606 protein-coding genes, 8 tRNA genes, 5 pseudogenes and 2 riboswitches (1 of these 621 cut by a window edge) are annotated in these 662226 nt (G+C 69.2%); of the genes and pseudogenes, 414 read left to right on the top strand and 205 right to left on the bottom strand.

Translation table 11 applies throughout. The annotated features are described in order from the left end of the window. Window positions 1–1107 (top strand): MFS transporter (locus tag HQ312_RS03350; protein ID WP_222637782.1); only part of this gene is annotated, 1107 nt, incomplete at its 5' end. Here HQ312_RS03350 and treZ read toward each other — a convergent pair. Next, window positions 1083–2861, bottom strand: coding sequence for a malto-oligosyltrehalose trehalohydrolase (gene treZ / locus HQ312_RS03345; RefSeq protein WP_222637781.1), 1779 nt, complete (start codon window positions 2859–2861; stop codon window positions 1083–1085). The two genes, HQ312_RS03350 and treZ, sit on opposite strands and share 25 nt — an antisense overlap. 114 nt (window positions 2862–2975) lie before the next feature. On the opposite strand from treZ, the gene HQ312_RS03340 reads away from it, so the two are divergent. The 3 genes from HQ312_RS03340 to HQ312_RS03330 all read left to right on the top strand — a co-directional run bounded on the left by HQ312_RS03340 (window position 2976) and on the right by HQ312_RS03330 (window position 6723). Then, the gene (locus tag HQ312_RS03340; RefSeq protein WP_222637780.1) at window positions 2976–3650 is read left to right on the top strand and encodes an LON peptidase substrate-binding domain-containing protein; all 675 of its coding nucleotides are present in this window, start codon (window positions 2976–2978) and stop codon (window positions 3648–3650) included. A gap of 110 nt (window positions 3651–3760) precedes the next feature. Next, on the top strand, window positions 3761–5401 hold the full coding sequence (pgm, locus tag HQ312_RS03335; protein WP_222637779.1) for a phosphoglucomutase (alpha-D-glucose-1,6-bisphosphate-dependent): 1641 nt from the start codon (window positions 3761–3763) through the stop codon (window positions 5399–5401). Further along, window positions 5398–6723 carry an MFS transporter gene (locus HQ312_RS03330; protein WP_081821272.1) on the top strand — a complete coding sequence of 442 codons (1326 nt, stop codon included), beginning with the start codon at window positions 5398–5400 and terminating at the stop codon, window positions 6721–6723. Before pgm ends, HQ312_RS03330 begins: the two co-directional genes overlap by 4 nt. Here the strand turns inward: HQ312_RS03330 and HQ312_RS03325 are convergent. Further along, the gene (locus HQ312_RS03325) at window positions 6664–7416 is read right to left on the bottom strand and encodes a VIT1/CCC1 transporter family protein (protein ID WP_373428384.1); all 753 of its coding nucleotides are present in this window, start codon (window positions 7414–7416) and stop codon (window positions 6664–6666) included. The two genes, HQ312_RS03330 and HQ312_RS03325, sit on opposite strands and share 60 nt — an antisense overlap. A gap of 111 nt (window positions 7417–7527) precedes the next feature. Here HQ312_RS03325 and HQ312_RS03320 point away from each other — a divergent pair, with 111 nt between their 5' ends. Together HQ312_RS03320 and HQ312_RS03315 are read left to right on the top strand one after the other, a co-directional pair. Then, the gene (locus HQ312_RS03320; protein ID WP_222637778.1) at window positions 7528–8286 is read left to right on the top strand and encodes a thioredoxin domain-containing protein; all 759 of its coding nucleotides are present in this window, start codon (window positions 7528–7530) and stop codon (window positions 8284–8286) included. A 93-nt stretch (window positions 8287–8379) separates the two neighbouring features. Next, window positions 8380–8452: transfer RNA gene (locus HQ312_RS03315), tRNA-Ala, on the top strand. Window positions 8453–8538: 86 nt separating this feature from the next. Here HQ312_RS03315 and HQ312_RS03310 read toward each other — a convergent pair. Further along, window positions 8539–8883, bottom strand: a complete 345-nt coding sequence (locus HQ312_RS03310) for an Lsr2 family protein (protein ID WP_222637777.1) — start codon at window positions 8881–8883, stop codon at window positions 8539–8541. 288 nt (window positions 8884–9171) lie between these two features. On the opposite strand from HQ312_RS03310, the gene HQ312_RS03305 reads away from it, so the two are divergent. Continuing rightward, a complete protein-coding gene (locus tag HQ312_RS03305; protein ID WP_222637776.1) occupies window positions 9172–9972 on the top strand; it encodes an N-acetylmuramoyl-L-alanine amidase in 801 nt (266 codons plus the stop codon). Window positions 9973–10103: 131 nt separating this feature from the next. After that, entirely contained in the window at window positions 10104–11111 is a 1008-nt protein-coding gene (locus HQ312_RS03300; RefSeq protein WP_222637775.1) for a GTP-binding protein, read from the top strand. Here the strand turns inward: HQ312_RS03300 and HQ312_RS03295 are convergent. Genes HQ312_RS03295 through glp form a run of 3 tightly spaced genes read right to left on the bottom strand, consistent with a single transcriptional unit; the run spans window position 11108 to window position 13742 of the window. Continuing rightward, the gene (locus HQ312_RS03295; RefSeq protein WP_204868029.1) at window positions 11108–11521 is read right to left on the bottom strand and encodes a molybdenum cofactor biosynthesis protein MoaE; all 414 of its coding nucleotides are present in this window, start codon (window positions 11519–11521) and stop codon (window positions 11108–11110) included. The two genes, HQ312_RS03300 and HQ312_RS03295, sit on opposite strands and share 4 nt — an antisense overlap. Continuing rightward, window positions 11518–12540 (bottom strand): bifunctional molybdenum cofactor biosynthesis protein MoaC/MoaB, encoded by a 1023-nt coding sequence (moaCB, locus tag HQ312_RS03290; RefSeq protein WP_285185367.1) that lies wholly within the window; start codon window positions 12538–12540, stop codon window positions 11518–11520. Before moaCB ends, HQ312_RS03295 begins: the two co-directional genes overlap by 4 nt. After that, window positions 12537–13742, bottom strand: a complete 1206-nt coding sequence (gene glp / locus HQ312_RS03285) for a gephyrin-like molybdotransferase Glp (RefSeq protein ID WP_222637774.1) — start codon at window positions 13740–13742, stop codon at window positions 12537–12539. The genes moaCB and glp overlap by 4 nt, the downstream gene beginning before the upstream one ends. Before the next feature lie 89 nt (window positions 13743–13831). On the opposite strand from glp, the gene moaA reads away from it, so the two are divergent. The 3 genes from moaA to HQ312_RS03270 are packed head-to-tail and all read left to right on the top strand — an operon-like array spanning window position 13832 to window position 15904. After that, window positions 13832–14896: a GTP 3',8-cyclase MoaA gene (gene moaA / locus HQ312_RS03280; RefSeq protein WP_222637773.1), complete on the top strand. Its 1065-nt coding sequence runs from the start codon at window positions 13832–13834 to the stop codon at window positions 14894–14896. A gap of 4 nt (window positions 14897–14900) precedes the next feature. Beyond that, window positions 14901–15146 carry a MoaD/ThiS family protein gene (locus HQ312_RS03275; RefSeq protein ID WP_231476463.1) on the top strand — a complete coding sequence of 82 codons (246 nt, stop codon included), beginning with the start codon at window positions 14901–14903 and terminating at the stop codon, window positions 15144–15146. Window positions 15147–15148: 2 nt separating this feature from the next. Beyond that, on the top strand, window positions 15149–15904 hold the full coding sequence (locus HQ312_RS03270) for a fructosamine kinase family protein (RefSeq protein ID WP_222630639.1): 756 nt from the start codon (window positions 15149–15151) through the stop codon (window positions 15902–15904). Between the two features lie 2 nt (window positions 15905–15906). Here the strand turns inward: HQ312_RS03270 and HQ312_RS03265 are convergent, their stop codons facing one another. Continuing rightward, on the bottom strand, window positions 15907–16503 hold the full coding sequence (locus tag HQ312_RS03265) for a TetR/AcrR family transcriptional regulator (protein WP_027507050.1): 597 nt from the start codon (window positions 16501–16503) through the stop codon (window positions 15907–15909). Between the two features lie 84 nt (window positions 16504–16587). On the opposite strand from HQ312_RS03265, the gene HQ312_RS03260 reads away from it, so the two are divergent. The 6 genes from HQ312_RS03260 (at window position 16588) to nrdF (ending at window position 22813) form a co-directional block, all read left to right on the top strand. Then, the gene (locus tag HQ312_RS03260) at window positions 16588–17148 is read left to right on the top strand and encodes an NAD(P)H-dependent oxidoreductase (protein WP_222637772.1); all 561 of its coding nucleotides are present in this window, start codon (window positions 16588–16590) and stop codon (window positions 17146–17148) included. Window positions 17149–17515: 367 nt separating this feature from the next. After that, complete coding sequence (locus HQ312_RS03255; RefSeq protein WP_027507048.1) at window positions 17516–17758, top strand: redoxin NrdH; 243 nt, start codon at window positions 17516–17518, stop codon at window positions 17756–17758. A 135-nt stretch (window positions 17759–17893) separates the two neighbouring features. Further along, window positions 17894–18331, top strand: a complete 438-nt coding sequence (gene nrdI / locus HQ312_RS03250) for a class Ib ribonucleoside-diphosphate reductase assembly flavoprotein NrdI (RefSeq protein ID WP_037187075.1) — start codon at window positions 17894–17896, stop codon at window positions 18329–18331. Window positions 18332–18376: 45 nt separating this feature from the next. Continuing rightward, window positions 18377–20539 (top strand): class 1b ribonucleoside-diphosphate reductase subunit alpha, encoded by a 2163-nt coding sequence (gene nrdE / locus HQ312_RS03245; RefSeq protein ID WP_027507046.1) that lies wholly within the window; start codon window positions 18377–18379, stop codon window positions 20537–20539. A gap of 90 nt (window positions 20540–20629) precedes the next feature. Continuing rightward, complete coding sequence (locus HQ312_RS03240) at window positions 20630–21670, top strand: type IV toxin-antitoxin system AbiEi family antitoxin domain-containing protein (protein ID WP_222637771.1); 1041 nt, start codon at window positions 20630–20632, stop codon at window positions 21668–21670. 177 nt (window positions 21671–21847) lie between these two features. After that, window positions 21848–22813 (top strand): class 1b ribonucleoside-diphosphate reductase subunit beta, encoded by a 966-nt coding sequence (nrdF, locus tag HQ312_RS03235; protein WP_056445506.1) that lies wholly within the window; start codon window positions 21848–21850, stop codon window positions 22811–22813. A 291-nt stretch (window positions 22814–23104) separates the two neighbouring features. Here nrdF and HQ312_RS03230 read toward each other — a convergent pair whose 3' ends face one another. After that, on the bottom strand, window positions 23105–23578 hold the full coding sequence (locus HQ312_RS03230; protein WP_027507044.1) for an NUDIX domain-containing protein: 474 nt from the start codon (window positions 23576–23578) through the stop codon (window positions 23105–23107). Between the two features lie 24 nt (window positions 23579–23602). Continuing rightward, window positions 23603–24673, bottom strand: coding sequence for an ABC transporter substrate-binding protein (locus HQ312_RS03225; protein ID WP_222637770.1), 1071 nt, complete (start codon window positions 24671–24673; stop codon window positions 23603–23605). Window positions 24674–24917: 244 nt separating this feature from the next. Here HQ312_RS03225 and ctaD point away from each other — a divergent pair, with 244 nt between their 5' ends. From ctaD to HQ312_RS03210, 3 genes are all read left to right on the top strand, one after another. Further along, on the top strand, window positions 24918–26705 hold the full coding sequence (ctaD, locus tag HQ312_RS03220; protein ID WP_027507042.1) for a cytochrome c oxidase subunit I: 1788 nt from the start codon (window positions 24918–24920) through the stop codon (window positions 26703–26705). A gap of 81 nt (window positions 26706–26786) precedes the next feature. After that, window positions 26787–28037, top strand: coding sequence for a phosphoserine phosphatase SerB (serB, locus tag HQ312_RS03215; protein WP_027507041.1), 1251 nt, complete (start codon window positions 26787–26789; stop codon window positions 28035–28037). Next, window positions 28034–28822 (top strand): peptidyl-tRNA hydrolase, encoded by a 789-nt coding sequence (locus HQ312_RS03210; protein WP_374198273.1) that lies wholly within the window; start codon window positions 28034–28036, stop codon window positions 28820–28822. Before serB ends, HQ312_RS03210 begins: the two co-directional genes overlap by 4 nt. A 1-nt stretch (window position 28823) precedes the next feature. Here the strand turns inward: HQ312_RS03210 and glgX are convergent, their stop codons facing one another. Continuing rightward, the gene (gene glgX, locus HQ312_RS03205) at window positions 28824–30989 is read right to left on the bottom strand and encodes a glycogen debranching protein GlgX (RefSeq protein ID WP_222637769.1); all 2166 of its coding nucleotides are present in this window, start codon (window positions 30987–30989) and stop codon (window positions 28824–28826) included. A gap of 43 nt (window positions 30990–31032) precedes the next feature. On the opposite strand from glgX, the gene HQ312_RS03200 reads away from it, so the two are divergent. The 5 genes from HQ312_RS03200 to HQ312_RS03180 are packed head-to-tail and all read left to right on the top strand — an operon-like array spanning window position 31033 to window position 35713. Then, window positions 31033–31869 (top strand): ABC transporter ATP-binding protein, encoded by an 837-nt coding sequence (locus tag HQ312_RS03200; protein ID WP_027507055.1) that lies wholly within the window; start codon window positions 31033–31035, stop codon window positions 31867–31869. Then, window positions 31866–32684 carry an NUDIX hydrolase gene (locus HQ312_RS03195; RefSeq protein WP_222637768.1) on the top strand — a complete coding sequence of 273 codons (819 nt, stop codon included), beginning with the start codon at window positions 31866–31868 and terminating at the stop codon, window positions 32682–32684. The genes HQ312_RS03200 and HQ312_RS03195 overlap by 4 nt, the downstream gene beginning before the upstream one ends. A 10-nt stretch (window positions 32685–32694) precedes the next feature. Beyond that, window positions 32695–33474: an enoyl-CoA hydratase/isomerase family protein gene (locus tag HQ312_RS03190; RefSeq protein ID WP_056446209.1), complete on the top strand. Its 780-nt coding sequence runs from the start codon at window positions 32695–32697 to the stop codon at window positions 33472–33474. A 33-nt stretch (window positions 33475–33507) separates the two neighbouring features. After that, window positions 33508–34518, top strand: coding sequence for a class I SAM-dependent methyltransferase (locus HQ312_RS03185; protein WP_027507036.1), 1011 nt, complete (start codon window positions 33508–33510; stop codon window positions 34516–34518). 7 nt (window positions 34519–34525) lie between these two features. After that, window positions 34526–35713 (top strand): class I SAM-dependent methyltransferase, encoded by a 1188-nt coding sequence (locus HQ312_RS03180; protein ID WP_222637767.1) that lies wholly within the window; start codon window positions 34526–34528, stop codon window positions 35711–35713. Here HQ312_RS03180 and HQ312_RS03175 read toward each other — a convergent pair. Continuing rightward, complete coding sequence (locus HQ312_RS03175) at window positions 35698–37023, bottom strand: PQQ-binding-like beta-propeller repeat protein (protein ID WP_222637766.1); 1326 nt, start codon at window positions 37021–37023, stop codon at window positions 35698–35700. The genes HQ312_RS03180 and HQ312_RS03175 overlap by 16 nt on opposite strands. Before the next feature lie 126 nt (window positions 37024–37149). Between HQ312_RS03175 and HQ312_RS03170 the strand changes: the two genes are divergently transcribed. Continuing rightward, entirely contained in the window at window positions 37150–37893 is a 744-nt protein-coding gene (locus HQ312_RS03170) for an acyltransferase (protein WP_222637765.1), read from the top strand. A 1-nt stretch (window position 37894) separates the two neighbouring features. Here HQ312_RS03170 and HQ312_RS03165 read toward each other — a convergent pair whose 3' ends face one another. Genes HQ312_RS03165 through HQ312_RS03155 form a run of 3 tightly spaced genes read right to left on the bottom strand, consistent with a single transcriptional unit; the run spans window position 37895 to window position 41462 of the window. Further along, complete coding sequence (locus tag HQ312_RS03165) at window positions 37895–39142, bottom strand: glycosyltransferase family 4 protein (protein WP_027507032.1); 1248 nt, start codon at window positions 39140–39142, stop codon at window positions 37895–37897. Next, entirely contained in the window at window positions 39139–40647 is a 1509-nt protein-coding gene (locus HQ312_RS03160; RefSeq protein ID WP_222637827.1) for a glycoside hydrolase family 57 protein, read from the bottom strand. The genes HQ312_RS03165 and HQ312_RS03160 overlap by 4 nt, the downstream gene beginning before the upstream one ends. Window positions 40648–40676: 29 nt before the next feature. After that, window positions 40677–41462: a bifunctional 2-polyprenyl-6-hydroxyphenol methylase/3-demethylubiquinol 3-O-methyltransferase UbiG gene (locus HQ312_RS03155; protein ID WP_222637764.1), complete on the bottom strand. Its 786-nt coding sequence runs from the start codon at window positions 41460–41462 to the stop codon at window positions 40677–40679. Window positions 41463–41718: 256 nt separating this feature from the next. Here HQ312_RS03155 and HQ312_RS03150 point away from each other — a divergent pair, with 256 nt between their 5' ends. The 8 genes from HQ312_RS03150 to ligA all read left to right on the top strand — a co-directional run bounded on the left by HQ312_RS03150 (window position 41719) and on the right by ligA (window position 51052). Then, the gene (locus HQ312_RS03150) at window positions 41719–42519 is read left to right on the top strand and encodes an electron transfer flavoprotein subunit beta/FixA family protein (protein WP_027507029.1); all 801 of its coding nucleotides are present in this window, start codon (window positions 41719–41721) and stop codon (window positions 42517–42519) included. A 50-nt stretch (window positions 42520–42569) separates the two neighbouring features. Next, the gene (locus HQ312_RS03145; protein ID WP_027507028.1) at window positions 42570–43526 is read left to right on the top strand and encodes an electron transfer flavoprotein subunit alpha/FixB family protein; all 957 of its coding nucleotides are present in this window, start codon (window positions 42570–42572) and stop codon (window positions 43524–43526) included. Window positions 43527–43650: 124 nt separating this feature from the next. Then, window positions 43651–44490 carry a GNAT family N-acetyltransferase gene (locus HQ312_RS03140; RefSeq protein WP_027507027.1) on the top strand — a complete coding sequence of 280 codons (840 nt, stop codon included), beginning with the start codon at window positions 43651–43653 and terminating at the stop codon, window positions 44488–44490. Beyond that, window positions 44487–45398, top strand: coding sequence for a lysophospholipid acyltransferase family protein (locus HQ312_RS03135; protein ID WP_155957127.1), 912 nt, complete (start codon window positions 44487–44489; stop codon window positions 45396–45398). Before HQ312_RS03140 ends, HQ312_RS03135 begins: the two co-directional genes overlap by 4 nt. A 70-nt stretch (window positions 45399–45468) precedes the next feature. Further along, on the top strand, window positions 45469–46677 hold the full coding sequence (locus HQ312_RS03130; RefSeq protein ID WP_056445477.1) for a cysteine desulfurase family protein: 1209 nt from the start codon (window positions 45469–45471) through the stop codon (window positions 46675–46677). Window positions 46678–46707: 30 nt separating this feature from the next. Continuing rightward, entirely contained in the window at window positions 46708–47817 is a 1110-nt protein-coding gene (gene mnmA, locus HQ312_RS03125; RefSeq protein ID WP_222631828.1) for a tRNA 2-thiouridine(34) synthase MnmA, read from the top strand. Beyond that, the gene (locus HQ312_RS03120) at window positions 47814–48839 is read left to right on the top strand and encodes a methionine synthase (protein WP_222637763.1); all 1026 of its coding nucleotides are present in this window, start codon (window positions 47814–47816) and stop codon (window positions 48837–48839) included. The genes mnmA and HQ312_RS03120 overlap by 4 nt, the downstream gene beginning before the upstream one ends. Window positions 48840–48901: 62 nt before the next feature. Beyond that, window positions 48902–51052 carry an NAD-dependent DNA ligase LigA gene (gene ligA, locus HQ312_RS03115; RefSeq protein WP_222637826.1) on the top strand — a complete coding sequence of 717 codons (2151 nt, stop codon included), beginning with the start codon at window positions 48902–48904 and terminating at the stop codon, window positions 51050–51052. Here ligA and HQ312_RS03110 read toward each other — a convergent pair. Next, window positions 50996–51646: an amino acid-binding protein gene (locus HQ312_RS03110; RefSeq protein ID WP_027507022.1), complete on the bottom strand. Its 651-nt coding sequence runs from the start codon at window positions 51644–51646 to the stop codon at window positions 50996–50998. The genes ligA and HQ312_RS03110 overlap by 57 nt on opposite strands. 173 nt (window positions 51647–51819) lie before the next feature. On the opposite strand from HQ312_RS03110, the gene gatC reads away from it, so the two are divergent. The 4 genes from gatC to gatB all read left to right on the top strand — a co-directional run bounded on the left by gatC (window position 51820) and on the right by gatB (window position 56303). Next, complete coding sequence (gene gatC / locus HQ312_RS03105; protein WP_027507021.1) at window positions 51820–52116, top strand: Asp-tRNA(Asn)/Glu-tRNA(Gln) amidotransferase subunit GatC; 297 nt, start codon at window positions 51820–51822, stop codon at window positions 52114–52116. Then, window positions 52116–53612: an Asp-tRNA(Asn)/Glu-tRNA(Gln) amidotransferase subunit GatA gene (gatA, locus tag HQ312_RS03100; RefSeq protein ID WP_222637762.1), complete on the top strand. Its 1497-nt coding sequence runs from the start codon at window positions 52116–52118 to the stop codon at window positions 53610–53612. Before gatC ends, gatA begins: the two co-directional genes overlap by 1 nt. A gap of 97 nt (window positions 53613–53709) precedes the next feature. Beyond that, a complete protein-coding gene (locus tag HQ312_RS03095) occupies window positions 53710–54741 on the top strand; it encodes an ATP-dependent 6-phosphofructokinase (protein WP_027507019.1) in 1032 nt (343 codons plus the stop codon). A 44-nt stretch (window positions 54742–54785) separates the two neighbouring features. Further along, window positions 54786–56303, top strand: a complete 1518-nt coding sequence (gene gatB / locus HQ312_RS03090; RefSeq protein WP_222637761.1) for an Asp-tRNA(Asn)/Glu-tRNA(Gln) amidotransferase subunit GatB — start codon at window positions 54786–54788, stop codon at window positions 56301–56303. A 20-nt stretch (window positions 56304–56323) separates the two neighbouring features. Here gatB and HQ312_RS03085 read toward each other — a convergent pair whose 3' ends face one another. Next, on the bottom strand, window positions 56324–57466 hold the full coding sequence (locus HQ312_RS03085) for a PQQ-dependent sugar dehydrogenase (protein WP_027507017.1): 1143 nt from the start codon (window positions 57464–57466) through the stop codon (window positions 56324–56326). A gap of 58 nt (window positions 57467–57524) precedes the next feature. Between HQ312_RS03085 and HQ312_RS03080 the strand changes: the two genes are divergently transcribed. Then, window positions 57525–58358, top strand: coding sequence for a DoxX family protein (locus tag HQ312_RS03080; protein ID WP_222637760.1), 834 nt, complete (start codon window positions 57525–57527; stop codon window positions 58356–58358). 73 nt (window positions 58359–58431) lie between these two features. Here HQ312_RS03080 and HQ312_RS03075 read toward each other — a convergent pair whose 3' ends face one another. Continuing rightward, entirely contained in the window at window positions 58432–58923 is a 492-nt protein-coding gene (locus tag HQ312_RS03075; protein ID WP_162246770.1) for a PH domain-containing protein, read from the bottom strand. A 274-nt stretch (window positions 58924–59197) separates the two neighbouring features. Between HQ312_RS03075 and HQ312_RS03070 the strand changes: the two genes are divergently transcribed. The 5 genes from HQ312_RS03070 to HQ312_RS03050 all read left to right on the top strand — a co-directional run bounded on the left by HQ312_RS03070 (window position 59198) and on the right by HQ312_RS03050 (window position 65490). Further along, on the top strand, window positions 59198–61126 hold the full coding sequence (locus HQ312_RS03070; RefSeq protein ID WP_051613648.1) for an acetolactate synthase large subunit: 1929 nt from the start codon (window positions 59198–59200) through the stop codon (window positions 61124–61126). After that, the gene (ilvN, locus tag HQ312_RS03065; protein WP_027507015.1) at window positions 61123–61626 is read left to right on the top strand and encodes an acetolactate synthase small subunit; all 504 of its coding nucleotides are present in this window, start codon (window positions 61123–61125) and stop codon (window positions 61624–61626) included. Before HQ312_RS03070 ends, ilvN begins: the two co-directional genes overlap by 4 nt. 79 nt (window positions 61627–61705) lie before the next feature. After that, complete coding sequence (gene ilvC, locus HQ312_RS03060; RefSeq protein ID WP_027507014.1) at window positions 61706–62707, top strand: ketol-acid reductoisomerase; 1002 nt, start codon at window positions 61706–61708, stop codon at window positions 62705–62707. Window positions 62708–62854: 147 nt separating this feature from the next. Then, complete coding sequence (gene serA, locus HQ312_RS03055) at window positions 62855–64450, top strand: phosphoglycerate dehydrogenase (RefSeq protein WP_056445463.1); 1596 nt, start codon at window positions 62855–62857, stop codon at window positions 64448–64450. Between the two features lie 26 nt (window positions 64451–64476). Next, entirely contained in the window at window positions 64477–65490 is a 1014-nt protein-coding gene (locus tag HQ312_RS03050) for a 3-isopropylmalate dehydrogenase (protein ID WP_222637759.1), read from the top strand. Here the strand turns inward: HQ312_RS03050 and HQ312_RS03045 are convergent. Next, on the bottom strand, window positions 65479–66684 hold the full coding sequence (locus tag HQ312_RS03045; protein WP_222637758.1) for an MFS transporter: 1206 nt from the start codon (window positions 66682–66684) through the stop codon (window positions 65479–65481). The genes HQ312_RS03050 and HQ312_RS03045 overlap by 12 nt on opposite strands. 131 nt (window positions 66685–66815) lie before the next feature. On the opposite strand from HQ312_RS03045, the gene HQ312_RS03040 reads away from it, so the two are divergent. From HQ312_RS03040 to HQ312_RS03015, 6 genes are all read left to right on the top strand, one after another. After that, window positions 66816–67586 carry a fumarylacetoacetate hydrolase family protein gene (locus HQ312_RS03040; RefSeq protein WP_027507010.1) on the top strand — a complete coding sequence of 257 codons (771 nt, stop codon included), beginning with the start codon at window positions 66816–66818 and terminating at the stop codon, window positions 67584–67586. An 11-nt stretch (window positions 67587–67597) separates the two neighbouring features. Next, window positions 67598–69067, top strand: coding sequence for a glutamate--tRNA ligase (gltX, locus tag HQ312_RS03035; RefSeq protein WP_222631463.1), 1470 nt, complete (start codon window positions 67598–67600; stop codon window positions 69065–69067). Window positions 69068–69103: 36 nt separating this feature from the next. Continuing rightward, window positions 69104–70090, top strand: coding sequence for a YihY/virulence factor BrkB family protein (locus tag HQ312_RS03030; RefSeq protein WP_222637757.1), 987 nt, complete (start codon window positions 69104–69106; stop codon window positions 70088–70090). Window positions 70091–70177: 87 nt separating this feature from the next. Further along, window positions 70178–70249 (top strand) — tRNA-Gln (locus HQ312_RS03025). An 83-nt stretch (window positions 70250–70332) separates the two neighbouring features. Beyond that, a tRNA-Glu gene (locus HQ312_RS03020) sits at window positions 70333–70405 on the top strand. A gap of 108 nt (window positions 70406–70513) precedes the next feature. Next, on the top strand, window positions 70514–71344 hold the full coding sequence (locus HQ312_RS03015; RefSeq protein ID WP_222637756.1) for a glycosyltransferase family 2 protein: 831 nt from the start codon (window positions 70514–70516) through the stop codon (window positions 71342–71344). 43 nt (window positions 71345–71387) lie between these two features. On the opposite strand, the gene HQ312_RS03010 is transcribed toward HQ312_RS03015, so the two are convergent. After that, window positions 71388–72089 (bottom strand): IclR family transcriptional regulator, encoded by a 702-nt coding sequence (locus HQ312_RS03010; RefSeq protein ID WP_222637755.1) that lies wholly within the window; start codon window positions 72087–72089, stop codon window positions 71388–71390. Between the two features lie 61 nt (window positions 72090–72150). On the opposite strand from HQ312_RS03010, the gene leuC reads away from it, so the two are divergent. From leuC to HQ312_RS02995, 3 genes are all read left to right on the top strand, one after another. Continuing rightward, window positions 72151–73569 (top strand): 3-isopropylmalate dehydratase large subunit, encoded by a 1419-nt coding sequence (gene leuC, locus HQ312_RS03005; RefSeq protein ID WP_222637754.1) that lies wholly within the window; start codon window positions 72151–72153, stop codon window positions 73567–73569. A gap of 54 nt (window positions 73570–73623) precedes the next feature. Continuing rightward, on the top strand, window positions 73624–74232 hold the full coding sequence (leuD, locus tag HQ312_RS03000) for a 3-isopropylmalate dehydratase small subunit (RefSeq protein ID WP_222637753.1): 609 nt from the start codon (window positions 73624–73626) through the stop codon (window positions 74230–74232). Between the two features lie 162 nt (window positions 74233–74394). Next, window positions 74395–75105, top strand: coding sequence for an HU family DNA-binding protein (locus tag HQ312_RS02995; protein WP_027507003.1), 711 nt, complete (start codon window positions 74395–74397; stop codon window positions 75103–75105). Window positions 75106–75182: 77 nt separating this feature from the next. Here HQ312_RS02995 and HQ312_RS02990 read toward each other — a convergent pair whose 3' ends face one another. From HQ312_RS02990 to cofC, 3 genes are all read right to left on the bottom strand, one after another. After that, the gene (locus HQ312_RS02990; protein WP_222637752.1) at window positions 75183–76118 is read right to left on the bottom strand and encodes an NUDIX hydrolase; all 936 of its coding nucleotides are present in this window, start codon (window positions 76116–76118) and stop codon (window positions 75183–75185) included. Between the two features lie 9 nt (window positions 76119–76127). Then, window positions 76128–78257 (bottom strand): RNA degradosome polyphosphate kinase, encoded by a 2130-nt coding sequence (locus HQ312_RS02985; RefSeq protein ID WP_231476464.1) that lies wholly within the window; start codon window positions 78255–78257, stop codon window positions 76128–76130. 186 nt (window positions 78258–78443) lie between these two features. After that, complete coding sequence (cofC, locus tag HQ312_RS02980; RefSeq protein ID WP_027507000.1) at window positions 78444–79142, bottom strand: 2-phospho-L-lactate guanylyltransferase; 699 nt, start codon at window positions 79140–79142, stop codon at window positions 78444–78446. Between the two features lie 126 nt (window positions 79143–79268). Here cofC and HQ312_RS02975 point away from each other — a divergent pair, with 126 nt between their 5' ends. Both HQ312_RS02975 and HQ312_RS02970 read left to right on the top strand, forming a co-directional pair. Continuing rightward, window positions 79269–80267 (top strand): NAD(P)H-dependent glycerol-3-phosphate dehydrogenase, encoded by a 999-nt coding sequence (locus HQ312_RS02975; RefSeq protein ID WP_222637751.1) that lies wholly within the window; start codon window positions 79269–79271, stop codon window positions 80265–80267. A gap of 53 nt (window positions 80268–80320) precedes the next feature. Continuing rightward, window positions 80321–81427 (top strand): D-alanine--D-alanine ligase family protein, encoded by a 1107-nt coding sequence (locus tag HQ312_RS02970; RefSeq protein WP_222637750.1) that lies wholly within the window; start codon window positions 80321–80323, stop codon window positions 81425–81427. An 18-nt stretch (window positions 81428–81445) separates the two neighbouring features. Here HQ312_RS02970 and HQ312_RS02965 read toward each other — a convergent pair whose 3' ends face one another. Next, a complete protein-coding gene (locus HQ312_RS02965) occupies window positions 81446–82018 on the bottom strand; it encodes a DUF3515 domain-containing protein (protein ID WP_222637749.1) in 573 nt (190 codons plus the stop codon). Window positions 82019–82150: 132 nt separating this feature from the next. Here HQ312_RS02965 and HQ312_RS02960 point away from each other — a divergent pair, with 132 nt between their 5' ends. Genes HQ312_RS02960 through HQ312_RS02945 form a run of 4 tightly spaced genes read left to right on the top strand, consistent with a single transcriptional unit; the run spans window position 82151 to window position 84794 of the window. Continuing rightward, window positions 82151–83110 carry a thiamine-phosphate kinase gene (locus HQ312_RS02960; RefSeq protein ID WP_308123773.1) on the top strand — a complete coding sequence of 320 codons (960 nt, stop codon included), beginning with the start codon at window positions 82151–82153 and terminating at the stop codon, window positions 83108–83110. Next, window positions 83095–83595 (top strand): GNAT family N-acetyltransferase, encoded by a 501-nt coding sequence (locus HQ312_RS02955; protein ID WP_037187035.1) that lies wholly within the window; start codon window positions 83095–83097, stop codon window positions 83593–83595. Before HQ312_RS02960 ends, HQ312_RS02955 begins: the two co-directional genes overlap by 16 nt. 12 nt (window positions 83596–83607) lie before the next feature. After that, entirely contained in the window at window positions 83608–84129 is a 522-nt protein-coding gene (locus tag HQ312_RS02950; RefSeq protein WP_222637748.1) for a gamma carbonic anhydrase family protein, read from the top strand. Further along, complete coding sequence (locus tag HQ312_RS02945) at window positions 84126–84794, top strand: uracil-DNA glycosylase (protein ID WP_027506993.1); 669 nt, start codon at window positions 84126–84128, stop codon at window positions 84792–84794. Before HQ312_RS02950 ends, HQ312_RS02945 begins: the two co-directional genes overlap by 4 nt. Window positions 84795–84802: 8 nt before the next feature. Here HQ312_RS02945 and HQ312_RS02940 read toward each other — a convergent pair whose 3' ends face one another. Both HQ312_RS02940 and rpmB read right to left on the bottom strand, forming a co-directional pair. Further along, window positions 84803–85594: an enoyl-CoA hydratase/isomerase family protein gene (locus HQ312_RS02940; RefSeq protein ID WP_222637747.1), complete on the bottom strand. Its 792-nt coding sequence runs from the start codon at window positions 85592–85594 to the stop codon at window positions 84803–84805. 115 nt (window positions 85595–85709) lie between these two features. Beyond that, window positions 85710–85901 (bottom strand): 50S ribosomal protein L28, encoded by a 192-nt coding sequence (rpmB, locus tag HQ312_RS02935; protein ID WP_042576517.1) that lies wholly within the window; start codon window positions 85899–85901, stop codon window positions 85710–85712. Between the two features lie 243 nt (window positions 85902–86144). Between rpmB and recG the strand changes: the two genes are divergently transcribed. Continuing rightward, window positions 86145–88373, top strand: coding sequence for an ATP-dependent DNA helicase RecG (gene recG / locus HQ312_RS02930; RefSeq protein ID WP_222637746.1), 2229 nt, complete (start codon window positions 86145–86147; stop codon window positions 88371–88373). 13 nt (window positions 88374–88386) lie between these two features. Here the strand turns inward: recG and HQ312_RS02925 are convergent, their stop codons facing one another. After that, complete coding sequence (locus HQ312_RS02925; protein ID WP_037187033.1) at window positions 88387–89181, bottom strand: SDR family NAD(P)-dependent oxidoreductase; 795 nt, start codon at window positions 89179–89181, stop codon at window positions 88387–88389. Between the two features lie 257 nt (window positions 89182–89438). Here HQ312_RS02925 and HQ312_RS02920 point away from each other — a divergent pair, with 257 nt between their 5' ends. From HQ312_RS02920 to HQ312_RS02830, 19 genes and pseudogenes are all read left to right on the top strand, one after another. After that, the gene (locus HQ312_RS02920) at window positions 89439–90797 is read left to right on the top strand and encodes an MFS transporter (RefSeq protein WP_222637745.1); all 1359 of its coding nucleotides are present in this window, start codon (window positions 89439–89441) and stop codon (window positions 90795–90797) included. Further along, window positions 90788–91690: a transketolase gene (locus HQ312_RS02915; RefSeq protein ID WP_374197725.1), complete on the top strand. Its 903-nt coding sequence runs from the start codon at window positions 90788–90790 to the stop codon at window positions 91688–91690. The genes HQ312_RS02920 and HQ312_RS02915 overlap by 10 nt, the downstream gene beginning before the upstream one ends. Next, window positions 91687–92679: a transketolase family protein gene (locus HQ312_RS02910; protein WP_222637744.1), complete on the top strand. Its 993-nt coding sequence runs from the start codon at window positions 91687–91689 to the stop codon at window positions 92677–92679. Before HQ312_RS02915 ends, HQ312_RS02910 begins: the two co-directional genes overlap by 4 nt. Before the next feature lie 86 nt (window positions 92680–92765). Continuing rightward, on the top strand, window positions 92766–93437 hold the full coding sequence (locus HQ312_RS02905) for a GntR family transcriptional regulator (protein WP_222637743.1): 672 nt from the start codon (window positions 92766–92768) through the stop codon (window positions 93435–93437). 135 nt (window positions 93438–93572) lie between these two features. Beyond that, entirely contained in the window at window positions 93573–96980 is a 3408-nt protein-coding gene (locus HQ312_RS02900; protein ID WP_222637742.1) for a pyruvate carboxylase, read from the top strand. 13 nt (window positions 96981–96993) lie between these two features. After that, a complete protein-coding gene (gene rsmD / locus HQ312_RS02895) occupies window positions 96994–97581 on the top strand; it encodes a 16S rRNA (guanine(966)-N(2))-methyltransferase RsmD (protein WP_222637741.1) in 588 nt (195 codons plus the stop codon). Between the two features lie 14 nt (window positions 97582–97595). After that, complete coding sequence (gene coaD, locus HQ312_RS02890) at window positions 97596–98078, top strand: pantetheine-phosphate adenylyltransferase (RefSeq protein WP_027504973.1); 483 nt, start codon at window positions 97596–97598, stop codon at window positions 98076–98078. Between the two features lie 137 nt (window positions 98079–98215). Then, window positions 98216–98989: a DivIVA domain-containing protein gene (locus HQ312_RS02885; protein ID WP_027504974.1), complete on the top strand. Its 774-nt coding sequence runs from the start codon at window positions 98216–98218 to the stop codon at window positions 98987–98989. A 195-nt stretch (window positions 98990–99184) separates the two neighbouring features. Continuing rightward, window positions 99185–99673, top strand: a complete 489-nt coding sequence (locus tag HQ312_RS02880; protein ID WP_081821208.1) for a DUF177 domain-containing protein — start codon at window positions 99185–99187, stop codon at window positions 99671–99673. An 81-nt stretch (window positions 99674–99754) separates the two neighbouring features. Then, a complete protein-coding gene (rpmF, locus tag HQ312_RS02875; RefSeq protein WP_027504976.1) occupies window positions 99755–99937 on the top strand; it encodes a 50S ribosomal protein L32 in 183 nt (60 codons plus the stop codon). 2 nt (window positions 99938–99939) lie between these two features. Further along, entirely contained in the window at window positions 99940–100722 is a 783-nt protein-coding gene (rnc, locus tag HQ312_RS02870; RefSeq protein ID WP_027504977.1) for a ribonuclease III, read from the top strand. Next, the gene (gene mutM / locus HQ312_RS02865; protein WP_056445093.1) at window positions 100715–101599 is read left to right on the top strand and encodes a bifunctional DNA-formamidopyrimidine glycosylase/DNA-(apurinic or apyrimidinic site) lyase; all 885 of its coding nucleotides are present in this window, start codon (window positions 100715–100717) and stop codon (window positions 101597–101599) included. Before rnc ends, mutM begins: the two co-directional genes overlap by 8 nt. Window positions 101600–101843: 244 nt before the next feature. Next, entirely contained in the window at window positions 101844–101942 is a 99-nt protein-coding gene (gene kdpF / locus HQ312_RS02860) for a K(+)-transporting ATPase subunit F (RefSeq protein WP_027504979.1), read from the top strand. 243 nt (window positions 101943–102185) lie between these two features. Continuing rightward, window positions 102186–103754: pseudogene (kdpA, locus tag HQ312_RS02855) on the top strand (potassium-transporting ATPase subunit KdpA); the annotation flags it as partial. Further along, on the top strand, window positions 103751–105841 hold the full coding sequence (gene kdpB / locus HQ312_RS02850) for a potassium-transporting ATPase subunit KdpB (RefSeq protein ID WP_222637740.1): 2091 nt from the start codon (window positions 103751–103753) through the stop codon (window positions 105839–105841). The pseudogene kdpA and the gene kdpB, both read left to right, overlap by 4 nt. A gap of 2 nt (window positions 105842–105843) precedes the next feature. Then, a complete protein-coding gene (locus tag HQ312_RS02845) occupies window positions 105844–106488 on the top strand; it encodes a potassium-transporting ATPase subunit C (protein WP_027504982.1) in 645 nt (214 codons plus the stop codon). 13 nt (window positions 106489–106501) lie between these two features. Continuing rightward, entirely contained in the window at window positions 106502–108997 is a 2496-nt protein-coding gene (locus HQ312_RS02840) for a sensor histidine kinase KdpD (protein WP_222637823.1), read from the top strand. After that, entirely contained in the window at window positions 108994–109725 is a 732-nt protein-coding gene (locus tag HQ312_RS02835) for a response regulator (protein ID WP_027504984.1), read from the top strand. Before HQ312_RS02840 ends, HQ312_RS02835 begins: the two co-directional genes overlap by 4 nt. A gap of 45 nt (window positions 109726–109770) precedes the next feature. Beyond that, window positions 109771–112146 (top strand): lysylphosphatidylglycerol synthase transmembrane domain-containing protein, encoded by a 2376-nt coding sequence (locus HQ312_RS02830; RefSeq protein WP_222637739.1) that lies wholly within the window; start codon window positions 109771–109773, stop codon window positions 112144–112146. A gap of 9 nt (window positions 112147–112155) precedes the next feature. Here the strand turns inward: HQ312_RS02830 and HQ312_RS02825 are convergent, their stop codons facing one another. Then, entirely contained in the window at window positions 112156–113661 is a 1506-nt protein-coding gene (locus HQ312_RS02825) for a PucR family transcriptional regulator (protein ID WP_261781972.1), read from the bottom strand. A gap of 94 nt (window positions 113662–113755) precedes the next feature. On the opposite strand from HQ312_RS02825, the gene HQ312_RS02820 reads away from it, so the two are divergent. The 7 genes from HQ312_RS02820 to HQ312_RS02790 all read left to right on the top strand — a co-directional run bounded on the left by HQ312_RS02820 (window position 113756) and on the right by HQ312_RS02790 (window position 122246). Continuing rightward, the gene (locus HQ312_RS02820) at window positions 113756–114622 is read left to right on the top strand and encodes a xanthine dehydrogenase family protein subunit M (RefSeq protein WP_222637738.1); all 867 of its coding nucleotides are present in this window, start codon (window positions 113756–113758) and stop codon (window positions 114620–114622) included. Between the two features lie 2 nt (window positions 114623–114624). Then, window positions 114625–115098, top strand: a complete 474-nt coding sequence (locus tag HQ312_RS02815; RefSeq protein ID WP_027504988.1) for a (2Fe-2S)-binding protein — start codon at window positions 114625–114627, stop codon at window positions 115096–115098. Continuing rightward, entirely contained in the window at window positions 115095–116450 is a 1356-nt protein-coding gene (locus HQ312_RS02810) for an 8-oxoguanine deaminase (protein ID WP_222637737.1), read from the top strand. Before HQ312_RS02815 ends, HQ312_RS02810 begins: the two co-directional genes overlap by 4 nt. Continuing rightward, on the top strand, window positions 116447–118783 hold the full coding sequence (locus HQ312_RS02805) for a molybdopterin cofactor-binding domain-containing protein (protein ID WP_308123771.1): 2337 nt from the start codon (window positions 116447–116449) through the stop codon (window positions 118781–118783). Before HQ312_RS02810 ends, HQ312_RS02805 begins: the two co-directional genes overlap by 4 nt. A 4-nt stretch (window positions 118784–118787) precedes the next feature. Beyond that, window positions 118788–120230, top strand: coding sequence for an NCS2 family permease (locus HQ312_RS02800; protein ID WP_027504991.1), 1443 nt, complete (start codon window positions 118788–118790; stop codon window positions 120228–120230). Beyond that, window positions 120230–121303 (top strand): XdhC family protein, encoded by a 1074-nt coding sequence (locus tag HQ312_RS02795; RefSeq protein WP_222637736.1) that lies wholly within the window; start codon window positions 120230–120232, stop codon window positions 121301–121303. The genes HQ312_RS02800 and HQ312_RS02795 overlap by 1 nt, the downstream gene beginning before the upstream one ends. A 91-nt stretch (window positions 121304–121394) precedes the next feature. Further along, complete coding sequence (locus HQ312_RS02790; RefSeq protein WP_222637735.1) at window positions 121395–122246, top strand: type IV toxin-antitoxin system AbiEi family antitoxin domain-containing protein; 852 nt, start codon at window positions 121395–121397, stop codon at window positions 122244–122246. A gap of 37 nt (window positions 122247–122283) precedes the next feature. Here HQ312_RS02790 and alc read toward each other — a convergent pair whose 3' ends face one another. From alc to HQ312_RS02760, 6 genes are read right to left on the bottom strand one after another with little or no spacing between them, the layout of a single operon-like run. Next, complete coding sequence (gene alc, locus HQ312_RS02785) at window positions 122284–123309, bottom strand: allantoicase (protein ID WP_222637734.1); 1026 nt, start codon at window positions 123307–123309, stop codon at window positions 122284–122286. Next, window positions 123306–124427, bottom strand: coding sequence for a glycerate kinase (locus tag HQ312_RS02780; protein ID WP_222637733.1), 1122 nt, complete (start codon window positions 124425–124427; stop codon window positions 123306–123308). Before HQ312_RS02780 ends, alc begins: the two co-directional genes overlap by 4 nt. 2 nt (window positions 124428–124429) lie before the next feature. After that, on the bottom strand, window positions 124430–126229 hold the full coding sequence (gene gcl / locus HQ312_RS02775) for a glyoxylate carboligase (RefSeq protein ID WP_222637732.1): 1800 nt from the start codon (window positions 126227–126229) through the stop codon (window positions 124430–124432). Beyond that, window positions 126226–127110, bottom strand: coding sequence for a 2-hydroxy-3-oxopropionate reductase (locus HQ312_RS02770; RefSeq protein WP_222637731.1), 885 nt, complete (start codon window positions 127108–127110; stop codon window positions 126226–126228). The genes gcl and HQ312_RS02770 overlap by 4 nt, the downstream gene beginning before the upstream one ends. 9 nt (window positions 127111–127119) lie before the next feature. Further along, on the bottom strand, window positions 127120–127932 hold the full coding sequence (locus HQ312_RS02765) for a hydroxypyruvate isomerase family protein (protein ID WP_222637730.1): 813 nt from the start codon (window positions 127930–127932) through the stop codon (window positions 127120–127122). Then, window positions 127929–128336: a gamma-glutamylcyclotransferase gene (locus tag HQ312_RS02760; RefSeq protein ID WP_222637729.1), complete on the bottom strand. Its 408-nt coding sequence runs from the start codon at window positions 128334–128336 to the stop codon at window positions 127929–127931. Before HQ312_RS02760 ends, HQ312_RS02765 begins: the two co-directional genes overlap by 4 nt. Window positions 128337–128494: 158 nt before the next feature. On the opposite strand from HQ312_RS02760, the gene uraD reads away from it, so the two are divergent. From uraD to trmD, 18 genes are all read left to right on the top strand, one after another. Beyond that, complete coding sequence (gene uraD, locus HQ312_RS02755; protein WP_222637728.1) at window positions 128495–129004, top strand: 2-oxo-4-hydroxy-4-carboxy-5-ureidoimidazoline decarboxylase; 510 nt, start codon at window positions 128495–128497, stop codon at window positions 129002–129004. Further along, window positions 129001–129339, top strand: coding sequence for a hydroxyisourate hydrolase (uraH, locus tag HQ312_RS02750; protein ID WP_222637727.1), 339 nt, complete (start codon window positions 129001–129003; stop codon window positions 129337–129339). The genes uraD and uraH overlap by 4 nt, the downstream gene beginning before the upstream one ends. A gap of 2 nt (window positions 129340–129341) precedes the next feature. After that, on the top strand, window positions 129342–130235 hold the full coding sequence (gene pucL / locus HQ312_RS02745; protein WP_204867885.1) for a factor-independent urate hydroxylase: 894 nt from the start codon (window positions 129342–129344) through the stop codon (window positions 130233–130235). Window positions 130236–130244: 9 nt separating this feature from the next. After that, entirely contained in the window at window positions 130245–131618 is a 1374-nt protein-coding gene (locus HQ312_RS02740; RefSeq protein ID WP_222637726.1) for a nucleobase:cation symporter-2 family protein, read from the top strand. Window positions 131619–131654: 36 nt separating this feature from the next. Further along, the gene (locus HQ312_RS02735) at window positions 131655–132419 is read left to right on the top strand and encodes an IclR family transcriptional regulator (RefSeq protein WP_027505003.1); all 765 of its coding nucleotides are present in this window, start codon (window positions 131655–131657) and stop codon (window positions 132417–132419) included. Between the two features lie 13 nt (window positions 132420–132432). Then, window positions 132433–132843 carry an OsmC family protein gene (locus HQ312_RS02730; RefSeq protein ID WP_027505004.1) on the top strand — a complete coding sequence of 137 codons (411 nt, stop codon included), beginning with the start codon at window positions 132433–132435 and terminating at the stop codon, window positions 132841–132843. After that, entirely contained in the window at window positions 132840–133124 is a 285-nt protein-coding gene (locus HQ312_RS02725; RefSeq protein ID WP_027505005.1) for an acylphosphatase, read from the top strand. The genes HQ312_RS02730 and HQ312_RS02725 overlap by 4 nt, the downstream gene beginning before the upstream one ends. Window positions 133125–133153: 29 nt before the next feature. After that, on the top strand, window positions 133154–136777 hold the full coding sequence (smc, locus tag HQ312_RS02720) for a chromosome segregation protein SMC (protein WP_222637725.1): 3624 nt from the start codon (window positions 133154–133156) through the stop codon (window positions 136775–136777). A 4-nt stretch (window positions 136778–136781) separates the two neighbouring features. Beyond that, window positions 136782–138182 carry a signal recognition particle-docking protein FtsY gene (gene ftsY / locus HQ312_RS02715; RefSeq protein WP_222637724.1) on the top strand — a complete coding sequence of 467 codons (1401 nt, stop codon included), beginning with the start codon at window positions 136782–136784 and terminating at the stop codon, window positions 138180–138182. A gap of 222 nt (window positions 138183–138404) precedes the next feature. Next, window positions 138405–139766, top strand: coding sequence for an ammonium transporter (locus HQ312_RS02710; protein ID WP_027505008.1), 1362 nt, complete (start codon window positions 138405–138407; stop codon window positions 139764–139766). 3 nt (window positions 139767–139769) lie between these two features. After that, the gene (locus HQ312_RS02705) at window positions 139770–140108 is read left to right on the top strand and encodes a P-II family nitrogen regulator (RefSeq protein WP_027505009.1); all 339 of its coding nucleotides are present in this window, start codon (window positions 139770–139772) and stop codon (window positions 140106–140108) included. 57 nt (window positions 140109–140165) lie between these two features. Beyond that, window positions 140166–142652 carry a [protein-PII] uridylyltransferase gene (locus HQ312_RS02700; protein ID WP_261775694.1) on the top strand — a complete coding sequence of 829 codons (2487 nt, stop codon included), beginning with the start codon at window positions 140166–140168 and terminating at the stop codon, window positions 142650–142652. A gap of 91 nt (window positions 142653–142743) precedes the next feature. Continuing rightward, the gene (gene ffh / locus HQ312_RS02695) at window positions 142744–144312 is read left to right on the top strand and encodes a signal recognition particle protein (RefSeq protein ID WP_056445067.1); all 1569 of its coding nucleotides are present in this window, start codon (window positions 142744–142746) and stop codon (window positions 144310–144312) included. 31 nt (window positions 144313–144343) lie between these two features. Beyond that, complete coding sequence (locus tag HQ312_RS02690; RefSeq protein ID WP_222637819.1) at window positions 144344–145408, top strand: amidohydrolase family protein; 1065 nt, start codon at window positions 144344–144346, stop codon at window positions 145406–145408. 194 nt (window positions 145409–145602) lie between these two features. Further along, a complete protein-coding gene (gene rpsP / locus HQ312_RS02685) occupies window positions 145603–146064 on the top strand; it encodes a 30S ribosomal protein S16 (RefSeq protein ID WP_027505018.1) in 462 nt (153 codons plus the stop codon). A 9-nt stretch (window positions 146065–146073) separates the two neighbouring features. After that, window positions 146074–146316: an RNA-binding protein gene (locus HQ312_RS02680; RefSeq protein WP_027505019.1), complete on the top strand. Its 243-nt coding sequence runs from the start codon at window positions 146074–146076 to the stop codon at window positions 146314–146316. A gap of 8 nt (window positions 146317–146324) precedes the next feature. Next, window positions 146325–146870 carry a ribosome maturation factor RimM gene (gene rimM, locus HQ312_RS02675; RefSeq protein ID WP_222637723.1) on the top strand — a complete coding sequence of 182 codons (546 nt, stop codon included), beginning with the start codon at window positions 146325–146327 and terminating at the stop codon, window positions 146868–146870. Window positions 146871–146872: 2 nt separating this feature from the next. Next, the gene (gene trmD, locus HQ312_RS02670; protein WP_056445343.1) at window positions 146873–147553 is read left to right on the top strand and encodes a tRNA (guanosine(37)-N1)-methyltransferase TrmD; all 681 of its coding nucleotides are present in this window, start codon (window positions 146873–146875) and stop codon (window positions 147551–147553) included. 9 nt (window positions 147554–147562) lie between these two features. Here the strand turns inward: trmD and HQ312_RS02665 are convergent, their stop codons facing one another. Continuing rightward, the gene (locus HQ312_RS02665; RefSeq protein ID WP_308123768.1) at window positions 147563–148519 is read right to left on the bottom strand and encodes a serine hydrolase; all 957 of its coding nucleotides are present in this window, start codon (window positions 148517–148519) and stop codon (window positions 147563–147565) included. 122 nt (window positions 148520–148641) lie between these two features. Between HQ312_RS02665 and HQ312_RS02660 the strand changes: the two genes are divergently transcribed. The 6 genes from HQ312_RS02660 (at window position 148642) to HQ312_RS02635 (ending at window position 154355) form a co-directional block, all read left to right on the top strand. Continuing rightward, complete coding sequence (locus HQ312_RS02660) at window positions 148642–150963, top strand: Tex family protein (RefSeq protein ID WP_222637722.1); 2322 nt, start codon at window positions 148642–148644, stop codon at window positions 150961–150963. A gap of 65 nt (window positions 150964–151028) precedes the next feature. After that, window positions 151029–151886 carry a hypothetical protein gene (locus tag HQ312_RS02655; protein ID WP_222637721.1) on the top strand — a complete coding sequence of 286 codons (858 nt, stop codon included), beginning with the start codon at window positions 151029–151031 and terminating at the stop codon, window positions 151884–151886. A 191-nt stretch (window positions 151887–152077) separates the two neighbouring features. Next, complete coding sequence (gene rplS / locus HQ312_RS02650) at window positions 152078–152419, top strand: 50S ribosomal protein L19 (RefSeq protein ID WP_027505024.1); 342 nt, start codon at window positions 152078–152080, stop codon at window positions 152417–152419. Between the two features lie 112 nt (window positions 152420–152531). Next, window positions 152532–153287: a signal peptidase I gene (gene lepB, locus HQ312_RS02645; RefSeq protein WP_222630753.1), complete on the top strand. Its 756-nt coding sequence runs from the start codon at window positions 152532–152534 to the stop codon at window positions 153285–153287. Between the two features lie 11 nt (window positions 153288–153298). Beyond that, window positions 153299–154042, top strand: a complete 744-nt coding sequence (locus HQ312_RS02640; RefSeq protein ID WP_056445340.1) for a ribonuclease HII — start codon at window positions 153299–153301, stop codon at window positions 154040–154042. A gap of 7 nt (window positions 154043–154049) precedes the next feature. Then, window positions 154050–154355, top strand: coding sequence for a DUF2469 domain-containing protein (locus tag HQ312_RS02635; protein ID WP_027505026.1), 306 nt, complete (start codon window positions 154050–154052; stop codon window positions 154353–154355). A 19-nt stretch (window positions 154356–154374) separates the two neighbouring features. On the opposite strand, the gene HQ312_RS02630 is transcribed toward HQ312_RS02635, so the two are convergent. After that, a complete protein-coding gene (locus HQ312_RS02630; protein WP_204867859.1) occupies window positions 154375–154677 on the bottom strand; it encodes a hypothetical protein in 303 nt (100 codons plus the stop codon). A gap of 198 nt (window positions 154678–154875) precedes the next feature. Between HQ312_RS02630 and HQ312_RS02625 the strand changes: the two genes are divergently transcribed. From HQ312_RS02625 to dprA, 16 genes are all read left to right on the top strand, one after another. After that, window positions 154876–155232, top strand: coding sequence for a YraN family protein (locus HQ312_RS02625; protein WP_222630762.1), 357 nt, complete (start codon window positions 154876–154878; stop codon window positions 155230–155232). Continuing rightward, entirely contained in the window at window positions 155232–156752 is a 1521-nt protein-coding gene (locus HQ312_RS02620; protein ID WP_222637720.1) for a YifB family Mg chelatase-like AAA ATPase, read from the top strand. The genes HQ312_RS02625 and HQ312_RS02620 overlap by 1 nt, the downstream gene beginning before the upstream one ends. Continuing rightward, window positions 156701–158098 carry a recombinase family protein gene (locus HQ312_RS02615; protein ID WP_222637719.1) on the top strand — a complete coding sequence of 466 codons (1398 nt, stop codon included), beginning with the start codon at window positions 156701–156703 and terminating at the stop codon, window positions 158096–158098. The genes HQ312_RS02620 and HQ312_RS02615 overlap by 52 nt, the downstream gene beginning before the upstream one ends. Window positions 158099–158279: 181 nt before the next feature. After that, window positions 158280–158465: an AlpA family transcriptional regulator gene (locus HQ312_RS02610; protein WP_222637718.1), complete on the top strand. Its 186-nt coding sequence runs from the start codon at window positions 158280–158282 to the stop codon at window positions 158463–158465. Continuing rightward, window positions 158462–158593 carry a hypothetical protein gene (locus HQ312_RS21770; RefSeq protein ID WP_261781971.1) on the top strand — a complete coding sequence of 44 codons (132 nt, stop codon included), beginning with the start codon at window positions 158462–158464 and terminating at the stop codon, window positions 158591–158593. Before HQ312_RS02610 ends, HQ312_RS21770 begins: the two co-directional genes overlap by 4 nt. Window positions 158594–158788: 195 nt before the next feature. Further along, on the top strand, window positions 158789–159184 hold the full coding sequence (locus HQ312_RS02605; protein WP_222637717.1) for a hypothetical protein: 396 nt from the start codon (window positions 158789–158791) through the stop codon (window positions 159182–159184). Window positions 159185–159372: 188 nt separating this feature from the next. Next, a complete protein-coding gene (locus HQ312_RS02600) occupies window positions 159373–160572 on the top strand; it encodes an AAA family ATPase (protein ID WP_222637716.1) in 1200 nt (399 codons plus the stop codon). 394 nt (window positions 160573–160966) lie between these two features. Then, entirely contained in the window at window positions 160967–161227 is a 261-nt protein-coding gene (locus tag HQ312_RS02595; RefSeq protein ID WP_222637715.1) for a hypothetical protein, read from the top strand. Further along, window positions 161214–161387, top strand: a complete 174-nt coding sequence (locus HQ312_RS02590; protein ID WP_222637714.1) for a hypothetical protein — start codon at window positions 161214–161216, stop codon at window positions 161385–161387. The genes HQ312_RS02595 and HQ312_RS02590 overlap by 14 nt, the downstream gene beginning before the upstream one ends. A 346-nt stretch (window positions 161388–161733) precedes the next feature. Then, complete coding sequence (locus HQ312_RS21765) at window positions 161734–162231, top strand: P27 family phage terminase small subunit (RefSeq protein ID WP_261781970.1); 498 nt, start codon at window positions 161734–161736, stop codon at window positions 162229–162231. Beyond that, the gene (locus HQ312_RS02580) at window positions 162228–162596 is read left to right on the top strand and encodes a hypothetical protein (protein WP_222637713.1); all 369 of its coding nucleotides are present in this window, start codon (window positions 162228–162230) and stop codon (window positions 162594–162596) included. The genes HQ312_RS21765 and HQ312_RS02580 overlap by 4 nt, the downstream gene beginning before the upstream one ends. Further along, complete coding sequence (locus tag HQ312_RS02575; RefSeq protein WP_222637712.1) at window positions 162589–162927, top strand: hypothetical protein; 339 nt, start codon at window positions 162589–162591, stop codon at window positions 162925–162927. Before HQ312_RS02580 ends, HQ312_RS02575 begins: the two co-directional genes overlap by 8 nt. A 261-nt stretch (window positions 162928–163188) precedes the next feature. Continuing rightward, window positions 163189–164427 carry a phage major capsid protein gene (locus tag HQ312_RS02570; protein ID WP_222637711.1) on the top strand — a complete coding sequence of 413 codons (1239 nt, stop codon included), beginning with the start codon at window positions 163189–163191 and terminating at the stop codon, window positions 164425–164427. 135 nt (window positions 164428–164562) lie between these two features. After that, window positions 164563–165027 carry a hypothetical protein gene (locus HQ312_RS02565; protein ID WP_222637710.1) on the top strand — a complete coding sequence of 155 codons (465 nt, stop codon included), beginning with the start codon at window positions 164563–164565 and terminating at the stop codon, window positions 165025–165027. 130 nt (window positions 165028–165157) lie between these two features. Next, window positions 165158–165799: a hypothetical protein gene (locus HQ312_RS02560; protein ID WP_222637709.1), complete on the top strand. Its 642-nt coding sequence runs from the start codon at window positions 165158–165160 to the stop codon at window positions 165797–165799. 117 nt (window positions 165800–165916) lie between these two features. Next, window positions 165917–167074: a DNA-processing protein DprA gene (gene dprA, locus HQ312_RS02555; protein WP_308115473.1), complete on the top strand. Its 1158-nt coding sequence runs from the start codon at window positions 165917–165919 to the stop codon at window positions 167072–167074. Here the strand turns inward: dprA and HQ312_RS02550 are convergent. Beyond that, a complete protein-coding gene (locus HQ312_RS02550) occupies window positions 166994–168325 on the bottom strand; it encodes a DNA cytosine methyltransferase (RefSeq protein ID WP_222637708.1) in 1332 nt (443 codons plus the stop codon). The two genes, dprA and HQ312_RS02550, sit on opposite strands and share 81 nt — an antisense overlap. Before the next feature lie 250 nt (window positions 168326–168575). On the opposite strand from HQ312_RS02550, the gene HQ312_RS02545 reads away from it, so the two are divergent. The 4 genes from HQ312_RS02545 to HQ312_RS02530 all read left to right on the top strand — a co-directional run bounded on the left by HQ312_RS02545 (window position 168576) and on the right by HQ312_RS02530 (window position 171975). Beyond that, entirely contained in the window at window positions 168576–168920 is a 345-nt protein-coding gene (locus HQ312_RS02545) for an Lsr2 family protein (protein ID WP_027505031.1), read from the top strand. Window positions 168921–169011: 91 nt separating this feature from the next. Beyond that, on the top strand, window positions 169012–169755 hold the full coding sequence (locus HQ312_RS02540; RefSeq protein ID WP_222637707.1) for a siderophore-interacting protein: 744 nt from the start codon (window positions 169012–169014) through the stop codon (window positions 169753–169755). Then, a complete protein-coding gene (locus tag HQ312_RS02535) occupies window positions 169739–170668 on the top strand; it encodes a tyrosine recombinase XerC (protein WP_027505033.1) in 930 nt (309 codons plus the stop codon). The genes HQ312_RS02540 and HQ312_RS02535 overlap by 17 nt, the downstream gene beginning before the upstream one ends. Before the next feature lie 77 nt (window positions 170669–170745). Further along, a complete protein-coding gene (locus tag HQ312_RS02530) occupies window positions 170746–171975 on the top strand; it encodes an AAA family ATPase (protein WP_374198274.1) in 1230 nt (409 codons plus the stop codon). Window positions 171976–171982: 7 nt separating this feature from the next. On the opposite strand, the gene HQ312_RS02525 is transcribed toward HQ312_RS02530, so the two are convergent. Next, complete coding sequence (locus HQ312_RS02525) at window positions 171983–172522, bottom strand: M23 family metallopeptidase (protein WP_222637705.1); 540 nt, start codon at window positions 172520–172522, stop codon at window positions 171983–171985. Between the two features lie 355 nt (window positions 172523–172877). Between HQ312_RS02525 and rpsB the strand changes: the two genes are divergently transcribed. The 7 genes from rpsB to HQ312_RS02490 all read left to right on the top strand — a co-directional run bounded on the left by rpsB (window position 172878) and on the right by HQ312_RS02490 (window position 180322). Then, the gene (gene rpsB / locus HQ312_RS02520) at window positions 172878–173810 is read left to right on the top strand and encodes a 30S ribosomal protein S2 (RefSeq protein WP_056445046.1); all 933 of its coding nucleotides are present in this window, start codon (window positions 172878–172880) and stop codon (window positions 173808–173810) included. Between the two features lie 96 nt (window positions 173811–173906). Beyond that, window positions 173907–174731, top strand: coding sequence for a translation elongation factor Ts (gene tsf, locus HQ312_RS02515; protein WP_222637704.1), 825 nt, complete (start codon window positions 173907–173909; stop codon window positions 174729–174731). Window positions 174732–174887: 156 nt separating this feature from the next. Next, on the top strand, window positions 174888–175613 hold the full coding sequence (pyrH, locus tag HQ312_RS02510; protein WP_027505037.1) for a UMP kinase: 726 nt from the start codon (window positions 174888–174890) through the stop codon (window positions 175611–175613). Window positions 175614–175662: 49 nt separating this feature from the next. Next, window positions 175663–176220 (top strand): ribosome recycling factor, encoded by a 558-nt coding sequence (gene frr / locus HQ312_RS02505; protein ID WP_027505038.1) that lies wholly within the window; start codon window positions 175663–175665, stop codon window positions 176218–176220. Between the two features lie 44 nt (window positions 176221–176264). Beyond that, a complete protein-coding gene (locus HQ312_RS02500; RefSeq protein WP_037185291.1) occupies window positions 176265–177131 on the top strand; it encodes a phosphatidate cytidylyltransferase in 867 nt (288 codons plus the stop codon). Between the two features lie 22 nt (window positions 177132–177153). Then, window positions 177154–177849 (top strand): class I SAM-dependent methyltransferase, encoded by a 696-nt coding sequence (locus HQ312_RS02495; RefSeq protein WP_222637703.1) that lies wholly within the window; start codon window positions 177154–177156, stop codon window positions 177847–177849. Window positions 177850–177946: 97 nt separating this feature from the next. Further along, on the top strand, window positions 177947–180322 hold the full coding sequence (locus tag HQ312_RS02490) for an excinuclease ABC subunit UvrA (RefSeq protein WP_222637702.1): 2376 nt from the start codon (window positions 177947–177949) through the stop codon (window positions 180320–180322). Window positions 180323–180325: 3 nt separating this feature from the next. Here the strand turns inward: HQ312_RS02490 and HQ312_RS02485 are convergent, their stop codons facing one another. After that, window positions 180326–181171 carry a CoA ester lyase gene (locus tag HQ312_RS02485; RefSeq protein ID WP_197027755.1) on the bottom strand — a complete coding sequence of 282 codons (846 nt, stop codon included), beginning with the start codon at window positions 181169–181171 and terminating at the stop codon, window positions 180326–180328. A gap of 178 nt (window positions 181172–181349) precedes the next feature. Continuing rightward, a complete protein-coding gene (locus HQ312_RS02480; protein WP_027505043.1) occupies window positions 181350–181742 on the bottom strand; it encodes a lipopolysaccharide assembly LapA domain-containing protein in 393 nt (130 codons plus the stop codon). 91 nt (window positions 181743–181833) lie between these two features. Between HQ312_RS02480 and rlmN the strand changes: the two genes are divergently transcribed. Continuing rightward, window positions 181834–182946, top strand: coding sequence for a 23S rRNA (adenine(2503)-C(2))-methyltransferase RlmN (gene rlmN / locus HQ312_RS02475; RefSeq protein WP_027505044.1), 1113 nt, complete (start codon window positions 181834–181836; stop codon window positions 182944–182946). Between the two features lie 4 nt (window positions 182947–182950). Here the strand turns inward: rlmN and HQ312_RS02470 are convergent, their stop codons facing one another. Beyond that, window positions 182951–183229 carry a DUF2631 domain-containing protein gene (locus tag HQ312_RS02470; RefSeq protein WP_037185298.1) on the bottom strand — a complete coding sequence of 93 codons (279 nt, stop codon included), beginning with the start codon at window positions 183227–183229 and terminating at the stop codon, window positions 182951–182953. A 100-nt stretch (window positions 183230–183329) separates the two neighbouring features. Further along, on the bottom strand, window positions 183330–183863 hold the full coding sequence (locus tag HQ312_RS02465) for a DUF1990 family protein (RefSeq protein ID WP_222637701.1): 534 nt from the start codon (window positions 183861–183863) through the stop codon (window positions 183330–183332). Window positions 183864–183970: 107 nt separating this feature from the next. Between HQ312_RS02465 and dxr the strand changes: the two genes are divergently transcribed. From dxr to HQ312_RS02430, 7 genes are all read left to right on the top strand, one after another. Further along, a complete protein-coding gene (dxr, locus tag HQ312_RS02460) occupies window positions 183971–185113 on the top strand; it encodes a 1-deoxy-D-xylulose-5-phosphate reductoisomerase (protein ID WP_056445324.1) in 1143 nt (380 codons plus the stop codon). Window positions 185114–185121: 8 nt separating this feature from the next. Further along, window positions 185122–186333, top strand: coding sequence for an RIP metalloprotease (locus HQ312_RS02455; RefSeq protein ID WP_222630776.1), 1212 nt, complete (start codon window positions 185122–185124; stop codon window positions 186331–186333). Between the two features lie 103 nt (window positions 186334–186436). Further along, entirely contained in the window at window positions 186437–187600 is a 1164-nt protein-coding gene (gene ispG, locus HQ312_RS02450; protein ID WP_155956970.1) for a flavodoxin-dependent (E)-4-hydroxy-3-methylbut-2-enyl-diphosphate synthase, read from the top strand. Window positions 187601–187688: 88 nt separating this feature from the next. Next, a complete protein-coding gene (locus tag HQ312_RS02445; RefSeq protein ID WP_027505050.1) occupies window positions 187689–188522 on the top strand; it encodes a GNAT family N-acetyltransferase in 834 nt (277 codons plus the stop codon). A gap of 53 nt (window positions 188523–188575) precedes the next feature. Beyond that, a complete protein-coding gene (locus HQ312_RS02440) occupies window positions 188576–190384 on the top strand; it encodes a penicillin-binding transpeptidase domain-containing protein (protein WP_027505051.1) in 1809 nt (602 codons plus the stop codon). A gap of 29 nt (window positions 190385–190413) precedes the next feature. Beyond that, entirely contained in the window at window positions 190414–191271 is an 858-nt protein-coding gene (gene map / locus HQ312_RS02435) for a type I methionyl aminopeptidase (RefSeq protein ID WP_056445029.1), read from the top strand. Continuing rightward, the gene (locus HQ312_RS02430) at window positions 191268–192803 is read left to right on the top strand and encodes a cobyric acid synthase (protein ID WP_222637700.1); all 1536 of its coding nucleotides are present in this window, start codon (window positions 191268–191270) and stop codon (window positions 192801–192803) included. Before map (HQ312_RS02435) ends, HQ312_RS02430 begins: the two co-directional genes overlap by 4 nt. Here HQ312_RS02430 and HQ312_RS02425 read toward each other — a convergent pair. From HQ312_RS02425 to HQ312_RS02415, 3 genes are read right to left on the bottom strand one after another with little or no spacing between them, the layout of a single operon-like run. Next, window positions 192778–193506, bottom strand: coding sequence for an ABC transporter permease (locus HQ312_RS02425; RefSeq protein WP_222637699.1), 729 nt, complete (start codon window positions 193504–193506; stop codon window positions 192778–192780). The genes HQ312_RS02430 and HQ312_RS02425 overlap by 26 nt on opposite strands. After that, on the bottom strand, window positions 193503–194423 hold the full coding sequence (locus tag HQ312_RS02420; RefSeq protein WP_222637698.1) for an ABC transporter ATP-binding protein: 921 nt from the start codon (window positions 194421–194423) through the stop codon (window positions 193503–193505). The genes HQ312_RS02425 and HQ312_RS02420 overlap by 4 nt, the downstream gene beginning before the upstream one ends. Beyond that, complete coding sequence (locus HQ312_RS02415) at window positions 194420–194815, bottom strand: GntR family transcriptional regulator (protein WP_222637697.1); 396 nt, start codon at window positions 194813–194815, stop codon at window positions 194420–194422. The genes HQ312_RS02420 and HQ312_RS02415 overlap by 4 nt, the downstream gene beginning before the upstream one ends. Before the next feature lie 125 nt (window positions 194816–194940). On the opposite strand from HQ312_RS02415, the gene HQ312_RS02410 reads away from it, so the two are divergent. Beyond that, window positions 194941–195483 (top strand): alpha/beta hydrolase, encoded by a 543-nt coding sequence (locus HQ312_RS02410; RefSeq protein WP_222637696.1) that lies wholly within the window; start codon window positions 194941–194943, stop codon window positions 195481–195483. On the opposite strand, the gene HQ312_RS02405 is transcribed toward HQ312_RS02410, so the two are convergent. The 3 genes from HQ312_RS02405 to HQ312_RS02395 all read right to left on the bottom strand — a co-directional run bounded on the left by HQ312_RS02405 (window position 195484) and on the right by HQ312_RS02395 (window position 199479). Next, a complete protein-coding gene (locus tag HQ312_RS02405; RefSeq protein WP_222637695.1) occupies window positions 195484–196926 on the bottom strand; it encodes an HNH endonuclease signature motif containing protein in 1443 nt (480 codons plus the stop codon). 106 nt (window positions 196927–197032) lie between these two features. Beyond that, window positions 197033–198442: a mycothione reductase gene (gene mtr / locus HQ312_RS02400; RefSeq protein WP_056445014.1), complete on the bottom strand. Its 1410-nt coding sequence runs from the start codon at window positions 198440–198442 to the stop codon at window positions 197033–197035. Then, a complete protein-coding gene (locus HQ312_RS02395; RefSeq protein WP_027505059.1) occupies window positions 198439–199479 on the bottom strand; it encodes an alpha/beta hydrolase in 1041 nt (346 codons plus the stop codon). Before HQ312_RS02395 ends, mtr begins: the two co-directional genes overlap by 4 nt. Before the next feature lie 158 nt (window positions 199480–199637). On the opposite strand from HQ312_RS02395, the gene mqo reads away from it, so the two are divergent. The 5 genes from mqo (at window position 199638) to HQ312_RS02370 (ending at window position 205852) form a co-directional block, all read left to right on the top strand. Next, on the top strand, window positions 199638–201197 hold the full coding sequence (gene mqo, locus HQ312_RS02390) for a malate dehydrogenase (quinone) (protein ID WP_374198272.1): 1560 nt from the start codon (window positions 199638–199640) through the stop codon (window positions 201195–201197). 12 nt (window positions 201198–201209) lie between these two features. After that, entirely contained in the window at window positions 201210–201695 is a 486-nt protein-coding gene (locus HQ312_RS02385) for a GNAT family N-acetyltransferase (RefSeq protein WP_027505061.1), read from the top strand. A gap of 39 nt (window positions 201696–201734) precedes the next feature. Beyond that, window positions 201735–201818, top strand: a riboswitch (cobalamin riboswitch). A gap of 94 nt (window positions 201819–201912) precedes the next feature. Then, window positions 201913–203814: a VWA domain-containing protein gene (locus tag HQ312_RS02380; RefSeq protein ID WP_222637694.1), complete on the top strand. Its 1902-nt coding sequence runs from the start codon at window positions 201913–201915 to the stop codon at window positions 203812–203814. 11 nt (window positions 203815–203825) lie between these two features. Beyond that, window positions 203826–204446 carry a cob(I)yrinic acid a,c-diamide adenosyltransferase gene (cobO, locus tag HQ312_RS02375; protein WP_222637693.1) on the top strand — a complete coding sequence of 207 codons (621 nt, stop codon included), beginning with the start codon at window positions 203826–203828 and terminating at the stop codon, window positions 204444–204446. Next, entirely contained in the window at window positions 204440–205852 is a 1413-nt protein-coding gene (locus HQ312_RS02370; protein WP_222637692.1) for a cobyrinate a,c-diamide synthase, read from the top strand. Before cobO ends, HQ312_RS02370 begins: the two co-directional genes overlap by 7 nt. On the opposite strand, the gene HQ312_RS02365 is transcribed toward HQ312_RS02370, so the two are convergent. Continuing rightward, complete coding sequence (locus HQ312_RS02365) at window positions 205825–206241, bottom strand: helix-turn-helix domain-containing protein (RefSeq protein WP_027505065.1); 417 nt, start codon at window positions 206239–206241, stop codon at window positions 205825–205827. The genes HQ312_RS02370 and HQ312_RS02365 overlap by 28 nt on opposite strands. 151 nt (window positions 206242–206392) lie before the next feature. Here HQ312_RS02365 and HQ312_RS02360 point away from each other — a divergent pair, with 151 nt between their 5' ends. The 3 genes from HQ312_RS02360 to HQ312_RS02350 are packed head-to-tail and all read left to right on the top strand — an operon-like array spanning window position 206393 to window position 210809. After that, the gene (locus HQ312_RS02360) at window positions 206393–208075 is read left to right on the top strand and encodes an alkaline phosphatase D family protein (RefSeq protein WP_222637691.1); all 1683 of its coding nucleotides are present in this window, start codon (window positions 206393–206395) and stop codon (window positions 208073–208075) included. Window positions 208076–208110: 35 nt separating this feature from the next. Beyond that, window positions 208111–209343 (top strand): uroporphyrinogen-III C-methyltransferase, encoded by a 1233-nt coding sequence (gene cobA, locus HQ312_RS02355; RefSeq protein ID WP_222637690.1) that lies wholly within the window; start codon window positions 208111–208113, stop codon window positions 209341–209343. An 8-nt stretch (window positions 209344–209351) separates the two neighbouring features. Then, complete coding sequence (locus HQ312_RS02350; protein WP_222637689.1) at window positions 209352–210809, top strand: MFS transporter; 1458 nt, start codon at window positions 209352–209354, stop codon at window positions 210807–210809. Here HQ312_RS02350 and HQ312_RS02345 read toward each other — a convergent pair. Next, window positions 210800–212026, bottom strand: a complete 1227-nt coding sequence (locus HQ312_RS02345) for a DUF2786 domain-containing protein (RefSeq protein WP_222637688.1) — start codon at window positions 212024–212026, stop codon at window positions 210800–210802. The genes HQ312_RS02350 and HQ312_RS02345 overlap by 10 nt on opposite strands. Then, window positions 212023–212766: a peroxide stress protein YaaA gene (gene yaaA / locus HQ312_RS02340; RefSeq protein WP_056445002.1), complete on the bottom strand. Its 744-nt coding sequence runs from the start codon at window positions 212764–212766 to the stop codon at window positions 212023–212025. Before yaaA ends, HQ312_RS02345 begins: the two co-directional genes overlap by 4 nt. 44 nt (window positions 212767–212810) lie before the next feature. Here yaaA and HQ312_RS02335 point away from each other — a divergent pair, with 44 nt between their 5' ends. Both HQ312_RS02335 and HQ312_RS02330 read left to right on the top strand, forming a co-directional pair. Next, complete coding sequence (locus HQ312_RS02335) at window positions 212811–214565, top strand: proline--tRNA ligase (RefSeq protein ID WP_222637687.1); 1755 nt, start codon at window positions 212811–212813, stop codon at window positions 214563–214565. Then, complete coding sequence (locus HQ312_RS02330; RefSeq protein WP_222637686.1) at window positions 214562–215068, top strand: hypothetical protein; 507 nt, start codon at window positions 214562–214564, stop codon at window positions 215066–215068. The genes HQ312_RS02335 and HQ312_RS02330 overlap by 4 nt, the downstream gene beginning before the upstream one ends. A 25-nt stretch (window positions 215069–215093) precedes the next feature. On the opposite strand, the gene HQ312_RS02325 is transcribed toward HQ312_RS02330, so the two are convergent. Together HQ312_RS02325 and HQ312_RS02320 are read right to left on the bottom strand one after the other, a co-directional pair. Further along, on the bottom strand, window positions 215094–215540 hold the full coding sequence (locus tag HQ312_RS02325) for a ferritin-like domain-containing protein (protein ID WP_027505072.1): 447 nt from the start codon (window positions 215538–215540) through the stop codon (window positions 215094–215096). Then, window positions 215537–216076: a hypothetical protein gene (locus HQ312_RS02320; protein WP_308123765.1), complete on the bottom strand. Its 540-nt coding sequence runs from the start codon at window positions 216074–216076 to the stop codon at window positions 215537–215539. Before HQ312_RS02320 ends, HQ312_RS02325 begins: the two co-directional genes overlap by 4 nt. Before the next feature lie 162 nt (window positions 216077–216238). Here HQ312_RS02320 and rimP point away from each other — a divergent pair, with 162 nt between their 5' ends. From rimP to truB, 11 genes are all read left to right on the top strand, one after another. Continuing rightward, a complete protein-coding gene (gene rimP / locus HQ312_RS02315) occupies window positions 216239–216853 on the top strand; it encodes a ribosome maturation factor RimP (RefSeq protein ID WP_222637685.1) in 615 nt (204 codons plus the stop codon). Between the two features lie 4 nt (window positions 216854–216857). Continuing rightward, on the top strand, window positions 216858–217862 hold the full coding sequence (nusA, locus tag HQ312_RS02310; protein WP_222630852.1) for a transcription termination factor NusA: 1005 nt from the start codon (window positions 216858–216860) through the stop codon (window positions 217860–217862). Continuing rightward, entirely contained in the window at window positions 217811–218224 is a 414-nt protein-coding gene (locus HQ312_RS02305; protein WP_374197734.1) for a YlxR family protein, read from the top strand. Before nusA ends, HQ312_RS02305 begins: the two co-directional genes overlap by 52 nt. A gap of 186 nt (window positions 218225–218410) precedes the next feature. Further along, window positions 218411–221284, top strand: a complete 2874-nt coding sequence (gene infB / locus HQ312_RS02300) for a translation initiation factor IF-2 (protein ID WP_222637684.1) — start codon at window positions 218411–218413, stop codon at window positions 221282–221284. A 94-nt stretch (window positions 221285–221378) separates the two neighbouring features. Beyond that, window positions 221379–221669 (top strand): DUF503 domain-containing protein, encoded by a 291-nt coding sequence (locus HQ312_RS02295; RefSeq protein WP_027505078.1) that lies wholly within the window; start codon window positions 221379–221381, stop codon window positions 221667–221669. A gap of 19 nt (window positions 221670–221688) precedes the next feature. Next, a complete protein-coding gene (gene rbfA, locus HQ312_RS02290) occupies window positions 221689–222138 on the top strand; it encodes a 30S ribosome-binding factor RbfA (RefSeq protein ID WP_027505079.1) in 450 nt (149 codons plus the stop codon). Window positions 222139–222169: 31 nt separating this feature from the next. After that, on the top strand, window positions 222170–223111 hold the full coding sequence (locus tag HQ312_RS02285) for a bifunctional oligoribonuclease/PAP phosphatase NrnA (protein ID WP_222637815.1): 942 nt from the start codon (window positions 222170–222172) through the stop codon (window positions 223109–223111). Continuing rightward, entirely contained in the window at window positions 223108–224478 is a 1371-nt protein-coding gene (locus HQ312_RS02280; RefSeq protein WP_285185087.1) for an MATE family efflux transporter, read from the top strand. The genes HQ312_RS02285 and HQ312_RS02280 overlap by 4 nt, the downstream gene beginning before the upstream one ends. A gap of 2 nt (window positions 224479–224480) precedes the next feature. Beyond that, window positions 224481–225440: a metallophosphoesterase gene (locus HQ312_RS02275; protein WP_222637683.1), complete on the top strand. Its 960-nt coding sequence runs from the start codon at window positions 224481–224483 to the stop codon at window positions 225438–225440. Window positions 225441–225460: 20 nt separating this feature from the next. Continuing rightward, window positions 225461–226135: a 4'-phosphopantetheinyl transferase gene (locus HQ312_RS02270; RefSeq protein WP_222637813.1), complete on the top strand. Its 675-nt coding sequence runs from the start codon at window positions 225461–225463 to the stop codon at window positions 226133–226135. A gap of 78 nt (window positions 226136–226213) precedes the next feature. Next, on the top strand, window positions 226214–227131 hold the full coding sequence (truB, locus tag HQ312_RS02265) for a tRNA pseudouridine(55) synthase TruB (protein ID WP_222637682.1): 918 nt from the start codon (window positions 226214–226216) through the stop codon (window positions 227129–227131). Window positions 227132–227152: 21 nt separating this feature from the next. On the opposite strand, the gene HQ312_RS02260 is transcribed toward truB, so the two are convergent. Further along, window positions 227153–227821, bottom strand: a complete 669-nt coding sequence (locus tag HQ312_RS02260) for a metal-dependent transcriptional regulator (protein WP_027505084.1) — start codon at window positions 227819–227821, stop codon at window positions 227153–227155. Between the two features lie 66 nt (window positions 227822–227887). Between HQ312_RS02260 and HQ312_RS02255 the strand changes: the two genes are divergently transcribed. The 4 genes from HQ312_RS02255 (at window position 227888) to HQ312_RS02240 (ending at window position 233276) form a co-directional block, all read left to right on the top strand. Then, window positions 227888–228856: a bifunctional riboflavin kinase/FAD synthetase gene (locus tag HQ312_RS02255; protein WP_222637681.1), complete on the top strand. Its 969-nt coding sequence runs from the start codon at window positions 227888–227890 to the stop codon at window positions 228854–228856. Between the two features lie 140 nt (window positions 228857–228996). After that, window positions 228997–229266, top strand: coding sequence for a 30S ribosomal protein S15 (gene rpsO / locus HQ312_RS02250; protein WP_027505086.1), 270 nt, complete (start codon window positions 228997–228999; stop codon window positions 229264–229266). A 361-nt stretch (window positions 229267–229627) separates the two neighbouring features. Then, a complete protein-coding gene (locus HQ312_RS02245; protein WP_222637680.1) occupies window positions 229628–231910 on the top strand; it encodes a polyribonucleotide nucleotidyltransferase in 2283 nt (760 codons plus the stop codon). 61 nt (window positions 231911–231971) lie between these two features. Further along, complete coding sequence (locus tag HQ312_RS02240) at window positions 231972–233276, top strand: pitrilysin family protein (protein WP_051613192.1); 1305 nt, start codon at window positions 231972–231974, stop codon at window positions 233274–233276. A 6-nt stretch (window positions 233277–233282) separates the two neighbouring features. On the opposite strand, the gene HQ312_RS02235 is transcribed toward HQ312_RS02240, so the two are convergent. The 3 genes from HQ312_RS02235 to HQ312_RS02225 form a co-directional block, all read right to left on the bottom strand. Next, the gene (locus HQ312_RS02235) at window positions 233283–234365 is read right to left on the bottom strand and encodes a fused (3R)-hydroxyacyl-ACP dehydratase subunits HadA/HadB (protein WP_222637679.1); all 1083 of its coding nucleotides are present in this window, start codon (window positions 234363–234365) and stop codon (window positions 233283–233285) included. Between the two features lie 120 nt (window positions 234366–234485). Continuing rightward, window positions 234486–235655 (bottom strand): FAD-dependent oxidoreductase, encoded by a 1170-nt coding sequence (locus HQ312_RS02230; RefSeq protein WP_308123764.1) that lies wholly within the window; start codon window positions 235653–235655, stop codon window positions 234486–234488. Beyond that, window positions 235652–235981, bottom strand: a complete 330-nt coding sequence (locus HQ312_RS02225) for a bifunctional 3-phenylpropionate/cinnamic acid dioxygenase ferredoxin subunit (protein WP_027505091.1) — start codon at window positions 235979–235981, stop codon at window positions 235652–235654. The genes HQ312_RS02230 and HQ312_RS02225 overlap by 4 nt, the downstream gene beginning before the upstream one ends. A 212-nt stretch (window positions 235982–236193) precedes the next feature. Here HQ312_RS02225 and HQ312_RS02220 point away from each other — a divergent pair, with 212 nt between their 5' ends. From HQ312_RS02220 to HQ312_RS02155, 14 genes are all read left to right on the top strand, one after another. Then, a complete protein-coding gene (locus tag HQ312_RS02220; protein WP_222637678.1) occupies window positions 236194–238668 on the top strand; it encodes an FAD-dependent oxidoreductase in 2475 nt (824 codons plus the stop codon). Next, window positions 238665–239807 carry an N-methyl-L-tryptophan oxidase gene (gene solA, locus HQ312_RS02215; RefSeq protein WP_222637677.1) on the top strand — a complete coding sequence of 381 codons (1143 nt, stop codon included), beginning with the start codon at window positions 238665–238667 and terminating at the stop codon, window positions 239805–239807. Before HQ312_RS02220 ends, solA begins: the two co-directional genes overlap by 4 nt. Further along, a complete protein-coding gene (locus HQ312_RS02210) occupies window positions 239804–240961 on the top strand; it encodes an aromatic ring-hydroxylating dioxygenase subunit alpha (RefSeq protein ID WP_222637676.1) in 1158 nt (385 codons plus the stop codon). Before solA ends, HQ312_RS02210 begins: the two co-directional genes overlap by 4 nt. A gap of 23 nt (window positions 240962–240984) precedes the next feature. Beyond that, window positions 240985–242514 (top strand): aldehyde dehydrogenase family protein, encoded by a 1530-nt coding sequence (locus HQ312_RS02205; protein WP_222637675.1) that lies wholly within the window; start codon window positions 240985–240987, stop codon window positions 242512–242514. A 30-nt stretch (window positions 242515–242544) separates the two neighbouring features. Continuing rightward, window positions 242545–244089: an APC family permease gene (locus HQ312_RS02200; protein WP_027505096.1), complete on the top strand. Its 1545-nt coding sequence runs from the start codon at window positions 242545–242547 to the stop codon at window positions 244087–244089. Beyond that, on the top strand, window positions 244086–245603 hold the full coding sequence (locus tag HQ312_RS02195; RefSeq protein WP_222637674.1) for a GMC family oxidoreductase: 1518 nt from the start codon (window positions 244086–244088) through the stop codon (window positions 245601–245603). Before HQ312_RS02200 ends, HQ312_RS02195 begins: the two co-directional genes overlap by 4 nt. Continuing rightward, window positions 245581–247485 carry a DUF294 nucleotidyltransferase-like domain-containing protein gene (locus HQ312_RS02190; protein WP_222637673.1) on the top strand — a complete coding sequence of 635 codons (1905 nt, stop codon included), beginning with the start codon at window positions 245581–245583 and terminating at the stop codon, window positions 247483–247485. Before HQ312_RS02195 ends, HQ312_RS02190 begins: the two co-directional genes overlap by 23 nt. A 31-nt stretch (window positions 247486–247516) precedes the next feature. After that, window positions 247517–248350, top strand: a complete 834-nt coding sequence (locus HQ312_RS02185; RefSeq protein WP_037185313.1) for an IclR family transcriptional regulator — start codon at window positions 247517–247519, stop codon at window positions 248348–248350. Window positions 248351–248470: 120 nt separating this feature from the next. Then, a complete protein-coding gene (locus HQ312_RS02180; protein ID WP_222637672.1) occupies window positions 248471–249190 on the top strand; it encodes an AMP-binding protein in 720 nt (239 codons plus the stop codon). Window positions 249191–249244: 54 nt separating this feature from the next. Next, the gene (locus tag HQ312_RS02175) at window positions 249245–251938 is read left to right on the top strand and encodes a glucosidase (RefSeq protein ID WP_222637671.1); all 2694 of its coding nucleotides are present in this window, start codon (window positions 249245–249247) and stop codon (window positions 251936–251938) included. Window positions 251939–251947: 9 nt separating this feature from the next. Further along, a complete protein-coding gene (locus tag HQ312_RS02170) occupies window positions 251948–253054 on the top strand; it encodes a zinc-binding dehydrogenase (protein ID WP_222637670.1) in 1107 nt (368 codons plus the stop codon). 35 nt (window positions 253055–253089) lie between these two features. Further along, window positions 253090–253842 carry a 4-hydroxy-tetrahydrodipicolinate reductase gene (gene dapB / locus HQ312_RS02165; protein WP_027505103.1) on the top strand — a complete coding sequence of 251 codons (753 nt, stop codon included), beginning with the start codon at window positions 253090–253092 and terminating at the stop codon, window positions 253840–253842. A 70-nt stretch (window positions 253843–253912) separates the two neighbouring features. Then, entirely contained in the window at window positions 253913–254335 is a 423-nt protein-coding gene (locus HQ312_RS02160; protein ID WP_222637811.1) for a hypothetical protein, read from the top strand. After that, window positions 254332–254784 carry a flavodoxin family protein gene (locus HQ312_RS02155; protein ID WP_027505105.1) on the top strand — a complete coding sequence of 151 codons (453 nt, stop codon included), beginning with the start codon at window positions 254332–254334 and terminating at the stop codon, window positions 254782–254784. Before HQ312_RS02160 ends, HQ312_RS02155 begins: the two co-directional genes overlap by 4 nt. Here the strand turns inward: HQ312_RS02155 and HQ312_RS02150 are convergent, their stop codons facing one another. Beyond that, window positions 254785–255438: a DUF3105 domain-containing protein gene (locus HQ312_RS02150; protein ID WP_261781969.1), complete on the bottom strand. Its 654-nt coding sequence runs from the start codon at window positions 255436–255438 to the stop codon at window positions 254785–254787. It lies immediately after the preceding gene. A gap of 38 nt (window positions 255439–255476) precedes the next feature. Beyond that, a complete protein-coding gene (locus tag HQ312_RS02145) occupies window positions 255477–256247 on the bottom strand; it encodes a trans-aconitate 2-methyltransferase (protein ID WP_222637668.1) in 771 nt (256 codons plus the stop codon). Between the two features lie 122 nt (window positions 256248–256369). On the opposite strand from HQ312_RS02145, the gene HQ312_RS02140 reads away from it, so the two are divergent. The 5 genes from HQ312_RS02140 to HQ312_RS02120 are packed head-to-tail and all read left to right on the top strand — an operon-like array spanning window position 256370 to window position 262353. Further along, complete coding sequence (locus HQ312_RS02140; protein WP_222637667.1) at window positions 256370–257281, top strand: DMT family transporter; 912 nt, start codon at window positions 256370–256372, stop codon at window positions 257279–257281. Further along, window positions 257274–258515, top strand: coding sequence for a winged helix-turn-helix domain-containing protein (locus HQ312_RS02135; RefSeq protein ID WP_222637666.1), 1242 nt, complete (start codon window positions 257274–257276; stop codon window positions 258513–258515). The genes HQ312_RS02140 and HQ312_RS02135 overlap by 8 nt, the downstream gene beginning before the upstream one ends. Window positions 258516–258541: 26 nt before the next feature. After that, entirely contained in the window at window positions 258542–259315 is a 774-nt protein-coding gene (thyX, locus tag HQ312_RS02130) for an FAD-dependent thymidylate synthase (RefSeq protein ID WP_222630876.1), read from the top strand. Between the two features lie 57 nt (window positions 259316–259372). After that, on the top strand, window positions 259373–260329 hold the full coding sequence (gene dapA / locus HQ312_RS02125) for a 4-hydroxy-tetrahydrodipicolinate synthase (RefSeq protein WP_081821173.1): 957 nt from the start codon (window positions 259373–259375) through the stop codon (window positions 260327–260329). Next, complete coding sequence (locus HQ312_RS02120) at window positions 260329–262353, top strand: ribonuclease J (RefSeq protein ID WP_222637665.1); 2025 nt, start codon at window positions 260329–260331, stop codon at window positions 262351–262353. The genes dapA and HQ312_RS02120 overlap by 1 nt, the downstream gene beginning before the upstream one ends. Before the next feature lie 79 nt (window positions 262354–262432). Here the strand turns inward: HQ312_RS02120 and HQ312_RS02115 are convergent, their stop codons facing one another. Then, window positions 262433–263206, bottom strand: coding sequence for a sulfite exporter TauE/SafE family protein (locus HQ312_RS02115; protein ID WP_056444919.1), 774 nt, complete (start codon window positions 263204–263206; stop codon window positions 262433–262435). Between the two features lie 36 nt (window positions 263207–263242). Between HQ312_RS02115 and HQ312_RS02110 the strand changes: the two genes are divergently transcribed. From HQ312_RS02110 to HQ312_RS02100, 3 genes are all read left to right on the top strand, one after another. Then, window positions 263243–263872: a TIGR03085 family metal-binding protein gene (locus HQ312_RS02110; protein WP_056444917.1), complete on the top strand. Its 630-nt coding sequence runs from the start codon at window positions 263243–263245 to the stop codon at window positions 263870–263872. 66 nt (window positions 263873–263938) lie between these two features. Next, entirely contained in the window at window positions 263939–266656 is a 2718-nt protein-coding gene (locus HQ312_RS02105) for a DNA translocase FtsK (protein ID WP_222637664.1), read from the top strand. A 264-nt stretch (window positions 266657–266920) separates the two neighbouring features. Continuing rightward, window positions 266921–268009 (top strand): TerC family protein, encoded by a 1089-nt coding sequence (locus HQ312_RS02100; RefSeq protein WP_081821174.1) that lies wholly within the window; start codon window positions 266921–266923, stop codon window positions 268007–268009. Between the two features lie 75 nt (window positions 268010–268084). Here the strand turns inward: HQ312_RS02100 and HQ312_RS02095 are convergent, their stop codons facing one another. Both HQ312_RS02095 and HQ312_RS02090 read right to left on the bottom strand, forming a co-directional pair. Continuing rightward, a complete protein-coding gene (locus HQ312_RS02095) occupies window positions 268085–268369 on the bottom strand; it encodes a YciI family protein (RefSeq protein WP_027505116.1) in 285 nt (94 codons plus the stop codon). A gap of 37 nt (window positions 268370–268406) precedes the next feature. Next, window positions 268407–268889, bottom strand: a complete 483-nt coding sequence (locus HQ312_RS02090; protein WP_027505117.1) for an amino-acid N-acetyltransferase — start codon at window positions 268887–268889, stop codon at window positions 268407–268409. Between the two features lie 284 nt (window positions 268890–269173). Between HQ312_RS02090 and pgsA (HQ312_RS02085) the strand changes: the two genes are divergently transcribed. The 9 genes from pgsA (HQ312_RS02085) (at window position 269174) to HQ312_RS02045 (ending at window position 275818) form a co-directional block, all read left to right on the top strand. After that, window positions 269174–269728 carry a CDP-diacylglycerol--glycerol-3-phosphate 3-phosphatidyltransferase gene (pgsA, locus tag HQ312_RS02085; RefSeq protein WP_027505118.1) on the top strand — a complete coding sequence of 185 codons (555 nt, stop codon included), beginning with the start codon at window positions 269174–269176 and terminating at the stop codon, window positions 269726–269728. Between the two features lie 201 nt (window positions 269729–269929). Beyond that, on the top strand, window positions 269930–270280 hold the full coding sequence (locus tag HQ312_RS02080; RefSeq protein ID WP_027505119.1) for a helix-turn-helix domain-containing protein: 351 nt from the start codon (window positions 269930–269932) through the stop codon (window positions 270278–270280). Between the two features lie 161 nt (window positions 270281–270441). Then, window positions 270442–271260, top strand: a complete 819-nt coding sequence (gene pspA, locus HQ312_RS02075) for a phage shock protein PspA (RefSeq protein ID WP_027505120.1) — start codon at window positions 270442–270444, stop codon at window positions 271258–271260. Window positions 271261–271291: 31 nt separating this feature from the next. Further along, window positions 271292–272131, top strand: coding sequence for a hypothetical protein (locus HQ312_RS02070; protein ID WP_261781968.1), 840 nt, complete (start codon window positions 271292–271294; stop codon window positions 272129–272131). Between the two features lie 198 nt (window positions 272132–272329). Next, window positions 272330–272503 (top strand): hypothetical protein, encoded by a 174-nt coding sequence (locus tag HQ312_RS02065; protein WP_027505123.1) that lies wholly within the window; start codon window positions 272330–272332, stop codon window positions 272501–272503. Between the two features lie 34 nt (window positions 272504–272537). Further along, complete coding sequence (locus tag HQ312_RS02060; RefSeq protein ID WP_222637663.1) at window positions 272538–273716, top strand: glycosyltransferase; 1179 nt, start codon at window positions 272538–272540, stop codon at window positions 273714–273716. Window positions 273717–273751: 35 nt separating this feature from the next. Next, window positions 273752–273946: a DUF3046 domain-containing protein gene (locus HQ312_RS02055; RefSeq protein WP_027505125.1), complete on the top strand. Its 195-nt coding sequence runs from the start codon at window positions 273752–273754 to the stop codon at window positions 273944–273946. A gap of 166 nt (window positions 273947–274112) precedes the next feature. Further along, the gene (gene recA, locus HQ312_RS02050; RefSeq protein WP_027505126.1) at window positions 274113–275159 is read left to right on the top strand and encodes a recombinase RecA; all 1047 of its coding nucleotides are present in this window, start codon (window positions 274113–274115) and stop codon (window positions 275157–275159) included. A 17-nt stretch (window positions 275160–275176) separates the two neighbouring features. After that, on the top strand, window positions 275177–275818 hold the full coding sequence (locus tag HQ312_RS02045; protein WP_222637662.1) for a regulatory protein RecX: 642 nt from the start codon (window positions 275177–275179) through the stop codon (window positions 275816–275818). A 4-nt stretch (window positions 275819–275822) separates the two neighbouring features. Here the strand turns inward: HQ312_RS02045 and HQ312_RS02040 are convergent, their stop codons facing one another. The 4 genes from HQ312_RS02040 to gluA all read right to left on the bottom strand — a co-directional run bounded on the left by HQ312_RS02040 (window position 275823) and on the right by gluA (window position 279109). Next, on the bottom strand, window positions 275823–276746 hold the full coding sequence (locus HQ312_RS02040) for an amino acid ABC transporter permease (protein WP_222637661.1): 924 nt from the start codon (window positions 276744–276746) through the stop codon (window positions 275823–275825). Next, the gene (locus HQ312_RS02035) at window positions 276743–277423 is read right to left on the bottom strand and encodes an amino acid ABC transporter permease (RefSeq protein ID WP_027505128.1); all 681 of its coding nucleotides are present in this window, start codon (window positions 277421–277423) and stop codon (window positions 276743–276745) included. Before HQ312_RS02035 ends, HQ312_RS02040 begins: the two co-directional genes overlap by 4 nt. Before the next feature lie 86 nt (window positions 277424–277509). Beyond that, window positions 277510–278343: a glutamate ABC transporter substrate-binding protein gene (locus tag HQ312_RS02030; protein ID WP_027505129.1), complete on the bottom strand. Its 834-nt coding sequence runs from the start codon at window positions 278341–278343 to the stop codon at window positions 277510–277512. Window positions 278344–278380: 37 nt separating this feature from the next. Next, on the bottom strand, window positions 278381–279109 hold the full coding sequence (gene gluA / locus HQ312_RS02025) for a glutamate ABC transporter ATP-binding protein GluA (protein ID WP_027505130.1): 729 nt from the start codon (window positions 279107–279109) through the stop codon (window positions 278381–278383). A gap of 184 nt (window positions 279110–279293) precedes the next feature. Between gluA and miaB the strand changes: the two genes are divergently transcribed. Together miaB and HQ312_RS02015 are read left to right on the top strand one after the other, a co-directional pair. Beyond that, the gene (miaB, locus tag HQ312_RS02020; RefSeq protein ID WP_222637660.1) at window positions 279294–280835 is read left to right on the top strand and encodes a tRNA (N6-isopentenyl adenosine(37)-C2)-methylthiotransferase MiaB; all 1542 of its coding nucleotides are present in this window, start codon (window positions 279294–279296) and stop codon (window positions 280833–280835) included. Then, window positions 280823–281404 (top strand): hypothetical protein, encoded by a 582-nt coding sequence (locus HQ312_RS02015; protein ID WP_222637659.1) that lies wholly within the window; start codon window positions 280823–280825, stop codon window positions 281402–281404. Before miaB ends, HQ312_RS02015 begins: the two co-directional genes overlap by 13 nt. 10 nt (window positions 281405–281414) lie before the next feature. Here the strand turns inward: HQ312_RS02015 and HQ312_RS02010 are convergent, their stop codons facing one another. Further along, window positions 281415–282872 (bottom strand): DUF349 domain-containing protein, encoded by a 1458-nt coding sequence (locus tag HQ312_RS02010; RefSeq protein ID WP_222637658.1) that lies wholly within the window; start codon window positions 282870–282872, stop codon window positions 281415–281417. Between the two features lie 155 nt (window positions 282873–283027). Here HQ312_RS02010 and HQ312_RS02005 point away from each other — a divergent pair, with 155 nt between their 5' ends. The 6 genes from HQ312_RS02005 to HQ312_RS01980 all read left to right on the top strand — a co-directional run bounded on the left by HQ312_RS02005 (window position 283028) and on the right by HQ312_RS01980 (window position 288980). Next, window positions 283028–283750 (top strand): hypothetical protein, encoded by a 723-nt coding sequence (locus HQ312_RS02005; RefSeq protein WP_222637657.1) that lies wholly within the window; start codon window positions 283028–283030, stop codon window positions 283748–283750. Next, window positions 283747–284661 (top strand): tRNA (adenosine(37)-N6)-dimethylallyltransferase MiaA, encoded by a 915-nt coding sequence (gene miaA, locus HQ312_RS02000; RefSeq protein WP_222637656.1) that lies wholly within the window; start codon window positions 283747–283749, stop codon window positions 284659–284661. Before HQ312_RS02005 ends, miaA begins: the two co-directional genes overlap by 4 nt. After that, entirely contained in the window at window positions 284658–285512 is an 855-nt protein-coding gene (locus tag HQ312_RS01995; RefSeq protein WP_222637655.1) for an RNA methyltransferase, read from the top strand. The genes miaA and HQ312_RS01995 overlap by 4 nt, the downstream gene beginning before the upstream one ends. A 4-nt stretch (window positions 285513–285516) precedes the next feature. Further along, window positions 285517–286389: a diaminopimelate epimerase gene (gene dapF / locus HQ312_RS01990; protein WP_027505134.1), complete on the top strand. Its 873-nt coding sequence runs from the start codon at window positions 285517–285519 to the stop codon at window positions 286387–286389. A gap of 84 nt (window positions 286390–286473) precedes the next feature. Continuing rightward, entirely contained in the window at window positions 286474–287937 is a 1464-nt protein-coding gene (gene hflX, locus HQ312_RS01985; protein ID WP_027505135.1) for a GTPase HflX, read from the top strand. Then, entirely contained in the window at window positions 287934–288980 is a 1047-nt protein-coding gene (locus HQ312_RS01980) for a hypothetical protein (protein WP_222637654.1), read from the top strand. Before hflX ends, HQ312_RS01980 begins: the two co-directional genes overlap by 4 nt. A 65-nt stretch (window positions 288981–289045) precedes the next feature. Here the strand turns inward: HQ312_RS01980 and HQ312_RS01975 are convergent, their stop codons facing one another. From HQ312_RS01975 to HQ312_RS01960, 4 genes are all read right to left on the bottom strand, one after another. Next, a complete protein-coding gene (locus tag HQ312_RS01975) occupies window positions 289046–289303 on the bottom strand; it encodes an HPr family phosphocarrier protein (protein ID WP_027505136.1) in 258 nt (85 codons plus the stop codon). Between the two features lie 73 nt (window positions 289304–289376). Next, a complete protein-coding gene (locus HQ312_RS01970) occupies window positions 289377–291413 on the bottom strand; it encodes a fructose-specific PTS transporter subunit EIIC (RefSeq protein ID WP_222637653.1) in 2037 nt (678 codons plus the stop codon). A 48-nt stretch (window positions 291414–291461) separates the two neighbouring features. Then, the gene (locus HQ312_RS01965; protein ID WP_222637652.1) at window positions 291462–292445 is read right to left on the bottom strand and encodes a 1-phosphofructokinase family hexose kinase; all 984 of its coding nucleotides are present in this window, start codon (window positions 292443–292445) and stop codon (window positions 291462–291464) included. Further along, window positions 292442–293209: a DeoR/GlpR family DNA-binding transcription regulator gene (locus HQ312_RS01960; RefSeq protein WP_027505139.1), complete on the bottom strand. Its 768-nt coding sequence runs from the start codon at window positions 293207–293209 to the stop codon at window positions 292442–292444. The genes HQ312_RS01965 and HQ312_RS01960 overlap by 4 nt, the downstream gene beginning before the upstream one ends. Window positions 293210–293390: 181 nt before the next feature. Between HQ312_RS01960 and HQ312_RS01955 the strand changes: the two genes are divergently transcribed. From HQ312_RS01955 to HQ312_RS01935, 5 genes are all read left to right on the top strand, one after another. Next, window positions 293391–295085 (top strand): phosphoenolpyruvate--protein phosphotransferase, encoded by a 1695-nt coding sequence (locus HQ312_RS01955; RefSeq protein ID WP_222637651.1) that lies wholly within the window; start codon window positions 293391–293393, stop codon window positions 295083–295085. 117 nt (window positions 295086–295202) lie between these two features. Beyond that, window positions 295203–296486, top strand: a complete 1284-nt coding sequence (locus HQ312_RS01950; protein WP_222637650.1) for a uracil-xanthine permease family protein — start codon at window positions 295203–295205, stop codon at window positions 296484–296486. A 23-nt stretch (window positions 296487–296509) separates the two neighbouring features. Continuing rightward, window positions 296510–296944, top strand: a complete 435-nt coding sequence (locus HQ312_RS01945) for a hypothetical protein (RefSeq protein WP_222637649.1) — start codon at window positions 296510–296512, stop codon at window positions 296942–296944. Between the two features lie 9 nt (window positions 296945–296953). Then, window positions 296954–297577: a YigZ family protein gene (locus tag HQ312_RS01940; RefSeq protein ID WP_222637648.1), complete on the top strand. Its 624-nt coding sequence runs from the start codon at window positions 296954–296956 to the stop codon at window positions 297575–297577. Window positions 297578–297735: 158 nt separating this feature from the next. After that, window positions 297736–298878 carry an acyl-CoA dehydrogenase family protein gene (locus HQ312_RS01935; protein ID WP_027505144.1) on the top strand — a complete coding sequence of 381 codons (1143 nt, stop codon included), beginning with the start codon at window positions 297736–297738 and terminating at the stop codon, window positions 298876–298878. Between the two features lie 61 nt (window positions 298879–298939). Here the strand turns inward: HQ312_RS01935 and lexA are convergent, their stop codons facing one another. Beyond that, window positions 298940–299722 carry a transcriptional repressor LexA gene (gene lexA / locus HQ312_RS01930; RefSeq protein ID WP_027505145.1) on the bottom strand — a complete coding sequence of 261 codons (783 nt, stop codon included), beginning with the start codon at window positions 299720–299722 and terminating at the stop codon, window positions 298940–298942. A gap of 263 nt (window positions 299723–299985) precedes the next feature. Here lexA and HQ312_RS01925 point away from each other — a divergent pair, with 263 nt between their 5' ends. Both HQ312_RS01925 and nrdR read left to right on the top strand, forming a co-directional pair. Next, window positions 299986–300402: a hypothetical protein gene (locus tag HQ312_RS01925; RefSeq protein WP_027505146.1), complete on the top strand. Its 417-nt coding sequence runs from the start codon at window positions 299986–299988 to the stop codon at window positions 300400–300402. A 112-nt stretch (window positions 300403–300514) separates the two neighbouring features. Then, entirely contained in the window at window positions 300515–301012 is a 498-nt protein-coding gene (gene nrdR, locus HQ312_RS01920; RefSeq protein ID WP_027505147.1) for a transcriptional regulator NrdR, read from the top strand. Window position 301013: 1 nt separating this feature from the next. Here the strand turns inward: nrdR and hrpA are convergent, their stop codons facing one another. Both hrpA and map (HQ312_RS01910) read right to left on the bottom strand, forming a co-directional pair. Continuing rightward, entirely contained in the window at window positions 301014–304940 is a 3927-nt protein-coding gene (hrpA, locus tag HQ312_RS01915) for an ATP-dependent RNA helicase HrpA (protein WP_222637647.1), read from the bottom strand. Window positions 304941–304960: 20 nt separating this feature from the next. Beyond that, window positions 304961–305728, bottom strand: coding sequence for a type I methionyl aminopeptidase (gene map, locus HQ312_RS01910; protein ID WP_027505149.1), 768 nt, complete (start codon window positions 305726–305728; stop codon window positions 304961–304963). A 79-nt stretch (window positions 305729–305807) separates the two neighbouring features. On the opposite strand from map (HQ312_RS01910), the gene HQ312_RS01905 reads away from it, so the two are divergent. From HQ312_RS01905 to HQ312_RS01890, 4 genes are read left to right on the top strand one after another with little or no spacing between them, the layout of a single operon-like run. Beyond that, on the top strand, window positions 305808–306074 hold the full coding sequence (locus HQ312_RS01905; protein ID WP_027505150.1) for a helix-turn-helix domain-containing protein: 267 nt from the start codon (window positions 305808–305810) through the stop codon (window positions 306072–306074). 48 nt (window positions 306075–306122) lie between these two features. Continuing rightward, entirely contained in the window at window positions 306123–306779 is a 657-nt protein-coding gene (locus tag HQ312_RS01900; RefSeq protein WP_222637646.1) for a Pr6Pr family membrane protein, read from the top strand. Between the two features lie 57 nt (window positions 306780–306836). After that, window positions 306837–308042, top strand: coding sequence for an aspartate aminotransferase family protein (locus HQ312_RS01895; RefSeq protein WP_222637809.1), 1206 nt, complete (start codon window positions 306837–306839; stop codon window positions 308040–308042). 5 nt (window positions 308043–308047) lie between these two features. Further along, the gene (locus tag HQ312_RS01890) at window positions 308048–308389 is read left to right on the top strand and encodes a hypothetical protein (RefSeq protein WP_222637645.1); all 342 of its coding nucleotides are present in this window, start codon (window positions 308048–308050) and stop codon (window positions 308387–308389) included. A gap of 74 nt (window positions 308390–308463) precedes the next feature. Here HQ312_RS01890 and zapE (HQ312_RS01885) read toward each other — a convergent pair whose 3' ends face one another. Further along, window positions 308464–309459, bottom strand: coding sequence for a cell division protein ZapE (zapE, locus tag HQ312_RS01885; protein ID WP_222637644.1), 996 nt, complete (start codon window positions 309457–309459; stop codon window positions 308464–308466). A gap of 282 nt (window positions 309460–309741) precedes the next feature. Here zapE (HQ312_RS01885) and HQ312_RS01880 point away from each other — a divergent pair, with 282 nt between their 5' ends. Both HQ312_RS01880 and HQ312_RS01875 read left to right on the top strand, forming a co-directional pair. Continuing rightward, the gene (locus tag HQ312_RS01880) at window positions 309742–310323 is read left to right on the top strand and encodes a dihydrofolate reductase family protein (protein WP_222637643.1); all 582 of its coding nucleotides are present in this window, start codon (window positions 309742–309744) and stop codon (window positions 310321–310323) included. After that, complete coding sequence (locus tag HQ312_RS01875) at window positions 310320–311192, top strand: SDR family NAD(P)-dependent oxidoreductase (RefSeq protein WP_261781336.1); 873 nt, start codon at window positions 310320–310322, stop codon at window positions 311190–311192. The genes HQ312_RS01880 and HQ312_RS01875 overlap by 4 nt, the downstream gene beginning before the upstream one ends. On the opposite strand, the gene HQ312_RS01870 is transcribed toward HQ312_RS01875, so the two are convergent. Next, a complete protein-coding gene (locus tag HQ312_RS01870) occupies window positions 311189–311380 on the bottom strand; it encodes a hypothetical protein (protein ID WP_037185345.1) in 192 nt (63 codons plus the stop codon). The two genes, HQ312_RS01875 and HQ312_RS01870, sit on opposite strands and share 4 nt — an antisense overlap. A gap of 37 nt (window positions 311381–311417) precedes the next feature. Between HQ312_RS01870 and HQ312_RS01865 the strand changes: the two genes are divergently transcribed. After that, the gene (locus HQ312_RS01865) at window positions 311418–312110 is read left to right on the top strand and encodes a hypothetical protein (protein WP_222637642.1); all 693 of its coding nucleotides are present in this window, start codon (window positions 311418–311420) and stop codon (window positions 312108–312110) included. A gap of 13 nt (window positions 312111–312123) precedes the next feature. On the opposite strand, the gene HQ312_RS21760 is transcribed toward HQ312_RS01865, so the two are convergent. From HQ312_RS21760 to sthA, 6 genes are all read right to left on the bottom strand, one after another. Then, entirely contained in the window at window positions 312124–312654 is a 531-nt protein-coding gene (locus tag HQ312_RS21760) for a hypothetical protein (protein ID WP_261781967.1), read from the bottom strand. A 47-nt stretch (window positions 312655–312701) separates the two neighbouring features. Continuing rightward, window positions 312702–313391, bottom strand: a complete 690-nt coding sequence (locus tag HQ312_RS01855) for a PhzF family phenazine biosynthesis protein (RefSeq protein WP_222637641.1) — start codon at window positions 313389–313391, stop codon at window positions 312702–312704. Between the two features lie 10 nt (window positions 313392–313401). After that, complete coding sequence (locus HQ312_RS01850; RefSeq protein WP_222637640.1) at window positions 313402–315900, bottom strand: RNA helicase; 2499 nt, start codon at window positions 315898–315900, stop codon at window positions 313402–313404. 9 nt (window positions 315901–315909) lie between these two features. Continuing rightward, window positions 315910–316947 carry an alpha/beta fold hydrolase gene (locus HQ312_RS01845; protein WP_027505158.1) on the bottom strand — a complete coding sequence of 346 codons (1038 nt, stop codon included), beginning with the start codon at window positions 316945–316947 and terminating at the stop codon, window positions 315910–315912. Window positions 316948–317056: 109 nt separating this feature from the next. Beyond that, on the bottom strand, window positions 317057–318034 hold the full coding sequence (locus HQ312_RS01840; protein ID WP_204867686.1) for a proteasome assembly chaperone family protein: 978 nt from the start codon (window positions 318032–318034) through the stop codon (window positions 317057–317059). A 149-nt stretch (window positions 318035–318183) separates the two neighbouring features. Further along, the gene (sthA, locus tag HQ312_RS01835; protein ID WP_222637639.1) at window positions 318184–319599 is read right to left on the bottom strand and encodes a Si-specific NAD(P)(+) transhydrogenase; all 1416 of its coding nucleotides are present in this window, start codon (window positions 319597–319599) and stop codon (window positions 318184–318186) included. 153 nt (window positions 319600–319752) lie between these two features. Between sthA and HQ312_RS01830 the strand changes: the two genes are divergently transcribed. The 4 genes from HQ312_RS01830 to HQ312_RS01815 all read left to right on the top strand — a co-directional run bounded on the left by HQ312_RS01830 (window position 319753) and on the right by HQ312_RS01815 (window position 323062). Next, window positions 319753–320838, top strand: a complete 1086-nt coding sequence (locus HQ312_RS01830) for an S-(hydroxymethyl)mycothiol dehydrogenase (RefSeq protein ID WP_027505161.1) — start codon at window positions 319753–319755, stop codon at window positions 320836–320838. Further along, window positions 320835–321473 carry an MBL fold metallo-hydrolase gene (locus HQ312_RS01825; RefSeq protein ID WP_222637638.1) on the top strand — a complete coding sequence of 213 codons (639 nt, stop codon included), beginning with the start codon at window positions 320835–320837 and terminating at the stop codon, window positions 321471–321473. The genes HQ312_RS01830 and HQ312_RS01825 overlap by 4 nt, the downstream gene beginning before the upstream one ends. 125 nt (window positions 321474–321598) lie before the next feature. Further along, entirely contained in the window at window positions 321599–322408 is an 810-nt protein-coding gene (locus HQ312_RS01820) for a sensor domain-containing protein (protein ID WP_261781966.1), read from the top strand. A gap of 3 nt (window positions 322409–322411) precedes the next feature. Beyond that, complete coding sequence (locus HQ312_RS01815; RefSeq protein ID WP_027505164.1) at window positions 322412–323062, top strand: trimeric intracellular cation channel family protein; 651 nt, start codon at window positions 322412–322414, stop codon at window positions 323060–323062. Between the two features lies 1 nt (window position 323063). Here HQ312_RS01815 and dtd read toward each other — a convergent pair whose 3' ends face one another. Then, window positions 323064–323495, bottom strand: coding sequence for a D-aminoacyl-tRNA deacylase (dtd, locus tag HQ312_RS01810; protein WP_222637637.1), 432 nt, complete (start codon window positions 323493–323495; stop codon window positions 323064–323066). A gap of 138 nt (window positions 323496–323633) precedes the next feature. Here dtd and HQ312_RS01805 point away from each other — a divergent pair, with 138 nt between their 5' ends. Then, window positions 323634–324704, top strand: coding sequence for a DUF4192 domain-containing protein (locus HQ312_RS01805; RefSeq protein WP_222630939.1), 1071 nt, complete (start codon window positions 323634–323636; stop codon window positions 324702–324704). A 9-nt stretch (window positions 324705–324713) separates the two neighbouring features. On the opposite strand, the gene galE is transcribed toward HQ312_RS01805, so the two are convergent. Together galE and HQ312_RS01795 are read right to left on the bottom strand one after the other, a co-directional pair. After that, the gene (gene galE / locus HQ312_RS01800; RefSeq protein ID WP_222637636.1) at window positions 324714–325697 is read right to left on the bottom strand and encodes a UDP-glucose 4-epimerase GalE; all 984 of its coding nucleotides are present in this window, start codon (window positions 325695–325697) and stop codon (window positions 324714–324716) included. Window positions 325698–325745: 48 nt separating this feature from the next. Beyond that, window positions 325746–326432 carry a metal-dependent transcriptional regulator gene (locus HQ312_RS01795; RefSeq protein WP_027505168.1) on the bottom strand — a complete coding sequence of 229 codons (687 nt, stop codon included), beginning with the start codon at window positions 326430–326432 and terminating at the stop codon, window positions 325746–325748. 162 nt (window positions 326433–326594) lie between these two features. Here HQ312_RS01795 and HQ312_RS01790 point away from each other — a divergent pair, with 162 nt between their 5' ends. Both HQ312_RS01790 and HQ312_RS01785 read left to right on the top strand, forming a co-directional pair. Continuing rightward, complete coding sequence (locus tag HQ312_RS01790; protein ID WP_027505169.1) at window positions 326595–327860, top strand: acetoin utilization protein AcuC; 1266 nt, start codon at window positions 326595–326597, stop codon at window positions 327858–327860. Then, window positions 327853–330588: a bifunctional GNAT family N-acetyltransferase/acetate--CoA ligase family protein gene (locus tag HQ312_RS01785; protein ID WP_056444843.1), complete on the top strand. Its 2736-nt coding sequence runs from the start codon at window positions 327853–327855 to the stop codon at window positions 330586–330588. Before HQ312_RS01790 ends, HQ312_RS01785 begins: the two co-directional genes overlap by 8 nt. Before the next feature lie 63 nt (window positions 330589–330651). On the opposite strand, the gene HQ312_RS01780 is transcribed toward HQ312_RS01785, so the two are convergent. The 3 genes from HQ312_RS01780 to HQ312_RS01770 form a co-directional block, all read right to left on the bottom strand. After that, entirely contained in the window at window positions 330652–331620 is a 969-nt protein-coding gene (locus HQ312_RS01780; protein ID WP_027505171.1) for a sigma-70 family RNA polymerase sigma factor, read from the bottom strand. Window positions 331621–331767: 147 nt separating this feature from the next. Next, a complete protein-coding gene (locus HQ312_RS01775; RefSeq protein WP_222637806.1) occupies window positions 331768–333258 on the bottom strand; it encodes a class I SAM-dependent methyltransferase in 1491 nt (496 codons plus the stop codon). Between the two features lie 87 nt (window positions 333259–333345). Then, on the bottom strand, window positions 333346–333747 hold the full coding sequence (locus HQ312_RS01770) for a DUF3099 domain-containing protein (RefSeq protein ID WP_056444840.1): 402 nt from the start codon (window positions 333745–333747) through the stop codon (window positions 333346–333348). Window positions 333748–333841: 94 nt separating this feature from the next. On the opposite strand from HQ312_RS01770, the gene HQ312_RS01765 reads away from it, so the two are divergent. Continuing rightward, window positions 333842–334078 carry a DUF3039 domain-containing protein gene (locus tag HQ312_RS01765; protein ID WP_027505173.1) on the top strand — a complete coding sequence of 79 codons (237 nt, stop codon included), beginning with the start codon at window positions 333842–333844 and terminating at the stop codon, window positions 334076–334078. On the opposite strand, the gene HQ312_RS01760 is transcribed toward HQ312_RS01765, so the two are convergent. After that, window positions 334051–335193 carry a YihY/virulence factor BrkB family protein gene (locus HQ312_RS01760; RefSeq protein WP_081821180.1) on the bottom strand — a complete coding sequence of 381 codons (1143 nt, stop codon included), beginning with the start codon at window positions 335191–335193 and terminating at the stop codon, window positions 334051–334053. The genes HQ312_RS01765 and HQ312_RS01760 overlap by 28 nt on opposite strands. A 222-nt stretch (window positions 335194–335415) precedes the next feature. Between HQ312_RS01760 and HQ312_RS01755 the strand changes: the two genes are divergently transcribed. Continuing rightward, window positions 335416–337179 (top strand): DEAD/DEAH box helicase, encoded by a 1764-nt coding sequence (locus tag HQ312_RS01755; protein WP_222637635.1) that lies wholly within the window; start codon window positions 335416–335418, stop codon window positions 337177–337179. Between the two features lie 113 nt (window positions 337180–337292). Here the strand turns inward: HQ312_RS01755 and HQ312_RS01750 are convergent, their stop codons facing one another. Then, entirely contained in the window at window positions 337293–337493 is a 201-nt protein-coding gene (locus HQ312_RS01750; RefSeq protein ID WP_027505176.1) for a hypothetical protein, read from the bottom strand. A gap of 242 nt (window positions 337494–337735) precedes the next feature. Between HQ312_RS01750 and HQ312_RS01745 the strand changes: the two genes are divergently transcribed. Continuing rightward, window positions 337736–338683, top strand: a complete 948-nt coding sequence (locus tag HQ312_RS01745) for a DMT family transporter (protein ID WP_222637634.1) — start codon at window positions 337736–337738, stop codon at window positions 338681–338683. Further along, complete coding sequence (locus HQ312_RS01740; RefSeq protein WP_027505177.1) at window positions 338680–339027, top strand: DUF952 domain-containing protein; 348 nt, start codon at window positions 338680–338682, stop codon at window positions 339025–339027. The genes HQ312_RS01745 and HQ312_RS01740 overlap by 4 nt, the downstream gene beginning before the upstream one ends. Window positions 339028–339039: 12 nt before the next feature. Here the strand turns inward: HQ312_RS01740 and HQ312_RS01735 are convergent, their stop codons facing one another. Then, a complete protein-coding gene (locus HQ312_RS01735) occupies window positions 339040–340416 on the bottom strand; it encodes an RNA polymerase sigma factor (RefSeq protein ID WP_056444837.1) in 1377 nt (458 codons plus the stop codon). Between the two features lie 247 nt (window positions 340417–340663). Then, the gene (gene ppgK / locus HQ312_RS01730) at window positions 340664–341476 is read right to left on the bottom strand and encodes a polyphosphate--glucose phosphotransferase (RefSeq protein ID WP_081821182.1); all 813 of its coding nucleotides are present in this window, start codon (window positions 341474–341476) and stop codon (window positions 340664–340666) included. Window positions 341477–341622: 146 nt separating this feature from the next. Here ppgK and HQ312_RS01725 point away from each other — a divergent pair, with 146 nt between their 5' ends. Beyond that, complete coding sequence (locus HQ312_RS01725) at window positions 341623–342534, top strand: inositol monophosphatase family protein (protein WP_222637633.1); 912 nt, start codon at window positions 341623–341625, stop codon at window positions 342532–342534. 6 nt (window positions 342535–342540) lie between these two features. Here the strand turns inward: HQ312_RS01725 and cei are convergent, their stop codons facing one another. Beyond that, on the bottom strand, window positions 342541–343221 hold the full coding sequence (cei, locus tag HQ312_RS01720) for an envelope integrity protein Cei (RefSeq protein ID WP_027505181.1): 681 nt from the start codon (window positions 343219–343221) through the stop codon (window positions 342541–342543). 628 nt (window positions 343222–343849) lie between these two features. Between cei and HQ312_RS01715 the strand changes: the two genes are divergently transcribed. Next, window positions 343850–344152, top strand: coding sequence for a DUF4193 domain-containing protein (locus tag HQ312_RS01715; protein ID WP_027505182.1), 303 nt, complete (start codon window positions 343850–343852; stop codon window positions 344150–344152). 15 nt (window positions 344153–344167) lie between these two features. Here the strand turns inward: HQ312_RS01715 and HQ312_RS01710 are convergent, their stop codons facing one another. Continuing rightward, window positions 344168–344713, bottom strand: a complete 546-nt coding sequence (locus tag HQ312_RS01710) for a DUF3093 domain-containing protein (protein WP_268788562.1) — start codon at window positions 344711–344713, stop codon at window positions 344168–344170. Window positions 344714–344854: 141 nt separating this feature from the next. On the opposite strand from HQ312_RS01710, the gene dut reads away from it, so the two are divergent. Beyond that, entirely contained in the window at window positions 344855–345322 is a 468-nt protein-coding gene (gene dut, locus HQ312_RS01705) for a dUTP diphosphatase (RefSeq protein WP_308123780.1), read from the top strand. Between the two features lie 2 nt (window positions 345323–345324). After that, window positions 345325–346152 carry a DUF3710 domain-containing protein gene (locus HQ312_RS01700; RefSeq protein ID WP_222637632.1) on the top strand — a complete coding sequence of 276 codons (828 nt, stop codon included), beginning with the start codon at window positions 345325–345327 and terminating at the stop codon, window positions 346150–346152. Window positions 346153–346174: 22 nt separating this feature from the next. Here HQ312_RS01700 and HQ312_RS01695 read toward each other — a convergent pair whose 3' ends face one another. Beyond that, window positions 346175–346879 (bottom strand): alpha/beta hydrolase, encoded by a 705-nt coding sequence (locus HQ312_RS01695; protein WP_261781964.1) that lies wholly within the window; start codon window positions 346877–346879, stop codon window positions 346175–346177. A 139-nt stretch (window positions 346880–347018) separates the two neighbouring features. On the opposite strand from HQ312_RS01695, the gene HQ312_RS01690 reads away from it, so the two are divergent. Then, window positions 347019–347396, top strand: a complete 378-nt coding sequence (locus tag HQ312_RS01690) for an OB-fold nucleic acid binding domain-containing protein (RefSeq protein ID WP_027505186.1) — start codon at window positions 347019–347021, stop codon at window positions 347394–347396. A 37-nt stretch (window positions 347397–347433) separates the two neighbouring features. After that, complete coding sequence (locus HQ312_RS01685; protein WP_222637631.1) at window positions 347434–348123, top strand: DUF3159 domain-containing protein; 690 nt, start codon at window positions 347434–347436, stop codon at window positions 348121–348123. 23 nt (window positions 348124–348146) lie between these two features. Here the strand turns inward: HQ312_RS01685 and HQ312_RS01680 are convergent, their stop codons facing one another. Both HQ312_RS01680 and HQ312_RS01675 read right to left on the bottom strand, forming a co-directional pair. Beyond that, complete coding sequence (locus HQ312_RS01680) at window positions 348147–348812, bottom strand: TrkA family potassium uptake protein (RefSeq protein WP_027505188.1); 666 nt, start codon at window positions 348810–348812, stop codon at window positions 348147–348149. Between the two features lie 59 nt (window positions 348813–348871). Then, entirely contained in the window at window positions 348872–349534 is a 663-nt protein-coding gene (locus tag HQ312_RS01675; RefSeq protein ID WP_027505189.1) for a TrkA family potassium uptake protein, read from the bottom strand. Between the two features lie 123 nt (window positions 349535–349657). On the opposite strand from HQ312_RS01675, the gene HQ312_RS01670 reads away from it, so the two are divergent. Both HQ312_RS01670 and HQ312_RS01665 read left to right on the top strand, forming a co-directional pair. Next, window positions 349658–351670 carry an APC family permease gene (locus tag HQ312_RS01670; protein WP_027505190.1) on the top strand — a complete coding sequence of 671 codons (2013 nt, stop codon included), beginning with the start codon at window positions 349658–349660 and terminating at the stop codon, window positions 351668–351670. Continuing rightward, the gene (locus tag HQ312_RS01665; protein ID WP_027505191.1) at window positions 351667–352926 is read left to right on the top strand and encodes a class I SAM-dependent RNA methyltransferase; all 1260 of its coding nucleotides are present in this window, start codon (window positions 351667–351669) and stop codon (window positions 352924–352926) included. Before HQ312_RS01670 ends, HQ312_RS01665 begins: the two co-directional genes overlap by 4 nt. 4 nt (window positions 352927–352930) lie before the next feature. Here HQ312_RS01665 and HQ312_RS01660 read toward each other — a convergent pair whose 3' ends face one another. Next, window positions 352931–353776 carry an ABC transporter permease gene (locus HQ312_RS01660; RefSeq protein WP_056444823.1) on the bottom strand — a complete coding sequence of 282 codons (846 nt, stop codon included), beginning with the start codon at window positions 353774–353776 and terminating at the stop codon, window positions 352931–352933. 2 nt (window positions 353777–353778) lie between these two features. Further along, the gene (locus HQ312_RS01655; protein ID WP_222637630.1) at window positions 353779–354813 is read right to left on the bottom strand and encodes an ATP-binding cassette domain-containing protein; all 1035 of its coding nucleotides are present in this window, start codon (window positions 354811–354813) and stop codon (window positions 353779–353781) included. Between the two features lie 348 nt (window positions 354814–355161). On the opposite strand from HQ312_RS01655, the gene HQ312_RS01650 reads away from it, so the two are divergent. Together HQ312_RS01650 and HQ312_RS01645 are read left to right on the top strand one after the other, a co-directional pair. Next, entirely contained in the window at window positions 355162–355845 is a 684-nt protein-coding gene (locus tag HQ312_RS01650; protein ID WP_268788561.1) for a sigma-70 family RNA polymerase sigma factor, read from the top strand. Continuing rightward, a complete protein-coding gene (locus HQ312_RS01645) occupies window positions 355838–356692 on the top strand; it encodes an anti-sigma factor domain-containing protein (protein ID WP_222630974.1) in 855 nt (284 codons plus the stop codon). Before HQ312_RS01650 ends, HQ312_RS01645 begins: the two co-directional genes overlap by 8 nt. A gap of 14 nt (window positions 356693–356706) precedes the next feature. Here HQ312_RS01645 and glsA read toward each other — a convergent pair whose 3' ends face one another. Beyond that, the gene (glsA, locus tag HQ312_RS01640; protein WP_222637629.1) at window positions 356707–358551 is read right to left on the bottom strand and encodes a glutaminase A; all 1845 of its coding nucleotides are present in this window, start codon (window positions 358549–358551) and stop codon (window positions 356707–356709) included. A 149-nt stretch (window positions 358552–358700) separates the two neighbouring features. Here glsA and dxs point away from each other — a divergent pair, with 149 nt between their 5' ends. Beyond that, window positions 358701–360590, top strand: a complete 1890-nt coding sequence (gene dxs, locus HQ312_RS01635) for a 1-deoxy-D-xylulose-5-phosphate synthase (protein ID WP_027505197.1) — start codon at window positions 358701–358703, stop codon at window positions 360588–360590. A gap of 6 nt (window positions 360591–360596) precedes the next feature. Here dxs and HQ312_RS01630 read toward each other — a convergent pair whose 3' ends face one another. From HQ312_RS01630 to HQ312_RS01610, 5 genes are all read right to left on the bottom strand, one after another. Further along, the gene (locus HQ312_RS01630) at window positions 360597–361607 is read right to left on the bottom strand and encodes an iron-siderophore ABC transporter substrate-binding protein (RefSeq protein WP_222637628.1); all 1011 of its coding nucleotides are present in this window, start codon (window positions 361605–361607) and stop codon (window positions 360597–360599) included. Between the two features lie 90 nt (window positions 361608–361697). Then, window positions 361698–363797 (bottom strand): 3-hydroxyacyl-CoA dehydrogenase NAD-binding domain-containing protein, encoded by a 2100-nt coding sequence (locus HQ312_RS01625; protein WP_261781963.1) that lies wholly within the window; start codon window positions 363795–363797, stop codon window positions 361698–361700. Between the two features lie 5 nt (window positions 363798–363802). Further along, complete coding sequence (locus HQ312_RS01620; protein ID WP_222637626.1) at window positions 363803–365029, bottom strand: thiolase family protein; 1227 nt, start codon at window positions 365027–365029, stop codon at window positions 363803–363805. A 65-nt stretch (window positions 365030–365094) separates the two neighbouring features. After that, entirely contained in the window at window positions 365095–366414 is a 1320-nt protein-coding gene (locus HQ312_RS01615; protein WP_222637625.1) for a ribonuclease D, read from the bottom strand. Window positions 366415–366440: 26 nt separating this feature from the next. Beyond that, the gene (locus tag HQ312_RS01610; protein WP_222637624.1) at window positions 366441–367049 is read right to left on the bottom strand and encodes a DUF3000 domain-containing protein; all 609 of its coding nucleotides are present in this window, start codon (window positions 367047–367049) and stop codon (window positions 366441–366443) included. Window positions 367050–367131: 82 nt separating this feature from the next. On the opposite strand from HQ312_RS01610, the gene hemE reads away from it, so the two are divergent. From hemE to HQ312_RS01585, 5 genes are read left to right on the top strand one after another with little or no spacing between them, the layout of a single operon-like run. Continuing rightward, window positions 367132–368202 carry a uroporphyrinogen decarboxylase gene (gene hemE / locus HQ312_RS01605; RefSeq protein WP_222637623.1) on the top strand — a complete coding sequence of 357 codons (1071 nt, stop codon included), beginning with the start codon at window positions 367132–367134 and terminating at the stop codon, window positions 368200–368202. Beyond that, complete coding sequence (locus HQ312_RS01600) at window positions 368199–369566, top strand: protoporphyrinogen oxidase (RefSeq protein WP_222637622.1); 1368 nt, start codon at window positions 368199–368201, stop codon at window positions 369564–369566. Before hemE ends, HQ312_RS01600 begins: the two co-directional genes overlap by 4 nt. A gap of 38 nt (window positions 369567–369604) precedes the next feature. Beyond that, the gene (gene hemQ, locus HQ312_RS01595) at window positions 369605–370300 is read left to right on the top strand and encodes a hydrogen peroxide-dependent heme synthase (protein WP_027505205.1); all 696 of its coding nucleotides are present in this window, start codon (window positions 369605–369607) and stop codon (window positions 370298–370300) included. Further along, on the top strand, window positions 370297–370992 hold the full coding sequence (locus tag HQ312_RS01590) for an HAD family hydrolase (protein ID WP_222637621.1): 696 nt from the start codon (window positions 370297–370299) through the stop codon (window positions 370990–370992). The genes hemQ and HQ312_RS01590 overlap by 4 nt, the downstream gene beginning before the upstream one ends. A gap of 36 nt (window positions 370993–371028) precedes the next feature. Further along, window positions 371029–373326: a molybdopterin-dependent oxidoreductase gene (locus HQ312_RS01585; protein ID WP_222637620.1), complete on the top strand. Its 2298-nt coding sequence runs from the start codon at window positions 371029–371031 to the stop codon at window positions 373324–373326. Here HQ312_RS01585 and HQ312_RS01580 read toward each other — a convergent pair. Beyond that, window positions 373317–373775, bottom strand: coding sequence for a MaoC family dehydratase (locus HQ312_RS01580; RefSeq protein ID WP_056444801.1), 459 nt, complete (start codon window positions 373773–373775; stop codon window positions 373317–373319). The genes HQ312_RS01585 and HQ312_RS01580 overlap by 10 nt on opposite strands. A 111-nt stretch (window positions 373776–373886) precedes the next feature. Here HQ312_RS01580 and HQ312_RS01575 point away from each other — a divergent pair, with 111 nt between their 5' ends. Then, the gene (locus tag HQ312_RS01575) at window positions 373887–374387 is read left to right on the top strand and encodes an SRPBCC domain-containing protein (RefSeq protein ID WP_222637619.1); all 501 of its coding nucleotides are present in this window, start codon (window positions 373887–373889) and stop codon (window positions 374385–374387) included. Here the strand turns inward: HQ312_RS01575 and msrB are convergent. The 4 genes from msrB to HQ312_RS01555 are packed head-to-tail and all read right to left on the bottom strand — an operon-like array spanning window position 374365 to window position 378439. Then, on the bottom strand, window positions 374365–374787 hold the full coding sequence (msrB, locus tag HQ312_RS01570; RefSeq protein WP_027505209.1) for a peptide-methionine (R)-S-oxide reductase MsrB: 423 nt from the start codon (window positions 374785–374787) through the stop codon (window positions 374365–374367). The two genes, HQ312_RS01575 and msrB, sit on opposite strands and share 23 nt — an antisense overlap. Window positions 374788–374796: 9 nt before the next feature. Beyond that, complete coding sequence (locus tag HQ312_RS01565; RefSeq protein WP_155956979.1) at window positions 374797–376071, bottom strand: glycosyltransferase family 87 protein; 1275 nt, start codon at window positions 376069–376071, stop codon at window positions 374797–374799. Between the two features lie 21 nt (window positions 376072–376092). Continuing rightward, window positions 376093–377670, bottom strand: a complete 1578-nt coding sequence (locus HQ312_RS01560) for an alpha/beta hydrolase (RefSeq protein ID WP_261781962.1) — start codon at window positions 377668–377670, stop codon at window positions 376093–376095. Window positions 377671–377674: 4 nt separating this feature from the next. Continuing rightward, on the bottom strand, window positions 377675–378439 hold the full coding sequence (locus tag HQ312_RS01555) for a pyrimidine reductase family protein (RefSeq protein ID WP_222637618.1): 765 nt from the start codon (window positions 378437–378439) through the stop codon (window positions 377675–377677). A 25-nt stretch (window positions 378440–378464) separates the two neighbouring features. Here HQ312_RS01555 and zapE (HQ312_RS01550) point away from each other — a divergent pair, with 25 nt between their 5' ends. Then, window positions 378465–379475 (top strand): cell division protein ZapE, encoded by a 1011-nt coding sequence (gene zapE / locus HQ312_RS01550; RefSeq protein ID WP_027505213.1) that lies wholly within the window; start codon window positions 378465–378467, stop codon window positions 379473–379475. Between the two features lie 22 nt (window positions 379476–379497). Here zapE (HQ312_RS01550) and HQ312_RS01545 read toward each other — a convergent pair whose 3' ends face one another. Together HQ312_RS01545 and HQ312_RS01540 are read right to left on the bottom strand one after the other, a co-directional pair. After that, entirely contained in the window at window positions 379498–380034 is a 537-nt protein-coding gene (locus HQ312_RS01545; RefSeq protein ID WP_222637617.1) for a GNAT family N-acetyltransferase, read from the bottom strand. Window positions 380035–380037: 3 nt separating this feature from the next. Then, a complete protein-coding gene (locus HQ312_RS01540) occupies window positions 380038–380334 on the bottom strand; it encodes a hypothetical protein (RefSeq protein ID WP_162246766.1) in 297 nt (98 codons plus the stop codon). 196 nt (window positions 380335–380530) lie between these two features. Here HQ312_RS01540 and HQ312_RS01535 point away from each other — a divergent pair, with 196 nt between their 5' ends. After that, entirely contained in the window at window positions 380531–380773 is a 243-nt protein-coding gene (locus HQ312_RS01535) for a hypothetical protein (protein ID WP_162246765.1), read from the top strand. A gap of 48 nt (window positions 380774–380821) precedes the next feature. On the opposite strand, the gene HQ312_RS01530 is transcribed toward HQ312_RS01535, so the two are convergent. The 3 genes from HQ312_RS01530 to HQ312_RS01520 all read right to left on the bottom strand — a co-directional run bounded on the left by HQ312_RS01530 (window position 380822) and on the right by HQ312_RS01520 (window position 381111). Next, a tRNA-Val gene (locus HQ312_RS01530) sits at window positions 380822–380896 on the bottom strand. 21 nt (window positions 380897–380917) lie between these two features. Continuing rightward, a tRNA-Cys gene (locus tag HQ312_RS01525) sits at window positions 380918–380988 on the bottom strand. A 50-nt stretch (window positions 380989–381038) separates the two neighbouring features. Further along, a tRNA-Gly gene (locus HQ312_RS01520) sits at window positions 381039–381111 on the bottom strand. Between the two features lie 236 nt (window positions 381112–381347). Here HQ312_RS01520 and HQ312_RS01515 point away from each other — a divergent pair. The 10 genes from HQ312_RS01515 to pdxS all read left to right on the top strand — a co-directional run bounded on the left by HQ312_RS01515 (window position 381348) and on the right by pdxS (window position 390270). Beyond that, window positions 381348–381419 (top strand) — tRNA-Val (locus HQ312_RS01515). Window positions 381420–381569: 150 nt separating this feature from the next. After that, window positions 381570–382007 (top strand): TIGR02611 family protein, encoded by a 438-nt coding sequence (locus HQ312_RS01510; RefSeq protein ID WP_051613207.1) that lies wholly within the window; start codon window positions 381570–381572, stop codon window positions 382005–382007. Further along, window positions 381986–382741 carry a (2Fe-2S)-binding protein gene (locus HQ312_RS22135; RefSeq protein ID WP_051613208.1) on the top strand — a complete coding sequence of 252 codons (756 nt, stop codon included), beginning with the start codon at window positions 381986–381988 and terminating at the stop codon, window positions 382739–382741. The genes HQ312_RS01510 and HQ312_RS22135 overlap by 22 nt, the downstream gene beginning before the upstream one ends. A 137-nt stretch (window positions 382742–382878) precedes the next feature. Further along, on the top strand, window positions 382879–384942 hold the full coding sequence (gene thrS / locus HQ312_RS01500) for a threonine--tRNA ligase (protein ID WP_222637802.1): 2064 nt from the start codon (window positions 382879–382881) through the stop codon (window positions 384940–384942). Continuing rightward, window positions 384939–385499 carry an HIT domain-containing protein gene (locus HQ312_RS01495; RefSeq protein WP_027505217.1) on the top strand — a complete coding sequence of 187 codons (561 nt, stop codon included), beginning with the start codon at window positions 384939–384941 and terminating at the stop codon, window positions 385497–385499. Before thrS ends, HQ312_RS01495 begins: the two co-directional genes overlap by 4 nt. A gap of 7 nt (window positions 385500–385506) precedes the next feature. Beyond that, window positions 385507–386190 carry a phosphatidylinositol phosphate synthase gene (gene pgsA, locus HQ312_RS01490; protein ID WP_056444783.1) on the top strand — a complete coding sequence of 228 codons (684 nt, stop codon included), beginning with the start codon at window positions 385507–385509 and terminating at the stop codon, window positions 386188–386190. Continuing rightward, a complete protein-coding gene (locus tag HQ312_RS01485; RefSeq protein WP_222637616.1) occupies window positions 386187–387101 on the top strand; it encodes a phosphatidylinositol mannoside acyltransferase in 915 nt (304 codons plus the stop codon). Before pgsA (HQ312_RS01490) ends, HQ312_RS01485 begins: the two co-directional genes overlap by 4 nt. Then, complete coding sequence (locus HQ312_RS01480) at window positions 387098–388222, top strand: glycosyltransferase family 4 protein (protein ID WP_222637615.1); 1125 nt, start codon at window positions 387098–387100, stop codon at window positions 388220–388222. The genes HQ312_RS01485 and HQ312_RS01480 overlap by 4 nt, the downstream gene beginning before the upstream one ends. Further along, complete coding sequence (locus HQ312_RS01475; protein WP_027505221.1) at window positions 388222–389238, top strand: NUDIX domain-containing protein; 1017 nt, start codon at window positions 388222–388224, stop codon at window positions 389236–389238. The genes HQ312_RS01480 and HQ312_RS01475 overlap by 1 nt, the downstream gene beginning before the upstream one ends. A gap of 96 nt (window positions 389239–389334) precedes the next feature. Further along, window positions 389335–390270: a pyridoxal 5'-phosphate synthase lyase subunit PdxS gene (gene pdxS, locus HQ312_RS01470; protein WP_051613209.1), complete on the top strand. Its 936-nt coding sequence runs from the start codon at window positions 389335–389337 to the stop codon at window positions 390268–390270. A 30-nt stretch (window positions 390271–390300) separates the two neighbouring features. Here the strand turns inward: pdxS and HQ312_RS01465 are convergent, their stop codons facing one another. Continuing rightward, window positions 390301–390912 (bottom strand): hypothetical protein, encoded by a 612-nt coding sequence (locus tag HQ312_RS01465; protein WP_197027759.1) that lies wholly within the window; start codon window positions 390910–390912, stop codon window positions 390301–390303. A gap of 135 nt (window positions 390913–391047) precedes the next feature. On the opposite strand from HQ312_RS01465, the gene HQ312_RS01460 reads away from it, so the two are divergent. The 12 genes from HQ312_RS01460 to HQ312_RS01405 all read left to right on the top strand — a co-directional run bounded on the left by HQ312_RS01460 (window position 391048) and on the right by HQ312_RS01405 (window position 404263). Continuing rightward, on the top strand, window positions 391048–391899 hold the full coding sequence (locus tag HQ312_RS01460) for an acyl-CoA thioesterase II (RefSeq protein WP_027505223.1): 852 nt from the start codon (window positions 391048–391050) through the stop codon (window positions 391897–391899). After that, on the top strand, window positions 391896–392519 hold the full coding sequence (gene pdxT / locus HQ312_RS01455; protein ID WP_027505224.1) for a pyridoxal 5'-phosphate synthase glutaminase subunit PdxT: 624 nt from the start codon (window positions 391896–391898) through the stop codon (window positions 392517–392519). The genes HQ312_RS01460 and pdxT overlap by 4 nt, the downstream gene beginning before the upstream one ends. 41 nt (window positions 392520–392560) lie before the next feature. Further along, window positions 392561–393316, top strand: coding sequence for a YebC/PmpR family DNA-binding transcriptional regulator (locus HQ312_RS01450; protein WP_222637614.1), 756 nt, complete (start codon window positions 392561–392563; stop codon window positions 393314–393316). A gap of 107 nt (window positions 393317–393423) precedes the next feature. Beyond that, complete coding sequence (gene ruvC, locus HQ312_RS01445) at window positions 393424–394020, top strand: crossover junction endodeoxyribonuclease RuvC (RefSeq protein ID WP_027505226.1); 597 nt, start codon at window positions 393424–393426, stop codon at window positions 394018–394020. After that, window positions 394017–394619, top strand: coding sequence for a Holliday junction branch migration protein RuvA (ruvA, locus tag HQ312_RS01440; protein ID WP_027505227.1), 603 nt, complete (start codon window positions 394017–394019; stop codon window positions 394617–394619). Before ruvC ends, ruvA begins: the two co-directional genes overlap by 4 nt. Window positions 394620–394660: 41 nt before the next feature. Next, window positions 394661–395698 carry a Holliday junction branch migration DNA helicase RuvB gene (gene ruvB, locus HQ312_RS01435; RefSeq protein WP_056445240.1) on the top strand — a complete coding sequence of 346 codons (1038 nt, stop codon included), beginning with the start codon at window positions 394661–394663 and terminating at the stop codon, window positions 395696–395698. Between the two features lie 113 nt (window positions 395699–395811). After that, window positions 395812–396216, top strand: coding sequence for a preprotein translocase subunit YajC (gene yajC, locus HQ312_RS01430; protein WP_081821185.1), 405 nt, complete (start codon window positions 395812–395814; stop codon window positions 396214–396216). Window positions 396217–396398: 182 nt separating this feature from the next. Then, a complete protein-coding gene (secD, locus tag HQ312_RS01425; RefSeq protein WP_222637613.1) occupies window positions 396399–398180 on the top strand; it encodes a protein translocase subunit SecD in 1782 nt (593 codons plus the stop codon). Window positions 398181–398249: 69 nt separating this feature from the next. Beyond that, complete coding sequence (gene secF / locus HQ312_RS01420) at window positions 398250–399386, top strand: protein translocase subunit SecF (RefSeq protein ID WP_261782000.1); 1137 nt, start codon at window positions 398250–398252, stop codon at window positions 399384–399386. 1 nt (window position 399387) lies between these two features. Next, window positions 399388–401109, top strand: a complete 1722-nt coding sequence (locus tag HQ312_RS01415) for an ABC transporter substrate-binding protein (RefSeq protein WP_222637611.1) — start codon at window positions 399388–399390, stop codon at window positions 401107–401109. Further along, entirely contained in the window at window positions 401106–401666 is a 561-nt protein-coding gene (locus HQ312_RS01410) for an adenine phosphoribosyltransferase (RefSeq protein WP_027505231.1), read from the top strand. The genes HQ312_RS01415 and HQ312_RS01410 overlap by 4 nt, the downstream gene beginning before the upstream one ends. A gap of 95 nt (window positions 401667–401761) precedes the next feature. Further along, window positions 401762–404263, top strand: a complete 2502-nt coding sequence (locus HQ312_RS01405) for a bifunctional (p)ppGpp synthetase/guanosine-3',5'-bis(diphosphate) 3'-pyrophosphohydrolase (RefSeq protein WP_307092871.1) — start codon at window positions 401762–401764, stop codon at window positions 404261–404263. Between the two features lie 98 nt (window positions 404264–404361). Here HQ312_RS01405 and HQ312_RS01400 read toward each other — a convergent pair whose 3' ends face one another. Then, window positions 404362–405234, bottom strand: a complete 873-nt coding sequence (locus tag HQ312_RS01400) for a peptidylprolyl isomerase (RefSeq protein WP_027505233.1) — start codon at window positions 405232–405234, stop codon at window positions 404362–404364. A gap of 191 nt (window positions 405235–405425) precedes the next feature. Here HQ312_RS01400 and HQ312_RS01395 point away from each other — a divergent pair, with 191 nt between their 5' ends. Genes HQ312_RS01395 through HQ312_RS01385 form a run of 3 tightly spaced genes read left to right on the top strand, consistent with a single transcriptional unit; the run spans window position 405426 to window position 408009 of the window. Then, window positions 405426–406094, top strand: coding sequence for an MBL fold metallo-hydrolase (locus HQ312_RS01395; RefSeq protein WP_222637610.1), 669 nt, complete (start codon window positions 405426–405428; stop codon window positions 406092–406094). Beyond that, window positions 406091–407380, top strand: a complete 1290-nt coding sequence (gene hisS / locus HQ312_RS01390) for a histidine--tRNA ligase (RefSeq protein WP_056444766.1) — start codon at window positions 406091–406093, stop codon at window positions 407378–407380. The genes HQ312_RS01395 and hisS overlap by 4 nt, the downstream gene beginning before the upstream one ends. A 2-nt stretch (window positions 407381–407382) precedes the next feature. Then, window positions 407383–408009, top strand: a complete 627-nt coding sequence (locus tag HQ312_RS01385; RefSeq protein ID WP_027505236.1) for a hypothetical protein — start codon at window positions 407383–407385, stop codon at window positions 408007–408009. Here the strand turns inward: HQ312_RS01385 and HQ312_RS01380 are convergent. The 3 genes from HQ312_RS01380 to HQ312_RS01370 all read right to left on the bottom strand — a co-directional run bounded on the left by HQ312_RS01380 (window position 407999) and on the right by HQ312_RS01370 (window position 410555). Beyond that, window positions 407999–408682 (bottom strand): TetR/AcrR family transcriptional regulator, encoded by a 684-nt coding sequence (locus HQ312_RS01380; protein ID WP_222637609.1) that lies wholly within the window; start codon window positions 408680–408682, stop codon window positions 407999–408001. The two genes, HQ312_RS01385 and HQ312_RS01380, sit on opposite strands and share 11 nt — an antisense overlap. A gap of 3 nt (window positions 408683–408685) precedes the next feature. Next, on the bottom strand, window positions 408686–409189 hold the full coding sequence (locus tag HQ312_RS01375; protein ID WP_222637608.1) for a DUF3237 domain-containing protein: 504 nt from the start codon (window positions 409187–409189) through the stop codon (window positions 408686–408688). 100 nt (window positions 409190–409289) lie between these two features. Next, the gene (locus tag HQ312_RS01370; RefSeq protein WP_222637607.1) at window positions 409290–410555 is read right to left on the bottom strand and encodes an FAD-binding domain-containing protein; all 1266 of its coding nucleotides are present in this window, start codon (window positions 410553–410555) and stop codon (window positions 409290–409292) included. A gap of 124 nt (window positions 410556–410679) precedes the next feature. On the opposite strand from HQ312_RS01370, the gene HQ312_RS01365 reads away from it, so the two are divergent. After that, a complete protein-coding gene (locus tag HQ312_RS01365) occupies window positions 410680–411717 on the top strand; it encodes an Rv2578c family radical SAM protein (RefSeq protein WP_222637606.1) in 1038 nt (345 codons plus the stop codon). A 9-nt stretch (window positions 411718–411726) separates the two neighbouring features. On the opposite strand, the gene HQ312_RS01360 is transcribed toward HQ312_RS01365, so the two are convergent. After that, window positions 411727–412506, bottom strand: a complete 780-nt coding sequence (locus tag HQ312_RS01360) for an MBL fold metallo-hydrolase (protein WP_222637605.1) — start codon at window positions 412504–412506, stop codon at window positions 411727–411729. Window positions 412507–412547: 41 nt separating this feature from the next. Next, a complete protein-coding gene (locus tag HQ312_RS01355) occupies window positions 412548–413465 on the bottom strand; it encodes a neutral zinc metallopeptidase (protein ID WP_027505242.1) in 918 nt (305 codons plus the stop codon). A gap of 143 nt (window positions 413466–413608) precedes the next feature. Between HQ312_RS01355 and aspS the strand changes: the two genes are divergently transcribed. The 14 genes and pseudogenes from aspS to aroB all read left to right on the top strand — a co-directional run bounded on the left by aspS (window position 413609) and on the right by aroB (window position 431931). Continuing rightward, entirely contained in the window at window positions 413609–415429 is a 1821-nt protein-coding gene (gene aspS, locus HQ312_RS01350) for an aspartate--tRNA ligase (protein WP_222637604.1), read from the top strand. A 49-nt stretch (window positions 415430–415478) separates the two neighbouring features. Continuing rightward, window positions 415479–416402 carry a DUF389 domain-containing protein gene (locus tag HQ312_RS01345; protein ID WP_056444744.1) on the top strand — a complete coding sequence of 308 codons (924 nt, stop codon included), beginning with the start codon at window positions 415479–415481 and terminating at the stop codon, window positions 416400–416402. Between the two features lie 56 nt (window positions 416403–416458). Further along, window positions 416459–419086 (top strand): circularly permuted type 2 ATP-grasp protein, encoded by a 2628-nt coding sequence (locus HQ312_RS01340; protein ID WP_308123759.1) that lies wholly within the window; start codon window positions 416459–416461, stop codon window positions 419084–419086. After that, on the top strand, window positions 419083–419985 hold the full coding sequence (locus HQ312_RS01335; protein WP_056444737.1) for a transglutaminase family protein: 903 nt from the start codon (window positions 419083–419085) through the stop codon (window positions 419983–419985). The genes HQ312_RS01340 and HQ312_RS01335 overlap by 4 nt, the downstream gene beginning before the upstream one ends. Window positions 419986–420222: 237 nt before the next feature. Continuing rightward, window positions 420223–421395 (top strand): kinase, encoded by a 1173-nt coding sequence (locus tag HQ312_RS01330; protein WP_027505245.1) that lies wholly within the window; start codon window positions 420223–420225, stop codon window positions 421393–421395. 7 nt (window positions 421396–421402) lie between these two features. Then, complete coding sequence (locus tag HQ312_RS01325; protein ID WP_222637603.1) at window positions 421403–422764, top strand: replication-associated recombination protein A; 1362 nt, start codon at window positions 421403–421405, stop codon at window positions 422762–422764. Window positions 422765–422773: 9 nt separating this feature from the next. Beyond that, complete coding sequence (gene alaS, locus HQ312_RS01320; protein WP_222637602.1) at window positions 422774–425446, top strand: alanine--tRNA ligase; 2673 nt, start codon at window positions 422774–422776, stop codon at window positions 425444–425446. A gap of 2 nt (window positions 425447–425448) precedes the next feature. Then, entirely contained in the window at window positions 425449–426027 is a 579-nt protein-coding gene (ruvX, locus tag HQ312_RS01315) for a Holliday junction resolvase RuvX (RefSeq protein ID WP_051613214.1), read from the top strand. Then, a complete protein-coding gene (mltG, locus tag HQ312_RS01310) occupies window positions 426024–427373 on the top strand; it encodes an endolytic transglycosylase MltG (protein WP_051613215.1) in 1350 nt (449 codons plus the stop codon). The genes ruvX and mltG overlap by 4 nt, the downstream gene beginning before the upstream one ends. Beyond that, entirely contained in the window at window positions 427370–428209 is an 840-nt protein-coding gene (locus HQ312_RS01305; RefSeq protein ID WP_222637601.1) for a shikimate dehydrogenase, read from the top strand. The genes mltG and HQ312_RS01305 overlap by 4 nt, the downstream gene beginning before the upstream one ends. A 79-nt stretch (window positions 428210–428288) precedes the next feature. Then, a complete protein-coding gene (locus HQ312_RS01300) occupies window positions 428289–428840 on the top strand; it encodes a prepilin peptidase (RefSeq protein WP_056444731.1) in 552 nt (183 codons plus the stop codon). A gap of 12 nt (window positions 428841–428852) precedes the next feature. Beyond that, window positions 428853–430040, top strand: coding sequence for a chorismate synthase (gene aroC, locus HQ312_RS01295; protein WP_027505250.1), 1188 nt, complete (start codon window positions 428853–428855; stop codon window positions 430038–430040). Between the two features lie 98 nt (window positions 430041–430138). Continuing rightward, window positions 430139–430630, top strand: a pseudogene (locus HQ312_RS01290) (shikimate kinase); the annotation flags it as partial. A gap of 191 nt (window positions 430631–430821) precedes the next feature. Beyond that, complete coding sequence (gene aroB, locus HQ312_RS01285; protein ID WP_027505251.1) at window positions 430822–431931, top strand: 3-dehydroquinate synthase; 1110 nt, start codon at window positions 430822–430824, stop codon at window positions 431929–431931. A 12-nt stretch (window positions 431932–431943) separates the two neighbouring features. Here aroB and HQ312_RS01280 read toward each other — a convergent pair whose 3' ends face one another. After that, window positions 431944–432537, bottom strand: a complete 594-nt coding sequence (locus tag HQ312_RS01280) for a B-4DMT family transporter (protein WP_222631037.1) — start codon at window positions 432535–432537, stop codon at window positions 431944–431946. A gap of 119 nt (window positions 432538–432656) precedes the next feature. Between HQ312_RS01280 and HQ312_RS01275 the strand changes: the two genes are divergently transcribed. The 25 genes from HQ312_RS01275 to HQ312_RS01155 all read left to right on the top strand — a co-directional run bounded on the left by HQ312_RS01275 (window position 432657) and on the right by HQ312_RS01155 (window position 458002). Further along, complete coding sequence (locus tag HQ312_RS01275; protein WP_027505253.1) at window positions 432657–433766, top strand: Xaa-Pro peptidase family protein; 1110 nt, start codon at window positions 432657–432659, stop codon at window positions 433764–433766. 100 nt (window positions 433767–433866) lie between these two features. After that, window positions 433867–434430, top strand: coding sequence for an elongation factor P (gene efp, locus HQ312_RS01270; protein ID WP_027505254.1), 564 nt, complete (start codon window positions 433867–433869; stop codon window positions 434428–434430). Next, window positions 434431–434991: a transcription antitermination factor NusB gene (gene nusB / locus HQ312_RS01265; protein ID WP_051613217.1), complete on the top strand. Its 561-nt coding sequence runs from the start codon at window positions 434431–434433 to the stop codon at window positions 434989–434991. It begins immediately after the preceding gene. 90 nt (window positions 434992–435081) lie between these two features. Further along, complete coding sequence (gene pyrR, locus HQ312_RS01260) at window positions 435082–435657, top strand: bifunctional pyr operon transcriptional regulator/uracil phosphoribosyltransferase PyrR (protein WP_056444721.1); 576 nt, start codon at window positions 435082–435084, stop codon at window positions 435655–435657. Then, entirely contained in the window at window positions 435654–436613 is a 960-nt protein-coding gene (locus HQ312_RS01255) for an aspartate carbamoyltransferase catalytic subunit (protein WP_308123758.1), read from the top strand. The genes pyrR and HQ312_RS01255 overlap by 4 nt, the downstream gene beginning before the upstream one ends. Then, entirely contained in the window at window positions 436610–437926 is a 1317-nt protein-coding gene (locus tag HQ312_RS01250) for a dihydroorotase (protein ID WP_222637599.1), read from the top strand. The genes HQ312_RS01255 and HQ312_RS01250 overlap by 4 nt, the downstream gene beginning before the upstream one ends. Next, on the top strand, window positions 437927–438430 hold the full coding sequence (locus HQ312_RS01245) for a hypothetical protein (RefSeq protein WP_027505258.1): 504 nt from the start codon (window positions 437927–437929) through the stop codon (window positions 438428–438430). After that, window positions 438427–439581 carry a glutamine-hydrolyzing carbamoyl-phosphate synthase small subunit gene (gene carA, locus HQ312_RS01240; protein WP_222637598.1) on the top strand — a complete coding sequence of 385 codons (1155 nt, stop codon included), beginning with the start codon at window positions 438427–438429 and terminating at the stop codon, window positions 439579–439581. Before HQ312_RS01245 ends, carA begins: the two co-directional genes overlap by 4 nt. Then, a complete protein-coding gene (gene carB, locus HQ312_RS01235) occupies window positions 439581–442985 on the top strand; it encodes a carbamoyl-phosphate synthase large subunit (protein ID WP_051613218.1) in 3405 nt (1134 codons plus the stop codon). The genes carA and carB overlap by 1 nt, the downstream gene beginning before the upstream one ends. After that, complete coding sequence (gene pyrF / locus HQ312_RS01230; RefSeq protein WP_308115638.1) at window positions 442982–443824, top strand: orotidine-5'-phosphate decarboxylase; 843 nt, start codon at window positions 442982–442984, stop codon at window positions 443822–443824. Before carB ends, pyrF begins: the two co-directional genes overlap by 4 nt. A gap of 192 nt (window positions 443825–444016) precedes the next feature. After that, window positions 444017–444337, top strand: a complete 321-nt coding sequence (gene mihF, locus HQ312_RS01225; RefSeq protein WP_027505261.1) for an integration host factor, actinobacterial type — start codon at window positions 444017–444019, stop codon at window positions 444335–444337. Between the two features lie 73 nt (window positions 444338–444410). Beyond that, window positions 444411–444980, top strand: a complete 570-nt coding sequence (gene gmk / locus HQ312_RS01220) for a guanylate kinase (protein WP_056445214.1) — start codon at window positions 444411–444413, stop codon at window positions 444978–444980. 64 nt (window positions 444981–445044) lie between these two features. Continuing rightward, entirely contained in the window at window positions 445045–445350 is a 306-nt protein-coding gene (rpoZ, locus tag HQ312_RS01215) for a DNA-directed RNA polymerase subunit omega (protein WP_027505263.1), read from the top strand. Further along, on the top strand, window positions 445347–446657 hold the full coding sequence (gene coaBC / locus HQ312_RS01210; protein WP_056444715.1) for a bifunctional phosphopantothenoylcysteine decarboxylase/phosphopantothenate--cysteine ligase CoaBC: 1311 nt from the start codon (window positions 445347–445349) through the stop codon (window positions 446655–446657). Before rpoZ ends, coaBC begins: the two co-directional genes overlap by 4 nt. Before the next feature lie 105 nt (window positions 446658–446762). Beyond that, window positions 446763–447977: a methionine adenosyltransferase gene (gene metK / locus HQ312_RS01205; RefSeq protein ID WP_027505264.1), complete on the top strand. Its 1215-nt coding sequence runs from the start codon at window positions 446763–446765 to the stop codon at window positions 447975–447977. 110 nt (window positions 447978–448087) lie between these two features. Beyond that, the gene (locus tag HQ312_RS01200; protein ID WP_222637797.1) at window positions 448088–450055 is read left to right on the top strand and encodes a primosomal protein N'; all 1968 of its coding nucleotides are present in this window, start codon (window positions 448088–448090) and stop codon (window positions 450053–450055) included. 5 nt (window positions 450056–450060) lie between these two features. Continuing rightward, window positions 450061–450984: a methionyl-tRNA formyltransferase gene (gene fmt, locus HQ312_RS01195; protein ID WP_027505266.1), complete on the top strand. Its 924-nt coding sequence runs from the start codon at window positions 450061–450063 to the stop codon at window positions 450982–450984. After that, a complete protein-coding gene (locus tag HQ312_RS01190; RefSeq protein ID WP_222637597.1) occupies window positions 450981–452555 on the top strand; it encodes an RsmB/NOP family class I SAM-dependent RNA methyltransferase in 1575 nt (524 codons plus the stop codon). Before fmt ends, HQ312_RS01190 begins: the two co-directional genes overlap by 4 nt. A 46-nt stretch (window positions 452556–452601) precedes the next feature. Beyond that, complete coding sequence (locus tag HQ312_RS01185; RefSeq protein ID WP_222637596.1) at window positions 452602–453327, top strand: SGNH/GDSL hydrolase family protein; 726 nt, start codon at window positions 452602–452604, stop codon at window positions 453325–453327. 30 nt (window positions 453328–453357) lie between these two features. Further along, on the top strand, window positions 453358–454026 hold the full coding sequence (gene rpe / locus HQ312_RS01180) for a ribulose-phosphate 3-epimerase (RefSeq protein WP_056444707.1): 669 nt from the start codon (window positions 453358–453360) through the stop codon (window positions 454024–454026). A gap of 29 nt (window positions 454027–454055) precedes the next feature. Next, on the top strand, window positions 454056–455054 hold the full coding sequence (ribD, locus tag HQ312_RS01175; protein WP_222637796.1) for a bifunctional diaminohydroxyphosphoribosylaminopyrimidine deaminase/5-amino-6-(5-phosphoribosylamino)uracil reductase RibD: 999 nt from the start codon (window positions 454056–454058) through the stop codon (window positions 455052–455054). A 47-nt stretch (window positions 455055–455101) separates the two neighbouring features. Then, the gene (locus tag HQ312_RS01170; RefSeq protein WP_027505271.1) at window positions 455102–455704 is read left to right on the top strand and encodes a riboflavin synthase; all 603 of its coding nucleotides are present in this window, start codon (window positions 455102–455104) and stop codon (window positions 455702–455704) included. A gap of 86 nt (window positions 455705–455790) precedes the next feature. Further along, the gene (locus tag HQ312_RS01165) at window positions 455791–457062 is read left to right on the top strand and encodes a bifunctional 3,4-dihydroxy-2-butanone-4-phosphate synthase/GTP cyclohydrolase II (RefSeq protein ID WP_051613220.1); all 1272 of its coding nucleotides are present in this window, start codon (window positions 455791–455793) and stop codon (window positions 457060–457062) included. Next, window positions 457062–457547, top strand: a complete 486-nt coding sequence (gene ribH, locus HQ312_RS01160) for a 6,7-dimethyl-8-ribityllumazine synthase (RefSeq protein WP_027505272.1) — start codon at window positions 457062–457064, stop codon at window positions 457545–457547. Before HQ312_RS01165 ends, ribH begins: the two co-directional genes overlap by 1 nt. Continuing rightward, a complete protein-coding gene (locus tag HQ312_RS01155; protein ID WP_222637595.1) occupies window positions 457544–458002 on the top strand; it encodes a PH domain-containing protein in 459 nt (152 codons plus the stop codon). Before ribH ends, HQ312_RS01155 begins: the two co-directional genes overlap by 4 nt. A 6-nt stretch (window positions 458003–458008) precedes the next feature. Here HQ312_RS01155 and HQ312_RS01150 read toward each other — a convergent pair whose 3' ends face one another. Next, window positions 458009–459967 (bottom strand): gamma-glutamyltransferase family protein, encoded by a 1959-nt coding sequence (locus tag HQ312_RS01150; RefSeq protein WP_308123757.1) that lies wholly within the window; start codon window positions 459965–459967, stop codon window positions 458009–458011. An 83-nt stretch (window positions 459968–460050) separates the two neighbouring features. Between HQ312_RS01150 and uvrC the strand changes: the two genes are divergently transcribed. From uvrC to ppc, 9 genes are all read left to right on the top strand, one after another. Beyond that, window positions 460051–462264 (top strand): excinuclease ABC subunit UvrC, encoded by a 2214-nt coding sequence (gene uvrC, locus HQ312_RS01145; protein ID WP_307108844.1) that lies wholly within the window; start codon window positions 460051–460053, stop codon window positions 462262–462264. Further along, entirely contained in the window at window positions 462261–463178 is a 918-nt protein-coding gene (gene rapZ, locus HQ312_RS01140) for an RNase adapter RapZ (protein WP_051613222.1), read from the top strand. The genes uvrC and rapZ overlap by 4 nt, the downstream gene beginning before the upstream one ends. Continuing rightward, window positions 463175–464206: a uridine diphosphate-N-acetylglucosamine-binding protein YvcK gene (gene yvcK / locus HQ312_RS01135; RefSeq protein ID WP_051613223.1), complete on the top strand. Its 1032-nt coding sequence runs from the start codon at window positions 463175–463177 to the stop codon at window positions 464204–464206. Before rapZ ends, yvcK begins: the two co-directional genes overlap by 4 nt. After that, window positions 464203–465180, top strand: a complete 978-nt coding sequence (whiA, locus tag HQ312_RS01130) for a DNA-binding protein WhiA (protein ID WP_197027771.1) — start codon at window positions 464203–464205, stop codon at window positions 465178–465180. The genes yvcK and whiA overlap by 4 nt, the downstream gene beginning before the upstream one ends. A gap of 175 nt (window positions 465181–465355) precedes the next feature. Then, window positions 465356–466375, top strand: a complete 1020-nt coding sequence (gene gap / locus HQ312_RS01125) for a type I glyceraldehyde-3-phosphate dehydrogenase (protein WP_027505278.1) — start codon at window positions 465356–465358, stop codon at window positions 466373–466375. A 4-nt stretch (window positions 466376–466379) separates the two neighbouring features. Next, entirely contained in the window at window positions 466380–467591 is a 1212-nt protein-coding gene (pgk, locus tag HQ312_RS01120; protein ID WP_222637594.1) for a phosphoglycerate kinase, read from the top strand. A 3-nt stretch (window positions 467592–467594) separates the two neighbouring features. Continuing rightward, window positions 467595–468410 (top strand): triose-phosphate isomerase, encoded by an 816-nt coding sequence (gene tpiA, locus HQ312_RS01115; protein WP_222637593.1) that lies wholly within the window; start codon window positions 467595–467597, stop codon window positions 468408–468410. 89 nt (window positions 468411–468499) lie between these two features. Then, entirely contained in the window at window positions 468500–468733 is a 234-nt protein-coding gene (secG, locus tag HQ312_RS01110; RefSeq protein WP_027505281.1) for a preprotein translocase subunit SecG, read from the top strand. Between the two features lie 68 nt (window positions 468734–468801). After that, a complete protein-coding gene (gene ppc / locus HQ312_RS01105; RefSeq protein ID WP_222637592.1) occupies window positions 468802–471570 on the top strand; it encodes a phosphoenolpyruvate carboxylase in 2769 nt (922 codons plus the stop codon). 236 nt (window positions 471571–471806) lie between these two features. Here ppc and pgl read toward each other — a convergent pair whose 3' ends face one another. Genes pgl through tkt form a run of 5 tightly spaced genes read right to left on the bottom strand, consistent with a single transcriptional unit; the run spans window position 471807 to window position 478230 of the window. Then, window positions 471807–472547, bottom strand: coding sequence for a 6-phosphogluconolactonase (gene pgl / locus HQ312_RS01100; RefSeq protein ID WP_027505283.1), 741 nt, complete (start codon window positions 472545–472547; stop codon window positions 471807–471809). Continuing rightward, on the bottom strand, window positions 472540–473445 hold the full coding sequence (gene opcA, locus HQ312_RS01095) for a glucose-6-phosphate dehydrogenase assembly protein OpcA (RefSeq protein WP_027505284.1): 906 nt from the start codon (window positions 473443–473445) through the stop codon (window positions 472540–472542). The genes pgl and opcA overlap by 8 nt, the downstream gene beginning before the upstream one ends. Further along, complete coding sequence (zwf, locus tag HQ312_RS01090; protein ID WP_222637591.1) at window positions 473442–475001, bottom strand: glucose-6-phosphate dehydrogenase; 1560 nt, start codon at window positions 474999–475001, stop codon at window positions 473442–473444. Before zwf ends, opcA begins: the two co-directional genes overlap by 4 nt. Window positions 475002–475004: 3 nt before the next feature. Further along, window positions 475005–476126 (bottom strand): transaldolase, encoded by a 1122-nt coding sequence (gene tal, locus HQ312_RS01085; protein ID WP_027505286.1) that lies wholly within the window; start codon window positions 476124–476126, stop codon window positions 475005–475007. Between the two features lie 4 nt (window positions 476127–476130). Next, entirely contained in the window at window positions 476131–478230 is a 2100-nt protein-coding gene (tkt, locus tag HQ312_RS01080) for a transketolase (RefSeq protein ID WP_222637590.1), read from the bottom strand. Window positions 478231–478567: 337 nt separating this feature from the next. Here tkt and HQ312_RS01075 point away from each other — a divergent pair, with 337 nt between their 5' ends. Then, a complete protein-coding gene (locus HQ312_RS01075) occupies window positions 478568–479545 on the top strand; it encodes a heme o synthase (RefSeq protein ID WP_056444679.1) in 978 nt (325 codons plus the stop codon). Between the two features lie 13 nt (window positions 479546–479558). Here the strand turns inward: HQ312_RS01075 and HQ312_RS01070 are convergent, their stop codons facing one another. After that, the gene (locus tag HQ312_RS01070; protein ID WP_222637589.1) at window positions 479559–480524 is read right to left on the bottom strand and encodes a quinone oxidoreductase; all 966 of its coding nucleotides are present in this window, start codon (window positions 480522–480524) and stop codon (window positions 479559–479561) included. Between the two features lie 105 nt (window positions 480525–480629). On the opposite strand from HQ312_RS01070, the gene HQ312_RS01065 reads away from it, so the two are divergent. Further along, window positions 480630–481010 carry a hypothetical protein gene (locus HQ312_RS01065; RefSeq protein WP_027505290.1) on the top strand — a complete coding sequence of 127 codons (381 nt, stop codon included), beginning with the start codon at window positions 480630–480632 and terminating at the stop codon, window positions 481008–481010. A gap of 10 nt (window positions 481011–481020) precedes the next feature. Here HQ312_RS01065 and HQ312_RS01060 read toward each other — a convergent pair whose 3' ends face one another. The 4 genes from HQ312_RS01060 to mptB all read right to left on the bottom strand — a co-directional run bounded on the left by HQ312_RS01060 (window position 481021) and on the right by mptB (window position 485537). Then, window positions 481021–482004 carry a heme A synthase gene (locus tag HQ312_RS01060; RefSeq protein WP_222637588.1) on the bottom strand — a complete coding sequence of 328 codons (984 nt, stop codon included), beginning with the start codon at window positions 482002–482004 and terminating at the stop codon, window positions 481021–481023. Window positions 482005–482101: 97 nt separating this feature from the next. Then, entirely contained in the window at window positions 482102–482902 is an 801-nt protein-coding gene (locus tag HQ312_RS01055) for an ABC transporter permease (RefSeq protein WP_374198271.1), read from the bottom strand. Next, the gene (locus HQ312_RS01050) at window positions 482899–483873 is read right to left on the bottom strand and encodes an ABC transporter ATP-binding protein (protein ID WP_056444673.1); all 975 of its coding nucleotides are present in this window, start codon (window positions 483871–483873) and stop codon (window positions 482899–482901) included. Before HQ312_RS01050 ends, HQ312_RS01055 begins: the two co-directional genes overlap by 4 nt. Then, window positions 483870–485537, bottom strand: a complete 1668-nt coding sequence (mptB, locus tag HQ312_RS01045; RefSeq protein WP_222637793.1) for a polyprenol phosphomannose-dependent alpha 1,6 mannosyltransferase MptB — start codon at window positions 485535–485537, stop codon at window positions 483870–483872. Before mptB ends, HQ312_RS01050 begins: the two co-directional genes overlap by 4 nt. 250 nt (window positions 485538–485787) lie before the next feature. Between mptB and HQ312_RS01040 the strand changes: the two are divergent. The 7 genes and pseudogenes from HQ312_RS01040 to HQ312_RS01010 all read left to right on the top strand — a co-directional run. Then, a pseudogene (locus HQ312_RS01040) lies at window positions 485788–486535 on the top strand (helix-turn-helix transcriptional regulator); the annotation flags it as partial. Window positions 486536–486698: 163 nt separating this feature from the next. Continuing rightward, window positions 486699–488150, top strand: a complete 1452-nt coding sequence (gene sufB / locus HQ312_RS01035) for a Fe-S cluster assembly protein SufB (protein WP_027505295.1) — start codon at window positions 486699–486701, stop codon at window positions 488148–488150. Further along, window positions 488147–489364 carry a Fe-S cluster assembly protein SufD gene (gene sufD, locus HQ312_RS01030; RefSeq protein WP_222637586.1) on the top strand — a complete coding sequence of 406 codons (1218 nt, stop codon included), beginning with the start codon at window positions 488147–488149 and terminating at the stop codon, window positions 489362–489364. The genes sufB and sufD overlap by 4 nt, the downstream gene beginning before the upstream one ends. Window positions 489365–489413: 49 nt before the next feature. Further along, window positions 489414–490187: a Fe-S cluster assembly ATPase SufC gene (sufC, locus tag HQ312_RS01025; protein WP_027505297.1), complete on the top strand. Its 774-nt coding sequence runs from the start codon at window positions 489414–489416 to the stop codon at window positions 490185–490187. Further along, entirely contained in the window at window positions 490184–491452 is a 1269-nt protein-coding gene (locus tag HQ312_RS01020) for a cysteine desulfurase (RefSeq protein WP_222637585.1), read from the top strand. Before sufC ends, HQ312_RS01020 begins: the two co-directional genes overlap by 4 nt. Further along, on the top strand, window positions 491449–491919 hold the full coding sequence (gene sufU, locus HQ312_RS01015; RefSeq protein ID WP_222637584.1) for a Fe-S cluster assembly sulfur transfer protein SufU: 471 nt from the start codon (window positions 491449–491451) through the stop codon (window positions 491917–491919). The genes HQ312_RS01020 and sufU overlap by 4 nt, the downstream gene beginning before the upstream one ends. Beyond that, the gene (locus HQ312_RS01010) at window positions 491916–492263 is read left to right on the top strand and encodes a metal-sulfur cluster assembly factor (protein WP_027505300.1); all 348 of its coding nucleotides are present in this window, start codon (window positions 491916–491918) and stop codon (window positions 492261–492263) included. Before sufU ends, HQ312_RS01010 begins: the two co-directional genes overlap by 4 nt. A 7-nt stretch (window positions 492264–492270) precedes the next feature. Here HQ312_RS01010 and HQ312_RS01005 read toward each other — a convergent pair whose 3' ends face one another. The 7 genes from HQ312_RS01005 to HQ312_RS00975 all read right to left on the bottom strand — a co-directional run bounded on the left by HQ312_RS01005 (window position 492271) and on the right by HQ312_RS00975 (window position 498890). After that, the gene (locus tag HQ312_RS01005) at window positions 492271–493461 is read right to left on the bottom strand and encodes a GNAT family N-acetyltransferase (RefSeq protein ID WP_222637583.1); all 1191 of its coding nucleotides are present in this window, start codon (window positions 493459–493461) and stop codon (window positions 492271–492273) included. After that, window positions 493458–494219 (bottom strand): phosphatidylserine decarboxylase, encoded by a 762-nt coding sequence (locus HQ312_RS01000; protein WP_222637582.1) that lies wholly within the window; start codon window positions 494217–494219, stop codon window positions 493458–493460. Before HQ312_RS01000 ends, HQ312_RS01005 begins: the two co-directional genes overlap by 4 nt. Further along, entirely contained in the window at window positions 494216–494455 is a 240-nt protein-coding gene (locus HQ312_RS00995) for a hypothetical protein (protein ID WP_155956982.1), read from the bottom strand. The genes HQ312_RS01000 and HQ312_RS00995 overlap by 4 nt, the downstream gene beginning before the upstream one ends. 40 nt (window positions 494456–494495) lie before the next feature. After that, the gene (locus HQ312_RS00990; RefSeq protein WP_261769385.1) at window positions 494496–495746 is read right to left on the bottom strand and encodes an SDR family oxidoreductase; all 1251 of its coding nucleotides are present in this window, start codon (window positions 495744–495746) and stop codon (window positions 494496–494498) included. Between the two features lie 183 nt (window positions 495747–495929). Then, window positions 495930–496952 (bottom strand): Ku protein, encoded by a 1023-nt coding sequence (locus tag HQ312_RS00985; RefSeq protein ID WP_222637581.1) that lies wholly within the window; start codon window positions 496950–496952, stop codon window positions 495930–495932. A 43-nt stretch (window positions 496953–496995) separates the two neighbouring features. Next, window positions 496996–498123: a lycopene cyclase family protein gene (locus tag HQ312_RS00980; protein WP_222637792.1), complete on the bottom strand. Its 1128-nt coding sequence runs from the start codon at window positions 498121–498123 to the stop codon at window positions 496996–496998. Then, complete coding sequence (locus tag HQ312_RS00975; protein ID WP_027505304.1) at window positions 498120–498890, bottom strand: SDR family oxidoreductase; 771 nt, start codon at window positions 498888–498890, stop codon at window positions 498120–498122. The genes HQ312_RS00980 and HQ312_RS00975 overlap by 4 nt, the downstream gene beginning before the upstream one ends. 140 nt (window positions 498891–499030) lie before the next feature. On the opposite strand from HQ312_RS00975, the gene HQ312_RS00970 reads away from it, so the two are divergent. Next, on the top strand, window positions 499031–500662 hold the full coding sequence (locus HQ312_RS00970; RefSeq protein WP_027505305.1) for an ABC-F family ATP-binding cassette domain-containing protein: 1632 nt from the start codon (window positions 499031–499033) through the stop codon (window positions 500660–500662). Window positions 500663–500668: 6 nt separating this feature from the next. Here the strand turns inward: HQ312_RS00970 and HQ312_RS00965 are convergent, their stop codons facing one another. After that, window positions 500669–501238, bottom strand: coding sequence for a TetR/AcrR family transcriptional regulator (locus tag HQ312_RS00965; protein WP_027505306.1), 570 nt, complete (start codon window positions 501236–501238; stop codon window positions 500669–500671). Window positions 501239–501372: 134 nt separating this feature from the next. Further along, entirely contained in the window at window positions 501373–504177 is a 2805-nt protein-coding gene (locus HQ312_RS00960; protein ID WP_308123754.1) for an aconitate hydratase, read from the bottom strand. A gap of 379 nt (window positions 504178–504556) precedes the next feature. On the opposite strand from HQ312_RS00960, the gene HQ312_RS00955 reads away from it, so the two are divergent. From HQ312_RS00955 to HQ312_RS00920, 8 genes are all read left to right on the top strand, one after another. Further along, window positions 504557–505126: a DUF6676 family protein gene (locus tag HQ312_RS00955; protein ID WP_231476272.1), complete on the top strand. Its 570-nt coding sequence runs from the start codon at window positions 504557–504559 to the stop codon at window positions 505124–505126. Between the two features lie 288 nt (window positions 505127–505414). Further along, window positions 505415–507040, top strand: a complete 1626-nt coding sequence (locus HQ312_RS00950) for an NlpC/P60 family protein (protein WP_374198270.1) — start codon at window positions 505415–505417, stop codon at window positions 507038–507040. 95 nt (window positions 507041–507135) lie between these two features. Further along, the gene (locus HQ312_RS00945) at window positions 507136–508353 is read left to right on the top strand and encodes a MoxR family ATPase (protein ID WP_222637579.1); all 1218 of its coding nucleotides are present in this window, start codon (window positions 507136–507138) and stop codon (window positions 508351–508353) included. Next, a complete protein-coding gene (locus tag HQ312_RS00940) occupies window positions 508350–509360 on the top strand; it encodes a DUF58 domain-containing protein (protein ID WP_374197736.1) in 1011 nt (336 codons plus the stop codon). Before HQ312_RS00945 ends, HQ312_RS00940 begins: the two co-directional genes overlap by 4 nt. Next, a complete protein-coding gene (locus HQ312_RS00935; RefSeq protein ID WP_056444650.1) occupies window positions 509357–510352 on the top strand; it encodes a VWA domain-containing protein in 996 nt (331 codons plus the stop codon). Before HQ312_RS00940 ends, HQ312_RS00935 begins: the two co-directional genes overlap by 4 nt. A gap of 108 nt (window positions 510353–510460) precedes the next feature. After that, window positions 510461–511219 carry a 3-oxoacyl-ACP reductase FabG1 gene (fabG1, locus tag HQ312_RS00930; RefSeq protein ID WP_056444648.1) on the top strand — a complete coding sequence of 253 codons (759 nt, stop codon included), beginning with the start codon at window positions 510461–510463 and terminating at the stop codon, window positions 511217–511219. A 68-nt stretch (window positions 511220–511287) separates the two neighbouring features. Further along, the gene (gene inhA, locus HQ312_RS00925; RefSeq protein ID WP_222637578.1) at window positions 511288–512112 is read left to right on the top strand and encodes an NADH-dependent enoyl-ACP reductase InhA; all 825 of its coding nucleotides are present in this window, start codon (window positions 511288–511290) and stop codon (window positions 512110–512112) included. A 63-nt stretch (window positions 512113–512175) separates the two neighbouring features. Then, complete coding sequence (locus HQ312_RS00920; RefSeq protein WP_222637577.1) at window positions 512176–513228, top strand: ferrochelatase; 1053 nt, start codon at window positions 512176–512178, stop codon at window positions 513226–513228. A gap of 103 nt (window positions 513229–513331) precedes the next feature. On the opposite strand, the gene HQ312_RS00915 is transcribed toward HQ312_RS00920, so the two are convergent. Then, the gene (locus HQ312_RS00915) at window positions 513332–514153 is read right to left on the bottom strand and encodes a hypothetical protein (RefSeq protein WP_222637576.1); all 822 of its coding nucleotides are present in this window, start codon (window positions 514151–514153) and stop codon (window positions 513332–513334) included. A 133-nt stretch (window positions 514154–514286) separates the two neighbouring features. On the opposite strand from HQ312_RS00915, the gene HQ312_RS00910 reads away from it, so the two are divergent. From HQ312_RS00910 to HQ312_RS00900, 3 genes are all read left to right on the top strand, one after another. Then, window positions 514287–515135 (top strand): DUF3097 domain-containing protein, encoded by an 849-nt coding sequence (locus tag HQ312_RS00910; protein ID WP_056444639.1) that lies wholly within the window; start codon window positions 514287–514289, stop codon window positions 515133–515135. A gap of 63 nt (window positions 515136–515198) precedes the next feature. Then, entirely contained in the window at window positions 515199–515630 is a 432-nt protein-coding gene (locus HQ312_RS00905) for an NfeD family protein (protein ID WP_222637575.1), read from the top strand. Beyond that, complete coding sequence (locus HQ312_RS00900) at window positions 515631–516860, top strand: SPFH domain-containing protein (RefSeq protein ID WP_051613228.1); 1230 nt, start codon at window positions 515631–515633, stop codon at window positions 516858–516860. Window positions 516861–516863: 3 nt separating this feature from the next. On the opposite strand, the gene HQ312_RS00895 is transcribed toward HQ312_RS00900, so the two are convergent. The 3 genes from HQ312_RS00895 to HQ312_RS00885 form a co-directional block, all read right to left on the bottom strand. Next, on the bottom strand, window positions 516864–517442 hold the full coding sequence (locus tag HQ312_RS00895) for a hypothetical protein (protein WP_222637574.1): 579 nt from the start codon (window positions 517440–517442) through the stop codon (window positions 516864–516866). Beyond that, window positions 517442–518038 (bottom strand): hypothetical protein, encoded by a 597-nt coding sequence (locus tag HQ312_RS00890; RefSeq protein WP_027505318.1) that lies wholly within the window; start codon window positions 518036–518038, stop codon window positions 517442–517444. The genes HQ312_RS00895 and HQ312_RS00890 overlap by 1 nt, the downstream gene beginning before the upstream one ends. Before the next feature lie 115 nt (window positions 518039–518153). Continuing rightward, on the bottom strand, window positions 518154–518777 hold the full coding sequence (locus HQ312_RS00885) for a TVP38/TMEM64 family protein (protein ID WP_285186007.1): 624 nt from the start codon (window positions 518775–518777) through the stop codon (window positions 518154–518156). A gap of 274 nt (window positions 518778–519051) precedes the next feature. Here HQ312_RS00885 and HQ312_RS00880 point away from each other — a divergent pair, with 274 nt between their 5' ends. From HQ312_RS00880 to meaB, 3 genes are read left to right on the top strand one after another with little or no spacing between them, the layout of a single operon-like run. Further along, window positions 519052–520983: a methylmalonyl-CoA mutase family protein gene (locus tag HQ312_RS00880; RefSeq protein ID WP_082544466.1), complete on the top strand. Its 1932-nt coding sequence runs from the start codon at window positions 519052–519054 to the stop codon at window positions 520981–520983. Beyond that, window positions 520980–523262, top strand: coding sequence for a methylmalonyl-CoA mutase (scpA, locus tag HQ312_RS00875; protein ID WP_261781959.1), 2283 nt, complete (start codon window positions 520980–520982; stop codon window positions 523260–523262). Before HQ312_RS00880 ends, scpA begins: the two co-directional genes overlap by 4 nt. Before the next feature lie 2 nt (window positions 523263–523264). Continuing rightward, window positions 523265–524275: a methylmalonyl Co-A mutase-associated GTPase MeaB gene (meaB, locus tag HQ312_RS00870; protein ID WP_222637573.1), complete on the top strand. Its 1011-nt coding sequence runs from the start codon at window positions 523265–523267 to the stop codon at window positions 524273–524275. 2 nt (window positions 524276–524277) lie between these two features. Here the strand turns inward: meaB and HQ312_RS00865 are convergent, their stop codons facing one another. The 6 genes from HQ312_RS00865 to HQ312_RS00840 form a co-directional block, all read right to left on the bottom strand. Then, a complete protein-coding gene (locus HQ312_RS00865; RefSeq protein WP_222637572.1) occupies window positions 524278–525321 on the bottom strand; it encodes a nucleoside hydrolase in 1044 nt (347 codons plus the stop codon). 12 nt (window positions 525322–525333) lie between these two features. After that, the gene (locus HQ312_RS00860; protein WP_222637571.1) at window positions 525334–526737 is read right to left on the bottom strand and encodes a CoA transferase; all 1404 of its coding nucleotides are present in this window, start codon (window positions 526735–526737) and stop codon (window positions 525334–525336) included. Next, the gene (locus tag HQ312_RS00855) at window positions 526734–528035 is read right to left on the bottom strand and encodes a trans-acting enoyl reductase family protein (RefSeq protein WP_222637569.1); all 1302 of its coding nucleotides are present in this window, start codon (window positions 528033–528035) and stop codon (window positions 526734–526736) included. The genes HQ312_RS00860 and HQ312_RS00855 overlap by 4 nt, the downstream gene beginning before the upstream one ends. A gap of 38 nt (window positions 528036–528073) precedes the next feature. Then, entirely contained in the window at window positions 528074–529570 is a 1497-nt protein-coding gene (locus HQ312_RS00850; protein WP_027505325.1) for a glutamate-cysteine ligase family protein, read from the bottom strand. Between the two features lie 57 nt (window positions 529571–529627). Then, window positions 529628–531100 carry an SDR family NAD(P)-dependent oxidoreductase gene (locus HQ312_RS00845; protein ID WP_222637567.1) on the bottom strand — a complete coding sequence of 491 codons (1473 nt, stop codon included), beginning with the start codon at window positions 531098–531100 and terminating at the stop codon, window positions 529628–529630. A gap of 78 nt (window positions 531101–531178) precedes the next feature. After that, window positions 531179–531264 (bottom strand) — tRNA-Leu (locus tag HQ312_RS00840). 153 nt (window positions 531265–531417) lie between these two features. Here HQ312_RS00840 and HQ312_RS00835 point away from each other — a divergent pair. Next, complete coding sequence (locus HQ312_RS00835; protein ID WP_081821196.1) at window positions 531418–532782, top strand: M20/M25/M40 family metallo-hydrolase; 1365 nt, start codon at window positions 531418–531420, stop codon at window positions 532780–532782. A 34-nt stretch (window positions 532783–532816) separates the two neighbouring features. Further along, complete coding sequence (locus HQ312_RS00830; protein ID WP_027505328.1) at window positions 532817–533347, top strand: YbhB/YbcL family Raf kinase inhibitor-like protein; 531 nt, start codon at window positions 532817–532819, stop codon at window positions 533345–533347. 11 nt (window positions 533348–533358) lie between these two features. Here the strand turns inward: HQ312_RS00830 and HQ312_RS00825 are convergent, their stop codons facing one another. Genes HQ312_RS00825 through HQ312_RS00815 form a run of 3 tightly spaced genes read right to left on the bottom strand, consistent with a single transcriptional unit; the run spans window position 533359 to window position 535808 of the window. Further along, the gene (locus HQ312_RS00825; RefSeq protein WP_285184900.1) at window positions 533359–534444 is read right to left on the bottom strand and encodes a quinone-dependent dihydroorotate dehydrogenase; all 1086 of its coding nucleotides are present in this window, start codon (window positions 534442–534444) and stop codon (window positions 533359–533361) included. 53 nt (window positions 534445–534497) lie between these two features. Next, complete coding sequence (locus tag HQ312_RS00820; RefSeq protein ID WP_037185612.1) at window positions 534498–534716, bottom strand: DUF5703 family protein; 219 nt, start codon at window positions 534714–534716, stop codon at window positions 534498–534500. 48 nt (window positions 534717–534764) lie between these two features. Further along, window positions 534765–535808 (bottom strand): hypothetical protein, encoded by a 1044-nt coding sequence (locus HQ312_RS00815; protein WP_222637565.1) that lies wholly within the window; start codon window positions 535806–535808, stop codon window positions 534765–534767. A 140-nt stretch (window positions 535809–535948) separates the two neighbouring features. Here HQ312_RS00815 and HQ312_RS00810 point away from each other — a divergent pair, with 140 nt between their 5' ends. Next, entirely contained in the window at window positions 535949–536305 is a 357-nt protein-coding gene (locus tag HQ312_RS00810; protein ID WP_056444616.1) for a hypothetical protein, read from the top strand. A 3-nt stretch (window positions 536306–536308) separates the two neighbouring features. Here the strand turns inward: HQ312_RS00810 and HQ312_RS00805 are convergent, their stop codons facing one another. Next, window positions 536309–537238, bottom strand: a complete 930-nt coding sequence (locus HQ312_RS00805; protein ID WP_222637563.1) for an aldo/keto reductase — start codon at window positions 537236–537238, stop codon at window positions 536309–536311. Between the two features lie 161 nt (window positions 537239–537399). Between HQ312_RS00805 and HQ312_RS00800 the strand changes: the two genes are divergently transcribed. The 6 genes from HQ312_RS00800 (at window position 537400) to HQ312_RS00775 (ending at window position 542811) form a co-directional block, all read left to right on the top strand. Then, window positions 537400–538245 carry an undecaprenyl-diphosphate phosphatase gene (locus tag HQ312_RS00800; RefSeq protein ID WP_027505333.1) on the top strand — a complete coding sequence of 282 codons (846 nt, stop codon included), beginning with the start codon at window positions 537400–537402 and terminating at the stop codon, window positions 538243–538245. A gap of 47 nt (window positions 538246–538292) precedes the next feature. Beyond that, on the top strand, window positions 538293–539021 hold the full coding sequence (locus HQ312_RS00795; RefSeq protein WP_222637561.1) for a histidine phosphatase family protein: 729 nt from the start codon (window positions 538293–538295) through the stop codon (window positions 539019–539021). A gap of 65 nt (window positions 539022–539086) precedes the next feature. Continuing rightward, window positions 539087–539683 carry a DUF3090 domain-containing protein gene (locus HQ312_RS00790; protein WP_027505335.1) on the top strand — a complete coding sequence of 199 codons (597 nt, stop codon included), beginning with the start codon at window positions 539087–539089 and terminating at the stop codon, window positions 539681–539683. Next, a complete protein-coding gene (locus HQ312_RS00785; RefSeq protein WP_373425285.1) occupies window positions 539680–540519 on the top strand; it encodes an SCO1664 family protein in 840 nt (279 codons plus the stop codon). The genes HQ312_RS00790 and HQ312_RS00785 overlap by 4 nt, the downstream gene beginning before the upstream one ends. Before the next feature lie 47 nt (window positions 540520–540566). Further along, window positions 540567–541805: a cysteine--1-D-myo-inosityl 2-amino-2-deoxy-alpha-D-glucopyranoside ligase gene (gene mshC / locus HQ312_RS00780; RefSeq protein WP_222637560.1), complete on the top strand. Its 1239-nt coding sequence runs from the start codon at window positions 540567–540569 to the stop codon at window positions 541803–541805. Window positions 541806–541977: 172 nt separating this feature from the next. Beyond that, entirely contained in the window at window positions 541978–542811 is an 834-nt protein-coding gene (locus tag HQ312_RS00775) for an endonuclease domain-containing protein (RefSeq protein WP_222637559.1), read from the top strand. Between the two features lie 78 nt (window positions 542812–542889). On the opposite strand, the gene HQ312_RS00770 is transcribed toward HQ312_RS00775, so the two are convergent. From HQ312_RS00770 to HQ312_RS00735, 8 genes are all read right to left on the bottom strand, one after another. Then, window positions 542890–547032 (bottom strand): TIGR02680 family protein, encoded by a 4143-nt coding sequence (locus HQ312_RS00770; RefSeq protein WP_222637558.1) that lies wholly within the window; start codon window positions 547030–547032, stop codon window positions 542890–542892. Continuing rightward, complete coding sequence (locus HQ312_RS00765) at window positions 547029–548360, bottom strand: DUF2398 family protein (RefSeq protein WP_037185396.1); 1332 nt, start codon at window positions 548358–548360, stop codon at window positions 547029–547031. The genes HQ312_RS00770 and HQ312_RS00765 overlap by 4 nt, the downstream gene beginning before the upstream one ends. After that, window positions 548357–549847 (bottom strand): TIGR02677 family protein, encoded by a 1491-nt coding sequence (locus HQ312_RS00760; protein ID WP_308123753.1) that lies wholly within the window; start codon window positions 549845–549847, stop codon window positions 548357–548359. The genes HQ312_RS00765 and HQ312_RS00760 overlap by 4 nt, the downstream gene beginning before the upstream one ends. A 17-nt stretch (window positions 549848–549864) precedes the next feature. Further along, complete coding sequence (locus tag HQ312_RS00755) at window positions 549865–550182, bottom strand: Rieske 2Fe-2S domain-containing protein (RefSeq protein ID WP_056444601.1); 318 nt, start codon at window positions 550180–550182, stop codon at window positions 549865–549867. Further along, window positions 550179–552665, bottom strand: coding sequence for a nitrite reductase large subunit NirB (gene nirB / locus HQ312_RS00750; RefSeq protein ID WP_222631119.1), 2487 nt, complete (start codon window positions 552663–552665; stop codon window positions 550179–550181). Before nirB ends, HQ312_RS00755 begins: the two co-directional genes overlap by 4 nt. Next, window positions 552665–553012, bottom strand: a complete 348-nt coding sequence (locus tag HQ312_RS00745; RefSeq protein ID WP_042572487.1) for a hypothetical protein — start codon at window positions 553010–553012, stop codon at window positions 552665–552667. The genes nirB and HQ312_RS00745 overlap by 1 nt, the downstream gene beginning before the upstream one ends. A gap of 90 nt (window positions 553013–553102) precedes the next feature. Then, window positions 553103–554236: an MFS transporter gene (locus HQ312_RS00740; RefSeq protein WP_027505344.1), complete on the bottom strand. Its 1134-nt coding sequence runs from the start codon at window positions 554234–554236 to the stop codon at window positions 553103–553105. Window positions 554237–554252: 16 nt separating this feature from the next. Further along, window positions 554253–555119 carry a PAC2 family protein gene (locus HQ312_RS00735; RefSeq protein WP_197027772.1) on the bottom strand — a complete coding sequence of 289 codons (867 nt, stop codon included), beginning with the start codon at window positions 555117–555119 and terminating at the stop codon, window positions 554253–554255. A gap of 189 nt (window positions 555120–555308) precedes the next feature. Here HQ312_RS00735 and metH point away from each other — a divergent pair, with 189 nt between their 5' ends. From metH to HQ312_RS00710, 5 genes are all read left to right on the top strand, one after another. Further along, window positions 555309–558878, top strand: coding sequence for a methionine synthase (gene metH, locus HQ312_RS00730; RefSeq protein ID WP_222637557.1), 3570 nt, complete (start codon window positions 555309–555311; stop codon window positions 558876–558878). Between the two features lie 83 nt (window positions 558879–558961). Continuing rightward, a complete protein-coding gene (locus tag HQ312_RS00725) occupies window positions 558962–559630 on the top strand; it encodes an HAD family phosphatase (RefSeq protein ID WP_222637556.1) in 669 nt (222 codons plus the stop codon). A gap of 39 nt (window positions 559631–559669) precedes the next feature. After that, window positions 559670–559933, top strand: a complete 264-nt coding sequence (locus HQ312_RS00720) for a phosphoribosyl-ATP diphosphatase (protein ID WP_027505348.1) — start codon at window positions 559670–559672, stop codon at window positions 559931–559933. A 55-nt stretch (window positions 559934–559988) separates the two neighbouring features. Next, a complete protein-coding gene (gene hisG / locus HQ312_RS00715; RefSeq protein ID WP_222637555.1) occupies window positions 559989–560840 on the top strand; it encodes an ATP phosphoribosyltransferase in 852 nt (283 codons plus the stop codon). Window positions 560841–560935: 95 nt separating this feature from the next. Beyond that, window positions 560936–562318 (top strand): FAD-binding oxidoreductase, encoded by a 1383-nt coding sequence (locus tag HQ312_RS00710; RefSeq protein ID WP_222637554.1) that lies wholly within the window; start codon window positions 560936–560938, stop codon window positions 562316–562318. 15 nt (window positions 562319–562333) lie between these two features. Here the strand turns inward: HQ312_RS00710 and HQ312_RS00705 are convergent, their stop codons facing one another. Beyond that, window positions 562334–563137, bottom strand: a complete 804-nt coding sequence (locus HQ312_RS00705; RefSeq protein WP_056445157.1) for a thioesterase family protein — start codon at window positions 563135–563137, stop codon at window positions 562334–562336. Next, window positions 563134–564009: a RecB family exonuclease gene (locus HQ312_RS00700; protein ID WP_027505352.1), complete on the bottom strand. Its 876-nt coding sequence runs from the start codon at window positions 564007–564009 to the stop codon at window positions 563134–563136. Before HQ312_RS00700 ends, HQ312_RS00705 begins: the two co-directional genes overlap by 4 nt. A 128-nt stretch (window positions 564010–564137) precedes the next feature. Here HQ312_RS00700 and HQ312_RS00695 point away from each other — a divergent pair, with 128 nt between their 5' ends. Further along, complete coding sequence (locus HQ312_RS00695) at window positions 564138–565019, top strand: tRNA (adenine-N1)-methyltransferase (RefSeq protein WP_027505353.1); 882 nt, start codon at window positions 564138–564140, stop codon at window positions 565017–565019. Between the two features lie 138 nt (window positions 565020–565157). Continuing rightward, on the top strand, window positions 565158–566951 hold the full coding sequence (gene arc, locus HQ312_RS00690) for a proteasome ATPase (protein WP_027505354.1): 1794 nt from the start codon (window positions 565158–565160) through the stop codon (window positions 566949–566951). Here the strand turns inward: arc and HQ312_RS00685 are convergent. Continuing rightward, a complete protein-coding gene (locus HQ312_RS00685) occupies window positions 566939–567469 on the bottom strand; it encodes an NUDIX domain-containing protein (protein WP_056444586.1) in 531 nt (176 codons plus the stop codon). The genes arc and HQ312_RS00685 overlap by 13 nt on opposite strands. Before the next feature lie 57 nt (window positions 567470–567526). On the opposite strand from HQ312_RS00685, the gene dop reads away from it, so the two are divergent. The 4 genes from dop (at window position 567527) to prcA (ending at window position 570958) form a co-directional block, all read left to right on the top strand. After that, entirely contained in the window at window positions 567527–569026 is a 1500-nt protein-coding gene (dop, locus tag HQ312_RS00680; RefSeq protein ID WP_027505356.1) for a depupylase/deamidase Dop, read from the top strand. A 116-nt stretch (window positions 569027–569142) separates the two neighbouring features. Further along, window positions 569143–569334: a ubiquitin-like protein Pup gene (locus HQ312_RS00675; protein WP_027505357.1), complete on the top strand. Its 192-nt coding sequence runs from the start codon at window positions 569143–569145 to the stop codon at window positions 569332–569334. Then, a complete protein-coding gene (prcB, locus tag HQ312_RS00670) occupies window positions 569331–570209 on the top strand; it encodes a proteasome subunit beta (RefSeq protein WP_027505358.1) in 879 nt (292 codons plus the stop codon). Before HQ312_RS00675 ends, prcB begins: the two co-directional genes overlap by 4 nt. Next, complete coding sequence (gene prcA, locus HQ312_RS00665) at window positions 570206–570958, top strand: proteasome subunit alpha (RefSeq protein ID WP_027505359.1); 753 nt, start codon at window positions 570206–570208, stop codon at window positions 570956–570958. Before prcB ends, prcA begins: the two co-directional genes overlap by 4 nt. 22 nt (window positions 570959–570980) lie before the next feature. On the opposite strand, the gene HQ312_RS00660 is transcribed toward prcA, so the two are convergent. After that, the gene (locus HQ312_RS00660) at window positions 570981–572264 is read right to left on the bottom strand and encodes a bifunctional phosphatase PAP2/diacylglycerol kinase family protein (protein ID WP_374197744.1); all 1284 of its coding nucleotides are present in this window, start codon (window positions 572262–572264) and stop codon (window positions 570981–570983) included. Between the two features lie 272 nt (window positions 572265–572536). Here HQ312_RS00660 and pafA point away from each other — a divergent pair, with 272 nt between their 5' ends. From pafA to HQ312_RS00625, 7 genes are all read left to right on the top strand, one after another. Further along, a complete protein-coding gene (pafA, locus tag HQ312_RS00655; protein WP_197027762.1) occupies window positions 572537–573895 on the top strand; it encodes a Pup--protein ligase in 1359 nt (452 codons plus the stop codon). A 93-nt stretch (window positions 573896–573988) separates the two neighbouring features. Continuing rightward, window positions 573989–575005 (top strand): YafY family protein, encoded by a 1017-nt coding sequence (locus tag HQ312_RS00650; protein ID WP_222637552.1) that lies wholly within the window; start codon window positions 573989–573991, stop codon window positions 575003–575005. Beyond that, window positions 575002–575964: a YafY family protein gene (locus tag HQ312_RS00645; protein WP_027505363.1), complete on the top strand. Its 963-nt coding sequence runs from the start codon at window positions 575002–575004 to the stop codon at window positions 575962–575964. Before HQ312_RS00650 ends, HQ312_RS00645 begins: the two co-directional genes overlap by 4 nt. A gap of 140 nt (window positions 575965–576104) precedes the next feature. Then, window positions 576105–576380, top strand: coding sequence for a Sec-independent protein translocase subunit TatA (gene tatA, locus HQ312_RS00640; protein WP_027505364.1), 276 nt, complete (start codon window positions 576105–576107; stop codon window positions 576378–576380). 155 nt (window positions 576381–576535) lie between these two features. Continuing rightward, entirely contained in the window at window positions 576536–577477 is a 942-nt protein-coding gene (gene tatC / locus HQ312_RS00635) for a twin-arginine translocase subunit TatC (RefSeq protein ID WP_056444573.1), read from the top strand. Between the two features lie 106 nt (window positions 577478–577583). Then, window positions 577584–580313, top strand: a complete 2730-nt coding sequence (locus HQ312_RS00630; protein WP_056445154.1) for an RNA helicase — start codon at window positions 577584–577586, stop codon at window positions 580311–580313. Between the two features lie 49 nt (window positions 580314–580362). Beyond that, window positions 580363–581037, top strand: a complete 675-nt coding sequence (locus HQ312_RS00625) for a DUF4333 domain-containing protein (RefSeq protein ID WP_222637550.1) — start codon at window positions 580363–580365, stop codon at window positions 581035–581037. A gap of 1 nt (window position 581038) precedes the next feature. On the opposite strand, the gene HQ312_RS00620 is transcribed toward HQ312_RS00625, so the two are convergent. Beyond that, a complete protein-coding gene (locus HQ312_RS00620; RefSeq protein WP_222637549.1) occupies window positions 581039–582001 on the bottom strand; it encodes a 5'-3' exonuclease in 963 nt (320 codons plus the stop codon). A gap of 42 nt (window positions 582002–582043) precedes the next feature. Here HQ312_RS00620 and HQ312_RS00615 point away from each other — a divergent pair, with 42 nt between their 5' ends. Both HQ312_RS00615 and HQ312_RS00610 read left to right on the top strand, forming a co-directional pair. Further along, on the top strand, window positions 582044–583168 hold the full coding sequence (locus HQ312_RS00615; protein ID WP_027505369.1) for a Xaa-Pro peptidase family protein: 1125 nt from the start codon (window positions 582044–582046) through the stop codon (window positions 583166–583168). After that, complete coding sequence (locus tag HQ312_RS00610; RefSeq protein ID WP_222637546.1) at window positions 583165–583923, top strand: maleylpyruvate isomerase family mycothiol-dependent enzyme; 759 nt, start codon at window positions 583165–583167, stop codon at window positions 583921–583923. Before HQ312_RS00615 ends, HQ312_RS00610 begins: the two co-directional genes overlap by 4 nt. Window positions 583924–583925: 2 nt before the next feature. Here the strand turns inward: HQ312_RS00610 and HQ312_RS00605 are convergent, their stop codons facing one another. Further along, window positions 583926–584765: an alpha/beta fold hydrolase gene (locus HQ312_RS00605; protein WP_222637542.1), complete on the bottom strand. Its 840-nt coding sequence runs from the start codon at window positions 584763–584765 to the stop codon at window positions 583926–583928. Window positions 584766–584883: 118 nt separating this feature from the next. Here HQ312_RS00605 and HQ312_RS00600 point away from each other — a divergent pair, with 118 nt between their 5' ends. Then, window positions 584884–585456 carry a TetR/AcrR family transcriptional regulator gene (locus HQ312_RS00600; RefSeq protein ID WP_308123752.1) on the top strand — a complete coding sequence of 191 codons (573 nt, stop codon included), beginning with the start codon at window positions 584884–584886 and terminating at the stop codon, window positions 585454–585456. On the opposite strand, the gene HQ312_RS00595 is transcribed toward HQ312_RS00600, so the two are convergent. Beyond that, window positions 585419–585820: a PPOX class F420-dependent oxidoreductase gene (locus HQ312_RS00595; protein WP_056444561.1), complete on the bottom strand. Its 402-nt coding sequence runs from the start codon at window positions 585818–585820 to the stop codon at window positions 585419–585421. The two genes, HQ312_RS00600 and HQ312_RS00595, sit on opposite strands and share 38 nt — an antisense overlap. Window positions 585821–585852: 32 nt before the next feature. Here HQ312_RS00595 and HQ312_RS00590 point away from each other — a divergent pair, with 32 nt between their 5' ends. From HQ312_RS00590 to HQ312_RS00575, 4 genes are read left to right on the top strand one after another with little or no spacing between them, the layout of a single operon-like run. Then, entirely contained in the window at window positions 585853–586635 is a 783-nt protein-coding gene (locus HQ312_RS00590) for an SDR family NAD(P)-dependent oxidoreductase (protein ID WP_307093028.1), read from the top strand. After that, window positions 586632–587828 (top strand): precorrin-6y C5,15-methyltransferase (decarboxylating) subunit CbiE, encoded by a 1197-nt coding sequence (cbiE, locus tag HQ312_RS00585; RefSeq protein WP_222637536.1) that lies wholly within the window; start codon window positions 586632–586634, stop codon window positions 587826–587828. The genes HQ312_RS00590 and cbiE overlap by 4 nt, the downstream gene beginning before the upstream one ends. Further along, on the top strand, window positions 587825–588574 hold the full coding sequence (cobM, locus tag HQ312_RS00580) for a precorrin-4 C(11)-methyltransferase (RefSeq protein WP_027505376.1): 750 nt from the start codon (window positions 587825–587827) through the stop codon (window positions 588572–588574). Before cbiE ends, cobM begins: the two co-directional genes overlap by 4 nt. A gap of 27 nt (window positions 588575–588601) precedes the next feature. Continuing rightward, the gene (locus tag HQ312_RS00575) at window positions 588602–589399 is read left to right on the top strand and encodes a cobalt-precorrin-6A reductase (RefSeq protein ID WP_222637533.1); all 798 of its coding nucleotides are present in this window, start codon (window positions 588602–588604) and stop codon (window positions 589397–589399) included. Here HQ312_RS00575 and cobJ read toward each other — a convergent pair. Both cobJ and HQ312_RS00565 read right to left on the bottom strand, forming a co-directional pair. After that, window positions 589328–590854 carry a precorrin-3B C(17)-methyltransferase gene (gene cobJ / locus HQ312_RS00570; RefSeq protein ID WP_056444552.1) on the bottom strand — a complete coding sequence of 509 codons (1527 nt, stop codon included), beginning with the start codon at window positions 590852–590854 and terminating at the stop codon, window positions 589328–589330. The two genes, HQ312_RS00575 and cobJ, sit on opposite strands and share 72 nt — an antisense overlap. Beyond that, window positions 590851–591477 carry a precorrin-8X methylmutase gene (locus HQ312_RS00565; protein ID WP_027505377.1) on the bottom strand — a complete coding sequence of 209 codons (627 nt, stop codon included), beginning with the start codon at window positions 591475–591477 and terminating at the stop codon, window positions 590851–590853. Before HQ312_RS00565 ends, cobJ begins: the two co-directional genes overlap by 4 nt. 183 nt (window positions 591478–591660) lie before the next feature. On the opposite strand from HQ312_RS00565, the gene HQ312_RS21750 reads away from it, so the two are divergent. Next, complete coding sequence (locus tag HQ312_RS21750; protein ID WP_261781958.1) at window positions 591661–591789, top strand: hypothetical protein; 129 nt, start codon at window positions 591661–591663, stop codon at window positions 591787–591789. A 15-nt stretch (window positions 591790–591804) separates the two neighbouring features. On the opposite strand, the gene cobG is transcribed toward HQ312_RS21750, so the two are convergent. Beyond that, window positions 591805–592938, bottom strand: coding sequence for a precorrin-3B synthase (gene cobG, locus HQ312_RS00560; protein ID WP_222637532.1), 1134 nt, complete (start codon window positions 592936–592938; stop codon window positions 591805–591807). Window positions 592939–592978: 40 nt separating this feature from the next. Further along, window positions 592979–593043: riboswitch (cobalamin riboswitch) on the top strand. A 57-nt stretch (window positions 593044–593100) separates the two neighbouring features. Here cobG and cobN point away from each other — a divergent pair. Beyond that, window positions 593101–596709: a cobaltochelatase subunit CobN gene (gene cobN, locus HQ312_RS00555; RefSeq protein WP_222637531.1), complete on the top strand. Its 3609-nt coding sequence runs from the start codon at window positions 593101–593103 to the stop codon at window positions 596707–596709. A gap of 19 nt (window positions 596710–596728) precedes the next feature. After that, complete coding sequence (locus tag HQ312_RS00550; protein WP_222637530.1) at window positions 596729–597109, top strand: PPOX class F420-dependent oxidoreductase; 381 nt, start codon at window positions 596729–596731, stop codon at window positions 597107–597109. Between the two features lie 702 nt (window positions 597110–597811). Here HQ312_RS00550 and HQ312_RS00545 read toward each other — a convergent pair. Beyond that, the gene (locus HQ312_RS00545) at window positions 597812–598006 is read right to left on the bottom strand and encodes a hypothetical protein (protein ID WP_222637529.1); all 195 of its coding nucleotides are present in this window, start codon (window positions 598004–598006) and stop codon (window positions 597812–597814) included. A 509-nt stretch (window positions 598007–598515) separates the two neighbouring features. On the opposite strand from HQ312_RS00545, the gene HQ312_RS00540 reads away from it, so the two are divergent. Next, on the top strand, window positions 598516–598707 hold the full coding sequence (locus HQ312_RS00540; RefSeq protein ID WP_222637527.1) for a hypothetical protein: 192 nt from the start codon (window positions 598516–598518) through the stop codon (window positions 598705–598707). Between the two features lie 8 nt (window positions 598708–598715). On the opposite strand, the gene HQ312_RS00535 is transcribed toward HQ312_RS00540, so the two are convergent. Genes HQ312_RS00535 through HQ312_RS00525 form a run of 3 tightly spaced genes read right to left on the bottom strand, consistent with a single transcriptional unit; the run spans window position 598716 to window position 602411 of the window. Further along, on the bottom strand, window positions 598716–600110 hold the full coding sequence (locus HQ312_RS00535) for a metallopeptidase TldD-related protein (protein WP_222637526.1): 1395 nt from the start codon (window positions 600108–600110) through the stop codon (window positions 598716–598718). After that, complete coding sequence (locus HQ312_RS00530; protein WP_222637525.1) at window positions 600107–601633, bottom strand: TldD/PmbA family protein; 1527 nt, start codon at window positions 601631–601633, stop codon at window positions 600107–600109. The genes HQ312_RS00535 and HQ312_RS00530 overlap by 4 nt, the downstream gene beginning before the upstream one ends. Window positions 601634–601643: 10 nt before the next feature. Beyond that, complete coding sequence (locus HQ312_RS00525) at window positions 601644–602411, bottom strand: TSUP family transporter (RefSeq protein ID WP_222631166.1); 768 nt, start codon at window positions 602409–602411, stop codon at window positions 601644–601646. Window positions 602412–602454: 43 nt separating this feature from the next. Between HQ312_RS00525 and HQ312_RS00520 the strand changes: the two genes are divergently transcribed. The 6 genes from HQ312_RS00520 to HQ312_RS00495 all read left to right on the top strand — a co-directional run bounded on the left by HQ312_RS00520 (window position 602455) and on the right by HQ312_RS00495 (window position 622007). Beyond that, window positions 602455–603660: a sensor histidine kinase gene (locus HQ312_RS00520; protein WP_051613278.1), complete on the top strand. Its 1206-nt coding sequence runs from the start codon at window positions 602455–602457 to the stop codon at window positions 603658–603660. Window positions 603661–603670: 10 nt separating this feature from the next. Further along, a complete protein-coding gene (locus HQ312_RS00515) occupies window positions 603671–604333 on the top strand; it encodes a response regulator transcription factor (RefSeq protein WP_056444522.1) in 663 nt (220 codons plus the stop codon). A 77-nt stretch (window positions 604334–604410) separates the two neighbouring features. After that, window positions 604411–604932, top strand: a complete 522-nt coding sequence (locus HQ312_RS00510) for an FxsA family protein (RefSeq protein WP_222637524.1) — start codon at window positions 604411–604413, stop codon at window positions 604930–604932. Window positions 604933–604975: 43 nt separating this feature from the next. Continuing rightward, window positions 604976–606565 carry an amidohydrolase gene (locus tag HQ312_RS00505; RefSeq protein ID WP_308123750.1) on the top strand — a complete coding sequence of 530 codons (1590 nt, stop codon included), beginning with the start codon at window positions 604976–604978 and terminating at the stop codon, window positions 606563–606565. Beyond that, window positions 606562–608142 carry an apolipoprotein N-acyltransferase gene (lnt, locus tag HQ312_RS00500; RefSeq protein WP_308123749.1) on the top strand — a complete coding sequence of 527 codons (1581 nt, stop codon included), beginning with the start codon at window positions 606562–606564 and terminating at the stop codon, window positions 608140–608142. Before HQ312_RS00505 ends, lnt begins: the two co-directional genes overlap by 4 nt. A gap of 338 nt (window positions 608143–608480) precedes the next feature. Beyond that, a complete protein-coding gene (locus HQ312_RS00495; protein WP_222637523.1) occupies window positions 608481–622007 on the top strand; it encodes an amino acid adenylation domain-containing protein in 13527 nt (4508 codons plus the stop codon). A 78-nt stretch (window positions 622008–622085) separates the two neighbouring features. On the opposite strand, the gene HQ312_RS00490 is transcribed toward HQ312_RS00495, so the two are convergent. Next, window positions 622086–622430: an RNA polymerase-binding protein RbpA gene (locus tag HQ312_RS00490; RefSeq protein WP_027505388.1), complete on the bottom strand. Its 345-nt coding sequence runs from the start codon at window positions 622428–622430 to the stop codon at window positions 622086–622088. Between the two features lie 142 nt (window positions 622431–622572). On the opposite strand from HQ312_RS00490, the gene HQ312_RS00485 reads away from it, so the two are divergent. Beyond that, the gene (locus HQ312_RS00485) at window positions 622573–622941 is read left to right on the top strand and encodes a hypothetical protein (protein ID WP_051613280.1); all 369 of its coding nucleotides are present in this window, start codon (window positions 622573–622575) and stop codon (window positions 622939–622941) included. Window positions 622942–622947: 6 nt separating this feature from the next. Here HQ312_RS00485 and HQ312_RS00480 read toward each other — a convergent pair whose 3' ends face one another. From HQ312_RS00480 to HQ312_RS00460, 5 genes are all read right to left on the bottom strand, one after another. Then, window positions 622948–623814 carry an oxygenase MpaB family protein gene (locus HQ312_RS00480; RefSeq protein WP_222631181.1) on the bottom strand — a complete coding sequence of 289 codons (867 nt, stop codon included), beginning with the start codon at window positions 623812–623814 and terminating at the stop codon, window positions 622948–622950. Beyond that, window positions 623811–625259, bottom strand: a complete 1449-nt coding sequence (locus tag HQ312_RS00475) for an aldehyde dehydrogenase family protein (RefSeq protein ID WP_056444508.1) — start codon at window positions 625257–625259, stop codon at window positions 623811–623813. Before HQ312_RS00475 ends, HQ312_RS00480 begins: the two co-directional genes overlap by 4 nt. 110 nt (window positions 625260–625369) lie before the next feature. Next, entirely contained in the window at window positions 625370–626650 is a 1281-nt protein-coding gene (locus HQ312_RS00470) for a lipase family protein (RefSeq protein ID WP_222637522.1), read from the bottom strand. A gap of 91 nt (window positions 626651–626741) precedes the next feature. Continuing rightward, window positions 626742–627296, bottom strand: coding sequence for a TetR/AcrR family transcriptional regulator (locus tag HQ312_RS00465; RefSeq protein ID WP_222631193.1), 555 nt, complete (start codon window positions 627294–627296; stop codon window positions 626742–626744). 25 nt (window positions 627297–627321) lie between these two features. Beyond that, window positions 627322–628707 (bottom strand): cytochrome P450, encoded by a 1386-nt coding sequence (locus HQ312_RS00460; RefSeq protein WP_222637521.1) that lies wholly within the window; start codon window positions 628705–628707, stop codon window positions 627322–627324. Window positions 628708–628823: 116 nt separating this feature from the next. Here HQ312_RS00460 and HQ312_RS00455 point away from each other — a divergent pair, with 116 nt between their 5' ends. From HQ312_RS00455 to HQ312_RS00445, 3 genes are read left to right on the top strand one after another with little or no spacing between them, the layout of a single operon-like run. Further along, window positions 628824–629402 (top strand): TetR/AcrR family transcriptional regulator, encoded by a 579-nt coding sequence (locus tag HQ312_RS00455; RefSeq protein ID WP_222637520.1) that lies wholly within the window; start codon window positions 628824–628826, stop codon window positions 629400–629402. Window positions 629403–629413: 11 nt separating this feature from the next. Continuing rightward, window positions 629414–629857 (top strand): helix-turn-helix transcriptional regulator, encoded by a 444-nt coding sequence (locus HQ312_RS00450; RefSeq protein ID WP_027505394.1) that lies wholly within the window; start codon window positions 629414–629416, stop codon window positions 629855–629857. A gap of 10 nt (window positions 629858–629867) precedes the next feature. After that, window positions 629868–630281 (top strand): VOC family protein, encoded by a 414-nt coding sequence (locus tag HQ312_RS00445; RefSeq protein ID WP_222637519.1) that lies wholly within the window; start codon window positions 629868–629870, stop codon window positions 630279–630281. Here the strand turns inward: HQ312_RS00445 and HQ312_RS00440 are convergent. The 3 genes and pseudogenes from HQ312_RS00440 to HQ312_RS00430 all read right to left on the bottom strand — a co-directional run bounded on the left by HQ312_RS00440 (window position 630272) and on the right by HQ312_RS00430 (window position 632741). After that, entirely contained in the window at window positions 630272–631462 is a 1191-nt protein-coding gene (locus HQ312_RS00440) for an FAD-dependent monooxygenase (protein WP_222637518.1), read from the bottom strand. The two genes, HQ312_RS00445 and HQ312_RS00440, sit on opposite strands and share 10 nt — an antisense overlap. Before the next feature lie 153 nt (window positions 631463–631615). Next, window positions 631616–632165 (bottom strand): annotated as a pseudogene (locus HQ312_RS00435) (dihydrofolate reductase family protein). Between the two features lie 12 nt (window positions 632166–632177). Then, entirely contained in the window at window positions 632178–632741 is a 564-nt protein-coding gene (locus HQ312_RS00430; RefSeq protein WP_222637517.1) for a dihydrofolate reductase family protein, read from the bottom strand. A gap of 114 nt (window positions 632742–632855) precedes the next feature. Between HQ312_RS00430 and HQ312_RS00425 the strand changes: the two genes are divergently transcribed. The 5 genes from HQ312_RS00425 to HQ312_RS00405 all read left to right on the top strand — a co-directional run bounded on the left by HQ312_RS00425 (window position 632856) and on the right by HQ312_RS00405 (window position 635200). After that, window positions 632856–633200 carry a helix-turn-helix transcriptional regulator gene (locus tag HQ312_RS00425; RefSeq protein WP_222637516.1) on the top strand — a complete coding sequence of 115 codons (345 nt, stop codon included), beginning with the start codon at window positions 632856–632858 and terminating at the stop codon, window positions 633198–633200. Beyond that, entirely contained in the window at window positions 633197–633673 is a 477-nt protein-coding gene (locus HQ312_RS00420; RefSeq protein WP_056444490.1) for an SRPBCC domain-containing protein, read from the top strand. The genes HQ312_RS00425 and HQ312_RS00420 overlap by 4 nt, the downstream gene beginning before the upstream one ends. 15 nt (window positions 633674–633688) lie before the next feature. Next, on the top strand, window positions 633689–634312 hold the full coding sequence (locus HQ312_RS00415) for an FKBP-type peptidyl-prolyl cis-trans isomerase (RefSeq protein WP_155956988.1): 624 nt from the start codon (window positions 633689–633691) through the stop codon (window positions 634310–634312). A 5-nt stretch (window positions 634313–634317) separates the two neighbouring features. Continuing rightward, window positions 634318–634518, top strand: a complete 201-nt coding sequence (locus tag HQ312_RS00410) for a hypothetical protein (RefSeq protein ID WP_027505403.1) — start codon at window positions 634318–634320, stop codon at window positions 634516–634518. Window positions 634519–634864: 346 nt separating this feature from the next. Continuing rightward, window positions 634865–635200, top strand: coding sequence for a hypothetical protein (locus HQ312_RS00405; RefSeq protein WP_222637515.1), 336 nt, complete (start codon window positions 634865–634867; stop codon window positions 635198–635200). Here HQ312_RS00405 and HQ312_RS00400 read toward each other — a convergent pair whose 3' ends face one another. Next, window positions 635201–635542 (bottom strand): nitroreductase/quinone reductase family protein, encoded by a 342-nt coding sequence (locus HQ312_RS00400; RefSeq protein ID WP_222637514.1) that lies wholly within the window; start codon window positions 635540–635542, stop codon window positions 635201–635203. It abuts the gene before it with no gap. Between the two features lie 159 nt (window positions 635543–635701). Between HQ312_RS00400 and HQ312_RS00395 the strand changes: the two genes are divergently transcribed. Further along, on the top strand, window positions 635702–636106 hold the full coding sequence (locus tag HQ312_RS00395; protein WP_261781981.1) for a Fur family transcriptional regulator: 405 nt from the start codon (window positions 635702–635704) through the stop codon (window positions 636104–636106). A gap of 92 nt (window positions 636107–636198) precedes the next feature. Continuing rightward, window positions 636199–638379, top strand: a complete 2181-nt coding sequence (gene katG / locus HQ312_RS00390; protein WP_222637512.1) for a catalase/peroxidase HPI — start codon at window positions 636199–636201, stop codon at window positions 638377–638379. Between the two features lie 61 nt (window positions 638380–638440). On the opposite strand, the gene HQ312_RS00385 is transcribed toward katG, so the two are convergent. The 4 genes from HQ312_RS00385 to HQ312_RS00370 are packed head-to-tail and all read right to left on the bottom strand — an operon-like array spanning window position 638441 to window position 642311. Next, the gene (locus HQ312_RS00385; RefSeq protein WP_222637511.1) at window positions 638441–639769 is read right to left on the bottom strand and encodes a lipase family protein; all 1329 of its coding nucleotides are present in this window, start codon (window positions 639767–639769) and stop codon (window positions 638441–638443) included. A 59-nt stretch (window positions 639770–639828) separates the two neighbouring features. Further along, window positions 639829–640818 carry an ABC transporter substrate-binding protein gene (locus tag HQ312_RS00380; protein ID WP_222637510.1) on the bottom strand — a complete coding sequence of 330 codons (990 nt, stop codon included), beginning with the start codon at window positions 640816–640818 and terminating at the stop codon, window positions 639829–639831. Between the two features lie 56 nt (window positions 640819–640874). Continuing rightward, window positions 640875–641789, bottom strand: coding sequence for a TIGR03620 family F420-dependent LLM class oxidoreductase (locus HQ312_RS00375; RefSeq protein ID WP_222637509.1), 915 nt, complete (start codon window positions 641787–641789; stop codon window positions 640875–640877). Window positions 641790–641816: 27 nt separating this feature from the next. After that, window positions 641817–642311 (bottom strand): SRPBCC family protein, encoded by a 495-nt coding sequence (locus HQ312_RS00370; RefSeq protein ID WP_222637508.1) that lies wholly within the window; start codon window positions 642309–642311, stop codon window positions 641817–641819. A gap of 126 nt (window positions 642312–642437) precedes the next feature. On the opposite strand from HQ312_RS00370, the gene HQ312_RS00365 reads away from it, so the two are divergent. After that, window positions 642438–643262 carry an SDR family oxidoreductase gene (locus HQ312_RS00365; protein ID WP_222637506.1) on the top strand — a complete coding sequence of 275 codons (825 nt, stop codon included), beginning with the start codon at window positions 642438–642440 and terminating at the stop codon, window positions 643260–643262. Window positions 643263–643279: 17 nt separating this feature from the next. On the opposite strand, the gene HQ312_RS00360 is transcribed toward HQ312_RS00365, so the two are convergent. Both HQ312_RS00360 and HQ312_RS00355 read right to left on the bottom strand, forming a co-directional pair. Then, window positions 643280–643999 carry a Clp protease N-terminal domain-containing protein gene (locus tag HQ312_RS00360; protein ID WP_056444475.1) on the bottom strand — a complete coding sequence of 240 codons (720 nt, stop codon included), beginning with the start codon at window positions 643997–643999 and terminating at the stop codon, window positions 643280–643282. A gap of 72 nt (window positions 644000–644071) precedes the next feature. Next, the gene (locus HQ312_RS00355) at window positions 644072–645601 is read right to left on the bottom strand and encodes an NAD(P)/FAD-dependent oxidoreductase (protein WP_222637505.1); all 1530 of its coding nucleotides are present in this window, start codon (window positions 645599–645601) and stop codon (window positions 644072–644074) included. Between the two features lie 81 nt (window positions 645602–645682). On the opposite strand from HQ312_RS00355, the gene HQ312_RS00350 reads away from it, so the two are divergent. Continuing rightward, window positions 645683–646696, top strand: a complete 1014-nt coding sequence (locus HQ312_RS00350; protein ID WP_285184736.1) for an AraC family transcriptional regulator — start codon at window positions 645683–645685, stop codon at window positions 646694–646696. Between the two features lie 6 nt (window positions 646697–646702). Here HQ312_RS00350 and HQ312_RS00345 read toward each other — a convergent pair whose 3' ends face one another. Then, a complete protein-coding gene (locus tag HQ312_RS00345; RefSeq protein WP_222631246.1) occupies window positions 646703–647380 on the bottom strand; it encodes an SDR family oxidoreductase in 678 nt (225 codons plus the stop codon). 1 nt (window position 647381) lies between these two features. After that, complete coding sequence (locus HQ312_RS00340) at window positions 647382–648257, bottom strand: LLM class F420-dependent oxidoreductase (RefSeq protein ID WP_056445133.1); 876 nt, start codon at window positions 648255–648257, stop codon at window positions 647382–647384. 90 nt (window positions 648258–648347) lie between these two features. On the opposite strand from HQ312_RS00340, the gene HQ312_RS00335 reads away from it, so the two are divergent. After that, window positions 648348–649298 (top strand): NADP-dependent oxidoreductase, encoded by a 951-nt coding sequence (locus tag HQ312_RS00335; RefSeq protein ID WP_222637504.1) that lies wholly within the window; start codon window positions 648348–648350, stop codon window positions 649296–649298. A 78-nt stretch (window positions 649299–649376) separates the two neighbouring features. Beyond that, a pseudogene (locus HQ312_RS00330) lies at window positions 649377–650715 on the top strand (NAD(P)/FAD-dependent oxidoreductase); the annotation flags it as partial. 169 nt (window positions 650716–650884) lie between these two features. Here the strand turns inward: HQ312_RS00330 and HQ312_RS00325 are convergent. From HQ312_RS00325 to HQ312_RS00290, 8 genes are all read right to left on the bottom strand, one after another. Then, a complete protein-coding gene (locus HQ312_RS00325; RefSeq protein ID WP_308123748.1) occupies window positions 650885–651664 on the bottom strand; it encodes an urease accessory protein UreD in 780 nt (259 codons plus the stop codon). Window position 651665: 1 nt separating this feature from the next. Next, window positions 651666–652346, bottom strand: coding sequence for an urease accessory protein UreG (gene ureG / locus HQ312_RS00320; protein WP_027505415.1), 681 nt, complete (start codon window positions 652344–652346; stop codon window positions 651666–651668). A 26-nt stretch (window positions 652347–652372) separates the two neighbouring features. Next, the gene (locus tag HQ312_RS00315; protein WP_222637503.1) at window positions 652373–653035 is read right to left on the bottom strand and encodes an urease accessory protein UreF; all 663 of its coding nucleotides are present in this window, start codon (window positions 653033–653035) and stop codon (window positions 652373–652375) included. After that, complete coding sequence (locus HQ312_RS00310; protein WP_222637502.1) at window positions 653035–654756, bottom strand: urease subunit alpha; 1722 nt, start codon at window positions 654754–654756, stop codon at window positions 653035–653037. The genes HQ312_RS00315 and HQ312_RS00310 overlap by 1 nt, the downstream gene beginning before the upstream one ends. Next, entirely contained in the window at window positions 654756–655088 is a 333-nt protein-coding gene (locus HQ312_RS00305) for an urease subunit beta (protein WP_027505418.1), read from the bottom strand. The genes HQ312_RS00310 and HQ312_RS00305 overlap by 1 nt, the downstream gene beginning before the upstream one ends. 10 nt (window positions 655089–655098) lie before the next feature. Beyond that, window positions 655099–655401 carry an urease subunit gamma gene (locus HQ312_RS00300; RefSeq protein WP_027505419.1) on the bottom strand — a complete coding sequence of 101 codons (303 nt, stop codon included), beginning with the start codon at window positions 655399–655401 and terminating at the stop codon, window positions 655099–655101. Between the two features lie 81 nt (window positions 655402–655482). After that, window positions 655483–655920, bottom strand: coding sequence for a PaaI family thioesterase (locus HQ312_RS00295; RefSeq protein WP_222631273.1), 438 nt, complete (start codon window positions 655918–655920; stop codon window positions 655483–655485). Window positions 655921–656079: 159 nt separating this feature from the next. After that, window positions 656080–656793, bottom strand: coding sequence for a hypothetical protein (locus tag HQ312_RS00290; RefSeq protein WP_222631275.1), 714 nt, complete (start codon window positions 656791–656793; stop codon window positions 656080–656082). Between the two features lie 172 nt (window positions 656794–656965). Between HQ312_RS00290 and HQ312_RS00285 the strand changes: the two genes are divergently transcribed. The 3 genes from HQ312_RS00285 to HQ312_RS00275 all read left to right on the top strand — a co-directional run bounded on the left by HQ312_RS00285 (window position 656966) and on the right by HQ312_RS00275 (window position 660449). Then, window positions 656966–658501, top strand: coding sequence for an iron ABC transporter permease (locus HQ312_RS00285; RefSeq protein ID WP_222637501.1), 1536 nt, complete (start codon window positions 656966–656968; stop codon window positions 658499–658501). 65 nt (window positions 658502–658566) lie between these two features. Beyond that, on the top strand, window positions 658567–659595 hold the full coding sequence (locus HQ312_RS00280; protein ID WP_081821226.1) for an iron chelate uptake ABC transporter family permease subunit: 1029 nt from the start codon (window positions 658567–658569) through the stop codon (window positions 659593–659595). Further along, window positions 659592–660449, top strand: coding sequence for an ABC transporter ATP-binding protein (locus HQ312_RS00275; RefSeq protein WP_056444458.1), 858 nt, complete (start codon window positions 659592–659594; stop codon window positions 660447–660449). Before HQ312_RS00280 ends, HQ312_RS00275 begins: the two co-directional genes overlap by 4 nt. Before the next feature lie 3 nt (window positions 660450–660452). Here the strand turns inward: HQ312_RS00275 and HQ312_RS00270 are convergent, their stop codons facing one another. Next, window positions 660453–662226: the 3' portion of a bifunctional lysylphosphatidylglycerol flippase/synthetase MprF gene (locus HQ312_RS00270; protein ID WP_374198268.1), read on the bottom strand. Its footprint extends 830 nt past the window's final position; the window shows 1774 of its 2604 coding nt (coding positions 831–2604); the start codon falls outside the window, past its right edge; it ends in the stop codon at window positions 660453–660455.

Here is a 662226-nt window from a genome sequence, read left to right as displayed (position 1 = left end):
GCGGGTCCTCTGGTGGGCGGGTGGCTTCTCGAACACTTCTGGTGGGGCTCGGTCTTCCTGATCAACGTGCCGATCATGATCGCGCTGGTCGTCGTGGGTCCGTTCACCATCCCGGAGTCCAAGGATCCGGAACCGGGCCGATTCGACGTACCCAGCGCCGCGCTGTCGATCCTGGCCATCGTTCCCGTCGTGTACGCGATCAAGGAGACCGCCGCTCACGGGCCGCACCCGTCGATGATTCCGGTCGCGCTGGTCGGTCTGGCCGCGGGCACCGTCTTCGTCCGCCGGCAGGGCCGACTCGCCGCTCCGATGATCGACCTGACGCTGTTCGCGCAGCGTCGCTTCTCGACGGCCGTCGCGACGAACCTGCTGTCCGTCTTCGCGCTCGCGGGAGTGCTGTTCTTCGGCTCGCAGTACCTGCAGTCGGTTCTCGGCACGTCGCCTCTGGAGGCCGGTCTGATCATGCTGCCGGGAACGGCGACGAGCATCGTCGCGTCGCTCGCCGCCGCACATCTCGTACGCCGCTGGGAGGCGGGCACCGTTCTCGCCGTGGGACTCGGGGTCTCCGCGGCGGGGGCACTGCTCCTGACACGTCTCGGTCAGACCGACGGCATCGCCGTGTTCATGGCGTCGTTCGTCCTGGTCGGTGTCGGCGCGGGCCTCGCGCTGACGCTGACGTCGGATCTGGTGGTCGCCTCGGTTCCCGCGCCGCGCGCCGGCGCAGCGTCCGCGATCTCCGAGACGGCGTACGAACTCGGGATCGCCCTCGGCGTCGCGTTGCTCGGTTCGGTGGTGATGGCCGTGTTCCGTGGCGGTATCGACACGTCGGCGCTCGACCCGGACACCGCGTCGGGTGCCCGCGAGACCATCGGCGAGGCGGTCTCGCTCGCACGGACGCTACCGGCGGATCTCGGTGACGCTCTGACCAGTTCGGCCGGCGCCGCCTTCGTCGACGGGATGCACGTCGCGGCGGTGGCCACCGCGATCGTGCTCGCCGCCAACGCTCTCCTCGTGGCTCTGGCTCTGCGTGGCTCGGACGCCGGCGACGCGCGGCCCGAGCCGGAGAGTCACTCCAGCGGAACTCACTCCAGCACGACGAAGGAGTGACCCGGAACGGTCGTCGCGGACGCGGTCGCGTTCGGCGTCGGCTCGTCCCACCACAGCAGCGGTGAGCCGCCCACCGGCACGGTCACCGGCGAGTCGGTGAGGTTGCACGCGATGCTCAGACCACGGCCCGCGGTGGGGTGCGCCCGGTGGATCACGATCCATCGGGCGTCCTCGTCGTAGTCGACGTGCACGCCGGTCAACCACGGGTTCGTGATCTCGGTGCGCTGGGCGCGCAACGCCAGAAGTGCTCGGTAGCAGTCGAGTACGCGGGCGTGATCACCCTCGGTGACCTCGTCCCAGTTCAGCTTCGAGTTCTCGAACGTCGCGGGATCCTGCGGGTCGGGGATGTCCTCGCTGTCCCACCCGTGGGACGCGAACTCGGCCTTGCGGCCCTTCGCGGTGGCCTCACCCAGCTCGGGTTCGGGATGGGAGGTGAAGAACTGGAACGGGGTGGAGGCGTCGAACTCCTCACCCATGAAGAGCATCGGGGTGAAGGGGGACAACAGGATCAGCGCCGCCTTGACCGCCAGCTGCCCCGGCGTGAGTGAGAAGCCGGGACGATCGCCGATTGCGCGGTTGCCCACCTGATCGTGCGTCGTGGTGTACGCGACGAGCGAGCTCGCCGGGAGCACCCGTCGGTCCAGGGGTCGACCGTGCACGCGGCCACGGAAGGTCGAATACGTCCCGGCGTGGAAGAAGCCCTGCGTGATGGTGGTCGCGAGGCACTGCATCGAGCCGAAGTCACCGAAGTAGCCCTGACGTTCGCCGGACACCGCTGCGTGCACGGCATGGTGGACGTCGTCGTCCCACTGGGCAGTGAGGCCGTAGCCGCCGCCCGCTCGGGGAGTGATGAGCGTCGGGTCGTTGAGGTCACTCTCCGCGACCAGGCTCAGGGGTCGACCGACGTGCGCCGACAGGGCCTCGGTCTCCACGGCGAGCTGCTCGAGGATGTGGGTGGCCGTGGTGTCGGCCAGGGCGTGCACCGCATCGAGACGGAGCGCGTCCACGTGGAACTGCTCGAACCACCGCAGTGCGTTGTCGATGATGTAGCGCCGCACCGTGTCCGACTCCGCGCCGGCCACGTTGACCGTCTGTCCCCAGGAGTTCGCACCCTCGGACATGTACGGGCCGAACTTCTCGAGGTAGTTGCCCGACGGACCCAGGTGGTTGTAGACCACGTCGAGCGTGACGGCCAGCCCCCGGGCGTGGCAGGCGTCGACGAACCGCTGGAAACCTTCCGGACCGCCGTAGCCTTCGTGGACGGTGTACCAGAGGACGCCGTCGTAGCCCCAGTTGTGTGTCCCGTTGAAACCGTTGACGGGCATGACCTCCACGAACGTCACGCCGAGGTCGACGAGGTGATCGAGTCGGTCGATCGCCGAGTCGAACGTCCCCTCCGCGGTGAAGGTGCCGATGTGCAGTTCGTACAGCACGCCGCCCGCCAGCGGGCGACCCGTCCACGCGTCGTCGGTCCACGCGAAGGTGTCCGCGGAGTACAGCGCCGACGCCTCGTGCACGCCGTCCGGCTGCCGCGGCGAGCGCGGATCCGGGATCACCGCATCGTCGTCGTCCAGGACGAAGCCGTACCGGGCACCGTCGGCGGCGGGCACCTCGGCGCTCCACCACCCGTCCTTCTCGGTCATCGGGTGCAGGTCGCCTTCGAGGTGCAGTCGGACCCGCTCGGGTGTGGGTGCCCAGACCGCGAACGTCCGGGGTCCAGTGGTGCGGGAAGCGGCGCGAACCGGAGTGCTCATGGACGCATCCTTACCCAGTAGCCGGGCCACCGACACCGGACCGGCGGGGGAGTTGCACCACACCCGGGTCGTCGGGTTCTGTCGCGGTGGTCGCGGTGAGTGCATGCTGGTGGTGTGGACGACGACATGCACGCCCGGTCCGACGACATCTACGAGCTCCCGATGTTCCCGCTCGGCTCGGTGGTACTTCCGGGGGACGACGTGCCGTTGCACGTGTTCGAGCCCCGCTACCGCGCGATGGTGCAGCACTGCCTGGACACCGAGTCGCACTTCGGGGTGGCGCTCATCGAGCGAGGCCACGAGGTCGGCGGCGGGGACGTGCGCGGCGTGGCCGCAGTGTCGACCCGGATCGACCGCGCCCTCCCCACACCGGACGGGCGCTTCGTGCTCGAGTGCCGCGGAGTCGACCGGATCCGCGTGCTGGAGTGGCTGCCGGACGATCCGTACCCGCGGGCGCGTGTCACCGCCTGGCCCGATCTCCCGGCGGGCGACGAGTCGCTGGACGAGGTGTACGACCTCGTGCAGGAGCGCACCGACCGGCTGTTCGAGATCCTGACCGGCATCGCACGCTCGCGTGATCTGCCCACACCCGAGGCGCCGCGTGTCGACGCGGACGGAACGCGCTCCGGCGCCGAGGTCTGGGAGTTCGCGTCGTCCCTGCCGCTCGGCTCGTCCGATCGCGCGAAGGTGCTCGCGGCAGAAACGGTCGGACGACGACTCCACGTCCTCGCGACCGCTCTCGAGGACGTCATCGCGATCGCCGAGTTCTCCGCGCTGCCCGATCTCTGACCGTCCGACGACGCGGTCGGGGTCTCGATCCGACAGTCGTGGTCCGCGGTCGTTGCTCGCCCACTAGGGTTCTCGGGGCGGGGGTACGCAATCGACACAGGAGGACCCGAGTGGCTCACGAGCGAGCGGGACAACGGGCACAGGCATCGGATCTGGTCGATCTGTCGCATCTGGTGACGGCCTACTACAGCGTGAAGCCGGACGTCGAGAATCCCGATCAGCAGGTGGTCTTCGGTACCTCCGGACATCGTGGATCGTCCCTGGACGGCGCCTTCAACGAAGACCACATCGTGGCCACGACACAGGCCATCGTGGAGTACCGGTCCGCGCAGGGCACCACGGGACCGCTCTTCCTCGGTCGCGACACCCACGCGCTCTCCGAGCCCGCGTGGGTCACCGCCGTGGAAGTTCTCGCCGCCAACGACGTTGCGGTGCTGGTGGATTCGGCAGACCGCTACACGCCCACCCCGGCGGTGAGCCACGCGATCCTGCGTCACAACGCCTCGGGTCCGTCGGCGCTCGCGGACGGCATCGTCGTCACGCCGTCCCACAACCCGCCGCGCGACGGCGGTTTCAAGTACAACCCGCCGAACGGTGGACCCGCCGACAGCGACGCCACCTCCGTGATCGCGGCGCGCGCCAACGAGATCCTGCGCTCCGGTGTGTCGTCCGTGAAGCGCGTGTCCCTGGCGTCGGCACTGGCCGGGTCCGTGCAGAAGTACGACTTCCTCACCACCTACATCGACGATCTCCCGTCCGTCGTCGACATCGATGCCATCCGGTCCGCGGGTGTGCGCATCGGCGCCGATCCGCTGGGCGGTGCGAGCGTCGACTACTGGGCGGCGATCGCCGAGCGGCACCGCCTCGATCTGACCGTGGTCAACCCGCTCGTCGACGCGACATGGCGGTTCATGACCCTGGACACCGACGGCAAGATCCGGATGGACTGCTCGTCGCCCAACGCGATGGCGTCGTTGATCGGCGCCCGGCACGACTACGACGTGTCGACGGGCAACGACGCCGATGCGGACCGGCACGGCATCGTCACCCCCGACGGCGGACTGATGAACCCGAACCACTACCTCGCGGTGGCGATCGACTACCTGTTCTCGCACCGGCCGGGATGGCCCGCCGAGGCGGCGGTCGGCAAGACCCTCGTCAGTTCCTCGATGATCGACCGCGTCGTGGCCTCGCTCGGTCGCACCCTGCTCGAGGTGCCCGTGGGGTTCAAGTGGTTCGTGCCCGGTCTCGTCTCCGGTGAGATCGGGTTCGGCGGCGAGGAGAGCGCCGGCGCCTCGTTCCTGCGGACGGACGGATCCGTCTGGACCACCGACAAGGACGGCATCATCCTGGCCCTGCTCGCCTCCGAGATCACCGCGGTGACCGGGAAGACACCGTCGACCCGCTACCGGGAGCTCACCGAGCAGTTCGGTGACCCGTCCTACGCACGCACCGATGCGCCCGCGACGCGCGAGCAGAAGGCCGTGTTGGCGAAGCTGTCGGCGGAGCAGGTCACCGCGACCACCCTGGCGGGGGAGGACATCACCGCCACGCTCACCTCGGCTCCCGGCAACGGGGCGGCTCTGGGCGGACTCAAGGTCACCACGGACAGCGCCTGGTTCGCCGCTCGGCCGTCGGGTACGGAGGACGTCTACAAGATCTACGCCGAGTCCTTCCGCGGTGCGGATCACCTCGCCGAGGTGCAGAGCGCCGCACGCGATCTCGTGTCGTCCGTCCTGACCGGGGAGTGAGCGCCGCAGCAGGGGCCGGTGCCGGGACGCGGGGGACCGCCCCCGATCCCACCCGCGACATCTGGATCCTCGTCTCGGCCGCGTTCGTCATCGCACTCGGCTTCGGCATCGTCGCGCCCGCGCTCCCGGGGTTCGCGCTCGCCTTCGGGGTCGACGAGTTCGCGGTCACCGTCATCATCAGTGCCTTCGCGGCGACACGGCTGATCTTCGCGCCCGCCAGCGGATCGCTCGTGCAGCGCATCGGCGAGCGCCGGGTCTACCTCACCGGTCTCGTCGTCGTCGCGGTGTCGACCGGGTTGTGCGCACTGGCCCAGACATACTGGCAACTCCTCCTCTTCCGGTCGCTCGGCGGTATCGGGTCCACCATGTTCACCGTGTCCGCGCTGGGACTGCTCATCCGGATCGCCCCGCCCGATCGCCGCGGGCGCGTCTCCGGCATGTACGCGTCGAGCTTCCTGGCCGGCACAGTCCTGGGCCCGTTCGTGGGCGGCATCGTGCTCGGTGTCGGAGGTCTGCGGGCGCCGTTCGTCTTCTACGCCGTGACGCTGGTCGCGGCCGCCGCCGTCGTCGCGGTGGGCCTACGAACACCCGCCGCGACCACGGAGGCCGATCGGGACGCGGCGGTCGTGCTGCGGTTCGCCGACGCCCTGCGCTCCCCGACGTACCGGTCGGCCCTGCTGTCCAACTTCGCCAACGGATGGGCGGTGTTCGGCGTGCGCACGGCCATCGTGCCGCTGTTCGTCGTCGCCGCGCTCGGACGCAGCGATTCCATGGCCGCCGTGGCCCTCGCGGTGTTCGCGGTGGGCAACGCGGTGGTGTTGGTGCCGGCGGGGCGATGGTCCGATCGGTACGGGCGCAAGCCGTTCCTCGTCGCCGGGCTCCTGCTGTGCGGCGCATCGACCGCGACCATGGGCATCTCGGGATCGACGGAGGTGTTCCTCGTGATCACCTTCGTCGCCGGGCTCGGGTCCGGGCTGATCACGCCGACCCAGCAGGCGGCGGTGGCCGACATGATCGGCTCGCGCGCCCGTGGAGGCCCCGTCCTCGCCGCATTCCAGATGGCCATGGACGTGGGCTCGGTCATCGGGCCGCTGGTCGCCGGTGTACTCGTGACGGAACTCTCCTACGCGGCCGCGTTCGGGACCTCGGGTGCCATCCTGCTGATCGCCGCGGTCGGCTGGATGGTGGTACCCGACACGCGGTCCGGGCGGGTGTCGCTGACCGGGAAGCCCAGCGCGGTGACGATCGATCCGGACGGCGACTCAGGCGGTGCCGACACCGATGAGGGATCCGACGGCGTAGGTCGCCGCGACGGCGAGTGAGCCGAACAGTAGTTGGCGGAGCGCTCCGACGACGGTCGACCGCGAGGTGAAGTGCGCGGCGAGCGCGCCCGCGATCATGAGGCCCACGGCGCCGCACGCGAGCCCGAGGGCGAGGACGTCCGATCCCAGCAGGAACGGTATGAGCGGAATGATCGCGCCGATCGAGAACAGGACGAAGGACGATCCGGCCGCCACCCACGGTGACGGCTTCTCGGTGGGGTCGACACCCAACTCCCGCGAGATGTGCAGATCCACGGCACGATCGGCGTCCGTGTGGATCTCGCGCGCGGCGACCGTGGCCGTCTCGGTCGACATGCCCATGTCGGTGAGCATGCCCACCAACTCCGCCTGTTCGGCCTCCGGGTACTTCGTGAACGCGGCGCGCTCGGTGGTCACCTCGGCATCGATCTGCTCGTTCTGGGTGGACACGGACGTGAACTCGCCGAGTGCCATCGAGAACGCTCCCGCGACGAGGCCGGCGATGCCGCTGAGGACCAGCGTGTGCGTCGAGACGCCCGCACCGCCGACACCCGCGATGAGCGAGGTGTTGGTCACCAGTCCGTCCATGGCCCCGAACGTGGCGGCCCGGAGCCAGCCTCCCGAGACGTCGGCGTGTGTGTGATCGATGTCGTGGGGCAGGCCGGGCCCTCCCTCGACGGGCACGGCGGACGCCTGCGGATCACGGGGCTCGATGTGGGTCACGGGGCGAATGTACGCGCGCCGGAACGTCTCTACCAGCAAGCATTGGCATACCTGACATCCAGTTCTCAGCACACTGTCAGTCGCGCGTGACACAGTATTCGCGTGAATGCCTCGAAATCGTCGTCATCGAAATCGTCGAGCAAGTACACGCCACAGAAGTCGTCGAGCACGTCGACCTATGTTCTGGGCGGTCTCGCTCTCCTGGTCATCGCGGCCGTCGTCATCGGCGGAGTGTTGTGGCAGAACTCCCGCAGCCAGCCGCGCGCCGACGGATACGGGTCCGTGCAGAATGCGGCGGTCACCTCCTCGGTCGACGACGACGGCGTGGTGCGGCTGGGTCTCCCGGAGGCGACACGCACGGTCGACTTCTACGAGGACGCGATGTGCCCGTACTGCGCCGAGTTGGAGAACACCTACGGCCAGGAACTCGCGCAGAAGATCGACGAGGGCACCATCGCGGTGCGCTATCACATGCTCGACTTCCTGAATCAGTTGTCGCCCAGCGGTGACTACAGCACCCGTGCGGCCGCCGCATCGCAGTGCGTCGCCGCCACGGGCGACGGGCCCGCCTACTCAGCATTCCACTCGGCCCTGTTCTCGCCGGACTTCCAGCCGGAGGAGAAGGGCAGCGCGGACCACACCGCCGACGAGCTCGCCGCCCGCGCCACGGAGGCGGGAGCCTCCGACGAGGCGGCACAGTGCATCACCGACGGAACGCGAGTGGCGGACGCCGCCACCGACGCTGCGACGGGAAGCGCGGCGCTCGCAGCTGCCGGCGCGCGAGGCACTCCCACCGTCATCGTGGACGGCGCGATCGTCGACACCACCACCAACTCCGCCTGGGTGTCCGATCTCGGCTGACGCTGATTTGGACCTCGTCGAACCGATGGTGTAACTTCGGTCGAGCGTTCTTCGAGCGGTGCGAAACACTCTTTCTCACGGTCAGAAGAGCACGGGGCTATGGCGCAGCTGGTAGCGCACCACACTGGCAGTGTGGGGGTCAGGGGTTCGAGTCCCCTTAGCTCCACCGGAGTAACGGCTCCACCGAAGTAGGCGGACACGCGAAAGGCCCCGTACCGGTCAGGTACGGGGCCTTTCGCGTGTGATGTGGTGTCAGTGCGCTGCGTCGTACGCGCTCTGCACCTCGGAGGGAATGCGCCCGCGGCTCGACACCGTGAATCCCGCGTCCACGGCCCATTCGCGCACGGCCCTGGTCTGTTCGGGACTGCGTCGTCCAGTCGGCTTCGTGCTGCGTCGTCCGCTGTGCGTTCCGGCCGACACCTTCGCCGCGTGCTCGATGTAATAACCCAGAACACGTCGGAACTCGGCGGCATTGTCGGGCCCGAGGTCGATCTCGTAGTGCGTGCCGTCGACCGCGAACGTGATGTGTTCGCCGTCGTCCTCGAGAGGTGTTCTGTCGATGTCGTCGACCAGCTGAACAACGACCTTCTTCGCCATGTCTTCTGCTTTCGTCGCTGAGCTCGGTTAATCACGCTTTGCCGAGACCATACCGTGTGAACCGCCCTTCCAATTCGGTCGGGGGCGCCGCGATACACGTCATTTTCTCGGGGCGCGGAGCCATTGTGCACGGATATCGCGATTCACGCTGTCCGGACTCGCGAACGGTCACGACGGGGTCACGGACGGCTACCGATCATCACACGTTCAACCAATTCGCCGTGCCATTCTTGGAAATCGCGAGAACATCGTGTCGGCGCACGTGCGCCGAGGTGGGAAGTGGGGCGTATGCGATCGTCGGTTGCACGACACTGTGGTGTCTCGATCCTCGCGGTCGCACTGGTCTCCGTGGCGGTCCCGCCGGGGGCCGCTGCGATCCCGGTGACACCGGACGCACCGCTCGCGGGCACCGTGATCTTCCTCGATCCCGGACACCAGGGAACGGGCCACGAGGAGAACCTCGCAGCGCAGGTGGACGACGGCCGGGGCGGTACGAAGGACTGCCAGACGAGCGGGATGACGGCGCTCGGCGGAACGCCGGAACACACCATCGTCTGGGACGTGTCGCAACTGGTGGCCTCGCGCCTCGAGAGTCTGGGTGCCGAGATCGTGCTGAGTCGGCCGGACGACACGGGATGGGGTGGGTGCATCACCGACCGTGCGCGGGCGGCGAGTGCATCGGGCGCCGCGGTGGCGGTGAGTGTTCACGCCGACTCCACCTCACTCCGGTCCGACGACGCGCATCACGGATTCCACGTCATCGTCCCGGCGCTGCCGGTGCCGTCCGCCGACGTCGACGAGGTGCAGTCCGGTGAGGGACGGCGTGCATCCACCGCCATGCGGGACGCGTACGAGCGAGCCGGATTCACACCGGCGAACTATGCGGGGGTGGACGGGCTGCAGGTGCGATCCGACGTGGCCGCCCCCGCTCTCACGACCGTCCCCGTCGTCTTCCTCGAGATGGGCAACGGGTCGAACCCGTCGGATGCCGCCGAGCTCGAGAGTGCCGAGGGTCGCGCGTCCCATGCGGCGGCGATCGCGACCGGGATCGTCGATTTCGTGGCGGGGAGGCCGGAGGCCGGTCGGTGAGGGCGGGAAGGCCGGAGGCCGGTCGGTGAGGGCGGGAAGGCCGGAGGCCGGTCGGTAGGGGCGGGAAGGCCGGAGGCCGGTCGGTAGGGACGAACAGGTGGGGCCGGAGCCGGCTGACGTACCCTGACGCGGTGTCTCGCAGCGCTGTTCCGGTCGTCCTCGTCGCCGGGTACCTCGGATCCGGTAAGACGACGTTGCTCAACCATCTCCTCCGCCGCAATCACGGCATTCGAATCGGTGTGGTGGTCAACGACTTCGGCGCCGTGGACATCGACTCGATGCTGGTCGCCGGGCAGGTCGACTCGATGATCACCCTGGGCAACGGCTGTCTGTGTTGCGCCGTCGACACCGAGGATCTCGACGAGATGTTCGGAGCCCTCACCGCGACCAGTGCCGCCGTCGACGCGATCGTCGTCGAGGCCAGCGGTGTGGCGGAGCCACGTGCTCTCATCAGGATGGTCGTCGCGAGCACCGACTCGCGGATCCGGTACGGCGGCATGGTGATGGTCGTGGACGCCCTGCACGTGCTCGAGTCGACGGCCCGGCACCAGCACCTCGCTCAGCATCTCGGTCTCGCCGACCTGGTGGTGGTGAACAAAGCGGATGCGGTGGGACCCGGACGCATCGACGAGGTGCTCACGCTGGTGCGCGACGCGGCTCCCGCTGCCCCGACGGTGGTGACGTCGCACGGAGCCGTGGACGTGTCGCTCCTTCTCGATCCGCCGGAGCGCCCCGACGACGGGCCCCGGCAACTCGCCCTCGACGATCTGTTGCGGGAGCAGGACGATCCCCACGACCACCTGCACGCGAGTTACGAGACGTTCAGCGTCGAGACCAGCGACTGCCTCGATCCGCGGGCGTTCTTCGAGTTCCTCGAGAACCCGCCGCCGGGGCTGTACAGATCCAAGGGATTCGTTCGATTCGGCCGTGGCGCGGCGCGATTCGTCGTCCAGACGGTCGGCGTCCACATCGACGTCGAGACCGCCTCGTCCCGTGGAGACACCGCGCTGGTCTTCATAGGCTCGGGACTCGACGTCGCGGCGGCGCGTGCCCGGATCGAGGCGATGATCCGCACCGAGAGTGCGACCGACGCAGAATCACTCGTGGTGCACAGGTTCCTGCGCACCAGCGACCGCTAGAGCCCCACCCACTCGCTGGTGCCGCCGGGGAACTGCTGGCGCTTCCAGATCGGCACCTCGGTCTTGATGCGATCGACCAACGCCTGCAACGCTGCGAATGCTTCGGCGCGATGGGGAGACGCGACCGCGGCGACGAGAGCGGTGTCACCGATCGTCAGGTCGCCGACGCGATGCACGGCCGCCGTCGGCAGGCCGGACGACGCGGCCGCGTCCTCGCAGCAGCGACGCAGGAACTTCTCGGCGTCGGGGTGGGCTCGGTACTCGAGTGCCGACACCGACTCGCCGTGGTCGTGGTCGCGGACGACTCCCCAGAACACCAGCACGGCACCGTGTTCGGGACCCGAGACGGCGTCGGAGACCTCCGCCGGATCGATCGGATCGCTCGAGATCCGGGCGAGAACCGTTGTCATTCGTGAGCACCGCCTCCGCGTACCTGGGCGACGAGATGGTCCACGATCGGATCCAGCACCGTCAGTCCGTCCTTCACTCCGCCGGGTGATCCGGGCAGGTTCACGATCACTGTCTTCCCAGCGACGCCCACCAACCCGCGGCTGATCGAGGCGTGCACGGTGGCTGCCAGTCCCGTACGTCGGATCTCCTCCGCGACGCCGGGTAGTTCGCGGTCGAGCAGTGGCCGGGTGGCGTCGGGTGTGGCGTCGGTGGGGGAGACGCCCGTGCCGCCGGTGCTGATGATCAGGGCGGGTCCGCCGGTGAGGGCGTCTCGTAAGCCCGCGGCCACGTCGGCGTCTGCCACGACGAGAGGCCCCCGAACGTCGAAACCGCGGTCACCGAGCCACGACACGATGCGCGGTCCCGTGGTGTCCTCGCGCGTCCCGGCTGCGCCGCCGGTGGACGCGACGACGACGACCGCAGTTCGATCGCCGAGAGGCGTTGCTGTGGAGGAGGTGTCGGGCTGGTGGTCGTCGCGCGTCCACACGCCGCGCTTGCCACCCTCCTTGCGGATCAGACGCACCGACTCGATCGACGCTGCCGGATCCACGGCCTTGACCATGTCGTGCAGCGTGAGCCCGGCGATGGACACCGCCGTCAGTGCTTCCATCTCGACGCCCGTCCGCCCGGTCGTGACGGCTGTAGCCTCTATCGTGATCGTGTCGTCGGTGAAGCCGAAGGACACCGCGACCGAGGACAGCGGAAGCGGATGGCACAGCGGAATGAGATCGGACGTCCGCTTCGCTCCGGCGATGCCGGCGATGCGTGCGGTCGACAGGACATCGGCCTTCGGCATGCCGTCGGCACGCACCAGGGCGATCACGTCCCGAGTCGTCCGTAGGGACCCGGCGGCGACCGCGGTGCGCGTGGTCTCGCTCTTCCCGCTGACGTCGACCATGCGGGCCCGGCCGTCGGAGTCCAGGTGCGAGAGCCCTGTGGAGGAACTCCCGGATGAGTGCGCAGCGGATGAATCGTTCACAGCGGCCACACTCGCACACTGTTGCCCGCGGGCACCTCGACGGTGTCCGCGGGGACGTCGACCAGGACATCCGCGGCGGCCATCGACACCACCAGGTGCGACCCCGGTCCGGACGACACCACGACGCCGGTCTCCGTGAGTCGGCCCCGCAGGAACTGACGCCGTCCGGGCAGGGATCGGACTGCCTCGTCGGCGATGCGCTCGGTGACGGTCGCGTCGGGGAGGCCCGAGAGCCTCCGGATCGCTGGACGGGCGAAGACGAGGTAGGACACCAGGGTGCTCACGGGATTGCCGGGGAAGCTGATCACCGGGGTGCCGTCGAGGTCGGTCCACCCCTGCGGCCCACCGGGCTGCATCGCGACGTGGGTGAAGGTTCCCCCGCGGGGGCCGAGCACGTCCCGGACCACCTCGAAGTCGCCCATCGACACACCCCCCGAGGTGATGATCACGTCCGCGTTCTCGGCGGCCTCGGACAGCATCGCGGAGAACTCGTCGGCGGTGTCGGTACTGCGGCCGCGGAACGTCACCACGGCGCCGTCCGCGGTCACCGAGGTCGCGAGCGTGAGACCGTTCGAGTCGTACAGCTGACCGGGTCCGAGTGCACTGCCCGCCTCGACGAGTTCGGCGCCGGTCGCGATGACCGCGACCCGCAGCCGGGGGCGGACGGTGACGTCGGATCGGCCGACGGCCGTGAGAGCGCCGAGGTGACGGGGGCCGAGCGTCGTGCCGGCCGGGACGACGACCGACCCCGCCGCGATGTCGCTGCCCTGCTCCCGCACGTACTCACCCGAGCGCCGTGAGCCGAGGATGCGGACACCGTCCCCGTCCATCTCGGTGTCCTCGACGGGGATCACCGCGTCGGCGCCCTCGGGTACCGGAGCGCCGGTCATGATCTTGCGTGCCGTGCCCGACCGATGCAGTTCGTCCCCGGCATCGCCGGCGGCGAGAACGCCGGTGACCGGCAGTGTGACCGGTACGCGGGCAACCGATTCCGCGTCGACCGCGTATCCGTCCATCTGGGAGTTCCGGAAGTTGGGGACGTCGATGAGGGCCTCGATGTCCGCGTGCGTCACGCGGCCGAGCGCATCGGTGAGCGGAACCGTCTCCGGGGGGCGAGCGGACCACGCGCGGGTGATCATCTCGTCGATCCGAACGGCGTGATCCTCGACCGAGCGTGCCGACCTCGTGTGCGCATGGCCCATGCGGTCATCCTAGAGCGGGAATGAGGACGGTCGGGTTCCCGTTGCCCCGAACGGGCATACTGACGTGAACGGCGAGTGGAGGTGATCGAATGACGACGGTGAGCATGGGAATTCCCAGCCTGCCCGGTGTCGTGCGCGCGCCGTCCATGGTCGGCCGTCCGGACGTTCCGGACCTGCTGGACAGTTTCGGTCGCATCGCGCGGGACCTGCGCATCTCGGTCACCGAGAAGTGCTCGCTGCGATGCACCTACTGCATGCCGGCCGAGGGGCTGCCGAACCTGGAGTTCGAACAGCTGCTCACCGCGCAGGAGATCGCCCGCCTCGTCGGCGTCGCCGATCGACTCCTCGGTGTGCGCGAGGTCCGCTTCACCGGCGGCGAGCCGTTGGTCCGCAAGGACATCGTGGACATCATCGCCCTGACCTCTCGGCACGCACCCGGTGTCGAACTGTCGATGACCACCAACGGCATCGGCCTCGAACGCCGAGCGAAGCGTCTTCGCGAGGCGGGTCTGACCCGGGTCAACGTCTCTCTCGACACGATCGACCGCAAGCACTTCGCATCGTTGACCCGGCGGGACCGGTTGCCCGCCGTGCTCGGCGGCATCGACGGGGCCCTGGCGGCCGGACTGACGCCGGTCAAGATCAACGCCGTTCTCATGCGCGAGACTCTGCACGGCGCTCAGGACCTGGTGCAGTGGTGCCTGGACCGAGGTGTCGATCTGCGGTTCATCGAGCAGATGCCGCTCGACGCCGACCGGGAGTGGGCGCGCTCGACGATGGTGTCGGCGGCGGAACTGCTCGATCTGCTCGGGGAGCGGTTCACGCTCACCGAGATCGGCCGCACCGATCCGTCCGCGCCCGCCGAGGAGTGGACCGTGAACGGTGGCCCCGCCACGGTGGGCATCATCGCCTCGGTCACCCGGTCCTTCTGCGCCGACTGCGACCGGACCCGGTTGACGGCGGAGGGGACCGTGCGGTCCTGCCTGTTCAGCGACTCCGAGACCGATCTGCGGGTGGCGTTGCGCGGGGGTGCGACCGACGAGGAGATCGCGGACCTCTGGCGTGGAGCGATGTGGAACAAGTGGGCCGGCCACGGGATGGAGCGTGAGGACTTCGTGCCGCCGGAACGCTCGATGGGTGCCATCGGTGGTTGAGTCCGTGACTGTGGACGTGCGGTACTTCGCGGGGGCCGCGGACGCTGCGGGCACCACGCAGGAGTCGTACGACCTGAGGGTCGGCGCGACCGTGGCGGACGTGAAGTCGGCGCTGCGTGGACGCCACGGGCAGAAACTGAATCGTGTGCTGGACGTGGCGGTGTTCCTCATCGGCGACGAGATGGTCCGCGACGAGGCCTACCCCGTCGGTTCCCGGATCGACGTCCTCCCGCCCTTCGCCGGCGGCTAGAGATGGCGTTCGTCAAACGGCGTGAGGACGCGCATCCCGACTTCTTCGCCGCCGAGGCTGCAGGTCTGCGGTGGCTCGCCGACGGGGGAGCGCCTACGGTCGACGTCCTCGAGGTCGCGGCCGACCACATCGTTCTCGAACGCCTCGACTCCGTCCGGCCGACGCCGGACGCTGCTCGCCGCTTCGGCGCACTGCTCGCCCGCACCCACGACAGCGGTGCCCCCCGGTTCGGCTCGCCGCCTGCAGGTTTCGACGGAACGCTGTTCATCGGATCGCGCACCATGTCGTCGGTGGAGCACGACCGCTGGGGTGAGTTCTACGCGCAGGAACGGGTGCTGCCGTATCTCCGTGTCGCGGTCGACGCCGGCACGGTCACGCGGGACGAGGCCGACCTCGTGGAGCGTGCCTGCTCCGTCGTCGCGGACGGGTCGTTCGACTCGACCGACCCTCCGGCGCGTCTGCACGGCGACCTGTGGACCGGCAACGTGCTCTGGACGCCCGGCGGCGTGACGCTCATCGACCCCGCGGCGCACGGCGGACACCGCGAGACGGACCTCGCCATGCTGTCTCTCTTCGGCTGTCCGCACCTCGAGCACCTTCTCGACGGCTATCAGGAGCAGCACGAGCTCGCTCCGGGTGCCGAGGAACGGGTGCCTCTGCATCAGCTGCATCCCCTCGCCGTGCACGCGGCGGGTCACGGCCGGAGCTACGGCGTGGCACTGGCCGACGCCGCGACGCGAACCCTCGCGCTGGCCTGAGGTCAGGCGGAGGCGATGCGGCGGGCGAGATCCTCCCAGCCGTCGGCGAGGCGCTCGGTGGTCATTCCGGCGTCGCGTTGCAGGTGCAGCACCAGAGTGGCCTCGAGCGGGGCGAGCAGCGCGTAGGCCAGCAACGTGACATCGCCCGACACGCCGATCTGCCGCAGCAGTGTGCTCACGTGGGTCAGGCCGACGGCGTGGGCGGGCGCGGAGAAGCGCGAGACGGGCGAGTTCTCGGCTGCCCGCAGCACCTCACCCTGCACGGCGACCAGGTCGAGGCGGGCACGGCCGAACGCGACGAGTCGATCGAGCGGTGGTGCGCCGGGGCCCAGCGGGGGAGGACCGAAGAGGAAGGCCTGTTGGAGTTCGGTCTCGGTGTGGTCCAGAAGAGCGAACATCAGACCCGCACGACTGCCGAACCGACGGAACACGGTGCCCTTGCCCACACCTGCGCGGGCTGCCACGGCGTCCATGGTGACGGAGTCCGCTCCGCGCTCGTCGACCAGCCCGATCGCGGCGTCGAGGAGCAGACGGCGGTTGCGCGCGGCGTCGCAGCGCTCGCTGTCGTCGGCCGCCATCGGCAGAGGGGCATGTGTCACACCGTCAGGATAGCGCGTCACGGAAGAAAGTGGACTACGGTCCGGTTGTAGATCACGGACACACTTCGTCGAAAGGACCCACCCATGAGCCGCGTCATCGCACTCGTCGGCAGCCTCCGCGCCGCCTCCATCACCCGTCGTCTCGCCGAGACCGCCGCGTCAGTCGCACCCGAGGGCGTCGAGGTCGTCATCCACGAGGGCCTCGGAGACCTTCCGTTCTACAACGAGGACATCGACACCCCCGAGTCGGTCGCCTCGCTCGACACCGTGACCGCTCTGCGCGCGGCCGTCCAGGACGCCGACGCCGTGTTGCTGCTCACGCCCGAGTACAACGGCACCATCCCCGCAGTACTCAAGAACGCCATCGACTGGCTCTCCCGCCCCTACGGCAGCGGCGCCATCTCCACCAAGCCGACCGCCGTCATCAGTTCCTCGCCGAGCTCGAACGGCGCCCGGTGGGCCAAGGAGGACACGGAGAAGGCGGCGCGGATCGCCGGCGCGAGCGTGCTCGACGACGTCGATCTCGCCATCGGTGGCGTGGTGGCCGCGATCGACGGGGGCCATCCCCGTGACAACTCACAGATCGCCGCGGACATCGCCGAGGTCGTCACGGCGCTCACCCGCGCGGAGCTCGTCGACGCCTGAGGCTCGAGGCCCCGTCCGCAGCGCGGTCTCGCGACGCGCCCGAGGGGTCGCGACACGCCGGAGTTTTTCGCGTCCGACCAGGTAATTCCACCAGTGTCATTACAAAGTGTGGTGTTGCCTTGCACTGTCGGACACTAGGTGTAGTGTCTTGAACACCGAGAGGCCACAACGGCTCGAGGCCCGCATCACCCCCTTTTCGGAGGGGTGGATGCGGGTCCGGCCCGGTCTCTCGGACAGGTTGTCAGTGGTGTGCACGGCAGAGTCGGCGGGTCTCGCTTTCTCCAGTGCGATCCCACAGCAGCAGTGCAGGACAGCTCTCGGGCGAACAGCGAGCGCATCCGGACACAGGATGCGGAGAAGAGGATTCATGAGCGCCACCACCGTCACCGTCTACACCAAGCCCGCCTGCGTGCAGTGCAAGGCCACGTACCGCGCTCTCGACAAAGAGGGCATCGAGTACGACGTCATCGACATCTCGCAGGATCCCGAGGCACGTGACTACGTCATGGCGCTCGGCTACCTGCAGGCACCTGTCGTCGTCGCAGGCGAGGACCACTGGTCCGGCTTCCGTCCCGACCGCATCAAGACCCTCGTCACCGCCGCTGCCTGAAGCGCGTCCGCCGCGCCTTCCGACGAGGAGGCCGGCTCGGGTGAGTTCCCGACTCACCGCTGACGGCCGACCCACCCGGTCCACGCCGTCGCGAATGTCGAAGAAGTGCGCAGAGTCGGCGGAGGATGGAGCATCGTGTCCGAATCGCTGGTCTACTTCTCGAGCGTCTCGGAGAACACCCACCGGTTCGTGGAGAAGCTCGAGATTCCCGCGACGCGCATCCCCGTCCGCTATCCCCGCGACGACGTGGAGATCGACCGTCCGTACGTCCTGATCCTCCCGACCTACGGCGGCGGCACCACCGCGCTGGGGCGCGACACGAGTTACGTCCCCAAGCCCGTCATCCGGTTCCTCAACGACGAGCACAACCGGTCCCTCATCCGCGCCGTCATCGCCGCGGGCAACACCAACTTCGGCGATTCGTACTGTTTCGCCGGGGACGTGGTCTCGGCAAAATGTCAGGTCCCGTTCCTCTATCGCTTCGAAGTCATGGGTACCCCGGAGGACGTGGAGCGGGTCCGCACCGGACTCGCCGAGTTCTGGGACCGGCTCGACGCGACCTGCACCATCTGATCGTCCGCACCAGTACCGCCCATCATCGATCTCAGGAGTACGCACATGGCACCGACCATCACCGACTCGTCTCCCGCCGTGTCGCGCCGTGACGACTCGGAGCTCGACTATCACGCTCTGAACGCGATGCTCAACCTGTACGGGCCGAACGGCGAGATCCAGTTCGAGAAGGACCGGGACGCCGCGCGGGCGTACTTCCTGCAGCACGTCAACCAGAACACGGTCTTCTTCCACAACCTCGACGAGAAGCTCGACTACCTGGTGGAGGAGAACTACTACGAGGCAGAGGTTCTCGACCAGTACTCGCGATCCTTCGTCAAGGGTCTGATCGAGCACGCCTACTCCAAGAAGTTCCGGTTCCCCACCTTCCTGGGTGCGTTCAAGTACTACACGTCCTACACACTCAAGACGTTCGACGGGAAGCGCTACCTGGAGCGCTTCGAGGATCGCGTGTGCATGGTCGCGCTGACGCTGGCCGCCGGCAACGAGACTCTCGCGACCGACCTGGTCGACGAGATCATCGCCGGCCGCTTCCAGCCGGCCACTCCCACGTTCCTCAACTCGGGCAAGAAGCAGCGCGGCGAGCCCGTCTCCTGCTTCCTCCTGCGCATCGAGGACAACATGGAGTCCATCGGTCGCTCCATCAACTCGGCACTGCAGCTGTCCAAGCGTGGTGGCGGAGTCGCGTTGCTGCTCAGCAACATTCGTGAATCCGGTGCGCCGATCAAGCGCATCGAGAACCAGTCGTCGGGCGTCATCCCCATCATGAAGCTGCTCGAGGACTCGTTCTCGTACGCGAACCAGCTCGGAGCGCGGCAGGGTGCCGGCGCGGTGTACCTGCACGCGCACCACCCGGACATCTACAAGTTCCTCGACACCAAGCGCGAGAACGCCGACGAGAAGATCCGCATCAAGACGCTGTCCCTCGGCATCGTCATCCCGGACATCACGTTCGAGCTGGCGAAGAAGAACGAGGACATGTACCTGTTCTCGCCGTACGACGTCGAGCGCATCTACGGCAAGCCCTTCGCCGACGTGAACGTCAGCGAGACGTACCACGAGATGGTCGACGACGCGCGCATCCGCAAGACGAAGATCAAGGCGCGCGAGTTCTTCCAGACCCTCGCCGAGCTGCAGTTCGAGTCGGGCTACCCCTACATCATGTTCGAGGACACGGTGAACCGGGCCAATCCCATCGAGGGCAAGATCACGCACTCGAACCTGTGCTCCGAGATCCTGCAGGTCTCGACGCCGTCCACGTTCAACGAGGATCTCTCGTACAGCCATGTGGGCAAGGACATCTCGTGCAACCTGGGTTCGCTGAACATCGCGAAGACCATGGACTCGCCCGACTTCGCGCAGACCATCGAGGTCGCCATCCGCGGCTTGACGGCCGTGTCGGACCAGACCCACATCTACTCGGTGCCGTCCATCGAGCAGGGCAACAACACCTCGCACGCCATCGGCCTCGGCCAGATGAACCTGCACGGCTACCTCGCTCGTGAGCGCATCCACTACGGCAGCGAGGAGGGTGTCGATTTCACCGACATCTACTTCTACACCGTGCTGTTCCATGCGCTGCGGGCCTCGAACCGTCTGGCGAAGGAGCGCGGCAGCTACTTCGGAGGCTTCCCGCAGTCCAAGTACGCGTCGGGCGAGTTCTTCGACAAGTACACCGAGCGCGCCTGGGAGCCCAAGACAGCGCGTGTCCGAGAGTTGTTCTCCCAGTCGGGAATCAGCATCCCGACGCAGGACGACTGGGTCGAGTTGAAGGCATCGGTGCAGCAGCACGGCATCTACAACCAGAACCTGCAGGCCGTCCCGCCGACCGGCTCCATCTCGTACATCAACTACTCCACCAGTTCCATCCACCCGGTGGCGTCGAAGATCGAGATCCGCAAGGAAGGCAAGATCGGCCGCGTCTACTACCCGGCGCCGTACCTGACCAACGACAACCTGGAGTACTACCAGGACGCGTACGAGATCGGCTACGAGAAGATCATCGACACGTACGCGGCAGCGACGCAGCACGTCGACCAGGGCCTGTCCCTCACGCTGTTCTTCAAGGACACCGCGAGCACCCGCGACATCAACAAGGCGCAGATCTACGCGTGGCGCAAGGGAATCAAGACGCTGTACTACATCCGGCTGCGCCAGATGGCCCTCGAGGGGACCGAGGTCGAGGGTTGCGTCAGCTGCATGCTCTAGTGGGCTTCGCCCCCCGTGCGCCTTGTGCGCATCTGACGATGCGCACAAGGCGCACGGACGGGTGTCGTACCGGTCGTGCACCATCCCCGCATGCGCATCCGGGGGGACGAACATGAATTGCATCGACTAGTGGACGACCAGTCAGGCCTGTTCACTCAATCGCAAGTGACGGGCCTCGGGTACAGCCGAGACAGAGTTCGGCGCCACGTCGAGTCGGGCCGCTGGGCGATCGTTCTTCGGGGCGTCTACGCCATCGCAGCAGGTCCGCTCGATCGGGAACAGACTCTGCGCGCCGCCCTGCTCTACGGCGGCCCGGACTCCTTGCTCAGTCACCGGAGCGCAGCGGAGGAGTGGGGTCTGCGGCGAGTCTCATCGGGTGCACGCGCCCATGTCACGGTTCCCTACGGCCGTTCGGCGCGGTGCCAGAGTCCCACCAGGGTTCGCTCCCGAGTGACGGCGACGGGACCGGTGGCCCGCGTCGGGTCAGTTCTACATCCCGGGGTCGTGGTGCATCGGTCCCGCGCTCATGCACACATCGTGCACGACGGGCCGCTACCGAGAACCCGTGCGGCCGACACGGCGATCGACCTTGCGACATCCGAATCGACTGCGCGCGAAGCGATGACGAGTCTGGTGTCCTCCGTGAGCAGTCGGATCGTGCGCCTCGACGACATCCGTGAGCGACTCGAGAAGCGTCGCCCCTACCGCTACCGTGTGGCCCTCGAACAGGCTGTGCGGTACATGTCCGACGGGGTGCAGTCCGTTCTCGAACTCGCGTACGCACTCGAGGTCGAGCAGGCGCATGGATTTCCCGTCGGTGCACGTCAGAGCCCTGTTCGCGTCGACGGGCGGACATTGTTCGAGGATGTCGACTATTCGAACGTCGGCGTCGACCTGATCGTTCGCCTGGACGGCCGTCGGTTCCACGCGATGCCCGGCGTGGCCTTCCGCGACCGTCGACGCGACAACGCCGCGGAACTTGCCGGCCGCCCGCGTCTGGTCTTCGGGTACGACGAGGTGGTCGACGATCCCTGCGGTGTCGCACGTGAGGTGACGACCGTCCTCCGTCGTGAGGGGTGGGTAGGCGAGTGGTCGGGCTGCGCCCGTTGTGAGCCTCGTGCGCATCTCTGAACGCGCATGAGGCGCACGGGTCGGAGACACACGGTGTTGTGTTGGCCCCCGGGGCATGCCACAACGGGTAGTGTTGCCGTCAGTGACAATTCGCGGCCACGGCCGCATTTCTCGCAGTCCCCGGCGCACCGCAGGTGCAGCCGTGAAGCAGAGTCATCGATCAGCAGGTAGGTACCCATGGTGAAGCTCATCGATCGCGTCTCCGCGATCAACTGGAACCGCGTCGTCGACGACAAGGATTCCGAGGTCTGGGATCGGCTCACCAGCAACTTCTGGCTGCCCGAGAAGGTGCCGATCTCGAACGACATCCCGTCCTGGGACACGCTGACGGACCACGAGAAGCAGCTCACCATGCGCGTCTTCACGGGTCTGACGCTGCTCGACACGATTCAGGGCACCGTCGGCGCCGTGTCGCTCATCCCGGACGCCATCACTCCGCACGAGGAGGCGGTGTACACCAACATCTCGTTCATGGAGTCGGTGCACGCCAAGTCCTACTCGTCGATCTTCTCGACGCTGTGCTCCACGCGCGACATCGACGATGCGTTCCGCTGGTCGGAGGAGAACCCGAATCTGCAGCGCAAGGCGTCCATCGTCATGGACTACTACAAGGGCGACGACCCGCTGAAGCGCAAGGTCGCCTCGACCCTGCTCGAGTCGTTCCTCTTCTACTCGGGCTTCTACCTGCCGATGTACTGGTCCTCGCGGGCCAAGCTCACCAACACTGCCGACCTCGTGCGCCTGATCATCCGCGACGAGGCCGTGCACGGGTACTACATCGGCTACAAGTACCAGCGCGGACTCGAGACCCGCTCGCCCGCCGAGCGCGAGGAGCTGAAGAACTACACGTTCGATCTGCTCTTCGAGCTGTACGAGAACGAGACCGAGTACACGCAGGACCTCTACGACGAGGTCGGTCTGACCGAGGACGTCAAGAAGTTCCTGCGCTACAACGCGAACAAGGCGCTCATGAACCTCGGCTACGAAGGCCTGTTCCCGAAGGACGAGTGCGACGTCAACCCGGCCATCCTGTCGGCGCTCTCACCCAACGCCGACGAGAACCACGACTTCTTCTCGGGTTCGGGAAGCTCGTACGTCATCGGCAAGGCAGTCAACACCGAGGACGACGACTGGGACTTCTGACCCACCTCACCTCGGGGCACCGTCCGCTTTGCGGGTGGTGCCCTGAGTCATGTCTGGTGAGCACGTCTCGAGTGCGAGGTGCTCCGGTTCCCGCAACCCGCTTCGGTTGTAGCAGGAGCGGGTTGCGGAAACCGGAGCACGTGCGCCGTTGCGCCCTCCTGCAACGGTTGTAGCCACCTTCACCGGTTGTGACCGGTGAAGGTGGCCGAAATCGGTGAGGGTGTGCGGGCGCGCCGGACACTGAGCATCGGTGCACACAGGACGCGGCAGGACGGCACGGTCCGGCGCCACCTACCGCCGGAACCAGGCCTCCGGGCCGTGGTCCAGCGCCTTCGCGATGCGGAGAGTCGAGGTGTCGGTGATGTCCGCGGGCAGCGCATCGCGCGCGAACCACTGCACGTCGAGGTTCTCGTCGTCCGCGACCCGCGCCTCGCCGGCGACGTACCGGGCGAGGAAGCAGACGTCGAGGTACTGGGTGCGGTCGCCGTTCGGGTAGACGATGGGCTCGGTGACGTCGACACTCGTCAACCGCACGAGCTCGGCCGTCACGCCCGTCTCCTCCAGGATCTCCCGGAGGGCGGCCGGTCCGGGTTCCTCGCCGGGCTCGAGGACGCCGGACACCACGGCCCAGAGCTCGTTGTCCTTGCGACGCGTCAGCAGCAGCCGATCGTCGGCGTCGAGCACGACGGCACTGACACCGGAGAGCCAGAGCGGATCGTGACCGATCTTGGCGCGCAGGGTGGTGATGAACTCGGGTATCGGCACTCCCGGAACGCTACCGCCGACGCGTCAGACGTAGCCGTTCAGCGTGTTCGACACGTCGGTGAGGACCGCGCCCGCAGCCACGAGGCCCTCGCCCGACCACACCGTGTCGTCGACGCTGAACACGCGACTGTCCGTCGCGGCGCCGAGGTCCTTCCACGCGTCCGAGTCCATGACCTCGGTGCCGCGTTCCAGCCCCGCCTGTCCGTCGAACATGACGTAGATCAGGTCGCCCTCCGCGTCGGACAGATCGTCCTGCGGGAGTGCGCGGGTCTCGCCTAGCTGAGGCCCCGGTCGTCGCACGCCCGCCTGCGCGAGTACCTGCCCCGCGAAGCTGTCGTCGCCGAGCAGTTGTGTGCCGTCGGCGCCGAAGCGCACGAGAGACGCCTCGGTGATGCGGGAGTTCTGCTCGCGGCCCACGGTCTCGGCGCGTACGCGGTACTGCTCCGTCGCACGGGCGGCGGCGTCACGTCGTCCCATCGCCGCGGCCGCGAGCGTGGACCGTTCGAGCCACGACGACGACGCGCGCGTGAGAACGGTCGGGGCGATGCCGTCGAGTTGCGCGGTGACGGCGGGGTCGAGGGCGTCGCCGCCGATGATGACGTCCGGAGCCAGTGCTCGGATCGCGTCGACGTCGGGGGAGCCCTCGGGTCCGACGCCGGCGATCTCGGCGATGCCGGTGCCGAGGTAGTCCGGGCGCAGCAGGCCGGACGGGGGAGCGGTGGGAGCGAGCGGCGCCGTGGGTGCGCCGACGACGCGCTCCCAGGTGCCGACGGCGCACGACGCGTCGAGTGCCGTCATGGTGAGAACCACGACACGTTGCGGATCGGCGGGCACCGTGGTCGCACGGCCGCTGCCGACGACGAGCCGGGTGTCACCTTGCTGACCGACCGAGTCGACCGGCTGCGGGAGCGCGCACAGGCCGGCGGTGTCACGTTCGATGCCGACGACGCCGGCTCCGGCCACGTTCGTGGTGGTCCGCACAATGGTGGAGGCGTCGTCACTCGAGGTGTCGCCGCAGGCAGAGAGGGCGAGCATCGCGGGAATCGTCGCGAGGGCGACGACCGATCGAGCGTGACGACGAGAGCGATCCGACATGGCCGAGACCTTACGGGCAGTCCGGAAGCCGGTCGCTCGGCGAGTGGCGGGCAGGCCGTGCTCCGGTCGTGGAGGCCTTCGGAAGAGGGCCTCCCGCGGGCCGGAAAATGCGACACCCGGGTGGAAGTACGACACTTCGTAGGACCCGTGCCGCAGTTCGTGTGTCATGGGGTTACGATCCATAGAGCGCACGAATTTCATGCGTCCACCTCGGGCACGGGGAGACGCGCTTTCAGGAGGATCAGTGACTGCCCTAGCGCCCCAGCCAGTCCCCGAGCTGACGGCTTCACGGCCGTACCCGCCCCGTATGGGGCCCAAGGGATCGTTCATCCACAAGATGGTGACGACCACCGATCCGAAGACGCTCGGGATCATGTACATGGTCACGTCGTTCGGCTTCTTCTTGTTCGGTGGCGTCCTCGCCCTGCTCATGCGTGCGGAGCTCGCCCTCCCGGGCATGCAGTTCCTGTCGAACGAGCAGTACAACCAGCTCTTCACCATGCACGGCACGATCATGTTGCTGCTGTACGCGACGCCCATCGTGTTCGCGTTCGCCAACTACATCCTCCCGCTGCAGATCGGTGCGCCCGACGTGGCGTTCCCACGTCTGAACGCGTTCAGCTACTGGCTGTACCTGTTCGGCGCACTCATCGCCTCGGCGGGCTTCATCACCCCCGGTGGCGCTGCAGACTTCGGCTGGACGGCCTACACGCCGCTCACCGACGCCGTGCACTCGCCGGGCGTGGGCGCGGACTTCTGGATCATGGGCCTCGCGCTCTCGGGCCTCGGCACCATCCTCGGTGGCGTGAACATGATCACGACGGTCATCTGCCTGCGTGCCCCGGGCATGACCATGTTCCGGATGCCCATCTTCACCTGGAACATCTTCGTGACGATGATCCTCGTGCTGCTCGCCTTCCCGCTGCTCACCGCGGCACTGCTGGGACTGGCGGCCGACCGACACCTGGGTGCGCACCTGTTCGATCCGGCCACGGGCGGTGTGTTGCTGTGGCAGCACCTGTTCTGGTTCTTCGGTCACCCCGAGGTGTACATCATCGCGCTGCCGTTCTTCGGCATCGTGTCGGAGATCTTCCCGGTCTTCTCCCGTAAGCCGCTGTTCGGTTACACGGGCCTGATCTACGCCACCATCGCCATCGCGGCGCTGTCCATCGCCGTGTGGGCCCACCACATGTACGCGACCGGTGCGGTGCTGCTGCCGTTCTTCTCCTTCATGACGTTCCTCATCGCCGTCCCGACGGGTGTGAAGTTCTTCAACTGGATCGGCACGATGTGGAAGGGCCAGCTGACGTTCGAGACGCCGATGCTGTTCTCGGTCGGCTTCCTGGTCACGTTCCTCTTCGGTGGTCTGTCCGGTGTGCTGCTCGCCAGCCCGCCCATCGACTTCCACGTCACCGACTCCTACTTCGTGGTGGCGCACTTCCACTACGTGCTGTTCGGCACGATCGTGTTCGCGACCTACGCCGGTATCTACTTCTGGTTCCCGAAGATGACGGGCCGGATGATGGACGAGGCTCTCGGCAAGTGGCACTTCTGGGCCACCTTCGTCGGCTTCCACGCCACGTTCCTGGTGCAGCACTGGCTCGGCGCCGAGGGATTCCCGCGTCGCTACGCGGACTACCTCCCGTCCGACGGCTTCACGGTGCTCAATTCGATCTCGACGGTCGGTGCCTTCGTCCTCGGCGCCTCGACGTTGCCGTTCCTCTGGAACGTCTTCAAGAGCTACCGCTACGGCGAGGTCGTCACGGTCGACGATCCGTGGGGCTACGGCAACTCCCTGGAGTGGGCGACCAGCTGCCCGCCGCCGCGCCACAACTTCGTGGAGCTCCCGCGTATCCGCTCCGAGCGCCCCGCGTTCGAGCTGCACTACCCGCACATGGTCGAACGCATGCGAGACGAAGCGCATGTGGGACCGGGCCACGGTGGAGGCAAGACCACCGAGGTGCTCGAGCAGGCACGCCGCGCGCCGATCGCGACCAGCGATCACGAAGGTTCGGGCGACCGCGACAAGTAGTCCTCTCGTTCCACGACCGTTCCAGCGACGAGCCCCTCTCCTCACGGTGAGGGGCTTTTCGTGTGACAAGGAGATACCTCGATGGTGGAGACACCACCCCCGCCGACGTCCGTGCTCGTGACGGTCACCGGCGGTGACAAGCCCGGTGTCACATCCGTGCTCTTCGCCTCGCTGGCGCGACACGACGTCAGCGTCGTGGACGTGGAGCAGGTGGTCATTCGCGGTCGCCTGACGCTCGGTGTCCTGGGCAGTTGCCCCGGGGACGTCGAGAGTTTGCAGGAGCACCTCGAGGAGGCCATGGGCACGGTGGGTGTCCACGTCGACGTCGAGGTCGGGGGAGCGCACGGTCGTTCGCCCCTCTCCACCCACGTCGTCGTCGTGTTGGGACGGCCCGTCACCGCGCGAGCCATCAGCGTGCTGTCGAGCGAACTCGCGCGACAGGGCGCCAACATCGACTCGATCCGCGGTATCGCCGACTACCCGGTGACGGGACTCGAGCTGTTGGTCTCGGCCCGTCCGCAGGAGGAGGGCGGGCTGTCGAGCGACGAGGCCGACGAGGCGTTGCGGTCGGCGCTCGCGACCGTGGCTGCCGGAGTCGGTATCGACGTCGCCGTCGAACGGTCCGGACTGGCTCGTCGAGCGAAGCGCCTCATCGTGTTCGACGTCGACTCGACGCTGGTGCAGGGCGAGGTCATCGAGATGCTCGCGGCGCGGGCCGGAGTCGAGGACGAGGTCCGAGCCGTCACCGAGGCGGCCATGCGAGGCGAGATCGACTTCGCGGAGTCACTGCACCGTCGAGTCGCGACCCTGGCCGGGTTGGACGCATCGGTCATCGACGACGTCGCCGAGGATCTCGAGCTCACGCCGGGCGCGCGCACCACCATTCGGACGTTGCGACGACTCGGCTATCACTGCGGCGTGGTGTCGGGCGGTTTCCGGCAGGTGATCGAGGGCTTGGCGCACGAGCTCGAACTGGACTTCGTGAAGGCGAACACCCTGGAGATCGTCGACGGCAAGCTCACCGGCCGCGTGATCGGCGATGTCGTCGATCGCGCGGCGAAGGCGGTGGCGCTGCGCCAGTTCGCCTCACAGGTCGGCGTGCCGATGGAGCAGACGGTGGCGGTCGGCGACGGTGCCAACGACATCGACATGCTCACCGCGGCGGGTCTCGGCATCGCCTTCAACGCGAAGCCGGCGCTGCGCGAGGTCGCGGACGCGGCGCTGTCCTATCCGTTCCTCGACGCGCTGCTCTTCGTCCTCGGTGTCACCCGCAGTGAGATCGAGGCCGCCGACTCCCTCGACGGCGGGGTTCGCCGCATCCCCATCCCGTGATCGACGAGGGTCCCCTGGAGGACGTCCGGCCGTCCACCCTCGAGGAGCGCCACGCGGTGCTGGTGGCCGGGACGAGTGCGGCCGGTTCCTACGGCTCGCGAGTCGATCCGCCCGATCCTGCCGACGTGCGCGCGATGCCGCTGGTGCTCCACATCCCCAAGGTCGATCCGCCGGCCCGGTCCGACCTGCTGGCCGCGGCGGCGTCCGCGACGCTGCAGGTGTGCCTGGACGAGCGCATCGCCCCGGGCGGTCCCTGGCACGAGGAGTACACGGCGTGGCTGGGTGCGCGGATCCGCAAGGTGTCCCGTCGCGCGCGGGGCGCGCAGTGGACGGCGGCGCAGGAGGTGGACGGCGTGACCGTCGACGTGGGCGGGGCGTCGGCTCGGGCCTATGTGCCGTGCCGTGTGGGTGATCTGGACCCGAGGCTGCGCAAGCTCCAGGTGGGAGGCACCGACCTGCCGGCCGACGACCCGGGACCGCACGCCGAGGGTGCCGTGCGGCTCTGGGTGGACGCGGAGCTCGAGATGACCGTCGGCAAGACCGCCGCCCAGGTGGGACACGCCGTGATGCTCGCTGCCGGTGCCATGACGGTCGAGGACGTCCGGGCGTGGCAGGACGCGCAGTGGGCCGTCAGCGTTCGTGATGCCGATGCCGAGACCTGGTCTCGCCTCGTGGCCGAGTGCGAGCGCGGCACCGCCGTCGGCGTGCGGGACGCGGGCTACACGGAGGTCGCCCCCGGGTCGATGACCGTGATCGCCGAGCTGTACGTCCCGCGCACCGCCTGAGTCAGGACGGGATCGTCGAGATGTAGACGAGCACGATCGGACCGGCCACTCGGACGGTGCTTCCCGCGGTGACGGGCGACGCGTCCACCGGTCGACCGTCGGGTGTCGCGGAGTCGAAGACGGGAACGTAACCGGGTGCCTCGTCCGGCCCGTGTCGACGGTGATCGGGGAGGACGATGTTCGCATCGCCTCCCGAGTGCACCACCAGCAGAGCCGAATCGAAGGTCTCCGCCTCGACCCCTGCGTGTCGGAGCGCAGGGATGCGCACGTCGGATCCGTCGACCCAGGCCTGCAGGGTCCGGGCGTGATCGTCGTTCCACCGATCGCCGACGATCTCGGCCCCGTCGTGGTCGAACCACATGAGATCCGGTTCGCCGCTGGGTGTGTCCCGACCGGCGAAGAACTCCTGTTGGCGCAGAACGGGTGCCGATCGACGCAGCCGCAGTGCTCGTCCCAGAGTCGCCGTCAGGGCGTCGTCCCGTCTCGACCAGTCGATCGCGTGCGCATCCGCGGCCGATGTTTCCTGCGGCACGCAGTAGGCATTGTTGTTGCCGTGCTGCGTGTGTCCCAGTTCGTCGCCGGCCAGGAACATCGGTGTCCCGGTGGACAGGGCCAGGGTCGACAGCAGCGCACGCACGTGTCGATCGCGCGCCGCGAGCACGGCGGGGTCCTCGGTCTCGCCCTCGACGCCGTGATTCACCGAGAGGTTGTTGTCAGTGCCGTCGCGGTTGGACTCGCCGTTGGCCTCGTTGTGCTTGGCGTTGTAGGACACCAGGTCTCGCGCGGTGAAGCCGTCGTGAGCGGTGACGAAGTTGACGGACGCCCACGGCCTGCGTCCGGTCGGCGCGAACAGATCCTCGGATCCCGCGAGGCGTGACGCCAGCTCACGCACACCGCCGTGCCCGGCGAAGAAGCGGCGCAGCGTGTCTCGGTAGCGGTCGTTCCACTCGCTCCACACGCCGCCGAACCCGCCGACCTGGTACCCGGGCCCGGTCGCGTCCCACGGCTCGGCGATCAGCTTGGCGCGGCACAGGATCGGGTCGGCGGCGATGGCGCTCAACATCGGGGCGTGCGGATCGAAGCGCCATCCGCCCGGCCTGCCCAGAGTGCTGGCGAGATCGAAGCGGAAGCCGTCGACCCCCAGTTCGGTGACCCAGTACCGCAACGAGTCGCAGACCATCCGGACGACGGCCGGGGACGCGGCGTCGACGGTGTTGCCGCATCCCGTCAGATCGATGTCGTGACCGCGGGCGTCCAGCAGGTAGTACCCGCGCGCGTCCAGGCCGCGCCACGAGAGGGAGGGGCCGTCGACACCGCCCTCGCAGGTGTGGTTGTAGACGACGTCGAGGATCACCTCGATACCCGCCTCGTGCAGCGTGTCCACCATCGTGCGGAACTCGGTGACCTCGGCGCCGGGGACCGAGGCGTACGACGGTTCGACGGCGAAGTACGAGCCGGTGCTGTAGCCCCAGTGGTTGCGCATCCCTCGGGCGCGCACACCGGGTTCGGTGAGGCACGCGTGCACCGGAAGCAGTTCCACCGCCGTCACACCCAGCGTACGAAGGTGCTCGAGCACCGCAGGGTGAACGAGTCCGAGGTAGGTGCCGCGTAGATTCTCGGGGACGTCCGGATGGGCACCGGTGAACGACCCGACGTGCACCTCGTACACGACGGTGCGGTCCCAGTCGGTCTCGAGTCGCGGTGCGTCCGAGGCCGCCAGGGGAGCGGTGACCACCGCGAGGGGAGCGTGTCCCAGCGAGTCGACCGTCGACTGCGGTCCGAACGGGTCGTCGCGATACGGCAGGAGGGCTCGCGCGTCGCCGAGGCTGCCGACGATGCGCCGTGCGTAGGGGTCGAGAAGGATCTTGTGCGGATCGAACCGGTGACCGGCCTCGGGATTCCACGGTCCGGAGACGCGGTAGCCGTAGACGGATCCGACGCCGGCCTCGGCGACCACACCGTGCCAGATGCCGTACGTGCGCTGGGTGAGGAGGTGACGCGACTCCCGTGAGTCGGGGCCCGACCCGTCCACCAGACACACCTCGACGGCGTGCGCGTCGGGTGCGTGCACGGCGAAGCAGACGCCGCCCTCCACGGGGTGGGCGCCCAGCGGGAAGGGCGTGCCCGACGCGGCGGCGGACTTCGGTGAGTTCTGTTCGTGCGACACGCGTGCTGATCCTGCCGTGGATGCACCCCGCGCGTGCGGGAAGATGGAAGGCGTGTCCTCTCCTGACCCAGACCTGCTCGTCGAACTCGCCGATGTCTCCGTCGTCCGCGGAGGGACGACCCTCGTCGGCCCCGTCTCCTGGAACGTGGAGCTGGACGAGCGGTGGGTGGTCCTCGGACCGAACGGTGCGGGCAAGACCACGCTGCTGCGCGTCGCCGCGGCGGAGATCTACCCGACCTCCGGCACCGCGCACGTGCTCGGCGAGACACTCGGGCACGTTGACATCTCGGAACTCAAGCCGCGCATCGGCCTGTCGTCCTCTGCTCTCGCCGGACGCATCCCGTCCGACGAGGTGGTGGCCGATCTGGTCGTGTCGGCGGGGTACGCGGTGCTCGGTCGCTGGCGTGAGAAGTACGACGAGGTGGACGACGAGCGTGCGGTCGACATGCTCGAGACGGCCGGTATCGAGCATCTCGCTCGCCGGACCTTCGGGACGCTGTCCGAGGGCGAACGCAAGCGTGTCCTGATCGCCCGCGCTCTGATGACGGACCCCGAGTTGCTGCTGCTCGACGAGCCGGCCGCGGGTCTCGACCTCGGAGGCCGCGAGGATCTCGTCGCCATCCTCACCGACCTCGCACTCGACCCCGACGCCCCCGCGACGGTGCTGATCACGCACCACGTGGAGGAGATCCCACCGGGCTTCACCCACGCGATGCTGCTCAAGGAGGGCGGAGTCGTGGCGCAGGGTCTCATCGACGACGTCATCACGGAGGAAAACCTGTCCACCGCGTTCAGTCAGGCCATCGCCCTCGAGCGCACCGACGGGCGCTTCTTCGCGCGACGCAAGCGGTCGCGGTCGTCCCATCGGCGAGCGCGGTGACCGAACCGGTCGCGCTGCGGGACGCCTCCACCGTCATCCTGCTGCGCGATGCGCCGGCAGGGCTCGAGGTCTTCCTGCAGCGGCGAGTCGGACGAATGGCGTTCGCCGCCGGCATGACGGTCTTCCCGGGTGGCGGTGTGGATCCGACCGATCGCACGCCCGCGGACGGGGAGGACCGGTGGGCCGGCCCGTCACCCGCGTGGTGGGCGGCACGGTTCGGCACCGACGACGACGCCGCGGCGCGGGCCCTGGTGCTCGCCGCGGTGCGCGAGACCTTCGAGGAGTGCGGTGTCCTGTTCGCCGGGCCCGACGCGCACACCGTCGTCGCGGACACGTCCGATCACGCCGACCGGCGTCGTGCCGTCGAGAAGCACGAGATCTCTTTCGGTGAGTTCCTGGCCGAGACCCGCCTGGTGGTGCGCTCCGATCTGCTGCGCCCGCACGCCCGTTGGATCACGCCCGAGGGTGAGACGACCCGTCGGTACGACACCCGCTTCTTCGTCGCGGCGCTCCCGTCCGGGCAACGTCCCGACGGCGAGACGTCCGAGGCCGTCGACGCCGCGTGGGTGCGGCCCGCGGATGCCCTCGACGAGTTCCGTCGCGGCGACCGCATGCTGATGCCGCCCACCTGGGCGTGCCTGCGGCATCTCGCCGGTCACGGGTCGGTGGCCGAGGCCATGGCCGCAGAGGCCGATCTGGCGCCGGTGCAGCCCGTCATCAGCGGATCGGGTGGATCCGTGCGGGTGAACTTCGACGGCGCCGACGAGTATCGCGCCGACCTCCCCCCACGCGCCGAGCGGACGTCGAACGGCTAGCGTGCTGGCCATGGCTGAATTCGTGACTCTCGACGTGACTGACGGCATCGGCACCATCCGGCTCTCCCGGCCGCCGATGAACGCTCTGAACCGCCAGGTGCAGGGTGAGCTCCTCGAGGTGTCGCGGGCCGCCGCCGAGGATCCGGACGTCAAGGCGGTCATCGTGTACGGCGGTGAGAAGGTGTTCGCCGCCGGCGCCGACATCAAGGAGATGGCGGAGATGTCCGCGGGCCAGATGACCGACGCGATCGGCGCTCTGCAGGCCGGTCTCGGAGCGATCGCGTCCATCCCGAAGCCCACCGTCGCCGCCATCACCGGATACGCCCTCGGCGGCGGTCTGGAGGTCGCCCTCGGTGCCGATCGCCGCATCGCGGGCGACAACGCGAAGCTCGGCGTCCCCGAGGTGCTGCTCGGCGTCATTCCCGGCGGTGGCGGCACCCAGCGACTCGCCCGGCTGATCGGCCCGAGCCGCGCGAAGGACATGGTGTTCACCGGCCGTTTCGTCGGGGCCGAGGAGGCGCTCGCCGTCGGCCTCGTGGACGAGGTGGTGGCCCCCGATGCCGTGTACGAGGCGGCGCGCACGTGGGCCGGTCAGTTCGTCCGCGGTGCCTCGCGCGCCCTCGCCGCAGCCAAGGCGGCCATCGACGAGGGTCTGGACACCGACCTCGCGACTGGCCTGAAGATCGAGGCGCACGTCTTCGCCTCGCTGTTCGGTACCGAGGACCGCGCGATCGGCATGGCGTCGTTCCTCGAGAACGGCCCGGGCAAGGCCGACTTCACCGGCAACTAGCCTCCCGCGCTCGTTCAGATAGGGTTCCCTTCCATGACCGCTCGTGAACCGCACACCGACACCGCCGCCTCGACCGCACCGTCGGATCCGGCGCCGCGCCCGCACGCGAGTGCCGAGGAAGTGCAGGCCGCACGGTCGGACACCAAGCTGGCGCAGGTGCTCTACCACGACTGGGAAGCGGAGACCTACGACGACAAGTGGTCGATCTCCTACGACCAGCGCTGCATCGACTACGCCCGCGGCCGTTTCGACGCGGTGGCCGGATCCGAGGCCCTGCCGTACGGTCGCGCGCTGGAACTGGGCTGCGGTACCGGCTTCTTCCTGCTCAACCTCATGCAGAGCGGCGTCGCCGCGACCGGGTCGGTCACGGACCTGTCGCCGGGCATGGTCAAGGTCGCGCTGCGCAACGCCGAGAACCTGGGCCTCGACGTGGACGGCCGCGTCGCCGACGCCGAGACCATCCCGTACGAGGACGACACGTTCGATCTCGTCGTCGGTCACGCGGTGCTGCACCACATCCCGGACGTGGAGCAGTCGCTGCGCGAGGTGCTGCGCGTGCTCAAGCCCGGCGGCCGGTTCGTGTTCGCGGGCGAGCCGACGACGGTGGGCAACTTCTACGCGCGGTGGCTGGGGCGTCTCACGTGGGAGGCCACGACCCGCACGACGCGGTTGCCGTTCCTCGCGGACTGGCGTCGCCCGCAACAGGAGCTGGACGAGTCGTCCCGTGCCGCGGCACTCGAGGCCGTCGTCGATCTGCACACCTTCGACCCGACGGAGCTCGAGAACATCGCCGTCGCCGCGGGCGCGGACGACGTGCAGGCCAAGACCGAGGAGTTCGCCGCAGCGCTGCTGGGCTGGCCGGTCCGCACCTTCGAGGCGGCGGTGCCGGCGGAGAAGCTGGGTTGGGGCTGGGCGAGGTTCGCGTTCAACGGCTGGAAGTCGCTGTCGTGGCTCGACGAGAACGTGCTGCATCACGTCGTGCCCCGTGGCTACTTCTACAACGTGATGATCACGGGCACGAAGCCGGACACCGGCGCGCTCTGACGCGTCGGTGGGATACTCGTTCGACCTCGACGACGTCGAGTACCTGGCCGGGGCGTCCGACGCGCTGGCCGCGGTCGGTGACCGTGCGCTGACGCCCGCCACGCTGGTCTCGGACATCGGCCGGATCCGCAGTGCCTTCGGTGACCGCGCCGCCGCGCTGATCGAGACGGTCACCCTGCGCCGCAAGGCCGCGACCAAGCTGCCGTTCGCCGGAACGTGGTTGGTCACCGACGACGCGGTGCAGCAGGCCACCACCGAACAGGTGTCCCGGCACCGGGCCGAGCGGCTGCGCGGACGTCGCATCCACGACGTCACCTGCTCGATCGGCACCGAACTGCACACCCTGCACTCGGTCGCGGACATCGTGGTGGGCAGCGATCTCGATCCGGTGCGGTTGGCCATGGCACGACACAACGTTCCCGACGTGGCCGTGCTGCGTGCCGACGCGGCGGTCCCCACCACGCGCGGCACCGTTGTCGTCGCCGACCCCGGCCGCCGCGCCGGCGGCCGCCGCCGTCACGACCCCGCAGCCCTCGAACCCCCGCTTCCGGACCTCCTCGACGCCTATGCCGGCCGCGACCTGGTGGTCAAGTGCGCACCGGGTCTCGACGTCGACCGTCTCGACCTCACGAGCCGACACACGCGGGCCGAGGTCGAACTCGTCTCCCTCGACGGCGCCGTCCGCGAGGCGTGCCTCTGGCTGGGGGAGGTGGCGGACCCCGCTGTGCGTCGCCGTGCGACGGTGCTCCGGTCGGACGGTTCCGCGTGGGAGGTGACGGACGCCGACTCGGACGCCATCGACGACGATCGTGCCCCTGGCAGGTACATCGTCGATCCCGACGGCGCCGTCGTGCGGGCCGGTCTCGTGCGCCACTACGCCGCGAGACATGGACTGTGGCAACTGGATCCACGCATCGCGCACCTCACGGGAGACGCGATACCGGAGGGGACGACGGGCTTCGAGATCCTCGACAGGTTGCCCTTCACCGAGAAGGTGTTGCGCAAGCGGCTCGCGGAGCTGGGATGCGGGTCGCTCGAGATTCTCGTCCGTGGCATCGACGTCGATCCTGCGTTGCTGCGCCCCCGGCTCGATCTCCGGGGCACCGTGCCGCTGGGGCTCGTGATCACCCGGATCGGGCGCTCGGGGGTGGCCTTCGTGTGCGGGCCGCGCACCGGGCCTCAGCGGAACGAGTAGAGGGATCCCAGCGCGGTCGGGACGACCACCTCGCCGTTCGAGCCGACGACGACTCCGGGGCTGTAGCCCTCGGCGCCGGGGAGCGCGTCGGTGTCGACCGTCTCGCCGGTGGCCGTGTCGAAGGTGACGAGTGCGAGCCCGTCACCGTCGCCGACCACCGTGTAGCCCGTGGTGCCACCCGCCAGTGCGGAGGAACCCTGTGTCACGAGATCTGGCCGCTCCCACACCGTTTCGGGTCGCTCGCCCGCATCGCGGATCGCCCGCAGATGCGACCCCGCGCCGCCCGCGGGGACGATGGTGCCGTCCGCAGCGACGGACACACTTCCTGCCGCGCGGTCACCGACGAAGTAGGACCAGATCTCGGAGCCGTCCTCGGTGGAGTACGCACGCACGGTGCCCTCGACGTCCGTGAGGTACACGCGGTCACCGTCGGGTGACACCACGGGGCTCGATGTCACGGCGGCGGGAAGCAGGGGCGACGACCACGCCTCGGTGAGCCCGGGGGAGTCCCCGCCGGTATAGGAGAGCGCCACGAGCTGGGGAGCGATGGCGCCGGCGCGCCACAGGACGAGGTAGACGGTCGAGGACTCCAGGTCGACGGCCGGTGCCGCCGCGACGGCGCAGTCCGGCCCACCGCCCAGGCAGGCCAGCAGACCGTCGTCCGCGGGCCGCAGCGTGGTGTTCGGCGCGTCCAGGGGCGTGGGATTGGGGTTCAGGTCCAGTACGGGTGCGACCGCGTTCCCGGTCTGGTTGCTCAGCACGTTGATCTGACCGAACTGGGTGACCACCAGGACGTTGCCGTCGGGCAGGAACTGCGGGGTGCGCGGTACCCCGTAGACCGGTGTGCGCCAGCGCAGTTGACCGTTCTGGTTGATCGAGCTCATGCTGCCGTCGTCACCGGCGTAGAGGTTGGACGCCGAGTCGGCGACCGCGGTCGACGAGACGCCGGAGGGTCCGAGCGAGTTGCAGAACCGCTTGCGTCCGGTCTCGCCCTGGAACGATCCGAGCGCGCAGCCGGCGTCTCCGGTCATCGTCACCGTGATCTGACCGTTGGGCGCGACGGAGGGACGTGTGGACGTGGGAGCGCCGAGAGGGCGGGTCCAGTCGAGAGCGAGGGAGCGACTGCCCTCGGTGGTCACGGAGGCGGAGTTGTGGGCGTCGGCGAGACCGCCGCGCCAGCCCTCGTCGCCCAGGATGTCGATGGGCCCGGAGTCACTGCCACAGGCCCCGAGGGCGAGGGCGCCGACCGCGAGGAGAGCGGCACCGGCTCGACGAGTGCGCACCGAGGTACGCGGGTTCTCGTCGTGCATGCACTCTCCTGATGTCGGGTGATCGGCTCGCACGAGACTAACGGCTGAAACGATGCGTCACGGTTCCGACCCCCGGTGGTCGGCCCCCGGGTTCCCTGCGGCGACGCCGACAGTAATGTGCCGCCCATGACCAGCATGTGGAACGCGCCGTTGCGCACCCGGTGGCGAGGATCGCGGCGACGTGACCCCGACCAGGCGCGCTTCCTCACGCTCGCGTCGCTACGCTGGGTGATCAGCCACAAGGCGTACACGCCCTGGTACCTGGTGCGGTACTACCGCCTCGCGCGTTTCAAGGCCGCGAACCCGCACGTGGTGCTGCGCGGAATGGTGTTCCTCGGCAAGAACGTCGAGATCCACGCGACGCCCGAGCTGGCGCGACTCGAGATCGGTCGCTGGGTGCACATCGGTGACGGCAACGCGATCCGCTGCCACGAGGGGTCGCTGCGCATCGGTGACAAGGTGGTGTTCGGCAAGGACAACGTCGTCAACACCTATCTCGATATCGAGATCGGTGCGTCCACCCTCGTCGCCGACTGGTGCTACATCTGCGATTTCGATCATCGGACCGAGGACATCACGGTGCCGATCAAGGATCAGGGCATCGTCAAGTCGCCGGTGCGGATCGGCCCGGACACGTGGATCGCCGCGAAGGTGACCGTGCTGCGGGAGACCGTCGTCGGTCGCGGCTGCGTCCTGGGCGCGCACGCGGTGGTCAAGGGTCACGTGCCCGACTACGGGATCGCGGTCGGCGCACCCGCACGAGTGGTCCGGAACCGTCGCACCGACTGGGAGGCCGGCGCGGAGGACCGCGCGGCGTACGTCGCCGCACTGGAGGACATCGCCCGCAAGAAGTCGCTCGGGAGCGAGTGACTCAGTCCCGTTCGGGCAGTGGACGTTCGCTGATCGTGGGCCTGCCCAGCGGGAAGCGCACCCGGCGCTTCGCGGTGGAGTAGACCGTGGCGGTCTCGCGGGCCACGGAGTGCCAGTCGAAGTCGGACGTGAGTCGCGCACGTGCCGCGTCACTCCGGGTACGTGCCGCAGCGGGGTCGTCGAGTGTGCGCCGCACCGCCGTCGCCAAGGAGCCGACATCGCCGGGAACGAAGGACATCCCGGTGACGCCGTCGACGACGGCTTCGCCCAGGCCGCCCGCGGTGGAGGCGACGAGCGGTGTGCCGGCCGCGGCGCCCTCGAGGGCGATGATGCCGAAGGGCTCGTATCGACTCGGCAGCACCAGCGCGTCCGCCCGGTGCAGATGCCCGAGAACGCCGTCGTGGCCGAGGGATCCGACGAACGTCACCGCCCGGCGCACCCGGTGCACGCGCGCCAGATCGACGAGGTGGTCGAGCTGGGTCCCGTCGCCGACGACGGTGAGCGTGGTGCCGGGGTGCGTCCGTCGGACACGGGGGAGTGCCGCTATCAGATCCTGCACCCCCTTCTCGTACTCCAACCGACCCACGAAGAGCAGGGACGGGGCGCCGGTGCGCGCCGCGCGAGGACGGTACGTCCAGGTCCGGGTGTCGATGCCGTTGCGTATCACGTGGACCGGGGACGGAAGCGGACCGAAGAGGCGGACCACCTCGTCCTCCATTCCCGCGGAACACGTGATGACGGAATCGGATTCGTGCGCCAGCCACCATTCCACGGAGTGCACCTGGCGGTTCACGCGGCCGGAGACCCATCCGCTGTGGCGTCCGGCCTCCGTCGCGTGGATCGTCGAGACCAGCGGGACGTCGTAGTACTCGGCGAGCGCGATCGCCGGGTGCGCCACCAGCCAGTCGTGGGCATGGACGACGTCGGGAACCCACCCCTCGCCGATGCCGGGCTTGGAGAGTGCGAGGCCGGCGCGCACCATCGCGTGACCCATCGCGAGCGTCCACTCCAGCATGTCCACTCCGAAGGTGAAGTGCGCCGGATCCTCGGCCACGGCGACGACGAGCACGCCCTCGGCTACCGAGCTCACGGTGGGGTGGGTCGCCGCGTCGGAACCCGTGGGGCGGCGGGAGAGGACCACCACCTCGTGTCCGGCCGCGGCCAGTTCCACCGCGAGATGGTGGACGTGGCGACCGAGGCCGCCGACCACCACGGGCGGGTACTCCCACGAGATCATCAGGACCTTCACGCCCGCACCTCCCGACCCGTCGGTTGCAGACGCCGCGCATCGAGGTCCGGGAACAGATCGTCCGCCTGGTTCCACCCGGATGCAAGGTCGGCGGCTCGTGCGTGATGCCCGTGCACGCGGGCGTCGGCGATCTCGCGCACCGCGTGAGCGTGCTTGTGGGCGCGGTCGCGGGCATACTGCGCGGCCGAGTCCTTGCTCACCATGAAGGCCCAGTCGCTCGAGACGGTGAGCATCGTCTCGCGCAGGATCTGGTCCGCGACACGGTCTCGCAGACCGCCGGGGGGTGCCGCGTCGACGGCGTCGAGCGCGGTGGCGGTGACCTCGGCGTTGAGATCGACCAGGTCGCGGACGGGATCGCCCGCCCACACCCGCCAGTCCTTCCCGCTGCCCCAGGAGGTGTCAGGGAGGTCGACGGGGTCACCGACGTAGCCGTCTCGCTTCGCGCCCGCGAGTGTCCCGACGCGGATGCCGGCCTCGGGGAGCGCACGCAGGATGCCGGCCAACCATGCCGGACCCTCGTGCCACCAGTGTCCGAAGAGCTCGGTGTCGAAGGCGGCGACCACCAGTGCCGGGGACCCGGTGCGCGCGTGTTCGGAGCGCAGCCGGCGGCGAACCACGTCGACGAAGTCCTCGACGTGCGTGCGGACGGCTGCTGCGGCGCGCTCCGGGTCGTACGGCGCCTTGTCCGGGCCCGCGACGCTTCTGCCGGTGACCCGGGACGGCTTCAGCCCGGTGTCGTGGTCGTAGGTGTGGAAGTCGCGGTACGCGGAATGACCGGGATAACCGGACTTCGGTGACCACACGCGATAGCTGACCGGGAGATCACGACCGAACGCGACGACGTGGGTGTCGCCGACCGGACGGCCGCACGTCGTGTCTCCGTGCAGAGCCGGGCCGTCGACCATGAAGTGTCCGACGCCCGCGGCGGCGTAGTCGAGTTCCATCCCTGCGGTGAAGGCGCACTCGGGTGCCCAGATGCCCTCGGTGCCGCGGCCCCACCGGCGTACGGCGTCGGCGCGTCCCTCGCGGAGCGCGAACGTCCGCAGTCGTGGGTCGAGCAGAGGTTGGAACGGGTGCATCGACGGCCCACCGAGCAGTTCGACGGCGCCGGAGTCGGCCAGTTCGCGCAGTCGGGGGGCGCCGCCGTGGCGCCAGCGGGTCTCGAACTCGTGCAGAGCGGCAGCCGATCGCCGGTGTTCGCGGTGGCCGAGCGCGCGGCGGTCCGGGTCACGGGACCCGGCGGCTTCGGCGGCGCGGAGCTGCCAGTTGCCGAGCCAGTGATGCATCCCGTCGAGGCTGTACGGATCGTCCAGTTGGGCGGCGAGTACCGGGGTGACGCCGAGGGTCAGCAGATCGGTGCGGCCCTCGTCGGCCAGGGTCCGCAGTTCGCGGACCACGGGCAGGTACGAATCTGCCCACGATTGGTAGAGCCACTCCTCCCCGACGGGCCACCGCCCCTGGTGGGCGAGCCACGGGAGATGGGAGTGCAGGACGAGCGCGAACATGCCCGGTTCGTCGGCCGAGGTCGCGCTCGTCACGTGCTGGACGGTTTCCGGGCCACCGCGACGAGATCCAGGCTCTCGTCGATCGCCTCGGCGTGGATGTCGAAGTCGTCGACGGTGATGCCGGCGACGTCGGCGACGAGGGTCGCGGGCCACGGCTCACCGGCGAGCGCGCGGTCGATCTGCGCGTCGATGAACGATCCGCCGTGGGTCGCGTCGAGTGCGCGCAGTCGCTCGCCGTGATGCACGCCGGTCATCGAGTCGATCTCGAATCCCGTGTCGGACAGCAATTCCCGTAGTTCCGCGGCTGCGAGCTCGCGGGTGTGGAAGGGGTTCAGCGGGGTGTCCCGGCCGGGGGAGAACGTGATGCGGTTGGGAGTGCTGACGAGGAGGACGCCGCCGGGAACCAGAACCCGGAGGCACTCCCGCAGGAACTCGGCCTGGTCCCACAGATGTTCGATCACCTGGAAGTTGACGACGACGTCGACGCTCTCGCCGCGCAGCGGCAGCATCGCGAGGTTGCCTCGGGTCATGGCGACCGACGGGTACCGGCGAGCGACGTGTTCGGCGGCGCTGCGGTCGTAGTCGAGACCGATCACCCGTGTTGCCGTCCGCGCGATCATGTCCGCGCCGTAGCCCTCGCCGGAGCCCGCCTCGAGCACCACTCGGTGGGCGCAGGCCGGTGCGAGACGGCGGTACACGACCTCGTGCCGACGGAACCAGTAGTTCTCCTCGGCGATGCCGGGCACCGTGCGCTCGCCGGTGAGCGGGAGGGGTGTCTCGGTCGACACGGTCGTGTCGGTCGCGGCGTCGTTCATCCGGGCGACAGTAGTTCCCACCTGCCCGGTCGAGCGACGCCGGTCGGCGGTCCGAGGGGCCCCGGGGGGTGATTTCTCGGCCCGACAGGAGTAAGTTACCCATCAGTAACCACGAATGGGGTAACGTCCGTGACACGTCGGTTCCGGGGCTTCGGCCCACCGCGCGCAGCGTGAACTCCGAATACGTTTCGGGCCCCGCGCTACGAGATCAAGACCTGATTCACCGAGACAGGACACAGGAGGTCGACGAAGACCCATGACGAACATCGTCGTACTGATCAAGCAGGTTCCCGACACGTGGTCCGAGCGCAAGCTCTCGGACGGCGACTACACGCTCGACCGCGACGCGGCCGATGCCGTGCTCGACGAGATCAACGAGCGCGCCGTGGAGGAGGCACTCCTGATCAAGGAGCGCGACGGCGGCGAGGTCAAGGTTCTCTCGGCAGGACCCGACCGCGCGACCGAGGCCATCCGCAAGGCCCTCTCCATGGGCGCGGACAGTGCTGTGCACGTCAACGATCCGGCCATGCACGGTTCCGACGCCATCCAGACCGCGTGGGCTCTCGCTGCCGCACTCGGCCAGGTGGAGTTCGAGAACGGTGAGGCCGCAGATCTGGTCATCGCCGGCAACGAGGCGACCGACGGCCGCATCGGCGCGGTCCCCGCCATCATCGCCGAGTACCTCGGCATCCCGCAGCTGACCCAGATGCGCAAGCTGGTCGTCGCCGACGGCAAGGTCAGCGGCGAGCGCGAGACCGACGAGGGCATCTTCGGCCTCGAGGCGGATCTCCCCGCGATCGTCAGCGTCACCGAGAAGATCAACGAGCCGCGCTTCCCGTCCTTCAAGGGCATCATGGCCGCCAAGAAGAAGACGGTGCAGGTCCTCACCCTCGCCGACATCGGCGTCGATCCGGAGACCGTGGGCGTCGCGAACGCGGGCACCACCGTCACCACGGTGACCCCGAAGCCGCCGAAGACCGCTGGTGAGCGCGTGAACGACGAGGGCGACGGCGGAACCAAGGTCGCCGAGTACCTCGTCGCGCAGAAGATCATCTAGATCCCCGTCACCAGCACACATTCGTCTCACTGCAGTACAGGAGAAACACCATGGCAGAGGTACTCGTACTCGTCGAGCACGCAGACGGGGCACTGAAGAAGGTCACCAGCGAGCTCATCACGGCCGCCCGCGTTCTGGGTGAGCCGTCCGCGGTGGTCACGGGAGCGCCGGGCACCACCGACGCGATCGCCGCCGCACTCACCGAGGCCGGCGCCGCGAAGATCTATGTCGCGGAGTCCGCCGACGTCGACGGCTTCCTCGTCACGCCGAAGGTCGACGTGCTGTCATCCCTGGCCGAGTCGGTCTCGCCCGCCGCGATCCTCACGTCCGGTGGCATCGAGGGCAAGGAGGTGGCGGGTCGTCTCGCCGCTCGCCTCGGTGCCGGACTGCACCAGGACGTCGTGGCGATCAACGCCGACAAGTCCGCCACGTACTCCATCTTCGGTGGCGCGTTCACCGTCGAGGCGAAGACCAACGGCGACGTCCCGGTCATCTCGCTCCGCCCGGGTGCCATCGACGCCGAGCCGCAGGCCGGTGCCGGTGAGCGTGTCGACGTCGAGGTTCCCGCGCAGGAGGAGGCCGTCGTCAAGGTCACCTCGCGTGAGCCCGTCGCCGGCGGCGACCGCCCCGAGCTCACCGAGGCGTCGGTCGTCGTCTCCGGTGGTCGCGGTGTCGGCAGCGCGGACAAGTTCTCCGTCGTCGAGGACCTGGCCGACTCGCTCGGTGCGGCCGTCGGCGCGTCGCGTGCAGCCGTCGACTCGGGCTACTACCCGGGCCAGTTCCAGGTGGGTCAGACGGGCAAGACCGTCTCGCCCCAGCTGTACGTCGCGCTCGGCATCTCCGGTGCGATCCAGCACCGCGCCGGCATGCAGACGTCCAAGACGATCGTCGCCGTCAACAAGGACGAGGAAGCACCGATCTTCGAGATCGCGGACTTCGGCGTCGTGGGCGACCTCTTCGACGTCACGCCTCAGCTCGCCGAGGCAGTGAAGAAGCGCAAGGGCTGATCCCCTCAGCAGTACCCGAGAGTCCCGCTACCGTTCGTCGGTAGCGGGGCTTTCGTCGTTCGTGCACCTTCCGGTCACGTCGTGTTGTGAGTGCCGTCGAGTGGGCTCGATAGATCTATGTGCCATGACATCAGATGTGTGCGACTCGGCACCGACCGTCATCACCCCGTCCTCGGCCGACGAGCACGTGCTCGTCTCCGACAAGCACCACTCACTCGTTCTCGGATCCACCCCGGAACACGTGCTCGCGGCGCAGCGGTTGCGCGCCACTGTGTTCGGCTCGGAAGCGGGGTACGAGTCGACCGCCTTCGACGGCGGCCTCGACGCCGACCGCTTCGACGACCACTGCGATCACCTGCTCGTCGTCGACAACCGCACCGGCGATCGTGTCGGCTGCTACCGCATGCTCACCCCGGACGGTGCGGAGCGCGCCGGCGGGTACTACACGGCGACGGAGTTCGACATCAGCGAACTGCGTGCACACGAGTTGCGGACGGTCGAGATGGGTCGTGCGTGCGTCCTGGAGGGCCATCGATCCGGCTCGGTGCTGGCGCTGATGTGGTCCGGGATCCTCCGGTACATCGACCTCGGTGGCTACGACCGGGTGATGGGCTGTGTGTCGGTCCCCATGGCACTCGGCGACGGGGAGCCGGACGGCGCGCACGTCAAGGGCGTGTACGACCTCGTCGAGAAGCGGCACCGCTCCGAGGTCCGCGCGTACCCCCGCACCCCCGTGCGCGTCGACGGTGTCGCCCTCGCCGACATGACGGCGCCCGCCCGCACCTCGGTGCCGGCCCTGATGCGCGGCTATCTGCGCATGGGCGCCTCGATCTGCGGGGAGCCGGCCCACGATCCCGATTTCGGCGTCGCGGACTTCGTCACCCTCCTGCACATGAAGGACGCCAACGTCCGCTATCTCGACCGGCTCCGCTCGGCCGCGGCGACCGCGGAGTCGCACGCGTGACGACACACGCCTGGATGCCCGCCAGCCCGTGCGGGACGGGGTGCCATCCGGCGGTCTCGGCGACCGTGGGCACCGCACGCGTGGTGGTGCGCTGCGTCCTGGTGGCGGTGCTGCTCGCCGTGGTCCCGCTCCTGCTGGCGGGCCGGGTGTTGCCGGCGGGCGGTCGACGCGCCGCCGCACGTGCCGGAGCCAGGGGACTCCTCGGCGCGCTCGGTGTCCGGGTGACTCTGGACGGCGACCGCACGGCCGAGCCCACCGGCGTCGGAACGCTCGTCGTCGCCAATCACGTGTCCTGGACGGACGTCCTGGTGCTGGCAGCCTGTTTCCCGTGCCGCTTCGTCGCCCGCGCGGACCTCGTGGACTGGCCCGTCCTGGGTCTGCTCGCACGCATCGTGCGGGTCGTCCCCATCGCCCGTGAGCGACTCCGCTCCCTGCCCGGCACCGTCGACGAGGTGACCGAGGCCTTGCGATCAGGAGCCACGGTGGTCGTCTTCCCCGAGGGCACCACCTGGTGCGGAACCGCCTACGGATCGTTCCGTCCCGCCCTGTTCCAGGCGGCCATCGACGCCGGTGCGGTGGTGCGGCCGATCGCGGTCACTTACCGCGACGTCGACCACCGTCCGACGACGGCCACCGCCTTCGTGGGCGACGAGACCATCGGCGAGTCGATGTCGAGGATCCTGCGGCTCAAGGGCGTCCGTGCCGCCGTGCGGGTGTGCGAGGACATCGCGCCCATCGACGATCGTCGACTGCTGGCGCGCAGCGCGGAGTTGGCCGTGCGCCGACACCAGGACGAGACGGCAGTTCCGCCCCTGCGCGTCACCCGCACGCGACTGCCGCGCCGGGATCGGCTCGCCCAGCCGGTCCGCCCCGGTGAGTACGCCGGAACCGTCGTGCGGGCGAGCTGACGCACGGCAGTTCGGGCGTGCTCGCGCGGGGGACAGGCGGGGTCCGCGACCGGTTATCCTGGACCACGTCATGCCACAGCCCCCACGTGTGCCCGGAACGCCGGTGTACCTCGATCATGCCGCGACCACTCCGATGGTCCCCGCGGCGATCGAGGCGATGACGGAGATCCATCGGACCGTGGGAAACGCGTCGTCCCTGCACGGATCGGGGCGCACGGCCCGCCGCCGCATCGAGGAGTCGCGGGAGTCCATCGCCGCGGCGCTGGGCGCTCGTCCGTCCGAGGTCATCTTCACCTCCGGCGGCACCGAGAGCGACAATCTGGCGGTCAAGGGCATCTTCTGGGCACGCCGAGCGCGTGATCCTCGTCGCGTCCGGGTGATCACCAGCTCGGTCGAGCATCACGCGGTGCTCGATGCCGTGGAGTGGCTCGAACGTCACGAGGGCGCCGCGGTGTCCTGGTTGCCGGTCGAGGCCGACGGCCGCGTCCTCCCGTCGACGCTGCGCCGAGAACTCGAGCTGCACGCCGACGAGGTCGCCGTCGTGTCGATCATGTGGGCGAACAACGAGGTGGGCACCATCATGGCGATCCGCGAACTCGCTGCCATCGCGGCCGAGTTCGACGTGCCCATGCACAGCGACGCGGTCCAGGTGGCCGGTGTCCGTGAGCTCGACTTCGCGTCCAGTGGTCTCTCCGCGCTGTCCATCGCGGCACACAAGTTCGGCGGACCCCAGGGCGTCGGCGCGCTGCTGCTCGGACGCTCGGTGCCCTGCGAATCACTGCTGCACGGAGGCGGTCAGGAACGCGACGTCCGGTCCGGGACGCCCGACACGGCAGGTGCCGTGGGCATGGCGGCCGCCCTCGACGTCGCCGTCGCCGGACGGGCCGACACCGAGGCGCGGCTCGTGGCGTTGCGCGAGCGTGTCATCGAGGGTGTCCTCGACGCGGTGCCCGGCGCGTCGGTCAACGGTGCCCGCGGCGCGGACAGACTTCCCGGCAACGTGCACGTCACGTTCCCCGGATGCGAGGGCGATTCACTGTTGATGTTGCTCGACGCCTCCGGAGTCGAGTGTTCGACGGGATCCGCGTGCACGGCGGGTGTCGCGCGGGCGAGTCATGTGCTGCTGGCGATGGGCGTCGATGCGGCCGATGCCCGCGGATCACTGCGGTTCTCCTTGGGCCACACCAGCACCGACGCCGATGTCGACGCACTGCTCGAGGTCCTGCCGCGCGTCGTCGAACGTGCGCGGGCCGCCGGCATGGCGTCCAGTTCGAGATGACGAGAACGTCGAGACGAGAAGAGTGGTGACATGAGAGTTCTGGCAGCGATGAGCGGCGGCGTCGATTCCGCCGTGGCGGCGGCGCGTGCCGTCGATGCCGGCCACGAGGTGGTCGGGGTGCACCTGGCGCTGTCCACCGCTCCCGGCGCTCTGCGCACCGGGTCGCGCGGGTGCTGCTCCAAGGAGGACGCCGGGGACGCGCGCCGCGCCGCGGACGTGCTCGGGATCCCGTTCTACGTCTGGGATTTCGCGGATCGGTTCAAGGAGGACGTGATCGACGACTTCGTCGCGTCCTACGCCGCAGGCGAGACCCCGAACCCGTGCCTGCGCTGCAACGAGAAGATCAAGTTCGCGGCGCTCGCCGATCGGGCCGAGGCGCTCGGTTTCGACGCGGTCGCCACCGGCCACTACGCCCGGCTCGAGGACGGCGTGCTGCGTCGTGCGGTCGATGCCGACAAGGACCAGTCGTACGTGCTCGGCGTCCTCACCGCGCGCCAGCTGTCCCGTGCCCTGTTCCCGATCGGGGACACCCCGAAGGCGGAGGTGCGTGACGAGGCCGCCCGCCGCGGTCTCGCCGTCGCGGACAAGCCCGACAGTCACGACATCTGCTTCATCCCGTCCGGCGACACCCGGGCGTTCCTCGGCGCCCGTATCGGCGTGCGCCCCGGATCGGTGGTCGACGCCGACTCCGGCGCGGTGCTCGCCGAGCACGACGGTGTGCACGGGTTCACCGTCGGCCAGCGCAAGGGCCTGGGCGTCGAGGGACCGGCCGCCGACGGCAAGCCGCGGTACGTCACCTCCATCGAGCCCGAGACCGGGACCGTCCGGGTCGGCTCGGCGAGCCGCCTCGACGTGTACGGCATCGATGCGAGCACACCCGTCTGGACGTCCGGCACGGCGCCCGAGGGCGACGTGGACTGCGTCGTCCAGGTCCGGGCACACGGCGGACTCGCGGACGCCGTCGCTCGTGTCGACGGCGACACTCTGCGCATCGGTCTGCGGTCCCCGCTCACCGGAGTCGCACGTGGTCAGGCAGCCGTGCTGTACCGCCCCGACCCGGCAGGCGACATCGTGGTCGGCAGCGGCACCATCGCGGGAACCTCCGCCGAGTCGCCACTCACCGCGTCCGCTCGCCCGTGACGGATCCTGCTGCCGCTCTGGCAGGCGTGGCGACGGGCGTCGGCTCGTGGCCGGGAACGGACATCGCGAACGCCGTCACGACGGTGATCGGCGAGCTCCCCGACCTGCCGCACGTCGTGGAACTCCCGGCGCGAGGTCTCGGCGCCGACATGATCGGGCGCACCGGCGTGCTGCTGGTCGACATCGAGATCGATGCGGCCACCAGCGGATACCGCGTGAGCCGACGGCCGAGTACGACGAGCCGCCGGGCCCGCGACTTCCTGACGGAGGACCTCGACGTTCTCGAGGAGCAGTGGGAACTGGCCGGGCTGCGCGGATCCGGCCGCGCCGTCAAGGTGCAGGCCGCGGGCCCGCTGACGATGGCCGCGGACATCGAGCTGGCGTTCGGTCACCGCGCCTTGACCGACCGCGGTGCGGTGCGCGACATAGCCGGGTCGTTGGCCGAGGGAGTGGCCGCGCACGCCGACGAGGTCGCGAGGCGGCTCGGCGCCGAGGTGGTCGTCCAGTTCGACGAACCTCGCATCGCGGCCGTGCTGGCCGGTCGCCTGCAGGGCGTGACGAGCCTCGAGCAGATCGCCGCGGTGCCGGCGCCGGAGGTGGCCGACCTGCTGGGCTCGGTGGTGCAGCGGGTGAACCGACCCGTGATCGTGCACACGTGCTCCGCCGACGTCCCGTTCGAGGTCTTCGAACGCAGCGGGGTGCACGGCGTCTCGTTCGATCTGTCCCTGCTGCCCACGTCGCGGTACGACGCGGTCGGCGATTACCTGGAGAGCGGCGGTGTCGCCGTCCTGGGGGTGGTGCCGGGAACCGACCCGGATAAGTACCCGGCGTGGCGCGAGAGTGCGGCGCCCGCAGTGGAACTGATGGATCGGTTGGGCTTTCCGAGGCGGTACCTCGCCGAGCGCGTCGCCGTCTCACCCACGTGTGGGTTGTCCGGCGCGAGCCTGCCGTGGGCCCGGCACGCTCTGACGGTGCTGCGCGACGTCCGCGCTGCTTTCACCGAGGATCCCGACGCGCTGTGACACCGGCCTTCGTCACCGGGAACGGTGTCGGAGCGCTCCGATAGTCTGCGATCGTGGACGAGATCGAGACACCGCCGGACCTGGTCCCGGCCTCACCCGAGCAGAAGCAGGAGTGGGACGCGCTGGCCGAGGAGGTCCGCGGTCACCAGTTCCGGTACTACGTGCGGGACGCGCCGATCATCTCGGACGGGCAGTTCGACGAGTTGCTGAAGCGCCTGCAGGCGATGGAGGAGGAGCATCCGGATCTCCGGACGCCCGACTCGCCGACGCAGCTCGTCGGTGGCGGCTTCGAGACGGACTTCACGGCTGTCGACCACCTCGAGCGAATGTTGTCCCTGGACAACGTGTTCGACGCGGACGAGCTGCGTGCCTGGGCGCGCAGGGTCGAGGTGGAGGCGGGGGAGAACCTGCACTACCTCTGCGAGGTCAAGATCGACGGTGTCGCGCTCAATCTGGTGTACGAGAACGGCCGACTGGTGCGCGCCGCCACCCGCGGTGACGGACGCACCGGGGAGGACGTGACGCTCAACGCGCGCACCATCGACGACATCCCCGAGGTGCTCACCCCGTCGGACGAGTTCCCGGTCCCGACGCTGCTCGAGGTGCGGGGCGAGGTGTTCTTCCGACTCGAGGACTTCCAGGCGCTCAACGCCTCTCTCGTCGAGCAGGGCAAGCCGCCGTTCGCCAACCCGCGCAACTCCGCCGCGGGGTCGCTGCGGCAGAAGAACCCCGCGGTCACCTCGCGTCGGCGGCTCGGCATGATCTGTCACGGGTTCGGCCGGATGGAGGGCTTCGCCCCCGCCGCCCAGTCCGTCGCGTACGACGCGCTCGCCGCCTGGGGTCTGCCGGTCTCGACTCACACCGCACTGGTGCAGGGCGTCGACGCGGTGGTCGAACGCATGGAGTACTGGGGCGAGAACCGGCACTCGGTCGAGCACGAGATCGACGGTCTCGTGGTGAAGGTCGACGAGATGGCGTTGCACCGCCGACTCGGATCCACGTCCCGCGCACCCCGCTGGGCCATCGCCTTCAAGTATCCGCCGGAGGAGGCCACCACGACGTTGCTCGACATCCGGGTCAATGTCGGTCGCACCGGGCGAGTGACGCCGTTCGCGTTCATGGAGCCGGTGCTCGTGGCGGGGTCGACGGTGTCCCTCGCGACGTTGCACAACGCGTCCGAGGTCGTGCGCAAGGGCGTGCTGATCGGAGACACGGTGGTCATCCGCAAGGCGGGCGAGGTGATCCCGGAGGTGCTCGGTCCTGTGGTCGACGCGCGCACCGGGGACGAGCGGGAGTTCGTCATGCCGACGCACTGCCCCGCGTGCGGAACCGAGCTCGCACCGGCCAAGGAGGGCGACGCCGACATCCGCTGCCCCAACTCGCGCTCGTGCCCGGCACAGTTGCGGGAGCGGGTCTTCCACGTCGCGGGCCGTGGTGCATTCGACATCGAGGTGTTGGGGTACGAGGCCGCGACGGCGCTGCTGTCCGCACAGGTGATCGAGGACGAGGGCGATCTGTTCGATCTCACCGAGGACCAGCTCACCCGGACGGATCTCTTCCGAACCAAGGCGGGAGCGCTGTCCGCGAACGGTCGGCGATTGCTGGACAACCTGGGGCGAGCCAAGGATCAGCCGCTGTGGCGGGTGCTCGTCGGATTGTCGATCCGCCATGTCGGGCCGACCGCCGCCCGCGCCCTCGCCGCCCGCTTCGGGTCGCTCGACGCCATCCGGGCGGCGACGGAGGAGGAACTGGCCGCCGCCGACGGGGTGGGCCCCACCATCGCCCGCGCAGTCGTCGAGTGGTTCGACGTCGACTGGCACCGCGCCATCGTGGAGAAGTGGTCGGCGGCGGGCGTGCGCATGGAGGACGAACGCGACGAGAGTATCGAGCGCACGCTCGACGGTCTGTCGATCGTCGTCACCGGATCGCTCGCCACGTTCACGCGTGACGACGCGAAGGAGGCGATCCTGGCCCGCGGCGGCAAGGCGGCCTCGTCGGTGTCGAAGAAGACGGCGTTCGTGGTCGTCGGCGACGCGCCCGGATCCAAGCACGACAAGGCGCTCGAACTGGGTGTTCCCGTGCTCGACGAGGACGGGTTCCGCACGCTGCTCGGCGAGGGGCCCGACGCGGCCCGCGCGCTGGTCGCCGGGGCGGACTCAGCCGAGGACGGTGGCGACGATGCCGGCCAGGTAGCCGAGCCGGGCGATCTCTGACGGTCGGAAGTCCGGTCCGCCGGGTCGTCCCAGCACCAGCACGGTGCCCGACGATCCGAGCGGCGCCGCGGCCAGTGTGGTGTCCATGTCCTTCCACGACTGCGGAACCCATGCTCCGGTCGGGTCGAGGACTGCCGGCTTCTCGAGGGGCATCCACGGCATGTCGTCGGCCCGCGACTCGGGCGCCCCGGAGCTGCCGACGATGACTGCCGGACCGTGATCCGACATGCCCACCACGGTGCTCCACCCGACGCGCAGCACCCGCGGCGCACCGTCCACGAGCACCTGCAGACGGTCGTCGTGCGCCGTCGCCACCTGATCGATGAGCTCGAGCTCGCGGTGTGTGTCCAGGATGCCGGCGTAGGGACGGATCGAGTCCACGCGGACGTCGGTGAGCTTCTCGGCCGCGGTGATGAGTGTGTCGGGGAGGGCGCCCGGCGCGACGTCCACCACCAGATCGTCCACCGCGAATCCGGCTCCGCGTTCGATGACGTCGAGCGACAGGATGTCGGCCCCCACCGAACCCAGGGCGACGGCGAGCGACCCGAGACTGCCCGGACGGTCGGGCAACTGGACCCGCAGGAGATACGACACGCCGACATCCTCGCACTCGACGCCGTCTCCATCGAGTCGCACGCGGCTCACGGGAAGGTGGAGGACGGCCGGGCTCGCCGTCCCTCGCCGCGACGCGAGGCCGTGACGGTGGGGTGGTCGCCACGAACTAGGCTGCTCGGCATGCGTTACGAATCGAAGGGGGCCTGACGGACGTGTCTGCCATATCCCGCGACGAGGTCGCCCACCTCGCACGACTGTCCCGGCTCGCGCTCGAGGAGCACGAACTCGATGCGTTCGCCGGTCAGCTCGACGCCATTCTGGGCCACGTGAAGGCGGTGTCGGAGGTCGACGTCTCGGACGTCGACGCCACCGCGAGTCCGCTCGCTGTGACCAACGTCACCCGGCCAGACGTCATCGTCCCGGGTCTCGGCCCGGACAGTGCCCTCGCCGAGGCGCCCGCGTCCGAACAGAGCCGCTTCGCGGTGCCGCGCATCCTGGGAGAAGAGTGATGACCGCCGCCGAGCAGACCGATCTGATCCGGTCCACCGCGTCCGACCTGGCCGCGAAGATCCGTACCCGCGAGGTCTCCGCCGTGGAGGTCACTCGCGCCCACCTCGATCGCATCGCCGAGGTCGACGGAACGCTGCACGCCTTCCTGCACGTCGCGGGGGACGAGGCGATCGCCGCCGCCCAGCGCGTCGACGACGCGTTGGACGCGGGTGAGACGCCCGCGTCGGAGTTGGCCGGCGTCCCGTTGGCGCTGAAGGACGTGTTCACCACCACGGACATGCCCACCACCGCCGGCTCGAAGATCCTCGAGGGATGGGTCTCGCCGTACGACGCCACGGTCACCGCGAGGCTGCGTGCCGCGGGAATCCCGTTGCTGGGCAAGACCAACATGGACGAGTTCGCGATGGGGTCGTCCACTGAGAACAGCGCGTACGGACCCACCCTGAACCCGTGGGACACCACTCGGGTGCCGGGTGGATCGGGCGGCGGTTCGGCCGCGGCGCTCGCGTCGTTCCAGGCACCGTTGGCCATCGGTACCGACACCGGTGGCTCGATCCGGCAACCGGCCGCCGTCACCGGAACCGTCGGGTGCAAGCCGACGTACGGCGGCGTCTCCCGGTACGGGCTCATCGCCTGCGCCTCCTCCCTGGATCAGGGCGGTCCCTGCGGGCGGACGGTGCTCGACACCGCGTTGCTGCACCAGGTCATCGCCGGACACGACCCCCGCGACTCGACATCGGTCGACGCGGCGGTGCCGGACGTCGTCGCGGCCGCGCGCCGCGGCGCGGGTGGAGATCTGACGGGCGTGCGCGTCGGCGTCGTCAAGGAACTGCACTCGGACGCCTATCAGCCGGGGGTCATCTCCTCCTTCGACGCCGCCGTCGAGGTGCTCACCTCGCTGGGCGCCGAGGTGGTGGAGGTGTCGTGCCCGAATTTCGATCACGCCCTCGCCGCGTACTACCTCATCCTCCCGTCGGAGGTGTCGTCCAACCTCGCCCGCTTCGACGCGATGCGCTACGGACTGCGGGTCGGTGACGACGGAACGCACAGTGCCGATCAGGTCATGGCGATGTCGCGTGCCGCCGGGTTCGGCCCGGAGGTCAAGCGCCGCATCATGATCGGGACGTATGCGCTGTCCGCAGGCTACTACGACGCGTACTACGGCCAGGCTCTGAAGATCCGGACGCTCATCGCCCGGGACTTCGATCGTGCCTACGAGAAGGTGGACGTCCTGGTGTCGCCCACCACCCCGTCGACGGCGTTCGCGCTGGGCGAGAAGGTCGACGACCCCATCGCCATGTACCTGTACGACCTCTGCACCCTGCCGACCAACCTGGCCGGCCACCCGGCCATGTCGGTGCCGTCCGGTCTCGCGGACGGTCTCCCGGTCGGGCTGCAGATCATGGCTCCGGCGATGGCGGACGATCGCCTCTACCGGGTCGGTGCGGCGTACGAAGCCGCACGGGGAGAGTTTCCCCAGCCGTCCGCGAACTGATCCGACCGTGCCTCCGCGCGCCGGAGGTAGCAAGATGGTGACGAGCATCGTGCGCGGCGACCCCGCGTCGACACCCGCGAACGAGAGGCACCGACCCATGCGTATCGGAGTACTGACCGGCGGCGGCGACTGCCCGGGACTCAACGCGGTCATCAGGGCCGTCGTACGCACGGCGGACGCCCGCTACGGGTCGTCGGTGGTCGGCTTCCTCGACGGCTGGCGCGGCCTGCTCGAGGACCGTCGTATCCAACTGCGCAACGACGATCGCAACGATCGACTGCTCACCAAGGGCGGCACCATCCTGGGGACCGCACGCGTCAATCCCGAGAAGCTGCGGGCGGGGCTCGACCAGATCAAGCAGACGATGGACGACAACGGCATCGACGTGCTCATCCCCATCGGCGGCGAGGGCACGTTGACCGCCGGACACTGGCTGTCGCAGGAGGGCGTGCCCGTCATCGGGGTTCCGAAGACAATCGACAACGACATCGACTGCACCGACGTCACGTTCGGTTTCGACACGGCACTCACCATCGCCACCGACGCGATCGATCGGCTGCACAGCACCGCCGAGTCCCACCAGCGCGTCATGCTCGTCGAGGTGATGGGGCGGCACGCCGGCTGGATCGCGCTGCACTCCGGCCTCGCGTCCGGCGCCCACATGACACTGATCCCCGAGCAGCCCTTCGACGTCCAGGAGGTGTGCGATCTGGTGAAGAAGCGGTTCCAGCGCGGGGACTCCCACTTCATCTGCGTCGTCGCCGAGGGAGCGACGCCCAAGGAGGGGTCGATGGAGATCCGCGACGGAGGAATCGACGAGTTCGGCCACGTCCGGTTCACCGGTGTCGCACAGCAATTGGGCGTCGAGATCGAACGCCGCATCAACAAGGAGGTCCGCACCACGGTGCTGGGCCACGTACAGCGCGGCGGCAAGCCCACTCCGTACGACCGCGTCCTCGCCACCCGTTTCGGCGTCAACGCCGTCGACGCCGTGCACGCGGGGGAGAAAGGCAAGATGGTCTCCCTCCAGGGCGCCGAGATCGGCCTGGTGGACCTCGAGGAGGCCGTCCGCCAGCTCAAGCGGGTTCCCGAGAGTCGCTACCTGGACGCGGCCGCCTTCTTCGGCTGACACCGAGGGGGTTCGGCCCACCGGTCCGCAGTAAACTCGGCACCATGACTGCTGCCACCTCATCGCACTCGACGAGCCTGATGGACTACGACGAGGTGATCTCCCGGTACGACCCCGTGCTGGGCATGGAGGTGCACGTCGAGCTCGGTACCGCCACCAAGATGTTCTGTGGGTGCCCTACCGAGTTCGGTGCCGAGCCCAACACCCAGGTGTGCCCGGTGTGCCTCGGCCTGCCGGGTGCGCTGCCGGTGGTCAACGCGGCTGCCGTCGAGTCCGCCATCCGGATCGGCCTCGCGCTGAACTGCTCCATCACGCCGTGGGGTCGGTTCGCGCGGAAGAACTACTTCTACCCGGACCAGCCGAAGAACTACCAGATCTCGCAGTACGACGAGCCGATCGCCACCGAGGGTTACCTCGACGTGGTGCTCGACGACGGGTCCACGTGGCGGGTCGACATCGAGCGCGCCCACATGGAGGAGGACACCGGCAAGTCGTTGCACGTCGGCGGCGCCACCGGTCGTATCGACGGAGCGAGTCACTCACTGCTGGACTACAACCGGGCCGGTGTGCCTCTCGTCGAGATCGTCACCAAGACCATCGAGGGCGCCGGCGACCGCGCGCCCGAGGTGGCCCGCGCCTACGTCACCGCGCTCCGGGAACTGATCCGCGAGCTCGGCGTGTCCGACGTGCGGATGGACCAGGGCTCGCTCCGGTGCGATGCCAACGTCTCGCTTATGGAGAAGGGCGCCACCGAGTTCGGCACCCGGACCGAGACCAAGAACGTCAACTCCCTCAAGAGCGTCGAGGTCGCCGTCCGCTACGAGATGCGCCGTCAGGCAGCAGTTCTCGCGGACGGCGGCGAGATCGTGCAGGAGACGCGGCACTTCCAGGAGGCCGACGGCAGCACGGCGCCCGGTCGCAAGAAAGAGACCGCGGAGGACTACCGCTACTTCCCGGAGCCCGATCTCGAGCCGGTCGCCCCGGACGCGGCATGGGTCGAGGAACTACGCGCCACCATTCCCGAGGCGCCGTGGATCACCCGCGCGCGCATCCAGAAGGAGTGGGGCTGGTCCGATCTCGTCATGCGCGACGTCGTCAACGCCGATGCGCTCGGCCTCATCACGGCGACCGTCGACGCCGGTGCGACACCCGACGCCGCCCGCAGCTGGTGGGTGGCGTACCTGTCGCAGCAGGCCAACACCCGCGGCGTCGACCTCGCGGACCTGGCGATCACCCCGGTTCAGGTGGCCCGCGTCGCCGCGCTGGTCGCCGACCGCACACTCACCAACGCCAACGCCCGCAAGGTGGTCGACGGTGTCCTCGATGGTGAGGGTGACCCCGACGCCGTCGTCGAGGCACGCGGACTCGCTGTCGTGCAAGACGATTCGGCGCTCGAGACGGCCGTGTCCGAGGCGCTCGCGGCCAACCCCTCCGTCGCGGAGAAGATCCGCGGCGGCAAGGTGCAGGCCGCCGGCGCCATCGTCGGTGCCGTCATGAAGGCGACCAAGGGCCAGGCCGACCCCGCGCGAGTCAAGGAACTCGTCATCGCCGCCTGCAGCTAGAACGACCTCCGGCCTCCCCGCTAGTCGCTCCCGCCGCCGCCGGCCGGCACCGGCACGATGACCACTCGGTCGTCCGTCGGCACCGGCTGGCCGCCGTCCTTGTTCACGGTGGTCACCCACACCTGGCCCTGAGCGCCGAGCGACGCACCACGCAGGCGGCCGTACCGGTCCTGTGCGGTGAGGGTCGGCGGCGTCGTCACCGCGTTGGTGTCCGGGTCCACGGGAACTAGCGCCAGCGCACGGGCACCGGACATCGACACGGCCACCGAGCCGGGTGCGGCCGCGCATCCGCCGACGCCCGGCTTGTCCGGCCACGTCCACACGGGACTGACGACGGCACCCTCGGGCGTGATGCGGGACAGCCGGTCCTCGGTGGCCGTCGCATCGGTCACCCAGGTGCTGCCCGTGGCGTCGATGCAGACGTCGCCGGCGCGGCCGATGCCGCTCATGACGACGCGGGGAGCCGAGGTGGAGTCGACACGCGGGTCGGTGACGGCCAGAACCTTGCCTGCGAGCGACGCCGGGTTCGCCGCAGCGGCGGGATCGCCCCCGTCGCCGGTGATCACCCGGAGTTCGTCGGGTGACGAGAAATCGAGGGCACCCGAGCTGGTGGTCCCGCGGGGGATGCCGGCGAGCACGGTCTTCGGGACGTCTCCCGCCGCGATGCGCACCACGCGGTTGTCGGTCGCCGTCGTGATGTACGCGTAGAGGAGGCGGTCCTCGTCGTAGGTGGGGGACAGCGTGATGTCGAGCAGTCCGCCGTCGCCGTCGCCGTCGACCGGGACGGTCACGACGGGTCGGGGCGCCTGGCCCGGAGCCACCTGGAAGATGGTGCCGGTGCGACGCTCGCCGACCAGGGCCGATGCCCCGCCGGGGAGGACGACGAGGCCGGACAGGGTGTCGAGACAGGTCGCGACCACGTTGGGATCCGGATCCACGCAGGGGCCGGTGGCCGGCGACGGCGCGGGCGGCGTGCTGGAACCCGGCGCTCCCGGCTCCACCGGTTCGATGTCGGCAGCGCCGAACGTGGGTTCGGGGGAGAACTCCGTCGAGGCGGAGTCGTCGAAGCGTGCGCATCCCGCGGAGGCCGTGACGATCGCCATCACCGCCGCGCCGAGCACGAACGATCGCCGGGCCGCGCGCCGAGTCCCACCCACTGTCATGAGATCCCACGGTACGGGTCGCGCCTGCGCCGGGAACGGGCCCGCCGCATCTACGCTGATGCACGTGAGTGAGAAGTCCGATGACACAGGCCGTTCCCCGTCCGGTTACGAGCCGGCGGCGAGTCCCTACGACCAGCCGACCGAGCGGATAGGCGGGGGCAGCGGAGCACAGCTCCCGCGCACCGACGACGAACTCGACGCCGACCGGTCGCGTACCGCGCATCCCACCGAGAAGCTCACCGGCTACCCCGGTGACACGACGACGGCGAGTCGCACCGAACCGGCCTACGACGACAGCGCGACGCGCGCGATCCCGGTGGCCGGAACCGATCGCACGGCGACCCCGGCCGAGGTGCGGCCCGAGGTGGTCCCGGAGCGTCGCGGCACGCTCGATCTCGGACTGCTGATCCTGCGCGTGAGCGTCGGCGCGATCGTGCTGGTGCACGGTCTGCAGAAGCTCACGGGATGGTTCGACGGTCCCGGGCTCTCGGGCTTCCAGGAGATCGTCGCCGGGTCCGGCTACGACCAGGCACGTCTGTTGTCCATTCTCGGTGCGGTCGGCGAGGTCGCCGGCGGTGCGCTGCTGATCCTCGGCCTGGCCACGCCTCTCGCGGGTGCCGCAGTCCTGGCCGTCATGATCAACGCCTGGCTCGTGCGTCAGGTCGGCGAGCCGGGGTTGCAGTTCTTCGCCCCTACAGGCGTCGAGTACGAGACGCTGCTGGTGCTGGCATCGGCGTCCATCATCCTCACGGGCCCCGGACGGATCGCCGTGGACGGCGGACGTGGATGGGCGCGCCGGCCCTTCATCGGGTCGTTCCTCGCGTTGGCCATCGGCATCGGCGGTGCTGCGGCGCTGTGGATCTTCCTGAACGGCGCCGACCCCTTCGCCTGATCGGACCGTGCCCCACCGCCCGCAACTCGGCCGAATCGACGCACTACCGTCGGATCAGCCGAGTTGTGGTCGTTCAGGCCCGCGGTTCGGCCTCGTCCTGCTCGACGGCGGACTCGGCCTCGACCGGCTCGTCCTGAGCGGGCTCCTCGACGGGCGACGGATCCGGCACCGCGCCGCCGCTCGCCGCGGACAGAAGCGGGAGCTTGTCGACGGTCACGCCCGGCATCCGGACGGTCGAGCCGTCCTCGAGGGTCGCCTTGCCCCACCCGAGCTTCGGGAACAGCAGTCCCGTCACGGACGACCACGGCACCGTGGTGGAACGGAACGCCCTGCGCGAGACGAACCGCTCCGGAGTGACGGTGGTGCGGACGCGGATGATCCAGTATCCCAGCAGGACCGGGAGCGCGAGCATCCACCCGAAGAGCTCCGGCGCCCCGACCACGGGGAACGTGACCCCGAACAGGAACAGCGCCACGCCGGACAGCGCCAGGGCCGGGATGCGGAACACCGTGGGGGCCGCGGGGGAGGCGTCGGAAGTGGGGCTCTCGGTATGGGAGACTGTCACCGGTGGTTCGGACTGCTGCGAAGACGACACCCCTCCATCTTCGCACTGCATAACGCCATCCCACATAATGGGACAACGAGTTCGGTAAGTTTGACTGGCACCGCATCACGCGCCTAACGTCACACGCGTGAAGCGTGAAGAGTTCCTCGTAATCGGCAGGCGCGTCGTCGCCTGAGCCGAAACGTCTTCACGCTCAGCCACGACGCGCCACCCTCGTACAGCATCTGCTGGCGAGGGTTTTTTCTTGCCCGGATGAAGTTCTAAGGAAGCACCAGTGAGCGCACCCACCGCCCGGCCCGGCCCGGCACCACGCAAGGCTCCGCCCGCCGCCGATCGTCCCACTCCGTCCGCGACGCCGCAGCGTCGTCCCCTCGCGCCCGAGCGCGTGACCGGAGCGAAGTCCGTCGTCCGCGCACTCGAGGAGCTCGAGGTCGACGTCGTCTTCGGCATTCCCGGTGGTGCCGTACTTCCCGTCTACGATCCGCTGCTCGACTCGGCGAAGGTCCGGCACGTGCTGGTGCGACACGAGCAGGGTGCCGGCCACGCCGCCACCGGCTACGCGCAGGCCACCGGCCGCGTCGGCGTGTGCATCGCGACGTCAGGTCCCGGCGCCACCAACCTGGTGACGCCGCTGGCCGACGCGCAGATGGACTCCGTCCCGGTCGTCGCCATCACCGGACAGGTCGGCCGCGCGCTGATCGGTACCGACGCCTTCCAGGAAGCCGACATCTCGGGCATCACGATGCCCGTCACCAAGCACAACTTCCTCATCACCGACCCGCTCGACATCCCGCGCATGATCGCCGAGGCCTTCTACCTGGCGTCCTCCGGACGACCGGGCGCGGTGCTCGTCGACATCCCGAAGGACGTCCTGCAGGCGCAGACCACCTTCTCGTGGCCGCCGGAGATGAAGCTGCCGGGCTACCGCCCGGTGACGAAGCCGCACGGCAAGCAGGTGCGTGAGGCCGCGCGGCTCATCGCGGCAGCGAAGAAGCCGGTGCTGTACTGCGGCGGCGGCATCATCAAGTCGAACTCGTCGCCCGAGCTCCTCGAGCTGGCGGAGCTCACCGGCATCCCCGTCGTGACGACACTGATGGCGCGGGGCGTCTTCCCGGACAGCCACGACCTGAACCTCGGCATGCCCGGCATGCACGGAACGGTCGCCGCGGTCGCCGCACTGCAGAAGAGCGATCTGCTCATCACGCTCGGCGCTCGTTTCGACGACCGCGTGACCGGGCAGCTCGACTCGTTCGCCCCCGAGGCGAAGGTGGTCCACGCCGACATCGATCCCGCCGAGATCGGCAAGAACCGGTTCGCCGACGTGCCGATCGTGGGTGACTGCCGCGAGGTCATCGTCGAGCTGATCGAGGCGATCCGCGCGGACCAGGCCACCGGCACCGCGCTGGATCTCGCCGACTGGTGGACCTACCTCGACAACGTGCGGCGCACCTACCCGCTGAGCTACGACCGTCCGTCGGACGGTGCGATGTCGCCCGAGTTCGTGATCCAGTCGATCGGCAAGTTCGCCGGACCCGACGCGATCTACTGCGCCGGGGTCGGACAGCACCAGATGTGGGCCGCTCAGTTCATCAGTTACGAGAAGCCGCGGACGTGGCTCAACTCGGGTGGACTCGGCACGATGGGCTACGCGGTCCCGGCCGCGATGGGCGCCAAGATGGGTCTGCCCGACACCGAGGTCTGGGCCATCGACGGTGACGGCTGCTTCCAGATGACCAATCAGGAGCTCGCGACCTGTGCGGTCGAGGGCATCCCGATCAAGGTCGCCGTCATCAACAACGGCAACCTCGGCATGGTGCGGCAGTGGCAGACGCTCTTCTACGAGGAGCGCTACTCCAACACCGAGCTCGGCACGCACGGCGCCGTCCGCATCCCCGACTTCCTCAAGCTCGCCGAGGCGCTGGGATGCGTCGGACTGCGGTGCGAGCGTGAGGAGGACGTCGACGCGGTGATCGCGCAGGCGCGTGCGATCAACGATCGCCCGGTCGTCATCGACTTCATCGTCGGCAAGGACGCCCAGGTGTGGCCGATGGTCGCTGCGGGCACCGGCAACTCCGAGATCATGGCCGCCCGCGGCATCCGTCCGCTGTTCGACAACGACGAGGAAGCGGCGCAGGAGCCCGGCTCGGTCGGCGACGTCACCGAGGCGGCCCAGGGCGCGAATTCGAAAGGCATCGACCTGTGAGCACCAGTCACACCCTGAGCGTGCTCGTCGAGGACAAGCCGGGCGTGCTCGCACGCGTGGCGTCGCTGTTCTCGCGCCGCGGATTCAACATCGCCTCCCTCGCGGTGGGCGGCACCGAGGTTCCCGAGATTTCGCGCATGACCATCGTCGTCACGGTCGACGAGTTCCCGCTCGAGCAGGTGACGAAGCAGCTGAACAAGCTCGTCAACGTCATCAAGATCGTCGAGCAGGAAGCCGATTCGTCGGTCGCCCGTGAGCTCGTGCTCATCAAGGTCCGCGCCGACGCGAGCGTGCGGAGCGAGGTCATCGAGACGGTGAACCTGTTCCGCGCCAAGGTCATCGACGTCTCGCCGGAGGCAGTCACCGTCGAGGCGACCGGTACCCGCTCGAAGCTCGAGGCGTTGCTCCGGATGCTCGACCCGTACGGTGTTCGCGAGATCGTCCAGTCCGGCGTCGTCGCGGTGGGTCGTGGACCGAAGTCCATCACCGCGTCCCGCTAGTCACCCATCCCAGTAGTTTCGATTACCCGGTCACATGCGACCGGGACAGATGTAGGAGGAAACCACAGTGGCAGTCGAGATGTTCTACGACGACGATGCCGATCTCTCGATCATCCAGGGCCGCAAGGTCGCTGTGATCGGATACGGAAGCCAGGGCCATGCGCACTCGCTCAGCCTGCGCGACTCGGGCGTCGACGTCCGTATCGGTCTGAAGGAAGGCTCCAAGTCGCGTGACAAGGCTGCCGAGCAGGGCCTCGGCGTGGGCACGCCGGCGGAGGTCTCCGAGTGGGCCGACGTCATCATGCTGCTCGCTCCGGACACCGCCCAGGCGCAGATCTTCAAGGACGACATCGAGCCCAACCTCAAGGACGGCGACGCGCTGTTCTTCGGCCACGGCCTGAACATCCACTTCAAGCTCATCGAGGCCCCGGCCAACATCACCGTCGGCATGGTCGCCCCCAAGGGACCCGGCCACCTCGTGCGCCGTCAGTTCGTCGACGGCAAGGGTGTTCCCGCCCTGATCGCCGTCGACCAGGATCCGAAGGGTGAGGGCCAGGCTCTCGCGCTGTCCTACGCCCGCGGCATCGGCGGCACGCGTGCCGGGGTCATCAAGACCACGTTCAAGGAAGAGACCGAGACCGACCTCTTCGGTGAGCAGGCCGTGCTGTGCGGCGGTACCGAGGAGCTGGTGAAGACCGGCTTCGAGGTCATGGTCGAGGCCGGCTACGCGCCCGAGATGGCGTACTTCGAGGTGCTGCACGAGCTCAAGCTCATCGTCGACCTCATGTACGAGGGCGGCATCGCGCGCATGAACTACTCGGTGTCCGACACCGCGGAGTTCGGCGGCTACCTCTCCGGGCCGCGCGTCATCGACGCCGGCACCAAGGAGCGCATGAAGGCGATCCTGGCCGACATCCAGTCGGGCGAGTTCACCAAGCGCCTCGTGGCCAACGTCGAGAACGGCAACACCGAGCTCGAGGGCCTGCGCAAGCAGAACGCCGAGCACCCCATCGAGGTCACCGGCAAGAAGCTGCGCGACCTCATGAGCTGGGTCGACCGTCCCATCACCGAGACGGCCTGACTCTCGCATTCCTGACACGGGGCAACCGCGGTCGAGTTCGTCGACCTCGGGTGCCCTGCGTCGGGTCGCGGCTCGGCCACTAGGCTGACGCCCGCACGAATCCGGAACCACACCTCTTCTCCGTCACCTGATCAGGGAGTTCTCCACGTGAGCCAGCCAGGCCGCCCCGTCGTCCTCATCGCCGACAAACTTGCGCAGTCCACCGTCGAGGCTCTCGGCGACGGAGTCGAGGTCCGGTGGGTGGACGGTCCGGATCGTCCGGCCCTCCTCGCCGCGGTCCCCGATGCCGACGCCATCCTGGTCCGCTCCGCGACCACGGTCGATGCCGAGGTGCTCGCTGCCGGTACCAAGCTCAAGATCGTCGCCCGCGCCGGCGTCGGCCTGGACAACGTCGACGTCCCCGCAGCCACCGAGCGCGGCGTGCTCGTCGTCAACGCTCCCACGTCCAACATTCACACCGCTGCCGAACACGCGGTGACGCTCCTGCTCTCGGCTGCTCGCCAGATCCCCGCCGCCGACGCCACACTGCGTCAGCACGAGTGGAAGCGCAGCAAGTTCAACGGCGTCGAGATCTTCGGCAAGACCGTCGGCGTGGTCGGGCTCGGCCGTATCGGTCAGCTCTTCGCGCAGCGTCTCGCCGCGTTCGAGACGCACATCATCGCGTACGACCCCTACGTCTCGCCGGCTCGTGCCGCGCAGCTCGGTATCGAGCTGGTCAGCCTCGACGAGCTTCTCGAGCGCGCCGACATGTTCTCAGTGCACCTGCCGAAGACCCCCGAGACGAAGGGTCTGATCGGCAAGGAGGCGCTCGCCCGGACCAAGAAGGGCGTCATCGTCGTCAACGCTGCCCGCGGTGGACTGGTCGACGAGCAGGCTCTCGCCGACGCGATCACCAGCGGCCACGTCTTCGCCGCGGGTATCGACGTCTACGCGAGCGAGCCCTGCACCGACAGCCCGCTGTTCGAGCTCCCGCAGGTCGTCGTCACCCCGCACCTCGGTGCCTCGACCACCGAGGCCCAGGACCGCGCCGGCACCGACGTCGCCAAGTCCGTCCTGCTCGCCCTCGCCGGCGAGTTCGTGCCCGACGCGGTGAACGTCTCCGGCGGTGCCGTCGGCGAGGAGGTCGCGCCGTGGCTCGACATCGTGCGCAAGCAGGGCGTCCTGCTGGGTGCCCTGTCGGACGAGCTCCCGACGTCGCTGTCCGTCGACGTGCGCGGTGAGCTGGCGTCCGAGGACGTCGACATCCTCAAGCTGTCGGCGCTGCGGGGACTGTTCTCCGCCGTCATCGAGGACGCGGTCACCTTCGTCAACGCACCGTCGCTCGCCGAGGAGCGTGGTGTCACGGCCGACGTGACCAAGGCCAGCGAGAGCCCCAACCACCGGAGCGTCGTCGACGTCCGTGCGGTCTACGGCGACGGGACCGTCGTCAACGTCGCGGGCACCCTCACCGGTCCCCAGCACGTGGAGAAGATCGTCAACATCAACGGCCGCAACTTCGATCTGCGCGCCGAGGGCAAGAACCTCATCGTGACGTACGACGACCGTCCCGGCTCGCTCGGACGCATCGGCACCGCCCTGGGCGACGCCGGTGTCGACATCGCCGCCGCGGCACTCAGCCAGGACGCGGAGGGCGGTGGCGCCACCATCCTGCTGCGCGTCGATCGTGATGTGGCGCAGGACGTTCGGGACGCCATCGCCGCCTCCGTGGGCGCGACGACCATCGAGCTGGTCGACCTGTCCTGATGTCGACGCCGAACGAGGGGACTTCGATGAAGCTGGGTGTCGTGGCCGGAGACGGCATCGGACCGGAGGTGGTGGCCGAGGCACTCAAGGTGCTCGAGGTGGTCGCGCCCGGTGCGGAGACCACGGAGTACGACCTGGGTGCACGGCGCTATCACGCGACGGGGGAGATCCTGCCGCCGTCGGTGCTCGAGGAGCTCCGCGGCCACGACGCCATCCTGCTCGGCGCCATCGGTGATCCGTCGGTGCCCAGCGGTGTGCTCGAGCGCGGATTGTTGCTGACCGCACGATTCGCGCTGGATCACCACATCAACCTGCGCCCGTCCAAGCTGTACCCGGGTGTCGTCGGTCCGTTGGCGGGCAACAAGCCGGTCGACATCGTCGTCGTGCGGGAGGGCACCGAGGGCCCGTACACGGGCAACGGCGGCGCCATCCGCGTCGGCACTCCGCACGAGGTCGCCACCGAGGTCAGCCTCAACACGCGGTTCGGTGTGGAGCGCGTGGTCCGTGACGGCTTCGCGCGAGCGATGGGTCGTCGCAGGCACCTGACCCTGCTGCACAAGACGAACGTGCTGGGGTTCGCGGGATCGCTGTGGAAGCGGACGGTCGACGAGGTCGCCGCAGAGTTCCCCGACGTCGAGGTGGCGTACCAGCACATCGACGCGGCGACGATCCACCTGGTGACCGACCCGGGCCGCTTCGACGTGATCGTCACCGACAATCTCTTCGGCGACATCATCACCGATCTCGCGGCCGCGGTCGCCGGTGGTATCGGTCTGGCCGCGAGCGCGAACATCGATGCGACGCGCACGAATCCGAGCATGTTCGAGCCCGTGCACGGCAGTGCGCCGGACATCGCCGGCAAGGGAATCGCCGATCCGACGGCCGCCATCCTGTCGGTGTCGCTCCTCCTCGCACATCTCGGCGAGACCGAGGCGGCGGCGCGCGTCGAGTCCGCCGTCGCGCAGGACCTGGCGACGCGCACCGCCGGGGACCCGGGCACGACCGCGACGATCGGCGATCGGATCGCCTCACTGGTGTAGTCGGTCTCGCGCTTCTCGCGGAATGGTCGGTACCGCGAGAAGCGCGATCGCCGCGGACACCCCGAACGCCACCGCGTACGACGTGTGCGTGATCAGGGCGCCGAACACCGGGGGAACCGCCGACGCGGCGATGAACTGACTGGTGTTCTGCGCGCCGAGTGCTCGCCCGCTCCAGAACGGACCCGCCCGCTCGGCCACGGCGGTGAATGCGAGCCCGTTGGGTGACACCGTCGCCACCGACGCGACCACGAGTATCACCACCGATACCGCGAGGCCCGCGGCGTCCGCGATCGCCAGCGCGGCCATCACGGCCACGACGCCGACGGCGACCCACCGCATCGGTCCGAGTCTGCTGCCCACCCGGTCCGACACTGCGCCGGCGGCGATGCGTCCTCCCGCTCCGAGGATCTGCGAGACGGTGATCAGGACACCGGCGGCCTCCGGGGACCAGGCCCGTTGGTCCACGAGCCAGACGAGGGCGAACGTCCACACCACGTACTGCGGCACCACCAGCGCGACCGACGCACCGTGTATGCGCCAGAGATCGCGACGCCCGCGGTAGGGGTTCGCGAGGAGATCGGCACTCGAGGCGGCCGATCGGGAGGGCCGCGGCGGATCGAACACACCGACGAGGCAGGCGAGAGCGGAGAGGGCGGACGCGACCGCGGGAAGGAGCATCGCGGTTCCCACTCCGTGATCGCGGGCGATACCGGGAATCAGCAACGCGGACAGTGCGACTCCGAGAGGGAGTGACATCTGCCGGATGCCCATCGCCAGGCCGCGGCGGTGGGGAGGGAACCACCCCACCACCACGCGTCCGGTGGCGGAGTTCACGCTGGCGGCGGCCATGCCGCCGAGCAGCAGGAAGACGGCCAGCGCCACCGTGGATTCCGTCGCGGCGGCGCAGAAGGCGGCCATCGACGTCAGCACGGAACCAGCGATCAGGGATCGCCGTTCGCCCACGCGGTCGACGACGGCGCCCCACGCGAACAGCGTCAGGACGATGCCGGCCGTCGGCATCGCCACGACCAGACCCGCCGACGCGAGCGAGAGTCCGCGCTGATCCCGAAGTGCGGGGATGAGGAAGGCGGCGCCGTTCAGAAGCAGTGCCGTGGAGGCCGTCGCGAGCATGCCGATCACGAGCATCGCCCACCGACCCGCCGTGGACGTGGTGTAGCGCTGGACGCGACTCATACCGGCTCCGTTCTCACCCTGTGGGACAACATTCTCGCCTGTTGAACTCCTGGTCGCCGATGCTACCCCGTATGTGATCGTCGTTCGTCGCCCGCCGGTGTCCGCTCGACGCCGCTCGATAGACTTCCGCCATGCGTCTTGGTCGAGTAGCGAGTCCCGACGGTGTTGCATTCGTCGCCATCGAAGGCGACGGAGACGAGAGGACGGCGCGAGAGATCGCGGAACATCCCTTCGGCACACCCACCTTCACCGGCCGGAGCTGGTCCCTGGCCGATGTCCGCCTGCTGGCGCCCATTCTGGCCAGCAAGGTGATCTGCATCGGCAAGAACTACGCGGCGCACGCCGCGGAGATGGGCTCGGACGCACCCGAGGACCCGGTCATCTTCATCAAGCCCAACACGTCCATCGTCGGACCCGGTGCGAACATCGTGCGTCCGCCGACGTCGTCCGAGGTCCACTTCGAAGGTGAGCTCGCGGTGGTCATCGGCCGTCCGTGCAAGGACGTTCCGGCAGCACGCGCTCTCGACGTGGTGCTCGGCTACACCGTTGCGAACGACGTCACGGCCCGCGACAACCAGCGCCACGACGGTCAGTGGACCCGCGCCAAGGGTTACGACACCTTCTGCCCACTCGGCCCGTGGATCGAGACCTCGCTCGACGCCTCGGATCTCGCTCTGACCACCACGGTGGACGGCGCGGTGAAGCAGAACAGCCGCACGTCGCTCCTGCTGCACGACGTGCCGAAGATCATCGAGTGGATCTCGTCGGTGATGACGCTGCTTCCCGGTGACGTCATCCTGACCGGCACCCCGGAAGGCGTGGGGCCGATCGTGGCGGGCGAGAGCGTGTCCGTCGAGATCGAGGGCATCGGCACGCTGACCAATCCGGTGGTGGACAAGTGACCGCCGCGAGCATTCCCGCATCCGACGTCCGCGTCCGGTTCTGCCCGTCGCCCACCGGAACCCCGCACGTCGGGCTGGTGCGCACGGCGCTGTTCAACTGGGCGTTCGCCCGCCATCACGGCGGCGCATTCGTGTTCCGCATCGAGGACACCGACGCCGCACGTGATTCCGAGGAGTCGTACCAGGCGCTGCTCGACGCACTGCGGTGGCTCGGACTCGACTGGGACGAGGGTCCCGAGGTCGGTGGGCCGTACGAGCCGTACCGGCAGTCGTTGCGCCGCGATCAGCACCTCGCCGTGGTGCAGCAGCTCGTCGACGCGGGGGAGGCGTACGAGAGCTTCTCCACACCGGAGGAGGTGGAGGCGCGGCATCTCGCGGCCGGCCGGGATCCGAAGTTGGGCTTCGACAATCACGACCGCACGCTGACCGACGAGCAGCGGGAGGCCTTCCGCGCCGAGGGACGCAAGCCCGTCGTCCGGTTGCGTATGCCCGATCACGATCTGTCGTGGAACGACCTCGTGCGCGGCGAGACGACGTTCCGCGCCGGCACGGTCCCCGACTTCGCGCTCACCCGCGGCAACGGTGTCCCGCTGTACACGTTGGTGAACCCCGTGGACGACGCGCTGATGAAGATCACGCACGTCCTGCGCGGTGAGGATCTGCTGTCCTCGACCCCGCGTCAGATCGCGCTGTACGAAGCCCTCGTGCGCATCGGTGTGGCAGAACGCATTCCGCAGTTCGGGCACCTCCCGTTCGTGATGGGGCAGGGCAACAAGAAGTTGTCGAAGCGCGACCCCGAGGCCGATCTCTTCCTGCACCGGGAGCGCGGGTTCGTCCCCGAAGGTCTGCTGAACTACCTGGCTCTCCTCGGGTGGGGATTCTCCGAGGACCGGGACGTGTTCTCGCTCGACGAGATGGTGGGTGCCTTCGACATCTCGACGGTCAACTCGAACCCGGCCCGCTTCGATCAGAAGAAGGCCGACGCCATCAACGCCGAACACATCCGGTTGCTCGAGCCGGCCGACTTCGCCGCGCGCCTGCGGGCGTATCTCGAGACGCACGGCCATCCGATCGGGGTGTCGGACGCAGCGTTCGCCGAGGCCGCGGAACTGGTGCAGACGCGCATCGTCGTGCTGTCCGACGCCTGGGGACTGCTGAAGTTCCTGCTTGCCCCCGCCGACGAGTTCACGGTCGATCCGGCATCGGCAGCCAAGAATCTGGGCGCCGACGCGGCACCCGTTCTGGACGCGACGGTGAGCGCCGTCGAGGGCGCACCGGAGTGGACTGCGGAGGCCTTGGAGTCGGCTCTCAAGGTCGCGTTGATCGACGAGATGGAGCTGAAGCCGCGTAAGGCGTTCGCGCCGGTGCGCGTGGCGGTGACCGGTTCCCACATCAGCCCACCGCTGTACGAGTCGATGGTGCTGCTGGGCCGGGAGCTGACGCTGGCCCGCTTGCGGTCGGCCCGTGCGTCGATCGTCTGAGGTGACTCGGGGCAGTTCGGGCGAAAGGGTGTGGTGATGAGCTTCACCGATCGGATCGACAGATTTCAGCAGCGGCATCCCGCGATGGGGTTCCCGTTGGCCGTGTTCTACAAGTTCTTCGACGACCAGGGTGGCTACCTGGCAGCGCTCATCGCCTACTTCGGTTTCATCTCGCTGTTCCCGTTGCTGCTGCTGTTCTCCACCGTCCTGGGCATCGTCCTGGCCGGTGATCCCGAACTGCAGCAACGGATCATCGATTCGGCCATGAGCCAGATCCCCTTGATCGGTGAACAACTCGGCCAACCGGAAGGGCTGAGCGGGGGGACCGGGGCCATCGTCATCGGTGTCCTGGGATCGCTCTACGGCGGCCTGGGTGTGGCGGTGGCCGCACAGAACGCGATGAACGTCGCCTGGTCCGTCCCGAAGAACGATCGCCCCGATCCCGTCCGGGCGCGGGTGCGCGGCTTCGGCCTGCTGCTGACCGTCGGGACGGCCGTCATCGGCGTCACGATCCTGAACGGTTTCAACGCGGCGGGCTTCTTCGGCACGGTCGCACAGGTGCTCGTCACGATCGCGGCGATCGTGCTCAACACCGCCACGTTCGTCGTGGCGTTCCGGCTCGGGACCACGCGTGCGGTGAGCGTGCGCGACGTGCTTCCCGGAGCCGTCATCGGCGCGCTGCTGTGGCAGGCCCTGCAGTCCTTCGGTGGGCTGTACGTTCAACGCGTCGTCGGCGGTGCGGACACCACCAACGGTGTGTTCGCGATCGTCCTCGGGCTGCTCGCGTTCCTCTACATCTCCTCGCTGGTGTTGGTGCTGTGCATCGAGGTGAACGTCGTGCGGACCGACAGGTTGCACCCGCGCGCTCTGCTCACCCCGTTCACGGACAACGTCGAACTGACCGACGGTGATCGAGACGCGTACACGGCGCAGGCGGAGGCGCAGCGAAGCAAGGGTTTCGAGGAGATCGAGGTCACCTTCGGCGAGCCCGACGGGTTGCAGTCGACCGACTCAGCCCGCTGACCAGCCGATTTGGTGAATGCGGGATGGTGTTTGGTAGTGTTCTCCACGGCTCGAAACGGCCCGGAGAACGCGGCCGGACCAGGCCATTGGGGTATGGTGTAATTGGCAACACAGCGGTTTCTGGTACCGCCATTCTAGGTTCGAGTCCTGGTACCCCAGCGGAGATACACCCGATTTCGTCGGATGCTCTCGGCCGGTTATGCTCTCCCGGTTGCTCCACCTGATTCACAGATGAAGATCCTGGCCCCGTCGTCTAGCGGCCTAGGACGCCGCCCTCTCAAGGCGGTAGCGCGGGTTCGAATCCCGTCGGGGCTACAACACTCGAGGACCACCGCGATGCGGTGGTCCTCGTTTTCGTCGACGCGGTACCAGATGGTTTGGTTCGACTGGTGGGCGAGTGTCCGATTGTCGTACGTTGTTTGTGTGTCTTCACTACTGATTGCTGTTCCCGTCTACGGCCAGATCGACTACACCCACGCTGTGGTCCAGGATCTGCGGCGGGAGAACGCCACCTTCGTGATCATCGACAACCGCGGTGACTACATCCCGCTCGCCGACGAGCGCGTCGTCACGCCCGGCCGCAATCTCGGCTGGGCCGGCGGGTCGAACCTCGGGTTCCGCATCGCCTTCAGCGACGGCCACACCCATGCGATGACGCTGAACAACGACACGCGGTTGTCCCGCGGGTTCCTCGACGCGGTGACCGACCCGCAACTGCCGTCCGATGCGGGCATCGTCGTGCCGGTCTACGACGATGCCTATGGCCACCGAGACATGAAGACGACGTACTCGGGGCCCGCCGAGGACTACGTCCCGGTCGACCGGTACCGCAAGTGCTTCGCCGTGGACGGAACCGCCATGACGATCGCGAAGGACACCTGGCTCGCACTCGGCGGGTACGACGAACGCAACTTCGGGTCCACGGGCTGGGGTGCGGACGTCGACTTCTGCATCCGCGCCACAGCAGAGGGATTCGGCAGCTATGTCACCGAGCGCGCGTTCATCAACCACTTCGGCCGCGCAACGGCCATCGCGATGATGGGCAACCGCAAGTATCTCGCCAAGTCTGCGGTGGGCATGGTGGGCGGTGTGCTGCGCCTGCACCGGGGCAACGTGAGGAAGTGGCTGTCCACGCCGCAGCCGACAGTGCAGGAGTTCGAGCGCTCCGACGCCGTCTCGTCGAGAGGGCACGTTCCGGAGACCCGGTCGGCGCAGCGTCGGAGCCAACGGTGGGGCGAGCGTTCGCACGGCTGATCCGGTACGCGAGACCGAACCCCCGGATCGGCCGGGCTCCGCCTCAGAGGCGCTTCTGCACGGCGTCCGCGGCCGCGAGAAGGTCGGCGGCCCAGCGCGCTCCGGGGCGGCGCCCCATGCGGTCGATCGGGCCGGACACGGAGATCGCGGCGACCACGCGGTCGTCGCGTCCGCGGATCGGTGCGGCGACGCTGGCGACGCCGGGCTCGCGCTCGGCGGCGCTCTGCGCCCAGCCGCGCTTGCGTACCTCGGCTAGCACTCGCTCACCAAAGGCTGCGTCGGGGAGGACGCTGCGCTGTAGTGCGGGGTCGGCCCATGCCAACAGCACCTTGGCGCCGGAGCCGGCGGTGAGGGGGAGGCGGGCGCCGACGAGCACGGTGTCGCGCAGCCCGGTGGGAGGTTCCATGGAGGCCACGCACACGCGCACCGTGCCGTCGATGCGGTAGACCTGCACGCTCTCCCCGGTGATCTCGCGCAGCCGTGGCAGCACCATGGCCGCGGCGTCGAGAAGAGGGTCCTCGGCGGTGTGCGCGAGTTCGGCGAGCGCCGGCCCCGGTCGCCACAATCCGTCGGCGTCACGGCTCAGCATGCGGTGCGTCTCGAGTCCGATGGCGAGCCGATGCGCGGTGGCGCGGGGGAGCCCGGTGGCGGAACACAGGTCGGCGAGGCTGCACGGTTCGAGTGACGCAGCCTGCAGAACGCTCATTGCTTTGTCCAGAACGCCGATGCCGCTATGCTGTCCCATGTAGCGATACTAGCGTCTCACAACGTGAGATGGTGATCGTCGTCGGTCGAAAGGTGGAGTCATGGCAGCGAAGACCCTGGCGGAGAAGGTCTGGGATCAGCACGTCGTCGTTCGCGGCGGTGGTGAGGGTGACGCGACCAAGCCGGATCTCGTCTACATCGATCTCCACCTCGTGCACGAGGTCACCAGCCCGCAGGCGTTCGACGGACTGCGTCTGGCCGGTCGGCCAGTGCGACGGCCCGATCTGACGATCGCGACGGAGGACCACAACGTCCCGACGGTCGACATCGACCAGCCGATCGCGGATCTCGTCTCCCGGACGCAGGTGGACACCCTGCGGCGCAACTGCGAGGAGTTCGGCATCCGCCTGCACTCGATGGGCGACATCGAGCAGGGCATCGTGCACATCATCGGGCCCCAGCTCGGTCTGACGCAGCCGGGAACCACTGTCGTGTGCGGGGACAGCCACACCTCGACGCACGGCGCGTTCGGCGCCCTCGCGATGGGCATCGGCACCAGTGAGGTCGAGCACGTGCTGGCGACCCAGACACTGTCGTTGCGCCCCTTCAAGACCATGTCGGTCACGGTGGACGGCGAGCTCGGTGACGACGTCGGCAGCAAGGACCTGATCCTGGCGGTCATCGCACAGATCGGTACGGGCGGTGGGCAGGGCTACGTCATCGAGTACCGCGGCGAGGCCATCCGGAAGATGTCGATGGAAGCGCGGATGACCATCTGCAACATGTCCATCGAGGCGGGCGCGCGCGCGGGCATGATCGCCCCCGACGAGATCACGTTCGAGTACATCAAGGGTCGGCCGCACGCTCCCTCCGGTGAGCTGTGGGAGCAGGCCGTCGCCGACTGGTCCACGCTCGTCACCGACGACGGTGCCGTCTTCGACAAGGAAGTGCGGATCGACGGGTCGGCGCTGACTCCGTTCGTCACCTGGGGCACCAACCCCGGTCAGGGCGCCCCCCTCAGTGCGTCGGTACCCGATCCGGCCGAGATCCTCGACGAGGGCGAGAGTCAGTCCGCCGAGAAGGCGCTCACCTACATGGGTCTCGAGCCGGGCACGCCGTTGCGCGACATCACGGTCGACACCGTCTTTCTGGGGTCCTGCACCAACGGTCGGATCGAGGATCTCCGTGTGGCAGCGAGGATCTTGGACGGCCGTACCGTTGCCGACGGTGTGCGGATGCTCGTCGTTCCCGGCTCGATGCGCGTGCGCGCACAGGCCGAGGACGAGGGACTGGGCGCGATCTTCACTGCCGCAGGGGCGGAATGGCGCCAGGCGGGGTGCTCGATGTGTCTCGGCATGAATCCCGATCAGCTCGCTCCGGGTGAGCGATCGGCCTCGACGTCGAACCGCAACTTCGAAGGGCGCCAGGGCAAGGGCGGCCGTACGCACCTCGTCTCACCGGCCGTCGCCGCCGCCACCGCGGTGCGTGGACGGTTGTCGGCTCCCGCCGATCTCGGCTGAGTCGACCGAGAATCCGTCCGCCCCGTCCCTCGTACGCCCCGTCAGGAGCTCGTCATGGAATCGTTCACCACGCACACCGGAATCGGTGTCCCGCTGCGCCGCAGCAACGTCGACACCGACCAGATCATCCCCGCCGTGTACCTCAAGCGCGTGACCCGAACGGGTTTCGAGGACGGGCTCTTCGCGGGGTGGCGCACCGATCCCGGTTTCGTCCTCAACACCCCGCCGTTCGACAAGGGTTCGGTTCTCGTCGCCGGACCCGATTTCGGCACCGGGTCCTCTCGGGAGCACGCCGTGTGGGCACTCTCGGACTACGGATTCCGGGCCGTGATCGCGTCCAGATTCGCCGACATCTTCCGCGGAAACGCCGGAAAGGCGGGTCTGCTGGCCGCCGTTGTCGAGCAATCGGATGTGGAACTGCTGTGGAAATTGCTCGACGAGCGCCCCGGGACGGAACTCACCGTCGACCTCGAGACGAAGACGGTCAGCGCCGGAACACTGGTGGTGCGCTTCGATATTGACGACTACACGAGGTGGCGTCTGCTGGAGGGGCTGGACGACGTCGCGCTGACGTTACGCCAGGTAGAGGCCATTTCCGAGTTCGAGAAGTCGCGTCCGGAATGGAAGCCGAAGACACTTCCGGCGCCCGATCAGGCTCGGTGATTCCGGGCCGAAAAGGTCCTTCCCGCGACACTCATTGTGGCTGCGACGATTACAGCCGAACAGACTGTTTTGGCGTGGCTCGTGGACTCGTGCGCATTTCCGGTTTACCGTGGTACTCAGTCGGTCCGACGACGGGCCAATCAGTATGCGGAGGAATCACCGATGAACAAGGCAGAACTGATCGACGCCCTGACCGAGAAGACAGGCGCGGATCGCCGGAGCGCCACGGACGCTGTCGAGAACATCGTCGACATCATCGTGCGCGCCGTGCACCGCGGCGAGTCGGTCACCATCACCGGCTTCGGTGTCTTCGAGCAGCGTCGCCGTGCGGCCCGCGTCGCTCGTAACCCGCGCACCGGCGAGACCGTCAAGGTCAAGCCGACGTCCGTTCCCGCGTTCCGTCCCGGTGCTCAGTTCAAGGCCGTCATCGCCGGTGGCCAGAAGCTGTCCGCCACGGGCCCCGCCGTGAAGCGTGGCGCCTCCGCAGCCCCCGCGAAGAAGACTGCGGCAGCGAAGAAGACGGCAGCGGCGAAGAAGACCGCGGCCAAGGCTCCCGCGAAGGCGGCGACCAAGGCTCCCGCCAAGACGGCGGCGAAGAAGACCACGGCCACCAAGGCACCGGCCAAGACGGCGGCGAAGAAGACCACGGCCACCAAGGCACCGGCCAAGACGGCGGCCAAGAAGACCACCGCCACCAAGGCACCCGCCAAGACGGCAGCCAAGAAGACCACCACGGCCGCCGCGAAGAAGACCACGGCGACGAAGGCACCGGCCAAGACCGCAGCCAAGAAGACCACCCCGGCCAAGAAGGCCGCGCCCGCGAAGAAGGCGCCCGCCAAGAAGGCGCCGGCGAAACGTACTGCACGCAAGTAACGTTCCCGTTCGGCACGAAGGAGCCCCGGACCATCGGTCCGGGGCTCCTTCGTGTTCGTGTCGGCCGTACCGGCAGTTCAGTCGTGCCGGCTACGCGGGAGTGGCGAATCGGTGTAGTCCGCTGCCACCAGCACACCACCGACGAAGCTGAGCACCCAGACGCTGGCCTTGCGTGATCGGGTGCGGGAGAGGTCGACGCCGTCGCTCTCGGCCCACCACTCCATCAGGTTCGGAATCACCTTGCCCTGACTGCAGATCACCGGAACGCCGGACGTCGAGGCGATGATCTCGCGTGCGCGCTGACGTCCCTTGTCGGGATCCTGCGCGTACCCCTCCTCGGTCAGCGTGGGCTCCAGGGCCAGATCGACTCCGACGGACTCGGCCCACGGCGCGATGGTCTGGACGCACCGAGCACGCTCGGCGGTGAATCCGTCGGTGCCGCCGTAGGCCTGGATCAGAGGAACCAGTGCGGCCGCCTGGCGGACCCCGACGCTGTCGAGAGGCCGTTCGGCGTCGTCCCCCTTGTAGCGAGCCTTGCTCCCCGCCCGCGCATGGCGCACCAGCACAGCCGTACTCGTCGGGACCGGGTGCTGCGCGAAACGGCCGACGACGTCCCGGTCCGCCTCGTAGGTCGCGAGATCACGAGCCTCGGCGGGTGTGAGCCACCGCAGTTCGTCGACCTCGTCGTTGACGGCGAACTCGCCGTCCACGACTCGAGCTGCCCAGTAGTCCACCTGCTTGATCTTCTTCGAGCGCGGCAGCGGGTAGGTGGTGGTTCCGAGACCGTGTCCGAGAACGCACCGGAAACCGGTCTCCTCCCACACTTCTCGGACGGCGGCGACAGCGGGTACCTCGTCGGCCTCGACCTTGCCCTTCGGAAGGGACCAGTCGTCGTAGCGCGGTCGATGCACCAGCGCCACCATCGGCTCGTCGCCCTCGGGGCCCGGACACCACAGCACCGCACCCGCGGCCAAGATCGGATCAGGCGTCTTCGATGCGCGTGAGCTGCTCATCGACCCACCTCACGATCCGGTGTAGCGACGCTGGCGCATGAGGGACACCTGGTGATCCCGCACCGTCTCGCCGCTCGCGGGGGACGCCGTCCAGGCGCCGTCGGACTGCAGTACCCAGCAGCGGGTCGTGACATCCATGGCCGAGTCGAGCATCGAGTTCAGCTGACCGGACAGCTTCGGGTCCTTCACCTGAGCCATGACCTCCACGCGTCGATCGAGGTTGCGGTGCATCATGTCCGCGCTGCCGATCCAGAACTCGTCGATCGCCTCGAAGTGCAACACACGCGAGTGTTCGAGGAACCGTCCGAGAATCGACCGCACCTGAATGTTCTCGCTGAGACCGGGTACGCCCGGTTTGAGAGCGCAGATACCGCGCACGACCACCTCGACCTGGACGCCCTCGGTGGACGCCCAGTACAGCGCGTCGATCACCTGCTCGTCGACGAGTGCGTTGGCCTTCAGGCGGATTCGGGCTTTCGCGCCGTCCTTGTGCGCCCGCACCTCGGCCTCGATGCGCTCGACGATTCCCGCCCGCACACCGAACGGCGCGACGAGGAGGTTCCGGTACTGCTCCTTGCGCGAGTAACCGGTGAGCGAGTTGAACAGGTCGGTGAGGTCGGCGCCGATCTCGTCGGCGGCCGTGATGAGACCCACGTCCTCGTAGAGTCGGGCGGTCTTGGGGTTGTAGTTGCCGGTGCCGATGTGGCAGTACCGGCGAATGGTGTCGCCTTCGCGGCGGACGACGAGGCACGTCTTGCAGTGGGTCTTCAGGCCGACCAACCCGTAGACCACGTGCACGCCGGCCTGCTCCAGTTTGCGTGCCCAGGCGATGTTGGCCTGTTCGTCGAAGCGCGCCTTGATCTCCACGAGAGTCACGACCTGCTTGCCGGCCTCCGCCGCGGCGATCAGCGCGTTGACGATGGGGGAGTCGCCCGACGTCCGATAGAGGGTCTGCTTGATGGCGAGCACGTGCGGATCGGCTGCCGCCTGCTCGATGAAGCGCTGCACGCTGGTGGAGAACGAGTCGTACGGGTGATGCAGCAGTACGTCCCCGTCGCGCAGCGTGGAGAAGATCGATTTGGGCGTCTCGCGCTCACCGAAGGCGGGGTGCGTCGCCGGCACGAACGGTGCATCCTTCAGGACGGGCTTGTCGACGCCGTAGAGCTGCATGAGGCACGACAGATCGAGCAGTCCCGGCACCTGGATGACGTCGCCGGGATCGACGTCCAACTCGCGCAGCAACAGGCTGAGCATGTGGTCGGTCATGTCGTCCGCGACCTCGAGGCGCACGGGCGATCCGAAACGGCGGCGCGCGAGTTCGCGCTCGAGGGCCTGCAGGAGGTCCTCGTCCCGATCCTCCTCCACTTCGAAATCGGCGTTGCGCGTGATGCGGAAGGCGTGGTGCTCGACGATCTGGAGTCCCGGGAACAGAACGTCGAGATGCGCCGCGATGAGCTCCTCCATGGGAAGGAACGCGGGCACGGCGCCGACGTCGCCTCGGTGCAACTGCACGAACCGATCGACGTTGTCCGGGACCTTCACCCTGGCGAAGTGCTCGCCGCCCGTGGTCGAGTCCTTCACCGTCACAGCGAGATTGAGGCTCAGTCCGGAGATGTACGGGAACGGGTGGGCGGGATCCACCGCCAGCGGGGTGAGGACGGGGAACACCTGCTCGGTGAAATACCGTGTCAGACGGGTTCGCTCGTCGGAGGTGACCTCCGACCACCGGATGACCGAGATTCCCTCGTTCGCCAGCTCCGGCAGGATGCGGTCGATGAAGGTGCGGGCGTGACGGTCGGCGATCTCCTGGGTGCGCCGGGCGATCAACGCCAGCTGTTCGCGGGGGGAGAGTCCGTCGGCGGAGCGGACGGACAGCCCGGTCTCGTCGCGGCGCTTGAGGCCGGCCACCCGCACCATGTAGAACTCGTCGAGGTTGCTGGCGAAGATGGCGAGGAACTTCGCCCGCTCGAGCAGCGGCAGCGACGAGTCCTCCGCGAGTGCCAGCACCCGTGAGTTGAAGTCGAGCCAGCTCAACTCGCGGTTGAGATAGCGGTCCTCCGGGAGCAGGTCCACCGGCACCGCGGTGTCCGATGTCGCGGCCGGCGGTGCCGTGGGTGCGGAGGGTGCGCGGCTGGCCAGCGGCGCGCTCCACTCACCGTCGACGGCGTCACCGGGTGCTGCGGAACTCGTGGGGGCCCCGGAACGGGAAGGGGCGTCGGTCGTGCTTTCGGTCGCCTCGTTGGTCACGCGTCGATCATCCCTCACGCGGGCCGTGCGCGAGTAGTCGACCGCGTGCGAATTCGCGACGGGCCTCGCCCGGCCGTGTCAGCGCGCGGCGGTCCAGCCGAGCTCGGCGAGCAGCGCGGCGGTGTGCGGCCCCACCCCCAGGTCGAGGGCGGCGCGGACGTCGTCCGCCGTGTCCACGTCCAGACGCAGACCCGGCCAGGTGCCGCGGAGAGGGAACGCCCCGGAATCGACGTGTCGCGAGGCCGAGTCCGGACCGAACCGTGGTTCGAGGCGCCGGGGGCGACCCCGCACGATCAGGGCCGACGTTCCGGTTCCGGTGTGATCGATCACCACCGAGCGGGTGTCCGGGGGAGCGGCGGCGTAGGCCGCGACCAGTTCCGCGGTGCGCAGGGCGGGGAGGTCGGCCTGCAGGGCGATCACGTCGCCGCCGTGGGCGTCACTGATCGCGTCGTCCGCTGCGGACAGGGCGCGGTTGAGTCGCTCCACGGTGGTGGCGGCACCCGACTCGGGTTCGGACACCGTGTGTCCGCCGAGGGCGACGGCGACGCTCGCGACGCGAGAGTCCGGCGTGACGACCGACCATCCGGTGACGACGTCCGCCGCTGCGGCGGCCGACGCGGTGTCGCGCAACATCGCCAGCACGAGTTCGGCGCGTTCGTCGCCGGGGAAGGTCGTGGACAGTCGGCTCTTCGCGTCGACGAGGTTCTTCACCGCGAGCACGAGATGGACACCGCGCCGTGGGGCGGTGTCGGTCGGAGGTCGACTGGGCGTGCTCATGACCGTCGATCCTGCCAGCAGTCATTACCGCCGACTTCGTTCGGCAGGCCTCCGACATCGCTACTGTGAGCCGCCAGGGCTGCCGAGCGGGCGACGGCCTCGTGTCGATCGAGGAAAGGCTGGGTCATGGTCAAGGCAGCGGTGCTCGGTTCCGGTTCGTGGGGAACCGCGTTCGCGAAGGTGCTCGCCGACGCGGGCACCGACGTGACCATGTGGGCGCGTCGAGAGGAACTCGCGACGTCCATCCAGGAGAACCACCGGAACGACGACTACCTTCCGGGAGTCCCACTGCCGTCGGCCATTCGAGCGACTCACGACGCCGCGGAGGCGTTGGACGGGGCCTGCACGGTCGTCCTCGCGGTGCCCTCGCAGGCCTTGCGCGCCAACCTGGCGGAGTGGGCTCCGCTGATGGGGTCGGACGTCACCCTGCTCTCGCTCGCCAAGGGCATCGAGACGGGGACCCTCATGCGCATGTCGCAGGTGATCTGTCAGGTCACCGGTGCGGACCCGAGTCGCGTCGGCACGTTGTCGGGACCGAACCTCGCCAAGGAGATCGCCGCCGAGCAACCCACCGCGACGGTCATCGCGTGCCCGGACTCCAATCGCGCGATCGCGCTCCAGTCGGCGTGTGCCACCAGCTACTTCCGCCCGTACACGAACTCCGACGTCATCGGGTGCGAGATCGGCGGTGCGTGCAAGAACGTCATCGCCCTCGCGTGCGGCATGGCGGCGGGTATCGGTTTCGGGGAGAACTCGGTCGCCAGCATCATCACCCGCGGTCTCGCCGAGGTGACCCGTCTCGGTGTCGCGCTCGGCGCCAACCCGTCGACGCTCGCGGGTCTCGCCGGGGTGGGTGACCTCGTCGCCACGTGCTCGTCCCCGCTCTCGCGTAATCGCACGTTCGGCGAGCGGCTGGGTTCGGGTGGCTCGCTGGAGAGTGCGCAGGAAGCGGCGCACGGTCAGGTGGCCGAGGGTGTGAAGTCGTGCACATCCATCCGAGCTCTCGCGGAGGCCTACGACGTGGAGATGCCCCTCACCGACGCGGTCCACCGGGTCTGCCACGAGGGCCTCTCCGTTCCGGACGCCGTCCACAGCCTCCTGGGGCGTCGTCACAAGCCGGAGTGAACCGCGGCGGTGCGCGTCACGCCTCGTCCGGGGTTCGCCGGTACGGTGCTCACGTGACCGATCCCATCAAGGTCGCCGTGATCTACGGCGGTCGAAGCAACGAACACTCCGTCTCCTGCGTCTCGGCAGGAAGCGTCATGCGTCACCTCGACGCCGACCGCTTCGACGTGATCCCCATCGGGATCACGCGCGCCGGAACGTGGGTCGAGGGCACCGCCGACCCGACGGAGTTGCAGATCCGGGATCGCGTTCTCCCGTCGGTCGCCGGTGCGGGCGTCCCGCTCGCTCTCGGAGTCGATCCCGAGAACCCCGGTCGCATCACGCGCTCCGTCGACGGGACGGCCGAGGACATCGGTGCGGTCGACGTCGTCTTCCCGGTGCTGCACGGTGCCTACGGCGAGGACGGCACGGTCCAGGGGCTGTTCGAGGTCGCCGGCGTCCCCTACGTGGGACCGGGAGTCCTCGCGAGCGCCGCGGCGATGGACAAGGAGTTCACCAAGAAGCTGCTCGCGGCCGAGGGCCTTCCCGTCGGGCGCCAGGTCGTCCTGCGCCGCGATCGCGAGACCCTGACCTCCGACGAGCGCGACGTCATCGGTCTCCCCGCGTTCGTGAAGCCGGCCCGCGGCGGATCGTCGATCGGGATCACGCGCATCGTCGACTGGGCCGAGTTGGACGACGCGGTGGCCGTTGCGCGAGAACATGATCCGAAGGTCGTGATCGAGGCCGCCATCGTCGGCCGCGAGGTGGAGTGCGGTGTCCTGGAGATGCCGGACGGCTCCGTCCGCGCCAGCGTCGTCGCCGAGATCCGCATGGACGAGGCCTCGGCGTCGGCCGGTGGTGCGACGTTCTACGACTTCGACAGCAAGTACCTCGACGACGTGGTCGAGTTCGACATCCCGGCCCTGCTGGACGACGACGTCTCGACGGTGCTGCGGGAGATCGCGGTCCGTGCCTTCGCTGCGCTGGATCTGCAAGGTCTCGCGCGCGTCGACTTCTTCGTGACCGACGACGGTCCGGTGATCAACGAGATCAACACGATGCCCGGCTTCACGGCCATCTCGATGTACCCGCGGATGTGGGAGGCGACGGGCGTCGGCTACTCGCAGCTCGTCGGCACTCTCGTCGACACCGCGCTCGCACGGGGGACCGGACTGCGGTGAGAGGTCGGCCCTGCCGGATCAGTTGATCGGAGCGGGGTCCAGCGGCGTCTGCGGAAGGGCTCCCGACACCGCGGCAGACAGGGCCTGGATCGGTGTGGGGCCCGTGCCGTCGGGGATGGTGGCCGCGGCGTACACGCCCCGGTCGACGACGAACCAGGTGCTCGCGGCGAGGCCCTGATCCGCGCCCGACACCCGGAACCACTGCACGCCGTCGACGACGTCGAGAGCGGCGGCCTGATCGAATTCCGCCGGACGCTCGAGCCCACACCGCAGCACGATGGGGTCGGTGACGTCCTCGGACTGCCAGGCGGCCGCACCCACGGGCGCGGGGTCGGCCAGCTCGGCGCGGGTGAACGAGTCGAACATCTCGGGCAGTGCGCCGAGCAACGTCGCGCACTGGGTGCTCTCGGCGAGCGGCGAGGGGACCGCGCCGAGAGCGACGGGCTCGCGGACGGGAGTTCTGTTCGCCATGACCGCCGCGACGATGATGCCGACGACGAGCGCGACGGGCAGGGCGATCGCGGTGGCGATCAGAGCGGGGTGCAGACCCGTGGCCGACTCGTCCGTCGCGGTCGGTTCGTCCTGCGTCATCGTGCTCCCTCGTGTCGAACGGTCTCGGCGGAAACGTTACCCGCGCCCTGACGGGGGCCCGGATGCGTGACGACGACGACGCCCCGTGGGATGCTGCACGACGGTGATCCACGACGGTGATGGAGGAGTTCTGTGTCACAGGCGGACGATCCCGCGACCGGGACGGTGGGGGACCTCGGTGAGTTCGCACTCATCGGCCGCGCGACGGCCGGCCGTGTCCACCCCCCATCGGTCGCGATCGGGCCGGGGGACGACGCGGCGGTGATCGCCGCCCCCGACTCCCGCGTCGTCGTCACGACCGACATGCTGGTGGAGGGTCGACACTTCCGCCTCGACTGGTCGAGTCACCACGACGTCGGCCGAAAGGCCATCGCGCAGAACGCCGCGGACATCGCCGCGATGGGCGCGCGGTGCACGGGATTCCTCGTCTCGATGTCGTGCCCGTCGACCACCGCGGTGTCGGACGTGGACGCGCTCACCGCGGGTCTGTGGGTGGAGGCGACGCGAGTCGGCGCGTCGATCGTCGGCGGGGACGTCACGGGAGGGGACCGGCTGGTGTTGTCGATCACCGCGCTGGGTGACCTCGAGGGTCGACCCCCGGTGCTGCGGTCCGGTGCCCGGCCGGGGGACGCGCTCGCACTGTCCGGACCCACCGGCCGGTCCGCTGCTGGGTGGGCACTGTACGAGGCGGGCTCGACCACCCACCCGGATCTGCTGGCAGCACATCGCGTCCCGACGCCCGATCCCGCCGACGGTCCGGCCGCGGCGCGCGCGGGAGCGTCGTCGATGTGCGACGTGTCCGACGGCGTGATCGGCGACGCGGGACATCTGGCGGCGATGTCCGCTGTGCGGCTCGACATCTCGTCGGCCGACATGGAGATCCCCGAGGACGTGGTGCACGCCGGCACCGAACTCGGCGTCGACCCGCTGCACTGGGCTCTCGGCGGCGGGGAGGACCACGTGCTGCTCGCGACCTTCGCCTCCGACGACGTGCCGACCGGCTGGCGCCGGATCGGATCCGTGAGTGCGGGAACAGGAGTCACGGTGGACGGTGTGCGATGGGAAGGACCTGCGGCATGGACGAGCTTCTGACGGTCACGACCACTCGGCTCGACGACCCGGACGTGGTCGCGATGATCGACGAGGTCCAGCAGGAGTACGTGCGCCGCTACGGCGGCCCCGACGAGACGCCGCTCGACGTCCGAGAGTTCCTGCCGCCGCACGGCGTGATGCTGCGGGCCGACCTTGACGGCGCCGTCGTGGGTATGGGCGGCTGGCGGACCCACGAGCACGGAGGACCCGAGGCGGAGGGCCTGCGCACCGGCGACGCGGAGATCAAGCGCATGTACGTCCGCACCGAGGCGCGCGGCGCGGGCGTCGCGCGTGCCCTGCTGCGGACGATCGAGGACACCGCCCGCGACGCTGGCCGGCTACGACTGGTCCTCGAGACCGGATTGCGTCAACCCGAGGCCATCGGCCTCTACACCTCGAGTGGGTATCGACCGCTCGTACCGAAGTTCGGCCTCTACCGGCACGAGGAGCAGTCGGTGTGCATGGTGAAGGATCTGACCGGATGACATGCTGGAGCCATGACCGTCTACGCACTCGGTGACCGTGAACCCGACATCCACCCCACCGCCTATGTGCATCCCGATGCCGTCGTCATCGGTGCGGTGACACTCGCTGCGGGAGTGTCGGTGTGGCCCGGGGCGGTGCTGCGCGGCGACTACGGGACCATCACCGTGGGGCAGGACACGAACATTCAGGACGGCACCGTCGTGCACTGCACGCCGATCCACCCGACCGTGATCGGCGCCGGGTGCGTCGTCGGGCACAACGCGCACGTCGAGGGGGCGACCATCGGAGACGCGTGCCTCATCGCGTCGGGCAGTGTCGTCCTCAACGGCGCGTCCATCGGATCCGGCGCGATCGTCGGCGCCGGCGCCGTGGTCCCCTTCGACGCCGTCGTGCCCGAACGTCGGATGGCACTGGGGGTTCCGGCCAAGGTCCGCGAGAGCCACGAGGTGGCGGAGGGGCACGTGGACGTCAACGTCGCGATGTACAAGGCCAATGCGGAGTACTACCGGGGCGCGCTGCGCGTGCTGTCGTGACGGCGCCCGTCGCGGATCCGGGGTGGGCGTCCGCGCTCGGTCCGGTGGCCGACGACATCGCCCGGATGGGCGACTTCCTGCGCGCCGAGAACGCCGCCGGGCGAGGCTACCTGCCCGCCGGGGAGGACGTGCTGCGCGCCTTCAGCCGCCCGTTCGAGGAGGTGCGTGTGCTGGTGCTGGGACAGGATCCCTACCCGACGCCGGGACATGCTGTGGGACTTAGCTTCTCGGTCGCGCCCGACGTGCGGCCGGTCCCGCGCAGCCTCGCGAACATCTTCACCGAGTACAGCGCCGATCTCGGCCTGCCGACACCCACTACCGGTGATCTGTCTCCGTGGGCCGATCGTGGTGTGCTCCTGCTGAACCGTGTTCTGACCGTGGAACCGGGCAAGGCGGCGTCGCACCGGCGCAAGGGCTGGGAAGCGGTGACGGCGCAGGCGATCACCGCTCTGGTGAACCGACCCGGCCGCCCCCTGGTCGCGGTCCTCTGGGGACGCGACGCCGCGACGGCCAAGCCGCTACTCGGGTCCACGCCCACGGTCGAGTCCGTCCATCCTTCACCGCTGTCCGCGTCGCGGGGGTTCTTCGGGTCACGGCCGTTCAGCACCGTGAACGACCATCTCGCGACGCTGGGCGAGGAACCCGTCGACTGGCGTCTGGACTGAGGCGGCCGTCAGTGGCCGAAGGACGGCCGGCGCTTCTCCACGAAGGCGTCGACACCCTCGATGCCGTCCGCGGTGGACGCCTGGTGAGAGATCGAGTCGGTCTCGGCGTCGAGTTGATCGGACAGCGTCTCGGAGTCCGAGGCGAGCAGTAACCGCTTGGTCGCACGGGACACCTCGGTGGGCCCGGCCGCAAGAGAGCGCGCCACCCGCTCGGCCTCCGATGCGATGACGTCGTCACCGACCAACCGTGTCAGCAGACCCAGGCGGTAGGCCTCGTCCGAGCCGAGAACGCCGTCGGTGAGCAGGATGTCGCGCGCGCGGCGGGTGCCGATGATGCGGGGGAGAGCCCACGTCAGACCGCCGTCCGGAGTGAAGCCGAGCGCCGGATACGCGGGACGGAGCCGGGTGGATCGACCGCCGATCGCGATGTCGGCGTGACACACGAGCGACATGCCCGCGCCCGCTGCCCAGCCCGGTACTCCCGCCACGACGGGGACCGACACCGAGGTGAGCGCGCGGACGAAATCGTGGAACGTGTAGGCGAGCTGCCGGACGAACGCGCTTCTGTCGGGCGCCCCGTGGAAGGCGCGCACGTCGCCACCGGCGCAGAAGTTGGATTCGGCGCCGACGAGCAGCACGGCGCCCACGGACTCGTCGAGATCGGACAGCGACGCAGCGCCTGCGGCCATCGCCTCGCCGTTCAGCACGTTGCCGCCGCGGGGCGTCGCCACCCGTACGTACAGGACACCGTCCTCGACGGTGACGGGGGACGTGGCCGGGGGGTCGACTGATTCGGTCATCGTTCGAACTTAGACCAGGACCGCTCGGCTCCGGAAACGACAGAGTCGCCGGAGATGACAGAGGCCCCGATACCGAGGTATCGGGGCCTTGCCGTGAAAATGTCGTGCGGGAACGTCAGCCCCGGACCACCTTGCCGGCCTTGAGGCACGAGGTGCACACATTGAGCCGACGAGAGTTACCCGGCGCGACCTGCGCGCGGACGGTCTGGATGTTGGGGTTCCAGCGACGGTTGGTACGGCGGTGCGAGTGCGAAACCGACTTACCGAAGCCGGGTCCCTTGGCGCATACGTCGCAGACGGCAGCCATAGTCGCGAACTCCTTGGTATTCGAGGTGAGACCGGGACACGATTCGAACCGTGGCCGGTGTGGGGCAAGATCTTCGTACAACTGCGCCCGATACCTCCGGGCATGCCGGACGCGTCAGACGCAACCCTGCAAGACTAGCCGCTCGGGTGCCCCGAGTCCAAACCGGCCCGCACGCGCCGATGCCGCAGGTGCCTGGTGGAATGGTCGCACAGATGGCGGCAGCATCAGGACGGGAGCAGCGCGGTGGTTCAGCTCGGTGACCGGCTCGACCACGTACTGGGTCGCAGGGCCGCCGATCCGCTCGAGACGGCGTTCGGTCTCGTCACGGTCGAGGACCTGCTGCGTCACTACCCCTTCCGCTACGTGACACAGGGTCAGGAGCTGGCCCGCAAGGACCCGGACGACGGTGAACGCATCACCGTCGTGGGGACGGTGTCCAAGGCGGACCTCGTGCCCATGAAGGCGCGCAAGGGCCACATGCTCAAGGTCGTGCTCACGTGCGACGGTCAGAACGTCTCCGCCACCTTCTTCAACGGTCACAAGGTGCGTCACAACATCACGGTGGGGTCGCGCGCGATGTTCTCGGGCACGGTCAAGTGGTTCCGGACGTCCTGGTCGCTGAACCACCCCGGTTACCTGATGCTCGAGGGCGACGAGGACGACCTGGTGGGGCGCCCGCACGGCGGTGGCGAGCTCGCCGGCATGGCTCGCGGCGCCACGGACAGTTCCGGTGCGGTGAACATGTCCATGCTGTCGCTTCCGTTCCTTCCCATGTACGCGGCGACGCGGGAGGTCGAGAGCTGGACCTTCCTGCGCTGCGTGCGTCAGGTCCTGGACCAGCTCGATCGCGTCGAGGATCCGCTGCCCGAGACGGTGCGCGCCGAGCACGCGCTGATGAGCCTCGACGACGCACTGCGGGTCGTGCACTTTCCGGAGTCCGAGGACGACATCGAGAACGCGCGCTACCGTCTGCGCTTCGACGAGGCGACGGCGTTGCAGTTGGTGCTCGCCGAACGGCGCCACTCGGTGGCGGTGCGCACGGCGCCGGCCTGCGCGCGCGTGGCCGACGGTGTCGCCGCCGCTTTCGACGAGGTGCTGCCGTTCGAGCTGACCGACGGGCAGAAGGAGGTCGCCGAGGAGATCGAGAGCGACCTGTCCCGCACTCGGCCGATGAGCCGGCTCCTGCAGGGTGAGGTGGGATCGGGCAAGACGATCGTCGCTCTGCGCGCCATGCTGCAGGTGGTGGACGCGGGACTGCAGTGCGCGTTGCTGGCACCCACCGAGGTGCTCGCCACACAGCACCACCGGTCGATCACGCGGCAACTCGGGGCGCTCGCGACGGCCGGGGAACTGGGTGCGCCCGACCGCGCCACCCGAGTGGTGCTGCTGACCGGATCGATGTCGACGGCCGCGAAACGTGCCGCGCTGTTGTCGATCGTGACCGGAGACGCAGGCATCGTCATCGGCACTCACGCACTCATCCAGAGCACGGTGTCGTTCTTCGACCTCGGGATGGTGGTGGTCGACGAGCAGCACCGCTTCGGAGTCGAGCAGCGGGACGCGTTGCGCGCGAAGGCGAGAGAGGGCGTCAGCCCGCACCTGCTGGTCATGACGGCCACGCCCATTCCGCGGACGATCGCCATGACCACGCTGGGCGATCTCGAGACGTCCACCCTGCGTGAGCTTCCCCGCGGACGCGCGCCCATCCGCACCTCGGTCGTTCCCGCCCAGCACAGACCTGCCTGGGTCGAGCGAGCGTGGAGCCGGATCTCCGAGGAGGTGGCCGCCGGCCGCCAGGCCTACGTGGTGTGTTCGCGGATCGGCGACGAGAAGCCCGAGGATCTCGGCAAGGACACTCCGGACACCGCGTCGGCGGTCGATGTGTACGAGTCGCTCCGCGCCGGCGCTCTGGCGAACCTGCGCGTCGGGTTGCTGCACGGGCGGCTGCCCACGGAGGAGAAGGACGAGGTGATGTCCGCGTTCAACGACGGCGACATCGACGTCCTCGTCTGCACCACCGTGGTGGAGGTCGGTGTCGACGTCCCCAACGCCACGGTCATGGTCATCGTGGACGCCGACCGGTTCGGCGTGAGTCAGCTGCATCAGCTTCGTGGCCGCATCGGTCGTGGCGGCCACCAGGGTCTGTGCATCCTGCTCACCGAGCTCGCACCGGGCACCCCCACCTACGCGAGGCTCGACGCCGTCGCGGCGACGACCGACGGGTTCGAGCTCGCCGTTCTCGATCTACGGCAACGCCGGGAGGGTGACGTGCTGGGCGCAGCGCAGTCGGGCACCACGACGACCCTGCGACTGTTGTCACTCCTCGATCACCTCGACATCATCACCGCGGCCCAGACCTTCGCCCGCGACGTCGTCGATCGGGACCCGGGGCTCGTGGAGCACCCCGGTCTCGCGGCGATGATGCGATCCGCCGTGGACGCGACCAGGGTGGACTTCCTCGACAAGGCGTGAACGCCCGACCCGGTCAGTGCATGTGGCTTCCCCCGTTGATGTCCAATGTGGTGCCCGTCAGGTAGGACGCGTCCTCCGACGACAGGAACGTGATGATCGCGGCGACCTCACGAGCAGTGGCGACGCGTCCCACCGGGATGCCGTCGGCGATCGCCTGCTCCTGCTCGGGCGTGCTCCCCACCCGGATGGCGGTGTCCGCGGCGCCCGGAGTGACAGCATTCACCGTGACCCCGGTGTGTCCGATCTCGCGGGCCAGCGCCTTGGTGAAACCGAGAACCGCCGCTTTCGCCGAGGAGTAGGGCACCTTGCCGAACACGCCGCCGCCGCGTTGAGCCGACACCGACGACATGTTGACCACGCGTCCCCACCCGGCATCGATCATCGCGGGGAGGAAGGCCTTCGTGACGAGGTAGGTGCCGGTCGCGTTGACCGCCATCACCTTGTTCCACAGGTCCAGCGTGGTCTCGAGAAACGGCACCGGTGACGTGATGCCGGCGATGTTCGCCAGGGCGCCCACGGTGGGGAGCGATCCCGACTCGACCTCGGCGGCCACGGCCGCACGAGCTCGCTCCACCGACGACTCGTCCGCCACGTCGACCTCGTGACCGAAGGCCCGGACGCCGTACGCATTCGCGATGTCCGCGGCGACCTTGGCCGAGGCCTCCCCGTCGAGATCGAGGACGACGACTGCCCAGCCCTGCTCGGCGTACAACGCCGCGGTCGCGCGGCCGAGGCCCCGTTCCGAGGCAGCTCCCGTGACGACGGCGGTACGGCTGACGGTGGCCGGTCGGGCCAGAGTGTCGAACATGGTGATCTCCGATACGGGTGTGGGGGAACGGCTGTCGAGGCTGGTGTCACGGTTCGAGAGGGGCGACGGCCGGTGTCGGCCGCCTGCGAAGGCTCGTCGTGATGCAGCACACAGTAAGACCCGAACTGCGGTTCAGTCAACTGTTGGACACCAACAGTTGACTGTTGACAGTGAACGTGCGGTGGGTCACACTCGTAATCGATGACGGCATCCGTCACCCTTTCCTCACACCTCCAAAACCTCGAAAAGGGGTAGTCATGAGCAGCGAGACTCTGGCCATGCGCGGGCAGGTCCACGGCACACCCGACGCCAAGCGTGTCGCCGTGGGGTCGTCCGTCGGCGCGGTGATCGAGACGTACGACTTCATCGGTTTCGGCACCGCCGCGGCGCTCTACTTCGGAACGGCGTTCTTCCCGGGCCAGAGTTCGGTGGCCGGCACCCTGGCCGCCTTCGCCACGCTCGGCGTCGGCTTCGCGGCACGCCCGATCGGAGGCATCATCGGCGGCCACCTCGGTGATCGTGTCGGGCGCAAGCCCGTTCTGGTGGCGTCGCTCATCGTGATGGGACTCGCGACGTTCGTCATCGGTCTGTTGCCCACCTACGCCCAGGTCGGCGTCGTCGCGCCCGTGCTGCTGGTCATCGTCCGCATCGTCCAGGGACTGGCGTTCGGTGCCGAGTGGGGCGGAGCGATTCTGATGAGCTACGAACACGCCCCGTGGCGGCGCAAGGGCGCGTTCACCGGCATCGTGCAGGCGGGATTCCCGGTGGGTCTCCTGCTCGCGAACCTGGTCTTCCTGTTCAGCGTGCACCTCGGCGGCGACTGGGCCTGGCGCGTTCCGTTCCTCGCCAGCATCGTCCTCGTCGTCGTCGGGCTGATCATTCGATCCAAGGTCCCGGAGTCCCCGGTGTTCGACGAGGTCAAGGAGTCCGGCCAGGTCCAGCGTGCGCCGATCGTCGAGTCCGTGAAGCAGGACTGGCGCAACATCCTGCGGGGTATCGGACTGCGCATCGCCGAGACCGCCGGCTACGCCGTGTCCATCACCTACATGATCTCGTACCTGCACAACGAGGAACTGGCGACGAAGTCCGAGACCCTGACCGCTCTCTGCATCGCGTCGGCGCTGGGCATCGTCGCGACCGTCGGTTGGGCGACTCTGACGGACAGGATGGGCCGCCGACCCGTCTACATCGGAGTGTGTGCGTTCGGGGTGTTGTTCGGAATCCCGATGTTCCTCCTCGTCAACACGGGCACCTTCATCCTCGTCGCCGGCACCTTCGTCCTGGCCTACACCGTGTGCCAGAACGCGCTCGCCGGTGCGCAGGGCGCGTGGTTCCCCGAACTCTTCACGGCGAGTCGCCGAGCGTCCGGAGCCTCACTGGCCTACCAGATCTCGGCCATGGTCTCCGGCTTCACACCGTTCATCACCACGCTGCTCTTCGTCTCCTACGGCTGGATGGGGCCGGCAGTCCTCTTCAGCGTCTACGCGCTGATCGGTCTCCTCGCCGCCCTGTCCACCCGTGAGACGTGGGGCCCCACCGAACGACGACTCGCACTCCAGGCCGAGCTCGACGAGAACCTCGTCGCGACCGCCACCTCTCGAAAGGAATCGCTGTGACCGTCACCGACAGCATCACCACCGACCGCACGACACGGATCCGCGCCGCGGAGCGATTCGCCTACGCCATGCGCCATCACGTCCTCGACATGGGCGAAGCGCAGGGTCAGGGATACGTGGGTCAGGCACTGGGAGCGGCGGACATGTTCGCCGCCGTCTACAGCGGACGGCTGCGCTACCGCCCGGCGGATCCGCACTGGGCGGAGCGGGACCGCTTCCTGCTCTCGACCGGTCACTACGCCATCGGGCTCTACGCGGCGCTCGCGGAAGCGGGCACGGTGAGCGTCTCCGAACTCGAGACTTACGGCTCCGACGATTCGCGGCTCCCCATGTCCGGAATGGCGTCCTACACGCCCGGGATGGAGATCAGCGGGGGCTCGCTGGGACACGGACTGCCGGTGGCGGTGGGAATGGCTCTGGGACTGCGTCACCAGGGGTCGCCGTCACTCGTGTTCAACTTCCTGTCGGACGGGGAACTGGACGAGGGCTCCACGTGGGAGGCCGCGATGGGAGCCGCTCATCACCGACTGGGCAACCTCGTCGCACTCGTCGACATGAACGCACTGCAGGCCGACGGGCCCACCGCGGGAGTCCTGGGCATCGAACCGGTGCAGGACAAGTGGGCGGCCGCGGGATGGTCCGTCCACCGTGTCGACGGCAACGATGCGGGCGCGTTGCTGGACGCCCTGGACGACATCGCGACGCGGACGTCGCCGACCGGCACCCCGTCGGTCGTCGTGTGCGACACGCGGATCGGGTTCGGCGTACCCATGCTCGAGACCCGCGAGAAGGCGCACTTCATGCGTATCGACGAGGACGAGTGGAGCGTGTGCCGGGATCAGCTCACCGCTCGCTTCCACGACGCAGAATTTCACGAGGGAGACCACTCATGACCACCGCATCCGCCCCCAAGCTCAAGACGTCGGCGATGATCGCCTCGTTCGTCGACGAGGGTCAGCACACCACGGCGGCCCCGTTCGGACACGCGCTCGTCCGTGCAGCGGAACAGGATTCGCGCATTGTCGGCCTCAGTGCCGACCTGGCGAAGTACACCGACATGCACATCTTCGCGCAGGCCTTCCCCGACCGTTTCTTCCAGATGGGGATGGCGGAGCAATTGCTGTTCGGCGCCGCGGCGGGCATGGCGGAGACCGGCCTGGTTCCTTTCGCGTCCACCTACTCGGTCTTCGCGGCGCGCCGCGCGTACGACTTCCTGTGCCTCGACGCGGCCGAGCCGAATCTGAACGTCAACATCGTCGGGGGACTCCCGGGCCTCACCACCGGCTACGGGCCGAGTCACCAGGCGACCGAGGACATGGCGATCTTCCGCGGAATGCCGAACCTCACCATCGTCGACCCGTGCGATGCCGTGGACATCGAGCAGGCCGTTCCCCAGCTCGCCGCGACTCCGGGCCCGACCTACCTCCGGTTGCTCCGCGGGAAGGTCGCGTCGGTACTCGACGAGTACGACTACACCTTCGAACTGGGCAAGGCCAAGGTCATTCGACCGGGCAACGACGTCGTGCTGGTGTCGTCCGGTCTGATGACCATGCGTGCGCTCCAGGCCGCCGAGCGACTCGCGAAGCACAGGGTGGACGCGTCGGTCGTGCACGTGGCGACGATCAAACCGTTCGACGCGGAGACCGTCCTGCGCGAACTCTCGACCGACCGGGCCGCATTCACCCTCGAGAACCACACCCGCATCGGTGGGCTCTTCGAGACGGTCGCCTCGGCGTGCGTCGAGTCCGGCACGGTGCGACAGGTGACTCCCATCGCGCTGCCCGACGAGTTCCTGGCCGCCGGCGCACTCCCCACGCTCCACGATCGTTACGGGTTGTCCACCGACCGCATCGAGGAGCGTGTTCTCGCGGCGTTGCGGTGAGCAGTGCCGGATCGACACGGGCGGCCGTTACCCTGAGATCACTGTCGACCGGCAGCTGTCGACATCACCGTTTCGAGGAGGTCTCCATGGCCGCACAGCCCGCCACGCTCCTGGGGTTGCAGAAGACGAATCTGCGCGATCAGGCTCTCGACGCGCTGCGTCGGGCCATCACCAGTGGCGAGCTGCGTCCGAGTTCCGCGCTGGTGGAGACGGAGTTGTCGGAGCGGCTGCAGATCAGCCGAGGCACGTTGCGCGAGGCCCTGCGGCAGCTTCAGCAGGAGGGGCTCGCCGTCATCGGCGCTCGGGGTCGGCTGTACGTGCGGCATCTGGACGACAAGGAGATCAGGGACATCTTCGTCGTGCGCGCCGCGCTCGAGTCCACCGCTGCCGCACTGCTCGCGGAGCGAGACGACCGGCAGGAGTCGGTCGCCGGCCTGTCGAGCGCGCTCGACCTGATGGACGCCGCCGGTGACGGTGATCTCGAAGCCCGGATCGAGTCCGATCTCAGTTTCCACCGACTGCTCTGCCGGCTCACCGGCAACGAGACCCTGGTGCACTCGTGGACGTCCCTCGAGGGTTCGATCCGCATGTCCATCATGTGGGCCGGCAAGTCTCGCGCGGTCGGGAACATGGACACCGACCGACACCGCCGCATCGTCGAGGCGATCGGATCGGGCGACGGCGCGGCTGCCTGCGCCTCGGTGGCGGAACACATGACGTGGGCCGCCGCGAATCTCTCCGCCGACATTTCTGCATAGGAGATGCGAGCGGCGTGGACGTGATCGGCGCTACTGTCCCGGCACCACGACGGCTGCTCGCTGCGTTCCGCACATGTCTCATATCTGGACAAGTCATAGCTCCGTCTCGCCCGTACTGAAGGTAGGTTGACCGGAATGTTCTCCAAGGTGCTGGTGGCAAATCGCGGCGAGATCGCGATCCGTGCGTTCCGTGCGGCGTACGAACTCGAGGCGCAGACGGTGGCGGTGTTCCCGTTCGAGGACCGCAATTCGGTGCATCGGACGAAGGCCGACGAGGCGTACGAGATCGGTGAGCCGGGGCATCCGGTGCGCAACTACCTGTCGGTGGATCTGATCGTCGACGCGGCGGTGCGTGCGGGTGCGGACGCGATCTATCCGGGGTACGGGTTCTTGTCGGAGAATCCGGAGTTGGCGGCGGCGTGTGCGGCGGCGGGGATCACATTCGTGGGTCCGTCGGCGGAGGTGTTGGAGCTGACGGGGAACAAGGCGCGGGCGATCGCGGCGGCGAAGGATGCCGGGTTGCCGGTGTTGGCGTCGTCGGAGCCGTCGACGGACGTCGATGCGTTGGTGGCGGCGTCGGAGTCGATGACGTTCCCGGTGTTCGTCAAAGCGGTCGCGGGCGGTGGTGGCCGCGGGATGCGGCGGGTTGCGGAGCCGTCGGGGTTGCGTGCGGCGATCGAGGCGGCGGCGCGGGAGGCGGAGTCGGCGTTCGGTGATGCGACGGTGTTCCTGGAGCAGGCGGTGGTCGAGCCGCGGCACATCGAGGTGCAGATTCTCGCGGACACCCACGGCGATGTGATCCATCTGTTCGAGCGTGACTGCTCGGTGCAGCGCCGTCACCAGAAGGTGGTGGAGCTGGCGCCGGCGCCGAACATCTCGGACGAGCTGCGGGCCCGGTTGTGCAGTGACGCTGTGGCGTTCGCGCGGAAGATCGGGTACTCGTGTGCGGGCACGGTGGAGTTCCTGGTGGACCGGGACGGTAACCATGTGTTCATCGAGATGAATCCGCGGATCCAGGTCGAGCACACGGTGACCGAGGAGATCACCGATGTCGACCTGGTGCAGTCGCAGTTGCGGATCGCCTCGGGGGAGTCACTCGAGGATCTGGGGTTGCGGCAGGAGGACATCCGGATCCGGGGTGCGGCGATGCAGTGCCGCATCACGACGGAGGACCCGGCAAACGGGTTCCGCCCGGACACCGGCCGTATCACCGCGTATCGGACGCCGGGCGGTGCGGGCATCCGTCTCGACGGCGGGACGACGTTGGGTGCGGAGGTGTCGGCGTACTTCGACTCGATGCTGGTGAAGCTCACCTGCCGTGGTCGCACGTTCGAGGACGCGGTGGCGCGGTCGCGGCGGGCGTTGGCGGAGTTCCGTATCCGCGGTGTCTCGACGAACATCGGCTTCCTGCAGGGACTTCTGCAGGACGAGGACTTCCGTGCGGGCAACGTCACGACGTCGTTCATCGAGGAGCGACCCGAGCTGTTGACGGCGCGGTCGTCCGGCGATCGCGGTACCAAGATCCTGACCTACCTCGCGGACGTGACGGTGAACAAGCCGCACGGCGAGCGTCCGAGCACGGTCTACCCACAGGACAAGCTGCCGGACATCGATCTGTCCGTCGCGCCGCGCGACGGGTCTCGGCAGCGGCTGCTCGAGCTCGGTCCCGAGGGCTTCGCCCGCGACCTGCGTCAGCGAAAGGCGTTGGGCGTCACCGACACCACGTTCCGCGACGCCCACCAGTCCCTGTTGGCCACGCGGGTGCGGACCTCGGGACTGCTGATGGTCGCCCCCTACGTCGCGCGGACCACACCCGAACTGTTGTCGATCGAGTGCTGGGGCGGTGCGACGTACGACGTGGCGCTGCGGTTCCTGCACGAGGATCCGTGGGAGCGGTTGGCGGCGCTGCGGGAGGCGGTGCCGAACATCGCCCTGCAGATGTTGCTGCGCGGGCGTAACACCGTCGGCTACACCCCCTACCCGGAGCGGGTGACGACAGCATTCGTCGAGGAAGCGGCGGCGACGGGTGTGGACATCTTCCGCATCTTCGACGCGCTGAACAACGTCGACCAGATGCGCCCCGCGATCGACGCCGTCCGCGAGACCGGCACGACGATCGCCGAGGTGGCGATGTCGTACACCGGTGACCTGTCGAACCCCGACGAGAAGCTCTACACCCTCGACTACTACCTGCGGTTGGCGGAGCAGATCGTCGACGCCGGCGCGCACGTGTTGGCGATCAAGGACATGGCGGGGCTTCTGCGGGCGCCGGCGGCGACGACGTTGGTGACGGCGCTGCGCAAGAATTTCGATCTGCCGGTGCACGTGCACACCCACGACACCCCGGGTGGTCAGTTGGCGACGTACCTGGCGGCGTGGCAGGCCGGCGCGGATGCTGTGGACGGGGCGTCGGCGTCGATGGCGGGCACGACCAGTCAGCCGGCGTTGTCGGCGATCGTGGCGGCGGCGGCGCACACCGAGCGGGACACCGGGTTGGATCTGGCGGCGGTGTGCGATCTGGAGCCGTACTGGGAGGCGATCCGAAAGGTGTACGCCCCGTTCGAGTCCGGGCTCCCCGCCCCGACCGGGCGGGTCTACACCCACGAGATTCCGGGTGGGCAGCTGTCCAACCTGCGTCAGCAGGCCATCGCGTTGGGTCTGGGGGACCGGTTCGAGGACGTGGAGAAGGCGTACGCGGACGCGGACCGGTTGCTGGGCCGGCTGATCAAGGTGACGCCGTCGTCGAAGGTGGTGGGCGACCTGGCGTTGCACCTGGTCGGTGCGGGGGTGTCGATGGAGGACTTCGCGGCGGATCCCGGGAAGTTCGACATCCCCGATTCGGTGATCGGGTTCCTGCGCGGCGATCTGGGCACCCCGGCCGGTGGGTGGCCGGAGCCGTTCCGCACCACCGCGTTGGCGGGGCGCGGCGCCGGGCGTGGGGAGGCGACGTTGACGACCCAGGACGAGGTGCTGCTCTCCGGCACCAGTGCCGAGCGGCGTGATCGTCTCAATCATCTGTTGTTCCCGGGGCCGGCGAAGGAGTTGGCGGAGCACCGGGAGAAGTACGGGGACACCTCGGGGTTGTCGGCGAATCAGTTCTTCTACGGATTGCGACAGGGCGACGAGCATCGGGTGCGCCTGGAGAAGGGTGTGGATCTGCTGATCGGGTTGGAGGCGATCTCGGAGCCGGACGAGGCGGGGATGCGGACGGTGATGTGCATCCTCAACGGTCAGTTGCGGCCGGTGTCGGTGCGGGACAGGTCGATCTCGGCGGATGCGCCGACGACGGAGAAGGCGGATCGGGACGATCCGTCGCATCTGGCGGCGCCGTTCGCGGGTGTGGTGACGTTGACCGCGGAGGTGGGGCAGTCGGTGTCGGCGGGAGAGACCGTCGCGACGATCGAGGCGATGAAGATGGAAGCAGCCGTCACCGCGCCGCGGGCGGGCACCGTCACCCGTCTGGCTCTGTCCGGTGTCGCGCAGGTCGAGGGCGGGGACCTGATCTGCGTCATCGCCGTCGGCGACACCACCGACCGCTCCTGACAGGGTTCTCGCAGTGACCAGGATCGTGGCCGGGACGGCCGGCGGGCGTTCGCTCGTCGTGCCGTCCCGCGGCACCAGACCCACCGCCGACCGGGTTCGAGAGGCGCTCTTCAGTGCGCTCGAGAGCCGGATGTACCTCGACGGTGCGTCGGTGCTGGACCTGTACGCGGGGTCGGGCGCTCTCGGCCTCGAAGCGCTCTCGCGCGGAGCCGAGCACGTCCTCCTCGTCGAGAACGACGCGCGCGCGGCGGCCGTGGTCGCCCGGAACATCGAATCCGTGGGACTGCCGGGAGCGCAGGTGCGTACCGCGCCCGTCGCGGCCGTCGTCGGCGGGACACCGGAGCGCCGCTACGACCTCGTGCTCGCCGATCCTCCGTACTCCGTGTCGGACGGCGCCGTGTCCTCGGTGTTGGACCGACTCGTCGAGGGCGAGTGGCTCGCCGAGGACGCCCTCGTGGTCGTCGAGCGGTCCTCGCGCTCGCCCGCAACGGTGTGGCCCGCCGGGCTCGTCGAACTGAAGGCCAAGCGCTACGGCGAGGCTCGCATCGACATGGCCCGGTTCGAGGTCGCGCAGATCGAGCACCCCGCACGGGGAAGCTGATACGTTCACCCACCATGAGCCGCGCCCTGGTCCCGGGATCCTTCGATCCGATCCACAACGGTCATCTCGACGTGATCTCGCGCGTCGCAACGCAATTCGACGAGGTCATCGTCACGGTGGTGGTGAACCCCAACAAGAGTGGACTCTTCACCGTCGACGAACGGGTCGAGATGCTGGCGCAGGCCACCACTCATCTGCAGGGTGTGCGCGTCGCGACGTGGCAGGGGTTGCTCGTCGACTTCGCGTCGGAGTCCGGGGCCACCGCCATCGTCAAGGGTCTGCGCAACGCCGCCGACTTCGACTACGAGGTGCAGATGGCGCAGATGAACCGGCGACTCACCGGCGTGGACACGGTGTTCCTCGGAACCGACCCGGTGCACAGCAGCCTGTCGAGCTCGCTCATCAAGGAGATCGCCCGACTGGGCGGAGACGTCACGACGATGGTCCCGGCCGCCGTGCACGACCGACTGCTGGCCCGGCTCGCCGAGCGCTCCTGACCGGGCCGGACGGCGACACACCGGGGGACAATCGTGCGGACCGGTGCGCGTACCGGGCACACTGACACCGGAGATCGCGCCCGACGGGCGTGGTCGCCGAAGTCAGAGACTGTCGATCGAAGTGAGGGCCGAGCACGGTGTACCGGGTATTCGAGGCGCTCGACGAGCTCGTCGCGATCGTCGAGGAGGCGCGCGGCGTCCCGATGACCGCGGGATGCGTCGTCCCGCGTGGTGATGTGCTGGAGCTGCTGGACGACGTCCGAGACGCCATTCCGGGTGAGCTCGACGACGCGCAGGACGTGCTGGACCACCGCGACAAGCTGGTGTCGGACGCACGGACCGGTGCCGAGAAGACGATCTCGTCGGCCGACGCGGAAGCCACCAGCACGGTGGAGAACGCGCGGGACGAGGCCGATCGACTCCTGGCCGACGCGAAGGCCCACGCCGACCGGATGGTCGCCGAGGCCACCGCGCACGCCGAGAGCCTCGTCGCCGACGCCACCGCCCGCGCCGACGCCACCATCGCGGACGCGGAGCACGAGTACGAGACGCTGACCGAGCGCGGCCGCGTCGAGTCCGCTCGCTCGATCGACGCCGGCAAGGCGGCCTACGAGCGTTCAGTCGCCGAGGGTCTCGCCGAGCAGGAGCGCCTGGTCTCGCAGACCGAGGTGGTGCAGTCCGCGCACGCGGAGTCCGCTCGGGTCATCGACGCGGCGCACGCCGAGTCCGATCGTCTGCGTACCGAGTGCGACCTCTACGTCGACACGAAGTTCGCGGAGTTCGAGGAGATCCTCTCCGGCACGCTGCGGTCCGTCGGTCGAGGACGGCAGCAGCTCCGCACCGGCAGTGGCGTTCCGAGTTACGACACCGATTTCGCCGACTCGCGTGGTGAGGGCCGCTCGCGCTACTGACCGCCACGCAGATCCCTCCTCGCAGGGTGGGCTGGTGTGATTTGGCGCTGACCTGACGCTCCCGTATCGTGGAATGGTTGCCCGCACCGCCCGTGAAAGGATCGTTCGTTGTCTCCCGCTGCTCGTCGCCACTCCGCCGAACCCGTCTCGGGGCTGGTGGTGGACACCCGTCGTCTGGGTCGCCGCGCAGGGTCGATGATGCCGGTCGCTCGCACCGTTCCCTCCCCGTCGCGCATCGGTCTGGACCTGATCGCGATCCAGGAGGGGGCCGACATCGATCTCGATCTCCGGTTCGAGTCCGTGTCCGAGGGTGTGCTCGTCAGCGGCACGGTCGACGCCGACACCGTCGGTGAGTGCTCGCGGTGCCTCGAGCCGTTCACGTCACACGTGCAGCTCCACCTCACGGAGCTGTACGCGTACCCGAACAGCGTCACCGAGGCCACCACGGACGAGGACGATCTCTACCGGGTCGAGGACGACGCGATCGATCTCGAACCACTGATCGTGGACGTGGCGGGGCTCACCCTGCCGCTGCGACCCCTGTGCACCGAGGACTGCCAGGGACTGTGCCCGGAGTGCGGCATCCGCCTGTCGATTGCGGAACCGGGTCATGCGCATGAGACAATTGATCCTCGCTGGGCCGGTCTCGCGGCGAAGCTGCAGACCGACACCGACCAGACCTAGTCGGCCGGCGCACCCTGCGCCTGCACGACCCGTGCTTCACCAGCACGACATTGCACCGAACGAGTACGAGGAGAAGTAGAAGTGGCTGTTCCGAAGCGCAAGATGTCGCGGTCCAACACCCGATCGCGACGCAGCCAGTGGAAGACCACTGCACCCACCCTCATCACCTGCCCCAACCGCGGGTGCGGCGAGAAGACCCTGCCCCACACGGTGTGCCCGAACTGCGGCACCTACAAGGGTCGCCAGGTCACCGCGGCAGTCTGACGGTGACCTCACAGTCGCCAGCGACAGACCGGAGCGGCGAGGACGATCATGCATCGCTTCTCGCCGCTCTTGGCGTGTCTCTGGACCACGACCTGCTCGTCCACGCTCTCACCCACCGCTCGTACGCGTACGAGAACGGTGGGCTGCCCACGAACGAACGCCTCGAGTTCCTCGGAGATTCCGTTCTGGGTCTGAGCATCACCGAGCAGCTGTACAGCGCCCACCCCGACAAGTCGGAGGGCGAGCTGGCCAAGATCCGCGCGAGCGTGGTCAACATGCACGCGCTCGCCGAGGTGGCTCGCCAACTGGGTGACGGCGGACTCGGTGCGCACCTGCTTCTGGGCAAGGGCGAGGAGATGACCGGTGGGCGCGACAAGCCGTCGATCCTCGCGGACGGCATGGAATCGCTTCTCGGCGCCATCCACGTCGAGCACGGCATCGACGTCGCACGCGAGGTGGTGCTGCGTCTGTTCGACGCGTTGCTCGAGCGTGGACCGCGTCTCGGTGCCGGCCTCGACTGGAAGACCAGCCTGCAGGAGCTCACGGCCGAGAAGGGTCTCGGTGTTCCCGCGTACGAGATCACCGCGACGGGACCGGACCACGACAAGGAGTTCACGGCCACCGTGCTTGTCGGCGGATCGCCGCACGGGCAGGGCGTGGGTCGCTCGAAGAAGGAAGCCGAGCAGCGCGCCGCCAGCGCGGCCTGGAACGCTCTCAGTGAATCGGCCTCCGCAGCGCTGATCGCCGGCCCGACCCCGGAGATGTCGTCCGACCGGAATGCCTGAACTTCCCGAGGTCGAGGTGGTGCGACGCGGACTCGCGTCGCACGTCGTGGGGGAGACCCTCGTCGACATCGAGGTCCTTCATCCGCGTGCCGCTCGACGGCATCTCGAGGGAAGTCTCGATCTCCAGTCGCGACTGGCCGGCACCACCGTCGTGTCCGCCGAGCGCCGTGGCAAGTACCTCTGGCTCGTGGTCGCCGCGAACGACGACGCGACCGGGCCGCTCGAGTCGATCGTGGTGCACCTGGGCATGAGCGGGCAGATGCTCGTCCAGCCCGCGGACGCACCCGACGAGAAGCATCTCCGCATCCGCGCCCGACTGGGCAGCGGCACGGATCTGCGATTCGTCGATCAGCGGACGTTCGGCGGGTGGGCCGTCGCCGACCTCGTGGAGGTCGACGGCTCCCGGGTCCCGGTTCCCGTGGCGCACATCGCCCGCGACCCACTCGACCCCCAGTTCGACGCGGAGTCCGTGGTGACGGCGATGCGGGGGAAGCACACCGAGATCAAGCGCGCGCTCCTCGATCAGACCGTCGTGTCGGGCGTGGGCAACATCTACGCCGACGAGTCGTTGTGGCGCAGCAAGATCCACGGCAATCGACTCACCGATTCACTGACTCGCCCGGCGCTGCGCAGGTTGCTGAACAACGCGCACGCTGTCATGGGGGAGGCACTGGCGCAGGGCGGCACCTCGTTCGACGCGCTGTACGTCAACGTGAACGGTCAGTCGGGGTACTTCGACCGGTCACTGGCCGCATACGGCCAGGAGGGACTCCCGTGCCCTCGCTGCGGCGCTCCCATCCGCCGCGAGAAGTTCATGAATCGGTCGTCCTTCAGCTGTCCGAAGTGTCAGCCGGCGCCGAGGGTTCGGCGGGGGTAGGGCGACTCCCGGCACGTCGGTCGTAAAGATCTCATAAAAACGCCTGCTCGCAGCGTCAACAGAGTGTCAGTGAGGCCGAGATGGGCGCGTAGGGGGTGGACGCTGGCGTAGCTGCCGAGCAACCGCCGGCAGTTCGTCGCCGTTTCACGAGGATTGCATCCATGGCTGACCTGGCCTATCTACTCACCGCCGCAGCAGGTTTCGCTGTGCTGGTATTCACCGTTCTTCGACTCGGGCGGTCCGCATGACCGCCGCCGGAATCGAGAGCGTGATCTTGATCGTGGTGTCCGCGGCACTTGCGGTGTACCTGCTGATCGCGTTGCTCGACCCCGAAAGGTTCTGAGCCGTGACCCCCGCACTTGCGGCCGGCGTGCAGATCGCGGCCGTCGTGATCGTGCTCGCTGCCGCCTACGTTCCACTCGGCGACTACATGGCGCGCGTGTTCACCACCCCGCGAGATGCACGTGCTCGTGAAGAATTGGTCAGCTCTGCCGCGAACCAGGCAGAGGGATCGACGATCACCACGACCACTGCTCTCGACCCTCCGCAGCCGACGAGCAGGTCGGTATCGGCAACAGCGGACTGGCGGGTGGAATCCCTGCTGTATCGCGTGTGCCGGATCGACCCCCGCTCGGAACAGACGTGGGTCGGCTACGCCTTGTCGCTGCTGGGCTTCTCTGCGGCCGGCGTCTTCTTCCTCTATGCCCTCCAACGCGTTCAAGGTGTTCTGCCGCTGAACAATTCGCTGCCCGGTGTCAGCCCGTCGGTTGCGTTCAACACCGCCATCTCCTTCGTGACCAACACCAACTGGCAGTCGTATTCACCCGAGACAACGATGAGCAACCTCACGCAACCGCTCGGCCTCGCAGTGCAGAATTTCGTCTCTGCCGCAGTGGGATTGGCCGTGGCGGTTGCAGTGATCCGCGGGTTCGTTCGTGTGCGCAGTGGAGGCGAACTCGGAAACTTCTGGGTCGATCTCACACGCGGCGTACTTCGGATCCTGCTGCCGTTGTCGTTCGTCGTGGCGCTGATCCTGCTGACGCAGGGCGTGGTCATGTCGTTCCACAGCAGCTTCGCGTCGACGGGTCTGGACGGTAGCTCGATCACGAATGCTCTCGCTCCCGTCGCCTCTCAGGAAGCGATCAAAGAGCTCGGCACCAACGGCGGCGGAATCCTGGCAGCCAACTCGGCGCACCCGTTCGAGAACCCGACGCCGTTGTCCAACATCGTCGAGATCATCGCCCTGTTGTTGATCCCAGTCGCGTTGACGCGAACCTTCGGAACCCTTGTCGGAGAACGTAAGCAGGGTCTGTCGATCCTCGCCGTCATGACGCTGCTGTGGGGCGCCGTTCTCGCCGTGACCCTTGCGGCGGAATCCGGTACTCGCGGTGTCGCCGCGCAGGCCGCGGGCGCCATGATGGAGGGTAAGGAACAGCGTTTCGGCATCCCCGCGTCCGCCCTGTGGGCAGTCAGCACCACGGGAACCTCGACCGGCGCAGTGAATTCGGCGCACGACTCGATGTCGCCCCTGGGCGGTGGAGTCGTCATCCTCAACATGCTTTTCGGTGAGGTCGCTCCCGGCGGAGTCGGGACCGGCCTCTACGGAATGCTGGTCCTGGCCATCATCGCCGTGTTCGTCGGTGGGCTCCTGGTGGGACGCACGCCGGAGTACCTCGGTAAGAAGCTCGGCAAACGCGAGATCACCATGGCGGCACTGTCGGTGCTCGTCATGCCGGCGCTCGTTCTGATCGGGACCGGTATCACGGTGATCCTGGGTTCCACGAGCGGAGCGCTCGGCAACAGCGGGGACCCCGGAACTCCGGGTTCGATCCACGGATTCAGCGAGGTGCTCTACGCCTACGCGTCCGCGTCGAACAACAACGGAAGTGCGTTCGGCGGACTGACCGTGACCAACGACTGGTTCCAGACCTCCCTTGGCATCGCGATGCTGCTGGGCCGGTTCCTTCCGATCGTGTTCGTTCTGGCCCTGGCCGGCTCACTGGTCACCAAGCGTCGAAGTCCGGCTGGACCCGGCACCCTGCCCACCACGGGACTGCTGTTCACCGGCCTTCTCACCGGCACGATCGTCCTCGTCGCTGCGCTCACATTCTTCCCAGCGCTCGCGCTGGGCCCCTTCGCGGAGGCTTTGCAATGACCCTCGTCAACGACCATCCCACTCTGTCGGAGGCGACACCCGACAACGGCGCGCCGGCTCCCGTCAAGTCCGGCTACTTCAGCCCCAAGCAGCTGTGGACCTCGTTACCCACCGCATTCCGCAAGCTCGATCCGCGTCACCAGGCCCGCAACCCGGTCATGTTCGTCGTTCTGGTCGGCTCGGTCATCACCACTGTCATGGCGATCGCCGACCCGTCGGTGTTTTCCTGGCTCGTCACCGGGTGGCTCTGGTTCACCGTGGTGTTCGCGAACCTCGCCGAGTCCGTTGCCGAGGGTCGCGGCAAGGCCCAGGCGGCCAGTCTGCGCAACGTCAAACGGGACACGCTTGCCAATCGTCGGCTGCCCGACGGGTCCGTCGAGAGCGTGCCCGGCACCGAACTGAAGGTCGGTGACGAGGTGGTCGTCACCGCAGGGGAAGTCATTCCTGGTGACGGTGACGTGGTCGACGGCATCGCATCGGTGGACGAATCCGCCATCACGGGTGAATCCGCACCGGTGGTGCGTGAATCGGGCGGTGACCGAAGCGCCGTCACCGGCGGCACCACCGTGCTGTCGGACCGGATCGTCGTGAAGATCACCGCCGCACAGGGTGAGACGTTCGTCGACCGGATGATCGCGCTCGTCGAGGGTGCGTCGCGACAGAAGACTCCGAACGAGATCGCTCTCAACATCCTGCTCGCGTCCCTGACCATCGTGTTCTTGCTTGCCGTCGTGGCCATCGGTCCCATGAGCATCTACGCGGGGTCGGCGCAGGATCCGGTCAAGCTCATCGCACTTCTCGTCTGCCTGATCCCGACGACCATCGGCGCACTCCTGTCCGCCATCGGCATCGCCGGCATGGACCGACTGGTGCAGCGCAACGTTCTCGCCATGTCGGGCCGCGCGGTCGAGGCCGCCGGTGACATCGACACCCTGCTGATGGACAAGACCGGCACGATCACCTTCGGAAATCGCAGAGCCACGGCACTGCATCCGGCACCAGGGGTCGAGGTTCGGGAACTCGCCGATGCGGCTCGCCTGTCTTCGCTCGCTGACGGAACACCCGAGGGACGCAGCATCGTCGAACTCGTCGCACGCGACTTCGGCGGGGAAGTAGATCCCGCAGCAGGGGGTGAGTTCGTTCCGTTCACCGCTCAGACCCGCATGAGTGGGCTGGACGTCGACGGTCGGCAGATCCGAAAGGGCGCCTCCGACAGCGTGTTCGCCTGGGTCCGTGAACGCAGTGGCGACGCCACCGACACTGCGGTACGTGATTCGGTCGAGTCGGTGTCCGAAGCGGGCGGTACTCCGCTCGTCGTTGCGGTCGCCGAATCCGGTTCGAGCGCCCGAGTTCTCGGAGTCGTCGAGTTGTCCGATGTGGTCAAGCCTCACATCGCCGAACGATTTGAACGGTTGCGCGCCATGGGCATTCGGACCGTGATGGTGACCGGCGACAACCCCCTCACCGCTCGGGCCATCGCTGCGGAAGCCGGGGTGGACGACTTCCTCGCCGAAGCGACACCGGAAGACAAACTGGCCTTGATCCGCCGTGAACAGAACGGTGGTCGGCTGGTCGCAATGACGGGGGATGGCACCAACGACGCTCCCGCGCTGGCTCAGGCCGACGTAGGCGTGGCAATGAACACCGGCACGTCCGCAGCGAAAGAGGCGGGCAACATGGTGGATCTCGATTCCGATCCCACCAAATTGATCGAGGTGGTCGAGGTCGGAAAGCAACTCCTCATCACCCGCGGAGCGCTCACCACGTTCTCGTTGGCGAACGACCTCGCCAAGTACTTCGCGATCCTGCCGGCAATGTTCTCCACGGTGTATCCCCAGCTCGACACGCTGAACATCATGCGGCTGGCAACTCCACAATCAGCGATCGTCTCGGCCGTGGTGTTCAACGCACTGGTCATCGTGGCGCTGATTCCCCTTGCGCTGAAAGGTGTTCGGTACACGCCGTCCACCGCGTCGACACTGCTCGGCCGCAACCTCGCCGTCTATGGCGTCGGAGGCGTGATCTCGCCCTTCGTCGGCATCTGGCTGATCGACCTCGTGGTCCGACTTATTCCTGGAATGGGCTAGCAATGCGTATTACTTCGGTGTTCTTCAAACAGGTCGTCGCCGGGTTCACGGTCCTGTTGGCGTTGACGGTACTTCTCGGCATCGGGTACCCGGCTGCGGTGTGGGCGGTCAGCCGGATCGGGTCCGATTCGGCGGAAGGCTCACCCATCCGCGATGCCTCGGGATGTGTTGTCGGCAGCTCGCTCATCGGCGTCGACACCACTGTCGCAGACGGACAACCCGATCCGTATTTCCACACGCGCGTCACGGGGTCGGTCGCCGATGACGACGCCTTTGCCGCGGGCGACCCCTCCGCCGCTCTCCCTCTGAACCAGGGTCCGAGCAGTGACACTCTCGCGTCGTTCATCGAGCAACGTCGCGCTGCGATCGCCGAGCGTGAGAACGTCGATCCGGCGGCGGTGCCCGTCGACGCGGTGACGGGTTCGGGTTCGGGTATCGACCCGGACATCAGCCCGGCGTATGCAGAGCTTCAGGTCGCCCGCGTGGCGGCAGCAACAGGGAAATCACAGGACGAGGTGCGCACGCTGGTCGCGGAGAACACCGACGGTCGGCAGCTCGGTTTCCTCGGACAATCGGTGGTGAACGTCGCCACGCTGAACGTCGACCTGGGACTGACTGCACCCGACTGCTCGACCACGGGTGGATGATGAGCAGGTGAGCATGCACGCCGACGCCGCAGACGAACGCACGACTCCGGGGGGCAGGGGAGAACTGCGTATCTATCTCGGCGCGGCGCCGGGCGTGGGGAAGACGTTCGCGATGCTCGGCGAGGCGCACCGTCGCCAGTCCCGCGGGTGTGACGTCGTCGCCGGTGTCGTCGAGACTCACGGACGCACTCGAACGGCAGAGATGCTGGACGGCATCGCGGTACTGGCGCCGAAAATGGTCGAGTATCGCGGAGCCTCGGTGCCCGAACTCGACGTCGACGGCGTCGTGGCCAGAATGCCGGAATTGGTGCTCGTCGACGAACTGGCCCACACGAACACTCCGGGCAGTCGTAACGCCAAGCGCTGGCAGGATGTCGAGGAGTTTCTGGCCGCCGGGATCGACGTGGTGTCGACTCTGAACGTGCAGCACCTCGAGAGTCTCAACGACGTGGTCCAGCGCATTACCGGTGTGGTGCAACGGGAGACGGTTCCCGACGCCATCGTGCGGGCCGCAGCCCAGGTCGAGCTGGTCGACATCACCCCGGAAGCGTTGCGGCGCAGGCTGTCACACGGGAACGTCTACGCGCCCGAGAAGGTCGACGCAGCGCTCAGCAACTTCTTCCGACGGGGTAATCTCACTGCGCTGCGGGAGCTGGCACTGCTGTGGCTGGCCGATCAGGTCGACGCGGCGCTGGCCCGCTACCGCGCCGACAACGCCATCAGGGACACCTGGGAAGCACGAGAACGTCTCGTTGTCGCGGTGACCGGCGGTCCCGAATCCGAGACGCTGCTGCGCCGGGCGAGCCGAATCGCCGCCAAGTCCAGCGCGGAACTGATGGTGCTGCATGTGGTCCGAGGCGACGGACTCTCCGGTGTCTCCGCCTCGCACATGGGCAAGGTCCGTACCCTGGCCACCGCGCTCGGTGCCTCCGTGCACAGCGTCGTCGGCGACGATGTTCCGGCGACGCTTCTCGAGTTCGCGCGGGGCGTCAACGCGACACAGCTGGTGCTCGGGACGTCACGTCGCTCGCGGTGGGCCCGCATCTTCGACGAGGGCATCGGATCGTCGGTGGTGCAGCATTCCGGCAAGATCGACGTGCACATGGTCACTCACGAGGAGGCGCGCCGCGGAATCAGACGCACTGCCGCGCCGGCGTTGCGACGCCCGTTGGCGTGGGCCGCGTCGGTCGTGGTTCCTGCACTTGCGGCCGCGATCATCTCGCTGTTCGACGATTCCCTCGAACTCGGCGGTGAGAGCGCCCTGTTCTTCGTGGTGGTGCTGGCGGTGTCCCTGCTCGGCGGTGTCGCTCCGGCCGCGCTGTCGGCACTGTTCTCGGCTCTGCTGTTGAACTACTTCTTCACCGATCCGCGCTACAGCTTCACCATCGCCGAACCGGACAACTTCGTGACGACAGTGGTGCTGCTCGTCGTCGCCGTGGCGGTGGCCGTGCTCGTCGACGCGGCCGCCCGGCGGGCACGGGACGCCCGCAGCGCGTCGCAACAGGCGGAACTGCTGGCGCTGTTCGCCGGATCGGTGCTGCGTGGAGCCGACCTGCCCGCTCTGCTCGAGCGGGTGCGCGAGACGTACGGGCAGCGCGCCGTGGCGGTGCTGCGCTCGGGGCACGGCGTCGTCAGTGCAGTGGGGGAGAACCCGCCCACGAGCGTGGACGCCGCCGACACCGCGGTGGAGGTGGGCGACGAGGAGTACGCCCTCGTCCTCGCGGGGCACCGCACCCGCGCGACCGACCGGCGTGTCCTCACGGCGGTCGCCAATCAGGCGGTCGGCTTGATCCGCCAGAGCGAACTGGCCGCGGAGGCGAGCACCGCCGCGGCCGCCGTCGAGTCGGACACACTGCGGCGGGCACTGCTGTCCGCCGTGGGACACGACCTGAGGACGCCGCTGGCCGCGGTCAAGGCCGCCGCCTCGAGTCTGCGCAGCGAGGACGTCACCTTCTCGCCCGAGGACACCGCGGAGTTGCTGGCGACGGTCGAGGAGTCGGCGGATCAGCTCACCGCGCTGGTGGAGAACCTGCTCGACTCCTCGCGCCTGGCCGCCGGCGTGGTGCGGCCGGTGTCGGCGCGTGTGTTCCTCGACGAGGTGGTGCACCGCGCCTCGGCCTCCGTCGGTCCGGCGCGGTCCCGCCTGCAGGTGGAGGTGGGGGATCTGTCGGTGCTGGCGGACGAGGGTCTGCTGGAGCGAGTGGTGGCGAATCTGATCGACAACGCTGTGCGGTACGCACCCCACGGCGAGATCCGCGTGTCCGCTCGTGTGGACGACGACCGCGTCCGGCTCGCCGTGGCCGACCACGGGCCCGGTATCGCGGACGGCTCGGAGGAGACGGTCTTCGACGCGTTCCAGCGGCTCGGGGATCGCGACAACACCACCGGCGTCGGCCTCGGACTGTCCGTGGTGCGCGGCTTCGTCGAGGCCATGCACGGCACGGTGTCGACGCAGCGCACCGTCGGCGGCGGGCTGACCGTCACCGTCGACCTGCCGGCGGCGTCGTGACCGAGGACGGGGGAACGACCGAGACGCCGCGGCCGGGACCGCCGCCCACCCGTGTCCTCGTCGTCGACGACGAGCCGCAGTTGCTGCGGGCGCTGCGCATCAATCTCGGGGTGCGGGGCTACGACGTGTCGACGGCGTCGACCGGAGCGGGAGCTCTGCGCGCCGCCGCCGAGAGGCATCCGGACGTGATCGTCCTCGACCTGGGTCTGCCGGATCTCGACGGCCTGGAGGTGCTCGCCGGACTTCGCGGGTGGACCACCGTGCCCGTGATCGTGCTGTCCGCCCGTTCGGATTCCGGCGACAAGGTCGACGCGCTGGACGCGGGTGCGGACGACTACGTGACCAAGCCGTTCGGCATGGACGAGTTCCTCGCCCGGCTGCGCGTCGCGGTTCGGCGCGCCGCGCGCACGGCGGACGGCGACGGCGAGGCGGTCGTCGTGACCGACTCGTTCACCGTGGATCTGGCCGCGAGATCGGTGACGCGCGACGGGCAGCCGGTCCACCTCACCCCCACCGAGTGGGGCATGCTCGAGATGCTGGTGCGGCACCGCGGCAAGCTGGTCGGACAGCGAGAACTGCTGCGCGAGGTGTGGGGTCCGGCGTACGAGACCGAGACCCACTATCTCCGGGTGTATCTCGGTCAGCTGCGGCGCAAACTCGAGCCCGATCCGGCGCATCCACGCCACCTGCTGACCGAGGCCGGCATGGGGTATCGCTTCCGAACCTGATGCGCCTCACCGCCGGCGGCCCACCGCTCCGATAGGTTGGCCGGTGTGCTGGTCGACGGAAGAGACATCCCGGTCACCGGGAGCGTCCTGCAACCGTTGACCCGGCGAACGAGCGACATCCTGCGGGTCGTGACCGCGGCGATCGTCCTGGGGGCGATCGTCGTCGGTTCGTTGGTGACCCGCAACGAGTGGACCGCGCTGGAGCGCTCGATCTCCGACATCGTCGGCGTGCTCACCCCGAGCCAGTCCAACGCCGTCTATCTCGTGTACGGCGTCGCCATCCTGGCTCTCCCGTTCACCGTGCTCGCCGGACTGGTGGCGGCACGCCGCTGGCGGCTGCTCGCGGGTTACGTCGCCGCGGCCGTGGTGGCCGCACTGGCGTTGTCGGTCAGTGGCAGCGGGATCTCCGCGCCGAAGTGGCACATCGACGAATCGACGCGCCTGGACACCCTGCTCTCGCAGATCCTCGACGATCCGCGCTGGATCGCCATCGTCGCGGCCGTGCTCACCGTCTCCGGCCCGGGGCTGCCGATCCGCTGGAAGCGGACGTGGTGGGTGCTGCTCCTGGCTTTCGTCCCGATCCATCTGCTCATCAGCACCGTCGTCCCCGCGCGCTCGCTGCTGGGTCTCGCCGTGGGGTGGCTCGCCGGATCGCTCGTGATCTGGGTGGTGGGCACCCCGGCACTCGAGGTGCCGCTCGCCGAGGCTGTCCGTGCCCTGAAGCGCCGGGGAGTCGACATCGCCGGGTTCGTCGTCCTGCGCCCGGCGGGTTCGGGTCCCCTGGTGCTCTCGGGACGGATCGGGCCGGTGGGCCACGACGTCGTCGTCGAGCTGTTCGGTCCCAATCAGCGCAGCCGCGGCGCCCTGCGTCTGCTGCGCCGACTGGTGACTCTGCGGTCGTCGGAGAGCCCGCCACTGCACGCCTCACAGCGCCGCGCGGTGGAGCATCGCGCGTTGATGGGCATCGCGTTGAACGACCTGGGCGTGGCGGCCTGTGTCCCGACGGCGGTGTCGGCCCTCGAGCGTGGCTGGGTCCTGTACGCCCACAGCGTTCCCCGCGGTCGGCGCGTGGACCCCGAGCGTCCGGAGGATGCGCACGCACTGTGGCGGACTCTGGGAGTGCTGCGCTCCCGGCAGATCTCGCACGGAGACCTCCGGGTCGACGACCTCCGGATCGACGAGGACGGCACCGCGTTGCTCGGTGGCTTCGACACCGCGGAACTCGGCGCGTCGCAGGCCCAGTTGCACTCGGACGCCGCGCAGCTGATGCTGACCACCGCATCGCTGTACGGGCCCGACGTCGCCGTCGACGCCGCGATCGACAGGCTCGGCCCGGCGGACGTTCTCACCGCCTCACGCCGGCTGACGCCGTCCGCCATCCCGACCCGCGTGCGACGGGCGGTGCACGACGCCAAGGGGGTGCTCACGGCGACGCGCGACACGGTGCTGGCTCGGACCGGGACCTCGGCGATCGCCACCGAGCAGGTGACGCGGTTCTCGCGCAACCAGGTCGTGCAGTTGGTCCTGCTCATCGCGCTGGTCTACGTCGCGTATCCGTTCATCAGTCAGGTCCCGACCTTCGCCTCCGAGCTGGCCTCGATCGACTGGTGGTGGGCACTGCTCGGTCTCGCGATCTCCGCCGCGACTTATTTCGGAGCGGCCGCGGCGCTGTGGGCGTGCGCCTCGGGCGCCGTGGGTTTCCTGAACACGACGATCATGCATGTGGCCAACACGTTCGCGGCGACGACGACTCCGGCGGGTGTCGGCGGACTGGCGCTGAGCGTCCGCTTCCTGCAGAAGGGCGGGTTGACGCTCACGCGCTCGACCGCCGCGGTGGCCCTGCAGCAACTGGTGCAGGTGATCTCGCACGTGACGCTGCTCGTGGTGTTCAGCGTCGCGGCGGGCCAGTCCGCCGACCTGTCCCGCTTCGTCCCGAGCGCCACGATCCTGTACCTCATCGCCGGTGTCGCGTTCGGCGCCCTCGGCGCCTTCCTGTTCGTGCCCACCCTGCGGCGCTTCCTGCGCACCGCGGTGCGGCCTCAGCTCGCGGAGGTCTACTCGGACCTCTCGGAGCTCGTGCGGCATCCGGCACGCTTCACCGTCATCGTGCTGGGCTGCGCCGCAACCACTCTCGGTGCTGCCTTCGCGCTGTGGGTAAGCATCGAGGCGTTCGGCGGGGGCACTACCTTCATCACGGTCACCATCGTCACGATGATCGGCGGGACGCTCGCCTCCGCAGCCCCGACGCCGGGTGGCATCGGCGCCGTGGAAGCCGCTCTCATCGGCGGTCTGGCGGCGTTCGGGTTGCCCGCCACCATCGCGGTGCCGTCCGTTCTGCTCTATCGCGTGCTCACGTGCTGGATCCCGGTGTTCCTCGGCTGGCCGATCATGCGGTGGTTGGCGCGCAAGGACATGATCTGATCCCGGCCGTCACGACATGCGCAGTGCCAGATAGAAGTTCACGCGGTCCTCGAGTCCGGAGAGATCCCGACCGGTGAGTTCCTCGATGCGCTGGATGCGGTAGCGCACCGAGTTGACGTGCAGGTGCAGCCGGGTCGAGCACGCCGTCCACGATCCGTTGCAGTCGAGGAAGGCTCGCAGAGTCGGGACGAGATCACTCTGATGGCGGTCGTCGTACTCCACGACCGGATCCAGCAGACGCGAGCGGAACAGCCGTCTCATCTCGTCCGGCACGCTCGCCAGGAGCAGCACCAGATCCGCCAGTTCGTCGTGCCCCACGATGCGGACCCCGTCGCTGCGGCCGGCCGCGAGCCGGCGGGCGTACCTGGCTTCGTCGACGGCGCCGCGGAGTTCGCCCGCCGTCACCGCGCCGCTGACGCCGAGCGAGACGTCGCTGCCGGCAAGTCCGGGACCGAGGCGATCCATCCCCGACCGCACTCGCGGCGTCAGGTCGTCGTCGGTGGGAACGATCGCGACCACCTCACCGTCCGTCACACCGATCGCGCCGCCGCTCGGGAGCAACTCGCGCAGGACCACCCGGAGTTCGCCGGGGCGGAGGGGGCCACTCGCGACGGCCGCGGCGACCACCGCGTACCGAGCGTCGGTGTCGAGGCCGACCACCGTCATCTGGGCGAGGGTGTCCGCGACCGATCCGCCCGCGGTGATCACGCGGATCAGCTGGTGTGCCGAGCGTCCGGACGACCCGAGGCGGTCGTCGGTGCGCTCACGTTCGAGCGCGACGATCGACGCCACGTCCTCGGCGAGTGCGAGCCGCTCGGGCGTCCAACTGCGCCAGTCGCTGCGGAAGGCCACCATCGCGTCGGCGACGCGCGACGTCCGGTCACCGTCGACGGCGAGGAGGGACAGGCCGTGGGACACCACGGGAAGTGTTCGTGCCGTGAGGAAGTCGTGCGCCAGATCGTCGGGACGGATCTCGTCGGGAAGCGGATGGGACGAGGCCACGACGCGCCCGCCGGGGGTGAGCACCCAGCACTCCAGTCCGAGATCCTCGGACACCAGGTCGAGAAGTGGCCCGATGCCGTCCCCGGCGCCGGCGCCCGACACCAGGCGGCGGTGCCGGTCGAGGACCGACCGGAGATCGGTCGCGCGCTCGCGGGAGAGCGAGCGCACCACGCTCTCCGTGATCGTCGCGAAGGCCACGGCGGCGGACACCCGGAACAGGGGCAGCCCGTGTCGGCGGCACGACTCGACGAGATCGGCGGGCACCACGCCGTCGTACGAGGCCGCCAGTGCGGCGACGCCGGCACCGGTGATCGCACGGACGAAGACGTCCGAATCCTCGGGTCTGGTGTGCCACATCAGTCCGGTGAGGACCAGTTCTCCGCCCTCGAGATAGCGACCGGGATCGAGCATGTCGGTCGTCACGACCCATCGGATGACCGTGTCTCGTCCGTCGTCGGACACGAGGGGGTCGAGTCCGAGATGGGGCATGTCGAGTAGGTCGTGCACCTTCATTCGGAGGAACCTACAGTGAATCGCGTGTGATGCGGGTCATAGTCTGTCGTTCCTGCGTCTCGTCCGCCGGACGGCGGGCGGGTGTACTTCTCCCATGGACTTTCTTCGGCCTCAGACCTGGGCGGACGCACTCGCCACCGCAGCCGATCGACCCGATGTCGTCCCCGTGCAGGGGGGTACCGACGTCATGGTCGAGATGAACTTCGATCTGCACAGACCGACGGCGCTGCTCGACCTGAACCCGATCACGGAGCTCACCACCTGGGAGGAAAATCCAGACGGGTCGCTCCGCGTCGGTGCCGGCATGCCGTACGTGCGGATCATCGCCGAACTGGGCGATCGGCTGCCGGGAATCGCGCAAGCTGCGCGCACGGTCGGTTCGCCCCAGATCCGCAACAGGGGGACGGTCGGCGGCAATCTCGGGGGCGCATCGCCCGCCGGCGATCTGCACGCGCCGCTGCTCGCCTGCGGCGCGATCGTCGAGGCCGAGTCGGCCGCTCGGGGCACACGCATGATTCCGGCCGATCAGTTCTACGTCGGTGTCAAGCGTCATTGCCTGGAACCGGACGAGTTGATCCGCGCGTTCCACGTGCCGCCGGCCATCGGGCCGCAGTACTTCTCGAAGGTCGGCACGCGCAACGCCATGGTCATCGCGGTGTGTTCGTTCTCGCTCGCGCTGTTCCCGGCCGAGCGACGTGTCGGGACGGGTATCGGTTCGGCCGCCCCGACGCCGCGGCGGGCCACCGCCGCCGAGGAGTTTCTCGCTGCCGAACTGGACTGGGACGGCCCGCTCGACGACGCCGTCGCCCGCCGGTTCGGCGACCTGGTCCGTGAGGCGGCGAGCCCGATCGACGACGTACGCGGTACCGCCGACTATCGGCGACATGCGCTGGCGGTCATGGCGAGACGCACTCTCGCCTGGTCGTGGCGCGACCACAGGAACAACGGAGAGGCGGCGTGAGCATGAGAGTGAACTGCACGGTGAACGGCACCGACCAGAGCGCGGACGACGTGTGGGAGGGCGAGAGTCTTCTCTACGTGTTGCGCGAGCGCATGGGCCTGCCCGGATCGAAGAACGCGTGCGAGCAGGGGGAGTGCGGTTCCTGCACCGTCTATCTCGACGACGTGCCGGTGTGCTCGTGCCTGGTGGCGGCCGGCCAGGTCGAAGGTCGACGCGTGCGCACCGTGGAGGGACTCTCCGACGGGGAGGCGCTGGGTCCGATCCAGAAGGCCTTCGTGGAGTGCGGCGCCGTCCAGTGCGGCTTCTGCACACCCGGGCTGGTGGTCCAGGCGCACGACCTCGTCGAGCGGGTGCCCGATCCGTCCGATGCGGAGATCCGCGAGGCCCTCGCCGGAAACCTCTGCCGCTGCACCGGTTACGAGAAGATTCTCGACGCCGTCCGACTCGCCGCCTCACGAAGGGCCGATTCCCGATGAGTGTTCGCATCGTCACCAACGCCTACATCGCACCCGTGGTCGGTGCCGAGATCCCGCACGGGTACATCGTCGTCGACGGGCCGCTCGTGACCGCGATCGGCGCGGGTCCCGCGCCGATCGTTCCCGGCGCCGAGATCATCGACGCGCGTGGCGGACTGGTCACGCCCGGTCTGGTCAATGCCCATCACCACCTGTACCAGTGGGCGTCGCAGGGACTGGCGAAGGACAGCACCCTCTTCGAGTGGCTCGTGACCCTCTACCGGCCCTGGGCGAAGATGGACGCCGAGGTGGTCGGCGGGGCCGCGCTGGCGGGGCTCGGCTGGCTCGCGAAGTCCGGGTGCACCACCAGCACCGATCACCACTACATCTTCCCGAAGGGACGGGGCGATCTGTTCGCCGCCGAGATCGACGCGGCGGCGCGGATCGGACTGCGATTCCACCCCTGCCGCGGGTCGATGGACCGGGGCGTGTCGGACGGCGGGCTCCCTCCCGACGAGGTGGTGGAGGAGCTCGACGACATCCTGACCGCCACCGCGGACGCGATCGACACGTACCACGACGCGTCGTTCGGGTCGATGCTGCGGATCGCCGTCGCGCCGTGCTCCCCGTTCTCGATCAGCAAGGACCTGCTCGTGGAATCGGCGAGCCTCGCCCGATCGAAAAGTGTTCGGCTGCACACACATCTGTCGGAGACGGTGGACGAGGAGGAGCACTGCCTCGCCCAGATGGGCTGCACGCCCGTGCGGTACATGGAACAGGTGGGGTGGCTGGGCGACGACGTGTGGTTCGCCCACGCCGTCCACCTGCACGACTCCGACATCACCTCGCTCGCGGCAACGGGTACCGGCGTCGCGCACTGCCCCAGTTCGAACGCGCGACTCGGCGCGGGAATCGCCCGTGTCGCCGATCTGCTGGACGCCGGCGCGCCGGTCGGTCTCGGCGTGGACGGATCGGCGTCCGCCGAGATGGTCTCGCTTGCCGGCGAGATCCGTCAGGCCGTGTACATGCAGCGGGCACGCTACGGGCCGACCGCGCTGAGTGCCCGCCAGGCTCTCGAGGCCGCGACACTCGGTGGCGCCACGGTCCTCGGCCGGCAGGACCAGATCGGGTCACTCGAGGTGGGCAAGCTCGCCGACCTCGCGATCTGGCGTACCGACGGCTTCTTCGCCGCGATAGACGATCCCGTCGTCGCGCTCGCGTACGGGCAGACGCCGCCCCTGGGCCACCTCATGGTCGGCGGTCGGACGATCGTGGAGGACGACACGCTGATCAGCGTGTCGCAGGACGAGGCGGCGGCGGCCGGAGCGAACGCACACCGTCGTCTCATGGCTCTCGCGAAGGACGTCCTGTGAGCGCCCCCGGACGGACGCGCCCCGGCGCCTTCCCCGCACCCGTGGACGCACCGGGCCTCGGACGCGTGGGAGACAGTCCGCTCCGCCCCGACGGGACCCTGAAGGTCAAGGGAGAGTTCGCGTACTCGTCCGATCTGTTCATCGACGGCATGCTGCACGGCGCCACCCTGCGGAGTCCGCATCCCCGCGCGCGCATCGTGTCCGTGGACATCTCGGCGGCGCTCGCCCTCCCCGGCGTGGAGGCCGTGCTCACCCACGAGGACGTGCCGGGACGCCCGTGTTTCGGCCTCGACGGCACCTGGGACCAGCCTGTCCTCGCCTTCGGCGAGGTGCGTCACGAAGGCGAGCCCATCGTCCTCGTCGCGGCGGATCACCCCGAGACCGCGCGCCGGGCGATGGAACGGATCGAGGTGGTCTACGAGGTGCTCGAGCCACTGTGTGACGCCCGCCGTGCCGCACTGGATTCGACCTACCCGAAGGTGCAGGAGCGCGGCGGAATCGCACGCCACCAACCGGTGCGCGTCGGCGACGTGGCCGCTGCGCGCGCGCGGGCCGACGTGATCGTCAGCAGCGACTTCTCGGTCGGCATCCAGGACCAGGCCTTCCTCGGACCCGAATCGGGTCTCGCGGTTCCCGGCGACGACGGCGGGGTGGACCTGTACGTCGCGACGCAATGGATGCACAACGACCTCGAACAGATCGGGCCCTGCCTCGGACTGCCGAAGGAGAAGATCAGGATGACGCTCTCCGGCGTCGGGGGAGCGTTCGGCGGGCGCGAGGACCTGTCCATGCAGATCCACGCGGCCATGCTCGCGATGTACACGGGCAAGCCGGTCCGGATGGTCTACAACCGCTACGAGTCGTTCTTCGGCCACGTGCACCGGCACCCGGCGCAGATGCACTACGAGTACGGCGCCACGATCGACGGCCGGCTGCTGTTCGCGGACGTCGAGATCATCCTCGACGGCGGCGCCTACACGTCGGCCACGCTGAACGTCGTCGGCAACGCTGCGTCGCTGGGCGTGGGACCGTACGTGATCCCGAACATCGAGATCGACGCGTACGGCGTCTACACGAACAACCCGCCGTGCGGCGCGATGCGCGGATTCGGCGCCGTACAGGCATGTTTCGCGTACGAGTCGATGATGGACCAGCTCGCCGAGGCGTGCGGTCTGAGCCCGGTCGAGGTCCGCCGCGTCAACGCCGTCGCTCAGGGTTCGCTCCTCGCCACCGGTCAGGTGATCGAGGCTCCCGCGCCCCTCGCCGAGATGCTCCTCCGGGCCGAGGCGATGCCCATGCCCGCGCCACTGGACACCTCCGACATCCGCAATCTTCCCGGAGGCGCGTCGCAGACCACGCACGGTGAGGGCGTCGTGCGGGGAGTCGGCTACGGCGTGGGACTCAAGAACATCTGCTTCTCGGAGAACTACGACGACTACTCGACGGCGCGGGTCCGACTCGAGGTCATCGGCGGCGAGGTCACCGCTCTGGTGCACACGGCCGCCGCCGAGGTGGGACAGGGCCTGGTGACACTGGAGGCACAGATCGCCCGCACCGAGCTGGGGGTGTCGCGCGTGACGATCCATCCGGCCGACACCACCGTCGGGAACTCCGGGTCGTCGTCCGCGTCCCGCCAGTCCTACATGACCGGCGGCGCGGTGAAGGCCGCCTGCGAGGCGGTTCGGGAGGCCGTGTTCGTCCTCGCCGGACTGCATCTCGGTCGCGCCGCCGCGGACCTGACTCTGGACGGCGGCAAGGTCGTCTCCCGCGCCGACGGCGTCCTGGCCACGATCGAGGACGTCCTCGGCGACCGAGTGGTCGAGCAGACCCGCGAGTTCCACCACCGCCCCACCACCGGCATGGATCCGGTGACCGGGCAGGGCGCGAGCCACACCCAGCTGGCGCTGTGCGTGCACCGCGCGGTGGTCGACGTCGACGTCGAGCTCGGTCTGGTGAAGGTCGTCGAGATGGCCGCCGTCCAGGACGTCGGCAAGATCCTCAACCGGCTCTCCCTCGAAGGGCAGATCCACGGCGGATCGGCTCAGGGACTGGGCCTGGCCCTGATGGAGGAGATCGTCGTCGTGGACGGGCTGGTGAAGAACCCGTCGTTCACCGACTACCTCATCCCCACCATCCTCGACATGCCGCCGATGAAGCTCGACATCCTGGAGAACCCGGACCCGCTGGCGCCGTACGGCCTTCGCGGCGCCGGCGAGCCGCCGACCCTGTCCTCCACCCCCGCAGTCGTCGCTGCCGTTCGCGACGCCACCGGTCTCGCCCTCACACGAGTACCGATACGACCCGAACACATCACGGACCCGGGAAGGCCCTGACCTCATGACGAAACTCGATCCCGCGACGACGGTGGGCAGCGGCGGACGCCGCTCCCGACTCGACACCTTCTTCTCCATCACGATGCGCGGCTCCACGATCACCCGTGAGATCCGCGGCGGCATCACGACGTTCGTCGCGATGGCTTACCTGATCGTACTGATCCCGCTCATCATCGGCGACGCGCAGGACGTCACCGGTGCGACCCTCGACCCGGCACAGTTGAGCACCATGGTCGCGCTGTCGGCGGGGCTGACGACCGTGCTGATGGGCGTGGTGGGCAACGCGCCGCTCGCCATGGCGGCAGGGCTCGGAGTGACGCCGATCGTGGTGTTCCAGGCCGCGCCGTTCATGACCTGGCCCCAGGCGATGGGTCTCGTCGTCCTCGAAGGTGTCATCATCGTCGTCCTCGCGCTGACCGGTGTCCGCCAACTCATCATGGACGCGATCCCGCGCGTGCTGAAGCAGGCCATCGGAGTGGGCATCGGAGCGTTCATCGCCCTCATCGGTCTCGTCGACGCCGGGTTCGTCGGCTACGGCGACAACGCCTCCACCGCAGTCACACTCGGTATCTTCGGAAAGCTCGCAGGCTGGCCGGTCCTCGTGTTCTGCGTCGGCCTCGTGGTCATGATGGTGCTGTTCGTCCGGCGCGTCCCCGGTGCGATGCTCATCGGCATCTTCGTCGCCACCAACCTCGCCATCGTGCTGAACTCCGTGGTCGACATCGACCCACGCGCATGGGGTCCCGTGGTGCCCTCGGTACCCGATTCCATCGTCGCCACACCGCGATTCGACCTGCTGTTCGAGGTGGACGTGTTCGGCGGCTTCGCCCGCGCCGGCGTCGTCACCGCCTCGGTCGTGCTGTTCACGCTGGTGCTCTCGGGCTTCTTCGACGCCATGGGAACCATCCTCGGAGTGGGGGAGGAGGCCGGGCTCGTCGACAAACAGGGGCGGCTGCCCGGACTGAGCCGTATCCTCACCGTCGATGGCATCGGCGCCATCCTCGGCGGCGCGATCAACGGTTCCGCCAACACCGCGGTGGTCGAATCGGCCGCCGGAGTCGCGGAGGGTGCTCGCACGGGACTGGCCAGCGTGGTCACCGGTGGGCTGCTCACCAGCCTCATCTTCTTCACACCACTCGCCGGCGTCGTCCCGGTCGGCGCGGCAGCTCCCGCGCTGGTCCTCGTCGGCGCGTTGATGATGACCCACGTCCGCAAGATCGACTGGGAGGACACCGAGATCGCGATCCCGGCCTTCCTGACCATCGTGCTCATGCCCTTCACGTACTCGATCACGGTCGGTGTGGCGGCAGGGGTGTTGTCCTACACGATCATCCGCCTGGCCAAGGGAAAGGTGCGGCAGACGCACTGGCTGCTGTACGTCATGAGCGCGGTGTTCGTCGTGTACTTCGCACTGCACCCCATCGAGGAAGCGCTGGGCATCTCCTGATGCGGGACATCGCGGACCGGTTGATGGCCTGGCACGACGCGGGACTGGCGTACGCCGTCGCGACCGTCGTCGCCGTCTCGGGCAGCGCGCCCCGGTCACCCGGTGCCGCGATGGCCGTCGCCTCCGACGGACAGGTGGTGGGCAGCGTGTCGGGCGGCTGCGTCGAAGGTGCCGTCTACGCGCTCTGCGAGGAGGTCCTGGAGACCGGCGTCGCGGTCCGCCGGAGTTTCGGCTACAGCGACGACGACGCGTTCGCCGTCGGTCTCACCTGCGGGGGCGAGATCGAGGTGTTCGTCTCGCCGGCGCCCGACCCCGCGGTCCTGCGGTCGTTCGACGGCGCCGTCGCCACCGTTCAGCTCCTCGACTCCGTCGGCACGGTCCTGGCCGTGCGGCCGGACCGGCACGTCGGATCGACCGGCTTCGCCGACATCGACCGCATCGCGGTCGACGAGGCCCGCGCCATGCTGGACACCGGGACCACCGGAATCCGTTCCGTTCGTTGCCGACCCGGTGTGGAGATGTTCGTCGCGTCGTATGCCGAGCCGCCGCGACTGCTCGTCTTCGGTGCCATCGATCATGCCGGCGCTCTGGCCCGGCTCGGTACCTTCCTCGGCTACCGCGTGACGGTGTGCGACGCGCGCCCGGTGTTCGCCACACGGGCACGGTTTCCGGACGCCGACGAGGTGATCGCCGAATGGCCGCACTCCTATCTCGCGCGCACGGACGTCGACGCGCGCACGGTGGTATGCGTCCTGACCCACGACGCGAAGTTCGACGTGCCGCTGCTCGAGGTCGCGCTCAGGTTGCCGGTGGCGTTCATCGGGGCGATGGGATCGAGGCGGACCCACCGTGACCGGCTGGCACGGCTGCGCGAGGTGGGGATGACCGAGACCGAGCTGTCTCGGCTGCGCTCGCCCGTCGGCCTAGACCTGGGTGCGAGTACACCCGAGGAGACCGCGGTGGCCATCGCGGCGGAGTTCGTGGCAGCGCGGCGCGGAGGCAGCGGCATGTCCCTGACACTCGGGGACGGCCCGATCCACCACGCGACCGTGCCCGACCGTCGTCAGGCGTAGCCGAGTTGTGTGCAGTGATCCGCGGTGGGCGCGGATCACTGCACACAGGCGGACCGGGAACGACCGTGCCGCCCTGCGCGTCGAACCACTCGTGATCGACAGACTGCTCGCGGCTCAGGACGGCGTGGTCACGTCCGCACACGCTCGAGCTGCCGGCCTGAGCTCGGACGCTCTCGAACGACGAGTCCGCTCGGGACGGTGGCGACGGGTGAGTCCCGGCGTGTACGTCGCCCTCGACCGACCGTTCACCGACACAGCGCGGGTGCGGTGCGCAGTGTGGTCGACCACCAGCGGAGTGCTCACCGGGACGAGCGCCGCGTTCTGGTTGGGCCTGACGACGCATCTCCCGCCGCTGGTCGAGGTCACCGTTCCGCTCACCGCGTCGGGACGCCCCGCGCCGGGGGTTCGGTTGCGCCGCCGCACTCTCGATGCGGCAGACATCGTCGAGGTCCGCCGTGTTCGCGTCTCCGGTCTGGCGCTGACGGTGCTCGAGGCATCCGTCGTTCTCGGCCAGGAGGTCATGGACCGGCAGCTGCAGCGGCACGCGACTCTTCTGGGCCTACGGCGGGCGCAGGACCGCAATCGCGGACGACACGGCAGCACGAAAGCAGAGCGATTGTTGCGGGCGGCCGAGTCCGGCGCTCGATCGGAGGCGGAGCGGCTCGTTATTCGCCTGCTCACCGTATCCGGGCTCCGCGGGTGGGTGGTGAACCATCCGTTCGGCGGGTACGTGCTCGACATCGCGTTCCCGTTGCAGCGCTTGGCGATCGAGATCGACGGGTGGGCATTCCACTCCGACAGCGCGGCCTTCCAGCGTGACCGTATCCGGCAGAACGTGCTGAGCGCGTCGTGGACGGTGCTGCGCTACACCTGGCGCGACCTGACCGAGCGTCCCGGCGACGTGATCGCGGAGATCCGCGCGCTCGTCGATCGTGTGCAGTGATCCGCGGTATCCGCGGATCACTGCACACAAGCCAGCGCTACTCGGTGGGACGCGAGGACGACCAGCGTTCGCGGGCCGCGGTGGCCGAGGCGTCGTCGAGCTCACCGAACAGCCGCAGCCGCGACAGTCCGCCGTCCGGGTAGACGTCCAGACGCAGGTGCGTCGCGGCAGGCGAGGCATCCAGGGCGAACCGGTGCCGGGTGTCCGGAGCCACGGCCGTCCGCGGTAGCAGTTCGTGCCACGCGCCCTCGTCGTGGACGTCGGCGGTGCGCGCGTCCACGGTGGTGATCCGGACCCACCCGGGCGCGTTGCCGACGTAGTAGCTCGTGTCCACTTCGAGGTGGCGGGGAACACCCGCGGCCGCCAGTGCGAACACCGCGAAGTCGTTGCCTCCGTGTCGTCGTCGCGCGTTCTCCCAGCCCTCACCCATGTTGCGGGCGCGGCCCGGCATGATGATGTTGGCCGGCGAGGAGTAGAACGCGTCGGAGCACTCCGTCAGGACAGCGCCGTTCTCCGCGGCGAGCAGGTCGACCGTCCCCGTCAGGAACCTCGGGTCCGGGACCACCTCGCCGTGCACCCGGAGTCGGGCCACGCCCCCGTCGGGAAAGATGTTGAGGCGCACATGTGTCCACCGGTGGTGATCGTCGACGCTGTAGGCGTTCGCGGTGCCGCCGAGTGCCGGCGATCTCTCGACGAGGGTGTGCCAGTCGGCCTTCTCCAGCTCCTCGCTCGACGGGTGGCCCTCGACGCAGGCTCCGTCGACGGACACGAACGGCGGGTAGTTGCCGAGGAAGTGTGCCGTGTCGACGATGACGCCGTGCACGATGCCGGCGGCACCGAGTCGGACGATCGCCCAGTCGTGTCCGTCGTCCCGGCGGCGACGGGTCTCCCACCCGTCGTAGACCTTGCCCTTGTGCCCGAAGTCGTGGGGATCGAAGAACGGGGGTTCGGGCCGGATCAGGTTCTCCCGCTGGGCGAACAGTTCGTCGTTCGCCGCGCTGACGCTTCCTCCCAGGGCGCGGGAGGCGAGGTCGACATGGGCGGTGAACGCAGCGGTGGTCATGAAACTCCTTCGGTAAAATACGAGGTGGCGATGGTCGCGCCGATCCGCTGGAGCAGCGTCGGAGCGTGGCGCATCGACGCGGCAAGATCGGGTTCGAGATCGGCGAGCGAGTAGGAGCGGACGATGCCGTGGTCGAGTAGGCGATCGAGTGCGAGCGTGATTCGGCCGGCGACGGCGATCACCGGGATGCCTTCGTCGCGGGCGACCTGGGCGACGCCGACCGGGACTTTGCCGTGCAGGCTCTGCTCGTCCAGTGATCCCTCACCGGTGACCACGAGGTCCGCCGACGCCAGCCGGCGACGGAAGTTGACCAGGTCGAGCACGGTGTCGATTCCGGACCGCACCGTCGCTCCGAGCACTGCCATCGCGCCGAAGGCAGTTCCGCCGGCTGCGCCCGCACCGGGCCGATCGGCGTGGGCAGCGCCCGCGACCTCCGCCCATCGCGTCATCGCCTGCTCGAGGACACGCACTGCGTCCGGGCCGGCGCCCTTCTGTGGTGCGTACACGGCGGTGGCGCCCGCAGGGCCGAGCAGTGGATTGTCGACGTCGCACGCGAGTTGGAAGGAGACACCGGCCACCGCGGACGTCATCGCGTCGAGATCCAACGTCGCCGCCTCGCGCAACGCCGCACCGCCGCCGGTGATCTCACGGCCACGGGCGTCGAGGATACGCACACCCAGTCCGCGGAGCATGCCGGCGCCGCCGTCGGTGGAGGCGCTGCCGCCCAGCCCGATGACGATGGTCCGGGCGCCGTCGCCGAGAGCGTGTCGGATGACCGTCCCGAGTCCGAAAGTACTGGTGTCCAACGCGTTCGGGGCACCGCCGGGCAGTAGCGACAGTCCCACCGTCGACGCGAGTTCGACGACCGCGGTGGCTCCCCGCCGCGCGTACGAGGAGTCGACAGGCGTGCCCGTCGGACCGGTCGTGGACACGGGCACGCGGTCCCACCCGGCGGCGACGGCGGCGTCGACCGTGCCGTCGCCGCCGTCCGCCACCGGCAGTCGCACGACGTCCCACGACGGTGCGGCGGTCGCGATGCCCTCGGCCAGGGCATCGGCGACCTCGATCGCCGTCGCCGATCCCTTGAACTTGTCGGGCGAGAGGAGAACGCGCGGCATCCTCAGTCCAACATCAGCAGTGCCGTGGGTGCATCGGCGGACGATCGCGCGAGATCCTCGAACTCGCCGACATTGTCCAGCTCGGTGCCCATCGCGATGTTCGTGACGCGCTCCAACACGATCTCGACGACGACGGGGACCTTGTGCTCGGCCGCCAGGGTGCGGGCCGAGGCGAGTGCGTCCGCGATCGCATCCGGGTCGGTGACGCGCAACGCCTTGCAGCCCAGCCCCTCCGCGACGGCGACATGATCGACGCCGTAGCCCTTGGGGATGCCCGGTTCACCGTCGACCGGGTCGTGGTGATTGATGTTGTCGAAACCGAGCTGCACACAGAAGTCCATGTCGAAGGCACGCTGGGCCTGTCGGATCAGACCGAGGTACGAATTGTTCACCAGCACGTGCACGTAGGGGAGGTTGAACTGTGCGCCGACGGCCAACTCCTCGATCATGAACTGGAAGTCGTAGTCGCCCGAGAGACCCACGACCGGTGTGCTCGGGTCCGCCGCGACCACACCGAGCGCGGCGGGGATCGTCCACCCCAGTGGACCGGCCTGGCCACAGTTGATCCAGTTGCGCGGCTCATAGACGTGCAGGAACTGTCCGCCCGCGATCTGCGACAGCCCGATCGTCGTGACGTAGCGGGTGTCCCGGCCGAAGACACGGTTCATCTCCTCGTACACGCGCTGCGGCTTGATCGGGACGTCGTCGAAGTGCGTGCGACGCTGCATGGTCCGCTTCCGCGTCGCGCACTCCTCCACCCAGCCCGTGAGGTCGCGGAGCGCACCGGCCGCGCGGCGGTCACGTGCGACGGCCACGAACTGTTCCAGTGCTGCCGCAGCGTCCGAGATGATGCCGTAGTCGGGGGCGAACACCCGTCCGATCTGAGTCGGCTCGATGTCGACGTGGACGAACGTCCGCGTCCCGCGGTAGGTGTCCAGGCCACCGGTGTGTCGGTTGGCCCACCGGTTCCCGATGCCGATGACGAAGTCCGAGGCGAGCAGCGTCGCGTTGCCGTAACGGTGCGAGGTCTGGAGCCCGACCATCCCCGCGGCGAGGCGATGATCGTCGGGAATGGTGCCCCAGCCCATCAGCGTGGGGATCACGGGGACGTTCAGGATCTCGGCCAACTCGACCAGGAGGTCCGATGCGTCGGCGTTGACGATGCCTCCGCCGGCGACGATCAACGGTCGCTCGGCGGCGAGCAGCATGTCGATCGCCTTCTCCGCCTGTGCCCGCGAGGCACGCGGCTTGTGCACCGGCAGTGACTGATACGTGTCGGGGTCGAACTCGATCTCGGCCATCTGCACATCGATGGGCAGGTCGATCAGGACGGGACCGGGGCGCCCGGACCGCATCAGGTGGAACGCCTGCGCGAAAGCGCCGGGCACCTGCGCGGGCTCGAGGACCGTCATGGCCATCTTCGTCACCGGTGCGGCGATCGACGCGATGTCGACGGCCTGAAAGTCTTCCTTGTGCAGTCGGGCCACCGGTGCCTGGCCCGTGATGGCCAGTACGGGAACGGAATCCGCCATCGCGGAGTAGAGACCGGTGATCATGTCGGTGCCGGCCGGCCCGGAGGTGCCGATGCAGATGCCGATGTTGCCGGCCTTCGCTCGGGTGAATCCCTCCGCCATGTGTGACGCGCCTTCGACGTGGCGGGCCAGGACATGCCGGATCCCGCCGTGCGCCCGCATGGCCGAGTAGAAGGGGTTGATCGCAGCGCCGGGGAGACCGAATGCTGTGGTGGCGCCCTCGAGTTCGAGAATCTTCACCGCGGCGTCGGCCGCGCGCATGCGGGTCATCGGCTCGCCTTCCCGGACAGCTGCTCGACGCCGCGGAACAAGGCCGAGTGGTCGAGTCCGCCGTCACCGTTGGCGCGTGCCGACGCCATCAGTTGGGCGAGCAGGGCACCCATCGGCGTGACGACACCCGCCTCGCGTGCCGCGGAGCCGACGATGCCGAGGTCCTTGTGGTGCAGGTCGATCCGGAACCCGGGCTCGAACGATCGGTCGAGCATCTTCTGTGCCTTCTGCTTCAGGACTGCCGACCCGGCGAGGCCGCCCCCGAGAACCTCGACGGCGGCGCGCATGTCGACGCCGTAGGCCTCGAGGAAGACGATCGCCTCAGCGAGCACCTGGATGTTGCCGGCCACGATCAATTGGTTGGCGGCCTTGACGGTCTGCCCGGAGCCGTTGGGTCCGACGTGGACGACGGTCGAGCCCACCACGTCGAGAATGGGCCTGGCCGACTCGACGTCCTCGGCGCTGCCGCCCACCATGATCGACAGGGCCCGGTTCTCGGCGCCGGCCTGACCGCCGGACACCGGCGCGTCGATGATGCGGAACCCTCGTGACCGGGCCTCCTGCGCCAGCGCGCTGGTGACGTCCGGTCGGATGCTGGAGAAGTCGATGATCAGGGCGTCTGCAGGTGCGTTGTCGAACACCCCGCCCTCGCCGGTGAGGACGTCCTGGACGTCGGGGGAGTCGGGCACCATGACCGCGATGACGTCCGCGCCGGTCACCGCCTTGGCGATCGACTCGGCCGCGGTGCCGCCGGCCTCGACCAGTGGTGCGGTGCGGTCGGGTGTGAGGTTGTACCCGACCACCTGATGGCCGGCCTGTGCGAGGTGGACGGCCATGGGGCTGCCCATGATGCCGAGTCCGATGAATGCGATGGTGCTCATGGCGGATCCTTACGTGGAGTGCGAGTGGGTGAGCCAGTCGAAGGCGGTGTCCCGAGCGGCCTTGTATTCGAGTCCGATGACACCGCGGTAGCCGTTCTCGGCGAGGCGCGCGAGGTGCGCGTCCAGATCGAGGGCGCCGCTGCCGGGTGCACCGCGACCGGGCGAGTCAGCAATTTGGACGTGTCCGATCAGGGCGGCCCGGGTGTCGATGACCGCGGCGACGTCGTCACCGTTGACGTCGAGGTGGTACAGGTCGGCGAGCAGTCGGAGCGAGTCGACGCCGCGGGCGGCGACCCGGTCGATCACGGCGACCGCGTCCGCGGCCGTCGTCAGCGGGTAGGCGGGAGCTCCGCTCACCGGCTCGATCAGGACGACTCCACCGAGTCGGGCGACGGCGGTGCCGGCGGCCACCAGGTTGTCGGTGGCGACGCGGTCCTGTTCGACGGGATCGACCCCCTCGAGCCGATTGCCGTAGAGCGCGTTGAACGCTCGGGTACCGAGTCGCTCACCGATTCCGACCGTGACGTCGATGTTGTCGCGGAACGCCGCGATCTGTGCCGGGTCTGACAGGATTCCCCGATCGCCGGCCGGCATGTCGCCCGCGGCGAAGTTCAGCCCGGTCAGTCGGACCCCGGCATCCTCGACCGCGGTGACGAAGGCGTCCACCTCGCGGTCGGCGGGCACGGGAGAGGCGAAGGGCCACCAGAACTCGACGGCGTCGAAGCCGAGATCCCGAGCGAGCCGAGGGCGCTCGAGGAGGGGCACCTCGGTCAACAGGATCGAGCAGTTGACCGCGTACGTCCACGTCTCGCGGCCGCTCACGAGACGTCGCCGGACGACGGGGCGGTGAGCCCGCGGTACCGCCGCCAGCTGCCGGCGGCGGTGATGTCCGTCAGGCCCGTGTGGTCGTCGAGCAGTATGCCGGGCCGAAGACCCACGGCGAGAACGGAATCTCCGTTCTCGAGCTGCACGACCGTCAGTTCGAGCTCGGGTGGCTCGTCGGGCAGGAACCGAGCGCGGATGTCATTCATCGGGACGTCGTACAGCTCACCCTCGATGGCGGCGCCGCCGTCCGGGGCGAGAACCAGGGCCGGGAACTCGTCCCGTACCGAGTAGAAGCGGTAGTCGGGTGTGGTGCGCACGGTGCCGAGGAAGGTGTGGGCGGCGACGTTGTGGTGCAGAACGCCACCACGCATAGCGTCGCCGTTGCAGAAGAGTCGAGCCATCGAATGGACCTCCAGAATCCGTAATGTGGAATAAGTATTCCGCGGATGCGTCGAGTGTCACGGGTCACAGTAGGGATGTCAACCCCCTCGGCCGTGCCGTGCGAGGCGCTGCAGATCGAGGGTTGACAGCGCGTGTGACCGCTGTCACTCTTCGTTCTATGGAATTGCTGTTTCGCGATACGGAATCCAAGAGCCGCGCGAATGACGGCGGAGAAGAGCACCTCCGTCACTGCCTCGACATCCCCCGGTGGGGCCGGGCGCTGCTCGCGCTGACGCCCTTCGCGGACGAGAGATCGCTGCACACCGCGGTGATGTCGGTGGCCGCCCCGTTCACGCCCGCCGAGATCGACGGTGCGCTCCGGCACCATCCGCGCATCGGGGACCGGCCCGTCGGTGACGACGCCGGCGCCGCGTTCGCACGCTCGGAGCAGTCCGGCGTGGACAGCTCCGATGCGCGGGTCGGCGCTCGGCTCGCCGCCGGCAACGAGGAGTACGAATCGCGATTCGGTCGGGTGTTCCTCGTCAGAGCGGCCGGCCGGAGTGCCGCCGACGTGCTCGCCGAGCTCGATCGGCGGCTGGGTCACGACGAGTCGACCGAACTCCGCGAGATCGAGGACGCTCTGCGTCAGATCGCCGCTGTGCGGCTCCTGGGGCCGGGTGTCCTGTGACTAAGCCCGCTCACGTCACGACGCACGTACTCGATGCAGCCGATGGTGTTCCCGCACAGGGCGTGTCGGTGGTACTGGTGCGTGAACGCGACGGCGTGACCCTGGCCTCGCGCGTGACGGACGCGCAGGGGCGCATCACCGATCTCGGTCCCGCCCGCCTCGAACCGGGCGTCTACCGGCTGACCTTCGACACCGCGTCCTACTTCGCGCGCGGGGGCCGTCCGACCTTCTATCCACGGATCGACATCGCCGTCGACATCCGTTCCGCCGACGAGCACTACCACGTTCCGATTCTTCTCAGCCCGTTCGCGTACACGACCTATCGAGGGAGCTAGACATGAGCACGATCGTTCTCGGAGCCAACCAGTACGGCAAGGCCGAATGCCGCCTCGTGCGCATCGACAGGGAGACCCCGCGCCACCGCATCACCGACATCTCGGTCACGTCGCAGTTGCGAGGAGATCTGTCCGCGGCGCACACCGACGGCGACAACGGTCATGTCGTCGCGACCGACACACAGAAGAACACCGTGTACGCGTTCGCACGCCACGGGATCGGTGCCATCGAGGAGTTCGCGCTGCGTCTCGGGCGGCACTTCACCACCGATTTCGACTGGATCACCGGCGGCCGCTGGGAGATAGAGCAGTACTCGTGGGACCGCATCCCGACGGGACCGGAAGGGCACGATCACTCCTTCGTCCGTGCCGGCGACGAGAAGCGCACCACCATCGTGACCGTGGACGGCGACGACACCTGGATCGTCTCGGGCCTCAGCGATCTGGTGGTGCTCAAGTCGACGGGCTCGGAGTTCTGGGGCTTCCCCACCGACAGATACACCACTCTGCAGGAGACGACGGATCGCATCCTCGCCACCTCGGTGAGTGCACGGTGGCGGTACCTCACCACCGAGCTCGATTTCGACAAGACGTTCACCGACGTCCGCTCCATCATGCTCGAGACCTTCGCGACGGTGCATTCACTGGGGTTGCAGCAGAGCCTGTTCCAGATGGGGACGAAAGTTCTGGAGGCGCATCCCGAGATCGGCGAGATCAGGTTCTCGATGCCCAACAAACACCACTTCCTCGTCGACCTGGAACCGTTCGGGCTCGACAACCCCGGCGAGGTGTTCTACGCCGCGGACCGGCCCTACGGGCTCATCGAGGCCACCGTCGAACGTGACGACGCCCCCGACGCCGGCCGGGCGTGGGACACCGTTCCCGGATTCTGTTAGGAGACGGCGATGACACGCGCAGCGTACGATCCCGCCCGCCCGGAGGACGAGCGGCTGAGTCTCGGCAAGACCTACGTCTACGGCCTGCAACACATCCTGACGATGTACGGCGGGGTCATCGCGCCTCCGCTCATCGTCGGCGGCGCCGCCGGTCTGTCCGGTACCGACATCGCGATCCTGGTGTCGGCGGCCCTGTTCGTCAGCGGCGCGGCGACTCTTTTGCAGACACTCGGGTTGCCGTTCGTGGGCGCCAAGCTACCTCTGGTGCAGGGCATCTCGTTCGCCTCCGTGTCCACGATGGTGGCCGTCGCGAGTGGGCCCGGTGGGCTGAACGCGGTGTTCGGCGCCATCATCGCCGCCGGTGCCATCGGCATCCTCGTCACACCGTTCTTCAGCAGGATCGTCCGCTTCTTCCCACCGGTGGTCACCGGCACCATCATCACGGTCATCGGAATCTCGTTGCTGCCCGTGGCCTGTCGGTGGGCCATGGGTGGGACGGAGTCCGCGCCGGACTGGGGGTCGACCTCGAACATCGGGTTGGCCGGTGTCAGTCTCCTCGTCGTCCTCGTCGTCAGCCGGTTCGCGCAGGGCACAGCGTCGCGCCTGTCCATCCTGATCGGCATCGTCGTCGGCACAATTGTCGCGTCGCTCGTCGGCGAGGCCGACTTCGGTGACGTGGGCACGGGCGCGATCTTCAGTCTCCCGGAGCCGTTCGCCTTCGGGACGCCCGTCTTCCAGATCGGGGCGATCATCTCGATGGTCGTGGTCATCCTGGTGATCATGACCGAGACGACGGCCGACATCCTCGCGGTGGGCGAGATCGTCGGCACCGACGTCGATTCCCGCCGCGTCGGGGACGGTCTCCGGGCCGACATGCTCGCCACCACCGTTGCCCCGATCTTCGGAACGTTCCCCGCGAGTGCCTTCGCACAGAACGTCGGCCTCGTGGCGGTGACGGGCATCAAGAGCAGGTTCGTGGTCGCCGCCGGTGGATCGGTACTGCTGGTGCTGGGGTTGTTTCCCGTCCTCGGACGTCTCGTCGCCGCGGTACCACTGCCCGTGCTGGGCGGCGCCGGCATCGTGTTGTTCGGTTCGGTGGCGGCGAGCGGCATTCGCACCCTGTCGAAGGTCGACTTCGACGGCAACCTGAATCTCGTGATCGTGGCCGTGGCCATCGGATTCGGCGTGCTTCCCATCGCCGTGCCCGGATTCTGGTCGGCGTTCCCGGAGTGGGTGCACGTGGTGTTCGACTCGGGAATCAGCGCGGCGAGCATCGTCGCGGTGATCCTCAACATCTTCTTCAACGAGATCACTGCCGGTCGACGGTCGTCGCCGTCGGTGGTCGCAGCGGCACCACCCATCGTGGTCGAGCGAAGGGAATGAGCCGTTTCTTCCGCCTGGTGGAATAGGCTCGGCGGCATGGAGTCCAGTGGCGGCGTGCAGTCGGTCGAGCGCGCGTTCGACCTTCTCGAGATCATGGCCGGTGCGGGCGGGTCGGTCGGTGTCAGCGAGCTGGCCGAGGCGGCCGAGCTGCCGATGCCGACCATCCATCGTCTGCTCAAGACCCTGGTGGCGCTGGGATACGCACGCCGACTCCCGTCGCGCCGGTACGCCCTGGGGACACGGCTCATCGCCCTCGGTGAGCGATCCGCCAAGCTCATCGGCTCGTGGGCTCGTCCCTATCTGGCGGAGCTCGTGTCGATCACGCACGAGACGTCCAACATGGCGTTCCTCGAGGACGACATGGCCGTGTACGTCGCGCAGGTGCCGTCCGAGCATGCGATGCGCATGTTCAACGAGGTGGGTCAGCGCGTGTTCCCGCACAGCACCGGGGTGGGAAAGGCGTTGCTCGCGCAGCTGCCCGACGAGGAGGTGCTCGCACTGCTCGCCCGGACGGGGATGGCGCCGAAGACGGTGAACACCCACACCACACCCGCGGCGCTCCTCGCAGATCTCGCCGTGATCCGCGAGCGCGGGTACTCCGTGGACGAGGGGGAGCAGGAGGTGGGGGTGCGGTGCTTCGCGGTTCCGGTGATCGGCGCCCCGACACTCACCGCGATCTCGATCGCGGGCCCGTCCGCCCGCGTCACCCCCGACACCGCGAACGACTATGTGCCACTGCTCGTCTCGGCCGCCGAACGACTGGCGAAGGACCTGGCCGCGGACGGTCTCGGTCGCCGCTGACTAGACTCGGTCCATGGCTGAACTGTGGGTCGATCGCACCGGGACACGTCGTTACACCGGCAAGAGTTCGCGCGGTGCCGAAGTGCTCATCGGGTCCGAGGACGTCGAGGGTGTCTTCACTCCCGGTGAGCTGCTCAAGATCGCTCTCGCGGCATGCACGGGCATGAGCTCCGATCGTCCCCTCGCCCGCCGGCTCGGTGACGACTACGACGCGACCGTCCGGGTGTCGGGCGTCGCCGATCGTGACGAGGAGCGCTACCCGCGGCTCGAGGAGGTGCTGACGGTCGACCTCAGCGCCCTCGATCCGGAGGCCAGGGAACGGTTGCTCACCGTCGTCACCAAGGCAGTCGACAAGGTGTGCACGGTGGGGCGCACGTTGAAGGCGGGCACCGAGGTGGACCTCCGTATCGAGGTCGAGGAGTGACGGCAGTCGACCTCGAACGGCTGAGCGCGTGGGTCCACGGCAGTGTCCAGGGCGTCGGTTTCCGCTGGTGGACGCGGTCGCGCGCGTTGGAACTCGGGCTCGTCGGATCAGCGACCAACACGTCCGACGGCCGGGTGCACGTGGTCGCCGAGGGAGATCGAGCTGATCTCGAAGCGCTGCTCGCCGCTCTGCGATCGGGTGACACCCCGGGCTCGGTGACCACCGTGGTAGACAACTGGGAATCCGCGCGCGGCGGACTCGACGGGTTCGTCGAACGCTGAGAGAGCAGGGCTGGGTAGTCTGAACCGCCATGCACCTCAAGAGTCTGACGCTGAAGGGCTTCAAGTCCTTCGCCTCGGCGACGACTCTGCGTTTCGAGCCCGGCATCACCTGCGTGGTGGGGCCCAACGGATCGGGCAAGTCGAATGTCGTCGACGCGCTGACCTGGGTCATGGGGGAGCAGGGCGCGAAGGCGCTGCGCGGCGGCAAGATGGAGGACGTCATCTTCGCCGGCACGTCCGGCCGCGCCCCGCTGGGCCGGGCCGAGGTGACGCTGACCATCGACAACAGCGACGGCGCGCTGCCGATCGACTACTCCGAGGTCTCGATCACCCGCCGCATGTTCCGCGACGGTGCCGGCGAGTACGAGATCAACGGCAGCTCGTGCCGACTGATGGACGTCCAGGAACTGCTCAGCGACTCGGGTATCGGCCGTGAGATGCACGTCATCGTCGGTCAGGGTCGGCTCGCCGCCATTCTCGAGTCGCGGCCGGAGGACCGTCGCGCCTTCATCGAGGAGGCCGCCGGCGTCCTCAAGCACCGCAAGCGCAAAGAGAAGGCCGTCCGCAAGCTCGACTCCATGCAGGCCAACCTCGCGCGTCTGACGGACCTCACCACAGAACTGCGTCGGCAGCTCAAGCCCCTGGGCCGACAGGCCGAGGTGGCCCGGCGCGCGCAGACCGTGCAGGCGGACCTCCGCGACGCGCGCCTGCGCATCGCCGCCGACGATCTGGTGACACGCCGGACCGAACTGGCGGAACAGTCGCACGACGAGACGAAGGCTCGCGAGGAGTACGCCGCTGTCCAGGACGCGTTGGCCGAGGGCGAGGCGGTGCTGGCCGAGGGCGAGCAGGACCTCGCGCGACTCACCCCGAGCGCGGAGGCGGCGGCGCAGACGTGGTTCCAGCTGTCCGCTCTCGCCGAGCGTGTCGGCGCCACCGTGCGCATCGCGACCGAGCGGGCACGTCACCTCGGTGACGAGCCGGAGGACCGCCGCGGTCCCGACCCGGACGAGCTCGAGCAGCGTGCGGACCGGGTCGCCGAGGAGGAGCTGCAGCTGACCGAGGCGGTGGAGTTCGCGCGCGCCACCCTCGATGCCGCGAGGGAGCAGCTCGCGGAACGGGAAGCGGCCGCGGCGGACGCGGAGCGCGCCCACGCCGCTGCCGTGCGCGCCGTCGCCGACCGCAGGGAGGGCCTCGCGCGGCTCTCCGGTCAGGTGGACGGGCTGCGCGCTCGGGCCGAGTCGTACGACACGGAGGTGGCCCGTCTCGCGACCGCGATCGAGGACGCGAGGCACCGCGGCGACGCCGCACAGGCCGAGTTCGACATCGTCCAGGAGAAGGTCGGCGAACTCGACGCCGGTGAGGCGGGACTGGACTCGCAGCACGAGAATGCTGTCGAGGCACTGGCCATCGCCGACGCCCGCGTCGCGGAACTGCAGACGGGAGAACGGGAGTCGAGCCAGCGAGTGGCATCGCTGCGCGCCCGGATCGACGCTCTCACGATGAACCTGGAACGCGGCGACGGCGGTGCGTGGCTGGGGGAGAAGCAACAGCACGGCGTCGTCGGCAGGTTGGGCGATCACCTCTCCGTGCGGCCGGGCTACGAGGTGGCGGTGGCCGTGGCGCTGGGAGCCGCGGCCGACGCCGTGGTGGTCTCGTCGGTCGAGAACGCCCGCGAGGCGGTGTCGGCGCTCAAGAGCGAGGACGCCGGCCGCGCGGCGATCGTCTACCCCACGGGCGCGGCGTCCAAGGAGCGGAGGATCGGCTCCGGCACCTCGATCCTGTCGGTGATCGAGGCGTCCGAGTCGGCGCGCGGCGCGCTCGCCTCGTTGTTGGCGGGCACCAGCGTCGTCGACACGCTGGAGGAGGCCACCGCCCTGGTCGAGGACAGCGCCGACGTGCGCGTCGTGACACGCGGCGGCGACCTGGTGGGGCGCGGGTGGATCACCGGTGGGTCGGACCGCCGACCCAGCACGCTCGAGGTGCAGGCGGCCATCGACGAGTCGGTGACCGAACTGGCGGCGACGGAGCGTCGGACCGAGGAACTCGCCGCGGCGCTGTCCGGGGCGCTCGCCGAACAGGCGGACCGCCGGGAGGCCGCCGATCAGGCGTTGGCCGCGCTCACCGAGTCCGACGCCGCGATGTCCGCGGTGTACGAGCAACTCGGCCGACTGGGCCAGGTCGCCCGTGTCGCGCATGCCGAGTCGACCCGGCTGCAGTCCCAGCGCGAACGGGCCGAGCATCAGCGGGACGAGGCGGTGACCGCGCTCGCCGAACTGGAGGAGCGCGTGCGCCGGGCCGAGGACGACCAGGGCGGCGACGCCGACGGGGACGGTGAGGCGGAAGAGTGGGCGCGGGCCCGCGAGGACGCTGCCGCAGCGGTCACCGAGGTGCGGTCCGTCGAGGTCGAGGCCAGATTGTCCCTACGCACCGCCGAGGAGCGCGCCGACTCGGTCCGCGGCAAGGCCGACCAGCTCCGTCGGCAGGCGCGGATGGAACGAGAAGGCCGTGCGCGAGCCGAGCGGGCACGGGCACGCCGCGTGCAGTCCGCTGCGGTGGCCGCCGCGGTCGCCGAGGCCGGGACTCGTGTCGCCGGACGGCTGGAGCGCGTCGTGGCGGACGCTGCCGTGCGCCGCGACGAACTGGCTCGCCGTCGTTCCGACCGAGCGGCCGAGCTGGACCGGACGCGGGAACAGGTTCGCGCCCTCGCCGCGCGCGCCACGCAGTTGACCGACGCGGTGCACCGCGACGAGGTGGCCAAGGCGCAGGCGGTGCTCCGCATCGAGCAGCTCGAACAGAACGTGGTGGAGCAGTTCTCCATCGCGCCCGACGACCTGATCGCCGAGTACGGACCCGACGTCACGCTGCCGCCGACCGACCTAGAGATGGCGGAGTACGAGCAGGCGAAGGAACGCGGCGAGCAGGTGGTGGCCCCGGCCCCGATGCCGTTCGACCGCGCGGAGCAGGAGCGCCGGGTCAAGCGTGCGGAGAAGGACCTCGCGACGCTGGGCAAGGTCAACCCGCTGGCTCTCGAGGAGTTCGCCGCCCTGGAGGAGCGCTACAACTTCCTGTCCACCCAGCTCGAGGACGTGAAGTCGGCGCGCAAGGATCTGTTGGGCGTGGTCGCGGACGTCGACGCCCGCATCCTGCAGGTGTTCACCGAGGCCTACGCCGACGTCGAGCGCGAGTTCGTCGGCGTCTTCGCCAAGCTCTTCCCGGGCGGTGAGGGCCGACTGGTACTGACCGACCCCTCGGACATGCTCACCACCGGCATCGAGGTCGAGGCCCGTCCGCCGGGCAAGAAGGTCAAGAGGTTGTCGCTGCTGTCCGGCGGCGAGAAGTCGCTCACCGCGGTCGCGATGCTCGTGGCCATCTTCCGGGCCCGGCCGTCCCCGTTCTACGTCATGGACGAGGTCGAGGCGGCGCTGGACGACACGAACCTCCGTCGCCTCATCGGCCTGTTCGAGCAGCTGCGGGAGAAGTCGCAGCTCATCGTCATCACGCACCAGAAACCCACCATGGAGGTGGCCGACGCGCTGTACGGCGTGAGCATGCGCGGCGACGGCATCACGACGGTGATCTCGCAGCGGCTGCCCAAGCGTGCCGTCCTCGAGCCCGCGGGGGAGGTGGCGACTCCCGAGCCACCGTCCTGACAGGATGGTCGACGTGACTACCGAACTGTGGATCGTCGTGGCGGCCGTCCTCGCACTGCTCGTCGTCGTGCTCGTCGTCGGGTTGGTGTTGCAGCGTCGTCGCCGCATCTCCCTGGCCCGTCCGGACACCACCGAGCAGGTCCGCGAGGTCGACCGATCGGGTGGCTACAAGGCCGGGACCGGATTCGACTTCTCGCAGGGCACGGCGGCTCCGCCCGAGCCGGCGCCCCGGAAGCCGATCCCCGAACCCACCCTCGAGCGCACCGACACCGACGATCAGCCGCGGGTCGGTGACGACGCGTCGGTTCCTCGCGACGCACCCAAGCGGGGCATCACCGACATCTCGCTGCCCGACCCGGTGCTCGACGAGCCCGCTCCGGCCACGGAGGCACCGACTGTCGAGACCCCGCCCGTGGTCGTCCCTCCGGTGGAGGAGGAGACGCCCGCGGAACCGGCGAGCTCCGCTCCGGTGCTCGACGAGATCGAGCCGACGTCGGGCCGCCTGACCAAGCTGCGCGGTCGACTGTCGCGATCGCAGAACGCCGTGGGCCGGTCGTTGCTCGGACTGCTCGGTGGCGGCGACCTCGACGAGGACTCGTGGGAGGAGGTCGAGGACACCCTCCTCGTCGCCGACCTGGGGAGTGCGGCGACCGCCGAGATCGTCGCGACGCTGCGTGAACAGATGGCCGTGCGCAACGTGCGGACGGAGCCCGAGGCCCGCGCCCTGCTGCGCGAGGTGCTGATCGAGCAGCTCACCCCGTCGTTCGACCGCTCGATCCGTGCGCTGCCGCACGGTGACCGGCCGTCGGTCCTGCTCGTCGTCGGCGTCAACGGCACCGGCAAGACCACGACGACCGGTAAGCTCGCCCGCGTCCTGGTGGCGGACGGTCGTCGGGTCGTGCTGGGCGCGGCCGACACCTTCCGCGCCGCGGCGGCCGACCAGCTGCAGACGTGGGCCGAGCGCGTGGGTGCCGAGGTGGTGCGCGGCAAGGAGGGCGCGGATCCGGCCGCCGTCGCGTTCGACGCCGTGACGCGCGGGATCGCCGACGGAGTCGACGCCGTGCTCATCGACACGGCGGGCCGATTGCACACCAAGACCGGACTGATGGACGAGCTGGGCAAGGTCAAGCGCGTCATCGAGAAGAAGGCGCCCGTCGACGACGTCCTGCTCGTGCTCGACGCGACCATCGGTCAGAACGGTCTCGCGCAGGCCCGGGTCTTCGCTCAGGTCGTCGACATCACCGGCGTCGTGCTGACCAAGCTGGACGGCACCGCCAAGGGCGGCATCGTGTTCCAGGTGCAGCGTGAACTCGGTGTCCCGGTGAAGCTCGTGGGCCTCGGTGAGGGCGCCGACGACCTCGCTCCGTTCGAGCCCGGCGCGTTCGTCGACGCTCTTCTGGGCTGACCGCGAGCCCCGCTCGGGCCGCCGAGAATTCGACTCTCATCGAGTCCTCGGCGGCCGAATCGGGTGAAAAGACCGAGACGCAACACGGTCGCAACATGATTCGGCTGTGCGTTCACACCGACGAAACACCGCAGTGTCGTCGCCGAAACGTCGAGTGAGCACCCTTCTCCTCAGGTCGTCAGCCGCCATCGGCTGGGGCGAGGAAGAAGGAGGAGGCTCAAGGTGGATTTTCCCACTATCGGTGCGCCCGACACCGGTGACACCGCATGGATGCTGACAAGCGCGGCATTCGTGTTGCTCATGGTTCCGGGTCTTGCGTTCTTCTACGGCGGCATGGTCCGCGCGAAGAGCGTGCTGAACATGATCATGATGAGCATCAGCGCGATGGGCGTCGTCGGCGTTCTCTGGGTGCTGTACGGCTACTCGGTCACCTTCGGCGAGGACAAGGGCAACCTGATCGGTGACCCGTTCCAGTACTTCGGGCTCAAGGGCCTGATCGGCGGAACGTACCTCGCGTCCGAGGACGAGGCCGGTGTGCTCACCGATGCCGCGATCCCGCTCGTCGGCACCATCCCCGCGACCGTGTTCGTCTCCTTCCAGGCCATGTTCGCGATCCTGACGGTCGCGCTCATCTCCGGCGCTGTCGCCGACCGCATGCGCTTCGGACCGTGGCTGCTGTTCGCCGGACTGTGGGCGACCCTCGTCTACTTCCCGGTCGCGCACTGGGTCTTCTCCTTCGACGAGGTCACCACCACGACCGGTGGTTGGATCGCCAACAAGCTCGCGGCGGTCGACTTCGCCGGCGGTACCGCCGTCCACATCAACGCGGGTGCCGCGGGTCTGGTGCTCGCCGTCATCCTGGGCAAGCGCAAGGGATGGCCGGGTACTCCGTTCCGCCCCCACAACCTGCCGTTCGTCATGCTGGGTGCCGGCCTCCTCTGGTTCGGTTGGTTCGGCTTCAACGCCGGTTCCGCCGTCGGCTCCAACGGCATCGCCGGTGCCACCTTCGTCACCACCATCGCGGCCACGGCCGCAGCCATGCTGGCCTGGCTCCTCACGGAGCGCATCCGTGACGGGCACGCGACGAGTCTCGGTGGTGCGTCGGGCATCGTCGCCGGACTCGTGGCCATCACCCCGGCCTGCTCCTCGGTCAACATCCTCGGTGCACTCGTCATCGGCGTCGTCGCCGGTGTGCTCTGCGCACTGGCCGTCGGCCTGAAGTTCAAGTTCGGTTTCGACGACTCGCTCGATGTCGTCGGCGTCCACCTCGTCGGCGGTCTGGTGGGCACGCTGCTCGTCGGACTGGTCGCCACCTCCGAGGCGCCGGCCGGTGTCGAGGGGCTGTTCTACGGCGGCGGATTCGACCAGCTGTGGCGTCAGGCAGTCGGTGCCGGTGCGGTGCTGCTCTACTCTCTGGTGGGTACGACCATCGTCGCGCTCATCGTCAAGTACACCGTGGGCCTCCGGATCGACGACGATGGTGAATCCATGGGAGCCGACGAATCGGAACATGCCGAGACCGCCTACGACTTTGCGGCACTCGGTGGGTCAACACTGGGACGCGTTCCCAGCAAGGAGGCGTGAGACATGAAGTTGATCACTGCAATCGTCAAGCCGTTCACTCTCGAGGACGTCAAGACGGCTCTCGAGCAGGCAGGCGTTCTCGGTATGACCGTGAGCGAGGTACAGGGGTACGGCCGACAGAAGGGCCACACCGAGGTCTACCGCGGTGCCGAGTACTCCGTGGACTTCGTTCCCAAGGTGCGCGTCGAGGTCGTCGTGGACGATGCGGCCGTGGACAAGGTCGTCGAGGTGATCGTCGAGGCAGCCCGTACCGGCAAGATCGGTGACGGCAAGGTCTGGGTCTCGCCCGTGGAGGCCGTCGTGCGCGTGCGCACCGGCGAGCGTGGCTCCGACGCTCTGTAGTTCCCGTCAGTCCGGCCGCGGATCCGCCTCGTTCGACGGGGCGGATCCGCGGCCGATCTGTTTCTCGGCGACACGACACCAGAAGGAGTGAGCCCCGTGGGAGGTTCCGAAGCAGCGGCGGATCTCGTCCGAGCGCGCGAGCAACTGCTCGCCGGCCAGGGCCGGAATCGACGACTGGACGCGACGGCGCTGCGCCAGGCGCTCGTCGATCTGCACGAGTTCTGGCTGACCACCAAGGGTTCCGAGGTGGGCATCAAGCCGGACAGCGGATTCGCCATCGTCGCCGTCGGCGGCCTGGGTCGCCGCGAGATGCTGCCGTACTCGGACCTGGACCTGGTGCTGTTGCACGACGATCTCGATCCCGCGCTCGTCAGCGGTGTGGCCGACCAACTCTGGTACCCGCTGTGGGACGCGCACATCAAGCTCGATCACAGTGTCCGCACGGTTCCGCAGGCTCTGGACGTGGCCGCCCACGACATGACCGCGGCCCTCGGTCTGCTCGACGCCCGACACATCGTGGGCGACGCCGAACTCAGTTCGATGTTGATCGACGGGACCCGGCGTCAGTGGCGCATCGGGATCCGCGATCGGTTCGACGAACTGCACGCGCTGACCCGCACTCGCTGGGGGCGTAGCGGCGAGATCGCCCACCGGGCCGAGCCCGATCTCAAGAGTGGACGCGGCGGACTGCGCGACGTGCAGCTGCTCGACGCGCTCTCCATCGCGCAGCTCACCGACGCGATGCCGGGCCTCGGGCCCGAATCACCGGGCGGTGGACTGGATTTCGCTCACCGACGGATCCTCGACGTCCGTACCGAGCTGCACCGGGTGGCGGGCCGTGCCCGTGATCAGCTGCGAGCGCAGGACGCGGACGAGATCGCCGCCGCGCTCCGTATCGGCGATCGGTTCGATCTCGCACGCGTACTGAGTGATTCGGCGCGCACCATCGTCTACTCGACGGACGTGGGCCTGCGTACCGCCGGGAATGCCATACCGCGACGCGGACTCTCGCGGCTCCGCCGGGTACCTGTGCGTCGGCCCCTGGACGAGGGGGTCGTCGAGCACGCCGGCGAGGTGGTGCTGGCGCGGGACGCCCGCCCCAACAAGGATCCGGGACTGATCATGCGTGTCGCTGCGGCCTCCGCGGTGACAGGGATGCCGATGTCCGCGTCGACCCTGGGCCGGCTGTCCGACAGTGCACCGGAACTGCGCGAGCCGTGGCCGAAGGAGGCACTGAACGACCTGCTGGTGGTCCTCGGATCCGGCCGCCGCGCCATCGACGCGATCGAGGCTCTGGACCGGACGGGCCTGTGGGGGCGTCTGCTTCCCGAGTGGGGGGCGGTGCGCGACCTGCCGCCGCGCGACGCCGTGCACACCTGGACCGTGGATCGCCATCTCGTCGAGACCGCCGCTCACGCGAGCGGTTTCACCACCCGGGTCGCGAGGCCCGACCTGCTGGTCCTCGGGGCACTGCTGCACGACATCGGCAAGGGCCGCGGGGGAGACCACAGCATCGTCGGCGCGGATCTGGCCACGCAGGTGGGCAAGCGGCTCGGTCTGTGGCCGTCGGACGTCCGGCTGCTCGAGGCGATGGTGCGCCACCATCTGCTCCTGCCGGACACCGCGACCCGACGCGACCTGGACGATCCCGCGACGGTGCAGCGGGTGGTCGACGCGCTGGACGGCGATCCGATCCTGCTCGAACTCCTGCACGCGCTGGCCGAGGCGGACTCGCTCGCGACGGGACCCGGTGTCTGGGGGGACTGGAAGTCCTCGCTCATCGGTGAGCTCGTGCGGCGCTGCCGCATGATCATGGCCGGTGAATCACTGCCGACGCCCGATCCGATCGACGCGGCGCTCGCGGCCCGCGCCGCCGAGGGCGGAGTCGACGTCGATCTGCAGCCGTCGGACAGTCCGCACACGTTCGAGGTGACGGTGACCGCGCCGGACAGGCTCGGCCTGCTGTCCAACGCGTCGGGCGTGCTCGCTCTGGCCGCGCTGCGGGTGCTGTCCGCGTCCGTGGTCAGCGCGAACGGGTTCGCGATCAACCGCTTCGTCGTCACGCCCACCTTCGGGGCGCCGCCCCAGCCCGGCCTGCTGCGCCAGGAGCTCATCCGGGCACTCGACGGGGACCTCGACCTGCTCGCGCAACTCGACCTCAAGGAGGCCGGGGCACGGATCGCCGCGTCGGACGGCGATCTCGGAGCGCTCGACTCGTCGGAGGTGCTGCTGTACGCGCAGGCGCCGCCGCGGGTGCTGTGGTTCGACGGTCCGGACGGTGACTCCGTGATCGTGGAGGTCCGCGCCGAGGATCGGCTCGGGCTGCTGTGCCGGCTCTCGTCCGTCTTCGAGAAGCACGGTGCCGACGTGCGCTGGGCCAAGGTCACCACCCGCGGATCCTCGGTGGTGGACGCGTTCTGCGTCGACACCAGCGGGGCGTCGGAGGGCGGCGCCGGATCGCGGGCACAGCGCGAGGAGCTCGAACGCGCGCTGCTGGCCGTCGTCCCCGCCCTGCGTCCGAAGGAGCCCGAGTCGGACGACTGAGGTACGCGTCGGGCCGGGCCACCGCCGGGTCGATCGACCGTTAGTCTGGTCGACGGAGTCTTCACTTCTCTCGCGATGTTCAGGAGTATCGGTGTTCGAATCACTGTCCGACAGATTGACCGGAAGCCTCAAGGATCTGAGAGGCAAGGGTCGGCTCTCGGGCGCCGACATCGATGCGGTGTGCCGCGAGATCCGCCTGGCACTGCTCGACGCCGACGTCGCGCTGCCGGTCGTGCGCGCTTTCATCACTCGGATCAAGGAGCGCGCGAAGGGCGCCGAGGTCTCCGCTGCTCTCAACCCCGCGCAGCAGGTCGTCAAGATCGTCAACGACGAGCTCGTCGGCATCCTCGGTGGCGAGACCCGGCGGGTGGAGTTCGCGAAGAACCCGCCGACCGTCATCATGCTGGCCGGTCTGCAGGGCTCCGGTAAGACGACACTCGCCGGCAAGCTAGCCAAGTGGCTCAAGGACCAGAACCACACCCCGCTCCTCGTGGCCTGCGACCTCCAGCGCCCCGGTGCGGTGAGTCAGCTCCAGATCGTCGGCGAGCGTGCGGGCGCCGCCGTCTTCGCGCCGCATCCGGGCACGTCGATCGGCGGCGGCGAGAATGCCCTCGGCGTGACCGCGGCCGATCCGGTGGAGGTCGCTCGCGCCGGTGTCGCGGAGGCCAGGGCCAAGCAGTACGACGTCGTCATCGTCGACACCGCGGGCCGTCTCGGTATCGACACCGAGCTCATGGGCCAGGCCGCCGGTATCCGCGACGCGACGAACCCCGACGAGATCCTGTTCGTGCTCGACGCGATGATCGGCCAGGACGCCGTCAGCACGGCGCAGGCCTTCCAGGACGGTGTCGGCTTCACCGGCGTCGTGCTGACCAAGCTCGACGGCGACGCCCGCGGTGGCGCCGCGCTGAGCGTCCGCGAGGTCACCGGTCGACCGATCATGTTCGCGTCGACGGGCGAGAAGCTCGAGGACTTCGAGATCTTCCACCCGGATCGCATGGCGAGCCGCATCCTCGGCATGGGCGACCTGCTCAGCCTCATCGAGCAGGCCGAGACCGTCTTCGACGCGAAGCAGGCGGAGGACACCGCCGCGAAGATCGGGTCCGGCCAGTTGACGCTCGAGGACTTCCTCGAGCAGATGATGGCGATCCGCAAGATGGGACCGATCGGCAACCTGCTCGGCATGCTGCCCGGTGCCGGTCAGATGAAGGACGCCCTCGCGTCGGTGGACGACAAGCAGCTCGACCGCGTGCAGGCCATCATCCGCGGTATGACACCCGCCGAGCGGGCCGATCCGAAGATGATCAACGCCTCCCGTCGTCTGCGCATCGCCAACGGTTCCGGTGTGAAGGTCTCCGACGTCAACCAGCTCGTCGACCGCTTCTTCGAGGCCCGCAAGATGATGGCGTCGATGGCCGGCCGCATGGGCATGCCCGGCGCGCGCAAGCAGGTTCAGCGCAGCAACAAGAAGGGCAAGAAGGGGAAGAAGGGCGGTCGCGGACCCACACCGCCGAAGGGCGTGCGGGGAGGCTTCCCCGGTATGCCGGGCGGAATGCCCGCGGGGATGCCCGATCTGTCCTCGATGCCGAAGGGCCTCGACCAGCTTCCGCCGGGCCTCGAGGGCATCGACCTGTCGCAGCTGAAGCTCCCCAAGAAGTAGGGCGGAGCACGCGGTGCGCATCTCGCCGAGTCTGCATCTGCGCGGCGTCGTGCTGCCCGGCCACGACGAGGTGGACGTCTGGGTGCGAGACGGCCTCGTCTCACTGGATCCGGTTCCCGGTGCCACCACGGTGGCGCGGGGCGGCTGGATCGTTCCGGGTCTCGTCGACGCGCACTGCCATGTCGGTATCACGTACGGCGGCGGGCACGAGGATCACGACGGCACCGTCGCGCAGGCCACCACCGAGCGCGAGGTGGGTGCGCTGCTGCTGCGTGACGCGGGATCGCCCGTCGACACCCGCGCACTCGACGACCACGAGGATCTGCCGCGCATCATCCGCGCGGGTCGGCACATCGCGATGCCCAAGCGCTACATTCCCGGCCTCGCCGTCGATCTCGAGGACGAGTCGCAACTGCCCGAGGCCGTGGCTCAGCAGGCGCGCCTCGGCGACGGGTGGGTCAAGCTGGTCGGCGACTGGATCGACCGCGAGGTCGGCGACCTCGCACCCTTGTGGGACGACGCGGTCCTGCGCCGGGCCATCGACGCCGCCCACGCCGAGGGCGCCCGGGTCACTGCGCACGTCTTCGGCGAGGACGCGCTGCCCGGGCTGATCGGTGCCGGCATCGACTGCATCGAACACGGCACCGGCCTGACCGACGAGACCATCGAGATGATGGTCGAGCACGGAACCGCACTGGTGCCCACGCTCATCAACATCGAGACCTTTCCGTCGATCGCCGACTCGGCCACCCGTTACCCGCGCTACGCCGATCACATGCGCGATCTGCACGCCCGAGTGGCGGACACGGTGGGGCGCGCGCACGACGCCGGAGTCCCGATCTACGCGGGCACCGACGCGGGCGGCAGCATCGAGCACGGGCGGGTGGCCGACGAGGTGGCGGCGCTGGTGGGCGTGGGCCTGTCGCCGACCGACGCCCTGGGTGCGGCCAGTTGGACGGCGCGGCGGTGGCTCGGGCGTGCGGGCATCGAGCACGGCGCACCCGCGGATCTGGTGTTCTACTCCACGGACCCACGAACCGGGCCGGACGTCCTGTCGGCGCCGGACGTGGTGGTCTTGCGCGGCCGGATCTGGTGACCGGGCTGGGATTATGACGCTCGGGCGGTGTCTGGCAGAATAAGGCGCTGTTCGCCCGTCTCCGGTTCCGTACCGAGCGGCGGTCACAACACCCATCCACCGCAAAACCGGGTGCGCATGCCGTGCGCATCGCTGAATTGCGCCGTGACCAGCGGTCGCGTCCTGCGACCACATCGAAAGAGGCTTCGTTTCACATGGCAGTCAAGATCAAGCTCACCCGTCTCGGCAAGATCCGCAACCCGCAGTACCGCGTCGTCATCGCCGACGCGCGTACCCGTCGCGGTGGCCGTGCCATCGAGACCGTCGGCAAGTACCACCCGAAGGAAGAGCCGTCGCTGATCGAGATCGATTCCGATCGCGTGCAGCACTGGCTGAGCGTGGGCGCACAGCCCACCGAGCCCGTCGAGGCACTCCTCAAGATCACCGGTGACTGGCAGAAGTTCAAGGGCCTGCCGGGCGCCGAGGGCACGCTCCGCGTCAAGGAGCCGAAGCCGTCCAAGCTGGACCTGTTCAACGCTGCGCTCGCCGCCGCCGACAACGAGCCCGTCGCCGAGGCCACCACGCCGAAGAAGAAGAAGGCCGCCAAGGCGGACGACGCCGAGAGCGCACCGGCAGACGAGACCGCGGACGCCACCGCCGAGTCCACCGAGAAGTAGGACCCACCTGTGAGCACCATGGTCGCCGACGCCGTCGAGCATCTGGTTCGCGGCATCGTGTCCAATCCGGACGACGTTCGTGTCGAGATGATCACCGGTCGCCGTGGCCGGACCGTCGAGGTGCACGTGCACCCCGACGATCTGGGTAAGGTCATCGGCCGTGGCGGTCGTACCGCCACCGCGCTCCGTACCCTCGTCTCGGGTATCGGCGGCCGTGGGATCCGTGTCGACGTCGTCGACACCGATCGCTGATCACCGACGTGGAGCTCGTCGTGGGCCGCGTGGCCAAGTCGCACGGCATCAAGGGCGAGGTCGTCGTGGAGGTCCGCACGGACGATCCTGACGAGCGGTTCGCTCCGGGATCCGTTCTGCACGGCCGTGCGCGTCGCGACAACAGCACGACCGACTACACGGTGGAAGCCGCCCGGGAGCATTCCGGGCGGCTTCTGCTGCGTCTGAAGGGAATCGACGATCGCAGTACCGCCGACGCGATGCGCGGCACCGTGTTCGTCGTCGACACCGCGGATCTACCCCCGTCCGACGATCCGGACGAGTTCTACGACCACGAGCTCGAGGGCATGACGGTGCAGTTCGCTCCGGATCACCAGTCGGCGGGCACGGTGATCGGCACGGTCAGCGAGGTGCTGCACTCCGCTGCGGGGGAGTTGCTGTCGATCACGCCGGCCGACGAGAACGTCGGCCGCGAACTGCTCGTACCGTTCGTGTCCGCGATCGTGGTGTCGGTCTCCCGCGAGACGCGGACCGTCGAGATCGACCCGCCCGAAGGGCTTCTGGACGGCGAGTGACCATGCGTATCGACGTGGTGACGATCTTCCCCGAGTACCTCGAGCCCATGCGTACCGCGCTGCTGGGCAAGGCCGTGCAGAACGGTCTGGTGACCCTCGGTGTCCACGACCTCCGGGACTGGACACACGACGTGCACAAGGCGGTCGACGACTCGCCCTACGGCGGCGGCCCCGGCATGGTCATGAAGCCGACGGTGTGGGGAGACGCGTTGGACGACGTCATGCGCGACGCCGACCCGATCCTGGTGGTGCCCACGCCCGCCGGAGTGCCCTTCACCCAGCGCACCGCCGAGAGATGGTCGCGCGAGGATCATCTGGTGTTCGCATGCGGCCGCTACGAGGGCATCGATCAGCGAGTCTTCGACGACGCGGCGACCCGGGTGCGCGTCGAGGAAGTCAGCATCGGGGACTATGTGCTCATCGGCGGCGAGGCCGCGGTGCTGGTGATGACCGAGGCCGTGACGCGGCTGCTGCCCGGCGTCCTGGGCAATCAGCTCTCGCACCAACAGGACTCGTTCTCCGACGGTCTCCTCGAGGGGCCGGGATACACCCGACCGGCCACGTGGCGCGGCCTGGACGTGCCGCCGGTCCTGTTGTCCGGCAACCACTCCCGCATCGAACAGTGGCGGCGGGAACAGTCGCTCGAGCGTACCGCTCAGCGCCGGCCCGACCTCCTGCCCTGACGCGATCTCTCAGGCGACGACCCCGGTGGGGAACAGGATCTTCAGCGCGCCGGTGACGGTGACGCGCGCGTGCTTGGCGCCGTCGTCGTCCGTCACCGCGGTGTCCGCCGTCGTCTCCGCGCTGCCGCCGTCCGCGCCGTACCAGGGATCCTCCCGCGAGAGCACCGCCACCACGTAGCGCTCCCCGTCGCCGACGAACCCGGTGCTCAGGTGGATCCACCGACCGTCGACGCAGCACATCCAGCCTTGCTTGACCCCGCGGACCGTCTCGCCCGGGAGTGCCCGCGGGATGCCGAAGGTCTGGGGATAGCCGTCCGCTCCCTCGGGGGTGAAGGCCTCGAGGTCTCCGACGACAGTCGCCCGGTCCGCCGGGTTCAGTCCGCCGGTGCCGTCGAGGACGGCGTCGTAGTACCTCACCAGGTCCGCCGCGGTGGTCCGGGTGTTCCACCAGATCCCGTCCGCCGACGCGGCTGTGGCGGGCAGGCCGTAGCGGCCGGCGACGCGTGCCACGACGTCGGATCCACCGGCGGCGTCCCACAGGACCTGTGCCGCACTGTCGTCCGACGACGAGAGCATCGGCGCGATGAGGGCACGGGACTCCTCGTCGAGGGCGAACTCGCCGCGCGACGAGCGGTAGAGCAGATCGTCGGCGATGAACAACTTGACCACCGACGCCGTCTCGATCGGATCGTTGTCACCGGAACCCATGTACGTCCCGGTCTCCCGATCGAGGAAGCCGATGGAGAGCGTCGCGCCGCGAGCGGCCGCGCCGTCGAGTGCCTGCTGCAGGCGGCCGGTGAGGTCCGGTGCCATCGGCATCTCGGGTTCGGGGAACTCCGGTGCGACCGGGATCGTCGTCGCCGCCGGGTCGGCCGGCTGCGCGCAGGCCGCCGCCATCGTGGTGGCGAGCGCCACCGCCGCCATCATGGTGGAGGCTCGTCGCAGGCGCGCCGAAGGAGTTGTCACGTGACTACCGTTCTGTCATCGAGTGCCCCCACATTCGAGAGTGGACGTACCGGGCGCGTCGGCGCTCGGAACCCGGGGCGGCACCGTCACTCCACGGTACCGGCGCGGTAGGGTCCATCGCCGTGACGACCGCTGTGAAATCTGTCAATCGCCGGATCGCCGAGGAGCTCGACGTCGCGGAGGAGCGCGTACGCGCCGCCGTGGACCTGCTCGACGGGGGTGCGACGGTGCCGTTCATCGCGCGCTACCGCAAGGAGGTCACGGGCACGCTCGACGACACCCAGCTGCGCACGATCGACGAGCGACTGCGATACCTGCGCGAGCTCGACGAGCGCCGCGCCGCGATTCTCGAGTCCATCCGCTCGCAGGGCAAGCTCGACGACGCGCTCGAGGACTCGATCGTGCTCGCGGACACCAAGGCGCGCCTCGAGGACATCTACCTCCCGTTCAAACCGAAGCGCCGCACCAAGGCGCAGATCGCGCGCGAGGCCGGCCACCAGCCCGTGGCGGACGCCCTGCTGTCCGATCCGACCACCGATCCGACGTCCTTCGACGAGGAGCAGCTCGCCGGTGCGCGCGCGATCCTCGTCGAGCACTTCGCCGAGGACGCCGACCTCGTCGGGTCGCTGCGCGAGCTGATGTGGACCCGTGGCCGGTTGACCAGCGCGGTGCGACCGGGCAAGGAGACGGACGGTGCGAAGTTCTCCGACTACTTCGCGTTCTCCGAGTCCTTCACCTCCGTTCCGTCCCATCGAGTACTGGCAGTCCTGCGCGGGGAGAAGGAGGAGGTGCTCTCCCTCACGATGGATCCGGAGCCGAACACCGACGAACCCGCACCCGGTAACTCGTCGGTGTACGAGACCCGCATCGCGGCGCGCTTCGGTATCGGCGACCACGGCCGTGCGGCCGACCGGTGGCTCCTCGACACGGTGCGATGGGCGTGGCGGACCAAGCTTCTGGTCAGCCTGGGCATCGACACCCGCATGCGCCTGCGGCAGTCCGCGGAGGAGCGCGCGGTCGACGTCTTCGCCTCCAACCTTAAGGACCTGCTGTTGGCGGCGCCCGCCGGCAGTCGCACCACCATGGGCCTCGACCCCGGGTTCCGCACGGGGACCAAGGTCGCGATCGTGGACCCCACCGGCAAGGTCCTCGCGTACGACACCATCTATCCGCACAAGCCCCAGGGCAAGTGGAACGAGGCGCTCGCGACGCTGGCCGCACTGGCGGCGAAGCACCGTGTCGATCTGCTGGCCATCGGCAACGGCACCGCGTCGCGTGAGACCGACGCGCTGGCGGCGGAACTCATCGCGAAGTACCCGGACGCGAACCTGACCAAGGCGATGGTCTCCGAGGCCGGCGCCTCCGTGTACTCCGCGTCCGCCTACGGGTCGCGCGAACTGCCCGATCTCGACGTCTCGATCCGCGGCGCGGTCTCCATCGCCCGTCGTCTGCAGGATCCCCTCGCGGAACTGGTGAAGATCGACCCGAAGTCGATCGGCGTGGGGCAGTACCAGCACGACGTCTCGGAATCCATGTTGGCGCGTTCCCTGGGCGCCGTCGTCGAGGACGCGGTGAACGCGGTCGGCGTCGACGTCAACACCGCCAGCGTGCCTCTGCTCGCGCGCGTCTCCGGCGTGGCCACCACTCTCGCCGAGTCGATCGTCACGCACCGCGACGAGAACGGCCCCTTCCGATCCCGATCCGCACTGCAGAAGGTTCCGCGGCTCGGGCCCAAGGCCTTCGAGCAGTGCGCCGGGTTCCTCCGCATCACCGACGGCGACGACCCCCTCGACCGGTCGAGCGTGCACCCCGAGGCATATCCCGTGGTGCGCCGCATCGTCGACAGGGCCGGCATGGGAGTCCGTGAGGTGATCGGCAACGAGCGGGTGCTGAGGTCCCTGCGCCCGCAGGACTTCGTCGACGACCGGTTCGGACTCCCGACCGTCACCGACATCCTGTCCGAGCTCGAGAAGCCCGGCCGCGATCCGCGTCCGGAGTTCGCCACCGCCACCTTCGCGGCCGGTGTCGAGAAGGTCGCCGACCTCCGACCGGGCATGGTGCTCGAGGGAGTGGTGACCAACGTGGCGGCCTTCGGCGCCTTCGTCGACGTGGGTGTGCACCAGGACGGACTCGTCCACGTCTCGGCGATGTCCGACCGCTTCGTCTCGGACCCGCACGACGTCGTCAAGTCCGGACAGGTCGTGCGCGTGAAGGTCATGGAGGTCGACCTGCCGCGCCAGCGGATCGGCCTGTCCCTGCGATTGACCGACGAGATCGGCGGTACGGCAGCGGCATCGGCTCCACGCGGCGGGTCGGGAGGCCAGGGCGCGCGGAACAGGCAGAAGACCGGAGCCGGACCGCGCAAGGGAGCGCAGTCCTCGGCACCGGCCGCGGCAACGGGATCGATGGCCGATGCCCTGCGGAAGGCGGGCTTCGGAAAGTAGAGGGTGTCGCGGCGGCGCGGATAGACTTCCTCGTCACAGGACGGGCACGGCAGGAAGGCGCTGCGATGGAGCGGTGGATGCACCACGTCTCCGACGAGGGGCGCATCCCGCTGCTGTTCTTCCTCGTCGGGTTCATCGCCGGGTTCGTCTTCATCCGGTTCAGCGTCCGCATGATCCGCGCGCAGGTGTCCTGGTGGCCGGGCAACGTCACGCCGGGCGGACACCACGTGCATCACGTCGTGTTCGGTGTGATCGCCATGCTGGTCTCGGGTATCGCGATGATCACCGTGTACGTCGACGGCACCCAGACCACGGGCGCGGCGCTCGCGGCGTTCTTCGGTATCGGTGCGGCACTGGTACTCGACGAGTTCGCGCTCATCTTCTACCTGGAGGACGTGTACTGGGCCGAGCAGGGCCGCACCTCCGTCGACGCGGTCTTCGTCGCCGTGGCCGCCACCGTCATGCTGCTGTTCGGTCTCAAACCGCTCGAGTTCTTCGACGTCGCCGGCTTCCGTGACGATCCCAGCGTCGCGGTGCGGAGCATCATCGTCGTCCTGGCCGCGCTCAATCTCCTCCTCGCCGCGATCGTCCTCGCGAAGGGCAAGATCTGGACCGGGCTCGCCGGCCTGTTCTTTCTGCCGCTGCTCGTGATCGGCGCGATCCGGATCGGCCGGCCGGGGTCACCCTGGGCGCGCTGGCGCTACACCCGACGCCCGCGGCGGATGGAGAAGGCCCTGCGGCGCGAGCGCAACCTGCGCCGTCCCGTCGTCCGCGCGAAGATCTGGATGCAGGACGCCATCGCGGGCACGCCCGACGTCGCGCACGTGCGCGCCGCTGCCGAGGACGAACTCGATCGCATCGTCGTTCCGGCGCCGGCGCCGGGGGAGTCGCGCCCCGATCGCGAATCGGTCGGCGCGGGCTGATCCGGCCGATTTCGTCGGGCACCGGTTCTCTGGCACAATCGTGGGGTTGCCTGACACCGGGCGTGCTACTCGCATGCCCGGCATCCGGTGGACACCTATTCGGAGTACGAACCAGTCGAGCGTCGACGGCATCCGCCGACGGCAGCCGCTCGGGTCCTCTGCTCGAGATCTCGTCACAGCAAGGATGAACCATGAACACCCTGGATTTCCTGGACAAGCAGTCGCTGCGCAGCGACATTCCCGAGTTCCGCCCGGGCGACACACTGAACGTGCACGTGAAGGTCATCGAGGGCTCCAAGGAGCGCGTGCAGATCTTCAAGGGCGTCGTCATTCGGCGTCAGGGTGGCGGCATCCGCGAGACCTTCACGGTCCGCAAGGTGTCCTTCGGCGTCGGCGTGGAGCGCACCTTCCCCGTCCATACCCCGAACATCGCCCAGATCGACGTGCTGACCCGCGGTGACGTGCGTCGCGCGAAGCTGTACTACCTGCGCGAGCTGCGCGGCAAGGCAGCCAAGATCAAGGAGAAGCGCTGATCTTCGGCGTTCCACTCGCTGGACGGCCGGACACAGGGGACTCGTTCCCCGGTGTCCGGCCGTTCTGCGTCCCGGCCGTTCTGCACCGCGGCGCTGCCGCTAATCTTGACCCGTGACGGACGAGCGCGCGGGCGACGACAACGACGAGGCGCAGCGAACCAAGAAGCCACGGTCCTTCTGGCGTGAGCTCCCGATTCTCATCCTGGTCGCCCTGGTGCTCAGCTTCCTCTTGCAGACCTTCGTCGCGAGGGTGTACCTGATCCCCTCGGAATCGATGGAGCCGACCTTGCACGGCTGCACTGGTTGCACCGGTGACCGCATCGTCGTGGAGAAGATCGGGTACCGCTTCGGCGATCCGACGGCCGGTGACGTCGTCGTGTTCCGCGGACCGCCGTCCTGGGACGGCGACTACGTCTCCACGCGGTCGTCCAACGTCGTCGTCCGCGGCGCTCAGGAACTCGGATCCCTCGTCGGCCTGGTCGCACCGGACGAGAACGATCTGGTCAAGCGCGTCATCGCCACCGGCGGTCAGACCGTCGAGTGCTGCGACGAGCAGGGGCGCGTTCTCGTCGACGGCAAGCCGCTCGACGAGCCGTACATCACCATGGACTTCGACTTCGTGCCCGGCACGCTCACGTGCGACACCCCGATCCGTTCCGGGCGGTGCTTCGGGCCCGTCACCGTGCCCGAGGGCAACGTGTGGGTCATGGGTGACAACCGCAGCAACTCCGCCGACTCGCGCTTCCACGTCGCCGACGAACTGCAGGGAACCATCCCGCTGGACAACGTGATCGGCAAGGCGCAGGCCATCGTGCTGCCGCCCGGTCGCTGGGGTCTCATCGACGATCCGGACATCCAGGGGCAGTGAGTTCGGGGCCCATGAAGTCGACCACGCGGCTCTCCCGGACGTCGTGGCCGCCGCGCACCGTCATCCGGCGTGCGGGTGGCATGCGCACCATGGAGTCGGCCCTTCTCCGGTCGGGGCTCGGGCCCGTGGCGGGCGTGGACGAAGCGGGTCGTGGCGCCTGTGCGGGCCCACTGGTCATCGCCGCGTGCATCCTGGGCGATCGCGCCCGCGCCGCGCTGGACCTTCTGGACGACTCGAAGAAGTTGAGTGAGAAGACGCGGGAGTCGTTGTTCCCGAAGGTGATCCGCTGGGCGACGGCATACTCGATCGTCACCGTCCCCGCGGCCGAGATCGACCGCATCGGCATCCACGTCGCCAACATCGAGGGCATGCGCCGCGCGGTAGCCGGACTGTCGGTCGACCCCGGGTACGTCCTGACCGACGGTTTTCGGGTGCCCGGGCTTCCCGCGCCGTCACTCCCGGTGATCGGTGGGGACGCCACCGCGGCCTGTATCGCCGCCGCGAGCGTGCTCGCCAAGGTGCACCGCGACCGCATCATGCGCTCACTCGACGGAGACATCCCCGGCTACGACTTCTCCGTACACAAGGGCTACAACACGACGCTGCACACGGACGCCCTCGCCCGTCTCGGGGCGAGCCGGGAGCACCGTCGCTCGTGGTCGAACGTCGCCTGCCTCGAGGATGCCGGCGCCGCACCGACGGTGTCGCCGCAGGAGCGGGGTCGATGGGAACACGAGGGCGCCGATGCGCGATGATGGCGGCATGAGTGCCGAGGATCTCGAGAAGTACGAAACCGAGATGGAACTGTCGCTGTACCGGGAGTACCGCGACATCGTCGGCCAGTTCACCTACGTGGTGGAGACCGAGCGTCGCTTCTATCTCGCGAACTCGGTGGAGATGATCCCGCGGAACGCGGACGGCGAGATCTACTTCGAGGTGCGGATGTCCGATGCGTGGGTGTGGGACATGTACCGACCCGCGCGCTTCGTCAAGCACGTCCGGGTGATCACGTTCAAAGACGTCAACATCGAGGAACTCGACAAGCCGGATCTGCGACTTCCTGAGTGACGGGGACTTCCCGAGTGAATCAGCGCTGATCCGTTCCCAGGATCCGCGCGTTGAGGTGCCACCCCTCGTAGCCGTCGTCCACGCCGCCGCGCTGGTCGTGCTCGATCGACGCGCGCGGAATGGACAGGATGCGTGCCGTCCGTAGCGCCCACGAGTAGTCGCCGCACCCCACCTCCCTGGTCGATTCCCGACCCAGCGCATCGTTCGACGTCCACAGCAGTGCATAGGGGTGAGCGGGCCGCCGATCGTCCGGCACGCGGCGGAGAAGGAACTCACTGCCGGACGGCGTCCCGCTCGCCGACGAGTCGCGTGCAGTGTTCATGACCCGATCATCGCAAACCCCACGGCCGAGCGCCGCGCAACAGGGGGTTTCGGTGGTCCGTCATCCCCGGGTCGAGCGTCGTCCCCGGGTTTTCTGCGGCCGCAGGTCGGCGCCGCGGCACGGTCGCCGCGTGCCTGCACAGTCGTGCTCCGACACCGGGTGTGCCCACCACCGGGCACCGGGTCGGCGAGGAGAGCCATGGCGACGAACGCGGAAATGGGCAGAGCGGGCGAGGAAGCTGCCGCGTCGTATCTGACGACGGTGGGTCTGCGCATTCTCGACCGCAACTGGCGGTGCCGGCACGGCGAGGTCGACATCATCGGCGTGGACGGCGACATCGTCGTGTTCGTCGAGGTGAAGACCCGCTCCGGCGATGGGTACGGCACTCCGGCCGAGGCGGTCACGCCGGCGAAGGCGCAGCGCATCCACCGGCTGGCCGGGCTGTGGCTCGCCGAGCGGTCCGGTCCGTGGGTGCCGGTGCGGTTCGACGTCGTGGAGGTCGTGATCGCCGACGGCCGGGGGCCTCTGCTCTCGCATCTGAGGGCGGCGTTCTGATGGCGCTGGGACGGACGTTCTCGGTCGCCGTCACGGGCATCGACGGCATCCTCGTGGAGATCGAGGCCGACGTGGGGCGGGGCCTACCGGGCGTGCACGTGGTCGGACTCCCCGATGCGGCGCTGCAGGAGTCACGGGACCGAGTGCGGGCCGCGGTGAACAACTCCGGCCAGAGCTGGCCCGCGTCCAAGGTGGTGCTCGCGCTGTCGCCGGCCACACTCCCGAAAGTGGGATCCGTGTACGACCTGGCACTGGCGTGCGCGGTGCTCGGCGCCGCCAAGGTGGTGCCGCCGGGTCTGTTGGCCTCGACGGTGCTGGTGGGGGAGCTGGCACTCGACGGGCGGGTGCGGAGCGTGCGAGGGGTCCTTCCCGCCGTGCTCGCCGCACGCGGAGCGGGATGGACCCGCGTGGTGGTGCCGCAGGACAGCCTCGCCGAGGCGGGCCTGGTGGGCGGGATCGAGGTACTCGGGGCCGCGCATCTGCGGCAGGTGATCGAGTGGCTCTCGCACCGGTGCACTCTCCCGGAACCGATGCCGACACGGCCGGGTCCGGAGCCCCGGTACGGCGATCTCGCCGACGTGGTCGGACAGTCCGAAGCACGCTGGGCTCTCGAGGTCGCGGCCGCCGGCGCACACCATCTGATGTTCACGGGACCGCCCGGTATCGGCAAGACGATGCTCGCGGGTCGGCTGCCCGGCCTGCTGCCGCCGCTGACGGAGGGTCAGGCCCTGGAGGTGACGGCGGTGCACTCCGTCGCGGGGACACTCACGGCGGAGTGTCCGTTGATCACCACCGCCCCGTTCATCGCGCCGCATCACACCACCTCGGTGGCGGCACTGGTGGGCGGCGGAAGCGGCATGGCGCGACCGGGTGCGGTGAGCCGGGCGCACCACGGCGTGCTCTTCCTCGACGAGTGCGCCGAGATGTCGGTGCGCGTGCTGGAGGCACTGCGTACCCCGCTGGAGGACGGCGAGGTGCGCATCGCGCGGCGCGACGGGGTCGCCCGCTATCCCGCTCGCTTCCAACTGGTGCTGGCGGCCAATCCGTGTCCGTGCGCCTCGCCGCGGACCGCCGACTGCGTGTGTGCGCCGAACGCCCGCCGGCGCTACCTCGGCAAGCTGTCCGGACCACTGCTCGACCGGGTGGACCTGCGGCTGTCGATGCAGCCCGCTGCGACCGGAATGTTGACCGACGACGTGGGGGAGACGACCGAGGTGGTGCGCGGCAGAGTGACGGCAGCGCGGCAGGCGGCGGCGGAACGGTGGTCCGAGTTCGGCTGGCAGACCAATGCCGAAGTACCCGGATCGGCACTGCGCCAGCGCTTCCGGCTCGAACGCGAGGCGTTGATCCCGATCGAACGGGCGCTGCGGCGCGGTGGCATCACGGCGCGGGGCGCGGACCGCATCCTGCGCTTAGCCAGCGCACTAACATGGGTGTTATGCGTGTTGCTGTGTATCTACGTCAGTCCATGGACCGTGACGGAAACGAGTACGGGATCGACCGTCAACGTCTCGACGTGATGCGCCTCGTCGAGGCGCGCGGGTGGACTGTGGTCGAGACGTTCGTCGACAACGACGTCTCGGCCATGTCCCGCAAGCCCCGGCCCGCATTCGAGCGCATGTTGGCCGCCGCCGAGGCGGGGGCGTTCGATGTGATCGTTGCCCGCCACCTCGACCGCCTGCTCCGGAGGCTGATCGAGTTGGAGCGGATCCTCGACATGTACGAAACCACCGGGGTAAGTGTCATCACCTCAAACGACAGCATCGACACTGCAACCGACGGGGGGCGTTTGAACGCCCGCATCATGGCCTCGGTCGGCCAACAGGAGGTCGAACGCAAGTCGGCCCGCCAAAAGTCCGCCGCGGCGCAGGCGGCGGCACTAGGCCGGTGGGTCGGTGGCCGCCGCGCGTTCGGTTACGAGGCCGACGGCAAGACGCTGCGCGACGACGAGGCCGCGGCCATCCGAGCCGGGTACGCCGCCCTGCTGGCGGGGGAGACGTTGACCGCCATCGCCCGAGACTGGAACGACCGCGGCCACGCCACGACGCAGAACAAGCGCGACGGCACGCCGAACTCGTGGGCACGCACCGGCGTCCGAGACGTGTTGCTCAACCCGCGCAACGCGGGACTACGCCGCCACCGCCCCACGGGCACGCAGGGGGCGTTCCGCAAGGATCCCGAGGCGTACATCGTCGGGCGTGCCGAGTGGCCCGCCGTGGTCGACGAGGACACGTGGCGGGCCACGGCGGCACTGCTGGCATCACCCGAGCGACGGCGGGCACCGGTCAACGCCAAGGCCCTGTTGACGGGTGTCGCGTTGTGCGGGGTGTGCGGCGCGACGGTCCACGCCGGGGGTGCACGGCGGCACTACCGCACTTATCGGTGCTCGGGGATGGAACACCTCGCACGCAAGGCCGAGCCGGTCGAGGAATACGTCGAGGCCGTCATCGTCGAGCGGTTGTCGCGGCCCGACGCCCTGGCCCTGTTCGCTCCCGAGGTCGAGGCCGAGACGCGGGATCTCGGAACCGAGGCCGACACCCTGCGCCGCCGCCTCGACGACCTGGCCGTCGACTACGCCGACGGCGCACTCACCCGCACGCAGTTCCGCACCGCCAACGAGCGCGTGCGGGCACGACTGGCCGAGATCGAGACCACGATGGCCGCCGCCGGGGCGGGGGATCTCGTGGCCCCGTTGGTCTCGAGCGGTGACGTGGCGGCGGCATGGGCCGAGATGACCGACGCGCGCCGTCGAGCCGTCATCGACGCCCTGGCCGTCGTGACGCTGCGCCCGCTAGGCCGGGGCCGCCACACGTTCACGCCCGAGGCGTTCGCGGCCACCATCGAGATCGAGTGGCGCCGTGCATGAGTTATGCATGATGTGTTGCACCGCAACATTTTCCGAGGGGTAGGGCTGGTGACGGCCGTGAAGTTCCTGTAGCGTCTGAATCAACGGCGCGGCTCGGGTTCACACCCCCGACCGATGTGAGGTGCAACCCCTCCGAACGAGTGACGACCACGACCCTGGCCGTCACTACGTGGGAGAAACCATGGCGATCACCGCCACCACCCGCCGCCTCGTGTCCATCACCGAGGCCGCGGCGTACCTCAACACCAGCACCGCCACCGTGTCTCGGCGCCTTGCCGACGGCACACTCACCCGTCACCGCATCGGGCCGCGCACCGTCCGAGTCGATCTCGACGAGGTAGATCGAGTGTTCGGACTCTCGTCGTGATCGACCCCGCGGTGATCCGCGCGGTGGTCGACGAGGCCCCGGCCCTCACCGCAGAGCAACGCGACCGCCTCTCGACGATCCTGCGCGCCGCCGTCACCCGTCCCGTCGAGGGGCGGTGCGCCGCATGACCGTCATCGCAATCGGGTTGTGCGGCATGGCTATCGGTCACGTGATGACCCGCCTGGCCGGGTCGACGACCGCCGCGGGTCGTGCCGTTCCTGCGCATCGCCGGTAGTCCCGCCACGGACACGACGGACACCCCGGAAACGCGAAAACCCGGCCGTAGCGGGCCGGGTCTCGCACTGCACAGATCGGAACTTGTAGTGACTGAGATCGAGAATACCCCTCACGACGCCGTGACCGCGATGGTGGACGCACTGCGCCGCCTGCGGTCGGCGCCCGCCGTCGAGTACCCCGAGACCACCCTGCGGGTCGGATCGTGGGGCCAGTGGCGCGAACATCTCGACCACGACGCGCCGGTGCCGACGTTCACCAATGCGGCCTCGACCCACCCGGCGGCGGATGGTGTCGATGCGGTGGTGTTGTACGCCGCCATCGAGGCCGTCCTCGACGATCCGGCCATGTTGGTCGAGTTGCGGTACTGGTGGTCCCGCCACCGCCGCTCGATGGGCCAATCGAGTTACGCGGCGGACTCGTCGTTCGCACGGCAAGTCGATGCCGCGCGGCACGTCCTGGCCATCCACGGGGCGGCATCGTGACCGCGCCGGGATGGTTCGACGCACTGACGGTCCCGCAGCGGCGTCGCGTCGTGTCGTGGATGAACGGGCACGCCACCCGACCGTTGTTCCTCGACCCGTCGATACAGAGGCCGACGGGGCGCAGGCGCCCGGCATCGCCGTTGTCATCGCCGCCGTCCGAGTCGGTCGAGGACTACGAGAAACGGCTCGTGGCCAGGAAACAGGCCGAGATGGCGGGCGCGAGGCAGGAGGCCGAGAACGAGCGCGCGTTGATGCGTCTGCGTGCCACCGAGACCGCACACGAGACCGTGGCGCGCGAGAAGGCCGACGCGGCCGGCATCCGTCCACTGACGGCCATGACAATGACGGCCGCCGAGATGATGCTGGCGACACCGCCGCCCGCACTCATCGAGGGCGTGCTCGACGGCGGGGGCATGTCGATGCTCGTCGGCACCCGCGGCACCGGTAAGTCGTTCGTGGCCCTCGACATGGCGTTGAGCATCGCCACGGGCCGCAGGTGGGGCAACCACGACACCCACTCGACCACGGGGCGCGTGTTGTACCTCGTCGGTGAGGGCGGTGGCCGGTCGTTCGGTATCCGCATCGAGGCGTGGTGCAGGCACCACGGTGTCGAGCCGGTCGAACTCGACGGGCGGTTCCTTGCGGTCGACGGGGCGGTGCCGTTCATGTCGTCGAGGTGGGACGAGTTGGTGGCCATGGCCACCGAGTTCGATCCCGACCTCGTGATGATCGACACCCTCAGTCGGCACGCGGTGGGCCTCGAGGAGAACAGCAACAGCGATGCCGCCACCGGCGTGGCCAAGGCCGAGGCCCTGCGTGGCCGCACCGGGTCGGGGATGGTTCTGCACCACCCGCCCAAGGGCGTCACCGGAGGCGTCAACGCGGGCCGAGGCGCCGGTGCGTGGGAGGCCGCCGTGGACACCGTGCTCACGCTCGAGACCGCCGACGAGGGTGTCGTGGTCGTGGAGGCCACGAAACAGAAGCATCGGCCCGAGGGAGTCGTCGGGCACTGGCGTCTCGACCCCGTGCCCGTGACGCCGAACGGCACGTGGTCGTCGTCGTTGGTCCCGGTGCCCGTGGACCCGATGACGTTGCCGAGCGCGACGGCCGGATTGACCGCACTGGCCGCCAAGGCCGCCGCGGTCGAGGCGTGGATCGTCGAGGCCGTGGCCGCCAACCCCGGGAAGGGAGCCTCGACCTACTACCGCGCCACGGGCGTCGAGCGTCTGGTGGTCGTGGACGGCACCGAGGTGGCGTTCTCCAAGGCGGACGCCGAGGCCGCCATCGAGCGACTGAAGGCCACCGGCGCCCTCGTCTGCCACACGGTCGGCGCCCGCCGAAACACGCTCACCGTCGGGTCTGCCAGGGCCGCCGAGGCGTCCTCGTGAGGGCGTCTCGAGGGTGCCGAAATGTTCGTCAGGCACCCCTCGATTTCGACCCTCGTCAGGGGCCTTGCCTGACGAACAATCGGGCCACTCGTTCGTCAGGGGGCCTGACGAACGGCCACCGCCTGTTACCTGCACTTATTCGTTTGTTCGTCAGGTTCGTCAGGTTCGTCAATAGCCACCCTGACAGTGCGGAACGGGCTTCGTCAGGTTCGTCAGGGGGTCTTATCCCTGACGAACTGACGAACGACCGGCCATCGGTGACGAGTGGGGTCGAGATCAACCCCGTTTCGGGCGGCGGCGGCACCGGTAGATCACCACCTGCGGCCCCGGCTCCGAGACCACCTCGGGGCACTGGCACCCGATCCGGCCACACACACCACCGAAAGGCATCCCAGTGAGAACACCACCGGCACAACACCGCGCATGGGCCGCACGCATGGCCCTGGTCACCACGCGCAACTCACAGCCCGAGATGGACCTGTTGCTCGCGCAGATCGACGAACACGAGCACGGCATCAGTGACCTCATCATGGCCCTGGCGTTCGAACTCGGGTCGATGTTCGCCGCCACCGGCAACCTCGACGGCCTCGAGAGGTACGTCGAGGACGTGACGGCCGCGGCGATGGACGAGGGGGCCAGCGGTGCCGCCACGTAAACCGCGGCGGGACAAGTCGTACGACACCCACACGGTGACGCTCGACCCGGTGGACCTCGCGCGCATCGAGCGGCGCGCGGACGCCCGCCGGAAGATGCGTGAGATCCTGGCCGCGCGGTACGGTGCCGACGCGGTGGCCGCCGAGCCGTCGGCCGAGTGATGTGCATTTATGCACACGGGGGGTGTGGTTAGAGTTCGTCCTGACACTGCGTGCCACCGATGCCGGGGCGGGGGTCGGAATCACGAGGTCGGTCGGTGACCTGCACCCCCCTCCCTCGGGCTTCATTCACGTGCTCAACCTGCGGCAATCGGTGTGACGGCATCGAGTGTCACGCCGAGGGCCACCGTGCATCGGTGCACACCGAGCCGACGTGCAGAAATGCACACCGAGGGTGCTACAAACCATGGTGCAATCCGGTAGTGTCGGGGGTGCCCGAACGAGCGGGTGAGGTCGAGTCGGCCGGGGTCCGGCGGCCCCGGCCACTCGTACACACGAGAGGTTTGAGATGGCGCCAGCGCAGAAGCCCGCCGCCCTCAAGTTGTTGAGTGGCCGCTCACCCGGGCGTGACTCGGGTGGCCGCAAGGTGATCCAATCGGGCATCGAGCGGGGCGTGCCCGACAAGCCCGACGACATGAGCGTCGAGGCGTCGGCCGAGTGGGATCGACTCGTCGACGGATCCGGCATCCGGTCGTGGCTCAAGCCCGCCGACCGCGCGGCACTGGTCAACCTCTGCGAAACGTGGTCCGAGGTGGTGCGCCTGCGGAAGTATCTGCGCCGCAACGGTTTCAAACAGCGTGTGACAGTACGTGACTCGGCCGGTGCCGAGTCCACCAAGTACGTCGAGCGTCCCGAGGTGAAGATGTACCGGGCCACCCTCGTCGAGCATCGGTACCTGTCCACCGCGTTCGGCGTGACACCGGTGGCCGAGACCGCGGCGGCCAGGGCCACCGCGACGGACACCCCGGCGGCCGACGCATCCAACCCGTTCGCGGGCACGTCGTGACGAGTGTCGAGGCCCTGGCGCGCCGGTTCGACACCGCGCATCTGGTGGTCAAGTACGAGAACCAGGACACCGACCCCAATGCCGACAACCCGCGGGTGTGGGCCACTCTCGGCCTCGGCGCCGTGGCTATCGCATGGGGCTATCAGGGCGATTTCGAGCGGTGCGTGGACCTGCTCGGCCCGCACGTCGAGCGGCCCGAGGGGTTGTGCGCGTCGTACCACCGCGACCTGTTCGGGGAGGTGCCCAAACGCGCCACGCAGGCCCTCAAGCCGGATCTACCCGCCGGGTGGGATTTCGATGCCGAGAGCGTCGAGGACGCCGAGGCGGCGGCACGTGAGGCCGAGATGGAGGATCTCGATGAGTGACACCGAGGCGGCCCCGGCCGACCTGCACACCGTCGGCATCGACACGACCGGATGGTGGTGGGTCATCGCTCCCGACGGGGCCGTGGCGTACCGGTTCGGACCCCGCCATAGCGACCGGCGGGCCGCCCTGGCGGCGGCGCAGGCGGCCGACGAGGGCCGGGGGATCGGTGTCCCTGCGTTCGGTGGACCGGTGCCCGAGGTGCGCCCGGGTGACGAGGCGGTCGACGTGCCGATGCGCGGTGACGACCTCCTCGACGACACCGCCGCCGAGACGGTCACGCGGGCCGCGGCCGACGGGTGGGACGCGCGACTCTGGAACCCGGGTCGATAACCAACGCTGTACCTCGGAATAGTTGCGGCGCAGTCGATTACGGGTGGTAATGTCGGCGGTGCAGTGATCGAAGCCATACGCAACGACCGCCCCGGCGGTATCGGCGGGCCGTGGAGATCACCGCCCCATGCGTGCGATCACCGGGCCGTGGGGGAACCGCAGTCGCGGCCCCGCCATACGGTATGCGGACCAAGGGAACTCACCCAACATCCATTGTGACGCAACGAGTTCCGATGCGTCCGTGAGTCCTGAGGACACCCCATGAAGATCAATCTCGATGCCCTGCGCGCGGCCCTCAAGGCCGCCGACGACAACACGAGCGGTTCACTGATGGAACGCCGCGCGGCCCTGCTGGCCGAGGGCAAGGCGGTTCTCGACCAGATCAAGGCACTCGACAACCCCGACCACGACGACCCCGAGGCTCTCGATGCCGCCAAGGCGGCACACGCCGCCGCGGTGAAGATGGATGCGCAGATCGACGCGGCGGCCAAGTCGTCGACCGTCCTGCGCCGCCTCGGTGCCATCGACCGCGGCGCCAAGGGTGCAGCGGATCCCGGCGCGGCCCGGTACCTCGGTCTCGGCAACCCGGCGCGGGCCAAGTCGGCCGCCACGGCCCTGGCCACCAAGATGGCGGGTCCGAACCCGTCCGAGAAGGCCCTCGGGCAGACGGGCACCGCCATGGGTGACATCCCCATGGTCGACATCTACGAGCGGCCCGACCTCCCGACGACCATCCTCGACCTGTTGCCGATGGCGGTGCGCCCGGTCAACTGGTCGTTCCTGCGTGAGATCGGACGCGAGGACAACGCCGCGGTGGTCCCCGCCGGGGAGGTCAAGCCGGAATCGGATTACGACATCGAGCGGGTCGACGAGATCCTGCGCGTCGTGGCGCACCTGTCCAACCCTTTCGACAAGTACATCATCGAGGATTTCAGACTGGTCGCGCAGTACCTCGAGCGTCGGATGTACGCGGGTCTGCGTCTGGCCATCGAGAGTGCCATCCTCGTCGGTGACGGACTCAAGGCGGCCGGGCCGCCTCGTGTCGACAACGTGCGCGGCATCCTCAACACCTCGGGAATCCAGACCCGCGCGTTCGCCACGGATCTGCTCACCACGATCCGCAAGGCCATCACCGGGTTGGAGTCCGTCGGTCACCAGGCCACGGCCCTCGTGCTGTCACCGAGCGACTGGGAGGCACTGGAACTCTCGCGCGCACCCGGCGGCGGTCATTTCGATCTCGGACCCGCCAACCTCCCGGTGGACCGCGCAGCGCGACGGGTGTGGGGCGTTCCCACGGTGACGAGCAACATCCTGCCCGCCAAGACCGGCGTGCTGCTCGACCTCGATGCGGTCGAGTTCGTCGGTGACGGCCGGGTCGATGTCGAGTGGAACCCGTACACCGGGTTCGCGCGGAACGAGGTGCAGATGCGCGTGGAGTCGCGCATCGGTGTGGGTGTCAAGAGCGGTCTCGGTGTCGTGAAGGTGGCCACGCAGGCGTAGGCACCACGACAACGACGCCCCGGCCCCCTCGTGAGGGGCCGGGGCGTTGTCCGTTAAGGGTGGTTTGTGCCGATCTCATGTCGGTGACCCTCTCTAGCCTGGCACTGGCATCAGTCGTCTACGAGAGGTTCGTGTATGTACTACCTGATTCGACCCGACCGCACTTTCCAGTGGCTCGACTTTCCGCGGTCGACCATCGAACTGGCGCAGGAGAATGGGATCGACCTCGGGTCGATCGAGTGGGATCCCGCGGAACGTCAGTTCGACGAGGTGACGTTGCGCCTGGCGTTGCGGTACGGCATCGCGTGCAGCAAGGGCGTGGCCGTCGGTGGAGTGGAACTCGTACCCCGTGACCGTCTCGTGCAACTGCTGCGTCTCAATCCTGCGCCGTCGGTCATGCCGCACGAGGATCTGATGGAGCAACTCGTGCCGGGGTGGAGAGAGAGTGGCCGCGAACTCGACCGCAGGGTGGCGGAGTCGCTGGAACGGACCATCGACGAGGCCAAGGCCGAGTACGAGGCGGCTATGGCGGTGGCGCCCGACCCGGCGTTGGTTGAGCACTGGCGTGCACTCGGCGGCGCGGTCCCCGACCCGCTGTAGCCACGACGGCGAACGCCCCGGCCCCACACGAGGGGTCGGGGCGTTGTGGTGTGCGCAGGTGGTCAGAACCAAACGTGGCCACCATCGCCGCCCTGAGAGCGTCACGAGGTCCTTTCCTAGACTGGTCGGTATGTCTTCGTGGTTAGCCGTCGTGCCGGTCGCGGCGCTTGTGTCCGCGACCGTCACCATTGCCCTGCGGTGGTTCGACAAACCGCGCGTGCGCATCGTGTTCGAGCACAAACTCATCGAGTCCAAGTACGTGCAGGATTTCGGTGACCTCGACCGGCACGGCGTCGTAGTGGTCGCTACGAACGTGGGTGACGGCACCGCCTACGACATTCGCCTCTATGGCTCTCTGTGTGACGCCGCCGTGCAGGCGCCCCGCAATCAACCCCACGACGTTCGCCCGTGGCGGCATCAACTACCCACGCTCGGCCCGGGCGAGTCGATGCGCGTCGAGATCGTTCTGCAAGGTGAGACGCGGCACGACGCTGCGTTGGTCGTTACGTGGACACCATCGCCAGGGCGCACGTGGCGACGGCATGAGCGCGTTGCGCTCGGCAGGATTCCAGTCGAGGTGATGTATCCCCCGGGCGTGATGATCGAGCCTGACAAGCCCATACCTGCCCGCACTCGCAGGCTTTCGACCCTCGAGCGATTGACGCCACGCGCGGCGTTCCGCACCTGGCACGCGGACCAAGGCAAGGGCACGGACGAGGCATCGAGGGCTGATGGCGATGCCCCGCAACAGGATCCGCCAACAGGCTCATAACTGCCACCCGCGTGCTCTCGCGTTGGCCTGGACGCTCGGCGACCTCGAGGGGCGGATGTCTCCGGGACCCGAGTGCGTGGCGTCGGCGATGAGTTTTCGCGAACAGGGGAGTGGCGTGTGAGTGGAGCGGAGAATCCGGAGACCCTGGCGTGGGCGTACGTCTCGACGGTGGTGCAGGGTCCGTCGCGCGCCGTCGAGCAGCTCATCGCCTCGCGCGGAGTGGTGGACGCCGCGGCGACGATGCGCACCGGGGACGTTCCGAAGGCGGTGTGGGACCGCGTGTCGGCGCGGGCACATCTCGACACCGCCGCGGCGAGCCTCGACCTGATGGCTGCGATGGACGGTCGACTGGTGGTGCCGTCGGACGAGGAGTGGCCCGCCTGGCGGTTCCTCGGATTCGAGCGGCCGGACGGGGCTCTGCCCACTCGCGACGGCGGTGCGCCGTTGGCGTTGTGGGTGGTGGGTCCGGCGCCGGTGGCGTCGTCCACGGAGCGGGCGGTGGCCGTGGTGGGAACGCGCGCGGCGACGAGCTACGGGGAGCACGTGACGGGTGAGATCGCGGGAGACCTGGCCGTGGACGGGTGGACGGTGGTCTCCGGCGGCGCGTACGGCATCGACGGTGCGGCGCATCGCGCCGCGCTGGGCGTGGGCGGCTGCACGGTGGCGGTGCTGGCGTGCGGCGTCGACCGGGCGTACCCGGCGGGGCACGAGCGTCTGCTGCGGAGAGTGTCGGAGACGGGTGCGGTGGTGTCGGAGTATCCGCCGGGCACACCACCCGCCCGGTACCGCTTCCTCTCCCGCAACAGGCTGGTGGCCGCACTGTGTGACGGCGTGGTCGTGGTCGAGGCGGGATGGCGCAGCGGGGCGCGTAACACGGCGTCGTGGGCACGGGCACTGGGGCGACCGGTCATGGCGGTACCGGGGCCGGTGACGTCCGCGTCGTCGACGGGGTGCCATCGGATGATCCGCGAGGGCGAAGCGCGTCTGGTGACGGGTGCCCGGGACGTGGTGGCCGAGGCGGGTGCGGTGGGTGCGGGTGTCGAGGACGACGACGACCGGGACGCCCTGTTCGGCCGCGATCTCGATCGCCTGCCGCAGACTCCCGCCCGCGTGTTGGACGCGTTCCCGGCCTCGGGAGCCCGAACGGTGCAGCAATTGTCCGTGGACTCCGGCGTGCCCGTGTCGGCGGTGCGGTCAGCGCTGGTGGTCCTCGAGATCGAGGGACACGCCGGCCGCGACGAGGCGGGATGGGTGCGCATCGAGAAGATCCGGTGAGGGCTGTGCCGGGAGCAGGTCCTCTGCCCGCAGGGAGGTGCCGGGCAGGATCGCGTCGCGCAGGTCCGGCCTGACGCCGCTGATGATCCAGGTGCACAGCGCGGCGAGCTGAGCGGACACGAGCGGCGGTACCGCGTCCCCGATGTGGCGGTACATGTTCGACAGCGATCGCGCGCGGAACACGTAGTCGTCCGGAAAACCGTTCAGCAAGGCCAACTCTCGCACCGTGCACAGCCGGTCCTGCTCGGGATGGGTGTAGCGGCCGTTGCCGAAGTGGGCGCACTCCCGTTTGACGGTGGGCGCGGGACGGTCCCACCACAGTCGGCCGTAGACGTCGGGGTGCGACCCCAGGCGCCCGGCGGCGACGAGGCGCTGCATCGCGGGCGTCAGGTGGTCGTCGCCGCCGGGGGCGGACCTGAGGTCGAGCCAGGAACCGCCGTCGTGGGGGAGGGCGTGGAGGCGGCGGCGGGTCGACTCACGACCGATGCTGGGCGAGAGGTGCATCGGATCGCCGGACGCCGTCTCACCGGCCTCGACGCGGGGCAGGTGGCCGATCGCGCGACGCACCGTGATCGCCTCCGGTGCGATGGTCGTGCCCTCCCACAATTCGGAAAGAGTGTGCAATTCGTGATCGCGCCGCACCGCGACCACCAGGGATCTCTCGCGTCGTTGCGGTAAGCCGACCGTACTGAGCATGTGCACCGAGGCATCGACGTCGTAGCCGAGGTGATCCAACCGCAGAGCCAACGCGTCGAGATGACCACGGAAATTACCGCCGACCAATTCTCGTGCGTTTTCCATGACGAGGACGATCGGGCGCAGAGCCTCGACGGAGTCGGCGACACGGGTCACGAGCGAATTGCGTGGATCGTCGGTGAGATGATTTCGAGGATTTGCACGGGAGAAGCCGGTGCACGGCGGGCACGCGCTGAGTACGTCGAGTGGTCGTCCGTTCAGACGCGGGGCGAAGAGTCGCGCCAACTCGGCCCCGGTGACAGCGGAAAGATCCACGGCGTGCGGCACCGTTCCGATATTCGCCTCATAGGACGCATTGCATTCGAGAGATCCGCGCGCACTGCTCGGTTTACCCAGTTGTGCGTCCGCCGCACCGACGACCTCGAACGCGCCGTGTCGTGCGAAGCCGCAACTCATTCCGCCCGCACCGCTGAAGAGATCGACGAAGGTGAGCGAACCGGACGGTCTCGTCGTCGACGACACGGCACGCGTTTCCGAGAAACTCTGTGCGGTCATCCGTGAACCCTTCGTGGCCGACGTCGACGGGAGTTCCCGCGTCGAGTATGCGTTCGTCACAGTACCGGCGACCGCGGTGAGCCCGATCGTCCCGTGTCGGTCACGAACGACAGGTCGTCGAATTCACGACCGAGATGTCGTGATTCGGATGTTGTCAGGGCGGTGTCGGGTCGGTGTCACGATGTCGGCCGTCTCGGCTGTTATCTTGGAGGAAATTCTTTCTCCACCCGGTATCGAGGAGCGCAGAACAATGGCACGACGCACCACCGTCCAAATGATCGACGATGTCGACGGTTCACTCATCAAGGACGGGCAGGGCGAGACGGTCGAGTTCGCGGTCGGAGGCGTGTCCTATTCGATCGATCTCAACAGCAAGCACGCCAACGAGTTGTACGACCAATTCGCATTCTGGATCGAACACGCGGAGAAGGTGGGCGGCAAGAAGTCTCGCCGGAACGGGTCCGCCGCGGCGCCGAAGAAGGGCCGCCAGAATCTGCAGGACGTGCGGGCGTGGGCCAAGGAGAACGGCTTCGAGGTCAGCACCCGCGGGCGCATCAGCCAGGAGATCCAGGACGCGTACGACGCCGCGCACTGACCTGTCGTGGGGCCGGTCGGCGAATTAGGGTAGGCTAACCACGTCTTGCGGCCCCACCGGCGGCAAGGCCCGTACCCGATGGAGGTGCCCTGTGGCGCGACGACTGACCACCCTGACCGTTCTCCGCACCGAGCGGCTCACCCCGCACATGGTGCGCGTGGTGCTCGGCGGTGCGAACTTCGACGAGTTCGCGCCGTCCGAGTTCACCGACAGCTACGTCAAGCTGCACTTCGGTGACGCCGACGAGCCGACGTTGCGCACCTACACGGTGCGATCGGCGGACACGCAGGCCCGCGAAGTCGCCATCGACTTCGTCGTCCACGGCGACGAGGGTGTCGCCGGCCCGTGGGCGCTGAGCGCCGCGGCGGGGGACCAGCTCTCGTTCTTCGGTCCCGCCGGCGCGTACTCGCCTCGTGCGGACGCCGACTGGCACCTTCTCGCCGGCGACGAGACGGGCGTGCCCGCCATCTCCGCAGCACTCTCGGCGCTTCCCGAGGGAGCCGTCGCGCGAGTGGTGCTCGAAGCAGCGAGTCCGGAGGACCGCGTCGAGATCGCGGCGCCGACCTCTGCCGACATCCGCTGGGTGTACCGCGACCAGTATTCGGGCGGCTCACCGCTGGCCGCCGCCGTCCGTGCGGTGGAGTGGCTGCCCGGTCAGCCTCATGTCTTCGTGCACGGTGAAGCGCAGTCCGTGATGCACGAGATCCGGCCTTACATCCGCAAAGAGCGTGGCGTGACTGCGGAATGGGCCTCGATATCGGGATACTGGCGTCGTGGCCGCACCGAGGAGGGATTCCGCACCTGGAAGCGAGAACTCGCTGCCAGCGAATCCTGACGATCTCGCGCTCCTCGCGAGATTCACCGAGCATCTCGCTCTGCAACGCAACCGCTCCGAGCACACCGTGCGCGCGTACGTCGGCGACGCCCGTGCTCTGATCGGCTTCTGTCGAGACGCGCACGGTGATCCGTCCGCGGCACTCGACGACGTGATCACACTTCGCTCCCTGCGCTCGTGGCTCGCCTCGATGTCGGTCGCGGGAGTGTCCCGCTCGACTCTCGCGCGTCGAGCGAGTTCGGCGCGCACCTTCACCGCGTGGTCGTGCACCGTCGGAGCACTCACCGCGGACCCGGCGGTGCGGCTGTCGGCACCGCCGTCGCGTCGGACGCTCCCGGGCGTGCTGCGTGAGCGTGACGCTCGGGACGCGATGACGGCCGCGACATCCGGTGCCGAGCAACAGGATCCGATGGCCCTGCGCGACAGGGTCGTCGTCGAGCTCTTGTACGCGACCGGAATCCGGGTCGGCGAACTGTGCGGTCTCGATGTGGACGACGTGGATCTCGACAGACGGGTGCTCCGCGTCCTCGGCAAGGGCGACAAGGAACGCGTCGTACCGTTCGGCGCGCCCGCGGAGGACGCGGTGGTGCAGTGGTCGACCGTGGGCCGCCCCGCCCTGGCCACACCGGACTCCGGCGCGGCCCTGCTCCTGGGGCGTCGCGGCGGACGCCTGAATCAGCGGCAGGCGCGCTCGGTGGTGCACGAGGTGCTGTCCGCCGTGCCCGGTGCCCCGGACCTGGGTCCGCACGGCCTCCGACACTCCGCCGCGACCCACCTGCTCGAGGGTGGCGCCGATCTCCGCGTGGTGCAGGAACTGCTCGGGCACGCGTCGCTCGCCACGACGCAGATCTACACCCATGTCTCCGTGGAGCGGCTGCGCGCGGTCCACGATCAGGCGCATCCGCGAGCCTGACGTCGGGTCCTGTCGACCACCTCGCACGCTCGTGCACGTTTGGTACCGTCTGCACGGGGGATGTGACCGTGCCGGCGCTGGGAACCACACCGTTCGTCCCTGATCGGCAATCGGAGCAGACCGTCGACAGGAGGGTGGGGACCGTGGATCGTCGAGACGACAGCCCGCACTCCTCAGGTCCCGGCAGCCGGGCGGGTACGAACGGACCCTGGTCTCCGCCCGAACCGGAACGATTCTCTCGGCCGTCCGTTCCGCCCTCCCACGTTCCCGCACCGCACCATCCGGGCCTCGCCGATCCGCGACGCGACTCGGCCGCCTTCGGTGCGGAGAGTCCGGTGCGCCGACCCGGGTCGCCCTTCGTCTCGCCGGCCCCGTCCTCCACTCGGCCGGGGTGGCGCCGCACCCTGGATCGCGTCCTGGGCAGTGGGCGACCGGGTGGCCGTGGTGCGGTCGCCTCCGAGGCGGAGCGTCGCCACCAGATCGACCGCATTCGACAACCGCTGCGCAGCGATTACCGGATCGCCTTCCTGTCCCTCAAGGGCGGGGTGGGCAAGACGACCGTCACCGTCGGGCTGGGGTCGGTGTTCGCTTCCTTGCGACGCGACGACGTCATCGCCGTCGACGCGAACCCCGACTTCGGAACGCTGGGGGAGCGCGTCCCGCGGCAGACGATGTCCACGGTGCGCGATCTCCTCGCTGCCCGGCCGACCATCCGGAGTTACGCCGACATCAGGGAGCACACCTCCCAATCGTCGAGTCGTCTCGAGGTCGTCGCGGGGGAGCGTGACCCGGCCGCGTCGGAGGCGTTCACCGAACAGGACTACCGCGCGGTCATCGACACCCTCCGAGCGCACTACAACCTGATCCTCACCGACTGCGGCACGGGCATCATGCACTCGGCGATGGAGGGGGTGCTGTCGCTGGCGCACGCACTGGTGCTCGTCAGCTCGCCGGCGGTCGACGGTGCCAAGAGCGCCGCCGCGACCCTCGACTGGCTCGGGCTGCACGGGTACGCGCACCTCGTCGAGCGGACCGTCGTCGTCATCAGCGCCCACCGACCGGGCGCCGCGAGCATCGACATGGACGAACTCACTCGGCACTTCCTCGCGCGCTGCCGCGCGGTCGTGGTGATTCCCTTCGACGATCATCTGGCGGAGGGCTCCGTCGTCGATCTCGATCGACTGCGCCCCCGCACGCGCGCCGCCTTCATGGACCTGGCGGCGATGATGGCGGACGATTTTCCCGACGCGGAGGGCCGGCACGCGTCCGCGCCGCAGTCGATGCCGCAGCGTCACCGCGCGTACTGAACCCGCGTCACTCGGGCTCGGCCAGGGGTTTCAGCACCACCACACCGCGGTCGACGAGAGCCGTGGGATCGAGGTAGTCGCGGCCGCGACGCGCTCCCCAGTGCAGGCACCACGCGGCGACGCACCCCTGGTGACCTGCCTCGAGGACACCGATCGGCTGACCTCGTCGCAGCCGGGTGCCGACCGTGACGGTGGGCGTGACCGGTTCGTACGTGGTCCGGAGGCCGCCGGCATGGTCGATCGAGACGACGGGTCGGCCGGCGACCGCACCTGCGAACACGACGACGCCGTCCCCGGCCGCGACGACGGTGTGTGTCGGATCGGAGCCCGCGTCGAGGTCGACGCCGCGATGGCCCGGCAGCCACCGCTCGGGTGGCGGGTCGTACGGGGTCACCACGGCGGGACGGGGCTGCAGCGGCCAGTCGAACGGGCGTCCGTCCGTGTCCGCGGCGGCTACGGATCCGGACGCCAGCAGGGCTGCCGTCAGCGCCGCGGACACGAGCGCCGAACGCGGCGACCAACGGCGGGCGGAGCGGAGACAGGTCATCCCCGCACTCTTGCGAACGCGACGACAGTGGTCCCGCGTCGAGCCACCGCACCCGGGGACGGACCGTCCTCCGTGCACAGGCGGTCGACCCGGTTATGACCTGCGGCGTCGCGGACGTACACTGACTTCTGCGGCCTGTCCACACGGGTCGACTTCGCGCGCTCGTCGCGCTTCGGTACGGAACGGCACCTGTCGATCCTCCACCGGAGCACGGGTTCGTCGGCTGGTCCTGCACTGCAGGTCCGACGGACGACGAGCGCCAGGGCACGACACACCAGCGGTACGACGGACCCACGGGTTCGGCGATCGACGGTGCTCGCGCATCAACCGGCACACGAAAGAGAGATCCACAGTTATGGCTGTCGTTACCATGAAGCAGCTGCTCGACAGCGGCACGCACTTCGGGCACCAGACCCGTCGTTGGAATCCGAAGATGAAGCGATTCATCTTCACCGATCGCAACGGCATCTACATCATCGACCTGCAGCAGACGCTGACGTACATCGATCAGGCGTACGAATTCGTCAAGGAGACCGTCGCCCACGGTGGCACCGTTCTCTTCGTCGGGACCAAGAAGCAGGCACAGGAGTCCATTGCGGCCGAGGCGACTCGGGTCGGAATGCCCTACGTGAACCAGCGCTGGCTCGGCGGCATGCTCACCAACTTCACCACGGTCCACAAGCGTCTGATCCGGCTCAAGGAACTCGAGTCGATGGAGCAGACCGGTGGCTTCGAGGGCCGCACGAAGAAGGAAATCCTCATGCTCACGCGTGAGATGACCAAGCTCGATCGCACCCTCGGTGGTATTCGGGACATGTCCAAGGTCCCGTCGGCGATCTGGATCGTCGACACCAACAAGGAGCACCTCGCGGTCGCCGAGGCTCGCAAGCTGAACATCCCGGTCATCGCGATCCTGGACACCAACTGCGACCCCGACGTCGTCGACTACCCGATCCCGGGCAACGACGACGCGATCCGTTCCGCAGCACTCCTCACCAAGGTCGTGGCGTCCGCCGTGGCCGAGGGCGTGCAGGCGCGTGCCGGCCGCAACGCCGGTACGGACGAGAAGCCCGAGGTCGGTGCCGGCGAGCCCCTGGCCGAGTGGGAGCTCGAGCAGCTCTCGCAGGCCTCCCCGGCCGCCGAGGCGACGCAGCAGGCCGCTGCCGAGACCCCGGCAACCACCGACGCACCTGTCACGGAGGCTCCGGCCGCCGAGGGCGCGAACGGTGCGGCGGCTCCCGCCGAGACCGAGGCACCCGTCGCGGACGTTCCCACCGCGCAGAACTGATCACGGTCGAGACCCGGTGTGCCCGTTCGTGGCGCACCGGGTCTCGTTCTGATTCACCCCCCATTTCCTCGAGCAATGCAAGGAGGCTCGCCCACGATGGCGAACTACACTGCCGCCGACGTCAAGCGGCTCCGTGAGCTGACCGGCTCCGGCATGTTGGACTGCAAGAACGCGCTCGCCGACAACGACGGCGACTTCGACAAGGCCGTCGAGCAGCTCCGTATCAAGGGCGCGAAGGACGTCGGCAAGCGCGCCGAGCGTTCCACCGCCGAGGGTCTCGTCGTCGCGAAGAACGGTGTCCTCCTCGAGATCAACTCGGAGACCGACTTCGTCGCCAAGAACGAGGAGTTCCAGAACTTCGCGCAGTCCATCGCGGACGTGGCGGCCGAGGGCAAGCCGGCCGACGTCGACGCCCTGAAGGCGCTGCAGCTCGACGGCAGGACCGTCGACGCCGCACTGCAGGAGCTCTCGGCCAAGATCGGCGAGAAGCTCGAGATCCGTCGCGTCGTCTCCTTCGACGGTCCGGTCGCGACCTACCTGCACAAGCGCAGCTCGGACCTCCCGCCCGCCGTCGGTGTCCTCGTCGAGTACACCGGTGAGGGCGAGGCCGCAGCCGAGGCCGCTCGCGGCGCCGCGATGCAGGTCGCCGCGCTCAAGGCCAAGTACGTCACCCGCGACGAGGTCCCCGCCGACATCGTCGAGGGCGAGCGCCGCATCGCGGAGCAGACCGCCCGCGAGGAGGGCAAGCCCGAGCAGGCACTGCCCAAGATCATCGAGGGTCGCGTCAACGGCTACTACAAGGACGTCGTGTTGACCGAGCAGTCCTCGGTCCAGGACAGCAAGAAGACCGTCAAGGCTCTTCTCGCCGACGCCGGAGTCACCATCACGCGCTTCGTGCGTTTCGAGGTCGGCTCCAACTGAGCCTCGTGACACCCGAGTGACGACATGACCGTGCCGTCCACCCCGATGGGTGGACGGCACAGTCATGTGCGCCCCGTGCCGACGCATGGGGCAAGATCAGGCGCAACAGTGTCGTGCGGACACCGACCCGCACACGCCCCACGGACAGGAGCCTTCATGACCGAGTCGTCGCCCGCCCGCACCGGATTCTCCCGAGTGCTGCTCAAACTGGGCGGTGAGATGTTCGGTGGTGGCCAGGTCGGGCTCGATCCCGACGTGGTGCAGAAGGTGGCGGAGGAGATCGCGGACGTCGTCCGTTCGGGTGTCCAGGTCGCCGTCGTCATCGGCGGCGGGAACTTCTTTCGCGGAGCCGAGCTCCAGGTGCGCGGTATGGACCGGTCCCGCTCCGACTACATGGGCATGCTGGGCACCGTCATGAACTGCCTCGCCCTGCAGGACTTCCTCGAGAAGCAGGGCATCACCACGCGCGTGCAGACGGCCATCACCATGGGGCAGGTCGCCGAGCCGTACATCCCGCTGCGCGCCGAACGCCACCTCGAGAAGGGGCGCGTGGTCATCTTCGGAGCCGGCATGGGCATGCCCTACTTCTCCACCGACACCACGGCGGCGCAGCGTGCGCTCGAGATCGGCGCGGAAGTGGTGCTGATGGCCAAGGGTGTCGACGGGGTCTACTCCGCGGACCCGCGAGAGGATCCGACCGCCACGATGTACACCGAGATCTCGCACCGCGAGGTCATCGAGAAGGGGCTGAAGGTGGCCGATGCCACAGCCTTCAGCCTCTGCATGGACAATGGGATGCCGATCATGGTCTTCAATCTGCTCACCGAGGGAAACATCGCGCGAGCGGTGTCGGGTGAGAAGATCGGAACCCTGGTCAAGTGAGTCACCACGTGCAGTCGCTGCACACTCGAGGTTTTCGGAAGGAACGGTCGTGATCGACGAAGCGCTCTTCGACGCCGAAGAGAGAATGGAAAAGGCCGTCACGGTCGCGCAGAACGATCTGTCGTCCATTCGGACGGGTCGCGCGAACCCGGGGATGTTCTCGAAGATCGTGGTCGAGTACTACGGCTCGCTGACCCCCATCACCCAGCTCGCGGGCATCAACGTGCCCGAGGCGCGCATGGTGATCGTCAAGCCGTACGAGCAGGCCCAGTTGGGGCCCATCGAGACTGCGATCCGCAACTCGGACCTGGGGTTCAACCCGTCCAACGACGGACACATCATCCGGATCTCGATCCCGCAGCTCACCGAGGAGCGGCGCCGCGAGTACGTCAAGCAGGCCAAGAGCAAGGGTGAGGACGCGAAGGTGTCCATCCGCAACGTCCGCCGCAAGGTGATGGACGAGCTCAAGCGCATCCAGAAGGACGGCGAGGCAGGCGAGGACGAGGTCACGCGTGCGGAGGCCGAGCTCGACAAGACCACCGCGAAGTACGTGGCGCAGGTGGACGAGATCGTGAAGAACAAGGAAGCGGAACTGATGGAGGTGTGACCTCCGCACGTCCCGGTGGCCCAGATGAAGTGAAACGAGAAGCAGTGTCCGTATCGGCCGACAACGGTTCGACCGCCGATCCCGCCCCGAAGACCTCGCGGGCGGGCCGCGACCTTCCCGCGGCGATCGCGGTCGGCGGCGCACTGGGCGTGTCGCTCATCGTCGTCCTGGTCCTGGTTCCGCTCGTGTTCATCGGGATCGCCGCGGCCGCGGTCGCCGTCGCCTCGTGGGAGGTGACGAAGCGGCTGCGGGAGTCCGACATCTCCGTGCCCCGGATCCCGGTGATCCTCGGAGGTCAGGCGATGATCTGGCTCGCGTGGCCGTTCGGCGCACTGGGCGCGCTCAGTGCGTTCGCCGCGACGGTACTGGTCACGATGGTCTGGCGCCTGTTGTCCGGTGGTCTGGACGTGGCACCGAAGAACTACCTGCGCGACTGCGCGATCTCGATCTTCGTCCTGTCGTGGCTGCCGCTGTTCGGGGCGTTCGCGGCGTTGCTGACCCTCGAGGACGACGGCGGCTCGCGCGTCCTCGTGCTCATGATCGCGGTGGTGTGTTCGGACGTCGGCGGCTACGCGGCCGGAGTCCTGTTCGGACGGCACGCGATGGCGCCGGCCATCAGCCCGAAGAAGTCCTGGGAGGGGCTCGGCGGATCGCTGCTCTTCAGTGTCGTCGGGTGCGTCCTCACCGTCACGTTCCTGCTGGACGCGAACCCGTTCGTGGGGGCCCTGCTGGGCGTGCTCATCGTCTTCTCCGCGACGCTCGGCGACCTGGTCGAGTCGCAGGTCAAGCGGGAGCTCGGGATCAAGGACATGGGGACGATGCTTCCCGGTCACGGCGGACTGATGGACCGCCTCGACTCCGTTCTGCCCAGCATCCTCGTGACGTGGATCGTTCTGACGATCTTCGTCTGATCCTGTGCCCGGTCGCGACGGCGTGATCGCCAGTCCGAACATCTGGAACTGGCCCGATGTGTACGAGGCCGAGAATCGCGCCCAGGACGTCACCGGCGAGATCGAGGCGGTGCTGCGGGATCTCACGCCGTGGGCGGGACGCGACGTCGTCGACGTCGGATGCGGAACCGGATTCCATCTGCCTCTGTTCGCCCGCGCTGCACGGTCCGTGGTCGGTGTCGAACCACACCCACCACTGATCGAGCGTGCTCGGCACCGGGTCGCGGGCTCCGCTGTGCGGGTGCTCCGGGGGACTGCGGATCGGCTGCCGCTGGATGACTGCTCGGCGGACGTCGTGCACGCCAGGACGGCCTACTTCTTCGGGCCGGGATGCGGGCCGGGCATCACCGAGGCCATGCGGGTCCTGCGTCCCGGGGGTGTGTTGGTGGTGGTGGATCTCGACGCCACGGTCGATCCGTACGGAGGATGGATGCGCCGCGACCTGCCGCACTACGACCCCCCCACCGTCGAACGATTCTTCGCCGCGCAGGGTTTCGACCTGCGCCGGGTCCGGACGCGGTGGTCGTTCGCGGACCGCGAGGAGGCCGCTGCGGTGCTGGGAATCGAGTTCTCGCCGCGGGTGGCCGCTCGCGCGCTGCGGCAGCTCACCGGCACGTCCGTCGAGGTCGGATACCGGGTGCACACTCGTCGCAGACCGCACGGACTCGAGACGGCCTGAGCCGCCGCGTCGGCGATCAGGAATCGAGAAGCAGCCCCGATGCGCACCGGCTACCGTGTCCGCTGACCCGTTCGCTGCACCACGAAGGACATCAGCCATGGCCACGAAGTCGAGTACCGCACGGCACGTCGCCGACACCCACGATGTCATCCGGGTGCAGGGGGCGAGAGTCAACACTCTGCAGAACGTGAGCGTCGACCTCCCGAAGCGCCGTCTGACGGTCTTCACCGGCGTGTCCGGATCGGGCAAGAGTTCGTTGGTGTTCGGCACGATCGCCGCCGAGTCCCAGCGCATGATCAACGAGACGTACAGCGCGTTCGTGCAGGGGTTCATGCCCAGTCTCGCGCGGCTCGACGTGGATCTGCTCGACGGTCTGACGACGGCCATCATCGTGGACCAGCAGCGGCTCGGCGCCGATCCGAGGTCCACCGTCGGTACCGCCACCGACGCCAACGCGATGCTGCGCATCCTCTTCAGCCGTCTCGGACAGCCGTACGTCGGCTCCCCGCAGGCGTTCTCGTTCAACGTGGCGTCCATCTCCGGTGCGGGAGCGGTGACGGTGGAGAAGGGCGGACGTCAGACGAAGGAGAAGCGCACCTTCAGCATCACCGGCGGGATGTGTCCGCGGTGCGAGGGGCGCGGCTCCGTCTCCGACATCGACCTCACGGCGCTCTTCGATGACAGCAAGTCGCTCAACGAGGGTGCGATCACGATCCCCGGCTACAGCATGGAGGGGTGGTACGGGAGGATCTTCCGCGGCTCCGGCTACTTCGATCCGGACAAGCCCATCGCGAAGTTCACCAAGCGCCAGCGCGAGGACCTGCTGTACCGGGAGCCGACCAAGATCCAGGTGGACGGCATCAACCTCACGTACTCCGGACTGATTCCTCAGATCCAGAAGTCGTTCCTGTCCAAGGACGTCGACGCGATGCAGCCGCACATCCGGGCGTTCGTCGAACGCGCGGTGACCTTCGCCGTGTGCCCGGAGTGCGACGGCACGCGGCTCAACGAGGGTGCGCGGTCCTCGAAGATCGACGGCGTGTCGATCGCCGACGCGTGCGCCATGCAGATCAGCGATCTCGCGACGTGGATCCGCGGAGTGTCGGCACCGTCCGTGGCCCCGCTGCTCACCTCGCTGGGAGACACCCTCGACTCGTTCCGGGAGATCGGACTGGGCTATCTGAGTCTCGACCGGCCGGCGGGCACGCTCTCCGGTGGTGAAGCGCAGCGCACCAAGATGATCCGACACCTCGGATCGTCGCTCACCGACGTCACCTACGTCTTCGACGAACCCACCACCGGACTTCATCCCCACGACATCGCCAACATGAACGATCTGTTGATCCGGTTGCGCGACAAGGGAAACACGGTGCTCGTCGTCGAGCACAAGCCCGAGACGATCGTCATCGCCGACCACGTCGTCGATCTCGGACCCGGCGCCGGAACGGCCGGTGGCACGGTGTGCTTCGAGGGCACCGTCGAGGGGCTGCGGACGAGTGACACCATCACGGGCCGGCACTTCGACGACCGCGCCGCGGTGAAGGACGCGGTGCGCACGTCGACCGGAGCGGTGGAGATCCGCGGCGCCGATTCTCACAACCTGAAGTCGGTGGACGTCGACGTGCCCCTCGGTGTCCTGGTGGTCGTGACCGGGGTCGCCGGGTCGGGCAAGAGTTCGTTGATTCACGGCTCGCTCTCGGGCCGCGAGGACGTCGTGGCCGTCGATCAGGGCGCGATCCGCGGCTCGCGGCGCAGCAACCCCGCGACCTACACGGGCCTCCTCGAGCCGATCCGGAAGGCCTTCGCCAAGGTCAACGGAGTGAAGCCGGCTCTCTTCAGCGCGAATTCGGAGGGAGCGTGCCCGACGTGCAACGGCAACGGAGTGATCTACAGCGACCTCGCGATGATGGCCGGAGTCGCCACCGTGTGCGAGCTGTGCGAGGGCCGACGGTTCCAGAACTCGGTCCTCGAGTACCACCTCGGCGGCCGCGACATCAGCGAGGTGCTCGCGATGTCGGTGGCGCAGGCACAGGAGTTCTTCGCCGGCGGTGACGCTGCGCTACCGGCGGCGCATCGAATCCTGACCCGGCTGAACGACGTGGGCCTGGGCTATCTCAAGATCGGTCAGCCGCTGACCACACTGTCCGGCGGCGAGCGTCAGCGGCTGAAGCTGGCGACGCACATGGGGGACAAGGGCGGCATCCTGGTCCTCGACGAGCCCACGACGGGACTGCATCTCGCCGACGTCGAGCAGTTGCTCGCCCTGCTCGACAGGCTGGTGGACGCCGGGAAGTCGGTGATCGTCATCGAACATCACCAGGCCGTGATGGCCCATGCGGACTGGATCATCGACCTCGGACCGGGCGCCGGGCACGACGGTGGCACCGTGGTCTACGAAGGAACACCCGCGGACCTGGTCGCGGCACGGTCCACCCTCACGGGTGAACACCTCGCCGCGTACGTCGAGCGGTGACCGTCAGCCGATCGAGAAGACCGCGGCCTGAGCGGTGATCTTCTTCGCCTTGGCCAGGCGGGGGAGATCGCTGCCGTCGCGCACGCCGGAGCCGTCCTCACCGAGCTGGGCGATGACGTCCCGAGCCCACGCCACATCGGCAGCGCTGGGTGCGAGTTCGCGGTTGACGATGGGGCCCTGATCGGAGTGCATGCACAGCTTGCCGGTCATGCCCATGGAGACGGTGAGCTGGCTGTCGCGGCTCAGCATGCTGTCGTTGACGGCGAGGGTGGGGCCGTCGATGGGGCCGGGAAGCCGGGCGGCGCGGCTCGACACGACGAGCCGGGCGCGCGGGTAGGCCATCGCCATCGGGTCGTCGCTCATGCCGGTGTCGCGCCGGAAGTCGCCGCTGCCGAATGCCAGGCGGAAGGTGGCCTCGGCGCGCGCGATCTCGGGGGCAGCCTCGAGACCCATGGCCGACTCCACCAGCGCCACGATCCGGCAACCGTGACCCAATCGGTCGGCGGTGGCCTCGACCTGGCTTCCGCTCTCGGTCTTGGCGAGCATGACGCCCTCGAGGGTGTCGATGCCGCGCAGCGCGTCGAGATCGTCGGCCCAGTACGGCGTGGTGGCGTCGTTGATGCGTACCCAGGCGCGGCCGCCGGCACGGAGCCAGGACACGACGGCATCGCGTGCGGCGGGCTTCGCGCCCGGTGCGACGGCGTCTTCGATGTCCAGGATCACGGCGTCGACGGCGGACTCCGCGGCCGGGGTGAAGAGTTCCGGCTTGCTCGCAGGAACGAGAAGCCACGAGCGCGCCTTGTCGGCGGCCACTCCAGATAGCACGGGGTTCTCCAGGAAGGTCGTCACGTGTGCAGTCCTCGCTCGGTGTGTCGCTCGTGGGTCGCGTCGAGCTGCGACTCGTACCGTTCGACCACCACTGTGCACGGCAGACCACCACACGTGAAGGTTGTGTCAATAGTGTTCACGTGCGCGACGGAACACCGACGGCCGCGACGTGAGATCGCTCACGACGGCGGCCGAGAAACTACTTGCGCTTGGCGGCCCGGCGGACCTGCAGGATGCGCACTCCACCCGCGGTGGCCATGACGAGCGCACCGGCGACCGCGGCGAGGAGCATGCCGATGCCGATGGGCAGGTCGAAGGTCCAGCCGAACAGGTGAATCGGGACGCTGTCGAGGTTCTGGATGATGAACACCATCAGGACGACCAGGATGATCGCGCCCACCACGAGACCGGTGTAGAGCGCCGCCGCACGGGTGTGCTTGACGCCGTCGGGCGTCTTTCCCTGCGCCAGGCGGGTGTCCGTGGGCCCGGTCTGCTCGACGGGGAGACCCGCGGCGGTGGAGGAGGTGTCCAGAGGAGCGTCCGTGCCGGTCAGGGCGTTCGGATCGGATGCGTCGTGCGATGAGCGGGCCATGTACAGATCATGCTGTACGGAGGTGGCGAATGCACGTCTGCCCCGACCGTGCCCGACAGTGCCGCCGAACAGTGAGAGAATGGTGCTCACTATGGCACCCATCGCTCTCCCTCTCGTGTTCGACGCTCCCCGTCGCGGCATGCCCGCAAAGCACCTCGCCGACCTCGACGCGGACCAGCGTCGAGCGGCCGTCGCTGAGCTGGGCCTGCCGGCGTTCCGCGCCGACCAGCTGGCGCGGCAGTACTACTCCCGGCTGGAGGCGGACCCGGCGAAGATGACCGATCTTCCGGCGTCGGTCCGCGAGAAGGTCGGGGACGCGCTGTTCCCGACGCTGCTCACGCCCGTCAAGCACATCGCCTGCGACGGCGGGGACACGCGCAAGACGCTGTGGAAGGCCGCCGACGGCACACTTCTCGAGTCGGTTCTCATGCGGTACCCGGATCGCGCGACGCTGTGCATCTCGAGCCAGGCCGGGTGTGGCATGGCCTGCCCGTTCTGCGCCACCGGCCAGGCCGGCCTGCAACGCAACCTCTCCACGGCCGAGATCGTCGACCAGGTGCGGAGCGCTGCGGCGGATCTCCGCGACGGTGCGGTCGAGGGCGGCGAGGGGCGACTGTCCAACGTCGTCTTCATGGGGATGGGGGAGCCGCTCGCGAACTACAAGCGCGTCGTCGCGGCGGTCAAACGGATCGTCTCGCCCGCGCCGGAGGGCCTCGGCCTGTCACAGCGCTCGGTGACGGTGTCCACCGTCGGGCTCGCGCCCGCGATCCGCAAGCTGGCCGACGAGGGTCTGACGGTGACGCTGGCCGTGTCGCTGCACTGCCCGGACGACGAACTGCGCGACACGCTCGTCCCCGTCAACAACCGCTGGCCCATCGCCGAGGTCCTCGACGCGGCGCGCTACTACGCCGACACCACGGGGCGACGGGTCTCGATCGAGTACGCGCTGATCCGCGACATCAACGATCAGCCGTGGCGAGCGGACATGCTGGCCAAGAAGCTCAAGCGCGCCCTGGGGGCGCTGGTCCACGTGAACCTGATCCCGCTCAATCCGACACCCGGCAGCGAGTGGGACGCCAGTCCGAAGCCGGTGGAGCAGGAATTCGTGCGACGCGTCCGTGCGCACGGAGTCTCGTGCACCGTGCGTGACACGCGGGGTCAGGAGATCGCGGCGGCCTGCGGGCAGCTGGCCGCCGAGAACTGAGCCGTCAGGAGCGGCGCGGCTTGCGGCGGAGCAGGATGTCGCGGACCAGCAGGCCTGCGATGGCCACGGCGAAGCCGACGAGCCAGATGTCCTCGACCCGGCCCGTGTGGTTACCGATGATCATGACCAGCAGGATCGCGACGGTGACCCAGCCCGCGATGCGCGAGGTACGGGGGCCTTCGCCGCTCCACCCCCACTCCGCGGACGGCACCTCGGCGGTGCTGACCTTGGTCGTGGGAACGCGCTCGACGTCCGAAGCCTGGTTGCGGCTGATGTCGGTCACGGCCGATCCTCCTGAAAGTCTGTGATGCAGGTGGTCCCTGGTGGGCTGAATCCTAGCGCGCTGTACGACCGGCCGTCGTAGGGGCAGTCGCCACGACGTGTCAGGCGGTGAGGGCCGCGATGTAGCGACCGGTCGCGATGCGCTGGGTCGCCCTGTTGAGGGGCCCGCCCAGTGCGACGACCCTGTTGCCGGGCCGCGAGAAGGCGCGGATGTGGGCGGTCACGGCATCGGTGACCGGATCGTGTCGGACGGTGAAGCGCTCCTCACCCGACTCTGGGTGACCCGGCAGCGTGCCGTACGCGAAGCCCCTGTGGTGCGACTCGTCGATCACCTCGACTACCCGGCACGGGATGCGGACCGGACCGAGTAGCAGGACCACCACGGTGTCGACGGTCGCCGACGCCGCGCTCGACCGCACCCGCAGCCCGGCGCCGCGATGCATGTCCCACTCGACGATGCGGCGTCCGGCCCGCTCGAAGAGTTCGAGGCCGGTCCCGATGGCCTTCTCCACGTCGACGTGGTGGTAACCCGCCGGCATCGACTCGTGCGCGGTCCCTCCGATCTCGGCGTACGTGAGGGGCGTCGAGAAGTACGAGTCCGGATCGGCGGACGGGAGCAGGGGCACGCCGTCCATCCTCACACGGTGAGCCGCAGTTGCCCGCTCACCGTGCTCTCAGTGAGGTCGTCCACACTGTCCAGGTGACGGAACAGAAGGCACGTGGGACCGACGGACCCGTGCGGGTGCTGGTGCTCGGCAGTACGGGGTCCATCGGCACCCAGGCGCTCGAGGTGATGGCGGCTCGACCGGACCGTTTCACCGTGGTCGGGCTGGCCGCCGGCGGAGGCAACGTCGATCTGTTGCGTCGACAGATCGCCGAGACCGGTGTCCGCGACGTGGCGGTGGCCGACGTCGACGCTGCGCGGACCGTGGACACGCCGGGGCTGCGCTCGGGGGCCGACGCGGCGACGTCGTTGGTCCGCGAGGTGCAGGCCGACGTGGTCCTCAACGCGCTCGTCGGGTCTCTCGGTCTGCCGCCGACGCTCGCTGCGCTGGAATCGGGAGCTCGACTGGCGTTGGCGAACAAGGAGTCTCTCGTGGCGGGCGGCTCGCTGGTCACGTCCGCGGCGGCTCCGGGCCAGATCGTTCCCGTCGACTCCGAGCACTCGGCTCTCGCCCAGTGCCTGCGCGGCGGTCGCGCCGACGAGGTGGCCCGACTGGTGGTCACGGCGTCCGGTGGGCCGTTCCGCGGCTGGGATCGCGAGGGCCTCGAGTCCGTGACGCCGGAGCAGGCCGGCAAGCACCCCACCTGGTCGATGGGTCCGATGAACACGTTGAACTCGGCCACCCTGGTGAACAAGGGCCTCGAGGTGATCGAGGCGCATCTGCTGTTCGGCATCCCGTACGACCGCATCGACGTCACCGTGCATCCGCAGTCCATCGTCCACTCGATGGTCACGTTCACCGACGGATCGACGCTCGCTCAGGCCAGCCCGCCGGACATGAAGCTGCCGATCGCGCTGGCACTCGGATGGCCTGATCGCATCGCCGGCGCCGCGACGGCCCTGGACTTCACCCGAGCCCACACGTGGGACTTCGAACCACTCGACGACGAGGTGTTCCCCGCGGTCGAGCTCGCGCGCACCGCCGGCGCGCTGGGCGGCTGCATGACGGCGGTCTACAACGCGGCGAACGAGATCGCCGCCGAGGCGTTCCTCGACGGGCGCCTGTCGTTCCCGCAGATCGTGGACGTCGTGTCCGACGTGGTCGACGCCGGACGCGGCGACTGGTCCGCTGAACCGTCTACGGTGGACGACGTTCTCGCAGCGGACACGTGGGCTCGGGGCACCGCCCGCACACTCGCTGCCACACGATCGAAAGGCTGAACGAGAAGATGGTGTTCGTTCTCGGTGTGATCGCCTTCGCGATCTGCATCGGCATCTCGATCGCGCTCCACGAGTGCGGGCACATGTGGGTGGCCAAGGCCACCGGCATGAAGGTGCGCCGCTACTACATCGGGTTCGGGCCCAAGATCTTCTCCTGGCGTCGCGGCGAGACCGAGTACGGACTCAAGGCGATCCCGGCCGGTGGCTTCTGCGACATCGCGGGCATGACGGCGGTCGACGAGCTCGCTCCCGACGAGGTCGAGCGCGCGATGTACAAGCAGAAGACCTGGAAGCGCCTCGCCGTGATGTTCGGCGGGATCGCGATGAACTTCGTGCTGGCGTTCGTGCTGGTGTACACCCTCGCCCTCGGCTGGGGTCTGCCCAATCGCGACACGACGGCCACCGTGGCGGGGACCCAGTGCGTGGCCCCGCAGAACGTCGAGGGCGACATGGCGCCCTGCTCGGGTCCCGGTCCCGCGGGTGCCGCGGGCATCCGGGACGGTGACGTCATCACCGCCGTGAACGGCGAGTCGACGCCCACGTTCGGCGACGTCGTCGCGGCGATCCAGGACGAGCGTGGATCGGTGTCCGTCACGGTCGAGCGGGCCGGTGAGACCCTCACCGTGCCCGTCGACGTGCAGGAGACGGACCGTCTCTTCGCCGTCGAGAACGGCGCACCCGACGCTACGGAGCTGCGCACGGTCGGCGCCATCGGCGTCGCCCGCACCCCACTCACCCTCGACTACGACGCGGTGTCCGCCATCGGCGGATCGGCCTCCTACACGGTGTTCATCGCGGGGCAGACGGTGCAGGCCATCGTCGATCTCCCCAGCAAGGTGGGGGCACTGTGGACGTCGATCACCGGTGGTGAGCGGGATCCGAACACTCCCATCAGCGTGGTCGGTGCCAGCGTCATCGGCGGTCAGGCGGCGGAACGCGGCCTGTGGGAGGTCTTCGTCACTCTGTTGGCGACCCTCAACTTCTTCCTCGGTGCCTTCAACCTGCTCCCGTTGCTCCCGCTCGACGGCGGTCACATCGCGGTGACCGTCTACGAGGGCATCCGGAACAAGATCCGCTCGCTGCGGGGGCTGGGCAAGGGTGCGCCCGTGAACTACCTCAAGCTGATGCCGGTGACGTACGTCGTCATTCTCATCGGCGGCGCGTTCATGCTCCTGACCCTCACCGCCGACATCGTGAACCCCATTCAGATCTTCCGCTAGAAGCGCAGGTCCGGCGTGACGGCGCGAACACACGGCGGTCCTCCCGGCGCGACTACAGTGGGGAGAGTCAGTCGGCACCAGATGCCGTCAGAAGCTCGAAAGGATCGAAGTGACCGTTGGACTGGGCATGCCGGCCGGACCCGTACCGGTGCTCACACCGCGACGGAAGACTCGTCAGCTTCAGGTGGGCAGCGTCGGTGTCGGCAGCGACTCGCCGATCTCGGTGCAGTCGATGTGCACCACCAAGACTCACGACATCAACTCCACCCTGCAGCAGATCGCCGAACTCACCGCCGCGGGATGCGACATCGTCCGCGTCGCGTGCCCGCGTCAGGAGGATGCGGACGCCCTGGCGACCATTGCGCGCAAGTCGCAGATCCCTGTCATCGCGGACATCCACTTCCAGCCGCGGTACATCTTCGCGGCCATCGATGCCGGGTGCGCCGCGGTGCGCGTGAACCCCGGCAACATCAAGGAGTTCGACGGCCGCGTCAAGGAGGTCGCGAAGGCGGCCGGTGACGCGGGCATTCCCATCCGTATCGGAGTCAACGCAGGATCCCTCGATCCGCGCCTGATGCAGAAGTACGGCAAGGCCACGCCCGAGGCGCTGGTGGAGTCGGCGCTGTGGGAGGCCGGCCTCTTCGAGGAGCACGGTTTCGGCGACATCAAGATCTCGGTCAAGCACAACGACCCGGTCATCATGGTCGAGGCCTACCGTCAGCTCGCCGCCAAGTGCGACTACCCGCTGCACCTCGGCGTGACCGAGGCCGGGCCGGCGTTCCAGGGCACCATCAAGTCTGCCGTCGCCTTCGGGTCGTTGCTGGCCGACGGCATCGGCGACACGATCCGCGTCTCGTTGTCCGCGCCGCCCAACGAGGAGATCAAGGTGGGGACGCAGATCCTGCAGTCCCTCAACCTCCGTCCCCGCAAGCTCGAGATCGTCTCCTGCCCGTCCTGCGGACGCGCACAGGTCGACGTCTACACCCTCGCCGACCAGGTGACGGCCGGACTCGAGGGCATGGAGATCCCGCTCCGCGTCGCCGTCATGGGTTGCGTCGTCAACGGTCCCGGTGAGGCACGCGACGCCGATCTCGGTGTGGCGTCCGGAAACGGCAAGGGACAGATCTTCGTCAAGGGCGAGGTCATCAAGACCGTGCCCGAGGCGATGATCGTGGAGACCCTGATCGAGGAGGCGATGCGTATCGCCGAGTCGTACGAGTCCGACCAGGAAGCCGCCGGCGGATCGCCCGTCGTGTCGGTCAGCTGATTCTCCTCGTCTGCGGCGACATTTCCTGGCAGTGTCACCATGACAACGGGTGTGCTCGGTGTGGATCGGTGGTCACGGAGGTGGCGGGATGCTCAAGCTGCTCGGCGCTAAGGCGCTGACAAGCCGCGACACGAACGAGGTCGTCCGTGTGCTGCGCAGTGATCCCGTCGCATCGTGCATGGTGCTGGCACGTGTCGAGGAATCGGGCGTGGAGCCCCGCGACAACCACGGTGAACTGTGGTCACGCGGAGGTCCGGCATCGTCCCTGTGTTTCTCGGGAGCCAATCTCGTGCCGTTGTTCGGTACCTACGACGATCTCCGGAGTTTCGCCGAGCGCGCGTTGCGCTCTCCCCGCGTCTGCTCGTCGCTGGTGGGGCGAGCCGAACTGACGCTGCCGTTGTGGGACATGCTCGCCGCGGACTGGGGGACCCCGCGTGAGGTGCGTGCCGAGCAGCCACTGCTGGCGTTGACGAGCGCGCCCACCGCCGTGGACCCCTACGTCCGACGCGTCACCGTCGACGAGCTGGACGTGTACCTCACCGCTGCCGTGGCGATGTTCATCGAGGAGGTGGGCGTCGATCCGCGCGCGGGCGACGGCGGACGCGGCTATCGGCGGCGCATCGCCTCGTTGATCGCGGCGGGTCGCGCCTGGGCGAGGTTCGAGGAGGGCCGCGTCGTCTTCAAGGCCGAGGTCGGATCGCTGTCCACCTCGGTCGGTCAGATCCAGGGCGTGTGGGTGCACCCGCTCTACCGCGGGCGCGGGCTCGGCACCGCGGGAACCGCATCCGTGGCGGCCGCGGTGGTCGACAGCGGCCGCACGGCCAGCCTGTACGTCAACAGCTTCAACGTGCCCGCCCGCCGTGCCTACGAGCGTGTCGGGTTCGAGCGCGTTGCCACCTTCTCCACAGTTCTGCTCGACTGACACGCTGTCAGGGTGAGGGCCGCGGGCGTCCCGTCGCCCTACGATGAGGATCGATGACCTCTCGTGAACACGGCCGTGCCACCCGCGTCCTGATCGTGCTCGTCGCGGCGATCACCGCGGTGGCGGCCTCGGCGTGCACCCCGAAACCGCAGGGCCCCGAGTCCGCGGCCGATTCGTTCGTCTCCGCGCTGGCCCAGCGTGACAGTGCCGCCGCGGCGCAGGCCACGGATCGGCCGGACCTCGCGACCGCCGCCGTCGATCAGGCGTGGGACGGCCTGCAGGCCGAGTCGCTCGACGCGGCGACCGGCGCGGTGAGCGTGAACGGCGACACCGCGACCGTCGACTACACCTACACGTGGCACCTTCCGAAGGACCGCACCTGGACCTACGACGGGGCCCTTCAGATGGGCCGACGCGACGGGGCCTGGGTGGTCCGGTGGAACTCGACCGATCTGCACCCCAAGCTCGGGGACACCCAGTCGATGGTGCTGCGGTCCACGTCGGCGCCGCGGGCGCGGGTCAACGAGCACGCGGGGTCGGACGTCCTGGTGCCCGGGGTGGTCCAGGGGGTGTCCTTCGACGCCGCCGAGTCGACCGACGTGGTGGGCACGGCGCGCACCCTCGAACGCATCCTGAAGCCCTTCGACGCGTCGATCACGGCGCAGTCCATCGTGGAGTCGGCGACCGCGACGCAGGGCCCGTACCGCCTGATGACCCTCCGGGACGAGGACTACGACGCCGTAGCGCCCGGTCTGCTCGCGTTGTCCGGGGTGTCGGTGACAGAGCAGTCCGACCTGGTCTCCACCGATCGCACGTTCGCCCCCGACCTGGTGAGCCAGGTGAAGAAGACCGTGATGGACCGCGTCGACGGTGCCGCGGGCTGGAGCGTCGTGGCGGTCAACACCAACGGCGCGGACACCGGTGTGTTGACCGAGACGGCGCCGCAGCCGGTTCCGTCGATCAGTATCAGCCTCGACCGTCCGGTGCAGGTGGCCGCACAGAACGCCGTCAACGTGTCACGGGACCAGGCGATGATGGTGGTGATCCAGCCGTCGACAGGCGACATCCTCGCGGTGGCGCAGAACCCGGCGGCGGATCGGGACGGTCCCGTGGCCTCGACCGGCCTCTACCCACCGGGCTCCACCTTCAAGATCATCACGGCGGGTGCGGCGATCGAGGAGGGACTCGCGACGCCCGAGACCACCGTGCCGTGCCCGGGCCGCATCGTCATCGGCGAGCGCAGCGTGCCCAACTACAACGAGTTCTCCCTCGGGGACGTCTCGATGAACACGGCCTTCACGCGCTCGTGCAACACCTCGTTCGCGAAGCTCGCCAGTGAGATGTCCGCGAGTGCTCTCACCGACGCGGCGGCCATGTTCGGCGTCGGGCCCGACTACGGCGTCGTGGGTCTGCCCACCGAGTCGGGATCCGTCCCGCCCGCAGAGGAATTGGTGCAGCGCACCGAGGACGGGTTCGGACAGGGAAAGGTGCTGGTGTCGACGTTCGGCATGGCTCTCGCCGCCGCGACCGTCGCACACGGATCGACGCCCGTTCCCCGGCTGATCCAGGGGGAGGAGACCACGATCGACGGTGACCACCCGCAGATCGAGCCGGCCATGGTCGACGGACTCCGCGGGATGATGCGCTCGGTGGTCACGAGCGGCACCGCGGACCGGATCGCCGACCAGGGCGAGGTGTACGGCAAGACGGGTGAGGCCGAGGTCGAGGGCGGATCCCATGCCTGGTTCGTCGGATACCGCGGTGATCTCGCGTTCGCGACCCTGGTCGTGCGTGGCGGCAGCTCGGACAATGCCGTCGCCGTGACGCGGGACATGATCACCGCGTTGCCCGCCGGATACTGACCTCGACCGGCGGCGACTACGCTGGTGCCATGTCCGTCCGCACCGTTCTCGAACCCGGCACCGTCTCACCCGTTCTCGATGTTCCCAAGTCCGTCGAGCGTCCCGAGTACGCGTGGAAGAAGACTGCGCGCGAAGGCCACGAGCCGTGGGTGCAGACCCCGGAGACCATCGAGAAGATGCGTCTGGCGAGCCGCATCGCCGCGCAGGCACTGCAGGAGGCCGGAAAGGCCGTCGAGCCGGGCGTCACGACGGACCGACTCGATCGTATCGCCCACGAGTACATGGTCGACCACGGCGCGTACCCGTCGACGTTGGGCTACAAGGGATTTCCGAAGTCCTGCTGCACCTCGCTCAACGAGGTCATCTGCCACGGCATCCCTGACTCGACGGTCGTGCAGGACGGCGACATCGTCAACATCGACGTCACGGCGTACATCGACGGGGTGCACGGTGACACGAACGCCACCTTCCTCGCCGGGGACGTCTCCGAGGAAGCGCGCCTGCTCGTGGAGCGCACCCACGAGGCCACCATGCGAGCGATCAAGGCGGTCAAGCCGGGTCGCGCTCTGAACGTCGTCGGACGGGTCATCGAGGCCTACGCCGATCGTTTCGGGTACGGCGTCGTCCGGGACTTCACCGGCCACGGCATCGGCACCACCTTCCACAACGGCCTGGTGGTGCTGCACTACGACGAGCCCACCGTCGAGACGGTGCTGGAGCCCGGGATGGTCTTCACCATCGAGCCGATGATCACCCTCGGCGGCATCGACTGGGACCAGTGGAACGACGGCTGGACCGTCGTCACGCGGGACCGATCCTGGACCGCCCAGTTCGAGCACACTCTCGTCGTCACGGAGACGGGCGCCGAGATCCTCACCCTCCCTTGACCCTTCGCGGGGCCATTCTGGTCGCGGGAACCACCTCGGACGCGGGCAAGAGTGTCGTCGTGGCGGGGTTGTGCCGCCTCCTCGCTAGACGCGGTGTGAGGGTGGCGCCGTTCAAGGCGCAGAACATGTCCAACAACTCCGTCGTCACGTTGGACGGCGGGGAGATCGGTCGTGCGCAGGCACTGCAGGCCCGGGCATGCGGTCTCGAGCCCAGCGTGCGGTTCAATCCGATACTGCTGAAGCCGGGCGGGGACAGGACGTCGCAACTGGTTGTTCGCGGTCGTGCCACCGGCACCGTGAGCGCCGCCGACTACATGACGCACCGACAGCATCTGCGCTCGGTCGTGGCGGAGGAACTCGACGCTCTGCGGGCCGACTTCGACGTGGTGATCTGCGAGGGCGCCGGCTCACCCGCCGAGATCAACCTGCGGGCCACCGATCTGGCGAACATGGGACTGGCGCGCGCTGCGAGCCTTCCCGTGATCGTCGTGGGCGACATCGATCGCGGGGGAGTGCTGGCCCACTTCTTCGGCACTCTGGCCGTGCTCGACGCCGCGGATCAGGCACTGATCGCGGGGTTCGTCGTGAACAAGTTCCGCGGCGATCCCGCGCTGCTGCAACCGGGACTCGACACCCTCGAGGCTCTCACGGGCCGACCGACGTTGGGCATCGTTCCGTTCAGCGACGAGTTGTGGCTCGACGCCGAGGACTCCCTCGGGACCGTGGCCGACGCACCGCTGGGCCGGCCCGCTCCTCCGATCGGATCGCAGTGGCTCCGCGTCGCCGCCGTGCGGTTACCGCGTATCTCGAACTCCACCGACGTCGAGGCCCTGGCGTGCGAACCGGGGGTGACGGTGCACTGGGCGACCGAGGCCTCCCGACTGGCAGATGCCGATCTGGTGGTGCTCCCCGGCTCCAAGGCCACGGTCCAGGACCTGGACTGGCTTCTTCGCACCGGTATCGCGGACGAGCTGGCGCGGCGCGTGGCTCGCGGTGCTCCGGTCCTCGGGATCTGCGGCGGTTACCAGATGCTGGGGAGAACGATCACCGACGCCGTGGAGTCGGGTGCCGGGCAGGTGCAGGGGCTCGGCCTCCTGGACCTCGACATCGAATTCGCGGCGGACAAGGTGCTCTCCCGGGTCACCGGGCATGCCGGCGCGGTCCCCGTGACCGGCTACGAGATCCACCACGGCCGGGTGACCCGAAGCGGCGACGAGCCCTGGTTCACGGGCACCGACGGCGAACCGGAGGGGAGCGTCCGTGGACGGGTACGTGGCACCCACTGGCACGGCCTGCTGGAGAACGACGACTTTCGCCGGGCCTTCCTCATGGAGGTGGCGGAGCAGGCCGGCCGCACGGGTTTCGTGGTGGCCCCGGACACCGATGTCGACGCGATGCGCACCGCTCAGGTGGATCTGTTGGCCGACCTCATGGAGAGCTCCTTCGACATCGATGCGCTTCTCACGCTCGTCGCCGAGGGCGCTCCCGCCCTGCCCGAACTGCGCGTCACGCAGTCGTCCGCCGCAGAATGACGCGTGTTCCCAGACCGGCCGCGGACGCGACGAGGAGTGGCAGCAGCACCATGGTCAGCAGCCGCGGTGCGTCGGCGACGGTCTCGATGACCGCGCCCCACCACCCCTGCCAGGTTACGACGAAGATCACGGCGCCGATCAGAACAGCTTCGGCCAGCACAGCCGTCCAGATGCCTGTCACCCGCCACCGCACGTAGATCGCGCCGGCCAGCATGCCGATGAGGTTGCACATCAGGAACGCCGCGATGAGGAAGAACAGTTCGATGGCGGCACTGCCCGCGAGAGGTGTTGCCAGAGAGAACGTCTGCATGCGCACACCGAAGCCGTCGGTCGCCGACTCCACCAGGGAGAGTGCGAACAGGCCGATCCCGAATATCAGGGCATGAACGACGGCGACCGCGACGGTGGCGGCGAAGAACTCTCTCCGTGTCACGCCCAGCCCGAGAGTGAAGGGAAACACCTGCGTGAGGATCTGAGCGAACAGAGTCAGGCCGAAGATGAAGACGAAGGTCGCCCCGCCGGTCTTGATCGACATGCTGCCATCGGGGACCAGGGAGAGAACGGCCCAGGTGATACCGACGATGACGGCCAGGATGCCGAGCGGCCACGCGAAGGCGAGCGTCCGGTAGTGGGTGTGGACGCGCATCACGGAGACGATGCGATCGCGAGCGGGGGCGGCGGGGGTGTCGAGCGCGGTGGTCATGACGGGACGTCCTCTCGGGTGTCGGACATGGCGGGCAGCGCGGTCCGACCGCGTGCGGTGCAGTGGACGACGAACTGTTGCAACGACACGGGTTCGATGCCGAGCCCGTCGGCAGCGGCCCGGACGAGGTCGGCGTCGCCGAGGGGCCCCAGTACGGTGGTGCGGGCCATCGATCCGAACGACTCACGATGCAGCACAGCGTGATCCGCCACGAGTCGCTCGACGGCGGTAGCGGATCCGCCGATGGTCACGGCGCGTCCGCGAAGGTTCTCCGCATCATCATCGACCACGACGGTGCCGTCGCTGATGACGACGACACGGTCGATGAGGTCGCTGACCTCGTCGATGAGATGGGTCGACAGCACGACGGTTCGCGGGTGGTCCGCGAAATCCGCGAGCAGGTGGTCGTAGAACATCTGCCGGGCCACCGCGTCGAGACCGAGGTACGGCTCGTCGAACAACGTCAACGGCGCGCGAGATGCCAGACCCACCACAATGCCGAGCGCCGACGTCATGCCGCGAGAGAGCTTCTTCACCTTGCGCCCACGGGGGAGGTCGAAGTCGTCGGTCAGTCGACGGGCAAGGTCTTCGTCCCAGTCACGCATCAACATCGCCGCGGACGACAGGACCTGGCGGACCGTGAAGTCCTCGGGGTACTTCTGGCTCTCCTTGACGAAGCAGACGTCGCGCAGGACGGTCGCATTCTCGTACGGGCGGGCGCCGAACACTGTCACGTCACCGGCGTCCTGCCACGTCTGACCGGTGAGGATCTGCATCATCGTCGTCTTGCCGGCGCCGTTGCGCCCCAACAGTCCGTGGATGCGGTGCTCCTGCAACTCGAAGGTGACGTCCTCGAGTGCGGCGACGTCGCCGAAGGTCTTGGTGACACCGCGGACGGTCGCCACTGCCGCGGTCATCGCCGTGCCTCCATGGTCACGGAATCGACAGTCGACGCTCGCGACTGGGCGTCGATCATGTCCTGGAGTTCGGCGGTGCCGAGGCCGAGTTTGCGTGCCTCGGCCACGAGCGGCCGAACGTACTGCTCGGCGAAGCCCTCGCGCCGACGGAAGCGGAGCGCGTCTCGCGCGCCCGAGGTGACGAACATTCCGATTCCTCGCTTCTTGTAGAGAATCCCGGCCGTGACCAGGTGGTTCAGGCCCTTGCCCGCGGTGGCGGGGTTGATGCGGTGGAAGGCTGCCAGCTCGTTGGTCGAGGGAACCTGGCTCTCCTCGGCGAGCGAACCGTCGATGATCGAGTTCTCGATCATCTCGGCGATCTGCAGGAAGATCGGCCGGCCGTCGTCCATCACCGGGGCCACCGCGCCCGGAGGCGCCGCAGCCTCATTGGTTCATTACTCATGTAATGAACCGTACAACCTTCGGCTCGGTCGTGGCAAGGGCTGCGAACGTGCAGGGTCGGGTAGCGTCGGGTCCCATGCAGCAGCAGACCGTCCCCCTGCCCTCCGGCGATCTGACCGTGCGAATCGATGGGCCGGACAGTGGCCACGCGGTGCTGTTGCTCCCGGCCGACGACGACGGCGCAGACGTCTTCGACGACACGGCGGCGCGGCTGACGACATCAGATCTGCGCACCGTCACGCTCGAGCCCGGCGTGAGTCCGAACGACACCGATCTCGTGGCGCTGCTCGATGCTCTCGGGTTGCCGTGGGTCAATCTGGTCGGCAGGGGAGAGGGCGCCGACCGCGCCTGGTCGCTCGCCGCCCGCACGTTCGGGCGCGTGTCGAGCCTGGTCGTCATCGACCGGGGTCACCCGGCTGTTCGTGACGACTCCGGTTGCCCGGCAGTCGAGTTGCGTACGACGATGGTGGTCGTGGACCCCACCTTTGCGGAGGAGGCATCCGCGACGAGCCGCTACGTCTACGGCGACTACCGCGTCGTCACGCTCGACTCGTCGACCCCGGACGCCGCGGCCGCAGCACTGGCCACCGAGATCGTGATGCGCACCAGCGCCTGGTGATCATTCGCCGGGCGCGGTGAGGTAGTCGTTCCCCTGCGAGTCGCGGATCTGAACGATGCCGTTGCGAAGCTTCCGGTAATGCCACTGCCCCCGTGTCTTCAACCCGTGATGCCGGCGGCACAGGGGTTGAAGGTTGGCGGCGACCGTCCATCCGGCTCTCCGGGGGTCGGTGTGGTCGAACGGGACGACATGGTCGAGATCGCAGTCCTCGCTGGGCACAGCACACCCCGGATGGACGCACGTCGGATACAGGGCTGTCACCAGCGACGCGATCGCCTCGGACGGCCGGTAGGTCAACGCCCCGGCCGGAGGCACGGCGAAGCCACCGTGGCCGTCGGGGTCGGCGACGGCACGGTCCACCGCCGATGGTGGGAGCGCGCGAAGATAGTCGACCTGCTCCCTGGCTTTGCGGGCTGTCGTGCTGCCCAGCTTCCCCGCGGTCGGTGTCCAGCCTGCGCGCATACGGCGGGTGCGGCGGACTTCCCGACCCGTGATCGGCACAGGCGGGTCGGGGACGGTGGGTGGGTCGTGCTCCGGGCAACGGCAGCTGCATCCCGCCCGCGGTTCAGTTCCGCGGGCTGCGGTGATGAGTGCCTGCCACGTCGCATCCCCGGCGATCCTCCGTGCAGTGTCCGCAGGAACCGGCCCCCAACCCACGAGGTGCCCCGGCTCCCCTGCCAACCCCGCCGCCGTGGCGGCGTCGAGGACGATGACGGCGTGATGGGCCGGTGCGGCCGGCGACGGCGCGTGGGCGCAACTCTCGTCAACGCAGTCGCACGGCAGAGGTGTGCCGGTGATGATCGCATGCGCAGCGTCGAACAACCGCGCCGGCAGCGAACTCGGATCGCACACCCCTCGGGCCGCCTCGACGATGGCCCGCTTCATCCCGGCGATCTGCTCTGCGGGGCCACGAACTTTCAGCTCGGCTTGACCTCGCGGCAGCTTCCTGACCGAGACGTACCGTTCCGTCGTCGCGCGCTCCCGAGCGATGCGGTGCCATTCCGCGTCGAACTCCGCGAGAATCCGATCGACCGCCGCTGCCACCGCACCCGGAGTGCACCGCGACGCGGCAGCGATCACCCGCTGCAGCAGTGCCTCGGTGGCGTTCGGGATCCCGGCCACCGACCGGCACACCGTCCGGAACGCCGCATACGCCAACAGGCCCGCATCGAACGCCTCCGCCACCGCAGGATGCGCGGTGCGGGTCAGGAACAGCCACTCGGTCACCGTGCGCGTCGACACCGACAACGCCGCCGCGACCTCCGCCACCGCACAGGTCTCAGCAGCCTCGGCGTCGAACACCCCACCCGGACCGAGCACCGCCGGCCGACGCGACGACTCCTGCACGTACGCACACGACGCCGACACGGTCCGGGCGAACGAGGCCTGGGCGTCGACCTTCGCCGACACCAACACATCGACGGAAACTGGTGCGTCGTACACGAATTCACCCCCCGGTGATGCCCCGATCAGGCCGCCCCCCGACGACCTGAACAGACAGTAACCGACACCACCGACACGGAATCAGCGTGGCGCGAGCGCGTCCGATTCAGTCGAGATCGAGTCCGAGGAGCGCGTTCTCGACCACCTCGGGCAGTGCCGGGTGGATCCAGTACTGGCCCCGTGCGACGTCGCGGACGGACTGCCCGAACGTGAGGGCCTGGATCAGCGGTTGGATCACGGTCGGCGCCTGCTCACCGATGATGTGCGCGCCCAGCAGACGGCCGGTCGCGCGGTCGGCGATCACCTTGCAGAGACCCTCGTCGTCCTCCATCGCCCAGCCGTACGCGACGTCGGCGTACTTCTGGACCTTGACCGCGATGTCGTATCCCTGGTCACGAGCCTCCTGCTCGGTGAGCCCCACCTCGGCGATCATCGGATCGGTGAACACCGCGGAGGGGACGTAGCGGTGATCGAAGCGCTTCCACCCCGTCGTGTCGTCCCACGACGGCTTCAGGACGTTCTCCTGCACCACACGCGCCTCGGCATTGGCGACGTGCTTGAGCTGGTACGGCGACGAGACGTCGCCGAGTGCGAAGACGCCCTCGGCCGACGTGCGGCCGAACTCGTCGACCGCGATGCGGCCGTCGTCGTGCAGGTCGATGCCCGCCTCGTCGGCGCCGAGCTGATCGGCGTTGGGAGCGCGACCGATCGCCACCAGCAGCGCGTCCCCGCGTACCTCGGTGCCGTCCGACAGGGACACCACGACGTCGTCGCCGTCCTGACGGACACCGGTGGCATCGACCGAGAGCCGGACGTCCCACTTGTCCTGCGCGAGCGTGGTGAACTGCTGCGAGATCTCGAGATCCGACTTGCGGAGGAGGCGCTCCTTGCGTGCCAGGACCGTCACGTGCGAGCCGAGGGCCGAGAACACGTGCGCGAACTCGGCGGCGATGTAGCCCGACCCGAGCACGATCAGCCGCTCCGGAAGGGACGGCAGCCGCATGATGTCGTCGTTGGTGTGGAACGTGACGCCGCTGTCGCGGATGAAATCGGGGACGGTGGCACGCGAGCCGCTCGCGACGACGACCTTGTCGGCGGTGACGACACGGCCGTCACCGGTGTCGATACGGCGCGGTCCGACGAAGCGCGCGTGGCTGCTGAACAACGTCACGTTGGGCGAACCCTCGCGGCGGTACTTCTCCCCGCCGTCCGCGATGGGGTCGATCCGGCCGAAGACGCGGTCCACGATGTCGGTCCACCGCACCTTGTCGATGTGGGCGTCGATGCCGTACTTCGACGCAGTGGTGACAGCGCGGGCCACCTCCGCCGCGTAGACGAACATCTTCGTCGGGATGCATCCCACGTTGATGCAGGTGCCGCCGAAGATGGACTCCTCGAACATCGCGACCGTCAACCCGTCGAAGCGCTCGTCGAGAATCGAGTTGCCGGAACCGGTTCCGATGATCGCGAGGTCGAAATGCTGGACATCGGACCCGGTGTCCGCCGTGGCGCTCACGATCCGGTCGCCAGTTCTGCGTGGTCGCCGCCCGAGGGCGCGTCGGACAACCCGCTGCCGCGGTGCCGCAGCCAGTCGTCCATCTCGGCGAAGGCGCGTTCCAGCGGCTCGGGTGTGGAGAGGAAGACGTCGTGGCGGGCGCCCTCGATCGGGACGATCGTCGTGCGGTTGCCCAGGCATCCCGCCCACCGCGCGATCTGTCGGACGTCGAGAACGGCGTCCGCGGCGTCGACGTCCGGCACGTACGTCTTGGAGAAGCGCGTGACCTTGGATCGGAGGATGAGGGACGGCACGCCGATGTCGAGTCCCCGGTGCAGTTCCGCGTGGCCGCGACGGACCGCGCGGATCCAGCCGAGCTTGATGGGGAAGCCTGCCAACGGTTTCCACGACAGGTCGTAGTCCCACTCGCCGTTGCCACCCGAGCTGATGGACAGGCCGTAGGTGTCCAGACCCTGACCCGGCAGCGCGCGCAGGGGAGCGACGCGGCCCAGGACACCGATCGCGACGGTTCCGACGCTGCGCACCAGAGGCGGGCCCTGGAGGTCGAACCACGGACTGTTCAGCACCAGACCGGAGATGCCGGCGGCAGCGGCACCCCCTCGGGTGCGTTCGAGACGATCGAGCCACAGCGGGACGATGAGGCCGCCCGTCGAGTGCGCCGCCATCAGGACCTCGGCGCCCGTCTCCTCGCGCACGATCGCCAGCGCCCGGTCGAGTTCCTCGTCGTACAGCGCCAGGTCGGACACGAAGTGCGGCGACTGCCCCTCGCCGATGGAGCGTCCGCACTTGCGCAGATCGAGTGCGTAGAACGCGTGTCCCAGATCGGCGAAGTGCTCGGCCAGATGGCGCTGGAAGAAGTAGTCGGTGAAACCGTGCACGTAGAGGACTGCGCCCTTCGGCGTCGCGGAACCCGTCACGGACCGCGTCAGGCGCACGAGTGTGGCCCGCACCTCGCCCTCGCCGTCCGGGTCGGAGCCGAGCGGTATGGTCAGTTGCTCGTAATCGTCACCGAGTACATCGGGCGCCCATGTAGTCACACTCACACAGTAATGGCCGCTTCGCAGGGGTGGCGAGGGGCACAATCGGGTACAGAGACGGTGACTGTCGCGGTGACGCGGCACGGCGCCGCGGACAGCAGCATCCGCACCGCACTCCCTGTCGGGGGTGCCGATGGACGAAGGAAGTCGATCCAGCAGTGGGCGAACACGATCTGAACAGTCAGTCCGGCACCAAGTCGGGATCGAAGGTGGAGAGGACCGACGTCGTCCTGATCGGCGCGGGCATCATGAGTGCCACGCTGGGCACGCTCCTCCGTCAGGTCGAGCCCACCTGGTCCATCTCCGTCTTCGAGCGTCTCGACGCCGCGGCCGCGGAGAGCAGCGACCCGTGGAACAACGCCGGTACGGGCCACTCCGCCCTCTGCGAACTCAACTACACCCCGCAGGGCAAGGACGGCTCCGTCGACATCAGCAAGGCGCTGAACGTCAACGAGCAGTTCCAGGTCTCGCGGCAGTGGTGGTCGCACGCGCTGGAGGCCGGCGTGCTCGCCGACCCCAAGAACTTCATCAACCCCATCCCGCACGTCAGCTTCGTGCACGGCGAGGACAACGTGAAGTACCTGCGAGCGCGGTACGACGCGCTCTCGGGCAACCCGCTGTTCCCCGGTATGGAGTACATCGACGACGAGACCGAGTTCGCCCGTCGCCTCCCGCTGATGGCGAAGGGGCGCGACTTCAGTGATCCGATCGCGCTCAACTGGTCCGACGGCGGTACGGACGTCGACTTCGGCGCACTGACCAAGCAGCTCCTCAACCACCTCGCGGTGGAGGGCGCCTCGGTCAACTTCGGACACGAGGTCCGCGACCTGTCCAAGAACTCCGACGGCACCTGGACCGTCAAGGTCTACAACGGGCGGACCGGCGTCACGCGCAAGATCGTCACCAAGTTCGTCTTCGTCGGCGCGGGCGGCGGCGCCCTGCACCTCCTGCAGAAGTCGGGCATCGCGGAGGCCAAGGGCTTCGGCGGTTTCCCCGTCAGCGGTGAGTGGCTGCGGTGCACCACCCCCGAGCTCGTCGAGCAGCACTTCGCCAAGGTGTACGGCAAGGCCTCGGTCGGTGCGCCCCCGATGTCGGTGCCGCACCTCGACACCCGCGTCATCGGTGGCAAGCCCGGACTCCTGTTCGGGCCGTACGCCGGCTGGTCGCCCAAGTTCCTCAAGCAGGGGAAGATGACCGATCTCGTCAACTCGGTCAAGCCGAACAATCTGTTCTCGATGCTCGGTGTCGGTGTCACCGAGATGGCCCTCACCAAGTACCTCGTCACCGAGCTGCTGCAGTCCGAGACCGACCGCGTGGAGACGCTGCGGGAGTTCATGCCGTCCGCTCAGGGCAAGGACTTCGAGCTGGTCACCGCCGGACAGCGAGTCCAGGTGATCCGTCGCAAGGGTCGCGGCGGCGTGCTCGAGTTCGGCACCGCCGTGATCAACGCGGGCGACGGCACCATCGCGGGCCTGCTCGGGGCGTCACCCGGCGCGTCCACCGCCGTGCCGGCGATGCTGGACGTGCTGAAGCGCTGCTTCTCCGACCGGTACAGCTCGTGGGAGCCGACCCTCAAGGACATGGTTCCGTCCCTGGGCACCAAGCTGGCCGAGAACCCGCGTCTGTTCGACGAGATCTGGTCGCACACCACGCGAGTGCTGCAGCTCGACACGACCTCGGCCACCGGCCGGCAGGTCGCGCACTCCGGAACTGTGTGATACCACCATCACATGACGACGGCGACTGCAACACTCAAGCGATCCTGGGCACTCGACCTGTCGAACGAGACCCTCTACGAGCTGCTCAAGCTGCGCGTGGAGGTGTTCGTGGTGGAGCAGGCCTGCGCCTACCCCGAGCTCGACGGTAAGGACCTGCTCTCCGACACCCGCCACTTCTGGCTCGAGCGCGACGGCAGCGTGGTCTGCACACTGCGTCTCCTCGAGGAGCACGACGACGGCGAGAAGTCGTTCCGCATCGGGCGCCTGTGCACCCACCGCTCCTCGCGCGGGCAGGGCCACACCACGCGTCTGCTGCGGGCTGCGCTCGCGGAGGTCGGCTCGTCCCCGTGCCGCATCAACGCGCAGAGCTACCTGGTGGAGATGTACGCAAAGCACGGCTTCTACCCGGACGGCCAGGAAGTTCTCGAGGACGGCATCCCGCACACGCCCATGCGGCGCGGCGGCGGCAGTCCCTGGAGCGAAGGCGACAAGAACTGACTCGCCTGCACCGACACTGAACAACCGACGAACGTCTCGGAGAAGCCCGTGTGACTCGGGCGCGGTCCCGCCACTGTGACGTGGTCCGGCCTCCTTCAGGAGGTCGGATCACGGAGCCAGATCGCCGAGCGTTCGTGTCACTGCTGCGTGAGGAGACCACGCGCAGCATCGTCTCGACTCCTCGGCGCGGTCACCGAGGTCGAACAGGACCACACGCGTGAATCCCGGATATCCGTTCTCTGCCATCGTCGGTCAGGACCGACTGCTGTTGGCGCTCTCACTCTGTGCCGTTCACCCCGGCATCGGCGGCGTGCTCGTACGCGGTGAGAAGGGCACGGCGAAATCGACCGCCGTGCGTGCGCTGACGGCGCTGATGCCTCCCGTCACGGACTCGGCGGGCACCCGGCCCGCTCGGCTCGTCGAACTGCCCGTCGGTGCGACCGAGGACCGCGTCGTCGGGTCCATCGACTTCGAGCGCATCGTCCGCGACGGCGAACGCGCCTTCACCCCCGGCCTGCTCGCGGCCGCGGACCGTGGCCTTCTGTACGTCGACGAGGTCAATCTTCTCCACGATCATCTCGTCGATCTGCTGCTCGATGCGGCAGCCATGGGCCGGGTACACGTGGAGCGGGACGGCATCTCGCACTCCTACCCGTCGACCTTCGTGCTCGTCGGCACCATGAACCCCGAGGAGGGGGAGCTGCGCCCGCAGCTGCTCGATCGCTTCGGTCTCGCCGTGGACGTCTCCGCCTCGCGCGATGTCGACACGCGGATGACGGTCGTCCGTCGCCGACTCGACTACGAACGCGACGCCGTCGCGTTCGCCGAGGCGCATGCCGACGCCGACGCGGAGATCGCGGCCCGCATCGCCGGTGCGCGGGACCGTGTCGCCGACGTCGAGCTGCCCGACTCGGAACTGCGTCGTATCGCGGCCGTGTGTGCGGCCTTCGACGTCGACGGGATGCGCGGTGACCTCGTCGTCGCGCGCACCGCGACCGCTCACGCCGCGTGGCGGGGCGGCACCACGGTGACCGAGGACGACGTGCGCGTCGCCGTCGAACTGGCGTTGCCCCATCGGCGTCGGCGCGATCCGTTCGATGCTCCCGGACTCGCGGACGGCGAGCTTGACGATGCGATGTCGCAGGCGGACGAGGACGTGCGACGTTCGGAACCGGACACCGATCCCGATCCCGACCCGGACGACGGCGGAGGCGCACCCGATCCCGCTGCCGAGGACGGTGCTCCCGAACAGTCGAGCTCCGACGATGCACCGTCGGCCGACGAACCGTCTCCGCGGCCGTCGACCGGTGGCAGCTCCGGAACCGCCGCGTCCGGGGACGGCTTCGATGCCCGGCTCCTGCAGATCGACGGTGTCGGCGACGGCGCACCCGGTCGTCGCTCACGCGCGCGGGTGTCCTCGGGTCGTGTCGTGCGTGCGACCGACTTCACTGGCGGCTCACTCCATCTCGTCGGCACTCTGATGCGTGCCGCGGAGCGCAGGGGAGCGGCCGAGTCCGGCCGGTTGTCCATCGCGGGCGGTGACCTGCGCGGCGTCGATCGCGAAGGGCGCGAAGGCAATCTGATCGTCTTCGTCGTCGACGCCTCCGGCTCGATGGCGGCGCGCGACCGCCTGTCTGCGGTCACCGGTGCCGTCGTGTCGTTGCTGCGCGACGCCTACCGACGCCGCGACCGCGTCGCCGTCGTCTCGGTGCGGGGCAGCGACGCGGAGGTGATCCTCCCGCCGACCCGGTCGGTGGACGTCGCCGTCACCCGACTCCGCGACGTACGCACCGGTGGCAGAACGCCGCTCGCGTCGGGCTTCCTGACGACACGCGACGTCGTCGCACGTGAGCGGGTCCGGGAGCCGGGGCGTCGTGCCCTCGTCGTCACCCTGACCGACGGCCGAGCCACCGGTGGACCCGATCCGGTGGGACGAGCCCGTCACGCCGCCGCACTGCTGGCCGCGGACAAGGTGGCCTCCGTGGTCGTCGACTGCGAGTCCGGCATGGTTCGCCTCGGACTCGCCCGTGACCTCGCGACCGCCCTGCGCGGAACCTACATCTCACTGCCCGAACTGTCGTCGGCGAGCGTGGCCGGCGTCGTCCGGGCCGCAGCCTGAGGAGATCGTTCATGCCACAGGGAGTTCCGGCACCCGGCACCGTTCCCGACGACGGCCTGACCACCAGGCAGCGTCGCAACCTCCCCATCCTCGCCGTCCACACGGGCCCCGGAAAGGGGAAGTCCACCGCCGCGTTCGGCATGGCGATGCGCGCCTGGAACCAGGGCTTCGACGTCGCGGTCTTCCAATTCGTCAAGAGCGCCAAGTGGAAGGTCGGCGAGGAGTCGGTGTTCCGCACCCTCGGTGATCTGCACGACGAGACCGGCGTCGGCGGCGCCGTGGAGTGGCACAAGATGGGCTCGGGATGGTCCTGGTCGCGCAAGCGCGGCGACGAGGTCGACCATGCCGAGGACGCACGCGAAGGGTGGGCGGAGATCGCGGCGCGCATCCGGGACGAACGGCACCGCTTCTACGTCCTCGACGAGTTCACCTATCCGCTGCACTGGGGGTGGATCGACGTCGACGACGTGGTGCGCACCCTCACCGACCGGCCCGGCAACCAGCACGTCGTCATCACGGGCCGCAACGCACCCACCGCGCTGCTCGACGCCGCCGATCTGGTCACCGAGATGTCGAAGACCAAGCACCCCATGGACGCGGGTCGCAAGGGTCAGCGCGGCATCGAATGGTGAACGATCTGCCCGCCGTCGTCATCGCGGCCCCCTCGTCCGGCAGCGGAAAGACCACCATCGCCACCGGCATCATGGGCGCACTGCGCGCCGCCGGCAGGCGGGTCGCTCCGTTCAAGGTCGGCCCGGACTACATCGATCCCGGGTACCACGGCGTCGCCGCAGGACGGCCCGGTCGCAACCTCGACGCCGTCATGACGGGCCGCGACGCGATGGTGCCCGCGCTGCGCTGGGGTGCGAGCGGGTGCGACATCGCGGTCGTCGAGGGCGTCATGGGTCTCTTCGACGGTCGCATCGACCCCCACGCCACCGGACCCGCTGCGGAGGGGTCCACGGCCGCGGTCGCCGCCGCGATCGGTGCGCCGGTGATCCTGGTGGTGGATTCGCGAGGGCACAGCCAGAGCATCGGCGCGCTGGTCCACGGGTTCTCGACGTACGACCCCTCGGTCCGCGTCGCCGGGGTGATCCTGAACCGGGTCGGCAGTGAGCGACACGAGGCGGTGCTGCGACAGGCCTGCGACCGGGTCGGCGTTCCCGTGATCGGGTCGGTGCCTCGCGCCGGCGCGCTCGAGGTGCCGTCGCGTCACCTCGGCCTGGTGACCGCAGCCGAGCACGGCTCCGCCGCGGTCGACGCCGTCGCGGCGATGACCGAGCTGGTGTCGCGCCATGTCGACGTCGACGCTCTCGCTCGCATCGCGGCGACGGCGCAGGTTCCGACGGCGGAGCCGTGGAGTCCGGACGCTGCGGTGGGGGTGCGGATCGAGGGTCCGCGTCCGGTGGTCGCCGTCGCCGGTGGCCCGGCGTTCACGTTCGGCTACGCCGAGCAACCGGAGGTGCTGCGTGCCGCGGGAGCGGACGTGGCGGTGTTCGATCCGCGCCACGACCGGTTGCCCGAGGGTGCCACCGGCCTGGTCGTCCCCGGCGGCTTCCCCGAGCTCCACGCCGCCGAGCTGGCCGCCAACGAGCCACTGCTGCACGACATCCGGGCTCTCGCCGACGCCGGGTGGCCGGTGCACGGTGAGTGTGCGGGCCTCCTGTACCTGGCCACCTCGCTGGACGGGCACCGCATGGCGGCAGTGCTCGACCTCGACGTCGAGTTCGGGTCGAGGCTCACCCTCGGCTATCGAGACGCGGTGGCGCTGACGGGGTCGGTGATGTTCGACGTCGGCCAGCGCATCACCGGCCACGAATTCCACCGCACCCACGTCGTCCGGGCGGGATCGTTCGAACCCGCGTGGGCCTGGCGGCGCGACGGCAGCACCGTGCAGGAGGGATCCGTCGGCGCCGGCGGACGGGTGCACGCGTCGTATCTGCACACCCATCCGGTGGCGACGGCCCGGGGATTCGCTCGGTTCGTGGCGGCCTGCCGGCCGTCCACCGATCACGCCGCGAGCAGTCCCTCCAGGTAGTCCAGGAGCCGTGACACCTCCCGCGGGGCGCCGAGGACGACGACCTTGAGCCGGTCGCGTTGCGCGTCGTAGGCGGTGTTGACGCGCAACGGTTCACTGTCGGGTCGCGCGTCCCCGGTGGCTCTGGCGAGCAGTGCGGTCAGCCGATCCGCGGTCTCGCGGTCGACGGTGTCGATGTCGACGATCGAGGTGACCTCGACGCGATGCTCGGTGCGCAGTGTGGAGGCGGCCTGCCCGGTGAACGTCTCGAGGTCCTCGCCGGAGATGCGGTACTGCTTGCCGATGCGGACGGCGGGAAGGCGCCCGGACCGCACGTAGCCGCGGACGGTGCGCACGTGCAGCCCCAGCATGTCGGCGACATCGTCGACCGAATACATCCGCACAGTCATCCAAACAACGTAAACATCCCCTGTCGCACACGTCAATTGGGACATCTACGTGCCCCGTGGCGGCTTTTCCCGGACATGTCGTCGGGAGACTTTTCCGACAGGTTGCCGGTGAACGGCGCGGAAATCGGGCATTGGTGGCAATCTGGATCGAATGACCGACATCGACCAGAGACTGATCCTGGGGCCGTTCGTCCGCTACGTCAGTACCGATCGCGCGACCTTCTGGGTGGAGACGTCGCACTCCTGCACCGTCACGGTCACCACGTCCTCGGGCGCCTCGGTGGACGAGCGCACGTGGGGTCTCCACGGGCACCACTACGCCCTCGTCGCCGTCGAGGATCTGCCGCAGAACTCCCTCGTCGACTACACCGTCGCGATCGACGGCGAGCAGGTGTGGCCCACTCCCGACCGCCGGGCCGTCGTGCACACGATGTGCGACGACGAGCCCGTCACCGTCGCTTTCGGATCCTGTCGGCGGGGTGACACCTACAGCGACGAGGCGCTGACGCGCATCGGTGCCGACGCGCTGGTCGGGCTCGCCGACCGCGTCGCGAGCGAGGAGCCCGACACCTGGCCGGATCTCCTGGTCTTCCTCGGCGATCAGGTCTACGCGGACGATCCGTCGCCCGAGATCGTCGAGCGCCTGCACGCCCGGCGCGAGGCCGGCGAACGTGCTGCCGGCGCCCGCTCGGAGGAGGTCGAGGACGAGATCTGCGACTTCGAGGAGTACACCTGGCTCTACCAGGAGTCGTGGGGCGACGACCGCGTCCGCCAACTGATGGCCACGGTCCCGACGTGCATGATCCTCGACGACCACGATCTGCGGGACGACTGGAACTCCTCCGCGGACTGGCGCGCGGAGGTGACACAGGCGTCCTGGTGGGAGGACCGCGTGATCGGCGCCTTCTCCTCGTACTGGGTCTACCAACACCTGGGCAACCTGTCCCCGCGCGAACTCGAGGACGACGCGATGTACGCGGCCGTGCGATCCGCCGCGAGCGACTCCGAGCGTGAGACGGTGCTCGCCGAGTTCGCCCTGAAGGCGGACGCGGAACCGTCCTCGGCGCGCTGGAGCTATCACCGCGACATCGGCAACACGCGTCTGGTGATGATCGACAGCCGGTGTTCGCGTGACCTGTCGCCCGAGCGCAGGGCCATGGTCGACGACGTCGAGTGGGCATGGGTGCGCGAGCACACGCTGAAATCGGGAAAGGAGCACGTGCTCCTGGGGTCCTCGCTGCCCTTCCTCATGCTTCCGGGGCTGCACGCGGTGGAGCAGTGGAACGAGGCGGTGGCGCAGGGCGCGTGGGGGAAGCGGTTCGGTCGGATCGGGGAGAAGCTGCGTATCGCGCTCGATCTCGAGCACTGGGCCGCGTTCGGAAAGTCGTTCGGCGACATGGTGGATCTGGTCGACGAGGTGGTCGTGGGGCCGGACGCGCCGAAGTCGGTCGTGTGGTTGTCGGGTGACGTGCACTGCTCCTACGTCGCGAAGGCGGAGACCCGCGTGTCGACGTCGACGTCTCTGTACCAGCTGACGATGTCGCCGTTCCGTAATCCACTGAACCTGCCGATCCGGGCGGTCAACCGCCTGGCGATCCGTCGCCCGGTGGCGAGGATGCTTGCGCGCCTGGCGCGCGGAGCCAAGGCGGAACCCGTGCACGCGGAGTGGAGCACGGAGGCGGGTCCCTGGTTCGACAACGGGGTGATGTCGTTGACAACGGACTCGCAGGCGCTGCGTCTCGAAGTGAACCACGCCGCGGTGGTGAACGGGCGTCAGACGCTCAGCACCACGGCTCGCTACGACCTCACGCCGTCCGGGGTGCGGCAGCGCTGATCGTGCCCGTGCCACGACAGGTAGGGTCTTCCGACGTGGACGCGACCGATTCTCCCTACCTCGCAGGGCTCGATCTGGCCGGTCGTCGCGTGGTCGTCGTCGGTGGGGGCAGTGTCGCGCAGCGGCGGCTCCCGCTGCTGGTGTCGTGCGGCGCGAAGGTCGTCGTCATCACCCGCGAGGCCACCCCGGCCGTCGAGGGCATGGCGAGCTTCGGTCAGATCGAGCTGGAGCTGCGCGACTATCGCGACGGCGATCTGCACGAGGCCTGGTACGCCATCGCCTGCACCGACGAGGCCGAGACCAACGCGGCCATCGTCGCGGAAGCGGCGCGCTCCCGGATCTTCTGCGTGCGCGCGGACGTGGCGAGAGACGGCACGGCGGTCACGCCTGCCAGCGCGGAGTACGACGGTCTGACCGTCGGCGTGCTCGCCAGCGGAGAGCATCGCCGGTCCGCCGCCGTGCGCAACGCCGTGCTGGACGGGCTGCAGTCCGGGGCCATCGCGGACGCACCGGAGAAGTCGATCGCGGGGGTCGCACTCGTGGGCGGTGGACCGGGAGACCCGGACCTCATCACCGTGCGGGGACGCCGCCTGCTGGCGCGTGCCGACGTGGTGGTGGCCGACCGTCTCGCGCCGCCCGAGCTGCTGGCCGAACTGGGACCGCACGTCGAGGTGATCGACGCGTCGAAGATCCCGTACGGCCGGTTCATGGCACAGGAGGCCATCAACGACGCGTTGGTCACGCATGCCCGCGCCGGCCGGTTCGTGGTCCGACTCAAGGGCGGCGATCCCTACGTCTTCGGCCGCGGATACGAGGAACTCGAGGCGTGCACCGCAGCGGGCATTCCCGTCACCGTCGTTCCCGGCATCACCAGCGCCATCTCGGTGCCGTCCGCCGCCGGTATCCCGGTCACCCATCGTGGCGTCACGCACGAGTTCGTCGTCGTCAGCGGTCATCTGCGCCCGGATCACCCGGACTCCCTGATCGACTGGCCGTCCCTGGGCCGGCTGCGCGGCACGATCGTGCTGCTCATGGCGGTCGAGCGCATCGGAGCCTTCGCGGACGTGCTCGTCGAGAACGGGCGCCCCGCGGACACGCCGGTCGTGGTGGTCCAGGAGGGCACGACGCGGTCGCAGCGGGTGGTGCGGGCAGATCTGACCACCGTCGCCGAGCGGGTGCGTGCGGAGAACGTGCGCCCCCCGGCCATCATCGTCATCGGACCGGTGGCGGGATTCGCCGCCGCGGCCGTGATCGGCGCAGCCTCGTGACCCGGCCGATGACCTATCCCGTGACCGAGCGGGCCTTCGGACTCGCGATCATCGCGCTCAGCGGCATGCAGTTGATGGCCGTGCTCGACGGCACCGTGGTGAACCTCGCGCTCGCTCCGCTGCAGGCCGAACTCGGCCTCAGCGATGCCGGTCGCAACTGGGTGGTCTCGTCGTACGTCCTGGCCTTCGGCGGGCTCATGCTCCTCGGCGGGCGCATGGGCGACGCCTTCGGACGCAAGCGCATGTTCCTCGTCGGAGTCGCGCTGTTCACGGTGGCGTCCGCGGCCTGCGGACTCGCGCAGAACGAGGCGATGCTGGTGCTGGCCCGCGTGATCCAGGGCGCCGGCGCCGCGGTCGCGTCGCCCACGGCGTTCGCACTGGTGGCCACCACGTTCGCGCCGGGGCCCGTCCGCAATCAGGCCATCGCCATCTACGCGGCCATGACCGGTGTCGGCTCCTTCTCAGGTCTCATCATCGGCGGGGCGCTCACCGAGGTCTCGTGGCGGTGGATCTTCCTCATCAACGTGCCGATCGGTCTCGCGATCCTGGCCCTGGGATGGCGCGCGCTCACCGAGACGGCCGGCGAACGGGCACCCCTCGACGTGCCGGGGGCGATCCTCGCGACGCTCGGATCCACCGGTGTCGTGTTCGGCATCGTCGAGGGTCCGGAACGAGGCTGGACGGACGTCGTCACCCTCACCGCGATCGTCGTCGGTCTGTTCCTGCTGCTCGCGTTCCTCACCGTCGAGCGGCGCGCCAGGAACCCACTGCTGCCCTTCGAACTCTTCCGCGACCGGGACCGAGTCGCCACCTTCGTCGCCATCTTCTTCTCCGGCGGCGCCCTGTTCGCGATGACCGTGATCGTCGCGGTGTTCGTCCAGGACGTGTTGGACTACAGCCCGCTGCGCGCCGGCATCTCGTTCATCCCGTTCGGTGGCGGCATGGCGCTCGCCGCCGTCGCGTCGTCGTGGCTGGCGCCGCGGGTCGCACCGCGCTGGATCATCGCGACCGGCGCGGTCCTCACCGTCGGGTACCTGATCTTCGCGTCGACCATCACGGTGGAGTCGACGTACTGGAAGAACCTGTTCCTCCCCATCGGCGGCATCGGTTTCGGCGTCGGACTGGCGGTCATCGCCCTCCCGCTCTGCGCGATCGCCAACGTCGACCAGAAGAACATCGGGCCCCTCACCGCCATCTCGCTCGTCGCGCAGAACCTGGGTGGCCCACTCGGCCTCGCTGTGGTCAGCGCGATGGCGGCGTCGAAGACGCTCTCACTGGGCGGTCGGACGGGCTCGGCCGTCGACATGACCCGGCCGGAGATCGTCGCGTTGGGAGAGGGCTACACGTTCGCTCTTCTCGGCTGCGCCGTTCTCGCTGCGGTCGCCGCCGTCTCGGCGTTGTTCATCCGCTACAGCGCGGCCGACGTCGCCCAGGCCAAGGCAGCCCAGGACGCGGCTCACCGCTGACGGTCGGCGGGCAGGTCCGCCTCGTTCGCCGCCGCCCGCCCGGACTCCCATCCCGCGAGGTCCAGCCGGGGTCCACGGACCGACCGGGTGGCCGGGAACAGTCGCTCGACCTCGGCCTCGACGGCCACCGTCTGCGTCGCCAGCATCGGCAGCAGATCGCCGGACCGTCGACTCGCCTCCTCGAGGGCCAGCGCGTCCGACTCGGCGAGGCGTTCACCCAGCCGCACGGCGTAGGCCCACAGGAACGCGGTGTCGAACCCGGATGCCGCCTTCTTCCGCCGAGCCGGTCGGGGAGCGCGAGCCAGAGCGCGCGCCGCCTGCACCGAGAGGGAGGTGAAGAGCATCTCGGTCTGCTCCACGTCGACGGGTGCACCCACCACCGTCGCGAGGGCGTGATCGGTGTCCCAGACCACCCGGGTGCGGTTGACCGTCGCCACCACGTGCAGCAACTGTGCACGCGCATCCGCGTGCGGATTGTCGACGTGCACACGCCTGCTCACGACGTCGGTCCGGCCCTCGGCGAGCACGAGGGTGTCGACGGAGTACTTCGTCATCAGTTCCTGCGCCTTCGCGGTGAACGCATCGGCCTCCTCCTCGAACTCGGTCGAGTCCGCCTTGGCGAGAAGCCCCCTGATGCGTCCGAGCATGCCGGACCCGACGACGGTGTCGGGCGGCAGCAGGCGTGCGGTCCGGGCCGACGGCCACTGCGACGGCAGCGCACCGATCCGGGTGAGTCGGGGCAGGCTCTGCCACCGCCCGAGCAGCGTGAGCACGGCGATCCACTGGTCACTGACGGCGATGTAGTCGGACGCACCGCCGAGGCGCAGACGCGCGGCGAGCAGACTCGGAGACGCGTCGACAGGCGACTCGACGTCCGGGCGCAGCGCCCGGATCGCCTCGACCTGGCGCACCCAGCTCTCGGGCGCGCGTGAGGTGGCGTCGGAGAGTTCGGCCTCGTGCAGGAGGGCCGCCGCGGCGAGTCCGGTGACCTCGGCGGTGCAGTGGCGGCGGACGACGTGCAGCAGGTCGAGCGGTTGCCACCCCTCCTCGTACAGCGCCGTGATCGTGGACAGGAGCGTGACGGACCCCTGAGCGAGGGGATCCGCGTCGGTGCAGGCGACCAACTGGTCCGCGACGTCGTCCACCACGCGTTGCGAGGCGGTGCGACCGACGGCGGCATCGGCGCCGCGCTGCAGCAGTTCCGGGACCGGGTTCATTCGGTCAGCACGATCACCTCGGTCGGCGATGCGACCTCGGCTCGGAGTCCTGCACGGACGGCGACCGCGGCGACGGCCCGTGCGCTCGTGGGTTCCGCGCGAGTGACGGTCAGCGCCCGTGCCAGCAGTCCCTTGTGATGCTTGTTGAAATGGCTGACGACGGTGCGGGATCCGTCGGGTTGCTCGGTGAGCACGGTGGCGGTGACCGCGCCGGGTATGGGGCCCAGGTCGCGGTAGATTCCCGAGCGCAGATCGACGACGAGACCGTCGGCCGCGGCGGTGACCGCCGCGGGCAGCACCGGCTTCCACAGGGCGCGGAGCGTGGGGAGCCCGGGCAGTGCGGACCCGCCCGAGAGCCGGTACGCCGGAACCGGATCGTCCGCTCGCACCGCACCGAAGAGGGCGGACCCGATCGCGAGGCGCTGCCGAGCCTTGGCCTTCTGCGCCCGGGTGAACGATGCCGCGTCCAACGCGTCGAACAACACTCCGGTGTAGCGCTCGAGAGCCGGTCTCGTCGCCGAGACCGTCAGGGCCGCATTGCGCTCGATCTCGTCGTCCTGCTTCGGCGAGAGTCCCAGGGCCGTGCGGGAGGCCGCGGGATCGTCGGCGAGGGACACGAGAGCGTTCACCAGCGTCGATCGGACGTCGGTGAGCTGCGGAAGCCACAGCCGGTCGAGATCGAGCGGATCACCGCGGCCGCCCGCGGACTTGGTTTCGGACGGTGGCAGAAGAACGAGCACGGCAGGAACGGTACCGACACACCCACGGACTAGGCTGTGCGCCTGTGATCACCCGTCTGTCCCACCTGTTCCTGCGCACGCTCCGCGACGATCCCGCCGATGCCGAGGTACCGAGCCACAAGCTCCTGGTGCGCGCCGGCTACGTCCGCCGCATCGCTCCCGGTGTGTACTCGTGGCTGCCGCTCGGGCTCCGGGTGCTGCGCCGCGTCGAGCAGGTGGTGCGCGAGGAGATGAACGCGATCGGTGGCCAGGAGATCTCGCTGCCGGCGCTGCTGCCGCGCGAACCGTACGAGGTGACCAACCGCTGGACCGAGTACGGCGACGGGCTGTTCCGGCTCAAGGATCGCAAGGGCGTCGACATGCTGCTCGGGCCGACGCACGAGGAGCTCTTCGCGCTGACGGTCAAGGGGGAGTACAGCTCCTACAAGGACCTGCCGGTCACGCTGTACCAGATTCAGACCAAGTACCGCGACGAGGAGCGTCCGCGGGCCGGCATCCTGCGCGGCCGTGAGTTCGTCATGAAGGACTCGTACTCGTTCGATCTCGACGAGGCGGGTCTGAAGACCTCTTACGAGGCCCACCGCGAGGCGTACCAGCGAATCTTCGAGCGCCTCGGTGTCAGCTACGTCATCGTCGCGGCCACGTCCGGTGCGATGGGCGGGAGCGCGTCCGAGGAGTTCCTCGCGGAATCGGTCGTCGGCGAGGACACCTACGTGCGGTGTGTCGAGTCCGGGTACGCCGCGAACGTCGAGGCCGTCACGACGCCGGCTCCGCCGTCGATCCCCCTCGAGGGCCTGCCGCAACCGACGGTGCACGAGACCGGCGACACCCCGACCATCGCGACGCTCGTCGACTGGGCGAACGGTGCGGATCTCGGCCGCACGGTCACCGCGGCGGACACGCTCAAGAACGTGCTGCTCAAGACACGTATACCCGGCGGTGAGTGGGAACTGCTCGCCATCGGCGTTCCCGGTGATCGTGACGTGGACGAGAAGCGCCTCGAGGCCTCCCTCGCCCCCGCCGAGTTCGTCATGCTGGGCGACGCGGACTTCGCCGCCAATCCGTTCCTCGTCAAGGGTTACATCGGACCGAAGGCCTTGCAGGACAACGGCGTGCGTTACCTCGTCGACCCTCGCGTCGTCGACGGCACGGCGTGGATCACCGGGGCGAACGAGAAGGGCAAGCACGTCGTCGACCTGGTCGCGGGCCGCGATTTCGTCGCGGACGGCACCATCGAGGCCGCCGAGGTGCGCGACGGTGATCCCTCTCCGGACGGCCGCGGCGCACTGGTGTCCGCTCGCGGCATCGAGATCGGCCACATCTTCCAGCTCGGTACCAAGTACACCGACGCCTTCGCGGTCGACGTCCTCGGCGAGAACGGCAAGCCCACCCGCCTGCTCCAGGGCTCGTACGGCGTCGGCGTGTCCCGCCTGGTGGCTGTCATCGCCGAGCAGATGCACGACGACAAGGGTCTGCGGTGGCCCGCGTCCGTCGCACCCGCCGACGTGCACATCGTCATCGCCAACAAGGACGTGGGCGCGCGCGAGGGTGCCGAGGCGCTCGCCGTCGAACTCGACGCACACGGACTCGAGGTCGTCCTGGACGACCGTCCCAAGGTGTCTCCCGGTGTGAAGTTCAAGGATTCCGAGCTCATCGGTGTGCCGCTCGTCGTCGTCCTCGGTCGCGGCTGGGCGGACGGCACCGTCGAGCTGAAGGATCGCTTCACCGGTGAGGCTCGCGACGTTCCGGCCGAGTCGGCGGGCCGGGAGGTCCTGCGCGCAGTCGGGCGACCCGTGTGAGCACCTCGTCGTCGAGCGAGTCTCTCCCTGCGGTCCTGACCCGGCTCGTCGACGCTCGCCGAGTCCTGCTGATCGCGCCGATACACGGACGCTCGGCCGCTCTCGCGGCCGACGCGGTCGGCGAGCGCGGCTCCGTCGTGGTGCTCGCCGCGGACGAGAGTGTCGCGGCCGTCCAGGCCGACACGGAGGCGGCACGAGGCCGGGTGGAGATCGTCGCCGGCGAACCCGCCGGATCGTTGCCGCAGCTCCGCACGGACGACGACACGACCTTCGGTGTGGTGTCCGCCGACGTCTCGCGGGCCGGTGCGGCCGAGGCCGTGCAGTACCTCGAGTGGGCGCTGGTGCTCGGTCGACCCGGGACCGCCGTGGTGGTCACCGGTGACGCCGACGGGGCGACGTGGACAGCGGTGCAGGACATGGTCGACGGTCACCCACGGCTCGCCGCGGCGTCGTGGACCGCGGGCACCGCGGTGATCGTCGCCGCCGTGACCGATCAACCCTGAGTCGAGGTCCCGACCGGCGGAGGGGTCAGGTCGCCGGAGTGCCGGGAAAGGCCACCGTCGACGGGAAGATGCCGAGGATCGCCTTCCACGCCGAGGCGCGCCGAGCTGAGTCCGTGAGGGCGACGATGCCGATGTCGCGGGTGTGCCCGGACTGGGCCCGTTCGACGACCGACCGCCAGGCGACTGCGGCGTCGTCCTCGACCTGCGCCGCGAGCCGTGCCGCCGCCACCGCGTCGGTCACCGGGAACGGCACCGTGTACCCGGCCGCGGGCTCCGGTGCGGTGACGCTGGCCGCGGTCAGGGCGTCGATGGTGCCGTCGCGCCGCGCTCGGTGGTCGGCGGCGTACTGCGCGACCATCGGATCGCGGGTGGGGTTCGAGAACGCCGCGATGACGCCGTACGCGAAGACGGCGGCGAACTCCACGTTCAGCGCGTCCACGAGGGCCTGCTGCTCCGGGCCGAGATCACTCATCCGGCCACCGCCGCGGACGCCAGCGTGCACGCGGCACTGATCGACCCGAGCAGGCCCGCTCGGTAACCGGACAGCGCACGCGCGTCGTCGGCTGCGCTGCGGCCCGCGTCCGACAGCGCCGTGGACAAGTCGATGAGAGCCGGAGCCGACACCGGCTCGGCAGTGCCGGTCGCCGCAGTGGCGGTCCCGGACACCGTGGGCGGGGGAGTGAGACGTGCGATCTCGGTGTCGAGTGCGTCGGCGTGGGCGGTCCGCTGATCGGCGATCACGGTGAGAGTGTCGACCGCCGCCGGGTTCTGCGCGATCGCCGCCGTCGCGGCGGCCGCGTCGCGGCGGGCCCGGGCGGCATGAGCCGCGAGCGGATCGGGCTGCGCCGCCTCGTCGTCCTGCGTACCGTCCGAGCACGCGACCGTCGAGGCGAGGATCGTCGTGCCTGCGACCACTGCCGCCGCACCGCGCAACATCGTGCGCCGCGAGAGCGTCGGGAGACTGCGGCCGTGCAGGAAGACCGGTCGGTGCGGAACTGTCGGTGGCACCCGGTCATCGTGCCAGACACGGACACCGTCCCCGCGCCGGACACGAGCACTCTCGGCGCGACGACGCAGCGTGTCGGGAGACGCGCCCCGGTCGCGGTATCGTGGTCCCTTCCCAGTTCGCCGGTGGCGAGCTGTACAACTTCAGCGAGGAGTGGTCGAGCGATGCCGGTTCCATCCAGGGAGAGGGTCGTCGCACTCCTCTCCGCACACGTGGCGGGCCCGGGGTTCACCGACGGCGATCTCGATCTCGAGGACGTCACCGTGTCGAAGGCCGGTGCTCACAGCGTCGTCAAGGTGATCGTCGATCGGGATTCCGGATTCGAGCTCGACGCGCTCGCTCGGCTGAGCCACGAGATCTCCGACATCCTGGACGCGGCAACCGAATTCGGGGACACCGCGTACAACCTCGAGGTGACCACGCCCGGTGTCGACCGACCCCTGACCGAGCCTCGCCACTGGCGTCGTGCTCGCGGCCGGATGGTCATTGTCATGCTCGGGGACGAGACGATCGACGCCCGCGTCGGGGAGCTCAGGACCTCGGAGGGCGGTACGACCGAACTGGATCTCGTTCTCCGCTCGCGCACCGGTCCGACGCTGCGCACCGTGCCGCTCGACGCGGTCACGTCGGCCACCGTGCAGGTGGAGTTCAAGAAGCCCAATCCTGCGGAGCTCGAGATGGCGGGCGGCGTCACGCCCGGACGCTTCGATCCGCTGAACCCGCCGGAGGAGCCCGTCTCCGGTGACGAAGACGACGACACAGACGACGAAAGCCGATAACGACGTGAACATCGACATGACTGCCCTCCGCGCGATCGAGGCGGAGAAGGGCATCACCATCGACGCGGTGATCGAGACGCTGCAGAGTGCGCTGCTCACCGCGTACAAGCACACGGCCGGTCACCGGTCCGACGCCTACATCGACGTGAATCGCAAGAGTGGCGAGGTCCGCGTCATGGCACGCGAGACCGACGAGAACGGGAACTTCGTCTCCGAGTGGGACGACACCCCCGAAGGGTTCGGTCGCATCGCCGCGACCACCGCGCGTCAGGTCATCCTGCAGCGACTCCGAGACGCCGAGAACGAGAAGTCGTTCGGTGAGTACTCGACGCACGAGGGCGAGATCGTCGGCGGTGTCATCCAGGCCGACGCACGGCTGAACGCACGCGGCACGGTCGTGGTGCGGATCGGCAGCGACTCCGAGGGCGTGGACGCGACCATCCCGCCGGCGGAGCAGGTGCCCGGTGAGACGTACGAGCACGGCGACCGGATCAAGTGCTACGTCGTGGGCGTCACCCGCGGTACTCGCGGCCCGCAGGTCACCCTGTCCCGGACGCACCCCAACCTGGTCCGCAAGGTGTTCGCGCTCGAGGTGCCGGAGATCGCGGACGAGTCCGTGGAGATCGTGTCGGTGGCCCGCGAGGCGGGACACCGGTCGAAGATCGCCGTGCGGACGTCGGTGTCCGGCCTCAACGCCAAGGGCGCGTGCATCGGTCCGATGGGCCAGCGTGTCCGCAACGTCATGAGCGAGCTGGCCGGCGAGAAGATCGACATCATCGACTACGACGACGATCCGGCCGTGTTCGTCGGGAATGCGTTGTCACCGTCGAAGGTTGTCTCTGTCACGGTCGTCGACGCGGCTGCCCGCGCCGCTCGTGTGGTGGTGCCCGACTACCAGTTGTCGCTCGCGATCGGCAAGGAAGGTCAGAACGCGCGGCTCGCCGCGCGCCTGACCGGGTGGCGTATCGACATCCGGAGCGACGCCGCGCCGACCGAGGACGATCACTGAGTCGGCGCGCGCGAGCGGGCGACGTTCCGAACCGGACCGAATCCGCGTTAGACTGTGACACGGCTCGACACGCGTTGTCCGACGACACCGCGTCCGCACCAGCTGGACCGGTGCGTACGTGCGTAGGATGCAGACAGCGCGAGTCGCCTTCCGCCTTGGTGCGGATCGTCGCCGGCGTCTCCGACACCGGCACGGTCGGTGCCGTGGTCGATCATCGCCGCAGACTGCCCGGCCGGGGTGCATGGTTGCATCCCGACGCGACTTGTCTGCAGCAGGCGGAGCGACGTCGAGCCTTCGGGCGTGCCTTGCGCGTGACCGGTCCGCTGGACCTGTCCGCGCTTGCCCGAGAGTTCGCACCGTGACGGTGTGGACCACACCCGATCGACCGGCCGAACGGTCGCGGCACCTCGCCGCGCCACGAGGAGAACAGGTACACGAATTCATGAGCACACCGTGAAGCACCGACGATGAACATCGTTTCGAGATAACCCGAGGTCGTGCGGGCGCCTGCCATAGGAGCCGCGCTCGACCTCTCAGTGAGGAGAGCAGTGGCAGGCAAGGCCCGCGTGCACGAGTTGGCTAAAGAACTCGGTGTCACCAGCAAGGATCTACTCGCTCGGCTGAAAGAGCAGGGCGAGTTCGTGAAGTCGGCGTCGTCGACCGTGGAAGCACCGGTCGCGCGACGTCTCCGTGAGTCGTACCCGTCCGCGTCCGGCGACGCGGCACCGTCGACCGGCGCCCGTCCGTCCGGAAACGGCGCAGGCCCGAAGCCGGGCGGCCCCCGCCCCGGTCCGAAGCCGGCTCCGGCGGCCCCCGAGGCACCGGCCGCAGCAGCACCCGAGGCGCCCGCCGCGCAGGCTCCGGCCCCGTCGGCTCCCGCCGCCCCGGCACCCGCTGCCCCGGCTCCGACACCCGCAGCACCTGGCGCTCCCGCGGCACCGGCTGCTCCGGCGGCACCCGCCCCCGAGGCACCGGCAGCGTCGGCGCCCACAGCGCCCACAGCGCCCGCTGCTCCCGGCCCCAAGCCGGGACCGAAGGCACCGCGCGTCGGCAACAATCCCTACTCGTCCGCACCCGTCGAGCGCCCCGCGCCGCGTCCGGCTCCGGGACAGGCCGGTCCGCGACCCGGCGCCCCGCGTCCGGCTCCGGGCCAGGGTGGACCTCGTCCGGCCGGCGGCGCACCCGCTCAGGGTGGAGCAGGTCGTCCCCCCGCAGGTCAGGGTGGACCTCGCCCCGGCGGACCCCGTCCCAATCCCGGATCGATGCCTCCTCGCCCGAACCCGGGTGCCATGCCGAGCCGCTCGGCTCGTCCGGCTCCCGCAGCCGGCGGTCGTCCGGGTCGTCCCGGCGGCGCACCGGGCGGTCGTCCCGGCGGTGCCGGTGGCGGCGGCGGTTACCGCGGTGGCGGCGGCGGTGCACCCGGCGCTCCCGGTGCCGGCGCACCTGCCGGTGGCGGCTTCCGTGGTCGTCCCGGTGGCGGTGGCCGTCCCGGCCAGCGCGGTGCCGCGGCAGGCGCGTTCGGTCGTCCCGGCGGCGCGGTCCGTCGTGGCCGCAAGTCGAAGCGGGCGAAGCGCGCCGAGTACGAATCCATGCAGGCTCCCGCAGTCGGTGGCGTGCGGTTGCCCCGTGGCAACGGTGAGACGATCCGTCTCGCTCGCGGCGCATCGCTGTCCGACTTCGCGGACAAGATCGACGCGAACCCGGCTGCACTCGTGCAGGCGCTGTTCAACCTCGGCGAGATGGTGACGGCGACTCAGTCGGTCAACGACGAGACGCTCGAACTGCTCGGCGGCGAGATGAACTACGTCGTCCAGGTCGTGAGCCCGGAGGACGAGGACCGCGAACTGCTGAACTCGTTCGACCTCACCTACGGCGAGGACGAGGGCGGCGAGGACGAGCTCGAGCAGCGTCCTCCCGTGGTCACCGTCATGGGTCACGTCGACCACGGCAAGACGCGACTGCTGGACTCGATCCGTAACGCCACCGTGCGTGAGGGCGAGGCCGGTGGCATCACGCAGCACATCGGTGCCTACCAGGTCCTCACCGAGCTCGAGGGCAACGAGCGTCTGGTCACCTTCATCGACACCCCCGGTCACGAGGCCTTCACGGCCATGCGTGCCCGTGGTGCGAAGGCCACCGACCTCGCGATCCTCGTGGTCGCGGCCGACGACGGCGTCATGCCGCAGACGGTGGAGGCGATCAACCACGCCCAGGCAGCAGACGTGCCGATCGTGGTCGCGGTCAACAAGATCGACAAGGAAGGCGCGAACCCGGACAAGATCCGGCAGCAGCTGACCGAGTACGGCCTCATCGCCGAGGAGTACGGCGGCGACACGATGTTCGTCGACATCTCGGCCAAGCAGGGCACCAACATCGATGCCCTTCTCGAGGCAGTGCTGTTGACGGCCGACGCGGCGCTCGATCTGCGCGCCAACCCGGACATGGACGCACAGGGTGTCGCCATCGAGGCACATCTCGACCGTGGTCGCGGACCGGTGGCCACCGTGCTCATCGCTCGCGGAACCCTGCGTGTCGGTGACTCGATCGTCGCCGGCGATGCCTACGGTCGCGTCCGTCGCATGGTCGACGAGCACGGCGAGGACGTCATCGAGGCGCTCCCGTCGCGTCCCGTTCAGGTCATCGGCTTCACGTCGGTGCCGGGTGCCGGTGACAACCTGCTCGTCGTCGACGAGGACCGGATCGCCCGTCAGATCGCGGACCGCCGCAACGCTCGCAAGCGCAACGCGCTGGCAGCGAAGTCGCGCAAGCGGATCAGCCTCGACGATCTCGATGCCGCACTGAAGGAGACGTCGCAGCTCAACCTGATCCTGAAGGGCGACAACTCCGGCACCGTGGAGGCCTTGGAGGAGGCGCTCGTCGGTATCGCGATCGACGACGAGGTCGAACTGCGCGTCATCGACCGCGGCGTGGGTGGTGTCACCGAGACCAACGTCAACCTGGCGTCGGCGTCCAACGCGATCATCATCGGCTTCAACGTCCGTGCCGAGGGCAAGGCGACGGAGCTGGCGAACCGCGAGGGCGTGGACATCCGGTACTACTCGGTGATCTACCAGGCGATCGACGAGATCGAGAAGGCGCTCAAGGGTCTGCTCAAGCCGGTCTACGAAGAGGTCACGCTGGGCCAGGCCGAGATCCGCGCGCTGTTCCGTTCCTCGAAGGTCGGAAACATCGCCGGTTGCCTCGTCACCTCGGGTCTGGTGCGCCGCAACGCGAAGGCTCGACTGCTGCGTGACAACAACGTGGTCGCCGAGCTCGTCACCATCTCGTCGCTCCGGCGCGAGAAGGAGGACGCCACCGAGGTCCGCGAGGGCTACGAGTGTGGTCTGACGGTGACGTACTCCGACATCAAGGTCGGAGACGTCGTGGAGGCGTACGAGCTTCGGGAGAAGCCGCGCGACTGATCGACGAGAACGTACGGGTGTGGCCCGCGGCATGTCCGCGGGCCACACCCGTTCGTCGAAGACGGTGTCCGACCCTGCTATCGATGAGGTGCTCGTGTTTCTCGGTGCTCTCGAACTCGACATCCTGCTCGGCGACGTACATTCGCTGAAGGAGAAACGTTCGGTGATCAAGCCCGTCGTCGCTGCCCTGCAGCGCTTCGGTGTGTCGGCCGCCGAGACCGGGGAACAGGAGCGTTACCGTCGTTCGATGGTGGGTGTCGCCATCGCCACCGGGGACGTCGCCCACCTGCACGAGGTACTCGACTCGTGCGAGCGACACGTGGCCGAGAGGCCGGAACTACAACTACTCGCAGTTCGGCGCCGAGTGTTCGGGCCAGAGGACTGATGGACGAAGGAGACGCATCGTGGTGGACCAAGCCCGCGCTCGTAAACTGGCCAAGCGCATCGGAGCGATCGTCGCGACGGCCATCGATCACGAGATCAAGGATCCCCGGCTGTCGTTCGTGACGGTCACCGACACCAAGGTGACCCCGGACCTGCACGACGCCACCGTCTACTACACCGTGCGCGGCGAGACGCTCGACGCCGAGCCCGATTTCCAGGCTGCCGCTCTGGGTCTGGAGAAGGCCAAGGGCGCTCTGCGCACCAAGGTCGGTGCCGGTACCGGCGTGCGCTTCACCCCGACGCTGACCTTTCGTGCGGACACGGTGCCCGACACCGCGCGCCACATGGAGGAACTGCTCGAGCGTGCCCGCCAGATCGACGACAAGGTGGCTCAGGCCGCTGCGGGGGCGCAGCCCGCCGGTGATCCGGATCCGTACAAGGTGCCTCGAAGCGACACCGACGAGCTCTGAGACCCCGGTGACCGACACGCTGCGCGCGGACATGCAGAAAGCCGTCCGTCTTCTCGAGGACGCCCGGACGGTGACTCTGCTGTGCCACGTGCAACCCGACGCCGACACCATCGGCAGTGCGCTCGCCCTGGCCGTCGCGCTCTCGCGACGCGGCTCGCGGCCGACCGTGTCCTTCGCGGCGCCCGCCTCGTTGCCCGAGTCGATGATCGGTCTGCCGGGAGCGGAGTTCCTGGTGCCGCCCGCCGAGGTCCCGACGGACGCGGATTTGGTGGTCACCGTGGACGCCGGCAGTCGAGGCAGGCTCGGGTCGCTGGGTGACCGGTTGGACGGCGCCGTGTCCCTGGTCGTCGACCATCACCGGTCCAACACCTTCTACGGCACGCATCACGTGATCGATGCGAGTGCGGAGTCCACCACAGCGGTGGTCGCCGTGCTGTTCGACGAGTGGGGCGTCGAGATCGACCGGGACCTCGCGCACTGCCTGTTCGCCGGCCTCGTGACCGACACCGGATCGTTCCGCTGGGTCCGGCCGGGCTCCCACCTGCTGGCCGAGCGACTTCTCGCGACCGGGATCGACGGTGCCGCCATCTCGCGCCGCCTGCTCGACACCCACCCCTTCGCCTGGCTGCCGATGCTGGGCGCCGTCCTGGGCTCGGCGCGCCTGGTTCCGGACGCGGCCGGCTCGCGTGGGCTCGTCTACGCGATCGTGCGGCTCGAGGACTCTCGCGGACTGCGTCCCGAGGAGATCGAGAGCGTCGTGGACATCGTGCGCACCACCGCGGAGGCCGAGGTGGCCGCCGTGTTCAAGCAGAACGAGGCGGGCTGGGCCGTGTCGTTGCGCGCGAAGAGCAGTGTCGACGTCTCCGTCGTGGCGTCCGCGCTGGGTGGGGGCGGCCACAAGTTCTCCGCCGGCTACACCGCGACGGGCCCGATCGAGGACGACGTCGACGCCCTGGTCGCCGCGCTCGGGTGACCGATCGCTCCGCCGTGGACGGGCGGGTGTCCGCTCGCACCCTGTTCGGCCTCGCGTTCCCCGCACTCGGCGTCCTGGTGGCCGAGCCGCTGTACCTGCTCTTCGACTCCGCGGTGGTGGGTCGACTCGGTGCGCTCCCACTCGCGGGTCTGGCCGTCGGTGGCCTCGTTCTCGCCCAGGTGAGTACGCAGCTGACGTTTCTCTCGTACGGGACGACCGCGCGCGCGGCACGGCTGCACGGTGCGGGCCGGGACGACGACGCCCGCAACGAGGGCGTCCAGGCCACGTGGCTCGCAGTGGTGCTGGGCCTCCTGCTGATCCTGGTGGTCCAGCTCTTCGCGAACCCGATCCTGTCGGTGCTGGGCGGCGGGGGAGACATCACCGCCGAGGCCACCACGTGGCTCCGAGTCGGCGTGCTCGGCACCCCGTTGATCCTCGTCACGCTCGCCGGGAACGGGTGGATGCGCGGCGTGCAGGACACCGTGCGGCCGTTGCGGTACGTGGTGGCGGGGCTCGCACTGTCGGCCGTGCTGTGTCCCGTCCTCGTGCACGGTCTGATCGGCGTTCCGGCCCTCGGCCTCGTCGGGTCCGCCGTGGCCAACGTCATCGGCCAGGCCGTCGCCGCGACGCTGTTCGTCTCCGCCCTGATGCGCGGGCCGCGGACCCGCTCGCTCCGGCCGGATCTCGCGATCATCCGCCGCCAGCTCGTCCTCGGCCGGGACCTCGTGCTCCGCTCGTTCGCCTTCCAGGCCTGCTTCCTGTCCGCGGTGACCGTGGCGTCACGCTTCGGTGCCGGTGCGGTCGGGGCCCATCAGGTGGTTCTGCAGTTGTGGAATCTCGTCGCGCTGATGCTGGACTCGTTGGCCATCGCCGCACAGTCCCTGGTCGGCGCCGCGTTGGGAGCGGGCCGTGGCCGCGCCGCGTCGATGCTCGCCTCGCGGGTGACCGCGTGGTCCGTCGGTTTCGCCGTCGTGCTCGCAGGACTGTTCGCCGCCACCCACGCCGTGATCCCGCCGCTCTTCACGTCCGACTCGTCGACCCTGACGAGCATCGACGGCATCTGGTGGTTGTTCGTCGCGCTGATCCCCGTCGCCGGCGTCGTGTTCGCCCTCGACGGTGTGCTGCTCGGGGCCGGGGATGCCGCCTTCCTGCGGAACGCGACTCTCGCGAGCGCCGTCGTCGGATTCCTACCGCTGATCTGGCTCGCGGCGATCCTCGACTGGGGGTTGCCGGGAATCTGGGTGGGCCTGATGGTGTTCGTCAGCCTGAGAGCGGTCTCCGTGGTCTGGCGGACCGCGTCGGGCGCCTGGATCAGAACGGGGACCGATACCGTCGGGAGCCGAACATCAACCGCAGAAGGGTCGTGAGTGTGCCAGCCAAGTTGTGGGCCGTCAGCGACATCCACGTCGGTCACAAGGGCAACCGGCCCGTCACCGAGGCCATCGAACCGGAGAGCCCCGAGGACTGGCTGATCGTCGCCGGAGACGTGTCGGAGAAGACGGACGACATTCGCTGGGCGCTCGCCGAGCTGAAGTCGAAGTTCGACACCGTGATCTGGGTGCCGGGAAACCACGAGCTGTGGACCACGGTCAAGGACCCGGTACAGATGCACGGTGAGGCGCGCTACGACTACCTGGTCACGATGTGCCGGGAACTGGGTGTGCTGACGCCCGAGGACCCGTTCCCCGTGTGGGAGGGGGAGGTCGGGCAGGCCGGAGGCCGGTCGGGGTATTTGGGCCCCGTCACGCTGGTGCCGATGTTCGTGTTGTACGACTACTCTTTCCTGCCTGCGGGCACCACGAACAAGCTCGACGGTCTGGCGCTGGCGCGCAGCCGCAACGTGGTGGCCACCGACGAGTTCCTCATCACCCCGACGCCCTACGCGTCCCTCGACGCGTGGTGCGCGGCGCGGCTGGCGATCACCGAGAAGCGGTTGGCCGAGGTGGACACCTCGATCCCGACGGTGCTGATCAACCACTGGCCGCTGGTGCGGCAGCCCACCGAGGTGCTGTTCTATCCCGAGTTCGCCCTCTGGTGCGGAACCACGGCGACCAAGGACTGGCACACCCGCTACAACGCCCTGTGTGCGGTCTACGGCCACCTCCACATCCCACGGACGACGTACTACGACGGCGTGCGGTTCGAGGAGGTGTCGGTGGGCTACCCGCGCGAGTGGAAACGCCGCGGACTCCCGGATCAGGTGCTGCGACAGATCCTTCCGGTCCCCGAGTACCCGCCGGGATCGTTGAACAAGTTCGGCGGCCACTTCACGGTCACGCCGGAGATGGAAGCGGAAGTGGAGAAGATGCGAGCGGAGAAGCGACTGTGACGACGGCACGAGAGACCTCCCTGCTCGGCGGGCTGCTCGCGCGCGGCGTCGTCGCCGAGGAGCTGTTCGAGGATCCGCCCGGTCTCACCCCGCACCCCCGCGAGGCGCATCTCGTGGAGAAGGCCGTCGACAAGCGCAAGCGCGAGTTCACCTCGGCGCGGCACTGCGCCCGACTCGCGATGGGCCGGCTCGGACTCGAGCCCGGTCCGATCCTGCGCGGCGAGATGGGATCGCCGGTGTGGCCGGGCGGCGTCGTCGGCTCGCTCACGCACTGCGACGGCTATCGCGCCGCCGCCGTGGGCTACGCGTTGCAGGTCCGCTCGGTGGGCATCGACGCGGAACCGCACGAACCGCTGCCGGACGGCGTGCTGAAAGCCGTGAGCATCGAGGCCGAGCGTGAGGTCCTGGCCACCCGCACCGACGACGAGGTGCAGTGGGACAAATTGCTGTTCTGCGCGAAGGAGGCGACGTACAAGGCCTGGTACCCGCTGACCGGGCGGTGGCTCGGATTCGAGGACGCGCACATCACCTTCGAGCGCGATGCCGACTCGGCGGGACGCTCGACCATCACCGGTACCTTCCGCTCCCGGCTGCTGGTCCCCGGCGACACCACCAGCGGCGCACCGCTCACCTCCCTCGACGGACGCTGGGCCGTCTCCGACGGCCTCGTCGTCACTGCGATCACGGTCTTCTGACGGCCGGCCTCCGGCCTTCCCGCTTTATGGACGGCCGGCCTCCGGCCTTCCCGCGATCTTCTGACAGACTTCTCCCTCGTGCCAGCTCACCCCAAACCCCCCACAGGACTCGACGGCGCCGGACTTCTGGTGGTGGACAAGAGTGGCGGAGTCACCAGCCACGACGTCGTCTCCGCCTGTCGCAAGGCCTTGAAGACGCGCCGCATCGGACACGCCGGCACGCTCGATCCCATGGCGACGGGGGTGCTGGTGCTCGGTGTCGAGCGAGCGACCAAGATGCTGGGTCTGCTGTCGCTGACCACCAAGGAGTACACCGCGACCGTCCGCCTCGGAGCCGCCACCACCACCGACGACGCCGAGGGCGAGACGGTGTCGACGGCGGACGTGAGTGCGGTGACGGACTCCGGGATCGACGAGTCCGTCGCCGCGCTGACCGGGAAGATCAGTCAGGTCCCGTCGAGTGTCAGCGCCATCAAGGTGGACGGCAAGCGCGCCCACGCTCTCGTTCGGGAGGGCGAGGACGTCGTGCTCGAACCGCGCACGGTCACCGTCTCCCGCTTCGACGTCCTGGAGCGTCGCCGGGGGAGCGACGTGATCGATCTGGACGTCCACGTCGAGTGCACGTCCGGGACCTACGTGCGGGCGCTCGCGCGCGACCTGGGTGCGTCCCTGGGCGTTGGCGGCCACCTGACCGCGTTGCGGCGCACCCGGGTCGGACCGTTCACGTTGGAGCACGCCCGTACTCTCGACGAGGTGCGGGACGACCCGCACGTGAGCCTCGACATCGACGCTGCCGCTCGCACGGCGTTCCCGCACCGGACGGTCACGTCGGACGAGGCCGAATCGTTGAGCCAGGGACGCTGGCTCGACCCGATCGGGATGCCCGGCATCTACGCGGCACTGGACGAGAACGGCCACACCATCGCCCTGGTGCAGGAACGCGGCAAGCGGGCCAGCACCGTGATGGTCGTGCGGCCGGCCACGCTGCGCCCCTGAGTTCGTCGGGGCGGTCCGGCGTCAGTCCGTGGTCATCCAGATCGCCTCGGCGGCAACATGACCCAGGTCGAGTACCGTGTCGGCCACCTGCACGGCCACGGTCCCGGCGAAGTCGCGGCGCTCGACCATCGTGATCGACAGGTCGAGGGTGATGCCGATGGAATCGAAGTACCGCAACATGTCCGGATCCGAGTCGGAGATGCGGGTGACGTGGCCCTTCTGGCCCGCGACGAAATCGCTGAGCGGTACCGCCGGCGGCGCGGGAATGGTGCCGTCGATGGTGGGGATGGGATCACCGTGCGGGTCGCGTGACGGCCGACCGAGTTTGGCGTCGATGCGCTCGACGAGCAGGTCCGACACCGCGTGTTCGAGCACCTCGGCCTCGTCGTGCACCTCGTCCCAGCCGTAGCCCATCTCCTCGACCAGCCAGGTCTCGATGAGCCGATGCCTGCGGACCATGCCGATGGCGGCGCGCCGCCCGGCCTCGGTGAGTGTGATGGACCCGTAGCGGGCGTGGTCGACGAGGCCCTGATCGGCGAGTTTGCGTACGGCCTCGGAGACCGTGGACGGCGAGACGCACATCCGGGAGGCGAGCATCTTGGTGCTCACCGGCTCGTCGGAGTACTCGCTCGCGGTCCAGATGACCTTGAGGTAGTCCTGCGCGACGGTGGAGAGGGCAGGGGCTGGCACGCCGACAGCTTAGCCGTCGGTGCGCCGGACGTGACCGGTCGATCGTCGGCCCGTAGGCTCCTGGTCGTGGAGAGATGGCGAGGTCTCGACGATGTCCCGGCCGACTGGGGCAGATGTGTTCTGACGATCGGCGTGTTCGACGGCGTACACCGCGGCCACGCCCAATTGATCGACCGCGCCGTGACATCGGCGGCGGCACGCGGAGTGCCGAGTGTGCTCATGACCTTCGATCCGCATCCGATGGAAGTGGTGCGTCCGGGCAGTCACCCGGCCCAGCTGACCACCCTCACCCGGCGTGCCGAACTGGCCGAGGAACTGGGCATCGACGTCTTCTGCGTCATGCCTTTCACGCCGGAGTTCATGAAGCTCACCCCCGATCGCTACATCCACGACATCCTCGTCGAGCGGCTGCACGCCGCCGAGGTCGTGGTGGGGGAGAACTTCACGTTCGGCAAGAAGGCCGCCGGCAACGTCGCTCTGCTCCGGTCCGCCGGCACGCGGTTCGGGTTCGCGGTCGACGGTGTCACTCTGCTGGCCGAGGAGTCGGTCACGTTCTCCTCCACCTACATTCGCGCCTGCGTCGACGCCGGTGACGTCGCGGCCGCCGCCGACGCGCTCGGTCGACCCCACCGAGTCGAGGGCGTGGTGGTGCACGGTGACGGCCGTGGCCGCACCATCGGCTACCCCACGGCCAACGTCAAGCCGCCCATGCACGCCGCCATCCCGGCGGACGGGGTGTACGCGTCGTGGTTCACGGTGCTCGGGCCCGGACCGATCATGGGTACCGTGACTCCCGGAAAGCGTTGTCGCGCAGCGGTGTCGGTGGGGACCAATCCCACGTTCTCGGGGCGCACCCGCACGGTGGAGGCGTTCGTCCTGGACGGCGACGCCGATCTCTACGGGCAGCACGTCGCGGTGGACTTCGTCGAGCGTCTGCGCGGCATGGAGGCCTTCGCGTCGGTGGACGAGCTGATCGCGCAGATGGATCTCGACGTCGACCGTGCCCGCGACATCCTCGCCGCCCTGGACGCCTGAATGAAGAGGTGTCGTTCGGGCCTCGGCCACTGAGGTAGGATGGACGACTGTTGTTCGCTGCGGTCCGCGGCGGCTGCAACACCGCGCCCTCGGGTGCGGCACCATCCACGCGCGGACGGCACTGCATCAGGAGTTTCACTGTGGCTTTGACCACCGAACAGAAGAAGCAGATCCTCGGCGAGTACGGCGTCCACGAGACGGACACCGGATCGCCGGAAGCCCAGGTGGCGATGCTCACCAAGCGCATCCAGGATCTCACCGAGCACCTCAAGGTGCACAAGCACGATCACCACTCGCGTCGCGGCCTGCTGCTGCTCGTGGGTCGTCGTCGTCGTCTGCTCAAGTACGTGCAGAAGGTCGACGTCGCGCGGTACCGCTCGCTCATCGAGCGTCTGGGACTGCGTCGATAATTTCCGTCATGGTTCACGCGATCGCGCCGGCGAGGCAGCCCACGGCTGTTCCTCGTCGGCCGTTCGTCGTGGACCGGTAGTGTCACAGCAGTACTCCCTCTCCGGGAGTGCACAGCACCACAGGTAGGCCGCCGACTCGGCGGTGAGCACCATCAGCCGTTCGTCCCCGACACACGTCGCGGTGTCGGTCTTCGGTAGTGGTCTCTCGGTTTCCGGACGCGCGGAGCGCGACCCGGCCCGGGGGACTTCGATCGTGGGCCGCCTCCGCTCGCACGTCGACTCGGGGACGCCGCACCGGACCACCGGGTTCGAGTGCGCGCCCGGGTGGGCACGGCGAAGACGAGAGGACGAGAAGACTTCCATGTCAGAGACCACCACGAACACCGCAGCGGCCACCGAGGTCGACGAGGGCGTGTTCGAGACCACCGCCGTCATCGACAACGGGTCGTACGGCACCCGCACCATCCGCTTCGAGACCGGCCGGCTGGCCAAGCAGTCCGCCGGCGCCGTCGTCGCGTACCTGGACGACGAGACCATGCTGCTCTCGGCCACCAGCGCCTCGAAGCACCCCAAGGACCACTTCGACTTCTTCCCGCTCACGGTGGACGTCGAGGAGCGGATGTACGCCGCCGGCCGCATCCCCGGATCGTTCTTCCGTCGTGAGGGACGCCCCAGCACCGACGCCATCCTGACCTGTCGCCTGATCGACCGGCCGCTGCGTCCGACGTTCGTCGACGGACTGCGCAACGAGATCCAGGTCGTCATCACCGTGATGAGCCTCGATCCGAAGGACCTGTACGACGTCGTGGCCATCAACGCCGCGTCGGCGTCCACCCAGCTCGCGGGCCTGCCGTTCTCCGGCCCCATCGGCGGCGTCCGTGTCGCCCTGATCGACAAGCAGTGGGTCGCGTTCCCCACCAACGAGCAGCTCGAGAAGGCCGTGTTCAACATGGTCGTCGCCGGCCGCGTCGTCTCGGGCACCGGTGCGGACGCCGACGTCGCGATCATGATGGTCGAGGCCGAGGCGACCGAGAAGGTCATCGCCCTCGTCGAGGACGGCGCGCAGGCGCCCACCGAGGCCATCGTGGCCGAGGGCCTCGAAGCAGCGAAGCCGTTCATCGCATCGCTGTGCGAGGCGCAGAAGCAGCTCGCCACGGCGGCCGCCAAGCCCACCGGCGACTTCCCGCTCTTCCCCGCGTACCAGTCCGACGTGTTCGAGGCTGTCGAGGGTGCGGCTCAGATCCCGCTCAACGAGGCGCTCACCATCGCGGGCAAGACCGAGCGCGAGAGCAAGCTCGACGAGGTCAAGAACCAGATCCTCACCAGCGTGGGCGACCGGTTCGAGGGCCGCGAGAAGGAGATCGGCGCAGCGTTCCGCTCGCTGACCAAGAAGCTCGTGCGTCAGCGCATCCTGCGCGACCAGTTCCGCATCGACGGCCGCGGCATCACGGACATCCGTGAGCTCTCTGCCGAGGTCGCCGTCATCCCGCGCGCCCACGGCAGCGCGTTGTTCGAGCGTGGCGAGACCCAGATCCTGGGCGTCACCACCCTCGACATGGTCAAGATGGCCCAGCAGATCGACTCGCTCGGACCCGAGACCAGCAAGCGCTACATGCACCACTACAACTTCCCGCCGTACTCCACCGGCGAGACCGGACGCGTCGGATCGCCGAAGCGTCGCGAGATCGGTCACGGAGCCCTCGCGGAGCGCGCGCTGCTCCCCGTGCTCCCCAGCCAGGAGGAGTTCCCCTACGCCATCCGTCAGGTCTCGGAGGCGCTCAGCTCCAACGGCTCCACGTCGATGGGCTCGGTCTGTGCGTCGACGCTGGGCATGCTCAACGCCGGCGTGCCGCTGAAGGCACCGGTCGCCGGCATCGCCATGGGTCTGGTCTCCGACCAGGTCGACGGTGAGACCCGCTACGTCGCCCTCACCGACATTCTCGGTGCGGAGGACGCGTTCGGCGACATGGACTTCAAGGTCGCCGGCACCCGCGAGTTCGTCACCGCCCTGCAGCTGGACACGAAGCTCGACGGCATCCCGTCGCAGGTTCTGGCCGGTGCGCTGTCGCAGGCCAAGGACGCGCGCGTCACGATCCTCGACGTCATGGCCGAGGCCATCGACGCGCCGGACGAGATGAGCCCGTACGCACCGCGTGTCACCGCGATCAAGGTCCCCGTGGACAAGATCGGCGAGGTCATCGGGCCCAAGGGCAAGATGATCAACTCGATCACCGAGCAGACCGGCGCCAACATCTCGATCGAGGATGACGGCACCGTCTACGTCGGTGCTGCGGACGGCCCGTCCGCACAGGCCGCGATCGACATGATCAACGCCATCGCGAACCCGCAGCTGCCCAAGGTCGGCGAGCGGTTCCTCGGAACCGTCGTCAAGACCACGGCATTCGGCGCGTTCGTCTCGCTGCTCCCCGGTCGTGACGGCCTGGTGCACATCTCCAAGCTGGGCAGCGGCAAGCGCATCAACAAGGTCGAGGACGTCGTCAGCGTCGGATCGAAGCTCCGCGTGGAGATCGCCGACATCGACAACCGCGGCAAGATCAGCCTCGTCCCGGTCGAGGACGACGCGGCAGCCGCCGCGCCGGCCGACGATCAGGTCGCCACCTCCGACGAGGTCAGCGCTGAGTAAGAAGTACACGAACGCGGCGGCGCGGTCTGCGGAGCTCTCGGGCTCCCGGCCGCGCCGCCGTGTGCGTACACCCGAACCGTCCGGCGTCCGCCGCACGGTGTTGCCGGGCGGCGTCCGAGTCGTCACTGAGTTCGTTCCCGGCGTGCGGTCCGCCTCGGTCGGCGTCTGGGTCGCCGTCGGTTCGCGCGACGAGGGCCGCACCGTCGCCGGTGCCGCGCACTTCCTCGAGCACCTGCTGTTCAAGGCCACCCCCACCCGTACGGCTCTGGACATCGCGCAGGTGATGGACGGAGTCGGCGGCGAGCTCAACGCGTTCACGTCCAAGGAGCACACGTGCTTCTACGCGCACGTGCTCGACGAGGACCTGCACCTCGGACTCGACCTGGTGGCGGACGTGGTGCTCCGCGGTCGCTGCCGCGCCGAGGACGTCGATGTCGAACGCCAGGTGGTGCTCGAGGAGATCTCGATGCGCGACGACGACCCCGAGGACCTGCTCGGTGACGCCTTCCTCACCGCGCTGTTCGGTGACCACCCCATCGGTCGTCCCGTCATCGGATCGGTGGAGTCCATCGAGTCCATGACGCGGAATCAGCTGCACTCGTTCCACACTCGGCGCTACACCCCGCCGCGCATGGTGGTGGCGGTCGCCGGCAACGTCGACCACGACGACGTGGTGGCGGGGGTCCGTCGCAGTTTCGCCGACCGGATCGCCGGTGCCGCCGAACCGGCACCGCGGCGTGGGGGAGCGGGCCGCATCACCGCGCGCCCGGCCCTGAGCCTGACGACGCGGGACAGTGAACAGGCGCACCTGTGCCTGGGCGTGCGGGCGTTCGGACGCCACGAGGGTCATCGGTGGGCGTTGTCGGTTCTGAACACCGCCATCGGTGGAGGGCTCAGTTCGCGTCTTTTCCAAGAGATCCGGGAGGAGCGCGGTCTCGCGTACTCGGTGTACTCGTCGGTGGACACGTTCTCCGACACGGGTGCGTTCTCGGTGTACGCCGGATGCCAGCCCGAGAATCTCGGCGAGGTCACCTCGGTGATCCGCGACGTGCTCGCGTCGGTGGCCACCGACGGCATCACGGACGCGGAGTGCGCTCGCGCGAAGGGGAGCATGCGCGGGGGACTGGTTCTCGGACTGGAGGATTCCGGATCGAGAATGAATCGGATCGGTCGCAGCGAGCTCAACTACGGCGACCACAGGTCGGTGGAGGAGACGCTCGCGCGCATCGATCAGGTGACCAACGACGAGGTCCGCGACGTCGCCCGGACCCTGCTGGCGCGGCCCATGGCGGCCGCCGTGGTCGGGCCGTTCTCGAAGGTGACGAAGCTCCCGGCCTCGGTACGCGGAGCCGTGGCCGGGAGCTGAGGCGTCTCAGGCCAGGTGAACGGTGGCCATGGCCTTGTGGCCGAGGATGCGCTTGCCCTTGTAGCGCGCGTCGATGGAGACCACCGCAGTCCGGGTCGCCTCGTCCTTCGACTTCACCGTGCCGTCGATGACGATCTCCGACTTGCACACCGGGTCGACCATGACAGGGCTGGTGAAGCGCACGGTGCAGTCCTTCAGGGCACCCGGGTCGCCGAGCCACTCGGACACGAAGCCGGTGCCGAGGCCCATGGTGAGCATGCCGTGGGCGACGACGGTGTCGAGCTCGAGCAGCGACGCGAAGTGGTCGCTCCAGTGCACGGGGTTGTTGTCGCCGACCACGCCCGCGTAGTTCACGAGATCGCCGCGCGAGAGCAGCACTGTCCTGGTGGGCAGTGCGTCGCCGACCGCCACGTCCTCGAAGCGCTGACGGGCATGGCCGGTGTGCGGGACGACGACGGGCGGGGCGTAGACCGTCTCGAGGTCGTCACCGCCGGGATTGACGTCGGCCACCTCGTCGGAGGTGGACAGGGTGAACATGCCGTTCATGACCATGCCGCGCGCGACGTCCGCGATGCTGTCGTCGCCGTCGTCGGCGCGCCCGATGAGCAGGGTGGTGTACGTGATCTGCGCCAGCTCGTTGCGCTGGTTGGTGATGACGGTCTTGGTCACCATCATGTCGCGGCCGACGACCGTGCGGAAGGAGTCGAGCGAGACGTCGCACGTGAGCCGGTCGCCCGCCAGGATCGGCGCGAAGTACTCGGCATGCTGGTCGGTCTGCAGCATCCGGCTGAGGTCGTATCCGGTGGCGATGCGCTCGAGCAGCTTCTGCTGGGCGATGATGCCGACCAGCGAGAAGAACGTGGGCGGCGCCATCAGCGCCGGATAGCCGACCTCGAGTGCGCCCTCCTCGGTCCAGTGGACCGGATGGAAGTCGCGGACGGCTTTCGCGTACTCCCGCACCTTCTCGCGGCCGACCTCGTAGTAGTCGTCGGCGCGGTAGTGGTAGCCCACCATGTCCAGCGCATGCTGCGCCGGGTCGAACGTGGTGTCGCTCGCGACGGCGTCGGTGGCCAGTATCTCGGCAGTCATGACGGCAACCTATCCCCGGCGACGAGCGCTGTGCAGTGCCAACGGAGTTCTCCGGGCTGATCACAGAAAAGCGACTTCGAGATTGTTATACGCACCCAATGCTGATCGGCATGCGGAGAATCAGGCCCCGAGACTCTTCCTCATCCTGGTGAACGATCGGGCGTTGTTCATCGCCAGGACGGCGACGACGTCGTCCGCTCGCTCGTACACGGCGACGAACGAGCCGGCCTCCGGGTCGCCCTCGACCACGCGCACCGAATCGGTCGACTGGCGACGGCCGGCGAACTGGATGCGAGAGCCGTACTGGTCCGACCAGAAATACGGAACACCGGACGGCGCGGGCTGCGCCCCCACGATCGACCGCGCCACTCGCCGAGCCTGGGTGACCGCGTGCGACCAGTGTTCGCTGCGATGGTGGTCCTGCAGCACCTCGTCGAACGCGCGAGCGCAGTCCCCGATCGCGTAGACGCCCGGAACGGTGGTGCGGCACTGCGCGTCGGTGACGAAACCGCCGTCGATGGCGAGACCGGACGCTGCCGCCCACTCCGTGTTGGGGATCGATCCGATTCCGATCACCACGACGTCGGCGGGCAGTACCGTCCCGTCCCCCAGCAGGACGGAGGTGACGGCCCCGTCGCGGCCCTCGAGAGAGTCGACGGCGGCGCCGAGCAGGAGGGTCACGCCGTTCGCACGATGCAGATCGACGCAGACCTCCGCCATCGTCAGGCCGAGCGGGCCGGACAGGGGAGCGGTGGACGCCTCGACGATGGTGACGGAGATGCCGAGGCCGGCGGCCGTGGAGGCCACCTCGGCTCCGATGAATCCCGCGCCGATCACCACCATGGTGGTCGCCGTGGCCAGCGACGAGCGCAGTGCGGCGGCGTCGTCCAACGTGCGCAGCGTGTGGACGCCGCCGAGGTCGTCGGCGCCCAGCAGGGTCCGTGCGCGCGCGCCGGTCGCGATGACGACGACGTCGGCACTCACCTCCCGCCCGTCCGCGAGCTCCACGCTCCGACCGGTCATGCCGACAGCCGGTGTCCCGAGCACCCAGTCGACGTCGAGCGCATCGGGTTCGGGAACGAGCCACGGGTCGGGAGCCGATCCCTGCAGGAAGGCCTTGGAGAGGGGCGGGCGATCGTACGGCAGGTGGGGCTCGTCGCCGACGACGGTGACGCGACCCGTGAACCCGTCCTCGCGGAGAGCGGTCGCGACGGTCGAGCCCGCGAGCGACGCCCCGACGACCAGGACGGAGTTCACCGTCTCGACGTCGGGCCTGTCGGGGGTCGTCACGAGCCGGGGAGGTCGAGCACGACCGCGCCGTCGACGACGTGCACCGCATAGGTTCGAACGGGAGTCTTCGCCGGTGTGCCCGAGGGCGCGCCGGTCCGCAGATCGAAGCACGACTCGTGGAGCGGGCACTCGACCGCGCAGTTCTCCACCCATCCGTCGGCGAGCGAGGCGTCCTGGTGTGTGCACGTGTCGTCGATCGCGAAGAGGCCCTCCTCGGTGTGGAAGACGGAGATCGCGGTGTGACCCGGCGGGGTGACGGTGGCGACCTCGCCGACGGGGAGGGCCGATGCGGAGCAGACGGCGACGCGATGAACGGTGTCCGGCATGATGCCTCCCGCAAGTGTGACGGTGTTGCGTCGATCGCAACTGTGATCGATCTGCGCAACAGGATGCACCAGGACGATCCACCACGTCAATCGCTGCACCGGTGTGTCGAACCACAGCGTGCCGGGTTGACAGCCCGGCCCGAGGCGTCGAGTCTGTGTTGCGTAAACCACCCATCGTTGCGCTGATCGCAACAGGTCCCAGGGGGACGCTCGTGACACCTCGTATCGTCGTCATCGGCGCCGGCATCGTCGGGACCTCCCTGGCGGACGAACTGACCGCCCGTGGGTGGACTGACGTCACCGTGCTCGACCAGGGGCCGCTGTTCTCCACCGGCGGATCCACGTCCCACGCCCCCGGGCTGGTGTTCCAGACGAATCCCTCGCGCTCCATGGCCCACTTCGCGGCCTACACGGCCGACAAGTTCCGCGCACTCACGCACGACGACGGGCCGTGCTTCGACACGCTCGGCGGCCTCGAGATCGCGACGACCGAGGCTCGGTGGACTGATCTGCAACGCAAGGCCGGGTGGGCGCGCTCGTGGGGCATCGAGGGACGGCTCGTCGACGCCGCGGCCGCAGCGGCTCTGCACCCGCTCGTGGACCCGGACGTCGTGCTCGGCGCGTTCCACACTCCGAGCGACGGTCTCGCCCGGGCGGTGCGGGCCGCCGAGATGCAGGCGCGTGCGGCGCAGGCCCGCGGGGCGGTGTTCCGGGGGGACAGTCCGGTGACCGAGATCCTCCAGGCGAGTGGACGTGTGACGGGAGTGCGGACCCCGCACGGCGACGTGCCGGCGGATATCGTCGTGTCGGCCGCGGGCTTCTGGGGTGCCGAGCTCGGGCGCACGGTGGGCCTCACGGTTCCCCTGGTCCCGATGGCGCACCAGTACGCCTACACCGGACAGATCGAGGCGCTGGTCGGCCGGAACACCGGTGCGACGGACGCGAGTCTGCCGATCCTTCGTCACCAGGACGGCGACCTCTACTACCGGGAGCACGGGGATCGTCTCGGTATCGGCTACTACGGCCACGACCCGATGCCCGCGGACATGGGCGCGCTGTCGTGGGACGCGGACGGTGACGCGTCGTCCGTGGCGCCCCCACCGATGCCGTCGATGCTGCCGTTCACCGAGGACGATTTCGCGCCGGCCTGGCGTGAGTCCGCGAGAGTGCTTCCGACGCTGCGGGAGTCGAAGGTCGAATCCGGATTCAACGGCATCTTCTCCTTCACTCCCGACGGTCACTCGATCGTCGGGGAGCACCGGGATCTGGCCGGCTTCTGGGTGGCGGAGGCGGTGTGGGTGACGCACTCCGCCGGTATCGCGCGCGCTCTCGCCCAGACCCTGATCGACGGCGCCTCGGAGATCGACCTCCACGAGTCCGATCTGTATCGCTTCGAATCGGTCGAGCGCAGTCCCGCCTTCATCGCCGCGACCAGCGCGCAGGCGTTCGTGGAGGTGTACGACATCGTGCACCCCCGCCAGCAGCGCACGGCGCTGCGAGGACTGCGGCGCAGCCCGTTCCACGCCGCGGAGGTCGCGCTGGACGCCCGCTTCGTCCAGGGCGGAGGCTGGGAGCGCCCCGCCTGGTACGAGAGCAACGCGGGCGAACTCGCGGCGCTCCTCGAGACCGGGTTCCACCTTCCGGTCCGCGACGAGTGGTCCGCGCGTCACTTCTCCGACATCGCCGTGGCCGAGGCCGCGGCGACGCGGAGCCGGGTCGCGATGTACGACATGACACCGCTCACCCGGTACGACGTGGAGGGACCCGGCGCAGCCCACTTCCTGCAGCACCTCACCACCAACGACGTGGACACCGCGATCGGCCGTGTCACCTACACGCTGATGCTCGACGAGAGAGGCGGGATCCGCAGCGACCTCACGGTCGCGCGACTCGGCGCCGATCACTATCGCGTCGGAGCGAACGGTCCACTCGACCTCGATGCGATGCTGCGCCGCGCCAGGGCGGGAACGCCCGACGGTCCGGTGACGGTGCGGGACGTCACCGGAGCGACGTGTTGTGTCGGAGTGTGGGGTCCCCGTGCCCGCGCGATGGTGGCACCGCTGGCCGACGCGGACCTGGGACACAAGGCCTTCGGCTACTTCCGCGCCGTGCGGACGTACGTCGGTGCGATTCCCGTGATCATGATGCGGGTGTCGTACGTCGGCGAACTCGGGTGGGAGATCTACACCGACGCCGAGTACGGCGGCGCCCTGTGGGACCTGTTGTGGGAGGCCGGGTCCGATCACGGGGTGATCGCTGCCGGCCGGCTCGCGTTCGACAGCCTGCGACTCGAGAAGGGGTACCGCGCGTGGGGGCACGACATGACCTCCGAGGACACCCCGGCCGACGCGGGCGTCGAGTTCGCCGTCAAGGACGCCACGGACTTCGTCGGTCGGTCGGCCCTGGCCGCTCGGCCCGCGACGCGACGGCTGCGGACTCTCGTGTTCGACGACCCGGACGCCGTGGTGCTCGGGAAGGAGCCGGTCTCGCTCGACGGCACGGTCGTCGGGTACGTCACGAGCGCGGGATGGTCGGCGACCCTCGGGCGGTGCGTCGCGTACGCCTGGCTTCCGCTGGACACTCCACTCGGCACCGCGGTGTCGGTGACCTACTTCGCCGCCGCACTGGGTGCGACGGTGTCCGACGACGCGGTCGTCGATCCCGCCGGACAGCTGATCAGGAGATGAGCCACGTGAGCTACGACGTCATCGTCATCGGACTCGGCGGCATGGGCAGCGCCGCCGCCTTCCATCTGGCCGACCGCGGACAGCGGGTGCTGGGACTCGAGAAGTTCACCCCCGCCCACGACAAGGGATCGAGCCACGGCGGATCGCGGATCATCCGGCAGTCCTACTTCGAGGACCCGGCCTACGTCCCGCTCCTCCTGCGGTCCTACGAACTGTGGGACGAACTGAGGAGCATGTCCGGGAAGGAGGTGCATCGGATCACCGGAGGACTGTTCCTCGGGCGCGAGAGCTCGGTGACGTTCTCGGGCTCGCTGCTGGCGTCACGGCAATGGTCGCTGCCGCACGAGATCCTGGATGCCGCGCAGGTGCGCGAGGCGTTCCCCACCTTCGATCCCGACCCCGACGAGGTGGCACTGTTCGAGGCCGCCGCGGGTTTCGCGAGGCCTGAACTCACCGTTCAGGCCCATCTGGACCTCGCCGAGAACCGCGGTGCGACATTGCAGTTCGGTGAGACGGTGCTCGGCTGGGAGGAGTCGGGGGACGGCGTCACCGTCACCACCGACAAGGGAACCCACACGGCGGGCCAGGTGGTGATCTGCCCCGGTGCCTGGGCGCCGCAGTTGCTCGAGCAGTTCGCGGTACCGATCGTCGTCGAGCGCCAGGTACTGCACTGGTTCGGCGCGAGCGCCGGTACCGCCGCGTACGAGAGCAATCCGATCTTCATCCACGAGGCCGCGGACGGTATGCAGGACTACGGTTTCCCGGCGATCGACGGTCCCGACGGCGGCGTCAAGGTGGCCTTCTTCCGCAAGGGCATCGAGTGCACGCCGGACACCATCGACCGTACGGTGCACCCGCACGAGATCGAGGCGATGCAGACCCGGGTGCGGCAGACCGTGCCCGGCCTCGACGGGCCGAGCGTGCACTCCGCGACGTGCATGTACTCCAACACTCCGGACGAGCACTTCGTCATCGCGCGGCACCCCGACGCCACCAACGTCACCGTCGCGTGCGGGTTCTCCGGCCACGGTTTCAAGTTCGTGCCCGTCGTCGGTGAGATCCTGGCCGACCTCGCGACCACCGGGACGACCGCGCACCCCATCACCCTCTTCGATCCCCGCCGATTGGTGACCGTATGACAAGCGCCGCGCCCCGCACTCAGTCGTTGATCCCCACTCTCCCCGGATCCTGGTACACCAGCGCGGAGACGTTTCTGGCCGAGCAGGAGCACGTGTTCGAGACGATGTGGTTCTGCGCCGTCCGGAGTGCCGATCTCGCGGCACCCGGCGCCTTCCGCCGCGTCGACGTGGGCCGCGAGAGCGTGCTGGTGGTGCGCGGGCGTGACGGGGCTCTGCGCGCGTTCCTCAACGTGTGCCGTCACCGCGGCGCACAGATCTGCACGGAGGAGTCGGGCCAGGTCAAGCGTAATCTGCAGTGTCCGTACCACGCCTGGACGTACGGGCTGGACGGGAAGCTCGTGGCCGCTCCCAATCTGTCCGCGTTGTCGGACGGGTCCGGTGCCCCGCTCGACCGTACGGAGTGGGGTCTGATCCCCGTCGCGCTCCGGGAGTGGCTCGGCTACGCGTGGCTGTGCCTTGCGGACGAGCCGCCGTCCTTCGAGGACGAGGTGATCGGCGCGGTCACCGAGCGGCTCGGCGACCCGACGGCCATCGACCGGTACGACATGCCGTCTCTCGAACTCGGTCGCCGCGAGGTCTACGACGTGGCGGCCAACTGGAAGCTGATCGTCGAGAACTTCATGGAGTGCTATCACTGCGCCACGATCCACCCGGAGCTGACCGAGGTCCTCCCCGAGTTCGCGGACGGGCTCGCGGCCCAGTACTTCGTCGGCCACGGTGCGGAGTTCGGCGCGGAGATCGACGGATTCACCGTGGACGGGTCCGCGGGGTTCGGCGCCCTGCCGACGCTCTCGGAGGATCAGGACCGGCGGTACTACGCCATCACGATCAAGCCGACCGTCTTCGTCAACCTGGTTCCCGACCACGTGATCCTGCACCGCATGTACCCGGTGTCCGCGGACCGCACCGTCGTCGAGTGCGACTGGCTGTACACGCGGGACGTCGTCGAGTCCGGCCGCGACGTCAGCCGATCGGTCGAGTTGTTCCATCGCGTCAACGTGCAGGATTTCGACGCATGTGAGCGAACCCAACCGGCGATGAGCTCACGGGCATACCGTGACGGTGGCGTTCTGGTGCCGGCCGAGCATCACATCGGGCTCTTCCACGACTGGCTGGCGGAACGCCTGCGGGAGGACGGGCGCCTGCAGGGGTGACCGATCGGTGAAAGGGTGGGGCAGTGAATCAACAGACCGAGCACGACGTCGATCCGACACTGTTCGAGCGCGTTCTCCTCATCGGGGGTGAGTGGGTCCCTGCCACCTCGGGGGAGACCCGAGACTGCATCGACCCCGCGACCGGTCGCGTCCTGGTGTCGGTCGACGAGGCCTCGCCGGACGACGCCCGCGCCGCCGTCGCCGCGGCCCGTGCCACCTTCGATCGCGGCGACTGGCCCGCAACCCCGGTCGCGGAACGCTGTGCGGTGCTCGACCGCGTGGCGGATCTCCTGCAGCGCGACAAGGAGCGACTGTCGGTCATCGAGACCCTCGACACCGGGAAGACGTTGGCGGAGAGCCGCATCGACATCGACGACGTCACCTCGGTGTTCCGGTACTACGCTCAGCTCGCCGCCGTCTCGAGCGATCGTCTCGTCGACGTGGGTGATCCTGCGGTCATCTCGCGCGTGGTGCACGAGCCGATCGGTGTCTGCGTGATGATCGCGCCCTGGAACTACCCTCTGCTGCAGATCTCGTGGAAGATCGCGCCTGCGCTGGCTGCCGGCTGCACGATGGTGCTCAAGCCGAGCGAGGTCACCCCGCTGAGCACCATCGCGTTCACCCATCTGCTGGAGGAAGCGGGGGTGCCGGACGGTGTCGTCAATCTGGTGCAGGGCAGCGGCGCGACCATCGGGCCGGCGCTCACGGACAATCCGGACGTCGACTTCGTGTCGTTCACCGGTGGACTGGCGACCGGCAGCGCGATCCTCGCGAGTGCCGCGCCGCACGTGACCAAGGTGGCGGTGGAACTCGGGGGCAAGAATCCGCACATCGTGTTCGCGGACGCCGCCGACGAGGACACGTTCGACGCCTCCGTCGACCAGGTGCTCACCGGCGTCTTCCTGCACTCCGGCCAGGTGTGTTCGGCCGGAACACGTCTCATCGTCGAGGACTCGGTGGCGGATCGGTTCGTCGACGAGATCGTGCGCCGCGCCGAAGCCATCCGGATGGGACCGGGAACGGACCCGTCCAGCGAGACGGGGCCACTGGTCTCCACGACTCAGCGCGACAAGATGGAGGCGTTCGTCGAGACCGCCCTCGCGGAGGGTGCAGTTCTGCGCACGGGCGGCCGCGCACCGTCCGATCCGGCTCTGGCGGACGGAAGTTACTTCCTGCCCACGGTGTTCGACCACTGCTCTCGTGAGATGGACATCGTGCAGCTCGAGACGTTCGGGCCCATACTGACCGTCGAACGGTTCACCACCGAGGAAGAGGCACTGCGACTGGGCAACGACACGGACTACGGTCTCGCGGCCGGTGTGCGCACCACCGATCCCGAACGCGGCGAACGCATGGTGCGCGGGCTGCGACACGGAACCGTGTGGCTCAACGACTTCGGGTACTACACGGCCGCGGCCGAGTGGGGCGGTTTCAAGAAGTCGGGCAACGGGCGCGAACTCGGGCCCGCGGGACTCCACGAGTACCAGGAGACCAAGCACATCTGGAACAACACCGCAGCACCTCGGGCGGACTGGTTCGGCACCACCAGCTAGTTTCTTCCATTCTCACGTGAGCGAGGCGACATGGTGTCTTCCACTTCCGACGTCGAGGACGGCGGTCTCGGCGATTTCGGATACAAGGAATCTCTCGACCGCAGTCTGGGCAAGTTCGCGAGTTTCGCGGCCGGCGTCAGCTACATCTCGATCCTGACCGGCACGTTCCAGCTGTTCTACTTCGGATTCGGGTCCGCGGGCCCGGCTTATCTGTGGTCCTGGCCCATCGTCTTCGTCGGGCAGATGGCCGTGGCGCTGTGTTTCATGGAACTCGCGGCCAAGTATCCGGTGGCGGGCTCGGTCTACAACTGGGCGAAGCTGCTCGGCAGCCGCATCGTCGGATGGTCGTCGGGGTGGCTCATGCTCACCGCGTCGATCGTCACGTTGTCGGCGGTGGTGCTCGCCCTGCAGGTGAACCTGCCTCGGTTGTGGTCCGGCTTCCAGCTCATCGGGGACGGCACGGGGGAGTACGACTACGCCACCAATGCCGTCGTTCTCGGCACCATCATGATCGCGTTCACGACTCTGGTGAACGCCGCGGGCATCCGGTTGATGGCGCGGATCAACAGTGCCGGCGTCTTCATCGAACTCGTCGCGGCCGTGCTCATCGCCGTGATCCTGGCGTTCAACATTCAGCGCGGCCCGGAGATCTTCTTCTCCACCAACGGATACGGAACCGAGGAGAGTGCCGGGTACCTGGGCGCGTTCCTCGTGGCGTCGCTGGCGTCGGGCTACGTGATGTACGGCTTCGACACGGCGAGCTCGCTCGGTGAGGAGACCGTCGAACCGCGGCGTACCGCCCCCAAGGCGATCCTGCGGGCCATCCTCGCGTCGTTCGTCATCGGCGGCGCCATCCTCGTGTTCGCCGTCATGGCGGCGCCGGATCTGAACGATCCCGAGCTGGGCACGCCGCAGGGTGGACTGCAGTCCATCGTCACCTCGGTGCTGTCCGGACCCCTGGGAACGGTGTTCCTGATCTGCATCCTGGTGGCCGTCACGGTGTGCTCGCTCGCGGTGCACACGGCGGCGATCCGCCTCACCTTCGCGATGGCGCGCGACAACGCGCTGCCGTTCGGCGAGCGGCTGGCCACCGTGCATCCGAAGTACCAGACGCCCGTGGTGCCCGCCGTCGTGATCGGTCTGCTCTCGATCCTGATCCTGGTGATCAACGTGGGGCAGCCCAAGATCTTCACGGTGCTCACGTCGATCGCGATCATCATGATCTACCTGGCGTATCTGATGGTCACGGGACCGCTCTTGAAGAAGCGACTGAAGGGCGAGTGGCCGCCGAAGGACCTGAAGGAGGGTGGCTACTTCACGATGGGTCGCTGGGGTCTGCCCGTCAACATCTTTGCGGTCGTGTGGGGCGCCGGTATGGCGCTGAATCTGGCGTGGCCGCGCGAAGCCGTCTACGGGACACCCTGGTACAACACCTGGGGTGCGTTCGTCTACATCGGTGTCATCCTCGGGCTCGGATATCTGTGGTACTTCACCGTCGGTCGCGGACACATCGGTACGTTGACGTCACACGCAGCGACCACCACAGCGGGTACGGCGGAAGGCGAGAAGGTATGACGGACGCGATCTTCGACTACGTCATCGCGGGCGGTGGAACAGCGGGATGTGTTCTCGCCGCACGCCTCAGCGAGGATCCCACCGTGACCGTGTGTCTGGTCGAGGCGGGACCCACGGACGTCGGGAACGACGACATCCTGGTGCTCGACCGGTGGATGCATCTGCTCGACTCCGGCTACGACTGGGACTATCCCGTCGAGCCGCAGGAACGCGGCAACAGCTTCATGCGCCACGCGCGGGCGAAGGTGTTGGGCGGCTGCTCGTCTCACAACTCGTGCATCGCGTTCCATCCACCGGCCGGGATCCTGGACGACTGGGAGGCCATGGGCGCCACGGGCTGGAACGCCGAGTCGATCCTCCCGTACGTCTCGCGCGTCACCGGACCGGTGACGCTGCGGGACGTTCCGCCACTCGATCCGTGTGGTGCCGCCGTCCTCGAGTCCGCGGCCGGCGTGGGACTGCCGACCGTGCAGTTCAATCGCGGTGAGACGGTGCTCAACGGGGCCGGCTGGTTCCAGATCAACTCGTCCGACGACGGGTTGCGCATGTCCACCTCGCACGCGTACCTGCATCCGATCATGGCGACGCGCCCCAATCTCGAGGTCCGCACGGGTTGCTGGGTCAGCGAGATCGTCATCGACGACTCGCTCACGGCCACCGGAGTGCGGTATCAGCGTCCTGATCTGACGGGGCACGACGTCGTCTCCGCACGCCGTGAGGTCATCGTCACCGCGGGTGCGATCGACACTCCGAAACTGTTGATGCTGTCGGGAATCGGGCCCTCGGTGCACCTGCGCGAGATGGGGATTCCGGTGCGTGTCGACTCGGCGGGCGTCGGCGCGAACCTCGACGACCACGTCGAGGGCCTGGTGTTCTGGGAGGCGTCGAAGCCGATGGTCACCACGTCGTCGCAGTGGTGGGAGATCGGCCTGTTCGCCACGACCGAGGACGATCTGACGTGTCCGGACGTGATGATGCACTACGGCAGCGTGCCGTTCGACATGAACACCCTGCGCTGGGGCTACCCCACCACGGACAACGGCTTCTGCCTGACTCCCAATGTGACACAGGGCCGTTCACGCGGAACCGTCCGACTGCGCTCACGCGATTTCCGTGATCGCGCCAAGGTCGATCCGCGGTACTTCACCGACAGCGAGGGGCACGACGACCGCGTGATGCTCGCGGGTCTCAAGCTCGCTCGACGCATCGCCGACCAGCCGCAGCTGAAGGACTGGATCGCCCGCGAGTTGGCGCCGGGGCCGGACGCCGTCACCGACGACGATCTCCTCGACTACGTGCACCGCACTCACAACACCGTGTATCACCCGGCCGGCACCGCGAAGATGGGTGCCGCGTCGGATCCGATGGCGGTGCTCGATCCCGAATTGCGCGTCAAGGGCGTGCACAATCTGCGGGTGGTCGATGCGTCGGCGATGCCGAAGCTGCCGGCGGTGAACCCGAACATCACGGTGATGACGATGGCGGAACGGTGTGCCGACCTCGTCACCGGCTGACACGCTCGCAGAATTCCTCGCCGGTCACTCGCCGTTCGACTCGCTGACCAGAAGCGATCTCGCCGATCTGGCGGCGACGGCGTCCACCGCCGCGTACGCGGCGGGCGACGTCGTGGTCGGACCGGGCGTCGACGACATCGACGCGGTGTGGGTGGTGTGGTCCGGCAGCGTGGACCTGCTGCACCCCGACGACGTCGACGGCGCCGCGCCGCTCGACACGATCGAGCCGGGTGGGCTGTTCGGCTTCTCGGCCATGCTCGTCGGTCTGCGCACGACCTTCACGGCGACGGCGGCGCGGCCGTCGGTCGTCGTGCGCCTGCCGGGTCCGTCCGTGCGACCGGTGTTCGCGAGCCCCGCGGGCGTGACGTACCTGGCTCGCACGATCGCGCAGTCCTTCGGCGGCCGGTCCATCGCCTCACCGAGTCCCGACGGCGCCGGTCTGTCGGCGGCGCCCGGCGGCACCGCGGCCGCCCTCGTGCGTCGTGCGGCGGCGACCGTGGACGCCGACACCTCGATCCGCGACGCGGTCTGCCTGATGACGGAGCGCGGGTCGTCGTGCGTGGTGATCCCGACGACGCGGGGCCGGTACGGCATCTTCACCGATCGAGACCTGCGGACGCGGGTGGTCGCCGCCGGTGTGCCGGTGGACACACGGATCGGATCCGTCATGACAGTGCCCGCGGCCGTGGTGGACGCGGACCGGACGCCCACCGGCGTCCTGCTCGAGATGCTCGAGCTCGGCGTGCAACACATGCCGGTCGTCGATGTCCGGGGCGGTCTGGTCGGTGTCCTCGAGAGCGCCGATCTGCTGGCCAACTCGACCACCCGCAGCTTCTCGTTGCGTCGGCACGTCGAGGCAGCTGTGTCCACCGACGCGTTGATCGGGGTGAGTGCGGGTCTGCGTCCGCTGATCGTCGACCTGTGGCGCACCGGGACCACCGCGGGGGCCGCGTCCGGGATCCTGTCCGTGGTGGTGGACGCCCTCGTCCGTCGTGCCGTGGAGCTGGCGATCGCGGCATCGCCGACCCCGCTGCGCGGCCGAGATCTCGCGTGGTTGTCGCTGGGAAGCGTCGGACGACGGGAGGCGATGCCGTCGTCCGACGTCGACAGCGCGTTGTCGTGGAGCGACGGCCTCGCCGGCCGAGAGGAGGCGCTCCGCGGCCTTGCCCGCGCCGTGCACCGCACGCTCGACGCCTGTGGACTGCCCGCCGACACCAACAACGCGATCGCGTCCAGCCCCCGCTTCACCCGATCGGCCTCCGCGTGGCGCGCCGCCGCGAGCGGCTGGCTCGACGACCCCCTGGGCGATCGCGGCATCGTCATGTCCTCGCTCCTGGTCGACGGCCGGGTGGTGTGGGGCGATCCCGATCTCCACTCGGTTCCGGACGCGTACCGCGAGATGGCCGTCGAGCATCCCGAGGCGCTGCGGCTCCAGCTCCGCGATGCGCTGGCCACCCGAGCACGGGTGCGGTCGGTGCGGGACGTGCTCGCGCGGCGCGGTACGACGGTGGATCTCAAGTCGCACGCGGTGTCGCCGATCGTGAACCTGGCGCGGTGGGGCGGTATGAGTCTCGGCGTCGCCTGCGCGTCGACACCCGCCCGGCTGACCGCGGCGGCGGGCAACGGATTGCTGTCGGAACCGGACTCACGCGTGCTCGTCGACGTGTTCGAGCGGCTGCAGCACCTGCGTTTCGGCCATCAGGTGAACTGCCTGAGCGACGGGCGCACCCCGACGGACGTCGTGGCCCTCGGTGAGCTGACACCCCTCGAGCGCAGCATGGTGATGGACGCGATCCGGGAGATCGCGTCGGTCCAGCGCAGGGTGGGCCACGTGGCGTCCACCGTCGGTGTCCCCGTGCCCCGCGCGGTGCGCGACCGCTGACACCCGGTGCCGGATAGAATCGGACACCATCATGGCTTCTTCCGAGATCTCCGTGTCCGACACGTCCGGCACCGACGACGGCGACGACGCGGGGAGAGCGGTGACGCGCGGTACCGCGGTGCAGTCGGTCGACCGCGCTCTCGAGGTCCTCGAGATCGTCGCTCGACTCGGGACGGCCGGTGTCACGGCCATCGCCGACGAACTCGGGGTGCACAAGTCCACCGTCTCGCGGCTGCTGGGGGTGTTGGACGCCCGCGGCTTCGTGGAGCAGGTGGGTGAACGGGGCAAGTACCGGCTGGGGTTCACCATCGTCCGCCTCGCCGGGTCCGCGACGGCCGAACGCGACCTCGCGAAGGCAGCGCAGGGCATCTGCGACATGTTGGCCGAGAAGGTGGGGGAGACCACCAACCTCGCGGTGCTCGACGAGGACCGCGCCGTGAACATCGTCAAGGCTCGGTCCGAGTCCGAGGTCGCGCTGCGTACGTGGGTGGGCCAGGGCAGCCCGGTCCACGCCACGTCGAGCGGGAAGATCCTCCTCAGCGGACTGTCGCGGGACGAGGTGCGTCGGCGGCTCCCGTCCCGGTTGGACTCCTTCACGGAGACCACGGTGACCTCGTCGACCGCGCTGGAGCAGGAGCTCGAGGCGGTGCGCTCGCGGGGCTGGGCCTCAGTGCGTGAGGAACTCGAGATCGGTCTGAACGCGGTGTCCGCGCCCGTGCGTGACCACACCGGGGACGTCGTGGCTGCGCTCAGCGTCTCGGGTCCGGCCTACCGGCTCGAACCGGACGACTTCGCGTCCGTCGCGGCGGACGCGATGAGTGCGGCCCTCGAGATCAGCCGCAAGCTGGGATACGGCGGCGACTGACACCATGACTTCTCACAGTCTCGGCGGTGAGTGTTACGAATGGAAACATACTTCAGGTATGGTTACGGAGTCCTTGACCTGATCGCCGATAGTTTCCTCGGCAGTTGGCGGTGTTGCGGTATGACCGGTCTCCACCCGCGCGGCGTGCTCGACGCACCGCCGTCGTCGGCGCTCCAGAGCGGTGTCGTCGCCGCGATCGACGCGGTGGCGCGGCGGAACCCGTCGAGTCTCGCGCTGGTCTCACCCGCCGACTCGATCACCTACGGCGAGCTCGCCGTGGCCGCCAGAAACCGCGGAGCCGCGCTGCGCCGTGCCCACGCCGGCGACCGCGTCCCGCTCGCCGTACTCGCCGACGGCTCGGTCGACGCGGTCACCTCCGTCCTGGCCGTCCTCGCCTCCGGGCATCCCCTGTTCGCCGTCGACGCCGAACTTCCCGACGTGCTCCGCGCGCACGCCTGCGCGGCCGTCGGTGCCGTACCGGCCGCGTCGGTGACGTTCGATGCTCGTCGCGACGCCGTCGTGGATCACGAGGGTGTCTGGTGGGAGTCGCCCGCCTGGGATCAGGGTCTCACCGAAGCCGGCCGGCCCACCGCACTCGACACCTGGCGGCCCGCCCTCGTCGCGCTCGGTCCGGGCACGACCGGACGCGTCACCGTCACGCACGAGGAGTTGGCCGCGTCGGTGTCCGATCTCGCCGTCCGTGCGGGTCTCGCGCCGGGCACTCTCTTCGACCTGTCCCACCCGTCGGCCTCGGTCGCGGGTCTCGTCGGACTTCTGGCCGGTCTGGTCACCGGCTGCACCGTCAGCGCGCCCGGACGGGGATTTCCCGCGGCGGTGTGACACCCGGGCTTCCGGTGCGATGCACGTCCGCGTCCGTCGGGGCACACTGTGGCGGTGACCGACGCCGCAGATCAGCCTGCACACCCGACCGTCGAGCACTCTCGGCTCGCCGAATCGCCCGGAGCACAGAGCGCCTGGCGTACCTGGGGCCCGTATCTCGCGGGCCGTCAGTGGGGCACCGTGCGCGAGGACTACTCCGAGGACGGTAACGCCTGGGAGTCCTTCCCCTTCGACCACGCCCGCTCGCGCGCCTACCGATGGGGCGAGGACGGCCTCGGGGGCATCTGCGACCGCTTCGGCTTCCTCAATTTCTCGGTGGCCCTGTGGAACCGGCGCGATCCGATCCTCAAGGAGCGGCTGTTCGGACTCACCAACGGTGAGGGCAATCACGGCGAGGACGCCAAGGAGTACTGGTGGGCGCTCGACGGAACGCCCACCCACAGCTGGATGACCTGGCTCTACCGCTACCCGCAGGCCGAGTACCCCTACGAGGGGCTGCGTGAGGCGAGCCGCGCGCGCACGCGCATGGACCGCGAGTTCGAACTGGCCGACACCGGGGTGCTGGACGAGAACCGGTTCTTCGACGTGGTCGTCACCTACGCCAAGGCGTCGCCGGACGACGTGTGCATCGTCGTCGACGTCACCAATCACGGGCCCGAGGCAGCATCGGTCGACGTGGTGCCGCATCTGTGGTTGCGCAACACGTGGTCCTGGGGGCGCGACGATCGCACCGCCTCCATCGTCGACGTCACGGCGGACGCGCTTCCCGGTGACATGGCCGTGGTGCGTGCGGAGCACGGTTTTCTCGGCCGGTACCACCTCGCCGCTCAGGGTGATGCGCGAGTGCTGTTCTGCGACAACGAGACCAATGCGGTGGAGCTGTTCGGCGCCGCGGAGAACCTCTCGGCCTGGACGAAGGACGGCATCGGGCGGCGGATCGTCGAGGGCGACGAGTCGGCCGTCAATCCGGACGGCACGGGGACGAAGAGTGCGTTCTGGTACTCGCTCGACGACGTGGCGCCCGGCGAGACCCGCAGCATCCGTCTCCGGTTGAGCACCACGGTGCCGGACTCGTTCACGTTCGGCCCCGGCTTCGACGCGGTCCTCGCCGACCGACGGTACGAGGCGGACCAGTTCTACGACCACGTCATCGGCCCGGATCTGTCCGCGGCCGACCGCCACGTCGCACGGCGCGCCTACGCCGGCCTGCTGTGGTGCAAACAGCTCTACCGCTACGACGTACGCGAGTGGGCGCAGGGTGATCCGGTGGGAGCGTCGGCGCCGCAGTCGCGACTCGACGCGACCGCCCGCAACCACGCCTGGTCGCACTTCTCGCTCGCGGACGTCGTCTCCATGCCGGACGAGTGGGAGTACCCGTGGTTCGCCGCCTGGGATCTCGCCTTCCACACCATCCCGCTGGCGCACGTCGACCCGGACTTCGCCAAGGAACAGCTCGTACTCATGTGTCGCGAGTGGGCGATGCACCCCAACGGTCAACTGCCCGCGTACGAGTGGGAGTTCGGAGACGTCAACCCGCCGGTCCACGCGTGGGCGGTGTGGCAGGTCTACCGCATCGACGGACACCGCGACCGTGAGTTCCTGGTCCGGGTGTTCACCAAGCTGTTGTTGAACTTCTCGTGGTGGGTCAACCGCAAGGACGCGGGCGGCTCCAACATCTTCGAGGGCGGCTTCCTCGGGATGGACAACATCGGGATGTTCAACCGCTCGGAGCCACTGCCTCCCGGTTTCCGACTCGAGCAGTCCGACGCGACCAGTTGGATGGCGTTCTACTGCCAGCAGATGTTCAAGATCGCGATCGAACTGGCACGCCACGACTCCGCCTGGGACGACGTCGCGACGAAGTTCTTCGCGCATTTCCTGTCCATCGCGGAGGCCGTGGGATCCTTCGGGTCGGCGCAGATGTCGCTGTGGCACGAGGAGGACGGATTCTTCTACGACGTCCTCGCCCCACCGCACGGTGACGCGGTGCCGCTGCGGGTGCGCTCGATGGTGGGCCTCCTGCCGATCCTGGGGGCCACCGAGATCCCGTCGTGGGTGCCGAAGGAGTGTCCGGACCTGACGTCTCGCTTGCGGTGGTTGCAGCACCGGAGACCGGATCTGGTGTCCCCGATGATGTCGCGCAACGACAACGGGACCTGGCGCATGCTCCTCGCCCTCGTCGATCCCGATCGGCTGCGGCGCATCCTCGAGCGCATGTTCGACAGCGACGAGTTCCTGTCGTCCTTCGGTATCCGGTCGCTGTCCGCGTCCTACCGCGACGGCGTCACGATGGAGGTCGAGGGCCGATCACTGTCCATCGAGTACGAGCCGGGGGAGTCCCGCACGTCGATGTTCGGCGGGAACTCGAACTGGCGTGGTCCGGTGTGGTTCCCCGTCAACGTGCTGCTCGCCGACAAGCTCCGCGCCTACGGTCGCTACTTCGGCGACACGTTCACCATCGAGATCCCCACCGGGTCCGGCGTGCAGCGCACCCTGGTCGAGGCCGCCGAGATCATCGAGAACGGCCTCGCGGACCTGTTCCGCGTGGGCGGATCCGGTCGGCCGTCGGACGGCGATCGCATCGAGTCCTCGGACGATCCGCTGTGGTCGGAGCATCCGACCTTCAGCGAGTACTTCGACGGGGACACCGGAGAGGGGCTCGGCGCCAGCCATCAGACCGGCTGGACCGCGCTGGTCGCGCATCTTCTCAATCCCAGAGTGCCGCAACCGCCGACGCCGCCGGGTTAACGTGGCGGCATGAAGATTCGCGGAGCTGTCCTGGAAGAGATCGGCCGTTCGCGGCCGTTCGCGGAGTCGCGTCCCCTGACGGTGTCCGAGCTCGAGCTCGATCCTCCCGGCGAGGGGGAGATCCTCGTACGCATCGAGGCGGCGGGGCTGTGCCATTCCGATCTGTCGGTGGTCGACGGCAACCGCGTGCGCCCCGTCCCGATGCTGCTGGGGCACGAGGCCGCGGGCATCGTCGAGGGCGTCGGCCCGGGGGTCGATCTCGCGCTCGGCACGCGCGTGGTGATGACCTTCCTGCCTCGATGCGGTGAGTGCTCGGGGTGCCGGTCGAACGGGCGCACACCGTGCCTTCCCGGCAGCGCGGCCAACAACGCCGGCACTCTGCTCGGCGGAGACGTGCGGCTGCGCCGCGACGGCGTCGAGATCAAGCACCACCTCGGGGTGTCCGGTTTCGCGACGCACACGGTGGTGGACCGCCGGTCGGTGGTGCCCGTGGGCGCCGACGTCCCGCCGGCCGTCGCCGCGGTGCTCGGGTGCGCTGTGCTCACCGGCGGCGGCGCACTGCTGAACGCCGCGTCCCCCACCGAGGGCGACACCATCATGGTGGTGGGGCTCGGCGGAGTGGGCATGGCCGCGGTGCTCACCGCGGCCTCGCTCGGACTGGGTGACGTCATCGGCGTCGATTCGATGCCGGAGAAGCTGGAGACGGCCCGCGAGTTGGGCGCCACGTCCGTGTACACCCCGCAGGAACTGGCCGAGTCCGGCGTGCGTGCCCAGATCGTCGTGGAGGCCGCCGGCAACGCGCGCGCCTTCGAGACCGCTCTCGCTGCCACGGCTCCGGGCGGCACCACCGTGACAGTGGGCCTGCCGTCGCCGGACGCCCGAGCGTCGATCTCGCCCCTCACGCTCGTGGCCGAGGCGCGGACCATCGTCGGGAGCTACCTCGGGTCCGCCGTTCCCGAACGGGACATTCCGACGTACGAGCAGATGTGGCGCGAGGGCCGCTTCCCGGTGGAGAAACTGGTGTCCTCACGCATCACGCTCGACGGGATCAACCGGGCGATGGACGAACTGGCGGACGGCAAGGCGATTCGTCAGGTCATCGAGTTCGACCACTAGGCTGTCCCCGACGGTTCCAGGTGAGGGGTGAACAGGTGACAGAGGCGATACGTGTCGGAGTACTCGGCGCGGCCGGCAAGGTCGGCCAGGCGGTGTGCGAGGCCGTCGAGGCCGCGGCCGACACGGAGCTCGTCGCTCGCGTGGACAAGGACGACCGGCTCGAGACGTTCGCCGAGAACGGCGCGCAGGTCGTGGTCGACTTCACCCATCCCAGTGTCGTCATGGACAACCTGCAGTACCTGATCGGCGCCGGGATCCATGCCGTCGTGGGCACCACCGGGTTCGACGACGAGCGACTCGATCAGGTGCGGTCCTGGCTCGCGGACTCGCCCGCGACCGGAGTGCTCATCGCTCCCAACTTCGCCATCGGCGCCGTGCTGTCGATGGCGTTCGCGCAGCAGGCGGCACGCTTCTTCGACTCGGTCGAGGTGATCGAGCTGCACCACCCGAACAAGGCGGACGCGCCGTCCGGCACCGCGTACCGCACGGCGGCGCTCATCGCGGACGCGCGGCGCGCGGCGGGAGTGGGCCCGAGTCCCGACGCGACCACCACCGAACTCGACGGTGCGCGCGGCGCCGACGTCGACGGAGTGCGTGTGCACTCCGTGCGCCTCGCCGGTCTGGTGGCGCACCAGGAGGTGCTCCTGGGAACGCAGGGCGAGACTCTCACCATCCGGCACGACTCGATCGACCGCACCTCCTTCACTCCCGGTGTGCTGCTGGGTGTCCGGTCCATCGCGGCGCGGCCCGGGTTGACGTTGGGCATCGAACCGCTGATGGATCTGTGATGAGCAGCGGGAAGTCCGGAGGACGGTCGGAGTGAGCAAGTATTCGCGAGTGGTCGCGATCATCGCCGTGATGGTGTTGGTACTCGGCGTCTACTTCGTCATTCTGGGCGGGCGCGGGATCGACTTCATCCAGCTCGGCGGTCCGGTGAACATCGGGCTGGGTATCGGTGTGCTGATCCTTCCGCTGCTGGGCCTGTGGATCGTGGCGGCGACGCTGCGGGCGGGTTTACGGCACCAGCACCTCGCCCGTCGGATCCACGACGAGAATCTCGAGCTGGACGTCGACGACCTTCCGCGCATGCCGTCCGGGCGCATCGAGCGCGGCGCGGCGGATTCGCTCTTCGCGGACGTCAAGGCGGAGTACGAGAAGTCGCCCGACGACTGGCGCACGAACTACCGTCTCGCCCGTGCGTACGACTACGCGGGCGATCGCGGGCGCGCACGCGAGATCATGCGGCGCGCCGTGGAACTCGAGCGCACCGAGAGCGCGTGACCGTCCTGCTGGTGGTGCACCACACGGTGTCGCCGCCCATGGCGGAAATGCTCGAGGCGGTGCTGGCCGGGGCGCGGGATCCCGACATCGAGGGTGTCGACGTCCGGGTGCGACCGGCCCTGGGTGCCACGATCGCCGACGTGGTCGACGCGGACGGCATCCTCCTCGGCACTCCCGCGAACTTCGGATACATGTCGGGTGCTCTCAAGCATTTCCTCGACACGGTGTACTACCCGACGCTCGGGTCGATGAACGGAAAGCCTTGGGGCGCCTGGGTGTACGGCAACAACGACACTGCGGGCGCGGTGCGCGCACTGACGAGCATCGTGAGCGGATGGGGCCTCGAGCCGGCCGCGGTGCCCGTCGAGGTGACCGGGTTCGACGCCGCTGCGCGGGAACGGCTCGTCGAACTCGGTGGCACGGTGGCCGCGACGATCATGCCTGCCTGATCACTCCGGAAGGGTCAGCGGGGATGCGGGATCCGGCGCGCTCTCGACGAACGCCGGCGGGTTCGCCGTGTCGAACGTGGTGGGCAGGGTCGCGCACGTCGCGCCGGGCTCCGGGAAAGTGTTCGGGTTCAGGCGCAGTGCCGAGACGAAACGGTCGATGCGCTCGTCGTCGCTGCTCTCCACTGCCAGGCGATGCCCCCACGACTGCAGCGAGATCCGGCGATCCATGCCCGGATACGGCGACATCATCAGGTACGGCTCGCCCTCCACCCGCGCGGCCAGCGCTGCGATCTCGCCGTCGTCGAGCGCTGCGGGGTCGTATGCGATCCACACGGCACCGTGTTCGAGGGAGTGCACCATGTTCTCGGTGCGCACGGCCTCCGGATAGACCACGCCGGTGCACGTCGCCCACGCGTTGTCGTGTCGACCACCCATCGGCGGTGAGAAGGTGTACGCCACACGGTAGTTCGGCAGTACGTGGTAGGCGGGCGGGTAGTCGACCACCTCGATGCCGTCGAGCGAGAGAGAGGGGTCGGGATTGTCGGCGGTGGGCACCCACGCGTCGGCCGTCGGACGTCCCTCGACGGCCCTGCCGCAGCCCCCGGCGAGGAGGGCGGCCGACAGGATCAGGGGAACGAGCGCCGACCGATGCATGACTCGAGAGTATCCGTCCGGCAGCATCGTCCCCCTCGTCAGGCGTTCCGTACCACCGCGACGACGAAGACGCGTCGGAACGGGAAGAAGGTGGTCCCGTCGGATCGTGCCGGGTAGGCCTCGGCCAACAACGGAGCGAGGTCGTCGCGGAACTCGTCCCGACCCTTCTCGTCGAGGAGGTCGAAGATCGGGGTGAGAGCGGTGCCGGAGACCCAGTCGAGAACGGGCCGGGCACCACGGAGTTGCTGGACGTACGTGGTCTCCCAGGCGTCCACGGCGCAACCCCGGGCGGCCAGCAGGTCGGCGTACTGCTCGGGATCGTCCACGGCGTTCGCGTGCCGCAGCTCGAGAGTGGGAAGTCGCGGTGCCCAGGCGTCCGGTGTCGCGAGGTCCCGGATGATGCGGTGCGACGGTGCATCGAAATTGCCGGGCATCTGGACGGCGATCACGGCACCGTCCGGTAACTGGCCGGGCCAGCGCGCCAGCAGTTCCCGGTGTTCGGGCACCCACTGCAGAGTCGCGTTGGAGACGACGACGTCGGTGTCGGAGGACGGCACCCAGTCCCGCACGTCCAGCGCGGTGGCGTCCAGACCTGCAGCGCGCGCGGCCGCGACCATGTCCGGCGAGTTGTCCGACGCCTCGACGGCGGTGTCCGGCCAGCGGTGCGCGAGCAACGCCGTCGCATTGCCCGGGCCGCAGCCGAGATCGGCGACGCGCCGGGGACTCTCGACAGAGATGCGTGCGAGCAGTTCGCGGAACGGACGGGTGCGCTCGTCGGCGAAGGTGAGGTAGTCGGACGGGCTCCACATGATGGCTCCTTCGACGGGCCGGCAAACAGTACGCTTGTACTGTTACGCACGCTACGCCGGAGTGAGCAGCACTGTCCACCGGCGCTACGGTCGCTGGACACGTGAGGGTGAGGAGGCTGCCGGTGCAGTACCCGCGATCCGGTGTGGCGTTGCTCGTCGCCGCCGCCGTGCTGTGGGGGACCGGCGGTGTTCTCGGAACCGCGCTGGGTCGCTCCGCGGACCTCCCGTCCACCGCGGTCGCCGCGTACCGGCTCGGCCTCGGCGGGCTGATGCTCATCGCGGTCGTGGCCGCGACCGGGGGCGTCCTGCCGCGCGGCCGACCTGTGTGGAGTCGCATCGCCGTCATCGGAACACTCGCCGCGGTCTTCCAGGGTGCCTACTTCGCAGCCACCGTCACGGCGGGCGTGGCGGCCGCGACCCTGGTGACCATCGGGTCGGTTCCGGTGGTGGTCGTCCTCGTGGAGTCGCTGACGGCACGTCGCCGCCCGGCGGGTGCCGTCGTGCGGACCGTCGTCGTCGGTGTCGCGGGGCTCGGGCTGCTCGTCGGTTCCCCGGCCGACGGCGATCTGCGGTCCACCGTCGTGGGCGGCGCTCTGGCGGTGGTGTCGGGCAGTGCGTTCGCGACGATGACCCTCGTCGGTCGTCGACATGCCGCGCAGGGCGACGACACCGTCGTCACCGGATGGTCGTTCGTGCTGGGCGGGGCGCTGCTCGCGGTGGCAGCGACAGCCACGGACCGCACGGCGCTGCTCCCGGTCGTGTCGGTGACGAGCATTCTCCTCGTGCTCAGCTTCGCCCTCGTCCCGACGGCTGTGGCCTACAGCGCGTACTTCCGCGGACTGCGGACCGCGGCGGCGTCGACGGCGGCGGTCGTCGCACTCCTCGAACCTCTCACCGGTACCGTCCTCGCAGTGATCCTGCTGGACGAACGACTCACGGCGGTGGGCGCCGTCGGTGCGGTGCTGCTCCTGGTGTCCGTCGTCGACGCCGGAGTGACCCACGCCCGGACGAACGCAGGCGGTGCCCGTGCGTGAGCTGTCCGCTGCGGCTGCGCGTCGCACGGCCGTCGCGGCCCAGGGCTTCGGTCGAGCGCGGTCCGGTGCGGTCTCCGGCAGGCGCGCGGTGGCGGGTGTGGTGCGCTCGACGAAGTTGCTGCAGATCGATTCGGTGTCCGCGGCGGTGCGGGCGCACTACGCGCCGGTGTTCAGTCGTGTCGGCCCCTACGACCGTCAGGCGCTGGACGATGCGGCGTGGACCGATACGGCGCGATCGCCGCGCCTGCTCGTCGAGTACTGGGCGCACGAGGCGGCATTCCTGCCCGTCGCCGACTGGCCGCTGATGCGGTGGCGGATGGATCAGTACGTGCACGGTCGGTGGGGCGGCGCCGCGAGGGTCGCTGCGCGCAGTCCCGGACTGGTGGAGGACGTGCTCGACGCGATCCGCGACCAGGGGCCCGTCACCGCGCGAGAGCTCGAAGTTCTGTTGGATCGCCGGAGACCCGGCCCCAAGGGGCCGTGGTGGGACCACAGTGACGTCAAGGTGGTGTGCGAACAGCTCTTCGCCGGCGGCGTGTTGTCGGTACCGCGGCGGGAACGGTTCACGAGGCTGTACGACCTCGCCGAGCGCGTGCTGCCCCCGGACGTCGTGTCGCGACGGGTGGACGAGGTGGACGCGGTGCGTCAGCTCGTCGAGAAGTCGGCCGAGGCGATGGGGGTCGCCACGGCGGCCGACCTGCGCGATCACTACCGGCTGTCGGCGGCCCAGACCACTCGGGCCGTGGCCGACCTGGTGGACGCGGGCGTGCTGGTGCCCGTGACCGTGACCGGGTGGCGGGATCAGGCCTTCCTGCATCGAGACACCCGGGTACCGCGGTCGGTCGAGTCGGCCGCACTGCTGTGCCCGTTCGACCCGCTGATCTTCGGGCGTCCGCGCACCGAGCGTCTCTTCGACTTCCACTACCGCATCGAGATCTACACGCCCGAGCCGAAGCGGACGTACGGGTACTACGTCTTCCCGTTCCTGCTGCACGACGAGCTCGTCGCCCGCGTCGACATCCGGGTCGATCGCTCCGCCGGAGTGCTCACGGTGCCCGGTGCGTTCACCGAGCCCTCCGTCGACGCCCGCGGCCGCCGTGGCGAGGTGGCGGCGGCGCTGGCCGCGTCGGTGACGGAGATGGCGCGATGGCTGGACGTGGCCGACGTCGTGGTCGGTGACCGTGGTGATCTCGCGGCCGACCTGGGCTGCGAGGTACGCGCCGTCTCTCGATGACTCCGCCACCCCATAGTCTGTGTCGAATGTCCCAGCGTCCAGTGTCAGAGCATCGAGCCGGTGCCCCGTTGTCCGTTCAGCTCGTGGCCGCGACGTCCTTCACCCCTCCGTCGGAGGTGCCGTGGGAGACCGACGCCGACGGCGGTCAGGCGTTGGTCGAGTTCGCCGGCCGGGCCTGCTACCAGAGCTGGTCGAAGCCCAATCCGCGCACCGCGACCAACGCCGGGTATCTCAACCATCTACTGGCCGTGGGGAACTGGTCGGTGTTCGAGCACGCGTCCGCGAGTTTCTACATCACCGGCATCTCACGATCCTGCAGTCACGAGTTGATCCGGCACCGCCACTTCTCCTTCTCTCAGCTCTCCCAGCGTTCGGTGTCCGAACGCGACGCGCTGATGGTCGTGCCTCCAGCTCTCGAGTCCGACGCGACGTTGCGTGAGTTGTTCCAGAATGCGACCGACTCGTCCCGTGCCGCGTACGACGCGTTGCTGTCCGCACTCGAAGCGGAGACCGGTGCGGACTCGCCTGCGGTCGTCGCCGGGAAGCAGGCGCGGCAGGCCGCGCGCTCAGTGCTCCCGAACGCCGTGGAGACGCGCCTGGTGATGACCGGGAACTACCGGTCGTGGCGGCATTTCGTCACCATGCGGGCCTCCGAGCACGCGGATCTCGAGATCCGACGGCTCGCGGTGGCCTGCCTGCGGCGCCTCGTCGAGGTCGCACCCGACGTCTTCGCCGACTTCGAGATCGAGACACTGGCCGACGGAACGGAAGTCGCCAGGAGTTCGTACGCGGGGGAATAGGCGGCGCGGGTCGTGGGGGTCCGGCGGCCGGACGGGGACCGGGTAACCTTCCTGACCATGACCATCGGTGACACCGCGAGGACTGTCGACGCTGCGGGGACTGTCGACACTGCGGCACGAGTGCAGACGAGCAGCACGCCCTCGCCGTTCGGTGCCGTCTCCGTCGCGATGGTGACACCGTTCACTCCGGACGGTGCTCTCGACATCGACGCCTCCGTCGCACTGGCCGCGCATCTGGTCTCGAGCGGGTGCGACAGCCTCGTGATCTCGGGAACGACGGGCGAGTCGCCGACCACGACGGATCGCGAGAAGGCCGACCTGCTGCGCGCCGTGGTCGCTGCCGTCGGAGATCGCGCTCGCATCGTCGCCGGCGCCGGTACCAACGACACCGCGCACAGCATCGAACTCGCTCGTGCCGCCGCCGACGCCGGGGCACACGGACTGCTCGTCGTCACCCCGTACTACTCGCGCCCGCCGCAGGCCGGCCTGTACGCCCACTTCGTCGCCGTGGCCGACTCGACCGATCTGCCCGTCATGCTGTACGACATCCCGCCCCGCTCGGTGGTGCCGATCGAGACGGAGACGTTGCGTCGCCTCGCCGATCATCCGCGCATCCTCGCCGTCAAGGACGCGAAGGGCGACCTCGCCGCGGGAGCCGAACTCATCGCCTCGACCGGTCTCGAGTACTTCTCGGGCGACGACCCGCTCAACCTGCCCTGGCTGTCCGTCGGGGCCGTCGGCTTCGTCAGCGTCATCGGGCACCTCGTGCCCGGCAAGCTCCGGGATCTCCACTCCGCCTGGGCCGCGGGCGACATCGCCGCAGCGCAAGCCATCAACGTCGGTCTGCTTCCGATCGTGCGGTCGTTCGCCCGACTCGGCGGCGTCACGGGCTCCAAGGCGGGCCTTCGACTTCTCGGCATCGACGTGGGGGAGCCCCGTCTGCCACAAGTTCCACCGTCCACCGATCAGATCGATGCTCTGGCAGCCGATCTTCACCGTGCAGGAGTTCTTTGATGACTCGACCGCCCAGGCGGCGCAGTGCCACCCGTAGTGCCGGACCGCCCGCGGAACTTCCTCCGCAGGGACAGCAGCCCGCTCCTCCCGCACCGAAGGCCGAGGCCGCGCCCGTGCAGGATGCCCCCGCGGCGCAGGCGCCGGCGAAAGCCGCTCCCGTGAAGGAGGCGCCCGTGAAGGACGCGCCGACCGGCCGCGACCGCCAGTCGGGCGGCTCGCGATCGTCGAACGGCAACTCGGGCTCGGGTGGGGGCCGCGGTCCTCGGTCGCGTCCCGCGCGCACCCCGCAGAACTCCGCTGCCATTCAGCGACCCGATGCGCGCACGGTCGTGGACAAGACGCAGCGACTCGGAGCTCCGCCCAAGGCACCGAAGAACGGTCTCCGCGTCGTCGCCCTCGGCGGCATCGGCGAGATCGGCCGCAACATGACGGTCTTCGAGCACAAGGGCAAGCTGCTCATCGTCGACTGCGGTGTGCTCTTCCCCGAGGACGCACAGCCCGGTGTCGACCTGATCCTCCCGGACTTCCGTCACATCGAGAACCGGATGGACGACGTGGTCGCCCTGGTGCTCACCCACGGTCACGAGGACCACATCGGTGCCGTGCCGTTCCTGCTGCGCCTGCGCCCGGACATCCCGGTCATCGGCTCCAAGTTCACGTTGGCGCTGCTGGCGGCGAAGTGCCGTGAGCACCGCCAGAAGCCGAAGCTCGTCGAGGTGCGCGAGGGCGAGAGCACGAACCACGGACCGTTCGAGCTCGAGTACTTCGCGGTCAACCACTCGATCCCCGACGCGCTCGCCGTCGCCATCCGTACCGATGCCGGTGTCGCGCTGCACACCGGCGACATCAAGCTCGACCAGCTGCCGCTCGACGGCCGCCTGACCGATCTCGGCGGGTTCTCGCGACTCGGCGACGAGGGTGTCGACCTCTTCCTGGTGGACTCCACCAATGCCGAGGTGCCCGGATTCGTCACGCCCGAGCGTGAGATCGGCGGTGTCCTGGACACGGTCATCGGCAAGGCCAGGAACCGCGTGATCGTCGCGTCGTTCGCGAGCCACGTGCACCGCATCCAGCAGGTCATCGACGTCGCACACCGCTACAACCGCAAGGTCGCCTTCGTCGGGCGGTCGATGGTGCGCAACATGGCCATCGCCCAGGAGCTCGGGTACCTGACGGTGCCCTCGGGTGTCGAGGTCGACATGGACACCGCGACGAAACTCGCGGACGACAAGCTGGTCCTGGTCTCCACCGGCTCGCAGGGCGAGCCGCTCTCCGCGCTGTCCCGGATGGCGCGGGGTGAGCATCGTCAGATCAACATCCGCGCCGACGACCTGGTCGTCCTCGCGTCGTCGCTGATCCCCGGCAACGAGAACTCCGTGTTCGCCGTCGTCAACGGGCTCGCGAAGCGTGGCGCCAAGGTGGTCACGCAGCAGAGCGCCAAGGTGCACGTCTCCGGCCACGCGTCGGCCGGCGAGCTGCTGTACCTCTACAACGCGGTCCGTCCCACCAACGCGATGCCCGTACACGGCGAGTGGCGGCACCTGCGCGCCAATGCCGCTCTCGCGGTGTCGACGGGTGTGCCGGAGGAGCGCGTGGTGTTGGCCGAGGACGGCGTCGTCGTGGACATGGTCGACGGCCTCGCCGAGATCGTCGGCCAGGTGCCGGTCGGCCACGTGTACGTCGACGGCCTGTCCGTCGGCGACGTGGGCGACTCGACGTTGTCCGACCGCCTCGTCCTCGGTGAGGGCGGCTTCATCGCCATCACCATGGCCGTGGACACCACCACCGGCAAGTCCGTCGGCACTCCCGAGGTCTCGGGTCGCGGCTTCTCCGACGATCCCGCGGCACTGAAGGAAGCGGCGCAGCTGGTCGAGGCGGAGTTGGTGCGTCTCGCCGGCGAGGGTGTGCGGGACACGCACCGCATCGCGCAGTCGGTCCGCCGCATCGTCGGTCGCTGGGTGGCGGACAAGTACCGCCGCAAGCCGATGATCGTGCCGACCGTGCTCGAGGTCACTCCGAGCTGACACGGTCGCACTCGACAGGCCGGCCCCGGGGGACACCCCGGCGCCGGCCCGCCGTGTCTCTCGACCCGTCGTCGGCCCGCTAGGCGAGCAGGTTGTACAGACCGACGAGGCCCAGCAGGACGATGCAGGCACGCAGCACCCGCGGTGACAGACGCCGGCCGTACCGTGCTCCCACCGCGCCGCCGATCAGGGAGCTGACGGCGATGAGACCGGCTGCCGCCCAACTGATCCGGTCGAAGGCGAAAATGATGAACGATGCCGCCGCCACGACGTTGACCACGAGCGACAGCAGATTCTTGGCCGCGTTCATGCGCTGGATGTTCTCCGGCAGCAACGCGCCCATGACGCCCATCAGCAGAATGCCCTGGGCCGCGGTGAAGTAGCCGCCGTAGACACCCACGGCGAACGTCCCGATCACCAGCAGCACGAAGCGTCCGCGGCCGATCCCGGCGGCGGTGTCCGGCTCGGAGCGCTTCTGGGCCCAGGCCTGGATGCGGGGGCCGGTGACCACCAGGACCAGCGCCAGGATCAGCAGCACCGGAACCACGGCGGTGAAGGTCTTCTCGGGCAGGTGCTGCAGGAGCCATGCACCGAGCACGCCGCCGAGCAGCGATCCGGGGAGCTGCCAGCGCAACCGCGACCACTGGCCGCGTAGTTCGCGTCGGTAGCCCCATGCGCCGGAGGCGCTGCCTGCCACCAGTCCGATCGCATTGCTCATGGTCGCCGTGACGGGTGGGTACCCGAAGGCGATGAGAGTGGGGAACGTGATGAGCGTTCCTGACCCGACGACGGCGTTGATGCCACCGGCGGCGAACCCCGCGAGCAGCACGAGGACTATTTCGGAGACGGGCACACCGGCGACCGTACGACACGGCTAGATTCGTGTGTCATGAGCCTTGCGCACGACGAACGTCTGGAACTGGCCGACACGATGGCGAAGGTCGGTCCGGACGCTCCCACCCTGTGCGGTGACTGGACCGTCCGGGATCTTGCGGCGCATCTGGTGATCCGCGAACGCCGCCTGGATGCGGCTCCGGGCATCTTCCTACCGCCGCTGGCGGGGTACACGCGCCGCGTGCAGGACTCGGTCGCCGCGGGGGAGTGGGTGGGCCTCGTCGACGACGTGCGCACGGGACCTCCGGTGTGGTCGCCGTACAAGCTCCTCGACGCGCAGATCAACCTCGGGGAGATGTTCGTCCACCACGAGGACGTCCGGCGGGCCGACGGATCCGCACCGACTCCGCGAGAACTGAGCGCCGAGATGCAGACCGCCCTGTGGGGTCTGCTGGGTCTGCTCGGCCGTGTCGCCTACAGGGGAGCCCCCGTGGCCGTGGACGTGGAGACCCCGGACGGTCGTCGGCGGACGTTCGGGAAGAAGTCGGCCTCGCGCCGGGTGGCGCTGCGCGGGGAGCCGTCGGAGCTGGTGCTGCACGCGTTCGGCCGCGATGCGGTGGTGCTGGAGTTCGACGGCGACCAAGCGGACGTCGCCGCGGTGAAGGGCCTCGACCGCGGCGTGTGACAGCGGTCGAGCTGTTACTGGTGTTGCGGATGGTCCGGATGGGGTCGACCGACTAGCCTGACGGGTATGGCAGGCAAGACGAGTACGCGCGCGTCCCGATCCGGCGCGGCCGGATCGAGCAAGGCAGGCACCGGCACGAGTGGTGCCTCCACCGGACGCGGGCGGACGGTCACGACGCCGCGCAAGCCCACCGCCCCCCGGTCGTCCACCGGGCGCACCCCGGCGACTCGCTCGTCCGGTACCGCACGGTCGTCGTCCGGAGCCCGACCTCGCAGCGCCCCCAAGCGCACGATCTCGCCCGGTCGCGCGGCCCTGAACTCCGTGGGTCGCGGCATCGGCAAGGGGTGGGGCCTCGCCGCGCGCGGACTCGGTGCCACCACTCGCACCGTCGGCAAGGCCGCCGACATCGAACACGGCCACCGCCGCGACGGCATCGCCCTCGGGTGCCTCGCGGTCAGCGTGGTCGTCGCCGCCGGTCTCTGGTTCTCGGCCGGTGGCCCGGTCGGGGAGTGGATCGAGATCGGGCTGCGCGCCGTCGTCGGCAGCGCGGCCATCCTGCTGCCGCTGCTCGGCATCGGCGTCGCCGTAGCCCTGATGCGGACCGAACCCGCTCCCGACGACCGCCCCCGGCTCGTCCTCGGGTCTCTGCTCGTCGGCCTGCCGATGCTCGGACTCTGGCATCTGGGTTCCGGATCACCGGACGACCTGGCCGGGCGTGCGTCCGGCGGCGGCTTCGTCGGCTTCGTCGTCGGCGGTCCGCTCAGCAGCGGGGTCACCGTCTGGCTCGCCGTGCCGCTGCTCCTGCTCGCCGTCCTGTTCGGCGTCCTTCTCCTCACCGGGACGACCGTGCGCGACATCCCCGCGCGTCTGCGGACCCTGTTCGGTACGGCGAACCGCGGCGACGAGTACAGCGACTACGAGGACTGGGAGGAGGAGTCGCACCTCGGTGACTTCGCACCGGACGGGTACGACTCCGCGGGCTACGGCTCCTCGTACGACGAGTACGACCCCGCCCTGTTCGACGCCGACGGCTACCCGGTCGACGAGAAGCCGGCGAGGTCGCGCCGCCGCCGATCGTCCGCGCCGGCCGACGCGTACCCGGTGGAGGAGTCGGCACCGGTGGACGACGCTCCCACCGAGTACGTGCCGGTGCCGCCGCCCGTCCGCACGCGTGCGAAGGAACCGGCGGTCGAGCCGACGCCGAAGCCGAAGCCCGCTCCGGTCGTCGCGGCGACTCCGCCGAAGCCGAAGGAGGACGACAAACTCGTCGTGGACCGCGTCGTCGACGGCGACTACGTCCTGCCCTCGCTGTCCCTGCTGATCGACGGCGATCCGCCGAAGACGCGCAGCCAGGCGAACGACGCGATGATCGAGGCGATCTCCGAGGTCCTCGAGCAGTTCAAGATCGACGCCGCCGTCACCGGCTTCACCCGCGGACCGACGGTCACGCGCTACGAGGTCGAGCTCGGACCGGGCGTCAAGGTCGAGAAGATCACGGCGCTCGCCCGCAACATCGCGTACGCGGTGGCCACCGACAACGTGCGTCTGCTGGCCCCCATCCCCGGCAAGTCGGCGGTGGGCATCGAGGTGCCCAACTCCGACCGCGAGATGGTCCGCCTGGCCGACGTGCTGACGGCGCCCTCGACCCGCAAGGATCACCATCCTCTGGTCATCGGCCTCGGCAAGGACATCGAGGGCGACTTCGTCAGCGCCAACCTCGCGAAGATGCCGCACCTCCTGGTGGCGGGCTCCACCGGCTCGGGCAAGTCGAGCTTCGTCAACTCCATGCTGGTGTCGTTGCTCGCGCGGGCGACGCCGGAGGAGGTCCGGATGATCCTCATCGACCCCAAGATGGTCGAGCTGACCCCGTACGAGGGGATCCCGCACCTCATCACGCCAATCATCACGCAGCCGAAGAAGGCTGCCGCGGCCCTCGCCTGGCTGGTCGAGGAGATGGAGCAGCGCTACCAGGACATGCAGGCAAACAGGGTGCGCCACGTCGACGACTTCAACAAGAAGGTGAAGTCGGGCGAGATCACCGCACCGCTCGGCAGTGAGCGCGTCTACAAGCCCTACCCGTACATCCTCGCGATCGTCGACGAGCTCGCGGACCTGATGATGACCGCGCCGCGGGACGTGGAGGAGGCGATCGTCCGCATCACGCAGAAGGCGCGCGCGGCCGGCATCCACCTCGTGCTCGCGACCCAGCGCCCGTCCGTCGACGTCGTCACGGGCCTGATCAAGACCAACGTCCCGTCCAGGCTCGCGTTCGCCACGTCGTCGCTGACCGACTCCCGCGTCATCCTGGATCAGCAGGGTGCGGAGAAGCTCATTGGTATGGGCGACGCCCTGTTCCTGCCGATGGGCGCGGGCAAGCCCACCCGTCTACAGGGCGCCTTCATCACCGACGAGGAGATCACCGCGGTCGTTGACTTCGCCAAGAACCAGGCGGAGCCGGAGTACCAGGAGGGCGTCACCGCGCAGAAGGCCGCGGAGAAGAAGGACGTCGACGCCGACATCGGCGACGATCTCGACGTGCTGCTCCAAGCCGTCGAACTCGTCGTGACGAGTCAGTTCGGCTCGACGTCCATGCTGCAGCGCAAGTTGCGCGTCGGCTTCGCCAAGGCCGGCAGGCTCATGGATCTGATGGAGACGCGCGGCGTGGTCGGCCCGAGCGAGGGATCGAAGGCCCGCGACGTCCTGGTCAAGCCCGACGAGTTGGACGGGCTGCTGTGGTCGATCAAGGGCGGGGATCCGGGAGAGTCGGACAATCCGGACGAGTGACGGTGGCCCCGTTGTGAATTGACTCTCACGCTAGCTGAGTTTTACCTGTGCATTACCCTTCGCGTGCCTCCATACGGCCGGGGCTGTGGCATGGTTGTTCTCAGGAGGGGAGTATCCCCAGCTTGCGAAGGACCCGTCAGCACGATCGAGCCCTGCCTCGATCCGGGTCATCGGCAGACACAGTGGTCACACGAGACATCATCACTGGTTCTGTGGGAGAGACCTCCGGAGCCCACCCATGGACTACCGGAGGTAGTTGCTCACATGAATGTCTCGTCCACAGTCTGGATCGTCACCATCGTGGTGATCCTGGGACTCTTCGTCTTCGACTTCTTCGCTCACGTGAAGACCCCCCACGAGCCGACCTTCAAGGAATCGGCGACGTGGTCCGTCGTCTACATCACGATCGCCATCATCTTCGGCGGAATCGTGTTCTGGCAGTACGGCGCGACCTACGGCGGTGAGTACTTCGCCGGGTACGTCACCGAGAAGGCGCTCAGCGTCGACAACCTGTTCGTCTTCCTCATCATCATGACGACGTTCGCCGTACCGCGTCAGTACCAGCAGAAGGTGCTGCTCATCGGCATCGTGATGGCGCTCGTGATGCGCGGTGGCTTCATCGCCCTCGGTGCCGCGGCCATCAACAACTTCAGCTGGGTCTTCTACCTCTTCGGTGCGTTCCTCATCTACACGGCCTACAAGCTCATCAAGGAGGCCGGGGAAGAGGAGGAGAACGAGGTCCAGCAGGACACCAAGATCATGAAGTTCGCCAAGAAGATCCTCCCCACCACGGACGAGTACCACGGTGATCGTCTGACGGTGAAGATCGACGGCAAGCGCGTGGTCACCCCGATGCTGCTGGCCCTGGTCGTCATCGGTTTCACCGACATCCTGTTCGCGTTGGACTCGATCCCGGCGATCTACGGTCTCACCACCGAGCCGTACATCGTCTTCACGGCCAACGCGTTCGCCCTCATGGGTCTGCGCCAGTTGTACTTCCTGATCGGCGGACTGCTCGATCGCCTGGTCTACCTGTCCTACGGCCTGTCCCTGGTACTGGCGTTCATCGGCGTCAAGCTCGTCCTCCACGCGCTCCACGAGAACGAGCTCGGCTTCATCAACGGCGGCGAGAACCTGTCGGTCCCCGAGATCAGCACCGGAGTGTCGCTCAGTGTCATCATGGGCATCCTGATCGTCACCACCGTGGCGAGCCTGCTCAAGACCCGCGGCGACGCGAAGCCCGCGGTGAAGGACGGCGAGACCGGAAGCCCGGTCCTCGGCGACGACACCACGGCCGCCTCGACCGGTACCACGTCGACCGGCGTCACGGACACCGAGCGCGACTCGCGCTGATCCGTCCCGCACGAGAACAGCCCGGCACCGAGAGGTGCCGGGCTGTTCGTGTGTCCGGTGGGTGCCGGAGGGGGGTCACTCCGCGAGGACGCCCATCACCGGCTTCCACTCCTGGATCGCCACGGCGTCGACGAGCTTCTCCACCGCGAACGGGTCCTCGGCGAACAGCGTGCCCACCTGGTCCGCACTCTCACCCTTGACGATGATGGTCGCGCCGCTGTCGTCCGCGTACGGTCCCGCCACCACCACGATGTCGCGGGCGAGCAGATCCCGCAGCCAGTCGCGGTGCTCGGCGCGGACGCGGTCGCGTCCCTCGGCGGTGGCCGACGAGTACGTGTAGTTGACGAGGAAATGGGCCATCGATGTTCTCCTGCGGTGTGAGCGGGTGGTGGGTGATCTAGAGCGTGAGCAGCATGCGGGTGTTGCCGAGAGTGTTCGGCTTGACGTAGCTGAGATCGAGGAACTCGGCGACACCGGTGTCGTACGAGCGACACATCTCTGCGTAGACCTCGGCGGTGACCGGGGTCCCGTCGATCTCGGAGAACCCGTGGCGGGCGAAGAACGGCACCTCGAAGGTGAGCACGAAGATGCGGGAGAGCTGCAGTTCGCGGGCGACGTCGATCAACCGGGACACGATGAGGTGGCCCACGCCGTGGCCCTTGACCGACGGATCGACGGCGACCGTGCGGATCTCGCCGAGATCCGCCCACAGCACGTGCAGCGCGCCGCAGCCGGCGACGACACCGTCGACCTCGGCGACCCAGAACTCCTGGACCGCCTCGTAGAGGGTCACGAGATTCTTCTCGAGCAGGATCCGGCCCGCGTAGATGTCGATGAGTCGCTTGATCTCCGGGATGTCGGAGGTGCGGGCACGGCGCAGGCGCACGCGCTCGGTGGTGGACCCGGACGCGGTCCGGACGTCTGCGCGATCCTGCGCCGCCCGGGAGTCCGTCTCCGGATCGAGGTCGGAAGTCATGGGGTGAACAGTAGTCATCGGGCGTACCGATATTGTGACCGTGTGTCCCGCGCCGGTAACTCACGTCACGTCCCGAGAGCGGGCTCGGCGACGTGAGCGCTCAGTACGACGTCGGTCGTGGCCCCGGTGACGCGTCCGCGCCGACGCCGGACGCCGTCGTCGGCTCGGGCCCGCTCACTCCGGCTCCACTGCTCAACATCGCCAACGTCCTGACCGTCCTGCGGATCGCGCTGGTCCCGGTGTTCCTGTGGGCTCTGTTCGCGGACGGTGGCCAGGAGACCGGGTGGCGGCTCGCGGCCTTCGGGATCTTCGTCGTCGCGGCGATCACCGATCGCATCGACGGCCAACTGGCGCGCAAGCACGGGCTCGTGACGGAGTTCGGCAAGATGGCGGACCCCATCGCCGACAAGGCACTGATCGGGGCGGCCCTGGTCGGACTGTCCATGCTGGGGGACCTGCCCTGGTGGATCACCCTCGTCATCGGTGCCCGCGAGATCGGCATCACGCTCCTGCGGTTCGCCGTCCTGCGGCACGGTGTCATCCCCGCGGGACGCGGCGGCAAGCTCAAGACCCTCGTCCAGAGTGTGGCCATCGGGGTCTACGTTCTGCCGCTTCCCGACGCTGTGATCCCGGCAGCGATGGTGCTGATGATCGTGGCCGTGGCGCTGACCGTGATCACGGGACTCGACTACGTGGTGCAGGCAGTGCGGCCGCGGGTCCGGACACCACACGACGGGCGATGAGCCGTCCGGTGCTCCGCCGCGTGCGGATCGCGGGCGGGGGTTAGGGTTCTCTCACCCGTTCCGACGGGTGTCCACACGCGTCGCGGGAACCGATCGGACCGTTCCGGCGTTGTAGGTGGACGAGGGTCGAGCGACGGTGCACCGACAGGCGTTCCCGCGGTCGACCACGACGTAGTTCGAACACGATGAAGGAGGGGCCACATGGCGCTGCTCTTGCGTGAGGCATTGGGCGACAGTCTTCGCCGCACACGGGTCGCTCAGAGCCGCACGTTGCGCGAGGTCTCCAACACGGCGCGCGTCAGCCTCGGGTATCTCTCGGAGGTCGAGCGTGGCCGCAAGGAGGCGTCGAGCGAACTGCTCAACGCCATCTGCGATGCCCTCGACGTCCCACTGTCGGACGTTCTGTTCGATGTGAGCGAATCGCTCACGGACACGATGGCGAGTGCGGCCGCGTCGACGGGCGTTCCCGCCGAGCGCGGTGCGGCCCACATCTCGGACGAGACGCGCGTGGTCATCCCGGCTCCGACCGCGCGAGCACTCGCCGCTGCCTGATCTTCGCGTCCCGTTTCCGACCATTCGTGGTTCGACATGGGATCATGGCGGGTACCGATCACAGACAGACCGCGTGTCCCGGACACGCGCAGCATCACCGGCGGTGACGGTCGCCAGCCGGGTCGCGTACGCGGCGGATCACATGGAGGCAGGAAGAACCGATGGCCAATCCTTTCGTCAAGGGCTGGAAGTATCTGATGGCTCTGTTCAACTCCAAGATCGACGAGAAGGCGGATCCGCAGGTCCAGATCCAGCAGGCCATCGAGGACGCCCAGCGTCAGCACCAGGCGCTCTCGCAGCAGGCCGCGTCGGTCATCGGTAATCAGCGCCAGCTCGAGATGAAGCTCAGCCGCCAGCTCGACGAGGTGGAGAAGCTGAACGCCAATGCGCGCCAGGCCGTCACCCTCGCCGACCAGGCCAATGCGGCTGCCGACGTCGAGAAGGCCACCCAGTACACCAATGCCGCCGAGGCGTTCGCGGCCCAGCTGGTCACCGCCGAGCAGAGCGTCGAGGACCTCAAGGTTCTGCACGACCAGGCGCTCCAGGCCGCCACCCAGGCCAAGAAGGCCGTCGAGCAGAACGCCATGACGCTGCAGGCCAAGGTCGCCGAGCGCACCAAGCTGCTCAGCCAGCTCGAGCAGGCCAAGATGCAGGAGCGCGTCAGCGAGTCGCTCCGCTCGATGGACTCCACGCTGTCCGCACCGGGCAACACGCCCAGCCTCGACGCCGTCCGGGACAAGATCGAGCGCCGCTACGCCAACGCGCTCGGCTCCGCCGAGCTCGCTCAGAACTCCGTGCAGGGCCGCATGATGGAGGTCCAGCAGGCGAGCGTCCAGATGGCCGGACACAGCCGCCTCGAGCAGATCCGTGCCTCCATGGCGGGCGACTCGCTCACCGCCGGCCCCTCCGCGGACGGCGTGTCCACGCAGAAGAACCTGTCGTCCCCGCAGGCGACCCCCGAGCCTCCTCAGGCCAACTGATCTGCCTGCACGAGACCCTCACGGAGCGTTGATGTCCGGACACGGCGACCCGCACCGACGGCCGTTGTGGCACGAGCGGCCCGCTGCTCCGGCCGAAGTGGGGCGCGCGGCCGACCTGGTGCGCGCCCGGGCTCGTGGCGTCGTGGACGTCACGCGGCCGTTCCTCGACGCCGCCAAGTCGTGGAACGACCCGCGGAAGAAGGCCGAACGGCGGATCCGTCGGACTCGCCGGCGGGCCACGCTCTTCGGTGCGGCGTCCGGGTCGATGGGCGTCGCCACCGTCACGGTGGCGGCCACGTCCGCACCCGACTGGATCGTCGTCGGGGGATCGGGCACCACGGTGTTGTTCGCGGTGCCCGCCGTGGCCGCGGCGGCGGCCTACCGACGGCTGCGGGCCCAGCCACTGCCGGCAGCAGCGCCGGTCCGCCGTGCTCTGCCTCCGGTGGGCTCCGCCGCTCGCGAGCCCATCGAACGTCTCGCGGCCGCCGAACGCAGTTTGCACGAGCTGACGGGCATCCTCGCTCGATCCGGGGCGGTCGCCGCGGACGACGTGCACGACACGACTCGGATCGCCGCGGCCGCGTCGGCAGCCCTCACCGAGGTCGCGCACGACATCGTCGCGATGGAGAGAGCAGCGCTGGGAAGTCCGGCTGCAGCGGTCCATCTGTCCGGGTCCATCGGGTCCACCGCGGCCCGGTTGACGGACGGTGTGCACCAGTTCGACGGGCTCGTCGCCGCGGCTGCGTTGCTCACCGCGCCGGGCTCCTCCGGTTCGCTCACCGCACTCGACGCGCGACGGGACGCCCTCCAGTTCGCGTCCGATCGCCTCGAGGGCTGGGCATTCGGCCTCGAGCACCTGCAGAAGCCCTGACCTCGGCGGCGGTCTCACCCCGACCGCGACCCTGAGATCGACCTACCGTCCTCGGGGTCGACCCCGATCTTCACCCTGAACTCCGCGACGATTCGGTGCTGTGCCAGTTCGGTTCTGGCAGTGTCGAACTCGTCGACGGATCGCCGGTGAACTCCACCGCGGCCGGCGACGGGAATCCCCGACGAGAAGGAGTTCGACATGTTCTGGAAGATTCTCGGTGCGATCGTTCTGGTGTGGATCGGCATCGTCGTTCTCGGCGCCCTGCTGAAGGCGCTGTTCCCCCTGGTGGCGCTGGCCGTGGTGGGAACCGGTCTCTACTTCCTCTTCCGCGCGATGAGCGGCGATCGCGACTCGGCGAAGTCACCCTTCTGACGTCCCCGGTGCCGCGCTGACCTAGGCTTCGCCCATGCTCGTCGCGGTGGTCGCCGGCCCCGATGCGGGGCACGCCTTCCCTGCCATCGCGCTCGCGAAGGCGCTGACGGCCGCAGGAGAGACGGCCGTGGTCTACACCGGCGATCGGTGGCTCGACGCCGCGGGAGCGGACGGGGTGGACACTCGCCTGCTGCCGGGACTGGAACCGCGGCCCGAGGACGACGACGCGGACGCCGGCCGCAGAATTCACGAGCGAGCGGCCCACATGTCCTCGATGCTGCTGCCGGTGCTCTCCGAGTCGGCTCCCGATCTGGTGGTCTCGGACATTCTCACGGCCGGCGGCGGTCTCGCCGCCGAGCGGCTGGGAGTTCCCTGGGTGGAACTGTCTCCGCACCCGCTCTACCGGCCCTCCGTGTCGTTGCCCCCTATCGGGAGTGGCCTCGCACCGGGCACGGGACTGCGAGGTCGGTTGCGGGACACCGTGATGCGAGCTCTGACCGACCGCTCCGTCCGAGCGGGGCTGGCGCAGCGCGCTCGGGCGCGCGAGGGCGTCGGTCTGCCCGCGTCGGACCCCGGCCCCGCGCGGCGCCTCGTCGCGACCATCCCCGCGCTCGAGGTGCCGCGGACGGACTGGCCGGCCGAGGCGCGGGTCGTCGGTCCGTTGTTGTGGGAGCCGACGACCGCTCTCCTCGACCCGCCGCCGGGGACCGAACCGCTGATCCTGCTGGCACCGTCGACGGCCGCGACCGGCGCCGTGTCCATGGTCGAGGCCACTGTCGAGGCGACGGCGGCCTCACGTGCGCGCGGCCGGAGTCGTCGACTGGTGATCACCACGGTGGACGACGTTCCGGCCGGTCTACCGTCCTGGGCGGTGGGCGGACTGGGGCGCCAGGACGCGCTGCTGCCGCTGGCGTCGGTCGTGGTGTGCGGCGGCGGCCACGGGATGTTGGCGAAGTCGCTGTCCGCCGGCGTCCCGGTGGTCGTGATCCCCGGCGGGGGAGATCAGTGGGAACTGGCCAACCGCGCGGCCCGGCAGGGAAGCGCCACGATCGTGCGTCCGGTGTCCGCCGACGCCGTGGCGGAGGCGATCGACCGGGTGCTGAGCGACTCGACGTACGCCGCCGCGGCAGGTCGCGCCGCGGCGACCGCCGCCGCGGTCGAGGATCCCGTCGCGGTGTGCCGCAGCGTGATCGTCGACTCCCGCCCGCGCTGAGGGGGAGCGCGGACGTCCCGGGTTACGGTGACATGGTGCGCCTGACCGACTTCCACGACCGTGTCGCCGAACAGTTCGGAACCGTGACCGGGGACTCGATGCTGGTCGACCACCTGCTGCTGAGCCTCGGGAACCGCACCGCCGCGCAGGCCATCGAGGACGGCGAGGATCCGAAGGACGTGTGGCGTGCACTGTGCGTCGAGTTCGACGTTCCCCGATCGCGGTGGTGAACCTCCGGCGTGTCGCTGGGTATCGAACACCTGTTCGCTTATAGTCGTGTGCAGAGTCGACGGGAATCGCACGGCAGCGGTTCTTGTCGGTACCCCCCTCTACCTTGGCGACAGATCGACGGGGTACAGACGCTTCGGGGACAAGAACTTCGAGAAGGAGACCATGATGGCTGCAGCTGCATACGATCGGGACAAGGCGCTCGATCTCGCGCTCGCGCAGATCGACAAGAACTTCGGCAAGGGGTCGGTCATGCGTCTCGGCGACGAGGCCCGTGTGCCCATCGCCGTCATCCCCACGGGTTCGATCGCGTTGGACGTCGCGCTCGGCATCGGCGGACTCCCGCGCGGCCGCATCGTCGAGGTCTACGGCCCGGAGTCTTCGGGTAAGACGACGGTCGCGCTCCACGCGGTCGCCAACGCACAGGCCGCCGGCGGCATCGCCGCGTTCATCGACGCGGAGCACGCCCTTGATCCGGACTACGCCGCCAAGCTCGGTGTCGACACCGACGCGCTGCTGGTCTCCCAGCCGGACACCGGTGAGCAGGCGCTCGAGATCGCGGACATGCTGATCCGGTCCGGTGCCATCGACATCCTGGTCGTCGACTCCGTGGCAGCCCTGGTTCCCCGTGCCGAGATCGAGGGCGAGATGGGTGACAGTCACGTCGGTCTGCAGGCCCGCCTGATGAGCCAGGCCCTGCGCAAGATCACCGGCGCCATCAGTTCGTCCGGCACCACGGTCATCTTCATCAACCAGCTGCGCGAGAAGATCGGCGTCATGTTCGGCTCGCCCGAGACCACGACGGGCGGTAAGGCGCTGAAGTTCTACGCATCGGTGCGCCTGGACATCCGTCGTATCGAGACGCTCAAGGACGGAACCGACGCAGTCGGTAACCGCACCCGCGTCAAGGTGGTCAAGAACAAGGTGTCGCCGCCGTTCAAGCAGGCCGAGTTCGACATCCTGTACGGCAAGGGCATCAGCAAGGAAGGCTCGCTCATCGACATGGGTGTCGAGCACGGCTTCGTGCGCAAGTCCGGCTCCTGGTTCACCTACGAGGGTGATCAGCTGGGCCAGGGCAAGGAGAACGCACGCAAGTTCCTGCTCGAGAACACCGACATCCGTGACGAGATCGAGAAGAAGATCAAGGAGAAGCTCGGCATCGGTGCAGACGTGCGTACGCCCGACGAGGCCGTCGCTGCTCCGGTCGACTTCTGACAGCAGGTCTCTCGACTGTGAACGACGACGAGTTTCCGGACTCGCGTGCACCGGGCGCCCGACGTACGTCGGGCGCCCGGTCCCGTTCCGGCCGCCGATCGGGCGAGACGCCGCTCCCGGGCGGGGGCACGGCGGTGCAGGCCAAGGATGCCGCGTTGCGGTTGCTCACCGATCGCGCCCGGAGCCGCGCCGAGCTCGAACAGCGGTTGGCCGCCAAAGGATTCACGGACGAGATCATCACGTCCGTGCTCGACAGGCTGACCGAGATCAAGCTGGTCGACGATCGCGACTTCGCCCATCAGTGGGTCCGCTCGCGACATACGTACTCGGGCCGAGGCAAGCAGGCGCTGCGCACAGAACTACGCACCAAGGGCATCGATCCGGTGCTGGCCACCGAGGCACTCGACACGATCGAGCCCGAGGACGAGCGGGAGCGTGCGCGCGAACTGGTCGTCAAGAAGCTCCGGGCCCCGGCTCTGCTGTCCGCTCTGAACGAGGATATCGAGGATCCGCGGGAGCGGCGTGCGCAACGCGACAAGGTGGTGCGCAAGCTCGTGTCGATGCTCGCGCGTCGCGGGTTCGCCCAGGGCATGGCCTTCGACGTGGTTCGGACAGAACTCGAGGCCCTCGGAAACGATTCCGAAGGCCTCGAGTACTAGAACGTCAGACTGTCGCGCCACCCATGGCGGCACCCTGATCGACAGGAACCGGACTCTTCTTCGCTCGTCGCAGTCGCTTCTCCACCTTCGTGGCGAGGTACGTCAGCAGCGAGTTCAGGATGATCATGATGATGGCCACGATGATCAGCGCCGGCAGGAAGTTGCCGTAGAAGGCACCGACCTGCTGGCCCGACCGGACCACCTCGACATAGCCGATGATGTAGCCCAACGCGGAGTCCTTCAGCGCCACCACCATCTGCGAGATGATGGCCGGCAACATCGCGGTCACGGCCTGGGGAAGCAGGATCATGCGCATGATCTGGCCCTTGCGCAGGCCGATGGCCATGGCCGCCTCGGTCTGACCCTTCGGCAGGGACTGGATGCCCGACCGCACGATCTCGGCGATGACCGAGCCGTTGTAGAGCGTCAGGCCCGTCACCACCGCGGCCAGGGCCAGGTAGCGGGACTTGAACACCTGGTACTCGGCGAAGAACTGGTACAGGAAGATCATCAGGATCAGCACCGGGATGGCGCGGAACAGTTCGACGAAGAATCCGGCGACCAGCCGCACCGGCCGGTGGTCGGACAGGCGAGCGATCCCCAGAACCGCGCCGAGGATCAGCGCGAACACGATGGACAGCCCCGCGGCGATCAGCGTCCCCTGGATGCCGGGGACCAGGTACGTCGTCCAGGTCGAGGACTCGGTGAAGGGGCTCCACTTCTCCGACGTCAACTGGCCTTTCTCGTCCAGCTTCGCGTAGATCACGTACGCCGCCAGCAGTACCAGGACGAGCACGACGGCCGAGATGATGTGATTGCGCACCTTGGCGCGGGGCCCCGGAGCGTCGTAGAGAACGGTGGCGCGTTCGGCGGAGGCGACCTTCTTGGGCGGTGCCTCGGTGCTCAGAGGTGCGTTCGCTGTGGTCATCGGGCAACCGCCAATCGCTTGCCGAGGTAGCCGAAGAAGAGGCCGGTGGGGAAGGTCAGGATGACGAAGCCGAGCGCGAAGATACCGCCGACGACGAAGATCGCCGCCTCGTTCTCGATCATCTCCTTCATCAGGATGGCCGCTTCGAGGACGCCGATCGCCGCGGCGACGGTCGTGTTCTTCGTCAGGGCGATGAGCACGCTGCCCAGCGGGCCGATGACCGCACGGAACGCCTGGGGGAGCACGATGAAGCGCAGGTTCTGCGAGAACGTCAGACCGAGCGAACGCCCGGCCTCCGCCTGACCGACGTTCACGGTGTTGATTCCGGACCGCAGCGACTCGCACACGAACGAGGCCGTGTAGATGCTGAGACCGAGAACGGCGAGCCGGAAGTTGTTGTCCGCCTGGCCGGTCGGGGACGCCTGATCGGCGAGCGTGACGCCCAGGGTCTGGTAGAGGCCGAAGGCGCAGAACAGCAGGATCAGCGTGAGCGGGGTGTTGCGGAAGATGGTGACGTAGGTGGCACCGATCCACCGCGCGACGGGAACGGGGGAGACCCGCATCGCCGCGAGCAGGGTGCCGAGGACGAGAGCGCCGATGGCGGAGAGCACCGTCAGCTTGATCGTCATCCAGAACGCGTCGAGGAGTTCGGGCGCGTAGTCACTCAGTATGTCCACCGGCGACTCCTTCCGAGAGCGGTGACGAGTCGAACGGGCGGTTCACCGGTGTGAACCGCCCGTTCGGGTCTCGCGAAGAGTGGTGATCAGTAGCGATCGACGGTCGGCTGTGCGGGCAGCGGGTACCCGGACGGTCCGACGGTGTCCTCGAATGCCTTCTGCCACGACCCGTCCTCGATCATGGCGTCGATCGCGTCGTTGATCTTGGTGCGGGTCTCGTCGTCGCCCTTGGCCAGGCCGATACCGTAGCGCTCCTCGGTGAACGGCTCGCCGACCACCTTGAGCTCACCCGGGTACTGAGCCGCGTAGCCGGCCAGGATGATGTCGTCGGTCGTGACCGCGTCGACGGCGCCGTTGCGCAGTGCCTCGACACAGGCGGAGTAGGTGTCGAACTCCTGCAGCTGCACGTCCTGCGCGTACTGGTCCTTGACCTTCTGCGCGGGGGTGGAGCCGGAGACGGAGCAGAGGCGCTTGCCACCGCTGAGCGACTCGGGGCCCGTGATGTCGGTGTTGCCGTCGGCAACGAGGAGCGACTGTCCGGCGACGAAGTACGGTCCGGCGAAGTCGACCTTCTCCTTGCGGGCGTCGGTGATCGAGTAGGTGGCGACGATGTAGTCAACCTCACCGTTCTCGATCAGCGTCTCGCGCTGCGCCGACGGCGACTCCTTGAACGTGATGTTCTCCGGCGTGACACCGAGCTTGCCGGCGACGTACTTCGCGACCTCGACGTCGAAGCCGCTGAACGAGCCGTCGGGGGTGCGCAGGCCCAGGCCCGGCTGGTCGAACTTGATGCCGACGGTCAGCTTGCCGCTCTCGGCGCTGGACGACGCGCTGGTGGCCTCGTCGCCACCACACGCGGTGGCGGCGAAGGCGAGCGCGAGTGCGGCGACGCCGACACGGGCGGTACGGGTGATTCTCATCGAGATCCTCCAGAAGTTGGGACGAGCGGGTGGGAGATCAGTGACTCAGGATCTTGCCGAGGAAGTCCTTGGCGCGATCGGACTTCGGTGTGGTGAAGAAGGTCTCGGGATCGGTGTCCTCGACGATCTGGCCGTCGGCCATGAAGATGACGCGATCGCCGGCGCGGCGGGCGAAGCCCATCTCGTGGGTCACGACCACCATGGTCATGCCCTCCTTGGCCAGCGACGTCATGACGTCGAGCACCTCGTTGACCATCTCGGGATCGAGCGCCGAGGTCGGCTCGTCGAAGAGCATCACCTTGGGGTTCATGGCGAGTGCACGCGCGATGGCGACGCGCTGCTGCTGGCCGCCGGAGAGCTGCGCCGGGTACTTGTCGGCCTGGTTGGCGATGCCGACGCGTTCGAGCAGACGCTGCGCGGTCTTCTCGGCCTCGTCCTTCTTCATCTTGCGGACCTTCGTCGGCCCGAGCATGACGTTCTCACGAATCGTCTTGTGCGCGAAAAGATTGAAGGACTGGAAGACCATGCCGACGTCCGCGCGGAGCGCGGCGAGCGACTTGCCCTCGGAGGGAAGTGCCTTGCCGTCGACCTCGATGGTGCCCTCGTCGACGGGCTCGAGCCGGTTGATGGTGCGGCACAACGTCGATTTACCCGACCCGGAGGGGCCGAGGACGATGACGACCTGGCCGCTGGGAACGTCGAGTTCGATGTCCTTGAGGACGTGCAGATCACCGAAGTGCTTCTGCACGCCGTGCATCGCGATCATGGGGGCAGACGATGCTGTGGACGAGCGATGTTCGCGCTCGCCGTCAGGGTGGGTCATGGCGATGACCCTAGAGGTAGTTTCCTCCGCCACTGCTCGTTTTGGTGCGGGGACCGCGGATATGTAATGGAAACTTTACTCGGACCGCTCGGTGGGTCGGGTTCGAGCGCCGCCGTACCCTGGAGGGGTGGACACGATCGACACCCAGACCCTGCCTGCGCGGTCCGGGACTGCGCGCACCTACGAGGTGCGCACGTACGGCTGCCAGATGAACGTGCACGATTCCGAACGACTGTCCGGCCTTCTCGAGGAGGCCGGTTACGAGAAGGCCGACTCCGGGTCGTCCCCCGATCTCGTCGTCTTCAACACGTGTGCGGTACGCGAGAACGCCGACAACAAGTTGTACGGCAACCTCGGCCAACTCCGGCCGGCCAAGGACGAGAACCCCGACATGCAGATCGCCGTCGGTGGGTGCCTCGCACAGAAGGACCGCGACGTCGTGGTCACGAAGGCGCCGTGGGTGGACGTCGTGTTCGGCACCCACAACATCGGATCCCTGCCGGCGCTGCTCGATCGGGCGCGCCACAACCAGCGCGCCGAGGTCGAGATTCTCGAGTCGTTGGACGCGTTCCCCTCGACTCTCCCGGCCAAGCGCGACTCCGCCTACTCCGGGTGGGTGTCCATCTCGGTGGGGTGCAACAACACCTGCACCTTCTGCATCGTGCCCGCACTGCGCGGCAAGGAGGTCGACCGCAGGCCGGGCGACATCCTCGCCGAGGTGCAGGCCCTCGTCGACGAGGGCGTGCTCGAGGTGACGCTGCTCGGACAGAACGTCAACGCGTACGGCGCCTCGTTCGCGGATCCCGAGCAGCCGCGTGACCGGGGTGCGTTCGCATCGCTCCTGCGCGCGTGCGGGGAGATCCACGGTCTCGAGCGCGTCCGGTTCACCTCGCCGCATCCCGCCGAGTTCACCGACGACGTCATCGAGGCGATGGCGTCGACGCCCAACGTGTGCCCGACGCTGCACATGCCTCTGCAGTCCGGATCGGACCGCGTGCTGCGTGCCATGCGCCGCTCGTACCGCAAGGAGAAGTTCCTCGGCATCATCGACCGGGTGCGCGAAGCCATCCCGCACGCGTCACTGACGACGGACATCATCGTGGGCTTCCCCGGGGAGACCGAGGAGGACTTCCAGGAGACCCTCGACGTCGTCCGTCGCGCTCGCTTCAGCAGCGCCTACACGTTCCAGTACTCCAAGCGACCGGGAACGCCGGCCGCCGACATGCCGGATCAGGTGCCGAAGGCCGTCGTGCAGGAACGCTACGAACGGCTCGCCGCTCTGCAGGAGGAGATCTCCCACGAGGAGAACCGTCGCGTCGTCGGAACCGAGGTGGAGTTGCTCGTCGCCGACGGGGCCGGACGCAAGAACGCCGTCACCGAGCGGATGAGTGGACGCACCCGCGACGGGCGACTCGTGCACTTCACCCCGACGGGCGCCATCGACCGCGCCGTCCGGCCCGGCGACGTCGTCGTCACCACGGTGACCGACGCGAAGCCTTATCACCTGGTCGCCGACGTCCCGGTGCGCTCGCACCGGCGCACCACGGCCGGCGACCGACACGAGCGGGGCACGATGCCCCGGACCGCACCGGTCGGTGTCGGGTTGGGGTTGCCGTCCGTCGGCGCCCCGGCGCCCGAGCCGGTCACGACGATGGGATGTCCACTGTGAGTACCGAGCCGACGACCGGGTCCGATCCGGCGGCCGCCGAGAAGCGGATCTCGGGGCGTATCGACCCGGGGGTCCGCGCCGTCGTCGTGGCAGTGGTGGTGTTGTTGCTGCTACTGAGCTTCGCACTGCCGCACACAGGTTCGGCCAACGCGTGGGACGTGCTGGTGCACGACGAGGACGCCGTGGCGGAGTCGGTGGCACTGCCGTCACGCATCTTCGTGTGGCTGACCCTGGTGTTCGCGGTCGGCTTCTCGGCCCTCGCCCTGGTCACTCAACGCTGGGCGCTGGCCTGGGTCGCGCTCTACGGGTCCGGGGTGGCGACGGTGCTGGGCATCCTGGCCATCTGGTCGCGTCAGACCGTTCCCGTCGGCCTCACCGGGGCCGGCCCCGGGCTGGGCCTCGTCCTCGGCTGGTTGCTCGTGGTCGTGCTGGCGTTCCACTGGTTCAAGGTGGTGTGGAACCGCTCCAACGCTCAGTGGGCGGCTGCCGCCGCCCGGCGGGACGCGGCCGTGATGGACGAGGCGCGGCGCGAGAACGTGCTGGACACGTCCCGGCGCCGCGACAACTGATCCTCCGGAGTCACAGACCGCCGAGGGCGCTGTCGGCGGCGTCGGCCCACTCGCGCCACTGCTGTGCCTGCGCACGGGCCTTCTCGGCGTCCTTGGCCTTGCCCGCGGCCTCGGCCTTCTGGGCCTGCTCCTCGAACTGCGCGACCCGCTCGCGGAACTGAGCCGCGCGCGCCATCGCCTCGGGGTCGGTGCGTCGCCACTCGGAGTCGGCGGCGTCGCGGACGCGCTTCTCGATCGCGCGGAGCTTGCCCTCGAGATCGTGCATCTTCTCGCGCGGGACCTTGCCGATGGCGTCCCACTTGTCCTGCAATGTCCGCAGTGCTGCGCGGGCCGCCTCGATGTCCTTGGACGGGTCGATGTGACCGGACTCGGCCAGCAGCCGTTCCTTCGCCTCGGCGTTCTGCTCGAACTCCGCGTTCTGCTCGGACTGAGCCGCGTTGCGTGCCTCGAAGAACACGTCCTGGGCGCCCTTGAATTTCTGCCACAGCGAGTCGTCGGCGTCGCGGGGAGCCCGGCCGGCGGCCTTCCACTCGGTCAGGAGATCGCGGAACACCTGCGCGGTGCCCACCCAGTCGGTGGACGACGACAGTTCCTCGGCCTTGGCGACCAGTTCTTCCTTGCGCACCTTGGCGGCACCGCGTTCGCGGTCGAGATCGGCGAAGTGCGCGCCGCGGCGGCGGTTGAACGCCTCCCGTGCCTTGGAGTAGCGCTTCCACAGGGCGTCGTCGACCTTGCGGTCGACGCCGCGGAGGGTCTTCCACTCCTCGAGGATCACGCGAAGACGGTCACCCGCGGCCTTCCACTGCGTGGATTCGCTTCCGATGGTCTCGGCCTCGACGGCCAGCGCCTCTTTGCGTGCCGTCGATTCGGTCCGCTCGGAGTCCTTGCGCTTGCGATGCTCGGCGGCGACCTCGTCGGAGTGTTCGATCACGGCCTGCAGGCGGGTCGCCAGCGCGTCGATGTCGCCGATCACCGCAGCGGTGGGCAGGGTCTCGGCGAGCGCGACGGCGGCGGTCTTCGTCTTCTTGGCGTCGCCGGCGCCGGAGGCGAGTCGCGCCTCGAGGAGTGCGACCTCGGTGGCGAGATCGTCGTAGCGGCGCCCGAAGTGTGCGAGGCCCTCGGCCGCGTCACCGGCCTGCCAGGAACCGACCTGCCGCTCTCCGTCGGTGGTACGTACCCACGCGGAACCGTCCTCGTCGACCCGGCCCCAGCGGGACGGATCGGTGACGACCGGGACGACAGCGGGCGTCGTCGGCACGTGGTGTGCAGCCGGATGCGGCGTCGGGTGCGACTCCCCGTCGCCTGTGGACGACGACGGTGCGGACGGATCGGCCGGGGCACTGGGCCGGGTGGGCGCCGGGCGCGGTGCGCCGCCGGGTCGAGGACCCGGTCGGGGCCCGGGCCGGGGAGGTGTGGGGCTCGCCTGCGCCTCGCCGGGGGCGTTCTCGGTCGTCTCGTGCTCGGTCATGGTTCTCTCCGTCTCTGCCGCGCGTCACGGCTGCCTGGCGCTACGTGGTTCTCTGCTCGGTCGTTCTCGGCCCATTCAACCCCCTCCGCGCGTCGGCGACCATGCAAACCCCGAGGGACGCGCGGAAAAGGGACGCCCTCGGACGGTCGACTACCGTGGCGTCCGTGCTGTCCGCCCTCGCCTTCGTCCCGTCGCCTCCGTTGCTGCTCGCGGAGCTCGCCGGTTCCGCCACAGGCGAACTGGACGATCTGCGTGCAGCCGTGCGCGAGGTGTGCGACGACCTGGGGCAGTCCTGTCACGGCTGGATCGGGGTCGGGGTCGGTGCGACCACGACCTGGATCGACGGCGATGCCGCGGGTACGTACGCCGGTTTCGGGGCCGATGTCGTGGTCGGTCTCGCCCCGGATCGCGGGCCTGTCGATCGCGCGATGGAGTTGGCCGCGCTGACCGTCGGGCTGCTTCGCGAGCAGGCTGTTCCGCAGTGGTCGGTCCCCGTACAGCTCGTCGCTCGGAACGCGAGTGTCCAGGACGTGGCGGCAGTGGCGCTCGACCTGCGCGGCCGCGTCGACGCCGCGCCCGGCCCGGTGGGGCTGCTCGTCGTCGGTGACGGGGCGACGACCCTGACCGACAAGGCGCCCGGCGCGTTCGACGACCGGGCCGAGGCGGTGCAGCACGCGATCGACGATGCGCTCGGCAGAGCCGACGTCGATGCGCTGGCGTCCCTGGACCCTGCTCTGTGTGATGCCCTCGGCGTGGACGGGCGGGTGGCATGGCAGGTGGCGGCCACGCTGGTCGGACCCGCACGAGTGGTGCCGCACAGTCTCTTTCGCGGTGCCCCCTACGGAGTCGGGTATCACGTCGCCTCGTGGTCGCTGTGACGCGACCGACACCGGTCGCGGTGATCGGACCCACGGCCACGGGCAAGTCGGCCCTCGCGCTCGATCTCGCCGAGCGCCTCGGCGGGCACATCGTGAACATCGACGCGATGCAGCAGTACCGAGGCATGGACATCGGTACCGCGAAGACGCCGGTGGCGGAGCGTCGCGGCATCCCGCACCACCGACTCGACGTCCTGGACGTCACGGAGACGGCAACGGTGGCGGCGTACCAGGACGCCGCGGTGCGGGAGATCGAGGAGCTGCTCGAGCAGTCCGTCGTGCCCGTCGTCGTCGGCGGATCGATGATGTACGTCCAGGCTCTGCTGGACCGATGGCAGTTCCCGGCCACGGATGCCGCGGTGCGTGCCGAACTCGAGGCCAGGCTCGCCGCCGAGGGGGTCGCGGCGCTGCATCGCGCACTCGCCGAGTCCGATCCGGCGGCCGCGGCATCGATCCTGCCGACCGACGGCCGACGCATCGTCCGCGCGCTCGAGGTGGGACGCCTCACCGGGAAGCCGTTCGCCGCGTCGGCGCCCACCATCGGCGAGCCGCGCTGGGACACCGTCGTCCTCGGCATCGACCGTGACACCGACGAGCTGGACGCGCGCATCGCGGCACGCACCGACGCGATGTTCGCCGAGGGGCTCGTCGCCGAGGTCGAGACCCTCGTGGGGCAGGGACTGCGCGAGGGAGTCACCGCCCCGAGGGCGATCGGCTACGCGCAGGTGCTGCAGCTGATGGACGGCGAGATCGACGAGGCGGCCGCGCGCGAGGCGACCTTCGTCGGTACCCGTCGCTATGTTCGCCGCCAACGTTCCTGGTTCGGTCGTGATCCCCGCGTGCACTGGCTGCGCGGGGGCGCATCGGACCTGCTGGACGCCGCACTGCGCACGAGGGGAGAACACCGATGAGCGATGCGCTCGTCCTGTCGAGGAACGCGCGGTTCCAGCAGTGGCAGTCCTACCTCGTCACCCGCGGCAAGCGCACCAAGGCGGGAGTCTTCCTCGTGCAGGGAGTGCGGCCGGTGACGCTGGCCGTCGAGCACGAGTGGCCTCTCGAGTCCGTGCTCTATCGAACCGGCGACCCCTTGTCGTCCTGGGCCACGTCGACTGTGGACCGCTGCCGGGCCGCAGGCGTGTCCGCGGTGGGTGTCGCGCCGGAGTTGATGGCGGAGCTCGGCGAACGCGTCGATCAACCACCGGAGGTCCTGCTCCTCGCACGGTCCCGGCTCCTCGATCCCGGCCACTGGACTCCGACGGGCGACGCGCCGGTGGTGGTCGCGTTCGATCGGCCGACGTCGCCGGGCAATCTCGGCACCCTGATCCGGTCCTCGGACGCCTTCGGAGCGTCCGGGCTGCTGGTCAGCGGGCATGCCGCGGACCCGTTCGATCCCGCGTGCGTCCGCGCGACCACCGGGTCCCTGTTCGCACTCCCCGTGGGACAGGTCGGAGGTCCGGAGCAGGTTCGCGCGATGGTGGACAGGCTGCGGCAGCAGGGCACCGACATGACGATCGTGGGCACCGACGAGACCGGCACGGTGGCAGCGCACGAGCACGACTTCACAGGAGGAACGGTGCTGGTGGTGGGCAACGAGACCCGCGGCATGAGTGCCGCGTGGCGGGATGCCTGCGACGTCGTCGTGTCCATCCCGATAGGCGGCGCGGCGAGCTCCCTCGGAGCACCGTCCGCCGGCGCCGTCGGGCTGTACGAGATCACCCGCCAACGGCTGATCGCGCGGACGTCCGCGCCGGTGGGAGACTGATCCCATGCAGTTCACCAAGGGACACGGAACGCAGAACGATTTCGTCGTGCTGCCGGACCCGGACGCACTCCTCGATCTGAGCGCACACCGCGTGGCGACGCTGTGCGATCGCCGAGCCGGGCTCGGCGCGGACGGGGTACTGCGAGTCGCCCGCAGCGGTGCTCTCGTCGACCGCGGCGTGCTCGACGCGCTGCCCGAGGGCGTGTCCGCCGGCGACTGGTTCATGGACTACCGCAACGCGGACGGGTCCATCGCGGAGATGTGCGGCAACGGTGTCCGGGTGTTCTCCCATTACGTTCGTGCGGCCGGTCTCGTGGACTCGGACGAGTTCGTCGTCGGATCGCGCGCCGGCGGAAAACCGGTCACGGTGCACTCGCACGACGCCACCGACGCCGTGGTCACCGTCGAGATGGGCACCCCGCAGGTCTTCGAGACCTCCGACACCGAGGTCGACGGCAGGTCCTTCACGGGCATCGGCGTCGACGTCGGCAATCCGCACCTGGCCTGCGTGTCCGCCGATCTCGATGCGGAGACCCTCGGCGACCTCGACCTCACGGCGCAACCCACCTTCGACGGTGCGGTGTACCCGCACGGGGTCAACATCGAGTTCGTCACCGTGCCGAAGGACGGTGCGGTGAGCATGCGTGTCCACGAGCGCGGCGTGGGGGAGACCAGATCGTGTGGCACGGGCATCGTCGCCGCCGCGGTCGCGGCCCTGCGCTTCGACGGGTCCGGCGACGGCGAGCTGGCCGTCCACGTTCCCGGTGGTGTCGTGTCGGTGCGCGTGTCGAACGGTTCCGCGTCGATGCGGGGGCCGTCGGTGCTGGTGGCGTCGGGGGAGCTGTCGGACGCCTGGTGGGCGGGGCTGGAAGCGTGACGGCCGGGGTGCGGGTATTCCCCGCGACACGGTTGCGTAAATGACAGTGCACGTCAGGACGTTCTCGTGGATCATGGGTCTCGTATGACGACAACGAATGCAGCGGCCGACAGGGCCGACACGACAGGTTCCTCCCACAGCGACGGGTTCGAGCAGGACGCCGAGTGGTCCACCGGCGACATGCAGCTCGACGATCGCAGCGCACTGCGCCGTGTGGCCGGACTCTCCACCGAGCTCACCGATGTCACCGAGGTCGAGTACCGCCAGTTGCGGCTCGAGCGCGTGGTGCTCGTCGGTGTCTGGACCAGCGGTTCCGCCGAGGAGGCGGAGTCCAGCATGACCGAACTCGCGGCTCTGGCCGAGACGGCGGGTTCCGAGGTGCTCGAAGGGCTGGTGCAGCGTCGCGACCGACCCGACGCCTCCACCTACATCGGCTCCGGCAAGGCGAAGGAACTGCGCGAGGTGGTCATCGCGACCGGCGCGGACACCGTCGTGTGCGACGGTGAACTCACGCCTGCGCAGCTGACGGCACTGGAGAAGATCGTGAAGGTGAAGGTCATCGACCGCACCGCGCTGATCCTCGACATCTTCGCTCAGCATGCCTCCTCCCGCGAGGGCAAGGCGCAGGTCGCCCTGGCGCAGATGGAGTACATGCTTCCGCGTCTGCGCGGCTGGGGTGAGTCCATGTCGCGTCAGGCGGGTGGCCGCGCCGGCAGCAACGGCGGTGTGGGCCTGCGTGGTCCCGGTGAGACGAAGATCGAGACCGATCGTCGTCGCATTCGCGAGCGCATGGCGAAGCTACGTCGCGAGATCCGGGGCATGAAGCAGGCCCGCGACACCAAACGTGAGCGCCGGCTGCAGGGCAACGTGCCGTCCATCGCCATCGTCGGCTACACCAACGCGGGGAAGTCGTCGCTGCTCAACGCGTTGACCGGATCCGGTGTGCTGGTGCAGAACGCACTGTTCGCGACCCTGGATCCGACCACGCGCAAGGCGACGCTCGAGGACGGCCGCGAGTGCGTGCTCACCGACACCGTCGGCTTCGTCCGCCACCTGCCGACCCAGCTGGTCGAGGCGTTCCGCTCCACGCTCGAGGAGGTGACGGACGCCGATCTGCTGCTGCACGTGGTGGACGGGTCCGACCCGCTCCCCATCGGGCAGATCGAGGCGGTCCGCGAGGTCATCGTCTCGGTGGTGCGCGAGCAGAACGCCGCGGCGCCCGAGGAACTGATCGTGGTCAACAAGATCGACGCCGCGGATCCCGTCACGCTGACGCAGCTGCGGGGCCTGCTGCCGGGTGCGGTCTTCGTGTCCGCGAAGACCGGTGAGGGCATCGAGGAGCTGCGGACACGACTCGGCGAGCTGGTCCGCCCGCCCGAGGTGTCGGTCAGCGTCCTGCTGCCCTACGACCGCGGCGACCTGGTGTCGCGCATCCATGCGGACGGACGGATCTCGAGCACGAGTCACGAGAGCGGCGGTACGCGCATCGACGCGACCGTGCCGACGGCGCTGGCCTCGATACTCACGCGATACGCCCACAGCGCGTGAGCCGTCGGTTCGCGCCGGTGCTCGGCGCTGCCGTGGTGGCGCTCGTGGCAGCGTCTCCCGCGGCGGCGCAGACCGAGGCACCGGATGCGGAGCCGTACTGTGTGCCGACCGATCCGGGACTGTCCGAACTCTCGGGCATGACGGTGCTCGACGGGACGGTGTACGCGATCGGGGACAGCGGCGCCGACGACCGTGTCGCGCGCCTCGACTCCGAGTGTGCAGTCGCGGAGTGGCTTCCGAATCCGGTGGATCCGTACGACGTCGAGGATCTCTCGTCGTTCGAGGGGTCGTTGTGGCTCGCGGACATCGGCGACAACGACCGTCGACGCGACGCCGTGGCCCTCACCCGGATGGATCCTGCGGCCGGTGGTGCCGGTGAACTGCACCGGCTCACCTATCCCGACGGTGCGCACGATGCCGAAGCACTCCTCATCGGGCCCGACGGCCGTCCCGTCGTGGTCACGAAGGACGGTCTCGGAACCGGTGCCGTGTACACCGCGGACACGTCGGTGTCCGATCTCCCGAGTCCCGGTCCCACCCCGCTGCGCCGCGTGGCCGACTTCGCGCCGTCCGCGACGACCACACCCGGGGGTCCGCCGCTGCTCGACGGCAGTCGCCTGGTCACCGGCGGCGCCGTGAGCGCCGACGGGTCCATCGCTGCTGTGCGCACCTACACCGATCTGTACCTGTGGTCCGTGCGGGACGGTGACGTGGCCGCGGCCTTCGCGTCGGCCCCCGCCCGCGTCGTCGCGCTCCCGCCGGAGCCGCAGGGCGAGTCGATCGCCTTCACCTCGGACGACGAGGTGCTGCTCGGGTCCGAGCAGGGTGTGGACACGGCCGCAGCTCTTCCCGCCGTCCTCGTCCTGCGCGATGTGGCAGCCTCAACCCCGGCCGACCCGGAGGCCACCGAGACCGCGGACTCCGAAGTACCCGCCGAGCCCACCGGGTCCATCCTCGTTCCGTTGATCGCCGCCGCGGCGTCGGTCGGTGTGGTCGTGGTGCTGACCCTGTTCTTCGTGCGTCGACTGTTCCGGTCGCGGTAGACACAGAAGCACACATGACGACGGCCCCCACGGTGTGTGGGGGCCGTCGTCGTCTGTGCGGAAGATCAGGCGTCGAGGTCCGACGCGACCAGTGCGGCGACCTTGTCGAGCGTGGCCTGATCATCACTGGTGATCGTGACCTCGGTGCCCTTGGTGGCCCCCAGCGTCATGATCATGAGCGCGGAGCCGCCGTCGACGGCCTCTTCGCCCTCCACCTCGAGGGTGACGTCGACGCCGGAGTCGGCGACCGCCTCGGCGATGACGGCGGCGGGACGGGCGTGCAGGCCGATGGCGGATCCGACCGTGACCGTGGTGCTGGGCATCGTGGTGATCTCCTTCTTCGTCAGGTGAGTGCTGGTGTCGATACTGCCAGCTGTGGGGGTGGTGACGTGGGTGTCAGGCTGCGACGGCGACGGGTTCGTCGACGATCTCCGCAGGCTTCTTGCCGGCGAACTGCTTGGCCGCGGTGATGAGCGCCGCGGAGACCACGGTGCCGATCGCCAGAGCCAGCAGGAACAGGAAGAAGTTGTTCATCGCGAAGAACACCAGCAGTCCGCCGTGGGGCGCGCTGAGCGTCGTCCCGAAGGACATGATCAGGGCGCCGGTCACAGCGCCGCCGGCCATCATCGAGGGGATGACGCGCAGAGGGTCGGTCGCGGCGAACGGGATCGCACCTTCGGAGATGAACGCAGCCCCGAGAAGCCATGCAGCCTTGCCGTTCTCGCGTTCTGCCTCGCTGTAGAGCTTCGGACGCAGAGTCGACGAGAGTGCCATGGCGAGCGGGGGAACCATACCGGCAGCCATGACGGCGGCCATGATGCGCAGCGATGCCTCGTTGTCGACGCTGAGCCCGGCGGTGGCGAAGGCGTAGGCGGCCTTGTTCACCGGTCCACCGAGGTCGAAGCACATCATGAGGCCCAGGATGATGCCGAGGATGATGACCGACGAGCCCGAGAGGCCGTTGAGGAAGTTGGTCAGGCCGGTGGTGATGGCAGCGAGCGGGCGACCCAGCACGAGGAACATCAGACCGCCGACGACGAGGGTCGCACCCAGCGGGATGATGACGACGGGCATCAGGCCACGGAGCCACGGCGGCACCGCGATCCGGCTGATCCACAGCGCCACGAAGCCGGCGATGAGGCCACCGACGAGGCCACCGATGAAGCCGGCACCGACGAACAGGGCCACCGCACCGGCGGTGAAGCCGGGAGCCAGACCGGGACGGTCCGCGATGGCGAAGGCGATGTAACCGGACAGGGCCGGGACGAGGAAGCCGAAGGCCAGGCCGCCGAGCTGGAACAGCACCGCACCGATGAAGATGCGGAGCCCGCCGTCGGGCAGGTTGGTGAGGCTGTTGTTGGTCATGATGTCCTCGGCGACACCCTTGATCTCGTATCCACCGAGAAGGAAGCCGAGGGCGATGAGGAGTCCACCGGCCGCGACGAACGGGATCATGTAACTGACACCGGTCAGGAGGATCTGGCGCAACCGGGTGCCCCAGCCGAGTCCACCGGCAGCGGCAGCAGCGGACGCTCCCGGTGCGGTGCCGGAGACGCGTGCGGCATTAGGGTCACCGCCGGCGTGCAGAGCCTCGGCGACCATCTTGTCGGGCTCGTTGATAGCGCGCTTGACGCCGGACTCGATGACGGGCTTGCCCGCGAAGCGCTCGCGGCCCTTGACGCCCACGTCGGTCGCGAAGATGACGGCCTCGGCTGACGCGATGAGAGCTGGGTCCAGTGCCGTGGAGCCGCTCGAGCCCTGCGTCTCGACGTGCACGGTGACGCCCGCACGGTCGCCGGCGTCCTTGAGTGAGTCGGCAGCCATGTAGGTGTGGGCGATGCCGGTGGGGCACGCGGTGATGGCGACGATGTGCTTGGCAGCGTCCGCCGTGGCGGTCGGAGCGGGAGGAGCGGTCTTCGTGGTGGTGACGGGGGCAGCGGCCTTCGGAGCTTTCGGGGCCAGAACGCCCTCGACCAGTGCGACGACGTCGGCGGGGGTGGCCGCCTCGCGCAGCGATGTCACGAATGCGGGCTTGACCAGCGCGCGTGCGAGCGAGGACAGCAGCTTCATGTGCTCCGCGCCTGCGCCCTCCGGTGCGGCGATGAGGAAGACCAGGTCCGCGTCGCCGTCGGGTGCGCCGAACTCGACCTTCGGGTTCAGGCGAGCGAATCCGAGCGATGCCGTCGTGACCGCGGCGGAGCGGCAGTGTGGAATCGCGATGCCGCCGGGCAGGCCGGTGGCCGACTGCGCCTCACGAGCCATCGCGGCGTCGCGCAGGGCGTCGGCATCCGATGCACGGCCCGCGTCGGTGAGGACGCGAGCGAGGCGGGCGATGACATCGTCCTTCGTCGAGCCGAGATCGGCGTCGAGCAGGATGAGGTCCTCGGCGATGATGCCGGGCTTGGCATCGTGAGCCGTGGTGGGACTGGACATGTCGTTTCCTCTGGGAGTGGAGTGGAGCTGGGGGATCAGGACTGGGGATCAGGACTGGGGTACGGCGGGTGACGAGTCGAGGGTGTGGACGGGGACGGCAGTGACGTCGACGTCGGACGGCGTCGGCAACCGGGTGCCCGGTAGGGCGGCGGCTGCGGATCCGTAGGCGACGGCCCGGGCGAGTCGACCGGCACCGTCCTCGCCGTCGAGATCGGCCAGGATGTATCCGGCCAACGACGAGTCGCCCGCGCCGACGGTGCTTCGCGGGGTGATCGGGGGAGGGGTGGCGAACCACGACCCTGTCGCGGTGACCAGGACGGCCCCGGACCCACCGAGTGTCGCCAGGACGGCAGCCACTCCGCGGTCGACGAGAACGCGCGCGGCCTCGACCGTGGGATACGGGTCACCCTGTGCGGCACTGGCTTCGAGAGCCGCGCCGTCGTGTCCGGTGAGGTGTGCGAGTTCTTCCGCGTTCGGCTTGATCAGGTCCGGTGCCGTGGCGGGGAAGCCCGCGGCGAGCGCCGAGAGGGGATCGTCGGAGGTGTCCACGGCAACCTTGGCCGACACCTCGTGCAGCGCGGTGACGAGGCGGCCGTACCAGGTGGCGTCGATTCCGGGCGGGATCGATCCGGACAGGACGACCCAGTCGGCACGCTGCGCGAGTTCCAGGACCGACGCCATCAGGGCGTCGACCGTCTCGGGTGCCAGTCCGGCCCCGGGCTCGTTGATCTTGGTCGTCGTGCCGTCGGACTCGCTGATGGTCAGGTTCGTGCGCGCGACACCCGACGTGGGTACGGCGTGGTACCGGACTCCGAGGGTGCCGAGCGCGCTGAGCAGCGGATCGGATCCGCTGCACGGGAGTACCGCGGTGGCGGTCCGACCGGCGGAGGTGACGACGCGTGCGACGTTGACCCCCTTGCCGCCGGGTTCCGTCGTGGTCATCGCGCTGCGATGCACCGAGCCGCGCACCAACGGCACGTCGAGGGTGACGGTGCGATCCATGCTGGGGTTGGCCGTCAGGGTGAGGATCATGCGACCACCACCTCCAATCCGTGTTGCTGCAGACGGGTGCAGTCGGTGTCGGTGATGCCGTCGTCGGTGACGAGGACGTCCACACAGTCGAGTGCGGCGAAGGACATGAAGAACTGCAGGCCGATCTTGGCCGAGTCCGCGACGACGATCACGCGGTCCGCCGCGCTCACCATCGCGCGCTTGACGGCGGCCTCGTCGGTGTCGGGCGTCGAGAGACCGTGGCCGACGCTGATCGCGTTGGTGCCCATGAACGTCACGTCGACACGCACGGTCCCGAGCACTCGCAGGGTGTCCTCGCCGACGGTCGCCTGCGTGACACCGCGGACGCGGCCACCGAGCAGGTGGAGATCCAGGGACGGAACCGCGGCGAGACGCGTCGCGATGGGAAGCGAGTTGGTCACCACCGTCAGATCCGACTCGACGGGGATCAGCGCGGCGAGGCGACCGGTGGTGGTGCCGGCATCGAGCGCGATGGATCCGCCGGGTGCAGGCAGGTAGGCGAGGGCGGCAGCGGCGATGCGGTCCTTCTCCTTCGCGCGGGTGTGTTCGCGCTCGGCCATCCCTGGCTCCACCGCGGTGACCGACGTGGCGGGCACTGCGCCACCGTGGACTCGGCGCACGACGCCCATACGGTCGAGCGAGGCCAGGTCACGGCGCACGGTCTCGGTGGTGACACCGAACGTGTCGGCCAGGTCGGCGACGGAGACGCGACCGCGCTGTCCGATGAGGCCGGCGATGGCGTTCTGCCGCTCTTCCGCGTACATCGTGTTCACCGCCCCTCCGTCCGATCCGTTGTTTCACTGTTGGTTTATGTTGTTTTACGCCCGTCTCTGTTGACATGTCAAGAGGTTCGAGTAATCTGAGTCACAAGAGCCATCGCGGGAGACGCGATGCACAGCGGGTAGGCGAGATGCCCCCGCACCACCGCGCAGCAGGAGGAAGCAGATGACGGGATCGCTCACCGCGAACGAGGCACAGCCGACGGCCCACGCGGTGCAGGGCACGCCGGTGGTGCCCGGCGTCGGCTACGGCCCCGCGATCCGCCCGGCGCCGCGCCCCTCACGTCCCGACACGGCCGTCGAGATCGCCGAGGACGCGCGCGATGCAGAGAAGGAGCGCTTCCGCGCCGCGGCGGCCGAGGTCGGTCGACGTCTGCAGGCCCGTGCCGCACTGGCAACCGGCTCCGCGTCCGAGGTGCTCGCCGCCAACGCCGCGATGGCCGAGGACCGCGGGTGGATCGGCGCCGGCGTCAAGGCCATCGGCAAGGGTTCCGACGCCGCGTACGCCGCCGTCACCGCGACGGACCAGTTCGTCGCCATGTTCGCCAAGCTCGGCGGACGCATGGCCGAGCGCATCACCGACCTCATGGACATCTGCGACCGCGTGATCGCCGAGCTGTCCGATCTCCCGGAGCCCGGCGTGCCCACCCCGTCGGAGCCCTCGGTTCTCCTGGCGGAGGACCTCGCACCCGCCGACACCGCGGGACTCGACGCCACGCTGGTCGTCGGCCTCGCGACCTCGCTCGGTGGACCCACCAGCCACACCGCGATCATCGCCCGTCAGCTCGGCATCCCGTGCATCGTCGCGGCGACGGGCCTCGACGACGTCCCCGCCGGGACGCTCGTCATGGTGGACGGCACCACCGGCCGCATCGAGATCGAGCCCGATCCGTCCACGGCACGCTCCGCGGTCGAGGAATCGGCCACCCACCTCGCCGAGGTCGCCGACTGGAGCGGGCCCGGCCGGACGTCCGACGGTCACCGTGTCGACATCCTCGCGAACGTGCAGGACGGCGCCGGCGCTCGCGCAGCCCGGTCGACCGCGGCCGACGGCGTCGGACTCTTCCGCACCGAACTCAGCTTCCTCGACCGCGACGTCGAGCCCACCGTCGACGAGCAGGCCTCGATCTACGCCGAGGTGCTCACCGCGTTCGAGGGCACCAAGGTGGTCGTCCGCACGCTCGACGCCGGCTCGGACAAGCCGCTGCGCTTCGCGAACCACGCCGACGAGGCCAACCCGGCCCTCGGAGTGCGTGGCATCCGTATCGCCGAGGGCAATCGCGGCATCCTGCACCGCCAGCTCGACGCCATCGCGGCCGCAGCGGCCTCGACCGAGTCGTCTCCGTGGGTGATGGCCCCGATGATCGCCACGTCCGCCGAGGCGCAGGCCTTCGCCGCCGACGTGCGGGAACGCGGGCTCACCCCCGGCGTCATGATCGAGGTGCCCGCCGCGGCGCTGCTCGCGGACCGGATCCTCGATCACGTCGACTTCCTGTCCATCGGAACCAACGACCTCGCGCAGTACACGATGGCGGCCGACCGCATGTCCGCCGACCTGGCCGCACTGACCGATCCGTGGCAGCCCGCAGTCCTGACGCTCGTCGCCCACGCGGCGAAGGCCGGCGCAGCGGTGAACAAGCCTGTCGGAGTCTGCGGAGAGGCCGCCGCGGACCCGTTGTTGGCCTGTGTCCTCGTCGGCTTCGGCGTCACGTCCCTCTCGGCCGCGTCGGCCGCCGTGGCCGGTGTCGGCGCGAAGCTCGGCACCGTGACGCTCGAGCAGTGCAAGGCCGCGGCCGAGGCCGTGCTGTCCACCTCCAGCCCGGCCGAAGCACGCGAGGTTGCCGCCGGCCTGCTCGGGTGATGCGCTCCCGCCCTCCGACCGCCCTCCGGCCTTCCCGGTGACCTGCCGACCGGCCTCCGGCCTTCCCGGTGACCTGCCGACCGGCCTCCGGCCTTCCCGCATGACATCATTTCCGCCGTGACGACAACTCGATCCAGGCAGTTCTTCCCTCGCTGGTCCGTCCACGGTGACGGTCGCACCGTGGCGCCCGACGCGGTCGTCGCCCCCGACGAACGGCTCTCGTGGCCGCGCACGATCGGGATCGGGATGCAGCATGTCGTCGCGATGTTCGGCGCCACTCTGCTGGTGCCGACCATCACCGGGTTCCCGGTCACGACGACGCTGTTCTTCTCCGGTCTGGGTACCGCGATCTTCCTGTTGGCCACGCGCGGCCGGATCCCGAGCTACCTGGGCTCGTCCTTCGCCTTCATCGCACCCTTGGCGGCGACGGCGGGCGACGGTCCCGCTGCGCAGCTCGGCGCGGTGCTCGTGGTGGGCGTGGTGTTGTTCCTGGTCGGCCTGCTCGTCCGGCTGGCAGGGAGCCGCGTCCTCGACGCCGTCATGCCGCCGCTCGTGACCGGCGCGATCGTGGCGCTCATCGGCCTGAACCTCGCGTCCACCGCCGCGACCTCGTACGAAGCTCAGCCGCTCGTCGCGACCGTGACTCTCGTGGCGGTCCTGCTGGTCACCGTCGCGGTGCCGGGGCTGATCGGTCGCCTCGGCATCCTCGTCGGCGTCGCCGTGGGATGGGTGTTCGCTGCCGTCACCGGTGCTCTCGATCCCGCACGCGTCGACGCACTCGGTAGCGCGTCGTGGATCGGACTGCCCGAGTTCACTGGCCCCTCGTTCCAGCTGTCCGTCGTGCTCGTCGCCCTGCCCGTCGTCGTGGTGCTCGTCGCCGAGAACGTCGGTCACGTGAAGGCGGTCGCGGCGATGACGGGTCGGTCCCTCGACGACGTCGCCGGTGACGCCCTCATGGCGGACGGCGCGGCGACCGTCCTCGCCGGTGCCGGTGGTGGTTCGGGCACCACGACCTACGCGGAGAACATCGGCGTCATGGCCGCCACCCGCGTGTACTCCACCGCTGCCTACTGGGTCGCCGCCGCCACGGCGCTGGTGCTCTCGTTCTCCCCGAAGTTCGGCGCTCTGATCTTCACGGTCCCGAGCGGTGTCATCGGCGGCGCGACGCTCGTGCTCTACGGTCTCATCGGCCTTCTCGGCGTGCGGATCTGGCAGGAAGCGGGGATCGACTTCACCAAGCCGCTCAACCTGATGGTCGCGGCGGCCGCCCTCGTCGCCGGTGTCGGTGACTTGACGCTGACCATCGGATCCGTCGAACTCGGCGGCATCGTGTGGGGCTCGGTCGGCATCCTGGTCGCGTACCCGGTGCTGCGCGCGCTGTCGGAGCGGCGACGAGACTGAGCGGTCTGTGCCACGCTGAAGCGGTGAGCCACCCACACCTCGACCCGATGCGACCCGTGCGCCTCGCGCCGGACGAGTGGCCGTCGACGCCGGCGTGGAAGGTTCCGCTGATCGGCGTCGTCTGGGTTGCAATCGTCGTGGCGACCTTCGCGCTGCCGAACTCTGTTGCTCGTGCGGCCGTTGCGGCTGTTGCCCTGATCGTTGCTGTGGTTCTCGCCGTTGCGTCGACGAGGCGGACCGTGCGCGAGAGCGGCGACCAGCGCATCTCCTGGTTGCGCGGCCCCGCGGTGCGTCGCCGTGACGTCGACCTGCTGCGGAGTGCCAGTGGTTCGGCGGTGGTCGTCGTCGGCTTCGCTCTGAACGGCGTGCCGGGTCAGTACTGGTGGGTGACTCTGGCAATCGTCGCCTGGGTTCTGCCGCCACTCGTCCTGCAGGCTCGGCACAATCGCCGCGTCTAGGCTGGCTCCGTGCCGCATGCCCTCGTCGCGACCCGACACATCGATGCGGAAACGGTGATCGAGCGGAGCCGGTTCCTCGCCCGCGTGGTCACCGTCCACACCGAGTCCGAGGCGCTCGACGTGGTCGCTGCGGTGTCGGCAGAGTTTCCCGATGCGGGCCACCACTGTTGGGCTTTCGTCGTCGGCGCAGATCAGGAGCACCGCCGTCAGCGCGCATCGGACGACGGCGAACCTGGCGGTACGGCAGGTGTTCCGATGCTCGGCGTGCTGACCGGCCGCGACCTGGTCGATGTGGTGGCCGTCGTCAGTCGGTGGTTCGGGGGCGTCAAGCTCGGCGCCGGTGGCTTGGTGCGCGCCTACTCGGGCGCGGTGAGTGCGGCGCTCGACCGCGCGGAGGTCGGCGAGCTCGCGCGAGTCGACGTCCTCGAGATGGACTTGTCCCATGCTGATGCCGGTCGGGTGGAGGGCGTCCTGCGAGTGCACGGATTCGCCGTCGACGACGTCGCCTACGGATCCGACGTGCGGCTCCGGGTGATCGGTGACGGCGACCGGCTCGACGGTGTCCTCGCGTCCGCGACCGGCGGCGGTGTGGTGGCCGAGCGCGTCGGGCACCGATGGGTGCTCGAGCTCTAGGGCGGCTGGGTGCGCTGAGCCGCGGATACCGCGGCTCAGCACACCGGATCCGCCCAGCGACGCCGAGGTCACCGAACGTGCTCGCACTGGTCATCGACCCCGCTCGTACCTGGTTCTAGGCTCGAGACAGATCCGCCGTACGCACGACGAGGAGAATCATGAAGCGCACGTTGTTCGAGCCCGAGCACGACCTGTTCCGCAGCTCGTACAAGAAGTTTCTCGAGCAGCACGTCGCGCCGCATCACGCGGAGTGGGAGACGCAGAACATCGTCGACAGAGGTGTCTGGGTCGAGGCCGGTAAGCAGGGCTTCCTGGGCATGGCAGTGCCGGAGGAGTTCGGCGGCGGCGGAGTCAAGGACTTCCGCTACAACGCCATCGTCACCGAGGAGACCACGGCCGGTGGGTACAGCGGCATCGGTTTCACGCTGCACAACGACGTCGTCGCTCCGTACCTCATCGAGCTGACGAACGACGAGCAGAAGCAGCGCTGGTTGCCCGGGTTCTGCTCCGGTGAGCTGATCACCGCGATCGCGATGACCGAGCCGGGCACGGGCAGTGACCTGCAGGGCATCAAGACCAAGGCCGTCCGTGACGGTGACGACTGGGTGCTCAACGGCTCCAAGACGTTCATCACCAACGGCATCAACGCCGACATCGTCATCGTGGTGGCGTGCACCGATCCGGAGAAGGGCGCGCAGGGCTTCAGCCTGTTCGTCGTCGAGCGCGACATGCCGGGCTTCGAGCGCGGCCGCAACCTCGACAAGATCGGTATGAAGGCGCAGGACACCGCGGAGCTCAGCTTCACCGACGTCCGCATCCCTGCCGCCAACATGCTCGGTCAGGAGGGTATGGGCTTCATCTACCTGATGCAGAACCTGCCGCAGGAGCGCCTGTCGATCGCCGTCGTCGCGGCTGCCGCGATGGAGTCCGCGCTCGCGATGACGATCCAGTACTGCAAGGACCGCAAGGCGTTCGGCAAGCCGATCGGCAAGTTCCAGAACACGCGATTCGTGCTGGCGGAGTGCGCGACCGAGACGACTGCCGTCCGCATCATGGTGGACAAGTACATCGAGCAGCTCAACGCGAACGAGCTGTCGGTCCAGGAAGCCGCCATGGCGAAGTGGTGGACCACCGAGAACCAGGTCAAGCTCATCGACCGGTGCCTGCAGCTGCACGGTGGCTACGGCTACATGAAGGAGTACCCGATCGCCAAGGCGTACATGGACTCCCGCGTGCAGACCATCTACGGCGGCACGACGGAGATCATGAAGGAGATCATCGGTCGCGGTCTGGACCTGTAGGAACCTCGAACACGACGACGCCGGCGCTGGACATCCAGCGCCGGCGTTCGTGTGTCCGGAATCAGAGCTTGCGCATCACGGTGACGACCTTGCCCAGCACCACGGCGTCGTTCCCGGGAATGGGCTCGAACAGGTCGTTGTGGGGGAGCAGCCAGACGTCCCCACCAGTCCGCTTGAACGTCTTGACGGTGGCCTCTCCGTCGATCATGGCGGCGACGATGTCCCCGTTGTCGGCCACGTTCTGCTGACGCACGACCACCCAGTCACCGTCGCAGATGGCGGCGTCGATCATCGACTCACCGACGACGCGGAGAAGGAACAGCGAGCCGGACCCGACGAGCTCGCGCGGAAGCGGGAACACGTCCTCGACGGCCTGCTCCGCGAGAATCGGACCACCCGCGGCGATACGTCCCAGGACGGGGACGAAGGTCGGTGCGGGCAGGCGATCGTCGTCCGACGACGGTGTGTCCGCGCTGTCGAGGTGATTCGTGGTGTCCGCGGCGACGAGATCGTCCTGCGCGACGGCAGAGACCTCTTCGGGGCGCCCGTTCTCGCCCGGCAGACGCACGTCGACGGCGCGGGGACGGTTGGGGTCGCGGCGCAGGAACCCCTTGCGTTCGAGGGTGCGCAGTTGATGCGCGACCGACGAGGTGGACGTCAATCCGACGGCGTCACCGATCTCCCGGATGCTCGGCGGATAGCCGCGTTCGACGACCGACGCACGGATCACCTCGAGCACTCGCCGCTGACGTTCGGTGAGACCGGACTCGGTGTCGGCGGTCGTGGCCGAGCCGGTCGCTGACGCGCGCCCGCCGACCGTGCCGGATGAGCTGTCGTCCTTCATCGAGATACCTCCATCGGTAGCAGTGGACGTGGGGCAGGTGGTGCTGGTGTCACGTCCGTTGTGCGTGTGTCGAACCTAAACCGAAACGGGACTCGGATCAAACACCTGTTCGAAGCGTGTCGCGTGTTCGATGCACTTTGTCGGACCGGACTGCTATACATCGAACATGCGTTCATTCGAACGCGTGGGCGAATGTGTTGTTCGAACACCTCGGTGCATCGGCGACGCGGACGGCCACCGGCTATCCACGAGGAGTGGTTGCAATGACTCGAAGTGACCTGCTGACTGTCGGCACCGCACGTTCCATCGACATGCATGCACCCGTCCGCACGCGCTGGACCTGCGACGACGATTCCTACTGGGGTGTGGCCGACCGCGCGGCCGGGTCCACGACGACCGACGTGCGCGAGCGCACCACGGTCCGCCGCAGCCCCGCTCCGCGCGACTCCCGCCGCCCCGACGGCGGCACTGTCGACTACCGTCGCCGCTCGAACGGTGTCTCGCAGGTCGAACACCGCACTCGTCGGGGACACGGATTCGCGACGCCCATCGCTGTGGCGCTGATCACAGCAGTGTCCGTTTTGGGGCTGGTGGGGTTGGCGAACATGCGCTCCGCCGACGTTCCGGCACAGCCGTCCATCTCGGAGCAGGTGGAGATGGGCGTCGTCTCCGGACGCTGACACCGGCCGGACACGCCCCCGGGGCCGCGGAAGGCCGTCCCGGTACGCTGGACACACCGAGAGCCGCCGTGGCGCTCGAAAAATGCCCGAGCCATCGAGGGGTCTCTGTCCGATGCACTGCCCGTTCTGCCGTCACCCCGACTCGCGCGTCGTCGATTCGCGTGAAGCGGAAGAGGGCCAGGCGATCCGGCGGCGTCGTTCCTGCCCCGAATGCGGTCGACGCTTCACCACGGTGGAGACAGCAGTGCTCTCCGTCGTGAAACGCAGTGGCGTGAGTGAGCCGTTCAGTCGCGAGAAGGTGGTCAAGGGAGTCCGTCGGGCCTGCCAGGGCCGCCAGGTCGACAACGACGCGCTCGTCCTCCTCGCCCAGCAGGTCGAGGACACGGTGCGGGCTTCCGGGTCGGCCGAGATCCCCAGCAACGAGGTAGGGCTCGCCATCCTCGGGCCACTGCGCGATCTCGACGAGGTGGCCTACCTCCGATTCGCCTCCGTCTACCGCTCGTTCAGCAGTGCGGACGACTTCGAGCGCGAGATCGAGGACCTTCGTCGCCACCGCGCCGAGCACGATGCCGCCCCCGCCCAGGACGCGGAGCCCGCCGCTCAGCGGTGAGTCAGCGCCGCACCGCACGTCGGACGTCGTCGATGGCCTTGCGCACCCGCTTCTCGCTCACCGGGTACAGCGTTCCCAGGGTCTGAGCGAACAGGTTGACCCTCAGCTCCTCGATCATCCAGGCGATCTCCCGCACGGCATCGCTGCGGCCCACCGAGTCCGGTACCGACCCGAGCAGGGCGTCGTAGTCCGCATAGACGCGGTCCAGCACGTCCATCCCCGCCGCGTCGCGGCGAGCGCTGGACGGGAATGCGCGAAGTCGGCGCTCGGCCGCCTCGAGGTAGCGCGGAAGATGTGGCAGGTGCGCTTCGCCGGTCTCGAAGACGTAACCGGGGAAGATCAGCCCGTCGAGCTGCTGGCGCACGTCGTCCGCGGCATCACCCGTCGCGTCGTCGAGTGCGAGGCGGACCCTCGTCGCGGCACCGAGAGATGGTTCCGCCACCCGGAGCACCGCGGCCGTCCGGCCGGCGAGCTCGCCCCGGACCGCCTTCTCCAGCACCGCATACGCCTCGGGCGTGGACACCGGGCCGCCGTGCTTCATCATGAGCTCGTCGGCCGCGAGGGTGCGGCAGTCCTCGACGAACGCCTCGATGCTTCCGTGCGGATTCTGCCCCAGCGCGAGCCGCTGAGCCGGGGAGCGTCCGGTGAGCAGATTCTTGGTCGACAATGGGATGGCGTCGAGCAGGAGGCGTCGGGTGCCCTCGCGCATCGCTGCTCGCTGCTCGGCGGCGGTGCCCAGGACACGAACGGCGACCCCGCCCTTCTCGGGAACCAGGGCGGGATACCCGGTCACCTTCTGCGAGTTGACCGTTCGGGTGACGGTGGGCTCGAGTGTGCCGATGGTCTCGGACGTCCACCGTGTCACCGGGGCCTTCTCCGAGTCCTTGGCGGCGACGCCGACCGCAGCGGCCGCGGCAGCACCGAGTCGGGTGCGCAAGGCGGAGAGGGACGTGTCCTTGTCCAGTCGACGGCCGCGATCGTCGACCACCACGAACGTCATCTTCAGGTGGCGGGGCAGCGCGGACGGGTCGAAATCCGACGGTGCGATCGGCACGGCGCCCATGCGGGTGAGTTCACGCGACAGTGCGACCAGTAGTGGTTCCGTCCTCGGTCGCATCGCCGCGACGGCGGCCACCGCGTGGTCGGGCGCTGGGACGACGTTGCGGCGCAACTCCTTCGGAAGAGTCTTGATCAGGGCCGTCACCAACTCGACGCGCATGCCGGGGACGAGCCAATCGAATCCGACGTCGGCGACGCGGGGGAGGAGGGCGATGGGAATGGTGATGGTGACGCCGTCGTCCTCCTTGCCCGGCTCGAACTGGTAGGTCAGGGGGAACTGCGCCTCGCCCTGACGCCAGGCGTCGGGGTAGTCGCCCTCGACGACCGCGGCGGCGTCCGGGTTGACGACGGTGGCGCGGTCGAAGTCGAGCAGGTCCGGCGTCGTGCGGGACGCCTTCTTCCACCACCGGTCGAAGTGACGGGCCGACACCACGGTCGCAGGTACACGCTCGTCGTAGAAAGCGAAGAGGGTGTCGTCGTCGACGACGATGTCGCGTCGGCGGGCGCGCGACTCCAGTTCCTCGGCGTCGCTGCGCATCTCCTGGTTCGCGTGGAAGAAGCGGTGGTGCGTCCGCCACTCGCCCTGTACGAGAGCGTGGCGGATGAACAAGTCGCGAGACACCTCGGCATCGATACCGCTGAAGGTGACGGGCCGACGGGCGGCGAGAGGAATGCCGTACAGCGTGACGCGTTCGTAGGCCATCGCCACTTCGCGCTTCGTCGACCAGTGCGGCTCCGAGTACTGGCGTTTGATCAGGTGCGGGGCCAGCTTCTCGGCCCATTCGGGTTCGATGCGCGCACCCATCCGGGCCCAGAGTCTGCTGGTCTCCACGAGTTCGGCCGCCATGATCCAGCGCGGCGGCTTGCGGAACAGGCTCGAACCGGGGAAGACGGCGAAGGTCGACCCACGTGCTCCGAGGAAATCCTTCTTGTCGCCCTCACGAAGACCGATGTGCGACAACAGGCCCGGCAGCAGTGCCTGGTGGATCACGGCATGGTTCGGCTCCGAGGAGTCGCCCGCGTCAGGCATGGTCCAGCCCAGGCTGCGCGTGATCTGGCGCAGCTGACCGTGCAGGTCCTGCCATTCGCGGATCCGCAGGTAATGCAGGAATTCCGATCGGCACATGCGTCGGAACTGGTTGGAGGACAGCTCTCGGCGCTGGTCTCCCAGATACGTCCACAGTTGCCACAGTGCGAGAAAGTCCGAACCTTCCACCACGAAACGCTTGTGCATCTCGTCGGCGGCCTGCTGATGCTCCGCGGGCCGCTCGCGCACGTCCTGGATCGAGAGCGCCGAGACGATGACGAGAACTTCCCGCAGGCATCCGTTGCGGTTGGCCTCGACCAGCATGCGCGCCATGCGCGGGTCGACCGGGAGGCCGGCGAGCTCCTTGCCGAGCGAGGTGAGCACGGGCCCGTCCTCGCCCTGCGACTCGAGCGCCCCGAGTTCGTCGAGCAGGCCCAGGCCGTCACGGATGCTGCGCGGGTCCGGTGCCTCGACGAACGGGAACGCGTCGACGCGGCCCAGTCCCAGCGAGGCCATCTGCAGGATCACCGATGCGAGGTTCGTGCGCAGGATCTCGGGATCCGTGTACTCGGGGCGGGCCTCGAAGTCCTCCTCCGAGTACAGCCGGATGCAGATGCCGTCCGCGACGCGACCGCACCGGCCGGCACGCTGGCGGGCCGACGCCTGCGAGATGGGTTCGATCGGCAGACGCTGCACCTTGGTGCGCAGCGAGTACCGCGAGATGCGCGCGGTTCCGGGGTCGACGACGTACCGGATGCCGGGCACGGTGAGCGACGTCTCGGCGACGTTGGTGGACAACACGACTCGTCGACCGGTGTGGCCGGTGAAGACGCGGTGCTGCTCGGCTGCCGACAGCCGGGCGTAGAGCGGAAGAATCTCGACGTTGCGCAGTCGGCGATCCTTCAGAGCATCGGCGGTGTCGCGGATCTCGCGCTCGCCCGACAGGAACACGAGGACATCGCCCTCCGGTTCGGTGAGCAGTTCCTCGACGGCGTCGCACGTGGCGTCGACCGGGTCGAGTTCGATGGTCTGCTCGCCGTTCTCGACCGTGAGCGGCCGATACCGGACCTCGACGGGGAACGTCCGGCCCGACACCTCGACGATCGGCGCGTCGACCCCGTTCACCGCGAAGTGGTGCGCGAAGCGGCCAGGGTCGATGGTGGCCGAGGTGACGATGACCTTCAGATCGGGACGCTGGGGGAGCAACCGGGCGAGATAGCCCAGGATGAAGTCGATGTTGAGGCTGCGCTCGTGCGCCTCGTCGATGATGATCGTGTCGTACCGACGCAGCAGCCGATCCCGTTGGATCTCGGCGAGCAGGATGCCGTCCGTCATCAGCTTGACGAGGGTGTTGTCGCTGGAGTGGTCGGTGAAGCGCACCGTGTAACCGACGGCGTCGCCGATCTCCTGCCCGAGTTCGTCGGCGATACGTTCCGCGACCGTCCTGGCGGCCAGTCGCCGGGGCTGTGTGTGTCCGATGACGCCCTGGACGCCGCGACCGAGCTCGAGGCAGATCTTCGGAATCTGTGTCGTCTTGCCCGAGCCGGTCTCGCCCGCGACGATGACGACCTGGTTCTCCGCGATGGCGGCTGCGATGTCGTCCTTGCGGGCGGACACCGGCAGTGCCTCGGGGTACGTGATCGTGGGAACGGAGGCTCGACGAGCCGCGATCGTGGCTTCGGCGCGGCCGATGTCGGCAGCGATCGATTCGAGTTCGGCGGGCTTGCGGCTGCGGTCGAGCCGACGGCGCAGCCTGTGCGCGTCACGGAAGGTGAGGTCGGACAGGCGTGCCGTGAGGTCGCGGCGGGTGGGTCCGGAGGACGGGGGAGCAGATGTCGACATGGCTCACGCCAGTTTATCCGTCACCGCGGTGTCAGGATGCGTGGCCCGTCGTCCGTGATCGCGATGGTGTGCTCGGAATGGGCGGTCATGGATCCGTCGGCCGACCGGAGGGTCCATCCGTCCGGGTCCATGACGAGCTTCGCCGTCCCGCGGGACCACCAGGGTTCCAACGCGAGTGTCATGCCGGCCCGTAGTGTCAATCCCGATCCCGCACGGCCGGCGTTGGCCACGTGCGGGTCCTCGTGCATCGTCCGGCCCAGGCCGTGACCACCGAAATCGGTGTTGACCTGCTTTCCGGTCTCCCGGGCGACGTTCTCGATCGCCGCCGAGATGTCCCCGAGTCGCCCACCGACGACGGCCGCGGCGATGCCGGCATCCAGTGCGCGCCGGGTGCTCTCGATCAGTTCGACGTCCGCGGGATCAGGGTTGTCGCCGACGACGACGGTCAGCGCCGAGTCGGCGACCCATCCGTCGATGGAGACAGCGAAGTCCAGGCTCAGGACGTCCCCAGCGGCGAGCGTGTGGTCGAACGGGAGGCCGTGCAGTACACGGTCGTTGACCGACAGGCAGATGACGTTGCGGAACGGCCCGCTGCCGAACTCGGGGGCGTAGTCCCAGTAGCAGGACACCGCGCCGCGGGTGGCGACGAGGTCGCGGCAGTGATGCTCGAGATCCATCAGGTTCACGCCGGGCTGCGCCTGCTCCGACAGCGTCGTCAGTGTCTCGGCCACGAACGCGCCGGTCACCGCCATCTTGTCGATCTCGGCAGGGCCCTTGAGCTCGATCATCCGTCCATCGCTTCCTGTCGGTATTTCAATACCAACGAACGGTAGCAGACCGGTACAGGAATACCGCTATGCTGACCTCGTGGTCCGCATTCCCCTGAGTCCCGAGCAGGTCGAGGCCGGTCGTCGCCTCGGCGCCGTCCTGCGCGCCGCACGAGCGGGACGAGACCCCGAGATCGTCGCCCGTGACGCCCGGATCTCACCCGAGACGCTCCGCAAGATCGAGGTGGGTCGGATCGCGAGCCCCAGCTTCGGGACCGTGCTGCAGATCTGTGCGGCACTGGGACTGCCGGTCTCCGACGCGGTGGACGCATGGCAGGGCGACAGGGAGCATCGCGTCGCGATCTAGTGCTTCGTTGCTCGGCGCCGAGGACCGCGCTCGTGTGAGGATCGCTCCATGACTCCGCCGGACGATCGCGTCGCCACCCCTGTCGCGCTGCGCGTTCTCCGAGTCGTCGCCGCGCTGCTCGGGCTGGCCGCCCTGATCTGGATCCCCGTCCGGTCCGCGGACGTCCCCGGATTCTCGCTAGCCAACTTCTTCAGCTACTTCACCGTGCTGAGCAACGTGCTGGCCGTCGTGGTCTTCGTGATCGGCGGGGTCGTCGATCCCCGCTCCGAGACCTTCGACAGGCTTCGCGGGGCGGCCACGACCTACATGGTGATCACCGGGATCGTGTACGCGGTGTTGCTGTCGAACGTCGACGTGCAGATCCAGGACGCGTGGACCAACTCGGTGCTGCACCGCATCGTGCCCGTCCTCATCGTTCTCGACTGGATCCTGGCGCCACCACGTCGTCGCAGCGCGGAGAGCGGGCCGGTGCTGTGGTTGGTCTTTCCCGTGGTCTACGGGGTCTACAGCCTGATCCGCGGGCCCATCGTCGAGTGGTACCCGTATCCGTTCCTGGACCCGCGGGAGCGGGGGTACGGCCCCCTCGCGATCGGGCTCGCCGTCCTGGTCGTGGCGTTCCTGCTCATCGCCCTGGCGGTCGACAGAGTGGGCGAACTAGCGGCGTCCCGCCGGTCGCGGAAGCACGCCACGAGTGGCCTAGGCTGACCTCTCGTGACCACTCCCCAGCACACGTCCTCCGCGTTCTGGCACGGCTTCGCCGACATGCACACCGTCGAGTCCGGCGGCCGATTCGTCGTCGCCCGAGGTGAGGGCGCGCGCATCTGGGACACGGCCGGCACCGAGTATCTCGACGGCACCGCGGGTCTGTGGTTCACGAACGTGGGTCACGGCCGCACCGCCATCGCGGACGCCGTGGCGCGGCAGCTGTCCACGCTCGCGCACTACTCGACGTTCGGCGACGTCGTTCCCGACGTGACGCTGGAACTCGCCGACCGCCTCGCAGCGATCGCGCCCGTCGCGGGCAGCAAGATCTTCTTCACCTCGGGCGGCTCCGACTCGATCGACACCGCTGCCAAGCTGGCCCGGCGTTACTGGCACCAGATGGGCAAGCCCGGCAAGACCGTCGTCGTCGGCCGCCAGAAGGCGTACCACGGCATGCACGTCGCCGGCACCGCACTGTCCGGACTCCCGCTGAACCGGGAGAACTACGGCGAGCTGATGACGGACGCGCGGACGGTCGCGTGGGACGAGGGCAAGGCGCTGCTCGAACTGATCGAGAAGGAGGGCGCGGACACCATCGCCGCGTTCTTCGCCGAGCCGATCATCGGTGCCGGCGGGGTCTACCTGCCGCCCGAGGGCTACCTGCACGAGGTGCGTCAGATCTGCCGCGACCACGACATCCTGTTCGTGGCCGACGAGGTGGTGACCGGATTCGGTCGTATCGGCGGAGCGTGGTTCGCGTCGTCGAAGCTGGGCCTCGAGCCCGACATGATGTGCACCGCGAAGGGTCTGACGTCGGGCTACGTGCCGATGGGTGCGGTCTTCGTCGCCCCGCGCGTCGCCGAGCCGTTCTACGAGGGCGGCGCCTGGTGGCGCCACGGCTACACGTACGGCGGGCACGCCGGCGCCGCTGCCGCGGCCATGGCTAACCTCGACATCATCGAGAAGGAGGACCTGCTGACGCACGCGTCGCGCCTCGAAGCCACGCTGCACCGGCATCTCTCACCCCTGGCCTCGCACGACCTGGTCAGCGAGGTCCGCAGTGGGATGGGTGTCGTCGCCGCGGTGCAGTTCGCCGATCCGTCCTACGCGATGCCGTTCGTCAAGACTCTGCGCCGCGAAGGTGTCTCCGCGCGAGCGGCCGGCAACGGCGCGATCCAGTTCTCGCCGGCGTTCGTCATGACCGACGAGCAGGTCGAACAGATGGCGTCCGCCACCGCGCGGGCGCTGGACGCCACGGTGAGCTGAGCGTCGTGGCAGTGCCCGATCACTGGATCCCGCACGCCCGCGAGGACGGCGAGGTGGTCGGGTGGATCGACATGCAGACGGCGACTCCGAATCTGATCCCCATCGATCGACTGGGTCGACCCCTGTCGGCGGTGTCGGAGTGGCCCGATGCGGAAGAAGCGTTGGAGCGCCGCGGCCTCCGGTTCCTCATGAACAGATTCCGGTTCGAGGGGCGCACAGTGCGCATCCGATCTCTGGACGACCACCGCATCGTCCTGACGACCGCCGCGTCCGATGCTGTGGGGGACGTGGGCGAGGAATACGTGCTCGACTTCCCCGCGGGGCCGGAGTTGGTGGAGTCGCCGTAGTTCCCGCGGACGTCATCGGGAGTGGTGGATGCTGCAGCATCAGCGGGAACCGATTCGATCCGCGGGACGGCTGCTCACGGGGTCGTCTGCAACTGGCTCAGGCGGCTCGCCATACGTTCGGCATCGACCGGAAGATGCCGGCTCAGGAGGAACTGTCCGAGTGGAACCTCCGCGAGAAAATCGGTGCGTATCGACGCGTCGTAGAGCACGTCGACGAGGCTGCCGAACCGATGGGCGGCGTCTCGTCCGAGGCGGTCGGGTCCCGGTACCTCGCTGATGACCCACCGAGGAAATCGGTCCGCGAGCTCGAGGAAGTCGGACGGTGCGGTGGGTCGCGCGCACAGAGCGTCGAACGTGAACCACACCAGGTCCGGACGCACAGCTCGAGCGACGACCGTACGTATTCCGATCGAGAGTGAGGCCGCGTCTCCGTCACCTGGTTCTCGCCGATCGGAGAATCGGTCCCCGGTCATCCACCGTCCCGCGGCGAACCCGCTGCGCGGTGTGTCGAGGTCCAGGGTGCGATAGTCGATCGGGCCGTCGACGTGCACGATCGCCAGTGCCTGCTCGATGCGGTGGATGGTGGGCTCGAACATGCTGTGGAACAGAGGGTTCGGAAGCAGCCGTCGCGGAGGGTAGTTCGACGTCAGGATCACTCTGACGGGCCGCCGGAACAACGCGTCGAGCAGTCGGTCGACGAAGATGCCGTCCGCCGGGTCATGGACGTGGAACTCGTCGAAGCACACCAGTTCCGCATCACCTAGCATGTGATCGAGCGCGGCGTCGAGGTCGTGAGCGCGCAGGTTCAGCTCGGCGTGCAGGTCGGTGAAGAAGCGGTGACAGTGTGTCCTCGTCGTCCGGCTGGTGCGTGCCTCCGCGAGGAAGGTGTCCATCAGCCAGCTCTTGCCCCGACCGGGCGGACCCCAGAGGTAGATCCCCTGGCCGGCCATGGTTTCGAGACGGGTTGCGGCCTCGAGCTGAGACGTGTCGAGAACAAGCCCTTGCGTCGCCGCTGCTGCGGCCAGCGTTCCCTCGGGTACGAGAGGCCCGCGCACGCGTCGTCGCCACATCGTTCGACGGTACGAAACCCGGGCCGCGCGCGGTACGTGTCCTCTGCCACGCGGTCACCGCCGTGTCATGACAGCCATCCGGGCATCGAACCTCGGCATCGGCGGCTATCACCCCTGCGTGCGTTTTCTGCCACACGATCGTCACGATGTCCACCGATCCGCAGAATGTGTCGCAATCATGTGGTGTCAGGCGCGCCCCGATTGCACCCACCACGAAAATGGGGTCGCGCGGTCGCTGGTCGAGCACCTACCGTGCAAGGGCCGACCGAGAGGGGTTCGCCCATGCGAGAACTGACCTACTACGTCGCCACGAGCCTCGACGGATTCATCGCGGCTCCCGACGGCACCTGGAGCGCGTTCCTCGACGAGGGCGACCATATGGACGTGCTCCTGGACGAGTTCGCGGACACTCTTCCCGGACACGTGCAGGACGCGCTCGGGATCCATTCGGACGCAACGATGTTCGACACGGTGATCATGGGGTGGACGACATACTCCGCGGCCCTGGACGTCGGCATCGTCAGCCCCTATCCGCACCTGCGGCAGTTCGTGGCATCCCGGCACCGCCGATCCGAGTCCGATGACGTGACCGTCACGAACGATCCGGCAGCCACCCTCGACCGACTTCGTGGGGAGGACGGCGCCGGGATCTGGCTGGCGGGTGGGGGAGCGCTGGCGGGTGACCTCGTCGACCAGATCGACCGACTCGTCCTGAAGATCAACCCGGTTGTTCTCGGAGACGGTGTGCGCCTGTTCGCCGGTGCCCGATACGCTGACCGGCCGTTCGAGCGCACCCGACTGCGGGCGTTCGACTCCGGAGTCGTCATCGCCGAGTACACCCGTCGAGCGGGGGTCGGATCATGAGCGGCCGGGTGTGGCTGATCACCGGTGCGAGTCGAGGGCTCGGTCGCGCGCTCGTGGACCGTGTGCTCGACGTGGGGGACAGCGTGATCGCGACCGTGAGGGGCGAGGCAGACCTTCCCGCTCACGAGCGACTCGTCGTCGATCACCTGGACGTGCGCGATCGCGGCGCGGCGCGGGCGGTCGTCTCGTCCGTCGTCGAGAAGTTCGGCCGCCTCGACGTACTGGTCGACAACGCGGGTCACGGGGCGGTGGGTGCCATCGAGGAGACGACGGAGCAGGAGGCCCGCGACATCGTCGACACGAACTTCTTCGGTGCGCTCTGGCTCAGTCAAGCGGCTGTCGAGGTCATGCGGCCTCGGCGGTCCGGCCACATCGTGCAGATATCGACCGTCGGAGCCGTCGGCACGATGCCCACCCTGGGTCTGTACGCCGCGTCGAAGTGGGCGCTCGAAGCCTTCAGTGAGGCGATGGCAGCTGAGGTGAAGGATTTCGGGATTCGCGTGAGCATCGCGGAGCTCGGCGCGGTCGACACCCAGTGGGGCACAGGAAGCATGCGATTCAGCGCTCCGTCTCCCGACTACGACGATCTGCGGACCGCGGTGTTCGGCACTCCCGCCGTGCCGTGGCCGCGAGAGGGGACGGGCGGTGGGACGGCGCCCGCGGATGCTGCGGCGGCGATCGTCGACCATGTCCGCAGCCCGGGCGACGACAGGCTGCGACTGCTGGTGGGCGATGACGCGCCCGGACAGGTTGCCGAGGCGCTCGCGCGCCGACTGGGGGACTATCGGCGCGACGAGCGTTTTCCCGCGACTGCGCTCGCTCGCTCGATCACCACTCCGATCGGCTACGAGGTGACGATCGAACGCTAGCGCTTCGTGGACGTGGCCACGGCCAGCCGCTGGTGCAACCGCTCGCGCACTTCGTCCGGTTCGTACTGACGACGCTGACGCTCGTTGCGGGCGACGAGGACGCCGGACGCTGCCACGCCGACGGCGCCGGCGAGACCTGCGACCTTCAGCAGACCGCGCACGGAGATCTTTCGGGATCGTGCAGCCATTCATGAAGGCTAGCGCCACGAACTAGGCTCGTCGTCGATGAGCGTCGACGGAGTGTCCTCAGTCAACCTCGCCACCGCCGTGGAGACCACGCGGACAGGCGATCTCTGGATCTTCCGCGGCCGGTCGGCGGCGGATCGAGCGATCCAGACGCTGACGAACAGCCCGGTGAATCACGTGGGCATGGCCGTGGTCCTCGACGACCTGCCGCCCTTGATGTGGCATGCCGAGTTGGGCCAGTCACTGCCCGACATGTGGACCGGGCGCCATCAGCGCGGCGTGCAGCTGCACGACCTACGCGACGCCGTCACTCACTGGGGCGAGCGCTACGACCAGAAATGCTGGTTCCGGCAACTGCAGTCGCCGATCACGCGTGAACAAGAAGACGAGCTGATGCGGACCATCGCGCGACTCGACGGCACCGCATTCCCGACCACCGTGAAGCTGGCGGGTAGATGGTTCGCGGGGCGGCTCCCAGCGGTGTCGGCCAAGGACGACCGTCGACTCGAGACCGCCTACTGCGCGGAGGTGGTGGCCCTGACGTACGAGGCGATGGGTCTGCTCGATCCACGAGAGTCACCGACGCCGCTGAAGCCTTTCGACAAGGTGGGCCTGAAGCCACCGCGGCGCCGCGCGAACTGGTACGACCCCGGCCGCTTCTGGAGCGGTGATCACCTTCCTTTGGCGGAGGGTGTCGAGCTGGGGCGTGAGATCGCGGTCGTGCTGGACTAGTGGTTTCGGTCTGTCACGCGATCGGTGCAGGACAGACGCCGTTCGTTTCTCCGAGCGAGTTGATCTCCGCGTTCGATCTCGGGTCGCCGGCGTAGTCGATCTGGTTCGTGCACCTGTCATCAGGCGCCGCATTCGGATCCGGGTACGAGGCGCCGTTCGGATATGTGCAGACGGAACCATCGCAGGTCGGCGTGTTCGCGGCAATCTCGCTTTGTAGGACCTGATCGTGAACGGACTGGCAGTAGTCGCTGTACCCCGTGACCGTTCCGTCCGACCAGTACGTGACGACCGGTCCCAGGCCCATCTGGCAGTCGACAATCACCGGCTCCGCCTGGACGGGTTCGGTGTAGATCGGTTCGACGTCGACTGTCTCGGTGACCGTCTGCGCGCCGGCGGGGGGTGGTGCGGCGGCAGTCGTCGTGGTCTGCGTGGAGATCGTTGTCGACGGCGCCACGCTCGGCTCCGTCGGCGCACTGTTCTCGGCACCGCAGGACGACAGAACGATGACGGTGCAGGCGAGGAGCGCGGCCCGGAATGTTCTCATGCAGTGTCATCGTCGGCGTCGACCCGTTCCGTTACGGTCGGTCTGTTTCAGTGGCTCGCAACGGTGCGCGAGGTGTCCGCCACCACGCGCCCACCGAGCTCCACCCATCCGTCGTCGGAGAGCGTGGTCGACAGGACCGAGCCTCGGCCCTGCACGATGCTCAGATCGCGCCCGAGCAGTTCGGTGACCCGGACGGCGGCCGCGCCCGTTGCTTCGTCCTCCGGGACGCCCATGTCGGGGGCGAACATGCGTGACCGGATCGCCCCGCGCTCCTCGTCCACCCATGCCCAGACGTAGTGGTGGCCCGTGGTGAACTCGGCGGGGTCCACGGCCAGAACCTCGTCGGCGCCCCGGACCTGACGGAACTCGAAGTGTGGTGCCCATTCGGGCCGTGCACGGACGTAGGTGGTGTCGCCGGCGACTCGGACGGCAACCTCGCCCGCGGGGACGAGCAACGTCTCCACCGGAGTTCCGCGGCCGGCCAGCCATGCTGCTGTGCCCACGGTGGGGTGCCCGGCGAACGGCAACTCGACGGCGGGCGTGTGAATGCGGAGGGCGGCGGAGTCGACAGGGCTCTCGGGAACATCGACGAACACCGTCTCGCTGTACTGCAGGTCGTGCGCCACGGACTGGCGATCCGACGGGGCAACGGACGCAGCGTCGACGATGCCGAGAGGGTTGCCCCACCGACCCTGGTCGTCGGTGAACACCCGCACGACATGGACGTCGAATGACATGGTCTTCCTCTCAGCCTGCGGTGACGGTGATGTCGTCGAACACGATCTCGGCGAGGGCGTCGGACTCCTCGACGTCCACCGTCGCGTCCAGCGACCAGCCGTGGTCGCCGTCCGGATCGTCGAGAACCTGACGCGCAGTGGTCTCCTCACGCGTCTGGACGAACGAGAACAGGTGCGGTCCGCGGGCGGCGGGCGTCATGCCGATCTCGCCGTACTCCTCGAAGTAGGGCTCGAGCTCGTCCTGCCAGTCGACCTCGTCGCCCAGCTCCTCGAGGAGGTCCCAGCGCCCACGGGACGCCAGCTCGACGCGTCGGAACAGGGCGTTGCGCACCATGATCCGGAACGCTCGGGGGTTCGCGGAGATGGGTTTCGGTGTGTCGGCTCCGTACGCGACGACGGGTGTGCCGTCCTCCTCGAACGTCGGATCGGTGAGGTTCTCCCACTCGTCGAGAAGGCTGGAGTCGACCTGGCGCACGGTCTCGCCGAGCCATTCGGTGATGTCCTGGACGTCCTCGGTGCGCGCCTCCGGTGGAACCGTCTGTCGCAGAGCGCGATACGCGTCGGCGAGGTACCGCAGGACGGACCCCTCCGAGCGGGAGAGACCGTAGTGCGAGATCAGCTCCGTGAACGTCATCGACTTCTCGATCATGTCGCGCACCACGGACTTGGGGGAGAGACCGAACTCGGACAGCCAGGGGTGCCCACCGCGGTAGATCTCGAAGGCGGGGCCCAGAAGATCGGCCAGCGGCTTGGGCCACGTGACCTCCTCGAGCAGCTCCATACGCTCCTCGTACTCGAGACCGTCCGCCTTCATCTGCGCCACTGCCTCGCCGCGCGCCGCGTGTTGTTGGGCCATCAGGATCTGGCGGGGGTCGTCCAGGGTGGCCTCGATGACGGACACCACGTCGAGCGCGTAGGACGGCGACTCCTGGTCGAGCAGCTCGAACGACGCGAGGGCGAACGGCGACAGCGGCTGATTGAGAGCGAAATCGCGCTGCAGGTCGACGGTGAGCCGTGCGGTGCGCCCGTCCTCGTCCGGCTCGGGAAGCTGTTCGACGATGCCGGCGTCGCGTAGACCCCGGTACAACCGCACCGCCTGGAGAATGTGTCGCCGTTGGTTCGCCCTGGTCTCGTGGTTGTCCTCGAGCAGATGCCGCATCGCGTCGAAGCAACTGCCCGGCCGGGCAATGACGTTGAGCAACATCGAGTTGTTGACGGTGAACTTCGACGTCAGCGGCTCGGGGCTCGCCGCCACGAGTCGCTCGAAACTGGGCTTGCCCCAGGAGACGAAACCGTCGGGTGCTTTCTTGCGCTGAATACGCTTCAGCTTCTTGGGATCGTCGCCCGCCTTTGCGACGAGTCGGGCGTTCTCGACCTCGTGTTCGGGTGCCTGCACCATGACGGTGCCGAGCGTGTCGTAGCCGGCTCTGCCTGCGCGACCGGCGATCTGATGGAACTCGCGGGCGCGCAACTGGCGCGTGCGAACACCGTCGTACTTCGTCAGTCCGGTGAGCAGCACGGTGCGGATGGGCACGTTGATCCCGACGCCGAGAGTGTCCGTTCCGCAGATCACGGCGAGCAGACCCTCCTGCGCCAGCTTCTCGACGAGCCGCCGGTAGCGCGGCAGCATGCCCGCGTGGTGCACGCCGATGCCGTGACGGACCAAGCGGGACAACGTCTTACCGAATCCGGTGGTGAACCGGAAGCCACCGATGGCCTCGGCGATGGCCGCACGGGTCTCCTTGGAGGCGACGGTGATCGAGGTGAGCGCCTGAGCCCGTTCGAGTGCGGAGGCCTGCGTGAAGTGCACGACGTAGACGGGTGCGAGGTGCGTGGAGACGAGTTCCTCGATGGTCTCGACGACGGGTGTGAGTCGGTAGGAGAACATCAGGGGCACAGGGCGTTCGGAGCCTTCGACGACGGTGGTGACCCGTCCGGTCCGGCGGGTCAGGTCGTCGCGGAAGAAGGAGACGTCGCCGAGAGTGGCGGACATCAGCAGAAACTGGGCGTGGGGAAGCTCGATGAGCGGCACCTGCCACGCCCAGCCGCGATCGGGCTCGGAATAGTAGTGGAACTCGTCCATGATCACCTGGCCGATGGACGAGTCCGGCCCCTCCCGCAGTGCCATGTTGGCGACGATCTCCGCTGTCGCACAGATGATGGGTGCCGACGCATTGACCGAGGCGTCGCCCGTGACCATGCCGACCTTGTCCGCACCGAAGATCTCGCACAGTGCGAAGAACTTCTCGCTGACGAGCGCCTTGATCGGCGCCGTGTAGAACGATCGGATGCCGGCCGCGTACGCGGCGAAGTGAGCGGCGATGGCCACCATCGACTTTCCCGACCCCGTGGGGGTGGCGAGCACGACGTTGTTGCCGGAGACCAACTCGATGACGGCCTCGTCCTGCAGCGGATACAGCTCGAGTCCACGGTCGGAGACCCAGGTGGTGAACGCGTCGTACAGATCGTCGGCCGACGCGGAGTCAGGAACCATCTCGGTCAGCAGCATCACTACAGGTTACGTAGCCGACCTCTCGTCCGACCCCATGGCACCCAGGACCGCCTGCCTCGTCGTCGCACTGCCGGTGATGGCGTCCTCGCCGACACCGGAGACGAGCATCTGCCGCCATCGCTGTTCGTCGAACTTCAGCGGCATCGTCGTCCCGAGGAAGTTCTCCAGGACCTCGAGGAAGCGCATCGGATCGTCGCGGTACGGGAAGTGGCCGGCGCCGGCGAAGACGTCGAGGCGGGAGCCGGGCATCGCGGCGTGCGCGAGCGTCGCGTGGGCGATGGGGATGACCGTGTCCTGATCACCCCAGATGAGTTGCACGGGCAGGTTCTCGGTCAGGTAACACCGGTCGAGCATGGTGACCACCTGCCCGCGCCAGTCGACGACGGCCCGCAGCGTGCGCAGGTAGGCGTCGTAGGCGGTGGAGTCGAGGAGGTTGCCGAGAACGCGGACCAGATCGGGTGTGTCGTGCAGGACGGCCCCGGGGTGCAGAGGAGTGCCGTCCAACTGGTCGATCGCAGCGCCCGCCATGCGCAGCATGCGCATGGCGCCGGGCAGGCGCAGCAACTTGAACGCCTCGTTGACGATGGGTGTGGACATGAGTCGCAGCGCCGGGTGGACGTCTTTGGTGACACCGCCCGCCGAGACGAGGACGAGGCGCTCGACCATGTCCGGATACTGGTAGGCGAACTGCATGGCCACACCGCCGCCGAGCGAGTGGCCCACCACGGACACCGCGTCGATGTTGAGGGTGACGAGCAGATCGCGGATGCCGTTCGCGTATGCGGCCACCGAGTAGTCGGCACGAGGCTTGTCGCTCAGTCCGTGGCCGAGCAGGTCCGGCGCGATGACGGTGTACTTCGACGCGAGATGGGGGAGCACGTCGAGCCAGGTCTCGGAGCTGTCACCGATGCCGTGGATCAGCAGCAGTACCGGTCCGTCTCCCGCCATCCGGAAGGCACGTCGATAACCGTGCACCGTGCGGAAGTGCAGCCGCGGTTCCGCGTCGGGAACCGGACGCAGGGCGCGGCGGCGTGTGTCGGACATCCCGGCCCCTCTCGATCGGCGGCACCGTGTGTGTCGCCGACCGAGCGTAAACCGGGATCGTCACCGTTCACACAGCCGTCGGGTTACGGCTGGGTAAGAACTCGTGACGTCAGGAGCGGTCTGTTCCGTCCTCGGGACCCTCGTGCGTCTCGGGCGACGGCTCGTCCTCGACGAACTCGGTCTGCTCCGCGAGGAACTTCTCGAACTCGGCACCCAGTTCGTCGCCGCTGGGCAGTTCCTCGTCCGCGGCGAGGAGCGTCGACTGCTGCTCCTGCGCCGTGACGAAGGTGTCGTACTGACGCTCGAGTGCCTGGACCACGGACTGGACCTCCGGGTTGCCCTCGACGTGCTGGTCGACCTGCTCGCGCACCCGTGCCGCGGATTCCGTCAGTGCGTTCAACGGGATGGTCAGCTTCGACGATTCGGCGACCAGTTCGAGCAGCGTCTCCGCCGCGCTCGGGTACGCCGTCTGTGCCAGGTAGTGCGGCACGTGCACCGAGAAGCCCATCGATTCGTGGCCGTGCTGAGCCATGCGGTACTCGAGCAGGGACGAGGCGCTGGCCGGCACCTGCAGCTCACCCGACCACTTGTGGTGCTCGCCCACCAGGTCGGTGTCGCTGGAGTGGGCGGTGACGCCCAGCGGCCGGGTGTGCGGCACCGCCATGGGAATGGAGTTGAGGCCGATGGTGCGGCGTACTCCGAGCTGCTCCGACAGCAGACGCACCGCGGTGGTGAACTTCTCCCACTTCAGGTCGGGTTCGAGACCCGCCAACAGCAGGAACGGGGTGCCCACGGCGTCCTGCACCGCGTAGAGATTGAGGTGCGGCTCGTCGTAATCGGAGAAGTGGTCGGCGGAGAACGTCATCATGGGGCGACGTGAGCGGTAGTCGAGCAGCTCGTCGACGTCGAAGGACGCCACCAGTTCGGTCTCCAGGGTCTCGCGCAGATGCGTGGTGGCCAGCTTGACCGCGTGACCTGCGTCGGAGAAACCCTCGAGGCCGTGAACCAGCACCGGACCCACGCCGTCCTCGGACGACACTCGGGGCGCTGGAAACTCCAGCTCGTACATTCTCGACTTCTCGTCCATGCCGGTGTCCTTCCTCGTCGCCGTGCGTGTCCTGCCGGGGCACCACTGTGCGGTTACCCCATTTTCCCACAGCGACCCTGCGCGACCGGGCTTCACCCGTTTCTCCTCCCAACGACGGCGGGGACCCCGACATTCCCCGCCGTCGCCGGTCAGCGCGTGAAAGCCTCCAGAGCCCGGATCTTGTTGGCGACGTCCAGCGCCGCGACCTTGTACGCCTCGGACATGGTCGGATAGTTGAAGACGGCGTCGACCAGATAGTCGACCGTGCCCCCGCACCCCATGACCGCCTGGCCGATGTGCACGAGGTCGGTCGCGCCGGAACCGAAGATGTGCACGCCGAGAACCCGACGGTCGACGGTGGACACGATCAGTTTCAGCATCCCGTGGGAGTCTCCCGCGATCTGTCCGCGCGCGAGTTCGCGGTAGCGGGACACGCCCACCTCGTAGGGAACGGAGTTCTTCGTCAGTTCCACCTCGGTCGCGCCGACGTAGGACACCTCCGGGATGGAGTAGATGCCGATGGGCTGAAGGTCGGTGAGCTTGTTCCCTGGCTCGCCGAAGGCGTGATACGCGGCCAGTCGGCCCTGATCCATCGACGTCGCGGCCAACGCGGGGAATCCGATGACATCACCGACCGCGTAGATCGTGTCCACCTTGGTCTGAAAGTCGTCGTCGACGTCGATCCGTCCTCGGGCGTCCGCCTCGAGTCCGGCCTTCTCCAGATCCAGCCCGTCGGTCATGCCCTGACGTCCGGCCGAGTACATCACCGTCTCGGCCGGGATCTTCTTCCCGCTCGCCAGCGTGGTGACCGTTCCCGACGGACCCACGTCGACGGCCGTGACCGCCTCGCCGAAGCGGAACGTGACCGCGAGGTCGCGCAGGTGGAACTGCAGCGACTCGACGATCTCACGGTCACAGAAGTCGAGCATGGTGTCGCGCTTCTCGACCACGGTCACCTTGCATCCGAGCGCCGCGAACATGGAGGCGTACTCGATCCCGATGACGCCGGCTCCGACCACCACCATCGACGACGGGATGAACTGCAGATCCAGAATGCCGTCGGAGTCCAGCACGCGGTAGTTGTCGAACTCGACGTCGTCGGGACGGGCGGGCGCCGTCCCGGTGGCGATCACGACGTTCCGCGCGCCGACCGTGATGCGCTCGCCGCGACTGCGGTCGTCCACCGCGATGGTGTGCGCGTCGAGGAACCGGCCCTCGCCGGTGATCAACTCTATTCGGTTGCGCAGTAATTGCGATCGGACGACCTCGACCTCCTTGCCGATCACGTGGGACGTCCGGGCCAGCAGATCCGACGGCGTGATGTTCGCCTTGACGCGATAGCTCGCTCCGTAGAGCTCGCGTTGATTGAGGCCTGTCAGATAGAGAACCGCCTCGCGCAGCGTCTTCGACGGGATGGTGCCCGTGTTGACGCACACGCCGCCGAGCATGCTGCCCTTCTCGATGATGGCGACGCGCTTGCCCAGTTTCGCCGCCGCGATCGCGGCCTTCTGCCCTCCCGGTCCGGAACCGATGACTACCAGGTCGTATTCGAGTTGGTCCGACATGCCCCAACAAGTAGTCCCGTCAGGAGAATCCGGTGTGCCGCGCGTGTCACGACTGGGTGAACACCTCTCCGATGCAGCAGTTCGCACCTGTGCATCGTTAGGGTGACGGTCAGGTTCGCAGCACCCGGCAGTACCGACAGATGGAGGCAAGAAATGCCACAGCAGGTCCGCGGCGTCGTCGCTCGGAGCAAGGGTGCTCCGGTGTCCCTCGAGACGATCGTCATTCCCGATCCGGGCTCCAACGACGTGGTCGTGCGGGTGCAGGCCTGCGGCGTCTGCCACACCGACCTGCACTACCGCGAGGGTGGCATCAACGACGAGTTCCCGTTCCTGCTCGGCCACGAGGCGGCCGGCATCGTGGAGACGGTCGGCGACGCGGTCACCCACGTCGAGGTCGGCGACTTCGTGGTGCTCAACTGGCGCGCGGTGTGCGGTCAGTGTCGTGCCTGCAAGCGCGGTGAGCCCTGGTACTGCTTCGACACGCACAACGCCTCGCAGAAGATGACACTCGAGGACGGCACGGAACTCTCGCCCGCACTGGGCATCGGCGCCTTCGCCGACAAGACCCTCGTGCACGAGGGCCAGTGCACCAAGGTCGATCCCTCCGCCGACCCCGCCGTCGTCGGACTGCTCGGCTGCGGCGTCATGGCAGGCCTCGGTGCGGCGATGAACACCGGCAACGTCGGTCGCGGCGACTCGGTCGCGGTGATCGGCTGCGGTGGTGTCGGCGACGCCGCCATCGCCGGTGCCCGGCTGGCAGGAGCGGGCACGATTATCGCGGTGGACCGCGACAAGGGCAAGCTCGAGTGGGCGACGGGCCTGGGTGCCACGCACACCGTCGACGCCTCCGACGTGGACGCTGTCGAGGCCATCCAGGAGTTGACGGGCGGCTTCGGTGCCGACGTGGTCATCGACGCCGTCGGACGTCCCGAGACGTGGAAGCAGGCCTTCTACGCCCGCGACCTGGCCGGCACCGTCGTCCTGGTCGGTGTCCCGACGCCGGACATGACGCTCGAGATGCCGTTGATCGACTTCTTCAGTCGCGGCGGTTCACTCAAGTCCTCCTGGTACGGCGACTGCCTTCCCGAGCGCGACTTCCCGATGCTGGTCGACCTGTACCAGCAGGGTCGTCTGCCGCTGGAGAAGTTCGTGACCGAGCGCATCGCGCTGGACGACGTCGAGGCGGCGTTCGACACCATGGCCAAGGGGCAGGTCCTGCGTTCGGTGGTGGTCCTGTGACCGCGCCGTCCGGCTTCCGGGTCGAGAAGGTCGTCACCACGGGCACGTTCGAGCTCGACGGCGGATCCTGGGCCGTCGACAACAACATCTGGATCGTCGGCGACGACTCCGAGGTGGTGATCGTCGACGCGGCGCACGACGCGGCCCCGATCATCGACGCGGTCGGTGGCCGGAAGGTCGTCGCCGTGGTGTGCACCCACGGACACAACGACCACGTGACGGTCGCGCCCGAGCTCGCGGAGCGGCTCGACGCACCGATCCTGCTGCACCCGGCAGACGACGTGCTCTGGGAACAGACGCACCCGGGACTGGCTCACCGTGATCTGGCGGACGGGGACCGGATCTCGGTCGCCGGCACCGAGATCGAGGTCCTGCACACGCCGGGTCACTCACCGGGATCGAGTTGCCTGTATCTCCCCGAGGCCGGTCAGCTCTTCAGCGGCGACACGTTGTTCTCCGGCGGGCCCGGTGCCACCGGGCGGTCCTACTCGGACTTCCCGACGATCATCGGCAGCATCCGGGAACGACTGTTCGCCCTGTCACCGGAGACGGTGGTCAACACCGGACACGGGGACGGGACGTCCATCGGCGACGAATCGCCCCATCTCGAGGAATGGATCGCACGCGGATCCTGAGCCGAGTGCCGGGTAACGAACCGGACACCCCTCGGTGTGGCCCGCGGGCGGGCGGGCGCCGGTGTGGCAGCGTCGAGGCCACGCACGGTCACCGGACGCCCGGGGACCTCACCGACAGGGGAGACATGCAGACGCGAGCGACGAGTACCGGTGCCACCAGCAGAGTGTCCGCGGTGCGTGCCGGTGCGCTCGTCGCCCTCGCTTCCGCCGTGCTGGCGGGATGCGGTGGCTCCACGGTGAGCGGGACGCCGGAGGCCGGCGGTCCGCCGCCCTCCGCCGCGCCGTCCAGTGCACCCGGATCGTCGTCGTCGACCACCACCACACCGTCGAGCTCTTCGTCCAGCACCTCGGCGAGTCCCGACGCGGCGGGATCGCTGTCGGCCCTGCTCCTCGATCCCAGCACCTTCACGGCGCCGTACCAGGCCGTGGTGTTGCCCCCGCAGGCCGTGGCGCAGGCGGCTCAGGACCTCGACGGCATCGCGGCCGACGCGTCCGTCGAACCGACGGGATGCAAGCCCGAGGCACGATCGTCCGATCCCGACTCGACGGCACTGCTCGTCGCGACCGATCCCGACGACCGGGCCACCATCTCCATCGAGTTGTCGCGGGTGGACACGACGCTGGAGGATCGGAAGGCACTCTGGGAGCAGTGCTCCGAGGTCGAGGCCACCTCAGCCGGTGTGACGAGCCTGGTGACCACCGACATCGTCCCGCCGCCGCCCATCGGTGCCGACGACACCCTCGCGCTACGTCGTACCGTCACCTCCGGTGGCCAGGCGGGCGAGGTCACGCAGTCCATGCTGTCGCTGCTCGCCCAGGTCGACGACGTCCGCGTCACGGCGACGTACATGTCCTTCGGGGAACTGACGCCCGACTCCGCCACGCTCGACCGGACGTTCACCGCCGCGGTGCAGAAGGTCAAGGCCGGGGGATAGCCCATGTCATGGGCAGTGCCCGAGCTGTTCCGGGTCCTCGACCTCACGGGTGTCTTCGCCAATGCCCTTCTCGGCGGCGCCGTCGCTCGGGCCTTCCGCTTCGACCTGGTCGGCTTCTCGGTTCTCGCCATCGTGTCGGGGCTCGGCGGCGGCATCATCCGCGACACCCTGCTCCAGGCCGGGCCGCCCGTCGCACTCACCGACTACCGCTATCTGACGGTGGCGCTGATCGGTGCCGTCGTCGCGTTCGCCGTGCGCTTCGAAGGGCGTGGGTGGGACCGCGTCTTCCCCTACGTCGACGCGCTGGCACTCGGCTGTTGGGCCGCGGCGGGAGCGCAGAAGACCTTGGGCGTCGGGCTCGGGTGGCTTCCGGCCATCGGGCTCGGCGCCGTCACCGCGGTGGGCGGCGGTGCGATCCGCGACGTCGCGGTGGGGCGCATCCCCACCATCTTCGGTGGCAACACGCTCTACGCGTCGTGCGCCCTGATCGCGAGCGCCACCCTCGTGGTGGTGCAGGCTGCGGGGCAACCGACGATCGCTCTGATCGCCGCGACCGTGGTCGGCGCGGCCCTGTGTCTCCTCGCGCGCCGTCGCGGCTGGATGTTGCCTGAGGAAGTGGTGTGGCGCCGTCCGCGGCGCCGACGAGGCCGCTGATTCAGGGGCTGTCGACGAGGACGGTCATGGGCCCGTCGTTCACCGACTGCACCGCCATGTGCGCGCCGAACACACCCGTCGCGACCGTGATGCCGCGCACCCGGAGCGACGCCACCACCGCATCGACCAGCGGTTCTGCGACGTCGCCTGCCGCCGCACCGTTCCACGACGGCCGACGGCCCTTGCGCGTGTCCCCGTACAGCGTGAACTGGGACACGACGAGGACCTCGGCTGCGTCGGGATCGTCCGAGACGGATCGTTCGTCCGGCAGGATGCGGAGATCCGCGATCGTGCGGGCGACGTGCTCGACGTCCGCGGCGCCGTCCGACGGTGACACCCCGACGAGGGCCAGGAGTCCGGCGCCGATACGTCCGACCTCCACGCCGTCGACTCGAACGGTCGCTTCGCTCACTCGCTGGATCACTGCGCGCACGGTTGCCTCTCGTCGTCTCCTGACGAGTGTGGCAGCCGCGCGAGCGTCCATCCCCGGGCGCGGGCCGATCCACAGGCCGTTTCATCGGCCCAGGTCGACCCCGGAGGACCTGTGGGCCGCACGCGGACAGTCCTCCTCATGACTCGACGCCCTTACCCCGTTCCCCGCCATCGATCCCCGTCGTCCACGACGGCGGACCACCCCGTCGTGACGTCGGTGGGCGACCTCATCGCCGCCGTTCCGGCTCTGCTCGGCTTCGTGCCGGCGCGGTCCATCGTGCTCATCTGCCTCAGCACCGGCAGCCCCACCGTCGTGGAGATGTGCATGCGGCAGGACCTCTCCGACCGGCTCGACTCACCCGAGCTCGCCGACGTGATCGAGCGGTGCGGCGAGGTCTGCACGAGAGAGGGTCTGGACGCGGTCGTCGCGGTGCTGATCACCGGGTCGAAGTTCACGATGCCGTACGAGGTGGTGGCCGATGCGCTGCGGGACACACTCGACCCGCGCGGGATCGACCTGTTCGGTGTGCACCACGTGTCCCACCTGGCGGTCGGTCAGCGGTGGCGCAGCCTGGGTGGTGATCCGCGGTGCGGCACGCTGCCCGATCCCGGATCGTCGCAGGTCGCGGCGTCCCGCGTGATGGCGGGACGGCAGATCCGCACGTCCCGGTCGGAGATCGCGCTGCTGCTGCAACCCGTTCCGGAGTCGGAGTGCGAACGGTTCCGCAACAGCCGACTGCGGGTCGAGCTGGAGGACGGGCCGGTCGGCCACTCGGACCTGCTGGCGGACACGGTCGTCTTCCTCGAGGCACTGCACGCCTCCGACGAGCTCGACCACCTGACGGCGGCACGCATCATGGTGGCGATCAGCACGATCGCGGTGCGGGACGCCGTTCTCGGCCTCGCGACGACCGCGCTGGGACCCACGGCCGAGGCGGTGTGGGTCGAGCTGACGCGGCGGGTCAGCGGACCGGACCGAGCGCACCCCGCGACGATGCTGGGGGCGTGGGCGTACCTGCGCGGAGACGGACCGCTCGCCGGGGTGGCGCTGCAGACGGCGTTGACCGCGGATCCGGAGTACCGCTTCGCGCAACTGCTGGACACGGCTCTGCAGAACGGTGTGCGACCCACCGTGGTGCGTGAGCTCGTGCTGTCCGCGCGGTCACTGGCGGAGGATCTGGGGGTCGAGCTGCCGCCGGACGCGGTGTGAGGCCCGGGGTCAGCGACGGGCGGAATGCGCCCTGTCGCCGAGAGACTGCAGGAACGCCCAGGCGTCCGCGACGATCACGTCGAGATCGGTGAGCTCGGGCTTCCAGCCGAGCTCGGCCATGGCCTTCTCGCTCGACGCGACGAGCACTGCCGGATCGCCGGCTCGCCGGGGTGCGTCCGTGACGGCGATGTCGACGCCGGTGACGCGGCGGCACGCGTCGATGACCTCGCGCACCGAGAACCCTTCGCCACTACCCAGATTGAAGATCCGGTGACTCCCGGGGACGCTCTGGGACAGGGCGCGCAGGTGCGCGTCGGCTAGATCGCGGACGTGAATGTAGTCACGGACGGCCGTACCGTCCGGTGTCGGCCAATCGGTGCCGAACACCGAGATGGACTCACGGTGTCCGAGAGCGACCTGCAGGACGAGAGGAATGAGGTGGGTCTCGACGACACGGTTCTCGCCGAGGCCGGCGTGTGCTCCGGCCACGTTGAAGTACCGAAGGCTGGTCGCCCCGAACCCGTGCGCCGCGGTGTATCCCGTGATCGCGTGGTCGATCGCGAGCTTGCTGGCTCCGTACGGGTTGGTGGGCCGAGTGGGAAAGTCCTCCGTGATGGGCGTGCGCTCGGGCTCCCCGTACGTCGCGGCGGTCGAGGAGAACACGAGCCGCGGAACCTGGTGCTCGACGATGGCATCGAGCAGTTCCAGCGCCGCACCGAGGTTGCCGCGCCAGTACTTCTCCGGCTTCTCCACCGACTCGCCGACCAACGACTGAGCCGCGAAGTGGAGGACCCCGTCGACCTTCTCGCGTCCGAGCACGGACGAGACGACCTCGGCGACGGGGCCCTCGACGAACTCCGCACCCGCGGGCACCCCGTCGGCGTTGCCGGTGGACAGATCATCGACCACGACGACGTCGTGATCGTTCTCCATCAGGACGGCCGCACACACACTGCCGACGTAGCCGGCGCCGCCGGTCACCACGAACTTCACTCGAACTCCGATTCCTGTGTCTGGGAACTCCGCGAGAGACCCGAGCAGCTAGATGGTGCGGACCTGAACGGCGTGCGCCATCTCCTCGGACAAGTCGACGTCGTCGTGGCCCGGCACGGTGATGGTGACCGCGCCCGGCGTGACGGACACGGTGACGCGCGCGTCCGGGACGACTCCGGCCTCGCGCAGGCGCGCGATCGTGTCGGGGTCGGACTGCACGTACTCCGCGAGGCGGCGCACCACCACGGCGGTGGGCGTTCCGGGCGCGATGTCGCTGAGGCGCACCAGATCCTCCGGCTGCTCGGTCGGCCGGGACGAACCCAGCAGTGCGAGACCGGGAATCGGGTTCCCGTACGGCGAGGTGGTCGGGTTGTCCAGCACCTCGACGAGGCGACGTTCGACCTCCTCGCTCATGACGTGCTCCCAGCGGCAGGCCTCGGCGTGCACGTCCTCCCAGCGCAGGCCGATCACGTCCACGAGCAGCCGCTCGGCGAGCCGGTGCTTGCGCATCACGGCGACCGCGAGCTCGCGGCCCTTCTCCGTCAGCTGCAGATGCCGGTCGCCCGCGACCAGGAGCAGCCCGTCGCGCTCCATCCGAGCCACGGTCTGGCTCACGGTCGGTCCGCTCTGCTCGAGGCGCTCGGCGATGCGGGCGCGCAGGGGAACGACCCCTTCTTCTTCCAAGTCGTAGATGGTCCGGAGATACATCTCGGTGGTGTCCACCAGATCCTTCACAATCACACCCTTCGTCGTCGTGGATTCTACCGGTACGGACGGTTCACCGGTGGGTCCAGGTGCGGCGTGGTGAGCCGCGGTGTGTCCGCCCTGCCACGACCCGTCGAGCACGTGTGCGCGAGTCGATCACGAACGCCGAATCGGACACGTAGGTTGAGGGCCATGACTCTGCAGTCGTCCTCGACATCGCAGTCGCCTCCGGGGCAGCCCGCTCTGGTCTGGAGCGCGGACTACCTGAACTACCGGTGGAGCGACGACCACCCGATGAATCCCACCCGCCTCGCACTCACCATGGATCTGGCACGGGGGATCGGTCTGCTCGAGGGGACCGAACTGCTGCCGCCGGAGGTCGCGTCGGACAGTGAACTGTTGCGGGTGCACACACCGGGGTACGTCGAGGCGGTCAAGCGCGCGCCGCGTGACCTGCCGCTGGGTTCGCGGGCGTCCGAGGTGCTGCACGGTCTCGGATCCGAGGACAATCCGGTGTTCCCCGACATGCACGAGGCCAGTGCGGTGATCGCGGGTGGCACCCTGACGGCCGCGCGGGCCATCGCCTCGGGACGCTCGCGCCGCGCGGTGAGCATCGGCGGGGGCATGCACCACGCCATGGCGGACTGGGCGTCGGGCTTCTGCGTCTACAACGACGCGGCCATCGCCATCTCGTGGCTGCTCGACAACGGGTACGACCGCATCGCCTACATCGACGTGGACGCTCATCACGGTGACGGTGTCCAGGCGGCGTTCCTCGCCGATCCCCGCGTCATGACGGTCTCGGTGCACCAGCACCCGGCCACGCTGTGGCCCAACACCGGATGGTCCACCGAGGTGGGTGCCGACGCCGCGGAGGGCACCTCCGTCAACGTGCCGGTCCTGCCCGGCACGGGAGACCGGTTGTGGCTGAGGGCGTTTCACGCGGTGGTGCCCGGAGCGGTGGCGGCGTTCAAGCCGCAGATCATCATCAGCCAGTGCGGCGTGGACAGTCATCGGGAGGATCCGCTCGCCGATCTGGGACTCACCGTGGACGGGCAGCGCGCCGCGTTCCGTGCGATGCGCGACCTCGCCGACCAGGTCTGTGAGGGCCGGTGGCTCGCGGTGGGGGGTGGCGGATACGGGTTGGTGCGGGTGGTGCCCCGTGCCTGGACCCATCTCATCGCCGCGGTGCTCGACCGCGATCTCGATCCGACGACGTCCATTCCGGACGAGTGGCACGAGAAGGTGCGGCTCGCCGCGCCGAGCATCGACCTGCCGTCCACGATGAGCGACGACGGCGACGTGGACTACCCGCCGTGGGACGGGCCGGGTGGTTCCCCGGAGTCGGGTGTCGAGCACGTCGATCGCGCCATCCAACGCATCGACACCGCCATCGTGGCCACCCGCCGCGCCGTCTACCCGCTGTGGGGACTCGACCCGGAGGATCCGCGTGACTGACGAGACACCCGCACCCGAGACACCGACAGCGCAGACGGCACCGGACGCGCCGACGCCGCCGGATCCCAAGGAGCTCGAGCGGCAGCGGGCCGAGAACTACCCGCGGCACTGGGCCGCCGACGTGCTCGCGTCCGACGGCCGCGTGGTGCATCTGCGGCCGATCGTGCCCGGTGACGCCGACGCCCTGGTCGAGTTCCACGGCAAGCTGTCCGAGCGGACGCGGTACCTGCGCTACTTCGGTCCGTACCCCACCATGCCCAAGCGCGACATCCTCAACTTCACGACGGTCGATCACACGTCGCGGGTGGCCCTCGTCGCGACGCTCGGCGACGAGATCATCGCCGTCGGCCGGTACGAGCGCCTGCCGCAGGGCGACGGCAACTCCGCCGAGGTGGCCTTCGTCGTCGCCGACGCGCACCAGGGTCGTGGGCTCGGTCCGATCCTGCTCGAGCATCTGGCGGGGGCGGCCGCGGAGAACGGGGTGCGCCGCTTCGTCGCCGAGGTGCTCGCGGAGAACCGCAACATGGTCACCGTGTTCCGGCAGGCCGGCTACCAGGTCAGTCGCAGCTTCGACGGCGGCGTGCTCAACCTGGACTTCGACATCGATCCCAGCGACGCGCTCGTCCAGGTGCGCAACTCCCGCGAGCGCGCGGCCGAGGCCCGCAGCGTCCGCAACGTGCTCGGCCCACGCTCCGTCGCCGTCATCGGTGCCTCGACGGACCCCGAGAAGGTGGGCAACGCGGTGCTGACCAACCTGCTGCGCGGGTCGTTCACCGGACCCGTCTATCCCGTGAACGCGGAACACACGTCGGTGCGCGGAGTGCGCGCGTACCCGACGGTGCGGGACATTCCCGACGAGGTGGATCTCGCGGTGGCCGCCGTGCCGGCCGACCAGATCGACGCGGTGCTCGACGACTGTCTCGCCAAGGGTGTGAAGGCGCTGGTGGTGGTCTCGTCCGGGTTCGGTGAGACGGGAGAGGACGGGCGCGCGAACGAACGGCGCCTGGTGCACTCCGCTCGTGCACACGGCATGCGCCTGGTCGGCCCCAATGCTCTCGGCGTCGCGAACCTCGATCCCGCGGTGTCGCTCAACGCCACGCTGGCGACGGACCTCCCGGGTCGCGGACGTGTGGGCTTCTTCTGCCAGTCGGGTGCCCTGGGTATCGCCATCCTGGCGCAGGCGTCGAAACGGCTCCTGGGACTGTCGACGTTCGTCTCCGCCGGCAACCGCGCCGACCTGTCCGGCAACGACCTGCTGCAGTACTGGGACCAGGACGAGGCCACCGAGGTGGTCCTGCTCTACCTCGAGAGCTTCGGCAACGCCCGCAAGTTCTGGCGCATCGCGCGCCGGGTCGCGCGGTCCAAGCCGATCGTCGCGGTCAAGAGCGGACGCGGAGCCGTGCCGCCCGCGCTGGCGACCGGCACGGACATCGACGACACGATCGTGCGTGCCCTCTTCGAGCAGGCGGGGGTGATCCAGGTCGACTCGATCGCGGAACTGTTCGACTGCGCCATCCTTCTGGGTTATCAGCCGCTGCCGGCAGGTCCGCGGGTCGCGGTGGTCGGCAACTCGACGGCGCTCGGCGTCCTCGCCGTCGACGCCGCACGCGACAGCGGCATGACCGCACCGGACCCGGTCGACGTGGGCGCGCAGGCCACGCCCGAGGAGTTCGCGGCCGCGGTCACCACGGCGCTGCGGTCGGACGACGTGGACACCGTTCTCGCGGTCTTCGTGCCTCCGGTCGCCGTCCGTGTCGCCTCCTACGCCGAGGCACTCGGCGCGGCGGTCCGCGGCGCCGACAAGCCGGTGCTGACGACCTTCCTCGCCGCCGAGGGCATTCCGGACGTGCTGGCGGTCCGCGGCGACGACGGAACGCCGATCCGCGGATCAGTGCCGTCCTATCCCGACCCGGCGCGGGCGGTCTATGCGTTGCAGAAGGCGTGGCGGTACGCCTCGTGGCTGAATCGACCGGCCGACAGCGTGGTGCGGCCCGGCGGCGTCGACGCCGACGCGGCGCGCGCACTGGTGGCCGGCTGGATGGCGGCCAGTCCCTCGGGGCGGTGGCTCTCGGACGTCGAGACCGAGCAGTTGCTGCGGTGCTACGGCGTGGAGATCGCCGCCTTCCGCACGGTGACGGACGAGGCCGAGGCGGTGGAGGCGGCCCGCGAGCTGGGAGGACCCGTCGCGGTGAAGGCCACCGGCGATCAGTGGCGACACCGCCCCGACCTGAGCGGAGTCCGCCTCGACGTCGTGGGGCCGGACGCCGTCGCCCGCGCGTACCGGGATCTGTTCGAGGCATCGGGCACCCCGGTGATGCAGGTGCAGCGGATGGCGACCAAGGGGATCGGGTGCCTGGTGCGGGTCCAGGACGATCCGTCGTTCGGCTCACTGGTGTCGTTCGGGCTGTCCGGCATCATGTCGGATCTGCTGGGAGACAGGGCGTACCGTGTGCTCCCACTCACCGAGAGGGAAGCCGCGGAGCTCATCGACGCGCCGCGGGCCGCGCCGATGCTGTCGGGGTACCGCACCGCGTCCCCGGTGAACAAGGGCGCGCTGGTGGACGTCGTGCTCCGGGTCTCCACACTGGCGGACGATCTGTCCGAGGTGCGCGAGCTGGTGTGCGACCCGGTCCTCGCGTCACCGAGTGGCGCGGAGACCACCGACGCACGGATCCGCATCGGGCCCGAGCCCAGCCGTATCGATCTGGGCCCCCGTCGCCTGCGCTGAGCCCGTCAACGACGACAGGCCCCCGGCGAGAGCCGGGGGCCTGTCTCGTGATGCGGGGGACGATCAGCTGGCGTAGGACCGCAGTCGCTCGGCGCGGTCGCCCTGACGCAGCTTGCCCATGACCTCACGCTCGATCTGGCGTACGCGCTCACGCGAGAGGCCGAACAGCTTGCCGATCTGGTCGAGGGTGCGCGGCTGACCGTCGTCGAGGCCGTAGCGCAACCGGATGACCTGTTGCTCACGCTCGTCCAGCGTGGCGAGCACGCTGCGCACGTCGGTGTGCAGCAGCCCGGCGATCACGGCGTTCTCGGCGGACGTGGCCTCCGAGTCCTCGATGAAGTCGCCCAGCGGCGCCTCCTCGTCGCTGCCGACGGGCATGTCGAGCGACACCGGGTCTCGGCTGTGGTCGAGCAGATCCGCGATCTTCTCGACCGGGATGCCGGACTCCTCGGCGAGCTCGTCGTCGGTGGCCTCGCGGCCGAGCTGCTGGTGCAGCTCACGCTTGATCCGCGCGAGCTTGTTCACCTGCTCCACCAGGTGCACGGGGAGACGGATGGTGCGGCTCTGGTCCGCCATGCCGCGCGTGATGGCCTGACGGATCCACCAGGTGGCGTACGTCGAGAACTTGAAGCCCTTGGCGTAGTCGAACTTCTCCATCGCACGGATCAGACCCAGGTTGCCCTCCTGGATGAGGTCCAGCAGCGGCATCCCGCGGCCCGTGTAGCGCTTGGCGAGTGAGACGACGAGACGGAGGTTGGCCTCGAGGAGGTGTGCCCGAGCGGACTGACCCTCGCGGACGATGAGCGCGAGGTCACGCTTCTTGGCGGGGGAGAGGCGCTTGCCGGTCGCGAGCACATGGGTCGCGTACAAACCCACCTCGATCTTCTTCGCCAGATCGACTTCCTCCGCGGCCGTCAGCAGAGCCGTGCGGCCGATGCCGTTGAGGTAGACGCGAACGAGGTCCGCTGCCGGGCTTTGTGCATCCAGGTCGGCATCACTCGGTCGAGGGCGAATGGTGGTGGGGCTGGTCATGACGTGCCTCCTGATCGGTGGTGTCTCACTGGCTACAACGCCGGGACACGTCAGAAAAGTTCCCGAAGCCCACCTCCGTCAAACACTCTGAGCTGCGGTTTCACCACCTCAGCCCTGAGAAGTTGCTGAGAGAAACGACTGCTCGGCTCAGGTGGGGATCACCAACCCGTGCACGACGAGCCCCGCGACCAACGCGACGACCGAGTCCGTCAGCTCCGCGGCGTCCACACCGCGTGCGGCCGCCAGAAGCTCGGTGAGGTCGCCGACCGTCAGTCCGCCCGCGCGCATCCCGGCCAGGAGTGCCGCCCCGTCCGCGTCGATCTCGTGGGACCACGCGGGCCCGTCGCCGCGGTGGACCCGGCGTACGACGGTGGTCCACCCACCGTCCGGATCGGGGGTGGAGACCTCCTCGAGTGCCGTGGTCGGGGCGACGGCCACACACTCGTCGAGCAGATCGTGTGTGCGGAGCCAGTCCACCCGGTCCAGGACGTCGAGTGCCTCGTCGCCGAGGGGATCCTCGTACCCGTGCATCAGGTCCTCCGCGAGGACGCTGGTGGGCCGGTCGGTCCGGCGGAGGTACACGAAGCCGAAGCCGACACCCGTGACGCCGGCGGCGTCGAGGTGATCGAGCCAGGCGGTCGCCGTCTCGTCGACGGCCGGGTCTCGCAGATCGAGTCCACCGTCCCGCAGCCACGTGCCCACGTAGAGAGCGGGGTCCGCGATGTCGCGCTGCACTATCCACGCGTCGACACCGTGGTCCGGCAGCCAGGAGGCGACCCGTGACCGCCAGTCCTCACCGTCCACGTGAACCCAGGAGGCGAGCAACGAGGCGGTCCCGCCGGGAGCGAGATGCTCCGGTGCCGCTCCCACGACGAGGCTGCTGGCACCGTCGAGGTCCAGGCCGGAATCGCGGTAGGAGTGGGAGACTCGGCCCGATCCGACGACGAAGGGCGGGTTGGCGACGATGCGATCGAAGGTCCGCCCCGCGACGGGTGCGAACCACGAGCCCGGGATCGTCTCGAAGTCCAGACCGTTGAGGGCAGCCGTCATGCGGGTGAGGGCGATGGCCCGATCACTGACGTCGGTGGCGGTGATCGACCGGGCGTACGGCGCCGCGTGGAGCGCCTGGATGCCGCAGCCGGTACCGAGATCCAGGACGGTGGGCGGACTCCCGTCGACACGGGTGGGTGTCCCGCGGACCAGCGACAGCGACGCGTGACCGACGCCGAGCACGTGATCGGATCCGATACGGACGTCGCGCATGCTGCCGTCGATGTCGGACACCACCCACCGCGTGCCCGTGCCGAGATCGAGGGGGCGGATGTCGAGCAGACTGCGCACGGTGTCGCTGCCGGTCTCGAGGAGGCCGGCAGCAACCGCTCCGTCGAGTGTCGTCGGCGCGAGGGCGGTGGTCGCGGCGTCGATCGCCACATCGTCGGAGAGCAGGAACAGCCGGACGAGCGTGCCGAGGGGACCGAGTTCTCCGCACCGGCGTCGCACCGGTGCGGGTTCGCCACGTCCCAACGCGGCATGAACCGAGTCGCCCAGTGCCTCCAGGATCCCGTCCGCGGTGAAGTCCGCTCGGTCGAACGCGACCCGCAACGTGGACGCGAGGTCGACGAGGCGGTCCGCGTCCACCGGGACGGACGGGGGAGGCGAGGTGCGGTGGTTCGAGTCGGTCACCGCGTCAGTGTGTCAGCAGACCGATCTCGGGACTGACCCGTCTCAGGACGTGGCGCGCGGATTCGAGATCGCGCGGCGGTCGAGATCGGGTTCCTCGTCGAGGTTCACCACCGGGTGGCTGCGGGCCTCCAGCGCGGTGGAGTCGGTCGCCCGCCAGCCGTAGCGGCTGGGCTCGTCCGCGGTCCGCGGCGGTCGGTCGTTGGCGATCAGGACTGCCATCCACGGGAGAGGAATGGACACGCCGACGATGGCCATGGCGATCCACGGGTTCTGCCACGCGCCGTACGACAGCGCCGCGAGGACCAGCGCCGGGATACGGAAAGACATGATGAAGAGGTATTTGCGCACGCGCGCTCGGTGCTGTTCCTCGACCGACGTTCGTGCCTCGGTGATCAGTACGGCCTCGCGAACGCTGTCGCGGGGTGAGATGCCGTCGTGTGCCATGACTCCACTGTGTCACTACTGAACGAAGTGTGCAGTAATCGGAGGTGGTGAGATGTGCGACGCGCGTGTCGGGAACAACCGTCATAATCGATGCATGAGCACGCAGACCAAGGAACGCCCCGACGTCAGCACCGACGAGACCACCGACGACGACACTCCGAAGTTCTTCCACTACGTGAAGAAGAACCGCATCGCCGAGAGCGCGGTGATGGGCACCCACGTCGTCGCACTGTGCGGCGAGGTCTTTCCCGTCACGAAGTCGGCCAAGCCCGGGTCACCCGTGTGCCCCGACTGCAAGAAGGTCTACGACGGCTTGCGCAAGGGCGAGTGATCCTGCCGATCACGCGTCACCTGACGCTTCTCCGGTGACTCGCCGCCGTCCCGATCCGACCGTGCGATGCGGATCGGGCCGGTGGCCAGCCGGCCGAGAGCGCCGACGGTGCCCGCACCCGGATCGGCTGCTTTCTCGGCGATCCATCCCTTGACCTGGTCCATGCGTGTGGCGCGCGCCGGCCAGAACTCCTGGACCGTGGCGTTGAACTCCGCCCCCAGCACCACCGCGAATCCCAGGAAGAACGTGAAGAGCAGGAAGGCGATCGGAGCCGCGAGCGCGCCGTAGGTGTAGCCCGTTCCGGTCACCCAGGACAGGTAGGTGCGCAGCACCGCACTCGCCAGCATGAAGAACACTCCGGCCAGCAGCGATCCGCCGAGCAGGCGGTGCCACGGCAGCGAGGTGTGCAGAGCCACCTTGTAGAGCGTCGTCAGGCCGACGATGAGCAGCAGTCCGACGCCCGGGTAGTACGCGATGTCGATCACCTGCGAGCCGATCTCGAACCACGACGACGGCAGCACCCGACCGATGATGGTGGGCCCCAGCGCGACGAGGGGCAGGACGAACACCGCGACGATCAGGAACGCGACGTACAGCAGCAGGGCGAAGATGCGCTGCCACACGGGGTTGCGCGCGTCCTGCTGACCGTGTGCCTCGACGATGGAGTCGACGAAGGTGGAGATCGCCGACGAGCCGGCCCACAACGACAGCAGGAAGCCCACGGACACGACGGGACCGTGTCCGCTGTTGAGGATGTCCGTCAGCGTGGGGGCGATGATCTCGTCCACGACGTTGTCGCTGAACAGCGTGGAGCTGAACGTCACGATCTTCGACTCGATGATGTCGAGAGTGTTCGGTCCGAACCACCCCGCGATGTAGGTGAGGCTGCCGAGGAGTGCGAGCACCAGCGGCGGCAGCGACAGGGTCTGCCAGAAGGCGGCGGTGGCGGACTTGCCGAAGATGGAGTCGTCCCACGCCTTGCCCGCCGTCCTCGCGACGACGCGCCAGGCCGTGCGCAGCGGCCGTCCCGGGACGGGACCGGGCCCCGGCTCTCCGTCGGGCGTCGACGCTGCCGCGGTGTCCCGATCGGACGTGTTGTCGGCGGGTGCGCTCATGATGACTCCAGCATGGCCCACCGGCGTCGCTCGGGCACGTCCCGGCCCGGTGTGTCGCCGTCGCGGGCACCGGCGGCGACGTGCGCATTGGTGGGCGCGCCGACGTCCGCGATAGTCTGATCGACGGATGTGCACACGAGACGACGAGCCGAACGGGAGTTCCATGCCACGGGTGGTTCGCATCCTTTCAGGTGGACGTACGGCGCCGGACGAGGCCCGTTCATGACGGCCGAGATCGGCGAGAAGGTCGACAGCGCAGGAGGTCTCCCTGTGACAGGGCCGGCCGGAGTCACCCTGCCGCCACTGCGCGCCTGGCAGCGGCGAGCGCTCACGAAGTACCTGTCGGCGGGTCCGACCGACTTCCTGGCCGTCGCCACTCCGGGAGCCGGCAAGACCACGTTCGCGCTCCGCGTGGCGCTCGAGCTGCTGAGCGACCGCACCGTGGACCAGGTCACGGTCGTCGCTCCCACCGAGCACCTCAAGCACCAGTGGGCGGAGGCGGCGGCGCGCGTCGGACTCGCCCTCGACTCCCGCTTCTCCAACAGCACCGGGCAGACGTCCAGCGACTTCCACGGCATCGTCGTCACGTACGCACAGGTGGCGTCGCACCCTTCCCGCCACCGGGTGCGGACCGAGAACCGCAAGACGCTCGTGATCCTCGACGAGATCCACCACGGCGGTGACGCCAAGAGCTGGGGCGAGGGCATCCGCGAGGCCTACGGCGACGCGACGCGCCGCCTGGCACTGACGGGAACGCCCTTCCGCAGCGACGACAGCCCCATTCCTTTCGTGAACTACGAGCCGGACGACGAGGGCCTGCCCCGGTCGCGCCCGGACCACAGCTACGGCTACGCCGACGCGCTGGCGGACGGTGTCGTGCGGCCGGTCGTCTTCCTCGCGTACTCGGGCGAGGCACGCTGGCGCAACAGTGCGGGCGAGGAGTTCGCCGCCCGTCTCGGGGAGCCGCTCAGCGCCGAGCAGACGGCGCGGGCCTGGCGTACCGCTCTCGACCCGTCCGGTGAGTGGGTGCCGTCGGTGCTCGCCGCGGCCAACACCCGGCTGCACCAACTCCGGCAGGGCGGCATTCCCGACGCGGGTGGCCTCGTCATCGCGTCGGACCAGACCACCGCGCGCGCCTACGCGGGAATCCTCGAGGCGGCGACGGGGGAGACCCCGACGCTCGTGCTGTCCGACGATCCCGGGTCCTCGGCCCGCATCGCCGAGTTCGGCGCGGGAACGTCGACCTGGATGGTGGCCGTGCGCATGGTGTCGGAGGGCGTGGACGTCCCGCGCCTCGCGGTCGGCGTCTACGCGACCAGCGCCTCCACACCGCTGTACTTCGCCCAGGCCGTCGGGCGCTTCGTGCGTTCTCGCCGCAAGGGTGAGACTGCGAGCGTGTTCCTGCCCTCGGTGCCGGTGCTCCTGGACCTGGCCAGCCAGCTCGAGGCGCAGCGCGACCACGTCATCGGAAAGCCGCACCGGGAGAAGGACGGTCTCGACGACGACCTGCTCATCGAGGCGAACCAGCAGAAGGACGAGCCCGGCGAGGAGGAGAAGGCGTTCACCTCGCTCGGTGCCGACGCAGAGCTCGACCAGGTGATCTTCGACGGCTCCTCCTTCGGCACCGCGACGTTCTCGGGCAGCGACGACGAGGCGGACTATCTCGGCCTGCCGGGCCTGTTGGACGGCGACCAGATGCGCGCGCTGTTGCGGAAACGGCAGGAGACGCAGCTGGCACGCCCGGCGACGCCCACGGAGACTCCGGCTCCGGTCACCCTCCCGCCCGCCGGGCGGTCCGCGGACGCCGCGAAGCTGGCCGATCTGCGCAAGGAGCTCAACGGCCTGGTGGCGATGCATCACCACCGCACCGGCAAGGCCCACGGCATCATCCACGGCGAACTCCGACGGAGCTGTGGTGGGCCGCCCACCGCGATCGCGACGGCGGAGCAGCTCACCGAGAGGATCTCGGCCCTGCGTTCGTGGTGATCGCAGCACTGCACGAGCCCCGCGCACGACGAAGGGCGACCACCGGATCGGTGGTCGCCCTTCGTGGTGTCAGGAGTCGAGTGCTGATGCTGTGGGACCGAGTGCCCCGGTCATCACGCCATGGCGTCGGAATCCGCGTCCGCGACGATGGTGGCGTTCATCTCGAGGAGACGCGCTTCGTGCTCATTGGCGTGGTGACGGCAGAACAGCAGTTCTCCGCCGGTGGGGAGGACGGCACGCACGCGCGCTCCCGCTCCGCAACGATCACACCTGTCGGCAGCGGTGAGGGTGGTGTCGGTCAACAATTCGGGCATGACTCCTCCGTACTGACCGTGACTACCACGGTCCTGGGGTCGGTCCGCCACGTCGGTTCGACGCGGTTCGTTCACTCTTACAGACGTATGGGGTTCGTGCGTTGTTCCCACGCGGATGGCCGTGTGTTGTCACAGACACGAAACATGCTGGTGAACCACGTCCCTCCCGAGCATCGTTCGCTGTCGGCAGAACTCACCCGCCCCTGTGCGCCCGTGTCGCGACCGGTGGATACGGTTCGACCATGACGGATGTGGACGCGCGCGGCCTCGCGTCGGTGGGGCGTTCGTTCCCGCCGTGGTCGGTGCCGTTCGTCTTCGTGGTCGGAGCGCTCGCGCAGTATCTCGGTGCCGCCATCGGCGTCCATCTGTTCGACACCATCTCGCCGGCGGCCGTGGCGTGGCTGCGCGCGGCAGGCGCAGCGGCCGTTCTGCTGGCCTGGCGTCGTCCCTGGCGCACGCGATGGACGGCCCGCACCATCGCGGTGGCCGGTGGGTTCGGTGTCGTCACGGTGGGAATGAACCTGGCGTTCTACGAGGCGATCGCCCGCATCCCGTTGGGCACCGCCGTGGCGATCGAGTTCCTCGGTCCTGTCCTCGTCGCCGCACTCGGATCGCGGCGCGCTCGCGACGTGCTCGCACTCGTCCTGGTGGTCGCGGGAGTCGCGCTGGTGGCCGGAGCGCGATTCGACGTGGGCCTGGTCGGGGTGGGTTTCGCACTCCTCGCCGCCGGACTGTGGGCCGGCTACGTGGTGCTCGGGAAGTCGGTCGCGACGGCGGGCGACGGGCTGGACTCCCTCGCCGTCGGCATGGCGGTGGCGTCGGTGATCCTCGCCCCGCTCGCGTTGACGCCCCAGGTCATCGAGGATCCGTCGGTGTTCACCGCGCCGTCCACGTGGCTGCTGGGTGTCGGGGTGGGTGTGTTGTCGAGCGTGATCCCCTACGCGCTCGACCAGGTGGTCCTGCGCACGGTCGGACGGGCACGGTTCGCGTTGTTGCTCGCGTTGCTGCCCACCACTGCGACGGTGGTCGGCGTCGTGGTGCTGAGGCAGGTGCCCTCGATCGCCGAACTCGCGGGCATCCTGTGTGTGATCGTCGCCGTCGCGCTGGGCGGTGTGGAACGACGCGCACGACCGGCGCCGCCGGCCGAGACGACGCGACCGCAGGACCCGACACGAGAGGACGGCCGATGACCGAGATCCTGGTGCACATGTGCCCGGCGGCGGACTGGGAGGCGAGTGTGGCCGCGGGGGAGGTGGCACCCGCGTCGCTGGCCGAGCAGGGGTTCGTCCATCTGTCGACGCCGCAGCAGGTTCATCTCCCGGCCAACCGGCTGTTCGCCGGGCGCCGGGACATCGTGCTGCTGTCGTTGGACCCCACTCGACTGAAGGACCGTCTGGAATGGGAGCCGGGAGTACCCGGCGATCCGAGTTCGATGCTGTTCCCGCACCTCTACGGACCGGTCCCGCTCACCGCGGTGGTCGAGGTGCAGCCCTACCTGCCCGACGACGACGGGACGTTCGTCGCCGTCGGGTGAGGTGCGGAACTGTCAGTCGAGGTAGTCGCGCAGCACCTGCGACCGGCTCGGGTGCCGCAGCTTCGACATGGTCTTCGACTCGATCTGTCGGATGCGCTCACGCGTGACCCCGTAGACCTGGCCGATCTCGTCGAGCGTGCGCGGCTGGCCGTCGGTGAGGCCGAAACGCAGCCGCACGACACCCGCCTCGCGCTCGGAGAGAGTCTCGAGAACCGACTGGAGCTGGTCCTGCAGGAGGGTGAACGACACCGCGTCGACGGCGACGACGGCCTCGGAGTCCTCGATGAAGTCGCCGAGCTGGCTGTCGCCCTCGTCGCCGATGGTCTGGTCGAGGGAGATCGGCTCGCGAGCGTACTGCTGGATCTCCAGCACCTTCTCGGGCGTGATGTCCATCTCCTTGGCGAGTTCCTCGGGAGTGGGCTCACGACCCAGGTCCTGCAGGAGCTCACGCTGGATGCGTCCGAGCTTGTTGATGACCTCGACCATGTGCACCGGGATACGAATGGTGCGGGCCTGGTCCGCCATGGCGCGGGTGATGGCCTGACGGATCCACCACGTCGCGTACGTCGAGAACTTGTAGCCCTTGGTGTAGTCGAACTTCTCCACCGCGCGGATCAGACCGAGGTTGCCCTCCTGGATGAGGTCCAGGAACGCCATGCCGCGGCCCGTGTAGCGCTTGGCCAGTGAGACCACGAGGCGCAGGTTGGCCTCGAGCAGGTGGTTCTTCGCCCGGTTGCCGTCGCGGCAGATCCAGGTCATGTCGCGGCGCTGGGCCACGGGGAGCTTCTCGCCCTTCTCGGCGGACTCGGCCATGAGCTGGACGGCGTAGAGACCGGCCTCGATGCGCTTGGCGAGCTCGACCTCCTCCTCGGCGTTGAGGAGGGCGACCTTGCCGATCTGCTTGAGGTAGGCGCGGACGGAGTCGGCGGAGGCGGTGAGTTCGGCGTCCTTGCGGGCCTGTCGCAGCGCCTCGGACTCCTCCTCGTCCCACACGAAGTCGCCCGACGCCTTGTCCTCCGGCGTGGGTTCGGTGGTCGCGTCGTCCTCGACCTCGTCGCCGACGGCGACGACCTCGACGACGTCCGACTCGGCTGCGAGCTCGCCCTCGGGAACGTCGATGTCCTCGATGTCCGCGGTGGGCTCGTCGGCGTCGTCGCCGGTCGCAGGAGACGTCGCCTTCTTCGCTGCTGTCTTCTTCGCTGCGGCCTTGCGCGGCGCGGCCTTCTTGGCTGCTGCCTTGCGCGGGGCCGCCTTCTTGGCCGGGGCCTTCGCGGGTGCGGTTCCGACGGCGCCGGGTGCGGTGCCGTCGGCGGACGCGGTGTCGACGGCCGGAGTGCTGTCGACTGCCGGCGCGGTGTCCGCGGTCTGACGAATATCGATGGCTGCCACGTACGCCCTTTCGTGACGGTGTCGTGCGGCGTCACGCCAGAGTGATGATCCGGCGGAGAGGTCTGTGGATTTCCCGGCGTGAAACCGGGGCGTGGACCATTGTAACGACCGCCGCGAGTGCACAGCACCAACGCGCGGGAGGACGCCGAGGTTCCCGGCTCACCGGCAGTGGGGTGTGAGTCACATCGCGCATCGGCGAGCCGACGCGGCGCAGGTCAGAGGGGCGCGTGGTCGCCCTCGACGAGAATCAGGGCGCCACACCCGACTGTGCGGCGAGGGCCGCGCCGACGATTCCGGCGGCGTTGCGCAGCGTCGCGGGCTGCACCGGGGTGCGGTTGGTGAGCAGGGGGATCCACTTCTCGGCTTTGCGGCTGATGCCGCCGCCGGCGATGAAGAGGTCCGGCCAGAACAGATCCTCGATGCGCTCGAGCACGCGCGAGACCTCTTTGGCCCACGCCTTGTACGACAGTCCGTTGTCGTCCTTGACCGACGACGCGGCGCGGTGCTCGGCCTCCTTGCCGTCCACCTCCATGTGCCCGAGCTCCGTGTTGGGCAGGAGGACACCGTTCTGCAGGATCGCGGATCCGATGCCGGTGCCGAAGGTCAGCAGGATGACCACACCCTTGGAGTCCTTGCCGCCGCCGAACTTGTCCTCCGCGATACCCGCGGCGTCGGCGTCGTTGAGCACGGTCACCGAACGACCCCCGAGATGGTCGCGGAACAGCGCGCCGGCGTCGGTCCCGATCCAGCCCTTGTCGACGTTCGCGGCGGTTCGCGCCACGCCACCGGTGACGACGCAGGGGAGGGTGATGCCCACGTCCCCGGTCCACTCGAAGTGGTCGACGATGGCCGCGACCGTCTCGGCCACGGCCGTGGGAGTCGACGGTTGCGGGGTCTCGATCTTGTAGCGCTCGCCGATCAGTTCGCCGGTGGCGAGATCGACCACGCCACCCTTGACGCCACTGCCACCGACGTCGACACCGAAGCCTCGGCCCTCGGGGTGCGAGCCCGTCTTCCCGGCGATGGAGACCGGGCCGGGTTCGGTGTGGTCGTTCGTCATGACAGAACCTCCTGGTGGCGTACGCACGCGTCGGCGACCGGCGCGTTCGTGCGAGATCTGGTGCGCGCACGTCACCCTAGTTGCTGACGGCGTTCCCGGTCGCGCGGCACCGCGGCGGGTGGCGCGCCGTACCGTTCCGCCGCCCGATGTGTTCGGATTACCGGGTGACTCCTCATGACGATCTGCCGCAGGACGACTCGACGGGCACGCTCGACCCGGAGATGTTGCGCCGCATCGCCGTCGACGTCGCACGTGAGGCGGGACGCCACGTACGTCGGCGTCGGCCGGAGGTGTTCGGCGCGGGCGGTGCGGCGGTGGACGCCGTCCGGTCGAAGTCGACGCCCACCGATCCGGTGACGGTGGTCGACACCGAGACCGAACACGTCATCCGGGACCTGTTGAGCCGGCTGCGTCCCGACGACGCGGTACTGGGCGAGGAGGGCGGCGGGGAGGACATCGCCCCGTCCGGTGTCCGGTGGGTCCTCGATCCGATCGACGGCACCGTGAACTTCCTCTACGGCATCCCGGCCTACTCGGTCTCCGTGGCCGCGCAGATCGACGGTGCGTCGGTGGCGGGCGCCGTGGAGGACGTGGTGGGGGATCGCACGTACGCGGCGTCGCTCGGCGGCGGCGCGTGGTGCTCGGACGCGGGCGGAGACTGGGTGCGCCTGCGAGTCAACGACATCGACGACGTGGCACTCACGTTGGTGGCCACGGGATTCGGTTACGACGCGGCGCGCCGCCGCCGTCAGGGCGCGCTGATCGCGGCTCTGCTGCCCGAGGTGCGGGACGTTCGTCGCATCGGCTCGGCGGCACTGGATCTGTGCATGGTGGCGGCGGGGCGCGTCGACGCCCACTTCGAGCACGGGCTCAGCCCGTGGGACTGGGCGGCGGGCGCTCTGGTCGCGGCGGAGGCGGGTGCGAGGGTGATCACCCCGTCGCCGCACTCCCGCAGCGACGACGGCGAGGTGACGATCGCCGTGGCGGAAGGTGTGGCGGACGGGTTCCTGTCCGTACTCGACCGTCTCGGTGGCGTCGCCGCCATCGCCAAGGCCTGACCCGCGTCAGCAGTTGACGCGATGCGCGGCGGCGAGCAGATCGACGTCGAGGTTCGGTGCCGCGGCGCCCGGAGCCACGTCCGCGAGCGAGCGGATGACCTCCTCGCCGTCGGTGTTCGGTTCCAGCGCACGGAAGTTGGTGCCCAGCGCGAGATCCACGGTGTCGTCCTCGCGGGTGTCTTGAACGAACTCGGCGCACGGCGCGACCAGTGCGACGGTGCCCGCGGCGGCCACGCCGGCCGCGCCGAACCGGATCTGAGCTATGCACTGCATGTTCTGGTCGACGTAGACCGGGTCGTTGCCCACCTGCACGTCCGGTGCGCTGGCGAAGCCGAAATCGCTGAGATCGGCGGCGATCTCGGCGGCCTGGCCGCCCTGTCCGTTCGCGTTGAACACGCGCACGCGGGTGGCGGACAACGGGGCGGGCTGGGTGTCCGTGACCACCGAGGCGTCCACGACGCTGCCGGGCTCGGCGGCCGCGGGGGCGGCGGGATCGGAGGCCGGCTGGGGGGCGTTGCAGGCGACGGCGTCCGTGCCGGTCTCGGTCGTGGTCAGGATGTTCACCCACACGGCCGCACCGGCGAGGGCGAGCACGACGAGCACCACGAGGATCGGGAAGGCCCGACGCCGCGCGTACGGCCGCCCCTTGTCGTCGGTCGAGGAGCCGTGAGTGATGAGTGAGACCACGGGAGCGTGCCCTTCTGCTGATACGTGTCGCGCTGTCGTGTCACGGGCGGTGACTCGCTCACTGTAGTGGGCCGCGCCGGCATGTGACGCGCGACGCACGGCGGGTGGGAACGTCTGCACGGTCGACGGCGTTGGGCGGGGTGAACAGGGGAGATGCGGTTCCTGCGGGAGCCGTTCGCGCCACGACACACCGCGCTGGGCAGGGTGTTTTCCACACCGGCTCGTCGTCGGCTATTGTCTGGCGGCCCGGCGGATCGAACTCACGGCCGGTCGGGCTCCTCGGGCCTGCACGCCCGCAGCAAGAGAATGTTTCCCGTCACGGGGATTCGGGCACAGTCGGCTCACCCGCACGCCGGCCGTCATCCGTCAGGACGACGGCTGCGAATAGGTGAGCGAGAAGGACGGAGATCCTCCCGGCGGAAGTCGGGAAGAAGTCCGGCCGGATCGATGTTCTGCCACGAACAGCAGACGAGGAACACGAACGACCTGCATCGGGATCCGAGGGTGTGAGTCCGACAGAGGACGAGTTCGTCGAACAAGAAGCGGTCGACGTCTTGAACATCCCCCATGAAGGCGATCGAAGGAGACCGGGCACACCCGGTCTCAGCAGGAAGGTAAGGGGAACAACATGGCCACCGATTACGACGCACCACGCCGTACCGAGTCCGACGACGTGTCGGAGGACTCCCTCGAAGAACTGAAGGCACGCCGCAACGAGGCGCAGTCCGCCGTCGTCGACATCGACGAGACGGACACCGCGGAGTCCTTCGAACTGCCGGGCGCAGACCTGTCCGGTGAGGAACTGTCCGTGCGTGTCGTGCCGAAGCAGGCCGACGAGTTCACGTGCTCGAGCTGCTTCCTGGTGCATCACCGCTCGCGGCTGTCGTCCGACAACGGCGGCGTTCTGGTCTGCCGCGACTGCGCGGCCTGACCGAGGAGACCTCCGTCAGGAGGTCGGTGGCTGCGGAGTCAGAGCCGCAGCCACTGCATCCGGGTTCCGCGTGCTCACCAACCAGTACGGTGTCGGGTCGTTCTCGTCGTCGAGGACGACCAACACCATCGGCTTGACCCACGAACGATGCTGAACGAAGGCGGAGGGGTCGAGCTGGCGTCCGAGGGCGGCACTCTTCGCCGTCCCCGGCACCACCGCCACCCGATCGATCACCGATGCGGGGAGCCGAGCCTTGCCGGCGTGCAGCATTCGCTCGCCGTTCTGCTCCGTCACCTCGACGCGCATCCGGCCCAGGTACGTGACCACCCAGATCGCGAACGGCACCAGCACCACGTACGGCAGCCAGGCCATCACGCCGGGTGATCCCATGTGCACCTCGGCCGACAGGATCGCCGCGACGCCGATCGCGGCCACCCAGTACCAGACGGGTACGCGGAGCCGTTCGCTGTAGACGACCGTCTCACCTCCGCCGTCGTGTGCCGTCCCGGACGTCCGGGTGGCGTGATCTGCTGAGGTCTCTCTCGAAGCTGCGTCGGACACCTCTCCAGAGTAGAGGGTCGGACGGGCGGGAGGTCGACGGTGCATCGGCGAGTAATCTCGACCGATGTGAGCGATCTGACGGCCGAGACGGCGACACGCACGACCCGCGGAGACCAGGGATCGGCACAGGCCGTCGAGACGGTGGCCGTCAGACGACTCGATCCGGACATCCCGCTGCCCGTCCGTGCACACGCCGGTGACGCGGGCGTGGACCTGTGTACCACCGTCGACGTCGTCATCGAACCCGGTGAGCGTGCCATGGTCGGTACGGGCATCGCCGTGGCGCTGCCGGTCGGCACCGTCGGCCTGATCCACCCACGGTCCGGCCTCGCCGCGCGAGCGGGATTGTCGGTGGTCAACACGCCGGGAACGGTCGATGCCGGTTATCGCGGCGAGATCAGGGTCTGCCTCATCAACCACGATCCACGCACCCCCATCGAACTGCGGCGCGGGGACCGCATCGCCCAGCTGCTGGTGCAGCGGGTCGAACTGCCCGACTTCGTCGAGGTGGCCGAGCTGGACGACACCACCCGGGGTGTCGGCGGCTACGGCTCCAGCGGCGGACACGCGGTTCTCGATGCCGTCACCGCCAGCGAGAAGGAGAACTGAGCATGTTCGGACGCAAGAAGAAGGGGCGCGACGACGTCGACGCCACCGATCTCGACTCCGCGCAGGACGTCGAGGTCGAGGAAGTGGACGAGGTCGACGAGGTGGACGGTACGGCGGACGACACCACCGGGCCGTGGTCGATCGACGACCTGGACGGCGACCGCGAGAGCATCGCGGAGGGACGGCTCGATCTGGGATCCGTGCTGTTGATGCTTCCGGCCGGCGGACAGCTGCAGGTCGAGATGACGCAGGCCGGCGCACCCCAGGCCGTCCACATCGTCACTCCGAACGGGCGCATCACCGTGGCGGCCTTCGCCGCTCCGAAGTCGCCCGGTCAGTGGCGTGACGTCGCCGCAGAGTTGGCCGACACGCTGCGCCGCGACAACGCGCGGGTGGCCACCGAGACCGGCCCGTGGGGCCGTGAGGTGGTGGGCTCCGCGGCCGGCGGGGATCTGCGTTTCATCGGCGTCGACGGGTACCGCTGGATGATCCGCGGCGTGGCGAGCGGACCGGCAGGCAGTGTCGAGGCCGGATCGCCGCTGGTCGAGCAGGCGCGTGCCGTCGTGGCGGCGACCGTGGTCGATCGCGGCTCGGATCCGCACCCGGTGCGGACGCCGTTGCCCATCAGTCTGCCGCCGGCACTCGCCCAGCAGCTCGCGGCCGCGCAGCAGCAGCAGATGGCTGCCGCACAGGCGCAGGCCCGAGCTGCGGTGCAGCAGCAGGTGCCCCAGCAGCAGGTACCTCAGCAGCAGGCCCCCGACGCGGACGCCGCTGCCGAGGCGCAACGTCGGCGCGGGCCCTCCGGTTCGGCGATGCAGCAGCTCGACTGAGTTCTCGGCGAGAGCAGCTCGACTAGGACCCGCCCGTCGCACGGCGGAGCGCGGTGACGCCCAGCCTGCCGAGCTCGCCCGGGGACGCGGCGAGGACGTCGAGCGCGAAGGTGTCGAGGTGCGCCGTGGGAAGAGCCGCGCACCAGTCCTGCGCGACACCGAGCGGATGCACCGGGTCGTCGATCGCTGCCACCACGCCGACCGGCACCGCGAGGGATCGCAGGTCGTCGAGGGTGGGTGCCACGTACCGGGCGGCGTCGTCCAGCGCCGTCGGCAGCATCGGCCACTGTGCTCGCCACGACCGCGTCAGCGCCTCGGCGAGCCACCGCGGACTCGACTGCGCCATCGCCGCCACCGACGCATCGAGGCCGTGGGCCCGCAGCGTCGCCGCCGTCGCGGCGGCACCGACCGCAGCGGGGGAGTCGCCCGGAGATCCGGTCCACGCCGGCATCGCGAGGACGGCGCCCTGCGCGGCGTCCCGACGGTCGAGCGCCCACCGCGCCGCGACCGCCGCGCCGAGTGAGACACCGCCCACGATCAGGTCCCCTCGAACGGCGCCTCGTACGTGGTCGAGCGCCCGCACGTAGCCCCCGACGACGTCGGCGGGTTCGGGCTCGATCACCCGCAGCGACCAGCCGAGATCCGCCATGGCATCACCGAAGGCCCCCTCGACGAACGACGCGTCGGAGCCGGTGCCGGGCAGCAGTACGACGGTGGTTGTCTCCATGGTGTCCGCATCTTCTCGTGGCGTTCACCGACCCGACCGGCCGGGTGTGGTGAGGCGTGCTCGGAAAGGTCTACAGTGGCGCTGACAGAAGCAGAACATCCGCCGCGGAAGGCCCGCGCGAACCGCTCCAGGAGCACTCATGGCACCCGCTGCCGCAGGATACTTCCGCCGCATGGCCCGGAAGTTGACCGAGGACATCGATCAACTCGATGCCGAGGAGTTGGAGTCGACGTCGAAGGCGTCCGGCGCCCAACGAGCATGCGATTGCACTCGCGGTGACGAGGTCACCATGGTCGGACGGCTCCGCAGCGTCGAGACGTGCAGCAAGGCCGCCAACGCCATCGTCGAGGCCGAGTTCTTCGACGGAACCGACACCATCTCGCTGATCTGGATCGGCCGACGCAAGATCGCCGGCATCGAGTCCGGCACGCAGTTGCTGGTCCGTGGTCGCGTGGGGGAGCGCGAGGGCCGCAAGGTCATCTACAACCCGTACTACGAGCTGCGCACCGAGGACTAGTTCTTCGGGAGCCGCATCGTCTGGCACCCTGAACTGCATGAGCGAGTCACCGAACAGTCAGCCCACCGAGGACGCGCCTCCCGAGACGATCCTGTCCCAGCTCGGTGGGGTCAGCGGACTGGTGTTCTCCACCCTGCCCGTGCTGGTCTTCGTTCCGGTCAACTCCCTCGCCGGCCTCACCGCGGCCATCTGGGCCGCCCTCGGTCTGGCCGTGGCGATCCTGGTGTGGCGCCTCGTGAAGCGGGATCCGATCCAGCCGGCCGTGTCGGGATTCTTCGGCGTGGCTGTGTGCGCGTTCATCGCCTACCGCACCGGAGACGCCAAGGGCTACTTCCTGTTCGGGATCTACACCTCGCTCGCGTACGGCGGGGTGTTCCTCGTCTCGATCCTCGCTCGTCGGCCGCTCGTCGGCATCGTGTGGGGCTACCTCAACGGCACTGGCAAGGCCTGGCGCGAGCATCGGGCCGCCGTCCGCGCGTACGACATCGCGACGTTCGCCTGGGTTCTCGTGTTCGTCGCGCGGTACGTCGTGCAATCGCAGCTCTACGACTCCGACCAGACCGGGTGGCTCGCGGTCGCCCGCATCGCGATGGGCTGGCCGCTCGCGGCGGTCGCGTTCGCCGTCACGTTCTGGGCCGTGCGACGGGCCGACGCTGTCGTGGCCGCAGCGACGCACCGGGAGAGCGAGAGCATTGAGGTCGTGGACGCGGACCGCATCGAGCCCTGACGGCTGTCAGTCGGTCCTGTCGGTCAACGCTGGGAGAGTCCGAGCACCTCGCGGAGTTCGTCCTCGACGTCGACGGTGGTGACGAACAGCAGTTCGTCGCCGCCCTCGAGCGGGTCGTCCTTCTCCGGGACGATGACGCGGCCACCGCGCAGGATGGTGACCAGCGCGACGTCGCGAGGAAGCGTGATGCGGCGCACCGGCTTGCCCGCCAGCGGCGTGTTCGCCGGCAACGTGATCTCCACGAGGTTCGCCTTGCCCTGGCGCAACGTCATCAGGCGCACCAGATCTCCCACCGAGACCGCCTCCTCGACGAGCGAGGCCAGCATGCGCGGTGTCGACACGGCGACGTCGACTCCCCACGACGCGTCGAATAGCCACTCGTTGCGCGGGTCGTTGACGCGGGCGACCACTCGGTCGACGCCGAACTCGGTCTTCGCCAGCAGGCTCAGGACCAGGTTGGCCTTGTCGTCGCCCGTGGCGGCGATGACCACGTCGTACGACTCGATGCCTGCGCCCTCGAGGGTGGCCAGCTCGCAGGCGTCCGCGTGGATCCACTCGGCCGCCTCGACCGATGCCGGGTCGACGTGGTCGGCCTTGCGTTCGATCAGCAGGACGTGATGGTCGGACCTGAGGAGCTCGCGGGCGATCGAACGGCCCACGGCTCCCGCTCCGGCGATGGCGACTCTCATGACGGATCCTTCGGTGACAGGTCTGGTGCGGGGACGGACACGAGGTGAGGCAGGAGCCGTCAGTCCTCGGGCGGAGGGTTGCTCGCGAGCGCCACGGCCTCGGCGACCATGCCGTCGACCGCCGCGATCCACACCTCGTCGTCGGCCTGGATCACCGTCTTGCGGTCGGGCAGAAGTCCGGCACCGAAGCGGATGATGAAGGCCACTCGGGACTTGGTCGCACTCTCAAGCGCGGTCACGCCCTTGCCCACCCATCCCTCGCCGATGTCGAGGCGGGCCACCGCGACGCTGCCCGACGGATCGCGCCACTTGGTGAGCTCGTTGTCGTGGATCAGCGTGTGCAGGAATCGATCCGTCGTCCACGGCACCGTGGCCACCGTGGGGATGCCGAGGCGTTCGTACACCGCGGCGCGCTTGGCGTCGTAGATGCGCGCGACGACGCGCTCGACACCGAACGTCTCGCGGGCGACACGCGCGGAGATGATGTTGGAGTTGTCGCCCGAGGACACCGCGGCCAGTGCGTCGGCCTTCTCGATGCCCGCCTCGACGAGCACGTCCCGGTCGAACCCCATGCCGATCACCTGACGTCCGGTGAAGTTGGGACCGAGCCGGTGGAACGCGGTGGGATCGCGGTCGATGACCGCGACCTCGTGGCCGATGCGGGTGAGTGCACCCGCGAGGGCGGAGCCGACGCGGCCACACCCCATGACGACTACGTACAACAGACGCTCCGTTCGGGAGTCGAGAGGACGGTGCCCAGGTGATTGCTGCCGGGAGGGACTTCGCGCAACGCTATCGGTCACCCTGCCCCACGGTCGAGCCCGGTACGGCCTACGCTCTGCGATGTGTCCAAGCTTTCGACGGCCACCAAGAGGCTGCTGCTGGGTAGGCCGTTCCGTAGCGACACGCTCGGACACACGCTCCTGCCCAAACGCATCGCCCTCCCGGTGTTCGCGTCCGATGCCATGTCGTCCGTCGCCTACGCGCCCGAAGAGATCTTTCTGGTGCTGTCGGTCGCCGGGATCTCGGCGTACTCGTTCTCCATCTGGATCGGTCTCGCCGTCGCCGTCGTCATGGCGGTGGTCGTGGCGAGCTACCGCCAGAACGTGCACGCCTACCCGTCCGGCGGTGGCGACTACGAGGTGGCCACCACCAACCTGGGACCGACCGCGGGCCTGACCGTCGGCAGCGCCCTCCTCGTCGACTACGTGCTCACGGTCGCCGTGTCCATCTCGGCCGCCGCCTCCAACATCGGATCGGCCCTGCCGTTCGTCGCGGAGCACAAGGTGCTGTTCGCGGTCGCCGCCATCGTGCTCATCACCTCGATCAACCTGCGCGGCGTCCGCGAGTCCGGTACCGCGTTCGCGATCCCCACCTACGCCTTCATGGTGGGCATGGTCGTCATGCTCGTGTGGGGCCTGGTGCAGGTGTACGTCCTCGGCGACGACGTGTCGGCCGAGTCGTCGAACTTCGAGCTGCAGGCGGAGGACAGTCACCTCTACGGCATCGCGTTCGCGTTCCTGCTGGCGCGCGCGTTCTCCTCCGGGTGTGCGGCGTTGACGGGTGTCGAGGCCATCTCCAACGGCGTGCCCGCCTTCCGCAAGCCGAAGTCGCGCAACGCCGCCACGACGCTCCTGCTGCTCGGCTCGATCGGCATCACGTTGCTGCTCGGCATCATCCTGCTGGCCGAGAAGATCGGTGTGAAGTACGCGGCGGACCCCGCGACCCAGCTCGTCGGGGCTCCCGAGAACTACCAGCAGAAGACGCTCATCGCGCAGCTGGCCGAGGCCGTCTTCCGGCACTTCACGCCCGGCTTCTACTTCATCACCATCGTGACGGCGCTGATCCTGGTGCTGGCCGCCAACACCGCCTTCAACGGGTTCCCGGTACTCGGGTCGATCCTGGCCCAGGACCGATTCCTGCCCCGCCAGTTCCACACCCGCGGCGACCGGCTCGCGTTCAGCAACGGCATCCTGTTCCTCTCGGCCGCCGCCATCTTCTTCGTCGTCATGTTCGGCGCCGAGGTGACCAAGCTGATCCAGCTCTACATCGTCGGAGTGTTCGTCTCGTTCACGCTCAGTCAGACCGGCATGGTGCGGCACTGGACCCGGTTGTTGCGGACCGAGACGGACCCCGCGCAGCGCCGGTCGATGATGCGCTCGCGTGTCGTCAACGGCATCGGACTGGCCATGACGGGCGCCGTCCTGGTCATCGTTCTGCTGACCAAGTTCCTCGCGGGCGCTTGGATCGCGATCATCGCGATGCTCGCGATCTTCGGACTGATGAAGCTGATCCGCAAGCACTACGACTCGGTGGCCACCGAGCTCGCCGACGTCGAGTGGGACGGTGTGCTGCCCAGCCGCACGCACTCCATCGTGCTCGTGTCCAAGCTGCACAGCCCGACGCTGCGCGCCCTCGCCTACGCCCGTGCGACCAGGCCGGACACCCTCGAGGCGATCACGGTCAACGTCGACGAGGCGGACACGCGCACCCTGGTGCGCGAGTGGGAGAAGAGCGACCTCAGCGTCCCGCTCAAGGTGGTCGAGTCGCCGTACCGCGAGATCACCAAGCCCGTGCTCGACTACGTGCGCCGGGTCAAGCGGGACTCACCGCGCGACGTCGTCACCGTGTTCATCCCCGAGTACGTGGTGGGTCACTGGTGGGAGCAGGTGCTGCACAACCAGAGTGCGTTGCGACTGAAGAGTCGCTTGCTGTTCCAGCCCGGCGTCATGGTCACCAGCGTGCCCTGGCAGCTCAACTCGTCCGAGCGGGCGAAGCGCGAGAGCCTCGAGAACGCACCGGGCTCGTCCCGTCGTGGTTACGAGCCCACCTCGGCCGAACGGCGATCCGAACGATGACCGACTCGTGGCTCGGCGCGGTCGTCGAGGTCCGCGTGGGCAAGCCGGGACACGGCGGCTTCTGCGTCGCACGGCACGAGGGCCGCGTCATGTTCGTCCGGCACAGCCTTCCCGGCGAGCTGGTGACGGCGCGGGTCACCGAGGACACCGGCAAGTCCTTCTGCCGCGCGGACGCCGTCGAGATCCTGGAGGCCTCGCCCGACCGCATCGCGCCGCTGTGTCCCATCTCCGGCCCCGGTGGGTCGGGATGCTGCGACTTCTCCCACGCGACCGCCGAGGCCGGACGCCAGATCAAGGCGGCCGTGGTCGCCGAGCAGTTGAGCCGCGTCGGGGGCATCGAGCGCACCGTCGAGGTGGAGTCGCTCGGTGATCAGACCGGCTGGCGGACGCGCATCCGGTTGGGTGTGGACGACGAGGGACGGCCCGGTTTCCACCGGCTCCGCAGCGCCGACATCGTGACGGATCTGGCCTGCCCACAAGCGGTTCCGGGGATGTACGACGGGCTGGCCGCCCGGTCGTGGACGCCGGGCGCCGATCTCGCGGTGGCCGTGGACTCCGACGGGACCCGTCACGTCGTGGAGATCGCTCCTGCCGTCGACCGTCGCGTGCGCGCCGACACCGGTCGTCGCGGCGCCTCCTCGCGCCGCGCCGCGAAGTCCGGTGACCGCGCGCACCGGGTGCGCGCGGGCTCGGGTCGGGCCGTCGAGCGCGTCGGGTCGCGCGAGTGGACCGTGGACTCGTGGGGGTTCTGGCAGGCTCACCGGGCGGCTGCCACGCAGTACGCCGAGGTGGTCCGGGAGTGGTCCGGTGCTCGGCCCGGTGACACGGCCTGGGACCTCTACGCCGGTGCGGGCACCTTCGCGTCCGTCGTCGCCGAGGCGGTCGGACCGGGCGGCACCGTCGCAGCGGTCGAGTTCTCCCACCGGGCGGTGGTGGACGGGCGTGCGGCGGTGACGGACCTGCCGCAGCTGTCGATGCAGGCAGCGCCCGTCGAGCGCGCGATCGGATCCCTGCCGCCACAGCCGTCCGTCGTCGTCCTCGACCCGCCACGATCCGGCGCCGGTAGACAGGTGATCGCGGCGGTCGCCGGTGCGCACCCGGATCGTGTGGTGCACATCGGGTGCGACCCCGCGTCCTTCGCACGGGACGCGGGGCTCTACCTCTCGCACGGCTACCGCCTGGAGAATCTCCGTGCGTTCGACGCCTTCCCGATGACCAGCCACGTCGAGTGCATCGGATCGTTCGTTCGGGACTGACGCGTCACTTGGCGTTGTACAGGCGCATCGTGATCGGTCCGAACACCGCCAGCAGTCCGACGGACCAGATGCCGGTCCACATCAGCGCGTCCGTCTCGAGCACACCGTCGGCGAAGCCGCGCAGCGTCGTCACCAGATGCGACACCGGATTGACCGACACGAACGCCTGCAGCCACCCGGGCATCGTCGTCGGGTCGACGAAGATGTTGCTGGCGAAGGTCAGCGGGAACAGCACGAGCATGGACACGCTCATCACCGCGGTCTCGCTGCGCAGCATCAGCGCGAACATCGTCCACACCCACGAGACGCAGAACGAGAACGCCAGCAGCAACGCCACCGACGCCAGCACGCCGAGCACGCCGCCCGCCGGCCGGAAGCCCAGCGCGAGACCCAGCACGAGCACGATCGTCGAGGCGAGGGTGTACCGGACCACGTCTCCGAGCAGGGCGCCGACCAACGGCGCCGGCCGCCAGATGGGCAGCGACCGGAACCGATCGAAGACGCCCTTCTCGATGTCCTTGTTCAAGGTCAGACCCGTGTACATCGTGATCATGACGACGGTCTGCACCAGGATGCCCGGCAGCAGGAACTGGATGTAGGCACTGGTCGAGCCCGCCAACGCGCCGCCGAACAGGAACGTGAACATCAGCGTGAACATGACCGGGAACATGGTCACGTCGAACAGCTGCTCGGGGACGTGCTTGATCTTCAGCAGTGCTCGCCACCCGAACGAGAGCGCCGCCGACATCGACGACGGTCGATCGGGACGGGGACCGGAGTCGCGGAGCAACTCGGCGATGGTCGGCTGCGCGGTGCCCGTCGCGGCGGTGGGGGAGTTGGTGGTGGTCATTCTCAGGACGCCTCCAGTTCTGTCGTTCGTCCGGTCAGTGCCAGGAACACCTCGTCCAGGCTGGGTTGCCCGAGGGCGTAGGTGGTGACGCCGATGCCGTCGTCCGACAGCGTCGCGAGTGCGCGGGCCACCAGGGCGGTGTCGTCGACCAGCGCGGTGACGGCGAAGGGATCGGACTCGAGAGTCACGTCGGTGTGCAGGGTCGCGCGCAGGACGTCGGCGGCGTCGTCTCGGCGCGACTGTTCCGCGACGCGGACGTGCAGCGACCCCGAGCCGACCGACGCCTTGAGCTGACCGGTGGTGCCCTCGGCGATCACACGGCCCCGGTCGATGACGGCCACCCGGTCGGCCAACTGATCGGCCTCGTCGAGGTACTGCGTGGTGAGCAGGACCGTCGTGCCGCCGGCGACCAGGGAGCGCACGATCTCCCACACCTGGTTGCGGCTGCGGGGATCGAGACCCGTGGTCGGCTCGTCCAGGAACATCAGCTCCGGCGTGACCACCAGACTCGCCGCGATGTCGAGACGGCGCCGCATACCGCCGGAGTACGCCTTGACCTGCTTGCCGCCGGCCTCCACCAGATCGAAGACGCCCAACAGCAGATCGGCACGCTCCCGCGACGCCGGGCGCGAGAACCCGTACAGCCGCGAGAGGAGCACCAGGTTCTCCACTCCGGTCAGGTCCTCGTCCAGCGAAGCGAACTGGCCCGTGAGCGCCACCTTCGACCGCACCGCGTCGGACTCCGTCGCCACGTCGTGGCCGAGCACGCGGGCCGACCCGCCGTCGATGCCGGTCAACGTCGCCAACATGCGCATCGTCGTGGTCTTGCCGGCCCCGTTCGGCCCCAGCACCCCGTAGACACCGCCCCGCGGGACGGCGAGATCCACGCCGTCCACCGCCACGGTGTCCCCGAACCTCTTCACCAGACCGACCGCCTCGATCGCCAGGCCCCCGGCCTTCCCGTCCGTCGGCGGCCGGCCTCCGGCCTTCCCGTCCTCCAGCGGCCGGCCTCCGGCCTTCCCGTCATGTGTCGTCATGTGAGTGCTGACTCCTGATCCGCCACGATCTCATCGGTATGTCCGGATCGTCCGATCCGGTGCGACGAGCGTCCCGCAGTCATTGCAGGTCCGCAACGGGTTTTTCGCCGGAGACGCCGGTCACCGATCCACTCACGCCCCGGTGACGAATGATTCCTGCACGATGTTCGCGCCGTGGCGTGGGCGCCATTGCCCGGCGGCGTGGCCGCCATGATCCGGTGGCGTGTACGCCAGGACCGCGACGCGCAGGACCGCGATCGCCGAGGGGGTGAGGATATGACGACGATGGCCACTAGTCTCATGGTCGATGAACTCGACGATGAACGTCTCGCAGCGAGGTGGGGGTCTGTGAGCGCCGGAGGTACGAGCGCAGCCGACCCGAGCGCCGGCGAGCCTCGGCACCGACGCGCCCCGGACGACACCGCCGATCCGTCGTGCCCCGTTCCCGATCCCGACCTCAAGCGTCGGCGTGTCGCCGAGGCCGACGAACTGCGTGCGTTGCTCGCACGTGTCGCCACCGGTGACCGCCGAGCGTTCGCCGATCTGTACGACGCGACCTCGTCTCGGGTGTTCGGCATGGTGCTGCGTGTGCTGCGCGATCCCGGGTTCAGCGAGGAGACCGCGCAGGAGGTGTTCCTGCAGATCTGGAAGACGGCCGACCGATACGACCCCGCGCAGGGGTCTCCGCTCGCCTGGATGATGACGTTGGCGCATCGCCGCGCCGTCGACCGTGTCCGGTCGGAGCAGTCCGGCACGGATCGCGAGGCGCTCTACGGCTCCTCGACCCACAGTCCCGCGCACGACGAGGTCCTCGAATCCGTCACCCAGACCCTGGAGTCGGAGTCGGTGGTCCGATGCCTGGACACGCTGACGGAGACCCAACGCGAATCGGTACGGATGGCGTACTACAGCGGGTTGACGTATCGGGAAGTGGCCGAGCGCCTGGGCGTGGCCGTTCCCACCGTGAAGTCCCGGATCCGGGACGGTCTGATCAAGTTGAAGAATTGTCTGGGGGTGGAGACCGGTGAGTGACGGAGAAGGTCGCCATCGCCGCCATGACGACGCGTCCGCACCCGACGACGTGTCGGAGCAGGATGCGATGCAGGACGTGAACGAGATGAACGACAGCGTGGTGGACGACGCCTACGCCTACGCACTGGACGCGATCGACCCCGCCGAGAGGGCGGACATCGAACGCAGGCTCGCGCAGTCGGACGCGGCGACGCGGTCGTGGTTCGAGAGCATCGTCGAGTCGGTCGACGAGACGATGGCGCTCAGCGCGTCGTCCACGGCCGCGGAACCGCCCTCGTCGTTGCGTGCGAGCATTCTCGCCGCGGTGGAGAGCACTCCGCAGGGTGATGCCCGGCCACTGGCCGATCCGATCGACGACGCTCCGGTCGCTCCGGTGGTGTCGCTCGACGATCGCCGCCGCACACGCCTGCGCGTGCTCGCGGCAGCCGCGGCGGCCGTCGTGATCGTCGGAGTGGGCGGCGCCGTGGTCACGCAGCAACTGGGAGACGCACCGTCGTCGCCCACGTCGCAGGTGCTTGCGGCCGGTGACATCAGGACCAGCACCGTCGAGGTCGAGGGTGGCGGTACCGCCACCGTGCGCTGGTCGCGCTCGCAGGACGCCGCCGTGGTCACGCTCGACGGGCTCGCGGAGCCCGGCGACGGCAAGGTGTTCGAGATGTGGCTCATCGGAGAGGATCCCGCGCCGCGCCCGGCCGGTCTCGTCCCCGCCGATGCCGCCACGCCCGCTCGCGAGCACGTCGTCACAGGCTTGAGCGACGCGACCACGTGGGCGGTGACGGTCGAGCCCGAGAGCGGTTCGGACGCACCCACCACGACGCCCATCGCTGCGGTCACGCTCGACGCCTGAGCGCAGCCGGCGGCTCAGACGACGCCGGAACGGCGCAGTGCGGCGACGATCGACTCGGCCTGCTCGTACGCGCGATCGAGAAGCACCTCCAGCAAGGCTGTCTTCGCAGCGGGGTTGCTCTCGGTCAGCGCGTCGAAGTCCTTCGGGCCGAGGATCGCGACCGTGGTGTCCTTCATCGCGGTGATGCGGAGCCCGAAGCGTGAGCGCCGGACCAACGGCATCTCACCGAAACTCATGCCGGCGGACAGCGTCGACACGGCGCGGGCCCGGCCGTCCGCGCCGATGAAGTCGACCGCGACGCGGCCGGACAGCACCATCACCAGACCCAGTGACACGTCACCGACCTCGGCGATGACGGTGCCTGCGCTGTACTGCGCGTCCGTCGTGCGGGAGGTGATCGCATCGCGGTGGGCCTCGTCCAGCGCGGTGACGATCGGGTGCTGATCGACCGTCACCTCCGTGGGTTGCCGTGCGCCGCCGCACCACCGGTCGAGGACGGTGTCCTCGCCCCAGCGCAGTGCGGAGTCCAGATCGTCGAAGACCCGGCCACTGCCGTCGTGTTCGGACAGGGACGACACGGTGTGCGCCATCGCAGCTCGGGGATCGACCAGGACGGCGGCACAACCCTGTCGGCGGAGCCCGGCGGCGAGGGTGTCCAGCATCGAGCGGGCGACGTCGCTCACCTCGTCGACCCGACGCATGTCCAGGATCACGCCGTCGAGTGCGCTCCCGTCGTCGGCGCCGTGGTCGACGGCCGTGGACACCGCGCGCACGACGCTCTCCGCTGCGGAGAACAGCAGATCGCCGTGCAGTTCGAAGACGCGGACTCGGCGTCCCCGCGCGGCGAGCGTCTCCTGTTCGGCGGCGGTGCGCCGGCGACGCGAGGGGGAGTCGGCGACGGTGTACTCGGCGCGCACGGCGCTGCGTGCGGCCCGGCCGACGTGGAGGAAGTGCAGTTCGAGGCGCGAGGACAGCTCGCGGCACGCCTTGACTCCGCGCACGCTGTTGCCGTGGGCGTCGAGTCTGGGTGAGAACACCGAGATACCGAGCTGACCGGGCAGGACCGCGAGCACCGCACCGGCGACACCGCTCTTGGCGGGGAGTCCGACGCGGTTGACCCAGTCGCCGGCTCCGTCGTACATGCCGCACGTCGTCATGACGCTCAGCACACGCTCGACGAGCACCGGTTCGAGGGCTCGGACGTCGGTACACGGGTTGAGGCCGTTGTTGGCGAGGGTCGCCGCCATGACGCCGATGTCGCGGCACGTGACGTCCAGCGAGCACTGGCGGAAGTAGAGATCGACCATCGCGTCGGGATCGCCCTCGACGATGCCGAAGGAGCGCAGCATGTGGCCGATGGCGCGGTTGCGATGGCCGGTGCGTGATTCGGAGGCGTGCACGGCGGCGTTCATGGCGAGTTCGCGTCCCGCGTACCGCGAGAACGAGGCCCGGATCCGTTCGAACTGCTCGTCGGGCGTCGCGCCTCGCACCAGCGACGCGGAGGTGATGGCGCCCGCGTTGATCATCGGGTTGCGCGGGCGCTCGGTGACGGGGTCGAGGCTGATCTCGTTGAACGGCTCACCGGACGGCTCCACGTCGATCTTGCGGGCCACCGCGGTCTCGCCGCGATCGGTGAGAGCGAGGGCGTAGGTGAACGGTTTGGACACCGACTGGATCGTGAAGGGCACGTCCGTGTCGCCCACCTGGTACACGTGGCCGTCGGCCGTCGTGAGACAGATACCGAAGCGATCGGGGTTCGCGGCCGCCAGTTCGGGGATGTAGTCGGCGACGCCACCGGAGGTGTCCGCCACACACAGCGCGTGGACCTGCTCCAGAATCTCCTGCACGACGTCGGTCATCGTCACCACTCTCTCGATTCTGTGCCGCGGCTCGGCGCTCGTACGGTAACCCGCCGATCCGGGTCCACGTAGACTTGTCCGAACTGGCCTGTCCGAGTGCCTCACGGCACGACGGACGACAAGGCAATCTTCGGAGGGGAGCGATTTCGTTGGGTGTTCTGGACGGCGTGCACGAGCCCAGCGACCTGCGTGCCCTCGGCCCGGTGGAGCTGGCCGAACTGGCGGACGAGATCCGTCGGTTCCTGGTCGAGAAGGTGTCTGCCACGGGTGGCCACCTCGGACCCAATCTCGGTGTCGTCGAGCTGACTCTGGCCATCCACCGCGTGTTCGACTCGCCTCGTGACCCGGTAATCTTCGACACCGGCCACCAGGCGTACGTGCACAAGATGGTCACCGGTCGAGCGGACCGCTTCGACTCCCTGCGCAAGGAGGGTGGGCTGTCCGGCTACCCGTCCCGCAGCGAGAGCGAGCACGACTGGGTCGAGTCCTCACACGCGTCGGCATCCCTCTCCTACGCCGACGGCCTCGCCAAGGCCTTCGAGCTGACCGGGCGCGGCGATCGTCACGTCGTCGCGGTCGTCGGGGACGGCGCCCTCACCGGTGGCATGTGCTGGGAGGCGCTCAACAACATCGCGGCCGGCAAGGATCGTTCCGTCGTGATCGTCGTGAATGACAACGGTCGCTCCTACTCGCCGACCATCGGCGGCCTCGCCGACCATCTCGCGACGCTGCGCCTGCAGCCCAACTACGAGCGCGCGCTGGACACCGGCCGTCACATGGTGAAGAACCTGCCCGTGGTCGGGTCGGCCGCATACGCCATGTTGCACGGCATGAAGGCCGGCCTCAAGGACGCGATCAGCCCGCAGGTCATGTTCACCGATCTGGGCATCAAGTACCTCGGTCCGGTCGACGGACACGATCAGGCGGCTCTGGAATCGGCGCTGCGCCGCGCGAAGGCCTTCGGCGGGCCGGTCATCGTCCACGCGGTGACGCGCAAGGGCATGGGCTACTCGTTCGCCGAGAACGACGTCGCCGACCAGATGCACTCGACGGGAGTCATCGACCCGCTCACCGGCCTGGCGACCAGCGTCGCGGCTCCGGACTGGACGTCGGAGTTCTCCCGTCAACTCATCGCCCTGGGAACCGACCGCGAGGACGTCGTGGCCATCACCGCCGCGATGGCCGGACCCACCGGGCTCGCCGCGTTCGGCGAGGTGTTCCCGGACCGTTTCTTCGACGTGGGCATCGCCGAGCAGCACGCGCTCACGTCCGCCGCCGGTCTCGCACTCGGTGGTCTGCATCCCGTGGTGGCGATCTACTCGACGTTCCTCAATCGGGCGTTCGACCAGCTGCTGATGGACGTGGCACTACTGAACCTGCCGGTCACCCTCGTGCTCGATCGCGCCGGGGTCACCGGATCGGATGGCGCAAGCCACAACGGCATGTGGGACATGTCGCTGCTCGGCATCGTGCCGAACATGCGCGTGGCGGCGCCTCGCGACGGAGCGACCCTGCGCGAGGAACTCGCCGAGGCACTCGCGGTGTCCGACGGTCCCACCGCGCTGCGCTTCCCCAAGGGCGCCATTCCCGACGACATCGAGGCGGTGCGGCGTCTGGACGACTCCGTCGACGTGCTGCACGAGCCCGAGGGGGAGTCGGACGTACTCCTCGTCGCCGTCGGTCCGTTCGCGTCGTTGGCACTGGACACGGCGCGAGAACTCGCCGCGGACGGTGTCTCGGCCACGGTCGTCGATCCGCGGTGGGTGCTGCCCGTTCCGGACTCGCTCGTGAAGCTCGCCGCGGACTTCCGTCTGGTGGTCACGCTCGAGGACAGCGGTCTGCACGGCGGCATCGGTGCATCCGTGTCGGCTGCCCTGCGCGCCGGCGGCGTCGACGTCCCCTGTCGGGATCTCGGTGTGCCACAGCAGTTCCTGGACCACAGCTCGCGGGATCGCATTCACGCCGACATCGGCCTCACCCCGTCGGACATCGCCGGCCGGGTGCGCGGATGGATCGCACACCGGCCCGGCGACATCTGACGGTCGCTACGTCGCCTTGGTGGCGGCGTCCTTCAACTGCGGGAGGATCCGGTCGAGTACCCACGGGGTGCTCACCGGGTTGACGTTGCTCAGACCGGCGATGACCTGCTCATCACTGAGCGCGACCGCGGATCCGGAGGCGACCGCGGGCAGCGTCGCCACAGCCGGAACCGAGGTGAGGTCGAAGCCCTCCGGAGTGAACGCGACGATCACGTCGGCGTCGAAGCTCTGCACGTTCTCCAGTGACACGGTGGAGAAGAAGGTGTCCGCGGAGTCGGCTTCGTCGAGTGCCACGACGCCGGGGGCGTTGACGAAGCCCATCTCGTTGAGAACCTGCACGCGTGGATCGGACGGCATGTAGACGTTCGCCTGACCGGCGTCCGTGTCCAGGTTCACCACCGCGACGGTCTTGCCGGCAAACTCCGGATTGGCCTCGGCCTCCGAGGCGAGCCGCTGGCCCATACCGTCGATGAGAGCCTGTGCCTCCGTGGGCTTCCCGACTGCCTCACCGATCATCGTGGTCTGGTCCTGCCACGTCGTCTGCCAGGCCTCACCGGGGTAGGCGACGACGGGCGAGACAGCGGACAACGTGTCGTAGTACGACTGCGGGAAACCCTCGTAGGGCGCGAGCACCAGGTCGGGTGCCAGGGCCGCGAGGGCCTCGACGTCGGGCTCACCCGCAGCCGGATCCTCGTACAGGGTGGTGGCGTCCGCGTCGTAGAACTCCTGTGCCCACGGCATCACGCCGTTCTCGTCGGCACCATAGGTGTACTTCGGCTGGCCGACGGGCGTGATGTCGAGGGCGCCGAGGATGTCCTGTGCGTTCCAGCCCATCGTGACGATGCGCTCCGGTGCGGCGTCGATGGTGGTCGAACCGAAGGCGTGGTCGATGGTGACGGGGAACGCGCCACCCGACGCGGCGGCGGGCGCGTCGGAGTCGGCATCGGACGAACATCCGGCGACGAGGGCGAGCGCGGCGGTGGCCGCGACGGCGGGGAGAAGGCGAGAGCGTTTCACATGGTTAGCCTAACCTATGTATGGCCTCCGGCCCCGTGCGCCCTTCGCGTATCCAGGGATGCGCAAAGGGCGCACGAGGGCGCAGCCCCATCACACGCTGGCGACACCCTTGTCGAGGAACCGGTGACCGGTGACGGCCTCGGAGGTGCCCGTGCGATCGAGGTACGGCACGATGCCGCCGTTCCAGAACCCGAAGCCGCCGCCGAGGATCAGGCAGAGGTCGATGTCCTGAGCGGCCGCGACGACGCCTTCCTGCAGCATGATGTCGATCTCCTCCGCGAAGGCGCGGCGGGTGCGATCGAGCACCTGCTCGGCCGTCGACGGTGAGTCGCCCTGCGGCCACAGATCGGCGATCTCGGGGTCGACGGTCTTGGCTCCGTCGGCGCCGTAGGTCCACACCGCAGACTTCTTGTTCGCGACCATCGCCTGCAGGCCGGGGGAGTCGTGGAACCGCTCCGGGTAGTACTCGGCCATGGTCTCGCCGGTGTGCAGTGCGACGGCGGGGCCGACGAGCGAGAGCAGCGTGAGCGGGCTCATCGGCATGCCGAGCTCGCTGATGGCGTTGTCCGCGACGTCGAAGGGCGTGCCCTCGTCGATCGCGTTCATGACCTCGCCGAGGGCGCGGGTGAGCAAGCGGTTGAAGACGAAGCCGGGCTTGTCGGCGATCAGCACGGCCGACTTCTTCAGAGACTTCGCCGTCGCGAATGCTGTTGCGAGCGTGGCATCGTCGGTCTTCTCGCCGCGGACGATCTCCAGCAGCGGAAGAACGGCCACGGGGTTGAAGAAGTGGAATCCGACGACCCGCTCGGGGTGCTTCAGCTCCGCCGCCATGCGGGTGATCGACAGCGACGACGTGTTCGTCGCGAGGATCGTCTCGGGGGAGACGAATTCCTCGAGCTCGGCGAAGACCTTCTTCTTCACGTCGAGGTTCTCGAACACTGCCTCGATGACCCAGTCGGTCGTCGCGAATGCGGACTTGTCGAGCGATCCGGACACCAACGCCTTGAGACGGTTCGCCGCGTCGGGGGAGAGTCGCTTCTTGCCCTGCAGCTTGTCGATCTCGGCGTGAACGTAGCCGACGCCCTTGTCGATGCGCTCCTGGTCGATGTCGGTGAGGATCACCGGCACCTTCAGCTGACGCACGAACAGCAGGGCGAGCTGGCTGGCCATGAGGCCGGCGCCCACGATGCCGACGCCGGTGACCTTCCGGGCGAGCGACTTGTCGGGCGCTCCGGCGGGCCGCTTGGCACGCTTCTGCACCAGATCGAAGGCGTACAGGCCGGCGCGCAGTTCGTCGGCCATGAGGAGGTCGGCCAGCGCCTCGTCCTCGGCGGCGAAAGCTGTGTCGAGCGACGCGGAGTCGGTGATGTCGGTCGACTTCGCCAGCTCCAGAAGCTGCACGGCGCGCACCGGGCCCGGTGCGTGGTCGCCGGTCTTGCCGGAGACGATGGCCTTGGCCCGCGCGATCGCGTCGTCCCAGCCCTGGCCGCGGTCGATCTCGGGGCGGGTCGGGGTGACGTCCCCGGAAACGACCTTCGCGGCCCACAGCAGGGACTGCTCGAGGAAATCGGCGCCGCCGAAGACTTCGTCGGCGATGCCCAGCTTCAGCGCGTCCGCAGGCTTCAGCATGCGGTTCTGGTTGAGCGCGTTCTCGATCACCACGGTGACGGCATTGGCCGGCCCGATCAGGTTGGGCAGCAACTGCGTTCCGCCCCAGCCGGGAACGAGGCCCAGGAATGTCTCCGGGAGCCCCAGTGCCGCAGCGTTGTCCGCGACGGTGCGGTAGTGGCAGTGCAGCGCGATCTCGAGTCCACCGCCCAGAGCGGCGCCGTTGACGAACGCGAACGTGGGCACCGTGGACTCGCGCAGGCGGCGGAACACCTTGTGCCCCAACGTGCCGATCTCCAGCGCGACGGCGCGGTCGGAGATGTTCGGCACACCGTTGAGGTCCGCGCCGACGGCGAAGATGAACGGCTTCCCGGTCACCGCGACGGCCACCGGATTCGCCGCGTATGCCGCGTCCAGTGCCGCATCGAGCTCGGTGAGTCCGGCGGGTCCGAAGGTGGACGGCTTGGTGTGGTCGAAGCCGTTGTCGAGCGTGACGATGGCGACCGGGCCGTCGAGGCCGGGCACGGTGACGATCCTGGTGAACGCGTGGGTCACCACTTCATCGGAGAAGGCAGAAGTCATGGCAATCACTTGCTTCCGTCGTAGGCGGGATTTTCCCAGATGACGCTGCCGCCCATGCCGAGGCCGATGCACATGGTGGTGAGGCCGTAGCGGACATCGGGGCGAGTGGCGAACTGCCGGCTGAGCTGGGTCATCAGTCGAACGCCCGAGGACGCGAGGGGATGGCCGCAGGCGATGGCGCCGCCCCACTGGTTGATCCGGGCGTCGTCGTCGGCGATGCCGAAGTGCTCGGCGAACGCCAGAACCTGGATTGCGAAGGCTTCGTTGATCTCGAAAAGGCCTATGTCCTCGATCGACAGGCCGGTGCGTCCGAGCAACTTCTCGGTGGCGGGGACGGGACCGATTCCCATCACGGCGGGATCGACGCCGGCGAAGGAGAAGCCCACCATGCGCATGCCGACCTTCAGGCCGAGCTCGGCGGCGGTGTCCTCACCGGCGAGGATCGCGGCGGTCGCACCGTCGTTAAGGCCGGCGGCGTTGCCTGCGGTGACGCGGCCGGCGGGGCGGAACGGCGTCTTGAGCTTCGCCAGGTCCTCGAGCGTCGTGCCGGGGCGAGGCGGCTCGTCCTCGGTGGCCAGACCCCAGCCCGCTGCGGACTTCGTGGCGACGGGGACCAGTGTCTCGGCGATCAGGCCGGACTTCTTGGCCGCGTCGTACTTCTCCTGGCTCGCGACGGCGTAGGCATCAGTGCGGTCCTTGGTGATCGACGGGTAGCGGTCGTGCAGGTTCTCCGCCGTGTTGCCCATGACCAGAGCACTCGGGTCGACGAGCTTGTCCGCGAGGAAGCGCGGGTTCGGGTCGACACCCTCGCCCATCGGGTGGCGGCCCATGTGCTCGACGCCACCGGCGATGACGACGTCGTACTGTCCGAAGCCGATGCCCGACGCGGTGGTGGTCACCGCGGTCATCGCGCCCGCACACATCCGGTCGACGGCGAAACCGGGCACGCTGCGGGGGAGCCCGGCGAGCAATGCCGACGTGCGGCCGATGGTCAGTCCCTGGTCGCCGGTCTGCGTCGTGGCGGCGATGCCGACCTCGTCGACGCGCTCGGGTGGCAGTTCGGGGTTGCGGCGGAGCAGTTCACGGATCGCTTTGACCACGAGGTCGTCCGCTCGGGTGTCCGCGTACATACCCTTGGGGCCGGCCTTGCCGAACGGCGTACGAACACCGTCGACGAACGCGACGCCACGACTGGACGCGGATCGAGCGGGAGCGGATTTCGGAGAAGACATGGTTCCTTCCGGCAGGCGCTGGAACGGGCCGGACGCCCGGCTCGCGCGCCCACTCTAACCCGTGCCTACTCGCCGGTAACTTCGGCCGTCCTCGACTCCTCGGCGGTCCGTAGGCCTGCTGCCACGACGGGACCCGCCACCTCGCGCTGCCAGGGCCGCGACCCGTGCGCCTCGAGGAAACGGTCGACGAGCACGTCCTCGTCCGTCCCGTACTCCGCGACGAGAGCGGGGTGGTCCCAGCAGATCCGACGGACGAGATCGGGAGTCAGCAGGTTCTCGACAGGAATCGCGACATCCGCGGACAGGGCGGCCATCGCGTCGCGGACGGCGGACAGACGCCCGGCGGCCTCCGGATCGCGCCGCGCCCACCGACTGACCGGCGGCGGCCCCACGAAGGGCTGCGTCACCGGGGGCAGCGCATCGTCGGGAAGTGCGCGGGCGTGCTCGATCGCGTCCATCCACACGCGCGCCTGGCGACGCTGACGAGGTCCGCCGAAGACGGGCAACGCGTTCAGCTCGGACACCGTGGCGGGGTTCCTCTGCGCGGCGGCGACGATCGCGGAGTCCGGCAGGACGCGGCTCGGCGCGATGTCGCGGCGGCGCGCGAGATCGTCGCGGGCGGTCCACAGAGCGCGGACGACGGCGAGCGTCCGCGCGTTCTTGATGGTGTGGATACCGGAGGTGCGGCGCCAGCGGTCGGGCTTGGGAGGCGCCGGGGGTGCGGTGCGAATGTACTCGAATTCCTGTGCGGCCCAGTCGGTCTTGCCCTGGCTCTCGAGCTCCTCGGCCATGGCGTCACGCAACTCGACGAGCACCTCGACATCGAGTGCCGCGTAGTTGAGCCAGGTGTCGGGCAACGGTCGGGTGGACCAGTCCGCCGCACCGTGACCCTTCTGCAGCGACAGGCCCAACGTCCGTTCGACGATGGCCGCCAGACCGACACGGTCGAAGCCGGCGAGTCGGCCCGCCAGCTCCGTGTCGTACAGCGACGCGGGCGTCATGCCGAGCTCGGCGAGCCCCGGCAGATCCTGATCGGCGGAGTGCAGTACCCACTCCATGTCGTTCACGACGGCGGCGAAGCCCGCGAGCGCCTCGACACCACCGTCGCGGACCACCGGAATCGGATCGAGCAGGACGGTGCCCGCACCCCGGCGACGGAACTGCAGCAGATACGCGCGAGCCGAGTATCGGAAACCCGATGCGCGTTCCGCGTCGACGGCCAACGGTCCGGTTCCCGACGCCAGCAGTTCCGCGGCCGCTCGCACCGCGTCCGCCGTGTCCGTCAACGGCGGGACCCCCTCGCGTGGAGCGAGAAGGGGAGTCGCCTCCGGCTCGACGGCGGTGTCGCCGGAGGAGGCAGGAGTCGAGTCGGGCGTGTCGGGCATTGTTCGAACTCTAGGCTGTCCGACGATCAGGCGTCGGAGCTGCCCGAGTCGGCGCGTGCACCCAGCGCCGTGATGCCCGCCGGGGGCAGCCCCGCGGCGTAGGCGAGAACCTCACCGAACGCCTCGACGTGCACCGACAGTTCCTCGCTGAGCGCGGTCCACGAGGCTCGCAGCTCGAGCTGGTGGGCACGCGGCGGGCCGGCGATGTCCCCGTACCGCACCGAACTCGTCGAGGTGACCGTGCCGCCCAGCGCCGTCAGCGGCTCGGACCGCGCCTCGAACGCGTCGACCAGCCAACTCCACGCCACCTCGGGCAGCAGCGGATCCGACGCCAGCGACGCGTCGACGTCGGCCTGGATGTAGGCGACCAGGCGCATGGTGCCGTTCCACGCCTCGTCGCCGTCCGGGTCGTACAACAGGATGAGACGCCCGAACGCGTCACCCTCGCTCTGCTCGGGCACCGACTCCGCCTCGGAGTGGCGCACCTCGGCCCCCAGTGCGTAACTGAACGGTGCCAGGCGCTGCGGAGGCCGGATCGGCCCGACCTCGATGCTCGGGTGGACCGTCGCCCGGTGCATCGCGTCGATGGCGGCGCGGAAGGGCGCAGGCTGCGAGGCGCTCTCGGACGTGGTCACGTGTGCGGACGTTAGCCGCGACCGTCGGCCCAGCGGAGGAGGCGCGCCGGGCAGGTGTGCGTCTCTGGCAGCATGGACGCCGATGAACACCATCCCTGACGCCGTCGGTCCGCGTCGAAGCCTGCCCGAAGCTCCCTTCCTCGCGGCCGCGACGGGACGGACGCCGTCGCGTCGGCCCGTGTGGTTCATGCGTCAGGCCGGTCGGTCGCTGCCCGAGTACCGCAAGTTGCGGGAGGGCACCTCCATGCTCGCCTCGTGCTTCGACCCCGAGATGGTCTGCGAGATCACGATGCAGCCGGTCCGGCGGCACGGGGTCGACGCGGCGATCCTGTTCTCCGACATCGTCGTGCCGCTCAAGGCGGCCGGCGTCGACCTCGAGATCGTGGCCGGCACCGGTCCCGTCGTGGCGAACCCGGTGCGGTCCGTGGCCGACGTGCAGTCGTTGCCGGTCCTGCAGTCGGAGCAGATCGAGCCGGTCGCGAAGGCCATCTCCCTGCTCCTGGCCGAGTTGAAGGACGTGCCCCTCATCGGCTTCGCGGGCGCACCGTTCACGCTGGCGTCCTACCTGGTCGAAGGCGGTCCGAGTCGTAACCACGAGCGCACCAAGGCGCTCATGCACTCGGATCCGCAGACGTGGCACGCATTGCTCTCGTCGCTGGCCGACATGACCATCGCCTTCCTCACCGCGCAGGCCGATGCCGGCGTCGACGCGGTCCAGCTCTTCGACTCGTGGGCCGGGGCGCTGTCACTCGCCGAGTACCGCGAGTTCGTGTTCCCCCACTCCAGCCGCGTGTTCGAGGCCATGGCGTCGGCCGGCGTGCCGCGCATCCACTTCGGTGTCGGGACGGGCGAGCTGCTCGGTGCGATGGGGGAGGCGGGCGCGGACGTCGTCGGTGTCGACTGGCGGATCCCGCTCGACGTCGCCGCTCGTCGGGTCGGTCCGGGCAAGGCTCTGCAGGGCAATCTCGATCCCGCCGTGCTGTTCGCGGGCCCCGACGCGGTGCGCCGCGAGGTCACCCGCATCGTGGGCGAGGCGGACGCCGCACTCGCGGCCGGCGCCACCGGGCACATCTTCAACCTGGGCCACGGGGTCCTGCCCGCCACCGATCCCGACGTGGTGACGTCGGTGGTGGAGCTGGTGCACTCGCTGTGACCTCGGTAGCCGTCGTCGGAGCGGGCATCAGCGGACTGGTGGCCGCGTACCGGCTGCGGCAGTCGCTGGGACCCGCCGCGCGGATCGTGGTGGTCGAGAAGGCGCCGCGCATCGGTGGCAAACTCCGGTCGGTGGACCTGGCGGGTGGCCCGGTCGACGTCGGTGCCGAGGCGTTCATCGCGCGTCGTCCCGAGGTTCCCGCTCTGCTCGACGAGCTCGGACTCGCCGACCAGCTCGTGCGGCCGTCGCCCGCCGCCCGCCCGCTCCTGCGCTCGGGCGGCGCACTGCACGGACTGCCGACCGGCACGTTGATGGGCATCCCGGCCACGTCCGACTCGGTGCGGACTCTGGTCGACGACGCCACGTGCCGCCGCATCGACACCGATCGTGACCGGCCGCTGCGGTGGACGCCCGGCGACGATGCGTCGGTGGGTGACCTGGTGTCCAAACGCTTCGGCTCCCAGGTGACCGCGCGGAGCGTCGACCCGCTGCTGGGCGGCGTCTACTCCGGGCTGGCCGTCACCACGAGCATCCGCGCCGCGGTGCCGACTCTCGCCGCGGCGCTCGACGTCGGTGCCCCGTCGCTGGTGGACGCCGTCGAGCGAGCGCGCCCGACGCCGTCGCCGGGACCGGTGTTCGGCGGACTGCGCGGTGGCTACGGCGTGCTTCTCGACGCGCTGCTCGCCGCCTCCGGTGCCGAACTCGTCGCCGCGGACGTGCGGCGGGTGACGTCCGACGGCCGGGGCGCGTGGCACGTCGACGGCGTCGGGGTGGTGGACGGCGTCGTCCTCGCCGCGCCCGCACCGCAGACGGTCTCGATGCTGCTCGACACGGCGCCCGCACTCGCGCGGGAACTCGGGGACGTGGAACTCGCCTCGTCGGCAGTGGTGGCCCTCGGGTTCGAGGACGGGGGACTACCGCAGAACTCGGGTGTCCTGGTCGCCACGGGGGAGCTCGATTCCTCCGGTGTTCCGTTGCGCGCCAAAGCGTTCACGCTGTCGAGCCGCAAGTGGCCGCATCTCGCCGAGCGCGGCGGCCAGCTGGTGCGGGTCTCCTTCGGACGTTTCGGGGACGCGGACATCGTCGACCGGCCCGACGTCGACCTGGTGTCGGCGGCCCGCACGGATCTGCGTGAGGTGCTCGGTGTGGACGAGGAGCCGACGACGACGTTCGTGCAACGCTGGCACGGCGGACTGCCGCAGTACCGCCCCGGCCACACCGACCTCGTGGCCCGCGTCGAGGACGCCGCCTCGGCGGTGGGCCGACTCGAACTCGCGGGCGCGTACCTGCACGGCGTCGGAGTTCCCGCGTGCGTCGCGACGGCATCCGCGGCGGCGGCCCGGCTGGCGGAGGCGCTGGCCTGACGGCCCGATCGGGACGGCCGGGTGGCACGATGGGTGTCATGGCACGTCTCGATTTCGAAGCACTCAATTCCACGTTGCGCTACTCGATGCACTCGGTGTTCACGGCTCGGCCGGGCGCCCTCGGTGAGGATCGGGAGGCGGTGCTCGCCGAAGCCCGCGCGTTCTTCGACGGTCTCGACGAGACCGACGTCGTGGTGCGCGGGATCTACGACGTGGCCGGACTGCGCGCCGACGCCGACTTCATGATCTGGTGGCACGCGGAGAAGATCGAGGACCTGCAGGCGGCGTACGCGCGCTTCCGTCGGTCGACGGCTCTCGGCCGCGCGTGCGATGCGTTCTGGAGCAACGCCGCGTTGCACCGCCCCGCGGAGTTCAACAAGTCGCACGTCCCGGCCTTCATCGCCGGCGAGGAGCCGGGCGCCTACATCTGCGTGTACCCGTTCGTCCGCTCGCTCGACTGGTACCTGCTGCCCGACGCGGAGCGTCGCACGATGCTCGCCGACCACGGCAAGGCGGCACGCGGCTACAAGGACGTGCGCGCCAACACCGTCCCGTCGTTCGCCCTGGGCGACTACGAGTGGATTCTCGCGTTCGAGGCTCCGACGCTGGACCGCATCGTCGACCTGATGCGTGATCTGCGTGCGACCGAGGCCAGACGTCATGTGCGGGAGGAAGTTCCGTTCTTCAGCGGACCCCGGGTGACGGTCGAGGCGCTCGTCGAGTCACTACCGTGACCACGCCGGCCGCGGTGCTCTTCGACTTCTCCGGCACGCTGTTCCGTCTCGAGGAGGACGAGAGCTGGTTCACCGATCTGCGTGTCGGCGACGACGAGCAGATCGACGGTCATTTCCAGGCCGAGTTGATGCGCCGCATGACCCAGCCCGTCGGGTCGGTGGTCACCCTGGACGACGACGGCCACCGGGCTTGGGAGGCTCGCGATCTCGACCCCGCGATGCACCGGGCCGCCTACCTGGCAGTGCTGAAGGCGTCGGGTGTGCACCGCGTCGAGCACGCCGAGGCGTTGTACGACAAAGTGATCGACCCGTCCTCGTGGACGCCGTACCCCGACACGGCGCGAGTGCTGCACGGCCTCGCCGATCGCGGCGTTCCCGTGGCGGTGGTCAGCAACATCGCGTTCGATCTGCGCGCGGCGTTCGATCTGCTCGGCGTGCACGACACCGTCGCGCACTACGCTCTGTCGTTCGAGGTGGGCGCCGTCAAGCCCGATGCCGCGATCTTCCGTTCCGCCGTGGACGCTCTGGGCGTCGACCCGGCCTCGTGCCTGATGGTCGGCGACAGCGAGGAGGCCGACGGCGGAGCGCAGGCGCTCGGTATGTCCTTCGCGCTGCTCGATCCACTGCCGACGTCCGAACGACCGTCGGCTCTGCTCGACGCCGTGGCGGCGCACGGTCTCGCGCTCGCGTAGGGCGCCGTGACGTCCGCGCGCCGTGGGGTGCAGCACATGGCCCACTTCGGCATGTACACCGCCGACACGGACGGCCGGGACGTGGTCGCGGTCCGTCCGCCGACGGGCGACGCCGATCCGTCCCCGATCCTGGGCAACGTTCCCGGGTCGGTGACCCATCGCTCGCGCATCCGTCGACCGGCGGTGCGTCGGGGCTGGCTCGAGAACGGCCCCGGACCGTCCACCGCGCGTGGGGCCGACGCGTTCGTCGAGATGGAGTGGGACGAGTTCCTCCCCCTGCTCGCCGGCGAGCTCCGTCGAGTCGTGCGCGAGCACGGCAACGAGGCCGTCTTCGGCGGGTCGTACGGGTGGGGCAGCGCGGGCCGGTTCCACCACGCGCAGAGTCAGGTTCACCGGTTCCTGAACACCCTGGGTGGCTACACGCGGTCGGTGGGCAGCTACTCCCTCGGCGCCACCGGCACGATCATGCCTCGGGTCATGGGGACGCACTGGAAGATGTTCTCGCGCTCCACCTCGTGGGACGTGATCGCCGAGCACACCGACCTGCTGGTCGCGTTCGGCGGGGTTCCGCTGAAGAACACGTCGGTCAATCACGGTGGCACCAGCGATCATCCGACACGCGACGCGCTGCATCGCCTCCGTGCGCGCGGCGGCCGGATCGTCTCGATCTCGCCGCTGCGTGACGACACGGACGGAGCGGCGGAGTGGATCGCACCCGTACCGGGGTCGGACGTCGCCCTCATGTTGGGGCTGGCACACGTGCTCGCCTCGGAGGGGTTGCACGACACCGCGTTCCTGCAGCGGTACACCACCGGGTACGACGTCTTCGAGCGCTACCTGCTCGGCGAGACCGACGGTGTCCCGAAGTCACCGGAGTGGGCGCAGAACCTGACGGGAGTCCCGGCGTCGGACATCACCGCCCTGGCGCGGCGCATGGCTCGCGCCACCACGCTGGTCACCGTCACCTGGTCACTGCAGCGCATCCGCCACGGTGAGCAGGCGCCGTGGATGGGTCTCACGCTCGCCGCGATGCTCGGCGGCGTCGGTGTGCCGGGCGCGGGCTTCGGCCACGGCTACGGGTCGATGAACGAACCCGGCCTGGCACCCGTGCCGTATCCGCTGCCCACGCTTCCCCAGGGCATCAACGGTGTGTCGACGTCGATTCCGGTCGCCGCGATCTCGGACATGCTGTTGAACCCTGGTGGGCCGTACGACGCGGACGGCACCGCGTCGACGTATCCGGACATCCGGCTGCTGCACTGGGCCGGCGGCAACCCGTTCCATCACCACCAGGACATCGGCCGGTTGCGCATCGCGCTGGCTCGCCCCGAGACCATCGTGGTGCACGAGCCGTACTGGACACCGATGGCACGGCACGCCGACTTCGTGGTGCCGTCGACGACGACCCTCGAACGCGACGACCTGAGCTGCACCCGCAACGACCCGCTGCTCGTGGCGATGCAGGCCGCCGTCCCGCCCTTCGCCGACAGCCGCGACGACTACGACACCTTCGCGCTGCTCGCGCGAGAGCTCGGCGTCGAGTACGACTTCACGGAAGGTCGCTCGTCCGCGGACTGGCTGCGGCACCTCTACGACCAGTGGCGACGGTTCGTGTCCGATGCGGGGCGGGTGACGCCGCCTGTGTTCGACGAGTTCTGGACCGAGGGAACGTTCCGGATGGACACCGAGGACGGTCTCACGCTGCTGTCCGATTTTCGCGACGATCCCGAGCGGGCCCCCTTGCGGACACCGAGCGGGCGCATCGAGATCTTCTCGGCCGACATCGAGTCGTTCGGCTACGCCGACTGCGGGGGACACCCACGGTGGTACGCACCGGACGAGTGGCTGGGCGGTGAACGCGCACAGGCGTTCCCGCTGCACCTGATCGCGAATCAACCGCGGACCCGGTTACACAGCCAACTCGATCACGGGGCCGTGAGCCTCGCGTCGAAGATTCAGGGCCGGGAACCGATGCGCATGCATCCCGCGGACGCCGCAGCGCGCGGACTCCGCGACGGCGACGTGGTGCGGGTGTTCAACGACCGTGGCTCGTGCCTCGCGGGGCTCGTCGTCGACGATCGCCTGCGCGAGCGCGTGGTGCAACTGTCGACCGGCGCCTGGTACGACCCGCTCGATCCGTCGGACCCGCGCTCGATGTGCGTGCACGGCAACCCGAACGTGCTCACCGCCGACCGCGGCACGTCGTCGCTCGCGCAGGGGTCCACCGGCCAGCACGTCCTGGTGGACGTCCAGAAGTGGACCGGCGAACTGCCGCCGATCCGCGCGCACGATCAGCCGGAGTTCGTCGATCGTGGGGACGTGCGTCAGAAGTAGACGCGGCTGATGACCTGGGCGACCAGCGCGGGCTTCGTCGCACCCTCGATCTCGATGGTCGAGTCGACGGTCATCTGCACCGCTCCGCCGTCCAGCCGATCTGCTGCGGCGAGGACGGCCGTCAGACGAACGCGCGACCCGACGAGCACAGGATTGACGAAGCGAACCTTGTTGCTGCCGTAGTTGACTCCCATCGTGGAGTTCTCGACCGTGTAGGTCTGCCAGGACAGGGCCGGCAGCAGGGACAGCGTGAGGTACCCGTGGGCGACGGGACCACCGAAGGGGCTCTCCTTCGCGGCGCGCTCGGGATCCACGTGGATCCACTGGTGGTCGCCGGTGGCGTCGGCGAACTGGTTCACGCGCTCCTGCGTGATCTCCAGCCAGTCGCTGGTGCCGATGGTCTCGCCGAGGGCGGACACGATGTCGTCCGCGGACGTGAAGGTACGCATGGAGCCGACACTAGCGGCGGCGAGCCGTTCTGCACAGAACCTCTGTCGGGGCGCCACATCCGGCCCTGCGGACCCGGCCTGTGTGCAGGACGAGCGCAGTACGATGCGCCGATGACGTCCCACCCGGAACCCACCGGCCTACTCGAGCGCGCCGAGACGGGTGTCGATCTCGTGCTGGAGCGCGTCCTGGACGTACCGATCGACGACGTCTGGGACAGTCTCACCGTCAGTGAGCGCACCGCGCGGTGGTACGGCAGCTGGGAGGGAACGCCGGGAGCCGGCAGCACCGTGCGGGTGACGATGGGGTTCGAGGAGAACGCACCTGCCTCCGACCTGACGATCCTGGCGTGTGACGCGCCGAGGTATCTCGCACTGGAGTCCGACGGATGGACGTTCGACGTGACGCTCAGGACCACGGGAGACGGGACCACGCTGATGTTCCGGCACCACCTGACGACGACGGGCGGCCTCGAGGACATCGGCCCGGGATGGGAGTACTACCTCGACATGCTGGTCTCCACACACACGGAAGGGTGGTCGCCGTCCTTCGACGACTACCACCCGTCCCAGTGTGGGTACTACGGCTCACTCAGCCCTTCGGCTCCAGCGTGAGCGAGATCGAGTTGATGCAGTACCGCTGATCGGTCGGGGTGGGGTACCCCTCGCCCTCGAAGACGTGGCCGAGGTGACTGTGGCAGTTGCTGCACAGGACCTCGGTGCGCTTCATGCCCATCGACCGGTCGACCTTCAGGATCACGGCGTCGGTGTCCTTGGGATCGAAGAAGGACGGCCACCCGCAGTGGGACTCGAACTTCTCGGTGCTGCGGAACAGTTCGGCGTCACAGGCGCGGCACTTGTAGACGCCCTCGGTGGTGGTGTCGGTGTACTCGCCGACGAACGGCCGCTCGGTGCCGGCCTTGCGCAGCACTGCGTACTCGGCTGCGGTGAGCTTGGTACGCCACTCGTCGTCGGACAGCTCGAACGTGGGCTTCTTCTCTGGTGCGGAACTCATGCCTCCACGCTAATGCGTGGCCGCGGTTCCCGCTGTCGTCGCAGGTACAGGCTTCGGTGAGGTCGTGTTCTCGTCGAGCAGGAACGCCGGATCGATGCCGCCGTCCAGCCGGCCCTCGCGGCGCGCGGTGAGATAGCGACCGACGAGCACGGCGAAGATCACGACGATGATCAGCGACCAACCCCACGTCGTGCGGAGGTACTCGATGGAGCGCCCGAACTCCGGGAAGCGGCCGACGAGCCAGCTGTCGTAGCTGAGGAACCCGTACACGGCGAGCCACGCCGGCCAGTTGCGCATCACCGAGTTGCGCAGCACCACCGACATGATCAGCGGGAACAGCATCATCGAGTAGTACATCTGGCCGAGCGACGCGAGCAGGAACGATGCGACCAGCAGCAGCCCACCCGCGGTGGTCACGAAGAACAGCTCGTCGTGGCGGTAGTACTTCCACAGCAGCCACAGGGACACGAGCACCATCACGGCGAACACGGCGCGGAGCGCGAGCACCAGCGCGGTGGGCAGTCCGTAGTAGAGGCCGTTGCCGACGATCGCGCTGTTGAAGTAGTCCCGCGTCTCGAGGAGGTACGGCACCGTGTGGGAGACGAAGGCCATCGGGTCGACCGACAGCGGGAGGGCGAGCAGCGTCAGGACGACGGGGATACCGACGGCGGTGACGAAGACGCGCCACTCCTTGCGGACGAGCGGCAGCAGAAGCAGCGGTGCGAGAGTCGGTTTGACGGCGATGGTCAGGCCGATGGCAGCGCCGGACCAGTACGGGTGCCGCCTCAGCAGCAGCATCATGAACAGCACCTCGCCGAGCAGGATCAGGCCGTTGATGTTGGTGAAGATCAGTGTGTTGGTGACGGTCTCGGTGGAGAACGCGGCGAGCAGCACCACCGGTGCGGCCACCGACGACAGGCCGAGCTGGAACATGCGCAGTAGCAGGTAGAGCGCGACGATCACGGCGACGGCGTTGACCCCGATGAACAACCAGCGCGAGCGCTCGGGGTCCAGCACGGCCAGCGGCGCGATGATCAGCGTCCCGCTCGGCGGATAGAGATAGTGCGGGTCGACCGAGTCGAAGTTCGCCGTGTAGACCTCGCGCCGGTTCAGAAATGCCAACGCGGCGTTGTAGACCGGGCGGAAATCGTCGGTGATGTTGCCGTTGACGGCCTTGACGATCACGCGATTGAGGACCGTCAGGATGGCGATGGGCCACAACGCGAAACGGATCACCTGCGCGGTGGTCTCACCAGTTCGCGGTTCGAGATGACGGAACGACACCCGGAGACGGTACCCCGGCAACTAGGCCGGACACGCATTACCGCCTTCCGGCACGTCGCCCGTTTCGAGGTACGCCGCGACGGCCGCGCGCCCGCACCCCGAGCCCACCGACACGGGGTGTCCGATGCCGTCCCAGGTGATCGTCGTGGTGGCCGCGCCGGCCGCGCCCAACGCTCCCGTGACCGCCGGAAGCGGCTCCGTACCGGTGACGGCGTCGGCGTTCCCGCTGAGCACCAGGACCGGGAGCCCCAGGGTGGAGGGGACGGGCGGCGGGGTGGTCGCCGGCCACGCCGAGCAGGTGAGCAGGTTCAACGCCGCCGTCGCACCGAAGGCCGGATACTGGCCCGACCACGACGTCTGCAGCTCCCGGACCCGGTCGGGCGCGGGCCACTGCTGGCCGTCGGTGCAGCGGCTCACGAAATGACCGTCGGTCTCGGTCAGAGCACGCACCTCGTCGACCGCGTCGTCGAGTGCGGTGGTGTTCCCGGCGAGCGCACCTGCCACCGTGTCCGACGTGGAGCGCACCCGCGCTGCGCCGTCGCCGGTGGACGGATACGCCAGCAGGTGGACGACTGCCTGTCGAACGGTGGCACCGGACAGCGGTGCGAGATCACCGGCGTCGGCGCGGCGGAACAACTCCACCACCTGTGAGCGCGGATCCGCCCCGAGCGAGCATCCGACGGCGGCGCATCGGGTGGCGAACGCCGTCAGGGCGGCCTCCTCCCCGCGCACGGTCTGCTCGGCGCTGGTGACGGCGTCGGTGATGACGCTCGTGGGGGAATCGAGCACGAGACGGGCGACGTGGTCGCCGTACGCGGCCGCGTACCCGAGCGCGACGAGGGCGCCGTTGCCCGATCCCAGGAGCGACAGGGCACGCACTCCCCACGCCTCCCGGAGCGCCTCGAGATCGTCGGCGCTGTTGGTGACCCCGAAGATGAGTGCCTCGGGAAGTAGGAAGTCGGTACACGCGATCGTCGCGTCGCGGGCGAGGGTCGCGACCTTGTCCGCCGCGTCGGTGCCGGGTGAGTACTGCCCGAGGTCGGTCAGCGCGTCGCGGGTGGACGTGGCACCCGAGTAGCAGTCGAACGGCGCGGAGTTGCCGATTCCCCGCCGATCGACACCGACGATCGGGTGGGCGTCGAGGAGCGCGGTGTCCGGCTGCGCGGCGAGCGCCGCCATGTCCGCGGACGACGGTCGATCGGTGCCGGACGTGTAGACCAGCGGCGCCGCGTCCGCCGGCGTGGCGGCCGTGCGCACGCGGACCGCGGAGAGTTCGAACGTGCCGTCCGAGGCGACGGTGCGGTCGATGGGAGCGGGGAACGTCGCGCAGTCCACCAGCACTCCCGGCGCGGCCGTGACCCCGCGGGCAGCGGTGGTGCGGGCCGTGCAGTCGGTCCAGTTCAGGTCGGTGACCGGTGCCTCGAGAGGAAGTGGCCCCTCGTCGGTGGGTTCGGTCGTCGCGGGCCCGTCGTCGGACCCGGCCGATCCACCCTCGATCGCCACGTCCGGACGGGTCGACGGTCCGGCCCCGCACGCGGCGGCGACCACGACGACGGCCGTCAGGGCGGCGAGCCGTGACCCGAACCTCGACATCTGCATACGTTCAGCGTGCCATCTCGCGCGCACGTACCCAGCGCACCAGGATGGTCCCGTCGTCGTCGAGCAAAATGTGGCCCGGGGTCATCGGGCGGTCGACGGCGGCATCGGACGTCGCCATCCGGCCCGAGGTCCCGGCGCTGAGGGTGGGCGAGGTGGTCACGCAGACCTCGTCGACGACATCCGCGGCGAGAAGCGACCCGAAGAGTCCGGGCCCGCCCTCGCACAGCACTCGCTGCAGGCCGAGGTCCTGCAGCAGCGCGACCACGACGTCGCCGGTGAGGTCGCCGTCGGCGCGGACGACGGTGAGCCCGGCGTCGCGCAGTGCCTGCACCCTGTCCTCGGGCGCGTGCGAGGTGGTCAGCACGATCGGCGGCACCTCCGCGCCCGTCAACACCGTCGACTCGGGATCGACGCTCGCGGAGCCGGTCACCACGACGATCGGAGGGACCTCGCTCTGACCCCGCGCGGTGCGCGCGGCGCGCACCGCGTCGGACACCTCGACACCTCCGTAGTTCTCTGCCGTGACGGTGCCCGAACCCACCAGGACGGCGTCGGCGAGCGAGCGGAGCTCGCCGAAGACCGCCTTGTCAGCAGGGGTCCCCAGTCCACCGGACACCCCGTCCTGCGACACCGCACCGTCGATGCCCGCCACGAAGTTGACGCGGATCCAGGGGGAGTGGAGCTCGGCCGGATACGCGTAGAGATCGGTGAGATCGTCGTCGGTCACTGTGAGGTAGGTCCCATTATCGATACGCTGCACAAAAGCCATCACACCACGTCGTTAACCTCGTCCCATGCCACAACGCCTCGTCGACCGCGATCCCGTGGTGCCCGCCGACCAGCTGATCGCCCAGATGGTGCCGCCGGCGATGTTCGACGACGTGAGTTTCGCGTCCTACATCCCGGACCCGAACGAGCCGACGCAGGCCGAGGCCGTGCGCAAGGCGGAGGAGTTCGCCGGCAAGGTCGCGAAGATCCGGTCGGGCGGGAAGCGCGGTCTGTTCGGCAAGAAGACGCCGGCCTCCGGCGCAGGTCTGTACCTCGACGGTGGGTTCGGCGTCGGCAAGACCCACCTGCTGGCGTCGATCTTCCACGCGTCGCCGGAGCCCAAGGCGTTCGGCACCTTCGTCGAGTTGACGCACGTCGTCGGAGCTCTCGGATTCACGAAGGCGCTCGACGAGCTGTCCGGTCACAGCGTGCTGTGCATCGACGAGTTCGAGCTCGACGATCCGGGCGACACGATGCTGGTGTCTCGGTTGCTCACCGAGTTGGCCGCCAAGGGCGTCTCCATCGTCGCGACGTCCAACACGCTGCCCGGCCAGTTGGGCGAGGGTCGCTTCGCCGCTCAGGACTTCCTGCGAGAGATCAAGAAGCTCGGCTCGATCTTCGAGTCCATTCGTGTCGACGGTCCCGACTACCGGCACCGCGACCTGCCCCCGGCTCCGGACCCGATCGGCGCGGACCAGATCGAAGCCGCCGCGGCGGCCGTCGAGGGATCGACGCTCGACGACTTCGACGCGCTGGTGAAGCATCTGAGCACCCTGCACCCGTCGCGCTACGGGAAGTTGATCGAGGGTGTCACGGCCGTCTTCATCGAGAACGTCCACGCGGCACCCGACCAGTCCGTGGCGCTGCGCCTCGTCGTGCTGGCCGACCGCCTGTACGACGCGGGTACGCCGGTCACCGTGTCGGGTGCGAAGCTCGACGAGCTCTTCACCGAGGAGATGCTCCAGGGCGGATACCGGAAGAAGTACCTGCGCGCGACGTCGCGTCTGCTGGCGCTCTCGCGCTTCGCCTCCGTCTGAGTCGCTACCGTCCGAGTCGGCGTCAGGTGAGGTCGCGCTGCATGACGAAGTCCTCGTGCAGCACGGCTCCCAGCGCGAAACGCTTCTCTCCCAGCTGCCGGAAACCGCTGCGCCGATAGAACGCCAGCGCGCGGGCGTTCTGCTGGTTCACTCCGAGCCACAGCGCGCTGCGTCCGAGCCGTCGAGCCTCGTCCGCGGCCGACTCCATCAGTGCTGCAGCAACTCCCGTGCCGTGGGCGGCGGGGTCGCTGTACATCTTGCTCACCTCCACGGCGTCCGTGGCCGTGAGGGCGCTCGACACGTCCGGGTCGGTCGACGCCGACAGGATCAGCATCGTGTACCCGACCAGTGCCGTGCCCCGCGGAGCGACCCGCACGATGCGCTCGTCGTCGTCGAGGTAGGTGCGGAACGCCGACTCCGACAGCACGGTCGCCACGAAATGGTCGATGTCCTTCTGCAGCGTTCCGGGTGGACACGCCAGGGGGAAGGTCCGTCCCGCCAGATCGGCGAGGGCCGGCACGTCGGCGTGCGTGGCGCGTCTCGTGGGCTGTGTCGCCACCCGTCAGGCCGATCGAGGGTGGGCGGCGTGGGGGCGGTCCGTCGCCTCCACGGCGTCCACCACGTTCTTCGCTTGTCGCAGAGGCATTCCCGTGCGATCGCGCAGCAGCGACATCGCCTGCGCCGGCTTGCGCGCGTGCACCAGAGCGGCCACGGCGGTGTGCGTCTCGGCGTCGACGGGATGACGGTCGACGGTCTCCGTCCGTGCGGCGGCGGTGCGGTGTCGCAGCGCGAACCAGGTGACGACGACGGCGAGATCGATGACCACGAGAGCCACGACGAACCAACCCCAGGTAGGCATGAGGTAAGTCAATCACCCTGCGCCGGACGCACACGGCGATTCGGGTGATCGGCGGGCGATGGCCGTTGTGTCTTCTCACTCCCGACGGCGGAGACGTGTCGTTCACGACACCGGACGATCGGGTAGGCGGAGGATGAACGACGAACGATGGCGCGGGGTCACGACGCCGCAGCGTGGCGACGACGAGAGGATCGACATGAGCGAACAGATGACGGTGCAGTACTTCACGGGTCGCGTGGACCGGGTCAAGGCAGCGGTTCAGAAGGCCGTCGACGAGGCGGGCGCGTACGGCAGCGATCAGCTGGTGGCGGATTTCGAGTGGATCCAGTACGCCCACGATCACGTGCACGTGACGACGCGCGACGAGGTGGACTACGTCGACGACGAGACGACGACGCGGCACCTCGACGAGCTGTTCGAGCGGTACCGAGTGGGATGAGGCGGAATGCACGAAGGCCCCCGTCCGAGGACGGGGGCCTTCGTGTGGTGGTGCGCGATACTGGGATTGAACCAGTGACCTCTTCCGTGTCAGGGAAGCGCTCTCCCGCTGAGCTAATCGCGCGGGACCCGGTGACGGGTGACGAGGTGGAGACGGGAATCGAACCCGTGTGCACGGCTTTGCAGGCCGTTGCCTCACCACTCGGCCACTCCACCGTGGTGACGAGAACCCCGGCTCGTGAGAACCGGGGGACTCGATACCCTCGAGCGGACGACGGGATTCGAACCCGCGACCCCAACCTTGGCAAGGTTGTGCGCTACCAGCTGCGCCACGTCCGCACACTCCTCGGTGGCGTTTCCGCCTCCGTGGTGCGGTTCGAAACATTAGCCCACGTCGGCCGGAAGTCACAAATCCGCTGTTCACACCGTGTTTCCCTGCCGTCACTCCTGTCACGACCGCCGCAGGGTCGGTCGGCCGCAGCGGTGGCCGGCGCGGGTCGGGGTCCGTGTTGGGAGCACCCTCGGGGACGTGTTAACGTTTCCCCTCGTTCGGACGGCGTGCTCGCACGCGGCCCGGTCCCGTGGCTCAGTGGAAGAGCGTCCCGTTCACACCGGGAAGGTCGCTGGTTCGATCCCAGCCGGGACCACAGAGAAGACGACAGGCCCTCGCTGCAGCGGGGGCCTTTCGCCGTTCCGAGGTCGGTGTCCCCGGGTATGGTGACCTGGTGAGTACCGACAAGGCCCCCGCAGACAGGGTCGCCCCCGCAGAGCGCGCAGCGACTGCCGACCCGTCCGCGGTGACGGACTCCGGATCGCGTGAGCGCGGCAGCCGCGGGCGCGAGGAGCGCAGCCGGTACCGCGAGTGGCGTGACGGCATCGCCTCGCGCCCGACCGTGGATCGTGCGTACCGCATCGCGGTGGCCGCGGTGGGAACCGTCGTCCTCGCCCTCGGCATCGTCGCCATCCCGTATCCCGGTCCCGGATGGCTCATCGTCTTCGCCGGTCTCGGCATCCTCGCCTCGGAGTTCGCGTGGGCCAAGACCGTCCTGCACTGGGTGCGGGCCCGGTACGACACGTTCATGGAGTGGTTCGGTCGGCAGAACATCGTCGTCAAGGGACTCGGCGCACTGTTGACCACCGTGGTCGTGCTCGCCACGCTGTGGCTGCTCGGCGCCCTCGAGCTGGTCGCCGGTTGGGTGGGCCTGGACTGGGCGTGGCTGCAGAGCCCACTCTGACCGCCGCGGACGTCGTCACGCGCACCGCGAAGGCGCTGCCGTGGACCGCGAACCTCATGGTGGTCCCGCCCGGGGACGGCTGGGACATCCCCGATCCAGCGCTGCTGGACGTCGCACTGGCTCGGTCCGCCGCGCGGTGGCCCGACGTCTCGGACACCACGTGCGCGACGCTGTGGTGGTACGGCTCCAGCTCGACGCTCGCACTGGTCCTCGGCGCTCAGATGCTCGTCACCGGGCACTGCGTCGACCCGACGGCTCCCGATGCGGTGGTGGCCATCGGCGACACCGGGACCGTTGCCGCACTGATGTCGCCCACGGTGGCGACGTCGGCGGGCACAGTCGTGGCGGACCTGGTCGAGCGCCTGGTCGGGGGGCTCGCACAGCGCGTGCCGGGGCTGTCCGCACCGAGCCTGTGGGCGATCGCCTCGGACTCCGTGGCCAACCGGGTGCTCGACGTGGCCTCCGCACTCGGACGCGTGGCCGACGCCACCGCGATGGCGCGGCTCCTCACGTCGCAGGCTCGGACGCATCGGTTCCCCGAACCGCGTTTCGTGGACGTGACGGCGGACGCGATCGTCACACCGGCGACTGCGAGTGCGCCGGATGCGCACTCGCGCCGTGTCGTCCGTCGTGGATCGTGCTGTCTGGTCTTCGAGGCCGGGGTCGACATGTGCGTCAGCTGTCCGCGTCGCACCCCCGAGGACAGAGCCCGACGGTGGTCGGCGCTTCTCTGACGCGCCAGGCGTTCGGGCGAGGTGTCTGCCGCGTCCCCGATGCCGATACGCTGTGCTCGACACCCGACCCACACCTGTCGCCGCCGCCCCACCCGGGCGGCACCGACCCACGTCCGTAGGAGCGCATCACCGTGAGCATGCCCGATTCCGCTGTCCTCGCACCTCGCATCAGCGTGGCCGCAGGGACGACCGCCGGAACGGCGCTGCGCGACACCGGCCTTCCCAACAAGGGGCCGGACGCCATCGTGGTGGTCCGGGACGAGGAGGGTCGACTCCGCGACCTGTCGTGGGCGCCCGAGGCGGACACCGAGGTCGAGCCCGTGCGCGCCGACAGCGAGGACGGCCGTAGCGTCATCCGCCACTCGGCCGCGCACGTGCTGGCCCAGGCGGTGCAGGAGATGTTCCCGAACGCGAAGCTGGGCATCGGCCCGCCCATCGAGAACGGCTTCTACTACGACTTCGACGTGGAGAACCCGTTCACGCCGGAGGACCTGACCAAGCTCGAGAAGAAGATGAAGCAGATCATCAAGAGTGGTCAGCGGTTCTCGCGGCGCGTCTACGACTCCCTCGACGCCGCCAAGGCCGAGCTGGCCGACGAGCCGTACAAGCTCGAACTCGTCGACGACAAGGGCTCGGTCGACGATCCCGAGGTCATGGAGGTGGGCGGGGGAGAGCTCACCGCCTACGACAACCTGAACCCGCGGACCGGCGATCGCGAGTGGGGCGATCTGTGCCGCGGACCGCACGTGCCCACCACCAAGTACATACCGGCGTTCAAGCTCACCCGCAGCTCGGCCGCGTACTGGCGCGGCGATCAGTCGAAGGCCGATCTACAGCGCGTGTACGGCACCGCCTGGGAGTCGCAGGAGGCGCTCGACGCGTACCTCGAGCTCCTCGCGGAGGCCGAGCGTCGCGATCACCGCAAGCTGGGGTCGGAGCTCGACCTGTTCAGCTTCCCCGACGAGTTGGGATCCGGCCTGCCGGTCTTCCACCCCAAGGGTGGCATCGTGCGCAAGGAGCTCGAGGATTACTCGCGCCAGCGCCATGTCGAGCAGGGCTACGAGTTCGTCTACTCACCGCACATCACCAAGAGCACGCTGTACGAGGTCTCCGGTCACCTCGACTGGTACAAGGACGGCATGTTCCCCGCGATGCATCTCGACGCGGAACTCGCCGAGGACGGCACGGTGCGCAAGCCCGGCCAGGACTACTACCTGAAGCCGATGAACTGCCCGATGCACAACCTGATCTTCGACTCCCGCGGCCGCTCGTACCGCGAACTTCCGTTGCGGCTGTTCGAGTTCGGGTCGGTCTACCGCTACGAGAAGTCGGGCGTCATCCATGGTCTGACCCGTGTGCGCGGTATGACGCAGGACGACGCTCATATCTACTGCACTCGCGAGCAGATGCACGAGGAGCTCACGAACACGCTGAACTTCGTGCTCGGACTCTTGAAGGACTACGGCCTCGACGACTTCTATCTCGAGCTCTCCACCCGTAACCCCGACAAGTCCGTCGGCTCCGACGAGGTGTGGGAGGAGGCCACCGCCACCCTCGCCGAGGTCGCCGCTGCCTCCGGGCTGCACCTCGTTCCCGATCCGGGCGGCGCCGCGTTCTACGGACCCAAGATCTCGGTGCAGGCGAAGGACGCGCTCGGCCGGACATGGCAGATGTCGACCATTCAGCTCGACTTCAACCTTCCCGATCGTTTCGGCCTCGAGTACACCGGTAGCGACGGTGTGAAGACGCGCCCCGTCATGATCCACCGCGCACTGTTCGGTTCCATCGAACGCTTCTTCGGTGTGCTGACCGAGCATTACGCGGGTGCCTTCCCGGCGTGGCTCGCCCCCGTGCAGGTGGTGGGCATCCCCGTCGCCGAGGCATACGCGGACCACCTCTTCGGTGTGATCGCTGCGCTGCGGAAGGCGGGCATCCGCGCCGAGGTCGACGCCAGTGACGACCGCATGCAGAAGAAGATCCGCAACCACACCACGCAGAAGGTGCCGTTCATGCTGCTGGCCGGGCAGAACGACGCGGATGCCGGTGCGGTGAGCTTCCGCTTCCGCGACGGCACCCAGATCAACGGTGTCCCCGTCGACGACGCGGTCACGGCGGTCGCCTCCTGGGTGGCGCAGCGCCGCAACGAGTCCCCGACGGCGGACACCTTCGACACCATCCCCGGCGGGAGTGACGGAGCATGAGCGAGGACGACGCCACCGCCGACGCGGGAGCCATCGTGGACACCGGGACGGGTGACGAGGACCGCCTTCAGCGGCTCTGGTCGCCGCACCGGATGTCCTACATCGCGACGGCTCCGAAGGTCGACGACAAGATGGCGTCGGAGCCGTTCACCCAGATTCCCACGCTGGAGGACGAGGACGGGCTCATCGTCGCGCGCGGAGAGCACGTGTACGCGGTGCTGAATCTCTACCCGTACAACCCGGGTCACCTGATGGTGGTGCCGTACCGCAAGGTGGCCGACCTCGAGGACCTCACGGACGAGGAGAGCGTGGAGCTGATGCGGTTCACGCAGCACGCGATCCGCACGATGAAGCGGGTCTCACGCCCGCACGGGTTCAACGTCGGGCTCAATCTAGGTGCGCCCGCAGGCGGTTCGCTCGCCGAGCACCTGCACCAGCACGTCGTCCCGCGGTGGGGCGGTGACGCCAACTTCATCACTGTCATCGGCGGTGCGAAGGTCATGCCGCAACTCCTCCGAGACACTCGCGCGTTGCTCGCCGCCGCGTGGAAGGACTGACTCCGTCGTGCTGAGCATCTTCGGTAGGGCATCGGCGTCCAAGGTCACCGCGCCGCTGGGCCGCGCCCTCAACAGCACGGGTCTCACGCCGGACTCCGTCACCATCATCGGCACCGTCGCGAGCGTCGTCGCCGCGATCACGCTGTTCCCCGCGGACCATCTGTTCATCGGCACGCTGGTGATCTGGCTGTTCGTCATGTTCGACATGCTCGATGGTGCGATGGCACGTGCGCGGGGCGGCGGCAGCAAGTACGGCGCCGTGCTCGATGCGACGTGCGACCGCGTGGCCGACGGCGCCATCTTCGCCGGGTTGTCGTGGTGGGCGGTCTTCCACCAGAACGATCGGCCGCTGTTCGTCGCGATGCTCGTGTGTCTGGTGACGTCGCAAGTCATCTCCTACGCCAAGGCCCGTGCCGAGGCGAGCGGACTGTCCGCCGACGGTGGCCTGATCGAACGTCCGGACCGCCTGGTGATCGTCCTCGTCGGATCCGGGCTCACCGGCATCGGCCAACTCGCTGATCTCACCTGGCTGCAGTTCGCTCTGCCCGTCGCGACGTACTTTCTGGCCGCGGCGAGCATCGTCACGGTGTTCCAGCGTGTACTGGCCGTCCGCAACTCCGCCGGTGCCCGCGACATCATTCCGATCCAGCCGAAGGCCAACCGGATCGAGCCGGACAGCACGGCTGGATGAGTCTGTCGGAGCGGCTCGGCGCCGCGGGATACATCGCCGGATGGCGGGTCGTCCGGGCGCTGCCCGACGGCGTCGCGACCCGACTCTTCGACGCCGGCGCCGACCTCGCCGCGCGCCGCAACGGTGGACCGGAGCAGCTGCGCCGCAACCTCGCCCGCGTGCTGGGCACCACCGCGGACGCGGTACCGGACGACCTCGTGCAGGCGTCGGTGCGCTCCTACGCGCGGTACTGGCGCGAGGCGTTCCGGTTGCCGTCCATGGATCTCGCGGCCCAGGCCGCGGCCATCGACGACGCCGTCGTCGGCCAGGAACATCTGGACGCGGCGCTGGCGTCCGGCCGCGGCGCCGTGCTCGCGCTCCCGCACAGCGGGAACTGGGACATGGCGGGCGTCTGGCTCACGCGCACCCGCGGCCAGTTCACGACGGTGGCCGAACGGCTGAAGCCGGAGTCGCTCTACCAACGCTTCGTCGCGTACCGCGAGTCCCTCGGGTTCGAGATCTTCCCGCTGAGCGGCGGCGAACGCCCGCCGTTCGAGCAACTCTCCGAGCGCCTGCGAGACGGAAAGGTCGTGTGCCTCCTCGGTGAGCGCGACCTCGCCCGCCACGGGGTGCCCGTCACGTTCTTCGGGGAGCCGACCCGCATGCCGGCCGGGCCCGCGCGTCTCGCGATCGACACCGGTGCGGCTCTGCTCCCGGTGCACTGCTGGTTCACCCCCACCGGCTGGGGTTTCTCGGTCGAGCCCCCGATCGACGTCTCCGCCGGCGTCGAGCAGGCCACCCAGTCGCTCGCCGACCACTTCGCCGCCAACATCGCCGCGCATCCGGCCGACTGGCACATGCTGCAGCCGCTGTGGTGGGACGACCTCTCGCAGGGCCGGCGTGACCGCATGACCGGTGAGGCCGACCGGTGAAGATCGGCATCGTCTGCCCGTACTCGTTCGACGTCCCGGGTGGCGTGCAGGCGCACGTCGCGGAACTGGCCGAGGTACTGATCCAGCGCGGTCACCGTGTCAGCGTCCTGGCTCCGGCGAGCGACGAGACGGCGCTGCCCGACTTCGTCGTCTCGACGGGCAAGGCCCTGAGCTTCCCGTACAACGGCTCGGTGGCGCGCCTGGCGTTCGGTCCGGTGACCTACACCCGCATCCGGGCGTGGATCGAGAAGGGCGAGTTCGAGGTCCTGCACATCCACGAGCCGAACGCGCCCAGTCTGTCGATGCTGTCGCTGAAGATCGCGGACGGTCCGATCGTGGCCACGTTCCACGCCTCGACCACGAAGTCGTTGCTGCTGAGCACCTTCCAGGGTGTGCTGCGCCCGTATCACGAGAAGATCGCCGGGCGCATCGCCGTCTCGGAGCTGGCGCGACGGTGGCAGGTGGAGGCTCTGGGGTCCGATGCGGTGGAGATCGCCAACGGGGTCCACGTCCCCGCGTTCGCGACGGCGCCCCTGTTGCCCGGGTATCCCCGGCCGGGCCGGACGCTGGTGTTCATCGGCCGCTACGACGAGCCCCGCAAGGGCATGCAGACCCTGCTGGCCGCGCTCCGGCCCATCGCCGCGGTGTTCCCGGACATCGAGGTGCTGGTCGTGGGCCGCGGCGACGAGCAGAAGCTGTGCCGAGAGGCCGGCGATCTGGCGAAGCACTTCCGCTTCCTCGGCCAGACGACGGACGCCGAGAAGGCGTCGGCACTGCGCAGCGCCGACATCTACTGTGCTCCGAACACCGGCGGCGAGAGCTTCGGCATCGTGCTGGTGGAGGCCATGGCAGCGGGCGCGCCCGTGGTCGCGAGCAACCTGGACGCGTTCCGCCGCGTGCTGCGTGACGGCACGGCCGGTGTGCTCTTCCCGGTGGGCGATTCCGAGGCCATGGCGGACGCGGTGATCCGCGTGCTGTCGAACGACGACGAGCGGGCCGACCTGGTGCGTCAGGCGAGCCGCGCCGCCGTGTCCTACGACTGGCCCGTCGTGGCGGAGCAGATCGTCCGGGTGTACGAGGCGGTCGCGGTGGCCGGTCGCACGGTGAAGGTGATCGACTGATGACGTTCTGGGTGGCCGCCGCCGTCGTGGTCGTGGCACTGCTGGTCCTGCTCCTCGGCCTGTGGGCGTACTCGACGGCGCACCGTCTCGACCGACTGCACGTGCGCTCGGACCGGTCCTGGCAGTCCCTCGAGGCCGCCCTGGCCCGTCGGTCGGTGGTGACCCGTGCGGTCGCCGCCGCCCTGGACGCGCCGGGATCGGTGGAGAGCCGCACCCTGACGACGCTCGCGGATCGGGCGGAACGGGCGGAGCGTGCCGACCGGGAGCGCGCCGAGAACGCGGTGTCCGTCGCACTCGGCCGCATCGACCTCGCCCGGCTGAACCCGCAGATGATCTCCGAACTCGCCGACGCGGAGGCGCGGGTGCAGATCGCCCGGCGGTTCCACAACGACGCGGTCCGCGACACCGTCGCACTGCGATCGCGTCGACCCGTCCGCCTGCTCCGACTCGGTGGGACGGCCGCGATGCCGACCTACTTCGAGCTGTCCGAGAGCGAGGCGACCCTCGAGGAGGTCGAGGGCGCGTCGACCCGGACGTCGGCGCGGGTCGTGCTGCTCGACGGACGCGGCCGCGTGCTGCTGCTGCGGGGTCACGATCCGTCGGTGCCCGACGTGCACTTCTGGTTCACCATCGGTGGGGGCGTCGAGGTGGGGGAGACCCTGCGCGACGCCGCCGTTCGCGAACTGCGCGAGGAGACCGGCATGGTCGCCTCGGCGGAGGACCTGCGCGGGCCCATGTGGCGTCGGACCGCGACGTTCTCCTTCGACGGCGTCGTGATCCGGTCGGAGGAGCTGTTCTTCGCCCTCCGCGCCGAGGCGTTCGAGCCGGTGCGCACGGGCTTCACGGAGCTCGAGCGTCGCGTCGTCACCGGACATCGCTGGTGCACGGCGGACGAGATCCGGTCACTGGCCGCCTCGGGCGACGCGGTCTATCCGCGCGCGATGGCGGAGCTGCTCGACGAGGCGGACACGGTGCTGGCTCTCCGCACCGATCCGGACGTGCGCGCCATCCACTGACCTGGTGTGATGGCAGCCATAGCGGGCCAGTGCGGTCGAAGTGGTTATCGCGACGAGGTCCAGCCGAGCCTAGGCTCGCGGTGCACACATTCCCGCATGCCTGAGGAGATCACCGTGACCACCACCCTCCCGTCCGAGCAGGACGCCACTCCGTCCACCGGAACCGCCCGCGTCAAGCGCGGTATGGCAGAGATGCTCAAGGGTGGCGTCATCATGGACGTGGTCACCGCCGAGCAGGCGAAGATCGCCGAGCAGTCCGGCGCCGTCGCCGTCATGGCTCTCGAGCGGGTGCCCGCGGACATCCGCGCACAGGGCGGCGTCTCGCGGATGAGCGATCCCGACATGATCGACAGCATCATCTCCTCGGTCAGCATCCCCGTCATGGCGAAGGCGCGCATCGGCCACTTCGTCGAGGCACAGATCCTGCAGAGCCTCGGCGTCGACTACGTCGACGAGTCCGAGGTGCTGACCCCCGCCGACTACGCGAACCACATCGACAAGTGGAAGTTCACGGTTCCCTTCGTCTGTGGTGCGACCAACCTCGGCGAGGCGCTGCGCCGGATCACCGAGGGCGCGGCCATGATCCGCTCGAAGGGCGAGGCCGGCACCGGTGACGTGTCCAACGCGACCACGCACATGCGCACCCTGCGTGACCAGATCCGCCACCTGACGTCGCTGCCCGAGGACGAGCTGTACGTCGCCGCGAAGGAGCTGCAGGCTCCCTACGATCTCGTCGTCGAGGTCGCCCGCGCGGGCAAGCTCCCCGTCACCCTGTTCACCGCCGGTGGCATCGCCACCCCGGCGGACGCCGCGATGATGATGCAGCTCGGTGCCGAGGGTGTCTTCGTCGGGTCCGGCATCTTCAAGTCCGGCAACCCCGAGCAGCGCGCCGCCGCCATCGTCAAGGCGACCACCTTCTTCGACGACCCGGACGTGCTGGCCAAGGTCTCCCGCGGCCTGGGCGAGGCCATGGTCGGCATCAACGTCGACGAGATCCCGCAGCCGCACCGCCTCGCCGAGCGCGGCTGGTGATCTGACACCACCTCCGGTCTGCGGGGGTGGTCAGCGCTCGACGAGCAGGGCCGGGCGGTCGGGGTGGTCCATCCGCACCTCGACGTCCGCCCGTTCGCCGTGCTCCGCGTGCGCCGTCAGGGCAGGCACCGTCCAGCGCTCGTCCTCCGGGGTGAGGCGCGACGCGGTGCGCTCGGTGAGCGTCAGCGCCACCGTGACGTCGAGATCGAGGCCACGCCCCAGCAGCATGGGGCCCGCGACGACCACCACCTGATTCTGCGCCGCCGTTCGCGGCCGAGCGCGAGCGGAGCGATCGGACCGCTCGTCCCACAGCGCGGGCAACCACTGATCGCGCGTGCGCACCGCCGTGATCACCTCGCGCGTCAGTGCGTCGTAGTCGAACCACAGGGTGCGGTAGGAGAGTTCGTCCTCGTGCCCGTACTCGAGTCGCAGCGACGCGGGCCGCACCCAGTCGTGCAGGGAGACGAGATCGGCGGCGCGGCCGTCCGCGCGGAGCCGGGCCACGACGCGCTGAGCGAAGGCCACCGGATCGGCGGCGTCCGCACCGTCGACGGCCACGACACACCGTCCGTCGACGGCGTCGATGCGGTCCACGACGTGGTCCACCACCGCGTCGGGAGTGGTGGGGGAGAAGCGGGGCACGGCCTCGATCCTGCCCGACGCGCCGCCTCCGCCCCCCGCGAGTACGGCCGAAGTGTCGTTCCGGGGCCCGATTCTGCGACACTTCTGCCGTACTCGCGGGGCAGGTCCCGTCTGTCCCGACCGGAAAGGGTGATCATGGCCGGAATCGAAGAGATCCTCGAGCTCGAGCGCATCGAGAACGACATCTATCGGGGGAGTTCCGTCCCGAGTCAGCTGCAGCGCACGTTCGGCGGCCAGGTCGCCGGGCAGTCGTTGGTGTCCGCGGCGAAGACGGTGGATCCCGCGTTCCGCGTGCACTCGCTGCACGGATACTTCCTGCGTCCCGGAAACCCGAACGAGCCCACCGTCTTCACGGTCGACCGCATCCGCGACGGTCGGTCGTTCGCCACGCGTCGGGTCACGGGCATCCAGGACGGCAAGGCGATCTTCACGATGTCGGCGTCGTTCCACGTGGAGGACGAGGGCATCGAGCATCAGGACCGGATGCCCGCAGTGGTGGGTCCGGAAGACCTCCCCGACGTCGCCGAGGACGAGGCGTTGCGGCAGAAGATGTTCTACAAGGAGTGGAACCGGTGGGACGTGCGGCTCGTCCCGCAGGACCGCATCACCCGGAGCTCCAGTCTTGCTGCGCAGCAACAGGTGTGGATCCGTTACCGCGATCCGCTGCCGGACGACCAGGTCTTCCACGTGTGCGCTCTGGCGTACATGTCGGACATGACGCTGCTGGGTTCGGCGAAGGTCCCGCACGAGGACGTCGCCACGCAGACCGCGTCGCTCGATCACGCGTTGTGGTTCCTGCGCCCGTTCCGTGCGGACGAGTGGTTGCTGTACGACCAGACGTCGCCCTCCGCCGGCCTCGGCCGCGCGTTGACCCAGGGACGGATCTACGACCGTCAGGGCCGGATGGTCGCGGCCGTCACGCAGGAGGGTCTGATGCGCTACGACCGCTCGGCGCAGCACACGCCGGGCCTCGAGACGTCACGGTGACAGCTCCGACAATCGGAGTGCTCGCGCTGCAGGGTGACGTGCGAGAGCACCTCGAGGCGCTCACTGCCGCCGGTGCGAGCGCGGTGACGGTGCGCCGTCCCGAGGAACTCGACGCCGTCGACGGTCTGGTGCTGCCCGGCGGCGAGTCGACCACGATGGGGAAGCTGCTGCGGATCTTCGATCTCCTCGATCCGCTCCGCGAGCGCCTCGCCGCCGGTATGCCCGCCTACGGGTCCTGCGCCGGCATGATCCTGCTGGCCTCCGACATCCTGGACACCACCCCGGATGCCGTGCATCTCGATGGCCTCGACATCACGGTGCGGCGCAACGCCTTCGGTCGTCAAGTCGACTCCTTCGAGACCGACCTCGACGTCGCTCGGGTGGGCGGCGAGCCGATGCGTGCCGTGTTCATCCGGGCGCCGTGGGTCGAGCGGGTCGGCGACGGAGTCGAGGTGTTGGCCACCGTCCCGGAGGGTCCCGCGGCGGGCCGCGTCGTCGCCGTGCGGCAGGGCGACGTGCTCGCGACGTCGTTCCACCCCGAGGTCACGGGGGACCGCCGGGTCCACGCCCTGTTCGCCGACATGGTGCGGGAGCGAAGGACCTCGTCCACGCCCGCGTAAGCTGGGCACGTTCTCTGCCGGTACGAAAGGGGCTATTGCCGATGAGCGGCCACTCCAAATGGGCGACCACGAAGCACAAGAAGGCTGTCGTCGACGCCCGCCGATCGAAGTCCTTCGCCAAGTTGGTGAAGAACATCGAGGTCGCCGCGCGCACGGGTGGTGGTGACCCCGTCGGTAACCCCACGTTGTACGACGCCATCCAGAAGGCGAAGAAGACCTCGGTCCCCAACGACAACATCGAGCGTGCGCGCAAGCGCGGCGCCGGTGAGGAAGCGGGCGGCGCCGACTGGCAGACCATCATGTACGAGGGCTACGGGCCCAACGGTGTCGCCGTCCTCATCGAGTGCCTCACCGACAACCGCAACCGCGCGGCCGGCGAGGTCCGTGTCGCGATGACTCGCAACGGCGGCAACATGGCCGACCCGGGTTCCGTGTCCTACCTGTTCTCCCGCAAGGGCGTCGTCACGCTGGAGAAGAACGGCCAGTCCGAGGACGACGTCCTCATGGCCGTGCTGGACGCCGGCGCCGAGGAGGTCAACGACAACGGGGACACCTTCGAGGTGGTCTCGGAGCCGACCGACCTCGTCGCCGTGCGCACCGCGCTGCAGGAGGCAGGCATCGACTACGACTCCGCCGAGGCCAGCTTCCAGCCGTCCGTCAGTGTGCCCGTCGACGTCGACGGAGCGCGCAAGGTGTTCAAGCTGATCGACGCGCTCGAGGACAGCGACGACGTGCAGAACGTGTGGTCCAACGTCGATCTGGCCGACGAGGTGCTCGCGCAGCTCGACGAGGACTGACTCCAGCGCGCCGCCCACACTCGTCACCGACTCGCCGCTAAGGTATCGAACAACAGTTCTACGTGTTCGAAGGTCCGGAGCGGCCGAATCCGGTGAGGGAGTGGGCGTTGCGTGTCATGGGAGTCGACCCCGGGCTGACCCGGTGTGGACTGAGCCTGGTCGAGTCCGGCGCAGGCAGAGCGGTCACGGCGCTCGACGTCGACGTGGTGCGGACGCCGGCCGACATGGAGTTGGCGCAGCGACTTCTCCTGATCGCCGAGTCCGCCGAGTACTGGCTGGACACCCACCGGCCCACGGTGGTCGCCGTCGAGCGGGTGTTCTCCCAGAACAACGTGCGCACCGCGATGGGCACCGCGCAGGCCGGGGGAGTGATCGCCCTCGCGGCCGCCCGGCGCGGTATCCCGGTCGCCTTCCACACCCCGTCCGAGGTCAAGGCCGCGGTCACCGGGAACGGCACCGCGGACAAGGCTCAGGTGACGGCCATGGTGACCCGCATTCTCGGCATGCAGCAGGCCCCCCGCCCCGCCGACGCCGCCGATGCTCTCGCCCTGGCGATCTGTCACTGCTGGCGGGCACCCATGATGGCGCGGATGGCCGCCGCCGAGGCGCAGGCAGCCGCGGCGAAGGCCGCGTACGAGAAGAAACTGAAGCAGCAGCGCGCGGCCGTGCGGGCCGCCGCGAGGACGGGAGCGCAGCCGCGATGATCAGCTCGGTACGGGGCGAGGTGCTCGAGATCGCCCTCGACCACGCGGTGGTGGAAGCGGCAGGCATCGGCTACCGCGTCAACGCGACGCCGGCGACGTTGGCCGGGCTCTCTCGCGGAACCGAGGCGCGCCTGGTCATCTCGATGATCGTGCGCGAGGACTCCATGACGCTGTACGGCTTCGCGGACGCTACGTCGCGCGATCTCTTCGGTCTGCTCCAGACGGTGTCCGGCGTCGGTCCCCGGCTCGCCATGGCCGTGCTCGCCGTCCTCGAACCCGACGCGCTGCGCACCGCGCTGACCGACGGCAACGTCACGGCCCTGATGCGGGTACCGGGTATCGGCAAGCGCGGCGCCGAGCGTCTCGTGGTCGAACTGCGCGACAAGGTGGACGCGGTGGTGTCCGGTCCGGCCGGTGTCGCCGCACCCGGCCACTCGTCGGGCCCGGTGCGTGATCAGGTGGTCGAGGCGCTGCTCGGCCTCGGGTTCCCGGCCAAGCAGGCCGAGCCCGCCGTCGATGCCGTGCTGGCAGACGACCCCGCCGTCGGAACGGCGCAGGCTCTGCGCTCGGCCCTGGTGAGCCTGGGCAGGTCGCGGTGACGGACCCGGACGGCACCGATGACTCACTGGTCACCGCCGAGATGGTGCCGGACGACGGCGATCTCGATGCGAGTCTGCGGCCGAAGTCGCTCGACGACTTCATCGGTCAGCCCCGCGTGCGGGAGCAACTGCAGCTCGTCCTGCAGGGCGCGACGCAACGCGGCGGAACACCGGACCACATCCTGCTGTCCGGTCCGCCCGGACTCGGCAAGACCAGCATGGCGATGATCATCGCGGGGGAGCTGAACTCGGCGTTGCGCCTGACGTCCGGGCCGGCCCTCGAACGAGCGGGAGACCTCGCGGCGATGCTGAGCAACCTCGTCGAGGGTGACGTGCTCTTCATCGACGAGATCCACCGCATCGCGCGGCCGGCCGAGGAGATGCTGTACCTGGCGATGGAGGACTTTCGCGTCGACGTGGTCGTCGGTAAGGGGCCGGGCGCCACCTCGATCCCGCTCGACGTCGCACCGTTCACGCTCGTCGGTGCCACCACCCGGTCCGGCGCCCTCACCGGCCCGCTGCGCGACCGCTTCGGCTTCACCGCGCACATGGACTTCTACGACCCCCGCGAACTGCAGCGCATCCTGACGCGGTCGGCGGGAATCCTCGGAGTGCGCATCGAGGCGGATGCCGCCGCGGAGATCGCGGGACGATCGCGCGGCACACCCCGCATCGCCAACCGCCTGCTGCGCCGGGTGCGGGACTACGCCGAGGTGCGTGCCGACGGCCGCGTGACACTCGAGGTCGCCCGGGCGGCGCTCGAGGTCTACGACGTGGACGAGCTCGGCCTCGATCGCCTCGACCGGGCCGTGCTCGGCGCACTCGTCCGCAGCTTCGGCGGCGGGCCCGTGGGGGTCTCGACGCTCGCGGTCGCGGTCGGGGAGGAACCGGCCACCGTGGAAGAGGTGTGCGAGCCCTACCTCGTCCGCGCGGGCATGATCGCGCGGACGCCGCGCGGTCGGGTGGCCACGGCCGCCGCGTGGGAGCGGATGGGTCTCACACCCCCGCCGGATCTCGCGGTCGGCGGCATCTCGGTGCGGACGAACGAGCCGCAACGCACGCTCTTCGACGAGACCTGAGCCGGTGGATCCGGACGATCCCGGCGTTTCGGGCGGTCGACACGCCCGATCGCCCGACCGAACGTGGCACACTGAAGGTTCCGAGTCCCAAGATCTAAGGATTGACGTTTCTGATGGAACTGCTGTTTCCGCTTCTCGTTCTCGCCCTGCTCGTGCCCATGTTTCTCGGCATCCGCCGCCAGAAGCGTGAGGTGGCCAAGACGGTCGAGCTGCAGGAAGCGCTGTCCATCGGTGATCGCGTCCTGACCACGTCCGGGCTGCACGGCCTCGTCGACGGACTCACCGAGACCACCGTCGACCTGGAGATCGCTCCCGGCATCATCACCACCTGGTCGCGTGCCGTCGTGCGCGACGTGCTGCCCGACGAGGACGAGCTGGACGAGTCGGCTGCGGAGAACGCCGCTCCGACCAGCGACTTCGAGGACCACAGCGACGCCGGATCGCGCGTCGACAGCCTGGAGAACGGCCTCGGCGGAGCGGACGACGGCCGATCGCAGGCACGACTCACCAAGGAGTGAGACAAAGCGGATACACCGCCCCCGAGGTCGTCCTCGGGGGCGGTGCGTCGTTGTGGAGAGGGTACGGTCGGTCAGGCTCCGGCCGTCCGTGACGCCCGCCGCCGCCGCGCTCCACCCCCGTCCGACCAGCAGCAGGTCCGTCTCCTCCAGCCGGTCCGTCTCACTCAGGAGAAGCACTCACCGTGGCCCCATCCAGCGGATCCTCGTATCCGGTGCGGTATCTCGCCGTGTTCGGCGTCTTCATCGCCCTCGTGTACGTCCTGGTCTTTTTCACCGGTGACAAGTCCCCGACTCCCAAGCTGGGCATCGACCTGCAGGGTGGAACACGCGTCACGCTCACCGCGCGGACGCCCGACGGCAGCGCCCCGAGCCAGGAGAGCCTGCGTCAAGCGCAGCAGATCATCGAGACCCGCGTCAACGGTCTCGGTGTCTCCGGCTCCGAGGTGGTCGTCGACGGTCAGAACCTGGTCATCACGGTTCCCGGCGACGACAGCTCGCAGGCCCGCACACTCGGTCAGACGGCCCGGCTGTACATCCGCCCCGTGCTGACGTCCCAGGCCCCCACTCCGGCGGGCACTCCCGCTCCCGCGGCGACCGACCCCGCTGCCGACCCCGCGGCTGCCGACCCTGCGGCCACCACGGCTCCGGCGACACCGGCGCCGCAGAACCGCCCCTTCCCGGCGCAGGACCCCACGGACACCCCCGCCCCGTCCGAGACACCCGCGCCGTCCGAGACACCCGCGCCGTCCGAGACGCCCGCGCCGTCCGACACCTCCGCCTCCGAGCCCGGTGCCGCCCCGCCCGCGTCGTCGGCGGACGAGACCGCCGACGCGATCGCCGAGGCGAAGGCGCAGCGGCAGAGCACCGACCCGACAGTGCAGCAGCAGGCCATGGCCACGATCGACTGCTCCGCGCCCGACCCCCTGCAGGGCAACGACGATCCGGCCCTGCCGCTCGTCGCCTGCTCCACGGACGGCACCGCGGTCTACATCCTCGAGCCGTCGATCATCGACGGACAGCAGATCGCCGACGCCAGCTCGCAGTTCGACACCCAGCAGTCCCGCAACGTCGTCTCCCTCAGCTTCACCACCGAGGGTGGCAACACCTGGGCTCAGTTCACGTCGGCGAACATCGGCAAGCAGGCCGCATTCACCCTCGACTCCAAGGTCGTCAGCGCACCGGTCATCCAGGGCGCGACCCCCGCGGGCAGCGCCACGCAGATCACCGGCAATTTCACCGCTGACAGTGCCCGCGAGCTCGCCAACACGCTGAAGTACGGATCGCTGCCGTTGTCGTTCGCCGCCTCCGAGGCGGAGACAGTGTCGGCGACGCTGGGACTCGCGTCGCTCGAGGCAGGCCTGATCGCCGGCGCCATCGGCCTCGTGTTCGTCCTCATCTACTGCCTCCTCTACTACCGCATGCTCGGCATCCTCACGGCGCTGTCGCTGGTGCTGTCGCTGGTCGCCATCTACGGGATCCTCGTCCTGCTCGGTCGATGGATCTCGTTCACGCTCGATCTCGCCGGCATCGCCGGTCTGATCATCGGTATCGGTATGACCGCCGACTCGTTCGTGGTGTTCTTCGAGCGCATCAAGGACGAGATACGCGAGGGCCGCAGCTTCCGCTCGGCGGTTCCGCGTGGTTGGGCCCGTGCGCGGCGCACCATCCTGTCCGGCAACGCGGTGAGCTTCATCGCGGCGGCGGTGCTGTACGTGCTCGCCGTCGGTCAGGTGCGCGGCTTCGCGTTCACGCTCGGCCTGTCGACCCTGCTGGACATCGTCATCGTGATCCTCGTGACGTGGCCACTGGTCAATCTCGCCTCGCGGTCCGAGTTCTGGTCCAAGCCGTCGATCAACGGTCTCGGTGCGGTCCAGGAGATCGCCCGCGCGCGCAAACGCGCTGCCGCCGCCAAGACCACCCGCGATGCTGCTACCGCGGCAGCCGGCCCGAGCAAGGAGGCCTGACCCGTGGCCGAGACGACCACCACCACCGAGGACACCGTTCCCGACGCACCCGAGGCCGGTCGCGGACTCCTGTCGCGGCTCTACACGGGCACCGGCGCGTTCGACATCATCGGACGCCGTCGCCTGTGGTACGGCGTCACCGCGGCCTTCGTGCTGGTGTCGTTGCTGTCGATCGCGGTCCGCGGCTTCACGCTCGGTATCGATTTCGAGGGCGGCACGCGCGTGCAGTTCCCGGCTCCGCAGGGCGTCGACACCGCGCAGGTCGAGGAGATCTACACCGACACCCTCGGTCAGGACGCCGTCGCCGTCCAGACCGTGGGCACCGGATCCGGCGCCACCGTGCAGATCCGCTCCGAGTCGCTGGACCAGGGGCAGGCGTCCGCGCTGCAGACGGCCCTGTTCGACGCGTTCCAGCCCGCCAACGCGGAGGGTGAGACCACGCGCGATGCGGTCTCCTTCACCGACGTCAGTGAGACCTGGGGTTCCCAGATCACCGACAAGGCGCTGATCGCCCTCGTGGTGTTCCTGGTGATCGTCAGCATCTACATCGCCGTCCGGTACGAGCGGGACATGGCGCTCGCCGGTATCGCGGCCCTGTTCTTCGACATCCTCGTCACGGCGGGTGTCTACTCGCTGGTCGGGTTCGAGGTCACTCCGGCGACCGTCATCGGACTGCTGACCATTCTGGGCTTCTCGCTGTACGACTCCGTGGTGGTGTTCGACAAGGTCGAGGAGAACACCCGCGGCATCCTGCACCTCAACAGGCGCACCTATGCCGAGCAGGCCAACCTCGCGGTGAACCAGACGCTGATGCGCTCGATCAACACCACCGTCATCAGCGTGCTCCCTGTCATCGCCCTCATCGTCATCGCGGTCTGGTTGCTGGGTGTGGGGACGTTGAAGGATCTCGCACTGGTCCAGCTCGTCGGCATCGTCATCGGCGCCTACTCGTCGATCTTCTTCGCGACCCCGCTGGTGGTCACGCTGAAGGAACGATGGGGCCCGGTCGCGGCGCACACGAAGAAGGTGCTCGCGAAGCGCGAGGGCACCACGCGTCCGCGCGCCGAGAGCGCGGTTCCGGCCGGCGCCAGTTCCACGGCGACCGCCACGGCAACGGATGCTCCGGCCGAGACCGCACGCACTGCGGCCGCGGCGCCTCGCGCAGGCGCGCGCCCGACGGGTAAGCGCGGCAAGCGGAGGAGCTGACATGCGTGCGTCGTCAGGGGTCAGGACAGGCGTCGCCGTCGCGGCGCTCGCCGCGATCACGGCCACGACACTCGTGGCGTGCGGCGACGAGGACACCCGCATCCCGTCCATCGGCTACGCCGTCGACAACACCGTCACCACCTACAACGGCGGAACCGTCGCCGGATCGGTCTCGGCTGCGCCGCAGGCCTTCTCGCGAGTGCTGCCCGGATTCGCGCTCACCGCCCCGAGCGGCGGTGCCGTGAGCGACACCGACATCGGGACGGCCGTGGAGGTACCCGGCGAGCAGCAGGTGGTCACCTACACGCTCGCCGCGCCCGCCGTGTGGTCCGACGGTGTGCCGATGACGTGCGACGACCTCGTGCTGGCGTGGGCCGCACGCAGCGGCCGGACAGCCGCGGACGGAGCGCCGCTCTTCGACGCCGCGTCCACCGCCGGTTACACCGACATCGAACGCATCGACTGCGCTCCCGCGGACAAGGTCGCGACCGTGACGTTCCGCTCGGGACGCGGGTACGTCGAGTGGCAGTCCCTCTTCGGCGCCGGGACGATGATGCCCGCACACGTCGCGGCCCGCATCGCCGGCGTGCCGGACGTGGTGAGCACCCTCGCCGGCGGTGACCAGGACGCACTGCGGCGCGTCGCGGACGTCTGGAACACCGGATGGAACCTCACCCCGGCGGAGGGGGAGGACGTCGGAACCGTCGACCCGGCGGTCTTCGTGTCGTCCGGGCCCTTCCGCATCGAGTCGTACTCGGTCGAGAACGGTCTCGCGCTCGTTCCCAACGAACAGTGGTGGGGTGTTCCCGCCGCCACTGATCGCGTCGTCGTGTGGCCCAAGGGCGCCGACATCGCGGCCAAGGCGGCATCGGGCGACATCGAGGTCGTCGACGCCGACGGCGGCACGGCGACTCCCGACGGCTTCACGTCGACGGCTCAGCCGTCCTTCGGCGTCGAGCAGTTGACCATGGCCACGTCCGGTGTCTTCGTCGACCCGGCCGCACGCCGCGCCTTCGCTGCATGCGTTCCCCGCGGCGAGCTGTACGCGCAGCACGGCCACCCCGGATACGAGGCGGAGACCGGCCGCGGGTCCGGCATCGTCGACAGCCGGACCACCCTTCCCGCGACGCTGCCCTACCGCTCGGTGGCGGCCACCGCGGCGGAGCGATACCGCACCGCGGACGTCGCCGGGGTGACCGCGGGTCTCGCCGAAGCGGGTCTGACCGACCCCGTCGTCCGCGTGGGCTACCTGGGGCCCGACGAGCGCCGCGCGGCCGTCGTCGCCGCCATCGCATCGTCATGCGCACCTCTCGGCATCGAGATCGTGGACGCGTCGTCGCCGACCTTCTCGCCGCTCGCTCTGCGCGCCGGGGAAGTGGACGCCGTCCTGGCCTCCACCGCCGGACAGGCGGGAGCGTCGGGCACGTCCTCCGCGGATCCCGGTCGCTTCGCCCTGCGCGGCGGACAGGGCGTCAACGTCGGCGGCTACGCCAACGGGCGTCTCGACGAGCTGATCGATCGCCTGGCCGTCGACCAGTCCGACGCCACCGTGCTCTCCGCGGCGGTCGAGGCGGAGAACATCCTGTGGACCGACATGCCCACCCTCCCGCTCTACAACGCGCCGCGCGTCACCGCGGTGGCGTCCGGAATGCGTGGTGTGGAGTCGAACCCGACGGTCGCGGGTGCGGGCTGGAACATGGACAAGTGGATACTCGTCGGATGAGTACACCCGGATCGAGCAGCCCCACCACGAGCGCACCCGGTGGATCGGACGTCGTCGCCCGGTTGACGCGCTGGGCCGACGACTTCCCCACGCCGGGAGTGCGCTTCGCCGACCTCACGCCCGTGTTCGCCGACGCGGAGGGGCTGCGCACCGTGGTGGACTCGCTCGCCGAGGCGGGCCGTGACGCCGACGTCGTGGCCGGTATCGACGCGCGCGGCTTCCTTCTCGGTGCCGGCGTCGCGCTGGCGTTGAACACCGGCGTGATCGCCGTCCGCAAGGCGGGGAAGTTGCCCCCGCCGGTGCACCGGCAGTCGTACGAACTCGAGTACGGCACGGCGGAGCTCGAGATCTCCGCCGAGGGCATCGCGCTCGAGGGGCGCCGCGTACTCGTCGTCGACGACGTGCTCGCGACCGGCGGCACACTCGAGGCCGCCGCCGAACTGTTGACGCGGTGCGGAGCGATCGTGGTGGGTGCCGCCGTCGTTCTCGAGGTGGAAGTTCTGGGCGGCCGCGAGCGTTGGAAGCATGGACCGCTCACGACACTGGGCGTCGTCTGAGCATCCGACCTCGAGAAGATGTGAGGGCGTGCGCTGTGCGCTCCGGTGACGGCGGATAGAGTCGGGTCTCTCGAGCAGCTGAGGAGGTGTCGATCATGACGCGATACATCGGTCGTACCGCCGAGGAGTCCGCAGCAGTGCCGCCTGCCGCGGGGGAGTCGCTGCCGTCCGACGCCGTCCTGCCTGCCGACGCTGCGGCTGACGAGGCCGCGACGGAGCCCGTGCCCTTCGGGGCGGAGCCTGCCGATCCGACAGCGCGCACCGATGCCCTGACACCGGAGCCGGTCGCACCCGCCACGGAGCCAGTGCCCGATCCGGCACCCTCCTCCGCCACCCCCACTGCGCCGTCGTCCGCGTCCCGGCGCGTTCGTGCGCGGCTGGCCCGCCGCATCACCGCGCAGCGCAACACCGCGGTCAAGCCGGTGCTCGAGCCGTTGGCCGGCACCCACCGGTCGATGTACCCGAAGGCGGATCTCGGTCTGCTGCAACGCGCGTACGACGTGGCCGACGAGCGGCACGCCTCGCAGATGCGCAAGTCGGGTGACCCGTACATCACGCACCCGCTCGCGGTCGCCAACATCCTGGCCGAGCTGGGAATGGACACCACGACGCTCGTCGCGGCGCTGCTGCACGACACCGTCGAGGACACCGGCTACTCGCTGGACCAGCTGCGCACCGAGTTCGGCGACGAGGTCGCCCATCTCGTCGACGGCGTGACGAAGCTCGACAAGGTCGCGCTCGGCACCGCCGCCGAGGGCGAGACCATCCGCAAGATGATCATCGCGATGGCGCGGGATCCGCGGGTGCTGGTCATCAAGGTGGCCGACCGGCTGCACAACATGCGCACGATGCGCTTCCTGCCGCCGGAGAAGCAGGCGCGCAAGGCGAAGGAGACCCTCGAGGTCATCGCACCGCTCGCGCACCGCCTCGGCATGGCGACGGTCAAGTGGGAGCTCGAGGACCTCGCGTTCGCGATCCTGCACCCCAAGAAGTACGACGAGATCGTGCGCCTCGTCGCCGACCGGGCCCCGTCACGCGACACCTATCTCGCCAAGGTGCGCGCCGAGATCAACGCGACCCTGTCGGCCTCCCGCATCAGTGCCGTGGTCGAGGGTCGGCCCAAGCACTACTGGTCGATCTACCAGAAGATGATCGTCAAGGGCCGCGACTTCGACGACATCCACGATCTGGTCGGCGTGCGCATCCTGTGCGACGAGATCCGGGACTGCTACGCCGCCGTCGGCGTGGTCCACTCGCTGTGGCAGCCGATGGCCGGACGGTTCAAGGACTACATCGCGCAGCCGCGCTACGGGGTCTACCAGTCGCTGCACACCACGGTCGTCGGTCCCGAGGGCAAGCCTCTCGAGGTGCAGATCCGCACCCGCGACATGCATCGCACCGCCGAGTTCGGCATCGCCGCGCACTGGCGATACAAGGAGACGAAGGGCCGTCACTCCGGTGACGCCACGGAGCTCGACGACATGGCGTGGATGCGCCAGCTGCTCGACTGGCAGCGGGAGGCCGCGGACCCGGGGGAGTTCCTCGAGTCGCTGCGGTACGACCTCGCGGTCAAGGAGATCTTCGTCTTCACCCCCAAGGGCGACGTGGTGACCCTGCCCGCCGGATCGTGTCCCGTGGACTTCGCCTACGCCGTGCACACCGAGGTGGGGCATCGGTGCATCGGTGCCCGCGTCAACGGGCGCCTCGTCGCACTGGAGCGTCAGCTCGACAACGGCGAGGTGGTCGAGGTCTTCACCTCGAAGGCCCCGACGGCCGGACCGAGCCGCGACTGGGCCACCTTCGTCGCGTCGCCGCGTGCGAAGACCAAGATCCGCCAGTGGTTCGCCAAGGAACGCCGCGAGGAAGCGCTCGAGGCCGGCAAGGACGCCATCGCCAAGGAGGTGCGGCGCGGGGGACTTCCGTTGCAGCGCTTGATGAACGGCGAGTCCATGTCGGCCATCGCGCACGAGCTGCGGTATGTCGACGTCTCGGCTCTCTACACCGCGGTGGGGGAGAACCACGTCTCGGCGCAGCACGTCGTGCAGCGTCTCGTCGCTCACCTCGGCGGTGTCGGCGATGTCGAGGAGGAACTGGCCGAGCGGTCCACCCCGTCCACTATTCCCACCCGTCCGCGCCGCGTCGGCGACGCAGGGGTCATGGTGTCGGGTGCGGACGGCGTCGTCGCCAAGCTGGCGAAGTGCTGCACCCCGGTGCCGGGAGACGACATCATGGGCTTCGTCACCCGCGGTGGCTCGGTGAGCGTGCACCGCACCGATTGCACCAACGCCGGGTCGCTGCAGACGCAGTCGGAGCGGCTGATCGAGGTCGAGTGGGCACCGTCGCCGTCGTCGGTGTTCCTCGTCGCGATCCAGATCGAGGCACTCGATCGCCACCGTCTGCTCTCCGACGTCACGAAGGCGCTGGCCGACGAGAAGGTCAACATCCTGTCGGCGTCGGTGACCACCTCGGGCGATCGGGTCGCCATCTCGAAGTTCACCTTCGAGATGGGTGATCCCAAGCATCTGGGCCACGTGCTCAACGTGGTGCGCAACGTCGAGGGCGTGTACGACGTGTATCGCCTGACCTCGGCGGCCTAGAGCTCGACACACCCCCGGCGAGTACGTCCGACGTGTCGTGATCCCGTCCGGAATCACGACACTGTCGGCGTACTCGCGGGAGGGTGCGGGGTGAGCCGTCAGGCCAGGTCGAGCCGCACCGTGTTCAGGGTGGTCGCGAGAGCCGGCGCACCGTCCTGCGCGCCACCCTCGACGCCCGCTGCGGCGATCTTGTCGAGCGTCGCGAGGCCGGTCTCGTCGATCGTGCCGAACACCGTGTAGTTCGGGGGCAGCTGCGAATCGCCGAACACGAGGAAGAACTGGCTGCCGTTGGTGTCGGCGCCGGCGTTCGCCATCGCGATGGTTCCGCGGGGGTACAGGACGGGCGACTGCAACGCGGCCGGATCGTCGGCGTACTGGTCCGTGGGGAACTCGTTGGCGTACTGGTAGCCCGGGCCGCCCGTTCCGGCGCCGGTCGGGTCACCGCACTGCAGGACCTTCAGGCTGTCGGCCGTGGTCAGACGGTGGCAGGGAGTGGCGTCGTAATAGTTCTGCCCGGCCAGCGAGGCGAAGCTGTTCACGGTGCAGGGCGCCTTCGTGGCGTCGAGAGACAGGCCGATCGGGCCCTGCGAGGTGTCCATGCTGACGCTGACGTTGTCGTCCGTGGTGGGCACGTTCTCGGTCTGCGGAGCGTTCGCAGGCTTCGCGGCAGTGCCGCCCGCAGGGTAGGAGCAGCTCACGGTCTCGGGCAGCGGTTCCGAGCGGCCGGCGGGCAGCATGCCCTCCGGGGTCGCGTTCTCGCTGGTGGGGGAGTCGGAGGCCTCGACGGCGGTGTCGTCGTCGCCGCGTGTCACACCGATGGCGACAGCGACGCCGCCGATGACGACGACCAGTCCGATGACGGCGGCGGCGATGGTCGCCTGCTTGCGTCGTCGCGCCCGAGCGGCACGGTTCTCGAGCTGGCGTTCGAGCTTGCGCTTGGCAGCGTCACGTCGTTGTTCGTTCGTCGGCACGGTTGGCGTTCCTCTTCTCGCTGGAGCGGGTGAGCAGCAGAAGTGTGCCAGGCTTCCCTGAGAGGCACCTGACCCGGTGGACGGCCGAGGTGCCTGCCCCACGTTCCGGGGCGCCCGGCCGCACCGCCTACGCTGGTGGCATTCGTCCGATCGCGGATCGCTGCACCGCAAAGCATGAGGAGTCCTTCACTGTGCGTGTCACCGGATTCCCCGCCGGCATGTTCCAGACGAACTGCTACGTCGTCAGTCGGGACGAGGGGACGGACTGCATCGTCGTCGATCCCGGCCAGGACGCCGCGGCGCCGCTCTACTCGTTCCTCGACGACGCGGGACTGACGCCCATCGCAGTGCTCCTCACGCACGGCCACCTCGATCACATGTGGGACGCGACGCCGGTGTGCGCGCGCTTCGACATTCCCCTGTACGTGCATCCCGACGACCGCCACATGCTCACCGATCCGGCGTCCGGTATCGGCCCGGTCCTGGCACCGCTGATCGCGCACTCCACCTTCGAGGAGCCCGCGACGGTGGTGGAACTTTCTCACGGCGACGTTCTCGACGTGGCCGGACTCGGTGTCACCGTCGCGCACACGCCCGGTCACACCCGTGGCTCCGTCGTCTTCCGTCTCGACGGGGGCGAGCAGCAGGTGATCTTCTCGGGGGACACGCTCTTCGCGGGATCGATCGGCCGCTCCGATCTGCCCGGCGGCGATCACGAGCAGTTGCTCGCCTCGATCGCCGAGCACCTGCTGTGCCTCGACGACGAGACCGCCGTGTTGCCCGGACACGGCGAGTCCACCACCATCGGCGCGGAACGCGGCAGCAACCCGTTCCTCGTGGGACTCGGTGGTGTGCGATGACCGGCGACACACAGCGCATCCAGCCGTTCGCCGCCCCCAAGGGCGTCCCGGACTACCTGCCACCCGACTCCGCGACCTTCGTGGCAGTGCGCGACGGTCTCACCGCCGCTGCCCGGGCCGCGGGCTATGGCCACATCGAGCTCCCCATCTTCGAGGACACGGCGCTGTTCGCACGCGGCGTGGGTGAGTCCACCGACGTGGTGAGCAAGGAGATGTACACCTTCGCCGACAAGGGTGACCGCAGTGTCACGCTGCGACCCGAGGGCACCGCCGGCGTGATGCGCGCGGTCATCGAGCACAGTCTCGACCGCGGAGCGCTCCCGGTGAAGGTCAGTTACTCCGGCCCGTTCTTCCGCTACGAGCGCCCGCAGGCCGGTCGGTACCGGCAGCTGCAGCAGGTCGGCGTCGAGGCCATCGGGGTCGACGATCCTGCGCTCGACGCCGAGGTCATCGCCGTGGCCGACAGTGGCTTCCGGAGCGTCGGTCTCACCGGTTTCCGGCTCGAGCTCACCTCGCTCGGCGACGAGACCTGCCGCCCGCAGTACCGGGAGCTGTTGCAGGACTTCCTGTTCGGTCTCGAGCTGGACGAGGACACGCGTCGCCGCGCCGAGATCAATCCGCTCCGCGTCCTGGACGACAAGCGACCGCACGTCCGTGAGATGACGGCCGACGCACCGTTGATGATGGACCACCTGTCGGAGTCGGCTCGCGTCCACTTCGACACCGTGCGTGCCCATCTCGACGCGATGGGCGTGCCGTACGTGGTCAATCCGCGCATGGTGCGCGGTCTCGACTACTACACGAAGACCACCTTCGAGTTCGTCCACGACGGTCTCGGTGCGCAGTCCGGCATCGGCGGCGGTGGACGGTACGACGGCCTCATGGCGCAGCTCGGCGGGCAGCCCCTGTCGGGCATCGGTTTCGGTCTCGGCGTGGACCGCACGGTGCTCGCTCTCGCGGCCGAGGGCGTCGCGCCCGCGTCGACGGCCCGGTGCGAGGTGTACGGCGTGCCCATGGGTCCGGAGGCCAAGCTGCGTCTCGCGGTGATCGCCCGGGAACTTCGGGCCGCCGGCGTCCGCGTGGACCTCTCCTACGGCGACCGCGGAATGAAGGGCGCCATGAAGGGTGCCGACCGTTCCGGTGCCCGCCTCGCGCTGGTGCTCGGTGATCGCGATCTCGAGGCCGGAGAGATCGGCCTCAAGGACCTGGCGACCGGCGAGCAGTCGTCGATCCCGCTGTCCGAGGCCACCGCTCGCGTGCGTGCCACGCTGTCGCCAGTGAGCTGACCATGGCCGACAGAGGGCTGGTGGCGCTCGATCTGGTGCCGCCGGAGCTCATCGTTCCGCGGCTCCGCGTCGCCGGTGCGGTGTTCGCCGTGGTCGGTGCCGTGCTCGGTGTCGTCGCCGGACTGTTGATCTCGCCGTACGTCGGTGTCGCTCTGGGAGCTGCGCTCGTCGCCACGGCAGGGTTCGCCGTCGTGTCGGGCGGCCGCAGACGCGTGTGGATCGATCACGGTGTGGTGAGCCGGCGCGGGTCGTTCCGCGTGCGACGGGTCAACCTGTCGGACGCGACGAAGGTCGAGGTCCTCGTGCGGGTCGCGCGCGTCAGCCAGGTGCTGATCCGTGTCGGCGACTCGTCCGGCGACGTCACGGTCGGCGTGGCGATGTACACGACCGACGGCGGTCGCGAACTGCAGCCGATCGCGCTGCGCGCGGTGGCGGACGGACTGGCCTCGTCCCCGCTCGCGTCGGCTCTGGCGCTGTCGTCGGTACTGGTGACCCAGCTTCGCGCCGAGGCCCGCGAGGCCGGGCTGTCGGAGCGCCCGCTCTATCGGGCGATCGACGTGGTCCGCACGTCCGGGCGAGCCCCGGCGACCGTGCTCACCGACGCCGAGGTCGCGGCTCTCACCGACTGATCGGCCGAGCGGCGTCGAGCAGTGTCGTGGCCGTGTCACGGAGCGACGCCGTCGAGCCCGTCCACCCCAGCACGCGCACCGCGGCGTCGGCGATCGTGTCGGGTGTCGCGAGGGAGTGCCGCGTCGATTCCGCATCGGACCGGGCGCTGATCACCGATTCGACGATGCGGAACGGGAGGTGTGTGAGTTCCTCGGAGACCACCAGCGTGCCGATGTCGACGAGAGCGTCCCGCGACAGCGAGGCGTAGAGCGCCATGAGGTCGGAGCGACGAGTGCGGAACTGTTCGAACCGTGCGCTGCGCAATTCGGGGACGAGGTACAGGGCGCCGAGGTTCCATCGCGAGGTCATGAGCTGGTCCGCGTCGAACCACACCAGGGCATACAGCGCCCTCGGAGCGTCGGCCGCGGCGTCGCGCAGCGCCTGCGCACAGGCCAGGGGTGCGTCGACGGTCCCCACCAGCAGCGCCGCGAGCATGTCGTCCTTGGTGGCGAAGTGGTGGTACAGCGACGCCTGCCGGACCCCGACCGCGTCGGCGATCATGCGGGTGGACGTGCTGGTGACACCCCGCGTCGTGAACAGCTCCGCCGCCGCGTCGAGGATCTCCTCCCGCGCCGTGGCTCCCGGTCGCTTACGGGTGGTGAGCCTGGGACGCCCGGCACCGGTGGTGGTCATCGACTACGTGACCAGGAACGCGTCGACCACGGACTGGGTGCCCTGACGCGAGCCGGAGGTGACGATCACGGCCCTGTTCAGGTAGGCGAGCGTCCGGATCGACGTGGACACCGTGAGGGTGCCGCGGAAGTAGTAGAGCGCGGACTCGACGTCCTCCCCGCGATCGAGGGCCTCGACGACCTCGGCCGATCCGAAGCGGACGGAGTTCAGCGTCAACCGCATCACGGCGCCCGGGTCGTCCGACTCGACGTCGGCCAACAGGTCGGTGTAGTACGTGGTCGATCCGTCCGCTCGGACGTGGGCGTGCTCGGCACCGACGGCGCGGACGACGGCCTCGACCCCGGGCCCACTCAGCACACCACCCACGACCGGTGCCACGGACTCCGCGCCGATGGGAGTGTCGCCGAGCTGCACCGGATCCGCGGTGCGCAACACGATGCGCAGCAGCGGCTCGAGCGTGGGAGCGGTCGGTTCGATCGACGCGGACGGGTCCGTGGGTTCGGTCACGCGCTCGACCGTATCCGATCCACCTGGTGCCCTCCTGCCGACTTTCCGGCCGGCCTCCGGCCTCCCCGCCTACTTCCCGGCCGGCCTCCGCCCTCCCCGCCTACTTCCCGGCCGGCCTCCGGCCTCCCCGCTCCGACGCCCGGCGCCACGCGCTGAACGACCGCACCGACGATCGGGTCGGACGCACCAACCACGGCCACGGGTGCACCTCCACCGGATCGAGGGCGGCCGCGATGCGTGCCCACCCCGGTACCGGGGCGTGGGTCGCGGCGAGGCGCCGTCCGGCGAGCTCCTCGGTGACCCGTCCGCGCCGTACCTCCAGAGGCCGGACGGCGGCGAGCTCGCCGAGTGTCTCGGCGAGGAAGACCAGCCGCTTGCCGGACAATTGCAACCGTCGGAGCAGCGGCTCGTCGAACACGAACACCGCGGGGCGGGCGTCGTCGGCCGCGAGGGCCGGATCCGCGCTGCCGAGCGACTCCGCCGTCAGCCACACCTCGTCGCCGTCCTCACCCACGGTGTCCGCGGGGCCGGCCGGGGTGTCGCCGGTGGCCAGGCTCGGTCCGTCGACCGACGGGCCGAGAGCGGCCGTCGGCCAGTCCTGAATGGGACACGCTGACGACAGCGCGCACGATCGGCACAGGCTGGGTGCGCGTTTCTCCACCTGCCAGCGACTGAACCCGTAGACCTTGCCGCTGCCGGTACCGACGGTCCACTGCCAGCCGAGTCGGTTGGCCGCCCTCGAGCCGTCGAGGAGATGGGTGAACATCTCGTCCTCGCCGTCCCGCCATGTCGCGCCGGCCCGCACGGCCCACTGCGACGCCAGCCACATGCGCGTCTGGTTCACCAGCCACCCGTCCTCGTGCAGCTCGTCGACGACGGACTCCATGCAGCGCATCCGGGCCGGCCACGGATCGTCGGACCAGGTGTCGTGCGCCGAGACGGCCGGACGGGGCTGCTCGCGCGTGAGTGACGCCCCCAGGTGCGAGCCCACCCGTGCGTACAGGTGGCGGGCGTACTCCTGCCACAGCAACTCGTCGCGGTAACGAGACCGGTCCCGGGTCGGCGCGTCCGCCACCGCGTCCCACACCTCGCTCAGCGTGAGCAGGCCGTGCCGGATGTACGGCGACATGCGACTCGCCCCGCGCCGCGACGTCGGTTCCACCGTGCTGCGGGACCGGGCGTAGCCCGTGATGTCCAGGCTCGCGAGAGCGGCGTCGGCTGCCGACTGTCCGCCGCGCAGACCGCCCGCCCGGATCTCCTCGGGCTCTTCGAGGGTGAGGTCACCGAGGTGCTCGGCGACCCAGGCGACGACATCGTCGGACCGGGCGCCGTCCGCAGGTGACGGGGGAGACGGGAGGAGGGCCATGTCCACCGACACTACCGAAGAGTTGACACCTCGATAGAACGGATGTTCGACTGTCTGCGATTCGTCGATCGATCGTGTGTTCGAGGCATCGGTGTGCCGGGGTCGCCGGAGAACAGGAGGGGTCATGCGGTGGGACGGTCAGACACTCGACGCTCCCGACGGGGCGCTTCCCGGCCTCGAGCGCACCGGGCTGGTGCGTGCCGGTCTGGTCCGCACCGTCCGCACGCCCGAGTTCGAGGGCGTCACCTTCCACGAGGTGCTCTGCAAGAGCGCCCTCAACCGGGTGCCCGAGGAATCGGCGCTGCCGTTCCGCTGGACCATCAACCCCGCGCGCGGGTGCTCGCACGCGTGCCGCTACTGCTTCGCCCGGCCGACCCACGAGTACCTCGACCTCGATGCGGGCCGCGACTTCGACTCGCAGATCGTGGTCAAGACCAACATCGTCTCGGTGCTGCGCAAGGAACTCGCCCGCGCCTCGTGGAAACGTGACCCGGTCGCCCTGGGCACCAACACCGACCCGTACCAGCGCGCGGAGGGTCGCTACGAGCTCATGCCGGGCATCATCCGGGCGCTCACCGAGTCCGGTACCTCGTTCTCGATTCTGACCAAAGGCACGCTGCTGCGACGGGATCTGCCGCTGCTCACCCTCGCCGCTCAGCAGGTGAACGTGCAGGTGAGTGTCAGTCTCGCCTTTCACGACGAGGATCTGCAGAAGTCCCTCGAGCCGGGGGCGCCGTCACCGCGCGCTCGCCTCGACATGATCCGGGCCATCACGGACGCGGGTCTGTCGTGCCACGTGCTCATCGCGCCCGTCATCCCGTTCCTGACCGACAGTCCCAAACACCTCGGCGCCCTGATGGCGGCCCTGGAAGAGGCGGGCGCGACCGGTGTGACCGCGCTGCCGATGCATCTGCGGTCCAGCACCAAGGAGTGGTTCATGAGCTGGCTCGCCGAGCATCATCCGGCTCTCGTGCGCCGCTATCGGGTGCTCTACGGACGCGGGGCGTACGTCAGCCCGGAATACAAGCAGTGGCTCCGCGACAAGGTGGAACCGTTGCGGGAGAAGCACTCTCTGACGGGGCTCGATCCGGCCGGTGCGCGGCGTGTGGCCAGGGCAGCTCCCGCGGAGCCCGCTCCGGAACCGGAGATGACCCTGTTCTGAGTCGACCGGTCAGAAGCCGGGGGTCACGCCGATGTGCTCGAGGTAGCGCCGAGCCGAGCGGACCACCGCGCCGTGAGCGTCCTCCTCGACGACCCGGTCCCACCACGCCCCGACGATGCGCTCGAAGGCCACGTTCTCGAGGAGGGCGACCGTCCGGCGGATCGTGTCGGGATGTTCGGGGATCAGGTTGGGGTAGCTGTACATGAACGAGACCCATCGGCGGTCGGACACCACCTGGACGATGTCCCCGGTGCACAGCGCGCCGCGACCGTCGGTGCCCGGCCAGTGCAGCACCGAACCGCCCGCGAAGTGCACCCGGGTGTTGATCAGCGTCCGCCCCGGCAGTATCTCCAGGGAGTCGCCCGACCACGTGCGGATGTTGCCGGCGCGGGGCAGCCACGCACGGTCGGACTCGTGCACGTAGATCGGTACGTCGCCGAAGGCCTCGCTCCACTCGACCATCGCGCTGTAGTAGTGCGGGTGGGACAGAGCGACGGCCGACACGCCGCCCAGTTCGGTGACACGGGCGATCGCGGCGTCGTCGATCGTGGTGATGCTGTCCCACAGCAGGTTTCCGCCGTCGCCGGGGACCAGCAGCGCGCGTTGGCCGATCGCGAAGGTCGGCTCGGTGCCGATGCCCCACAGGCCCGGGTACTCCTCGCGCACCACGGTCCGGTGCGACGCCGACACCTCGGCGACGGTGGTCCACCGCTGGCCGCCGCGTCCGACGTACTGGCGCTCGTCGGTGCAGATCGGGCACTGGTCCGGATCGACGCGGTCGAACTGCACGCCACACGTCTCACAGACCGGCAGCTCCGTGCGGGACGACATCAGCGGACGGACGACGGGTCGTTCAGATCCGACGCGTCGTAGGTGTTGCAGGCGGCGACAGCTCCCGTGCGGTAGCCGGCGTCGAACCACGCCTGTCGCTGGTCGGACGAGCCGTGGGTCCAGCCCTCCGGGTTCACGCGGCCCGTCGAGGCCTGCTGGATCCGGTCGTCGCCGACGGACGACGCGGCCGACAACGCGTCGGACACGTCCTGGTCGGTGAGCGGATCGAGCAGCGGCTCGGAACTGCCGGGTGCGGGAACGTCGTCGGCCTTGTTCGCCCACACGCCGGCGTAGCAGTCGGCCTGGAGCTCGGTGCGCACGGCGCCGGACTCGGGTCCGTTCGGGTCGGCCTGCGCCCGGCCGATGTCGCCCAGCTGGTTCTGGATGTGGTGGCCGAACTCGTGGGCCACGACGTACTCCTGCGCGAGCGGGCCGCCGCTGGAACCGAACTGGTCGACGAGCACCTGGAAGAATCCGGTGTCGAAGTACGCGGTGGAGTCTGCGGGGCAGTAGAACGGGCCGACGTCGGACGTCGCGGCGCCGCACCCGGTGGAGACCTGACCGGAGAAGATGTCGACCTCGGGGCGCTCGTACGGCACGCCCGTCTGCGCCGCCAGCTCGGCGTCCCACACCTGATCGAGACTGTTCACGGTGGCCGTGACCCGGCAGTCGACATTCGCGTTGGCGTCGGCCCCGGTGTCGCAGTTCTCGATGGCGCCGCTGCCCGAGTCCTGCGACGTGGCCTCACCGCCGCCGAGCTGCCCGATCACCGACGACGGGTCGCCGCCGAGCAGCAGGGTGATCACCACGATGACGATGCCGCCGAGACCGCCGCCGACGGCGATGCCCTTGCCGCGGCCACCGGAGGACCGTCGAACCCGGGAGGAGTCGATCCTGGCGTCGGGGTCGAACGTCATGAGTCACCACTTTCGTCGGCGTGTGCGGCTCACAGCTTCGCACGTGCCACCACCGACACAGCGCTGTTTCTCCCGGCGTCGGGGTGGGCTCGAATGGTCCGTAGGATCACCAGCTGTATTCGTCTACTTCTGGAAGGACTCCTGTGCTGCGCACGCACCTCGCCGGTTCGCTTCGAGCCGAGCACGCGGACCGACACGTCACCCTGACCGGTTGGGTCGCTCGACGGCGCGATCACGGCGGAGTCATCTTCATCGACCTGCGTGACGCCTCCGGAGTGGTCCAGGCCGTGTTCCGCGACGGTCCGGCGGCCGAGCAGTCGCACCGCCTGCGGTCGGAGTTCTGCGTCAAGATCACCGGCATCGTCGAGCTCCGCCCCGAGGGCAACCAGAACCACGAGATCCAGACGGGCGCCGTCGAGGTGAACGTGACCGAGCTGGAGGTGTTGGGCGAGAGCGCGCCGCTGCCGTTCCAGCTGGACGAGACTCCGGGCGAGGAAGCGCGGCTCAAGTACCGCTACCTGGACCTGCGTCGCGCCGGACCCGGTCATGCGATCCGACTGCGCTCGAAGGTCAACGCGGCGGCACGGTCCGTCCTGGCCCACCACGAATTCGTCGAGGTGGAGACGCCCACGCTGACACGCTCGACCCCCGAGGGTGCCCGCGACTTCCTGGTTCCCGCGCGACTCCAGCCGGGAAGCTTCTACGCACTCCCGCAGAGCCCGCAGCTGTTCAAGCAGTTGCTCATGGTCGGCGGCATCGAGCGGTACTACCAGATCGCCCGCTGCTACCGGGACGAGGACTTCCGCGCCGACCGGCAGCCGGAGTTCACCCAGCTCGACGTCGAGATGAGCTTCGTCACGCAGGACGACGTCATCGTCCTCGCCGAGGAGATCCTCACCTCGCTGTGGAACCTGATCGGCCACGAGATCACCACACCCATCCCGCGCATGACCTACGCGGACGCGATGCGCCGCTTCGGTTCCGACAAGCCCGATCTCCGCTTCGGCGTCGAGCTCGTGGAGTGCACCGAGTACTTCGCCGAGACGCCGTTCCGCGTCTTCCAGGCGCCGTACGTCGGCGCCGTCGTCATGCCCGGCGGTGCGTCGCAGCCGCGTCGGCAGCTCGACGCGTGGCAGGACTGGGCGAAGCAGCGCGGCGCCAAGGGCCTCGCGTACGTCCTGGTCCAGGAGGATTGCACCCTCGGTGGTCCCGTCGCCAAGAACCTGTCGGACGCCGAGCGCGACGGACTCGCCGCCCACGTCGGCGCGAAACCCGGTGACTGCGTCTTCTTCGCGGCCGGCCCCGCCAAGGCGCAGCGCGCACTGCTCGGTGCCGCCCGCGGTGAGATCGCCCGCAAGCAAGGCCTCATCGACGAGAAGGAGTGGGCCTTCGTCTGGATCGTCGACGCGCCGCTGTTCGAGCCGACGTCCGATGCCACCGCCAGCGGCGACGTCGCCGTGGGTTCCGGCTCGTGGACCGCCGTGCACCACGCCTTCACCTCGCCGAAGCCCGAGTCGATGGACACCTTCGACACCGACCCCGGCAACGCCCTGGCCTACGCGTACGACATCGTCTGCAACGGCAACGAGATCGGCGGCGGCTCGATCCGTATCCACCGCAAGGACATCCAGGAGCGCGTCTTCGCGATCATGGGCATCGACGCGGAGCAGGCGCAGGAGAAGTTCGGCTTCCTCCTCGACGCCTTCGCCTTCGGTGCGCCGCCCCACGGCGGTATCGCTTTCGGCTGGGACCGCATCACGGCCCTGCTGGCCGGAGTGGACTCCATCCGTGAGGTCATCGCATTCCCGAAGTCGGGCGGCGGCGTCGATCCGCTGACCGACGCGCCGGCTCCGATCACCCCGGCGCAGCGCAAGGAGTCGGGTATCGACGCGAAGCCGGTTCCTCGTCAGACGCCGGGTGGCGCATCGGGCGAGAAGCCCGCGTCGGAGGGCCCCACGACCTAGGGTCGAGGCGTCGCCGGTCACGCGTCGACGACGCGCGGACGGAGAGTGCATGCAGAACCTCAGGGTGGTCAGTCCGGCGGACCGGACCGACGAGGTGCTGCGGGTGCTCGACGAGACTCCCGGCGTCGCTCACGTCGTCGTTCTGCGCGGTGCCGCCGTGCGCCCGGAGGGCGACGTCGTGGACGCCGTCGTCGTGCGGGAGTGCGCGAATCAGGTTCTCGACGGTCTGCGTTCGCTGCGCCTGACCCACGACGGAGCCATCACCATGCAACCCGTGGAGACGGTGCTGTCGGACGCGGCGCGCACCGCGGAACAGGACGCGCCCGGTGACCCGGACGACTCGATCGTCTGGGACGAACTGGTCGGACGTACGCGGGAGGAATCGTCCCTCACCCTGACGTTCGTGGCCTTCCTGACCATCGCGCTGCTGCTGGCGGCCATCGGCGTCGTGACCGACTCGCCGGTCACCATCGTCGGTGCGATGGTGGTGGGACCCGAGTTCGGTCCGCTGGCAGCGCTGTCGGTCGGCCTGGTGCGTCGTCAGCGATCACTGATCCGTCGATCGTTGCTGGCGCTGCTCGTGGGTTTCCCGACCGCGATGGTCATCACGGCGCTGGGGGCGTTCGGGGCCGAGGCCCTCGGATGGATCCGACCGGAGGCGATGGACGACCTGCAGCAGGTCGACTTCATCTACCAGGTGGGTCCGTTCTCTCTCGTCGTGGCTCTGCTCGCCGGCGCCGCCGGCATGCTCGCGCTCGTGTCGGCGAAATCGGCCGCCCTGGTCGGGGTCTTCATCTCCGTGACCACCGTTCCGGCAGCAGGTTTCGCCGTCGTCGCGGCCACGGTGGGGAGCTGGCGCATCGCCGCTCTGTCCGCAGGACAGCTGGGTATCAACCTCCTCGGCATCGTCGTCGCGGCGACCTTTGTGCTCTCCCTGCACCGGCGATCGGCTCGGGCACAGGCGGACAGGTAGATTTCTCGCGGACGTGCGCCGAGCGCGGTGCCGGTCGTCTGCGGAGGGGGAGTTGCGTGCAGCAGGGTGAGGCTACATCTCCCGTGCTCGCGGCGTACCTCGACGAGATCCGTCCGGACGGCCACGACGACCTCGTGGAGAACGCCGTCGACGGTGGTCCGCGGCTACGAGAGCGCTGGGCGGCCCTCCCCGGCGCCGAGGACGTGACCCCGGCTGATCTCGCCGCCGCACAGTTGCGCGTGGGCCGTCTGGTGGACGACTCCGGCATCACCTACAACGACACGGCGGACGCGTCGTCCGAATCGCCGTCGTCGACGCAGTCCGGTGCGCGATGGGAGCTCGACGTGGTGCCGACGGTGGTGTCGGCGCCGGACTGGGACCGGCTCGAGGCCGGCATGCTGCAACGCTCGCGCATCCTCGACGCGGTGCTCACCGATCTGTACGGCGAGCGCACCCTGATCCGCCGCGGTCTGCTGCCGCCGGAGATCGTCTTCCGGCATCGCGGCTATCTCCGAGCCGCGCACGGCATCACCATCCCCGGCCCACATCAGCTGTTCTTCCACGCGGCGGACATCGCCCGATGCACCGACGGCGAGTTCCGAGTCCTCTCCGACCGCACTCAGGCACCGTCGGGCGCCGGCTACGCCCTGGCGGACCGGTCGATCGTCGCGCGTGCGGTACCGGCTGTCTTCGGCCGGGTGGCGCCCCGTCCCGCGAGCACCTACGTCGGTGCGATGCGCGTGGCCCTCGTCGAGGTGGCGCCTGCCGCCGCCGAGAACCCGCTCGTGGTGGTGCTCAGTCCCGGTGTCTGGTCGGAGACGGCGTTCGACCAGGCGCATCTCGCCTCGGTGCTCGGATTCCCCTTGGTCGAGTCCGCTGATCTGGTCGTCCGCGACGGCGCCCTGTGGATGCGCTCGCTCGGCACCCTGCTCCGCGTCGACGTCGTGGTGCGCCGTGTCGACGACGACTACGTGGATCCGCTCGATCTGCGCCCCGAGTCACGCCTCGGTGTCGTGGGACTGCTCGAGGTCGCGCGGCGCGGAGCCGTCACCGTGGTCAACACGATCGGCAGCGGCGTCCTCGAGAACGCGGCGCTGTTCGGACGGCTGCCGGAGCTGGGTCGGGCGCTGCTCGGCGAGGAGCCCCTGCTCGACTCGGTCCCGGCCTTCTGGGCGGGGGATCCACACGGCTTGTCGCACATCGTCTCTCGTATCGGTTCGCTCGTGGTGTACGCGATCGGTTCGCACGAGAGCGTCGTCGGTCCCGCGCTGTCCATGCGCGAACGGGACGAGCTGGTGCGGCGGATCGGGGCGGACCCGACGGGGTGGGCGGCGCGGGCGATTCCGGACCTGGCGACGTCGCCCGTCGGGCCGGTCGGTCATCGCCGGCACGACGCCGCCGTGCTGCCGAGGCCCGTCGGCATCCGACTGTTCGACGTGGCCGGGCGCCGGGGCTACACCCCGATGACGGGCGGTCTGGCCCAGGTGTTGGTCACGGATCCGCCGTCGGAGCCCATGGCCACGACCGCTGCCAAGGACGTGTGGGTGCTGGCCGAGCGTCGCGGCCGGTCGGATCAGCCGGACGTGTCGAGCGCCGTCGACGCACCGCGTCCGATGGGTGGACGCCGTCCCCGTGTCATCGACTCGGTGAGCACGCCGCGTGTGCTCGACGACCTGTACTGGATGGGTCGCTACGGCGAGCGTGCCGAGGCGACGGCCCGCCTGCTGGTGGCCGCGAACCAGATGGTCCGCGATCATCGCGGCGAGACGCCGTTCGGGGAGCAGGCGCGGTCCGACACGGACGTCGCCCTCGCCGTGGTGCTCGACGCGGTGACCGCGGTGACCGCGACGGCGCCGGGGTTCCGCGCCGCGACCACGCGGTCGGACCTGCTCGCGGAGTTCCGGTCGCTGACGGTGCGGACGCGGCGCACCGGTTCGCTCGCGCACGCCGTGGCGGCGTTGCAGACGTGTGCCCGCGCGGTGCGGGATCAGCTGGGCGAGGACACCTGGGCGGTGTTCAACCGGCTCGACACCGCGCTCGCCGAGTGTGCGGCGTCGCCGGTGTCCGACGAGGCGGGGCTCTGGTCGACGCAGAGCCGTGTCGTGGGGTCGATGCTCGCCGTCGCCGGTCTGTCGGCCGAGTCGATGGTGCACGATCCGGGCTGGTTCCTCATGGACACGGGCAAGCGCATCGAGCGCGCTCTGCAGATCACCGCCCTGCTCGCCGAGACCGTGGGCACCGCGCGCCCACCGGCCGTCGAGCAGGCCGTGCTCGGGGCGGTGCTGAACGCCGCCGACTCGTCGGTCACCTACCGGCGCCGCTATCGCGGTGCTCCCGAGGTGGGCGCCGTGGCCGAGCTCGTGCTCTTCGACGGCGGCAACCCGCGCTCGGTCATCCACTCGGTGGAACGAGCAGCGGTGAACCTGGCGTCGCTGCCCGGGTCGACGGGGACCTCCCGCACCGATCGGGCGCTCGAGCGCATCGTCGCGACGCTGCGCCGAGTGGACCCGTCCGATCTCGAGGACGTCGACTCCACCGGGACCCGATCGGAGTTCGACGACGTCGTCCGGTCGGTGCACACCGATCTGCTCGACCTCTCCGAGTCGATCACCGCGGCGCACCTGACGCTGCCCGGCGGCACGCAGCCGTTGTGGGGACGCGGCGGCGGACGGGTGTTGTCGTGACCGATCACGAGGGTGCGCGGTGGTACGCCATCACCCACCGCACCGAGTACGTCTATCAGGGCACCGTGTCGTCGTCGTACGGCCGCGGCCACCTCTTCCCGCGCTCGACCTCGGAGCAGCGGTGTCTCGACGCCTCCGTCACCGTGACGCCGACGCCGACCGACCGGTCCACCGGTGTCGACCTCTTCGGGAACGAGGACGTCTACTTCCACGTCACCACCGATCACGACCGGTTGTGCGTGACCGCGCGCGCCCTGGTCGCCGTGGACCCTCCCGACCCCGCTCGCCTCACCACCCGGGCTGCGACGACGGCGTGGGAGAGTGCTCGTCCCACCGGGGTCGACGGGGCCCTGGACGTCGACTTCGTGCTCGATCTCGTGCCACCGGAGATCACCGACGAGGTGCACGAGTACGCCGCGCTCTCGCTGACCGAGGGCCGCCCGTTGGTGGAGGCGGTGTTCGACCTCAACCACCGGATCCACACCGACTTCGCCTACCTGTCGGGGTCGACGACCATCTCGACGACCGTCGCGGACGTCCTCGCCGCCCGGACCGGTGTGTGTCAGGACTTCGCACGGGTCGCCGTCGCGTGCCTGCGCTCGCACGGCCTCGCCGCGCGCTACGTCTCCGGCTACCTCGCGACTCAGCCGCCGCCGGGCAAGGAACGCATGGTGGGCGTGGACGCCACCCACGCCTGGGCGGCGGTGCGGTCACCGGACGGCTCGTGGCTGGCCTTCGACCCGACCAACGACCAGTGGGTGGACGAGCGCTACGTGACGGTGGCGTGGGGCCGTGACTACGACGACGTCCCGCCGCTGCGCGGCATCATCTACACGGAGTCGGCGGGGAGCCGCATCGCCGTGTCGGTCGACGTCGCGCCGATCGTCCGAGCCGTCTGACCTCGGGTCTTGCCTTTCATGGGCACCGAGGTCCCAGCGGCGCCCCCGAGCTGTCGCCGAGAGTGCGATAGGGTCGAGAAACCGCACAGCGAGCCCGTTTCATCGACTGTGGAGCGGGGAACCCGATCCTGCTCCGGCAGTACGCACACAGCACCACAGGCGGCCCTCGCGGGCCGACGCGAGTACGGAAACGAGGAATGACCTGCCCGTTCACGAACGAGGTGGGTCGGACAATCGATGACGGCAATGTTGGCAGATCCGGTCACCGAAGCAGTGGCAGCAGCACGAGAACTCCTCACCAGACGCACGGGAGCATCGGTGACCCTGGTCGACCCGGTCGATCTCGGCGGCAGCGGGCGCACCGTGGTCATCCGTGTCCGGGTGGCCGAGAACCCGTTCCAGTTGCCCCGCACGCTCGTGATCAAGCAGGTCCGCGAGACGTCCACGGAGTCGGTGTCCCGCACGGGTCTCGGCGCCGGAGACCACACGGCGTTCCTGCGCGAAGCGGTCTCGTACCAGTTCGCCACCGCCCTCGCGACGCACACCCGTCCCGGTCCCTCCCTCATCGCGTACGACCTGAAGGAACGGCTCCTCGTCCTCAGTGACCTGGGGGACGCCGCGCCGTTCACCAGTCTGATCGCGAACCCCGATCCGTCGTCCGTCACCAACTCGCTCATGGCTCTGGCCCAGGCACTCGGGCGGATGCACGCCGCCACGTTCGGCCGCGAGGAGGATTTCGGGGCGCTCCTCGGTCGCGCCGGCGTCGCCGATTCTCGGGACGGGCTGGCCGATCAGGTCGCGGTGGCCCAGTCGGACGTCCCGGCGATGCTCGCCGCGGATCTCGGCATCGAGGTGCCGCCCGCGGTCGCCGCCGCCGTCGCCCGCGCGGCCAAACTCTTCGGTTCCGGCGGACACCGCGCCTTCAGTCCGTCGGACCTGTGCCCGGACAACATCATCGTCAACGACGAGGGCGTGCGATTCCTGGACTACGAGTGGGGAGGCTTCCGGGACGCCACTCTCGACGTGGCCTACACGCTCCTGTCCTACCCCGGCTGCCTGTGCCGTCTCGATCTCACGCCGGAACGCGCCGAGGCCATGGTCGATGCGTGGCGCGCCGAGGTGGTCGGAATCTGGCCGCACCTCGCCGACGACGACGTGCTGCACGCCAAGTTGCTGGACGCCCAGTTGGTGTGGGCCTGGCTCACGACGCACTGGTTCCTCCCCGACGACGACACCCGCAACGCCGCACTGCGTCGGCACCACCTCTCGGTGCCCCGCGCCGCCGCGCTGACCACGCGGTGGTCCATCCTCTCGGAGTACGCGCGCTTCGTCGGGCACCACGATCTCGCGGACTTCGCGGGCGATGTCCGGCAGGCACTCGCGGCGCGGTGGCCCGCCGCCGCGTCCTGACCGTCCGATGAGCGCCGACGACTCCCTCTTCGACGACGACACCGCTGCTCCCGACGGGGACGCGTTCGTCCCGTCCCCGCGTGCGAGCACACCGGGTGCGCCGCTGGCCGTGCGGATGCGTCCACGGTCTTTGGACGAGGTCGTGGGCCAGGGCCACCTCCTCACCCCGGGTGCCCCGCTGCGCCGCCTGGTGGAGGGGTCCGGCGCAGCGTCGGTCATGCTCTACGGCCCACCCGGCACCGGCAAGACCACGCTCGCGTCCTTGATCTCGGGTGCCACCGGCCGCAAGTTCGAGGCCCTGTCCGCGCTCTCCGCGGGCGTCAAGGACGTTCGGGCCGTGATCGACCTGGCGCGTCGCCGGCTGCTGAACAACGAGCAGACCGTGCTCTTCATCGACGAGGTGCACCGGTTCTCCAAGACCCAGCAGGACGCCCTGCTCGCCGCCGTCGAGAACCGGATCGTGCTGCTCGTCGCCGCGACGACGGAGAACCCGTCGTTCTCCGTCGTGTCGCCGCTGCTGTCACGGTCCCTGGTGCTGCAGCTCCGGTCGCTCACCGACGACGACATCCGCGAGGTTCTCACGCGGGCGCTGGCGGACGAGCGCGGTCTCGGCGGGTCGGTGACGGTGACCGACGAGGCGCTCGGACACATCGTGCGGCTGGCCGGCGGTGACGCTCGACGGGGTCTGACAGCGCTCGAGGCGGCCGCCGACACGGCGGGTGCGGGCGGCACCGTGGATCTCGAGACCGTGGAGAAGAGTGTCGACCGAGCCGCGGTGCGGTACGACCGGGACGGTGACCAGCACTACGACGTCATCAGCGCGTTCATCAAGTCGATCCGCGGTTCCGACGTCGATGCGGCCATGCACTACCTCGCCCGGATGATCACCGCCGGTGAGGACGCACGCTTCATCGCCCGCAGGCTCGTGGTGCACGCCAGCGAGGACATCGGCATGGCAGACCCCACCGCGTTGCTGGTCGCGACGGCGGCGTCGCAGGCGGTGCAGACGATCGGGATGCCCGAGGCGCGGCTCGCCCTCGCCCAGGCCACCATCCACCTCGCCACCGCACCGAAGTCCGGTGCCGTCACCAGCGCGCTGTCCGCGGCGATGGCCGACATCGCGGCGGGGAAGGCAGGCGCCGTGCCGCCGCACCTGCGCGACGGGCACTACACGGGAGCCGCCTCACTGGGCAACGCGGTGGGCTACAAGTTTCCGCACGACGACCCCGACGGTGTGCTCGCCCAGCAGTACCCGCCCGACGAGCTGGTGGGCACCGACTACTACCGGCCCACCAACCACGGAGCGGAGCGAGACCTCGAGACGCGCGTCGGCAAGCTCCGCAGAATCGTGCGTGCTCTCGCGCGCTAGGGTGTTTCCGTGCAGACTCACGAGATTCGCCGTCGTTTCCTCGACCATTTCGAGAAGCTGGGACACACCCCCGTCCCCAGCGCCTCGCTGGTCCTCGACGACCCGAATCTGCTGTTCATCAATGCCGGCATGGTGCAGTTCGTCCCGTACTTCCTCGGGCAGCGCACCCCGCCGTTCGCGCGTGCCGTGAGTGTGCAGAAGTGTGTGCGCACCGGCGACATCGAGAACGTGGGCGTGACCACCCGCCACAACACGTTCTTCCAGATGGCCGGCAACTTCTCGTTCGGCGACTATTTCAAGCGCGAGGTCATCGGCTTCGCGTGGTCACTGCTCACCTCGTCCGTCGAGGACGGTGGCTACGGCTTCGATCCCGAGAGGATCTGGGCCACAGCGTATCTCGACGACGACGAGGCCATCCAGATCTGGAAGGACGTCGCCGGTCTGCCCGACGAGCGCATCCAGCGCCGAGGCATGGCCGACAACTACTGGTCCATGGGCATTCCCGGACCCTGCGGGCCGTGCTCGGAGATCTACTACGACCGCGGACCCGAGTTCGGCAAGGAGGGCGGTCCGGAGGCGGACGAGGACCGCTACATCGAGATCTGGAATCTCGTGTTCATGCAGAACGAGCGCGGACAGGGGACGTCGAAGGACGACTTCGAGATCCTGGGGCCGTTGCCGCGCAAGAACATCGACACCGGTATGGGTGTCGAGCGCGTGGCGTTCCTGCTGCAGGACGTCGACAACGTCTACGAGACCGATCTGGTCCGTCCCGTCATCACCGAGGCCGAGGCACTGTCCGGCCGTCGGTACGGGGAGAACCACGACGCGGACGTACGGTTCCGCGTCATCGCCGATCACGCCCGCACCGCGGTCATGCTCATCGCCGACGGCGTGACGCCGGGCAACGACGGCCGTGGCTACGTGCTGCGGCGTCTGCTGCGCCGGATCGTGCGCAGCGCACGCCTGCTCGGTGCCGAGGACCCCTCGATGGCGCGGTTCGTCACGGTCGTCCGCGACACGATGGCCGAGTCGTACCCGGAACTGGTCGAGGACTTCGCGCGCATCGAGTCCGTCGCCGTCGGCGAGGAGAAGGCGTTCCTCGCGACCCTCACGTCCGGATCGCGTCTCTTCGACAACGCCGCTCAGGCCGTGACCGCGTCCGGCGGCACCCGCATCAGCGGTGACGAGGCCTTCGTCCTGCACGACACGTACGGCTTCCCCATCGACCTCACACTCGAGATGGCGGCCGAGGCGGGTCTGCAGGTCGACGAGGCCGGATTCCGCACGCTCATGGCGGAGCAGCGCAACCGTGCGAAGGCCGACGCGCAGTCGCGCAAGCACGCGCACACCGACCTGACGGTGTACAAGGAGTTCGTCGACCGTGGTCCCACCGAGTTCACCGGTTTCGACGAGATGGACAGCGAGGCAACGGTTCTCGCGATCATCGCCGAGGGCGTGCGGGTGCCCACCGCCGCTGCGGGGGAGAAGGTCGAGGTCATCCTCGACCGCAGCCCGCTGTACGCCGAGTCCGGCGGACAGCTCGCGGACATCGGCACCCTCACGGGTCCGGGACTGAGTGTCACCGTGGGCGACGTGCAGAAGATCGCGAAGACCGTGTGGGTGCACAAGGTCACCGTCGACGAGGGGCAGCTCACCGAGGGCGACGTCGTCACCGCGCACGTCGACCAGCAGTGGCGCCGCGGCGCCACCCAGGGACACTCCGGCACGCACATGGTGCACGCCGCACTCCGCCAGATCCTGGGCCCGAACGCGGTACAGGCCGGATCGCTGAACAAGCCCGGCTACCTGCGGTTCGACTTCACGTACCAGGGTGCGCTGTCGGAGTCGCAGCGCGAGGACATCGAGTCCGTCACCAACGACGCCGTCGCGTCCGACTTCGCGGTCAACACCTTCGTCACCGATCTCGACGACGCCAAGGCCATGGGGGCGATGGCGCTGTTCGGTGAGAACTACGGCGACGAGGTCCGGGTCGTGGAGATCGGCGGACCGTTCTCGATGGAACTGTGCGGCGGCACCCACGTCCAGCACTCGTCGCAGATCGGCCCGGTGACGCTCCTCGGAGAGTCGTCGGTCGGGTCGGGCGTGCGACGCGTCGAGGCCTTCGTCGGCCTCGACTCGTACAAGTACCTCGCCAAGGAGCGCGCGCTGCTCGCCGGTGTCGCCTCGTCGCTCAAGGTGCCCACCGACGAGGTGCCCGCGCGGATCGAGAACCTCGTCGAACGGCTCCGCGTCGCCGAGAAGGAGCTCGAGGCCACTCGCGCCGCCGCCGTGCTCTCGTCCGCCGGGTCCTACGTCGACACGGCGCGCCGAATCGGGTCGCTGCTCGTCGTCGCGGAGCCCGCGCCGGCCGGCGTCGGTGCCGCGGATCTGCGCACCCTCGTCGGCGACGTTCGCGGCCGGTTCGGCACGCAGCCCGCGGTGGTGGCGCTGTTCGGAGACGTCGACGGCAAGGTGCCGTTCGTCGTGTCGACGACCAAGGCCGCGCAGGAACTCGGCGTGAAGGCCGGTGAACTGGTGGGCGCCTTCGGTCCGAGCATCGGCGGCCGCGGCGGTGGCAAGGCCGACACCGCGCAGGGAGCCGGGTCCGACGCGTCGGGTGTTCCCGCGGCGATCGAGGCTCTGCTCGGTCGCGTCACCGAGATCGCCGGGAACTCCTGACGGTGGCCGCCGGCAGCTCCGCGCCCGACCGGCCGGGCGCCGACGACCCGGGGCGAGGGCGGCGGCTCGCGATCGACGTCGGGAGCGTGCGCGTCGGAGTGGCGTCCTCCGATCCCGACGGCACCCTCGCCACACCCGTCGAGACGGTCCCGCGCGCAGCGAAGACGCACACCGACTCGGCCGACGTCCAGCGGATCGTCGCGCTCGCCGAGGAGTACGAGGCCGTCGAGATCATCGTCGGTCTGCCGCGCACGCTGCGCGGCGAGCGCGGAACCGCCGCCACGCTGGCTGTCCGTTTCGCCCGAGTCCTGCACCGTGCGCTGCCCGGCGTGCCGGTGCGGCTGTCCGACGAACGCTTGACTACGGTGAGTGCCGCGCGTGGTCTTCGAGACAGCGGCGTCCGCGCGAGAGACCAACGGTCGATGATCGACCAGGCGGCGGCGGTCGCCATCCTGCAAGGGTGGCTCGACGAGCGCCGCAGTGTCCTGGCGCGAGAGATGGTCGCCCAGGCGAACGAGGAGGGGGCAACGGTGCCCGAGAATCACGGTCCGGAGCAGGACACACCGGGGACGACCCCGTGACGGACGACGGTCGTGGACAGCGGCCCGGCCGACGCGACGAGTGGGACACCGACGAGCTGAATCTCCCGGTCGACGACCTGCGCCGTCAGCCGCTCGCCGACGACCGCCGCGCCCGTCCTGCGCGAGTGGCGTCGGGTCCCGGTGACCGCCCGAGCCGCGCGAGCCGCGCGGACACCCGCCGCGACCGCGCCGCGGCCGGTCGCAAGCGTCGCTCGCGCATCATCGGCGGACTCGGTGTGCTGGTCCTGGTCGGCCTCGTGGCCGTCGGAGGTGTGTGGGGAGTGTCGAAGTTCACCGGCGGCGGGGCCGCGGTCGCGGAGGACTACCCGGGTCCCGGCGGCGACGCCGTGGTGGTGCAGGTCGCCTCGGGCGACACCGCACAGGAGATCGCGACCGAGATGGCGGACAAGGACGTCACCGCCAGCTCGGCGGCCTTCTACGAGGCCGCGGTCCAGAACACCGCGATGACCTCCGTGCAGCCCGGTTTCTATCGGATGCGCTCGCAGATGGCGGCGGCCGACGCCGTCTCCGCACTGGTGGACCCGGCATCGCGAGTGGGCCAGATCCAGATCGCCGAGGGCCGTCAGCTGCACGACTCGACCGACGTCAACACCGGCGCCGTCCGCAAGGGCATCTACACGCTGATCTCCGAGGCCAGTTGTGCTGTCGGAGAGGGTCTTCCGTGCGTGACATACGACGACCTGAACCTCGCGGGTGCGGGGGACGATCCTTCCGCACTCGGTGTCGCCGACTGGGCGACCGACGCGGTGCGGCAGGTGCCGGATCGCGATCGTCAGCTCGAGGGGCTCATCGCCGCGGGCACGTTCAACTTCGACCCCAGCGCCGCACCGACGGATATCCTGCGTCAACTCGTGTCCGAGAGTGCTGCGATCTACGAGGACACCGGTCTACTGGAGGCAGGCGCCTCCTCGGGTCTCGACCCGTACCAGGTGCTCGTGGCGTCGTCCCTCATCGAGCGCGAGGCGTTGCCGCAGGACTTCGCCAAGGTGGCGCGCGTCATCCTCAACCGTCTCGCCATCGGGCAGCGTCTGGAATTCGACTCGACGGTCAACTACTCGCTGGACACCACCGAGGTGGCCACCACCGACGCCGACCGTGCGAACGTCACGCCGTGGAACACGTACGCCAAGGAGGGTCTGCCGGCGACGCCGATCTGCTCTCCCGGTGTGGCAGCGGTGCAGGCTGCCGAGGCTCCCGAGCCCGGCAACTGGCTCTACTTCGTCACCATCAACGCGGCCGGTGAGACGCTCTTCACCGACGACTACCAGGTGCACCTGGACAACATCACGAAGGTCGAGGGCGGGTTCCTCGACAGCGGCCGGTGACGTCCGTCTCCGACGCCTCGTCGACGAGGCGCGCGGCCGTTCTGGGGTCGCCGGTGGCGCACTCGCGTTCACCGATCCTGCACGCGGCGGCGTACCGGGAGCTCGGGCTCACCGGGTGGACCTACGAGCGGGTGGAGTGCACCGCGGAACGGCTTCCGGAGTTCGTGGACGGCCTCGGACCCGAGTGGGTGGGACTGTCGGTGACCATGCCGGGCAAGTTCGCGGCTCTGGCCTGTGCGACCGAACGAACGCAGCGCGCAATCGCTGTGGGCTCGGCGAACACCCTGGTACGCACCGACTCGGGCTGGCGCGCCGACTGCACCGACGTCGACGGTGTCACGGGCGCCCTCGGCACGGTCGGTGTCCGTGACCTGTCGGGAGCGTCGGTGGTCGTCGTCGGGGCGGGCGGAACGTCCCGCCCGGCGCTCGTCGCTCTGCGTGATCTCGGGGCGAATGCGGTCACCGTCGTCTCGCGGGACGAGGAGCGGGCGGAGGGAGCTCTGGTCTGTGCGCGCGACGCCGGTCTCACCGCCCGGTGGAGTGCACCGGACGACGACGCGCTGCCGCGAGCGGTCGCGGACGCGGCAGCCGTGGTGTCCACCGTCCCGCCCGAGGGCGGCGCTGCGATGATCGACGCACTGCGCGGGACGCGCGTGCTGCTGGACGCGATCTACCACCCGTGGCCCACGCCGCTGGCCGCCGCGGTCGAGGAGTCCGGTGGCGTCGTCGTCGGCGGCCTCGCGATGCTGCTGCACCAGGCATTCGGTCAGGTGGAGCAGTTCACCGGTAGGCCTGCCCCGCGTGCTGCGATGGAACAGGCTATGCGGGAGTCCTGACCATCCCCGGGTGCGCCGTCGTCCCCGGGCGGGTCGCCGCGGCACGGATCATGGGAGTCACCGGTGCCACCGTGACTGCATGACCGTCCTCCTCGGATCCGCGCTGTGTTGCCTCGCTCTTCTCACCGTCGGTCGGTGGGTGACGCCGACGGTGCCCGACCTGCTCGCGGCCGCCGTCGTCGGTGCCGCGCTCGGCGCGGTCACCACCGACGTGGCGATCCTCGCGGTCGGGGCGTGGTCCTGTGCCGTCGCGCTCGTCGACCTGGTCCGTCACCGCCTGCCGGACGATCTGACGCTGCCCGCCGCGGGTGCGGTGCTCCTGGCAGCCGCCCACCAGGGTGGGGGCGAGTCGGCGCTCCTCGGCGGCCTGGCTCTGGCCGGTGTCCACCTCGTCGGGTCGGTGGCGTCACCCGGATCGATCGGAGGCGGCGACGTCAAGCTGTGTCTCGCACTCGGGGGACTGGGCGCGGTCTCGGGGCCGTCCGTGTGGACCGTGGCCGCCGTGCTGGCACCGACGACGACGCTGGTGCTGGCGGCGATGACGGGACGAACCGGGGGAGCGGCGGGGATTCCGCACGGACCCGCTCTGTGTGCGGCGACCCTGGTGGCGTGGGTGAACGCCGGGACGTGAAAAGATCGATCCGTGTTGCGATGGATCACTGCCGGAGAATCTCACGGCCCTGCCCTGGTTTCCATTCTCGAGGGCATGGTGGCCGGAGTCGAGGTGACCTCCGAGGACATCGGAGCTCAGCTCGCCCGACGACGCCTGGGCTACGGCCGCGGCGCCCGCATGAAGTTCGAGGCCGACAAGGTCACCGTCATCGGCGGTGTCCGGCACGGCTCGACGCTCGGCGGTCCCGTCGCCATCGAGATCGGCAACACGGAGTGGCCGAAGTGGGAGACCGTCATGGCGGCCGACCCGGTCGATCCCGCCGTGCTCGCCGACCTCGCGCGCAATGCGCCCCTGACCCGTCCGCGCCCCGGCCACGCCGACTACTCGGGCATGCTCAAGTACGGCTTCGACGACGCCCGGCCCGTGCTCGAACGCGCCAGCGCACGGGAGACCGCCGCCCGCGTCGCGGTCGGCACCGTCGCGCGACAGTTCCTGAAACAGGTCCTCGGCGTCGACGTCCTGTCGCACGTCATCTCGATCGGCGCGTCCGACCCGTACGAGGGCCCGGAGCCGTCGGCGGGAGACATCGAGGCGATCGACGCCAGCCCCGTGCGGGCGTTCGACGCCGTGGCCGAGCAGTCCATGATCACCGAGATCGAAGCGGCCAAGCGCGACGGGGACACCCTCGGCGGCATCGTCGAGGTGGTCGTCCACGGCCTTCCCGTGGGACTCGGCTCGTTCGTCACCGGCGACAGCAAGCTCGACGCGCAGCTCGCCGCGGCACTCATGGGCATCCAGGCCATCAAGGGTGTCGAGGTCGGCGACGGGTTCGAGACCGCACGCCGCCGCGGCAGCGCCGCCCACGACGAGATCCTCCCCGGCCCGGACGGGATCGTCCGCACCACCAACCGCGCCGGCGGCATCGAGGGCGGCATGACCAACGGCGCCCCGCTGCGGGTGCGCGCGGCCATGAAGCCCATCTCCACGGTTCCGCGTGCCCTGGCGACGGTGGACATGTCCACCGGCGAGGGTGCGGTGGCCATCCACCAGCGCAGCGACGTCTGCGCCGTGCCGGCCGCGGGGGTCGTCGCGGAGACCATGGTGGCTCTGGTGCTCGCCCGCGCCACGCTGGAGAAGTTCGGAGGCGACTCCGTCGCCGAGACCGCCGGCAACGTGCGCCGCTACGTGGAGAACGCGCAAGCCCGTCCGCCGCGATGACCGGGCAGGCCGGAGGCCGGTCGCAGGATGCCGGGCAGGCCGGACGCCGGTCGGGGGAGACCGGTGAGGCCGGGGAGGTTTCCGGTCCGCCGCGCGCGGTGCTGATCGGGCCACCCGGCGCCGGGAAGTCCACCATCGGCCGACGGCTGGCTCAGGCCCTGGGCACGCAGGTGTACGACACGGACGTGGCCATCGAGAAGGACACCGGCCGCACCATCCCGCAGATCTTCGCCGAGAGCGGTGAGGCGGAGTTCCGTGCCATCGAGGAGCGCATCGTGCTCGATGCGCTGCGCACGTATCCGGGCATCGTGTCCCTGGGCGGTGGGGCGATCCTGTCCTCGCGCACTCGTGCGGCGCTCCGCGGTCACACCGTCGTCTACCTCGAGATCAGTGTCGGCGAGGGCCTCCGGCGCACCGGTGCGACCACTGCCAACGCTTCGCGACCCCTCTTGGCCGGCTCGGACCCGCGGGCGAAGTACCGCGAACTGATGCGCACTCGGCGACCCCTGTACCGCGAGGTGTCCACCATCCGTGTCCGCACGGACGGCCGCAGCCCCGCTCGCGTCGTCACCGCTGTGCTCGGCCGTCTCGGCGTCGCCCCCGCCGACCGCGTCCCCGCGCCGGCCGCACCGCCGCAGCGGACCTCGCCGCGGCGCCGGATCCGGCGCAAGGGCGGACGTCCGATCCCCACCGATCCGGGACCGTTGCCGCGGCAGTCGGCACCACGGACCGGCCGTACCCGACCACCGCAGGATCCACCCCCAGCACAGGAGACGCTCTCGTGACAGAACCTGTTCGTATCGACGTCCGGACGGCGAACCCGTACCCCGTGATCATCGGTCGCGGTCTGCTCACCGACCTGGTGGAGCAGCTCGCGGGCACGCGCACCGTCGCGATCTTCCATCAGCCTCCGCTGGCCGAGACCGCCGAGGCCGTCCGAGCAGCACTGGCGGACAACGGGATCGACGCACACCGCATCGAGATCCCCGATGCCGAGGACGGCAAGGAACTGGCCGTCGCCGGCTTCTGTTGGGAGGTGCTCGGCCGCATCGGTCTGACGCGGAGCGACGCCGTGGTCAGCCTGGGCGGCGGCGCGGCCACCGATCTCGCCGGCTTCGTCGCGGCCACCTGGATGCGCGGCGTCCGCATCGTGCACGTGCCCACCACGCTGCTCGCCATGGTCGACGCGGCCGTGGGAGGCAAGACCGGCATCAACACCGATGCCGGGAAGAACCTCGTCGGTGCCTTCCACGAGCCTGCCGCCGTCCTGGTGGACCTGGCGACCCTCGAGACGGTGCCGCACAACGAGATCGTGGCCGGGCTCGCCGAGGTGATCAAGACCGGATTCATCGCCGACCCGGTCATTCTCGACCTCATCGAGGCGGATCCCGCTGCCGCGCTGGACCCGACGGGCGAGGTGTTGCCCGAGCTGATCCGGCGCTCCATCGAGGTGAAGGCTCGGGTCGTCGCGGCCGATCTCCGGGAGTCCGATCTTCGCGAGATCCTGAACTACGGCCACACCCTGGGACACGCAATCGAGCGCCGTGAGAAGTACAAGTGGCGCCACGGCGCCGCGGTCTCCGTGGGTCTGGTGTTCGCCGCCGAGCTCGGACGTCTCGCGGGGCGACTGTCGGACGATGTCGCCGACCGGCACCGCAGCATCCTGCAGGCGGTGGGACTGCCCGTCAGTTACGACGCGGACGCGTTCGCCCATCTGCTGTCGGGCATGCAGACGGACAAGAAGAACCGCAACGGGTTGCTGCGCTTCGTCGTGCTGGACGGACTGGCCAAGCCGGGCCGCCTCGAGGGACCGGATCCGGCGCTCCTGGCCGCCGCGTACTCCGCAGTGGCGCGTGAGGAGCCGACGACGGGGTCGTCGATCTTCCTTTGACGACGGGGTCAGTCAGGAGGAGCGGTCGCCCTTCGCGAGGTTCGGGCGCCGATCGGAGTCCCGGACCGGCGCGAAGACCTCGGTGTCGGCGTCCGACTCGCCCCGTGCGGGTGCTCCGGAGGTGACGCGGTCGCGCTCGGTCGCGTCCTCCTTCTTGCCCGGCCGCAGGTCCTCCTGCTTGTCGTCGCCGCGTCCGGCCAGCCAGCGGCCCACCGTGACGGCGATGACCGTGGGGATGAAGACGAGCAGAATCGTGAACGCCGCGCCGGAGGTGACCTCGAAGAAGAGGGAGTTGCTGCTCACCGCGAGGTTCGCCACCGCCGAGAACACCCAGCAGACGAGCCCGGCGAGAACACCGGCCACGACCGACGCCTTCAGCCACAGCATCGTGAAATCGGTCCGGCCCTCGCCGTGGTCACCGCGGCGGTGCGCGTTGATCCCGTCGATTCCGCCCCACACGACGGCCACGAGAACGACGGCGGCCAGCGTGATCATGCGCAACACGGACCCTTGCGCGGGCCAGGCGGAGACCGCCAGCGCGAGCAGCACTCGTGCCACCACATGAACCAGCGCCATCCCCACACCGCGAACCACCCACCCAGTCATGCTGCACACAGTAATCACCCCGGTCGGTCGCGTGTGCTTCTGCCCACATATCCGGGTGCGGTGTCGTCGGGCGGACCGGTGTCGCCGGCCGTCGGTGACGGCGGCGGTAGGTTCGAGAGATGCCGTCCTCCGACCGCGCCGCACGGCGCGACGCCCTCCGAGAACTCGTCCGCGACCGGGAGGCCGACGCGCTCCTGGTGACCGATCTGCTCAACGTCCGCTACCTCACGGGGTTCACCGGTTCCAATGCCGCGCTGCTGCTGAGTGCGCACGACTCCGCCTCCGACGAGTCCGGCACCGTGGTGTGCACCGACGGTCGGTACGTGACGCAGGTGGCCGAGCAGGTGCCCGACCTCGCGGCGGTGATCGACCGCGCGGGCCCTGTTCGCCTGCTGCAGGACGCCGGCGGTGCGCGGGGCGGGCAGACCGTCGGATTCGAATCGCACGTCGTGTCCGTCGACGAGCATCAGGCATGGTCCGACGCCGCGTCCTCGCTCTCGCTCCAGCGCATGCCGCGACTGGTGGAGAAACTGCGGATGATCAAGGACGAGAGCGAGATCGACGCGCTGCGACGCGCCTGCGGTGTCGCCGACGCCGCGCTGGCCGCGTTGATCGAGCGGGGTGGCATCAGCGCGGGCCGGACCGAGAAGCAGGTCGCGATCGATCTGGAGTTCCTCATGCTCGAGCTGGGAGCGCACGCCATCTCGTTCGAAACCATCGTGGCCGCGGGCGCACACTCGGCGGTGCCGCACCACCGCCCCACCGGTGCGGTGCTCGAGCAGGGTGACCTGGTGAAGCTGGACTTCGGCGCGGAGGTGGACGGGTACCACTCCGACATGACGCGTACCTACGTGTTGGGCACCCCCGCGGACTGGCAGCGCGAGCTGTACGCCCTCGTCGAACAGTCACAGGCCGCCGGACGCGCCGCCGTCCTCCCCGGCGCCGACGTGCAGGCGGTGGACGGAGCGGCTCGCTCGGTCATCGTGGACGCGGGGCACGGGGACAAGTTCCTGCACGGACTCGGCCACGGCGTGGGACTCGAGATCCACGAAGCGCCGGGAATCGGTGCCACCGGCACCGGTACACTGCTCTGCGGTGCTGCGGTGACAGTCGAGCCCGGCGTGTACTTCTCCGGTCGCGGAGGCGTACGGATCGAGGACACGCTCATCGTTCGAGAGAACGAGCCGGAACTGCTGACGCTCACCAGCAAAGAGTTCACCGTTCTGTAGGCGAGGGCCTGCCGACCAGTGCTTGTCAGGCCCGGAGGCCGTGCGCGGCGTCCGGGTACCGAGAGACCGAGACGACAGTCGACGAGGAGACGCGAAGCAAGTGGCTTCCACCAGTGATTTCAAGAACGGACTCGTTCTCAACATCGAGAACCAGTTGTGGTCCATCATCGAGTTCCAGCACGTCAAGCCTGGTAAGGGACCGGCCTTCGTGCGCACCAAGCTCAAGAACGTCACGTCGGGCAAGGTCGTCGACAAGACCTTCAACGCGGGCGTCAAGGTCGAGACCGCGACGGTCGACCGACGCGACATGACGTACCTCTACCACGACGGTTCGGACTACGTCTTCATGGACGGCGACACCTTCGACCAGATCTCCGTCGCCGAGGCGACCATCGGCGAGGTCTCGCGCTTCCTGCTCGAGAACATGAAGGTCCAGGTGGCGATGCACGAGGGGCTGCCGCTGTACGTCGAGTTGCCGGTCACGGTCGAGCTGATCGTCCAGCACACCGATCCGGGTCTGCAGGGCGACCGCTCCACCGGTGGCACCAAGCCGGCGACCCTCGAGACGGGTGCCGAGATCAACGTGCCGCTCTTCATCAACACCGGCGACAAGCTCAAGGTGGACTCCCGCGACGGCAACTACCTCGGGCGCGTGAATTCCTGAGTGAGCGAGCCTTCCAAGAACCCTGCCGCACCGGGCAAGCCGGCGGCGAAGAAGCTCGGAGCACGGCACAAGGCGCGTAAGCGTGCCGTCGACTTCCTCTTCGAGGCCGAGGCTCGGGATCTCGATCCCGTGGTGCTCGCGACCGAGCGCGGCGAGCTGTCCGCTCACGAGGAGACGGTGGCGCCGGTCAACGCGTACACCACGACTCTCGTGACCGGAGTGGCCGAGAACCTCGACCGCGTCGACTCGGTCATCGGGGATCACCTGCACCAGTGGACTCTCGATCGTCTCCCCGCCGTCGACCGCGCGATCCTGCGCGTCGCGGTCTGGGAACTGCTCAACGCGGTCGACGTCCCGCCGGTGGTGGCCGTCGACGAGGCGGTCGAGCTGGCCAAGCAACTCTCCACCGACGACTCGCCGTCCTTCGTCAACGGGGTGCTGGGCCAGATCGTGCTCGTCGCACCCCAGGTGCGCGCCGCCGCGGCGGCGCGTCCGGCGGCGCAGAGCCGGCCCGTGACGGAGAACACCGCCGACGACGCCGTACCGCCCGCCTCGAGCTGAGTTCGAGCCCGGCGTGGTTGGTATAGTCACCGCGTCAGACATCCTTTAACGATCCGTCCAGTGAGGCGGAGAAGGAGGTCACCTGTTCTCGTGTCCTCAGACGAGCCCGGTACCCCCGGTCCAGCAGGCCAGTCCCGCGAGCTGTTGTCGTCGGCGGACGTCGGCCGCACCATCGCCCGGATGGCCCACCAGATCATCGAGAAGACCGCGTTCGGCTCGGCCGACGCCGCTCCGCTGGTTCTCGTGGGTATCCCCACTCGCGGTTCCACTCTCGCCACGCGCCTCGCGGACCGGATCGAGGAGTACTCCGGACTCCGCCCGCCGGTCGGCTCTCTCGACATCACGCTCTACCGCGACGATCTGCGCAGCAAGCCCCATCGCGCGCTCGAGCGCACCTCGATGCCCGACACCGGTGTGGACGGCGCTCTCGTCGTGATCGTCGACGACGTGCTGTTCTCCGGCCGATCGGTGCGCGCCGCGCTCGACGCTCTCCGCGATCTCGGGCGTCCGCGGGCCGTGCAGCTCGCAGTGCTCATCGACCGCGGCCACCGCGAACTCCCGCTCCGCGCGGACTACGTGGGCAAGAACGTGCCGACCGCGCGCACCGAGGACGTCTCGGTGCTGCTCGACGAGCACGACGGTCGAGACGGGGTGGAGCTCTCGTGAGTGCCCGGCACCTGCTGTCGACGATGGACCTGAGCCGCGACGACGCCACCGACATCCTGGACGAGGCGGAGCGCTTCGAGCAGGCGCTGCTCGGCCGCGACGTGCGCAAACTCCCCACCTTGCGCGGCAAGACGGTCATGACCGTCTTCTACGAGAACTCGACGCGCACCCGAGTGTCGTTCGAGGTCGCGGGCAAGTGGATGAGCGCGGACGTCATCAACGTCAGCGCGAGCAGCTCCTCCGCGTCGAAGGGTGAGTCGCTGCGCGACACCGCCCTCACGCTGCGAGCGGCCGGCGCGGACGCCCTGATCGTGCGGCACCCCGCGTCCGGTGCGGCGCACCGCATCGCCCAGTGGACGGCCCTGTCCGACGGCTCGGGTCCGGCCGTGATCAACGCCGGGGACGGCACGCACGAGCATCCCACCCAGGCGCTGCTCGACGCGCTGACGCTGCGCCAGCGTCTCGGCGGAATCGAGGGCCGCCGCATCGCCATCGTCGGTGACGTCCTGCACAGCCGCGTCGCCCGGTCCAACGCGTTCCTGCTGGCCACGCTCGGTGCCGAGGTGGTGGTCGTCGCGCCGCGCACTCTGCTGCCGGTCGGCATCGAGACCTGGCCCGTCACCGTGGCACCGTCGCTCGACTCCGAACTGCCGGCGCTCGACGCCGTCATGATGCTGCGCGTCCAGGCCGAACGCATGAACGGTGGCTTCTTCCCGTCGGCGCGGGAGTACTCCATCGGATACGGGTTGTCGCAGAAGCGGTTCGATCTGCTTCCCGACCACGCGGTGGTGCTGCACCCCGGTCCGATGCTCCGCGGCATGGAGATCGGCTTCTCGGTCGCCGACGCACCCGAGACCGCGGTCCTGCAACAAGTCCAGAATGGAGTGCACGTGCGTATGGCAGTGCTGTTCCGCCTGCTCATCGGGTCCGATCCGACACCGGGACTCGCGCGATGACCGGGACCGTGGTGCTGCGCTCGGTGCGCCCCTACGGCGAGGGTGATCCCGTGGACGTGGTGGTGTCGGGCGGTGTCATCGACGCGATCGGCGCGGACGTCACCGTTCCCGACGGTGCCGAGATCGTGGACGGCGCCGGTGGCGTTCTGTTGCCCGGCTTCGTCGATCTGCACACTCATGTCCGGGAGCCGGGCCGCGAGGACACCGAGACCATCGAGACGGGTTCCGCCGCAGCAGCTCTCGGCGGATACACCGCCGTCTTCGCGATGGCGAACACCTCTCCGGTCGCGGACTCCGTGGTGGTCACCGACCACGTGTGGCGTCGTGGCCAGGAGGTCGGGCTGGTCGACGTCCACCCCGTCGGCGCCGTCACCGTGGGCCTGCAGGGCAAGGCCCTGGCGGAGATGGCCACCATGAACGCCGGTGTCGGTGCGGTCCGGATGTTCTCGGACGACGGTCACTGCGTCGCCGACCCACTGCTGATGCGCCGTGCCCTCGAGTACGCGGCCGGCCTGGGAGTGCTCATCGCGCAGCACGCCGAGGAGCCGCGGCTCACCGAAGGTGCCGTCGCCCACGAGGGTCCGACCGCGGCGCGCCTGGGTCTCACCGGATGGCCGCGGTCCGCGGAGGAGTCCATCGTCGCCCGCGACGCGATCCTCGCGCGGGACGCGCGCAGCCGCGTCCACATCTGCCACGCCTCCACCGCCGGCACCGTGGAGCTCCTCGACTGGGCGAAGAAGCAGGGCATCGCCATCACGGCCGAGGTGACACCGCACCATCTGTTCCTGGACGACTCGCGTCTCGAGACCTACGACGCCGTGAACAAGGTGAACCCGCCGCTGCGGGAGGCCTCCGACGTCCAGGCACTCCGCGCGGCGTTGGCCTCGGGTGTCGTGGACTGCGTGGCCACCGATCACGCGCCGCACGCCGAGCAGGACAAGTGCTGCGAGTTCTCGCAGGCCCGGCCCGGCATGCTCGGTCTCGAGACCGCCCTGTCGGTGATCGTCACGACCATGGTGGAGACCGGTCTGCTCGACTGGCGCGGCGTCGCACGGGTCATGAGCGAGCGACCGGCGGAGATCGTCGGGCTCACCGACCAGGGTCGGCCCATCGCGGTCGGAGAGCCCGCCAACCTGACGATCGTCGACCCGGACGTCCGGTGGACCGTCGTCCCGAGGGATCTGGCCTCGCTGTCCGCCAACACCCCGTACGAGTCGCTCGAGCTGCCCGCGAAGGTCACCGCGACGGTGCTGCGCGGACGGATCACCAGCCGCGACGGAGTCGCGGCCGCGCCATCGGGAGGGATGAACTAGATGGACAGAGTGCTGTTGGTGGTCGGCTTCCTCGTGTTCTGGGTCGCCATGATCGGCCTGATCATCTGGGGCTGGAAGAACCGTCAGAAGCGTCAGGCCGACGCGATCGGAACCCTCCCGGCCGTGCCGGAGCAGCTCGGCGCCGTCGTCACCCCGGCCTGCACAGGTCTGTACGTGGGATCGACGTTGGCCCCGAGCTGGCAGAACCGGATCGCCGTGGGCGACATGGGCCATCGCGCCACCGGAACGCTGACGCGCTACGAGACGGGCATCCTGCTCGAGCGCACGGGGGAGTCCGACATCTGGATGCCCGCCGACTCGCTCCGCGCCGTGCGGACCGAGCGTGGCCTCGCCGGCAAGGTCATGACCAGGGACGGCCTGCTGGTCGTCCGCTGGGAACTGCCCACCGGCACCGAGATCGACACCGGCTTCCGAGCCGACGACAAGACGGTCTACCCGCAGTGGGTGGACGACACGAGCAGTGACGAGAAGGAGACCGCGTGAGCACCCAGGACGCCGCGGCACTGGTCCTCGAGGACGGGCGCATCTTCCGTGGCACCGCGTTCGGAGCCCGGGGTTCGACCCTGGGCGAGGCGGTGTTCTGCACCGGCATGACCGGCTACCAGGAGACGCTGACCGATCCGAGCTACCACCGCCAGATCGTGGTGGCCACGGCCCCTCAGATCGGCAACACCGGCTGGAACGGTGAGGACAACGAGTCCGTCGGACGCACCGGCGACGCCGACGACTCCCGTATGTGGGTCGCCGGGTTCGCCGTCCGCGACCCCAGCCGCCGCAGCTCGAGCTGGCGCTCGACCGGCACCCTGGGCGAGGAGATGGCGCGGCAGGACGTCGTCGGCATCGCCGAGATCGACACCCGCGCGCTGGTGCGGCACCTGCGCACCCGCGGGTCGATGAAGGCCGGCATCTTCTCCGGCGAGGCCCTCACCGACGTCGACGCGCTGATCGAGACCGTGCGCAGCCAGCCGAGCATGGTGGGTGCGGATCTGGCGGGCGAGGTGAGCACGACCGAGGGGTACACGGTCGACCCCGAGGGCGAGCCCCGGTACTCCGTCGTCGCGGTCGACCTCGGCATCAAGTCGAACACGCCGCGCATGTTCGCGCAGCGGGGAATCCGGGTCCACGTGGTCCCGGCGAACGCCGACATCGACCAGGTGCGGGCACTCGGCGCGGACGGCGTGTTCCTGTCCAACGGACCGGGCGACCCGGCCACCGCAGACTCGGTGGTGCGGCTGACCGAGCAGGTGCTCGGCGACGGCACCCCGCTGTTCGGCATCTGCTTCGGCAACCAGATCCTCGGCCGCGCACTCGGCCGCTCCACCTACAAGATGACCTTCGGTCACCGGGGCATGAACATCCCGGTGATCGAACACGGCACGGGCCGCATCTCCATCACGGCCCAGAACCACGGGTTCGCACTCGAGGGCGAGGCCGGCGAGGAGTTCGACACCCCGTTCGGCCGGGCGATCGTCAGCCACTCGTGCGCGAACGACGGCACCGTCGAAGGTGTCCGCCTGCTCGACGACTCGGCGTTCTCGGTGCAGTACCACCCCGAGGCCGCGGCCGGTCCGCACGACGCCGAGTACCTCTTCGACCGTTTCCTGCAGCTCCTCGACAAGAAAGCCGGCCAGTAATGCCACGGCGCACAGACCTCCAGCACATCCTGGTCATCGGATCCGGACCGATCGTCATCGGTCAGGCCTGCGAGTTCGACTACTCCGGAACGCAGGCCTGCCGTGTGCTCCGCGAGGAGGGCCTGCGGGTCAGCCTCGTGAACTCGAACCCGGCGACGATCATGACGGACCCCGAGTTCGCGGACTCCACCTACGTCGAACCCATCACGGCGGAGTTCGTCGAGAAGGTCATCGCGAAGGAGAAGGCCGAGGGCCATCCCATCGATGCGGTGCTCGCCACCCTCGGCGGCCAGACGGCGCTCAACTGCGCGGTGGCGCTGCACGAGCAGGGGATCCTCGAGAAGTACGACGTCGAGCTCATCGGAGCCGACTTCGAGGCGATCCAGCGTGGTGAGGATCGCCAGAAGTTCAAGGACATCGTCGCGAAGGTCGGCGGCGAGAGTGCCCGGTCGCGTGTCTGTTACACGATGGCCGAGGTGCACGACACCGTTGCCGAACTCGGCCTGCCCGTCGTCATCCGGCCCAGCTTCACCATGGGCGGGCTCGGCTCCGGCATGGCGTACACGACCGAGGATCTCGAGCGTCTCGCCGGCGGCGGACTGGCCGCGTCGCCGTCCGCCAACGTGCTCATCGAGGAGTCCATCTACGGGTGGAAGGAGTACGAGCTCGAGCTGATGCGCGACAACCGCGACAACGTGGTGATCGTGTGTTCGATCGAGAACGTGGACCCGATGGGTGTGCACACGGGCGACTCCATGACGGTCGCTCCGGCGATGACGCTCACCGACCGCGAGTACCAGAAGATGCGCGATCTGGGCATCGCCATCCTCCGCGAGGTCGGCGTCGACACGGGCGGATGCAACATCCAGTTCGCGATCGATCCGAAGGACGGTCGTCTGATCGTCATCGAGATGAACCCGCGCGTCTCGCGGTCGAGTGCACTCGCCTCGAAGGCGACGGGATTCCCGATCGCCAAGATCGCGGCGAAGCTCGCGGTGGGGTACAGCCTCGACGAGATCGTCAACGACATCACGGGCGAGACACCGGCCTGTTTCGAGCCGACGTTGGACTACGTCGTCGTCAAGGCGCCGCGCTTCGCGTTCGAGAAGTTCCCGGGCGCCGACGCCACCCTCACGACGACGATGAAGTCGGTCGGCGAGGCGATGAGCCTGGGCCGCAACTTCACCGAGGCGCTCGGCAAGGTGCTGCGGTCGCTCGAGACCAAGGCCACCGGATTCTGGACCACGTCGGACGAGGTGCTGGCAGGGGACCGGGCGCACGATCTGCAGGCGGTGCTCGCCGACCTGAAGGTTCCCACCGAGGGACGCATCTACGACGCCGAGTTGGCACTGCGCCTCGGCGGCACCGTCGAGGAGGTCGCCGCCGCGTCCGGTATCGACCCGTGGTTCATCGACGAGATCGCCGGTCTGGTGGAACTGCGGACCCGGCTGCTCGACGCTCCCGTCCTCGACGAGAACCTGCTGCGTCGGGCGAAGCACTCGGGCCTGTCCGATCGGCAGATCGCGGCACTGCGTCCCGAGCTCGCGGGGGAGGACGGGGTGCGCTCGCTGCGCCACCGGCTGGGAGTGCGGCCCGTGTTCAAGACCGTCGACACGTGCGCCGCGGAGTTCGAGGCGAAGACGCCGTACCACTACTCCACCTACGAGCTCGATCCCGGCGCGGAGACCGAGGTGGCCCCGCAGACCACGCTCGGCAAGGTGCTCATCCTGGGCTCCGGTCCCAACCGCATCGGCCAGGGCATCGAGTTCGACTACTCGTGCGTGCACGCGGCCACGACGCTCTCGGCCGCCGGCTACGAGACCGTGATGGTGAACTGCAACCCCGAGACCGTCTCCACCGACTACGACACGGCGGATCGTCTGTACTTCGAGCCGCTCACGTTCGAGGACGTGCTCGAGGTGTACCTGGCGGAGAAGGAGTCGGGCGAAGGTGGACCAGGTGTCGTCGGTGTCCTCTGCCAGCTCGGTGGGCAGACGCCGCTCGGTCTCGCGCAGCGACTGCAGGACGCCGGTGTGCCGATCGTCGGCACGTCGCCCGAGGCGATCGACCTGGCGGAGGACCGCAAGGAGTTCGGTGAGGTGCTCGTCGCCGCCGGTCTGCCCGCGCCGAAGTTCGGCACGGCCACCACGTTCGACGGCGCGAAGCGCATCGCGAGCGAGATCGGCTACCCCGTGCTCGTGCGTCCGTCGTACGTGCTGGGCGGACGCGGCATGGAGATCGTCTACGACGAGGCGTCGCTGGACGACTACATCTCCCGCGCCACCGAGCTCACGCCGGAGCACCCCGTGCTGGTGGACCGGTTCCTCGAGGACGCGATCGAGATCGACGTCGACGCCCTGTGCGACGGCACCGAGGTCTACCTCGGCGGCGTCATGGAGCACATCGAGGAGGCGGGCATCCACTCCGGCGACTCCGCGTGCGCGCTGCCCCCGATCACGCTCGGCCGCACCGACATCGACGCGGTCCGCCGATCGACGGAGGCGCTCGCGTTCGGGATCGGGGTCCGCGGGCTGCTCAACGTGCAGTACGCCCTCAAGGACGACGTGCTCTACGTGCTCGAGGCCAACCCTCGTGCGAGCCGCACGGTGCCCTTCGTCTCCAAGGCCACGGCGGTGCCGCTCGCGAAGGCCGCGGCCCGTATCGCTCTGGGCGCGACCATCGCGGAGTTGCGGGCGGACGGCGTGTTGCCGCCCACCGGTGACGGCGGGCACGCTGCCTTCGATGCACCGGTCGCGGTCAAGGAGGCCGTGCTGCCCTTCAACCGGTTCCGCAAGGCGGACGGCAGTGGCGTCGACACCCTCCTGAGCCCCGAGATGAAGTCGACCGGCGAGGTCATGGGAATCGACGCGGACTTCGGTACCGCGTTCGCGAAGAGCCAGACCGCCGCGTACGGCTCGCTGCCGACGACGGGGTCGATCTTCGTGTCCATCGCGAACCGCGACAAGCGGTCGATGGTGTTCCCGGTCAAGCGGCTCGCCGATCTGGGCTTCCGCATCCTCGCGACCGAGGGAACGGCGGAGATGCTGCGCCGCAACGGCATCAGCAGCGACGTGGTGCGCAAGCACTCCGACGTGCTCGAGGACGGTGAGCGGACCATCGTGGACCTGATCCGCGAGGGGGAGGTCGACATGGTGTTCAACACTCCGTTCGGCAACTCCGGCCCGCGGGTCGACGGGTACGAGATCCGCAGCGCCGCGGTGGCGCGCAACATCCCGTGCATCACCACCGTGCAGGGTGCCGCGGCCGCGGTGCAGGGGATCGAGGCGAGCATCCGCGGCGACATCGGGGTGCAGTCGCTCCAGGATCTGCACAGCTCGCTGACGACGTACCTGCGAGCAGGCACCGGGCCGACGGCCACGACCGACCCGGTCACCCCTCGGTGACCGGTAGTCCGGAGGCCGGGGTGTGGCGCAGGAAGCTGACCGCGGCCGTCCGGTCGCGGGGACGCCTGTGTGTCGGCATCGATCCGCACTCCGCGATCCTCGCGTCGTGGGGCCTCGACGACACCGTGGCGGGCCTCGACCGCTTCGCGCGGCTCTGCGTCGAGGCGTTCGCGTCGGACATCGGGGTGGTCAAGCCGCAGGTGGCGTTCTTCGAGCGCTTCGGGTCCGGTGGACTCGCCGTGCTCGAGCGGACCATCGCCGATCTGCGTGCGGCGGGCGTGCTCGTCGTCGCGGACGCGAAGCGTGGGGACATCGGGTCCACGTCGGAGGCGTACGCCCGGGCGTGGCTGGACCCGTCCTCACCACTCGCCTCGGACGCCGTGACGGTCTCGCCCTACCTCGGGGTGGGTGCGCTGACGCCGTTCGTCGAGCAGGCGACTGAGCACGGCTGCGGCCTGTTCGTGCTCGCACGCACGTCGAATCCCGAGGGCGCGGCGCTGCAACAGGCGGTCACCGCCACCGGTGCGAGCGTCGCGCAGGCCGTGGTCGACGAGGCCGCGGCGGTCAACACGCGGGCGAACGACGACGTCATGGGTCTCGTGGTGGGTGCGACACGCGGACACGGGCTCGATCTGCGGACGTTCTCGGGGCCGATCCTCGCGCCCGGACTCGGCGCCCAGGGTGCCACCGCGCAGGACCTGCCCTCCCTGTTCCAGGGTTCGTCAGAGTTGTTGCTGCCCAACTCTTCCCGCGACGTCCTGCGACACGGTCCGGACGTGGCCGCTCTACGGGGAGCGGCGATCGTCGCTCGCGACACCGTCGAGCACGCCCTCGCATAGACCACCATCGCGGCGACACGGCGGCGGGGGGCAAGTTCGCAATCGGCGCCCTGCCCGGGTACGGTCGCTATCGCCGCTGGTCAATCCGGTGGCAGTGACTGGATGTACCAGAACGGCCGGCTCGCGCACATCGCGTGACGCGAGTACGGAATGCACTTCTCGACAGAGATTCACCGATGAGACGGAGGAACCGTGGCCCTTCCCCAGTTGACCGATGAGCAGCGCGCTGCTGCCTTGGAGAAGGCGGCACAAGCTCGTCGTGTCCGGGCTGAGCTCAAGGAACGCCTCAAGCGCGGCGGAACCGACCTCAAGCAGGTCCTCAAGGACGCCGAAGAGGACGAGATCCTCGGCAAGATGAAGGTGTCCGCACTGCTCGAGGCTCTGCCCAAGGTCGGCAAGGTCAAGGCTCAGGAGATCATGACCGAGCTGGAGATCGCACCCACCCGCCGCCTGCGCGGACTGGGCGATCGTCAGCGCAAGGCGCTTCTCGCCAGGTTCGACTTCGAGGCCTGACAGCGACGTGTCGACCGACAACGAGTCGACGGCAGTGTCGAGCGAGGACTCCTCGCTCAGGAAGGGCCGGCTGGTGGTACTGGCCGGCCCTTCCGCCGTCGGTAAGTCCAGTGTGGTCGCGAAGGTGCGTCAGCAGCTTCCCGATCTGTACTTCAGCGTGTCGGCGACGACGCGCGATCCCCGCCCCGGCGAGGTGCACGGACAGGACTACCGGTTCGTGGACGCCGCGGAGTTCGATCGCATGATCGAGGCCGGTGATCTCCTCGAATGGGCGGAGATCCACCGCGGCCTGCACCGGAGCGGTACGCCCGCCGAGCCCGTGCGTCGCGCGCTCGCCGCCGGTGAGCCGGTTCTCCTCGAGGTGGATCTGCAGGGTGCGCGCGCGGTCCGTGCCGCCGCCCCGGAGGCTCTGCTCGTGTTTCTCGCGCCGCCCTCCTGGGACGTGCTGGTGGGTCGGCTCACCGGCCGCGGCACCGAACCGCAGGACGTCATCGAGCGTCGGCTCGAGACCGCGCGCGAGGAGCTGGCGGCCTCCGACGAGTTCGACACGGTCATCGTGAACGACGATGTCGACCGAGCGTGCGCGGAGTTGGTATCCTTGTTGGTCGGTGGCGTCCCGAACGGTGAGTTCGGGACCGCGTGACCGCACAGGTAACACCAGTTTTCTCTTCCGAGGCATCCGCCCCGGTGAATCTTCAGGAGCATTTGTGAGTAGTCCCTTGGCGAACGTGTCCGATTCCTTCTCCCGTATCGACGTGGCGACGTACGACACCCCGCTGGGCATCACCAACCCGCCCATCGACGAGCTGCTGGACCGGACGTCGTCGAAGTACGCGCTGGTCATCTACGCCGCCAAGCGCGCGCGTCAGATCAACGACTACTACAACCAGCTCGGTGACGGCATACTCGAGTACGTCGGCCCCCTCGTCGAACCGGGTCTGCAGGAGAAGCCGCTGTCCATCGCCATGCGCGAGATCCACGCCGACCTTCTCGAGCACGTCGAAGGGGAGTGAGTTCCCTGTCTCCCTCGGACACGACGACACGGCGTCACGTCGTGGTCGGTGTCGGGGGAGGGATCGCCGCGTACAAGGCGTGCGGGCTGATCCGCCACTTCACCGAGGCGGGTGACGACGTCCGCGTCGTCCCCACCGAGTCGGCGCTGCAGTTCGTCGGCCGGGCGACCTTCGAGGCGTTGTCGGGCAACCCGGTGCACACCGGAGTGTTCGCCGACGTGCCGGAGGTACCGCACGTCCGCCTCGGCCAGAACGCCGATCTCGTCGTCGTCGCCCCGGCCACGGCCGACCTGCTGTCGCGGGCCGCTGCCGGACGCGCCGACGACCTGTTGACGGCGACGTTGCTCACCGCGCGGTGCCCGATCGTGTTCGCGCCGGCCATGCACACCGAGATGTGGGACCACCCCGCGACCGTCGAGAACGTCGCGACGTTGCGTCGGCGGGGTGTCACGGTGATCGAGCCGGCCTCGGGTCGGCTCACCGGCAAGGACACCGGAGCGGGCCGTCTGCCCGAGCCGGACGAGATCGCCGGCATCGCCGAGCTGCTGCTCGAGCGACCCGATGCGCTGCCTCGTGACCTCGAGGGGCGGCGCGTCGTCGTCTCCGCCGGCGGCACGCGCGAGCCGTTGGACCCGGTGCGGTTCCTCGGCAACCGCAGCTCCGGCAAGCAGGGTTATGCGCTCGCGCGGGTCGCCGCCCAGCGCGGTGCCGACGTGCTGCTGATCTCCGGCTACACCAGCGACCTGTCCGCTCCTGCCGGTGTCCGCGTCGAGACGGTCCGCACCGCCGAGGACATGCGCACCGCGGTCACGGCCGCCGCCGTCGGTGCCGACGCCGTGATCATGGCCGCCGCCGTCGCCGATTTCCGGCCGACGACGCTCGCCACCAGCAAGATCAAGAAGGGTGCCGACGAGCCGGACACCATCCCGCTCACGCGCAACGCCGACATCCTGGCCGGCCTCGTCGCGGCACGCGATGCCGGTGACCTGGCCGCCGACGCCGCGATCGTCGGCTTCGCGGCCGAGACCGGCGACCAGCACGGCGACGTGCTGACGCACGCCCGCGCCAAGCTGGCACGCAAGAAGTGCGACCTCCTGGTTGTGAATGCGGTCGGTGAGGGTAAAGCATTCGAGATGGACGACAACGACGGCTGGATCCTGTCCGCGGACGGGACCGAGCTGGCGCTCGAACACGGATCGAAGGCGCTCATGTCGTCTCGTGTGATCGATGCGTTGGTGCCCCTGTTGCGCGTGCGTCAACCGTCACCGACGTCGCAGGAGTGTACGAGCGCCGACGACTCGCGGTGACCCGCAGTACTCGAGACGTCGGTGGCTCCGTCTATCGTCGACTGGCGTCTCGGGGAGCGGTTCGATCATGTCGACACATTCATGCGTGTACGAGAGGAAACATCTGTGAGCACGTCCGCCAGTCGGCTCTTCACCAGCGAGTCCGTCACCGAGGGTCATCCCGACAAGATCTGTGACGCCATCAGCGACTCCATCCTGGATGCGCTCCTGACCGACGATCCGCGCGCACGCGTCGCCGTCGAGACCCTGGTGACCACCGGGCAGGTTCACGTCGCCGGTGAGGTCAACACCACCGCGTACGCCGACATCCCGCACATCGTGCGCGAGAAGGTACTCGAGATCGGCTACGACTCGTCGGCCAAGGGCTTCGACGGCAACTCCTGTGGGGTCAACGTCGCCATCGGCGCGCAGTCGCCCGAGATCGCCCAGGGCGTCGACAACTCGCACGAGTCCCGCGTCGAGGGTCTGACCGACGACGAGATCGACCGTCAGGGTGCGGGCGACCAGGGCCTGATGTTCGGCTACGCCATCAAGGACACGCCCGAGCTCATGCCGCTGCCGATCGCACTGGCGCACCGGCTGTCGCGTCGCCTCACCGAGGTGCGCAAGACCGAGGTGCTGCCGTACCTGCGTCCCGACGGCAAGACCCAGGTCACCATCGAGTACGAGGGCAACAAGGCCGTTCGCCTCGACACCGTGGTCATCTCCACCCAGCACGCGGCCGACATCGATCTCGACAACATGCTGACCCCGGACATCCGGACCCATGTCCTCGAGGCCGTACTGGCCGAGCTCGGGCACGACTCGCTCGACACCTCGTCGGTACGCCTGCTCGTCAACCCCACCGGCAAGTTCGTCCTCGGCGGGCCGATGGGCGACGCCGGCCTGACCGGTCGCAAGATCATCGTCGACACCTACGGCGGCTGGGCCCGCCACGGCGGCGGCGCGTTCTCGGGCAAGGATCCATCGAAGGTCGACCGCAGCGCTGCGTACGCGATGCGGTGGGTGGCCAAGAACGTCGTGGCCGCAGACCTCGCAGAACGAGTCGAGGTGCAGGTCGCCTACGCCATCGGCAAGGCCGCTCCCGTCGGTCTCTTCGTCGAGACATTCGGATCCGAGAACGTGGATCCGCTCAAGATCCAGTCCGCCATCACCGACGTGTTCGACCTGCGTCCCGGCGCGATCATCCGTGATCTGGACCTGCTGCGTCCGATCTACGCGCCCACCGCGGCGTACGGCCACTTCGGCCGCACGGACATCGATCTGCCGTGGGAGAACACCGACCGTGCCGAGAAGTTGCGGTCCGCCGCAGGTCTGTGACGTCTCGCTCCACTTCGTGATCATCGTCTGAAAGGGGTCGGTCGGTGAGTGCCACCGCATCCGGTGTGCGCTCACCGGCCCCCACCCGGCCCATTGCCCGCGTGCTTCCCATGCTCGCGTTGTCCCACCTCGATCGCGATTTCGACTACGTCGTCCCCGCCGAACTCGATGCCGTGGCGCAACCCGGTGTGCGTGTGCGCGTCCGCTTCGCCGGGCGTCTGGTCGACGGGTTCCTGCTCGCCCGCCTCGACACCAGCGACCATCCGGGGAAGCTCGGCTTCCTCGACAAGGTGGTCTCCGCCGAGCCGGTGCTCGGCCCCGAACTGCTCGGTCTCGTCGACGCCGTCGCCACGCGCTACGCCGGCACCCGTCCGGACGTTCTTCGTCTCGCGGTTCCACCCCGACACGCGCGGGTGGAGAACGAATCTCTCGCCTCCGGTGCGCAGTCGATCCCCGTCCTTCGCCGCGACGAGTGGTCCGCGTACCGGCACGGCGCCGAGTTCCTCGACGCGCTCGGCGGCGGTCGGGCGCCGCGGGCGGTCTGGCAGGCGTTGCCGGGGGAGGACTGGGCGGCCCGGCTCGCCGACCTGGCAGCCGTGGCCGTGTCGTCGGGACGGGGAGCCGTTCTCGTCGTCCCGGACCAGCGCGATCTCGATCGCGTGGACACGGCCTGCCGAGCCGTCCTCGACGACGACGCGGTGGTCGCGCTCGCCGCGGGGCTCGGTCCCGCAGAACGCTACCGACGGTGGCTCGCCGCCGCTCGTGGCCGCGCTCGCGTCGTGATCGGAACGCGCAGCGCCGTCTTCGCCCCGGTGCACGACCCGGGATTGATGGTGGTCTGGGACGACGGCGACGACTCGTTGTCGGAACCGCGTGCGCCGTACCCCCACGCCCGCGAGGTCGCGTTGCTGCGTGCACACCGAGCCGGGTGCGCCGCGGTGGTGGGCGGTTTCTCCCGGACGGCGGAGGCACAGGCTCTGGTCGAGACGGGGTGGGCGCACGATCTCGTGGCCACCCGTGACACCGTCCGCGGGCGCGTTCCACGAGTCACCGCTCTCGCGGACAGCGACCACGCGCTCGCCCGCGACCCCGGAGCGCGCGCGGCGCGACTCCCGGCGATCGCCTTCGCGGCGGCCCGAGCGTCGCTCACCGCCGGGCACCCCGTGCTGGTCCAGGTCCCGCGGCGCGGGTACGTGCCCTCCCTCGCCTGCTCCAAGTGCAGGACGCCCGCCCGGTGCCGACGGTGCCACGGACCCCTGGCGCTGCCGTCCGCGCCCGGTGCCGACGGCGCGGGCAGCCCCACGTGCAGGTGGTGCGGCACCGCCGACCCGTCGTACTCGTGCCCCACGTGCGGTTCACGAGCACTGCGCGCCGTCGTGGTCGGCGCAGGACGGACCGCCGAGGAGCTGGGCCGGGCGTTCAGCGGCGTCACAGTGCGACAGTCCGGCGGCACCTCGGTGCTCGACACTGTGCCGGCCGGCCCGGCCATCGTCGTGTCCACCGTGGGCGCCGAACCCGTCGCGGACGGCGGCTACGGTGCCGCGCTGCTGCTGGACGGGTGGGCGCTGCTGGGTCGAGCGGATCTGCGCGCCGCAGAGCAGACCCTTCGCCGCTGGATGGCCGCCGCCACCCTCGTGCGCCCGTCGGCCGAGGGCGGTGAGGTGGTCGTGGTCGCGGATTCGGGACTGCCCACCGTGCAGGCATTGGTGCGGTGGGACCCGGTCGGACACGCGCGCACCGAACTCTCCGAACGCACCGAGGTCGGGTTTCCACCCGCGGTGCACATCGCCGCCGTGGACGGCACCACCGAATCGCTGCGCGCCCTGCTGGACTCGGCGCGGCTCCCGGACGACGCCGTCACGCTGGGACCCGTGGACCTGCCACCCGGCGAGCGGCTGCCGTTCGGCAGCGAGATCGACGCCGACTCGTCCGCGCCCGTCGAGCGGATGCTGGTCCGCGTCCCGCGATCGTCCGGTGCCGCCCTCTCCCGCGCACTCGGTGAGGCACGGGCCGTGGTGGGAGCGAAGAAGACCGCGTCGGCGCTGCGAATCCAGGTCGACCCGCTCCGCATAGGGTGAACGGCGTGCGCCTCGTCTTCGCCGGTACTCCCGACCCCGCTCTCCCGTCGCTGCGGCGACTGCTCGACTCCTCCCGTCACGAGGTGGTCGGTGTGCTCACCCGACCCGACACGGTGGCCGGTCGAGGGCGCAAGGTCGTGCGATCGCCCGTTGCGATGCTGGCCGACGAGCACGGCATCCCGGTGCTGCAGCCCGCGAAGCCGTCCGACCCCGAGGCGATGGCCGCGCTCCGCGATCTGGAACCGGACTGCTGTCCCGTCGTCGCCTACGGCGCGCTGCTGCCACAGCCCGTGCTCGACATTCCGCGACACGGCTGGATCAATCTGCACTTCTCCCTGCTGCCGGCCTGGCGTGGGGCCGCGCCGGTGCAGGCCGCGATCGCCGCGGGTGACGAGGTCACCGGCGCGTCGACGTTCCTCCTCGAGCAGGGGCTGGACACCGGTCCGGTGTACGGCGTCGTGACCGAGAGGGTGCGCCCCACGGACACCGCCGGGGATCTGTTGACCCGGCTCGCGGACAGCGGGAGCCAGTTGCTCGCGTCCACCCTCGACGGGATCGACGACGGTGCACTGCAGGCGGTTCCGCAGTCGGGCGACGGCGTGTCACACGCGCCCAAGGTGACCGTGGAATCGGCCCGCATCGACTTCGGTCGCCCGGCGCACCTGATCGACCGGCACGTCCGGAGTGTGACACCGGCACCCGGAGCGTGGACCGAGATCGGCGACGTCCGCGTCAAGATCGGTCCGGTGACGATCACCGACGAGGAGCTCGAACCCGGGCGCGTCGAGGTACGGAAGAAGGCGGTCCTGGTGGGTACCGCGACGACGGCCGTGTCGCTCGGGCTCGTGCAGCCGCACGGCAAGAAGCAGATGGCAGCGACCGACTGGGCGCGCGGCGCCCGCGATGTGAACGGAGCGACTGCACGATGAGCGGTGAGCAGACACCGGGGTCCGGCGGTCCTCGTAAGCGTGGCGGGAAGGCCGGCGGGAAGGCCGGAGGCCGGCCGAGTGAGAGCGGGAAGGCCGGAGGCCGGCCGAGTGAGAGCGGGAAGGCCGGAGGCCGGCCGTCGGTGGCCGGGGGTTCGAGCAAGGCCGGTGGGCGGTCCGGGAATTCGCGTCCGAAGCAGCCGGGTCGACCCAATCCTGCCGAGGCGGGATTGGACCCCGCACGGATCGCGGCACGGGACGTCCTGCGCGCGGTGCGGGAACGTGACGCGTACGCGAACCTGGTGCTTCCGGGTCTGCTCCGGGATCGCCGGTTGAACGAGCGTGATGCCGCCCTCGCGACGGAGTTGGCCTACGGCGCGGCCCGCGCGCAGGGGGTGCTGGACGCGGTCGTCGAGCATGCGGCCTCGCGTCCGGTGTCGGACATCGACGGTCGACTGCTGGACGTCATCCGGCTCGGTGCGTACCAGTTGCTGCGCACGCGGGTGGCCCCGCACGCGGCGGTGGCGACGTCGGTCGACCTGGTGCGCAGCGAGGCCGGGCAGGGGCAGGCAGGGTTCGTCAACGCCGTGTTGCGCCGGGTTTCCGAGCGCACGGAAGCAGAGTGGGTCGAGTTGCTGGCTCCCGACGCGGAGCGAGATCCGGTGGGTCACTCGGCGTTCCGGCACGCACATCCCGCCTGGATCGCACAGGCGTTCAACGACGCGTTGGGAGCGGACGCGGCGGAGCTGGACGAGGCGCTCGCCGCCGACGACGCCCGCCCGCTGGTGCACCTGGTGGCGCGACCCGGCGAGATCTCGGCGGACGAGCTCGCGTCGATCACCGGCGGTGAGCCCGGACCGTGGTCGCCCTATGCGGTGCATCTGGACAGTGGCGGCGATCCGGGTCGTCTCGACGCCGTGCGTGAGGGGCTGGCCGGCGTCCAGGACGAGGGCAGTCAGCTGGTCGCTCGGGCTCTGACGCTCGCAGAGCTCGACGGGCCGGACGGAGGTCGGTGGCTGGACCTGTGCGCCGGTCCCGGCGGCAAGGCTGCGCTGCTCGGCGCCATCGCGGCGATCGACGGTGCGACGGTCGATGCCGTGGAACCGTCCGAGCATCGAGCCGACCTGGTGCGCAAGACGGTGCGCGATCTCCCGGTCACCGTGCACGCGGTGGACGGTCGCGCGAGCGGACTGGACGCGGGATACGACCGCGTCCTCGTCGACGCACCCTGCACCGGTCTGGGTGCACTCCGTCGTCGACCCGAGGCGCGGTGGCGTCGTCAGGCGAGCGACGTGGCGGGTCTGGTGACGTTGCAACGCGAGTTGCTCGCGGCAGCAGTGGAGCTGGTGCGGCCGGGCGGAGTCGTCGTCTACTCGACGTGTTCGCCGCATCTGTCCGAGACGGTCGGCGTCGTGGCCGATGCGGTCCGACGTCACGGTCTGACCGCGCTCGACACCGCGACGCTCGCGCCCGGCGTGCCGCGGGCGGCCTCGGGAACGTCTGTGCAGCTGTGGCCGCACCGGCACGGAACGGACGCGATGTTCTTCGCCGCGCTGCGCAAGGATGCCTCCTGACCGCGCTCGTTACCGGTCGGCAACGACTCGCGGGTACAACAGGAACGTGACTCCGCGACTCCTTCGACACCGCACGGCCGGGGCAGCGGTGGCCGCCCTCGCCTCGGTCGCGGTGCTGGGTGGCTGCTCGCTGTCCCCGTCGGTGACGGCAGGGACGGCCTCGGCGCGGACCGCCGACGCGGAGCGGGTGGTCGCGGCAGAGTCGGAGTGGAGCGCGGTCCGTGTGTCGGTGATCGGCGACTCGTTCTCCGCCGGCTCCATGAACGACGTGGTCTGGCCGGACGTCCTGGCGGAGGAACACGGATTCGAGGTGACCAACGCGAGCCTGGGCGGCGCCGGCTACGAGGCGGGCGACGACTATCTCGGCACCTTCGCGGACCAGGTCGCCTATGCCACCGAGGAGAACCCGACGGTCATCCTCGTGGTCGGCAGCGAGAACGACGTCGACGCGGATCCGGCGGACGTGCTCGCCGACGCCACCGACCTGTACGCGTCGCTGCGCGAGCGCTCACCCGAGGCCCACATCGTCGTCATCGGACCGATCTGGAGCGGGGAGCCGGTGAGCGAGGACATGTGGGACGTGGACGCCGCGGTCTCCGCCGCCGCGGTGTCGGCCGGGCTGGACTACGTCGACGCGCTGCCGCAGGAGTGGCTGGCCGACCCGCTGATCATCCAGGACGACGGTGATCACCCGACCGACGAGGGTCAGTACCTCCTCGCCGGCCACATCGACGACGCTCTGATGCAGGTGGATCCGGACCTACTAGGCTGATCGCCCGTGGCCCCGACTCCGCAGCACCCGATGATCGCACCGTCCATCCTGTCCGCCGATTTCGCGCGGCTCGCCGACGAGGCCGCGGCCGTCGCGGGCAGCGACTGGCTGCACGTCGACGTGATGGACGCGCACTTCGTCCCGAATCTCACCCTGGGTCTGCCCGTGGTGGAGAGCCTGCTGAAGGCGACCGACATCCCGCTCGACTGCCACCTCATGATCGAGGACCCGGCCCGCTGGGCGCCGCCCTACGCCGAGGCCGGCGCGTACAACGTGACGTTCCACGCCGAGGCCACCGACGATCCGCGCGCCGTCGCCCGCGACATCCGGGCGGCGGGCGCGAAGGCCGGGCTGTCGGTCAAGCCCGGTACCCCGATCGAGCCGTACCTGGAGGTCTTGAAGGACTTCGACACGCTGTTGATCATGAGCGTCGAACCGGGATTCGGCGGCCAGAGCTTCATGCCGGAGGTGCTGGACAAGGCTCGCGCCGTCCGCCGGCTGGTCGATTCGGGTGAACTGACGCTGGTGATCGAGATCGACGGCGGCATCAACGCCGACACCGTGGAGCAGGCCGCTGCCGCGGGCATCGACTGCTTCGTCGCGGGCTCGGCGGTGTACTCGACCAGTGACCCCGCGGGTGCCGTGCGTTCGCTGCGTGAGTCCGCCGCGAGCGCGTCGCCCCACCTGTCCGGCCGGTGACCGGGAGCCTCGACCCGATCGATGCCGCGATGCGGCGGGCGATCGAGGCATCGGTCGCGGCGCGCGGTGTCAGCACTCCCAATCCTCCCGTCGGCGCCGTCGTCCTGGACCGGGCCGGGCTGGTGGTCGGAGTCGGCGCCACCGCGGCACCGGGCGGCCCCCACGCGGAGATCGCCGCGCTAGCGCAGGCGGGCGAGCGAGCGCGCGGCGGCACCGCCGTGGTGACGCTGGAGCCGTGCGACCACACGGGACGCACGGGTCCGTGCTCGCAGGCGCTGCTGCGCGCGGGTGTCGTCCGCGTCGTGCACGCGCTCGGCGATCCGAACCCGCTGGCGGCAGGCGGCGCGGAGACTCTGCGCGGTGCCGGCGTCGAGGTACGGTCCGGCGTTCTCGCCGATCTCGCCGAGGCCGGGCCCTTGCGTGCCTGGCTGCATCGGCAGCGCACCGGGCGCCCGATGCTCACGTGGAAGTACGCCGCCACGCTCGACGGCCGCACCGCGGCGCCGGACGGCACCAGCCGCTGGATCACGGGGGAGACCGCTCGCGCACACGTCCACGCCGAGCGCGCGCGGATCGATGCGGTGGTGGTCGGTACCGGGACCGTGCTCGCCGACGATCCGGTGCTGACGGCGCGACTGCCCGACGGGTCGCTCGCTGCGCACCAGCCGGTGCGCGTGGTCGTCGGGCTGCGCGACATCCCTGCCGGGTCTCGGATCCTCGACGACTCCGCCCCCACCCGCGTCGTGCGCACCCGCGACCCGTTCGCGGTGATGGAGGCCCTCGCGGATCTGACCGACGTGGTGCTGGAGGGCGGATCGACGCTCACCGGAGCGTTCCTGTCGGCGGGCCTGGTCGACCGCGTCACGGCGTACCTCGCCCCTGTCGTGCTGGGCGAAGGTCCGACCGCCGTGCGGGGGACGGGTGTCGGAACAATTGCCGATGCGATGAGGTTTCGACGAGAGTCGGTGGAGACGCTGGGCGACGATCTGCTCGTCCGACTCGCTCCGCTACGGTCGTCCGACCACTGAGCCGAACAGAGATCACTGCACCAGCTGGTGCCGAGAGGATGACGAGCATGTTCACCGGAATCGTCGAGGAACTGGGCAGTGTCACCGCCAAGGAGGATCTGGCGGACGCGGCTCGCTTCACCGTGCGTGGCCCGCTGGTCACCTCCGATGCGTCGCACGGGGACTCGATCGCCGTGAACGGTGTGTGCCTCACCGTCGTCGAGGTCGCGGACGGCGCGTTCACGGCCGACGTGATGCAGGAGACACTGAACCGTTCGTCACTGCAGTCCCTGGCCGTGGGGTCACCGGTCAACCTCGAGCGTGCCGCCTCGCTCGCGTCGCGGCTCGGTGGGCATCTCGTCCAGGGCCACGTCGACGGGACCGGGGTGGTGCTCTCGCGCACCCCGTCGGACAACTGGACCGTGGTACGCATATCGCTGCCCCGTGACATCGCGCGATACGTCGTGCACAAGGGGTCCATCACGGTCGACGGAGTGTCGCTGACGGTGTCCGCACTGGGCGGCGAGAAGGACGATCAGTACTTCGAGATCTCCCTGATTCCTACCACCCTGTCGCTCACCACACTGGGCGAGGCGGAGGCGGGAACGCAGGTCAACCTCGAGGTCGACGTGATCGCCAAGTACGTCGAGCGGTTGCAGAAGGTCGACTGAACATCGGCCCCCGCAGCGGGGGTCGTAGTCTTGAGAACACAGGATCTGCCCGACACTGCGGGCAGCAGACGTGGGGAGCGCACGGCGTGACCAGGTTCGACACCATCGAGCGCGCTGTCGCCGACATCGCCGCCGGCAAGGCCGTCGTCGTCGTCGACGACGAGGACCGCGAGAACGAGGGCGATCTCATCTTCGCCGCAGAGAAGGCCACACCCGAGCTGGTGGCCTTCATGGTGCGGTACACCTCGGGATACCTCTGCGTTCCGCTGTCGGGCGAGGACTGCGATCGCCTCGGACTGCCTCCCATGTACTCCACGAACCAGGACAAGCACGGCACCGCGTACACCGTGACCGTCGACGCTCGCGTCGGTATCGGTACGGGGATCTCGGCATCGGACCGCGCGGCGACCATGCGTCTGCTCGCGGACCCCGACACCGGTGCGAACGACTTCACCCGTCCCGGTCACGTCGTCCCGTTGCGGGCGAAGGAAGGCGGCGTGCTGCGCCGCCCCGGCCACACCGAGGCCGCGGTCGACCTCGCCCGGATGGCGGATCTGCGCCCGGCCGGCGTCATCTGCGAGATCGTGTCGCAGAAGGACGAGGGCGAGATGGCCCGCACGGACGAACTCCGTGTCTTCGCCGACGACCACGACCTCGCGCTCATCTCCATCGCCGACCTGATCGCGTGGCGACGCAAGCACGAGAAGCACGTGGTGCGCATCGCCGAGGCGCGCATCCCGACGGCGCACGGCGAGTTCCGTGCGGTGGGCTACCAGAGCGTCTACGAGGACGTCGAACACGTGGCGCTGGTGCGCGGCGACATCGCCGGGCCCGACGGCGACGGCAGCGACGTACTGGTCCGCGTCCACTCCGAGTGTCTGACCGGGGACGTGTTCGGCTCGCTGCGCTGCGACTGCGGTCCGCAGCTGGACGCGGCGCTCGACATGGTGGCGCAGGAGGGTCGCGGAGTGGTGCTCTACATGCGCGGTCACGAGGGCCGTGGCATCGGCCTGCTGCACAAGTTGCAGGCCTACCAGCTGCAGGACGCCGGCACCGACACCGTCGACGCCAACCTCGCGCTCGGCCTGCCCGCCGACGCGCGGGACTACGGCATCGGAGCGCAGATCCTCGTCGACCTGGGCATCTCGTCTATGCGTCTGCTGACCAACAACCCGGCCAAGCGGGTCGGCCTCGACGGCTACGGCCTGCACATCACCGAGCGGGTGCCGATGCCGCTGCGTGCCAACGCCGAGAACCTCACCTACCTGCGTACCAAGCGTGACCGGATGGGCCACGACCTCGTCGGGCTGGACGATTTCGAGACGCCGGTGGTCACCCCCGACGCGGGCGGCCTCTGATGAGCGGCGAGGGCGAACCGGTACTGCAGCTCTCGGGCGCCGAGGACCTCGAGGTCGCGATCGTCGCGGGCCAGTGGCACGAGAAGGTCAGCACGGCACTCGTGGACGGCGCACTCCGCAAGGCCGACGAGGTGGGACTGCGGAACGTGACACTCGTGCGTGTCGCCGGAGCCATCGAGATCCCCGTGGTCGCTCAGCAGCTCGCCCGCACCCACGACGCGGTGGTCGCTCTGGGCGTCGTGATCCGGGGCGGGACGCCGCACTTCGAGTACGTGTGCGACGCCGTGACCGCCGGGCTCACCCGAGTGTCGCTGGACGAGTCCACCCCGGTCACCAACGGAGTACTCACCGTGAACGACGAGCAGCAGGCACTCGATCGCGCAGGTCTTCCAGGGTCCAAGGAGGACAAGGGTGCGCAGGCCGTCGCGGCGGCCGTCGACACGGCGCTGACGCTGAAGGGCCTGCGTCACGGGAGTCCGTCGTGACCGACGCACCGAATCAGCAGTGGGAACTCGAGGCGCGGCCGCGCAAGAGCGCGAAGTACGCCGTCGGTGTCGCCGCTCTCCTCGTCATCGTGCACACCACCCTGGGGATTCTGCTGCGGACCGGCAACACCGGCGTGTTCTTCCAGCGCGTGGACCAGTTCGCCATGATCGCCATCGGGTGTGGCATGGCGGCGGGCGTGCTGTTGCTGACCCGTCCGCGGATCAAGGTCGGTGCGCAGGGCGTGCTGGTGCGCAACCTCGTCACCGAGAAACTGATTCCGTGGGACCTCGTGCGCGGCTTGTCCTTCTCGCCCGGATCGAGCTGGGCTCGCGTGGAACTGCCGGACGACGAGTACGTGCCGGTCATGGCGATCCAGTCCAACGATCGCGAGTACGCGGTGCACGCCGCGCGTACGTTCCGCTCTCTCGAGCGGAAGTACGCCGCAGCGAGCTGACCGAGGTCACTCGATCCCGTCTCCCATGACGACACCCTCGCGTCGGGGATCGGCACCGCCGATCCAGCCGTCGGCCGTTCGGACCAGGGCGCTCGAGCCGCTGGACTGATCGGCCACCGACACCTGGTGGCCCATCGCCCGCAGAGCCGACACCAGCGGATCCGCGGCACCGTCGTTCTGCGCGTCGATGTTCGGGTGCTCGCCGCCCACGTTCGTCGTCGGCGCGTTGGCCGCACCCACGTTGACGGCGGACACGGCCTGCTGCGGATCGAGACCCCAGTCGAGCATGCCGACGAGGTTCTTCACGACGAACTGGATGATGACCGAACCGCCGGGTGATCCGGTCACCAGCCGCACGTCACCCCGCGCACCGTCGTCCCCGCGGTCGAACACGATCGTCGGCGCCATGGAACTGCGGGGACGCTTGCCGGGCTCCACGCGGTTGGCCACGGGTACCCCGTCGGGACCCTCGGGTGCGGCCGAGAAGTCGGTCAGCTGGTTGTTGAGGAGGAAGCCCTCCGTCATGTGGAAGGAGCCGAACGCCGACTCCACCGTGGTGGTCATCGACGCGACGTTCCCCGCGCTGTCCACGATGCTGAGGTGACTGGTCCCTGCCTCCGGTCCGGCGTAGCTGCTCAGGGGTATCGGACCGAAGTCGCCCGGCTGAGCCGTGCCCATGCTGCGGGCGGGATCGATCATGCGGGCGCGCTGCTCGAGGTAGTCCGGATCGAGTAGCTCGGCGGGGCTGCCACCGGGCAGGGGGATGTAGTCGGGATCGGCGACGTACTTGTCGCGGTCGGCGTACGCGAGGCGCTCCGCCTCGGCGATGAGATGGACGCCCTCCGCGTCGGGGACTCCACCGTCGGCATCGGTGGAGGCGGGTGCGTACTGCGCCATGTCGAAGTGGGACAGGATGCCCATCGTGGACGCGACCGCGATACCGCCCGACGACGGGCCCGGCATGCCGCACACGTCCGTGTCGCGGTACGGCACGCACACCGCGTCCCGCTCCTTCGCCTCGTATCCGGCGAGATCGTCGAGTGTCAGCCTGCCGGGGGTGCGCCCGCCCGTCGTGTCCGCCGTCGCGTCGACGATCGACTGCGCCAGCGCGCCGGTGTAGAACGCGTCGGCACCCTCGGTGGCGATCGCGCCGAGCGTCTTGGCCATCGCGGGGTTCGTCAGCGTCGTCCCCGCTGCCTTCGGGCTGCCGTCCGGCTCGAGGAAGTAGTCGCGAGAGGCCGGATCGAGTGCCAGTTCCGGCGCCGAGTCCGCGATGGACGACGCCATCCGAGGACTGATCTCGAAGCCGTCGTCGGACAGCGCGATGGCCGGATCGAACAGTGACCGCCACTCCTTGCTCCCGTGATCGCGGTGGACGTCGTCCAGCATGCGGACGACGCCGGGAACGCCGATCGCGCGGCCGCTCGATCGGGCATCGGGCTTCGGCACGGACAGATCGGCGGGCGCACCGGGGGCAGCCGTGTCGTCCACGAAGCGCAGATAATTCGCGGTGGCAGAGGCGGGAGCCGTCTCACGGCCGTCGTAGGCACGCAGAGTCCTCGACTCGGCGTCGTAGTAGAGGAGGAAGGCGCCGCCGCCGATACCGGAGCTCTGCGGCTCGACCAGTCCGAGCACCGTCTGCGCCGCGACCAGCGCGTCGGCCGCGGTCCCGCCGTCGCGCAGCACCTCGCACGCCGCCTCCGTCGACACCGGGTTGGCGGTCGACACCGCGTACGTGGCGGTGCGCACCGCGGTCATTCCGGTGCGGTAGCCGGTGGCGACCTCCGGCGCTCCGTCCGGTCCCGTGCCCGCGTCCGCGGTGACGGGGGTGCCGCCTCCGCCCGCGACGCACGAGGGGGTCGAGCCGGAAGCGTCGCCACCGCTGCCCGAGGAGCAGGACACGGCGGTGAGGGCGACGACGGCCGCGAGGGCGAGAGGACGAGTCAGTGATCGGCGGGAAGTCACCGATCCATGACACCGCGTCCTCGCGTGGTTCGCAGCCCGAACGGCGGATTTCGACTGTCGGTCACGACGACTACCGTGGAGCTGTGTCCGACCCCGCTACGTACCGCCCGGCCACCGGAACCATTCCGGTCGAGCCAGGGGTCTACAAATTTCGTGATCCGCACGGCCGCGTCATCTACGTCGGCAAGGCGAAGAGCCTGCGCAGCCGTCTCAATTCCTACTTCGCCGACATCGCCGGCCTGCATCCTCGTACGCGTCAGATGGTCACCACGGCTGCCAGCGTCGAATGGACCGTCGTCACCACCGAGGTGGAGGCGCTCCAGCTCGAGTACAACTGGATCAAGGAGTTCGATCCTCGATTCAACGTCCGGTACCGGGACGACAAGAGCTACCCGATGCTCGCGGTCACGCTCAACGAGGAGTACCCGCGGTTGTTCGTCTACCGCGGGCCCCGGCGCAAGGGTGTGCGCTACTTCGGCCCGTACGCGCACGCGTGGGCGATTCGAGAGACGTTGGACCTGCTGTTGCGGGTGTTCCCGGCGCGGACGTGCTCCGCTGGAGTGTTCAAGCGGCACAACCAGATCGGTCGGCCCTGTCTGCTCGGGTACATCGACAAGTGCTCGGCGCCGTGCGTCGGACGCGTGTCGGCGGCCGAACACCGTGCGACCGTCGAGAACTTCTGCGACTTCCTGTCCGGCAAGACCGACAAGCTCGTCCGCGAGCTCGAGAACCGGATGCAGAAGGCGTCGGAGGACCTGGACTTCGAGACGGCGGCCCGGCTGCGTGACGATGTGGGGGCACTGCGGCGCGCGCTCGAGAAGCAGGCCGTGGTGCTCGGCGACGGCACCGACGCGGACCTCGTCGCCTTCGCGAGCGACGACCTCGAAGCGGCGGTCCAGGTGTTCCACGTCCGCGGCGGTCGCGTGCGCGGCCAGCGCGGGTGGGTCGTGGAGAAGGCGGGCGAGGTGATCGACGCCGCGGTCGCGGCCGAGGCGACGTCCGCCGGGGCCGACGACCGTGCCGAGGCGCAGGACGCTCCGGTGGACGCGGAGGCGGCGTCCGATCTGCCGGCTCTCGTCGAGCAGTTCCTCACCCAGTTCTACGGCGAGCAGGCCTCGCTCTCGTCGTCCACCGAGGACGCCGCTGCCAACGCCGTACCCCGCGAGGTGCTCGTTCCGGTGCTGCCGCCGAACGCCGACGAGGTGCAGGCGTGGCTCAGTTCGCTGCGCGGGTCCGCGGTGCAGCTACGGGTGCCTCGTCGCGGCGACAAGAAGGAGCTCGCCAAGACGGTGTATCGCAACGCCGTCGAAGCGCTCCAGCAGCACAAGATGAAGCGTGCGGGCGACTTCACGTCGCGCTCCGCAGCGTTGCAGGGCATCCAGGAAGCGCTCGACCTCGACAGTGCACCGTTGCGCATCGAGTGCATCGACATCTCGCACGTCCAGGGCACCGACGTGGTCGCGTCGCTGGTGGTGTTCGAGGACGGGTTGCCGCGCAAGAGCGACTACCGCCACTACTCCATCAAGGAGGCTGCGGGAGACGGTCACTCGGACGACGTCGCGAGCATCGCCGAGGTCACACGGCGACGGTTCCTGCGTCATGGCAAGGACTCCGGCGGCGATCTGGCTCCCGAGGCCTCCCTCGACCCGCAGACGGGTCGGCCCCGTCGCTTCGCCTATCCGCCGAACCTCTTCGTCGTCGACGGCGGCGCACCGCAGGTGGCCGCGGCGGCCGAGGTGCTCGACGAGCTGGGTGTCACCGACGTCGCGGTGGTGGGTCTCGCGAAACGGCTCGAGGAGGTGTGGGTGCCGGGGGAGAGCGACCCCGTGATCCTGCCGCGCACCAGCGAGTCGCTGTACCTCCTCCAGCGGGTTCGCGACGAGGCGCACCGCTTCGCCATCACGTTCCACCGCAGCAAGCGGTCCAAGCGCATGACGGCGTCCGCGCTGGACTCGGTGCGCGGGCTCGGTGAGGCGCGTCGCACGGCGTTGGTGACGCACTTCGGCTCGGTGGCCAAGCTCAAGCAGGCCGAGGTGTCCGAGATCGTGAAGGTGCCGGGTATCGGCGAGACGACGGCACGCGCCGTCCTCGAGGCACTGGGAGTTCCACAGGACCAGGACGCGTCGGCTGCCGCGGCCGCGTCGGAACCGACCGCGGTCCCCGACAACGAAGCGGACAGCGCCCCGGTACGACATGATGAACGCACCGACGGCAGCGACCGTGACGAGCTGCCGGCACCGTCCGGTGAGCCGCTGTCGGTGGCCGCGCATCGAGGAACAGGACACCGGGACGAGTGAACGTGCAGCGAGAGCAGGTGGGTGACCCCGTTCGACCGCACTCCGACATCGACGTCGCTCTGGTCACAGGGCTGTCCGGTGCCGGGCTCGGCACGGCGGCCAAGGTCCTCGAGGACCTGGGCTGGTACGTCGCCGACAACATGCCGCCCGAGCTGATCACTCGCATGATCGAGATCGGTCGCACCTCGGACCCCGGCATCGAGCGGCTCGCCCTGGTGGTCGACGTGCGCAGCCGATTGTTCAACGGCGACGTCGGCACCCTGCTCGCCGACCTGGCAGCGGACGGGGTGCGCCCGCGCGTGCTGTTCCTGGACGCGTCCGACGACGTGCTGATCCGGCGATTCGAATCGGTGCGCCGCAGCCACCCGCTGCAGAACTACGGTGTGGACGGCACGCTCACGGAAGGCATCTCGGACGAGCGGGCCCGGTTGGCCACCGTCAAGGAGGCCGCGGACATCGTCATCGACACGAGCTCGCTCTCCGTGCACGGTCTGCGCGATCGTGTCGCCGCGGCGTTCGGCGACGACGTGGTGGGCACCGTGGCCGTCACCGTCGAGTCCTTCGGCTTCAAGTACGGGGTACCGCTCGACGCAGACGTGCTGTGTGACATGCGTTTCCTCCCGAACCCGCACTGGATCCCCGAGCTGCGCCCGCTCACCGGCAAGGACGCCGGCGTGCGGGACTACGTGCTGGGGCAGCCGGACGCGGAGGAGTACCTCGAGCTGTATCACCGCCTGCTGACGATGACGCTCGCCGGCTACCGGCGCGAGGGCAAGCGATACATGACCGTCGCCGTCGGCTGCACCGGCGGCAAGCATCGCAGCGTCGCCATGACCGAGGCGCTCGCCGAACGGCTGCGTGCCGATGCCGACACCAGCGTCCGCGTCGTGCACCGCGACCTGGGTCGAGAGTGAGCGCGGACGGCGGACGCGGCGACGACGACGCTCCGCACATCGTCGCGCTCGGCGGCGGACACGGCCTCTACGCGACCCTGTCCGCCGTACGGTCGCTCTCCACCCGGGTGACGGCGGTGGTCACCGTGGCCGACGACGGCGGGTCGTCCGGCCGATTACGCGCGGAGCTCGGCATGATCCCGCCCGGCGATCTGCGCATGGCGCTCGCGGCGTTGGCCGCAGACTCTCCGCAGGGCAGGCTCTGGGCGGACATCCTGCAGCACCGCTTCGGCGGCAGCGGCGCGCTCGCCGGGCACTCGGTGGGCAATCTTCTGCTCGCCGGACTGTCCGAGGTGCTCGGTGACCCGGTGGCCGCACTCGACGAGGCCGCGCGGTTGCTCGGTGTCGACGGCCGGGTGCTGCCGATGTCGCCCATCGCCCTGGACATCGAGGCGGACGTGTCGGGACTCGAGTCCGACCCGCGCGTGAGCCGCGTCATCCGTGGGCAGGTCGCCGTCGCCACCACTCCCGGCAAGGTGCGGCGCGTCCGACTGCGCCCGTCGGATCCGCCGGCCACCGAGCAGGCCGTCACCGCTGTGGGCGCCGCCGATCTGGTCGTCCTCGGACCCGGGTCCTGGTTCTCCAGCGTGTTGCCGCACGTCCTCGTGCCCGAGCTCGCCTCGGCGCTGCGCGCCACCGAGGCCCGCAAGGTGCTGGTGCTCAATCTCGGGCCGGAGCCGGGGGAGACCACGGGATTCTCGGCGGAGCGTCATCTCCACGTACTGTCCCAACACGCGCCGGGTTTTCGGGTGCATCACGTGGTGGTCGACTCGACGTCGGTGCCGCCGGGGTCCGAGCGTGATCACCTCGCGCGGGCCGCCGCGGTGTTCGGCGCCGACGTGATCCACGCCGACGTCGCGGGGGCGACACCACACGCACACGACCCGAGCAAGCTCGCGGCCGTGTTCGCCGCTGTTCTCGAGGGCGCCGACCGGGCCGACCTCGACAGCAGCACCGACAGCAGGAAGGGATCGACGTCGTGGCCATGACAGCCGATGTCAAGGACGAACTGAGCCGCCTCACCATCACGGCGGTCAGCTGCCGCAAGGCGGAGGTCGCCGCGTTGCTGCGCTTCGCCGGGGGGCTGCACATCGTGGCCGGTCGCGTCGTCGTCGAGGCGGAGGTGGACCAGCTGTCCATCGCCCGGCGGCTCAAGCGCGAGGTGTTCGACCTGTTCGGCTACAACGCGGACGTGCACTCCATCGGCGCGGGCGGGCTGCGCAAGTCGACCCGCTACATCGTCCGGGTGGCCAAGGACGGCGAGGCCCTGGCGCGCCAGACCGGGCTCCTCGACATGCGTGGTCGGCCGGTGCGCGGACTTCCCGCCCAGGTGGTGGGCGGCACCGTCGCCGATTCCGAGGCGGCGTGGCGCGGTGCGTTCCTCGCGCACGGCTCGCTCACCGAACCCGGTCGATCGTCGGCGCTCGAGGTCAGCTGCCCCGGACCCGAGGCAGCGCTCGCGCTGGTCGGCGCCGCCCGCCGGCTCGGTGTGGCGGCCAAGGCCCGAGAGGTGCGCGGCGCCGATCGCGTGGTCGTACGCGACGGCGAGGCCATCGGTGTCCTCCTCACGAGGATGGGCGCCCAGGACACTCGACTGACGTGGGAGGAGCGCCGGATGCGCCGCGAGGTGCGGGCCACGGCGAACCGTCTCGCGAACTTCGACGACGCCAACCTGCGGCGCTCCGCGCGGGCGGCCGTCGCGGCCGCGGCGCGGGTCGAGAGGGCGCTCGCGATTCTCGGCGAGGACGTCCCCGACCATCTCGCCGCGGCGGGTCACCTGCGCGTGCAGCACCGCCAGGCGTCGCTCGAGGAGCTCGGGCAGCTCGCCGATCCGCCCATGACGAAGGACGCGGTGGCGGGCCGGATCCGCCGACTGCTGTCCATGGCCGACCGCAAGGCGAAGGACTCGGGCATCCCGGACACGGAGTCCGCCGTCACGGCCGACCTGCTCGACGAGGCATGAGCGCGGGTGCCTGACCGAGAACTGCACCACCCCGAACCATTAGGGTGATCACAGGTCACGGAGCGGCTCGGTCGCCCGTGACGGACACGTCCGCACCATCACGTGCGGTGGAGGAAACCGATGCACGACCCGTGCATCGACGAGGAACACGAGTTTCAACACAAAGGAGCGAACAGTGACGGTTCGGGTTGGCGTGAACGGCTTCGGTCGTATCGGACGTAACTTCTTCCGGGCGGTCGATGCGCAGAAGGCGCTCGGCACCACCGACATCGAGATCGTTGCGGTGAACGACCTCACCGACAACGCAACTCTCGCTCACCTGCTCAAGTACGACTCCATCCTCGGCCGCCTCCCGCACGACGTCTCGCTCGAGGGCGACGACACCATCGTCGTCGGCGACCGCAAGATCAAGGCTCTCTCACTGCGCGAGGGTCCCTCCGCCCTGCCGTGGGGAGACCTGGGCGTCGACGTCGTCGTCGAGTCCACCGGCATCTTCACCGACGCGTCGAAGGCTCAGGGCCACATCGACGCCGGTGCCAAGAAGGTCATCATCTCCGCGCCGGCCAAGGGCGAGGACATCACCATCGTCATGGGCGTCAACGACGACAAGTACGACGGCAGCCAGAACATCATCTCGAACGCCTCGTGCACCACCAATTGCCTCGGCCCCATCGCCAAGGTGCTCGACGACGAGTTCGGCATCGTCAAGGGCCTCATGACCACGATCCACGCCTACACGCAGGATCAGAACCTGCAGGACGGTCCGCACTCGGACCTGCGTCGCGCCCGCGCCGCCGCGCTCAACGTCGTGCCCACGGGCACCGGCGCCGCGAAGGCCATCGGCCTGGTGCTCCCGCAGCTGCTCGGCAAGCTCGACGGCTACGCGCTGCGCGTCCCGATCCCCACGGGTTCGGTCACCGACCTCACCGCCCAGGTGCGCAAGACCGCCTCGGTCGAGGAGATCAACGCGGCCATGAAGGCTGCGGCCGAGGGCCCGCTGAAGGGCATCCTGAAGTACACCGACGCACCGATCGTCTCCTCCGACATCGTCACCGACCCGGCGTCGTCGATCTTCGACTCGGGCCTGACCAAGGTCATCGAGGACCAGGTCAAGATCGTCTCCTGGTACGACAACGAGTGGGGTTACTCCAACCGTCTCGTCGACCTCATCGGACTCGTCGGAAAGTCGCTCTGACCCGATGGCCGTCAAGACACTGCAGGATCTCATCGACGAGGGCGTCGACGGACGCGGCGTCCTCGTCCGTGCCGATTTCAACGTTCCGCTCGACGACGGGCAGATCACGGACGCCGGCCGTATCGAGGCGTCGCTCCCGACGCTGAAGACGCTGCTCGAGGCGGGTGCCAAGCTCATCGTGACCGCGCACCTCGGCCGGCCGGAGGGCAAGCCGGACGCCGCGTTCTCGTTGGCTCCGGTCGCGGCGAAGCTCGGCGAACTGCTGGGACGCCACGTCCAGCTCGCCGGTGACGTCGTCGGTCAGGACGCCGAGGCTCGCGCCGAGGGTCTGACCGACGGAGACGTTCTCCTGCTCGAGAACATCCGCTTCGATCCGCGCGAGACCAGCAAGGACGACGCCGAGCGGCTGGCGCTGGCGAAGGAACTGGCCACGCTGGCCGGCGACGACGCCGCGTTCGTGTCCGACGGTTTCGGTGTCGTGCATCGCAAGCAGGCGTCGGTCTACGACGTCGCGACGCTGCTCCCGCACTACGCGGGCACGCTGGTCGCGACCGAGGTCGACGTCCTGACGAAGCTGACCGAGACCCCCGAGCGTCCCTACGCCGTGGTGCTCGGCGGCTCCAAGGTGTCCGACAAGATCGGTGTCATCGAGGCGCTGGCGCCGAAGGTCGACACGCTGGTCATCGGCGGCGGCATGGCTTTCACCTTCCTTGCGGCGCAAGGGTATTCCGTGGGCACGTCGCTGCTGCAGGAAGATCGCATCGAGACGTGCAAGGACCTGCTCGAGCGATTCGGTGACGTCATCCACCTTCCGACGGACGTCGTCGTCGCCGACAGCTTCTCCGCCGACGCGGAGTCGAAGACGGTGAAGGCGTCGGAGATCCCCGACGGCTGGATGGGTCTGGACGTGGGGCCCGACTCGGTGGACCGGTTCGAGGCGGTGCTGAGCAACGCCAAGACCATCTTCTGGAACGGTCCCGCCGGAGTCTTCGAGTTCGAGAAGTTCTCGAAGGGCACCGAAGGTATCGCTCGGGCGATCATCGCGGCGACCACGAAGGGCGCGTTCAGTGTCGTGGGCGGTGGCGACTCCGCCGCGGCCGTGCGCACGCTGGGTCTCCCGGACGCCGGTTTCTCGCACATCTCCACCGGTGGCGGTGCCTCCCTCGAGTACCTCGAGGGCAAGCAGCTCCCCGGCCTGTCGGTACTGGAGGGCTGAACCATGACATCTCCACGAGCTTCGCTCGACCGTAAGGCCAGGACCCCGTTCATCGCCGGTAACTGGAAGATGAATCTGAACCACCTCGAGGCCATCGCCCTGGTGCAGAAGATCGCCTTCTCGTTGCCAGCGAAGTACTTCGAGAAGGTCGACGTCGCGGTGATCCCGCCGTTCACCGACATCCGCAGTGTCCAGACGTTGATCGAGGGCGACAAGCTCCTGCTCACGTTCGGCGCGCAGGATCTCTCGCCCCACGACTCCGGCGCCTACACCGGCGACATCAGCGGTGCCTTTCTGGCCAAGCTGGGCTGCACGTACGTCGTGGTCGGGCACTCGGAGCGTCGCGCCGGACACGGCGAGACCGACGAGGCGGTGCTCGCCAAGACCAAGGCCGCGCTGAAGCACGGACTCGTGCCGATCGTCTGCATCGGTGAGGGTCTCGAGGTGCGGGAGGCCGGCGAGCACGTGGCGTTCAACGTCGAGCAGCTCCGCGGGTCCCTCGCGGGTCTGAGTGCTGAGGAGATCGGGAAGATCGTCGTTGCCTACGAGCCGGTGTGGGCCATCGGTACCGGCCGCGTGGCCAGTGCCGCGGACGCGCAGGAAGTCTGCGGAGCCATCCGTCAGGAGCTGGCGTCGCTCGCCGACGTCGACACCGCGGCGGCGGTCCGTGTGCTGTACGGCGGATCGGTCAGCTCGAAGAACGTGGGCGAGATCGTCGGCCAGACCGACGTCGACGGTGCACTGGTGGGCGGAGCGTCGCTGAAGGCGGACGAGTTCGCCACCCTGTGTGCCATCGCCGCCGGGGGACCGCTTCCCTGACCCACCGTGCATCACCGATCGAAGGGCACGTCGCACACGCGACGTGCCCTTCGTCGTTCGGCGGCGCGCGGCCTGTAACATTGGCCATCATGCGCACGTTCCTGGACATCCTGCTGGTGGTCACCAGCATCGGCCTGCTCGTCTTCGTCCTGCTGCACCGCGGCAAGGGCGGCGGCCTGTCGAGCCTGTTCGGTGGTGGCGTGCAGTCGTCTCTGTCCGGGTCCAGCGTCGTCGAGAAGAACCTCGACCGTGTCACCGTCTTCACCGGTGTCGTGTGGCTCATCTGCATCCTGGGCATCGGCCTGGAGATCAAGTTCGCCTGATCGGGTGACGTGACCCCTGCCGTGAGCCCCGCGCTGCGGTCCGGGGGTGCGCCGACGATACTGTCCTCATGACAGTCGTGGATCCAGGTCTGCCCGCCACCGAACCTCTGCGAGAGGACATTCGGCTCCTCGGTGGAATACTCGGTTCCGTCGTCCGGGACCACGAGGGCGAGGAGATCTTCGACCTCGTCGAGCAGGCCCGAGTGGAGTCGTTCCGCGTGCGGCGGTCGGAGATCGATCGCGGCGAACTCGCCCGGCTCTTCGACGGTATCGACATCACGCGTGCCATCCCGGTGATCCGGGCGTTCAGTCACTTCTCGCTTCTCGCCAACCTGGCGGAGGACATTCACCGCGAGCGCCGCCGCGCCGTGCACGTGCGTGCCGGGGAGCCGCCCCAGGACAGCAGTCTCGCCTCCACCTACAGCAAGCTCGATGCGGCGCGCCTCGACGCCGCCACGGTGGAGGACCTGCTCCGCGACGCCCTGGTGTCGCCCGTCATCACCGCGCATCCCACCGAGACGCGTCGCCGCACCGTGTCGGAGATCCAGAGCCGCATCACCGATCTGATGCGCTTCCGTGAGCGCACGGAACTGGACGACACGGAGATCGCGGAGACCGACGCGAAGATCGAGCGGCAGATCCTCGCACTGTGGCAGACGGCGCTGATCCGGCTGTCCCGCTTGCGGATCCAGGACGAGATCGAGGTGGGTCTGCGCTACTACGACATGTCGCTCTTCGACGTGATCCCACGCATCAACACCGAGCTGCGGGCAGCGCTACGCAGCCGTTGGCCGGATGCCGACCTGCTGACGCAGCCGATGCTGCGACCCGGATCGTGGATCGGCGGCGACCGGGACGGCAACCCCTTCGTCACCGGGGAGATCGTGCACCGCGCGACCAACCGTGCCGCGCAGGTCGCGTTCACCCGGTATCTCGCGGATCTCGTCGGTCTCGAGCACGAGCTGTCCATGTCGGCTCGGTTGATCGACGTGGACGCGGACCTGCAGGCCCTGGCCGATGCGTCGAAGGACGAGTCGGCGTTCCGTGCGGACGAGCCGTTCCGCCGAGCTGTGCGCGGTATCCGCGGGCGACTGTCGGCGACGGCACGCCGCATGCTGGACGTGGTTCCGGACAACACCCTCGACTCGCCGGAACTCGAGCCGTACGGCGCCCCGCAGGAGATGCTCGACGATCTGGACCTGCTGGACCGCTCGTTGCGGCGCACGGCCAACGGCGTCATCGCCGACGACCGACTCGCGACGCTCCGGCAGGCGCTCGAGACCTTCGGGTTCCACCTGTCCGGGCTCGACATGCGGCAGAACTCCGAGATCCACGAGCAGGTCGTGGCGGAGTTGCTGGCCTGGGCGGGCGTCCACGCGGACTACGCGTCACTGTCCGAGGACGAGCGCGTCGAGATCCTCGCCGCCGAACTCGAGACGCGGAGACCCCTCATCGGGCCCCGCGCGGAGTTCAGCGAGCAGACGGCCAAGGAGCTGGCGATCGTCGAGTCCGCCGCGGACGCCGTGCGCACGTTCGGCGGCGGCGCGGTGCCGAACTACATCATCAGCATGTGCACCTCGGTCAGCGACATGCTCGAGGCCGCGGTGCTGCTCAAGGAGGCGGGCATCCTCGATCCCGGCGACGCCGAGACGGGTCCGTCTTCGCCTGTCGGTGTGGTGCCGCTGTTCGAGACGATCGACGATCTCCAGCAGGGCGCGGCGACCCTCACCGCGACGTTGTCCATCCCCGTCTACCGCGCGCTGGTGACGTCCCGCGGGGACAACCAGGAAGTGATGCTGGGGTACTCCGACTCCAACAAGGACGGTGGGTACCTGGCCGCGAACTGGGCGCTCTACCGTGCCGAACTCGACCTCGTCGAGGCTGCACGCGCCGCCGGGATCCGGCTACGACTGTTCCACGGCCGCGGTGGCACCGTGGGCCGCGGCGGTGGCCCGAGCTACGACGCCATCCTCGCTCAGCCCACCGGTGCGGTCACCGGCTCGCTGCGGATCACCGAGCAGGGCGAGGTGATCGCGGCGAAGTACGCGGAACCCCGCCTGGCGCGCCGCAACCTCGAGACGCTGTTGGCGGCGACCATCGAGAGCACGTTGCTCGACGTCGAGGGGCTCGGGGACGACGCCGAGCCGGCCTACGCGCTGCTCGACGATCTGGCGGCACGCGCCCAGGCCGCGTACGGGGCACTGGTCCACGAGACGCCGGGCTTCGTCGAGTACTTCCGGATGTCCACACCGGTCGCCGAGATCGGGGAGCTCAACATCGGCAGCCGGCCGGCGTCGCGGAAGCCCACCAACTCGGTGTACGACCTGCGGGCGATCCCGTGGGTGATGTCGTGGAGTCAGTCGCGGGTGATGTTGCCCGGCTGGTACGGAGTGGGTACCGCGTTCGAGGACTGGGTCGGCGGCGACGCGGACAAGCTGGCCACGTTGACCGATCTGTACCGGCGGTGGCCGTTCTTCCGGACGGTGCTGTCCAACATGGCGCAGGTCATGGCCAAGTCGGATCTGGGGCTCGCCGCCCGGTACTCCGAACTGGTGCCGGACGAGCAGCTCCGCAAGACCGTGTTCGACATGATCTCGACAGAGCATGCCAAGACCGTGTCGATGTACCTGAAGATCACCGGGCACGACGGGCTGCTCGACGACAACCCGGCGCTGGCGCGGTCGGTGTTCAACCGCTTCCCGTACCTCGAGCCGCTGAACCACCTGCAGGTGGAACTACTCGCACAGCTGCGGGCGGGAGACGATCGCGAGCAGGTCAAGCGCGGCATCCTGCTGACCATGAACGGGCTCGCGACCGCGTTGCGCAACAGCGGATAGAGGGAACCGCGAGGACCCTCCCGGCGTCGAACAGAACAGACCCATTCGACGCCGGGAGGATCTCCGTCATGACTCCGCAGAACGAACACCGTTGCACCGCAACCGCATCCGCGTGGCGCAGGGGAGTGCCCCGGCGTCGACCAGCGGCCTCGACACCCGTCCGACCGAAGGACGATCAGCCCGGACGGCCGCCGGCCTGACCGTCGCTCAGAGGCGGGACGCCGACCCCGCGTCGCTCAGAGGCGGGACGCCGACCCCGCGTCCAGGAACCACACGGTCGACTCGAGGCCGTGTGCCCCGGCGGCCGGATGCTCGACCGGGTCCGCGCCCCCGACACAGGCCGCGACGGCATCGGCCTTGCCCTCGCCCGAGACGAGGAACCACACGTGCCGAGACCTGTTCACCGCCGGGAGCGTCAGCGTGATGCGCACGGGAGGCGGCTTGGGGGAGTCGGTCACGGCCACGACCCAGCGTGACTTCTCCTGCACCGCGTCACCGTGGGCGAAGAGGGAGTTGACGTGAGAATCCGGGCCCATGCCGAGCAGGTGGATGTCGAAGGCGGGTCCGTCCTCCGGTGCGAAGGCTGCCACCGACTGCAGGTAGGTCACCGCCGCGGCCTCGACGTCGTCGCCCAGCGGCGAGTCGGACGGGGCCATGACGTGCACGCGGTCGGGATCGACGCCGACGTGATCGAGCAGGGCGTCCCTGGCCTGCACGTAGTTGCGTTCCGGGTCGCCTTCGGGGAGGAAGCGTTCGTCACCGAAGAAGACGTCGACGGCGGACCAGTCGATATCACCGCCGAGGTCGCGGACAGCGGCCAGGGTCGCGACGCCGGTGCCGCCACCGGTCAGCACCACGGAGGCGGTACCGCGTGCTCGCTGGGCGTCGACGACCACCGAGACGAATCGCTCGGCCGCGGCGCGGGCGAGAGCCGCCGTGTCGTCGGAACGGTGGATCTCCGGTCGTGTCTCACTCATAGGTCACCTTCGTCAGGCCGGCGAGGGCCTCTTCGTAGATCTCGTCACGGTCGAGTCGACGCAGCTCCTCCGCGAGGCAGTCGCGGGTCTCCCGCCGGGCGAGTGAGACCAGCGTGTCCGGTTGTCCGGTGCGGATGAGCGTGGCCGTGGTGCCGGTCTGCGGCCTGCTGATGGACACGGTGCTGTCGGCCAGCACCATCTCCACACGCAGGTCGCCGACCTTGCGCACCACGGGGACGTCGAGGCGGGCGGCGAACCACCCGGCGAGGATGTCCAGTGCGGGCTCCTCGCGCAGACCCGACACGGTCACCGATCGCACCGGCTCGGCCTGCTGGTCGAGTGCCGTGGTGAGCAGCGCACGCCAATAGGTGATGCGCGACCAGGCGAGGTCGGAATCCCCCTCGGCGTACGACTCGAGTCGCGACGAGATGGCAGCGCGCGGGTCGGGTGAGTTGGTCGCGTCGGTGATCCGGCGGATGGCGAGTCGGCCCACCGGGTCCTCCTTCGGGACCGCCGGTGCTCCGCTCGGCCACCAGGCCACCACGGGGGTGTCCGGCAGCAGGAAGGGGAGGACGACGCTCTGCTCGTGTTCCGACAGCTCGCCCCGTAGTCGCAGGAAGACCACCTCGGACGCGCCCGCGTCGCCGCCGACGCGGATCTGCGCGTCCAGCACGTCGTCGTCGTCGCGATCACCGCGGGCCAATACGATCACACGACACGGGTGCTCCCGGCTGGCCTCGTTGGCCGCCTCGATCGCGGCTTCGAACTTCGCGGGATCACGGATGACGACCACCAGGGTGAGCACCCGACCGAGCGTGACGGCGCCGCCCGATTCGCGGAGCTCCACCAGCTTCTTCGAGACGGCACCGGTGGTGGTGGCGGGCAGATCGACGATCACGGCCTTCTCCATTCGCGTCCGGTGCGCTGCATCATCTCGTTGGCCGAGTCGGGGCCCCACGTGCCGGCCTCGTACGGATCGGCCGCACCTCCGGACGCCCAGTACTCGAGGATGGGGTCGAGGATCTTCCACGACAGCTCGACCTCGGCATTGACCGGGAAGAGCGACGGCTCACCGAGCAGCACGTCGAGGATGAGCCGCTCGTACGCCTCGGGCGACGACTCGGTGAAGGCCTGGCCGTAACTGAAGTCCATGCTGACGTCCCGCACCTGCATGCTGGACCCCGGCACCTTCGATCCGAAGCGCAGCGTGACGCCCTCGTCGGGCTGCACGCGGATGACGAGTGCGTTCTGGCCCAGTTCCTCGGTCATCGTGGCGTCGAACGGCAGGTGCGGTGCGCGTTTGAAGATCATCGCGATCTCGGTCACGCGCCGCCCGAGCGACTTCCCCGTGCGGAGGTAGAACGGCACGCCGCCCCACCGCCGGGTGTCCACCTCGAGGGTGATGGCCGCGTAGGTCTCGGTGTTCGACTCCGCGTCGAACCCCTCCTCCTCCTTGAGCCCCTTCACCTTCTGGCTGCCCTGCCACCCCGAGGTGTACTGCCCCCGGGCGGCGGTCTGCGCGAAGGGCTCCGCCAGACGCGTCGAGGAGAGGACCTTGATCTTCTCGCTCTGCAGCTCGCTGGGGCTGAAGCTGACCGGCTCCTCCATCGCGGTGATGGCGAGCAACTGCAGCAGGTGGTTCTGGATCACGTCGCGCGCAGCGCCGATGCCGTCGTAGTACCCGGCTCGACCCCCCAGGCCGATGTCCTCGGCCATCGTGATCTGCACGTGGTCCACGTAATGGGCGTTCCAGATCGGGTCGAACAGCTGGTTGGCGAAGCGCAGCGCCAGGATGTTCTGGACCGTCTCCTTGCCGAGGTAGTGGTCGATGCGGAAGACGCGATCCTCCGGGAACACTCGGTTGACGATCGCGTTGAGCTCCTTCGCGCTCGCGAGATCGTGGCCGAAGGGCTTCTCGATCACCACTCGACGCCAGTGCCGCGGCGCCTCGTCCTCGGTATCCGGCCCGGTGGCGAGACCGGACGCCGACAACTGCTCGAGCACCGTGGGGAACGCGCCCGGCGGGATGGACAGGTAGAACGCGTGGTTCCCACCGGTTCCGCGCTCGACGTCGAGTTCCGCGAGCGTTCTCGTGAGCTGATCGAACGCCGCGGCGTCGTCGAACGACCCCTGCACGAAGCGGATACCTTCCGACAACCGTTCCCACACGTCCTCACGGAACGGCGTCCGGGAGTGCTCCCGGACCGCGTCGTGGACGATGGTGCCGAAGTCCTGATCCGACCATTCACGCCGGGCGAACCCGACCAGCGCGAACCCGGGCGGCAGGAGCCCACGGTTCGCGAGGTCGTACACCGCCGGCATCAACTTCTTGCGCGCCAGGTCGCCGGTGACACCGAAGATCACCAGGCTGCAGGGCCCGGCGATCCTCGGGAGACGCTTGTCTCTGCTGTCACGGAGCGGATTCACCCAGGGTGTGGCTGACTCCGTCGCCACGGTTCAGCTCTTCGACGCGGCGGAGAGTTGCTCGGAGGTGGCGTCGAGCAGCTCGCCCCACGACGCCTCGAACTTCTGGACGCCCTCGTTCTCGAGCACGAGGAAGACGTCGGTCAGGTCGATACCCAGTGCACTGATGGCGTCGAAGACGGCCTGCGACTCCTGACCCTTGCCCGTGATGGTGTCGCCGGTGACCTCGCCGTGGTCGGCGAAGGCGTCCATCGTCTTCTCGGGCATGGTGTTGACGGTGTTCGGGGCGACCAGCTCGGACACGTACAGCGTGTCGGGCAGGGTCGGGTCCTTCACTCCGGTGGAGGCCCAGAGCGGGCGCTGCGGCCGGGCGTTGTCGGTCAGCATGCCCTGGAAACGCGACCCGATCTCGAACACCTGCTGGTAGGCGACGTACGCGAGGCGTGCGTTGGCCAGTGCGGCCTTACCCTTCAGGTCGGTCGCCTCCGGTGTTCCGATGGCATCGAGACGCTTGTCGATCTCGGTGTCGACGCGCGAGACGAAGAACGACGCGACCGAGTGGATCGACGACAGGTCATGGCCCGCGGCCTTCGCCGACTCGAGTCCCTCGAGGTAGGCGTTCATGACGGCCTCGTAGCGCTCGACCGAGAAGATGAGCGTGACGTTGACGCTGATGCCCTCGCCGATGACCTTGGCGATGGCGGGGATGCCGGCCTCGGTGGCGGGGATCTTGATCAGGACGTTGGGCCGGTCGACGATCTTCCACAGCTCGATCGCCTGCGCGACCGTCTTGTCGGTGTCATGGGCCAGGCGGGGATCGACCTCGATGGACACCCGTCCGTCGACTCCGTTGGTCGCCTCGTACACCGGTGCGAGCACGTCGCACGCATTGCGGACGTCGTCGGTGGTGACCGTGCGGATGACGGAATCGACGTCGGCACCGCGAGCGGCGAGCTCGTTCACCTGCTCGTCGTACGAGGTGCCCTTCGACAGGGCGGCCTGGAAGATCGACGGGTTCGTGGTGACGCCGACGACCGACTTGGAGTCGATCAGGTCCTTCAGGTTGCCCGAGGAGATCCGGTCACGGGAGAGGTCGTCCAGCCAGACCGAGACTCCGGCGGCGGACAGGTCTGCGAGATTCTGGTTCTGAGTCATGCTGTCATCCCTTCACGTTGGTGATGGAGCGCTGAGCTGCGGCCACGACGGCCTCGGCCGTGAAGCCGTACTCGCGGAAGAGCGTCGCCGCGTCCGCGGACTCGCCGAAGTGCTCGAGCGAGATGATCTCGCCGAAGCCGCCGACGATCTTGTACCAGGGCATCGCGATGCCGGCCTCGATGGAGACACGGGCCTTCACGGTGGGCGGAAGGACCTGGTCGCGGTAGTTCTGGTCCTGGCTCTCGAACCACTCGACACACGGCATCGAGACGACGCGCGCCGCGATGTCCTGCGCCTCGAGAAGCTTCTGTGCCTCCACGGCGTACTGCACCTCGGAACCGGTCGCGACGATGATCACGTCGGGTGCGGCCTTGGACGACTCGACCAGGACGTACCCGCCCTTGGAGACACCCTCGTAGCTGGTGCCGTCGAGAACCGGGATGCCCTGACGGGTGAGCGCGAGGCCGACGGGGCCGCTGCTCGACGAGCGCGCGAGCACCGCACGCCAGGCGTGGGCGGTCTCGTTCGCATCGCCGGGGCGCACGACCGAGAGGTTCGGGATCGCGCGCAGCGCCGCGAGGTGCTCGACCGGCTGGTGCGTCGGACCGTCCTCGCCGAGACCGACGGAGTCGTGGGTCCAGACGTAGATGGGATCGATGTCCATGAGGGACGCGAGGCGCACCGCGGGACGCATGTAGTCACTGAACTGCATGAAGGTGCCGCCGTACGCACGCGTCGGTCCGTGCATGACGATGCCGGACAGGATCGCGCCCATCGCGTGCTCGCGGATACCGAAGTGCAGCGTGCGGCCGTAGGGCTCGGCGTCCCAGTCGTCGGTGGAGATCGACGTCGGGCCGAAGGACTTGGCGCCCTTCATGGTGGTGTTGTTGCTGCCGGCGAGGTCGGCGGAGCCGCCCCACAGCTCCGGCAGGACCGGGCCGACGGCACTGAGGACCTCACCGGACGCGGCGCGCGTCGCGATGGCCTTGCCGCCCGGCTCCCAGGTGGGGAGGACGTCGGTCCATCCGTCGGGCAGCGTGCCCTCGGTCAGACGGTCCAGCAGGCGGCGACGGTCGGGCTCGCGCTCGCTCCACGCGTCGAAGTCCTTGCTCCACGCCTCGTGCGCCGCGCGGCCACGCGCCTGCAGGCCGCGGGTGTGCTCGATGACCTCGTCGGTGACCTCGAACGTCTTCTCGGGATCGAAGCCGAGCGCCTTCTTCACGGCGGCGACCTCGTCGTCACCCAGAGCGGCACCGTGGACGGCACCGGTGTTCATCATCGTGGGGGCCGGGAAGCCGATGATGGTGCGCAGCACGATGATCGAGGGCTTGTCGGTGACGGCCTTGGCCGCCTCGACCGCCTCCTCGATGGCGGTGACGTTCTCGCCGCCCTCCACGACCTGCACGTGCCAGCCGTACGCCTCGTAGCGCTTGGCGGTGTCCTCGGACAGCGCGATGTCGGTGGAGTGCTCGATGGAGATCTTGTTGTCGTCGTAGAACAGGATCAGGTTGCCGAGCTGCTGCGTGCCGGCGAGTGAGGACGCCTCGGAGGTGATGCCCTCCTCGATGTCGCCGTCGGACGCGATGACGTAGACGTAGTGATCGAACGGGCTGTCGCCCCATGCGGGCTCGGGATCGAAGAGTCCACGCTCACGGCGCGACGCCATGGCCATGCCGACGGCCGAGGCCAGGCCCTGACCGAGCGGGCCGGTGGTGATCTCGACGCCCTTGGTGTGGCGGAACTCCGGGTGGCCGGGAGTCTTCGACTTGAACGTGCGCAGCGCCTCGAGATCGGCGAGCTCGAGGCCGAAGCCGCCCAGGTAGAGCTGGATGTACAGCGTGAGGCTCGAGTGACCGCACGAGAGCACGAAGCGATCGCGGCCGATCCACGTGGTGTCCGTGGGATCGTGGCGCATCGTGCGCTGGAAGAGCGAGTACGCCAGGGGAGCGAGGCTCATGGCGGTTCCGGGGTGGCCGTTGCCGACCTTCTGCACCGCGTCGGCAGCGAGAACACGCACAGTGTCCACCGCCCGTGTGTCCAGATCGGTCCAGTCGCTCGGATGGTGAGCGCTGGTGAGAACGGTGATGTCGTCTGTGATCGACACGGGTGGAGATCTCCTGACACTGTCGGGGTGGGGGTGGCCAGTAGTGCACGGACGCGGCGCACTCGTCGCCGCTCCGCGCGTGATGAGCCTAGTTCCCCGGCGGATCGGTCGGGGATACCCGGTTCACGGTCGAGCCTAGTTCCGTCCGGCACGCCTCGCTGGTTCCGCGGCGGGTGCTCCGCCGCCGATCCGTCACGCGACGCCCGAACCATCCGACTACCCGCCGATTGGGGTGATGACACAGGCGGCGTCTACCATCGCTTGTAGTAGCACCATTCCGCTCGGTAACTGGGCCGGGTGGTGGAGCGGACGGTGCGAGAGGGAGATTCGAGTGGGTATGCGGCAGAGCCCGAGCGGACACGGGTTCACCGACAGTCCGACCCGGGACGTGTCGACCGCTCCCACGTCGAGACTCGGCCGGCTGACGGCCAAACCCGCCGCCTACATCGCGCTGACGAAACCGCGTGTGATCGAGCTCCTCCTGGTCGCGACCATCCCCACGATGCTTCTCGCGGACCGCGGCACGGTGAACCTCCCGCTGCTGTTCGCCACGCTGTTCGGCGGGTGGATGGGTGCCGCCAGCGCCAACACGCTGAACTGCGTCGTCGACGCGGACATCGACAAGGTCATGAAGCGCACCGCGCGGCGGCCCCTGGCCCGCGAGGCCGTGCCGACGTCGCACGCCTTCGTCTTCGGCGCGCTCCTCGGAGTCGGATCCTTCCTCTGGCTCTGGTGGGCGGCGAACCTCCTCAGTGGGATCCTGGTCGTCGCGACGATTCTGTTCTACGTCCTCGTCTACACGATGGTGCTCAAGCGCCGGACCTCGCAGAACGTGGTCTGGGGCGGTGCCGCGGGATGCATGCCGGCACTCGTCGGATGGTCCGCGGTGACCGGGACCGTCGGGTGGCAGGCGATCGTCCTGTTCCTCGTCATCTTCTTCTGGACTCCGCCCCACACGTGGGCCCTGGCCATGCGCTACAAGGACGACTACAAGGCGGCGGGCGTGCCCATGCTGCCCGTCGTCGCCACCGAGCAGGTCGTCACCCGGCAGATCGTCCTCTACACGTGGGCCACGGTCGCGGCCACGGCTGCGCTGATCCCGGCGGCCGGTGTCGTCTACGCCGCGGTCGCCCTGGCGGCGGGTGCCTGGTTCCTCCTCATGGCGCACCAGCTCTACTCGGGCGTGCGACGCGGCGAGGCCGTGAAGCCGCTGCGCCTGTTCCTGCAGTCGAACAACTACCTCGCGGTCGTCTTCATCGGTCTCGCCGTCGACTCCGTGCTCGGGATGTCCACGGTCTCCGACTTCTTCTCCTGACACCCGCTCCGCGTCAGGGTTCCAGCACGATCGATCCCGCCGTCCGCCGGCTCTCGAGGTCGATGTGCGCCTGCCGGGCCTGCTCGAGCGGATAGCGATGCTCGACTCGGACCGTCAGGGTTCCGTCCGCCAGCGCGCGCACGACGTCTCCGCCGCGCCATTCCAGCTCTGCCCGGTCGCGGATGTGATGCGCGAGGGTGGGGCGGGTCAGGAACACCGAGCCGGCCTTGTTGAGGCGTTGCGGGTCCACCGGCGGTACCGGCCCGCTCGCGGCACCGAAGAGGGCCACTGTCCCGCGGATGCGCACGCTCTCGAGGCTCGCGTCGAACGTCGAGGCACCGACGCCGTCGTACACCGCCGCGACGCCGACACCGTCGGTGATGTCGCGCACGCGTGACGGGATGTCGTCGTCGTAGCGGAGAACGTGAGTCGCGCCTGCTTCGCGCGACAACGCCTCCTTCTCGTCGGTGGACACGGTGGTGATCACCGTCGCGCCCTTCGCCGTGACGAGCTGCGTGAGAATCAGCCCGACTCCGCCCGCGCCGGCATGCACCAGCACCACGTCGCCGGACCGCACGGGGTACGTCGACTCGATCAGATAGTGCGCCGTCATGCCCTGGAGCAGCACGGATGCCGCCTGCGGGGGATCCACACCCGCCGGCACCGCGATGGCAGAGGCGGCCGGGACCCGCACGAGTTCGGCGTAGCTCCCGGGCGCTGCGGCCCATGCGACGCGGTCGCCGACCGAGAAACCGGACACCTCCGAGCCCACCTGCTCGACGACGCCGGTGCCCTCGTCGCCCGGGACGTACGGCAGCTCCCGTGGGTAGGACCCGCTGCGGAAGTACGTGTCGATGTAGTTGATCCCGGCGGCCTGGACCCGGACCAGAAGATCGGCCGGGCCGGGTACCGGATCGGGGACGTCGGTCACGTCGAGGACGTCGGGTCCGCCGGTTCTGGTCACGAGTACAGCGCGCATGGGAAAAGTCTGCCACCGCGCCCGCGACAGCGGGGGCGGGACGGACCCACCGCTGAGTTACCGGCCAGTAGGGACGCGTGGGACGGACCGGGTATTCTCACGATCATGAGCACCGAGAGCATCGAGAACGCACCCAAGGGTGACTCCGGGCAGAGCACCGAGACGGCGGCCCCGCCGTCGAACCTGGTGTCCTCGATCGAGTCGTTCGTCGCAGCGCACGGCGGGTCCGCGACGGTGGTGTTGCAGCCGCTCGGCCGCGCCGGTGTCCGCATGACCCTGGTCGGTGCCGACGGGATCCTGGGGGACCGGGTCGCCGGCAATCTCCGCATCGCGCACGCGGTGGTGGACTCGCTCGACTCCGTGACCCTCGGTGACTGGGACCGCGAGCTGACGAGCATCGTCACCCCGCGCAAGGGTCACTTCGCGCAGATGGCGGGATGGGTGGCGCGTCAGTCGCGTTTCCCGAAGGCGCGCAACGGTCTCTGACCGCGTCCGATCAGTCCGCGCGGGCCAGCCGCGGCGAGGTCACGTCGGTGCCCTCGGCTGCCGGCACGGTCTCCCGCTCCCGCAGAGACACCCAGAGAGCGGCCGTGGCGGCCGTGGCCGCGGCAGCACCGGCGACGTGGACGGCCACGAGGGCCGCAGGGACGTCGGTGAAGTACTGGACGATGCCGACGCACGCCTGGGCGACGACGATCGCGATGACCACCTGCAGACGCTTCTTGATGGCCGAGGCTCCGGACGGACTGACGGCGTAGACGGCGAACGTGAGCCCCACCAGCAGCGCCAGGTACCCCACCAGAAGTTCGGCGTGCAGGTGCACCAGCGTGACGATCTCCACCTCGAGCCGAGCCACGTCCGCGTCACCGGCATGCGGTCCCGCGCCGGTGACCATGGTGCCCGCCACCAGAACTCCGGCGAGAAGGACCGCAGACAGCACGGTCAACCACCGCAGCGGCGCGGGCACGGCGGGTACCGAGACGCCCTCGTCCTTCTCACCGATCTTGTGGAACAGCAACGTCGCGAGCCAGACCATCAGCATCGAGATCACGAGGTGCACCGCCACGGTCCACCACAGCAGCCCGGTGAGCACCGTGATGCCGCCGACGCCGGCCTGCAGCACCGTGCCCGCAGGCATGAGCCACGCGTAGACGACCACCTCGCGGCGGCGCCGTGCCCGTGTCACCGCCAGGACGATGGCAGCCGCGGTGAGGACCACGGCGAAGGTGAGCATGCGGTTGCCGAACTCGACCGCCTGGTGCAGGACGGGCACCTCGGACACGCCGACGGGCGTGAAGCTGCCGGGGAAACACTGCGGCCACGTGGGGCACCCGAGCCCGGAGCCCGTCACCCGGACCACGGCGCCCGTCACCGAGATACCGCCCTGCGTCAGGATCACGACGAACGCGATGATTCGCTGGACGCGAACGGAGGGGACCGGGAGGCGGTCGACCACGGAGAAGTACGCACGGGAGAGCACACGTCGATGGTAGACGGCATCTCCTACGCTGCGTAGTTGGCCTGCGGCCCGGGGTAGTCGGCCTGCGGCTTCGGGTGGTCGGACTGCGGCTTCGGTGTCAGGTGAACGAGAACTTGCGGGTCGCCCAGAAGCCGCAGATCGCCGCCCACACGACGAGGACCAGGATGCCGAACAGATCGGCTCGTCCCACGACGGCCTGCTCGAGCGTCTCCGCCATCGCGCCCGACGGGATCAGTCGCGCGATCATGCGGACGCCGCCGGGAAGTGCCTCGTTCGCGAACACCACGCTGCCGATGCCGAGCATCACGAACCACGCGATGTTGGCGAGGGCGAGCACGATCTCGGCCCGCAGCGTCCCGCCGAGCAGGAGGCCCATCGTGGCGAAGGTGACGGTGCCCAGAGCGATGACCAGCGCGCCCAGCACGAGTCCGCCGGGAGTCGGACGCCACCCGAGGGCGATGCCGATGGCGCCGAGCAGTACCGACTGCAGCACGACCACGAGGAGCACGGCGATCGACTTCCCGGCGATCGCGCCCCACTTCGGCAGAGCGGTGGCGCCGAGTCTCTTGAGAGCGCCGTAGCGCCGGTCGAAGCCGACGGCGATGGCCTGACCGGTGAACGCGGTCGACATCACCGCGACGGTCATCACGGCGGGCACGACGGTGCCAACGCGCTCGGTGCCGAAGTCGCCGAACGGCAGCAGCGTGAGGCCGATGAGCAAGGTCACCGGGATGAACATCGTCAGCAGCAGCTGCTCACCGTTGCGCAGCAGCAGAAGCAGTTCGAGGCGGCTCTGCGCCAGCAGCATGCGGCGGCGCGGTGCGGGCCGCGGATCCGGTGTGAACGTCCCCGGTGCGAATCGGTCGGACGCACGTTCGGACCGTGATGTCACGCTCACCCTCTCAGTTCCCGCCCCGTGAGGTCGAGGAAGACGTCCTCGAGGCTGCGCTGCTCCACACGGAGATCGGTGGCCAGCACGTTCAGTCGAGCACACCACGAGGTCACCGTCGCGAGCACCTGGGGGTCGATGGTCCCCTCGAGCAGATACGAGCCCGGCGAACTCTCGACCGGATCGAACCCCTCGGGCAGCACCATCTGTAGCAACGACAGGTCGAGGCCGGAGGGCGCGGAGAAGCGCAACTGGCCCTCGGCGCCCCGTCGGGTGAGCTCGGTGGGCGTCCCCGAGGCGACGACCTGGCCGTGGTCGATGATCACGAGGTCGTCCGCGAGGTGCTCGGCCTCGTCCATCAGGTGGGTGGTCAGCAGGATGCTCACGCCGTCGCGCCGCAGCGCCTCGACGAGGTCCCACACGAGGAGCCGGGCCTGTGCGTCGAGCCCGGCGGTCGGCTCGTCGAGGAACACGAGCTCGGGGCGGCCGACCAGAGCACAGGCCAGCGAGAGGCGTTGTTGCTGACCGCCGGAGAGTCGTCGGTACGGCGTGCGGACGGCATCGGTGAGCCCCAACTGTCCGAGGAGCCACGCGGGATCGAGCGGGTCGGCCGAGTACGCGGCGACGAGGTCGAGCATCTCGCCCGCACGCGAGCCGGGGTAGGCGCCGCCGCCCTGCAGCATGACCCCGATCCGCGGCTTGAGACGGTCGGAGTCGACGATGGGATCGAGCCCCAGGACGCGGACCTCACCGGAGTCGGGCGTGTGGAAGCCCTCGCACATCTCGACGGTGGTGGTCTTGCCGGCCCCGTTGGGACCGAGGAGTGCGAGCACCCGGCCGCGCTGCAGCTCGATGTCGAGTCCGTCGACGGCCGCGACGTCACCGAAGTGCTTGACCACACCGCGGAGCGACACCGCCGGAGAGTCCGTCGGCGTCCCGGCATCGGACGCCGTGGGCGGAGGGACAGGTCGGGCGGTCACGATGATCCAGCGTAGGCGTCCGACGGACGGTCCGGCGCCGCCGCCCCGTCGCGTGCCCGCCAGGGCAGCAGTCGCCTCGTCGAGGCGTACAGCACGGCGATCGTCAGGACTGTCGCCACCGCCGCCTGGACGATGACGAAGGGCTGGACCTCACCGCCGGTCGGCATGACGATCAGCGAGACGAACGCGGAGAAGACGATCACCGGCACCCGGAACGCCGGTCGGGTGGCCCAGGCGGCCAGCGGGGTGACGGCCCACAGCAGGTACCAGGGCTGGACCACGGGGAAGAGCAGCACGAGTGCCCCGAGCGACACGCCGAGGGCTCCGATGGGGTGGAGCCGACCCAGCAGGACCGACACCAGCATCCGCACGATGATCAGCGCGGCCACCAGGGAGGCGATCGGGCGGGTGAGGGACAGCACGGCGGTGGTGTGGTCGCCGATGCCGAGGAGGACGCCGGCGCCTCCCGTGGCGAGGCCGAGCAGTGTGGGCAACGACATCCAGCTGCGCACGGCGTTGGCCGTGCCCAGGGTGTCCAGCCAGCCGAATCCGAGCCCGCTCGCGGCGCTGACGCCCAGGATCACGGCGACGGTCACCGCGCCGAGCAGGGCGGCGGCGGCGGCGACGTCGCGGGGCCGACCACCCCATCGACGGGCCAGGGCCATGCCCACGAATCCGAGCGCGAGCACCGACGGGATCTTGATCGTCGCGGACAGGGCGATGACCGCCGCGCCGGCGAGCAGCAGCACGCCGGTACGGCCCCGCAGTGGTGCCGCGGACTCGACCGCACGGAACGAGAGTTCGAGTCCCGCGAGCATCAGGCCCAGCATCGCGGCCTCGTTGTGGATCCCGGCGACGAGGTGGAAGAGCAGGAGCGGATTGGCGGCACCGAGCCACAGCGCCGCCACGCTGGACACTCCGCACCGGGCGGCGAGGCGGGGGAGAGCCCACACGATGAGCGCGACGCCGATCAGCGCGACGATGCGATGCAGGAAGATCCCGGCGACGATGTCGTCACCGGTGAGCGCGGTGATGCCCCGACCGATCCACAGGAAGAACGGTCCGTAGGGCGCCGGGGTGTCGCGCCAGATGGTCGGCACGGTTCTGGTCAGCACATGGTCGACGCCGAGTGCCGCCTGCGGACCGATGGCGTACGGATCGAGTCCGCGGGCCGTGATCTCGCTCTGCGCCAGGTACGAGTAGACGTCCTTGCTGAACATCGGTGGCGCGACGCACAGCGGCACGATCCACAGCGCGAGCGTGCGGTCCAGCTGGGAGCGAGACATCCGGCGCGGCGACGAGTGCGTGCCGAAAGATCCCACGGCGAGGCGTCCGAGGAGCAGCCATGCGAGTACCACGACGGCGGTGCCGATCATCGTGATGGTGAGTGCGGCGGGGAGCGCGCGAGCGAAGAGCCCGAGCACGCGGACACCCTGCACCGGGTTCTGGAGAACCGGTTGTGCGCCGGCGCCCAGTGCACCGAGGGCCATCATCGCGGCGCCGATGGCACCGAAGCGGCGGATCCGTGTGAGATCGCGCACCTCGGCGGCGTTCAGTTCGGGGCGCTCGGGCTCGTTGTCGTGCAGAAACGCGACGCGGTCGCTGCGCGGAGACCCCTCGATCCCCAGCACCCGACGCGTCGCTCGACGGGCCGTCGCCCGCATCCGCGCGGCGGTACCGGAGCGGCTCGGCTCCGTCGCACCCGCCGTGACCACGTGGTCGGTGCCGCCCGCGAGGGACGCCGAGGCGTCGGTCGGTGTCACCGGCGCGGAGGGCACGGAGTCGTCGGCAGGTGCGGGCACAGAACGGAGCGTATCGACACCGGAGCCGATCACGAACGTCGCCGCGGCATCGGCCCTGCTACCCAGGGTGCCCTTGCTGGAACCTCTCCGGTAATTCGGTCACACTGGTGTTGTGAAAACGACTACCGAACGTTCCGGCGAGCGCGTCAGCGCCCGCGCCGACGTCGCGTCGGTCACCGTCACCCCGGCTTCGGTATCTGGCTCGGCAACATCGGGCTCGGCAACGTCGGAGGGTCGCACGCGGTCGTCCGTCGTGACGCTCCTGCTCGAGGAGGGTCCGATCAGCGCCACCCAGGTCGGGTCCCGTCTGGGCATCAGCGCCGCCGGCGTGCGGCGCCACCTCGATGCTCTCATCGACGCGGGCGACGCGCGCGTCACGATGACCTCGCGTCCCGGCGCACGTACCCGCGGTCGCCCCGCGAAGCTGTTCTCCCTGACCGCGCACGGACGCTCTCGACTAGGCCACTCGTACGACGATCTCGCGGGTGCGGCCATGCGGCACCTACGGGAGATCGGCGGCGACGACGCGGTGCGCACGTTCGCCCGCCGACGCATCCAGTCCATCGTGGGCGACGTCGAGCCTGCCGACACGTCCTCGCAGCAGTCCGTCTCCGAGACGGCCGACGCCATCGCCGAGGCGCTGACCGAGTCCGGCTTCGCCGCCTCCACCCGCCCGGTCGGCAACGGGGTGCAGATCTGCCAGCACCACTGCCCGGTCTCGCACGTCGCGGCCGAGTTCCCCGAGCTGTGCACCGCCGAGCGCGAGGCGTTCGCCGATCTGCTCGGAACGCACGTGCAGCGCCTCGCCACCATCGCCAACGGCGACTGCGCGTGCACCACCCATGTGCCCCTTCGCACACTCCCGACTCCCGAATCAGGCAATACCGACGACGATGTCGGCGTTGCACCGAGTGATGCTGCCGACAGCGGCACGGTCCACCACGACCGCACAGCTCTCGATTCGGCCCGTACCACCCGCTCCAGCCCGAACAGCCCGCTCGATCGTCTCCGGAAGGAGCCCGCATGACCGTCACACCAGACCAGGTGACCCCCACGGTGCCCGCGACACTCACGCAGGACGAGACCATCGCGTCTCTCGGGACCTACGGATACGGCTGGTCCGACTCCGACGTCGCCGGTGCGAGCGCCAAGCGCGGCATCAGCGACGCCGTCGTCCGCGACATCTCCGACAAGAAGAGCGAGCCCGAGTGGATGCTCGAGGCACGCCTCAAGGCGCTGCGCACGTTCGAGCGCAAGCCCATGCCGAACTGGGGCTCGAACCTCGACGGCATCGACTTCGACAACATCAAGTACTTCGTGCGGTCCAGCGAGAAGCAGGCCGCCACGTGGGACGATCTGCCCGCCGACATCAAGAACACGTACGACCGCCTCGGCATCCCGGAGGCGGAGAAGCAGCGCCTCGTGTCGGGTGTCGCCGCTCAGTACGAGTCCGAGGTCGTCTACCACTCGATCCGCGAGGATCTCGAGGAGCAGGGCGTCATCTTCCTGGACACCGACTCGGGTCTGCGTGAGCACCCGGAGCTGTTCCAGGAGTACTTCGGCTCGGTGATCCCGGCCGGCGACAACAAGTTCTCCGCGCTGAACACCGCGGTGTGGTCCGGTGGGTCCTTCATCTACGTGCCGCCGGGCGTCCACGTCGACATCCCGCTGCAGGCCTACTTCCGCATCAACACCGAGAACATGGGTCAGTTCGAGCGGACGCTCATCATCGTCGACGAGGGTGCGTACGTGCACTACGTCGAGGGCTGCACCGCCCCGATCTACAAGTCCGACTCGCTGCACTCGGCGGTTGTCGAGATCATCGTGAAGAAGGGTGGTCGGTGCCGCTACACCACCATCCAGAACTGGTCGAACAACGTCTACAACCTGGTCACCAAGCGCGCGAAGGCCGAGGCCGGCGCGACGATGGAGTGGATCGACGGCAACATCGGCTCGAAGGTCACGATGAAGTACCCGGCCGTGTGGATGACCGGTGAGCACGCCAAGGGCGAGGTTCTGTCGGTGGCGTTCGCCGGCGAGGGCCAGCACCAGGACACCGGCTCGAAGATGCTCCACCTCGCGCCGAACACGTCCTCCAACATCGTGAGCAAGTCCGTCGCTCGCGGCGGCGGCCGGGCGTCGTACCGCGGCCTGATCCAGATCAACAAGGGCGCGCACGGGTCGAAGTCGACCGTCAAGTGCGACGCACTCCTGGTCGATCAGATCAGCCGCAGCGATACCTACCCGTACGTCGACATCCGCGAGGACGACGTGACGATGGGCCACGAGGCCACCGTCTCCAAGGTCAGCGACGATCAGCTGTTCTACCTGATGAGCCGCGGCATGACCGAGGACGAGGCGATGGCCATGGTGGTGCGCGGCTTCGTCGAGCCCATCGCCAAGGAACTCCCGATGGAGTACGCCCTCGAGCTCAACCGGCTGATCGAGTTGCAGATGGAGGGATCGGTCGGATGACCCTGCCCCACACCGACACCGGGGTGAAGGCTGCCGTCACCGGCGAGAACCCCGCCACCGAGAACAAGCGCGCGATCGTCGCGAACAAGGGCGCGCAGTTCTCGTCCTACGACGTCGCCGCGTTCGAGGTGCCGTCCGGCCGCGACGAGATCTGGCGCTTCACACCGCTGCGGCGCCTGCGTGGTCTCCACGACGGCACCGCCGTGGCCACGGGCTCCGCGACCGTGACGGTCACCGACGCGCCCGAGTCCGTGCGCGTCGAGACCGTCGGTCGTGACGACGCGCGGCTCGGCACCGCGGGTGCGCCGGCCGATCGGGTCGCCGCCCAGGCGTACTCGTCCTTCGACTCGGCCACCGTCGTCACGGTGGCCTCCGAGGCAGAGCTCGCGGATCCGCTGATCGTGACGGTCGACGGTCCGGGAGCGGACGTCGTCGCCTACGGCCACGTCCAGATCCGCGTCGAGGCGTTCGCCAAGGCGACCGTCGTGCTCGAGCAGCGCGGCAGCGGAACCTACGCCGAGAATGTCGAGTTCGTCGTCGCGGACAGCGCACACCTCACGGTCGTCGCGCTGCAGGAGTGGGACGACGACGCGGTGCACGTCGCGTCGCATCACGCGAAGGTGGGCCGCGACAGCGTCCTGCGTTACGTGTCGGTCAGCCTCGGCGGCGATCTGGTGCGCCTGACCCCGACGGTGAACTTCACCGGTCCGGGTGGCGACGCCGAGCTCCTGGGCCTGTACTTCGCGGACGACGGTCAGCATCTCGAGCAGCGCCTGCTGGTCAACCACACCGCGCCGCACTGCAAGTCCAACGTGGTCTACAAGGGCGCCCTGCAGGGCGACCCGGCGTCGAAGAAGCCCGACACCCACACCGTGTGGGTCGGCGACGTCGTCATCGGTGCGAAGGCGGAGGGCACGGACACGTTCGAGCTCAACCGCAACCTGATTCTCACCGACGGCGCGCGCGCGGACTCCGTCCCGAACCTCGAGATCGAGACCGGCGAGATCGTCGGGGCCGGTCACGCGAGTGCCACGGGTCGCTTCGACGACGAGCAGCTGTTCTACCTCCGTGCTCGCGGCATCCCGGAGGACCAGGCACGCAAGCTCGTCGTGCGCGGTTTCTTCCACGACATCATCGCGAAGATCCCGGTCGCGTCCATCCGTGAGCGTCTCTCCGACGCGGTCGAGGCGGAACTCGCCATCACCGGCGTCTGACCCCTCGCGCGACCACCTTCTCCCGATTCACAGACAGGCAAGGAACATCATGTCCACTCTCGAAATCCGCGATCTGCACGTCGACGTCGCGAACACCGACGACGCCGCGCAGCCGATCGAGATCCTGAAGGGCGTCGATCTGACGGTCTCGTCGGGCGAGACGCACGCCATCATGGGCCCCAACGGCTCGGGCAAGTCGACGCTCTCCTACGCGATCGCCGGTCATCCCAAGTATCGCGTCACCTCGGGCACCATCCTGCTCGACGGTGAGGACGTGCAGGAGATGTCCGTGGACGAGCGTGCTCGCGCCGGCCTGTTCCTCGCGATGCAGTACCCCGTCGAGGTTCCCGGTGTCTCCATGTCCAACTTCCTCCGCACCGCGGCCACCGCCGTGCGCGGCGAGGCCCCGAAGCTGCGGCACTGGGTGAAGGAGGCCAAGGAGGCGATGACCGAGCTCGACATCGATCCGGCCTTCGCCGAGCGCAGCGTCAACGAAGGCTTCTCCGGCGGCGAGAAGAAGCGCCACGAGATTCTGCAGCTGGGTCTGCTCAAGCCGAAGATCGCCATCCTCGACGAGACCGACTCGGGCCTCGACGTCGACGCCCTGCGGGTCGTGTCGGAGGGTGTCAACCGCTACAAGGAGCGGGAGAACGGCGGCATTCTCCTGATCACGCACTACACCCGCATCCTGCGCTACATCACGCCCGATCACGTGCACGTGTTCTCCGCGGGCCGCATCGTCGAGTCCGGTGGACCCGAGCTGGCCGACGAGCTCGAGGCGAACGGATACGAGCGCTTCACGAAGACCACCGCGGGCGCATGACGGCCGTCGCGTCGGTCGGCACCCTGGACGTCGCGAGGCTTCGGGAGGACTTCCCGATCCTCGGTCGTACCGTGCGAGACGACAAGCCTCTCGTGTACCTCGACTCCGGCGCGACGTCTCAACGTCCGGTGCAGGTGCTCGATGCCGAGCGGCACTTCCTCACCACCTGCAACGCCGCCGTGCACCGCGGGGCCCACCAGCTGGCCGAGGAGGCCACGGACGCCTACGAGGGTGCCCGCGCGGGCATTGCCGCCTTCGTGGGTGCCCGCGCGGACGAGATCGTGTTCACCAAGAACGCCACCGAGTCGCTCAACCTGGTCACGCACGTCCTCGGCGACGACCGCTTCGCGCGGTCGCTGCGTCCCGGTGACGAGATCGTCATCACCGAGCTCGAACACCACGCGAATCTCGTTCCATGGCAGGAGCTCTCACGCCGCACCGGTGCGACGCTCCGGTGGTACGGGGTCACCGACGACGGCCGGATCGATCTCGACTCGCTCGAGCTCACCGACCGCACGCGCGTGGTCGCGTTCACCCACCAGTCCAACGTGACGGGCGCGGTGGCTCCCACCGAGGAACTCGTCCGTCGTGCACGGGCGGTCGACGCACTGGTCGTCCTCGACGCCTGCCAGTCGGTACCGCACATGCCGGTGGACGTCTCCGCGCTCGACGTCGACTTCGCGGCGTTCTCCGGGCACAAGATGCTCGGACCGTCCGGGGTCGGTGTCCTGTACGGCAAGGCTGCGCTCCTGGCCGACATGCCTCCCTTCATCACCGGCGGGTCGATGATCGAGACCGTGACGATGGAACAGACCACCTACGCACCGCCCCCGCAGCGGTTCGAGGCCGGTGTGCCCATGACGTCGCAGGTCGTCGGTCTGGGTGCGGCCGTGGAGTACCTGAACGCGCTGGGGATGGACGCCGTCGCCGCGCACGAACAGACGCTCACTGCTGCCGCACTGTCGGAGCTCGCCACCATCGACGGGCTCCGCATCATCGGACCCACGGACACGCAGGACCGCGGGGGAGCCGTGTCGTTCGTCGTCGACGGCATCCATGCGCACGATCTGGGGCAGATCCTCGACGACGAGGGCGTCGCCATCCGCGTCGGGCATCACTGCGCGTGGCCGCTGCACCGTCGTTTCGGCGTGGCCGCGACGGCCCGTGCCTCGTTCGCCGTCTACAACACGGTGGAGGAAGTGCACGCGCTGCGCGACGCGATCCGCACGGCACAGTCGTTCTTCGGCGTCGGCGGTGCCGCGTGAGAATGGAACAGATGTACCAGGAAGTGATCCTCGATCACTACAAGCACCCGCACGGTCGTGGGCTCCGCGAGCCGTTCGGCGCCGAGGTGCACCACGTCAACCCCACGTGCGGTGACGAGGTCACGTTGCGCGTGAACGTCGCCGACGGTGTCGTGGAGGACGTGTCCTACGACGGGCAGGGGTGCTCCATCAGTCAGGCGGCCACCTCGGTCCTGACCGACCAGGTCGTCGGACTCTCCGTCGAGGACGCGCTTCTCACGGTGGACGCCTTCTCGGCGATGGTCGGCAGCCGCGGCACCGTCGAGGGGGACGAGGACGTCATCGGCGACGGCATCGCCTTCGCGGGTGTGGCGAAGTACCCGGCACGCGTGAAGTGCGCGCTGCTCGGATGGATGGCATTCAAGGACGCCGTTGTTCGTACTGTGGAGACGCAGGACGAGCACGCGAACAGTGGAGGACGATCATGACCGATACCGACAACGGCGCAGTGGCGCCCGATTCCGTCATCGAAGACCTCGAGGAGGCCATGCGTGACGTCGTCGACCCCGAGCTCGGCATCAACGTCGTCGACCTCGGACTGGTCTACGGAATTACCATCGACGACGAGGCCGTGGTCACCCTCGACATGACGCTGACGTCCGCGGCGTGCCCGTTGACCGACGTCATCGAGGACCAAAGCCGCACCGCCCTGGTGCGCAGTGGCTTGGCCGAGGACCTCAAGATCAACTGGGTCTGGATGCCGCCGTGGGGACCGGACAAGATCACCGACGACGGCCGCGAGCAGCTGCGCGCGCTCGGCTTCACCGTCTAGAGCCGGCTCACCCGATCTCACGCGAGAAGATGCGGTACGTCCTGCTCGGGTCCACCGGGTAGGACGAACGCACCGAGTGGAACCAGCCTCCGTCCGCCAGCACGGGGGCTGCTTCCACGGAGGCGTATCCGCCGTCGTGGATGCGCTGGAACAGTTCGAAGATCAGCAGCGCCGAGGTGCCCTTGTCGGGGCAGCTCGGGTCCACGAACATCATGTCGAGCCGCACGTGCGTGCGGTGTCTGCGTCCGCCGGGCCCCCGCCACCGCGCGATCGTGTGGAGATCGCGCACGATGCCGAACCGTGAGCGCACCGCTCCGAGGGCCGCCTTGTTCACGTCCGGGATCCCCATGACGAAGCCGACGACCTCGCCGTCGAGTTCGGCGAACAGCACGATCTCGGGATCGAGGATCGGACGCATGGTCGCCACGAGCGCATCGAGTTCGTCGGGTTCCACGGGCGTGAATCCCCAGAACGACGCGAATGCGGTGTTGTAGAGCACGCGCAGCTTGGCCACGTCCTCGTCGAACGTCGCCGGATTCATCGGCCGGACGACGACGGACGACCGCGCCTTCCACCTCTGGCCCATCGCGTACTTGCGTGCGAACGGCGGCGACTGGACGAGCGTGTGCGGGTCGTCGTGATAGAAGCTGTGGAACTCCTTGATGCTGGTCATACCCCACGACTCGAGGAGATCGGCGTAATACGGGGGATTGTGGGGCATCCCGACCAGCGGCGGAATGTCGTTGCCGTGCACCAGCACTCCCGCGCTCCACAGCAATGACGGGCTCATCGGACCCACCACGGTGCTCAGCGACCGCCCCCGAGCCCAGGCGGCCACGGCGTCGAGCAGAGCGTGCGCGGCCTCCCGGTCGTCGAGGCACTCGAAGTAGCCGAAGTACGCGGTCTGCTCCTCGTAGTGCGAGATGAAGACCAGGTCGGCGATGGCCGCGATCCGCCCCACGAGCCGCCGACCGCGATACGCGAGGAACGCCTGACTCGTCATCCGGCTCTGCGTCTCCTCAGAGGGCCGACGCAGCATCGAGCCCACGTCCGCGATGTCGCCGGGGATCCAGTTCGGGTCGTCCCGGTAAACCGTGAACGGGACCTTCGCGAAGGCCGACCAGTCGCGACGGGTGCGTACCGCTGTGATGGTCACGGCCGCGGTGGTGACCGGCCGGCTGTCCGTACGTGAGGTCATGAGAGGGCCTCCTCGAGATCGTTCCGCATCGGGCTCCGGGTCGTCGGTGCCGGCCGCACGACGGACCGGGCGAGCACCGACTCACCGGCCCACACGTACTGCCCCGGCCGTACCAGGACGTCGCCGTCGAGCAGAGCGTCGGGAAGGAACACGTCGCACTGTGAACCGAAGCGGATCAGGCCGTACTGCTCGCCGCGAGCGAGATTCTCACCGACCTCGACGTGGGCGACGATCCGGTCCACCCACAGATCGGCGATCTGTGTGACGAAGACGGTGGGACCGTCGGCGTGCCGGACACCGATGGTGAGCCGCTCGTTGGTCAGGAGGTACTCGCACCCCTCGTCGTAGGGCGTGCGGTGCAGGAACAGGTTCGCCGTCATGCGAGCCATCGACCTGTTGAACGGCGCCGCGCCGCGGTGTTCACGCACCACCACCGCCCCCTCGATCGGTGCGCGATTGCGGTGGACCGAGTGCTCGGTCATGTAGGTGCCGACGAGCCACCCGCTGGTGTCGGAGTCGATCCCGGCGTACTCGGACAGCCGGATGGTGCGCCGCTTCTTCACGGCGACCGGTATCTGGCCCGACTCGACACGCTTGACGTAGGTGATGTACCCGTCGGCCGCCGACACGATGGACGACGGGTCCGGGGGCACCGACCGCTCCGGATCACGAAGGAAGGCGGCGCTGCGCCAGTACGAGTACCCGCCGACGAGCGCGGCGAGAGCCACGGTTCCGGCGGTGGTGGCTGCTCTGGTCACGACGGCTCCACCACCGTCTCCTTACCGTGGTCGATGCGCTCGACCAGTGCGATGAACGCGTCGTAGAGATGGGTGCGCAGCACGGCGTCGATCGCGACGGCGAGCACTCCGAGGGTCGCGCAGGCGACGTAGTAGACGAGCCCGAGGGTGAAGTTCACGAAATCGCCGAGGAACACCCGGACCCGGTACCTCGCGCCGGTTTCCAGGAACATCGGTTGCGGCGGGACGCGACTCATCGTGCACGACCGAGGACGTCGCGGGTCTGTGCGCTTCTGCTCACGCGGTGACCAGTCGGGGTCGGCGCGCCGTCGCGTCGCGGAACTGGATGACCGACAGGTACAGCGCGAAGAGCGCATCGTGATCCCACGAGGATCCGTCGAAGGACGACGGCATGAGCGACGGTGCGTTGGAACGGCGGATGAGGTCGTTGACGTCGGACCCGAGCAGGGACGCCGTCTTCTCCGCCGGGATCTTGCTGTCGACGATCGCTTTGAACTCCGCCCACGGCACGAGGTCCAGGCCGAGAGCCGATGCCAGGACGGCGTTGCTGTAGGGCACCGGATTGGACGGCACGAGGTGGGGGAGCGTGCCGTCGCCGAGAGCGTTGTCCGCCAGCACGCGCGCGAGCACGTCGACGGGCGCGTAGTTCATGCCCGGACCGTCCCACATCGCACCGACACTGTTCGCCAGCTCGATCGCGCGCCAGAAGCTGTAGACGCGACCCGGGTCCTTGCCGACGGTGGTGCTGCCGAGCACGTACGGCGACTCGACCAGGGTGACGGAGGCGACGCCGTCCCGTGCGAGCCATCCGAGGAGCTGACCGTTGATCCACTTCATCTGGCAGTAGCCCGAGTACCACCAGGAATCGGGACGCAGGAAGTCCTCCGGGCTGGTGTAGATGAAGGCGCCGATCGACCCCATGTAGGTGAGGTGCTTGCGACGGTCCTCCAGGGTGAACTGGACGACGCGCAACAGGGAGACGAACCAGTCCTGTCGCAACTCGAGGTAGCTGGAGTCGTAGTCGGTGGAACTGGCCGAGTTGAACACCTGGTCGACGGTGCCGCGGAGCCGCAGGTAGGTGTCCTCGTCCAGACCGAAGTTCGTCCGGGTCGGAACCGCCTCGATGACGACGATCTTCGCGAGATCGATCCCGGTGATCGAGTACTGGGCGACGGTCTCCTCGAAACGCTCGGCGGCGGAGGAGTCGCCGGCGGATCGGACACCGGCGTAGACCGTCGTGATTCCGGGGCGCAGAGACAGTTCCGCGACGAGATGCGCTCCGACGAAGCCGTTGGCACCGAACACCAGCGCGATCTCGTCGGCGGGCGGCGCCATGGAGCGCACCTGCTCGGCGGTGCTCGGATCGACGATCGGTCGCAGCAGCTCGTGGTCGCCGGCGGACAGCGCCGCGACGTCCGCATACTTTCGCGAGAACAACAGCGACGGCGCGTCGCCCGTCAGAGCGACGACCGGACTGACCAGGTGCCCGTCGTTGGCGACAGTGCTGAACGTGTACTCGTCGAACATGTGATCTCCCCCGATGGATGCGGCGCCCGTCGCCGGTGTGACCGGGACGACTCGCTGTGTCTCTCCAGAGAGAGTAAAAGCATCCTTGGGGTGATCAACCACGTTTGGCGTTGTGAGACATACGGTTCCGTGGGCACTTGATTGTGAGGCCCGTGCGGACGCGCACGCCGTGGTCGTGAGACCTCACGCCCCCTTGCGCTGCTGGTCCTCGTCGCCCGACGACGTGTCGCTCCCGGCCTTCTTCGCCGCCGCCTTCTTCGCGGCCGTCTTCTTGGCGGGCGATTTCTTCGCCGCCGCCTTCTTGGCCGGTGCCTTCTTCGGGGCTGCCTTCTTCGCCGGAGCCTTCGTCGCGGACTCCTCGTTCCCCGATTCGTCCTTCGTCGATGCCGAGTCGGTGTCGCCGCGACGACCACGGCCGGACCGGCCCGCCGCCTCGACGCTGCGTTGGAGTGCCGCGACCAGGTCGACGACCTCGGCGTCCTCGCCCGAGTCGGTGTCCTCCGGTTCGGCGTGCACCACCTTCTCGCCGCCGTTCTCGATCATCTCGTCGAGGACCTTGCGGAGTTCGATCTGGTAGTCGTCGGTGTATTCGGACGGGTCGAAGTCGCCCGACATGCTCTCGACGAGTGCCCCCGCCATCTTCAGTTCGTTGGGGCGGGGCGCGGTGACGTCGTCGAGCGAGGAGAACTCGGCGGCCCGCACCTCGTCGGGCCACAGCAGCGTCTGGATCATCAGCACGTCGTCGTGCACGCGCAGGGCCGCGAGGCGCGTCTTCTGTCGCAGCGTGAAGTGCACCAGCGCGGTGCGATCGGTCGTGGACAAGGTCTCCCGGAGGAGCACGTACGCCTTCGGGGACGTCGAGTCCGGCTCCAGGTAGTAGCTCTTGTCGAACAGGATCGGATCGATCTGGTCGGTCGGCACGAACTCGAGAACCGGGATCTCGTGCTTCTCGGCGGCGGGCAGCGACGAGAAGTCCTGATCGGTCAGGATCACCCGGTCGCCGTCGGGGGTCTCGTAGGCCTTGTCGATGTCGGCGAACTGCACCGACTCACCGCACACGGAGCACTTCCGGTCGTACTTGATGCGACCGCCGTCCTTGCCGTGGACCTGATGGAACTTGATGTCGTGGTCCTCGGTGGCCGTGTACACCTTGACCGGGACGTTCACCAGGCCGAAGGCGATGGAGCCTTTCCAGATCGATCGCATGTGTCCAATCTTGGGGCACGCCCGGTCACATTTCCACCACCCGTCACGAACGCGTCCCCACCGCTGCGGAGAACATCGCCCGACGGACCGCTCCGAGGATCACGCGGCGGTCGGACGAACCGATCCGCGAGAACAGCGTCAGCATCGCCCGGGACATGCCGGCGACGTCGTCGTCCGACGACAGATAGGCGCGTTGCAGCGTCGACGGCATCTCGAAGAATCGGTCGAAGAACGGCGCGAGGGCATCGGGCGGGAAGGACAGCAGAGCGTCCGCGCCCACCGACCGCAGCCGGGTGACCGCCCGCGATCCCGCCGAGTCGACGCCGCCGCCGTCCAGCACGGCCGACGCGATGACGTCCGCTCGGCGCAGGGAAGCAGCGACGCTGTACCCGGTGGCGGTGTGCAGAGCCGGACTCCGCGTCCCGGTGGTGACGACCCCGCGCGTCGGACGGGTCGGCGGACGCATCGCGAAGCGCACCCGCTCGACGGGCTCGTCGCCGCGCAGAGTCACACCCCGCGCAGCCAGTCGTGCGAGCAGCCGACGCGCGAGCTCGGGTGAGGTGAGGCCGGGCCGGCCGACCAGGCAGGTTTCCTCGAGCAACACCGCGCCGCCGCCCAGCGGCACGACGTACAGGAAGGACGGCACTGCGTCCGCGTCCGCACCGTTGTCCCGCCGCCAGTCCATGATCACCGCGGACTCGCCGCCGCAGGCACGTGCAGCGGTCTCCTCGTCGACCACGACCCCGTGGGCCGTCTGCTCGGGGACGCCGGGTCCGACCGCCGAGCCGCGGGCGTCGATCACCGTGCCGCCGGACAGGGAGGTGCCGTTCCGCAGGGTCATCGACGTGGGCGTGACCTCCGCCGCGGACTCCGCGACCACCGACACTCCGTCGAGCGTGAGGCCGTCCTGCAGTCGTCCGGTGTCGAGCACCGAGTACTCACGGTCCACCACGTGTCGGCGTGTGCCGACCACGACGGGGGAGCGGGACGTGGACGCGCGCGTCGACTCCGGCACCCAGTCCGGAATCTCGTCGGTCCACATCCCGTACGTGTTGATCCATCGACGATCCGGACGGGGGTCGACGAGAGTCACCGTTGCCCCCGCGGCCGCGCAGCGATGTGCCGCCGCGCGGCCGGACGGGCCGGCGCCGACGACGAGGACGTCGGTCAGAACGTTCCCGTCGCCAGCAGTCCGCCGTCGACGCGCACCGTCTCACCGGTGATCCACGACGCGGCGTCGGACACGAGGAACCCGACGAGCGAGGCCACGTCCTCGGGCGTTCCCAGCCGCTTCATCGGGTAGCCGGCGGCCGCCGCCTCCTCACCATTGGCGACGAGTGCCTCGGCGAACTTGGTCTTGACGACGCCCGGGGCCACCGCGTTCACACGGATCGAGGGTCCGAGCTGCCACGCGAGCTCCTCGGTCAGCCGGATGAGCGCCGCCTTGGACGAGCCGTACGCGGCGATGACTCCGGTGGATCGGATTCCCGCCACGCTGGCGAGGTTCACGACCGAGCCGCCGTGCTCGCCCATCCACGCTCGGTGCGCCTCCTGGATGAAGCCGAGCGTCGCGACGACGTTGACCTCGAAGATCTTGCGGACGCCGGCCAGATCGGCCTCCATCAGCGATCCGTACACCGGATTGATGCCGGTGTTGTTGATCAGAATGTCGAGTGAGCCGAGCTCGGCGACCGTGCGGTCGACCGTCTCGCGGCGGGACTCCTCGTCCCCGGCGTTGCCGGCGATGGCGAGCACGGTGGCCCCCGGTACCGCGGCGCGCAACTCCTCGGCGGTGGCGTCGAGCTGCTCCTTCTTGCGGGCGGTCACCGTCACGGCGGCGCCGCGAGCGAGGAGGTCGGCCGCGATGGCCCGACCGATTCCGCGGCTCGCGCCGGTGACCACGGCGACACGCCCCTGCAGATCCTGTTCCTTCTCCATGCGTCGAACGTTAGCGGAGTCACGTCTGCGTGGACCGTGGGAGCCCGCGGAGGCGTTAAAATGAGGGATTGCTGCGCAGTCGACTTCGCGCTGCGCCCGGTCTGCCACCGGACAACTACGACGATCGAGGAGTTCGCACCGTGATCACCGCCACCGACCTGGAGGTTCGTGCCGGCGTGCGTACTCTTCTGTCCGCTCCCGGGCCCGCCCTGCGCGTGCAGGCCGGCGACCGCATCGGCCTCGTGGGCCGCAACGGCGCCGGAAAGACCACCACTCTTCGCATTCTGGCAGGAGAGGGCGAGCCCTACGCCGGCTCGGTCACCCGCACCGGGGACATCGGTTACCTGCCGCAGGACCCCAAGGAGGGCGACCTCGACCTGCTGGCCAAGGATCGCGTCCTGTCCGCCCGCGGACTCGACACCTTGCTCCACGACATGGAGAAGCAGCAGGCGCTCATGGCCGAGGTGGCCGACGAGGATCGCCTCGACAAGGCCGTCCGCCGATACGGCGAGCTCGAGGAGCGTTTCGCCTCGCTCGGCGGCTACGTGGCCGAGAGCGAAGCGGCGCGCATCTGCAACAGCCTCGGACTTCCCGACCGTGTCCTGGCGCAGCCCCTGCGCACCCTCTCCGGCGGTCAGCGCCGCCGCGTCGAGCTGGCACGCATCCTGTTCGCGGCGTCCGACGGCAGTGGTGGTCGCTCGGCCACCACGCTGCTGCTCGACGAGCCCACCAACCACCTCGACGCCGATTCCATCACCTGGCTCCGCGGCTTCCTGCAGAGCCACGAGGGTGGGCTCATCGTCATCAGTCACGATGTGGAGCTGCTGAACGACGTCGTGAACCGCGTGTGGTTCCTCGATGCTGTCCGCGGCGAGCCGGACGTCTACAACATGAACTGGAAGAAGTACCTCGACGCGCGCTCGACGGACGAGCAGCGTCGTCGCCGCGAGCGTGCCAACGCGGAGAAGAAGGCCGGCGCTCTGCGCGCGCAGGCCGCCAAGATGGGTGCGAAGGCCACCAAGGCCGTGGCCGCCCAGAACATGGCCAAGCGTGCCGACAAGCTGATGGCGAACCTCGACGAGGAACGCGTGTCCGACCGGGTGGCACACATCCGCTTCCCCGAGCCCGCACCGTGCGGCAAGACGCCGCTCATGGCGTCGAACCTCACCAAGATGTACGGGTCCCTGGAGATCTTCGCGGGTGTGGATCTGGCCATCGACCGCGGTTCCCGCGTCGTGGTGCTCGGCCTCAACGGCGCCGGCAAGACGACGCTGCTCCGCATCCTCGCCGGCACGGAGAAGAGCGACTCGGGCCAGATCGAGCCCGGTCACGGTCTACGCATCGGCTACTTCGCCCAGGAACACGACACCCTCGACGACATGGCGTCGGTCTGGGAGAACGTGCGGCACGCGGCACCGGACACCCCGGAGCAGGAGCTGCGGTCGCTGCTCGGTGCGTTCATGTTCACCGGCCCGCAGCTCGAACAGCCGGCCGGCACTCTCTCCGGCGGTGAGAAGACGCGACTCGCGCTCGCCGGCCTGGTCTCGTCGGCGGCCAACGTGCTGCTGCTCGACGAGCCGACCAACAACCTCGACCCGATCTCGCGTGAGCAGGTCCTCGAGGCGCTGCGGAGCTACAAGGGCGCCGTCGTGCTGGTGACGCACGATCCGGGTGCGGCCGAGGCACTGTCTCCCGAACGAGTGATCCTCCTGCCGGACGGCAACGAGGACCACTGGTCGCAGGACTACCTCGACCTGATCACGCTCGCCTGAGTCGGCTCACGGCCGATCGCGACGGACCGACTCCTCGACCAGATCGAGGACGGCCGACAGATTCTCGGTGCCCTGGCCCGACGCGATGCGGGTCACGAGACCGTCCATGACGAGGTCGAGGTATCCCAGCAGTACCGCGGTGGGCACGTCGTCCCGCAGTCGGCCCGCAGACTTCTGACGCTCGAGACGTGACAGGACGGCGTCCTGCAGCTCGACCGAGCGCTCCGACCACCCGGCCCGGAACTCGGCGTCGGTCTTGAGCCGTCGGGCGATCTCCAGACGTGTACCGAGCCAGTCGAACTGGTCGGGAGCGGCCAGCATGTCCCGCATCACCTGGACGAGCCCCTGCTCGGCGGCGACGTCCGCCATGCGGCGCGCGTCGTCGCGGGCGAGCGCGAGGAACAGCCCGTCCTTGTCCTTGAAGTGGTGGAAGATCGCTCCTCGCGAGAGCGAGGTGGCCTCCTCGAGTCGCCGCACCGTGGCGCCCTCGTAACCGTATTCGGCGAAACAGCGGCGCGCGCCGTCGAGGATCTGACTTCGGCGCGCCGCGAGATGGTCGTCACTGACCTTCGGCACTCGGTGCTCCTGTCGTGTGCTGGGGACATCGTGCTGATCGCAGAACGCGCACGACCGAACCGGCGATACACGCGGTATCGCGGCGCGGTCGTGCGCGTTCTGCTCCCCTCACGGGGCAGTGATCACTGCGGTGATCAGCCGATCATGTTGCGCAGCACGTACTGCAGGATGCCGCCGTTGCGGTAGTACTCCGCCTCGCCGGGGGTGTCGATGCGGACCACGGCGTCGAACTCGACGGCAGAGCCGTCGTCCTTCGTCGCGGTGACGTGCATCGTCTTCGGCGTGCGGCCCTCGTTCAGCTCGGTGATGCCCGAGATGTCGAAGGTCTCGGTGCCGTCGAGCTTCAGCGACGCCGCCGACTCGCCGGCGGGGAACTGCAGCGGGACGACGCCCATGCCGATGAGGTTGGAGCGGTGGATGCGCTCGAACGACTCGGTGATGACGGCCTTGACGCCGAGCAGGCGGGTGCCCTTGGCAGCCCAGTCACGCGAGGATCCGGAGCCGTACTCCTTGCCGCCCAGGACGACCAGCGGGATGCCGGCGTTCTGGTAGTTCTGCGACGCGTCGTAGATGAAGGCCTGCGGGCCACCGTCCTGCGTGAAGTCGCGGGTGTAGCCACCCGAGACGTCGTCGAGGAGCTGGTTGCGCAGCCGGATGTTCGCGAACGTTCCGCGGATCATGACCTCGTGGTTGCCGCGACGCGAGCCGAAGGAGTTGTAGTCCTTGCGCTCGACACCGTGCTCGTCGAGGTACTGCGCAGCAGGCGTTCCTGCCTTGATGTTGCCGGCGGGGGAGATGTGGTCGGTGGTGACCGAGTCTCCGAGGTACGCCAGCACGCGCGCACCGGAGATGTCCGTGACGGCCTCCGGGTCCTTGGGCATGCCGTCGAAGTACGGGGGCTTCCGCACGTAGGTCGACTGCGGGTCCCACTCGAACGTCTTGCCGTCCGGGGTGGGCAGTCCGCGCCAGCGTTCGTCGCCCTTGAAGACGTCGGCGTAGCCCTTGGTGTACATCTCCTTGGAGATGGACGAGTCGATCGTGTCCTGGATCTCCTTGGGCGAGGGCCAGATGTCCTTCAGGAAGACGTCGTTGCCCTCGTTGTCCTGACCGAGAGCGTCGTGCTCGAAGTCGAAGTCCATGGTGCCGGCCAGCGCGTAGGCGATGACGAGCGGCGGGGACGCCAGGTAGTTCATCTTCACGTCGGGGGAGATGCGGCCCTCGAAGTTGCGGTTACCGGACAGGACCGCGGTGACCGTGAGGTCGTTGTCCTGGATGGCCTCGGAGATCTTGGGATCGAGCGGTCCCGAGTTACCGATGCACGTGGCGCAGCCGTATCCGACGAGGAAGAAGCCGAGCTTCTCCAGGTACGGCCACATGCCGGCCTTGTCGTAGTAGTCGGTGACCACCTGTGAGCCCGGCGCCATCGAGGTCTTGACCCACGGCTTGCTGGTCAGACCCTTGTCGACGGCCTTCTTGGCCAGCAGGGCAGCGCCGAGCATGACCGACGGGTTCGAGGTGTTGGTGCACGAGGTGATCGACGCGATGGCGACGGCGCCGTGGTCGAGGACGAACGAGCCCTGCTCGTCCGAGTCGACGCGCACCGGGTTGGTCGGGCGACCCTCGGCGTTGCCGGCGGCGGAGTGCAGCGGAGCCGCATCGTCGTCGGCGAAGGACAGCGTGGCCGGATCCGAGCCCGGGAACGTCTCGTCGAGTGCCTCGTCCAGCTTCGACGGGGTGGCGTCGACGTCCTCGCCACCCACGTAGTTGTGGATGTCCTTGCGGAACGCGATCTTGGACTCCGACAACAGGATTCGGTCCTGCGGACGCTTCGGTCCGGCGATGGACGGCACCACGTCGCCGAGGTCGAGCTCGAGGTACTCGGAGTACGTCGCCTCGTTCTCGGGGTCGTGCCACATGCCCTGTTCCTTGGCGTACGCCTCGACGAGCGCGAGCTGCTCGTCGGAGCGTCCGGTCAGGCGCAGGTAGTCGACGGTCTCCGAGTCGATCGGGAAGATCGCCGCGGTGGAACCGAACTCGGGGCTCATGTTGCCGAGCGTCGCGCGGTTGGCCAGGGGGACCTCGGCCACACCCTCGCCGTAGAACTCGACGAACTTGCCGACGACGCCGTGCTTGCGCAGCATGTCGGTGACGGTGAGCACGACGTCGGTCGCGGTGACGCCGGGCTTGATCTCGCCGCTGAGCTTGAAGCCCACGACACGGGGGATGAGCATGGAGACGGGCTGGCCGAGCATGGCAGCCTCGGCCTCGATGCCGCCGACGCCCCAGCCGAGCACGCCGAGGCCGTTGACCATCGTGGTGTGCGAATCGGTGCCGACACACGTGTCGGGGTAGGCCTGACCGCCCCGCACCATGACGGTGCGGGCGAGGTGCTCGATGTTGACCTGGTGCACGATGCCGGTGCCGGGCGGGACGACCTTGAAGTCGTCGAACGCACCCTGGCCCCACCGCAGGAACTGGTAGCGCTCACCGTTGCGCTGGTACTCGATGTCGACGTTGCGCTCGAAGGCGTCCGCGCGGCCGAACACGTCGATGATGACGGAGTGGTCGATGACCATCTCGGCCGGAGCGAGCGGGTTGACCTTCTCCGGGTCGCCGCCGAGAGCGGTGACGGCCTCACGCATGGTCGCGAGGTCCACGATGCAGGGGACACCGGTGAAGTCCTGCATGATCACGCGGGCCGGCGTGAACTGGATCTCGATGCTCGGATCGGCGGACGGGTCCCACGCGGCGATCGCGTCGATGTGGTCCTTGGTGATGTTCGCGCCGTCCTCGGTACGCAGGAGATTCTCCGCGAGGACCTTGAGGGCATAGGGCAACTTCTCGGTGCCGGGGACGGCCTTCAGGCGGAAGATCTCGTACGAGTTCTCTCCGACCTCCAGCGTTCCCTTGGCGCCGAACGAATCGATACTTGCGGTCACGTCAGCTCCACTCGTCTTCTGGGCTGCCGTCGACGGGGCTGTGTCGACGGCGTGGCGAGAGCGGGCGGACATCGCCGTGGGTGAGGGTGCACCCGGGTGGCGTCGAGGCCGCCGCAGTCTCGGTGTTTCGATTCTAACAGTACGCTTGTCCTGTGAGAACGAGTGGCCGAATCGCCGTGTCGCTCTCACCGTGGTGCGCACTCATCGTTCCCCGGCAGCGTTCCGGGCGCAACGAAGGGCTGCCTCCGTGCACCTCGGTGCGCCTCGGACTCGGCGACGGTCCCGTCCCGTAGGGTCCCGCTCGACGGCGCACACACTTCGACCATCATCGCCTCGCGATCCACCGCATCGCCTCGCGATCGACGACAACGGACGGACGATGTCTCTCTCTCCTCTCCCGGCCCTACCGCTGAGTGATCAGCCGCTGGTCGCCCTCCCGATGATCAGCGAGGTGCCGACGTTCGTCGACCTGCAGGCGACCCTCGCCGACGTCGCGGACGACGGGGTGGCCGCGCCGGGTCAGGACGTCGTCGGGCTCGAGGGTGTCGTGGCGCGCGCCGGCGAGCACGGTATCGACCTGAGCATCGTCGTGCTCGACGCGCCGGCGCCGCTCGATTCGCAGCTCCGCGATCTCGCCACGTCGGTCGGTGCCACCGACGGTGGGACGGTCCTCGTGATCGGTCCGGGACAGGTCGGCACGTTCAGCGACTCGATCGATCGCGTGACGCTCGAAGCGGGTCAGGATCAGGCGTACACCGGCAACGCGGTGCAGTCCGCGGACAACTTCCTCGACGTGCTCGTCGAGCCCGGCCCACCGTGGACCGGCATCACTCTGGGCCTCGTTCTCGTGGTCGTCGCCGTGCTCGGCGGCACCTGGTGGGTGAACGAACGCCGTCATCGTTCGGGAGATGTCACCGATCGAGAGGCCGTCACGCCCGACGGGCAGTGACCGTTCCCAAAAAAGTCTCAACGAATCTTTCTCGGACAACGTCCTGATCAGCGCGGATGCGGTCGGCGGAATGACACATGTGTCATTTGTGACTGGAGTTCCTTAAGCGTTCGAAGTGTCGTACGGTTCGCATGGCACTGCTTGGGGAAGAAGTGTCGCAGAGGGGCTGATCGTTGCTCCCGGGTCGGCCGTTGTCGGCTGTGGTCCGGGATCCTGTCACGCTGCGTCGTGTCCTCCCCACGCGTGCGGTGGGTGAATCCGCACTGCGGACGTGAGGGAGACGAACAGGTGAAGCGATACTCCGGAGGTCGACGGCACGTCGGTCGATCGCGGGCTCTGCGTCGCACGATCGGGGGCGCCGTCGTCGCGACGACGCTGCTGCTGTCCGGGACGGGGTTCCTCGCACCGAGTCTCGCGTCCGCCGTGCCGCCGCCCCCGCCCAATCCCTCCGACTCCGACATCGCCGCCGCCGGCGCGCGCGTGGGGGACCAGCTCGGACGAGTCGGTCAACTCATCGACCAGGTCGCCTCGGCCAACCAGCAACTCGCCGCGATCGACGCGCAGGTGGCCGTCAAGCGCGAGGACGTCAACAAGGCCCTCGTCGACCTGCAGAACGCTCGCACCGTCGCCGACGCCGCCGCGGCGGCCGTCGGCATCGCGCAACAGGCCCTCCGCGACGCCGGCCAGATGATCTCCGACGCGCAGAAGAAGTTCGACGCCTTCGCCGTCACCGACTACGTCAAGGGCACCGGGTCCGCCGGTGTCTCCTCACTCCTGGACGCGCAGGGGCCGCAGGACGTGCTCGATCGCGCGCAGATCCTGCGGATGCTGTCCGCCAAGCAGAACGCCACCCTGGACAGCCTGCAGCGGGCGCGTACCGAGGAGGCCAACCGAGACTCCACCGCACGCCAGAGCAAGATCGAGGCCGACCGTGCCTCCGCGGAAGCGGACGCGAAGAAGGACGAGGCGGAACAGGCCATCGCCGCGGCCGTGTCCGCACAGCAGGAGCAGGCAGCGCAGAAGGCGGCCGTCGAGGCACAGCGGGACAGCGCCTCCGCCGAGCTCGAGCAGGCGCGCAACGACGCCGCGGGGCTCGAGGGACAGCGCGACGCGTACTCGCAGTGGGACCAGCAGCGTCAGGCGGAGGAAGCCGCCGCCGCGGCAGCCGCGCAAGCAGCGCAGGAGGCAGCGGTGGCCGCGGCCGCCCGGGTGGCCGCGAACCAGGCCGCCGCCGATCGTGCCGCAGCGTTGGTGGACGGGGAGCGCGACCACACCGACCTGACCGGATCGACGTCGAGCGGCACCTCGTCGGGCGGCACGTCGTCCGGTACCTCGTCCTCGGGCGGCACGTCCTCGGGTACCTCGTCGTCGGGAAGCACGTCGTCGGGCAGCACGTCGTCGGGCAGCACGTCGTCGGGCAGCACGTCGTCGGGCAGCACGTCGTCCGGCGGCGGTCGCGGGACCGCCACCAAGGATCCGTCGCTCACCGGGTCCGCAGCCATCGAACTCGTCATCGACCGCGGCATGTCCGTGTTGGGCACCCCCTACTCGTGGGGTGGCGGCAACGAGAACGGGCCGACCAAGGGCATCCGTGACGGCGGTGTCGCCGACAGCTACGGCGACTACAACAAGGTGGGCTTCGACTGCTCCGGCCTCATGATGTACGCCTTCGGTGGACTCGGGATCTCGCTCCCGCACTACACCGGCTACCAGTACACGGCCGGCAAGCAGGTGCCGTCGTCCCAGATGCGCCGCGGCGACATGATCTTCTACGGTCCGGGCGCCTCGCAGCACGTCGCCCTCTACCTCGGTGACGGCAAGATGCTCGAGGCTCCGCAGTCGGGATCGGTGGTGAAGGTGTCGCCCGTCCGTTTCGACGGCATGACGCCGTACGCCGTCCGCATGGTGGAGTGACACCCCGTCCGAGCAGGTAGAACGTCATGTGTCCTCGCCACCTGCAATAGTGGTGCTCGGCAGCAGAGTCCGGGTAGAAAGCGGTGGTTCCACAGGTGACGTCACGAGAGACCGACACGACCGACATCTCTCGGGACGTGCAGACGCTCGAGAAGGCCGTCTACGAGGTCAAACGCGTCATCGTCGGTCAGGACCGACTGGTCGAACGCATCCTCGTCGGGCTTCTCGCACGGGGGCACGTCCTGCTCGAGGGTGTTCCCGGTGTGGCGAAGACGTTGGCGGTGGAGACGTTCGCGACGGTGGTCGGGGGCTCGTTCTCCCGCGTGCAGTTCACGCCCGACCTGGTGCCCACCGACCTCATCGGTACGCGCATCTACCGTCAGGGCAAAGAAGAATTCGACACCGAGCTCGGCCCGGTGGTCGCGAACTTCGTGCTCGCGGACGAGATCAACCGAGCTCCGGCCAAGGTGCAGTCGGCTCTCCTCGAGGTGATGGCCGAGCGCCACGTCTCCATCGGTGGTCACACGTACCCCATGCCGGATCCGTTCCTGGTCATGGCGACGCAGAACCCCATCGAGAACGAGGGCGTGTACCCCCTTCCCGAGGCGCAGCGCGACCGCTTCCTGTTCAAGATCGTCGTGGACTACCCGACGGTCGAGGAGGAGCGCGAGATCGTCTACCGCATGGGCGTCGCGGCACCGAAGCCCAAGCAGATCCTCGACCCGGTCGAGTTGGTGCGCCTCCAGAACGTCGCGGCGTCCGTGTTCGTCCACCATGCTCTGGTCGACTACGTCGTGCGCGTCATCGCCGCCACCCGTACTCCGCGCGACGTGGGCCTCGACGACGTGGCCGGCTGGATCGCCTACGGCGCGTCACCCCGTGCGACCCTCGGCATCATCAGTGCCTCCCGTGCGCTGGCGTTCCTGCGTGGACGGGACTACGTCGTGCCGCAGGACGTCCTCGACGTGGTGCCGGACGTGCTGCGGCACCGTCTCGTGCTCTCGTACGACGCCCTGGCCGACGAGATCACACCCGAGCAGATCATCACGCGCATCCTGCAGACCGTGGGTCTGCCGCAGGTCGGCGCCCAGCCGGTCCAGCAGCAGGCGCCGGCTCCCCAGCACAACGGGCCCTTGCAGAACGGCCCCCAGCAGGCGGGACCGGGCGGACCGCAGCAGTTCCAGCCCGGACCCCCGCAGCCCGGTCCCGACGGACCGTCGCAGCAGGGTGGCCCCCAGCAGAACGGTCCTCAGCAGGGTGGCCCGGCGCCGTGGATGCAGAAGCAGACTCCCGCGACCGATCCCACGCGGTGACCATGGCGTCACCCACGGGTGGCCGGCCCGGTGATCCGGTGTTCGGCGCGCCCGCCGTGCAGCAGTCGTTGCGCGGTGCGCCCCCGTCCTTCGCCTCGGGATCGCTGGAGGACCCTCGGTTGTCGGCTGCGCTGCGCACCCTCGAGCTGACCGTTCGTCGGCGCCTCGACGGCGTTCTGCACGGCGATCATCTGGGCCTCATCCCGGGCCCGGGTTCCGAGCCGGGCGATGCACGCGAGTATCAGCCGGGCGACGACGTACGTCAGATGGACTGGTCCGTCACCGCCCGGACGACGCACCCCCACGTCCGGCAGAGCGTCGCGGACCGCGAGCTCGAGACGTGGATGGCGATCGACCTGTCGGCCTCCCTCGACTTCGGCACCGCGGGGTGCGAGAAGCGCGACCTCGCCGTCGCGGCCACGTCGGCCATCGCGCATCTGACCAGTGGCGGCGGCAACCGCATCGGCGCCGTCGTCGCGACGGGCGAACGCGTCGTCCGGGTCCCCGCGCGGGGTGGTCGGGCGCACATCCAGTCCCTGCTCCGCACCGTGGCCACCACACCGCACGCACCCGACGGCACCCGCGGCGACTTCGTCGGCGCCATCGACGCTCTGCGACGGCCCGAACGTCGACGCGGCATGGTGGTCGTCGTCAGCGACTTCCTCGGTCCGACGGACTGGGAGCGTCCGCTCCGCGCCCTGGCGGCGCGCCACGACGTGCTGGCCGTGGAGGTCGTCGACCCCCGCGACCTCGAGCTGCCGGATGTCGGTGACGTGGTGTTGCACGATCCAGAGACGGGACGGACGCGGGAGTTCAGCACGACACCCCGGTTGCGGGAGGACTTCGCGGCCGCCGCTGCGGCGCACCGCGCGAACGTCGAGAAGATCCTGCGTGGCTGCAGCGCGCCTCGGCTCACCCTGCGGACTGACGGCGACTGGATCGCCGACGTCGTCCGCTTCGTGTCCCGGCGACGCCACGGCGCGAGCATGGGAGCGAGTACGCGGTGAGCCTGTCCGATTTCTCGTCACCCTGGTGGCTGCTCTTCCTCCTCGTGGTCGCGGGCCTGGTGGTGGCCTACGTGCTCGCGCAGCGCCGCCGTCAGCGCAACACCATGCGCTTCACCAACATGGAGTTGCTCGAACGCGTCGCACCGAGGCGCCCCGGACTGGTGCGCCACGTCCCCACGGCGCTCGTACTCGTGGGGCTGCTCTTCCTGACCGTCGCGCTGGCCGGACCGACGTCCGATCAACGGGTTCCGCGTAATCGGGCGACGGTCATGCTGGTCATCGACGTGTCGTTGTCGATGGAGGCCACCGACGTCCAGCCGACGCGACTGGCAGCGGCGCAGGAGGCCGGCAAGCAGTTCGCCGACGGCCTGACTCCCGGCATCAACCTCGGACTCGTCGCGTTCGCGGGCACGGCATCGGTGCTGGTCTCACCGACCACCGATCGTGAGGCGACGAAATCGGCCATCGATCGGCTGCAGCTGGCCGAGCGGACCGCCACGGGCGAGTCCATCTTCACGGCGATGCAGTCGATCGAGACACTCGGCGCGGTTCTCGGTGGATCGGACGCGGCGCCGCCGGCACGGATCGTGCTGCTGTCCGACGGCAAGCAGACCGTTCCCGAGAACCCGGACGACCCGCGCGGTGGGTACACGGCGGCCCGCGAGGCGGAGACGAAGGGGATCCCGGTCTCCACCATCTCGTTCGGCACCAGTTACGGCACGGTGGACATCACCGACGAGCAGGGCGACACCCAGCGCGTCGCGGTGCCCGTCGACGACCCGTCGCTCGAGGAGATCGCACGCCTGTCGGGTGGCAACTTCTTCACGGCGTCGAGTCTCGAGGAACTCACCGAGGTGTACGACACGCTCGAGGAGCAGATCGGCTACGAGACCACCCGCGGTGACGCGAGTCGGCCCTGGTTGATCGCCGGAGTGCTGTTCGTGTCGGCGGGACTTGTCACAGCATTGTCACTACGCCAGCGAGTCCCCTGACACGCATCGGTAAAGTACGCGCGGGTCGAGGCGATCGACGACGTCCGTGATCGCCCACCGACTGGCCGTTGCTGCGAGCAGCACCCCCGAGAGAGAAGGTTCATCCGTATGTCCTCTGCGCCCGAGTCCGCGACACCCGACGCGACGGCCGGCGGGGGATTCGTCTCCCGGTCCGTGCTCGTCACCGGCGGTAATCGGGGCATCGGCCTGGCCGTGGCCCGCCGACTCGCCGCGGACGGCCACAAGGTCGCGGTCACGCACCGCAGCTCGGGTGCACCGGACGGACTGTTCGGGGTGCAGTGCGACGTCACCGACACCGCGTCCGTCGATGCCGCGTTCACCCAGGTGGAGAAGCATCAGGGCCCCGTCGAGGTGCTCGTCGCCAACGCGGGCATCACGGACGACACCCTGCTGATGCGGATGACCGAGGAGCAGTTCACCTCCGTCATCGATGCCAATCTCACCGGCGCGTTCCGGGTGGCCAAGCGAGCGAGCCGCTCGATGCTGCGGGCACGCTTCGGACGGTTCGTCTTCCTCGGTTCCGTCGTCGGTCAGGCCGGCGGACCCGGCCAGATCAACTACGCGTCCTCCAAGGCGGGTGTCGTCGGCATGGCGCGCTCGCTCACCCGTGAGCTGGGCTCGCGTTCGATCACCGCGAACGTCGTGGCACCCGGGTTCATCGAGACCGACATGACGGCCGAGCTCGACGACAAACTGCGGGACACCGCGCGCGAGTACATCCCGCTCAAGCGACTCGGTACTCCCGAGGACGTCGCCGCGGTGGTGAGCTTCCTCGCGTCACCCGATTCGAGCTACGTCTCCGGCGCGATCATCCCGGTCGACGGCGGTATGGGCATGGGCCACTAGCCCACCTCGTCCCGACTCCTGCCCGATCGACTCGGGCCCACCAGACTTCACACGAAAGGCACACGCACATGGGCGGACTGCTCGAAGGCAAGACCATCCTGATCACCGGGATCATCACCGACGCGTCCATCGCGTTCCACGCGGCCAAGGTCGCGCAGGAGCAGGGAGCCAAGGTCGTCATCACCGGGTTCGACCGGCTGCGACTGATCGACAGGATCGCCCAGCGACTTCCGGCGCCCGTGCCGCCGGCGATCGAGCTCGACGCGACGAACGAGGAGCATCTCGCCGCACTCGCCGGTCGCATCTCCGAGGTCGCTCCGGAGGGCATCGACGGCGTTCTGCACTCCATCGCGTTCGCTCCGCGCACCCTGATGGGCCCGGGTTCCAAGCCGTTCCTGGAGGGACCGGGTCCCGACGCAGCCGCCGCGTTCCAGATCTCTGCCTGGTCCTACGCCTCGCTCGCACGCGCCGTGCTCCCCGTCATGAACGAGGGTGGATCGATCGTCGGCATGGATTTCGATCCGCGCACGGCGATGCCGTTCTACAACTGGATGGGCGTGGCGAAGGCTGCGCTCGAGTCGGTCAACCGCTATGTCGCCCGCGAGGTCGGCGAGGCCAAGAAGGTCCGTTCCAACCTGGTCGCCGCGGGCCCGATCAAGACGCTCGCCGCCAAGGCCATCGCGGGTACCGCGACGGGTGACGCGGACAAGATGAACCAGCTCAACGAGTACTGGAACGGTGCGTCCCCGATCGGCTGGAACTTCAACGACCCGACGGCCGTGGCCAAGTCGATCTGCGCGCTGCTGTCGGACTGGCTGCCGGCGACCACCGGGTCGATCGTCTACGTCGACGGCGGCGCGAGCCACAACACCTGGCTGCCCGAGAATCTCTGACATCTCGCCTCGATCCGAGCATCCTCTCGGGTCCACCGAAACGGGTTCCGGCACAATGGCGTCATGACCTACGACGCGCTTCTGCTGCTGTCCTTCGGTGGGCCCGAGGGGCCGGACGAGGTGCGGCCGTTCCTGGAGAACGTCACCCGTGGCCGCGGAATCCCGCCCGAACGCCTCGATGCCGTCGCCGAGCACTACCACCACTTCGGTGGGGTCTCGCCGATCAACCGACTCAACCGCGAGATCATCGCCGCGGTCGAAACCGAGTTCGCGCTCACGGGCATCGATCTGCCGGTGTACTTCGGTAACCGCAACTGGCACCCCATGGCGGAGGACACCGTCGCCGCGATGAAGGCCGACGGCGTGCGCAACGCGCTGGTGTTCCCCACCTCGGCCTGGGGCGGGTACTCGGGCTGTCGGCAATACCACGAAGACATCGCCCGCGCCCGTGCCGCCGTGGGGGAGGGTGCTCCGCAGCTCACCAAACTGCGGCAGTACTACGACCATCCGCTCATGGTGGATGCCTTCGCCGACGCGATCCGCGCGGCGATCGGCAGGCTTCCGGCGGATCGCCGGGCCGGTGCTCGCGTGGTCTTCACGGCGCACTCGGTGCCCGTCTCGGCGGACGAGGCCGCGGGTCCGCCGTCGGCGGGCGGCCACCTCTACAGCCGTCAGGTCACCGAGGCGTCCCGATTGTGCGCCGCCGCAGCAGGTGTCGACGAGTTCGACGTCGTGTGGCAGTCCCGGTCGGGACCGCCACAGATCCCGTGGCTGGATCCCGACATCTGCGATCACCTCGAGGCCCTGGCGGAGACGGGCGTCGACGCCGTGGTGATCTGCCCGGTCGGGTTCGTCTCGGATCACCTCGAGGTGGTGTGGGACCTGGACACCGAGGCGGTCGAGAAGGCGCAGGAACTCGGCATCGCTCTCGAGCGTGCCGGCACCCCGGGTGCGGACCCTCGATTCGCCCGGCTCGTGCGCACGCTGGTCGAGGAACGCACCGTGGGCACCGCGCCGCTGCGTCTGGGTTCCGAGCCCGCCTTCGGGACCACCGTCGACGGAACGCCGTGCAATCCCGGCTGCTGTGAGCCCCCAGTGCGTCGCCGCCCGGCCTGACAGCTCGAACATCCCGGAACCACCCACCCGCGAGTACGCCGAAAATGTCGTGATCCGGGCATGGATCGCGACACTACGGACGTACTCGCGCGAGGGGGTACCGCTAGCGTCGATCGGGCGACAGGTACCCGTCCACGGCGGCGCGCACGGCGGCACGGCGCGCGGCGCGCACGGCGCGACGCAACGGTCGGAGCACGGCTTCGCGGGCCTCGGCACCGCTGCTGCTGGGTGCCTCCGAGGGCGCCGACGTCTGCGCGGCCGCGAGGATGGCGTCCACCCGGTCGGCCGTGTCGAGAACTCGGGTGGTGCGTTCGGGGAGCGGCGGGTAGCGATGGCGGCTCGCGATGGCGAGGCGCTCGGCAATCATCGTGTGCGGGTCGCCGCCGGAACGGCCGGTGTCGACCGTCTGCACCGCGGTGAGGGCCTCGGCCGCACTCCGGACGGTGTCCCGCATCGAGTACTCGATCTCCCCGAGCGCCAGCTCCTGGTAGGTGACCGGCACGGTGACGGTGAACACCGTCCACCGCATGACGTCGGGGCCCTCGTCGGTGGGGACGAGTCCGACACCCGGCTGACCCGGCACTCCGATGACGACGCCTTCGCCCGCGAGCACGGCGGCTGCCGAGAACGCGGAGTCGGTCGGCAGCCCGGCGACGTCACCGGGGGCGGGAAGAACCATGTCGACGGTCACCTCGCGGTCGCCGACGGGCGCCGCGGCGCGGACGACTCGGAGCAACTGGGCGATGCCGACGTCACGAGGAGTGGGCCACGGGAGGTCGTGCCGCTCGGATGTCTCGGGATCGGCGGCGACGACGAGGGCCAACGGTGCCCACTCGGTGAGGGCATCGATCACGTCGTCGGGCGGCGCGGCTCCGGCGAGCCAGGCGCCGCACCAGATGGCGAGGCTCGAGGATGGGGACGACACCGTCCGATCATAGGCGGCGTCGGAGGCGACCGGCGTGGCTGCGGTCGGGGAGTGCGCGGCGCCGATACCGTGGGACGGCCCGGTGACCCGACAGTCCTGTCCCGGGAGTGAGCGCGGAGGGCGAGGGAAGACGATGACAGCGGACAACCGGTACGGCGGCGACATCTTCGCCGGGCACGCGAGGCGAGCGCGACGCGTGGTCCCGACGATGGCGGCCGAACGGGACGTGGTGGTCGAGGACGCGGCGACCGGATTCTGCGGCGCCGTGGTGGGTTTCGAGCGCACGTACGACGGTGACTTCGTCCGGCTCGAGGACGGCCGAGGCGTACGGAGGCTCTTCGCGATGCGCGAGGCCGCCTTCCTCGTCGACGGAAGCCCGGTGACGCTGACGCGTCCGGCGCCGACCCGTGCCGTCGCTCCGACCCGCTCGGCCTCCGGGTCGACGCGGGTGGAGAACGTACGAGCGAAAGTGGCTCTGCCCAGCCGTATCTGGGTGGAGGGCATTCACGACGCCGCCATCGTCGAACGGGTCTGGGGCCACGACCTGCGGGTCGAGGGTGTGGTCGTCGAGCATCTCGAGGGACTGGACAACCTGGCAGAGCGGTTGCAGGAGTTCGGACCCGGGCCGGGACGCAGGGTGGGGGTTCTCGTCGACCACCTCGTCGACGGTTCGAAGGAGGACCGCCTGACGCGGTCGCTCGGCCCGTACGTGACGGTCACGGGACACCCCTACATCGATGTGTGGGAGGCGGTGAAGCCCGCCGCGGTGGGCATCGAGGCATGGCCACGGATCCCGCGCGGCACCGACTGGAAGACCGGCATCTGCCGCGAGTTGGGTTGGGGCACACCGCAGGACGGGTGGCGCCGGGTCTACGGTGCGGTGTCCAGTTTTCGCGATCTCGAGGCGCCACTCATCGGCGCGGTGGAGCGCCTCGTCGACTTCGTCACCCTGGGTGACGAGAACGGGGAGACAGGTCGGTAACGATCTCCCCACGACGGTCGCGCGCACCCCACGGGCTCGTCGTTCGTCGCTACTGTGGAGTTCGTGGTTGCACTTCTGTGGCTCGTCGGAGCGGTGATTCTCGCTGCGGGTGAAGCGCTGTCCGGAGATTTCTTCCTTCTCATGCTGGCCGGCGGGGCCCTGGGTACCGCGGGCATCTCGGCGCTGACCGACTTCCCCGTGTGGGGCGACGCGATCGTGTTCGCGATCCTGTCCGGAGCCCTCGTCCTGGGTGTCCGGCCGGTGCTGACCCGCCGGTTCTCGACGCCCCCGCCGACCCCCACCGGGATCGCCGCGCTCACCGGGCGATCCGCGCAGGTGCTCGATGCCATCGATCAGCACTCCGGCACGGTGCGGCTGGACGGTGACGTGTGGACGGCTCGTCCGCTCGATCCCACCGAGGTGTACGCGGCCGGAACGACCGTGACCGTGATGAAGATCGACGGCGCCACGGCCGTCGTGTGGAAAGGACCCTAGATGGGTGACTATGCCGCCTTGATCGCCCTTGCCGTGGTGGTGCTGTTCGTCGCCGTGGTGGTGGCGAAGTCGGTGACGCTCGTGCCGCAGGCCGAGGCCGCGGTGATCGAGCGTCTGGGCCGATACTCCAAGACGGTTTCCGGGCAGCTCACGTTCCTCGTGCCGTTCGTCGACCGTGTCCGGGCGAAGGTCGACCTGCGTGAGCGCGTCGTGTCCTTCCCACCGCAGCCGGTGATCACGCAGGACAACCTGACGGTGTCCATCGACACCGTCGTGTACTTCCAGGTCACCACCCCGCAGGCCGCGGTCTACGAGATCAGCAACTACATCGTCGGTGTCGAGCAGCTCACCACGACGACGCTTCGCAACGTGGTCGGCGGTATGACCCTGGAGGAGACGCTCACCTCGCGTGACTCCATCAACGGCCAGCTCCGCGGAGTGTTGGACGAGGCCACCGGGCGATGGGGCCTGCGTGTCGCCCGAGTGGAGCTCAAGAGCATCGATCCGCCGCCCTCCATCCAGGAGTCGATGGAGAAGCAGATGAAGGCGGACCGCGAGAAGCGCGCCACCATCCTCACGGCCGAGGGACACCGTGAGTCGTCCATCAAGACGGCCGAGGGTGACAAGCAGTCGCAGATCCTGTCCGCGGAGGGCGCCAAGCAGGCCGCCATTCTCTCCGCAGAGGGTGAGCGTCAGTCCCGCATCCTCCGTGCGCAGGGTGAGCGGGCGGCCAAGTACCTCAACGCACAGGGTGAGGCGAAGGCCATCGAGAAGGTGTTCGAGGCGATCAAGGCCGGCAAGCCTACGCCGGAGTTGCTCGCGTACCAGTACCTGCAGACGCTGCCGAAGATGGCGCAGGGTGACGCCAACAAGATGTGGGTGGTGCCGTCCGACTTCGGCGACGCCCTGAAGGGCTTCGCCAAGAATCTCGGTGCACCGGGCGACGACGGCGTGTTCCGCTTCGAGCCCAGCGACCAGGGCGAGACGCACTCTAAGCCGGAGGACGACTCCGCGGAAGTGGCCGACTGGTTCGACACGAAGACGGACCCGGCCATCGCTCGGGCGGTGGCCGACGCCGAGGCCGTGGCACGCAAGCCTGTCGACACGTCGTTGGCCGCCGCACCCAACCCGGCGCGGGACTCGGCTCCGGAGCCCGCAAAGGCCGTCGAGGCCTCCACGCCGGACGGGTCCGGGTCGGGCGACGACGCACCGCGCGAACTGGACCGCTGACGGTCAGGCAGCCAGACCCGCGCCGATGCCGCCCGCGGCGAGTGCCCAGAGCACGCTGGTGAAGGTGCCGATGATGAAGTACTCGGACGCCCGCGGATCGCGGAGTTCGGGGTAGCGCGCGAGTCCCTTCACCGCGAGCACCACGGCGATGCCCTCGGGCCACCCCGCGAGCACTGCGACCACGACGGCGATGCGTTCGAGTGTGCCGATGACGAGCCCCCCACGCAGGACGGGGCGCTCGTCGTCGGCATCGCCGTCTCCGGGCTCGGGCCGTCGGCGCGCGAGATGGAAGACCGCGGGAACGACGACGGTGCCGCCGGTGACGGCGACCGCGACGACCAGGACCATCGCGACGACGAGTGGTGGCCCGGTGACCGGTGCGCCGGCGATCGCGGCAGCGAGACCCGCCAGTGCGAGCATCCCGGCGGACAGGAGTGCCGGAATCCACCAGCGCAGCGGCGGCAGCCACCGGACGCGGCGTCCCGGCGCAGCCGTCGGTGGGATCGTCGGCACCGGTCGGGCGGGAAGCAGTGCTGCTCCGGCGGAGAGCGCGAATGCGAGCAGCGCGAGGGTGGTCGCCATCAGGCGTCCGTTCCGCGTGCGCGCAGATCGGCGAGCGCGAGCATCCGCGCCACGACCGGTCGTGCTGCACGCTCGGCCTGCCACCCCGCGACGGCCAGTCGTTGGGACACTGCCTGCGGTGTGATGGACAGTTCCTCGGCGACGGCGGTCTGCGATCCGAGCCTGCGGACACTGTCGACCGCGGCGCGGCCCTGCTCGGTGCGCCGGACCAGGAGCAGTGCGAGCAGTGCCACCACGGCGTCGGCATCGCCGGCGGACTCGGCGTCACCGCCGCGGACCGCGATGTGGGCGACGGCGTTCTTGGCGCTGTCGACGGCGTCCCGCGCGGCTTCGAACGCCGGGCCCCGACCCGCTCTGGTGGAGCGTGGCAACGGATCCTCCACGGCCCCCACCCCGATCCCGACGCTCCAGTGCCCGTCCTCGAGGAAGTCGAGGGCGAGGTCGAGTGCCACCGACGCGTCGTCCGCCACACCCTGGACCTCGTCGCCGGCCGTGCGTTCGAACGGGCGGACCAGGTCGGTGGCTCGGTCGAGGATGTCGGCGACGCGATCGATGTCGCGTCGACTTCCGCGTTGGTCCACGGTCAGAACGAACATCGATCAACCCTAGAAGCTTGATCAGTCCGAATCAAGCCTCGAGTCTTGATGCGTTGCGACGTACAGAGTTCGTCGTCGACCTTGATCCAGCCACATCAAGCCCGTGACCTTGACCTCATCGATCGCCGGCCACCGGCATCCGCGCGTCCAGGATCAGTCCCACGACGCCCACGGCAATGCAGACCCCCGAGATCGCGAGCAGGACCGGATCGCCGTGACCGGCCAGAGCGTCGCCGAGCAACACGATGCCGACCGTTCCCGGGATCACCCCGACCACCGTCGCCAGCGCGAACGGCACCACGGCCACCGAAGACAGGCCGGCGGAGTAATTGACCACCGAGAACGGCACCGGCGCGATGAGTCGAAGACTCCCCACCGCCAACCATCCCCGTCGCGCGAGACGGGAATCGACGGCCCGGATCACCGGATGGTCCCAGCGTGCGGTCACCACGTCGCGGCCGAGTGCTCGGACCAGCAGGAACGCGAGCACTGCACTCACGGTCGTCGCTGCGACCGCCACACCGACCCCCGTCACGGGTCCGAACAGCACACCCGCCGACACCGTGAACAGGGTGCGGGGGATCGGCGCCACCGTGATGATCGCGTGCGCCGCGAAGAAGACGAGGGGGAAGGCCGGCCCGACGGCGACGGCCCACTCCCGCACGCGGTCGATGGTGGGGAGGGGGACGAGCAGTGCCACGACGATCAGGGCGGCGAGCACGGTGACGGTCGCGGCCACGCGCAGCACGAGCGCGCGGCGGCCTCCGACGACGATCGACTCCTCCGACGGCACTGTGTCGTGCGGGTCGATGTCGGGGGTCGTCACGTCTGCTCACGCTACCGAAGAGCGATGCGAGCGGTGCTCGTCGACGCGGTCGGAACGGTCACTAGGAGGACCAATGCTCGGACGCCCTACTAGTGTGAAGTTTGTCTCAGGCCACTGTGATGGGACTCGGGATAGCGTGCCCGGAGTGCGGTTAACATCACAGCATCCGCAGGCGCGAAAGGGACACATGGCCACGTCACACACCGGGACACCGGATTCCGTCGCTGCCGAGGACGTCGGCGCGGCCGTACCGGTGAGCAGCGCCGAGGAGGGTTTCGCGACCTGGCGCCGCGGCGTGGCCGGGGTGCTGGCCAAGGCTCGTCGGGTGGACGTCTCGGAGCTCCCCGAGCATCCGGAGACGCTGCTCGAGGTGACCACGTACGACGGGGTCACGGTGCGGCCCCTGTACGGGCCGCTGGACGAGACTGCCGAGGCTCCGCTGCCCGGCACCTTCCCCTTCACGCGCGGCACGGACGCGCATCGCGACGTCAACGTCGGGTGGCTGGTCGCCGGTCGGTTCGGTCGTCCCGCCGGTGCGGACTCGGACGCGGCGACGCTCAACGACCAGCTCCTCGACGCGCTGCAGAACGGCACGAGCGCCCTGTGGCTCGACACGGCGTCCGTGGGCGCCGAGGGCCTGGCCCGCGCACTCGACGGGGTCCTGCTCGACCTCGCGCCCCTGACACTGGACGCGGGTGCGGACGTCACAGCGGTGGCCGACGCGCTGTTCGCGCTCCTGGACGAGCGCGGTGCCGCCGCCGACGTCCGACTGGGGGCGTCACCGCTGACCGATCGATTCGCCGACCTCCCGGGTGCGAGCGAGCAGGACGCGATCGATCTCGCGGTGCGGGCAGTGGCGCGCACCGAGCGGGTGCGCGCGATCACGTTGGACGGCACCGTGTTCCACGCTGCCGGGTCGGCAGACGCGCAGGAGGTCGGTCTGACCGTCGCGGCCGGACTCGAGTATCTGCGCGCGCTCACGGCGGCGGGACTGTCCACTGTCGAGGCATTGGGACAGGTGGAGTTCCGGCTCGCGGCCACCGACGAGCAGTTCGAGACCATCGCCAAGTTCCGTGCGGCCCGGCGGGTCTGGGCCCGGGTGGCCGAGGTGCTCGGGGCGCCGGAGCACGGCGGGGCCCCACAGCACGCCGTCACCTCGGCGGCGATGATGACGCAGCGCGATCCCTGGGTGAACATGCTGCGCACGACGCTGGCCGCGTTCGGCGCCGGTGTGGGCGGAGCCGACGCGGTGACCGTCCTGCCGTTCGACGCCGCGATTCCCGGCGGCGCCGCGGACGTCTCGCAGACCTTCGCCGCACGGATCGCGCGCAACACCCAGCTGCTCCTGCTCGAGGAGTCCCACCTGGGTCGGGTGGTCGATCCGGCCGGTGGTTCCTGGTACGTCGAGTCGCTCACCGACGCGCTCGCGGACTCGGCGTGGTCGGTCCTGCAGGCGGTCGAGGCCGCCGGCGGTTACCGCGCCGCCCTGGAGTCCGGTGAGATCGCGCGCCGGGTCGAGGAGACCCGAGCTGCCCGTGCGAGCGACATCGCCCACCGCCGCACCGCGGTCACCGGTGTCAACGAGTTCCCGAACCTGCAGGAGCCGTCGCCCGCGGCCTCGGGGAACGGCACCGTCGCCGGACGTCCCGCGACGCGGTACGCCGCCGAGTTCGAGGCGCTGCGTGATCGCAGCGACGCGGTGCTGGCGGACAAGGGCAGTCGCCCGGTGGTGCTGCTGGCGCCGTTGGGCAGCGTCGCGGAACACAACGGACGCACCACGTTCGCGGCGAACCTCATGGCGTCGGGCGGGATCGAGGCGGTGAACCCCGGTGCGGGAGCCGATCTCGCCGCGGTGGCACGCGAGACCGCCTCGCCGATCGCCGTGCTGTGCGGCACCGACAAGCGGTACGCCGCCGAGGGACCGGACGCCGTCGCCGCTCTGCGGTCGGCGGGGGTGCGGACGGTGCTCGTCGCCGGCGGTGCCTCGGCCTTCGCGGACGCGTCGCCGGAACAGACCCCGGACGGACATCTCACGCTCACCATCGATGCCGTCGCCGAACTGAGTGCTCTTCTCGATGCACTCACCGGCGAGGCTCGTACGGAAGGACACACCGCATGACCGACGACGCTGGTGACATGGGCCCCGTGGGCAGTTTCGCGGACGTTCCGCTCGTCGACCCCCGCGGCGCGGACGCGGCAGCGCCGGCGGGGGTCGACGATGCGCGCGCCCACGTCGAGGCGGCCGCGGCGGCCCACGGCTACTCGCCCGAGCAGGTGGTGTGGTCCACCCCCGAGGGCATCGACGTCCGACCCCTGTACACCGGCGCCGACCGGGCGGAGGCGGCCGAGGCCGGGTACCCGCTCGACTCCTACCCGGGCACGGCTCCGTTCCTGCGCGGTCCGTACCCGACGATGTACGTCAACCAGCCGTGGACGATTCGTCAGTACGCCGGATTCTCGACGGCGTCGGAGTCCAACGCGTTCTACCGTCGCAACCTCGCTGCCGGTCAGAAGGGGCTGTCGGTCGCGTTCGACCTCGCGACGCACCGCGGCTACGACAGTGACCACCCGCGCGTGCAGGGCGATGTCGGCATGGCGGGTGTCGCGATCGACTCGATCTACGACATGCGCCAACTCTTCGACGGGATCGACCTGGGGTCGGTGTCGGTGTCGATGACCATGAACGGCGCCGTGCTGCCGATCCTGGCGCTGTACGTCGTCGCGGCGGAGGAGCAGGGCGTCGGACCGGAGAAGCTCGCCGGCACCATCCAGAACGACATCCTCAAAGAGTTCATGGTGCGCAACACCTACATCTATCCGCCCGAGCCGTCGATGCGGATCATCTCCGACATCTTCGCGTACACCTCGACGCACATGCCGAAGTTCAACTCGATCTCCATCTCCGGTTACCACATCCAGGAAGCCGGCGCGACGGCCGATCTGGAGCTCGCGTACACCCTCGCCGACGGGGTGGAGTACATCCGCGCCGGGCTGGCCGCGGGCATGGACATCGACACGTTCGCCCCGCGGCTGTCCTTCTTCTGGGCCATCGGCATGAACTTCTTCATGGAGGTCGCCAAGCTGCGCGCGGGCCGGTTGCTGTGGGCGGAGCTGGTGCAGAAGTTCGATCCGTCCAGCGCGAAATCACTGTCGCTGCGCACACATTCGCAGACGTCCGGCTGGTCGCTGACGGCGCAGGACGTCTTCAACAACGTCTCCCGCACGTGTATCGAGGCGATGGCCGCGACGCAGGGACACACGCAGTCACTGCACACCAACGCGCTCGACGAAGCGCTCGCGCTGCCCACCGACTTCTCCGCCCGGATCGCCCGCAACACCCAGCTGCTGCTGCAGCAGGAGTCCGGCACGACGCGGCCCATCGATCCGTGGGGCGGCTCGTACTACGTGGAGTGGCTGACCCACCAGCTCGCCGATCGGGCCCGCGCGCACATCGCCGAGGTCGAGGAGGCCGGCGGAATGGCCAAGGCCATCGGCGAGGGCATCCCGAAGCTCCGCATCGAGGAGGCGGCGGCGCGGACGCAGGCGCGCATCGACTCCGGTCGGCAGCCGCTGGTGGGTGTCAACAAGTACGTGCCCGACGAGCCCGACGCCATCGAGGTGCTCAAGGTCGAGAACTCGCGGGTGCGCACCGAGCAGATCGAGAAGCTGGAGCGGCTGCGCGAGGAGCGCGACCCCGGCCGCGTCGAGGCGGCGCTGTCCGCCCTCACCGCGGCGGCCGCGTCCACCGACGGCGGGATGGAGAACAACCTGCTCGCCCTCGCCGTCGACGCGGCGCGGGCCATGGCGACGGTGGGCGAGATCTCCGACGCTCTCGAGAAGATCTACGGACGGCACCGCGCCGAGATCCGCACGATCAGCGGTGTCTACCGGGACGAGGCGGGGAAGGCCACGAACATGGTGCATGCAGGCGAGCTGGCGACGGCGTTCGCGAAGGCGGAGGGCCGCCGACCCCGCATCCTGGTAGCGAAGATGGGGCAGGACGGACACGATCGCGGGCAGAAGGTCATCGCGACGGCGTTCGCCGACATCGGCTTCGACGTCGATGTCGGCCCCCTGTTCCAGACCCCCGAGGAGGTGGCGAACCAGGCCGCCGACAACGACGTCCACGTCATCGGGGTGTCGTCGCTCGCCGCCGGTCACCTGACGCTGGTTCCGGCGCTGCGGGAAGCACTCGCCGCCGTCGGCCGGTCCGACATCATGGTCGTGGTCGGCGGCGTCATCCCGCCGGGCGACTTCGACGCGCTGCGTGAGGCCGGGGCGGCCGCGATATTCCCGCCCGGCACGGTGATCGCCGACGCCGCGGTCGATCTCATCGGCCAGCTCGCGGAGAGCCTGGGTCACGGCGCGGCCGTCTCGGACGCAGGAGCGAACGCCTGAGCATGTCCGACGCGACCGCAGCACGTCCCACGCGTCCGGCGATCGATCTCGACGCGCTCGTGGCCTCGGTGCGGGCCGGTGAGCGTGCCGGGCTGGCGCGTGCCATCACCCTCGTCGAGTCCACCCGCGACGACCATCGCGACCTCGCCCAACAGATGCTGCTCGAGCTCCTTCCGCACGCCGGGGGGTCGCATCGGGTGGGCATCACGGGCGTACCGGGAGTCGGCAAGTCGACGTTCATCGATGCCCTGGGCATGACACTCATCGAGAAGGGCCACCGCGTCGCGGTTCTCGCGGTGGATCCGTCGTCGACCCGTACCGGGGGCTCCATCCTCGGGGACAAGACGCGGATGGCACGGCTCACGGTCGCGCCCGAGGCGTACATCCGGCCGTCCCCGACGTCGGGAACCCTCGGCGGTGTCGCGAAGGCGACCCGCGAGACGATCGTGCTGCTCGAGGCGGCCGGCTACGACGTCGTGCTGGTGGAGACCGTCGGGGTCGGGCAGTCCGAGATCACGGTCGCGGGCATGGTGGACACCTTCTGCTTCCTGACGCTCGCGCGCACGGGAGATCAGCTGCAGGGCATCAAGAAGGGTGTCCTCGAACTCGCCGACGTGGTCGCCGTCAACAAGGCCGACGGGAACCATCTCCGCGACGCCAAGGGTGCCGCGCGCGAACTCGCCGGAGCGCTCCGACTGATCTACCCGCACGACGCCCTGTGGACGCCGCCCGTGCTGACGATGAGCGCGATCGAGGAGACCGGACTCACGGAGTTCTGGGACACTGTGTGCCGCCATCGCGACGTCCTCAGCGCGGCAGGCGACTTCGACGCCCGCCGCCGCGACCAGCAGGTCCAGTGGGTGTGGACCATGGTGCAGGACCAGCTGATGCGCCGACTGTCGTCGAGTCCCGCGGTGACCGCCGTCCGCGCCGACGTGGAGAGGCGCGTGGCCGACGGATCGCTCACGGCCGCACTGGGTGCGCAGGAGATCCTGACCGCCTTCGACGGCTGAACTCAGGTCCCGGCGGCGAACGCCCCGACCGTCGCGAGCAGGTGATCGAAGAAGGCGTCCGGATCGGTCGACACGGCGATCGCGGCATTGGGGCGACGTCCCCAGAACCCGCGCCGGTCGGCCACCGTCGTTCCCCGCGTGAGGGTCCCGACGAGTTCGACGTCGACGGTGGCCAGGGCGTACTCGGCGATCTCCGGGTGCAGTGCGACGGCCGCCGCGAACGGGTCGTGCATGTGCGCCAGGTATCCCTCACCCTGCGCGTGGTGGAACTCCATGTAGAACCGCACCGCGTCGGTCAGGTACCGCACGACGGGCACCGACGCCGTCGAGCGTGCTCCCACCTCGTCGATCGAGAGATGCTCCACCGGAACGGATCCGGCGATCTCTGCCAGACGTGCCACGTGCGACGGACGCATCTCGATCCGTTCCGTCAGGCCCAGGGCGCACACGATCGGCTCCCGGCCCGAAGGCACCGCGTCGAATGCGTCGAACACCTCCTTCGCGGCTTCCGGGTCGACCGCCACGTTCCATTCGGATGTGGGCGTCGTGTTCCCCGGGTGATCGATGCTGCCGCCCATGATCACCAGACGCTTCAGCAGCACGGGTAGTGCGGGCTCGAGCCGCAGTGCCAGAGCCAGATTCGTCATCGGACCGGTCACCAGTCCGACCAGCTCGCCCGGGTTCTCGCGCGCCAGGTCCACCCACGCCTGCGCCGCCGTCCGATCGGAGACGGTCATGGTGGGCGCCGGCAGATTCGCGTAGCCCACTCCCAGCGGACCGTGCGTGTCCTCCGTCGTCATCAGCGGGGCGACCAGAGGTGCGTCGACGCCGACGGCCACCTCCACGTCGGTCAGACCACAGATCTCCAACCAGGACAGCGTGTTTCGTGTCACCTGCGCGGTGGGCACGTTGCCCGCCGTGCAGCACACGGCCACGATCTCGGCGTTCGGACTCGCAGCCAGGTAGACCAGAGCGAGGGAGTCGTCGATTCCGGTGTCGACGTCGACGAGGAGTCGAGTGCGGGCGGGGGAGTCGACGTCGGTCATGCCGCCATCCTGTCAGGACGGGAAGCGTGGCTCGTCGCGTCCCCACGGGCGGGCCGGGAAGGGGTGATCGTCGTACTCCGCGAGCGCCGGTCGGGCCGTGCGCACGTCGTCGTGGAGGACGGTGTGCTCGTCCGTCGGCAGCACGGGGTCGGCCGGAGTGTCGACCCTGCCGTCGGCATCGAGCAGCCAGGCGGCAGTGCGTGCCAACGAGACCGACACCGTCCTACCGATGCCACCGTCGAGGCGCTGGGTCAGAGCGTCGACGATTCCCGCCGCCAGCAGGTGGCCGGACGCGTGATCGAGCGCTTGCACCGGCAGCGCCCCCGGAACCCCGGCCGTCCCGCCGTCATCCGACCGGCCTCCGGCCTTCCCGCCGTCATCCGACCGGCCTCCGGCCTTCCCGCCGCACATGTTCGCGATGCCGGACGCCGCCTGCACCAGGCTGTCGAATCCGCGCCGCCGTGCCCACGGCCCCCGGCCGCCCCACGCACTCACCGTCCCGATGATCGCTCCGCTCGGCCGGTGCGCGCGGAGGTGGTCGTCGATGTAGGAGCCCGGCCGGTAGCCGCCGACCACCACGTCCACCGACGACATCAGCGCCGTCAGTCGCTCGTCGTCGTCGTCGACGAGCACGTCCAGGAGTGTCGAGTACTTGCCGGCGCCGGTGTCGAGGTGCTGGGCTTCGATCTCCGGCAGCAGTGGGGAGTCGACCCGCAGTACCGATGCACCGAGGAGGGCCAGATCGCGCGCGGCGACCGGGCCGGCGATGACCCGCGTGAGATCCAGTACGCGCACCCCGGCCAGCGGTCGCATCGGGTCGGTCGGTGGTTCGGGGAGCGACGGCAGACCGTCGGGACGCACGGTGGACGAGACGATGGGGCCGGAACGCGTGAAACGGCCGGGCGCCGAGCCGAACCACTCGTCCGGGGTCCGCACCGCCACGACGAGCGCGCCGAGTTCTGCTGCACGCTCCTCCACGTCCAGAGCCTCGTGGCGGAGCAGAGCCGCCGCGACGGCGGTGTGGTCGGCGTCGTCGGCGAGCTCGAGTAGCGAGAGCAGTCGCGCCCGGTGGTGCGGGTAGTTGGCGTGGGTGCGCACCCACCCGTCCGCGGTGCGGAAGAAGCCGGACAGGGCGGCGAACCCTGCGACCGGCCGCCCGTCGATGCGCAACAGTCTGTCCCCCGCGAACGACGCGGCGACCCGATCGCCGACCACCACGCGCGGTGACGGTGCGGTCAGCCCCGAGGCGACGCGGAACCGGTCGACCGCGGAACCGAGTGCAGCGACCGCACCGACGGCCAGCGCGGCCACCGGCAGGGTCGACGACAACACGCCCTCGGACACGGGTCGCACGGTGATGTCGGCGGCCTGAGCGAGACCCAGGTCGGCCTGGTACCGGTGCAGCAGGTCGGTCATACCTTGCGCGCGGAGATCTCCATGCCGGCGCCGCGGAGTCGGTGGATCAGCGCGTCACCGATTCCGGAGGCCGGGGTGAGCACGCCGCCGCCGACGGAGGGGAGTGCGTCACGGTCGAGCGCGAGCGCCAGTGCCGATTCGCCCAGCATCATGGCGGTGGCCGCGTAGCCAGGATCGCCCTTCGCCTTCACGCGCGAGACGTACCGGTCACCGGTGCTGGTGGTGGTGTAGACGTCGATCGTGAAATGCCCCTTCTGCCGGGTCTTCTCGCTGGGACCGTCGCCCGGCTTGGGCAGGATCTTGTCGAGAAGGAACCGGGTGGGTTTGAAGGCCATGCCCGCGACGAAAGCGCCCAGTCCGGCGAGCACGGCACCGGCGATCACCGGGGAGGCGGGCGACGAGCCCACGCTCATGACCTCGCTGTAGCGGAAGTTCTTGCCGTACGGGTATCCGAGCAGCGCGTTCGTGCGGCGCACGACCCGAGTGTTGTACGAGGACATCACGAACGGTGCCTTCCACCCCTTGAGATCGGGGTGGATGTCGGCGCCCTTGACGATGGGGGTGTCGCTCTGGCGTCCCAGATCCGGCTCGATCGAGCGGTCGGGGCTGAGCGAGTAGGGGCTCGCCGCCATCTTCGCCGCGGCGCGGTCCTTCGTGATCTCGTCGATCTGGCCGCGCAGCGAGTCGATGGTGCCGCCGCTGACCCCGCCGCTCATCGACGTCACGACGAGGGTGGTGTCGGTCAGGTCGCCTGCTCCGTCCTCGTGGACCTTGGAGTAGAGCGCGTGCACGCCGATGTCGGACGGCACCGAGTCGAAGCCGCAGGAGTGCACGATCCGAGCGCCGGTGGAGTGTGCGAGATCGTGGTTCTGGTCGGCACTGAGACGAGCGAACAGCACCTCGCCGGTGAGGTCGACGTAGTCCGTGCCCTGCGCCGCGCAGACGTGCGCGAGCGTGCGTCCGAACTTCGCGTACGGCCCGACCGTGGTGATGACGACCTGTGTGCGAGAAGCGATGTCGATGAGCGCGGCCTCGTCGTCCGCGTCCGCGACGAGCAGTGGCCAGTCGGCGGCGCGGGACGGCAGACCGCGACGGGTCGACTCCAACTTGGATCGGGACCGGCCCGCGAGTGCGATCGACGTGCCCTGCGGGGCATGATTCGCCAGGTACTCGGCGGTGAGCGCGCCCACGAAACCGGTGGCGCCGTAGACGACGACGTCCAACTCGCGATCCCCTGCCGTGTCGAGATCGGACGCAGTGTCGAGTTCGGATGGGTCAGGTGCGGAAGTCTCGGCCATCACCCGAGCCTACAAGCGCTCCTGTGACCCACCACCACTCACCACGACCACGTGTGGACGGCCTCGCCCTCGTGCATGAGCTGCAGGTAGTCGGACAACATGCCCGCCACGGCGCGCTCGCGCGACTCCCCGGCACGCTCGCGTGCGACGACGGCATTGCGTTGCCACACCGATCCGGACTGACGGCGCAGGCATCGACCCTCGATGACCCGGAGGTAGCGGTCGCGCACCTCGGTGTCCACGCCGTACGACGCGAGACCCGCCTCGGCCATGGGCAGCAGTCGGCGCAGGACCAGCTCCTGCGGCGAGATCCAGCCGACCTCCGGCCAGTAGAGCCGCGAGTCGAACCCGCCGCGGGCCGCCGAGTGCAGGTTCTCCACGGCGGCGTCGAACGACATCTGCGTCCACACCGGCCGGTCCGCGTCGACGAGCGACCGCAGGGTGCCGTAGTACAGCGCCGCGTCGGCGAGGACGTCGAGCACGGTCGGCCCTGCGGGAAGAACGCGGTTCTCGAGGCGGATGTGCTGCTCGCCGTTCGAGGTGTCGTAGATCGGACGGTTCCATCGGTAGACGGTGCCGTTGTGCATCTTCAGCTCGGTCAGGCCGGGCGCTCGGCCCGCCGCGAGTTCGGCCATCGGATCCTCGTCGGACACGACCGGCAGCAGCGCGGGGAAATACCGCGAGTTCTCCTCGAACAGATCGAAGATCGACGTGATCCAGCGCTCGCCGAACCACACGCGGGGTCGTACTCCCTGGTTCTTGAGTTCCTGTGGGCGCGTGTCCGTCGCCTGTTCGAACAGGGGGATCCGGGTCTCGTGCCACAGTGCCTTGCCGGCGAGGAAGGGGGAGTTGGCGGCCAGTGCCACCTGCACTCCCGCCAGCGCCTGCGCGGCGTTCCAGTGCGCGGGGAACTCCGTCGGCGAGACCTGCAGGTGCAGTTGCACGGAGGTGCACGCGGCCTCGGGGAGGATCGTGTCGGAGATCTCGTTCAACGACTCGATGTCGTGGCTGCCGGGCAGAGGGACCCCGGTGATCGACAGTTCGATGTCCTCGCCGCGCGCCGCGAAGATCTGTTGGTTGAGCAGGTCGTATCGCGGATTGCTGGACAACCACTGGTGGGCGAAGTGATCCTTGCCCAGCGTGGGCAGCATCCCGATCATCGCCAGGGCGCATCCCTGCTCACGAGCACGGGCGTCCGCGGTGTCCAGAGAGGTGCGTAATCCGTTCTCCAGGATGCGCATCCGGTCGCCCGCCAGCGGTTCCGGGGCCACGTTGATCTCGATGTTGAACTGGCCCAGCTCGGTCTGGAAGTCCGGATCGGCGATCGCCTCGAGCACGGCCGCGTTGGCCATGGCCGGCTGCATCGACTCGTCCACCAGGTTGAGCTCGATCTCCATGCCCAGGCGTGGCTCGTCCACCCGGAAGGTGTCATCCGCCAACATCGCCGCCAGGGCGTCCAGACACTCCTGCACCTTGTGCCGGAACATCTGCCGGTCCTTACGGCTGAACGTGCGCTGCTCGACCTCGTCGCCCATCACGACATTGCACCACGTGGGCGGCCGCCAGGCGCACGACACGGGGGTTCGGCGGTGTCACCAGGGCGAGGCCGCGTAGTCCTTGAGGAACTTCCCGTGCAGATCGACACCGAGCTCACCCTGGACGATGGGGTCGTAGACACGGGCCGCGCCGTCCACCAGATCCAGGGGCGCGTGGAAGCCCTCGTCGGCGAGGCGGATCTTCGTCGGGTGCGGGCGTTCGTCGGTGATCCAGCCGGTGTCCACCGCGCTCATCGAGATGCCGTCGTCGAGCATCTCGTTCGCACTGGTGCGCGTCAGCATGTTCAGTGCGGCCTTGGCCATGTTGGTGTGCGGATGCCCCGGTCCCTTGTAGCCGCGGCCGAACTGGCCCTCCATCGCGGAGACGTTGACGACGTAGGACCGGCGATGCGGCGACGCCGCCAGGGCGACGCGCAGGCGCGAGACGAGGATGAACGGCGCCACCGAGTTGCACAGCTGCACCTCGAGCAGCTCGACGGGATCCACCTGGTCGACGGTGTGCACCCAGCTGTTGGTCGGCGCCTCGTCGGGTACCAGCCCACCCGCGTCGATCGCCGTTCCGGCAGCCATGCGCTGCAGGGACGCCGAACCGGCGACGAGGGCCATGGAGGTCACCTGCGACGGCCCCATGTTCGCCATGACGGCGGTGTCGAGAGCGACGGTGTCGCCGTCGGTCTCGCCGAACGCCCCCACCAGCGCTGCCGGGTGGGCATCGCTCGTCGCGCCGAACGTGCGCACCCCGAGCGCTGCCAGATCGACGCCGTGCTCACCGTCCTCGAGGGCGGTGTACGAGCCGGCGGACCGCTTGACGGTCTGAGCGGCGTTGTTGATCAGGATGTCGAGCGGGCCCTCCGCCGCGACGGAGTCCGCGAACGCGACCACCTGCGCGGGATCACGCAGGTCGATGCCGACGACGGACAGCCGATGCATCCAGTCGTGGCTGTCGGACATCGAGGAGAACCGGCGCACCGCGTCCGCGGGGAAGCGCGTCGTGATGGTCAGGTGAGCACCGTCGCGCAGCAGGCGCAACGCGATGTACATGCCGATCTTCGCGCGCCCGCCGGTGAGCACGGCGCGGCGGCCGGTGAGATCGGTCCGGGCGTCCCGCTTCGCGTGGTTCAGGGCGGCGCACTCGGGGCAGAGCTGGTGATAGAACGCGTCCACCGTCGTGTACCGCTGCTTGCAGATGTAGCAGGGACGCGCACGCTGCAGTGTGCCCGCGGTCTCGGTGGTGGTGGCCGACGTCAGCGCCAGCCCGGCGGTCTCGTCGTCGATGCGGTCGGGTGATCCGGTCGCCGTGGCGGCGACGACGGCGCGGTCGGCGTCGGCGACGCGGGCGCGCGACTCCAGGCGGCGACGCTTCTTCGCGGCCTTGAACATGCCGGCCGTGGCACGCTGCACGGTCACGGCGTCGGGGTGATTGTCGTCCAGGGCCGCCGCGCGGTCGAGCACGCGCAGGCACGCCGCGAGTTCGTCGGGGTCGATGCCCGTCACGCTGTGCTCCGTCATCGCCGCCTCCACGCTCCCGTGTCATGACGAAAGCCCCGATTCCGTGAGGAATCGGGGCTTTCGTCGGTCTGTCTTCGGTGTCCGAGGGGGGACTTGAACCCCCACGTCCGTTAATAGGACACTAGCACCTCAAGCTAGCGCGTCTGCCATTCCGCCACTCGGACAACCCGCGTCACTCCCTGCTGGTCACACACAGTTCACGATCGCGTCGCACCCGTGTTCTCGGTGCGGTCGCTAAATCTAGCCGATACCGCGCCCTGGACCAAAACCGCACGTCGGAGCACCTGCCGAGGCACCTGGAGTGGTAGGAACGAGCTGTGTCCGCAACAGGAGAGAACGACCACCAGACCGAGAAGCAGACCGTGGCCGTGGACGAGGTGGTCGACCTCGTCTCGTCGCTGATCCGCTTCGACACCTCCAACACCGGTGAGCTCGAGACCACCGCCGGCGAGAAGGAGTGCGCCGAGTGGGTGGCGCGCCAGCTCGAGGCCGTGGGGTACGAGACCGAGTACGTCGAGTCGGGTGCGCCCGGCCGCGGCAACGTCTTCGCCCGACTGGCCGGCGCCGACAGCTCACGCGGCGCGTTGCTCGTGCACGGCCACCTCGACGTCGTTCCGGCCGAGCCCGCCGACTGGAGCGTGCATCCCTTCTCGGGTGCCGTCGAGGACGGCTACCTGTGGGGACGCGGCGCCGTCGACATGAAGGACATGGTCGGCATGGCCCTGGCGCTGGCCCGACAGTTCAAGTCGGCCGGCACCGTCCCGCCCCGCGACCTGGTCTTCGCGTTCCTGGCCGACGAGGAGGCCGGCGGCAGGTACGGGTCGCACTGGCTCGTCGAGCACCGACCCGATCTGTTCGAGGGTGTCACCGAGGCCGTCGGCGAGGTCGGCGGCTTCTCGCTGACGGTGTCCACCCCCGAGGGCGACGAGCGTCGCCTCTACCTCGTCGAGACGGCGGAGAAGGGGCTCGCCTGGATGCGTCTGACGGCCAAGGCTCGCGCCGGTCACGGATCGTTCCTGCACGAGGACAACGCCGTGACGTACCTCGCCGAAGCCGTTGCAGCACTGGGTAACCACCAGTTCCCGCTGGTGATGACGGACTCGGTGACCGAGTTCCTCGCCGCCGTGAGCTCGGAGACCGGCCTGGCCTTCGACCCCGAGTCGCCCGACATCGACGGCACCCTCGCCAAGCTCGGCAGCATCGCCCGCATCGTCGGCGCGACGCTGCGCGACACGGCAAACCCCACGATGCTCTCGGCCGGGTACAAGGCCAACGTCATCCCGCAGACGGCCTCCGCCACCATCGACTGCCGCGTCCTGCCGGGACGCAAGGCGCAGTTCGAGCGCGAGGTCGACGCGCTCATCGGTCCGCACGTCGAACGGTCCTGGATCACCGACCTGGAGCCGTACGAGACCACGTTCGACGGGCACCTCGTCGACGCGATGAACGACGCGATCCTGGCGTTCGACGAGAACGGTCGCACGGTGCCCTACATGCTGTCCGGCGGCACCGACGCCAAGGCGTTCGCCAAGCTGGGCATCCGCTGCTTCGGCTTCGCGCCGCTCAAGCTGCCGCCCGAGCTCGACTTCGCGGCGTTGTTCCACGGCGTGGACGAACGGGTACCCGTCGAGTCGTTGATCTTCGGTACCAAGGTCTTCGAGCACTTCCTTCTGCACAGCTGACAACCCCCGAACCCATATCTCCCGAGAGGACCTCATGTCACACGATCCCTACGCCGCACTGCCGTCGCTGCCGTCGTTCGAGCTCACGTCGGACAACGTCACCGACGGTCAGCCGCTCCACGAGGACCAGGTCAGCGGCATCATGGGCGCGGGCGGCCACGACAACTCGCCGCAGCTGTCGTGGTCGGGTTTCCCTGAGGAGACCAAGAGCTTCGCCGTCACCGTCTACGACCCCGATGCGCCGACGGCGTCCGGTTTCTGGCACTGGGCGGTGGCGAACATCCCCGTCTCGACCACCACCCTGGTCACCGGAGCGGGCGACGACAGCTCCACCGGGTTGCCGAACGACGCGATCACGCTGCGCAACGACGCGGGCCTGGCCCGGTTCATCGGTGCCGCACCCCCGCAGGGGCACGGACCGCACCGCTACTTCGTGGCGGTACACGCCGTCGACGTCGAGAAGCTCGAGATCGACGAGAGTGCGTCACCGGCGTACCTCGGATTCAACCTCTTCAGTCACGCCATCGCGCGTGCCGTCATCGTGGGCACGTACGAGCAGAGCTGACGAGAACCGAGTCAGCGCGGCCCGGGCCGCGGGACAGTCTCCGTGCCGACCGCGTCGGCCACCGAGGCGAATCCCGCGGCCCGGGCTCGTCGAGCCAGGCCGACGGCGACGCGGCGCGCCCAGAACGGACCGCCGTAGACGAAGCCTGTGTACCCCTGCACGAGGGTGGCACCGGCGAGGATGCGTTCCCACGCGTCGTCGGCGGTCTCGACACCGCCGACCGAGATCAGCGTCATCGAGTCCCCGACGCGTGCACGCAGTCGGCGCAGCACCTCGAGTGATCGGTCCGCGACGTACGGGCCGGAGACGCCACCCGCTCCGAGATCCGCGGCCCCGGCCGTCCGCAGCCCGTCGCGCCCGATGGTCGTGTTGGTCGCCACGATGCCGGCGGATCCCAGCTCCATGGCCAGGTCTGCCACCGCGTCGACGTCGTCGTCCGACAGGTCGGGCGCGATCTTCACCAGGACGGGCACCGTCACGACGCTCGCCACGGCGGCCAGCAGAGGCCGCAGCGATTCCACCGCCTGCAGATCCCGCAGTCCGGGGGTGTTCGGCGAACTCACGTTGACCACGACGAAGTCCGACAGCGGGCCGAGCAGCCGCGCACTCTCCGTGTAGTCGATCGCGGCGTCCGCCGCGGGAACCACCTTCGTCTTGCCGATGTTGGCGCCGACCGGGATGTCCCCGCGTCGTCCGCGCAGACGCTCGGCCACCGCCGCCGCACCCGGATTGTTGAAACCCATGCGGTTGAGCAGGCCTCGGTCGGCGGGAAGCCGGAAGAGTCGAGGCTGTGCGTTTCCGGGTTGCGCCTGCGCGGTCACGGTGCCGACCTCCGCGAAACCGAACCCCAGCGGACCCCACGCGTCGACACCCTCACCGGTCTTGTCGAAACCGGCGGCCAGCCCGACCGGGGTGGGGAACGTCACGCCGAAGGCGGTCGTCCGCAGTGCCGGATCTCGGACCGAGAGCACGCGCGAGACCAGCGCACGCAGGGGCGCGAATCGAGTCACCGCGACCATCGCCGCGAATGCGAGGTGATGAATGCGTTCCGGAGGGAGCAGGAACATCGCGCGGAGCAGCAGCCGGTACGGGCTCACAGCCTGGAACCTCTCGTCGGGAATCTCGTCGGTGGTGCGGCGCCGCCACTCGGTCAGAGACCGGGATCGGGCACGTGGTGCGCGGTCTTGCGTCGTTTGAGAAGTACTCGCCTGCTGCCGTCGGTGTACAGCCGGACCCGGGAGAGCTCCCACCCACCGAACTCGGCGGAGATGGCCAGCCGCATCGAGGCCGTCACTCGGGTGACGTCCGGCGGCAGCTTGATGGGCACGTACTCCCAGTCGTCCGACTGGGTCTCCCAGCCGACGGGCATCGCACGGTTGTTCCGGTTCACGGATCTCGCTCTCGTCCTCGCGGGCACTCACGCCCGGGTCGGGATCACCTGGACCCCGGCGCCACTGTTCGAGCCTACGAAAAGTTCGCCGGACTGCGAGTCCACGGCGAGCGAGTCGGGCTGGCGCACTGTGGGGAACCGTGCCGACTCGACAGGAATTCCGGAGGTGATGTCGAATCCCACCACCTCGTTCAGTGCGGTCACGGTCACCCACACGGTGCCGTCGTCCTCGCACGCGACGGCGAACGGGGAACCGGCGACGGGGTAGCGCTGTCGCATGATCAGATCGGGGTCGCCCGTGAAGACGAGCAGTTCGTCGTCGGTCGTGTCGGCGACCACGACGGCACCGTCGGCGCATCCGGTCATGCGGGTGGCCCCGTCGCCTGCGCGCAGCGCGGCGCCGAGACGTTCGGCACCGACGTTCACGGACGTCACCGACGTCTGCCGGGTGTCCAGGGACACCAGATCGTCTCCGGTGCGTACGAGACCGTCGACCGACGCCTGACCGGGGATGGTGCTCTCGACCGCGCCGTCGGCTCCCGTGATCACGACGGTTCCGGTCGGCGTCCCGACGGCGTACCCGTCGTCCCACGGCGTCACCGAGGCGGCGCCGCCGTCGATCGCGACGTCGGTCGCCTCACCGGACTGCGCGTCCACCCGGCTGATGCCCGACGACGACGTGACCAACAGTTCGCCGTCCCTGCCGGCGGAGACGGACGTGCCGGGTGCGGAGAGTCGCACCGAGCGCGGATTCTCCTCCGAGTCGAGCGGGGTCAGCAGCAGCGTCGTACCGTCGTCGGTGAGGATCCCGGCGATCCGGTCGCGAGGCTCGATCGCGAGGCCGTCGACGGTGGCCGGACCGCCGAAGCGCGGGTCGGCCGTGACGCCCGCCGGCGTGACGGTCGTGTCGGGGGACACCGCGGCGACCTCCGGCTCACGCGTGTTCAGCTGCTCCGGATCGTCGGAGTTCGCGCATCCTGCTGTGACCGTCGTCACCAGGGCGAGGCCGAGAAGGACGAAACGGGTACTGCTGCGTCGTGCCGAGTGGGCACGGGTCGGTCGGGGTGCCATGGGGGTGATTCTCCTTCAGGTCTTCTCTCATCCGATCATCTCGCCGTCCCGGCGCGAGCACAGGGGAGGGATGTGTCCACCATGACGCGTCTGTACGTTTCGACGAGTGCCTGTCGACGAGAGAGAGCGAGGGAGGGCGCATGACGGGGCCGAGCAATACGGAGTTCTCGGTGGAGGACGTGTCGGTGGGGGCGCACGCCCACGGGTTCGGGTCCACTCCGGACGGGCGGAGCTTCGCCTTCCGGGTACGCGGTAAGTCGTTGCGCGTGGAGGTCTACCGCTCCGACCTGGCGCAGGCCGTTCCCGACGATCTCGACGTCGACGCGGTCGCGGAGCGCGATGTCACGGACGTCGACCTCTCGGACGAGCGCTCGATCGTCGCCGCGGTCCGGGACGCGGTCGCCGACGTCCGTCCGCTCGACTCGCCGCAGCCGCCCGACACCACACTCCTGCGATCGCTGCTCGGGCGGCTGGGCAACGCGATCGACCCGAAGTGACGGTCAGGAACTGACGTCGTCCAGCGCGGAGGTGATGGCCGACGGAAGCGCGACCTCCTCGGCGGCCAACACACCCGTCAGCTGACCGATGTCCCGCGTCCCGACCACGACCGACGCGACACCGGGGCGATCTCGGGCCCACGCCAGAGCCACCGCGAGTGGCGACGTGCCCAGACCGTCGGCCGCCGTGATGACAGCCTCGACCACCTTCCCGCCGTCCTCACCGAGGAAGGGTGCGAGCGCGTAGCGTCGGTGATCGTCCGCGCCGCGTGAATCCGCGGGTACACCGTCCCGGTACTTGCCCGTGAGCACGCCGCCCGCCAGAGCCGACACCGCGAGAACGCCCACGCCGTGGTGGTCGGCCGCGGGGAACAGCTCGTCCTCGGCGCCGCGCGCGAGCAGGGAGTACTCCGCCTGCGCCGCGGTGATGTCGACGGACGCCGACACGGTGGCCAGCTGCCACGCCGTGAAGCCGCGAACACCCGCGTAGCGGACCCGCCCGGACGAGACCGCGTGCTCCAGAGTCGCCGCCACCTCACCGAGAGGGGTCTGCGGATCCCACGCGCCGACGCTCCACAGATCGAGGTGATCGGTGCCGAGCTCGCGCAGTGTCCTGTCCAGGTCTGCGAGGAGCGCGCGCCGCGAGCAGTCGACGGTCCAGTGCCCCGAGGTGTCCGGACGCGAGACGCCGGAATCGATGCTGAGAACCAGCTCACCGCGCGGAACCACGTCGTCGACGATTTCGGCCAACACCCGCACCGCGCGTCCGTCTCCATACGAGGCGGACGCGTCGACGAGGGTCCCGCCCGCGTCGACGAACGCCGTCACCTGCGCCGCGGCGTCGTCACCGTCGACTCCGCGTCCCCATTCACCCGTTCCGAGCCCCAGGCGTGACACCCGCAGCCCGCTGCTCCCGACCGTTCTGTGCTTCATGAAGGCAGTGCATCCGTTTCGCCGTGTTCCGTCCGTGTCTCGTCCTGCCGACACGGTGGTCGAGGCACGACCCTAGTACGGTCGTGCCTCGTGACTTCGACAGGAAACCTCGTCGGTGGCGTCTGCGCGCCGCGGAATCGGACGGCAGGAGAGCAGCGATGATCGCGGAATCGATGTCCTGGGTGCAGGCCCTCGTGCTCGGCGCCGTGCAGGGGTTGACCGAGTTCCTCCCCATCTCCTCCTCTGCACACCTGCGCATCGTCTCCGAGGTCTTCTTCGGTGACGACGCCGGCGCGTCGTTCACCGCGGTGACGCAGCTCGGTACCGAGGCCGCGGTCCTGCTCTACTTCGCCCGCGACATCGGGCGCATCGTCGCGGCGTGGTTCCGCGGTATCGCCGACAAGTCCCAGCGCGACACTCTGGACTACCGCATGGGGTGGTACGTCATCTTCGCCACCATCCCGATCGGGGTGCTCGGCTTCGTCTTCAAGGACGCGATCCGGACGGGTGCGCGCAACCTGTGGATCATCGCGACGCTGCTCATCGTGTTCGCCGTGGTCATCGCCGTCGCGGAGAAGGTCGGCCGACAGACGCGACCGATCGAGAAGCTCACCACCCGCGACGGCCTCGTCATGGGCGCCGCGCAGTGTCTCGCGCTCATCCCGGGCGTGTCCCGATCCGGCGCCACCACGAGTGCCGGTCTGTTCATGGGCCTGACGCGTGCCGCCGCGGTCCGCTTCTCGTTCCTGCTCGCGATCCCGGCCGTCACCGCGTCCGGACTCTTCTCCTTGCCGGATGCCTTCGAACCGGCGGGCGAAGGTCTGCAGGCGTCGGGATCCCAGCTCGTCGTGGCGACGCTCGTGGCCTTCGTACTGGGGTACGCCTCCATCGCCTGGTTGCTGCGCTTCGTCGAGAACCACTCGCTGTACTGGTTCGTCGGGTACCGCATAGTCGTCGGCGTCGCGGTTCTCGGCCTCCTCGCCACGGGTGTCGTCGCAGCGAACTGACGCCACCGCGACGCCGGGCGCCCCTCGCGTCTCACTAGGCTGAGGTCATGACGGTCATACTTCTGCGCCACGGACGCTCGACGTCCAACACGGCCGGCACGCTCGCGGGCAGGTCGGACGGCGTGGAACTCGACGATCTCGGTCGGGAGCAGGCGATGCGTGTCGTCGCCCGTCTCGAGGTGCTCCCGCTCGCGGCGATCGTGCGATCACCGTTGCTCCGGTGCGAACAGACGGTCGCGCCCCTCGCTGCGGCGCGCGAGCTCGAACCCGTCGTGGAGGATCGGCTGCTCGAGGTCGACTACGGCGAGTGGACCGGCAAGCCGATCAAGGATCTCGTGGGGGAGCCGCTGTGGAAGGTGGTGCAGCAGCACCCGTCCGCTGCCGTCTTCCCCGGGGGTGAGGGCCTCGCCGACGTGCAGATCAGGGCGGTGCGCGCGATCCGTGAGATCGACGCGCGGCTCGCCGCCGAGCACGGCGCCGACGTGCTGTGGGTGGCCTGTTCGCACGGCGACGTCATCAAGTCCGTCCTGGCCGATGCTCTGGGGTCGCACCTGGACCAGTTCCAGCGCATCGTGGTGGACCCGGCGTCGATCAGTGTCGTCCGGTACACCGAGACGCGGCCGTTCGTCCATCGTCTCGGCGATCTCGGTGGGGATCTGACGCAGTTCGTTCCGACGCCGCCCGCCGAGACGGACACCACTGCCGAGGCCCCGTCCGACCAGGCTCCGACCGCGTCGGAATCGGACGCCGTCCCCGGTGGTTCCACCGGACAGTGACAACACGCGGATAATGGGAGTCACAGCCGCGGCAGTTCGGCGGCGCGATCTTTGGAGGTGCAGATATGCCACGCGCGATTCACGTCTTTCGCACCCCCGACCGGTTCGTCGCCGGAACGGTGGGTGAGCCCGGCGATCGATCCTTCTACCTCCAGGCAGTGCACGACGCCCGAGTGGTGTCGGTGGCGCTCGAGAAGCAGCAGGTTCAGGTCCTGGCCGACCGTGTCGGGCTCCTGCTCGACGAGGTGGCGAGGCGCTTCGGTACCGATGTGCCGCCCGAGGAAGCCGATCCGAGCGACGTCGACCCACTGGTGATGCCCGTGGACGCCGAGTTCCGGGTCGGGACCATGGGTCTGGGCTGGGACGCCGACGCCGGCGCCGTCGTGGTGGAGCTGCTCGCCATCACCGAGACCGAGATCGACGAGTCGGTGGTGCTCGACGACACCGACGAGGGTCCGGACGCAGTGCGGGTGTTCCTGAGTCCGGAGCAGGCCCGTGAGTTCGCCGCGCGCAGCGAACGCGTCATCGCTGCCGGTCGGCCCCCGTGCCCGCTCTGCGGGGAGCCCCTCGCGCCCGGTGGTCACATGTGCGTGCGGACCAACGGGTACCGGCGCGGCACCGTGCTGGGAAGCGACACCACCGAGTTCGGGGACGAGTCCTGACCTCCGCCGGCGACGCCACCGCGCCCTGGACCGACGACGACACGGATCTGCTCGCGCACGGCGAGATGACCATCGTCGGTCGCGTGGTGCAGGCGTCCAACGCGACGCTAGTGTGCGAGATCGAGCGTGAGGATCCCGCGCCGGCACTGCGCTGTGTCTACAAGCCGGTGCGCGGGGAACAGCCGCTGTGGGACTTCCCCGACGGCACGCTGGCGGGCCGCGAGATCTCGTCCTACCTGATCTCCGACGCACTGGGCTGGGGCGTCGTGCCCACGACCGTGCTTCGGGACGGTCCGCTCGGTGTCGGCATGGTGCAGCGGTGGATCGACACCGTCGAGCGCCTCCCCGAGAAGGGCGAGGGCTACGACATGGTGGACCTCTGCCGCCCCGACCTCGTGCCCTCGTCCTACATCCCCGTGCTTCGGGCCTACGACGATGCCGGCGACGAGGTGGCACTGGTGCACGCGGACGATCCGCGGCTGCACCGGATGGCTGTTCTCGACGTCGTCATCAACAACGCCGACCGCAAGGGCGGACACGTGCTCGAGGCACTCGACGGCTCCGTGTACGGCGTGGACCACGGCATCGCCCTGCACCGGCAGAACAAGCTGCGGACAGTGCTGTGGGGGTGGGCCGGTCGACCCGTCGACGCCGCTCTGGTGGCCGACCTCGTCGACTTCTCCCGCGACCTGCGCGGTGCCTTCGGGGACACCCTCGCGCCGCACATCACCGACGAGGAGATCGAGGCGCTGGCCGGTCGCGTGTCGCGGTTGCTCGCGGAACCGGTCATGCCGGCGCCCGACTCCAGCAGGCCCATTCCCTGGCCCGCGTTCTAGACCGGGCACGCGGCGGCGGCTCCGGCCCGACCGGATAGTCTTCACCCATGCAGTCGTGGCCCGAAGTGGACGTTCCCAGCGTGCCGGGCGAGGGCCCGCCGCTCCGTTTGTACGACACGGCCGATCGCGCCGTGCGTCCCGTCGCGCCCGGTTCGACCGCCACCATGTACGTCTGCGGCATCACCCCGTACGACGCGACGCACCTGGGCCATGCGGCCACCTACCTGACGTTCGACCTCGTCAACCGGGTCTGGCGCGACGCCGGCCACGACGTGCACTACGTCCAGAACGTCACCGACGTCGACGACCCGCTCTTCGAGCGCGCGGCACGCGACGGCGACGACTGGATGTCGCTCGGACAGCGCGAGACCGACCTCTTCCGGTCGGACATGACCGCGCTCCGCGTCATCCCGCCGCGCGACTACATCGGCGCGGTCGAGTCCGTGACCGAGGTCGTGGAGCTCGTCGAGAAGCTCGTCGCCTCGGGCGCCGCCTACGTGGTGGACGACGCCGAGTACCCCGACGTGTACTTCCGCGCGGACGCCACCGAGCAGTTCGGCTACGAGTCCGGGTACGACCGAGCGACGATGGACACCTTCTTCGCCGAGCGCGGCGGAGATCCCGACCGCCCCGGCAAGCGCGACCCTCTCGACGCCCTCGTCTGGAAGGCCGAGCGTCCGGGCGAGCCGTCGTGGCCCTCGCCGTTCGGTCCGGGGCGCCCCGGCTGGCACATCGAGTGCGCGGCGATCGCGTTGAACCGCATCGGATCCGGCTTCGACGTGCAGGGTGGCGGCAGTGACCTCATCTTCCCGCACCACGAATTCTCCGCGGCCCACGCTGAATCGCTCACGGGCGCAGACCGTTTCGCGCGACACTACGTGCACACCGGCATGATCGGCCTCGACGGCGAGAAGATGTCCAAGTCGCTGGGCAATCTCGTCCTGGTCTCGAAGCTCACCGCTGCGGGTGTCGATCCCGGTGCCATCCGCCTCGGTCTCCTCGCCGGCCACTACCGGCAGGACCGCACCTGGACCGACGAGATCCTCGCCGCTGCGCAGGACCGACTCGCGTTGTGGCGCAAGGCCGTGGCGCTCGAGTCGGCACAGTCCGCCGAGGACACCGTCGCCCGCGTACGCCAGCACCTGGCCGACGATCTCGACTCCGCCAAGGCACTCGACGCGATCGATGCGTGGGCACACGACGCCGTGACGCTCGGCGGCTCCGACCCCGCGGCGCCGGGGCTGGTGTCGCTGGCGGTGGACGCGCTGCTGGGTGTGAAGCTCTAGCTCGTCGGGAGTGGTGTTCCACTCGTGGTTCGTGAACGCGGTTGTCCGCGCTGTGACCGATCGAGTGGAACACCACGCCCACGTCGTCCACAGGGTCGCTCGATCCACAGCTTCTCTGTCGACCCTGGTCGGCTGCGCTGACGATCGCACACACTCGTCGACGATCTCGGACATGACCACGTATGACCTGGCGACACGTCGGCAACTGTTGGCGGCAGGAGTCTCCAGCAGTTCCCTCTCTCGCGACTATCACCGCGTGTTACCGCAGATCTACTCTCGCACCGAACCGAGCTGGACCGGACGGTGCGCCGCCGTCCTGCTGTGGAGATCGGACGCCGTCCTCAGTCATCGGACGGCCGCCCGCTTGTACGGGTGGCTCGCCGAACCGGCCATCATCGAGGCCACGGTCCCCCGGGCGAGAAAGGGCCGTACTCCGTCGTGGCTCGTCCTTCATCGACGTGATCTGGCCGGTGATGCCGTCACTCGGGTCGACGACCTCACCGTCGTCACGGAGGCGCAGGCACTCCTCGACTGCGTCGCGATCATGGAACCTCGTGCGGCGGGTCGACTCGTCGATCATCGGCTGGCCGCGGGCATGACACGGGATTCCGTGCGGCGACTCGTCGCGTCGGCACCGGGGCGCTCGGGGAACGCTCGCCTGACCGAGCAACTCAGATCTGCCTCGACGAGGTTCGCATCCGAGCCCGAACGGGTTCTGGACCGTGCCCTCATCGCCATCGGGCTGCGCCTGAAGGTCAACGCGCGGGTCGGGGCGTTCATCGTCGACTTCTACGACGAGGCGTCGCGGGTGATCATCGAGGTGGACGGCCGGGAGTTCCACATCGACGGGGATGTCTTCCGACGAGATCGCGTGCGCCAGAACATTTTGGTCCTGGCAGAATTCCGTGTGCTCCGCTACGCGGCATTCGATGTGCTGCGTGATCCGGACAGCATCGCTCGACAGATCGCCCACGAGGTCAGAAGGCGACGGCACGCTCGTCGCTGAGGGAGTGTTGTGCCAGTGTCAGCCCGAGAGAGCGGATTCCCGCCGCGAACACCCGGTAGTGGAACACCACACCCACCATCACACCTCGGCGAAGTCCAGCCCACCCTCCGCGGGGAGGTCGACGCGGCGGCTCAACGGCGAGCCCAGTGCCGCCGCCAGGTCCGACCCGTCGTGCTCCGCGAGCAACTCCCCGTTCTCCCACACGAGAAGCGCTGCGCTGACGGTGTTCTCGACCGTCGAGTGCGCGAGGTCGTAGTGGGCGCACCCGGGCACGTCGCGGTAGGTGATCCAGAGGTCGTAGCCCGTCATGAAGAGGTCCAGGTCGAACTGCACACTGAGGCCGAGGAGTTCGCTGCGACCGTTGTCGTCGACACCCGCGAACGCCTCGTCCAGTGCGAGCAACCGCGGTGAGTGCGGGTCCGCGGACGACAGCATCACGTGCGCCGCCGCGAAGAGCGGGAGGTGCAGCGACACCGACTGCTCGCCGCCCGAGAGCGCACTGTGGCGTGCGACGGTGAGTCTGTCCTCGGAGCCGTCACCGGAGATGAGCGTGAACGCGAAGACGCGCCACTGCCGGTAGTCCAGTGCGGCACTGAGGATCTCGGGGTACGAGCGCTCAGGATGCTGCGCTCGCGCCGTCCGGATCTGTGCCGCGAAGTGCACACGCATCTCGGCCAGTTCCTCGGGTCCGAGCGCGGAGGCGTCCCGCTCGAGCAGCTTCGACACGGCACGGGTGCTGTCGTCGAGGTTGTCCGCGAGCACCCAGTGCACGCCGATGGTGTTGCCCGACGACATGCGGCGCTGCTTCATCTCCGATCCCATACGGGCGATCAGTTCGCGGGCGTCGACCGTGCGCTCGTGGATCTGCTGCGCCAGGCCGGTGAGCAGAGCGTCCTCGAGGATGCGGCGCTCGGCATCGGTGAGCAGCGTCTCCTGGTCGCGTCGTGCCGCGTCGATGCGATCCGCGAAGTCGGCGATGGTGGAGTGGCCCTGCTCGTCCTGCACCCGCACCACGGTGACCCCGTCGGCCGCGTCCCAACTGAGCCGGAAATCCTGACCCGACGCGGCCAGCTGAGCGTCGAACTCCTGCAACGCCGCCGTCAGCGCGCTGCGTGTGGAGCGGCGGCTCGCATCGCTGACCTTGACCTGCGCCGTCGCCTCGGTCAGCTCGGTGTGCAGTCGGTGCACTTCCGGGGGCAGCACGTCCGGGGCCTCGTCTGGCCCGGCAGCCGTGTCGGTTCGGTAGAGCAGTTGCTCGACCGTCGACCAGGCCGCGTCGCTCGCCGGCCAGGAGCAGTCGCGCGCCGCACCGAGCACCGCCAGCAGATCGCGGTGCGCGTAGGGAGCCAGTCGCGCGGCGTCGCTGAGCGCTTCGGTCAACGCGGTCGTCAGTCCGGCGACGGCCGTCTCGTGCGCGCCCTCCGCCTTGCCGATGGCCTCGCCCGATTCACGGTCCGCCTTCGTGGCGGCGCGCTGTTCGGTCTTGCACGCCTCGATGCGCATCCTGATCGCGTCGAGTTCGGCGTCGATCTTCTCGGCGCTCGCACCGAGCGAGTCCCGCAGCATCTCCAACTTGGCGTGCTGTTGCTCGTAGTCGGATTCGGCGATGGCCGCTTCCTCCGCGTACTCCTCGGCCAGAATCATGGCCTCGTCGAGGCGCCCGGCAGCTTCCCGGTCGCGCTCGGCGGACCGGTCCGCATCGCCGCGGTGGCGCAGGATGGCGGAACCGGTGTTCTCGAAGTGGCGGATCGCCGCCGCGAGCGCGTCGAGGTCTCGCGGCGTGAACGGAGCCCGCCGCGCGACGGCGTCCGTCCGCAGACGTCGTTCGGCGGCAGACAGTTCGGCGATCGCGTGGTCCAGTTCTCGGTCGGCGGACGCGACCGACTCGGTCGTCGATCGGAGAGCGCCGGCGGCCGACGTGACCGCCCGGAGCGCCGCGGTGACCTCCGACGTACGAGGAACCGTCGAGACGGCGGCGCGGATCGAGTCGAGACGTTCTCGACACTGCTCGGCGACTCGATCGGCCTCGTCGCGCCGCGCGGTGGCCACCTCGAGGGCCTCGTCGATCTCCGCGATGCGGGACGTGCGCCGTGCAGCCCGAGCCGTCGCGCCGATGTACTCGGCGGCGTCCTTGTGATGCGCGCCGCGCACCAGACCGTGCGCGAAGCTCCCGTCCCGACTGACCCCCGCAGAACTGCCCACGTCGTCCAGAGCGATCGAGTCGAGGATCGCCCGCACGGTGCTGTGCTGCACGGGGATGTCGTCCTCGACGACGAGGACGTCGGCCAGCGATCGCCCGGTCACCGGTGCGCCGGCGGTCAGGTACTGATCCGAGACGAGCCCCGTCGGAGCCGTGTCGGCGACCCACGCGTCCAGCAGGGTGGCCGCGTCGAGCGCGGCCTCGAGGGCTGCGGCATCGTCGGCGCTGACGTCGTCGGCGAAGCGGACGAGTGTCCAGAACGGTGCGCCGTCGAGACCCGCACGGTCGCCGGTACGGGTGCGCAGCGCCGGGGGAGCGTCGTCGTGCTCGGCGGCGACCGACGCGCGCTCGGCCGTCGACTCGGTGATGGTGCGCGCCGCGTCGTCCCGGTCCTGCAGTGCAGCACTCCGTCGGTCCCGCACCGTGTCGAGCAGCTCGCGAACTCCGTCGCCGAGTACCTCGCCGAGTGTGGGTGCGTCGTCCTCGCCGATGCGTGCGAGCGCGGTGTGCAACGACTCGAGGATCTCGCCGTCGTCCAGCACCGAGGCGTGCGTGGCCCACCACGCGCGCAGCGCTTCCGCCGTCGCGGCACGGGACGACTCGACGGCGGCCTCGGCCTCGCGGACGGAGGCCACCGCGGCGTCGTGCAGTGTGTGGGCGCGGTCGGCGGCCCGTTCGGTACGGGCACGCTCGGTGGTGGCACGGTCGACGACGGACAGCGCGGCACGTACGGCCCGGACGTCCCCGTCCCGCTCCTCGGCATGACCGCGTACCGCTGCCGTGATCTGGTCTGTACGGGCGTCGCGGGGGAGTGGCGTCCAGGCGATGCCGGCGTCCTCGGCGGCCGCGAGGAGCTCGTCCTCGGCGCGGACGATCGACGCGGTCGACTCCCGCAGCGCCACTGCGGCCTCGTCTGCCTCTCGTCGCCGGACGTCGACGGCCTCCGTCGCCTTGCGAGCCTTGTCGCGCTGCTGCGCGGTGGACACCTCGAGCTTGCGGACCGCATCCGCGAGATCGTCGAGCTGCTGCTTGCCCTCGTAGGCGGTGGACCGTTGCAGGGTCTGCTGGTCGGCGACGGCGAGATCGAGTGCGCGCTCGGCTGCCTCGTACCTCTTCTCCGCCTCGACGCGCTCGACCCGTCGTCGTTCACGCAAGCCCTTGGCGGCGAAGAGGGCGACGGTGGCGTGGTCGACGGCCTCGAGACGTCGACCGACCTGATCGACGTCGGTGCGCGCCTGGACGGCAAGGTACTTCGAGTAGACCTCGACGAACCTCTTCGACGCGTGGTCGGCCTGCACCAGTCCCTCGAGGGCGCGGCCCACCTCCTCCATGTCGCTGAAGGAGCGCGCCGCCTCGAGGACGAGGTGCTCGTCGAGGGGGCGCAGTCCGTCGGACAGCGCACGGGACAAGCCCTTCGGGTCGAGATTCTTCGCCAACTGCGGGCGTCGCAGCGTGAGAATCAGGGTGATGAGCTGGTCGTACCGCTCGGCGCCGAGACCGAACAGTCGCGCGTCGATGGCGGCGCGGTAGTCCACCGGCCGATCGACGATGGCGTCGGTCCCGATCTGCTCGGCCAGTTGCTTCTTCGTCAGCGGCCTGTCGTCGGTGCCCAGCAGCGAGAAGTCGACGCCCACGCGGCCGTCGGCGACGAAGTACCAGCGCGTCACCTTGTCCGCCGACCGTGTCGCACGCATGCCGATGCCGACGGTCACCGCTTCGGGCTCGTCCCGATCGCCACGTGCGAACTCCATCCACACGTACGAGTGCGCCGAATCCTGGCCGCGGTAGAGCAGATTGGACTTCATGGTGCGTTCCTCACCCGCGAACGGGTTGAGGCGACGCGGCTCGATCCGGCCGTCGAACACGAACGGGAACAGCACCTCGAGTGCCTTGGTCTTGCCGGATCCGTTGGGGCCACGCAACACCAGCCGACCGTCGGCGAACGAGAACTCCTGATCGCGGTAGTCCCAGAGGTTGATGATGCCGGCGCGCGTGGGCCGGAATCGGGTGCTGCGCGTCACGGGGTGTGCTCCTCGAGGGTGCTCGTGTGATCGGTGGGAAAGAGGCCGGCGGACGCCTGTTCTCGGACGGTGACGACCACTCCCCGATAGCGCGCCAGGGCCGGCAACGCGACGATGCCCCCGCGTACCGGTGCCACCAGAGTGAGGTTCGTCAGGAGTGCGACAGCGGCCGCGCGAACCCCGGCACGGTCCGCCTGCCACTGAGCGGCGAAGGTGCGGCCGTAGGCGTCGACGAGGGCGCCGACGGTCTCGTCGAGCCAGGAGTCCGCGACGAACGGGTGCCGGATCGTCTCGTCCGACGCCTCCACCGTGTCCGGGGCGACCGAGTCGTCGACCAGGTCGTCCACGACGCCGCCGTCCGGGATCGCGCTGTCGAGGGCCGCGAGCAGCGTGTCGGTGGGGTCGATGTCCGCCTCGAGCGTGGTCCGATCGTCGGCATCGGGATCGAGTACCCGCTCCGCGATCTCACCGGCGAGGAGAAGGGCGACCTGCGCGACCGTGCCGGTGGACGGAAATCTGATGTCCGACAGGCGTCCCGACGTGTCGATGAGCGCGATGCCCTCCGCCCGGCGTTCGACGGACAGTCCGGTCAGCAGCCGGACATCCTCGACGGACCGGTCGTCCGGCACCGAGTCGGGGCCGTGGACCACGGGCTGCTCGACGAGCGCACGGCGGGCACGGCGAGCGCGATCGGCCGGGTCGTCCGTGGTGCTGTGCAGCAGGTGTGCCGTGCTGCGCAGATGCTGGAGCGCGCGCGGTGGACGAAACAGGGCCACGACGACGGAGCGGTCGATGTCGTACAGAGCCTCTCCCGCGTCGGGGTTGTGCGCCCACCCGCCGGCATCGCCGTCGGCCAGGGTGATCGCACCGCGAACGGACAACCAGCCGACGGCGTCGACGAAGGCGTCCCGGTCGGTCGCGCGTTCGGTGTCGAGGTCGACCCCGACCACCCGTCCGGCATCGGAGGCGACCTGAACCGCCAACTCGGACAACGTGATCTGGTCACCCGCGCGACCGAGTGCCGCCAGGGTGAGCGCCAGGAATGCGTAGCGGCGACGGTCGAAGACGCGGTCGGAGGTCGTGCGGGCCGGTCGACTCGCGTCCAACCGGTCGAGTACGGGGTAGAGCCGGGCCGTGGTCTCCGTGACCTCGAGTCGGTATCCGAAGAGATCGAGCATGTCCTCGCGCAGTTCCGTGGCCCATCGGCGAACCAGGGGCAGGGCGATGCGGTCCGGGTAGGTGCGGGTGATCAGGTGGTGGGACAACACGACTCGGGCGGCGCGCTGGTAGGAGTCGAGTGCCAGGCTCGGAATGGTGCGTGCTCTCATCGCCGCGCGCCGATGGTGAGTGACAGCCGTTCGAGGTGCAGCAGACCGCGTTCGGTGCGCACCACGGTGGACTGCTCGTGCGGTGCCAGTGTCAGGGTGACGCCACCCTCGGATCCGGTCGAGCTGCCCACGCGGCCGCTGACCGGGACGCGTGCGGTGAGGGCGGCGTTGAGCAGCCCGAGCAGCACGTCGGTCTCCTCGTTGGTCAGATCCCGTTCGTACACCCCGTGTTCGGCGAGTGATCGCGCGGCCTGAGCGCGGCGACGCTGCACGCTCAGCTGTTCCTCGCGCAGACGCCGGACACCGGCGTCGTTGCGGTGGACCCTGGCAGGAGCACCGGCGGCGGGGGGCCGACCGGTCTCGGCGAGCGTGCGCGAGATCTCGACAGGCGGAGCGTCCCACCACGATCGCGTGGTGGGAATGATGTCGTCGTCGGGGTGGACCATCGACAGGTGACGAGGCCGGCCGAGGCCGAACACGGCACCGAACAGGGCGTGGGCGGACTCCTCGGAGGGAGCGGACGCGAACCACCCGGCGAGATGTCGCAGCTGGGACTCGCGACTGACTCCGCCCCTGCGGGTCTCGATGACGCGGCGCAGCAGCGACAGCACGGTGGCGATGGCGCTCATGGTGCCCTCCCGCAGACGATCCGACTCGGTGAGCTCGCCGTCAGTGGAGGTGAACCAGTGCACGAGACCGGTCCACCGGCCCGCCCAGTCGGCGCGGCGCTCCTCGCGGCTGAGGAAGACGCGTTCGTCACTGGCTGCCACCCGGTCGAGCAGCGAGTCGAGTCCGGTGGCATCCACCCGCTCGATGGCGGCGGTGAGCTTGGGGCCGAAGCGGGCGAGGTCGAGGGAGAACTCCCGCATGTGGGAGAGCAATGCGTCCTTGTGTGCCAGGAACGACTCGGGTGTGACGTCCGTGGTGCGGACGAGGTCGCCCAGCGACAGGTAGAAGTGCGCGGCGCGGGTGGCCATGTCGTTGAGAGCGGTGTCGAGCCGATCGAGTTTGCGGTACACCAGGTCGGCGTCCCCGGCGAGGTTCGCCGCCGCGAGATCCTCCAGGTCGGCGAGCAGCTCGGGCAGCACCAGACGCGAGAGCGAGGCGTCCTCGGGGCGGGCGGCCAGGACGTCCTCGACGGCGCGGTATGCCTGGTAGCCGACCTGACCGAACTGGTAGACGTAGTGGCGATTGCGGTACTCGGCGAGCGTGGCCGCGCGGGTGCCGTCGTAGCTGCGTTCGAGGACGCCCCACGTGTGCAACTGTTCGAGCAGCGGGCCGATCTCGACGCCGGTCAGAGTGTCGCCGCCGTCGGTGCGGGCCAGGATCTCGGCCACCTCGCCGGCGTGCAGCAGAACGACATAGCCGGTGCGGGCATGTTCGAAAGCGCGCAGAACCCGCAGGTAGTCGGCCCGTTTCTCGGCTGTCGCGAACGAGAAGAGCCGGAGCCTGTCGTCCACCACGAAGGAGTCGGCGGATTCGGTCACTGCAACAGGGTAGGCGGTCAGGACAGTCGGACAGCCACCTGCCCGTCGACGACGTCGGCACGGTGGGTCGCGACCGTTCCGATGCCGTCGGTGGTGCACCGGCCGGTGTCCAGGGAGAACTGGTACTGGTGCAGGGGACACACGACGACGGCCCCGTCGATCTGCCCGTCCGCCAGCGGCCCGCCGCGATGGGGGCACACCGCGTCCATGGCGCGGACCGTCCCGTCGGTCAGGAGGAAGACGGCGATCTGTCGTCCGTCGACCACGTAGGTCCGGCCCTCGCCGGGGGTGAGATCGTCGACGGTTCCCACCACGGTCGCCTGTGCCGTCGTCATCGAACCGGCACCTGAGGCAGCGGGAGAAGCGGGAGGGAGGGCGCGAACTGGGCCGGTGACCGCGGCGCCGCGCGTTCCTTCCACGGATCGGTGTAGCCGTCGATGGATATCTGGATGCGCTCGTCGAGTCCTGCACAGAGACCCTCGGCGTCGTCGACGAGCAGTCGCTGCAACGTCTCGAGGCCGACCCGCGGGACGAAGGCGTAGGTTCGCTCGAGCCACTTCGCCTCCTCGCGGTAGTACTGGATGAATCGGCCCGCGAGGGTCAGGACCTCCTCGGGGGAGTCGACCGTGGCGAGGACGTCGCCCTTGCGGATGTGTGCGCCGGCCGCGCCGCCGATGTAGATCTCCCAGCGGCCGTCGCCGACGGCCACCACACCGAAGTCCTTGCAGAGCGCCTCGGAGCAGTTGCGGGGGCATCCGGCCACGGCCAGCTTGAGCTTTGCGGGAGTTTCGAGACCCTGGAACCGTTCCTCGATCGCGATGCCGAGTGCGGTGGAGTCACCGAGCCCGAAACGGCAGAAATCGCTGCCGACACAGGTCTTCACGGTGCGCATGCTCTTGCCGTACGCGAACCCGGACGGCATGTCGAGATCGCCCCACACCTTCGGCAGGTCCTCCTTCTTGATGCCGAGAAGATCGATGCGCTGTCCACCGGTGACCTTGACCAGCGGGACCCCGTACTTGTCGGCCACATCGGCGATGCGCCGCAACTGGTCCGGGGTGGTCACGCCGCCCTTCATCTGCGGCACGACGGAGAAGGTGCCGTCTCGCTGGATGTTGGCGTGAACGCGGTCGTTGATGAACAGCGCGCCTCGCTCGTCGACCCAGTCGGGTCCCCAGACCACGCGCAGCAGCGAGGCCAGCGGCATCTTCGCGGTCGCGTCCTCGGCGTCGGCCAACGCATCGAAGACTGCGGAGACGGACCGGAGGTTCTGCGAGCGGACGGCCTCGATCAGCTCGGGCTTGGACATCGGGATACAGGGGACGTACCAGTCCGCCGCGGGATCGACCGCGAGCGCTCCACCGGCGGCGCAGGCGACGATGTCGGCGACCAGGCCCTTGCAGGATCCGCATCCCTTGCCCGCACGGGTCTTTCCCACGACCTCGGAGACGGTGGTGGCCCCGCCGTGCACGCAGGCGACGATGTCGCCCTTCGTGACCCCGTTGCAGTTGCACACCTGGACATCGTCGGACAATTCGGCGGCGCCGGTCTCCGCGCTCGGCGTGCCCATGTCGAACAGCATGCTGATGCGCTCGTCGGGAAGCGGTACCTTCTCGTCGAACGCCTGAGTCAGGAAGCTCACCTTGCTGATGTCGCCCAGCAGCATCGCGCCGATCAGCTTGTTGTCGCGCACGACCACCGACTTGTAGGTGCCGCTGCGGGGTTCGTAGAACTGCACGAACTCGTCGGTGTCCCGCTCGGGACCCTTGACGCCCATCGCCGCAACGTCGACGCCCGCGACCTTGAGCTTCGTCGTCAGTCGCGAACCATGATAAGCCGCAGCCGGATTCGCACCGGTCAGCACGTCGGCCAGGACCGACGCCTGCTCCCACAAGGGAGCCACGAGGCCGTACACCTCACCGCGATGCTGGCAGCATTCTCCGACTGCGTGGATCGCTCCCTCGTCCTCGCACCGCATCTGATCGTCGACGACGATGCCGCGCTCGATCACCAGTCCGGCACGCCGCGCGAGGTCTACGTTGGGGCGGATACCGGCCGTCACGACGATCATGTCCGCGGGCAGGGTGGAACCGTCGTTGAACGCGACCCCGGTGACGGCACCGCTCTCGTCCCGCAACACAGCCGTGGTGCGCTTGGACGTGTACACGCCGACGCCGAGGTCCTCGATCTTGTTGCGCAGCACGCGTCCACCACGTTCGTCCAGCTGCTGGTTCATCAGGTGTCCGGGGGAGTGCACGACGTCCACGTCGATGCCCTGCGTGCGCAGACCGTAGGCGGCTTCGAGGCCCAGCAGTCCGCCACCGATGACGACGGCGCGGATGCCGTCGCGGGAGGACGCCATCTGCAGCATGCCGTTGGTGTCCTCGATCGTCCGGAAACCGAAGACGCCGCGCGCCAGTCTGCCGTCGGCCTCCCGCAGTCCGTCCATGTTGGGAAAGAACGTCGTGCTCCCGGTCGCGATGATCACGGTGTCGTAGGGGACGACGCGTCCGCTCTCGCACGTCACGTTCTTGGCGAAGCGGTCCAACGCCACCGCCCGGTCTCCGACGTGGAGGGTGACGCCGTTCTCCCGGTACCAGGCCATCGGGTTGAGCATCAGATCGTCGTCGTCGATGGACGACTCGCCCGAGAGCACGTGCGAGAGCATGATGCGGTTGTAGTTGCCGTACGGCTCGTCGCCGATCATCGTGACGTCGAACTTCGCACGGTCGCGGCCGAGGATCTCCTCGACGGTGCGGGCCCCCGCCATTCCGTTGCCGACGACGAGCAGGCGCTGCCGTTCTCCTGCAGCCGGCATCAGAAGATCATCATCCCGAAATCGACGACGACCTCGCCGCTGCAGCCGTCGGGCGCCGCGACGGTGAGCTCGAGAACCGAGTCGGGATCGACGTCCTCGACGACGCGCAGCGGAACGTTGACGCTCGCCTTCGCGCCCATCGGGAACACGCGCATCGACTCTCCGTCGCGCGTGAGCGTGACGACGACCAGTTCGTCGGAGGAGTTACCGCCGCGGAAGTAGAGCGGCTGGGCGGTCAGGCCCGACGGAACGGTGTACGCCGTGGCGGCGTCGAGAAGCTCGGACTTGCCCAGGCCGTGCCCGACGAAGGGAAAGACGCCTTGGATGAACTTCGGAGTGCTGGCCATGGGACGACTGTCCGTGCACGCGGTGACGGCACTGCTGCGCCCGTGTTACGGCGGCGTCATCATTCACTCTCGAGCGCGGCCGGCGCAGTGTCAGGTCTTCCGCCCGGTCATCACCAGCGGCGCGACCACTGCCAGCAGGACGGCGGGAATGAGGAAGGCCGACGTCGGGTGCACCCCGTACAGCGGGGTGAGCGCGAGAGGAGCGAAGGCCGCCCCGGAGAACCGGAACGACTGGACGACCGACACGGCGCCGCCGCGGTTCGCCCCCGACGAGCCGAGGACAGCGGCGTTGACGCCGACGAGGATGAACTGGCTGGCGACACCCGCGGCCGCCCAGACGAGGCCGACGACCACCAGGCTGGGCATGGTGCCGGCGAGGGCGATGAGGACCGCGCCGACAGGAGCGGCACCCACGATCGCTCGGCGTGGCCCGATGCGGTCGATCAGTCCACCGACGCGTCGCGCCACCAGGATTCCGGCGACCCCGAACACGGTCAGCAGCAGTCCGCGCTGTGTGGAGGACAGACCGAACGTGTCCTCCGCGCGGAAGGCGACGAGGAAGTTGAGTCCCCCGAGCGCGCCCCAGCCGAGGAGCGCGACCACTGCCACGCGGAGGACCGGGACGGTGAGAGCGTCGCGCAACCGTTCGGGACGACCGCCGGGGGTGGACGGCGCGGTGGCCGCGGGGAGCCCGACCAGCCCGAGGATCGCGGCGACGACGGCCAGCACGACGAACGCGTACCGCCAGTCGAACTCGGCGGCGAGGCCACCGACCAGCGGCGCACTGGTCTGACCCGCCGCCTGCAGGGCGCCGAAGGTACCCAGCACCCGTCCCAGGCGCTCGCGGGGAGTGACGGCCGCCAGTGACGCGAGGAGCAGCGGCGTCGTGAAGGAATTGCCGATGCCCTGCAGTGCGCGCGCACCCAGCAACAGGTCGAGCGTGGGCGCGACCGCACACAGGAGCGAGGAGACGACGTAGAGCAGGTAGGCGAGGCGCACGGTGCGCACCCGGCCCCATCGCGCGCCGAGAGTGCCCGACACCAGCATGGCCAGAGCGAACGGAAACAGGTACGCGCTGAGAGTCGATGCCGCCGACCCGGTGGACACCCCCAGATCCGCGCCCATCTCGGGCAGCATCGAGGACACCACTCCGCCGCCGAACGGGCCGAGGAAGCCACCGGCGTACAGAGCGCCGATGCGAAGCCGTGCGAGTCGCGCGCTCACCGGTGACGAGCGCGCGTCACAGCCCGAAGCTGCCCGGCCCGCGTCGGCGCAGGTAGCGCTCGAACTCGGCGGCCAGCGCATCGCCGTCCACCTTGGAGACGGCCTCCGACATGTCGACCTCGGCGTCGCCGCGCTCCTCGAGGGTGCGGACGTACTCGGCGATCTCGTCGTCGTCCTTGGTCATCTCGGTGACCGACTCCTCCCAGTCCTCCGCCTGGGACGGCAGCTCGCCGAGCGGCACCTCGATGTCGAGGACGTCCTCGACACGCTGGAGCAGGGCGACGGTGGCCTTGGGGTTCGGCGGCTGGGACACGTAGTGCGGGACCGCCGCCCACAGGGACACTGCCGGAATCCCCGCTTTGACGCACTCGTCCTGCAGAACACCGGTGATGCCGGTCGGGCCCTCGTACCGGGTCTGCTCGAGGTTGAACTGCTCCGCCGACTCGGTGCTGTACGCGGTGCCGGTCACGGGAACGGGCCGGGTGTGGGGCGTGTCGGCAAGCAGTGCGCCGAGAATCACGACCGTCTCGACCCCGAGCTGGTCGATGAACTCGAGCAGGTCGTCGCAGAAGCTCCGCCACCGCATGTTGGGCTCGATACCGCGCAGCAGCACGACGTCGCGGTCGCTGCCGGGAGGCGAACACACCGACAACCTCGTCGACGGCCACTCGATCTCGCGCGTCACACCGTCCACCTGTCGGACCGTCGGGCGGTTGACCTGGTAGTCGTAGTAGTCCTCGGAGTCGAGCTCGGCCAGGGGCGTCGCGTCCCAGATCAGTTCGAGATGCTCCACCGCGCCGCTCGCGGCGTCGCCCGCGTCGTTCCATCCCTCGAACGCCGCGACGAGAATCGGGCTGCGCAGGGTCGGCAGGATCTCGTCCAGCTCGGACTCGTCCGTCGCGGAGTCCTGATCGTCCGCTCCGACACCGGCCACCAGCTCGGCAGCCACGCCGGCGGCGAGGTCTGTCGGGGGGTCCTGGACCACGGGGAGATCGCCCTCGGGCGTTTCTGGCGCACTCACCCGCCCAGCCTACGACCAGAGCTGTCGGGACAGACCACTACGCTTGGGGGCATGCCTGTCGAATTCCGATCACGCCTGCTCGATGCGCTGTCCCAGCGTGTTGTCATCGGCGACGGTGCCATGGGAACGATGCTGCAGGCCGCAGACCTGACGCTGGACGATTTCCGCGGCCTCGAAGGCTGTAACGAGATCCTCAACGACACGCGTCCCGACGTGCTCCGCCAGATCCACCGGGAGTACTTCGAGGCGGGCGCGGACGCCGTCGAGACCAACACCTTCGGGTGCAACCTCCCCAACCTCGCCGACTACGACATCTCGGACCGCATCCGCGAGCTGTCCTACAAGGGAACGATCCTGGCCCGCGAGGTCGCCGACGAGATGGGTACCGGGCGAGACGGCATGGGCCGCTTCGTGCTCGGGTCCATGGGGCCGGGCACCAAACTGCCCACCCTCGGCCACGCCCCGTTCCGGGCGCTGCGCGACGCCTACGCCGAAGCTGCGCTGGGAATGATCGACGGTGGCGCCGACGCCGTCCTGATCGAGACGTGCCAGGACCTGCTCCAGGTGAAGGCCGCCATCCTCGGCAGTCAGGCCGCGATGGAGCAGCTGGGCATCCGCATCCCGATCATCACGCACGTGACGGTCGAGACCACCGGCACGATGTTGCTGGGCAGCGAGATCGGCGCGGCACTGACCGCGATCGAGCCGCTCGGGGTCGACCTGATCGGCCTCAACTGCGCCACGGGCCCCGCCGAGATGAGCGAGCACCTGCGTCACCTCAGCAGGCATGCCACCGTGCCGGTCTCGGTCATGCCCAACGCCGGCCTGCCGCAGCTCGGCCCCAAGGGTGCCGAGTACCCGCTCGGTCCCGACGAGCTGGCCGAGGCGCTCAGCGGCTTCGTCACCGAGTTCGGCCTCTCCCTGGTGGGTGGCTGCTGTGGAACCACCCCGGAGCACATCCGCCAGGTCGCCGACGCGGTGCACGACGCGCGCCGCGGAGTGCGGGACCCGAAGCCCGAGAAGGGTGTCTCGTCTCTCTACGCAGCGGTGCCGTTCGAGCAGGACGCCAGCATCCTCATGATCGGCGAACGCACCAACTCCAACGGTTCGAAGGCGTTCCGTGACGCGATGCTGGCCGAGGACTACCAGAAGTGCCTCGACATCGCGAAGGACCAGACGCGCGACGGCGCGCACATGCTCGATCTCAACGTCGACTACGTCGGCCGCGACGGTGCTGCCGACATGTCGGCTCTGGCCTCGCGCCTGGCCACCTCCTCGACGCTGCCGATCATGCTCGACTCCACCGAGCCCGCAGTCCTGGAGGCCGGGCTCGAGCACCTCGGTGGGCGCAGCGCGGTCAACTCCGTCAACTACGAGGACGGCGACGGGCCCGACTCGCGCTTCCAGCGCATCATGACGCTGGTCAAGCGTCACGGAGCGGCGGTCGTCGCGCTGACGATCGACGAGGAGGGTCAGGCCCGGACGGCGGACTGGAAGATCCGCATCGCGGAGCGGCTCATCGCCGACATCCGCGACAACTGGGGTCTTCCGGAATCGGACATCATCCTCGACACCCTGACGTTCCCCATCTCGACGGGCCAGGAAGAGGTCCGGCGAGACGGCATCGAGACCATCGAGGCCATCCGTCGACTGCACGAGAGTCATCCCGAGGTGCACTTCACCCTGGGTATCTCGAACATCTCGTTCGGCCTCAATCCTGCTGCGAGGCAGGTGCTCAACTCGGTCTTCCTGCACGAGTGCACGGAGGCCGGGCTCGACACGGCCATCGTCCACGCGTCGAAGATCCTCCCCATGGCGCGTATCCCCGAGGAGCAGCGCCAGGTCGCGCTCGACCTCGTGTACGACCGTCGCCGCGAGGGCTACGACCCGTTGCAGGCGCTCATGGCGCTGTTCGAAGGCGTCTCCGCGGCGTCCGCACGCGAGTCGCGGGCGCAGGAACTGGCCGGCCTTCCCTTGTTCGATCGCCTCGAGCGCCGCATCGTCGACGGTGAGCGTGCCGGGCTGGGAGACGATCTCGACGAGGCGATGCAGGAGAAGCCGCCGCTCGCGATCATCAACGAGACGCTGCTGTCCGGCATGAAGACCGTCGGTGAGCTGTTCGGGTCCGGGCAGATGCAGCTTCCGTTCGTGCTGCAGTCCGCCGAGGTGATGAAAGCGGCTGTGGCACACCTCGAGCCGCACATGGAGGCGTCCGACGAGGACGGCAAGGGCCGCATCGTGCTCGCCACCGTCAAGGGCGACGTCCACGACATCGGCAAGAACCTCGTCGACATCATCCTGAGCAACAACGGCTACGAGGTGGTCAATCTCGGTATCAAGCAGCCCATCTCGGCGATTCTCGACGCCGCGGTGGACAAGCGTGCCGACGTCATCGGCATGTCCGGTCTGCTGGTGAAGTCAACGGTGGTCATGAAGGAGAACCTGCTCGAGCTCAACGCCAAGGGCGTCGCCGAGAAGTTCCCCGTCATGCTCGGTGGCGCAGCGCTCACCCGGTCCTATGTCGAGAACGATCTCGCCGAGGTCTACGAGGGTGAGGTGTCGTACGCGCGTGACGCGTTCGAGGGCCTGCGCCTGATGGACACGATCATGAACACCAAGCGTGGTGTGGCACCGGCGGAGAACAGCGAGGAAGCCCTCGCCGCGAAGCAGAAGACCGCCGAGCGCAAGGAACGGCACGAGCGTTCGCGTCGCATCGCGGAGAAGCGCAAGGCCGCCGAAGCACCCGTGATCATCCCCGAGCGGTCCGACGTTTCCGTCGAGAAGGAACTGCCGTCGCCGCCGTTCTGGGGCAGCCGCATCGTCAAGGGCATCTCGCTGTCCGAGTACTCGGGGCTTCTCGACGAGCGTGCCCTGTTCCTCGGTCAGTGGGGTCTGCGCGGCGCACGCGCCGGTGAGGGCCCGTCCTACGAGGACCTGGTGGAGACCGAGGGCCGTCCGCGCCTGCGGTACTGGCTCGACCGCCTCAGCACCGACGGCATCCTCGCGCACGCGGCACTGGTGTACGGGTACTTCCCGGCAGTGTCCGAGGGTGACGACGTGGTGGTCCTCGAGTCCCCGGAACCCGATGCGGCGGAGCGCTTCCGGTTCACGTTCCCGCGCCAGGACCGCGGCAGGTTCCTCTGCATCGCGGACTTCGTGCGGTCGCGAGACCTCGCCCGTGAGACGGGGGTGGTCGACGTCCTGCCGATGAACCTGGTGACGATGGGTCAGCCCATCGCCGACTTCGCCAACGAGCTCTTCAAGGCGGATGCGTACCGCGACTACCTCGAGGTGCACGGCATCGGCGTGCAGCTCACCGAGGCGCTCGCGGAGTACTGGCATCGCCGCGTCCGCGAGGAACTGGTGCTGCCCAGCGGCCGCTCCCTCGTGGATCAGGATCCGTCCGACGTGGAGGGGTACTTCAAGCTCGAGTACCGCGGTGCCCGGTACTCGTTCGGGTACGGCGCGTGCCCCGATCTGGAGGACCGCATCAAGCTCGTCGCGATGCTCGAACCCCAGCGCATAGGGGTGGATCTGTCCGACGAGTTGCAGTTGCACCCCGAGCAGTCGACGGATGCGTTCGTGCTGCACCACCCGGAGGCGAAGTACTTCAATGTCTAGCGGGCAGGCCGGAGGCCGGTCGGAGTTGAGCGGGCAGGCCGGAGGCCGGTCGGAGTTGAGCGGGCAGGCCGGAGGCCGGTCGGATGTCTGAGCTCCAGGCCGTCTTGTTCGACATGGACGGGACGCTGTTGGACTCGGAGCGCCTGTGGGACATCGCGGTGTACGAGCTGTCCGAGTCCCTCGGGCGCGAGCTCACTCCGGAGGTGCGGGAGTCGACTCTGGGCAACTCGATGATGGGTGCGCTGGCGAAGGTCTACGCGCACGTGGGACGGGAGGCGTCGCCGGAGAACCTGGCGGAATCCGCTGCCTGGCTCAACGGCCGTGTGGTCGAGCTGTTCGCGGGTGGTCTGCCGTGGCGTCCGGGTGCGGAGGCCGCGCTGGATCTGGTGCAGTCGGCCGGTCTGGGCTGTGCCCTCGTCACCAACACCGAGCGCATGCTGACGGAGATCGCGCTCGAGACGCTGGGCCGTCACCGCTTCGGCGCGACCGTGTGCGGCGACGAGGTGACGCACGCGAAGCCCGCTCCCGATCCGTACCGCCGGGGCGCAGCGCTGCTCGGTGTCGACACGGCGTCGTGCGTCGCCGTCGAGGATTCGCCCACGGGAACCGAGTCCGCCGTCTCGGCGGGATGCGCCGTCGTCGTGGTGCCCTCCGAGGTGCAGGTGCCCAGCGGACCGGGCCGTACGTTCCGCACCACCCTCGAGGGGCTCACCCTCGACGATCTCCGGTCTGCGCGCGCCGGGGGACACTGATAGCGGTCCGCGGGCCGCGTCGTGGAACAATCATCACCCGTGAAGAACTTCGAGTCCCTGTTCGCCGAGCTCACCGACCGCGCTGCCACCAGGCCCGAGGGCTCGGGCACCGTCGCCGCGTTGGACGCGGGTGTGCATCAGCAGGGCAAGAAGATCCTCGAGGAGGCCGGCGAGGTGTGGATCGCCGCGGAGCACGAGACGGACGAGGCGCTGGCGGAGGAGATCTCGCAGCTCCTGTACTGGATCCAGGTGTTGATGGTCGGGAAGAACCTCTCCCTCGAGGATGTCTACCGACATCTGTGAGCGGACCGACCCACTTCCACCGCCACCGATCTTCCCGCACCCCAGGAGTCCCACCATGCTTCGCGTCGCCGTCCCCAACAAAGGTTCCCTGTCCGAGCTCGCCGGAGAGATTCTGAGCGAGGCGGGCTACCGTCGCCGCGCCGATTCCCGCGATCTCACCGTGCTCGACAACGCCAACAACGTCGAGTTCTTCTTCCTCCGTCCCAAGGACATCGCCATCTACGTGGGCTCGGGTGAGCTCGATCTCGGCATCACCGGCCGGGATCTGTCGCTCGATTCGGGCGCACCCGTGACCGAGCGGCTCGCACTCGGATTCGGCAACAGCACCTTCCGCTACGCCGCGCCGGCCGGCAAGGAGTGGACCCCGAACGGTCTGGCCGGGCTCCGCATCGCCACGTCGTACCCCAACCTGGTCCGCCGGGACCTCGCGGCGCGGGGCCTCGAGGCCACCGTGATCCGTCTGGACGGAGCCGTCGAGATCTCCATCCAGTTGGGTGTCGCCGATGCGATCGCCGACGTCGTGGGCTCGGGACGCACACTGCGCCAACACAACCTGGTGGCGTTCGGTGAATCCCTGTGCGACTCGGAGGGCGTGCTCATCGAGCAGGCGGGCTCGCCAGTCGACGACAAGGCGCGCAACCAGCTCATCGCGCGTGTCCAGGGCGTCGTCTTCGCCCAGCAGTACCTGATGCTCGACTACGACTGCCCGCGCAGCATCCTCGACGACGCCGTCAAGATCACGCCCGGCCTCGAGTCGCCGACGCTGTCCCCGCTCGCGGACGAGGCGTGGGTGGCCATTCGTGCCATGGTTCCGCGCAAGGGACACAACGCCGTGATGGACGAGCTCGCCGAGCTCGGCGCCAAGGCGATTCTCGCGTCCGACATCCGGTCGTGCCGCGCATTCTGACGCGTCCGCTCCGTTGTGATCGGTCCCAGTAGTTCCTGATCGGTACCGACCAGTCTCCTCTCGTCGCTAGAGTCGCGTCGTCGAGAGGATCCGTCATGACCGTCGTCGATTCTGCGAGCCCCGACCTGCTGGTCTCGCTCGCCGCTGCACTCACCGGAACACTGTCGCGTCCGGGGGAGCCCGGATACGAGCGGTCGGTGCCGTGGAACGTCGCTGTCCCCGTCGATCCGGTGGCAGTCGTCGCGGCCGCCACCGCGGACGACGTCGCCGCCACCGTGCGGGCAGCGCGCGAGGCCGGGCTTCGCGTGGCCGTACAGGCCACCGGACACGGGGCGGTGCGCATCGGTCCGGACACGATTCTGGTCCTCACCGGTGATCTCGACGAACTGACGATCGACCCCGACACGCGCGTCGCCCGGCTCGGCGCCGGGGTCCGGTGGCAGCAGGTTCTCGACGCCGGCGCGCCGTCCGGATCGGCGCCGCTGTGTGGGTCGTCGCCGAACACCGGCGTCACGGGATTTCTGACCGGTGGGGGAATCGGGCCGGTGGCTCGGACGTACGGGGTCTCGTCGAGTCGTGTGCGCGCGTTCGATCTCGTCACGGGCGACGGCACACTGCGCCGGGTGACACCGGACAGCGACGCCGATCTCTTCCGCGGCCTGTGTGGGGGCAAGTCGACACTCGGCATCGTCACCGCGGTCGAGACGGAGCTGCTGCCGATCGCCGAGTTCTACGCAGGCGCACTGTATTACGACGGCCGGCACGCGGCGGCGGTACTCGAGGCGTGGCGGGTGTGGAGCGCCACGCTGACCGAGGAGCACAACACCTCGCTGGCGTTCCTCCAGCTTCCACCGCTGCCCGGCGTGCCGGAACCGTTGGCCGGGAAGTTCGTGGTCGCGGTGCGTTTCGCATCGGTCGCGGAGCCGGGGATCGCAGCCGACGTTCTCGCGCCGATGCGCGCTGCGGCCCCGACCGTCATCGACACGGTCACGACCATTCCGTACGCGGCGGTGGGGTCGGTGCATGCCGACCCGGTGGATCCGATGCCGACACGTGAGGCCACGACGATGCTCCGCGTGTTCGACGAGGAGGCGGCAGCGACCGTGTTGGTCATGACCGGCCCCGCGTCGAGTTCACCGCAGGTGATCGTGGAGCTGAGGCTGCTCGGCGGCGCTCTCGGCCGGCCGGGACCGCATCCCGACGTGTACTGCCATCGCGAGGCCGCCTACAGCCTCCTGTGCATCGGAGTGCTGGCGCCTCCTGTCGCCGATGCGGTGATCGCGCACGGCGAGGCAGTCGTGGAGGCTCTGGCACCGTGGTCGACCGGTGGCGCGTTGCCCAACTTCGCGGCGTCCGACGACCCCGCTCACCTCGCACGGGTCTACGACGAGGACACCCGGGCCTGGCTCGGAGCCCTGGCCGAGCATCACGATCCCGCGGGGATCTTCCGCGTCGGACAGGTGGTCCGGCTCGGCTGATCCGGTGTGGAGACGTCAGGCGCGAGCGCGCACCTCGAGTGTCTGGAACGTGCGGCCCACCGACCCCGTCGCGTCGTACAACGTCGAGGTGCACAGCCCGATGCCGTCGTCGCCGATCGCGGTGCGGGCCTGCACACCCACCCATTCGCCGACGGGTTCGCGCACGATCTGCACCGTCAGATCGGTGTTGAGGAACGTCCACTCCGTCGGATCGAGAAGCGCCGCGACGCCATTGGCGATGTCCGCCACGGCGAACAGTCCGACGATCGGCGACGTCTGCTCGCCGGCCACCACGGGATACCTCGGACGTGCCCACACCCGGCCGGGCTCCGACGCCGTCACCGGGCGGGCGCCCCGGAACTCGAGACTGTCGAGGAACCCGCCGTGCCAGTGGTCCGGAAATGCCCACCCGGCCTCGGACTCGTCCGGACCGGGCACCAACGGTGGATCGAGAGTCTGCCCGGCCGCCGAGGTGTCGGTCATCGCCACGCGCCAGGCCGTGGCACGCGCGACCGCCCTGGTCGACCCGTCGGGCAGATCCGCGACGAGGTCGGCCGACAGCATGGCGACCCGGCGACCGGGGCGTTCCACACGGGCCTGCACGGTGAGTTCTCCGACGGGCACCGGCCCGAGGATCTCCATCGTCACCCGCGCGAGCCGGGTGCCCGGCACCGGCGAACACTGCTCCAGTGCTCGCGCGAGCAGCGCCGACGGGGGAGCGCCGTGTTGCATGGTCTCCGCCCACACACTCGTGGTGAGCCGCGTGGCGCGATAGCGATCGGTTCCCTCGACACGGACGAAGAGTGCATCCTCGCTCACGCCGTGACCTCCGTCGGCTCGCTCGGCCACCCCGGGTACTCGGGCGGAGTGCCGCCGAAGGACGGGCACAGGGCCTGGAAGTCGCACCACCCACACAGCTTTCCGGGCTTGGGGCGGAAGTCGCCCGTCTCGCCGGCGGACCGGATGGCCGTCCAGATGGCGGACAGCGTCCGTTCGAACCGGCGGAGCTCGTCCTCGTCCGGGGCGTAGGTGAGAATCTGGCTGTCCTTCAGGAACAGCAGGCGCAGCTGCGCGGGAACGATGCCGCGCGTGCGCATCAGCACCACCGCGTAGAACTTCATCTGGAACAACGCCTTGGCCTCGGCGATCTCGCGCGGCGCCTTGCCCGTCTTGTAGTCGACGACGCGCAGCTGCCCGGTGGGCGCGACGTCGATGCGGTCGATGTAGCCGCGCAACAGCACGCCGTCGTCCAGTTCGGTCTCGACGAGCTGCTCGCACGACTCGGGGTCGAACCGTGTGGGGTCCTCGAGCGAGTAGTAGGACGCCACGAGCGACTGCGCCTCGGCGACGAACTTCTCGCGCTCGTGCTCCTCGACGAGATCGGCCGCGTACTCGTGCGACACGACCATGGCGTCCCATTCCTCCTGCACGAGGGTGCCGGCCCGCGTCGAGACCCGGTCCGCCGCGGGCAACGCGTAGAGCGACTCGAGGGCGGAGTGCACGAGGGTGCCGCGCAACTGCGCCTTCGACGGCGGTGCGGGCAGGCGGTCGATGGCCCGGAACCGGTAGAGCAGGGGGCACTGCTTGTAATCCGCTGCGCGCGAGGGCGACAACGCGGGACGACGGCGAGGACGGTCGGGTGCCGCCGCGGCGACGTCGGTGACGACGGGGTCTTCGGTCGAGATGCTCACGGCGCCGACACTATGCCCGCTCACCGACACGATCCGGTATCTGCCCTACAGTTCCCCGGGGCGCGTCGCGCCCCGAGAGCGCCCCGCTTCGTGGGCGGGACCAGAGTGCACCGGAAAGAGGACCACCCGTGGAACCGACCGACACCGACACGTCTGCGCGCGCGAGCGGACCGTTCCGCGTCGGTGATCGCGTGCAGCTCACCGACGCCAAGGGGCGGCACTACACGGTGGTGCTCGACGCGGCCAAGGAGTTCCACACCCACCGCGGCGGGATCCGCCACGACGATCTGATCGGTGTCGACGAGGGCAGCGTCGTGAAGTCGACGAACGGCACCCCGTATCTCGCTCTGCGCCCGCTCCTCGTCGACTACGTGCTGTCGATGCCGCGCGGCGCGCAGGTCATCTACCCCAAGGACGCCGCCCAGATCGTGCACGAGGGCGACGTCTTCCCGGGTGCCCGCGTGCTCGAGGCGGGTGCCGGTTCCGGCGCCCTGACGTGTTCGCTGCTGCGTGCCGTCGGTCCGCAGGGGCGCGTCATCTCCTACGAGGTGCGCGAGGACCACGCCGTGCACGCGGTGCGCAACGTGGAGACCTTCTTCGGCGAGCGGCCGGAGAACTGGGACCTGGTGATCGACGACGTCGCCGCGTTCGACGTCGCGCGTCACGAGGGCATGGTCGACCGGGTGGTGCTGGACATGCTGGCGCCGTGGGACGCACTCGACGCCGTCGCCGGTGCGCTGGTTCCGGGCGGCGTGCTGATCGTCTACGTGGCCACCGTCACGCAGTTGTCCAAGGTCGTCGAGGCCCTGCGTGCGCAGGAGTGCTGGACCGAGCCGCGGTCGTGGGAGTCGATCGTGCGGGGGTGGCACGTCGTCGGGCTGGCAGTGCGACCCGAGCACCGCATGCAGGGGCACACCGCGTTCCTGGTCAGTGCGCGTCGTCTGGCCGAGGGCACCGTCACCCCGAAACCGCAGCGACGGGCCGGCAAGACCCCCACCGAACCCGCCTGACACCGGGGGTTCATGCACCGACCGTGTGCCGTTCGTCCGCTGTCTGTCGGTGGTCGGTGACAGTGTCTGACCACGGTCGTCACACACGTTTGCGTTTCGCCCGGTAGCGTTGAGAAATCGCTTTGGGAGGAGTCCTGCATGAGCCCTACAGACAACCCGGACCAGTCCGCAGTCCTGGCCGAACTCGATGCCCTGCGAGCCGAGGCCACCGTCCTGCGCCGACAACTCGACGCTTCCCGTGGGGGTGCGCCGTCGGCGGACACCCGTAACACCGACGTGCGTGATCTCGAGTCGCGGGTCGACTCGCTCTCCACACGCAACACGAAGCTGATGGAGACGCTCAAGGAGGCGCGCCAGCAGCTCATCGCCCTGCGCGAGGAGGTCGACCGGCTCGGCGCACCGCCCAGCGGTTACGGCGTCCTGGTGCACACCTACGACGACGCGACGGTGGACGTGTTCACCTCGGGCCGCAAGATGCGCCTGACGTGCTCGCCGAACGTCGACGCCACCGCACTCCGGCCCGGCCAGACCGTGCGTCTGAACGAGGCCCTCACCATCGTCGAGGCGTGTGAATTCGAACGCGTCGGCGAGATCAGCTCCCTTCGCGAGATCCTCGAGGACGGCAAGCGCGCCCTCGTCGTCGGCCACGCCGACGAGGAACGTGTCGTGTGGTTGGCGACTCCGCTGCAGGAGATGGCCGACGACGAGGCACCGGAGGATCCGGACGGGCCGTCGCGCCGCCTGCGCCCCGGCGACTCGTTGCTGGTCGACACCAAGGCCGGCTACGCGTTCGAGCGCATTCCCAAGGCCGAGGTCGAGGACCTCGTGCTCGAGGAGGTCCCCGACGTCGGCTACGAGGACATCGGCGGCCTCGGGCGGCAGATCGAGCAGATCCGCGACGCCGTGGAACTGCCCTTCCTGCACAAGGATCTGTTCCGTGAGTACTCGCTGCGCCCGCCCAAGGGTGTGTTGCTCTACGGGCCTCCCGGCTGCGGCAAGACACTCATCGCCAAGGCGGTCGCCAACTCACTGGCGAAGAAGATCGCCGAGGCACGGGGGCAGGACGCACGCGACGCGAAGTCCTACTTCCTCAACATCAAGGGCCCCGAGCTGCTCAACAAGTTCGTCGGTGAGACGGAGCGCCACATCCGGTTGATCTTCCAGCGGGCTCGCGAGAAGGCGTCGGAGGGCACTCCCGTCATCGTGTTCTTCGACGAGATGGACTCCATCTTCCGTACCCGTGGGTCGGGCGTCTCGTCCGACGTGGAGACCACCGTCGTTCCTCAGCTGCTGGCCGAGATCGACGGTGTCGAGGGCCTCGAGAACGTCATCGTGATCGGTGCGTCCAACCGCGAGGACATGATCGACCCGGCCATTCTTCGCCCGGGCCGTCTGGACGTGAAGATCAAGATCGAGCGGCCGGACGCCGAGTCCGCGCTCGACATCTTCTCGAAGTATCTCGACGACTCGCTGCCCGTCAACGCCGACGATCTCGCGGAGTTCGGCGGCGATCGCGCCGCCTGCATCCGCGGCATGATCGAACGCGTCGTCGAGCGCATGTACGCCGAGAGCGACGACAACCGATTCCTCGAGGTCACCTATGCCAACGGTGACAAGGAGGTCCTGTACTTCAAGGACTTCAACTCGGGCGCGATGATCCAGAACATCGTCGACCGCGCGAAGAAGTACGCCATCAAGTCGGTGCTCGACACCGGGACACCGGGTCTGCGCGTCGGACACCTCTTCGACTCCATCGTCGACGAGTTCGCCGAGAACGAAGATCTGCCCAACACCACCAATCCCGATGACTGGGCGCGCATCTCGGGCAAGAAGGGTGAGCGGATCGTCTACATCCGCACGCTCGTCACCGGTAAGAACGCCAGTGCGAGCCGCTCGATCGACACCGAGTCGAACACGGGTCAGTACCTCTGACCGCCCACCTGTAGCAGCGCCGAGACGATCACGCGGGTGTCCGGAACGAAGGGCCACGCGGGATCGTCCAGGTGTGTCAGCACCTCGACGTCCGACCACCACCAGCCGTCCGCGATCTCGGACGGCTGGTGGTGCATCGGTCCGTCGTGACGCACCTCGTACGCGAACAGGTGGCAGCGCACCGTCGCAGCGCCGGATCGTCCCGTCCAGCGGCCGACCACCGGGTCGCCCGTCACGTCCGCTACGACGCCGAGTTCCTCGGCGAGTTCTCGCGAGGCGGTCTGTCGAGGGTCCTCCCCGGCATCGACGACCCCACCGGCCAGAACGTCGTGCATCCCCGCGAACACCGACTTGGTCGTCGTGCGGCGGTGGACGTACACGCGTGACCCGTCGGTGGATCGCACCAGCACGCCGGCACTCGCGTGCCACAGGCCGCGCTCGTACACCTCGGTGCGCGGCGCTTCGCCCACCACGTGGCCACGCTCGTCGTACACGGCCACGATCTCGTCGTCAGGCATGCGTCACCGCTCCCACTCGATCAGGGGTCACAGGGTCGATAGCCTAGGGTCGAGAGCATGCAGCGCATCATCGGCATCGAGGTCGAGTACGGAATTTCCTCTCCTACCGAGCCTTCCGCCAATCCGATCCTGACATCCACCCAGGCGGTGCTGGCGTACGCCGCCGCGGCGGGTGTGCCGCGGGCCAAGCGGACGCGCTGGGACTACGAGGTGGAATCGCCGCTGCGTGACGCACGCGGGTTCGACCTGGGCCGGTTCAGTGGCCCGGCGCCGATCATCGACGCCGACGAGGTCGGCGCGGCCAACATGATCCTCACCAACGGCGCGCGTCTCTACGTCGACCACGCCCACCCGGAGTACTCCGCACCGGAGGTGCGCGATCCGCTCGATGCCGTCATCTGGGACAAGGCGGGGGAGCGCGTCATGGAAGCGGCTGCGCGCCATGCCTCGAGCGTGCCCGGCGCCCCGCGCCTGCAGTTGTACAAGAACAACGTCGACGGCAAGGGCGCGTCCTACGGCACCCACGAGAACTACCTGATGTCTCGCGAGACCCCGTTCTCCGCGATCATCGCCGGGCTCTCGCCGTTCTTCGCCTCCCGCCAGGTGTTCACCGGCTCGGGCCGCGTCGGCATCGGTCAGTCCGGAGACGAGCCCGGATTCCAGCTCTCGCAGCGCGCCGACTACATCGAGGTCGAGGTGGGCCTCGAGACGACGCTCAAGCGCGGCATCATCAACACCCGCGACGAGCCGCACGCCGACGCCGACAAGTACCGGCGCCTGCACGTGATCATCGGTGACGCCAACCTCGCCGAGATGGCGACCTATCTCAAGGTCGGAACGACGGCCCTGGTGCTCGACATCGTCGAGGCCGGCGTGGACCTGTCCGATCTGCAGCTGGCCCGTCCGGTGACGGCGGTGCACCAGATCAGTCACGACCCGACGCTGCGCCGCACGGTCGCGCTCGCGGACGGTCGCGAGCTGACGGCGTTGGCACTGCAGCGCATCTACCTCGAGCGCGTCTCCGCGCATCTCGACGCACAGGGCGAGAAGGATCCGCGCGCCGCCGACGTCGTCGAGAAGTGGGCGATGATCCTCGACAAGCTCGAGCGCGACCCGATGGACTGCGCTTCCCTCCTCGACTGGCCGGCGAAACTGCGGCTGCTCGAAGGGTTCCGCAACCGCGAGGGACTCGGCTGGTCGGCGCCGCGACTGCACCTCGTGGACCTGCAGTACTCGGACGTCCGCCTCGACAAGGGTCTTTACAACCGGCTCGTCGCGCGCGGATCGATGGAACGGCTGGTCTCCGAGCAGGACGTCATGGACGCCGTCTCGAACCCCCCGACCGACACCCGCGCGTACTTCCGCGGCGAGTGCCTCCGCAAGTTCGGCCGCGACATCGCGGCCGCGAGCTGGGACTCGGTCATCTTCGACCTCGGTGGAGACTCGCTGGTGCGTATCCCCACCCTCGAGCCACTGCGGGGGAGCAAGGCCCACGTCGGTGCTCTGCTCGAATCGGTGGACTCGGCCGCAGAACTGGTGGACCAGCTCACCACCTGACGGTCCGCCCGTGCCGGACGTACGGTGGGTTGTCACCCTGTGACGGCGCATGCTCGGTAGGGTGAAGTTTCGCTGCGTGTCGAGAGAACACGCGGTTCGTGACGAGGAGGTCGGCTATGGCACAAGAGCAGACCACACGCTCCGGCGGTGGCGATGACGACGACGGTTCGGCCGAGGGCGCATCGGGTCAGGAACGACGCGAGAAGCTCGCCGAGGAGACCGACGATCTCCTCGACGAGATCGACGACGTGCTCGAGGAGAACGCGGAGGACTTCGTCCGCGCCTACGTGCAAAAGGGCGGCCAGTGACGGACGCGAACTCCGTTCCCCGTCCCCACGAGAGCGACACCACCCTGCGCTACGGGTCGCCGTTCTCCTCCTTCAGTGAACACCTGCGGGCCTACGCACCGCACCTGTTGCCCGAGAACCGTTTTCGTGCGGATCTCGCTCTGTCCCCGGAGGCGACGATGCAGTCCGACATCGCACCGCACGGCACCACCATCGTGGCCGTCACCTTCGACGGCGGCGTCATCCTCGCGGGTGATCGCCGCGCGACGATGGGCAACCTCATCGCCAGTCGCGACGTCGACAAGGTGTACGTCACGGACGACTACTCGGCTGCCGGCATCGCGGGAACCGCCGGCATGGCGATCGAGCTGGTGCGGCTGTTCGCGGTCGAACTCGAGCACTACGAGAAGATCGAGGGCGTCTCCCTCACCTTCAACGGCAAGGCCAACAAGCTGTCCTCCATGGTGCGGGCCAATCTCGGTGCGGCCATGCAAGGTCTGGCTGTGGTTCCGCTACTCGTCGGCTACGACCTCGACGCCGCCGACGCCCGCCATGCGGGGCGCATCGTCTCCTACGACGTGGTCGGTGGCCGCTACGAGGAACGGTCCGGCTACCACGCGGTGGGATCGGGATCGCTGTTCGCGAAATCGGCGATGAAGAAGCTCTACCGCGAGGACATGACCGAGGACGAGGCTCTGCGCGTCGCGGTCGAATCGCTGTACGACGCTGCCGACGACGATTCGGCGACCGGCGGACCGGATCTGACCCGCGGCATCTACCCGACGGCGGTGGCCATCGGTGCCGGGGGAGCGAACCTGGTGGGATCGGACCGCATCGAGGCTCTGGCCCGTGCGGTACTGCAGGACCGATCGGAAGAAGGGGGTGCGCGCCGATGACGATGCCGTACTACGCGTCCGCCGAACAGATCATGCGCGATCGTTCGGAACTGGCGCGCAAGGGAATCGCACGCGGTCGCAGCGTGGTCGTGCTGACCTACGCGGACGGCGTGCTCTTCGTCGCCGAGAACCGGTCCTCCGCACTGCACAAGGTGAGCGAGCTGTACGACCGCCTCGGCTTCGCCGCGGTGGGCAAGTACAACGAGTTCGAGAATCTACGCCGCGCCGGCATCGTGCACGCCGACACCAAGGGCTACACCTACGACCGTGCGGACGTCACCGGACGATCGTTGGCCAAGGCGTACGCGCAGACGCTCGGCACCATCTTCACCGAGCAGCTCAAGCCGTACGAGGTGGAGATCTGCGTGGCCGAGGTCGGTGCCGTCGACGAGAGTCCCCGGTCCCAGCTCTACCGCATCACGTACGACGGCTCGATCGTCGACGAGGTCGACTTCGTGGTCATGGGCGGTGCCACCGAACCGATCTCGACGGTCCTGCGCGAGAAGTACCGCTCGGGGCTCGATCTCGACGCGGCGGTCGCGCTGGCAGTCGGTGCGCTCCAGGACTCCACGTCGACGCCGCCGACCAACGGTGCCGCGAGCGAGCCCGCGGAGAAGCGCGTCCTCGAGGTCACGAGCCTCGAAGTGGCCGTTCTCGAACAGACGCGGCCGAGGCGTGCGTTCCGGCGGATCTCCGGAGCGGCGCTCCAGGGACTGTTGCCCCCCGGTTCGGAACCTGCGGGCACCTGACCGACCGGCTACGAAGCACCCGTCACGCGCGCGGCGCGTCGGCGGTGCCCGTTCCGTACAGCGTGAGCAGCGAGGGCCGGGCCCGGTAGTCGAAGGCCCGGCCCTCGCCCGCCACCTCCCCGTCCACCGCCACCGCGACCGTGGTCTGCAGGTTGCGCACCGAGACCGCCGGCACCCGCAGATGGCGGTAGGTGGGCGACGTGCCGAGAGTCCCGGTCATCGCGGCGAGTGCGAGGCGGGTACGCGAGAGCCGCATGTGCGCGCGCAGGAACCGCACGTCCAGCACACCGCTCGCGATCGACGGCCGCGACATGGGCACCTGATCACCCGGCGTGTAGGTGCCGTTGCCGACGAACATCATCCACACCGAGTCGCGGCGCCCGTCGATCTCCACGTGCATCGGCTCGGCCACCGCCAGGACGGCCACCATCGCGGCCGCGGCCGCGGGCCACTTCCCGATGCGTGAGCTCCACTTGTCCCGCAGCCGAACCGAATCCGGGTAGCCCCCGATGCTGGCGGTGTTGACGAAGAGGATCTCCTCACCGCCGTCGATGCTCACACCGCCGAGATCCACCCGGCTGGACGCGCCGCGAGTGACGGCGTCCGCGGTGACCGACACCTCCACCGCGCCGACGTCCCGTGCGAAGTGGTTCAGCGTGCCGCCGGGGAACACCGCGAGAGGAAGCCCCGTCCGCACCGCGGCCGCGACGGCAGCGGCCACCGTGCCGTCCCCTCCGCAGACTCCGAGCGCGAGCACGTCCGATCCTGCGGCGCGGACGAACTGGGCGGTGAAGTCGTCGTCGGCGTCCGGCTCGAGGAACCGCGCCCTCGGCAGGGCCTTCGCCACGTCGGCGACGACTTCCGAATTGTGGGTGCCCGCGCCCGGATTGACCAGCACGAGCATTCCCTCACCCTCGTGCAGGGCGGGCGCCAGCCCCGCGGGGCCCAACTCGGCCGACTCGGTGGAGCGCACGGCCCACCAGCGGCGGGTCGACAGCGCGACCGCGACCCCGAGCGCCGCGCCCACCACCACGTCCGACGGCCAGTGCACGCCGACGTGCACTCGCGAGTACGCGACGGTCGCGGCCAGCGGGGCGACGAGGAGACCGGCGAGCGGAGCCTCGAGCGCCACGCCCGTCGCGAACGCCGCGGCGGAGGCGGCGTGACCCGACGGGAACGACGACGACACGGGTGGGGTCATGATCCGCCGGAGCGCGGGGACCGACGCGGCCGGTGGACGATCGCGGGGGAGCAGCGGCTTGAGCACCCCGTTCGCGAGCGAGCTGGCACCCACGACCGCGAGCATGCCGCGTACGGCACCTCGTCGTCGGGGGCCGCCGGACGCGGCGAGCGCCGACGCCACGATCGCCCACAGAACACTGTGATCGGCGAGCCCGGTGAGCGTGCGCAGCGCGGGGTCCAACCCCGACGGTCGCGACGCGAAACTGGCCTTCACCAGCGCCAGATCGACGGAACGGGTGCGGCCGCGCAGCGATCGGGGATTCACCTGCGCCACACTACGGCTGCCACGGGCTCGGGTAGCCGATGCCGCGGTCGATGCCGTTGTACTGTCGAAGTGTGCAGCGACGAATCATGGGGATCGAGACCGAGTTCGGTGTGACGTGCACGTTCCACGGGCACCGTCGACTCAGCCCGGACGAGGTGGCCCGGTATCTGTTCCGGCGTGTCGTGTCGTGGGGACGCAGCTCCAACGTGTTCCTGCGCAACGGTGCGCGGCTCTACCTGGACGTCGGCTCCCATCCCGAGTACGCCACTGCCGAGTGCGACAGCCTTCTGCAGCTGGTCACGCACGACCGCGCCGGCGAGCGTGTTCTCGAGGACCTGCTCATCGACGCGGAGCAGCGTCTCGTCGAGGAGGGCATCGGCGGCGACATCTACCTGTTCAAGAACAACACCGACTCCGCGGGCAACTCCTACGGCTGCCACGAGAACTACCTCGTGGTGCGCGCCGGCGAGTTCTCCCGCATCTCCGACGTGCTGTTGCCGTTCCTGGTCACCCGCCAGCTCATCTGCGGCGCGGGCAAGATCCTGCAGACGCCGAAGGCCGCCACGTTCTGCCTCTCGCAGCGCGCCGAGCACATCTGGGAGGGCGTGTCGTCCGCGACCACCCGCTCACGGCCCATCATCAACACGCGCGACGAACCGCATGCCGACGCCGAGAAGTACCGTCGTCTGCACGTCATCGTCGGCGACTCCAACATGGCCGAGCCGACGACCATGCTCAAGGTCGGCACCGCAGCGCTGGTCCTGGAGATGATCGAGGCGGGCGTGTCGTTCCGAGACTTCGCCCTGGACAACCCGATTCGCGCCATCCGCGAGGTGTCCCACGACTCGACGGGGCGGCGCCCCGTCCGTCTCGCGGGGGGACGCCAGGCCAGTGCACTCGAGATCCAGCGCGAGTACCACGCCCGCGCCGTCGAGCACCTGCGCAACCGCGAGCCGGACGCGCAGATCGAGCAGGTCGTCGACCTGTGGGGCCGCACCCTCGACGCCGTCGAGGCGCAGGACTTCGCCAAGGTGGACACCGAGATCGACTGGGTGATCAAGCGCAAGCTGTTCGATCGCTATCAGGACAGGTACTCGATGGACCTGTCCGACCCGAAGATCGCCCAGCTGGACTTGGCCTATCACGACATCAAGCGCGGCCGCGGCGTCTTCGACGTGCTGCAGCGCAAGGGACTGGTCAAGCGCGTCACCGAGGACGACCAGATCGACGAGGCGGTGAACACGCCGCCGCAGACGACACGCGCGAAGCTGCGTGGCGAGTTCATCAGCGCCGCACAGGAGGCGGGACGCGACTTCACCGTCGACTGGGTGCATCTCAAGCTCAACGACCAGGCTCAGCGCACGGTGCTGTGCAAGGACCCGTTCCGCTCGGTCGACGAGCGCGTGGAGCGCCTGATCGCGTCGATGTAGAGGCCGACGGTCCTCCTTCTCCACAGGAGTCCCGTCCTCCCCACCCCGGCGATGCGCACGGGTGGGGAGATGCTCAGCCACTAGGCTGGGTCGGTGGCGATCTCCAAAGTCGAGCGGTTGATGAACCTCGTCATCTGCCTGCTCTCGACACGGCAGTACCTGACCGCCGAGCGCATCCGCGAGTCCGTCGCCGGATACGAGGACTCGGCGAGCGACGAGGCCTTCAGTCGCATGTTCGAGCGCGACAAGAACGAGCTGCGTGATCTCGGCGTCCCGCTCGAGACCGGTCAGATCTCGCGCTTCTCGACGGTCGAGGGGTACCGCATCAACCGCGATCGGTACGAACTCCCCGACGTCGACCTGGCCAGCGACGAGGCCGCTGCGGTCGCCGTGGCCGTCCAACTCTGGGAGTCGCCCGAGCTCACCTCCGCCGCTCAGAGCGCGATGTTGAAGTTGCGCGCCGCGGGCGTGCAGGTGGACACCGAGAACTCGCCGGCCGCCGTGACCGCCGTTCCGTCCCGCAGTCGAGGTTCCGAGCCCGCGCTGGGCAAGCTGCTCGCTGCTATCGACGCCGGCCGGTCCGTGCGGTTCTCGCACCGTTCCACCCCGGCCGCCCCCTTCCGGGAGCGCACCGTCGAGCCGTGGGGAGTGGTCACCCACTCCGGACGCTGGTACCTCGTCGGGCACGACACCGAGCGCGACGCCGTCCGTACCTTCCGCCTGTCACGGATCGGGGACGACGTCGTGGCCTTCGGACCGGCGGGATCGGTGCGCAAGCCCGACGACGTCGATCTCGGTGTCATCGTGGCCCGCGCCGCCGCGAGCGGTGACGTGGCGGGCAGCGCCGACGTCTGGGTGTCGGAGGGACGGGGACTCGAGCTGCGCCGTCTCGGCACCGAGGTGGAGACACGTGATCTCGTGGGGCGACGCGGTTCCGTGGTCCGCATCCCGGTGCGGTCGTGGGAGTGGATCGCCCGGGTGGTCGCCGGCCACGGCGCCGACGCGATCGTGCTGTCGCCGACCGAACTCCGCGACATCGTCGTCGGCACCCTGTCCGTGAGCGCGCACCGCGCGCCGACCGACGCCGTCTCGCCCGGGAGCAGCTCATGAGCGTTCGCCTGTCCTCGCGGCTGGCCCGGCTGCTCAACCTCGTGCCGTACTTCATCGCCAATCCGGGTATCAGCGCGGCCGACGCCGCGGCCGAGCTCGGGGTCACGACCAAACAGCTGATGGACGACCTGAACCAGCTGTGGATGTGCGGACTGCCCGGATACGGTCCGGGCGATCTCATCGATCTGTCGTTCTCCGAGGACAGCATCGAGGTCACGTTCTCCGCCGGTATCGACAGGCCGCTGCGTCTGACGTCCACGGAAGCGACCGCGCTGCTCATCGCGCTGCGGTCACTCGTCGAGATGCCCGGCATGGTGGACCCGTCCGCGGCGTACCGCGCCATCGCGAAGATCGAGGCCGCGGCGGGTGTCGCGGCGGCCGAGGGGCCGGACGACACGCCCGAGCCGCAGGAGAGTCCCAGTGTCACGACCGTCCGTGGGGCGCTCGCCCGCGGTCGCGCGCTGCACATCACCTACTACTCGGCATCGCGGGACGTGGTGTCCGAACGCACCGTCGATCCGTTGCGCATCGTCCTCGTCGACGATCAGAGCTACCTGCAGGCCTGGTGCCGCGACGCGGAGGGCGTCCGGCTGTTCCGGCTGGACCGCATCGATGCCGCGACCGAGCTGGACGAGCCGTCCGCACCGCCCGAGCAGGCCAGGACCGGTGGGGACGCACTCGATCTCTTCCACGACGATCCGTCGCTGCCGCTCGCACGGCTCGTCGTCGCACCCGACCACGTGTGGATTCTGGACTACTACCCCATGACGCAGACCGCTGCGCACGACGACGGCTCGATCGAGGTCTCGATGCGATTCGCGACGCTCGACTGGATGAGCCGTCTGGCGCTGGGTCTGGGGTCGGGAGTGCGGGTGCTCGGACCGCCCGCACTGGTTCGTGAGGTCACCGCTCGGTCGCGCGACGCCCTCGACGTCTATCGCGCCGTCTCGGGAGCGTGACCGGCCCATCTCGAGTCGTCCGGACATGCAGGACTCGTCCGGTGAACTCTCGGCGAACGGTCGGTACGCGGGTCCACCGGACACCGGGTGGGAGCCATCGGGTCCGGTAGCATCGAATCCACCGAAACTGGGAGGTTTTCATGGGTGCGTTACAACCCTGGCACTGGATCGTCCTGATCGTCGTGCTCGTACTGCTGTTCGGATCGAAGAAGCTGCCCGAGGCCGCACGTGGCCTGGGACGCTCGATGCGCATCTTCAAGAGTGAAGTGCAGGAGATGCAGAACGACGGCAAGAAGCCGGACACCACCACGAACACGGCGCCGGCACCGCAGTCGCAGTTGCCGTCCCCGAACACGGTCACCCCGACCGTCGCGTCGACCGAACCGACGCACGAGCAGCACCCGCGCTCGGCCTGACACTCGCAGGCACCACGGTCGGGGCGATGTCGCCTCGGCCGTTTCGTGGGTGGTGACCGAGGTTCGCGCCCGCTGCGGCGTGCGCACCTCGGCACCCGTCACCGCGAACCACAGTCTTCAGTCCAGGCACCGCAGTCGACAGGCGAAGAGTCACCGTGCGCATACCGTTCGATCCGCGACAGCGCAGGCGTCGCGTCAATCCCGACGGCACCATGTCGTTGGTGGAGCATCTCTACGAGCTCCGCACGCGTCTGCTGTGGTCGATGCTGGCCATCGTCCTCACCACGATCGTGGGGTTCTTCTGGTACTCGCACTCGCTGCTGGGTATCGAGTCGCTCGGTGACCTGCTCCGCGGGCCGTACTGCTCGCTCCCGTCCGAGAGTCGCGCCGAGCTCACCGACGACGGCACGTGTCGGCTGCTCGCCACCGGACCGTTCGAGCAGTTCATGCTCCGGTTCAAGGTGGCCATCACCGCGGGCGTCGTGCTCGCCTGCCCCATCTGGCTCTATCAGGTGTGGGCGTTCATCACGCCCGGCCTCTACCGCCAGGAACGGCGCTACGCCATCTCGTTCGTCACGGCGGCGGCCGTGCTCTTCGTCTCCGGCGCCGTCCTCGCCTACATCGTCGTCGCGAAAGCCCTGCACTTCCTGCTGACCATCGGCGACAACGTCCAGGTCACCGCTCTCAGTGGCGCCGAGTACTTCGGCTTCGTCATCAACCTGCTCGTCATCTTCGGCGTCAGCTTCGAGATCCCGCTTTTGATCGTCGCGCTCAACGCCGTCGGCGTCCTGAAGTACGAGAAGCTCCGCGGCTGGCGTCGCGGGCTCATCTTCGCGATGTTCGCCTTCGCCGCCGTCGTCACGCCCGGCGGTGACCCCTTCTCGATGACCGCGCTGGCACTCGCGCTGAGCATCCTCGTCGAGTTCGCCATCCAGATCGCGCGCGTCAACGATCGACGGCGCGCACGGCGCGAGACCGAGGAGTGGGGGAACGTCTCCGATGACGAGGCGTCGCCTCTCGACACCTCGGCCGCCCCGGTCGGCAGGCCCGTCCCGGTGCGTCACGACGCCGACGCCGACTACTCCGACACTCTCTGAGTTGCCCACGCTGTCTGAGTGACCCCCATCGGCGGACACCCTCTAATCTGGAGTCGTGGCCAATCACAGCGGGCAGCAGAACACCGGCGACATCCGGACTCGACTCGTGGACGGGCCGAAGCTGACCGAGTTCGCGGCGTCGCTTCCGTTCCCGCTCGATCCCTTCCAGATCCGTGCGTGCTCGGCCCTCGAGGACGGGCACGGCGTACTGGTGTGCGCGCCGACCGGAGCCGGCAAGACCGTCGTCGGCGAGTTCGCCGTCCACCTCGCACTCACCAGCGGCGCGAAGTGTTTCTACACCACCCCCATCAAGGCACTGAGCAACCAGAAGTACGCCGAGCTCGTCGCGCGCTACGGCAAGGGCTACGTCGGCCTGCTCACCGGTGACCAGAGCATCAACTCGGACGCACCGATCGTCATCATGACCACCGAGGTGCTCCGCAACATGCTGTACGCGGAATCGCCTGCGCTGCGCGGACTCTCGCACGTGGTGATGGACGAGGTGCACTACCTCGCCGACCGGTTCCGCGGCGCCGTGTGGGAGGAGGTCATCCTGCACCTGTCCGAGGACGTCCGGCTCGTCAGCCTGTCGGCGACGGTGAGCAACGCCGAGGAGTTCGGCGCCTGGATGGAGACGGTGCGTGGCAACACCACCGTCGTCGTCGACGAGACCCGCCCGGTTCCGCTGTGGCAGCACATCCTCGTCGGTCGCCGCCTGTTCGACCTTTTCGACGTCGAGGCGAACAACGGTGCTCCGGGCGGCGTGGTCGTGGACAAGAACCTCGTCCGGTACGTCAAGGAACGAGTGCAGGCCGAGCGCATGGGCGCCTGGGAGGCCCCACGCGGCCGTGGCCCGCGGTCGGGTCGGTCCGGTGGCCGCCCCGGCCGGCCGGAATCTCGTCCGATCCCGCGGCCCGACGTCATCAAGCTCCTCGACGAGGAGGGGTTGCTTCCCGCCATCACGTTCATCTTCAGCCGCGCCGGGTGCGACGGCGCCGTCGATCAGTGTCTTCGATCGGGACTGCGGCTGACCTCCGAGGAGCAGGCGCGCGAGATCACCGAGGTCGTCGAACGCCACACCGCCGAGATCCCGCGCAGCGACCTCGAGGTGCTCGGCTACTGGGAGTGGCGCGACGCCCTCGAGCGGGGCATCGCCGCGCATCACGCAGGGATGCTGCCGGTGTTCCGGCACACGGTAGAGGAGCTGTTCGTCCGCGGTCTGGTCCGCGCGGTCTTCGCGACGGAGACCCTCGCCCTCGGCATCAACATGCCGGCGCGGACGGTGGTGCTCGAGCGCCTCGTGAAGTTCAACGGTGAGGCGCACGCCAACCTGTCGGCGGGGGAGTACACGCAACTCACCGGCCGCGCCGGTCGTCGCGGTATCGACGTCGAGGGTCATGCGGTGGTGCTGTGGCAGTCGGGTGTCGAGCCGACGGAGGTGGCCGGGTTGGCCTCCACCCGTACGTTCCCCCTGCGGAGTTCGTTCCGCCCGTCGTACAACATGGCGGTGAACCTGGTCGACCGGATGGGTGTCGACGCGTCCCGGATGCTGCTCGAACGGTCGTTCGCGCAGTACCAGGCCGATGCGTCCGTCGTCGGGTTGGTGCGCGGTATCGAGAAGAACGCCGTGGCTCGGCGCGAGTTGCTCGGCAAGTTGGGCGGCGAGGACTCGCCCTACGTCGAGTACACCGCCCTGCGCGCGCGCCTCAAGGAGCGCGAACGCGAGCTCGAGCGTCAGGGCCGCACGGATCGTCGCAACGATGCCGTCACGTCGCTGGTGTCGCTGCGGCGCGGCGACGTCATCTCCATCCCGTCCGGTCGACGCTCGGGACTGGCTGTCGTCCTGGAGACCGACGCGAACTCGGTGGACCCGCGGCCGCTGGTGCTCACCGAGGACAAGTGGGCGGGGCGCGTGTCGTCGGCGGACTTCCCCACACCGGTGTCGGCTCTCGGCCACATGCGCCTTCCCCGCCACGTCGATCACCGCACGGCGCAGACCCGTCGGGACCTGGCGTCCGCGCTCCGGGGAACGGGGATCAGCGCGCCGGGACGCGGTCGGCGCCGGCAGTCGTCGGCAGGCGACGATCGCGAGCTCGGAGTGCTGCGCCGCGCCGTCCGCTCGCATCCGTGCCACACCTGGCCGGATCGTGAGCATCTCGCCCGGCTGGCCGAGAAGTACAGCCGGCTCGAACGTGACACCGATGCGATGAAGCAGAAGGTCGCCGCGACCACCAACTCGTTGGCCCGTACCTTCGATCGCATCCTGGCGCTGCTCACCGAGCGCGGCTATCTGGCCGCAGGTCCTGACGGCGAGGTCGCGGTCACCGACCGAGGAGCCAAGCTCGGACGTCTGTACTCGGAGTCGGACCTGCTGGTCGCGGAGTGCCTCGCCGAGGGAATCTGGCGCGGCCTCGGGCCGGCCGAGCTCGCCGCCGTGGTCTCGACCGTCGTGTACGAGTCGCGCCAGGAGGGTGAGAGCGCGGAGCAGGGTCCGACCGGGAACATCCGACACGCGTTGACCCGCACCGTCGCCGCGTGGCACGAGCTCCGCGCGGACGAGATCCGACTGAAGCTGCCTCCGACGCGGGAACCCGACACCGGGTTCGCGGTGGCCGTCTACAAGTGGGCTCGCAAGGAGTCGCTCGAGGACGTGCTGTTCGCCGCGGGTCAGCACGGCCGCGCCCTGTCCGGCGGAGACTTCGTACGGTGGTGCCGCCAGGTCATCGATCTGCTCGACCAGATCCGCTCGGCGTCCCCCGACGACGAGGTCACCGCGACCGCCACGAAGGCGATCTCGGCGATACGGCGCGGAGTCGTCGCCGTCGATGCCGCATGATGGTCTCCACAGTCACAGCAGTCACCACAGGCACCCACCGGAGGCGATGATGAGCGGCCCGTACAACCCCGACGACCGTTCCTCGGCCGGTGAGGACACGCCCACCAGCCAGTACCCGAGCGGACAGCAGCCGGGCTACGACCAGCAGGCCTACGGTCAGCAGCCCTACGGTCAACAGCCCTACGGTCAACAGCCCTATGGTCAGCAGCCGGGCTACGACCAGCAGGCCTACGGTCAGCAACCCCAGTACGGGCAGCCGCCTTACGGCCAGCAGCCCCAGTACGGCCAACAGCCTTACGGCCAGCAGCCTTACGGCCAACAGCCCTACGGCCAACAGCCCTACGGCCAGCAGCCCTACGGACAGCCGGGCTACCCGCAGGGCAACCAGCAGTGGAACGCCGCGCCGGCGCAGAAGCAGTCGAAGGTGCCGTTCATCGTGGGCGGCGTCGTCATCGCTGCGATCGTCGTGGCGGGTGGGATCTACGCGGCCACGTCGCTGGGCGGCGACACCCTGGACAACTCCGCGGTGCAGAGCGGGGTGGCCAAGATCGTGACGGAGTCCTACGGCGCGATCGACGTCTCCGCGGTGTCCTGCCCGTCGGGCCAGAAGGTGGAGGCGAACACGACCTTCTCCTGCGACCTGACGGTGGACGGTGAGGCGCGCTCGGTGACGGTGACCGTCAAGGACGACCAGGGCACCTACGAGGTCGGCCGGCCCCAGTAGCTCACCGCGCCATCGCGGTGAGAAGGCGGCCGACGGAGTTCTGCACGCCGAGTTCCTCGGCGAGCGCCGCGAGGCGTTCCGGATCGACGGGCTCGTGCGGCAGCAGGTCGGGACGCGACCAGATGATGTCCGCATCGGTCACCACCCGTACCACCGGGAGGGCGGCGTCGATGTAGTCGCGGGAGCTCTGGATCTTCGCGCGCACCCCGGCCGACATCTCGGGGTCGCCCGAGTCGGCGGCGGCGAGCAACGCCTCGAGGGAGCCGAACTTCTTCATGAGCGACGCCGCGGTCTTCTCCCCGACGCCCTTCACCCCGGGCAGTCCGTCGGACGAATCACCGCGCAGCAGTGCGAGTTCCGCGTAGCCCGGCCCGGGTCGGTCCGCGGGCACCCCGTACTTCTCGGCCACTTCTGCCGGGCCGAACAGCTCGGCTTTCGCCAGTCCGCGTCCCGCGTAGAGCACACGCACCGGAACCGGATCGTCGGAGACGACCTGCAACAGGTCGCGGTCTCCGCTGACCACCACCACGGTGCCGTCGCGCTCGGTGGCGGCGAGGGTTCCCAACACGTCGTCCGCCTCGAGACCCTCCGCTCCGGCCGTCGCGATGCCCGCGGCCTCGAGGATCTCCAGGATCAGGTTCACCTGCGGACCCAGTGCGTCGGGTGCCTCCTCCGCGTCCGGGCCCGCAGCGGACTCGGTGAGCACCCGATGCGCCTTGTAGGACGGCACCAGATCGACCCGGAAGGTGGGACGCCAGTCGAGGTCGAGGCAGACGGCCAGTCGGGACGCACCCGTCCGCGTGATGAGGGACGCGACCATGTCGGTGAAACCACGCACCGCGTTCACCGGCCGACCGTCGGGCGCCGTGATCGATTCGGGCAACGCGTGGAAGGCCCGGAACCACAGGCTCGCCGCATCGAGGAGAAGTACCGTGTCTCTGCTCTCGGCCGTCATGCGCCACATCCTGCCGCATGTAGGCGGCACCGGAGTCGATAGCCTGGCATCATGACGTCTCGGTTTCCCTCCTCCGTGTATCGCACCCGCCTCGACCGAGCGGCGGCTCTCGCTGCCGAGGCCGGTCTCGACGCGCTGCTGATCACGCCCGGACCCGACCTGCGCTATCTGCTCGGCTCGCGCGCCGAGTCGTTCGAGCGTCTGACCTGCCTCGTCGTCCCGGCGGACGGCACGCCCGCGTCGGTGGTGGTGCCTCGCATCGAACTGGCGGCGTTGAAGGACTCGGCCGCGGCCGACCTGGGAATCGAGCTGCGGGACTGGGTCGACGGCGTGAATCCGCATCAGGCAGTCGCGGCGCTGCTTCCCGGCCCGGCCCGGACCGCTGTCACCGACGCCATGCCCGCCCTGCATCTCGTTCCGCTGACCGAGGCGCTCGGCGCGATGCCCGTCCTGGCGACGGCGGTCCTGCGCGAGCTCCGGATGACCAAGGACGACGCGGAGATCGGCGCGTTGCGCACGGCGGGCGCCGCCATCGACCGCGTCCACGCGCGCATGGGCGAGTTCCTCGCGGCCGGGCGCACCGAAGCGCAGGTCGCTGCCGACATCTCGGCCGCGATCCTCGAGGAGGGACACACCGAGGCGGCGTTCGTCATCGTCGGCTCGGGCCCGCACGGCGCCGACCCGCACCACGAGGTGTCCGAGCGCGTGATCGAGGAGGGCGACGTCGTCGTCATCGACATCGGTGGCCCCGTCGAGCCGGGCTACAACTCGGACTCCACCCGGACCTACAGCATCGGCGAGCCGTCGGACTCGGTCGCTGCGACCGTGGCGGTCCTCGAGCGCGCGCAGCAGGCAGCCGTCGATGCAGTCCGTCCCGGAGTCACCGCGGAGTCGATCGACGCCGCCGCACGCGACATCCTGGTCGACGCCGGCTACGGCGACGTCTTCGTGCACCGCACCGGGCACGGCATCGGCCTCTCGGTGCACGAGGAGCCGTACATCGTGGCGGGCAACGACATTCCGCTCGAGGTGGGGATGGCGTTCAGCATCGAGCCGGGGGTGTACTTCACCGGCGAGTGGGGCGCCCGCATCGAGGACATCGTCATCGTGACTCCGGAGGGCTGCGAGTCGGTCAACACGCGGCCGCACGGCCTGACCGTGCTTCCGGTGCGATGAGCCTCGACCTCCTCGCCACACTGCGACGCGAGGGCGACCGCCTCGCGTCGATGCCTGTCGAGGCGCTGACGGCGCCGGTACCCACCGTGCCGGGATGGACGCTCGAGCACGTGGTCCGACACACGGGCAAGGTCCACCGGTGGGCGAACGCGGTGATCCTGGCGGGCCCGGGTGCGGACACGGGCGCGGTGGCGAAGCAGCAGGTCGAATCGTTACCCAAGGGCCCGGACAGTCTCCCCGCGTACCGATCGTCGCTGGAGGCGATGGTCGCCACGTTCGAGTCGACGGATCCCGAGGCGGTCGTGGAGACGTTCGTCGGCGCGCGCACGGCCGCGTGGTGGCTCCGACGGCAGGCACACGAGGTCGCCGTGCACCGCATCGACGCCGCCGACGCCGTCCGCGCCGCCGGGGGAGTGGCGCCCGAGGCGCTCGATCCCGACGCCGCCGCGGACGCCGTGGCCGAGCTGACCGAGGTGCAGTATCCGCACCGACTGCTCCTCGACCGCCTGACGCCCGAGTCGATCGGGCGCACCGTGCACGTGCACGGAACGGACGTGGACGACCTGGAGTGGACGTTCACGCTCGGGGCCGAAGTCCTCGCCAGTGCGCGCGGGCACGGGAAAGCCGATGTGGCACTGCGGGGTACGGCAGAGCACCTGCTGCTGGTGCTCTGCCGTCGTCGACCACTCGACGTGCTCACCGTCTTCGGTGACACTTCGGTCGCGGAGTCACTGCTCGACGCGTCCCGCTTCTGACGTCACTCGAGGAAGTCGAGCAGCGCCGTGTTGACCTCCTGGTAGTGGGTCCACAGGAGACCGTGGGGCGCGCCCTCCACCTCGACGTAGGTGGCCTCGGGGAAGGCGTCGTGGAACGGGCGACCCGTCGAGTCGATCGGCAGGATGTTGTCTGCGGTGCCGTGCAGGATCAGTGTGGGCTTGCCCGACTCCCGGACGGTCTGTACGTCGGCGCGGAAGTCGGTGAGCCACGTCGGAACCACCGCGTACGCGGCGATCGGCGCACTCGCCGCCGCGACGTTCCAGCTGTTGCGGACGGCGGCCTCGCTGATGCGCGTGCCGAGCGTGTCGTCCAGGTTGTAGAAGTCCTTGTAGAACGCGTCGAACCAGGCGAAGCGGTCTCCGCGTGCGGCGGCTTCGATGCCGTCGAACACCGACTGCGGCACACCCGTCGGGTTGTCGTCGGTCTGCAGGAGGAACGGCTCGAGCGACGCGAGGAAGGCGAATTTCGCCACACGGTCGGTCCCGTATCGCGAGGCATACCGCGCCAGTTCACCGGTACCCATGGAGAATCCGACGAGAATCACGTCGCGCAGATCCAGCGCTTCGAGCACCTCGTTCAGGTCCGAGGCGAAGGTGTCGTAGTCGTACCCGGACGTGGGCTTGCTCGACTGTCCGAAGCCTCGACGGTCGTACGTCACGACGCGGTGGCCGGCGTCGAGCAGAGCCGCGGTCTGGCGCTCCCACGAGTGTCCGTCGAGCGGATATCCGTGAATGAGGACGACGGGCTGTCCACTGCCGTGATCCTCGTAGTAGACGTCGATCGGGGTGCTGTTCTCGTGTCCGACAGTGATGTGTCCCATGGCGTGCGCGACCTTTCGACGGGAATGTCTCTCGTGAAGAACGAGCGTTCTCGCTCGTGTCGGCTACAGTAGAGAACGTTGGTTCTCGCCGCAAGTGCTCACGACGACAGGAGGGTTCGTGGAGACCGATCATCGCGCCAGGATCCTCTCGGCGGCAGACACGCTGTTCTATGCCAAGGGGGTGCAGGCCGTCGGTATGGACGAACTGCGCACCGAGGCGGGCGTTCCGCTCAAACGGCTCTACGCGGAGTTCCCGTCCAAGGCCGCGATCGTCACCGCGGTGCTCGACGGCCGGACGACGATGTGGAACAACCGCATCGACGAGGCCGAGAGCGCACACGAGTCACCGCGGGACAAGCTGTTGTCGATCTTCGACTTCCTACACGACTGGTTCCTCGAGGACGACTTCCGCGGGTGCGCGTTCATCAACTCGTTCGGGGAACTCGGCGCCACGATGCCCGCGGTGTCCGATGCCGCGCGCGCCCACAAGCTGACGTTCATCGACCATGTCACGACGCTGGCCGTCGCGGCCGGGGCGTCGCCCACCGTGGGACTGCAGATCGCGCTGTTGGCCGAGGGTGCTCAGACCACCGCGGCCATCACGCGGTCGAGCGAGACCGCGCGGGCGGCCAGGGAGGCCGCCGCCCGATTGCTCAGTCCCGCAACGACTGGGAGCCCATCACCCGGGTGACGGTGATCTCGATGACCACGCGCTCCGGGTTCTCCCGCGGCGTCCGGTAGCGCTGGGCGTAACGGTTCTCCGCATCACGCACGGCGTCGGGTTCGCGCAGGATGCGTGCCGGCCCCTCGAGGGTCAGCCATCGCGCCCCGTCGACCTGAGTCACGGCGCCGTAGCCGCCGCGCTCGGCGTTGCGCACCTTCTGCGATCCGTCCCGCGTGATCACTCGCGCCAGACCTGCCTCCGGATCCCAGGTGAATCCCACCGCCACCACGTGCGGTGTGCCGTCCTGACGCTTCGTGGCCAGCGTTGCCAGATGACGCTCGGTGAGGAAGGTTCCGGCGTCGGCGTTCAGCGAGGAGGGGGTGGCGGGCATGACCGCCACGATAATCGAGGACACTGGACGCCGTGACCCACCCACCGGCCGGCCGTGACCTGACCACACCCGACCAGTCGAGCACCGGCATTCTGCTGCTCCTCGGTGGTCGCAGCGACATCGGTCTCGAGATCGCGGAGCGCCTCGCGCGCGGCCGCCACGTCGTCCTCGCCGCCCGGCGGTCCGACGATCTGGTCGCCGAATCGGAACGAGTGCGCGCGGCCGGCGCGAGTCGGGTGACGACGCTCGAGTTCGACGCCGACGACCTGGCGTCGCACGACGGTCTCGTGACGTCGGTTCTGGCTCACGGGCCGATCGACACGGCGGTCCTGGCCTTCGGCATCCTGGGCGATCAGACGCGCGCCGAGACGGATGCGGCGCACGCGGTGGCCGTCGTCCACACGGACTACGTGGCGCAGGTCAGCATGCTGACACATCTCTCGACGGCGCTGCGCGAGCAGGGATCCGGCCGGCTCGTCGTCTTCTCTTCCGTCGCCGGCGCTCGGGTCCGCCGGGCGAACTACGTCTACGGGTCGGCGAAGGCCGGACTGGACGGATTCGCGTCCGGTCTCGCCGACGCGCTGCACGGGACCGGCGTGCGGTTGCTGCTGATCCGACCGGGTTTCGTCATCGGCCGGATGACCGAGGGGATGTCTCCCGCACCGATGTCGAGCACACCCGGCCAGGTGGCCGACGCGGTGGTCCGCGCGTTGAGCTCGCGGACCGACGTCGTGTGGGTGCCCGGCCGTCTGCGCCTACTCGTCGCCCTGATGCGCGTCCTCCCACGTCCGATCTGGCGCCGGATGCCGCGATGATCGACGTCGTGGGCGTGGGCGCCGACGGATGGGCCGGGCTGTCGCCGACCTCCCGTGACGCCGTCGAATCCGCGGACGTCCTGTTCGGCTCCGAGCGTCAACTCGACGCGGTGCCGGGCACCGCGGCTCGGCGAATCGCGTGGCCCACCCCGATGCTGCCCGCCCTGACCGGTCTCCTGGACGAGCATGCCGGTACGCGGCGATGCGTGCTCGCGAGCGGTGACCCGATGTTTCACGGGATCGGCGTGACGTTGACGCGGCTCCTCGGTGCTGATGCGGTGCGCGTCCTTCCGCACCCGTCGTCGGCGTCGCTCGCGTGCGCCCGTCTCGGCTGGGCGCTCCACGACGTCGAGGTGGTGTCCCTGGTGAACAGGCCGATCGAGACCGTACTGCCCGCCCTGACACACCGACGCCGCGTCCTCGTGCTCGCCGAGAACGAGAGCACCGCAGCCGAACTCGCGACTCTGCTGCTGAGCCGTGACCTCGGCTCCAGTGCCATGTCCGTGCTCGAGCAACTCGGGGGACCGCGCGAGCGGGTGCGTGCGCTGCCCGTCACCGACTGGGTGCACGCGCGCGACGTCGACTCACTGAACGTCGTTGCGCTCGAGGTGCGGGGCCACACCGTCTCGCGCGCACCCGGACTCGACGACGCGCTCTACGTGGGCGACGGTCAGCTGACCAAACGTGAGGTCAGGGCGCTGACTCTCAGCGCCCTCGCGCCCTCACCGGGTGAACGTCTGTGGGACGTCGGCGGCGGGTCGGGAAGCATCGCGATCGAATGGATGCGCACGCATCCGGCATGTTCCGCGATCGCGTTCGAGCGCGTCGAGTCCAGATCCGCCACTATCCGGACCAATGCTGTCGCCCTGGGCGTTCCGTCGCTCGTCGTCCGCGGCGCGGCACCCGATTCCTTGTCCGGTGCGCCCGAACCCGACGCCGTGTTCGTCGGGGGCGGCGCGACGCAACCCGGAGTGATGGACGCCTGCTGGGACGCCCTGCCCGAGGGTGGGCGGCTGGTGGCCAATGCCGTCACCGCGGAGTCGGAATCGCTACTTCTGCAGTGGTATTCGCAGCACGGCGGTCTGCTGCGACGATTGCAGGTGCACCGCGGCGAACCGCTCGGCGGATTCACCGGGTGGCGTCCGCAGATGCCGGTGACGCAGTGGAGCGTCGTGAAGAAGGAGACAGCGTGACCGTCAGATTCGTCGGCGCGGGACCCGGTGCGGCCGATCTCGTGACCGTCCGCGCAGCCCGCATCATCGCGTCGAGCCCGGTCTGCCTGTACGCCGGGTCGTTGGTGCCACGCGAACTGCTCGACACGTGCCCGGCAGACGCCCGCGTCGTGAACACCGCTCGCATGACGCTCGACGCGATCGTCGACGAACTCGTCACCGCCTCGCGTGACGGCCTCGACGTCGCCCGCGTGCACTCCGGCGATCCGTCGCTGTACAGCGCCGTCGCCGAGCAGTCGCGACGACTCGACGCGGCGGGCGTGGACTACGAGATCGTGCCGGGTGTTCCGGCGTTCGCCGCGGCTGCGGCCGCGCTGGGTCGCGAACTCACCGTGCCCGGGATCTCGCAGAGCGTGGTGTTGACACGGGTGTCGACGTTGTCGACGGCCATGCCCGACGGCGAGGATCTGCCCACGTTGGCACGGAGCGGGGCGACACTGGTCATTCATCTCGGTGCGCGCCAGATCCACAGCATCACCGAGCAACTCGTGCCGCACTACGGATCCGACTGTCCCGCAGCGGTGGTGGCCTTCGCCAGCCGCGCGGACGAGGTGATCGTGCGGGGCACACTGGCCGATCTCGCGGACGCGACGGTGGCGGCAGGCATCGTCAAGACGGCGGTCGTGGTCGTCGGCCGCGTCTTGTCGGCCGAGGGCTTCCCGGACAGCTTCCTGTACTCGGCGGCCCGGCGACGGCTCGATCACTGACTGTCCGGGGCCGGTAAGGTCGCCCCAATGCATGTTCTGGTTCTCGGTGGCACGTCCGAAGCACGTCAGCTCGCGATCAAGCTGGACGGACTGCACGGCACCACCGTGACCTCCTCGCTCGCCGGCCGAGTGGCCGATCCCGTGCTCCCGGTGGGGGAGGTGCGGATCGGCGGCTTCGGTGGAGTGGACGGTCTGCGCGAGTGGATCACGGAGCACGAGGTGACGCACGTCGTCGACGCCACGCATCCCTACGCCGCGACGATGACGGCGCATGCGGTCGAGGTCTGCACGGCGGCCGACGTGCCGCTGGTGCTGGTGCGTCGCGCGCCGTGGAGTCCGCTGGCCGAGGACGACTGGATCACGGTGCCGTCGATGCCGGCGGCAGCGCAGGCACTCGCCGACCGACCCGCTCTCGCCCGCGTCCTGCTCACCATCGGCCGACAGGGCGTGCACCACTTCGCGTCCCTGGACGACCAACACTTCATCGTGCGGTGCATCGATCCGCCCGAGGGCGAGGTCCCCGCGCACTCGAGCATTCTGGAGTCACGCGGGCCGTTCGACCTCGAGGGCGAGCGCGAGCTGTTGGACGAGCACCGCATCGACGTGGTGGTGAGCAAGAACAGCGGCGGCAAGCTCACGTCGGCCAAGCTTCAGGCCGCCCGCGAGCGCGGCATCCCCGTCGTCATGGTGGAACGGCCGCCCGTTCAGGACGACGTTCCCGTGGTGCCGACAGCCGACAAGTGCGTGACCTGGTTACTGAAGCGACGCACTCCCCGCGCCGCTCCCGACGCGGGCGATGGGATCGACGGTGTCGTAACGCCGTGACGTGAATACCCGCGGGCCGTCCGCGGTGTGATCGACCGTCGTGGTGGACGCTCCGACGATGAGCAGACAGCGCATGTCGATCGTGGCCGGGTCGAGATCCCCGAGCCGGACGACGGTCACCGATTCCTCGGGTCCCGAGACGTCGCGGCCCACGACGACGGGAGTGTCCGGGCCACGGTGCTCGAGCACGAGCGTCTTCAGCGCCTCCACCTGCCAGGTCCGCGAGCGCGAGGCCGGGTTGTAGACGGCGAACGCCATGTCGGCCGCCGCGATCGCGCGGATGCGGCGCTCGACCACGTCCCACGGCTTGAGGCGATCGGACAGGGACAGAACGGCATAGTCGTGGCCCAGGGGAGCGCCGACGCGGCTCGCGACCGCGTTGGCGGCCGTGACCCCGGGGCAGACGCGCACGGGAACGTGGCGCCATCGGTCCTGCGCCGCCACCTCGAGAACCGCTGCGGCCATGGCGAACACGCCGGGATCGCCGGAGGACACGACGACGACCCGACCGCCGCGAGACGCGAGATCGAGTGCCATCTCGGCCCGTTCCGATTCGACTCGGTTGTCACTCGCGTGTCGACGCTGGCCGGCTCGAACGGGCACCCGGTCGATGTAGGTGGTGTAGCCCACGAGATCGGTGGCGCGGAGCAGCTCGCCGCGCACCTCCGGCGTGGTCCACTCGGCGGAGCCCGGCCCCAATCCGACGACCACCACCTCGCCCGACGCAGCGGGTTCGCTGACCACGTAGGACGGGCTCGAGACCACGGCGATGGAGAAGTACGGAACGTCCGTCGCATCGTCGGCGGCGAGAACGCGTTCGCCGGTGGTGCTCGCGCGCTCGACGTAGCGGGCGCGGTCGATCATGCCGCTGTCGCGCAAGGCTTCGCGCACAGCGGGATACGTGCGGCCCAGCTTGAGGATCGCGGCGGAGTCGGTGTCCTCGAGTCGCCGCGTGAGTTCAGCGCGGGGCAGGGTCCCCGGCAGGATGGTCAGGACCTCGTCACCCTCGACGAGCGGTTCCCCGACCGCCGCGGACGCCGCACTGACCGACGTGACGCCGGGGATCACCTCGGTGTCGAAGCGGTGCGCGAGACGAACGTGCATGTGCTGATACGAGCTGTAGAACATCGGGTCGCCGGCGGCGAGCAGCGCGACCGAGCGCCCGGCCTCGAGGTGCGCCGCCAGACGTTCGGACGCTTCGACGTAGAAGTCCGCGAGCGCGCCGTCGTACCCGCCGGGGTGGTCGGTGCCTTCCGTCGTCACCGGGTAGACCAGGTGCTCCTCGATCTGCCCCTCGCGCAGGTACGGCTCCGCGGTGCGGCGCGAGATGCTCTTGCCGTGCCGGGCGCTGTGGAAGGCGACGACGTCGGCGGCGGTGATGACCCGCGCGGCTTTGACCGTCACCAGCTCCGGATCACCCGGGCCGATACCTACACCCCAGAGCTTGCCGCTCATTCGCGTTCCGTCGCAATGGCATTGACGGCGGCCGCGGCGATGGCGCTGCCACCGCGGCGGCCGAGGACGAGCAGGTGGTCGAGGCCGAGACCGGAGGCGACGAGATCGTCCTTCGACTCCGCGGCGCCGATGAAGCCCACGGGCCCACCCAGGATCGCGGACGGGCGCGGAGCGCCCTGCTGGATCAACTCCATGAGCCGGAACAGTGCGGTGGGTGCGTTGCCGATCGCGACGACGGCGCCGTCGAGGTGGTCGACCCACAGATCTACCGCTGCGGCCGTTCTGGTGGTGCCGCGCTCGCGCGCCATCTCCGGGACGTCCGGTGCGTTGAGGGTGCAGATCACCTCGTTGTCGGCTGGAAGCCGTCGACGGGTGATGCCGGACGCGACCATGGTGGCGTCGCAGAGGATGGGAGCCCCCGCGCGCAGCGCAGCACGGCCCTTCGCCACGACGTCGGCCGTCGACGCGATGGACTGCGCCAGATTCACTTCTCCGCACGCGTGGATCATGCGCACGACGACCTGCGCCACATCGTCGGAGAACGCCGACAAGTCGGCTTCCGCTCGGATGGTCGCGAAGGAGCGCCGGTAGATCTCGTCGCCGTCGCGAATGTAGTCGTGCATGGCTCCACGATAGGGAGCGATGACGCGCCGTGGTCGGCCAGGGTCCGGCGCCGCGGCACGGGGGAGAGGCACCACGGATCGACACCGAATCGTAACGATGGGTCTGTTCCGGTCGTGCTGCAACGCTCGTAACGTTGCCGAGACGAACGACCGCGGGGTCGTCGACGAGAACGGAGCCGAACCATGTTTCCGAGCACTCTGTTCGACCTCGCCGGCCACTGGCTGGTCGACAACTACGCCTTCCCTGGCCAACAGATACTGGCTATCGGTGCCACGCTGTACTACCTGATCGTGACCGCACCGGGCTCCTGATCGGATGCAGGCGGCTCAGGAGCGCTGGTAACCGCTCTCGGTCGCGACCACGTCGGTGACCTCACCGCGGGGTCGGCCACATCGGCGCTCACACCCGACCCAGTGCTCCCGGCCGTCGCCCACCTCGCCGTTCTCCACGGCGACGTCGAGATCGGCGCGCACGTCGGAGTGCGACTTCGCGCAGCCGGGAGAGCCGACGCACGAGCTGGCCCGCACCCACGGTGACTCCGCGTCGAAGATCAGGCCCATCGGGGCCAACACACGCACGACCTGCTCGGCGACGCCCTCGTCGAGATCGAGGAGCACGATGCCGCGCCACGGCGTGACGTGGATCGGCTTCTCGACCGCCGCGAGGAAGAGGGCGGTGCGGGCCGGCAGCACGCCGTGGGCGAGTGCGGCACCGAGCGCGACGGTGGCGTCGTCCTGCACGAACCATCCGATCGGCGGCTCCACCGACGTCTCGACGGCGACCCGAGGGTGGTCGCCGACAGCGTGATCGACGTGACCGAGCACAGCCTCCACGCCGTTCGGCATCTCCGCGATGCGCCAGTGCCCCTGCCGCTCGCGGCGGAACCCGCGTGCCGCGTCGAGCATCACCGCGACCGCGTCGGCCCGCGGGACCCGGACGCCGCTGTCGGCGCCCCCGAGGATGAGGGCGAAGGAGTCCTCGTCGATGGCGTGGACGCCGATGTCGGCGCCGAAACCCGTCACATCGCCGCGGCCGTCGTCGACCGAGAAGAGCACCCGACCCGGCAGGTCGGCCAGCTCAGGATCACCCGTGAGCGAGGTGTCCAGCGAGGACACCAGGTCGCGGACGTCGGCCGTTCCGCCGAGACGACCCGAGAGTGGCGACGCCAGGATGTTGCGGACCCGCTCGTGGGTCTCCGACGGCAGAAGTCCCGCGGCCGCGAGTCGGTCGGCCAGGTCGTCGGGATCGCGTACCGCGCGGAGCTGGACGTTCCCCCGGGAGGTGAGCACCAACTCACCGTCGGACAAGTCTGTCGATGCCGCCGCGAGCACACCCATCTGCTCGGCGCTGAGCGCGCCGCCGGGCAGACGCACCCGAGCCAGCAAGCCGTCCTTCGCCTCGTGCAGTTGGAGCGCCCCGGGGCAGGCGTCCCGTCTGCTCCTGTCCCCGGCATCACTCATGCAGTCCAGGCTACGACGTACGATCATCGCGAAGCACCCCGGAAGCCGGTGAGACTCCGGCGCGGTCGCGCCACTGTGACTCCAGCGTCTCCGGAGAAGTCAGACCTGGGGTGCACACCGACGCCGACGGGGCGCGAAAACCCCAGGGAAGGCTCCACCACCGTGATCTTGCTGCTCTCGACATCCGACACCGATCTGCTGAGCGCACGTGCGTCCGGCGCCGAGTACCGCTGGGCCAACCCGTCCCGCATCCTCGTCGACGCCGATCTGCCGACGCTCATGGACGGTGTCGACCTGGTGGTCGTGCGCATTCTCGGCGGGCGCCGGATGTGGGAGAGCGGTATCGACGCGGTGCTCCGCGGCCCCGTTCCGGTGGTCATGCTGGGCGGCGAGCAGGCTCCTGATGCCGAGTTGATGGAACTGTCGACGGTTCCCGCGAATGTGGCAGCGCAGGCGCACCAGTACCTGGCCGAGGGCGGCGCGGACAACCTCGAGCAGCTCGCCTATTTCCTGTCCGACACGGTGCTGCTGACGGGCCACGGGTTCGCCCCGCCCGCCCATCTCCCGACGTGGGGTGTGCTGCGCACCCGTGCGCGCACTTCGTCGGCAGAGCCCACGATCGCCGTCCTGTACTACCGAGCCCAGCACCTCGCGGGCAACGTCGACTACATCCATGCCCTGTGCGACGCCATCGAGGCGAAGGGCGCCCGCGCGCTCCCGATCTACTGTGCGTCGCTGCGCAGCGCGGAACCCGAACTGCTCGAGGCGTTGCGCGAAGCCGACTCCATGGTGGTCACCGTGCTCGCGGCCGGCGGAACCCGTCCCGCCAACGTGGGCGCCGGTGGCGACGACGAGGCCTGGGACGTCGCCGAGCTCGCCGCGCTCGACGTGCCGATCCTGCAGGGCCTGTGCCTCACCAGCTCCCGCGCGATGTGGGACGCGAACGACGACGGCATGTCCCCGCTGGACGTCGCGACCCAGGTCGCGGTGCCCGAGTTCGACGGTCGCATCATCACGGTGCCGTTCTCGTTCAAGGAGATCGACGCCGACGGCCTCAGCACGTACGTACCCGACCACGAGCGCTGTGCGCGTGTCGCCGGCATCGCGGTCCGGCATGCTCGACTGCGCCGAATTCCCGCAGCCGACAAGCGCATTGCGCTGATGCTGTCCGCGTACCCGACCAAGCACGCCCGCATCGGCAACGCCGTCGGACTCGACACCCCGGCGTCGGCGATCGGTCTGCTGACGCGGATGCGCGAGTTGGGCTACGACATCGGACCCGTCGACGGTGACGACGCGGTGCCCGGCCTCGCCGCGCAGGACGGCGACGCCCTCATCCACGCGCTCATCGCCGCCGGTGGGCAGGACGCCGACTGGCTCACCGCCGAGCAGCTCGAGGGCAACCCCATCCGTATCTCGGCCGCGCGCTACCGACACTGGTTCGACACGCTGCCGGAGGACCTGCGATCCGGCGTTGTCGAACACTGGGGCGAGGCACCGGGCGAGCTGTACGTCGACCGTTCAGCGGATCCGGAGGGCGAGATCGTCATCGCCGCACTGCGGTTCTCCAACGTCGTCCTCATGGTGCAGCCGCCTCGCGGGTTCGGCGAGAACCCCGTGGCGATCTACCACGATCCGGATCTTCCCCCCAGCCACCACTACCTCGCCGCTTACCGCTGGCTCGCGGCCCCGGAGGAGGACGGCGGTTTCGCCGCGGACGCCGTCGTGCACCTCGGCAAGCACGGCAACCTCGAGTGGTTGCCCGGCAAGACTCTCGGCATGTCCGCTTCGTGCGGCACCGACGCCGCGTTGGGCGATCTGCCACTGATCTACCCGTTCCTGGTCAACGACCCGGGTGAGGGGACACAGGCCAAGCGCCGCGCGCACGCGACTCTCGTCGACCACCTCATCCCGCCGATGGCCCGCGCCGAGAGCTACGGCGACATCACCCGCCTCGAGCAGTTGCTCGACGAGCACTCCAACATCTCGACTCTGGACCCGGCGAAGCTGCCGGCGATTCGTCAGCAGATCTGGACGCTCATGACCGCGGCCCAGATGCACAAGGACCTCGGCCTGGAGGAACGCCCCGACGAAGAGGTGTTCGACGACATGCTGCTGCACGTCGACGGCTGGCTGTGCGAGATCAAGGACGTGCAGATCCGCGACGGGCTCCACGTCCTCGGGCAGGCTCCGCGCGGTGAGGCGGAGGTCGACCTCGTGCTTGCCATGCTGCGGGCCCGTCAGATGTGGGGTGGGGAGCGCACCGTTCCGGGTCTGCGGGAAGCGTTGGGTCTCAGCGAGGACGGCGACGAGGCCCGTACGTCGGTCGATGCCGTCGAGGAGCAGGCACGTGGTCTCGTTGCGGCACTGCACCGCGCCGACTGGTCGGTGGACGCCGTCGACGGCATCGCCGCGGGACTGCCCGACACGGTCGCCGAGATCCTCCGCTTCGCGGCCACCGAGGTGGTTCCCCGTCTGCGCGGGACCGACCAGGAGATCGACCGTGTGCTGCATGCGCTGAACGGCGGATTCATCCCGGCCGGCCCCAGCGGGTCGCCGCTGCGTGGACTCATCAATGTGCTGCCGACCGGCCGCAACTTCTACTCGGTCGACCCCAAGGCGGTGCCGTCGCGGCTCGCGTGGGAGACCGGCCAGGCGATGGCCGAGTCGCTCGTGGCCCGCTACCTGCAGGATCACGGCGAGTACCCGCGCTCTGTCGGGTTGTCGGTGTGGGGGACCAGCGCCATGCGTACCTCGGGTGACGACGTGGCCGAGGTGTTCGCACTGCTCGGCGTGCTGCCCGTGTGGGACGAGGCGTCGCGCCGCGTCACGCACCTCGAACCGATCGCTCTGGACGAGCTGAAACGGCCGCGTATCGACGTGACGGTCCGCATCTCCGGCTTCTTCCGCGACGCATTCCCGCACGTGCTCGCGATGATGGACGACGCCGTCCGCATGGTCGCGGGCCTGGACGAGACCGACGAGCAGAACTATGTGCGTGCGCACGCACAGGCCGATCTCGCGGAGCACGGCGACGACCGCCGAGCCACCACCCGCATCTTCGGATCCAAGCCCGGCACGTACGGCGCCGGACTGCTGCAGTTGATCGACAGCAAGAGCTGGCGGAGTGACGAGGATCTGGCGCAGGTCTACACGACGTGGGGCGGCTTCGCGTACGGCCGCGGACTGAACGGCGTCCCGGCAGCGGACGACATGCGTTCGTCCTACCGGCGCATCGCGGTGGCGGCGAAGAACACCGACACCCGCGAGCACGACATCGCCGACTCCGACGACTACTTCCAGTACCACGGCGGCATGGTGGCGACCGTGCGTGCGCTCACCGGAACGTCTCCCGAGGCGTACATCGGCGACAGCACCCGCCCGGAATCGGTGCGCACCCGCACGCTGCACGAGGAGACGTCCCGCGTGTTCCGTGCGCGCGTCGTCAACCCGCGCTGGATGGACGCGATGCGGCGGCACGGGTACAAGGGCGCATTCGAGATGGCCGCGACGGTCGACTACTTGTTCGGGTACGACGCCACCACGGGAGTCGTGCAGGACTGGATGTACGAGAAGCTCACGCAGGAGTACGTCCTCGACGAGACCAATCGGAAGTTCATGTCGACGTCCAATCCCTGGGCGCTGCACGGAATCTCCGAGCGACTGCTCGAGGCCGTGGAACGCGGCATGTGGGCGGAACCGGACCCGACAGTGCTCGCGGACCTCCGTGCGGCCTACCTCGAGAGCGAAGGCGAGCTCGAGGGCGACTGACCGGCCTATCCTGTCTCGTATGAGCAACCCGTTCGGTGACGTCGGCACCGCGAAGTACGTCCTCCTGACCACATTCACCAAGGACGGCACCCCCAAGCCGACACCCATCTGGGCGGCGCTCGACGGGGACCGGCTCCTCATGTGGACGCAACGGGAGTCGTGGAAGGTCAAGCGGATCCGCAACACTCCCCGCGTCACGGTGGCCACCTGCGATCGCAGTGGAAAGAACGTGGGCCCGGCCATGGACGCTGTCGCCGAGGTGCTGGACGACGCAGGCACCGCGCGTACCCGCGACGTGGTGATCGAGAAGTACGGCATCACCGGCCGCATCGTGGTGACGATGAGCTCGCTCTTCAAGGGCAAGAGCAGCACCGTCGGGTTGGCGCTCCGCGTCGCTTGATGGCTGTTCGAGTAGACCTCACCGAACGTCCGGATCAGGCGCTCCCGCTGACACTCCATGTTCCCGGAGTTGCGAGGCGCCGCGCGGCCCGGTTCGAACATACGTTTCAGTTTCTGTCGGTGGGGTGAGTTAGTGTTTGGTCAGGTCGTCGGGGGGCGGCCTGATCGGGGCATCACCGGGGGGTGAATTCGTGTACGACGCACCAGTTTCCGTCGATGTGTTGGTGTCGGCGAAGGTCGACGCCCAGGCCTCGTTCGCCCGCACCGTCGCCGCGTCGTGCTCCTACATCCACTCCGAGTCCCGACGCCCCGCCGTGCTCGCGACCGGTGGGGTATTCGACGCCGACGCCGCCGAAGCATGCGCGGTCGCGGAGGTCGCGTCGGCGCTGTCGGTGTCCACCAGCACTGTCACGGAGTGGCTGTTTTTGATTCGCACCGCCCGTCCTGCGGTGCAGGAAGCGTTCGATGCGGGCCGGTTGGCGTACGCGGCGTTCCGCACGGTCTGCCGATCCCTGGCCGGGTTCCATCATGCGACCGAAGCATTACTGCAGCGGGTCATTGCTGTCGCAGCCCGGTGCACGCCGGGTGCGGTCACGTCGGCGATCGACCGGATCCTCGCCGACTTCGACGCCGACTGGCACCGCATCATCCGTGAACGGGCAGCATTGGAGCGGTCGGCGACGGTGCGCAAGCTCCCGCGCGATCAGGCCGAGCTGAAGATCCGTGGTCCGGCCGACAAAGTCGCCGCACTGTGGCGGAACATCGCCGCTGCCGCCGCACGCGGGGTGACCGATCCGACGTCGTTGCCGGCTCGGTTGTTCGACGCCGCGCACGCGCTCTTGACCGGGGCCGTGTCGGGTACGCCGGCCCGTGCCGTGATCGTCCTCGATGCTGCCACCGCAGCAGGGTTGGCGGGGGAACCCGGTCACCTCGTCGGTTGGGGTCCGGTTCCTGCGGACGTGGCCCGGAGGATCGCCGGGGATGCGACGTGGCAGGCGATGATCACCGCCGCGAAGGTCGCGGAACCGCGGGTGGGGTGCAGCTGCCGATGCCCGGAACACGACCCGCCGACCGACTCCGAACCACCGGGCCCGCCGATGCCCGCCGCCGGGCGGGAAGTCCGCCGCACCCGCCGCATGCCCGCAGGCTGGACACCGACCACGGGGAAACTGGGCAGCACGACAGCCCGAAAAGCCAGGGAGCAGGTCGACTATCTCCGCACGCTCCCACCATCGGCGGTGGACCGTGCCGTCGCCGACCCCGACGGACATGGGGGATTCGCCGTACCCCCGGCCGGGGCGTTGACCTATCGGCCGTCCGAGGCGATCGCGTCGCTGGTGACAGCGCTGTATTCGACGTGCGTTCACCCGGGATGTGCTGTGTCCAGCGAAGACTGCGATCTCGACCATGTCGTCCCGTTCGACCACACCGACCCCCCGGAGTGGCGGATGGACCGTCACCGGCAACCTCACGCCGCTGTGCCGCCGGCACCACAGCCTGAAGACCCGGCGGCAGTGGCACCACCGCATGCTCCGGGACGGGATCGTCCATGTCCGCGACTCGCACGGCACCGACCATTTCACCGCACCCGGCGAGTGAGGCCCCTCCTACTGGGCCGCGCTCACGGACGACATGTGGAAGTCGGGGATCCGCATCGGGGGCATCGCTGCGCGGGTGAACCAATCCGACCACTCACGCGGCAGGGTGGGAACGGTCGTACCCGCCTCTGTCGCGCGGCGCAGGATGTCGAGCGGGCTCTCGTTGAACCGGAAGTTGTTCACGGCAGCAGTCACCCGGCCGTCCTCGACCAGGTAGACGCCGTCCCGCGTCAACCCGGTGAGGAGCATGGTCGTCGGGTCCACCTCGCGGATGTACCAGAGGGTCGTCAACAAGAGTCCGCGTTCGGTGCGCGCGACGAGGTCGTCGACGGAACCGCCGGCGCCGCCCACCATGACGAGGTTGTCACCGGGCACAGTGGGTGTAACCCCGAATTCTGCTGCGGCGGAACGTGGGTAGGCAAGGGAGGTGATTGCACCGTCGCGAATCCAGTCGGTGCGGCCGGCGTCCATTCCGTTGTCGAACACCGACACCGCGTCGCTCGAGGATCCGGTGACCACGAACGGGGCGTACTCGAGGCCGTTCTCGGACGGGTCGGAGTACAGCGTGAGACCGAGGTGTCCGAGCACCTCACCGACGCGGGTGCCGCCGCCGGGAGCGGACAGGGCGGTGCGGCCCTCCTGCGCGCCCCGGCCGTCCATCGACCACAGCAGATCGATCATCAGATCGGCGACCGCGGACGGTGGGAGGATCGTCTCGTAGCGTCCCGCGGGAAGGTCGACGGTCCGGGCGGACCAGTCGAGCCGGCGCGTCAGTTCGGCCAGGGACGCATCCAGATCGATGTCGCGGAAGTCTCGGGTACCGGTGCCCACCCAGGCACTGGCACCGCCCGAGAGACCACCCCTCTTACCGTTGATCTCGAGCGACCCGACAGGTTCGACGACGCGCCGCCGTACCCCGGTGGACGTGCCCAGCCACACGGTGCGGACCGTGTGATGCGCGAAGCCGTACAACGCATCGGCTCCGTCGAATCCCCGCGCCAGGCCCGGTACCACGGAGTCGAACACGTCGATCCCTTTGCGGAGCGGGACGTCGCCCCAGCCGGAGTCCGGCGTCGGGGCGCCCTCGACGAGGGGCATCGCATCGGTGGCGGGCTGAGCCGCACGAGCGGCGTCCTCGGCGGCTGCCACGACGCCGGCGACATCATCCGGATCCATGCTCGTGGACGAGACCGTTCCCACCCGCGCCGCCGTGCCGTCCCGCACGATCGAGACGACGGTCCAGGACCTCGAGTCACCCACGCCGTTGGTGGTCATCGAGTTCCCGGCCCACCGCAGGGATGCCTCCGAGATGTCGGCGACGATCACGACGGTGTCCGAGACGGTGGCGTACGACAGCGCACGCTCCACCAGATCGTGGCCGCCGAGGGGAGTGCTGACGCTCACTGACCCGCCTCCGTTCGTGTGTTGAGGACGTTGACCGAACGGAAGAGAGCAGCGGGGCAGCCGTGCGACACCGCCGCCACCTGACCGGGCTGCGCCTTGCCGCAGTTGAACGCGCCGCCCAGACGCCACGTGGACGGTCCGCCCACCGCCTCCATCGAGCCCCAGAAATCGGTGGTCGTCGCCTGGTACGCCAGGTCCCGGACCTGGCCCGCGAGAGCCCCGTTCTCGATGCGGAAGAAGCGCTGGCCGGTGAACTGGAAGTTGTAGCGCTGCATGTCGATCGACCACGACTTGTCGCCCACCACATAGACGCCGTGCTCGACGTCGGCGATGAGATCGTCCACGCTGCGATCGACGTGCGGGTCCGGTTGCAGCGAGACGTTGGCCATCCGCTGGATCGGGACGTGGTGGGGCGAGTCCGCGTACGAGCACCCGTTCGACCGCTCGAGCCCGAGGCGGGGGGCGAACACCCTGTCGAGCTGGTAGCCGACGAGAACCCCGTCGCGCACCAGATCCCACGACTGCGAGGCCACGCCGTCGTCGTCCCACCCGATGCTGGACAACCCGTGGCGTTCGGTGCGGTCGGCGGTCACGTGCATCGACTCACTGCCGTAGCGCAGCGTGCCGAGCTGGTCGGGCGTCGCGAAGGACGTTCCGGCGTAGGCGGCCTCGTAGCCGATGGCTCGGTCATATTCCGTGGCGTGGCCGATGGACTCGTGGATGGTGAGCCACAGGTTGGTCGGGTCGATCACCAGATCGGTGAGACCCGGCTCCACGCCGGGGGCCTTCGTCTTCTCGGCGAGCCAGTCGGGGATGCGCGAGAGTTCGTCGTCCCAGTCCCACAGTCCGTCGGCGCCGGTCCCGTCGGAGGTCAGGTACTCCCAGCCACGTCCCGTCGGGGGAGCGAGGGTGCGCATCGAATCGAAGCCACCCGACGCGGAATCGACGGACACGGCGTCGATCTGCGGGTGGAGTCGCACCCGTTGCTGCGTGATGCGCGACCCGGCGAGGTCTGCGTAGAACGACTGCTCCTTGACCTGCAGCACGGAGGCACTCACGTGGTCGACGCCGTCCGAGGCCAGCAGACGGCCGGAGTACTCGCCCAGCAGATCGACCTTGTCGGTGGTGGGGACGTCGAAGGGATCGATCTCGTAGTCCGACACCCACGACACGTTCTCGTACACCGGCTCGGAGGCGAGCACGACGGGATCCCGGTTCAGGTCGCGCAACGCCTGTGCGACGAGCACGGCGCGCGAGGTGACGGAGACGGCCTCGTCCACCGACAGCACCGCACCGGACGCGAATCCCCAGGTTCCGTCGACGATCACCCGGACCGCGAGGCCGAGCGTCGTCGCCTCGACACTCGACTGCACCTCGCCGTCGCGGAGAGCGAGCGACTGCGTCCGCAGTCGATGCACCCGCAGATCCGCATGCGTGGCACCGGACGCACGTGCCGCTGTCAGCGCCGCGTCCGCGAGCGCGTGCAGTGGCAGGGCGACGAAATCGCTGTCGACGTCTCTCACATCGGTGACGCTAGCCGAACTGTTGCCACCCGAGTCGGATGACGAGCGCGAACACCACCACCAGCAACACGATGCGCACGAACCCGGCGCCCCGCGAGATCGCCATGCGTGAGCCGACCAGCGAGCCCGCGACGTTCGCGACGGCCATGGCGAGGCCGAGCAACCACAGGACGTCGTCGGTCGCCGAGAAGTACAGGAGGGCGCCGATGTTGGATCCCAGATTCAGCACCTTCGCCATCGCCGCGCTGCGCACGAACTCGGTGCCGAGCAGGGTGGCGAACGTGATGATGAGGAAGGTGCCGGTGCCCGGACCGAGGATGCCGTCGTAGAACCCGATGCCGACGGCGGCCACCACCACCACGATGGTGATGCGGCGGCGCGTCGGCGGATCACCCACCACGACGCCGACGGTGGGGCGCAGCGTCACCAGCACCGCGACGCCGACCAGCACCACCAGCACGATGGGGATGAAGAGGTCCTTGTCGATGAGACTGACCGTGGCGGCGCCGAACGCCGCGCCGACCGCGGCCACCACTCCGGCGGGTGCGAGGAGCCGCCAGTTCATCGGGACCTTGCGGGAGAAGGTCAGCACCGCGGCGGTGGTGCCGGCGACGGAGGCCAGCTTGTTGGTGGCCAGCACCGTCTGCTGGGTCGTGGCCGCCGGCGTGACCAACAGGAGTGCGGGCAGCAGGATGAGCCCGCCGCCACCGACCACGGCGTCCACCCAACCCGCCGCCAGCGCGGCAGCCAGCAACACCGACCAGTCACCAGCACCCATGGCGGACATTCGATCACAGCTCCCGCGCTACGCTTCGACCACGATGCGCCGATTCAGCGAATGGCTCCGCCACCGTCCGTTCGCGGTCGACTGTGCGCTGGCGGTGTCACTCTTCCTCATCGAGCTCACGGCCGTCGCTGCCGTGGAGCAGCCACTCGTCTACGTGGCGATGGCGGTCGCCGTGTCCACGCCGATCGCCTGGCGCCGCCGCTACCCGGTGGCCGCCGCCTGGACGGCGCTCGCACTCGGCCAGGTCGCGACTCTGATGGTGTGGGCATCGGAGGAACCGCGCACGCTGCCGCCCGGGCAGCTCGGCTTCGTGGTGATGCTCTACACGCTGGCCGTGTACACCGACCGGCGCACGACCCTCCTCTTCGCGCTGGGCCTCGCGGCCGACATCGTCGTCGTGCGACTCGTGCTCGGGTCCGACTGGACCTCCACCATCTTCTTCGTCCTCCTCTACGCCCTGGCCTACATCACGGCGGAGTTCCTCGGGACTCGCCGGGCCTACGTCGCCGAGGTCAGCGCACGGCTCGCCGTCGCCGAATCCGATCGTGACCGACGCGCCGTCGAGGCGGTGTCCGCCGAGCGCACCCGCATCGCCCGCGAACTGCACGACGTGGTGGCCCACGCGGTGAGCGTCATGATCGTGCAGGCGGACGGGGCGTCCTACGCGCTGCGGTCGGACCCGGAGCGGGCCGCGGCGGCACTCGCGAACATCTCCGCGACCGGCCGCACCGCACTCACCGAACTCCGACGCACGGTGTCGCTGTTGCGGACCGACGAGTCGTCCGAGTCCCACCCCGAGTACGGCACCGCGGCCCTCGCCAAGATCGTGGAGTTGATGCGCGCCGCCGGGCTGCGGGTGTCCATCGAGCAGACGGGCGAACTCGACGACCTGCCGCCGGCGGTGTCGCTCGGGGTGCACCGGCTGGTGCAGGAATCGCTCACCAACGTGCTGCGCCACGGCGGTGAGCGGCCCCGAGCCGTGGTGGCCGTGCGCCGCGAACCGTCCGCGGTGACGGTGTCGGTGATCAATTCCTCGGACGACACCGGCCCGGCCGTCGACATTCACGCCGCACCCACCACCAGCGGCTTCGGCGTCATCGGCATGCGCGAACGTGTCGCCGTGCTGGGCGGAGAGCTCCGCGCCGGTCCGCTGCCGGACGGCCGGTGGCGCGTGGCCGCGACGCTGCCCCTCGAACTGAAGGCCGCGCTGGGCGTCGACCAGGACCACCCGGACCGCTAGGTTGTCTCCCGTGTCCATCTCGGTGCTCCTGGTCGACGATCAGGAACTGATGCGCATGGGTCTGTCGATGGTTCTCGGCGCGCAGCCCGACATCGACGTGGTGGGCGACGTGCCCGACGGTGCCACCGCGATCGCCGCGGCCGCGCGCCTCGAACCGGACGTCGTGCTGATGGACGTCCGCATGCCCGGTATCGACGGTGTCTCGGCCACCGAACGCATCATCGCGGCGCAACCCGAGGTGCGGGTCATCGTCATGACGACCTTCGACCTGGACGAACACGCCCTGGGCGCACTGCGTGCCGGTGCCAGCGGATTCCTCCTCAAGGACACGCCTCCGGAGGACCTCGTGTCCGCGATCCGCAGCGTGGCGGCAGGGGACGCCGTCGTCTCGCCGCGGGTGACCCGACGTCTGCTCTCCCGAATCGTCGCCGGGCAACCGCGCGATGTTCCCGGACGATCGGCAGCCGTCGAGTCGCTCACCGACCGTGAGCGCGAGGTGCTGCTGCTCATCGCCGCCGGTAAGTCGAACGCCGAGATCGCGGGTGAGCTGTTCCTGTCCGAGGCGACCGTCAAGACCCACGTCGGCCGCATGCTCACCAAGCTCGGGCTGCGCGATCGCGTCCAGGCCGTCGTTCTCGCCTACGAGCTCGGACTGGTCACTCCGGGCGCCTGACCGGCCGGGAGAAAAACGAGGCGGTCGCGCGTTGACACGGCAGACGGGTTCGACCAGTCGCCGAAAGGACTCCCGCGATGCCACTGCTCTACTTCTTCCTCTACCTCGTCGTCGAGATCAGCGCCCTCGTGTGGCTCGGCTCGGCGATCGGCATCCTGTGGACGGTGTTCGTGGTGATCGCACTGTCCGCTCTGGGCATGGTCGCGATCCGCTCCCAGGGTCGGCGCGTGCTCTCGGAACTGCGCTCGGCCAACGCCGGACGCCGCTCACCCGGCGGCGCGGTCGCGGACGGCGCGCTCGTGGCCCTCGGCTCGGTCCTGCTGACGATCCCCGGTCTCGTCTCGAGCGTCCTCGGCCTGCTGCTGATGATCCCGCTGACCCGCGCGCTGCTTCGTCCGGTCATCGCGCGGTCCGCCGCCCGGCGCGTCGAGACGGCCGTGGCCTCGGGCCGTACGTTCCCGTCCGGTGGATTCGGGCCGCAGGGATTTGGGGCCGGTCACGTGGTCATCGACGGCGACGTGATGCCGGACCGCGGGAATTCGGCCCCTCGCGACACCCGCGGTGTGATCGACGGCACCACCGGCCGCGACGAGCGCTGACCCCCGACACCCCGGCCGCCCGACACCGGGCACACTGGCGAGCGTGAGTACGCATCTGCTGGTCGGCGGACGGATCTACAGCCCGTCCGCGCCCGACGCGACAGCCATGGCCGTCACCGACGGCACCGTCGTCTGGATCGGTGAGGATCGCCCCGCGCGGGCGCTGCATCCCGACGCCGAGGTGGTGGAACTGAACGGGGAGTTCGTGACTCCCGCGTTCGTGGACACCCATGTCCACACCACCGCGACAGGTCTGGCGCTCATCGGACTCGATCTGAGCGGCGCTCGGTCTCTCGACGAGTGCCTGCGCGCTCTCGCCGCGTACGCGGCCGAGGACGGGGGCACCCTGATCTGGGGACAGAACTGGGACGAGTCGACGTGGCCGGAGGGGCGCGGCCCCACCACCGCGGAGCTCGACGCCGCAGCACCCGGACGGGCCGTGTACCTCTCGCGCATCGACGCGCACTCCGCGGCGTGCTCGACGGTGCTGCGTCGCGCCGCCGGAGACGTGGTCGCCACCGCAGATCCGCAACGGCCGCTCATCGCGGAGGCGCACCATGCCGTGCGCACCCGGGCGCTGGACCTGCTGAGCCCCGCGGGCCGGCACCGCGCCCGCGTCGCCGCGCTCGATCATGCTGCCGCGCACGGGGTCGCCGCCGTGCACGAGTGCGCCGGCCCCGACATCTCCGGCCGCGTCGACCTGGCCGAACTCCTCGCCCTCGAGCACGGCGTCGAGGTGCGCGCCTACTGGGGCGAGGCCGTCTCGACCCCGGACGAGGCGACGGCACTCCTGGCCGCGACCGGCGCGCACGCCCTGGGCGGCGACCTCTTCGTCGACGGTTCGATCGGCTCGCACACCGCCTGGCTGCACGACCACTATGCTGACCACTCCGGTTGCGGCCGTTCGTATCTCGACGTCGACGCGATCGCGGCGCACGTCTCCGCCTGCACCCGCGCCGGGATCCAGGCCGGCTTCCACGTCATCGGCGACGCCGCCACCAGTGCCGTGGTCGAGGCGTTCGGGCGGGTCGTGGCCGAGCTCGGCGGCCCCGCCGTGGCGTCTCGCGGCCATCGCCTCGAGCACATCGAGATGGTGTCGTCCGAGCAGGCCGACGCCCTCGCGGCGTGGGGTGTCATCGCGAGCGTGCAACCGGTGTTCGACACCTACTGGGGCGGTGAGGAGGGCCTGTACGCCACTCGACTCGGCGCGGAGCGCGCTCGCGCACTCAACCCGCTGGCGATGATGGCGTCCGCCGGGGTGTCGCTGGCCATCGGGTCGGACGCACCCGTCACGCCGCTCGAGCCGTGGCGCGGTGTCCGCGGAGCGGTCAACCACCGCACACCGGGCAGTGCCGTCTCGCCCCGCGCCGCGTTCTCCGCGGCGACGCGCGGCGCCTGGCGCGCCGGGGGAGTACGCGACGGCCTGGCCGGCACGCTGGTGCCGGGCGCGCCGGCCAGCTATGCGGTGTGGGACGCCGCGGAACTGGTCGTGAGCGCACCACGGGACTCGGTGCAGCGCTGGTCCACCGACCCGCGGTCACGAGTTCCGGCCCTGCCTCGCCTCGATCCCCAGGCGCCGGACCCGGTGTGCCTGGAGACCGTGCACCGCGGCACCACGGTGTACCGCGCGTGAGCGTTCCCGCTCGACTGATCCCACCCGCGCGGCTCGCTCTCTCGGCCGGCGCCGGCGCGCTCCTGTTCGCGTCGTTCCCACCGCGATCACTGTGGTTTCTCGCGCCTGTCGCCCTGGCGCTCGTCACGTTCGTCCTGACCGAGCGGCGGGTCGACGATCCGGCGCGCGCCCTGTCGCTGAAGGGCGGCTTCCTGTACGGGTTCGCCTTCGGCCTCGGCTTCTTCCTGCCGCTGCTCCCGTGGATCGGCGTGTACGTCGGACCGCTGCCGTGGATCGCGCTCGCCGTCGCGGAGTCACTGTTCCTCGGTCTGTTCGGACTGCTCGCCGTGGTGGTGTCCCGCCTACCGTTCGCCGCGGTGTGGATCACCATGGTGTGGTCACTGACGGAGTGGTTGCGCAGCACGGTCCCGTTCGGCGGATTCCCCTGGGGCCGTCTGGCCTTCGGTCAGTCCGAATCACCCCTGCTTCCGCTGGCCGCACTCGGCGGCGCCCCGCTGCTCAGCGCCGCGGTGGCACTGATCGGTGTGTGCCTGACGCTGCTGTGCAGGAGTTTGCGCACCGGCTTCGCCGTCACCTCGGTCGCCGGGCTGGTCGCGCTCGCCGCCGTGGCGCCGGTCGTCGCACTCGTCGTGCGCCCCACGCTCGCGGGTCCGCAGGACGGTGACGACGCGATCACCATCGCGGCCATCCAAGGCAGCGTTCCCCGGCTGGGCCTCGACTTCAACGCGCAACGCCGCCAGGTGCTCGACAACCACGTGAACGAGACTCTCCGGCTGGCGGAGGAGGTCGAGGCGGGGCGGACACCGAAGCCCGACGTCGTCATCTGGCCGGAGAACGCGTCGGACGTCGATCCCACCCGCGACGTGACCGCAGCGGCCGAGATCACCGCCGCCTCCGTGCGGATCGACGCACCGATTCTCGTGGGCGCGGTGCTGTCGAATGCCGACGGCACCTCCACCAACTCGGTCATCGCCTGGGACGGAGCCGCCGGACCGGGGGAGCGCCACGACAAGAAGATCGTCCAACCGTTCGGGGAGTATCTGCCGTACCGCAGCTTCTTCCGGCTGTTCTCCTCGTACGCCGACTCGGCGGGCAACTTCGTGCCCGGCGACGGTGACGGCGTCGTGCACGTGCCCGCCGGCACGGATCGCGAGCAGCGGGCTCTCGCCGTGGGAGTCGCGACCTGCTACGAGGTGGCCTTCGACCGCGCACCCACCGAGGCGGTGCGCGCCGGCGCCCAGATTCTCGCGGTGCCCACCAACAACGCGACTTTCGGCGACACGGAGATGACCTACCAGCAGCTGGCCATGTCGCGAGTCCGGGCGGTGGAGCACTCGAGGACCGTCGTGGTCGCCGCCACCAGCGGGGTCAGCGCCGTCATCGCGCCCGACGGTTCCGTGACCTCGCGAACCGCTCTCTTCGACGCCGACCATCTGGTCGCCACGGTGGGTCTGCGCACCGACACCACACTCGCGACACGGCTGGGATCCACCGTCGAGTACGTGTTCGTGGCCCTCGGCGTCCTGAGTGTGATCGGCGCCACGATACCGAACGCTCGACGGCGCCGGGCCCGCTGACCGGGCACACGGCTCCGCGTCCGCTGGTCGGGGCGGTCTTTCCGCACTTTTCGTGATCTGTCACCGCGATGGACGTAACGTTTCGGGTCCGCAAACCGAGAAGTTGGTAAGTCTCACCCATCCACGGCGGGTGGTTGAGCGAATGCCACATACAGCTCAGTACAGAGTGCGACCACGGTCGGGGACACCGGAAGTCACACACAGCATGTAGACGTGCGGCCGAATCGGCCGCGGCGTCGATGCTCTCTGCGTCCGTTCGGTGGAAGTGTGCGTCGTCTCGCACAGCCCGGGGAGCAGAACCGCTCCTCGGCCACGGGACCGACGAGGAGGAGCGAACGATGACGACGTCGGACAGCGCACCGAGAACCACCGAACCGGCCGACACGACACCTACCGTGAACCGGACAGCGTCCGATCCCTTCCCGCTCTCCCCGGCGCAGGCCAGCCTGTGGTTCGCCCAGAAGCTCGCTCCCGAGGTTCCCCTCACCGTCGCGCAGTACGTCGACGTGCAGGGTGACCTCGACATCGACCTGCTCGAGCGCGTGGGTGCCCGCGCGGCCGCGGAACTCCAGTCCGGCGAGATCAGGCTCGTGGAGATCGACGGTCAGCCGTATCAGGTCGTCGACCCGGCAGCCACCGTGCGCACCACTCGGCTCGACGTCCGGTCCGAGGCGGACCCGATCGCCGCGGCCCTGGCCTGGATGCAGAAGGAGATGCGCTCCCCGGTCGATCTGGACCGCGATCCGCTGACCGTCAACGTCGTCTTCCGCGTCGAGGACCACCGCTACTTCTGGTACACCCGCATGCACCACATCGCCGGTGACGGATACGGCGCCGTCACCGCCATGAAGCGCGTCGCCGAGCTGTACACCAACGAGCAGGCCGGTGTTCCCACCCCGGACAGCAAGGCCGGCGACCTGGCCACGCTCTACGCGGCAGAACGCGCGTACCGCACCTCCACCAGGTTCGAGACCGACCGCGCCTTCTGGCAGGACACGCTCCAGGGTCTGCCGGACACCTTCTCCCTCGCCGATCGCACCGCCCCGGCCGCGCCGAGTCGCCTGCGACTCAACGGTGTCACCGACGAGACCGTCGGCGACATGCTCACCTCCGCGGAGGAGCGATTCGACGCCAGTGCCGCTGCCGTCGTGGCCGCGTCCTTCGCCGCCTACCTGCACCGGGTCACCGGGCGCGCCGACGTCGTCATGAGTCTGCCGGTGTCCGTCCGCACCACCGCGGCGCTGCGCCGCTCGGGCGGCATGGTGTCCAACGTCGTACCGATCCGCGTGTACATCTCGCCCGACATGAACATCGGCGACCTGGTGTCGTCGGTGACCCTCGAGATCACCGGTGCGCTGCGCCACCAGAAATACCGCCACGAGGACATCCGCCGCGACCACGGCAGCTCGACCATGCACCGCGGGTTCTTCGGACCCATGGTGAACATCATGCTGTTCGACTGGACCGTCGGTCTGGGCGATCTGGTGGGCCGGCTGCACCTGCTCTCCAGCGGTCCCATCGAGGACTTCACCTTCAACGCATACAACAGCGGCGGCAACTCGCTGAACATCGACTTCGAGGGCAACCCGTCGCTGTACGACGAGGACACCCTCGCTGCCCATCATCGGCGGTTCCTCGCCTTCTTCGAGAACTTCCTGGGACGCGGGGCACGAACTCGCGTCTCCGGTCTCGACGTCGTGCTGCCCGACGAGTACGACCGTGTGGTCACCGAGTTCAACGACACAGCCGTGAGCGTTCCGCGGACCACGCTGCCCGCGCTGTTCGACGCACAGGTGCGGCGCACCCCGGACGCGACGGCCCTGGAGTTCGCCGGCACCGCACTGACGTACGCGGAACTCGATCGTCGCTCGTCCCGCCTGGCGCGGGCGTTGATCGCCCGCGGCGTCGGACCCGACGTGCTCGTGGGCCTGGCCATGCAGCGCTCGCTCGACCTCGTCGTCGCGATGTACGCGATCGAGAAGGCCGGCGGCGCCTACGTACCGCTCGACCCCGATCATCCCGCCGAGCGTCTCGGCCACGTCCTCGACACCGCCCGGCCCGCGTGCGTGCTGACGGTGTCCACGCAGGGTGTCGTCCTGCCCGACACCGCTGCGCGCGTCGACGTCGACACGCTCGATCTCGCCGGACTCGCCGACACGCCGGTCGGCGACAGTGAGCGCACGGCGACTCTGCGACCCGATTCGCTGGCGTACGTGATCTTCACGTCGGGTTCCACGGGCCGCCCCAAGGGTGTCGGGGTGTCGCACCAGGCGATCGTCAACCGATTGCTGTGGATGCAGAACGAGTACTACCTCGGCGCCGACGACGCCGTGTTGCAGAAGACTCCGGCGACGTTCGACGTCTCGGTGTGGGAGTTCTTCTGGCCGCTCCAGGTCGGCGCCCGCCTGGTGATCGCGGAGCCCGACGGGCATCGCGATCCGCGCTACCTCGCCTCGATCATCGCCGGATCAGGCGTCACCACGGCACATTTCGTGCCCTCGATGCTCGGCGCCTTCGTCGCTGAACTGCGCGCGTCCGACGCCCGGCTCGGTGACCTGCGTCAGGTGTTCTGCAGCGGTGAGGCACTGCCCGCGGAGACGGCATCGGCATTCCGCTCGCTCACCGGGTCCGCGCTGCACAACCTCTACGGGCCGACCGAGGCCGCCGTCGACGTCACCTACTGGGAGGTGACCGACGCCGACGCCGTCACGGTGCCGATCGGACGGCCGGTGTGGAACACCGCGTTGCAGATCCTCGACGCCCGGCTCGAGCCGGTTCCGGTGGGAACGGCGGGCGAGCTCTACCTCGCGGGCGACCAGCTCGCCCGTGGCTACGTCGGTCGGCCCGATCTGAGCGCCGACCGGTTCGTCGCCGACCCGCTGTCGGCGCACGGCACCCGCATGTACCGCACCGGCGACCTGGCGCGTTGGCGGGCCGACGGCGCCGTCGAGTACCTGGGCCGCACCGACTTCCAGGTCAAGATCCGCGGACTGCGGATCGAGCTCGGCGACGTCGAGGCGGCTCTGGTCGCGCATCCCGCCGTGCACCACGCGGTGGCCGTGGCCCACGTCGACGAGCGCGGCGAGACCACGCTCGTCGCGTACGTCGCACCCGAGCCCGGCACCGACGCGGCGAGCGTCGAGGTCCGCGCTGTCGCCGCGACCGTCGCCGACCGCCTCCCGTCCTACATGGTGCCGTCGCTGGTGATCGTTCTCGACGCACTTCCGTTGAGCGCCAACGGCAAGGTCGACCGCAAGGCATTGCCGGAACCGGTGCGCCGCCGGGCCGACGTGCCCTCGGTCCCGCCGCGCACAGAGGTCGAGCGACGCATCGCCGAGACCATCGCCGACGTGCTGGACGTCCCCGTTCCCGGTGTCCACGACAGCTTCTTCGAGATCGGCGGCAACTCGCTGCTGGCCACGCGCGTGGTCTCCCGCATCAGCGCCGAGCTCGGTGCCGACGTGGGCATCAAGGACCTCTTCGAGGCGCCGACCGTGGCACGTCTGGCGGATCGCGTCGCCCATGCGCCCGTGGTCACCACCGGGCCGCCGCTGGTCGCAGGACCTCGCCCGGATCGCATTCCCCTCTCGCTCGCCCAACAGCGACTGTGGTTCCTGAACCGGTTCGACTCGGCGTCCCCGGCGTACAACATGCCGTTCGCCATCACGTTGCACGGCGACCTCGACGCGGACGCTCTGAGTGTCGCGCTCGCCGACGTCCTGGAGCGCCACGAGACGCTGCGCACCGTGTATCCCGACTCCGCCGACGGTCCGCACCAGGTGGTGCAGGACCCCGCGCACTACGACCTCGCGCCGATCGACACCGACGACTCGGCGCTGGCCGACACCGTGCGGGAGTTCGCGTCTCACGGATTCGACGTCACGCGGGAGCACCCGGTCCGTGTCCGCCTGTTCAGCACCTCGCCGACGTCGCACACGCTGGCCGTGGTGCTGCACCACATCGCGTCGGACGGGTTCTCCTTCGGCCCCCTCGCGACCGATGTCATGACCGCCTACGCTGCGCGGACGCAGGGGAGTGCGCCGCTGTGGGCACCGCTCGACGTGCAGTACGCGGACTTCACGCTCTGGCAGCACGCCGCACTCGGAGACGAGAACGATCCGACCTCGATCCTGCGCAGTCAGATCGACTACTGGACCGCGCGGTTGGACGGCCTGCCCGACACGCTCGAGCTGCCGACGGATCGCCCCCGTCCCGCTGCACCGTCGCACCGCGGCGGCGCCCACGACTTCCACATCGACGCCGATCTGCACCAGCAGCTCCTCGTGCTCGCATCGGACACCTCGGCCAGCCTGTTCATGGTGTTGCACGCGGCACTGTCCGCGCTGCTGGGACGGCTCGCGGACTCGGACGACGTCGCGATCGGGTCGCCCATCGCCGGTCGCGGCCACCGCGCGCTCGACGGACTCGTCGGCATGTTCGTCAACACACTGGTGCTGCGGTCGACGCCCGCGCCGCACGTCCCGTTCACCGACCTCCTCCGCGAGGTACGCGATCACGACCTCGAGGCGTTCGCCCGCGCGGACGTCCCGTTCGAGCGTGTCGTCGACGCGGTGGCACCGGAACGCTCGACGTCGCGCCACCCGCTGTTCCAGGTCGTTCTCTCCTTCGAGAACCTCGCGCCGGTCCGCGTCGAGATGGCCGGACTGGATGTCGAGGTCGCCGAAATCGACTCCGGCACAGCCAAGTTCGACCTCACACTGCAGCTCTCGGAGCGCACCACGGTCGACGGTCGGCCCGACGGGGTCGATGCGCGCCTGGGCTACGCCCGCGATCTGTTCGACGACGCGACAGCCGCGACGATGGCGCAGCGACTGGTGTCCGTCATGCGATCGGTCGCGGTGGATCCCACCCGAGCGATCGGCGACATCGACCTGTCCACGTCCACCGACGCTCCTGCCGTCCTCGTGGGCGCGGCAGCCGGGCCCACCTCGTCGCTCGCCGACATCCTCGTCTCGGCCGCGCGGCGCGATCCGTCCGCCACCGCCGTCGTCACGGCGGACGGCTCCGTCACGTACGGCGAACTCGACGACGCGTCGGACCTGCTGGCGCACGCGTTGATCGCCGAGGGGGTCGGCCCGGAATCGATCGTGCCCGTGTGTCTCGAGCGCTCGATCGACTCGATCGTCGCGACCTGGGCCGTGACGAAGACCGGCGCCGCCTTCCTCCCGGTGGATCCGCGCTACCCGGCGGACCGCATCGAGCGCATGGTCACCGACGTCGCCGCGTCCCTCGGCATCGCTGCCGCGGGAGCCGCACTGCCCGTTGCGGTCCGGTGGGTCACCGTCGATCACCGATCCGACGAGTCCTCGGCGGCACTGCCCGTACGGGTGCGCCCGGAGAACCCGGCCTACCTCATCTTCACGTCCGGATCCACGGGCACCCCCAAGGCGGTCGTGGTGCCGCACCGCGGCCTCGCCGACTTCGCCCGCGAGCAGGTGGCGACCTACCGAGTCGGACCGCGATCGCGCACACTGCATTTCGCCTCGCCGAGTTTCGACGCCTCGATCCTGGAACTCCTCATGGGATTCGCCGCGGGCGCGACCGTCGTGGTCGCCGGTACCGACGTCTACGGCGGCGACCGCCTCACCGCACTGCTGCGTGATCAGCGGGTGACCCACGCCTTCGTCACCCCTGCTGCTCTCGAGACGGTGGACCCTGCGGACCTCGACGCTCTGACCTTCGTCGGGGTCGGCGGCGACGTCTGCAGTCCCGCCCTCGTCGAACGGTGGGCGCCCGGCCGCCGCATGCTCAACCTGTACGGGCCGTCCGAGGCCACTGTCGTCGCGACCCTGACACCGCCGATGGCACCCGGTTCGCCCGTCACCATCGGCGCCCCGCGCCGCGGTGTCGACGTGCGGGTGCTCGATCGTCGTCTGCGCCCGGTGGTCCCCGGAGTTCCCGGCGAGCTCTACCTGTCCGGGCCGGCGCTGGCCCGCGGGTACCTCGCGCGCCTGCCGCTGACCTCCACCCGCTTCGTCGCCGATCCGTTCGGCACGCCGGGTGACCGTATGTACCGCACCGGCGACGTCGTCGCCGCCGTGACCACCACCGCGGGAACCGAACTGGTGTTCCGCGGCCGAGCCGACGACCAGGTCAAGGTGCGGGGTCACCGCATCGAACTCGCCGAGATCGACGCGGTGCTCCAGCGTCATCCGTCGGTCACGTTCTCCGTCACGAGCGTGCAGAACGCGGGCCGGGCCGACGCCCGCCTGGTCTCGCACCTCACGCTCGCGCCGGGCGCCGCCGGAACCGAGCCGGTGCTCGAGCACGCCCGCCGCACCCTGCCCGGGTACATGGTGCCGTCCGCGGTGGTCGTGCTCGACGAGGTGCCCCTCACCCCGTCGGGCAAGCTCGATCGCCGCGCGCTGCCGATGCCCACACCGGAGACGACGGAGGCGGCGTATCGCGAGCCCCGCACCGAGACCGAGTGGACCGTCGCCCGCGTGTTCGCGGACGTCCTGACGGTGCCCCGGGTCGGTCTGGACGACAGCTTCTTCGACGCCGGTGGCAACTCGTTGATGGCGACCCGTGTCACGAGTGCGATCGGCGCCGCGCTGAGCCGTGAGGTGGAGGTGCGCACTCTCTTCGAGGCCCCGACCGTCGAGGCGCTCGCGGCTCACCTCGACGCCGACAGCGGTGCGGCGTCGCGGATCCCGCTCGTCGCGATTCCGGCGGCGAGCCGTCCTGACCGGATCCCGCTGTCGTCGCCGCAGCAACGGCTGTGGTTCCTCAACCGCTTCGACCCCACCTCCGACGCCTACAACATCTCGTTCTCGGTGCACCTGGACGGCGTCCTCGACGCCCCCGCGATGGCACTGGCGTTGGCCGACGTGGTGGAACGGCACGAGAGCCTGCGGACCGTGTTCCCCGAGAGCGATCACGGACCGCACCAGGTCGTCGCACCGGCAGCACCCGCACCGCTCACGACGACCGTCGTGGACCGCGGCGACGTCGCGGACGCGCTGACCCGGTTCGCCCGTCGCGGGTTCGATCTCACGGTCGAGACCCCGCTGCGCACCACACTTCTGTCGATCTCCGAGACGGAGCACGTGCTCGGTCTCGTCGTACACCACATCGCCGCGGACGGGTGGTCCCTCGGACCGCTGACCCGCGACGTCATGGTCGCCTACGCTGCCCGCACCCGCGGAGCTGCCCCGCAGTGGACCCCACTTCCGGTGCAGTACAGCGACTTCACCCTGTGGCAGCGAGCCGTGCTCGGAGAAGAGGCCGACCCGGAGAGCCGGGCACACCGCGAACTCTCCTTCTGGACCGACACTCTCGCCGATCTTCCGGACGAGTGCACCCTGCCCGGCGATCGCGTCCGCCCGGCGGCGCCGTCCCACCGGGCCGGCGTCCACGAGTTCGCCGTCGATCCGGCTGTGATGACCGCCCTGTCGGCCGTCGCCGAGCGCCGGGGCGGCACCACGTTCATGGCGATGCACGCCGCACTCGCGGTCACGCTCGCTCGGCTCGCCGACACCCGGGACGTGGTGATCGGCACCCCGATCGCCGGCCGACGCGATCGCGCACTGGACGAGCTGGTCGGCATGTTCGTCGGCACCCTGGTCCTGCGATCCGACGTGGCGCCCTCCGACACCTTCGCCGACCTTCTCGGCCGGGTCCGCAGCACCGATCTCGACGCGTTCGCCCACGCGGACCTGCCGTTCGAGCGTCTGGTCGACGCTCTGTCGCCGTCGCGGACGGCCGGTCGGCACCCGCTCGTGCAGGTCGTGCTGGCCTTCCACTCCGACGGTGTCACCAGCGGCGAACTCGACGGTCTCACCGTCACCGCGTCGGAGATCGACCTGCAGCGCAGCAAGTTCGACGTCGAGCTCGCCGTCACGGAGAGCACCGACGCCGACGGTGAGCGGTCGTGGCGGTTCCGCGTCACCTATACGCGCGATCTCTACGACGAGAGCACCATCGCCGCCTTCGCGGACCGTGTCAGCGCCGTGCTCACCACGGTGGCCCGAGACCCGTCGGTGACCGTGGGCGACATCGAACTCCTGTCCCATCAGGAGTCCCGCGAGCTGACGACACGGGCCGGCGAGCGTCCCGGCGCACCGGTACTGCTGCCCGACCTGTGGGCCGCCGTCGCGCGGGAGAACGCGAACACCACTGCGCTGGTGCATGATCCGTCCCACGGCGTCGACGTCACGGCTCGGCGGTCGCGCACGTACGCCGAGCTCGATGCCGACGCCACCCGTCTCGCCCGGGTCCTGCTCGAACGCGGAGCCGGACCCGAGCGCGTCGTCGCCCTGGCGCTCACCCGGTCGGCGGAGTCCGTCGCGGCGATGCTCGCCGTGGCGATGACGGGCGCGGCCTGGGTCCCCGTCGATCCGCGCTACCCGGCGGACCGCATCGACCACATGCTCACCGACAGCGGGGCCGACCTCGGTGTCTGCACCGCGGCCGACCGCCCGCCGGCAGGACGGGACGTCGACTGGATCGTGCTCGACGACCCGGCCACCGTCGCCGACATCGCGACCCGGTCGACGGAACCCGTCACCGACCGTGACCGGACGTCCACGCTGCGGGTCGACCATCCGGCCTACGTCATCTACACCTCCGGATCGACGGGACTGCCCAAGGGCGTCGCCGTGACGCACTCGGGACTCTCCTCGTTCGCAGAGGTGCAGCGCACGACGTTCGGCATCACCGGAACATCGCGGACCCTGCACTTCGCCTCGCCGAGCTTCGACGCGTCGGTGCTCGAGATCCTGATGGCGATGGGCGCCGGCTCCATCGTCGTCGTCGCCCCGAGCGACGTCTACGGCGGCGCGGAACTGGCCGAACTGATCGACCGCGAGTCGGTCTCGCACGCCTTCGTCACCCCGGCCGCGCTCGCGACCGTCGACGTCGCCGCCGGATCACTGCCGAGTCTCACCACCGTGGTGGTGGGCGGCGACACGTGCTCCGCGGACCTGGTGCGGCGCTGGTCGGTCGGACGTTCGCTGTACAACGGGTACGGCCCGACGGAGGCGACCATCGTCGCCGCCATCGCGGAACTGCGTGCCGACGAACCGGTCACCATCGGTACGCCCATCGCCGGAGTCCGCGCCGTGGTGCTCGACGCGCGTCTGCATCCGGTGCCGGTCGGCGTCACGGGTGAGCTGTACCTGTCGGGTGTCGGCGTCGCTCGCGGCTACCTCGACCGCGCGGGACTGACGGCGGGCCGGTTCGTGGCCGATCCGTACGGCACCGCGGGGGAGCGGATGTACCGCACCGGCGACGTCGTGCGGTGGACTGCGGACGGCCGGCTCGACTACGTCGGACGCTCGGACACTCAGGTCAAGATCCGCGGATTCCGCATCGAGCTCGGTGAGATCGACGCCGCACTGACGAGGGACCCGTCCGTCGGCTTCGCGCACACTCTGGTGCACACCGATGCCTCCGGTCGCGCCTCGCTGGCGTCCTACGTCGTCGCCGCCACCGGACACGACATCGATGTCGACGCGGTCACGGGCGGCGTCCGCTCCGTTCTGCCCGGCCACATGGTGCCGGCATCGATGACGGTTCTCGAGCGCATCCCTCTCACTCCCGTCGGCAAGCTGGACGTGCGGGCGCTTCCCGCCCCGGTCGTCGTGGCCGTCGACCGCACTCACGACGCGCCGGCCTCCGAGACCGAGCGGACCGTCGCCGAGACCGTGGCGGCAGTGCTGGACCTCGACGTCGAGGTCGGACGCGACGACAGCTTCTTCGCACTCGGTGGCAACTCCCTGTTGGCCACACAGGTCGCGTCCCGCCTGGGTTCCACTCGCGGCGTTCGGGTTCCGGTCCGGGCACTCTTCGAGCACCCGACGGTCGCAGCCCTCGCCGCGCACATCGACGGGCTCGCCGAGTCCGCCGGCCCCGCTCTCGAGGCACGGCCTCGACCCGACCGGATCCCGCTGTCCTCGGCGCAGCAACGCCTGTGGTTCCTCAACAGGTTCGACCGGGCGTCGGGGGCGTACAACGTGCCCTTCGCGGTGCGCCTGACGGGACCGCTCGACATCGCCGCGCTGGAGGCCGCGCTGCGCGACCTCGTCGACCGCCACGAGGTGCTCCGGACCGTGTACCCGGACTCGCCCGAGGGCCCGCACCAGGTGATCCTGCCTGCGCACGAGGTGCCGGTGGCGCTGGAGCCCGTCGTGACCGAGCCCTCCGCGGTGACGGCCGCGATCGTCACGAGCGCGGCCCGCGGGTTCGACGTGACCACGCAGGCGCCCCTGCGGGTGGACCTGCTCGAGGTGGCGGCCGGGGACGAGCACGTCCTCGTCGTCACGCTGCACCACATCGCCGCGGACGGCTGGTCGCTGGCGCCGCTCGCCGCCGACCTGCTCACCGCCTACACCGCGCGGTCCACCGGCACGGCACCCGCGACGGAGCCACTGCCGGTGCAGTACGCGGACTACACGCTGTGGCAGCGTGACCGGCTCGGCTCCGAGGACGACCCGTCGAGCCTCGTCTCGACGCAACTGGCGTACTGGACGGCGGCGTTGACCGGAGCTCCCGACCGTATCGACATCCCCACCGACCGTCCGCGGCCGAGCGTGCCGTCTCACCGGGGCGGGGTGGTCACCACCACGGTGGGTGTCGACACGCACCGGCGGCTCGTCGACCTTGCGCGGCGGGAGAACGCGACGCTGTTCATGGCCGTCCACACCGCCCTCGCCGTCGTGCTCGGCCGTCTCGCCGGCCGCTTCGACACGTCCGTCGGTACCGCGGTCGCCGGCCGCGGCGACCAGGCACTGGACGCGCTGGTCGGAATGTTCGTCAACACGCTGGTCCTGCGCACGCGGGTCTCGCCGACCGCGTCGCTGACCGAGGCGTTGCAGCACGTGCGCGCGGTCGATCTGGACGCGTTCGCGCACCCCGACGTTCCGTTCGAACGTCTGGTGGACGTGCTGCACCCGCAGCGCAGCACGAGCCATCACCCGTTGTTCCAGATCATGTTGTCGTTGCAGGACGACGTTCCGACGACTGCCCGCATGGGCGAGGTGACCGTCGACGCGGCCGAGGTGGACGTCGCCGTCGCCAAGTTCGACATCCAGTTCACGGTCACCGACCGGCGCACCGACGACCGGGAGCCGGCGGGGCTGACCGTCACCGCCGACTACGCGACCGATCTGTTCGACGCCGCCACCGTGAGCACCATGCTCGATCGTCTGGTGGGCGTGTTGGGCGTCCTGGCCACCGAACCCGACCGCAGCATCGGCAGCGTCGAGATGTTGACCTCGCAGGAGCGAGCCCATCTGGTGCCCGTGCACGGCGGCGAGACCGATCCCGATCCGTCGCTGACCCTGTCCGAGGTGTTCGAGCAGACCGCACGCCGGGTTCCCGACCGCATCGCGGCGGAGTACCTCGGCGCCCACATCACCTACGGCGAGCTCGACCGACGTTCGACCACGGTGGCCCGAGCTCTCGTCCGGCGCGGTGTCGGACCGGAATCACTGGTGGCCCTGGGCTTCACGCGATCCTTCGACTCTCTCGTCGCGGTCCTGGCCGTCGCGAAGGCCGGCGGCGCCTTCGTCCCGGTCGACCCGCACTACCCGGCCGACCGCGTCCGTCACATGCTGACGGACTCGGCGACCACGTGGGGACTGACGACCGCGGAGCACCGGGCGGCCGTGGACGGAGTCTCGTCGACACGGTGGCTCGTGCTCGACGACGCGGACACCCTGGCCGAGCTGGCTCGTACGTCCGACGAACCCCTCACGCCCGCAGAGCTTCTCGGACCCATCGCTCTCGTGCACCCCGCGTACGTCATCTACACCTCGGGGTCGACCGGGACACCGAAGGGCGTCGTCGTCACCCACGCCGGCCTGTCGAACTTCGCCGGCGAGCTGCGCGATCGATTCGAGGTCGACGAGACGGCACGCGTACTGCACTTCGCGACACCGAGTTTCGACGCCGCCGTCATGGACCAGCTGTTCGCGTACGGATCCGGCGCGACACTCGTCGTGTCACCGCCCGGGGTCTACGGCGGCCGCGAACTGGGCGACCTGCTGGGATCGGAACGCATCACGCACGCCTTCATCACGACCGCGGCATTGTCGACCGCGGACCCGGCGAGCGCGACGTCGTTGCGACACATCCTCGTCGGCGGCGAGGCGTGCCCACCGGAACTGGTGGAGCGCTGGGCTCCGGGACGCTCGCTGTACAACGTGTACGGGCCGACGGAGACGACCATCGTCACGACGATGAGTGCGCCGATGGTGCCCAAGGGTCCGGTCACGATCGGTGGACCGATCCGCGGTGTCGCGGCGCAGGTCCTCGACCGCCAGCTGCAACCGGTGCCGTTCGGCGTCGTCGGCGAGCTGTACCTCGCCGGACCGGAACTCGCTCGCGGATACCTCGGGCGCACGGCGTTGACGTCGTCGCGGTTCGTCGCCGATCCGCACGGCAAGCCGGGTGAGCGCCTCTACCGCACCGGTGACCTGGTGCGCTGGCGCGAGCCCGCCGACGGCGACCCGACCCTGTCCTACGTGGGCCGGACCGATCATCAGGTCAAGATCCGCGGGTTCCGCATCGAGCTGGGTGAGATCGACGCCGCGTTCGACGTGCACGACGGCGTGGACTTCGCGACCACGATGGGCCACGTCCTGCCCTCGGGGGACACCGTGCTGGTGTCCTACGTCCTGCCGCACCGGGAATCGTCGGTCGACACGGCGTCGCTGCGTCGCCATCTGCAGGAGCGACTGCCCGGCTACATGGTGCCGCAGTCGATCATGCTGCTGGACGAGCTGCCGCTGACCGCCGTCGGCAAACTCGATCGGCGGGCGCTGCCCGCTCCGGAGTTCGCCGTCACCGGCGAGCATCGCGATCCGGGCACCGCGACCGAGCGCGCCGTCTGCGCTGTCTACGAGGAGATCCTGGGGGTGGCCGGAGTCGGACTCGACGACAGCTTCTTCGAACTCGGCGGCACGTCGCTGGTGGGGACGCGCGTGGTCGCTCGACTCGAAGAGACCCTCGGCACCACGGTTCCGATGCAATGGTTGTTCACCGACTCCACGCCGGCAGCTCTCGCCACGCGCATCGACGACACCGCGCATCTGTCGGCGGACGAGGTCGCGGCGACGGCCACGGCGTCACTGGACATGCTGCTGCCGCTGCGCCCGCAGGGTTCCGCGTCACCGGTGTTCTGCATCCATCCGGCGTTCGGACTGTCCTGGAGCTACAGCGGTCTGCTCGCCCACCTCGACTCGAATCAGCCGGTGTACGGCCTGCAGTCACCCGTCGTCTCGGGACGCACCGAGGAGTTCGACACGGTCGAGGAGCTGGCCCGGTACTACGTTCGCGAGATCCGGTCGATCCAGCCGCACGGTCCGTACCACCTGCTGGGCTGGTCGCTCGGCGGCCTCATCGCCCACGCGATGACCGTCGAGCTGCAGCGGGTGGGGGAGAGCGTCGCGACGCTGACCATGCTCGACAGCTACGTGCTCGCCGACGAGTACCTCGAGTCGACACCGTCGGTGCGGGACCTCATCGAGGAGTTCACCGGCCACGAGTTGCCGGCAGGCGTGGAACCGACGGTCGCGGAGGCGGCGGCCGCGCTGCGGTCCGAGGGTGGTCCGATGGCGGCGATGACCGTCGACACCCTCGAGCGGCTGTACGCGGGCTACGTGAACGGGACCTCGCTGGCGCACGGGTACTCACCGGGCGTCGTGGACTGCGACGTGCTGTTCTTCACGGCGACCGAGGACGAGGTGAACCGGAACGACGTACGGCGGACCGCCTCGGCCTGGCGTCGACACGTCCGCGGTGCCATCCACGATCACGCGGTGCCGGTCGCACACTCCGCGATGACCGATCCGCAGGCACTCGCGATCATCGGACCGATCGTCGCGCAGCACCTGCGCTGATCTCGGACGGACCCGAGACACACCGAGGGCCCCGGAGCAGATGCTCCGGGGCCCTCGGTGACGACAGGGGAGAGGCGGTCAGACTCCGGCGCCGCGACGCTTCGCCTTGAGCAGATCCATCCGCTCCTTGAGCAGTTCCTCGAGCTCCTCCACCGAACGCCGCTCGAGCAGCATGTCCCAGTGGGTGCGCGGGGGCTTGACCTTCTTGGCCTCGGGCGCGGTGCCCTCGATCAGACTGCCCTCGAGACCGTTGCGGCAGAGCCAGGTGCCGGGCAGCTCGGCGTCGTCGGCGAAGGGAACGTCGAACTCCTCGCCGTTGTCCGTCCGGTATCGAGCCATGCGCCGGGGCGCGAGGTCGTGGTCGCGATCGGTCTCGTAGCTCACCGCTCCGAGTCGACTACCTCGTAGAACGCGATCTGCCATGGTGGAGTCCTCTCTCGATCGTGGTACGCATGTCGCGTCCGTCGAATTCAACGCGCGTGGTGCGCGGAACGTTCCCGCACGCGAACACCCCATTCTAACCGGTGATGCGGCAGGGTCCGCGCACGTCGGTATCGTCGGGTCGATGCGGGGTGAATCCGGGACGGTGGGCGGTGGGATCGGTCGGTCCCGCGCACGGCGCCCGAGCACGTGTCTGTGGTGCGGTCGGCCGGTGGTCGAGGGCGCTGCGGGCCGGCGCCGACGGTACTGCCGTCAGTCCTGCCGTCAGCGTGCCTACGAACAGCGGACGTCGCTGAAGGACACCGTCGTCGCGGACGACGCCGTGGTGCTCACGGAGGCCGAGGCCGGTGCCGCCGCCGATCGCGCGTTCGGAGTCCGGTGCGCCGCCGAGGACGTGGCCACGGCCGTCGCGGAGGGCGCCGACGCGGCCGAACTCGCCGAGCTCTGCGACCGGTTGGTCACCCTGGCCAAGGACGCGGAACGACTGCGCTGATCCTGATCAGACACCCAGGTCGCTCGGGTGGTAGCCCTGCGGGTACCCGGGGTACGTCCGGTTGCGCGGATCCTGCGCCGACCGCGATGCCGTCCGCTTGGGCAGCAGACGCTCCACGCGGCCTCGGGCCTGCAGCGCCGACTCGAGCGCCGGGCGCACGGCGGGGACCGGGTCGCCGAACCCGAAGGCGCGGGTCATGTCCTGATCGATCATCGACAGCACGGCGCCGCGCACCGCGGAGCGGACAGGGCGCGGGTACCACGACGCCAGCAGGTCGCGGGTGTACTCGCCGATGGCCCTGTTGTCGTCGGAGTAGACGAACCGCTCGCGCTCGTACCGCACCTTGAAGGCGTGGAAGTCGGCTGTCGACGCGGGAATGTCCCGGATGCCCATCCGGATCCCGACCTCGCGGTAGAACGCGACGCTCGCGATCCGTTCGTGCGGATGCAGGCGCCGCCACCCGTAGCGGTCGATCCAGTCCAGCGGATCGAACGCGAAGGTGGAGAGCACGTACAGCATGTCGTCGTTCGAGATGTCGTAGCGCGCGTGCATGCGGTTGACCGCGCGGAGCGACGCGCGCCCGCGCTCGGAGTCGTACCCGTGTTCCACGAGTTCCGACATCAGCAGCGCGGTGTCGTCGTACCGCTTCTGAGGGCGGTGCTCGAACTCTCCCGTCCTGCGGAGCAACGCCGAGATGGTGGGCACGCAGTACGTGCGGAACAGCGCGAACTCCAACGCGCGCTGATAGTCCCAGGGAAACTCGCAGCCCGCCGTGATCTTGAGGACGGTGGCCGCGTCCGCCACCGGATCCAGCTCGTCGATCACCCGCACCCACCCGAACCGCCCGAAGCGCGGCCGGGGGAGGGTGGTCATCGCCCGTAGACCTTGGTCAGCAACAGGCGCGCGACCGCGACGTCGCGCCGCTTGCGCGTCATCGTCACCAGGCCCAGCGGGGCGGCGAAGCGTTGCTTCGTCACCGACTTCACCCGGGAGAACTCCCGCAACCCATCCGCGCCGTGGATCCGTCCGAAGCCCGAGTCGCCGACTCCGCCGAACGGCAGCGCGCCCACCGCTGCGAAGCCCAGCACGGAGTTGACCGTCACCACTCCGACCCGGAGCCGGTCCGCCGCCCGCTCGGCCGCGGCCTTCGACGCGGTGAAGACCGACGCGCCCAGCCCGTACTTCGAGGCGTTGGCCCGCTCGATGCCCTCGTCGAGATCACGGACGCGGTTGACCACCACGGTCGGACCGAACGTCTCCTCGGCGACGGCCGAGCTGTCCTCCGGCACGTCGAGCAGCACGATGGGATCGACGTACGGCGCCCGGACGGATTCGAGTCCGCCGACGACGGCGCGACCACCGCGCGCCAGGGCGTCCTCGACCTGGTCCCGCACGATGTCGACCTGCTTCGGCAACGTCATGCGTCCGTACTGCGCATCGTCCGCGTCGCCGACCCGGAGGTCGCGTACACGGGAGGTCAGGATGTCCACGAAACGATCGGCGACCTCCTCGACCACGTAGATGCGCTCCACACCCGCGCAGGTCTGGCCCGCGTTGCCCATGGCGCCGAACGCGGCGAAGGTCGCCGCGGCCTCGAGGTCGGCGGTGGCGTCGACGATGAGCGCGTCCTTGCCGCCGCCCTCGACCACGATCGGCGTGAGCGTCTCCGCGCACACCGCCATGACCTTCTTCGCCGTCGCGGTGGACCCGGTGAAGGCGAGCTTGTCCACTCCCGAGCGGCACAGCGCCTCGCCGACCCGACCGTCGCCGGTGACGGTCTGGAGCACCTGGTGCGGCGCCGCCAGCGACGCCCAGGCGTCGGCCAGCCAGGTGCCGGTGCGGGGAGTGAGCTCGCTGGGCTTGAAGACGACGGCGTTGCCGGCGGCCATCGAGTACGCGAGCGACCCCATCGGTGTGTAGACCGGATAGTTCCACGGGCCGATCACGCCGACGACACCCATCGGTTGATACCGCACGGAGGCAGCGTGATTGATGCTCACCAGACCCGGGAAGACGGACCGCTCCCGCAGGACACGTCGCGCGTTCTTCGCGGCCCACGTGAGATGCTCTACCGCCAGCATGACCTCGAGCAGAGCGTCGTCCTTCGGCTTGCCCGTCTCCTCGCGCACGGTGTCGACGAGCGACCCCGACGTCCGGGCGATCCTGGATCGGAACTCGAGCAGCCACCCCTTGCGATCCGTGAAATCGAGAGCGCCCCACCACAGTGCCGCGTCACGCGCGCGGGCGACGGCCGCGTGCACCTCTCCGTCGGACGGCGTCGGTGCCGCGGTGCGTTCCGGAGAGTGCTGGACCGTCATGTGTGTACCCCTCAGTCAGCCGAATGATCCACTGTGATCGGTGACACTATGGCTGATCGCCGTCCGCGACAATGACCGAGCCGACCGTGGTCGGTGACCCGAACCGACCGTCAGGCGATGTCGCACCCGTCGGTGGGTACGTCGGCGAACCGGTCCATCAGGTACGCCGCGGCCGCACCGCCGTAGCCGTCGATGATCTGCGGACCGAAGTGGTTGGGCAGCACCGCACCCGGCAGGATCGGCGGCAGCGGGTTCGACCGGAACGTCACCGACGCACCCTGGCCGCACCACTCCTCCGCCAACTCCCGCGCCTGCCCGTACGGCACCGTGTCGTCGTTGATGCCGCTGGTGATCAACACCGGGGCCGACGGCCGCAGGGTGCCGGTACGCAGCTTCTCGAAGATGGGACCGGCCTCGGGCACGGATCTCAGATTCTCCGACATCGAGCGACCGTCCTTCGTCAGCGTCTCGGTGCGCAGGAACGGATACGTCAGGATCGTGTCGGCGATGCACTGGGTCGACAGGTCGTTCAGCACCGTCTTGCCGTGATCGGAGACGCGCTCCTCGACGCGGGCCCGCAACGACGGGTTCCGCTCGAGGACTCCGTTCAGTGCGTACCCGATGACTCCGCCGATGAGAGTGCCGTCCACCGTGTTCAGCACGTCGAGCAGGTCGGCCGTCGGTGCGCCCGCCCACGTGCCCTTGATGTTCAGTTCCGGTGCGTACGTCGCCGCCGACTCGGCCGCGGCGGCGGTGGCGCCGCCGCCCTGCGAATAGCCCCAGAGACCGATGGGGGAGTCGGGGTCGCCCGCCAGCGCGTTCGCCGCTCGCGCGCCGTCGAGCACCGCGTGCGCCTCCTCCGGCCGGTTGACGTAGGTGTGCAATCCCGGCGTGCCGAGACCGATGTAGTCGGTCACGAAGACGCGCGCGCCCATCGACCCCCAGAGCGTCGACGACACGAGTTCCTGGTTCGCCGAGAGGGACAGGGGGTCCGTCGTGAGGTTCAGCCCGAGCGGGAACGCCCGCGACGGCGCGCACTGGTCGCCCTGCCCCACCGTCCCCGGAGCGACCACGACGGTGGGTCTGGGGCCGACGCCGCGCCAGGGAACGGCCGAGTCGATGAACGTTCCGGTCACCGCGACGGGCTCGTCGTTCTCGGTCCGCGAGGTGTACATGACGCGCTGCGCGGTGGCGGGATAGCGACCGTCCACTCCCGGCGCAGCGAGAAAGAGCGACATCGGCTCGGTGCGGAGCACCGTGCCCGGCGCACCCGCGACGTCCGTCGGTGGGGAGTAGAAGTCGTCACCGGGGGCTGCGTCGGCGAGTGCGGGTGCGACACCGACCAACGCCACGAGCACGGCTCCGACGATCAGACTGCGTGACAGTGTCATCGACTTCCTTCCCGCTGCGCGGACCCCCCGGCAGGCGCCCTGAAGTTAGACAGTTCTGGCACCAGGTGTCAAGGTCGCGAGGTGAAGCCCGTCACTCCGGCGGCACGGTCATCGACGCCGGGAGCCACCGCAGGAGGAAGGCGCGGAGGTCGTCGTCGTCCGCGATGGACGGATCGTCGAAGAGCACGACGGACAGTCCGAGACGAGTGGTGATGAGGACGATGTCGTCCAACACCTCCGCGACCCGGGGGTCGAGTGCGGTCAGCGGGGACAGTAGATCTCGCACGACGGGAATGGCGTGCTGGACGACATCGGGATGCAGCACCGGGTTGATGCCGTCCAACCGCAGCAGCGCTCCCATCGCGGGAATGTCGCGCACCGCCCGCCGACCACCGATCACCATCTCCACGACGTAGTCGCGCACGGTCTCCGGGCCGTCGAGGCGCGACCGGATCTCGGTCATGACCTCGACCGCCAAATGCTCCATCGTGCGGGTCACCAACACCTCGCGCGTGCCGAAGATGGAGTACACGGTCTGTCGGGAGACCCCGGCAGCGGCGGACACACCCGCGATGGTGACGCCGTCGAAACCGTGCTCCGCGATCACCTCGAGGGTGGCCTCCATGATCTTGCCGCGCGATCGCATGGGACCAGTGTGCGGGATCCTCACGTCAGCTGCGGTTGCGCCGAGCCACCTCGAGCTCGAACCCGGCCGGCATGAGGGTGAGGCGTTCCTCGATGGCGAGCTCGTAGCCCGGATCGGGAGCGACGTCGAAGGTCTGGAGGATCGTGCCCAGCACCAGCAGCGACTCGTGGAGAGCGAACTGGCGCCCGATGCAGGCACGCTCGCCCGTGCCGAACGGCTTGTAGGCGTGCGGCGGCCTGGCCCGCACGTTCGCCGACAGGAAGCGGTCCGGGTCGAACACCTCGGGATCCGGCCCCCATACGGGATCGCGATGCAGACCGGGGATCAGCACCAGGGCCCAGTCGCCCGCGGCCACGGGACGCCCGCCGACCGTCGTGTCGTGGCGTGCCTCCCGCGCGTAACCGGGGGCCGTCGGCCACAGGCGCAGTCCCTCGTCGAGAACCCGTCGGACGAAGCGCAACTTCGCCACCTGCTCGAAGGACGGCGTGTCCGCACCCCACACCTCGTCCACCTCCGCACGCGCCCGAGCCCACATCTCGGGATGCCTCGACAGGTAGTACAGGGCGAACGACAGTGAGCCGGAGGTCGTCTCGTGTCCGGCGATGAGGAAGGTGACGATCTGATGCCGGATGTTCACCTCGTCCAGCGCGTTGGGATCACCGTCGCGTGCCGCCTGGAGCATGATGTCCAGCAGATCGCCGTCGCCGCTCGTCTCACCGTCCCGGCGGGCCCGCACGATGTCGTCGAGCAGCTCGGCCATGAAGGCCTTGTCGGCATCGTTCCGCCGTTCGCGACGCCGGAACACCAGGTCGCCGACGACGGGGAGCGGCAGCAGTGCGCGGCGCTGGTTGTGCTGCAGGGTCCGCACCATGGCCCGGACGAACGGATGCGTCTCGGCGCGGGTGAACGAGTCGAAGCTGTAGCTGAACCCCGTGCGGCCGATGGTCTCGAGCGTCAACTTGGTCATGTCCGAGGAGACGTCGACCCGATCACGGGACGACCAGTGCGACACCAGCTGTCCGGCGACGTCCACCATGATGTCGTGGTAGCTCCGCATGGCCGACTGCGTGAACGCCGGCCGGAGGAGATCGTGGGCCTTGCGCCAGTTCGGTTCGTGCGAGTACGCCGTGAACAGTCCGTCCCCGCCGATCGAGCGCAGTCCGGCGACCGCGGGTGCCACGTGCTTGACGAACCGCGACTCGTCGCTGAGTTCCTCCACGAGATCGGCGCCCGAGACGATCACGAACCGGCGCCCCAGGACCACCCGCTCGAAGATGGGGCCCAGCTGCGCGGCCAGCGCCACCGAGTCCTGCACCGGGGTGCTCGCGTGTACGCCCAGCACGTCGCCCAGCACCGGGAGTCGTCGAGGGGGATGGGGAAGCGGAGAAGTGGACGAGATCGTGGTGACCACGGTCGGACCCTTTCGCGTGGGTGGCCGGCGTACTGAACCGGGATACAACAGCGGACGGTACCCCCTACTGAACGCGTGTCAAGTATCACGAGCAGTCCCGTAACATGGCGCAGGTCATGACCTCTCCCCGCAAACGCCTGTCACCCGATCAGCGTCGGCACCAGCTGCTCGAGATCGGGTCACGACTGTTCGCGGAACGGCCTTACGAGGAGGTGTGGATCGAGGAGGTCGCCGACCTGGCCGGCGTCTCGCGTGGGCTGATGTATCACTACTTTCCGTCCAAGAGGGATTTCTTCGCCGACATCATCCGGCTCGAATCCGCGCGGATGGTCGAGATCACGGCTCCCGACACCACGCTGCCCGTCGAGCACCAGGTGTCCGCCGGACTGCGCGCCTACATCCGCTACTCCACCGATCACGCTCACGGACTACGGGCCATCAATCGAGGAACGATGTCGGGCGACGTCGGTATCCAGGCGATCCTCACGGCCGAGTTCGAGACGCAGCAGCAACGGATCCTGGCGGCTCTGGGACCCGACGACGGCGCGGACGAGGTGACGCGGGTGGCCGTGGCCGGGTGGGTGTCGTTCGTTCGCGCCGTGTGCGTGGACTGGGTGGACCGGCAGTCGATCTCGGCCGACGAGGTGCATGATCTCTGCATGCGCGCACTGCACGGACTGCTGCGCCGTTCCTGAGAGGAGGACGCGTGACCGACACCGGTGCGGACTCGCGACACCTCGACGATCTGCGTCGTCTCCGTCGAGTACGGGATCGAATGGACCGCGAGTACGCCACGCCACTGAACCTCGAGACCCTGGCGCGCGACGCGCACGTGTCCGCGGGGCACCTGAGCCGGCAGTTCCGCGCCGCGTACGGAGAGTCGCCCTACGCGTACCTGATGACGCGGCGCATCGAACGAGCCATGGCGCTGCTCCGGGGGTCGGAGAGGTCGGTGACGGAGATCTGCTTCACCGTGGGGTGCTCCTCACTGGGCACCTTCAGTACCCGTTTCTCCGAACTGACCGGACTGTCCCCGTCCGCGTATCGGCAGCAGAACCAGTCCACGGAGGTCGGCGCGCCGTCGTGTGTCGAGAAGGTGGTCACCCGACCGATCAGGAATCGAGAAGCGGACCGCGTAAGGCGAACCTAGTGTCGTCGCCATGACACTCACCATCGCCTCCAGCTTCCTCCCGCAGGACGATCCGGAGGCCGCACTGGCCTTCTACCGCGACCTTCTCGGCTTCGAGGTCCGCCTCGACGTCGGGTACGAGAACCTGCGGTGGCTCACCGTCGGCCCGCCCGGGCAACCGGACACCGCCATCGTTCTGACACCGCCCGCGGTCGACCCCGCCATCACCGAGGACGAGCGCCGCACCATCACCGAGATGATGGCCAAGGGCACGTACGGCGGCATCCTGCTCGCGAGCGACGACCTCGAGGCGACCTTCGATGCACTCCAAGCCGCGGATGCCGACATCGTGCAGGAACCGACCGACCAGCCCTACGGGATCCGGGACTGCGCGGTGCGTGATCCCGCGGGCAACCTGGTCCGCATCCAGCAGCGTCAGCGGTAGTCGCTCAGATCGAGGTTCGCGTCGTCCGAGCCGCTGAACCTGCCGGCCAGCGCTCGCACCGGCGCCGAACCGGCCAGTCGCACAGCAGAGTTGAAGACCGCGAGCCCCACTGCCGTCTTCGGGTGCGCCAGCCTCGGCGTTCCCGGCGGCAGCGACTGCACCGTGTCGACGAAGGGCCGCATCCGCGCGTCCCACGCCGTGAACGCGGCCCGGTGATCATCGGTGCGGGCGAGTTCGGCGGCCAGTACGTAGGCACCGGTGATGGCCAGTGTCGTGCCCATCCCACTCACGGGAGTCGCGCACCAGGCCGCGTCGCCCACCATCGCGACCCGGCCCGACGACCACCGTGGGGCGCGCACCTGAGCGAGACGGTCGACGTACAGCTCCGAGGCGGAATCGAGCGACTCCAGGATGCGGGGAGTCTCCCAGCCGGCGCCGGCGAACGTCGTCCGAAGGGCGGCGACGACCTCCGACTGCCCTGCCCGCTCGAGGCCGGTCGGCCCCGACAACCAGGACAGGCTGAAGCGCGTGGTGCCCTGGTTGTCCGGGCGCAAGCCGGCCACACGTCCGCCGGTCGCGTTGTACCAGCGCCACCATGCATCGTCGTCCGAGGTGCGGGGGAGCACCCCGTAGGCGGTGAACAGCCCGAGATCTCGCGTGACGGCCTCGCCGGGAAAGACGATCTCCCGGCTCCCGGACCGCACTCCGTCGGCGAACACCACGAGGTCGTAGCGCTCGGGAGCGCCGTGCTCGAACGTCACGTCGACACCGTGGGCGTCCTGATCGCAGCCCACGACCCGGTCGCCGTAGCGGTACTCGACGTCCGGTCCCGACGCGTCGACGAGGATGCGCGCGAGTTCGCCGCGGAGGATCTCCAGCTCGGCCGTCGCGCCTCCGCTGTCCGCCGTACCGGCCGGGAACGTCGCGATCGTCGCGCCCCGTCGATCGACGAACCGGGTGCCCTGTTCCGTCGTGGTCGCGGCGAAGAGAGCGTCCTCCAGACCCATGCGGCGCACGACCTCGCGGCCGGGACCACGAATGTCGATGTTCTGCCCGCCGAGCCGGGGCGACGGAGCGCGCTCGACGACGGTCACAGCACGACCCGACCTCGCGAGCCAGTACGCGAGGGTCGGGCCGGCGATGCTGGCCCCGGTGATCAGTACGCGTCGTTCTGCAGTCACGATCCTCGCCTTCCGTGCTCACGACCTGTGAGGTACAGGAAGGACTTCGTCGACCGACGGTACGTCGGTCGACGTGCTCAGGCACGGTGTCCAGGTGATACCATATCGTGCCGATAATCGACATTATGTCAACTATTGTGAATCTCCCGCCCCCTACCGCGCCAGGTACCTCGCCAGGTGCAGTCCACCCGAGAACGTCCGCGTCTCCACCAACTCCAGGCCCGCCCACTCGTCGAGCACCGTGAAGAACGGCGTACCGGCGCCCACCAGAACGGGATGCGTACTCGTCGATCAGCCCGGCCCTCATCGCCGCCGCGGCCAGTGTGGCGCCGCCGATGTCCATCGGGCCACCGTCGCCGGCCTTCAGACGGACGATCTCCGCCACGGCGTCACCTGTGACGAGCCGCGCGTTGCCCTCCACCGCGTCCAGGGTCGACGAGAACACCGCCTTGGACATGTCGCGCCACCGACGGGCGTACTCGACGTGCGCGGGCGTCGCCCCTGGCTGCCGATCGGCCGTCGGCCAGTGCGCGTTCATCGCCTCCCACAGCCTCCGCCCGTAGAGCGTGAGGCCCGTCGAGTCGACGCGGTCGGACCACCACTGGAACGCCTCGTCGCTCGGCACGCTCCAGCCGAGGTCGCCATCGGGCGCCGCGACGTAACCGTCCACACTCGTGTTCATCGCGAATCTCAGTGTGCGCATGATGTTTCCCCGTCAGCGGCGCACATCGAACACCTGCTTCTGGACACCGTTGCCGTAGACCTCGTGCTCGACGAGCGTCAGCACCGTGGTGCCCTTGTCCGTGTCGCTGAACAGGCGCAGGCCGGCGCCGAGCAGCAACGGGAACACCAGCAGGTGGTACCTGTCGACCAGCCCGGCGTCGGCCAACGCACGTCCCAGCGTCGCGCTCCCGTGCACGAGGATCGGTCCGCCCTCGGTCTCCTTCAGCGCGGCGACGTCGTCGAGTGATCGAAGAACCGTTGCAGGCCAACGCGAATCATCATCATCGAGCGTCGTCGAGACCACGTACCGCGGCATGGCGTTGTATCCGGCGAAGTCCTCCATCGTCGGCCACACGGGCGCGAACGCCTCGTAGGATCGGCGACCGAGCAGCAGTGCGGCGGCCTCCCCCTGCTCCCGCCCCTTGATCTCGTACGCGGCCTCGTCGAACTCGACGTCCGTGAAGGTCCAGCCCGCGTTGCGGTATCCGGCCTCTCCACCAGGCGCCTCCATCACGCCGTCGAGCGAGACGAACGCGGTGACGATCAACGTGCGCATGTGCACTCCTTCGTTCCCCGTGGGCGCTGGTCGGCCCACGAACACTCCGACCGACGCACACGTCGAAAGTCATCGGTTGCGCCACACCCCGGATCGCCTGTAATACTTACCCTTATGGCTAACCATACGGCAGAACTCGACGCCGTGCTCACCGCCCTCGGAGATCCGACGCGGCGAGCAATCGTCCGGCGTCTCGGTGCCGGTCCGGCAAGCGTCGGTGAACTGGCGGCGCCGTTCCCGATCGCGCTTCCCACCTTCCTCAAACACGTCCGCAGTCTCGAGTCGAGCGGGCTCATTCGCACGGCCAAAGTAGGACGCGTCCGGACGTGCACTCTGCACAGGGAACGACTCGACCTCGTCCAGGACTGGCTCGACGATCAACGACACCTCTGGGAGAGCCGCACGGATCGGCTCGAACAACTCGTCACCTCCCCGACTCCGACGGAAGAAGACTCATGACCGCGCTCCCGATCGATCCTGCCCTCGACCTCGTACTCGATCGCGTCATCGCGGCTCCTCGTCACCGCATCTGGGAGGCATGGACGAACTCGTCGTTGCTGTCACAGTGGTGGACACCGGCACCCACCGTCACTCGGGTGGACCACCTGGAGGTGCGACCGGGCGGGGCGTTCGTCACCGAGATGAGCGACGACGGAACGACATTCGTGCCCCACACCGACGCCGTGTTCCTCGTCGTCGAGCCCGACACCCGGCTGGTGTTCACCAACACTCTCGACAGCGGGTGGCGCCCCGCGTCGCCGCAGCCGGTCGCGATGTCAGCGGAGATCACGCTGACCGACCACCCGCGCGGCACTGCTTACCGGGCCGTCGTCCGTCACGGAGATCCGACGACACGCGATCGTCACGCGAGCCTCGGGTTCGCGGAAGGGTGGGGCTCGGTCACCGCAGCACTCGCCCGGCTGGTCGAGTAGTCGGGCGGCTGTAGCGTGTCGGGCGTGAACTCCTCTCGTACCCTCGGTGTCCTGCTGGCCTCGTCCGCGTCGCTCGTCCTGGTGCTGTCCGGATGCAGCTCCGACAACGACACGCCATCTGCCGCCACCTCCTCCAGCGCCGCATCCTCGTCCGCGGGGTCGTCGTCGACCGCAGCTGCCGAGTCGTGCCCCACCGCGGCGCCCGAGTCCGGTGCCGCGGCCGAGTGGGACCTCGACGGTGACACGGGCAGCATCGCGGTGACCGGGTCCACCGACGATGCCGCTCCCCTGGTCACCGTCGAGGCACCCTTCAGCGTCGCGGAGACGCAGGTGCAGACATTGCAGGCCGGCGACGGCCCCGTCGTCGCGGCGGACGCCACCGTCTCCGTCTGCTACATGGGCGTCAACGGACGCGACGGATCCACCTTCGACAGCAGCTACGAGCGCGGCGCCCCGGTCGAATTCCCCCTCGACGGTGTCGTGGCCGGTTTCCAGAAGGCCATCGCCGGCCAGACCGTGGGATCGACGATCGGCGTCGCGGTGACCTCCGCGGACGGTTACCCCAACGGTCAGCCGCGCGCGGGCATCCAGCAGGGCGATTCTCTGATCTTCGCGATCAAGGTTCTCGGCGTCAGCTGAGCAGCATGACGAGGGACGTGCCGGTCGACCGCGGACCGCTGTTCGACGGTGTCCGCATCGGCCGGCCGGCGACCGGTGCGTTGATCGACGCGGGGTATCGCACGGTGCACGACCTCCCGGCGAACCTCGCGACTTTGTCCGCGCTACACGGAGTGGGGCCGTCCGCGATCAGGCGGTTGGCCGAGGCACGCGACGATCGGCGATGAGGGGAACCTCGCCAGAATCGACGCGGCACTGCGGCACCGCAGGCGGAGACTCCGCACAACGATGCGCGAGAGGAAGTCTGGGCGGTTCTGGGCGAGATCCTCGTCGACCGCCTCGTCGCCAACGTGTCGGCCGGAGAGCGGGCGTCGTCGCTGCGTGAAATCGACGAGCTCTGCGACCGAGTGGAGTCGTCGTGGACGGTGATCGATGCTCCCGATCTCGTCGCCGACCTCTGGACTGTGCCGGCGTACCTACGCCACTGCGCACCCTGGCTCGACGACGATGACAGGGCGGCGGTCCGCAGGAACGTCGGGTCCCCCTGGACCACAGCAGATCTTCCGGTCCTCGATGTCGCTCGTCGCCGCCTCGGCGATCCACGGGCGACGGCGATGCGCGCGCGCCGCGCTCGTGCCACGCTCGGTGCGCACCACCGGCGTGGGCGTCCGGCACGCCGACGTCGACGACCTGGCGGCGGTGCTGGACGAGCGGGCCGCGACGAGTGAGGGTGTGGCCTGCGTCATCGCGATGCCGTCTCTACCTGACACCGCGAGGATCCGATCGTCGAGCGCACGATCGGCGAAGGGCCTCGGGTTCGATCTCGTCGACCGGTCGAGTGCGGACAGCGCCGTCGATCGCTACGTGGCGATGACCCGCGCGACCCAGCAGCTCGTCCTACTCCGTTGATCAGCTGTCGAGGGTGATCACCACACGCACGCCACCCTTGTCGGCGACCACCGCCTGTGCGCTCCCCCGATGCTGATGGCCCGCGATGTCGACGGTCACCGGGGCGGGGTCGGGATGGAAGTTGCGCCACCAGGCTTTCTGGCTCGGTGCCGCGACCATCACGGTGACCCTGTCGCCCGATCGCCGGTAGGAGACGGGCAGCGAGATGGTCCGGCCCGACCGTCGGCCGGTGTAGGTGATGGTGGCCAGGCCACGCCCGAGTACGGCGGACAGCACAGGCAGTCGCATCAGCGGTCGAACGACCTGGTTCGCGGCGTTGGCGACGGTCTGGAACGCGGTCATCTTCGTACCCCTTGCGAGCGATGGATGTCGCCTCGCATCATGCCCCCGCGGGGGCCGGACGACACGCCGTTCGACCCGTGTTCGCGCCCCGTTTCCTGACTCATTCCAGAAAAGTCGTGCATACTGTTCGACGTGAGCCCATCGTCGAACTACCCGGAGATGCTGCGTGGTGCCGCGCTCCGAGTCACCCGCCCCCGTCTGGCGGTGCTCGACGCGGTGCACGAACATCCGCACGCCGACACCGACACCGTCTACGGAGCCGTTCGGGCCACCCTGCCCGACGTCTCCCGCCAGGCCGTGTACGACGTGCTCCACGCTCTCACCACCGCGGGACTGGTACGGCGCATCCAGCCGTCCGGCTCGGTCTCGCGGTACGAGAGCAGAATCGGCGACAATCACCACCATGTCGTGTGCCGCGCGTGCGGCACCATCGCCGACGTGGAATGCGCCGTCGGCGAGGCTCCGTGCCTCACTCCGTCGGAGTCCCATGGTTTCGTCGTCGACGAGGCAGAGGTCATCTACTGGGGCCTGTGCGAGAACTGCTCCACCAGCGTCAGCCCCTGATCTCGAGGCGCGAAGGCGCCGCGAAATCAGTTCATTCATCTTCTCTTGGAGGGAAACTCGTGTCCGAGGACCACACAACACGCGAAAAAGAGATGAACCAGGACCAGCCGCAGGACGCGTCCGGCGGCTGCCCTGTCATGCACGACAAGATGCCGATGCCGGTCGAGGGTGGCACCAACCACGAGTGGTGGCCCAAGGCACTGAACCTCAAGATCCTGAAGAAGAACCCCGCCGTCGGCGATCCGATGGGCGCCGACTACGACTACGCGGCCGAGTTCAACTCGCTCGATCTCGCCGAGGTCAAGCGCGACATCGAAGCGGTCATGACGAACTCGCAGCCGTGGTGGCCCGCGGACTTCGGCCACTACGGCCCCTTCTTCATCCGTATGGCGTGGCACGCAGCCGGCACGTACCGCAAGCAGGACGGACGCGGCGGAGCCGGAGCCGGCATGCAGCGCTTCGCACCGCTGAACAGCTGGCCGGACAACGCGAGCCTGGACAAGGCCCGTCGCCTGATCTGGCCCGTGAAGCAGAAGTACGGCCGCAAGCTCTCCTGGGCCGACCTCATCGTCCTGACCGGCAACGTCGCCATCGAGTCCATGGGACTGCCGACCTACGGCTACGCCGGCGGTCGCGTCGACGCCTGGGAGCCGGACGAGGACGTCTACTGGGGCCCCGAGCAGACCTGGCTGGGCGACGAGCGCTACGACGGTGATCGCACGAGCCTCGAGAACCCGCTGGCCGCCGTGCAGATGGGTCTGATCTACGTCAATCCCGAAGGCCCGAACGGCAACCCGGATCCCGTGCAGTCCGCACTGGACATCCGCGAGACCTTCGGCCGCATGGCCATGAACGACGTCGAGACCGCAGCACTGGCCGTCGGCGGACACACCTTCGGCAAGACCCACGGTGCGGCCGACCCCGATGCCCACATCGGAGCCGAGCCCGAGGGCGCCCCGATCGAGCAGATGGGCCTCGGCTGGAAGAACAGCTTCCAGAGCGGTGTCGGCGCGGACGCGATCACGAGTGGCCTCGAGGTCATCTGGACCCCGACCCCGACGCAGTGGGACAACACCTTCCTCGAGACCCTCTACGGCTTCGAGTGGGAGCTCTACAAGAGCCCCGGCGGCGCTCACCAGTGGCGTCCGAAGAACGGTGAGGGCGCGGACCTGGTCCCCGACCCCGCCGACCCGACCAAGCGTCGCCACCCGTCGATGCTGACCTCGGATATCGCCATGCGCGTCGACCCGATCTACGAGCAGATCACCCGTCGCTGGCTCGACCACCCCGAGGAGCTCGCAGAAGAGTTCCAGAAGGCGTGGTTCAAGCTGACCCACCGCGACATGGGACCGGTCAGCCGGTACCTCGGACCCGAGGTGCCGTCGGAGACCCTGCTGTGGCAGGACCCGATCCCGGCCGTCGACCACGAGCTGATCGGTGACGCACAGATCGCCGAGCTCAAGTCCGCGATCCTCGATTCCGGGCTGAGCACCGAACAGCTCATCTCGACCGCGTGGGCCGCAGCGTCGTCCTTCCGCGTCAGCGACAAGCGCGGCGGTGCCAACGGTGGTCGCCTGCGTCTGCAGCCGCAGGCCGGCTGGGAGGTCAACGAGCCCGACGAGTTGGCACAGGTCATCCGCGTGCTCGAGGGCATCCAGGAGTCGTTCTCCGGAACGGTCTCGTTCGCCGACCTCGTCGTCCTCGGCGGCGTCGCGGCACTCGAGAAGGCTTCGGGCGTCAGCGTTCCGTTCACCCCGGGCCGCATGGACACCACGCAGGAGCAGACGGACGTCGATTCGTTCTCCGACCTCGAGCTGAAGGCCGACGGCTTCCGTAACTTCCTCGGCAAGGGCCAGAAGCTGCCGGCGGAGTACTCTCTCGTCGACCGGGCGAACCTGTTGTCGCTCAGCGCACCCGAGCTGACCGTCCTCGTCGGTGGTCTGCGTGTTCTCGGCGCCAACTACCAGAACTCGTCGCACGGCGTTCTGACCGACAAGGTCGGCACACTGTCCAACGACTTCTTCGTGAACCTCCTCGACATGGGCACCGAGTGGGTTCCCACGTCCGAGGACGGCATCTACGAGGCCAAGGATGCTGCCACCGGTGCGACGAAGTGGACCGGCACCCGTAACGACCTGGTGTTCGGCTCGAACTCCGAACTCCGTGCCATCGCCGAGGTGTACGCCTGCGACGACGCGAAGGACAAGTTCGTCCAGGACTTCGTCGCCGCGTGGGACAAGGTCATGATGCTGGATCGCTTCGAACTGGCCTGATCTCGCTCCTGCACACCACACCACCCCCGCACCGAGTCCTCGGTGCGGGGGTGGTGTCGTCTCAGCGTCGGGTGCGGCGGACGGAGATGGGGAGCCCGGTCAGCGCTCTCGCCGCCGAGCCTGCCATGGCCAGATAACCCGCGGCGCTGCGCCACGACGCCGCCACCGAGCGGACGGTCCTGGTGGCCGCGGGTCCCGGTCGGCGCCCGGCGAACCGGTCGTCGAGCCATCGGAGCGTCAGCGGGACCGACAGCGGCAGCAGCGTGATGTGCTCGCTCGTGCGATCGCGGACGTACTCGACCTCGGCACCCGCGTCTCGATAGCGCGTCACCTGCCCGTCGACGTCGTCCACGGCGATGATCTGATCGTGCGACGCCTGCAGGACGAGCAGCGGGAATCCGGGCGCCGACCGGCCCGGCTGGATCTCCTCGAAGATCGTCACCATCTCCGGACGAGCCATGACGTCGGCGATGGGAATGGTCGAGTAGGCGTCGAGGTCGAACCCGCGGAGCGCGATGATGGCTTGCATCGTGGTCATCTTGTTCGTCGACGCCAGCAGCTCGAGACCCTCCTCGGTGACGAACTCCTGCATGACGTCGTCCAGGGCCGGGTAGGTACGCCGCAGACCCTCGATGACGAGAGTCGGCAGCGCGGCGTAGCGGGTGGCGTTCAGCCGGAAGAACGCCGACGCCGGATCACCCACCGGCGACCCGAGAACGGCTCCGACGACATCGATCTCGGGTGCGTACTCCCCCGCGGCCTCCGCCGCCCAGGACGACGCGAGCCCGCCACCCGAGTATCCCCACAGTCCGACCGGTGTGGTCGTGTCGAGACCGAGCTCGTCGAACGAGAGCGCGGCCCGGACGGCGTCGAGAGTGCAGTACCCGGGCTCGAGCGGCGCACCCCAATGCCCCTCGGCGCCTTCGTGATCCGGGATCGAGACCGCCCAACCCAGACGCAGGGCGTGCAGGACGAGCAGGAACTCGTACTGCGGCACCGTGCCGCGCGCACGTGACCCGAGCCGGAGCGCGTACGACGGGAACGATCGACCGGAGACGGCGTCTATGGCGCACTGATACGACAGGAGTGGTCGCGTCGCGTCGGGGACGGCTCCGGCGGGCAGCAAGACCGTGGTGACACTCACGCGTGGCACGCGCTCGAGGTCCTCGGTGCGATACAGCAGCTGCCAGGCCTGCACGCGCTGCCGCACCCGACCGAACACACCGATGCGCACGGGTCTGGTGCGCAGGACGTCGCCGCACGCGGCACTCTCGAAACCGTCGGGCGCGACGTAGAACGGGTCCCGCTCCGGGGTGGTGACCGGGCCCTCGGACCAGTGCTCGGTCTCGGGCGGGCCGCCACCGTCCCTGTCGTACTGCTCGATGCTCATGCCCACGGTTACCCCTGTCGTCGGGTCACACTAACCTTCCGACCCGTGAGCAGGACCGATCAGCCCTCGACGGTGCCGACGCGGGTGGCCGGATCGTCGTCCGAGGCCCGTGCGAGCACCGGGACGAGCGCGTCCACCGCGTACGGAAGGCTGAGGGGGCTGGCGAAACCGAGAGCGGCCGGCACGGTGGTCCCGAATTCGCCGACGTAGACGGTGCGATCCTCCTTCACCACGTTCAGGCTCTGCAGCAGCGGATCACCGGCGACGTCCTCGGGAGTGACGCCCAGCAGCACGAGAGTCTGCTGATCGAGCAGGTCGTAACGCTCCGGGCTCACCGTCCCGGTGGTCTCGGGCGTCGCGAAGCCGAGGTCGGTGAAGAACCTGTTCCGCGGGTCACCGCTGTCGAGGATGTAGAAGGTGCCGTCGAGATAGAGCGCGACCGCAGCCGTACGGCCGGCGAAGGACGGGTTCTCGGTCGTGGCGTCTACGAACGTCGCGTCGACCTCGTCACGCACGGTCTCTGCCTCGGCCGTCTTGCCCAGGGCGGTTCCGTACGCGGCCAACTGGTCTCGCCACGACGGGGTCTCCGACCCGTCCGAGCCGGGGATGTCGCCGACCGTCGTGGCGATCTGTCCGAGCTGCTGGTACTCGGGCTCCTCCAGATAGGCGTACGTCGCCATGATGAGGTCGGGCTCCGCGGCCGCGACACCTTCGAGATCGAGTGTGTCGCTTCCCACCTCGGGAATCGTGGCACCGTTCAGCTGCTGCTGGGCCCACGGTCGGGTGGTGTAGTCGTACCCCGTGAATCCGCGGGTGGCCACGGGTGTGACACCGAGAGCGAGCGCGAAGTCCTGGTCGTTGTACCCGGCGGTCACCAGACGCTCCGGCGCACCCTCGACCGTCACGGTCCCGAACTTGTCGGTGACCTCGGCCGGGAAGGCTCCCGACGCGTCCGCGGCCGGCGCCGAGTCCGTGTCCGACGAGCTGCACGCCGCCGTTCCGAGCAGAAGAACGGTGGCCGCGACGGACACACCGACGGAGACGCGCATGAAGAACCTTTCGGGGACGACTGGTGGAGCAGGCTTGCGGTAAGGCTACCCTCAGCTCAACGGGAGAGCTCGAGGGCCTCACCCAGTCGACGCCAGTCGTCCACCGGCGGAACGTTCATCGCGGATCCGAGGACCTGAACGAGGACGCTGGTGGCTCCCGCCTCGATGTGCTCGCGCACTCGGGCCACAGTCGCGTCGAGTCCGCGCGTCACCATCGCCTCGGCGAGCTTCTCGCTGCCGCCGCGGACGAAGTCGTCCTGCCCGAAACCCAGACGCTCCCAGTTGTTCCGGTAGTTGGGCAGCCCGGTGTAGATGTTCAGATGCGCGTGCGCGCGTTCGGCCCACACCTCCGCGTCGGTGTCGGCGACCGGGTCCACCACCGCCGCCTGCTCGACGACCAGTTCCGGGCGCTTCTCGCCGTCTCCGGCATCGAGGATCTCGCGGGCCGTCGCCGTGTGCTCCGGTGTGACGAGGTACGGATGCGCCCCTGCGGTGCGATCGCGGGACAGCTCGAGCATCTTCGGACCCAGCGCCGCCAGCAGTCGTGGTGGGTTCTGCTCTTCCCCCGCCACTGCCGCGGGTGCGTTGTCGAGTGCGTCGAGATACTCCCGCATCGCCGCGACGGGCTTGCCGTAGTTGTGACCGCGCATGCGCTCGACCAGCGGAGCGTGCGACACGCCGAGTCCCAGGACGAACCGACCACCCGAGACGGCATGCAGGGTACGTGCCGCCGATGCGGTCGCCACGGCGTCGCGGGCGTAGATGCTCGCGATGCCGGTACCGACGATCAGCGACGACGAGGCGCCGAGGTACATCTGCGCGGCGGTGAGCGCCTCGCGGCCGTAGGCCTCGCCGAACCAGAGCGAGTGCCAGCCCTGCGATTCCACCTCCCCCACCACGTCGGGAACCGCCGAGGCGGAGACCCCGTCGAGCGTTCCGGTCCAGATGCCGATCGTCGCGTGTGACGTCATGGCGTCCAGTGTGCCCGCACTCGCTCCCTACGAATCCGGGGGACCGTCGACGGTCTGCCGGAGCCGTTTGAGGGTGGCCGCGATGTGGTCGCCGTTGACCGTGGCGCGGTCGCGGACACCCGTCGCCAGTCCGCCGACGCCGACGAACCACCGCGGACGCCGGTCCCACATCCGCTCGGTCACCGTGGTCTCGCCGCCGTCGCCACCGCCGTCGATGTCGTAGCGCCAGTGCGCGATCGGCAGCGAGAACGGGCCGTAGTGCACGTCGAAGGCGAAGGTTGCTCCGGGGTCGGCGGCGGTCACGGTGCATGTGGTCGACCATCGATGCAGACCGTTGCGGTTCCGACCGACGAAGGACGCACCCGGACGGGCGCCGGAGCTCCCCACCCACCTCATCGAGTGCGTCTCGTCCGCCAGATCGGCGAGTCGGTCGAGATCGGTCAGGAGGGCGTACACGTCCTCGGCATCGGCGCGGACCGTCACGGATCCGGACGCGAGCGGAGCGGTCGAGTCAGGCGTCACCGGTGCACCGTAGCGACCCGACAGCCTCGATGCGGGCGATCGACGACGGTGTCGCCTGAAGTCAAGAACGACGGCCCGCCGTCCGCGATGATCGAGACGTTGGTACCGCCGAGCTCAGGAGTTGTCATGTCGTCCTTGCCCCCCTTCCGCTTTCCCGGCGCCACCGCGCTCGTCACCGGCGCCGCCAGTGGCATGGGTGAGCAGATGGCCCACGAGCTCGCGCGACGGGGCACCGATCTGATCCTGCTCGACCGGGACGCCGATCGGCTCGCCGACGTCGCACGCGCCATCGAGTCCGCCTCACCGGCACGCAGCGTCGACGTCGTCGTCGCGGACCTCTCCGACCTCGACGCGCTCGGCGTGGTCATCGACGGTGTGATCGAGCGGCACGAGCGCATCGACCTGCTGATCAACAACGCCGGTATCGCGTTCGGCGGCTCGTTCGAGCAACTCACCGCCAAGGACTTCGACTCGGTGATGACCATCAACTTCCATGCGCCGGTGGACATCACCCGACGTCTGCTGCCGACGATGCGCCGATCCACGGGCGCGCACATCGTCAACGTGTCGAGCTTGTTCGGCATCGTGGCGCCTCCGGGGCAGTCGGCCTACTCGTCGTCGAAGTTCGCCATCCGCGGGTTCACCGAGTGCCTGCGCCACGAACTGGCGCCGACGATCGGCGTGACGTCGGTGCACCCCGGCGGCATCAAGACCCGCATCGCCGAGACGGCCGGTTCGGCCGCCGGAGCGACGGACAAGGAGATCGCGGACGGCAAGGCCACCTTCGCCAAACTGCTCACCTATCCCGCGGACAAGGCTGCACTCCGCATCCTCGACGGGGTCGAGAAGCGCAAGGGACGGGTCCTCATCGCCGCGAGTGCCCACGCCGTCGACATCCTCGCCCGCGTGTTCCCGTCCGCCTACTACGCCGTGATGCGCCGCGGCATGTGACGGACGCGCTGCCGCTCTCAGGACAGATCGAGAGCGGCAGCGAGGTCGGTCTCCACCTGGTCCCTCGTCACGCCGAGACCACTGAGCAGCCCCGTCCCGTTCTCGAACTCCAGCATCGCGAGCAGCACGTGTTCGGTGCCGACGTAGTCGTGGCCGAGGCGCAGCGCCTCGCGGAACGTCAGTTCCAGAATTTTCGCCGTCGCAGCATCGAACGGAACGAGTGCCGGCGGCTCACCGTGCTCCCCCGCGGACGAACCTCGTGCCGAGACGGCGGCGCGTACGTCGTCGGGCGTCACCGATTGTGTCGCGAGCAGACGGGTGCCGAACGAGTCGGGGTCCTGCACCAGTCCGATCACGAGATGGTCGGGAGTGATCGACGACACCCGTTGCGCTCGGGCCTCGGTCTGCGCCGCCACCACGATGTTCTTCGCGCGCTCTGTGAAACGAGCGAAACCCTGGCTCGCGTTCAACGCCTCGTCGGCGTGCGGCCTGGCCACGAACTTCTTCTGCACGGCCTGTTTGCTCACTCCCATACTGCGGCCGATGTCGGTCCAGGACGCCCCGGACCGACGTGCCTGGTCGACGAAGTGTCCGACAAGGTGGTCGGCCACGTCGCCGAGGCGCTCGGCGGCGACGACGGCTCGCGAGAGCTGGATCAGAGGGTCGGTGTCGGTGCGGGAGACAGCGACGATCAGATCGTCGAGGCGCACACCGGGCGCGGGATCGGTGTCGGTCATGCGTCGACCGTAGAATGACGACCACCCATCGTCAACCCTGAGTTGACGATGGGTGGTCCTGTGCGTTGCGGGTCAGGCGACTCCGGCGGCGCGTCGCACCGACCGACGCGGCGTACCCGAGAGGGTCTTGCCGAGGTCGCCCCGCAGCGTGGTGATGGAGTCGAGGATGTAGTTCTGACGCACCAGCCACGGGCCGTGATCGCCCTGCCGGGGAAAGGCGTCGATCGAGCGCTGGACGTAGCCGGACTGCAGGTCCAGCAGCGGACGCTCCTCGAGCGGGCCGTCGGGCTGCGGGACGATGGACGCGAAGTCCTTGTCGTCCATGTAGCCGAGCACGCGGCACACGAGACGCGACGTCAGATCGGCGCGCAGAGTCCACGACGCGTTGGTGTATCCGATGCAGATGGCGAAGTTCGGGACACCTGTCATCATGGCGCCCTGCCACACGAACTGCTTCGACAGATCGACGGTCACGCCGTCCACCTTGGGCTCGATGCCGCCGAAGGCGAGCAGTTGCAGCCCCGTCGCCGTGACGATCACGTCGGCGGGCAACGAGGCGCCCGACTGCAGGTCGATGCCGTCGGGGCGCACGGAGTGGATGCGGTCGGTGACCACCGACGCCTTCCCCTTCTTCATCGCCTTGAACAGATCGGCGTCGGGGACGGCGCACAGTCGCTGATCCCACGGGTTGTACTCGGGCGTGAAGTGCTCGGCCACCAGCTTCTCGTCGCCCAGGATCTTGGTCGAGAGGTTGGTGAGGAGTCGCCGTGCCGCCTGCGGACGACGCCGGCAGAACTGATAGAAGCCGGTGCTGAACAGAATGTTCTTGACCCGGATCACGCTGTGCGCCAGGCCAGCCGGGAGAAGATCACGAATCTTGTCCGCCTGCTTGTCACGTCCGGGGACCGCGCTGATCCAGGTGGGTGAACGCTGCAGCATCGTGACGTGACCGGCGTCGCGCGCCATCGACGGCACGAGGGTCACTGCGGTGGCGCCACTGCCGATCACGACGACGTTCTTGCCGGCGTAGTCCAGATCGTCGGGCCAGAACTGGGGGTGCACCACGGAGCCCTCGAACGTGTCGAGTCCCGGGATGTCGGGGTTGTAGCCCTTGGCGTAGTCGTAGTAGCCCGAGCAGCAGTACAGGAAGCCACACGTCATCTGCTGCTGCGAGGTTCCCGACTCGTCGGTCACGTCGAGAGTCAGGGTCCAGCGAGCCTCCGCGGTGGAGAAATCCGCGCCGACGACGCGGGTTCCGTACCGGATGTGCTCGTCGATCCCGAACTCCGCAGCGGTCTCCTCGATGTACTTCAGAATCGAGTGCCCGTCGGCGATGGACTTCGCTTCGCGCCACGGCTTGAACTGGTAGCCGAGCGTGTACATGTCGGAGTCCGAGCGCACACCGGGGTAGCGGAACAGATCCCAGGTGCCGCCCATCGAGGACCGCGCCTCGAGGATGGCCCACGACTTGCCGGGATGCTCCGTCGACAGGCGGTAGCCCGCACCGACGCCGGAGAGCCCGGCGCCGACGACGATCACGTCGAGATGCTCGAGGGTGGTGTCGGTCGGGGACGAGTCGAGTCGATCGGTGGTGGACGTCATGACTCCAGTGTCCTCGTGCCACCACCCGATGGCTTGACAACACACGACAACTAGTTGACTTCAGACGACAGCTGACCCAAGGTGAGCGCTGTGCCCGCCATCCGCTCCGCCGGTCTCCGCGGCTTCCGCGCGACCGTGGCCGAACTGGGCGGGGACGCCGAGGCGTACGCCGTCGCGGCGGGGCTGCCCGTGGACGCGCTCGACGCCGACGACCTCCTCGTCGAGGACGTCGCCATGGCCGCGGTTCTCGAGATCGCCGCGGCGGAGCTGGCGTGCCCCGATCTGGGGTTGCGGATCGCACGGCGCCAGGATCTCGGCATGCTCGGGCCGCTCGCACTCGCGATCCAGAACTCCTCGACCGTGGGCGAGGCACTCGAGTGCACCGAGCACTACCTGTTCATCCATGCCCAGTCGCTCAGCCTGCGTGCCGAACCCGACCCGTACGGGACGCCGGGGATCGTCGCGCTGCGGTACGGAACGAAGCCCGGGGTCGTCGCGCCCGTCCAGGGCACCGACATGGGGCTGGGGTTCCTCCACCGCGCCACCATCGCACTGGTCGGCGGGTCGTACGGACTCCGCTCGGTCGAGCTCCCCTACGTGCCGGCGGCTCCGGTGTCGGTCTACGAGAACTTCTTCGGCGTCGCGGTCAGCGTCGGCCGTCCCGCCGCCGTCCTCCGGGTCCCGGCCACACTCCAGAACCGACCGCTCCACGGCGGAGACTCGAACCTCAAACGGCTGGCCCTGGCCTTCCTCGCTCGGCAGGGCGCCGGACCCACCACCGAGGTGGCACCGCGAGTGCGCACCATCCTGCAGCAGTCCCTCGGCACCACCCCACCGCACATCGACGGTGCCGCACATCTGCTGAACCTGCACCCGCGGACGTTGCAACGCCGATTGGCCGGGGAGGGAACGTCGTTCGCGGCGATCGTCGACGAGGTGCGCCGCACGGAGGCCCATCGGTACCTCACGACGACGTCGCTGCCGATGAGTCAGATCGCGGCCGCTGTGGGACTGTCCGAGCAGTCCGCCTTCACTCGTGCGTGCCGACGGTGGTGGAACGCGACGCCCACCACCGTCCGCCGCGGCGCTCTCTGACCCGACTCAACTGAAGTCGGTCGACGCCAGATCCTTCTCGTCGTCCACGATGGCCTTGACGATCCGGTCGGCGACAGCGTCCGGATCGAGACCGTCCGGCATGGTGGGCGCCGTGCCCGCGATCGCGCGCCCGGCCAGACCGGTCTCGGTGTGCGGCGGACGTACGTCCACGACCCGCAGCTTGCGCCGACGCGCTTCCGGTCGAGCCGCCTCGACGAACGCGCTGATCCCGGCCTTCGCCGCGCAGTACGCAGCCATCCCGCCGACGGGCTTCTCCGCGATCACCCCACTGATGCTGACGACGACGCCCCCGGACTCCACCTCGGTGAGTGCCGATCGCACCAGCCGCAGTGGCGCCAGCAGATCCACCAGCAGGAGATCGTCGACGGTGTCGTCGTCCACCTCGGCCGCGGGTCCGAACGCCACCACGCCCGAGGCGATCACGACGCCGTCGAGCGTTCCGGTGTGGCTCTTGGCCGCCGCGATCAGGTCGGCCGGGGCCGCGGGGTGGGTCAGGTCCGACGCCACGAGGTGCGCGCTGCCCAGGTCGACACCGGCCAGCGTCTGCTCCGAGCGGCCGGACGCGGTGACGGTGGCGCCGGCGTCGAGCAGGCGGCGAGTGATGCGCGATCCGAGAGCGCCGGAAGCGCCGGTCACCAGGAAGTGCTTGCCCGGGAGGTCCATGTCAGTTCTCCAATCCGGCGAGTGTGTCGACCACGGCTGCGGTGGCGGACCGGGTCCAGGTAACCGGGTCCTGTCCCTGCGGGCTCACGCACACGGTGTCGACTCCGAGCGCGGCGAACCCTTCCATCTCCCGGAGGAAGCCGGCCTCGTCGGCCACCGGGTCGAGCGAGGTGATGATGGTCTTCTCGATCTCCGCGTAGTCGCGGTTCTCGCGCTCGCAGTGACCGCGCAGCACGTCGAGCTTGTGTGCCACGGTCTCCTGGTCGGGGGCGAAGAGGTTGCACAGCGAGGCGTACCGCGCGACGAACGCGAGTGTCTTCTTCTCCCCCGACCCGCCGACCATGATGGGCGGACCCGGACTCTGCAGCGGCCTCGGCTCGCAGAGCGTCTCGGCCAGCGAGTAGTGCGTGCCCTCGAAGGGTCCGTCGTCGTCGCTCCACATCTGTCTGCAGATGCGCAACGTCTCCTCGAGACGCTCGAACCGCTCGGCCGTCGACGGGAACGGCACACCGAGGCCGCGGTGCTCGCGCTCGTACCAGGCCGCACCGATGCCGAGCATCGCTCGACCGCCGGAGAGCACGTCCAGGGTCGTGACCGTCTTCGCCAGGAGCCCCGGATGCCGATAGGTCACGCCCGTGACGAGCAGGCCCAGGCGGATGCTCTCGGTCCGGCCCGCGAGGAAGCCCAGCGAGGTGTAGCCCTCGAGCATGGGGTCCTGCGCGGTCGCCAGATTCTCCATCTGGAACCAGTGGTCCATGAGCGTGAACAGCGTGCACCCGCCGTCCTCCGCAGCGCGCGCGGAGTCGGAGAGCAGTCCCGCCGTGGCCGCGGAGCCACCCGGAAGGGTGAAGTAGGGATAGTGGACTGCCAACTGCACGATGGTTCTCCTCGATGGTCGGATCAGCACTCCGCCGACGCGGTGCACTCCCGGGGAACATTCGGAGCACCGGGCACCGTTGGTCCTCGTATGACTGGTTCGAGAACGACACGCACCGTGGTCGCCACGGCCTTCGGTGGACCCGACGTCCTGGCGATCCGCGACGAGGTGGTCGACGAACCGGGTCCCGGACAGGTCGTCGTGGACATTCGCGCCGTCGGCGTCAATCCGTTCGATCACAAGCTCTACAGCGGCGCATTCGGGACGGACGAGAGCACACTCCCGCTGCACCTCGGCAGCGAGGCGTCGGGCGTGGTGTCCGCGGTGGGGCGCGACGCCGTCGGACCGGCGGGTCCCGTCCGTGTCGGCGACGAGGTCATCGTTCTGGCAGACGGTGCCTACGCCGATCGCCTTCTCGTCGATGCCGACGCGGTGCTGCCGAAACCGCAGGCGCTCGGCTGGGAGGAAGCGGCCGGGTACTCCCTCACTGCGGCCACCGCCTACGACATGGCGGAGCTCGCGAGCGTCGAGGAGGGCGACTGCGTCCTGATCCACGGAGCATCCGGCGCCGTCGGCTCGCAGGCGGTCCAGCTCGCCCTGCACCGCGAAGCACAGGTGATCGGCACCGCGAATCCCCGCAACCTCGACGCGGTGCGCGCCCTCGGCGCCGTCGCAGTCGCGTACGGCGACGGTCTGCTCGACCGGGTACGCACCGCGGCGCCCGACGGCGTGGATGCCGCGCTGGACACGGCCGGCACCGACGAGGCGATCGACGTGTCCCTGGTGGTGGTGCAGGACCGGACGCGCATCGTGACCATCACTGCCTTCGGTCGGGCAGCCGACGAGGGTTTCCGGTCCGCGGGCGGCGGGAACCACGAGAGCGCCGCACGGCGCAAGGAGGCGCGTCTGCCTCTGCTCGAGTTGGCCGGATCGGTGATCACCGTGACGGTGGCCGGGACGTTTCCCCTCGCGGAGGCGGCCACCGCCCACCGCGAACTGCAGACGCACCACCCGCGCGGCAAGTACGTCCTCGTCCCCTGACGACGGCCTCGCGGAGACGCGCGGGGGTGGGGAGACTACCGTTGAGCTCAGAACGCATAGACATCTAGGAGCGGATACATGAGCGTCGAGACGAACGAGAAGAAGCGCCACCGCGTCGTCGTCATCGGTTCCGGCTTTGGTGGCCTCTTCGGCACACAGGCCCTCAAGCGAGCCGATGTGGACGTCACGCTCATCGCGCGGACCACCCACCACCTGTTCCAGCCACTGCTCTACCAGGTGGCCACGGGCATCCTCTCGGTCGGCGAGATCGCCCCCGCGACCCGCGTCATCCTGCGCAAGCAGAAGAACGCCGAGGTTCTGATGGGTGACGTCGAGACCATCGACCTGACGAACAAGACCGTCACCTCGCGGCTGCTCGAGCGCGAGACCGTGACGCCGTTCGACAGCCTCATCGTGGCTGCGGGCGCACAGCAGTCCTACTTCGGCAACGACCACTTCGCCGAGTTCGCACCCGGCATGAAGACGATCGACGACGCCCTGGAACTGCGCGGACGCATCCTCGGCGCGTTCGAGCAGGCCGAGTTGTCCACCGATCCGGCCGAGCGCGAGCGCCTGATGACGTTCGTCGTGGTCGGCGCAGGCCCCACCGGCGTCGAGCTCGCGGGCCAGATCTCCGAGCTCGCGACGCGCACTCTCGACGGAGCCTTCCGCAACATCGACGCCAAGGACGCGAAGGTGGTGCTGCTCGACGCGGCGCCCGCCGTGCTCCCCCCGATGGGCAAGAAGCTGGGCGAGAAGGCCGCGAAGCGCCTCACCAAGCTCGGCGTCGACATCCAGCTCAACGCGATGGTCACCGGCGTCGACAACGACGGTCTCACCGTCAAGGACAAGGACGGCACCGAACGCCGCATCGAGGCGCAGTGCAAGGTCTGGTCCGCCGGCGTGCAGGCCAGCCCGCTGGGCAAGCAGCTCGCCGACCAGTCCGACGGCACCGAGGTCGACCGCGCGGGCCGTGTCGTGGTGGAGCCGGATCTGACCGTCAAGGGACACCCCAACGTGTTCGTGGTCGGCGACATGATGTCGGTCAAGGACGTCCCGGGTATGGCGCAGGGCGCGATCCAGGGCGCCAAGTACGCGGTGAAGCAGATAAAGGCGTCACTCGACGGACAGAACCCGTCCGAGCGCAAGCCGTTCTCGTACTTCGACAAGGGGTCGATGGCCACCGTGTCGCGATTCAGCGCCGTGTGCAAGGTCGGCAAGCTGGAGTTCGGCGGATTCATCGCCTGGGTCGCATGGCTCGGACTCCACCTCTTCTACCAGGTGGGATACCGGAACCGTCTGACGACGGTGATCTCCTGGTTCGTCACCTTCCTGGGCAAGGGTCGGGCGCAGATGGCGTCCACCGAACAGCAGGTGTTCGCGCGCCTCGCGATCGAGCAACTCCACACGCTCGAGCAGGAGAACCGCGTCGACGGCGTGGCGATCCCCACCCGCACGGTCGAGGCGACCTCGAAGGCGGCGGATCGCGAGTCCGGTGCCACGGCCGACGCAGCGGAACAGAGCAAGCAGCTCGACAGCACGGAGAAGCGGGCCGCCTCCGGTGCCTCACCCACACCGGCGGAGCGTCAGGGCGAGGAGCCCTCCGCGAACGACGGAGCGGCGGAGACCGCGGAGGCCAAGCGCGCAGGCTGATCTCCCCGCGCCGAGAGCGCAGCGACCGACCGGGTGACCGGGAGCCGATGGCCGAGCCAGGTGGACAGTGTTCCGCCTCCGGCCATCGGCATCGTCGTCTCCAGTCCGGCCACGGTGTCGCCGGAGGGACTGTCCGACGGACACTCCGGCCAGGTCAACGTACTGATCGACGCGGTCGGCGCGAACAGAGCGTCGTGCCCTGCGGCGCCCCTGCCCAGGTCGAGTCGGTGGCGGAGCACCGGACCGGCCACGCCGTCGACTCGAAAGAGACCCGACCACCGGCCGTCCACTTCCCCGGTGCGGCCGATCTGGATCCGTTCGCGCACGGCGGCGCGTACCCGGTCGCCGAGATGCAGCGACACCGACGATCGGTGGTCCGCCGATCCGGCGACGATGGTGGGTTCCGGGTCCACGATCACCTCGGCGCCGTCCTCGACGTCCACGGTCCACGACGCGTGTGACACGTCGATCGAGCGCCCGGGCAATGCCACCGAGGCGGCGACACTGCACACGTGCAGCCGCGCCCCCGCCTCGACCACGATCCGGACGTCGATGGTGTCCCCACCCAGCGGGGTCGCGGCCGAGCCGACGAGGTGGACGCGGTCGACACCGGTCCGGCGCACGGCGAGCCCACCCACCGCCTCGATGCGCGGTGACCTGCTCCGCGACGCGACGACGAGCACCGTCGAGCGCAGCGCGCCGTGCGTCGTCACGTCAGGCGGCGACGGCAGCGAGCTGCTCGCGCACCCAGGTGAGCACCACCGTCGCGGCAGGATCCTCCGTGAGCGAGATCAGAGCGGTGGGACGACCCTCACGCACCCGCACCGCGTCGTTCTCCATGACCGTGAGGTCGGCACCCACCATGGGGGCGAGATCGGTCTTGTTGATCACGAGCAGATCCGAGAACGTCACGCCGGGACCGCCCTTGCGCGGCACCTTGTCACCGCCGGCGACGTCCACGACGAAGATCTGCACGTCGATCAGCCCGGACGAGAAGGTCGCGGTGAGGTTGTCGCCGCCCGACTCGACGAGGATCAGATCGAGTGGCGGATTGGCGTCGACCAGGTCGTCGATGGCGTCCAGGTTCGCCGTGATGTCGTCACGGATCGCCGTGTGCGGGCAGCCGCCGGTCTGCACGGCCGTGATGCGCTCGTCCGGCAGAACTGCGTGACGGCGCAGGAAGTCGGCATCCTCCGTCGTGTAGATGTCGTTGGTCAGCACGGCCAGCGACAGTTCTTCGCGCAGCTGGCGGCACAGCGCCGCCACCAGTGCGGTCTTGCCGGATCCGACGGGACCGCCGATACCCACTCGCAGCGCTTCCCCGGGTGTGCGGACGCGCTTCGGCCGGTCCAGGGCGTGGGAGTGGGGCTCGCCGTCGATGAGATGCGGAGGCATGGGTGTTCTCTCTTTCTGTGGGGTGATCAGGAGACGAAGAGGGGGCGTCCGCGCCGGACGTGACGTTCGCCCAGGTGGTCCAGCAGCGGATCCGATTCGTCGGACAGAGCCGGAAGCGCGCGTGCGACCGAGGCCGCGACCCGGTCGCACTCGGCCGCGAGCGCCACGGTGCACCCCGCCACGGCGCCCGGGTCCAACGCGAGAAGTCGCTGGGCGGCGATGGCGGCGCCCGTCATGGCCGTGTAGATCTGCACGGACGCCGTCTCGTACGGTCCCGCGCCGGTGACGGCACCGACGACTCCCGCCACGACGGGCAGGTGCGGGCGCCGTCCGACCGCCGTCCAGTCGTGGTCCGGCCACACCGTCTCGGCGAGGCGACGCAATCCCCTCCCCTGGGCGCGGGACGCGGCGCGAGCCGCAGGAGACGGCGTGCGGGCGTCGGTCTCGCGATCGGCGGCGTCCGCGGGCAGGACACCGGCGGCCACAGCGGCAGCGATCGACGCCGCCACGGCGCCGCTGATGCGCATACGCCGCAGCAGATACGCCTCGAGCGTCGGCAGGTCCCGGACGAGTCCCTCGGCGATCGCCTCCTCGACTCCCCCCGAGTGCACGTGCCCACCGATCGGGAGCCGTGAGTCGGCGAGGGTGAGCAACGTGGCGAGGCCGACACCGGAATGCGGATTCGTCATCAGAACAGGAAGTACCGCTGCGCCATCGGCAGCTCCGTCGCCGGCTGCTCGGTCCAGACGTCGCCGTCGATGCGGACGGTGAAGGTGTCCGGATCGACCTCGATGCGGGGAACCGCGTCGTTGTTCACCATCTGTGCCTTTCCGATGCCGCGGACGTTCCCGACCGGAACGAATCGACGCGCGACGTCGAGGCGATCGGCCAGCCCGGCGTCGAGCGCCTGGGGCGCGACGAAGTGCACGGACGTGGCGGCCGCCGCCTTGGGTGCCGCTCCGAACATCGGTCGCGGCAGTTCCGGCTGCGGTGTCGGAATCGAGGCGTTGGCGTCGCCCATGGTGGCCCACGCGATCATGCCGCCCTTGATCACCAGATGCGGCCGGACGCCGAAGAACGCCGGCTCCCACAGCACGAGGTCGGCCAACTTGCCGGGCTCGACGGATCCGACCTCGCCGTCGAGTCCGTGCGCCACGGCCGGGCAGATCGTGTACTTCGCGACGTACCGCATCGCGCGGTTGTTGTCCGCACGGTAGTCACCGGCGAGGAAGCCACGACGCTTCTTCATCACGTGTGCGGTCTGCCACGTCCGCATGACCACCTCACCGATGCGTCCCATTGCCTGCGAGTCGCTGCCGATCATCGAGATGGCACCCATGTCGTGCAACAGATCCTCGGCCGCGATGGTCGAGGGGCGGATGCGGCTCTCGGCGAAGGCGAGGTCCTCGGGAATGGACGGGCTGAGGTGGTGACAGACCATCAGCATGTCGAGATGCTCGTCGAGAGTGTTGACCGTGTGCGGCCGAGTCGGGTTGGTCGAACTCGGGAGCACGTGGGGCTGCGAGGCGACCGTGATGATGTCCGGCGCGTGCCCGCCGCCCGCACCCTCCGTGTGGTACGAGTGGATGCCGCGACCGGCGATCGCGCCGAGGGTGTCCTCGACGAAGCCCGCCTCGTTCAGAGTGTCCGAGTGGAGCGCCGCCTGCACACCGGCCTCGTCGCAGACCCGCAGGCACGCGTCGATGGCGGCCGGGGTCGAGCCCCAGTCCTCGTGCAGCTTGAATCCCGATGCGCCGGAACGTAACTGCTCCCACATCGCGTCGGGTGAGACGGTGTTGCCCTTGCCCAGCAGCGCCACGTTCAGCGGCCACCCGTCCATGGCCTCGAGCATCCGCGCCAGATGCCAGGCACCCGGGGTCACGGTGGTCGCCTTCGTGCCCTCGGCGGGGCCGGTGCCGCCGGCGATGATGGTGGTGATGCCACCGCCGAGCGCCTCCTCCATGAGCTGGGGGGCGATGAGGTGCACGTGGCAGTCGATGGCGCCGGCGGTCAGGATCTTGCCGTTGCCGGCGATGATCTCGGTGGACGGCCCGATGACGAGACCGGGATGCACTCCCGGCATGGTGTCCGGGTTCCCGGCCTTGCCCAGCGCCACGATCCGTCCGTCACGCAGTCCGACGTCGGCCTTGATCACGCCCCAGTGGTCGAGAACCACGACACCGGTGATGACCGTGTCGGGCGCACCGTCGGCCCGCGTGGCCCGCGACTGTCCCATCGACTCGCGGATCACCTTGCCGCCACCGAACACGGCCTCGTCGCCGGCGAGACCCGGCCCACCGCTGCGGTCCTCGGTGATCTCGATCAGCAGATCGGTGTCTGCCAGGCGGATCCGGTCACCCGTGGTGGGTCCGTACAGCTCCGCGTAGCGCGAACGATCGAGGTACGCCATCAGTGACCGTCCCGGGGTGTCGTGTCGTCCAGTGCGCCGGGCGGGGTGAGCGAGATGCCGTGAACCTCGCGGAGACCGCCGATGTCGACGAGCACGACCTCCTGCGCGATACCCGGTTCGAACCGCACCGCGGTGCCCGCCGGGATGTCGAGGCGCTTCCCGTGCGCGGCGACGCGATCGAACGTCAGCGCGGCGTTGGCCTGCGGGAGATGGACGTGACTACCCACCTGCACCGGCCGATCGCCGTCGTTCACGACGTCGAGAGTGAGCGACGCACGACCGGCGTTGAGCTCGATCGACCCGTCCTCGGTGATGATCTCTCCGGGAATCACGCGTACTCCTTCACGAGATCGGGTCATGAACGGTGATGAGCTTGGTGCCGTCCGGGAACGTGGCCTCCACCTGCACCTCGTGCAGCATCTCCGGGATGCCGTCCATCACGTCGGCGCGGGTCAGCACCTCACGGCCCGACGACATCAGTTCCGCCACGGACCGCCCGTCGCGTGCGCCCTCGAGCAGGTGGTCGGTGATCAGCGCGATCGCCTCCGGATGGTTCAACCGGAGTCCGCGCTGCTGCCGGCGACGCGCCAGTTCCGCGGCGTAGCTGAGCAGCAACCTCTCCTGCTCGTGCGGAGACAATCTCATGGGGGACACTTCCCTTCGCGGCGAACGACGGCGACAGGCAATGCTGGCACGACCTCGGCCGTCGCGCTCGCCGGACGCGCGTCAGGACGCGCCGATCCGCCCCGTGTCCTCGATGTTCTGCAGTCGGACCTGGCCGCGGGCGATGAGACGGTCCGCGGCATCGGTGATGGTGACGGTCCAGATCTGCTGGGTCCGCCCGCGGTGCACGGGCAGTGCCTCGGCGGTGAGCACGCCCTCGCGGGCGGCGCGGATGAAATCGGTGGTGTTGTTGACTCCGACGACGTGGCCGCGATCCCCCAACCACAGGGCGCCCGCCGTGCTCGCCAGCGACTCGACGACGGCGCAGTGCACGCCGCCGTGCACGATCCCGAACGGCTGCAGGAGTTCCGGGCGCACGGTCCACTCCGCGGTGACCCGATCGGGTCCCAGTTCGCGGAACTGCAGACCCAGCACCTTCCCGAAACCGCTGTCCAGCTGCTCTCGAAGTTCGTCCGACACCGACGGTGACACATCGTTCATGGCGTTCAGTGAATCACGTGGACGGACACGAAGCGGCGGGCCTCGCAGTGTGTCGCGAGGCCCGCCGGGGCACGGACGCCGACGTCGCTGCAGCCCTCAGGACGTCGGCACGATCCGAAGTTCGTGTGGCTCAGACTTTACAGGATAGCCTTGCCTAAGTCACGCAGGTCGCCGTAACCGAACGCGCCACCCCGCGTCGACGAACGCATCGAGGAGCATCTGACCCCTGCGCCAGCCGCCGTCACGAGAGACGCCACCCAGCAACGGAACTCGTGCCGAGGCGCCGAGGACCGACTCGCCCACGATGCGGCTCATCTGCGTGACGTCCAGAGGACCGAGCGCGGACAACCCTGCCGCGGCGACCTCGAGCGAGCGAGCAGCGCGATGCGCGGTCCAGGCCGCGAGCGCCTCGTCGCACGGCATGACCACCGTTCCCGCGGTCGCGCCCGAGCCGGACACCGAGCGCAGCGCGGTGTCCCGCACGCCCGCCCAGTCGATGCCCACGTCGCTGTCGAGATGGATCCAGAGATTCTCGGGGCCGGGGTCCCACACCCGTCCACATCCGACGAACGCCGCGGCCGACCGTCCCACGACCGCGTGCACGAGTGCGGCCGCCACCTGGTCCACCGCACGACGCGGGTCCGGATGGTCGAGCGACGACCGGCGCAGCAGGGCCTCGAAGCGGCCCGACTCGAGCCCGGTGGCGAACGACCACCAGCGACGCTTGCTCTGCTCGGCCATGTCCGCGACGGCGTACACGCGGGGGGCCTCCGGATCGAGGTGTCGCAGAGCGGTCATGGTGTGCCGGAAGGCGGTGGACACCGCGGCTCGACGATCGTGCGGTGAGACGACGGTGTCGATCGTGACTGTCATCGGATGGAACTCCTCGTCTGCAGGTGCCCGGACGGTGACACGCACCGACCGGTCGAGGCGACCGGTCGAGTCATAAGGTAAGCCTAACCAATACATCGAAGACAACCGGGTGTGGTTCGCATCACCGCGAGACCGCGCCGCCACACGACTGCTTAGGCTTGCGTAACCTTCCATGAGAGACACCACCACACCGATCGAGGAGGACCGCGTGACCGACACCGCGTCCGGACCTCTCGCATCTCACCCCGGCCCGAACGACCTCCCCGAGCCCGGCACCACGGTTCGTCCCGATCGCGACTACTCGATCGCCGACGCGGATCGGCGGGCGCCCGGCCGGGTGACCGTCGCGGCAGCCTCGGCGGTCGACGTCGGTGTCGTCCTGCTCCCCCTCGTGCTCGGCCTCGTCGTCGTCCGATCGCTCGCCGACGACAACGGCGGCGGCCAGGTCGACCGCGCGGTCTTCGGCGTCATCGCGGTGCTCGCGGCCGCGGGTGTGCTGGTGTGGAACCGGGGGTTCCGGGACGGTCGCGCCGGACAGAGCGTCGGAAAGTCCCTGTTCGCCCTCGTGCTGCGGGACGCCGAGACCGGTGACGCGGTGGGCGTCCGACCTGCGCTGACGCTGCGTCGGAAGCCCGGTGTCGAGACGGTCCGGCTCACCGTCGCGGTCGCGGAGGACTTCGAACCGGTCGCTCCGGACACCTCCTCGGCAGCGACCCGTCGACGCCGCACCTCCGGACTGATCATCCTCGTCGCCGCCATCGTGCTCGTCGCGCTCATGAGCGTGGCCGTCGGTGCGCGGCCGCTCACCTTCGCCGAGATCTTCCATGCGCTGTTCTCCGCCACCGGGACCGACACCGACGTGATCGTCCGGTCGCTACGCCTCCCCCGCACGATCCTGGGACTCGTCGTGGGCATCGCACTCGGTGTCGCCGGCGCCCTGATCCAGGGCCACACCCGCAATCCGCTCGCCGATGCCGGGTTGCTCGGCCTCAACGCCGGTGCCGCCTTCTTCGTCGTCATGGCGATCTACCTCTTCGGCATCACGTCCCCCGGTGGCTACCTCTGGTTCGCCTTCGCCGGCGCTGCCGCCGCCAGCATCGTCGTGTTCGGTACCGCGTCTCTGGGCGGGGCGCGGGCCAACCCGCTGTCGTTGGCCCTCGCGGGAGCCGCGATCGCGTTCTTCCTGCAGGCCATGACCAACGCGGTGGTGCTGCTCGATCAGACCACCCTCGACAGCTACCGGTTCTGGGTCGTCGGCTCCGTCTCGGGACGCGGGCCGGACATCTTCTGGACAGTGCTCCCGTTCATCGTCATCGGGCTGATCATCGCCGTCGCGGGCACGCCCGCCCTCAACACGATCAGCCTCGGTGACGACGTCGCCCGCTCACTGGGCACCAACATCACCCTCACGCGCGTCGTCGGCATCGTGGCCATCACACTCCTGACCGGCGCGGCGACCGCTGCGTGTGGGCCCGTGGCCTTCGTCGGACTGGTGGTGCCCCACATCGCGCGTGCCATCACCGGCCCGGACTATCGCTGGCTGCTCCCGTTCGCCGGCGCGCTGGGCGGTGTCCTGCTCGTGCTCGCCGACGTCATCGGTCGCGTCGTCGTGCGGCCCGGTGAACTGCAGGTCGGCATCGTGCTCGCGCTGATCGGCGCGCCGTTCTTCATCGCCCTGGTACGCCGTCGGACGTTGGTGTCGCTGTGACCGCCCACCCGACCGTCCGTTCCGCGGCGACCGCGCCGTCGGTGGCGGGTCGCCCGGCCTTCCGCATGGGACCGCTGTCGACGGTGCGTCGCCCCGCCAGGGTGCTCGTCACCCTCGCCCTCGCGATCGTGCTGTTCCTCGTGTTCTGTCTGAACGTCGGGCGCGGCGACTACCCGCTGTCGATCCCGGACGTCGTGAACGTGTTGGTGGGCGGCGGCTCGCGGATCGAGCGTTTCGTCGTCATGGACCTCCGCCTGCCGCGTGCCCTCACGGGCGCGCTCGTCGGCGCCGCGCTCGCCGTCTCCGGCGCGTTGATGCAGTCGATCACCCGCAACTCACTCGCGAGCCCGGACATTCTCGGCATCACGTCCGGCGCGAGCGTCGCCGCCATCTCGCTGATCGTCCTGAGCGGCACCAGTACGGCCGTGGGCCTGTTCGCCACGCTCGGCGTGACCCTCGCCGCTCTCGTCGGCGGGCTGCTCACCGCAGCGCTGGTGTACCTGTTGTCGTGGCGGGGCGGAGTGCAGGGCATGCGGCTGGTGCTCGTGGGCATCGCGATCAACGCCATGATGGTCGCGCTGATCGGCTGGATGTTGGTCAATGCCGACATCACCGACGTCACCCGCGCCCAGCTGTGGCTCACCGGGACGCTGTCCGGCGCCACGTGGTCGCAGGTGTGGCCCGTCACCGCCGCCGTGGTCGTTCTCGGAGCGGGCTCGGTGATCATGTCGTTCCGACTGTCCGCCATGCGGCTCGGGCCGGACACCGCCCGCTCGCTGGGCGTGGACGTGCAGCGGTCCCAGGCCGTCCTGCTCGTCATCTCGGTCGCGATGGCCGCCATCGCCACGAGCGTCGCCGGCCCGATCGGATTCGTGGCCCTCGCCGCGCCGCAGATCGCCCTGCGGCTGACCCGGTGCGCCGAGCCTCCGCTGATCGCCTCGGCCCTCACCGGCGCCGTCACCGTGGTGGGGTCCGACCTGGTGGCGCGCACGATTCTGCCGGTCGAGCTCCCCGTCGGCATCGTCACGTCCGTCCTCGGCGGACCCTTCCTCCTCTATCTGCTGGTCCGAGTCAACCGAAAGGCGACAGTATGAGCGTGCACGCGCATCCGGAGATCACCGGAGCCACACCTCCGCACCGTCTCGCCGCGGAGAACATCTCGGTCGGCTACGGCGACCGCATCATCATCGAGGGGCTCGACCTCGAGATCCACACCGGCGTCGTCACGACGGTCATCGGACCCAACGGCTGCGGCAAGTCGACTCTGCTGCGCGCCCTCGGCCGCCTGCTGTCCCCGCGCCAGGGCCAGGTGACGCTGGACGGCAAGGCGATCGGTCACATGAAGACCCGCGACGTCGCGCGCACTCTCGGGGTGCTCCCGCAGTCACCGATCGCCCCGGAGGGGCTGACGGTGGCGGACCTGGTGGCACGAGGCCGCCATCCCCACCAGTCCTGGATCCGGCAGTGGTCCCGCGACGACGAGTCCGAGGTGGCGCGTGCGCTGAAGCTCACCGGTATCGAGGATCTCGCCGAACGTCCCGTCGACCAGCTCTCGGGAGGACAGCGCCAGCGTGCCTGGATCTCCATGGCACTGGCGCAGGGCACCGACGTCCTGCTCCTCGACGAGCCGACCACCTACCTCGATCTCGCGCACTCCATCGAGGTCCTCGACCTGGTGGACCGGATGCACGACGAGATGGGCCGGACCGTGGTGATGGTGCTGCACGACCTCAACCTGGCCGTCCGCTACAGCGACCGTCTCGTGGTCATGCACGAGGGAGCGATCGTCGCCAGCGGTACGCCGTCCGAGGTCATCTCCGAGAAGATGCTCTTCGACGTCTTCGGCCTGTCCGCGGCCGTCATCGACGACCCGGTCTCCGATCGTCCGCTGATCGTGCCCATCGGCACCCGCCACGTCCGGGCGGGCGCCGGCATCCGACCGGCCTGACGGTCAGCGGTCGATCATCGTCTTCACGAGCCGGACACTCTGACCGAAGGACACGTCCGGCAGGTAGGCCCGTCCGATGGCGTTGCCGATGCTCGGTAGCGCAGCCGGATCGGGGAACGTCATGTACATCGGCTCGTACACCGGCTGGAACTTCGACTTGAACGCCAGCAACGACCGGAAGCCGTAGACCGGTTCGAGCGTGCGGCCCACGACGTCGAGCAGACGCTCGAGCATCCCCGAGAGTGTCGACGTCTGCGCCGTGTCCTCGGTCGGATCGCCCACCTTGGCCAGCGGCGCTCCCGACAGACTGAGGAACTGCGCGCCCTCCTCCTGCAGGGACAGTGCGGCGGACGCGATGAGGAATTCCATCGCGGGCCGGAAGCCCTCGGACCGACGGCGCATGAAGTCCAGGGTCCAGCCCACGACGACGCCGTCGCGGTACACCGGCATCCACGAGGTGATGCCGTGCACGGTGCGCTGCTCGTCCACGGCGATGAGGCACCGGACCTGCGGATCGTCGACCTCGTCCAGGCCGCCGAGCGTGAAGCCCATCTCGGGCATGCCCTTGTCGGCGACCCATTCCTCGGAGATCGCGGTGATCTGGTCCGTGATCGCCAGCGGCGCCGTCGGGAACGAGATCCACTCGGCCTCGACACCGGCCTTCTTCGCCCGGTTCACCGCGGTGCGGACGTCCTGGAACTTCTTGCCCGTGAAGGCGAGATCCGCGAGCGGGAGCACGGTCTCCTCCCCCACCTGGATGCTCTCCCAGCCCAGAGCGCCGGTGATCGCCGCGACGTCCGGCGTCACCGAGTAGAAGCAGGGCGACCATCCGTTCGCGGCGGCGTACTCGGAGAAGCCGACGATGGCCGCCTCCCGGTCCGCGGGCGGACCCACCGGATCGCCGGTGGTGAGGGCGATACCCGAGATCACCCGGAACGCGACGTAACTGTGACCGTCGGGCGAGAACCAGTACCGGTTGCCGCGCCACGTCGTCATCCAGGACAGGGCGCTGCCGCTGCTGCTCGTCAGCACCGCCCGGGCGCGCTCGGTGGCGTCGGTCTCCACGCCGTACGCCGGTCTCACGAACGATCCCGCGGTCGCGACGACCAGCACCGCCCAGAACACGATGCCCGTCCATTCGTAGAGCACGGTGGCGAGCCAGCTCGTCGGCAGGAAGGGCGGGTCGAACCACTGCAGCAGAACCGGGGGCACGAGGCGCTGCGGGAAGTCGCCGAGCAGCGTCAGCACTCCCGGGCTGCCGTCGAAGCCGGACCGGATCAGCGCGCCGACGGCGACGTAGAGAACGGCGAGAACCGCGCCGGCCCCGACCACGGTGGCCCACAGTCGCGTGTAAGTACCGGCAGGCGCGGACACGTCGAAGTTCCTGCGCGTGACCACCAGCAGTGCCATGACCGCCAGGGGGACGACGAACGGGACGGCGGTGCGGTAGAGCGTCGGATCTGCGACGCCGTAGAACAGCGTGTCGCCGTTGTCCAGATCGGCGAAGCGGATCAGGTAGTTGGCGAGCGCGAGGGCCAGCAGCACGACCTGCGAGACCATCGCACCGATCCAGGCGAACCGACGCCCGCGGCGCAGTCCGTCGCTGAGGACCAGCAGATAGACCGAGGGCATGACGCTGGCCAGCACCGGTCCCACTCCGCCGAGTCGGAGATCGAGCAGCCCGCGTCGGCAGTCGGTGGACCCCGGATCTGCACCACAGACCAGGTTCACCTCGTCGAGCGTCCACTCCTGGCTGCGGAACAGTTCGCGCAGGACG

Source organism: Rhodococcus sp. BP-316 (assembly GCF_019836105.1).
In the GTDB taxonomy this organism is placed as follows: Bacteria; Actinomycetota; Actinomycetes; order Mycobacteriales; family Mycobacteriaceae; genus Rhodococcoides.
The sequence above is the reverse complement of the archived record's forward strand: the minus strand, read 5'-3'. Positions and strand labels throughout refer to the sequence as shown.

Excerpts from the sequence above, each read along its gene's own strand:
- treZ (WP_222637781.1), bottom strand. The coding sequence starts at position 2,861 with ATGAGCACTCCGGTTCGCGCCGCTTCCCGCACCACTGGACCCCGGACG.
- HQ312_RS03310 (WP_222637777.1), bottom strand. The coding sequence starts at position 8,883 with ATGGCGAAGAAGGTCGTTGTTCAGCTGGTCGACGACATCGACAGAACA.
- HQ312_RS03305 (WP_222637776.1), top strand. The coding sequence starts at position 9,172 with ATGCGATCGTCGGTTGCACGACACTGTGGTGTCTCGATCCTCGCGGTC.
- HQ312_RS03295 (WP_204868029.1), bottom strand. The coding sequence starts at position 11,521 with ATGACAACGGTTCTCGCCCGGATCTCGAGCGATCCGATCGATCCGGCG.
- glp (WP_222637774.1), bottom strand. The coding sequence starts at position 13,742 with ATGGGCCATGCGCACACGAGGTCGGCACGCTCGGTCGAGGATCACGCC.
- moaA (WP_222637773.1), top strand. The coding sequence starts at position 13,832 with ATGACGACGGTGAGCATGGGAATTCCCAGCCTGCCCGGTGTCGTGCGC.
- HQ312_RS03270 (WP_222630639.1), top strand. The coding sequence starts at position 15,149 with ATGGCGTTCGTCAAACGGCGTGAGGACGCGCATCCCGACTTCTTCGCC.
- HQ312_RS03260 (WP_222637772.1), top strand. The coding sequence starts at position 16,588 with ATGAGCCGCGTCATCGCACTCGTCGGCAGCCTCCGCGCCGCCTCCATC.
- HQ312_RS03255 (WP_027507048.1), top strand. The coding sequence starts at position 17,516 with ATGAGCGCCACCACCGTCACCGTCTACACCAAGCCCGCCTGCGTGCAG.
- nrdE (WP_027507046.1), top strand. The coding sequence starts at position 18,377 with ATGGCACCGACCATCACCGACTCGTCTCCCGCCGTGTCGCGCCGTGAC.
- HQ312_RS03240 (WP_222637771.1), top strand. The coding sequence starts at position 20,630 with ATGCGCATCCGGGGGGACGAACATGAATTGCATCGACTAGTGGACGAC.
- nrdF (WP_056445506.1), top strand. The coding sequence starts at position 21,848 with ATGGTGAAGCTCATCGATCGCGTCTCCGCGATCAACTGGAACCGCGTC.
- HQ312_RS03225 (WP_222637770.1), bottom strand. The coding sequence starts at position 24,673 with ATGTCGGATCGCTCTCGTCGTCACGCTCGATCGGTCGTCGCCCTCGCG.
- serB (WP_027507041.1), top strand. The coding sequence starts at position 26,787 with ATGGTGGAGACACCACCCCCGCCGACGTCCGTGCTCGTGACGGTCACC.
- HQ312_RS03200 (WP_027507055.1), top strand. The coding sequence starts at position 31,033 with ATGGAAGGCGTGTCCTCTCCTGACCCAGACCTGCTCGTCGAACTCGCC.
- HQ312_RS03190 (WP_056446209.1), top strand. The coding sequence starts at position 32,695 with ATGGCTGAATTCGTGACTCTCGACGTGACTGACGGCATCGGCACCATC.
- HQ312_RS03185 (WP_027507036.1), top strand. The coding sequence starts at position 33,508 with ATGACCGCTCGTGAACCGCACACCGACACCGCCGCCTCGACCGCACCG.
- HQ312_RS03175 (WP_222637766.1), bottom strand. The coding sequence starts at position 37,023 with ATGCACGACGAGAACCCGCGTACCTCGGTGCGCACTCGTCGAGCCGGT.
- HQ312_RS03170 (WP_222637765.1), top strand. The coding sequence starts at position 37,150 with ATGACCAGCATGTGGAACGCGCCGTTGCGCACCCGGTGGCGAGGATCG.
- HQ312_RS03160 (WP_222637827.1), bottom strand. The coding sequence starts at position 40,647 with ATGTTCGCGCTCGTCCTGCACTCCCATCTCCCGTGGCTCGCCCACCAG.
- HQ312_RS03155 (WP_222637764.1), bottom strand. The coding sequence starts at position 41,462 with ATGAACGACGCCGCGACCGACACGACCGTGTCGACCGAGACACCCCTC.
- HQ312_RS03150 (WP_027507029.1), top strand. The coding sequence starts at position 41,719 with ATGACGAACATCGTCGTACTGATCAAGCAGGTTCCCGACACGTGGTCC.
- HQ312_RS03145 (WP_027507028.1), top strand. The coding sequence starts at position 42,570 with ATGGCAGAGGTACTCGTACTCGTCGAGCACGCAGACGGGGCACTGAAG.
- HQ312_RS03140 (WP_027507027.1), top strand. The coding sequence starts at position 43,651 with ATGACATCAGATGTGTGCGACTCGGCACCGACCGTCATCACCCCGTCC.
- HQ312_RS03130 (WP_056445477.1), top strand. The coding sequence starts at position 45,469 with ATGCCACAGCCCCCACGTGTGCCCGGAACGCCGGTGTACCTCGATCAT.
- mnmA (WP_222631828.1), top strand. The coding sequence starts at position 46,708 with ATGAGAGTTCTGGCAGCGATGAGCGGCGGCGTCGATTCCGCCGTGGCG.
- gatA (WP_222637762.1), top strand. The coding sequence starts at position 52,116 with ATGACCGCCGCCGAGCAGACCGATCTGATCCGGTCCACCGCGTCCGAC.
- HQ312_RS03095 (WP_027507019.1), top strand. The coding sequence starts at position 53,710 with ATGCGTATCGGAGTACTGACCGGCGGCGGCGACTGCCCGGGACTCAAC.
- gatB (WP_222637761.1), top strand. The coding sequence starts at position 54,786 with ATGACTGCTGCCACCTCATCGCACTCGACGAGCCTGATGGACTACGAC.
- HQ312_RS03085 (WP_027507017.1), bottom strand. The coding sequence starts at position 57,466 with ATGACAGTGGGTGGGACTCGGCGCGCGGCCCGGCGATCGTTCGTGCTC.
- HQ312_RS03080 (WP_222637760.1), top strand. The coding sequence starts at position 57,525 with ATGCACGTGAGTGAGAAGTCCGATGACACAGGCCGTTCCCCGTCCGGT.
- ilvC (WP_027507014.1), top strand. The coding sequence starts at position 61,706 with ATGTTCTACGACGACGATGCCGATCTCTCGATCATCCAGGGCCGCAAG.
- HQ312_RS03050 (WP_222637759.1), top strand. The coding sequence starts at position 64,477 with ATGAAGCTGGGTGTCGTGGCCGGAGACGGCATCGGACCGGAGGTGGTG.
- HQ312_RS03045 (WP_222637758.1), bottom strand. The coding sequence starts at position 66,684 with ATGAGTCGCGTCCAGCGCTACACCACGTCCACGGCGGGTCGGTGGGCG.
- HQ312_RS03040 (WP_027507010.1), top strand. The coding sequence starts at position 66,816 with ATGCGTCTTGGTCGAGTAGCGAGTCCCGACGGTGTTGCATTCGTCGCC.
- HQ312_RS03030 (WP_222637757.1), top strand. The coding sequence starts at position 69,104 with ATGAGCTTCACCGATCGGATCGACAGATTTCAGCAGCGGCATCCCGCG.
- HQ312_RS03010 (WP_222637755.1), bottom strand. The coding sequence starts at position 72,089 with ATGGGACAGCATAGCGGCATCGGCGTTCTGGACAAAGCAATGAGCGTT.
- leuC (WP_222637754.1), top strand. The coding sequence starts at position 72,151 with ATGGCAGCGAAGACCCTGGCGGAGAAGGTCTGGGATCAGCACGTCGTC.
- leuD (WP_222637753.1), top strand. The coding sequence starts at position 73,624 with ATGGAATCGTTCACCACGCACACCGGAATCGGTGTCCCGCTGCGCCGC.
- HQ312_RS02995 (WP_027507003.1), top strand. The coding sequence starts at position 74,395 with ATGAACAAGGCAGAACTGATCGACGCCCTGACCGAGAAGACAGGCGCG.
- HQ312_RS02990 (WP_222637752.1), bottom strand. The coding sequence starts at position 76,118 with ATGAGCAGCTCACGCGCATCGAAGACGCCTGATCCGATCTTGGCCGCG.
- cofC (WP_027507000.1), bottom strand. The coding sequence starts at position 79,142 with ATGAGCACGCCCAGTCGACCTCCGACCGACACCGCCCCACGGCGCGGT.
- HQ312_RS02975 (WP_222637751.1), top strand. The coding sequence starts at position 79,269 with ATGGTCAAGGCAGCGGTGCTCGGTTCCGGTTCGTGGGGAACCGCGTTC.
- HQ312_RS02965 (WP_222637749.1), bottom strand. The coding sequence starts at position 82,018 with ATGACGCAGGACGAACCGACCGCGACGGACGAGTCGGCCACGGGTCTG.
- HQ312_RS02955 (WP_037187035.1), top strand. The coding sequence starts at position 83,095 with ATGGACGAGCTTCTGACGGTCACGACCACTCGGCTCGACGACCCGGAC.
- HQ312_RS02950 (WP_222637748.1), top strand. The coding sequence starts at position 83,608 with ATGACCGTCTACGCACTCGGTGACCGTGAACCCGACATCCACCCCACC.
- HQ312_RS02940 (WP_222637747.1), bottom strand. The coding sequence starts at position 85,594 with ATGACCGAATCAGTCGACCCCCCGGCCACGTCCCCCGTCACCGTCGAG.
- rpmB (WP_042576517.1), bottom strand. The coding sequence starts at position 85,901 with ATGGCTGCCGTCTGCGACGTATGCGCCAAGGGACCCGGCTTCGGTAAG.
- HQ312_RS02925 (WP_037187033.1), bottom strand. The coding sequence starts at position 89,181 with ATGTTCGACACTCTGGCCCGACCGGCCACCGTCAGCCGTACCGCCGTC.
- HQ312_RS02920 (WP_222637745.1), top strand. The coding sequence starts at position 89,439 with ATGAGCAGCGAGACTCTGGCCATGCGCGGGCAGGTCCACGGCACACCC.
- HQ312_RS02910 (WP_222637744.1), top strand. The coding sequence starts at position 91,687 with ATGACCACCGCATCCGCCCCCAAGCTCAAGACGTCGGCGATGATCGCC.
- HQ312_RS02905 (WP_222637743.1), top strand. The coding sequence starts at position 92,766 with ATGGCCGCACAGCCCGCCACGCTCCTGGGGTTGCAGAAGACGAATCTG.
- HQ312_RS02900 (WP_222637742.1), top strand. The coding sequence starts at position 93,573 with ATGTTCTCCAAGGTGCTGGTGGCAAATCGCGGCGAGATCGCGATCCGT.
- coaD (WP_027504973.1), top strand. The coding sequence starts at position 97,596 with ATGAGCCGCGCCCTGGTCCCGGGATCCTTCGATCCGATCCACAACGGT.
- HQ312_RS02880 (WP_081821208.1), top strand. The coding sequence starts at position 99,185 with ATGATGCCGGTCGCTCGCACCGTTCCCTCCCCGTCGCGCATCGGTCTG.
- mutM (WP_056445093.1), top strand. The coding sequence starts at position 100,715 with ATGCCTGAACTTCCCGAGGTCGAGGTGGTGCGACGCGGACTCGCGTCG.
- kdpF (WP_027504979.1), top strand. The coding sequence starts at position 101,844 with ATGACCGCCGCCGGAATCGAGAGCGTGATCTTGATCGTGGTGTCCGCG.
- kdpB (WP_222637740.1), top strand. The coding sequence starts at position 103,751 with ATGACCCTCGTCAACGACCATCCCACTCTGTCGGAGGCGACACCCGAC.
- HQ312_RS02845 (WP_027504982.1), top strand. The coding sequence starts at position 105,844 with ATGCGTATTACTTCGGTGTTCTTCAAACAGGTCGTCGCCGGGTTCACG.
- HQ312_RS02840 (WP_222637823.1), top strand. The coding sequence starts at position 106,502 with ATGCACGCCGACGCCGCAGACGAACGCACGACTCCGGGGGGCAGGGGA.
- HQ312_RS02825 (WP_261781972.1), bottom strand. The coding sequence starts at position 113,661 with ATGAAGGTGCACGACCTACTCGACATGCCCCATCTCGGACTCGACCCC.
- HQ312_RS02820 (WP_222637738.1), top strand. The coding sequence starts at position 113,756 with ATGGACTTTCTTCGGCCTCAGACCTGGGCGGACGCACTCGCCACCGCA.
- HQ312_RS02815 (WP_027504988.1), top strand. The coding sequence starts at position 114,625 with ATGAGAGTGAACTGCACGGTGAACGGCACCGACCAGAGCGCGGACGAC.
- HQ312_RS02810 (WP_222637737.1), top strand. The coding sequence starts at position 115,095 with ATGAGTGTTCGCATCGTCACCAACGCCTACATCGCACCCGTGGTCGGT.
- HQ312_RS02800 (WP_027504991.1), top strand. The coding sequence starts at position 118,788 with ATGACGAAACTCGATCCCGCGACGACGGTGGGCAGCGGCGGACGCCGC.
- HQ312_RS02795 (WP_222637736.1), top strand. The coding sequence starts at position 120,230 with ATGCGGGACATCGCGGACCGGTTGATGGCCTGGCACGACGCGGGACTG.
- alc (WP_222637734.1), bottom strand. The coding sequence starts at position 123,309 with ATGACCACCGCTGCGTTCACCGCCCATGTCGACCTCGCCTCCCGCGCC.
- HQ312_RS02780 (WP_222637733.1), bottom strand. The coding sequence starts at position 124,427 with ATGCCGCGCGTTCTCCTCTCGCCCGACAAGTTCAAGGGATCGGCGACG.
- gcl (WP_222637732.1), bottom strand. The coding sequence starts at position 126,229 with ATGACCCGCATGCGCGCGGCCGACGCCGCGGTGAAGATTCTCGAACTC.
- HQ312_RS02770 (WP_222637731.1), bottom strand. The coding sequence starts at position 127,110 with ATGAGCACCATCGCATTCATCGGACTCGGCATCATGGGCAGCCCCATG.
- HQ312_RS02760 (WP_222637729.1), bottom strand. The coding sequence starts at position 128,336 with ATGGCTCGACTCTTCTGCAACGGCGACGCTATGCGTGGTGGCGTTCTG.
- uraD (WP_222637728.1), top strand. The coding sequence starts at position 128,495 with ATGGAATTGCTGTTTCGCGATACGGAATCCAAGAGCCGCGCGAATGAC.
- pucL (WP_204867885.1), top strand. The coding sequence starts at position 129,342 with ATGAGCACGATCGTTCTCGGAGCCAACCAGTACGGCAAGGCCGAATGC.
- HQ312_RS02740 (WP_222637726.1), top strand. The coding sequence starts at position 130,245 with ATGACACGCGCAGCGTACGATCCCGCCCGCCCGGAGGACGAGCGGCTG.
- HQ312_RS02735 (WP_027505003.1), top strand. The coding sequence starts at position 131,655 with ATGGAGTCCAGTGGCGGCGTGCAGTCGGTCGAGCGCGCGTTCGACCTT.
- HQ312_RS02730 (WP_027505004.1), top strand. The coding sequence starts at position 132,433 with ATGGCTGAACTGTGGGTCGATCGCACCGGGACACGTCGTTACACCGGC.
- smc (WP_222637725.1), top strand. The coding sequence starts at position 133,154 with ATGCACCTCAAGAGTCTGACGCTGAAGGGCTTCAAGTCCTTCGCCTCG.
- ftsY (WP_222637724.1), top strand. The coding sequence starts at position 136,782 with ATGGTCGACGTGACTACCGAACTGTGGATCGTCGTGGCGGCCGTCCTC.
- HQ312_RS02705 (WP_027505009.1), top strand. The coding sequence starts at position 139,770 with ATGAAGTTGATCACTGCAATCGTCAAGCCGTTCACTCTCGAGGACGTC.
- rpsP (WP_027505018.1), top strand. The coding sequence starts at position 145,603 with ATGGCAGTCAAGATCAAGCTCACCCGTCTCGGCAAGATCCGCAACCCG.
- trmD (WP_056445343.1), top strand. The coding sequence starts at position 146,873 with ATGCGTATCGACGTGGTGACGATCTTCCCCGAGTACCTCGAGCCCATG.
- HQ312_RS02655 (WP_222637721.1), top strand. The coding sequence starts at position 151,029 with ATGGAGCGGTGGATGCACCACGTCTCCGACGAGGGGCGCATCCCGCTG.
- rplS (WP_027505024.1), top strand. The coding sequence starts at position 152,078 with ATGAACACCCTGGATTTCCTGGACAAGCAGTCGCTGCGCAGCGACATT.
- HQ312_RS02640 (WP_056445340.1), top strand. The coding sequence starts at position 153,299 with ATGAAGTCGACCACGCGGCTCTCCCGGACGTCGTGGCCGCCGCGCACC.
- HQ312_RS02635 (WP_027505026.1), top strand. The coding sequence starts at position 154,050 with ATGAGTGCCGAGGATCTCGAGAAGTACGAAACCGAGATGGAACTGTCG.
- HQ312_RS02630 (WP_204867859.1), bottom strand. The coding sequence starts at position 154,677 with ATGAACACTGCACGCGACTCGTCGGCGAGCGGGACGCCGTCCGGCAGT.
- HQ312_RS02625 (WP_222630762.1), top strand. The coding sequence starts at position 154,876 with ATGGCGACGAACGCGGAAATGGGCAGAGCGGGCGAGGAAGCTGCCGCG.
- HQ312_RS02620 (WP_222637720.1), top strand. The coding sequence starts at position 155,232 with ATGGCGCTGGGACGGACGTTCTCGGTCGCCGTCACGGGCATCGACGGC.
- HQ312_RS02615 (WP_222637719.1), top strand. The coding sequence starts at position 156,701 with ATGGACCGTGACGGAAACGAGTACGGGATCGACCGTCAACGTCTCGAC.
- HQ312_RS02610 (WP_222637718.1), top strand. The coding sequence starts at position 158,280 with ATGGCGATCACCGCCACCACCCGCCGCCTCGTGTCCATCACCGAGGCC.
- HQ312_RS21765 (WP_261781970.1), top strand. The coding sequence starts at position 161,734 with ATGGCGCCAGCGCAGAAGCCCGCCGCCCTCAAGTTGTTGAGTGGCCGC.
- HQ312_RS02575 (WP_222637712.1), top strand. The coding sequence starts at position 162,589 with ATGAGTGACACCGAGGCGGCCCCGGCCGACCTGCACACCGTCGGCATC.
- HQ312_RS02570 (WP_222637711.1), top strand. The coding sequence starts at position 163,189 with ATGAAGATCAATCTCGATGCCCTGCGCGCGGCCCTCAAGGCCGCCGAC.
- HQ312_RS02565 (WP_222637710.1), top strand. The coding sequence starts at position 164,563 with ATGTACTACCTGATTCGACCCGACCGCACTTTCCAGTGGCTCGACTTT.
- HQ312_RS02560 (WP_222637709.1), top strand. The coding sequence starts at position 165,158 with ATGTCTTCGTGGTTAGCCGTCGTGCCGGTCGCGGCGCTTGTGTCCGCG.
- HQ312_RS02550 (WP_222637708.1), bottom strand. The coding sequence starts at position 168,325 with ATGACCGCACAGAGTTTCTCGGAAACGCGTGCCGTGTCGTCGACGACG.
- HQ312_RS02545 (WP_027505031.1), top strand. The coding sequence starts at position 168,576 with ATGGCACGACGCACCACCGTCCAAATGATCGACGATGTCGACGGTTCA.
- HQ312_RS02525 (WP_222637705.1), bottom strand. The coding sequence starts at position 172,522 with ATGACCTGTCTCCGCTCCGCCCGCCGTTGGTCGCCGCGTTCGGCGCTC.
- rpsB (WP_056445046.1), top strand. The coding sequence starts at position 172,878 with ATGGCTGTCGTTACCATGAAGCAGCTGCTCGACAGCGGCACGCACTTC.
- tsf (WP_222637704.1), top strand. The coding sequence starts at position 173,907 with ATGGCGAACTACACTGCCGCCGACGTCAAGCGGCTCCGTGAGCTGACC.
- pyrH (WP_027505037.1), top strand. The coding sequence starts at position 174,888 with ATGACCGAGTCGTCGCCCGCCCGCACCGGATTCTCCCGAGTGCTGCTC.
- HQ312_RS02490 (WP_222637702.1), top strand. The coding sequence starts at position 177,947 with ATGGCCACGAAGTCGAGTACCGCACGGCACGTCGCCGACACCCACGAT.
- HQ312_RS02480 (WP_027505043.1), bottom strand. The coding sequence starts at position 181,742 with ATGGCCCGCTCATCGCACGACGCATCCGATCCGAACGCCCTGACCGGC.
- rlmN (WP_027505044.1), top strand. The coding sequence starts at position 181,834 with ATGGCACCCATCGCTCTCCCTCTCGTGTTCGACGCTCCCCGTCGCGGC.
- HQ312_RS02465 (WP_222637701.1), bottom strand. The coding sequence starts at position 183,863 with ATGGACGGCGTGCCCCTGCTCCCGTCCGCCGATCCGGACTCGTACTTC.
- HQ312_RS02455 (WP_222630776.1), top strand. The coding sequence starts at position 185,122 with ATGGTGTTCGTTCTCGGTGTGATCGCCTTCGCGATCTGCATCGGCATC.
- HQ312_RS02445 (WP_027505050.1), top strand. The coding sequence starts at position 187,689 with ATGCTCAAGCTGCTCGGCGCTAAGGCGCTGACAAGCCGCGACACGAAC.
- HQ312_RS02440 (WP_027505051.1), top strand. The coding sequence starts at position 188,576 with ATGACCTCTCGTGAACACGGCCGTGCCACCCGCGTCCTGATCGTGCTC.
- map (WP_056445029.1), top strand. The coding sequence starts at position 190,414 with ATGTCCGTCCGCACCGTTCTCGAACCCGGCACCGTCTCACCCGTTCTC.
- HQ312_RS02425 (WP_222637699.1), bottom strand. The coding sequence starts at position 193,506 with ATGACCACCGCGCTCGACACCCCCGCCGCCCCCGCTCGCGATCGCATC.
- HQ312_RS02420 (WP_222637698.1), bottom strand. The coding sequence starts at position 194,423 with ATGACCGCGGCAGTGGCGACCGTCCGCGGTGTCACCAAGACCTTCGGC.
- HQ312_RS02410 (WP_222637696.1), top strand. The coding sequence starts at position 194,941 with ATGCAGCAGCAGACCGTCCCCCTGCCCTCCGGCGATCTGACCGTGCGA.
- HQ312_RS02385 (WP_027505061.1), top strand. The coding sequence starts at position 201,210 with ATGACGACGGCGACTGCAACACTCAAGCGATCCTGGGCACTCGACCTG.
- cobO (WP_222637693.1), top strand. The coding sequence starts at position 203,826 with ATGCCACAGGGAGTTCCGGCACCCGGCACCGTTCCCGACGACGGCCTG.
- HQ312_RS02370 (WP_222637692.1), top strand. The coding sequence starts at position 204,440 with ATGGTGAACGATCTGCCCGCCGTCGTCATCGCGGCCCCCTCGTCCGGC.
- HQ312_RS02365 (WP_027505065.1), bottom strand. The coding sequence starts at position 206,241 with ATGACTGTGCGGATGTATTCGGTCGACGATGTCGCCGACATGCTGGGG.
- HQ312_RS02360 (WP_222637691.1), top strand. The coding sequence starts at position 206,393 with ATGACCGACATCGACCAGAGACTGATCCTGGGGCCGTTCGTCCGCTAC.
- HQ312_RS02350 (WP_222637689.1), top strand. The coding sequence starts at position 209,352 with ATGACCTATCCCGTGACCGAGCGGGCCTTCGGACTCGCGATCATCGCG.
- HQ312_RS02345 (WP_222637688.1), bottom strand. The coding sequence starts at position 212,026 with ATGAACCCGGTCCCGGAACTGCTGCAGCGCGGCGCCGATGCCGCCGTC.
- HQ312_RS02325 (WP_027505072.1), bottom strand. The coding sequence starts at position 215,540 with ATGAGTGATCTCGGCCCGGAGCAGCAGGCCCTCGTGGACGCGCTGAAC.
- rimP (WP_222637685.1), top strand. The coding sequence starts at position 216,239 with ATGCCGGTTCCATCCAGGGAGAGGGTCGTCGCACTCCTCTCCGCACAC.
- HQ312_RS02285 (WP_222637815.1), top strand. The coding sequence starts at position 222,170 with ATGCAGAAAGCCGTCCGTCTTCTCGAGGACGCCCGGACGGTGACTCTG.
- HQ312_RS02245 (WP_222637680.1), top strand. The coding sequence starts at position 229,628 with ATGTCAGAGACCACCACGAACACCGCAGCGGCCACCGAGGTCGACGAG.
- HQ312_RS02235 (WP_222637679.1), bottom strand. The coding sequence starts at position 234,365 with ATGACTGCCGAGATACTGGCCACCGACGCCGTCGCGAGCGACACCACG.
- HQ312_RS02225 (WP_027505091.1), bottom strand. The coding sequence starts at position 235,981 with ATGCCGGACACCGTTCATCGCGTCGCCGTCTGCTCCGCATCGGCCCTC.
- solA (WP_222637677.1), top strand. The coding sequence starts at position 238,665 with ATGAGCCACGTGAGCTACGACGTCATCGTCATCGGACTCGGCGGCATG.
- HQ312_RS02210 (WP_222637676.1), top strand. The coding sequence starts at position 239,804 with ATGACAAGCGCCGCGCCCCGCACTCAGTCGTTGATCCCCACTCTCCCC.
- HQ312_RS02200 (WP_027505096.1), top strand. The coding sequence starts at position 242,545 with ATGGTGTCTTCCACTTCCGACGTCGAGGACGGCGGTCTCGGCGATTTC.
- HQ312_RS02195 (WP_222637674.1), top strand. The coding sequence starts at position 244,086 with ATGACGGACGCGATCTTCGACTACGTCATCGCGGGCGGTGGAACAGCG.
- HQ312_RS02185 (WP_037185313.1), top strand. The coding sequence starts at position 247,517 with ATGGCTTCTTCCGAGATCTCCGTGTCCGACACGTCCGGCACCGACGAC.
- HQ312_RS02180 (WP_222637672.1), top strand. The coding sequence starts at position 248,471 with ATGACCGGTCTCCACCCGCGCGGCGTGCTCGACGCACCGCCGTCGTCG.
- HQ312_RS02170 (WP_222637670.1), top strand. The coding sequence starts at position 251,948 with ATGAAGATTCGCGGAGCTGTCCTGGAAGAGATCGGCCGTTCGCGGCCG.
- HQ312_RS02160 (WP_222637811.1), top strand. The coding sequence starts at position 253,913 with ATGGTGTTGGTACTCGGCGTCTACTTCGTCATTCTGGGCGGGCGCGGG.
- HQ312_RS02150 (WP_261781969.1), bottom strand. The coding sequence starts at position 255,438 with ATGCATCGGTCGGCGCTCGTTCCCCTGATCCTGTCGGCCGCCCTCCTC.
- HQ312_RS02145 (WP_222637668.1), bottom strand. The coding sequence starts at position 256,247 with ATGTGGAGCCCGTCCGACTACCTCACCTTCGCCGACGAGCGCACCCGT.
- thyX (WP_222630876.1), top strand. The coding sequence starts at position 258,542 with ATGTCCCAGCGTCCAGTGTCAGAGCATCGAGCCGGTGCCCCGTTGTCC.
- dapA (WP_081821173.1), top strand. The coding sequence starts at position 259,373 with ATGACCATCGGTGACACCGCGAGGACTGTCGACGCTGCGGGGACTGTC.
- HQ312_RS02120 (WP_222637665.1), top strand. The coding sequence starts at position 260,329 with ATGACTCGACCGCCCAGGCGGCGCAGTGCCACCCGTAGTGCCGGACCG.
- HQ312_RS02110 (WP_056444917.1), top strand. The coding sequence starts at position 263,243 with ATGAGCCTTGCGCACGACGAACGTCTGGAACTGGCCGACACGATGGCG.
- HQ312_RS02105 (WP_222637664.1), top strand. The coding sequence starts at position 263,939 with ATGGCAGGCAAGACGAGTACGCGCGCGTCCCGATCCGGCGCGGCCGGA.
- HQ312_RS02100 (WP_081821174.1), top strand. The coding sequence starts at position 266,921 with ATGAATGTCTCGTCCACAGTCTGGATCGTCACCATCGTGGTGATCCTG.
- HQ312_RS02095 (WP_027505116.1), bottom strand. The coding sequence starts at position 268,369 with ATGGCCCATTTCCTCGTCAACTACACGTACTCGTCGGCCACCGCCGAG.
- HQ312_RS02080 (WP_027505119.1), top strand. The coding sequence starts at position 269,930 with ATGGCGCTGCTCTTGCGTGAGGCATTGGGCGACAGTCTTCGCCGCACA.
- pspA (WP_027505120.1), top strand. The coding sequence starts at position 270,442 with ATGGCCAATCCTTTCGTCAAGGGCTGGAAGTATCTGATGGCTCTGTTC.
- HQ312_RS02070 (WP_261781968.1), top strand. The coding sequence starts at position 271,292 with ATGTCCGGACACGGCGACCCGCACCGACGGCCGTTGTGGCACGAGCGG.
- HQ312_RS02065 (WP_027505123.1), top strand. The coding sequence starts at position 272,330 with ATGTTCTGGAAGATTCTCGGTGCGATCGTTCTGGTGTGGATCGGCATC.
- HQ312_RS02060 (WP_222637663.1), top strand. The coding sequence starts at position 272,538 with ATGCTCGTCGCGGTGGTCGCCGGCCCCGATGCGGGGCACGCCTTCCCT.
- recA (WP_027505126.1), top strand. The coding sequence starts at position 274,113 with ATGGCTGCAGCTGCATACGATCGGGACAAGGCGCTCGATCTCGCGCTC.
- HQ312_RS02040 (WP_222637661.1), bottom strand. The coding sequence starts at position 276,746 with ATGACCACAGCGAACGCACCTCTGAGCACCGAGGCACCGCCCAAGAAG.
- HQ312_RS02030 (WP_027505129.1), bottom strand. The coding sequence starts at position 278,343 with ATGAGAATCACCCGTACCGCCCGTGTCGGCGTCGCCGCACTCGCGCTC.
- gluA (WP_027505130.1), bottom strand. The coding sequence starts at position 279,109 with ATGATCGCGATGCACGGCGTGCAGAAGCACTTCGGTGATCTGCACGTC.
- HQ312_RS02015 (WP_222637659.1), top strand. The coding sequence starts at position 280,823 with ATGTCCACTGTGAGTACCGAGCCGACGACCGGGTCCGATCCGGCGGCC.
- HQ312_RS02010 (WP_222637658.1), bottom strand. The coding sequence starts at position 282,872 with ATGACCGAGCACGAGACGACCGAGAACGCCCCCGGCGAGGCGCAGGCG.
- HQ312_RS01995 (WP_222637655.1), top strand. The coding sequence starts at position 284,658 with ATGAGCGATGCGCTCGTCCTGTCGAGGAACGCGCGGTTCCAGCAGTGG.
- dapF (WP_027505134.1), top strand. The coding sequence starts at position 285,517 with ATGCAGTTCACCAAGGGACACGGAACGCAGAACGATTTCGTCGTGCTG.
- hflX (WP_027505135.1), top strand. The coding sequence starts at position 286,474 with ATGACGACAACGAATGCAGCGGCCGACAGGGCCGACACGACAGGTTCC.
- HQ312_RS01975 (WP_027505136.1), bottom strand. The coding sequence starts at position 289,303 with ATGCCCAGCACCACGGTCACGGTCGGATCCGCCATCGGCCTGCACGCC.
- HQ312_RS01970 (WP_222637653.1), bottom strand. The coding sequence starts at position 291,413 with ATGTCCAGTCCCACCACGGCTCACGATGCCAAGCCCGGCATCATCGCC.
- HQ312_RS01965 (WP_222637652.1), bottom strand. The coding sequence starts at position 292,445 with ATGATCCTCACCCTGACGGCCAACCCCAGCATGGATCGCACCGTCACC.
- HQ312_RS01960 (WP_027505139.1), bottom strand. The coding sequence starts at position 293,209 with ATGTACGCGGAAGAGCGGCAGAACGCCATCGCCGGCCTCATCGGACAG.
- HQ312_RS01955 (WP_222637651.1), top strand. The coding sequence starts at position 293,391 with ATGACGGGATCGCTCACCGCGAACGAGGCACAGCCGACGGCCCACGCG.
- HQ312_RS01935 (WP_027505144.1), top strand. The coding sequence starts at position 297,736 with ATGAAGCGCACGTTGTTCGAGCCCGAGCACGACCTGTTCCGCAGCTCG.
- lexA (WP_027505145.1), bottom strand. The coding sequence starts at position 299,722 with ATGAAGGACGACAGCTCATCCGGCACGGTCGGCGGGCGCGCGTCAGCG.
- HQ312_RS01925 (WP_027505146.1), top strand. The coding sequence starts at position 299,986 with ATGACTCGAAGTGACCTGCTGACTGTCGGCACCGCACGTTCCATCGAC.
- nrdR (WP_027505147.1), top strand. The coding sequence starts at position 300,515 with ATGCACTGCCCGTTCTGCCGTCACCCCGACTCGCGCGTCGTCGATTCG.
- hrpA (WP_222637647.1), bottom strand. The coding sequence starts at position 304,940 with ATGTCGACATCTGCTCCCCCGTCCTCCGGACCCACCCGCCGCGACCTC.
- map (WP_027505149.1), bottom strand. The coding sequence starts at position 305,728 with ATGATCGAGCTCAAGGGCCCTGCCGAGATCGACAAGATGGCGGTGACC.
- HQ312_RS01900 (WP_222637646.1), top strand. The coding sequence starts at position 306,123 with ATGACTCCGCCGGACGATCGCGTCGCCACCCCTGTCGCGCTGCGCGTT.
- HQ312_RS01895 (WP_222637809.1), top strand. The coding sequence starts at position 306,837 with ATGCACACCGTCGAGTCCGGCGGCCGATTCGTCGTCGCCCGAGGTGAG.
- zapE (WP_222637644.1), bottom strand. The coding sequence starts at position 309,459 with ATGTGGCGACGACGCGTGCGCGGGCCTCTCGTACCCGAGGGAACGCTG.
- HQ312_RS01880 (WP_222637643.1), top strand. The coding sequence starts at position 309,742 with ATGCGAGAACTGACCTACTACGTCGCCACGAGCCTCGACGGATTCATC.
- HQ312_RS01875 (WP_261781336.1), top strand. The coding sequence starts at position 310,320 with ATGAGCGGCCGGGTGTGGCTGATCACCGGTGCGAGTCGAGGGCTCGGT.
- HQ312_RS01870 (WP_037185345.1), bottom strand. The coding sequence starts at position 311,380 with ATGGCTGCACGATCCCGAAAGATCTCCGTGCGCGGTCTGCTGAAGGTC.
- HQ312_RS01865 (WP_222637642.1), top strand. The coding sequence starts at position 311,418 with ATGAGCGTCGACGGAGTGTCCTCAGTCAACCTCGCCACCGCCGTGGAG.
- HQ312_RS21760 (WP_261781967.1), bottom strand. The coding sequence starts at position 312,654 with ATGAGAACATTCCGGGCCGCGCTCCTCGCCTGCACCGTCATCGTTCTG.
- HQ312_RS01855 (WP_222637641.1), bottom strand. The coding sequence starts at position 313,391 with ATGTCATTCGACGTCCATGTCGTGCGGGTGTTCACCGACGACCAGGGT.
- HQ312_RS01850 (WP_222637640.1), bottom strand. The coding sequence starts at position 315,900 with ATGCTGCTGACCGAGATGGTTCCTGACTCCGCGTCGGCCGACGATCTG.
- HQ312_RS01845 (WP_027505158.1), bottom strand. The coding sequence starts at position 316,947 with ATGTCCGACACACGCCGCCGCGCCCTGCGTCCGGTTCCCGACGCGGAA.
- HQ312_RS01840 (WP_204867686.1), bottom strand. The coding sequence starts at position 318,034 with ATGGACGAGAAGTCGAGAATGTACGAGCTGGAGTTTCCAGCGCCCCGA.
- sthA (WP_222637639.1), bottom strand. The coding sequence starts at position 319,599 with ATGTCGGACCAACTCGAATACGACCTGGTAGTCATCGGTTCCGGACCG.
- HQ312_RS01830 (WP_027505161.1), top strand. The coding sequence starts at position 319,753 with ATGCCACAGCAGGTCCGCGGCGTCGTCGCTCGGAGCAAGGGTGCTCCG.
- HQ312_RS01820 (WP_261781966.1), top strand. The coding sequence starts at position 321,599 with ATGCAGACGCGAGCGACGAGTACCGGTGCCACCAGCAGAGTGTCCGCG.
- HQ312_RS01815 (WP_027505164.1), top strand. The coding sequence starts at position 322,412 with ATGTCATGGGCAGTGCCCGAGCTGTTCCGGGTCCTCGACCTCACGGGT.
- HQ312_RS01805 (WP_222630939.1), top strand. The coding sequence starts at position 323,634 with ATGACTCGACGCCCTTACCCCGTTCCCCGCCATCGATCCCCGTCGTCC.
- HQ312_RS01790 (WP_027505169.1), top strand. The coding sequence starts at position 326,595 with ATGACTCTGCAGTCGTCCTCGACATCGCAGTCGCCTCCGGGGCAGCCC.
- HQ312_RS01780 (WP_027505171.1), bottom strand. The coding sequence starts at position 331,620 with ATGACCAGCCCCACCACCATTCGCCCTCGACCGAGTGATGCCGACCTG.
- HQ312_RS01770 (WP_056444840.1), bottom strand. The coding sequence starts at position 333,747 with ATGGCACACGACGGCATCTCACCCCGCGACAGCGTTCGCGAGGCCGTA.
- HQ312_RS01765 (WP_027505173.1), top strand. The coding sequence starts at position 333,842 with ATGAGCACGCAGACCAAGGAACGCCCCGACGTCAGCACCGACGAGACC.
- HQ312_RS01760 (WP_081821180.1), bottom strand. The coding sequence starts at position 335,193 with ATGAGCGCACCCGCCGACAACACGTCCGATCGGGACACCGCGGCAGCG.
- HQ312_RS01755 (WP_222637635.1), top strand. The coding sequence starts at position 335,416 with ATGACGGCCGAGATCGGCGAGAAGGTCGACAGCGCAGGAGGTCTCCCT.
- HQ312_RS01750 (WP_027505176.1), bottom strand. The coding sequence starts at position 337,493 with ATGCCCGAATTGTTGACCGACACCACCCTCACCGCTGCCGACAGGTGT.
- HQ312_RS01745 (WP_222637634.1), top strand. The coding sequence starts at position 337,736 with ATGACGGATGTGGACGCGCGCGGCCTCGCGTCGGTGGGGCGTTCGTTC.
- HQ312_RS01740 (WP_027505177.1), top strand. The coding sequence starts at position 338,680 with ATGACCGAGATCCTGGTGCACATGTGCCCGGCGGCGGACTGGGAGGCG.
- ppgK (WP_081821182.1), bottom strand. The coding sequence starts at position 341,476 with ATGACGAACGACCACACCGAACCCGGCCCGGTCTCCATCGCCGGGAAG.
- HQ312_RS01725 (WP_222637633.1), top strand. The coding sequence starts at position 341,623 with ATGTGTTCGGATTACCGGGTGACTCCTCATGACGATCTGCCGCAGGAC.
- HQ312_RS01715 (WP_027505182.1), top strand. The coding sequence starts at position 343,850 with ATGGCCACCGATTACGACGCACCACGCCGTACCGAGTCCGACGACGTG.
- HQ312_RS01700 (WP_222637632.1), top strand. The coding sequence starts at position 345,325 with ATGTTCGGACGCAAGAAGAAGGGGCGCGACGACGTCGACGCCACCGAT.
- HQ312_RS01695 (WP_261781964.1), bottom strand. The coding sequence starts at position 346,879 with ATGGAGACAACCACCGTCGTACTGCTGCCCGGCACCGGCTCCGACGCG.
- HQ312_RS01690 (WP_027505186.1), top strand. The coding sequence starts at position 347,019 with ATGGCACCCGCTGCCGCAGGATACTTCCGCCGCATGGCCCGGAAGTTG.
- HQ312_RS01685 (WP_222637631.1), top strand. The coding sequence starts at position 347,434 with ATGAGCGAGTCACCGAACAGTCAGCCCACCGAGGACGCGCCTCCCGAG.
- HQ312_RS01680 (WP_027505188.1), bottom strand. The coding sequence starts at position 348,812 with ATGAGAGTCGCCATCGCCGGAGCGGGAGCCGTGGGCCGTTCGATCGCC.
- HQ312_RS01665 (WP_027505191.1), top strand. The coding sequence starts at position 351,667 with ATGACCGACTCGTGGCTCGGCGCGGTCGTCGAGGTCCGCGTGGGCAAG.
- HQ312_RS01660 (WP_056444823.1), bottom strand. The coding sequence starts at position 353,776 with ATGACCACCACCAACTCCCCCACCGCCGCGACGGGCACCGCGCAGCCG.
- HQ312_RS01655 (WP_222637630.1), bottom strand. The coding sequence starts at position 354,813 with ATGACGACACATGACGGGAAGGCCGGAGGCCGGCCGCTGGAGGACGGG.
- glsA (WP_222637629.1), bottom strand. The coding sequence starts at position 358,551 with ATGACCGACGTCGTGCAGGAGATTCTGGAGCAGGTCCACGCGCTGTGT.
- HQ312_RS01625 (WP_261781963.1), bottom strand. The coding sequence starts at position 363,797 with ATGACTTCTGCCTTCTCCGATGAAGTGGTGACCCACGCGTTCACCAGG.
- HQ312_RS01620 (WP_222637626.1), bottom strand. The coding sequence starts at position 365,029 with ATGTCTTCTCCGAAATCCGCTCCCGCTCGATCCGCGTCCAGTCGTGGC.
- HQ312_RS01615 (WP_222637625.1), bottom strand. The coding sequence starts at position 366,414 with ATGCCCGACACGCCCGACTCGACTCCTGCCTCCTCCGGCGACACCGCC.
- hemE (WP_222637623.1), top strand. The coding sequence starts at position 367,132 with ATGAACACCATCCCTGACGCCGTCGGTCCGCGTCGAAGCCTGCCCGAA.
- hemQ (WP_027505205.1), top strand. The coding sequence starts at position 369,605 with ATGGCACGTCTCGATTTCGAAGCACTCAATTCCACGTTGCGCTACTCG.
- HQ312_RS01585 (WP_222637620.1), top strand. The coding sequence starts at position 371,029 with ATGGCCCACTTCGGCATGTACACCGCCGACACGGACGGCCGGGACGTG.
- HQ312_RS01580 (WP_056444801.1), bottom strand. The coding sequence starts at position 373,775 with ATGCGTACCTTCACGTCCGCGGACGACATCGTGTCCGCCCTCGGCGAG.
- HQ312_RS01575 (WP_222637619.1), top strand. The coding sequence starts at position 373,887 with ATGACGTCCCACCCGGAACCCACCGGCCTACTCGAGCGCGCCGAGACG.
- msrB (WP_027505209.1), bottom strand. The coding sequence starts at position 374,787 with ATGAGTTCCGCACCAGAGAAGAAGCCCACGTTCGAGCTGTCCGACGAC.
- HQ312_RS01560 (WP_261781962.1), bottom strand. The coding sequence starts at position 377,670 with ATGCAGATGTCGAGGTTCGGGTCACGGCTCGCCGCCCTGACGGCCGTC.
- HQ312_RS01555 (WP_222637618.1), bottom strand. The coding sequence starts at position 378,439 with ATGGCTTTTGTGCAGCGTATCGATAATGGGACCTACCTCACAGTGACC.
- zapE (WP_027505213.1), top strand. The coding sequence starts at position 378,465 with ATGCCACAACGCCTCGTCGACCGCGATCCCGTGGTGCCCGCCGACCAG.
- HQ312_RS01540 (WP_162246766.1), bottom strand. The coding sequence starts at position 380,334 with ATGCCTACCTGGGGTTGGTTCGTCGTGGCTCTCGTGGTCATCGATCTC.
- HQ312_RS01535 (WP_162246765.1), top strand. The coding sequence starts at position 380,531 with ATGAGCGAACAGATGACGGTGCAGTACTTCACGGGTCGCGTGGACCGG.
- thrS (WP_222637802.1), top strand. The coding sequence starts at position 382,879 with ATGCCCGATTCCGCTGTCCTCGCACCTCGCATCAGCGTGGCCGCAGGG.
- HQ312_RS01495 (WP_027505217.1), top strand. The coding sequence starts at position 384,939 with ATGAGCGAGGACGACGCCACCGCCGACGCGGGAGCCATCGTGGACACC.
- HQ312_RS01485 (WP_222637616.1), top strand. The coding sequence starts at position 386,187 with ATGAGTCTGTCGGAGCGGCTCGGCGCCGCGGGATACATCGCCGGATGG.
- HQ312_RS01475 (WP_027505221.1), top strand. The coding sequence starts at position 388,222 with ATGACGTTCTGGGTGGCCGCCGCCGTCGTGGTCGTGGCACTGCTGGTC.
- pdxS (WP_051613209.1), top strand. The coding sequence starts at position 389,335 with ATGCCTGAGGAGATCACCGTGACCACCACCCTCCCGTCCGAGCAGGAC.
- HQ312_RS01460 (WP_027505223.1), top strand. The coding sequence starts at position 391,048 with ATGGCCGGAATCGAAGAGATCCTCGAGCTCGAGCGCATCGAGAACGAC.
- HQ312_RS01450 (WP_222637614.1), top strand. The coding sequence starts at position 392,561 with ATGAGCGGCCACTCCAAATGGGCGACCACGAAGCACAAGAAGGCTGTC.
- ruvA (WP_027505227.1), top strand. The coding sequence starts at position 394,017 with ATGATCAGCTCGGTACGGGGCGAGGTGCTCGAGATCGCCCTCGACCAC.
- ruvB (WP_056445240.1), top strand. The coding sequence starts at position 394,661 with ATGGTGCCGGACGACGGCGATCTCGATGCGAGTCTGCGGCCGAAGTCG.
- yajC (WP_081821185.1), top strand. The coding sequence starts at position 395,812 with ATGGAACTGCTGTTTCCGCTTCTCGTTCTCGCCCTGCTCGTGCCCATG.
- HQ312_RS01415 (WP_222637611.1), top strand. The coding sequence starts at position 399,388 with ATGCGTGCGTCGTCAGGGGTCAGGACAGGCGTCGCCGTCGCGGCGCTC.
- HQ312_RS01410 (WP_027505231.1), top strand. The coding sequence starts at position 401,106 with ATGAGTACACCCGGATCGAGCAGCCCCACCACGAGCGCACCCGGTGGA.
- HQ312_RS01405 (WP_307092871.1), top strand. The coding sequence starts at position 401,762 with ATGACGCGATACATCGGTCGTACCGCCGAGGAGTCCGCAGCAGTGCCG.
- hisS (WP_056444766.1), top strand. The coding sequence starts at position 406,091 with ATGACCGGCGACACACAGCGCATCCAGCCGTTCGCCGCCCCCAAGGGC.
- HQ312_RS01385 (WP_027505236.1), top strand. The coding sequence starts at position 407,383 with ATGGCCGACAGAGGGCTGGTGGCGCTCGATCTGGTGCCGCCGGAGCTC.
- HQ312_RS01380 (WP_222637609.1), bottom strand. The coding sequence starts at position 408,682 with ATGACCACCACCGGTGCCGGGCGTCCCAGGCTCACCACCCGTAAGCGA.
- HQ312_RS01370 (WP_222637607.1), bottom strand. The coding sequence starts at position 410,555 with ATGGCCCTCCTCCCGTCTCCCCCGTCACCTGCGGACGGCGCCCGGTCC.
- HQ312_RS01365 (WP_222637606.1), top strand. The coding sequence starts at position 410,680 with ATGCGGTGGGACGGTCAGACACTCGACGCTCCCGACGGGGCGCTTCCC.
- HQ312_RS01355 (WP_027505242.1), bottom strand. The coding sequence starts at position 413,465 with ATGACGTTCGACCCCGACGCCAGGATCGACTCCTCCCGGGTTCGACGG.
- HQ312_RS01345 (WP_056444744.1), top strand. The coding sequence starts at position 415,479 with ATGCAGAACCTCAGGGTGGTCAGTCCGGCGGACCGGACCGACGAGGTG.
- HQ312_RS01330 (WP_027505245.1), top strand. The coding sequence starts at position 420,223 with ATGACGGCAATGTTGGCAGATCCGGTCACCGAAGCAGTGGCAGCAGCA.
- HQ312_RS01325 (WP_222637603.1), top strand. The coding sequence starts at position 421,403 with ATGAGCGCCGACGACTCCCTCTTCGACGACGACACCGCTGCTCCCGAC.
- HQ312_RS01300 (WP_056444731.1), top strand. The coding sequence starts at position 428,289 with ATGACCGTCCTCCTCGGATCCGCGCTGTGTTGCCTCGCTCTTCTCACC.
- HQ312_RS01280 (WP_222631037.1), bottom strand. The coding sequence starts at position 432,537 with ATGACTGGGTGGGTGGTTCGCGGTGTGGGGATGGCGCTGGTTCATGTG.
- HQ312_RS01275 (WP_027505253.1), top strand. The coding sequence starts at position 432,657 with ATGCCGTCCTCCGACCGCGCCGCACGGCGCGACGCCCTCCGAGAACTC.
- HQ312_RS01250 (WP_222637599.1), top strand. The coding sequence starts at position 436,610 with ATGACCGGGACCGTGGTGCTGCGCTCGGTGCGCCCCTACGGCGAGGGT.
- HQ312_RS01245 (WP_027505258.1), top strand. The coding sequence starts at position 437,927 with ATGGACAGAGTGCTGTTGGTGGTCGGCTTCCTCGTGTTCTGGGTCGCC.
- carB (WP_051613218.1), top strand. The coding sequence starts at position 439,581 with ATGCCACGGCGCACAGACCTCCAGCACATCCTGGTCATCGGATCCGGA.
- HQ312_RS01200 (WP_222637797.1), top strand. The coding sequence starts at position 448,088 with ATGCTCGCGTTGTCCCACCTCGATCGCGATTTCGACTACGTCGTCCCC.
- HQ312_RS01190 (WP_222637597.1), top strand. The coding sequence starts at position 450,981 with ATGAGCGGTGAGCAGACACCGGGGTCCGGCGGTCCTCGTAAGCGTGGC.
- rpe (WP_056444707.1), top strand. The coding sequence starts at position 453,358 with ATGATCGCACCGTCCATCCTGTCCGCCGATTTCGCGCGGCTCGCCGAC.
- ribD (WP_222637796.1), top strand. The coding sequence starts at position 454,056 with ATGCGGCGGGCGATCGAGGCATCGGTCGCGGCGCGCGGTGTCAGCACT.
- HQ312_RS01170 (WP_027505271.1), top strand. The coding sequence starts at position 455,102 with ATGTTCACCGGAATCGTCGAGGAACTGGGCAGTGTCACCGCCAAGGAG.
- ribH (WP_027505272.1), top strand. The coding sequence starts at position 457,062 with ATGAGCGGCGAGGGCGAACCGGTACTGCAGCTCTCGGGCGCCGAGGAC.
- whiA (WP_197027771.1), top strand. The coding sequence starts at position 464,203 with ATGACAGCCGATGTCAAGGACGAACTGAGCCGCCTCACCATCACGGCG.
- pgk (WP_222637594.1), top strand. The coding sequence starts at position 466,380 with ATGGCCGTCAAGACACTGCAGGATCTCATCGACGAGGGCGTCGACGGA.
- tpiA (WP_222637593.1), top strand. The coding sequence starts at position 467,595 with ATGACATCTCCACGAGCTTCGCTCGACCGTAAGGCCAGGACCCCGTTC.
- secG (WP_027505281.1), top strand. The coding sequence starts at position 468,500 with ATGCGCACGTTCCTGGACATCCTGCTGGTGGTCACCAGCATCGGCCTG.
- ppc (WP_222637592.1), top strand. The coding sequence starts at position 468,802 with ATGACAGTCGTGGATCCAGGTCTGCCCGCCACCGAACCTCTGCGAGAG.
- pgl (WP_027505283.1), bottom strand. The coding sequence starts at position 472,547 with ATGAGTGAGACACGACCGGAGATCCACCGTTCCGACGACACGGCGGCT.
- tal (WP_027505286.1), bottom strand. The coding sequence starts at position 476,126 with ATGACTCAGAACCAGAATCTCGCAGACCTGTCCGCCGCCGGAGTCTCG.
- HQ312_RS01075 (WP_056444679.1), top strand. The coding sequence starts at position 478,568 with ATGCGGCAGAGCCCGAGCGGACACGGGTTCACCGACAGTCCGACCCGG.
- HQ312_RS01070 (WP_222637589.1), bottom strand. The coding sequence starts at position 480,524 with ATGCGCGCTGTACTCGTGACCAGAACCGGCGGACCCGACGTCCTCGAC.
- HQ312_RS01065 (WP_027505290.1), top strand. The coding sequence starts at position 480,630 with ATGAGCACCGAGAGCATCGAGAACGCACCCAAGGGTGACTCCGGGCAG.
- mptB (WP_222637793.1), bottom strand. The coding sequence starts at position 485,537 with ATGCGGGCGACGGCCCGTCGAGCGACGCGTCGGGTGCTGGGGATCGAG.
- sufB (WP_027505295.1), top strand. The coding sequence starts at position 486,699 with ATGACCGTCACACCAGACCAGGTGACCCCCACGGTGCCCGCGACACTC.
- sufD (WP_222637586.1), top strand. The coding sequence starts at position 488,147 with ATGACCCTGCCCCACACCGACACCGGGGTGAAGGCTGCCGTCACCGGC.
- sufC (WP_027505297.1), top strand. The coding sequence starts at position 489,414 with ATGTCCACTCTCGAAATCCGCGATCTGCACGTCGACGTCGCGAACACC.
- HQ312_RS01020 (WP_222637585.1), top strand. The coding sequence starts at position 490,184 with ATGACGGCCGTCGCGTCGGTCGGCACCCTGGACGTCGCGAGGCTTCGG.
- HQ312_RS01010 (WP_027505300.1), top strand. The coding sequence starts at position 491,916 with ATGACCGATACCGACAACGGCGCAGTGGCGCCCGATTCCGTCATCGAA.
- HQ312_RS01005 (WP_222637583.1), bottom strand. The coding sequence starts at position 493,461 with ATGACCTCACGTACGGACAGCCGGCCGGTCACCACCGCGGCCGTGACC.
- HQ312_RS00995 (WP_155956982.1), bottom strand. The coding sequence starts at position 494,455 with ATGAGTCGCGTCCCGCCGCAACCGATGTTCCTGGAAACCGGCGCGAGG.
- HQ312_RS00990 (WP_261769385.1), bottom strand. The coding sequence starts at position 495,746 with ATGTTCGACGAGTACACGTTCAGCACTGTCGCCAACGACGGGCACCTG.
- HQ312_RS00985 (WP_222637581.1), bottom strand. The coding sequence starts at position 496,952 with ATGCGATCGATCTGGAAAGGCTCCATCGCCTTCGGCCTGGTGAACGTC.
- HQ312_RS00975 (WP_027505304.1), bottom strand. The coding sequence starts at position 498,890 with ATGGAGAAGGAACAGGATCTGCAGGGGCGTGTCGCCGTGGTCACCGGC.
- HQ312_RS00955 (WP_231476272.1), top strand. The coding sequence starts at position 504,557 with ATGTCTCTCTCTCCTCTCCCGGCCCTACCGCTGAGTGATCAGCCGCTG.
- fabG1 (WP_056444648.1), top strand. The coding sequence starts at position 510,461 with ATGTCCTCTGCGCCCGAGTCCGCGACACCCGACGCGACGGCCGGCGGG.
- inhA (WP_222637578.1), top strand. The coding sequence starts at position 511,288 with ATGGGCGGACTGCTCGAAGGCAAGACCATCCTGATCACCGGGATCATC.
- HQ312_RS00920 (WP_222637577.1), top strand. The coding sequence starts at position 512,176 with ATGACCTACGACGCGCTTCTGCTGCTGTCCTTCGGTGGGCCCGAGGGG.
- HQ312_RS00910 (WP_056444639.1), top strand. The coding sequence starts at position 514,287 with ATGACAGCGGACAACCGGTACGGCGGCGACATCTTCGCCGGGCACGCG.
- HQ312_RS00900 (WP_051613228.1), top strand. The coding sequence starts at position 515,631 with ATGGGTGACTATGCCGCCTTGATCGCCCTTGCCGTGGTGGTGCTGTTC.
- HQ312_RS00895 (WP_222637574.1), bottom strand. The coding sequence starts at position 517,442 with ATGGCGACCACCCTCGCGCTGCTCGCATTCGCGCTCTCCGCCGGAGCA.
- HQ312_RS00890 (WP_027505318.1), bottom strand. The coding sequence starts at position 518,038 with ATGTTCGTTCTGACCGTGGACCAACGCGGAAGTCGACGCGACATCGAT.
- HQ312_RS00880 (WP_082544466.1), top strand. The coding sequence starts at position 519,052 with ATGGCCACGTCACACACCGGGACACCGGATTCCGTCGCTGCCGAGGAC.
- scpA (WP_261781959.1), top strand. The coding sequence starts at position 520,980 with ATGACCGACGACGCTGGTGACATGGGCCCCGTGGGCAGTTTCGCGGAC.
- meaB (WP_222637573.1), top strand. The coding sequence starts at position 523,265 with ATGTCCGACGCGACCGCAGCACGTCCCACGCGTCCGGCGATCGATCTC.
- HQ312_RS00865 (WP_222637572.1), bottom strand. The coding sequence starts at position 525,321 with ATGACCGACGTCGACTCCCCCGCCCGCACTCGACTCCTCGTCGACGTC.
- HQ312_RS00860 (WP_222637571.1), bottom strand. The coding sequence starts at position 526,737 with ATGACCGACCTGCTGCACCGGTACCAGGCCGACCTGGGTCTCGCTCAG.
- HQ312_RS00855 (WP_222637569.1), bottom strand. The coding sequence starts at position 528,035 with ATGGCCGAGACTTCCGCACCTGACCCATCCGAACTCGACACTGCGTCC.
- HQ312_RS00850 (WP_027505325.1), bottom strand. The coding sequence starts at position 529,570 with ATGGGCGACGAGGTCGAGCAGCGCACGTTCAGCCGTAAGGACCGGCAG.
- HQ312_RS00845 (WP_222637567.1), bottom strand. The coding sequence starts at position 531,100 with ATGACGGAGCACAGCGTGACGGGCATCGACCCCGACGAACTCGCGGCG.
- HQ312_RS00830 (WP_027505328.1), top strand. The coding sequence starts at position 532,817 with ATGTCACACGATCCCTACGCCGCACTGCCGTCGCTGCCGTCGTTCGAG.
- HQ312_RS00820 (WP_037185612.1), bottom strand. The coding sequence starts at position 534,716 with ATGCCCGTCGGCTGGGAGACCCAGTCGGACGACTGGGAGTACGTGCCC.
- HQ312_RS00815 (WP_222637565.1), bottom strand. The coding sequence starts at position 535,808 with ATGGCACCCCGACCGACCCGTGCCCACTCGGCACGACGCAGCAGTACC.
- HQ312_RS00810 (WP_056444616.1), top strand. The coding sequence starts at position 535,949 with ATGACGGGGCCGAGCAATACGGAGTTCTCGGTGGAGGACGTGTCGGTG.
- HQ312_RS00805 (WP_222637563.1), bottom strand. The coding sequence starts at position 537,238 with ATGAAGCACAGAACGGTCGGGAGCAGCGGGCTGCGGGTGTCACGCCTG.
- HQ312_RS00795 (WP_222637561.1), top strand. The coding sequence starts at position 538,293 with ATGACGGTCATACTTCTGCGCCACGGACGCTCGACGTCCAACACGGCC.
- HQ312_RS00790 (WP_027505335.1), top strand. The coding sequence starts at position 539,087 with ATGCCACGCGCGATTCACGTCTTTCGCACCCCCGACCGGTTCGTCGCC.
- mshC (WP_222637560.1), top strand. The coding sequence starts at position 540,567 with ATGCAGTCGTGGCCCGAAGTGGACGTTCCCAGCGTGCCGGGCGAGGGC.
- HQ312_RS00775 (WP_222637559.1), top strand. The coding sequence starts at position 541,978 with ATGACCACGTATGACCTGGCGACACGTCGGCAACTGTTGGCGGCAGGA.
- HQ312_RS00765 (WP_037185396.1), bottom strand. The coding sequence starts at position 548,360 with ATGAGAGCACGCACCATTCCGAGCCTGGCACTCGACTCCTACCAGCGC.
- HQ312_RS00755 (WP_056444601.1), bottom strand. The coding sequence starts at position 550,182 with ATGACGACGGCACAGGCGACCGTGGTGGGAACCGTCGACGATCTCACC.
- nirB (WP_222631119.1), bottom strand. The coding sequence starts at position 552,665 with ATGCCGGCTGCAGGAGAACGGCAGCGCCTGCTCGTCGTCGGCAACGGA.
- HQ312_RS00745 (WP_042572487.1), bottom strand. The coding sequence starts at position 553,012 with ATGGCCAGCACTCCGAAGTTCATCCAAGGCGTCTTTCCCTTCGTCGGG.
- metH (WP_222637557.1), top strand. The coding sequence starts at position 555,309 with ATGCCTGTCGAATTCCGATCACGCCTGCTCGATGCGCTGTCCCAGCGT.
- HQ312_RS00725 (WP_222637556.1), top strand. The coding sequence starts at position 558,962 with ATGTCTGAGCTCCAGGCCGTCTTGTTCGACATGGACGGGACGCTGTTG.
- hisG (WP_222637555.1), top strand. The coding sequence starts at position 559,989 with ATGCTTCGCGTCGCCGTCCCCAACAAAGGTTCCCTGTCCGAGCTCGCC.
- HQ312_RS00710 (WP_222637554.1), top strand. The coding sequence starts at position 560,936 with ATGACCGTCGTCGATTCTGCGAGCCCCGACCTGCTGGTCTCGCTCGCC.
- arc (WP_027505354.1), top strand. The coding sequence starts at position 565,158 with ATGAGCCCTACAGACAACCCGGACCAGTCCGCAGTCCTGGCCGAACTC.
- HQ312_RS00685 (WP_056444586.1), bottom strand. The coding sequence starts at position 567,469 with ATGCCTGACGACGAGATCGTGGCCGTGTACGACGAGCGTGGCCACGTG.
- dop (WP_027505356.1), top strand. The coding sequence starts at position 567,527 with ATGCAGCGCATCATCGGCATCGAGGTCGAGTACGGAATTTCCTCTCCT.
- HQ312_RS00675 (WP_027505357.1), top strand. The coding sequence starts at position 569,143 with ATGGCACAAGAGCAGACCACACGCTCCGGCGGTGGCGATGACGACGAC.
- prcA (WP_027505359.1), top strand. The coding sequence starts at position 570,206 with ATGACGATGCCGTACTACGCGTCCGCCGAACAGATCATGCGCGATCGT.
- HQ312_RS00660 (WP_374197744.1), bottom strand. The coding sequence starts at position 572,264 with ATGCTCGCGGTCGTGGGTGCCAGCTCGCTCGCGAACGGGGTGCTCAAG.
- HQ312_RS00645 (WP_027505363.1), top strand. The coding sequence starts at position 575,002 with ATGAGCGTTCGCCTGTCCTCGCGGCTGGCCCGGCTGCTCAACCTCGTG.
- tatA (WP_027505364.1), top strand. The coding sequence starts at position 576,105 with ATGGGTGCGTTACAACCCTGGCACTGGATCGTCCTGATCGTCGTGCTC.
- HQ312_RS00625 (WP_222637550.1), top strand. The coding sequence starts at position 580,363 with ATGAGCGGCCCGTACAACCCCGACGACCGTTCCTCGGCCGGTGAGGAC.
- HQ312_RS00620 (WP_222637549.1), bottom strand. The coding sequence starts at position 582,001 with ATGTGGCGCATGACGGCCGAGAGCAGAGACACGGTACTTCTCCTCGAT.
- HQ312_RS00615 (WP_027505369.1), top strand. The coding sequence starts at position 582,044 with ATGACGTCTCGGTTTCCCTCCTCCGTGTATCGCACCCGCCTCGACCGA.
- HQ312_RS00610 (WP_222637546.1), top strand. The coding sequence starts at position 583,165 with ATGAGCCTCGACCTCCTCGCCACACTGCGACGCGAGGGCGACCGCCTC.
- HQ312_RS00605 (WP_222637542.1), bottom strand. The coding sequence starts at position 584,765 with ATGGGACACATCACTGTCGGACACGAGAACAGCACCCCGATCGACGTC.
- HQ312_RS00595 (WP_056444561.1), bottom strand. The coding sequence starts at position 585,820 with ATGCCCGCCACCCCCTCCTCGCTGAACGCCGACGCCGGAACCTTCCTC.
- cbiE (WP_222637536.1), top strand. The coding sequence starts at position 586,632 with ATGATCGACGTCGTGGGCGTGGGCGCCGACGGATGGGCCGGGCTGTCG.
- HQ312_RS00575 (WP_222637533.1), top strand. The coding sequence starts at position 588,602 with ATGCATGTTCTGGTTCTCGGTGGCACGTCCGAAGCACGTCAGCTCGCG.
- cobJ (WP_056444552.1), bottom strand. The coding sequence starts at position 590,854 with ATGAGCGGCAAGCTCTGGGGTGTAGGTATCGGCCCGGGTGATCCGGAG.
- HQ312_RS00565 (WP_027505377.1), bottom strand. The coding sequence starts at position 591,477 with ATGCACGACTACATTCGCGACGGCGACGAGATCTACCGGCGCTCCTTC.
- HQ312_RS21750 (WP_261781958.1), top strand. The coding sequence starts at position 591,661 with ATGTTTCCGAGCACTCTGTTCGACCTCGCCGGCCACTGGCTGGTCGAC.
- cobG (WP_222637532.1), bottom strand. The coding sequence starts at position 592,938 with ATGAGTGATGCCGGGGACAGGAGCAGACGGGACGCCTGCCCCGGGGCG.
- HQ312_RS00550 (WP_222637530.1), top strand. The coding sequence starts at position 596,729 with ATGAGCAACCCGTTCGGTGACGTCGGCACCGCGAAGTACGTCCTCCTG.
- HQ312_RS00540 (WP_222637527.1), top strand. The coding sequence starts at position 598,516 with ATGTCGTCCCGTTCGACCACACCGACCCCCCGGAGTGGCGGATGGACC.
- HQ312_RS00525 (WP_222631166.1), bottom strand. The coding sequence starts at position 602,411 with ATGGGTGCTGGTGACTGGTCGGTGTTGCTGGCTGCCGCGCTGGCGGCG.
- HQ312_RS00520 (WP_051613278.1), top strand. The coding sequence starts at position 602,455 with ATGCGCCGATTCAGCGAATGGCTCCGCCACCGTCCGTTCGCGGTCGAC.
- HQ312_RS00510 (WP_222637524.1), top strand. The coding sequence starts at position 604,411 with ATGCCACTGCTCTACTTCTTCCTCTACCTCGTCGTCGAGATCAGCGCC.
- HQ312_RS00495 (WP_222637523.1), top strand. The coding sequence starts at position 608,481 with ATGACGACGTCGGACAGCGCACCGAGAACCACCGAACCGGCCGACACG.
- HQ312_RS00490 (WP_027505388.1), bottom strand. The coding sequence starts at position 622,430 with ATGGCAGATCGCGTTCTACGAGGTAGTCGACTCGGAGCGGTGAGCTAC.
- HQ312_RS00485 (WP_051613280.1), top strand. The coding sequence starts at position 622,573 with ATGCGGGGTGAATCCGGGACGGTGGGCGGTGGGATCGGTCGGTCCCGC.
- HQ312_RS00480 (WP_222631181.1), bottom strand. The coding sequence starts at position 623,814 with ATGACCACCCTCCCCCGGCCGCGCTTCGGGCGGTTCGGGTGGGTGCGG.
- HQ312_RS00475 (WP_056444508.1), bottom strand. The coding sequence starts at position 625,259 with ATGACGGTCCAGCACTCTCCGGAACGCACCGCGGCACCGACGCCGTCC.
- HQ312_RS00470 (WP_222637522.1), bottom strand. The coding sequence starts at position 626,650 with ATGACACTGTCACGCAGTCTGATCGTCGGAGCCGTGCTCGTGGCGTTG.
- HQ312_RS00465 (WP_222631193.1), bottom strand. The coding sequence starts at position 627,296 with ATGCGATCGCGCGGCAAGATCATGGAGGCCACCCTCGAGGTGATCGCG.
- HQ312_RS00455 (WP_222637520.1), top strand. The coding sequence starts at position 628,824 with ATGACCTCTCCCCGCAAACGCCTGTCACCCGATCAGCGTCGGCACCAG.
- HQ312_RS00445 (WP_222637519.1), top strand. The coding sequence starts at position 629,868 with ATGACACTCACCATCGCCTCCAGCTTCCTCCCGCAGGACGATCCGGAG.
- HQ312_RS00430 (WP_222637517.1), bottom strand. The coding sequence starts at position 632,741 with ATGCGCACGTTGATCGTCACCGCGTTCGTCTCGCTCGACGGCGTGATG.
- HQ312_RS00425 (WP_222637516.1), top strand. The coding sequence starts at position 632,856 with ATGGCTAACCATACGGCAGAACTCGACGCCGTGCTCACCGCCCTCGGA.
- HQ312_RS00420 (WP_056444490.1), top strand. The coding sequence starts at position 633,197 with ATGACCGCGCTCCCGATCGATCCTGCCCTCGACCTCGTACTCGATCGC.
- HQ312_RS00410 (WP_027505403.1), top strand. The coding sequence starts at position 634,318 with ATGACGAGGGACGTGCCGGTCGACCGCGGACCGCTGTTCGACGGTGTC.
- HQ312_RS00405 (WP_222637515.1), top strand. The coding sequence starts at position 634,865 with ATGTCGCTCGTCGCCGCCTCGGCGATCCACGGGCGACGGCGATGCGCG.
- HQ312_RS00400 (WP_222637514.1), bottom strand. The coding sequence starts at position 635,542 with ATGACCGCGTTCCAGACCGTCGCCAACGCCGCGAACCAGGTCGTTCGA.
- HQ312_RS00395 (WP_261781981.1), top strand. The coding sequence starts at position 635,702 with ATGCTGCGTGGTGCCGCGCTCCGAGTCACCCGCCCCCGTCTGGCGGTG.
- katG (WP_222637512.1), top strand. The coding sequence starts at position 636,199 with ATGAACCAGGACCAGCCGCAGGACGCGTCCGGCGGCTGCCCTGTCATG.
- HQ312_RS00385 (WP_222637511.1), bottom strand. The coding sequence starts at position 639,769 with ATGAGCATCGAGCAGTACGACAGGGACGGTGGCGGCCCGCCCGAGACC.
- HQ312_RS00380 (WP_222637510.1), bottom strand. The coding sequence starts at position 640,818 with ATGCGCGTCTCCGTCGGTGTGTCCGTCGCGGCCACCGTTCTTCTGCTC.
- HQ312_RS00375 (WP_222637509.1), bottom strand. The coding sequence starts at position 641,789 with ATGACGTCACACGCGACGATCGGCATCTGGACCGGAACGCTCGACGGG.
- HQ312_RS00365 (WP_222637506.1), top strand. The coding sequence starts at position 642,438 with ATGTCGTCCTTGCCCCCCTTCCGCTTTCCCGGCGCCACCGCGCTCGTC.
- HQ312_RS00360 (WP_056444475.1), bottom strand. The coding sequence starts at position 643,999 with ATGACCGACACCGATCCCGCGCCCGGTGTGCGCCTCGACGATCTGATC.
- HQ312_RS00355 (WP_222637505.1), bottom strand. The coding sequence starts at position 645,601 with ATGACGTCCACCACCGATCGACTCGACTCGTCCCCGACCGACACCACC.
- HQ312_RS00345 (WP_222631246.1), bottom strand. The coding sequence starts at position 647,380 with ATGGACCTCCCGGGCAAGCACTTCCTGGTGACCGGCGCTTCCGGCGCT.
- HQ312_RS00335 (WP_222637504.1), top strand. The coding sequence starts at position 648,348 with ATGACTGGTTCGAGAACGACACGCACCGTGGTCGCCACGGCCTTCGGT.
- ureG (WP_027505415.1), bottom strand. The coding sequence starts at position 652,346 with ATGCCTCCGCATCTCATCGACGGCGAGCCCCACTCCCACGCCCTGGAC.
- HQ312_RS00315 (WP_222637503.1), bottom strand. The coding sequence starts at position 653,035 with ATGACGAATCCGCATTCCGGTGTCGGCCTCGCCACGTTGCTCACCCTC.
- HQ312_RS00310 (WP_222637502.1), bottom strand. The coding sequence starts at position 654,756 with ATGGCGTACCTCGATCGTTCGCGCTACGCGGAGCTGTACGGACCCACC.
- HQ312_RS00300 (WP_027505419.1), bottom strand. The coding sequence starts at position 655,401 with ATGAGATTGTCTCCGCACGAGCAGGAGAGGTTGCTGCTCAGCTACGCC.
- HQ312_RS00295 (WP_222631273.1), bottom strand. The coding sequence starts at position 655,920 with ATGAACGATGTGTCACCGTCGGTGTCGGACGAACTTCGAGAGCAGCTG.
- HQ312_RS00290 (WP_222631275.1), bottom strand. The coding sequence starts at position 656,793 with ATGACAGTCACGATCGACACCGTCGTCTCACCGCACGATCGTCGAGCC.
- HQ312_RS00285 (WP_222637501.1), top strand. The coding sequence starts at position 656,966 with ATGAGAGACACCACCACACCGATCGAGGAGGACCGCGTGACCGACACC.
- HQ312_RS00280 (WP_081821226.1), top strand. The coding sequence starts at position 658,567 with ATGGGACCGCTGTCGACGGTGCGTCGCCCCGCCAGGGTGCTCGTCACC.
- HQ312_RS00275 (WP_056444458.1), top strand. The coding sequence starts at position 659,592 with ATGAGCGTGCACGCGCATCCGGAGATCACCGGAGCCACACCTCCGCAC.